Annotated in this window: 788 protein-coding genes, 17 tRNA genes, 3 rRNA genes, 2 other RNA genes, 2 pseudogenes and 2 riboswitches (2 of these 814 only partly in view); of the genes and pseudogenes, 474 read left to right on the plus strand and 338 right to left on the minus strand. The window is 33.6% G+C overall.

Features of this window, described 5'->3' with window-relative positions:
• Together E0Z07_RS09010 and E0Z07_RS09015 are read right to left on the minus strand one after the other, a co-directional pair.
• Positions 1-182, minus strand: partial view of a hypothetical protein gene (locus E0Z07_RS09010; RefSeq protein WP_006257141.1) — the 5' end (the start) only. The gene continues 298 nt to the left of window position 1, outside the view; the window shows 182 of its 480 coding nt (coding positions 1-182); it begins with the start codon at positions 180-182; its stop codon lies off the left edge, out of view.
• Positions 183-332: 150 nt separating this feature from the next.
• Complete coding sequence (locus E0Z07_RS09015) at positions 333-1,568, minus strand: porin (protein ID WP_006266416.1); 1,236 nt, start codon at positions 1,566-1,568, stop codon at positions 333-335.
• Between the two features lie 121 nt (positions 1,569-1,689).
• On the opposite strand from E0Z07_RS09015, the gene prmA reads away from it, so the two are divergent.
• Together prmA and E0Z07_RS09025 are read left to right on the plus strand one after the other, a co-directional pair.
• A complete protein-coding gene (gene prmA, locus E0Z07_RS09020; protein ID WP_006257139.1) occupies positions 1,690-2,523 on the plus strand; it encodes a 50S ribosomal protein L11 methyltransferase in 834 nt (277 codons plus the stop codon).
• Between the two features lie 24 nt (positions 2,524-2,547).
• Entirely contained in the window at positions 2,548-2,823 is a 276-nt protein-coding gene (locus E0Z07_RS09025; RefSeq protein WP_006257138.1) for an ATP-dependent Clp protease adaptor ClpS, read from the plus strand.
• Between the two features lie 90 nt (positions 2,824-2,913).
• On the opposite strand, the gene prfH is transcribed toward E0Z07_RS09025, so the two are convergent.
• On the minus strand, positions 2,914-3,534 hold the full coding sequence (gene prfH / locus E0Z07_RS09030) for a peptide chain release factor H (protein ID WP_131540574.1): 621 nt from the start codon (positions 3,532-3,534) through the stop codon (positions 2,914-2,916).
• A 2-nt stretch (positions 3,535-3,536) separates the two neighbouring features.
• Positions 3,537-4,928, minus strand: a complete 1,392-nt coding sequence (locus E0Z07_RS09035) for an RtcB family protein (RefSeq protein WP_006257136.1) — start codon at positions 4,926-4,928, stop codon at positions 3,537-3,539.
• Between the two features lie 767 nt (positions 4,929-5,695).
• On the opposite strand from E0Z07_RS09035, the gene E0Z07_RS09040 reads away from it, so the two are divergent.
• Positions 5,696-6,448: a hypothetical protein gene (locus E0Z07_RS09040; protein ID WP_131540575.1), complete on the plus strand. Its 753-nt coding sequence runs from the start codon at positions 5,696-5,698 to the stop codon at positions 6,446-6,448.
• A gap of 76 nt (positions 6,449-6,524) precedes the next feature.
• Here E0Z07_RS09040 and E0Z07_RS09045 read toward each other — a convergent pair whose 3' ends face one another.
• Positions 6,525-6,917, minus strand: coding sequence for a hypothetical protein (locus tag E0Z07_RS09045; protein WP_006257134.1), 393 nt, complete (start codon positions 6,915-6,917; stop codon positions 6,525-6,527).
• A gap of 23 nt (positions 6,918-6,940) precedes the next feature.
• Entirely contained in the window at positions 6,941-7,582 is a 642-nt protein-coding gene (gene pyrE / locus E0Z07_RS09050) for an orotate phosphoribosyltransferase (protein WP_006257133.1), read from the minus strand.
• A 7-nt stretch (positions 7,583-7,589) separates the two neighbouring features.
• Here pyrE and E0Z07_RS09055 point away from each other — a divergent pair, with 7 nt between their 5' ends.
• The gene (locus tag E0Z07_RS09055; protein WP_131540576.1) at positions 7,590-8,198 is read left to right on the plus strand and encodes an NUDIX hydrolase; all 609 of its coding nucleotides are present in this window, start codon (positions 7,590-7,592) and stop codon (positions 8,196-8,198) included.
• Positions 8,199-8,253: 55 nt separating this feature from the next.
• On the opposite strand, the gene coaD is transcribed toward E0Z07_RS09055, so the two are convergent.
• The gene (coaD, locus tag E0Z07_RS09060; RefSeq protein WP_006257131.1) at positions 8,254-8,706 is read right to left on the minus strand and encodes a pantetheine-phosphate adenylyltransferase; all 453 of its coding nucleotides are present in this window, start codon (positions 8,704-8,706) and stop codon (positions 8,254-8,256) included.
• An 11-nt stretch (positions 8,707-8,717) separates the two neighbouring features.
• The gene (locus tag E0Z07_RS09065; protein ID WP_131540577.1) at positions 8,718-9,698 is read right to left on the minus strand and encodes a D-alanine--D-alanine ligase; all 981 of its coding nucleotides are present in this window, start codon (positions 9,696-9,698) and stop codon (positions 8,718-8,720) included.
• A gap of 124 nt (positions 9,699-9,822) precedes the next feature.
• Between E0Z07_RS09065 and E0Z07_RS09070 the strand changes: the two genes are divergently transcribed.
• The 6 genes from E0Z07_RS09070 to purB all read left to right on the plus strand — a co-directional run bounded on the left by E0Z07_RS09070 (position 9,823) and on the right by purB (position 17,871).
• Complete coding sequence (locus tag E0Z07_RS09070) at positions 9,823-10,458, plus strand: PASTA domain-containing protein (RefSeq protein ID WP_006260620.1); 636 nt, start codon at positions 9,823-9,825, stop codon at positions 10,456-10,458.
• 18 nt (positions 10,459-10,476) lie between these two features.
• Complete coding sequence (locus E0Z07_RS09075; protein WP_006257128.1) at positions 10,477-11,532, plus strand: RluA family pseudouridine synthase; 1,056 nt, start codon at positions 10,477-10,479, stop codon at positions 11,530-11,532.
• Positions 11,533-11,708: 176 nt separating this feature from the next.
• Entirely contained in the window at positions 11,709-13,028 is a 1,320-nt protein-coding gene (gene tilS, locus E0Z07_RS09080; protein WP_025124460.1) for a tRNA lysidine(34) synthetase TilS, read from the plus strand.
• Positions 13,025-15,010 (plus strand): protein-disulfide reductase DsbD family protein, encoded by a 1,986-nt coding sequence (locus tag E0Z07_RS09085; RefSeq protein ID WP_006257126.1) that lies wholly within the window; start codon positions 13,025-13,027, stop codon positions 15,008-15,010. Before tilS ends, E0Z07_RS09085 begins: the two co-directional genes overlap by 4 nt.
• Before the next feature lie 244 nt (positions 15,011-15,254).
• Complete coding sequence (locus E0Z07_RS09090) at positions 15,255-16,100, plus strand: DUF2911 domain-containing protein (protein ID WP_006257125.1); 846 nt, start codon at positions 15,255-15,257, stop codon at positions 16,098-16,100.
• A 418-nt stretch (positions 16,101-16,518) separates the two neighbouring features.
• On the plus strand, positions 16,519-17,871 hold the full coding sequence (gene purB / locus E0Z07_RS09095) for an adenylosuccinate lyase (protein WP_006257124.1): 1,353 nt from the start codon (positions 16,519-16,521) through the stop codon (positions 17,869-17,871).
• 146 nt (positions 17,872-18,017) lie between these two features.
• Here purB and lpdA read toward each other — a convergent pair whose 3' ends face one another.
• From lpdA to truA, 3 genes are all read right to left on the minus strand, one after another.
• The gene (gene lpdA, locus E0Z07_RS09100) at positions 18,018-19,409 is read right to left on the minus strand and encodes a dihydrolipoyl dehydrogenase (protein WP_006257123.1); all 1,392 of its coding nucleotides are present in this window, start codon (positions 19,407-19,409) and stop codon (positions 18,018-18,020) included.
• Positions 19,410-19,750: 341 nt separating this feature from the next.
• The gene (locus tag E0Z07_RS09105) at positions 19,751-21,499 is read right to left on the minus strand and encodes an ABC transporter ATP-binding protein (RefSeq protein WP_006262927.1); all 1,749 of its coding nucleotides are present in this window, start codon (positions 21,497-21,499) and stop codon (positions 19,751-19,753) included.
• A complete protein-coding gene (gene truA, locus E0Z07_RS09110; protein WP_006260628.1) occupies positions 21,496-22,233 on the minus strand; it encodes a tRNA pseudouridine(38-40) synthase TruA in 738 nt (245 codons plus the stop codon). The genes E0Z07_RS09105 and truA overlap by 4 nt, the downstream gene beginning before the upstream one ends.
• Before the next feature lie 545 nt (positions 22,234-22,778).
• Here truA and E0Z07_RS09115 point away from each other — a divergent pair.
• Together E0Z07_RS09115 and E0Z07_RS09120 are read left to right on the plus strand one after the other, a co-directional pair.
• Positions 22,779-24,047, plus strand: coding sequence for a M64 family metallopeptidase (locus tag E0Z07_RS09115; RefSeq protein WP_131540578.1), 1,269 nt, complete (start codon positions 22,779-22,781; stop codon positions 24,045-24,047).
• A 52-nt stretch (positions 24,048-24,099) separates the two neighbouring features.
• Positions 24,100-24,612 carry a metallophosphoesterase family protein gene (locus E0Z07_RS09120; RefSeq protein WP_131540579.1) on the plus strand — a complete coding sequence of 171 codons (513 nt, stop codon included), beginning with the start codon at positions 24,100-24,102 and terminating at the stop codon, positions 24,610-24,612.
• A gap of 41 nt (positions 24,613-24,653) precedes the next feature.
• On the opposite strand, the gene E0Z07_RS09125 is transcribed toward E0Z07_RS09120, so the two are convergent.
• The gene (locus tag E0Z07_RS09125) at positions 24,654-25,070 is read right to left on the minus strand and encodes a DUF4293 domain-containing protein (protein ID WP_006257117.1); all 417 of its coding nucleotides are present in this window, start codon (positions 25,068-25,070) and stop codon (positions 24,654-24,656) included.
• Positions 25,071-25,259: 189 nt separating this feature from the next.
• Between E0Z07_RS09125 and rho the strand changes: the two genes are divergently transcribed.
• From rho to secA, 9 genes are all read left to right on the plus strand, one after another.
• Entirely contained in the window at positions 25,260-27,170 is a 1,911-nt protein-coding gene (gene rho, locus E0Z07_RS09130) for a transcription termination factor Rho (RefSeq protein ID WP_006262930.1), read from the plus strand.
• Between the two features lie 261 nt (positions 27,171-27,431).
• Positions 27,432-27,761, plus strand: a complete 330-nt coding sequence (locus E0Z07_RS09135; protein ID WP_006266424.1) for a hypothetical protein — start codon at positions 27,432-27,434, stop codon at positions 27,759-27,761.
• A gap of 286 nt (positions 27,762-28,047) precedes the next feature.
• Positions 28,048-28,121, plus strand: a tRNA-Arg gene (locus E0Z07_RS09140).
• A gap of 52 nt (positions 28,122-28,173) precedes the next feature.
• A tRNA-Arg gene (locus E0Z07_RS09145) sits at positions 28,174-28,247 on the plus strand.
• Between the two features lie 72 nt (positions 28,248-28,319).
• Positions 28,320-28,808 (plus strand): hypothetical protein, encoded by a 489-nt coding sequence (locus tag E0Z07_RS09150; protein WP_131540580.1) that lies wholly within the window; start codon positions 28,320-28,322, stop codon positions 28,806-28,808.
• A gap of 120 nt (positions 28,809-28,928) precedes the next feature.
• The gene (locus tag E0Z07_RS09155) at positions 28,929-29,618 is read left to right on the plus strand and encodes an ABC transporter ATP-binding protein (RefSeq protein ID WP_131540581.1); all 690 of its coding nucleotides are present in this window, start codon (positions 28,929-28,931) and stop codon (positions 29,616-29,618) included.
• 157 nt (positions 29,619-29,775) lie between these two features.
• Entirely contained in the window at positions 29,776-30,351 is a 576-nt protein-coding gene (locus E0Z07_RS09160; RefSeq protein ID WP_006260637.1) for a cob(I)yrinic acid a,c-diamide adenosyltransferase, read from the plus strand.
• Between the two features lie 134 nt (positions 30,352-30,485).
• Complete coding sequence (locus E0Z07_RS09165) at positions 30,486-30,707, plus strand: DUF2795 domain-containing protein (protein WP_002986941.1); 222 nt, start codon at positions 30,486-30,488, stop codon at positions 30,705-30,707.
• Between the two features lie 90 nt (positions 30,708-30,797).
• Positions 30,798-33,899 carry a preprotein translocase subunit SecA gene (gene secA / locus E0Z07_RS09170; RefSeq protein ID WP_006257111.1) on the plus strand — a complete coding sequence of 1,034 codons (3,102 nt, stop codon included), beginning with the start codon at positions 30,798-30,800 and terminating at the stop codon, positions 33,897-33,899.
• Between the two features lie 208 nt (positions 33,900-34,107).
• Here the strand turns inward: secA and E0Z07_RS09175 are convergent, their stop codons facing one another.
• The 4 genes from E0Z07_RS09175 to E0Z07_RS09190 all read right to left on the minus strand — a co-directional run bounded on the left by E0Z07_RS09175 (position 34,108) and on the right by E0Z07_RS09190 (position 37,529).
• Complete coding sequence (locus E0Z07_RS09175; protein ID WP_131540582.1) at positions 34,108-35,187, minus strand: peptidylprolyl isomerase; 1,080 nt, start codon at positions 35,185-35,187, stop codon at positions 34,108-34,110.
• A gap of 6 nt (positions 35,188-35,193) precedes the next feature.
• A complete protein-coding gene (gldI, locus tag E0Z07_RS09180; RefSeq protein ID WP_131540583.1) occupies positions 35,194-35,745 on the minus strand; it encodes a gliding motility-associated peptidyl-prolyl isomerase GldI in 552 nt (183 codons plus the stop codon).
• A complete protein-coding gene (locus E0Z07_RS09185) occupies positions 35,738-36,760 on the minus strand; it encodes a DHH family phosphoesterase (RefSeq protein ID WP_006257108.1) in 1,023 nt (340 codons plus the stop codon). The genes gldI and E0Z07_RS09185 overlap by 8 nt, the downstream gene beginning before the upstream one ends.
• An 85-nt stretch (positions 36,761-36,845) precedes the next feature.
• Complete coding sequence (locus E0Z07_RS09190; RefSeq protein WP_006257106.1) at positions 36,846-37,529, minus strand: Crp/Fnr family transcriptional regulator; 684 nt, start codon at positions 37,527-37,529, stop codon at positions 36,846-36,848.
• Between the two features lie 117 nt (positions 37,530-37,646).
• On the opposite strand from E0Z07_RS09190, the gene E0Z07_RS09195 reads away from it, so the two are divergent.
• The 8 genes from E0Z07_RS09195 to E0Z07_RS09230 all read left to right on the plus strand — a co-directional run bounded on the left by E0Z07_RS09195 (position 37,647) and on the right by E0Z07_RS09230 (position 46,928).
• On the plus strand, positions 37,647-40,037 hold the full coding sequence (locus E0Z07_RS09195) for a heavy metal translocating P-type ATPase (RefSeq protein WP_131540584.1): 2,391 nt from the start codon (positions 37,647-37,649) through the stop codon (positions 40,035-40,037).
• Between the two features lie 76 nt (positions 40,038-40,113).
• Positions 40,114-40,320: a cbb3-type cytochrome oxidase assembly protein CcoS gene (gene ccoS, locus E0Z07_RS09200; protein WP_006257104.1), complete on the plus strand. Its 207-nt coding sequence runs from the start codon at positions 40,114-40,116 to the stop codon at positions 40,318-40,320.
• A 6-nt stretch (positions 40,321-40,326) separates the two neighbouring features.
• Complete coding sequence (ccoN, locus tag E0Z07_RS09205) at positions 40,327-42,507, plus strand: cytochrome-c oxidase, cbb3-type subunit I (RefSeq protein WP_006260641.1); 2,181 nt, start codon at positions 40,327-40,329, stop codon at positions 42,505-42,507.
• Between the two features lie 20 nt (positions 42,508-42,527).
• Positions 42,528-42,734 carry a CcoQ/FixQ family Cbb3-type cytochrome c oxidase assembly chaperone gene (locus E0Z07_RS09210; protein ID WP_006257102.1) on the plus strand — a complete coding sequence of 69 codons (207 nt, stop codon included), beginning with the start codon at positions 42,528-42,530 and terminating at the stop codon, positions 42,732-42,734.
• Positions 42,731-43,708 (plus strand): cbb3-type cytochrome c oxidase N-terminal domain-containing protein, encoded by a 978-nt coding sequence (locus E0Z07_RS09215; protein ID WP_006257101.1) that lies wholly within the window; start codon positions 42,731-42,733, stop codon positions 43,706-43,708. The genes E0Z07_RS09210 and E0Z07_RS09215 overlap by 4 nt, the downstream gene beginning before the upstream one ends.
• Positions 43,709-44,318: 610 nt before the next feature.
• Positions 44,319-45,752 (plus strand): cytochrome c oxidase accessory protein CcoG, encoded by a 1,434-nt coding sequence (ccoG, locus tag E0Z07_RS09220; protein WP_131540585.1) that lies wholly within the window; start codon positions 44,319-44,321, stop codon positions 45,750-45,752.
• Between the two features lie 18 nt (positions 45,753-45,770).
• Entirely contained in the window at positions 45,771-46,229 is a 459-nt protein-coding gene (locus E0Z07_RS09225) for a FixH family protein (protein ID WP_006257099.1), read from the plus strand.
• Between the two features lie 3 nt (positions 46,230-46,232).
• On the plus strand, positions 46,233-46,928 hold the full coding sequence (locus tag E0Z07_RS09230; RefSeq protein ID WP_006260644.1) for a sulfite exporter TauE/SafE family protein: 696 nt from the start codon (positions 46,233-46,235) through the stop codon (positions 46,926-46,928).
• Between the two features lie 224 nt (positions 46,929-47,152).
• On the opposite strand, the gene E0Z07_RS09235 is transcribed toward E0Z07_RS09230, so the two are convergent.
• From E0Z07_RS09235 to E0Z07_RS09275, 9 genes are all read right to left on the minus strand, one after another.
• Entirely contained in the window at positions 47,153-47,776 is a 624-nt protein-coding gene (locus E0Z07_RS09235) for a WbqC family protein (protein ID WP_006257097.1), read from the minus strand.
• 8 nt (positions 47,777-47,784) lie between these two features.
• On the minus strand, positions 47,785-49,377 hold the full coding sequence (gene lepB, locus E0Z07_RS09240; RefSeq protein ID WP_006260645.1) for a signal peptidase I: 1,593 nt from the start codon (positions 49,375-49,377) through the stop codon (positions 47,785-47,787).
• A 36-nt stretch (positions 49,378-49,413) separates the two neighbouring features.
• On the minus strand, positions 49,414-50,118 hold the full coding sequence (gene dapB, locus E0Z07_RS09245; RefSeq protein ID WP_006260646.1) for a 4-hydroxy-tetrahydrodipicolinate reductase: 705 nt from the start codon (positions 50,116-50,118) through the stop codon (positions 49,414-49,416).
• 12 nt (positions 50,119-50,130) lie between these two features.
• Positions 50,131-50,718: a DUF5683 domain-containing protein gene (locus E0Z07_RS09250; RefSeq protein WP_006257093.1), complete on the minus strand. Its 588-nt coding sequence runs from the start codon at positions 50,716-50,718 to the stop codon at positions 50,131-50,133.
• Positions 50,718-51,623, minus strand: a complete 906-nt coding sequence (locus E0Z07_RS09255) for a ParB/RepB/Spo0J family partition protein (RefSeq protein WP_006260647.1) — start codon at positions 51,621-51,623, stop codon at positions 50,718-50,720. Before E0Z07_RS09255 ends, E0Z07_RS09250 begins: the two co-directional genes overlap by 1 nt.
• Positions 51,624-51,652: 29 nt before the next feature.
• Positions 51,653-52,417: a ParA family protein gene (locus tag E0Z07_RS09260; RefSeq protein ID WP_006257090.1), complete on the minus strand. Its 765-nt coding sequence runs from the start codon at positions 52,415-52,417 to the stop codon at positions 51,653-51,655.
• A 212-nt stretch (positions 52,418-52,629) separates the two neighbouring features.
• A complete protein-coding gene (gene bshC, locus E0Z07_RS09265) occupies positions 52,630-54,219 on the minus strand; it encodes a bacillithiol biosynthesis cysteine-adding enzyme BshC (RefSeq protein ID WP_131540586.1) in 1,590 nt (529 codons plus the stop codon).
• Positions 54,220-54,373: 154 nt separating this feature from the next.
• Positions 54,374-54,661 (minus strand): hypothetical protein, encoded by a 288-nt coding sequence (locus E0Z07_RS09270; RefSeq protein WP_131540587.1) that lies wholly within the window; start codon positions 54,659-54,661, stop codon positions 54,374-54,376.
• Between the two features lie 9 nt (positions 54,662-54,670).
• Positions 54,671-54,973 (minus strand): hypothetical protein, encoded by a 303-nt coding sequence (locus E0Z07_RS09275; protein WP_131540588.1) that lies wholly within the window; start codon positions 54,971-54,973, stop codon positions 54,671-54,673.
• A 633-nt stretch (positions 54,974-55,606) separates the two neighbouring features.
• Between E0Z07_RS09275 and E0Z07_RS09280 the strand changes: the two genes are divergently transcribed.
• Entirely contained in the window at positions 55,607-56,044 is a 438-nt protein-coding gene (locus tag E0Z07_RS09280) for a hypothetical protein (protein ID WP_131540589.1), read from the plus strand.
• A 210-nt stretch (positions 56,045-56,254) separates the two neighbouring features.
• Here the strand turns inward: E0Z07_RS09280 and E0Z07_RS18005 are convergent, their stop codons facing one another.
• From E0Z07_RS18005 to E0Z07_RS09295, 4 genes are all read right to left on the minus strand, one after another.
• Positions 56,255-56,422 (minus strand): hypothetical protein, encoded by a 168-nt coding sequence (locus E0Z07_RS18005; RefSeq protein ID WP_165868446.1) that lies wholly within the window; start codon positions 56,420-56,422, stop codon positions 56,255-56,257.
• Positions 56,423-56,429: 7 nt separating this feature from the next.
• Positions 56,430-57,767, minus strand: a complete 1,338-nt coding sequence (locus E0Z07_RS09285) for a c-type cytochrome (protein ID WP_131540590.1) — start codon at positions 57,765-57,767, stop codon at positions 56,430-56,432.
• Positions 57,760-59,220, minus strand: a complete 1,461-nt coding sequence (locus E0Z07_RS09290; protein WP_131540591.1) for a c-type cytochrome — start codon at positions 59,218-59,220, stop codon at positions 57,760-57,762. The genes E0Z07_RS09285 and E0Z07_RS09290 overlap by 8 nt, the downstream gene beginning before the upstream one ends.
• A 127-nt stretch (positions 59,221-59,347) precedes the next feature.
• The gene (locus E0Z07_RS09295; protein WP_006257082.1) at positions 59,348-60,235 is read right to left on the minus strand and encodes an AraC family transcriptional regulator; all 888 of its coding nucleotides are present in this window, start codon (positions 60,233-60,235) and stop codon (positions 59,348-59,350) included.
• Positions 60,236-60,361: 126 nt separating this feature from the next.
• Between E0Z07_RS09295 and E0Z07_RS09300 the strand changes: the two genes are divergently transcribed.
• Positions 60,362-60,781, plus strand: coding sequence for a GNAT family N-acetyltransferase (locus tag E0Z07_RS09300; protein ID WP_131540592.1), 420 nt, complete (start codon positions 60,362-60,364; stop codon positions 60,779-60,781).
• Between the two features lie 4 nt (positions 60,782-60,785).
• Here the strand turns inward: E0Z07_RS09300 and E0Z07_RS09305 are convergent, their stop codons facing one another.
• Together E0Z07_RS09305 and E0Z07_RS18010 are read right to left on the minus strand one after the other, a co-directional pair.
• On the minus strand, positions 60,786-61,337 hold the full coding sequence (locus E0Z07_RS09305; protein WP_016649833.1) for a GNAT family N-acetyltransferase: 552 nt from the start codon (positions 61,335-61,337) through the stop codon (positions 60,786-60,788).
• A 3-nt stretch (positions 61,338-61,340) separates the two neighbouring features.
• Positions 61,341-61,502, minus strand: a complete 162-nt coding sequence (locus E0Z07_RS18010) for a hypothetical protein (protein WP_165868447.1) — start codon at positions 61,500-61,502, stop codon at positions 61,341-61,343.
• A 164-nt stretch (positions 61,503-61,666) separates the two neighbouring features.
• On the opposite strand from E0Z07_RS18010, the gene E0Z07_RS09310 reads away from it, so the two are divergent.
• Positions 61,667-63,865, plus strand: coding sequence for a B12-binding domain-containing radical SAM protein (locus E0Z07_RS09310; RefSeq protein ID WP_016649832.1), 2,199 nt, complete (start codon positions 61,667-61,669; stop codon positions 63,863-63,865).
• A 37-nt stretch (positions 63,866-63,902) separates the two neighbouring features.
• Here the strand turns inward: E0Z07_RS09310 and E0Z07_RS09315 are convergent, their stop codons facing one another.
• The 10 genes from E0Z07_RS09315 to E0Z07_RS09360 form a co-directional block, all read right to left on the minus strand.
• Complete coding sequence (locus E0Z07_RS09315; protein WP_016649831.1) at positions 63,903-64,346, minus strand: PEGA domain-containing protein; 444 nt, start codon at positions 64,344-64,346, stop codon at positions 63,903-63,905.
• A complete protein-coding gene (locus E0Z07_RS09320) occupies positions 64,346-64,705 on the minus strand; it encodes a hypothetical protein (RefSeq protein ID WP_006262997.1) in 360 nt (119 codons plus the stop codon). Before E0Z07_RS09320 ends, E0Z07_RS09315 begins: the two co-directional genes overlap by 1 nt.
• A gap of 175 nt (positions 64,706-64,880) precedes the next feature.
• The gene (locus E0Z07_RS09325; protein WP_006260656.1) at positions 64,881-65,300 is read right to left on the minus strand and encodes a hypothetical protein; all 420 of its coding nucleotides are present in this window, start codon (positions 65,298-65,300) and stop codon (positions 64,881-64,883) included.
• A gap of 39 nt (positions 65,301-65,339) precedes the next feature.
• Positions 65,340-65,876, minus strand: a complete 537-nt coding sequence (locus E0Z07_RS09330) for a DUF1697 domain-containing protein (protein WP_006260657.1) — start codon at positions 65,874-65,876, stop codon at positions 65,340-65,342.
• Positions 65,877-65,878: 2 nt separating this feature from the next.
• Positions 65,879-66,202 (minus strand): SdpI family protein, encoded by a 324-nt coding sequence (locus E0Z07_RS09335; RefSeq protein WP_006260658.1) that lies wholly within the window; start codon positions 66,200-66,202, stop codon positions 65,879-65,881.
• 7 nt (positions 66,203-66,209) lie between these two features.
• The gene (locus tag E0Z07_RS09340) at positions 66,210-66,602 is read right to left on the minus strand and encodes a DUF3784 domain-containing protein (RefSeq protein ID WP_006260659.1); all 393 of its coding nucleotides are present in this window, start codon (positions 66,600-66,602) and stop codon (positions 66,210-66,212) included.
• A 1-nt stretch (position 66,603) separates the two neighbouring features.
• Positions 66,604-67,515 (minus strand): alpha/beta hydrolase, encoded by a 912-nt coding sequence (locus E0Z07_RS09345; RefSeq protein WP_006260660.1) that lies wholly within the window; start codon positions 67,513-67,515, stop codon positions 66,604-66,606.
• 16 nt (positions 67,516-67,531) lie between these two features.
• Positions 67,532-68,119 carry a hypothetical protein gene (locus E0Z07_RS09350; RefSeq protein WP_006260662.1) on the minus strand — a complete coding sequence of 196 codons (588 nt, stop codon included), beginning with the start codon at positions 68,117-68,119 and terminating at the stop codon, positions 67,532-67,534.
• Between the two features lie 22 nt (positions 68,120-68,141).
• Complete coding sequence (locus E0Z07_RS09355) at positions 68,142-68,426, minus strand: DUF2089 family protein (protein WP_006263001.1); 285 nt, start codon at positions 68,424-68,426, stop codon at positions 68,142-68,144.
• A gap of 159 nt (positions 68,427-68,585) precedes the next feature.
• Positions 68,586-71,333: a toxin-antitoxin system YwqK family antitoxin gene (locus tag E0Z07_RS09360; RefSeq protein WP_131540593.1), complete on the minus strand. Its 2,748-nt coding sequence runs from the start codon at positions 71,331-71,333 to the stop codon at positions 68,586-68,588.
• A 308-nt stretch (positions 71,334-71,641) separates the two neighbouring features.
• On the opposite strand from E0Z07_RS09360, the gene E0Z07_RS09365 reads away from it, so the two are divergent.
• Positions 71,642-72,382, plus strand: a complete 741-nt coding sequence (locus E0Z07_RS09365; RefSeq protein ID WP_006260665.1) for a YggS family pyridoxal phosphate-dependent enzyme — start codon at positions 71,642-71,644, stop codon at positions 72,380-72,382.
• Between the two features lie 80 nt (positions 72,383-72,462).
• On the opposite strand, the gene E0Z07_RS09370 is transcribed toward E0Z07_RS09365, so the two are convergent.
• Together E0Z07_RS09370 and htpG are read right to left on the minus strand one after the other, a co-directional pair.
• Positions 72,463-73,440, minus strand: coding sequence for an EamA family transporter (locus E0Z07_RS09370; protein WP_006260666.1), 978 nt, complete (start codon positions 73,438-73,440; stop codon positions 72,463-72,465).
• Between the two features lie 489 nt (positions 73,441-73,929).
• Positions 73,930-75,786 (minus strand): molecular chaperone HtpG, encoded by a 1,857-nt coding sequence (gene htpG, locus E0Z07_RS09375; RefSeq protein WP_006257065.1) that lies wholly within the window; start codon positions 75,784-75,786, stop codon positions 73,930-73,932.
• A gap of 87 nt (positions 75,787-75,873) precedes the next feature.
• Between htpG and E0Z07_RS09380 the strand changes: the two genes are divergently transcribed.
• The gene (locus E0Z07_RS09380) at positions 75,874-76,419 is read left to right on the plus strand and encodes a lipocalin family protein (RefSeq protein ID WP_036474103.1); all 546 of its coding nucleotides are present in this window, start codon (positions 75,874-75,876) and stop codon (positions 76,417-76,419) included.
• Positions 76,420-76,450: 31 nt separating this feature from the next.
• Positions 76,451-77,158 carry an OmpA family protein gene (locus E0Z07_RS09385; protein ID WP_006257063.1) on the plus strand — a complete coding sequence of 236 codons (708 nt, stop codon included), beginning with the start codon at positions 76,451-76,453 and terminating at the stop codon, positions 77,156-77,158.
• An 80-nt stretch (positions 77,159-77,238) separates the two neighbouring features.
• On the opposite strand, the gene E0Z07_RS09390 is transcribed toward E0Z07_RS09385, so the two are convergent.
• Together E0Z07_RS09390 and E0Z07_RS09395 are read right to left on the minus strand one after the other, a co-directional pair.
• On the minus strand, positions 77,239-78,759 hold the full coding sequence (locus tag E0Z07_RS09390; protein WP_006257062.1) for a PspC domain-containing protein: 1,521 nt from the start codon (positions 78,757-78,759) through the stop codon (positions 77,239-77,241).
• Entirely contained in the window at positions 78,752-79,093 is a 342-nt protein-coding gene (locus tag E0Z07_RS09395) for a PadR family transcriptional regulator (RefSeq protein WP_006257061.1), read from the minus strand. The genes E0Z07_RS09390 and E0Z07_RS09395 overlap by 8 nt, the downstream gene beginning before the upstream one ends.
• A gap of 152 nt (positions 79,094-79,245) precedes the next feature.
• Here E0Z07_RS09395 and E0Z07_RS09400 point away from each other — a divergent pair, with 152 nt between their 5' ends.
• The 8 genes from E0Z07_RS09400 to E0Z07_RS09435 all read left to right on the plus strand — a co-directional run bounded on the left by E0Z07_RS09400 (position 79,246) and on the right by E0Z07_RS09435 (position 86,812).
• Entirely contained in the window at positions 79,246-79,707 is a 462-nt protein-coding gene (locus E0Z07_RS09400; RefSeq protein WP_006263004.1) for a DUF4442 domain-containing protein, read from the plus strand.
• Complete coding sequence (locus tag E0Z07_RS09405) at positions 79,707-80,609, plus strand: TIGR01777 family oxidoreductase (protein WP_131540594.1); 903 nt, start codon at positions 79,707-79,709, stop codon at positions 80,607-80,609. Before E0Z07_RS09400 ends, E0Z07_RS09405 begins: the two co-directional genes overlap by 1 nt.
• Positions 80,610-80,786: 177 nt before the next feature.
• Positions 80,787-81,377 carry a nucleotide exchange factor GrpE gene (locus E0Z07_RS09410; protein WP_131540595.1) on the plus strand — a complete coding sequence of 197 codons (591 nt, stop codon included), beginning with the start codon at positions 80,787-80,789 and terminating at the stop codon, positions 81,375-81,377.
• A 33-nt stretch (positions 81,378-81,410) separates the two neighbouring features.
• On the plus strand, positions 81,411-82,535 hold the full coding sequence (gene dnaJ / locus E0Z07_RS09415; RefSeq protein ID WP_006257057.1) for a molecular chaperone DnaJ: 1,125 nt from the start codon (positions 81,411-81,413) through the stop codon (positions 82,533-82,535).
• Positions 82,536-82,721: 186 nt separating this feature from the next.
• Positions 82,722-83,642, plus strand: coding sequence for an ABC transporter ATP-binding protein (locus E0Z07_RS09420; RefSeq protein WP_006257056.1), 921 nt, complete (start codon positions 82,722-82,724; stop codon positions 83,640-83,642).
• Position 83,643: 1 nt separating this feature from the next.
• Positions 83,644-84,957 (plus strand): ABC transporter permease, encoded by a 1,314-nt coding sequence (locus tag E0Z07_RS09425; RefSeq protein ID WP_006257055.1) that lies wholly within the window; start codon positions 83,644-83,646, stop codon positions 84,955-84,957.
• A gap of 28 nt (positions 84,958-84,985) precedes the next feature.
• The gene (locus E0Z07_RS09430) at positions 84,986-86,158 is read left to right on the plus strand and encodes a sigma-54-dependent transcriptional regulator (protein WP_131540596.1); all 1,173 of its coding nucleotides are present in this window, start codon (positions 84,986-84,988) and stop codon (positions 86,156-86,158) included.
• A 3-nt stretch (positions 86,159-86,161) separates the two neighbouring features.
• On the plus strand, positions 86,162-86,812 hold the full coding sequence (locus E0Z07_RS09435; RefSeq protein WP_131540597.1) for a DEAD/DEAH box helicase: 651 nt from the start codon (positions 86,162-86,164) through the stop codon (positions 86,810-86,812).
• A gap of 34 nt (positions 86,813-86,846) precedes the next feature.
• On the opposite strand, the gene E0Z07_RS09440 is transcribed toward E0Z07_RS09435, so the two are convergent.
• The 5 genes from E0Z07_RS09440 to E0Z07_RS09460 form a co-directional block, all read right to left on the minus strand.
• Entirely contained in the window at positions 86,847-87,479 is a 633-nt protein-coding gene (locus tag E0Z07_RS09440; RefSeq protein WP_131540598.1) for a hypothetical protein, read from the minus strand.
• A gap of 42 nt (positions 87,480-87,521) precedes the next feature.
• Positions 87,522-88,217 (minus strand): hypothetical protein, encoded by a 696-nt coding sequence (locus E0Z07_RS09445; RefSeq protein WP_131540599.1) that lies wholly within the window; start codon positions 88,215-88,217, stop codon positions 87,522-87,524.
• A 113-nt stretch (positions 88,218-88,330) separates the two neighbouring features.
• Positions 88,331-88,403 (minus strand) — tRNA-Met (locus E0Z07_RS09450).
• A gap of 106 nt (positions 88,404-88,509) precedes the next feature.
• Positions 88,510-89,136 (minus strand): NAD(P)H-dependent oxidoreductase, encoded by a 627-nt coding sequence (locus tag E0Z07_RS09455; protein WP_131540600.1) that lies wholly within the window; start codon positions 89,134-89,136, stop codon positions 88,510-88,512.
• 150 nt (positions 89,137-89,286) lie between these two features.
• Positions 89,287-89,360 (minus strand) — tRNA-Met (locus tag E0Z07_RS09460).
• A gap of 145 nt (positions 89,361-89,505) precedes the next feature.
• Between E0Z07_RS09460 and E0Z07_RS09465 the strand changes: the two genes are divergently transcribed.
• Positions 89,506-89,892, plus strand: a complete 387-nt coding sequence (locus tag E0Z07_RS09465; protein WP_006257049.1) for an START-like domain-containing protein — start codon at positions 89,506-89,508, stop codon at positions 89,890-89,892.
• Positions 89,893-89,948: 56 nt separating this feature from the next.
• A complete protein-coding gene (locus E0Z07_RS09470) occupies positions 89,949-90,791 on the plus strand; it encodes an aminotransferase class IV (protein WP_131540601.1) in 843 nt (280 codons plus the stop codon).
• An 18-nt stretch (positions 90,792-90,809) separates the two neighbouring features.
• Here the strand turns inward: E0Z07_RS09470 and E0Z07_RS09475 are convergent, their stop codons facing one another.
• The 5 genes from E0Z07_RS09475 to E0Z07_RS09495 all read right to left on the minus strand — a co-directional run bounded on the left by E0Z07_RS09475 (position 90,810) and on the right by E0Z07_RS09495 (position 95,411).
• Positions 90,810-91,376: a YqgE/AlgH family protein gene (locus E0Z07_RS09475; protein WP_006257047.1), complete on the minus strand. Its 567-nt coding sequence runs from the start codon at positions 91,374-91,376 to the stop codon at positions 90,810-90,812.
• A gap of 106 nt (positions 91,377-91,482) precedes the next feature.
• On the minus strand, positions 91,483-91,767 hold the full coding sequence (locus E0Z07_RS09480) for an HU family DNA-binding protein (RefSeq protein WP_006257046.1): 285 nt from the start codon (positions 91,765-91,767) through the stop codon (positions 91,483-91,485).
• A gap of 166 nt (positions 91,768-91,933) precedes the next feature.
• Positions 91,934-92,878 carry a methionyl-tRNA formyltransferase gene (gene fmt / locus E0Z07_RS09485; protein ID WP_131540602.1) on the minus strand — a complete coding sequence of 315 codons (945 nt, stop codon included), beginning with the start codon at positions 92,876-92,878 and terminating at the stop codon, positions 91,934-91,936.
• On the minus strand, positions 92,875-94,767 hold the full coding sequence (locus E0Z07_RS09490) for a RecQ family ATP-dependent DNA helicase (protein ID WP_006257044.1): 1,893 nt from the start codon (positions 94,765-94,767) through the stop codon (positions 92,875-92,877). The genes fmt and E0Z07_RS09490 overlap by 4 nt, the downstream gene beginning before the upstream one ends.
• A gap of 110 nt (positions 94,768-94,877) precedes the next feature.
• Positions 94,878-95,411, minus strand: a complete 534-nt coding sequence (locus E0Z07_RS09495) for an AAA family ATPase (RefSeq protein ID WP_006257043.1) — start codon at positions 95,409-95,411, stop codon at positions 94,878-94,880.
• 119 nt (positions 95,412-95,530) lie between these two features.
• Here E0Z07_RS09495 and E0Z07_RS09500 point away from each other — a divergent pair, with 119 nt between their 5' ends.
• The 3 genes from E0Z07_RS09500 to murA all read left to right on the plus strand — a co-directional run bounded on the left by E0Z07_RS09500 (position 95,531) and on the right by murA (position 97,931).
• Positions 95,531-95,815 (plus strand): DUF493 family protein, encoded by a 285-nt coding sequence (locus E0Z07_RS09500; protein WP_006260705.1) that lies wholly within the window; start codon positions 95,531-95,533, stop codon positions 95,813-95,815.
• Between the two features lie 95 nt (positions 95,816-95,910).
• Positions 95,911-96,618 carry a DUF4290 domain-containing protein gene (locus tag E0Z07_RS09505; protein WP_006257041.1) on the plus strand — a complete coding sequence of 236 codons (708 nt, stop codon included), beginning with the start codon at positions 95,911-95,913 and terminating at the stop codon, positions 96,616-96,618.
• Positions 96,618-97,931 (plus strand): UDP-N-acetylglucosamine 1-carboxyvinyltransferase, encoded by a 1,314-nt coding sequence (murA, locus tag E0Z07_RS09510; protein ID WP_006257040.1) that lies wholly within the window; start codon positions 96,618-96,620, stop codon positions 97,929-97,931. Before E0Z07_RS09505 ends, murA begins: the two co-directional genes overlap by 1 nt.
• Positions 97,932-98,506: 575 nt before the next feature.
• Here murA and E0Z07_RS09515 read toward each other — a convergent pair.
• Both E0Z07_RS09515 and aroQ read right to left on the minus strand, forming a co-directional pair.
• A complete protein-coding gene (locus tag E0Z07_RS09515) occupies positions 98,507-100,999 on the minus strand; it encodes a DUF5686 family protein (protein ID WP_131540603.1) in 2,493 nt (830 codons plus the stop codon).
• The gene (gene aroQ, locus E0Z07_RS09520; protein ID WP_006263015.1) at positions 100,999-101,415 is read right to left on the minus strand and encodes a type II 3-dehydroquinate dehydratase; all 417 of its coding nucleotides are present in this window, start codon (positions 101,413-101,415) and stop codon (positions 100,999-101,001) included. Before aroQ ends, E0Z07_RS09515 begins: the two co-directional genes overlap by 1 nt.
• Positions 101,416-101,832: 417 nt before the next feature.
• Between aroQ and E0Z07_RS09525 the strand changes: the two genes are divergently transcribed.
• Positions 101,833-102,498 (plus strand): outer membrane beta-barrel protein, encoded by a 666-nt coding sequence (locus E0Z07_RS09525; protein ID WP_006257036.1) that lies wholly within the window; start codon positions 101,833-101,835, stop codon positions 102,496-102,498.
• Positions 102,499-102,586: 88 nt separating this feature from the next.
• Positions 102,587-103,501, plus strand: coding sequence for a site-specific tyrosine recombinase XerD (gene xerD / locus E0Z07_RS09530; protein WP_006257035.1), 915 nt, complete (start codon positions 102,587-102,589; stop codon positions 103,499-103,501).
• A 50-nt stretch (positions 103,502-103,551) separates the two neighbouring features.
• Here the strand turns inward: xerD and rny are convergent, their stop codons facing one another.
• From rny to E0Z07_RS09550, 4 genes are all read right to left on the minus strand, one after another.
• Entirely contained in the window at positions 103,552-105,117 is a 1,566-nt protein-coding gene (gene rny / locus E0Z07_RS09535) for a ribonuclease Y (protein WP_006263016.1), read from the minus strand.
• A 53-nt stretch (positions 105,118-105,170) separates the two neighbouring features.
• Positions 105,171-105,278, minus strand: a non-coding RNA gene (gene ssrS / locus E0Z07_RS09540) — 6S RNA.
• A 58-nt stretch (positions 105,279-105,336) separates the two neighbouring features.
• Positions 105,337-105,645: a cell division protein ZapA gene (locus E0Z07_RS09545; protein WP_006257033.1), complete on the minus strand. Its 309-nt coding sequence runs from the start codon at positions 105,643-105,645 to the stop codon at positions 105,337-105,339.
• Positions 105,646-105,652: 7 nt separating this feature from the next.
• A complete protein-coding gene (locus tag E0Z07_RS09550) occupies positions 105,653-105,943 on the minus strand; it encodes a hypothetical protein (protein ID WP_006257032.1) in 291 nt (96 codons plus the stop codon).
• Positions 105,944-106,055: 112 nt separating this feature from the next.
• On the opposite strand from E0Z07_RS09550, the gene E0Z07_RS09555 reads away from it, so the two are divergent.
• A complete protein-coding gene (locus E0Z07_RS09555) occupies positions 106,056-107,822 on the plus strand; it encodes a M23 family metallopeptidase (RefSeq protein ID WP_006263017.1) in 1,767 nt (588 codons plus the stop codon).
• Between the two features lie 104 nt (positions 107,823-107,926).
• Positions 107,927-108,685, plus strand: coding sequence for a hypothetical protein (locus E0Z07_RS09560; protein ID WP_131540604.1), 759 nt, complete (start codon positions 107,927-107,929; stop codon positions 108,683-108,685).
• A 33-nt stretch (positions 108,686-108,718) separates the two neighbouring features.
• Here the strand turns inward: E0Z07_RS09560 and E0Z07_RS09565 are convergent, their stop codons facing one another.
• The 7 genes from E0Z07_RS09565 to E0Z07_RS09595 form a co-directional block, all read right to left on the minus strand.
• On the minus strand, positions 108,719-109,135 hold the full coding sequence (locus tag E0Z07_RS09565) for an SRPBCC domain-containing protein (protein WP_006260711.1): 417 nt from the start codon (positions 109,133-109,135) through the stop codon (positions 108,719-108,721).
• Positions 109,136-109,221: 86 nt separating this feature from the next.
• On the minus strand, positions 109,222-109,782 hold the full coding sequence (locus E0Z07_RS09570; RefSeq protein WP_006260712.1) for a histidine phosphatase family protein: 561 nt from the start codon (positions 109,780-109,782) through the stop codon (positions 109,222-109,224).
• Positions 109,767-110,543: an adenosylcobinamide-GDP ribazoletransferase gene (locus E0Z07_RS09575; RefSeq protein ID WP_006260713.1), complete on the minus strand. Its 777-nt coding sequence runs from the start codon at positions 110,541-110,543 to the stop codon at positions 109,767-109,769. Before E0Z07_RS09575 ends, E0Z07_RS09570 begins: the two co-directional genes overlap by 16 nt.
• Positions 110,540-111,544 carry a nicotinate-nucleotide--dimethylbenzimidazole phosphoribosyltransferase gene (gene cobT, locus E0Z07_RS09580; RefSeq protein ID WP_006260714.1) on the minus strand — a complete coding sequence of 335 codons (1,005 nt, stop codon included), beginning with the start codon at positions 111,542-111,544 and terminating at the stop codon, positions 110,540-110,542. The genes E0Z07_RS09575 and cobT overlap by 4 nt, the downstream gene beginning before the upstream one ends.
• Before the next feature lie 84 nt (positions 111,545-111,628).
• A complete protein-coding gene (locus tag E0Z07_RS09585) occupies positions 111,629-112,201 on the minus strand; it encodes a Crp/Fnr family transcriptional regulator (protein WP_131540605.1) in 573 nt (190 codons plus the stop codon).
• Positions 112,202-112,245: 44 nt separating this feature from the next.
• Positions 112,246-113,007, minus strand: a complete 762-nt coding sequence (locus E0Z07_RS09590; RefSeq protein WP_006260716.1) for a DUF4369 domain-containing protein — start codon at positions 113,005-113,007, stop codon at positions 112,246-112,248.
• 4 nt (positions 113,008-113,011) lie between these two features.
• Complete coding sequence (locus tag E0Z07_RS09595; protein ID WP_006257023.1) at positions 113,012-113,335, minus strand: YbaB/EbfC family nucleoid-associated protein; 324 nt, start codon at positions 113,333-113,335, stop codon at positions 113,012-113,014.
• 503 nt (positions 113,336-113,838) lie between these two features.
• Here E0Z07_RS09595 and E0Z07_RS09600 point away from each other — a divergent pair.
• The 9 genes from E0Z07_RS09600 to E0Z07_RS09640 all read left to right on the plus strand — a co-directional run bounded on the left by E0Z07_RS09600 (position 113,839) and on the right by E0Z07_RS09640 (position 123,850).
• Positions 113,839-114,156, plus strand: coding sequence for a GNAT family N-acetyltransferase (locus tag E0Z07_RS09600; RefSeq protein WP_006260717.1), 318 nt, complete (start codon positions 113,839-113,841; stop codon positions 114,154-114,156).
• Positions 114,157-114,169: 13 nt separating this feature from the next.
• Positions 114,170-114,712, plus strand: coding sequence for an NADPH-dependent FMN reductase (locus E0Z07_RS09605; protein ID WP_006260718.1), 543 nt, complete (start codon positions 114,170-114,172; stop codon positions 114,710-114,712).
• A gap of 789 nt (positions 114,713-115,501) precedes the next feature.
• Positions 115,502-116,143 carry a hydrolase gene (locus E0Z07_RS09610; RefSeq protein ID WP_006260719.1) on the plus strand — a complete coding sequence of 214 codons (642 nt, stop codon included), beginning with the start codon at positions 115,502-115,504 and terminating at the stop codon, positions 116,141-116,143.
• 301 nt (positions 116,144-116,444) lie between these two features.
• Complete coding sequence (locus E0Z07_RS09615) at positions 116,445-118,145, plus strand: S41 family peptidase (protein WP_131540606.1); 1,701 nt, start codon at positions 116,445-116,447, stop codon at positions 118,143-118,145.
• A 104-nt stretch (positions 118,146-118,249) separates the two neighbouring features.
• Positions 118,250-119,713, plus strand: coding sequence for a S41 family peptidase (locus E0Z07_RS09620; RefSeq protein WP_165868448.1), 1,464 nt, complete (start codon positions 118,250-118,252; stop codon positions 119,711-119,713).
• Between the two features lie 165 nt (positions 119,714-119,878).
• Positions 119,879-121,939 (plus strand): S9 family peptidase, encoded by a 2,061-nt coding sequence (locus E0Z07_RS09625; RefSeq protein ID WP_006263028.1) that lies wholly within the window; start codon positions 119,879-119,881, stop codon positions 121,937-121,939.
• 81 nt (positions 121,940-122,020) lie between these two features.
• Positions 122,021-123,052, plus strand: a complete 1,032-nt coding sequence (locus E0Z07_RS09630) for a PLP-dependent cysteine synthase family protein (protein ID WP_006257016.1) — start codon at positions 122,021-122,023, stop codon at positions 123,050-123,052.
• A 146-nt stretch (positions 123,053-123,198) separates the two neighbouring features.
• Entirely contained in the window at positions 123,199-123,606 is a 408-nt protein-coding gene (locus E0Z07_RS09635; protein ID WP_131540607.1) for a hypothetical protein, read from the plus strand.
• Positions 123,607-123,670: 64 nt separating this feature from the next.
• Positions 123,671-123,850 carry a type II toxin-antitoxin system Phd/YefM family antitoxin gene (locus tag E0Z07_RS09640; protein ID WP_006257014.1) on the plus strand — a complete coding sequence of 60 codons (180 nt, stop codon included), beginning with the start codon at positions 123,671-123,673 and terminating at the stop codon, positions 123,848-123,850.
• Positions 123,851-123,998: 148 nt separating this feature from the next.
• Here the strand turns inward: E0Z07_RS09640 and E0Z07_RS18015 are convergent, their stop codons facing one another.
• Both E0Z07_RS18015 and E0Z07_RS09645 read right to left on the minus strand, forming a co-directional pair.
• Positions 123,999-124,148, minus strand: a complete 150-nt coding sequence (locus tag E0Z07_RS18015) for a hypothetical protein (RefSeq protein WP_006266474.1) — start codon at positions 124,146-124,148, stop codon at positions 123,999-124,001.
• Between the two features lie 85 nt (positions 124,149-124,233).
• Positions 124,234-125,739, minus strand: coding sequence for a SulP family inorganic anion transporter (locus tag E0Z07_RS09645; RefSeq protein WP_131540608.1), 1,506 nt, complete (start codon positions 125,737-125,739; stop codon positions 124,234-124,236).
• 222 nt (positions 125,740-125,961) lie between these two features.
• Here E0Z07_RS09645 and E0Z07_RS09650 point away from each other — a divergent pair, with 222 nt between their 5' ends.
• Positions 125,962-126,837, plus strand: a complete 876-nt coding sequence (locus E0Z07_RS09650; protein WP_006257011.1) for an ABC transporter ATP-binding protein — start codon at positions 125,962-125,964, stop codon at positions 126,835-126,837.
• A 3-nt stretch (positions 126,838-126,840) separates the two neighbouring features.
• Positions 126,841-130,524: a M1 family aminopeptidase gene (locus E0Z07_RS09655; protein ID WP_006257010.1), complete on the plus strand. Its 3,684-nt coding sequence runs from the start codon at positions 126,841-126,843 to the stop codon at positions 130,522-130,524.
• Between the two features lie 103 nt (positions 130,525-130,627).
• Here E0Z07_RS09655 and rplS read toward each other — a convergent pair whose 3' ends face one another.
• Both rplS and E0Z07_RS09665 read right to left on the minus strand, forming a co-directional pair.
• On the minus strand, positions 130,628-130,978 hold the full coding sequence (rplS, locus tag E0Z07_RS09660) for a 50S ribosomal protein L19 (protein WP_006257009.1): 351 nt from the start codon (positions 130,976-130,978) through the stop codon (positions 130,628-130,630).
• Between the two features lie 154 nt (positions 130,979-131,132).
• Positions 131,133-132,158, minus strand: coding sequence for a helix-turn-helix domain-containing protein (locus E0Z07_RS09665; RefSeq protein ID WP_006257008.1), 1,026 nt, complete (start codon positions 132,156-132,158; stop codon positions 131,133-131,135).
• Positions 132,159-132,350: 192 nt separating this feature from the next.
• On the opposite strand from E0Z07_RS09665, the gene E0Z07_RS09670 reads away from it, so the two are divergent.
• Positions 132,351-134,852: a TonB-dependent receptor gene (locus tag E0Z07_RS09670; protein WP_006263035.1), complete on the plus strand. Its 2,502-nt coding sequence runs from the start codon at positions 132,351-132,353 to the stop codon at positions 134,850-134,852.
• Positions 134,853-134,867: 15 nt separating this feature from the next.
• Positions 134,868-136,181: a DUF4374 domain-containing protein gene (locus E0Z07_RS09675; protein WP_006257006.1), complete on the plus strand. Its 1,314-nt coding sequence runs from the start codon at positions 134,868-134,870 to the stop codon at positions 136,179-136,181.
• A gap of 106 nt (positions 136,182-136,287) precedes the next feature.
• On the opposite strand, the gene trmD is transcribed toward E0Z07_RS09675, so the two are convergent.
• Entirely contained in the window at positions 136,288-136,971 is a 684-nt protein-coding gene (trmD, locus tag E0Z07_RS09680; RefSeq protein ID WP_006257005.1) for a tRNA (guanosine(37)-N1)-methyltransferase TrmD, read from the minus strand.
• 58 nt (positions 136,972-137,029) lie between these two features.
• The gene (locus E0Z07_RS09685) at positions 137,030-137,362 is read right to left on the minus strand and encodes a DMT family transporter (RefSeq protein ID WP_006260721.1); all 333 of its coding nucleotides are present in this window, start codon (positions 137,360-137,362) and stop codon (positions 137,030-137,032) included.
• A gap of 270 nt (positions 137,363-137,632) precedes the next feature.
• On the opposite strand from E0Z07_RS09685, the gene E0Z07_RS09690 reads away from it, so the two are divergent.
• The 3 genes from E0Z07_RS09690 (at position 137,633) to E0Z07_RS09700 (ending at position 140,782) form a co-directional block, all read left to right on the plus strand.
• Positions 137,633-138,790: an MFS transporter gene (locus tag E0Z07_RS09690; protein WP_006260722.1), complete on the plus strand. Its 1,158-nt coding sequence runs from the start codon at positions 137,633-137,635 to the stop codon at positions 138,788-138,790.
• A gap of 59 nt (positions 138,791-138,849) precedes the next feature.
• Positions 138,850-139,782: a peptidylprolyl isomerase gene (locus tag E0Z07_RS09695; protein WP_006257002.1), complete on the plus strand. Its 933-nt coding sequence runs from the start codon at positions 138,850-138,852 to the stop codon at positions 139,780-139,782.
• 61 nt (positions 139,783-139,843) lie between these two features.
• Positions 139,844-140,782 carry a pyridoxal-phosphate dependent enzyme gene (locus tag E0Z07_RS09700; RefSeq protein ID WP_006257001.1) on the plus strand — a complete coding sequence of 313 codons (939 nt, stop codon included), beginning with the start codon at positions 139,844-139,846 and terminating at the stop codon, positions 140,780-140,782.
• A gap of 38 nt (positions 140,783-140,820) precedes the next feature.
• On the opposite strand, the gene E0Z07_RS09705 is transcribed toward E0Z07_RS09700, so the two are convergent.
• From E0Z07_RS09705 to E0Z07_RS09725, 5 genes are all read right to left on the minus strand, one after another.
• Positions 140,821-141,726, minus strand: a complete 906-nt coding sequence (locus E0Z07_RS09705) for a DMT family transporter (RefSeq protein WP_006257000.1) — start codon at positions 141,724-141,726, stop codon at positions 140,821-140,823.
• 94 nt (positions 141,727-141,820) lie between these two features.
• The gene (locus E0Z07_RS09710; RefSeq protein WP_006256999.1) at positions 141,821-143,374 is read right to left on the minus strand and encodes an FMN-binding glutamate synthase family protein; all 1,554 of its coding nucleotides are present in this window, start codon (positions 143,372-143,374) and stop codon (positions 141,821-141,823) included.
• Positions 143,375-143,667: 293 nt separating this feature from the next.
• Entirely contained in the window at positions 143,668-144,927 is a 1,260-nt protein-coding gene (locus E0Z07_RS09715; protein ID WP_006256998.1) for a chloride channel protein, read from the minus strand.
• A 31-nt stretch (positions 144,928-144,958) separates the two neighbouring features.
• Positions 144,959-145,026, minus strand: a riboswitch (Fluoride riboswitch).
• Between the two features lie 66 nt (positions 145,027-145,092).
• Positions 145,093-145,452 (minus strand): PUR family DNA/RNA-binding protein, encoded by a 360-nt coding sequence (locus E0Z07_RS09720; protein ID WP_006256997.1) that lies wholly within the window; start codon positions 145,450-145,452, stop codon positions 145,093-145,095.
• 76 nt (positions 145,453-145,528) lie between these two features.
• Positions 145,529-147,280, minus strand: a complete 1,752-nt coding sequence (locus E0Z07_RS09725) for an ABC transporter ATP-binding protein (RefSeq protein WP_131540609.1) — start codon at positions 147,278-147,280, stop codon at positions 145,529-145,531.
• Between the two features lie 251 nt (positions 147,281-147,531).
• Between E0Z07_RS09725 and nusB the strand changes: the two genes are divergently transcribed.
• Genes nusB through yajC form a run of 3 tightly spaced genes read left to right on the plus strand, consistent with a single transcriptional unit; the run spans position 147,532 to position 149,243 of the window.
• Entirely contained in the window at positions 147,532-148,473 is a 942-nt protein-coding gene (gene nusB / locus E0Z07_RS09730) for a transcription antitermination factor NusB (RefSeq protein WP_006256995.1), read from the plus strand.
• Positions 148,474-148,497: 24 nt separating this feature from the next.
• Positions 148,498-148,947 (plus strand): DUF1573 domain-containing protein, encoded by a 450-nt coding sequence (locus E0Z07_RS09735; protein WP_006256994.1) that lies wholly within the window; start codon positions 148,498-148,500, stop codon positions 148,945-148,947.
• 20 nt (positions 148,948-148,967) lie between these two features.
• Complete coding sequence (gene yajC / locus E0Z07_RS09740) at positions 148,968-149,243, plus strand: preprotein translocase subunit YajC (RefSeq protein ID WP_006256993.1); 276 nt, start codon at positions 148,968-148,970, stop codon at positions 149,241-149,243.
• A gap of 74 nt (positions 149,244-149,317) precedes the next feature.
• Here the strand turns inward: yajC and gap (E0Z07_RS09745) are convergent, their stop codons facing one another.
• Both gap (E0Z07_RS09745) and lipA read right to left on the minus strand, forming a co-directional pair.
• Positions 149,318-150,325, minus strand: a complete 1,008-nt coding sequence (gene gap / locus E0Z07_RS09745) for a type I glyceraldehyde-3-phosphate dehydrogenase (protein ID WP_131540610.1) — start codon at positions 150,323-150,325, stop codon at positions 149,318-149,320.
• Positions 150,326-150,370: 45 nt separating this feature from the next.
• Entirely contained in the window at positions 150,371-151,243 is an 873-nt protein-coding gene (gene lipA / locus E0Z07_RS09750; RefSeq protein ID WP_006256991.1) for a lipoyl synthase, read from the minus strand.
• A gap of 821 nt (positions 151,244-152,064) precedes the next feature.
• Here lipA and nhaA point away from each other — a divergent pair.
• The 6 genes from nhaA (at position 152,065) to E0Z07_RS09780 (ending at position 160,326) form a co-directional block, all read left to right on the plus strand.
• Positions 152,065-153,420: a Na+/H+ antiporter NhaA gene (nhaA, locus tag E0Z07_RS09755; protein ID WP_025124153.1), complete on the plus strand. Its 1,356-nt coding sequence runs from the start codon at positions 152,065-152,067 to the stop codon at positions 153,418-153,420.
• Positions 153,421-153,553: 133 nt separating this feature from the next.
• Positions 153,554-155,185: an ABC-F family ATP-binding cassette domain-containing protein gene (locus E0Z07_RS09760; protein WP_131540611.1), complete on the plus strand. Its 1,632-nt coding sequence runs from the start codon at positions 153,554-153,556 to the stop codon at positions 155,183-155,185.
• Positions 155,186-155,565: 380 nt separating this feature from the next.
• Entirely contained in the window at positions 155,566-156,954 is a 1,389-nt protein-coding gene (locus tag E0Z07_RS09765; protein WP_225581512.1) for a TolC family protein, read from the plus strand.
• A gap of 15 nt (positions 156,955-156,969) precedes the next feature.
• Positions 156,970-157,956 carry an HlyD family secretion protein gene (locus E0Z07_RS09770; RefSeq protein ID WP_006266487.1) on the plus strand — a complete coding sequence of 329 codons (987 nt, stop codon included), beginning with the start codon at positions 156,970-156,972 and terminating at the stop codon, positions 157,954-157,956.
• A gap of 56 nt (positions 157,957-158,012) precedes the next feature.
• Positions 158,013-159,134 carry an ABC transporter permease gene (locus E0Z07_RS09775; protein ID WP_225581513.1) on the plus strand — a complete coding sequence of 374 codons (1,122 nt, stop codon included), beginning with the start codon at positions 158,013-158,015 and terminating at the stop codon, positions 159,132-159,134.
• On the plus strand, positions 159,127-160,326 hold the full coding sequence (locus E0Z07_RS09780) for an ABC transporter permease (protein ID WP_131540612.1): 1,200 nt from the start codon (positions 159,127-159,129) through the stop codon (positions 160,324-160,326). Before E0Z07_RS09775 ends, E0Z07_RS09780 begins: the two co-directional genes overlap by 8 nt.
• Before the next feature lie 73 nt (positions 160,327-160,399).
• On the opposite strand, the gene E0Z07_RS09785 is transcribed toward E0Z07_RS09780, so the two are convergent.
• Positions 160,400-161,239, minus strand: coding sequence for a DUF6929 family protein (locus tag E0Z07_RS09785; protein ID WP_006256984.1), 840 nt, complete (start codon positions 161,237-161,239; stop codon positions 160,400-160,402).
• A gap of 70 nt (positions 161,240-161,309) precedes the next feature.
• Between E0Z07_RS09785 and E0Z07_RS09790 the strand changes: the two genes are divergently transcribed.
• On the plus strand, positions 161,310-162,185 hold the full coding sequence (locus E0Z07_RS09790; protein WP_131540613.1) for a PPK2 family polyphosphate kinase: 876 nt from the start codon (positions 161,310-161,312) through the stop codon (positions 162,183-162,185).
• A gap of 55 nt (positions 162,186-162,240) precedes the next feature.
• On the opposite strand, the gene E0Z07_RS09795 is transcribed toward E0Z07_RS09790, so the two are convergent.
• Positions 162,241-162,768, minus strand: a complete 528-nt coding sequence (locus E0Z07_RS09795) for a hypothetical protein (RefSeq protein ID WP_006256982.1) — start codon at positions 162,766-162,768, stop codon at positions 162,241-162,243.
• A 141-nt stretch (positions 162,769-162,909) separates the two neighbouring features.
• On the opposite strand from E0Z07_RS09795, the gene E0Z07_RS09800 reads away from it, so the two are divergent.
• Both E0Z07_RS09800 and E0Z07_RS09805 read left to right on the plus strand, forming a co-directional pair.
• Positions 162,910-164,283 (plus strand): MATE family efflux transporter, encoded by a 1,374-nt coding sequence (locus E0Z07_RS09800; RefSeq protein ID WP_131540614.1) that lies wholly within the window; start codon positions 162,910-162,912, stop codon positions 164,281-164,283.
• Between the two features lie 7 nt (positions 164,284-164,290).
• The gene (locus tag E0Z07_RS09805) at positions 164,291-164,542 is read left to right on the plus strand and encodes a hypothetical protein (protein WP_006256980.1); all 252 of its coding nucleotides are present in this window, start codon (positions 164,291-164,293) and stop codon (positions 164,540-164,542) included.
• A gap of 26 nt (positions 164,543-164,568) precedes the next feature.
• On the opposite strand, the gene meaB is transcribed toward E0Z07_RS09805, so the two are convergent.
• On the minus strand, positions 164,569-165,666 hold the full coding sequence (gene meaB, locus E0Z07_RS09810; RefSeq protein WP_006256979.1) for a methylmalonyl Co-A mutase-associated GTPase MeaB: 1,098 nt from the start codon (positions 165,664-165,666) through the stop codon (positions 164,569-164,571).
• 135 nt (positions 165,667-165,801) lie between these two features.
• Here meaB and E0Z07_RS09815 point away from each other — a divergent pair, with 135 nt between their 5' ends.
• Positions 165,802-167,046: an MFS transporter gene (locus E0Z07_RS09815; RefSeq protein WP_006260731.1), complete on the plus strand. Its 1,245-nt coding sequence runs from the start codon at positions 165,802-165,804 to the stop codon at positions 167,044-167,046.
• Positions 167,047-167,100: 54 nt separating this feature from the next.
• Positions 167,101-167,304, plus strand: a complete 204-nt coding sequence (locus E0Z07_RS09820) for a hypothetical protein (protein ID WP_006256977.1) — start codon at positions 167,101-167,103, stop codon at positions 167,302-167,304.
• A 64-nt stretch (positions 167,305-167,368) separates the two neighbouring features.
• Here the strand turns inward: E0Z07_RS09820 and mgtE are convergent, their stop codons facing one another.
• From mgtE to rpmH, 4 genes are all read right to left on the minus strand, one after another.
• Positions 167,369-168,682 (minus strand): magnesium transporter, encoded by a 1,314-nt coding sequence (gene mgtE / locus E0Z07_RS09825; RefSeq protein ID WP_006256976.1) that lies wholly within the window; start codon positions 168,680-168,682, stop codon positions 167,369-167,371.
• Between the two features lie 135 nt (positions 168,683-168,817).
• Entirely contained in the window at positions 168,818-170,140 is a 1,323-nt protein-coding gene (locus tag E0Z07_RS09830; protein ID WP_131540615.1) for a DNA recombination protein RmuC, read from the minus strand.
• Between the two features lie 126 nt (positions 170,141-170,266).
• Positions 170,267-173,119: a carbamoyl-phosphate synthase large subunit gene (carB, locus tag E0Z07_RS09835; RefSeq protein WP_131540616.1), complete on the minus strand. Its 2,853-nt coding sequence runs from the start codon at positions 173,117-173,119 to the stop codon at positions 170,267-170,269.
• A 147-nt stretch (positions 173,120-173,266) separates the two neighbouring features.
• On the minus strand, positions 173,267-173,428 hold the full coding sequence (gene rpmH, locus E0Z07_RS09840; RefSeq protein WP_006256972.1) for a 50S ribosomal protein L34: 162 nt from the start codon (positions 173,426-173,428) through the stop codon (positions 173,267-173,269).
• Between the two features lie 257 nt (positions 173,429-173,685).
• On the opposite strand from rpmH, the gene E0Z07_RS09845 reads away from it, so the two are divergent.
• Positions 173,686-175,734: an LTA synthase family protein gene (locus E0Z07_RS09845; RefSeq protein ID WP_131540617.1), complete on the plus strand. Its 2,049-nt coding sequence runs from the start codon at positions 173,686-173,688 to the stop codon at positions 175,732-175,734.
• Positions 175,735-175,765: 31 nt separating this feature from the next.
• On the opposite strand, the gene leuB is transcribed toward E0Z07_RS09845, so the two are convergent.
• Genes leuB through E0Z07_RS09865 form a run of 4 tightly spaced genes read right to left on the minus strand, consistent with a single transcriptional unit; the run spans position 175,766 to position 180,047 of the window.
• Positions 175,766-176,884: a 3-isopropylmalate dehydrogenase gene (leuB, locus tag E0Z07_RS09850; protein ID WP_131540618.1), complete on the minus strand. Its 1,119-nt coding sequence runs from the start codon at positions 176,882-176,884 to the stop codon at positions 175,766-175,768.
• 2 nt (positions 176,885-176,886) lie between these two features.
• Positions 176,887-177,471, minus strand: a complete 585-nt coding sequence (leuD, locus tag E0Z07_RS09855; protein ID WP_131540619.1) for a 3-isopropylmalate dehydratase small subunit — start codon at positions 177,469-177,471, stop codon at positions 176,887-176,889.
• On the minus strand, positions 177,455-178,858 hold the full coding sequence (gene leuC, locus E0Z07_RS09860) for a 3-isopropylmalate dehydratase large subunit (protein ID WP_131540620.1): 1,404 nt from the start codon (positions 178,856-178,858) through the stop codon (positions 177,455-177,457). The genes leuD and leuC overlap by 17 nt, the downstream gene beginning before the upstream one ends.
• A 13-nt stretch (positions 178,859-178,871) precedes the next feature.
• Positions 178,872-180,047 (minus strand): 2-isopropylmalate synthase, encoded by a 1,176-nt coding sequence (locus E0Z07_RS09865; RefSeq protein WP_131540621.1) that lies wholly within the window; start codon positions 180,045-180,047, stop codon positions 178,872-178,874.
• Between the two features lie 145 nt (positions 180,048-180,192).
• On the opposite strand from E0Z07_RS09865, the gene E0Z07_RS09870 reads away from it, so the two are divergent.
• From E0Z07_RS09870 to E0Z07_RS09890, 5 genes are all read left to right on the plus strand, one after another.
• Entirely contained in the window at positions 180,193-181,686 is a 1,494-nt protein-coding gene (locus E0Z07_RS09870) for a hypothetical protein (protein WP_131540622.1), read from the plus strand.
• A 133-nt stretch (positions 181,687-181,819) separates the two neighbouring features.
• Positions 181,820-182,012, plus strand: a riboswitch (cobalamin riboswitch).
• A gap of 200 nt (positions 182,013-182,212) precedes the next feature.
• The gene (locus tag E0Z07_RS09875) at positions 182,213-182,611 is read left to right on the plus strand and encodes an acyl-CoA thioesterase (protein WP_131540623.1); all 399 of its coding nucleotides are present in this window, start codon (positions 182,213-182,215) and stop codon (positions 182,609-182,611) included.
• A gap of 655 nt (positions 182,612-183,266) precedes the next feature.
• Positions 183,267-184,088: a hypothetical protein gene (locus E0Z07_RS09880; RefSeq protein WP_131540624.1), complete on the plus strand. Its 822-nt coding sequence runs from the start codon at positions 183,267-183,269 to the stop codon at positions 184,086-184,088.
• Between the two features lie 209 nt (positions 184,089-184,297).
• Positions 184,298-185,131, plus strand: coding sequence for a hypothetical protein (locus tag E0Z07_RS09885; protein WP_233445948.1), 834 nt, complete (start codon positions 184,298-184,300; stop codon positions 185,129-185,131).
• A 142-nt stretch (positions 185,132-185,273) separates the two neighbouring features.
• A complete protein-coding gene (locus E0Z07_RS09890) occupies positions 185,274-186,110 on the plus strand; it encodes a hypothetical protein (protein ID WP_131540626.1) in 837 nt (278 codons plus the stop codon).
• Between the two features lie 116 nt (positions 186,111-186,226).
• Here E0Z07_RS09890 and E0Z07_RS09895 read toward each other — a convergent pair whose 3' ends face one another.
• Positions 186,227-186,454, minus strand: a complete 228-nt coding sequence (locus tag E0Z07_RS09895) for a hypothetical protein (protein WP_006256959.1) — start codon at positions 186,452-186,454, stop codon at positions 186,227-186,229.
• A gap of 230 nt (positions 186,455-186,684) precedes the next feature.
• Positions 186,685-187,035 carry a 4Fe-4S dicluster domain-containing protein gene (locus tag E0Z07_RS09900; protein WP_006256958.1) on the minus strand — a complete coding sequence of 117 codons (351 nt, stop codon included), beginning with the start codon at positions 187,033-187,035 and terminating at the stop codon, positions 186,685-186,687.
• A 74-nt stretch (positions 187,036-187,109) separates the two neighbouring features.
• Between E0Z07_RS09900 and E0Z07_RS09905 the strand changes: the two genes are divergently transcribed.
• From E0Z07_RS09905 to E0Z07_RS09935, 7 genes are all read left to right on the plus strand, one after another.
• Positions 187,110-188,168 carry an acyl-CoA reductase gene (locus E0Z07_RS09905; RefSeq protein WP_131540627.1) on the plus strand — a complete coding sequence of 353 codons (1,059 nt, stop codon included), beginning with the start codon at positions 187,110-187,112 and terminating at the stop codon, positions 188,166-188,168.
• Between the two features lie 101 nt (positions 188,169-188,269).
• Positions 188,270-189,337 (plus strand): 3-phosphoserine/phosphohydroxythreonine transaminase, encoded by a 1,068-nt coding sequence (gene serC, locus E0Z07_RS09910; RefSeq protein WP_131540628.1) that lies wholly within the window; start codon positions 188,270-188,272, stop codon positions 189,335-189,337.
• Between the two features lie 20 nt (positions 189,338-189,357).
• On the plus strand, positions 189,358-190,308 hold the full coding sequence (locus E0Z07_RS09915; RefSeq protein ID WP_131540629.1) for an NAD(P)-dependent oxidoreductase: 951 nt from the start codon (positions 189,358-189,360) through the stop codon (positions 190,306-190,308).
• A gap of 33 nt (positions 190,309-190,341) precedes the next feature.
• Positions 190,342-190,818, plus strand: a complete 477-nt coding sequence (locus E0Z07_RS09920; RefSeq protein ID WP_131540630.1) for a hypothetical protein — start codon at positions 190,342-190,344, stop codon at positions 190,816-190,818.
• Positions 190,819-191,180: 362 nt separating this feature from the next.
• Positions 191,181-193,541, plus strand: coding sequence for a TonB-dependent receptor (locus E0Z07_RS09925; RefSeq protein WP_131540631.1), 2,361 nt, complete (start codon positions 191,181-191,183; stop codon positions 193,539-193,541).
• Between the two features lie 19 nt (positions 193,542-193,560).
• Complete coding sequence (locus E0Z07_RS09930) at positions 193,561-194,778, plus strand: DUF4374 domain-containing protein (protein ID WP_131540632.1); 1,218 nt, start codon at positions 193,561-193,563, stop codon at positions 194,776-194,778.
• A gap of 189 nt (positions 194,779-194,967) precedes the next feature.
• Positions 194,968-195,420, plus strand: coding sequence for a GNAT family N-acetyltransferase (locus tag E0Z07_RS09935; RefSeq protein WP_131540633.1), 453 nt, complete (start codon positions 194,968-194,970; stop codon positions 195,418-195,420).
• 52 nt (positions 195,421-195,472) lie between these two features.
• Here E0Z07_RS09935 and E0Z07_RS09940 read toward each other — a convergent pair whose 3' ends face one another.
• Positions 195,473-196,891, minus strand: coding sequence for an MATE family efflux transporter (locus tag E0Z07_RS09940; protein WP_131540634.1), 1,419 nt, complete (start codon positions 196,889-196,891; stop codon positions 195,473-195,475).
• Positions 196,892-197,292: 401 nt separating this feature from the next.
• Here E0Z07_RS09940 and E0Z07_RS09945 point away from each other — a divergent pair, with 401 nt between their 5' ends.
• The 4 genes from E0Z07_RS09945 to E0Z07_RS09960 are packed head-to-tail and all read left to right on the plus strand — an operon-like array spanning position 197,293 to position 202,459.
• Positions 197,293-198,141, plus strand: a complete 849-nt coding sequence (locus E0Z07_RS09945) for a GLPGLI family protein (protein ID WP_131540635.1) — start codon at positions 197,293-197,295, stop codon at positions 198,139-198,141.
• Positions 198,142-198,178: 37 nt separating this feature from the next.
• A complete protein-coding gene (locus E0Z07_RS09950; protein WP_131540636.1) occupies positions 198,179-198,985 on the plus strand; it encodes a GLPGLI family protein in 807 nt (268 codons plus the stop codon).
• Between the two features lie 4 nt (positions 198,986-198,989).
• Positions 198,990-199,775 (plus strand): GLPGLI family protein, encoded by a 786-nt coding sequence (locus E0Z07_RS09955; protein ID WP_131540637.1) that lies wholly within the window; start codon positions 198,990-198,992, stop codon positions 199,773-199,775.
• Between the two features lie 26 nt (positions 199,776-199,801).
• Entirely contained in the window at positions 199,802-202,459 is a 2,658-nt protein-coding gene (locus tag E0Z07_RS09960; protein WP_131540638.1) for a peptidase associated domain and porin domain-containing protein, read from the plus strand.
• 77 nt (positions 202,460-202,536) lie between these two features.
• Here the strand turns inward: E0Z07_RS09960 and yiaA are convergent, their stop codons facing one another.
• The gene (gene yiaA, locus E0Z07_RS09965) at positions 202,537-203,019 is read right to left on the minus strand and encodes an inner membrane protein YiaA (RefSeq protein ID WP_131540639.1); all 483 of its coding nucleotides are present in this window, start codon (positions 203,017-203,019) and stop codon (positions 202,537-202,539) included.
• A gap of 170 nt (positions 203,020-203,189) precedes the next feature.
• Here yiaA and E0Z07_RS09970 point away from each other — a divergent pair, with 170 nt between their 5' ends.
• Complete coding sequence (locus E0Z07_RS09970; protein ID WP_131540640.1) at positions 203,190-203,885, plus strand: pseudouridine synthase; 696 nt, start codon at positions 203,190-203,192, stop codon at positions 203,883-203,885.
• A 163-nt stretch (positions 203,886-204,048) separates the two neighbouring features.
• On the opposite strand, the gene E0Z07_RS09975 is transcribed toward E0Z07_RS09970, so the two are convergent.
• Positions 204,049-205,290, minus strand: a complete 1,242-nt coding sequence (locus tag E0Z07_RS09975; RefSeq protein WP_207893703.1) for an ABC transporter permease — start codon at positions 205,288-205,290, stop codon at positions 204,049-204,051.
• A gap of 186 nt (positions 205,291-205,476) precedes the next feature.
• Here E0Z07_RS09975 and hisS point away from each other — a divergent pair, with 186 nt between their 5' ends.
• From hisS to E0Z07_RS10010, 7 genes are all read left to right on the plus strand, one after another.
• Entirely contained in the window at positions 205,477-206,847 is a 1,371-nt protein-coding gene (gene hisS / locus E0Z07_RS09980; RefSeq protein WP_131540641.1) for a histidine--tRNA ligase, read from the plus strand.
• A gap of 63 nt (positions 206,848-206,910) precedes the next feature.
• On the plus strand, positions 206,911-207,306 hold the full coding sequence (locus E0Z07_RS09985; protein WP_233445949.1) for a hypothetical protein: 396 nt from the start codon (positions 206,911-206,913) through the stop codon (positions 207,304-207,306).
• 78 nt (positions 207,307-207,384) lie between these two features.
• Positions 207,385-208,191, plus strand: coding sequence for a DUF4261 domain-containing protein (locus E0Z07_RS09990; RefSeq protein WP_131540643.1), 807 nt, complete (start codon positions 207,385-207,387; stop codon positions 208,189-208,191).
• Between the two features lie 323 nt (positions 208,192-208,514).
• Positions 208,515-210,038, plus strand: coding sequence for a catalase (locus E0Z07_RS09995; RefSeq protein ID WP_006266515.1), 1,524 nt, complete (start codon positions 208,515-208,517; stop codon positions 210,036-210,038).
• Between the two features lie 200 nt (positions 210,039-210,238).
• On the plus strand, positions 210,239-210,751 hold the full coding sequence (locus tag E0Z07_RS10000; protein ID WP_233445950.1) for an ankyrin repeat domain-containing protein: 513 nt from the start codon (positions 210,239-210,241) through the stop codon (positions 210,749-210,751).
• 121 nt (positions 210,752-210,872) lie between these two features.
• Positions 210,873-211,373, plus strand: a complete 501-nt coding sequence (locus E0Z07_RS10005) for a hypothetical protein (protein WP_131540644.1) — start codon at positions 210,873-210,875, stop codon at positions 211,371-211,373.
• Positions 211,370-212,128, plus strand: a complete 759-nt coding sequence (locus E0Z07_RS10010) for a hypothetical protein (protein ID WP_131540645.1) — start codon at positions 211,370-211,372, stop codon at positions 212,126-212,128. Before E0Z07_RS10005 ends, E0Z07_RS10010 begins: the two co-directional genes overlap by 4 nt.
• A gap of 312 nt (positions 212,129-212,440) precedes the next feature.
• On the opposite strand, the gene E0Z07_RS10015 is transcribed toward E0Z07_RS10010, so the two are convergent.
• The 3 genes from E0Z07_RS10015 to E0Z07_RS10025 form a co-directional block, all read right to left on the minus strand.
• On the minus strand, positions 212,441-213,673 hold the full coding sequence (locus tag E0Z07_RS10015; RefSeq protein WP_131540646.1) for a DUF445 domain-containing protein: 1,233 nt from the start codon (positions 213,671-213,673) through the stop codon (positions 212,441-212,443).
• Between the two features lie 39 nt (positions 213,674-213,712).
• Entirely contained in the window at positions 213,713-215,404 is a 1,692-nt protein-coding gene (locus E0Z07_RS10020; RefSeq protein ID WP_131540647.1) for an RluA family pseudouridine synthase, read from the minus strand.
• An 89-nt stretch (positions 215,405-215,493) separates the two neighbouring features.
• Positions 215,494-216,585, minus strand: a complete 1,092-nt coding sequence (locus E0Z07_RS10025) for a serine hydrolase domain-containing protein (protein WP_131540648.1) — start codon at positions 216,583-216,585, stop codon at positions 215,494-215,496.
• Positions 216,586-216,799: 214 nt separating this feature from the next.
• Between E0Z07_RS10025 and ffh the strand changes: the two genes are divergently transcribed.
• The 8 genes from ffh (at position 216,800) to E0Z07_RS10060 (ending at position 223,621) form a co-directional block, all read left to right on the plus strand.
• The gene (ffh, locus tag E0Z07_RS10030) at positions 216,800-218,140 is read left to right on the plus strand and encodes a signal recognition particle protein (protein WP_131540649.1); all 1,341 of its coding nucleotides are present in this window, start codon (positions 216,800-216,802) and stop codon (positions 218,138-218,140) included.
• Between the two features lie 78 nt (positions 218,141-218,218).
• Positions 218,219-219,106: a bifunctional 5,10-methylenetetrahydrofolate dehydrogenase/5,10-methenyltetrahydrofolate cyclohydrolase gene (locus tag E0Z07_RS10035; protein ID WP_006256929.1), complete on the plus strand. Its 888-nt coding sequence runs from the start codon at positions 218,219-218,221 to the stop codon at positions 219,104-219,106.
• Positions 219,107-219,299: 193 nt separating this feature from the next.
• The gene (locus E0Z07_RS10040; RefSeq protein WP_131540650.1) at positions 219,300-220,556 is read left to right on the plus strand and encodes an NAD(P)/FAD-dependent oxidoreductase; all 1,257 of its coding nucleotides are present in this window, start codon (positions 219,300-219,302) and stop codon (positions 220,554-220,556) included.
• 46 nt (positions 220,557-220,602) lie between these two features.
• Positions 220,603-221,043: a bleomycin resistance protein gene (locus E0Z07_RS10045; RefSeq protein WP_131540651.1), complete on the plus strand. Its 441-nt coding sequence runs from the start codon at positions 220,603-220,605 to the stop codon at positions 221,041-221,043.
• Between the two features lie 59 nt (positions 221,044-221,102).
• Positions 221,103-222,344, plus strand: a complete 1,242-nt coding sequence (locus tag E0Z07_RS10050) for a hypothetical protein (protein ID WP_131540652.1) — start codon at positions 221,103-221,105, stop codon at positions 222,342-222,344.
• 116 nt (positions 222,345-222,460) lie between these two features.
• The gene (locus E0Z07_RS18395; RefSeq protein WP_262711014.1) at positions 222,461-222,583 is read left to right on the plus strand and encodes a hypothetical protein; all 123 of its coding nucleotides are present in this window, start codon (positions 222,461-222,463) and stop codon (positions 222,581-222,583) included.
• Between the two features lie 83 nt (positions 222,584-222,666).
• Positions 222,667-223,083, plus strand: a complete 417-nt coding sequence (locus E0Z07_RS10055) for a hypothetical protein (RefSeq protein ID WP_131540653.1) — start codon at positions 222,667-222,669, stop codon at positions 223,081-223,083.
• Positions 223,084-223,312: 229 nt separating this feature from the next.
• Positions 223,313-223,621, plus strand: a complete 309-nt coding sequence (locus tag E0Z07_RS10060) for a DUF805 domain-containing protein (protein ID WP_131540654.1) — start codon at positions 223,313-223,315, stop codon at positions 223,619-223,621.
• A 65-nt stretch (positions 223,622-223,686) separates the two neighbouring features.
• Here E0Z07_RS10060 and E0Z07_RS10065 read toward each other — a convergent pair whose 3' ends face one another.
• A complete protein-coding gene (locus tag E0Z07_RS10065) occupies positions 223,687-224,418 on the minus strand; it encodes a phytanoyl-CoA dioxygenase family protein (protein ID WP_131540655.1) in 732 nt (243 codons plus the stop codon).
• Positions 224,419-224,623: 205 nt separating this feature from the next.
• Here E0Z07_RS10065 and E0Z07_RS10070 point away from each other — a divergent pair, with 205 nt between their 5' ends.
• Positions 224,624-226,399, plus strand: a complete 1,776-nt coding sequence (locus E0Z07_RS10070) for a MutS-related protein (RefSeq protein ID WP_131540656.1) — start codon at positions 224,624-224,626, stop codon at positions 226,397-226,399.
• A 312-nt stretch (positions 226,400-226,711) separates the two neighbouring features.
• Here the strand turns inward: E0Z07_RS10070 and E0Z07_RS10075 are convergent, their stop codons facing one another.
• Both E0Z07_RS10075 and lpxK read right to left on the minus strand, forming a co-directional pair.
• Positions 226,712-227,524, minus strand: coding sequence for a purine-nucleoside phosphorylase (locus E0Z07_RS10075; RefSeq protein WP_131540657.1), 813 nt, complete (start codon positions 227,522-227,524; stop codon positions 226,712-226,714).
• Positions 227,496-228,521 carry a tetraacyldisaccharide 4'-kinase gene (gene lpxK / locus E0Z07_RS10080; RefSeq protein ID WP_131540658.1) on the minus strand — a complete coding sequence of 342 codons (1,026 nt, stop codon included), beginning with the start codon at positions 228,519-228,521 and terminating at the stop codon, positions 227,496-227,498. The genes E0Z07_RS10075 and lpxK overlap by 29 nt, the downstream gene beginning before the upstream one ends.
• A 68-nt stretch (positions 228,522-228,589) precedes the next feature.
• Between lpxK and E0Z07_RS10085 the strand changes: the two genes are divergently transcribed.
• From E0Z07_RS10085 to E0Z07_RS10135, 11 genes are all read left to right on the plus strand, one after another.
• On the plus strand, positions 228,590-229,684 hold the full coding sequence (locus tag E0Z07_RS10085; protein WP_131540659.1) for a Nif3-like dinuclear metal center hexameric protein: 1,095 nt from the start codon (positions 228,590-228,592) through the stop codon (positions 229,682-229,684).
• A gap of 2 nt (positions 229,685-229,686) precedes the next feature.
• Positions 229,687-230,466 carry a zinc ribbon domain-containing protein gene (locus E0Z07_RS10090; protein WP_131541089.1) on the plus strand — a complete coding sequence of 260 codons (780 nt, stop codon included), beginning with the start codon at positions 229,687-229,689 and terminating at the stop codon, positions 230,464-230,466.
• Between the two features lie 50 nt (positions 230,467-230,516).
• Complete coding sequence (locus tag E0Z07_RS10095) at positions 230,517-231,347, plus strand: alpha/beta hydrolase (RefSeq protein WP_131540660.1); 831 nt, start codon at positions 230,517-230,519, stop codon at positions 231,345-231,347.
• Positions 231,348-231,396: 49 nt separating this feature from the next.
• A complete protein-coding gene (gene rluF / locus E0Z07_RS10100; protein ID WP_131540661.1) occupies positions 231,397-232,323 on the plus strand; it encodes a 23S rRNA pseudouridine(2604) synthase RluF in 927 nt (308 codons plus the stop codon).
• A gap of 345 nt (positions 232,324-232,668) precedes the next feature.
• Positions 232,669-235,011 carry a TonB-dependent receptor gene (locus E0Z07_RS10105; protein ID WP_131540662.1) on the plus strand — a complete coding sequence of 781 codons (2,343 nt, stop codon included), beginning with the start codon at positions 232,669-232,671 and terminating at the stop codon, positions 235,009-235,011.
• 170 nt (positions 235,012-235,181) lie between these two features.
• Entirely contained in the window at positions 235,182-236,729 is a 1,548-nt protein-coding gene (gene istA / locus E0Z07_RS10110) for an IS21 family transposase (RefSeq protein ID WP_131540663.1), read from the plus strand.
• A 25-nt stretch (positions 236,730-236,754) separates the two neighbouring features.
• Positions 236,755-237,507, plus strand: a complete 753-nt coding sequence (istB, locus tag E0Z07_RS10115; protein WP_131540664.1) for an IS21-like element helper ATPase IstB — start codon at positions 236,755-236,757, stop codon at positions 237,505-237,507.
• 353 nt (positions 237,508-237,860) lie between these two features.
• Positions 237,861-239,633, plus strand: coding sequence for a DUF262 domain-containing protein (locus tag E0Z07_RS10120; RefSeq protein WP_131540665.1), 1,773 nt, complete (start codon positions 237,861-237,863; stop codon positions 239,631-239,633).
• 4 nt (positions 239,634-239,637) lie between these two features.
• Positions 239,638-242,118, plus strand: a complete 2,481-nt coding sequence (locus E0Z07_RS10125) for a GmrSD restriction endonuclease domain-containing protein (protein WP_131540666.1) — start codon at positions 239,638-239,640, stop codon at positions 242,116-242,118.
• Positions 242,115-245,165: a type I restriction endonuclease subunit R gene (locus tag E0Z07_RS10130; protein ID WP_131540667.1), complete on the plus strand. Its 3,051-nt coding sequence runs from the start codon at positions 242,115-242,117 to the stop codon at positions 245,163-245,165. The genes E0Z07_RS10125 and E0Z07_RS10130 overlap by 4 nt, the downstream gene beginning before the upstream one ends.
• A gap of 2 nt (positions 245,166-245,167) precedes the next feature.
• The gene (locus E0Z07_RS10135) at positions 245,168-245,860 is read left to right on the plus strand and encodes a M48 family metallopeptidase (RefSeq protein ID WP_131540668.1); all 693 of its coding nucleotides are present in this window, start codon (positions 245,168-245,170) and stop codon (positions 245,858-245,860) included.
• A 339-nt stretch (positions 245,861-246,199) separates the two neighbouring features.
• On the opposite strand, the gene E0Z07_RS10140 is transcribed toward E0Z07_RS10135, so the two are convergent.
• The 3 genes from E0Z07_RS10140 to E0Z07_RS10150 all read right to left on the minus strand — a co-directional run bounded on the left by E0Z07_RS10140 (position 246,200) and on the right by E0Z07_RS10150 (position 248,214).
• Entirely contained in the window at positions 246,200-246,466 is a 267-nt protein-coding gene (locus tag E0Z07_RS10140; RefSeq protein ID WP_131540669.1) for a helix-turn-helix domain-containing protein, read from the minus strand.
• Between the two features lie 111 nt (positions 246,467-246,577).
• Positions 246,578-247,840, minus strand: a complete 1,263-nt coding sequence (locus tag E0Z07_RS10145; protein ID WP_131540670.1) for a site-specific integrase — start codon at positions 247,838-247,840, stop codon at positions 246,578-246,580.
• A 299-nt stretch (positions 247,841-248,139) separates the two neighbouring features.
• Positions 248,140-248,214 (minus strand) — tRNA-Pro (locus E0Z07_RS10150).
• Positions 248,215-248,384: 170 nt separating this feature from the next.
• On the opposite strand from E0Z07_RS10150, the gene trxB reads away from it, so the two are divergent.
• Both trxB and E0Z07_RS10160 read left to right on the plus strand, forming a co-directional pair.
• Positions 248,385-249,326, plus strand: coding sequence for a thioredoxin-disulfide reductase (trxB, locus tag E0Z07_RS10155; protein ID WP_131540671.1), 942 nt, complete (start codon positions 248,385-248,387; stop codon positions 249,324-249,326).
• Positions 249,327-249,446: 120 nt separating this feature from the next.
• Positions 249,447-250,409 carry an ABC transporter ATP-binding protein gene (locus tag E0Z07_RS10160; protein ID WP_131540672.1) on the plus strand — a complete coding sequence of 321 codons (963 nt, stop codon included), beginning with the start codon at positions 249,447-249,449 and terminating at the stop codon, positions 250,407-250,409.
• Between the two features lie 87 nt (positions 250,410-250,496).
• Here E0Z07_RS10160 and E0Z07_RS10165 read toward each other — a convergent pair whose 3' ends face one another.
• Positions 250,497-252,917 carry an alpha/beta hydrolase family protein gene (locus E0Z07_RS10165; RefSeq protein WP_131540673.1) on the minus strand — a complete coding sequence of 807 codons (2,421 nt, stop codon included), beginning with the start codon at positions 252,915-252,917 and terminating at the stop codon, positions 250,497-250,499.
• Between the two features lie 143 nt (positions 252,918-253,060).
• On the opposite strand from E0Z07_RS10165, the gene E0Z07_RS10170 reads away from it, so the two are divergent.
• Positions 253,061-254,068, plus strand: coding sequence for a 3-oxoacyl-ACP synthase III family protein (locus E0Z07_RS10170; protein ID WP_131540674.1), 1,008 nt, complete (start codon positions 253,061-253,063; stop codon positions 254,066-254,068).
• 38 nt (positions 254,069-254,106) lie between these two features.
• Positions 254,107-254,775, plus strand: a complete 669-nt coding sequence (locus E0Z07_RS10175; protein ID WP_131540675.1) for a sterol desaturase family protein — start codon at positions 254,107-254,109, stop codon at positions 254,773-254,775.
• Positions 254,776-254,819: 44 nt separating this feature from the next.
• On the opposite strand, the gene E0Z07_RS10180 is transcribed toward E0Z07_RS10175, so the two are convergent.
• Positions 254,820-255,863: an endonuclease I family protein gene (locus E0Z07_RS10180; RefSeq protein WP_131540676.1), complete on the minus strand. Its 1,044-nt coding sequence runs from the start codon at positions 255,861-255,863 to the stop codon at positions 254,820-254,822.
• Between the two features lie 90 nt (positions 255,864-255,953).
• On the opposite strand from E0Z07_RS10180, the gene E0Z07_RS10190 reads away from it, so the two are divergent.
• Positions 255,954-256,307 (plus strand): ISAon1 family transposase N-terminal region protein, encoded by a 354-nt coding sequence (locus E0Z07_RS10190; protein WP_006260368.1) that lies wholly within the window; start codon positions 255,954-255,956, stop codon positions 256,305-256,307.
• A complete protein-coding gene (locus tag E0Z07_RS10195) occupies positions 256,294-257,280 on the plus strand; it encodes an ISAon1 family transposase (protein WP_039328873.1) in 987 nt (328 codons plus the stop codon). The genes E0Z07_RS10190 and E0Z07_RS10195 overlap by 14 nt, the downstream gene beginning before the upstream one ends.
• A 115-nt stretch (positions 257,281-257,395) precedes the next feature.
• Here the strand turns inward: E0Z07_RS10195 and E0Z07_RS10200 are convergent.
• Positions 257,396-257,469 (minus strand) — tRNA-Met (locus E0Z07_RS10200).
• A 365-nt stretch (positions 257,470-257,834) separates the two neighbouring features.
• On the opposite strand from E0Z07_RS10200, the gene E0Z07_RS10205 reads away from it, so the two are divergent.
• Positions 257,835-258,485 (plus strand): DedA family protein, encoded by a 651-nt coding sequence (locus tag E0Z07_RS10205; RefSeq protein WP_029988604.1) that lies wholly within the window; start codon positions 257,835-257,837, stop codon positions 258,483-258,485.
• A gap of 269 nt (positions 258,486-258,754) precedes the next feature.
• Here E0Z07_RS10205 and E0Z07_RS10210 read toward each other — a convergent pair whose 3' ends face one another.
• The 6 genes from E0Z07_RS10210 to E0Z07_RS10235 form a co-directional block, all read right to left on the minus strand.
• Positions 258,755-259,795 carry an endonuclease I family protein gene (locus E0Z07_RS10210; RefSeq protein ID WP_131540677.1) on the minus strand — a complete coding sequence of 347 codons (1,041 nt, stop codon included), beginning with the start codon at positions 259,793-259,795 and terminating at the stop codon, positions 258,755-258,757.
• A 313-nt stretch (positions 259,796-260,108) separates the two neighbouring features.
• Positions 260,109-261,062 carry an endonuclease I family protein gene (locus E0Z07_RS10215; protein WP_131540678.1) on the minus strand — a complete coding sequence of 318 codons (954 nt, stop codon included), beginning with the start codon at positions 261,060-261,062 and terminating at the stop codon, positions 260,109-260,111.
• Between the two features lie 76 nt (positions 261,063-261,138).
• The gene (locus E0Z07_RS10220) at positions 261,139-262,350 is read right to left on the minus strand and encodes an RsmB/NOP family class I SAM-dependent RNA methyltransferase (protein ID WP_131540679.1); all 1,212 of its coding nucleotides are present in this window, start codon (positions 262,348-262,350) and stop codon (positions 261,139-261,141) included.
• Positions 262,351-262,439: 89 nt separating this feature from the next.
• On the minus strand, positions 262,440-262,871 hold the full coding sequence (locus E0Z07_RS10225) for a hypothetical protein (protein WP_131540680.1): 432 nt from the start codon (positions 262,869-262,871) through the stop codon (positions 262,440-262,442).
• 4 nt (positions 262,872-262,875) lie between these two features.
• Positions 262,876-263,289 carry a hypothetical protein gene (locus tag E0Z07_RS10230; RefSeq protein ID WP_131540681.1) on the minus strand — a complete coding sequence of 138 codons (414 nt, stop codon included), beginning with the start codon at positions 263,287-263,289 and terminating at the stop codon, positions 262,876-262,878.
• 43 nt (positions 263,290-263,332) lie between these two features.
• A complete protein-coding gene (locus E0Z07_RS10235; protein WP_131540682.1) occupies positions 263,333-263,875 on the minus strand; it encodes an RNA polymerase sigma factor in 543 nt (180 codons plus the stop codon).
• Positions 263,876-263,975: 100 nt separating this feature from the next.
• Between E0Z07_RS10235 and E0Z07_RS10240 the strand changes: the two genes are divergently transcribed.
• Both E0Z07_RS10240 and E0Z07_RS10245 read left to right on the plus strand, forming a co-directional pair.
• On the plus strand, positions 263,976-264,632 hold the full coding sequence (locus E0Z07_RS10240) for an HAD family hydrolase (protein ID WP_131540683.1): 657 nt from the start codon (positions 263,976-263,978) through the stop codon (positions 264,630-264,632).
• A 139-nt stretch (positions 264,633-264,771) separates the two neighbouring features.
• Complete coding sequence (locus E0Z07_RS10245) at positions 264,772-265,287, plus strand: DUF2892 domain-containing protein (protein ID WP_131540684.1); 516 nt, start codon at positions 264,772-264,774, stop codon at positions 265,285-265,287.
• A 415-nt stretch (positions 265,288-265,702) separates the two neighbouring features.
• Here the strand turns inward: E0Z07_RS10245 and E0Z07_RS10250 are convergent, their stop codons facing one another.
• Positions 265,703-267,295, minus strand: coding sequence for a peptide chain release factor 3 (locus tag E0Z07_RS10250; RefSeq protein ID WP_131540685.1), 1,593 nt, complete (start codon positions 267,293-267,295; stop codon positions 265,703-265,705).
• Between the two features lie 391 nt (positions 267,296-267,686).
• Between E0Z07_RS10250 and E0Z07_RS10255 the strand changes: the two genes are divergently transcribed.
• The 3 genes from E0Z07_RS10255 (at position 267,687) to E0Z07_RS10265 (ending at position 273,087) form a co-directional block, all read left to right on the plus strand.
• Positions 267,687-268,556 (plus strand): hypothetical protein, encoded by an 870-nt coding sequence (locus tag E0Z07_RS10255; protein WP_131540686.1) that lies wholly within the window; start codon positions 267,687-267,689, stop codon positions 268,554-268,556.
• Positions 268,543-269,916, plus strand: coding sequence for a peptidylprolyl isomerase (locus E0Z07_RS10260; protein WP_131540687.1), 1,374 nt, complete (start codon positions 268,543-268,545; stop codon positions 269,914-269,916). The genes E0Z07_RS10255 and E0Z07_RS10260 overlap by 14 nt, the downstream gene beginning before the upstream one ends.
• Before the next feature lie 408 nt (positions 269,917-270,324).
• A complete protein-coding gene (locus E0Z07_RS10265; RefSeq protein WP_131540688.1) occupies positions 270,325-273,087 on the plus strand; it encodes a bifunctional aconitate hydratase 2/2-methylisocitrate dehydratase in 2,763 nt (920 codons plus the stop codon).
• Positions 273,088-273,179: 92 nt separating this feature from the next.
• On the opposite strand, the gene E0Z07_RS10270 is transcribed toward E0Z07_RS10265, so the two are convergent.
• The gene (locus tag E0Z07_RS10270; protein WP_131540689.1) at positions 273,180-273,644 is read right to left on the minus strand and encodes an OsmC family protein; all 465 of its coding nucleotides are present in this window, start codon (positions 273,642-273,644) and stop codon (positions 273,180-273,182) included.
• 281 nt (positions 273,645-273,925) lie between these two features.
• Between E0Z07_RS10270 and E0Z07_RS10275 the strand changes: the two genes are divergently transcribed.
• Positions 273,926-276,187, plus strand: a complete 2,262-nt coding sequence (locus E0Z07_RS10275) for an aconitate hydratase (protein ID WP_131540690.1) — start codon at positions 273,926-273,928, stop codon at positions 276,185-276,187.
• Between the two features lie 355 nt (positions 276,188-276,542).
• Here E0Z07_RS10275 and E0Z07_RS10280 read toward each other — a convergent pair whose 3' ends face one another.
• Together E0Z07_RS10280 and E0Z07_RS10285 are read right to left on the minus strand one after the other, a co-directional pair.
• Positions 276,543-277,538, minus strand: coding sequence for an IS110 family RNA-guided transposase (locus E0Z07_RS10280; RefSeq protein ID WP_006258619.1), 996 nt, complete (start codon positions 277,536-277,538; stop codon positions 276,543-276,545).
• A 215-nt stretch (positions 277,539-277,753) separates the two neighbouring features.
• On the minus strand, positions 277,754-278,266 hold the full coding sequence (locus tag E0Z07_RS10285; protein ID WP_131540691.1) for a hypothetical protein: 513 nt from the start codon (positions 278,264-278,266) through the stop codon (positions 277,754-277,756).
• 133 nt (positions 278,267-278,399) lie between these two features.
• Between E0Z07_RS10285 and E0Z07_RS10290 the strand changes: the two genes are divergently transcribed.
• Together E0Z07_RS10290 and E0Z07_RS10295 are read left to right on the plus strand one after the other, a co-directional pair.
• The gene (locus E0Z07_RS10290) at positions 278,400-279,719 is read left to right on the plus strand and encodes a solute carrier family 23 protein (RefSeq protein WP_131540692.1); all 1,320 of its coding nucleotides are present in this window, start codon (positions 278,400-278,402) and stop codon (positions 279,717-279,719) included.
• Between the two features lie 173 nt (positions 279,720-279,892).
• Positions 279,893-280,462 (plus strand): TlpA family protein disulfide reductase, encoded by a 570-nt coding sequence (locus tag E0Z07_RS10295; protein WP_131540693.1) that lies wholly within the window; start codon positions 279,893-279,895, stop codon positions 280,460-280,462.
• 73 nt (positions 280,463-280,535) lie between these two features.
• Here the strand turns inward: E0Z07_RS10295 and E0Z07_RS10300 are convergent, their stop codons facing one another.
• On the minus strand, positions 280,536-281,984 hold the full coding sequence (locus tag E0Z07_RS10300; RefSeq protein WP_131540694.1) for a glyceraldehyde-3-phosphate dehydrogenase: 1,449 nt from the start codon (positions 281,982-281,984) through the stop codon (positions 280,536-280,538).
• A 113-nt stretch (positions 281,985-282,097) separates the two neighbouring features.
• Positions 282,098-283,498, minus strand: coding sequence for a trypsin-like peptidase domain-containing protein (locus E0Z07_RS10305; RefSeq protein ID WP_131540695.1), 1,401 nt, complete (start codon positions 283,496-283,498; stop codon positions 282,098-282,100).
• 134 nt (positions 283,499-283,632) lie between these two features.
• On the opposite strand from E0Z07_RS10305, the gene dapF reads away from it, so the two are divergent.
• The 5 genes from dapF (at position 283,633) to E0Z07_RS10330 (ending at position 287,598) form a co-directional block, all read left to right on the plus strand.
• On the plus strand, positions 283,633-284,415 hold the full coding sequence (dapF, locus tag E0Z07_RS10310; RefSeq protein WP_131540696.1) for a diaminopimelate epimerase: 783 nt from the start codon (positions 283,633-283,635) through the stop codon (positions 284,413-284,415).
• A 5-nt stretch (positions 284,416-284,420) separates the two neighbouring features.
• On the plus strand, positions 284,421-284,945 hold the full coding sequence (locus tag E0Z07_RS10315; RefSeq protein WP_131540697.1) for a GNAT family N-acetyltransferase: 525 nt from the start codon (positions 284,421-284,423) through the stop codon (positions 284,943-284,945).
• An 8-nt stretch (positions 284,946-284,953) separates the two neighbouring features.
• Positions 284,954-285,991: an endolytic transglycosylase MltG gene (gene mltG / locus E0Z07_RS10320; protein ID WP_131540698.1), complete on the plus strand. Its 1,038-nt coding sequence runs from the start codon at positions 284,954-284,956 to the stop codon at positions 285,989-285,991.
• A 171-nt stretch (positions 285,992-286,162) separates the two neighbouring features.
• The gene (locus E0Z07_RS10325) at positions 286,163-286,696 is read left to right on the plus strand and encodes a COG3415 family protein (protein WP_131540699.1); all 534 of its coding nucleotides are present in this window, start codon (positions 286,163-286,165) and stop codon (positions 286,694-286,696) included.
• 32 nt (positions 286,697-286,728) lie between these two features.
• On the plus strand, positions 286,729-287,598 hold the full coding sequence (locus E0Z07_RS10330; RefSeq protein WP_262711048.1) for an IS3 family transposase: 870 nt from the start codon (positions 286,729-286,731) through the stop codon (positions 287,596-287,598).
• 273 nt (positions 287,599-287,871) lie between these two features.
• Here E0Z07_RS10330 and E0Z07_RS10335 read toward each other — a convergent pair whose 3' ends face one another.
• From E0Z07_RS10335 to E0Z07_RS10345, 3 genes are all read right to left on the minus strand, one after another.
• Positions 287,872-289,344 carry an efflux transporter outer membrane subunit gene (locus E0Z07_RS10335; protein ID WP_131540701.1) on the minus strand — a complete coding sequence of 491 codons (1,473 nt, stop codon included), beginning with the start codon at positions 289,342-289,344 and terminating at the stop codon, positions 287,872-287,874.
• Positions 289,345-289,356: 12 nt separating this feature from the next.
• Positions 289,357-292,506: an efflux RND transporter permease subunit gene (locus E0Z07_RS10340; RefSeq protein WP_131540702.1), complete on the minus strand. Its 3,150-nt coding sequence runs from the start codon at positions 292,504-292,506 to the stop codon at positions 289,357-289,359.
• Positions 292,507-292,575: 69 nt separating this feature from the next.
• Entirely contained in the window at positions 292,576-293,724 is a 1,149-nt protein-coding gene (locus E0Z07_RS10345) for an efflux RND transporter periplasmic adaptor subunit (RefSeq protein WP_131540703.1), read from the minus strand.
• Between the two features lie 311 nt (positions 293,725-294,035).
• Between E0Z07_RS10345 and E0Z07_RS10350 the strand changes: the two genes are divergently transcribed.
• Positions 294,036-295,577: a YifB family Mg chelatase-like AAA ATPase gene (locus tag E0Z07_RS10350; protein ID WP_131540704.1), complete on the plus strand. Its 1,542-nt coding sequence runs from the start codon at positions 294,036-294,038 to the stop codon at positions 295,575-295,577.
• A gap of 5 nt (positions 295,578-295,582) precedes the next feature.
• Here E0Z07_RS10350 and E0Z07_RS10355 read toward each other — a convergent pair whose 3' ends face one another.
• The 3 genes from E0Z07_RS10355 to E0Z07_RS10365 all read right to left on the minus strand — a co-directional run bounded on the left by E0Z07_RS10355 (position 295,583) and on the right by E0Z07_RS10365 (position 299,830).
• Entirely contained in the window at positions 295,583-296,353 is a 771-nt protein-coding gene (locus E0Z07_RS10355; RefSeq protein ID WP_131540705.1) for a hypothetical protein, read from the minus strand.
• 69 nt (positions 296,354-296,422) lie between these two features.
• Positions 296,423-297,277: a KPN_02809 family neutral zinc metallopeptidase gene (gene ypfJ, locus E0Z07_RS10360; protein ID WP_131540706.1), complete on the minus strand. Its 855-nt coding sequence runs from the start codon at positions 297,275-297,277 to the stop codon at positions 296,423-296,425.
• A 147-nt stretch (positions 297,278-297,424) separates the two neighbouring features.
• Entirely contained in the window at positions 297,425-299,830 is a 2,406-nt protein-coding gene (locus E0Z07_RS10365; protein WP_131540707.1) for a TonB-dependent receptor, read from the minus strand.
• A gap of 120 nt (positions 299,831-299,950) precedes the next feature.
• Between E0Z07_RS10365 and E0Z07_RS10370 the strand changes: the two genes are divergently transcribed.
• Complete coding sequence (locus tag E0Z07_RS10370; protein WP_131540708.1) at positions 299,951-300,928, plus strand: helix-turn-helix transcriptional regulator; 978 nt, start codon at positions 299,951-299,953, stop codon at positions 300,926-300,928.
• A 75-nt stretch (positions 300,929-301,003) separates the two neighbouring features.
• On the opposite strand, the gene E0Z07_RS10375 is transcribed toward E0Z07_RS10370, so the two are convergent.
• Together E0Z07_RS10375 and gcvT are read right to left on the minus strand one after the other, a co-directional pair.
• Complete coding sequence (locus E0Z07_RS10375) at positions 301,004-301,714, minus strand: YebC/PmpR family DNA-binding transcriptional regulator (protein ID WP_041889880.1); 711 nt, start codon at positions 301,712-301,714, stop codon at positions 301,004-301,006.
• Between the two features lie 101 nt (positions 301,715-301,815).
• On the minus strand, positions 301,816-302,898 hold the full coding sequence (gene gcvT, locus E0Z07_RS10380; RefSeq protein ID WP_131540709.1) for a glycine cleavage system aminomethyltransferase GcvT: 1,083 nt from the start codon (positions 302,896-302,898) through the stop codon (positions 301,816-301,818).
• 217 nt (positions 302,899-303,115) lie between these two features.
• Here gcvT and E0Z07_RS10385 point away from each other — a divergent pair, with 217 nt between their 5' ends.
• Positions 303,116-303,421, plus strand: a complete 306-nt coding sequence (locus E0Z07_RS10385; RefSeq protein WP_131540710.1) for a DUF6804 family protein — start codon at positions 303,116-303,118, stop codon at positions 303,419-303,421.
• A 760-nt stretch (positions 303,422-304,181) separates the two neighbouring features.
• On the opposite strand, the gene E0Z07_RS10390 is transcribed toward E0Z07_RS10385, so the two are convergent.
• Positions 304,182-306,716, minus strand: coding sequence for a heavy metal translocating P-type ATPase (locus tag E0Z07_RS10390; protein WP_131540711.1), 2,535 nt, complete (start codon positions 306,714-306,716; stop codon positions 304,182-304,184).
• A gap of 463 nt (positions 306,717-307,179) precedes the next feature.
• On the opposite strand from E0Z07_RS10390, the gene E0Z07_RS10395 reads away from it, so the two are divergent.
• Positions 307,180-308,115 carry a hypothetical protein gene (locus E0Z07_RS10395; RefSeq protein WP_131540712.1) on the plus strand — a complete coding sequence of 312 codons (936 nt, stop codon included), beginning with the start codon at positions 307,180-307,182 and terminating at the stop codon, positions 308,113-308,115.
• A gap of 30 nt (positions 308,116-308,145) precedes the next feature.
• Positions 308,146-308,988: a sulfurtransferase gene (locus tag E0Z07_RS10400; protein WP_131540713.1), complete on the plus strand. Its 843-nt coding sequence runs from the start codon at positions 308,146-308,148 to the stop codon at positions 308,986-308,988.
• Between the two features lie 48 nt (positions 308,989-309,036).
• On the opposite strand, the gene E0Z07_RS10405 is transcribed toward E0Z07_RS10400, so the two are convergent.
• From E0Z07_RS10405 to E0Z07_RS10430, 6 genes are all read right to left on the minus strand, one after another.
• Positions 309,037-310,563 (minus strand): AbgT family transporter, encoded by a 1,527-nt coding sequence (locus tag E0Z07_RS10405; RefSeq protein WP_006256769.1) that lies wholly within the window; start codon positions 310,561-310,563, stop codon positions 309,037-309,039.
• A gap of 106 nt (positions 310,564-310,669) precedes the next feature.
• A complete protein-coding gene (locus E0Z07_RS10410) occupies positions 310,670-311,749 on the minus strand; it encodes a hypothetical protein (RefSeq protein WP_131540714.1) in 1,080 nt (359 codons plus the stop codon).
• A gap of 89 nt (positions 311,750-311,838) precedes the next feature.
• Positions 311,839-312,537, minus strand: coding sequence for an RluA family pseudouridine synthase (locus tag E0Z07_RS10415; protein ID WP_006260811.1), 699 nt, complete (start codon positions 312,535-312,537; stop codon positions 311,839-311,841).
• Between the two features lie 77 nt (positions 312,538-312,614).
• The gene (gene panB / locus E0Z07_RS10420) at positions 312,615-313,433 is read right to left on the minus strand and encodes a 3-methyl-2-oxobutanoate hydroxymethyltransferase (protein ID WP_006256766.1); all 819 of its coding nucleotides are present in this window, start codon (positions 313,431-313,433) and stop codon (positions 312,615-312,617) included.
• A gap of 57 nt (positions 313,434-313,490) precedes the next feature.
• On the minus strand, positions 313,491-314,672 hold the full coding sequence (locus E0Z07_RS10425) for an SH3 domain-containing protein (RefSeq protein WP_006260812.1): 1,182 nt from the start codon (positions 314,670-314,672) through the stop codon (positions 313,491-313,493).
• Positions 314,673-314,676: 4 nt separating this feature from the next.
• Positions 314,677-316,101: an L-serine ammonia-lyase gene (locus tag E0Z07_RS10430; protein ID WP_006256764.1), complete on the minus strand. Its 1,425-nt coding sequence runs from the start codon at positions 316,099-316,101 to the stop codon at positions 314,677-314,679.
• A gap of 406 nt (positions 316,102-316,507) precedes the next feature.
• Between E0Z07_RS10430 and dnaK the strand changes: the two genes are divergently transcribed.
• From dnaK to E0Z07_RS10450, 4 genes are all read left to right on the plus strand, one after another.
• Entirely contained in the window at positions 316,508-318,403 is a 1,896-nt protein-coding gene (dnaK, locus tag E0Z07_RS10435; RefSeq protein WP_006256763.1) for a molecular chaperone DnaK, read from the plus strand.
• 130 nt (positions 318,404-318,533) lie between these two features.
• The gene (locus E0Z07_RS10440; protein ID WP_006256762.1) at positions 318,534-318,770 is read left to right on the plus strand and encodes a hypothetical protein; all 237 of its coding nucleotides are present in this window, start codon (positions 318,534-318,536) and stop codon (positions 318,768-318,770) included.
• Between the two features lie 4 nt (positions 318,771-318,774).
• Entirely contained in the window at positions 318,775-319,119 is a 345-nt protein-coding gene (locus E0Z07_RS10445; protein WP_006256761.1) for a type II toxin-antitoxin system RelE/ParE family toxin, read from the plus strand.
• A gap of 47 nt (positions 319,120-319,166) precedes the next feature.
• A complete protein-coding gene (locus E0Z07_RS10450) occupies positions 319,167-319,913 on the plus strand; it encodes a hypothetical protein (RefSeq protein WP_006260813.1) in 747 nt (248 codons plus the stop codon).
• A gap of 42 nt (positions 319,914-319,955) precedes the next feature.
• Here E0Z07_RS10450 and E0Z07_RS10455 read toward each other — a convergent pair whose 3' ends face one another.
• Together E0Z07_RS10455 and E0Z07_RS10460 are read right to left on the minus strand one after the other, a co-directional pair.
• The gene (locus E0Z07_RS10455) at positions 319,956-320,450 is read right to left on the minus strand and encodes a GNAT family N-acetyltransferase (protein WP_131540715.1); all 495 of its coding nucleotides are present in this window, start codon (positions 320,448-320,450) and stop codon (positions 319,956-319,958) included.
• A 2-nt stretch (positions 320,451-320,452) separates the two neighbouring features.
• Positions 320,453-320,893: a hypothetical protein gene (locus tag E0Z07_RS10460; RefSeq protein WP_225581665.1), complete on the minus strand. Its 441-nt coding sequence runs from the start codon at positions 320,891-320,893 to the stop codon at positions 320,453-320,455.
• Between the two features lie 16 nt (positions 320,894-320,909).
• Between E0Z07_RS10460 and E0Z07_RS10465 the strand changes: the two genes are divergently transcribed.
• The 3 genes from E0Z07_RS10465 to pdxY all read left to right on the plus strand — a co-directional run bounded on the left by E0Z07_RS10465 (position 320,910) and on the right by pdxY (position 323,847).
• The gene (locus tag E0Z07_RS10465) at positions 320,910-321,482 is read left to right on the plus strand and encodes a Crp/Fnr family transcriptional regulator (RefSeq protein ID WP_131540716.1); all 573 of its coding nucleotides are present in this window, start codon (positions 320,910-320,912) and stop codon (positions 321,480-321,482) included.
• A 90-nt stretch (positions 321,483-321,572) separates the two neighbouring features.
• On the plus strand, positions 321,573-322,640 hold the full coding sequence (locus tag E0Z07_RS10470; protein ID WP_131540717.1) for an SDR family oxidoreductase: 1,068 nt from the start codon (positions 321,573-321,575) through the stop codon (positions 322,638-322,640).
• Positions 322,641-322,992: 352 nt separating this feature from the next.
• Positions 322,993-323,847: a pyridoxal kinase gene (pdxY, locus tag E0Z07_RS10480; RefSeq protein WP_131540718.1), complete on the plus strand. Its 855-nt coding sequence runs from the start codon at positions 322,993-322,995 to the stop codon at positions 323,845-323,847.
• Between the two features lie 67 nt (positions 323,848-323,914).
• Here pdxY and E0Z07_RS10485 read toward each other — a convergent pair whose 3' ends face one another.
• On the minus strand, positions 323,915-324,838 hold the full coding sequence (locus E0Z07_RS10485; RefSeq protein WP_131540719.1) for a GNAT family N-acetyltransferase: 924 nt from the start codon (positions 324,836-324,838) through the stop codon (positions 323,915-323,917).
• A gap of 121 nt (positions 324,839-324,959) precedes the next feature.
• On the opposite strand from E0Z07_RS10485, the gene E0Z07_RS10490 reads away from it, so the two are divergent.
• The 4 genes from E0Z07_RS10490 (at position 324,960) to E0Z07_RS10505 (ending at position 328,678) form a co-directional block, all read left to right on the plus strand.
• Positions 324,960-325,781, plus strand: coding sequence for a helix-turn-helix domain-containing protein (locus E0Z07_RS10490; RefSeq protein WP_131540720.1), 822 nt, complete (start codon positions 324,960-324,962; stop codon positions 325,779-325,781).
• Positions 325,782-326,441: 660 nt separating this feature from the next.
• Positions 326,442-326,939, plus strand: coding sequence for a DNA-deoxyinosine glycosylase (locus E0Z07_RS10495; RefSeq protein WP_006256752.1), 498 nt, complete (start codon positions 326,442-326,444; stop codon positions 326,937-326,939).
• Positions 326,936-327,610: a DUF2461 domain-containing protein gene (locus E0Z07_RS10500; protein ID WP_006266662.1), complete on the plus strand. Its 675-nt coding sequence runs from the start codon at positions 326,936-326,938 to the stop codon at positions 327,608-327,610. Before E0Z07_RS10495 ends, E0Z07_RS10500 begins: the two co-directional genes overlap by 4 nt.
• A gap of 78 nt (positions 327,611-327,688) precedes the next feature.
• Positions 327,689-328,678 carry a DUF6985 domain-containing protein gene (locus tag E0Z07_RS10505; RefSeq protein ID WP_131540721.1) on the plus strand — a complete coding sequence of 330 codons (990 nt, stop codon included), beginning with the start codon at positions 327,689-327,691 and terminating at the stop codon, positions 328,676-328,678.
• A gap of 248 nt (positions 328,679-328,926) precedes the next feature.
• On the opposite strand, the gene E0Z07_RS10510 is transcribed toward E0Z07_RS10505, so the two are convergent.
• On the minus strand, positions 328,927-330,024 hold the full coding sequence (locus E0Z07_RS10510; protein ID WP_016649679.1) for a glutaminyl-peptide cyclotransferase: 1,098 nt from the start codon (positions 330,022-330,024) through the stop codon (positions 328,927-328,929).
• 88 nt (positions 330,025-330,112) lie between these two features.
• Between E0Z07_RS10510 and ffs the strand changes: the two genes are divergently transcribed.
• From ffs to E0Z07_RS10545, 7 genes are all read left to right on the plus strand, one after another.
• Positions 330,113-330,211: signal recognition particle sRNA small type (gene ffs / locus E0Z07_RS10515), an RNA gene on the plus strand.
• Between the two features lie 120 nt (positions 330,212-330,331).
• The gene (locus E0Z07_RS10520) at positions 330,332-335,410 is read left to right on the plus strand and encodes a translocation/assembly module TamB domain-containing protein (RefSeq protein WP_131540722.1); all 5,079 of its coding nucleotides are present in this window, start codon (positions 330,332-330,334) and stop codon (positions 335,408-335,410) included.
• Positions 335,391-337,700 carry a translocation and assembly module lipoprotein TamL gene (tamL, locus tag E0Z07_RS10525; protein ID WP_006260827.1) on the plus strand — a complete coding sequence of 770 codons (2,310 nt, stop codon included), beginning with the start codon at positions 335,391-335,393 and terminating at the stop codon, positions 337,698-337,700. The genes E0Z07_RS10520 and tamL overlap by 20 nt, the downstream gene beginning before the upstream one ends.
• A gap of 413 nt (positions 337,701-338,113) precedes the next feature.
• On the plus strand, positions 338,114-339,523 hold the full coding sequence (locus E0Z07_RS10530) for a sigma-54-dependent transcriptional regulator (protein WP_006260828.1): 1,410 nt from the start codon (positions 338,114-338,116) through the stop codon (positions 339,521-339,523).
• Positions 339,524-339,659: 136 nt separating this feature from the next.
• Positions 339,660-339,992, plus strand: a complete 333-nt coding sequence (locus E0Z07_RS10535; RefSeq protein WP_006256743.1) for a hypothetical protein — start codon at positions 339,660-339,662, stop codon at positions 339,990-339,992.
• Between the two features lie 180 nt (positions 339,993-340,172).
• Positions 340,173-341,828, plus strand: coding sequence for a fatty acid--CoA ligase (locus E0Z07_RS10540; protein ID WP_006260829.1), 1,656 nt, complete (start codon positions 340,173-340,175; stop codon positions 341,826-341,828).
• Between the two features lie 59 nt (positions 341,829-341,887).
• Positions 341,888-344,836, plus strand: coding sequence for a S9 family peptidase (locus tag E0Z07_RS10545; protein ID WP_006260830.1), 2,949 nt, complete (start codon positions 341,888-341,890; stop codon positions 344,834-344,836).
• A 158-nt stretch (positions 344,837-344,994) separates the two neighbouring features.
• Here E0Z07_RS10545 and E0Z07_RS10550 read toward each other — a convergent pair whose 3' ends face one another.
• Complete coding sequence (locus E0Z07_RS10550; protein ID WP_006256740.1) at positions 344,995-346,404, minus strand: glycosyltransferase; 1,410 nt, start codon at positions 346,402-346,404, stop codon at positions 344,995-344,997.
• Between the two features lie 398 nt (positions 346,405-346,802).
• Between E0Z07_RS10550 and E0Z07_RS10555 the strand changes: the two genes are divergently transcribed.
• A complete protein-coding gene (locus tag E0Z07_RS10555; protein ID WP_131540723.1) occupies positions 346,803-349,007 on the plus strand; it encodes a S9 family peptidase in 2,205 nt (734 codons plus the stop codon).
• A 46-nt stretch (positions 349,008-349,053) separates the two neighbouring features.
• On the opposite strand, the gene E0Z07_RS10560 is transcribed toward E0Z07_RS10555, so the two are convergent.
• Positions 349,054-350,424: a Gfo/Idh/MocA family protein gene (locus tag E0Z07_RS10560; RefSeq protein ID WP_006260833.1), complete on the minus strand. Its 1,371-nt coding sequence runs from the start codon at positions 350,422-350,424 to the stop codon at positions 349,054-349,056.
• 190 nt (positions 350,425-350,614) lie between these two features.
• Between E0Z07_RS10560 and E0Z07_RS10565 the strand changes: the two genes are divergently transcribed.
• A complete protein-coding gene (locus E0Z07_RS10565; RefSeq protein ID WP_006260834.1) occupies positions 350,615-351,160 on the plus strand; it encodes a GNAT family N-acetyltransferase in 546 nt (181 codons plus the stop codon).
• 231 nt (positions 351,161-351,391) lie between these two features.
• Here the strand turns inward: E0Z07_RS10565 and E0Z07_RS10570 are convergent, their stop codons facing one another.
• Positions 351,392-351,625 (minus strand): hypothetical protein, encoded by a 234-nt coding sequence (locus E0Z07_RS10570; RefSeq protein ID WP_006256735.1) that lies wholly within the window; start codon positions 351,623-351,625, stop codon positions 351,392-351,394.
• Between the two features lie 3 nt (positions 351,626-351,628).
• A complete protein-coding gene (locus tag E0Z07_RS10575) occupies positions 351,629-352,777 on the minus strand; it encodes a THUMP domain-containing class I SAM-dependent RNA methyltransferase (protein ID WP_006260835.1) in 1,149 nt (382 codons plus the stop codon).
• Between the two features lie 226 nt (positions 352,778-353,003).
• On the opposite strand from E0Z07_RS10575, the gene E0Z07_RS10580 reads away from it, so the two are divergent.
• From E0Z07_RS10580 to E0Z07_RS10590, 4 genes are all read left to right on the plus strand, one after another.
• Positions 353,004-353,735, plus strand: a complete 732-nt coding sequence (locus E0Z07_RS10580; RefSeq protein ID WP_006256733.1) for a class I SAM-dependent methyltransferase — start codon at positions 353,004-353,006, stop codon at positions 353,733-353,735.
• 4 nt (positions 353,736-353,739) lie between these two features.
• Positions 353,740-354,468: a ZIP family metal transporter gene (locus tag E0Z07_RS10585; protein WP_006260836.1), complete on the plus strand. Its 729-nt coding sequence runs from the start codon at positions 353,740-353,742 to the stop codon at positions 354,466-354,468.
• Between the two features lie 218 nt (positions 354,469-354,686).
• Positions 354,687-354,953, plus strand: a complete 267-nt coding sequence (locus E0Z07_RS18125) for a transposase (RefSeq protein ID WP_006261795.1) — start codon at positions 354,687-354,689, stop codon at positions 354,951-354,953.
• A 32-nt stretch (positions 354,954-354,985) separates the two neighbouring features.
• A complete protein-coding gene (locus E0Z07_RS10590; protein WP_233446031.1) occupies positions 354,986-355,831 on the plus strand; it encodes an IS3 family transposase in 846 nt (281 codons plus the stop codon).
• Between the two features lie 45 nt (positions 355,832-355,876).
• Here the strand turns inward: E0Z07_RS10590 and E0Z07_RS10595 are convergent, their stop codons facing one another.
• A complete protein-coding gene (locus tag E0Z07_RS10595; RefSeq protein ID WP_006260837.1) occupies positions 355,877-356,164 on the minus strand; it encodes a type II toxin -antitoxin system TacA 1-like antitoxin in 288 nt (95 codons plus the stop codon).
• A gap of 141 nt (positions 356,165-356,305) precedes the next feature.
• Here E0Z07_RS10595 and E0Z07_RS10600 point away from each other — a divergent pair, with 141 nt between their 5' ends.
• On the plus strand, positions 356,306-356,542 hold the full coding sequence (locus E0Z07_RS10600; RefSeq protein ID WP_006256730.1) for a hypothetical protein: 237 nt from the start codon (positions 356,306-356,308) through the stop codon (positions 356,540-356,542).
• Positions 356,543-356,545: 3 nt separating this feature from the next.
• Positions 356,546-356,827: a type II toxin-antitoxin system RelE/ParE family toxin gene (locus E0Z07_RS10605; protein ID WP_006260838.1), complete on the plus strand. Its 282-nt coding sequence runs from the start codon at positions 356,546-356,548 to the stop codon at positions 356,825-356,827.
• A gap of 46 nt (positions 356,828-356,873) precedes the next feature.
• On the opposite strand, the gene E0Z07_RS10610 is transcribed toward E0Z07_RS10605, so the two are convergent.
• From E0Z07_RS10610 to E0Z07_RS10620, 3 genes are all read right to left on the minus strand, one after another.
• Entirely contained in the window at positions 356,874-357,515 is a 642-nt protein-coding gene (locus E0Z07_RS10610) for a hypothetical protein (RefSeq protein WP_006260839.1), read from the minus strand.
• A 68-nt stretch (positions 357,516-357,583) separates the two neighbouring features.
• Positions 357,584-358,837 (minus strand): hypothetical protein, encoded by a 1,254-nt coding sequence (locus E0Z07_RS10615; protein ID WP_006260840.1) that lies wholly within the window; start codon positions 358,835-358,837, stop codon positions 357,584-357,586.
• A gap of 77 nt (positions 358,838-358,914) precedes the next feature.
• Positions 358,915-359,646: a hypothetical protein gene (locus E0Z07_RS10620; protein ID WP_131540724.1), complete on the minus strand. Its 732-nt coding sequence runs from the start codon at positions 359,644-359,646 to the stop codon at positions 358,915-358,917.
• Between the two features lie 407 nt (positions 359,647-360,053).
• Between E0Z07_RS10620 and E0Z07_RS10625 the strand changes: the two genes are divergently transcribed.
• From E0Z07_RS10625 to E0Z07_RS10635, 3 genes are all read left to right on the plus strand, one after another.
• The gene (locus E0Z07_RS10625) at positions 360,054-360,587 is read left to right on the plus strand and encodes a TetR/AcrR family transcriptional regulator (RefSeq protein WP_225581664.1); all 534 of its coding nucleotides are present in this window, start codon (positions 360,054-360,056) and stop codon (positions 360,585-360,587) included.
• Positions 360,588-361,097: an HPP family protein gene (locus tag E0Z07_RS10630; protein ID WP_006256723.1), complete on the plus strand. Its 510-nt coding sequence runs from the start codon at positions 360,588-360,590 to the stop codon at positions 361,095-361,097.
• Between the two features lie 77 nt (positions 361,098-361,174).
• On the plus strand, positions 361,175-361,609 hold the full coding sequence (locus E0Z07_RS10635) for a hypothetical protein (RefSeq protein ID WP_131540725.1): 435 nt from the start codon (positions 361,175-361,177) through the stop codon (positions 361,607-361,609).
• 78 nt (positions 361,610-361,687) lie between these two features.
• Here the strand turns inward: E0Z07_RS10635 and E0Z07_RS10640 are convergent, their stop codons facing one another.
• Positions 361,688-362,410, minus strand: a complete 723-nt coding sequence (locus E0Z07_RS10640; protein WP_131540726.1) for a DUF6348 family protein — start codon at positions 362,408-362,410, stop codon at positions 361,688-361,690.
• Positions 362,411-362,551: 141 nt separating this feature from the next.
• Here E0Z07_RS10640 and ggt point away from each other — a divergent pair, with 141 nt between their 5' ends.
• From ggt to E0Z07_RS10655, 3 genes are all read left to right on the plus strand, one after another.
• On the plus strand, positions 362,552-364,228 hold the full coding sequence (gene ggt / locus E0Z07_RS10645; protein WP_131540727.1) for a gamma-glutamyltransferase: 1,677 nt from the start codon (positions 362,552-362,554) through the stop codon (positions 364,226-364,228).
• A gap of 153 nt (positions 364,229-364,381) precedes the next feature.
• Positions 364,382-365,482, plus strand: a complete 1,101-nt coding sequence (locus E0Z07_RS10650) for a hypothetical protein (protein ID WP_131540728.1) — start codon at positions 364,382-364,384, stop codon at positions 365,480-365,482.
• A 105-nt stretch (positions 365,483-365,587) separates the two neighbouring features.
• Positions 365,588-367,108 (plus strand): WG repeat-containing protein, encoded by a 1,521-nt coding sequence (locus E0Z07_RS10655; protein ID WP_039329073.1) that lies wholly within the window; start codon positions 365,588-365,590, stop codon positions 367,106-367,108.
• Between the two features lie 49 nt (positions 367,109-367,157).
• Here the strand turns inward: E0Z07_RS10655 and E0Z07_RS10660 are convergent, their stop codons facing one another.
• Positions 367,158-368,279, minus strand: coding sequence for an FUSC family protein (locus tag E0Z07_RS10660; RefSeq protein WP_131540729.1), 1,122 nt, complete (start codon positions 368,277-368,279; stop codon positions 367,158-367,160).
• A 272-nt stretch (positions 368,280-368,551) separates the two neighbouring features.
• Between E0Z07_RS10660 and E0Z07_RS10665 the strand changes: the two genes are divergently transcribed.
• The gene (locus E0Z07_RS10665) at positions 368,552-368,917 is read left to right on the plus strand and encodes a hypothetical protein (protein WP_006256716.1); all 366 of its coding nucleotides are present in this window, start codon (positions 368,552-368,554) and stop codon (positions 368,915-368,917) included.
• Positions 368,918-368,960: 43 nt separating this feature from the next.
• Here the strand turns inward: E0Z07_RS10665 and E0Z07_RS10670 are convergent, their stop codons facing one another.
• Positions 368,961-369,488 carry an NADPH-dependent FMN reductase gene (locus E0Z07_RS10670; protein WP_006256715.1) on the minus strand — a complete coding sequence of 176 codons (528 nt, stop codon included), beginning with the start codon at positions 369,486-369,488 and terminating at the stop codon, positions 368,961-368,963.
• A gap of 804 nt (positions 369,489-370,292) precedes the next feature.
• Between E0Z07_RS10670 and E0Z07_RS10675 the strand changes: the two genes are divergently transcribed.
• From E0Z07_RS10675 to E0Z07_RS10700, 6 genes are all read left to right on the plus strand, one after another.
• Positions 370,293-371,420 (plus strand): hypothetical protein, encoded by a 1,128-nt coding sequence (locus tag E0Z07_RS10675; protein WP_006263164.1) that lies wholly within the window; start codon positions 370,293-370,295, stop codon positions 371,418-371,420.
• Positions 371,421-371,464: 44 nt separating this feature from the next.
• Positions 371,465-374,707: a hypothetical protein gene (locus E0Z07_RS10680; RefSeq protein WP_039329078.1), complete on the plus strand. Its 3,243-nt coding sequence runs from the start codon at positions 371,465-371,467 to the stop codon at positions 374,705-374,707.
• Positions 374,708-374,720: 13 nt separating this feature from the next.
• The gene (locus E0Z07_RS10685) at positions 374,721-375,260 is read left to right on the plus strand and encodes a hypothetical protein (protein WP_039329080.1); all 540 of its coding nucleotides are present in this window, start codon (positions 374,721-374,723) and stop codon (positions 375,258-375,260) included.
• A gap of 530 nt (positions 375,261-375,790) precedes the next feature.
• Positions 375,791-377,215 (plus strand): hypothetical protein, encoded by a 1,425-nt coding sequence (locus E0Z07_RS10690; RefSeq protein ID WP_006266687.1) that lies wholly within the window; start codon positions 375,791-375,793, stop codon positions 377,213-377,215.
• 21 nt (positions 377,216-377,236) lie between these two features.
• Positions 377,237-379,765 carry a hypothetical protein gene (locus E0Z07_RS10695; protein WP_006256709.1) on the plus strand — a complete coding sequence of 843 codons (2,529 nt, stop codon included), beginning with the start codon at positions 377,237-377,239 and terminating at the stop codon, positions 379,763-379,765.
• Between the two features lie 69 nt (positions 379,766-379,834).
• A complete protein-coding gene (locus tag E0Z07_RS10700; protein ID WP_131540730.1) occupies positions 379,835-382,441 on the plus strand; it encodes a hypothetical protein in 2,607 nt (868 codons plus the stop codon).
• 124 nt (positions 382,442-382,565) lie between these two features.
• Here the strand turns inward: E0Z07_RS10700 and E0Z07_RS10705 are convergent, their stop codons facing one another.
• The gene (locus E0Z07_RS10705; protein ID WP_039329083.1) at positions 382,566-384,692 is read right to left on the minus strand and encodes a M3 family metallopeptidase; all 2,127 of its coding nucleotides are present in this window, start codon (positions 384,690-384,692) and stop codon (positions 382,566-382,568) included.
• Positions 384,693-385,005: 313 nt separating this feature from the next.
• Here E0Z07_RS10705 and E0Z07_RS10710 point away from each other — a divergent pair, with 313 nt between their 5' ends.
• The 7 genes from E0Z07_RS10710 (at position 385,006) to E0Z07_RS10740 (ending at position 395,384) form a co-directional block, all read left to right on the plus strand.
• Complete coding sequence (locus E0Z07_RS10710) at positions 385,006-386,997, plus strand: S8 family peptidase (RefSeq protein WP_039329085.1); 1,992 nt, start codon at positions 385,006-385,008, stop codon at positions 386,995-386,997.
• Between the two features lie 1,073 nt (positions 386,998-388,070).
• Positions 388,071-389,588: ribosomal RNA gene (locus E0Z07_RS10715) — 16S ribosomal RNA — on the plus strand.
• Between the two features lie 82 nt (positions 389,589-389,670).
• Positions 389,671-389,744, plus strand: a tRNA-Ile gene (locus E0Z07_RS10720).
• Positions 389,745-389,835: 91 nt separating this feature from the next.
• Positions 389,836-389,909 (plus strand) — tRNA-Ala (locus E0Z07_RS10725).
• A 151-nt stretch (positions 389,910-390,060) separates the two neighbouring features.
• Positions 390,061-392,952, plus strand: a 23S ribosomal RNA gene (locus tag E0Z07_RS10730).
• Positions 392,953-393,063: 111 nt separating this feature from the next.
• A 5S ribosomal RNA gene (gene rrf / locus E0Z07_RS10735) occupies positions 393,064-393,173 on the plus strand.
• Together the 16S, 23S and 5S rRNA genes with 2 tRNA genes alongside form the textbook arrangement of a ribosomal RNA operon.
• Positions 393,174-393,452: 279 nt before the next feature.
• Positions 393,453-395,384 carry a polysaccharide biosynthesis protein gene (locus tag E0Z07_RS10740; RefSeq protein WP_006260845.1) on the plus strand — a complete coding sequence of 644 codons (1,932 nt, stop codon included), beginning with the start codon at positions 393,453-393,455 and terminating at the stop codon, positions 395,382-395,384.
• Here E0Z07_RS10740 and E0Z07_RS10745 read toward each other — a convergent pair.
• Positions 395,381-397,030: a MutS-related protein gene (locus E0Z07_RS10745; RefSeq protein WP_039329087.1), complete on the minus strand. Its 1,650-nt coding sequence runs from the start codon at positions 397,028-397,030 to the stop codon at positions 395,381-395,383. The two genes, E0Z07_RS10740 and E0Z07_RS10745, sit on opposite strands and share 4 nt — an antisense overlap.
• Before the next feature lie 130 nt (positions 397,031-397,160).
• Positions 397,161-398,453, minus strand: a complete 1,293-nt coding sequence (gene metK / locus E0Z07_RS10750; RefSeq protein ID WP_039329089.1) for a methionine adenosyltransferase — start codon at positions 398,451-398,453, stop codon at positions 397,161-397,163.
• A gap of 455 nt (positions 398,454-398,908) precedes the next feature.
• On the opposite strand from metK, the gene E0Z07_RS10755 reads away from it, so the two are divergent.
• The gene (locus E0Z07_RS10755; protein WP_006259454.1) at positions 398,909-399,553 is read left to right on the plus strand and encodes a carbonic anhydrase family protein; all 645 of its coding nucleotides are present in this window, start codon (positions 398,909-398,911) and stop codon (positions 399,551-399,553) included.
• 4 nt (positions 399,554-399,557) lie between these two features.
• Positions 399,558-400,208, plus strand: a complete 651-nt coding sequence (locus E0Z07_RS10760; protein WP_006259453.1) for a carbonic anhydrase — start codon at positions 399,558-399,560, stop codon at positions 400,206-400,208.
• A 10-nt stretch (positions 400,209-400,218) separates the two neighbouring features.
• Here the strand turns inward: E0Z07_RS10760 and E0Z07_RS10765 are convergent, their stop codons facing one another.
• The 3 genes from E0Z07_RS10765 to E0Z07_RS10775 all read right to left on the minus strand — a co-directional run bounded on the left by E0Z07_RS10765 (position 400,219) and on the right by E0Z07_RS10775 (position 405,880).
• On the minus strand, positions 400,219-401,388 hold the full coding sequence (locus E0Z07_RS10765; RefSeq protein ID WP_039329093.1) for an LETM1-related biofilm-associated protein: 1,170 nt from the start codon (positions 401,386-401,388) through the stop codon (positions 400,219-400,221).
• A 62-nt stretch (positions 401,389-401,450) separates the two neighbouring features.
• A complete protein-coding gene (gene rimK, locus E0Z07_RS10770) occupies positions 401,451-402,815 on the minus strand; it encodes a 30S ribosomal protein S6--L-glutamate ligase (RefSeq protein WP_039329094.1) in 1,365 nt (454 codons plus the stop codon).
• A 530-nt stretch (positions 402,816-403,345) separates the two neighbouring features.
• Positions 403,346-405,880 (minus strand): ATP-dependent Clp protease ATP-binding subunit, encoded by a 2,535-nt coding sequence (locus tag E0Z07_RS10775; RefSeq protein ID WP_006260846.1) that lies wholly within the window; start codon positions 405,878-405,880, stop codon positions 403,346-403,348.
• A gap of 250 nt (positions 405,881-406,130) precedes the next feature.
• Here E0Z07_RS10775 and gyrA point away from each other — a divergent pair, with 250 nt between their 5' ends.
• Both gyrA and E0Z07_RS10785 read left to right on the plus strand, forming a co-directional pair.
• Positions 406,131-408,644 (plus strand): DNA gyrase subunit A, encoded by a 2,514-nt coding sequence (gene gyrA / locus E0Z07_RS10780; protein ID WP_131540731.1) that lies wholly within the window; start codon positions 406,131-406,133, stop codon positions 408,642-408,644.
• Between the two features lie 18 nt (positions 408,645-408,662).
• Positions 408,663-409,937 carry a tetratricopeptide repeat protein gene (locus E0Z07_RS10785; protein WP_006259448.1) on the plus strand — a complete coding sequence of 425 codons (1,275 nt, stop codon included), beginning with the start codon at positions 408,663-408,665 and terminating at the stop codon, positions 409,935-409,937.
• Positions 409,938-410,057: 120 nt separating this feature from the next.
• On the opposite strand, the gene E0Z07_RS10790 is transcribed toward E0Z07_RS10785, so the two are convergent.
• The 11 genes from E0Z07_RS10790 to E0Z07_RS10840 form a co-directional block, all read right to left on the minus strand.
• The gene (locus E0Z07_RS10790) at positions 410,058-411,941 is read right to left on the minus strand and encodes a DUF349 domain-containing protein (RefSeq protein WP_006263173.1); all 1,884 of its coding nucleotides are present in this window, start codon (positions 411,939-411,941) and stop codon (positions 410,058-410,060) included.
• A 133-nt stretch (positions 411,942-412,074) separates the two neighbouring features.
• Positions 412,075-412,827: a shikimate dehydrogenase family protein gene (locus E0Z07_RS10795; RefSeq protein ID WP_006263174.1), complete on the minus strand. Its 753-nt coding sequence runs from the start codon at positions 412,825-412,827 to the stop codon at positions 412,075-412,077.
• A gap of 39 nt (positions 412,828-412,866) precedes the next feature.
• On the minus strand, positions 412,867-414,264 hold the full coding sequence (locus E0Z07_RS10800) for a tetratricopeptide repeat protein (protein ID WP_006259445.1): 1,398 nt from the start codon (positions 414,262-414,264) through the stop codon (positions 412,867-412,869).
• Positions 414,265-414,293: 29 nt separating this feature from the next.
• The gene (locus E0Z07_RS10805; protein ID WP_006259444.1) at positions 414,294-415,487 is read right to left on the minus strand and encodes an aspartate aminotransferase family protein; all 1,194 of its coding nucleotides are present in this window, start codon (positions 415,485-415,487) and stop codon (positions 414,294-414,296) included.
• Between the two features lie 4 nt (positions 415,488-415,491).
• Entirely contained in the window at positions 415,492-417,174 is a 1,683-nt protein-coding gene (locus E0Z07_RS10810) for an OstA-like protein (RefSeq protein ID WP_006259443.1), read from the minus strand.
• A 124-nt stretch (positions 417,175-417,298) separates the two neighbouring features.
• Complete coding sequence (locus E0Z07_RS10815) at positions 417,299-418,570, minus strand: adenylosuccinate synthase (RefSeq protein WP_016649661.1); 1,272 nt, start codon at positions 418,568-418,570, stop codon at positions 417,299-417,301.
• A gap of 27 nt (positions 418,571-418,597) precedes the next feature.
• Positions 418,598-419,068, minus strand: coding sequence for a Fur family transcriptional regulator (locus E0Z07_RS10820; protein ID WP_006264998.1), 471 nt, complete (start codon positions 419,066-419,068; stop codon positions 418,598-418,600).
• A 97-nt stretch (positions 419,069-419,165) separates the two neighbouring features.
• Complete coding sequence (locus tag E0Z07_RS10825) at positions 419,166-421,382, minus strand: RelA/SpoT family protein (RefSeq protein WP_006264999.1); 2,217 nt, start codon at positions 421,380-421,382, stop codon at positions 419,166-419,168.
• Between the two features lie 589 nt (positions 421,383-421,971).
• Positions 421,972-422,763, minus strand: coding sequence for a hypothetical protein (locus E0Z07_RS10830; protein ID WP_039329103.1), 792 nt, complete (start codon positions 422,761-422,763; stop codon positions 421,972-421,974).
• A complete protein-coding gene (locus E0Z07_RS10835; protein WP_131540732.1) occupies positions 422,760-423,242 on the minus strand; it encodes a GNAT family N-acetyltransferase in 483 nt (160 codons plus the stop codon). The genes E0Z07_RS10830 and E0Z07_RS10835 overlap by 4 nt, the downstream gene beginning before the upstream one ends.
• 92 nt (positions 423,243-423,334) lie before the next feature.
• Positions 423,335-424,237 (minus strand): helix-turn-helix transcriptional regulator, encoded by a 903-nt coding sequence (locus tag E0Z07_RS10840; protein WP_039329106.1) that lies wholly within the window; start codon positions 424,235-424,237, stop codon positions 423,335-423,337.
• A gap of 213 nt (positions 424,238-424,450) precedes the next feature.
• Here E0Z07_RS10840 and E0Z07_RS10845 point away from each other — a divergent pair, with 213 nt between their 5' ends.
• Complete coding sequence (locus tag E0Z07_RS10845; RefSeq protein WP_131540733.1) at positions 424,451-425,824, plus strand: MFS transporter; 1,374 nt, start codon at positions 424,451-424,453, stop codon at positions 425,822-425,824.
• Positions 425,825-425,864: 40 nt separating this feature from the next.
• On the opposite strand, the pseudogene E0Z07_RS18245 reads toward E0Z07_RS10845, so the two are convergent.
• The 11 genes and pseudogenes from E0Z07_RS18245 to E0Z07_RS10895 form a co-directional block, all read right to left on the minus strand.
• A pseudogene (locus E0Z07_RS18245) lies at positions 425,865-426,155 on the minus strand (GNAT family N-acetyltransferase); the annotation flags it as partial.
• Between the two features lie 15 nt (positions 426,156-426,170).
• On the minus strand, positions 426,171-426,329 hold the full coding sequence (locus E0Z07_RS18250; protein ID WP_225582009.1) for a hypothetical protein: 159 nt from the start codon (positions 426,327-426,329) through the stop codon (positions 426,171-426,173).
• Positions 426,330-426,384: 55 nt separating this feature from the next.
• Positions 426,385-427,365 carry an IS30 family transposase gene (locus E0Z07_RS10855; RefSeq protein ID WP_006258416.1) on the minus strand — a complete coding sequence of 327 codons (981 nt, stop codon included), beginning with the start codon at positions 427,363-427,365 and terminating at the stop codon, positions 426,385-426,387.
• Between the two features lie 123 nt (positions 427,366-427,488).
• Positions 427,489-430,050 carry an SEL1-like repeat protein gene (locus tag E0Z07_RS10860; protein WP_131540734.1) on the minus strand — a complete coding sequence of 854 codons (2,562 nt, stop codon included), beginning with the start codon at positions 430,048-430,050 and terminating at the stop codon, positions 427,489-427,491.
• 112 nt (positions 430,051-430,162) lie between these two features.
• Positions 430,163-430,957 (minus strand): TrmH family RNA methyltransferase, encoded by a 795-nt coding sequence (locus E0Z07_RS10865; RefSeq protein ID WP_131541091.1) that lies wholly within the window; start codon positions 430,955-430,957, stop codon positions 430,163-430,165.
• A 4-nt stretch (positions 430,958-430,961) separates the two neighbouring features.
• Entirely contained in the window at positions 430,962-432,296 is a 1,335-nt protein-coding gene (locus tag E0Z07_RS10870) for a DUF58 domain-containing protein (protein WP_058699479.1), read from the minus strand.
• Between the two features lie 14 nt (positions 432,297-432,310).
• The gene (locus tag E0Z07_RS10875; protein WP_131540735.1) at positions 432,311-433,309 is read right to left on the minus strand and encodes an AAA family ATPase; all 999 of its coding nucleotides are present in this window, start codon (positions 433,307-433,309) and stop codon (positions 432,311-432,313) included.
• 9 nt (positions 433,310-433,318) lie between these two features.
• A complete protein-coding gene (locus E0Z07_RS10880; protein ID WP_071307256.1) occupies positions 433,319-434,524 on the minus strand; it encodes a hypothetical protein in 1,206 nt (401 codons plus the stop codon).
• 1 nt (position 434,525) lies between these two features.
• Positions 434,526-435,353 carry a DUF4129 domain-containing protein gene (locus E0Z07_RS10885; protein WP_131540736.1) on the minus strand — a complete coding sequence of 276 codons (828 nt, stop codon included), beginning with the start codon at positions 435,351-435,353 and terminating at the stop codon, positions 434,526-434,528.
• The gene (locus E0Z07_RS10890; protein ID WP_131540737.1) at positions 435,353-436,273 is read right to left on the minus strand and encodes a hypothetical protein; all 921 of its coding nucleotides are present in this window, start codon (positions 436,271-436,273) and stop codon (positions 435,353-435,355) included. Before E0Z07_RS10890 ends, E0Z07_RS10885 begins: the two co-directional genes overlap by 1 nt.
• A 4-nt stretch (positions 436,274-436,277) precedes the next feature.
• On the minus strand, positions 436,278-437,243 hold the full coding sequence (locus tag E0Z07_RS10895) for a stage II sporulation protein M (RefSeq protein WP_131540738.1): 966 nt from the start codon (positions 437,241-437,243) through the stop codon (positions 436,278-436,280).
• 17 nt (positions 437,244-437,260) lie between these two features.
• On the opposite strand from E0Z07_RS10895, the gene E0Z07_RS10900 reads away from it, so the two are divergent.
• Complete coding sequence (locus E0Z07_RS10900) at positions 437,261-437,998, plus strand: RDD family protein (RefSeq protein ID WP_131540739.1); 738 nt, start codon at positions 437,261-437,263, stop codon at positions 437,996-437,998.
• 22 nt (positions 437,999-438,020) lie between these two features.
• Positions 438,021-438,629 (plus strand): trimeric intracellular cation channel family protein, encoded by a 609-nt coding sequence (locus tag E0Z07_RS10905; protein ID WP_006259425.1) that lies wholly within the window; start codon positions 438,021-438,023, stop codon positions 438,627-438,629.
• Positions 438,630-439,115: 486 nt separating this feature from the next.
• Here the strand turns inward: E0Z07_RS10905 and E0Z07_RS10910 are convergent, their stop codons facing one another.
• The 5 genes from E0Z07_RS10910 to E0Z07_RS10930 all read right to left on the minus strand — a co-directional run bounded on the left by E0Z07_RS10910 (position 439,116) and on the right by E0Z07_RS10930 (position 443,457).
• Entirely contained in the window at positions 439,116-440,804 is a 1,689-nt protein-coding gene (locus E0Z07_RS10910; protein ID WP_131540740.1) for an SLC5/6 family protein, read from the minus strand.
• Positions 440,805-441,057: 253 nt separating this feature from the next.
• A complete protein-coding gene (locus tag E0Z07_RS10915; RefSeq protein ID WP_006263195.1) occupies positions 441,058-441,582 on the minus strand; it encodes a mechanosensitive ion channel domain-containing protein in 525 nt (174 codons plus the stop codon).
• 2 nt (positions 441,583-441,584) lie between these two features.
• The gene (locus E0Z07_RS10920; protein WP_006263196.1) at positions 441,585-442,172 is read right to left on the minus strand and encodes a Maf family nucleotide pyrophosphatase; all 588 of its coding nucleotides are present in this window, start codon (positions 442,170-442,172) and stop codon (positions 441,585-441,587) included.
• A gap of 8 nt (positions 442,173-442,180) precedes the next feature.
• Complete coding sequence (locus tag E0Z07_RS10925; RefSeq protein WP_006263197.1) at positions 442,181-442,708, minus strand: KdsC family phosphatase; 528 nt, start codon at positions 442,706-442,708, stop codon at positions 442,181-442,183.
• Positions 442,708-443,457 (minus strand): Rossmann-like and DUF2520 domain-containing protein, encoded by a 750-nt coding sequence (locus E0Z07_RS10930; protein ID WP_058700031.1) that lies wholly within the window; start codon positions 443,455-443,457, stop codon positions 442,708-442,710. The genes E0Z07_RS10925 and E0Z07_RS10930 overlap by 1 nt, the downstream gene beginning before the upstream one ends.
• 58 nt (positions 443,458-443,515) lie before the next feature.
• Here E0Z07_RS10930 and E0Z07_RS10935 point away from each other — a divergent pair, with 58 nt between their 5' ends.
• The 10 genes from E0Z07_RS10935 (at position 443,516) to E0Z07_RS10980 (ending at position 451,283) form a co-directional block, all read left to right on the plus strand.
• On the plus strand, positions 443,516-443,905 hold the full coding sequence (locus tag E0Z07_RS10935; RefSeq protein WP_006259418.1) for a group III truncated hemoglobin: 390 nt from the start codon (positions 443,516-443,518) through the stop codon (positions 443,903-443,905).
• A gap of 146 nt (positions 443,906-444,051) precedes the next feature.
• Positions 444,052-444,672 (plus strand): alpha-ketoglutarate-dependent dioxygenase AlkB family protein, encoded by a 621-nt coding sequence (locus E0Z07_RS10940; RefSeq protein WP_006263199.1) that lies wholly within the window; start codon positions 444,052-444,054, stop codon positions 444,670-444,672.
• Positions 444,672-445,241 carry a Crp/Fnr family transcriptional regulator gene (locus E0Z07_RS10945; RefSeq protein WP_006263200.1) on the plus strand — a complete coding sequence of 190 codons (570 nt, stop codon included), beginning with the start codon at positions 444,672-444,674 and terminating at the stop codon, positions 445,239-445,241. Before E0Z07_RS10940 ends, E0Z07_RS10945 begins: the two co-directional genes overlap by 1 nt.
• Before the next feature lie 65 nt (positions 445,242-445,306).
• The gene (locus E0Z07_RS10950; RefSeq protein WP_006263202.1) at positions 445,307-446,251 is read left to right on the plus strand and encodes an alpha/beta hydrolase; all 945 of its coding nucleotides are present in this window, start codon (positions 445,307-445,309) and stop codon (positions 446,249-446,251) included.
• Between the two features lie 27 nt (positions 446,252-446,278).
• A complete protein-coding gene (locus E0Z07_RS10955) occupies positions 446,279-446,854 on the plus strand; it encodes a Crp/Fnr family transcriptional regulator (protein ID WP_006263203.1) in 576 nt (191 codons plus the stop codon).
• A gap of 69 nt (positions 446,855-446,923) precedes the next feature.
• Positions 446,924-447,355 carry a carboxymuconolactone decarboxylase family protein gene (locus E0Z07_RS10960; RefSeq protein ID WP_006259413.1) on the plus strand — a complete coding sequence of 144 codons (432 nt, stop codon included), beginning with the start codon at positions 446,924-446,926 and terminating at the stop codon, positions 447,353-447,355.
• 319 nt (positions 447,356-447,674) lie between these two features.
• A complete protein-coding gene (locus tag E0Z07_RS10965; RefSeq protein WP_006259412.1) occupies positions 447,675-448,199 on the plus strand; it encodes a hypothetical protein in 525 nt (174 codons plus the stop codon).
• A 106-nt stretch (positions 448,200-448,305) separates the two neighbouring features.
• Entirely contained in the window at positions 448,306-449,028 is a 723-nt protein-coding gene (locus E0Z07_RS10970; RefSeq protein WP_058699484.1) for a DUF4397 domain-containing protein, read from the plus strand.
• A 145-nt stretch (positions 449,029-449,173) separates the two neighbouring features.
• A complete protein-coding gene (locus tag E0Z07_RS10975) occupies positions 449,174-449,770 on the plus strand; it encodes a PH domain-containing protein (RefSeq protein ID WP_006263205.1) in 597 nt (198 codons plus the stop codon).
• Positions 449,763-451,283: a PH domain-containing protein gene (locus tag E0Z07_RS10980; RefSeq protein WP_006263206.1), complete on the plus strand. Its 1,521-nt coding sequence runs from the start codon at positions 449,763-449,765 to the stop codon at positions 451,281-451,283. Before E0Z07_RS10975 ends, E0Z07_RS10980 begins: the two co-directional genes overlap by 8 nt.
• 43 nt (positions 451,284-451,326) lie before the next feature.
• Here E0Z07_RS10980 and E0Z07_RS10985 read toward each other — a convergent pair whose 3' ends face one another.
• On the minus strand, positions 451,327-451,899 hold the full coding sequence (locus tag E0Z07_RS10985) for a Crp/Fnr family transcriptional regulator (protein ID WP_006259408.1): 573 nt from the start codon (positions 451,897-451,899) through the stop codon (positions 451,327-451,329).
• 391 nt (positions 451,900-452,290) lie between these two features.
• Positions 452,291-454,372 (minus strand): LTA synthase family protein, encoded by a 2,082-nt coding sequence (locus E0Z07_RS10990; protein ID WP_006265020.1) that lies wholly within the window; start codon positions 454,370-454,372, stop codon positions 452,291-452,293.
• Between the two features lie 315 nt (positions 454,373-454,687).
• Between E0Z07_RS10990 and bioB the strand changes: the two genes are divergently transcribed.
• The 3 genes from bioB to E0Z07_RS11010 all read left to right on the plus strand — a co-directional run bounded on the left by bioB (position 454,688) and on the right by E0Z07_RS11010 (position 457,712).
• Positions 454,688-455,662: a biotin synthase BioB gene (gene bioB, locus E0Z07_RS10995; protein WP_006259406.1), complete on the plus strand. Its 975-nt coding sequence runs from the start codon at positions 454,688-454,690 to the stop codon at positions 455,660-455,662.
• A gap of 1,124 nt (positions 455,663-456,786) precedes the next feature.
• The gene (locus E0Z07_RS11005; RefSeq protein ID WP_225602616.1) at positions 456,787-457,185 is read left to right on the plus strand and encodes a hypothetical protein; all 399 of its coding nucleotides are present in this window, start codon (positions 456,787-456,789) and stop codon (positions 457,183-457,185) included.
• A gap of 254 nt (positions 457,186-457,439) precedes the next feature.
• On the plus strand, positions 457,440-457,712 hold the full coding sequence (locus tag E0Z07_RS11010; protein WP_006263211.1) for a TM2 domain-containing protein: 273 nt from the start codon (positions 457,440-457,442) through the stop codon (positions 457,710-457,712).
• A gap of 28 nt (positions 457,713-457,740) precedes the next feature.
• Here the strand turns inward: E0Z07_RS11010 and E0Z07_RS11015 are convergent, their stop codons facing one another.
• Positions 457,741-458,967: an MFS transporter gene (locus tag E0Z07_RS11015; RefSeq protein ID WP_131540741.1), complete on the minus strand. Its 1,227-nt coding sequence runs from the start codon at positions 458,965-458,967 to the stop codon at positions 457,741-457,743.
• 89 nt (positions 458,968-459,056) lie between these two features.
• On the opposite strand from E0Z07_RS11015, the gene E0Z07_RS11020 reads away from it, so the two are divergent.
• From E0Z07_RS11020 to E0Z07_RS11040, 5 genes are all read left to right on the plus strand, one after another.
• Positions 459,057-459,950 carry a LysR substrate-binding domain-containing protein gene (locus E0Z07_RS11020; RefSeq protein WP_016649641.1) on the plus strand — a complete coding sequence of 298 codons (894 nt, stop codon included), beginning with the start codon at positions 459,057-459,059 and terminating at the stop codon, positions 459,948-459,950.
• 309 nt (positions 459,951-460,259) lie between these two features.
• Entirely contained in the window at positions 460,260-461,210 is a 951-nt protein-coding gene (locus E0Z07_RS11025) for an ABC transporter permease (RefSeq protein WP_058699486.1), read from the plus strand.
• Positions 461,203-462,150, plus strand: a complete 948-nt coding sequence (locus E0Z07_RS11030) for an iron chelate uptake ABC transporter family permease subunit (RefSeq protein ID WP_006259398.1) — start codon at positions 461,203-461,205, stop codon at positions 462,148-462,150. The genes E0Z07_RS11025 and E0Z07_RS11030 overlap by 8 nt, the downstream gene beginning before the upstream one ends.
• A complete protein-coding gene (locus E0Z07_RS11035; protein WP_006259395.1) occupies positions 462,147-462,905 on the plus strand; it encodes an iron ABC transporter ATP-binding protein in 759 nt (252 codons plus the stop codon). Before E0Z07_RS11030 ends, E0Z07_RS11035 begins: the two co-directional genes overlap by 4 nt.
• Positions 462,906-462,925: 20 nt before the next feature.
• Positions 462,926-463,861, plus strand: a complete 936-nt coding sequence (locus tag E0Z07_RS11040) for a siderophore ABC transporter substrate-binding protein (RefSeq protein WP_058699487.1) — start codon at positions 462,926-462,928, stop codon at positions 463,859-463,861.
• 193 nt (positions 463,862-464,054) lie between these two features.
• Here the strand turns inward: E0Z07_RS11040 and E0Z07_RS11045 are convergent, their stop codons facing one another.
• Positions 464,055-464,480, minus strand: a complete 426-nt coding sequence (locus E0Z07_RS11045; protein ID WP_006259391.1) for an acyl-CoA thioesterase — start codon at positions 464,478-464,480, stop codon at positions 464,055-464,057.
• Between the two features lie 838 nt (positions 464,481-465,318).
• Here E0Z07_RS11045 and E0Z07_RS11050 point away from each other — a divergent pair.
• The gene (locus tag E0Z07_RS11050) at positions 465,319-465,642 is read left to right on the plus strand and encodes a Bor family protein (RefSeq protein WP_039329141.1); all 324 of its coding nucleotides are present in this window, start codon (positions 465,319-465,321) and stop codon (positions 465,640-465,642) included.
• A gap of 248 nt (positions 465,643-465,890) precedes the next feature.
• Here the strand turns inward: E0Z07_RS11050 and E0Z07_RS11055 are convergent, their stop codons facing one another.
• Complete coding sequence (locus E0Z07_RS11055) at positions 465,891-466,541, minus strand: DUF6266 family protein (protein WP_131540742.1); 651 nt, start codon at positions 466,539-466,541, stop codon at positions 465,891-465,893.
• Positions 466,542-466,975: 434 nt separating this feature from the next.
• On the opposite strand from E0Z07_RS11055, the gene E0Z07_RS11060 reads away from it, so the two are divergent.
• From E0Z07_RS11060 to E0Z07_RS11085, 6 genes are all read left to right on the plus strand, one after another.
• Positions 466,976-468,055 carry an XAC2610-related protein gene (locus tag E0Z07_RS11060; RefSeq protein ID WP_006259388.1) on the plus strand — a complete coding sequence of 360 codons (1,080 nt, stop codon included), beginning with the start codon at positions 466,976-466,978 and terminating at the stop codon, positions 468,053-468,055.
• 89 nt (positions 468,056-468,144) lie between these two features.
• The gene (locus tag E0Z07_RS11065) at positions 468,145-470,130 is read left to right on the plus strand and encodes an alpha-ketoacid dehydrogenase subunit alpha/beta (protein ID WP_039329142.1); all 1,986 of its coding nucleotides are present in this window, start codon (positions 468,145-468,147) and stop codon (positions 470,128-470,130) included.
• Positions 470,131-470,163: 33 nt separating this feature from the next.
• Positions 470,164-471,117 (plus strand): phosphoribosylaminoimidazolesuccinocarboxamide synthase, encoded by a 954-nt coding sequence (locus E0Z07_RS11070; protein WP_006259386.1) that lies wholly within the window; start codon positions 470,164-470,166, stop codon positions 471,115-471,117.
• A gap of 10 nt (positions 471,118-471,127) precedes the next feature.
• Entirely contained in the window at positions 471,128-471,763 is a 636-nt protein-coding gene (locus E0Z07_RS11075) for a nitroreductase family protein (protein WP_006259384.1), read from the plus strand.
• A gap of 226 nt (positions 471,764-471,989) precedes the next feature.
• Positions 471,990-474,386: an alpha-ketoacid dehydrogenase subunit alpha/beta gene (locus E0Z07_RS11080; protein WP_006263220.1), complete on the plus strand. Its 2,397-nt coding sequence runs from the start codon at positions 471,990-471,992 to the stop codon at positions 474,384-474,386.
• Between the two features lie 238 nt (positions 474,387-474,624).
• Positions 474,625-475,890: an aminotransferase class I/II-fold pyridoxal phosphate-dependent enzyme gene (locus E0Z07_RS11085; protein WP_006259382.1), complete on the plus strand. Its 1,266-nt coding sequence runs from the start codon at positions 474,625-474,627 to the stop codon at positions 475,888-475,890.
• A 60-nt stretch (positions 475,891-475,950) separates the two neighbouring features.
• On the opposite strand, the gene punC is transcribed toward E0Z07_RS11085, so the two are convergent.
• From punC to E0Z07_RS11105, 4 genes are all read right to left on the minus strand, one after another.
• Positions 475,951-477,126 carry a purine nucleoside transporter PunC gene (gene punC / locus E0Z07_RS11090; protein ID WP_006259381.1) on the minus strand — a complete coding sequence of 392 codons (1,176 nt, stop codon included), beginning with the start codon at positions 477,124-477,126 and terminating at the stop codon, positions 475,951-475,953.
• A 181-nt stretch (positions 477,127-477,307) separates the two neighbouring features.
• The gene (locus E0Z07_RS11095) at positions 477,308-477,970 is read right to left on the minus strand and encodes a chloramphenicol acetyltransferase (RefSeq protein WP_006263221.1); all 663 of its coding nucleotides are present in this window, start codon (positions 477,968-477,970) and stop codon (positions 477,308-477,310) included.
• A 6-nt stretch (positions 477,971-477,976) separates the two neighbouring features.
• Complete coding sequence (locus E0Z07_RS11100) at positions 477,977-478,756, minus strand: enhanced serine sensitivity protein SseB (protein ID WP_006263222.1); 780 nt, start codon at positions 478,754-478,756, stop codon at positions 477,977-477,979.
• Between the two features lie 118 nt (positions 478,757-478,874).
• Positions 478,875-479,966, minus strand: coding sequence for a M42 family metallopeptidase (locus E0Z07_RS11105; RefSeq protein ID WP_131540743.1), 1,092 nt, complete (start codon positions 479,964-479,966; stop codon positions 478,875-478,877).
• Positions 479,967-480,047: 81 nt separating this feature from the next.
• Between E0Z07_RS11105 and E0Z07_RS11110 the strand changes: the two genes are divergently transcribed.
• The 5 genes from E0Z07_RS11110 to E0Z07_RS11130 all read left to right on the plus strand — a co-directional run bounded on the left by E0Z07_RS11110 (position 480,048) and on the right by E0Z07_RS11130 (position 485,109).
• Positions 480,048-480,743: a DUF4294 domain-containing protein gene (locus tag E0Z07_RS11110; RefSeq protein ID WP_006259377.1), complete on the plus strand. Its 696-nt coding sequence runs from the start codon at positions 480,048-480,050 to the stop codon at positions 480,741-480,743.
• A gap of 47 nt (positions 480,744-480,790) precedes the next feature.
• Positions 480,791-481,876, plus strand: coding sequence for a DNA polymerase III subunit gamma/tau (gene dnaX / locus E0Z07_RS11115; protein ID WP_006265032.1), 1,086 nt, complete (start codon positions 480,791-480,793; stop codon positions 481,874-481,876).
• 71 nt (positions 481,877-481,947) lie between these two features.
• Entirely contained in the window at positions 481,948-482,679 is a 732-nt protein-coding gene (locus E0Z07_RS11120; protein WP_006259375.1) for a hypothetical protein, read from the plus strand.
• A gap of 40 nt (positions 482,680-482,719) precedes the next feature.
• Positions 482,720-483,550, plus strand: coding sequence for a CvfB family protein (locus E0Z07_RS11125; protein ID WP_006259374.1), 831 nt, complete (start codon positions 482,720-482,722; stop codon positions 483,548-483,550).
• Between the two features lie 650 nt (positions 483,551-484,200).
• A complete protein-coding gene (locus E0Z07_RS11130; RefSeq protein ID WP_131540744.1) occupies positions 484,201-485,109 on the plus strand; it encodes a helix-turn-helix transcriptional regulator in 909 nt (302 codons plus the stop codon).
• A gap of 199 nt (positions 485,110-485,308) precedes the next feature.
• On the opposite strand, the gene E0Z07_RS11135 is transcribed toward E0Z07_RS11130, so the two are convergent.
• The 5 genes from E0Z07_RS11135 to E0Z07_RS18020 form a co-directional block, all read right to left on the minus strand.
• Entirely contained in the window at positions 485,309-486,691 is a 1,383-nt protein-coding gene (locus E0Z07_RS11135) for a RagB/SusD family nutrient uptake outer membrane protein (RefSeq protein ID WP_131540745.1), read from the minus strand.
• Positions 486,692-486,695: 4 nt separating this feature from the next.
• On the minus strand, positions 486,696-489,743 hold the full coding sequence (locus E0Z07_RS11140) for a SusC/RagA family TonB-linked outer membrane protein (protein WP_131540746.1): 3,048 nt from the start codon (positions 489,741-489,743) through the stop codon (positions 486,696-486,698).
• Positions 489,744-490,037: 294 nt separating this feature from the next.
• Positions 490,038-491,399: a sensor histidine kinase gene (locus tag E0Z07_RS11145; RefSeq protein ID WP_131540747.1), complete on the minus strand. Its 1,362-nt coding sequence runs from the start codon at positions 491,397-491,399 to the stop codon at positions 490,038-490,040.
• Positions 491,400-491,615: 216 nt separating this feature from the next.
• Positions 491,616-492,290 (minus strand): response regulator transcription factor, encoded by a 675-nt coding sequence (locus tag E0Z07_RS11150; RefSeq protein ID WP_006263227.1) that lies wholly within the window; start codon positions 492,288-492,290, stop codon positions 491,616-491,618.
• A 602-nt stretch (positions 492,291-492,892) separates the two neighbouring features.
• Positions 492,893-493,057 (minus strand): hypothetical protein, encoded by a 165-nt coding sequence (locus E0Z07_RS18020; protein WP_006263230.1) that lies wholly within the window; start codon positions 493,055-493,057, stop codon positions 492,893-492,895.
• A 165-nt stretch (positions 493,058-493,222) separates the two neighbouring features.
• Here E0Z07_RS18020 and E0Z07_RS11155 point away from each other — a divergent pair, with 165 nt between their 5' ends.
• The 10 genes from E0Z07_RS11155 (at position 493,223) to E0Z07_RS11200 (ending at position 508,547) form a co-directional block, all read left to right on the plus strand.
• Complete coding sequence (locus E0Z07_RS11155) at positions 493,223-493,753, plus strand: hypothetical protein (RefSeq protein ID WP_131540748.1); 531 nt, start codon at positions 493,223-493,225, stop codon at positions 493,751-493,753.
• A 328-nt stretch (positions 493,754-494,081) separates the two neighbouring features.
• A complete protein-coding gene (locus tag E0Z07_RS11160; protein WP_058699493.1) occupies positions 494,082-495,191 on the plus strand; it encodes a sensor histidine kinase in 1,110 nt (369 codons plus the stop codon).
• A 32-nt stretch (positions 495,192-495,223) separates the two neighbouring features.
• Complete coding sequence (locus E0Z07_RS11165; protein ID WP_081048726.1) at positions 495,224-495,985, plus strand: LytR/AlgR family response regulator transcription factor; 762 nt, start codon at positions 495,224-495,226, stop codon at positions 495,983-495,985.
• Positions 495,986-496,151: 166 nt separating this feature from the next.
• A complete protein-coding gene (locus E0Z07_RS11170) occupies positions 496,152-497,333 on the plus strand; it encodes an efflux RND transporter periplasmic adaptor subunit (protein ID WP_006259359.1) in 1,182 nt (393 codons plus the stop codon).
• A gap of 43 nt (positions 497,334-497,376) precedes the next feature.
• Complete coding sequence (locus E0Z07_RS11175) at positions 497,377-500,538, plus strand: efflux RND transporter permease subunit (protein ID WP_006259358.1); 3,162 nt, start codon at positions 497,377-497,379, stop codon at positions 500,536-500,538.
• A 7-nt stretch (positions 500,539-500,545) separates the two neighbouring features.
• Positions 500,546-501,961, plus strand: a complete 1,416-nt coding sequence (locus E0Z07_RS11180) for an efflux transporter outer membrane subunit (RefSeq protein WP_006263233.1) — start codon at positions 500,546-500,548, stop codon at positions 501,959-501,961.
• A 143-nt stretch (positions 501,962-502,104) separates the two neighbouring features.
• On the plus strand, positions 502,105-503,253 hold the full coding sequence (locus E0Z07_RS11185; RefSeq protein ID WP_006265038.1) for a biotin/lipoyl-binding protein: 1,149 nt from the start codon (positions 502,105-502,107) through the stop codon (positions 503,251-503,253).
• A 314-nt stretch (positions 503,254-503,567) separates the two neighbouring features.
• Positions 503,568-506,405 carry a TonB-dependent receptor gene (locus tag E0Z07_RS11190; RefSeq protein WP_036471185.1) on the plus strand — a complete coding sequence of 946 codons (2,838 nt, stop codon included), beginning with the start codon at positions 503,568-503,570 and terminating at the stop codon, positions 506,403-506,405.
• A gap of 64 nt (positions 506,406-506,469) precedes the next feature.
• On the plus strand, positions 506,470-507,462 hold the full coding sequence (locus E0Z07_RS11195; RefSeq protein WP_006259354.1) for a metallophosphoesterase: 993 nt from the start codon (positions 506,470-506,472) through the stop codon (positions 507,460-507,462).
• Between the two features lie 5 nt (positions 507,463-507,467).
• Positions 507,468-508,547, plus strand: a complete 1,080-nt coding sequence (locus E0Z07_RS11200) for a phytase (RefSeq protein ID WP_006259353.1) — start codon at positions 507,468-507,470, stop codon at positions 508,545-508,547.
• 264 nt (positions 508,548-508,811) lie between these two features.
• On the opposite strand, the gene E0Z07_RS11205 is transcribed toward E0Z07_RS11200, so the two are convergent.
• Positions 508,812-508,896, minus strand: a tRNA-Ser gene (locus tag E0Z07_RS11205).
• Positions 508,897-509,140: 244 nt separating this feature from the next.
• Between E0Z07_RS11205 and E0Z07_RS11210 the strand changes: the two genes are divergently transcribed.
• The 6 genes from E0Z07_RS11210 to E0Z07_RS11235 all read left to right on the plus strand — a co-directional run bounded on the left by E0Z07_RS11210 (position 509,141) and on the right by E0Z07_RS11235 (position 513,526).
• Positions 509,141-509,719 carry a Crp/Fnr family transcriptional regulator gene (locus E0Z07_RS11210; protein ID WP_058699499.1) on the plus strand — a complete coding sequence of 193 codons (579 nt, stop codon included), beginning with the start codon at positions 509,141-509,143 and terminating at the stop codon, positions 509,717-509,719.
• A gap of 59 nt (positions 509,720-509,778) precedes the next feature.
• A complete protein-coding gene (locus E0Z07_RS11215) occupies positions 509,779-510,204 on the plus strand; it encodes an acetyltransferase (protein WP_006259333.1) in 426 nt (141 codons plus the stop codon).
• A gap of 324 nt (positions 510,205-510,528) precedes the next feature.
• Complete coding sequence (locus E0Z07_RS11220; protein WP_006259332.1) at positions 510,529-510,705, plus strand: histone H1; 177 nt, start codon at positions 510,529-510,531, stop codon at positions 510,703-510,705.
• Between the two features lie 69 nt (positions 510,706-510,774).
• Positions 510,775-511,440 (plus strand): metallophosphoesterase family protein, encoded by a 666-nt coding sequence (locus tag E0Z07_RS11225; protein WP_131540749.1) that lies wholly within the window; start codon positions 510,775-510,777, stop codon positions 511,438-511,440.
• Positions 511,441-511,520: 80 nt separating this feature from the next.
• A complete protein-coding gene (locus E0Z07_RS11230; protein ID WP_131540750.1) occupies positions 511,521-512,927 on the plus strand; it encodes an aminotransferase-like domain-containing protein in 1,407 nt (468 codons plus the stop codon).
• Between the two features lie 83 nt (positions 512,928-513,010).
• The gene (locus E0Z07_RS11235; protein WP_131540751.1) at positions 513,011-513,526 is read left to right on the plus strand and encodes a hypothetical protein; all 516 of its coding nucleotides are present in this window, start codon (positions 513,011-513,013) and stop codon (positions 513,524-513,526) included.
• Between the two features lie 76 nt (positions 513,527-513,602).
• On the opposite strand, the gene E0Z07_RS11240 is transcribed toward E0Z07_RS11235, so the two are convergent.
• The 4 genes from E0Z07_RS11240 to E0Z07_RS11255 form a co-directional block, all read right to left on the minus strand.
• Entirely contained in the window at positions 513,603-514,328 is a 726-nt protein-coding gene (locus E0Z07_RS11240; RefSeq protein ID WP_225600914.1) for a hypothetical protein, read from the minus strand.
• Positions 514,329-514,564: 236 nt separating this feature from the next.
• Positions 514,565-516,151: an MFS transporter gene (locus E0Z07_RS11245; protein ID WP_131540752.1), complete on the minus strand. Its 1,587-nt coding sequence runs from the start codon at positions 516,149-516,151 to the stop codon at positions 514,565-514,567.
• Positions 516,148-517,206, minus strand: coding sequence for an HlyD family secretion protein (locus E0Z07_RS11250; RefSeq protein WP_058699504.1), 1,059 nt, complete (start codon positions 517,204-517,206; stop codon positions 516,148-516,150). Before E0Z07_RS11250 ends, E0Z07_RS11245 begins: the two co-directional genes overlap by 4 nt.
• A 12-nt stretch (positions 517,207-517,218) precedes the next feature.
• Positions 517,219-518,538: a TolC family protein gene (locus tag E0Z07_RS11255; RefSeq protein WP_131540753.1), complete on the minus strand. Its 1,320-nt coding sequence runs from the start codon at positions 518,536-518,538 to the stop codon at positions 517,219-517,221.
• An 87-nt stretch (positions 518,539-518,625) separates the two neighbouring features.
• Between E0Z07_RS11255 and E0Z07_RS11260 the strand changes: the two genes are divergently transcribed.
• On the plus strand, positions 518,626-519,429 hold the full coding sequence (locus tag E0Z07_RS11260) for a helix-turn-helix transcriptional regulator (RefSeq protein WP_006263247.1): 804 nt from the start codon (positions 518,626-518,628) through the stop codon (positions 519,427-519,429).
• A 42-nt stretch (positions 519,430-519,471) separates the two neighbouring features.
• Here E0Z07_RS11260 and E0Z07_RS11265 read toward each other — a convergent pair whose 3' ends face one another.
• Positions 519,472-520,197, minus strand: a complete 726-nt coding sequence (locus E0Z07_RS11265; protein WP_131540754.1) for an SDR family oxidoreductase — start codon at positions 520,195-520,197, stop codon at positions 519,472-519,474.
• 477 nt (positions 520,198-520,674) lie between these two features.
• Here E0Z07_RS11265 and E0Z07_RS11270 point away from each other — a divergent pair, with 477 nt between their 5' ends.
• The 11 genes from E0Z07_RS11270 (at position 520,675) to tnpC (E0Z07_RS11315) (ending at position 528,423) form a co-directional block, all read left to right on the plus strand.
• Positions 520,675-521,487, plus strand: a complete 813-nt coding sequence (locus tag E0Z07_RS11270) for a helix-turn-helix domain-containing protein (RefSeq protein ID WP_006263249.1) — start codon at positions 520,675-520,677, stop codon at positions 521,485-521,487.
• A 66-nt stretch (positions 521,488-521,553) separates the two neighbouring features.
• Positions 521,554-522,261 carry an alpha/beta hydrolase family protein gene (locus tag E0Z07_RS18255; RefSeq protein ID WP_233445953.1) on the plus strand — a complete coding sequence of 236 codons (708 nt, stop codon included), beginning with the start codon at positions 521,554-521,556 and terminating at the stop codon, positions 522,259-522,261.
• A gap of 48 nt (positions 522,262-522,309) precedes the next feature.
• Entirely contained in the window at positions 522,310-523,233 is a 924-nt protein-coding gene (locus E0Z07_RS18260; protein ID WP_233445954.1) for a hypothetical protein, read from the plus strand.
• Positions 523,234-523,286: 53 nt separating this feature from the next.
• Entirely contained in the window at positions 523,287-523,685 is a 399-nt protein-coding gene (locus tag E0Z07_RS11280; RefSeq protein WP_006263251.1) for a hypothetical protein, read from the plus strand.
• Positions 523,686-523,840: 155 nt separating this feature from the next.
• Positions 523,841-524,410: a hypothetical protein gene (locus E0Z07_RS11285; protein ID WP_131540755.1), complete on the plus strand. Its 570-nt coding sequence runs from the start codon at positions 523,841-523,843 to the stop codon at positions 524,408-524,410.
• Between the two features lie 189 nt (positions 524,411-524,599).
• Positions 524,600-524,896, plus strand: coding sequence for a S41 family peptidase (locus E0Z07_RS11290; RefSeq protein ID WP_131540756.1), 297 nt, complete (start codon positions 524,600-524,602; stop codon positions 524,894-524,896).
• 573 nt (positions 524,897-525,469) lie between these two features.
• On the plus strand, positions 525,470-525,823 hold the full coding sequence (locus tag E0Z07_RS11295; RefSeq protein ID WP_006260368.1) for an ISAon1 family transposase N-terminal region protein: 354 nt from the start codon (positions 525,470-525,472) through the stop codon (positions 525,821-525,823).
• Complete coding sequence (locus E0Z07_RS11300; RefSeq protein WP_233445955.1) at positions 525,810-526,133, plus strand: hypothetical protein; 324 nt, start codon at positions 525,810-525,812, stop codon at positions 526,131-526,133. The genes E0Z07_RS11295 and E0Z07_RS11300 overlap by 14 nt, the downstream gene beginning before the upstream one ends.
• Positions 526,134-526,173: 40 nt before the next feature.
• Positions 526,174-526,461 (plus strand): IS66 family insertion sequence element accessory protein TnpA, encoded by a 288-nt coding sequence (tnpA, locus tag E0Z07_RS11305; protein ID WP_006258245.1) that lies wholly within the window; start codon positions 526,174-526,176, stop codon positions 526,459-526,461.
• Positions 526,461-526,799: an IS66 family insertion sequence element accessory protein TnpB gene (gene tnpB, locus E0Z07_RS11310; RefSeq protein WP_080592084.1), complete on the plus strand. Its 339-nt coding sequence runs from the start codon at positions 526,461-526,463 to the stop codon at positions 526,797-526,799. Before tnpA (E0Z07_RS11305) ends, tnpB (E0Z07_RS11310) begins: the two co-directional genes overlap by 1 nt.
• 49 nt (positions 526,800-526,848) lie before the next feature.
• Positions 526,849-528,423: an IS66 family transposase gene (gene tnpC, locus E0Z07_RS11315; protein WP_006265854.1), complete on the plus strand. Its 1,575-nt coding sequence runs from the start codon at positions 526,849-526,851 to the stop codon at positions 528,421-528,423.
• A gap of 7 nt (positions 528,424-528,430) precedes the next feature.
• Here the strand turns inward: tnpC (E0Z07_RS11315) and E0Z07_RS11320 are convergent, their stop codons facing one another.
• From E0Z07_RS11320 to E0Z07_RS11335, 4 genes are all read right to left on the minus strand, one after another.
• Positions 528,431-529,006, minus strand: a complete 576-nt coding sequence (locus E0Z07_RS11320; protein WP_131540757.1) for a hypothetical protein — start codon at positions 529,004-529,006, stop codon at positions 528,431-528,433.
• 79 nt (positions 529,007-529,085) lie between these two features.
• Positions 529,086-530,351 carry a hypothetical protein gene (locus E0Z07_RS11325; RefSeq protein WP_131540758.1) on the minus strand — a complete coding sequence of 422 codons (1,266 nt, stop codon included), beginning with the start codon at positions 530,349-530,351 and terminating at the stop codon, positions 529,086-529,088.
• Between the two features lie 415 nt (positions 530,352-530,766).
• The gene (locus E0Z07_RS11330; RefSeq protein WP_131540759.1) at positions 530,767-531,630 is read right to left on the minus strand and encodes a hypothetical protein; all 864 of its coding nucleotides are present in this window, start codon (positions 531,628-531,630) and stop codon (positions 530,767-530,769) included.
• A gap of 972 nt (positions 531,631-532,602) precedes the next feature.
• The gene (locus E0Z07_RS11335) at positions 532,603-534,339 is read right to left on the minus strand and encodes a hypothetical protein (protein ID WP_233445956.1); all 1,737 of its coding nucleotides are present in this window, start codon (positions 534,337-534,339) and stop codon (positions 532,603-532,605) included.
• A 322-nt stretch (positions 534,340-534,661) separates the two neighbouring features.
• Here E0Z07_RS11335 and E0Z07_RS11340 point away from each other — a divergent pair, with 322 nt between their 5' ends.
• Positions 534,662-535,210 carry a hypothetical protein gene (locus E0Z07_RS11340; RefSeq protein WP_131540760.1) on the plus strand — a complete coding sequence of 183 codons (549 nt, stop codon included), beginning with the start codon at positions 534,662-534,664 and terminating at the stop codon, positions 535,208-535,210.
• A gap of 165 nt (positions 535,211-535,375) precedes the next feature.
• On the opposite strand, the gene E0Z07_RS11345 is transcribed toward E0Z07_RS11340, so the two are convergent.
• The 6 genes from E0Z07_RS11345 to E0Z07_RS11375 form a co-directional block, all read right to left on the minus strand.
• Positions 535,376-535,693, minus strand: coding sequence for a DUF6922 domain-containing protein (locus E0Z07_RS11345; protein ID WP_006260078.1), 318 nt, complete (start codon positions 535,691-535,693; stop codon positions 535,376-535,378).
• Positions 535,694-535,732: 39 nt separating this feature from the next.
• Positions 535,733-536,173, minus strand: coding sequence for a nucleotidyl transferase AbiEii/AbiGii toxin family protein (locus E0Z07_RS11350; RefSeq protein ID WP_233445957.1), 441 nt, complete (start codon positions 536,171-536,173; stop codon positions 535,733-535,735).
• Between the two features lie 155 nt (positions 536,174-536,328).
• Positions 536,329-537,057, minus strand: coding sequence for an IS21-like element helper ATPase IstB (gene istB / locus E0Z07_RS11355; protein WP_006260682.1), 729 nt, complete (start codon positions 537,055-537,057; stop codon positions 536,329-536,331).
• A gap of 22 nt (positions 537,058-537,079) precedes the next feature.
• The gene (istA, locus tag E0Z07_RS11360) at positions 537,080-538,639 is read right to left on the minus strand and encodes an IS21 family transposase (RefSeq protein ID WP_233445958.1); all 1,560 of its coding nucleotides are present in this window, start codon (positions 538,637-538,639) and stop codon (positions 537,080-537,082) included.
• A gap of 222 nt (positions 538,640-538,861) precedes the next feature.
• Complete coding sequence (locus E0Z07_RS11370; RefSeq protein ID WP_233445959.1) at positions 538,862-539,092, minus strand: nucleotidyl transferase AbiEii/AbiGii toxin family protein; 231 nt, start codon at positions 539,090-539,092, stop codon at positions 538,862-538,864.
• Positions 539,093-539,231: 139 nt separating this feature from the next.
• Positions 539,232-539,639 carry a helix-turn-helix domain-containing protein gene (locus E0Z07_RS11375; RefSeq protein ID WP_131540762.1) on the minus strand — a complete coding sequence of 136 codons (408 nt, stop codon included), beginning with the start codon at positions 539,637-539,639 and terminating at the stop codon, positions 539,232-539,234.
• 215 nt (positions 539,640-539,854) lie between these two features.
• Here E0Z07_RS11375 and E0Z07_RS11380 point away from each other — a divergent pair, with 215 nt between their 5' ends.
• Positions 539,855-540,109, plus strand: coding sequence for a DNA-binding protein (locus E0Z07_RS11380; RefSeq protein ID WP_131540763.1), 255 nt, complete (start codon positions 539,855-539,857; stop codon positions 540,107-540,109).
• Positions 540,110-540,220: 111 nt separating this feature from the next.
• Here the strand turns inward: E0Z07_RS11380 and E0Z07_RS11385 are convergent, their stop codons facing one another.
• A complete protein-coding gene (locus E0Z07_RS11385) occupies positions 540,221-541,540 on the minus strand; it encodes a site-specific integrase (protein ID WP_131540764.1) in 1,320 nt (439 codons plus the stop codon).
• 273 nt (positions 541,541-541,813) lie between these two features.
• Positions 541,814-541,898, minus strand: a tRNA-Ser gene (locus E0Z07_RS11390).
• Between the two features lie 497 nt (positions 541,899-542,395).
• On the opposite strand from E0Z07_RS11390, the gene thrS reads away from it, so the two are divergent.
• From thrS to E0Z07_RS11415, 5 genes are all read left to right on the plus strand, one after another.
• Positions 542,396-544,348: a threonine--tRNA ligase gene (gene thrS / locus E0Z07_RS11395; protein ID WP_025125185.1), complete on the plus strand. Its 1,953-nt coding sequence runs from the start codon at positions 542,396-542,398 to the stop codon at positions 544,346-544,348.
• A 105-nt stretch (positions 544,349-544,453) separates the two neighbouring features.
• Entirely contained in the window at positions 544,454-544,948 is a 495-nt protein-coding gene (gene infC, locus E0Z07_RS11400) for a translation initiation factor IF-3 (protein ID WP_217645600.1), read from the plus strand.
• 54 nt (positions 544,949-545,002) lie between these two features.
• The gene (gene rpmI / locus E0Z07_RS11405) at positions 545,003-545,200 is read left to right on the plus strand and encodes a 50S ribosomal protein L35 (protein ID WP_016361612.1); all 198 of its coding nucleotides are present in this window, start codon (positions 545,003-545,005) and stop codon (positions 545,198-545,200) included.
• A gap of 105 nt (positions 545,201-545,305) precedes the next feature.
• Positions 545,306-545,650, plus strand: a complete 345-nt coding sequence (rplT, locus tag E0Z07_RS11410; RefSeq protein ID WP_006259287.1) for a 50S ribosomal protein L20 — start codon at positions 545,306-545,308, stop codon at positions 545,648-545,650.
• A 114-nt stretch (positions 545,651-545,764) separates the two neighbouring features.
• On the plus strand, positions 545,765-546,286 hold the full coding sequence (locus tag E0Z07_RS11415; RefSeq protein ID WP_131540765.1) for a class IV adenylate cyclase: 522 nt from the start codon (positions 545,765-545,767) through the stop codon (positions 546,284-546,286).
• Between the two features lie 92 nt (positions 546,287-546,378).
• Here the strand turns inward: E0Z07_RS11415 and E0Z07_RS11420 are convergent, their stop codons facing one another.
• Positions 546,379-547,068, minus strand: coding sequence for a cell division ATP-binding protein FtsE (locus E0Z07_RS11420; RefSeq protein WP_006263274.1), 690 nt, complete (start codon positions 547,066-547,068; stop codon positions 546,379-546,381).
• Positions 547,069-547,516: 448 nt separating this feature from the next.
• On the opposite strand from E0Z07_RS11420, the gene E0Z07_RS11425 reads away from it, so the two are divergent.
• The 8 genes from E0Z07_RS11425 (at position 547,517) to secDF (ending at position 560,500) form a co-directional block, all read left to right on the plus strand.
• Positions 547,517-547,861, plus strand: coding sequence for a CidA/LrgA family protein (locus E0Z07_RS11425; protein ID WP_006259284.1), 345 nt, complete (start codon positions 547,517-547,519; stop codon positions 547,859-547,861).
• Positions 547,858-548,556: an LrgB family protein gene (locus E0Z07_RS11430; protein WP_006259283.1), complete on the plus strand. Its 699-nt coding sequence runs from the start codon at positions 547,858-547,860 to the stop codon at positions 548,554-548,556. The genes E0Z07_RS11425 and E0Z07_RS11430 overlap by 4 nt, the downstream gene beginning before the upstream one ends.
• A 270-nt stretch (positions 548,557-548,826) precedes the next feature.
• A complete protein-coding gene (locus E0Z07_RS11435) occupies positions 548,827-551,850 on the plus strand; it encodes a tetratricopeptide repeat protein (RefSeq protein WP_131540766.1) in 3,024 nt (1,007 codons plus the stop codon).
• A 22-nt stretch (positions 551,851-551,872) separates the two neighbouring features.
• Positions 551,873-553,636: a TonB-dependent receptor gene (locus E0Z07_RS11440; protein WP_006259281.1), complete on the plus strand. Its 1,764-nt coding sequence runs from the start codon at positions 551,873-551,875 to the stop codon at positions 553,634-553,636.
• 169 nt (positions 553,637-553,805) lie between these two features.
• Entirely contained in the window at positions 553,806-554,258 is a 453-nt protein-coding gene (locus tag E0Z07_RS11445) for a hypothetical protein (protein ID WP_006259280.1), read from the plus strand.
• A gap of 161 nt (positions 554,259-554,419) precedes the next feature.
• On the plus strand, positions 554,420-556,360 hold the full coding sequence (gyrB, locus tag E0Z07_RS11450; RefSeq protein WP_006259279.1) for a DNA topoisomerase (ATP-hydrolyzing) subunit B: 1,941 nt from the start codon (positions 554,420-554,422) through the stop codon (positions 556,358-556,360).
• 76 nt (positions 556,361-556,436) lie between these two features.
• A complete protein-coding gene (locus E0Z07_RS11455; protein ID WP_006259278.1) occupies positions 556,437-557,366 on the plus strand; it encodes a malate dehydrogenase in 930 nt (309 codons plus the stop codon).
• A gap of 143 nt (positions 557,367-557,509) precedes the next feature.
• Positions 557,510-560,500: a protein translocase subunit SecDF gene (gene secDF, locus E0Z07_RS11460; RefSeq protein WP_131540767.1), complete on the plus strand. Its 2,991-nt coding sequence runs from the start codon at positions 557,510-557,512 to the stop codon at positions 560,498-560,500.
• 109 nt (positions 560,501-560,609) lie between these two features.
• Here secDF and E0Z07_RS11465 read toward each other — a convergent pair whose 3' ends face one another.
• Entirely contained in the window at positions 560,610-562,742 is a 2,133-nt protein-coding gene (locus E0Z07_RS11465) for a class I SAM-dependent methyltransferase (protein WP_058699508.1), read from the minus strand.
• Between the two features lie 370 nt (positions 562,743-563,112).
• Between E0Z07_RS11465 and E0Z07_RS11475 the strand changes: the two genes are divergently transcribed.
• Positions 563,113-563,301: a DUF4177 domain-containing protein gene (locus E0Z07_RS11475; protein WP_016649600.1), complete on the plus strand. Its 189-nt coding sequence runs from the start codon at positions 563,113-563,115 to the stop codon at positions 563,299-563,301.
• A 40-nt stretch (positions 563,302-563,341) separates the two neighbouring features.
• Here E0Z07_RS11475 and lgt read toward each other — a convergent pair whose 3' ends face one another.
• The 9 genes from lgt to E0Z07_RS11515 form a co-directional block, all read right to left on the minus strand.
• Positions 563,342-564,274, minus strand: a complete 933-nt coding sequence (lgt, locus tag E0Z07_RS11480) for a prolipoprotein diacylglyceryl transferase (protein WP_006259274.1) — start codon at positions 564,272-564,274, stop codon at positions 563,342-563,344.
• A 161-nt stretch (positions 564,275-564,435) separates the two neighbouring features.
• Positions 564,436-564,660 carry a membrane protein insertion efficiency factor YidD gene (gene yidD, locus E0Z07_RS11485; RefSeq protein ID WP_006259273.1) on the minus strand — a complete coding sequence of 75 codons (225 nt, stop codon included), beginning with the start codon at positions 564,658-564,660 and terminating at the stop codon, positions 564,436-564,438.
• Between the two features lie 199 nt (positions 564,661-564,859).
• A complete protein-coding gene (cysS, locus tag E0Z07_RS11490; protein ID WP_006263282.1) occupies positions 564,860-566,338 on the minus strand; it encodes a cysteine--tRNA ligase in 1,479 nt (492 codons plus the stop codon).
• Positions 566,339-566,355: 17 nt separating this feature from the next.
• Positions 566,356-567,027 (minus strand): GTP cyclohydrolase I FolE, encoded by a 672-nt coding sequence (gene folE, locus E0Z07_RS11495; RefSeq protein WP_006259271.1) that lies wholly within the window; start codon positions 567,025-567,027, stop codon positions 566,356-566,358.
• Between the two features lie 660 nt (positions 567,028-567,687).
• Positions 567,688-568,719 (minus strand): DUF6266 family protein, encoded by a 1,032-nt coding sequence (locus tag E0Z07_RS11500; RefSeq protein ID WP_131540768.1) that lies wholly within the window; start codon positions 568,717-568,719, stop codon positions 567,688-567,690.
• A 53-nt stretch (positions 568,720-568,772) separates the two neighbouring features.
• Positions 568,773-568,922: a hypothetical protein gene (locus E0Z07_RS18025; protein ID WP_165868434.1), complete on the minus strand. Its 150-nt coding sequence runs from the start codon at positions 568,920-568,922 to the stop codon at positions 568,773-568,775.
• A 938-nt stretch (positions 568,923-569,860) separates the two neighbouring features.
• Positions 569,861-579,463, minus strand: a complete 9,603-nt coding sequence (locus tag E0Z07_RS11505; RefSeq protein WP_131540769.1) for a T9SS type A sorting domain-containing protein — start codon at positions 579,461-579,463, stop codon at positions 569,861-569,863.
• An 8-nt stretch (positions 579,464-579,471) separates the two neighbouring features.
• Positions 579,472-582,033: an MBG domain-containing protein gene (locus tag E0Z07_RS11510; RefSeq protein ID WP_131540770.1), complete on the minus strand. Its 2,562-nt coding sequence runs from the start codon at positions 582,031-582,033 to the stop codon at positions 579,472-579,474.
• A gap of 271 nt (positions 582,034-582,304) precedes the next feature.
• The gene (locus E0Z07_RS11515; protein WP_006259265.1) at positions 582,305-582,772 is read right to left on the minus strand and encodes a hypothetical protein; all 468 of its coding nucleotides are present in this window, start codon (positions 582,770-582,772) and stop codon (positions 582,305-582,307) included.
• Positions 582,773-583,075: 303 nt separating this feature from the next.
• On the opposite strand from E0Z07_RS11515, the gene E0Z07_RS11520 reads away from it, so the two are divergent.
• Both E0Z07_RS11520 and E0Z07_RS11525 read left to right on the plus strand, forming a co-directional pair.
• Positions 583,076-583,612 (plus strand): chromate transporter, encoded by a 537-nt coding sequence (locus E0Z07_RS11520; protein WP_006263287.1) that lies wholly within the window; start codon positions 583,076-583,078, stop codon positions 583,610-583,612.
• 3 nt (positions 583,613-583,615) lie between these two features.
• Complete coding sequence (locus E0Z07_RS11525; RefSeq protein ID WP_006259263.1) at positions 583,616-584,164, plus strand: chromate transporter; 549 nt, start codon at positions 583,616-583,618, stop codon at positions 584,162-584,164.
• Between the two features lie 15 nt (positions 584,165-584,179).
• Here E0Z07_RS11525 and E0Z07_RS11530 read toward each other — a convergent pair whose 3' ends face one another.
• Genes E0Z07_RS11530 through E0Z07_RS11545 form a run of 4 tightly spaced genes read right to left on the minus strand, consistent with a single transcriptional unit; the run spans position 584,180 to position 590,932 of the window.
• Positions 584,180-585,313 carry a cytochrome-c peroxidase gene (locus E0Z07_RS11530; RefSeq protein WP_131540771.1) on the minus strand — a complete coding sequence of 378 codons (1,134 nt, stop codon included), beginning with the start codon at positions 585,311-585,313 and terminating at the stop codon, positions 584,180-584,182.
• Entirely contained in the window at positions 585,313-586,800 is a 1,488-nt protein-coding gene (locus tag E0Z07_RS11535; protein WP_073145545.1) for a DUF6850 family outer membrane beta-barrel protein, read from the minus strand. The genes E0Z07_RS11530 and E0Z07_RS11535 overlap by 1 nt, the downstream gene beginning before the upstream one ends.
• 4 nt (positions 586,801-586,804) lie before the next feature.
• A complete protein-coding gene (locus E0Z07_RS11540; RefSeq protein WP_006259260.1) occupies positions 586,805-588,196 on the minus strand; it encodes a DUF4876 domain-containing protein in 1,392 nt (463 codons plus the stop codon).
• A gap of 6 nt (positions 588,197-588,202) precedes the next feature.
• Positions 588,203-590,932, minus strand: coding sequence for a TonB-dependent receptor (locus E0Z07_RS11545; protein ID WP_006259259.1), 2,730 nt, complete (start codon positions 590,930-590,932; stop codon positions 588,203-588,205).
• A gap of 440 nt (positions 590,933-591,372) precedes the next feature.
• On the opposite strand from E0Z07_RS11545, the gene hmpA reads away from it, so the two are divergent.
• From hmpA to E0Z07_RS11570, 5 genes are all read left to right on the plus strand, one after another.
• On the plus strand, positions 591,373-592,578 hold the full coding sequence (gene hmpA, locus E0Z07_RS11550) for an NO-inducible flavohemoprotein (protein ID WP_006259258.1): 1,206 nt from the start codon (positions 591,373-591,375) through the stop codon (positions 592,576-592,578).
• 157 nt (positions 592,579-592,735) lie between these two features.
• Positions 592,736-593,335, plus strand: coding sequence for a Crp/Fnr family transcriptional regulator (locus tag E0Z07_RS11555; protein WP_006259257.1), 600 nt, complete (start codon positions 592,736-592,738; stop codon positions 593,333-593,335).
• Between the two features lie 188 nt (positions 593,336-593,523).
• Positions 593,524-593,787, plus strand: a complete 264-nt coding sequence (locus tag E0Z07_RS11560) for a helix-turn-helix domain-containing protein (RefSeq protein WP_006259256.1) — start codon at positions 593,524-593,526, stop codon at positions 593,785-593,787.
• Between the two features lie 323 nt (positions 593,788-594,110).
• A complete protein-coding gene (locus E0Z07_RS11565; RefSeq protein WP_006259255.1) occupies positions 594,111-594,917 on the plus strand; it encodes a PhzF family phenazine biosynthesis protein in 807 nt (268 codons plus the stop codon).
• A 12-nt stretch (positions 594,918-594,929) separates the two neighbouring features.
• Positions 594,930-595,391 carry a GNAT family N-acetyltransferase gene (locus E0Z07_RS11570; RefSeq protein ID WP_006259254.1) on the plus strand — a complete coding sequence of 154 codons (462 nt, stop codon included), beginning with the start codon at positions 594,930-594,932 and terminating at the stop codon, positions 595,389-595,391.
• Here E0Z07_RS11570 and E0Z07_RS11575 read toward each other — a convergent pair whose 3' ends face one another.
• Entirely contained in the window at positions 595,392-596,117 is a 726-nt protein-coding gene (locus E0Z07_RS11575; protein WP_006259253.1) for a beta/alpha barrel domain-containing protein, read from the minus strand. It lies immediately after the preceding gene.
• Positions 596,118-596,646: 529 nt separating this feature from the next.
• Here E0Z07_RS11575 and E0Z07_RS11580 point away from each other — a divergent pair.
• From E0Z07_RS11580 to E0Z07_RS11585, 8 genes are all read left to right on the plus strand, one after another.
• The gene (locus tag E0Z07_RS11580) at positions 596,647-597,771 is read left to right on the plus strand and encodes a DegT/DnrJ/EryC1/StrS family aminotransferase (RefSeq protein WP_006259252.1); all 1,125 of its coding nucleotides are present in this window, start codon (positions 596,647-596,649) and stop codon (positions 597,769-597,771) included.
• A 20-nt stretch (positions 597,772-597,791) separates the two neighbouring features.
• Positions 597,792-597,862 (plus strand) — tRNA-Cys (locus E0Z07_RS18030).
• Positions 597,863-597,884: 22 nt separating this feature from the next.
• Positions 597,885-597,955 (plus strand) — tRNA-Cys (locus E0Z07_RS18035).
• A 22-nt stretch (positions 597,956-597,977) separates the two neighbouring features.
• Positions 597,978-598,048 (plus strand) — tRNA-Cys (locus E0Z07_RS18040).
• 22 nt (positions 598,049-598,070) lie between these two features.
• A tRNA-Cys gene (locus tag E0Z07_RS18045) sits at positions 598,071-598,141 on the plus strand.
• Between the two features lie 22 nt (positions 598,142-598,163).
• A tRNA-Cys gene (locus E0Z07_RS18050) sits at positions 598,164-598,234 on the plus strand.
• Between the two features lie 22 nt (positions 598,235-598,256).
• A tRNA-Cys gene (locus E0Z07_RS18055) sits at positions 598,257-598,327 on the plus strand.
• A gap of 294 nt (positions 598,328-598,621) precedes the next feature.
• Positions 598,622-599,290: a phosphatidylserine decarboxylase family protein gene (locus E0Z07_RS11585; protein ID WP_006259251.1), complete on the plus strand. Its 669-nt coding sequence runs from the start codon at positions 598,622-598,624 to the stop codon at positions 599,288-599,290.
• Here the strand turns inward: E0Z07_RS11585 and chrA are convergent.
• From chrA to E0Z07_RS11600, 3 genes are all read right to left on the minus strand, one after another.
• The gene (gene chrA / locus E0Z07_RS11590; RefSeq protein ID WP_006259250.1) at positions 599,287-600,426 is read right to left on the minus strand and encodes a chromate efflux transporter; all 1,140 of its coding nucleotides are present in this window, start codon (positions 600,424-600,426) and stop codon (positions 599,287-599,289) included. The genes E0Z07_RS11585 and chrA overlap by 4 nt on opposite strands.
• 79 nt (positions 600,427-600,505) lie before the next feature.
• A complete protein-coding gene (locus E0Z07_RS11595; protein ID WP_131540772.1) occupies positions 600,506-601,294 on the minus strand; it encodes an AraC family transcriptional regulator in 789 nt (262 codons plus the stop codon).
• A gap of 89 nt (positions 601,295-601,383) precedes the next feature.
• A complete protein-coding gene (locus E0Z07_RS11600; RefSeq protein WP_131540773.1) occupies positions 601,384-602,742 on the minus strand; it encodes a hydroxymethylglutaryl-CoA synthase family protein in 1,359 nt (452 codons plus the stop codon).
• A 174-nt stretch (positions 602,743-602,916) separates the two neighbouring features.
• Here E0Z07_RS11600 and E0Z07_RS11605 point away from each other — a divergent pair, with 174 nt between their 5' ends.
• Positions 602,917-603,297, plus strand: a complete 381-nt coding sequence (locus tag E0Z07_RS11605) for an SWIM zinc finger family protein (protein WP_233445960.1) — start codon at positions 602,917-602,919, stop codon at positions 603,295-603,297.
• A 2-nt stretch (positions 603,298-603,299) separates the two neighbouring features.
• Here E0Z07_RS11605 and E0Z07_RS11610 read toward each other — a convergent pair whose 3' ends face one another.
• Positions 603,300-604,280 (minus strand): IS30 family transposase, encoded by a 981-nt coding sequence (locus E0Z07_RS11610; protein WP_039328002.1) that lies wholly within the window; start codon positions 604,278-604,280, stop codon positions 603,300-603,302.
• 155 nt (positions 604,281-604,435) lie between these two features.
• On the opposite strand from E0Z07_RS11610, the gene E0Z07_RS11615 reads away from it, so the two are divergent.
• Both E0Z07_RS11615 and rlmF read left to right on the plus strand, forming a co-directional pair.
• On the plus strand, positions 604,436-605,770 hold the full coding sequence (locus E0Z07_RS11615; RefSeq protein WP_233445961.1) for a hypothetical protein: 1,335 nt from the start codon (positions 604,436-604,438) through the stop codon (positions 605,768-605,770).
• 65 nt (positions 605,771-605,835) lie between these two features.
• Complete coding sequence (rlmF, locus tag E0Z07_RS11620; protein ID WP_006259246.1) at positions 605,836-606,744, plus strand: 23S rRNA (adenine(1618)-N(6))-methyltransferase RlmF; 909 nt, start codon at positions 605,836-605,838, stop codon at positions 606,742-606,744.
• A gap of 35 nt (positions 606,745-606,779) precedes the next feature.
• Here the strand turns inward: rlmF and E0Z07_RS11625 are convergent, their stop codons facing one another.
• Positions 606,780-607,343 carry an NADAR family protein gene (locus E0Z07_RS11625; RefSeq protein ID WP_006265088.1) on the minus strand — a complete coding sequence of 188 codons (564 nt, stop codon included), beginning with the start codon at positions 607,341-607,343 and terminating at the stop codon, positions 606,780-606,782.
• 94 nt (positions 607,344-607,437) lie between these two features.
• Between E0Z07_RS11625 and E0Z07_RS11630 the strand changes: the two genes are divergently transcribed.
• Positions 607,438-607,794 carry a DUF4377 domain-containing protein gene (locus tag E0Z07_RS11630; protein WP_016649584.1) on the plus strand — a complete coding sequence of 119 codons (357 nt, stop codon included), beginning with the start codon at positions 607,438-607,440 and terminating at the stop codon, positions 607,792-607,794.
• A 178-nt stretch (positions 607,795-607,972) separates the two neighbouring features.
• Positions 607,973-609,400, plus strand: coding sequence for a mechanosensitive ion channel family protein (locus tag E0Z07_RS11635; RefSeq protein ID WP_317128054.1), 1,428 nt, complete (start codon positions 607,973-607,975; stop codon positions 609,398-609,400).
• A gap of 7 nt (positions 609,401-609,407) precedes the next feature.
• On the opposite strand, the gene tnpC (E0Z07_RS11640) is transcribed toward E0Z07_RS11635, so the two are convergent.
• The 3 genes from tnpC (E0Z07_RS11640) to tnpA (E0Z07_RS11650) are packed head-to-tail and all read right to left on the minus strand — an operon-like array spanning position 609,408 to position 611,657.
• Entirely contained in the window at positions 609,408-610,982 is a 1,575-nt protein-coding gene (gene tnpC, locus E0Z07_RS11640) for an IS66 family transposase (RefSeq protein WP_006265854.1), read from the minus strand.
• Positions 610,983-611,031: 49 nt separating this feature from the next.
• Positions 611,032-611,370: an IS66 family insertion sequence element accessory protein TnpB gene (gene tnpB, locus E0Z07_RS11645; RefSeq protein ID WP_080592084.1), complete on the minus strand. Its 339-nt coding sequence runs from the start codon at positions 611,368-611,370 to the stop codon at positions 611,032-611,034.
• A complete protein-coding gene (tnpA, locus tag E0Z07_RS11650) occupies positions 611,370-611,657 on the minus strand; it encodes an IS66 family insertion sequence element accessory protein TnpA (protein ID WP_006258245.1) in 288 nt (95 codons plus the stop codon). Before tnpA (E0Z07_RS11650) ends, tnpB (E0Z07_RS11645) begins: the two co-directional genes overlap by 1 nt.
• Positions 611,658-611,699: 42 nt before the next feature.
• Between tnpA (E0Z07_RS11650) and E0Z07_RS11655 the strand changes: the two genes are divergently transcribed.
• Both E0Z07_RS11655 and E0Z07_RS11660 read left to right on the plus strand, forming a co-directional pair.
• A complete protein-coding gene (locus tag E0Z07_RS11655; protein WP_233445963.1) occupies positions 611,700-611,987 on the plus strand; it encodes a mechanosensitive ion channel in 288 nt (95 codons plus the stop codon).
• A gap of 128 nt (positions 611,988-612,115) precedes the next feature.
• Positions 612,116-613,243, plus strand: a complete 1,128-nt coding sequence (locus tag E0Z07_RS11660; RefSeq protein ID WP_233445964.1) for an FAD-dependent monooxygenase — start codon at positions 612,116-612,118, stop codon at positions 613,241-613,243.
• Positions 613,244-613,277: 34 nt separating this feature from the next.
• Here E0Z07_RS11660 and mnmE read toward each other — a convergent pair whose 3' ends face one another.
• Positions 613,278-614,669, minus strand: coding sequence for a tRNA uridine-5-carboxymethylaminomethyl(34) synthesis GTPase MnmE (gene mnmE / locus E0Z07_RS11665; protein ID WP_131540775.1), 1,392 nt, complete (start codon positions 614,667-614,669; stop codon positions 613,278-613,280).
• 319 nt (positions 614,670-614,988) lie between these two features.
• On the opposite strand from mnmE, the gene E0Z07_RS11670 reads away from it, so the two are divergent.
• The 10 genes from E0Z07_RS11670 to E0Z07_RS11710 all read left to right on the plus strand — a co-directional run bounded on the left by E0Z07_RS11670 (position 614,989) and on the right by E0Z07_RS11710 (position 627,158).
• Positions 614,989-615,822, plus strand: a complete 834-nt coding sequence (locus E0Z07_RS11670; protein WP_006259235.1) for a universal stress protein — start codon at positions 614,989-614,991, stop codon at positions 615,820-615,822.
• 996 nt (positions 615,823-616,818) lie between these two features.
• Entirely contained in the window at positions 616,819-617,088 is a 270-nt protein-coding gene (locus tag E0Z07_RS11675) for a hypothetical protein (RefSeq protein ID WP_225581900.1), read from the plus strand.
• Positions 617,072-617,860: a HEAT repeat domain-containing protein gene (locus E0Z07_RS11680; RefSeq protein ID WP_131540776.1), complete on the plus strand. Its 789-nt coding sequence runs from the start codon at positions 617,072-617,074 to the stop codon at positions 617,858-617,860. The genes E0Z07_RS11675 and E0Z07_RS11680 overlap by 17 nt, the downstream gene beginning before the upstream one ends.
• Positions 617,861-618,035: 175 nt before the next feature.
• A complete protein-coding gene (locus E0Z07_RS11685) occupies positions 618,036-619,484 on the plus strand; it encodes a glycosyltransferase family 2 protein (RefSeq protein ID WP_006263355.1) in 1,449 nt (482 codons plus the stop codon).
• 12 nt (positions 619,485-619,496) lie between these two features.
• The gene (locus E0Z07_RS18265) at positions 619,497-620,516 is read left to right on the plus strand and encodes a tetratricopeptide repeat protein (protein WP_233445965.1); all 1,020 of its coding nucleotides are present in this window, start codon (positions 619,497-619,499) and stop codon (positions 620,514-620,516) included.
• Between the two features lie 33 nt (positions 620,517-620,549).
• Positions 620,550-622,286: a YaiO family outer membrane beta-barrel protein gene (locus tag E0Z07_RS18270; protein ID WP_233445966.1), complete on the plus strand. Its 1,737-nt coding sequence runs from the start codon at positions 620,550-620,552 to the stop codon at positions 622,284-622,286.
• A complete protein-coding gene (locus E0Z07_RS11695) occupies positions 622,273-624,426 on the plus strand; it encodes a DUF4838 domain-containing protein (RefSeq protein ID WP_006265100.1) in 2,154 nt (717 codons plus the stop codon). The genes E0Z07_RS18270 and E0Z07_RS11695 overlap by 14 nt, the downstream gene beginning before the upstream one ends.
• A gap of 6 nt (positions 624,427-624,432) precedes the next feature.
• Positions 624,433-624,942: a DUF1573 domain-containing protein gene (locus E0Z07_RS11700; RefSeq protein WP_006265101.1), complete on the plus strand. Its 510-nt coding sequence runs from the start codon at positions 624,433-624,435 to the stop codon at positions 624,940-624,942.
• 8 nt (positions 624,943-624,950) lie between these two features.
• Positions 624,951-625,958 carry a UDP-glucose 4-epimerase GalE gene (galE, locus tag E0Z07_RS11705; RefSeq protein WP_131540777.1) on the plus strand — a complete coding sequence of 336 codons (1,008 nt, stop codon included), beginning with the start codon at positions 624,951-624,953 and terminating at the stop codon, positions 625,956-625,958.
• Between the two features lie 447 nt (positions 625,959-626,405).
• Positions 626,406-627,158 (plus strand): helix-turn-helix domain-containing protein, encoded by a 753-nt coding sequence (locus E0Z07_RS11710; RefSeq protein WP_131540778.1) that lies wholly within the window; start codon positions 626,406-626,408, stop codon positions 627,156-627,158.
• A 573-nt stretch (positions 627,159-627,731) separates the two neighbouring features.
• Here E0Z07_RS11710 and E0Z07_RS11715 read toward each other — a convergent pair.
• The 3 genes from E0Z07_RS11715 to E0Z07_RS11725 all read right to left on the minus strand — a co-directional run bounded on the left by E0Z07_RS11715 (position 627,732) and on the right by E0Z07_RS11725 (position 630,742).
• Positions 627,732-628,379 (minus strand): DUF6891 domain-containing protein, encoded by a 648-nt coding sequence (locus tag E0Z07_RS11715; protein WP_006259226.1) that lies wholly within the window; start codon positions 628,377-628,379, stop codon positions 627,732-627,734.
• A 2-nt stretch (positions 628,380-628,381) separates the two neighbouring features.
• Entirely contained in the window at positions 628,382-629,491 is a 1,110-nt protein-coding gene (locus E0Z07_RS11720; RefSeq protein ID WP_006263358.1) for an enoyl-CoA hydratase/isomerase family protein, read from the minus strand.
• Between the two features lie 210 nt (positions 629,492-629,701).
• A complete protein-coding gene (locus E0Z07_RS11725) occupies positions 629,702-630,742 on the minus strand; it encodes a DUF6266 family protein (protein ID WP_006263359.1) in 1,041 nt (346 codons plus the stop codon).
• 779 nt (positions 630,743-631,521) lie between these two features.
• Between E0Z07_RS11725 and E0Z07_RS11730 the strand changes: the two genes are divergently transcribed.
• The 3 genes from E0Z07_RS11730 (at position 631,522) to E0Z07_RS11740 (ending at position 634,345) form a co-directional block, all read left to right on the plus strand.
• Entirely contained in the window at positions 631,522-632,430 is a 909-nt protein-coding gene (locus E0Z07_RS11730) for a DUF6268 family outer membrane beta-barrel protein (protein ID WP_131540779.1), read from the plus strand.
• A 208-nt stretch (positions 632,431-632,638) separates the two neighbouring features.
• Positions 632,639-633,748 carry a WD40 repeat domain-containing protein gene (locus E0Z07_RS11735; RefSeq protein ID WP_131540780.1) on the plus strand — a complete coding sequence of 370 codons (1,110 nt, stop codon included), beginning with the start codon at positions 632,639-632,641 and terminating at the stop codon, positions 633,746-633,748.
• 210 nt (positions 633,749-633,958) lie between these two features.
• Positions 633,959-634,345, plus strand: a complete 387-nt coding sequence (locus E0Z07_RS11740; RefSeq protein ID WP_131540781.1) for a hypothetical protein — start codon at positions 633,959-633,961, stop codon at positions 634,343-634,345.
• Between the two features lie 121 nt (positions 634,346-634,466).
• Here the strand turns inward: E0Z07_RS11740 and E0Z07_RS11745 are convergent, their stop codons facing one another.
• From E0Z07_RS11745 to E0Z07_RS11755, 3 genes are all read right to left on the minus strand, one after another.
• Positions 634,467-635,015, minus strand: a complete 549-nt coding sequence (locus E0Z07_RS11745) for a DUF4304 domain-containing protein (protein WP_131540782.1) — start codon at positions 635,013-635,015, stop codon at positions 634,467-634,469.
• 223 nt (positions 635,016-635,238) lie between these two features.
• Entirely contained in the window at positions 635,239-635,982 is a 744-nt protein-coding gene (locus tag E0Z07_RS11750; RefSeq protein ID WP_131540783.1) for a LytR/AlgR family response regulator transcription factor, read from the minus strand.
• Positions 635,973-637,040 (minus strand): sensor histidine kinase, encoded by a 1,068-nt coding sequence (locus E0Z07_RS11755; protein WP_006259220.1) that lies wholly within the window; start codon positions 637,038-637,040, stop codon positions 635,973-635,975. Before E0Z07_RS11755 ends, E0Z07_RS11750 begins: the two co-directional genes overlap by 10 nt.
• A gap of 818 nt (positions 637,041-637,858) precedes the next feature.
• On the opposite strand from E0Z07_RS11755, the gene E0Z07_RS11760 reads away from it, so the two are divergent.
• Complete coding sequence (locus E0Z07_RS11760; protein ID WP_131540784.1) at positions 637,859-638,323, plus strand: copper resistance protein NlpE; 465 nt, start codon at positions 637,859-637,861, stop codon at positions 638,321-638,323.
• A 535-nt stretch (positions 638,324-638,858) separates the two neighbouring features.
• On the opposite strand, the gene E0Z07_RS11770 is transcribed toward E0Z07_RS11760, so the two are convergent.
• From E0Z07_RS11770 to tsaD, 6 genes are all read right to left on the minus strand, one after another.
• On the minus strand, positions 638,859-639,299 hold the full coding sequence (locus E0Z07_RS11770) for a hypothetical protein (RefSeq protein ID WP_131540785.1): 441 nt from the start codon (positions 639,297-639,299) through the stop codon (positions 638,859-638,861).
• A 288-nt stretch (positions 639,300-639,587) separates the two neighbouring features.
• The gene (locus tag E0Z07_RS11775; protein WP_006259215.1) at positions 639,588-640,166 is read right to left on the minus strand and encodes a hypothetical protein; all 579 of its coding nucleotides are present in this window, start codon (positions 640,164-640,166) and stop codon (positions 639,588-639,590) included.
• A 331-nt stretch (positions 640,167-640,497) separates the two neighbouring features.
• Complete coding sequence (locus E0Z07_RS11785) at positions 640,498-641,676, minus strand: class I SAM-dependent methyltransferase (protein WP_006260973.1); 1,179 nt, start codon at positions 641,674-641,676, stop codon at positions 640,498-640,500.
• The gene (locus E0Z07_RS11790; protein ID WP_131540786.1) at positions 641,677-642,768 is read right to left on the minus strand and encodes an AI-2E family transporter; all 1,092 of its coding nucleotides are present in this window, start codon (positions 642,766-642,768) and stop codon (positions 641,677-641,679) included. It abuts the gene before it with no gap.
• Positions 642,769-642,779: 11 nt separating this feature from the next.
• A complete protein-coding gene (locus E0Z07_RS11795) occupies positions 642,780-643,484 on the minus strand; it encodes a 16S rRNA (uracil(1498)-N(3))-methyltransferase (RefSeq protein WP_006259212.1) in 705 nt (234 codons plus the stop codon).
• A gap of 9 nt (positions 643,485-643,493) precedes the next feature.
• Positions 643,494-644,516: a tRNA (adenosine(37)-N6)-threonylcarbamoyltransferase complex transferase subunit TsaD gene (gene tsaD / locus E0Z07_RS11800; RefSeq protein ID WP_131540787.1), complete on the minus strand. Its 1,023-nt coding sequence runs from the start codon at positions 644,514-644,516 to the stop codon at positions 643,494-643,496.
• Positions 644,517-644,592: 76 nt separating this feature from the next.
• Between tsaD and E0Z07_RS11805 the strand changes: the two genes are divergently transcribed.
• From E0Z07_RS11805 to E0Z07_RS11830, 6 genes are all read left to right on the plus strand, one after another.
• Positions 644,593-649,155 (plus strand): translocation/assembly module TamB domain-containing protein, encoded by a 4,563-nt coding sequence (locus E0Z07_RS11805; protein WP_131540788.1) that lies wholly within the window; start codon positions 644,593-644,595, stop codon positions 649,153-649,155.
• A 71-nt stretch (positions 649,156-649,226) separates the two neighbouring features.
• On the plus strand, positions 649,227-650,213 hold the full coding sequence (gene pfkA / locus E0Z07_RS11810) for a 6-phosphofructokinase (protein ID WP_058699520.1): 987 nt from the start codon (positions 649,227-649,229) through the stop codon (positions 650,211-650,213).
• Between the two features lie 26 nt (positions 650,214-650,239).
• Entirely contained in the window at positions 650,240-651,241 is a 1,002-nt protein-coding gene (gene gap / locus E0Z07_RS11815) for a type I glyceraldehyde-3-phosphate dehydrogenase (protein WP_058699521.1), read from the plus strand.
• 13 nt (positions 651,242-651,254) lie between these two features.
• Complete coding sequence (locus E0Z07_RS11820) at positions 651,255-652,100, plus strand: BadF/BadG/BcrA/BcrD ATPase family protein (RefSeq protein WP_006259207.1); 846 nt, start codon at positions 651,255-651,257, stop codon at positions 652,098-652,100.
• A gap of 8 nt (positions 652,101-652,108) precedes the next feature.
• Positions 652,109-652,483, plus strand: a complete 375-nt coding sequence (locus E0Z07_RS11825) for a methylglyoxal synthase (RefSeq protein ID WP_006259206.1) — start codon at positions 652,109-652,111, stop codon at positions 652,481-652,483.
• Positions 652,484-653,141: 658 nt separating this feature from the next.
• The gene (locus E0Z07_RS11830; RefSeq protein ID WP_006260977.1) at positions 653,142-654,197 is read left to right on the plus strand and encodes a linear amide C-N hydrolase; all 1,056 of its coding nucleotides are present in this window, start codon (positions 653,142-653,144) and stop codon (positions 654,195-654,197) included.
• Between the two features lie 75 nt (positions 654,198-654,272).
• On the opposite strand, the gene E0Z07_RS11835 is transcribed toward E0Z07_RS11830, so the two are convergent.
• Both E0Z07_RS11835 and E0Z07_RS11840 read right to left on the minus strand, forming a co-directional pair.
• Positions 654,273-654,653, minus strand: coding sequence for a RidA family protein (locus tag E0Z07_RS11835; protein WP_006259204.1), 381 nt, complete (start codon positions 654,651-654,653; stop codon positions 654,273-654,275).
• 60 nt (positions 654,654-654,713) lie between these two features.
• Entirely contained in the window at positions 654,714-657,413 is a 2,700-nt protein-coding gene (locus E0Z07_RS11840; protein WP_025125614.1) for a putative LPS assembly protein LptD, read from the minus strand.
• Between the two features lie 121 nt (positions 657,414-657,534).
• Here E0Z07_RS11840 and E0Z07_RS11845 point away from each other — a divergent pair, with 121 nt between their 5' ends.
• From E0Z07_RS11845 to E0Z07_RS11880, 8 genes are all read left to right on the plus strand, one after another.
• Complete coding sequence (locus tag E0Z07_RS11845) at positions 657,535-658,680, plus strand: N-acetylmuramoyl-L-alanine amidase family protein (protein WP_006259202.1); 1,146 nt, start codon at positions 657,535-657,537, stop codon at positions 658,678-658,680.
• A 56-nt stretch (positions 658,681-658,736) separates the two neighbouring features.
• Complete coding sequence (locus tag E0Z07_RS11850; protein WP_006259201.1) at positions 658,737-659,702, plus strand: MlaD family protein; 966 nt, start codon at positions 658,737-658,739, stop codon at positions 659,700-659,702.
• 65 nt (positions 659,703-659,767) lie between these two features.
• Positions 659,768-661,093, plus strand: coding sequence for a (Fe-S)-binding protein (locus E0Z07_RS11855; RefSeq protein ID WP_006259200.1), 1,326 nt, complete (start codon positions 659,768-659,770; stop codon positions 661,091-661,093).
• A 51-nt stretch (positions 661,094-661,144) separates the two neighbouring features.
• On the plus strand, positions 661,145-661,936 hold the full coding sequence (locus E0Z07_RS11860) for a (Fe-S)-binding protein (RefSeq protein WP_131540789.1): 792 nt from the start codon (positions 661,145-661,147) through the stop codon (positions 661,934-661,936).
• A gap of 3 nt (positions 661,937-661,939) precedes the next feature.
• Complete coding sequence (locus E0Z07_RS11865) at positions 661,940-662,425, plus strand: hypothetical protein (RefSeq protein WP_006260980.1); 486 nt, start codon at positions 661,940-661,942, stop codon at positions 662,423-662,425.
• Between the two features lie 85 nt (positions 662,426-662,510).
• The gene (locus E0Z07_RS11870) at positions 662,511-665,381 is read left to right on the plus strand and encodes a glycoside hydrolase family 3 N-terminal domain-containing protein (protein WP_131540790.1); all 2,871 of its coding nucleotides are present in this window, start codon (positions 662,511-662,513) and stop codon (positions 665,379-665,381) included.
• Between the two features lie 278 nt (positions 665,382-665,659).
• Positions 665,660-668,020, plus strand: a complete 2,361-nt coding sequence (locus tag E0Z07_RS11875; RefSeq protein ID WP_131540791.1) for a TonB-dependent receptor — start codon at positions 665,660-665,662, stop codon at positions 668,018-668,020.
• A 9-nt stretch (positions 668,021-668,029) separates the two neighbouring features.
• Complete coding sequence (locus tag E0Z07_RS11880; protein ID WP_016649565.1) at positions 668,030-669,232, plus strand: YncE family protein; 1,203 nt, start codon at positions 668,030-668,032, stop codon at positions 669,230-669,232.
• 93 nt (positions 669,233-669,325) lie between these two features.
• Here E0Z07_RS11880 and E0Z07_RS11885 read toward each other — a convergent pair whose 3' ends face one another.
• Entirely contained in the window at positions 669,326-670,102 is a 777-nt protein-coding gene (locus E0Z07_RS11885) for a hypothetical protein (protein ID WP_006259194.1), read from the minus strand.
• Between the two features lie 226 nt (positions 670,103-670,328).
• Here E0Z07_RS11885 and E0Z07_RS11890 point away from each other — a divergent pair, with 226 nt between their 5' ends.
• Positions 670,329-670,949: a hypothetical protein gene (locus E0Z07_RS11890; protein ID WP_006259193.1), complete on the plus strand. Its 621-nt coding sequence runs from the start codon at positions 670,329-670,331 to the stop codon at positions 670,947-670,949.
• A gap of 31 nt (positions 670,950-670,980) precedes the next feature.
• Here the strand turns inward: E0Z07_RS11890 and E0Z07_RS11895 are convergent, their stop codons facing one another.
• Positions 670,981-671,568: a thioredoxin family protein gene (locus E0Z07_RS11895; protein ID WP_016649562.1), complete on the minus strand. Its 588-nt coding sequence runs from the start codon at positions 671,566-671,568 to the stop codon at positions 670,981-670,983.
• A gap of 94 nt (positions 671,569-671,662) precedes the next feature.
• Between E0Z07_RS11895 and E0Z07_RS11900 the strand changes: the two genes are divergently transcribed.
• The 6 genes from E0Z07_RS11900 to E0Z07_RS11925 all read left to right on the plus strand — a co-directional run bounded on the left by E0Z07_RS11900 (position 671,663) and on the right by E0Z07_RS11925 (position 675,914).
• Positions 671,663-672,247: a Crp/Fnr family transcriptional regulator gene (locus tag E0Z07_RS11900; protein ID WP_081048728.1), complete on the plus strand. Its 585-nt coding sequence runs from the start codon at positions 671,663-671,665 to the stop codon at positions 672,245-672,247.
• 61 nt (positions 672,248-672,308) lie between these two features.
• Positions 672,309-673,334 (plus strand): saccharopine dehydrogenase NADP-binding domain-containing protein, encoded by a 1,026-nt coding sequence (locus E0Z07_RS11905; protein ID WP_058699526.1) that lies wholly within the window; start codon positions 672,309-672,311, stop codon positions 673,332-673,334.
• Positions 673,334-673,912 (plus strand): NAD(P)H-dependent oxidoreductase, encoded by a 579-nt coding sequence (locus tag E0Z07_RS11910; RefSeq protein ID WP_058699527.1) that lies wholly within the window; start codon positions 673,334-673,336, stop codon positions 673,910-673,912. The genes E0Z07_RS11905 and E0Z07_RS11910 overlap by 1 nt, the downstream gene beginning before the upstream one ends.
• 206 nt (positions 673,913-674,118) lie before the next feature.
• A complete protein-coding gene (locus E0Z07_RS11915) occupies positions 674,119-674,424 on the plus strand; it encodes a thioredoxin family protein (RefSeq protein WP_058699528.1) in 306 nt (101 codons plus the stop codon).
• Positions 674,425-674,441: 17 nt separating this feature from the next.
• Positions 674,442-674,942, plus strand: coding sequence for a DUF2938 domain-containing protein (locus E0Z07_RS11920; protein ID WP_006259187.1), 501 nt, complete (start codon positions 674,442-674,444; stop codon positions 674,940-674,942).
• Positions 674,943-674,957: 15 nt separating this feature from the next.
• Positions 674,958-675,914 (plus strand): AraC family transcriptional regulator, encoded by a 957-nt coding sequence (locus E0Z07_RS11925; protein ID WP_131540792.1) that lies wholly within the window; start codon positions 674,958-674,960, stop codon positions 675,912-675,914.
• Between the two features lie 67 nt (positions 675,915-675,981).
• Here E0Z07_RS11925 and E0Z07_RS11930 read toward each other — a convergent pair whose 3' ends face one another.
• From E0Z07_RS11930 to E0Z07_RS11945, 4 genes are read right to left on the minus strand one after another with little or no spacing between them, the layout of a single operon-like run.
• Entirely contained in the window at positions 675,982-677,556 is a 1,575-nt protein-coding gene (locus E0Z07_RS11930; protein ID WP_025125604.1) for a DHA2 family efflux MFS transporter permease subunit, read from the minus strand.
• Between the two features lie 3 nt (positions 677,557-677,559).
• Positions 677,560-678,705 carry an HlyD family secretion protein gene (locus E0Z07_RS11935; RefSeq protein WP_131540793.1) on the minus strand — a complete coding sequence of 382 codons (1,146 nt, stop codon included), beginning with the start codon at positions 678,703-678,705 and terminating at the stop codon, positions 677,560-677,562.
• Between the two features lies 1 nt (position 678,706).
• Positions 678,707-680,029 carry a TolC family protein gene (locus E0Z07_RS11940; RefSeq protein WP_073145479.1) on the minus strand — a complete coding sequence of 441 codons (1,323 nt, stop codon included), beginning with the start codon at positions 680,027-680,029 and terminating at the stop codon, positions 678,707-678,709.
• Positions 680,016-680,648 carry a TetR/AcrR family transcriptional regulator gene (locus E0Z07_RS11945; protein WP_025125601.1) on the minus strand — a complete coding sequence of 211 codons (633 nt, stop codon included), beginning with the start codon at positions 680,646-680,648 and terminating at the stop codon, positions 680,016-680,018. The genes E0Z07_RS11940 and E0Z07_RS11945 overlap by 14 nt, the downstream gene beginning before the upstream one ends.
• A 609-nt stretch (positions 680,649-681,257) precedes the next feature.
• Here E0Z07_RS11945 and E0Z07_RS11950 point away from each other — a divergent pair.
• On the plus strand, positions 681,258-682,094 hold the full coding sequence (locus E0Z07_RS11950; protein ID WP_016649558.1) for a methylated-DNA--[protein]-cysteine S-methyltransferase: 837 nt from the start codon (positions 681,258-681,260) through the stop codon (positions 682,092-682,094).
• Positions 682,095-682,863: 769 nt separating this feature from the next.
• Here E0Z07_RS11950 and E0Z07_RS11955 read toward each other — a convergent pair.
• Positions 682,864-683,229 (minus strand): DoxX family protein, encoded by a 366-nt coding sequence (locus E0Z07_RS11955; RefSeq protein ID WP_131540794.1) that lies wholly within the window; start codon positions 683,227-683,229, stop codon positions 682,864-682,866.
• A gap of 165 nt (positions 683,230-683,394) precedes the next feature.
• Between E0Z07_RS11955 and E0Z07_RS11960 the strand changes: the two genes are divergently transcribed.
• Complete coding sequence (locus E0Z07_RS11960) at positions 683,395-683,760, plus strand: winged helix-turn-helix transcriptional regulator (protein ID WP_006259182.1); 366 nt, start codon at positions 683,395-683,397, stop codon at positions 683,758-683,760.
• A gap of 111 nt (positions 683,761-683,871) precedes the next feature.
• A complete protein-coding gene (locus E0Z07_RS11965; RefSeq protein ID WP_131540795.1) occupies positions 683,872-684,384 on the plus strand; it encodes a hypothetical protein in 513 nt (170 codons plus the stop codon).
• A gap of 65 nt (positions 684,385-684,449) precedes the next feature.
• On the opposite strand, the gene E0Z07_RS11970 is transcribed toward E0Z07_RS11965, so the two are convergent.
• On the minus strand, positions 684,450-684,947 hold the full coding sequence (locus tag E0Z07_RS11970) for a GNAT family N-acetyltransferase (protein WP_006259180.1): 498 nt from the start codon (positions 684,945-684,947) through the stop codon (positions 684,450-684,452).
• Positions 684,948-685,230: 283 nt separating this feature from the next.
• Between E0Z07_RS11970 and E0Z07_RS11975 the strand changes: the two genes are divergently transcribed.
• From E0Z07_RS11975 to E0Z07_RS12055, 16 genes are all read left to right on the plus strand, one after another.
• A complete protein-coding gene (locus tag E0Z07_RS11975; RefSeq protein ID WP_131540796.1) occupies positions 685,231-685,845 on the plus strand; it encodes a hypothetical protein in 615 nt (204 codons plus the stop codon).
• Positions 685,846-686,322: 477 nt separating this feature from the next.
• Positions 686,323-686,736: an HYC_CC_PP family protein gene (locus E0Z07_RS11985; RefSeq protein WP_006263398.1), complete on the plus strand. Its 414-nt coding sequence runs from the start codon at positions 686,323-686,325 to the stop codon at positions 686,734-686,736.
• A gap of 85 nt (positions 686,737-686,821) precedes the next feature.
• The gene (locus E0Z07_RS11990; RefSeq protein WP_131540798.1) at positions 686,822-688,213 is read left to right on the plus strand and encodes a TolC family protein; all 1,392 of its coding nucleotides are present in this window, start codon (positions 686,822-686,824) and stop codon (positions 688,211-688,213) included.
• 6 nt (positions 688,214-688,219) lie between these two features.
• The gene (locus E0Z07_RS11995; protein WP_006259176.1) at positions 688,220-691,378 is read left to right on the plus strand and encodes an efflux RND transporter permease subunit; all 3,159 of its coding nucleotides are present in this window, start codon (positions 688,220-688,222) and stop codon (positions 691,376-691,378) included.
• A 5-nt stretch (positions 691,379-691,383) separates the two neighbouring features.
• The gene (locus E0Z07_RS12000) at positions 691,384-692,475 is read left to right on the plus strand and encodes an efflux RND transporter periplasmic adaptor subunit (protein ID WP_131540799.1); all 1,092 of its coding nucleotides are present in this window, start codon (positions 691,384-691,386) and stop codon (positions 692,473-692,475) included.
• A 14-nt stretch (positions 692,476-692,489) separates the two neighbouring features.
• Positions 692,490-692,960, plus strand: coding sequence for a hypothetical protein (locus E0Z07_RS12005; RefSeq protein WP_006259174.1), 471 nt, complete (start codon positions 692,490-692,492; stop codon positions 692,958-692,960).
• A 139-nt stretch (positions 692,961-693,099) separates the two neighbouring features.
• Positions 693,100-693,675 carry an AraC family transcriptional regulator gene (locus E0Z07_RS12010; RefSeq protein WP_006259173.1) on the plus strand — a complete coding sequence of 192 codons (576 nt, stop codon included), beginning with the start codon at positions 693,100-693,102 and terminating at the stop codon, positions 693,673-693,675.
• Between the two features lie 95 nt (positions 693,676-693,770).
• A complete protein-coding gene (locus E0Z07_RS12015) occupies positions 693,771-694,085 on the plus strand; it encodes a transposase (RefSeq protein ID WP_016361605.1) in 315 nt (104 codons plus the stop codon).
• Positions 694,079-694,972, plus strand: coding sequence for an IS3 family transposase (locus E0Z07_RS12020; RefSeq protein ID WP_131540800.1), 894 nt, complete (start codon positions 694,079-694,081; stop codon positions 694,970-694,972). The genes E0Z07_RS12015 and E0Z07_RS12020 overlap by 7 nt, the downstream gene beginning before the upstream one ends.
• 976 nt (positions 694,973-695,948) lie before the next feature.
• Positions 695,949-696,581, plus strand: a complete 633-nt coding sequence (locus E0Z07_RS12025; protein WP_006259172.1) for a LexA family transcriptional regulator — start codon at positions 695,949-695,951, stop codon at positions 696,579-696,581.
• A 494-nt stretch (positions 696,582-697,075) separates the two neighbouring features.
• A complete protein-coding gene (locus E0Z07_RS12030) occupies positions 697,076-698,548 on the plus strand; it encodes an aminoacyl-histidine dipeptidase (RefSeq protein WP_006259171.1) in 1,473 nt (490 codons plus the stop codon).
• Positions 698,549-698,840: 292 nt separating this feature from the next.
• Complete coding sequence (locus E0Z07_RS12035) at positions 698,841-699,908, plus strand: aspartyl protease family protein (protein ID WP_233445968.1); 1,068 nt, start codon at positions 698,841-698,843, stop codon at positions 699,906-699,908.
• Between the two features lie 203 nt (positions 699,909-700,111).
• On the plus strand, positions 700,112-700,720 hold the full coding sequence (locus E0Z07_RS12040) for a YceI family protein (protein WP_006259169.1): 609 nt from the start codon (positions 700,112-700,114) through the stop codon (positions 700,718-700,720).
• A 95-nt stretch (positions 700,721-700,815) separates the two neighbouring features.
• Positions 700,816-701,889: a peptide chain release factor 1 gene (prfA, locus tag E0Z07_RS12045; RefSeq protein WP_006259168.1), complete on the plus strand. Its 1,074-nt coding sequence runs from the start codon at positions 700,816-700,818 to the stop codon at positions 701,887-701,889.
• A gap of 74 nt (positions 701,890-701,963) precedes the next feature.
• Positions 701,964-702,785 (plus strand): orotidine-5'-phosphate decarboxylase, encoded by an 822-nt coding sequence (gene pyrF, locus E0Z07_RS12050; RefSeq protein WP_006259167.1) that lies wholly within the window; start codon positions 701,964-701,966, stop codon positions 702,783-702,785.
• On the plus strand, positions 702,782-703,582 hold the full coding sequence (locus E0Z07_RS12055) for an ABC transporter substrate-binding protein (RefSeq protein WP_006265129.1): 801 nt from the start codon (positions 702,782-702,784) through the stop codon (positions 703,580-703,582). The genes pyrF and E0Z07_RS12055 overlap by 4 nt, the downstream gene beginning before the upstream one ends.
• 239 nt (positions 703,583-703,821) lie before the next feature.
• Here E0Z07_RS12055 and E0Z07_RS12060 read toward each other — a convergent pair whose 3' ends face one another.
• Complete coding sequence (locus E0Z07_RS12060) at positions 703,822-704,604, minus strand: DUF4197 domain-containing protein (RefSeq protein WP_207893704.1); 783 nt, start codon at positions 704,602-704,604, stop codon at positions 703,822-703,824.
• A 6-nt stretch (positions 704,605-704,610) separates the two neighbouring features.
• Positions 704,611-705,147, minus strand: coding sequence for a DUF7935 family protein (locus E0Z07_RS12065; RefSeq protein WP_006259164.1), 537 nt, complete (start codon positions 705,145-705,147; stop codon positions 704,611-704,613).
• A 120-nt stretch (positions 705,148-705,267) separates the two neighbouring features.
• Between E0Z07_RS12065 and E0Z07_RS12070 the strand changes: the two genes are divergently transcribed.
• From E0Z07_RS12070 to tnpA (E0Z07_RS12085), 4 genes are all read left to right on the plus strand, one after another.
• Entirely contained in the window at positions 705,268-707,604 is a 2,337-nt protein-coding gene (locus tag E0Z07_RS12070) for an ATP-dependent helicase (RefSeq protein WP_058699537.1), read from the plus strand.
• 30 nt (positions 707,605-707,634) lie between these two features.
• Complete coding sequence (locus E0Z07_RS12075; protein ID WP_006263406.1) at positions 707,635-708,255, plus strand: L-threonylcarbamoyladenylate synthase; 621 nt, start codon at positions 707,635-707,637, stop codon at positions 708,253-708,255.
• A 143-nt stretch (positions 708,256-708,398) separates the two neighbouring features.
• Positions 708,399-709,592, plus strand: coding sequence for an ADP-forming succinate--CoA ligase subunit beta (gene sucC / locus E0Z07_RS12080; protein ID WP_006259161.1), 1,194 nt, complete (start codon positions 708,399-708,401; stop codon positions 709,590-709,592).
• Positions 709,593-709,797: 205 nt separating this feature from the next.
• Complete coding sequence (gene tnpA, locus E0Z07_RS12085; RefSeq protein WP_006261444.1) at positions 709,798-710,211, plus strand: IS200/IS605 family transposase; 414 nt, start codon at positions 709,798-709,800, stop codon at positions 710,209-710,211.
• Positions 710,212-710,265: 54 nt separating this feature from the next.
• Here the strand turns inward: tnpA (E0Z07_RS12085) and E0Z07_RS12090 are convergent, their stop codons facing one another.
• From E0Z07_RS12090 to E0Z07_RS12100, 3 genes are all read right to left on the minus strand, one after another.
• Positions 710,266-710,697, minus strand: a complete 432-nt coding sequence (locus E0Z07_RS12090) for a DUF1456 family protein (protein ID WP_006259160.1) — start codon at positions 710,695-710,697, stop codon at positions 710,266-710,268.
• A gap of 32 nt (positions 710,698-710,729) precedes the next feature.
• Positions 710,730-712,715: an excinuclease ABC subunit UvrB gene (gene uvrB / locus E0Z07_RS12095; RefSeq protein WP_006259159.1), complete on the minus strand. Its 1,986-nt coding sequence runs from the start codon at positions 712,713-712,715 to the stop codon at positions 710,730-710,732.
• A 94-nt stretch (positions 712,716-712,809) separates the two neighbouring features.
• Positions 712,810-714,039, minus strand: coding sequence for an OmpA family protein (locus tag E0Z07_RS12100; protein WP_006259158.1), 1,230 nt, complete (start codon positions 714,037-714,039; stop codon positions 712,810-712,812).
• A gap of 164 nt (positions 714,040-714,203) precedes the next feature.
• On the opposite strand from E0Z07_RS12100, the gene E0Z07_RS12105 reads away from it, so the two are divergent.
• Positions 714,204-714,629 carry an NUDIX domain-containing protein gene (locus E0Z07_RS12105; RefSeq protein WP_006263409.1) on the plus strand — a complete coding sequence of 142 codons (426 nt, stop codon included), beginning with the start codon at positions 714,204-714,206 and terminating at the stop codon, positions 714,627-714,629.
• A gap of 20 nt (positions 714,630-714,649) precedes the next feature.
• On the opposite strand, the gene E0Z07_RS12110 is transcribed toward E0Z07_RS12105, so the two are convergent.
• From E0Z07_RS12110 to E0Z07_RS12140, 7 genes are all read right to left on the minus strand, one after another.
• Positions 714,650-714,931 (minus strand): DUF3817 domain-containing protein, encoded by a 282-nt coding sequence (locus E0Z07_RS12110; protein ID WP_006259156.1) that lies wholly within the window; start codon positions 714,929-714,931, stop codon positions 714,650-714,652.
• 107 nt (positions 714,932-715,038) lie between these two features.
• The gene (locus E0Z07_RS12115) at positions 715,039-715,413 is read right to left on the minus strand and encodes a hypothetical protein (RefSeq protein WP_006263410.1); all 375 of its coding nucleotides are present in this window, start codon (positions 715,411-715,413) and stop codon (positions 715,039-715,041) included.
• A 255-nt stretch (positions 715,414-715,668) separates the two neighbouring features.
• Complete coding sequence (locus E0Z07_RS12120) at positions 715,669-717,462, minus strand: acyl-CoA dehydrogenase family protein (RefSeq protein ID WP_006259154.1); 1,794 nt, start codon at positions 717,460-717,462, stop codon at positions 715,669-715,671.
• 30 nt (positions 717,463-717,492) lie between these two features.
• Positions 717,493-718,674 (minus strand): acetyl-CoA C-acyltransferase, encoded by a 1,182-nt coding sequence (locus tag E0Z07_RS12125; RefSeq protein ID WP_006259153.1) that lies wholly within the window; start codon positions 718,672-718,674, stop codon positions 717,493-717,495.
• A 30-nt stretch (positions 718,675-718,704) separates the two neighbouring features.
• Positions 718,705-721,110 carry a 3-hydroxyacyl-CoA dehydrogenase/enoyl-CoA hydratase family protein gene (locus E0Z07_RS12130; protein WP_006259152.1) on the minus strand — a complete coding sequence of 802 codons (2,406 nt, stop codon included), beginning with the start codon at positions 721,108-721,110 and terminating at the stop codon, positions 718,705-718,707.
• Between the two features lie 55 nt (positions 721,111-721,165).
• Entirely contained in the window at positions 721,166-721,603 is a 438-nt protein-coding gene (locus E0Z07_RS12135) for a MarR family winged helix-turn-helix transcriptional regulator (RefSeq protein ID WP_006259151.1), read from the minus strand.
• An 89-nt stretch (positions 721,604-721,692) separates the two neighbouring features.
• The gene (locus tag E0Z07_RS12140) at positions 721,693-723,468 is read right to left on the minus strand and encodes an AMP-dependent synthetase/ligase (RefSeq protein WP_006259150.1); all 1,776 of its coding nucleotides are present in this window, start codon (positions 723,466-723,468) and stop codon (positions 721,693-721,695) included.
• A 616-nt stretch (positions 723,469-724,084) separates the two neighbouring features.
• Here E0Z07_RS12140 and E0Z07_RS12145 point away from each other — a divergent pair.
• The gene (locus E0Z07_RS12145; protein ID WP_006259149.1) at positions 724,085-726,010 is read left to right on the plus strand and encodes an LTA synthase family protein; all 1,926 of its coding nucleotides are present in this window, start codon (positions 724,085-724,087) and stop codon (positions 726,008-726,010) included.
• Positions 726,011-726,462: 452 nt separating this feature from the next.
• Positions 726,463-728,391 (plus strand): LTA synthase family protein, encoded by a 1,929-nt coding sequence (locus tag E0Z07_RS12150; RefSeq protein WP_131540801.1) that lies wholly within the window; start codon positions 726,463-726,465, stop codon positions 728,389-728,391.
• A 56-nt stretch (positions 728,392-728,447) separates the two neighbouring features.
• Here the strand turns inward: E0Z07_RS12150 and E0Z07_RS12155 are convergent, their stop codons facing one another.
• Complete coding sequence (locus tag E0Z07_RS12155; RefSeq protein ID WP_006259147.1) at positions 728,448-728,666, minus strand: putative signal transducing protein; 219 nt, start codon at positions 728,664-728,666, stop codon at positions 728,448-728,450.
• 206 nt (positions 728,667-728,872) lie between these two features.
• On the opposite strand from E0Z07_RS12155, the gene E0Z07_RS12160 reads away from it, so the two are divergent.
• The 4 genes and pseudogenes from E0Z07_RS12160 to E0Z07_RS12175 all read left to right on the plus strand — a co-directional run bounded on the left by E0Z07_RS12160 (position 728,873) and on the right by E0Z07_RS12175 (position 732,187).
• Positions 728,873-729,064 (plus strand): hypothetical protein, encoded by a 192-nt coding sequence (locus E0Z07_RS12160; protein ID WP_006259146.1) that lies wholly within the window; start codon positions 728,873-728,875, stop codon positions 729,062-729,064.
• Positions 729,065-729,185: 121 nt separating this feature from the next.
• Positions 729,186-730,055, plus strand: a complete 870-nt coding sequence (locus E0Z07_RS12165; RefSeq protein WP_006265137.1) for a hypothetical protein — start codon at positions 729,186-729,188, stop codon at positions 730,053-730,055.
• 100 nt (positions 730,056-730,155) lie between these two features.
• On the plus strand, positions 730,156-730,998 hold the full coding sequence (locus E0Z07_RS12170; RefSeq protein WP_006259144.1) for a J domain-containing protein: 843 nt from the start codon (positions 730,156-730,158) through the stop codon (positions 730,996-730,998).
• Between the two features lie 215 nt (positions 730,999-731,213).
• Positions 731,214-732,187 (plus strand): annotated as a pseudogene (locus E0Z07_RS12175) (3-oxoacyl-ACP synthase III family protein).
• 88 nt (positions 732,188-732,275) lie between these two features.
• Here E0Z07_RS12175 and clpB read toward each other — a convergent pair.
• Positions 732,276-734,864 (minus strand): ATP-dependent chaperone ClpB, encoded by a 2,589-nt coding sequence (clpB, locus tag E0Z07_RS12180; protein ID WP_006265138.1) that lies wholly within the window; start codon positions 734,862-734,864, stop codon positions 732,276-732,278.
• A gap of 163 nt (positions 734,865-735,027) precedes the next feature.
• On the opposite strand from clpB, the gene ytxJ reads away from it, so the two are divergent.
• Together ytxJ and E0Z07_RS12190 are read left to right on the plus strand one after the other, a co-directional pair.
• Positions 735,028-735,366, plus strand: a complete 339-nt coding sequence (ytxJ, locus tag E0Z07_RS12185; RefSeq protein ID WP_006263417.1) for a bacillithiol system redox-active protein YtxJ — start codon at positions 735,028-735,030, stop codon at positions 735,364-735,366.
• A gap of 1 nt (position 735,367) precedes the next feature.
• Positions 735,368-736,315 (plus strand): DUF7638 domain-containing protein, encoded by a 948-nt coding sequence (locus E0Z07_RS12190; protein WP_006259140.1) that lies wholly within the window; start codon positions 735,368-735,370, stop codon positions 736,313-736,315.
• 51 nt (positions 736,316-736,366) lie between these two features.
• Here E0Z07_RS12190 and E0Z07_RS12195 read toward each other — a convergent pair whose 3' ends face one another.
• Positions 736,367-736,807 (minus strand): hypothetical protein, encoded by a 441-nt coding sequence (locus E0Z07_RS12195; RefSeq protein WP_006259139.1) that lies wholly within the window; start codon positions 736,805-736,807, stop codon positions 736,367-736,369.
• A gap of 284 nt (positions 736,808-737,091) precedes the next feature.
• On the opposite strand from E0Z07_RS12195, the gene E0Z07_RS12200 reads away from it, so the two are divergent.
• Positions 737,092-737,274, plus strand: a complete 183-nt coding sequence (locus tag E0Z07_RS12200) for a hypothetical protein (RefSeq protein ID WP_006259138.1) — start codon at positions 737,092-737,094, stop codon at positions 737,272-737,274.
• Between the two features lie 111 nt (positions 737,275-737,385).
• Entirely contained in the window at positions 737,386-738,276 is an 891-nt protein-coding gene (locus E0Z07_RS12205; RefSeq protein WP_006259137.1) for a hypothetical protein, read from the plus strand.
• A gap of 46 nt (positions 738,277-738,322) precedes the next feature.
• Here E0Z07_RS12205 and E0Z07_RS12210 read toward each other — a convergent pair whose 3' ends face one another.
• The 3 genes from E0Z07_RS12210 to E0Z07_RS12220 form a co-directional block, all read right to left on the minus strand.
• Positions 738,323-738,613, minus strand: a complete 291-nt coding sequence (locus E0Z07_RS12210) for a type II toxin-antitoxin system RelE/ParE family toxin (protein ID WP_006259136.1) — start codon at positions 738,611-738,613, stop codon at positions 738,323-738,325.
• Complete coding sequence (locus tag E0Z07_RS12215) at positions 738,613-738,819, minus strand: hypothetical protein (protein WP_006259135.1); 207 nt, start codon at positions 738,817-738,819, stop codon at positions 738,613-738,615. The genes E0Z07_RS12210 and E0Z07_RS12215 overlap by 1 nt, the downstream gene beginning before the upstream one ends.
• A gap of 118 nt (positions 738,820-738,937) precedes the next feature.
• Complete coding sequence (locus E0Z07_RS12220) at positions 738,938-739,663, minus strand: SDR family NAD(P)-dependent oxidoreductase (protein WP_006259134.1); 726 nt, start codon at positions 739,661-739,663, stop codon at positions 738,938-738,940.
• Positions 739,664-739,936: 273 nt separating this feature from the next.
• Here E0Z07_RS12220 and E0Z07_RS12225 point away from each other — a divergent pair, with 273 nt between their 5' ends.
• Both E0Z07_RS12225 and E0Z07_RS12230 read left to right on the plus strand, forming a co-directional pair.
• Positions 739,937-740,869: a hypothetical protein gene (locus tag E0Z07_RS12225; protein ID WP_006259133.1), complete on the plus strand. Its 933-nt coding sequence runs from the start codon at positions 739,937-739,939 to the stop codon at positions 740,867-740,869.
• Between the two features lie 1,158 nt (positions 740,870-742,027).
• A complete protein-coding gene (locus tag E0Z07_RS12230) occupies positions 742,028-742,384 on the plus strand; it encodes a four helix bundle protein (RefSeq protein WP_006259132.1) in 357 nt (118 codons plus the stop codon).
• 114 nt (positions 742,385-742,498) lie between these two features.
• On the opposite strand, the gene E0Z07_RS12235 is transcribed toward E0Z07_RS12230, so the two are convergent.
• A complete protein-coding gene (locus E0Z07_RS12235) occupies positions 742,499-743,164 on the minus strand; it encodes an SMI1/KNR4 family protein (protein ID WP_225600483.1) in 666 nt (221 codons plus the stop codon).
• A 132-nt stretch (positions 743,165-743,296) separates the two neighbouring features.
• The gene (fahA, locus tag E0Z07_RS12240) at positions 743,297-744,580 is read right to left on the minus strand and encodes a fumarylacetoacetase (RefSeq protein WP_006259130.1); all 1,284 of its coding nucleotides are present in this window, start codon (positions 744,578-744,580) and stop codon (positions 743,297-743,299) included.
• A gap of 109 nt (positions 744,581-744,689) precedes the next feature.
• Here fahA and glyA point away from each other — a divergent pair, with 109 nt between their 5' ends.
• From glyA to E0Z07_RS12265, 5 genes are all read left to right on the plus strand, one after another.
• Positions 744,690-745,964 (plus strand): serine hydroxymethyltransferase, encoded by a 1,275-nt coding sequence (gene glyA, locus E0Z07_RS12245; protein WP_131540802.1) that lies wholly within the window; start codon positions 744,690-744,692, stop codon positions 745,962-745,964.
• Positions 745,965-746,186: 222 nt separating this feature from the next.
• On the plus strand, positions 746,187-747,149 hold the full coding sequence (locus E0Z07_RS12250; protein WP_006261021.1) for a hypothetical protein: 963 nt from the start codon (positions 746,187-746,189) through the stop codon (positions 747,147-747,149).
• Positions 747,150-747,235: 86 nt separating this feature from the next.
• The gene (locus tag E0Z07_RS12255) at positions 747,236-748,609 is read left to right on the plus strand and encodes an aldehyde dehydrogenase (protein ID WP_131540803.1); all 1,374 of its coding nucleotides are present in this window, start codon (positions 747,236-747,238) and stop codon (positions 748,607-748,609) included.
• 112 nt (positions 748,610-748,721) lie between these two features.
• Positions 748,722-749,633 carry a hypothetical protein gene (locus E0Z07_RS12260; protein WP_131540804.1) on the plus strand — a complete coding sequence of 304 codons (912 nt, stop codon included), beginning with the start codon at positions 748,722-748,724 and terminating at the stop codon, positions 749,631-749,633.
• An 85-nt stretch (positions 749,634-749,718) separates the two neighbouring features.
• Positions 749,719-750,564: a hypothetical protein gene (locus E0Z07_RS12265; protein WP_039329316.1), complete on the plus strand. Its 846-nt coding sequence runs from the start codon at positions 749,719-749,721 to the stop codon at positions 750,562-750,564.
• 52 nt (positions 750,565-750,616) lie between these two features.
• Here E0Z07_RS12265 and E0Z07_RS12270 read toward each other — a convergent pair whose 3' ends face one another.
• Entirely contained in the window at positions 750,617-751,183 is a 567-nt protein-coding gene (locus E0Z07_RS12270) for a GNAT family N-acetyltransferase (RefSeq protein WP_006259124.1), read from the minus strand.
• Positions 751,184-751,239: 56 nt separating this feature from the next.
• Here E0Z07_RS12270 and E0Z07_RS12275 point away from each other — a divergent pair, with 56 nt between their 5' ends.
• The 18 genes from E0Z07_RS12275 to E0Z07_RS12365 all read left to right on the plus strand — a co-directional run bounded on the left by E0Z07_RS12275 (position 751,240) and on the right by E0Z07_RS12365 (position 772,259).
• Complete coding sequence (locus E0Z07_RS12275) at positions 751,240-752,307, plus strand: SMI1/KNR4 family protein (RefSeq protein WP_073144354.1); 1,068 nt, start codon at positions 751,240-751,242, stop codon at positions 752,305-752,307.
• Positions 752,307-752,807: a DUF2199 domain-containing protein gene (locus tag E0Z07_RS12280; RefSeq protein WP_073144352.1), complete on the plus strand. Its 501-nt coding sequence runs from the start codon at positions 752,307-752,309 to the stop codon at positions 752,805-752,807. Before E0Z07_RS12275 ends, E0Z07_RS12280 begins: the two co-directional genes overlap by 1 nt.
• A gap of 239 nt (positions 752,808-753,046) precedes the next feature.
• A complete protein-coding gene (locus E0Z07_RS12285; RefSeq protein WP_131540805.1) occupies positions 753,047-754,303 on the plus strand; it encodes a hypothetical protein in 1,257 nt (418 codons plus the stop codon).
• A gap of 110 nt (positions 754,304-754,413) precedes the next feature.
• Complete coding sequence (locus E0Z07_RS12290) at positions 754,414-755,475, plus strand: CNNM domain-containing protein (RefSeq protein ID WP_073144349.1); 1,062 nt, start codon at positions 754,414-754,416, stop codon at positions 755,473-755,475.
• Positions 755,476-755,698: 223 nt separating this feature from the next.
• Positions 755,699-755,845, plus strand: coding sequence for a hypothetical protein (locus tag E0Z07_RS18130; RefSeq protein WP_172461559.1), 147 nt, complete (start codon positions 755,699-755,701; stop codon positions 755,843-755,845).
• Between the two features lie 130 nt (positions 755,846-755,975).
• Positions 755,976-758,423 (plus strand): bifunctional aspartate kinase/homoserine dehydrogenase I, encoded by a 2,448-nt coding sequence (gene thrA / locus E0Z07_RS12300; RefSeq protein WP_006265154.1) that lies wholly within the window; start codon positions 755,976-755,978, stop codon positions 758,421-758,423.
• Position 758,424: 1 nt separating this feature from the next.
• Positions 758,425-759,345 (plus strand): homoserine kinase, encoded by a 921-nt coding sequence (locus E0Z07_RS12305; protein WP_006265155.1) that lies wholly within the window; start codon positions 758,425-758,427, stop codon positions 759,343-759,345.
• A complete protein-coding gene (gene thrC / locus E0Z07_RS12310; RefSeq protein ID WP_039329326.1) occupies positions 759,345-760,634 on the plus strand; it encodes a threonine synthase in 1,290 nt (429 codons plus the stop codon). Before E0Z07_RS12305 ends, thrC begins: the two co-directional genes overlap by 1 nt.
• 83 nt (positions 760,635-760,717) lie before the next feature.
• Positions 760,718-761,446: an MBL fold metallo-hydrolase gene (locus E0Z07_RS12315; RefSeq protein ID WP_131540806.1), complete on the plus strand. Its 729-nt coding sequence runs from the start codon at positions 760,718-760,720 to the stop codon at positions 761,444-761,446.
• A gap of 62 nt (positions 761,447-761,508) precedes the next feature.
• Positions 761,509-761,943 (plus strand): hypothetical protein, encoded by a 435-nt coding sequence (locus E0Z07_RS12320; RefSeq protein WP_233445971.1) that lies wholly within the window; start codon positions 761,509-761,511, stop codon positions 761,941-761,943.
• Between the two features lie 383 nt (positions 761,944-762,326).
• A complete protein-coding gene (locus E0Z07_RS12325) occupies positions 762,327-764,663 on the plus strand; it encodes a TonB-dependent receptor domain-containing protein (protein WP_131540807.1) in 2,337 nt (778 codons plus the stop codon).
• Position 764,664: 1 nt separating this feature from the next.
• Positions 764,665-765,954 carry a hypothetical protein gene (locus E0Z07_RS12330; RefSeq protein WP_131540808.1) on the plus strand — a complete coding sequence of 430 codons (1,290 nt, stop codon included), beginning with the start codon at positions 764,665-764,667 and terminating at the stop codon, positions 765,952-765,954.
• A gap of 9 nt (positions 765,955-765,963) precedes the next feature.
• Positions 765,964-767,154 (plus strand): alpha/beta hydrolase, encoded by a 1,191-nt coding sequence (locus tag E0Z07_RS12335; protein WP_131540809.1) that lies wholly within the window; start codon positions 765,964-765,966, stop codon positions 767,152-767,154.
• Positions 767,155-767,164: 10 nt separating this feature from the next.
• Positions 767,165-768,193, plus strand: coding sequence for a YncE family protein (locus tag E0Z07_RS12340; protein ID WP_131540810.1), 1,029 nt, complete (start codon positions 767,165-767,167; stop codon positions 768,191-768,193).
• Between the two features lie 183 nt (positions 768,194-768,376).
• Positions 768,377-768,988 carry a rhomboid family intramembrane serine protease gene (locus E0Z07_RS12345; protein ID WP_006259108.1) on the plus strand — a complete coding sequence of 204 codons (612 nt, stop codon included), beginning with the start codon at positions 768,377-768,379 and terminating at the stop codon, positions 768,986-768,988.
• Between the two features lie 131 nt (positions 768,989-769,119).
• Positions 769,120-769,422: a hypothetical protein gene (locus E0Z07_RS12350; protein ID WP_006259107.1), complete on the plus strand. Its 303-nt coding sequence runs from the start codon at positions 769,120-769,122 to the stop codon at positions 769,420-769,422.
• A 669-nt stretch (positions 769,423-770,091) separates the two neighbouring features.
• Positions 770,092-771,633 (plus strand): SulP family inorganic anion transporter, encoded by a 1,542-nt coding sequence (locus tag E0Z07_RS12360; protein WP_131540811.1) that lies wholly within the window; start codon positions 770,092-770,094, stop codon positions 771,631-771,633.
• 2 nt (positions 771,634-771,635) lie between these two features.
• Positions 771,636-772,259 carry a carbonic anhydrase gene (locus tag E0Z07_RS12365; RefSeq protein ID WP_006259105.1) on the plus strand — a complete coding sequence of 208 codons (624 nt, stop codon included), beginning with the start codon at positions 771,636-771,638 and terminating at the stop codon, positions 772,257-772,259.
• 50 nt (positions 772,260-772,309) lie between these two features.
• On the opposite strand, the gene E0Z07_RS12370 is transcribed toward E0Z07_RS12365, so the two are convergent.
• Positions 772,310-772,603 (minus strand): type II toxin-antitoxin system RelE/ParE family toxin, encoded by a 294-nt coding sequence (locus tag E0Z07_RS12370; RefSeq protein WP_230486151.1) that lies wholly within the window; start codon positions 772,601-772,603, stop codon positions 772,310-772,312.
• Positions 772,593-772,808, minus strand: coding sequence for a hypothetical protein (locus E0Z07_RS12375; protein ID WP_006259102.1), 216 nt, complete (start codon positions 772,806-772,808; stop codon positions 772,593-772,595). The genes E0Z07_RS12370 and E0Z07_RS12375 overlap by 11 nt, the downstream gene beginning before the upstream one ends.
• A 447-nt stretch (positions 772,809-773,255) precedes the next feature.
• Here E0Z07_RS12375 and E0Z07_RS12380 point away from each other — a divergent pair, with 447 nt between their 5' ends.
• From E0Z07_RS12380 to E0Z07_RS12430, 11 genes are all read left to right on the plus strand, one after another.
• Positions 773,256-773,810 (plus strand): GNAT family N-acetyltransferase, encoded by a 555-nt coding sequence (locus E0Z07_RS12380; protein ID WP_016649530.1) that lies wholly within the window; start codon positions 773,256-773,258, stop codon positions 773,808-773,810.
• Positions 773,811-773,819: 9 nt separating this feature from the next.
• Positions 773,820-774,665 (plus strand): GNAT family N-acetyltransferase, encoded by an 846-nt coding sequence (locus tag E0Z07_RS12385; protein ID WP_131540812.1) that lies wholly within the window; start codon positions 773,820-773,822, stop codon positions 774,663-774,665.
• Positions 774,666-774,684: 19 nt separating this feature from the next.
• Complete coding sequence (locus E0Z07_RS12390) at positions 774,685-775,731, plus strand: S66 family peptidase (protein ID WP_131540813.1); 1,047 nt, start codon at positions 774,685-774,687, stop codon at positions 775,729-775,731.
• Between the two features lie 3 nt (positions 775,732-775,734).
• Positions 775,735-776,274, plus strand: coding sequence for a YbaK/EbsC family protein (locus E0Z07_RS12395; RefSeq protein ID WP_016649527.1), 540 nt, complete (start codon positions 775,735-775,737; stop codon positions 776,272-776,274).
• Between the two features lie 2 nt (positions 776,275-776,276).
• Positions 776,277-776,999, plus strand: coding sequence for a class I SAM-dependent methyltransferase (locus E0Z07_RS12400; RefSeq protein WP_016649526.1), 723 nt, complete (start codon positions 776,277-776,279; stop codon positions 776,997-776,999).
• A gap of 13 nt (positions 777,000-777,012) precedes the next feature.
• The gene (locus E0Z07_RS12405; RefSeq protein WP_006259096.1) at positions 777,013-777,411 is read left to right on the plus strand and encodes a cytidine deaminase family protein; all 399 of its coding nucleotides are present in this window, start codon (positions 777,013-777,015) and stop codon (positions 777,409-777,411) included.
• A gap of 360 nt (positions 777,412-777,771) precedes the next feature.
• The gene (locus E0Z07_RS12410; protein WP_006261039.1) at positions 777,772-778,278 is read left to right on the plus strand and encodes a hypothetical protein; all 507 of its coding nucleotides are present in this window, start codon (positions 777,772-777,774) and stop codon (positions 778,276-778,278) included.
• A 598-nt stretch (positions 778,279-778,876) separates the two neighbouring features.
• Positions 778,877-779,380, plus strand: a complete 504-nt coding sequence (locus E0Z07_RS12415) for a hypothetical protein (RefSeq protein WP_006261040.1) — start codon at positions 778,877-778,879, stop codon at positions 779,378-779,380.
• 84 nt (positions 779,381-779,464) lie between these two features.
• On the plus strand, positions 779,465-779,788 hold the full coding sequence (locus tag E0Z07_RS12420) for a hypothetical protein (protein ID WP_006261041.1): 324 nt from the start codon (positions 779,465-779,467) through the stop codon (positions 779,786-779,788).
• Positions 779,789-779,912: 124 nt separating this feature from the next.
• Positions 779,913-780,590, plus strand: a complete 678-nt coding sequence (locus E0Z07_RS12425; protein ID WP_006265167.1) for a hypothetical protein — start codon at positions 779,913-779,915, stop codon at positions 780,588-780,590.
• A gap of 80 nt (positions 780,591-780,670) precedes the next feature.
• The gene (locus tag E0Z07_RS12430; protein WP_039851636.1) at positions 780,671-781,894 is read left to right on the plus strand and encodes an IS256 family transposase; all 1,224 of its coding nucleotides are present in this window, start codon (positions 780,671-780,673) and stop codon (positions 781,892-781,894) included.
• Between the two features lie 125 nt (positions 781,895-782,019).
• On the opposite strand, the gene E0Z07_RS12435 is transcribed toward E0Z07_RS12430, so the two are convergent.
• Together E0Z07_RS12435 and E0Z07_RS12440 are read right to left on the minus strand one after the other, a co-directional pair.
• Entirely contained in the window at positions 782,020-782,607 is a 588-nt protein-coding gene (locus tag E0Z07_RS12435) for a hypothetical protein (RefSeq protein WP_006259091.1), read from the minus strand.
• Positions 782,608-783,277: 670 nt separating this feature from the next.
• Complete coding sequence (locus tag E0Z07_RS12440) at positions 783,278-784,288, minus strand: hypothetical protein (protein WP_039329343.1); 1,011 nt, start codon at positions 784,286-784,288, stop codon at positions 783,278-783,280.
• 247 nt (positions 784,289-784,535) lie between these two features.
• On the opposite strand from E0Z07_RS12440, the gene E0Z07_RS12445 reads away from it, so the two are divergent.
• The 6 genes from E0Z07_RS12445 (at position 784,536) to E0Z07_RS12470 (ending at position 791,467) form a co-directional block, all read left to right on the plus strand.
• Positions 784,536-786,281 carry an MFS transporter gene (locus tag E0Z07_RS12445; RefSeq protein WP_039329345.1) on the plus strand — a complete coding sequence of 582 codons (1,746 nt, stop codon included), beginning with the start codon at positions 784,536-784,538 and terminating at the stop codon, positions 786,279-786,281.
• Between the two features lie 180 nt (positions 786,282-786,461).
• On the plus strand, positions 786,462-787,589 hold the full coding sequence (locus E0Z07_RS12450; protein WP_006259085.1) for a cysteine desulfurase family protein: 1,128 nt from the start codon (positions 786,462-786,464) through the stop codon (positions 787,587-787,589).
• Positions 787,590-787,755: 166 nt separating this feature from the next.
• On the plus strand, positions 787,756-788,928 hold the full coding sequence (locus tag E0Z07_RS12455) for an AIR synthase related protein (protein WP_006259084.1): 1,173 nt from the start codon (positions 787,756-787,758) through the stop codon (positions 788,926-788,928).
• Between the two features lie 19 nt (positions 788,929-788,947).
• Positions 788,948-789,355: a Holliday junction resolvase RuvX gene (ruvX, locus tag E0Z07_RS12460; protein WP_131540814.1), complete on the plus strand. Its 408-nt coding sequence runs from the start codon at positions 788,948-788,950 to the stop codon at positions 789,353-789,355.
• Between the two features lie 87 nt (positions 789,356-789,442).
• Positions 789,443-790,939: a malate:quinone oxidoreductase gene (locus E0Z07_RS12465; protein ID WP_262711049.1), complete on the plus strand. Its 1,497-nt coding sequence runs from the start codon at positions 789,443-789,445 to the stop codon at positions 790,937-790,939.
• Between the two features lie 183 nt (positions 790,940-791,122).
• A complete protein-coding gene (locus E0Z07_RS12470) occupies positions 791,123-791,467 on the plus strand; it encodes a hypothetical protein (protein ID WP_233445972.1) in 345 nt (114 codons plus the stop codon).
• Positions 791,468-791,501: 34 nt separating this feature from the next.
• Here the strand turns inward: E0Z07_RS12470 and istB (E0Z07_RS12475) are convergent, their stop codons facing one another.
• Together istB (E0Z07_RS12475) and istA (E0Z07_RS12480) are read right to left on the minus strand one after the other, a co-directional pair.
• Complete coding sequence (istB, locus tag E0Z07_RS12475) at positions 791,502-792,230, minus strand: IS21-like element helper ATPase IstB (protein ID WP_006260682.1); 729 nt, start codon at positions 792,228-792,230, stop codon at positions 791,502-791,504.
• Between the two features lie 22 nt (positions 792,231-792,252).
• The gene (gene istA, locus E0Z07_RS12480) at positions 792,253-793,812 is read right to left on the minus strand and encodes an IS21 family transposase (protein WP_233445958.1); all 1,560 of its coding nucleotides are present in this window, start codon (positions 793,810-793,812) and stop codon (positions 792,253-792,255) included.
• 243 nt (positions 793,813-794,055) lie between these two features.
• On the opposite strand from istA (E0Z07_RS12480), the gene E0Z07_RS12485 reads away from it, so the two are divergent.
• Together E0Z07_RS12485 and E0Z07_RS12490 are read left to right on the plus strand one after the other, a co-directional pair.
• Positions 794,056-795,816: a tetratricopeptide repeat-containing sensor histidine kinase gene (locus E0Z07_RS12485; RefSeq protein ID WP_233445973.1), complete on the plus strand. Its 1,761-nt coding sequence runs from the start codon at positions 794,056-794,058 to the stop codon at positions 795,814-795,816.
• A gap of 165 nt (positions 795,817-795,981) precedes the next feature.
• Positions 795,982-798,021, plus strand: coding sequence for a tetratricopeptide repeat-containing sensor histidine kinase (locus E0Z07_RS12490; protein WP_006261045.1), 2,040 nt, complete (start codon positions 795,982-795,984; stop codon positions 798,019-798,021).
• 55 nt (positions 798,022-798,076) lie between these two features.
• Here the strand turns inward: E0Z07_RS12490 and creD are convergent, their stop codons facing one another.
• From creD to E0Z07_RS12505, 3 genes are read right to left on the minus strand one after another with little or no spacing between them, the layout of a single operon-like run.
• Positions 798,077-799,360: a cell envelope integrity protein CreD gene (gene creD / locus E0Z07_RS12495; protein ID WP_006259079.1), complete on the minus strand. Its 1,284-nt coding sequence runs from the start codon at positions 799,358-799,360 to the stop codon at positions 798,077-798,079.
• Positions 799,361-799,410: 50 nt separating this feature from the next.
• Complete coding sequence (locus tag E0Z07_RS12500) at positions 799,411-799,710, minus strand: winged helix-turn-helix domain-containing protein (RefSeq protein ID WP_006259078.1); 300 nt, start codon at positions 799,708-799,710, stop codon at positions 799,411-799,413.
• A gap of 14 nt (positions 799,711-799,724) precedes the next feature.
• Positions 799,725-800,348, minus strand: a complete 624-nt coding sequence (locus E0Z07_RS12505) for a hypothetical protein (protein ID WP_131540816.1) — start codon at positions 800,346-800,348, stop codon at positions 799,725-799,727.
• Between the two features lie 513 nt (positions 800,349-800,861).
• Between E0Z07_RS12505 and E0Z07_RS12510 the strand changes: the two genes are divergently transcribed.
• Both E0Z07_RS12510 and E0Z07_RS12515 read left to right on the plus strand, forming a co-directional pair.
• Positions 800,862-801,629 (plus strand): hypothetical protein, encoded by a 768-nt coding sequence (locus tag E0Z07_RS12510; RefSeq protein ID WP_016649521.1) that lies wholly within the window; start codon positions 800,862-800,864, stop codon positions 801,627-801,629.
• 138 nt (positions 801,630-801,767) lie between these two features.
• Positions 801,768-805,202 (plus strand): methylmalonyl-CoA mutase family protein, encoded by a 3,435-nt coding sequence (locus tag E0Z07_RS12515; protein WP_006265172.1) that lies wholly within the window; start codon positions 801,768-801,770, stop codon positions 805,200-805,202.
• A 454-nt stretch (positions 805,203-805,656) separates the two neighbouring features.
• Here the strand turns inward: E0Z07_RS12515 and pheT are convergent, their stop codons facing one another.
• The 3 genes from pheT to E0Z07_RS12530 form a co-directional block, all read right to left on the minus strand.
• Entirely contained in the window at positions 805,657-808,092 is a 2,436-nt protein-coding gene (gene pheT, locus E0Z07_RS12520; protein WP_006261047.1) for a phenylalanine--tRNA ligase subunit beta, read from the minus strand.
• Positions 808,093-808,193: 101 nt separating this feature from the next.
• On the minus strand, positions 808,194-808,607 hold the full coding sequence (locus E0Z07_RS12525) for a thiol-disulfide oxidoreductase DCC family protein (protein ID WP_006259073.1): 414 nt from the start codon (positions 808,605-808,607) through the stop codon (positions 808,194-808,196).
• Positions 808,607-810,781, minus strand: coding sequence for an endonuclease MutS2 (locus tag E0Z07_RS12530; protein WP_006259072.1), 2,175 nt, complete (start codon positions 810,779-810,781; stop codon positions 808,607-808,609). Before E0Z07_RS12530 ends, E0Z07_RS12525 begins: the two co-directional genes overlap by 1 nt.
• A gap of 432 nt (positions 810,782-811,213) precedes the next feature.
• Here E0Z07_RS12530 and E0Z07_RS12535 point away from each other — a divergent pair, with 432 nt between their 5' ends.
• From E0Z07_RS12535 to E0Z07_RS12545, 3 genes are all read left to right on the plus strand, one after another.
• Entirely contained in the window at positions 811,214-811,771 is a 558-nt protein-coding gene (locus E0Z07_RS12535; protein WP_006265173.1) for a Crp/Fnr family transcriptional regulator, read from the plus strand.
• 65 nt (positions 811,772-811,836) lie between these two features.
• The gene (locus tag E0Z07_RS12540) at positions 811,837-812,235 is read left to right on the plus strand and encodes a DUF3995 domain-containing protein (RefSeq protein WP_036497081.1); all 399 of its coding nucleotides are present in this window, start codon (positions 811,837-811,839) and stop codon (positions 812,233-812,235) included.
• Positions 812,236-812,363: 128 nt separating this feature from the next.
• The gene (locus E0Z07_RS12545) at positions 812,364-813,629 is read left to right on the plus strand and encodes an acetyl-CoA hydrolase/transferase family protein (RefSeq protein WP_006265175.1); all 1,266 of its coding nucleotides are present in this window, start codon (positions 812,364-812,366) and stop codon (positions 813,627-813,629) included.
• Between the two features lie 159 nt (positions 813,630-813,788).
• Here the strand turns inward: E0Z07_RS12545 and E0Z07_RS12550 are convergent, their stop codons facing one another.
• The gene (locus E0Z07_RS12550; protein ID WP_006261053.1) at positions 813,789-815,237 is read right to left on the minus strand and encodes a hypothetical protein; all 1,449 of its coding nucleotides are present in this window, start codon (positions 815,235-815,237) and stop codon (positions 813,789-813,791) included.
• A gap of 62 nt (positions 815,238-815,299) precedes the next feature.
• Here E0Z07_RS12550 and E0Z07_RS12555 point away from each other — a divergent pair, with 62 nt between their 5' ends.
• From E0Z07_RS12555 to E0Z07_RS12565, 3 genes are all read left to right on the plus strand, one after another.
• The gene (locus E0Z07_RS12555; RefSeq protein ID WP_006265176.1) at positions 815,300-816,085 is read left to right on the plus strand and encodes an MBL fold metallo-hydrolase; all 786 of its coding nucleotides are present in this window, start codon (positions 815,300-815,302) and stop codon (positions 816,083-816,085) included.
• A 14-nt stretch (positions 816,086-816,099) separates the two neighbouring features.
• Positions 816,100-816,594 (plus strand): hypothetical protein, encoded by a 495-nt coding sequence (locus E0Z07_RS12560; RefSeq protein WP_006261055.1) that lies wholly within the window; start codon positions 816,100-816,102, stop codon positions 816,592-816,594.
• Positions 816,595-816,684: 90 nt separating this feature from the next.
• Complete coding sequence (locus E0Z07_RS12565; RefSeq protein ID WP_233445974.1) at positions 816,685-817,164, plus strand: hypothetical protein; 480 nt, start codon at positions 816,685-816,687, stop codon at positions 817,162-817,164.
• A gap of 63 nt (positions 817,165-817,227) precedes the next feature.
• On the opposite strand, the gene E0Z07_RS12570 is transcribed toward E0Z07_RS12565, so the two are convergent.
• From E0Z07_RS12570 to porX, 13 genes are all read right to left on the minus strand, one after another.
• Positions 817,228-817,881, minus strand: a complete 654-nt coding sequence (locus tag E0Z07_RS12570; RefSeq protein WP_006259064.1) for an alpha/beta hydrolase — start codon at positions 817,879-817,881, stop codon at positions 817,228-817,230.
• A 2-nt stretch (positions 817,882-817,883) separates the two neighbouring features.
• Positions 817,884-818,228 (minus strand): hypothetical protein, encoded by a 345-nt coding sequence (locus tag E0Z07_RS12575; protein ID WP_006265177.1) that lies wholly within the window; start codon positions 818,226-818,228, stop codon positions 817,884-817,886.
• Positions 818,229-818,245: 17 nt separating this feature from the next.
• Entirely contained in the window at positions 818,246-819,496 is a 1,251-nt protein-coding gene (locus E0Z07_RS12580; RefSeq protein WP_006265178.1) for a dihydroorotase, read from the minus strand.
• Between the two features lie 114 nt (positions 819,497-819,610).
• Complete coding sequence (locus E0Z07_RS12585) at positions 819,611-820,366, minus strand: carboxypeptidase-like regulatory domain-containing protein (RefSeq protein ID WP_006259061.1); 756 nt, start codon at positions 820,364-820,366, stop codon at positions 819,611-819,613.
• A gap of 70 nt (positions 820,367-820,436) precedes the next feature.
• Complete coding sequence (locus E0Z07_RS12590; protein WP_006259059.1) at positions 820,437-822,320, minus strand: DEAD/DEAH box helicase; 1,884 nt, start codon at positions 822,318-822,320, stop codon at positions 820,437-820,439.
• A gap of 502 nt (positions 822,321-822,822) precedes the next feature.
• Positions 822,823-823,401, minus strand: a complete 579-nt coding sequence (locus E0Z07_RS12595; protein WP_006259058.1) for a non-canonical purine NTP diphosphatase — start codon at positions 823,399-823,401, stop codon at positions 822,823-822,825.
• A 14-nt stretch (positions 823,402-823,415) separates the two neighbouring features.
• Positions 823,416-825,518: an ATP-dependent DNA helicase RecG gene (recG, locus tag E0Z07_RS12600; RefSeq protein ID WP_071307353.1), complete on the minus strand. Its 2,103-nt coding sequence runs from the start codon at positions 825,516-825,518 to the stop codon at positions 823,416-823,418.
• 153 nt (positions 825,519-825,671) lie between these two features.
• Positions 825,672-826,079 carry a DUF4377 domain-containing protein gene (locus tag E0Z07_RS12605; RefSeq protein WP_006265180.1) on the minus strand — a complete coding sequence of 136 codons (408 nt, stop codon included), beginning with the start codon at positions 826,077-826,079 and terminating at the stop codon, positions 825,672-825,674.
• Between the two features lie 497 nt (positions 826,080-826,576).
• Positions 826,577-826,651 (minus strand) — tRNA-Val (locus E0Z07_RS12610).
• 60 nt (positions 826,652-826,711) lie between these two features.
• Positions 826,712-827,086, minus strand: a complete 375-nt coding sequence (locus tag E0Z07_RS12615; RefSeq protein WP_006259055.1) for a DUF4258 domain-containing protein — start codon at positions 827,084-827,086, stop codon at positions 826,712-826,714.
• 63 nt (positions 827,087-827,149) lie between these two features.
• On the minus strand, positions 827,150-828,346 hold the full coding sequence (locus E0Z07_RS12620) for an alanine dehydrogenase (RefSeq protein WP_006265181.1): 1,197 nt from the start codon (positions 828,344-828,346) through the stop codon (positions 827,150-827,152).
• A gap of 14 nt (positions 828,347-828,360) precedes the next feature.
• Positions 828,361-828,780 carry a tRNA (adenosine(37)-N6)-threonylcarbamoyltransferase complex ATPase subunit type 1 TsaE gene (tsaE, locus tag E0Z07_RS12625; protein ID WP_006259052.1) on the minus strand — a complete coding sequence of 140 codons (420 nt, stop codon included), beginning with the start codon at positions 828,778-828,780 and terminating at the stop codon, positions 828,361-828,363.
• 2 nt (positions 828,781-828,782) lie between these two features.
• Positions 828,783-830,339 carry a T9SS response regulator signal transducer PorX gene (gene porX / locus E0Z07_RS12630; protein WP_006259051.1) on the minus strand — a complete coding sequence of 519 codons (1,557 nt, stop codon included), beginning with the start codon at positions 830,337-830,339 and terminating at the stop codon, positions 828,783-828,785.
• A 145-nt stretch (positions 830,340-830,484) separates the two neighbouring features.
• Between porX and E0Z07_RS12635 the strand changes: the two genes are divergently transcribed.
• The 4 genes from E0Z07_RS12635 (at position 830,485) to E0Z07_RS12650 (ending at position 834,458) form a co-directional block, all read left to right on the plus strand.
• Positions 830,485-831,477: a glycosyltransferase gene (locus E0Z07_RS12635; protein WP_006265182.1), complete on the plus strand. Its 993-nt coding sequence runs from the start codon at positions 830,485-830,487 to the stop codon at positions 831,475-831,477.
• 10 nt (positions 831,478-831,487) lie between these two features.
• Entirely contained in the window at positions 831,488-832,075 is a 588-nt protein-coding gene (coaE, locus tag E0Z07_RS12640; protein ID WP_131540817.1) for a dephospho-CoA kinase, read from the plus strand.
• A gap of 144 nt (positions 832,076-832,219) precedes the next feature.
• Positions 832,220-833,728 (plus strand): sensor histidine kinase, encoded by a 1,509-nt coding sequence (locus tag E0Z07_RS12645; protein ID WP_006265184.1) that lies wholly within the window; start codon positions 832,220-832,222, stop codon positions 833,726-833,728.
• 7 nt (positions 833,729-833,735) lie between these two features.
• Positions 833,736-834,458 (plus strand): response regulator transcription factor, encoded by a 723-nt coding sequence (locus E0Z07_RS12650; RefSeq protein ID WP_006259047.1) that lies wholly within the window; start codon positions 833,736-833,738, stop codon positions 834,456-834,458.
• A gap of 57 nt (positions 834,459-834,515) precedes the next feature.
• On the opposite strand, the gene E0Z07_RS12655 is transcribed toward E0Z07_RS12650, so the two are convergent.
• The 12 genes from E0Z07_RS12655 to E0Z07_RS12710 form a co-directional block, all read right to left on the minus strand.
• The gene (locus tag E0Z07_RS12655) at positions 834,516-835,457 is read right to left on the minus strand and encodes a LysR family transcriptional regulator (protein ID WP_006259046.1); all 942 of its coding nucleotides are present in this window, start codon (positions 835,455-835,457) and stop codon (positions 834,516-834,518) included.
• A gap of 51 nt (positions 835,458-835,508) precedes the next feature.
• Entirely contained in the window at positions 835,509-836,111 is a 603-nt protein-coding gene (locus tag E0Z07_RS12660) for a hypothetical protein (protein WP_006259045.1), read from the minus strand.
• 12 nt (positions 836,112-836,123) lie between these two features.
• Entirely contained in the window at positions 836,124-836,618 is a 495-nt protein-coding gene (locus tag E0Z07_RS12665; protein ID WP_006259044.1) for an RNA polymerase sigma factor, read from the minus strand.
• A gap of 107 nt (positions 836,619-836,725) precedes the next feature.
• The gene (locus E0Z07_RS12670; protein WP_006265185.1) at positions 836,726-837,841 is read right to left on the minus strand and encodes a TlpA disulfide reductase family protein; all 1,116 of its coding nucleotides are present in this window, start codon (positions 837,839-837,841) and stop codon (positions 836,726-836,728) included.
• Between the two features lie 136 nt (positions 837,842-837,977).
• Positions 837,978-839,108: a redoxin domain-containing protein gene (locus tag E0Z07_RS12675; RefSeq protein WP_006261065.1), complete on the minus strand. Its 1,131-nt coding sequence runs from the start codon at positions 839,106-839,108 to the stop codon at positions 837,978-837,980.
• Positions 839,109-839,207: 99 nt separating this feature from the next.
• Positions 839,208-839,594 carry a DUF423 domain-containing protein gene (locus E0Z07_RS12680; RefSeq protein ID WP_006259041.1) on the minus strand — a complete coding sequence of 129 codons (387 nt, stop codon included), beginning with the start codon at positions 839,592-839,594 and terminating at the stop codon, positions 839,208-839,210.
• 8 nt (positions 839,595-839,602) lie between these two features.
• On the minus strand, positions 839,603-840,547 hold the full coding sequence (locus E0Z07_RS12685; RefSeq protein ID WP_006259040.1) for a transglutaminase-like domain-containing protein: 945 nt from the start codon (positions 840,545-840,547) through the stop codon (positions 839,603-839,605).
• 23 nt (positions 840,548-840,570) lie between these two features.
• Complete coding sequence (locus E0Z07_RS12690) at positions 840,571-841,416, minus strand: substrate-binding domain-containing protein (protein WP_006261066.1); 846 nt, start codon at positions 841,414-841,416, stop codon at positions 840,571-840,573.
• 117 nt (positions 841,417-841,533) lie between these two features.
• Complete coding sequence (locus E0Z07_RS12695) at positions 841,534-843,039, minus strand: succinate CoA transferase (RefSeq protein WP_006263460.1); 1,506 nt, start codon at positions 843,037-843,039, stop codon at positions 841,534-841,536.
• A 689-nt stretch (positions 843,040-843,728) separates the two neighbouring features.
• Positions 843,729-844,601: a nucleoside phosphorylase gene (locus E0Z07_RS12700; protein ID WP_006261067.1), complete on the minus strand. Its 873-nt coding sequence runs from the start codon at positions 844,599-844,601 to the stop codon at positions 843,729-843,731.
• A 16-nt stretch (positions 844,602-844,617) separates the two neighbouring features.
• On the minus strand, positions 844,618-844,965 hold the full coding sequence (locus E0Z07_RS12705; RefSeq protein ID WP_006259036.1) for a translation initiation factor: 348 nt from the start codon (positions 844,963-844,965) through the stop codon (positions 844,618-844,620).
• A 231-nt stretch (positions 844,966-845,196) separates the two neighbouring features.
• On the minus strand, positions 845,197-846,144 hold the full coding sequence (locus tag E0Z07_RS12710; protein ID WP_006261068.1) for an isopenicillin N synthase family dioxygenase: 948 nt from the start codon (positions 846,142-846,144) through the stop codon (positions 845,197-845,199).
• Between the two features lie 246 nt (positions 846,145-846,390).
• Between E0Z07_RS12710 and E0Z07_RS12715 the strand changes: the two genes are divergently transcribed.
• The 3 genes from E0Z07_RS12715 (at position 846,391) to E0Z07_RS12725 (ending at position 848,211) form a co-directional block, all read left to right on the plus strand.
• A complete protein-coding gene (locus E0Z07_RS12715; RefSeq protein ID WP_006259033.1) occupies positions 846,391-846,627 on the plus strand; it encodes a hypothetical protein in 237 nt (78 codons plus the stop codon).
• A 40-nt stretch (positions 846,628-846,667) separates the two neighbouring features.
• Positions 846,668-847,156, plus strand: a complete 489-nt coding sequence (ybaK, locus tag E0Z07_RS12720) for a Cys-tRNA(Pro) deacylase (RefSeq protein WP_006261069.1) — start codon at positions 846,668-846,670, stop codon at positions 847,154-847,156.
• Between the two features lie 269 nt (positions 847,157-847,425).
• A complete protein-coding gene (locus E0Z07_RS12725; RefSeq protein WP_006259031.1) occupies positions 847,426-848,211 on the plus strand; it encodes a hypothetical protein in 786 nt (261 codons plus the stop codon).
• Between the two features lie 45 nt (positions 848,212-848,256).
• On the opposite strand, the gene E0Z07_RS12730 is transcribed toward E0Z07_RS12725, so the two are convergent.
• On the minus strand, positions 848,257-849,237 hold the full coding sequence (locus tag E0Z07_RS12730) for a PhoH family protein (protein WP_006259030.1): 981 nt from the start codon (positions 849,235-849,237) through the stop codon (positions 848,257-848,259).
• Between the two features lie 96 nt (positions 849,238-849,333).
• Here E0Z07_RS12730 and E0Z07_RS12735 point away from each other — a divergent pair, with 96 nt between their 5' ends.
• From E0Z07_RS12735 to dnaN, 5 genes are all read left to right on the plus strand, one after another.
• Positions 849,334-850,170 (plus strand): SAM hydrolase/SAM-dependent halogenase family protein, encoded by an 837-nt coding sequence (locus tag E0Z07_RS12735; RefSeq protein ID WP_006259029.1) that lies wholly within the window; start codon positions 849,334-849,336, stop codon positions 850,168-850,170.
• A gap of 10 nt (positions 850,171-850,180) precedes the next feature.
• On the plus strand, positions 850,181-850,477 hold the full coding sequence (locus E0Z07_RS12740; RefSeq protein WP_006259028.1) for a putative quinol monooxygenase: 297 nt from the start codon (positions 850,181-850,183) through the stop codon (positions 850,475-850,477).
• A gap of 8 nt (positions 850,478-850,485) precedes the next feature.
• Positions 850,486-851,202 (plus strand): ABC transporter permease subunit, encoded by a 717-nt coding sequence (locus tag E0Z07_RS12745; protein ID WP_006261071.1) that lies wholly within the window; start codon positions 850,486-850,488, stop codon positions 851,200-851,202.
• The gene (gldG, locus tag E0Z07_RS12750) at positions 851,202-852,887 is read left to right on the plus strand and encodes a gliding motility-associated ABC transporter substrate-binding protein GldG (RefSeq protein WP_006265186.1); all 1,686 of its coding nucleotides are present in this window, start codon (positions 851,202-851,204) and stop codon (positions 852,885-852,887) included. The genes E0Z07_RS12745 and gldG overlap by 1 nt, the downstream gene beginning before the upstream one ends.
• Before the next feature lie 81 nt (positions 852,888-852,968).
• Positions 852,969-854,087, plus strand: coding sequence for a DNA polymerase III subunit beta (dnaN, locus tag E0Z07_RS12755; protein WP_006259025.1), 1,119 nt, complete (start codon positions 852,969-852,971; stop codon positions 854,085-854,087).
• Positions 854,088-854,221: 134 nt separating this feature from the next.
• On the opposite strand, the gene E0Z07_RS12760 is transcribed toward dnaN, so the two are convergent.
• Both E0Z07_RS12760 and E0Z07_RS12765 read right to left on the minus strand, forming a co-directional pair.
• Complete coding sequence (locus E0Z07_RS12760) at positions 854,222-854,443, minus strand: hypothetical protein (protein WP_006259024.1); 222 nt, start codon at positions 854,441-854,443, stop codon at positions 854,222-854,224.
• Positions 854,444-854,610: 167 nt separating this feature from the next.
• A complete protein-coding gene (locus E0Z07_RS12765) occupies positions 854,611-855,114 on the minus strand; it encodes a hypothetical protein (protein WP_006261073.1) in 504 nt (167 codons plus the stop codon).
• A 351-nt stretch (positions 855,115-855,465) separates the two neighbouring features.
• On the opposite strand from E0Z07_RS12765, the gene E0Z07_RS12770 reads away from it, so the two are divergent.
• The 4 genes from E0Z07_RS12770 (at position 855,466) to E0Z07_RS12785 (ending at position 860,923) form a co-directional block, all read left to right on the plus strand.
• Positions 855,466-856,206 carry a sensor histidine kinase gene (locus tag E0Z07_RS12770; RefSeq protein ID WP_006261074.1) on the plus strand — a complete coding sequence of 247 codons (741 nt, stop codon included), beginning with the start codon at positions 855,466-855,468 and terminating at the stop codon, positions 856,204-856,206.
• Positions 856,172-856,882 (plus strand): LytR/AlgR family response regulator transcription factor, encoded by a 711-nt coding sequence (locus E0Z07_RS12775; protein WP_006259020.1) that lies wholly within the window; start codon positions 856,172-856,174, stop codon positions 856,880-856,882. Before E0Z07_RS12770 ends, E0Z07_RS12775 begins: the two co-directional genes overlap by 35 nt.
• A 111-nt stretch (positions 856,883-856,993) precedes the next feature.
• A complete protein-coding gene (locus E0Z07_RS12780; protein WP_006265187.1) occupies positions 856,994-859,261 on the plus strand; it encodes a cation:proton antiporter in 2,268 nt (755 codons plus the stop codon).
• A gap of 171 nt (positions 859,262-859,432) precedes the next feature.
• A complete protein-coding gene (locus E0Z07_RS12785) occupies positions 859,433-860,923 on the plus strand; it encodes a hypothetical protein (protein ID WP_058699565.1) in 1,491 nt (496 codons plus the stop codon).
• Between the two features lie 22 nt (positions 860,924-860,945).
• On the opposite strand, the gene E0Z07_RS12790 is transcribed toward E0Z07_RS12785, so the two are convergent.
• From E0Z07_RS12790 to E0Z07_RS12800, 3 genes are read right to left on the minus strand one after another with little or no spacing between them, the layout of a single operon-like run.
• A complete protein-coding gene (locus tag E0Z07_RS12790) occupies positions 860,946-861,359 on the minus strand; it encodes an EamA family transporter (protein WP_006259017.1) in 414 nt (137 codons plus the stop codon).
• A 9-nt stretch (positions 861,360-861,368) separates the two neighbouring features.
• Entirely contained in the window at positions 861,369-862,697 is a 1,329-nt protein-coding gene (locus E0Z07_RS12795; protein ID WP_058699566.1) for a hypothetical protein, read from the minus strand.
• A 23-nt stretch (positions 862,698-862,720) separates the two neighbouring features.
• On the minus strand, positions 862,721-863,668 hold the full coding sequence (locus E0Z07_RS12800; protein ID WP_058699567.1) for a metallophosphoesterase: 948 nt from the start codon (positions 863,666-863,668) through the stop codon (positions 862,721-862,723).
• A 502-nt stretch (positions 863,669-864,170) separates the two neighbouring features.
• On the opposite strand from E0Z07_RS12800, the gene acnA reads away from it, so the two are divergent.
• Positions 864,171-866,897 carry an aconitate hydratase AcnA gene (gene acnA, locus E0Z07_RS12805; RefSeq protein WP_006265191.1) on the plus strand — a complete coding sequence of 909 codons (2,727 nt, stop codon included), beginning with the start codon at positions 864,171-864,173 and terminating at the stop codon, positions 866,895-866,897.
• A 202-nt stretch (positions 866,898-867,099) separates the two neighbouring features.
• On the opposite strand, the gene E0Z07_RS12810 is transcribed toward acnA, so the two are convergent.
• The 3 genes from E0Z07_RS12810 to E0Z07_RS12820 form a co-directional block, all read right to left on the minus strand.
• Positions 867,100-867,933, minus strand: coding sequence for an OmpA/MotB family protein (locus E0Z07_RS12810; protein WP_006259013.1), 834 nt, complete (start codon positions 867,931-867,933; stop codon positions 867,100-867,102).
• Between the two features lie 79 nt (positions 867,934-868,012).
• A complete protein-coding gene (locus E0Z07_RS12815; protein WP_006261081.1) occupies positions 868,013-869,011 on the minus strand; it encodes a glycosyltransferase family 2 protein in 999 nt (332 codons plus the stop codon).
• Positions 869,012-869,359: 348 nt separating this feature from the next.
• Positions 869,360-869,824: a type I restriction enzyme HsdR N-terminal domain-containing protein gene (locus E0Z07_RS12820; protein WP_006263474.1), complete on the minus strand. Its 465-nt coding sequence runs from the start codon at positions 869,822-869,824 to the stop codon at positions 869,360-869,362.
• 54 nt (positions 869,825-869,878) lie between these two features.
• Here E0Z07_RS12820 and holA point away from each other — a divergent pair, with 54 nt between their 5' ends.
• The 9 genes from holA (at position 869,879) to E0Z07_RS12865 (ending at position 878,190) form a co-directional block, all read left to right on the plus strand.
• The gene (holA, locus tag E0Z07_RS12825) at positions 869,879-870,883 is read left to right on the plus strand and encodes a DNA polymerase III subunit delta (RefSeq protein WP_006261083.1); all 1,005 of its coding nucleotides are present in this window, start codon (positions 869,879-869,881) and stop codon (positions 870,881-870,883) included.
• Positions 870,884-870,895: 12 nt separating this feature from the next.
• Positions 870,896-871,084, plus strand: a complete 189-nt coding sequence (locus E0Z07_RS12830; protein ID WP_006259008.1) for a CAL67264 family membrane protein — start codon at positions 870,896-870,898, stop codon at positions 871,082-871,084.
• Between the two features lie 1,531 nt (positions 871,085-872,615).
• Positions 872,616-873,458 (plus strand): hypothetical protein, encoded by an 843-nt coding sequence (locus tag E0Z07_RS12835; RefSeq protein ID WP_006265192.1) that lies wholly within the window; start codon positions 872,616-872,618, stop codon positions 873,456-873,458.
• Between the two features lies 1 nt (position 873,459).
• Positions 873,460-873,699 carry a hypothetical protein gene (locus E0Z07_RS12840; protein WP_006265193.1) on the plus strand — a complete coding sequence of 80 codons (240 nt, stop codon included), beginning with the start codon at positions 873,460-873,462 and terminating at the stop codon, positions 873,697-873,699.
• Between the two features lie 12 nt (positions 873,700-873,711).
• Positions 873,712-874,533: a hypothetical protein gene (locus tag E0Z07_RS12845; protein WP_006265194.1), complete on the plus strand. Its 822-nt coding sequence runs from the start codon at positions 873,712-873,714 to the stop codon at positions 874,531-874,533.
• A gap of 2 nt (positions 874,534-874,535) precedes the next feature.
• A complete protein-coding gene (locus tag E0Z07_RS12850; protein WP_006265195.1) occupies positions 874,536-875,174 on the plus strand; it encodes a hypothetical protein in 639 nt (212 codons plus the stop codon).
• 218 nt (positions 875,175-875,392) lie between these two features.
• On the plus strand, positions 875,393-875,950 hold the full coding sequence (locus tag E0Z07_RS12855; protein WP_006265196.1) for a hypothetical protein: 558 nt from the start codon (positions 875,393-875,395) through the stop codon (positions 875,948-875,950).
• A 333-nt stretch (positions 875,951-876,283) separates the two neighbouring features.
• Positions 876,284-877,141, plus strand: a complete 858-nt coding sequence (gene dinD, locus E0Z07_RS12860) for a DNA damage-inducible protein D (protein ID WP_006265197.1) — start codon at positions 876,284-876,286, stop codon at positions 877,139-877,141.
• A 254-nt stretch (positions 877,142-877,395) separates the two neighbouring features.
• Positions 877,396-878,190, plus strand: coding sequence for a YoaK family protein (locus E0Z07_RS12865; protein WP_006259007.1), 795 nt, complete (start codon positions 877,396-877,398; stop codon positions 878,188-878,190).
• A 142-nt stretch (positions 878,191-878,332) separates the two neighbouring features.
• Here E0Z07_RS12865 and E0Z07_RS12870 read toward each other — a convergent pair whose 3' ends face one another.
• Positions 878,333-878,515, minus strand: coding sequence for a hypothetical protein (locus E0Z07_RS12870; RefSeq protein WP_006261104.1), 183 nt, complete (start codon positions 878,513-878,515; stop codon positions 878,333-878,335).
• A gap of 397 nt (positions 878,516-878,912) precedes the next feature.
• Between E0Z07_RS12870 and ettA the strand changes: the two genes are divergently transcribed.
• Complete coding sequence (gene ettA, locus E0Z07_RS12875) at positions 878,913-880,601, plus strand: energy-dependent translational throttle protein EttA (protein WP_006261105.1); 1,689 nt, start codon at positions 878,913-878,915, stop codon at positions 880,599-880,601.
• Between the two features lie 394 nt (positions 880,602-880,995).
• Positions 880,996-881,727 (plus strand): MBL fold metallo-hydrolase, encoded by a 732-nt coding sequence (locus tag E0Z07_RS12880; RefSeq protein ID WP_006265198.1) that lies wholly within the window; start codon positions 880,996-880,998, stop codon positions 881,725-881,727.
• A gap of 162 nt (positions 881,728-881,889) precedes the next feature.
• On the opposite strand, the gene gltS is transcribed toward E0Z07_RS12880, so the two are convergent.
• Positions 881,890-883,098, minus strand: a complete 1,209-nt coding sequence (gltS, locus tag E0Z07_RS12885) for a sodium/glutamate symporter (RefSeq protein ID WP_058699569.1) — start codon at positions 883,096-883,098, stop codon at positions 881,890-881,892.
• 243 nt (positions 883,099-883,341) lie between these two features.
• On the opposite strand from gltS, the gene guaA reads away from it, so the two are divergent.
• From guaA to E0Z07_RS12905, 4 genes are all read left to right on the plus strand, one after another.
• A complete protein-coding gene (gene guaA, locus E0Z07_RS12890; protein WP_006261108.1) occupies positions 883,342-884,868 on the plus strand; it encodes a glutamine-hydrolyzing GMP synthase in 1,527 nt (508 codons plus the stop codon).
• Between the two features lie 70 nt (positions 884,869-884,938).
• On the plus strand, positions 884,939-886,996 hold the full coding sequence (locus E0Z07_RS12895; protein ID WP_006265200.1) for a LysM peptidoglycan-binding domain-containing protein: 2,058 nt from the start codon (positions 884,939-884,941) through the stop codon (positions 886,994-886,996).
• Complete coding sequence (locus tag E0Z07_RS12900; RefSeq protein WP_006259000.1) at positions 886,996-887,220, plus strand: DUF3820 family protein; 225 nt, start codon at positions 886,996-886,998, stop codon at positions 887,218-887,220. The genes E0Z07_RS12895 and E0Z07_RS12900 overlap by 1 nt, the downstream gene beginning before the upstream one ends.
• Positions 887,221-887,543: 323 nt before the next feature.
• Complete coding sequence (locus E0Z07_RS12905) at positions 887,544-888,833, plus strand: NAD(P)/FAD-dependent oxidoreductase (RefSeq protein WP_006258999.1); 1,290 nt, start codon at positions 887,544-887,546, stop codon at positions 888,831-888,833.
• 4 nt (positions 888,834-888,837) lie between these two features.
• On the opposite strand, the gene E0Z07_RS12910 is transcribed toward E0Z07_RS12905, so the two are convergent.
• On the minus strand, positions 888,838-889,908 hold the full coding sequence (locus tag E0Z07_RS12910) for a DUF3810 domain-containing protein (RefSeq protein ID WP_006265201.1): 1,071 nt from the start codon (positions 889,906-889,908) through the stop codon (positions 888,838-888,840).
• Positions 889,909-889,982: 74 nt separating this feature from the next.
• Between E0Z07_RS12910 and E0Z07_RS12915 the strand changes: the two genes are divergently transcribed.
• The 4 genes from E0Z07_RS12915 to E0Z07_RS12930 all read left to right on the plus strand — a co-directional run bounded on the left by E0Z07_RS12915 (position 889,983) and on the right by E0Z07_RS12930 (position 892,787).
• Positions 889,983-890,246, plus strand: a complete 264-nt coding sequence (locus tag E0Z07_RS12915) for a (2Fe-2S) ferredoxin domain-containing protein (protein WP_006258997.1) — start codon at positions 889,983-889,985, stop codon at positions 890,244-890,246.
• A gap of 166 nt (positions 890,247-890,412) precedes the next feature.
• The gene (locus E0Z07_RS12920; protein WP_006258996.1) at positions 890,413-890,970 is read left to right on the plus strand and encodes a hypothetical protein; all 558 of its coding nucleotides are present in this window, start codon (positions 890,413-890,415) and stop codon (positions 890,968-890,970) included.
• Between the two features lie 107 nt (positions 890,971-891,077).
• Complete coding sequence (locus E0Z07_RS12925) at positions 891,078-891,989, plus strand: hypothetical protein (RefSeq protein ID WP_006265202.1); 912 nt, start codon at positions 891,078-891,080, stop codon at positions 891,987-891,989.
• Positions 891,990-892,397: 408 nt separating this feature from the next.
• Positions 892,398-892,787 (plus strand): (deoxy)nucleoside triphosphate pyrophosphohydrolase, encoded by a 390-nt coding sequence (locus E0Z07_RS12930; RefSeq protein WP_006265203.1) that lies wholly within the window; start codon positions 892,398-892,400, stop codon positions 892,785-892,787.
• A gap of 142 nt (positions 892,788-892,929) precedes the next feature.
• Here E0Z07_RS12930 and E0Z07_RS12935 read toward each other — a convergent pair whose 3' ends face one another.
• Positions 892,930-895,335: a TonB-dependent receptor domain-containing protein gene (locus tag E0Z07_RS12935; RefSeq protein ID WP_006265204.1), complete on the minus strand. Its 2,406-nt coding sequence runs from the start codon at positions 895,333-895,335 to the stop codon at positions 892,930-892,932.
• Positions 895,336-895,733: 398 nt separating this feature from the next.
• Here E0Z07_RS12935 and E0Z07_RS12945 point away from each other — a divergent pair, with 398 nt between their 5' ends.
• The 3 genes from E0Z07_RS12945 to E0Z07_RS12955 all read left to right on the plus strand — a co-directional run bounded on the left by E0Z07_RS12945 (position 895,734) and on the right by E0Z07_RS12955 (position 898,290).
• A complete protein-coding gene (locus tag E0Z07_RS12945) occupies positions 895,734-896,321 on the plus strand; it encodes a GNAT family N-acetyltransferase (protein ID WP_225581542.1) in 588 nt (195 codons plus the stop codon).
• A 154-nt stretch (positions 896,322-896,475) separates the two neighbouring features.
• The gene (locus E0Z07_RS12950; RefSeq protein ID WP_006258989.1) at positions 896,476-897,528 is read left to right on the plus strand and encodes a sensor histidine kinase; all 1,053 of its coding nucleotides are present in this window, start codon (positions 896,476-896,478) and stop codon (positions 897,526-897,528) included.
• Positions 897,529-897,531: 3 nt separating this feature from the next.
• Complete coding sequence (locus tag E0Z07_RS12955) at positions 897,532-898,290, plus strand: LytR/AlgR family response regulator transcription factor (protein WP_006258988.1); 759 nt, start codon at positions 897,532-897,534, stop codon at positions 898,288-898,290.
• Between the two features lie 354 nt (positions 898,291-898,644).
• On the opposite strand, the gene E0Z07_RS12960 is transcribed toward E0Z07_RS12955, so the two are convergent.
• Complete coding sequence (locus E0Z07_RS12960) at positions 898,645-899,097, minus strand: PaaI family thioesterase (protein WP_006258987.1); 453 nt, start codon at positions 899,095-899,097, stop codon at positions 898,645-898,647.
• Between the two features lie 236 nt (positions 899,098-899,333).
• On the opposite strand from E0Z07_RS12960, the gene E0Z07_RS12965 reads away from it, so the two are divergent.
• From E0Z07_RS12965 to E0Z07_RS13025, 13 genes are all read left to right on the plus strand, one after another.
• Positions 899,334-900,311, plus strand: coding sequence for a deoxyhypusine synthase family protein (locus E0Z07_RS12965; protein WP_006258986.1), 978 nt, complete (start codon positions 899,334-899,336; stop codon positions 900,309-900,311).
• 145 nt (positions 900,312-900,456) lie between these two features.
• Complete coding sequence (locus tag E0Z07_RS12970) at positions 900,457-901,011, plus strand: hypothetical protein (RefSeq protein ID WP_006258985.1); 555 nt, start codon at positions 900,457-900,459, stop codon at positions 901,009-901,011.
• Positions 901,012-902,027: 1,016 nt separating this feature from the next.
• Positions 902,028-902,354 carry a hypothetical protein gene (locus tag E0Z07_RS12975; protein WP_006265206.1) on the plus strand — a complete coding sequence of 109 codons (327 nt, stop codon included), beginning with the start codon at positions 902,028-902,030 and terminating at the stop codon, positions 902,352-902,354.
• Positions 902,355-902,454: 100 nt separating this feature from the next.
• Positions 902,455-902,802 (plus strand): hypothetical protein, encoded by a 348-nt coding sequence (locus E0Z07_RS12980; RefSeq protein ID WP_006265207.1) that lies wholly within the window; start codon positions 902,455-902,457, stop codon positions 902,800-902,802.
• Positions 902,803-902,977: 175 nt separating this feature from the next.
• Complete coding sequence (locus E0Z07_RS12985) at positions 902,978-906,715, plus strand: AraC family transcriptional regulator (protein ID WP_006258982.1); 3,738 nt, start codon at positions 902,978-902,980, stop codon at positions 906,713-906,715.
• Positions 906,716-906,896: 181 nt separating this feature from the next.
• On the plus strand, positions 906,897-909,965 hold the full coding sequence (locus tag E0Z07_RS12990) for a SusC/RagA family TonB-linked outer membrane protein (RefSeq protein ID WP_006265208.1): 3,069 nt from the start codon (positions 906,897-906,899) through the stop codon (positions 909,963-909,965).
• A gap of 12 nt (positions 909,966-909,977) precedes the next feature.
• Complete coding sequence (locus E0Z07_RS12995) at positions 909,978-911,567, plus strand: RagB/SusD family nutrient uptake outer membrane protein (RefSeq protein WP_006258980.1); 1,590 nt, start codon at positions 909,978-909,980, stop codon at positions 911,565-911,567.
• Positions 911,568-911,630: 63 nt separating this feature from the next.
• The gene (locus E0Z07_RS13000; RefSeq protein ID WP_225581544.1) at positions 911,631-913,424 is read left to right on the plus strand and encodes an alkaline phosphatase; all 1,794 of its coding nucleotides are present in this window, start codon (positions 911,631-911,633) and stop codon (positions 913,422-913,424) included.
• Positions 913,424-914,923 carry a calcineurin-like phosphoesterase C-terminal domain-containing protein gene (locus E0Z07_RS13005; RefSeq protein WP_006263505.1) on the plus strand — a complete coding sequence of 500 codons (1,500 nt, stop codon included), beginning with the start codon at positions 913,424-913,426 and terminating at the stop codon, positions 914,921-914,923. Before E0Z07_RS13000 ends, E0Z07_RS13005 begins: the two co-directional genes overlap by 1 nt.
• A gap of 328 nt (positions 914,924-915,251) precedes the next feature.
• The gene (locus E0Z07_RS13010) at positions 915,252-916,739 is read left to right on the plus strand and encodes a S41 family peptidase (protein WP_006265212.1); all 1,488 of its coding nucleotides are present in this window, start codon (positions 915,252-915,254) and stop codon (positions 916,737-916,739) included.
• 115 nt (positions 916,740-916,854) lie between these two features.
• Positions 916,855-917,565: a sterol desaturase family protein gene (locus E0Z07_RS13015; RefSeq protein ID WP_006265213.1), complete on the plus strand. Its 711-nt coding sequence runs from the start codon at positions 916,855-916,857 to the stop codon at positions 917,563-917,565.
• A 262-nt stretch (positions 917,566-917,827) separates the two neighbouring features.
• Positions 917,828-918,961, plus strand: a complete 1,134-nt coding sequence (locus E0Z07_RS13020; RefSeq protein WP_225581545.1) for a hypothetical protein — start codon at positions 917,828-917,830, stop codon at positions 918,959-918,961.
• A 157-nt stretch (positions 918,962-919,118) separates the two neighbouring features.
• Positions 919,119-920,897: an aminopeptidase P family protein gene (locus E0Z07_RS13025; protein WP_006265216.1), complete on the plus strand. Its 1,779-nt coding sequence runs from the start codon at positions 919,119-919,121 to the stop codon at positions 920,895-920,897.
• Positions 920,898-920,946: 49 nt separating this feature from the next.
• Here E0Z07_RS13025 and E0Z07_RS13030 read toward each other — a convergent pair whose 3' ends face one another.
• On the minus strand, positions 920,947-921,810 hold the full coding sequence (locus tag E0Z07_RS13030) for a hypothetical protein (RefSeq protein ID WP_006258972.1): 864 nt from the start codon (positions 921,808-921,810) through the stop codon (positions 920,947-920,949).
• 736 nt (positions 921,811-922,546) lie between these two features.
• Positions 922,547-922,746 carry the end of a GNAT family N-acetyltransferase gene (locus tag E0Z07_RS13035; RefSeq protein ID WP_006265219.1) on the minus strand. It continues 295 nt past the right edge of the window, so only the last 200 of its 495 coding nucleotides appear in the window; the start codon falls outside the window, past its right edge; the stop codon is at positions 922,547-922,549.

The raw sequence follows: 922,746 nt of genomic DNA on the forward strand, positions 1-922,746 counted from the left end.
GTCTTATTCAGAGTGTTGATTTCACTCTGTTCGATTATTCTAAACTCTCTATCTTCTGCTGTCATAGAAGTCAATAAATTCGGTTGATCTACAGGAGCATTGCCTGCAGTAGCACTATTATTTCCACAACCCATAGAAATGAAAGCAAAAATAAAACCTACTACAACGATAATCTTTTTCATACTTATTTAATTTTAGCTTTGAATTATGTTTCAAAAGTAAACAATAAGAACTTAAAGTTTGGTTATAGTAGGTTTGATAAATTACTAAATAATAGTTAATTATTTAGGGGTTGTATTTTTGATAATAATAATTTATTGACGTTTTTTTTATTATATTCCTATTTCGAACTGTAGTCTAAAATACCAATTGTTCTTCGTAGGACCTTGGTAGAACTTCTGTTTATCATACGTTAACTCAGCTTGTAACTTAAAAGTATGTTCCCAAAGGTATTTGTTGGCTCCTAGTGAAAACTGTGTTGTATTTGGTAAATTGAAGTCTGTGTTTTTGTGTAATTGGTCTTTCATAGTTTGAGTAGATACTCGACCTATGATTTCATAGTTGCTAGGGAAGATATAACTTAGTTGGTAGTCCATTCCTTGACCGGCAAAGATGTAGTTATATCCATCTGTAGGATCTTCAAGATTGTTTAATGACAATGCATCGTCTAAGGTTCTGTTCATATAAGATACCATACCAGCCCATCCATTATATTTAACGATACCGTCTAGCATTAATGAGTTGAATGACTTTGCTTCTCCTAGTTTATTCCCTGTTTGTCCTTGTGATTTCATTGCATTATTATTGCGATGGAAGGTACCTGATAACATTAATTTAGGAGTTGCTTCTCTAGCTAAGTCACCTTCAAAGAATGCACCATTCTTAGAGAAACTACCTAAAGGGAATAATTCTACTCTACCTGTTAATGCATAACTATCGCTTTCGCTACCTGAGAAGTTACGACCTCGACCTGTAGATACAGCAGTCTTAATATTATATCCGAATTCATTCTTCTTCTCACGTAAGTAATAGGCTTGTATACCGAAGTCACGATCGATGTTGAACTTAGAGTTGTTAATAGAACGATCTGTTAACTGTAGTGCTCCTGATGAGTTAATACGCTGTCTGTTACCAGGTAGTTTAGTCTGTCCGAAGATAAAGTTCCAGTTTTCGTTAGGACGATATGTTAAGGCAGCATCACGGATGATATTAATAGGTTCATTCTCTTTGGTTGTCCCTAAATCTTTAGGAGCGAATGAAAGCTGAATTACATATAAGAACTTAGGGCTACCTACGAAACCGTCAAGTCTTAGACGCAATCTTCTGATTTCTCCTTCATAGGTGTTTTTCTCACCATCGTTTTCATTGAAGGTTAATCTGTTCTGCATTCTGAATCGGATATTCAACTGGAAGATACTGTCTGCAGAAGTCATTCCTAGTCCTTTACCATAGCTATAGTATGGTAATTGTTCTAATTTTAATTCGTTACTAGTGGTTTCGTGCTTGATGTCTTGTGCCATTATCAGCATTGGACAAAGCAAAAAAAGACATTGTAAAAGCTTTTTCATAGTGCGTTGTATTTATTTGTGCAAAAATAACATTAGTTTTGCAATAGAAATACTTATGTTGTTACTTCAATGTAAAGATAGTGTTACCAAAAGGTTAAGGAAACAGATTTAATAAGAAATTATGGTATATATAGGTTATCATTTTAATGTAGAACCAAGAGAACTTGGTACAGAAATACTGATTGCGGAATTAGGAGAAAAGGCATTTGAGAGTTTTGAAGAGACAGCAACAGGTGTTAGTGCTTATGTTCAAAAAGATTTGTGGACAGAGGATATTTTAGAAGATGTTTTTATTTTACAGTCAGAACAGTTTACAATTACTTATAGAAAAGAAGAGATAGCTCAGGTAAACTGGAATGAGGAGTGGGAAAAGAACTTTGACCCGATCGATGTAGATGGTATATGTTATGTAAGAGCTCCATTTCATGAGAAAACAAGTGCTCAGTATGATATCGTTATAGAACCAAAGATGAGCTTCGGTACAGGACATCACGAGACTACCTTTATGATGATTCGCCAGATCTTGAATAACGATATGCAAGATAAGGTAGTGCTAGATATGGGATGTGGTACAGCTATCTTAGCGATATTAGCTGCTATGCGCGGAGCTAAGCACGTAGATGCTATCGATATCGATAACTGGTGTTATCTTAACTCTATAGAGAATGCAGAGAGAAATAACTGTGCTAACGTAGAGGTATTCGAAGGAGATGCTTCTATCATTAGTAAAGAGCCTAAGTACAATGTAATCTTAGCTAATATCAACAGAAACATCCTATTAAATGATATGGACAAGTATATTGCTAGTTTATATCAAGGAGGTGAGATTTACTTCAGTGGATTCTATACAGAAGATATTACAGCGATTAAAAATTGTGCAGAAAAGATTGGTTTAGTTTTTGAAAGTTCTTTAGAAAAGAATAATTGGGTATCTTTGAAGTTTATAAAAGGATAAAATTTCATTACTATATAATATATTATGAGTACACAAGAGCAAATTCAGGAAAATGTAGATGTATCTGAATTACTGAATGGAAACAGTGAAATTGTTTTGTATAATGACGATGTAAATACTTTTGATCATGTCATCGATACGCTTATTCGCGTGTGTGATCATACATCTGAACAAGCAGAACAATGTGCTGTATTAGTACATTATACGGGTAAATGTACGGTTAAAACTGGGGAGTTTAAGAAACTTAAATCTCAGTGTTTACAATTATTAGATGCAGGTTTAAGTGCTGAAATTATCTAATAATTATAAGGTATAGAAGCGTAACAGGACTGAGGTACTGTAGAAAATATAAAAAGGCTACTCATATCATATGAGTAGCCTTTTTTGTGATTATTTCTCTCTAAATTTTATGCCAATGAAAGTTCGAGTAGGGTTACCCCTTTCTACTTTCGTTTGGTTTAGCCACGTATTCTTTTCTTCTAGTTTGACTTCATTTAATGCCATATTCTGAAGTTTATCTAGTATTCTTTCGGTGGCTAATTTTTTGTTTTGGTGCTGAGATCTACTATCCATTGCTAGTACAGTAATGCCTGTAGGCAGATGAGTAGCTCTTACAGCCGAGCTAACTTTATTGACATTCTGTCCGCCAGCTCCAGAACTGCGTACAGCTTGGTATTGAATATCACGGTCAAGAATCGCAGGATCACTTGCTTTAGTGCTTTCAAAAATACCGATGTACCAATTCTTTCTTTTGTGTTTAGGTCTAAAGGGACTTTCGCAAATCCACTGTATTGTACCTAACCAAGTTCTCAAAAAAGTATCAACTTCTTTAGACGTTTCGACGATTTGGATAAAGACCGACGCGCCATGTGCGTCGGCTTCGTCCTGTATTGGATTAACTTTAATATTGGATTTGACTGCGTCGTCTATAAAAAGTTGTGCGATCTTCTTAACGGCAAAATCACACTCTTGGGGACCTCTACCTGATGTAATCTGAATAACTGTTGCCATAATTACTTATCCATTCTTACAAATTTAGGGGTAAAGCTTCCCAATACTTTTACTAATTCGCTTTGAGCTTGCATCACTGCATTGATGTCTTTATAAGCCATTGGGGCTTCATCTACGCTACCTCCGATAAGTTGAACACCTGTAGAGCTTAGCTCTTTCTTAATCTCACTCTTGGTAAACTTCTGTTTACATGCCGCACGTGAGTGTAGGCGTCCTGCTCCATGAGAGGCAGAATTTAAGCTCTCTGCATTTCCCAGGCCTTCGACTATATAGCCATTAGTAGTCATCGATCCCGGGACTATTCCTAATTGTCCTTCTGCAGCAGGAGTAGCTCCTTTGCGGTGAACAATTAATTCTTTGTTATTAATCACTTCTTTCCAAGCGAAGTTATGATGGTTTTCGATAGTGAAAGCTATCTGCTTACCTAATGCTTTAGCAATGCGACGGTGTATATCATCGTGACATGCCTTTGCGTAATCTCCTGCAAGATTCATGGCTAACCAATACTCTTGCCCATCATGTGTATTGAGGTCTAACCAAGCTAAATGTTGTGCATTGCTTGGTAGAGGGCATTGCTTAGTCGCAAGATATGTATAATGCTTAGCTATATTAGCCCCTAGACCTCTCGATCCACTATGTGAAAGAACTGCGATATATTCTCCAGGTTCTAATCTCCACTCAGGTTTAGTCTCCGTTAATCTAACGATACCAAACTCTACGAAGTGGTTACCACTACCTGATGTTCCTAATTGTTTGTACGCTTTATCTAATAAGCCTTTTACAAAAGGAATGTTTTTAAACTCTTCTCTACTGAATACTTCATGATCAGCTTTGACTTTATGTGTGTCATACATACCGAACTTGGTGTGTTCTGATAATATGTTTAACAACATATGGTCTTTTCCTTTTAGGAAGCTGGCAGGTAGATTAAAGACTGACATACTCATACGACATCCTATATCTACACCTACTCCATAAGGAATAACAGCATTGTCAGTAGCTAACACTCCTCCGATAGGTAAACCATATCCGTAATGAGCGTCAGGCATTAATGCCCCTTGTACTGCCACAGGTAATTTTAAAGCAGTGAACAGTTGGTATTTCGTCTGTTCGTCTATAGCGTCTTCTCCATAGATAGAGAATGGTACTCTATTGGTATTCAGTTGATGCTTTTTGACTTCTACTTGTTTTATCATACTCTCTGCTACTTTGCCCCAGATACCGTCTCCTATGTAAGAATCAGGATTCTTTAGTACAAGCTTAGCTTCTTCAAGTATGTTGTTTTTATTCTCTTTTTTCTTATATCTATTTACTTGCCCTAAGGCGATGTTTATTGTATTGTTTTGAGGAAAGCCTATCTTAATAAAGTCTCTCCCAGAAAGTTTCCTTCCCATGATGTAAAATTTAAATTGACTAAATGCTCAATTGTATACGGTACAATTGATCTGTTTTTTACTGAAGATCTTTAGCATCTATCAGTCAATTCGGGTTTTAATGACGTTAAGGGTCCGGAATAAACACAAAAAAGCCCGAATTTAAATCTTCGGGCTTTTCATTTATATATAAAATTAGATATTCTAAATAAAAGTAGCACGAAGATACACCCCAGCAATCTCTGCTGATGCGAATGATGTAGAAGTATAATTTAGTACAAACATTTTTTCTTCGTTTTTAATTGTTAAACTTTATTTTCAGTGCAAAGATTGTATAAAAGATTTGAATTGTGCAAGGGAAAAGAGAAAAATATTTTGTAAATAAAATATTTATAAGGTATTTAGATACTAATATCCTAAACTTGGGAGGGAGCAGCTGATACTGTGTTTTTTGTGTAAATGGTTTTAAGATAGGTTGTTAATTTAGTTTTATTTTGAAAAGTATCAATCAAGATCAGCAGCGATTACTTTGAATTTTATAAAAGCAGGAGAAGGAATAGATCAGTTCTATCCTCACTTAATAATTAATAGAGGACTTAAGAATACAAAGGATCCTAAGACAGTAAAATAGTCTATTCTATAAGAAATTAAAAAACGCTTAAAATTAATAGTATAATTTTATTTAAGACAGCAATAAGTCATTATGATTTATTGCTGTTTTTTGTATGGTCATATTTTATCAGTGGTTTAAAAGTTTACCTTTGTGTATTACAAAAAAAATAAAACAAATGAAAAAGATTTATTTATTCCTTCTAGGATTGAGCTTATCACTTCAGTCATGTGTGACGAAGGAAGAAATGTACGTAAAAGATAACGGGACGGTAGATTACACCTTTAAGATGGACTTTAAAGAGTTATTGCAAAGTGTGCCAGATAAGAATGCTATTTTTAAAGGAGATGCAGAGAAGTTAGAATTGATTAGTGGACAGGAGCTAAGTATAGAGCAGATACTTGATTTTGCAATGTTAAAAGAAAAGAATGGAGAGCAGAAGAAAGATAGTATTATTAAAGCAAACAAAGAGTTATTTGACAATACTAAGAATGTGCGCTTTATGATTAATATGAAAGACTCTTTGGCTGATTTTAATTTAAAAGTTAATGCAAAAGACATCGCTGACCTAAATCAGTCATTAATTAATATTAATAAAATTACAGATAAAACCAGTGAGCTAGATAAGAAGCAAAATGGGAAGAAACAACCTCCTTTATTAGTGGAGAGTAAGTATAGCCTAGACAGTAAACAATTCGAAAGAAAGGTTAGTGTAAAAGATACTGAAGAAGCTAAGAGAGCGAATGAGATGGGAGGAATGGAAGCGATGTTTACTTATGTTCTAAAAACAAGTTTTGACAAGAAGATTAAGTCTGTATCTTATGAAGATGCCGTAATCAGTAAAGATGGTAAATCTTTTGAAAAGAAATTCTCTATGTCTGATATTATTGCTAATCCTAAAGTGTTAGAATATAAAGTGGAGTTCAAATAAGAGCATAAAGATTCTATTTTGAACATATAAAAATAAAAAGAGGAATTTACTAAGTGTAAATTCCTCTTTTTTTGTATTATAATTTATTCATATTTCCAGCTAAAGCTTCAATGAATTTACCGATAGGTCCTTTTACCATCATCGCCATCATTGGGTTAAAGCTACCTTCGAATTGAAGTTGTATCTCAGAGTTATTAGCATCTACTTCAGTAATATTTCCAGTTAATGTAAAAGGAAGTTTATCACTAGCAGCACCTAAAACAACTTTAGAGTGAGGAGTTTGATCTTTTTGTTTTAATTTAATCTCTGGCATTCCTTTTAATGCAAAGATAAAAGAATCATCTCCTGTAACTTCAAACTTAGCAATTGACTCAGGCATTAGTTTTTCAAAGTTTTTAACGTCTGTCAAAGCGTTGAAGATATATTCTGCTGATTTAGCAACAGTTACTTTTTGACTTTCTAAATTCATATATTCTAGTATTTAGGATATTATTATTGATTCCATTCAGCAGGGTTCTTTCTCCACTCTTGTAGTGTGTCTAGATCACTGTCAGAAATATATTTTTGATTTACTGCATTTTCTAATAAAGAAGAGTAGTTACTTAGTGTAGTTAGTTCTATTCCTGCATTTTTGAAGTTGTCTTCAGCTACTTGGAATTCATAAGTAAAGATAGCAGCCATACCTAGGATGTTAGCTCCGTTCTCTTTTAGTGCGTCAACGGCTTGTAAGCTACTTTTACCAGTACTGATAAGATCTTCGATAACAATAACTGATTTACCAGCTTCTAATTGTCCTTCGATTTGATTTTGTCTTCCGTGTTTTTTAGGTTCAGGACGTACATATACAAAAGGCAGTTCTAAAGCTTCTGCTACTAGAAGGCCTATACCGATAGCTCCTGTAGCTACTCCTGCGATTACATCTGGTTTGCCATATTTAGCTACGATGTTCTCAGCAAATTCTTTTTGTAAGAACTTTCTAATCTCTGGATAAGACAATGTGATACGGTTATCGCAATAAATAGGTGATTTCCATCCTGAAGCCCAAGTAAAAGGATTTTTAGGATTTAATTTAATTGCGTTAATTTGCAGAAGTGACTCGGCAGTTTTGTGTGCTGTTTCTTTATTAAAAATCATAATACAAATGTATAAAGTTTTTGTAAACGACAAACCATTGTTCTTAACAGATAAAATCGAGAAAGAAACCGATTTTCAACTGTTCTTATTAGATAGTGTCGATATTGACAAAATTATCATTAAATATTTTCAAAATAAAATTGAGAAGGCTTTTTTATATCATCCAGATGAAAAAGAGATCTTAAAGAAGATAAAAGAAAAGATACCAGTACAGAAAGCAGGAGGTGGAGTTGTGTTTAATCCAAAGGGAGAAATTCTTTTTATTCTTAGAGGTGGTAAGTGGGACTTACCTAAAGGAGGAATTGAGAAAGGAGAAGAAATGGAGGAAACAGCTATACGAGAGGTAGAGGAAGAAACAGGTGTGTCTAAACTTAAGATAGTGCGTAAATTGCCTAAAACGTATCATATCTTTAAAAGAAATGGTAAGTATAGATTGAAAATTACTACTTGGTATAAAATGACTTCTACTTTTGACGGACCATTAGTAGGGCAAATAGAAGAGGATATAGAACAAGTAGCTTGGTTAAATAAAGAACAAATCCGAGAAGCAATGAGTAACTCTTATGAGAATATTAAGTTGCTTATAGATGAACTAGGAATATTAAAAGATGAATAATTTAAAAAGCCTATCTAAATCGATTTAGATAGGCTTTTTTAGATTCTATATTGGATTAGAATTTTACTGTAGGAGGTACTAGTTTAGAATAGTCTCCTTTATTGCGGATAACATCTCTCACTATACTAGAGCTAATAAACGAAGTGCTAGCAGCTGTTAGTAAAAAGACAGTTTCTATTTTTGTCAAGAAACGATTTGTATGTGCAATTGCTTTTTCAAATTCAAAGTCAGCTGGATTTCTTAGTCCTCTAAGAATAAACTGCGCCTCTACCTTAAAGCAGAAGTCTGTGGTTAGTCCTTCGTAAGTAGCTACTTTAATTTTAGGCTCATCTTTAAATGTCTCTTCTATAAAACGCTTTCTGTCTTCTAGTGAAAACATATATTTTTTATCTGAGTTTACTCCGATAGCAACAATAATCTCATCAAATAGAGGTAATGCTCTTTGGATAATATCATAGTGCCCATTTGTAATAGGATCAAAAGAACCTGGTAAAACTGCTCTTCTCATGGTATCTAAAATTAATTTGCTTTCTGCAAAGCTAATACAATTGCATTGTCAAACAAGTCTGCTAGGCTAATATCAGCAGCCTTTGCTTGTTGTGGTAGTATACTTTCGTTCGTTAAACCTGGTACGGTATTCATTTCTAATAAAAATGGAACTCCATCTACAATGATAAACTCACTACGAGAGAAGCCTTGCATATTTAATATTTTATACACCCTACTAGCTATATCTGCTACTTTATCCCTAATCTTATCATCTATTCTAGCAGGAGTTATCTCTTGAGACTTACCTAAGTATTTTGCTTCGTAGTCAAAGAAGTCGTTTTCAGAAACTATCTCTGTCATAGGTAGTACTTTTATTTCTCCTTGATAGTCAATAACTCCAACAGATACCTCTGTACCATTTAAAAAACTTTCGATTATAATCTCGTTATCTTCTTTATAAGCTACGTCTATGGCAGTAATTAATTCCTCTGTTGTTTTTGCTTTAGAGATACCAAAGCTAGAACCAGATCTATTTGGTTTCACAAAACAAGGCAACCCAACACGTTGAATAATTTCTTCAGTATTGATAACATCTCCTTCATTTAGATAATAAGAGATAGCTGTTTTAATACCAAACGGTTTTAATACCGAAAGCATATCTCTTTTATTCATCGTTAAAGCAGCTTGATAATAGTCACATGAGGTATGAGGCATTCCGATAAGAGAAAAGTAAGCTTGCATTAAACCATCTTCTCCAGGAGTACCGTGTATAGCATTAAATACAACGTCAAAAGTGATTTTATTTCCTTTATAGTTTACTGAAAAGTCATTTTTATCAATAGGGAATTCATCATTGTTATCATCTACATATACCCATTTGTTTTCAAAAATATGTATAGGGTAAGGAATATATTTAGAGCGGTCTAGTGTATCGCATACCACTTTACCACTTGTCAATGAGATTTTGTATTCACTAGAATATCCCCCCATAATTACTGCTACGTGCTTCATATAGAGCTAAATTTTAATACATTAGTATGAATTACTACTTTGTATTTGTTCAAAACAAATTTATAATAAAACATAGAAACAAAAAATGTTTTCGATTTTATATCTTTGCTCAAAATAAGTAGATATGAAATTAATGGATTTTCTAAAAAGTAGAGCCTTTTTTATTTCCTTAGCGAGTGCAGTCGTAATCGTTATACTAGGTGTGTTCTTAGCGCTTAAGTGGTTGGCACATACGACTAATCATGGAGAAAAGATAGAAGTACCAAGTTTAATTAAGTTAGATACCGACCAGGCATTACAACTGTTAGAGAAAAACGAGTTGAACATGGTCGTATTAGATACACTTGATTATGATAAAGATTTCCCTCCGTTAAGTATTGTAGAGCAGGACCCTGCTCCGAAGACGGGTGTGAAAACGAATAGAAAGATATATGTGAAGATTAATGCATCGGGTTATGGTAATGTAAAATTGCCAAAGCTTGAAGAATTAACTTACCGTCAGGCCTTAGCGACTATTAAGTCATTAGGTTTAAAAGAAGGAACGATTACATACCAGACTTTCATTGGAAAGGATGTTGTGCTTAAAGTTTATCAAAAAGGTAAAGTCTTAAATGAAGGGGACAAAATAGCAAAAGACTCTAGAATTGACTTTGTTTTAGGAGATGGTAGAGCGGGTTACTCAGAAGAAGAGCTTGACGTAGCGCCAGCTATCGAAGATGCGAATGGCAATTCTAGTAATTCTAGTGAATTTGATTTTTAAAAGATTTAAATAAGATTAATGCAAGAAGATAATGTAGAAATGTTCGATGACTTAGAAGGTGAGTTATTTGAGCATTATAGATTTGAAGCAGGGAAAGGACAAGCTCCTTTAAGAGTGGATAAGTTTTTAATGAACTTAGTAGAGAATGCTACACGTAATAAAATACAACAAGCAGCTACTAATGGAAATATATTCGTGAATGATATACCTGTAAAATCAAATCACAAAGTAAAAGCTAATGATGTGGTGCGTGTGTTGATGAAACAACCACCATTCGAAAATATCATTATACCAGAGAATATTCCTCTTGATATAGTATATGAAGATGATTCATTATTAGTAGTGAATAAACCAGCAGGACTAGTAGTACACCCAGGACATGGTAACTATACAGGAACTCTAGTAAATGCTTTAGCCTATCACTTTGAGAATTTACCCCTAAATAGTAGTGAAAGACCAGGATTAGTCCACCGTATTGATAAAGATACTAGTGGTCTGTTAGTGGTAGCAAAGACAGAATGGGCAATGACTGAATTGCAAAAGCAATTTGCAGAGAAGACATCTGAGCGTGAGTATGTCGCTATGGTATGGGGGAATGTAGAAGAAGATGAAGGTACGATAGAGAGCTATATCGGTCGTCACGTCAAAGATAGAATGCAGATGGCAGCCTTCGATGATGAGAGTATGGGGAAATGGGCTGTGACGCATTATAAAGTACTTGAGCGCTTAGGATATGTTACTTTAGTATCTTGTCGTCTAGAGACAGGTCGTACGCATCAGATACGTGTTCACATGAAACATATTGGACATACGCTGTTTAACGATGAACGTTATGGAGGTAACTTAATTCTTAAGGGAACGACATTTACCAAATATAAACAGTTCGTAGATAATTGTTTTGCTGTTTTACCTAGACAAGCTCTACATGCTAAAACACTAGGATTTACACATCCTATAACTAAAGAAAGAATGAGGTTTGACTCTGAGATACCTACAGATATGGTAGAATGTATTGAAAAATGGAGAACATACGCACAAGCTTCTAATTTTGGAAATAAAGTAGATGGATTATAGCTAATTTAAGATATCAAAGCCTCATTGTTAGATGAGGCTTTTTTTATTTGCTTTATTTTATTTGCTATAAAATATCATTTAAAAAAGAAGGAAAAAGTCTTAATCTAGGTTAAAAAAACATAAATAAGGAGAAAGTAATTAAATTATTTTAGTTACTTTGTTGACTTTACTAGAAGATGTTTAATCAGTTTAAATTACATATAGAGAATAACTTCAGAGAGTTATTAGAAGAGCCATTATTACTTGCAGTAAGTGGAGGGATAGATAGTATCGTTTTAGTGCATTTATGTCATAAGTTAGGACTAGACATAACGATAGCACATTGTAACTTCCATTTAAGAGGAGAAGATAGTAATGGTGACCAAGAGTTTGTAGAACAATTAGGAGAGGAGTTAAGCATTCCAGTTTTTGTTGCAGAGTTTGATACAGAACAATATGCCACAGAGCACAAGGTGTCTATACAGATTGCAGCTAGAGAATTGCGATATGATTGGTTTAGAGAACTAGCTACACAACAGAAGAAGACCTATCTATTAACTGCTCATCACTTAGATGATTCTATGGAGACTTTCTTGATTAATTTATCTAGAGGTACGGGTATAGAAGGGTTATTAGGAATACCAGCTAGAAATGGCTACATCAGAAGACCAATATTGCCATTTACTAGAGAGGATATCGCTCATTATGCAGAAGAGAATCAGATTACTTGGAGAGAAGATATAACAAATAGTCAGACAAAATATTTGCGTAATAAAATTCGTAGGAATATATTGCCACTTCTAAAAGAGACGAATGAACATTTTTGTCAGTCTTTTTTACAGACAATGGAGTATTTGCAGCAGTCAGTAGATTTGAGTGAAGATGCTAGTAAATATTATTACAGTCAGGTAGTTACAGAACATGACGGTGAGGAGATAAGTATTAACTTAGAGCAGTTAAAAAGTCTTTCTTCACCTAAAGCATATTTGTATAAGTGGTTATCTCCTTTAGGATTTACGGCTTGGTCTGATATCGAAGATTTAATTAATGGAGCATCAGGTAAGATGATTTATTCGCCTACTCATGTACTGTTGAAGAATAGAGGAGAGTTTATAATAAAACCTCTTCCACAAGAAAAAGAGAATAAAGAACAAATATATTTATTAGAGAACAAACAAACATTAACCCAACCACTAACGATTAGTATAACACCTTATGAAGAAAAACAGTTAACAAGTGATGCTTCGACCATTTATGTAGATGGAGATTTATTGACTTTTCCATTGACTATACGTAAATATCGAAGTGGCGATAGATTTATCCCATTTGGGATGAAGGGAACAAAGAAAATGAGTAAGTTTTTTAAAGACGAGAAGTTTAGTCTATTTGATAAAGAGAATACTTGGCTTTTATGTTCAGAAAATAAGATTGTATGGGTTATCGGTAGTCGAATGGATGAACGATTTAAGATAAAAGATACAACAACAAACATTATTAAAATTCAAATTAATCTATGAGAAAATTAGCTTATTTGCTACTTTTTTTATTGTCATTTATATCAGTGCAGGCTCAGATTACTAATCCTGCTAAATGGCAATCTAAAATTGAGAAAAAGTCTGATACAGAATATACCATTACTTGGGATGCTGTAATAGAAAAGAACTGGCATTTATACTCCCAATATAACCCAGAAGGAGGTTCGCTGCCTTTAGAGTTTATTTATAATAATCAAGAGGGAAATTATACTTTAGAGGGTAAGGCAAAGGAGAGTGAAACAAAGACTTCATTTAATGATGTCTTTGGTGTGGATGAAATCTACTTCGTAGACTCTGCTAAACTAGTTCAAGACATTAAGATAACCAATCCTACTGTGGAAACTATCCAAGTAGAATTAGCTTATCAGGTATGTGATGAAATGTGTATTAGCCAGAGTAACTTATTTGTTTATGATTTAAAGACACTTGAAACCAAGGAAGTAAAGAACTTCGAAGATTTAGCAACTACTGCTGTAGATACTAAAAAGGATAGTGATACAACGGATACAACAGTAGCTACAACGGGGAATACTAAAGAAGAGAAAAAAGGTTTGTTTACTATTTTCTTCTTAGCCTTCTTATCAGGATTTGCAGCATTACTTACACCATGTGTATTCCCAATGATTCCAATGACAGTGAGTTTCTTTACTAAACAGTCTAAGACTAGAGCGAAGGGAATTAAGAATGCAATTATCTATGGATTATCTATCATCCTTATCTATGTAGTATTAGGAACGATAGTGACTGCAATATTTGGAGCAGATTCATTAAACGCACTTTCTACGAATGTGTATTTTAATATTATCTTCTTTTTATTGTTAGTGATATTCGCTACATCGTTCTTAGGAGCGTTCGAGATTATGTTACCTAACTCATGGGCTAATAAAGTAGATTCTCAAGCAGACAGAGGAGGTATCATAGGGATCTTATTTATGGCATTAGCACTTGCTATAGTATCATTCTCATGTACAGGGCCTATCGTAGGAACACTATTAGTAGAAGCAGCATCTAAAGGAGGTATAGCACCTATCGTAGGAATGTTAGGGTTCTCTCTAGCATTAGCATTACCATTTATGTTATTCGCTATGTTCCCAGGATGGTTAAACTCTATGCCACGTTCAGGAGGATGGTTAAATACTGTGAAAGTATCTTTAGGATTCTTAGAGTTAGCTTTAGCATTTAAATTCTTGTCTAATGCAGACCTTGTATTACAAGCACATTGGTTAGAAAGAGAAGTTTTCTTAGCGATCTGGATTGCTATCTTTGGAGCATGGGCATTATATTTATTAGGAAAGATCAGGTTACCTCATGATAGCCCCGCAGATAGTATATCAGTAGGAAGATTATTTATGGCTTTATTAGTATCTGTATTTACGATTTATATGATACCAGGACTATGGGGAGCACCACTTAAGATTATCTCAGGTTTCCCTCCACCGATGACGTATTCAGAAAGTCCTTATGGTGTTGGAGGAAAAGGTGGTAATGCGGGAGGAGTAGCTACTGCTATTCCAGACGGAGCTAAACTAGGAGCACATGATATTATTGCCTTTACAGATTATGAGAAAGGTATGGCTTATGCTAAGTCTGTAAACAAACCAGTCTTACTTGACTTCACAGGATTTGCATGTGTGAACTGCCGTAAAATGGAAGACTCTGTATGGTCTGAACCTAATGTGTTATCAATTTTAAAAGGTGAAATAGTTTTAATATCACTTTATGTTGATGATCCGACGAAGTTACCTGAGAACGAACAATATATTTCTGAAACTACAGGTAAGAAAATAAAAACAATTGGTAATAAATGGAGTGATTTCCAAATGAAACATTACCAAGCGAATGCACAGCCTTACTATATCGTATTAGATAAAGAAGGTAATCGCTTAAATGAAGCTGTTGGTTATATGCCAGACGCACCTGAGTATAAAGCTTGGTTAGAGAGCGGAATTAATAAAGTGAAATAAGTTTTTATAATTATAGTTAAAGAAGCCACGTGAGTTCACGTGGCTTTTTTTATGGTAGTGGTATAAAAAAACAAAGGTGTTTTGATTTAATTTTAAGAAGAAAGTTAATACATTTGATAACCTTCTGAAATAAGGAAACAAAACACAATATTTAATTTAAGTACCTTTTGTTAATCACTAATAGAGAATGTATTCTTCAGAATATTAGATGATTAATTAGAGCGTATAAAATAAGCTAAGAAAAATGAAAAGAAGTTTAGTTGCATTATCATTTGCATTGTTTGCACTGTGTACACAAGCACAAGTTCACACTCCACCTACAAGTACAAAAGCAGAATCACATCAAGTAGTAGGGCTTACGGATATCAAGATTGACTACTCAAGACCGAATATGAGAGGGCGTTTAGTATTTGGTGATTTAGTTCCTTATGGAAGAATGTGGAGAACAGGGGCGAATATGAATACGGTAGTTACTTTTGGTAATGATGTAGAGATAGGCGGTAAGAAATTAAAGAAAGGATCGTATGCATTATTTACTATTCCTAAAGTAGAAGAATGGGAAGTAATATTCTATGCAGATACGAATAACTGGGGATTACCAGAGAAATGGGATGAGAGTAAAGTAGCTTTATCGACTAAGGTTAAACCTATTGGTTCTGATCGCAAATTCGAGACATTAACTGTAGCAGTGAATAATGTGAACATAGACTACGCGGACTTAGAGATTATGTGGGAGAAGACAGTTGTGCCTGTTCGTTTTAAAGTACCAACAGATCAACTGGCAATGCAGAGTATTGAGGAGACATTTGATGGACCTACAATCGTTGATTATTACGGAGCAGCAGAATATTATTACCTAACAAACAAAGACCTTGTAAAAGCTCTAGATTGGGTAAATAAGGCTATTGAGAAATCAGGAGAGAAAATACCTTACTACTTTGTACGCTTAAAATCACAGATCCAAGCTAAAGGAGGTGATAAAATAGCTGCTGTAGAAACTGCCAAATGGGCATTAGAGTTAGCAGAGAAAGCGAATAACCTTGATTATATCAAGATTAATAAAGACGCTATCAGAGAGTGGAGCAAGTAATTTTAATCAAGAATTAAGAATTAAGAATTAAGAATTAAGAATTAAGAATTAAGAATTAAGAATTAAGAATTAAGAATTAAGAATTAAGAATTAAGAATTAAGATTGTACTTAAAATGCTGATTTCTTAAAGCTTATGGCTGAATATATAAAGAAAAAGATAGTTCTAATGAGCTATCTTTTTTTGTTTCTATGAAGTTGTCTTTTTGTGAAATCGTGAAGTTGTGAAATCGTGAGTTGTAACCCTTCAACTGTCAATTAACCATATCTCTAATTCCCATTACCCTATGCCGTAGGCAAACAACAAAAAAAACACCATCACAAAAAAACAAACCTACTATCAACTATCTTTTTTATTTAAGATACTTTGATTCTGTATCGAATGCTTTATCTTTGTGTCTTAACAACACAATCTAAAATATGCTAACAGAATTAAATGCTATTTCGCCTATCGATGGGCGTTATAGAGGTAAGACCAATGCACTAGCGAATTATTTCTCAGAAGAAGCATTAATCAAGTACAGAGTATTAGTAGAAGTAGAGTACTTTATTTCTCTATGTGAGCACAATGTCCCTCAATTAGCCAATGTCCCAAGTTCTATCTTTCCTGAATTGCGTAAACTGTATCAAGAGTTTACCACAGAAGATGCTTTGTGGATCAAGGAGATGGAGAAAACGACGAATCACGATGTGAAGGCAGTAGAGTACTTTCTGAAAAGCGCATTTGACATTTTAAAGTTAGAAGAGTATAAAGAGTTTATTCACTTTGGACTAACTTCTCAGGATATTAATAACACCTCTATACCTTTATTGACTAAAGAAGCATATGAGGATGTGTATAAACCATCTTTACTAACTGTTATCAATAGATTAAAAGAGTTGAGCATAGAGTGGAAGGATGTACCTATGTTAGCACGTACACATGGTCAGCCTGCTTCTCCTACACGTCTAGGTAAAGAGATTTACGTATTTGTGGAGCGTTTAGAACAACAGTTAGCATTATTAGAGCAAGTACCTTTTGCAGCTAAATTCGGTGGTGCTACAGGTAACTTTAATGCCCACCATGTAGCTTACCCAAAACAAGATTGGAAACAGTTTGGAACTGACTTCGTAGAATTGACTTTAGGGCTTAAGCATTCTTTCCCGACTACACAGATAGAGCACTATGATCACTTCGCAGCATTCTTCGATGGATTAAAACGTATAAACACGATACTGATAGACTTAGATAGAGATATTTGGACGTATGTATCGATGGATTACTTTAAACAGAAGATTAAGGCAGGAGAGATAGGTTCTTCAGCTATGCCTCATAAAGTAAATCCTATTGACTTTGAAAATTCAGAAGGAAACTTAGGTATCGCTAATGCTATTTTTGAACATTTAGCGGCTAAGTTACCGATATCACGTCTTCAACGTGACTTGACAGACAGTACAGTGTTGCGTAATATAGGAGTGCCTTTTGGACATACGCTTATTGCATTTGAGTCTACATTAAAAGGATTGAATAAGTTATTGCTGAATGCAGATAAGTTTGCTCAAGACTTAGAGAATAACTGGGCTGTAGTAGCAGAAGCTATTCAGACTATCCTAAGAAGAGAAGGATACCCTAATCCGTATGAAGCATTAAAAGATTTGACTAGAACGAATACAGTGATTAATAAAGAATCAATGCATAATTTCATCGAGACATTAAATGTATCTGATGCGATTAAAACTGAACTTAAAGCAATCACACCAGCTAATTATTTAGGAGTAGATATTCTATCATAAGAATTTACTATAAAATGAATAAGCGAGTCTTTCGAAAGAAGGGCTCGCTTTTTTATTTCATGATTAGAACACTGTTTTTAGAATAGATAAATAAAAAACGGGCTACCCTAAGGCAGCCCGTTTCTATATATTGAATAATCTAATTCTTATAAGTGGATTACTTCACCGTAAGCATCAGCTACAGCTTCCATCACAGCCTCACTCATAGTAGGGTGTGGGTGAACAGCTTTAAGGATTTCGTATCCAGTAGTTTCTAATTTACGAGCAACTACAGCCTCAGCGATCATATCTGTAACACCAGCTCCGATCATGTGGCATCCTAACCACTCACCGTATTTAGCATCGAAGATAACTTTAACGAATCCATCAGGAGTACCAGCAGCTTTTGCTTTTCCAGATGCAGAGAATGGGAATTTACCTACTTTAAGTTCATAACCAGCCTCTTTCGCTTTAGCCTCAGTCATACCTACAGAAGCGATCTCTGGAGTAGCATAAGTACATCCTGGGATATTTCCGTAATCTAATGGCTCTACATGGTGTCCAGCGATTTTCTCAACACATAAGATACCTTCAGCAGAAGCCACGTGAGCTAACGCTTGTCCAGGTACTACGTCACCGATAGCATAGTATCCAGGTACGTTAGTTTGGTAGAAATCGTTTACTAAGATTTTATCTCTATCTGTAGCGATACCTACTTCTTCTAATCCGATGTTCTCGATATTCGTTTTGATACCTACAGCAGATAATAAGATATCAGCTTCTAATACCTCTTCACCTTTAGCTGTTTTTACATATGCTTTTACTCCTTCACCTGTAGTGTCGATACGCTCTACAGAAGAGTTAGTCATAATGTTGATACCATTTTTCTTTAAAGAACGCTCAAATTGTTTTGAGATATCTTCATCCTCTACAGGAACGATATTTGGCATAAACTCAACAATAGTTACATCAGTACCCATTGATTTATAGAAGTAAGCGAACTCAACTCCAATAGCTCCAGAACCAACAACAATCATTTTCTTAGGTTGTTGAGGTAATGTTAATGCTTGTCTGTATCCGATTACTTTTTTACCATCTTGAGGTAAGTTAGGTAACTCTCTAGAACGAGCACCTGTAGCGATGATAATATGGTCAGCAGATAGTTCAGTTACTTTTCCATCTTTGTCAGTAACGTCTACTTTCTTACCTGGTTTTACTTTTCCGAATCCGTCGATAACTTCGATCTTATTCTTTTTCATTAAGAATTGAACTCCTTTGCTCATTCCTTCAGCTACGTTACGAGAACGTGCGATAACAGCATTGAAATCTTTATCTACATCACCATTGATAGTCAATCCGTAGTCAGAAGCGTGTTTAAGGTACTCAAACACCTGTGCCGATTTAAGAAGAGCTTTCGTTGGGATACATCCCCAGTTTAAGCAGATACCTCCTAAATTTTCTTTTTCAACAACTGCAACTTTAAAACCTAACTGAGAAGCTCTAATCGCAGTAACGTAACCTCCAGGGCCACTTCCTAAAACAATAATATCGAATTTCATATATCTATATATTTCTATATTTTATGCTACGAAAATAATCATTTATTTCTGTTATTGAAACTTTCAATACGAAAAGTTGATAGGCTGTAACTAAGGTAATTGCAAGGAGTGTGGCTTATTTGGCTATTAAGACGTGATAATTATTATCAAAAAGGCAATATTGTTGATAATCTTTTAAAAAACTAGGAGAGAATAGCGTACTAAAAAATATTGAAATTTTAGAACAAAAGTATTTCTACTCTTCGGAAGTTTTCGTCTAATTCATTTTAGGTAGAGAAACCATCTTTATAATGAACAATAAAAAAGCGATAGATTCATATCTATCGCTTCTGTATATTGAGCTATATTTGTTTGTTAAACTGTGACTCATGTAGATTTTTATAGTATCCGTTTTGGATTTCTAATAGGTCTTTATGAGTTCCTTTTTCTACTATTTTACCTTTATCCATTACGATGATTTGATCAGCGTTTACTATCGTTGCTAATCGGTGTGCTATAATGATAGACGTTCTATCTTTAGTCAGATAGTCAGTCGCTTTCTGTAATAACTCTTCTGAATGTGTATCGATAGAAGAGGTAGCCTCATCTAGTATCAGAATACTAGGATTGCTAACATACGCACGTAAGAAAGCGATTAGCTGACGTTGTCCAGATGATAGCATGACACCCCGTTCCTTCACATTATAATCATATCCACCAGGGAGTTGTAAGATGAAGTCGTGTATCCCTATTTTCTTAGCAGCTTCGATGACAGTCTCTCTTGTGATGCTCTCATCGTGTAGCGTGATATTATTGTATATCGTGTCACTAAATAAGAATACATCCTGAAGTACCACAGCTACTTCTTTGCGCAGTGTAGCTAGTCTATAATCATTGATATTGACACCATCGATACAGATCGTACCACTGTCTATATCGTAGAATCTATTTAATAGATTGATGATAGTAGACTTACCTGCACCAGAACTTCCTACAATCGCAATGGTGCTACCTGGTGCTATATCCAGGTTAATCCCTTTCAGTACTTCTGTTCCTTCGATATAACTAAAGCGAACATCTTTTAGCTCTATTTTACCATTAAACTGTGGAGCAGTGACTGTACCACTATCGTCTATCTGTTCTTCTGTTTCTAATACTTCGAATACACGCTCTGCTGCGATAATCCCCATTTGCATGACATTGAACTTATCAGCTATCTGTCTCAATGGGTTAAATAACATGGTGATCAACATCGTATAGGCGAATAAATCTCCAAAAGAAGTAAGGTTGTCTCCTTGTACGATAGACATCCCTCCATACCAAATCACAAAACCAAGTGTAAGTGAAGATACAATATCCGCTATCGGAAAGAAGATAGAGTTATACAGAATATTCTTTAGCCAAGCCACATTGTGCTTATGGTTAATCTTTTTGAATTTTTCGTATTCTATTTCTTCTCTCGTAAAGAGTTGTACGATCTTCATTCCCGTTAATCGCTCTTGTACGAATGTATTTAGATTAGATATCTGTGTACGTACTTCTTGGAACGCAGTTTTCATGTGTCGTTGGAACTCTCGAGTAGCATATAATAGGATAGGCATAGCTATCAATACGATACAGCTCAACTTCCAGTTCATATAGAACATGATACACAGTACCACGAACATCTTTAGTAAGTCACTGACGATCATAAAGAGCCCTTGACTGAAGATACTAGCGATAGATTCTATATCAGATACTGCACGTGTCACTAATTTTCCTACGGGTTCGTTATCGAAATAACGCATTCTGAAGTTGATAATTTTATCAAATAGTTTCTCTCGAATGTCTTTTACGATATCCTGTCCTAACCAGTTCGCCCAATAGGTAAAGAAGAATTGTGAAGATACTTCTAGTACGAGTACTAATCCCATCAGTAGGATGTAGAGTAGTAGCCCAGATTGATCTTGTTTCTGTACGTATTCATCTACAGTTATTTTTAGCATATACGGACGTATAGCAGCGAATATAGAAAGGGAAATCGCAAATACAACTACCCAATTAAATCGTTTTTGATACGGCTTAGTATATTGTAATAATTTCTGTAGAGATAATGATTTTAGCTTTTTCATAAATAAGGGTAACTAACTTGAGTTAAATAAAGACCTTTTCCAGGTACAGAAAAGCCAGCTTTGCCTCTGTCTTTACTTTCTATTATCGTTCTGAAGTCATCTAGTGTTATTTTTTCATGCCCTACATTGACTAAAGTACCCACTATCGCTCTGACCATATTGCGCAGGAAGCGATTAGCAGAGATGGTAAATACTAGTCTGTTATCAGGTAGAATATCCCAATGTGCTTTATAAATAGTACAATTGAAGGTGAATACATCTGTATGTGTCTTAGAGAAACATTCGAAGTCTTCATACTCAAATAAGATTTGAGCAGCTTGATTCATTAATTCTACATTCAGCGGTCTAAAGTGGTAGTAGCTACCCGCGTTACAAAACGCATCTTTATACTGATGAATGTGATACTCGTAGGTACGTGCTGTTGCATCAAAGCGTGCGTGGGCATCATCTGCTACCGTATGTATATTATAAATAACAATGTCTTCAGGTAGAAAAGAATTCATTCGTTGTACTAAAGAATCTTTGTCAAAAGGTAACTCGTGATCAAAGTGTGCATACATCTGTTTAGCATGTACTCCAGCATCTGTCCTACCAGCTCCCACTAGCTCTATAGGGGTGCGTAGTAGAGTAGAGATAGCTTTAGTCAGTACTTCCTGTACTGATATAGCATCAGGTTGTAATTGCCATCCGTGATAATGTGTTCCGTTATATGCGAATTCTAAAAAGTATCTCAATGTAATTCTCTTTGTTTTGTAAAACGCAAATATACTTTAAAATCGGGACTAGGTAGTTGATGTTATTATAAAATTAGGAACTCATTTTTTGAATAGAAGAACAAATAACTAAGAAATGAAAGGGCTAGACGGATTACTATTCGTATTTAGTAAGAAGGCGGATTTTAATTTATTTAGAGCTGTATTGCTAGAATAGTGATCGTGGTTTGATGCCATAGTGGTCGCATAGTTTTAGCCCTTTTTTATGCGACCACTATGCGATCACTATCCGACCACTATGCGACCACCTCAAAAAAAATCCCTTTTCCGATCAGTTATAATTATGTACTTAATATGTATAACTCTAGTGTGAACGGTGGATTAGTGGGAGGGTTCTGATAAGTTTGCGTTGCTCATATTAGAAAAATTAGTTCTAAAGAGAGGTCAATTAAATCGATCTGAAGTAAACAACGTTAAAAGCAAGAGATAGTTTAGAAATATGTTTATTTTTACGACTTGACTTGTTGTGACAAGTAATTAACCCAATTAACCTAACTATATTAATAATGAAAAAACTACTAGTATTACTGAGCTTGTGTATAGGCTCTTATGTACAGGCACAGGATTTTAATCAATATTTTGAAGACAAAACATTGCGTCTAGATTATGTATTCGGAGGAAATAACGAGAGACAATTTATTTTATTAGATGAATTAATTTCTTTGCCTTCATGGGCTGGACGTACGCATAACTTAGGAGAGAATGCCTTAAAAGGAAATGGACAAGTGCGTGTATATGATGAGCAAACAAATACATTAATCTATACCAATAGCTTCAGTACACTATTCCAAGAGTGGTTATCTACAGAGGAGGCACAGAAGAATACAAAGAGTTTTGAGAATGTATTCTTAGTACCATTTCCGAAAGATAAGGTGCGTATAGAACTAATCCTATTCGATGCTGATGGAAAAGAAAAAGATAAATTAGTACATCATGTAGATCCTAAAGATATATTAATCCATACTAAGGGAACTAAGGATGTGACTAAACATGAATATGTACATAAAGCGAAAGACAATGCTAAGGCTATCAATGTAGTGTTCGTAGCAGAAGGATTTAAAAAAGAAGAAATGGGGAAATTTATGGATGCTGTAAAGGTGTCTATAGAACAATTATTAGCACATAAGCCTTTCGATAAATTTGCTGATAATTTTAATTTTATTGCTGTACAGAGCGCTTCTAAAGACTCAGGGGTAAGTGTCCCAAGACAAGGAGATTGGAAAAAGACAGCTGTAGAGTCTAATTTTGATACTTTTTATTCGGAGCGTTATTTGACTACGAATAGAATTAAGAAGTTACATGATGTACTAGCAGGTATTCCTTATGAACACATTATCATTCTAGCGAATACAGATGTGTATGGAGGAGGAGGAATCTATAATTCTTATACATTGACGACTACAGGACATAAGGACTTTAAGCCTGTGGTAGTACATGAGTTTGGGCATAGCTTTGCAGGATTAGCAGATGAGTATTTTTACCCTAATGATGTGTTGAGTGATTTAATTTCTAATCAGACAGAACCTTGGGAGCAGAATATAACTACATTAGTAGACTTCGATAGCAAGTGGAAAAAAATGCTTAAAAAGGGAACTCCAGTACCTACATTAGAAAAAGACAGTAAAAAATACCCACTAGGAGTATATGAAGGACTAGAAGGACGCAAGGTGTATAAAGGTACGTTAGACTGTAGAATGAAAACGAATCAGTATCCAGAGTTCTGTCCAGTTTGTCAGAATGCAATAGAAGAATTAATTTTGTTTTATACAGAGTAATCATAGTATAGCCTCTCACTAAGAGAGGCTATCTTATTATAAATAGATAGAGGTGAAAAAAATATTATTATTATCAGATACGCACGGCACTATAGATGAGTCTATCCTGAAGTATGTCAGACAGGCAGATGAGGTATGGCATGCAGGAGATATAGGAGACTTAGTAGTGACCGATACCATAAAGGTGCTAAAACCGCTTAGATGCGTATGGGGAAATATAGATGGTAAAGAGGCTCGACTAGAATTTTCTGAAGAGTTATTCTTTGAGTGTGAAGGGATGAAGGTCTATATGATCCATATAGGTGGATATCCAGGGAAATATAGAGCTAATGTAAGAGAGCGAATCAAGCAAGAGAAACCTGCTATCTATATCTGTGGGCACTCACATATACTGAAGGTACAGTATGATCAGATGATGGGGGTGTTACATCTAAATCCTGGTGCAGCTGGTATAAGTGGTTTTCATCAGGTGCGTACGATGTTGCGCTTTGCGATAGATAACGGAGCGATAAAGGATATGGAAATTATCGAATGGGCTAAAAACAAAAAAGCCGAACTCATATAGGTTCGGCTTTTTTAACGCACTAATAAACTAAGATGTTAGGTTTATCGTAAACGATCCACAGATTTTACGAGATCTTCATCCTTCTTAATGGCTCTGTTCGCTAAGACAAGGAACAGGATAGAAATAATAGGGAGGAACATCCCAATACCTTTCTCAGAAATAGCTTCCGCAGTTTCTCCAGATACTGTTAGCGCACGATATACAAATAATCCTAATAGTATAAAGTTTGATATTATATTCAATCTATTAATTACAAACTGTCTCTTTCTATTTTTATACCCCATAATAGCTACTACTGTAAGAGCAGTAGATAATCCGAATAGGATAGTAGATGAAGGCATCATCATGAAATAGATAGGTTCATTCGCACCATTTGTCCATAATGGGATGAAAAAAGGTAGTACTCCCATAATGATAAAGACAAGAATCAAATAAACAGTCTGTATTCTCTGTAACATAATTGTAAAAATGTATGAAGTACAAAAATAGTGTTTCTTTTTTATAAAAACCTATTGTTTATAAAATTTTATTCGTAATATTGCATCAGTACTGTCGTAAGTTCTTCATAATACGGCAATTCTATTTTAAATTTCCATTCTTATTTAAAATTACACAACTCAATATTTTTATAATCTATAAACATTTATATGTTTGAAATTTCCGAACTAAAAAAAATGAAGGTCGCAGATCTTCAGGAGATTGCTAAAAAAGCAAAAATTGCTAAGGTGGCTTCTTTGAAAAAAGACGAACTTATAGGGCAGATATTAGAACATCAACAAGCGACAAATGCAGAGGAGAAAAAAGCACCTGTAAAAGCTAAACCTGTGGATAAAGCTCCTTTAGAGGAAAAGAAGGCTCCTGCAGTAGCTAAAAAAGTAGCTGTGGATAAGGCTAACAATGATGTAAAAACAGATAAAACAGTTAAACAAAATACAACTCCTACTACTGAGAAATCAAGAAGACCGAGACTAGGTAAATCTAATGAGGATGAGGGTAAGGTAGAGAGTAAAGTGGAGCAGGCTTCTCGTGTATTAGCAGATAATACACAACGCAAAACAACTCACCAGAGAAATGAAGAAGCTCCTGCGAAACAAGAACAAAAGAAAGAAAACGTAAGTGAATCAACTGCTGAAGAAAAAGGAGGTTCTACAAACGAAAATAGAAGGGATTTCAAAAAGAGACAACCTGATAATAATAGACGTGATGGGCAAAAACGTGATTTCAAATCTCGTCAGCAACAATCACAACCTAAGAATAATGCTTCTACTGAAGTAACTAATGTTGCAGCAACAGATAGAGAGCCTGTAGCGAAAGAGGAAATATCTAATGTAGATAATACTGCTCCTCAACAGTCTGAAAACGACAATCAAAAAAGAAATAACAATCAACAGAATAGAAATAATAACAACAAAAAGAATAATTTCAGAGAACCTGATTATGAATTTGATGGTATTATAGAGAGTGAAGGGGTATTAGAAATGATGCCTGATGGATATGGATTCTTGCGTTCTGCGGATTACAACTATTTATCTTCTCCAGACGATATTTATTTATCTCAGTCACAGATTAGATTATTCGGTCTGAAAACTGGTGATACTGTAAAAGGAGTGGTGCGCCCTCCGAAAGAAGGAGAGAAGTTCTTCCCATTAGTAAAGGTGTTGAAAATTAATGGTCACGATCCTCAGTCTGTTCGAGATAGAGTATCTTTTGAGCATTTGACTCCTTTATTCCCGAATGAGAAGTTTAATCTAGATGCGAAGAGTAGTACTATTTCTACTCGTCTAATGGATATGTTTGCTCCTATCGGTAAAGGGCAACGTGGTATGATCGTAGCTCAACCAAAGACAGGTAAGACTGTTCTTTTAAAAGAGGTAGCGAATGCTATTGCTGCTAATCACCCTGAGGCATACTTGATCGTGTTACTTATAGATGAGCGCCCTGAAGAGGTGACAGATATGCAGCGTAGTGTGAATGCTGAGGTAATTGCTTCTACATTCGACGAACCAGCTGAGAGACATGTGAAGGTAGCTAATATCGTATTAGAGAAAGCAAAGAGATTAGTAGAGTGTGGTCATGATGTAGTAATCTTATTAGACTCTATCACGCGTTTAGCAAGAGCTTATAATACCGTACAGCCAGCATCTGGAAAGGTATTAAGTGGAGGGGTAGATGCTAATGCATTACAAAAACCAAAACGATTCTTCGGAGCGGCTCGTAATATAGAAAATGGTGGATCTCTTAGTATCATCGCTACAGCGTTAGTAGATACGGGGTCTAAAATGGATGAAGTGATTTTCGAAGAATTTAAAGGTACTGGTAATATGGAGTTACAGTTAGATCGTAAGTTGGCAAATAAACGTATTTTCCCTGCGATAGACATTACTTCATCTAGTACACGTAGAGACGATCTATTATTAAACGAATGGGAGCTTAAGCGTGCTCTTATGGTTAGAAGATATATAGATGATATGAACTCTGTGGAAGCGATGACATCTATCATTGACAATGTGAAAAATACTACGAATAATGACGAGGTATTAAAAACATTAAGCAAGTAAAAATAACCTGTATGTATATTGAAAAAGAGGACATTTATAATTTATAAATGTTCTCTTTTTTTTATAAATAGTTTCTTAATTGTTATATAAATGCGTAATTTTCAATACTAAATGTTTTGAGAATAAAACAAAAGTTGTTTCTTTGACTCAGTTTTAATGACAGAAGAAATGACGATATAAAGAGAAGATAGTAGTAGAATGCTGTATCGGTTTTTATCTAGTTGTTTTTTGTCAGAGTATAGGGTGTAAAAGAAGAAGATTATGTATGAACTAACAATATTTATAGTAGTAGCTATACTAGCCTATTTTATCGTTAGAAGGTTTTTCTCTATTAAGCGTTTTAATACCAAGGAAGAATATCTTCAGTATAAACGGGAACAAGAGGAAATGTTGAGAGAGGAAGAAGAGGAATGGGACGATGATTTAATCGATAAAAAAAGTTTTGACTTCTTATTTATAGGAGTTGTAGCAACTGTGTTATTTTTGGTCTGTGGTCTTTTTACAGGTAATCCATTCTATTTTGTTTTGATGATTTTCGTTATTACAGCGATATTATTCTTGCACTATTTTCCCTCTAAAGGAGATTTTTAAAGTTTTCTTTGTTGCTAATACTGTCTGTGGTATTTGATATAGACTCACTTTTGACGCGTTTTTCTCTTATAGATTCAAATAAATATTACCTGAGAAATGAAAGAAGCTGATGTTTTAGTAGAAAAGGTCAAATAAAAGAGATGTTAAAATTACTTTTTTTTAGATCATTAAACGATTAATAGTAAGAAAGTTAAAAAATAGAGGTAAAAATTAATTGATATTTTTTGATTGCTGAGTTTGTATTTACGGAATATCGTCCTATATTTGCACTCGCAATTAAGCAATAGGCCACGTGGCGCAACTGAATAGCGCATCTGATTACGGCTCAGAAGGTTGCAGGTTTGAATCCTGCCGTGGTCACTAAAGTCTTGATTTGAATCAAGACTGTGATAGAAATAAATAAAAGAATAATGGCCGCGTGGCGCAACTGAATAGCGCATCTGATTACGGCTCAGAAGGTTGCAGGTTTGAATCCTGCCGCGGTCACTAAAAGCTTCTCATTTGAGAAGCTTTTTTTATTTATATGTATTTTTGTAGAAGAATCTTTACTATAATGCGATGGCTAAGAAAGAAAACTATTTTAGATATTGGTGGAAGTCAAGTAATGAACATGGGGTGCATTCTCCATTTATATTTAATTTATTGACTAAAGGATTATATCCTAAAGATAGCAGATGGAGAGGGATGGCAAAGAAAGATGCTTTTATACTGCGCATGCTAAATTACTATCAGCCTCAGTCTCTCGCCGTACATGGGACACTCTCTGTGGAGGTGACTTGTGTTAAATTATTAAAAGAATCTTCTGATGCAGTAGATATGATCTATATGTCTAGTGTGAACGATATTGCTATAACTGATGTATGTACTCGTATGCATAATGATAGCGTCCTTGTGATTGATAGAAGAGAAGGACGAGAAGAAATAGAGGTTTTCTGGGAGCAGATTGTGTTAGATGAGCGCTTCAGTGCTACGATCGATTTCTATTATTACGGTGTAGCATTTATTAGATCAGAACAATTAAAACAACATTTTATTCTGCGTATGTAATTTGTTCTGTTAGATAGTTAGTAAGTAGATGTATTATTTCTAGTAATTTATTTATCTTAGAAGAGTCTTTCGGACTATTAGAAAAGATAATGAACTAAAAGCATAACTAAACTATCTATTATGTCTACTCATATTATTCAAGTAAAAGATATTAAACGCGATTTTAAATTGGGATCTGAAACAGTATATGTGCTGAAAGGTGTGAATTTAGAAATAGCAAAAGGAGATTATGTTGCTCTAATGGGGCCTTCTGGAAGTGGTAAGTCTACCTTGATGAATATTTTAGGTTGTCTAGATACGCCTACTTCAGGTAGTTATTATTTAGATGGTAAGGATGTTAGTGCTCTAAAAGATGATCAATTAGCAGAGATTCGAAATAAGCATATTGGTTTTGTATTCCAAACTTTTAATTTATTACCTAGAACGAGTGCGTTAGATAATGTGGCACTACCTATGGTATACGCAGGTAACTCTAAAGCAGAACGCAATGCTCGTGCAAAAGAAGTGTTAGATCAGGTGGGATTAAGTGATCGTATAGATCACCATCCTAATCAACTCTCAGGAGGGCAGAGGCAACGTGTAGCTGTAGCTCGTGCTCTAGTAAATAAACCAGCTATTATATTAGCTGATGAACCAACAGGAAATTTAGATACTAAGACTTCTGTTGAGATTATGAGTCTATTCGATGAAATACATGCGAATGGAAATACGGTTATACTAGTAACACATGAAGAAGATATAGCTGCACATGCACATCGCATCATCAGACTTAGAGATGGAGTGATAGAGAGTGATGAACGTATTAAGTAGATCGTAGTTCTTAGAAAGTTATTTTTATGTGTTATTAAGGTTTATCTTATATCAATAGATCTTTGATTAGAAATAATAGAGATTTCGTTAGAGAATAAGCTTTAGACATTTCTTTTTTTGTTGTACTTTGTGAGTTAATTAAACCAAGGACAATATTATGAAAGTATATACAAAAACTGGAGATAAGGGAACAACAGCATTATTTGGTGGTACACGTGTGCCAAAACATCACATCAGAATAGAAAGTTATGGTACGGTAGATGAATTGAATTCGTATATCGGTTTAATTCGTGATCAAGAGATGAATCCCTTGTATAAAAAAGTATTGATAGAGATTCAGGATAGATTATTCACTGTGGGAGCTATATTAGCAACTGATCCAGAGAAAGCAATTTTAAAAAACGGAAAAGAAAGACTAAATATTCCAAAAATAAGTGTGGCTGATATAGAGCTGTTAGAAAATGAAATTGATCGTATGGAAGATTCATTACCACAGATGACTCATTTCGTTTTGCCGGGTGGACATACTACTGTGTCATATTGTCATATCGCAAGGTGTGTTTGTCGTAGAGCAGAGCGTTTGTCAGTGAGTCTGAATGAGTCAGAGCCTGTAGACGAGTCAGTTTTGAAGTATTTAAACCGACTTTCTGACTATCTTTTTGTGTTGGCACGAAAGTTGACTTTTGATTTACAGGCTGAAGAAGTGAAATGGATTCCAAGAAAAGAAGACTAAAAAAGTGTTATTTTTCTTAAAATCTGTAGATTTTAAAAAGCTACGTTCTTGAAAACAGCTGAAATAAATAAAAAAAAGCTTGATAATTTCATAATAAAAATTATTTTTGCATTAAAAATTTAAAACGAATAGAGATGTATTGGACATTAGAATTAGCATCTTACCTAAGTGATGCTCCATGGCCTGCGACGAAAGATGAGCTTATTGATTATGCAATTAGAACAGGTGCTCCTCTAGAGGTAGTAGAAAACCTTCAATCTATAGAAGATGAGGGAGAAATCTATGAATCAATGGAAGAGATATGGCCAGACTATCCGACTGACGAAGATTACCTTTGGAACGAGGATGAGTATTAAGATATAGATAAGAAAAAAGCCTCTAAAAAGGCTTTTTTTTTATTTAATTTTACGATTTGACAGTAATAAAAAAATAAACCACATAAATTTATGAGTATCATAAACAGCATATTAAAGGTGTTTGTTGGAGATAAATCAGAAAGAGATATCAAAGACATCAAGCCTTTAATTGAGAAAATAAAAACGTATGAAGGAGCTTTATCTAGCCTTTCAAACGATGAACTAAGAGCGAAAACAATTTACTTCAAAGAAAAGATACAGCAATCTAGAGCAGATCAAGATGCTAAAATCGCTTCTTATAAAGAAGAAATTGAGAAAACGCAAGATATCGATAAGAGAGAGTCTATCTACGCTAGCATTGATAGCTTAGAAAAAGAGGCTTATAACAACTCTGAGAAATTGCTATTGGATATTCTACCAGAAGCATTCGCTGTAGTAAAAGAAACAGCTCGTCGATTCAAAGAAAATGAAACAGTAATCGTTACTGCAACAGAACAAGATAGAATCTTCGCAGAGACTAAACCTTATGTGACTATCGTAGATGATAAGGCACATTGGGCGAATACATGGTCTGCTGCAGGAAAACAAGTTACTTGGGATATGATCCACTACGATGTACAGTTAATCGGGGGAATCGTATTACACCAAGGTAAAATTGCTGAGATGCATACAGGGGAAGGGAAAACGTTAGTAGCAACTTCACCATTGTACTTAAATGCATTAACAGGAAATGGAGTTCACTTAGTAACAGTGAATGACTACTTAGCAAAACGTGATAGTCAGTGGAAAGCTCCATTGTTTGAGTTCCACGGAATGACTGTTGATTGTATTGATAATCACCAACCAAACTCTCCAGGTAGAAAAGCGGCTTATGCTGCGGATATTACATACGGTACAAATAACGAATTCGGTTTTGACTACCTACGTGATAATATGGCACATACTCCAGAAGAATTAGTACAGAGAAAACACAACTTTGCAATCGTGGATGAGGTGGATTCTGTATTAATCGATGATGCTAGAACGCCATTGATTATTTCTGGACCTGTACCACAAGGAGATCGTCATGAATTTAATGAATTAAAACCAGAAGTAGCTAACTTAGTAGAGATGCAAAGAAAGCTAGCTAACGGATTCTTAGCAGAAGCTAAAAAATTAATTCGTGAAGGAAATACTAAAGAAGGTGGATTCTTATTGTTTAGAGCATATAGAAGTTTACCTAAGAATAAAGCGTTAATTAAGTTCTTAAGTGAAGAAGGAGTAAAACAATTACTTCAAAAAACTGAGAACCACTATATGCAGGACAACAATAGAGAAATGCATAAAGTAGATGAGGCTTTATACTTCGTAATCGAAGAAAAGAATAACCAAGTACAGTTAACTGATTTAGGTATTCAATTCTTATCAAAAGATACAGATCAAAACTTCTTCGTACTTCCAGATATTGGTGTTGAAATCGCTAAGATAGAAGCACAGAATCTATCTAAGGATGAAGAGGCTGAAGCAAAAGAAGTGTTGTTCCAAGACTTCGGAGTGAAGAGTGAGCGTATCCACACTTTAAGCCAGTTATTAAAAGCTTATACTCTATTCGAAAAAGATACTGAGTATGTAGTAATGGATAACAAAATTATGATCGTAGATGAGCAAACGGGACGTATCATGGATGGTCGTCGTTACTCAGATGGATTACACCAAGCTATCGAGGCTAAAGAGAATGTGAAAATTGAAGCAGCTACTCAAACATTTGCTACAATTACATTACAGAACTACTTCCGTATGTATAACAAACTAGGAGGTATGACTGGTACGGCGATTACAGAAGCGGGTGAGTTCTTACAGATTTATAAATTAGACGTTGTAGAGATTCCTACGAATAGAGGTATCGCTCGTCATGACAAAGAAGATAAGATTTATCGTTCGGTACGTGAGAAATTTAAAGCAGTAATCGAGGATGTAGTAGAGTTATCAAATGCTGGACGTCCAGTATTGATCGGTACAACATCAGTTGAGATTTCTGAGTTATTAAGTAGATCATTGAAAATGCGTGGTATTAGACACAATGTGTTGAATGCTAAATTACATAAACAAGAGGCTCAAATTGTAGAAGAAGCAGGACAATCAGGTATCGTAACTATTGCTACAAACATGGCAGGTCGTGGTACGGATATTAAGCTTTCTCAAGAAGTAAAAGACTTAGGAGGTCTTGCTATCATTGGTACAGAGCGCCATGACTCTCGTCGTGTAGACCGTCAGTTAAGAGGTCGTGCAGGTCGTCAAGGGGATCCAGGTAGTTCACAGTTCTATGTGTCACTAGAGGATAACTTAATGCGTCTATTCGGATCTGATCGTGTAGCTAAATTAATGGACAGAATGGGATTAGAGGATGGAGAAGTAATCCAACACTCTATGATGACAAAGTCTATTGAAAGAGCTCAGAAAAAAGTAGAAGAGAATAACTTCGGTATTCGTAAGCGTTTATTAGAATATGATGACGTGATGAATGCACAACGTGAAGTAATCTATAAACGTAGAAAGCATGCCTTATTCGGAGAGCGTCTTAAAGTGGATATCGCGAATATGATGTATGACCTATGTGAGCGTATTGTAGAGACTAACAAATTAGCTAGTGACTATAAAAATTACGAATTTGATATTATCCGTAATTTCGGTACGAACAATGTAGTTAGTGAAGAAGAGTTTGCAAAAGGCGATGTAGTTGCTATTGCTAATAAGCAATACGATATCGTTTATAATGCTTATGCTGATAAATGTAAACGTAGTGCTGCAGAAGCATTTAAAGTGATCAAAAATGTTTATGAGAACAATGCAGGTCAGTTTGAACGTATCGTAGTTCCTTTTACAGATGGTGTTAAAACGATTAATATCGTAACTAACTTAGAAGAAGCTTATGCAACAGAAGGAATGTCATTAATTAATGATTTTGAGAAAAACATTACTTTGACTATCCTAGATGAGGCATGGAAGAAACATTTAAGAAAAATGGATGAATTAAAGCAATCTGTGCAGTTAGCTGTGCATGAGCAAAAAGATCCATTGTTGATCTATAAATTCGAAGCATTTGAGTTATTTAGAAAGACTATTTTCGAGATTGATTCAGAGGTAATGACATTCTTGACTAGAGCAGATTTACCACAACAAGAACAACCAGCAGAAGAGGTATCTGAAGCTTAAAAATAGATATGTCATAATAAGATGATGTATGAAATTAAAAAGACGTGTTTTAAGCACGTCTTTTTTTGTTTCTATAGATTTTGTAGTTAGGGATGTTAAATGGTTTTATACAGTGCTAAATGCATTAATATGGAATGCTCTAGTATGTACAAATAAAAAAGGATTGGCGTACGTCAATCCTTTTTGTAATTTTAAATATATTGGAATATTACTTTTCAGTAGTCATTTCTAATTGGAAAACTAAATCAGTGTTAGGAGGGATAGGACCAACTCCACGTTCTCCGTAAGCTAAATGAGACGGGATAAAGATAATCGCTTTGTCTCCTATTTTCATTTGCTCTATTCCTTCAATGAAACCTGGTATTAAACCTGTTTTAGTACCATATTTAAAAGGGATAGGGATGTATTGGTTAGCGTTAGCTCTTCTTTGATCAAAAGTACCGAATAGCTTAGATAATTCTTCATTACTTGAATCAAACATAAGTCCGTTTTCAAAGAATCCTGCGTAGTCAATCATTACATCTTGCCCGATATTAGGTTTTTTACCTTCTCCTTCATTAATGATAACGTAAGATAGACCTGAGTGTGTTTTAGTAGCTTTTGCTTTTAATTCTGCGAATTTAGTAGCGTATTCTTTTTGGGCACCTTCTACTTTGTCTGCTTGATCTTTTTTAGCTTTGTCAGCGTCTTCAAAGTATTTTTTAAACACTTTGACTGCGTTGAATTTTTTAGCTTCTTTTCCTACTCTAATGATTTTTACAGACTCCATTTTGTCTCCTTGAGCGATAGTATTAACAATGTCAAGACCTTTTACAGTATATCCAAAAACTGAATGCATTCCATCTAAATGTGGAGTAGCTTTATGTGTAATAAAGAATTGGCTTCCGTTTGTAAAAGGACCACTGTTCGCCATAGATAGAGTACCTGCTTTATCGTGTTTTAAACTTGGGTCAAATTCGTCTTTAAATACATAGCCTGGTCCACCAGAACCTGTACCTGTAGGGTCTCCACCTTGTATAACAAAATTAGGTTCTACTCTGTGAAAGGCGATACCATCAAAATAAGGTTTGTCTTTATATTGTTTGTCCACAAAAGGGTTATTACCTTCTGCTAATGAAACGAAGTTAGCAACTGTTACTGGTGCTTTCTCATATTCTAGTTCAACAACGATATTACCTTTTGATGTTTTGATATCAGCATATAAACCATCAGGTAAATCTGTCTTAGCTGAAGTACAAGAAGCAGCTAATGCTACAATACTTAGAATTAAACTTGTCATTTTTTTCATATTATTTTAGTTACTTTTTTCTATTGATTTTAAATCTATAGTGAATATTAATGGTTGATTTTTACCTATTTTGTTTCTGTCGCCTAGATAGCTGTATGCTAATATAGAAGGGCTAAGTACTTTGATAGACTCATTTTTCTTCATGAGCTTGATAGAGTGTCTTAATATAGGAAGGATGTCTTCTTTATCAACTATATAAGATAGTACTCCGATGTCATTAGAAGAATATAACAAACTGTCTTGTAAAGTGCTTATTTCATAAGTATACATGACAGTATTGCCCTCTGATGGTCTGATAGAGTCATGTATTTTTCTTTCTTTATAGCTGTACCAAAAACCGTTTTTAGAATTGATATATGTATTATCTTTATCTGTTTCTATGTATTGGCTTATGAGTTCTTCTTCACTTTTAACCATATCCATATTTTTCAAAGCAGAGCTTTGTATAATGCTTTCTTTTGACTTTGATATCGGTTTTCTTGCTTCTTTATCTTGATTACAACTAGTAGCAAAAACAGCAAATAATGCTATACTTAGAAACTGAATAGATTTATACATAGAATTCTTTTTTATGCTTTTTAATGATGTCTGTAAATCGAGTTATTGTATCTTCTAAAGATAGTGTAGATTTACCACCTGCGGCATTTACATGCCCTCCACCTTCGAAATATTTACGTGCTAGTTGGTTCACGTCCATATTGCCTTGTGATCTTAGTGATATTTTTACAATGCCTTCATCTTTTCTTTCAATAAAGAAAAAGGTTAGGTCAATCCCTTTAATTGATAATCCATAGTTAACAAAACCTTCTGTGTCTCCTTTTTGATGTTGGAACTCGTTAAGTTCTTTATCAGTCAGATATATATATGATGTATTGTATTCAGGTAATATTACCATGTTTTGGAGTGCTTTACCTAATAATTGTAATCTGTTGTAATTACTGTTGTCAAATAAAGCATTGTGTATAGCAGGGTTGTCTATTCCTTTGTCTATCAATTCTGCTACAACACGGTGAGTGTTGGCATTTGTTTTAGGGAACCTAAAAGAACCTGAGTCAGTTACAATACCTGTGTATATACATGTAGCAGCATCTTTATCAACTAAATGAGTTAGTTTTAATGCTTGTATAATAGTGTATAGAAGTTCGCATGTAGACCCAAACTCTGGATTAGAGAAGGTTAATGTAGCATAGTCACCGGGCATTTGGTGGTGGTCTATCATTACAAATGGAGCAGTCATCTTTTCAAGAACTTTTTCCATATCCTCCCCTGTTCTTAATAGAATATTAAAGTCTAAAGTGAAGATATAGTCACTAGAAGAAAGAATCTGATTAGCTAATTCTCTTTTTTTATCAAAGATGATAATGTTTTCACTAGCTGGCATCCAGGCAAGGAAGTGTGGAAAATCATTAGGAGATATAATATATGCGTCATGTCCTAATGCTTTTAAAATATGGTACAACCCTAATGTAGAGCCAATGGCATCACCATCAGGATTTCTATGAGGGATAATACTTATCTTTTTTGGCGAGCTTAAAATAGATTGTAGTTGCTCTATATATTTTTCATTCATCATGTTGCGAAAATACATTATTTTAAGAATATTAAATAATGATATCTAAGTTTAAATGATAAAAAGTTACGTTAAAGAATGAATGATATTATTGAGCTAATGCTTTTAGTTCGTTTTTGTCTTTTAGAATAATCTTTTTACCGGATAATTCTATTATACCGTCCTTTTTAAGCTCTGATAATAAGCGAATACAGCTTTCTGTGGCAGTACCGACCATATTAGCAAGATCTTCTCTTGATAATTGGATATTCAGTGCATTATTTTCTGGATTAATACCACCTACTTCTTCAAGTTTTAGAAGTATAATAGCAAGACGCTCTTTAACTGTCTTGTGAGTGTGATCAGCTAAGCCTTTGTCTGCATCTTTTAAGTGGTTACAGATGTCTCTCGTTACAAGTAAAGAGAATTTATTGTTATCCGTGAAGTATTCCATCATTTCTTTCTTAGGAATAAAACAGATTTGCATATCTTCAATCGCTGTTGCAGTAAGATTAGATGTCTCTTCATTAATGATAGAGCGTTGTCCTAAAAGGTCTCCATTCTTAGCAAGCTTAACAATTGTGTCTTTACCATTAGAGTTGAGTTTTGTTAATTTACAAAAACCGTCCTTGATACAAAACACACCATTAAGGTTATCACCTTCACTGAAGATGGTTTCCCCTTTCTTTACGATAAAGTGAGTTTTAGTTTCAGATATTGTTAAAAGCTCTTCTCTAGTTAATGCTTTTAGAGAACTAAATTCTCTAATAATACACTGTTCACATCTGCCCATGACCAAGTAGTTTTTGTTAAAATAACTCTACAAAGATAGTGATTTTTTATGATAAATGTCATATATTCTCCATTATTAAACGTAGACCTTTGGTATAGGTAAAATGAGCAATAAATTATGGATAAAAATAAGTGTTATCACTGTGGTAATGAGGTGACAACCTTTAACCGCATTGACTTCGATGATAAAGAATTTTGTTGTAATGGATGTAAGACAGTTTATGAGATTTTTAGCGAGAATGATTTAAGCTGTTATTACGATATGGAGGCTACTCCAGGTGCTACTCCAGAAGAAGCTAATGGTAAGTATGATTTTTTAGAGAAAACAGAAATTATTAACAAACTTCTAGAGTTCAATGAAGGGGCAACTAATATAGTGTCTTTATATATTCCACATATTCACTGTAGTTCTTGTATCTGGATATTAGAAAACTTACATAGGTTAAATGATGGAGTAATTAGAGTATTAGTGAATTTCCCTGAAAAGAAAGCAACAATTACATTTAATTCTGAAAAGGTATCTTTAAAAGACTTAGTGTTATTATTAACTAAGATTGGTTACGAACCTTATATAAGTTTAAAAAATTACGAAGATAAACCTCAGGCTATAGATAGAAGCTTAATTTATAAAATAGGGATAGCATTTTTTAGTTTTGGAAATGTTATGATGCTTTCTTTCCCAGAGTATTTTAATATTGATGATATCTGGATGAGAGAATATAAGGATTTTTTTAGATGGCTTATATTACTTATTTCTTTACCCGTATTTTTTTATTCTGCTTCTCCTTACCACTTGGCTGCTTGGAAAGGGATTAAAACAAAAAATTATACCATAGACATTCCTATGTCTTTAGGAATTATAGTGATGTTTATTCGAAGTACGATAGATATTATATTTGATTTAGGCCCAGGTTTTTTTGACAGTATGACTATGTTAGTCTTCTTTATGTTGTTAGGAAAACTTTTTCAACAACGTACTTATAACTTCCTATCTTTTGAAAGAGATTATAAATCCTATTTTCCTATTGCGATTACTAAGATTGGAGAGGATGGAGTAGAAGAACCTATTCAAGTTTATGAGGTTGTAAAAGGGGATCGTCTTCTGATCCGTAACCAAGAACTAGTACCTGTGGATTCAATATTGATTTCAGAATCGGCTTTTATTGACTATAGTTTTGTAACAGGTGAAGCTGTTCCTGTAGAAAAAAAATCAGGAGATAAAGTTTTCGCAGGAGGAAAACAAGTAGGAGACGTTATTGAGATAGAGGCAGTGAATACAGTTTCTCAAAGTTATCTAACTCAGTTATGGAGTAATGACGTCTTCCAGAAAAAAGTGGATATTAAGTATAAAACTATTACAGATACGATTAGTCATTATTTTACCCCTGTATTATTGCTGATTTCTATATCTGCTTTTATAGGCTGGGCTTTTGTTGATATCAATGCCGCTTTTAATGTGTTTACAGCTATTCTAATCGTTGCTTGTCCTTGTGCTTTAGCGTTGACAGCTCCATTTACTTTAGGTAATGCTATCCGTATTTATGGTAGAAATAAGTTCTATTTAAAAAATGTTACTGTCGTAGAACAAATGGCAAAGGTGAATACTATTGTTTTTGATAAGACAGGTACTATTACTACTAATGCAAGTTCAACTATACAGTATGTCGGAGAGGAGTTATCTAAAGAAGAACAAGGCGATATTAGAAATATTATTAGAGCATCTAATCATCCCTTGAGTAGAAAACTGTATAACTTTTTGTCTACAAAGGTGGTTGTCAAACCTGAGTTATTTGAAGAAATACCAGGAAAAGGACTGTTAGGTACAATAAACAAGAATAGTTATCTAATAGGATCTCCTAGTTTGTTAGGAATTCAAAATGAACAGGTGTTAAATGAAACATCAGTTCATATCCAAATTAATGGGGAGTATAAAGGGAAGTTTGTATTTGCTAACCATTATAGAGAAGGCGTTACAGAATTGTTTGATAATTTAACAAATATCGGATATAAATTAGCTATTCTTTCAGGAGATAATGATGGTGAGAAAGAAGTGTTAGAAAAGTTACTTCCTAGTTCTACTTCGTTGGTTTTTAATCAGAAGCCAGAAGAGAAATTAGAATATGTCAAAAGATTGCAAGAAAATGGGGGGAATGTAATGATGGTTGGAGATGGATTAAATGATGCAGGAGCATTAGCTCAAAGTAATGTGGGAGTGTCTGTTTCTGAGAATGTTAATGTTTTTACTCCTGCAAGTGATGCTATCTTAGATGCTAAGATGTTTAAAAGCTTAAAGTCATTCTTAAATTATTCAAAGAAATCTGTTAAAATTATCAAATTAAGTTATATCTTAGCTTTAAGCTATAATGTGATTGGTATAACGGTTTCTATAATGAATAAAATGTCTCCATTGGTAGCGGCTATATTAATGCCCATAAGCACTGTTTCTATAATCAGCTTTGTAACGATCATGAGTAATTACTTTGCAAAGAAGATTATAAAGAAAGATTAAGATAAAAAGCTAAATATGATAGTTATCATGTTTTAAGGCATCAGATAATGTTAATTTTGACAAGTAAATATTAGGTATGAGTGTTATATATTTCTTAATTAGTATCAGTGTAGTAGTAGCTGGTATATTTCTATACTTATTTATACGGTCAGTAAAAAGCGGTCAGTTTGATGACGCGTATACCCCTTCAGTGCGTATGCTTTTTGATGACGAAGTAAAAGTTACTTCAAAAGAGAAGAAAGACAAAAAAACAGATAATAAACAAAAAGAAAATCAAATATAAACAACTATGGAAGTGCAACAATTTTATTATGACAACAAAATTGTAAAGAAATTTCTTTATGCTTCAATATTTTTTGGAGCTGTCGGGATGCTTGTAGGATTAGTTTTAGCAGTGATGTTTATATTTCCTAACTTAACAGATGGAATATCTTGGTTGAGTTTCGGGAGATTGCGTCCATTGCATACTAATGCTGTGATTTTTGCGTTCGTTGGTAACGCAATTTTCGGAGGAATATACTATTCTTTACAAAGGTTATGTAAAGCCAGAATGTACAGTGACTTTTTAAGTAATCTTCACTTTTACGGATGGCAATTAATTTTAATTGGTGCTGTAATTACCTTACCATTAGGATTTACAACATCAAAAGAGTACGCTGAATTAGAATGGCCAATTGATATTGCAATTGCATTGATTTGGGTGACATTCGGTGTTAATATGATTATGACGATTATCAAAAGAAGAGAGCGTCATATTTATGTTGCGATATGGTTCTACTTAGCGACTTTTGTTACCGTAGCAGTATTACATATCTTTAACTCATTAGAGTTGCCTGTAAGTGCATTTAAATCTTACTCTGTATATGCAGGGGTACAAGACGCATTAGTGCAGTGGTGGTATGGACATAATGCGGTGGCATTCTTCTTAACTACACCTTTCTTAGGTTTAATGTATTATTATTTACCAAAAGCAGCGAATAGACCAGTTTATTCTTATAGACTATCTATTATTCACTTCTGGTCTTTAATTTTCTTATACATCTGGGCAGGTCCTCACCACTTATTGTATTCAGCATTACCAGAATGGGCTCAAAACTTAGGAGTTGTGTTCTCAGTAATGTTAATTGCACCATCTTGGGGAGGTATGATCAACGGTCTTTTAACTCTTCGTGGAGTTTGGGATAAAGTAAGAGTTGATCCAGTATTAAAATTCTTCGTAGTAGGTATTACAGGATATGGTATGGCTACTTTTGAAGGACCAATGTTATCTCTTAAAAACGTAAATGCTATTGCTCACTATACTGACTGGATCGTAGCTCACGTTCACGTTGGAGCATTAGCTTGGAACGGATTCATGACATTTGGTATGGTGTATTGGTTAATTCCTAGAATGGTTAAAACAGAGCTTTATTCTAAAGCAGCTGCTAACTTCCACTTCTGGATTGGTACATTAGGTATTATCTTATATACTATTCCATTATATGTTGCAGGTTTCTCTCAACACTTAATGTGGAAAGACTTTAACCCTGATGGAACTTTAAAATATGGTAACTTCTTAGAAACAGTTACAGCTATTATGCCAATGTATGCAATGCGTGCTATTGGAGGTACATTGTATTTAGCAGGGGTATTAGTATTGATTTACAATATCTATAAAACAGTAAAAGCTGGTCAACCAGTTCAAGATGAATTAGCTGAAGCACCTGCATTACAAAGAATCTCTGCTGGTAGATTAAAAGGAGAAGGATGGCATACTCATTTAGAGAGAAGACCTATTCAGTTTACGATCTTAACTACAGTAGCTATCTTAATTGGAGGATTGGTACAGATTGTTCCTACAATATTTGTGAAGTCAAATATTCCTACTATTACAAGTGTTAAACCATATACTCCTCTAGAGTTAGAAGGTCGTGACCTTTATATTAGAGAAGGATGTGTGGGGTGTCACTCACAAATGATTCGTCCTTTCCGTTCAGAAGTTGAAAGATATGGTGAGTACTCAAAATCAGGGGAATATGTTTATGATCACCCATTCTTATGGGGTTCTAAGAGAACAGGTCCAGATTTATTTAGAGTAGGAGGTAAATATTCTGATAGTTGGCATTATAACCACATGTATGACCCTCAGTCAACATCTCCAAATTCAATCATGCCTGGATATAAATGGTTATTTGCTAATAAAAATGCAGATTACTCAGATATAGAAACTAAAATGAGTGTAATGAGAACTTTAGGAGTTCCATATACAGATGAGGATATTGCTAACGCGAAGGCTTCTATAAAAGCACAGTCTGAAGAGATTGCTAAGAACTTAGAAGGTGATCCTGATTATGTGAAGTCATATGAGGATAGTAAAAAACGTGCACAAGCAAAAGGTGAAGAGTTTATACCTATGAGTGATCGTGAGATTGTAGCAGTGATTGCTTATCTACAACGTTTAGGTACCGACATTAAAAAGGTAGAAGAATAATATTTTAAAAATGAATCAATATGCTAAAATTCATTAAACATAATATGGAAACAATAGGTGGAGTGGAGATATTCCCTATTATATCACTTATTATTTTCTTTACATTCTTTGTTGGACTTTTCGTGTGGGTTGCTACTTATAAGAAAGACACAATAGAAGAATTGAGCAATATGCCATTCATGGATGATGAAGAGCACAATGTTGATAGTAATTCACGAAAATTATGAAAAAGTTTTTTCCAGTATATGTAAGAGTTCCTCTTCTATTTGCTATTTTCTTTTTAGCGATAGAATGGTTAGTAGGGGGGGATAGTGATAAACCGGCTTTTGTAGAACATCCCGTTGTTCTAATATTATTAGGTTTATTCTTGTTCGCATTGATTGCTGTTGAAATTGTAGCATCTGCAACAAACAAGATTTTGGATCGCTTAATGACTCCTGAAGAGAGAGCTCTAAAACAAAAAGAAGCTAGTCGCCCATTAAGAGATGCCCCTTGGGTAAAACGCTTAATGCAGAAATTGACTAACACTAAAACAATTGAGCAAGAAGGTGATATCATGATGGATCATGATTATGATGGGATTAAAGAGTTAGATAATGATTTACCACCATGGTGGGTTGGACTTTTCTATGTAACTGCAATTTTTGCTGTAATCTATATGTTGAGATATCACGTGTTTGATGCAGATAATCAAGTTGCTGAGTTTGAAAAAGAAATGATTGCTGCTAAAGAACAAGTTGAGGAGTACAAGAAAAATGCTCCTGATATGTTAACAGCTGATCAAGCAGTATTCTCTGATGATCCAACTGTGTTAGCTGCTGGTAAGGCACTTTTTGATACAAATTGTGCTGTATGTCATAAGAATGACGGAGGTGGATCTATCGGACCTAACTTAACTGACGACCATTGGATATTAGGTGGAGGAATGAAAAATGTCTTCAACACAATTTCTGAAGGTGGACGTCCTGGTAAAGGAATGGTGCCTTGGAAGTCAAATTTCAAACCATCCGAAATTGAAAAGTTAGCTTCTTATGTTATTTCTCTTAATGGTACAGTTCCTGCAGAGGCTAAAGCTCCAGAAGGAGATATTGTATGGTCTAAAGCAGAATTGACTGGAGGAGATGCTTCAGAAGAAGGTGCAAAAGAAGAAGCTTCTGAAGAGGTTGCTGTAGATGCAGAAACTGTTGAAGTAAAGAATTAAAATAATATAGTCTATGCTAACTGTATTATTAGTATAGACTGGTAAAAAGAATAGAGGGCTAAGGTTGACAATTTAGCCCTCTTTTATACCAAATATTTTCTATTGATCAAGAGGTGTTGACTTATTTCGTTTATTGGTGTTAATAAAGACATTATCTATAGTATTATTATCATAAATACAATGCATATTGAGAGCTTTTTTCGTACCTTTCTAGTATAAAAAAAGTTTATGTCTGTCAAGGTTTTATTTAGTTGTTAAACGAGGACTTGGTAGAGTTAAACTGTTTAAAGTATAAGGTATTTAGAAGCGATTATACTGTTTTAGGATTTATATATATAGATGTTCATATAACAGTAGATGAGAAGTAAATCTTATTTTTTTTTAATAAACGAATATGATTGTTTGTGTTTTTTACTTTGGTTAGGGAAAGCGGAACAGTTAGGTATATTTCAGATTAAGAGAATAAGGAATCTTTTAGGCGACAATAATTAGAAGATTTCTGACAGTTTATCTGTCAAAAACTTGTGCTTAGGCACTATTATAAACTAACATAATAAGAATAGAGTATAAGTAGTTTATTACTTTATTACTCATTGAAAAACATTTTACTATGGCTACAATACATGATGAGAGTTTCCGTGACTCCATAGGTACAATTGACAAAGATGGTAAAAGAGCTTGGATCTATCCTAAAAAACCTTCGGGCCCTTTTTATAATAAACGTAAGATCGTAAGTTACGCTCTTATCTTGTTTCTTTTTGCTGCGCCATTTATTAAGATAAATGGAAACCAGTTTTTATTGTTTAATGTAATAGATAGAAAGTTTAATATTTTTGGTTTTCCTTTCTGGCCACAGGATTTTTATCTTGTAGTAATATCTATGATTATAGGGGTAGTTTTTGTTACCCTATTTACAGTTTCATTTGGTCGTATATTTTGTGGTTGGATTTGCCCTCAAACGATTTTTATGGAAATGGTTTTTAGACGTATTGAATATTGGATTGATGGTGATAGAGGGGCTCAAATGCGTTTAGATAAACAACCTTGGACTTCTGAGAAGATTAGAAAGAGAGTCTTAAAGTGGTTTATATTCTTTGTTATTTCCTTTTTGATTGCTAATGTTTTCTTAGCTTATATTATTGGAAGTGATGTAGTCCTTCAGATGATGAAAGATGGACCAGCAGATCATATGGGACGTTTTATGGGACTGATGATATTTACAGGAGCTTTTTACTTTGTATTTACGTGGTTTAGAGAGCAAGTATGTGTTATTGCTTGTCCTTATGGTAGATTACAAGGAGTATTATTAGACAATAAATCTATAATCGTAGCTTATGATCACGTACGTGGTGAAGCGACAAATGGTAGAGCTAAGTTTAAAAAAGGAGTTGATAGAACTGCAGAAGGTATAGGAGATTGTATCGACTGTAAGCAATGTGTAAATGTATGTCCAACGGGTATTGATATACGTAATGGAACTCAGTTAGAGTGTGTGAACTGTACTGCTTGTATTGATGAGTGTGATCATATGATGGAGAGTGTTGGTTTACCTACTGGTTTAATACGTTATGCATCTGAGTCAGAAATATCAGAAGGTACTAAGTTTAAGTTTAGTCTACGTCAGAAAGGTTATGTAGCTGTTCTTTGTATCTTGATGACTATTTTGGTAGGGTTATTGTTCTTAAGAACAGATATTGAAGCTACTGTACTTCGTGTTGCAGGTCAAACTTATACACACGTCACTGTAGATGATAAAGAGAATATTAGAAACGTTTATACCTTTAAGGTAGTTAATAAAACGATGAAGGATTTTGAGAATGTAACCTTTAAGTTATCTTCTCCAGAAACAGGTGCTATTACTTTAGTAGGGAACCCAATTATAAAAGTGGTAAAAGAAGGTTATGCAGAAGGAACTATGTTTATTGATGTTCCACAGTTCTTGTTAGAAAGTCATCGTACAAAAGTTAAAATAGAGGTTTATGAAGGAGATAAGTTGATTCAGACAACATCAACAAACTTCTTAGGCCCTAGAACATTGGATTAATATTAAAATTTGTTAGGTATGAAATTTAATTTTGGAACAGGTATTGTTATTGCTATGGGGATTTTTATGGTCTTTATTTTGCAATATGTTATAAGAGTACAGATTGATAGTAAATATGATAATGAACTAGTTACTGAGAATTATTATCAACAAGAAATAGAAGTAGATGGTAAACACGATAGAGAAGTAGCGGCATTGAAACTTGCTACTCCTGTGTCTATTGAGTCTACTAAAGCTGGAGATATATCTATTGTGTTTCCTTCAGATTTTGACGCAAAAAATATTACAGGAAAAATATTCCTATACAGACCGTCTAACCAGAAATTAGACTTTGATATGCCTATATCATTGTCTTCTTCCAATTTGCTCATACCTAACAATACGCTGGTAGACGGTCGTTGGGATATTGCGGTAGAGTGGTCTTATAACGGATCAGATTACAGAAATAAACAAAGTTTAACTGTAAAAAAGGATTAACTAGTGATTACAGCTCTTATTTTTGGACTGATTAGTAGTCTGCATTGCATTGGTATGTGCGGACCTATAGCTATGATGTTGCCAGTTTCTAAGAGTAATGGTACTAAAAAAGCTATGCAGATATTCACCTATCATTTAGGAAGAATATCTGCATATTCTATTTTAGGACTTGTTTTTGGTATGTTTGGTAAAGGTCTTTACTTAGCTGGACTACAGCAGCAGATGTCTATTGTTGTAGGGATTTTAATGATTGTCTTTATATTAATACCACAAAACAAGCTTGGAAACTTTGGCTTTCTAAAGCCTTTTTACTTTGTAGTGAGTAAGATTAAAACTAAACTAGGAGGTCAGTTTAAAAAACAAAATAAAGGGACATTATACTTTATTGGTTTTTTTAATGGCTTTTTGCCATGCGGTATGGTTTATGTCGCATTGTTTGGTGCATTAGCTACACAGAGCGTATCTATGGGAATGCTTTATATGGCTCTATTTGGAGTAGGAACTATTCCTTTGATGAGTTCTATTATTTATGTAAGAGATATGTTTTCTCCTAAAGTAAGAAACGGTATTATGAAGTATTACCCTTATGTTATCGTAATCTTCGGGATGTTGTTTATTATACGCGGTCTGGGATTAGATATTCCTTTTTTATCTCCAGATAATTTAAATCTTTTTGTAAGGGGAGAGGCTGATTGTTAGTTAAGTACAATTTATTTAAAATAAATTGTATAAAATGATGTGACTTTTTTCAGAATTATTGTCTTAAGTGTATAACGATAAGGTCATCAACGATTTTTAATGCTATGAAAAGGAAAAGATATGTTGATTGTTTGTTACTTATAATTTATCGTTATAGTACTTAAAATAAAAGTATAAAATTGCGCTATGAAAGAAAAAAAGCTGACCAGTGGTCAGCTTTTTTTTTATATGCTTAATGACTGCTTTTTAAGATAATCTATAGCATGTCTTCCTTCATTGAATAATAAGTCTAGAATACTTAGATTGTTTAAGTAGCCATGTTTTTCATCAAAAACTTGGATGTATGGAGTGTAGATATTAGTATCTTTCTTACCATTTATTAAAGTTCTCAAATCAGTAATGTCATTACTTACTTCTTTATGGTAGTCTTTAGTTTGTTCATAAGGGAGGTCTATCCCTAAGCAAGAACATAACACTTCATGTATTTGAAGGTTAAGATCTAACATAAACTCTGGTTTTCCTTCAAAAATAGGACGAATCTCATCTTCAAAGTACTCGAAGTAAGGAGAAGTTCTATAAGCAGCTTCTAGGCTCTTAAAATGCTGTTTTTGCCAGCCAAAAGCATGCTCTATTCTTACATCCTTATATTTTTGTTTAAGTTCTTTTGAGTGTTTGATTGGAATATTAAGCATTTGCTTTCCATTAGCACTATAGATGAACGCTCTATTTCTATTGGTTTGTTTTTGAAAGTTATCTTCCATCTCAAATGTTATTTTGTCTGCTTGTAGCATAGCTACAAAGTGGCTGATAGAAGGGAAGTAACTAGGATGAATAAGTATGTTATTCATGTTTTAATTTAATATTTTGAATTCTTTTTTTCTTTTCTCTTTTTGTAAGTATTATAACCTACTAAACCTATCACGGCTACTAAGAAGTAAGGGAAGTAAGAAGTCTGCTTACCATTACCATTCACTGTAGTAAACATTCTATCCCAACGAATCTTATCTAATGCTTTTGACCATGGAACGTATTGATCTATACTTAACCATACAAAAACAGGTTTTCCTACAATGTGATCTTCAGGTACAAATCCCCAATATCTACTATCTTCAGATCTATTTCTATTGTCTCCCATCATGAAGTAATAATCTTGTTGGAAAGTGTATTTATCTGTAGCTACATCGTTGATATAGATTTTATTGTCTCTAACCTCTAATTTATTGCCCTCATATACCTGAATAACTCTTTGGTACATTGGGAAGTTATCAGCATTTAGCGTAACTGTCTCTCCTTTAGCAGGAATATGTAGAGGACCTAAGTCATCATTTGTCCAAGTTTTAGAGTTATGAGGGAATATTACATTAGCATACGCTGCTTGAATATAGGCTTTAGCTTCTTCTGGATATCCTTTTGTAACACTTACTATTTGAGACATAGACTTTAATACTTCTACATTTTCATCTGTTAAAGCGGCGAAGATTAATGTTTTCGGATCATTGTTAAAGTATTCAATACCTTCTCTTGTATCTAATCGTTTTACTAAAGCATTTAGATCTATTGGTGTACCGTCTGTTTTTACAGTATAAGTGCTCTGTAATCTAGCACGATCATTAAGCTTTAATTTCTCATTATTGATGTAAACATCACCATTAACTAACGAAATGTTTTCTCCTGGTAAACCTACAGCACGTTTAACATAGTTTGTTTTCTTGTCGATTGGTTTATCTACAGCAGGTCTTCTAAGTGGATCGTTGAACTGATAAACAGTATCAGTTGGCCAGTTGAACACGACGATATCGTTGTGTTGTATCTTTTGAAAACCAGGTAATCTAAAGTATGGTAAATGTGGTTTCTTTAAGTAAGAATTTTTCTTTGTAAATGGTAAAGTATCATGTACCATTGGTAACGCTACTGTAGTCATAGGAGTTCTTGCCCCATAGTGGAACTTACTTACGAATAAGAAGTCTCCTACTAGTAAAGTTTTTTCTAATGAAGACGTTGGTATGGTATAAGGTTGAATTACATAAGTGTGAATCACTGTAGCAACAACAACTGCAAATAGAATTGAACTAACAGTCTCTCCTGAACTTGTAGCTGCTTTTGTACTTCTGTTTTCTACATATTTTACATCGACAGCATAGTTGATATAATAGATATAAAGACCTAGTGTTACTACTCCTAGTATAGTGTCTACTGTTTTGTTTTTTCCAAAGCTTCTAAGTGTCTCTACCCAAACTACAGGAAACATGATTAAATTCACAATAGGTACAAACAATAAGATAACCCACCATCTAGGACGGTTTATGATTTGCATTAAGACCACAGCATTATATACAGGCACGATAGCTTGCCAGCTTTTCTTTCCAGCTTTTACGTATAATTTCCAAGTTCCAAGAAAGTGTATAACTTGTACTAAAAGAAAAAACAAAAACCATTGAGACATTGTCATAGTTTAGTATTGTTTAATGATTATTAGTGAAGGTAATTATTTTTTTAGATTCAGAACATCTTTCATAGAGAATATTCCTTTTTTATTTTGTATCCATTCAGCGGCTACTACAGCTCCTAGAGCAAAGCCTTCTCTATTATGAGCTGTGTGCTTGATCTCTATCTGGTCGATAGCAGAGTCATAGAATACACTATGCGTACCAGGTACGCTATCTATGCGTTTTGCATCGATATGTATCTGATTAGTATCTGGTGTGTCTAATGTCCACGCTGTATAATCTGTATTTTCGATAATACCATTAGCCAAAGAAATAGCTGTGCCACTAGGAGCATCTAACTTTTGGGTATGGTGTATTTCTTCCATAGATACTTTATAATCATTAAGATTATTCATCATCTTAGCTAAGTAGCTGTTTAACTCAAAGAATAGGTTTACTCCTAAACTAAAATTAGACCCATATAAAAAAGCACCATTGCTTTTTGTACATAGATCTACCATCTTATCATATTCTTCTAACCAACCTGTGGTACCTGATATAATAGGGATATTTAGTTCAAAACAAGTTGTAATATTCTGTACAGCAGCAGAAGGCACACTGAAGTCTATCGCTACATCTGCCTCTTTTAGTCCTTCATAAGTATCAGAACTTCTTTTGCGAAGTACTATTTCGTGGCCTCTTTCTATGGCAATTCTTTCAATGATTTGACCCATTTTGCCATATCCTAATAAAGCAATTTTCATTGGATAAATATTTTAAAAGCGATATTCTACATTTATCGCATATTGGAACTGATTTTGATTCTGAAGATTCATCCTGTCTATCTCAAAGGCAGGCTTAATAGTCAAGTTCTCATTAACGTTGAACTGCATCAAGTGAGCATCTACGTTAGCGTCGATGATACTTAGAACATAAAAACCAACTGTGATTACGACAGATAAGTCTCTATTACGTCTATAGAACTTTTGAGCTTCTAATATACGATCGTTGTCTAATCCTCCAAAAGTAGGATCGTTAGGATCGTTAACACCTTGTAGACGTTTCTTATATTCGTCTCTATATCTATTATACTGTCTTTGGTTATCCATCCAGAAGTATGTAGGTATTCCTATACCTGCATATACTAATGGTACTTTCCAGTATTTCTTATTATAGATTTGACCTACTCCAGGAATAACAGAGGCATAGAATGCCGCACGAGAAGGAGCTACAGGATCTAATGGTTTATAGTCTGCAGACTCTTTTTTCGTAGTAGGTTCATCTTCTTCACTTACAGACTGTGCATAGGTGGGGTGACAGACTGCTCCTATGAAGAATAATAGGATTAATAACTTGTGTTTCACTAATTTTCTAATAGTTTGATAATACGATTTAAGTCTTCTTCAGAGTGGAAAGGAATAGATATCTTTCCTTTTCCATTATTAGAAACTTTAATATCTACTTTTGTTCCAAAGAATTGTCCGAATGATCTCGAATAACTTTCTGGAATATTAAACTCTGTATTTTTCTTAGGTAGAGCAGGTGATACTATACCTCTTAGTTGTTCTTGATATTTTTTTACGATAGCCTCAGTCTCTCTTACAGATAAGTTTTCTGTAATGATTTTGTGATAGATATCTGTCTGTACATCTAAGTCTTCTATATTAATAATAGCACGACCATGTCCCATAGTGATAAATCCATCTCTTATCCCTGTCTGAATGATTGGGTCTAGACGCAGTAGACGCAAGTAATTAGCGATAGTAGAACGTTTCTTTCCTACGCGATCACTTACTTGTTCTTGTGTCAGATTTATTTCTTCCATTAGACGTTGATACGACAGTGCTATCTCGATAGGGTCTAGATCATGACGTTGGATATTCTCTACTAAAGCCATAGTTAGAGACTCATTGTCATTCGCTATACGGATATAAGCAGGCACAGAGTCTAATCCTACTATTTTAGAAGCTCTTAAACGGCGTTCACCAGAGATTAATTGGTATTTGTTGAACTCAATTTTTCTAACCGTAATAGGTTGTATTACACCTAATTCTCGAATACTTGTAGCTAACTCTTGTAAAGACTCTTCGTTAAAGTTCGTTCTAGGTTGGAATGGATTTATCTCAATAGAGTCTATGTCTAGCTCTATAATATTGCCGATTACTTTATCTGCATTATTATCTTCGATTGATCTAATATCGTTATCTGGATCTTTTAATAGAGCCGATAGTCCTCTTCCTAAAGCTTGTTTCTTAATTGCCTTTGCCATAATATTCTAAATAATAATTCTAGAGAAGTCTAACTATTTTTTCGAATAATTTCTTCTGCTAGATTGATGTAATTCGTAGCCCCCTTACTAGTAGCGTCATAGTTAATGATACTTTCGCCAAAGCTAGGTGCTTCACTTAATTTTACATTTCGCTGGATAATAGTATCGAATACCATATCGTTAAAATGTTTCTGTACTTCCTCTACCACTTGATTAGACAAGCGTAAGCGAGAGTCGTACATCGTTAATAACAATCCTTCTATATCTAAATTAGGATTGTGTATTTTTTGAACACTTTTAATTGTGTTCAATAATTTACCAAGACCTTCTAATGCAAAGTACTCACACTGAATCGGAATAGCTACAGAGTCTGCAGCAGTTAATGCATTTAGTGTAAGTAGACCTAAAGAAGGAGCACAGTCGATTATGATATAATCAAACTTATCTTTGACAGATTTAAGTGCTTCTTTAAGCATGTATTCTCGGTTTGGTTTATCCACCAACTCAATTTCAATAGCCACTAAGTCAATGTGGGCGGGGATTAGATATACATTCGGAGCTGTACATTCCACAATCGCTTCTTCTGGCGTATTACTGTGCTCTAATATTTCATAAGTACCGATCTCTACAGAGTCTACATCGATTCCTAATCCTGAGGAAGCATTGGCCTGAGGATCTGCGTCTATGATAAGTACTTTTTTCTCTAGTGCTCCTAATGAAGCAGCAAGATTAACTGATGTTGTAGTTTTTCCTACACCACCTTTTTGATTAGCAATAGCAATGATTTTACCCATTTTACCAAAAGAATGTTTTTATAATTGGTAAAAATACGATTATTTGCGACTCTACGAAATCTTATTTATCAACATTTCCCTAAAAACCTTAAAATTCAATATCTTATAAAAATAAATGCCATCTGTGCTATAAATGGCATTTATTCACTAATATCTTTATTTTAATCTAAATATGTTTCTGTAATAGTTAATATACTAGTTTTTGCTTTGTATTAAAGAATGACAATGTCAAATTCTTGATTTAGTGGTTCTAATTGTGCAAATAGTGCCTTGATCAGCTGGTCTCCATATTCTTTGTAATACACAGAGAAGTTAACGATACGCTCTTGTAGGCTATTATTAGGGAATAGTTCATTCTGTAATAAGGTAATGCGCTCTAGCTTGTCAGCGTGATTTCTTTTCTCAGCGATACGCAGTCTTTTCTCTAAGTTGTCTAACCCTTTTAGTTGTTTGACTTTCTGTGCATTTACTGCTCCTATAAAAGATTTATCCGTTTGTAAAGCTATTTCTTCTAGTGTTTTGAACTGCTCTTCTAAGAACTGGCGTTGTTGTTCAAAATCAAATTGAATAGAAGAGAACTCTTTCGTTTTCGCATTGATTAAGTGACTTTGTTTCATGAACATATCTTTCCAAGAGAGTTCTAGTTTATCCATTTTCTCTACTTGTTTAGAAGTCGCTAATAGCACTGAATTTCTCAGTAATAGCATCGGGAAAGTGATCTTGTGTAAATCAAATACTTTTTTTAATTCTAACCAGTATGCCAATTCTCCACCACCTCCAGTATAGCATAGATTAGGCAATATTACTTCTTGATATAACGGTCTCAGTATCACATTAGGACTAAAGCATTCTGGGTGATTCTCTAGTTCTGTTAGTATTGCTTCTTTAGTGAAGGTAATAGACGTATTATTTACCTTATATATATCATCTTCATAGATAATTCTTTCTCTCAGATTATCCTGTATATAGAATAAGTTGATATCACGAGGATTGACCTGTATGAAGTATTCTGATAGTGTATCATAGCTTTTTTCAACTTCTTTGATAGCACTTTGATGAAGTAATTCTTCTTTGATATGAGGAGCAAATAACTTTTTCAGTTCAGCGTCATCACCATCTATGATTACCAGTCCGTACTCTGCGAATAGTTCATTCGCTAAGTAACGTGTAGCATCCGTCAGATTATCGTGTTTTAGATAAGCATTTTCGAATAGCTCCTTGATATAAGTAGCATTACTACCTACCCCGATATGAGATTGGAATACTTCATATACTTTATCCAGACCTTCTGTACTTAATCTTCCTACAGGACCTTTGCTCTCTCTGTTCCAGCAAATCACTTTTTCTTCAAATACGAAGTGATTAATTTCTTCGAAGTCGTGATCTTCTGTTGCCATCCAGTACACTGGGACAAAGTTTTCGTTGGGATACTTAGCGTTCAGTTCTTTGGCTAAGTTGATCACAGAGATGATTTTGTATAAGAAGTATAACGGTCCCGTAAATAAGTTTAACTGGTGTCCAGTCGTAACTGTAAATGTATTTTCTTTCGCTAATGCGTTTATATGCTCTAAAGTCTTCTCAGAAGTCTTCGTGTTTTTATATTGACTTAACAACGCCTGACAGAGTACAGTTCTATGTTCTATCGGATAGTTAGCACGCTTCTCGTCTAACTGTTGTTTAAAGTTTTCTATAGTAGGAAAGTGATTATATAAGTGTTTTAGATTAGCCTCTTGATTAAGGTAATCTACCATTAGTTTTGAAAAATAGCCCGCGTTCTGAAACGTAATTTTGTCTAAAGGCATAGTGTTTATTTTTTGCTAATTTAAACAATAATCAGTTTTTAAATGAAGGTTTAACGTTGTTTAAAGATTAAAGTTTAATTTAAAAAAGGAAACAGAGTAGAAGGCTATTAAGACTAATCTATCAATAAATCAATCGAGAATAGGGTATAAAACATTATTCTTTCCTAACAAAGAACCATCCTTTATAATAGTTAAGTTTTCTAATAGGAGCTGTGTGTTGTACAATCACTATATGCTGATATAGGAGCTGAGGCAGAGAAGCCATTATCTCTGTGACAGCAATGTCTATAATATCATAATCCTCTTCTGTAGGGATGGTATTTGTATAAACATATAGAGAGATTGTATCTTCTGTATAGTCATAAGCGATAGCTCTGATATGATAATCTATGACACCTAAGAAAGCGGGTATCATGGCTAATAGTATATCTTGTTGTATCATAGTGTATATTTATAAACAGTGCTGAAGGGTATGGAGTACACTCTCTTCTAAAGAGGCAAATGATTTACAGTTCTCTTTATATAAGGGGGCTTCCCAGTCATAATTAGAAATAACTTGTACACAGAAATGCCCATCAACATCAAACTCTGGATACCAACCAATATCAAGTAAGGTATGGTTACCAAACTCTGCTTGAAACAAATCTTCTTTTAACTCATCTATTACCTCAGCAGGAGAGCCATTAAAATTTAAATGAGATAAGGAGTCATACGTGATGATTCCTTTATGTTTTTCTATAAGTAACTTTATCATTTAGAGGATATATTTGTATTTGAGCATATTGCTTGTTATTGAACTCGATTTCGGACAATGTCTATTATAATAGTAGATATGTTGTTAGAAAACTCATTTTAGTAATTGAATTACTCTGGTTAAAAGTAGTTTATTTTAAAAGAACTACATTAGTTAAAAAATCAATTTATCTTTTGAAGAATAAAAAGCATAAATAAGTGTACAGCTAAAAGTAGGATTATAAATAATAACTGTACAGCTATAGTAGGACGAAACAGCCTTTTTTGACGTGGTCGCATAGTGGTCGGCTAGTGATCGCATAGTGGTCGCATAGTGGTCGCATAATTTTAGCCTATTTTAATGCGACCACTATGGTATCACTATCCCATAATATTACTATCATACTAAGTCTTATTAGTAAGTGAATAGTTGTACATGATAGTCTAAGAACATGGGGAGGTAGGTTACAAAAGGCTTTGTTAGAGAACTATTACTTATTTGAGTAGAATTATTTAGGGTAGAGTAGGCGTTGTCTTATCCCTGATTATAGCTAATTATGCCCTATATCGTGTAGTTTGTTATGGTTTATGATTATAGGATTTGATATATAGAAGCTAAACTCTTTTCTTTGGAACAACTAAACTCTTTAACTAGATGATTGCACAAGAAAAGAGATTGTCCTATCAGTATTCATTAGGACATCTGATACTAAATATATTGTTGACCATTCTGTTTTGTAGCATTGCTACAATCAGTCAGGATGTTGGTGATTATTGGTTTGTGATTATAAAGTATGTAATTACGGTGTTAGTTACATGTATAACAGTGAGTCAGGTTATATACCTCTGTACTGCTTATATAAGAGAAGATAAGCTGATACTCAAAAAGTATTTTAGAAGTGAGAAACAGTATACAGCTAAACAGCTAGTCAATATAAAAAAGTATGATCTAGGGCGTATTCACCTCAACATGGTATCTATGAAGAGTGTAGATGGTAGCATAGACAGATATATGATTATGAATATCTATGCATGGTATGCGCAGTCTGTATATGATGCTGAAGAGGAATTGAGTAATTGGTCTAAAGAGTAAATAATAGCGTTATCATCTGAAGTAGATAGAATAAAAATATCCCCCATTAGAATAGATAAGGTATTGGGAACGGCGATGTAAGTAATCTATAAAAAAGAGAGTTTTGGGAGCGTTCTCTTGATATGACAATAATAGATTACCTTACAGGAAATACAATACTTACCTACTAATGAGGGATACGATGTGCGCAGTGCTGGGGAGAACACTGAGTTAGTAAAGACCTTTTATAAACTGATAGTTTTTTTCTTCTTTAATTTCTTTTTTCCACATCTCTTTATTCTTAGAAGAGTAGAGATAGATTTTAATCACCTTAGAAATGATAACACCTGAGATGATCAGTATGGCTAAGATGAGAAATAGTGATATCGTAATAATCATAATCTACTTATTTAATGTTTAAGATATATTGAGTCAGATCTTCCATATCCGTATCATTGATCTGAGGGAATGGAGGCATCTGTGGTGCATCAGGACGTTTCTTACCTGGAGACTTAATCCACTTGATTAGATCCGTTTTATTGTCTGCATATATTTCTTGCATTTCTGTCACAGGAGGCCCTACTAGTGGTGTCTTCTCTTTATGACAGGCAGCACAGTAGCTATTAAAGACTGCTTTACCCTTAGCTGTATTATCACCAGAAGCTTCGGCAGTAGCTATCGCTTGTTTTTCTTCTTCTTGTTGGTTAGCTGCTTGTTCTCTAGCTTCTTTTGATGCTTGTTCAAATTCGGCTGTCTTTTGAGCCATCAGTTCTCGGTGTGGGTTGATAGCATTCGCTCTATAGACATGACGACCACTTCCCATGAATACGACTACAATCCCCATAGAAATCACTATTCTTCTGAAGTATCTGTCTAGTTGGTCATCTGTACCCTTTAGTGTTTTGATCATATAGTACACCGCATATACTGCCACTGCTACACCTGATAAGATCACTCCCATCATAGCCCAACTAAACCCTTTGGCAGGTAAAGTAGCCATCACGATAGGACCAAATAAGAACTGAGCTACTGATGCCCCTAGCGCTAACTGATATCCAAGACGTTTAACCTTCGCTCTAGTGAAAACTTTAAAGTATTCTTCAAAAGGATAGTTCTTACGCCCCATATACCAAGTGATAAATAGACCTGTCAGGGCTAGTGATGCACAGATAAAATGGAAGTATCTCGGGAATACATTTGGCAAGGCTAAAGCAGATAAGAATCCTCTTACACTCATCCATTTCTCAGGGAATAGCATCAGATTGATATTCACTAAGAAGATTAGGGGAATGAATAAGAACATAATTACTGCTAGAGCATTGATAGATATGTGTAATAATTTCATATTCGCCATTGCTTCCCAAGTGTACTTGTGTAAGTAGGTCAATAGGAAAACAATCGCTACCATAGGGATAATCAATATCCACATAATCCCTGTCAAGGAGTTAGCTGTGTAAAAATAAATGGTGTACAGTGCATTAATACTCAGTAGAGGAGCTACCCCTAGTACTACAGCTAATGATTTGTTTACTGTTATTGTCGCAGCTATTTCTTGTGCTAGTACATCGTATTCTTTGTTTTTAAGCCCTTTTATTTCTGCCCATAGCGTGGCTATAGAACCTCCTACCATTAAGTTTACAAACACAATATGTGCTAAGAATGAAACTACTAATAGAATAACTAGTAACCACTCTGGTAATGGTAAGTCTAAGGGTATATCTTTAGGTAATGGAGTATTATTCATCTTTGTTATTGTTTAATTTTTGTTCTATAAAATGTTCTACAGAGTGAGTAGGGTTAAGATGTGCTCCAGCACTCTGCGCCCCTTCTAGTGTCGCACCACTCTGTTGTAAATAGAAAATATAATGGGCTAGTGCATCTAGTTCTTCTTCGTTACCTGGATAAGGAGGCATATAGGTTCTACCGTTGTGCATATTAGGTATATACGCTTTCATCGAGTTGATATCTAAAGGCTTTCCTATTCCATACATTTTTTCGAATACATATATGATAGAATTAATCCCCTGACTGGTATGACATCGAGAACACGCTATCATAAACACATCTTTACCAGCCTCTAGTTTATTCTCTTCTGTAATCTCTGTGATAGAGGTATAAGTAGAGTGCTTCAGTATACCGTCTCGCTGTAGCAGAGGATAGTCTTCTTCTCTGATCAGGTTAGAGTACATATAGTTACCGATGACATAAGGCTTACGGATAAATTCTCGTACACGTTCGAATATTCCTAAGAAACCAAGCGATAGTACAAAAGGAATAATCACAATGATAAGATTGACTTTCTTAGGTTTCCACAGTGTCCAGATTGCTAACAGAGCTAGTGAGCTAGTCGCTATTAGGATAATGTATTTTAATAAATCATAGTATTTAGCAAAGTCCATAGTACCTACCGCCGTACTCATATTCGCTGTCATCGCATCAGGTATCACGTTATAGTAATAAATAGAAGCTAGAATAGATAGCGGTAACCACAGTAATACCCATATAGCTGTAGTCTTAAGAGCCGTAGGTCTGATAGCACTAGACTTCTTAGTGAACAACATAATCAGTAAGAAACCAAAGGCTCCTGCTACAACCATCGCTGTAGGTGTTCTAAATAATAGCTGAGGTAAGTAAATAGGGTTAGTCAATGCACTTACTAAAGATTGTTCTTGTATCCAGTTACCAGGATCCATCATAAATCCTAATATTGCTACGATAATAGCCATAGTCAGCCATGAGAATCCAGAAAGGAACCAACCGAATCGGATATGGCGTTGTTTAGCACGTAGAGATTTATTAGAGTTCTTCCATGTTAAGAAATAGATCATGATAAAAACTACTTCTAATACGAATACAATCCATTCTGTAAACCATCCCCAGTAGAAAACACGGATTAAACTACCAATAGAGTTAGGACTAATTAGTGCTGCTGAGAACCATATACCGACTCCTGTCATCGCTCCCATCGTGGTCGTGATCACAAAACCGACCATCATCATACGGTGTACCATCTTATCCCAGGCAAGATCAGTGATGTCTTCTGGTCCACTTTTGACTACTCCTTGTTGTTCTAATAATGTAATATAAGGCAAGAACCCAACGGCTAGCCCATGGTTTATAAATACGTGAATAATCGCTATCATCGCAATGAGGAAACGATCGTTCAACCAGTCTAAATGAAATAGAGGGAAATCCATAATGTATTATTTTTCAGCAAAGTTAGAACCCTACCTACTGAAATATATTACACTAAACGTGGTGATATTTACACTAATCAATTTAGAACAGTGTGATAAAAGCGAATTGTATTTAAGTAATCAATTCTTAGTTCTGTTTTCTGAATTCTTCTGGGGATAGCCCTGTATTCTTTTTAAAGAATCTAGAGAAGTAAGCATTGTTCTTAAAGTCGAGTTCATAAGAGATCTCTGTAATCGATAAATCGGCATTGACCAATAATCGTTTACATTCTAAGATCACTCTGTTACGGATAACTTCACCTGCTGTTATACCTACTACCTTTTTGCATAAAGAGTTGAGGTGATTAGGAGTGATGTGTAGCATATCAGCATATTCTCCAGGTAATCTCTTCTCTATAAAATGGTCTTCTACGAGCTTCTCAAAATTCTTAATGATGAAGTGTGCCCCCTTCGTCTCATTAGGTTCTTCTGGCTCGAATACTTTTTTGACTAAGAATAGCTGTGTCTCTAAGAACAGTTCTAGCATTAAGACTTTGATATAGTCTTTCTGTAAAGGTTGGTTTTCTGTATAGGCATAATACATCTTCTCGAACTTCGTGTGTAGTGTCTCATAGCACTTCTCACAAGAGAACTTAGAGTACTGAGCGTTCCCTCCGAAGAAGGTAAACTCCTTTAGATAGTTCGGGTTAACTAAGAATGTACGCAGAAAGTTATCATTGAAATTGATAAGAAACCCTTTGGTACCAGGTTCGAATTCCCATTTGTGTACTTGTGAAGGGTTGAGATAAAATAAGCATTTCTCCTCAATAGAGAATTTCTCAAAGTCAATAGAGTGTATTCCCTTCCCTTCAGCTACGAAGAGGATTTGATAGAATGCGTGTCTGTGAGGAGCAGATACCATATTCGGTCTATTAGAAATAAACTCTTCAAGTCGATATACTACACAGTCTTGTGATATATTATTATTGTCGAGTAGGTTACAGATGTTGTAAATTGGAATACTATTGTTCTCCATATTTCTAATATTTTAGGCAAAGATAGGAATATGTTAAATTCTTTAAATGGTGATTGAATAGAAATAAGTTATGGTGTGATTAAGATTTAGTACTTTAGACTAGTATAATCTGAAATACGAGTTAGGATGGAAATAAAGATAACTACAGAGATAGATGATCATAATGCGATGGCGATTAAGGAGATATTATCTTCTTATAATGTAAGTCATACGACACATTTATCAGATTGTATCAATGAATCACTAGAGATTACTTTAGTAGAAGAAGGAGAGGTGATAGGCGGGATATTAGGACGTTCATTATTGGGAACGCTAGAGATACAGAACCTCGCTGTGAAAGAGAGTTATAGAGGACAAGGCCTTGGTAAGAAACTCATGTTAGCAGCAGAGCGGGTAGCTGTAGAACGCAACTGTAAGTATATATCATTGAATACTTTTTCGTTTCAAGCTTCTGACTTTTACCAATCTCTAGGTTATGAGATTTTCGCAGAAGAGAAGGATTATCCGTTAGGGTATTCTAAGATATATCTGCGTAAGGTGTTGTAGGGAATTATATGTATTGAGTGAGGTCAAGGTACATTTGTCTTGTATCTTTATTTTTATCATTATCTGATAAATATTTGAAACCTAATCTTTCGTAAAACAGCAATGATGTTTGATAAGCATCAACTGTTATAAACTTACAAGCTTGATGTTTATTCATTTCAATAGCATTATTGATTATTGTATTAATGATTACTCTGCCTAAACCTAAACCTTTAAATGTTTCGTCAATAGCTAATCTTCCTATTTTAATAGCAGGAAAGGACTTTAGATGTCGTTTAGGATGAGAAAGGAATGTTTTTAAGAATCGATTAATTGCATTTTTACTTGAAAAGGTAGTATCCTCTACACGTAAACAGTCATTAAAAAGAGTGTAATAAGCAATCGTTCGCTCTTGATTTTCTAAAATAAAAGTAGTGGCTAATAATTCTTTTTTATAGTGTAAAGCTTTCTTAAATAAGAAAGAGTTAAGATCTTTATCTCCGCAGTTAAAAGGTTTTAATTCATGACTTTCTAATAGTAGAAGAAAATTTAGTTTAGAAAAGTCAATAATAGGCATATACTAAACTTTCTTAAATAGTGAGTTTAGTATAGAGGCATCTTTGCGAATTTGTTCTAATCTCGCATTGTCTTTAGGGATAGATTTGTTTGCTTCAATTTGTTTTAGAAAACGAGCAGCATCTTTACTTTTTAGAGTGGGTGTTATTTTAATTGGTTTTGCCATTTTATATGTATTTAATGCAAAGATATATAAAAAGTATTTTATAAAGGTTTAATTGATTGATTAAATGTGTGTTAAGTTTGTTTTTTGAAAAGATTAAAAGTGAAGGATATACAGTTTTTTACTCGGTTGAATAGTAGTATCTTTGCACTCCAAAATTAGATACAGTGAATACAACAATAGCATTTATAACTCCTCCGTTTACGCAGTTAAACACACCTTATCCAGCGACAGCATATATTAAGGGGTTTCTGAATACCCTGAATATAGATAGCTACCAAGCAGATTTGGGAATAGAGGTTATATTGAAATTGTTTAGTAAACAAGGTTTGATAGACTTGTTCGACTATGTACATGAACACATAGAAGAGGTCTCTCCTAATATACATCGTATTCTTGCTTTAGAAGAGGATTATATCTCTACTATAGATGCTGTAATAGCTTTCTTACAAGGAAAGAACTCTACATTAGCACATGCTATCGTACAAGAGGATTATCTTCCACGAGCATCTCGCTTTGAACAACTAGAAGAGTTAGAGTGGGCATTCGGTACGATGGGAATACAAGATAAGGCGAAGCATTTATCTACACTGTATTTAGAGGACTTGTCTGATCTCATTGTTGAGACAGTAGATACCAATTTTGGGTTTAGTAGATATGCTGAGCGATTAGGTCGTTCTGCTCATACCTTTGATGAGATGTATGATGCATTACACCAACCCTTGACTTATATCGATGAGATTACCCTTGATTTATTACAACAGCTAATAGATAAGACTAATCCTAAGATAATAGGTTTCTCTGTACCTTTTCCTGGTAATCTGTACAGCAGTTTTAGATGTGCTCAGTACATTAAGAAGAATTATCCTCATATCAAAATCACGATGGGAGGAGGGTTTCCGAATACGGAGTTACGTTCTTTAAAAGATGTGCGTGTATTTGAGTTCTTTGACTTTATCACTTTAGATGATGGAGAGGCTCCATTAGAGAACTTAATTCTCCATGTAGAAGGAAAGATAGCACAAGAGGAGTTAAAGCGTACGCTTATCGCTAAAGATGGAGAGGTAGTGTATATCAATAATCCTTTGAAGCGTGACTATAAACAGGCTGAGGTAGGTACTCCTGATTATTCAGACTTATTGCTGACAGAGTATATCTCTGTGATAGAGGTAGTGAATCCAATGCATCGTATGTGGAGTGATGGTCGATGGAACAAACTAACGATGGCACATGGATGTTATTGGGGTAAGTGTACTTTCTGCGATATTAGTTTAGACTATATCAAGGTATATGAACCAATAGCGGCTAAGCAGATCGTAGACCGTATGCAGACGTTAATTGAGCAGACGGGAGAGACAGGATTTCACTTCGTCGATGAGGCAGCACCGCCAGCACTGATGCGCGAGGTAGCGTTAGAGATTATCAGACGTAAACTAACAGTATCGTGGTGGACGAACATCCGCTTTGAGAAGAGCTTTACGAAAGACTTGTGCTTATTATTAAAAGCTTCAGGATGTGTAGCTGTATCAGGAGGGTTAGAGGTTGCCTCAGATAGATTATTAAAATTAATAGATAAGGGAGTTACGGTAGAACAAGTAGCTCGTGTGAATAGAAACTTTACGGAGGCAGGTATCTTAGTGCATGCTTATCTAATGTATGGTTTCCCAACACAGACTGCACAGGAGACAATAGACAGTCTAGAGATGGTGCGTCAGTTATTTGAAGCAGGAGTAATGCAATCGGGCTTTTGGCATCAGTTTGCGATGACTGCTCACTCACCAGTAGGGATGAACCCAGAGGAATACAAGGTAGAGCGTGTACATGCTGAGATGGGGACATTCGCTAATAACGATGTACCTCACGTAGAGATGAACGGAGCGATACATGATAAGTTCTCTTTTGGACTGAAGAAGTCACTGTTTAACTTTATGCATGGGATGTGTTTTGATATGCCATTACATGAATGGTTTGATTTTAAAATACCTCGTACGAGTATATCACCTGATTATATATTCAGTTGTTTAAACAACGAACCTTTGACGGTGTGTAAACCAAATCAAAAGGTAGTATGGTTAGGGACATTCCCTTATATCGAGTACTTCGAAAAGAAGAAAAAGAACAGAGTGTTTGAAATGGCTCAGTTGGTATTCTATACTAAAAAAGAGACGATAGGTGTAGATGTAGATAGAGTGGTAGGGGATTGGTTTGTACATTTTGTGGAGACTTTGAAAGAGAAAGCTTCTCAGACGATGACTTATCAAGAAATGAAAAAAAGCTTTGAAGAGTTTACGAATGAAGACTTTGAACCATTCTGGTATTCTAAGCCAGCACAAGCATTAAAAGATATGGCGCTACTAGTGCTTTAAATATAGAAAGCCTCGCATTTGCGAGGCTTTGTTATTCTTATTGTTGAGGTTTATCTTGTTCTTTTAAACTAATGTTCATAAAGATTGTTCTGTGATTTGCTTTGATAACAGCATCTTTAGCAGGAGTGCTGTTGTATTGTACAGGTTTTAATTTATGAATTGCACCAGTGATAGGGTCAACAATAAGTCCTATAATCCCTCCCAAACCAATATTACCAATGTACCAAGCATTAAAGCTTCTTTCAAAATCAGTTTTATAAGTGTCATATCCTTCACTTGCTATCTTAAGTGTATAAGATTGGTTTTTCTTTAGTTTAGTATTGTATGGTGTTTTACCTACTTCTTTATTGTCTATATAGACTGTAGAGTTCGTAGGAGTAGAGTAGATCTCTATTTTTTGTTTGCTTCCAGATACGATAGTAGCACAGCTTGTATTTAATAATAGTAATGCTGAAGAGATTAGTAAGAGTGTTTTTTTCATTAATTGTTATTTTTAAGTGTTTGTGTTTTATAATAATCAACGTCTACTCTATGGCACGTACTCCATAGGTTAGGGCGTTTGTGTTTTGTTATTTTAATGACATCTGCTCCAAAGTCTTGAGCAATTTTACGAGCATTACTTAATATATAATTTAGGTTACAGTTGACAGAAAAACCTGAATCTCCAAATTTGCTACTACCTACTTTTGTATTTGGTGTAGGAACTTCTTCATTAAGTTTAAGTACTATAACTTCTGTATTAAGAGGTGTGTTAACTTTTGTAGTAGTCATAGTAGTACTCATCGAAGAACTGCATGCTCCAAGAGCTATACAAGTGATTAAAAGAAATATTTTTTTCATAGTAGGTAAATTTGGGCGCAAATATAGTAGTTAAAAATTATAAAAAAATTAAGAGGATGAAGTATTATAAATATTTGTAAGGAGTGATGATTTGTATTTTATATATTCCTTTTAAAAATAGAAAAGCTCCGTTATAAACGAAGCTTTTGGTTTTAATTATAATAATAGCAGTTTTTTATTTCTTGTGCATATTTGCAAAATGCTTAATATCAACTTCTGCATTAGTAAACTCTTTATTACTAGCATTAGTCATAATGTCTCTATCATTGACGAAAGAGTTTATTTTAATAAAAGTCATTAGATTTGGATCATTTAGTTTCTCTACAGTTAAGAAAGCATAAGTTTGATCTGTTGTAATCTTTGGAGAAGTAAATTCTTTGAAGTCTTTTATCTCTAGCTTTTTTAAGATGGTTTTATTCTCTTTACGATCATAAGTACCATAGGTGATGATTACATCTATTGTATGTTCTTGTTCGCTGTATGTTTTAATTGTAAAATGGACATTGTCATCATTAGAAGAAACGTTGTCATCATTAGAACAAGAGAATATCAATAGAAGAAAGAATAGTGAGAATAATTGAGTTAGTCTTTTCATAGTAATTTTTAATTATCAATAAAGATAATGCTTTAAGTGTTATTTAATAGCTAATGCTTTGATTTGTAAACATGTTTTGTAATTACGTGTGGTAGCAGTTACCTTTAGTTTATTCTCTATTAAAGTATTGGTAATCTTCGTTTTTCCATATCCAATATTTGCGACGAGGTATACAGCTGATTCAGTAACTTGAAGTAGTTCTGTGTCAGCTTTTTTGCCTATAAGCATATTTGTACCATCTAGATGTGGTACACTTTCTAAGAAGGTGATATAGAGTCGATTGAGATTTTCTTCTGTTGTAAATGGATTGTCTTTAATAATTCTATCTAGTTGTAATTCCTCGATTGTAATAGTTGGAACATCTAAGTCTAACGTATTAAGTATTGTATTGTGAATATTCTTAGATAAGATAGTACAATCTTGTTCTACTGCTTGATAAACAATATTACCACTCTGAATATAAGTCTGGACATTGTGTAAACCTAAGTCAACACACAATTGTTTTAATACATTCATTTTGATGATGTTCTTGCCACTGACATTTATTCCTCTGAGGAGTGTGATATAAGTTTTCATGATTACTCTTCTAGTTTCTTTAATCCTTGTTCTGTTTTATAAATAATAAATGCTAAACTGAGTATCATCGGTAAGAAGTATATATTGTTTAATAGCTTTGAGTAAGTAGGAAGTAGATAAGAAATACCACTGTATATACCCGTACCTATACCTAAGTATACAAAGTACTTACCACTTAGCTTTTGTGCAAACTCCCAGTTGCGTTGGTTCTTCATTGCACGGTGTGTGCGATACCCTAGTATGCTATTTATTGTTTTGACATGAGGAACTAGTAGTCCTAAGACAATAAATAGACACATAAATATAAGTAGTTCTGTTGCTATCATAGTGTGATTAATTAGTAATGAATAAATAAGTTAACAAAATACTGCCTACGCTTATCCCAATAGGAATTATCCAATCATACCAGCGCATAGGGTCTTTAGAATACCTTAATCTCGCGTAAATACTTGATGCTAATAGAGGGATTATACTGAAAATAAGTATGATAAAATGTATAAACTCTTCTACATGAATAAAATAGAAGACTATTCCCACAAGAGTTAATACTATACCAGTCCAGCGTACTGTTCGGTTAATTATATTAACAGTAGAGGTAATATCATATAGTTTTTTACGTTCATCAGACATCGTGTTGTAGCCTGCTAATAAACCATCAGCATTTTCAGCAGTAAGAAAATAACTTATACCTATGTATATTAAGCCAACAATAATAAAAGCCTCCATATTATTTTTTTATAAAGTTAACAATAGTAGGTACTAGTTCAGTGTGAAGAGGCACATCAGGCTTTGTGTATAGTGCTAAGTTCTCATCCTCTTTTACAACTGTTTTTAGTACGTGATTCATTCCTTTTATTGTCACAAGAGTTGCAGTAGGTACAGCTTGTTTTAAGTTGTCTCCCTGATCTGTTTTGACTTGTAAGTCTTTATCTCCTTGTAAGATTAAAATCGGTTGTTTTACTTTTTTAAGCTCTACAGTAGGATCGTACTTCATCCACGAGATAAGGTAAGGCTGAGCAGAAGTGCGATATAAGCTTTGTAGCATAGGAGGAATGCTATCTACTATTTCGCCTTTTCTAAGTTTAGCGTGAATGTCTTCTATTGATTTTGCAAAGAAAGGCGCTTGTGCCGTTATCTGTTTATACAGTATTTTATCAACTGATTCTCCTGGCCCTTGTAGTGAGATAAGCTTTGATACAGCACTATTGTCTTGGCTAGCCAATGTAGCTACCATGGCTCCTTCACTGTGCCCTATCAAGATAATATTAGGATAGTCCTTTTTGAAATAGTCAATAACTATATTTAAGTCACTCACATTGTCTTCAAACTTAATATCTGCCTCATTAATAGTCTGGTTCTTAATCTGAGCGAACATCCTCTTGTTATACGTGAAGGTGTTGATACCATTCTCTTTTAGCCCTTGGGCAAGGTACTTATACGAGTTCGCATTTACTCCAGCAGGATTGTTTCCATTCTTGTTAGTAGGACCAGAACCCGCTATTATAATAGCGAGTTGTTTACTGTCTTTATTCGCTAAATATAAGTCTCCATCAATTTCACTGTCTACCTGAACAGCTGTTTGTGCAAAGCTAAATGACGTAGCAAAGCATAAGGTAAGTGTAGTTAATAGTTTTTTCATAGTGTTGTTGTGTTGGTTAATATAATGTAGTGATTAGCCTTGTCAGAGTATCTACAAGTAAGATGATTAGTACGAAGACAATAATCATATATTTCTTTTTGAGGTGTGTAGCTAGTTTGAAACCTTGGTAGATATAGTATCCAAAACCAACTAGACAGAGAATACTAGCAAATGACGTAATGATAAAATAAACAAAACCTTGTGGATTACTTTTGAACAATATTTCAGGATTAGCAATATTGTCAATAAGTTGAAGAGAGAAATCACTTAGGTATCCATTGATATCAAATAGTACACTTATATCTAGACATATACGTGCAATCAACACGGTGTTGAGTATATCTATTAGTCGAGTCTTTTTGTTGATGATTTTTCCAAATACAAATAAAGCAAGTGTCATTACTATTGTTGTGATAGCAAAGTCACTCAAGGTTTGGACAAGTGTAGGTGCTGATTTGAGAGTTACTTGTTTTAGAATTGCTATACTACGCATATGAGTTAATAGTTGAAGACAACTAATAACTACTCCAGTTAGTACACCGATTGCTAAGAGCGTTTTATCTTGTATGCTTTCAAATGGTTTAAGAATATAGTTTTTTGTCATAAGGTTGTTGGTTAGTAGTTGATTATTCTTTTTTCTGTAGTTGCTGGATATGTTCTATCATGTCATCTAGTTTGTTTCGAACAGTAGGGTAACTGATATTCATCTGTTGTGCCATTTGCTTTAGACTCCCACTGTTTAGAAAGAAAGCCAGTATAAATTCTTGTTCTTCTCTACCCAACTGTAAGAGGAGTGGGAGAGAGAAGTTACCATTGACAATAGTCTGACAGTGCTCACAAGAAAGCTGGGTGACCTTTAGTTCACTTTCACAACTAGGGCAATGTATAGGTAGTTTGGGCTTAATTGACATAATGTGGATAGTTTGTTTAGTTTTATTGAAGTCTAATTTAATAAAATTAATATTTATATCAAAATAGTTAATTAAAATAAATGAGAATGATACTTCTATAAAACAAAAAAATCCCAAGTATAACACTTGGGATTTAATGGTTCTTATCTAAGAATATTTTTATTCATAATATGCACTAGCAGTAGCTTCTACTGCCGCTGCGTCAGCTGCTACAGCAGTAGCTGCTGCATCTACTGCATAGTCATAAGGACTACTGTAGTATGACATTACATTATACTCATTGTTTGGGTATAAGTTTTCTAGTTTTATTTTTTTACTAGCCAATGGGTTTAAACTATGGTCTCCTTTTTTAACCTTCGCTTCCATTTTAAATACCTCTTTATTATCATCCGTATTTAAAATACTGATCGTATAAGTACCTTTTTTATTACTTAGTACTGTGTACTTAGAAGTATCTTCAGAAGCTTCGTATGAAGAATAATAGTTGTATGGCTCATAATTAAAGTCTACTATACCTACAGAACCATCTACTAATGTTCCGTCCTTAAAAGTAGCTTGATACTTCACCTTACCATTTTCGTAGTATTGGTATGCTCCATCTAGCTCACTATCTGTAAGATTATATTTATACACTATAGCTTCTGTCTCTGCATGATAGATAGTTCTCTCAAATGAAGTACTAGTTCTATAATGCTCTTCCATCAGTAAGTTTGTAGGAGAATAAGCATCGTCTACATTGTAAACTTTTACATAAGTTAACTGCCCATTCTCAAAACCTTTAGTGGTGAAGTTTATATATGACGCTTCAGTTAACACTCCTTCATAAGGAACTCCCTCATTATAAGTCAGCGTCGATAATACTTCTCCTTCACTATCGTAGTATGTAGACACACCGTGTATCACATTGTCTTTATATTCACTAGATGTTTTCAGAGTACTATTCTCATAAGATTCTATTTTAGTAAGTTCTCCTTTATCATCATAGTAGTTGATATTGATAATCTCATCTCCACTAGAGTACTTAATAGTCTCTTTACCTACTTTATGTCCGTTTTTATAAACAGTTTCTGTTTTGTAATACGAGTCTATGATAGTCACTGTTCCTTCATAAGGCACACCATCTTTATAAGTAGCTGTAGAGATTACCTCTCCTTTTTCATTATAGAATTTACCTTGCTTATTATAGTCGATATCAGCCTGTAAGAAATAAGAGTTACTAGCGTATGAGTTACTACCTGTTTTTAACGCATATCCCTTTTTAGAAAGTAGGTTTCCATCTTGTAGTTTCTCTATAGAAGTTACTTGTTTATCATAAGATAGCTCTATACGAGTTCCTGTCTGAGCGATATAGTCATACGTACCTATTTCTTTCCCTGTTTTGTCGAAATGTGTTTCTTTTACAGGAGTATAAGAGTAGGAGTTAGGTGAGTAAGTAGATACCTTAGCTTTTTTACCATTGTCATGATATTCTACTTCTTTGATTAACGCATTGTTAGAATAGTATGACTCTGTTGACAATACTGCTTTATCAGCATTAGTATCATAATCAGCTTGATATACTAATAATTCTTTTTCATACTTAGCAACAGTAGAAATCAAATCATTAGATAATACATATCTAGTACCAGTGATATAAGACATAGATCCATAGATAGGGTCTAGTTTAAAGTCAATACGACCTATCTCTTTCCCTTTTTGGTCATAGTATACAGAAGTATTGTTTTTTGTAACCTCGAATACTTTACCGTTTTCATACGTTTCTGTTCTTTCTACTAGTTTGCTGTTTTTATAGATAGAGCTTACATTCCCTACTATCATAGTCCCTTCTTTAGGAGTATATCCATCCTCGTTATAAGTGATTTGTCCTTTAGAACTACCATCTTCATTGAAGTATTCTACTTTTTGGATATAACTCTCTTCATTGCTATACGTGATAGATTTCACTGCATTCTTTTTAGGGAATGTATAGTATTCTTTTACCAGTACAGGTACGTTTTGTTTATAAGTATAGATAGAGTAGATCTCATCAGGATGACTATCATACGTATTGAATATGTAGTTCGTTCCTTCCTGATAAGTAGAGTATCCATCGTCTTCTAGTTTACTCGTAAAGGTACCCATTTCTTTACCCGCTTGATCATAGTATACATCTGTTGTTACATTAGCGACAGTTGTAGATTTACTCTTCACTTTTCCTGTTGTATAGTAAGCCACAGTAGAGATCATCGTTCCTTCTCCATATTCGCTGATAGACTGTACTGTGAAGCTGTCATAGTCTAATGCAGTCACGTACCCATCATAAGGTGTCCCACCACTATAAGTAGCTTGTTGCTTTACCTCTCCATTTACATCGAAGTATTTCTCCCCTGTGATATAATTATTCTCATCGAAGAAATAGGCGATATAGTTCTTTTCATTTTTAGGATTGATGATCTCATAGCGAGTATATATACCTCCTTCAGCTTCTACATAGATATATGTTCCTTGCCAGTTATAAATAGCCTGACCATCTTGGATTATATTATCACTATAAGTACATATATATTTATTGCCATTACGAGGATCTATAGTCTCTGCCTTAGCGATCATATTATCCTGATCATATGTATAAGTAGCGTCTATTTTTCCTTCTTTATTATAGTAGTTTACAGCTCCTGTGTATAGAACTTGTCCTCCTTCTTGAAGAGTTCCTTTCCCTTTACTTTCTATCTTCTTAGAAGCTGCATTATATACCTCTATTGATTTTAGTGTCGGTTCGCCTTTGATATCTTTTGCAATTTTAAAAGATTCAGCATTTTTTCTAGCTGTTACATAGTCATAGCTATCTACCCAGATAGTATCTCGTGCTACCTGACTGAACATCGGTGTAGAGAATAAAATGGCTAATGAGAAAATCTTTTTAATCATAGGTTCTTTTTTAAATGGTTTTGTTTGTGTCTTATCGAGGGTAAAAGTAAAGAAGTCTCCCTTATTATTTTCGCATATTAGCAATATTTTATGGTCTGATTCACAAAATCACTATTTTCAGTGAGGCGCTTAGTGCGTATCTGGACTAGCTCATATTATTAAATCTGTGTTATCTATTTGATCAAAAGGAGTATTACATTTGTAGTAACAGTAAAGGATAATAGTCTAAAGTAAAATCTAACTGTTGTTTAGTTCATGATATCCCTTAGTAACAATCTTTGGGATATCCTTTTTTTAAATCGAGAAGTATGAAAACTAGAATAAAGGATAATTTAGCAAGTTTAGAAAAGCGTATTACAGCAGCATGCGCACACAGTGGTCGTTCTAGAGATGAGGTACAACTATTGCTCGCTACTAAGACGGTAGATGCAGATAGAATAAAGATAGCGATAGAGGAGGGATACCCTCTGATAGGAGAGAATAAGGTACAAGAGCTAAGGGATAAGTATGAAGGTATAGGTACAGATAATTGTACTAGACACTTTATCGGACATCTACAGACCAACAAGATCAAAGATATCCTGAAGTATGGAGTAACTTGCATAGAGTCTATAGACCGCATCAGTGTAGTAGAAAAATTACAACAACTCTTAGAACGAGATAACAGAACAATAGATGTATTAATCCAAGTGAATACTTCTGATGAAGATAGCAAGTTCGGGGTAGCACCAGAAGCGGCTGTTGAGTTTATAAAAGAAGTCGCTACGTATGATCGATTACACATCAAGGGACTAATGACAATTGGCTTATTCAGCGCAGAAGAGAAGTTGGTACGCCCTTGTTTTAAAATACTAAAGAAAGTACAACAAGAGGCGATAGCGCTCCAACTGCCTAATGTAGAAATGAAAGAACTCTCTATGGGGATGAGCCATGACCTAGAAATAGCGATTGAAGAAGGGGCTACCATCGTTAGAGTAGGTACTGCCATCTTCGGTGAACGTATCTATCCAGATAGCTACTACTGGAACGAAGAGAAGAATATAAAGTAACTCAATTCAATAAAAAAGCCTTCTTTTGATCAACAAGAGAAGGCTTTTTAAATTTATATATAAAAACTACAATGAGGAAGTTATTCCACTACCTCAATTTTTTTCTTTTTAAATAATAGGTTGCTATTCATCAGTACGATAGCGCCTAGTATCATTAATATTCCCATCCATTGAATGAAGATAACTTCTTCTTTTAGAACAAAGAAAGCTACTGTCACAGAAGCAGGTAGTTCTAATGAAGAGATAATACTTCCTAGGCCAACTCCTGTCAATGGGAATCCCATATTCAAGAATATAGGAGGTAATACAGTACCGAATAAGGCTAATATAAGTCCCCATCCGTAGAAGATACTCCAGTCAAAATCACGGATACCAGAAGTATTGTCAGAGAACATCGTATAGAAGCTCATCATCGCATCAGAGTTATTAGGCCCTATCTGTGTTATGATCACAAAGATAGATACAATAGTCGCTGCACCACATAGCATAAACATACTTCGCTTAGGAGCTGCTAAGTGATTAGCGATACGCCCTGAAGCAAATAACGTAGTAGCAAAAGAGCACGCTGCCATAAAACCAAATATCACTCCTCTAATATCTAACTTGATTTCACTAAACAATACATTAGTCGCTAATAATGTCCCTGATAAGATTAAGATAACAGAGATTATTTTTAAGAGATTAGGAAACGTTTTAGTCGCGATACTGTCTAATACGATACCGATCCATACAGACTGCATTAAGAGAACTACTGCGATAGAAGCATCGATATAACTCACAGCCATATAATATAATACAGAAGTGAATCCCATCGAAGTACCAGCTAAGATTAATTGTCTAATATCTTTAGAAGTCGCCTTTTGTTCATCACTAGACTTCTTGCGTAGCACATTGATTAAGGTCACACAGATTAACCCAATAAGTACTTGAGACAATGTTACTTCTGCAGTCGTATATCCCTGTGCATAAGCCAGTTTTACGAACGAAGCTAACATACCGAAACTAGACGCTCCGATAGCAACTAAGAAAACACCTTTTGCTGTATTTTGTTCTTTCATTTTTATTACTTTTTGCGTGGCAAAGGTAGTCATATTTTTTTCAGCAGTCTAGGACAAATGTCTAGCACTATACTTCGGTTAGGAATTAGAAATTATAAATTAAGAATGTTTGTTTTAATGCTCCTATAAGCCATCTATATCTAGGTTGGCTTGCACTTTCTAGAGGTTTGCTAGGAGTATCCTTGGGGTTTGCTTGCCTAGAAGGCTATTTTGTCGAAGGAATGTGCAAGAATACCCCTAGCAATGTGCTAGTATAGTAAAATGAAATAGAAAGATTAGCTAGTAGAAAGTGTAATGCAGGGATGGTGTAGAGATAAGAAAGGACTTTTAGATAAGTCACTAAAATCAAGTGAAAAACTAAGGAAGTATAGTTGAGATAATAGTATATTGGATAAAAGGAAAGGAATATTACAAAACGAGGGGATCTGTTTGTAAAAAAGAAAAGCCCATAACATCACTGTTATGGGCTTCTCTGGAAGTGCTATAATCTTATTTCAGATTGTTGAAATTTCTTTTTACGAAGGCAGTAAGTTCTTCACCTTTTAATAAACCTTGAGATAGTTTTGCAAGGTCCATTGCTTGTTTGATACTTTCTGTTCTAGTTGCTTCATCAGCATTACCGATGATGTTAGATGCTAGAGGAGAGTTTGTGTTCACCACTAGGTTATACATCTCAGGGAAGTTACCCATACCGAACATACCTCCACCACCTGACTGGCTCATTTCTTTCATACGACGCATAAACTCAGGCTGTGTAATGATGAATGGCTCTGCTGTGCTATCCATAGCTTCTAGCTTCACAGTATATTTATCCTTAGGTACGATATTCTCTACGATCTCTTGTAATGATTTTTGTTCATCTTCAGATAATCTAGAGATTTCAGAATCCTCTTTCTTAATCAAGTTATTGATATGGTCAGAGTCTACACGTACGAAAGTAGTTTTCTCATTATCGCTTTCTAACTTTTGGATCAAGTGAGATACGATAGGAGAGTCTAATAATAATACTTGGTATCCTTTCTCTTGTGCAGCTGCAATATAGCTATGTTGAGCATCTTTATTAGAAGCATATAAGATTACTAGATTACCATCTTTGTCAGTTTGGTTATCTTTAGTAGCTTCTTTTAATTCTTCTAATGTATAGAATTTATTATCTACAGTAGGGTAAAGCATGAATGCTCCAGCTTTTTCGTAGAACTTCTCTTCAGATAACATACCGTATTCTAGTACGATTTTGATATCATTCCATTTGCTTTCGAAGTCTTCTCTATTTTCGTTAAATAACGATTTTAACTTATCAGCTACTTTACGAGTGATATAGTTAGAGATTTTCTTCACATTACCATCAGCCTGAAGGTAAGAACGAGATACGTTCAATGGGATGTCTGGAGAGTCAATAACTCCTTTTAACATTGTCAAAAAGTCAGGAACGATACCTTCTACATTATCCGTTACGAATACTTGGTTTTGGTATAATTGGATTTTGTCTTTTTGCATTTGAAGATCAGCACTTAACTTAGGGAAGTATAAGATACCTGTAAGGTTAAATGGATAATCTACATTTAAGTGGATATTGAATAAAGGATCTTCGAATTGAGTAGGGTATAACTCTTTATAGAAGTTCTTATAATCTTCATCACTTAAGTCAGCAGGTTGTTTTGTCCATGCTGGGTTAGGGTTATTGATAATAGTATCTACTTCTACTTTATCATCTCCTTCACCTTCTTCATGCGTACCGAACTTAATAGGCACAGGCATGAATTTATTGTATTTTACTAATAACTCACGGATTTTATAGTCTTCTAAGAAGTCTAGTGAATCCTCCGCAATGTGTAATACAATCTCAGTACCTCTAGTCGTTTTGTCGCATGCTTCTAAAGTGTACTCTGGGCTACCATCACAAGTCCAATGTGCAGCAGGCTCATCTTTAAATGATTTAGTGAAGATTTCTACTTTATCCGCTACCATAAAAGCAGAGTAGAACCCTAGACCAAAGTGTCCGATGATACCTGTGTCTTTAGCCGAATCTTTATATTTCTCTAAGAACTCTTCAGCTCCAGAGAAAGCAACTTGATTAATGTATTTTTCTACTTCTTCTTTAGTCATCCCTAGACCTTGGTCTATGATGTGAAGTTTTTTATTGTCTTTGTCTATTTTAACTTCAATGATAGGGTCTCCATATTCTACATTAGCTTCCCCTATACTCGTTAAATGTTTTAGTTTTAATGTAGCATCAGTAGCATTAGATACTAACTCTCTTAAAAAAATTTCGTGATCACTGTAAAGGAACTTTTTAATAAGTGGGAAGATGTTCTCCACTGTAACGTTAATTTTTCCAGATGTCATAGTTGTATGTTTAATGTTATTTGAATTTTTAATATTTTTACAGTGTTGTAAGGACAAAAAAGATACCAAAGCAAAAAGAGTGTCACTTTGTCAGAAAACTCAAGGTTATCTTATTTCTTCGTAACTTTGAGAAGAGTATCGCGTAAAAGAAAACGTAACAATAATAAAAAATCTATGAAAAAATTAGTGTTATTTGGTGCACTAGCTCTTGCAGTAGCATCGTGTAAGCCTACTATGGACACAAAGTCTCAGGTAGGGATAAAAGGGAATTGGACTTTAACGGATATCAAACACATCGGTGGTGAGTTCGTAAAAGTGAGTTCATTTAATATTGCTGATTCACAGTGTTTTATTGGGAGCCAATGGAAATTCGTTTCTAACAATAATACAGGTGTAGTAGAATTGACAAAAGGAGGAGACTGTCCTAGTTTTGCAAGTGATTTTAAATGGACTATTACTCCGAATGGTAACTTCGAATTTAAATTCGTCGATGAGGGTGTCAAAGCTAAAAATGTAACAACAGGGTATTCTCTACGTGTGAAGAATCAAACAGCTAATACATTTGAGTTAGTTGATAAATTCTATGCAGGTGGACAATCGTATGATGTGACATATCGCTTTACTAAGAATTAATTTACCTTTTAAAACAAAACAATAAAACAAGATGAAAAAAACAGCCACATTTATATTAGCAGGAACATTATTAATCTCTTCAGTATCTTTAACAGGATGTGAAGCTGCTAAAAACTCTAATAAGACACAACGTGGTGCTGCTATCGGTGCTGCAGGTGGAGCTATTATCGGAGGGATCTTAGGAAACAATATCGGTAAAGGAGGTAACGGTGCTCTAGGTGCTGTACTAGGAGGTGTAATCGGTGGTGCTGCTGGAGGAGTGATCGGAAACAAGATGGATAAGCAAGCACGTCAGATCGAAAACACGGTACCTGGTGCTCAAGTAGAACGTGTAGGAGAGGGAATCAAGCTAGTGTTAGGAGAGAATTCTGTAAACTTTGATTTAAACTCTTCAACGTTAACACAAAGAGCAAAAGATAATTTAGACAAGTTAACTACAGTATTTAAAGATCCTGAGAATCAAGATACAGATATCGAGATATACGGATATACGGATAATACAGGTAGAGAAGAGTATAACTTAAGCTTGTCTAAAAAACGTGCAGCATCTGTAAGACAATATTTAGCGTCTAAAGGTGTAGCTGCTAATCGTATGAAGACAGATGGTTTCGGTGTAGCTGACCCTATCGCTTCTAACGATACGAAAGAAGGACAAGCTAAGAATAGACGTGTAGAGTTTGCGATTAAAGCAAATGATAAAATGATCAGAGATGCTTATAACGAATCTGGTTCTTACTAATCAGATGAATATGATACAAAAAAAGGTTCCTTAAAAAGGAACCTTTTTTATTGGTAATAATTGAAACAAAATTAATATTACTAGCAGTCAGAGCATTTAAGGGTAGAGTCCTCTTGCATCTCGTACCAATGCGCTCCAGCTGTAAGTGTCTCGTTTGATTTTATCAATGCTTTTACTGGTTCACTGATGTATACTTTTTTTCCTTTTGGGATGTAAATAGTGTATACTATTTTTGCATTTTCAGTATCTGCATTTGTTTTGTTTTCTGGAAATAGATTGTTAGAAATGATTAATTGATTCCCTTCTTGATTTAAGTTGGTTAAGTTCAAATCTATCTTTATTATCTTGTTTTTCTTTTTATTGATAGTAAAGTCTTTAACTTCTGAAGTACCGTATATCTCGTTTTGAAATGTAGGTAAGATTTCTATTTCGATAGGCAAAAGTGAGTTGATTTCTTTTACTTCAAACCCTTCCGTTTTTGACTTATCTGATTTGAAATAATCCTCTGTTACTAATGTGATTTTGATTTCATCAGTAGTGTCATCAAAGCTGAATTCTGAGGTAGCCTTAGCAGACTCTGTATATTCAGTTCTATAGACGTGTCGAGATTCATAGTTTTTAGCATTTAAGAATGGTATAGAGAATAAACCTAAAGAAATAAACCACAGTAGTAATAACCCAATTATGATTAGGGCTACATACTTAATGTTAGTATAGATCATGCGTAACCCTATAATTAACAATCCGATGAAAGGAAGGGTAACTAAAGAAGTTAGTAATAAGGTACTCACCCAAAATGGATAAACTCCTGCAGAAAGTAAAGGAAATTCAGAACCTATTTCTTCTAAGATAATTTCTTTATTAATCAAAGCTGCAGAAATACCAATTATGCTTGAAAATATGGACAATACACTGATGACGATAAAGAAGATACCGATGATATTTAGGATTATTTTACCACTGCGTTCACCAGCTCTTTTCGTTTGATTTTTGATATGTTCGTAGTCTACATCATTGATTTTGCTCGTTACATAATTAACATTCTCCATTACCTTTTTCTCAATAGTAGAGATGTTTATAGGCTCTCTTTTCATTTCTAAGATCTGAGAAGTAGTCTTCGCTTCTGGTACGATAATCCATAAGATAAGGTATAATAAAACTCCTGTTCCGTAGAATAATACTAATATCATAAAGATAATTCTCATCCATACCGTATCTATCTTAAAGTAGTGACCTAGACCAGCTAATACTCCACCTACCATAGCATTCTCACCATCTCGGTATAGTTTTTTGGTGCCTGTGTAGACATATTTAGTCTCTGTTTTTGCAGTTGGCTCTTCATCTATTATATAGTCTTCTGGACTTCCCATAATAGAGATCACTCTGTCTACATCAGCTATTGTGATTACTTGATTAGAGTCTGTAATATTCTCAGAGAATAGTTCTGCTATTCTGATTTCAATATCATGAATGATTTCGTCCTGTTCTTCTTTAGGAAACGAACGTTTGATTGCCTTTAGATATTGATCTAGTTTTAGATAAGCATTTTCATCTATGTGAAAAACTGATCCTGCTATATTGATTGTAAGTGTTTTATTCATCGTTCATTTTTTTAGTAGTTATTTCTTTTACTGCGTTAGCTAACTCATACCATGTTTTAGCTAATTCGTCTAAAAATAATTCTCCTTTTTCGGTTAGCTTGTAGTATTTGCGTGGAGGTCCAGAGCTGGACTCTTCCCATCTATAAGCTAGGTAATCATCATTTTTTAATCTAGTTAGTAAAGGATATACTGTACCTTCTACCACTACCAACTTGACGCTTTTTAATTCGTCTAGTATTTCTGAGGTATAACAATCTCTCTCTTTAAGAATAGAAAGAATGCAAAACTCTAAAATACCTTTTCGCATTTGAGCTTTTGTGTTTTCTATATTCATGGTAATAGTGTTTCTTATTTTCTATAGCAAAGATATATCTAAAGGAAGGTACTTTGTATTGCATAGTACTGTTTTTTAACACGGAATTAACTTTTGTTAAAATTATGTTAGGGATAAACATTTTTTGTATATTTAGTAAAAATCTAAGTTTTATGAAGTTTAACGTATCGAATATTAATAAGTTTTTGTTTTTTAAATTGCCGTCTGCTTATTGGGCAGGTGTGCGTATGAAAGAAATATCTGATGTAAGGGCAGTTACGACTGTTAAGCATGGTTGGAAAAATCAGAATCCATTTAATTCTATGTACTTTGCTGTACAAGCTATGGCAGCAGAATTATCTACAGGAGCATTAGTTATGCGTAAGATTGCAGAGAGTGGCGAGAAAATATCTATGCTAGTAGCCAATAATAATAGTAGTTTTACCAAGAAGGCAACGGGGCGCATCTTTTTTGAATGTGTAGATGGAGCCTTATTAGATGAAGCAATAAAGAAAACAATAGATACTGGTGAGGGAGTGACTGTATGGATGAAGAGCATTGGAAGAAATGCGGATGGTGATCAGGTGTCTGTTATGAACTTTGAATGGACATTAAAAATAAGAAGTAAAAAATAATGAAGGTACTGATAACAGGTGCTACTGGTTTTATCGGGAGTAGAGTAACTCAATCTCTAATCAATCAAGGTCATGAAGTACATTACCTTACACGCTCTTTAGGGAAGAATGAGGTAAAGGGTGCAAAAGGATTTGTTTGGGATCCTTATAAGGGAGAAATCGATATCGCTTGTTTAGAAGGAGTAGAAGCTATTATTCATCTTGCGGGGTCTAGTATAGCCGATTCTTGGTCTAAGGCTGGTAAGAAGTTAATATTGGATAGTCGTATTATACCAACTGCTTTTCTGTATCAAGTACTTAAAGAAAATACGCACCAGATAAAACATATTATTGGGGCATCTGCTATCGGTATTTATAGCAATATAGCTGAGGTTCAAGATGAAGAACATTATCAAAAAGCTACTAACTTCTTAGGAAATGTAGTAGAACAATGGGAAAGAGGTAATTTAGCTTTTAGAGAATTGGGACTTAAGGTGAGCCTTGTGCGTATAGGTCTAGTATTAGATTTGCACGAATGTGCATTAGCTACGATGATAAAACCTGTTAGGTTGTGGTTAGGTGCACCTATTGGTACAGGGCAGCAGTATTATTCTTGGATTCACATTGATGATTTAGTAAACTTGTTTGTCTATGTCTTAGAGCGTGGGCTAGAGGGAATTTATAATGGCGTAGCTCCAGAACCTTTAACGAATAGAGCGTTTACAAATAGTTTAGGCGAAGCAATGGGGAAGCCTATTTGGCTACCTGCTATACCAGAAAGCGTTATTCGAGTAGCTCTAGGAGAAAAAGCAATCTTAGTAACGGAAGGACAAAAAGTAAGTAGTGAAAAGATTATCAGTTCAGGATTTGATTTTAAATTTAAGACGTTAAAAACGGCTTTAAAGGACTTTTTTAAAGGATAAAGAAGAAGTACAGTAGATAACGATAGAAGGAAACTTTAGGAAACTAGAGTTTCCTTTTTTTATGGAGTGTGATCGGAATATCTATTTAAAGTAAAAAAGTGAGGTAATTAGCACGAATATAGCTTAATAATGAAAATGTCATAATGACAGATTGACCAAGTTGGCAAAGGATTTGCTATGAAGTTAAGAGTTAATAAGAATAATAAATACACAATCATGAGTACTGAAAATAAAGATATAAATAAAGAACAAGAAGAAATTCAACAAGAAGTAGTACAAGATACTGCTGAAACACAAGAGAACGTAGAGCAAGAAGTGAAGAGTGCAGAAGAATTACTTGCTGAACAATTAGCAAGTGAAAAAGATAAAAACTTACGTTTGTTTGCTGAGTTTGAGAATTTTAGAAAGCGTACTGCTAAAGAGCGTTTAGAGCTTTTAAGTACTGCTAGTGAAGGTGTGATGTTATCTTTATTGCCTGTGTTAGATGATTTTAACCGAGCTATTATAGAATTAGAAAAACATGGAGAGAGTGATCATCTTACAGGGATTAAGTTAATCGCTACTAAGTTTACAGATACATTATCTAGCAAAGGGTTAGTAGAGGTAGAGATAAAGGCAGGAGATGACTTTAATGCCGATTTGTCAGAAGCTGTGACACAAATTCCTGCAGGAGATGAGATGAAAGGTAAAGTGGTAGACGTTATAGAAAGAGGATATAAACTAGGAGAGAAGGTTATTCGTTTCCCTAAAGTAGTTATAGGACAGTAATCTTTCTAAAATAGGAAGTAAAAGACAGTAAAGATGAAAAAAGATTATTACGAAATATTAGGTATTGATAAAGGTGCAGATGCTGCAGCTATAAAGAAAGCATACCGTAAGAAAGCAATTGAGTTTCACCCTGATAAGAATCCTGGAGATAAAGAAGCAGAAGAGAAGTTCAAAGAAGCAGCTGAGGCTTATGAAGTATTAAGTGATGCGGATAAGAAAGCGAGATATGACCAATATGGACATGCTGCATTCGAAGGCGGAGGTGGCTTCGGCGGAGGTGGTCACATGAATATGGATGATATTTTCAGTCAGTTTGGAGACATCTTTGGTAGTGCATTCGGAGGCGGAGGCTTTGGTGGCTTCGGCGGAGGTGGCGGCGGTCAACGCAGAGTGAAAGGAACTAGCTTACGTATAAAAGTGAAGTTGACTTTAGAAGATATCGCTAATGGAGTAGAGAAAAAAATAAAAGTAAAACGCAAAGTTCAAGCGGATGGGGTTACTTATAAAACGTGTCCTACCTGTAATGGTACAGGGCAGGTAATGCGAGTAGCTAATACTGTGTTTGGACGTATGCAAACAGCTTCTCCTTGTAATAGTTGTCAAGGAAGTGGTCAAGTAATGGATCACAAACCTGCTGGAGCGGATAATGACGGTATGATCGTAAGCGATGAGACTGTGTCAATCAAAATACCTGCAGGTGTAGCAGATGGTATGCAACTGAAGGTATCTGGAAAAGGAAATGAAGCTCCAGGAAAGAATAGTATACCAGGAGACTTATTAGTAGTAATAGAAGAATTAGAACACGATACATTACAACGTGAAGGAGATAATCTTCATTATGATTTATACATAAGTTTTGCAGAAGCAGCTCTTGGAGGAAGTAAAGAAATTGATTCGGTAACAGGACGTGTACGTATCAAATTAGAAGAAGGAATTCAGTCTGGTAAGATTTTACGCCTAAAAGGTAAGGGGTTACCAAGCTTAAATAGTTACGGAAATGGTGATTTGTTAGTACATATTAACGTATGGACACCTAAAAAGTTGAACAAAGAGCAAAAAGAATTCTTTGAACAAATGCTTGAGGATCAAAACTTTAAGCCAAGTCCGACTAAAAATGACAAATCTTTTTTTGAAAAAGTGAAAGAAATGTTTTCTTGATTGAAAATAAGTTATACATTTGTAGGACACTTATTAAACAGTGGATTTTCTTTTTCATAGCAATTTTTCCCAACCTTATTTATCCAAATAAGGTTGGGTTTTTTTATGCCCTACCGAAAATAACTGTCCTCATTCTCCCGTTTTCAAATATTTACTTATTTTTACAGAAATTAATTGAATTCACCGATGCAATCTATATTAGAAGTAAAGGATGTGGTAAAGACATATTCTGATAAAACAGCATTAAATAAAGTATCTCTCACTGTACCTAAGGGTACAATCTATGGTCTTTTAGGACCTAATGGTGCAGGTAAAACTTCTTTAATCCGTATAATAAATCAAATCACTTATCCCGACTCAGGACAAATCTTACTAGATGGAGAACCTCTAAGTCCAAGACATATTCAAGATATAGGCTATATGCCTGAAGAAAGAGGTCTGTATAAAACGATGAAAGTAGGAGAGCAGGCTATGTACTTGGCTCAACTAAAAGGATTGTCTAAAGCTGAAGCTAAACGTCAATTAGATTATTGGTTTGATAAACTTGATATCAAGGGATGGTGGAATAAAAAGATTCAAGAGCTGTCAAAAGGGATGGCTCAGAAGATACAATTTGTAGTAACTGTGTTACACGAGCCTAAACTTTTAATTTTAGATGAGCCATTTTCGGGATTTGACCCAGTTAATGCAAATATCATAAAAGATGAAATCCTAGAGTTAAAAGAAAAAGGTACTACTATCATATTCTCTACTCACCGTATGGAAAGTGTGGAAGAGATGTGTGACTATATTGCATTGATTAATAAATCCAATAAACTAATAGAAGGTAAGTTAGTAGATGTGAAAAGAGAACACAGAACTAACTTATATCAAGTAGGGGTATTAAGTGATAATATCGAGCGTTTGTTTTTAGAATTGAGTGATAAGTTTAAGTTTGAGAGTACTCGTTTTAAATCACTGAATAACGAAGTACAGTTAGAAGTGGACTTAGGTACAAAAATGCCTAATGAGTTATTAAATATATTGTCAGTGAATGGACAGGTAACTCACTTCGTAGAAAAATTACCAACTGTAAACGATATTTTTATTCAATCTGTAAGTAAGTAATATGAATATACTACCATTAATAATAAAAAGAGAGTTCATTGCTAAAGTGCGCAATAAGTCCTTTATCGTAATGACTTTCGTTAGTCCTATATTTTTTGTTTTACTAACTGTGTTTATTGCTTATCTGAGCAGTATGAAAGGAGAGGTAAAGAAAGTAGCTATTCACGATGAGAGTGGATTATTTGTAACTCAGTTTGAAAGTAATGAAGCTTTTGAATATCAAGATTTATCAGCAGTTGATTTAGATATTCTTAAAGAGGGAGTGAAAGAGGAAAAATACGAAGGGATAGTGTATGTTCCAAAGTCTGATAATATTGGAGATTATCAAGAGAGTGTAACTTATATTTCTAATGAAAGTCCTAGCTTAAGTTTTGTTAGCAAAGTAGAGTTATTGTTAGGAGATAAGATAACACATGTTAATTTAGAACAAAGTGGAATCGATATTTCTGTGATAGATAAAGCTAAAGCTGATGTAAACTTAAAGCTAGTGAAAGCAGATGGAGAAGCTACTGTAAAAGGTCTTAATGAAATTAAGATTATTATCGGTGGATTATTTGGATACTTTATCATGATGTTTATTATTATCTATGGAAATATGGTGATGCGCTCTGTGATAGAAGAAAAGACAAACCGTATTATAGAAATTATCATCTCATCTGTAAAACCTTTTCAGTTGATGATGGGAAAAATAGTAGGAACATCTATGGCTGGGTTGCTACAATTCCTTATCTGGGGAGTAGTAGGAGCCATTTTATTAGGTGTAGCAAGTAGTATATTAGGCATCAATGCTATGCCTGGAGCAGGAAGTGCTGAAGCTATGCAAGCTGCTAATGGGATGATTTCGAATGAAATAATGTTCGATGTACAGAACTATGTGAGTGAGATATTAAGTTTGCCTTTGATTTCTCTGTTTATCTATTTCATCATTTTCTTTATCGGAGGTTATTTTTTATATAGTTCATTATATGCAGCTATAGGAGCTGCTGTAGATAACGAAACAGATACGCAACAGTTTTTATTACCTATTTTATTGCCTTTAATGTTAGGTGTGTATATTGGTTTCTTTACTGTAATGAAGGACCCTCATGGGACAGTAGCTACTGTGTTTTCTATGATTCCATTTACATCTCCGATTGTTATGCTGATGAGAATACCTTTCGGTGTACCTTTATGGGAAGTTATAGTGTCAATTATTATTCTATTTCTTACCTTTATACTAGTAGTATGGATAGCGGCTAAGATATATCGTATTGGAGTGTTAATGTACGGAAAGAGACCTTCATGGAAAGAGCTTTATAAGTGGCTTAAATACTAGTGTTATAAATTGCTTTGAATTATAATATATGGGGAAAACATCTAAAATATTAATAGTAGAAGATGAAGCTGCTATTCGTAGAGTGTTAGTAAAGATTCTAGAAGAAGAGTCTTCTGACTATGTAGTAGACGCTGCTGAGAATGGAGAGGAGGCATTACAAAAGATAACAGGTGAAGATTATGATTTAGTAATCTCGGATATCAAGATGCCTAAAATGGACGGTGAGGAACTGTTAGTGGCAGCTAAAAAGATAAAGCCAGATACAGTATTTGTAATGATATCTGGGCATGGAGATTTAGAGACTGCTGTAAACACAATGCGTCTAGGTGCTTTTGACTATATCTCAAAACCACCTGATCTAAATAGGTTATTAACTACAGTTAGAAATGCTTTAGATACTAGTAAGCTAGTAGTAGAGAATACGATCTTAAAGAAAAAGGTAGGGAAGAAATACGAGATGATAGGAAATAGTGAACCTATCAGTCAGATAAAAGATATTATCGAAAAAGTAGCTCCTACAGAAGCAAGAGTATTGATAACTGGACCTAATGGTACTGGAAAAGAATTAGTGGCTCATCAGATACATTTACAAAGTAATCGTGCTCAAAATATGTTGGTAGAGGTGAATTGTGCAGCTATACCTTCAGAATTGATAGAGAGTGAATTATTCGGTCATGTAAAAGGAGCTTTTACTTCTGCTGTAAAAGATAGACCAGGTAAGTTTGAACAAGCTAATCACGGAACTATATTTCTAGATGAAATAGGGGATATGAGTCTGTCTGCTCAAGCAAAGGTACTTCGAGCATTACAAGAGAATGTGATCACACGTGTGGGAGCTGAAAAAGATTTGAAAGTAGATGTACGTGTTATTGCGGCTACGAATAAAGATCTTAGAAAAGAAATAGCTGAAGGGCGCTTCAGAGAAGACTTATACCATCGCTTAGCAGTTATTTTAATTAAAGTGCCTGCATTAAACGACCGTAGAGATGATATTCCTTTACTGATAGAGCATTTTGTCAGTCAAATAGCAAAAGAGCAAGGAACAGCTCCAAAAGCATTTAGTAGTGAAGCTATCGAGTTGTTACAACAATATGATTGGACTGGTAATATCCGTGAGTTGAGAAACGTAATAGAAAGATTAATAATATTAGGAGGCAAGGAAGTTTCGAAGCAAGATGTCGAGATGTTTGCAAATAAATAGAATATGAAATTAAAAAAAATAAATAGTACTTTACAAGAGAACTTAAGTAAGAATGGTCTTTTAGAACCAACAACTCTTCAAAAGAAAACTTTTGGAACAATTAAAAGTGGAAGAGATGTAGTTGTTTTTGGACCTAAAGAGCAGGGGAAAACAACAGCTATGATCATCGCAGCTCTACAGCGTACTGAAAGACCTGTAGAAGGAGAGATCGCTACAAGAGTATTGATTGTTGTTAAAGATAAGTTTGAGGTAGAGAGATTAATGGAAGTATTCGAAGCGTATAGTAGATATACAGACCTTAGAATCTATGGAGTACATGATTATACAGATTTAGATGAAGATAAGAATCTACTTTCATTAGGAAATGATATCTTGATAGGTACTGCTAATCGATTGAATGAGATGTTTGCAAGCGCAGGGTTTGACGTAAATCAGTTGAAGATGTATATTATAGATGATATAGATATTCAGCTTAGAAATCGCTTAGAACCGCGTTTACACCGTTTGTCAGAAAGTATTGGGAAAACACAACGCCTTTATTTAGCTACTGAGTTTGTTGAACAATTAGATATGTTCGCTGATAAGTCTCTTAGTGAAGATGCAGAGTGGTTTGACTTTTACGATGATGACGAGGAAGAAGAGGATAATGAATAAAACTATAGGCTGTCTTGATGGACAGCCTTTTCTTTTATAATATGTTTTTGTTTTTGACTTCAGCTAAGATATTTAAAGCTTTTTTCTTTATAGTAGAGGGAAGTTGTTTGAAGTTACTGTCTTCTTCTATCTGATATTTATCTTCTTCTTGATAAGGAATATAAGCTGTAACCTTAGATTTATAAAGTTCATAACTATTCGCTTTAGCAGTGTATACAATTACTTTTAACGGCTTTGCATCTAGACCATCAGAATTCATAAAATAGGTTAGGTAAAATTCTGGTTTACCATCTTTATCTATATCTGTAACGATACAGTAATCATATAAAAATTCTGGCTGTGCTAAACCTTCTGCGTAGTCTTTGAATTTAATTTTTTCCAATATTCCTCCATGGTCTTCTATATAGATACCAGACAATATATCTGTAGGCTTATTAGAAAAATAACTTGGTTTGATTGCTTTTCGCTCATTGAAGAACCACAAATAACTCCCTGTTTTATCGCCCATATAATTTATAATCATTTTAGGTGTTCCTTCTAGTGGATTACCTAGTTCCTCAATTATATCTTTAAATTTTTGGTCTTTAGGTTTTAATCTTTGGTTTATTTGAGCAATCGAATGTAAGTTAATACAAAGAAATGCCAATATTAATAGAGTTTTGTTCATATTGTAATATGGATTCTGTTGAATTATGGTTAATATACAGTTTTAAGCATTGATTGATAAAAAGACAATAGCTAATATCACTAGAGATATAATAAGTGCGATAATCATTGTTTTTTTGTACCCTTTTTTATCAAATTCAAAGGTGTTAGGATTGATAAAAAAATCATTATATACACTATCAGCTATTTTTAAGTCTGGTCTGTATAATGTAACTCCTTGTAAGAAGTGCTGTCTAAGTTCTCTAGAATTAGTAGATAGGTATGTGTAAAAAATATCAGTGTTCTGAAAAGATACAGTACGTTCCTGCTGATTGTAAAATACTTTTAACAAAGTTTTACTACTTATATTGACTCCTATTGTTTTTGTGAAAATATCTTTAGTATAAAGTTGTTTAGACTTGTTGAGGTCTTTATATGATAAGTGTTCTATTTCTCCATTGAGTTTGTGATATTGTATTCCTAGTTTATTGACTACAATTTTATGTATGGCATTAGTACTTTTCTTTTTGTAGTCTTTACTGAACTTATATATTCCATAAGTGAGTATTAAAGCATATATGCCTATAAGTATGTAAATCTCCGTACTGCCTGTATAGTCGTTTATTAAAGCCAAAGGGATGAGATATAATAACACTAATAAAAATGTCGTAAAAAGTAGAAATACAACGCGAACCAATAAAGTTAATTTAGGATTCGTAAGAGTAGTTAATTCAGGGAAAGTATCTGAAGTATATTTCATCTTTATCTTTTATCAAAGTGTAAAAATATAAAATTATTGAGAAGCTGATTTAGATAAGAGGAAGTAAAAAAATAGGCATAAAAAAAGGAGACTTATTTAAGTCTCCTTGGTAGTAGCGGGAACAGGACTCGAACCTGTGACCTTCGGGTTATGAGCCCGACGAGCTGCCTACTGCTCTATCCCGCGATATTGTGGTGCAAATATACTACTAAATAGTAACCATGCAAGGGATAGAAGCTTTTATTTTTAAAAATATTTTAGTTTATGGGTTAATGCGTTGTTTTTAAGGTTGTTATTTTGATAAGGTTTTTGTGTGTATATCGACATTATGAGGTTTAGAGTCTATTATTGCGTAGTGTTGGACTTCCTCTAGCCAGTTTTGACGATCTTCTAATGATGAATTATTCATTAACCCGATGAAAGTTGTATCTGTTACTTCCACACCACAGTATTCTAAAATACCTGTTTTGAGTTGAAGTAGACCACTATCATTAAAAACTGTTGTGTAGATTTCTTGACTAAGGTCACCACCTGTTGTTATTATTTTAGCTGTTCTGCCTTTTAAAAGGCCTATTGTTTCTGTAGTAGAGATATGGTTAAACGTGATGCCAGGCAAGAAGGCTCTATCAAAAAAGCCTTTCATCAGAGCAGGTAGCCCCACCCACCATAGAGGATGTATCCATACCATATGGTTACTCCATTTAATATCATCTAAGGCTTTTATTAAATCAGGCTCTAGTTCTGTACGTTTTCTATATCCATATTCAAGATTAGGGTTGAAATCTAATGAATGTAGTGCTAAATATTTTACTTCTGTGTGAGGAGTTTCTTTAAGTGCTTCTATATAAGCTGTAGCAAGTGCTTGATTATAACTTTCTGGATCAGGATGCCCATTGATTACTAATATTTTTTTTGTCATATTGTATTAATGATTTTTTGAGATGACAAACTTAGTTCGTGACTTTCTATAGAAGTAGGTATATTTCTATGATAGTTCGGTAGTATTTATAATACAGGAGAGAATATAAATAAAAAAAGGACATCTTATTTAAGATGTCCTTTTACCTTGTAGCGAAGACGGGAGTTGAACCCGTGACCTCAGGGTTATGAATCCTGCGCTCTAACCGACTGAGCTACCTCGCCATTGTTGGGCTGCGTTACTTCTGTAATGCGGGTGCAAATATAGAACAAAAACTTTATAATGCAAATAGAGGATGAGAAAAAAAATATTTTTTTATTTACAAAATATGATTATATTCGAAAAAATTATAAAATTTGATAAAAGGCTATGAAAGAAAAATACGAACTAGAATTCTCAATTAATTCATCTCCGCAATTATTGTATCAGTATATTTCGGATCCCTCAGGGCTAAGCGAGTGGTTCGCTGATAATGTAAATTCACGTGGAGAGATCTATTCTTTTATTTGGGGAGATTCAGAAGAGAAAGCTCGTGTTGTTACTCGTAAAGCTGATGAGAGAGTTCGATATAGATGGCTAGATGAAAACGATAAAGAAACTGACTATTTCTTTGAGTTAAAAATCAATAAAGATGAATTGACAAAAGATGTAACTATTATCGTTACAGATTTCGCTGAGCCAGATGAAATCAATGAATCAAAACAATTATGGGAAAATCAAATCATGGACTTAAAACAAGTATTAGGTTCTGCATAATTCCATAAAATATAACTTATATTTGCCGTTAATAGTAATCAGAAGAAAAGAAATATATGATTAATGTTAACGGCAAAATTGTTTCTAATAGTGATGTATCTGTAGAGCATAATAGAGGCTTTTTATATGGAGATGCTGTTTTTGAAACAGTTAGAGTTTTAGATAAAAAGGTTTTATTCTTAGAAGACCACTACTTTAGATTAATGTCTTCTATGCGCATTCTGCGTATGGAGATACCTATGGAGTTTACAATGGAGTATTTTCAGGAAGAAATACTTAAAACAATCAATAGTCTTGAATCAGTTGTAAATGCATTTAGAGTGCGTTTTACAGTATATAGAGATGCTGAAGGTAAGTATTTACCAACTAGTCGAAAAATAGGTTATATCGTTTCGGCTGAGGTTTTAAATAATGGAGTTTATAGTTTAAATACTATGAACTACGAGATAGAACTATATAAAGATTTTTATATAACTTCTCATTTGTTGTCAACTTTAAAAACAAATAATAGGTTAATCAATGTAACAGGAAGTATTTTTGCTGAAGAGAATGATTATCAGAACTGTTTATTGTTGAATGATACTAAAAACATTGTAGAGGCTTTAAATGGTAATATTTTTATCGTTAAAGATAATGTGGTAAAAACCCCTCCATTATCTGATGGATGTGTGAAAGGGATTATGCGAAAACAAGTAATCGAGTTACTACAAAAACATCCTGAATATAAATTTGAAGAAGCAGTTGTCTCGCCATTTGAATTACAAAAGGCTGATGAATTATTTATTACGAATGTCATTATGGGAATTCAACCTGTGACTAAGTACCGTAAGAAAGAATATGGCAACGTTTTAGCTGCTGATTTGGTAAATAAATTAAATGCTAAAATTAGATTGATGTAAGTATGTTATCTGTATTCCCTAATTAAAGTTAGGGTTTTCAGGTGCATTTAACCATAGAGAGTATTTGTTTCCCAATTTAGATAACGAACTTTTCCATAGTTCTGTCGGAGATTGGGAAAAAATATTCTTGGTATCTAATTTATTAGAAGCTATCCAAAAGTTGTCTTGAATCTCATTTTTTAATTGGTCGCAGTCCCAACCTGAATATCCTAGAAAAAAGCGAATATCATTCTTGTTAAGTATTCCTAGGGATAGAATGTTATTCAATTCTTCAAAATCTACTCCCCAATATAAATCATCTACAATATGAATACTATCAGGAATTAGCTCTGGTCTAGTATGGATATAGAATATTCTGTTTTTTTGAACAGGACCTCCGTCATAAATAGTAAATGAGGCTTCCGTATTCGGTAAAAGATCTGATAAGGTCAGATCTAATGGTTTATTCAGAATAAAGCCAACAGAGCCATCCTGACTGTGTTCTGTTAATAGAATGACTGATCTTGAGAAAATAAGATCTGCGTTAAGGGCACTAGGCAATGAGATTAACTGATCTCCTCTTTGTATGGAAAGTGAATGAATCATATATATAAACTATCAGATAGATTTCATCTTCTAATATAATAAAAAAACCCCACTAAAATAAGTGAGGCTTTATATTTTCGAAAAAGTGTTAATATTACTATTAATATTATTTTTTCTTCTTGTTTACAGCGTTTTCTAATTCAGAACCAGCTTTAAATTTTACTACATTTTTAGCAGCAATTTTGATTGTTTTCCCAGTTTGAGGGTTTCTTCCTTCTCTAGCAGCTCTTTCAGATACTGACCAAGATCCAAAACCAACTAAAGAAATTTTTCCACCTTTACCTAAAGTAGTTTCAACATTTGATAAGAATGATTCTAATGCTTTTTTAGCAGCCACTTTGCTGATCTCTGCATCTTTAGCAATTGCATCAATTAATTCAGTTTTGTTCATAATAATTTTTTTTAAAGGTTAACTTTATTAACGTCCTTATACAAATTTAGGGTAATTCTGTAATAAAGCAAGTCTTTTGCATAAAAAAAAATAAAAATTTGATAAATCAAAGTGATTTAAAAGCTAAAATAAACTATAAATTTATTAAATACTGATTGTTAGTGCTTTATATAGCTATTGCATCTTCGGTAAAAGTAACTCCATTGAGTAATTCATTGGCTTTCATTGGCTTTTTACCTGGGAATTGAAGTCTTAAAATATTGATAAAACCTTTTTCGACAGCAATTTTAAGCTCTTTTTTGCTAGAAACTACTTTACCAATAGGGTAGTTGTGACTATCTTCCTCATAATTAGCTTCGTATATTTTAACTGTCCATTCATTACTTTTATCTTGAAAGAAACACCATGCTGTAGGGTATGGACTAAGCCCTCTAATAAGATTGTGTATTTGCTGACCTGTTTGTGTGAAGTCAATTTTAGTATTGTCCTTATTTAATTTATAAGCTGTTTTGGTTTCTTCTTTTGGTTGAGTAGTTGTAGTAACATTACTTTCTTTGATCAATTCAAGCGTTTCTAATACAGTAGAAGCTCCTAAGACCATCAGTCTGTCATGTAGTTCACCAGCATTCTCATTAGCTCCAATATTTAATTCCTTTTTAAGAATGATAGCTCCCGTATCTATTTTTTCGTCTATAAAGAATGTAGATACTCCGGTTGTTGTTTCTCCATTGATAATAGCCCAATTGATAGGAGCCGCTCCTCTATAATCTGGTAAAAGGGAAGCATGTAAATTAAAGGTTCCTAGTTCTGGCATTTTCCATACTACTTCAGGAAGCATTCTGAAAGCAACCACTACATTAAGGTTAGCATTATAACTTTTTAATTCTTCTAAGAACTGTTCGTCTTTTAAGTTTGTTGGTTGTAGTATTGGTAAATTTTTTTCTAAAGCATATTCTTTAACAGCTGAGTACTTAATCTTCTGTCCTCTACCAGCTGGTCTGTCAGGAGCAGTAATTACAGCTACTACGTTATAGTTATTTGTATATATAGCATCTAGAATCCCGACAGCAAAGTCTGGAGTTCCCATGAATACGATACGCAAGTCTTTCATATTACTAAATATTGATTTTCTAGGTTTATTTTTATTTTATTTTGTTCTTGTAGTACTTGTAGTGAATATATTATATCCTCTTTATCTATACCATGCTCTACTTCTAATTGTTGAATAGTGCTAGGTGTATGTAATAGAATTTTAAATATATTGTCAATAATAACACTACTAGTTTTATGTTTCTTTTTATTAGATATACATGTAGAACAAGTACCACAATCAGTTGTTTTGTTTTCATCAAAATACTTTAGCAGTATTTTGTTCTTACAAATATCTTCATTTTCAATATAAAATAAGAGAGATTTATATTGATTTATCTTTTGTTCGTTCTGTTGTTTAAGATATGGAAATGTACGGTATAGTACTCTGTCTTCTTCCCAAGCCTCATTGAATATCACTGTAAGATCGTTTTCTTCAGGAATGTAGTTGCATAAGTTTTGGTCATGACAATCCTTTAAACAAGCGATAATGCTCTCTTGACTTTCGCCAGTATGTTGTTCTATTAGGTGTAAATCTAAATCTTGTTCGTACTCGTGTATTCCTGTGTAAGTACGTAGTATGAAGTGAATGATGTTCTCGTAACTTTCATTGTCATACGTTATGTCTAGTATTTCACTACTAGGAGCAGTAAAGAGCAGTTTAGTTTTATTTTTACTGTTTTCTAATAGTCGAATGATACCTTGTCTATCTAAGAATTGTAGTGCGTTATAAGCTCTCCTATGTGGAAAGTTATTATGACTACAGAATTTATTGAAATTTAAACTGTAAGTACAGTTGTATCCCTCTCCATAAGCAATACTTAGAAAGTTATTGAGTTTTCGATAGATGCGTTTAAGAAACTCTTTGTCAAAGAGATTCGTTTCAAACATTTCACTGTTTTGCTTGATTTCTTGTGGAGTGACTAGCATAGTAGCAAATGCTTTATTACCATCTCGTCCTGCTCTTCCGGCTTCTTGGTAATAGTTCTCTATGTTTTCGGGTATCTGTATATGGATTACATTCTTTACATTTTTTTTGTCAATCCCCATTCCGAAAGCATTAGTCGCTACCATAATAGGTGTTTTTTCTTCTATCCAATCTTGCATTCTTTTCTTTTTTTCAATGATAGATAAGCCCCCATGAAAAAAAGTAGCTTTATAATTCATTTGATTTAATTGGTTAGAGAAGAAATAAGCTTCTTTTCTATTGCGAACATAGATGATTGTTGGTGCAGGATTTTTTTGTAATATGCGTAGAACCATGTTTAATTGGTTCTCTACCTTATATACACCGTATATTAGATTCTCTCTCAAAAAGCTTTTTGTGAATAGCTTTGGAGAATTAAGTTTAAGATTTGTGCAGATGTCTTCTATTACTTTTTTATTAGCAGATGCTGTCAGTGCAATAATAGGTACTTCAGGGAAAACATCACGTAATTTTCCTAATTCTAGATAAGCAGGTCTAAAGTCATGTCCCCATTGAGAGATACAATGGGCTTCATCAATGGCTATAATACTGATTTTAAGCTTTTCTATTCGTTCAAGAATCCAAGTCTGTTTTAATCGCTCAGGTGATATATATAGAAATTTATAGTTTCCATATAGGCAATTGTCAAATATGGCATCTATCTCATGCATTGGCGTACCTCCTATAATAGAAGTAGCCTTTATATTAAGTTTGTTAAGATTGTTGACTTGGTCTTCTATTAGAGCGATCAAGGGGGAAACTACTAAACATGTGCCTGGTAATAGAAGTGTAGGAATCTGAAAGCAGATACTTTTTCCTCCACCTGTAGGAAGTAAAGCAAAAGTATCATTCTTTGCTAGGACAGAATCTATAATGTCTTTCTGTGGCTCTCGAAAACTGTCGTAGTTCCAGTACTTTTGAAGAATTTCAATTGGTGTGGTCATGTGCTAACAGAAATATATGAAAATATGATAACGAATTTACAAAATTTGTTGTAAATAAAAGGGTTATAGTTTGAATACTATAACCCTTTTAACTCAAATATGATGATTTCTTAAATTCTGCTTAATATAAAATCAATTCTATTCTCAACTGTGTCTCTTGGAACTTCGATTAGATCGTAACCATAGTTTTTATATGTTGAGATAAGATGTTCGTGTATTTGACTTGCCTGTTCAAAATTCTCATAACGTTGTTCATCACTTTGATAAATTGATTCCCAAGGTGGTAATAAGAATATTTGGTGATAAAGATGTTGTTTACATGCTATATCAAAACTCTCAGGGTATTTGTCTCCTGTGTAATGCATATAAGCTAGTACATCAGGAATTCCTCTATCTATAAAAACAATATTCGCTGATTCTTTAACAGCATCTTTATGTTGCTCGATTCTTCCTTCTAAAAGTAATTGGCTGAATAATAGAGGTTCTGTTAAGAACAATTGATCAATACCTTTTTCTTGGGCTTTTTTCGTTACCGCACGAGATATTTCTGGATAGCAAACATATCCTTTGTTAGTAAGTTCGTTAATCAACGTAGTTTTACCAGAACCGGGTCCTCCTATGATTAAGATTATTTTTGTGTCCATTTTGCTGTAAATATCAAAGGTGCAAAAGTACAATAAAATGTGGTCTGCAAAAGAGTTTTAACTACATCTTTTGAAAATTATAGTGGTTAATTTGATTATATTTGCCTAATAAAAACGATATGGACGATAAGACAATAGAATTTTATAAAAGATTAAAAGAGCAATTAGAAGACGATAAAACGTGGCCAAGACCTTACCTTTATAAATTTATAGTGCCAGGTGAACCTGAGAAAATTGCCAGAGTAGAAGAAGCTTTTGATGGTTGTAATGCAGATATTCAAATTAAGAACTCTAGTACAGGTAAGTTTGCAAGTGTTTCTGTAAAACTTACAGTGAAGAATGCACAAGAAATCATTGATAAATACATTGCAGTTTCAACTATTGAAGGAATAGTTTCTTTATAATCCTTTTTTTACCTATTTTTAAATAAATTACTTGATTAGGAGTTATATATAAATAACTTAATAAGTAATTATTCCAATATAACAGTATAGATAATATGAAATTTGATTCCAAAGAAGCAGTAACTCACTTAGATTATAATTCCTTAAGAAAACCATTGATAATACCAGAATATGGGCGTCATCTACATAGTTTGATAGACCATATTTGTAAAATCGAAGATAGAGAAGAGCGAAATAATGGCGCTAAGTATGCTATTAGTGTGATGGGGAGTATGAATCCGCACTTGCGTGATGTACCTGATTTTCAACATAAGTTATGGGATCAACTATTCATGATGTCTGAGTTTAAATTAGATGTTGATAGCCCATTTCCTATTGCAACACAAGAAACTATCTTTACAAAACCTGGTAAATTAGCCTATCCTCAGAATCACCCTAAATATAGATTTTATGGTAATAATATTACCTATATGATAAATAAGGCTATCGCTTGGGAAGATGGTGAGATGAAGGATGCCTTGATATTAGTGATCGCTAATCATATGAAGAAGAGTTATCTGAGTTGGAATAAAGAAACAGTGAAAGACGAAGTGATCTTTGAGCATCTATGTGAGCTGTCTAATGGAAAGATTAATTTATTTAAAAAAGAAGAAGAATTATCTACTACTGCTAACTTAATGCAGGTAAATAAGAAACAATCTAACAAAACGAATCACTCTAATAATCAGAAGAGTAATTCTAACAACAACAATAACAATAAGAAATATAAAAGTAATAACTATCATTCAAAAGGTAAGAAGTAATGAGTACATTTAAGATTGAAGGAGGTTTTAAACTACAAGGGGAGGTATATGCTCAGGGTGCTAAAAATGAGGCATTGCAGATTTTATGTGCTGTCTTATTAACACCAGAAAAAATTGTACTCTCTAATATACCGGATATCATTGATATAAATAAATTAATAGAGTTATTAGGCAAATTAGGAGTTAAAATTGAAAAGTTAGGTCCTAATAAGATGTCATTTCAAGCGGATGAGTTAGATTTAGATTATCTTATCTCAGATGACTTTAAGACAGATGGTAAAGCCTTAAGAGGATCTATTATGATGGTTGGGCCTTTATTAGCTCGTTTTGGAAAAGGATATATCCCAAAACCAGGAGGAGATAAGATAGGACGTAGAAGATTAGATACGCATTTCGATGGATTTATAAAATTAGGTGCTACATTTAGATATAATAGAGAAGAATATTTCTATGGAGTAGAAGCAGAGAAGTTAGTAGGTGCTGATATGTTGTTAGATGAAGCATCTGTAACAGGAACTGCTAATATACTAATGGCTTCTGTATTAGCAGAAGGAGTTACGACTATCTATAATGCAGCCTGTGAGCCATATATCCAACAACTGTGTAAGATGTTGAACTCTATGGGAGCTAAGATTCAAGGTGTTGGGTCTAACTTACTGACTATAGAAGGAGTGACAGCACTAAAAGGTTGTGAGCATACGATGTTACCAGATATGATAGAGATCGGTTCATGGATTGGGTTAGCAGCGATGACACAGAGTGAAATTACGATTAAGAACGTAGGTTGGGAGCATTTAGGTGTGATACCGAATACTTTTAGAAGACTTGGAATTACATTAGAGAAGCGTGGAGATGATATTTATATTCCAGCTCATACAGATGGATATGAAATCCAAAACTTTATAGATGGTTCTATACTTACTATAGCAGATGCGCCATGGCCAGGACTAACACCTGATTTGTTAAGTGTTATCTTAGTAGTAGCGACACAAGCTAGAGGAGAGGTATTAATCCACCAAAAGATGTTTGAGAGTAGATTATTCTTTGTGGATAAGCTAATTGATATGGGAGCTAAGATTATTTTATGTGATCCGCATAGAGCTGTTATTATAGGACATGACTTTAAGTCTCAGTTAAAGGCTACTAAGATGTCTTCTCCTGATATTCGTGCAGGTATATCTTTATTGATAGCTGCTCTATCAGCTAAGGGAGTAAGCGAGATTCAGAATATAGAGCAAATAGATAGAGGATACGAAGCTATAGATGATAGACTACGTGCTCTAGGAGCTCATATAGAAAGAATAGAAGAATAGTATAAGAATATATTAAAAGGACTAAGTCAAGCTTAGTTCTTTTTTTTGTGCTTTTTTGTAGTATATCTCTCCATAGATAGTTCTTAGTTGTAATCCTAATATTGATTTAAAAGACTTTATAACAGTATCATTTAAAAGTAATACCATTAGGTATGAATACGTTAAAGTGAAAGAGCAATTATTATCTTAAACTAGTATACGAGTTGTGATTTTAGTATTTAGGAATAGATATAAGGCGTAAGGCTTGCACTTTCTAGAGGTTTGCTAGGAGATTTCTAGGGGTTTTCCTGCCTAGAAGGTGTTTTTGTCGAAGAAATGTGCAAGAAACCTGCAAGCAATCTGCTAGTATACCAGAGCAAAATTCATTAACTACTCAATACACACTAAAAAGAATATACTTATATATGAATGTCGTTTTTTGATATTTTAATATTCGGCTTTTTGAAGCTGTGGTTATTCTATCTTTTGTGTAATTGTAGACAACTAAGAATTCACTAAACTAAGCTCGTAAAGTAAGGATCTACATTAATAACGAGAGTCGTTCTTGCTAAATATCAAATACTAATACAGCGTTATTATTTTTGGATTAAGTCAAGTACTTTAATACCGAATACAAAACCAAAATTCTTATAAGGTCCATTCGAAACAGTTTTAAAGAAGTCTATTCTAAAAGGTCTAAACTTTCCAAAACCAAAGTTATTTAAGCCTATACTATATTCTCCATACACATCTTTATCAGGAACATTCAGCATATGGTATCCTACTACGATAGAATATCGGGTCTTATTTAATAAAGGAATTTTATTCATGATATACCCTCTAAAGTCGTGTTCTAGGTGAAACTCAACATAAGATTTATTTGTACTATATTCATAGTAGGGTAGTAAGTTGAATTGTTTGTTATATACAGCGGTAGATCCTATAAAAGTTCTATTTCCATTGAAGTGTTTATAGTCAGTGAAGGCGATATCATTTTGTTCAAGGTATTTTCCTGCAGCTAGCCCTATGTATAAGTTTCCTATTTTACCGATATTATCATTGTACTGTGTTGCAAATGATACAAAAGTATAGTTATAATTACTAGTTGTAGCATTCAATGTCTTATCTAATGTAAGTGATATAATAGGATATTTAGAAGTAGGTAAATATTGTTTGTAATCTGGATAAGTGATTATTTTTTGGTCAAAGATGATGTTTAGCCCTAAGTTAAATTTAAAGATAGAATTATCTTTAAATGGTGCATTATCAAAATCCGTTGGGTCTAATGGGTTATTAGAAGTAAAGTCTTTTTGTGGTGCAAATGGTGGGCTGTTAAGACTATTATTTAATGCTCTTCTATGAGCATACTCTAATAAACCACTAAACTTAAATCTATTAAAAGCATATTGTTCATACTTGATTTGAAGGTAACTTTTCTGAAAATACTTTGCATAGTTTTTACCAAAATAAGCACTTGCAAATGAGTTAATAGGCGTTTTAATAGGATCATCTTGGTTAAACTGTAATATCGTACTACCACCAGATATAGTGATTGTATTATAGTCTATTTGATTAAAGATATGAGATGCATATCCAGATACTCTATATTTATTTTCGGAGATACCATAGTTGACGATTGTACCTAGTTTAGTTTGAGAGTAGTCGTCTTTTACTTTTACATAGTCTAAGCCTGTAGTAACATTGAATCCTTGTACCGCATTAAATGCGAATGTGGATAAAAGTCCACGATAGGTAATAGCCGAGTTTTTATAAGAGTTTAAATGTTGATATCCCTTGACTAACTTAAAAAGAGTGAAGTTATTAGTTCTATTATCTATAGAATCTAATGTTACCCTTGTTGCTTCTTGTATTTTTATTTCTTGTTCATTGAAAGTAGCCATCTCTTTTTTAGATAAAGGATATGGTCTATTCTTTTCCCAGTAACTTTCTGGCTGATGTAAGAAGTTATTAGAATATTGGATTAGTTCATTGCTGAATTGCGATTTATTAATAGAGTTGTCTGTTTGGTAATTTGTATAATGCGCTTTAAATGAACCAACATAGTCAAATACTAAGAATTTTCCTTTCAAATATAGGTTTTGACTTTCTTTAAGATATAGATTTAGTAATGGATTATGCTTATACTGTTGAGTTATTACGACTTGTTTTACATTCTTTAATCCAACATTTTCTCCATTCATAGCAGCATACAGTTCTGTAATTTGCCATTTATCACTAGTGATTTTTATTTTACCTTCCATGATAGGTTCTCTATCTCTTTTTGGGGTAAAACCTATTGTATATATATCATTTCCTAAAGAATCAGTCTCTTTTTTCAGTAATTTAAAATAGTAATATGTCTTAGCATAGGACATCAGAGGAGAGATTACATTAATCTGATTAGAAACGATTTTATCGTATAAATTAATATCACTATCTGTTGCTGTTAAGAAGAAAAGGTCTTTTGCCTTTCCTATTTCATTGAAGGCGATAACTTTTTCTTTTCCATAATCTTCATTAAGTACTGTTTGTTGAGAAGATAACTCTCCTAGATAGATGTAGTTATTTACATCTGTTATATCTAGTGAAGGATCTAGGTCTTTTCTTTTTTGCCCTAAGAATGTTTCTCTTCCTGATGCAAGTTGAAGATTACCTTTAGAATAATAGTCAAGAGTATATTTCTTTAAGTTATTCGTTTTTTTATGCGTACTAGCTAGATCCATAATGAAGATGGCATATTCATCTTGTGGATTATCGTAAAAGATGTCTGTTTCTTCTAAAGGAGTAAGGACTAGCTCTAGTTTTTGTGCATTAGTTTTATTTGGAGTGTACTCTATCCTTTTAATTGTAAAATCCTCTTTTTGAGCATAGATATATTGACCTGGAATTATTTCTATATGAAACTCTCCATTCTGGTTAGTGATAGTCTGTTTATCCGTTTTTTTTACAAATACTGTAGCATTCTCTATAGGATTACCATATAAGTCTATGACTTTACCATTTACAGTGTTGTCTTGTGCATAACTACTGTATATAGATAGTATCACAACGCATATAGAAGTAATATACTTAGAAAAAGAATGTTTCATTATAACTGTAAAGAAGCAATAGCTAAGTCGTAACTTTTTAGACCAAAGCCTAATATTACTCCATGTGATACTGGTGATATATAAGAATGTTTTCTAAAATCTTCTCTCTTATGTGTATTAGAGATATGTACTTCGATAACAGGTGCTGTTATACCTGAGATGGCATCAGCTATAGCGATAGAGGTATGTGTATAAGCTCCTGCATTTAAGATAATAGCATCATAGCTAAAACCTACTTCATGTATTTTATTAATTAGTTCTCCTTCTACATTAGACTGATAGTACTCAAGTTCTACTTCAGGATAATTAGCCTTCAATACTTCAAAGTAATCTTCAAAAGAGGTGTGACCATATACATCAGGTTCTCTTTTTCCTAGAAGATTCAGATTAGGGCCATTTATAATTAATATTTTCATGTAGTTTAATTTACTTCTGACAAATATATTATTTAATACTTAATCAGTTGCTTAAAAAAAAAGTTAATGCTTCTTATGTGTGTTATATAGTGTTTTTATAAATAGTATTTCACACTTATAAGAATAGTGTTTAGTGTTGTTTTATGTGGTTTGTGCTGTTTATTATGTTAAAAATGGTTTTATATAGCTGGTGTTTTAGTATAAAATCGAATAATAATTGTTTTGTTATGGTTAAAAATAGTTATTTTAACTTATATTTATGAATTGTTTTTTATTTTATATTATCTTGTTTATTAGTGTTTTAGTGTGTTTTTTGTAGATTTTATGTTATCTAATTGTTATTTTATCATTAAAAATCACTTCGCTTTTGGTGATAGTCGCTACATTTGGATTGTTAATTAAAAATAGCTTAAAAACATGAAAAAACTAGTACTTTCATTAGTTGCAGTTGCAGCTTTCGGGTTCACTGCTAACGCACAAGAAACAGAAAAACCAACTTTCGGATTCCAAGAATCTAATGTATTCGTTGAAGGGGCTTTCCAAATTAATGATGTAACAGTTAAACCTAAGAATGGTGGATCTGATATCAAAACAACAGAATTTAACTTTACTCCAAAAGTAGGATATATGTTATCAGATAAATTCGCTGTTGGTGTTGAATTAGGATTTGGAAAACTTGGTTTAAATAGTTTTGAAGGATTTGATGGAATTGAGGATTTAAAAGGAGACCATGTTAATACAACATATGCAGGAGCATTTGGACGTTACTACTTTTTAGAAGTTGGAAGACGTTTTAAAACTTTTGCTGAAGTAGGTATTGGATATAATGAGGCAAAAATTAGAGGTGGAGTTGCTGATGTAAAAGCAACAGGTATTAAAACTGGAGTTACTGTTGGATTTAATTACTTTGTAACTGAGAAAATTGCTCTTGGATTTAATATGGGAGATATCTTCTTTTACGAGAATTACAATGTTAAGGCAGCTGGAACAAAAGTTGCAACAGTTTCAAATACTAAATCTAACTTAAACATTTTCAATAACTTCTTTGATAATGCTAAGTTTAGTTTAACTTACAAATTCTAATTAGAATAAAATCTTATTTGAATATAGAGAGCCTCTTTTTAGAGGCTCTTTTTTTTGTTTGTATATTTGGGATATAAAAGAATGTACTATGGCTTCTGGGTATTGGGAAGGGTTTATTAAGATGTTTACTACTTATTTAAAGTTAGAGCGAGGACTCTCGCTTAATTCGATAGAAAGTTACGAATTAGATATTCGTAAGTTTATCGGGTATATAGAAGGGTATGATGAGCACGTCTTATTAGAGGCTATAGATGCAAGTGTGGTACAGGAGTTCTTGTATAGTATCGCTGATATAGTTGCACCTACCACCCAATCGCGTATAATATCAGGATTAAAGAATTTTTTTAATTACTTTATCTTAGAAGGTTATCTAAAGGTTTCCCCAGTAGAGTTGATAGAAACACCTAAGACAGGACGTAAATTACCTGATGTATTAAGTGTAGAAGAAATAGATATACTTATAGAGGCAATTGATCAATCTACTCCAGAAGGCTTTAGAAATAAAGTAATGTTAGAAGTATTGTACAGCTGTGGTTTACGTGTAAGTGAATTAGTAGGACTTAGGTTATCTGATCTCTTTTTTGAAGAAGGTTTTATACGTGTGATAGGTAAGGGGAGTAAGCATCGTTTTGTACCTATTGATCATAATAGTATGGAACTAATCGTATTGTATAATGATTCTATACGTTCTCATCAGGTAGTTAAGAAAGATAGTTCTGATATTTTATTTTTGAATAGAAGAGGAGGGCAATTGACCCGAGCTATGATATTTACTATTATTAAGCGATTAGCTGTAGAAGTAGGTTTAGAGAAGAATATTAGTCCACACACATTTAGACATTCTTTTGCTACGCATTTATTAGAGAATGGAGCTGATATTAGAGCTATTCAATTGATGCTAGGACATGAGTCTATCACTACAACAGAAATATACACACATATTAGTACAGAGCGTTTGAGGTCGGTATTAGAAGAATTTCATCCACGTGCTGGTAAGATATAAAAAAAGAGCTATTCATTTGAATAGCTCTTTTTTGTGACTTGTTGTCTTTATTATTTAGCAATATTTATTGCTCTAGTTTCTCTAATTACAGTAATCTTCACTTGACCTGGATAAGTCATCTCAGTTTGGATTTTTTGAGAGATATCGAAAGAAAGAGTAGCAGCCATTTCATCAGTTACTTTTTCACTTTCTACGATAACGCGTAATTCACGTCCTGCTTGAATAGCATAAGCATTTTTAACTCCTCCGAATTCATTAGCTATACTTTCTAGATCTTTAAGACGTTGAATGTATGAATCCAATACTTGACGTCTAGCACCTGGTCTAGCACCTGAGATAGCATCACATACTTGGATAATCGGAGCGATTAATGTAGTCATTTCTATCTCATCGTGGTGAGCACCTATTGCATTACATACTTCAGGTTTCTCTCCGTATTTTTCTGCCCACTGCATACCTAGGATAGCGTGTGGTAATTCACTTTCTGTTTCTGGTACTTTACCGATATCGTGAAGTAATCCAGCACGTTTAGCTAACTTAACATTTAAGCCTAACTCTGCAGCCATTAATCCACATAATTTAGCTACTTCACGTGAGTGTTGTAATAAGTTTTGTCCATAAGAAGAACGGTATTTCATTCTACCTACTATTTTGATTAGTTCAGGGTGTAGACCGTGAATACCTAAATCAATAACAGTTCTCTTACCTATTTCGATAATTTCTTCCTCGATTTGTTTAGTCGTCTTAGCTACTACTTCTTCGATACGAGCAGGGTGAATACGACCATCTGTTACTAATCTGTGTAGAGATAGACGAGCAATCTCTCTTCTAACAGGGTCAAAGCAAGATAAGATAATAGCCTCAGGAGTATCATCTACAATAATTTCTACTCCAGTAGCAGCCTCTATAGCTCTAATGTTTCTACCTTCTCTACCGATGATTCTACCTTTTACATCATCAGACTCGATGTTGAATACAGATACACAGTTTTCTACAGCTTCTTCTGTACCGATGCGTTGAATAGTATTGATAATAATCTTTTTAGCCTCTTGTTGAGCTGTAAGTTTCGCTTCTTCGATAGTTTCTTGTATAGAAGCCATAGCATTTGCTTTTGCTTCATTTTTAAGACTCTCTACGATTTGAGCTTTTGCTTCCTCAGCTGTAAGACCAGAGATGATTTCTAATTGTTCTACTTGAGAACGGTGAAGTCTATCTACCTCTTCTTGTTTCTTTTCAATGATTTCAAGTTTATTGTTGTACTCAGCAACTTTTTTCTCACTTTCATCATTTGCTTTCTTTGCTTTAGCTAATTCACTTGAAATTTGAGATTCTTTATCTCTAGTTCTTTTCTCAGCCTCTGCCATCTTCTTATCACGAGCTAAGATTACTTGTTCATGTTCAGATTTTAACTCTATAAACTTTTCTTTAGCTTGTAATATTTTCTCTTTTTTAATTGCCTCTCCATCAGTCTTTGCATCACGCAATATCGTTTTGGCCTCGTTTTGAGCATTAGACAATATTGAGGAAGCATGGTTTTTTTCAAGGTACTTCGCTACCATGAAGCCTACTACAGCGCCTATTATTACTGCTACCCCAATGTACATTAGTATTTCCATAAATGTTTCTATAAATTATATATAAAAAAAGCCCACATTAGTTTGAGTCGCGTAAACTCTCTTATTAACAAGTTTTGAGTTAGCTTGCTTTTCAAGGATCTGCGCAAGGCAGCATGCTTTAGTTGCAAAGATTCACCCATTTTAATTTGTTTGTGTTGAGTTTATCAAACAGTACTAATGTGAGCAGTATTTTTAGTATCTTATGTTAAGAACGAATTGTTATATTTTTTTAGAAAGTACACGATCTAAAGCTTCATCCAGCCTGATTAAACGTTCTACAGCTTTGTTATAACTATCTGTAGTATCAATTGTCTTTTGTTCGTTTTGTGATGCGAACTGTAATGCACACATCGCTAGAACATCTTGCTTATCTCTTACAGCATAGTTTTCCTCAAATTGATGTATCATTAAATCTATCTTCTTCGATGCCGATCGCAGTCCTTCCTCTTGCGAATAAGCTACCGTCAGCGGATATACCCTATCAGCTATAGATAGTTTTATTTTTAACTGTTCATCTTTTTGACTCATATTTCTCCTATTTTGTGAGATGAGCTATACACTGATCTATCTCTTTAATCAATGAATTTATCTTGAGTTTCGTATCTCTTCTATTTTCTTCACTGCCCAATAGTGAATTAGCTAATTGTATTGACTCATATTTTTTATAAATAGAGTCTAATTGCTCCTCATTTTTAAGAATCTCTTTTTGAGCTTGCTCCAAACTAGTTTTTAACTGTTTGTTCTCTGCTTCCAAGACACTTAGCCTTTGCATAAGTTTAGCAAACTTTACCTCTAAAGAATTAATAATATCAGTTAGCTCGCTCATTATACTTGTTATTCACTATCCTTTCAACAAAGTTACAATTAGTATTTAAATTTAAAAAAGTTTTCTGTAAAAAAAAAGGTTATTTATCTTTTTCTTTAAACAGCTTTTAGCTATGTGTTTCATTTTTAGAGATAATACTATTTTTTCTAGGGTTATTATGTATTTTAGCAGAAATGTTTTAAAAATTATGAAAGTAAGAATACTACCTAGTCTTTTTTTAAGTGTATTAGGAACTTTTGCGTATGCACAGAATACCGAAACCTTTGATAGTCCTTTAAATATAAGTATACATGCCTCAGGTAATTTTGGAGAGTTAAGAGGTACTCATTTCCATACAGGTCTTGATATAAAGACACAACAGAGAATTGGTTTACCAGTTTATGCTCCTGCAGACGGATATGTATCTCGTATCAAAGTGTCAACTTGGGGATACGGTAAGGCTCTGTATATTGATCATCCTAATGGACAGACTACTGTTTATGGGCATTTAGACTCTTATGCTGGCGATATTGCTACTCTTGTGTTGAATAGACATTATTCAGAGAAGAACTTTGAGATAGAGATTTTTCCTCGTAAGAATGAAGTATTAGTAAAGAAAGGTCAAATCATTGCATATACCGGGAATACAGGTGGATCTGGTGGACCTCACCTTCACTATGAGATTCGTGACACAAAGACACAGAATATCATTAATCCTTTAAAAGAAGGAATGGATAAATTGTTAACAGATACTCAAGCACCTACCGTTAATGGGCTTTATGTATACCCTGTTGGTGTTGGAGCTATGGCTAATGATAATGAGACTCCGCAGCAGTTATCTTATGTGACACAGTCTGATGGTAGCTTTTTGACCTCTCCTGTCAAGGCAAGAGGAGATATTAGTTTTGGAATAGATATTCATGATACAGCTAATTTTAATGCAAATAAGAATGGGGTGTATATGGTAGAGACTTTTGTGAATGGCAAGGCTTTGTTTTCTTATAAATTTGATACTTTTTCTTTTTCTGAGACAGGTTATGTCAATGCTTTAATTGACTATGAACGCTATGTTTCAACAAAGAAAAAAGTACAAAAACTGTTTTATGAGAAACCTTACAGCTTATCAGTTTTAAAAGTAGATCCTACTAAAGGGATTATCTCTGTAAAGAGTGGACAGAACTATAACTATAGTATTGTGTTGTCAGATTATCATGGAAATAAGAAAACGATTAATATCCCTGTAGAATATACAGATGCTACTGCTAAAGTAAAGAAATCAGAAGCAAAAGGAGAATACAAGATAGTTACGGATAGAGACTATATTTTTGAGAAAAAGAATGTAACAGTGAGTTTTCCTATTAAGACATTCTATAATGACTTCTTGATGGATATGTCTGTAGAAGATGATGTATTAAAGTTGCACAAACCTGTTGTTCCTCTAGCTAAGAATATCCTTGTGTCATTTGATACGTCTTCTATGAATATCTCTAATCGTGATAAAGCATTTATTGCTAGAGTAGATGGAGGTAAAAGAGATTACTTTAAAACGGCTAAGAAAGGTAATCTGTGGTCGATTTATACCAAGAGCTTTGGAGACTATAAAATCTTAGTGGATGAAAAAGAGCCTGTTATAGAGAAACCAAGTTTCACAGAAGGGCAGTGGTTAACTAAAGAATCTCAGATCTCTTTCTTGATTAAAGATGATTTGTCAGGTATTAATACCATTACAGGTTTTATCAATGGCAATTGGATATTATTGGATTATGACTACAAGACACGTAAGATTGTTCACAAGTTTAGTGATGGCAAAGTAGTGACAGGTAGAAATGATGTAGTTATAAAAGTAAAGGACAATGTTGGAAACGAAGGAACCTTTGAATCACACTTCTTTAGAGGATAATGGATTTCGTATTATTGACTATAAAGCTTTGTTGAAAAAATGCCAAAGTAGTGTTGTGTACAGAAACACTAATTATGTATCTTTGAAGTATTAAATTTTCTATTATGAAAGTAAGAATAACCCTGTTTTTAAGCGCATTAGTTTTAGTAACAGCTTGTAAACAAGAAGGCGAAAAACCAAAAGTTATTTATAAAGATGACGGTACCTCTGCTGCTACGACTGAAGTGGTAAAAGAAAGAGACCGTTCAGAAGATATTCGCATTGCTGATCTTCCTATTCTGATGGGCAAATCAGATCACCTGATTCATCCTATAGGAGAGATTAGAGTATATAGCTATTCTTCTAAAAGTGGTATGAGTAAAGTAAACCAAACTTCTTATACCGTATCTAACTATGCGCCTTTTGAACTAACAGGGTATCTAGAGAACCTTATGTTCCAACATAAAGACTCTTTACAGATCAGACCATTAACAGATAAGAAAGTGCAGATACAGAATGTATCTTACCTTAATACAATAGCAGAGAAGACAAAGAAGAATATATTAGTATATAGCTTATTCGATGCAGATACGAATAGAGATGGTAAGGTAGACTCTAATGATATCAAGACCTTGTATATTAGTAGGGGAGATGGTACACACTTTAAAAAGTTAAGTGCTGATCTACATGAACTGTTAGATTGGACAGTTATTGATAGTCAGAATAGATTGTACTTTAGAACAATAGAAGATATCAATAAGAATGGTGCTTTTGACAAAGATGATAATGTAAACTACTACTATATTGACTTGTTGAGTAAAGATTGGGAAGTTATCAGTTATGCCCCACTTCATATCAATGCAGAAATAGAAGTAGATAAATAAAAACAAAACTCGTGAATTGCTTCACGAGTTTTTTTATGCCTTCTCAGCTCTGTTCTTTAAAGCGATATTCATAGCTTCAAAGCCTTGTTGAGTTTCAGTTTGTAGTTTCTTTTTGAATAGGGGAACTAATATTCCACTGAAGTCCTCTCTATGTATAAATAAGCAATGTTGCTCATCTAGCTGTTGTATTTCGAATTGATGATATCCATCGAATATCCCTTTTATACCTAATTTTCCCTTCCAACTAAGGAGTTGTTCTTTTTGATTAGTTAGAATTATAGGCTTAAACTTCATCGTAGGCAGGCTAATCTTGATTTGTCTTCCTACTATTGGCTCACCTGTGATGGATAGTATAAAAGGATTCCATTCAGGATATTCAGAGAAGCTCATTAATACTTGCCATATTACTTCCTTCGTAGCTTTAATTGTGATACTCGTTTCTATTGTCATAAGATTGTAAATTAGATAGACAAAGGTTGTATATCTCTATTTATCACCTCTTGACATTTATCAAGAAAAGTAATCAGATAAGGGAGCTAAGCTTTCTGTAGAATAAAGTCATCCTGAGGAGTGGCTCCCAGATTAAAGTGAAAGACTTCATTATAATCTACAGGTACTTTAAAGGTGTTGTTGATTGGAGTTTGTAATAGGTAGTTCCACATACATCTTATCGGTCCTGCATGAGTGACTAGTAATACTTTTTTATACTCTGCTTTGCGCAAATCATCTAAGAAAGAAGCTACTCTATCTTGTACTATAGATAAGCTTTCTCCATAAGGAGGACAAGTTTGTGCGAGGTTGTCCATCCAGTTTTGTAAGTCATCTTTTGGTATTTCGTCCCATTTTTTCATCTCCCATTCTCCGAAGCTCATTTCTAAGAGTCTGTCATCCGTAGAGTACCATTGAGAGAAGTGATCGGCTATAAAAGTACACCTCTTTAGAGGACTAGAGATAACCGTGTCGATGTCATTTGGGATTCTATCTCTGAAGGTAGTTATTTCATCAGGATAGTCATTGAGTAGATTGACATCAGTCTGTCCATAACAGTGGCCAGGGGGAACGTCTACTTTCGTATGACGGATTACAAAAATTTCCATAGTGTTAGTGTTGTTAAGTAAAATAAGACTTCACATACTTGCTGTATCGTGCCAAGACAGTCACCAGTATATCCGCCTATATGTTTTTTAAAGTACATCGTCAGGTACATTTTACCAATGTAGCTAACAAAAAAAGCTATGATAAATAACCAGTTGTCAAATAGGATGTAAGGGATTATCGCTAGAATCAGAGAAAACAGTAAGGATGAATAAGACAGCTTTTGATTAGCCATCGGTTTAGACTTACTGTCATCTGTATCTCTTACATATCGATGAGTATATATAGCTGTAGCAGCGTGAAATCTACTCGTGGTATGCCCATTTAGCATCACTACAAGTAAAAAGGAAGTAGATAACTCGGCAATATTATGCAAGGCAAGAAACTTCAACAGAAGTAATAAAACAATACCGATGACACCATACGCTCCTATACGACTATCTTTCATAATCGTCATAATCTTCTCCTTGCCATATCCACCGCCAAAAGAATCACAGACATCTGTAAATCCATCTTCATGAAATGCCCCAGTCAGTAATACTGTGCTCACCATAGAGAGTACGATAGCTATATCTGCAGAGAATAAATAGGAGGTAGCCCAATAGACGAGTATTGCCATACTACCTACTAGATAACCTATCAGAGGGAAATATTTCTGAGACTTATTCATGATCTCATGGCTATAAGGTACTTTAAAAGGAATAGGTATTCTCGTAAAGAACATGACAGCCGTCAGAAAGTAAGTGAGCTCTTTTCGGATCATTTGTTAGAAACATTTGCAGATTCGAAACTAGCCATTTCGTTTAAGAATGCTACAGCACTCTGTATAAGAGGATATGCTAGAGCACACCCGGTACCTTCTCCTAGGCGTAAGTTCATATCTAGAAGTGCCTGTTCATTAAAAGAGCGAATCAATAGGTAATGACCTATCTCATCAGATTTATGGCAGAAGATTGCATTATCAGTTACCTTTGGCTCTAAGTTAGCCGCACATAAGAATGCACTCGATGCGATAAAGCCATCTACTAATATGATCATATTATGTTTGTAAGCTTCTAGCATAGCAGCACACATCTGAGCGATCTCGTATCCTCCATATTGTTCTAGAGCATCTTTTGCATTCGCAGGTTTGGGATGAGTATTGATAATATTGGTAAGGATATCTTTTTTTCTTTTTAACCCTTCATCATCTAGACCAGTTCCTCTCCCTACACATTTATCTATAGGTAGATCTAATAGAGAACTCATCAGCAGAGAAGCAGAAGAAGTATTCCCTATTCCCATTTCTCCGAATCCTATAATATTAGTTCCTGTAGCAGCGATATCTTTCACTATTTGCTCTCCAGAAGTGAAGCAGAAGGCTAGTTCTTCTTTAGTTATAGCTGGGCCAGAGATCATATTATGTGTACCATGACCTGCTTTAGCTTGGATTAAGTCAGGATGAGTGGCAAAGTCTTTACTCACACCAGCATCTACTACTTTTAGATTGATGTTGTGTTGCTTACAGAATACATTGATTGCAGCACCGTGATTTAGAAAGTTAAGTACCATCTGATAAGTTACTTCAGCAGGATAAGCACTCACACCTTCTTTTGCTAAGCCATGATCAGCTGCGAATACGATGATGGTAGGAGATACTAGACTAGGTGTAAGTGTCTGTTGTACCTTTCCTATTTTATAAGCTATCTTTTCTAATAGTCCTAGTGCTTGTAGAGGTTTTGTCTTTAAGTCTATCTTCGTTTGTAGTTGTTGTTCAAAATTCATTTTTATAGTGTTTTGGTTCACACAAATATAATAGAATTAGTATAGTTCCCACAACGAAGAGAATAGCAAGCTTGACTAACTTGATTATCGAAGTGTTACTGCTTTTTTTCTTATTCTGCTCAGTGTTTCGGGGGTCATACCTAGCATAGATGCGATATATTGATGAGGCACTTCATTAAATAAGAAACCCAGCTGCTCCATGAAGTGAAGGTAGCGCTGCTCTGCTGTTAACGAGATGAATTGAAATATTCTATTTTCCATCTGTATGAAACAATGTCCGATGAAACCTCTCTCTTTTTCTGTCCAATTAGGTATCTGTGTTGCTAATTCTTTATAGTCTGTAGGAGTGATGCATAGCGCTGTGACAGGTGTAAGCGCTTCTATTGTCCACTTAATAGGGGTGTCAAATAACCAATTAGACAGATCAGTCATAAAGTAGCCCGCTCCACTGATCCACTGTGTGACCTCTTTATCATCTACTAGAGCATAGATACGGATATACCCTTCTGTGATATAGTACAGAGGAGCACTCTTCTGAAGAGGAGTAATAATAGTCTCACCTCTATTGAATTGTATAGTATAGAATAGTTCTTCTGCTATAGAAGTTTCTTCTGTAGAGAGCTGTAAGGATTGTTGTAATTGAATAGCTAATGACATGGATAGTAAACATACAAAAAAAACGCCTATAAGGCGTTTTTTGATTATTCTTGAACTTCAGTAGTTGTATTCTGAGTAGTCGTCACTTGTGCTTCTGATTCTTTTCTCTCTTTGATATACTCATTCAGTTGCTTTCCGTATTTACGAGCAGTTACTTCAGGAGATAGAGAGTTATAGATCGTGTCTAATAACTTAGTATGAGCGTTGTACAAATCTGTCAATGCGATATAAGGACTCGCATCAGAGTCTTTATGATTAATAGCAAAGTTTACAGCATTAAGATACTTTCTGATGGTAAGTTTCTTAGATAAGTTATTAAGGCTGTCTTTTTTGGCAGCGTTTTGTTCTTTTTCAGCATTAAAGATGTCTACTAATAGACCATTCTGTTTATCTGTGATTAGCGAACGAGTTTTTAAGTATTCATCATACACCTCTTGAGATTTCGATCCAGTTACCTTAGCATCACTATAGAAATTCTTAAGTGTAGTATTGATTGTCATCTTACCTGGTTCAGCGAAGAACATAATCTGATTATCCTGAGAGTTAGAATGACCGCGGTCTAAGGTTAAATAGAATACTTCAGGAGAGTCAATATTTAAGTCAAACTTAAAGTTAGCATCTCCTTTTACATTTAATGAATCTATTGCTTTAAATATAGTATCTTGAATCTGAAATAGGTATAACTTACCTTGTTTAAATCCATCTACTTTTCCAGTAACAGTAAGGTTCCCCTTAGTTTCTTCTTTATTACAAGACACGAATAACGCTCCAGTAGCAAGTAAAAGAGCACAAACAATTTTTTTCATAATATTATTTAAATAGATCTAGTCCAGGGATATTCGGCATTCCATCTTTAGCTGCCGCAGCTAATTCTGCTTCATTGATAGCAGAAGCTTTTTCGATAGCACGGTTAAGTACCATGACTAAGTAATCTTCTAGTTGTTCTTTGTCCTCCATTAGTTCATCACTGATAGATAAAGAACGAATAGTTCTATTAGCAGTCATCGTCACTTGTAGTAACCCATCATTACTCTGATCATCTACTAATACGGTGTCTAGTCTCTTCTTTGTTTCTTCTATCTTAGCTTGGGTCTCTTGTAGTTTACCCATCATGCCCATTAAGTCTCCAAACATGTTTAATACATTTTAGTTAGTGGCGCAAAAATATTAAAATCTTTTTAAGATAAATGATTTTGTTATAGAATAGTTAATAACAACTGAAGGATATTCTATATTATAACAGTGTATGAGGGAATTTATGGCTATCAAAACGCAGTAGTCAATAGGATATAAAAAAAGTGACCTAGTTATTTGGGGGTAACCAGGTCACTTAAGAAAAAGAAAGTTTTGTTGTTTTTGTTGTGATATGTGTTTTACATATATCGTGCCAAAAAATATAAATACATGAAAATTTATGTTTTTTATTGAGATAAAAAGTTGGTTTTCTTTCTTTGAATAGTTAAAAAGTCTTTTAAACAAAGGGATTTCGACGGTATTAAAATTATATTAGTACGGGATAGATAGGTATGATCTTTGTGTAGAAAAGTACAATAAACTTAATCTAGGTCAAGTCTAGTAGAAGAGAATTAGTTCTAATTTTGTAATAGAGTAGAATTAACCACGTAAACGTATAGGATATGAAAGAAGAATTTGTAAATTTAGAAGTAAATAAAAATGCTGATACTAACCGTTTTGAATTAACAGTAGATGGGCATACTGCATTTATAGATTATGCTGAAGAAGGTAATATTATCAAACTTATTCATACAGAGAGCCCAGAAGAGCTAGCAGGTAGAGGAGTGGCTACTGCTCTGATCGAGAAGAGTCTGATGTATATAGAAGAGCATAATTATGAGTTGTACCCATTATGTCCGTTAGTATATGCTTATATTAAGCGTCATCCAGAATGGAAGAGAATAGTATCTAGAGCGTTTCCTGCATACGATAAACTATAACAATAAATAAGCTATGAGAATATTAGGATTTGCAGCAAGTACATCGAGTACTTCTATTAATAAAAAGTTAGTTGAGTATACCGTGCCTTTGTTCCCAGCAGGAGAAGTGGAAGTGATAGATCTGAATGACTATAAAGTACCTCCATTTTCTGTAGATCAAGAGAAACAAGGTTTTCCAGAAGGAGCGAAGTTATTCTTAGAAAAGATAAAGCAGTCTGATGCTATCATCTGTTCTATGTCAGAACACAATCGCAACTGGACAGCTTGTTTTAAAAACTTGTTTGATTGGTGTTCTAGAATAGAGTTAAAGCTATTCCAAGAGCGACCGATGTTCTTAATGTCTACTTCACCAGGAGGATATGGAGGTCAGAATTCATTAAACCTTGCTAAGACGGTGTTTCCTTCTTTTGGAGGACAAGTAAAGGACAGCTTTGCATTGCCTAAGTATTATGAAAATTTTGATGAGGTGAATGGTATTATAAATGGTGAGCTCGCAGCAGAACTAAAAGAGAAAATCGAAAAGTATAGAAGTGAATTAAATGAAGTAGCTGTATAAAGTAAGGATATATACTTAGTGAATAATATAAAAGGTCAAAGAGATAATCTTTGACCTTTTTTTTGTTTTTTAATTTCTTTTTTGGGCAATTTATATACTTAAAAGTCTTTTTAGAAGATACTTTTTTTTGTTTTTCAGCCTAATTTAATGGGTATTGAACTATCTAATCGAAAAAAGATACCTGTTTTTTTTAAACCTATTAATTGCTGTTTTTAATTTAAGTTATTGTTTATTAGTTTGTTATGTGTTTTATGTGTGTTGTACCTCATTATGTATTATACCTGCTGACCGTAGTATTTATGGCACTTGGAGCGAATTCCTTCGACAATTCATGGACAATACCTCGAGATTAGTGGAGGGGAGGACTTGTTTGTCGAAGAATGCTTCTTTTGTATATCAACTATTCTCCTAGAATGTGCTGTAAACAAAAGAATAGGATAAGAATAGAATATTAAGTCATATAATAGAGGGCGGTAGAAGAGATAAAGGAGGATTTTAGCAGTGTAAGCATAGTAGTAAAGTTGCTTAAAAATCCTTTGTTAATCTAGGTTAAGTGGTTTTGGGAGAGGATGTGATAATTTTATACTTGTAATCAGAAAGGGAGTTAGACTATCATTTATTGAATTTATAAAAGGCCTTATAAATACAGTCTGTATTCTTTTTTTGTTACAGTGTATAACATTTCATTTTCTTCTAGCGAACACTGTTTTATCTCCAATAAAAGAGAGACTATAAGACAGAGAGACTAGAAGTGAATGCATCATGATTAAATAGTAAAAAAATAAAGTTATGGCAAGTTTACCAATTAGAGACAAAAAACAAGATCACTTATTAACAGGTGAGAACGCAGCATTAATCGTTATTGATTATCAACCAGTACAAGTAAATTCTATCGCTTCTATGGATAGACAGTTACTACTAAACAATATTAGAGGAACTGTAAATGCAGCTAAACTGTATGATATGCCTATTATTCTATCTACAGTGAATGTAAAAACAGGATTAAATAAAGAGACTGTTCCTCAACTAAGAAAACACTTAGAAGGCGTGCCTTCTTATGATAGAACGACGATTAACTCATGGGAAGATAAGGAGTTCGTAGAGGCTGTAAAAGCTACAGGTAGAAAAAAATTAATCATGACAGCACTGTGGACAGAAGCATGTCTTACATTCCCAGTGATGGATGCGTTACAAGAAGGATATGAGGTATATATCGTGGTAGATGCTGTAGGAGGTACATCTAAAGAGGCACATGATGCTGCGATTATGAGAATGGTACAGGCAGGTGCTAAACCAATTAGCGTAGTACAGTTATTCTGTGAATTACAACGTGACTGGAATCGTACAGAAACTGCAGAAGGATTCATGAAGTTATTTACAGAACTAGGAGGTACAGCAGGTATTCAGTTTGGATATGATCTAGCGGAGTAATCATTAGCTGTACATAGAGGTTAGAATACGTGTGTTTATTTACTTTTTTATTAGCGTTATAAGTCAATAAAACACAAGCTCTAATCGCTTTCAAAAAACGAGGTTTATACACACTGTAAGGTGTGGAGTTATTTAGTTATTCAGTTATTTTCGAAAAGGTCAGAGACGTATGTTTCTGACCTTTTCTCTTTTATAGGTGATTGATTGACAGTAAATAGCAAAGTTATTTTAGTGTTAATAGCTTAAAAGCTCTGTGGAGTTATCAATATATTTAGATACTAAACATCTAACTAATGATATAATGAAGAAATTTTTTGCACTGTTTACACTATTGATTTGTACTGTTTCTTTTGCTCAGCAAAGAGAGTTGAAAGAGGTAAGTTCTGAAAGTCTAATATATGTATGGGGATTAGTCAAGTATAAACATCCTAATGTAAGTAGAGGTGGTTATGATATGGATCAAGAATTCTTAAAAGCATATACTACTCTAGAAACGATAAAGAACGAAGAGGCTTTAAATACCTTCTTAAAGCAATGGATAAAACAGTTTGACTCTTCTAAACATCCTCTAAAAAAGGATGGTATTAAAGTAAGTGAAGATAAATTATTTACAGTTAATGCTAGGTTTGAATGGATAAACAGTGACCTCTATGATAAGGAATTAAAGTCTATTTTGACAGACTTAAAAGACAATACTAATTATGGTAAGTATTATCTAACTAATCGTAAAATATCTTCTATCGTAAAATTTGATCACGAAAAGGCGTTGCCTAATTTTAGCAATGGGAATGAAAGCCACCGTATGCTGTTTTTATCTTCTTTTTGGAATAGTATCCGTTATGGGAATGTGAATATATATCTAGCTGATACACCATGGGATGAGGTGTTGACTGAGTTCGTTCCGAGGTTTAATACGACTGAAGGAATAGAATTTGAGTATCTGAAAGATGAGCTTTTCGTAAAGTTAAATGATTCACATAGTGACTATCAAGCAAGCTATTATCTGAATACTAAAGTTAAACGTTTTAGTACCTATGGAACCAAAAATATAAATGACTCCTTAGTGATAACGACTATTTATGACCCTATCGAGGCTAAAGAGAGTAATATAGAGCTAGGAGATGTGATTTTTAGAGTCGAAGGAAAGTCTGTAAAGGACTATAGAGAAAGTACAATAGGAAAATATGTAAGTGTATCTAATCCCAATTATTTAAAAAGATTTGAGAGTTTTTATTTTCCTGCTTTAGGAGATCAAGAATCAATGACAGTAAGTATAAAAAAGAAAAGTGGAGAGATTATAGAAAGAACGGTTCCTCTATTAAAGGGAGAAGAGTTTAAGAATTTTAAAACAATAAAGTCACTTTTTAAAGAACAGAAAGCTCCTGAGTTAGGTGATGATATAGGATATCTTCATCTAGGTAGAGCGACAAAGAAAAGACTGAAGAGTTTCTTTAAGGCTAATAGTAGTAAGCAGAGTATTATCTTAGATCTACGTAATTATCCTGAGAATATAAGCCCAGAGCTTATTACATCTTACCTATTACCTCATAGAACTACTTTTTTTAAAGCATTAGGTTGGTATGGGCCAGCGTTAGGAGAATGGGATAGTAAGGTGGGCATTGCTAAGATTATAGATCCTTTCAAGGCGGGCAATGAGAATAAAGATTATTATAAAGGAACTGTAGTCCTACTTGTGGATCATACTACGCTGAGTGCTGCTGAATATATGGGAATGGGGATTCAGCAGGCACCAAGATGTATTACTATAGGTAAGCAGACAGGAGGAGCTGTGACTAATCGTGTACGGGTACTTTTAAAAGATGATACTACAATAGACTTCTCAGGTTATGGAGCTTTCTACCCAAATGATAAAGAGTATAATGTGCACCGAAATGGTTTAAAGATAGATCATATAGTATCTGAATCAGCAAATGATTATAATGCGTATGGGATGATACAGTACGCAGTGGACTTAATTAATAAAAAGAGTTTAGGTAAGTAAGACAAACTGCTAAAGAGTGTTTTTTTAGATTAATTAAAAATATTCTTTAGATGAGGTTAGTTAAGTTATTATATTTGCTTTTTGATATTTAAATAAATAAAAACATGATAAAACTTCGAGGTATTATAGTAATAATGGTTTTATTTTTACAGGTTTTTGCATTTGGGCAGAAAAAAGTGAAAGACTTTACTAAAGATAATTACTTAGCTGATTTTGATTTTGTAGTTAAGGCAATAAAAGAACAGCATCCTAATCCATTTCGATTTATAACAGAAAAAGAATTTGATAAGAAGGTAAAGGAACTACGTCATACTTTAGAGCAAAAGCCAATTTTAGAGAATTTTGTCTTATGTAACCCTGTTGCATTAATACGTGATGCTCATTCAAGTATTGAGATGGATGATATTATTTATGAGGATTATATTAAGGTCAGTCATTTCTTTCCTATTGCGACTAGTGTATATGACAATAGAGTGTTCGTTAATCAGTACACTCTAGATATCCCGATGGGAGCTGAGATTATCAAAGTAAATAATGTAAGTATTGCTGACTTATTGAATAAAATACCGAATAAGGTAGATGGAGGAGTAGAGGCTAGTTCTAATAAGAATTTCTCTAATTATGCTTCTTTAATATTTCCAGAAGCCAAAGAGTTTATCATTGAGTATAAAGAAACTGTGGAGGCAACCCCTAAGACGATAACGCTGAAAGCAGTGAACTTTAATGACTATGAGTATCATGCTCAGAAGAGTGTTCTACCACTGAGTACTGTTGCCTTCTCTAAAGGGATCTATGGATATCCATTAAATGATGATACTTATATTTTGAAAATAACAACATTTAGTGTATCAGAGACATATGCTTATTATATCTTGAACAACGTATTTCAAGACATCAAAGACAAGAATATTAAAAAGCTAGTGGTTGATATTCGTGATAATGGAGGAGGTCTATTGTCTAATATTCCTTTGTTTTATTCTTTTATTAGTCCAGAGAAGAGTTTTAAAAATATTTATAAATATGCGACTAGAGTTCCTAAAGTGAATATGAAAGAGAATCTATTGGATGGAAATGGTAAGTTGGCAAATACAGCTGATATTATTAGCCAAGACAACTTTATGAGTCAGCGATTTGATTATAATGAAGAAGATCAGTTTTATTATGGAAACAGTCGTCTAGACGATTCTTATGTAGAGAATTACCCACAGGATAAAAATGCGTTTACAGGTAAAGTAGTTTTATTGTCAAATAATAATACTGTATCAGCAGCAGCTTATTTTGCACATTTGTTCCAATTGAATAAGCGTGGTGATATCGTAGGTCATGAGACTAGAAGTTGTAGTGACTTTACAACGGCAGCCTGGTTTTTAAGTTATAAATTACCGAATACAGAATCTGTATTATCATTGCCTAGAAGTGAGGTATTCTTTAATGCAATAGCAAATAAAGATCGCACTTGTAGAGGAGTATTGCCTAATCATACTATTAAAGCAGATGATTTCCAAAAGGGATTACAGCAAGCACAAGATGCTGAGATGAATTTAGCATTAGAACTCTTGAAGAAATAGAGATTAATACAACGATATAGAAAAGCCAAAGATGGGAGTCTTTGGCTTTTTTGTTTCTACTCAGTTGAGTCAATAAATGGACGAGTAGGTCATTAGTATTCATTTAAACCATGCTAACATTTATTTAAATATTAAAACCTTACTTTTGTGTTTTAACATTTGAAAATGAATAAAGATATACAAGCGCCAATAGCTACAGTGAGACCTCACGAGTTAACAGCACACAATCATACACGTATCGATAACTACTTCTGGTTAAACGATAGAGAAGATCAAGAAGTGATCGATTACCTAAATGCTGAGAATGCATACTATGAAGGACAGACTGCACATACTAAGGCTTTCCAAGCAGACTTGTTTGAAGAGATGAAGAGCAGAATAAAAGAAGACGATAGTTCTGTACCTTATTTCTACAACGGATATTATTATATCACTCGATTTGAGAAAGGAAAAGATTACCCTATATTTTCTCGTAAACAAGGAAGCTTAGAGGCTGATGAAGAGATCATGTTTGACTGTAATGTGATGGCAGAAGGACATTCTTATTTTCATTTAAGAGGGATTAATGTATCAGAAGATAACCAATGGGTTGCTTTTGGGGTAGATACTGTATCTCGTAGAGAATACACACTACAAGTAAAGAACTTAGTGACAGGAGAAATATCTCCTATCTCGATAGAGAAAACAACAGGTAGTTCTACTTGGGCTGCTGATAATAAGACTTTGTTTTACTCTCGTAAAGATGAGGTAACACTGCGTGCAGATAAAATCTATAAACACAAATTAGGAACTGCTATCACAGAGGATGTGATGGTGTACTTCGAAGAGGATGATACTTTTGATACTCATATCTTTAAAGAGAAATCGCGCAAGTATTTAGTGATAGGAAGTGAGAGTACGCTGACAAGTGAGTACAGAATCTTAGAGTCTCATAATCCTGATGGAGAGTTTAGGGTATTCCAAGAGAGAGTGCGTGAGGTAGAGTATAATATCTCACACTACGATGGGCATTTCTATATTATGACAAATCTAGATGAGGCAGATAACTTTAAGTTGATGCGTTGTCCTGAAGATAAGACTGCTGTGGAGCATTGGGTAGAGCTTATCCCACACAGAGAAGAGGTGCTGTTAGAAGGAGTGGACATCTTTAAAGATTACTTAGTGATCTCAGAGCGATCTAATGGATTAGTTCATTTGAAGATTCAACCTTGGGATGATAGCCAAGAGGCATATTATCTACCATTTGAGAGTGAAACATATAATGCGTATACAGGTACGAATTTAGACTTCGATACAGAGATACTACGCTATGGATACCAGTCTATGAATACGCCTTCTTCTGTAATCGACTTTAATATGCGTACGCGTGAGAAAGAAGTGAAGAAGGAACAAGAAGTATTAGGGACTTTCGATAAGAATAATTATGTAGAAGAACGAATTTGGGCAACTGCAAAAGACGGAGTGAAAGTTCCGATGTCTATCGTGTATAAAAAGGGGATGAAGAAAGATGGTACTAATCCATTCTTACAATATGCATATGGATCATACGGATATTCGATGGAGCCTTATTTCTCTACTACTCGTCTAAGCTTATTAGATAGAGGATTTATCTATGCGATAGCGCATATTCGCGGAGGTGAAGATATGGGACGTCAATGGTATGAAGATGGTAAGCTATTAGAGAAGTGGAATACATTTGACGATTTTATCGCTTGTTCAGAGCACGTGATTGCTGAAGGATATACTTCTCCAGAACATTTATATGCAGAAGGTGGCTCAGCAGGAGGTTTATTAATGGGAGTAGTGGTGAATAAACGCCCTGATTTATACAATGGAGTTATTGCTCAAGTACCTTTCGTAGATGTGATGACAACTATGCTGGATGATACAATACCATTGACAACAGGAGAGTATGACGAGTGGGGAAATCCGAATGAGAAAGAGTATTATGACTATATGCTGTCGTATTCTCCGATAGATAATGTAGTCGCTCAAGATTATCCGAATATGTATGTATCAACAGGGTTACACGATTCTCAAGTGCAATACTGGGAGCCAGCGAAGTGGGTAGCGAAGTTACGTGTGATGAAAACGAATGATAAGCAACTGTATTTAGACACGAATATGGAGGCAGGACATGGAGGAGCTTCAGGACGTTTTGAGGCTTTAAAAGAGGTAGCAAAAGAGTTTGCTTTCATGTTCGATTTAGAAGGGATAAAAGAGTAGTCTCTTTGTTTTTTTAGTAAATTTGTTAGATAACAGTGGTAGATGAGATAAAGAACATCTATCCATAGTAAATAAGATATTATGAAAGAAGAAATTCAAGCGTATGATAATGTATTGGCTCTTGTAGGGAAAACGCCAATTGTAAAATTGAGTAAAGCAACAAAAGAGTTAAAAGGGAATTTCTATGGTAAAGTAGAAGCTTTCAGTGCTGGACAATCTGCAAAAGATAGAATAGCAATGCACATTATCGAGGCAGCTGAGAAAAAAGGAATATTAAAGCCAGGTAGTACTATCGTAGAGACTACATCAGGTAATACAGGATTTAGTATTGCGATGGTGAGTGCTATTAAGGGATATAAATGTATCTTATCTGTGAGTGATAAGTCTTCTCCAGATAAGATAGATATGCTACGTGCGATGGGAGCTACGGTATATGTATGTCCTGCTAATGTAGCGGCTGATGATCCTCGTTCATACTATGAGGTAGCGAAGACGGTGCAGAAAGAAACACCAAACTCTATTTATATCAATCAATATTTTAATGAGCTAAATACAGAAGCACACTATCTATCTACAGGACCTGAGATATGGGAACAAACAGGAGGTAAGATTACACACTTCGTATGTTGTTCAGGTACGGGAGGTACTATATCTGGTACAGCTCGTTTCTTAAAAGAGATGAATCCAAATATTCAAATCTTAGGTGTAGATGCTTATGGTTCTGTATTAAAGAAATATCACGAGACAGGAGAACTTGACCCTAATGAGATAGCTCCTTATAAGATAGAAGGATTAGGAAAAAACTTAATCCCAACTGCTACAGACTTCTCTGTTATCGATAAGTTTATGAAGGTAACGGATAAAGATGCTGCACAAACAGCACGTGAGTTGGCACGCACAGAGGGATTATTCTTAGGATATACTTCAGGTGCTGTACTACAAGCTACAAGACAATATGCTGCAGAAGGAGCATTTGACGAGAATAGTGTAGTAGTTATGTTATTCCCAGACCATGGTTCTCGTTATATGAGTAAGATCTATAGTGATGCATGGATGGAGCAACAAGGCTTCTTAGATGGAGAACCTAAAAATGAGATTACTTATATCAAGTAATTCACTCTACTAAAATATAGAAAACACCTCTCTTTAGGATGAGGTGTTTTTTTATTTTTGGTAGCTCTGTAATTGTTTTCACATAGTTCAATGTCTATTTATTTTCTGTATCTTAGAGATGTAAATATTCTTTAAATCAGTTTATTATGAGAAAGTCTGTGTTTTTCGTTTTGTTAATTCTTGTTGGGGTGAGTTGTAAATCTAAGCAAGTATTAGAAAACAAGGTAACTACTGTGAATGAGATAGGAACTTTTGAGTATGGCTACACACCTGAGAATCCTATAAAAGTAGGAGGGGTAAAGACAAATGAAGGGCCTAAAAATCAGAGAGAGTACTTAGATGATCTAACTGATTTAAAAGGAAATGACTTGTCTTTTTATAGAATAGGAAGTTGTTGCCATTTTGAGACTCCCAATGGCTTTATTAATGGAAAAGGACTTTTAGATAAGTATGCAGTATATGTTAAGGGACAACGAGATACAGTAGTATTATATTTAAATATGTATGATGAAGATAAACTCTTGGCTCCAAGAGGATTTAAATTTAAATTGTAATTTTTTTTATGAATGTTAATTTTTTGGTCTAATACTTGTATTAGTATCTTCAAAAGATTAAAAAATGAATAAAGTAATTAGTTTTAGTGACTTTACAGAGGATGTAACTACTTATGTAGACTATGTAATGGACAGTGGTAATGAGTTAATCGTAAATGAAAACGAACATAATGGAATCGTTATTATTCCTATCGAAGAATATAATTCATTAAAAGGTATTGACTGCGAGTTATCCCCAAATTAAAGAGATTATGTAAACAGCTTGAAATAAGAAATGTTTTACACAAAAACACCTCTAATGAGGTGTTTTTTTATAGGTGATAGTATCATTTGATACTATCAATGTCTAATAATCTAGAATAGAAAAGGATAACGGATGAGGTAGTCCTTTATTATTTATCTTTAGGTAGATTAAATATAATAGCAATTATAAAGAATCCTATTCCTGTAATGGTTGGAGGCAACATATCATTGTTTAATCCTAAAAAAATAAGATAACCTCCTAGAATAGCAAGTAATACAGATAGTGATATTTTTAGCATAATAATAGTGTTTTTTAAAATTGTAGTGGTTTAAGCTCAAATATAAAGAATTAACTCTGATAATAGGCTACTGGATTATATCAATCTAATTGTTTTCTAATAAGTTACTGTTGAAAAGCTTAGAATTGATTAACAATCTTTTGCTTTCAGCATTGACATTGATAAGTAAGATTTGTTTGTTTTGTTCTTGATATTTATCGATTAGTTTTTTCAAGGTTTCTATCGCAGACATATCTACTATTCTAGATTCTTTAAAATCTAAGTATATCACAGGAGTGTCTGTAAGAGGAGTAAATTTCTCAATAAAAGAAGTTGTACTCCCAAAGAATAATGGACCATAAATAGCGTAGACTTTATTGCCGTGAGGGTCAAAAGATTTTCTAGCTCGTATACGTATGGCATTGTCCCAAGCAAATACTAAAGCAGAAACGATAACACCGATTAGTACAGCTAAGGCTAAGTTATGTGTGATTACAATAATAATAGTAACTAGAAATAAAACAAAGATATCAGCTTTAGGCATTCTAGTAACTAACTGAAAGGATACCCACTTAAATGTAGTAATCGCAACAATCATCATCACTCCTACTAATGCAGCTAGAGGTATCTGTTCAATGATAGGAGCGCCAACTAGTATAATAACTAAGATGGTAAGCGAGCCAATAATAGCAGCTAGCCTACTTCTAGCTCCTGCATCTAAGTTAACTAAAGTCTGTGCTATCATGGCACAACCTCCCATACCTCCAAAGAATCCATTTGTGATATTAGCTATACCTTGAGCAATAGATTCTTTATTACTATTCCCTTTTGTATTGGTGATTTCGTCTACGATACTTAAGGTTAGTAAAGATTCTACTAAACCTACTCCTGCCATAACCAGAGAAAAGGGCAAGATGATCTGTAAAGTCTCTAGTGTAAAAGGGAGTGAAGGAATATGAAAGCTAGGTAAGCTACCACTGATATGAGCGATGTCCATAACTTTTCGAGTGTCTACTTGGAAGAAAAACACAACTGCTGTAGTTACAATTATAGCAACAAGAGTAGCAGGTACTTTCTTAGTGATTTTAGGAAAGATAGTTACAACTAGTATGGTTAATAGGGTTAATCCTATCATTATGTATAGAGCCATTCCGTTAAGCCATGTATTAACTCCCTCTATATTAATTTTGAATTGGGCTATTTGTGCAAAGAATATTACAATAGCTAATCCATTCAAGAACCCATACATGACAGGCTGAGGTATGAATCGTACAAACCTTCCTAACTTAAGCACTCCTACTAATACTTGTATAATACCAGCTAATACTACAGCTGCGAATAAGTACTCTATTCCATACATAGCAATAAGTGATATCATGACAATGATAGTAGCACCAGCTCCTCCTGAGACCATACCTGGTCTTCCTCCAAAAACAGCTGTTATAATCCCCATAAGAAAGGCAGCGTATAATCCTGTTAATGGATGTAAGCCAGCTAGTATGGCAAAAGACAGTGATTCTGGTATCATGGTCATAGCTACGGTTAGCCCAGCTAGTATTTCACTTTGAATTCTGATGTTTTGATTTTGTAAACCAAATAAGCGTTGTAACATTTAATAGGTGTTTAGAAGGTGTAAAAGTAAGGTATAAATGATAAAGTTATATTGATTGAAATAATAGAAATTATCTTTTAAAGTCAATGAAGGCGTGATATGCTTAGTATTATGTATCGTTGTAAATAATAGGTAAAAATATACTTGTTAAAAAAAGATTAAAAAATAATGTAACATAATTATAGTTTTTGCTACTTATGATATAGAACCAAAAATGTGATTATGAAATTAGTTATTAAAAACTTGAACAAGACCTATAAAAATGGGGTTAAAGCAATAGATAATTTAGACTTAGAGATAGGAGCAGGGATGTTCGGTCTGTTAGGACCTAACGGAGCTGGTAAGTCATCTCTGATGCGTACCATCGCTACTCTTCAAAAACCAGATAGTGGAACAATTCACTTCGGCGATATTAATATATTAGAACAACAAAGTGAGTTCAGAAAACTGTTGGGGTACTTACCACAAGATTTCGGTGTATATCCTAATATGTCAGCAGTAGATCTATTAGATTATTTCGCTCGATTAAAAGGGATATCAAAAGCTGCTGAAAGAAAGGAAATAGTAACGAAAGTATTAGAAGTAACGAATCTTTATGAAGTTCGTCGTAAAAGTGTGAGTGGATATTCAGGAGGTATGAAACAACGCTTTGGGATTGCTCAGTTGTTATTAAATGATCCTAAGTTAATTATAGTAGACGAACCTACAGCTGGACTAGATCCTGCAGAGAGACACCGCTTCTTAAATGTACTTAGAGAGATCGGTAATAATAATACAGTGATATTCTCGACCCATATCGTAGATGATGTAAATGAGCTATGTCATGAGATGGCTATTCTAAATGGAGGAAATCTATTAGAAAGAAGTACACCTAAGCAAGCTGAACAGAAATTGGAAGGTAAGATCTGGACTAGAGAAACTACTCGTGAAGTAGCAGAAGAACTGAATAAGGAGCTTATGATACTGTCTGGAAAATATAATCAAGATAATAAGCTAAACATTAGAGTGTATTCAGAGGATTCGCTTACAGAAGCAGGTTTTGTATCAGTACAGCCAAGTTTAGAAGATGTTTATTTTGTGGCACTTAAAAACGGATAAACGATGTTTGGAACTATTTTTTCATTTGAAATAAAACGCTGGTTAAAGAATTGGGTATTTTATCTATACCTAGTGTTATTCTTTTTGCTAGGTTTTTTAAGTATGGCTAGTGCCGTTGGAGTTTTTGATGTAGTGAAAGTAACGTCTAGTTCTCTAATGAAGTTTAATTCACCTTATGTATTGGCTAATTTTATAGAAGGTTTTAATAATTTACTTTATTTCTTATTTCCTTCTATTATCGGGGCTTCTATTTATAGAGATTTTCGTTATGAAGTACATCATATTCTATTCTCGTATCCTTTTTCTAAAAGAGAATATTTAGCAGGAAAATTCTTAAGTTCATTTTTAGTAACCTTATTCATTAGTTTAACGATAGGTATTGGTATATTTCTTGCGACATTACTACCGTGGGCTAATCCTAATTTATTAGGAGAGAATGTGCTTTGGAGTTATGTACAGGTGTATTTATTGACTATTATTCCTAATATGTTATTCTTTGGTAGTATTGTATTTGTTGTAGTGACAATGTCTAGAAGCGTGTATATCGGTTTTGTCTCTATGGTTATATTATTGATTATACAAGGGGTATTAGGGGGCTTAGGAAAAGATATGGATAATAAAGAGTTAGTCGCTTTATTAGATCCATCAGGAAGTTCGGCTTTAAGATATTATACTGAATACTGGACAGTGGATGAGATAAACAATAATAATCTTCCTATAGAAAAGTGGTATCTATTAAATAGAGGAATTTGGTTAGCGGTATCTTTATTGTTCTTAGGGGGGCTTGCAAAGTTCTTTACGTTTACACAGCAAGCATTTACTTTTAGTAGAAAGTCTAAGAAATCAGAACGCGTGACGAAGAATAATTTCGGAGGAATAGTACGTATTGAATTACCTAAGGTTAGCTATAACTTTTCATTAGGAACACAGTGGAGTAATATATTTAGTTTCGCTAAAGGAGAGATAAAATATTTAGCTAAGAATAAAGTGTTTATGATCCTTGTGGGATTAGGTGTTTTAATGATGTTGTTAGTCTCTTCTTCAGCGACTTCCTTATATGGGACTACAGTATATCCAGTTACTCGCTTGATGTTAGGAATACCAGGATCTACATTTCAGTTGGTCATCATCATTATTACTTTCTTAGGAGCAGGGTTATTAGTACATAGAGGAAAGTTGTCAAGAATGGACTTATTAATAGATGCTACTCCAACTCCTAACTATGTATTCTTCTTTTCTAAGTTTATAAGTTTAATAGTAGTACAGTTATTCTTGTTATTAGTTATTATGATAGGAGGGATTATTGTACAAATACACAATGGTTATTACAACTTTGAGATAGGACTTTATTTTAAAGAGTTAATAGGAATAAGTTGGATATGGTATATGATTTGGGCAGGTTTAGCTATTGCGGTTCAAACTTATTTTAGAAACTATCTAGTAGGATTCTTTGTTTTATTTGTGTTCTTCTTATTTGGAGGACAATTGTCAAAGTTAGGTATTGAGCAACGTATCTTCTTTTTTAATAAACTACCAGGAACACCCTATTCTGATATGAATGGTTTTGGTTCTAACCTAAGTAGATATTATATCTATGCTCTTTATTGGGTAATGTTTATTACTTCATTAAGTGGATTGACATTATTGTTCTGGAGAAGAGGTATAGTGAATAATTTGAAAGAGAGATTATACTTTGCTAGAAAAAGAGCTAACAAAGGTATAGTAAGCGTTATTGTACTTTTTGGTATAGGATTCTTTAGTTTAGGTGGATATCTGTACTATGAAAATACTGTATTAAATAAGTATACTTCAGACAAAGAAAATGAGCTATTAGGGGTAGAGTACGAAAAGATTTATAAGAAATATGAGAATATGACTCTTCCGCGTATTATAGATATAAAAGTAGATTTTGATTTATATCCAGCACAAGGGGACTTTTTAGCAAAAGGACAGTATGTACTAGAGAACAAGAATGAGAAAGCAGTAGATAGCCTTTATGTAAACTATGTTAAAAGATATATTAATGTCATCACTGTTGATGGAGCAAAAGAAGTATTAAATGATACTGTAATTGGTATTAGATTATACAAATTAACTAAGCCTTTAGCTCATGGAGAAAAATTGGTATTTAAGTTTGAAGTAAAGAATAAAGAAAATACCGCTATTCGCAGTAATTCCTCTGTACTAGAGAATGGTACATTCATTAATAATGGTGAGTTGTTTCCTTCTTTTGGGTACATAAGTCGATTTGAGTTATCTGATGATGAGGTGCGTAAAAAGTATGGTCTAAAACCAAAAGAGCGCATGGCTGAGCAAACAGATAAGAAAGCATTACAAAATACATATATAAGTTCTGACTCAGATTGGGTAACATTTGAAACTACTGTAAGTACATCAGCAGATCAAATAGCGATAGCTCCTGGATACCTACAGAAAGAGTGGACAGAAGGGGATAGACGCTATTTCCATTATAAAATGGATCAGAAAATGCTGAATTTCTATGCTTATAATTCTGCTAGATATGAAGTGAAGCGCGATAAATGGAATGATATTAATATAGAGATATATTACCATAAAGGGCATGAATATAATATCGATCGCATGGTAAATGGGGTGAAGAAGTCCCTAGCATATTATGAGAAAGAATTTAGCCCATACCAACATAAACAAGTTCGTATTATTGAATTTCCTAGTTCAATGGGAGCTTTTGGACAGTCATTTGCGAATACAATACCCTTCTCAGAAGCTATTGGATTTATTGCTAAAGTAGATGAAGAAGCCGATAATAAGGTAGATTATCCATTCGCGGTAACTTCACATGAGGTAGCACACCAATGGTGGGGGCATCAAGTGATAGGGGCTAATGTCCAAGGTGCAACGATGTTGTCTGAGAGTTTAGCTGAATATAGTTCTTTAAAAGTATTAGAAGCAGAATATGGAAAAGGACAGATGCGTAAGTTCTTGAAAGAAGCATTAGATAGATACTTAGGAGGACGTAGTGGTGAGAGTAAAAAAGAAAAAGCATTGATGTATAATGAGAATCAACAGTATATCCATTATCAAAAGGGCTCTTTAGTATTCTATACGATGAGTGATTATCTGGGAGATAAGCAGCTTAATGATGTTTTAAAAGGATATATTAAAAAGGTAGCTTTTCAAGATGCTCCTTATACTACTGCATCTGAGTTAGTAGCGGATATTAAAGAGGCAACTCCAGACTCATTGAAGTACCTAGTTAAGGATATGTTTGAGACAATTACTTTATATGACAATTATATAGATAAAGCAGAAGTAAAAAAGTTAGACAATGGTAAGTATGAAGTGAAAATTAAAGCTATCGTAAGTAAATATAGAGCTGATGATAAAGGAGAAAAGAGCTATACGGATGCAACGACTAAAGCTGGTTCTGATCTGAATACACGTGTCTACAAATCGGATAAAGGAGTAGAAATTAAATCACTTCCATTAGCAGATTATATAGAAATAGGGATTTTTGCACAAGAAGATGTGAAAGAAAAGTCTAAAAACAGTAAAGAGAAAGTCTTATATCTGAAAAAAGTAAAAGTATCAGATATTATGAATGATTTTACTATTATAGTAGATGAGAAGCCAACAGAGGTTGGTATCGATCCATATAATAAGTTAATCGATACAAGATCTTATGATAATAGAAAAGGTGTAAATTAATATATAGGGAAGGGATTTAATTATCTCTTCCCTTTTTTTTTGACATAAAAAAAAGAGACTGTACATTGTACAATCTCTTTTTTTATAACTCTTAGAAAGTTGATTATCTTCTTCTTTCTTTGATTTTTGCTTTTTTACCAGTAAGCTCTCTGAAGTAGAAGATACGAGCTCTACGTACTTTACCTCTTTGATTAACTTCGATTTTTTCTAAAGCTGGCATGTTGATTGGGAAGATACGCTCTACACCTACGTTACCTGACATTTTACGGATAGTAAAAGTTTCAGTAGTACCTTGTCCTCTTCTTTGGATAACTACACCTTTAAAGAACTGAGTTCTTTTTTTGTCACCCTCTTTAATTTCGTAGTAAACAGTGATAGTATCTCCTGCGTTGAATTGAGGAAAATCTTTTTTTGCAACTAATTCGTCTTGAACGAATTTCATTAAATCTGCCATTGTAATAATGTATAAAAGTTATTTTTCAGAACAACATACACGGACCTCGCCAGAGGTTGGTCTAAAATCGAGTGCAAATATAAAAAATAAAACAGAATAATAACTAATTATTTTAAGTAAAAGCATAGTTGTTATTCTATTGATTTCTATTTCGTTATAATATAAATGTGCCTAATGTAAGAAGCTCTAGAGCTTCAAGTTTCTCTATAATGAATAAAGGTAATAAGTATATAGTGTGTGTGCTGTTATTATTTATGTTTTTAACTTTTTTTACATCACTAGGAGGATAACCATAAAATTTTTTAAAAACTGTACTAAAATGATTCTGTGATTTATAACCTAGATCTTCTGCTAGCTCCGAAATTGTAATATCTGAATTTTGTAATCGTTCTTTTGCTTTATTCATCTTGTGCTCATTTAGATACCCAAATACTGTTGAGCCAAAGAGTTCTTTAAAATACTTTTTCAATTTAAATTCATTTGTACCTACTTTTTTAGCAAGAGTTGATAGAGTATATGGATGTTTAATATTTTGAGTCAATAGTTTTCTAGCAGAGTGCATTCTTTCAATGTCTATATTGGATATATAAGATTTTGATTGGTCTTGATTGATGTATTCTAATTGTAGAAACAGTAACTCTATTATTTTATTTTCTAAATAAACTTGTTTGAATGAACCATCTCTTTGACAGGAGCATATATCCGTGATTACGGATTTCATTTCTGGAGAGATGATTTTGTTCTTTTTTATTAAATCGTCTAGTTTTAAAGTGCTAGGTAGTTCTTCAGCTTCAAAATCTATTAATAAATCTTGTTTTAGTTTTATTATAATCTCTTTAGGTATTAAAATGGAAATATAGCGAGTTTCTTGTTTTGAGGAATCTATTTTAAGCATATAGTTCTCTTTATTTACTTTTCTTATTAGATGATGAGAAAGTTGTTGTTCACCTTCAAGTAAGAACAGCATTAAAATACCTTTAGAGTTTGGAGATAGAGAAATGGTGATGGGGCTATTCAACATAAACTCATAGTAAGTTATAAAGTAACGCCCTACTTTTTGAGTTTTTTCTAGAAAGTAATCACCATCATTAACTGTGTACTCTATAATTGATTCTCCTTCTGTTTTCTTTGTTGTTTGTTGACCGCTTATTTTGTCTATATAGTTAGTAGTTAGTTGCATATAATAGAATGAAATTAAGATTGTAAATATAGATATTAATTAGATTTAATAAAAATAATCCTTGATGTGTATTTAATTATCCTTTTTTGAAAGATAAAAGGCTTAATGCTTAAAGTAATTTTGCATTACAGAATTAATAAGTGGTATACCTCTTATTAAAAATGGTTTTTATTAAAAAAAATATATTGAAAGGTGTTTAGAATCATTAGTATAAAAAAATATTGGGGTACAAAAAAGAGTGAAAAAGAAGTGCTAGGTAGTTATAGAAATAATACTTGGAGTAAATATGTTATTTATATTTTAATGCTACTTATACCTATGTTCATGGTTGCTCAAAAAGGAGTTTTATCAGGAGTAATAAAACTAAAAGATGGGAGACCTATAGCATATGCCGTTGTTAGCTTAGATAAAGGAAACTTGTATAGTGAGACAAATGATGAAGGAGAGTTCTCTATTCAAAATGTTGATTATGGTCAATATGTATTAGATGTGAAATCTATGGAAATAGTTGATTTTAAAGTAAAAATTGACTTTAAAGATTCTAAAAGTAATTTATTGGTTACAGTAGAAGAATCTAAAGGACACAATCTAGAAGAAATGCTTATTTCAGTCAAAACAGAGAAACGAGATCTTGAAACTAAAGGTTTTGCAGTGAGTGTTATAGAAATGAAAGAAGCATCTCTGATGTCTTTGCAAACGAATGAAATACTTGATAGAACTGCAGGAGTTAAAATAAGACAAGATGGAGGGTTAGGTTCTAGAGTAAATTATAATTTAAATGGTTTGTCTGGAAACGCGGTGAGGGTATTTATAGATGGAGTACCAGCAAGTAATTATGGTAGTTCATTTTCATTGAACAGTATTCCTCCAGCTTTGATAGAGCGTATAGAAGTATATAAGGGTGTAGTGCCTACTTATTTATCACAAGACGCTTTAGGAGGAGCTATCAATGTAGTATTAAAACAGAAAATGACTAATACTTTGAGTGCTAGTGGCTCTTTTGGCTCTTTTAATACACACCAGTATAATGTCAATGGAGGATATCGAAATGATAAAAATGGACTGACTGTTAGAGCTAATGCATTTTATAATTATAGTGATAATGATTATAAAGTCTATGGAGATCATATTAGGTATGTGGATTATCAAGGAAATGTAAGTTATCCAAAGAATGGAGCTAGGCGTTTTCACGATGGTTATAAATCTTATGGAACTAAAGTAGATGTAGGTTTCACAGATGTGAAATGGGCGGATAAATTTTTTATTGGAGGCATTGTTTCTGGAAATAGAAAAGAGATTCAGCATGGTATTACTATGGAGAATGTATACGGGGATAGAAATACTAAGAGAGAATCTTATGTAGCAACACTTAATTACGAAAAAAAGGATTTATTAGTAAAAGGATTAGAGGTAAAGCTAGATTTATCTTATAGTGATTTAACTAGACAAGTTATCGATACAGTTGGTAATATGTACGATTGGAGTGGAAATGTAATAAGAGATCCTTTAGGGAAACCACTGAAATATACAAGTGGTGCAGAAGTAGCGTCTCAAAAAACACTAGAAAAGAACAAAGATGAATCTTGGGTTGTTCGTGCAAATGTAGGGTATGAATTTATAACTAATCATAAGCTGAGTGTTAACTATTTCTATAACAGTTTTGAAAGAGGAATAACTGATGTTTTGCAACCAGTAGCTGTTATGAGATTAGTTAATACAAGAGATTTGACTAAGGATATACTCTCGTTTAGCTATGAGAATAAACTTTTTGACAATAGGCTTCAAACCAATTTATTTTATAAACTATATCATCAGAAGGCAGTCTCTAATGAACCTTATAAAGATACGAATAAGCCATTAGTTGGTGATTTATATAAGACTAAGAAAATAAATAATAGTATTGATCATAATGGAGTGGGGGTAAGTGTGTCTTACAAATTGTTAGAACCATTGTACTTATTAGGTTCTGCAGAAAAGGCAATTCGCTTGCCAGAAGAATCTGAGCTTTTTGGAAGTAATGCAGATAATCTATTACCTTCATTTAGCCTTGATCCTGAGAAAAGCACAAACTATAATATAGGGTTTATAGCAGGGCCATTTAACTTTAAAGATCATTCAATGAGCTTAAATGCTACTTACTTTTATCGAAATGTAAAAGGAATGATTAGGGAGAGTATTGACTCAAAAGGAATCTTTACTAGGTATGAAAATTTAGATGATGTATTAAGTAGAGGTTTTGATATAGAGTTAAACTATTCTTTTAGACAACGTTTAGCGTTCAATCTAGCACTATCTAAGTTTGATGTATTATTTAATAAGCAATTTGATAAAGATGGCAATCCATATTTATACTACAAAACGCAGATAAGAAATGAGCCTTCATTTAAACTAAATGCTAATCTGAGTTATAAGTTTAATAATGTTTTATCGAAAGGAGATTTCTTTTCTGTGAATTACAATGTTTACTATGTAAAGAAATTTTTGAGGAACTGGTCTAATGTAGGAGGAACTAATTTAGATGAAATACCTTCTCAATATCCTAATGACATTGGAGTGATATATCAGTTCTCTAATAAAAAAGCAACAGTAAGTTTTGATATGAAGAATATTTTTAATCAAAGGATATATGACAATTTTGGTTTGCAGAAACCAGGAAGAGCTTTTTATGGAAAAGTAACTTATTCAATTTTTTAATATATAATAAATACTATGAAACGTAAATTTTTTAAAAGCACATTATTATTTGCAGGGCTAGCATTAATGACAATAGGATGTTCATCTGATGATAATTCTAACCCAGATACAGGAGAGGAATTTAAAGGTAAGCAATTTCAATTAGCTTATGCTAGTGGATCGGGATCACAGTCAGCTACTTATTTACAAGGGGTAGATAAACTAACGGAAGGAGAAATAAGTTTTAGTAAAAAAGGATTCCAAATGCCTTCATCCCGAACTTCTCGAATATATGTATCAAAAGATGGAAAGTATGTATATAATTTAAATTATACTGTGGGAGATTTACGAAAATATGAACATAAAGGTGGACAAAATTACACTCAAGTAGGTCATATTGAATCTGCTCCTGTATTAGGGACAAAAACAGGTAGATTTACTAAAATTAATGAAGATATGGGGTCTGTTCATTATATAACTGCAGCGCCTCAACATGCCGGAGAAAATGGAGAAGGTGCTTATTTAGGGCATAAAATTACTGCAAGTATTGCTCTTATAGATTTAAATAAATGGTCATTTTTGCCAGGAGCACAAAAAGAAATTAATGTTAAACTTAGTGACGAATTTACTAAAAAAGGATATTACATAAGTAGGATTGATTCGCCTGTATTAGTTGATAATAAACTTTATTATGGTGCTGCTGTTAGCCTTTATGATCCAAGTACTGGAAAAAGAAAACCTACAGATAAAACTTTTACTTTAGTTGTTGATAAAAATAATTTGTCTAAAACGGATGTAATCACAACAGAGCATGTTGTAGGAAGTACTAACGGATATCGTACACCAACTTTATATGTAAATAACCAAAAAGAAGTTCTTCAAATGGTAAATGGAACTGATAAGACATATATTGCAAAAATTAAAGATGGTAAATATGATACTACATTTAAATTCGATTTAGGTAGTGCCTTAGGTGGAAAGAAAGTTTCTAGTAATGGATGGTTTTATATAGGAGATGGTATAGGTTATATGCCTTATGAGAAACTTGATGCACCAGAGATCGAAATGGGAGTGGATCCTAATGGTAAACCAACAACTACTCATGCATGGGGATTAGCACGTATAGACTTAAATAATAAAACTGCGGTGGATTTAGAAGTGCCAGCTAACTTATGGTTGACACAATATCAGACATCAGTTGTAAGAGGAGGAAAGTTCTATATTGCTTTAGCACCTGTTTCAGGAAAAGGAAATGTTTACATTTATGATATTAAGTCAACAGCTAAAAAAGGACAATTAGGAGCAACAATAACAACTGGAGTAGATCAGTATTATATAGGTGTATATTAGGATAGAAAAGAATAAAATGTAAATCATTTTATCAATGAAAATAGGGATAATCAGTATGTGATTTATCCCTGTTTTTATTAAGTATTTTAAGAAGTGGAGAGATAATTTAGTCTTCTCTCTCTAATAAATCTGGTCTTCTTGTCTTTGTGTGTTCATAAGCCATATCTTCTCTCCACTTATCTATAGCAGCGAAGTTTCCACTTAGTAACACATCTGGAACTTTCCATCCCTTATATTCAGATGGTCTAGTGTATATAGGAGGGGCTAATAAGTTATCTTGAAAGCTATCAGTCAATGCTGAAGTTTCATTAGAAAGTACTCCTGGGATAAGACGGATAATAGCATCGCATAAAATAGCTGCCCCTAGCTCTCCACCAGATAAGACATAATCTCCTATAGAGATTTCCTTTGTGATGAAATGGTCACGTACACGTTGGTCTACTCCTTTATAGTGTCCACATAGAATGATAATGTTTTTAAGCATAGACATTCCATTGGCCATTTGTTGATTTAAGGTTTCGCCATCAGGAGTCATATAGATTATTTCATCATATTCTCTCTCGGCTTTTAATGCAGTAATACATTTATCTATCGGCTCTACACTCATAACCATTCCTGCTCCACCACCGAATTGGTAGTCATCTACATTCTTATGCTTATTAGTACTATAATCACGTAAGTTGTGAAAATGTACTTCTACTAGTCCCTTCTCTATTGCTCTTTTTAGGATAGAAGCTTGAAAAGGGCTCTCTATTAATTCTGGTAAAACGGAAATAATGTCTATGCGCATAATTACTTTTGATATTTTGGCAAATGTACAATTGTATTCTGTAACCTACAAAATTGTATTAGTGGGCTTGGCTTTTTGAAAAAAGCTGAATGATTAAGACTCCTGTAATTATAAATGCAATTCCTATTAAAGCAGCAGTATCGAGTTTTTGTTTGTATAAAAAGTAAGCCGCTATAGTGACCAACACAATTCCAATCCCTGACCATAAAGCATATGCAATTCCAATAGGTATAGTACGTAAGGTCAAACTCAATAAATAAAAAGCACCTACATAACCAAGTAAAGTTATAGTGGTAGGAACAAGTTTAGTAAATCCTTCACTAGCTTTAAGAGTAGTTGTAGCTATAGTCTCTAAGAGTATAGCAAGAAGTAAGAATAGTATATTCTTCATTTTTTAATGCAAAAGTAGCTTTTTATTAGGTCTATTAAAATTGTGTAAGGCAAAATACTTTATGATATATGATTTGAAAATTACTTTCTTAGAAGTAATGGATATAGATTATTGAAGCTAATAATGAATATTAGAAAAGAAGTTATTTGATAGTTATGAATTTAAATTAAAGAGATAGGCTATTGTAGTACTTCTAATTTTACTGTAATTATTATAATTTCTTATGTTATCTTAAGATTTCTACATCTGAATTAGTTTAAATTTGTATCTATGAGTTTATCAAAATCAAATGTGCTATTTATGGCAGCGATTACAGGTTTAATCGTTGCTAATTTATATTATTGTCAACCATTAATTCCTTTGATATCAGAAGAGTTTGGTGTGTCTGAAGCTTCAGCAGGAACACTTACCTATCTGACTCAGGCAGGGTATGCTGTAGGGATGTTTTTAATGATTCCTTTAGGAGACATGCTCGAAAGGAAAAAACAAATTATTATAACAACAATATTTGCTACTATTGCTTTAGCCCTAACTGCAATTGTACAAAATTTCTTTTTATTACAGATTATTAGCTTTGTCTTAGGAGCGACTTCTATTGTCCCTCAGTTAGTCTTGCCATTAGCTGCTAGTTTATCTTCTGATGAGCAACGCGGAAAAGTAATCGGAACAGTAGTGAGTGGATTACTTATAGGGATATTGTTTTCTAGAACGCTTAGTGGCTTTGTAGGTGTATGGTTAGGATGGCGAGGTATGTTTTGGATAGCTACTATAGTAAGTATTATTATCGTAATCATGATTCAAATTAGACTACCCTATAATAAACCTACCTTTAATGGAAAGGTCAAAGACTTATATAAATCTCTTTTTGTCTTAATAAAAGAACAACCTGTATTAAGGGAATCAACAGGAGTAACAGCTTTAGCTTTTGCTCAGTTTGGAACTTTTTGGACTACGATGGTATTACTTTTACACAATGAACCTTTCGGATATGACTCTGCTGTAATTGGGGCGTTCGGATTGATAGGTGCATGTGGTGCTTTTGCAGCTCCTTTAGTAGGAAAAATAGGGGGAGCAGGAGGAGCTAGAAAGTTGATACTATATGGCATATTCATGACATTCATAAGTTTTGTAATATTTTATTTTTCAAGTGCTTCAGTGATAGGGCTTATTATAGGTATTATTTTGATAGACTTAGGATTACAGACTATACATGTATCTAATCAAACGCGTATTTATTCTCTTTTACCTGAAGCTCGCAATAGATTAAATACTGTCTATATGTCATTTAGTTTCCTTGGAACTGCTTTTGGCTCGGCTTTTGGACTATATTTGTGGAAGTTTTTTGGATGGAGTGGAGTATGTATAGGAGGTATGTGTTTAGCATTATTATCTCTAGTAGTATATCTTGCTGCAAATAAGAAATCATAAAAGAAAGAATTAGTCTTAAGACTAAGTGAAGTAATTCAAAAACGATAAAAATTAGAACAATGGAAAACGGTATTTACGCTAAGTTCAACACATCAAAAGGAGCAATATTAGTAAAGCTTACAGAAGAATTAACACCTGGTACAGTTGGTAACTTCGTAGCTTTAGCAGAAGGTAATTTAGAAAATAGTGCACGTCCACAAGGAAAACCATACTATGACGGTCTTAAGTTTCACAGAGTTATTCCTGACTTTATGATCCAAGGAGGTTGTCCATTAGGTCAAGGTTCTGGAGGTCCAGGTTATAAATTTGATGATGAGTTCCACCCAGCTTTAAGACATGATGGTCCTGGTGTATTATCTATGGCTAATGCAGGTCCAGGTACTAACGGGTCTCAATTCTTTATTACGCATGTTGCTACACCTTGGTTAGATGGTAAACATACTGTTTTTGGTAAAGTTGTTGAAGGACAAGATATTGTAGATGCAGTAGCACAAGGAGATATTTTAGAGTCTGTAGAGATTGTAAGAGTAGGAGAGACTGCTGAGAAATGGAATGCTATTGAAGCTTTCAGAACTTTTGAAGGAGCTAGAGAGAAAAGAGAAGCTGAAGCTAAAAAAGCTGCTTTAGTAGAAGTAGAGAAATTATCTGCTGGTTTTGAAGAAACTCCAAGCGGATTAAGATATCAAATGATTGTTAAAGGTACAGGTAAGAAAGCAGAGAAAGGTAAAACTGTTTCTGTACACTACAAAGGTGCTTTAGCAAATGGACAAGAGTTTGATAGTTCTTATAAAAGAAAAAAACCTATTGAATTCCCATTAGGACAAGGTTATGTAATCGAAGGATGGGACGAAGGAATTGCTTTATTAAACGTTGGTGATAAAGCTAGATTCGTTATCCCTTCTTATTTAGGATATGGAGAAGCTGGTGCAGGTGGGGTTATTCCTCCAAATGCAACTTTAGTATTTGACGTAGAGTTAATGGACGTAAAATAATAAGTTATATAAAAACTCTCAACTTACAGTTGGGAGTTTTTTGTTTAAATGATTACATTTTATGAAAGAGGATTTCTTAGCTTGTTTAGAACGTATTCGACCATATGCACGTTATACTCCAATTATGGAGTCTGGTCAAATAGAAAACTTTTTAGGTAACGATTTGTACTTTAAGTGTGAAAATTTTCAACGTGCAGGTGCATTTAAGATGAGAGGTGCAGCCAATGCTATTCTTCAGTTGACAGAAGATCAGAGAGCAAAGGGAGTGATCACTCACTCTTCTGGTAATTTTGCGCAGGCTTTAGCTCTTGCTGCTAAATATCTTGGAGTGAAATGTTATATCGTAATGCCAAAAGATGCTCCTGATGTTAAGCGTAATGCAGTAATGGCTTATGGAGGAGAGATTATAGACTGCATTGCTACATTAGAGTCTAGAGAACGTATTTGCAATCAAGTGATAGAGGACACAGGAGCAACATTTATACATGCATCTAATAATATAGATGTTATTATGGGGCAAGGTACTGCCGCTATGGAATTGTTAGAAGCGTACCCTGACCTAGATGTTATTATCACTCCAGTAGGTGGAGGAGGCTTAATTGCAGGCACTGCATTAGCAGCAAAAGCTTTTGGTAAGGATACTATTGAAGTAATAGGAGGTGAACCTTTAGAAGCAGATGATGCCTATCGTTCTTTAATGAGTGGGCAGATTGAGTGTAATGAGACTACAGATACTATAGCTGATGGTTTGCGTACCCAATTAGGGGATATTACTTTTCCTATTATCAAAGACCATGTATCTAAAATTATACGTGTACGAGAAAATGAAATTATTAGTTCGATGCGATTGATATGGGAACGTATGAAGATTGTTGTAGAACCAAGTAGTGCTGTTGCTTTAGCAGTATTGATAAAAGAAAGACCTTCTTTTGCAGGAAAGAAAGTAGGGATTATTCTTTCTGGAGGTAATGTTGATTTGAATAATTTACCTTTTGAATAGATTATTACAAAAGGGTGTCAAACTAATGACACCCTTTTTTATATCGGTTTCTTTTTTAGTACAGGCAGTTTTATTTCTTTTCTACCGAAGTAAAGTCCAGCTACGATTAGTATACCTCCTAATATCTGTAAGAACCCTAATACTTCATCATCTAATAATCCCCAACAGAAAGCTACTAAAGGCATTAGTAGAGATACAGACGAGGCAAAACTAGCATTGGTCTCATGGATAAGTTTATAGTAATAGATATTAGCTAATGCACTACCAAATAAAGCCAATAAGAAGACAAAACCAAGTCCTTTCAATGCTTCAGGATGTTCACCGATAGTTTGAAAGAAGCCTGATGATGTTAATACAATTAAGGCAGGTATAAGTAAGACTAGTTCTATAAATGCTGTCCAGACAATAGGAGGAATATTACCCATGTATTTCTGAGTTAATAATCCACTATAAGCATACATTAAGGAAGCGATTACTAATAATAAATGATAGAACCACTCATCCGATACAAGACCTGTAGATTCAGGAGACTGTAATAATAAAATGACTCCAATAAAAGAGAGGATAACTCCTGTGACTTCTCCAAGGTGAGTTTTGTACTTAAAGAATAAAACACCTAATACAATTACGAATATCGACATTAAGGCATTTAATATTCCGGCTATAGAACTATCTAGGTGTACTTCTGCTATTGGGAATAAAAACATAGGAATAAAGCTTCCTACTAGAGCAGTAAGAAATAACCAGTGAAATGTTTTCTTAGGTAACTTTTTAATATGCTTTAGAGAAATAGGCAATAAGAATAAACCTGCAAAAGTAATTCTAAGTGCACCTACTTGTATAGGAGTAAAATATTCTAAACCTCGTTTGATAAGGATGAAAGACGATCCCCATATTAAGGAAAGGATAATGAGTGTTACCCAGTGTTTTGGTTTAAGTTTCAAGGCGTTTATTATTATGTTGTTTTGATAGGGCTAATATAAAAAAAGACCACAATAACTTTGTGGTCTTTTATATAAACGAAGCTTAGTCAGCTTATTATTTTACTTTTCTAGTATCTAAGTTACCGAAGTACATTTCTTGGAAACTTTTAATCACTCCGTGATCGATACGTTTGTAGAATGTTTTAGGATTAACTTCTTGAGTATTCTCATATCCACAAGCACTGATGAACTCTCCTAAAGCTTTCATTGTGTTTTTATGGAAGTTAGCAACACGCATTCTCTTATCTGTTACATCTAATCCTTTGTATAATGTCTCATCTTGAGTTGCAATACCTACTGGACAGTGACCACTATCACATTGTAAAGCTTGGATACATCCTAAAGCGAACATCATACCACGAGCACTATAACAAGCATCTGCACCTAAAGCCATTGTTTTAGCAATGTCAAAAGCAGAAATGATACGTCCTGATGCTAGTATTTTTATTTTATCTCTTAATCCGTTTTCGATTAATGTTTTATTAGCGAATACTAAAGCATCATTTAATGCCATACCCATGTAGTCAATAAACTCTAATGGCGCAGCTCCTGTTCCTCCTTCAGCCCCATCGATAGTGATAAAGTCAGGGTGAATACCAGTTTCTACCATTGCAGCTACGATATCTAAGAACTCATCTTTCTTACCAATACAGATTTTAAAACCAATTGGTTTACCATTTGATAGTTTTCTTAATCTAGCGATGAAGTGAACTAATTCAGTAGGGTTAGAGAAAGCTGTGTGTCCTGATGGAGAGTGTACTGTAGTGTGAGGAGTAATACTACGGATTTTAGAAATCTCTAGTGTATTTTTCTCAGCAGGTAAAAGACCTCCGTGACCAGGTTTAGCTCCTTGAGATAGTTTTAACTCAATCATTTTTACCTCTGGGTAGTTAGAACGCTCTTCGAATAAAGTATCGTCAAAGAAACCTTTTTCATTACGACATCCAAAGTATCCAGTACCGATTTGCCAAATTAAATCTCCTCCAGAACGGTGGTATTGACTAATACCTCCTTCTCCTGTATTGTGTGCAAAACCACCTATCTTAGCTCCTTCATTAAGAGCAGTAATAGCTTTTTTACTTAATGCACCATAACTCATCGCACTAATGTTGTAAACACTTGCACTATAAGGTTGGCTACATAAGTCGCTACCGATAGTAGTTCTAAAGTTTGTATCTGATATATGTTTAGGGTATACTGAGTGAGAAGCCCATTCGTAACCGATACGGTTAGGGTCATCTTGCATACCGAAAGAAACAGTTTGTTTCTCGTTTTTTGCTCTTTGATAAACAATAGAACGCTCACGTCTATTGAATGGTTTACCGTCTAATTCTCCTTCCCAAAAGTACTGACGCATCTCTGGTCTGATTGATTCAAACATATATCTGAATCGTGCAAAAATTGGGTAGTTTTTACGAATTGTATGTTTGTTTTGTATTTTGTCGATTATAGCAAGTGTTGCAAGAAAACCTGAAATAACGATATTTACTATACTAGCAGTTGATTGGTATAATACAAATGAAGTAATTGCGTAAATAAGGTAAAGGAAAACGACAGCCATCGTTAATTGTCCAAATGTAAACCGATTTAAAAATTTTTTGTGAAACATAAAATAGAATTTTAATGCAATCTTTTGTTGTTTAGTTTGTAATAGAATTAGCGTTTATTTTGTTATTCTTTTTCATAAGTTATTTTATGAAGATTGCCCTAATTTCTTAGTCTCAAATCAATCAATACCTTATGAAATTTACGAAGCAAAGGTAGCAAAGATTTTGAATTTACCTCGTTTTTGTAATTATAATTTTGTGAATATAAAGCCTTGAAAATATCATATTGATAATTTAATACTAAATTACTAGTAGTACTTTGAAAATATGCTATTTATCCTTTGATTATATACGCTTATTTCAATTTTAGATCTATTATCTTGTTCTTGTTTTTGAACTGTTCACTATATATACTTTGTTTCCCTGATGTAAAATAGGCTACAAAGCATACTACCGCTAGTAATATAGCATATTCTATGCCAAAAAGTTCTATGCCCATAAATGTACAAGCAAGCGGCGTTTTAGTAGCTCCAGCGAAAACAGCTACAAAACCTAATGCAGCCATTAGGCTTATTGGTAATCCTACATAAAGAGAGAGGTAACTACCTAGTGTCGCCCCTATAAAGAATAGAGGTGTAACTTCACCTCCTTTAAAGCCTGCCCCTAAGATTAATGTGGTGAAGACTATTTTTAGTATAAATACTTCCCAGTTCATTTGTATAGTGAAGGAGTCTACGATAGTTGGAACACCTAGTCCTAAGTAGCTTTCATTACCTATCGTATGGATTAAGAGTATAAAGAGTAGCGCTCCTATAAAAGGTCTTAGGGGAGGGTAGGTGATAGTTGTGGTAAATAGCTTTCCCCATTTTTGTAAAAACAGGATGAATAGATAAGCTGTTAGACCAAATACTACTCCTATTACTCCACATTTCAGTAACGTAGTTATAGTATGTGAGATAGGTATATCTACAGTGTATATGGTATGATGTATTCCCCAAGCGATACAAGTGTAATGACTTATATAAGCTGTCAGAATAACAGGTAATAGACTATTAAGTTTAAAATTTCTTAGGAGCATTAATTCGAATGCAAAGAAAATACCTGCTATTGGAGTTCCAAACACAGAGGCAAATCCAGCACTAACTCCCATCAGAAGAATAGTCTTTCTAGCTTCAGCACCTAGATGTAAGTATTTATTAAGTTGATCTGCTATAGTACCTCCCATTTGTACAGCAGTACCTTCACGACCAGCAGATCCTCCAAATAGATGAGTAACCCAAGTTCCTAATAGAACTAAAGGGAACATTCTAAATGGTATTGTCTTAGAAGGAGTGTGGTATTCTGATATGATTAGGTTATTCCCTTGATTAGCTTCTTTGCCATAGTAGTGATATAATAATCCTATTAAAAAACCACCAAGAGGTAAAACATATAATAAGTAAGTATGAGAGATTCTTAACTCTGTTACTTCTTCTAAGATATAAAGGAATAGGGCAGATATGCTACCTATTATTGTCCCAGAAAGGAGAATAGCAATGAACCATCTTATCAGTAGAGAAAAAGAAATATTTTTTGGATTAAAAGCTTGTTTAAAGCTTGAGAAATTTAAATGCATAGTCTATCATTCAGTTTTACGTTAGTATACTATTATGTTAGACGTCATCAGCATTCTATAGAGAAGCGGTTCGAGGCAGACATCATTGCCTATGATTTATAAGTCAAAGGTATAAAAAAAGTCCGAGTTGAATAACTCGGACCTATTTTATTTTGTGTGTTTCTATTAAATATCGTCAAAACTAACATCAGTAAATGAACTTACCTCATTCTCTGACTGATATTCTTTTTTGAAATCTTTTTGATGTCTCTCAGAAATAACTTCTTCTCCCTTGTGATCTACTACGAATTGAGTCATCTCATCTAATATCTCTCTAAAAGCACCGAAATCCTCTTTGTATAAATAGATTTTGTGTTTTTTAAAGTGAAAAGATCCATCTTCTTCCGTGAACTTTTTACTCTCAGTAATTGTTATGTAATAGTCATCTGCCTTTGTAGATCTAACATCAAAGAAATAAGTTCTTCTACCCGCTCTTAGTACTTTTGAAAAAATTTCTTCTTTTTCTAACATTTCGTTATCTCTCATAATTCCTTCTTATCAATTAATTGATTTGTTCATATAGCATTCAAAAGTCTAAAAAAAAACTTAATAAACCAACTATTTATAATAATTCTTTTTCATTTAATTGTTTTTGGTATAACTCTCTATAGTATCCTTCAGTATGAATAAGTTCGTTGTGTGTACCCTGTTCTACGATTTGACCGTGGTCTAGTACGATTATTTGGTCTGCATTCTTAGCAGAAGAAACTCTGTGTGTGACAATTAGTGTCGTGATTTCTTTGCTGTGTTCTTCTAGATTTTGCAGTATTTTCTCTTCAGTTTCTGTATCTACAGCAGATAATGCATCGTCTAAAATTAGAATAGGAGCATCCTTTATCAGTGCTCTAGCGATAGAAACACGTTGTTTCTGACCTCCGGATAGCGTAAGCCCTCTTTCTCCTAGCGTAGTGTTATATCCCTCATTGAATTGAGTGATATTATCGTGTACAACAGCCTTTTTAGCTACTTCGATGATTTCTTCTTCAGTAGCATCTTCTTTACCAAATCTAATATTGTTACTGATGGTATCAGAGAATAAGAAAGCATCTTGAGGTACTACAGCGATACTGTTTCTCAGATCCTTTAGATTACAGTCTTTGATAGGTGTGTTATCTATATAGATATTTCCGCTAGTGACATCGTACATTCTACTGATTAGCGTAAGTAGAGTAGACTTACCAGACCCCGTTTTACCTAATATAGCAAGTGTCTTTCCTTTTTCTAAAGTAAAAGAGACGTCTTTTAGAGCCTGTATACCTGTATCTTCATAAGTGTATGACACTTTGTCAAAGGTGATATTCCCTTCTACGTTAGTTGGGTTAGGATTCGTATTGTATATCTCAGGTTGTTCGTTTAAGAATTCATTGATACGCTTCTGAGAAGCTTCTGCTTCTTGGATCATTGAAGATACCCAGCCAATAGAAGCAATAGGCCATGTCAGCATATTAATGTACAGGATAAACTGAGCGATAATACCGATGTCTGGTATACTACCATTGAAGAACATTAAGGCTCCGACAGCAATCACCACTAAGTTACTCAACCCGATTAAGAAGATCATCAGAGGAGCTATTAAAGCACTAGATTTCGCTAAGTTTAAGTATTTGTCTTTACTCTCTTGTGTTAGTGTTCTAAACTCGTTTTGCTTTTCTTGTTCTATAGAATAAGCTTTGATTACTCTTATTCCAGAGAACATCTCTTGTGAGAAAGTAGTTAGTTTAGATAGATTAGCTTGGAAGATAGAACTTCTCTCGTTAATCTGCTTACTTAATTTGTAGATAAAATATCCTAGTAATGGAAGTGGTACTAACGAATACAGGGTTAACTGTGGAGAGATTAAGTACATCTGTGTCAGTACTACAGCAAAACGGATTAATGTATTGATAGAGTACATCACAGCAGGTCCCACATACTGTCTTACCTTACCTACATCTTCGCTGATGCGGTTCATTAAGTCTCCAGTTCTATTTCTTTTATAGAAACTCTGAGATAGCACCTCATAATGTTTAAAGACATCATTCTTTAAGTCAAACTCGATATGACGTGACATCACGATCAGTGTTTGTCTCATTAAGAAGGTTAAGAACCCTGCTATTAAGGTAGTGATTAGTATCCAGAGGATATTATTGAGTAGGATAGAGGTTACTTCTCCTTTGTCGAAGACAGTCATCTGTTCTAATGTACGGATAGAGTCTCCTACTAACTTAGGGGTGTATAATGTAAATATCTGTGCTACTATAGTAATAATAACACCTATTAAGAAACGATATTTATATTTATAGAAATACTTATTTAATTGACTTAATGCGCTCATACTTGGGATAAATGCTATATAGAAGCATTTTTAATAATTGATAAAACTAGGCAAAAAAAGCTTGTCTAGCTTTGCAAAGATAAAGGATTATTAGAGATCCTAAATTTTAGAGTTTTAAATAAATTATTAAAATTCAAGTTAAATTATATAGTTCTATTAAATTTCTGATTTGATTAAAAGTATATTTTTATACCTTTGCCCTCGTTATACAAACAACATATAATTTATTTTTTTTAAAGTTCTTAAGTAGCATGTTAAACAGAAGACACATTCGTATAAAGGTTATGCAAACGCTTTATGCAATGCAACAAAGTAATTCTGAACAAATTCAGTCAGGAGAAAAGTTTCTAATCAATAGTATAGAGAATATACAAGATCTATACTTATTAATGATTACAACCTTAGTAGAGATTAGAAAAAAAGAAGTCGAGTATATCTCCTTAGCACAAAAAAAACATTTAGCTACTGCCGCAGAACGAAACCCAAGCAAGCGTTTTATCGAGAACAGAGTTCTAGACCTATTAGAAAGCTCTACTTCTATATCGAATAAGATAGAGGAGAAGAAGATAACTACATGGCAAGTACACGATAACTATATCCAAATGTTATTGGACGAAGTGAAAGAGAGTACTTTCTTTAAAGCTTATATGGCTAAGAGTGAAGTAACTTTTGAAGACGATCGTCAGTTCGTATGTGACATCTTTACAGAAGTTATCGCTCCTAATGAGAAAATCTATGAGTTCTTAGAAGATAGTAAGTTAACTTGGTTAGACGATATTCCTGTGGTGAATACCATGATCCAAAAACAACTTCGCAAGTTAAAAGAAAGAGATGTACAGTTCATCGTACCTAAGGTTTATAAAGATTCTGAAGACCAAGAGTTTGCAGTTAATCTTTATAGAAAGACGATTTTGAACTTTGCAGAGTTAACAAAAGAGTTTGAAGATAAAACACCTAATTGGGACCCTGAGCGTATTGCAGAATTAGACACGATTATCTTGAGAATGGCTATCTGTGAATTCTTAAAATTCAGCTCTATTCCAGTAAAAGTGACAATTAATGAATATTTAGAGATTGCAAAAGAGTATTCTACAGCAAAAAGTAGTATTTTTATCAATGGAGTATTAGATAATATTTCTAAAGTTTATAACGAGGAGAATAGACTTAATAAAATCGGTAAAGGATTGCTATAACCTTTCTAAACTAAGTAAAGAACTATGAGAAAAATTTTATTATTAACATTAGGGTTAGCTTTTACAGTAGTTTCTTGTAAAGAGAACAATGCTGCTTCTAGCTTGATTGACAGAGAGAATGCAGCTAAAGTAGAAGGTACTAGAACTAATGGAGAGTATCCTGAGATTGTTTTTGACAGAACAGTACATGATTTCGGTAATATTGCAAATAATGAATCTGTAACTACTGAGATCGAACTAAAGAATACAGGTAAAGCTGATTTAGTTATTATTAATGCTACAGCATCTTGTGGATGTACAGTTCCAGAATATCAAAAAACACCTATTAAGCCAGGAGAAACTTCAAAATTAACTGTTAAGTTTCAAACAGGGGCAGAAGGACAACAACAAAAAACAGTAACTTTGGTTACGAATACAAAAAAAGGAAATGAGACACTTACGATTAAAGCTAACGTAGGTCTTCGTAGTAATTAATAATCTATAAATAATACCAAATGGAAAATTTACAACAATTTTTACCTATAGTTTTAATGTTTGTGGTAATCTATTTCTTAATGATTCGCCCACAACAAAAGAAAATGAAACAAGAGAAAGCTTATGAAGCTAGTATTAAAGTAGGTGATCGTATTGTTACTAAGTCTGGAATTCACGGTAGAATCAATGAGTTACACGAAACTACAGTAATTATCGAGACGATGGCTGGTAAGCTACAAATGGAGCGCTCTGCGATCTCTATGGAAATGAGTCAAAAATTAAATGAGAAGAAGTAATTCTCATTGCACTATAAAAAAAGCGTTATCAATATATTGATAACGCTTTTTTTATGTCTTTTTTTAGATGAAAATTACTTCTTAATCTTTTCGAAATAAGTAATCAAGTCTATTAACCTAGAAGAATAACCGATTTCGTTGTCATACCATCCTACTACTTTTACCATTTTGTCTAAGACAGAAGTGAGTTGAGAGTCGAATAGACACGAGTTTGTATTCCCTAAGATATCTACAGAGACTATAGGATCTGTAGTATAGGCTAAGATTCCTTTTAACTCTCCTTCTGCTGCTTTTTTGAATGCAGCATTGATTTCCTCTATTTCTACTTTTCTTTTGACGATACAGGTTATGTCTGTCAATGATCCATCCGGTACAGGTACGCGTATACCCCCCCCACCAATATTGCCTTCGTATTCAGGAAATATTTTGGTCAGTGCCTTCGCAGCTCCTGTAGTAGTTGGGACTATAGACTGAGCAGCACCTCTAGCTCTTCTCAGATCTTTATGAGGTTGATCATGTAGACTCTGGTCAGTAGTATAAGAGTGTACTGTAGTGATATAAGCATGTTCTATACCACATAGCTCTTTAATTACTTTGACCATAGGAGCAGCATTATTAGTCGTACAGCTCGCATTAGAGATGATAAACTCTTCTCCTGTCAAGATATTGTGATTCACACCGAGTACGATAGTCTTGATGACATTGTCCTCTGGTGGTACAGATAAGATGACACGTTTAGCTCCTTGCTGGATATGTTGTTCTAATAGGGGATAGGTTTTTCTACGTCCAGTAGCTTCTATGACATAGTCTATATCTAACGTTTTCCAGTCTAGACCTGATATCTCACTTTCTCTAAAGAATGCTATTTTCTTACCAGCTACGATGATATGATCCTTGTCATAACTTACCTCTTTATTCAGTATACCATGTATACTGTCATATTTTAGTAGATGTGACATAGTCTGCGTATCAGCCAGATCATTTATAGCGACTACCTCTATGGTAGGATGATCTAAAAGGAGTTTAAAAAGGTTACGGCCTATACGACCAAAACCATTTATTGCTATTTTTATTTTACTCATAAGTGTAAAAAGAAGAAGGTCGCGAAGAACGCGACCTTATTTATATTATAAAAGGTGTTTTTGCGCTCGGTAAGATGAGCGAACTAAGGCACCACTTTCTACGTGTCTGAATCCTAATTCTAGCCCTATCTTTTCGTATTTCTCGAATTGCTCAGGAGTGATAAATTCCTTCACAGGTAAGTGCTTTTTACTAGGCTGTAGATACTGTCCGATCGTTAATACGTCAAGGTTAACAGCTCTTAGATCATGCATAGTTTGGATTACTTCTTCTTCCGTTTCTCCTAGTCCTAGCATGATACCAGATTTAGTTCTATTCACTCCTTTTTCTTTTAAGTATCTCAGTACTTCTAGGCTTCGATCATATTTAGCCTGAATACGTACCTCACGAGTCAGTCTTCTAACAGTCTCCATATTGTGAGAGACAATCTCTGGAGCTACTTCTATGATTCTATCGATATTTCTCTCTATTCCTTGGAAGTCTGGTATCAGTGTTTCCATTGTAGTACCTGGGCTGATTCTTCTCACTGCTTGCACAGTTTCTGCCCAGATAATAGATCCGCCATCTTTAATGTCATCTCTATCCACACTAGTGATAACAGCGTGTTTGATAGACATTAATTTGATCGAGCGCGCTACTTTCTCTGGTTCATCCCAGTCCACCGTTTCAGGACGTCCTGTCTTTACACCACAGAATCCACAAGAACGCGTACAGATATTTCCTAATATCATAAATGTAGCAGTTCCTTCTCCCCAGCATTCTCCCATGTTAGGACAACTACCTGAAGTACAGATTGTGTTCAGTTTATATTTATCTACTAAACCTCTAAGTTCAGTGTACTTCTTTCCAGTAGGAAGTTTTACACGAAGCCACTTTGGTTTAGCTTTAGGTTCTATATTTGAGTCTAAGATTGTATCCATAGTATGAGTTTATGAAAGTACAAATATACTTAATCTTAAGAGTTATACATTATTAATATATGCTAAAAGTTATCATGTTGTCACTGATTCATAATCTGTGACTTTACACTAGTGTATTTCTGTTCGCTATGTCCTTCTGTGTATGTGAAGAATCCCACCGTACACATTTGTTCTCATTGTCTTTCTCAGCTTTCGAAGAATCCATCCTACACATCCGCTCTTATTGTCCTTTTGAGTCTGCGAAGAACCCCATCCGATACATCCGCTCCCGATGTCATTTGGCTTGCACTTTCTAGGGGTTTTCTAGGGGTATCCTTGGGGTTTGCTTGCCTAGAAGGCCGTTTTGTCGAAGGAATGTGCAAGAATACCCCTAGCAATGTGCTAGTATAGTAAGAGGAAATAGAAAAATTAGCTAGTGAGGGCTATAAGGAGATGATGAGTATGTACTAACAGTAGTTTTATTGCCCAAAACAACAAACTTTAAGACAAAAAAAATAAAAGTAGTGTTTGTATAATTTTGGCTGTTATTCCATTGAAAAATAACAAGACAGGCTAGAATATGATAGCCGTAGAGTTTCTTTATTTTTTAAACAGTCTACGAAAAGGTTAGGAGATATTTTTTGGATTGATAAAAAAAGTAATGTTTTTTTGTATTAAGAGCAAGGAGTTTAAGGAACAATTCTATTTTATTGTTAAATATGAATTATTTAAAATAAAAAGTTTATTGCTGATGTAAATTTAGTTATTTTTAAAAAATGCAGTAGAAATTTGTGTAAAATGCGGAGAAAATATATATTCGCTATTATTTATTTTACAACATAATGGAAGATCAAATTAGAGAGACACCTGCAGACAAGTGGATTGCAAAACCCATGAGTAGATTCATGAGTAAATCTACATCTGGTGGGGTAGTATTATTTTTAGCTGCTGTATTTGCTATTTTTATGGCTAATTCACAATGGGCAGATGCTTACATGAGTTTTTGGGATGATAACCATATTGGGTTTTCATTAAATGATATGACTTTAAACCACTCTTTAAAACATTGGGTGAATGATGGTCTGATGGCTATTTTCTTCTTTGTGGTTGGTTTAGAATTAAAACGTGAGTTAACTACTGGAGAATTATCATCACCTAAGAAGGCGATGTTACCTATTATCGCTGCTATCGGTGGTATGGCTGTACCAGCTCTAGTATATACTGTGTTTAACGGAGGTACTGATGCAGCACATGGATGGGGAATCCCGATGGCTACAGATATTGCCTTTGCATTAGGAGTATTATATTTATTAGGTGATAAAGTGCCTACTTCGTTAAAAGTGTTTTTGACAGCGTTAGCGATTGCAGATGATTTAGGAGCGGTATTGGTTATCGCAATGTTCTATACAAGTGATTTATCTTTAGCTAATCTAGGTATGGGATTAGGATTCTTCGGATTATTAGTAATCAGTAATCTAGTGGGAATTAGAAACACGATATACTACGCGATCATCGGTATCGGTGGAGTGTGGTTATGCTTCTTATTATCAGGAGTACACGCTACTATCGCAGCAGTATTAGCGGCATTCGCTATACCGAGTACAGCGAGAGTACACGAGTCATACTTCGTAGCAAAATTAAACAAGTTAAGAGACCGTTTCAGTAAAATAGATCCAGACGATAAGATTCCTAATCTTACAGGAGATCAGATGGAATGTGTCCATGATATTAAAGATTTGGCTACAGATGCGTTACCAGCATCTATTCGTTTAGAGCACAGCATGCATAATTTCGTAGCATTCTTTGTGATGCCTGTGTTTGCGTTAGCTAATGCAGCTATTCCGATTAGTATCGGAGATGGTGGATTAAGTGCTGTGACATTAGGAGTAGCATTCGGTTTATTAGTAGGAAAAGTGTTAGGAGTATCAGGACTAACAGCGTTATTAATTAAACTTAAAGTAGTAGCAATGCCTAAGGGGATGACGTATCTTAATTTATTAGGATTAGGATTCTTAGCTGCTATTGGGTTCACGATGTCGTTATTCGTTACTGAATTAGCATTTGATATCAATCTGCATCCAGAGTTCCCAGATCAAGCAAAATTAGGTATTCTAATTGCTTCAGGACTTGGTGGTATCATAGGATATGTACTACTATTTATGTGTGGTAAGAAAACGGGAGTTCAAGAAGAAGCCTAGTGATGATACTATAAAGATATATGGCTCTGTAAATTTAGTTTTACAGAGCTTTTTTTATTAATTAAAATGTAGTAGATGGTACTTAACAAATACTATATTTGCAACTTAATTCAAAACAGATATACAGAGTTACATGATTACAGTTAACGATATTTCAGTTCAGTTTGGTGGTACTACTTTATTTAGTGGTGTCAATTTTTCAATCAATGAAAACGACAAGATTGCCTTAATGGGAAAAAATGGGGCAGGAAAATCTACTTTATTAAAGATAGTAGCAGGAGCGAATAAACCTTCTACAGGGAATATCTCAGCACCAAAAGATGCTGTTATTGCTTATCTTCCACAGCATTTATTGACTGAAGATAACTGTACTGTAATGGAAGAAGCGTCTAAGGCGTATGCAAGTATCTTCTCTATGAAGAAAGAGATAGATGATATCAATGAGCAACTGACAGTGCGTACTGACTATGAGAGTGATGCTTATATGAAGCTAATCGAGCGTGTATCTGAGTTAAGTGAGAAGTTCTATTCTATCGAAGAGGTGAACTATGAGGCAGAGGTAGAGAAGATATTAAAAGGATTAGGTTTTACTAGAGAAGACTTTAATAGACCTACATCAGAGTTTAGTGGTGGATGGAGAATGCGTATCGAGTTGGCAAAAATCTTATTACAAAAACCAGATTTGATTTTATTAGATGAGCCTACGAACCATATGGATATCGAAAGTATCGAGTGGTTAGAAGACTTCTTAATCAACCAAGCTAAAGCGGTAATGGTTATTTCTCACGACCGTGCTTTCGTAGATAATATTACCAATCGTACAATCGAAGTAACGATGGGTAAAATCTATGATTATAAAGCGAAGTATTCTGACTATTTAGTATTGCGTCAAGATAGACGTGCTCATCAGCTAAAAGCGTATGAGGAGCAACAAAAGATGATTGCAGAAACTACAGAATTTATTGAGCGATTTAAAGGGACGTACTCTAAGACATTACAGGTGCAATCTCGTGTGAAGATGCTAGAGAAATTAGAAATCATAGAGGTAGATGAAGTAGATAACTCTGCTCTTAGACTGAAGTTTCCACCAGCAGCACGTTCAGGACAGTATCCTGTGGTAGTAAAAGAGATGTCAAAGTCTTATGGAGATCACGTTGTATTTAAAGATGCAAATATTGTAATAGAGAGAGGACAGAAGGTTTCGTTTGTAGGAAAGAATGGTGAGGGTAAATCTACTATGATTAAAGCGATCATGAAAGAAATAGATTTTCAAGGTGAAGCTGAGATTGGACATAATGTACAGATTGGTTACTTCGCACAGAATCAAGCTTCTTTATTAGATGAAGATTTGACTATTTTCGAAACAGTAGATAGAATAGCAGAAGGAGATATCAGAACACAGATAAAAAATATCTTAGGAGCATTTATGTTCTCTGGTGATGATATTCATAAAAAAGTAAAAGTGTTATCAGGAGGAGAGAAAACTCGTTTAGCGATGGTGAAACTTCTGTTAGAACCTTATAATGTATTGATTCTGGATGAGCCAACGAACCACTTAGATATGAAAACGAAAGATATCATTAAAGAAGCTTTGCGCGACTTCGAAGGAACCGTGATTTTAGTGTCTCACGACCGTGATTTCTTAGATGGTCTTGCAGAGAAGGTATTTGAGTTTGGAAATAAACGAGTGAAAGAACACTTCGAAGATATCAAAGGATTCTTAGCACATAAGAAAATGGAGAACTTAAGAGAAATCGAAAAATAAAATCGTAAAAGAGCAGTCAGTAAGGATTGCTCTTTTTTTTGTACTCTAAAGTTTAGTTTGTGGATATTGATAGAGTGGCATATGTTTTGAGTTTTATTATTTTGATAAAATAGTTGTATTCTACATAGATACATAGTTTTAGATATAAGTAATGGGTTGATTACTACAGTGATGAGGTCAGTATTTTATATAGGGTCTCTGATGCAGATGTTTTATTCAATAAATAAGACTGCTATATAGTGTACAGCTTATTGCTAAAAAGAGCGTTTAATCATTTTTAATTGTATTAAAAAAGTTTAAATTTATAGGTAATTTTACGTAAAATATAATATTAGGAGTATAGTCTCTATATTTGCAATATATAAATAGAAAGTATGTTCATGAAGCGATTAGATTTAAGGGATTATTTCTCTGTAGTAGGAGGAGTATTATTCTTTATAGGTATGTCTAGTTCTGTGTATGCACAGGAGAGTCTGTCATTTACAGATGCGTATAATAAGATGTATCAAGATAATAGTCTTATTAAGGCAGTAGAGAAACAGGAAGAAGTACACCATTATAAATGGCAAGCTACTAAGGGGCTACGCTATCCTTCTGTGCGTGCTTTCGGAGGAGGACTATATCTTAGCAAATCGTTAGGAGTAGATCTAAATGGGTTGAAAAATGGAATAGGAGATTTTATTCATTTACCTAATCCAGATGTCTTAGGTAACTGGTCTAAGTCATTTAATAAAAAAGATATGGTTTTCGGTGGTTTTATGGCTACTTGGCCTCTTTATACAGGAGGAAAGATTAACGCAGCTATAAAGGCACATGAGATAGAGAGTAAAATAGGAGAGAAAGATTTAGAAAAAACGAAGAATAAGTTAATCACTGAATTAGCACAACGTTATTATTCAGTGAAGTTAGCTGAAGAAGCTGTGGCTGTAAGAAGAACAGTCTTAGAGGGGATGAATAAACATCTACACGATGCGACTAAGCTAGAGGAACACGGTATGATAGCAGCTGTAGAAAAGATGAGTGCTGATGTGGCGGTATCAGAAGCTAATAGACAGCTAGATGGAGCGCTAAAAGATGCTAAATTAGCAAGGTTAGCCTTAGCAAATACATTAGAAGTAGATGAAGTTACAGCTACGTTAGATAGTGATTTCTTTTCGATACCTCAGTTAGAGAACGTTGACTTCTTTCAAGGTTCTGCTGTAGAAAATTATCCAGAACTACAAAAATTAGTATTGCAAAAAGAGCTAGCTGATCAAGGGGTAAAAGTAAAGCAATCTGCTAATTATCCAACAGTATTTGGATTCGGACAAACAATATTAGCACATAATAACCCTATCTTAATAGGAGAGAAAGATAGTAAGCCGTGGGTAGTAGGGATAGGTGTTAGTTATACGTTATTCGAAGGATTTAAAAACAAGAATGAGATTAAAGCTGCTAAAGCAACTAGAGAAAGCGTAGAATTATTCGAAACAAAAGCGAAGAGTGATGTGAAGATGCTAGTAGCTAAGCTGTATCAAGATATTCAAAAACAAGAAGATCAGATTAAGAATCTTAATGTACAAGAGAAATTAGCAGTGGAGTATCTACGTGTTAGAACTAAAGCATTCTCAGAAGGTTTTGCAACATCAACAGAGGTAGTGGATGCTGAGATGAATTTGTCAGGAGTAAGATTAATGAAACTACAAGCCAATTATAATTATGCTATAGGGGTGGCATCCCTTTTCGAAGTAGCAGGATTAAGTCATGATTTTTTACAATACACAAAATAATATAAGCTTTAAAAGATGAAAAATAAAGTTGTAAGTGCAATGGTTGCTATCGTTATAGTGCTTTTAATTTTAATTATATCACTATGGTATATGAGTGCACCATCAGAATCCTATATTCAAGGACAGGTAGATGCTACACAGATTAATGTGGCTTCTAAGATACCTGGGCGTGTAGAAGATATTTTAGTAAAGGAGGGACAACAAGTTAAAGCTGGGGAGTTATTATTAAAAATAAGCACTCCTGAGATAGATGCTAAACTACTACAGGCGGAATCAGCTAAACAGGCTGCACAAGCTATGGATGCTAAAGCTAATAAAGGAGCAAGAGGTGAAGAAGTCTCTGCGACTTATAATATGTGGCAACAAGCAAAAGCAGGAGCAGAATTAGCAGAAAAGACTTATAATCGTGTAGAGAATTTATATAAAGAGAAAGTAGTACCAGCTCAAAAAAGAGATGAGGCATATACACAGTTTAAGGCTTCACAAGAAGTAGAGAAAGCGGCTTATGCTAAGTATCAAATGGTACAAAAAGGAGCTCGTGTAGAGGATAAAGCTGCAGCATTAGCTATGGTAGGACAAGCACAAGGTGCTGTAAATGAAGTGTTGTCTCTGAAAGGAGAAGGTGATGTAAAAGCTCCACAACAAGGAGAAGTATTGACTATCATGCCTAATAAAGGGGAAATAGTGAATTCTGGTTATCCTGTGGTCAATCTAGTAGATTTGTCAGATGTATGGGTATATTTCAATATCAAAGAAAATCTAATGCCTAAGTTTAAGATGGCAAGTAAGTTTATGGCTAAGTTTCCTGCTTTAGGGGATGAGATGGTAGAGCTAGAAGTACAGTATATCGCTGCTCAAGGAGACTATGCTACATGGACGGCTACGAAAACAAAAGGTGATTTTGATATGAAGACATTCTTAATTAAAGCTTACCCAACTAAGAAGGTAGAAGGTCTTAGACCAGGTATGAGTGCTTTAGTATTAGAAAGTAGTTTGAAATAAAGGGTGTAATGACTAAAACAGGTTTTTTATCTATATTTATTAGTGAATGTAAAAGGATGTTTACATCACCGCGGTTGCTTGTCTTGATGATAGGCGTGCCTGTGATGCTATTCTATTTTTATTCATCACTGCTGAGTCAGGGGATTTCACGAGATCTCCCTGTTACGTTACTAGATTTAGATAAAAGTAAATTGTCTCGTCAGTTAGGACGTATGATCGATGCTACAGCTAGTATGGACATTGCTTATGAAGTAAGTGATGAGCTAGAAGGTCAACAGACAATTAGAAGAGGAGATTCGTTTGCTCTAATTATAATACCAAAGAATTTTCAGAAAAATGCTCAGAAAGGTGTTTATACTAATGTAGTGTGTTACTACAATGGGCAGTATTTACTACCGGCAGGATTAATACAAAGAGATTTCCAGATGGTAGCAGGTAATCTAGCTGCAGGGGCAAAGATCATGAGTTTACAACAGAGTGGACTGATGGCAGAACAGGCTGTGGCTACTGTAGTGCCTACAGGTACTAATAGCCATGTGCTGTATAATCCTTATACAAGTTATGGGTATTATCTGACACTTGCTTTTATGCCAATGTCATTTCAGATTATTATTATGGTCATCTCTATCTATGTTTTTGGATCTGTGTTGAGATATAATAAAGGGAAACAATTATTAGAACAGAGTAATGATAAAGTATTCGTAGCTGTGATAAGTAGAATATTACCTTATACGTTACTGTTCTGTTTAATGGGGTTCATGATGAATAGTTTACTTTATTACCGAATCGGAGTTCCTTTTAAAGGAAATTTCTTTGTTATAAATTTATTCTTTTGTTCTTTCGTAGTGGTATGTCAGAGTATGGCTTTCTTTATGGCTTCTATTATGTCTAGCCTTAGAACAGCACTGACTATAGGAGGGTCTTATGCAGCTCTAGCCTTTTCTTTTGCTGGATATACGTTTCCTCCAGAAGGGATGAGTGCATTCATAAGAGGGTTTAATTATATTTTTCCATTCCACTCTTATATGCGTTTTACAGTTGATTATGCTATTAAAGGATTTCAATATAATAATACACAACAGAATTACATCATAACGCTAGCTATATTTGTATGCGTAGGATTGTTGTGTATTCCGTTGTACTATAAAAAATTGAAGAAAGGAGGATACGATGTTTAAAGGTCTAATAGCTAACTTCGCTTTAATTACAGAAGCGTGTAAACGAGAGTTTAAACTAATCTTTTCGGATTCGGCTGTAGTGATGTCCTATATGCTATCTTTTATGTTAGTAGGATTCTTCTATTCTTATGTCTACTCACATGAGAACTTTGATGACTTACCTGTAGCAATTGTAGATCACGATCAGGCTAAGTTAGGGCAGCAGGTTAGTAGAATGATAGATGCTACACATCAGTTAAAGGTAGTATATCATACAAGTGATTTTGATGCAGCTAAGGAAGTATATGATAAAGGTGAAATTAGAGGTATTATAATGATACCAAAAGATTTTACTCGTGATATGCAAAAGGGAGAAGTCCCTTCTATCTCAGTATATGCAGATGCGTCTTATATGCTCTATTATAAGCAAACTATAGGAGCTGTGATGGTCTCTATGGGAACGTTCAATGCGCAAGTAGAAGTGAACAAGGCAATGGCTAAAAGCATACCAATGGATCAGGCTATTGCTACTAGACGTCCATTTAATGTCACAGCTGTACCTCTTTATAATATTAATGTTGGATATGCTACATTCGTTATCCCAGTAGTGTTTATTATTGCATTACAGACATTACAGTTAACAGGTATGGGGATTATGGGGGGGACACTTCGTCAGAATGGGATGTTTGCTCAGGTCTTTTCTTATGCTGAAAAAAGACGTTTTAGCAATGTCTTTTTAACTTTAGGAAGAGCCTTGACTTATTTGATTATATCAATGATATTACTTTTAGTAGGGGTGCTTATTATCATGCATGTTTATAATTTGCCCCAACGAGGAAATATATTTGAGATTATGATCTTTTTGATTCCTGTTATCTTGTCTATTACCTTTATGGGAATGACTTTAGTAAACTTCTTTAAGAGAAGAGAAGAGGCAATTATGAGTGTTACAGTATTCTCTATTCCAGCTCTAATGCTTAGTGGTACTTCATGGCCTACAATAGCCTTTCCTGCTTGGATAAAAGGTGTTTCTGTATTGGTACCAAGTACGTTAGGAGTAAAAGGATTTATATCTCTTACACAGTTCGGAGCATCACTGACAGAAATTAGCGATGTCTTTATTAAAATGTGGGGTATTTGTATTTTTTATTTTATCTTTGCGGTCTGGACCAACAGAAGGTTAAGACAAACGAAAACAACTAATTCAATATAGCTTTAGAGCTAATAAAATTAAAAAAGCAGAAGTATTTACTTCTGCTTTTTTTGTTCAGATATAAAGGGAAAATTTAATTCTTAATAGATAGTTTGTATATGCCTGATTCATTTTTGTCATTATCAGGATCTTCACATAGTAAGAACTCTAAGTTTTTTCCTTCTTGACTATATAAGGTTAATCCTTCGAATTTATGTGTGTTACTTATGGTTAGTGTCTTTTCTACTTTTAGTTTTTTGGTATCTATACGGCCTAGTATAGTTCCTTTTATTTCTCCATCAGCATAGGTTGATTGACCATCTTCTGCAGCAGCTAAGAAGTATATCTTGTCTTCTACTTTAATAGCGTCTGTAAAGCTAGTCTGTACTTTATTAAGTTTTGGTAATTTCATAGGAGTATAAGTGATTTGAAAATCATTTAGAATGTTGTTACCCTTTACAACGAATACTCCATTAGCACCTTTAGGTCCATTTCCTCGATTAAAAAAATACCATAGATCATTGTCAAAAATTACCCCTTCTATATTAAAGTCAGCATCACTTAGATTAGCAAAACTCTTCATAGAATCATATAGTATGTCTAGTTCGTTTTCTGAAAGGACTTCGTGTGTCAGTCCGTTTACTTCTACTAAGTTTATTCTATTCGGTTTAGAGCCAGAACCAAAAATATAGTAGTTTAACCCATCTGTAGTGATTGCTTCATAATCAGGTTTAATAGCTTTCTCTATATTCTCTTGACTTAGATTGTCACTTGATAAAGACGTTTTATAAAGATGATTATTCTGTAAACTATAGTGATAGAAGTAAGTAGAATTGTCAGAAATGATATGGAGTTGGTTGTCATCATACACTAAGCCAGATGCAGCTCCAATGCCTAATATCTGGAAAAGTAGTTCTAGTGCAATTTGTTTCATAGAATAAATGTTATGTAAAAGCGGAGTAAATTAAAATAAAATAGTAATTTAAGCTTAAAAATTTCTAAGAATGAATATAGAAGAAAAATATAGAATAGACAATAAAGTTGAGCTAGAAAAATTATCAACTGTACCAGATTTAAATCTATCTATGACCAAGGCATTTCGAAAAGTAGAAAAATTGAGTCGTAACTTAGGTAAATTTCAGGATGTGATGTATGCTCATAATCGTTATAGTGTACTTATCTGTATACAAGGAATGGATACAGCTGGGAAGGACAGTTTAATTAGAGAAGTTTTTAAGGCTTTTAACGCTAGAGGGGTAGTGGTGCAAAGTTTTAAGAAACCTACGTCTTATGAACTAGAGCATGATTATATCTGGAGGCATTATGTGACCTTACCTGAGAGAGGAAAGTTTACTGTGTTTAATCGTAGTCATTATGAGAATGTATTGATTTCTAGAGTTCACCCACAAGTAGTTTTAAATGAAAGAATACCTGGTATTAATAAAGCAGAAGATATAACAGATGAGTTTTGGGACAAACGTTACGAAGAGATTAATAACTTTGAGAAACATATCAGTAATAATGGAGTAATAGTCTTGAAGTTCTTTTTGCACCTAAGTAAGAAGGAGCAGAAGAAAAGAATATTACGTCGATTAGAAAAAGAGAAACACAATTGGAAGTTTGAACCTAGTGATATTAAAGAAAGAGAGTACTGGGATGACTATCAAAAGTATTATGAAGAGGCTATTAATAGGACTTCTAAAGCAGAATGTCCATGGTATGTATTACCTGCTGATGATAAGGCTTATTGTCGTTATGTGTTTGCTAAAATACTAGAAGAAGTATTTAGTAAATATGACGATATCAAATTGCCTAAACTAGACCCTGAGATTCAAAAGGATCTGGATATGTATATTGAGAAATTAAAGAATGAAGAGTAAGATAATGATAAAGCCAATTCAATTATTGAATTGGCTTTATTGTTCAGTTATGTTTCTATTTCTTTTTGCTTTTCTTTTTTAAAGAAAATCCGTAGGCTACACGGACAGCAAGTTGATCAGTGTTATAATCATTGTAATTTTCATAACGAAGACTTACATCTACATAGCGATTAGCAAAACCAATAGAGGGTGACCAAATAAAGGTATTTCCCATTCCTGAGTGCGTACCAATACCTACTCCTAATTCTCCCATAGCATAGATGTTTTTGTTTAAAAACTGTTTAAATCCTGCTTTTATTGGAACTAATCCTAAATCTCCTTCATCTCCATTAAATAAATGAGTATAACCTGAAGTTAAAGTAAACGAGGTTTTTTGACTAACGTCATATTGGATTCTTGCATCTACACCAAGTGCGGCATCATATTTAGAATCTAAAGGCATACCTCCGTTTAGACCAAAACCTACTCTAAATCCCTGAGGGTAATAAGGCTTGTCTTTCTTTTGAGCTGCAGCTGGCATTGCAACTAAAATAGCACTTAGTGCTAACACTGTAAGTGAAATTTTTTTAGTGAGTTTAATCATGAGGATTGTGTCTTTATTTTGTTGTTTGAATAAAATATATTGCAATAAACTTGCCGTTTGGAAAGACGTTTTTGTTTATTCGCGCAATTAAGAGGATGAGTTTCCGTATACAGTAGTTATATTTGCACAAAATTTTTGTCAATGAATTTATCTGTTTATTATAAAGAGTTTGGATATAATATACGTTTAGCTTATCCTATTATATTAGCAATGCTTGGTCATACAATTGTGGGGGTGATTGATAATATTATGGTGGGGAAAATCGGAGCTACAGAATTAGCAGCAGCTTCTTTAGCAAATAGTTTTGTTTTTATAGCAGTGGCTTTAGGTGTCGGATTTTCAACAGCTTTGACTCCATTAGTAGCTCATAGTGATGCAGAAAAAGATGTAGAAGGTGGAAGAAGTATTTTTATTAATGGGCTGGCATTATGTACTATTTTAGGAGTAGTGTTATTTAGTATTATCTTTTTTGCAAAGCCTCTATTAATGCACATGGGGCAGCCAGAGGAGGTAACGATCCTTGCTAAACCATTCTTAGATATTGTAGCTTTATCTTTGATTCCATTAGTAATGTATCAATCTTATAAGCAGTTTGCAGATGGTAAATCACAGACAAAAAATTCTATGTATGCAACGATAATTGCAAACTTAACTAATATAGTATTTAACTATTTGTTGATATATGGTGTGTGGATTTTCCCCGAATTGGGTATGCTAGGGGCAGCTTATGGTACACTTATTTCGCGTATTGTGATGATTGTTTACATGCATTTCGCTTTGAAGAAACAAGAAATATTTAAACCTTTCTTATTACAAATTAAGTTTTATGAAATCAAAAAGGAGATGTTACTTAAAATTACCAAAATTGGAATTCCTTCAGGAATGATGAGTTTTTTTGAAGTAGCACTTTTTGTAGGAGCAGTATGGTTATCAGGAATGATAGGTACAGAAGCACAGGCAGCTAATCAGATAGCATTGAGTATGTCTTCAATGACTTTTATGTTTGCAAGTGGATTAAGTGTTGCTGCTATGATTAGAGTCGGTAATCAGAGAGGTTTAAAGGATTATGTGAAGTTAAGAGTAGTAGCACGATCGATTATTTTAATGGCTATAATTATTTATACGGGGTTTGCTCTTCTTTTTGTTTTATTTCACCAATATATTCCAATGTTATTTTTAGATAATAATAGTATTGAAAATGCTGTAATGAATCAAGAAGTGATTAAATTAGCTGGAATATTATTGCTTGTAGCTGCGGTCTTTCAAATATCTGATTGTATACAGGTAGTGACACTAGGTGCATTAAGAGGGCTTCAAGATGTAAATGTTCCTATGGGAATTACGTTTGTATCATACTGGATTATAGGATTCCCTATATCTATTTATTTGGGGTTATATACAAGTATTGGAGCTGCTGGAATATGGATAGGCCTTTTAGCAGGATTAACTACTGCTGCAATATGCCTTTATTGGCGTTTTCATACATTGTCAAATAGATTAATAAATAATAATTAGAAATAATATGGAGTTACCAAAATTCGTACTAGCTGATAATACTGAGTATCCAGAGGATATTTTTATTATACATTTAGAATTCCCTAGATTTATCATCAACTTAAATACTGATGAGGTAGAGTTCTTAGAAACAATAGAAGAGTCTGAAGAAGCTGAGATAGAAGCTGAGATGGAAGGATTGATCGTAAAAGCTGGTGAGTTTTACGAAAGAGAGATGGAGCGTTACGTAGATGACGAGGAACTAGACGAAGAAGATTAATATAGAACAAGCTAAATAGTTCAATACTATTTAGCTTGTGAGTTAAAATATAGATCTAAGATTTTATGAGCAGCTGCGAAAGGTGATAATTCACTGTTTTGCACTGCTTTTTTGTTTTCAGTAAGCATTGCTTTTATTTCTGGGTGATTGTAGAAGTTCATTAATATGTTTTCGTTTATAGTCTCCATCATCCAATATTGGTTTTGTTCTTGACGTCTGTTGTCGAAATAACCATTTTCTTTGGTCAATGTGGTGTATTGAGTGATGATGTCCCAAATTTCTTTTATTCCTGTGTTTTCAATAGCACTACAGGTACTTACTTTTGGTGTCCATCCAGAAGGCTTCTTAGGGAAAAGATGTAAGGCTCTATTGTAATCAAGTTTAGCCATATGAGCTCTTTTTATATTTTCACCATCTGCTTTATTGATAATAACAGCATCCGCCATTTCCATAATCCCTCTTTTGATTCCCTGAAGTTCATCACCAGCACCAGCTAGATTAAGTAATAAGAAGAAGTCTACCATACTCTGTACCGCAGTTTCGCTTTGTCCAACCCCCACTGTCTCTACTAGTATAGTGTCAAAACCGCAAGCTTCGCATAAGATTATACTTTCTCTTGTTTTTCTAGCTACACCACCCAAGCTGTCTCCAGAAGCTGATGGGCGTATAAAAGCATTCTCTTCTCGGACTAGTTCTTCCATACGTGTCTTATCTCCTAAGATACTTCCCTTAGTGATACTGCTACTAGGATCAATAGCTAATACAGCTACTTTTTTACCCATTTTAGTCAGTAAGAGACCGAAGGCTTCTATGAATGTACTTTTCCCAACTCCAGGTACACCTGTTATACCAATGCGGACAGATTTATTAGCATAAGGAAGACATCCTTGTACTATTTCGTCTGCTTGTGCGTGATGCAGTGGATTTAAACTCTCAATAAGTGTGATACCTTGACTTAAGGCTACTTTATCATTGTTAATGATTCTCTGAATAATTTCAACAGTAGATATCTTCTGTCTGCGTCTAGCTTGAAACTTAGCTATAGCATCTTGATCCGTAGTATTAGGTTGTTCAATACCTTCGTTTTCAGTTAACGCTGATTTATTATAATTATGCTGTGACATTTTTAAGAATCTATTGGGTTGGTGTAATGATAAAAGGTAAAAGTACTAAAAATAGGCATATTTCGAAATTTATTTGAACGGTTAGGACAGTATATGTACAACCTATTATATTTGGGCTTAACGAAAAATGACGTAATGAATACTAAACTTTTTGCACCCAAAACATTAGTAAACAAAATCAATGAACAAACAGTAAATCAAAAAACAGTCTTTCCAATTCTATTAGCAATAAGCTTTGGACACTTATGTAATGATTTTCTACAAGCTATAGTACCAGCGGTCTATCCTCTATTAAAGACTAACTATAACTTAACATTTGCACAAATCGGAATGATCACTTTTTGTTATCAAGTTTCTTCCTCTTTACTTCAACCTTTAGTAGGAACTTATACAGACAAACATCCAAAACCTTATTCACAAATGATTGGTATGATTTGTTCTATGCTTGGAGTGATTTTACTTAGTTACGCCCCTTCTTATGCAATGGTACTATGTGCTGTTATATTAATAGGAATAGGATCTTCTATATTCCATCCAGAGTCATCTAGGGTATCTTATGTAGCTTCAGGAGGGAAACGTAGTTTAGCACAATCTATTTTCCAGATTGGAGGTAACACAGGAACAGCTTTAGCACCATTATTAGTAGCTTGGGTTGTATTACCAAAAGGACAACAACATTTACTATGGTTCTTAGTTGTTGGTTTTATTGCTCAATTTGTATATGCTTTTATTGGTGGATGGTATAAAGATGTATTAAAGAGTCAAGTTGGTAAGAAGAAGAAAGTTATTCGTATTCCTGAACTTTCTAAGTTAAGAGTATGGACATCTATTGTAGTTTTATTATTACTTATCTTTTCTAAGTATTTCTATGTAGCTAGTATTTCTAGTTATTTTCAGTTTTATACAATGGATAAGTTTGGTATAAGTGAAGTACAAGCTCAGGTTTATCTTTTTTACTTCTTGTTAGCTGTGGCAGCAGGAACTTTAATAGGCGGTTTCTTTGGAGATAAGGTAGGACGTAAATATATTATTTGGTTCTCAGTATTAGGAGTAGCTCCGTTCACGATGTTACTACCTTATGCTTCTTTAGAGTGGACAGGTATATTAATTGTGATTATCGGTTTAATCCTATCCTCAGCATTCCCATCTATATTAGTGTATGCACAAGAGCTATTACCACGTAAAATAGGGATGGTATCAGGTTTGTTTTATGGCTTTGCTTTTGGTATGGGAGGTTTAGGATCTGCTGTTTTAGGATGGTGGGCTGATCGTACTTCTATTGAGAATATCTATATGATTTGTGCCTATTTACCTTTAATAGGGATTATAGCAGCTTTGTTACCAAATATGAAAAAAGTCAAATTTAGAGAAGAGGAGTAGTATCTATTAATTTAAAGTTTATCTTTAAGAGAATCAACCTTTAAACTAGATAGTATGAGAGTAGCGTATATTACACTATCAATAAGTATATTATTTATTTCTTGTGGAACAAAAGATAAATTGACTTCAGATAAAGACAAGTATAAAAAAGAGTATGAGCAAGCTCTAGTTAGTTATAATAAAAATAATGAGCCTCAGATTTATAATAACTCTAATGCTCCTGTATTAGAAGCTGAAAAACCTCTTACCTTAAAGTAAGGTTATATAAAAAAAGCGAGTAAACACAAATGTTTACTCGCTTTTTTTTAGTTATACTTATTTATTATAATATCTTTCCTGATAAGAACATTGCTGCTATAGAGAAGTAGATTATTAATCCAGAAACGTCTACTAGTGTAGCAACAAACGGAGCTGATGCAGTAGCAGGGTCCATTCCAAACTTTCTTAGTATAAATGGTATTAACGAACCTGATAAGGTACCCCATAACACAATGAATAGTAAAGAGACTGATACACTTAGTCCGATAGCAATCCAATGCTCTCCGTAGTCATAGATACCTGCTTCTTGCCAAATAAAGATTCTCACGAAACCTATAATTCCTAAGATACCTCCTAGCATAACTCCTGAGGCAACCTCTTTTCGCATTACATACCACCAATCACTTAACTTTAGCTCTCCTAATGCCATAGCGCGTATAATAAGAGAAGCTGCTTGTGAACCTGAGTTACCTCCACTAGATATGATTAAAGGAACGAATAGTGCTAATACAACTGCCTTTTCTATCTCATCTTCAAAATGTCCCATGGCTGAAGCAGTTAACATTTCTCCTAAAAATAAGATGATTAACCAACCAGCTCTTTTTCGTACTAATTCAAATAGTGGTGTATGTGTATAAGATAAATCTAACTCTTCCATACCCCCGAACTTTTGGATATCTTCAGTATCTCTATCTTTAATAGCATCTAAGATATCATCGAAGGTTACTATACCCACAAGCACTCCGCTTTCAGTAATAATAGGTAGTGCAGAACGATCATATTTCTCGAATATATCAAAAGCATCTTCTGTTTTTGTAGTACTTGTAATAGAAGCAAATGTATTGTCTATTAAGTCTGCTATTAGTGTATTTTCGTCTGCTAGAACTAATTCACCTAGTTTTAAGTCATCAATTAATCTATTGTGATCATCTACTACATAGATATAGTTTAATGTTTCGGCTTTTTTACCATACACCTTGATATGATCTAAAACTTGTCTAACTGTTTTGTTAGCCTTTGTTTGTATGTATAAAGGAGTCATTAAACGAGCAATACTATCTTCTTTATATCCTATTAAGTTAAGTGCAATTTGCTTTTCTTTATCATTTAATAAGTTGATAGAGTATTTAATTAATTCATCTGGGAAATCTTCTAATAACTCTGTACGGTCATCGGGTTCTAAGTTATTAAGTACATCTGCATAATCTTCTCTAGTCATGCTACGCACTATTTCCTCTTGAATATTAATATCTAAAAAGGAGAATACTTCAACTTTTAAGTCAGGTGAAAGCTTTAGAAACGCAAGGTTTCTATCGGTTCTTTTCATCTCTGTAATTGCTTCAGCAATATCTGCTGGGTGCATGTCTTTAAAAGTCATAGATCGAAGCTTATTAAGTAGTTAGTATAATATATTCTTAAAAACTATGCAAAGGTAATCTATACAAAGTGTACTTTAAAATTTCTAATGATTTTTTAATAAAATAAACTTCTCTTAATATTTTATCTATTTAAATTAAAGGTTATCAATAGCATTGTCTAAAATTTGTGAATCTAAGCTTTTCTTAGCCTTGGCGCCCATGTCTTTTAATTTTTGCACAGAAGTTATTAAGTTTCCTTTTCCTTCGCTTAATTTATTGAAGGCATTGTCATATTCATTTCTTGATTCATCTATCTTCTTTCCTACTTTTTGTAAGTCTGTAACTAGTCCAACAAATTTATCATATAGCAAGCCTGCTTGTCTAGCTATTTCATAAGCGTTTTCTTGTTGCTTGCGCTGGCTCCACATTGTTTCTATTGTGCGTAATGTTGCTAATAGAGTAGAAGGGGTTACTATGACGATGTTTTTTTCAAAAGCTTTAGTGTATAGTGTATTATCTGCGTTAATTGCTATAGAGAAGGCTGTCTCTATAGGGATAAATAGCAATACAAAATCAGGACTTGTACCTCTGTATAGTTCGTGGTAATTCTTTTCAGACAATCCTTCTATATGTCTTTTTAAAGAAATTAAGTGCTCTTGTAGATAGCGTTTTTGTTCTTCGATATCTACAGTATTGATATACTGTTCATAAGCAACTAAGGATACTTTAGAGTCAACTACCATATGTCTATTGTCAGGTAAGTAGATTACAACATCGGGTTGTAGTCTATTACCTTCTTCAGAAGTGTAGCTTTGTTGAGTTTCATATTCTCTACCTTTTTCTAAACCAGATTTTTCAAGTACACTTTCTAGAATCATCTCTCCCCAGTTTCCTTGCATTTTATTATCTCCTTTTAAAGCCTTAGTTAGGTTAAGGGTTTCTTGACTCATCTTTTGGTTTAGCTGTTGTAAACCGAATATCTGTTGACGAAGTGCTGCATGATGATCAATACTTTCTTTATGTGTCTGTTCTACTTTTTGTTCGAAGTGTTGTATTTTCTCTTGTAGAGGAGATAATAGCGTTTCTAAGCTAGCTTTATTCTGTTTAGTAAACTTATCACTTTTTTCTTCCAATATACGATTAGCAAGGTTTTCAAACTCTTTTGTAAACTTTTCTTGAAGATTAGCTGTCTCTTGTTGTTGAGAGTCGAATTTTTCTAGAAGATTGTTGTATTCTGTGTCACGTATTGATATACGAGCTATTAATTCCTGATTGTCTAATCGGATAATCTCTAAGTTTTCTTCTATTGTTTTCTTTTCACTTTTTAGCTGATCTATTAGTTTATCTTTAAAGTCACTGTCTGCTTGTAGTCTAATAAGATCTCCGGAAGTGCTAGTTTCTTTTTTACCAGATTTACCAATGAAAAAAGCAACGATAATTAGAATAGCTAATAAGCCTATTAATATTTCTTGTGACATGATTCGTTTACTAAAGTTTTACGTCAAAAGTACTAAATATTGTGTGGATTTATTATTTGAAGTTGCTATGGTTTATAGCAAAAAAAAGAGGTAAGCGAAACTTACCTCTTTTTTCTGTAATAAATATTATCTACTTAAGTACATTTTTCTACGTGAATAGATTTCATAGAATTGATCGTCTCTTAAGTTTTCGATAAACAAGATACTCTCTCCTGTAGATTTCATTTCAGGTCCTAATGCTTTATTTACATTTTTGAACTTGTTGAAAGAGAATACTGGAGTTTTGATTGCGTATCCGTTTAACTGTGGATTAAAGTCAAAGTCAGTTACCTTGTTGTGTCCTAGCATTACTTTAGTAGCGTAGTTTACATAAGGTTCTCCATACGCTTTAGCGATGAATGGAACTGTTCTAGATGCTCTAGGGTTAGCTTCGATGATATATACAATATCATCTTTAATAGCGAACTGAATGTTGATTAAACCAACTGTTTTTAAAGCTACAGCAATTTTTCTTGTGTGGTCTTTAATTTGGTTTAACACATATTCTCCTAAGTTAAATGGAGGTAACATAGCGTGGCTATCACCAGAGTGAACTCCACATGGTTCTATATGCTCCATAATACCGATGATGTGTACATTCTCACCGTCACAGATAGCATCTGCTTCAGCCTCAATAGCTCCTGCTAGATAGTGGTCAAGTAATAATGAGTTACCAGGAATAGAGTTCAGTAGTTCGATTACGTGCTCCTCTAATTCTTTTTTGTTGATAACGATCTTCATTCCTTGTCCTCCTAATACATAAGAAGGTCTTACTAATAGAGGGAAGTCTAATTGATCTGCTAATTTATTTGCTTGTTCAGCTGTTTTAGCAACACCGAATTGAGGGAATGGGATGTCTAATTGCTCTAATAATTCAGAGAAACGACCTCTGTCTTCTGCTAAGTCTAATGCGTCAAAGCTAGTCCCTAAGATCTTAATACCATTCTTCTCTAGTTTTTCAGCTAGTTTCAGCGCTGTTTGACCACCTAACTGTACGATTACTCCTTCTGGTTTCTCGTGTTGGATGATGTCATAGATATGTTCCCAGAATACTGGTTCGAAGTATAATTTGTTCGCTGTATCAAAGTCAGTAGACACTGTCTCTGGATTACAGTTAATCATAATTGTTTCATAACCACATTCTTCAGCAGCTAATACTCCGTGTACACATGAGTAATCGAATTCGATACCTTGACCGATACGGTTTGGTCCTGAACCTAACACTACTACCTTTTTCTTATCTGTTACGATGCTTTCATTAGACACATAACGTGTACCATCAGGTCTTTCGATTTCAGCCTCGAATGTAGAGTAGTAGTAAGGGGTTTTAGCAGGGAACTCAGCCGCACAAGTATCTACTAATTTAAACACACGTTGAATATTCATTTCATCACGTAATGTGTGAACTTTACTCTCAAGTGTATTTAGCATGTGAGCGATTTGTCTATCAGCAAACCCTTTTTGTTTAGCCTCAAGTAATAAATCTTTCGGTAATGTTTCTAATGTATATTTAGAAATCTCTTTTTCTAACATGTATAGTTCTTCGTATTGTTTTAAGAACCACATGTCTATTTTTGTGATTTCGTGAATTCTACTTAATGGAATACCGTGTTGGATGGCATCATAGATTACGAAAACTCTATCCCAACTTGCGTGAGTAAGTTTATCGATAATTTGATCATAGTTAGTATATCCTTTACCGTCTGCTCCTAAACCATTTCGTTTAATCTCTAATGATTGAGTTGCTTTGTGTAAAGCTTCTTGGAACGAACGTCCGATACCCATAACCTCACCTACAGATTTCATTTGAAGTCCTAATGTTCTATCAGCACCTTCAAATTTGTCAAAGTTCCAACGAGGTATTTTAACGATTACATAGTCTAAAGTTGGCTCGAATAAAGCTGATGTAGATTTAGTAATCTGATTTTGTAATTCATCAAGTGTATATCCTAAGGCAAGTTTAGTTGCAATCTTAGCGATAGGGTAACCAGTCGCTTTAGAAGCTAATGCAGAAGAACGAGATACACGTGGGTTGATCTCAATAGCTACGATATCTTCTTTTTCATCTGGTGATACAGCGAACTGTACGTTACATCCCCCTGCGAAGTTACCGATACTACGCATCATCTTGATTGATAGGTCACGCATTCTTTGGAATGTTCTATCTGATAATGTCATAGCAGGTGCTACAGTGATACTATCTCCAGTATGGATACCCATAGGGTCCATATTCTCAATAGTACAGATGATTACTACGTTATCATTTTTGTCGCGTAATAATTCTAATTCGTACTCTTTCCACCCAAGTAAAGCTTTGTCAATTAAAACTTCGTGGATAGGAGAGGCTTCTAGTCCATACGTTAATAAATCGTCGAAGTCTTCTTCTTTGTGAACGAAAGCAGCTCCAGTACCTCCTAAGGTAAAAGAAGGACGAATAACTAATGGGAAACCAAATTTTTGAGCAATCTCTTTTCCTTCTAAGAAAGAAGTAGCTGTACTTGCAGGAGCTGCAGGAACGTCTATCTTCTCTAAAAGTTGTTTGAATTGCTCACGATCTTCAGTGATGTTAATAGCGTTGATATCAACACCAATTAGGCGAACTCCGAAGTCTGCCCATATACCTTTCTCATCGCATTCTAAACATAAGTTTAGTGCTGTTTGACCACCCATAGTTGGTAATACAGCATCAATCTCTGGATGAGCTACAAGAATCTCAATAATAGATCTTGTTGTCAGTGGTTTTAAGTAAATATGATCTGCCATCGAAGGGTCAGTCATAATTGTAGCAGGATTAGAGTTAATCAAAATAACTTTAATTCCTTCTTCTCTTAAAGATCTTGCTGATTGTGAACCTGAGTAATCGAATTCACAAGCCTGTCCGATAATGATTGGTCCTGAACCAATGATTAATACAGTTTTGATAGAATTGTCTTTGGGCATTTTAATTGTGTTGTTATGTTAAATACTTCGTTGTGAATGAAGTAAGTTTAGTGTTGTTGTGTGTGATAGATGGTATGTTTTACGACAAAGTATAAAAAAAGGCGTTACAACTAATAGTAACACCTTTATTTATGTTTGAATCAAACATTATTTTTTATGTCTTGTTTCACAAGAAACAGTCAATTTATGTCTTCCTTTAGCTCTTCTAGCAGCTAATACTTTTCTACCGTTAGGAGTAGACATTCTATCCATGAAACCATGCTTGTTTCTTCTTTTTCTATTCGATGGTTGAAACGTTCTTTTGCTCATTGCTTTTATCTTTAAATCTTAATTTTACTAATCTAACTGGTTTATTTGAATTAGCTGTTGCTTAAAAACCGAGTGCAAATATATAAAAGTCTTTTTACTCTTACAAAACGTTTTTGAAAAATATTTTCAAACTTCTTTCTTTTACTTTAGAATGCAGGAATATAACTTCAATATTATTTAAAAATTATAAAAATGTTAATTTATTGTAAACTTATTTGCTAGTTTTGCGCATTGATAATTATTTAAGAATAGTGATTATGAATATAGATTTATATAAGAGAGTACTTAAGATAACTGGAGTGTATTTTGTATTCTTCTTTTTGGTTTTTCTTTCTAGTAGACTTTTTTTCTTGTTTACTTATGGAAATTTTGAAGAATTAGCTGAGATAAAAGGTAGTGTATTGAAGGCGTTTATAGCAGGGAGTAGATTTGATGTATCTGCTGTTTGTTACGGTTTTTTACCTTTATTGTTATTTTGGATAGCTTCATTATTTATTTCTAAGAAAAGGTCTAGCAAATTTTTAAAGATTTATAATAATTTTTCTTTTATCATTTTATCTGTAGTTTTAGTTTTATTTCTATCGCTTATTATAATTGATTTTTACTTTTATCAATTCTTTCAATCCCATATCAATTTATTGTTTTTTGGTATTTTTTATGATGATACTTCAGCAGTATTAGACTCTGTGTGGAATGACTATCCTATTTTGAAGATTATAGCTCTATATATTAGTGTTATTTTATGTTTGATAGGAATATATAGATTTATAGTCAATCGTTATGTCAGAAGTAAAAGTAAGTCTACTATCAGAAAGATAGATTACTTATTATTACTAGTAATACCTCTGTTTTTTATAGGAATGCGTGGTTCTTTAGGAGAGTTTACTTTGCGTCGTGAGCATACGAATGTTTCTACAAATGAATTTGTCAACTCATTAGGGTATAATGCTATCTACAGTCTGAAATTTGCTAATTCAGAACGAAAGGATAATATAATTGTACCTGATATTGAAAAAGAAATAGTTAACTCAGGCTTTAGCACGATAGACGATATTCATCGAGCATATTTAGAGACAAGAGAAGTGCTTTTTAATAATGACCTTACTACTAAAACTGCTCATAATGTTTTTTTAGAAAAGAACCCTCCTAATGTCATATTTCTTCAGATGGAAAGTATGAGTAATCATTATTTTGAGATGAATACTAAGGAGTTTAATTTGATAGGGGACTTAAAAGATGAGTTACCTAATCTGTATTACTTTAAGAATGCTATGTCTGCATTTAATGGAACTATTCAGACTTTAGAAAATTTTATTATTGGTACTCCTAAGACCATTATTTCTCAGTCTGTTTATTTTGATACACCTTTTAGTACATCGGTAGCCATTCCTTTTAAAGAGAACGGATATGAAACTTATTTTTTAACAGGAGCTAATTTATCCTGGAGGAATATTGATAAGATGTTAGAGCAACAACATTTTGATCATTTGGAAGGAAATAATGCCATCTTAGAGTTTAATCCTAAAGCAGAACAGTTTGCATGGGGGGTACACGATGGCTATTTGTTTGATTATATTTTTAATACATTAAAGAAAAGAGATAATAAACCTAAGTTTATCTTTGGTTTGACGATTAGTAATCATACTCCTTTTGAGGTACCAAACAATTTTAAAGTACAACCGATTAGAATGCCAGAAGAAGTCAGAAAAAATATAAGAGTAGATGAAGCTACAGCTTATGCTAATTTTGCTTCTCATCAATATGCTGCTTCTGAGTTAGCTAGATTGATTAGGATGATAAAAGAGTCTCCTTATGGTGAGAATACTATTATAGTGGCTTCAGGAGATCATAATATTAGACAGGTATTTGAATATACAGCAGAGGATAGTTTTATGAAGAGAAGTGTACCCATTCTGTTTTATATACCAGAGAAGTATAAACCAGCCTTTTTTGATGAACATGTTTTAGCTTCACATAAAGATATTTTTCCTACTATATTTAATCTAAGTTTATCTGATGCGAATTATAAATATACAGGAGATAATCTGTTCTGTAGTACTGAGCCTTACAGATTCGCTCTTAATGATTATAACTATATAGCCGATTCTTTAGGGGTAGTAGCTATTGAGAATGATAAACCGTATTATTATACTTGGGTAGGAAGTGATAAGCGAAAACTGAAAGTACAACCAGAATTGGGAGAGCATGGACAATATATGCTGAGTAAAATGAAGACTTTTACTACTATGCAAACGATAAAAATATACGAAGATATACAAGCTCATCAAATGAGTAGAACGAAATAGTAAAGAGCTCCACTAAGGAGCTCTTTGCTATTTATATAATCGTTGATTTGTGATATGGGATATTATCTTTATATCTATACCCTGTTCTGTATCGTATATGATTACAAATGTAATCACCGATGTCAGATGTAATAAACTTAGAAGTCTTGTCTAAGTCAGTAGTTAATACACCTGCATTAATACAGTGTAATACTGCATCCTCTATAGCTTCTGCAGCTTCGTGTTCACCTAAATGTTCTAACATCATGGCTCCACTTAGTATAGAAGCAATAGGATTAGCGATTCCCAACCCTTTGGCTTGTGGATAAGAACCGTGAATAGGTTCGAATAATGCACTTTCTTCTCCGATAGATGCAGAAGGTAATAAGCCAATAGAACCACCGATAACACTAGCTTCATCTGAAATAATGTCTCCAAACATATTTTCTGTTAGGATAACGTCAAACTGTTTTGGGTTTAAGATTAATTGCATAGCAGCATTATCTACAAACATAAAATCTAGTTCAACTTCTGGGAACTCCATAGCAATAGTCTTTACTACTTTTCTCCATAGTCTAGAAGTCTCTAATACATTCGCTTTATCTATAAGTGTAACTTTATTATTTCGTTGTTTAGCTGTTTTAAAAGCTAGACGAGCGATGCTTTCTATTTCATCCTGATGATACGAACAGATATCTACTGCTGACTTACCGTCAGCAGAAGTGCTTTTGTCTCCGAAGTAGATACCGCTAATTAATTCTCTATAAATTACCATATCAGTTCCCTGAATGATGTTTTCTTTTAAAGGGCTTTTATTGATTAACTTTTGATACGCTTTTACAGGGCGTACATTAGCATAAAGGCCTAATTCTTTTCTAAGAGCAAGTAATCCTTGTTCAGGACGTATCTTTGCAGAAGGATCATTATCGTATTTAGGATCCCCAATAGCGCCAAAAAGCACAGCATCCGAAGCCTTGCATTTAGCCAATGTTTCCTGTGGCAAAGGATTATTTGTTTCATCTATAGCAATAGCTCCGATTAGTGCTTCGTGATATTGTAATTGGAATACATAGGTCTGTGCCGCTGCGTTTAATACTTTTATTGTCTCGTGGATTACCTCTGGGCCTATGCCATCTCCTGATAATACAGCTATATTGTATTTATTTATCATGTCTAGTAAGATTTAGTTTGTTCAAAGGATTTTATTGCATCCTTTTTAGCAATTAAGAAGTCTATATCATCATAACCATTTAATAAGCAGATTTTCTTATAAGGATCTAGTTCGTAGTGTTCTTTTTGATTATTGACAGTAATAGATTGTTGTTCTACATCTACATCTATCTGTACACTAGGGTTGTTTTGTACTTCATTAAATAAGTAAGAGAGGTATTCTTTACTTACCATAATAGGAAGTACACCATTGTTTAGCGCATTCGTTTTAAAGATATCAGCAAAGTAACTACTCACAATGACCTTAAAACCATAATCAGATAATGCCCATGCTGCGTGTTCTCTACTACTACCACACCCAAAATTGTTACCAGCGATTAATATCTCACCAGCGTATTTAGGATTGTTTAGAGAGAAGTCTTTTTTCTCACTGCCATCATTGTTGTATCTCCAGTCTCTAAATAGATTATCACCAAAGCCCTCTCTGTTTATACTTTTTAAGAAGCGAGCAGGTATGATCTGATCTGTATCTATATTTTCTATTGCTAATGGAGTAGCAGTAGATGTTATCTTAGTTAAGGCTTGCATATTCATTCATTTTAGAGTAAGTAATCTTTCCTTCTACAGCTACGATAGCGGCAGTCAAAGGGCTTGCTAATAAAGTGCGAGCTCCTTGTCCTTGTCTTCCTTCGAAGTTTCTATTCGATGTAGATACACAGAATTCACCTGAAGGTATTTTGTCTTCGTTCATTGCTAGACAGGCAGAGCAGCCTGGCTGTCTAATGATAAAACCAGCTTCTTGGAACACTGTGTCTAGTCCTTCTTCTTTAATCTGAGCCACTACTTTCTGTGAACCAGGTACTATTAACGCATTGATGTTTTTAGAAATTTGTTTTCCTTTAATATAAGAAGCAGCTACCCTAAAGTCTTCTATTCTAGCATTCGTACAACTACCTATAAATACGTGTTTAATTGGTATCGTATCAATAGCCTGACCAGGTATTAACCCCATATAATTAAGAGCCTTCTCTTCAGACTCATTTTTATTGAATGGAATGAACGTATCTATGTCTATTCCCATACTTGGGTTAGTACCATAAGTAATCATCGGCTTTATATCTTCAGCATTGAAGTGATACTCACAGTCGAATTTTGCATCTTTATCTGTTGGTAGCGTCTGCCAATATGCTACTTTTTGATTCCATTCTTCTCCTTGAGGCGCAAAGGTTTTACCTTTTACATAGTCAAAGGTAGTCTCATCAGGAGCTATCATTCCTCCACGTGCTCCCATCTCTATACTCATATTACAGACAGTCATTCTTCCTTCCATACTCATCTCTTCAAATACGTTACCAGCATATTCACAGAAGTATCCTGTACCCGCATCTGTACCTACTTGAGAGATGATATATAAGATCACATCTTTTGGCTGTACGTGGGCATTAAGTTTACCACTTACGGTGATACGCATAGTCTTAGGCTTATTCATTAAGATACATTGACTAGCGAAAACTTGTGCTACTTGGCTGGTTCCAATACCAAATGCAATGGTTCCAAATGCGCCATGAGTAGAAGTATGACTGTCTCCACAGACCATACTCATACCTGGCTGAGTAATACCAAGTTCGGGTGCGATAATATGCACTATCCCTTGGTATGGATGTCCTAAATCATAGTAAGTAATGTTGTTTTCCTTACAGTTAATTGCTAATTGTTCTACTTGCTGTTTTGATAAAGGATCTTGTATTGGTAATTCTTGATTTAGAGTAGGTACATTGTGATCCACAGTAGCGATGATTTGTTGTGGTCTAAAGACAGGGATATCTCTCTTCTTTAGTTCATCAAAGGCTTGTGGACTCGTTACCTCATGAATTAGATGCTTATCTATATATAATATATCCGGACCGTTCTCAATACTTTCTACGACATGGGCATCCCATACCTTGTCAAATAATGTTTTTGGTGTTTTATTCATTTTCTTTGTTTGTTTAGGCGTGTTTAATAATCTGGTTTTGTGTGTACATATTCATGATAGCAAATAAGTCTACTTCAGTTACTTCTTTTTTAGTATCTGCTACGCCTAAGAAATATTCGTATAAAGTATCTAGTTCAGTTTTAGTTACATCATATCCGATATTCTTGAAGCGATACGCTAAAGCTGACCTACCACTACGTGCTGTTAGAATGATAGAAGAAGCATCTATACCCACATCTTTAGGATCTATAATCTCATAAGTATCTCGTCGTTTAATCACTCCATCTTGATGAATGCCAGAACTGTGAGCAAAGGCATTTGCACCTACGATAGCTTTATTCGGCTGTACTACCATTCCCATCGTAGAAGAGGTAAGCTGACTTAAGTGATTTAACATCGTTGTATTGATATCAGTATGAAAGCCTAGATTTTCATGCTGTTTTAAAATCATGACCACTTCCTCTAGAGCAGTATTACCTGCACGTTCACCTATACCGTTGATCGTACATTCTATCTGTCTAGCACCATTGATTATTCCGGCTATAGAATTAGCTGTTGCCATTCCTAGATCATTGTGACAATGACATGATAGGATGACGTTCTCTATTCCTCTGACATGATCTCTTAGATACTTGATTTTGTTTCCATAATCTGTAGGTAGGCAGTATCCCGTAGTATCCGGAATATTGATCACTGTCACCCCAGCTTGGATTACTGCTTCACATACTTTCGCTAGATAAGCATTATCTGTTCTTCCAGCATCTTCAGCGTAGAACTCTACATCATGCACATATTTTTTAGCATAAGCTACAGCTTCTGCTGCACGATCTATAATAGCCTCTTGTGTAGAGTTAAACTTATATTTTATATGTGAGTCAGATGTACCGATACCGGTGTGTATTCTTGGTCTCTGTGCATATTCTAGTGCTTTAGCAGCCGAATCTATATCTTTTGTATTCGCACGAGTAAGTGCACATATTTTAGCGTTTTTAACGATTTTACTAATCGCCTGAACAGCCTCAAAGTCACCAGGACTAGAAATAGGAAAACCTGCCTCAATTACATCAACACCTAATTCATCGAGTTGCTGAGCAATAGCCAACTTTTGTTGTTTATCTAGTTTACAACCAGGTACTTGTTCTCCGTCTCTTAATGTGGTGTCAAAAATCTCAATCTTTTCAGTTTTCATATTTTATGTTTTTAAATAACTTTAAACAAAAGTGTATAAAAGCTTTTTGTTAACTTTATCAAAAAAACAAAAACTACAATGTTAAAAAACTGATTTCAATACCTAAGTTGTTGTTTTTTAGTTTGTTAAAATATTTTTTATTACAATGTCAAATTGGGGAAAAGACTGGTTATTTATATTGATAAAATCTTTGACAAGGTCAGAGAAACGTCAATTTACTTTATATGTGAATAGGTTGCAGAATAATGCAGATGCTAAATTCATCTCTTTGTTTAATGCCATGGATAAGATGGAGGAATACGATGAACAAGTTATTCTCAGACAGAAGATAACAAGTAAACAACAACTATCTAACTTAAAAGCAAATCTGTATAAAGCTATTTTGGCTAGTCTTCGCATGAATCCCAGTAAGAAAAATGTAAGAATACAGATACGTGAACAATTAGATTTTGCTACCATTTTATATCAAAAAGGCTTGCATAAACAAGGTTTAAAAATATTGGACAAGGCAAAACAAATCGCTTTAGATGTAGAAGAGAAGAGCCTTGCCTTAGAGATTATAGAACTAGAAAAGGTAATCGAATCTCAGTATATCACTCGTAGTATTACAGGGCGTGCTGATGAGCTTATCGCACAGTCTAATGACCTGATTATACAAAACTATTATGCAACCAAACTGTCTAATCTATCGCTGAAGTTCTATAACGAGATGCTTACCTCAGGGTATGCTAAGAGCGAGGAAGATAAGCAAGAGTTGATTACACGTTTTAGTGATCAGTTGTTAGATATAGATGTGAAGATGCTTAACTTTAGAGAGAAGTTGTGGTACTTTAAAGCGCATGTGTGGCTATGTTTTTTAATTCAAGATTACCACAATGCTTATAAATATGCTAAGCTATGGGTAACGCTATTCTATGAACACCCTAAGATGATACAGAGTCATCCTGTGTGGTATTTAAAAGGAAATTCTTATCTATTTAAGATTTTACTGTTGTTTAAATCTGTGGATAAATACATCTATTGGAATGCTAAATTAGAAGAACAATTGGCTCTAGAGAGCTTCCCTCAGTCTATGAATATTGATTCTCAGCGATTCTTATTACAGTTTAGTAATAAGTTGAATATAGAGTTTATACAGCAGACTTATAACGGAAGTTTACTTTTTGTAAAGCAATTACAGCGTGGTATTAATGAATATAGAAATATGATTGATGAACATCATTTCCATATTCTATATTTTAAAGTAGCTTCTTTGTATTTTGGGTACAAGAAGTATGAGGAATCACTTGCTTATACAGAGCGTATTTTGAGCAAAAATGACTATTCTGTACAAGAAGATTTACTATTTCATACTCGTATCTTGTCTCTAATGGCGCAGTATGAGTCTGGACATGATCAGTATTATGAGGACTTTATTAAAGCTAATAGAGCCTTGATGAAAAAGATGAAAAATAGAACACAGATACATGATACCTTTATGAGTTTGTTTGAAGGGCTATTGGGCGCTTCAATTAAAGATCAAAAGGGGGTGTTAGAGCGATTTGTAAAAGAAACTGAAGAACTTTATAAGAATAGATTCTATGTAAGAAGTATTCTCTATATAGATGTTCTAAATTGGGCAAAGAAGAAAATAGATTAACATAGATGTATCGACTTACTTATTGATAAAAGCCATATAGACTTCATTGTTTATGTGGCTTTGTTTGATTAAAATGTGTTGTATGTTTCAAAAGAATTACTATCTTCGCCACAGTATTAGAAAATAATACAGTATTAATTCCATAGAAATAGGTTATACTTAGTTGTATATGAAAAGGGAATCGTGTGAGAATCACGAACTGTCGCGCAACTGTAAGTAACTCATTAGTTTTTTATCCAAGTGATCCACTGTTATTACTTAAGTAATGGGAAGGACGATAAAAAATAGTTACAAGTCAGGAGACCTGCCTAATTCTGTTTATAGACTATGCTTTCGCGGTTTAGAGCTTTATGTCAAGTTGGAATGTGTTTATTATTTAATCCATGAGATTATAGGCTGTATAATCTTGGATAAGCACATTGTACCTTTTCATTTAATTCCAAATCATTTTTTCGAATAGCAGTTTGATAGTTCTCTATCTAGTCTATAGTATTGTCTGAATACTGTAGGATTAACGAATATAACTATGTTAATAGAAACAGAGATAGAAGAACGCAAATCGAAGGCAATCACTAGTGTCTTTAAGGTAGTATTTCCAGATACTACTAATCATCATAATACCATGTTCGGTGGACGAGTAATCATGATGATGACTGAGACAGCATTTATGACCGCTACGCGTTTTTGTAGAAAGAACTTTGTGATTGTTAGCAGCGATAAGATTGACTTCAGCAAGCCAATACCAGCAGGCTCATTAGTAGAAATGGTAGGCGAGGTAGAGTCTATCGGTAATACGAGTATTCGCATCCGTGTCAATGTGTACAGAGAGAAGATGAGGGAAGATGAACGCATCCAGGTAGTGACAGGAGTATTCACACTCGTAGCATTAAATGATAATTTCAAACCGATATCTATATTAGACTAGGTTTTATACAAGTAAATTTTGTAAGCATCTTACATTTTTTAGTTTTTGGTAGGGGGATAGACAGGTTAGTGTCTATCCCCATTTTTTTAGACTCTTTTTAATCTAGTCTTTAAGATCTAAACATGGGGCTCTTTGTAGACATCTAAGCCAATGAATAAACTTTTTATAAGAGGTGTAATCTTAAAAATAATAAATTCACTTTTTTACTTTTTGATTCAATAATTGACCTTTTATGAAGAGTTTTTATAGGTTATACTTCTTTTTTTCTGCTAAAAGGCTCTTTAAAGCCCTGTAATGAGCTATTCTTTTAAAAAAAGAAGTCATTTTTTTTAAGAGTGATTTTTATTTAATGTCTTGATTTATAGGTTTTTAATTATTATTTGTGTAGAATGGATACTTTCATTATATATCCTTAAAGTCTTATAGACAGTGGCTTGATTACGATTCCTTCGACAGTTGGTGGACAATAAACCGTATTTAGTGGGGAAAAGAGGTTGTTAATCGAACGAGTATCCTTTTATTGACCTACTATTCTCCTTGAGCAGGAAGTTAAGAATAAATCCAAAAAGTAGTGAATCTGTCAGATAATGTCTAGGATTTAGGAAATGGACTTTATAGTTTTGGATTCGCTTGTAAAAATCAATAGACATCACACATGAGAGGATTATTAAACATTGTATTAGCAATGGTATTAGCTACTACAACTATGACTGTATATGGTCAAAAAAAGAAAAGAAATGTAAAGCAATATGATAGTGTTGAGGTATATCGCGGCAATGATGTTATTCAAGATTTAGTAAAAGCGGGAAGAGATACGGTTTTTACGAGACATTATTTAAGCAGCTTCTTGGTAGACTCTACACGTTTATGGAGAGAGGAAGTAACGTACACAGGAGAAAAACTGGACGATAATAAATATAAGCTGTCTGCCCAGAGTATGCTTAAAGAAAAGAATGGGGGGGAGCTAAAGTTAAATACTGAAAGTGAGAAGATATATCATAAGAATAAATCAGATGCTACTTATATACTGAATAGAAGATATCTGTTAGAGGGACTGGTAGAAGAAATAGTTCATCAGAATAAAAAATACACTGCCAAATGTATAGATAAGGATGGAAATGTGCTGAATGAAACAGGATGCCTTCGCTACTCTCAAACTCCTTTCCCAGTTGAAAAAACAGAAAAGTTTCAACGCAATTTACAAAAAACAATAACTAATTTAATTACCAACAGTAGAGGTAAATTACCACGTTATATCATATTGGCTATTGAGGCAGATTACGAGAGTCAGCGTTGGAATCTAGCTTTAGACTTTCCTAAGGATTATAGGTTAGGTTCTGATATGCATACTAGTTTAGTAGCTGCTATAGCTCATGTATTGAATAATGAGAAATTAGAGGAGTATCATTTTGAGAAAGATATTAATGGTAATTATTATAATAGAACTATGTTTATCCCATTGATTTTTAAAAGATAGGAGCAGCTAGAGACTAAAGGACTTTACATGATCAAAAATATAATGCTTTGTAGAAGGGATGATCTAAGAGAATAGTAATAGGTATCTAGGTAGTAGGTCTTTTAAAACTAGAGTAACCTAAAATAAAGGATATTTAGACAATAAAGTAAGTAAAAAATATTTTATAAGGATATGGAATTGAATTATAAAATTCAGAAATAGATATGATAATGAGATCAATACAATTAAATAGAATAACGGCTTTCATACTTTTTTTAATTTCAATATTAGGATATGGTCAGGGGGGACCAGCTTCGGATGCGCTTATAATTAATAGGCAACTTTTAAGTGGATATGATATTGTAAAAGAGTTAAATAAGCAAGAGAAAGATACATTATTCACTAGATACTTTAATAGTATAAATGCTGTAGATTCTGTATCTACGTGGGATAGAGTAGTAAAGTATACGGGGAAAAGCCTAAAGGATAATCAGTACTTACTACTGACTAAGACTTATAAGCTTGATATAGAAACAAGAAAATTAGTTAAAGAGGAAGAGAGTAAGAGAACTTTATTAGATAAGAAAGGAAAGAAACAGATTTACATAAGAAAGCAGTTCTTAAAAGGAGGTCTAGTAGAAGAGTATAAGCATGATAAAGGGAAGGAGACTATTGGCTGTTATGATAAAAATGGAGCTAAGTTAAACGATAAGGGGTGTCTACTATATACTTATTCTAAATTTCCAGGACATAAGTTTGAGGCTTTCTACGAAGATGTAAAACAGAAAATACAAAATTATTTGTACACTTCTACAGGAAAAGTACCTTCTTATATCTTAGTAAATATAGAAGCTGATTATCTAAGTAAGAAATGGTTTGTAACATTTTCTTTTCCTGGAGATTATAAAGTGAGTAATCATTTGTACTCAGGTTTAGTGATTAACACTCTTAATGCTCTAAATAGTTTAAAAATAGAAGAGTATCACTTTAATAAAGATTTATACGGTAATTTCTATAATCGGAGCTATACTATTCCTTTCACATTTATAGCTCACCATGGATAGTTATAGTGTGTTAAATGATAGAATGTAAGCTTGGTATGAATTATTAATAATAAGTTAAAGTTTTATCCGTTTTGTCAGATAATGTCTAGGATATACGGAGTATACTTTCTAGTTTTGATTTTATATATTAAATCATACCTCAATGAAAGTATTATTTAAATCAACGCTATTATTTGTAGCTATAGTTATATCTTCACTTGGTTATAGTCAGACTACACCAGGCGGAAGTGCACTTAGACAGAGTCGAATGAAATTTTTTGGGAATGATATTATTAAGAGTATTCTAAAAAAGAATGAGAATATAACTTTTACACGTTATTTCAACGGTGGATTTGAGGTTGATTCTACTCATTCTTGGACAAATAGAGTGGTCTATACGGGTAGTGTATTAGCTGATAATAAGTATGAGTTTAAATCAAAAATATATAAGAGAGATTTAAATACTAAAGAAGAAACTCTTTATATGGATAGGGTTGTAACCTATCTTAATAAAAAAGAAAAAGGTTCTACACTTGTTACTAAGCAATTTTTGATGGATGGATTGATAGAAGAGATTACAACTGTAAATAAAGAAAAAGTGATTAAATGCTATTCTGAAGATGGAAAAGTTATTAATACTGATGGTTGTTTGTTATATACTAGATTTAAGTTTCCTAAGGATAAAATGATAGATTTATCTGAAAAAGTGAAGACAAAAGTAACTAATACTATTTATACTAAGAGTGGTTCTGTGCCTAATTATATATTAGTAAATATTGAATCTGATTATAAAGCTCAAAAGTGGAATCTTGTATTAGATTTCCCTAGAAATTATAGTTCAGATAATGCTATGTATACTGAATTAGTGACAGATATTATGTATGCTTTAAATAATGAAAAGTTAGAAGATTATCATTTTAATAGAGATATTAATGGAAATTACTATAACTGCAATTTGATTGTTCCAATTACTTTTAATAAGGCAGTGAATAAAAGATAAGATATTAACCTGGTATAATATGATTGGTGATGTAAACTAATTGAGTGTAACATTCAATAGAGATATAGATTAAAAATAGGCTCTGATGAGTAGTCATCAGAGCCTATTTTTTTATGCTATTTAGAATTGTTACTAAAGAAATAATAAATCACATATAACCATCCTAGAAAGAAATGGACAATAGCCCAAAGTATAGACTTGTTTCTTGTCCACGATAGAAATACTGCGATAAGCGAACCTAGTGTAAGTCCTCCTCCCCATATCTTGATGGAGGGACTATCTGCAAAGGCTGAGGTAGTGATAAGGATCATAGCTGTGATCCAGAATGCATGAGATTTGTTCATAATGATTTTGTTTTTTGTGTTAATTACCTATAAAGTTAATAAAAAATATTTTTATAACTTATTGTAATATAGTGTTATAAGATGTTTTTTTATATACAGCGGTATGGTGTTGTTACAAAATACAAAAACAAAAAGCTCAAGAATCCTTGAGCTAGAAGAGTATTATATCAGTTTATGGCTATGGTGATAAATGAAAAAAGCTACTCCTTAGGAGTAGCTTTATATGTTGCTTAGTGCTTATGCAAGAATGCTTGTCTTTGTAAAAGAGTTTCTTCGCTTTCGACATGGTTGTCGTCAGGAATACAACAATCTACTGGACAAACTGCCGCACACTGAGGTTCTTCGTGGAATCCTTTACACTCTGTACACTTAGATGGTACAATGTAGTAGAACTCATCAGAAACTGGTTCTTGAGCTGCTTCAGCATCAACTTCAGTACCGTCAGGTAAAACTACCTTACCTGTTAAGGCTGTACCGTCTTTATATCTCCAGTCATCTGCTCCTTCATATATCGCTGTGTTAGGACATTCAGGTTCGCAAGCTCCACAATTTATGCATTCGTCTGTTATAATGATTGCCATAGCTTATATTTTGTTTTATATGTATTAACTTTGTATGCAAATTTACACCCAAAACAATTCACAAACAAGTCAATATGAATTTAGATGTTAAAAAAAATGCATTTGTTAAGTTAGGTCAATTTTTGAGCCAATTCGCTGCAAATGAATTTGTAAAAAACAATGATGTATGTCATAATGATGAATTTTTTTCAAAGTTTGAAGAGCTGATTCACAGCTCAGTAAACTATAATGGATGGTTCACATTAGAACAAGTAGTGATCTCGATCAACTCTTGGGCAAGTGCGTTGACACAAGATAATTTAGATAAGTGGACTTCAAAATATGATTTTTCTAGTGAGCCTAATAAGCGCGTAGGATTGATTTTAGCAGGTAATATTCCTTTAGTAGGATTTCACGATTTTATTAGTGTATTGATTTCGGGTAATATCGCTAAGGTAAAAATGTCTTCTAATGACCAGAAATTACTTCCTTTTTTAGCTAATTATTTAGTAGCTGTAGAACCTGGATTTGCTAGTCGTTTTGACTTTATTGAAGGAAAGATGGAAGGATTTGATGCAGTGATAGCTACAGGAAGTAATAATACAGCTCGTTATTTTGATTATTACTTTAATAGTGTCCCTAATATTATACGCAAGAATAGAAACTCAGTTGCTGTTCTAGATGGTACTGAGAGTCATGAAGATATGGTAGCCTTAGGTAAAGACGTGTTTACATACTATGGCTTAGGATGTCGTAATGTCTCTAAGATATTCGTACCAGAAGGATATGTGTTTGATAGTTTTTATCAAGGTATGTTTGAATACAAAGACGTGATCGAATATGAAAAGTATTCTAATAACTATGATTACAATAAGGCTGTATTCTTAATGAGTGAGTTTAAGATTCTAGATAATGGATTCTTAACTGTGAAAGAAGATAAAGGATATGCTTCACCTATATCGTCTGTATTTTATGAGTACTATACTGATATTAATGAGGTAAAAGCGAGACTGGCTGAGGATGTGGATAAAATACAATGTATCGTATCTAATAATTTGGTAGAAGGTAGTATTGCTTTTGGACAGACACAAGAACCACAGTTATGGGATTATGCAGATAATGTGGATACTATTGAGTTTTTGTTAGGATTGTAGTGATTAGTGATGGCAAGAATTATAAATCCGCGCCAAGTGATAGATTAATTTTAGGATTATAGACTAAACGATTTAACGACATCACAAAAAAACAGAACAACATGAGTAAAGTACATAATTTCTGCGCAGGTCCTTGTTTATTACCAGATGAGGTATATAAGGGAGCCGCTGATGCTGTATTGGATTTTAATGGGAGTGGTTTATCTATACTTTCGATTTCTCATCGTAGTAAGGAGTTTATAGCTGTACTAGAAGAAGCGCAGCATTTGGCTCTATCTCTGTTGGGACTTGAAGGGAAGGGGTATTCGGCTCTATTCTTACAAGGCGGAGCAAGTATGGAATTCTTAAGGGTTCCATATAATCTAATGCAGACAAGAGCAGGATATATCGATACAGGTAATTGGTCTTCTAAGGCTATAGCACAGGCAGAAACATTCGGTGAAGTAGAAATATTAGCTTCTTCCAAGGATAGAAAGTATGCTTATATTCCAGAAGATATAGTTATTCCTGCAGGACTAGACTATGTGCATTACACCTCTAATAATACGATATATGGTACGCAGTTTAGTGATGTGCCTAAAGCAGAGTGTCCAGTAGTATGTGATATGAGTTCGGATATCTATTCGAGAGTGTATGACTGTGATAAAATAGACCTAATCTATGCAGGTGCACAAAAGAATATAGGCCCAGCAGGGTTGAGTGTTGTTTTGATAAAAGATAGTGTTCTTGGTAAGTCAGGTCGCATGATACCTCAAATGATGGATTACGCTGAGCATATCGATAAAGGAAGTCTTTATCATACAGCTAATGTTTTTGCTGTATATACGAGTTTGTTAAACTTGAGATGGTTAGATTGCCTTGGAGGTGTAGAAGCTATCGAGAAGATTAATAATCAAAAAGCAGCTACTCTGTATGGTGCTATAGATGAGTTAGATTACGTAGTAGGACTAGCTGATGTAGTATATCGATCAAAGATGAACGTAACCTTTGATTTTAAAGAAGAGCCAATGAAAAGTATTTTCGATGCTTTATGTGTAGAGGCAAATATCACAAACATAAAAGGACATCGAGTAGCCGGTGGATATCGCGCTTCTTTGTATAATGCTTTGAAGCAAGAGAGCGTAGATGCTCTAGTAGAAGTGCTACATACGATGAAATCAAAGATTTAATAAAGAATCAAATAACGCAGATGAGAGTATTAGCGAATGATGGTATCCCAGAAGAAGTAAAAAACGACTTAGAGGGATTGGGATTTGAAGTAAAAGAGGTTCGTGTAGCTCACGAACAGTTAGTTAACTATACAAGTAAAAATGAAATAGAGGTTCTGTTGTTACAGCAGGGGACTTTATTGAATAAAAAAATGATAGATGAGATGTCTCATCTAAAGGCTATTGTTTTTGCAGGTACTTTGATAGATTTAGATATTATAGATTATATCAAAAGTTGTGGCATTAAGGTAATATGGGCAGAAGAAGCACTGTCTAATGCTACTGCAGAGTTAGTATTTGCACATTTGTTTTCGGGTTGTCGTCTATTACAAGAGTCGAACCGCAATATGCCTTTAGAAGGAGATGCTAGCTTTAAATTTCTACAACAGTCATATAGTAATGGCATTGAACTAGCAGGTAAGACACTTGGAATTATTGGTTTAAATGCAGCAGGTGAGAAGGTTGCTCAAAAGGCGTTAGCCTTAGGGATGAATGTATTGTATACAGATGCTTCTGTTCCAGAGGTTAAAGCTGACTTTGTATTGCCTAACGGAATACTTTTTAGAGTAGATCTAGCTTCTACAGATATGCATAGATTATTACACGATTCTCATTTTGTCACTATTCATACTAAGCATTATCAAAAGTATATCTTAGATAAAGAAGCGTTTAGTCATGCTCATAACTTGATAGGAGTGATTAATTGTGCTTACCCAGAGGCGGTTAACGAAGTAGATTTAGTGGATGTGGTAAATGCTGAAACTGTATTGTTTGCTGGGATTGATAGATTTGAAGAGGAGCCTCATCCAGCTATTCAAGTGCTGATGCAACCCGCTTTTTCTTTATCGCCTAATATTAATGCTTCTACAGATGAAAGTAAAGTGTTAATATGGGATGAAATTTTCGATAAAATGCAAGTATTGCGAAAATAATAAGTAGTTTTATACATCTAAAAAAATAAAACTATGTTAGAGCAAATTACAAAATTAGTAGAACAAATCAGTTCTAATGAAGTAGCTAAAGGAGGGATCACTTCAGATCTTACAAGTGCAGTTACTAAAGAAACAGGAGACAGTATTATCAATGGATTAAAGGATAGTGTTAGCTCTGGAGATATTAGTGGATTGACTAATCTATTATCAGGTCAAACTTCTAATATTGCATCTAATCCTATCGTAACAGGTATGATAGGTAACCTTATCAGTGGATTAGTTGGTAAATTAGGTTTATCAGAAGGTGTAGCAGGAAGTTTTGCTAATGGTGTAGTGCCGCAAGTGGTATCAGCTATAGTAGCTAAAATACAAGGAGGAGAATCAGGTTTTGATATGTCTACAATCCTTAGTGGACTAGGACAAGGAGGAGCACAAGACATGTTGGGATCTTTACTAGGAGGAAAAGAAGGATTAGGTGGAGCAATCGATAAATTAAAAGGATTGTTCTAGTCGTTATAACGCATTAATATAAAGGCGGTTATTCACATAGTGAGTAACCGCCTTTTTGTATTATTTAGAATTATTAAAAATAAAAGTTCTCATAACTTGATTTTATGTTAAGATTTACTATATATTTGCAACTATATAAAGTTAGTCTAAATAATAATTAATACTTGTTTTTTTTGCAATTAATTGAATTTTAGGTTATTGAAAAGTTGTTGTTAATTATGGAGTACATAAATAGCTGTTAAATATTTAAGAGGAATGATAAACTCTTCCTTGTGACTGACATTTTAGTTAAATATTCAACATATAGTAATCAAAAGGCAGATTATCTGTTTTCTAGTGTCTTTTGAGCAATTCAATCTTAAATGAAAAAATATATACTACTTACGTTCTTATTCTCTTTTGCCCTTTTCTGCCATGCCCAACAATTGGCTTATTCTGTAAAAGGAAAAGTGTTAGATGAAAAAAATGTACCAATAGCTTATGCAACTGTCGTTGGTATAGAATCTAATCAGTCTACTCAGACTGATGAAAAAGGAAACTTTGAATTTAAAGTTCCAAATAAAAAAGAGACCATAGAGATTAGTTTTATGGGATATAGTTCTTTTAAAAGCATTATTACTTTTGATCAAGAAACTACTAAAGTGCTGTCAGTAAAATTAAAAGAGCAACAACAGCAATTAAGTGAAATTAGTATTAAAGCTAAGAGTGCTAGTGAAAAAGTAAGACAAAGTGCTTATACTGTTAACGCTGTAGAAGTAAAAGCTCTAGCTAATACAGTATCTGATGTCAATCAAATATTGAATAGAAGTGCTGGAGTGCGTGTGCGTGAAGAAGGAGGACTTGGTTCTAACTTTAATTTTGCTCTAAACGGCTTTAGTGGGAATCAGATCAAATTCTACTTAGATGGTGTTCCTTTAGAAGGTGTAGGATCTTCTTTTCAACTAAACAATATCCCTGTAAATATGATAGAGCGAATAGAGATCTATAAAGGGGTAGTTCCTATTAGTTTAGGAGGAGATGCTTTAGGTGGAGCTCTAAATATTATTACAAAAAATACGAAGAGCAAATATCTAGATGCCACAGTATCTTATGGTTCTTTTAATACTGTGCGTTCATCTGTGAACATGGGAATGACTACAGATAAAGGATATAAGTTTCAATTAAACGCATATCAGAACTATTCTGACAATGATTATAAAGTGGATGTAGATGTTCACAATTTTGAAACAGGAGTACTTACGCCAAAGAGAGTTCGTCGTTTCCACGATCGTTATCACAATGAAGGAATCGTCCTAAAAGGAGGTATGGTGAATAAGTGGTATGCCGATGAGTTATTATTTGGCATTACATTAGGAAAGAATTACAATCAAATTCAGACTGGGAATAGAATGGAAGATGTCTATGGAGGTCGTTTTACAAAAGGAGATTTAATCTTGCCTAGCCTTAGTTATACAAAGAGAGATTTCTTAGTAGAGAATCTGAATGTGTCTGTAAATGCAAATTATAATCTAGGTAGTGAACAAGCTATAGATACCATGAATAGATTGTATAACTGGGATGGAGATTATATTATAAAAAATACTTTAAAGAAAGAAGGAGGAGAAATAGAGAGAAGAAGGTTTAAGTATAAGAATAATAATGGATCGGTAATCGCTAATGCGAATTATGCATTAAATGAGCATCATCTGTTTGCGGTAAACTATAATCTGTCTTTATTTAATAGAAAAGGAGAGGATCTATTAGATGCGACATTAAAGAATAATAATTTACCTAAGAAATCTAATAAGGCTATCCTTGGTTTTAGTTACCAATATACTCATAATGAAAAGTGGAATGCGATAGCATTTTTAAAAAAGTATTTTCAATATAATTACTCAGAACGCTATTATAACGAGACTTATTTTACCCAAGACAATAGACAGAACTTTACTGGATATGGGATGGCTACAGCTTATAATATACTACCTGATTTACAAGTAAAAGGTTCTTTTGAACACAGTATACGTATGCCAGAAGCGTATGAGATGTTTGGAGATGAGGTAAACTTAGCTTCTAATTACAATCTAAAACCAGAGTCTAGTAATAACTTCAATGTGGGAGTTCAGTATGGATTTACTATTAATGAAGTAAACCAATTTAGGGTAGAGACAAATTTCTTATATCGAAAAGCTAAAGATTATATAAAGGAGGAAGTTAATACAGGGCAAGGTACTGCAGCTCAAAAAGTAAATAGAAATATCGGTGGGGTATTAGTAAAATCCTTTGATGGAGAGATAAGATATAGCTACAAAGATTTCTTCTCTGTGATGGCTAATGTTACTTACCAAGATATTTTAAACGATATGAAGTATGAGAATAATTCTGATGAAGTGAGTGCTTTATATAGAGATAGAGTCGCTAATATCCCATATCTATATGGAAATGGGATGGTGTCATTCAATTTTAAAGAAGTATTTGGATCTAAGAATAGTTTGCGTTTAGACTATAATATGATGTATGTACAAAAGTATTATTTATATGCGCCAAGTGCTGGTATCGCTAAGTATAAGAGATATATACCGGAGCAATTCTCACAAGATATCAGTTTGCACTATGCTATTCGTGATGGAAGATATAATGTGGCAGTAGAGGTAAAGAACTTAGCTAATAAAACATTGTATGACAACTTCAGTTTACAAAAACCAAGTCGTTCAGTTACTTTAAAACTGAGATATAATTTATAAAAAACATAATTAATATAATATGAATATCATAAAAAAAACACTAGGGCTATTATCACTTGTATTAATAGCATCATGTAGTAGTGATGACAACTCATCACCAGAAAAACCAACAACTCCTGAAGAAGGTAAAAAAGCTAGTTCTTATGTATTTGTGATTAACTCCTTGACAGGACAAGAAGGAGGAACAAAATATATAGCGACTGCGTCATCATTGGCAGAAGGTGTGATAAAAATAGATAAGAACAATGGTATCGAAACTGATTCGTATTCATTCTTCGTACAAAATAATCAATTAATGGCTGCTGTATACGGATTCACTGGACAAAGCCCATTGACATTCTATAGTTTAAATGCTAAGAATGAAATAGTGCAAGGAACTAAGTTAGTTACAGAAACAATTGGAAGTTATGGGAATATAGGAAATTCAGAGGTTGTAAGTGCTACTTTAGATGGAAACTTATTTGCTATTAATACAGAGTTAAAACAGATGACTCATAAAGGAGCAATTGATTTTACTAAGTTGAAATATAAAGATGAAGAGTCTAATGCATATAACATTAATGGAATCTTTTCGGTAGGTACGGATAAAATATATATCCCTTATTCTGTATCACCTAAAGAAGGAGATACCAAGTATAGAGACAATACGTTTATTGCAGTAGTTGATTATCCAAGTCTTAAAGTTAGTAAAACTATTATAGATGATAGAACCGGAGTAATAGGAAGCTGGTTTGGGATGAATGGTGTTCAGCAAGTAGAAGATGGATCTGTATATGCATGGTCTCCAGCAGAGAAGTCTAAGAATCCTTCTGCATTTATTAGAATTAAGAATCACGAGATAGATAAAGGATACTTCTTTGATGTACAAAAAGCAACAGGAGGACATAAGTTATCTCGTGCAGAGTACATTGGAGGTAATGAGTTCTTAGTGAGCTTCTTTGTAGATAAGAATATTGAGAGTACTTGGTCAGGTGTTACTAAGTTAGCTATAGTTAATGTATCTACTAAATCTATTAAGTGGATTGATACTATAGCAGAACATGAACAAATGGCATATAAACAAAAAATATACGTAGAGAAGGATAAAAAAACTGTACACTACGTAGCTAGAATAGAAAAGACTAATCGTTTCCAAGTATACAATATTGATGTTGCAACAGGTATTGCTAAGAAAGGTATTACAATTGAGAATGCTAGTGATGTAACAGCTATCTCTAAATTAGAGTCTGTACAATAGTAGCAGTTAAAATAAATTAGTTAGCGTGTTTTGAATTAGGCAAATTCAGAGTATAATAAGTTGTTGAAGCAGTAATCACGGAAACGTGATTACTGTTTTTTTATTAAGACAAACGATATCTATATAATATTTTGGATAACTTAGATAGTAATAATTATCTTTGAATAATAGACTTTAAAGTATTGAGTTATGAATAGTATCCATTGGCATACCAAAGCCTTTGATGAGTTGACCGTGAGTGAATTATATGATATTATGCGTTTGCGTACGGATGTATTTGTGGTAGAACAAAACTGTCCTTATCCTGAATTAGATGGTAAGGATAAAAAATGTTTACACATATATGCAACAAAGTTAGATCAAGTTATTGCTTGTGCTCGCATTGTACCTCCAGGACTTAGTTATCCAGAAATAGCTATAGGAAGAGTAGCTGTACATGCAGATTATCGCAAGGACGGTTATGGTCGTATCTTAATGCAACATGCTATAGATAAGATAGAAGAGGAGTTTGGAGCTCAAGATATTCAGATCGGAGCTCAGTGTTATTTGAAGAAATTCTATGGTTCATTTGGCTTTGTAGCTTCTTCTGAAGAGTATTTAGAAGATGGTATACCACATGTAGATATGATCAGAAAGGCATAAGAATATACTAAATAGATAAAATGCCTTAACATCATCTGTTAAGGCATTTTTATTATACTTTCTTCTGTTTCCATTTACCTCGCCTAAATAAAATAAAGGCAAGAATAGCGATTACTAATTCGGCAGAGGGGATAGCTATAAAAGCTCCTGTAGAACCAAAATTAAAATGATAAGTCATTAAATAAGCAAAAGGAATCTGAAATAACCAGAACCCAACTATATTTATTATCGTAGGGGTAACAGTATCTCCAGCTCCATTAAAGGCATTCATCAAGGTCATTCCTGCTCCATAAGCTATAAAACCGATAGCTCCTATATACATTGCTTCCTTAGCAACTGCTTTAATAGCTTCATCAGTTGTAAAGAAGGAAGCTAAAATCTCGGCCATACTAAAGAATATAATTGTGACAATAGCCATATAGAAGACATTGTATTTTAAAGTTGCAATCACTGATTTATATGCCCTTTCGGGATTGTTATCTCCTAAGTTTTGACCAACTAAAGTAGAGGCAGCATTACTCAATCCCCATGCAGGAAGAATAAAGAAAACAAGAAGGCGTAAACATGTCAAGAAACCTGAAGAGCCTATTTCTCCTCCACTTTGCGCTACTATGCGTGCAAGAATAACCCAACTACAAGTAGATATCATATACTGCACCATACCTGGTACAGCGATCTTGATGATATTCCAGGTCATATCCCATTGTATTTTGAAGTACTTTAATTTTAACTGGATAAGTGAATCTTTTTTAGATAGATAATACAACTGATACACAACTCCCATACTACGTCCTATAGCTGTAGAGTAAGCAGCTCCTTCTAATCCCATTTCTGGAAATATCCACCAGCCTCTAACCATAATAGGGCATAGAATGATATTAATGATATTACCAAAACCAAGACTTTTCATGGCTATGGCTGCATTCCCTGCACCCCTAAATATTCCGTTAATAAGGAATAATAGCATGATGGATACACAACTGACTAATAAAATTCTGGTATATCTGTATCCATATTCTGCAGAAGCTTCTGATGCCCCCATCCAAAGTAACCAGTCTTTTGCATAGATAAAACCTAATACGCTTAATACAATAGTGATTAATATTGATAGCGTGATGGCTTGTGCTGCATTTTGTGCCGCTTTTTCTTTATCTTTTTCTCCTATACGTCTAGCTACTATAGCTGTGGCCGCCATACTAATCCCTATACATATAGCGTAAATAATAGATAGCAGTGACTCTGTTAATCCTACACTTTGTATAGCGTAGGCACTCTCTTTTAAATGTCCTACAAAGTATAAGTCAACTAAAGCAAATACTGATTCCATTAACATCTCAAACATCATAGGAATGGCTAATAGAAAAACAGCTTTATTAATAGACATATTAGTCAAATCAAAGTTCTCATTAGAGAAGGACTGTTTGATCAGAGAAAATATATTGTTTTTTGATTTAAATGTTGTTGTTGACATACTTAATGAATTGCCTAGGGAATTTTTAGGATTCAAATATAAGTTGATTATGTAATTAAGATATGATTTAACACCTTTTTTATTCCAATGGTATTTATAAATAGAATATTTTATTTGTGTTTTTATTTTTTTAAGTAATTGAAATACAGTGTTGTATTTTTACAAGGATAATTATTTTGTACATAAACTATTTAATTAGTTGTAAAACTAAATAAATAGTTGTTAGTTTGGGTTGTTAAATATTGATGATAATAAGTCAGTATTTTGTTTTAATGATTTGATTATGTTTATTAATTTTTACTTATTAGTGTTATATTTATTTAATTGGATCATTTCGAAAGGGTTTAAAATGTTAATAAAATCAAATCGTAGTTAGTATAAACCATAAATAACTAGAGAATATGATTAAGACGATGTACATATCAGTAACAGCATTATGCAGTGTGATGTTAGCTAATGCACAAGAAAAAATAGAGGTAATGAGATATGAGTATCAATTAACATTACCAACTACTAGTGCTACTGGAGATGAGGAAGCACTTCAGAGTAGCACAGAAATTATTTATCTAGATATAAAAGGAAGTGAGTCTAGATGTGCTAGTGAAGGAAATATTGGCAGAGAAGAAACATTAATGGAGTTCTCTACAGGAGCTAAGAAGGATGCTGATTTTGCAGTTCGTATGCAGGCTTTAAGTCAATTTAAGAGTAGAGTAAAATGGACGGTATATAAGAATTGTACATTATTAAACACTCATGCATCTTCTGGTATAGAGTCCTATAATGTAGAAGAACCTAGTAATTTAATAAAGTGGAGTATTTCTGGAGATATAGAAGATTACAATGGTATGAAGGTACAGAAAGCGGTAGGAGAGCTGAGTGGACGTACTTGGACTGTGTGGTTTACTCAAGATATCCCTTTGATAGATGGACCGTATAAGTTTAAGAATTTACCTGGATTTGTAGTCAAAGCAGAGGATAGTACAGGTGATTATAAGTTTGAGTTCTTAAAGAGCGAGAGAGCTACTACTGATTTTTGGTTGTCAAATAAACAAGAGAAAGCGATGAAAATAGATAAGAAGCAGTGGGATAAGATTAGAAATGTAAATGCAAATAAAAGCTTCTCACAGATTATGAATGAAAGAGGAGGTACGGCGACTTTTAAAATGGTAGATGAAAAAGGAAAGGATATAACGGATGAAATGACTAAAAAGAAGATGGGTAAAGAAAGTAAACCCATAGAGTTCTATTAGTAGGTGAGGGAACACATATAATAAAAAACTATAGATTATGAATAAATTGTTAGTGATTAGTATAGTTGCGTTTATAACTAGTATAAGTGGATTAGCTCAAGAGAAAATAGAGGTAATGAGATATGAATATGAAGCAACGTTTAAACCATCTGTTAAGTCAGACGAAATCTTTACAGAGTCTGTATTCTTAGATGTATGGGATACTTCTTCTCGTTTTTATTCTAAAGGATATGCTAGCCGTGTAGAACGTTTAGCTAAAAAAGAGAATAGCGGACTAATAGGTAAGTCAATTAGTATGGCTGATGAACAGACACGGCTTGAAGCGGTATTAGTAAAGGAAGCTAATAAATTATTCTATGTTCAGAATGTGAGTGGTACTATGTTGAAGATAGAAAGTCCAGTTAATCAGGTCAAATGGAATATAGATGATACTGTAGAGGAGTTTGAAGGTATGCAGGTACAGAAGGCTATAGGTGAACTGAATGGGCGTATATGGACAGTATGGTTTACTTCTGAAATTCCTATCATAGAAGGGCCTTATAAGTTTAAGAACCTGCCAGGTTTTGTAGTCAAAGCACAGGATGATAAGGAAGATTATGTTTTTGAGTTTAGAAAGAGTGAGAAAGTCGAAATACCAGTAGACTTCAACGAATATAAACAGGCTGGATTATATAAAACTAGTGAGTTAGTCAAGCTAAGAGAGGTTAAGGCGAATATGACAGTTAAGCAGAATTTAGATAGTCAAGGTATGATTGTTAATTTTGAAGATACTGTTGAGAATCAACAGATGCTAAATAAGAAAGTGGGAAATAGTAGTAATTACCTTGAATGGTTAAAAAAGTAAACTTATGAAGTATTTAATAGGATGTGTTGTACTATTTTTAGTATCTATTCATAGTATGGCTCAAGAGAAAAAAGACTTTATGCGTTATGAGTACTCATTGACTTTTAAGCCTTATGATGTAAAAGTAATGCCTGATAGTTTTCCTATTACAGAGAAGTTCTATCTGGATATAGACGGGAGTAATTCTGTATTTGTATCTGATTTGTCCTATAGCGAATTTGTATCTGATATAACAGAAGAGGAATATACAGGCAAAGACTCAAGAGTCACTTGGTTAGTCACTAAGGATAGTAAACAAATGTTACTATATGAAGTGGTGAATTATCTTGATTTTTATAAAGTTAAACAGCCTCTTAATCTTATTCAATGGACTATCTCAAGTGAGATAGAAGATTATCACGGTATGAAAGTACAGAAGGCTACAGGAGAACTAAGTGGACGTATATGGACAGTATGGTTCACTACAGAGATGGCTATTATAGAAGGACCTTATAAGTTTAAGAATTTGCCAGGTTTTGTAGTAAAAGCAGAAGATAGTAATCAAGATTATGTATTTGAGTTTACTGGGAGTATGAGAGTAAATAATTATTGGGTTGAGATGGGTGAATATTATAAATATAAAGAGATAACAGATAAACAGTTAAAACGTATTAAGACTTTGAATGCAAACAAGTCTTTTATGCAAGTTATACAAGAAAGAGGAGGGAAGTTAATGAATGATGATAAAGAACCTTCTGATTTTATGACTAAGAAATTTGGCAAAGAGCCTAACCCTATAGAGTTCTATTAGTAATTAACCAAACGACCTTATTAACGATGAAATATGCAATATACATACTTTTCTTTATGATAGTATTGCCTTTACAGGCACAAGTAGTTCTAAAGGGAAAAGTAAATGGTGAGAATAAACAAGCATTATCTAATGTCATTGTTTCTATACTTAATCCAGAGACTAATGCTGTAATAGCTTATGAGATGACGGATAGTAAAGGAACTTATCAGATACCTATCAAATCTGCTCTAGCAACATTAAAGATCAAGGCATCTATAGTGAACTACAGTGTATTTGAAAAAGTGATTGAGAATAAGTCTCAGGATATTCAAATTCAGTTAGTAGATGAGTTTACACAATTAGAAGAAATATTCGTTAAAGCTTCTCCTATTACTCAACACAATGATACTCTAGTATTTGATCTTAGCAAATTTGCAGGGAAGAATGATAGAGTATTAGAAGATGTGATAAAGAAGATGCCAGGAATGGAGGTGAAGAGTAATGGAGAAATAGAATATCAAGGTAAGCCTCTAAATAAGTTCTATGTGGAAGGGAAAGACCTAATGCAAGGAAGATATGGGGCTATTACTAAAGCCTTGCCTAATCTTCATGTTAGCAAGCTAGAGGTAATAGAAAACCATCAACCGATTAAGATGCTAGAAGGAAAAGTACCTTCAGAGAGTCCTGCTATTAATATTAGATTAAAGAATAAAATAAGTTTAAGCGGTAGTGCTAAGATAGGAGTAGGTGGTGATCCCTTCTTATGGAATAGTACTATATCTCCGATGTTTTTTAGTAAAGGATTACAGTACTTAGTAAGCTATGATACTAATAATACAGGAGAAGACCTTACTAATAAGTTTAGAGCATTTGGCTCTTTTGGTTCTTTTGATGTTTATAATTATACGAAGAGTACAGGCCAGGCGCTGTCTATGAGTACAACGTCTGCTCCTGGTATTGCTAAATCACGTTATTTAGACAATAGATCTCATTATGTGTCGGCTAACTTCTTAGTGAAGTTTACAGATAAGATAGAGATGAATACGAATGCTTTTTATAACAATGATGAGGTTAAGCAATCAGGAGCACAATCTACAGAGATTAGAAATTTAGACGCAAATGGCAATGTCAGTGATGTAATTAGATATAGTAGACAAGATGAGAACAGATACTTTAAAGAAGTATTTAACTCTAAGTTTACGATTACCAAGAATACAAAAGACAATTACTTAAAAGATTATATAACGATTAATGTAAGTAGAAATAAAGAAAGAGGACTATTATTACAGAATAACGATCCTATTAATCAGAGTGTATTATCTCCTTCTTTTACCTTACAGAATTCATTGAGTACACTAGTACCAGTAGGTAGTAATAAGTTTGCTAACTTTAAGTCTATCATTGACTTTACTAGAGATAAACAAGATTATGATGTGGTAGCGAATGGCAATGTGAACTTCCCAGATCAAGATTTGAAGAAATACGATTTATTAAATCAATCATTCTTAGACAATACTTTCTATACACAGAATGCTTTATCACTTTCGTGGAAGTACAGAAAGTGGACTTTTACAGAAGAGTATAGTTTATTGTATGAGAATAAGCGTTTTGAGACAGACTTATACGGATATGATACTCAGTCTGTTTGGCTAGGGGATAGTTATCAGAATGATTTGACTTACAATAGATTTGTAAATCGTTTAAATTCTAGCATTAACTTTAAGGGAGTGTCGTGGGATATGACATTTACTGTACCTATTATATGGTCATCTATGAAGCTAGAAGATAAGTCTATAGATACGAAGACTACAAAGAATGCAGTAGATTTCTCACCATCACTATACCTGTCATATAAGATTAATAATATGTGGACATTAAGAGGAGGAAGTAACTTGAGTACTAGTTATACCCCTCTTGACCAACTGTACAGTCACTATATTTTTAGTGGATTAAACTTTACAGCATATAAGGCGAAGATAGAAGACACACAGAGTATTTTTTCTTGGTTTAGGTTTGAGTTTAAAAATCCTTTTAACGGAATATTCTTTAATGGGGCTTTAAATAATAACTACCAAGAGAGAAAGATTATATTATCACAGACAATTGATGAGAATGGACAGTCTGTTTTAGAAGCTTTAGAGCAAAAGAACATTTCAAATAATCAAAGTGCTAATATTAACCTAGGTAAGTTCTTTAGTAAGTATAGCTCTAATATTAAAGGAAGTTTTTCAGTTAATAAAGGTAAGTCAGAGATATTAGTAAATGAGTACCTAAGAGATGTGAATACCTATAACTATAATTACGGATTACAATTGACAAATAATTATTTTGATTGGTTAAACTTTACTTATGATTTTAATTATATGGAGACAGAGCGAAAGGATATGAAGCAGTCAACACATTCTTATGGTAACTCACATAACTTACGTATAGACTTTATTCCATTTAAATCACATAGTTTTATTTGGAAGCTAGATTATAAAGAAAACATATTTAATAATCAGAAGTTTACTAACCGATTTATGGATGTTATGTATCGCTTTAAGTGGAATAAGAAGAAGATAGACTTTGACTTCGAGTGGAATAATATATTGAATACAAAAGAATACGAACAAGTAGTAATCAATAGTATACAGACATCAACAACTAACTTTAAACTAAGACCTTCACAATTTTTAGTATCTGTGCGATTTAATTTTTAAAATAGAATATAAAAAACCTCCAATCTAAATTAAAAGATTGGAGGTTTTCTTTTTGTTGTAAAGTGATCTTATAAAAGTTATTTACTGAAATTCTCTAAATCACGTACGTTCTTTTGAACACTCACAGCAGCGAAAAGTGATAATAAGTAAGAAATAGCATAGAACCCTTTCTCACTTAAAGTCATTTCAGCATTGATTAGCCCAATAGTTAGCAATGTTATACTTGCCATGGTACCAATCCATCCTAGTGTATAGAAAATAGGGGTAACAGGTACACCTTCTATTTTATCTCTAACACTTTTTTGTAGAGCAACTACTGCAAATAACCCAAATAATATAAGTGTAAAGTAAAAACCTTTCTCGCTTAATAAAATCTCTGCATTCCACAGACCTACACAATAACTAGTAATTCCAAGTCCTAAAGCTATCCAAGCTACTAATATGTATATCGCTGAAGGTTTAAATCTTTCTAGATTAATAGTATCATTTTGTAGCTGTACTCTACTGGTAGTACTAGATGGCGTTGTATTACTTGTTTCTGTTTTTTCTTCTTCTATCATATTTTTTATATTAAAGAAGTAAATATATGTATAAATTAATAAAATTAACATTGTTTTTTTTATTTAATTGTGTTTTGTTTAATTATTTGTTGCTTGTGATTCTTATAGTAATACTAATAAGGTTGTATTGTTTTTAGTGATTGTTTTTATTGCTTTTTTATCTTTGCAAGATGTTAGAAATTCTTTACCAAGACGAGTATATTGTAGCTATTAATAAACCACGTGATTTATTAGTACACAAATCTTTTATAGCAAGTGACATCCAGGAGTATGCTATCCAGATCTTAAGAGATCAGATAGGGCAGTATGTCTATCCTGTGCATCGCTTAGATAGAAAGACATCAGGAGTATTATTGTTTGCTTTGGATAAAGAGATTTTAAAACAACTAAATGATGACTTTGCTACCCGTAGTGTAGAGAAGAAGTACATTGCTATCGTCAGGGGATTTACGATAGATGAAGAGACAATTGATTATGCTCTAACGAATGACAATGGCCAAAATCAAGAAGCAAAAACATATTATAAAACCTTGCAAAGAGTAGAAGTAGAAATGCCATTTGGAAAGCACTTGACTTCTCGTTATTCTTTGGTAGAAGCTTATCCTGAGACAGGAAGACAACACCAATTGCGCAAACATTTTAAACATATCTTTCATCCTATTCTAGGTAGTCGCCCACATGGATGTAATAAACAGAATAAGCTTTGGCTTGATACACATGGATTAGGAGCGATGTTATTACATGCATTAGAACTGAAATTCACACATCCTGTTACGAAAGAGGTCATAGAACTTAGAGCCACTATTGATGATCAGTATCGCAAGTATAACGCTGTACTAGGCTTTGACTTAGAACAGTATTATTAGGTTGACAGTTAACTGTGTATATTACGTCCACTACATAAAGTAGAGGCAATATCTTACGTGTCATAGTAAATAAGATAATAGTGTTATAATGGCGCAAAGTCAGTGAGATATTTCTCCATCACACCATCACAAAAAAACGATTTCACGATTTCACAAATAAACATCACTCATATCTCAATGCTTCTACTGGATCTAGCTTAGCAGCTTTCATAGCAGGGTACAGTCCTGAGATTATAGCAACGATAAAGGTAGTGGTAAAAGCAGCTATGATAGCTGTCCACGGCACTGTAAAACTAAAGTTCATGACTTGGGCTAAAGCATAAGCTGTTAGGATACCAAGTAAGGTGCCTAATAGCCCACCTAACTGACCAATGATAATCGTCTCAGTAAAGAACTGTATTGCTATTGTTTTCTTTTTAGCACCTAGAGATTTGCGTACACCTATCTCTCGTGTACGTTCAGTGACAGATACGAGCATGATATTCATTAGTGCTATAGACGACCCTAGTATTGTAATCAGACCGATTACCCAAGCAGCGGCATTCAGCATATTCACTTGTTTCATCATAGAGCGTATCAAATCATCACTGCGTTCAATACCAAAATTAGAAGGTTGTGCAGGAGTTAGTTTTCTGATATTCCTAAAGTCTATAGTAGCCTGATCTATGGCTTGATTCAGCAAGTTATCTTGTAATAGACCTATTTTAATATCATAATTGCCATGTGCAGTATTAAATATAGAACGAGCAATCTTTATTGGGATAAAGATTCTTTGGTCTTCATTTTGACCAAAAGTACTTCCTTGCTCTTTCAGCATACCTATTATTCTAAATTTGTACCCTCGGATAGAGATAATTTGACTTATAGGACTTTGGTCTTTAAACATCTTTTTAGAAAAGTCAGAACCGATAATACATACGAAGTGATCATTAGCAATATCAGTGTAACTAAAATTTCTACCCTCTGTGACAGTTAATCCACTATTGGATAAGTAGTTCTCATCGCATCCAATAATAGGGACTTCAGGATCTGTTTTCATGAAGTCATTTTTGACTTCAATATTTGAAGCAGCGTTAAAAGACAGAGACACATTAGCGAAAGGAAATAAGAATTCTTTTTTAAATGCTTGTGCTTCACTGTAGGTAATAACAGGGTTAATTTTTTTTATAGATTGATTCTTTGTCATTCTATCTGCGACATCATATCTCAATATCGTAAATGTATTCGCCCCCATAGAAGCAAAGTCATCTAATATTGTATTGCGCAGAGCAGATACTACAGCTAATATTCCTACTAATGCCCATATACCGATCGCTATGATAAACACAGTAATACAAGTACGGAGTATCTGACTCTTAATACTTGTCAAGGCGATTCTCATGTTTTCGATTCCGATTTTAAACATATAGAGGTAGGAGTAATTAATATAGTTGTTAGAAGTAAAAATACACAAAAAAAGTTTAAACTTCACAGTTACCTTCTTTTCTTAAAATAAGTGACAAATACTCATACTTACCCCTCTGATTCAATAGGAGGATTTTAAAAAAAGTAGTAGTTTTGTCTAATAATAATACATAAAAATTAATTAGAGATGGCAAAGAAACCTGGAATTCCAAAAGGTACAAGAGACTTTTCTCCAACAGAAGTAGCAAGAAGACAATACATCATGCAGACTATCCGACATGGATTTGAGAAATTTGGATTCCATCCCATCGAGACTCCTTCTTTCGAAAACCTTGATACACTACTTGGTAAGTATGGTGAAGAGGGTGATCGTTTAATTTTTAAGATTTTAAACTCAGGAGATTATTTAAGTAAAGTAGATGAGACTGTATTAGAGAGTAAGAATAGTTTAAAACTAACGAATCAGATCTCGGAGAAGGCATTGCGTTATGACTTGACTGTGCCTTTTGCTCGTTATGTAGTAATGCACCAGAATGAGTTAGACTTCCCTTTTAAACGTTACCAAATGCAGCCTGTATGGCGTGCAGACCGTCCACAGAAAGGTAGATATAGAGAGTTCTATCAGTGTGATGCTGATGTGATCGGGTCTAAATCACTGTGGCAAGAGGTAGAGTTCGTTACTTTATATGACAGAGTATTCACCGCATTAGGAGTAAATGGGGTAACTATAAAACTAAACAATAGAAAGATATTAGCTGGTATTGCTGAGGTGATTGATGCGAGTGATAAACTAATAGACTTCACAGTAGCTCTTGATAAACTTGACAAAATCGGGGAAGATGGAGTAAAAGCAGAAATGATCGAAAAGGGAATTGCTGCAGAGTCTATTGAAAAAGTAAAAGCATTGTTTAACTTCACAGGTACCTTTGATGAGAAATTAGCGAAACTACGTGTGATGTTAGCATCATCAGAAGAAGGATTAAAAGGTGTAGAAGAATTAGCATTCGTAGGAAAAGAAGTAGCGCTTATCGGGCTACAGACAGCGAAGCTAAACTTAGATGTGACTTTAGCTAGAGGACTTAATTATTATACAGGAGCGATCTTTGAGATTGGAGCACCTGATACAGTACAGATTGGTTCTATAGGTGGAGGTGGTCGTTATGATGACCTTACAGGTATCTTTGGCCTTAAGGATATGAGTGGGGTAGGTATTTCGTTCGGTTTAGACCGTATCTACTTAGTGATGGAAGAGTTAAATTTATTCCCAGAGACAGTAAGTGCATCTTCTAAAGTGATGTTCTTAAACATGGGAGAAGAAGAGATGAGCTATGGAGTACAGGCAGTGATGAAGCTAAGAGATGCTGGTATCCGTACAGAAGTTTACCCTGATAAAGCTAAAGTAGGTAAGCAATTCCAATTCGCAGATAAGAAGGGAATTCCTTATGCAGTGTTAGTAGGATCTCAAGAAATCGCAGATCAGAAATATACACTAAAAGAATTAGCATCAGGTGAGCAGGAGGTATTATCATTAGAAGAACTGATTGCTAAATTAAAATAACGAATAGTTTATTTTGAAATACAGAAGGTATGTGTTTACTTACACATACCTTTTTTTATACCTATGAAGAAGAAGCTAAGAACATTAAGAGTAGATAACTCGGAGTATCTATATAGTATAGGAGTTACTTATATCGCAGATACAGAGGAGAGCATTTTTACTATGCGTATCTTTGTAGATAAGTATAGTAAGTATGCTTTACTCTTCCATTTCCGTGTGTTAGATGACTATTATATGGGAAATCCACTAAATCATGGTGTACTATTGTATAATACAGCGTTAGAAAAAGAAATAGTGGTGAATTTAAATCGACCATTATTTATCCGTTTAGCTTTAGATTATGGATTAGAACAAGGGTGGAAGCCAATGCAAGTAAGATTAGAATTAGACGGTTTAGACCTATTAGTACAGCATGGTTATCAGATCGATAAGCTATTAAAAAAAACTTATAGCAAATAAGGTGATAATACTCATCTTTTAATTGTTGTAATTCCGTAATTTTAAAATTGCAATACAATAATAATATTTCAATAAGATATGGGAAGTAAAAAACTGGGTAATAACCCAAAGATGATGATGTTTAGATTGTTATTTGAACAGAAGCCTTCTATAGATTTACAAGCAGTATTAGAAGAATTAAAACAAGTGTTTCCTAATGTAACCTTTGCAGAAGAGGCTAATGTGTTTACTTTCCCTGATTGTGAAGTAGAGTTCGAAGAGGGTATTGTACCTGCACAGTGTGTCGTGATGCATGCAGAGGATGACAGTATTAAGAAGATCGACCAGAAATATACAGAACAGAATTGGCATTGGGAAGAGGGAGCAGAGGTATTGAAGAATTGTCAATATGAAGTATTAGTAACTGATTTTTTGAGTAGAAGCTTAGAGCCTCGCATACGCATTGTATTAATGCAGCAGATGCTTTTTGCGATGGCTAAGGTAGCTCAGCCTACTATCATTGTTTCAGAGCATGGTGAGAAGTTGATTGATCCAGTAGTTTTTATGAGAGACTGTCTAGATCCTAACTATGTTGCATTAGACTTAATGATTAATGTCCGTTTATATAATGTGAATCAGCCTGAGTATGGAAGTTTGTTAATGGATACAGTAGGGTTACATGCGTTAGGTATTTCTGATTTTCAGTTTTTCTTTGATGATGATACGATAGTGAATGAGGTAGCAGGTCGTCTATGGGATTATGCTTATTATTTAATGGAAGCAGGGGATGTCATAGAAGACGGAAATACAATAGAAGGGTTTGAGTCAGGGAGCAAATGGACTTGTCATAAGGAGTTTTCTTCATCTCAACCTAGAAGAACAGTGATCAATGTAGTGATGAGTTAATCAGAAAAGTAGACACTTACACTAGAATATATATAATTGAACCCTGAGGAGTAATAGTTTTAAAAAGATTATTGCTCCTTTTTTGTTTATATAGAGAAGGAATATGATACATAGATCGTAGGTATTATAGTACATTTAGAACTATACTTGTTTTTTTACGAATAAAAGGCAGGTGATATAAAAGAATCTATAATAGATAGTATTTATGATAAATAGTACCTATGATAGAATAAAATCTATCATTAGTAAAGACTGATGTACCGTGGAGGGGCATAATATATTTGTGATGTAAAGAAAAAATCTAAACAACAAATATTAATTTTATGCTTAAACGTAGTTTTTTGATATCTGCATTAGTAGTATCATCATTTATTCAAGCTCAAGTTTTGACTACGAATACAGGTAGTCCTGTAGGAAGTAATCAACATTCTAAAACCATTGGTAATAATGGACAAGTATTATTAGAAGACATTCATTTAATAGAGAAGTTAGCTGCTTTTGACAGAGAGCGTATCCCTGAGAGAGTAGTACATGCTCGTGGAGCTGGAGCTTTCGGAGAGTTTGTAGCGAGTGCCGATTTTTCAGATGTGACGATGGCAGACTTTTTATCACAAGCAGGTAAGACTACGCCTGTGATGGTAAGATTCTCTACTGTGACACATCAGCAAGGGTCACCAGAGACGTATAGAGACCCACGTGGTTTTGCGGTAAAGTTCTATACAGAGCAGGGTAACTATGACTTAGTAGGAAATAACCTTCCTGTATTCTTTATCAGAGATGCGATTAAGTTTCCTGATATGGTACACGCTTTTAAACCGTCTCCTTTGACTAATGGAGCATCAGATCCGAATAGAGTATTTGACTTCTTTTCTAATTTGCCAGAATCTACTCACATGTTTACTTGGCTGTTTTCTGATTACGGTATACCAGCTAACTTTAGACAGATGGAAGGGAATGGAGTACACGCATATAAATGGGTGAATGATAAAGGAGAAGTAACGTATGTAAAGTATAAATGGGTACCTCGTCAGGAGATTAAAAACTTGACACAAGAAGAGGCTAACGCTATCCAAGCAACTTCAGTAGAGCACGCGACTTTAGACTTATATCACGCGATAGATCGAGGTGATTATCCTATCTGGGACTTATATGTACAGATGTTAAAGAGAGAAGACTTCGATGCCTTAGACTTTAATCCTGTAGATGTAACGAAGATTTGGCCAGCTGAGATCGCGAAGTCTGTAAAAGTAGGTACGATGACATTGAAAGCTAATCCTACGAACTACTTCCAACAGGTAGAACAAGCTGCCTTTGCACCTAGTACATTAGTACCTGGTATAGAACCTTCTGAGGATAAACTGTTACAAGGAAGACTATTCTCTTACGCAGATACACAACGTCACCGCTTAACAGGGAATTTCCAACAAATACCTGTTAATGCACCTAAGAATACAGCGACTACTTATAACCAGAATGGGTATATGTCTACACGTGTACAGTCTGGTGATGTGAACTATCAGCCATCTACTAATAAACCTGAAGTGGTAGATAATGCTAAGTTTATGTACTCTAAGTCTGAGTTCTTTAAACCTGTAAGTACTACACAGCATGTGATAGATAAGGAGAATAACTTTAAACAGGCTGGTGACCTATATCGCTCGTTCTCTAAAAAAGACCAAGATAATTTAATTAAGAATTTGAGTGGAGCATTTAAGACGATTAAGAATAAAGTGATCGTACATAAGATGATTGCTTATTTCTATCAAGCTGATAAAGAATATGGTACGCGCTTATTAAAAGCAGTAGATATGAAGCTAGATGAGATTAAACCTTATTTAGCTCAATAATAGATATAGTATAAACAAGGATTCAGCATAGATACATTATCTAGTCTATATGGCCCCACATCATATTTTATAAAGAGTATAGAAGAACAGATTTAGGTACAAGCTTATATTTTTATATTATTTACTTTCTACCATTGTTCTGTACCTAGATTTGCTTCTATGGATATGTATTTGTGTTGAATCTATTTTTAGTGTTAGTGATGAAACAATGGATGATAGTAGGACTGTTGTTATGTAGTGTTCAGATTAGTTTTGGACAAGATATATTTACAGCCGCAAGAGAGAATAATACGGAGGAGGTAAAGCAGCTGATCAGCCAAAAGGTAGATTTAAATCAAGTCAATGATCGTTCTTTTACTCCCTTGACGATAGCAGTGTATAACGATAGTAAGGAGGTAGTGAAGGTACTACTAGAAGCAGAAGTAGACCTAGAAAAACAAGATGCTATGGGTAATACAGCCTTGATAGGAGCTGTGTTTAAAAAGAATTTGACTTTGGTTAATTGGTTGTTAGAATCAGGTGCAGATGTCAATAGAAGGAATAGTAATGATGCTAGTCCTCTTATTTTTGCAGTAACTTTTGGGACTACAGATATTGTAGGTGCTTTACTAAGGGCAGGTGCAGATAAGACAGTAAAAGATAACAGAGGCAAGACAGCATTAGACCATGCCGTATTACAAGATAATAAAGAGATGATCTCACTCTTACAGTAAAGAATAAGGATATAATCCTAAGCGAACAATTACTTTTTAAATAGTAGAAAAGTAATTGTTCGCTTTTTTATTTTTAATTGTATTTTTATCATTCGTATTAGAATAAAAAAAGTAAGGAGATATGGAAGTGAGTAGTGTTGATTTTCAAAGTTTTATAGATAATTATTCTTCATCTGATAGTGAGTGGTTAGCCCTCGATTGGAACGGAAAGTATGGAGCTAAGTTTAAAGATGATAATTACCTTTTTAGAATTCAGATAGCAGAGTTAGTTTGTCAGCAGTTAGATACTATAGATTTGCCTCTATTAAGAGAGTTATTTATCCATATCGGGACAGTGTCTAAACTTAACTTTTCAGTGTATAATAAGTTTCATTTATTAGCACAGACTTTATTAGAAAGAGGAGGGAAAGAATATTTATTTGATTATCTATGTGCAGCTCATATTTCTTTTGATACTTTTTTGAGTACAGCTAATATAGAATTGAGTCAAGAGAGAATAGAAGAATTATTAGTGCACTTCGATTATTTAAAAGAAACGGAGTCAGATCTAGAAGTACAGAAACTACTGTCAGAGCACATGCGCGATAGATTAGAAGGATTAAAAAAGAAAATAAAAATATGAAAAGAATATTAGCAGTTTTATTCCTAGTGATGGGATTAAGTGGGTATAGTCAGGAGAGTAATCTATCTGATGCTTCGGTAGAACGAATAAAATCCTTAATCACTTTGTTTGAGAATGAAGATAGAGAAGGTATCGCCAAGAGAATAGTCTATCCTCTGAAACGAGAATACCCTTTGCCACCAGTGACTTCCGAGTTCGAATTTGTGAGTCGTTTTGAAGAGTTTTTTGTACCAGAGTTTTCGGCTAAGATAGCGAACTCTGTAATAGAAGAATACAGTCATATGGGATGGCGCGGTATTATGTTTGACTTGGGTAGAATGTGGCTGACAGAGAGCGGAGATATTTATCGCATTATCGATCAGACTGAGCTAGAGAAGAAGATCAGAGAAGAAATGATTCAGGCAGATAAGAAAAGACTACACAAAAGTGTGAAAAAGTTCTTAGAACCATATGCTATTATTAAAACAGGACAAGATATCTGGCGTATAGATCGAAAAAAGCATAATGTATTGCGCTTAACAATATGGAACGACGGTAAGCTAGTATCTGATATCCCAAACCTAATCTTAGAAGGAACTGAAGATATACAAGGTACAATGGGCAATAGAGTACTGTACTTTAAAGATAAAAAGACGAATGATGTGATTACGATCTTAATGGATAATCCTGAGTCTGACGTAGAACATGAAGTAACTATCCTAATAACAGATAATGAAGGAAATGAAGTAAGCCTAAAAGGACAATCTGATAATTAGACCCTAAACTATCTAATATAATGAAGCTGTAACAGTGATGTTACAGCTTTTTTTGTCCTTTAGTATTAGCTTTATAGTACTCTAAGTTTAGTCTTATTGCAGATATTTCGCTATTGTTTAGGATTTAAGTAGGTATTGTCTCCGTTTTTTTACTTGATTTAACGGATACACTACGGATACATAGCGGACGCATAACGGACTCAATTCAAATCATCTTAGGAGAAGACAGGACGTAGAGTAATGTTAACTAGGTATATAAATTATAGTCAAATATACTTTAAATAGACTAGTGATATTATAAGTAAAATGTAACTATAACAAGGAAGTAATAATATAAATAAGTAGCCCTACTAGCCCTCCCACTAGAGTACCATTGATACGGATATACTGTAAGTCTTTACCTACTTCTAGTTCTAGCTTATCACTTAGTTCGCGACCATCCCAGCTATCTACAGTATTTCTGATTAGTTGCCCTACTTCTTTTGTGTTTTTAAGAGCTACTTTATAGATGGTGTGTTGTATCCACTTATTGATCTTGATTTTATTCTCTTCGTTATTTTCTAAGTCTAGTGCTATTTTAGACAGGCTATTAGAGATATACTTGCGCAGTACTGAGTTATTGTCCTCTAGTTGTACGAGTAGATTCTCCTTCGTAGAGCGCCATAGATCTTGCATATACGTATGAATAGTATCATGAGTAATGAATTGACCTATGATTTCATCGAACTTAGCTTTCCACATAGGAGAAGCTTCTATATCTACAGCGAGCATTTCTAACCTCAGGGTGATCTCTTTTCTTATTTTGTGATGAGGGTCTTTTTCTATATCACTTAAGAAGGTATTGATACCATTGATAAGTTGATTCGTCACCGCTTTACCTCCGATAAGCCCTAAGATAGGTTTTTTTTCTACGACATTATCATATATTTCTTGGCGGTGTTCTTCTACATAGAGCTGTGCCTTAGGCAAGATAATATCTAATAATCTGTTGTGTTCATTCTTTTCGATAGCATAGGTGACCCCTTGTGATACAAAGCTTTGAATATTAATAGTTGCGATGCCTTCTTTCGCTTTTGAAGTCATCAGTGCGATGATTGTTTCATCTTCTAGTTCAGCGAGTATTCGTTTGGCTAGTGAAGTAATCTCATGCTCTAAAATGATTTGATTATTAGGCTTGTTTAACCAAGTAGAAATCATATTCGCTAAGTCAACTTTCTCCACATAAGGTCTGATATTATCTGAAGTCAAGAAGTTATCTGTGACAAAGTCTCCTAGGTTATCTCCAATCTTGTTTTTGCTATTGACAATAAGATTAGTATGCGGAATGGGCATGCCCATCGGATGTCTAAAAAGAGCTGTCACCGCAAACCAATCTGCTAGTGCCCCGACCATCGCAGCTTCTGAGAATGCCTTGACATATCCCATCCACGAAGCAGGTGAATGTCTGATGGCATATACCATAGAGATATAGAGGATAGCCATAAGTATAAATAGTCCAGTAGCTATGCGTTTATGCTTTTGTAACTGTTTTTTCTTTTCATTCATAGTGCTGTATTTATAGCTAATGTAATGAAAAAAGAGAGCTTAGAAGCTCTCTTTTATGGTAAATGTCATTAATTCGTATGTCTTTGGATGTCTAAAAGTGATACTTTCTGCATGTAGATATAGTCTGTCTGCTTTGGTACCATATAGGTCATCACCTACTATAGGTGTGTTTAGTCCTTTTGGGTGTGAGGCATGCATACGCAGCTGATGTGTACGCCCTGTGATAGGATAGAAGTACACTTTCGTCTTGCCATCTTTGCGTTCTATCACTTCATATCTAGTCTTGGCATACTTGCCATATTCATAGCAGACCATCTGTCTAGGTCTATCGTCAAAGTCTATTCTCAGCGGTAGTTCTATAGTCCCTTCGTCTTCTTCTATGATACCATCTAGTATAGCGACATATCTCTTCTCTAAGCTCTTCTTTATAAACTGGCTCTGTAGTGCTTTATGAGAGTCTTTATCCTTAGCAATGATTAAGATACCTGATGTAGGCATGTCTAATCGGTGTACGATAAGAGGTCCTGTAGCATTAGGGTAGCGAAGTTTCATACGTTCATATACAGAGTCTAGTATATAAATACCAGGTACAGATAAGAAGTCTTCAGGCTTATTTACAATAGCGAAGTACTCATCCTCATAGACTACCTCAATAGGTCTGTTAAGAGCAGGGTTTATCAATAGTGGATTATCATCTACTTCTAAGCCTTCTAGCATATGTCCTAAAATAGGCTCACATTTACTGCGACAAGAAGGGTAGAAGTGCTGATGCTTGCGAATCTCTGACTTCGGAGACTCTCCCCACCAGAATTCTCCTAAGGCAATAGGCGTATAATTATGCTCATAGGCGTATTGCATCAGTTTAGGAGCCGCACAGTCTCCTGCAGCAGCAGGCGGCTGTTGTAATACTGTCTTTTCGAAGATCTCTAATAAGCTTTGTTCTTCTCCTTTGTAATTTAAGAATTTGTAAGAAGCGAATAGTTTTTGCTGTAGTCCATTAGACTTTTGTTTGCGTTCTTCTTTTAGGTTATTTAGCTCTTCTTCTATACTTGTCGTGATATCTCTAGTCGTAGTGATTTGCTCTTGCCAATATTCTGTCAGTACGCGCAACTCATATTTATCTCTTAAGCTCTGTTTGACTAAGTCATCATTTAAAAGCTGAAATTCTTCAGGAGAAAGTATAGCTTCCTGTTCTTTTCGGATGGCTTTTCGCTCGTTTTTTTGTTTTTTATGCTGTGCTTTCTTCTCTTCGATGGCTGTTTTTTCTTCAGCTATCTGTTGTTTCAACAAAGCTTTGGCATTGCTATACACAGTATCTGCTTCTAGTTTTTCTATTTTGGCATTGATAGCATTGATTGCTTTTACCTCTACATCTTCTCTTGCAAAAAAGCCGTTCTCATTCCACAGATCAAAGATTAGAGGTACGTATCCCTCTAGGTCTGTATGACTGCCTAGCTTACCAGAGAAGCCTGCTAAGTAGCCTAGTTCTCCTTTTTCATTTTTTACTACTAGTACACCAAACATCTTACCTGTAGGTAGACAGTTCTCATCCTCTGTGTCAAATAGCGGTGCTATAAGAGGATGTGTACTTAGTTCACGTTGTAACTCTTCTGCTGCTAGTACGGTTAGGGGATGAGGTTCGTAATAAAAAGGGAAAGTAAACTTAGTCGGCAGTGCTATAGACTGCACATCACTGGTAAACTTTCTGAAGATAGCTTTAGGCTGAGACATGTAATTCTAATTTTTAGACTGCAAAATTAAGGATAAAAGGGAGATGGGAAAGAGCATTGTTTTAAAATTAAAGCTAATGTTTATTGTATTTACTTATTAGCGTCTTTCATCACTTGCACTATTTTCATTACAGCCTGTTGAGCATTAGCAGTCCCGCTGTTTGCCATGATGATATAGGCAGTATTCGTGATGCCATCTATCTGTGTATAGGTAAAGAATGTACCATCAGAACCGGCGTGGTCATATAGCTTAGTAGTCTCATTGATAAGATTCCCCCAACCTATGGCATATTTGCTTTGACTATTAAATAAGAAGTCATAAGTACTTGCCTTAAGAGCGTTGTTTTGACCTGCAAGACCTTGTAGATTGAGTTGAATGTATTTGATATAATTCTCTATATTCATACTTAAGTCACCAGCAGGCTCTATAAGGGTTAATGCATAGTTATAAGTAGGAGGTACAGATTCTAGTAGATCATACTGTAGGGCATGTCCCCAAGGTTGGCTTTCTAGATTGCGATTTGGCCAGCCGATGACGAAGTCTATACCTAGTTCATTGGTTAGAATTTCTTTTGCTAGTTCTTCCCAAGATTTGTTAGCTACTTTCTCTAACATAGAAGCTGCTATACTATACCCTGCATTAGAATAGGTATATCCATCAGGAGCCTCTAGTGGAGACATCGTTAATACATGTTGAGCGAAAGCTTGTCGCTGTTGTTGCTTTGTTCCTTCAAATTTAGGTAGACCAATGCGTTCCGTACCACTAGTGAAGGCATGTACTTTAGCTCTATGAGAGAAGAAGTCCTTCAGCGTAGCGTTATAGTATGCAGGATTAGCAGATTCTTTTGCCTCAGGAAACAGATCAAAATAGGTAGTATTCCATTTGATTTTGCCTTGTTCTACTAGTTTGGCAGCTATAAACCCTGTAATGGCTTTAGAGTTAGAACCTAAGTGGAAGTAGTCTTTTAGATCAGCATTAGAAGATGTGTTCTTTTCACTGAATTTGTGATGTCCAGAGATGCCTTTTTGAACAGTCTGATCTTTTGTTACAATGGCAAAGGCCACTTCAGGTACGTTGTACAGGTTGCGTATACTATCTATTTTAGTGTGTAAGTCCTGACTGTATATCGTTTGACTATATGATAATATGAAGGCAGAGGTTAGTATAAGTAGTTTTTTCATGTTTTGGATTTATTATAAAAACTAAGGTAATGATATTCGGTTTATAAATAAGTTTTTCTCCTTTGAAAAGATTTGGTAGAGAGAAGGTAATTGGTGATAAATAACCGAAATAACAAATAATTTTTAAAAAAGTATGTTTTGTTGCTTTTGCTTTTTGTGACTTAACGAGTTAAATAGTATCTTTGGCGACTCAAAGTATTAAAATAATACCGATATGTTTGATAATTTAAGTGATAAATTAGATAAAGCCTTTCATATCCTTAAGGGACACGGCAAGATTACAGAAGTCAATGTAGCAGACACTCTAAAAGAGGTTCGTAGAGCTCTATTAGATGCCGACGTTAACTTTAAGATTGCTAAAGATTTTACTAATGTAGTAAAAGAAAAAGCCTTAGGACAAGAGGTACTTACAACTTTACAACCAGGACAATTGATGATCAAAATCGTTAAGGACGAGTTGACTCAATTAATGGGAGGTGAGGCTGCAGGTATTAACTTATCTGGTAATCCTTCAGTTATTTTAATGTCAGGTTTGCAAGGGTCAGGGAAAACAACATTCTCTGGTAAACTAGCAAACTTCTTAAAGACAAAGAAAAATAAGAAACCTTTATTGGTAGCGTGTGACGTATATCGTCCTGCGGCTATTAATCAGTTACACGTAGTAGGTGATCAATTAGGTATAGAAGTATATTCAGAAGAAGGAAATAACAATCCTGTACTAATTGCAGAGAATGCTATTAAGCATGCTAAGGCAAATGGATTCAACGTAGTGATCGTCGATACAGCTGGTCGTCTAGCAGTAGACGAGGAGATGATGACGGAGATCGCTAATATCCACAAAGCTATTACACCACATGAGACGCTATTCGTAGTGGACTCTATGACAGGACAAGATGCCGTAAATACAGCGAAAGCTTTTAACGATAGATTAAACTTCGATGGGGTAATCCTTACTAAGTTAGATGGGGATACACGTGGAGGGGCTGCAATCTCAATTAAATCAGTAGTAAATAAACCGATTAAGTTTATCGGTACTGGTGAGAAGATGGAGGCGATAGATGTGTTCTATCCAGATCGTATGGCAGACCGTATCTTAGGGATGGGAGACGTTATCTCGTTAGTAGAGCGTGCACAGGCTCAATACGACGAAGAAGAGGCTCGTAAAATCCAGAAGAAAATCGCGAAGAATGAGTTTGGTTTTGACGATTTCTTAAATCAGATTCAGCAAGTGAAGAAGATGGGGAATATGAAAGACTTGATGGGGATGATACCTGGAGTTGGAAAAGCAATGAAAGATGTAGAGATAGAAGATGATGCGTTTAAACATATCGAGGCTATTATCTACTCAATGACTCCTGCAGAACGTTCTAAACCATCTATTATAGATGTAAAACGCAAGAACCGTATCGCTAAAGGATCGGGTACAGATATACAACAAGTGAATCAATTGCTTAAGCAATTCGATCAAATGAGCAAAATGATGAAGATGATGCAAGGGGCAAAAGGAAAGAATTTGATGAGAATGATGGGGCAAATGAAAGGCATGCAAAGATAATTAAAGAAGAAGGTTTAAGGTTCATTATGAGGTTTAAACCTTCTTTATTTACATACACACAACACACATTTTATTTTAATGCAACTACTAGACGGAAAAAAGGTATCGGAAGATATCAAGAATGAGATCGCTGTTGAGGTTCAACAGATGAAGGCTCGTGGAGAAAAAGTACCTCACTTAGCAGCAGTTATTGTTGGTACTAATGGAGCAAGTTTAACTTACGTAGGAAGTAAGGTTAAGTCTTGTGAGAAAGTAGGTTTTGAATCTACATTAGTTTCTTTGCCAGAAGAGACGACAGAAGAAGAACTTTTAGCTAAAGTAAAAGAATTGAATGCTGATCCTGCTATAGATGGATATATCGTTCAATTACCTCTTCCAAAACACATTGATGAGCAAAAAATCTTATTAGCTATCGATGCGGATAAAGATGTAGATGGGTTTCACCCAACGAACTTCGGTCGTATGGCACTAGAGATGGAAACATTCTTGCCAGCTACTCCTTATGGAATCATGGAATTATTAGAGCGTTATAAAGTAGAGACAGCAGGTAAAAACGTAGTAGTTATCGGTCGTTCTCACATTGTAGGTCGCCCTATGAGTATCTTGTTAAGCCGAAAAGGTTATCCTGGGGATGCTACTGTGACACTTACGCATAGTCGCACTAAGAATATTGCAGAGATTACTAGAGAAGCAGATATTATCATTTCAGCATTAGGAGTGCCTTACTTCTTAAAAGGAGATATGGTGAAGGACGGGGTAACTGTAGTAGACGTAGGTATCACTCGTGTACCAGACGAGACTAATCCTAGAGGATACGTTATCGCAGGAGATGTAGACTTCGACGAAGTTAGTAAGAAAGCTGCTTTTATCACTCCTGTACCTGGTGGTGTAGGACCAATGACAATAGCGATGTTATTAAAGAATACTTTATTAGCTAGATCTAGAAGAGCTAAAAAAGGGGAATAAGAATAAGACTATTCTATTTATATATGAAGAGAGATGAGAGATCATCTCTCTTTTTTTGTTTTATTGGGTATGTATTGCGTGATACATAATGTGTTTCGATTAATAAATTATAAACAGTATTGTAACATTTGTTACAATGCATTCGGTGAATGATTGATATTTTAGTATATTAACCGAAACAATATTGTAAATCATGAAAACTCATTATCAAATTCTTATTATAGGGGCAGGAACTGCTGGTATAATGACAGCAGCTCAGCTAAAGAAGCGTAATCGCAATATAGAAGTTGGGATTATAGATGCTTCAGAATTACATTACTATCAACCTGCATTTACACTAGTAGGAGCAGGAGCTTATGATAAGAAAAAAACGATAAAACCTACAAAGGATCTTATACCTAGTGGAGTAGATTGGATTCGCGATATGGTGGTTTCTATAGATGCTCATAATAATCGTCTAAGTACTAAAGAAGGACTAAGCTATACTTATGATTATCTAGTAGTATGTCCTGGTTTGGTAAATGATTTATCTTTAATAGAAGGATTAGCAGATGCTGTAGAGAAAGGTGTAGTGTGTAGTAACTATATAGATCCAGAATATACTTGGAAGTTATTACAAGAATTTAAAGGAGGAACGGCTATTTTCACTCAACCGAATACACCTATTAAATGTGGTGGAGCCCCTCAGAAGATCATGTATCTGGCATGTGATTATTTTCGCAAGAAAGGAATAGCTAAGAATACTAAAGTTCACTTCCCAATGCCTGGGAGTGTTATTTTTGGAGTTAAACCTATTGCAGAGACCTTAATGAAAGTGGTTGATAGATACGGTATTGATTTCAAGCCATTTCATAATCCGATTAGGATAGATGCTGATAATCGAAAAGTATACTTTAAACAGATGAATATGCAAGATAATAAGTGTGTGGTGATTTCGGATGAAAGTACGATCACTACAGATAATAGCATAGTAGAAATGTCTTTTGACTTCTTGCATTTAGCACCGCCTCAAGTGGCTCCACAGTTTGTAAGAGCATCTAATTTAGTAAATACAGCTGGTTGGTTAGATGTTGATTTAAACAGTTTACAACACAATAAGTATGCTAACGTATTCGGACTAGGAGATGTAGCAGGCTTACCTACAGCTAAGACAGGTGCTGCAATACGTAAGCAAGTTCCTGTAGTGGTAGATAATTTATGTAAGCTAATAGCTAACGGCGAAGCTACAAATAAAGAGTATTTAGGATATTCTTCTTGTCCATTAGTGACAGGTTATGGAAAGATGGTGTTGGCTGAGTTTAATTATAAGAATGAGTTTATGCCTGATCCTAAGTTAAAGCAAATGTTTATTTCGAATAGTGATCAAGAGCATTGGCGCTTATGGATGTTGAAGAAATATATGTTACCCTATTTATATTGGAATAAAATGATGAAAGGGAAGCAAGTGTAGAATGGTTTTATAGAGTAAGTTGTATTTTTAGTAAAAAGTATGTGTAATGAGAAGTGATAGTATAAAATGGGCAGCTTTAGTACCAGAGCTTGTAGTATCTGATTTAGCTAGTAGTTTACAGTTCTGGTGTGATTACATAGGTTTTGAAGTAATGTATGATCGCAAGGAAGAGTACTTTGCTTATTTAGGTATGGGAGAAGCACAAGTAATGTTAGAACAATATAATCCTGCTGATAGAGAATGGGAGACAGGCGTTATGGAAAAGCCGTATGGTAGAGGAATAAACTTTCAGATAGAAGTAAATGCCATAGCACCTATTCTAAAACGACTTCAAGAGGCTAAATATAATGTGTTTATTGATGTAGAAGAGCGTTGGTATAGAGTAGAAGATGTAGAGTTCGGTCAGAAGCAGTTCTTAGTACAAGATCCAGATGGCTATTTATTGAGGTTAATCGAGAACTTAGGGGAGCGAAAATTAGCTGAATAAAGTGATTGCATTAGAAGACATAAGTCAATACTTTAGTGCTGTGATAAAACATAGAAGAGATGAAAACAAGAGAAGAGCTACAGACTAAGTGGTATAAGAAAGGTGAGAAGTATGCTAAGGAGATTAATGAGATGGTTGCTTTCGGTACAGAACACGGCTGGGATAAATGGGATGGCAAAGAAGCAGAGGACACAAGAGGTAAACTTGCAGAAGCAGTTATTGAGTTATTAAGAGAGGCAAATGCTAATGGTACAGTAGATACTTTTAGACAAGAGTTTCCTCCTGCACACGCTCCAATTGTACAGATGTTGGATGATAATGGAAGTTATATAGGAGATATTTGTTCTATAGCAGAAGATAGTGTTGTTTTTATGCAAGGGACTTCTTATGAAGAAAGACAAGCATATATAGCAAAAGGAACAGAAGTAGTAGCATTAGATAAAGAGATTAAAAGCATCGGACAGTCTATGCGCAACCTTGTTTATGCGATAGCATACGCAGATAAGATAGTGACTCGTCAAGGATGGGAAGGAGAAATTATAGCAGAGTTTACATTAGATACTTTAGCGAATATAGGAATTACAAGACTTATTCCTTTTAATGATGGGCAGAAAGTCTTGTTCATTTCTTCAGAGGGAATTTATTTATTAAATACTAAAGAAGAGAAACTGTTGTTTCCAATACTAGAAGAAGGGGAAGAAAACAATGGATTATCTATGGATCATGCTACTTTATCTCACGACAATAAATATATTGTAGTAGGAGAGCAGTGTAGTGATCACATCGTTTTGGACAGTGAAGGTGATAAAGTAGGATCAGTAGGTCCACAATCTGAGTATCCACATTATTGTTTGTTTACTAAAGATGATAAACAACTACTGACTAACTCTTGCCATTTTTACAATGGAATATCGATAGGTGTAGATGGAGATAAGCTAGATGGAATGGATATACCAGGGTGGGATGATCATGAGGATATTACGATATTAGATGAAGGAATGCGTGTGTATGCTGGTGTAGCTTTTAATGACTACTATATCTTAGGAGATGCTTATGGATATATCAGAGCAATACATAAAGACGGAAGAGAGCTGTGGCAACATTTCTTAGGTTCTACCATAAGTGGAATGGTATTATCAGAAGATGAGAAGACACTATATGTAGGTACGTATGCAGGTATATTACACAAGCTGACTTTGAATAAGCCTGTAAGAGATACACATACTATTGGTACTGCCGATATTTATGAAGATTTCCGTTTGTTACTTTGGAAGAATGAGAATAGCGTATTAGTGTGGTAATCACTTGATATAAGAATGAATAAAGCTACTTTACGATATGTTAAAGTAGCTTTTTTTTATACTAAAGGTTTTGATTAAGTAGTTATCTATAGAACACTTAACTAAAACTTATAATTATGAAACACTTAATTTTATACAGCTTTCTACTGATTACCTCGATGGGTATAGGACAGAATGCTAAGACTGACTTAGAAACCTATGTCCCTAAAAAAGACAATTACTCTTTTACTATTATTTAATTAGCATTTCAATACCTTATTTTTATCATTATATTAAGATTAGAAAGAGTAAATTAGAGGCTCATAATTTCACGCTATACCTCATGAAAAAGATAAGATACAGTATTGTAGCACTAGGTGTTACAGCGCTCTGTTTTGCGCAAGAACCTCAAGAGAAAACGATAAATGCTAAAGATAGTTTACCAACTTCAGTACAGAAAATATCAGAAGTGAACCCTGGTAATAAGGTATCTTTACAAGAATATGTGGAAGAGTTATATATCAACACATGTAAGCTATATAATAGAGGAGCTGTTCCTTTAGTAGATTCAGGAGATTATGATGTATTATTAGTAGATAAGAAGGGGAGTGCAGAGGGTAGTAAGTTCGTTAAATCAAAAGACTTAGCCTTACTCAAGATAGAAGAGGTGAAGGAAATAAAATATGAGAAGTCAAAACAAACTGACATGATGTACGGTACTAGAGGAGGTGCATTTGGGATAGTTGTTATTACTAAATAAAATAGAAGAGGTTGTAATGGAATTACAGCCTCTTTTTGATTAACTTAATTATGGTTTAACATATTTGTCATAAGGTGTCATGTGTTTTGAAATTAAAATAACTACAGTCAGTATATCTAAATGAAACTTTATTTTATCACCAATAAGTCTACCTATTACTTATATAATCAGAGTAATTTTGTTACTAGTTTTTGTTTAAATTTGACGCTTCAAAATAAATTGAATAATTGTGATAAAAGAGGCATTTTCTTATAAAGGGACTATCAACAGAAAGGCATATATCGTAAGTCTAGTAACTTACTTTGTGTTGTTGTTTTTAAGCTTCTCAGTGTTCGCAAGATTAAGTGGCGCTTTTTTCGGAATACTATTCTTAATAGTCTTTATAGGGTTACATATTTATCTTTTTGGTAAAGGGACTAGACGCTGTCACGATTTAGGTAAGAAAGGGTGGGAACAGTTTAGCTTTAGAACTTGGTTAGGAATGTTATCTAGAGAGATAAAAGTGAGTAAACCTGTATCAGAACCAATAGAAGGCTAAAAAGGATATAATGGGTATTTATACCATTACATCCTTTTTAGTTTCTTCGTATAAAGGGTATACTCTTAGAACACACTGTTGTTTAGAAGAGCTAACTCTTCTTCTGTAGGTTGATTTTTAGGATCTATAAATGCATTAAAAGCGGGTGTGTCATCACAGTAGATAATGTCAAAAGAGAATCTCTCATCACCATATAGCCCTCTGTGGATACTATTCGCAGAGAAGATAAATAGATCACCTCTATTTAGATTAAACACTTGCCCTCGCTCTAGAGCATCACTTGGATGACGACCATGCTGAGATAGTCGAGTGTCTTCTTCTATAGGCATATCCCATAACCGATGAGTAGCAGGGATGATCTCTATTCCATTTTCTTTCTTCAGTGGGATTCTAAAGTGAACTACATTTTCTGTCTTAATCTTTTCTTGTTGTTCTTCTCTCGAAAGCCCTGTATACTGAATATCCCTATGCCAATAGTTCTTTTGTTCCTTGTGATAAGGGTCAAAGAATAATTGAGTATTTAAGAATTTAGCTTTATCGGGAAAGATAGACTCGACAATATCTATAAGTTTAGCCTGAGCAATGAATTGGAATAATGCTAGCCTTTCTTGTTTAGTAATAAAAGGACTACTCGTAAGGCTATGACTGTTGATTAATACCTTCTTATACCCTTGTTCATTTTCTATTAGCCATTGCTTGTGAAAGTTGTTAAGTATCAATTCTATAGATGTTAATTCTTCTTCCGTAAAGAAACTAGGTAGATATAGATAACTATTTTGTTCAAAGTCTAGATACATAACGCAGTCATTAGTGATTTCATAATACGAAGATAAACTAGTGAAGTGAAATAGCGCGATGCTAATTTAAATTGTCCTATTTATTCCCTTATTTTCACAATAGATTCTCAATATTATAACTAGAATTAATGAACAAGATATTTTTATTGGTGTATATTTGTTGATGTCTCATTAGAGGCGGTATGGCAAAAAAAATAAATTATCAATGGAAATTTATAACAAAAGACAGTTATTATTTAATACTCAATATAATGCTATAAGAAGTAAGTATAAAATAGTAGGAGCAATACGCTTGGTTGTTTTCTTCGCTATTATTTATTTCTTCTATCTAGCTTTGGCTAATGCGGATACCTTTTATTTATATTTTACAGGAGGGCTTATTGCAGCTTTCTTAGTATTACTGCGCGTGCACGTAGAGTACTCGTGGAAGATGCGCTATGTACAGGCTCTTAAAGAGATTAATACAGATGAGCTTGCCTTCTTAGAGGAGGATAAAAGACCCTTTGACGCAGGAGAAGAATTTAAGACTACAGAACACCCTTATGCTTTTGACTTAGATATTTTTGGGCAAAAATCCCTGTATCAATACCTAAATAGAACAGCAACGTTTATAGGAAAACAAAAGCTTGCAGATTTATTAAAAGGCAAATTGACTTCAGAAGCTATTTTAGATAATCAAGAAGCGATTAAGGAACTTTCTCAGAAGGTAGAATGGAGACATGAGATTAATGCTTATAGTAAATTGTCTAATCTAGATGAGAAAGCGTATACAAGATTAAAGAAGTGGAGTGACACAGCCGTAGTACCTATTAGTAAACTAGGCCGTGCATTAAGCTATGTATTACCTGTGCTATTAGGGATTTCGATTGTTTTATACTTTCTGTTAGACCTTGACTTTATGGGATATGTGATCTCTACCTTATTCTCTTTTAACCTAATACTTACTTTATCACAGATAAAGAATATTCAGGCAGAGCTAGGAGGAGCAGATAAGGTACATGAGACTATAGAGAGCTGTAGTTCTATCATTAAGCGTATAGAAAGAGAGACTTTCACTACGGATAAAATGAAATCGTATATCAGTGAGTTAAATAAAGATTCTTTTCAGGCTAGTAAAGAGTTAAAAGAACTGTCTAGACTATTCGAGCAGTTAGAGACTATAGCTAATATTTTTGTGATGGTTGTCTTTAACGGTTTTGTACAGTATCACGTACACGTATTACACCGCTTTTTAAATTGGAAACAGAGCAAAGGACATCTTGTACCTAAAGCAATAGAAATCATAGGAGAGGTAGAAGCGCTTAATTCGCTAGCGAATTTCTCTTATAACAACAGACATTATACCTTCCCAACTATCAGTGAAGAGGGAGAGATGAAGTTTAAAGATCTAGGACATCCTCTGCTGAATGAGAAAAAGAGAGTCTGTAATGACATCAATTTTAGCAACCAACGCTTTGTGATTCTGACAGGATCTAATATGTCTGGTAAGAGTACTTTCTTGCGCACCATTGGGGTTAATCTTGTACTAGCTAGTATAGGAGCGCCTATCTGTGCTACGAAAGCTACTTTCTTCCCACTGCCATTATTTGTATCGATGAGATTGACAGATTCATTAGAAGATAGTGAGTCTTACTTCTATGCTGAGGTGAAGAGGTTAAAGATGATTATCGAACAGGTGAGAGAGGAGCCATGCTTCGTATTACTAGATGAAATACTTAGAGGAACGAACTCTGATGATAAACAGAGCGGAACGATAGGAGTAATCCATAAGTTGATTAGGGAGAAGACCTATGGTGTGATCGCTACCCATGATTTAGAGGTATGTGAGACAACGAATAAATTCCCTGATATTCTTATCAATAAATGTTTTGAAGTGGAGATAAAAGAAGATGATTTACACTTTGATTACAAGATTAGAGATGGCGTGTGTCAGAATAAGAATGCCACATTCATTATGAAAAAAATGGAAATTATAGATTAATTTATAGTAGTAGAAAATTCAAAATAGTCACTTCGGTGGCTTTTTTTTGTGCCATTTATTGGAGTGGTCGCATAGTTATCGCATAGTGATGGCATACTGCTCGCATAGTTTTGGCCGTTTTTAATGCAATCACTATGCGATCAAACTACCATTATTATACTAGCACAGGACAGATGGTAAAAAAAAGAACCTGTTTAGGTACTCTGTAGTATTCTTAAAGAAAACTACACAGAGAATCTAAACAGGTCTTAAAAAAAAGAGATACTTCTGCAGAAGAAGTATCTCTTAAAATTACATTATAAGAAAAACTAATTACATAGTTTTAATTAACTCATTAATAAGCTCACGAGCGATAGGCTCAGCAGCTTCTACAGCTCTAAGTACATCTTCGTGATGTGCTTCTACGATACCTTCTTCATTCCCCATATCTGAGATAACAGAGATACCGAATACTTTCATATCCATGTGACGAGCTACGATTACTTCTGGTACTGTAGACATACCTACACAGTCTGCTCCTACAATGCGTACCATTTTATACTCAGCCAATGTTTCAAAAGTTGGCCCTTGTAGTCCGTAGTAGACACCTTGTTTAATATCGAAGTTCTTCGCTTTAGCTATTTCTTGTGCTTTCTTAACTAAAGTTCCTGTATACGCATCATTCATGTTTACGAAACGAGGTCCGAAACGCTCATCATTATGTCCTCTTAGAGGATGATCAGGGAATGCATTGATATGATCTGTGATGATCATAATGTCTCCTACTTTAAATGTAGGGTTAACACCTCCTGAAGCATTAGATACGATTAGTGTTTCTACTCCCATATACTTCATTACTCTGATCGGGAATACTGTTTTTGCCATTTCGTATCCTTCGTAGTAATGGAAACGACCTTGCATAGCCATTACTTTTTTATTACCAATCGTACCAAAGATTAAAGCACCTTTGTGTCCTTGTACAGTAGATACTGGAAAATTAGGAATTTCTGAGTAAGGAATTTCATGCTCTATTTTAATATCAGCAGTAAGGTTTCCTAATCCTGACCCCAATACAATACCTATCTCAGGTTTGAATTGTGTCTTTTCAATTAAATACTTAACCGTTTCTTGTACTTGCTCCCACATAGTTTAAAATTGTTTTATCAAACTCCTCTTGATTGTTTAAAAAGGAAGTCTGAATTGGTAAATAATATAATTTATTCGAGGGGATTAGTCCATTTAAGCGGACATAATCTTTCTCTGTTGTAATAATCTTATTCTCTTTTGCTTTGTTCAAAATTAGCTCAATGTCAGTAGATGAAAAATGATGATGGTCAGGAAATGTTAAACAAATTGTTTTATCGTCCTTTAGATGGTCAAAAAAACTTTGCGGTTTAGCAATACCAGCTACCATTAAAAACTCTTCTTTTTTTAAGTCTTCTACTGAGATAGAATCAGCCTTTGAATATGCAAGTTTACTGAATTCAATATACGTAAAAAAAGACAATTGTCCCAGTTTGAGATTTAATTTTTTAACAATCTCGTTTTGTTTTGTCAATGATAACGTAGGAGGGCATTTGGTGACGATGATGATATCTGCTCGTTTCGCTCCTCTACGACTTTCTCTAAGGTTACCTGTCGGCAACATATAATCGTTATAGTACGGCTCATCATAAGTAGTCAGTAGAATATTAAAACCACCTTTGACAGCTAGGTGCTGAAAAGCATCGTCTAGAACGATGGCTTGGGTGTCTGTTCTTCGTTTTAGGATATTCTCTATTCCGTTTACTCTTTTTGCGTCTACCGCTACAGCTATATTGTCAAACTTGTGATGATATTGGAAGGGTTCATCACCGATTTGTTCCATAGTCGTATGTTCATCTGCGAGGAAGAAACCTTCACTTTTTCGCTTATACCCTCTACTAAGAGTCGCTATTTTGTATTTGTCTTTTAAAAGTCGTATTATGTATTCCACCATAGGCGTTTTACCAGTACCACCTACACTTAGGTTACCTACTACTATAGTGGGTGTACTAAAAGAGGTTCTCTTCAATATATTTATTGAATAAAGGTAATTGCGCAGGGAAGTGATCCCGCCATATAAGATGGCAAAAGGGAAGAGTAATTTTCGCAGTAATTCCATAATACGAAATTACCAATTTTTTTATCTTTGAGAAAATATATAAATTACAGTTCAAAATTATTTGAGAAATGAAGTTAAGAGAAGTAATCACTGTGTTAGAAGAGATGACACCGTTATCGTATGCAGAGGGATTTGATAATGTCGGGTTATTAGTAGGGGACTATAACTTAGAAGTAAGTGGGATCCTAGTCTGTCATGACGCTTTAGAGACCGTGATAGACGAGGCGATAGAGAAGAAGTGTAATATGGTAGTATGCTTTCACCCAATCTTGTTTTCTGGATTAAAGAAGATAACAGGAAAGAGCTATGTAGAGAGAGCTGTAATTAAAGCGATCAAGCACGATATCGCGATCTATGCTATACATACTGCACTAGATAATCATCAGGAAGGGGTGAATAAAATATTCTGTGATACGCTAGGATTAAAGAACACAAGTATATTAATACCGAAAGAGAACTATATACAAAAGCTAGTGACTTACGCTCCTCGTGTGAATGCAGATGAAGTAAGAAAGGCTCTGTTTAATGCAGGAGCGGGTGCTATAGGTAATTATGATTTGTGTAGTTTTACGACAGAAGGCAAGGGAAGTTTTAGAGGGAATGAGAAGAGTAGCCCAGTCATAGGAGAGCCATTAAAATATGAAGAAGTAGAAGAGGTCAAAGTAGAAGTAATATTTGAAAAGCATTTACAAGGTAAGGTATTAAAAGCCTTGTTTGACTTAGACTTCTATGAAGATAAAGCTTATGAGATCTATACTTTAGAGAATAAACTTCAAAATGTAGGAATGGGAATGATAGGTGAATTAGAAGAAGAGATGGAAGAAGTAGCATTCTTACAGATGGTCAAAACCAAGACGGGTACAGGAGGTATTAGACATAGTGCGTTACTAGGGAAACCGATAAAGAGAGTAGCAGTGTTAGGAGGTTCAGGAAGTTTTGCGATAGGAGCAGCATTATCACAGAAAGTAGATGCTTATATCACCTCAGATTTGAAATACCATGATTATTACCAAGCTGAAAGTCAGATGGTTTTGGCTGATATAGGGCATTTTGAAAGTGAAAGGTATACAAAAAATTATATAACTGACTTTCTTTCAAAAAAAATAACTACTTTTGCAGTTATTTTATCAACAGTAAATACGAATCCAGTTAACTACTTATAATGATGACAAAGAAAAAAGAATTAACCGTTGAAGAGAAGTTAAGAGCACTTTATGACTTGCAATTGATTGACTCAAGAATTGACGAAATCAGAAATATGAGAGGAGAATTGCCTCTTGAAGTTGAAGATCTACAAGATGAGGTTGCTGGACTGAACAAACGCTTAGAAAAATCAAATTTAGACTTAAGTAATATCGAAGCGAGTATTAAGGATAAAAAAGCTGCTATTGAGGAGTTCAAAGCTGCTATCGTAAAATATACTGAGCAACAAAATGAGGTTAAAAACAATAGAGAGTTTAACTCATTAGAAAAAGAGATAGAGTTCCAGAAGTTAGAGATAGAGCTTGCTGAAAAACACATCAAAGAGATGAAAGTTAGCATCGAGCACAAGAAAAACACAATCGCAGAGACAGAAACTAAATTAGCTGCAAGAAAAGAACACTTAGCACATAAAGAAGCTGAATTAAACAGTATTATGTCTGAGACTGAGCGTGAAGAGAAAATCTTATTAGAGAAGTCTGAAGAGTTCAAACAAGATATCGAAGAGCGTTTATTAGTAGCGTATAACAGAATCAGAAATGGTGTTCGTAACGGTTTGGCTGTTGTATCTATCGAGCGTGGTGCTTCAGGAGGATCTTACTTTACTATTCCACCACAAACTCAAGTAGAAATTGCGGCACGTAAGAAGATCATCACGGATGAGCACAGTGGGCGTATTTTAGTAGACAGTGCTTTAGCTGAAGAAGAAAGAGAAAAAATTGAAGCTATTATAGCTAAATTATAATATCAGAAAGCCTCTTGTGAAAGAGGCTTTTTTATTTCTAGAAGTTATATATGGTTAAGTGTCTAGGTTTATTGATTAATTTATTGTCGTTATTTGCTCCTAAGAGAGCATGCGCTATTGCTTATAAGTTATTCTCTACACCTCGTAAAGGACAGCTTAGGCGAAAGAGTATTCCTTACTTTTTGGCTCAAGCTCATCAAGATAGATTTGTCTACGATGGATTGAGTATTCAATGCTATCGCTGGAATCAGGAGCAATCAGAGTTGCCTTTAGTTATGCTGTTTCACGGCTGGGAGAGTAATGCTGGTCGTTGGGAAGAACTAGTGACTTACTTAGATGATCAGTATCAGTATATCTGTATAGATGCTATGGGACTAGGTCTGAGTGATGGAAGTAATCTGAGTGTTATCGATTATTCTCACTTGATGGATCATTGTTTACGAGCGTTTAGACCACAGTATGTTGTAGCTCATTCACTAGGAGCGTTTGCTCTATTACATCAGATGAGTGTAGTGAAATATGACTTCGTAGAGAAGATTGTTTTAATGGCTTGTCTAGATCGTTTTCAGCATGTAATCAATAATTATATTGATATGTTAGGATACTGGAAGAAGGTGTCAAATGACTTATTGCAATTCTTAGAAGGGTTAATTGATATGGATATGCAGGAATATGCTAGTCGCAACTTTATAAAATCACTGTCTAATCAGACATTGATTATTCACGATAAAGAGGATGTAGTAGTGGAATTGGCTGAGTGTACAGTTTTTCATGATATAGCTAATAAAAAGGGAATAGAGGTTTATTATACAGAAGGATTAGGACACTCTGTTCAGGACAGAATTGTCTTCGAAAAAATTAAGAATTATTTTATGAATTAGCTTCGTTATAGCATTGTTTAATAGCGAATAAAATAGCTAATTTTGTGATATGGAAAAAATGCAAACACGTTTAAATAAATATTTGTCTGAAGTAGGTTTTTGTTCTAGAAGAGAAGCAGATAGACTTATAGATGAGGGGAGAGTCACTGTCAATGGTGTAGTGCCAGAGATGGGGACAAAAGTGTCTGAAGATGATGAGATACGCGTAAATGGACAATTAATCATTAAAAAAAATGAAGAGAATGTTTATTTAGCTTTTTATAAACCTATTGGTATCGAGTGTACTACTAATACGAGTGTACGCGATAATATCGTGGACTATATTAATTATCCTAAACGCATCTTTCCAGTAGGACGATTAGATAAGGATAGTGAAGGGCTTATTCTGATGACGAATGATGGAGATATCGTGAATAAGATATTGCGCCAAAAGAACGATCATGAGAAAGAGTATATTGTCACTGTAAACAAGCCTATCACAGATCGTTTTATCCAACGTATGGGAGCTGGTGTACCAATATTAGACACAGTGACTAAGAAGTGTAGAGTAGAACAGATCAGTAAGACTGTGTTTAGAATATTTCTTACTCAAGGTTTGAACAGACAGATTAGACGTATGTGTGAGTATTTTGACTATGATGTAGTTGCATTAAAGAGGATACGTATTATTAATATTTCTCTAGATGTACCTGTGGGTACGTATAGAGACTTGACCAAAGCAGAATTAGATGAGCTTAATCGCTTAATAGAGCCTTCTGTAATGACAGAAGAGGCGAGTCTAAATAAGAATCAAGAGAGTCAGCAGAGTATTCGCCGTCGAATGACTACGGGTAAAGACTCAAGTAGAAGAGGAGGAAGTTATGCTAAGGATGAGCGTAGACCCAAGAAAAACTTCGATAGAGAACGCAATAATAGCGTGAATAAACCAAAAGAGGTTAAGAACGAAAGATTAAGAAATAGAAGAAGAGAGAACTAGTTTAGTTCTCTTTTTTTTGTTTGTACTAATTTCTAAAGCTTTTTTATTTAGAATTAATAAGCTTTAAAAGCACATTTTGTGAATAAAGTCAGAATTATAGGTAGTTCTGACTTTTTTTGTTTATAAAAGATATTAGTTAATAATATGTGAATTTTAGTAAAATATTAAAGGTTAATGTGTTTTGTTTTTAGAGTATTATAATGACGATTATTGTCTGTATTGAGTTGTTATTTATATTTATTCTAAGTTGTTATGGTTGTTTAGTTATAAGTAAATATATTTGTCTTCAATTTATAATTAATCTAAATAATATAATTACTAACACAACATTAAGTTCTTAGAACAATGAAACACTATCTACTATTAATTTTTGCAATTTTTAATATAGGACAGTTTGCTTCTTTTGCACAAGATAAACCAGTTGTCATTTCTGGGGTTGTACAAGATGCGAATGGAGAGCCTATTGATTATGCTACAGTCAGTTTATTAGATACTCATCATAGTGAGTTAACAGATAATAAAGGACGATATACTATTAAAACAAAGAGACCTGGTAAGTATAAATTAGTTGTACAACACGTCAGTTATGAATCTAAAGAGTATTCATTTGAGGTGAAAGCAGGCGAAAGTATAACACATAATTTCAAACTTGATACAAATAACTCTTTCTTAGACAATGTAGTACTACAAGTAAAACAGCCTATCGAGAAAGTGAGAGAATCTGCTTATAACGTAGTGGCTATAGATGCAAAACCACTATACAATACGTCATTAGATGTAGCTGGAGCACTAGATAGAGTGTCTGGAGTGAAAGTGCGCAAAGATGGAGGTGAGGGATCTGACTATAATTTCTCAATGAATGGATTTAGTGGTAAACACATTCGATTCTTTATAGATGGGGTACCTATGGAAGGGTTTGGTAGTGAGTTTAAGATAAACAACTTACCGATCACAATGGTTGACAGAATCGAAGTTTATAAAGGTGTAGTGCCTGTGGAGTTCGGATCTGATGCCTTAGGAGGAGTAGTGAATATTATCACAAACAAATCTAAAGAGACTAAAATAGATGCTTCATTTACTACTGGTTCATTCCATACATACAAGAGTCATCTGAATGTGAGTAAAGCCTTTAATAATGGTATAGTAGCTCAGTTAAATGCTTTTCAGAACTACTCAGATAACGATTATAAAGTATTAGTCCCTGTGGTAGATCTGCAATCAGGAGTTTATTCTAAAGAAAAACAATGGGTAAGACGCTTTAATGACCGATTCCAAACAGCTACTGTAGTGGCGAAAGTAGGGGTGGTAGATAAGTCTTATGCTGACCGACTGATGTTAGGGTTTACTTATGGAGAAGGAAAACGTGGTGTGCAGACAGGTACTATTATGGAAAAGGTATTCGGAGACAAGAAACGTCGTTCTGTAACAATTATGCCTTCATTAGAATATAGCAAAAAGAATCTATTTATAGATGGATTAGATGTAAGTATTACTTCAAATTATAACGGTGGATATAATCAAAATATAGATACCTCTTCTTATAAATATAACTGGGCAGGTGAACGTATCAAAACGTTAAAACAAGGTGAGTCTGGAGGAGGGCCTTCTATGACTAAGTTCTATGATCATAATGGTTCAACTACTTTTAATGTAAACTATAAATTAAATGACAAGCACTCATTTAGTTTTAATGATGTGATGTACTACTTCAACAGAAAGACAAAAGATCCATTAGCTGTAAAAGAAACTCAATCAGAAAAGAACAGTGAGATAAAAAGAAGTAGTTTTAAAAATATTATGGCACTGTCTTATCGCTATAATATTCTAGATAATCTGAATGTGTCTCTATTCAGTAAACACTACAGTATCAAACATACTTATCAAAGTGAAAGCACTAAAGTAGATAAAACAGGATACGGTATCGCTGCTACATATCTGTGGAAAGATCTACAGTTCAAAGCTTCTTATGAAAATACATTTAGACTACCTACTGATAGCGAGTTATTTGGAGATGGAGACTTAGTATGGGGAAATACAGGTCTAAAACCAGAACAGGGTAAAAACTATAACCTGAATATCAGTTACTCAGGTGTGATTAACAAAATACATGCAGTATTCGTAGATGCAGGTTTTGTATACAGAGATACTAAAGATTATATCCGCAGTAATCCTTATGGTTCAGGATCTCGTGCAACTAGTGTGAATATTGGAGGAGTAGAGAGCTATGGTATCAATGTGGAAGCTCGTTATACATACAATGATTTTATATATGCAGGAGGTAGTTTAACTTCTCAAAATATCAGAAGTAAACAAAAGTATACTATTGGAGATTATGGAGTGAAAAATCCATACTACAATGAGAGAATTCCTAATGAGCCTTATTTCTTTGGATCAGCTGATGTGGGGATTATCATTAAAGACTTAGGAAAGAAAAATAACAATTTAAATATAGGTTATAACCTGCGCTATATAGATCATTATAGTTACGATTTTAAAGGAATCGGTGAAGATCCTATATGGATTCCGTCTCAGGCTGTACATGATCTAAGTGCTTCATACAGTTTGTTTAATAATAAAATACACTTAACCGTAGAGGCTAATAACCTATTCGATAAACTAGCTTATGATAACTATAGTTTTCAAAAACCAGGAAGAAACTTCATGTTTAAAATACGCTATACATACTAAAATTACTAATCTATAATAAATATGGAGAATCCAGTGAAATTGACCACCTAATTCCGTTAAAAGTGACCATGTCATTCCGGTGGAAAGTGACCACCATATTCCGGTGAAATTGACCATCTAAAAAAACAAGTTAAAACATGTCTAAATATCTTAGCTAAAATGCAAGAGATATGGCTAATAAAAAGATCGACATGTTACAATTAAAACAATTACTACGTCTGTATACTCAAGGAGTAAGTAAACTTCAAATAAGTTCACAATTAGGTCTTTCACGTAATACTGTTAAGAAATATATTACTCTATTTACTACTTCAAAATTCACTTATGAAGAGATAAAAGAATTAAATGATGCAGATATAGAAGATTTATTTGACACTAAAGAATTGGATTCTGATGAAAAAGAAGCAATCTTGTATAAATATTTCCCTTACTTTACTAAAGAACTGCTTAAAACAGGAGTAACAAGACATATCTTGTGGGAAGAGTATCTTTTAAAACACCCTGAGGGTTATCGTTATTCTCAATTTTGCTATCATTTGCGAACCTGGCAGAAAAAAACATCTCCTTCTTTACATATGCAGCATAAGGCTGGAGATAAGATGTTTGTTGATTATACAGGAAAAAAGTTGTCTATTATTGATAAATCTACGGGGGAAATAACTTCTGTAGAAGTATTTATTGCCATTCTTGGTTCAAGTAGAATGACTTATGTAGAAGCCAGTCTAACTCAAAATACAGAAGATTTTATATCAAGCCTGACCAATTCCTTACATTTCTATCAAGGAGTTCCACTTGCTATTGTGCCTGATAATTTAAAAGCAGCTGTAACTAAAAGTGATAAATACGAGCCTAAAATAGCTCATAACCTCCAAGACTTTGCTCTGCATTACAACACAACTATTTTACCTGCAAGAAGCTACAAACCAAAAGATAAGGCCTTAGTAGAGAATGCAGTAAAAACAATTTATACTCGTGTATTTGCTCCACTTAGAAATAGGGAGTTTTTTAGTTTACAAGAACTAAATCAGGCAATAGCAGAATTGTTAGAACAACATAATGAGAAGCTACTTTCAAGAGAAAGAGTTTCAAGGAAAACGTTGTTTGAAGAAATAGAACAACCTGTTTTACAATCACTACCGAGACACAGGTATGAATTGAAATATGCGATAAAAGCAACTGTTCAAAAAATCAGTCACATCTACCTAAATAAAGACAAACACTACTATAGTGTTCCTTTCCATTACATTGGTAAAAAAGTAAATATTCTTTATAGCAAGGATATTGTTGATATATATCACAATCAAAGACTTATTGCTTCACACAATAGAGAATTAGGAAAGTATAGGTATACTACTGTAAAGGAACATATGCCTTCATCTCACCAATATATCACAGATTGGAATCCTACACAGTTTTTGAAATGGGGACAAGAAATAGGAGAATCTACACAAAAATATTTAGCAATGATATTAGATAAGCGACAACACCCTGAACAATCATATAAGTCATGTGCAGGAATTTTAAGCTTAGGTAAACGCTTTACTAATATTCGGTTAGAAAAGGCCTGCACACGTGGTTTAGAATACGAAAGATATAGTTATAAAATGATCAAAAGCATTTTAGAAAAGGGATTAGATGCTATTGAAGAACAACCATTAAACAAAGAAAGAGAAGTTCCTACTCATCAGAATATCAGAGGAGCAGCTTATTATCAATAGAACAATAATATTAAATTTTAGAAACATGAATCAAACAACTTTAGAAAAATTAAAGTATTTAAAACTTTATGGAATGCATAGAGCATTCGCGTCAACGCTACAACTTCCTACTTCGGATTATACAAATGATCAACTTATTGCTTATTTAACTGATAGTGAATATGATGATAGGGAGAACAGAAGAATAGAAAGGCTAATAAATACCGCTAAATTCAGATACAAAGCTTATATACAAGATATTAATATAGATTCATCCAGAAATATTGATAGGAATATGATTGATCGATTAGCTGCTTGTGAATTTATAAAACAGCAACAAAATATATTAATTACTGGTAGTACAGGGGTAGGGAAAAGTTATATTGCTTCTGCAATTGGTTATCAGGCTTGTATGTTAGGATATAAAGTTATGTACTTTAGTATCAATAAACTATTTTCTAAATTAAAGATGGCTAAAGGAGATGGCTCTTTTTCCAAGGAAATAGATCGAATTGAAAAACAAGACCTAATTATATTAGATGATTTTGGATTACAACCATTAGACAATCTTAAAAGACAAGATTTTATGGAAATTATTGAAGATCGCCATGGTAAGAGATCGACAATTATAGCTTCACAACTCCCTATTGAAACATGGCATGATATAATTGGAGAACAAACTATAGCTGACGCTATTTTAGATAGAATGGTACATAATTCTATTAGAATTGAACTTCATGGAGAGTCTCTAAGAAGTAAAAATACATTATTAAAAATTCAACAAAACTCTATTAAATAACTATACTTATTTTTTGTATTTTTAGCTGAAATATAAAACATGTTTTGGACTTGATTTTAGGTGGTCACTTTCCACCGGAATGACATGGTCACTTTCTCCGGAATCTACAGTTAAAGAATTGTGGGAAGAAGAAACAAAAGAAGAAGGTTTTAAATCATATTATTTGAAAGACAAACCTGGGTTTTTCAAGTAAACTATTTTATGGATAAGTTGAACTAATTATATCTACATTAATCAATGCATGATACAAGAGTTCTTGACGGGGTAAGCGCGGTTGGTGTAGATTGAATATAAAACCTTATGGTTTAACTAGTCGTGAAGTTTTTAATTAAATATTGCAAATAATAAAACTTATGGATGCTAAGCATGATTCTATGGTCGCTATTAAGAATTTTAAAGGTAAAAACTTTTTAATTAACAAGTATCAAAGGGGATATCGTTGGGGTAAAAGAGAAATATATGCCCTACTAAAAGATATTTTATCTTTTGATATTACCAGAGACGGTTTTTACTGTTTGCAACCGCTGGTTATGCTATATAAGGACGAGAATAATTTCGAATTAATTGATGGACAGCAAAGAGCTACTACTATTTTGTTGATTATAAAGTATTTACTAAAGGAAAATTATTTCCATATTCATTATGAAACAAGGAATTCAATAGATGATGGATCTAATGATTTTTTAACACGTTTGCATACTTTAGATTTCTCAGCAGTTTTACAATCTGAGTCAAAAGATATTGAAAATCATATATGGACTGTTTGGAAAGAATCCTTTTGCTATGAAAATAACATCGAAGATACGGTAGACAATTTTTATTTCTTTAAAGCGTACTGCTTAATTCAATTATGGTTTATTAAGAATGGCAATGGAGACTTTATTAAACATAATCTTTTAGAGTATACTAAGGTGATTTGGTATACTGAAGAAGTAGATGATAAAGATGTTGCTTTTACTTTTATTAATTTCAATGATGGTAAAATTCAATTGGATCAAGCAGAATTAGTGAAAGGTTTATTTGTGTTGGATATGAACAAGATAAGTGATTTTACGCGAAAGTCTTATGAGCTAAATCAATTTGCTGATGAATGGAATGCAATCGAACAACATTTACAAAGACCTGATTTTTGGAATTTTATTCAAAATAATCGATCAAATAAAGAATTAGCAAATAAAATTACCATCTTATTAGAAATTGAGAAAGGAAAGGGTGCCAAGGAAGAAGATTTGTATTACACTTTTCGACAGTATGAAAAAGCTTTTGAACGTGAAGAAAAACCAGAGTGGAGAAGCTTAGCAACTTTATACAATTTATTAGATGAATGGTACCATGATAGAGAAACATATCATTTAATGGGTGCTGTGGTGCATTTAACTACCAAAACTATACATACAGTTTTGGAAGAATATAGATCTTCAAGTAAGAAAAATCAATTAAAAAATTATTTAAAACAGATTTTAAAAGATGAGTTTTTTGAAGATAAAAAACAAAAGTTTAAGAGTAAATACGATATCAATGAGATTAAATATGGTAAAACGGGAGTTTTTCCAATTTTATTGCTATACAATATTGCAGTAGCACAATTACAAGATAAAAAATATTTGTTTCCATTTGATTTGTTTAATTTGACACGAGCCTGGAATATAGAACATATCTATGCTAAAAACTCAATGGGTTTTGAAAAGAATGAAGATTTGCAAGAATGGATGAAAGAGATAGAAGAACTATTTGCTGAAAATGCACAATTAAAACAGAATGAAGAATTAGAAGCTAAATTTAAACAGATAAAAGTAGATGATTTAGAAAGTGCTAATTTAAAGGTTAAGGACATTGAAACGCTTCTGGGAGATATTATAGATAAAGATCATTTATCTAATCTTTGTTTGTTGGATGATAAAACGAATATTCAAGTAGGAAAAAAAGTATTTAGAAAAAAGAGAAATATGATTCTTGAAGTGGATTCGTGTTTGGATCCAGAGGCTTATGTACCAGTTGCCACAAAACAAGTTTTCCAAAAGGCACTGACGCCATCAAGTGAGTTAACACTGAACTATTGGAATACAAGAGATAGAGATGCATATATGAGTGATATCTTGAATAAAATAACTGCTTTTTTAAATTAAAGTTATGATTATAAAATATACATTTCATCAATTATTAGCCAACCATATTATTGAGGTTCCTATTATCCAAAGGGATTATGCGCAAGGACGTCTTTCTGATAATGTAAATTACATTAGAGAACGATTTGTAAAATCATTAGTAAATAATATTGTTCAAAAGGAAGACTTACATCTTGGTTTTATTTATGGTAAGATTGAAGGGAAAGAGCGCCAAAGACAAGCAAAGCTTCATCAGGATTCAGTAAAAACCTTATTGCACACTGTAACACAATATGCGCATCAATTTAATATAGATGTAGAGACAAAAATTAATATTAATGAAATTGATGAAACGAGTAGTTTAATTTTTATACCACTTGATGGGCAACAGCGTTTAACCACTTTGTTTTTGTTGTATTGGTATATTTCCATGAGAAAAGGAGTGGTCTCTAAAGAGTTATTAAATTTTAGATATAATAATAGAAAACTAGCTTTGGCATTTTTCGAGGAGTTAACTACTAAAGGTAATATCGAAGTTATTCATAAAGAGCTAAGCGAAGAACTGGACAAACAAATCACAAAATATACGTGGTATTTAGATAAATGGAAATATGATGCCACTGTAAGTGGAGCTTTGGTAATGCTTCAAACTATACATAAAGAGTTTTCTACTCATAAAGAATTCGATTTTATGTCAATTAATCTCAAGGATTTACCATTTAAGTTTGATTTTTTAGACCTAGATGATTTAAGACAGTCTGATGAATTATATATAAAAATGAACGAAAGAGGTAAACAATTGACCGATTTTGAGCATTTTAAAGCATGGCTTCAAGATTGTATGAATAAAAAACAACTTTCAGTTGATGATAAGGCCTTTTTGGAAAGATTTTGGAAAAAGATTGATACAGATTGGTTGAATTTCTTTTGGAAAAAAATAGATGCTGATTTTAGATCACTAGATGATTTCTATTTTAATTATTTAAAGACATTGGCAATAAATTTTCATTTATCTACTTCTAAGAATACGGCTTTACCTAATCATTTAAAGGAATTATTACAAAAGATTAGAAATAGTGATACTTACGACAAACAATCTGTAAAATATATTCCCCTAAGTCAATTTATAATTGAATTAAAGAATGACAGTGGTATATTGGAAATTTTTGAGCTGTTTTCTATTGATTGTTTAAGATATATTGATAGTATAATGTCAACCTTAATTGGAGTTGAGGAAGATATTAAATATAAAATAAATTCGATTGTCAAGGAACCGTTTGTTTCGAAGGGAAAGAATATTTTATCACTTTATCTCAAAAATAATGCTTTCACTCCAAACTATTGGGACCAAGTTTATTATTACTTTATTTTAGAACTTCTAAAGTCTAATAAAATAAATATTGATTTTTGGATACGTAGTATGAGGAATATTATTTACAATACCTACATACAAAGTCCAGATAATGTATTCGATGCACTTAAAAGCATAGGTACATTACTGTCTTCAGACATACTAGATTTAGAAGAAGCTTTGAAGTCAGAAAAATTTAGTTTATCATTTTTCGATAAAAGTCAAATTACCGAAGAAAGATATAAATGTACGTTGGATCCTACAGTATGGGATTTTAATAAAATTCACAAGCTTGAAGATCATGAATATTTTATGGGACAAATTCAATTTGCGTTTGACTTAGCCACTGGTGATAAAGATCTATTTACAAAATACTCTGATTTACTTTCAGAGCTGTTTTCAACAAGAAATAATGAAATTTATTTGCAGCAAGCATTACTAACAAAAGGGGACTACCTTGTTAAAAGAACAAATCATTCATTTTGCCGTATATCTTATGATTCTTTAAGGAGTCGTAATGACAATTGGAGACAAATATTTGATGATGAAAAAAGAAGAAATCTATTAAGGAGTTTGTTGGATAACTTATTAGATCTTTCAGATCTTGATCTTGTAAATAAATTAAAGACAATAATTAAAAACCATAAATTTACTAAAGAAGATTGGGAATATTACTTTGTGGAAAACGGAGGAGCTATAAAAGAGTGTAAATACAATGAGATTAGATGGTTTTCGGCAAATGATGTTCGACTTTTACATTCCACAGCTATAACAGGATATCATTTAGAATTGAGAACTATGTGGCTATTTCAAGAATTAGAAAATCTTAAATTTGATATAAATCCGTTTGAAACTAAGGAATATCTGTGGGATAAAAATACAGGTGGATCTCCTGGAATTAAATTATCTTCTTTTAAATTAGGAGAAAAAGTCTATGACCTAGACATCAGATTTGCAAAAGATGGGGCAGGATATGAATGTTGCTTTTTCCATAAGGCAGCCACAATTAATGATAGATCTGCTGATGAAATAGTGATTAAATCGCTGGGTGATTTTATTTATGATGATGAATATAAGCATTATTTTAAAAAAGTCGATAAAGAGAAAATGATAGAATATTTATCTATATTAACGAGTAAATTGTCAACACTATGATCAACCCAATAGAACGCATCACTCAAAATCGTATCATTCAATTGTTTCAAGAACAATTGGGATATAGCTATTATGGCAATTGGGAAAAACGAGAACACAATAGCAACGTAGAGCAAGAGATCTTAAAGAGAAATCTACTCAAGCGTGGTTATTCAGAAACCTTAGCGAATAAAGCAGTAAAGGAAGTGTACGATTTGGCAAATACCAATGCAGGTGGATTGTATCAGCGCAATAAAGAAGTGTATTCGCTATTGCGTTATGGTGTGAAAGCTCGTCCTGAATTGGGAGAGAACTTTGAAACCATTTTTCCGATTGATTGGCAGAATTGGCAAAACAACGAATTTGGTATAGCGGAAGAAGTTACTTTAGCCAAAGGGCAAAATGTACGCCGCCCAGATATCGTGTTATATGTCAATGGAATTGCGTTGGGGGTTTTAGAATTAAAACGTGGAACAATTGATATTTCGGAAAGTATTCGACAATCTATTTCCAATCAAAAAGAATTGTTTAATGAGTGGTTTTATAGTACAGTTCAATTCCTTTTTGCAGGAAATAATACACAAGGTTTACGATATGGAACTATTGAGACGCCAGATAAATATTTTTTATCTTGGAAAGAAGATGAACAAGAAAACGAAGATTATAAATTAGACAAATACCTCAAAAAACTTTGCGACAAACAACGTTTATTGGATATTATCTATAATGGTGTTGTGTTTGATGCAGGTGTGAAAAAACTACCTCGTCCACATCAATATTTCGCCTTGCAAGAAGCCCAGCCATTTATCAAGCGCAGAGAAGGCGGAATCATTTGGCATACCCAAGGTTCGGGTAAATCCTTGATGATGGTGATGTTGGGCAAGTGGATTTTGGAAAATGTTGCCAATTCACGTATTGTTATTTTAACAGATAGAACCGAATTAGATGACCAGATAGAACGAGTATTCAATGATGTAGGTGAAACTGATATTGCTAAAACCAAATCAGGAAAAGAATTGATGGACTTCTTAACTTCACCACGCCCTCGATTAGTATGTTCGTTGATTCATAAATTCGGCAATAAAACAGAAACTGATTTTGATGCATTCATTAAAGAATTGCAAGATAATCCTGTAAAAACGCAAGGCGAAATCTTTGTATTTATCGACGAATGTCACCGTACGCAAAGCGGTAAGTTAAACCAAGTAATGAAGGCAGTATTACAAAATGCAGTTTTCATCGGTTTTACAGGTACACCTTTGTTGAAAGAAGATAAGAAAACTACTATGGATGTTTTTGGAAGATACATTCATACCTATAAATTCAACGAGGCAGTAGAAGATGGAGTGGTAAAAGATTTGATGTATGAAGGGAGAAATATTGAACAAAACCTGACTTCACAAGCTAAAATCGATCAATGGTTTGAATCAAAAACGGCTGGTCTGAATGATTTCCAACGAAATGAACTGAAGAAAAAATGGGGAACCATGCAAAATGTCTTGAGTTCTAAAAGTCGCATGGAAAAGATTGTAGCTGATATTATTTTTGATTTTCAAACCAAAACACGTCTGCGTTCGCAAATGGGAAATGCTATTTTGGTGGCATCGAGTATATATGAAGCTTGCAAGTATTACAATTTGTTCCTGCAAAGTGAATTAAAGAATAAATGTGCGATTATTACCTCATATAATCCCAATATGCGTGATGTATCAACTGAAGATACGGGTGCTGATACAGAAACGGATAAAGAATATATTTTTAATACATATACAGAGCTATTAAAAGAAGTTCAGTCCAGTGGTAATAAATCGAAGACAGAAACTTACGAATCTGAAAGTAAAGAACGTTTCAGAAAGGAACCAGCCAAAATGAAATTACTTATCGTAGTTTCTAAATTATTGACCGGTTTTGATGCGCCACCTTGTTCGTATATCTATATCGACAAAAAGATGCAGGATCATACCTTATTTCAAGCCATTTGTCGTGTGAATCGTTTGGATACCGATGATAAAGACTATGGTTACATCGTCGATTATATGGAGTTATTTGGCAATGTAACCGATGCCATTAATGTTTATACGTCCGAATTGGATAGTGAAGGATTCACAAAAGAAGAGGTTGAGATTAATCTAAAGGATCGATTAAAGATTGCTGTAGATCGTTTGTTAACAGCGTTGGAAACGGTAGAGTTCATTTGTGAATCAGTAGAATTTCCAAAAGCCGATATTGATTTTATTCGTTATTTCTGTGGAAATACAGAAAATCCAGAAGATTTAAAATCAAATGAATATAAACGCATGGCTCTATATAAAGCTATTGTAGAATATATTAGAGCTTATGCGAATCTGAAAGCTGATTTTGTCAATACTACTTTTACAGAAGCAGAAGTGAAGCGTTTTCATCAAAAGATGGAAGACTATTTGAATTTACGAGAGATCATTCGTAAAGCTTCAGGTGAAACTATTGATTTGAAAGCCTATGAAGCAGATATGCGTTTCTTAATTGACACCTATATCAAAGCAGAAGAGTCTGAAAAAGTGTCTCCCTTTGATGATATTTCCTTATTAGATTTGATGGAGACTGATATGGAGAAGGCTATTGATTCTTTGCCAAAAGGAATTAAGGGGAATAAGGAAGCCGTTGCAGAAACCATTGAAAATAATGTACGAAGCAAGATTGTAGAAGAGCATTTATTAGATCCAAAATATTTTGACCAAATGTCCGTTTTGTTACAAGAATTAATAGAACGCAGAAAACAAGAAACGGTTTCTTATCAAGAATACTTGGTAAAGATGGCAGAGCTAATCCGACAAGTTAATCGAGGTAAAAAGGATGATATACCAGTTTCATTAAACACAAAAGGCAAAGTAGCCTTGTACCATACTTTAGGCGATGAAGAAATGGCTTTGGCTTGTGAAGAAGCAGTCCAATATGTCAAACAGGAAGGATTTAGAGAAAACTTAGCCCGCCAGCGTATGGTGAAGAAAGCTATTTTTGATGTAGTAAAAGATATTGATAAAGTAGAAGAAGTTTATAAAATCATCGAAGCTCATAAAGACGAATATTAAAAATGACAGAACGTATAGAGATAGGGGAAGTAGAGATAGAGGTGACGTTCAAAGATATTAAGAACTTGCATCTGAGTGTGCATCCACCTTATGGACAAGTAACAATATCTTCTCCATTGTTTTATGATTTAGAAAAAGTGAAGATTTACGCTGCTACTAAATTAGGATGGATTAAAAAAGAGCAGCGTAAATTTTTAGAACAACTGCGAGAAGAGCCGAGAGTATTTAAAAATCAAGAGAGTCACTTTTTCTTTGGAGATCGTTATTTATTGAAGTTAGAAGAGAGTACGAGAAATAAAGTTGAAATCGCTGGTAAAAAGATTGTTTTAAAATCTTCAGATTTGAACAATGTTAAACAACTGCAAGCTACTCTGTATGCTTTTTACCGTAAAGAATTACGAAAGTATTTAGAGGCTAGGATTGTTTATTTTGCAGCGTTGATGAATATTGAATCACCTAGCTTCAAAATTCGAACTATGAAAACCAAATGGGGGAGTTGTGCTACAGATCAGCAACGAATATGGTTTAATATCGAATTGGCTAAAAAGCCTTTAGACTGTATTGATTACATTGTTGTTCATGAACTAATTCACTTGATAGAACGTCATCACAATAAACGATTTGTATTGTTAATGAATCAATATTATCCATCCTGGTGCACCCAGAAAAAGAAATTAAATGAGTTGCCTTTGTAATAAAACTATGTTTACATTATTACAAAGATCAAACACTTATATTACGTGATGTATGGAATAATTAGAGAGACTCGTAGGCTTTTTAATTAAATTGTTTTAAAATGAGTTTTTTATATATTAATGAATTAAGTATAGTTGTATAGATTTTTTTAGTATATTTAGTATTAAATTAATACACTAAAAATCATCGATTTAAAAGCTCAGCTATTTCATGGCACAAAAAGTTACAAAAGCCTGAAGGTAGCTATTTATAAGACATATGGAGTAGGGGGTAAATCCCTCTTTTACCAATAAAATAAAAACACCCCAACTACCACACAATAGTTGGGGTGTTTTACTTCATTCACTCTCCATCATCTTTAAAATATCCTCATACCTATAAAACATCAATCCACCAATCTTTTTAAATGGTATGGTACCATTTATTCTCATATTTTGTAAGGTACCAGGAGAAATACCAAGAAGCTTTCTTACCTCATAGCTTTTAATCCATTGTTTTATTTCTTGATCTTTCTTTCTATTAAAAGGGCTATACCTTCTTATCTCAGTAATAATCTCTTGTTTAAAAATCTCAAGGTCTTCTTTTGTAATAAATTCTACTTTCATAATAATAGTATTTAGGGTTAGTTTTGATTTGTTTTAAGCTGCTATAAGCTTAGTTCTAACCCTAAATAACAATTTGTATGTGTTGGTTTAGTTCTGTTGTCTTTGGGAGGTTTAATTTGACTTTTCAAAGTTGTACTTGTGATTTTCCTGAATAAGTCTTCTTTCTCTTAGGTTATCCATATCTTCACCCAGTTTATGTTCTAATACCTTCGCATAGATTTGAGTTGTTTTAATAGCCGTATGCCCAAGCATCTTACTCACGGACTCAATTGGCACACCATTATTTAGTGTAATGGTTGTGGCAAAGGTATGTCTGGCTAAGTGAAAAGATAAGTTCTTATCTATTTCACAGATAATAGCAATCTCTTTTAAGTAACCATTCATTCGTTGGTTACTAATAACTGGGAACAGTTTGCCTTTGGCAAAAGCAATAGGATGGTCTTTGTATTTTTCAATTAGTTCTAAAGCTTCAGGTAATAGCGGAACCCTTACAGGTATTTTAGTTTTCTCTCTGCTTGATATAATCCAATCTTTCCCATCGCTTCCTTTGGCTATATTTTGTGGTGCTAAGTGAAAGATGTCTATATAAGCTAAACCAGTATAACAACTAAATAAAAACATATCAAGAACGGATTGTAATCTTTCAATAGCAAAATTTTTGTTTACAAGGATTTCAAGTTCAGATTTAGTTAAGTGTCCTCTTTCTGTCTTCTCAAATTGAAGTTTATATTTGGTAAAGGGATCTTTCTCCATCCATTCCATGGTGATAGCTAAGTTGATTAACTTTTTAAACCTTTCAATATGTTTCATAATACCATTGTTATTTAAGGGTTGATGTTTGTGAATAGGTTTGCAGTTTCTCAGGAAGTTTTCAAAGTCAAAGATAAATTTGTAGTTAATCTCGCTTAAATAGACGTCAGTTCGATTGTGTACTTTACGCAAATAGCTTTTAAGGTACTTTTCCGTAGAGAAGTAGTTCTTTAGTGTACCATAAGCTAATTTACTTGTAGCAATCTCTCTGTGATAGTCTATAAGCTTTAAAAGAGATGATTCAGTATCATCATGTCCAAGAAAGATGTTTTTAACAGCTCCAATAGAGACAACTCTTTTTTGTTGGACTAATTGATGATAGGCATCTGTAATGAGAGAACGTACTCGCTCAATATGTGCATTGATTCGAACCGTATCCTCACTTTTTCCTTTTGCTTTTCCTTTAATGTTATCCCAAGAAGTAGGGGATATTTTTAGTTTTAAAGAAATTTCTGTTCGTTGTCCGTTTACTGTAACCCTAGCGTATATAAGGGATGGGACTGTTTTGTTTGAATTAGAAATACGTATAATGAAGTGTATTCCAAATGTGTTTTTTGTTTTCATATCAATCTATTTTAATGTTAACCGAACTGTTTTGATATGGTTTTAAAAAACTACTCACCAGAATAGTACTCAAACAAGACCAAAAAGCACTGAATTAAACTAAAATAAATTGTATTTAATTTATTGAAATACAATTAGTTAAACTCGATTCGGTGAGCTAATTTACCTTTTAAAAATAGCTCACCTAATAGCTCACATTTAGATTGATTTACAATGGATTATTATGATATATTTAAAAATAAAAAAATCCGTAAGTAATTGATACTTACGGATTTAGGCACATTCTGATACCGAAAAAGTCGGGGTGGCAGGATTCGAACCTGCGACCTCCTGCTCCCAAAGCAGGCGCGATGACCGGGCTACGCTACACCCCGCTAGACTTAATCTGTCATTGCGAGTGCAAAGGTAATATAATTTTTTTTGTGTGCAAGAAAAAAAAGGAATAAATAAAAATTATTTGACTATTTGTTTTTTCTCTTGTTTGTTGTTTTGAAACGAGGATAAAAAAACTATTTTTGTTATACTAACAATAAAACAAATCATTATGTCTGATATAGAAAGAGTAAAGTGTTTAATTATAGGTTCTGGGCCTGCTGGTTATACAGCAGCAATATATGCGGCACGTGCTAATATGGCACCTGTACTTTATCAAGGAATGCAACCAGGAGGACAATTAACTACAACAAATGAAGTAGAGAACTTCCCTGGATATCCAGAAGGAGTTACAGGACCTGAAATGATGATGCAATTACAGGCACAAGCACAACGCTTCGGTGCTGATATCCGTGATGGATGGGTAACGAAGGCTGAACTTAAAGGAGATGTAAAGAAAGTATGGGTAAATGAAACCACTGAGATTCACGCTGATACTGTTATTATCTCTACTGGTGCTACAGCGATGTACTTAGGATTACCATCAGAGCAACACTATTTATCATTAGGAGGAGGAGTATCGGCATGTGCAGTTTGTGATGGATTCTTCTATAGAAATCAAGAAGTAGTAATCGTGGGAGCTGGAGATTCAGCTTGTGAGGAGGCTCATTACTTATCTAAATTATGTAAAAAGGTTACTATGCTAGTGCGTAGTGATAAGTTCCGTTCATCTCGTATTATGGAGGAACGTGTGCGTAATACTGAAAACATCGAAATCTTGATGAATACGTCTACTGTAGATGTATTAGGTGATGGTAATGTAGTAACAGGTGTTCGTGTGAAAAATAATATCACTGGTGAAGAGAAAGACATTGAAGCTACAGGTTTCTTCGTAGCTATTGGTCATAAGCCTAATACAGATATCTTTAAAGAAGAGTTAGAGATGGACGAGACAGGATACTTAATCACTCAAGGGAAGACTAGTAAAACGAATGTTGAAGGAGTTTTTGCTTGTGGAGATGTACAAGATAAAGATTACAGACAAGCTATTACAGCTGCAGGTTCAGGATGTATTGCAGCATTAGATGCTGAGCGTTATTTAGCTGCTAAGTAATATGTATTGAATACAGTATATAAGGGAACCCAATAGTGGTTCCCTTTTTTATTATTAAAAGTTAATATTATATAGTGCTTAAAGGGATATTATTATATTTGTTTTTCATAAAAAATAGAAATGCTTTTACTTAAAAATATATCATTTAGTTACTTAGAAGAAAAAACAGTTATTAATAACCTTAGCTTGGTTGTCGAAAAAGGACAGCATGTTGCTCTGTTGGGAGAAAGTGGATGTGGCAAGAGTACTTTATTAAAATTGATTTATGGTTTACAGGATCTAGATCAAGGAGAGATTCACTGGAATAATAAGCAAGTTTTAGGACCTGCATATCATTTGGTTCCTGGAATAGATGAAATGAGATACCTAGCTCAAGATTTCGATTTAATGCCTTTTACTTCTGTAAAAGAAAATATAGGTAAGTATCTTTCTAACTTTTATATGGAAGAGAAAGAGCATCGTATAAAAGAACTTTTGACATTAGTAGATTTAGATGAATATGCAGATGTAAAAGTAAAACACCTAAGTGGTGGACAACAACAACGTGTTGCTATAGCTCGTGTACTTGCATTAGAGCCAGAGATTCTATTATTAGATGAACCATTTAGTCATATTGATTATTCGAGAAGAAGTCTGCTTAGACGTAATCTATTTGCTTATTTAAAAGAAAAAGGAATTACGTGTATAGTGGCTACTCATGATAGTATTGATGCATTGAGTTTTGCTGATGAGACAATTGTACTAAAAGATGGCGAGTTAGTGGATATGGGGGAAACCAAAGATGTATATGAGTTTCCATTGAATAAATATGTAGCATCTTTATTTGGAGAAGTTAATGAGTTATATATTTCAGACTTTACAAATTCTTTTGAAGAAGACGAATTATTGCTAATTTATCCTCATCAATTAATGCTCTCAAAACAAAAGGGCCAAATAGAGGTAGAGGTGCTTGATGCTTATTTTAAGGGAGATGGTTATATGATAAAAACTTTCTTTAATGAGGATAGAGTAGTATTCTTTGACCATCCTTTTAATATCGAAAAAGGGACTAAGATTAAACTAGCATTGAAGAAATTTCAATAATAAAAAACGCCACTTTAATTAAGCGGCGTTTTTTTGTTGTATATATAAACGAAAAAAGCTCAGCAATTGCTGAGCTTTTAAAATATACTATTTTTTGTTTTTTACATTTTTTTCTAAGAATTGATCTTGTTCCCATAATAGGTGGAAGATATTTTCTTTAGCAGCATATCCATGACTTTCTTTAGGAAGGATAACCATTCTAACTGGCGCACCTAATCCTTTTAAAGCTTGGAAGTAACGCTCTGTTTGTAATGTAAATGTTCCAGGGTTATTATCAGCTTCACCATGTACTAATAACATTGGAGTCTTCATTTTACTAGCATTCATAAATGGAGACATTGTATTGTATACTTCAGGAACTTCCCAATAGTTTCTTTGTTCTGTTTGGAAACCAAATGGAGTTAATGTTCTGTTGTAAGCTCCACTACGTGCAATACCTGCTGCAAATAAGTCTGAATGAGTAAGTAAGTTAGCTGTCATAAACGCTCCGTAAGAGTGTCCTCCTACAGCTACTCTCTTTCTATCGATATATCCTAATGCATCTACAGCATCAATAGCTGCTTTACCATTTGCCACTAATTGTTCTACATAAGTATCATTTGGCTCTTCTTTACCTTCTCCTACGATAGGGAATGCGGCGTCATCTAATACCGCGTATCCTTTCGTCACCCAGTAGATAAATGATCCATAAGAAGGGAATGTAAACTCATTAGGGTTATGTGTTACTTGCGCAGCACTATTTTTGTCTTTGTACTCAGCAGGGTAAGCCCAGATTAATAGAGGTAATTTCTCTTTCTTAGCTTTGATATCATATCCAGCAGGTAAATACAAAGTACCTGATAATTCTAAACCATCTTCTCTCTTATATTTAATTACCTCTTTGTGTACTCCGTTTAAAGAGCTAAAAGGGTTTTTAAATGAAGTGATTGCTTTTAAGTCATTCTTCTTATTGATATTTCTGAAGTAGTAGTTAGGATATTCAGTAGCTGATTGAATAGATACTAATACTAATCCTTTCTTAACATCTTCTATAGATTGAATAGTCTCTTTTTTATCTGTGTAATTAGACTGGTACAATCTTTTTGTTTTTAATGTTTTTAAATCGAACTCATCGATGAAAGGGAATTGTCCTTTAGCTGTATAACCTTGTCCGATTAAGAAAAGTTTATTATTTTCTTTAGCTAATACATAACGGTCAAATTCATTTCTTTTTAATTCGAATGTACCTGGATCACTGTATACGTCTTGTGAGTTTCTGTCTTCTATTTTTACAGGAGCGTCATTAAATTTAGATGGATCAATAATGAATGTTCTAGTATTTCTAGTATCATACCACTGATCGCCTACTAAAGCTAAGTTATCATCTCCCCAAGTGATTCCACCATAACGTTGAGATAATTTAACAATAGATTTAGGTGGGTTATTAAATGGGGCATCCCAAGTAAACACTTCATCTCTGAAAGGTACATCTTTCGCAGGATCACCACCATCTAAAGCTTCTACATAATAAAGAGTAGCGGCTTTATCAGCTCTCCATCCCATATTTCTCTTTCCTTCACGAGTTGCCATAAATCCTTTAGGCATGATTTCATTTAAGGGAATATCATTTACTTCTTTTACTAAGTTACCTGCTTTGTCATAAACTACAGTTTTCATAGGAAAACGGTTTAGTGATACTAAGTAAGAGAATGGTTTCTGTAATGTAGTAACCATTAAGTATTCTCCATCAGGAGAGAAACTAGAACCGACAAATAAATCTCCTTTTTTGAAAAGTGTTTTATTCCCTTTAAGGTCTATTTTATACAATTCAGATGTTACTAAAGTTTCGAAGTTAGCTTCATCAGTTTTATTCTTTAATAAATCTTGGTATGTTCTGTTTTGAGAAACAACACCTTCACTCACAGATACAATAGGACCTGTTGGTAAATTTTTAGAAGTATCGATTAATGCAGGTCTATTAGCAGGGATCTGATTAATCAATAAAGATTGACTATCCTTAAACCAAGTAATAGGGTTGCCGATATTCGCATTTAAATTTGCTTCAGTTAGCTTAGTTGCTTGAGCAGTCTTTACGTCTAAGATCCAAAGCTCTACACCGTTTTCAGCAGTGTTTGTGAATGCTAATTTTGATTGATCAGGAGACCAAGTAATATTCGTAATTCTAGGATTAGCTGGTAATCCTTTTACTTGTATTTCTTGAGTATCTTTTATTTTTCTAACTTTTAGGTTAGTAATATAAGTTACTGTGCTTGAGATATTTGTGTTTACATCGATACGTAAACCAGCAAGTCTCATTTCGTTTACATTCAAATCCATTAATGTCTTATATGTACTTCTATAGCTTAGAAGCATATATTCCATTTTGTTGTCCATAGATATAGCAGGAGCTCTTTCGAAGTCAGCTAATTCTAGAATTTCTTGTGATGGTTTTTGATATGTAACATTTTCTTGTGCGTACATAGAACTAATCAAAAATAGGGATAATAAGGTTGTTTTGATGATTCTCATTATGGTTAGTTTTAACGTTAGGTCGGCTAATATAAACGAAATTATTGAGTGTTCTGTGAGTGTATAGCCTTTTTATGGCAAAAATGTTTAAGTTTTTAGTTATTAGTGTATTTTTGTAGCTCGTAAACCAATTTTTTTTTAAAATGTTTAGATCAAAAATAAGCGGATTAGGTTATTACGTTCCTGAGAATGTAGTGACCAATGACGACCTGGCGAAGATAATGGATACTAACCATGAATGGATTGTAGAGAGAACAGGTATACATGAAAGAAGACATAAAGCATTAGAAGAAGATACAACTTCTGGAATGGGAGTAAAGGCTGCTCGTATAGCGATGCAGAGAGCAGGAGTAGAAGCAAAGGATATTGACTTTGTCGTATTTGCTACTTTGAGCCCTGATTATTATTTTCCAGGACCAGGAGTAATGTTACAACGTGAATTAGGATTAAATACCGTTGCGGCATTAGATATTCGTGCACAGTGTTCAGGTTTTATCTATGCTTTATCTATAGCAGATCAGTATATTAAAACTGGAATGTATAAAAACGTACTTGTGGTAGGGTCTGAAGTGCACTCTACAGGTTTAGATATGACTACTAGAGGTAGAGGAGTATCTGTTATTTTTGGAGATGGAGCTGGGGCAGCAGTATTGACTCGCTCTGAGAATGAAGAACAAGGTTTGTTATCTACACATATCCACTCACAAGGAGAACATGCAGAAGAATTAGCCTTATTAGCACCAGGAATGGGAGGTAGATGGGTAACAGATATTTTAAAGGATAACGATCCTGATGACGTTAGTTATACTCCTCATATGAATGGACAGTTTGTGTTTAAAAATGCAGTAGTTCGTTTTAGTGAGGTGATTAATGAAGGATTAGAAGCAAATGGTCTACAAGTATCAGATATTAATATGCTAATCCCTCATCAAGCCAACTTGAGAATATCTCAATTTATTCAGCAGAAGTTTGGTTTATCAGATGACCAAGTATTTAATAATATCCAAAAATACGGAAACACAACTGCTGCTTCTGTGCCAATTGCTCTAACAGAAGCTTGGGAAGCAGGTAAGATTAAAGAAGGTGATTTAGTTGTATTAGCAGCTTTTGGAAGTGGATTTACTTGGGGGAGTGTTATTATTAAGTGGTAAAAAATAATTATATTAGCTTTAATTAAGTTAATGTAGTTATGAAATTTGATAAAATCCACAATAAGGGTCAGGCTAGATTATTTAAGAATCCTTATTTAGAAATGCTTACTAAGGGACATCCTGCAGTTATTTGGGGGATGTATATACCTGTATTATCGTATATAGTATATTTAGGATATACAGATTACAATTTATCAGTCCAGAATCTTATTCTTCTATTCTTTGGAGGAATGATATTCTGGACTTTTTTTGAATATTTAGCTCATCGTTATATCTTTCATTTAATAAGTGATAAGCCAAATGCACAGAGATTTGCTTATATTATGCACGGCAATCATCATCATTATCCTCGTGATAGACAGCGATTATTTATGCCTCCTGTGCCTAGTATTATATTAGCTTCTGTACTTTTTGGATTGCATTATCTGATCATGGGAAGATATACATTTGGTTTTTATCCAGGTTTTATAATAGGATATTTATTATATGCATCAATGCACTATGCTATTCATGCATTTGCACCACCTTTTAAGTTTATGAAACCACTGTGGCGAAACCATCATTTGCATCACTATAAAGATGAAGAAATGGGCTTCGGTGTAAGTAATACCTTTTGGGATCGAGTATTTGGAACAATGTTCGACTTAGATAAAGAGAAAGAAGATAAAGAGAAGGTAAAAGAACTTATGTTTGAAAAGAAGAAATAAACGAAAAACGACTATCAAGCTATGATAGTCGTTTTTTTATGATATTATTTCCATGTGTTTTCTGCTATATAGATAGGCATACCCCATATGACATTAGCTAAGCTTGGGTTATCTATAAAAGGATTTCTATTTCCTTGAGCATAACGAAATTCAGGGTTTTGAGGATTGCCATGATATTCGTTTCTTCTTCTTTCTATTTCATCTACAGGATCTTCGGCATTCCACTTTAGGAATAAGTCAATCATACTATCTGTAAGAGGAGCTCTAGAGTTGATAGGTATACCTACTTTACTAGCATTCGTATATCTATCAAAATCAGGTTCGTTTTTGTTACTTTCGTAGCGAATATGCATATATAGCATCATACGTGCCACGTCACCTTTCCAATCATCTCCTGGATACCAATTATAAGAACCAACTGGTCCAGAATTACCATGCCCATCAGCAAATTTCTTATTGCCTCTTGTATTATTCCATGTTCCATTTATAGATCGTAGGTTATGAACATCTGTTCCAGCAATTTCAGGAATAGATGTCCCAATATAGTTAGATTTAACATTCGCAATTAAAGCAGTTTGTTTAGTGTTTTTTACAACAGCAAGAGATTTTGCAAAAACGTGTTCACGTTCCCAACTATAATCTCTATTACTTCCATTGCCACTACTTTTACTAGTTTTATGCATAGATCTTTTATGTATAACATTTTTAGCATCCTTATCTGGCCATCCATAAATAAGGAGAACATTGTTAGGATTGTCAGGATCTTGATCTGTGTATTCTATTGCTTCCCATACACCTGGTGTATAGGGTATTGGATGATGTGTTTGTGTAATTAACTTCGCTAGTTCTTTTTTAAGTTCCATTCCCTTTTTAGACCAATCGATGCTTTTATAGTAATCACTATATTCTGAAGGGATTTTGAAAGTTTTAGGATCAGGTATGTCTTTATCATTGCCAATAGGAGGAACTACAACTGGAGGTGTAGGATCTACTGGTGAAGTAGGTTTGTCTATTATAGTATTATCTTCTTTTGAGCAAGAAAAAGATAATATAGCAAGACATAGTATTATACTAAATCTTTTAATCATTGGTAATTATGTTTTATTGTTTCTGTTATGACAAAATTAGGATCAACGTTAAAAGTTGGGGAGGAAAGTGTAAAATAATATCTTTGTGCTATGATGGATAGCCAAGAAATACTAAAACTAATCTTACCTACTTACTTAGTAGAACACTTCAATATTACTAAAGTAGAAGAATTAGAGACCAAACTACATATCTACTTTGAAGAGAAGAATGATTACGGAAATCAATGTGCTGAAAGACAGCTTATTTCTAAAGGTTTCCATAGTATGATTACTATTGAAGACTTCCCGTTACGAGGTAAATCAGTTAAACTACACGTACAACGTCGTCGTTGGACAGATAAACAAACAGGAGAAATTATATCACGTGATTGGAATATCATCGCAGAAGGAACACGAATGACTACAGAGTTCTCGGAGTTCTTAAAAAAAATTGGCCGATACTAAAGTACTTAGCTGTAAGGCTATTGGTGAATTATTTGGAGTTAAAGGTGAAAAGTTTCAACGCCAATACAAACATAAAACTAGTGGTTTCAAACAATGGGATCAACAAGAACATGCACAAGACTGGCTACTCTACCCAGAAAATATAACTGAACAACTCTCCATAGATGAAGTATGTTTATCTATGGGAGAATTGTACACTATACTGACTTCTAAAGCAGGTAAAGGTCAGAAAAAGACCATTGTAGCGATAGTTAAAGGAACAAAATCAGATACTGTAATAAAGCATCTATCTAAACTACCTAAAAAACTTAGAGATAAAGTTACCGAGATTACTTTAGATATGGCAGGGGCTATGAAACAGATAGCTAAGAAGTGCTTCCCTAAAGCTGTGCAAGTAATTGATCGTTTTCATGTACAAAAGCTTGTAAGTGAAGCTGTACAAGATATTAGAATAAAATATAGATGGGCTGAGCTTGACGCTGAGAACACTGCTGTTTTAAAGGCTAAGGAAGAAGGCATTATATATAATCCTGAAATACTTAGTAATGGAGATACTAAGAAGCAACTTTTAGTTCGCTCACGTTCTCTACTTTATAAAAACCAAATTAATTGGACATCTGACCAACAAGAAAGAGCTAAGGTACTATTTGAATTATACCCAGAGATCAAACAAGCCTATCTACTTGCTAATAACCTTAGACAGATATATAATCTACAAATAGATAAAGAAATAGCTATGACTAAGCTAGCTCATTGGTTTAATGATATTGAAAAAGCTTCACTCAAACACTTTAGTACTGTTTTAAAGACTTTTAATGTACACTATAACGAAATCATCAATTACTTTATTAATAGAAGTACAAATGCTTCTGCGGAATCATTTAATGCCAAAATTAAATACTTCCGTATGATGTATAGAGGTGTTAGGGATAAGAAGTTTTTCCTTTTTAGATTAACTAGACTTTTTGCCTAGTCCCCAACTTTTGTCACTGATCCCAAAATTACTTAATTAAAATGATAATGACGGAAAGTGTCCAAAATAAACCAAATAAAAAAGGACATCTTAATTAAGATGTCCTTTTGCCTTGTAGCGAAGACGGGAGTTGAACCCGTGACCTCAGGGTTATGAATCCTGCGCTCTAACCGACTGAGCTACCTCGCCATTTTTGGTCTGCTTTACTTCCGTATTGCGAGTGCAAATATAGTAGTATTTATGGGTTCTCCAAACTGTTTTGAATAGATATTTTTAAAATAAATGACACGATTAGTTTAACCTGTTTAGAATGAAAAGTTTACTGTAGAAATATTTTTTCATTTTTTTGAAATATTTTTATTCTCACCAGTCTCCTGTTATAAAGTACTTTTTATAGAGGATAGAATAAGGGTAAATAAAGTTTCTTGCACTATTTTTTGTATTTTAAATAAAGTATAAGGCTATGTTTTTGTGTGGTTTCTCAAAAAGATACACATTGTTATAATTTTGTGAAATTTCTTTTAGAAATTGTTTTGATATATATCTTTGAGGGTATGGAACTATTAGATTATCTTTTTCACATTGATAAGTATTTGCACATCTTTATAGAGCAATACGGAACGTGGTTATACGTTATTTTATTTTTAATTATTTTTGTTGAGACTGGATTAGTGGTCATGCCATTTTTACCTGGTGATTCACTTCTCTTTGCAACAGGAATGTTAGTAGCTCAGTCAGATGAACTGAATATAGTATTAACCATTGCAATTCTTTTAGTAGCAGCCATTACTGGAGACTCTTTAAACTATTATCTCGGACGAAAAGTAGGAATGCGTCTGACAGAATTTAAGTTGTTTGGTAAGCAAGTAGTGAAACAAGAGCATCTAGATAAGACACAGTCTTTTTATGAGAAGTATGGAGAGCGCACCATCGTTATTGCTCGATTTGTCCCTATAGTTCGTACATTAGCCCCTTTTGTAGCAGGTATTGGAAAGATGAGATATGGAATATTTATGACTTATAATGTAGTAGGAGGGATAGTATGGGTAGTCGGACTTACTCTAGCAGGATATTTCTTGGGTAATATACCTCTTGTAAAAGATAATTTCTCTAAAATTGTACTTCTGATTATCGTAGTGTCTGTATTGCCTATTGTGTATGAGTTTATAAAGGCTAAAGTACAAAGCAAAAAAGCAATTGAATAGAATATTAATTTAAATAATAAATGATAGAACCAATGTGATAAGCATTGGTTTTTTTATGGCTTTATTCAAAAATATGTGATAGTGATGTATAAAAGAAACAATACAAGATAGTCTCTATTCAAGATTGAGCTTATTATTGTCTAGTTGTAGAATTAATCTAAGACTGTGAAGTAGAATTGAATTAATAGGGGAGTGCAGATACTAGATATAATAAAAAAAAGCTAGAAATCATCTACTGACTTCCAGCTTTTATTTATAATAGGGTTTTGTTATTTACTCCATTTGTTTTCTGCCTTAGGACCACCCCAGATGCGATTAGCTAATTCAGGGTTGTCAATGAATGGGTTACGGTTACCTTGAGAATATCTATAGTTAGGATTATTTGGGTTACCATGGTATTCATTACGTCTTCTCTCTATTTCATCGACAGGGTCTTCTGCATTCCATTTTAAGAATAAGTCAATCATTTCATCGCTTAATACACCAGCTTTAGCATCTCTAGGCATTCCTACTTTAGTAGCTTTAGTATATCCTCCTCCATTTTCGTTTTCATAGCGGATATGCATATACATCATCATACGAGCTACATCTCCTTTCCATTCATCACCAGGGAAATAGTATTCTTTACCTACTTTTTTTGAATTTCCACTACCATCTACAAATTTGTTATTACTTCTAGATGAGTTCGTAGATCTATTGATTGCACGTAAATGGTGTGCATCATGTCCTGCTATTTCTTCTGATGTAGTAGGAATACGATCAGAACCATCAGAATTTTTACCGAATACAGTTATTAAGGCTTTTTGATTTTTAGTTTTATCTGTCGCTAATGCTTTAGCGAATACATGTTCTCTTTCCCAAAGAGAGGTAAGGGGTAAATTTGTTGATTTATCGTTTTTATGTTCTTTTGGGACAGATCTCTTTTTAGTGATATCATTCTTAGCATCTTTATCAGGCCAACTGTATATTTGAAGAACATTATTTTTATTCTCTGGATCTTCATCAGTGAATTCTGTAGCTTCCCACATCCCTGGTGTATAAGTTTGTGGGATATGTGTATCTTTCACTAGTTTTGCTAACTGTTGTTTTAGTAGTGTTCCTTCTTTAGTGAAGTCTAGCTTGCTGTAATACTGTTGGTATTGAGCAGGGATGATGTAGTCTCCAGGATTAGGAGTGATATTTCCTCCTTCATCAGGTTTTTCTCCTCCACCGTTACCTGGTTTTTCTGTAGGTTCGGTAATAATAGGGTCTTTTGTACAAGAAGTAGCGAAGACGGCTAATCCTGCTAATACAAGTAATGTTTTTTTCATGTTTGGTAAGTGATTTATTATTCTGTTTTTTTTACAATAGAATGAATAATTATTGCGCTATTCTATTAGTTTGCAAGTTAACTTATTCTCTTCTCTAAGTTTAGTTGATACAGATAGTTTATGAATATTCATGTATATACGCAAAAAGAGGAAGTATGATATTGTTATTTATTGTCAGTATGAGAAGAACTCTATTTTTTTAGGTTTTTTAGTATTAATTAGTGAGGCATTTTTAGGGGGATAAGGCAGATAGAAGGCCAAAAAAAAGGACAATCCGTCAGATTGTCCTTATAATGTATCTAAAATTGTAAAGTTACTTTTTTGCCCAATGATTTTTTGCTTCTGGGCCACCCCAGATTTGAGTGGCTAGATACGGATTGTCTATAAAAGGGTTTCTATTTCCCTGAGCATATTTATTATTTGTGTTAGCATGATACTCATTTCTATATTTCTCGATTTCAGAGACAGGATCTTCAGCATTCCATTCTAGCAATAGATTAATCATATTTGGATCTATTTTATTAGAAGTACCTACTACTACACCAGCATTTCTTCCATTATTTCCTTTAGGAGTATACTTAGGGATACATCTATTCTCATAACGGATATACATATACATCATCATACGTGCCACATCTCCTTTCCATTCATCGCCAGGATACCAGTAATCTCCTATTAGCTTAGAAGGGCCACTACCTTGTGCAAATGGTTTATTTCCTCTAATACTATTCCATTTCACATCTGCAGCTCTTAGATGATGTGCATCTGCTCCTGGGCCAGCTTCGTTTAGATTAGGGGTACCTAGTGATTTAGCATAAGTGTGTTCTCTGTTCCATTGTCCTTGTCCACCACCATTACTCTGTTTACCTCTAGTATATGCTGTGGTTCCTGATCGCACTCCTTTATGACCATATAATAGATATACTTCATTACCTTCAGGTGTTAGGTCAGTTGCTTTGGTAGCTTCCCATATTTCTTTATAGCTTAATTCTCTTACGTGTTGACGAGTGCTTAGTTCTGTTAGCTCTTGTTTTAGCGCTAGACCTGTTTTAGTGAAATCTACTCCTTGGTAATAGTCTTGTTCAGACTCAGGAATAGAGAGAATACCAGTGGTAGTAGCCTTACTTTTTTCAGTGGCTTTAATATCAGTAGTAAGGACTTCTCCTGTTGAGTAAATAGGGGTAAAGTCTGTATTACTCTTTTTATCACATGCACCTAGCGTAAGTACTAAAAGAGATATTGAGGCTATAAGGAAGTTGGTTTTCATACGTCAGAAATATCAAAAGGAGTATATAAGTAAAAAGCCTGTTTTAAGGTAAAACAGGCTTTTGTTATCGATAGGTTTATTTTTTCTCTAATAAAGCCATATAGAATCCGTCAAAACCAGACTCACTAGATAGAATTTTATGATCTTCGATCAGTTTAAAGTCTTTACCAGTATCTGATTTTAAGAACTTTTCTATCTGTAGTTCATTTTCAGAAGGAAGAATAGAGCAGGTAGCATATACCATCTTACCACCAGCTTTAAGTATCTTAGAATAATCTTGTAATACTTGCTCCTGTACTTGCTTAATTTCTTCTACGAACTCAGGTCTAAGCTTCCACTTGCTATCAGGGTTTCTTTTTAATACTCCTAATCCACTACATGGTGCATCTATTAATAGACGATCAGCCTTGTCATGTAGTTTTTTAATCGTTTTAGTACCTTCTATGATTCTGTACTCTATATTAAAAGCTCCGTTTCGTTTAGCTCTGATCTTTAGTTGCTTTTGTTTGCTCTCATAGATATCCATTGCTATGATTTGTCCTTTGTTCTCCATAAGAGAAGCTAAGTGTAGTGTCTTACCACCTGCACCAGCACATGTATCTACTACACGCATTCCAGGTTTTACATCTAACAATCTAGCTACTAACTGTGAAGAAGCATCTTGTACCTCAAACAATCCTTCTTTAAAAGCATCCGTCATAAATACATTCGCTCTTTCCTTAAGAATTAATGCATCAGGATATTCTTCTGGTAAGATAGTCTCTATATCTAGATCCATCAGAATACCATATAGTTTTTGTCTAGTTGTTTTTAAGGTATTCACACGTAAGATCACGCTAGCTTGTTTATTCTGAGCAGCAAGTTCTTTTGTCCATTTTTCTTCACCTAATTCTTTCACACCTAGTTCATCCATCCAGTCAGGAATAGACTCTCTGAACTTACGTGTTTTATTTAATTCGTCGAATCTACCTTTAATACGTCTTGCAGGTGTGTTTTCGAAGTATTTCCAGTCCGGCAATGTATAACCTCTAAGTACAGCCCAAACAGCGAATATTCTCCAAGCGTCATCTCTGTTTATAGGGTCTTTTACTTCTGCTATTTCAGCATATAGTCTTCTCCATCTTACGATTTCATAGATAGTCTCAGCTACGAATTTTCTATCAGCGCTTCCCCAGCGTTTATCTTTTTTCAAGGCTCTAGCTACCATTTTATCTGCATACTCACCATCGTTGAATATAGCTAAAATAGAGTCTATAACTGTAAATACAAGGTTTCTGTGTAATCTCATTATTATATTATATATAAAATAGCCCACAAATATACGTTGATTTGTGGGCTTTATAGGTATGGATTAGTATTATTTTAAGTTAAAGAGAATTACTTCTTGTCTTTATACTTTTTTAAGAGTTGACGGTTAAAGTCGTCTTCTGCTTTTTTTAGAACAAGAATTTTCTTTTCACCTATGATCTTTTTAGTATCTTCTACAAACTTGATTCGAGCAGAAGAATAAGACTCTTCGAAGTCTATTAACTCCTGTACTTTCTTAATCGCTTCTTTATCACTTAGTTTGTTTAAGTCTTGTATATCTGCGTTTTTGATGTATTTAAATACATTAGTATGTCGTAGTTCTGACATCTTCTTATCATAAGCGATGTAGATAGGTAAGAACTTTTCAGCTTGTTCGCTGCTCAAATTTAATTCAGCTGTAATATGAGCAACTTTTAATGATCTAATCTGATCATGTTTGTCTTGTGCATAAGTAGTTACACTAAACATAAGCACCATTAAAATACTTAATAATTGTTTCATTGTATTATTCATTTAAGTAATACTCGATGTCAATATGTGATAACACATAATGATCTATTTGGGATTGTTTTATTTCTATATTGTCTTTTAGGTCATTGAAGTCCTCTTCATCTAATGCATTGATAATATCATTGTTTAAAGAAAAACTTTGATTGTATTCTAAGTAATTCTCTATACTATCCTTATTTAAGGAATTAGAATCTGGAGAAAAGAAGAACTTTATACCAAATAGCAATGCAATAGCCGCTGCTGCGGTGGTCCAAATATAACGGTTTTTATACAGAGGTACTATTTTAGGAGTAGGGGTGATAGAAGAGTCAATATTAGCTAATACTCTACTCTCTAGATTAGCAAAGTAGTCTTCAGGTACTTTAAAAGTATCTTTAGGATCTTTCGTATTTAAATATTTATTGTCCATATTCTTCTCCTTTATTAGTTAGACGATTAAAAAGTACAAAGGTTTAATTTGACTTTATAAAAAGTTCTATTTTCTTTACTGCGTGATGATAAGAAGCTTTTAGTGCTCCTACACTAGTCTCTAAAATTTCTGATATAGTCTGGTAGTCTAGATCTTCATAGTATTTCATTTTGAAGACGAGTTGCTGTTTTTGTGGTAATGATGCTATTGCCTTTTGTAAAATGAGCTCTGCTTCATCACCATCGAATAGGCTGTCTGCCTCCAGCTGATTGACTAGATACTCATTTAGCTCATCATCTTCTAGTTGCATTTTTCTACTTTTTGACTTTAGAAAATCTAGTGCTTGATTAGTCGCTATTCTATACATCCATGAGAACAATTGACTATTACCTTTAAAGGTATCTATGTTTTGGTAGATTTTTATAAAAACTTCTTGTAGCACATCGTCAGTATCATCGTGATTTAATACTATAGTACGGATATGCATATACAAGCGCTGCTGATAGAGGCTTAGTAATTCACGAAATGCTTCATGCTTTGTGTCGTTATTTTGTAATCGATGTAAGAGTGAAATTTCGTCTGACAAGAGTTTTGATATTTTATAGTTTGTTTTTGGATGTGAGAAGTAAATGTAGATAAATAAAGTCAGTATATTGATATAAAGGATTATTTTTGTCAGAAAAAAAATGATCAAGACGGTTATATTTGATATGGACGGGGTGATTGTAGATACTGAGCCGGTACACCGTTACGCATATCACAGTCACTTTAAAGAATTGGGAATAGAAGTTTCAGAGCACGTATATAATTCCTTTACAGGGCACTCTACTAAGAATACGTATGAGCGCATAAAAGAAATATATGGTGTAGAAGGTAATATTCCGGATATGGTATTGAGAAAAAGAGCGTTGTTTAACGAATCTTTTGATACTAAGCCTGATCTAGAATTAATAGATGGTGTACGCGACTTGATAGAAGGGTTACATGCTAGAGGGATAGAACTTATCGTAGGATCATCAGCATCTAAGAGTACGATAGATAGAGTGTTCACTCGTTTTGGGCTGTATCCGTTCTTTACACATATCGTAAGTGGAGAAGATCTGCCTAAGTCTAAGCCAGACCCAGCTATATTCTTAAAGGCAGCATCACTAGCGAAGTACAGTGATAAGGATAACTGTATCGTGATAGAAGATAGTACTAATGGTATCAAGGCAGCTAATGCAGCAGGTATTAAGGTAATAGGATATAAGAGTGCTAACTCTAAACAGCAAGACTACACAGGGGCTAACTATATCGTACACGATTTTACGACGATAGATGCGGACTATATCATCCAGCTCTAAGCTAGAGTAGATAAAAAGTAGTTAAGAAAAAATATAATGATTTAGGAATGTAAAGGCGTTTAATTTGACTTTCTTTTATTTTTATAATGGATAGAAATTATTAACTTTGCGTTCTTTATAATAAAAGCTTATTAAGTAGATGTTTCATAGATATATTAAATTAGGTATCGCTGCGGTATTACTCGCAGTATCAGTTTGGCAATTCGTAGAAGGTAATATTGGTAACGGTATTTTCTTATTGTTCCTTATTTCATTAGTAATATTACTTTACTATAAAAATGAGTTTATCTTATTAGCTTTCTTAAAATTGAGAAAACAAGATTTTGACGGTGCCCAAAAATGGTTGAATAAAATCAAGAATCCTGAGACAGCATTAGTGCGTAAGCAGAATGGATATTATAACTACTTAATGGGAATCATGACTTCTCAGACTAACTTAAATGCTTCAGAGAAGTATATGAAGAAGGCTGTAGAGCTTGGACTAAACATGGATCAAGATTTAGCAATGGCTAAACTTCAGCTAGCAGGTATCGCAATGACGAAGAGACGTAAGCTAGAAGCTACTAAACTTCTAAGTGAAGCACAGAAGCTTGATAAACAAGGGATGTTAAAAGACCAAATCAAAATGATGAAAGAACAAATGAAGAGATTCTAATCTTAGATTTTGTTAAAGATATAGAAAGCTACACTTAGGTGTGGCTTTTTTTGTATCTCAGTCGACTTGAGTCCGTAGTGAGTCCGTTATGAGTCTGTAGTGACTCCGTTTTATAGACAGTTTTATCGGAGTGACTATATACTTAGACTAGATAGAGTGTGTATTTGTTCCGATGGAGAGTGAGAGAGAGGTGAATGGTGGTAGAAGTGATGGATATTAGTTTATACGTATGTATATAAATCCGAAGTGTTAAAAAGATGAGTAGCTAGTGTATGAAAGATATCAGATAGTCAGAACATAGTTTTTAGTATTCAGATGCTTACCTCTTGTTTTGACTTTCTAAATAAAGATAGAACTATAAAAAAAATCGCTTAAGATTATCTCTTAAGCGATTTTATATTTTATAGTATATTGACTATTTAATCTCTTCTGATGTGAATGCTAGTTTCACAGTAGGGAATTTACTTTGTGTCATTTGGATAGAGAATTCACTATCTGCTAAGAACACTAGTTGTCCTGATTTATCAAAAGCTAGGAACTTCTGCTTAATACGTTTGAATTCTTTGAACTCTTCGTTTTTAGGATCTTCTGGACGTACCCAACATGCTTTATAAGCAGGGAAGTTCTCATACGTACATTTAGCTCCGTATTCGTGCTCTAAACGGTATTGGATAACCTCGTACTGAAGGGCTCCTACAGTACCGATTACTTTACGACCATTCATCTCTAGAGTGAATAACTGTGCTACCCCTTCGTCCATTAACTGATCGATACCTTTCTCTAATTGTTTAGACTTAAGTGGATCAGCGTTGTTGATATAACGGAAGTGCTCAGGTGAGAAACTTGGTATACCTGTGAACTGCATGATTTCTCCTTCAGTAAGTGTGTCTCCGATCTTAAAGTTACCAGTATCGTGTAACCCTACGATATCTCCAGCATACGATACATCTACGATTTCTTTTTTCTCAGCGAAGAAAGCATTCGGGCTAGAGAACTTAAGCTTCTTCCCTTGTCTTACGTGTAAGTAAGGAGTATTTCTCTCAAATGTACCAGATACAATCTTGATAAATGCTAGACGGTCTCTGTGTTTAGGGTCCATGTTAGCATGGATCTTAAATACAAATCCTGAGAACGTATTTTCTTTTGGCTCTACTACTCTTGTACTAGATTCTTTAGCACGAGGAGAAGGAGCGATTTGGATAAAACAATCTAATAGCTCACGTACCCCAAAGTTGTTTAACGCAGAACCAAAGAATACAGGTTGTAGGTTACCACTGATATATTCTTCTCTGTCAAATTCTGGATAAATACCTTCTATGATTTCTAGTTCATCACGTAGGTTATTAGCAGATTTTTCACCTACTAATTTGTCTAATTCAGGAGAAGCTAAGTCAGAGATATTGATTGTTTCTTCAATGTTCTTACGGCTATCTTCACTGAATAAGTTGATATTCTTTTCCCAGATATTGTAGATACCTTTAAAGTCATACCCCATACCGATAGGGAAACTTAAAGGAGTAACTTTTAGTTGAAGTTTTTGTTCTACTTCATCCATTAGTTCAAAAGCATCACGTCCTTCACGGTCAAGTTTGTTAATGAATACGATCATTGGGATGTTACGCATTCTACATACTTCTACAAGCTTCTCAGTCTGTTCCTCAACCCCTTTAGCTACGTCGATTACTACGATAACACTGTCTACTGCAGTCAGTGTTCTGAATGTATCTTCTGCGAAGTCCTTGTGACCAGGTGTATCTAGAATATTAATCTTTTTGTCTTTATAATTAAATGCAAGAACCGAAGTTGCAACAGAAATACCACGTTGGCGTTCAATCTCCATAAAATCGGAAGTAGCTCCTTTTTTAATCTTGTTGTTTTTTACTGCACCAGCTTCTTGAATAGCTCCACCAAAAAGTAGTAACTTTTCAGTTAATGTTGTCTTACCAGCATCAGGGTGAGCAATTACACCAAATGTACGTCTACGATCTATTTCCTTTAAAAAACTCATTATTAAAAAATTTAAGGTACAAAAGTACTTATATTTTGCGGAATTAAAAGTTGTTTTTTGGAGAATGATGTATACATTTAGTTGGTATCTAATCCTTAGATGAGCTAGTAGTGATGGGGTATGCGTAAATAGTGCAATGAATAAAGAGAGTCGAGCTACTGTGAAATACAATATTTAGATAGGAAAGGAGTTATCCTTTATGTAAAATAATTACATAATTATTATCAATACTTCGTTAACTAGTGTATGTACTTTAGTAAAGATTTGTATTATTGTGTGTTGGAATTTAAAAGGAGTGGAGGCAGAATTATAAAGTAACTTATCTAAGGTTATAAAACTTTATTTTAAAATAAGTATTTTTGGGAATTAGTTTCATAAATAGAAATAGTATATGAATAAATATCGCTTAGTAGGAACCTTGTTTTTGAGTATGTTATGTGGTGCTATGGTGGTATCTTGTGATAAGATTGGTAGTAGTGGTACTAAAGAGAATGCTGTAGCAAGGGTAAATGATACTTATTTAGATAGAGATGAGGTGCATGGCATCGTACCATCTAGTGCTGATAAGCAGGATAGCTTGGCCATTGTTACTCGATTTATAGATAAGTGGGCTACTAAAAAGTTATTGATAGATGCAGCAGAATTTAACCTCTCTAGTGATAAGAAAGAAGAAATAGATAAATTAGTCGATCAATTTAAAAGTGATTTGCTGATCAAGGATTATCTAGAAAAATTAGTACAGAAGAGTATAGATACCATCATTCAAGAGAAAGATTTGAAGGTGTATTATGATAAGTATAAGAGTAATTTCCTTGTAGAAGATATGTTGGTAAAAATGTCTTATGCTAATGTCTTAAAGGATAATAGTAATTATAATACTATCAGGAAGTATTTTAGCTCGTCTCGAAAAGAGGATCATGAAAAATTAGAAGGTATGTCTCTACATATGAAATCATATGCTCTAAATGACTCTATATGGGTGGATGTGAAGCAGATATATGAGAAACTCCCTTTCTTAAATAATAATAACAAAGATAATTACTTAAAAAACAATACCTTTTTTGAGGTAGAAGAAGAAAATAGTACTTATTTTGTAAAAGTGAATACAGTATTATCTAGAGGAAGTGTAATTCCTTTTAGTTATTTAAAGAAATCACTAAAGATGATGGTCATTAATGATCGTAAAATGGAATTACTAAAACAATACGAAGAAGATATATTAAAGGATGCTAAAAAAAATAAAAAGTATGAAGTTTTTTAATAAGAAGGTAATGGTAGCTCTAGGGCTAGCTCTTTCTTTTGTAGGATTTGCGCAAGGGCAGACTAAGCAAGGTAGAAAAATAGATGGAGTAGTAGGAGTAGTAGGTGATTACATTATCTTAGAATCAGAAATTGATAAAACGTTGATAGAGCTTAAGGCACAACGTATTCCTACAGGTGATTTATCAAGATGTGATTTATTTGAAAAACTATTAGAGGATAAACTATTTGCTCATCAGGCTGTACAAGACAGTTTAGAGGTGACGGATGCTGAGGTGACTAGCTTTATGAACGAACAGATCAACCGTATGGTGGAGGATGTGGGGTCTATAGATAAGATTATTCAGTTCTATAATAAAAAGAACGAAGAAGAGCTACGCGAGGCATTATTCGAAATCGTAAAGCAAAATAAACTGACACAGAATATGCAACAGCATATCGTGGAGAAGGTAACTATCACTCCAGAAGAAGTACGTCAGTTCTTTAACGAGATTCCTAAAGATCAGTTGCCAACTGTAGGGGATGAGGTAGAGATAGCTGAGATTGTGATTAAACCAGAGATTTCTAAAGAGCAAAAGCAAAAAGTAATCGATCGTCTGAATGAGATGAAGAAAGACGTGTTAGAGAATGGAGCTAGTTTCTTTAGTAAAGCGGTATTATTCACAGATGATAGAGGGTCAGCTAGTAATGGAGGATTCTATTCTATCACTAAAAAGTCTCCTTTCGTAAAAGAGTTTAAAGAGGTAGCATTTAATATGGCAGAGGGAGAGATCTCAGAGCCATTTGAGTCAGAGTATGGTTATCATATCATATACTTAGAGAAGATACGCGGACAGCACTTAGATCTAAGACATATCTTATTAAAGCCAAAACCGACTGATGCAGCATTAGAAGAAGCTAAAAAAAGAGCAGAGAATATTCGTACGAAGATTGCGAATAAAGAAATCACATTCGCAGCTGCTGCAGCTAGTGAGTCAGATGATAAGGATACAAAACAAAATGGTGGTATTATGAAAGATCCTAGATCATTAGATCCACGTTTTGAATTGAATAATATGGAAGATAGAGAACTATACTTCTTAGTGTCTAATCTAAAAGAAGGCGAAGTATCTCAAGTGGCATTAAAGAATGATATGCAAAAGCAAGAGAAATACTATCGCATAGTAACAATCAATAAGAAATATGCTGAGCATAAAATTGATTTTGCTGAGGATTATACGAAGGTTAGAAATATGGCCTTAAATAAAAAGCAAGGTGAAGAAGTAAATAAATGGGTATCTCGTAAGGTAAATGATGCTTATATTAACATTCAAGGAGAATTTCGCAATTGTAAATTCCGTAATAATTGGCTTAAAAAATAAGAATATAATAATCTGAAAGAATGAAAACGACATTTTAGCAATTGGCTAGAATGTCGTTTTTTTTATGTTTAAGGGATAAATATCGTAATATGATATATTAAGCATTAAAAATTAATTAATTTCAGAAAAAGAGGTTCTGTTTATTAAAACTATTGAATTTAATTCAGTAAAGAAGAATGTTTGTAAATAATATTTTTTGTATTTGTAGGATTCATTAAAAACTTTTGAAAATAAATTAGTTTGCTTAAATTTGTACTGACAAAAATCGAAGTGATAAACTAAACATAATTATCTAAACTAAGAAGGATGAGTGTGTGAGGATTAAGCTTAGAAAAGAACTAATACTAAATAACATGTATAGGTTGATACAGGGTTCTATCCTCAACCTTTTATTAAATAGACATAACTATGAGTCTTTACAAGGATTACATCAACGAGATCGAAGAAAGAAAAACTCAAGGGCTTAACCCTAAGCCAATTGACGGTGCTGAACTATTAAGTGAAGTTATAGCACAAGTAAAAGATGCTGAGAACGAATACCATGAGGATTCTCTTAAGCTTTTTATTTATAATGTTTTACCTGGTACTACTAGTGCTGCTGGTGTTAAAGCAAAGTTTCTAAAAGAAATTATCTTAGGTGAGGTTGTAGTAAAAGAAATTACTCCAGCTTTTGCTTTTGAATTATTATCTCATATGAAGGGAGGTCCTTCTATCGAGGTTCTTTTAGATTTAGCATTAGGTAATGATGAAGCTATCGCTTTAGAAGCTGCTAAAGTACTTAAGACACAAGTGTTCTTATACGATGCAGATACATTACGTCTAAAAGAGGCTTTCTTAGCTGGTAATGCTATTGCTAAGGATATCTTAGAGAGCTATGCTAAAGCAGAGTTCTTTACTAAACTTCCTGAAGTGGCTGAGAAAATAGATGTAGTGACTTTCATCGCTGGTGAAGGGGATATCTCTACAGACTTATTATCTCCAGGTAACCAAGCTCACTCTCGTTCTGACCGTGAACTTCATGGACAGTGTATGATCACTCCTCAGGCTCAACAAGAGATTAAAGCGCTACAAGCAGCTCATCCTGGTAAAAGCGTGATGTTAATTGCGGAAAAAGGAACAATGGGAGTAGGGTCTTCTAGAATGTCAGGTGTGAATAACGTAGCATTATGGACAGGTAAACAAGCAAGTCCTTATGTACCTTTCGTTAATATTGCTCCAATTGTAGCAGGTACAAATGGAATTTCTCCTATTTTCTTAACGACTGTGGATGTAACAGGAGGTATTGGAATTGACCTTAAGAACTGGGTAAAGAAAACAGACGCAAATGGAAAAGTTGTCCTTAACGAAAAAGGAGAGCCTATCTTAGAGGAAGTTTACTCTGTAGCAACAGGAACTGTATTGACAATTAATACAAAGACAAAAAAACTTTATAACGGAGAAAAAGAGCTTATCGATATTTCTAAAGCTTTAACTCCACAAAAAATGGAGTTTATCAAAGCAGGTGGTTCTTATGCTATCGTGTTTGGTAAAAAAATTCAAACTTTCGCAGCAAAAGTATTGGGTATAACAGCTCCAACAGTATTTGCTCCTTCAAAAGAAGTTTCTGTGGAAGGACAAGGACTTACAGCTGTAGAGAAAATCTTCAATAGAAATGCAGTAGGAGTAGCTCCAGGAAAAGTATTACACGCTGGATCTGATGTACGTGTAGAAGTTAATATCGTTGGTTCTCAAGATACAACTGGTCTTATGACTGCTCAAGAGTTAGAGGCAATGGCTGCTACAGTTATTTCTCCTATCGTAGATGGAGCTTACCAATCTGGATGTCACACTGCTTCTGTATGGGACAAAAAAGCGCAGGCTAATATCCCTAAATTGATGAAGTTTATGAACGACTTCGGTTTAATTACAGCACGTGACCCTAAAGGTGAATACCATTCTATGACTGACGTTATTCACAAAGTATTGAATGATATCACAATTGACGATTGGGCTATTATTATCGGTGGTGACTCACATACGAGAATGTCTAAGGGAGTTGCTTTCGGTGCGGATTCAGGAACAGTTGCTTTAGCTCTAGCTACAGGTGAGGCTTCAATGCCAATTCCAGAGTCAGTTAAAGTTACTTTCAAAGGAACTATGAAACCACATATGGATTTCCGTGACGTGGTGCATGCTACACAATCTCAAATGTTGAAACAATTCGCAGGAGAGAACGTATTCCAAGGAAGAATTATCGAAGTACATATCGGAACTCTTCTTGCTGACCAAGCCTTTACATTTACAGACTGGACTGCAGAGATGAAAGCTAAAGCATCTATCTGTATTTCTCAAGACGATACTTTAATTGAATCATTAGAAATCGCAAAAAGCCGTATCCAAATCATGATTGAGAAAGGTATGGATAATAAAAATCAAGTGCTTCAAGGCTTGATTGACAAGGCTAATAAGCGTATCGAAGAGATTAGATCAGGTGAAAAACCAGCTTTAACTCCAGATGCTAATGCTAAGTATTATGCTGAGGTAGTGATTGACTTAGATATTATCGAGGAGCCAATGATTGCTGACCCAGATGTAAATAACGAAGATGTTTCTAAACGCTATACACACGATACAATTAGAGAGCTTTCTTACTATGGAGACAACAAAAAAGTTGACTTAGGTTTCGTAGGTTCTTGTATGGTACATAAAGACGACTTGAAGATCGTTTCTCAAATGCTTAAAAACATTGAAAAACAAAGTGGTGAAGTTAAGTTTAATGCTCCATTAGTAGTGGCTGCTCCGACTTACAACATCATCGACGAGTTGAAAGCTGAAGGAGATTGGGAATACTTACAAAAATATTCAGGATTTGAGTTCAGTGACTTGTTGCCAAAAAGCAATGCTCGTACAGAGTATGAAAACATTATGTACTTAGAGCGCCCTGGTTGTAACTTATGTATGGGTAACCAAGAGAAAGCAGCTAAAGGTGATACTGTAATGGCTACATCTACTCGTTTATTCCAAGGACGTGTAGTAGAAGATTCAGAACGCAAAAAAGGAGAATCTTTATTAGCTTCTACACCAGTAGTAGTATTATCTGCTATCTTAGGAAGAATACCAACTATCGAAGAATATAAAGCTTCAGTAGAAGGAATTAACTTAACTAAGTTTAAGCCAATCCCTACTAAGTAATTAGAATAGTATTTATATATACCAAGCGAGGTAGTCCATACAGACTACCTCGCTTTTTTTATGGTTTACTTGATTTTAATAAGATGCTTATTTTAACTGAAACATTGTGCATGATGCTCTATTTCAAAATTGCAAGAATTAGCAATAAAGCAAAGTTTATTGGCTTGGGTATGCAGTTGTAGTGCTAATTCTTTTTGCGATTCATCTTTGATGCGTATTATCGGATTTAAAACTACTTTGATTATACGTCCACTGCCATCATCATTTAGTACCAATGTAGCTTGTGAATTATCTTCGTAAGTAAGCACCTCTATATTGTGTTGTTGGCATACGTACAGATAAGACATCATGTGGCAAGAGGTAAGGGCACTCAGCAATAAATCTTCTGGATTTAGCAAGATAGGATCTCCTTTAAAGGCTTTGGCTGCTGAAATAGCTAAAATATCTTTTCCCTCTATTTTTACGGTATGACTTTTAGCATACACCTTTTTGTTTGACTCTTTTTGCTTGTCGGGCGCTATCCAATTTAGTGCTGCTTTAAAAAGATGTTTGTACATAGTATTGGCTTATCTAAATGTTTTGTTTTGTGTATTTAGATAGTAGTGGAGTTAGAGTAACTCTTACTATCAATGATTTATTCAAATTTAAACAAAATACACATCTATTCCCTTGTTATCATGTCATCTTTATACTTTGCATTTGGGTATTCCTTGCAAATCTACTTTGTTTAAGTAGAATCATTTTAAATATATTGTTTTAACATTTATATAGAATTTATTAGAGGTAAAAAACTGTAAATTGTCTTAATAATTTAAATTGTAAAAAAAAGAAATTTATTATGGCTTTTGATATTGAAATGATTAAAAAAGTGTATGATAAGATGCCTGACCGAGTAGCGAAAGCTCGTGAAGTAGTGGGGCGTCCATTAACACTTTCAGAAAAGATTTTATATACTCACTTATGGGATGGAACACCATCACAATCATTTGAAAGAGGTAAAGACTATGTAGACTTTGCACCGGACCGTGTAGCGTGTCAAGATGCAACAGCTCAGATGGCTTTATTGCAATTTATGCATGCTGGAAAAGAAAAGGTAGCAGTGCCAACTACAGTACACTGTGACCACTTAATCCAAGCAAAAGTAGGTGCGGCTACAGATCTTCAAACAGCACAGAACCAATCATCAGAGGTGTTTAACTTTTTATCTTCTGTATCTAATAAATATGGAATAGGATTTTGGAAGCCAGGAGCAGGTATTATTCACCAAATTGTGCTAGAGAACTATGCTTTCCCAGGCGGATTAATGATAGGTACAGATTCACATACAGTTAATGCTGGTGGTCTTGGTATGTTAGCTATCGGTGTAGGTGGAGCTGATGCAGTAGATGTAATGTCTGGTATGGCTTGGGAATTGAAGTTTCCTAAATTAATAGGAGTAAAATTAACTGGAAAGTTAAATGGCTGGACAGCACCTAAAGACGTTATCCTTAAAGTAGCTGACATTCTAACTGTAAAAGGTGGAACTGGAGCTATCGTAGAGTATTTCGGTGAAGGGGCTACTTCTATGTCATGTACTGGTAAAGGTACTATCTGTAATATGGGGGCTGAGATAGGCGCGACTACTTCTACATTTGGATACGATGATTCAATGAGAAGATATTTAGCTGCTACAGGTCGTCAAGATGTAGTCGATGCAGCTGATAAGGTAGCTGAGCACTTAACAGCAGATGCTGAAGTATATGCTCACCCAGAAAAATACTTTGATGAGTTAATAGAAATAAACTTATCTGAATTAGAACCACATATTAATGGACCTTTTACACCAGATAGAGGAACTCCTGTCTCAAAAATGAGAGCAGAAGCAGAAGCTAACGGATGGCCATTAAAAGTAGAGTGGGGATTAATAGGTTCTTGTACTAACTCTTCTTATGAAGACATGTCTAGAGCGGCTTCTATTGTAGAACAAGCAGTAGCTCAAGGAATCACTCCTAAGGCTGAGTTTGGTATTAACCCAGGTTCTGAACAAATACGTTATACGATCGAAAGAGATGGTATCATAGAGACTTTTGAGAAGATGGGAACTAAAGTGTTTACAAATGCTTGCGGGCCATGTATTGGTCAATGGGATCGTGAAGGAGCAGATAAGCAAGAGAAAAACACTATTGTTCACTCGTTTAACCGTAACTTCTCTAAACGTGCAGATGGTAACCCAAATACGCATGCTTTCGTAACTTCACCAGAAATGGTAGCAGCCCTAGCTATAGCAGGTGATTTAGGTTTTAATCCTATCACGGATACGCTAATCAATGACAACGGAGAGGAAGTAAAATTAGTTCCTCCTACAGGTGATGAATTACCAACTAAAGGTTTTGCAGTAGAGGATCCAGGTTATCAAGCACCAGCTGCTGATGGTTCAAATGTAGTAGTAGATGTGAATCCTACTTCTAGTCGTTTACAATTGTTAGAGCCGTTTACTCCATGGGATGGAAAGAATATTACTGGAGCTAAATTGTTGATCAAAGCTTTTGGAAAATGTACTACGGATCATATCTCTATGGCAGGTCCTTGGTTGCGTTTCCGTGGCCACTTAGATAATATTTCTGACAATATGTTGATCGGGGCTGAGAATGCATTCAATCATGAAACAAATAAAGTTAAGAATCAACTCACAGGAGAGTATGGAGCTGTTCCTGCTGTGCAGCGAGCTTATAAAGCGGCAGGTATTCCGACAATCGTAGTAGGAGATCAAAATTATGGTGAGGGATCATCACGTGAGCACGCAGCTATGGAGCCTCGTCACTTAGGCGTTAAAGCGGTTTTAGTGAAGTCTTTTGCACGTATTCATGAAACAAACTTAAAGAAACAAGGTATGTTAGCTTTAACGTTTGCTAATGAAGCAGATTATGATAAAATTCAAGAGGATGACACTATCAACTTCTTAGACTTAACTGAGTTCGCTCCAGGTAAGCAATTGTCATTAGAGTTTGTACACGCAGATGGTTCTAAAGACGTGATTAAAGCTAATCACACATATAATGCAAGTCAAATAGAATGGTTTAAAGCAGGTTCTGCATTAAACTTAATTGCAGCAGGTAAATAGATAGTCATTTATCACCTCTTATAAGAAGAAAGGGTATCCGTTTAAGATGGATACCCTTTTATTTAGATTAAAATTGACTGTTAAAATCTCTTTTTGCTATAGTTAAACATTCTTTTAGGGAATTCTGTAAAATTTCATAGTTTTCATTTTGCCATTTTCCTTTTAACTTTCCAGTAGTTAATTTATCATAGCGCTGAATGATACTGTTCATATCGATTACTATGATAAAAGCAAATCATTATTAATATATTTTACACCTTATTTTTGAGAATAACTCAATAAAACAAGGCATATCTAACCTGAGGATTATATCCGTATTATCCTCTATTTTTGTTTCTAATTCAATGTATGATGTTTATGCTACTTGTCGTACCTCATAAGCTTTTTTATTCCTAACACAAGAACATATACGCTGTACAAGCTTGTTTCTAACATTGTTTAAAACAAGCATCTTATGCTTACCTTCTCCAACTTTCCTCTCGTAATAAGCCCTTATCTCTGGGTCCCATCTAACAGCTGATAAAGCACAGAGATGTAAAAGTTTTTTAAGCTTTTTATTAGCCATAAAGTGTACTTTAGCTTTGCCTCTTACACTTTTACCTGAAGTATATTCAAAAGGGACAACACCACAATAAGATGCTAATTGTCGAGAGTCTTCAAATGATGTAAACGCATTGGTATAACATATTAAAAACATCGCTGTAATATCTCCAACACCTCTTACAGAAATCACACAATCAAATATCTCAGATACCTCTTGATTTTCTCTAATAAGAGTATTTAACTGTTCTTCAATCACCTTTATAGCGTTCTCTAAAGCCTTGATAATAGCCTTATCATTTTTAGACAAAACCTTGTACAGTTCATCATTAAACCCCTTAAATTCGTTGGTTCTTACTTCTATAGCTGTCTTATGAGCTATACTCATCTCTCGCTGTCCCAATAGAGCCTGAATCTTATTCAATACAGCCTTTGATGCTTTAAAGAGCTTCGCTTCTTCTTGATTTTTCTTAGCATACAATGCTATCCTTTTAGAATCTATCTTGTCATTCTTTCCTCTTTGTATTCCACTACTTCTTATAATTCTATAAGCCATTTCTACCCATAGATTACAATTCTTTGAAAGCAAAATATCTACTAAAATATTTTTATAAATACCTGTATGCTCCATACATATCAATGTTTCCTCTACACAACATCCTTCGCTTTTCATCCACTTCATAAATTGATCAACTCCCGTTTTAGTGTTTTCAAACTGATTGTGTTTACAAGAATTAGCATCTACATAAATAGCTACATCAAAATAATCTTTGGAAATATCTATTCCGATAAATTGTGTAAATTTGTCCATATGATAATTATTTAAGGCAACCTGTTACTAAAATATCATCTAAACCTTAATACTAGACCTCGACGTCTTAATTACTAGTCTGATACTCTTTAGTAAAATCAACAAAGTCCTACTCGAATTTTAGGGCGTTATCCTTGTAATTCGTCTGGTTCACTTTGTTGATTAGGTTGTTTTATTTATTCTCTACAATATTATCATATTCTCAGTTAGCAAATCTAAAGGATATTCGTAATCGTTGAAGTAATATTGACAAATGATTTTTTCTCTATTTCTATAAAACCATGATACGTGATTGCTATTCCATATTGAAGAGTTATTTCTTGTATTTCGTCTACTTCATATGTTTCCTTGATATAGTTGTAATCTAATACTTCTTTCTTGTTTTGTATTATAGTAGGTAAATTCTCTGAATCATCTATAATAAGATAATTCTTTTTTGTATAATCGTATATCTTTTTGACTTCGTTAATTAAGGCAGTATGAATTTTTGGGCTATAAATACTGTCTATTTCATTTAGTGCTTTTAAATACTTTTTTTGTGGTGTTACAGCTATATCTAGTAGACCTTGACTTCCAAGTCTCATGGTTTTAAGTTCAGTTTTATTTATGATTACTGCTACTTTTTTTTCACTGTGATAGCTCTGTTTGTTAAGTGCAATTTGTTTAGCCCCACAAGAAGTTAATAGGATGCCTACTGTAAGTAAGAAGAAAAGTTTAAATCCTTTCATATGTTATTGTGTTTTAAATGTTGTTGTAAATGTATGTAATAAAATATGACATTGTTTAACCATTTTTAAGTAATATTTTGTTAACTACTTTATTTTATAGTTATTTTGTAATTTAAATACACAACAGCACAAGATGGGTGATATAGAAGATAAGAAAATAGTATTGGCAGTAGATGAGAAGCCTAAAGTAGGACAGTGGATTCTATTGAGTGTCCAACATTTATTTGCGATGTTTGGAGCAACAGTTTTAGTTCCAACCTTGACAGGCATGAACCCTACTATTGCATTAATATCGAGTGGTATTGGTACATTGGTTTTTATTTTTATCACTAGAGGAAAAGTACCTTCTTATTTAGGTTCTTCTTTTGCTTTTATAAACCCTATTATTGCAATGAAAGCTTTAGAGGCAGACTCCTCATCTGGCATGCCAGTGGGTAGTTTTTTGGTAGGAAGCTTTCTTGTCGGAGTTGTTTATTCTTTAGTGGCACTACTAATTGCTAAGGCAGGAACTAACTGGTTAATGAAATTATTACCGCCTATTGTAGTTGGGCCAGTTATTATGGTTATTGGTTTAGGACTAGCTAGTACAGCGATAGGAATGGTAACTAATAATCCTCAAGGAGAATATGACCTAACTTATGTTATGATTGGTTTAGTAACATTAGCTATAACGATTATTACAGCAATATTTACACGTGGTTTTCTTAGTGTTATTCCTGTACTAGTAGGTATTGTAGGAGGTTATTGTTTTTCTGCTATAATGGGAGTTGTGCATTTCGATAAAGTAATTGATGCTAATTGGTTTGAAGTGCCTAGCTTTATGGTGCCTTTTGTACATTATGAGCCTACTGTGTCGTGGTATGTTATTTTATTGATGTTACCTGTAGCTATTGTTCCTATTGCAGAGCATATAGGACACCAGTTGGTGTTGAGTAAAGTTATTGATAAAGATTTAATAAAAGATCCAGGACTGCATAAGAGTATGTTAGGTGATGGAGTAGCCACTATGTTAGCTTCATTAATAGGAGGACCACCTAATACTACTTATGGTGAAAATATTGGAGTATTAGCTATTACAAGAGCTTTTAGCATTTATATTTTTATGGGAGCAGCATGTTTTGCTATTCTATTAGGTTTTTGTGGTAAGATATCAGCTTTGTTAAGTACGATACCAGCACCTGTAATGGGAGGTGTTTCTATTCTTTTATTTGGTATTATAGCATCAAGTGGATTGCGTATGTTAGTTGAGAATGATGTAGATTTTAAGATAAAGAGAAACCTGATTATTTCATCAGTTATATTGATTATCGGTATCGGAGGAGCAGCTATTCATATAGGAGAATTATTCTCATTAGAAGGAATGGCATTGGCATCTATTATAGGGATAGTATTAAATATCGTATTACCAGGAAGAGTAGATGTAGACTTTGACGATATGTTTAGAAAATCTTAGTGCAGTTTTAGAGAAGTACATTTTTTGTTGTGGCGAGTTCTTTATATATTTAACTCAGAATACATTATAAAAAGATAAACGAAAAGTGATTGTACAATAATTATAACGTAGAATAGGTTTGTAGTACTTGTATAATGTGTATTCTAGATTTAAATATTGAATAAAGTAAGAGTATGAGTGAGAAGAATATCAAAAAGAAAGGATGGATATCTAATGCTATATTTATTATTGTATTAGGAGTTTTTTTATTTACTCCTTTAGGGGATAGTGTAAAGGTGTGGTTGAATAGGCTTGTGGCTATGAGTCCTAGCTTAGAGAAAGTCGAAAATCAACAAACAGTGAATTATGAGTCATGGCATTTAATTGATGAACATGGCCAAACTTTTGACTTAGACCAAACTAAAGGAAAAGTAGTCATCATTAACTTTTGGGCTACGTGGTGTCCTCCATGTTTAGCAGAGAAACCTAGTTTTCAAGAGCTTTATAACGATTATAGGGACAAAGTAGTTTTTCTTTTTGTCACGTCAGAATCTCCTGATAAAGTAAAGGCATTTAAAGAGAAACATCAGTATACTTTACCTATTTATTTTGAGCAGAATGCAGCTCCTGCTGTTTTGTTTTCAGAATCTATACCAGCTTCTTATGTAATAGATAAAAAAGGAAATATAGTAGTGCGAAAGTTCAGAGCAGCTGATTGGAATAGTTCTAAGTTTAGAGTCATGTTAGATGACTTGTTGAAATAAAAATGAAATACAAAGAGATATAAAAAAAGTCCAGCTATTGCTGGACTTTTTCGTATATTAAGTTTACTATCTATTAATAGTAAGTATAACGTCTAACTTGAGCGATGTACTTCGCTAAGCGGATAACTTGGTGGCTATAACCATATTCGTTATCATACCATACATACATTACTACATTTTTACCATCTGCAGAAACGATAGTTGCTTTACTATCAAAGATAGATGGAGCAGATGTTCCTACGATATCAGATGATACTAATTCGTTATTGATAGAATATTTAATTTGCTCTACTAAGTCTCCGTTAAGAGCAGCTTTGCGCATTACTTCATTTAAATCTTCAACAGAAGTTTCTTTTTCAACTTCTAAGTTTAATACTACTAGTGATCCATTAGGAACTGGTACACGGATAGCATTAGAAGTAAGTTTACCAGCTAATGATGGTAATGCCTTAGCTACAGCACTTCCAGCACCTGTCTCAGTGATAACCATGTTTAATGCAGCAGCTCTACCACGACGGTATTTCTTGTGCATATTATCTACTAAGTTTTGGTCATTTGTGTATGCGTGGATAGTCTCTAAGTGTCCTTTTACTACACCGAAGTTATCTTCCATTACTTTTAAGATAGGAGTAATAGCATTCGTAGTACAAGAAGCAGCAGACCAGATATCTACTTGGTTTGGATCATACTCAGTGTGGTTAACACCGTGAACGATGTTTGGTACACCTTTTCCAGGAGCTGTCAATAATACTTTAGAAGCACCTTTAGAAGTTAAGTGACGTTTTAAATCTTCATCAGTTTTAAAAGCACCTGTATTATCGATGATTAAAGCATTCTCAATGTCATATTGAGTATAGTCAATGTCTTCTGGAGCATTAGCAGAAATCATGTGTACTGTAGTACCATTGATGATTAAAGCATTGTTCTCAGGATCAGCGATTACTGAACCTTCGAAGTCTCCGTGTACTGAGTCATATTTAAGTAAAGAAGCACGTTTTTCTAAAAGAACTGCATCGTTTTTATCACGAGTTACAATAGCTCTTAAACGCATCTGTTGTCCTTTACCGATTTTGTTCATTAACTCTCTAGCTAATAAACGTCCGATACGTCCAAATCCGTAAAGTACTACGTCTTTAGGTACTAATTCTTCTGTTTCTTTAGCATCTTTTAATTTAGAAATAACAAAGTCTAAAGCATTGCTGTGCTTGTTGTCTTCTAAGTGATATTCATAAGTTAAACGACCGATATCGATTCTAGAAGGTGGTAAGTCAGCTCGTTGAATCGCTTCAGCTATTTCTACAGAATCAAAAATATTGATTGGTTTACCAACAAATTTTGCAGCATACTCGTGTAAGTTAATGATATCGCTAACGCTGCGGTCGATAAGTTGGTTACGGAACATTAATAGTTCAATAGACTTGTCATACCATAGGTCACTGATAATCTTAATAAACTCTACGCATGCTTTTCTACGATCTGCTTGAAAAGCTAATTCTTTCTCGTAAAGACTAGTATTTTTCATATATTAAATTGTGTTGTGATAAATTACTGCAAAAGTCTGTTTTTTTAATGAATTAATCAAGTTGTAAAGTTTAAAATACTCTTTTTAGTGTATTTATTGGGTGAACCTTACGATTATATTAGTAAACGAAGATATTCTCCATTTTTATTCATTAAAGTGAGCTTTATTTTTTGATTTTGATTAATCTGAGAATTGATATTTTTAATTTGATTGATGTTAGAAACTTTGAAATCATTGATAGAAAGGAGAATACTGCCAATCAAATCATCTTCATATTTAGCAAATTCCTTGTCTAATACCTTGGTTATTTTAAACCCATAGTTGATGTTTAATTCTTCTTTTTCTGCTGAATCTAATTCTTGTATTTCTAGCCCTCTGAATTCTATTTTTCGCGGTTCATTTTTACCTAGTTTTACAGATGTACTGTGTTTATCATTCCCCCTTAAGTATTCTATTGCTACTGTATCCTTAGGGCGTTTAGTATTAATGATCGAGCGGAGATCTACAAAGGTCTTAATATCCTTATTATTAATCTTCGTGATAATGTCTCCAGTCTTTAATCCAGCCTGAGCTGCACCAGAGTTCGCTATAATATCTTGTATATAAAAACCAAATGTGGTAGTACTAATGTTTAGCTCTTTAACGATTTGAGGAGTTAATTCATATCCAGATACTCCTAGAGTAGCATTCTGTACATTTCCATATTCTAATAAATCCTCAACTATCTTACGCGCTACATTAGAGGGCACAGCAAAGGCGTAGCCTACATAAGCACCTGTATTAGACGAGATCATGGTGTTAATACCGATTAACTCTCCCTTAGTATTCACTAAAGCACCTCCACTGTTACCAGGATTGATAGCGGCATCTGTTTGTATAAAGGATTGAATACTTGTCTTAGACAGATTACGAGCTTTAGCTGATACGATACCAGCTGTAACTGTAGAAGTTAAGTTATAAGGATTACCTACAGCGATAACCCATTCCCCTAGTTGAATATTGTCAGAATCTCCAAATACAATATAGGATAATTTTTCTTTTGGCTCTATTTTTAATAGCGCGATATCCATTTCTTTATCCGTACCGATTAGTCTTGCTTTATACGTTTCATTATTAGAGAGTGTCACTTCTAGTTCAGAGGCATTAGCAATCACGTGGTTGTTCGTGACGATATAGCCATCCTCTGTAATGATAACACCTGACCCTGTACCTATCTGAGGTTTTGGTGAAGGCTTATACCCATAGAATAGTTCCATAATAGGGTTAGAACGAGAAGATACATAACTTAGATTTTTGACGTGAACTACTGTATTTACTGTGTTTTCAGCAGCTTTAACGAAATCAATAGACGAATTAGGAATAATAGAAGACTTAGTAGTAGACAGTGCAGACGGTATCTCCTCTAATTTAGTTAGCTCTGCATCATTTTGATTTTCAAAAAAATACTTATAACCAGCCAGTGTCATACTACCACTTAATAAACAAATTAAAAAAATACCTAAGATCTTTTTCATATATAAATCTATTAATTAAATAAAACTAAAATTACTAAATAAAAATTTGAACAAAATGATGTTTAACCATCACTTAACACCGTGTTTTAACATACATTATTTGTATTTTTACCACTTTAAGTAAGATTAGCTATATGTTGAGATTTTATAAGTATCAAGGAACTGGTAACGACTTCGTAATGATAGATAACCGCACTGGCTTTTTTCCAAAAGAAGATACAGATTTAGTGGCACATTTATGTCATAGACGCTTTGGAATAGGTGGAGACGGTTTGATTTTGTTAGAAGAAGCAGAAGGATATGATTTTAGAATGGTCTATTATAATGCCGATGGAAGTGAGAGTACCATGTGTGGTAATGGAGGTAGATGTCTAGTGGCCTTTGCAAAACAATTAAAAATAATTAATGACAATTGCCGTTTTATAGCTATAGATGGAGAACATACAGCTACGATCAGTAGTGATGGAGTAGTATCTCTACAAATGATCAATGTGTCAGGGATAGAGATAGAGAAGTCATACAGCTTTTTAAATACGGGATCACCTCATCATGTACAGGTAGTGAGAGATCTGGGGAACTATGATGTATTCGGTATAGGGCAAGAGATAAGAGAAAGCGAATTATATGCACCCGGAGGTACTAATGTAAACTTCGTAGAGCAGGAAGGTCCTAATCATTTCAGAATACGTACATTCGAGAGAGGGGTAGAAGATGAGACGTTATCTTGTGGTACAGGTGCTACAGCAGTAGCGATATCGATGTATGCTCAAGGGAAGTGTGATCATAATGAAGTGAAGATAGATGTAGAGGGAGGTAGTCTGACGATTAGTTTTGATACAGATGATCGTATTAGTTATAGAAATGTAGTATTAAGCGGACCAGCCAAACTAGTGTTTGAAGGGACAATAGAAATATAAAAAAGATGTTACATATTCGTGGGAATGCTATATTTTTACGTGCTTTAGAGCCAGAAGATTTAGAGTTTATCTATCAGATAGAGAATGACATTGATCTATGGGAAGTTAGTAATACGGTGACACCTTATAGCCGCTTCTTGATTAGACAGTATTTAGAGAATGCTCATCTTGATATCTATGAAGTAAAGCAGTTGAGATTAGTTATCTGTGATATAGATACAGAACAGGCATTAGGATTGATCGATTTATTTGAATTTGACCCTAAGAACAATAGAGCTGGTGTAGGTATTGTAATCCAGCATCCAGAAGATAGAGGAAAAGGAGCAGGAGCAGAAGCATTAGAATTAGTTATTAATTATGGCAAAGAAGTATTAGGTTTGCACCAGCTGTATGCTAATATTTCGGTAGATAATTATCCTAGCCAACAACTGTTTTTAAAGTACGGTTTTAAGCTAGTAGGTATAAAAAAAGATTGGGAAAGAGTTGGCGGAGTTTATAAAGACGAAGCGTTGTATCAATTATTATTTTAAATAAAATTATGAAATTAAAAAACATCTTAGTTATTCTAGTTGTTCTTGGGGGATTTGGACTATTAGGATATTTGTATATATGGTATGGGAAGGCATTTTCGCCTAATTTAAAAGGATGGGATGAAGAACAGTTTATCTACATTAAGCAAGAAGACAACTTTCATTCTGTACTGAAGATATTAGAGCCTTACCTAAATGATAAGGATGGTTTTGTAGAAATAGCAGAACAGCGCAGTTATCCGTCTAATGTATTCAGTGGTCGTTTTAAACTTAGAAATGGGATGAATACCTATGACATCATCGAGGCACTTAGAAAGAATGTACCTGTGCGTCTAACGTATAATAATCTTGAGCGTATAGAAGATTTTGCAGGAAGGTTAGGTTCTATGTTTGAGACGGATAGTATAGGATTCTTAGAGACGTTCTACGAACCTAGTTTCTTAGAAGAAAACGGATTTACTAAAGAGAGTGTATTAGTATGTTTCTTACCTGAGACGTATGAATTCTATTGGAATGTAAGCCCTTTGAAGATTCGCAATAAGATGCATAAAGAGTATATCCGCTTCTGGAACGCTGAACGTCAAGAGAAAGCAAAAGCTCTAGGGCTAACACCTGTAGAGGTATCTATCTTAGCGTCTATTGTTCAGAAAGAAACGAGTAAAGCAGACGAGAAAGAAAGAGTAGCAGGAGTGTATCTAAACAGAATTAAGTTAGGAATGCCACTACAAGCAGATCCTACAGTAGTATATGCTAAGAAATTATATACTAATGATTTTAAACAAGTGATCAAAAGAGTGTACCTAAAGGATACTCAGATACCATCACCCTATAATACGTATCAGAATACAGGATTACCTCCTGGGCCTATCTTTATGTCAGATCAGTCTAGTATAGATGCGGTATTGAATGCAGAGAAGCACGATTATGTATATTTTTGTGCGAGTGTAGATAGATTAGGATATCACGAGTTTGCGGTGACGTTAGCTCAGCATAATGCTAATAGTAGAAAGTATAGTGCATGGCTAAACCAAGCAGGTATAAATTAAAAAAATAAAAGAAGTAAGCTGTCTAATTTTAGACAGCTTTTTTTAACTTTATAAATTATTAGCATGGTATATTTATAATTTGTGGAGATTCATTGAGCTAGTAGTTAACTCTTACTGTTGGTGCTGTTGACCCGTCCTAAAAAAACTGTACAGTTTTTAAAACATAAAAAGATGGGAAGAGAACCAAAAATCAAAGAGCGTTATCATTTAAAATTCATAGAACAAATAGTTCAAGAAATAGAGAATGGGGCAAGTCAAAATTCGGTAATTCGCAAGTATAACCTAAATAGATCTACTGTAAATCGTTGGGCTAAGAAATATGCAAGTCCTGAGTATCATGCTACACGTAAAAATAAAGTTTATTCAGAAAGTCTTAAACGTCAAGTAGTTCATAGTATTACAGAACACCATATGACAGCACAAGAAGCCTGTATAGTGTATGATATAGAAAGTACAAGTACAATAAACAACTGGTTGTTAGTTAATTATAATAAAAATATAGATATTTGTAATGAAATTGTTATTCCGTCACTTATGGAAGAAAAAACATCCAATACAGAATCTTTAGAAATTAAAGCTTTAAAAAAGGCTTTATCAGAGGCACAATTTAAGATAGTAGCTTTAAATACATTGATAGATGTAGCAGAGAAAAGTTTGGATATTGATATCAGAAAAAAGTCTGGTTCCAAGCAGTTGAAGAAGTAAAACTCTTATACCCTAATAAGGGAATAAAAAAAATATGTCAACTGTTTGGTAAAACTCGAAGTGCTTATTATCAGTCAATAGACAGATATACAAGTCAATCTATTAAAGATGAGATTATTCTTCAAGAAGTTTTAAATATTAGAGCTACTCTACCAAGAGTAGGTACTCGAAAACTTCAACATATGTTACAAGAACGCTTAGGTTCACACAATATAAGCGTAGGAAGAGATTATCTGTTTGATTTATTAGACAGTCATAAAATGTTGGTTAGACAACGAAAGCGCAAAGCATATACAACAGACTCCAGAGCTTGGAGAGGACAGTATTTAGACTTGTATAATGGAGTAAAAGTTACCAGGCCAGAACAATTTTGGGTAAGTGATATCACCTATATCAGGTTAAATAATACTTGGGGCTATTTAAGTTTAGTCACAGATGCTTATTCTCATAAAATAATGGGTTATAGTTTTAGTTTAGATTTAACTACTAATGGATGCTTACAAGCCTTGAAAATGGCATTAAAGAACAGGATTTATACAGAGAAACTTATTCATCATTCAGATCGAGGATGTCAATACTGCAGCAGTGTTTATACTAAATTACTGATAGAGAACAACATATCTATTAGCACAACACAAAGTGGTGAACCAAGAGATAATGCCATAGCAGAGCGAGTAAATGGTATAATTAAAGGTGAATTTGATTTAAACTATTCAAGTTTAGGTTATCAGAAAACGATTGATAAAATTAAGAATAGTATAGAAGCTTATAACCAAATTAGACCTCATGATAGTTGTGATAGGTTAACTCCAAATCAAGCTCATTTAAAGACAGGTGTTCTTGCTAAGAGATGGAAGAATTATTACAAGACTAATAAACAAAAAAAACAACCTGTACAGTAATAAAAGGATTATTAACTATAGCTGTACAGTTATAGTAGGACGAGACATGTTTTGTATGAAATGAGTCCGTATTGAGTCCGTATTGAGTCCGTTATCAGTCCGTTAAATCGCATAAAATAACGGAGTGAATACAGAGATGCGATATAGGTACTAATAAGGTATTCGCAATCTAGGTGAAACTAGATTAGAATCTAAGTAGAATAAGTATAATAGAAAAGGCTGTCCACGGACAGCCTTTTTTGGTATTGATTATAAGAGTATAAATGTGGAATACTATTTCCATCCACCACCAAGAGCTTGGTATAGTTTTACTCTCGAAATTAGTTTGTTCAGTTTTAGTTTGTTTAGGTTTAGCTCACTATCTAGCATATTCTTTTGTGCATTGATAATCTCGATGTAGTTTGCATATCCACTGTTAAACAGTAAGTTAGATTGTTTTACACCTAGTCTAGAAGTAGCTACTTGCTCTTCGGCTATCTCTATCTGTTCTTTTACTGTCTCTAGTGTGATTAAAGCATCAGATACTTCTGTAATAGCTGTATAGACAGACTTCTGAAGGTCTATTTCTGCTTTTTCTCTTTCTATTTTAGCTACTTCATAATCTGTTTTTAGTTTTCGCTTATTAAATAGAGGAGCAGCTACATCACCTATTAATCCACCAAACAAAGAACCTGGTATATTAAACCAATTCTTACCTAACATACTATTTAATCCCCCTGTTACATCTATCGTAAGAGAAGGGTATCTACTCGTCTGTGCTACACCTACTCTAGCATTACTCGCTTTTAGAGCTAGCTCTGCTTGTTGTACATCAGGACGCTGACTCACTAAGTATAGTGGTACTCCTGTTGTAAGTGTTTCTTGATAGTTGACATCAGCTAGTTTAGTATCTCGTTCGATAGCATCAGGTAGCTGTCCAGTAAGTAGGGATAATGCGTTCTCTTGGACTGCTATTTGCTGTTTTAGAGAAGGGATTAATGCCTTAGCTACTAACATTTGGTTACGCGTTTGTTGAATAGCAAGAGAGGTGGTTTGTCCAGCATCTCGTTGTAGTTCAACTATCTTTAGCGTATTCTTCGTTAATTCATAGTTAGACTGGGCTACTTCCATCTGCGCATCTAGCAGTAGTAAGTTATAATATCCTTCTGCTATATTAGCGATTAGAGCAGTCTGTACAGCCTTACGAGCTTCGTGAGTCTGTAGATAATTCGCCAGAGCCTCTGCACTCATACTCTTCATCTTTCCCCATACGTCTAATTCCCAGCTTATACTAAGAGAAGAGACATATTGAGCAGAGTTTACATACATATTCTTAGGAGCGTCTTTTCCTTTATTTTCATAGTACTTACTAGCAGCTGATCCATAGTAATTAGAAGAGCGGTACTGATAGGCTACATTACCAAGTGTCATATCTACTGATGGCAACCATTCTAGTTTAGCTTGTCTAGCCTTTTGGTCAGCTATTTCGATATTCTTTATAGCATTAGCCATGTCGAAGTTGTGTTCTAATCCACTGTTGATTAATTCGATCAACTTGTCGTCTTCAAAGAACGTTTTCCAATCGATATCTGCTATTCCTACTGAGTCTCTGGTACTGTTGATAGAATCTAGCTGACCTCTATACTGTTCTGGTAATTGAAACTCAGGTGCTTTATAGTTAGACTGTGGAGCACAAGAATGTAAGGCTAAAGCTGCGGAAACCACCGATACATATAAAGTGCTTGTTATAATTCTTTTTGTGTTCATGGTTTCTATCTTTTATTCATTAGTAAGTTTAGATTTAAGTTTTTCGTCCCAAGTCTGGAAGATATAGAATAGTACTGGGATAATAAATATACCCGCAATTACTCCAAATATCATACCACCAGCAGCACTGAAGCTGATAGAGTGGTTTCCTTGAGCCGATGGTCCTACTGTAAACATCAGTGGTACTAGACCTGCTACGAAAGCAAATGATGTCATTAGGATAGGTCTTAGACGCATTTTAGCTCCTTCCACGGCAGCATCGAATATCGACAATCCGTTTTTGCGTTGTTGTAGAGCGAACTCTACGATAAGGATGGCATTCTTCGCTAATAACCCGATCAACATAATCAATCCTACTTGTACATAGATATTGTTTTGTAGTCCAGCTAGGTTAACAAATAGGGCTACCCCTAATAATCCTGTAGGTACAGTCAATAGAATCGCTACTGGTAATAAGTAACTCTCATACTGAGCACATAATAAGAAGTACACAAAGATGATACTTAGCCCAAAGATGATAATCGCTTGGTTACCCGAATCTTTTTCTTCTAATGACATACCTGTGTACTCATAAGAGTAGTTACCAGGTAGCTGTTCTGTTACTTCTTCTATCGCTTTCATCGCATCTCCTGTACTATATCCTGGTGCAGGGTTAGCTTTGATAGAGATAGAGTTATATAAGTTATATCTAGTCACGGTCTCTGGACCTAATACTTTCTTCAGTTTAATCAAGGTATTAGCAGGTAGCATTTCTCCATCTTTATTCTTTACATAGATAGAAGAGAAGGACTGTGGACTCTCTCTAAACGGAATGTCTGCCTGCATATACACACGGTACGTTCTACCGAATCTATTAAAGTCCCCTGCTTTTACACGACCATAGTAGTTCTTGATAGTAGTCATAAGGTCTTTTACACTTACACCTAATGATTTTGCTTTTACATAGTCGATCTCAAGTAAATACTGAGGATAGTTTGCTTTAAATGAAGTAAAGGCATTAGATATTTCTTCTCTGTCATTTAATTGTTTGATTACCTCATCACTCACTTGGTTGAATTCTGTAAATCCACCTCCCATACGATCTTGTAACACGAACTCAATTCCTCCGAAATCACCAAAACCAGAAATAGTAGGTCTAGGGAATACGTTAAAAGAAGCCTCGTGTATCTGTGATAAATCGCCTTGTATCTCTGCGATAATCTTGTCTATATTCTTTACTTTACCTCTTTCTTTATACGGTTTAAGGTTAATGTACCCAACCGCAAATGATGGACTGGCATTACCGTCTATCGTATTATATCCTGAGATAGCTGTCATCCCTTCGATATCTGTACGCTGTTTTAAGATACTATCTGCTTTTGCTAATACTACCTTAGTACGCGCTAATGAAGCCCCTGGAGGCATCGCTAGAGAGTAGGTGATATAACTGTCATCTTCTCTAGGGATAAATGAAGAAGGGGTCTTGTATAAATATAAAACTCCAACTCCTATGATTAGGGCTAATCCTGCGATAGCTACCTTCTTGTTAGTAATTAACTTCTTGATCGTTACGACATACTTCTCTGTAAAACTGTCAAATGCAGTATTAAATGCAAAGAAGAATCTATTGCGCACTCTCTTAAATCCTGCTTGAGGTTTCTGAGCAGCGTATTCTTCTCCTGATGGTTGCTTTAAAAATAAAGCACATAGTGCAGGACTCAGCGTCAAGGCATTCACAGCAGAAATAAGAATAGCGAAGGCTAGGGTATAGGCGAACTGCTTATAGAATATCCCTGCAGGTCCTTGCATAAATCCTACTGGTAAGAATACTGCCGACATGACTAACGTAATAGAGATAATAGCTCTCGTAATCTCGTTCATCGTCGTGATCGTCGCTTCTTTTGCCTTCATTCCTGTATGATGCATCTTCTCGTGTATGGCTTCCACTACTACGATGGCATCATCCACCACGATACCGATGGCTAGTACTAAGGCAAACATGGTCAATATATTAATAGAGAAGCCCATTAAATAAATAAAGAACAAAGTACCTACTAGCGAGATAGGAATAGCAATAACTGGAATAATCGTAGAACGGAAATCCTGTAAGAACAAGTAAACAATGATAAACACTAAGAAGAATGCTTCGAATAGTGTACTTCTTACTTGGCTAATAGATTCGTCTATCTGTGCTTTTACAGAATAGCTAATATCGTAGTGAACTCCTTGTGGGAATGATTTAGACAGTCTCTCTAATGTTTTTCTTACTGCGATATCGATATCACGTGCGTTAGAACCATTGGTCTGTGTAATATTCATCGTTAGACCAGGGTACCCATTCACACTGTTATCACTACCTACGTTAGATGCTCCGAACTCTACTCTGGCTACATCTTTTAGCAGTAGAACAGAACCGTCTTTATTGGTTTTAATAACGATGTTCTCATATTGTTCAGGTAAGTTAAATCTTCCTTTGTGCTTTAAAGCAGTCTCAAAGGCTTCATCAGATGTCTCTCCAAAACTACCTGGTGCAATCTCAAAGTTTTGATCTTTGATCGCACTGATGACATCTTGTGGAGTTAAACTATATAAGGCAAGCTTATCAGGGTTTAACCAAGTTCTCATAGAGTAGTCACGAGCCCCAATACGGCTTACAGAAGCTACTCCAGGTACACGAAGTAATTCACGGTTAATATTAATCTGCGTATAAGCTTGTAAGAAAGTTTCGTCATATACTTCTTCTGGGTGATCACTGTAGAAGTTGATCGTCATAATGTTACCACTAAGACGAGGAGTCACAGATATACCGTTCTCATTCACTTCTGATGGAAGATCACCAGCAGCTTTACTAACTCTGTTCTGTACGTTTACCGCAGCTTGATCAGGGTCAGTACCAGCTTTAAAGAATACGTTGATTGTTCCTGAACCACTGTTACTCGCTTTAGAGCTAATATAGGTCATATTGTCTACCCCGTTAATAGATTCTTCTATCGGAAGTAAAACACTCTGAGCAACAGTCTCCGCATTGGCTCCAGGGTAAGAAGTTGATACACTTACACTAGGAGGTGCAATCTCTGGGAACCTTGTAATTGGCAGTAAGGTTAGCCCTACTAGTCCTAGTAACACAAACATAATTGAGATTACAGTGGCTAATATGGGGCGTTCTATAATGGCTTTTAACATATTAAATTGTTTTGTAAGGCGAGTACAAATACTCTAAATTCTGTTTTTGTCTTTTGAATAGGGCTTTGTTTAGTTTAAAGGTTTTACATACATTCCTTCAGTAAGTTTATCAAAACCAGTTTTGATAATTCTGTCTCCGATATGTAATCCTTCAGACACGATAAAGTTATTTCCTGACACTCCATTTAATTCGATAGACTGTAACTTTACTTTGTCTTCCTTATCTAAGATATAAACGAAAGTCTTGTCTTGGATAGAAGTAGTTACTTCTTGTGGAATTAAAATAACACGAGGATTTGTTTCTTTTAGTTTGATAGTTCCCGTATTACCTGATCTCATTACGTCTTTAGAGTTTGGGAATGATGCTCTTAAAGAAATAGAACCTGTTGTTCTGTTTACTTGTCCATTGATCATGTCTACTTTCCCTTTCTCAGGGTATTCGTGTCCATCTGCTAAGATTAGAGAAACGTCTGGTAAGTAATGACCATTGCTGATACTAGCAGTATCAGTTTTCTTATTGTCTTTGCTAAAGTATAAGAAGTCAGACTCACTCATCCCGAAGTACACATATACTTCACTCACGTCTGATAATACAGTTAGAGGCTCTTTATCTCCTTTAGACACTAAGTTACCGATACGCTTAGGCATACGTCCGATGTATCCACTTACAGGTGCTTTTATAATAGTATAGTCAAGACTAATCTTAGCACTATTAACAGCAGCAGTAGCTTTAGCCAAAGAGGCTTTAGCGATGTCATAATTAGACTTCGCTGTTTCTAATTGTACTTGAGCGATAACCTCATTATCGATAAGCGGTTTTAGACGATCTATTTCTAGCTTTGCGTTTTTAAGCTTTGCTTTTTCTACATTCTCTGTAGCGATCATATTGTTCAAGACTTCTTGGTAAGGTAGTGGATCGATTTGAAATAAAGGTTGTCCTTCTTTTACAAAAGCACCTTCATCTACGAAAATCTTCTCAAGTATACCTTCTACCTGAGGTCTGATTTCCACGTTTACTTTTCCCTCTATATTTCCTATGTAATCTTTGATTGTAATTGCAGTTGTTGTATCTACTTTTATGATAGGTAAGGCTAAAGCATTTTCTTTAGGATCTAGTGTTTTAGATGAACCTATATTGCAGCTGTTAATTCCTATCAATGTACCAAACATAATCAACGCTGAAAATGCTACTAAAACTGTTTTTCTACTTGTAATCATAATTCTTTAAATACTATTTGTTGTTGTAGGTGAGAGTCTATCTCCACAATAACCTTACTCAATACTAATGCCAAAAAGACTTTATTTATAATTAAAAACTAATTTAATGAATTTAAATGTTTGATTTGTAGGTTTTTGTGTTTGATTTGTATTATTGAGTAATAGTTGTTATTGTTTAAATTTAGCTAATCTTATTTATAAAAGTTGTTGCTTTTTGTGGTATCGCTCCACATATTGGCAAAGATAACGTTTTTAGAATAGTAAGAAATAGCTTAAATTATTAAGTAAACATTAATTAATACTCATAAATTATGTTAATAAAGGTGTTTGGGAGTGCTGTATTTGGAATCGAAGCTACAACTATTACAGTAGAGGTACACATAGATGGAGGAGTAGGATATCACTTAGTAGGGCTACCTGATAATGCGATAAAAGAGAGTAGCTATAGGATAGCAGCAGCATTGAAGAATAATAGTTATAAGTTCCCAGGAAGGAAGATAACGATTAACTTAGCACCTGCAAATTTGCGCAAGGAAGGTTCTGCTTATGACCTAGTGATTGCTATAGGTATATTGGCAGCTTCTAATCAGATGTCATTACAAGAAGAGTTGTCAGATTATATTATTATGGGAGAGCTATCTCTAGATGGTACTGTACAGTGCATTAATGGAGCACTCCCTATCGCTATAAAGGCAAAAGAAGAGGGGTATAAAGGAATTATAATTCCAAAAGAGAATGAGAAGGAAGCCGCTATAGTAGAAGGATTAGAGGTATATGGTGTCAGTAATATAAAGGAAGTAATAGACTTCTTAGAGGGAAAGGGAGAGTTAGTACCTGTGGAGTTAGACTTCGCTAAGATGTTTAGTGAAGAGTCTGAGCATCATTTAGAGATAGACTTTAAGGATGTGAAGGGACAAGAGAGTATTAAGAGAGCCATGGAGATAGCTGCAGCTGGTGGGCATAATATTATCTTAATAGGACCTCCAGGTTCTGGAAAAACAATGCTCGCTAAAAGACTCCCTAGTATATTACCTCCGATGACGTTAGAAGAGGCATTAGAGACAACTAAAATTCACAGTGTAGTAGGGAAGGCCAAAGACTGTGGACTGATGAGGGCTAGGCCTTTTAGAAGTCCTCATCACACTGCGTCCTCTGTATCTCTAGTAGGAGGGGGGAGTTATCCACAACCTGGTGAAATATCTCTAGCACATAATGGTGTACTCTTTCTAGATGAGTTGCCTGAGTTTAAAAGAGAGGTACTAGAAGTGATGAGACAACCACTAGAAGATAGAGAGGTGACTATCTCACGAGCAAAGTTTACGATAACATACCCTTCTTCGTTTATGTTGGTCGCGAGTATGAACCCTAGTCCAAGTGGTTATTTTAATGATCCAAATGCACCAGTTAAATCTACACCATTAGAGATGCAACGTTATTTAAGCAAGGTATCTGGACCACTGCTAGATCGAATAGATATACATATCGAGGTAAACCCTGTACCCTTTGAAAAATTGTCAGATAAACAATTGTCAGAACCAAGTAATGATATTAGGGAACGGGTAGTAGCGGCGAGAAAAGTACAATTAGAAAGATTTAAACTTCACAATGGAGTTCATTATAATGCTCAGATGTCTACTGCGCTTCTTAGGAAATACTGTGCGCTGCAAGAAGATTCGCTAAACTTGTTAAAGACTGCGATGGATAAGCTGAATCTATCTGCGAGAGCGTATGATAGGATATTAAAAGTATCTCGTACAATAGCAGATTTAGATAAGTCAGAAAATATAAAGCCCCAGCATATAGCTGAGGCAATACAATATCGTAGTCTAGATAGAGAAGGATGGTTAGGTTAGTTCCATTAATTCTCTTCTAGGTTATATCCTATAACTTGTTTATACAATACAAAGTATACTGCGAATAAATATGGTAAGACAAATAGAATACCAATAACAAAAAATAGTAAACCACTAATTAAAAAGAAGTAATTCAGTATAATGGTTAGGATGATAGGTATAGGTTGTTTATTCACTACCATAATACTATTCTTTATCGCTGTAATAGGCTTCTGGTGTCCAAAGATAATTAAGGGAATAGTGAATATGGTCAAGGTACTAATGATCCAGTTAATAGCCATAGAAACCATTTCAAGGTTTTGTAACTTTAAAGGAATAGTAATTGCCATAAAGACAAGTGATATCAATAATTGTGATATAAAGATATAGAGCCCTTTTATATTAAAGAAGTACTTAAATGCATTAAAGAAAGAAGGAACTTCATTTAAATGTACTTGTGCATTTAATTTATAAAAACCTCCTATAAGGATACTCCCTAGAGCACTAAATACAGCAAATGATATAAGATAGTAATAGAAAAAAGGAGGTTCTGTTAACTGTCTAGTCATCTCCTGAATTTGTTCTTGGAGAACATCTTGGTTAGGATCTAATGTAACGAACTGACTTAATATCATAGAACCTAGTAATGTAGCTGCAAAAAAGGTTAGTAATAAAGTTGTAATTACTAATAAGAATGTTTTTCTGTAGTAATTAAAAGCTTCACTCATTACCTGAAATGGAGCTAATGCAAAGCTATTCTGTTTAATATTGTCTAGTATATCTTTTAAATTTGTCATAAGGATAGGCTCTTAAGAAGAGTCTTTTTAAATGTCTATAAATATTAGTTTGTCTTTGATAGGGTGAAGCTATCGGATAAAGTCAAAAGTATTTCCTTGTTTGATATCCGCAGTTTCGAATCCTTTCATGAACCACTCTTTTCTCTGTTTTGAACTACCATGTGTGAACGAGTCAGGGTTTACTTGACCTGTTACTCTTTTTTGTATTGCGTCATCCCCTACAGCTTGAGCAGCACTTAAGGCAATATCAATATCTTTAGCGTCTAAGTACTTTTGGTTATACTTAGCCCATACACCAGCGTAGAAGTCTGCTTGAAGCTCTAAACCAACAGATAGTTTATTTGCTTCTTTCTTACTCATACTTTGTTGAGCTTGGTGTACTTTACTATTGGTACCTAATAGAGTCTGTACATGATGACCTACTTCATGGGCGATAACATAAGCAATAGCAAAGTTACCTCTCTCAGCTCCAAAGCGAGTGTGTAGTTCTTCAAAAAATCGCAAGTCCATATATACTGTTTCATCAGCAGGGCAGTAGAAAGGACCTACCTCAGCAGTGGCGCTACCACATTGTGTATTGACTTTATCATCGAATAGTTCCATCTTAGGCTCGCGGTATTGCATTCCATTTTCTTTAAATATTTTATGCCATACATCTTCAGTATCAGCAAACATTACAGCTACCATCTTACCCATCTCAACTTCTTCCTGTGATAGGTTTCTAGTTTCTACTTGTTCTGTCTGTTGACCTTCACCCATTTGTTCTAATACAGGAGCTATTTGTTTTCCTGTTTCTCCTCCAAATAGGTATAGCAACATCGCTATAATACCAATTAAACCACCTCCGATAGCTGTTTTTCCAGCTGAAGATTTACCTCTATTGTCAGTAACGTTTTTACTTTCGCGTCTACCTTCCCATTTCATAATGAAAAATTTTTATTGCAAAAATAGGAAAAATAGAGCAGTGTATGTCAATATATGAGAATATTGCTAGAAGAGCGAGTGTTTTAAAACAAAACACCCCTTTCTAATTATTTTAGAAAGAGGTGATCTTTATGTAACTTTATCTTATTAGAATGTATAGGCTAAACTAAGTTTGAATGATAGTGGAGTAGTAGCTCTCCACCCATAGTGTGTATATCCCCATGCACCAGGGAAGTGACCTACATAATTATATCTATCTGTGATATTATTAACTATTAGGTTGAATGCATAGTTGTTCTTCTTATAAGATACTCCTCCATCAAGTGTAAAGTAGTCATCTGGTAAGAACTTCTTAGCCTGAACAGGAGCTTGAGAACGGTCTTTTTGGTATTGGTACCCAAGGGAGAAACCTAAACCTTCAAATGTACCTGATTGCACTCTATAAGTAAGCCATGCATTAGTACTGTGCTTGGCAGTTCCTGGTAAAAGTTGTCCTTTTTTAGCAGGATTATTATCTTTCGTTATCTTAGCATCTGTATAAGCATAGTTCATTGTCAAGGTTAAACCATCTGTAATGTGTCCATTTAAGTCAAACTCTACCCCTTTAGATGTAGCTTTACCACTCTGTACCATGATTTGATTATTTGCAGAGGCATCACGTGGGGTTAGGATGTTTGTCTTATCTACTTGATAGAAAGCTAATGAAGTAAATAGTTTTTTATCAAACCATGTTTTCTTTAACCCAAATTCTTTATTCGTTCCTTTAGAAGGATCAGCGGTTTTGTTGTTTTCTAATTGGCCAACTTGTTCTTGGAAGCTCTGATCATATAAAGCATAAGCTGAGAATGATGGGGAGATATTATAGGTGATACTAAAACGAGGAGTATACGCTTGATTCTTTACTACATCTCCATTAGAAGCACTTGTCGTTTTCTCTGTTGAGGTGTAGCGTACACCAAGTCCTAATCTAAGCTTCTCGTCTAGTAATAGTAACTCATCTTGTACATATAAAGAGATATAGCTGTACTCTTGAATATTACCTGCTGCTCTTTCTCTTAATGAACGAGAACGGTCATATGTAGGAATATCTTTTTTAGTAAGTTTACCATACACTGGATTGTAGATATTGAATAAAGGACCTACAGGAATAGCATTTCCTTTAGCATCAGAAACAAGAGACCAGTCTGCCATATGCTCTTTTTGTCCCATATCTAGACCAAATAGCACATTGTTTTTAATCTTATCTGTGATATTAAATTTACCATTCATATAGACTTGACCAACTTTAGCTGAGTTATACGCATCGTTTACAGAAAGTGCTCTTTGTACATTACCTTTATCGTCTATAGAGTTATAGATAGAGTATAAACTCTCTCCTTCCATAGTAGCTTCTACATAACCTAGTTTGGCTGTCAGGTTCCAATCGTCACTTAGTCTGTGATTAAGATTAATGAATACATTGTGTTCTTTAATCATAGTAGGATCTACAATAGGATCAGTGAATGTGAATTTTCGAGGAAGTTCTTTAAACTCCTTTTTAGAATAGGCATATTTAGAGAATCCACCTTCAAACTCATTAGAGTTGAATATATATTCAAAGGTAATATTGGTATCTTCACTAATATTGTATTTTAATGAAGGTGCTAATGATAAGTAGTTATTTTTATTATACAATTGGAATGAGCTAGCTTTTGTTGCCATTCCGTTAATACGGAACAATAGTTTCTCATCTTTTGTCAGTTTAGTATCTAGATCTACTTCTGCGCGATATAGATTATAGCTACCTAGAATAGTCTTAACTGTCGTTTTGTTACTACCTGTCGGCTTTTTGGTTACGATATTATAAAAACCACCTGGTTGTGTGTTTCCCATCATAAAACCTGCAGGTCCTTTTACAAATTCGACACGCTCTATAAAAGTATTGTCTTCTCTAATGGGACCAAAACTTCCTGAGATATCCATACCATTTCTCAGATTACTAGCGCCATAACCACGTACATATATGCCAGCACTTGCTTGCTCTTGATGTAATACCGATCTTACACCGCTGACATTTTGAGCAATAGCATCACTCATGGTCATACTAATCTGGTCGTCCATTAGCCCTTTATCAATCACTTGGATGTTTTGTGGTACATCTAATAGGTTAGCTGCTGTTCGCAAGGAAGAAGAAGAACGGATATTTTTGTTTGTATTAATAACTACTGCCTCTAGAGTTTCATTGTTATCATCAAATAACATGAAATCTTTTGTGATAGTTTGATTCGCGGGTATTACTATACTGTCTTTTGTAATAGTATTTCTGTATTGGAGAGTGATAAGGTATTTACCAGATTCTATGTTTTCTAATATATAATTCCCGTTTTTATCTGTAATGGTTTTAAATAGATTATCGTTTAAAGTAATTGTGGTTCCTGTCAATTTCTCCTGAGTATGGCTAACAACAGTTCCTTTAATATTCCCTTTTTCTTGAGAATAGGTACTTATATTGATCAAAAGTAGACCACTAAGTAATAATTTATGACTTGTGTTGATTAAAAAAAATCTTTTCATCTGATACTTAATTTAGATTGAATAAATTTGAATGCGGAAACAAAAGTAAATTCTATATCATGGAATGACTTAGCCAAAAGGGAGTAAAAATTAGCAGTTTAGTAATCAATAGGTAGTTTTATGAGAAAAGGTGATCAAATCGTTGAGTTTTTTGAGTTAGAGAATATGGTAACTAATGAGATGTATCAGAGTAAAAAGGAATTAGTAAATGACTCAGGTACTTTTGTGACTTATCATATCTTTGATTCTGCTGATATTATTATTCGACAGTATTATCTGAAGTATACACAAGATTTTGCCTTGCACTATATTTTTGAAGAAATAGAGTATGTAGAGCTAAGCTTCTTTTTCGGGAAGCATATCGTCAGAGATGTAATTAATGGAACACCTAATAAGTATTTACCTTTTCACTGTTATTTGTCTTATTTAAGCACAGGTTCTACAGCAGATGTTATATTTGAAAAAGATGCCGTGTATGAGCATTTAGATATCTATCTACCTTTAGACTTTTTTAATGAATGGAGTCAGCAAGATGAGACTATAGCAGAATTTACTACTGCGATAAAGAATGACCAGACCTGTAGATTAATTAAAGATATTAAAGTAACACAAGAACTTTTAGTATTACTAAATGAAATCAAAACATGTAGTTATAAAGGGATGGCAAAAGAGATGTATACAAAAGGAAAAGTGTTAGAGGTAATATCCGTGTTATTACATGAGCGAGAGGTGGGAATAGAGGAGTGCTCTAAGTTACAGTTAGGGGTAAAGCTGACACCAGAAGATGAACTAATACTATCTAATATAAAAGAATTTATAGACCTTAATTATCGTGAGTTTTATACTACTGAAGAGCTGTCTAAGCTATTCTTTATGAATGAATATAAACTAAAGAAAGGATTTAAACATTTATACAATCTAGGACTATTCGAATATGCTCAACATAGACGTATGAATATTGCTATACAGAAGTTAGAAGAAGCACATCATACTATTGCAGAGATAGCTTTTGACTTAGGCTATTCTTCTTCTGTAGCCTTTTCTAAAGCTTTTAAGAAGCACTTTGGGTATCCTCCTAAGAGATTTCATTTAACCTAGTAATACTAATTAAAAAAGACGGAATACTTATAGTGAAGTATTCCGTCTTTCTAAAATTATAAACGAAACTACGGATTATGCCATAGTAGTGAAAACGTTTTGTACGTCGTCATCTTCTTCGATTTTGTCTAATAATTTTTCTACGTCAGCTATTTCTTCTTCAGAAAGTTCTTTTGTTACTTGTGGTATTCTATCGAATCCAGAAGATAAAATCTCAATTCCTCTACCCTCTAATTCTTTTTGGATAGATCCAAAGCTTTCAAAAGGAGCATAAATCATTACACCATCTTCATCTTCAAAGATCTCATCAATACCAAAATCAATTAATTCTAATTCGAACTCTTCTAAATCTCTACCTTCTTCTGCAGGGATTCTGAAGTTACATGTATGGTCAAACATAAACTCAACAGAACCTTGTGTACCTAAAGTACCATTGCATTTATTGAAGTAACTTCTAATGTTTGCAACAGTTCTATTATTATTATCTGTAGCACATTCGATTAAGAAAGCGATACCGTGAGGTCCGTATCCTTCGAATATTACTTCTTTATAGTTTTCAGTATCTTTATCAGTAGCACGTTTAATGGCACGCTCTACGTTATCTTTAGGCATATTAGCTGCCTTAGCATTTTGTATTACGGCACGAAGGCGAGCATTAGCCTCGGGATTAGGTCCACCTTCTTTTACAGCCATTACGATATCCTTACCAATTCTTGTAAACGTTTTTGCCATAGCAGACCAACGTTTTAGCTTACGTCCTTTTCTAAATTCAAACGCTCTTCCCATAATAATTTGTTACTTAATTTTATAAATGCAAAAATAACTCATTATTCAAATATATCATAAAAAAAAAGGGAGCTTATTTTTAAGCTCCCTATTCTTTTGTCTTATTTTTTATAAAAAGGTGTTTTTACCACTTTTGCTTCAACATCATTCTTACGAATACGGATGAATATTTGGCTTCCTTCAGCAGCTAGTGCTACAGGTACATATCCCATACCGATTCCTTTACCTAATGAAGGAGATTGAGTACCAGAAGTCACTTTTCCGATTACGTTACCTTCAGCATCTACGATTTCGTAGTCATGTCTAGGAATACCTTTACCTACTAATTCGAATCCAATCAATCTATTTTTGATGCCTGCTTCTTTTTCAGCTTTTAAATTATCTGAGTTGATAAAGTCTTTTGTGAACTTCGTTACCCATCCTAATCCAGCTTCTAATGGAGAGATTTCATCGTTTAGTTCATTACCGTATAAGCAGTATCCCATCTCTAGGCGTAATGTATCACGAGCAGCTAATCCGATTGGTTTGATTCCCCAGTTAGCACCCGCTTCGAATACTTTGTTCCATACTGTTTCTACATCTTCATTTTTAACGTAAACTTCAAAACCACCTGAACCAGTATATCCAGTAGCAGAGATTACTACGTCTTTTACTCCAGCGAAAGTATCAATTACAAAGTTGTAAAATTTGATATCAGCTAAGTTAACTTCAGTTAAGCTTTGCATAGACTCGATAGCTTTAGGTCCTTGTATAGCTAAGATAGAGTAGCCATCAGATAGGTTTTCTAATGTCGCATTCATATCATTGTGAGAGCTTACCCAGTTCCAGTCTTTCTCAATATTTGATGCATTTACTACCATTAAATATTCATTTTCATTTACTCTGTAAGTAATGATATCATCTATAACTCCTCCAGAAGTATTAGGGAAGTAGCAGTACTGAGCTTTACCATCAACCAATACAGAAGCATCATTAGAAGTAACCTTTTGGATTAATGCCAAAGCATTTGGTCCAGAAATTTTGAAGATTCCCATATGAGATACATCAAAAACACCAACACCGTTTCTAACTGTTTCGTGTTCAATGTTTACTCCCTCATATTGTACTGGCATATTAAATCCTGCAAATGGAACCATCTTCGCTCCTAAAGCTTCATGGATATGGTTTAAAGTTACTTGTTTCATTGTGTTGTTAATGATTTAATTATAATTAGGTGCTAAAGTAAGTTTTTTTTACCTCAAATAAAAGTGCTTTTAGGTGGAGATTGATGGAGTAGTATGAATTAATTATAATATTGACAGAATATGCTTTGTTTTATTATATATAATTCTTTGTTATTGATTTTTAATTGATTATAGTTTTTGTTATCTTAGAGTAATCTAATTTATAAAGAATTAAAGTATGGAAAGAGCAATTAAAATATTGGTAGCACTTCTATTAATTTTAAGTGCATTTACTTCTTCATCAGATTTTGATCTTTTAGTAGGATTTATCGTAATGGTAGGTTTAGGAATATTAGCTTATAATTCTCATATTAATAAGAAACTAATCGAAATGGGAATGTATATTCTTATTATTGGAATATTTCAACCATTTTATGTTATCCCGATAGAGCATATCTGGTGGTTGGTAATAGAATTAGTTGCAGCAGGTTATTTAGTTTTATCTGCTGTATTTGCTAAGACTAGAGTAGTAGAACAGGATTAATCTTATCACTTTTTGTAAATAAACAATTGATAATAAGCTTACCATGACCTTTGTAGTGGTAAGCTTTTGTTTTTTTAGTGTATGTATTGTTTCTATGGCTTAGGTGAAACATCAAAAGAGATATGAAATTAAGTTTTTTTGAATAAAATTAAGTTTTTTTGAAAAAGATGTATGTAGTTGATTATAAGTTTTTTTAAATGTTATTTTATTGAGTGATATTCTGTTTTTATATTAATTTATTACGTCTAGTTATTTTAAATGTTAATGTTTATGTTTTTTTTGTATATTAGCACTGTTAAACTTTTGAAGATATTTAAGAACATCTAATTATTTTAATAAAAAACAGAGTGGGGACTTGTTTTTTTTTTATATAGATGATTCTGATTAGGCCATTCTTTTGGATGGCCTTTTTTTAAGTTTAATAAACTAAAAGTTAGTATTTGTGTTTGCAATTTTAGTTTTTAAGGTGAGTAAAAAGCCAGGGTGAACTACCCAGGCTTTTTTGTTTTTATACTTGTTGTTTCAAGTCTAGATTAAATATTAGCTCAATACAGTAGAAGGAATGTTGCTTTACTGTTCTTTTATTAGTTTATAACTATGCTATAATAGTGAAATTACCAACTCAAAGCTATTTCGTATAATTGCTTTCGTTTATGTATCAATCACCTAATTTGAAGTAAACTAAAAAGCAAAAAAAACCAGAGCTATTGCTATCGCTCTGGTTAAAAAAAATGAAAGGTATTATAAAAAAAAATGATGATTAAAGTTTCAAGTTCTTTAGTCTTAATGAGTTTGTAATAACAGATACAGAACTAAAGCTCATCGCTACAGCTGCAATCATAGGTGATAATACTATTCCGAAGATAGGGTATAGTACACCTGCAGCGATAGGTATACCGACACTATTATAGATAAAGGCAAAGAATAAATTCTGCTTAATATTATTCATTACCCCATGACTTAGATTAATAGCCTTAGGTATCCCTGCCAAATCTCCTTGTAGCAAGGTTACTTCTGCACTTTCTATAGCCACATCCGTTCCAGTACCCATAGAGATACCTACATTTGCTTGGGCTAGAGCAGGTGCGTCATTTATACCATCACCTGCCATAGCTACTATTTTTCCTTGTTCTTGTAGTTTCTTTATTTCGTTTAATTTATCTTCAGGCATTGCTTCAGCTAAGAAATGTTTAATATTCAATTCTGTTGCAACAGCCTGCGCAGTTTTAGGATTATCTCCAGTAATCATAATTACTTCAATTCCTTTATTTTGAAGCTCTTTTACAGCTTGTTTACTCGATTCTTTTATTTTGTCATAGAGTACAGCATACCCTATTATAATATTATTATCTGCGATATAAGACACTGTCTTTCCTTGGCTTTGTTCTTTCTCTACTTGTTGTAGTAAGTCATCAGTTAGTGGAGCGTTCACTACGTCCATAAGTGCTTTATTCCCTAGAGAAATTCGTTTTTTATCTACTAAGCCTTGTATTCCTTTTCCTGTAATATTATTAAACATCTTTACAGATGTCAGACTTAGACCGTCTTCTTTTGCTTTTTTAGTAAATGAAGTCGCTAATGCATGCTCACTATTTTGATTAAGTGAAGCTGTCAGTAGTAGTAAATCCTCTGCTGTATATTCAGAAGAAATACTTACTATTTTTTCTACTGATGGTTTACCTTCCGTCAGCGTACCTGTCTTATCTGTGATTAATACATTTACTTTATTAGCTGTTTCTAATGCTTCTGCATTTTTAATCAGAATACCATTCTGAGCACCTTTACCGATTCCTACCATTATAGACATAGGTGTAGCTAAGCCTAAAGCACAAGGGCAAGCAATGATTAATACTGCTAATGCATTGACAAAGGCATAGGCTAATCTAGGTTCAGGTCCTAATGTCTTCCATAGAATAAAAGTAGCTATGGCAATTATCACCACGATAGGTACAAAGTACTTTGCTACTTGATCAGCTAGTTTCTGAATAGGGGCTCTTGAACGACTAGCATTATTTACCATCTCAATAATCTGAGAAAGTAGTGTCTCGTCACCTACTTTTTCGGCAGTCATGATGAATGAACTATTTCCATTAATAGTACCAGATACAACTTTATCTCCTTTTATTTTGTGTACAGGGATAGGCTCTCCAGTGATCATAGCTTCATCTATACTAGATTCTCCTTCTATAATTTCGCCATCTACAGGTATCTTTTCTCCTGGTTTTACACGTAGATGATTTCCTTTAATAATCTTATCTATTTGTATTATTTCTTCTCCTTGTTCAGTAACTAAAGTTGCTTCTGTAGGAGAAAGTTTTAGTAATTCTTTTATAGCGGTATTGGTACGACTATGCGCTTTTGCTTCCATTACTTGTCCTACTAATACCAGTGTAAGAATCACGGCTACAGATTCAAAGTAAAGGTGAATACCATGCTCTCCTTTAAAATCATCAGGGAAAAGATCAGGGAAAAATAAGGCTACAACACTAAAGATTAACCCAGCAGCAGATCCTAAACCGATTAAACTAAACATATTCAGATTCCATGTCTTAAATGAAGTCCATGCTCTACTAAAGAACATCCAACATACATAGACTACAGGAATAGTGAATAATAACTGTATATAGTTATTCCACTCATGAGGTACGACTTTTCCGATAGGATCACCTGGTATCATAGACCCCATGGCTAGTATAAATACTGGAATAGTGAAGGCTACTGAGATACGCAGTTTCTTCAGCATATCTGTATATGTAGTATCTTCTTGTTCTACTAGTATGGTCTTAGGCACTAAGTTCATCCCACACTTCGGACAATTCCCCGGTTTGTCATAGGTCTTATCTCCCTCACATAGCATCGGACAGTAGTAGACTGTCTTCTCTACTTTAGGTGCAGGGATTTGCTCTAAGTTCATCCCACATACAGGACATCCTACATTGGTATCATACACTTTATCCCCCTCACATAGCATCGGACAGAAGTATTTACCCGCTTTATCTTCCATTCCCTTAGGAAGTTCTTGTTGGTACATATCTTCTTCTGATACTTCTACAGCTGGTAGAATCTCTTGCGTACCATCTTCATGAGTTACTATTTCTTGTAGTATATAGTTTCCTTTTTTTAGTAATTCTTTCTGAAGTGTTAAGGTATCTATATCATGATGAGACTCTATATTGGCTTGCTCTTGTTCTAATGAAACTTCGGCAGTTACACCGTGTATTTCATTTAGGGTATCTTCTATCTTGGTTCTACAGCCATTACAGCTCATACCACTTACTTTATATTCTTTTTTCATTTGTACAATAATTCTTTTTGTGCAGATACAAAGTACGAATAAAAAGACAGATATAGTGTTATACAATTTTGAAGAAGGGTTATACAGTTTTGTATTAATGTAGAGTGAATTTGTTTTTATTGATTAGTTTATGTGGGTTGGTTATCATTTTTTTAGAGTAATTTCTGCTATATGTTGCAATGACCGAATCTTTATGGGGTTATGATAGCATAGTGGTCGCATAGTTTTAGCCCTTTTTTATGCGACCATTATGCCATCACTATGCGATCACTATGCGACCACTGCTGAAAAAACGGTTTCGTCCTAATATAGCTGTACAGTTATTGTTTATAATCCTGCTTTTAACTGTACACTTGTTTTTAGTGATTTTCAGATTGTTTTGCGGGTTTAGTATTTATTATAACAAGAAGAAATAAGAGAACGTGGTTATTTTTTGTACTTTAGATTTTCAATATAAGATAGAATGATAAGACTTAGTTTAGGATTGTTTATAGTAGGGATAACCCTGATGGGATGTAAGGAGAATAGACAACAAGAAGTCAGTAATACAACTGCAGATCCTCAAGAGAAAGTGGTTGTAAATAAGAAGAAGTTTATAGAAGGGGCTCTAGTGTATAAGATGTCATTAAGTGATTCTCTTCTCAATCAGTTTATCGTACACATTAGTCATGATCCATTGTACAGTAAAGAATTAGCTAATAAGTACCTAGCTGAGCTATCTGTAGAAGATAGAGATAGCGTGAAGCAGTTTCTGACAGAGAATCCTCAGATATTAAAAGAATACGGTAGATTGCCTTTTATAAAGAATAATGTATATGTAGCAGGGTATGAAGTCGTGTATAAGGCAGAAGGAGCTACTTATCTTCTAGAGAATAAGTGGAATGATATACTAGATGAAGGATTTGTATATGCGACCTCGACGATAGTTCCTAATACAGCATTAAACTTCTCTTACCAAAAAGACTTTTTAGAAAAAGAACACTGGCATATTCATATTACCTTAGATGATTATACTCGTGTGACGTCTGATGAGGTAAGTATGGTAGCAGGGTATGAAGTAGAGAAAATAATCTATACTCTAAAGAAAAATAGCAAAAAGAACAATTTGCCTAAATCTCTAATAGTTTATACCAGTACACTCTTTAATCCTGTTATTAATAAAGTACAGCCTTATTATCTAAATGAAGAAGGAGGAATCCTAAAATTAGAAGTAGAGATGCCTAGTGTACCTCAAAGTATGAATATGGTGTATGAAGCTGAAATGATCGTAGGGAGAAAGCTGTTAGAACAAGAGACGGCTATAGTAGCTACTAAAGCATTCTATGGGACTAAATCAAATGATGACTTAGCTAAGTTAAAAGAAAGATTATCTAAGATTTTTGTGGTACCGAGTATATAGAATAAGAGATGAAACAAACAATAAGTATATATGAAACCAATTATCCAACCAGGTGAACTATTGTCTTTAAGAGAACAAGGAAGTAGTTATATATTAATAGATGCTACAAATAGTAAGGTGGCTAGAGCTGAGTATGAGAAAGAACACTTAGACGGAGCTTTATTTGTAGATGGAAATACACAGCTAGCCCATATAGGAGAAGATGCGTCAAAAGGAGGGAGACATCCATTGCCTTCTGTAGCACAATTTGCTCACAGCTTGAAGTCTTTAGGTATTACTCCAGATAGTCATGTGATTATTTATGACACAGTATTCGGAGGTAATTCTGCTGCTCGCTTTTGGTGGATGCTGACAGCTGTAGGTCATCAGAAAGTACAAGTGCTAAGTGGTGGAATGAGTGCTGCGCAGCATGTAGGTTTTCCAAGCAATAATAATGTGGTAAAAGCAAGTGAAGTAGGAGTATATCCTGTAACGGAGTGGCAACTACCACTAGCTGATATTCATGAAATAGAGACGAATGTAGGGCGAGAGGATTATGTAGTGATCGATGTACGTGAGGCAAATCGATATAAAGGGATAACAGAACCTATTGACACAGTGGCAGGGCATATACCAGGAGCTATCAATGTTCCGTTTATGTCTAATCTAGATGAGAAGGGGATGTTCTTGACAGAAGAACAGTTAAGAGAGAAGTACACTGCTATTCTACAAGATTATCCGTTAGAGAATAGAGCAGTACACTGTGGCTCTGGTATTACAGCATGTCACACTCTATTAGCCATCACAGCAGCTGGTATCCCGACGCCTAAGCTATATGTGGGCTCGTGGAGTGAATGGTCTAGAAGTAATAAACCTATTGCAACAGAAGCGTAAATAGTATAAACACTAAGAGCTAACTTTATAAAGTTAGCTCTTAGTGTTTTATTGTGCAGTATAGAATAGTTGTGCTCCTGGCCCTAGAGGTAATTCTAGAAGTAACCAAATCACAAATATAATAGACCAACCGATAAAGAATACAATAGTATAAGGAAGCATCGTAGAGACGATAGTTCCTATACCTGCTTTTTTGTCATAACGCTGCATAAAGGCAACAATTAAGGCAAAATAACTCATCATCGGAGAGATAATATTAGTAACGCTATCTCCTATACGGTAAGCCACTTGGACTAGTTCTGGAGAATACCCTAATAACATGAACATAGGGATAAATACAGGTGCCATAATAGCCCATTTAGCAGAGGCACTTCCCATAATTAGGTTAATTAAGGCCGAGACTACAATAAACATCAGCATCAGTGGAATAGCTCCTAAACCTGATTTCTGTAGTGTTTCTGCACCTTCTATTGCGAAGATTAACCCTAGATTAGTCCAATTAAAATAAGCAACGAACTGAGCTGCAAAGAACACTAAAACAATGTAAGACCCCAAAGTTTCCATCGCTTTTGACATTCCTTTCATTACATCTGTATCGTTTTTGATAGTTTTAGCTCCGATACCATAAGCGATACCTGCTAGGGCAGCTCCAATAAATAATAAAGCAACAATACCTGACATAAAAGGAGACTTCAAAATCCCACCATCAGTACCTCTTAAATAACCGCTCTCTGGGATCAGACCTCCTAGTATAAATACAGTGAATAAAAAACCTGCTATAGAGGCATAGATTAGGCCTTTCTTTTCTTCTTTTGTTAAAGGATCTATAGAAATTGCTTTTTCATCTCCTGTGTATTCTCCTAATCTAGGTACGACTATGCGCTCTGTAACCCATGTACCAAGAATAGCAATAATGAAGGTAGATACAAATAAAAAGTAATAGTTCGCAGCGGGGTTAACTACATAAGCAGGGTCTATAATTCTAGCTGCTTCTTCTGATAATCCTGCTAATAGCGGATCTATAGTTCCCAATAATAAGTTAGCACTATATCCTCCTGATACTCCTGCGAAGGCAGCTGCTAGTCCTGCTATAGGATGTCTACCTGCTGCTAAGAATATGATAGCAGCTAAGGGTACTAATAAAACATAACCTACTTCACTAGCCGTATTAGAAAGTATGCCTGCAAATACGATAACGAATGTCAGTAGCTTCTTAGGAGAGGATAGTACAATCTTTTTTAAGATAGTTCCTATTAATCCAGAACCTTCTGCAATACCAATACCTAGTAAAGAGACTAGTACCGTACCTAAAGGAGCAAAGTTAGTAAAGTTAGTAACCATTTTAGAAAGAATCATGTGTAATCCTTCTGCACTTACTAGGTTGAATGACTTTATCTCTTCTTTAGTACCTGGATGGAGTACGGAGAGATCGAAAAAACTGGCTATCCATGAGGCTATAATAACTAATACAGCAAAACTAGCAAACAGAGTTGCTGGATGAGGTAACATATTACCAATCTTTTCAACACTAGATAAAAACTTATCTACTAAACTTTTTTTAGGCTTATCATTCATTTATCAAAAAATTATGTAAAAAGTGAAGATAATATTTTTTACTTATCTATGAAATGGGATTCGTTTTTTTACAATAATTTATATTGATGATATATGCTTAGCGTTTTTATAACTTTAGGTCATAGATGGATACGCCTTTTTCATTACATGATAAGAACTGCTGAGAGGTAGTGTTATATATATAAGTACGAATGGTATGATCCTGATGAAGTACTTCTCCATTCTTAGATACGATATATACCCCTTCATCTGAGTTAACTAATACGAAAGCATCGAGTATAGTGTCAAAGTACATAGCGTTGTATTGGATACCTTTATGTTGTAGTTGTATTTTATCTAATAAGGTAGCTTTGTTTTTTTCCAATAGGTAAAGGTGTATTTCATCTAAGGTATCCTCTGTTGCTTCTTCCTCTTCTTCTGTATAAGGGCTGTGTTCTACGGCAAGGGTATTATTGCTTACCCAACATACTTGTCTTGATTCATGTTCTCCTCCATGAACGATGATATCTTGTATTCTAGGGTTGGTGATAAAATTACAGATATCATAAGCATTGATACAATCAAAAGAACCCCATACCCAACCTACACTTGCGAAGTATTGATGATTAGGAGATAATAGTAACTTACCATAGAAATAATCATAGGTGCTCGGCCAAGCTAGTTTATTGTGTTCTTTATGAGTTTTATAAAACTCGATATGCTTCTCTTCTGCAGCGTCTTCTATTAAAGATTTAGCAGCAGTTAGTACTTGACGAGTATCTAAATTCATGATTTGTACATGGTTCCAATCATCTGCATAGATGATATGAGGTATTTCATTGGCATCTTTATACAGTGCGATAGGGTACTTCGTAATATTAGCGTAATAATCCCCTCTCCATAGATGTAGTCGGTATTCTTGTTTAGGATTAATGATATAACCATGACGTTTAAAGTCGTTTACGATAACGATAATATCATCTAAAGTATAGATAGAAATAGGAGCAGTGAGGTCAAACCCGTCATCTGTATACCCCATACTATCTTGTAAAGTAGATACTAGGGTAGTTTTGTCTGTCTGAAAGTTATGTCTTGTTACATCTCCATTGCTCAGTACCATCACTATTTCGTCAGTATTAGATAGTGTAGAAGCGAGTATGGTGTCATCAGTCAGCTGTGTATAGCTATATTTCTTTTCTATTTGCATATTTTGTAATTTGTAGCGAAGATACGAAGTTGACCAATAGGAGATTATAGAAATGTAAAAAGCTATTCATTTCTGAATAGCTTTTTGTATTATTTTGGTTCTATATTATTCCATATTACTTCCTCAGGAGTAGGAGCTACTATAGTAAGTGTTTCTTTTGTCACTGGATGGATAAAGGTAAGCTTACGAGCATGTAAGTGAATACCTCCATCAGGATTACTTCTGTCTGCTCCATATTTTAGATCTCCTTTAATAGGGCAACCTATAGCTGATAGCTGGCATCTTATCTGATGGTGACGTCCTGTGTATAGATCTATCTCTAGAGTAGAATAGGTCTTTAGTTGGTGAAACATTCTATAGGTTAGCTTTGCCTTTTTACTATTAGGGACTTCTTTATTATGTGCTTTAGAAGTATTGTTCTTAGGGTTTCTAACTAGGAAGTGCTCTAATGTGTCCTCTACTTTAGGGGGAGCATCTTTTACTACTGCCCAATACGTTTTTTGTGTTTCTCTGTTCTTGAATGATTCGTTTAAGCGACTCAGTGCTTTAGATGTTTTTGCAAATACTACTAATCCAGAAGTAGGACGGTCTAAGCGATGTACTACGCCTAGATAAACTTCTCCAGGTTTATTGTACTTCTTTTTTAAGTATAATTTTACTATTTCGCTTAGTGGCATATCACCTGTTTGGTCACCTTGTACGATATCGCCTACGCGTTTATTAATGACGATGATATGATTATCTTCATGTAATACTTGTAGGTTTTCGGGTGTAGAAACAATCTTCATTTGTAATAATTTGAAACAAAAATATCCTTTTTATATGTAAAAAGGATATTCTTTGTATTTTAAATAAGTAAGCTTTCTTAATACTGTTCGTTTTCATTCGGAAAATCAACAGACTTAACATCTTCAACATATTGAGATACTGCATTTTTCATATCTTCAAAAATGTTCATATAACGACGTAAGAATTTAGGGCTAAATTCGTGAGTAAGTCCTATCATATCATGTACTACTAATACTTGCCCATCTACACCATTACCAGCACCGATACCGATAACAGGGATAGAAATACTCTCAGCAACTTTCTTTGCTAAAGCAGCAGGAATCTTTTCTAGTACAAGAGCAAAACACCCTATCTCTTCTAACATTTTAGCGTCTTTGATCAGCTGATTAGCTTCTTCTTCTTCTTTAGCTCTTACGGTATAAGTACCAAATTTATAGATAGACTGAGGAGTAAGTCCTAAGTGGCCCATCACAGGGATACCTGCATCTAAGATACGTTTAATACCGTCCTTAATCTCTTCTCCACCTTCCATCTTTACTGCATGAGCGCCACTTTCTTTCATGATACGAATAGCTGAACGCAATGCTTCTTTAGGATCAGATTGGTAAGAACCAAAAGGTAAGTCCACAACAATTAGCGCTCTGTCAGCTCCACGTACTACAGACTGTGCGTGATAGATCATCTGATCTAATGTAATCGGTAGAGTAGTCTCATGACCAGCCATTACATTACTAGCAGAATCTCCTACAAGCATTACGTCAACTCCACCTGCTTCTAATACTTTAGCCATAGAGTAGTCATAACATGTTAACATTGATATTTTCTCTCCGTTGGCTTTCATATCTATTAGCGACTTAGTTGTCACTTTTTTATAGTCTTTTTTTGCTACAGACATTTTTCTTGTTTTTTTGGGTTATTGTAAAATTGTTATTTCAGAATAAAAAGAAGAGAATTAGCAGAAGTAAATCAATTCTACTTTACTCAGCTTACCTTCTGCAAATGAAAATTGGTATACCATATCTCCAGCTGCTATCTGATACGCTTTTTCTAAAGGAAGAATTGTATTAATAAGGCCTTTTCCTATTTCTAAAAATTCTTTTTCTGTTGTATTTTCATTCACGATGCTGTTGTTGATCTTGAATCCAGCATCATTTTTTATTTCTATTATTCTTAACTTATATGTTTTATTGACATCATGTCCAATACATTCAGCTGTATGGAATATTATATTGCTCTCATAGTCTCCTAGAGCACAATCATCTAAGTTAGAATAACTCTCTTTTATCTTCCCTAGACTTTTCTCTAATGTGGCTAAGCTAAAACCTTTTCTTGGTTCTAACACATTATTTAACGTAAAACCGAATAGTTGTTGGTTTAGCATATTTTCTATTTTGTCAGCTATTTCTTCATTATTAGGAGACACTTTTAGAACTTCTGCTTGTAGTCTAGCGATGGTTGCTTTTTCTGGACGGTTATTTTTGTCCGCATATTCAGCAAAAACTCCTAGTGCTAGTGCTGTTTCATCTTGGCTACTATTCCAACCAAGCTCTACGATACGTTGGATAAATCTCTTTTGATCTTTTGGATCAGTAGCTTTTTTATAATTTGTTATTAGATTGTTTAGGTTAGGTCTTTTACCTAAATATTTCACTGGTACATAGCCTGTATTTCCTAAGTGAGATACTTTTACCCAAGCTTCTTTATCATAAGGGTAGTAATCTATGGCTAATGGTGTACCTGTGTACAGTGTCTCTAATACTTCTGCTTGATGATTAGGAGCTTTTCTTACCTTCAGTCCACCTACTGTTGTGAATAAGTGAGGACTTCCATAATAATCATCAAAGTCTATAATCGGATTAGGAGAGGCTTCTGATGTATCTTCTGCTGAGAGCGTTTTTTTTAGATTATTAATATCTAAAATATAAGTCTCTTCTGCATAAGCATTAGTTACCTTGAATACATCTTTGTTTATTTTTTCTATATTTTCTAAATAAGCACCACGTGTATAGACTCCTATCTGAGTAGTACCATTAGCATCGTTGTAAGCTACAGTGGGTGTAGATACATAGAGTTGACTCTGTCCTAAAGCATAGGCCGAGACTAGGAAACACAATATTCCAATCGTTTGTTTCATCTGTTTAACAGTCTGATAAGTTTACAGCTACAGCAAGACCACCTTCTGAAGTCTCTTTGTATTTATTATTCATGTCTTTTGCAGTTTCCCACATTGTATTGACTACTTTGTCTAAAGGAACTTTTGCATTCTTAGGGTCAGTATCTAAAGCAAGCTCTGCTGCATTAATAGCTTTAATAGCGCCCATCGTGTTTCTTTCTATGCAAGGTACTTGAACTAGACCTCCGATAGGGTCACATGTCAGTCCTAAGTGATGTTCCATAGCTATCTCAGCTGCTACAGTTACTTGTTCTGGAGTACCTCCCATTAGCTCACATAAGGCACCAGCAGCCATTGCACTAGAAACCCCAATCTCTGCTTGGCATCCTCCCATAGCAGCAGATATCGTAGCTCCCTTTTTAAAGATACTACCTATTTCGCCAGCTACCATTAAGAACTGTTTGATTTCTTTATCGCCTGCTTTATGGTTCTCTATAACTAGATAATACATTAATACCGCTGGTATAACTCCTGCACTACCATTAGTAGGGGCAGTCACTACACGCCCAAGAGAAGCATTCACTTCATTAACAGCTAAGGCAAAACAACTTACCCATTTCAATATCTGTCTAAAGTAAACCTTTGTCTTACGAATAGTCTGTAACCATTCTTGAGGTGTGTTATAAGGGAGGTCTCCTTTCAGTTTAGAATGAGTGTCATAAGCACGTCTACGTACGTTAAGGCCTCCTGGTAATATACCTTCTGTATGACATCCGATATACATACACTCTAGCATGGTATTCCACACGCGTAATAACTCATTATGTATCTCTTCTTCTGAACGTATAGACTTTTCATTTTCATATACTAATTCAGAGATAGACATATTCTGCTCTTTACAGTAGGCTAATAATTCCGTAGCTTTTTCTATAGGGAAAGGGAAAGTAGCTTTGATCTCTTCTTTCTCTTGATTATCAGGGTTTTCTTCTTTTACTACAAATCCTCCACCGATAGAATAAAAGGTAGATTCATATAGTTCATGTTCACCATATTGTACAGTAAATGTCATTCCATTAGCATGGAAAGGGAGGAAGTTTCTATTAAATACAATGTTTTCCTTAGGGTTAAACACTACAGGCATTGTTCCTCCTAATAATAAAGACTGTGAAGCATTAATATGATCAATAATACCACTAATGTCTTCGACAGGGACATATTCTGGATCAGCTCCACTTAGTCCTAACATGACAGCTAAGTCAGTAGCGTGCCCTACTCCCGTAAGAGAAAGTGAACCAAATAAATCTATTTTCAGAGAAGAAACTTGGTCAAAGATATTGCGATCACGCAATTCTTTTAAAAAAAGCTCAGCGGCTCTCCAAGGACCTAAAGTATGCGAACTAGATGGTCCTACACCGATTTTGAGCATATCAAATACAGAAATACATTCCATAAAATAGTAGTGATTTAATAATACGAAGATAGCTAAATTCTAATCAGAGACAACTTTTAGAGATTTATTTAACGCAAGATGGGAAGGGAATTATGTGGATAGATAATTATATAGTTGTTTTATGTTTCTTGTATTGATTACTAAGTAGGAGTAGTAAGTGATGTGTTTTTTAAGGAGAGGGCTTCTTAAGGAGAGGTATCATTGTCAGTATATACTGACGTTATGTATGCTTATTTCTTATCTAAAAGAGAGGTAAATGACAATATGACATTATTTAAAAGATAAAATGACCTAAAAACAGACAAAATATTCAATTTTTTCTGTTGGCACAAAGATTGTTTAAGAGTAACCGAGCATGAAGCTCACGACAATGAATTAAGTATAAAAATAAACTATAGAAAATATTATGAGTAAAATAATTGGTATTGACTTAGGAACTACAAACTCTTGTGTTTCTGTAATGGAAGGAAACGAGCCAGTAGTAATTTCAAACGCTGAAGGAAAAAGAACTACACCATCTATCGTAGCTTTCGTAGAAGGTGGAGAGATTAAAGTAGGTGATCCTGCAAAACGTCAGGCTGTAACTAACCCAACAAAAACAGTTGCGTCTATCAAACGTTTTATGGGAGAGAAATATAGTGAGGCTGCGAAAGAAGCAACAGCAGTACCTTACCAAGTAGTAAAAGGAGATAATGATACTCCACGTGTAGATATCGATGGACGTTTATATACGCCACAAGAAATCTCTGCGATGACACTACAAAAAATGAAAAAGACAGCTGAAGATTTCTTAGGACAAGAAGTATCGGAAGCAGTTATTACTGTACCAGCTTACTTTAATGACGCACAACGTCAAGCGACAAAAGAAGCAGGAGAGATTGCAGGATTAAAAGTAAGACGTATCATTAACGAGCCTACAGCGGCTGCGTTAGCATACGGATTAGACAAAACAGGAAAAGATCAAAAAGTAGTAGTATATGACTTAGGTGGTGGTACATTCGATATCTCTATCCTTGAGTTAGGAGACGGTGTATTCGAAGTATTATCTACTAATGGAGATACTCACTTAGGAGGAGATGATTTCGATAACGTAATTATCAACTGGTTAGCAGATGAGTTTAATTCTGCTGAAGGAGTAGATTTACGTAAAGATGCTATGGCATTACAACGTTTAAAAGAAGCTGCTGAGAAAGCTAAAGTTGAGTTATCTTCTGCTACACAAACAGAGATTAACTTACCTTATGTAACAGCTACTGCTTCAGGACCAAAACACTTGGTACAAACATTGACAAGAGCTAAATTTGAGCAATTATCAGATGATTTAGTACGTCGTTCTATGATTCCTTGTGAGAAAGCTTTAAAAGATGCTGGTTTATCTAAATCAGATATCGATGAGGTAATCTTAGTAGGTGGATCTACACGTATCCCAAGAATCCAAGAAGAAGTAGAGAAATTCTTTGGTAAAAAACCACACAAAGGAGTTAACCCTGATGAGGTTGTAGCTATCGGTGCTGCTATCCAAGGAGGTGTATTAACTGGAGATGTAAAAGATGTATTATTATTAGATGTTACGCCACTTTCATTAGGTATTGAAACTATGGGAGGTGTATTCACTAAATTAATCGAATCTAATACAACTATTCCAACTAAGAAATCTCAAGTATTCTCTACTGCTGCAGATAACCAACCATCGGTTGAAATCCACGTATTACAAGGAGAGAGACCAATGGCTAATGATAACAAAACAATCGGTCGTTTTCACTTAGATGGTTTACCACCTGCACAAAGAGGAGTGCCTCAAATCGAAGTAACTTTCGATATCGATGCTAATGGTATTATCAAAGTATCTGCTACAGATAAAGGAACTGGTAAATCTCACGATATTCGTATCGAAGCTTCATCTGGATTAACTGAAGAAGAAATCCAAAGAATGAAAAAAGAAGCTGAAGCCAATGCTGATGCTGATAAAAAAGCAAAAGAAACTGTAGAGAAAATCAACGAAGCTGATGCTATGATTTTCCAAACAGAAAAACAATTAAAAGAGTTCGGAGATAAATTATCTGAAGGAAATAAATCTAATATCGAAGGAGCTTTAGCTGAATTAAAAACAGCTTTTGAAACTAAGAACTTAGATACTATCCAACCAGCGTTAGACAAAATTAACGAAGCTTGGAAAGCAGCATCTGAAGAAATGTACAAAGCACAAGCTGAAGGTGGTCAAGCAGGTCCTCAACAAGGACAGCCAAACCAAGGTGGTGATGCTGATGGTACACAAGATGTAGAATACGAAGAAGTGAAGTAAACCCACTTATATAGTTGTAAAGAGAGAAACCGAGTCTGTATAGGCTCGGTTTTTTTATGTGGTAAATTTATAGTTAGGGAGGAATGTGTTTATTTATTTTGTGTAACTTTGTGTTGTAAATGAATTAGTTATGAGTGTAGAGGTAAAGAGACAGCAGATAGTTAAATCCCTTATGGATATTCACGATGAGGCATTGATCGACCAGATAAATGAATATGTCAATGCTCTGAAACGAGTGGAAGAGGAGATGTTTTTACCTATGACAGAAGAGGAATTAGAGAGCAGATTAGCTATATCTCGTAAAGACTATGAGGAGGGAAGGTATTATACCTTAGAGGAAGTAGAAGAGATGAGTACTAAATGGTAGTAGTATGAAAATAATATTATCTGATTTTGCAGCCAGTCAATTAAGGGATATATACTTCTATTATGTTAATCATGTCAGTGTAAGCAAGGCTAAAGAGGTAAAGGATAATATTATTAAAGCAATCAAGCAGTTAATTGATTTTCCCTATTTAGGACAGAAAGAAGGTATGATGTATAGTCGATTCGAGAGAAGGTATCTCTTAGTTTATGAGTATAAAATTCTATATGAGGTAACTGAAGAGAATATTGTTATTCTGGATATCTTTCATACTAAGCAATCTCCTCATAAGATGTATGTCAATGAAGATAGAGAAGAATATCAGAGAAATAATAGTAAACCGAGTCTGTAAAGGCTCGGTTTTTTGTTATCTTTAATTGTATGTAAATTTCAGATACTATGGCAAATAGAGTGTATTTAACTTTTAAAAATAAAAATAACGAGGAGGAAGAGCTAGAAGCTATAGGAACTTTGCCACAATTGTGGCAAGAATTATATGATTTAGAACTACTGAATGAACAAAAAAGTAAACTAATAGAAAGTTATATAACGGAAGGAGATAATAGAGTTTCTTTGATAATTGATAAATCAATAGTACTTAGTAATTTACAACAAAGAATTAATCATAATTTAGCTATTGAAACATCTACTAAAAAGCAATTGAGAAAAGATTTTTACAATTTCTTATTGAATGAGGTGAAAGATGATGAAATTATATGTATTGATTTTGAAGAGTTAAGTTGGTTTTATAATGAAACAGAAGATTTCTTTAGTGAATTAGAATTATTTCATAATGACGATGAGGTATACCAAAGAAGTAGCTTGGAAGACTCAGTTTATAAAATAATGGGATGTACTGATACTTTAAAAAAATACTCTGATATTTATAAACAATGGAGCGATGATAATAAGAGTATTAAGCAATTGTATTTAGAAGAGTATGCGAAAAAACTAAAGAGGGAAGATAGAAAAGAGTTTTTTAAAAATATATTCTATTTATTTTTATGTTTAGTTTTTCTTGTTGTAGGTGTATTAATGCTTATCAAAGAACCCAATCAATTTTGGACAGCATTGAGTGGCGTGATATTTGGATTAATAGGATGTATAGTGTTTGGAGTGAGAATTTATGAATACCTATTGGAATAGATACAGTGTATACTATAGTTAATCTATAAGAAACTTAGTTTATTAGTAATATAGTGTTTTCTCATAACAATTAAACACCCCTTTTCTAAACTGAACTGTACCTACTAATTGATAACCTTTTTTAGTGTAAACCGCATTAGCAGTAGTATTTAGTGTATATGCATCAAAGCGAATAGATGCATAGTTATTGTCTTTGGCGTATTGTTCTGCGAATAGAATCATCTTACTAGATATCCCTTTACCTTGTGCTTTAGGACTGACAAATAATCTATGGATAACAATAAATGGAGTAGGACTAGTCCAACGAAGATCATTATACTCTACATCATATTCTTCGTTTAAGACTATATAGGCTAAGATCTGTTCGTTTTCTGTATAGATATAAGCTTGCTTCTTTTGAATGTCATTAGAGATAATATCTTTATTAGGATAAGATTCATCCCATTGATCAATACCTTGGCTGAGCATATGTTGTTTTACTTCTTCTAATACATGTAAAGTCTGGGGTAAGTCGGTAATATCAATTGGTTTTATCATCGTTATTTTGTTTGTAGTAAAATGTCTTTTATCTCCTTGTTGTAATAATTAGGAGTACTTATTAGAAATGAACTAGGTAAGTCGACATCATACAAATCGTTATAAATAAAGGTAAAGTCTATATAGGGAGGAACAGCCAATATTACTAAATTATAGGCAATAATCGTATAGTTATCATTAATATCGGTAGTGCCTTCTAATATAGTAATTCCACTGTCTGTAATAGCATTAGATATAGTAGTCACAATGTCTTCCCATAATTCCTCTAAGTAATCAAAACTGTTATGTATATCCACGATAGCATAGTCAAACTGTATAGAGAGTGCTACTTTTTGTGGATAAGGAATAAGTAAATTTTGTTGAGATACAATCGGCATAACGTTATAATGAATAGCTAAAGGTAAACATTTCAGCTTGTAATTGTTTATTTTTGTAGATAGCATATTTTTACTACTTCCTATGTTCGATTTATTAATTCAACACATTCAAGAAAAAGTACAGTTGACCACAGAAGAAGCTGTTCGTTTAGAAGATTATTTTACAGTTAAAAAACTAAGGAGAAAGCAATACTTATTGCAAGAAGGAGACGTGTGTAAGCACATGGCTTTTGTTGCGAAAGGAGTACTGAAGTCTTATGTGATAGACGAAAAAGGAGTAGAGAATATTAACTTCATTGGTTGGGAAGGCTGGTGGATGGCAGATTCTTATAGTTTCTTTACTGGTGAAAAAGGAGTATTGAACATTGATGCTTTAGAAGAAGTAGAATTACTGCTTATAAGTAAGGAAGACTATGATAGAATAGTGATAGATATACCTGTGATGAGTAACTACTTTAGAATACTTTATGAACGTAGCTTAGCGAATAAAGATAGACGTATATTGAGTAATATAGCCTATAATGCAGAGGAGAAATATGCGCAAATCATTACTTGTTATCCAGACTTAGTCAACCGTATTCCACAGCATCTTTTGGCTTCTTATTTAGGTCTAACTCCAGAAACAGTTAGCCGTATTAAGAAAAAAATGAAGTAATCTACTTGATCTAGATCAAGGGATTGACTTATCTTAGGTCAATGCACAGCTATTTTACTTGCTTTAGCTTTGTCTTCAAAGAAATGAATCATGAAGAATAAAGCATTAGTAGTAGGCGTTAGTGGTATTGCTGGTAGTAATCTAGCAAAAGAACTTATCGCTCAAGATTGGACAGTATATGGATTAGCAAGAAATCCAAAAGGAATTGTAGACGGAGTCATTCCCATTGCTGCAGACTTATTAGATAGAGAAGGTTTAGCTATAGCCTTACAAGATATAGCTCCTACCCATGTTTACTTTACCACCTGGATGCGTAAGGATACAGAGGCAGAGAATATTATTATCAATGCTACTTTAGTTAGGAATTTACTAGATGTATTATCTTCTAAACAGAGCGTAAAGCATGTAGCCTTAGTAACTGGATTAAAACATTATTTAGGCCCTTTTGAATCTTATGTGAAGTCAGGTATCTTACCTATTACCCCTGTTAGAGAAGAACACCCTCGATTAGAATTAGAGAATTTCTATTATGCTCAAGAAGATGAAGTGTATAAAGCATCTGAGCGAGACGGTTTTACTTGGAGTATACATAGACCTCATACTTTGATAGGGCATGCAGTAGGTAATCTGATGAATATGGGGATTACACTTGCTGTGTATGCGAGTATATGTAAGGAAGAAGGACTTCCTATGGTTTGGCCAGGATCAGAAGCACAGTGGAATGGGGTGTCAGATGTAACTGATGTAAGCGTATTAGCAAAACAGTTGGTATGGGCATCTACTACAGATACAGCTAAGAATCAAGCATTCAATGTTACCAATGGAGATGTGTTTAGATGGAAGTGGCTATGGGAAGAAATAGCTAATTATTTTGATATACCTTTTGAAGGGTATAAGGATACTATCAGACCATTAGAAGCAACCTTGTTACAGAAGAGTGAGGTATGGCAGACTATTATAGCGAAGCATAAACTACAAGTTAAGGATTTAGGTACATTAGTCTCTCCATGGCATACAGATGCGGATTTAGGTCGTCCTATAGAAGTCATTACTGATATGTCTAAGAGTAGGCAGTTAGGCTTTACAACTTATAAACCTACAAAAGACTCTTTCATAGAACTATTTGAACAATTAAAAGCAGAACGTCTTATACCATAGGATAGAATTAAGCAGATTTCAGCCTGCTTTTTTATTGGTATTATTTTAACCCAGAATAAGCGTTAGCCAAATACTACAAAGCAATTCTACTTCATATCTCTTTCATTAGCTCTAAAACCATACTATAGTATGCTTGTATCACTAATTCAGAGCTATTTTGTATAATTACTTTTCGTTTATCTGTCTATCACTGATTCTGGGTTTAATCAATTTTCTTTAAACTGGACTATCTCGCTTGCTGATTATAGTTGTATTTTTGTCAAAAATAATTTAAGAAGCACAGATGTATATTTTCCTTGTCTTATGGAAGTAAATAGACAAGAGTATAGAAGTGTTTTCTCATTTCATTATCATGACAAATAACACAATAGAACCTCATATTATATCCATACAGAGTACTGTTTCTACTGGGTATGTGGGGAATAACTCAGCTAGTTTTGCTATACAGCTTCACGGAATTAATTGTGTAGCGATGCCTACCATTCTTTTATCAAGTCACACAGACAAACCCGTATATTATGGAGAGGCTGTACCTAAAGAATTATTCGAAAAGCTGGCTCGTGGAGTATTAGAAATTAACACAGCACAACTTACGCAGTATGTAGTAAGTGGATACTTAAAGAGCAAAGAGATAATAGATGCAACAGCGCAGTTCATTAAGCAATTAAAAGCACAGCATACCATCACCTATATCTATGATCCCGTATTTGGAGATACGCGTACAGACGGGCTGTATATACCTAAAGAGCAGGCAGATTATTCTAAAGAGCGATTATTAGCGCTAAGTGATATCTTAACTCCTAATCACTTCGAATTAGAATATCTTTTAGGTAAGTGTATAACTAATGAGCAAGAACTACTAGAAGCAGTACAGACAGATGAGGTATTGTCTTCTAAAACCATTGTTTTGACTACAGCCGAAATGAAAGAGAATATTAATCATCAAGTAGAAGTCATCTTGATTAATGAAGGTAAGTTGACTCATTTTTATGCTGATAATATACCTGTAGAAGTAGTAGGGACAGGAGATTTATTCACAGGAACACTCTCTGCACAGCTAACGAAAGGTCGTACGATAGAAGAAGCTATACAGATTAGTATGAACTTTTTGTCTGAAGTATTGAGATATGTTCATCAGCACAGATTGAAAGAAATGAATGCTATGGCTATCTTACAAGCGCAAGATGTTCTAGTAGTAAAGTATTAATAAAACACAAAGGCAGTACGTTAATATTTCATACTGCCTTTCTTATTTATTACTAACTACTTAGAATTTATGTATGTGATAGCGAAGCTACCATGGTCTTCTGATCAAAGAATAAGTCTATTAGCTCTTCTGTCACCATCAGCGTGATATCGTCATCTTCTTTATATAAGCTATAAGTAGCTTGTTCTATCTCAGGGCTAAACGCAAAATAGATAGTCTGTGTCTCTTCTGTACAACATGCATCTATTATCGCATCGAGTTGTTTGACATTGTGATCTCTTTGATAAATAGAATAGATTGTCAGTTCGCTTTCTTCTTGCTCATAGAAAATAATGGCATCCAATGTTTTGCTGTAGTAAATAGAGTTTTTAAAACCAAAATCTAAATTAGCATAACAATAAAAGAAAGCCAACCCTACATTTTTAGTATTTAGCCTATTATAGGTATATCCATTTTTGACATATTCTTCAAATAGAGCAAGCGATGTAGGATTGTCTAAATCTAATTTCTCTAAACTCGATAGAGTAGAAGGTTTTGTATTCACCTTTAGTGTTGCTTGATACTCTTCTACAGGTACATACCCAAATTTTGGGTAGAAGTCCAGTACTGTATCATTTGCAAACAAAAAGTAACCTGTTACGATGTCTTTATATTCTGCTTCTATATATTCTAATAAGAATCTTGATAAACCGTTATTTTGATAGGCTGGGTCTGTCATTACAGTACCTAATTGTCCTGTTTTATACGTTTTATTATCTTTCGTTATTTCGAATAGGCTTAAAGTTGTATGTGCTACTATTTTATCTTCTTGGAATAAAGAAAACACGATACAATCCTCTCCCCAATATCCCGATTGGTAGTATCCTTCGAAGTCGAACTCCCATACCTCCTGACACATTCTATTGAACTCTTTTCGTTTTTGTTCATCATCTTGATAGTTGATATATAAGGTATAAGATGTATCTTTTATAATTACTGATTTACTGATCATATTTCTTTTTTATTTGCTGCAAAGTTCTGAATAAGACCTCGTTTATCTATTGACAGTATTGTTTTATAAATGTGCAATAAGTTGTTTTTATTGTTAACTTTGACTTATTAACTACTGTGTGATGAGTCAGCATTTCCCTATTCAGATTATAACATCGGATCGTATTATTCCTTCTTTATTCTCTACTACCGCATATAGAGAGAAAGGAATATTGTTGTCTTATTGTATGGAGGGAAGTAATGAGCTCAAAGTTGACAACCAAACAGAGATGTTCTCTGTAGGTTCTCTATTGACAGTATTTCCACAGCGTTTGTTCTCTATTCCTACTACAGAAAGTAAGGGGAAGTATCTATGTGTGCTGTTTGATCTGGATAGTATAAAGGATCTTATTCTACCTACTAATTATCAGTTTTTAAACGAGTTGGTCAGACATCCTATTATTCATCTGAATGAGGGAAATCAAAAAGTGTTTATAGATTACTACCAGTTGTTGCTGGCTAATCGCAGTACAGACATATCTGTGTTTTATGCTGATGCGATGAAGTATTTACTGTATTCTTTAATCGCTCATATCAACCGATTTTATGAACAAGATGAGGTGAAGTTGAAACCAAGTTCGAAGAAAGAAACAACTGTTTTTAGACTGTATAATTTGGTTCATCAGTATTATTTAACTGAGCGCACAGTACAGTTCTACGCTGATCAACTAAAGCTCAATCCTAAATACCTAACGACTTTGGTACGCAGGCAGACGGGCAAGACAGTGTCTGCGATTATTAATGAACTAGTACTCACTCAAGCGCAGTCTTATCTTATCGCAACGGATAAACCTATCTACACAATAGCTGAAGAGCTTCATTTCTTAGATGCGACTAGCTTCTGTCGTTATTTTAAAAAATCTACAGGTCTATCTCCTTTGGCGTATAGACAAGCACATCTATAAGCACTCGGTTTAGAGGGAAGTATATTCATTCTTTCAGAAGTAAATTTAGAAATGCTCTTGAGGCAATTTACTTTTTATATGGGGTTAATTCAATTTTATTTGAAGTAGAATATTCAGTGAATTTTTGTAGCAGATCAGAGGAGAATAGGAGGAGAGTAAAAGAATATTTCTTGGACAAACAACCTCTGTAGTCCACTATTCTCGGGTTATTGTCCATGTATTGTCGAAGGAAATCAAAATAAGGCTTGTATTTACTAGGGTTAAGAGCTGTTTACTACTTTAACGGATTTGATGTTGTTTTGATTTAATGTGTTGGTAATTAGTGTATTAATTATTTTTAGGTACTAAAAAAAATGTACCTCTTTTTTAAAATATTGATGTGATAGAAGCTGTTTTTAGGGTGTTTTTGAAAAAAAGTGAGTATATAAAATATTTAAGAGCCATTTTTAGAACGCTTTTTTAGTGAAAAATAAAAAAAATGAAATGCTTTTTTTAGTGTGTTGTTGTAGAAGGAAGACTGTGCTTATCAAAAATAGGGAGTGAGCTCTAAAACAATTTTTAAATAAAATGAAGTTTAGGAAATTGTTCTAAATTATAGCAAAATAGGCAGTAAAGAATTGATAGTTATTTCGTTGAGATAAAAATTAATATCTTTGGGATATGAGTGAAGTGAGTAGAATACATTCTTTTAAACCTGTGGTGTTTGATGAGGCTAAAGTGTTGATATTGGGTACGATGCCGAGTATTAAATCGTTAGACTTTCAGGAGTATTACGGCAATAAGCAGAATGTGTTTTGGAAGATATTATTTAGTGTTTTTCGAGAAGAGTATAGTGATGTGTATAAGGATAAGCTCGATTTGCTTCAGCGAAAGGGGATAGCCTTATGGGATGTCTTGCAGTCTTGTGAACGCAAGAGTAGCTTAGACAGTGATATCACAGCAGAAGAAGCTAACGATATCAAGGGATTACTGATAGAATATCCCAATATCCGTACAATCGTCTTCTCTAGCCAAAAGGCAAGACAATATTTTGACAAATACATAGGGCAGATAGAGGGAGTATCTTTACTAACTTTACCTTCGCCGAGTGGAGCAAATGCAAGAATGAGCTTTCAAGAGAAAGTGGCTCATTGGCAAGAATTAAAAAATAAAGTATGAAACAGTTAAAAAAAGAACATATAGACTTCTTAGTGACGTTAAGTCAGAATAATAATAAACCTTGGTTTGCAGATCATAAGCCAGAATTCGATAAGTTATTCGCTGAGGTGAAGGCTTTTTTTAAAGTAGTACACGATGAGATGTTACAGCATGATAGTATAGATCTATTACATGTACATCGTATTTATAGAGATGTGCGCTTCTCGAAGGACAAGACGCCTTATAAGACTTATTTTGGATTGCATTTAGGACGTACTAAACCGATGCTTAGAGGAGGATATTATGTGAATATAGAGCCAGGTAGAAGTTTTGTAGGAGGTGGTTTTTGGGAGCCTAATAAGGAAGATTTATTGCGTATCCGCAAGGAGATCGCTATGGACGATAGTGAACTTCGTGAGATTATAGCAGAGGAGCAATTCCAACAGTATTTTGGAGAATTACAAGGGGAGGAACTAAAGACAGCTCCTAAGGGATTTGACAAGGAGCATCCCGCTATTGACTTGTTGCGCAAGAAACAGTATCTCGTGATGCGTTCGTTCACCGATAAAGAGGTATTAGCACCTAGTTTTAAAGAGGAAGTAATCAAGACATTTATAGCGATGAGACCACTGTTTGACTATATGTCAGATGTACTGACTACTGATGTAAATGGGGTGAGTCTCTATGAGTAGAGGATTTTTGGGAAGGTGTTTGTTTGTTAAGGTGTTTTTTTGTGAAACCGTTTAGTCTATCATATTAATCAATAGTATATGACGTATTCTAAGTATTTGGGGAATTTGATTCCTATCCAATTTGCAAGTTGGAAGTTTGAGAATAAACTACAAATAGCAGATAGCATTTTTATTGATGTTATTTTGGATAGCTATTTCTTAAGTGAAAACAATCAGTTAATTAGCCAAGTAGATTCATTTGTTGAACAAGTTTTTTCTGAACAATGGGAGGTCGATTTTGAAAGGTTTACTACTTACTTATATCATCAATTAATACTAAAGAAGGGGTATGCTTTTGATAAACAAAAATATATTTACACTACACCAGTAGAGGGTATATCTCCTCAGCAACTTTGGGATTGTTTAGATGTGGAAATTATCGTTTTATTGGATGAAGATGTAGAAGAATGGTCTATTAAATTTGATGTTTCAGGCTTTGATACCCATTTATCAGTACTGTTTACTGTAGATGGGAATTGGGTTTCAAGAGACTCAAATGACAGTAGAACTCCTATAAAGACGGAGTATAAATCACTCGATTTAGATTTAGAATTTTATTTTAGTGAAGATGTTTATGAATGGGTAAGTACTCGTTTTATATCTTCATTAGTATGGGGAATTCGTCGAGGGTGTCGTATCTCCATACAAGAAGAATTATTTGCAATAGAAGGGATGGAGGCGAGAATAATAAATTGTATAAAGAAATATGAGCAGAAGAATAAAAATGAGATTTATGTAGCTGTTATGAGCGCTTTGGAGGAATCTTTTAATGTAGCTTGGCAAGACTATAATGAGGAGTATGAAAAGGATTTTGTATTAGAAATAGCTAATGAGAATAGAGCATTATTATGGCAATTAGTTGCGCCACCTAATAGTGTAAGAATAGTATTAAACGCCAATGAACAACTTGTTTTTATTCACTACAACGATTGTTATTGGGAGGCAGAGCATGGAATTCACTTTATATATAATGAACAATTAGATTTTCTTAGGATTGGCTTTGGTAGTGATTATTGGGAAGAAGAATAAAATTCATATAATAAAAAATGCTGACCATGGTCAGCATTTTTTGTTTTCAGTTTATGGTTCCCTGTTTCCAGTTTTCAGTTTATGGTTCCCTGTTTCCAGTTTTCAGTTTATGGTTCCCTGTTTCCAGTTTTCTGTTTCCAGTTCTCTGTTCCCTGTTTTCTGTTTTCAGTTTATGGTTCCCTGTTCCCAGTTTCCAGTTCCCAGTTTTCTGTTTCTAGTTCTCTGTTCCCTTTATTCAGTTCCCTAAATTATTTAATAATCTGTACTTCGAACATTTTGTCCCAGTTTTTACCTGTTAGGAAGAATGTCTTAGTTTGTGGGTTATAAGCGATACCGTTCATTACATCTCTGTCTTCGTGATATGTAGTTAGGTTTAGTAATTCGCTGAAGTCTATAACAGCTTCGATTGCTCCTGTTTGAGGATTGATTACTGCTACTGCATTCTGTCCATAGAAGTTAGCATATATCTTACCATCTACCCATTCTAATTCATTAGCTAGAGGTATAACATTCTTATCTGTATATACGCTTACTCTGTCTATTTCTTTAAATGTTTCTGGATCTAGTTTATAGATAAACTCAGAACCTGATGTCATATACAGGTGCTTACCATCATTCGTAAGTCCCCATCCTTCCATCTTCTGAAAATAAGGAAGTGTTTTCTCCTGTGCTAATGTTTCTGCATTGAATACATAAGCTTCATTGTTTTGATAAGTTAGTTGGTATAGTTTACCATTAAGGATAGTACACCCTTCACCAAAGATATCCATTGGTTGTTTGTGAATCTTGATGACTTTACCTGTTTTATAATCTACTTGGCGTACACTAGAGATTCCTTTCTTACCTGTTCCTCTTCCCGTGTTCGTTGTTCCTCCACCTTCGCCATTACCTGTACTTTCATATAAAATACCATTGTGAAATTCTAGACCTTGTGTATAGGCTTCTTGATCATGAGGATAAGTGTTTACTAATTTATAGCTGTAAAAAGCAGGTTCTTTAGGAGCTGTTATTTCTATATTAGTTGTGAATTCTTTATTCGAATTTTCAGCATAAGCAACAGCTTTAATCGTTGTTTTACCTAACTTTTGTTCACCTAAGTTTAGATTTAACACCTCATTTTTGATAGAAGCACCTACTTTTTTGTCGTTGAAGTAATAAATTACAGAGTCTACTTGCGCATTTTCGGTAGTTTTTAGACTCAGTTTTATGTCTTCATTTCCCTTATATAGCTGTTTTAGATGAGTAGTATCAATAGATAAAACATTTTTTTCTAAATTTTTTTTGTTTGAACAGCTTATAAAAGCTACTCCTAATGCTAACGGAACTAGAATGTTATATTTTTTCATTGTCATTTTTTAATTTGATACAATATACAAATCTAATGCGAATAGTTGAAAAAGCTTGGAAAAATAAAAAACCGTTGTATATTTGCAGTGGCAAGTCCTACACGACCAGCTCCCTCTTAATCCTCCAGGGTGGGAACGCAGCAAAGGTCCGAGGTTGTAGCGGTGCGATGTAGGTAGCTTGCCATTTTTTTCTTAATTGTAGATCTCCGTGTTGGAGATTTTTTTTGCCCTAAAGTTTTTTCCTTTTCCTTTGAATATCATTGTTGGAGAGGTACGATTTTTGTTATTTTTGTATAAAAAATTTGTTTTGAAGAAGATAACAATTAAAATAGGTAAGGTACTGGGCTGGTTCTTACTTAGTTTATTTCTAATATTACTACTTCTTATCGTTGCGATACAGATACCTGCTGTCCAGAATAAGGTGAAGGATTTTGCAATCACCTTTGTACAGGATAAGATAGGTACCCCTGTGTCCTTAGATAGGATAGAGATTGCCTTTCCAAAAAAAATAGTAGTTAAGAACCTTTATGTTGAGTCTCAACAGAAGGATACTTTGTTATATACTAATTATCTAGGTGTAGATATTAGTTTATTTGCCCTCCTGAAGAGCTCTGTCAATGTCAATAGTGTTCAGTTAGATGGACTAAAGACAGATATTAAACGCGATAGTCTAGGACGCTTTAACTTTGATTATATCATCGAAGCCTTCGCTTCAGAGGAAGAGGAGGATAAAGAGGACAGTAGTTCTATGACTATAGATGTAGGTGAGATAAGCCTTAGCGATATCCAGGTGAAGTATAATGATGATTATGATGGTCATCACGTATCATTTGGGTTAAAGAGATTTATTACGCGTTTTAAGCAATTTGATTTAGAGGAGATGAAATTTGCTATTCCTAAGATTGCAATTGCAGGAATAGACTTAAATTATAAAAAAGAATTGCCTTCTCAGGCTTCTATTGAGGCAGCACAGTTAGTGGTAAAGCCGATAGAGGAAGAGTCAAATACTTCTGTGATGCCTATAGTGGATTTAGGTACTATAGAGTGGACAGATAGTAATATCGTTTTTGAGGATAAGGAGAGCAAGTTATATGCTAATCTTGCATTAGGAGCTTTTAAAACTACATTTGAGCAAATTGATTTAAAGAATCAACAGATTGATTTAAAAGAGATCCGTTTAGATGATACTAAGGCTGTTGTTCATTTATTTCCTACAACTATTAAGGCAACACCACCCGTAACAGAAGAGGAGACTGCTCCTGTAGTGGATGAATCTGCTCCATGGAAGCTAGGGATAAAGGAGTTTGCTTTAAACTCTATTGATGTAAAGTTTGACAATGATAACGTTAAGGCATTGACTTTTGGGTTAGACCCTAATCATATCGCTTTTACAGATATCAACTTTGATTTAAAAGATTTTCAGTTTTCGCCTAATGTGATAAGAGGAAACTTAGAAGGGTTTTCTTTTAAAGAAAAGAGCGGATTACAAGTAGATAAGTTCAAGACCTATTTTCTATACGGTGATCAAACTACTTTCATTAAAGACTTCATTTTAGAAACCCCTAACTCTAAGTTTGACGCTAATGTAACATTGAATTATAAAGATGTGAATAAGCTGTCAGAGCACCTAGAGGATACTTCTGTGGATGTTCTAATCAAAGAGTCTCATTTAGGGTTAAGAGATGTATATCTAGCTATGCCTACTATTTTTGAAGAAGCTGGATTAACAAGTTTAACGAATAAAAATTTAGCTGTAGACATTAAAGCAAAAGGTGTAGTAGGTGATTTGTCTATTGAACAGTTTTTATTGACTGGATTACAGTCTACAACGATCAATGTGGTTGGGAATATAAAAGGAGCGACTACTCCTGAAAAAGCTATAGTAGATTTAAAACTGAATAAATTTCAGACTTCTGCTAAGGATATCTTTAGCATCGCTCCAAAAGGCGTGCTGCCAACGAATATAGAGATTCCTTCGCATTTATCACTATCAGGTAATGTAAAGGGAGGGATGAAGACGATACAGTCTCAATTAGCCCTTAAAACGACTTCTGGTAATGCAGATGTAAAAGCATTCTTCGATCAACGCATAAAAGGGAAAGAGAAGTATTCTTTAATAGCAAATATCGCTGAACTAAAATTAGGTCAAATCTTAAAGAATGATTCTATCGGTACACTATCGATGTCTGCTTCTGTAAGTGGGATAGGACTAGATCCAAAAAATATAAACGCAAAAGGAAATATCAATGTTGTAAAAGCAGAGTATAGCGGGTATAGTTATAACAATATTGAACTAGATGGAGCCATTGAGGATGGGAAATATACTGTTCATTCTATTAACAATGATCCTAATCTAAACTTTGCATTAGATGCTAGTGGGCTGTGGACGGATAAGGGAATTAGCTTAGACTTATTGGCTGATTTTAAAAATATTGATTTATATAAATTAAGTATAGAAGAAGCTCCGGCTAGTTTTAAAGGAACGATAGAAGGGAAGTTAGCTAATATTATGCCTGATGATCTGGATGGTACAGTGTCTTTAAGAGGATTGTCCTATATGTCTGCTTCTAGAGCATATAATCTACAACCGATAGAGATAGTTGCGACGAGTAAGAATACTCATAGATCATTAGGACTGACTTCTGAACTAATAGACTTCAATATGCAAGGAGAGTATAAAATCACTCAACTAGCAGATGAATTAATGAAGACAATAGATGTCTATTATGCAATAGAAGAGCCTAAAAAAGAAATTGCTACAAAGACTGTAACTGAACAAAATGGAGCAGAGGAAAAGGAGCAAGATAAAAACTACTTTACGTATAAACTCTTGGTTAAGGAGAGTTCGGTTATTCACTCTGTGGTACCTGATCTAAAAGAATTAAAACCAATAGAGGTGTCAGGTAAGTATGATGCGAGTACTGATTATATCAGTTTAAAAGGATTGATACCCTTAGTAATCTACGGAGAAAATGAGATTAATAATATTGCCTTAGAATTAAAACCTGTCAATGAAGCATTAACTTATGGGCTGTCCGTAGAAAGAGTGGCGAATGCTAGTGTGGCGCTTAGAAGAGTATCATTAGAAGGGGGAATAAAAGATAATACGATTAGTTATAATCTGAGCTTAAAGGATAAATTAGATGCTGTGTGTTATCTTATCGCTGGAGATGTTCGTGCTGAGGATGGAGATATGATAGCAAGATTATATCCAGATGGTTTTATACTGGATTATCAAAAGTGGGCAGTCAAACCAGAGAATAGATTTGTATTAAAACCGGAAGGGTTTTATGTGAAGGACTTTAAATTATCACATGAGGATAGTGCTTTAGTTATTGAGTCTAAGGACGAAGTAGCCAATAGTCCAATGAGAATATTGTTTAATGATTTTAGTATTGAGATGTTGACTAAGATGGTTAAGAAAGATGTTCTGTTGGCTAGTGGATTTATTGACGGTGAGGTGTATTTAAAAGATTTAGCTACAGACTTTAGATTTATATCAGATATTGACATTTCTAAGTTACAGGTGATGGAGATAGGGTTAGGTGACTTACATGTCGGAGTGAAGAATGAGAGTGCGAGTAAGTTTATAACAGATATTACTTTACAAGGAGGTGAGAATAAGATGTCTATAGACGGATGGGCTGATGCTGATACTCAGGAGGTGGATATGAATGTGAACTTGGCTAAGTTCCAAATGGCAGCGATAGAGTATTTTGCAAAAGATCAGTTGTCTAAGGCAGAAGGGTTTTTCTCAGGTAATCTAAAAATAGGAGGCAAGTTTACAGATCCTAAAATATTAGGAGCTATGAACTTTAATGATATTGGATTCCATGTGAATGATTTAAATGCTGATTTTAGAAAGATTAACGAAAAGATTTCTTTTACAAACAGAGGAATAGAATTAGATAAGTTTAGTATCACAGATACAGATGGAAATATATTAGTGGTAGATGGTCAGGTACTTACTAAGTCATATCAAGATTTTGCTTTTAATCTGAGTATTAAGGCAGTTGATTTTAAAGCAGTGAACTCTACATCTAAAGATAATGAGATGTATTATGGTAAATTAGTTTTTGATAGTGATATAAAGATCAAAGGAGATTTAAACAAGCCTGTTGTTACTGGAGGTATTGAGATAGGTAAGAAGACTGATTTCTCATTTGTATTACCACAAGAAGATCCTAGTATAGCAGATAGAGAAGGTATTGTGGAGTTCGTAGATCAGCATAGTTTACAATTGGCCGAAATGCAGAAGTACGAAGAGGATTTTAATAACTCAGCGTTGAAAGGATTAGATGTTTCTGTTTCGATTAAAGTGGATAAAGAGGCTAGCTTTACGATGATTATGGATAAGTCAAGTGGAGATAAAATTATCTTAAAAGGAGAAGCAGATTTAGTAGGAGGGATTGATCCGTCTGGTAAAGTAACATTGTCTGGAAGATATGAGTTCTCTCAAGGTTCTTATGATTTGTCATTTAACATGATGAAGAGAAAATTTGAGATTCAAAAAGGAAGTTATATTATCTGGGCAGGTGACCCTACAGACGCTAACCTTCACTTAACGGCAATCTATGAGACGAAGACAGCTCCAATAGATCTATTAGGAAATCAGCTAAGCAGTCTATCTCCTACACAACAAAATATGTATAAGCAGAAGATACCATTCCAAGCATTATTAAAGATGGAAGGCGAATTACTGAAGCCTGAAATATCTTTTGATGTACAGTTAAAAGAAGGAATTACAAGTGTATCTGGAGATGTGCTAAGCAATACAAAGACGAAGTTAGAACAGTTAAGACAGAATGAGTCTGAACTAAATAAGCAAGTATTTGCGTTGTTGTTATTAAATAGGTTTATCGGTGAGAATCCATTTGAGAGTAGCGCAGGAGGAATGAGTGCAGGGTCTATGGCTAGACAGAGTGTGAGTAGATTACTATCAGATCAATTGAATAACTTAGCAGGTAACTTAATCGCAGGTGTAGAACTTAACTTTAACTTAGAATCATCAGAAGATTATTCTTCAGGAAGTAAAGAGAATAGAACAGATTTAAATGTAGCAGTGTCAAAACGCTTATTCTCTGATCGACTAAAAGTAACAGTAGGAAGTAGTTTCGAAGTAGAAGGAAATGCCCGTCAGAATGAACAGGCAGCTAACATAGCAGGAGATATTGAATTAGAATATGCTTTGTCAAAAGATGGTAGATACTTAATGAAAGTGTATAGAAAGAACCGCTATGAAGTAGCTCTTCAAGGACAAATCGTAGAGACAGGAGTCGGGTTTATAATAACGATGAGTTATGAGAGATTCCGCGAATTATTTGAACGTAGTAAAGATAAAAGACAATTAAAAAAGCAATTAAGAGATGAAGCTAAAGCAGAGTAAAATATATAATGGATTAGCGGGATGTCTTGGACTATTATTTATATTCTCATGTAACACAACTCGTCATTTGGCAGAAGATGAGTATCTGTATTCTGGAGGGAAAATAGTGATTAACAGTGATTCATTATCTAAGTCTCAAAAGTCTGAGATGAATGATGAACTCCATGGTTTGCTACGTCCTATTCCTAATGCGACACTGTTAGGTATGCATCCTAAATTATTTTTTTATAACCTAGCAGGGGATCCAGAAAAAAGTAATAAAGTGCGTCGATGGATGCGAAACAAGTTAGGTGAACCACCTGTATTATTCGATCAAGTAGATATGGAGAACAATAAGGCTATTCTATCTAATCGATTAGAGAATCAAGGGTACTTCAATGTAGATGTGACTTATGATACACTTCAACCAAGTGATAAGAAGAAAGGAGCAGAGTATACGGTAATCCCTGGTGAGCAATATAAAATACGTGAGTTTACCTTTGCAAAGGATTCTACAGGTATCAAACAAGAGCTGTCTAAAGCGATGCCCTATACAAGATTGAAAAAAGGAAGAGCTTATAACTTAGATGTTATTAAAGATGAACGTACTAGATTTGATAATTATTTAAAAAATAAAGGATATTATTACTTCAGTGCAGATAACTTATTAGTGCAGGTAGATAGTAGTGTAGGACATCATCAGGTCGACTTAGCTTTAAAGATTAAAGAGAATACACCTAAGTTAGCATTAGAGCCTTATACGATAGATAATATTTATATATTTTCTGATTATGTGCTGTCTGATACGAACTATATGCAGGCTCTTGACTCAGCACAAGTATATAAAGATTTTAAAATAGTAGATCCTAAAGGAAAGTTTAAATCGTCTATTTATGATAGAGCGATTCACTTAAAACATGGAGATACCTATAACAGAAATGATCATAACTTATCTTTAAATAGGTTAGTGAGTTTAGGTGTTTTTAAGTTTGTGAAGAATCAGTTCGAGATATCAGATAGTTTAAATCATAAATTAAACGCTTATTACTTCTTAACTCCTGATAATCCTAAGGCTATTAGACTTGAGTTGTTAGGGAAGATGAACTCAGCTAGTTATAATGGAGCAGAGTTAAACTTGAACTGGAGCAATAAGAACTTTATGAAAGGAGCTGAGGTGTTCTCTGTGTCTGCTTATGGTGGGGCAGATTTCCAAATGTCATCGGCTAATAATGGGTATAATGTATATAAGGTAGGTCTTGAAACTAGTCTGACTTGGCCTAAGATTATATCTCCATTTAATCTACAATCGACTAGTGCTTATATCCCTAAGACACGTGCTATTCTTGGGGGAGAATATTTGGAACGTAGCCAATTGTATTCATTGCAGTCTTTTAAAGCTTCTTGGGGATATCTCTGGAAAGAGAGTGCTTTTAGAGAGCATGATTTGAAAGTATTTGATATTAACTATGTAAAACCTGGGCATGTCACAGATTACTATAAGGAGTATGCAGCTGGTAATCCGTCGCTGGAGAGAGTATTAGATAAGCAGCTGACCTTTGGTCCTACTTATACCTATACTTATACAAATACTAGTAAGAAATTTAAAAAAGGGACAATATACTATCGTGGAGGATTAGATCTGTCTGCTAATATCACAGGATTATTAATGGGGGCTAATGTGGATAAGGATAAGGAAAAAAGTTTGATAGGTGTTCCATTTAGTCAATATATAAAAACAGAACACGACTTTAGACATTACCTAAGACTAAGTAAAACTTCACAGTTAGTGAGTAGAATACACGCAGGTATAGGGATAGCTTATGGAAATTCTAAACAAATGCCTTATACAAAGCAGTTTTATGTAGGAGGGTCAAATAGTATTAGAGCGTTTAGAGCACGTACTTTAGGACCAGGTTCATTCAATCCAGAGATTAACAATGCTAAATTTATACCAGATCAATCGGGAGATATGTTGTTAGAAATGAACTTAGAGTACCGAAAAAAACTATTTAGTATTGTACATGGTGCATTGTTTGTTGATGCTGGGAATATCTGGAATCTAAACGATGTATCAGATCGACCTGGAGGTAAGTTCAGTGGTGACTTTTTAAATGAGTTAGCAATTGGAGCAGGAGCAGGATTGCGATTTGATGTTACATTCTTAGTTCTTCGTTTTGATTTTGCATTTCCATTGCGCGTACCATATCATGCATCAGGTGAACGCTGGGTAATAGATGATATCAATTTTGGAAGTAGTAGATGGCGAAAAGATAACCTAATGTTTAACTTCGCTATTGGGTATCCTTTCTAATATGTGTGGAAACAATACACAAAAAACTCCCCATCTTTTCCTATTGTGGAAAGTTGGGGAGTTTTTTTTTAATTCGCATAATGTGTTGAATATAAAATAGATATATGAATAGGTCTTATGCCTATTAGGTTTGGCATGGTTTTGTATATATACTATTACAGTAAGGTGTTATAAAAAAAGTAAAGAAGTTGAAAAACTTCCTGCTTTTGAAAAAGAAAATTTAAGTGTTTATTTAAAAGTTATGTTATCGAGAGATAACAAGTTAGATCGTTAGTAAGGTGAAGAAGAGAAATCTTCAGGTGAACAGGGAGCTTAGGCTCCCTTTTGCTGTTTATATAGGTTAATTTTATATCGTAATTGGGAATGAATAATAAAAAGTATAAATTTGCAAGAAGCACATAAAAAATAAAAATATGAGTCACAAGATTCTGGTTATAGATGATGATGTTCCTTTCTGCGAAATGCTAAAAACTTTTTTATCTAAAAAAGGGTATATAGTTTCGAATGCATTTAGTAGTACAGAAGCAGAACAGTGTATTGATGAAGAGTGCTATGATATTGTCCTTACAGATGTTAGACTACCTGATAGTAATGGTTTAGAATTACTTAAATATATAAAATCAAAATGTAGAACTTCACAAGTTATTTTAATGACAGGATATACTGAAATTAAAACAGCTGTGAATGCAATGAAGTTAGGAGCATTCGATTATGTAGCAAAGCCAATAAACCCAGATGAGATACTGTTGACAATCAAACAAGCTCTCGAAAGAAAAGCAAGTGTGGAAAGTGGTGAGCCTTTAAAATCAAAAACTAAATCTACTGTAGTAAAAGATGTAGAGAATGCAGAAGAGCAAGTGGAAGAGGTAGAGTATGTAAGAGGCGAAAGTAATGTGTCTAAACAATTACATGAATACATTGATCTAGTAGCACCTACTAATATGTCTGTTTTGATTATAGGTGATAGTGGTACAGGTAAAGAAAATATAGCACATTCTATTCACTTAAAAAGCAAGCGTAAGGATAAACCATATATTGCAGTAGATTGTGGTGCAATCCCTAAGGATTTGGCTTCTAGTGAGTTTTTTGGACATATTAAGGGGTCTTTTACAGGAGCTGTTACCGATAAGGTAGGACACTTTGAGGCTGCTAATGGAGGAACTATATTCCTAGATGAGGTAGGTAACTTATCTTATGAGGTACAGGTACAACTATTAAGAGCGCTTCAAGAACGCAAAGTAAAACCTGTGGGAAGTAGTAATGAAATAGATGTAGATATCAGAGTTATCGCTGCAACTAATGAGGATTTGCCAAAGGCTGTAAGAGAAGGAGAATTTAGAGAGGATTTATATCATCGCTTAAATGAGTTTGGTATTGTAGCTCCTAGATTAGCGGATAGAGGTGCAGATATATTGATGTTTGCGATGCATTTCTTAAACGAGTCTAATATTGAACTTGAGAAAAAAGTAAAGAAATTCTCTTCTGAGGTAGAGTGTATCTTTTTAACTTATGATTGGCCAGGAAACTTAAGAGAGATGAAGAATATCATCAAAAGATCAGTTCTTTTAACCCGTGGAGAGATTATAGAAAAAGATGTACTACCACAAGAGATTCTCGTGCCAAAATCAGAAGTGATTAAAGCAAATACAACAAATGAGACAACAGAGGATGATCTCAAGTTGTTCTCTTCTAGAAATGAAGAACAGGCTATTCGTACTGCATTAGAAAAAGTTAAGTTTAATAAAACTAAGGCTGCGCAAGTATTAGGAATCGATAGAAAAACATTGTACAATAAAATGAAATTGTATAATATTGAATTATAAAATTTAAATGTGTTGAAGATAATTCAACACTTTTTTTATTGAATGATAGGGTTAATATAAAGTAGAGATATGCTTAAAGTTTAAGTATATCTCTACTTTTCTTTTTACCTTTGCTTAAATAAGAGAAGTATAGAATATGGATATAAAAACGCTAATACATCATAATTTAGATGAGTTATTTTATTTAGCTGATAAAAAGGAAATTCTAAATACAGACTTGGTCGTGAAGATTGGAGCTTATGTAGGAGCTGCTGTATTAAGAGGGAGATATGCAGATCAGAAAGAAGTTACTTTAGAAGAGGTAAACGGAGTGTTTGGTATTATAGGAGATTTTTGTAAAGAGAGTTTTGGAGGAAGAAGTTTCTCTAAAACACATTTTAAAAAGATGACAACCTTATCTCTTGAATTAATTCAAGAAACAACGTTTGATGCTGATGTTGAAGAATTCATTGCATCACTGAGAAGCTAAGAGAGATCTATGATATAATTTTAAAAGCCTGAGGATAGAAATGTTCACAGGCTTTTTTTATGTTTAGTTTCCAGGTTAGGATAATCTATTTTTATTATCATATAAGATTCGTAATTGATTGGTAGGGTGAGTTTTGAAACTTTTTACTATATTGTAGTAAACCAACTAAAAAACAATCAAATGAAAATAAAAACAATAGAATCAGCAAGTAATGCTCATGCCTATCAACTATTGATAAAAGACTTGCTAGAGAATTCACTTCGTGTGAATCCTAAACATGAAATCGTTTATAAGAACCAAGAGCGCTTTGATTATTATGAACTGTATAGTAGAGTGAAGCAGTTGTGTAATGTATATCAAGAATTAGGTTTAGAAGGAGGGAGTGTTGTAGGCGTTATAGATTATGATAGTCATCGCTACTTAATGAATTATTTTGCAGTTCCTATTTCAGGGAATGTATTGCATACGATTAATTGGCGTTTAGCGCCAGAACAAATGCTTTATACCATTAATCATGCAGAGGATGAGGTATTAGTTGTGCATGAGGATTTTGTACCAATAGTAGAATCGATCAAGGATAAAATGACTACTGTAAAGCAGATTATCATTATTCGCGATCATACTAATGAAGTTAAGACGGTTTTAGATGTTAAAGGATACTTTGATGACTTAGTTACTTCTTCTTCGAAAGAGTATAATTTTCCTGATTTTTCTGAAGAAGCAGTAGCTACTTTATTCTATACAACAGGTACAACAGGTGACCCTAAAGCAGTATATTTCACTCATCGTCAGTTAGTGCTACATACGATGGTAGAGATGAGTGTGTTATCTCTGATGAATGAAGGGTTTAAAATTACCTCAAAAGATGTGTATTTACCTTTAACGCCAATGTTCCATGTGCATGCTTGGGGGCTTCCTTATGTAGCGACAGCATTAAGTTTAAAACAAGTGTATGTTGGTAGATTTGAACCACAGAGTTTCTTAGAAATCTTTAGAAAAGAGAAACCTACGATATCACATTGTGTACCTACGATATTAAATATGTTATTGACGAGCCCTGCTGCTAGTGATATTGATTTTTCAAATTGGAGTGTATTAATAGGGGGATCGGCATTGAGTAAGCCATTAGCAAGAAGAGCTATGGAAAGAGGTATATCAGTAGTAACAGGGTATGGAATGTCCGAAACCTGTCCATTATTAACGACTTCTTATTTATCTTTAGAGACTATTCAAAATAATCTAGAGTCTCAATTAGAGATTAGAACAAGGACGGGTAGAGCTGCATTACTAGTGGATTTAAAAGTAATAGATGAGGATGGAGTAGAAGTGCCTAAAGATGGTAAAACATTAGGAGAAATCGTAGTAAGAGCTCCTTATCTTACCATGGGATATTATAAAGATAAAAAGAAGAGTGAGGAACTGTGGGACGGAGGGTATTTGCATACAGGCGATATAGCTTGGATTGATGAGAACAATGATGTGAAAATAGTAGATCGTTCTAAAGATGTGATTAAAACAGGAGGTGAATGGATGTCTTCACTCGCTTTAGAAGAGATGATAAGTAGTTATCCAGGTGTGGTAGATGCCGCAGTCATTGGAATTCCTGATGATAAATGGGGTGAACGCCCTTTCGCATTAGTTGTAGCAAAAGTGGGAGTTGAGATTGTGGAGAAAGACTTAGTAGAGCATATGCAAAAGTATGTTGATAAGCAAGTTATCAATAAATGGGCTATCCCTGATCGCTTTGTATTTGTAGATGATATACCTAAAACAAGTGTAGGTAAAATCAGTAAGAAACGTATAAGAGAATTACATGAGTTAAACCAATTAAGATAGTTGTTTGGTCAAGTACGAAATTTGCGGTAACTTCCAAGCCGTAAATTAACTAACGTAATATGAAATTAACACCAACAACAAAACCTACAAAAAGATCTAATCCTAGTTATTTCTGGAAACAGTTAGGGTTAGGTCTTTTTGTTTTGGGGAGCTTGACTACCCAAGCACAAAAAAAGCCTTTAGACCATTCTGTTTATGATGGGTGGCAATCTATTGGAACAAAAACTTTTTCTAATAATGGAGACTGGATTTTATATCAAGTGAATCCACAAGAAGGAGACAAAACTCTTTATATAGAGACAACAAAAAAAACTAAAAAGCTTGTAGTTCCAAGAGGGGAAAAACCTGTATTTACAGGGACGTCTAATTTCTCTGTTTTTTCTATTCGACCTACTTATGCTGATTTAAAAGCAGTAAGAACTAAGAAGAAAAAAGAGGATGAGATAGCAAAAGATTCTTTAGGAATATATAACTTAAAGACAGGAGCTTTAGTAAAGAAATCAGATATTAAGTCTTTTAAAGTACCAGAAAAGAAAGGAGATTACCTAGCATATTTATTAGAGCCAGCTAAAGATACTGCAAAGTCAAAAGACAAAAAGGAGGTAAAGAAACCTGCTAAAAAAGCAGACAAAGACGCTCCTTTAGAATTGGTATTTGAGAACTTAGTAACAGGAGAGAAAATTTCTTATGAGAATGTAACAGACTATTACTTTGATGATCTAGGACAATATTTGGTTTTTGTTACAAAGGATCCTAATGCAAAGAAAAAGGACGATAAAAAAGACGAGACTAAGACTGAGAAAACTAAGGAGGTAGCAGATACAAAAGAAGAAACTGCTAAAGAAGAGAAAGCAAAAGGACCTTTCGGAGTATTTGTAGTTGATTTGAAAACAAAAGCAGTCAAAACAATTTTAGAAGGTACAGGTAAGTATTCTCAGTTCTCTTTTGATGAGAATGGTAAGCAATTAGTGTTTATTGGAACGAATGATGAGGAGAAAGTATTAGTAAAGAAATATGACTTATACTATACTGATCTTGTAACAGGCGCTACAGTATTAGCATCTAATACAACTAAAGGAATGCCTAAAGATTGGGTTGTTTCAGAAAATAACAAACCTCGTTTTAGTAAGAATGGAGGAAGATTGTATTTAGGTATTGCACCAAAACCTATTGCTAAAGACACTACACTTATAGCAGAAGATCATGCAGTAGTAGATATTTGGCATTATAATGAAGACTATATTCAACCTCAACAATTGGTGAATCTAGATAAGGACTTAAAGAGAAGTTTTTTAGCTACTATTAACCTTAAAGATAGGAGTAAACTTATTGCTTTAGCTGATGAAAAAATCAATGGAAGCCAATTAGTAGACGAAGGAAATGCTAATATTGTGTTTAATTCTTCAGACTTTGGACGAAGAGTAGAAAGACAGTGGAATATCTCAGGAGTTTCTTCTTACTACATTGTAGATGTAAATACAGGTAAAGAAGTAGAGGTAGTTGCTGACTTACCAGGTTCAGCTCGTATATCACCAAAAGGGACTGCTGTGGTATACTATAACAGTGAAGAAGGTAATTGGTATGCTTATGATGTGAAATCAAATATTACAAAACACTTAAATAAAGGTTTAACTGTATCTTTTGCAGATGAGACTTTTGATATGCCTGACAATGCTTCTTCTTATGGGATCCAAGCATGGACAGATAATGACGAGTCTGTTTTAATTAGAGACCGTTTTGATATTTGGGAATTTTATTTGAATAGTAATAAAGCTCCTAGAATGGTTACTAATGGATATGGACGTAAGAATAATATTGCTTTTGATGTATTAAAGTTAGATGATGAAAAGCGTTCATTCAACAGAAATGAACAAGTAATCTTAGCAGCATTCAATGAACAAACAAAAGATGCAGGATTCTTTACTACAGAAATAAAAAGTACAAAAGCACCTAAAGAAATATTAATGCAACCATATAGTGGTTATAGTTCTTTGTTTAAAGCGAAGGATGCTAATGTATATGGTTATTTAAAAGGTTCTTTTACAGAGTCAATGAATCTTTATGTTACCAATGATTTAGTATCCGCTACTCAATTAAGTGATATTAATCAACAACAAAAAGAGTACAATTGGGGTACTGCAGAGTTAGTACATTGGACTACGCCTAAAGGGTATGAGTCAACAGGAGTGTTATTCAAACCTGAAGATTTTGATGCAAATAAAAAGTATCCAATGATTGTATACTTCTATGAGAAGTTATCTGATAACTTGCATCGATATGAAGCTCCAGCACCAACACCATCTCGTTTAAATATTTCATATTTTGTAAGTAATGGTTATTTAGTGTTTACTCCAGATGTTAGTTATGTAGATGGACATCCAGGTAAGTCAGCAGAAGAATATATCAATTCAGGAGTAGAGTATTTAAAACAAAATAAATGGGTTAATGCTGATAAAATTGCTATCCAAGGACAAAGTTGGGGAGGATACCAAGTTGCTCATTTAATTACAGTAACAGATATGTACGCAGCTGCATGGTCAGGAGCTCCAGTAGCGAATATGACATCAGCTTATGGAGGGATCCGTTGGCAAAGTGGTATGAGCCGCCAATTTCAATACGAAAAAACACAAAGTAGAATAGGAAAAACACTTTGGGAAGGACATGACTTATATATTGAAAACTCACCATTATTTAGAATGCCATATGTAAAAACACCAGTGGTGATTATGCATAATGATAACGATGGGGCAGTGCCATGGTATCAAGGTATCGAAATGTTTATGGCATTAAGACGTTTAGGAAAACCAGCGTGGATGTTAAACTATAATGGAGATGAGCACAACTTGATGAAACGTCAAAATAGAAAAGATATTCAAGTACGTCAACAGCAATTCTTCGATTACTACCTAAAAGATGGTAAGGCACCAGTTTGGATGGTAAAAGGAGTTCCTGCTACAATGAAAGGAAAAGATTGGGGATTTGATCTAACAGAAGATCAGGTAAAATAATCTAAATAGATAAGAACAAAAGAAGGGCTATTCTGTGAAGAATAGCCCTTCTTTATTTATGCTAATTTCCCTTAGATGAAAGAATGAATAGAGTAAAACGAAAAAAGACAGCGAAGTGCATGCTGTCTTTTTTACTTAAATCAATATATTCAACTACTCTATTTTTGTGCAGGTAATGTTCTTGTTAACCAACCTCTTTTGTTAGCGGTAGCGATAGCGTAAGGAGTAATCCAGAATAGAGTAAACGTATAGAATATACTATATGGATACGCCCAGAAAGACTCTGCTACGCTATATCTTTTCGAGTAGAAAAATACTTGAATACTCGAGAAGATAAAAATACTTACTAAAGCAGAAGTGATAAACACTAAAGGTTTAGTCGCTATGAAGAATAACATTAAGATTAATAAAGGATAAGCCATTAGTACTCTTAACCATTGGTTTAGTAATAAAATTCTTGGACCTATTGTCGATCCCTCTCTAAACTTCTTAAAAGCAAATTTACTCATAGCAATGTTTTCTCTTACATTACTTCTTTCCCAACGAATAAACATCTTGTATAATGTTCTATACTCTTCAGGAGTATTCGTTAATACATAAGCATTACGTTGGAATAGTACGTGATATCCTTGTTTTAGAATCATATTTGTCATGGCTCTATCTTCACCGATATCAGAAGGTTGCCCCATGAAGGTTTGGTTGATCCAATCTTCTAAACAGTTCATTACAGCTTCTCTTCGATATGCTGCTAATGCTCCTGGGGTACATAGTACTGATCCTAAAGCACTCTGAGCAGAACGTATAAACTCAAAACTGAATACAAAACTTACATTTAGCATTTTAGGAATAACTCCATCCTCTGTATTTAGTACTCTTACATTTCCTCCTACAGCACCACATTTCTCGTTGTACACGAATGGGCTAACTAAGTTTCTAAGAGTGTCTTTTTTTACAATAGAATCACTATCTACTGTGATATAAACCTCTCCTGTACCTATATTAAAACCTCTGTATAACGCGTGTCTTTTTCCTTGGTTTTTAGGTTGTTGTAAGATAGATACTCTTTCTCCTAATTCTGCTTTAGCTTTCAGCATCCAGTTCCACGTATCATCTTTACTACCATCATCTATAGAAATAATTTCTAACTTCTCTACTGGATAATCACCATTTGCTAAACTAAGTAGGGTATCATATACTAAACGTCCTTCATTATAAGCAGGAACAATGACAGTACATGTTGGTAATTCTTCATCGCTTAATGAAGCAACAGGTTTATATCTAAAATAAAGATATACTATATAAAGTAAGAAGCTCATTTGTAAAACAAATAGAACAAGTCCAAAGTTAATTACAGTAGAACCCCAAAATGATTTTAATTGTTCGAAACGTATTCTCTCGAAGTATGGTTGTAATTTGTAAATTAAAAATAATCCTACCCCCATTAGTAAAAAGGTACCTCCTAAAACGATATAATCAGTTGTAGATAATGATTTTGTCTTTAAAGGTTTTCCTTCTTGTTTGTCTAAAGGAATTGATTGTGGCGTATTAATCGTTTTGTCGTTTTGCATAACCTTATCTTTTAATATTGTTATACTATTTGCGTGTTTGTTTTATAATTTATTTTTTAGTGTTTGTATTTGAGAATATATCTCATTATAAAAGTTTTATTAACCAAATAGTCACTTAAGTACCTTCAATAGTTGTGCCATCACTGTTTTAGACAGTTTGGACCTCTTTTTAACAAAATAAATGACACATAGTGTAGATAGTTGGGGAATGAAGTGAGGTCATTATACTCTCTTTTGCTGTAGAATAGTATTTATTAGTACTCTTGTGGAATAGTACATTTACACATTTTAGTACCTATACTTAATTGATAAAGTAGATTAGAAAGAATATTTAAAACAGTATTTTTGTAAAGCTACTTGTTAGAAAAGGAGTGCAAATAGAAAAGAAAAATAGGATTATGAAAGAAATTATAGGAGATTATAAAGCAGTCTTAGACTTAGGAGAAATGAAAGTAGATCTAGTATTGCATATAGAAGATATAGATAAAGTTACTTTAGACTTACCTAGTCAAGGAGCGATGGGAATCGAAGCTACCAATATAGCTTTTAAAGAAGCCAACTTAAGTTTTTCTGTCGCAGCTATGGGAATGAGCTTTGCAGGGGCGTATATAGAAAACAAAATAGAAGGAAAGATGAGTCAAATGGAACAAGAACTACCTGTTGTTTTTGAAAAGACAGTAATTACTCTACCAGGAAATCCTTCGTTAGTATCTACAGAAGAAGAATTATTGGCCTTAGCTAATAAAGAACAAGGGGAGTATAAGTATAAGGTAGAAGATTACTTTCAACGTCCTACATCATCTGGATTTCAACTCTCACCTAATGGGAAGTATTTATCTTATAGAGAAAAAGATGAGAAGAATAAACGCCATGTGTATGTAAAAGAGATTGAGACAGGTAATATCATCCGTGTAATAGAAGAAGGAGAAGAGTTGGTAAGAGGGTATGGATGGATTAATGATGACCGTTTAGCGTATGTAATGGATAATGGAGGAGATGAGAACTACCATATATATGCTGTGAATGTAGATGGTACTAATAACATAGATCTAACCCCATTTGATAAGGTACAAGCAGGTATTCTGAATATGCTTAAAGAGCAAAAAGATTATATCATTATCACAATGAATCTTGAAAATGCTCAAATATTTGAACCTTATAAGATTAATATCAATACAGGTGAATACGTTAAGCTATTTACGAATGATGATCCATCTAATCTTGTATCTGATTATGATTTTGATAAAGATGGTAATCTTAGAGGATATTCTAAGGTGTACAATGGTATACAGACACAGTATTTTTATAAAGCAGAAGGAGAAACAACTTACCAATTATTTCATACCATAAATTGGTCTGATACCTTCTCTCTTATGGCATTTAATTATGCGTCTACAGATAAAGATGAAGCTTATGTTTTGACTAATTTAGATTCTGATAAGCAACGCATTGTACTGTATAACTTTAGAACAAAGTCTGTAGTTAAAGAAGTATATGCTAATGCAGAGTATGATGCTTCTATTATTGGACTTTCTCGTAATAGAAATTGGGAGATAGATTACTTGGGGTACGAAGGCGAAAAAGTTGTGATAGAACCAGTAAGTGAGACTTTTAAGAAGATTAGTGCTGATCTAGACAGACACTTTGGAGAATATGAGTACTCTATAGCAGCTAAGACAGAAAAAGAAGACCGTTATTTGATTATAGTACAGAGTGATAAGCTTTATGGTAAGTATTATAATTATGATAAAGATACAGGTGATGTTACTTTGCTTTACGATCTAATGCCTCAATTAAAAGAAGAGGATATGGCAGAGATGTTACCTATCTCGTTTATGAGTCGTGATGGGATTAAACTGCACGGATATATTACATTACCTAAATCTGCTAAAGAAGGAAATAAAGTCCCTTTAATTGTGAATCCACATGGAGGACCACAAGGTATTAGAGATAGTTGGGGCTTTAACCCAGAGACACAGTTATTCGCAAGTAGAGGATATGCAACATTACAAGTGAACTTCCGTATATCAGGAGGTTATGGGAAAGAATTCTTTACATCAGGTTTTAAACAAATCGGACGAAAAGTAATGGACGATGTAGAAGATGGAGTACAATACGTTATTGAACAAGGATGGGTAGATGCTTCTAAGATTGCTATTTATGGTGCTAGCCATGGAGGATATGCTACACTGATGGGATTAGTGAAGACTCCAGAGCTGTATACTTGTGGAGTAGATTATGTTGGTGTATCTAGTATATTCACATTCTTTGAATCATTCCCAGAATATTGGAAGCCTTATAAAGACATGGTTAAAGAGATATGGTATGATTTAGATAATGAAGAAGAAAGAGAGATTGCTCGTGAAGTGTCTCCTGTCTATCAATTACATAAAATCAACAAACCTCTTTTCGTTGTTCAAGGAGCGAATGACCCAAGGGTAAAAATAGCAGAGTCTGATCAAATTGTGGAAGCATTAAGAGCACGTGGTTTTGAAGTACCTTATATGGTAAAATATGATGAAGGGCATGGCTTTGCAAAAGAGGAGAACAGTATTGCTTTTTATAAATGTATGATGGGCTTTATCTCAGAGCACTTAAAATAAAGAACAAAAAGATCCCTGTTATACATAACAGGGATCTTTTTATCTATTAATATTCGCTATTAGAGCCAAATACTGTCTTTCTATTTACATATTTACCTCTCGTAAAGTCAGGCATCTCTTGTACCTGACCATGTGCTGCTATAGACTTCTCACTTAGAGGAGTCACTGCATACCAAGTAGCCAAGTCATAAATGTCAAATGGGAATTCTATATTTCTTTTGATACTTTCCACAAAGGCATTGATCATAAAGTAATCCATACCACCATGACCAGCACCTACAGCTTTAGCCTCATTGTTTTTCCACAGCGGATGGTCATATTGCTCTAAGTAGTCTTTAGAGTTAGCCCATTGATGAGAATGATCCATCTCTTTTTCGAAGTAGATAAATCCTTTGTCTAATCCGCCAGAGCTAATCTCTTGCCAGATACCATCAGTACCTTGTACTTTAAAACCTAAATTATATGGGCGTTGTAGAGAAGTATCATGAGTCAATACCATTGTCTCTCCATTCTCACATTTAAGTGTTGTAGTAACGATGTCTCCTTGTTTAAAGTTTACTTTTGCATTAGGGTGATCTTGACCGCCATTCTCTACGATGTACTGATGTAATCCCCTTGCTTTAGAAGCCATAGAAGTTAGGTGAGTGATTCTATTCCCTCTATTGACATTAAACATAGCTGCTAGAGGACCTACACCATGCGTAGGGTATAGTTCCCCATTTCTAGTGACATAGTGATCTGTTCTCCATTTCGCTTCACTAAATCCTTTCTCACCAAATTCTACACCTCCACCATAAGGTTGTACCCCATCGTTAAATAAGACATTTCTAAGGTCGTGTTGATATCCACCAGTACCGTGGATTAATTCCCCAAACTTACCTTTCTTTACCATATTGAAGACAGCCATGATATCACGGCGGTAACACACATTCTCTAACATCATCAGAGGTACCTTTGTCTCTTCATACACATTTACATAATTCCAACATTCCTCTAGCGTCATGGCTCCACATACTTCCATACCCACTATCTTGCCTGCACGCATAGCTTCTGTCCCTTGTCTTTCATGCCATTCCCAAGGAGAGGAGATAATAACAGCATCTATATCATTGCGTTTTAGAAGATTTTGGTAGTCATAATCTCCTTTGTCATATACGATAGGTTGTTTTTTATTGTGTTTATCTACGATTTTTTGAGCGCGTTTGATCATTCTGTCATCAGGATCAGCCATTGCGATCACTTCTACATCGTCTCTTTTTAGTAATTCATCTAAGTGCACTTGCCCTCTTAGTCCTACAGCGATCATTCCGATACGCACTTTTTTAGTGTTGCTTGAGAAGCTAAATAAAGAAGAAGGTACGATTAATGCACCTATACCAGCCATACTGGTATTTTGAAGAAAAGCTCTTCTATTCATAATAGTTATAGTTAATAGGTTAGAACTCAAAAATAGAAGATAAGAAGGGGAATAAAAAGTAAAACAGTTAATTATTTCTCAAAATGTACTTTAGAGCTAGTTTGAGTAAGAGAACTTATGTCAACGGTGTTTGTATAAAGTAACTATGATAGTCTAAAGTAAAATGTGGTACTTTGTAAAAAAGCAAAAGATGAAAATAATCAGAGAAATGCCTATTGTGAAAAGCGATAGACTAGTTTTAAGAGAATTAAGAAGAAGTGATGCTCCACAAGTATTTGAATACTTTTCTAAAGATGAAGTAACAGAATACTATGATCTAGCAACGTTTACGACTGTAGAACAAGCAGAAGAACTGATTCAGATATGGAATGATAGAACGATAAATGGACAAGGTCTTCGATGGGCTATAACTTTAAAGGGAAATGATGAACTAATAGGAACATGCGGATTTCATAGTTTATCACTAGAGAACAGTAGAGCAGAGATAGGATATGAAGTAACTCCTGCCTATTGGGGGAAAGGAATAGCTAGTGAAGCTGTAGCCTTAATGTTAGAGTTTGGCTTCACTACATTAGATTTGCATCGTATAGAAGCTTTTATTGATCCTGCGCATGATGCTTCTCGTCGTGTATTACAGAAAAACGGAATGAAAACAGAAGGCGTACTACGAGATTATTTTTTTGAGAAGGGAAGATATGTAGATGCAGAGTTACTATCTATACTGACTGATAAATAGGGAGTTATATTTTTTTAGAAAATAAAAAAGCCAATTGTTCATGATTAGATGACCAATTGGCTTTTTAGTATTTAAATTTTTAAAGGGATATGTGACAAATGTAGGGCATTTATAACTAGTATAAAAGCCAAAAATTGTCTTTTTTATAAGATAAAGTTCTTTTATGGATAATAGAGCTTATCTGTGTAATCAAAGGGTAAAAACAAAGTATTTTGTGCTTTTGTTCTTTTATTAGTTTAAAATTTTCACACCTTTTAAGAATATCCAACGCATACATATTTTATCTCCTTTATCAGTTTTGAATACTTTAAACTGAGGAGCTAAGATTGTAGCGGTTACAGCACTTGTCAGTGGTAACCAAAAACCACTTAATGCTGTAAAAGTAGAGAATGCTAAACGACATAAAATGAATAGTACTGCAAAACTCAGAAACTGTAAGATGATGGTTTTAGTTGATACACTCATGATTTAATCATTTTTGTTTATATATTTTCCTTTTTTACTTCCTTCGTATAGTTCATATTTTACTAAACGAGCTTCTAGTTTTCCATTGTATAGTTTAATCTTTCTAGAAGGTCTTAATCCTACGAATTTTAAAGCTTCTACATTACCTGTGATAAACCAGGCTTCTGTGCCAGGATAGCCTTGTTTTAATGTATCACCTACTTCTCTGTAGAAGCGTTCTAGATCTATGTCTAGACGTTCTCCATAAGGAGGGTTAAACACCATGTGTAGTGGGCCTTCAGTTTCCTTTTGAGTATCGAAGAAGTTCGCAGTTTTTATCTCGATATATTCGTCTAAGTTAGCATTTCTTACGTTATCTATCGCTTTTAATACTGCAGAAGGTGCCTTATCGTATCCTTTTATTGTATAATGGAACTCGCGTATTCTTTTTAATAGCGACTCTTGTACCTTGTCAAAAAGCTCTGCATCCCAATCATTCCATCTTTCAAAAGCAAACTCTTTTCTATTGATATTTGCAGGGATATTACAAGCGATCATAGCCGCTTCTGTTAAGATTGTACCAGAACCACACATTGGATCCATAAAATCACTTCTACCATCCCATCCTGACATTAATAACATTCCTGCTGCTAACACTTCATTGATAGGAGCGATATTAGTAGCTGTTCTATATCCACGGTGGTGTAGAGAGGCTCCTGACGAATCTAGAGATATTGTACACAGGTCTTTTTGTAAGTGGACGTTAATTCTTAAGTCTGGATAATCTTTATCTATACTTGGGCGTACTCCACTTTTATTTCTAAACTGATCTACGATAGCATCCTTTGCTTTTAACGCAACGAATTGAGAGTTGTTAAAGTTATCAGAGAATACTGTAGCGTCTATTACGAAGGACTGATTAGCTGATAGATACTCACTCCAGTCAATACTTTGAACTCCTTTATATAAGTTTGCTTCATTATATACTGCAAAAGTAGCAATAGGTTTTAGGATTTTTAAAGCTGTACGCAGAGATAGATTGGCTTTATACATAAAACCTTTATCTCCTTTAAAACTCACCATTCTAGTACCCTGTTGTACATTTAATGCACCTAATAATTGTAATTCTTTTGCTAGTACTTCTTCAAAACCGAAGAAGGTCTTAGCCACCATTTTAAAATTTTCCATCTTTCTTCTTATATAAGGAATAATTGACTATTCTGCTTTAAACCAATATACTACGTCTGATAAAAATAGTATAATTTACTACGTTTTTTTCATTATTTCAAGACTATTTTAGTTAGTTATAAAATCCTGATATGTCTGTGATATATGCTAGGTTTAATCCGCAAAAATAAAGTAAATTTGCAGGCTAATTAAAAAGTTTTAAAATAAAAGTATGTCAAAAGAGAACAAAGCTTGGTATAAGTCGTGGTTTGACACCCCTTATTACCATACTTTATACAAAGATAGGGATTACGAAGAAGCACAAGTGTTAATTGATAATTTAACTCATTATTTAAATTTAGAAGAAGGGGCAAAAGTGTTAGATTTAGCTTGTGGCAAAGGAAGACATTCTATATATTTAAATTCTTTAGGTTATGATGTTACAGGAGTAGACCTGTCTCCTAATAGTATAGAAGAGGCTAGTAAGTATGCCACAGATACACTTCATTTTGAAGTACGTGATATGAGAGAGCCTTCTACAGAGAAGTATGATGCTATCTTTAATTTGTTTACTAGTTTCGGATATTTTCCTGATCCAGCTGATAATATGCGTACATTAGATGCTATTCATCAGAGTGTAAATGAATACGGATTAGCAGTAATCGACTTTATGAATGTAGATAAAGTTATCGCTAATCTAGTACCTTCTGAGGTTAAAACAGTAGACGGAATTGACTTCCATATCACTAGAAAATACGAAGACGGGTTTATTATCAAAGAGATTGTCTTTGATGCAGATGGAGAACACCACGAATACGAAGAACGTGTTAAGGCGTTAAGACTAGAGGACTTTGAAGCGATGATGAATGAGAAAGAGATCTACCTTTTAGATGTTTTTGGTGATTATAAGTTGCGCAAGTTTTATAAAAAAGAATCAGATCGATTAATTATGATTTTCAAATAAGCCGATGGTTTATATTATACCTTTATTATCAGTTATTGCAGGGTATTTAATAGCAGTGCTATTACAGCCCAAAAACAAAAAGAATTTAAAATTGCTAATGGCCTTTAGTGGATCATTCCTGTTAGCATTGACAGTCACCCATTTGTTACCTGATGTGTATGCAGCTAGTGAAGCCGCGTCATTAGCAGAACATGTGGGACATAGTCATGATCACGGACACGACCACAGTTCTGGTAATATTGGTTTCTTTATTATGATCGGGATTGTCTTCCAGATTATATTAGAGTTTTTCTCTAAAGGGGCAGAGCATGGGCATGTACATACTCATGACAAATTAGACAAGGTACCTTGGCTTTTATTTATCAGTTTGTGTATCCATGCCTTATTTGAGGGAATGCCAGTGAGTCAGCACGAAGAGTTAGCATGGGGTATAGCGATACATCACTTGCCGATAGCAGTGATATTAACTGCCTTTTTTATTAACGCAAATATGAATAAGAAGGTGGTGCTTTTCTTTATGGTTGTTTTCTCTCTGATGACACCATTAGGAACATTGGTTTCTAGTAATGTAGATTTCTTGACTCAGTATTACGCTGAGATATCTGCTATAGTAGTAGGTATTTTATTCCATATCTCATCGACTATTATCTTTGAGAGTAACGAAGGACATTCATTTAATATCAATAAGCTTATAGCTATAATATTAGGAGTAGTAGCTGCTTATTTTATATAAGTAGAATTATAATAATATGAGGAAGACGATTCGAAAGAGTCGTCTTTTTTATTATAGTTAGTTGAGCGTAAGATCTAAGATTAACTTTCTTTAAATAGAATGTCTAGAGCTTTCATGGTGGCAAATATTTTAATACAATCAAATACCTTTTGTAGGCTTCCCTAAAAATCGGACAGTTGTTAATTCGAAATTATTAACTTTAAACAAAACTGTCAAGTATGAAAACAAGTAATTTTAGTGAGAGTCAAATAATTAAAGCTCTCAAAGAAAATGAACAAGGAAGATCAGTAAGTGAAATCTCTCGAGAATTAGGTATTGATAAGAGCACTTTTTACTATTGGAGAAAGAAGTATGGTGGAATGGAAAAACAAGAGCTGAAACGTTTAAAAGAACTTGAAGAAGAGAATCGCAAGCTCAAACAGATGTATGCAGATGTTAGTTTAGACAATAAAATGCTCAAAGATATTCTGTCAAAAAAGTTCTAAGCTCAGCAGATAAAATAGAAAGGGTAAAGTATCTGTTAGAGCAATATAAGTTATCCATTGTTCGTATTTGTTCATTAGTTGGACTATGCCGATCAATGTGGTATTACCAAAGTAAAAAAGATGATACAGAAGTCATTGATAAACTAAGTGAATTAGCAGAACAATACCCTACTCGTGGCTTTGATGAGTACTATCATAAGATACGCAGAGAAGGACTTATATGGAACAGAAAAAGAGTTCTACGCGTTTATCGCTTAATGAAACTAAGTCTAAGAAGAAAACATAAGAAACGTTTAATAACAAGAGTTAAACAGCCTTTAGAAACGCCAAAAGTGCTCAATGAGTGTTGGAGTATGGACTTTATGAGTGACTTACTTACAGATGGCAGAAAAGTAAGAGTTTTTAATGTATTAGATGACTGTAATAGAGAAGCAATAGCTATCGAAGCTGGATTAAGTTATCCTGCAAGGGCGGTAATAGAAACATTAGAAAACCTAAAACATGAAATAGGGACTCCAAAGTACATTAGATGTGATAACGGTCCTGAATTTATCTCTAAAACCTTTGTAAAGTGGTGTGAAATGAATTTTATAGAAATTAAATATACTCAGCCTGGCAAACCAATGCAAAATGGATATATTGAACGTTTTAATCGATTTTTTAGAGAGGATATATTAGACGCCTTTTACTTCAATGATATCTACCAATTACAAAGATTGGCTGATAAATGGAGAGAGGATTACAATTTTAACCATCCACATAAAGCATTAGGGAATAAATCGCCTAAAGAATATAAGCCCAGATTTGATGAAGAATTTAAATTCTTCATCAAATCTGAACATAATAAGAATTATTTATCGAATTTAGAGGTGTCCTAAAATGGGGAAGCCTACACTTTCTACAATATTCTTTCTGTACTAATACTACCCTTCATTTATGATAGTATTATACTCTTTAAAAGCCATTATTAATCGAATAGAAGGTTCCTGTATCGTATAGATAGCGTCAATAAAAACTTCAGCATCTCGTTCAGAAGTAATTATTACCTCATTATTCTTACTATGCTCCTCTTCTTTTTCTTTTATAACTTTGAGAATGAAATCTGTCAAACGTTGGTAGCCACCAAGTACAATATCAGTTTCCACTAAAGCTTGTTGTTCTATAGGCGGAAGTTTATTAAGGATTATATTGTTTTTGTGTATAGTATTCATTTTTAGTATATTATTTTTTTACAAAGGTATCGAATCGAAATAAAATAGTATTCTTTTTTTCTTACGGAGGTATTTTATACGTGTTATAATATGATAAGAATTGTATATATTTGTAATACAAATAAATACAAAGATATACTTATGAGTACAAAGAAACCTAAAAAAGCTGGCTCTTTTCGATTAGATACAGGTCTATATAATCATATAGAAGAATTAGCAAGAAAGAATAATCGTAGTTTTAATAATCTATTAGAAACACTATTGATTAAAGCAACTAATTATCATGAGCCTAATCAGGATAGTATAAATGCTATGAATGAAACTAATTTAGAAACTATTAGCAAAGAAGAGTTTCACGATTTTATTGATAAAATGTAGTGTATGTATCAACTGCAACTTACATCTCAGTTTAAAAAAGATCTTAAGAAAATTAAGAACAATAAGAAACGCTTGAAGAAAGTACTTGATCTTATTGACTTATTGATAGAAGGAGGTGTAGGTAATGTTCCAATTGAAATGAGGCCACATAAATTAATTGGTAATTGGAATGGGCGCTTAGAGTGTCACATCGAATCAGATTATTTAATTATCTGGTTTGAAGAGAAAAATCCAAATATTATCAGATTAGAACGTGTAGGGTCACATTCAGAATTATTTGAATAGTTCTGTTAATATAGGTAGGAAAGATAAAGTATCGATATATACTGTACTAAGTCATTATTTTTCTAACTAAATGAAGTCCACCTGTGCTATACGCTATATCTATTGGTACGATAGTATTATCTAAGAAGAACTCCCCTTTATTGTATTGGACTATTCTCTCATCAAGGAGGAGTAGATGGTCATTGCCTTCAGTGAGTACATCTAAGTTATGCTCAGTAAGAGGTACACGTTCTATATAATCTATATTGCCGTATGTAGAGAGTTGAGGTATAGAGATTAGTTGTTCATTGAGATAGGTAGTATATTTCGTAGCTCCTCCAGGAAAACCAGACCAAGGAAGTGCTTTTCCGATCTCAAATTCTATATTAGTCAAGTCACCTTTAAATAGAAAGAGTTTCTCTTCTAGATCTAAAAATGGGAGTGGTAATGATTTCTTTTCAAATACTTCTTCAGCTTCCCAAAAGTGTACTACCCTATGAGCCCAGTCTACATTGTCATAGTCTTCGACTAGTAAATCCTCTTCCCAATAGTGCATATACAGTTGTCCTGTTCTGAGTGGGAGTGTAGACTGCTTGAGTGCCTTTTTTTGCTCCTCTGATAGGTCAATATAGACAGGAGGTACTGTTGGGGCATTCGTAGAGGAGGGTTTGTTTTCTTTTTTTCCAAATAGCTTTGATAGAAATCCCATAGTAAGACAAGTTTATTTATTCTAAACTAAGACTTTTTATTGAGATAATGGTATTCTAACCTCTAAAATCAACAATTATAATCTTCATAAAAATTAATCTGTAAACCTAAGAATTGCTCTAAATCCTCTAAATTATGTTTAATCGTATCGTGTGCTCCTTCAAAGACAGTGACAGCATTACCCTCTTTTAAATTTACAGATAATACGCAGAATCCACCACCTTTAGCAGGTAAGGTATTCCATAGTGTAAGAGAGTCTATTTCTTCTTTATTAAACGTAATAGCAAAGGCTTTATCCGCAAATCCAATCCTATTATTCGGTTTATCTATCCATATAACAGAATTGTTTTTACTCTGTAGTTTTACAAGATCAGAAGTACTTTTGATTCTTTCATTTTTTAGATAATTACTTGGTGCAGTAAGGGAGTAGTTGAATACATAAGTAGCTGATAATACTAGTTTCGGTGTATATATGTCATCTGCTAATAGGTCGGGATAATCATACTTAGTATTGATATTCAGTGAAGTGAAGCTATAAGCTACAGTTCTAAACTCAGGATCATCTATGGTATAGTTTAGTTCGAATGTGATATGATCAGATTCTGCATAGAAGAACAAGTGATGTTCATTATAAAACGTATAGGTAGCAGTAGAACCTAGATCGTGCTCTAGAATCTCTTTTAGTTGATATAAGCTAGTGTCAGATCCGTCTGGAGCAAAGCATTTAGTATAGTAACTCGTAGGAGCTACATCAGAACGTATATCATCTATATAGGTACCTAAATTATCTACAGTGATATTGCCAATGCGTACAGGGTAGGTTGTTTCTGCATAGAATCCATCCGAATGAATATACTCTTGTGCTAATAACTCTTCTTTAGTCGTGTTCCAAGGCACAAATAGTGGCGTGGGAGCTAGAATTTCATAGCCCTTGAGATAATCATTATGAGATGTATTTGTTAGTTTATAATTCTGTTTGTAGGTAGTTCTGTATAGCTTATGTATATTATTTGTTTTATCGTTGAGGTGTTGAGTTACTAAGTTGATGTCGAAATGAAACTGTTCGGCTAAGTATAGCCATAGTTTTTCTGTACCTACATAATCACCAGGGATGTAGTACTGTCTATCTTGGTAGATGAACATACTTGGCTCGCTATAGTCCGATGTCTCTAGATAAATGTATTCTATTTTAGGGATAAGGATTATTTCATCTTCACTTTCATAAGATCTGTTGGTGATAATAATTTTGTTATCTGTTATTTTCACGATTCCTCTATCCTTATTTTCTTTTGGAAACTTACTTTTATTCGAAAACCATCCCATACACTTATAGTTAAAAAGATAAAGGTAGAGAATATCAGTGATTCTCTACCTTTATCCACTATGTTTTTCATTGTGTTTTATAGACCATTATCTAGATAAAGAATACTACTAGGATGGAATTTACGATTATTAATCATAATGTATTGGCCAGTTAAGCTCTGCTTTAGATACCATAGCTGCCCTACGACAAGTGTAATACTGCTTTCTAATGTATTCTGTATAACCCACTCTTTAGCAGAGAGGATTTCTCCTTTTTTGACAGTGAAGGAAATACTTTCTGTTTTGTGAATTTCTTGATAGTTAAGTTGATGATATTGTATAAATAACTCTACTTTAATCTCAGATGTATTATCCTCAAAGTTAAAATAGTCATTGATAGTAGAGGTATCTATACTAATACGTGTTTTATGACTATCTAGCTTCTGAAAAGTAATTGGTAGGGTACAATACTCTCCAAAAGGAGTATTTGTATTAAAGTCAAAACCTACCATCCCGCTTAGATCTGTATTAAAGTAAGTGCGTTGACCTAAAGAGAATACTTCATTATTACGCAGCTGTGCTAATGCAAGCGTGTTCATTCTAAGGTGCATTTTTTTACAATGATTGTTGTTCATCGCGAGCTGGATGAGGTGTCTTAATTGTCTATTGCATTTCTGCACCGTACCAAAGTCTGTAGCTGCCTGCTTCGTTTTTTTAGTCTGTTTTTGTTTAGAGGGTTTGCCTTGCATAATGACTTTGTTATCTACTATTCTGAATACAGAGTTTAGATACTTTCCTTGAGGTCTCCCTTTTACATCAATTTTTGCCATAATTGTTATAATTTATTGGTTATACTTTACTTTCATAGTAGTCTTCTTTGACTATTGATTTGGTTCATTTATTATTATGTGAGTATTGCGTGAGATACGTCTCCGTTTTTTTGGTTGATTTAACGGAGTGAGTACGGACTCATAACGGACTCACTACGAACTCAATTCGAGTAAAACCCTACTAGAATACAACCAGACATCAAATGTGATAGCAGTTTCTGTTCTATTTTTATCCTTGCGTTTTCTCTTTGCAAAGTTTTGAATTATAAATATGTTTTTTTTTGAGATGGGAAAAAATGGCCACAAATGTCCTAAAATGTCCACAAATGACCTATCTCGACCAAAAATTGATCTATAAAAAAGGTAAAACAGACAGACTTGTCTGTTTTTATTTCTATATTTGTTTCATGAAAAATAATTCACCTAAGGAGAGAGTATTAGAGGCTGCTACTTTACTCTTTCATCAATATGGATATAATAGCACAGGGATCAATGCTGTGATAGAAGAAGCTAAGGTGGCTAAATCTAGCTTTTATGACCATTATAAAACGAAAGATGATCTAGCTGTAGCGTATCTAAAAGCTAGACATGACTATTGGTTTATTGGATTGACAGCAGGTGTAGAAAAGATGCGTACAGTTAAGGAACGTATCATAGCAGCGTTTACCTATATTATAGAGATGAATGAGAAGGAGGGATATAGGGGCTGTGCATTTCTTAATATGTTGTCAGAGCTACCTGAGCATAAAGGGAAAATTTATGATGTCATCCATCAGCATAAGACAGAATTACAAGCATATTTTAAGGCATTAGTGACAGATGAGAACAGAGCCTTTATGTTATATATGCTGTTTGAGGCAGGGCTGACAGAGAGTCAAGTCTATCAGAACTCAGCCTGCGTAAAGAAAACAATAGAATTACTAAAACAAGATTTAATCTAAATGAAACGATATATAGCAAAATTTAAAACAACAGAGACTAGTCCACAATCAGCTACTTCTAAACATTCTATATACTCAGGGATAGGAGGTATGTTAGCGATAGGTGTGATAGCCTTTATGACTAAAGAATTAGAAATGCCTTTGATCATGGCTCCCTTTGGAGCGACTTGTGTATTGGCATTTGGAGTACCTGATAGCCCTTTAGCTCAACCTCGTAATATCATAGGAGGTCATCTATTAGCGAGTATAGTAGGACTGCTATGTCTTACTTTTTTAGGAACAGAATGGTATTCTCTAGCAATAGGAGTAGGTGCAGCGATAGGCTTAATGCTGGTGACTAAGACTACACATCCACCAGCAGGTGCAGATCCTCTAGTCATTATACTAGGAGGAGCGAGTTGGTCTTTTATTGTTAATCCTGTTTTGGCAGGATCTGTTATTATCACAGTAATAGCCTTGTTATTTAACAATATAAGCAAGCTGAGGAAGTACCCTAAGTATTGGTGGTAATAATCAGATTAATTGCGGTACTATTTATATATCCATAGGGATAGTGTTTATGCGTTTCATATTTTTGCGCAAAAAATATGAAAAAATCGTATAACCATCTGATAGGGATTATATTAGGTAAGCTAGTATGGTTTGGAGGTATTGGTGTTATTGTTAGTATGGTATTAGCCCTTACTAATAAAGTACCTGATACAGTAGAGTGGTTTTTATTAGTCGTATTGCCCTTCTTTATTATTGGTGCGATATACTATGTGTTTAAGTATTGTAATAGTATTGACTTTGAAGGAGATCATCTTATTATCACAACTGTCAAAGGTGAGAAGATGCTATATTCTGTGAGAGATATTCAAGATATAGGAGTGTTAGAACATAGAAATTCGGGGGTATTGATTGGGTATAGTTTAGTACTGACTTTGGGTGGACAGCGCAATAAGGTATGGAATTTAGCAGGGTATAGTGAGAAGACGCTGAAAGAGATTATAGGTCATTTACCTGATGAGGTAGATGTATAAGTGATGATAACATAAATAATGAAAAAAAACCATAATCTAGTAAGAGTATGGGCTTTTTTGTGATATTTAATTTTTGTACTAATCATACTTATCACATCGTCTAAACACTACGAATTGTTTGATGCCAATAAATATGCTCTCTACAGGAATGTTACTGATATAGTCAGCTAATATATTTAATCCTTCGTCCCAAGGTTCGTTATCTAAGAGGCAGTCACCTATTATTTCTCCTGACTGTTGTTTTGATATATACATTTTTAGCCAATGGAACTTCTGATCTCTAGATAACATAGACTCAAGTTTAGGAGCTAATAGTAAATATAATTCATCACCACTTAATTCTCTGTTAAAAGAACCTTGAACACGTAAGTCACTTAATGCGGGATGCCATAATACTTCATCACTAGTGAAATCATATTCTGGTGAATGGGCATCTGTAAGGCTTTCTGCTATGGGTTTAAAGGTAGATGTGATATAGTTCTCTACTACAGATGCTATTCTATCTTGTACCGTTTCGCCTATCCCAGCGATGCTTTCCATAATACCATCAGGAAAATGAGTAGGGTGAGCAGTATTAATCATGAGGTGCATTAGTTCTTTTGCATGATCAGGATTTCGGATGATTCTGAATTCCAATAGTAATTGGTCATTAACGATGATAATCTGAGTAGCTTCATCTACTAATACAGCATAGTCTAACGTAGTGATTTGATTAATTAACTCATCCATTAAAAGCATCTCTTCAGTAGGGAGGTGATCTTGTTTTTCTGTTTTCTTCTTCTGGAAATTAAATAGTTTCATAGCTGTGATTTATTGTAAAGATAAGTGTTAATAGTGTATTTCTTTTATGTTGATATATTTTTGAATTTTTGTCTATAACTGAACACTTATTTTAATAATAAATTCAAAATATCTATCTTGCGGTAACAAAAACAACAATACATGAAGAAAGTTATATTATCAGCCTTTATCCTATGTGGTAGCTTATTACAAGTAGTAGCTCAGAATCCACAGGCGTATAAGAATGGAGTGATTGTATCAGCACACCCAGAGGCAAGTAGAGTAGGAGTAGATATCCTAAAAAAAGGAGGTAATGCAGTAGATGCTGCTGTAGCAGTAGAGTTAGCATTAGCTGTGGTATATCCAAATGCTGGTAATATCGGAGGTGGAGGATTTATGGTGTATCGCGGTAAGGATGGTAAGATAGACGCATTAGACTATAGAGAAAAAGCTCCTATGCAAGCAAGAGAAAATATGTATTGGGGAGGAGATGGAGAAGCGATAACAGAATTGAGTATGAGAGGAGCCTTAGCAACAGGGGTACCAGGTACAATAGCAGGTATGGTACAAGCTCATGCTAAGTACGGTTCTCTAAAATGGGAAGAATTGGTACAGCCAGCTATAGATTTAGCAGAGAAAGGATTTAGTATTACAGAAAAACAAGCAGGTGAGTTCACTAAACAACATGATAACTTCGTGAAATTTAGTACACAAAGTACAGCTATTACTGAAAAAGAACAGTGGTCAAAAGGTGATGTGTTTATTCAAAAAGATTTGGCTGAAACGCTGAAACGTGTACAAAAAGAAGGACATAAAGGGTTCTACGAAGGGAAAACGGCTGAGTTAATCGTAGGAGAGATGAAGAGAGGTAATGGAATGATAACTCTTGAAGATTTAAAACGCTATGAAGCAAAATGGAGAACGCCTATAGTAGGAGAGTATAAAGGATTAAAAGTAATCTCTATGCCACCTCCAAGTAGTGGAGGTATTGCCTTAATCTCTTTGTTCCAATCCATAGAGAAATACCCTTTAGCAAAGTGGGGATTCCAATCTGAAAAAACAGTACAAGTAATGGTAGAAGCAGAACGTCGTGTTTATGCAGATAGAGCTGAGCACTTAGGAGACCCAGACTTCTATAAAGTACCTGTAAATCAGTTAGTCAATAAAGAATACAATCTAGGGCGTATGGAGTCTATGTCTTTTGATAAAGCAACGAAGAGTACTGATATTAAAGCAGGAGAGTTAGGCGGGTATGAGAGCGATGAGACAACACACTACTGTGTAGTCGATAAATGGGGAAATGCCGTGTCTGCAACGACTACATTAAATGATTCTTATGGTTCTAAAACGATAGTAGGAGGAGCGGGATTCTTGTTGAATAATGAGATGGATGATTTCTCTGTGAAGCCTGGTACACCTAATATGTATGGATTAGTGGGAGGAAAAGCGAATGCGATAGAACCAGAAAAGCGAATGTTAAGCTCAATGTCTCCAACAATTTTAGAGAAAAATGGTAAATTGTACATGGTAGTAGGTACACCAGGTGGATCGACAATTATCACTTCTGTGTTTCAAACGATTCTAAATGTAACTGAATTTGGGATGAATATGCAAGAGGCAGTATCTGCTCCTCGTTTTCACCACCAATGGCTTCCTGATCATATCGATTATGAACCAACAGCGATTACGGCTGGAGTGCGAAAAGCGCTTACTGATAAAGGTTATATCCTAAAAGAACGCAAACCTTATGGACGCGTAGAGGGAATCTTAGTCAATAAAAATGGTACTTACCAAGCAGGAGCAGATACTCGTGGAGATGATATCGCTATAGGATACTAGTTGAATTAGGAATGTTTTTTAACACTCTGTCCTAGACAACAAACTATATCACATAATATATACAAAAGGTTATCTTTCATTAGATAGCCTTTTGTATTTTAGGTTTAAGATATATGTGGTTAATTTGAATTTCAATAAAAAGAAGGAAAAGAAATGATAAACTTGATGTTAGAAAAGTATAAGAAGATGGTGAAGGAGTTAGTCTCTGAACCTATCTACTTGAAGAAATATGAATACTTAGGAAAAGAAAGAAATCATGAGAATGCAATAGATAGACATCGAGTATTAGTAGGTTTCTTGCATTCAGAAGAATTGAGAGAGGAGCAGTTGTTAGTTAAATTGTTTGAAGCAGAGATAGCGAGTAGGCGAGAAGATGATTTTCAGGGATTCACAGAGGCATTAGATCTAGCAGCGTATCTAGTTAGTTTATATCAACGTTCTGATTATATCTCCTTATTTATCCAGGCGAAGAATGCCAACTTTGATACGTATTGCGGCTTTGATAGAGAGTATTTGCTACACAATGGAGTGAAGAATACATTTGAATGGATATCCCATCAAGAGGTAAGTTGGAAAGAAGATTTTTATGACTTAATTGGAGATAGTCTAGCAGAATGTGATTGGGATGAAGAAGACATTGTAGAGTGGAAGGAAAGAAAACAAAGATATTATAGCCTTTGTCCTGAAGAGATGTCTACAGAAGGCATTGTTTATTATGCATTGGATTTAGAAGAAGATGAAATTGCCAAAGCGTGTATTCAATCTTGGGAAGAGAATATCACTGTATGGAATAAGGAAAGATGGGAGGATTATGTGTCTTTCTATAAGTGTATAGGAAATATAGATAAAGTGATAGTAGGAAGAGAAGCGCTATGGGAATATGTAGAGGATGATGCTTGGGGTAAAGCAAGTTTCTTAAGTAAATTGATAGAAGATTATCTAAGCATTAAGGAGTATGTCAAAGCATGGTTAAAGTTAAAAGAAGGAATATTATACTTAGAAGAAGTAGAGGAGTGTTATGAAATAAATTTAGGAAGGTACTATGTGATATATGCTTGTAATTTACTGATAGGAATTTCGAATAAAGAAGATATGATGTTCAAAGATATATATCCATGGATAAAAACAACTTTAAATAAAATAGAGGTTTACCCTTATCTTTTAGAAAGAGCTATACAGGTTTTTGTACTAAGTGGAGATAAAGAGTTAGAGAATAAGTACATTCTAGAATTAGAATTGTTGCAAAAAGAATAATATAAGCGTGTTAAAGTATTTGGTATTTAGTTAATTAAGTTTTTGTTTTTAAAGAAGAAGTTTAAAAAATCACTATATTTAAGAGACTTTTTAAACTTCAGGCTTATGAATACCACATTAACTAATAAGACCGCTGCTATATATCCTTTTGTAGATGAGAAGGGAATGTATGGATATTGTAATCAAGATAAACAAATTGTCATTAGTCAACAGTATGCTAGTGGAGGATTATTCACTAAGTCAGGTTATGCTGTAGTGCGTGATAAACAAGGGATGTACGGTGTAATAGACCTAGAGAATAAAGAGGTACTGAAGTGCAGATATGATCGAATAGAGTTATATGAGGTAGGGCGTTTTACAGTAGCTAATATTGTGCAGTCATATACTGTCCATAGTCGCTTCTGGCAATGGAAGTTCTTGCCTAACTTTAATATTATGAGTACTAGCTCTTCCTTTAAACCGCTATGGGGGACAGAGGTCATAAGAGAGAAAGTAACTGTATTAGCATTAGATACAAGGCAGGTATTAGATACAAAGACGGTTACTAAAGATAAACTCTATAGAAGTGGTACTTCTATCAAGATAAAACAGATTGGTAGTAAGTTAATTCAGGTAGGAGATGATCTGTATTTTGCAAAAAAAGATAGATTAAAACGGATAGTCAAAAAAGTAGTTAGTACCTATGATAATGGATTGCGATGGGTGAGAAAAGTGAATGATGATGAGGTAAGAGTGTATAATCTGAAAGGTAAAAGAGTGAAGTCCTATGAAGTAATTCCTCAACCTGTTTTTCCAATTACTTATAAAGGGAAGGAATACAAGGTAACTATGCAGACAGCTAAGTCTCACTTAATAGCTAAACCAACTATCTGTAGAGATACAATAGGGAATGGAAGGTATTATGTCAACTATGAATTTGATATGTATATTCCTGTTCATCTAAAGATAATTGATATTAAAAGTGAACGCAGTATACAAGATATTTGGAAGAATGTATTGAATATTTATCCCGTAGTCTCTAAGCATTTCTTTATAGTGGAAGTAGCTCCTATTAGTGCGGAAAGTAGAGTAAACGAATTCTATATCTTGACAAAGCACGGAGTACTTAAAGATTGTTTAGATAAGCCAAGTGATTACTCAATTACCTCTTATTACAATGAGGTACTTTGGCCTGCAAAAGAATTATTAATAGATCAGAAAGATATCCCTCAGGGGTTCTTACTAGAGAAGATTAGAACGATAAGCAGTATAAAAGAACCTCTTTATTTTGTGTCGATTAAAAAGGATCAAGTAAGTAGAGTAGGAGTGTGGAATGTAGATCTTCAGGAGTGGCTGTTATCTCCTATATTTTATTCTTTGCGGTTGATGGATAATATCAAGTACTGTGTATTTCAGTTAGAAGAAAATGGCTTGTATGGGATATTAGATATCACTACTAGAACTGTGGTGTACGAACCTATATTTACCTACGTAAAAGATGGAGTAGAATACTTAGCTGAGGTAGAGTTAGAAAGAGAGAAAGGTGAAGTGAAGAACGTATACAATTGTTTTTATATAAATTTAGTGAATGGAGAGGAATTTCATCCAGGAAAAGACATTTTAGAGTTTACATCCCGAAAGGTATAAAGAAAAAACCTCTATAGATTAGATTCTATAGAGGTTTTTTCTATGTGATTTATTGCTTTACTATTTTATGCCTTTTTTTCTTGAGTAATTGTAATCGTGTAGTGCGCAAACTATCGCGAGTTTGTTTTCTTAGATACTCATGATGTAAGAACCAACCACCAATACCTCCTATAATACTTCCAGTCACAATATCGATAAAACGAGCTTGAATTAAGATATTAGGTGTACTGATAATAGGATTACCCGCCTCTGCAAGAAGCACTGTAAGAGCTGTAATAAAGATAACAGCTACTGCATAGTTACGAGAAATAAACATTTCTATAATAAACTGAAGTACCATTATACAAATACATAAATATAAAGGTGCTGTAGAGACTGAGATAAGTGCCCAACAAAGTCCTAATCCGATAAAAGTACCTGCGATACGCTGTAATGCACGTTGCAATACGTGGTATAAAGAAATCCCTTGCATAATGGCGGCACAAGAAATAGGGATCCAATATGGATTGTCAAATTTCAATAGATGACCTATTAATAAAGAAATACACATGAAGGCGCCTACTATAATAGATTTGATAAGGTAATCAAATTGGTCTTTGACTGGGACAGGACGTACTAGGCGTATAGTTGTTTTACTGTTGTATTTCTTGCCTACTATAACACTGTATATTAAGGCTAGAATACAAGCAAACATGGTTCCCATGACTACATATCCTAGACGTGTAGGGATAGTTGCTAACTCAAATGGCATATTACTAGACATAGAAGCTACCATAATAAAAAAGAAGCTACCAGGGGGGCGAGTATTGAAATATAGGTTGACCCAATGAACTGCAGTAACGAATATACCAAAGGCTATAGCAGAAGCAATAAAGTTAAAGCTAAACGATATGCCTACTGCAAAGGATAACATAAAACCAAAGGAACATACCAGCATGGTGATCATGCGCTGAGCAGTAGGAATATTAGAAGGGAGGTATAAGATAACTAATCCTGCTAGACAGGCTAAAAGTCCTGCTTGAAGATTGTCAAAATACCATCCTGTTAATAAGGGAAGTCCTGTAGCGAGCATTGCCATCAAAGGGATATGCCACAGTCGTTCGCTGTGTTTTAATTTAAATAGTGTTTTGCTCTCTTGTTGTAACAAGTTTACAAAAAAGTTATTCTTCATTTTCGTTGATTCTAAAAATTCTCTCAGTAGAGATTAGTGCTGTGGAAATGCTTTACCTTATCGGGTAAGTATAAGAGATAAGATATTCTTTAGTATTGGTAAGCATTTGAACAATACAAAGGTAAGGAATTTGAATCAAAGAGGTAAAATGATAGAGATGAAATAGATTTGTATCGTGATTATTACATATTATTATAGTCTTATTTACTCATTTTTTTATTGAAGTAAAGAATATAAGTATAAATGTATATATTTAAAATAAAAAAGTGAATATGGGAGAAGTTAACTATGTAATCGATGGTTTAAAGAAAGTAGATACTAGTGTTACTAAAACAACATTTAGTAAATTTTCTAGTTGGATTAAATTTAAAGTAGGATATAGAGGAGTAAATGGACAGTTTACACTAACGTATTCTCAATTCATGTTTAGTTTTAATAGAGCAGGAGGTGCTGTAGAGTATAGGGTACTACCATTAAAACAAGTAATCTCTTATTCTATCACAGAGATAGATAGTCAAAAATCGCAATTGGTATTATGGTTGCGAACAGGAGAGCGTATTCAATTAAACTTTACAGGAGAGGATCTAAAAGAAATCATTAAAACCTTTTCTTCTATATACAATAATATGAGTATATAAAGTAAAAATCCCTACAAAATCTTTGTAGGGATTTTTTAAAGACTTAAGAAAGTTGTTGTTTAAAACTATTAATTTTCTCTGTTAATTGAGAAGCTAATTCAGGTGTGTTAATTGATCCATTACTAAAATTATCTTGAAAACTAGGTAATGAAAACTGACATTTAATATTCCCTCCAAAGTAAGGAAATATGCTTGAAGCATTATCCATGACAGATTGTCCTCCACGAGGTCCAGGTGATGTAGATAATAACATCATTGGTTTGTTTTGAAAGAAGTTTTTCTCCACTCTAGACCCCCAATCAAATATGTTTTTAAAAGCAGTACTAAACGTACCGTTGTGTTCTGCTAATCCTATAATAATAGCATCAGCATTTAGAATCGCTTGATTAAAATCTAATGCTTGCTGAGGTACACCTTGGTTATTTCTATCTTGTGAATAAATAGGCATCTCATAGTCATTGATATCTAGAATATTAATGTTATGTCCTTCAAATTGAGTAGTTACACTTTTTACTAATTCTAAGTTTATAGAAGTACTGCTATTGGTAGCAGCAAAAGCTAATATATTCATTGTTGTTTTATTTTTCTGTTTCGATGAGACAAAGGTATATGTAGAAACAAAGAAGCACACTTAATCTAGAATAAGTTTTTCAGAAATAGGGTCTTGTATGTTCTACTCCTAGTTGCAGTGAATTACAATAAAAAGGAGAAGCATTAGTGGGTAGATACAGAGTCATATATCGAAAAAAGACATGCATAAAGAATTTTTCTAAAGGGAATAGCATTGTAATCCTTCAGTTTCCTGAATATATGTATGAAGAGAACCAGGAATTTTTAATTTCTATCATATAAAGGAAGTAAGGAAAGAGGAGAACATTTTTTCCTATAAGTCTTATCAATCTGTTTAGCATCTTATTTTCAACAAAGTATATAAAATACTTTTTGAAGTGAGAATGAATCCTAATTTTTCAATTGAAGGGCGATAAATATGATTTTTGAGAAAAAAACTATAAGAATAAAATATTTTTGTTATAGAATTTTTAATTCTAATCAAGGCCTTGTTTAATGTGTATATATAATAATTACAGTTTTATAGGTTTTTTATATTGATAAAAAGTTGTAATTAATGTGTTTAATTTATCATTTATGTTGAATATACTATATGGGTATAAGAATTTTTAATAATATGTTTAAGTGTTGAGTGTTTATAAATTTTACCACTGTTGTTTTTTATTTTGTTTTTGTTAATACTTGCTTTGTTTCGTTGTTTTTTATATAAAAAATAAATTTGTATAGTGTAATGTATTTAAAATTGTGTTAATATTTGTATTTTTGATAGAATATTTAGATTGTAATTAATAAAAAACACAATATAATGAAAACACCACATTTGCTAATTTTAATAATATTCACACTTGGAATAGGAGCGTATGGTCAAACTGGTATTGGAACTCAAATTCCAAGTAGTTCTTCTGAGTTAGAGATTAAGTCTAAAGATAAAGGAGTTCTAATTCCACGTCTTGAATTAAAAAATACTAAAGATAAGTCTACTATTGTTGGAACAGAGTATCCTGAAAGTTTGATGATTTATCATACGGGAACTAAAGCTATGTTAGCGGGATACTATTTTTGGGCTGAGAATCATTGGAATGCCTTAGTTTCTAATACTACTTTACAGCACTATATCAAAGAAATTGCGGATCCGAATAGTGTTACGGTTACATATGATGAAGGAGACTATATTTTTACATGGATTAATAAGGATACTAATATTAAAGAAACAATGAAACTTAGTGATGTTATTAAGACGTTTGAGTCTTTGACATCATTATCTACGGTGTATGATGAAGGAGAGGCTGTATTAGTATATAAACCTGAGCGAGGTATTGAAAATAACGTGAAGCTGACAGAGCTTTTAAAAGGAAGTACTGTGTTTACGGAATATATAGAGAGTTTTGTTCCGTCTGCTGTGAAAGAAACAGTTACGAATGTAACTCGTTATAATAAAGAAGGAGTAGAAGAGAATATTGCAAATGTACCTAATGCAGGTATGATTTATTATAAATATATAAATGAGAGTTCTATTCCAGAATATATTACCGTATCTCAGGATGTGAGTAACGATTTTAAGACTATTGTTAATCAAGCTGAAAATACAGAGCATATAAAAAATATTGCAAAAACAGTAAAAGGGAATGATAATTTTTATTCGACTGTTAAAGAGGAGATTATAGGGAAATGGGATGAAAAAGATGTGATGCGATATATAGTGAAGTTAAATAAAGCTACTTCTTTTACCTCTGTTGAGTTACCAAAAGTAATTTCAGGCCTAGTAGTAGATGCTAAATTGATTAATGAGAGTAGTAATTCGATGACAAGAGGAGTGATTAGCAAACAAGTCAGTGGGACAAAGACAGTTTTGGCTATTGGTACTGCGGGGACTATTATTCAGAATAACCCAGCTGGTAACTATTATGTAATTGTTGAATATATAAAGGAGTAAAAGGGATTTTATCTTTTTTATTTTAATTGTTTAAACTACAGGATATGTATAGATATTTATATAAGATTTTAGCCCTTTTATTTTTAGGATTGACGAGTATGCCTTTATTTGCTCAAAGAGAATATCCTGGAGGAGTAGGGAATGTACAGCTTTGGTTAAAACCAGATAATAGAGTTAAAATGTATTCTTCTACTGAAGTTGATGAATGGGCAAATGCACCTGTAACTACTGATAGTCATTTGAATATGACTTTTAGTGCTGTAAGTCAGGCAGGAAAGCAAAGGCCTACTTTATTAAAGGGAAGTTACAAAATGAATTTTAATAATGCATTGGTGTTTAATGGTAGCCAATTTTTAGCTACACCTCTTGGTATTAGTGGATTTGTTGATGGACTGACTGTTTTTGGTGTATATATTGCGGAAAAAGGAAAGAATGAGAAAAGGATGTACTATATGGGATTTGGTAGTACTGATCCTTCATCTAAATCTACAAGAAGACCTTCTATTGGATTCAGTCCAAAAGAAACGGGGGGACGTGTACGTCTTACTAGTGCTAGAGATGGACATGGTGGATATGAGATTAATACAACAGCTCTACAGACTACTTATGTGCCAGAAGGAGCAACTAATTATGTGACTTTCAGGTTCAGTGGAACAGAATATTCATTAGATAGTAAAGGAAATAAATTAACAGGAGCAGCTAAGGGGGCTTTAAAACCAGATGAAGGAGTTATTATTGGAGGAGCGAGTTTGACTTCAGGGTTCTTTATGGGACAAATAGGAGAAATTATTGTTTACAATCGAAAGTTAAATGGAGCTGAGACAAGTAAAATTGAGAGTTATTTAGCAACTAAATATGGTATTACATTAGATAATGCAGCTTATATGTCATCTTATGGAAGTGTTTTCTGGCCATGGGGGCGAACAGGTTTAGGGTATCATAATAATGTAGCAGGTATTTTTAGAGATGATGCTAATACGAGTATTTCTGTATCTCGTTCTACTGCTTCAGGGGCAGCTTTGACAGTAAATACTATAGGAACAGAGTTTGAAGTTGGACTTGGGGTAATTCAAGAGGAACCATTAAATAGAGATAATGCTGCAATCTACTGGGGAACTAATATTGGTCAAGGATATACTTCTACTAAAGTAAATGATCATGGATGTGGATATAGTGAGATATTAGATGATAAATTTTGGTTATTTAGGAAGACTAATTTAGGAAGTACTATAGTAGAAGTGAGGGCAGGTGGAGAAGATTTTCCTTATAGTGGTCAAGGGTATGATGTGAAAATGTTGGTAGCTAAAACAGAAGCTGATGCTAGAAATCAAAATTGGTTAGCTGTTATTCCTGGACAATACATAGGAGGGGAGCTTGATGAGCATTTGTTCAGATTGCCAATTAATAGAGACGAATTATATATAACTTTTGGAGCAGATGCAGCCGTGGCACAATGTAATGCTTGTACTACAAACGAAACAGGATTGTTTAATTTTAGTTCTCGCCAATGGACTGCTGGATTAAAAAGTGTGTCAAATTTAACAGTGTCGAATGGATTGAGATTTGATGTTACTTATAAGACCTATAGTAATGGTAAGGAAACCCCTTCTATGCAAGCGTCAAAATATCCAAGAGTGTCTAATGGAACTCTTTTAGAGTCTAAATTTAGAGGGGTAAGAGGAAGTGATGATAACTATTCGATTACAAATATTACATTTAAGGATGGGGCTACTTTTGCTAAATTTAAAATTTATGGAATAGATAAAACTAGTACAAGTACCGATATGGTAGAGGTAATAGGGTATTGTGGTAATACGACTTATAGAGGTGTGATTTCGAGTAGTTCTAATAGTAGTAAAAAGACTTTCTCTATTGGTGGAGGTATTGTCACAGGATTAAAACGGTCTAGTATTTCGAATAAAAATGGGGCAGCAGTTGTTACTTTTCCGCATGAGGTGACAAGAATAGAAATAAAGCATAAAATTCATTATAGAACTAAGTCAAGAGGATATCAAGGAATTGCAATTGGAGATTTTGAGTTAAATTGTCCAAGACCTGCATCTCCTAATCCAGATGGGATAGAGTTTACATTACAAGCACCAGCAAAGGTAGTTTCATGTAGTGGTTTTGAGTATACATTTAAAGTGTGGAATTATTCATGTGAACCCCGTTATGTTAAGATTGAGGATGAATTACCTGAAGGAATGTTTTGGGTTGATGGAGGGTTGATGTCTACAGAAGGTGCTTTTAATGATGCAATTTTCAATAATTATGAAGGAACCAGAAAGCTAGAGATAGATAAGGTTAAATTAGACCCTATGACTTTTACTACAATTACAGCAAGGGTACGTTTTAAAGACGATGCAGTAGCAAAAGTCTACGAAAATAGAGGACAATTGACATATACAAGTCTTAATGAGAATAAGGTACTGACTATAGAGAGTTGTGATTACAATAATTTTACATCGTGTACATCTACTAAAGTTGAAATGATTTATCAGCCTAGAGTATTATCTCCTGAAATAAGTATTGAGCCTGTTTTGAATAAATGTTATAAAGAAAATGGCATTATTACAATTAAGGCTAAAGTAAAAAACCCAAATCCAACTGTTACATTTGCTGATTTGAGAATTATGTTTTTGTATCATGAAGACTTTAGGTTTAATAAATTCCAATCTAATCTGGGACAAGGAATGATAGAAAGTGAAGAAGGAATGCACATTGTCGAAGGCTTAAATATTAATGGAGGAAGCACCTTAGAATTAACATATGAGTTACAGGCATTAGATTTCTTAGCAATAATAGAAGCCGCAACAGGAAATAAATACACTAAACCTAGTGAAGTCCCTGATGCAGATATTGCTCAAGTGGTTGATTTTGGAGCAAGTATAGAGTTAATAGGAAATTCTGAGGATGTATGTATTAATTCGAGCTTGGATGATGCGTATACTGTATTAGATCCAACAATTCCATTCTGTGGAGGTAGTTTAATTTGTTATTATCCAGGAGTAGAAGGTAGTATAGTAAAGAAAAATGCTGATTTTGTTATCATGACTAGTTTAGATCGTAGTAATGGAGAGCTTTTAGCAGAAGATGGTATAAATGCAATTCTTTATTTAGAATCTAAATCTAAAGGATTTGTTCTTACTCGATTAACTGATACACAGATTAAGGCGTTTTCAAACCCTATAGCAGGGATGATGGTTTATGATACAACTAATAAGTGTATGAAGTTGTACAATGGTAAAATATGGGCTTGTATAGTGCAATCATGCCCTGACAATTAAAAACAAGAAGAAAATGAAAAATAAGATTTTTTTTAGTTATATTTTGTTTTGTGTGGGTATTATCCCTTTATCTGCATGGAGCCAACAAATAAATATTGGGAGTAAAGATTATTTTTTATCTCCAAACTCTATACTAGAGTTTCCTGATGATGATACCCGAGGTATAGTTTTACCTAAGATTAATAGAGCTCTTGCGACTAGTGCAGTGGAAGGCACATTAATTTACGATGTGGTAGATAAAAAAATTAAGTACTCTAATGGTATAAATCAATGGGTAGATTTATCGATTAATACAGGTGAGGTAAATATAATAGCCCAAGATAAATTAACTGAAATAGCAAGTGCTAATATTTTAATAGGAAATGACCCTTCTGTGGCCATAGATGGAGTTCTTGTATTAGATAGCCCAAGTAAAGCATTGGTTTTACCTAGAGTAGAAAGCCCACATTTAAACATAGTTTCTCCACCAACAGGTACGATAGTTTATGATACAAAATCAAATATGATGTGTGTTTTTAATGGTAAAGAGTGGGCTTTTTGGGCAGCAGAGTAATCTGTCAGTGAAAGATAGTATTGTTTAAATTCTGATTATTTTGATTGACGAGACACGAAAGTGTGATTTTTTATAACACAATTTTGAGAAGAGTTACCTTGTGATGAGGTGACTCTTCTTTTTTATGTAAGTTTTAAAATTATAAAAGTATATAAGAAGGGGGGATTATGCTAAATAAGAAGAAGTGAAAAAGTAAATAATACTATTTGTTTGCGAGAGGTGTTTTATTGTAAAAGAATGAAAACTACAGTTTTTTGATCTGCTAAAAAATATTTTTTTTAGATGTATTTATTGTTTTATTGTAAAAATGTTGATTTTAATTATTAATTTTTTCGTTATTTTTTTAACTATTTATCAGTTTTTTTATTAAAAAAAAATAATTTTTATTGATTGTTTTTTCATTTGTTCTGTGTATTAATTTTTATTTATATAAAAATATATATTTGTTATTGTTTTTTATGTTTTTTGTTCGTAATTGTTTGTAATTTTATACAAAACAATTAACATTTAACCATAAAAAATACAATAAAATGAAAAAGCCGAATTTTCTTATTATGATAATTTTTACACTAGTTAGTAGTGTGTATGGTCAGACTGGAATAGGAACCCATTTGCCCAATAGCTCATCTGAATTAGAAATTTATTCTAATAATAAAGGAGTTTTGATCCCGCGTATTGAATTAAAAAACAGTACAGATAAGTTGACAATAGTAGGAACAGACTATCCAGATAGTCTAATAGTATATCATACAGGTACTAAAGATATGTTGGCAGGTTTTTATTTCTGGAGTGGAGATAAATGGAATACTCTTGTTTCTAATACAACTTTGAATCACTACATAAAGGAGATAGCTGATCCGAATAGTGTGAAAATTATTGAGGATAAAGGTGATTATATCTTTACCTGGATTAATAAAGATACCAATGAAGAAGAAACAATGAAACTTAGTGAGGTTATTAGGAAATTTGAGACCTTAACTACTTTGACTCCTGAAGAGATAACAATGTATGTTTATTTAGAACAAAATCCTGTTACTGGTGAAATGATGGAGGTGCATGTAGATAAAGAAAAAGAAATAGATCCTAATGCTCCTGTTGTACCTTCTTTATTAAGAACCTATAAAGCAAAGAAGTTTGTATATAAAAACGAACAGGAAGATCTTGTAGATATTAAAGGGAGTGATTTGTTTGGTGGTATTGGAAGTGACGGAAGTCCTTCTGGAATAGAAACAGTTACATCATTAAAGCTAGAAGATGATTATAATAGTAAGGGGAAAGCATTAGTGTATAGTGATGAAAATAAGGATATCACAACTATTTATGTAGCTGATATTTTTACTAATTCAGAAACGTTAACTTCATTAAAAGCTGATATTAATACGAAGCAATTAATCTATACAGATGAATTAAAGAGCCCTACTTTTATTTCGTTTAATCAGATCGCTCAAGAACCTTGGTACGTTGTTAATACAACAGAACAGGCTACTAAAAATAACCAAGATATCTACATCAATGGTTGGGTAGGAATTGGGTATTCTGAAAAGTCTGATTCAGCTAAAGTACCTAATGAAAAATTGAGAATAAATGGTAGTATAACTGCTACGAATAGCTATTATGCAGACTATGTATTTGATAATTATTTTGAAGGATATTCTAATTTAAAATACGATTATAAGTTCTATGATTTAACTAGTGTAGATAGATTTATTAGAACGAATAGACATCTACCAGGTATAACTCCTATTGCAGATTTAGAGAAAACAGATCTAGGCTACTCATTTAATGTGTCTGAATTATCTATTCAGCTATTAGAAAAGACAGAAGAACTCTTTTTACATGTTATTGATCAACAAAAAGAGCTGAATAAAAAAGGATATCGCATTGAGAAGTTAGAAACTGAAATGAATGAAATGGCTAAACGCTTGCAAGCGTTAGAAGCATTATTAGTAAAATAGTAATCATTAAAAATAATATTGATGGAAATTAAAAAACTACATATCGATTCGTTTTATTCGGTTCTTTTGATTATGATTCTATTTCTTGTAAATGCTTCATTGTCTTTTGGACAAAATGATATGACGAAGTTAAAAGATGGTTCTGTTGCAGGTGTGACAAATGCTACTGCTGCTCCATATTCTATCTTAGAATTAGAAAGTGTTACGAAAGGTTTTCTATTGCCTAGAATGACCACCGTTGAAAGGGATAAAATTAATATTGACGATAAAGTAAGAGGAAATGGACTTGTTATTTATAATACAGATAATGATTGTATCAACTATTGGAGTACAACAGCAAATAAATGGCTTAGTGTATGTGGAACATTGCCTCCTGCAAAATTAACTTTAGACTGTTCTAAGGTTTATTTAAATTCGAGTGGAGCTAAAGAATTAAAACAAGGCCAAAGTTTAAGAGATACAGATGTTTTATACATTACAATTAATGTGGTAGAAACAGGATCATATAATATTAGTGCAGTAACAACAAATGGGTATTCTTTTAGTAAATCAGGAATATTCGAAACAAAAGGAGTTTATTCAATTGCATTAGAAGGATTTGGAACCCCATTAGAACCAAATGAAACACCAGGAGATCTAGTTACTTTTATGATAAATGGTAAGAAAGATACGACTTGTACTTCTATACGTATTAAAGTGAAATCATCTGAGTTAGATTTTAGACTTGTAGAACCTCAAACAGTTGATGTTGCTTGGTCAGCTTATAAAGGAGTTGCTTTAAATGCAAATGATAATAAAATTAAAGTTCTTGTTGATGTGACAACGGTAGGGTTCTGGAGAGTACAAAGTACAGAGACTCTAAATGGTATTAGTTTTAGCGGGTCAGGAGAGTTTACACAAGAAGGGAGAGCGGAGATATATCTATATGCGCAAGGAGTTCCAATAAATGTTGTAAATAGTACTTTTAAGTTTATTACGAATTCAAAGAATAATAAAACATCTAACGTTACAGCTGAAGTAAAAGTAGTTCCTACTAGTTTTGAATTAGTATGTAATACTAATGAAATACAAATGAGAGGAGAATATAAAGAAGATACTTTTTTAACTAAGAGTAACTCTATATTACTTCCTTTAAAAGTATTAGCGCCTGGTATAGTTGATATAGAATTAAATGGAATAATAAAAGGAACAACAGATACTCCTGTGAAATTTGTTGCACCAAGTACAACTTTGACTTTTAATGGATCTGATAATGTACAGTATGTGACCTTATATCCAGAGATGCAAAATGGACAATATGTGAAGATTCCTGTAAAAGCAAAAACTATTGAGTTTACTACTATAACACCTAATTCAGGGGGAGCTTTCTGTTCTTCTTTTCCAGTTATAAATGTAGTGGAACGTTCTAAGAATTATACATTCGATTGTTCTAGTGCTTTTGCTTTTTCAAATGGATCTACTAGTAGAAATAACAATTTTTTGGTAAATACTCCTTTACAAGCAGGTAAACATGGTATTGAAGTAAGTGTAAATGTAGGGTATGCAGAGAATTATACAATTAAAACAAATACTGTTAATGGTGTTTATTTTACAAAAACAGGTGTTTTTACTGATTCGGATAGAATGAAAGGAAAAGCAACAGTGACTTTAGATCCAGTTGGGATATTTACTACAGGAGGACTGACAGTGTTTAATCTTATAGCAGAAGGATTAGATTCTAATTCGTCTCTGTGCTCTGTAGTTGCACAAGTAAAAGCACACGATATAGTAGTATTGTCTTTAGGTGGAACAAATTACGGTGCCAATAGTAGTACTGTTTATGCTGGAGGAGCAATTCTTAAGAGTAGTACTAATTTTGGCCCAATGGGAACAGTAAAAGTGAATTCGGTGAGAGTATTAAGTACTAATGCTCAAGGAGCTGACCTGGATAGATTCATTGCTTCCAATAATGTGGATATTATTATCAATGTAATAGGATATAATTTTACTAGAACAGAAACACAAGATGTATTAGTTGCATTTGTACGTGATAAGAAAGGAGTATTAATCATTGGAGATGAGAGTACACCTAGAACATATACTAAGAATGTTATAGAAAGGTTAGCTGGTTTAACAGTAGGAGGTAGTAGTATAAGTGTGTCTAATAATTATACTATGCTGAATCCTGTGTTGTCTTCTGCAAATAACGAATCGATTATAAAAGGGCCTTTTGGAGATTTATCTGGTAAGGTGATGGGGAATGATGCACATAATGGATGGTATTACTCTAATTTGCCAAATAGTTATGTTCCTTTAGTTTCAAAACAAGGAGATGTTAATTCTATTTGGGCTATGAAACATCGTGATTTAGGGTTTGTGTTTGTTGGAGATGGCGGATGGTTTATAGGGAAGAAAGATTATAAGAATCTATCTATATTCCCTTCTAATTTTGATAGTCAAGGTGTTCCTAAACCAAAGAATTATGCAGATAATGGTGTTGTTTATAATGCTGTTTTATATGCTAATACATTGGCTTGGGCCATTGATTATGTTATTGAACATAAAAAGTAATCCTTGTTAATAAAAATTATAAACTAGGGAAGAATAGATTCCCTAGTTTTTATCAAAAAAATGAAGTTTATGATACAACATATAAGTTTAAATAAAAGCATCAGAACTGTACTGTTGATTCTCCTTTTCTATGTGTTAGGCCCAACTCAGATAAGTGTAGCACAGGTATTGACAGAAAAAGGTACCCAAATATCAGATGATTCTTCTTCTGATGCGTTAAATCCATTGAATTTTAGCCTTTTAGAATTAAATTCTAAAGAAAAAGGTTTTTTATTGCCTCGTATGTCTACAACAGAACGTATGCGGATTCCTAGTCATGAATTACTAGGCGGAATGGTTATTTATAATACAACAATAGAGTGTGTTGAATTTTATAACACAAGTCGTCAACAATGGATGAATGTCTGTGGGGATGTTGGTCCTGCAACATTTATTATACCTGATGATAAGTGTAGAGCAATAAAGATTACAGGAGACTATATTGAAGGTGTGTTTTTAGATTCTAGAAAAAATGTTATTACAGTCGATGTTAGTGTTAGTATACCAGGATCTTATGAAATTCAGGCTATTGCTTATGATAATACGGGGAAGGAGAATGGTTATAGCTTTTTAGCTAGTGGTATTTTTCCTCAAAAAGGCGATTATACTTTAGTTTTAAAAGGAAATGGAACTCCTGTAAAAGGATATGAACGTACTAATGGGGTTTCTGGTGAAAAGGATACAATTAAGTTCTTTCTGAATAAGAAACTAGCAACCTGCACACTTAGTAATGAAGTAGAGAAAAGAGCGTTGACTTATGATATAATTAAAGTAGAGCAGATTGGTAACTTTTATACGGGAGTAGATTTAAATGACGTTAAAACTACGGGGAAAATGCGTGTTACTATTAATAATATTTCTCAAGGTGGAGTTGTAACAATTACCACCCCTACTGTTAACGGGATTTACTTTAAGAAAACAAGAACATTGACATCTCAAGAAGTTAGTAGTAAAACGGCTATTATTGAATTGGATGGTTATGGTACTCCTACGTGGCCTATGCAAACTGATTTGGATTTTATTAGTAATTCTTATGTAAAAGTAGAACAAGGTGAAACACCAAGTGTATATCCATATTTTGCAGTAATTTCGAAGGTTGAGGTTATTATTGATTGTACTAAAGTGACCTCTGTTGGAGAGTTTTTAAAGAATGAACCATTAACTACTTCTCATAAAATTATGGTACCTGTTAAGGTTATCGCCACAGGGAGAGGAAAAGTAAGAGGTGTAATTGAAATTAGTTCAACTCAGACACAAAAGATAGAGTTTGAATCTGATATAGTTGACTTTAAGTTTAATGTTGCTACGAATGATATTCAGATGGTAGAGATGAGACCGATTGTTAATACAGGAAAACCTACGGTAGGCGGGACTACTTTACCTATGGTTATACAAATGTCTTCTCAAGGTATAAAAGAATATAATCCAACTGCAAGTAATGAGAATATTGTTAGTGCTAGTTGTGTATATAACTTACCTGTCAAATCTAAAGAAGCAGTGTTGAAAATTTATTGTTTTCCGGGCAATCAACAAGTATTCGGTAAGTATAGAGCTGGTACACCACTTAATGCCTCAAATTATGTTACTATAATAATGGAGGTTGTGGAACCTGGCGAATATCATATTGTGACGAATACTGTTGATGGTATTTACTTTGAAGCAAAAGGAGTTTTTACAAAGAAGGAGATTTTTATAGATGATACAGCTTTTGTATTATATGGAAAAGGAACACCAACAAATAATGATAAGAAGACTATGATACTTAATATGCCAACAAGTGTAGGAGCTTCTACTTGTAGTTTTGATGTAACATTAGCATTGTCTTCAAAGAAAATGTTGACTTACTCGAATAAAACTAGTTATGGTTACGGTTTTGATAGAGGACATTCTAAGGCTTTTATAGATAGTCCAAATAATTTTGGATCTTTACCTACTAGCACAGTAGCTATGGAGGGAAGTATTACAGTGATCGTTAATAATGATTCGACGATTAATAATGTTGCCTCTGAAATAAATACTTCTAACCCAGCTTTAATCAGTATAGGTTATAATACAAGAATGAATGAGACTGCAGCCATAGCAATAGCAAACTATGTTAGGTCAGGAGGGGCTCTTTTAGCAGTAACAGATGCAAATGATAATGCAAGTACTTATTATTTATTGAATGCTGTATTAGGCACAACTAATATTAGTGCTGTAAATATAGGTACTCGTTCAGGAACTATTTGTTCTATTCTTAATGTTGATGATCCAGTTTTAAATGGACCATTTGGGGATATTCGCAATAAAAAATTAGGAGATGATGCTACAACAGGTATAGCTATAGAACCAAACTCTTTAGGAAGAGCAATAAATGATATAGAAGTACTGTCTAGAGATTCGAATGGTAATATTTTTGCATTTAGGCACAAAGAACTTAATTTTGTGTGGGCAGGAGATGGTGGTTTTAACTCACAGAGTGGAACTAGCGGAGCTATGAGAAGTGATAATATTTGTCCTTTTTTAGTAGATAGTAATAATAGACCTATAGGTAAGTCAGGATATGGAAGAACCCCTTCTTTAACGAATCAGACAGTTTATAATTCACAATTTACAGCGAATGCTTTAGCTTGGCTGTTTAGTGTTACAACAAAATAACTTTTATTTACTTTATATAGCTTATCACTACGTTATCAGTGAAAAGTTTTTAAGATAGAAATATTAGTTCAGTAGTAAATGTATAAAAAAACCCTCCAGCTGGAGGGTTTTTATTCTATTTCAATTACTTCTTCGTAAAACCAGAGTACTTTAATAAAGCATCTATTGTAGGGTTTTTACCTCTAAAGTCTTTGTATAATTTGTCTAATGGAACAGAGTTTCCTTTAGATAAGATTTTATCTCTAAAGATTTGACCATTCTCACGAGTCATACCACCGTTTTGTTCTAACCAATCATAAGCGTCGAAGTCTAACATTTCTGACCACTTGTATGAATAGTATCCAGCAGCATATCCACCTCCGAAGATGTGGCTAAAGTAAGTACTGCGGTATCTAGGAGGTACAGTAGGTAAGTCTAAACCATATTTAGCTAAAGCTTCTTTTTCAAAAGCAAGTACATCAGTGATATTCTTATCAGTAGACACAGTATGCCATTCCATATCTAATAGAGAAGCACCTAATAACTCAGTCATGCTATATCCTTTATTGAATGTTCCTGCATTTTTCATTTTTTGAACTAAAGCATCAGGGATTACTTCTCCTGTTTTATAGTGTTTAGCATAATTCTTTAATACAGAAGGTTCGAATGCGAAGTGCTCGTGGAATTGTGAAGGGAACTCTACGAAGTCTCGCGATACACTAGTACCTGATAGAGTAGGGTAAGTTTGATTAGCAAAGAACCCATGTAATGCATGCCCGAACTCGTGGAACATCGTGATTACATTATCTTGAGATAATAGAGTAGGTTGACCTTTCGCTGGTTTTGGGAAGTTACCTACATTGTAGATTACAGGAAGTCTGTTTAATAATTTAGACTGACCTACGATATTACTCATCCATGCACCACCGCGTTTAGAATCTCTTTGGTAGTAATCTGTGTAGAATAACCCTACCTGACTACCATCCTCATTGAAGATTTCGTATACTTTTACATCTTCTTGCCATACAGGGATATCTTTGCGTTCCTTAAAGCTTAGCCCATATAATTGCGTAGCCATATAGAACACTCCATTCTCTAATACACTATTCATCTCAAAATAAGGTTTAAGCTCATTTTGATTTAATGCATACTTTTCTTCTCTGATTTTTTCAGCATAGTAGTTCCAGTCAGCAGCTGTTAGCGTGAATGGATCAGCCTCTTTATTAATTAATGCTTGGATATCAGCCGCTTCTTCTTTAGCTGCTCCTACTGCATAAGGACTTAGGTCTTTCAGAATTTTAGTAGCATTAGTAGCATTCTGTGCCATAGAGCCTTGTAGACTCCATTCTGCATAGTTAGCGAATCCCATTAACTTAGCTTTCTCAGCACGTTTTTTCACTAGAGATAGGATAGATGCTTTGGTATCATTGTCATCTCCTTTTTCAGCTCTTACCCATGCCTGATCGAATAGTTTCTTTCTAGTTTCTTTATTGGTCAGTTTATCTAGATCTGGTTGTTGTGTAGTATTGTTTAATGCGATTACATAACTACCATCTTCTTGTTTGATGGCATTAAGCTCGTCATCAGATAATCCTGCTAATTCTTCTTTAGTGAATTTAACTCCACCTTGTTTAGTAGCTGCTAATAATTTATCCCCAAACTGATTGTTTAAAGTAGCAATGTCTTGGTTTAGTTGTTTTAATTTCTCTTTATCTTCAGGAGATAAATTAGCACCTGATTTCTCGAAGTTTTCATAATATACATTCAGTAGTCTATTCTGTTCTTCATTTAGATTCAGAGAAGCTTGATTGTCATGAAGCTTTTTAATGCGTTGGAACAAGCCATCATTTAAGTATATAGCATCTCTATGACCAGCAAACTTTGGTGCCAATTCTGAATTAATTGCTTTAAGTTCATCATTAGTATGAGCTCCTGTTAATAACCCAAATACAGAACTTACTCTATCTAGTAATTCACTAGAACGCTCTAGTGCTTCTAAAGTGTTTTCGAAAGTTGGTTCTTCTGTATTGGCTACTATTTTGTCGATAGCTTCCATTTGACGACGCATTCCTTCTAATAATGCAGGTTTGAAATCTTTGTCTTTAATTTTGTCAAAGTCTGCTGTATAGTATGGCAATGTGCTTTCGTTAAAGAAAGCATTACTTTCATTCCAATCTCCTGATGAAGCAGCTTCGTTCTTTACTTTGTCACAAGAAATAGACAAAATAGATGCCCCTGCAACTACACCAAGTACGGTCTTTTTGATTTTCATAAATATTAAGGTTACTGTTAGATTTGTCCAAATATAAAGATTTATGTGTGATTCAACGAAATCTGTCCTATACATTATACCTTATTATGAATGAATAAAATAAGGATAACCGTATGGTAATTCATCTGTATTGCCTTGTATCTAAATGTGGTGATATGTATTTAAAGAGCATAAGTTTAAGGTATATTTATATTTCTTTTTGATAAAGATTGTTTATTTTGGTTGTATTTTTATCTGCATAATAAGAGTTTTTTTAGAACACAATCATATATTTGAACTTCTAAAGAATGTAATTTTAACCACATTGGTATTGATGAAGGATATAAGAAGTATAGTATATGCTTTATTATTTAGTAGTTCACTGTTTGCTCAGAGTCCTCAATTGAGAAATGAGATAAAGAGCCAACAGGATGAACAGAAGAACAAAGAGATTATACAGCAGTTTAGCAGAGAGGTAATGTCAGATAAAGAAGCTGTCTTACGATTTCAGCAACAATATAGTGTTCCTACTAAGGGAGTTTATAAGGATGGACGTATTTATCAGTTGAGAACTGTAGATAATGAAGGAATTCCTATTTATTACGCTACTCAGAATGCGTTATCACGTAGCCTGACAGGTGTAGATAATATTTCGAAAGGAGGTAGACAGAGAGTCAATCTTCAGGGTAGAAATATGATTATAGGGCTATGGGATGGTAAGCCTGCCTTTGAGCAGCATCAAGAGTTTAAGAGTGGCGCTTCGAGCCGTGTGATTTTAAAAGATCCAGATATCAATATTGCGAAGCTTAATGGCGAAGACTTAGAACGTGCAGAACTTGGAAAAAATCATGCGACTCATGTAGCTGGTACCTTAATAGCAAGTGGTGCTTATGCTCCAGCTAAGGGATTAGCTCCTGAAGCTAGTGTATGGAGTTATGATTGGGATAATGATATAGTAGAGATGGCCTCAGCAGCCCAATCGGGTTTATTGATATCTAATCATTCTTATGGGATAGCAGCATTAGATGATTATGATAATCCACTAGTTCCTCCTACTTATTTTGGATATTATAACAAGGATGCTTATCAGTTGGATAAACTTACTTATACATATCCATATTATCAACCAGTAATTTCTGCAGGTAATGATAGGGAGTATTATGATAAAATTAATCCTACTATGAATGGTAATGATTTATTATTAGGTAATACGAATGCAAAGAATGCTGTTGTAGTAGCCGCAGTAGGTGTAGATAGCTCAGATCGTTTAAGCGTGGCTAAGTTTAGTAGTTATGGCCCAACAGGTGATTTTAGGATTAAGCCTGATATCGCTGCACCAGGAGTGAAGATTATATCTTCAGCGTACGAGTTGCCGAGATATCATAATGCTAGTCCTTCAGTAGGTGTATATAAAGAGATGAGTGGTACTTCTATGGCATCGCCAGTTGTATCAGCTATTTTGACTCTTTGGCAGCAAGGGTATTTACAACTACATGATTTTCCGATGCGTTCTGCTACGTTACGCGGACTGATGACTCATACAGCAGAATACTTAGAAGAAAAGTACCCAACGAATAAAATAGGATGGGGAATGATTAATGCAGAAAGGGGAATAGAATTCATAAAGAATGTAAATGATGACAGTGCAGTCCTAAAAGAAAGTGTTTTGCTTAATAAAAAAGATTTTCGATATAAGTTTAAATTAGATAATCCTTCAGAGAGATTGTTAGTCACATTAAGTTGGACAGATAGGGAAGCGTTGTTTGATTCGAATGAATTAAAAGGAAGCTTTAAGAATAATAAACTGATCAACGATTTAGATATTAGGTTATACAAGGATGGAGAAGAATATTTTCCTTGGTATTTAAATAAAAACAGAAGTAACCTCAATGCACTAAAAGGAGATAATGATGTCGACAATCTGGAGAGAATAGAAATTGTAAACCCTGAAGCAGGAGAATATGAAGTGGTAGTGAGCCATAAAGGCGAATTGTCGTATGGTAGACAGGACTTTAGTTTACTAATCAGCAATGGAGATTTAGAAGGAATAGAAAAGATATCAACTATTGAAGGTGTAGAGCCTGAAGATATAGTGATTTGGCCAAATCCAGTTCAAGATATCGCAAATGTCGAAGTTACAAAGGATAAAGTATTTACTATTTCAGAAGTAGAGGTTTTTGATTTAAGTAATCGTTTAGTAAAACGATTTAATTTTACAGCGACTAATCGTGCAGTGATTGACATGAGAGAATTGGAACGAGGAGTATATCTATTGAATATAAATGTTGGAGGAGAGCGTGTTAGAGCAAAAATATTAAAGAAATAAGAATCATTTTTATATTCATATACGGCCCTGGACTATATAGTCTAGGGCTTTTTTATTGTCATCATAAGTTAACCCCCTTCAAGAGCGCGACAAGACTTCTTCAATATTGGTTCAAGAAAGAGGTGCTCAGGTAGAGTAATCTTGGAGAAATGTTGAAGCAGTGTTGAAGAAGTAGGTATGAAGGCTTGCTATTACTGTGATTAGGGAGTATTTAGGTTTTAGAAATATAATACTGGTAATATACTTTACTTGCTGATATACAGTTGCTTGTGAGGATAATTGCTCAATATGAGAATAAAAAAAGTACATCTGTTTTTCTTCGAAACAAGATAATAGCCATATAATAAGGGACTTTTCTTCTAAAAAAGCATACCTATATAAGTAGATCAACTACAAAAAAGTAGATAAAACACCTTTGGGTAGGATAAAGTAACATTTAGAAATAGACAGAAAGGGCATAAGAAGGTATATTCTCAATTATTACATATATATAATAGAGTACAATATTAAATACATTCCACCATCCAACCTTACATATATATAGTATAGAGATAGTATAAGGCTATAACCTTTAAAAAAAGACAAAAAAACTTTCGATCGTAAAAGGTGGTATAATAATGAGTTATGAAATACTTTTTAAAAACATTGAAAAAAAGGCAAAGATAAGTTTGGAAGTAAGAGAAAAGATACTACTTTTGCATCCGCATTAGAGAAGTGATAACGACTCTAGAGGCAGACGATCATAAACAAAAATTGAAGCAAGAGCGACTAAAAAATAAGCTTTAAAAAATTTACAAAAATAAATTTGGATAAGTAAAAAATAAGGTAGTATCTTTGCAGTCCGCTTCAGTAAAAACGGGAGTTGAGCGAAAAAATAAAGAGAAATATTTTATAGAAAAGTTTTGCTAATTCGAAATAAGTTTTTACTTTTGCACTCGCTTTGAAAAACAAGTGAGAATAAAATAACAAGACACGTTCATAAACATATTGGATTGACAGCATACAAATAAGAGAGTAAGGCAAATCGCTAAGATTTGGAATTATACTTTTTTAATTTACGAAATTAAAAATATACGATGAAGAGTTTGATCCTGGCTCAGGATGAACGCTAGCGGCAGGCCTAACACATGCAAGTCGAGGGGTAGAAGAAGCTTGCTTTTTTGAGACCGGCGCACGGGTGAGTAACGCGTATGCAACCTACCTTATACAGGGGAATAGCCCGAAGAAATTCGGATTAATGCTCCATGGTTTATCGATATGGCATCGTATTGATAATAAAGATTTATCGGTATAAGATGGGCATGCGTATCATTAGCTAGTTGGTGTGGTAACGGCATACCAAGGCAACGATGATTAGGGGTCCTGAGAGGGAGATCCCCCACACTGGTACTGAGACACGGACCAGACTCCTACGGGAGGCAGCAGTGAGGAATATTGGTCAATGGAGGCAACTCTGAACCAGCCATGCCGCGTGCAGGATGACGGTCCTATGGATTGTAAACTGCTTTTGTACAGGAAGAAACCTCCCTACGAGTAGGGACTTGACGGTACTGTAAGAATAAGGATCGGCTAACTCCGTGCCAGCAGCCGCGGTAATACGGAGGATCCGAGCGTTATCCGGAATTATTGGGTTTAAAGGGTTCGTAGGCGGTCAGATAAGTCAGTGGTGAAATTTCTTAGCTTAACTAAGACACGGCCATTGATACTGTTTGACTTGAATAGTATGGAAGTAACTAGAATATGTAGTGTAGCGGTGAAATGCTTAGATATTACATGGAATACCAATTGCGAAGGCAGGTTACTACGTACTTATTGACGCTGATGAACGAAAGCGTGGGGAGCGAACAGGATTAGATACCCTGGTAGTCCACGCCGTAAACGATGGATACTAGCTGTTCGGTTTTCGGACTGAGTGGCTAAGCGAAAGTGATAAGTATCCCACCTGGGGAGTACGTTCGCAAGAATGAAACTCAAAGGAATTGACGGGGGCCCGCACAAGCGGTGGAGCATGTGGTTTAATTCGATGATACGCGAGGAACCTTACCAGGGCTTAAATGTAGATTGACAGATTTGGAAACAGATTTTTCTTCGGACAATTTACAAGGTGCTGCATGGTTGTCGTCAGCTCGTGCCGTGAGGTGTCAGGTTAAGTCCTATAACGAGCGCAACCCCTATTGTTAGTTACCAGCGCGTAGTGGCGGGGACTCTAGCAAGACTGCCGGTGCAAACCGTGAGGAAGGTGGGGATGACGTCAAATCATCACGGCCCTTACGTCCTGGGCTACACACGTGCTACAATGGCAAGTACAGAAAGCAGCTACCTGGCAACAGGATGCGAATCTCCAAAGCTTGTCTCAGTTCGGATTGGAGTCTGCAACTCGACTCTATGAAGCTGGAATCGCTAGTAATCGGATATCAGCCATGATCCGGTGAATACGTTCCCGGGCCTTGTACACACCGCCCGTCAAGCCATGGAAGCTGGGGGTACCTGAAGTCGGTGACCGCAAGGAGCTGCCTAGGGTAAAACTAGTAACTAGGGCTAAGTCGTAACAAGGTAGCCGTACCGGAAGGTGCGGCTGGAACACCTCCTTTCTAGAGAATAATTATAGAAGTATGATACTTTACTCTCGCTGTTAATACCAAAAAAAAAGAATAAAAGAATTAAGTAATACAGAGTCTCGTAGCTCAGCTGGTTAGAGTACTACACTGATAATGTAGGGGTCGGCAGTTCGAGTCTGCCCGGGACTACTAATTTACTAATTTGAAGGAAATACTAGAGGTTAAACTAACCGCCCAAAAGTTACTGTTAACTGTAAGCTGTTAACCAAACACTAGATATGGGGGATTAGCTCAGCTGGCTAGAGCGCCTGCCTTGCACGCAGGAGGTCATCGGTTCGACTCCGATATTCTCCACTACGGCATAAAATCAAAACTGGTTTAATTATCAGTGGCGATTCGCCACAAGTTCATTGACATATTGATAAAACTTAACTAACAAAACAGTTAGAAAGAATAAAAAAGATATAGAAATATATAGAAAGTACGATTCGAAAGAATTGTAAGCACATAAGCAAAATAAGGGCGTATGGGGAATGCCTAGGCTCTCAGAGGCGAAGAAGGACGTGATAAGCTGCGAAAAGCTACGGGGATTGGCACACACGAGTTGATCCGTAGATATCCGAATGGGGCAACCCAGTATGTTGAAGACATACTATCCAATATGGAGGCGAACCCGCTGAACTGAAACATCTAAGTAGGCGGAGGAGAAGAAAACAAAAGTGATTCCGTAAGTAGTGGCGAGCGAACGCGGAATAGCCCAAACCAAAGTTGTTACGGCAATTTTGGGGTTGTAGGACCACGACATTTCTTGCGGATTTAATAAGAATTACCTGGAAAGGTAAACCGAAGAGGGTGATAGTCCCGTATTGGTAAGAGAAGATAAGAATAGTGGTATCCTGAGTAGGTCGGGGCACGTGAAACCTTGATTGAAACTGGCGGGACCATCCGCTAAGGCTAAATACTCCTGAGAGACCGATAGTGAACCAGTACCGTGAGGGAAAGGTGAAAAGAACCGTGAATAACGGAGTGAAACAGATCCTGAAACCATACGCCTACAAGCGGTCGGAGCCCCTTAGTGGGGTGACGGCGTGCCTTTTGCATAATGAGCCTACGAGTTACCGTTGCTGGCAAGGATAAGTGATTAAGTCATGGATCCGTAGCGAAAGCGAGTCTTAATAGGGCGCTTAAGTCAGTAGTGGTAGACGCGAAACCGTGTGATCTACCCATGGGCAGGTTGAAGTTTAGGTAACACTAAATGGAGGACCGAACCGTTTAACGCTGAAAAGTTTTCGGATGACCTGTGGGTAGGGGTGAAAGGCCAATCAAACTCGGAAATAGCTCGTACTCCCCGAAATGCATTTAGGTGCAGCGATGATCGATAGTTACTTAGAGGTAGAGCTACTGATTGGATGCGGGGGCTTCACCGCCTACCAATTCCTGACAAACTCCGAATGCTAAGTAATGATAATCATCAGTGAGGGCATGGGTGCTAAGGTCCATGTCCGAGAGGGAAAGAACCCAGACCATCAGCTAAGGTCCCCAAATGTATGCTAAGTTGAAAAAACGCGGTTTGATTGCCCAGACAGCTAGGATGTTGGCTTGGAAGCAGCCATTCATTTAAAGAGTGCGTAACAGCTCACTAGTCGAGCGATCGAGCATGGATAATAATCGGGCATAAGTATACTACCGAAGCTATGGATTTACGTTTTAGGACGTGAGTGGTAGGGGAGCATTCTAACGGCGCAGAAGGTGATTTGTGAGAATTGCTGGAGCTTTTAGAAAAGAAAATGTAGGCATAAGTAACGATAAGGGGTGCGAGAAACACCCCCGCCGTAAGACTAAGGTTTCCTCAGCTATGCTAATCAGCTGAGGGTTAGTCGGGACCTAAGGCACACCCGAAGGGGGACGTCGATGGCCAACGGGTTAATATTCCCGTACTACTGATAATTGTGATGGAGTGACACAGTGATGAAAGCACCGCGAACTGACGGAATAGTTCGTTGAAGCACGTACCTATAGGTTTGATAGTAAAATGCGTCAGACTTGGAGAAATGCGATAGTACTTTGAGTCTTCGGACAACGAGATAGTGTGCCTAAGGGCTGTCAAGAAAAGCTTCTAAACTTAGATTATTAGTACCCGTACCGTAAACCGACACAGGTAGTCGAGGAGAGTATCCTAAGGCGCTCGAGAGATTCATGGCTAAGGAACTAGGCAAAATAGACCTGTAACTTCGGGAGAAAGGTCGCCAGCGCAAGCTGGCCGCAGTGAAAAGGTCCAGGCGACTGTTTATCAAAAACACAGGGCTCTGCAAAATCGTAAGATGACGTATAGGGCCTGACACCTGCCCGGTGCTGGAAGGTTAAGAGGAGATGTTATCGATGAGTAATTGTTGAGAAGCATTGAATTGAAGCCCCAGTAAACGGCGGCCGTAACTATAACGGTCCTAAGGTAGCGAAATTCCTTGTCGGGTAAGTTCCGACCTGCACGAATGGTGTAACGATCTGGACACTGTCTCAGCCATGAGCTCGGTGAAATTGTAGTATCGGTGAAGATGCCGATTACCCGCAGTGGGACGAAAAGACCCTGTGCACCTTTACTATAGCTTAGTATTGTTCTTGGATAAGTGATGTGTAGGATAGGTGGGAGACTGTGAAGTGGCGTCGCTAGGCGTTGTGGAGTCATTGTTGAAATACCACCCTTTGCTTATTTGAGATCTAACTCCCTTATTGGGGAGGACATTGCTTGGTGGGTAGTTTGACTGGGGTGGTCGCCTCCAAAAGAGTAACGGAGGCTTCTAAAGGTTCCCTCAGCACGCTTGGTAACCGTGCGTAGAGTGCAATGGTATAAGGGAGCTTGACTGAAAGACTAACAAGTCGAACAGGTACGAAAGTAGAGCATAGTGATCCGGTGGTTCCGCATGGAAGGGCCATCGCTCAAAGGATAAAAGGTACGCCGGGGATAACAGGCTGATCTCCCCCAAGAGCTCATATCGACGGGGGGGTTTGGCACCTCGATGTCGGCTCGTCACATCCTGGGGCTGGAGAAGGTCCCAAGGGTTGGGCTGTTCGCCCATTAAAGTGGCACGCGAGCTGGGTTCAGAACGTCGTGAGACAGTTCGGTCTCTATCTACTGTGGGCGTTAGAAATTTGAGTGGATCTGATTCTAGTACGAGAGGACCGAATTGGACCAACCTCTAGTGCATCTGTTGTCTCGCCAGGGGCATCGCAGAGTAGCTACGTTGGGAAGGGATAAGCGCTGAAAGCATATAAGTGCGAAACCCACCACAAGATGAGATTTCTTTAAAGGGTCGTTGGAGATTACAACGTTGATAGGCTATAGATGTAAAGACAGTAATGTCAAAGTCGAGTAGTACTAATAACCCGTAAGCTTATGTGAATCTCCCCTTGTTTAAATACAAGGGGAGGGCAACTTTCTAAAGTATAGTTAAGTTTAAAATATCAATATAGTTAAAAATATTAGTTACGCTCAATCGTGTAACAACCGATTTAAGGTGGTTATTGCAGCGGGGCTCACCTCTATCCATTTCGAACAGAGAAGTTAAGCCCGCTAGCGCAGATGGTACTGCTAACCAGTGGGAGAGTATGTCGCCGCCTTTCTTTATAGAATCCCCAATCTCGTATGAGGTTGGGGATTTTTTGTTTATATGTATTTTATAATTGTGCTAATCCTTTAGATTTTCGAAGGGATCATCTGTATATATTTACTATTTGTTAATTTTAGTGTAGTGTTAGTTGTTAATATGTTCATAAAGATTAAATAATCTAGGAAAAGGGTGAAGACACTGTATTTTCTAGTGAAGAGTAATAAATGTGACATTTTATGCATTATATTTGCATTTAGAAAAATTGTAATAATTGCTACCAAAAGAAAATCGTATGAATAATGCGCTGAAAAGACAGTTAAAGCGTGATACACCTAGGGGTATCATATTTGTAATAGACTTGTTGATTGTCTTGTTTACCTATTTTATATCTAACCTTTTGTTAACTAATTTTTTTGGTAATTTCTCTATCGAATTAATGTTAAAGAGAATACCTGTATTATTAGTTTGTTATATTGTTAGTTTTTTGATATTTAAACCTTTTAAAGGTGTTATCAGACAGACAAGCATAAAGGATATCGAGACTATTTTTATTTCTTGCTTGTTTTCAGGAGCAGTCATGATGATTGTGAGTTTGCTACAAAGAAATGAGTTCTTAGGGAATAGTTTAGAGCCTTATTTAAGATATTCGTATTCATTTGTATTACTGCATTTATTCTTTACTTCAGCGATGCTTATTTTAGCTCGTTTGTTTTATAGTCAATTTTATCGTAGTTATGTATTAGATGTTAGAAATCATAAACGCGTGATTATCTATGGTGCTGGAGATTCTGGTATTATTACTGTTGGTGCACTGCAAGGAGATACAAAAGTTAGAACACATATAGTAGCTTTTGTGGATGACAATAATAGTAAATCTGGAAATAGACTAGGAGGTTACAGAATTTATAATCCTTCTATTCTTGATGAGACTTATGTTACTAGTAATCGTATAGATGAAATTATTATCTCAATTCAAAATATCACTAGAGAAAGATTAAATGATATATCAGAGGTATTAGAGAAACTTCCTGTAAAGATTAAAATAATTCCACCAGCAACAGATTGGTTAGATGGTTCATATACAAATAAGCAAATTAAAGAGTTAAAGATTGATGATTTACTTGGACGTAAAGCAATACAATTAGATAACCCTATTATTGGTAAAGAGATTGATGATAAAGTAGTATTGATTACTGGAGCAGCTGGGTCTATAGGTAGTGAAATAGCTAGACAAGTAGCTCGATTTAATTTTAAGAAACTTATATTAGTAGATCATGCTGAATCTCCTTTATATGATGTGCAACAGACTATGGTTTCTAATAAATGTAATGACATTATCTATGTTGTTGGGAATATTAGGGATACAAAGAAGATGGAATCTTTATTTGAACTTTATAGACCTAATTTAGTATATCACGCAGCGGCTTATAAGCATGTTCCTCTAATGGAATCATTCCCTTATGAAGCTATTCATACCAATGTAAAGGGGACTAAAGTGATTGCAGACTTATCAGTTCAATTTGGAGTATCAAAGTTTGTAATGGTTTCTACAGATAAAGCTGTTAATCCTACTAACGTTATGGGGGCAACTAAACGTGCAGCTGAACTATATGTATCTACATTAAAAGATAATGGTGTTACAAGCTTTATAGTTACTCGTTTTGGAAATGTTCTTGGTTCTAATGGATCTGTGATTCCATTGTTTAAGCGTCAAATAGATGCTGGAGGACCATTAACTGTAACACATCAAGATATTACACGTTTCTTTATGACGATTCCTGAAGCTTGTCAATTAGTATTAGAAGCTTCAATTATGGGGAATGGAGGAGAAATCTTTGTATTCGATATGGGGAAATCTATGAAGATATTTGACTTGGCTAAACGTATGATACGACTGAGTGGTTATAGTTATCCTGAAGATATTGATATTAAGATTACTGGTCTAAGACCAGGAGAGAAGATCTTCGAAGAGTTACTCGCTAATGATGAGAATACGGTGAAGACACATCATGAAAAGATAATGATTGCAAAAGTACGTAATCAAGATTTAGATGTGGTAAAAGCGAATCTAGAGATGATGTGTAACTATGTGTGTGAGAATGAGGGACAGGATGATGTAGAGTACTTAGTGAAACAATTAAAGATAATCGTTCCAGAATTTAAATCTCAGAATTCAAGATTTGAATGCTTAGATGAAGAAATAGAAAAATGTTCAGTTAGCTAACTGAACATTTTTTTTGTGTTATATGCTAAATCTGTAATCTCAGTAGGAAAATCATTTAATTCTAATATTTTGATTGCATTAGTTGTTTGTGGTTGACCTAGCTTTAATTTGTAGTCAAAATGTAACTCATTGTTGACAATACTTTCTTGTAAGTATTGACATTGATAACCTTCTTTCTCTAGTAGTTCAATGAGCTCTAGATCATGTGTGGATACAATAACTATATCTTTCTCTTTATTTAGATATTTAAGTATAGCATACGCAGCGGAGATTCTTTCTTTTGTATTAGTTCCTTTTAGTATTTCGTCTAATACATATAATTGTGGATCTGTAGTATTTGATTGTATTATAAAACGCTTTATTTGTTTTACTTCTTGTAGGTAATAACTAGTGTCATTATGTAAGTCATCTGTTATTCGGATAGAACTATTGATTTGGTAAAAATTAGCTTTATAAGATGTAGCGAATACATATCCTATTGTTTGAGCTAATATTGTATTTAAGGTCAATGCTCTTATGAATGTAGTTTTACCTGCCATATTAGAACCTGTTAGTAGCAGGCTTTTATTTTCTAAATGTATTGTATTACTTACACAATTTTCGATTAATGGATGGATTAGGTTTTCTATTTGTATTTCTTTGCTATTGTGGAATACAGGTTGACATAGTCGATTATTTGTTTGTAGAGAAGCTATTGAGATTGCTGTATCTATCTTTGCAATTGTTTCAAAAGAAGTTTTTAGCTCTTCTTTAGCATGTTGTGCTCTTAAAAGAAAAGATTCGAAGGTTATAACTTCGATATTAAGCATTATTTTTAGTAGTTCTATAGGGAACATTACTAATGTAGTTATCTCATCTTTAATAGCGCTGTCTGATGTGAAAAAATAGGTTAGTGTATTTAATTTGCGCAGTGTAGGTATAGCTTTTTTTGTTTCGGTAAAATTATATGCTGTAGATAACTTTTGCATCTTTAGTAACTGACTAGTTGAATTAAGAATATGTTTAAAGTTTTGTGTAGCACTTAGCTGATCATATTGCGCATATTTATTTTTATAATGTAAGACCAAGTTGACACTAAATACCGGAAGTAATACTAGTATCCAGATTAAACTATGTAAACTTAATAGTAAAGAACTAATTGTAATGATATTCAATACATAAGCTAGTTTTAGTTTGAACCGGTTTATTGTGATGTTATGGGTGAATAGAGTGTGATAGTAGTATATACTTCTATTCGTTAAGGTACTTAGTAGCATTTGTACTTTTAATCTTTCATCACTGTCAGTTCTGAAGAAATTAATTGTTTGATCAAGGTCTCTTACTTCTTCTGGTGACTTAATCGTGTGCAGTTTGTGATATAAGTATTGTTGTCCTATTAAGGAGTGTGTTCTGTCTAGATAAGTAAACGTATCGTCTAAATCAAGATCTTGATTAATAGTTTTGCTAATTGTTTGATACGATGTATTATGACCTAATGCGTGATGGTATGATGCTATTTTGTCAAAATTAAAATCAGTTAATCCTTTTGGATGTCCCCAGCTTTCTTTTAATTTTTGAAGTTGAGCATTCCTTTTGTTTCTATTTCTTTTTTTATCAAAAAGAATATATAGTATCAGTAATATAAATGCACCTAGAATCCAGTTCATAATTTTGGTTTAGTTAAGTAAATATAAACCAATTCTAGTAATGTGTATAAGAGAGGATTCTTCTTATAGGAAAATATAAAAAAAAAGAGACTACTAACAGCAGTCTCTTTATATGAATTGGATAAGAATATTACAAGCTAAATTTAGCTTTGATATCTTCTACTCTGTCTAATTTTTCCCAAGTGAATAATTCTACTTCTACTTCTTTAGTTTCTCCACCAGGTCTAGTGAATACTTTTTTTACTACTTGAGGTTTGCGTCCCATATGTCCATAAGCAGCAGTCTCGCTATAGATAGGGTTTCTTAGTTTAAGACTAGTTTCAATGAAGTATGGTCTTAGGTCAAATAACTCACTAACTTTTTTAGCGATTTCACCATCAGTTAGATTAACATTGCTTGTTCCGTAAGTATTGATGTATAAACCTGTTGGTTTAGCAACTCCAATAGCATAAGAAACTTGAACTAATACTTCATCAGCAACACCTGCCGCCACTAGGTTCTTAGCGATATGTCTAGTTGCGTAAGCTGCACTACGGTCTACTTTACTAGGGTCTTTACCAGAGAAAGCACCTCCACCGTGAGCACCTTTACCACCATAAGTATCTACGATAATCTTACGACCTGTCAATCCTGTATCTCCATGAGGACCTCCAATAACGAATACACCTGTTGGATTGATTAAGTACTCTATTTCTTCATTATTCTCAAATAAATATTTGTATTGAGGATATTTATTTAAAAGACGAGTAATTAAGATCTCTTTGATGTCTTTCTCTATTCGTGCTTGCATTGCTTTCTCAGCAACTTCTTTAGCTTGAGCAGAGTTATCCGTTGGTTGAACGAAATCATCATGTTGAGTAGAAAGTACGATAGTAACAATTCTGATAGGAGTATTGTTATCATCATATTCTAATGTAATTTGACTTTTCGCATCTGGTCTTAAATAAGTAACTTCCGTATTTTCTCTACGGATAGCTGCTAATTCTTGTAACAATTTATGAGAAAGGTCTAATGCTAGAGGCATATAGTCTTCAGTCTCTTTAGTTGCATAACCAAACATCATCCCTTGGTCACCAGCTCCTTGTTCTTCTGGACTCTTTCTGTCTACTCCTTGGTTGATGTCAGCAGACTGTTCATGGATAGCAGATAAGATACCACATGAGTTAGCGTCAAACATATATTCACTCTTAGTGTAACCAATACGTTTGATTACTTCTCTCGCGATTTGTTGTACGTCTAAGTATGTTTTAGATTTAACTTCACCAGCTAAAACTACTTGTCCTGTTGTTACTAAAGTTTCACAAGCCACTTTAGAATCTTGATCGAACGCTAAAAAGTTATCGATTAAAGCATCAGAGATTTGATCAGCAATTTTATCTGGATGTCCTTCACTAACTGATTCAGATGTAAAGTAATAAGCCATAATAATTATTTTTTAAGATTTTAAAAATAGAGGAAATGGCTAAAGGGGAAGTATCAATTTCTGCTTTAGCATTTTTTACCGAGGTTGCAATCAGTACAAATTTTTCCTCCTGTTATTTATGATGCAAATGTATTAACTATTTTGGTAATCAAACAAATATTTTTGTAATTTATATTTATGTTAACGATTGATGGTGTTTGTAAATAGATGAAATTTAAATGCTTATCGATAAGAACTGATTTGAAGACCTACTAATTTTATATCTCTGTATGGTTCATCTCTTTTTAACTCTTTTACATTGAAGAGTAAGATAAAGGTTAAGATATTAATTGTTAATTATTGTTTATGAATTATAGTATTAATAAAAATTACTTCAAAAAATAATAATACATTATATTTTATTGATTGTTTTGTATTTTTGCTATCAGTTTACAACTTAAATAAACAACAATCGAATGAGACTACACAACATAGAAGACCAAAAATTAGTTACACCAAAATTAGCTTTAGATTTCTTAGTGGAAGGAAATAAGCGTTTTGTAGAAAACTTAAAAGCACATAGTAATCTGTTAGAACAAGTAAACTCTACTAAAGAAGGACAGTTTCCATTCGCTATTATATTGAGTTGTATTGACAGCCGTACATCTGCTGAGTTAATCTTTGACCAAGGATTAGGTGATATCTTTAGTGCTCGTATTGCTGGTAATGTATTGAATGAAGATATTATTGGTTCTATGGAATTTGCATGTAAATTAGCAGGTAGTAAACTTATCATGGTTTTAGGACATTCACATTGTGGAGCTATTACTGGAGCTTGTAAAGGTGCAAAATTAGGGCATTTAACTAATTTATTAGCTAAAGTAGAACCTTCAATAGAGTATGTAAAAGAGAATAATAAAAACCTTGATATAGAATCGAAAGAAGCAGTTGATTTAGTTGCTTATCACAACGTAGATCATACTATTGACCATATCTTAAGTAAAAGTACTGTTCTGAGTGAAATGTATCAAGCAGGTGAGATAGGAATCGTAGGGGCTTTTTATAAAGTAGAAACAGGTGAAGTGAACATTGTAAAAGAAATGTTTGTAGAGAAAAAATAAGACTATGGCACATAGTGATTTTTATAAGAAAATTCTAGAACGCAATAAGCAATGGGTAGAGGAGAGACTAACTGTAAATCCTAATTACTTCAAAAGACTTAGCGAAAAACAAACACCTCCTGTATTATGGATAGGGTGTTCTGATAGTAGAGTACCAGCTAACGAAATTATAGGAGCAGAACCAGGTGATGTTTTTGTACATCGTAATATTGCGAATATGGTAATACACTCTGACATGAATATGTTGAGTGTTCTAGATTACGCTGTTAATATTCTGAAGATTAAAGATATCATTGTTTGTGGTCACTATGGATGTGGTGGGGTACTAGCTGCAATGAAGAATGAGTCTTATGGTCTGATCGATAACTGGATTAGACATATCAAGACTGTCTATAGATTACACAATGTAGAGTTAGATCAGATAGATGATGAAGTAAAACGATTTAATCGTTTTGTAGAGCTAAATGTACAAGAGCAAGTGTATGATTTAGCAAAAACATCAATCGTACAAGAAGCTTGGTCTCGCAATCAAGAACTTGGAATACACGGATGGGTATACGGTCTTAACTCTGGTTATGTAACAGATTTAAATGTAAACTTGATGAGTAATCAAGATCTAGACGAAGTATACCAACTTCGATTTAGAAAGATATAGTTTATGTTCGTTACTGCTCTGTATTTTCATTAAATGAAGAGGGAAGTAATGATGGGATAAACTTTAATAAAATAGGTAATAATATACCTCCTCCAGGTAAAATAAAGATAGCAAGAGAAGGGATGGTTTTAATAACTTCTATAGTTTGTTTTTTGACCATCTTTTTTTCTTCTTTATTTAAATCTCTATGTGTAGAATCCACTAATAACTTCATTAGTTGGGTGTTCTTCTGTAATTCATTTACTAGCCTAGTTTTGTTTCGCGTTAGTAATAGCTCGATATAGCTTGTAGAGTTTTTGATTACATTATCAAATAAGTTGCTTGATTTGTAATAATGGTAATCATATTTATTTTTAACCAATACTATCGAAAAGTAAAATATACTCTCTTCTATCATCGTCTGTGAATAAGGAATAGACAAGAATGGCTCTTCCTCGAAGTTAGGTAGTATAATTTCTTGTACATCGTTTTTCCATGAGTTACATACGATGTAGTCTATCATAAAGTTTGCCTCGAAGCTACTGATAGGAGTATTCGGTTTTATAGAATCAATAGCTGCGCTGTTATTAGTTTTGTCTAAAAAGTCTATTAGTTGTAGGTCTTTTTTGCTTAACTCCTCTTTATTTCTTTTAACAGATAATGTTATTTCTTTTAATTGTTCTACCGTGTGTTGTATAAAGATTGTCGGATCTGTTTTTTCATTGATATAAGCCTCGAATGCTAGTATATCAATGAATAATAGAATCATATTTAGTACAAAATCATTGTTTTTTGATTGAGAAAAGAAATGTTCTTTACATCTGATAGAAAAGATATTTTCTAGTTTGTTATAAGGGTTTTTTTCTTCAAAGAATGAAGAGAATATATTGCTCTTATGAGGAATGAATACTTCGTAAAACTCTATGAGCTTATCGATGAAACTCTGTTGATTATCCCCATTGTTATATATATAATAAATCTTTTCTAAAAGCTGTAAGTAGCAGATCTTAGAAAGTTCTTCTTGTGTGTATTTAAAGTTTTTATAAATACTTGGTAATTCATCAATATCAATTATTCCATAACTGAATCCTATTCTTCTAATCTGTGTTGAAATCTCATGACAGCTCTGAGTAGAGAAGATTTGATAGTCTAGGTGCTCTGTAAAGTACTTTTTGATCCAGCCGCTAGTAGATGGGTTCATAGCTTGTATTGATTTAAAAAGAATAAAAGTGGTGATGGTTAGATCACCACTTTTTTATAATATTACCATTTTACTTGTTTTTCTATCGCTTTAATCATCTCTGAAGCAATATCTTTATTTGTAGCACCTTCTATTCCTTCTAATCCAGGAGAAGAGTTTACTTCTAGTAGAAGAGGGCCTTTAGCAGAGCGAATAATATCTACTCCAGCTACTTTTAGGTTCATAGCTTTAGCAGCTTTGATTGCTATCTTCTTCTCTTCTGGTGTTACTTTGATTACAGATGCTGTACCACCTAAGTGAATATTAGCTCTAAACTCACCAGGTAGGGCTTCGCGTTGTATAGCTGCTACAACTTTTCCGTCTACCACGAAGCAACGTATATCCTTACCATTCGCCTCTTTAATAAACTCTTGAACTAAGATGTTTGCATTAAGACTTTTGAATGCATTGATCACACTTTCTGCTGCTTTTTTCGTTTCTGCTAGTACTACACCTTTACCTTGTGTTCCTTCTAATAATTTGACAATAAGAGGACTTCCTCCCACCATCTTTATTAAATCATTAGTGTCTAAAGGCGAGTTAGCAAAACCAGTAGTAGGAATGTCTACACCGTTATTTAATAATAACTGAAGAGAAAACAGTTTGTCTCTTGATTGTGCTATCGCTGCAGCACTATTTAAACTATATACTTTAAGAGATTCGAAATGTCTAGTTAACGCACATCCATAATAGGTCATACTTGGTCGTATACGAGGTATCACTGCGTCAAAATCATTTAGAACTCGCCCACCTCGATAGTGTATCTCTGGTTGGTTAGCATCTAGTTTCATATAACAGTATTTCAGATTTAAGAAGTGCATTTCGTGACCTCTTAATTCTCCTGCTTCTATAATTCTTTTATTGCTGTATAGTTCTGGGTTACTAGCTAATAATCCTATACGCAGACCTTTCTTCTCTATTTTTGGTTTAGTATAGTATTCTTCTAGTTTTTCTGTTGTTGGTTGACCTAGTAAGAAGTGTTTTTCAGGATCTACTAACACACGTCCTCCCATAGCCTCTCTTCCTAGTAGCATTCTATATCCCATAGAATCTCTATTAGTCAAAGTCAGTTCTATCACCCAGTTTGTATCCGCAATGGATATTTCTGTTTGGATTACGTATCTAGATTCTCTAGAGCCACTAGAGCTCTTCACGATTCTTTTATCTATTACCTTAGATTCACAGTGGATAACAGTTTTTCCATTGTTTTGCAGAGGATTGACATCAAATTTGACCCACTTTTCTCCCTCTTTTTCAAAAGGAACAATGTTTATAGCATGTAACGCAGATGTCTTAGCACCCGAGTCAACACGCGCTTTAATAGCAGGGATATTTAAAGTAGAAAAAGAACACCATTCTTCACTACCAACAATAACTTTGTCTAACATATATTAATAATAATCTAATGCGAATGTAGTGTATTAAAGATAATGCTTTTACACGAGATAGAAAAAAAAGTAAAATTTAATGATTTTACAACATATTGATGCCACTTTAGAGAGAATACGTGATAAATAAACTTGTTAAGTGTTTGATTGTTTATGTTTTATAATAAAATATGGATCGTAGTTAGAGCAGTAAGGTGCTAAGAGTGGAAGAAAATAATCCAATCAAAAGGTAAAAGAGTAGGTATGATGCAGTGTAATAGCTTGGATTTAAGAAGATAAAATATAAGGGCTTAGCTTGCACTTTCTTGAGGTTTGCTAGGGGTATCCTTGGGGTTTACTAGGCAAAAAGCGGGTTTTGTCGAAGGAATGTCCTAGAATACTCCTAGAAACCCTAAAGCAACTTAGAACAAAATAAAGAAAAGTAGAGTCTAGAAGGGAAGGGAAATAGGCGAAGTAAGGGAATAAAAAAAGAGAATATCCTTTAAGGATATCCTCTTTTTATTGACTTCTTCTTGAGAGAAGAATGTTTATTATTTTGCTATAATTGCTATTTCTAATGCATCTTTAGCTTCGTTAAGTTTCATCTCGATACTGTCACCTAACGTTATTTTTGAATTTACAATCTCCTCTGCTAGAGGATCTTCGATATACTTCTGAATCGCTCTTTTAAGAGGTCTTGCTCCATATTGTTTATCAAAACCTTTTTCGGCAATAAAGTCTTTTGCGTCTGGACTTAATGTTAATTCATAACCAAGGTCAGTAATTCTTCTAAACAATTTCTGAAGCTCTATGTCTATGATTAAGTCTATATGATTTCTTTCTAAAGCGTTAAATACAATGATATCATCTATTCTATTTAAAAACTCAGGTGCAAAGGCTTTTTTCAGCGCATTTTCTATCACAGATTTAGAATGTTGATCCGTTTGTTCCTGTCTAGCAGTGGTGCCAAAACCTACTCCTTGTCCAAAATCTTTTAACTGACGTGCTCCGATATTAGAAGTCATGATGATAATCGTGTTTCTAAAATCAACTTTTCGTCCTAAACTATCTGTTAGATGTCCATCGTCAAGTACTTGTAGAAGCATATTAAATACATCTGGATGTGCTTTTTCGATTTCATCAAAAAGAATCACGCTATAAGGTTTTCTTCTGATTTTCTCTGTTAACTGACCACCTTCTTCATAACCAACATATCCTGGAGGCGCTCCTACTAATCTAGAGATAGCGAACTTCTCCATGTATTCACTCATGTCGATACGGATAAGAGCATCTTCAGAGTCAAACATTTCTTTAGCGATTACTTTAGCTAATTGTGTCTTACCAACTCCTGTCTGTCCTAAGAAAATAAAGGAACCAATAGGTCTATTAGGGTCTTTTAATCCAGCTCTATTTCTTTGGATTGCTTTCGCTATTTTACTAACGGCTTCGTCTTGACCAATAACCTTACCTTTGATTAACTGAGGAAGATTAGCAAGTTTAGTGATTTCTTTTTCTGCAATTCTATTTACAGGAATGCCTGTCATCATTGAAACAACGTCAGCAACATTCTCTTCAGTAACCACTATTCTGTTTTCTTTTACTTCTTGTTCCCAGTTTTCTTGAGCTACAGCTAAGTCTTTTTCTAGTTGTTTTTCATCATCTCTTAAACGAGCAGCCTCTTCATACTTCTGTTTTTGTACCATTTCATTCTTTTGCTCCTTAGTATGTTCTAGTTTTTGTTCTAGTTCAAGGATATTATCTGGTACATTGATATTAGTGATATGAACACGAGAACCTACTTCATCCATAGCATCGATAGCTTTGTCTGGTAAGAAACGATCACTCATATATCTGTTCGTTAGCTTAACACATGCTTCGATAGCTTCATCAGTATAAGTAACATTATGGTGGCTTTCGTACTTGTCTTTAATATTGTTTAAGATCGTAATTGTTTCGTCTACAGTAGTAGGTTCTACGATTACTTTTTGGAAACGACGTTCTAAAGCTCCATCTTTCTCGATATGCTGTCTAAACTCATCTAATGTTGTAGCACCGATACATTGGATTTCACCTCGAGCTAATGCAGGTTTGAACATATTAGATGCGTCTAGTGAACCCGTAGCTCCACCAGCTCCTACGATAGTATGTATCTCATCAATAAATAAGATAATATCATCATTCTTCTCTAGTTCATTCATTACAGCCTTCATTCTCTCTTCAAACTGTCCTCTGTATTTAGTACCCGCTACAAGACTAGCTAAGTCAAGAGTTACGACTCTCTTGTTATATAAGATACGAGATACTTTTTTCTGAACAATGCGCAGAGCTAATCCTTCCGCTATAGCAGATTTACCTACACCAGGTTCACCGATTAGTAGAGGGTTGTTCTTCTTGCGTCTACTTAGAATTTGAGATACGCGTTCTATTTCTTTTTCACGCCCAACTACAGGATCTAGCTTGCCATTCTCAGCCATTTCGGTTAAATCTCTACCAAAATTATCTAATACTGGAGTTTTACTTCTCTTAGATGTTTTAGCTGTAACATTGTCATTACTGTCAGTACTTTTACTGTCATCTTGGCTTGCATCGTCAAAAGTTTGTGCTTTTGGACTTTCGAATAAATCATCAGAAGAGTCTTTTTGAGCCTCACTAGTATTTAAATACGCTTGTTTCACAGCTTCATAATCCACCTTCATCTTATTTAAGATTTGTGTAGTAGGATCATCGCTATTTTTTAGAATACAAAGCAACAAGTGAACAGTGTTTATCTCTGTACTTTTGAATAGTTTTACTTCTAAGTATGTAAGTCTTAATGCGCGCTCAGCCTGTTTTGTGAGGTGCAATTGTAGTTTGTTACTCAGCAGTTCTTTATTATGAGAAGCAGGGTTTAATGTTTCTATTTTGTGACGTAGAAAATCAACATCTATGTCCAGGTTATTTAAAATATTAGACGCTTCACCTTGTTCCACTTTTAATAGTCCTAGTAATAGATGTTCAGTACCGATAGAGTCATGACTAAGCCTAATAGCTTCGTCTTTGCTATATGAAATCACATCTTTTACTTCTTGTGAGAAATTATCATCCATTTTTCAATTCAAATTAGGTGAATATTCATTTTAATCTTTAAAGATACAAAAAGTGTACCTATAATATAAAGCTGACAATAGCTAATTGACAAAAAAAAACTTTAATAAAAAAGGAAGAATGTGTTTTTTTTAGAAAAAATCAATTTGTTAGATAATCAAATGAAATACTTGTATAAAAACGTGGAGAAAACCTATAAAAACTGTATATTAGCGCGTTTAATAATTTGACAATTTTTAATTTTATATACTTATGTCTGAAGGAGAAAAGTTAATTCCTATTAACATAGAAGAGCAAATGAAATCTGCTTATATCGACTATTCGATGTCAGTTATTGTTTCTAGAGCGCTTCCTGATGTTAGAGATGGCTTAAAACCTGTTCATCGAAGAGTATTATTTGGAATGTATGAATTAGGCATCATGTCTAATAGAGCACATAAAAAGTCTGCGAGAATTGTAGGAGAGGTTTTAGGTAAATATCACCCACATGGAGATCTTTCAGTGTACGACGCTATGGTACGTATGGCACAGGATTGGAGTATGCGTTATCTACTAGTGGACGGACAAGGTAACTTTGGATCTGTAGATGGAGATAGTCCTGCAGCGATGCGTTACACAGAGGCAAGAATGAAAAAGATATCTGAAGAGATTCTTGCTGATATTGACAAAGAGACTGTAGATTTTCAATTAAACTTCGATGATACTTTAGAAGAACCTAAAGTAATGCCGACTAGAATCCCTACGTTATTAGTGAATGGGGCATCGGGTATCGCAGTAGGTATGGCAACGAATATGGCACCTCATAACTTATCAGAGGTTATAGATGGTACATTAGCTTATATCGATAATAACGATATTGAAATCGATGAATTAATCAATTATATTAAAGCTCCTGATTTCCCTACTGGTGGTATTATCTATGGATATGAAGGAGTTCGTGAAGCTTTTAAAACTGGTCGTGGACGTGTAGTAATGCGTGCTAAAGCTAATTTTGAAGAAGTAGATGGTAGGGAGTCTATCGTAGTGACTGAGATTCCTTTCCAAGTTAATAAAGCAGAAATGATTAAGAAAACTGCTGAAGCTATTAACGAGAAAAAGATCGAAGGTATCGCTACTATTCGAGATGAATCTGATAGAAAAGGAATGCGTATTGTATACGTATTAAAGCGTGACGCAGTTCCAAATATTGTTTTAAATACACTTTATAAATATACTCAATTGCAGTCTTCTTTTAGTGTGAATAATATCGCATTAGTAAACGGAAGACCTCAATTATTAGATTTAAAAGAGTTAATCTCTCATTTCGTTGATCACCGTTTGGATGTGGTGACTCGTAGAACTCAGTTTGAGTTAAGAAAAGCAGAAGAAAGAGCGCATATTTTAGAAGGATTAATTATTGCATCTGATAATATCGATGAAGTAATTGCTCTTATTCGTTCTTCTAGTAATGCTGATGAGGCTAGAGCTAAATTAATAGAGCGCTTTAACTTATCAGAGATTCAAGCTCGTGCAATTGTAGAAATGCGTTTACGTCAGTTAACTGGACTAGAGCAGGATAAACTACGTGCTGAGTATGAAGAGATCATGAAGTTAATTAATCATTTAAGAGAGTTATTAGCTAGCGTAGAGCTAAGAATGAACTTGATTAAAGAGGAATTAACTGAGATAAAAGAAAAATATGGTGATGAGCGTCGTTCTGTTATAGAATATGCAGGAGGAGATGTTAGTATCACTGATTTAATTGCTGATGAGCAAGTGGTGATTACTATTTCTCATGCAGGATATATTAAACGTACTCCACTGACTGAGTACAAAACTCAGAATAGAGGAGGAGTAGGACAGAAGTCTGCTGGTACAAGAGACCAAGATTTCTTAGAGCATATGTATGTGGCTACTAATCACCAGTACATGTTGTTCTTCACTCAAAAAGGTAAGTGTTTCTGGATGAGAGTTTATGAAATTCCAGAAGGAACTAAGACAAGTAAAGGACGTGCTATTCAGAACTTAATCAATATTGAGAATGATGATAAAGTGAAAGCGTTTATCTGTACTCAAGATCTTAAAGATGAAGAGTACATCAATGAGCACTTCGTTATCATGGCTACAAAACAAGGTCAGGTGAAGAAAACTCCATTAGAGCAATATTCTAGACCTCGTCAAAATGGTATTAATGCGATTACGATTAAAGAGGATGACGAATTACTAGAAGCAAAATTAACTGACGGTAAGAGTAAGGTGTTATTAGCACTTCGTTCTGGTAAGTTAGTTCGTTTTGATGAAGAGAAAACTCGTCCTATGGGTAGAACTGCTTCAGGAGTTAGAGGTATTACATTAGCAGATGACAAAGATGAAGTAATCGGTATGGTGTCTGTAAGTGATTTAAATAGTGAGATTCTTGTAGTATCAGAGAATGGTTATGGTAAGCGTTCTTCTTTAGATGAATACCGTGAGACTAACCGTGGAGGTAAAGGAGTTAAGACAATGAACATTACTGATAAGACAGGGTTGTTAGTGTCTATTAATTCTGTTACTGATGCAGATGACTTAATGATTATTAACAAATCAGGTTTAACTATTCGTATGAAGGTTTCTGATCTTCGCGTAATGGGACGTGCAACTCAAGGAGTTCGTTTAATTAATATTAAAGGAAACGACTCTATCGCAGCTGTATGTAAAGTTATGGCAGAGGATGATGAAGATATCTTAGAAGGAGATGTTGATACAATCATTGATATTGATGATCAAGGGAGTGATAATTTAGAATAAAACACATACCAATATATTATGAATAAAAGATATGTTTACTTATTGTCAGCTTTAATGTTATCAGGGTTGACAATGGCTCAAAAGAAAGAGCTTAAAGACGCTGAGAAAGCTGTAAAAAAAGGAAATGTAACTGAAGCAACTGCTGCGTTAAAAGCAGTTGAGGCAGTATTAGGAAATGCTTCTAACGCTGAGAAAGCACAATATTATGCTCTACAAGGTACATTAGCATATTCTCAAATTCAAAAAGATGTAGATGTAGATAATAACGTTGATGCTATTATTGCTTCTTACAAAAAATTGAATGAGTTTGAAACAAATAAAGGAAGTAAAATCGTTAAACAGGCTGATGAAGAGATAGCAAGTGTTGCAACTAAAGTTGTAGGACAAGCTATTGAAGATAATGGTTCTGCTAATTATAAGGGAGCGACTAGACGTTTTACTCAAGCTTATCAGTTAAGCCCTAAAGATACAGTGTATTTATACTATGCTGCTTCTACGGCTATTAACTCTAAAGATTATGCTACTGCTGTAGAGAACTATAAGCAATTAGTTGATCTAGGATATAATGGAAGTGAGTCTTACTATACAGCTATAGAGAAAGCTTCTGGTCAAGTACAAAGTTTTGGAAAAGACTCTAAAATGCGTGACTTGATGGTAAAACAAGGTACTCATACTGACCCTAAGTTTGTAAAAGAGGATTCTAAAAGACCAGAAATTCTTAAGAACTTAGTGTTAATCTATAGCCAAGAAGGTAAAACAGAAGAGGCTGAGAAAGCTATCGTAGCAGCTAGAGAAGCTAACCCAGATGATATCAACTTATTATTAACTCATATGGATCTTTATTTAAAGTCTAATAATATGGGTAAATATGAGGAGTTAGCAAAACAAGCTTTAGCTAAAAACCCTAATGACGATGTATTATTATACAACTTAGGAGTTACTAGTTTTGATGCTGGACGTTTTGAAGATGCCCGTAAATATTATGAAGAAGCTATCCGTATCAACCCTAAGTCTGAGAATGCTTATTTAAACATGGCTTTCCTTAAGTTACAACCAGACCAAGAGTTGACTAATAAAATGAATAGCTTAGGTATGTCTGCTGCTGATAATAAGAAATATGAGCAGTACCAAAAAGAAAAACATGCTATTTATAAAGATGCGATGAATGACTTAGAGAAAGTTATTTCTATCAATCCTGGTAATGAAGCAGCTATTAGTACTTTAAAAAATATTTATCGTGCATTAGAAATGACAGATAAATTAAAAGCATTAGAAGCTAAAACAAACAAATAATAATAGGATTCTATTATAATATAAAAAGGTGGATTTATTAAATCCACCTTTTGTTTTTTAGAGCATTTCAGTTTACTATTAAACAAAAAAAGAGAAACATTAGTTTCTCTTTTTTTGTACTTATATATTTCTAATTTGGGTTAGTTTATCTTCCCAGATTTTTAAATCATCTCTTTGTTTTTCGATGCTCTTTTTAACTTCTTTTACAAAAGGATTGTCATCAGTAGCATTGTGAATATAAGCTAGGTTGTTTTCTAATTGAATGATAGAAGAGTTTATTTCTTCTATTTTTCTTTGAATAAATAGAGCTTCATTCTGTAGCTTTCGCTTGTCATTTGTCTCTAATATAGATTCTAATCTATTATTAAATTTAACAGCTTCAGTTTCTCTTTTACTCAAACTTAGTTTATCAAATAGTACATCTAGAATCTTGTTGAACTTACCTTCTATAAAACGTTTATTAGCAGGTACAGCACCAATAGATTTCCAGTTATTGATATGATTCTTAATCTCTCCTAGATCTGTCTTGTGATCACCAGATAGTTGGAATCCTTTTAATAAATCTAAGTATTCTTTCTTTCTATTATAAGCATCTAATTCTACAGCTGATTCTTTATTTTTAATAGCATGGTATCTATCAAAGTAAGAGTTACAAGCTTCTTTAAAATCAGCCCATAGTTGATCAGAGTATTTGCGAGGTACATGGCCTATTAGTTTCCAGTCATCCTGTATCTTTTTCATTATAGGAGTAACCTTTGCAAAATCTTCACTGTCCTTTAATTCTTGAGCTCTTTTTATCAATGCTAGTTTTTTAGCATAGTTGTCTTGTTGCTCTTTTTTAAGCTCTTTGTAATAAGCATTTTTATTGCTATTAAAGTTTCTTGTAGCTAGTTTAAATAGATCCCAAACTTGCTCATTATTATCTAATGGTACTTTACCTATAGAGAAGAAACGCTGTCTTAGCTCTTCTACTTTAGCTATTTCTTTCTGCCATTGGTTATGGTTGGTTATCTTTTGCTTAGAAAGAATGTCTATTTCGCTTATTATAGCCACTTTTAAGGCAAGATTTTCTCTTTCGACACTTCTCAGTTGTTCGAATAATATTTCTCGCTTATCGTGCAGTTGTTTAGTGATTTCGCTGAACTGATCCCAGATTTGTTCTCTTATCTCTCGATCTACAGGACCGATCTCTTCTTTCCAGATTCTGTGTAGCGTCTGTAACTCTCTAAATGACTTAATAATGTCGTCATTCTCTAATAGCTCTTCTGCTCTTGCGATTAGCTTTTGTTTCTGTTCTAAGTTATATTTAAAGTCAAGATCTCTTGATTCTCTATCTAGGTGTAACTGATCGTAGAATCTCTCTACATGGAAGTGGTAGTTATTCCATACGTGATTGTATTTGTCCTTTGGGATAGGTCCCGCAGTCTTCCATTCTTCTCTAAGTTCTCCTAATTGTTTTAATGCATCACCGTTATGCTCGTTTTCTATTAATTGTTTTAATTTTTCTATAATAGATAAACGTTTTTCTAGATTTACATTAAGATTATTCTGAAGTTGTTTAAAGTATGCATTTTTAGCTACTCTATACTCATCATAGTATTTGTCAAAATCAGTTTTAATAGGAAGGATGTATTGAAAATCTGACTCATTCGCATCAGGATTCTCATCAAAGAAAGCTTCTTTCTTCTCATCCACAAGATCATTATACTTAGTATAGAATTCTTTTTTGATGTCTTCTACGTGATCTTTAATAGCTGTTACTTTGTAATTCTTGATTAGCTTATGAAGTTCCTTAGTTAGCTTCTCTAAGTCTAGTTTTTCATAGTTAACAGTAGGGATATTGCTTTCTTCATAAGAAGCTAAATCTTCACCTTCTTCAGCATTTGAAGCTGTAATAGAATCAAGAGCTTTTTCTTTATCAGTTGGGACAACCGCATTTGAATTTGATTCCGGTTTTTGTCCATCTGCTAGCTCATGCAGGTTATCATTCTTTTGTTCTAACATGTTTGAAAAAGTATTTATTTAAACAATATGTAGTAAAGCACAATAAATAAACGTGCTCTCTCAAATTTAGGAAAAAATATTGAATAAATCGCATTTTTCTTTTGCTAGAACTATTTATATCAATTATTTAGTATTAATCTCCACTGAATGGCTTATTCCAAATCTTATATGCTTTTTCTGCTTGAAGTACTAGCATTTCATAGCCGTTCTTTACTTTTGCACCATACACTTTTGCTTCTTTCATTAAGGTCGTTTCTTGAGGATTATAGATAAGATCGTATACTATATGTCTCTTCGATAGCAAGTGTACAGGGACTTCAGGCATCTGATCAATATTAGGAAAAGTCCCAACAGGTGTTGTATTGATTATAATGGTATAATGATTCATTACTTCTGCAGTTAGTTCGCTATAAGTTAGGTTATACTCTTCTTTTGTTCTGCTTACGAAAGTGTATTTTATACCTAATTTTTTAAGAGCATATTCTATTGCCTTGCTAGCTCCTCCAGTACCAAGTATTAAGGCGCGCTTATGATGGAATTTAAGCATTGGTTTTAGAGAATGGTAAAATCCATACCAATCCGTATTATAACCTTTTAATTGGCCTTTTTTATTAATTTGAATCGTGTTAACTGCTCCTATAGCTATAGCTTTTTTAGAAAGTGAGTCTAGATATGGGATAATAGATTGTTTATAAGGGATAGTTACATTTAACCCTTTAATATCCTTGTGGTCTTCTAGTATTTTAGAAAACTCATTTATGTTTTGTAAATCAAAGTTTACATAGATACTTTTTCTATCTTTTAATTTCTCAAACTTTTCTGCAAAGTAGGTACGTGAGAAAGAATAATCTATGTTTTTACCTATTAATCCGTAGCGTTTAGTCATATTGAGTTCTTATAAAAAAAGCTATTCAGAAGAATAGCTTTATTGTTTATTGTGATTTTTGATAATACTTTGTACTATAGGATTCTCCCATTGATTAGGGAAGTATGTCTCTATAATTGTTCTCTTTTCAAAGTTCTTGTTTAGACCATTAGTTAGACATTCTGTACCTTTATCTATATCATGTAGGGTAAAGTGTATAACAGCTAGTCTATAATCTATCTCAGCATCATTAGGATGGAAGTTAGCTATTTGTAAAAGCTTCTGTATAGCAGTGTCAAAATCTCCTAGAAGATATAATACATCTGCCCAACCAGTCCAATGTTCTACAATATCAGTTCCAAGCTCTGCAGCTACCTTATAACCTCGTTCAGCTTCTTCAAAGTTAAACAATGTTTTATTTAGAATAGCATGTCTTATCCAGTATTTTTCATTGAATTCATCAATTTGTAATGCTTTTTGTAGATAGAATAATGCTTTTTCGTAATTAGTTTCTATGATACATAAATCAGTCAATGCTATCCAACCTTTGTCTAGCATAGGATCTTCATGTACCGCTCTTTTGTAATACTGATAAGCTTGCGGGAAGTTATTAAGACTCTCATGACAACTACCTATACGCATAAGTACATAAGAATTAGGATCGTCTAATTCTAGTGTAGTCATGTAGTTTTCAATAGCTTCTTTATACTTATTTAGCTTTTCTTGCGTTTTTCCCTTTTCGATATAAGCTCCGATAAACTCTTCATCTATCAGGGTAGCATAATCAAAAGCCCACTCTGCCTTCTCATAATTCTTAACAGTGAAGTATTGTCTTCCTAATTGGTGCCAAGCAATCTCACTATATGGATTCTTATCAATAAATTTAGTTAAGTACGATATAGCTTCCTCATTCTCACTAAGGAAGTCAAAACAGTATATAACATTATATAAAGCAGACTGATCCTCTTCATCATGTTCTAGACATAGGATAAAGTTATCTTTTGCTTGATCTATTTTATCTAATAATAGATATTCCATTCCTAATAAAGAGTAGACATCTGCTAGATCCTCTGTCAGAGTCAATGCTTTTTGTAGAGATACAATAGCCTCTTCATGTCTTCCTTTTTTAGAGTATACAGTAGCGCGTTGAATGAAAACTTCTTCATTCTCCGGATCGATACTCTCTATTTCGTTTAATAAGCGGTCAGCAGCTTCTAATTTGTTTTGGAATACTAATAATTCTACTTCTACCAGTTTTAACCCAATAGAGTTAGGATGTTGTTCTAGTCCCAGTTTTAGTGCTTTTTTCGCTAGGTTTAGCTTTCCAGAATCGAGATAGTGTAGAATGATATTCTCAAACTCTTCTGAATCAAAAAACAAAACCTTATTGGTCTTTAACATAGACTCAAAACGAGATAGAGATAATTTGTATTCTTCTTCTTCGTTATCTAAATGCATATTTGTATTTAAGTTGATTATTTAGGATACTATAATCCTAATTCTTTTTGTACTTCATTTAGCGCTTCAATGATGATAGCACATCCTTCTTTTATTTCTGTTTCTGATACTGTAAGGGGAGGAGTGATTCTTATCGCTTTTCCTTCAAATAGTAACCAGAATAATATTAATCCTTTGTCTTGACACTTCATGATCACTCTATTGGTGATATCAGCACTAGGTGTCATAGGAGCGATCATTAAACCACGACCTCTGATTTCTTCAATAAGAGGGTGAACTAATAGCTCTCTAAACAACTTTTCTTTTTCTAGTGTCTGAGCCATAAGGTCAGTTTCTACTAATTCTCTTAAAGTAGCTAAACTCGCTGCTGCGATAACAGGGTGCCCACCAAAAGTAGTGATATGACCAAATCTAGGGTTGTCATATAACAGATTCATGTGTTCGTCACTAGCAGTGAATGCACCTACAGGCATCCCACTAGCCATACCTTTTCCCATAACGATTACGTCAGGAACTACATCATAGTTTTGGAACCCAAACAGTTTACCTGTTCTACCGAAACCTGGTTGGATTTCATCTACGATCATTAACGCACCTACTTCAGTACATCTTTCACGTACTTTAGTTAAGAATCCGTCAAAAGGCTCTACAAATCCAGCACCTCCTTGTATAGTCTCTAAGATGATACCAGCTGTTTTAGTTGTTATCTTTTGTAAGTCTTCTACACAGTTAAAGTGAATGAAGTCTACATCTGGAAGTAATGGTCTAAAAGCACGCTTTCTTTCCTCAAACCCCATAACACTCATAGAGCCCATAGTATTACCATGATAAGCGTTAAAGCAAGAGATCAGTTGACTTCTTCCCGTTACTCTTTTTGCTAATTTTAAAGCACCTTCAGTAGCTTCCGTACCTGAGTTTACTAAATAGGTCTTATTTAGTGGAGCAGGGATATTCTCTGCTAGCAGTTTACAGAATTCTACAGATGGGTCTTGGATATATTCACCATATACCATTACATGCGAATACTTATCTAATTGATCCTTAATCGCGTTATTTACTCTTTCGTGTTGATGTCCTAATGTACATGCAGATACACCTGCTACGAAGTCTAAATACGCTTTGTTATTCTTGTCATATATATAAGATCCTTTAGCATGAGAAATCTCCATTGCTAGAGGATTAGGTGAAGTCTGTGCTTGGTATTTATAAAAATCTTCTTTCATTACTTTACTTTTTGTCTTTTTTAGACGCTTTATTCTCTTGTTTTTTGCTGTCCTCTTCTAGCTTTTTAGATAGACCAGGAGTAGCTTTTATAGTTTCAGGGAGTATATCAATTGGTTTGTTGAACCCTTCTTTCATGTCTTCTCTCGCTTGTTCTCCCTTTTTTTCTTTATTTATTTCTTCATCAGTGAATATATCTTCTAATGAATTTATTTTTTCATCCCCTCTGTATAAGAAATCTCTTAATAGACGAGCATTCTTAGGTAGTAGCTTTTCAGGGTAGAGATCACCTTTAGGATCTACGTACTTCGTAGCCGTATTAATCTTACCTTCTAGGAAAGTAACATTGATATGACTGCAAATCCCTTTATCTATACCTACTAATTCATTCTTATCATTGTACATATAGTAGATAAGTTCAGCATTTTTAATCAGGTCTAACTCATCTAATTTATTCTCTTTAAACTTACCATATAAGTTAACACCTTTTAATTGATTATAACCATCTCCGATAGTATCTTTTTGAATCACGAAGGCATTTTCTAATACTTTTAGAGAGTCCATCTTCTGTGTCTCTGCATTACTTAGTAGGTGAATAAAACGACCTGTAACCTGGCTATCTCCATTCCAGATAACAGGTTTACCTATCATTTGTGTTAACCCAACTTTTTCACTCCAGTGAATAGAGTCAGCTTTACCACTCATGCTATCACGTAGTATACGAGCATCGTTAAAGGCACGTATTACGCGCTCTTTATCTTTTCCAGTTAGTAAGATACGTGGAGCATGCATATATACAGAATCTCCCTCTTGTGACTTCATACTAACTAAAGCTTTTTTAGTAACGAACATTGAGTCTTGAGCTTTGTATAACTCTGCGTAGTGTCCTGTTATTTTACTTTTATTGATTGTATCTGTTATTCTAACGTTATTCGTTGCAGAAGCAAAATCTTTTAGTTTAGAGTAATAGATAGAGTCTCCTTCTATTTTTCTTTTATCATACCAGATAAAAGAGTTTTTTACCATCTTACCTAAATCGTTTTTTACATCGTAAAAGCCATTTTCTGTATAGATATAATCTTCTTTGTTAGTTATTGTTGAAGGACCAAATACATACGAGTGTTGTGGTACTTCATAGAAATCTAAGTGATTAGACTTGATCACTGTTCCTTTATCTGAAGTTACTTTTACAGCTGTGAAGAATTGGAATTTCTTTTCAGTAGTATAGTAACGTCCTTTTTCACTTTCTAATACGCTACCCTTGTTGTGAATAGTGGCATGACTATCATAGAATACAAGATCTTTAAAACGATCATACTTTAAAGTATCGGTCTCTAAGGTAGAGTCTGGAGAAGTAAGTAATACATCACCTTGTGCATAAGCAAAACCATTGATTCCATTATATTCAGCATAATGGCTATTCATCGTTAAGGTATCGCCTTGTACAATGTGAACATTCCCAAAAAGCTTTAGGTAATTTTCTTTTTCGAAGAAGTACGCTTTATTACATGTCATATTCATACCGTCATGCTCAGCAGAGATATTTCCTGTTAAGATTACGGCATCTGGCAGTACTTCATGATTGATATCAGAGTAGTCTGCGTGATGTATGATGATTTTTTTTTTGTTTTGACTAAAACCTAGTAATGCGAATAGTATAAAAAGTAAATAATACGGTATTGTTCTCAAGTCACTATATTTTTTTCAAATTTAAGTAAAAAATGCGTACAAAGATTTTAGTTAAGAAGAATTTATAAACAGGGTAGGAGAAGGGCAAAAAAAAACACTTCCTAAGAAGTGTTTTTTAAGTATTTTATTTTACGATAGTCTGTGTTCTATCTGGACCTACTGAAACTATTTTTACAGGTACACCTACTTCATCTTCGATGAATTTGATATACTCTTTTAGTTCCACTGGTAATTGATCATACTCTGTCAATCCTGTTAAGTCAGCTTTCCAACCTTTTTTCTCAACATAAATTGGTTCAACGTTTTCTGGCTCGATATTGTAAGGTAAGTGAGTAATCTCTTCTCCTTTATACGAGTATTTAGTACATACTTGTAATGATTCAAAACCTGATAATACGTCAGCTTTCATCATGTATAATTCTGTAACTCCATTCACGTCTACTGCGTATTTTAAAGCTACTAGGTCTAACCATCCACAACGTCTAGCACGTCCTGTAACAGAACCGAACTCACGACCTACTGTTGCCATAGTAGCACCGATTTCGTTATCTAATTCTGTAGGGAATGGTCCACTACCAACACGTGTAGTATAAGCTTTAAAAATACCAAATACATTTTTAACTTTATTTGGAGCTACTCCTAACCCTGTACATGCACCTGCTGCCGTAGTAGTAGATGATGTAACGAATGGATATGTTCCAAAGTCAACGTCTAACAGTGATCCTTGTGCACCTTCTGCTAGGACAGATTTACCTTCTCTTAGAGCTGTATGGATATAGTTTTCACTATCGATGAACGTTAATTTCTTTAATTGCTCTACTGCTGCGAAGAACTCTTCTTCTAATTCAGCCAAGTTGTATTGCAATTCTACATCGTGGAACTTAATCATTGCCTCATGCTTGTCTGCTAAGTTGCGGTAACGCTCTTTAAAGTCAACAAGTTCGATGTCTCCAACTCTTAATCCATTTCTACCTGTTTTGTCCATATAAGTTGGGCCAATACCTTTTAATGTAGAACCGATTTTTGCCTTTCCTTTTGCTGCTTCAGAAGCTGCATCAAGTAAGCGGTGAGTAGGTAAGATTAAGTGAGCTTTTCTAGAAATTAATAATCTTGTGTAAATGTCGATGTTGAACTTCTCTAATCCCTCAATCTCTTTGATGAAAACTACTGGGTCAATCACTACACCATTTCCAATGATGTTAATAGAATTTTTATGGAAAATTCCAGAAGGGATAGTGCGTAATACATGTTTAATCCCATCAAATTCTAAAGTGTGTCCCGCGTTTGGTCCTCCTTGAAAACGAGCAATGATATCATATTTAGAAGTTAGTACATCTACGATTTTACCTTTTCCTTCATCGCCCCATTGCAAGCCTAGTAGTAAGTCTACTGTCATTGTTTGTGTTGTTAAAAAGTTTGAAAATTAGTTGTTGTTTTCCACTTGTTCTTCCTCTTCTACTGTTTTTCTACTTCCGTAGAAGTATAGAGAATGATTGTGGATGTCTATATTAAAGATTTCTTCAATTGTCTTTTTAATAGTCTGTATACGCGGATCACAAAACTCGATTACTTCTCCTGTATCGGTTAAGATAATGTGATCATGCTGTTTATCGAAATATGACTTCTCGTAATGTGCTTGGTTTTGACCAAATTGGTGTCTTCTTACAAGCCCACATTCTAAAAGAATTTCAATAGTATTGTAAAGCGTAGCTCTACTTACACGATAATTTTTATTCTTCATTTTGATATAAAGAGACTCTATATCAAAGTGCTCTTCGCTATCATATATTTCTTGAAGAATAGCATATCTCTCAGGTGTTTTACGATGTCCTCTTTCTTCTAAAAACTTCGTGAACACATTTTTTACGATTTCTTGATTTTTTTCACTTCCCATATTCAAAAATATCTTAGTTGCAAATATAGAGCTATTTTCGTTTGAATTATAATAAATCAAATAAGGTTAGTCTATATGCGAATAAATTATAATTATTTTATGATGGATTTACACGTGTTACTTTTTCTATTCCCTCGATTTTCTTAAGATTACCCATCATTTTTTTCAGTACATCATTGTTTGGAACGATCACTGTGATAGATCCTTTAAATATACCAGCATTTTCACTTAATGAGATACTGCGAATATTGATGACTTTACTTTCTATGATAATCTTCGTAATCTCAGTAGTTAGACCAGCAGAATCAAGACCTGTAATATTGATAGTCGCTTCGAAGTTCATCGCTTCCTTAGAATCTACCCAATGTGCCTGGATGATTCTATAAGCATAATTAGATCGCATACTGATCGCGTTAGGACAGTCAGTCTTATGTACTTTTATTCCTTCATTTATCGTTACGAATCCGAATGCATCATCACCTGGTATAGGGTTACAACAAGTAGCTAGCTTGTAATCTAACTTCTCATTGTCTTTACCGAATACAAGTAAATCACCTGTTTTATTAGCAGCTGTATCTGTGATAACTGGGATAGAAGGCGCTCTTTTTATTGTCTTTTTAAAGAAGCTAAATAAAGAGTTGTTTCTATTGGCAGCGTATTCTTTTAACTGAACGTTATCAATGACACCAGCTCCAATTCTATAGAATAAATCTTGACTTGTTTTTAGCTTGAAATAAGCTACCATTTCATTGACCGTTTTTTCGTCTAGATTTACCTTTAGGTGTTTTAGCTTGCGCTGTAGTTGTTCTTTACCATCTTCAGCTATGCGCTTCGTATCTTCATTTAAAGAACTCTTAATCTTGTTTTTAGCACGAGTCGTAGTCACATAATCTAGCCAACTTACGCTAGGTTTTTTGTTTTCTGATGTGATTACTTCTACTTGGTCACCACTGGCAAGTACATGATTCAGCGGTACTAGTCTGCCATTGACACGAGTACCTCTAGTACGCAAGCCTACCTCTGAGTGTATCGCAAAAGCAAAGTCAAGGGCTGTAGCTCCTTTAGGTAGAGATTTAATTTCTCCTTTTGGAGTAAAGATGTAAATCTCTTTAGCGTATAAACTTAGCTTAAAGTCTTCTACGAAATCTACAGCATCTGTTTCCGCATTTTCTAATGCTTCTTTCAGTTGATTAAGCCATCTGTCTAAGCTGTTTTCTTCTGTGATACCTTGTTTATACTTATAGTGAGCAGCATACCCTTTCTCAGCTATCTCATCCATGCGCTCACTTCGTATCTGTATCTCTATCCACCTTCCTTTAGGTCCCATCACTGTGATGTGTAATGCTTCATATCCAGTAGATTTAGGAGCTGATATCCAATCTCTAAGTCTGTTTGGGCTAGGGCGGAAGTGGTCTGTCACAATAGAATAAATCTTCCATGCGATAAATTTCTCATCATGTGGAGTAGACTTATAGATAATACGCAACGCAAATTTATCGTAAACCTCATCAAAGGTTACGTTCTGAGCCTTCATTTTACGACGGATAGAGTAGATAGATTTTGGTCTACCTTTCATAGAATATTCTACTTGCTCTTCGTCTAATGATTTTTTTAATATCTCACTTACAGTCTGTATGTACTGATCTTGTTCCTCTTTACTTTCTTGCATTCTATTGACGATGTCTTGATAGATGCGAGGTTCTGTATATTTTAGACCTAAGTCTTCTAGTTTAGTCTTGATGTTAAATAATCCTAGTCTATGTGCTAAAGGGGCATAGATATATAAAGTTTCAGACGCTATTTTGGCCTGTTTATAATCTACCATGCTTTCCATAGTCTGCATATTGTGAAGTCGGTCAGCTATCTTAATTAAGATTACACGGACATCATCATTTAGTGTCAATAGCATTTTGCGGTAGTTTTCCGCTTGCATTGAGATATGAGGATCTGGTTCTAACAGCGCCATCTTTGTCAATCCTTCAACAATTTTGGCAATTTTAGGATTAAACCATTCTTCTATTTGTTCTACCGTAATATCTGTGTCTTCTACTACATCATGCATTAAAGCAGCTGCAATAGAAGTAGGACCTAAACCGATTTCTGAAGCGACAATTTTGGCCACAGCAATTGGGTGGAAAATATAAGCTTCTCCAGATTTTCTTCTTTGGTCTTTATGAGCTTCAACCGCTACATCAAATGCTTTACGGATTAGTTTTTTATCATCCTCAGATAAGGTCTGATAACTTATTTTTAAAAGCTCTTTGTATTCTTTAGCAATTGCTTTGTTTTCTAATTCAATTTCTTCCTCTGTCATATATAATTCGCAACTTTTATATCTAAAATAGTGTTCATTAAATATAGTGAAAAAACAGTTATAGGAGGACTATGATTTGTTAAAAAAATAGAGATTTATTATTTAGTTTTATTTGTTACACCTTGTTTGTTGTCAATTGATTAGATAGTATATTTGGATTTATATAAGATTAAGAGGGCTAAATAATAGAGTAAATGATAGTAAAATACTGACTGATAAAGGTGAAATGATAAACTGTATGTTTATGAAAGAGATATATTATATATGATATTGTGTAATTCTTAAGAATAATCTAGTAAATCTCTTTTGTTGTCCTTAATGTATAGGTTTAATCTCATTTGGAATGAGTAAGTAGTAATTAAGACATGAATCTGTAATCACTCCGTTATTTTAGCCAAAATAACGGACTCACTACGGACTCATAACGGACACAGTACGGACTTATACCAAATTAATCTAATACCATTCAGCTAGAAAACTAGAGTAGTTTAGGATAATTAGTTAATCTGAAATATTTTATGAGTCATTAATCTGAAAGTGGCTAAATAACGATTAGAAGTTCTATAGAGCAATTAAATGAAAATAGAATCTATTTTCCCATTGCTCTTCTTCTTTCTGCTACTTCTGACATGTACTGTTCTATATACGGAAGGACTTCTTCTAAAGTAGGGATGCCATCAAAAGCCTTAGTCTTTCCGCCAAAGTATCCTCTTAGTTCACTCTGTATTTTTCCTTCTTTATTCACTATAGATACGGTGTTGTCCACACTAGTACTCCCTTCTAATACTAATGAAAATTGATATAACTTTTGAGAGCAATACTTAGCTTGTTCTATTAGCACCTCAATAGGCAGTGTATTTTTAGTAATCTGAGTAGTTAACCCATGGGCTTGATGTAAAGTTGCTTCTTCAGTTGGTAAGTTTAAGAAAGGATGACCTACTTGTAGAGGTTGGTTCATTAAAGATTTAGTGTCCTTTTCCCACCAAAAACCTCTTGCGATAACTTCAACAAATTGGTCATGAAACTTAAAGATATAATGCTTAAAGTCTGTACGCATATCTTCTACATCCCCACCGAATTCATAAGCTCTTCCATAATGACTTTTTTCATACCTATATCGTTCCATCTGCCATTTTGAATGCTGTACTACATAGACCCAAGGCACTTCCTTATCTTCTGTCCAGTCATCTGGATAGGGAAGATATTCTCCACGACATACTCGTATCGCATCTAGATTACTAAATGTGATACGTCCGTACTGCTCATCTTCTGTGTTAAAGTAGATACCTGTAAGTTCGTCATCATACAGTACAGTAGGTGATAATACATAATCTGCTTCTATTGGTACGGTGATACCTATTGCATAGTCAGTTTGATTCATTTGTTTTGTGCTTTGTCATCAAGGCGCATACGCATAGAGATATTAAAGGTCTCGAACCCTTCTCTTAGGTATAAGTCTATTGCTTTATTATTTTGAGAGAGAACACTTAGTTCGAAGTAGTCTACCTTATTTTGAACTCCCCATTCTTTGACAGTTTGGATTAGCTTCTTTCCATAGCCTTTTCCGCGACTATCTGGGTTAACGACTAAATCCAATAGGTAAACTAAACGTTGCTGCACAAAGCAGTTATAGGGTGGTGCGCTCTGTAACTGTGCTATAGCAAAGCCTTGAACTTCTTTATCGTCTTCTGCTACAAAAATAATAAAATCATTTTCTCCTTTGATAACACTTTCTATAAAAGCAGTGTCTTGCTGAGCTACCTTCATATAGGCAGGCTCTAGTACTGCCATTCCGTCAAAGAGGGTGCTGTATAGTTTATGTATCGCAGGGATGTCGTCTAAGTGTGCTTTTCTTATCATGGGTTGTAGTATTAAGTGACTAAAATATAGGTTTATCATTAGACTGACTAGGACATATGATATTTTTATATGAAAGGAGTTGGTAGCATAGGTTATGTTTTTATCTTAGTAGGTAGCTGACCATAGTATTTCTTAAATGCTGTGGAGAAGTGGTGACTGTGTTTATAACCTACATACTCTGCTATCTCGTAGATATTATACTCTCTACTTTTTATCATTTCTAAAGCTTTCTGCATGCGCAGGTCATGGATATACTTAAACGTAGTCGTTCCGAAGAGTGTTTTAAAGCCTTTCTTTAGTTTGGTTTGGTTAATACCTACTCTCAACGCTAACTCTTGTATCGTGAAGTCTTTGTTATAATTATCTGTGATATACGATTTGATTTCGTGTAGTGCCTGTTCATCTTTTCGGTGAAGGCTTAATTCTTTATGGGGTCTATTATAACTCCAATTGTGGTATTGTAATAAATGAGCTTCCTCTACTTTATTATTGATATAGTGTTCTGCAAGTTTTCCTTGATATGGATTAGAGATAAGCTGTTGTAATACTTGTAATGTATTAAGATTTAAGTCAAAGATGAGTTTAGAAGATTGGCTACCTAATAGCTCTTCTAAGTATTCTTTTTCTTCTTCAAATAAGTTGGTGACAAAGGTTTTGTTTACGGCTATTTCTAAGAATTCTCCTCTTTTGTCTTTTGCTGTTTTCATAATGTGTTCATAAGGAACAGCTTTTTCTTTAAACAATAGAGCCCCTTGCTCATGAATGTTGAGGTTGTCATGGTTTAAGGTTAAGCTACTTCCTTGTATACAGCTACATGTAAGAATAGATTCTTTAGTAGGGAGTACAGTGTGATAGAAGTCTTCTTCGGCAGTATATACCCCGTGTTTAATACTCGCTATAGCAGTATGGATTACTGTAATATCCATAGTATGTGTAGCTCCTACTATATGATGACTATCTACGATTAAGTTCCCTTGATTATTTCCTTGTAACATAGCTTATGTTTCTTATCATCTGCAAAAATAAGTTTTTATATTGGTTTTAAATAAGTTGTTAGTGAAATGATTTGTAGTTAGTTATGATACTTCTTCTCACGTTGTTTTATGACCTTATAGCGTTGTCTAGTAAGTATAATTCTTTAGGAATTTTGTAAGGTAATAATAGCTTAGTTGAGATAAAGCTTTGACTAAGTTTTTAAAATGTATTTTATGATTTTTAAAGACAAATGGTTTATACTATTTATATTATTAGTAGCCACTATACTTTCACCTTTAGATTTTTATATTGTCAATTTAGCATTACCTTCTATACAACACTCTCTTCGATCAAGTAGTAGTGAACTGCAGATGATAGTATCTTTTTATACTTGTGCTTATGCTGTGTTTCAGATATCAGGAGGGAGATTTGGAGATATCTATGGAAGGAGAAAGATATTTATAATTGGTTTAGTGGGGTTTATTAGCTCCTCAGTTTTATGTGGAATATCGCAGACACCCACTGTTATGATAGCTGGGCGAGTGATGCAAGGGGTATCAGGAGCAGTTATGATACCACAGGTTTTGGCTATTCTGCATACGCTTTTTGATGAAAGAGAAAAGCGTTTAGTAATGGCTTTGTATAGTTTTACTTTTGGGATAGCCGCAGCGTTAGGACAATATCTTGGAGCAGTATTGATAGAGTGGAATATATTTGACTTAGGGTGGCGTGTGATATTCTTAGTTAATTTGCCTGTTGGGTTATTTGCGTTGGTAATGGCAGTTATCGCATTACCAAAACAAGATCATAAGTCTATAGAAAAAGTGGATTATAGAGGAACTGCTTTGTTAAGTTTAGGATTAATGAGTTTTATCTATCCTTTGACTACTATAGTGGAGAGGGGAATAGATATACAGACTATAGCATTCTTAATTGCTTCAGTAGTATTTTTGTATTTGTTTGTCAAGGTTCAGTATAAGCGTAAACAAGAAGAAAAGAGCATTTTAGTAGACTTTACTATCTTTAAGTTTAAGAATTTAAAACTAGGAGTAATTACAAGCTTTCTATACTATGCAAGTGGAGTGTTTTATTTAGTATTAGGTATTTATTTACAAGAAGAATTACACTGGACAAGTATGGAGGCAGGTAAGGCTATTATTCCTTTTGGTATTGGATTTATTATTATGTCGTTGAGTTCTTCTTTAATAAGTAAGTACTTTAAGCAGACTATACTTTCTTTAGGATTAGTTGTGTATGGAATAGGTTTCTTATTATTACTATATACTTTGTACGGTTTTGTCCCCTTGTTGTTTAAGGTTGATTTATTTGTAATTGGATGTGGAATGGGATTGACATTAGCATCTGTAGTTCGATTAAGCTTAAGTAATATACCTGTTCAATTTGCAGGATTAGCTTCAGGAGTTGTCAATTGTGGTTTACAGATAGGTTCAGCATTTGGAGTAGCTGCTATTGGAAGTGTGTTTTTTGGCATTGCTCAAACTATAGATTATACTTTAGCATTTGCAGTAGTGCTGGCTTTAATTTGTGTATTGCTATTGATAGCTTTGTTTTTGAGTTTTGGCATTGTCAAAGCTCTAAAAGAGTAATAAGAAACGCCCTTGCAAATCATTGCAAGGGCGTTTCTTATTATATCTTATACCTCATTACAGTATGAACAGGCTCGAAATGTTCTTTGAGATATAACTCATAAGCACGTTTGTTTTGTTCTACTACAAGAAGCTCTATGTAGTCTACTTGTTTATCTTTTGCCCATAGTTTAACAGCATCAATTAATTGCTTCCCAATTCCTGAGCTACGATACTCAGGCTCTACATAGATATCAGCAAAGTTGAGGTATCTATGTTGCACAAAGCATTCATAAGGTAAAGTATGCTCTATAAACAAGGCAACCATACCAATTAGTTGTTCATTATCTACAGCGACTAAGAAGTCCTATTCATCCGATTGTATGGTTTCTTCTAAGAATTCAATAGCAGGTAGGTCAGCTTTAAAGTAATCAGGTTGATATTCTTGCATTACTACAAACTGCTTTTGATAAAGCAATTGTAATTGAGGTATATCTTCTAATCTAGCAGGACGTATTTGTATCATATTATTTAAACCATTTACTTAAAAAGTTTTTCAATGTGTTTTTGCTTTGGTGGATTCAAGTATTAAATGCAACAGTAACCATTAGGTTTAATTTTTCTGTAAAAATTTCGTTAGGCGATTTAAAACCAAATCTCTTTCTTGGTCTGTTGTTTAAAATATTTACAGCCTTGTCAATTGCTGCTTGTGTAATTAAATCGAAATTAGTCATTTTAGGGAAATATTGTCTTACTAATCCATTTAAATTTTCATTAGCTCCTCTTTCCCAACTGTGATAAGGCTTTGCGAAGTAGTAATCAAGCTCTAGAGTGTTAGCTATATTTTGATGGTTTGCAAACTCTTTTCCGTTATCAGAAGTCATAGTATGAAGTAACGGTTTGAAGTCTTTTAAGAGTTCTATAATTTTAGCTTCTACAACGTGAGCTTCCTTTGATTCTATCTTTCCCATCCATAAAACCCCTGTAGCTCTATCGTTTATAGTAAGCAGTGCTCCACGATGATTTTTCCCTATTACTAAATCTATTTCAAGATCATCTATTCTATATTTATCATCAACTATACTAGGTCTTTTTTCAATATCTACTCTATTACTTATCAAGCCTCTACTGTCTTTGCATGTACCTCTTTTTCTATATTTTTTACCTTTAGTTCTAAGATGCTTATAAAGCTTTCCTCCTTGTTTTTTGTTCTGCCAAATGAATTGATAAATACATTCAACAGAGACTATTTCTTTTGCTTCAATTTTACTTCTACCTACTATTTGTTCTGGACTATAATCTTGATTAAGATAGTCTATAATAGTTGTTTTTACGTTTTCAGTTAAGCGTATTCTCTTGCGTTTTTCTTTGTGTCGTTGAGCTGTCTTTCTTTGTCCAAGATTAGCTTTATAAACACCATTTCTTTCGTCTGAATTGCGCTTAAGCTCTCTGCTAACAACAGACTTGTCTTTGCCTATATAACAAGCAATTTCAGTAAGTGATTTACCTGCCTTTTTATATGCTTCTATTTTATATCTTTGTTCTAACGTTAAATGTGACATCTTTTTGGGTGTGTAGGAACCTCAAAAGTAGATGTTTTTTTTCGCCAACGGCGGAGAACATTTGCTCCATGGAGCAAATGTTCTCCGCCGTTTTTTAAATGCTGTTGCATTTATTAGTTGAATCTAAGTTTTAAGATCTAAAGGAACATCTAAATCGTGTTCTTTAGCTATATCTAAGTAATAAGCCAACTTTTCACTGTTTTTAAACTTCTCATCATAGGCATAAATATACAACAAATCAGTAGTAGCATATACATAACCTTTTTCCACAGCTTGTTCAAAGTATTCAATAGCTTTAGCTGTATCTTGTTTGACTTCATAACCAAGGTTATAGAATTTACCCATTAAGAAAGACCCTAAATGATCTTCTTCTTTCAGGTCTTTTTTAATATACTTCAACGCTTTTTTATACTCACCAAGAAGGTAATAACAATCAGCAATATAATTAGTCACATAGAAGAAGCCCCATGTTTTGTCTAAAGGAAGAAAGTACTTTAGTGCTTCTTTAAAATCTCTTTCAACTCCCTCTGCGCCTTCATAGTAAATATAAGCTAAGTTTAACTTAGCTTGACTATTTCCTCTTTCTGCTCCTAGTTTATAATGTTTTATGGCTTGTTCGCTGTCATAGGCTACTCCTAAGGCTTCAAAATACATATAACCAATGTTTGTAGCAGAATAATGATTACCTAGTTCAGAAGCCTTTAAAAACAATTTTAATGCTTGAGGATAATCAAGATGTTCTTCTTCAGTTAAATATTTGTACCCTAAGTCTTGCAAGAGATCACCATTGTTTAATTCTTCTGCAAAACTCAGTAATTGTTCATACAACTCTGTAAAGTCATTTTCTAAGTAATAATCTTTAATCTTAGTAATATAAAAAGACTCTAAATCTTTATAATCTGTCAGTGTAAATTGTTTTGACTGTACAGAAAAAGAAGGTTTAAATAATCTTACTTCACCTTCCTGATTGTAATGCATTCGAGTAGCTAATGCTATTAATTGGGTATTAGATAATAGTTGCAAACTATTGTCATGCCAAGTATATACACCATTGTCTTTGTAAATAATAACAGGGTAGGTACTTTTGTTTAGAGGGTGTATTGTTATATAACTACATCCTTCTACTAATGGTATTTCTTCTTCTGTTCTTATTAATGACCATTGATTGTTTTTTAATGCATACAAATCATCTGCCACATTTTTTAAGTCTGTACAAACTTGTAATGGAGTAGTCCATACTCGTCTGTTACAATCATAAATACCTTTTTTCTTGCCAGAACTTACATATACTTCGCCTATTCTAAGATTGATATCCATTAAGATATACTTTTCTATACGACCTTTTATAGGTTCGAATAAGTTTTGTTGTAACTCAATATCATAGATAGACATTCCAGCATCAGTGATTACTTTAATACATTTCTCTGTTAACCCTTCTGCTGTTTTTACATTATCTAAGACAAGTTCTCCTTGCGCATTAATAATTTTCTTGAGTTTTGAGCCATTTGTTGAAGGAACTAATAAGCAATTACCTGTACCAATATCTGTGATATCACTAAAATCAAAGTTACCTATAAAACTATACTCGTTAGAATACATGATGTTTTTATTCTTCTGTTTTCCACAGAAATATTGATAATAGTATTCGAATGGAGCAGTAGAGGTAAATGGTATACACTCTTTTCCCTTATAATTAAATACAGCGTATAAATCACCTTGTAGGACATTGTAATAATCGTCTTTTAGTAGCTCTATTTCATCGTAGATAAAGTCTGTGATATAAGATTGAGATGTAAGATTATATAGTGCATATTTCTCTTCTTTCTTTAAAGAACAAGTTATTATGGTGTCATAGTCTTCAGGATCATCAGTATTACTCTGTACATAAGTGATACCCGTATCACTCACATAGTCCCAAACAGGCTCTAAGACAATCTTTCCTGTTTTATCTATTAATCCACATTTATCATTTAAAATAATATAAGCTAATCCACTTTCTTCAAACTCCCCAATTCCATCATAAATAGCAGGTAGAATAATCTCTCCATCAAGTTTTTTTATTCCCCAACGCTCGTTCTCTTCAAAGTGTAAAAAGTCATAGTTTGGTTGAAAAGCAACTTCTAACCAATCCCATCCATAGTTAGCATTATCATTATTAAGATACTCTTGGAATGTAGTAAAAGGAAAGAAGTAACTTGCAATATCAGAGTTGTTGAATTGCTCTACGCTAGCATTACTGTCTAATAGCTCTTTAAACTCAGCAGCTAATCGCTCTATAGTAGCTAAATATTCTTTAGCTAGAGCTTTATGGCTACCTTCACTCATATTATAGACATCAGAACCATCAAGTACAAAGCTATCTCCCTCTAAATTATTGAAGTAATATAGTTGCTTTTGATAAGACTCAAAATAACTAGGTTGATGTTCTTTAGGAACGAGTATATCTATATTTGATTGTATCCACTGATGAAACTGTTTAAATAAAGGCATGGCTTCTTTCATTCTGAAGTATAGAAGGTAAGAAGGTTTTAGACTGTAATCTTTTAACTCTTTAGATTGTACGGGAATGCAGAATAGGGGAAAGAAGAATAAAGGTATTTCATATTTCCACTCTCCTACGAAATGATATTCTACTTCTCCTTGTGATGTTAAGTCTATATTAGTTACGATATGTCTGTGTCCCATGTTACTTTATTTTTGCATTCAAAAATAGAATAAAAGTTACAAATATTTATAGCTGTTTATAGCTAATTGTAAGTATAAAAAAAGCACCTTGGATAAGGTGCTGTATATTTTGTTATTTAAAATCTCGTTGGCGTTTTGCTTCAAACAGTAAGATAGAAGCAGCAACAGATACATTCATGGAGTCTATCACACCACTCATAGGTATGATAATATTCTTCGTACTAGCATCTCTCCATTCTTGAGTAAGTCCAGTAGCTTCTGTACCTACTACGAATGCAGTAGCTTCTTTATAATCTCTTGTATGATAAGAAGTCGAATCTTGTAATGTAGCACAGTAGATATTGATACTGTGTTTTTTTAGAAAGGCAATAGCATCCGTAGTAGAAGCCATGGCTATCTGATTTGTAAAAACACATCCTACACTAGAGCGAACTACATTAGGATTATAGATATCACTTTTAGGGTTAGCGATGATTACAGCATCTATATTAGCCGCATCAGCAGTTCTAAGTATAGCACCTATGTTTCCAGGTTTCTCTGTAGCCTCAGCTACTAAGATTATAGGGTTCTCAGAAAGCTTTAGATCCTCTAGGTCTAATGATTTTGTATGTGCGATAGCTATTACCCCTTCAGTTGTATCTCTATAAGCTAGTTTCTGATATACATCTTTAGATATTTCTATTAGCTCTGTTTCTCTTGAAATAAAAGGTCGTAGAGAGGTCTCAGACACAAGGTCAGGATAGAATAAAAGAGTCTTTAATGAATATCCTCCTTTAGTTGCTAATTCTATTTCTCGAAGCCCTTCAATAACAAATGTACCCGATTGCTTCCTATTTCTAGATTTTTCTTGAAGTTGAACAATGCTTTTAATCAAGGTGTTTTGTGAGCTTTCTATTTTTTTAATCATCATATTATAAGGTACCCTTAGCTTTGATTTGCAGGTATTTATTAATCGTGTTTATGGATAATTCTTCAGGAGCAGTTAGTATAGATTGAATACCATATTTGGTTAATTCATTTACTATTAAACGCTTTTCAAAGTTAAATTTTTCTGCAATTACTTTGTCAAAAATATCATCTGTGTTTTTAGCCTTTTTTTCAGTCAGTTTAGTTAACTCTGTATTCTCAAAGAAAACGACTAATAGAACGTGATTTTTTGCAATAGCTCTTAGGTAAGGCAACTGTCTTTTTAAGCTAGACAAGGATTCAAAATTAGTGTAAAGAATAATCAAACTACGATGTGTAATCTTATGTCTAATATGCGCATATAGTTTTCCGAAGTCACTTTCTACAAAGTTAGTATTGACTCTGTACAATTGCTCCATAACTTTTTGCAATTGACTTATTTTACTTTCAGCAGGGAGTTGGTTTGTGATATTCTCTGAGAAAGTCATTAATCCTACTTTGTCATTTTTCTTAAGAATAACATTAGATAAGGCTAGGGTAGAGTTAATCGCATAATCTAGTAAAGATAAACCATTAAAAGGCATCTGCATCACACGCCCTCTATCGATAATATTATAAACAGACTCTGTATTCTCATCCTGAAACTGGTTGACCATTAATTGACTAGATTTAGCAGTCGCTTTCCAGTTAATATTGCGTATATCATCTCCTAATACATATTCCTTTATTTGTTCAAACTCAGTAGTAGTACCAATCTTTCTGATTTTCTTCATCCCAAAAGCATACTTGTTTTTAGAAAAAGCAATCAAATCATATTTCTTCATTTGAATGAAAGAAGGGTAGGTAGCTAAGGTAACGTCATCACAAAAAACAAATCTTCTAGATACTAATTTAAGAGGACTAGATATATATACGTTTAACTTTCCGAAGACATACTCTCCTCTAGTCGTAGGTCTTAAGGTATAGCTAAGTGTTTTTTGTTCCTTAGGAGCCAAGGTTTTAGTGATTTCAAAATCTCTTTTCTGAAATTGAAAAGGAATCTCATCTATAATATCGCATTGTACTGCGATATTATATTTATTCTCTATGGAGATATAGATGGTATTATCATCACCATTAGATAGCTTTTCGGGTAAGATACGCACAGCATCTACTTTATTCTTCTTGTTGAACAACAGGGTGATATCTACCAATATGATAGCAAAAAATAATACAAATAACCCCCAAACAACTTTATACAGTATTGGAAATATAAAGGCAAGTACAAATAGAGCTATAATAGCCCCTAAGACCATATACACTCGTTTTTGTAAATAAAGTTGCTTGAATAATTTAAACATAAGTATTGTTTTTATTATCTAGGAATATCTATTGATTCGATGATTTGATTAATAATATCATTTGCTGTCACACCCTCCATCTCTCTTTCAGGAGATACTATGATACGGTGTTTTAGCACTGGTATAGCAGCTTCTTTAACATCCTCAGGTGTCACAAAGTCTCTGTTATTAATAGCAGCGAATCCTTTTGCTGCATTAAGAATAGCAATAGAGGCACGAGGAGAAGCTCCTAGGTATAACAATGGATTAATACGAGTATCAGCAACAATCTTAGCAATGTATTCGATGATCTTTTCTTCAACGATAATCTCTTTGATTAGCTTCTGGAAAGAAATGATTTCATTAGGAGTAACTACTTTATTGATCATCGTAGTTTTCTTTTTATCTAATAATTCATGTTCTCTCTGAACGATGGCGATTTCTTCTTCTAATGAAGGATAGTCTATATTAATCTTAAATAAGAAACGGTCTAATTGCGCTTCAGGTAATCTATAAGTACCTTCTTGTTCAATAGGGTTTTGAGTAGCGATTACTATAAATGGTTCATTCATTTTATAAGAATGTCCATCTATTGTGATTTGGCGTTCTTCCATTACTTCAAACAGCGCAGCCTGAGTTTTGGCAGGAGCACGGTTTATCTCATCGATTAAGATTAGATTAGAGAATATTGGACCTTTTTTAAATTCAAATTCACTTTTTTGCATATTGAAAATTGAGGTACCTAATATATCAGAAGGCATTAAATCAGGCGTGAACTGAATACGGCTAAAGCCCATATCGATAGTTTGAGCTAATAATTTAGCAGAAAGTGTTTTGGCTACTCCAGGTACACCTTCTAATAGAATATGCCCATTAGCCAATAGAGATACAATGATTTGATCTATCGTTTTATCTTGACCAACGATTACTTTCTGTATCTCACTTTTGATTCCTTTTACCTTCTCTTGTAACAAACTCAAATCTAGTCTAGATTCGAAATGTAAGTTTTCTTCTGGGGTTACTGTATTTTCCATAGTATATCTTTAATCAATGATTTTCTCAATTATTTTGTTTAATTCGATTAGCATTTCTTCTGATGCATGGTGTGGGGCAGCTTTAAACTGCTCTATAAACCTGACAAATTTGACGATATCTTCTTTGTCTTTCTTGGTTTTGGTATGCAGGTTATTGATAAATACTTCATCTAGTTTAGTGGTGTCTAGCCAATGTACACGTCTTATTTTTTCTAAGGTGTATATAATGTGCTTATTGATCAAGTCTTCATAGTCTTTATTTTGAATATAAAGATTAGACACTGTTTTGGTAAATTCAACAGTGGTGTTAGACAGTGGTGTGATAATCGGTATTACTCTTTGCTTTCTTTTCGCTGTGAAAATAATAAACACAAACAACGTTCCAAGGAAGAAATACCATGCCCATGTCAAGGCTGGGTGTTTAAACACAAATCTAAGAATAGAAGTAGAGTGGTACTCATTATCTCCTGGTAATCTAGATACAGTGAAGTAGGTGTTCTGTTGAGGTAAGTAAGATAATACACCTTGTACATAAAGGTGATTATTACTTTCTAACAAATTATAGTTTGTAAATGCAATAGGTTGAAGTCCTAATATAAGTTGACCTGATCCCTCTTTATAACGAATGAGGTTAGGATATTTGACTCCTTTATACTTTAAGTATCCTAACACTTCTACCTTTGTACGTAGAGAATCAGGAATATCGAAGTAGTTTGTATTTAAGTCTTTTAACTGAAACGAATAAGTAGAAATATTCGGATTAGCCAATGTCACAGACACCTTATCTTGATCTAATAATTCTTCTCTTAACGTATATTGTAGATAGTCTGTCTCTATCCCCTCTATTAACCCATCTATATTATCTTGAAAGATAACAGCAGTGTTTCCTTTTGCGATATAGTGATGTAGATTTACTCTAGCGAAAGAGTCTATATACCCATAGTTCTTTAAAGAGAACAGTGTGTTAGTGTGTATACTATCATACTTTTTATCTTTAAAGAAGTCATAGACATTTCCAGTGATTCTGATTACACTATCATTAGGAAACACTTTGTCTATTTCCTGATCTAGTATATATGTCCCAAAGGGGATTTTATGTGTATTATCTAAAGTTTCGCGCCAATCTATCGGATCTACTTTATTAGACTCTATAAAATAAACAAAGCCCATAATCACGATAAAAAGGAACAACATTATTTTTGTTGACTTACTCATTTTAGCTTTGTTTTAGTATAGTGTCAAATGACTGTTTTGCACGGTTAAACTCAGATTCTTCTATTTCAAATTCTCCATACCATATATTGTTATATAGATAAGAAAGATACTTAAAATCCTCTTTTAGTTTGCTATCTTTTATTTCGTTTTGATAGTCAGAGTTCGTTTTTTCGATATGCCATTCGATCTCCTCTTTTTCTTGTAACCTCTGTAGTAGCCATAGGTAATAGTAACGAATACTTAGACGGTATTGTTGCTCCGCAATGGTCTTGTTTAATAGAGAAGGGAAGTCCACTACTTTAAGGTTTAACTCAATTTCATCGACCTGTATCTCCATCTTTTTAGCGCTCTTCTTGAATAGCCAATAGGCATCTTTCTGAATAACAGCTCTTATGATATAATAAATTAAAAGAAAGATAACTAGTATCCCTGCTATTCTATAAAAAACTTGCAAACGGCTACTTGTTTCATAGTCAATATCAAATTGTCTAAAGAAGTCAGTTAGTTGCTGATTTAACCATCGCTTAAAGCGCTTCCAAATAGAGTCTTTGTTAAGTTCTTCTTTATAGTCAAAGTCAGGATCTTTCTTGTATTTCTTTTTATAATCTGTCTCAAATTTAGTAGTTACTATATCTGTACTCGTCTCCTCTAAGTATGGAAGTACATTGACAGGCTTAGCCTTGATAACTCCAGCTTCATGAGCAGTCGCAGAGCTGTCTTCTTCATCTTGTGAAGACTCTACATTAGATACAATAGTATCCTGCTCTACCTGCCCAAAATGAGGAGTAGCAAATGATAAAAATAATAGTATAAATAAGAATCTCTTCATTAGTTTTTTCCAATCATATCAATGTCTGCATGAGACTGTGTATTTTCTTTTTGTTCTCTGATGCTGTAGTAAACTAATCCTTGATTAATCAACATGATATTATTCATCACGAAAGATACTAGGGTACTTAAGATAACGAGACCAATGAATATTAGTTTAAAACCTTGTGTGTCTTCTAGATCATAAGAACTTTTTTCACTGAATATTGTTCCTCCATAGAACATGATTTGAGTGATAATGTTTAGCGTCATTGTAACGATTTGTATTATTAGATAAACTAAGAAAGTGTTTCCAACGATAATCCAGAATTTACTTTTCAGCATATAGTAAGCTGTTTGATATGATTCAAAGAATCCACTTCTATTAGTCACATATTCATAATAAGCTAAGTTTATCCATGAAGCAACAGCAGGCATCATAATCAGTAAAAGGGGAATCCCTATTAATAAAAAGATTAAAACAGCCGCGATAGAGAAAGCAATTGCAATTAAGGGTAATATAGTGAAAAAAGAAGCAAGTGCGAAACCAAGTAATCTCCAAATATCCTTTTTTAGAGGATTAATGATATGCTTTATATCTTGATAATCCTTAGGGTGTTCTACCATCGCCTTTAGATAGTATACAGGATATGACATAGCTATAATGCTTATAAGAATAAGAACAACCCCTGCTACTAAGACTACTAAGAAGAAAAGACCAATATTATTGTCTATAAATGTATCTAATGATGAGTTATTTGCAGAGCTAGACCCAGAAAATACCATATCAAATAGAAAGTAAGTACATACAAATAAGACTAGTAATAGGATACCACATAGGGTAAAGTAATTTTTGAAGAATGGTTTTCCTTCTTTTTGAAAGAATGAAATTGTATCATTCATTAAGTCACTAAAATCTCTTTTTTTAAAAACAACAAACATAGATTTATAATTTAATAAGTTTTGAATATACTCTTCTCGGATAGATGAAGAAGTAATAAATAATGATAGAGAATGTACCTAGTATAATAATATAGTTTAGCACATCAGGCATCTCTTTAGCATAGCGTGTTATAAAGCCCTCTATAAAAGCAGCTGTGATAACGAATGGTACCATCGCTAAGAATATTTTAAATCCATTCTTAAACCCTCGAATAAAGGAATTCTTTCTCGAGAAGGTTTTAGGAAATAGAAGACTTCCCCCAAATACAAAGCCTGCAAATGCCTCAATGATTATCCCTGTGATCTCTATAGCTCCATGTAACCATATCCCTCTAAAGCTGTCCATAAAAGCATTTTCTCTGATAAACATATATTGAAACGCACCTAGCATTATGCCATTATAGAGTAGATAGAATAGTGTACCTAATCCTGCAAAGATTCCATAGATGAAAAATTTGAGGGACACAAATAGATTGTTAAACGCTATGCCTACAAAGCTTCCCCAGTTACTACCAGATTTATAGATACCCATCGCGTCATCATTCTGTATATTATCTAATGTTAGGTTAACATAATGATCTCCTAATATTAAACGAATAAACTCTAAATCATAATGAGCAGAAACAAAACCAATACCTACAATAATCAGAAAGGTTAGTACAGAAAAGTAAAGATAATTACGATTTTCATGCACAACTAGAGGAACTTCTGTCTTAAAGAAATAAACAAGTCTATTTTCCTCAATACGTTTTGTTTTGTAAATTTTTTGATAAGTTTGCGCTGCTAAAATATTGAGATATTGTGTAACTTTACTCTTGGGATAATAAGTTTGTGCATAGGATAAATCATTCATTAACTGAATGTACATATCGGCCAAGTAATCAGGTTTATGAATTGAGTTAGAATATATTGTATGTTCATATTCAATCCATTTTTCTTTATTATATTTGATAAAAGCGACTTCTCTCATTTAAAAGCAGATAATTTATGGCTAATTTAACAATAAATACAACACAAAATATCAAAATAGAATTTAAAACTGCATCTATTGGTGAAAGAATGATTGCTTCTATTTTAGATCTTATTTTTAAGGGATTGTATTTGATTCTGATTTTTTATATTGTAAGTCAACTAAGAATAGTTAATGCTTTTATAGATGAGTGGTCTAAAATCGCGGTTATGATTCTCATCGCTTCTCCTGCTTTGTTTTATACTCTGTTTTTTGAGACGATTATGCAGGGAGCCACTCCAGGTAAGAAGATTATGAGGATTAAGGTGATTAAGATAGACGGGTATGAAGCTTCTGTAGTAGACTATGCTAGCCGTTGGGTAATGAGATTAGTAGATTTTTGGATAGGTTCAGCAGCAGTTGGTTTGATTACAATTATATGTACAGATAAGAGTCAGCGATTAGGTGATATTTTAGCAGGTACAGCAGTGATATCTGTTAAAGAAAGATTACTTTTGTCATCCACTATTTTTCAGGAAGTAGAGGAGGAGTACACCCCATTATTTGCGCAGGTGTTAAGTTTGACAGATAAAGATGTTTATATTATAAAAGAAGCTTTAACTACTTTTAAAGCAAATAGAGATCACGAGTTATTACAGAAGCTAGTCGTGAAACTTAAGAGCGTACTAGGTATAGGTGAGCTGAAGACACTCTCTGATCAGGAGTTTATAGAAACGGTATTAAAAGACTACAATTATTTAACAGCTAAGGTTTAGCGCATTATTTTTATACTATTTAATGTTTAATTTTTTCGATATTTTAGATTTGCTCGGAACATTAGCTTTTGCAATTTCGGGAGCATTAGCAGGGCGTGAAAGAAGGTTAGACCTGTTTGGGATGACTATTTTAGCATTCGCGACAGCTATTGGAGGAGGGACTATCAGAGATATGATGATCGGATGGACACCTGTGATGTGGCTTACTAATCTTAGTTATTTTTATGTAACCTTATTAGGGGTAGCTATGGCTATTGTGTTCTATAAGAAGTTTAACTTCTTGCGTTATTCTCTTTTCCTATTTGATACCATAGGTATCGCTGTGTTCACATTAATCGGTATAGAGAAAGGGATGACAGTAGGCTTACACCCGATTATCTGTGTTACCTTAGGTACGATTACTGCTTGTTTTGGAGGGGTTATTCGCGATATTTTAGCGAATAAGATTCCACTTATTTTTAAACAAGAGATCTATGCCACAGCATGTATCCTTGGAGGTTTAGTTTATTATTTACTAAACTATTTTGAGCTGAGTAAGGATATCTTATACGTAGGTACAGCAGGTATTATTATTCTGATTAGAGTATTAGCTGTGAAGTATAAGTGGAGTTTGCCATTTGCGAATGTGTAAGCTTCCTTTCTTAGAATAAATAACTAAAGAAAGAATATAAAGTGTATAGTACATATCATGATGTAGTATACACTTTTTTTTATTGAGTATATTAGCGATGAGTAAACAGGGATAAATGTACTAGACTAGAAGGCTTCATATTAGTAATAGTGTATTGTAGAACAATCTGTTAATTATGATATAGTCAATAGTGAATCAATATAATTTAGTTAAGTTCGGTAGTTCGAATTTTGTCTTACTCTGGGAGCATTCTTGTTCTTGTTTCCCTTGATTTGAGTCCGTAGTGAGTCCGTAGTGAGTCCGTTATGAGTCCGTAGTGAGTCCGTTAAATCCAGTAAAAGAACGGACACAATATAGAGCTATAGCATTGTCATATAGTTTTTATACAAAACGAGACTAGAATATCATACGTACTTCAGTGCAATAGAGCGCTAATCCGAATCTTTGGATGATATGCGTTAGAAACTAAGTGTGGTTAATCTAATGCTAAGATAATATATTAGATCTATTATGATTAGAAAATAGTTTACTAATTAGGTTAGCGATAGGTACTAATATAAGGATAGTAGCTAGCCCAATAGTGTTATACCATAGATAATGAATAGGAGTAGTGATGTATAGGGTAATAATAGTGATTTGAGTTAGTAAAATGGTGTAAAACAAAGCTTTATTATTGTTTTTAAAGTACATGGTCACTAGTAAAATACCAAGTAGAGTTCCTGAAAACAGAGAAGAGTACGCCCATAGTATTTGGATAAGATTTAAAAATACGGGAATATTATATACTATAATCAGAGCAAGGATAATAATAATAAGCGTAATGATATCATGATATCTTTTGTTATCTGGATGAGGCAGAGCACTTGACTTGGTCTGAGATAACAGTTTTTTTGTTTTTTTTGATAGCCAATTTATTTCGTGAAATCCTATCGAAAGTAAACAGATAAAAAATAAAGCCATGATAACACCTGCTATCCCTGTGGGTACATGAAAGTTGATGAAGTGAAGAAGTATAAAGTCAGAATCATTCACTTCTACATTATGATTCGCCTTTTTAATTAATTTTTTTGCTTCTAGTTGAAGTTTATTTGCATTTTCTGTTAAGCTTAGTATTTGATCTTTTAGTATTTGATTACTATAGTTCTGATAGATTTGCCCACTATATAAGAAGCTAGCTTCTTTCTTTAAGTTCAATATTTTTTGATACTCTTGTTTGATTTGATCGTATTGTTCAGCATATTCAGATTGATAGACTGTGTGCACGTTATGAGGGTTATAATGTAAAGGTGCATCGTTAAACTGGTAAAATGTAAATAACACACACCCTGTCAATAGAATAAAGAAATGAAAAGGGACATTGAATAACCCATTGATAATCAATCCATCCTTAGTCTTATCAGAGTATTTACTCTGTCTATATATCTGTAGAATCTTTGTATCTATAGATAATAGGGCGACGAATAGTATAGTACCATTTACTAAACATTTAAGCAAGTCAAACTTATCTTTTAGAGCAAGATCGCTATCGATCACAGTAAGTTTATCAAAAGAGGCGGTGAAGCTTAATGTATCTTCTAGATACATACCTTCTGGTAGTTTGTATAATATGGTCAGAAAGATGATAGTCGTTATTATAATGGCGTATAATAACTGGTTTCGTCTAGGGAATAAATTGGTTTTGTTTTTAAAAAGAATGTTCAGAACGATAAAAATTGCACTTATGATTAAGAGTAAGATTTTGAAATCTATTTTTAATAAAATAGAGAGTATCATAGCCGTAGCATAGAATGTAATAGTAAGAACAAGTAATCTTAGGATTAGATAAATAATGCTGGTTAAGTAATAGACTCTTTTATTAGACTTCGCCTTGATGTATTCAAATGCGCTTTTAGTATTGTGTTTTTTGTATTTTGGGATAATTAAGAATATAACTATAAATACAGCTAAGGGAATACCTAGATACAGCTGTAGGAATGTCATTCCCTGTGAATAAGCTTGTCCTGGAAGAGAGATAAAAGTGTATATAAAAGATTGTACCGCTATAATCTTGAAACCATAGTGTAGTGTTGACTTTTCGTAAATAGAGTTGTTATCTGCTTTATTAAGTTTAAAGTGCTTAATGGTGATAACGATAAATAAAATTAGTATAAAAATACTCCAATCAATTGCATTCATTTCAACGAAATTAAGAAGGGATAAATAACAAATGATATTGTGGTACTGGCCTTTATATAGCTAGAATAGAATCTATGATCTTCTATAAAGAGTACAGTATAGATAAGTGTTTGTGTTCTGAAGTAGTTTTATTGATTAGTTTTAACTTTATAAAAAAAAGACTAGTAAAACCTATAAATAGGTTAACTAGCCTTTCTTCTACTACCATTTGACTATTTAAACCGAAATGGTAAATACAAAATTTGTGCCACTATTATATTGTAGGATTGTCTATATCCTCTTTTTTATTGACTATAACAATTCCCTTTTGTAATAATAAACTGTTAGGATAAGAGATCTTCTCGTTCTCTGTAGTGAGTAATATAGTACAGAATGCTTTGATATCAATGATTTTAGCTTCTATAGGGAAATCTTTGTCTTGTAATCTGATGGTATCTCCTATTCTAAATGGAAATGAGAAGAATAATAAGATTCCTGCTGTGATATTACTTAATAAAGACCACTGAGCGAACATCGCTACACCTATTACTGTAAATACAGATGTAAGTGTAACCATAAAATTCTCTGGTTGAACTCCCCAAATCGTTAGTACGAGAATTAAAAAAATAACCGATAAAAGTGTATTAAATAATCTGATAATCAGTAGTACTCGGCTATCTTTACGCTGCTCTTTAGTAGAGAAAGATCGGATGATATATCCTATTAACTTTCTACAAGGAATATATAGAACTAATGTAATTACAGTTGCTATAATTTCTGTGTAATATTCTTTTAGCATATTTAGTTTTTAATGAATTTTAGTAATTCCTCTACAAGTTCTTTAGTAGGTAAGCCTACTATATTAGTATAAGAACCATCTATTTTATCTATGCCTACTAATCCTATCCATTCTTGTATACCATAAGCCCCAGCCTTGTCATAAGGTTTGTATTGGTCTATATAGAAATAAAGGGCTTCATCAGATAGATCAGAGAAACTCACTTTAGTAATACAGTGGAATACACTTACGCTCTCCTTGCTCTTTAAACATACAGAACTGATTACTTCATGCTCATGACCACATAAGCTCTTTAGCATGGTATAGGCTTCATCTCTATTTTCAGGTTTGCCTAGTGAAGTATGATTATTCCACACAGTAGTATCACTGGTAATGATGATTTCGTTATCGTGTAATATTTCTATAGCATCAGCCTTTGCTTTTGCAATATAGTCAGTGATTTGTTCTCTTACTAGTTCTTCAGGATAAGACTCATCTATATCCGAAGCTCGGACTGTAAAAGAGAACCCTAAGTCCGTTAAATATTGTTTACGTCTAGGGGAGTTAGATCCTAGTACGATGTTATAATCCTTAAATAGCTTATTAAGCATAATATTTATTAGTCAAATTTAGCGTTAAAGTGTTGAAACCACTTTTGTTGTGTTTTCATGACTTGTTCGATCACATCTCTAACAGCCCCTCTGCCACCGTTAAGATGAGAGATATACTTAGAGATTCTTTTTATTTCTGGTGCAGCGTCCTGTGGAGCAGTAGGCAGTGCTACTTCTTGCATGATATGATAGTCTGGTATATCATCTCCCATGTATAATACGTTATCAGGATTGATATTATTAGCTGCTATATATTCTTTAAATACTTTTACTTTATCAGGTACTCCTAAGTAGATGTCTTTCACACCAAGGTTAGCAAACCTCGTACGCACACCTTCATTACTACCTCCTGAGATAATACATACATTATATCCATTTTCGATAGCAGCTTTCATCGCATATCCATCTCTAATGTACATATCTCTTAGTAAATTTCCTTCTTGTGTTACGTGAACAGTACCATCTGTTAATACACCATCTACATCAAATATGAACGTAGTGATGTCATTCATTATCTCTTTAAAATGTTTAGACATTAGTTATTTTGTATTGAATTAGTTATGAGTTGATATATTTCTTTTTTTATTGGGTCATTTAGCGCTTCTAGATGACGGTCTATAGTTCCTTGATCATTACGTGCAGCAGGTCCTGTCTGGGCTTCTCTAGGAGATAAAGTCTGAACCTTAGTAGCAGTTTCTAGAATTAGAGGCTTTAGAATGTCAAAGGGCACCATATTCTCTTTACAAATATCTTCACCTAGTTTAAAAAGATGATTGGTGAAGTTGTTTACAAATACTGCTGCTAGGTGTATAGACTGTCTCTGGTCAGTAGAGATTTTATATACTCTTTCAGAAAAAGATAAAGCTAACTTTTCTAAAAGTTCAAAATCTTGTTTGTTACTAGCTTCGATACAATAAGGGATAAGGCTGAAATCAACCTCCTTATCGATAGAGAAAGTCTGTAGCATATAGAAGACTCCTTTTCTACTTGTGGTAGCAATAGAGTTCATCGGCATTGTCCCAGAAGTATGAACCACAAATGCATCTTTTAAAGGGATGGTAGAGGATACTTCTTCTATAGCATCATCACTAATAGCAATGATAAAAATATCTGCAGGTTTTAGCTCATTGATATCTGAAATAATTTGATTGTGAGAGACTAAGTCCTTAACTTTGTTAGGAGTTCGTGCATACACTTGTTGTAAACAAATATTGTCGTGTTCTAAAAAGTTTAGTATCAAGTGTCGAGCAACTTTACCAGAACCTAAAATGGATATTGAAATCATAGCAGTGAAGTTTAGTATTTGTTTGTAAACAGATAGTGTGTAAAAATAATAATTTGTAATGAGAAAAGATATAGAAAACATAGAAGATATTAAGGTATTAGTAGATACCTTTTATGGAAGAGTACAGGAGAATGAGTTTATCGGCCCTATTTTTAATAGTAAACTAGAGGGGAGATGGCCTGAGCATTTAGAGAAAATGTACGCCTTCTGGCAAACTATTCTATTAGAAGAGTATACATATAGAGGAAAACCTTTTCCTCCTCATGCACAGCTACCTGTAGAAGGCGAGCATTTTGAAGAATGGAAGAGAATCTTTAATGGTACGGTGGATGAACTATATGAAGGAAAAATAGCTGATGAAGCGAAGTGGCGAGCAGAGCGTATGGCTGCGATGTTCTTAAGTAAAATAGAATACTTTAGAGAAGCAGGGATGAAGCCATTGGAGTAAAGAAGAATATAGTGTTATCATAAAACGGGGTTGCTTTGAATAGTAACTCCGTTTTTTTGTTAGTATCATATTGCTTTAATTTATCGCATTACTTTTTTTATTCTGTGTTAGATAATCTATAAACTTGTAGTATTAAATCAGTGCTTATGGATTTGTTTAGTGATTATAGTCAGGAGTTTACGAATATTCTTCCTTATGATGGAGAAGTAGATTACTATGGTATCGTATTTAATAAAGAGCAGTGTGACTATTATTACAATCAACTTTTGACTCATGTAGCTTGGCAATGTGATCAAGCTATCATCTTTGGGAAGAAAGTAACTACTAAGCGCAAAGTGGCTTGGTATGGCGATATTCCATTTAGTTATACTTATTCAAATATTACTAAGACTGCCTTGGTTTGGACGGAAGAGTTATTAGCATTAAAGAAAATAGTAGAAGAGAGGACAGGGGAGACTTATAATTCATGTCTTTTAAATTTATATCACACAGGAGAAGAGGGAATGGCGTGGCATAGCGATGGAGAGAAGGATTTAAAAAAACATGGAGCTATAGCTTCTCTGAGCTTTGGAGCAGTTCGTAAATTTGCTTTTAAACACAAAGAGAATGGTGTGAAAATAGATGTTATTTTGGATAATGGAAGCCTATTAGTAATGAAAGGGACTACTCAAGAAAATTGGCTACATAGATTACCTCCTACAAAAGTGGTTCATACTCCACGTATTAATCTTACCTTTAGAACCATCGAAATAAAAGAGTCTGTCTGATGAGAAAGGAGTCATTTAGTATACTGTCTAATGTGATAAAACAAGACTTGTGGAAGTCATTATCACTATTAGTACAAGAGCAGGTATTAGAAAATAAAGAAATGCTAATCTGCGAAGGAGAGGTAGCTGATAAGATAGTGTGGATAAAAAAGGGTGTTTTACGTTCTTATTTTCTATTAGAAAGTGGAGAAGAGCGTACATACTGTATCACCTTCGACGAAAGTATGATGACAGCGATGACTTCCTTTATATCAGGACAACCATCTAAAGAGAATATACAGTCTATAGGCAAAACAGAATTATATGTCCTCTATAAAGCAGATGTAGATAAACTATGTGTAGATAGTATAGTATGGACAAACTTCTTTAAACAGTTATTAGAAGAGCAGTTTATGGAATTAGAAGAAAAACTCTTCGATATCCAACGTCTAGATGCTAAAGATAGGTACCTGAAGTTACTTCAGAACTATCCTCACTATATTCAACAGATACCTGGTATATACTTAGCTTCATTTTTAAATATTACCCCAAGGCATTTGAGTAGAATACGCAAGGAAGTGAATTTATAGACCTATGTCCTCTAGGATGTGGTAAAAAGACAAGACTTTTGTTCTTTACAGTAATCATTTAAGATATGAATATAGATAAAGAACTATTAATAGCACTGTCTTTAAGTGCTTGGACACAGATACCTTATGATTCTCTTTTAGAGTCTAATCCTCAACAAATACGCATCACAGAAGAACGATTAATGCTAGAGGAGGGAGCTATAACTATACCTCATGATATCAGTGTATATAATCAAGTAATTTCTACAGCATATAATACTTCTCTTAAAATAAGAATATATAAGCCAAGAGAAATAGATAAACCCTTGCCTGTAGTCTTGTTCTTACATGGAGGAGCTTTTATTTTTGGAAGTCCAGAGCAGTATGATTTTCAGTTGCTAGATCTAGTGAGAGAGGCGCAGGTGATTATAGTATCTGTTGATTATCGATTAGCGCCAGAGCATCCTTTTCCGGCTGCTTTAGAAGATAGTGTAAGTGCTCTAGAATGGTGTTATAGCAATATAGAAGCAATAGGAGGAAATAAACAGAATATCAGTGTGATGGGAAGTAGTGCAGGGGGCACAATAGCTCTATCTCTTTTACACTTAAATAGAGATAGTAATATTATCCCTATAAGCAATGCTCTCATCCTATATCCTCCTACATCAGATGAGCTGAATACTCCTTCTATGCAGACTTATGCTCACGCACCTATGCAATCTAAGAAAAGTGCAACTTATATGTGGAAACATTATTTGTCAGGGGATAAGAATAAGTGGAGGGAATATGCAGTGCCTAATAAGATGCAGAACTACCAATCACTACCGTCTATGACAATGGTACTAGCAGAATATGATCCTCTAATAGATGAAGCAAAAGAGTATGTGACTTCTGTAGAGAGCAATGGAGGAAAAGTCACAGTCTTAGAAGTAAAAGGTGCTGTGCATACTTTTGATTTCTTTGAGTGTAAACTAACAGATGATTTTACAAAGTATAAGATAACGTATTATAAACAATTACACTTGAAGTAATTATCTTTGTTTTATAACTTATATTCAATGAACAAACTTATACAACATATCGAAAAATTCGTAGGGACTTTATCAGTACCTGAAGCAGATTCTATTTTATCTTATTTTGAGCTGATCAAGGTCAAAAAGAAAGAGATTCTTTTAGAAGCAGATATGCTTTGTGATAAGTTATTCTTTGTGGAAGTAGGGTGCTTGAGAAGTTATTATATGAAGAGTAATGGTGTAGAACAAACTATTGATTTTGCTATAGAGAATTGGTGGTTAACGGATAATATGGCTTTTGAACAGCATACGAATAGTAACTTCTATATTCAAGCAGTAGAGCAGTCAGAAGTAATCGTGATTACTAGAGAACAATTTGTTTTACTATTAGAGAAACACCCAATTATGGAGAAGTACTATAGACAAGTTTTTCAACGTGCATATGCTGCTGCTCAATATAGAGTGAAGTATTTGTACGAGTTTAGTAGAGAAGAGTTGTACTTCCACTTCGAAGAGAGATTTCCAGAGTTTATACAACGTATTCCTCAGTATTTAATGGCTTCTTATTTAGGGTTTAGCCCAGAGTATTTAAGTGAGATAAAGAAGAAGAGATTTTCTTAAACCTGTTTAAGTTTATTGATTAATCATAGCTTTAGATTTGTTGAAATTAAAAACAATAAAGTTACGATTATGAGAAAGACAATTTATGGTGTACAGCCTAAGGCGTATGAAGGAATGTTATTATTAGAAAAATACTTAAACGAATCAGAATTAACACCAATACATAAAGAGCTAATAAAGATTAGGGCATCTCAGTTAAATGGATGTGGGTACTGTTTAGATATTCATACACAAGACGCTTTAAAGCATGGAGAATCTGTTAGAAGATTATTAGTGTTAGCAGGGTGGCAAGAAACAGAGCTGTTTACAGAAGAAGAACGTGTGATTCTGGAGATGACTGAAGCGGTTACATTTATTCATCAAGGAGGAATTAGTGATACATTATATGCGCAAGCAGAAGAGTTATTTGGTGAAGTGTATTTAGCGCAACTTATTATGTGCATGGTTACTATTAATGCTTGGAATAGAATAGGAGTAGCTACTCATCTTAAAGCAAAATAGTAATTATAGAATAGAAGCGGGATAATGTATCCTGCTTTTTTATTATACAGAAGTATTTGTTTTTAGTCAAATATGCTTTCTTTTAGAGGGGAATAGAAAAAATAAATATCAAAAAAAGTAATATTGATTTACTTATTTAAGTATATCTATTTGATTAATAGAATGTTGATTCACTTCTGTTTTGTGGTTAAAAAAGAGGGATTATTTGTGAATAATTGTCGAAATATTCATAATTTTAGTAAAGACCTATTGAGAATAGGGAGTAGAGAGCGCAAAATTCTCTCATTACGTATTACCTAATTCATTAATATCTATTACTATGATAAAAGATTACTTGAATAAATTAGTAGGCATTCGCTTAAAAGGTAGAAAGAAAGAATTAATACTAGGTATAGTATTAGCTTATAATGATAAGTGGTTATTAACGAAGTGTAATTCGGTCGATTATATTATAGATGGGTATGAGTTGATAGCTGTGGATAAAATATCTACTATAGAGCGTGGAGAAAATATTGCTTTTATTGAAGAAGTACTGAAAGCAAAACATGTTGACTTTTATAGTAGCCCTATTCAGTTAAAAGACAATATTTTTGATACTTTAAAAGCTATTGGGAATAAATATGGTGCTTTTGGATTAGAATTTAAGGAAGAGGATTGTGTCTATGTAGGGAAGTATATGGATAGTGATGATAGTGAGTATTTTGCATTCGAAGAGTTATCTGCTTCAGGTGAATGGTTTGAGGAGATAGAGGAATTTAAGGTGTCTAAAATTTATAAGATTGACTTTGATGGAGACTATGTAGAGTCTTTATTATTGTATGCGAATAGAAAACTAAGTGAATAAGAGTATTAGAAAATTTTAATGGTAGTTCATACATAGACTTGCATGATTATTGCATGTCGTTATAAGTAATTAAAGATGATGAGAAACTAATTTAAAAAGATCTATTATGAAAAGAGTTTTAAGTTTATTGACAGTATTGCTTCTAAGTTTTGCAGTGTTTAGTTGTAGCAGTGATGACGATTATATTGATTTGTCAGAACATGCAGGTGGTTTTACTATGGTAAATGCCTATGAGAGTGAAGATGCGCTTATTTATGTTGCAGATGGTCGCCCTATTCAGAGTCCATATTATCCTCTGTTTTATCAGAGTGTAGGTTATGTGAATCTATGGCAAGGAAATAGATTAATAGACATCTATGGAGGTAATAAGGTCAAGCCAATTACTACAACTACGAAGAAGATAACTAGTGGGCAGTTTTATACTTCTTTTATAGGAGGGAACGAATCGAAGGTAATCCACTTTATAACAGAGGATAATGTTAAGAAAGCAACTCCTTTAAATGAAGTTAAGCAGTCAGGAGTTCGTTTCTTTAATTTGAGTTCGGATAATGTAGTAGCTACTGTTCAGTTTAATGATAAGACAGTAGTAAAAGAATTTGAAAATAGAGTTCAAGACAGTGAAACGACTGCTTTGAAAACACAGGAGTTTAACGCTTTAGATTCTAATACTTATGCTATTACGATTAAAGATAAGGATGGTAAGGTACTGGCAACTAGAAAAGATGTTGTGTTTAAACCTTCACAGTTTTATTCTATTATCTTGATTGGTGCAAAAGATAATGCGAAAAAGCCTTACTATATAGGTGTTGTAAATCAAGCTGTAAAGTAATAAAATAGTAACTTGTAATAAGAAGTCCTTTAAAGGTGTATTACTTTTAAAGGATTTTTTTTATGGATTGCATACAACAGTATCTCTTTTTAAATGATATATTTACTAGTAGAATCAATGTCTGTATAAACAGAAGGACAAGAGTATGAATAGTATGTTTGAAAATAAACAAATTGATATAGATACATTACCTCAAGTAGAGCAAGTAATGTTTAAAAACTTAGACTCTAGGTATCGAACAGTAGTTGGGGTAAGATTAATAATAATTTCTATTATTATCTTACTAATTGCTTTTACACCTTATATTTTTCAGTATTTGACGAGTGAACCTTTGTTGAATGAAGCATTGTTATACTCACTTATGGGATTAGGAGTTGTAATGATTATTCTGATATGTATTATCTCTATGAAGGGAGTAGCAATGAAAGGCTATGCGCTACGTGAGCAAGATATTATTTATAAAACAGGTATTATTAACAGATCTCAGACTGTTATTCCTTTTAATAGAGTGCAGCATGTAGGAGTATATGAAGGAGCCTTACTTCGAATGTTTAACTTATGTACGGTAGAGTTTTTTACTGCGGGAGGAGCTTTAGGTGATCTAAAAATCACAGGGATATCTAAAGAGGAGGGAGAGCGACTAAAAGCGTATGTTATACAGAAGATAACGAAGTCTCCTCAACAGGATTTAAGGACTAATCTAGATATTGTAGAACACTCACAGGAATCTGTTCATGGATAAGAATAGTTTTTATCAACCTACTAGACAAGCTACAATAGGAATCATTGCTAACTTTCTAAATGCCTTACAAAAAATAGTAAGAGCTTTTGTTCCTCTTATAGTACTATTTTTAGTGAATAAGCGTATAGAATTCCCTATTAGTATTTGGGGGATTGTGATAGGAGGAAGTGTTTTAAGTCTTGGAATAGCTTATCTGAGTTATCGCAACTTCTTGTTTTATATTGATGAAGAAACTAATTCATTTATCATTCAAAAAGGGATTATCAATAAATCGAAAGTTACTATTCAACTAGAGAAAATACAGCAGGTGAATCTCAATCAGAGTTTTATTAATAAAATAATCAATGTGTACTCTGTAGAAATAGACTCTGCAGGTAGTAAAGATAAAGAAGCTACTATCCCTTCTATGGCTTTATCAGATGCTGATGCATTGAAACAGATACTGCTAAATTATAAGAATGAACAAGTAATAGACGATACTTCAACAGATACAATAGATAGAGAACAGAAGCTTATAGAGCAACAAAAAAACACAAAACAAATAAGTATACTTACACTTCTAAAAGTTGGTATTACTTCTAATTACTTATATACATTAGGGTTGATACTTGTATTCTTTAATATGGTGTATGATTCGATTGTGAGAAGCATCTCTATAGAAGAGTATATCGATAAAGAAGAGGTGACAAGCTATATAGAGGGAGGGATGTCTTTGGTCGCTTTTCTATATTTAATTGTGTTTTTAGTTATCACTGTGTTAGTAGTGAATGTGATCCGTACATTATTAAAATTCTGGGACTTTAAAGTTACATTTTCGAATAAGACTTTGTTATTATCTCATGGATTACTGTCTACTAGGAATACGATTATTAGGCCAGAACGAGTTCAAAAGGTTGAAATAGAACAGAATTATTTTCAGAAGTTATTTGATATCTGCAGTCTAAAGATAAGTCAGGTGGCAGGAGAAGAGGGAGATAATAAAAAGTCTGGGTTACAAATACCTGGTTGTTCTACTCAGGAGAGAGAAGACCTATTTAAAATAGTAATGTCTAAAGAAGAGAAAAAAGAGTATACTACTGTTCTAAAGTATAATTATAGATACCTAGGTTTTAGAGTATTCTTATTTATAGTTCTTCCTTTAGTCTTTTTAACCTTGTTTTTTAGATCAAATTTTAGTTCTGCTATGTTTATAGGAACAGTAGTGAGTTATAGTGTGATTATGCTACTAGCACTGTATAGACTTTATAGTGTAGGGAGGTTAAGAGTAAGTGAAGATTTTATAATGATAAGAAGGGGGATATGGGATATCTCTTATATTTATATAGAACCACATAAGGTACAGAAGATTGTCTTGTCTCAGTTATGGTGGCAACAGTCAGCAGATGTAGGTAGCTTAAAGCTTTATACTGCTGGAGGAACAGTGTCTTTTAGTACTACTCAGTATAGTGAGTTAGTGAAGTTAAGAGATAAATGGCTTTATCAGGTAGAATCATCAGCATTACACTGGATGTAATAAGTATAAAAAAACGAGGGAATACATACTATTCCCTCGTTTTTTATTCCTCTTCTTGTACTTTTTTTAAAGCACGGTTTAAGGTACGTGTAGTGATACCTAGATAAGAAGCCATATCTTCTTTAGAGATATGTACTTGTTCTTTCTCTTGTAGCTCTAACAGTTTTTCTAGTGCGTGTTCTACTGTATAAAGTTGTTGAAAAGATGCTCTTTCGCTAGTATGAAACACTCTTAATGCTTCTACTTCTAGTAGGGTGTTATTAAAGGTTATATCTGTTTTTAATAAATGTTCAAATACGGATAGAGGAATGATATAAGCACTTACGGGTGTTATAGCTTCTACTGAGCATAGACAGTTTTTTTTACCAATAAACTCTATCTCTCCCATTATCTCTCCTGTACTTAAGAACTCAGGGATATATTCCTTACCATTTTCTTCTGTGATATAGCATTTAGTAATCCCTTCTTTAATAACAATAACCTTAGTAACAGGATCACCCTGATGTAGTAGAACTTCTTTAGGCTTATAAGGTTGCAATAAAATTTTGTCATTAAAAACATCAGTCTGTGCCAATGATTCAATGTATGATAGAAAGTCAATATTTATTCTTAACATTTTTTTATAGCATTAAGGACAAATGTCCTATGTGAGTTATACAATAATAGTGATTTTTGCAGTATCAAAATTAAGTATTAATACTTATTAATTTAAATGAATTAAGGAGTTTTATACTAAGATTAAGAAGAATGCTGTGCTAGTGTTTTCATTAATTAAATTTGATAAGTTTTTTTCAATTATATATTACAAAGTGATAAGTGTTTTTTAAAATTAAAACGGGAGAGCAAGGTAAGTGGTGTTTTCCCGTTTTCTTATGTAAATGTAGAATTGAATTATTTTAGAACAATTTTGTGTTGTTTATTTGTTGTAGACAGCATTTATATAAATAATTGTGTTACGTGTGTTTAAAAAAGCAGGGAGAGTAGTGTGCACTACTCTCCCTGCTTTTTTATTTATTATAACTCTTTGATTCTAGCTGTTTAGCTGTAAATTGATAAAATGAAATAGCTTCATCTACATACTTAGATTGTACATCATCTATTGGAGTAAGAGGAGTTACTAGATTATTAACAGTCTGAGTATTGAATCCATATTGTCTTACCTTTTGATTAGGACTAAGGATGGTTAATGTGTTGTCTCGGATATAACCTAAATCTTGATAAGTAGCTATAAAGGCTCTTGGTTTATAATCTGCTTGTAAAACATTAGTTCCAAAAAATTTAGAGTCATATTTAAAGTTAAGTATACCTAATAAGGTAGGCATGACATCTATCTGTGAGATCATTTGATCAAATTGTTGTGGGGTAAGCCCTTTAGGAGCATATATCATAGCAGGTATTCTATATTTATCTAGAGGTAGCTGTGTCTTACCCGCACTAGAAGCACAGTGGTCAGCTAAGATCACAAAGATGGTATTATCATACCATGGTTGTTCTTTAGCTAATGCAAAAAATTCTTTGATTGCATAGTCAGTATATCTAACTCCTTTATCTCTAGCACTAGTAAGGTCAGAGGTATCTAATACTCCATCAGGATAAGTGAAAGGTCTATGGTTACTTACAGTCATGATATGATTAAAGAAAGGTTTGCCTTGTTGATATTCTTCATTCATTACTTCTATGGCTTTCTTAGCCATATCTCCATCAGCTACACCCCATACATTCTGAAAGGTAATCTGATCAGGCTTAAAATCACACTTATCTACGATGTTGTAATTATTGCCTTCGAAGAAGTCTTGCATATTGTCAAAATAAGCATCTCCTCCGTATAGGTACTTGACTGTGTATCCATTTTTAGCAAATACACTTCCTGTTGTAAATTTGTCTTTATTGTCTTTACGCTTTACAACGCTTTCACCAGGAGAAGGTGGTATAGACATCGTTATAGCTTCTAGCCCACGTACAGTTCTGTTACCAGTAGCATATGTAGAGGTAAAGAATAAGCTTTTCATCGCTAGACTATCTAAGAAAGGAGTAAGTTTATTTGTATTGCCATAAAACTCCATAAAGTCTGCACTAAGGCTCTCTATGCTTATGAGGACTACATTTTTTTTGATAGTTGTACTATCACTATTGATATGTCTAAGAAGTGAAGGAGCTCCGTTATATTGAGGGTAGAATTGTTTAATATTTTTAGCTAGTTCATCATCAGGTAGCGTATTGTAGAACTTAAAATAATCAATGACACTGTTATTAAAAGCTTGATAGAATTTAAAAACCCCATTACTTTCTAATTCTTCAGCGAATATATTATCTGTATTTAGAGGAGTCATTACCTTAGTAATAGCGGATAAAGAAATTCCAAATACAAGTAAATAAACAATACTAAGTATAACCTTATTTTTCAATGGAGCAAGATGTTCTATAACATACTCTGTTTTTTTGAAAATGTAATATGTAGTTAATAATGTGATTAAAGCGATGATGCTAAATAATGGAACCACTGGATAAGACTCCATAATATTACCAATGACCTCATTAGTATATACGAGATAATCAACTGCGATAAAGTTATATCTAACACCAAACTCATTCCAAAAAAAGAATTCACTCACTGTGTTTTGCACAAGGATTAATACGAAGATAAATAATGTAAGAGCATAACTTATTTTTCGAACGGTTGTTCTATGTTGAGGTAAGAAAAGACAGATGCCGAATAACACTGTTTTTATAGATAAGAAGGTAATAGCTATCTCAGGAAGTACACCGCCATATTCTGATATAATAGTTTTGCCAAAGGTAACCCATCCCCATAAACCTAATAGGATAGCGAATATGATATATCCATAGGGTTTATTATACTTCTGATTTGAAAAGAAAATAAAGTAGAGCCAAAATATAAAATATCCTATACTGAATATGAGAATATCACGGATAAAACCTAGCACAAATACAGATAATACTTCTCCTGAGGTAAAAGTAGAAGTGGTTATAGGGTGATTAATTAATACAATGCGGAGTACAAAATTCAGTAATAAGTAAAAACAAAGTAAGTATTTATACGGAATAAAGAATGATGGATTGTTTGACATAGTGATTGAGTTTTTTGTGTAATCTGTTTTGTGTTTTTCTCTATAACAATAAAGTAATATGTCTTATTGTGTTTTTAATGTTATTATTTTGATAATAATTAATTGAAGGTGTGTTTATTTTTAATTTAATATGTTAATGCTTTGTTTTAATTGGATTTAATATAGTCATCTTGGTGTTGTATATGAAATATAACGAGTATAGAGTGGTTGGTATAAAATTAGAAGTGGAATAGGTCTAAATCTAAAAGTGGACTAGTCTTTCCTTTTTCTTTCCTTCTATTTTTGAAATATCTATCATAAATAAACAAAGAGAAAATGGAAATTAGACACAACTGGACTAAAGCTGAGATTCAATCAATATATGATACTCCTTTATTAGAATTAATTCATCAAGCTTCTTTAGTACATCGTCAATATCACAATCCAGAGGAAGTACAAGTAAGTACTTTATTGTCTATTAAAACAGGAGGGTGTGTAGAGGATTGTTCTTACTGTGGACAGGCAGCTAGATATCATACAGATATAAAGGTACAGCGACTACTGCCTTTAGAGACTGTATTAGGCACTGCTAAAAAAGCAAAGGAAGCAGGGTCTTCTCGATTTTGTATGGCAGCTGCATGGAGAGAGGTAAGAGATAACAAAGACTTCGATAAAGTACTTGATATGGTTAAAGGTGTAAATGAAATGGGATTAGAAGTCTGTTGTACTTTAGGAATGTTAACAGAGGAACAAGCTAAAAGATTACAAGAGGCTGGCTTATATGCTTATAATCACAATTTAGACACCTCAGAAGATCACTATGACAAGGTTATCTCTACTCGTACATTTTCTAATCGTATTAATACTATTGATAATGTACGCAAGGCAGGTATAACAGTATGTTCAGGAGGTATAATTGGTTTAGGAGAAAATGATGTAGATAGAATATCTATGTTGCATACCTTAGCTACTATGGATACACATCCAGAATCTGTACCTATTAATGCTTTAGTACGTGTAAAAGGGACACCTATGGAAGAAATGCCTAAAGTAGAAACTTGGGATATGATCAGAATGATTGCTACAGCTCGTATTGTGATGCCTACTACTATGGTGAGGTTAAGTGCTGGGCGTATAGAAATGTCTGATTATGAACAGGCAATGTGTTTTATGGCTGGAGCTAACTCAATGTTTTCAGGAGATAACGAAACATTATTAGTGACTCCTAATCCTAGTCTATCATCAGACCAAAGATTATTGAATAACTTAGGGTTGAAACCAATGCTATCTAAAAAAGAAGTAGAAGTATAAAAGATATTTTTATTTATAATATGTACTGAGAGTCTTAATCAATGTGATTAAGGCTCTTTTTGGTTAAAAAGTAGAATAATTGTTTAAAGTAGCTATTTAGGAATAGTTTTTGTCTGTAAAAATATTGATAATGTGTTTAGAGTATAGATAAGGTTTTATAAGTATTGAAAAGGTTTTTTTGAAATACTTAGGTGTTATATCGTGTTTTAGGTGAGATATGATGTATTTTATTGATGTAGAGTGAGTTATTGTGTTTGTAGATTCCAGAGCTAGTGACGGTAGGGACTGTTGTTTTGTAAGCTCTGGAATCTCTTTTTTAAAGCTAATACTCATGTCATGGCTTTTACTGTATTTGTATATTGCTAAGGTGTTTTATTAATGAGGTTTGAGATATTATAACGTTTTTGTTGATGTAATCTCTAGTTTTAATAAAAATAGTAGATGCCTTTTATGAAAAAAGAGGTATTAGGAGTTAAAAATAATTTGCGATATATAGTGGAAATAGAGGTCGAAGAGATATAAAAGTTAAAAAAACAGATCAAAATGTAGAATTATAATCTTTTATGTCTTTAAAAAAGCAACAAAAAATTAAGGTAATTCTTGTTGTTGTTTTTTATTGTATTTCTGGTTATTCGTGATTTGTTTGTGGATATTAGTGTTAATAAGGTTAAAGTACTGTGTTTAGTTTGTTATATTATAAATGTTAACTTTTTGTATTGCTAAAAAAGTTTCTAATATTAGAATAAGATTAGGGTTATTCCATTAAGTTAGAAGTTAATATGTAGAATTTTTATGATTTATGTCATATTGATGTGAAAACTACGGTTATACATTTGTCTCAGAAAATAAAAGATAAGGTAACAATGTCGGAGTTACCTAGTATTTAAAAACGTTCTTTTTTAGTCTGTTTTTTATTATGTAAACTTAATTGTGTTTATTTTATTTACAGTGATTTTATATACCTGTAAAACGTCGAAAAGGGGAATGCAAGGCAGTTGATGTATTAATACCTCCAGAGGGAGAGGAGGTGTACACGGATTAAAAAAGATTATTATTAATTTTTTTTAATTATTTACATTATGAGACGATGTGCGCAAGTTTTAATTGGAGTTTTGATTATTGGTATGAGTTCATTATTAGCTAGTTGCAGTGCAGACGATAATAATAACTTAGAAATTGACAAAGCATTAAGTGTTAACAGTATTAATATTGAAAAAACATGGATTGTAGCTCATTTCGACTTCCAAGAAGGAGTGAGTAGAAGTCATAAAGAAAGATACCAAAAATCACTAATTGAAATTGATATCATGAAAGGTGGAAAGTACCAGGCAATTGACAAATACAGTTTAGAGGAATCTAAAGGAAATTGGGTACTAGAAGGTGAGATGATAAGTCTAGAAAATGATGCCGACGGAGAAGTGAAGAGATACAGAATCATTGATTTGAGTAGAGCAGAAGCTCTAGTTAGTCCAATTAATGTGAAAGAGATCTCACAAATGGAATTAGTGAGCTTTAAGAAATAGCTTCAGATAAGTTCACCTTATTGACAAAAGAGCAATCTATATTTTATAGGTTGCTTTTTTTATTGTATTGAAGTTTAAGTATTGGTGTTTTTTATTTTATTTTGAGAGTTAATGGTTTTTGTAAAATAGTTATGTTAAGTAGCTGTTTTGTAGTAGTATTATTTGTGTTTGTTGTTTATATTTAAAATATTGTTATATTTTTCTTGTTTGTTCATTAAACAATTTTAATTTTGCAAAAAAAATAATATAAAAAGATGGAACAATTTACTACACAGAAAAGTGCAACTACACCTCCTCAAGAGAATAAGAAAGTAGTAGCTGGTATTTTAGGAATTTTATTACCTATTTTCGCTATCCATAAATTCTACTTAGGGTATACTAAAGAAGGTGTTATCCAATTAATCTTAGGATTAGTTACTTGTGGATTTGCTGGAATCATTGGACTTATTGAAGGAATTATCTATTTAACTAAAACAGATGAGGAGTTCTATAATACATACCAAGCAAACAAAAAAGGTTGGTTCTAATACATAGAAACATATAAACAAAAAGCCACTATTCAGTGGCTTTTTTCGTTTGTCTTGTACTTAGATAAGTCGCAAGAAGGGCTATTATAGTCATGCCTATAAGCGTATAGAAGAACCCATTCCAATTGCCTTTATTCACAAAGACTCCTGTAGAACTGCCTATAATACTTGAGCCTATATAATAAAAGAACCAATACAAGGCTGTAGCGGAACTTTTAGCTTCCTTACCTAGAGTTGTAACTACTCTGCTAGCGACGGTGTGTCCACTAAAGAATGAGATGGTGAAGAAAGTCAATCCTAATAGGATAATAACAAGATTGTCCATATACATACCTATTACACCTATTAACATTAATCCTAAAGCAATCAATAGTATTTTACGAGGAGAATATCTATCTGATAAAGATCCGGCAACCATATTACCAAAAATACCAAATGCGTACATTAAGAATATCATAGCGATTAGGTAATGAGGTAAGTTATAAGGTGCTGACTCAAGTTTAAAACCTAAAAAGTTATACACACTCACGAAGGCTCCCATTAGACAGATTGCTACGAGGTACATAGCTAGTATCTTATAGTTTCTAAAGATAGATTTCATCTGTCGTAACTTGTGTTTTATTTTTAGTTTTTTAGGAGTGAAGAATCTAGACTCTGGAAATAAGATATAAAAAGCAACGGCAATAACTACAGCGAGTATACCAATGGTAAATACTGCTGCTTGCCAACCTAGCCACCCAGATACTAATGCGGCGACAATTCTTCCAAACATTCCTCCAAAAGTATTTCCTGCCAAGTAAAAACTTATGGCAGTCCCGATGTATTTAGGGTCTATTTCTTCTGCTAAGTAGGCTAATGTCACTGCTGATACCCCAGATATGCACATTCCTTTTATAAAGTTAATATTGACTAAGATAGAAAAATCATTAGCCCATACAGATAAGAGGGTGAGCATCGTAGAGGTGACTAGAGAGAAGAGCATGATGTCTTTACGTGGATAACTATCTGCAATAAATGCAAAAAGTAATAAACCAATAGCCATACCTAAAGTACTAGCAGATACTAGATAGCTACTCTCAGAAGGTGTTACTTTAAAGTATTGTGTGATTTCAGATAGTATAGGCTGGAAATTATATACTTGAGCGAATACAGAAACTCCTACTAAAAATATACTCCATTTAATCTTTTTATATGTAGTGGTTCCTTTAACTGCTCTTATATGAACAACTTCTTCTGTATAGGTGGTGGTATTCATATTCTTTATTTTTTGTAAAGTTACGAGTATGCTATATATTAGTAAAACGGTATTTTTCTATCGTATCAATCGATAAAAACGATCAACTCATGGAACTAAGACAATTAAGGTATTTCTTAAAAGCAAAAGAATTACTCAATTTTACTGAAGCCTCTAAGCATCTATTCATTACACAGAGTACATTGTCTCAACAAATAAAACAGTTAGAAGAAGAAATAGGCCAGCCACTATTTGATAGAATAGGGAAGCGTATAGCATTGACAGAAGCAGGAGAGTTATTCTCTTTTTATGCAGAGAGAAGCATAAGAGCTGCAGAGGATGGAAAACTCTTGTTAGAGGATTTAGAGGGACTAAAGACAGGAGTATTGCGTATAGGGCTTACGTGGGGACTAAAGTCTTTAGTACTGTCTTCTCTTACTCTTTTTACACAGACATATCCAGAAGTAAAGATAGAGGTTACATTTGGTACGACTAATGAGCTAATGCAGTATCTAGAGAAACAGTATATTGACTTTGCTTTGACTTTTTTTGATGGAGCGCATGAAGAGAACTTCATTTATAAAACAGTCTTGATATCTGATATGGCCTTTATGGTAGCAAAGGATTCAGAATTAGCTCTACTGAAAGAGATTAGACTAAAGGAGATAGAACAGTACCGATTAGCCCTTCCTGTGCAAGGATTTAGTACGCGTAACTTTTTAGACAGGGAGTTCGAAAAGTATAATATCCGACCTAATATCGCCATAGAGACTAATCAAACTTCTATGATTATTGACCTTGTCAAAAAAGGAGCTTATCAAACTGTTCTTACTTACGCAACTGTACATGGAGAAAAAGACCTTTATGCTATCCCGATTATAGATAGTGATATGAAGCGAGAAGCTGTTATTATTCAATTAAAAGACAGTTATCTCAAAAAGTCCGTGAGAGTATTTGTCGATTTATTAATGAATGAGAATAAAGATGAGTTAAACACATTATAACTGTATGTTTCAGTCTCTGTTTAGGTAATAAATGAGCTGTTATTTACCATGAAATAGAACTTAATGAGATTTATTTTAAAAAAGGCCGAATTGTGATTACTTTAATTTTAACGTTATAAAATTTAATTAATTAAAAAATGAAGAGTTAATACTTGTGTTTGTTTGATAGAATCCGTGTATACATTAGTATACCGATAATCTAACTAATTGAGTTTACATAAATTGATAAGTTTTTTTCTTTTGTTAGCCACTTTACTTTTTTATATTTGCGATTATTTAATTTGATTCTAAATAAAAACAAACGAGTAAATGATAAGAATATTATTAATTCTTATACTGATAATAGTTTCTTTCATCTCTGTATTTGTTGGCGTAAAAGATATATCTGTATTTGATATACACCAACTAGATCAGGATGAGATATTGGTTATGTTAGTAAGTAGATTACCCCGTATGATATCTGTATTAATAGCAGGTATTGGTATGAGTATTTCTGGATTGATTGTACAACAGATTTCTCTTAACAAATTTGTCTCACCGACTACGATGGGGACTTTAGACGCTTGTAAGATGGGAATATTATTTAGTATGATATTATTTCCAGGAGGAGGGATGGTCTATAAGATGATCTTATCATTTACAATAGCTTTATTAGCAAGTGTTATTTTCTTAAAGATCTCGAGTAAGATAAAAATGCGCAATATCATTTTTATTCCATTAGTAGGGATAGTTTTTGGAAATATCCTGAATGCAATATCTACGTTCTTTGCTTATAAAACGAACTTGGTTCAGAATATGGAAGGTTGGCTGATAGGAGACTTTTCATCTATTATCAAAGGGAACTATGAGATTTTATACTTAGGAGTTCCGATTGTGTTCTTGAGCTATTTATACGCTAATAAGTTTACTATCGTAGGTTTAGGAGAAGACACCGCGAGTAGTTTAGGATTAGACCATAAGAAGATTACTTATCTAGGATTGATATTTGTAGCTATTACTTCTACTGTAGTGGTTCTGACAGCAGGTGTGATTCCTTTTTTAGGACTTATTATTCCTAATATTGTGAGTTTGATGTTTGGAGATAATCTTAAAAAGACGATTAGTTATACAGCATTGATAGGAGCGATCTTTTTAATGGTATGTGATATAATAAGCAGAATGTTAATAGCGCCTTATGAGATTCCGATAGGATTAACAGTAAGTATTATAGGTGGATTAATATTTTTAATACTAATATTTAAACGCGCTAAACATGTTTAAGAACAAGATTATTACAGTTTTAGCAGTTGTTTTATTATTATTCATTGCTATATATATGTTCACCTTTACGGGAACCAAATTAGATTATGTATTACCTAGAAGAGGATATAAGGTTATTGCGATGATTTTAATATCGTTTGCTATAGGATATTCCTCTATTATATTTCAGACAATATCAGCTAATAGAATCTTGACACCTTCTATTATGGGGTTTGATTCATTCTATTTGTTGTTACAGTCTTTGCTAGTGTTTGCTTATGGAGATAGAACATTTCAGGTTCTTAATTCAGAAACCAACTTTGCGATATCTGTAGTATTAATGTTAGGATTCTCTTTAGTGATGTACTATTTAGTATTCAGAAGAGAGAGTAAGAGTATGTATTTATTACTATTAGTGGGACTGTTAATGGGAACACTGTTTAGGAGTTTTTCTTCTTTTATAGTAATGCTTATTGATCCTAATGAATTCTTAATCATACAGTCGGCAATGTTTGCTTCGTTTGATAAGATAAACCTAAATTTATTGACTATATCCGCTGTCTTATTAATAGCCTCTATGCTAGTAGGGATTAAATATTTTAGACAGTTAGATGTACTTAGTTTAGGTAGGGAGAATGCCATAAGTCTTGGGGTAGACTATCATAAAGTGATCAAAGCTAATTTGCTTATTATCTCTGTGATGGTAGCTATTTCTACGGCATTGGTAGGGCCTATTACGTTCTTAGGAATATTAGTTGCCAATTTGACTTACGAGCTTGTGAAGAGTAGTAAGCATAGTTATATGGTACTAGCATGTTGTTTGCTAACAGCGGTTACTGTTGTAGGAGGACAATATCTAGTGGAGCATCTCTTTAATATGAGTACTACTATTAGTATTATTATCAATTTTGTAGGAGGGGTGTATTTTATTTATTTATTATTAAAAAGTAACAAAGGATGATAGAAGTAAAGAATGTATCTAAGACGTATGGTGAGAAGATGATTCTAAATGATGTGTCAGTTTCTTTTCCAAAAGGAAAAATCACATGTCTAGTAGGAGGGAACGGAACAGGTAAGAGTACTCTGTTATCTATTATTAGTCGTTTAGTCGCTAAAGACTCAGGACTTATCAATTTATTAGATCAAGATATTGTCAATTTTAAGAATAGAGATTTCGCAAAAAGATTATCAATCTTAAAACAAGCAAATCATCCTAATGTAAGGTTAACAGTTAAAGAGTTAGTCGAGTTTGGGCGCTTTCCACATTCTCAAGGTAGAATGAACGCTATCGATCATGAGAAGGTAGAGGAGAGTATTGCTTTTATGGGACTAACAGATATTCAAGAACAATACATAGATGAATTAAGTGGAGGACAGCGTCAACGTACTTTCTTAGCGATGGTGTTGGCTCAGGATACAGAGTATATTCTGTTAGACGAACCACTTAATAATTTAGATATGAAACACTCTGTCGAGATTATGAAGATTCTTCGAATTTTGGCAGATGATTATGGAAAGACCATAATTATTGTAGTGCACGACATTAATTATGCTTCTTCGTATGCAGACTATATTGCAGCAGTTAAAGATCATAAGATTATCCATTTCGGATTAACGGATGATATTATTCGCGAGGATATTATGAAAGAAGTTTTCGATATAGATATGACTATTGTAGATAACTGTAATAATAAGGTGTGTATATACTTTAAATAATTTTAACTAATCGAGTTGTTATGAGTAAATTTTTAATAAGCTGCGTGGCAGCTTCAGCTTTAATCTTTACGTCTTGTAAAGAAACGAAGACAGAGACTACAGAGGAGAATGTAGCAAAAGTGACAGTTGAGCACTTGTCAGGAACTACTGAAGTAAAAGAAAATCCTAAAAATGCTGTTATTCTTAGTTATGGAATGATAGATACTTTTGAGGATTTAGGTATAGAATTTAAAGGAGCTCCTAAAGGTAATATGCCTGCTTACTTATCTAAGTATGCAGATGATGCTAACTTAGTAGATGTAGGTGGTATTAAAGAACCTAATATGGAAAAAATAAATGCAGCTGAACCAGAACTTATCATTATCGCAGCTCGTACTGCTGCTATGTATGATGAGTTTAGTAAAATAGCTCCTACTATTAATCTTGATATTGATATTAAAGATTATATGAATTCTTTTAAAGCTAGCCAACGTACAGTAGGTAAGTTGTTTGGTAAAGAAGAGTTGGTAGAGAAAGAGTTAAAAGTAATCGATGAGCGTGTGGCTAAGATTAACGAGACTACTGCTAAATCTGAGAAAAGAGGTTTAGTTGTGCTTGCTAACGAAGGACGTTTAAGTGCTTATGGAAAAGGATCTCGTTTCGGGATTATCCATGATGTATTCGGATTAAAACCTGCTGATCAAAACATCGAAGCTGCTACACATGGTCAAGCGATCTCTAATGAGTTCATTAAAGAATTAAACCCAGATTACATCTTCGTAATCGATAGAGGAGCTGCTATTAAGAGAGCGACTATGGGGAAAGAAGAGTTTGCTAATGCATTAGTAAAACAAACAAACGCATATAAAAATGATAAAATCATTTTCTTAAACCCAGAAATATGGTATTTATCAGGAGGAGGACTTAAGTCTATCAAAATGATGTTAGACGAAGTTGAGCAAGCAATTGCTGAATAATCTTTAATTTTTTTGCGATAAAAGCTATCTGAATAAGGTAGCTTTTATTGTGAAATAGTGTTGTGGCTTGAGCAAATTCTTGTTAGAAGAGGCCAAGCGTGTGCTGTTTTTAGAATAGAAATCAAAACAGTGTGTATAAAAAAATCCCTAATGATTATTCGTTAGGGATTTTTTTGTATGATATAAAGATTTACTATTCTTCTACTTCGTCAAATACAGGAACAGGGCGTTTGCTCTCATTGATCGCTACTAAAGTAAATGTACCAGTCATCGCTTTTTCTCTTCCTTCTCTGTACATACTTTCTACGAATACATCTACGCGTACATCTAGGCTCGTTCTTCCTACACGTACTACTGTCCCGATAAGCTCTACTAGTGTTCCTGCAGGGATAGGATGATTAAAATCAATCTTATCACTAGATACAGTTACAATAGGTTTACGACAGAAACGTGTAGCTGTCATGAATGCTATCTCATCCATAATGTACATTACCGCTCCACCGAACATGGTGTTGTGGTGATTAGTTTGTCCTGGGAATACAGCTTTAAATACGTGTGTTTCCGAATCCTTTATTTTTTTTTGGATACGTAACTCTCTGTTTGTTAATTGACCTTCCATATTGTTGTAATGATTCTTTTTTTGAGTTAGTTATTACTTTTAATATTCATAAATTATGGAATAGCTATTTTGGCTTTTAGTTGTTTAGTATACTATTCTTTCTAAAATGTCATAAGGGAAAGATATTAGTATAACTATGTTGCTTCAAATCGCGAAAGCAATACCATAATATTATACTTCTACTGTGTAGGTGATCTGACTTATAATTAGTTCTAATTACTTACAGTTGCGCGACAGCTCGTGAGTTTCACACGATTCCCCTGACAGAGTAGTTTATTCAATGTATAACCTTGCAAATATAAGTACTATAAATGGGAAATGATTAATCTAGTGTAAATCTTAGTTCATTTTTAACCCAGATTATGTATTTGGCATCTAAACGAATAGTTATTATACAAAACAGGTCTACATGAGTGATTTCACTTAGAGTAAGGTTATATCGCTAATGAAAGAACCAGGGGGCAGAATTGCTTTGTAGTATTGGGTTAATATGTAAGGTGATTCTGAGGGGGATAAAGCTTTTAGGGGGAGTTATTTGTTGTATTAATCAGTGTATATTTCGCCTTGATTTGTATGTAAAAAAAACTTATTTAGATCTAATTAGCGATACGTAATCTGATTTATAAAGTGAATAGCTTAAATTGACTATTTATGTCTTTATTTATTACAGTTCTAAATAGTAGTGTTTTTAAATTACATTTCTGTTTTTAATATTTTTTATAAGTTATTTATTTGATAATCTATATTATCTATGATATTGTTATAATACTGTCTCTCTATTTTTAATATACTTCAAGGGGTAGTATATTTAGAATCATTAAAAATAAGAATAGTAAAAATGAAGACAATTAAATTAGCCTTGATGGGTTGTGTAGTTGCAATAACTATGACATCTTGTTATACAGCAAAAGTAGCAGTAGGTGATACTGATCTAACAATGCCTGTGGTAGAAGTAAACAAAAAGAAGAATCATGCGCTTATAGCAGGTTTAATTCCTTTAAACAAAGGGTATAAAGGAAGTGAACTAGCAGATAAGAAAACGAACTATGTTGTGAAGACTCAAATGAGCTTTGTAGATGGTCTATTAGGATGTATTACTTTTGGTATTTACACTCCTACGACTACCACTATCTATGTACCTATGGAGGACTTTAAGAAATAGTTGTTGCTCTTAGAAGTATTAAAAAGGATTAGATAATCAGTAGATTATCTAATCCTTTTTTTGTTTTAAGCGTTACATCAGTTATCATCATCAGATTATATAGTTCATTATTCTACCTAATGTACTATGAAATGAATCTGATAGATAATATAAAAGTTCTATTAGGTATAATAGCATAGTGTATCTACTTCATTTCTATCGGTTGTTTAGGCAGGAATGAAGTAGAGTACTACACTGTATCTGATCAGCTAATCTAGAGCTATTTCTTCGTGATATAAACTTGTGCTATTCAGTTTCTCTTCTTTGTTTTTCCACATTGTCCAGATATGGATCGTACCGTACGTCCATTGTTCTTTCAGTGTGATCAGTCCTATTTTATCCATTCGTTGTCCTACCGTATCATAGATCTGAAATTCCTCTTCTTCATTGTGAAAGATTACGACGCTTAGCAGGTCAGATTCTGCTGTCATGCTGTTATAGCTATTGTCTTCCCATTCTAGTTTGATTTGCTTATCTTCTGTAAGTTGTATTTTATGGATATGTGCTACAGGAAGTGTTCCTATAGATACAGTGACTAGATTGAGTTGTAAGTACCCTCTGTCACCTTCATAGCCGATACCATGTCTGAGTAAAAATGAAGATTGTTGTTCTGTCCCATTGATGAGTGATTTCTCACCTTGTCTCATTGGTGTGTATTGATTAATAAATCCTCTTATTTTGGCTAAAAAAGAAGATACAAGTGCCATTTTCTCCTGCTGTATCCGCTGTTTTTCTGAAAAAGGTTTAGTGCTTTTCCTCGCTTTAGATCGCCAGAAATAGCGACCTCGCCATCTTACGCCTATTACGGGACCTACCTTACCAGATACGCCACCTAACATTCCGTTCATTGCTTCTGCCATAATTTTGATTTTTAAATGGTTGATTTACTTTTTGTAAAATTAAGATATCAGAAGGGTACTTTTCTTCTAGTTCACTTCTCGTCCATTTATTGAACCCTTGATGAAGTCAGTAAATACGTTTTTAGAGGCAAAAAAAGTTAAAAATACTTTGAATACTATCAGCATTTTATTTAAAACTGTCTTTATTGAAAGTTGATTTGACATTTGAGTTTAGCTTATATTTCTATGATGTTGCTTGAGGGTTGCTAGAGGCATCCTTGCACCTTCCTTCGAGAAAATGCCTCTCTAGGCTAGTAAACTGCAAGAAAACCCCTAGAATACTCCTAGAATCAGCAAGAGAGATGGTGTAGATTGTGAATTATACTTATAAGTAAAAAGGATAAGGGAGCTGAATGAAAATAACTTTATTTTTAAGGAGTTAATAAAGTTGAAATATGAAGAGTAAAATAATATTATTGTTATTAAGTGTGGTATTAGTCACTATATCTTGTAAGAAGAAGATAGAAGAATTTCCTAATACGACTACAGAAGAAGTGGTTCTTGCAGAAGAGGAGTGGGATGACGAAGGAGAACTAAGCGAGTGGGATGATAGTGCTGATTTTACAGATAAAAGATGGAAGGATGTAGATGTTCATTATACGTACCATTTTACAGGTAAGATAGATGATAAATATGCTTTTGATATGTATTTAAAAGTATTTGAAGACGAGATATCAGGATATTACTATTATCTAAATAATGGAACTTTTATTGATATTAATGGAACTGTGAGTCATGGAATTTTAGAGTTTAAAGAAGAGTTTGGTAATACATTCAGAGGGCACTTTGATTATGATAAAGGAGAGGTAGTAGGTGAATGGACTAATGTGAGCAATGGTGCTGTAATGCCTTTTGTAATGGCTAACCCTAAAGGTAAGGGGTACCCTCAGAAACAGTATAAAGCGTTTTTAAATAAAACTGATTATTCGAACGATACTTATAATGTAACTGAGATAGCTGAAATAAGTGATAAACATGAGGTTAAACGAATAGAAATTGAGTCTGTATTTTGGTATTATAAGGACGAACCTAATTTTAAGATTTATTTACAAGATTATAATTTTGATGGTTATTTAGATATTTCAGCATTTCATTTTTTACCAGCGTATCCACCAGTCAAATTTCAATTCTTATTGTATAATTCCAATAGTAAAGAGTATGTTTTTGATGAAGTATATAATGATTCTATTTATACCTCTGTACCTGGAACAGATTTTAGAAAGAAGTTATTATACGAATATGGAGAAGGTAGAGGAGGAACTGAAAAAGTTTATAAGTTACATGAGAATAAGCTCTATGCTGTTTTTGGAACCTATATTGGAACAAGAGAAATAGATGATTCTTTTAATCCGCCAACATGGTATTATAAGATAAAGAATGGGAAAGAAATAGAAATAACAGAAGAAGAGTTTAATCAAGTTTATGGTAAGAATGTTTTAAAGTTTTTTGAAAGTAAGTATTGTTATGAGTTGTAAAAGTGATTATAGAATAATGTAATTACTTGTTTAGAATTAATTTGTTTAGTAGGGGCAAATGCTTATTTTTAGAGTCTATTAAACCAATTATGAAACAATTACATTACGACCGAAAAAACTTAACAGACCAAGAGTTACTTGGACTTTATAAAAAATTACTCAAACCTAGAATGGTAGAGGAAAAGATGCTTATCCTGATCAGACAGGGCAAAGTATCTAAATGGTTCTCCGGAATAGGGCAAGAGGCTATCAGTGTAGGAGTGACTGCTAGTTTAGAGCAGGACGAATACATTCTGCCTATGCACCGAAACTTAGGGGTGTTTACCTCTAGAGATATTCCTTTACACCGCTTGTTCTCTCAATGGCAAGGAAAGGCAAATGGGTTCACTAAGGGACGTGAGCGTTCTTTTCACTTCGGTACACAAGAATATCATATAGTGGGGATGATTTCTCACTTAGGTCCCCAGTTGGGTGTAGCAGATGGTATCGCTCTAGCGCATACCTTGAGAAATGAGAATAAGATAACAGCAGTATTTACAGGTGAAGGAGCTACTTCTGAAGGAGACTTCCACGAGGCGCTGAATATTGCTTCTGTGTGGGACTTACCTGTTCTTTTTGTAATCGAGAATAATGGTTATGGACTGTCGACTCCTACGAATGAGCAGTATAGATGTGAGCATCTAGCAGATCGTGCGATAGGATATGGGATGGAAAGTCATATTATAGATGGGAATAATATCTTAGAAGTATACCAGCGGATCAGTGCACTGGCACAATCTATGCGTGAGAATCCTCGTCCTGTATTGATAGAGTTCTTGACCTTTAGAATGCGTGGGCACGAAGAAGCTAGTGGTACAAAGTATGTGCCTCAAGAACTGATGGATATGTGGCAACTAAAAGACCCTGTGGAGAATTACAGAGCTTATCTAAAAGAAATAGGCGTACTGACAGATGCTTTAGACGAACAGATTAGAGAAGAGTTTAAACAAGAGATAGACAAGGACTGGAAGGCAACACAAGAAGAGCCTGCTATAGTAGCTGACTTGGTTACGGAGCTAAATGATATGTATGCTCCTTATCAGTATGAAGATATACAACCAACAGCAGAAGTAGCTAATATTCGACTGATAGATGCGATATCAGAAGGGTTAAAACAATCTTTTGAACGCCATGATAACTTAATTATCATGGGGCAAGATATTGCAGAATACGGAGGTGCATTTAAAGTAACAGATGGTTTCGTAGAGCAGTTTGGCAAAGGGCGTATTCGCAATACACCTATCTGTGAGAGCGCAGTAGTCTCTGCCGCGATGGGGTATTCTATCAATGGAGGAAAAGCGATTATGGAGATGCAGTTTGGCGATTTTGTATCTACTGGGTTTAATCCGATTGTAAACTATTTGGCAAAGATACATTACAGATGGAATGAGAAGGCAGATGTGGTCGTGCGTATGCCGTGTGGTGGTGGTACACAAGCAGGCCCATTCCACTCACAGACCAATGAAGCTTGGTTTACAAAAACACCAGGACTTAAGGTAGTGTACCCTGCTTTTCCGTATGATGCAAAAGGGCTAATGGCTACTGCTATTAATGACCCTAATCCTGTGATCTTCTTTGAGCACAAACTGTTGTATAGGAGTATTTATCAGGATGTACCTAAGGATTATTATACACTGCCGTTTGGAAAGGCGAGTGTGTTGAGAGAAGGGGCAGATGTGACCGTAGTGACCTTCGGAGCAGGAGTGCATTGGGCGATGGAAGTGCTAGACAAGCACCCTGATATTAAGGCTGATTTGATAGATTTACGAACTTTACAACCTTTAGATGAGGAAACTGTATTTAAATCAGTGAAAAAAACAAATAAAGTTATAATTTTGCAGGAAGATTCCTTATTCGGAGGAATTGCAAGTGATATGTCGGCGATGATTATGGAGAATTGTTTTGAAGACTTAGATGCACCTGTAAGAAGGGTAGCCAGTTTAGAGACAGCCATACCATTTGTGAAAGCTTTAGAAGATCAATATCTGCCTAAGGACAGATTTGAAACAGCGCTATTAGATTTGATAGCCTACTAGAATAGAAAAGAACTACACAACTATAACAAGAATATGAATAACACAATCACAAAAACGGGTTTTGAGTTTCCAAATCAAAAGTCAGTTTACCGCGGAAAAGTAAGAGAAGTTTATAATATAGCAGACGACTTATTAGTTATGGTTGCTACAGATAGATTATCGGCTTTTGACGTTATTATGCCTAAGGGAATTCCCTTTAAAGGACAAATCCTAAATCAGATAGCAACCAAGTTTATGGAGATGACAAGTGACATCGTTCCTAACTGGTTAGTAGCTACACCTGATCCTAATGTAGCGGTGGGGCATGTATGTGAGCCGTTTAAGGTGGAGATGGTGATCAGAGGTTATCTAGCTGGGCATGCTGCTCGTGAGTATGCAGAAGGAAAGAGAGTGTTATGCGGAGTGACCTTGCCTGAAGGGGTAAAAGAGAATGATCAATTGCCATCACCTATTATCACTCCATCTACTAAAGAAGATTTAGGAGCTCATGATGTAGATATCTCGAGAGAAGATATCTTGGCAAGAGGGATTGTCTCTGAAGAAGATTATTTGGTATTAGAGCAATACACACACGCACTGTATCAGAGAGGAAGTGAGATAGCAGCAGAGCGCGGTTTGATCTTAGTGGATACTAAATATGAATTTGGGAAGACTAAAGACGGAAAGATTGTGTTAATCGATGAGATACATACGCCAGATTCTTCTAGATACTTCTATGCAGAGGGCTATGAAGAAAGACAAGCAAAAGGGGAGGCTCAAAAGCAATTGTCTAAAGAGTTCGTCAGACAATGGTTAATCAGCAATGGCTTTCAAGGAAAAGAAGGACAGGCAATACCAGAGATGACGGATGAGTATATCAATAGTGTATCAGATAGATATATAGAGCTATATGAGAAGATTATAGGAGAACCATTTGTGAAGGCTGATATCTCTAATATTAATGAACGTATAGAGAATAATGTTTTAGCTTTTTTGGCTAAGAGATAATTAATAAATTATGGAGTTACTAAAGAGTTTACAGTGGCGTTATGCTACTAAGAAATATAATAGTTCAGTTAAGATAGCAGACGAAAAAGTAATGCAGATCATCGAGGCAGCTCGTATGGCACCTACTTCTTCTGGGTTACAACCTTTCGAGATGATCTTAATCAAGAATCAAGAGTTAAAAGAGAAGCTATTACCTGTGATTATGAATCAAAGTCAGGTGGTGGATAGTTCACATGTTTTGGTTTTTGCTGCTTGGGATGCTTATACAGAAGAGCGCATTGATGCTGTATTCGATAATGTAGAGAAGACGAGAGAGTTAGCTCCTGGTGCTATGAATGATTATAAAGGATTTATCAAAGGTAACTTTGCAGCAATGTCACAAGAGAAGCAAGCAGAGCATGCAGCTCGTCAGGCTTATATTGCTTTTGGTATGGCTATTGCAGCTGCGGCTGAGTTAAGAGTAGATGCTTCACCTATGGAGGGCTTCTATAATGATCAGTTAGATGAGGCATTAGGTTTAGATAAGAAAGGACTGAGAAGTGTAACTATTTTAGCGATAGGAGAAAGAGATCATGAAAATGATTGGTTATTACCTATGAAGAAAGTACGTTTTGCACTAGAAGATATTTTAACAATTATCGAATAATAGATATCCCCTCTTGGTAGGGGATATTTTTTTATATGTGATTGCGAAATTCATAATATCGTTTTGTTAAAAATACTTTAATTTTTACTTAGTGTAATTTTTTTACTGTTTTTTTGATTGATTATCAAAAGATGTATGTATTAATTCAATATAATGAAGAAGTATGTGCTAGCTTTTTTAGTGATATTATTTTATATTCGTAACAAGTAAATTAGTGTATTTTACAATGAGTCAAAAAGAAACAAAAACGGCTCTTTCTTACGATGATTTTAAGAAAGAAGTAATTCAAGATTATAAGATTGCGAAACTAAGTAGAGAATGTAGTTTACTTGGTAGACGTGAAGTGCTTACAGGAAAAGCGAAGTTTGGAATTTTTGGAGATGGAAAAGAGGTGCCACAGCTTGCTATGGCGAAGGCTTTTCAGAATGGAGACTTTAGATCTGGATATTACCGCGATCAGACTTTTATGATGGCGATAGGACAATTGACAGTAGAACAATTTTTTGCAGGACTTTTTGGACATGCTGATTTAGAGAATGATCCGATGTCTGGAGGTCGTCAGATGGGAGGGCACTTCGCTACTCACAGCTTAGACGAGAACGGAAATTGGAAAAAATTAGTTGATCAAAAAAACTCAAGTGCAGATATATCACCTACAGCTGGGCAAATGCCTAGATTATTAGGATTAGCTCAAGCTTCTAAATTTTATAGAGAGTTTGCAGATGCTGATAAAGAAGGAAACTTCTCTGTAAATGGTAATGAGGTAGCATGGGGTACGATAGGTAATGCCTCTACTTCAGAAGGATTATTCTTCGAGACTATCAATGCTGCTGGGGTATTACAAGTACCTATGGTAATGAATGTGTGGGATGACCAATACGGTATCTCTGTACACGCAAAATACCAAACTACAAAAGAGAATATCTCTGAGATATTAAAAGGATTCCAAAGAGATGAGCATGGTAATGGATATGAAATCCTACGTGTAAAAGGATGGGATTATGTAGCTTTAGTAGATACTTATAACCAAGCTTCTAAAATAGCTAGAGAAGAGCACGTACCTGTATTAGTACACGTACAAGAGTTAACTCAACCTCAAGGACACTCTACATCGGGTTCTCATGAGAGATATAAGAGTCCAGAGCGTTTAGCTTGGGAAGTAGAGCACGATTGTATCGTTCAGATGAGAAACTGGATGATTACTTCTGATATTGCTACTGCGGAAGAGTTAGATGAGCTAGATAAACAACTTAAAAAAGAAGTACTAGAAGGCAAAAAAGCAGCTTGGAAAGCTTATGTAGATCCAATCATCGCTGAGCGTAATGAATTAGTAGCTTTATTAGGTACTGTAGCTGCATCTAGTGCAAATAGAGTATTTATAGAGAAAATGGCTAATGATTTAGCTGGTATTAAAGAGCCAATCAGAAGAGATGTAATCACTACAGCTCGCAAGGTACTGAGAATGGTGATTAAAGAATCAGGTAAAGGTGCATTAGTGCAGTATATCGATGATTTCTTCGCTAAGAACCAACCTAGATATAGCTCTCACCTAATGACGGGTACAGCTACAGCTATTGAAGAGGTATTGCCTACTTATGATGCAGATGCTACAGAAGTAGATGCTCGTGTAGTACTAAGAGATAACTTCGATACTATCTTAGAAAATCATAAGAATGTAATGATCTTCGGAGAAGATTCTGGTAATATCGGTGACGTAAACCAAGGATTAGAAGGACTTCAAGAGAAACATGGATTAAATAGAGTAACGGATACTGGTATTAGAGAGGCTACTATCTTAGGTCAAGGTATCGGTATGGCAATGCGTGGGCTAAGACCTATCGCTGAGATTCAGTACTTAGATTACTTATTATATGCTATCCAAATCATGAGTGATGATTTAGCTACTCTTCAATATAGAACAGTAGGTCGTCAAAAAGCTCCATTGATTGTTAGAACACGTGGTCATAGATTAGAAGGTATCTGGCATTCAGGATCTCCTATGGGGATGATTATTAATGCTATCAGAGGAATGCATGTATTAGTTCCAAGAAATATGACAAAAGCAGCAGGATTCTACAATACTTTATTAGAGAGTGATGAGCCTGCTTTATTAATCGAGTGTCTTAATGGATACCGTCTAAAAGAGAAAATGCCTAATAACTTAGGGCAGTTTAAAACTCCTATCGGTGTAGTAGAGACAATCAAAGAAGGGAAAGATATGACTATCGTATCTTATGGTTCTACACTAAGAATCATAGAGCAAGCTGCAAAAGAGTTGTTAGAAGTAGGGATAGATGTTGAGATTATAGATGCTCAGTCTTTATTGCCATTTGACTTGAACCACGATATCGTGAAGAGTCTTGCTAAAACAAATCGCCTGTTAGTTATCGATGAAGATGTGCCAGGTGGTGCTTCTGCTTATATCCTTCAAAAAGTGTTAGAAGAACAAAAAGGATACCGTCACTTAGATAGCGATCCTCAGACATTGACTTCTAAAGCACACAGACCTGCTTATGGTACAGACGGAGATTACTTCTCTAAGCCATCATCAGAAGATGTTTTTGAAAAAGTTTATGCAATGATGAATGAGGTAAACCCTAATTTATATCCTGCATTATATTAAAAATATGAAGTAAAAACCTCCCATATTGGGAGGTTTTTATTTTAAAAACACTTTTCATCAGATGTTTTGTGAAAAAAATGGTCATTTTGTTCGCGTTTTTATATTGATATATTATATGTAAAATGCATTTAATACTATCACAGTTAGAGGGGTTTCGGTTCAAATAGTTCCCTATTTATTATGAAAGCATACAAAATATCATTATTTTTGCAATTGTTTTTTTAAACATAGTTATATTATGGTAAACGATTTATTTGACAGAATACAGAAAAATAAAGGGCCTTTAGGAAAATGGGCATCTCAAGCAGAAGGATATTATGTGTTTCCTAAGCTAGAGGGACCTTTGTCAAATCGTATGATGTTTCATGGAAAAGAAGTTATTAACTGGAGTATCAATGATTATTTAGGTTTATCTAATCACCCAGAAGTTAGAAAAGTAGATGCTGAAGCAGCTGCTGAATATGGAGCAGCTTATCCAATGGGTGCTCGTATGATGTCTGGACATACTACAATGCACGAGCAATTACAAAATGAATTAGCAGCATTCGTACAAAAAGAAGCAGCTTATTTATTAAACTTTGGTTACCAAGGGATGGTTTCTATCATCGACGCTTTAGTAACGAAGAATGATGTAATCGTATACGATGTAGATTCTCACGCTTGTATTATTGATGGTGTTCGTTTACATATGGGTAAACGTTTTACTTATAAACACAATGATATCGAAAGTATCGAAAAGAACTTAGAGAGAGCAACTAAAATGGCTGAAACTACAGGTGGAGGTATCTTAGTGATCACTGAGGGGGTATTCGGTATGAGAGGTCAACAAGGTAAATTAAAAGAAATAGTAGCTCTTAAAGAGAAATACAACTTCCGTTTATTAGTTGATGATGCTCATGGATTCGGTACTCTAGGTGCTACAGGAGCAGGAGCAGGTGAGGAGCAAGGATGTCAAGATGGTATCGATGTGTACTTCTCTACTTTTGCTAAGTCTATGGCTTCTATCGGAGCTTTCGTAGCAGCAGATAAAGATATTATTGATTATTTAAAATATAATTTACGTTCTCAAATGTTCGCAAAATCATTACCAATGATTTTCACTAAAGGAGCATTAAAACGTTTAGAGCTTTTAAGAACTAATCCTGAGTTAAAAGCGAAGTTATGGGAGAATGTAAACTTACTTCAGAATGGATTAAAAGACAGAGGATTCAACATCGGTGATACAAATACTTGTGTTACTCCTGTGTACTTAGAAGGAAGTATTCCTGAGGCAATGGTTATGGTAAATGACTTGAGAGAGAACTATAATATTTTCTTATCAATCGTTGTTTATCCAGTTATTCCTAAAGGAATTATCTTATTGAGAATGATTCCTACAGCAACTCATACTAAAGAGGATATCGATGAGACATTAAAAGCTTATGAAGCTATCCGCGAGAAGTTAGAGAATGGTACTTACAAACAAATTGCAGAAGCAACTACTGTAGATGTATCTAACGCATAATATGTAGATAGAATATATAAAAAAAGGAACCTAAATTTTAGGTTCCTTTTTTTGTGTCTATTATTTTGAACTTTTTGTCAATCGGTAGGCTATGTATATTAATGGAATAGTTCCGGTCATAACTAATACAGTAGTAAATAGAGCATCTTCTGTAAATAGAGAAACTATGGAGCTGGCGATAAAACACATCCCTAACTGAATAGTGTTTTGCAGAGCAGCAGCTTTACCTGAGTTATTAGGATATAGCTTTAAAGCTTCTGAGACTACAATAGGGTATGATGCTCCATTGACAAAAGCCATTAAACAAAATGGGATTAATAAGGTCGTCAAGGTAGGAGTGGTAAATACTGCTAATGCAGTAAGTGAACTAATAGCAATAACAAATAATGCAATAAAGAAAGGCATTAATACATCTCCATTTACTCTAGAAGATAGTGTTCTGTATCCAAAACCACCTACTAAGAAGGCAATAGTCTGAGGTACGAAACTAAAGCCTATTTCGCTTTCATTGTATCCCATCTCTTTTAAGAAGAAAGGTGACCCTGTCAACCATGCAAAGAAAGCAGCAGAGCACAATGCATAGATAAGTACATTACCTACGTATTTTTTTGACTTAAGTATTTCGAAATAAGAAATACTCTTTGCTTCAACTTGTACTGTTTCTTCTACTTTCTTTTCTTCTTTTATAGTGAAAGTGTATAAAATCAGAAGAACAGATATGATCGCTAATGTGATAAAGATAGATCTCCATCCGAAATGATCTAATAAGTATACTCCTAATAAAGGCGCTAGAGCGGGTGATAGGGCTACTAAAGGCATAATAGATGCAAATACCTTATTCGTCTCGCTAGAAGGATATTTTTCTATAACTAAGGCTTGCCAGCTAACAGCAGCAGCACATACTCCGATAGCTTGTATTAGTCTTAATACGATAAAGGCGATTACGCTATCTGTAAAGAAAATTGCTAAAGAGGAAATAGTGAATATACTAAGACCTATTATAATGGTTTTTGGTTTACCGACTTTGTCAGATATTGGTCCCCACATTAGTTGTGCGATAGCGTATCCAGCAAGGAATAAACTTAAGGTAGCGCTAATATTACTTTTAGTGGTGTCAAGATCAATACGCATCTTGTCAAATGCTGGTAAGTACATATCTGTTGCTAAAAACCCTATGATACTTAACCCTACTAGATATACTAAAAAGAAAAAACTATTCTTATGTTGTTGTGGCATATATTAAAAATTTTAGAATCGGCAAAAGTACACTAATTATATACGCGACAAGGGGGTTATTTGTCTAAGAAGGATAAATTAACAGAGACTATGAAGGGATTGATAGGGTAGTTGTTTGATAATGAGGTTTATTGAAGTAGGGAGGAAATAAAAAAAGGATTACCTCTTGTAGAGATAATCCTTATAATATCCAGTTTCTAGCATCGTTTGCGATATCTTGTATGTCTTGTAAGAACATGGAAGTGTGATATCCGTCTGCTATAGCATGATTGACGTAAATAGATAATGGTATTAAAACCTTATCATGCTCTTGATAATACTTGCCAAAACGAATAATTGGCTTTAAAAAATCAGAGTCATGAGAAGTATCTTGACTAATGCTCTCAAAGCTAATCCAGGGGACGCAAGAGATGGGAACAAAATTAGCAGGTAGACCTTCTTTTATCTTTATTCCTTTAACATCCTTGTACTTCTCGATATCAGAGATGATATTGTGGTGAAAAGCTTTAAAGTCATCAGCGTGTTCACTCCATAAATCAGAAAATGTTTTGTCATCTTCGTGAAAGAGGGTGTATTGTGGGGCTAAAAAATTCCATGTGCCTAGTTGACCTTCATGTATACAAGTGCGAAGCTCCTCACTGTTGTTAAGTGCTTTCATGATGATATATAAGAAGGTAGGAAAGAACTTGTATCCTTTACTTTTGTATAGACTGAATACTTCTGTAATTTCTATTTTAATACTTACCGTATATTTTGTCTTTAGAATATTTCGGTAATATTCATAGTAAGGAGTCCTGTTCCACGATTCTAAGTCGATAGGGGTGAATTTAGCTTCCTTTGTCATTGTTTGTTATTTTGTGTAGAAAGGAGTGGCGTGATTATAGAAATAATCGCTAAAGTTTCCATTCTTTTCTAATTTAATGATATCTATATATTCCTCTTTCGTTAAATGAGGTTTACAGAAGTTAGAGATTAAATCTGCTACTTCTTTAAAATCAGTTAATTCTTTAGCGCACTCTATCGCGAATACATAATGAGCATTTTTGTCTAGGATTTCATTAAAAGTCCAACCGATATAAGCTGCATTAATAAGTTCATGCTCAGAAAAGGCAGTTTTTAACTCTTCTAATAAAACAGTAGGTTCAGTCTCTGGTGCTCCTATTTTTACATTCATCTGAGCTTTTAATACAGGGCTACTTAAGGTGTTGAATATACTACCGTTTAGCATTTCTGCTATTTCTTCTACGACTAATTCTTTGTATACTTTAGAAAAAGGATTGACAATGATAGTAGCTCCTAGTGTCATTTCTAAGAAGTCATTTCCTCTTACTTTCATATAATCCATTTCTTGATGTATAGCACTACTATCGTATATTCTATCTGGATGTGTAAAAACAGGAATACAGTTGTTTTCAAAAGCAATAATAGGAGGTGTAGGATCCATGCTACCATCAGTCTTACCTTCTAAAGCTCCTTTTTCAACGAGCACATAAATATCATCTTTTAAGAAACGATTGTAAAATACAATTCTATATTCTGGATTAGTACCTGCTTGCTCAATGATTTGTGCAAGAGTTAAGTTTGTATTTAGTTTTGCAACAGTATTTTTGTTGCGATTGTAATTGGACATTATCTAAATGTATTTTTATTCAAAGATAGAGGATTTAATCATATTCCTTTGATTTGTTTGTATAAAATTGGTAGATAATTCATAAAAAAATAAGGCAGCGAATGGCTGCCTTACTATATTATTTAAAGTACGAAAAAGTTTCGTTGTTCTCTATTTTAAGTAGCGTTTCGTAGATTAATTTGATTGTGTTTTCAACATCATCTCTGTGAACCATCTCTACTGTAGTATGCATATATCTTAGAGGAAGAGAGATAAGTGCTGAAGCAACACCTCCATTGCTATAAGCAAAGGCATCTGTATCTGTACCTGTCACTCTACTCATGGCATTGCGTTGGAAAGGAATATTGTTGTGCTCAGCTGTTTCTTCGATTAACTCTCTTAAGTTATTTTGGATAGCAGGAGCATATCCTACTACAGGACCTCTACCAATCTTATTATCACCTTCGATATTCTTGTCTACCATCGGTGTATTAGAATCATGACAAACATCTGTTACGATAGCTACATTAGGTTTAATCGTTTGTGTGATCATTTCAGCACCTCTTAATCCTACTTCTTCTTGAACTGCGTTTACGATATAAAGTCCAAAAGGTAGTGCCTTGTTATTCTCCTTTAATAAACGAGCTACTTGTGCAATCATAAAACCACCCATTCTGTTGTCAATAGCACGACATACAAAACGATTGTTGTTTAAGATAGTGAAAGTATCAGGATATGTAATCACACAACCTACATGTACTCCTAATGCTTCTACTTCAGCCTTAGAGTCACATCCTAGGTCAATAAAGTTTGTTTCTATTTTTGGAGATTCTTCTTTTCCAGCTCTATTTCTGATGTGTATAGCAGGCCATCCGAATACACCTTCTACAATTCCTTTTTTAGTATGGATATGTACTCGTTTAGAAGGGGCGATCATGTGATCACTACCACCATTTCTAACTACGTGAATAAAACCTTCTTCAGTGATATACTTAACGTACCAAGAGATTTCGTCAGCGTGTCCTTCTATCACTACTTTATATGGAGCATCAGGATTGATTATTCCTACAGCTGTACCATAAGTGTCTGTTATAAAAGTGTCTACATAAGGTTTTAGATATTCCATCCAAGTCTTTTGGTTATTTGACTCATGTCCAGTAGGAGATGGGTTATTTAAATATGTTTCTAAAAAAGCTAGTGAACTGTCATCTAGAATTGTCTTTGTACTCATGATTTTATTTTTTTGCTAATTTACCTAATACTATTATTATTACTCAACAAAAAGAGATAATTTTGGAGTATAATTAAGGTTATGAAAAAGCTTTTAGTAATTAGTTTTGTGTTTTTTGTGCAATACCTTATTGCACAAGATAAGAAGCTAGTTGAAGTACCAGAGATACCGCATGAACTCATAATAGAAGGAGATACTATACAGGAATATACTATTCCTGAGATTTATATTGGGGTAGATATTAAAGACGAGAAGTATCGACGTGATATGATTATTCTGCGCAATAGATTGCGTAGAGTGTATCCTTATGCAAAGGCTACAGCAGAGAATCTAGTGATTCTGAATGCAAACCTAGATAAGATGACTAGTAATAGTGATAAGCGTAAGTATATAAAACGCTCTCAGAAATATCTAGAAGAACAGTTTACAGCGAGATTAAAGAAACTGTCTCGTAATGATGGGAAAGTGCTGATTAAGCTTATTGATCGTCAGACAGGACAGACTGTATATAAATTAATTAAGGAGTTTAAAAGTGGGTGGAAGGCTTTTTGGTCTAATACTGCTGCTCGAACTTTTAGTTTAGACTTGAAATCGGAGTATCATCCTGAACTTTATTTGGATGACTTTTATATAGAAGTACAGTTACAGTATTTGTTTTATACTTTTGAGTTAGAAAGCAGAGAGCCTCATAAGCCTATTCACTTAAATGAACTTAGAAAACAGTGGTCAAACAAGATAGGTAAAGATGAGTTTTTCCCTGCTGAGTTAAGAGAATAATTTCTGTATTCTAAAAAATAAACTACCTTTGCGATAATAAGAGACCTATGGAACAATTTATCGTATCTGCCCGAAAATATAGACCCCAAACATTTAGAGATGTAGTAGGCCAACAAGCTATTACAAGTACTCTAGTTAATGCTATTGAGAGTAATCACTTAGCACAGGCTTTGTTATTTACAGGACCTAGAGGAGTAGGTAAGACGACATGTGCTCGTATTTTAGCTAGAAAGATAAACCAAGAGGGATATGATGATCCAAATGAGGACTTTGCATTTAATGTATTTGAATTAGATGCTGCGTCTAATAACTCAGTGGATGATATCAGAAGTCTTATTGATCAAGTGCGTATACCACCACAGACTGGAAAGTATAAGGTGTATATTATAGATGAGGTGCACATGCTATCTTCTGCAGCGTTTAATGCTTTCTTAAAAACATTAGAAGAACCGCCTCGTCATGCTATTTTTATATTAGCAACTACCGAGAAGCATAAGATCATACCAACTATCTTATCTAGATGTCAGATATTTGATTTTAAACGAATCACTATTGCTGATGCGGCTAATCACTTAGCTGATGTTGCTAGAAGTCAAGGAATCAACTTTGAGGATGATGCCTTGCGTATTATAGCGCAGAAAGCTGATGGTGCTATGCGTGATGCATTATCTATATTTGATAGAGTTGTTTCTTATTGTGGTAGAAACTTAACAAGACAAGCTGTTGCTGAAAATCTTAATGTATTAGACTTTGAATATTATATTCGTATCACTGATTTTGTTTTACAGAATAATATTCCTGCATTATTACTAGCGTATAATGATATCTTATCTAAAGGATTTGATGGACATCATTTTGTTTCTGGACTGGCTTCTCATTTTAGAGATTTGATGGTTTGTAAAACACCTGAGACAATCAATCTATTAGAGATTGGAGATCATGGCAAACAATTGTTTTACAATCAGTCACAACAAACTTCAATGCCTTTCTTGTTACAAGCTATAGAGATAGCGAATGATTGTGATCTGAAGTATAAATCAAGTCAAAACCAGAGATTACTAGTAGAATTGTGTCTAATGCAGTTAGCGTCTTTATCTTTTGAAGGCGAAAAAAAAAAGATAAACAATTTATAATACCAGCTTTAGCGCTTAAAGAATTACTTCATAATAGACAATTTACAAGTAATTTAGATGAGTTAAATGCTTTGGCAAGTGTAAGTAAAAACACATCTGTACAAGAGGTAAATAGTATTCACCAATCAGCTCAAAACATACAAGTGCCTAATAATGTACCTGTAGTAGAGCAAGGTGGTTATGCTCAAAGTGTAAATAATCAATATGATAATACAGTTGCTCCTCAAGGAGCTCAAACTGTTGAGTCAAATCATCTAGTACAACCTCAGGCAAGTGAGTCATTAAATAATCAGTCACTCAATATAGAAAGTAATACTAATCCTATAGCAGAACAACCTAAAAGAGCTTCTGCCTTATCGTTGACTAGTATTCGAAACAGAAAAGAGTTGGCTTCGTCTCTAGAAAAAGTTGTAATTAACCCTGATGACTTACCTAAACAGGCTTTTACCTATGATCAGTTAATGGGAGAATGGAACTATTATATAGATCGTTTGACTAGAGCAGGATTAATGCTAATGGCTTCTTTAATGCGAATGGCTCAACCTACTTTGTATGAAGCTCGTATTGAATTAGAATTGCCAAATGAGGGTTCTAAATTGAGTTTTGAAGAGAATAAGTATGACTTGGTTAATTACCTTCGCAAAAAATTACAGAACTTTGCAATTGAATTAAATATTACTGTTAACGAAGAGATTAAGCTAGTTAAGAGAGTATTAGACTCAAAAGATAAGTACCAACATTTTATAGAAATTAATCCTGAAGTAGAGGTATTGAAGGACATTTTTGACTTAGAATTAAAGTAAAAGTGAACTTAAGTTCACAATATAAAAGATATACAAGAATATGATTAAAATAGGAGATGATAATAAATTAAAGGTTGCTCGTTTAGCGGGTATTGGACTTTATTTAACAGATGGTGAAACAGATATTCTTTTACCTAGTAAATACGAACCTGAGAATATTAGAGTTGGAGATGAGATGATTGTCTTTGTTTACTTAGATCAAGAAGAAAGACCAGTAGCAACTACTTTAGAGCCTAAAATATATGTAAATGAGTTTGCGTTATTAAAAGTAAGCTACATTAATGAATATGGAGCCTTTATGGATATGGGGTTAGAAAAGGACTTATTCGTTCCGTTTAGAGAACAAGCGCGTCCTATGAAAGAAGGGAATAGATATCTGATCTATATGTATCTTGATGATCAAAGTAAACGATTGGTAGGTTCTAGTAAATTAAAGCAGTTTGTCGATAATAAGGATATTACTGTAGAAGAAGGAGAAGAAGTAGAACTAGTTGTATCTCATATTACAGATTTAGGTATTAATGTAATTATCAATGAAAAACACGCTGGTCTTATGTATAAGAATGAAGTGTTTGAAGAGTTACACACAGGAGATCGTATCATAGGGTATATTAAATCTATTCGTCCTGATGGAAAAATAGACGTTAGTAGAAACAAATTAGGTTTTGATGGAGTAGTAGACAGTGCTACAATTATTATCAGAGAATTAGAGCACAACAGAGGATTCTTAGGGCTAAATGACAATAGTCATCCAGAAGACATCAAGACTGTTCTAAACATGAGTAAAAAGACCTTTAAAAAGGCAATAGGAACTCTTTATAAAGAGAAGAAGATAGAGATAAAAGAAGATGGTATTTATCTAGTGAGATAGTATCTGAGTGAGATAGTACAAGAGGGAGTCATGGGTAAAGTGGCTCCTTTTTTTGTACCTGTATATTGTGGCTAGTGGTTTCTTTACTCAATAAATTACTTGCTTTACTTTTTTTTAGATTATGAAGATTGGTAAATTAATATGTTTGTAATGTTCTTTTAGATGAGCGAATTGTTTTTTAATTAGGAGCGAACATTGTATAGAAGTATCATTACTATCAACCATACTTAGTATAGAGCATGTGTATTCTGAGTTGTATAACTTGTGATGCAATAGAATAACTATTTCTAGTATAGTGTTGGCTAGCTAAGAATTTAGAGTGTCCCCATAGCGTCTATATTTAAAATAGACGCTATTTTTATTAATAAAGGTGTAATCAAATAACCTTATCGTTGCCTGATTTAAGCTATTTATAAATGTGTTAATACATAGTTGAAGTAGCTGGTTATGAATAAATATTTCAACTATTCTCAAATTGAGATTACGCGGCTTAACTAAGAAAAAAGACACTTTCACCCAATTTTTTAATACCTTCTATTATATAGGATTACTTTTGTATCCCAATTAGATAGTTTTTTTTATTAGAGAAAAAAGCTAATTTAGTTATTTATAAAAAACACAACTATCACTTAATTTTAATTGGGGTTAAAATGAAGAAATTACGCTATTATTTTTTGGTATTAAATTACCTGAATCAAAATCATTATCCTTCGCGGGAAAAGCTTTTAGAGTACTTAGCAAGTTATGATATTGATATTAGTGAACGTACACTGTATCGCGCACTTAGTGACTTGTCTACAGAGTTTGGGGTAGAGGTATCACTAGATAATGCTAAAAAAGGGTATTATATTGCTCCTAAATATTTAGCAAGAGCAAATCAAGTTTTATTACATTTAAAAGATCTGGTAACTACAGATATACTTAATTCAAGTAATGGGTCTAGGGCGTCAGCTTCTACTTATATCGATCCAGTATCTAAGAAAGGAGTATTGCCAATAGATACGATTAGAATGATCTATACAGCAATGACGAAGAATCAAAAAATATCTTTTACTTATACTAATCAGTCAGAAGGAGAGCCACATCGTGTGAAAATAGCACCTATACTGTTTAAAGAATTTGAAGATGCGTGGTATGTTGTAGCGTTAGAAGAGAATGAGTACCATACTTACTTTTTAGATACGATAACAGATGTGATGATTGAGAACGAACGTTTTAAAGGATGCTCAGAGTCAGCTAGAACTAAGTTTAGTGAAATTATAGGCTTAAACTTTACCGATCAAGATGTTCACGAAGTAGTCCTTTCATTTGATAAGAGTCAAAGAGCTGTTTTAAATTCTTGCCCACTTCACTCATCTCAGGTAATTACAGAGAGTGTATGTGGAGAACGTATTTTAGCTACTTTATTAGTAAAACCAAATTATGAGTTGAAGCAACAAATCATGAAGTTTGGTAAATATGTGAAAGTCGTTTCACCAGAAAGACTAAAGGAAGAAGTTATTGAAGAATTGCGTTTTGCTTTAGAGCAACACCAAGACGAATATATAAAAATACATTAGTTTGGGGGAATTAATGTAGAAGTTGTAACTGTATATGATAAGTTATTATTAAGTCAAAATATACAGATATAACGGTTAGTTTGTTTCGAAAACAATAGCAGGTGGGGGCCTGCTATTGTTGATTTATACTTTAGAGTATGAATCGAGGTTTATTGTAAATGAAAAAGGCTATTCTGTTTAGGAATAGCCTTTTTTAGTATTAGTATTTTAACGCTGGATTAGCTTGTACTTCTTTTTGTGGAATAGGTAGTTGATAGTATTCATCAAAAGCATTAATTATCGTGTTATCAGTATCTACTGCTAGATCACGTGAATCTCTTTCTAATGGCAAGCCTAATCTTTTTAAATCAAAATAGCGATGTCCTTCGAAGGATAATTCTAAGAAACGCTCTTGTAATACATCCTGTAGCGTCACAGTAGTAAAGTGAGTATTATCTTTAATTCTATTGTCTCTAAGCGTATTAATATCATTAGTAGCACTGGTATTATTACCTAGTTTTAGATATGCTTCTGCGCGTATAAGATACATTTCACTGATGCGAAATACTTTGTAATCATTAATACGATCGTTGAATGCGCTACCATCATATTTACTGATGACTGCATCATCTTCTATACCGAAGAAGTGTTCATACCTTTGGTCATTTTCTGAGTCAAATTGATCTCTTAGCTTCTGTGAAGCATAGTACAGTGTTTTACCATTGCTGAAGTCATACCAGAATATGTTAGGTCTAATGTTGTCATCATTGTTGCGCTTCAGTTTAAAAATAACCTCAGCATTAGAAGTGTCCTCCCATATTCCTTCAAACTCTTTTGCCGTTGCTAGTGGATATTTATTAATTAGCAGAGTACTATATCTTTCTGCTTTTGTATAGTCATGTGAATATAATGCCACACGTGCAGTTAAAGCTAAGATAGCATCTTGACTTAAGCGAATAGTGGTATCTTTATTAATATGCTGTTCTGCTTCCACTAGATCATTCTCTAGTTGTTTATAGAAGTCTTGTATTGTTTGTTTACCTGGCTTCTCATATACATCAGAACTCGTCTTATAAGGGATTGTATAAGCTGTCATCCCTAAGTATTCAGACTGTCCAAACATACGGTGTAGTTCGAAGTGTATTAAAGCTCTTAGACCGTGTAATTCACTCTTTAGTTCCTTTAGTTTTTCTACTTCAGCCTCATTGCTAGTAGGCACTTTATGGATGTTTTCTAGTAGTGTGTTAATCTTGTACACGCTGTGGTAGTAATCTATCCATATCTGTTGTAGAAGGTCGTCATCTGAGCTAAAAGTCCATCGGTTAAGATTGACAGCATAAGAGTTTACCCCAGCATTGCCAGGAGCTAATTTACAATCATCCGCCATGATCGAACCGATTAAGGTATTGTATTCTAAGTTTAGCTCTGTATAAGCTCCTAGTACTCCAAACTCAAATTGCTTAACCGAACTGTAAATATGTTCTTCATTTACAGCATCTTTTGGGTCTATATCTAGCATACTATCACAACTCTGGAAACTAATAGCTCCTAATGCTAAGCATAGTATTGCACTTATTTTATATATGGTTGTTTTCATTGACATTGCTTTAAAAAATTACTTTTACACCTGCTGTGATGGTACGTGGTAATGGGTATTCATATTGGTACCAGTTATTGTCATCTTCAGGATCTTGTCCTTTGAAGTTTGTCCAAGTCAATAGGTTTTGCCCTTGAGCGAATATATTGATCTCTTTCACTATTTTATTCCATTTACCGAAGTCTTTAAATCTATAGTTTACACTTAAGTTTCTAAGTTTTAAGTAATCTGCTTTTTGTAGCTCTCTATCAGTCATATAACGAGCGTATTTTGCACTAGGATTATCGCTGACATCACCAGGGTTTTGCCACATATCTAACATACTTGTAGACTGGTTATAGATACGGTAAGTTTGGTCTGCGGATGTTCTGTAAAACTCTCCTGTGTTAAGTCTATACATTCCTTTAATAAAAGAGAATAAGGCGCTTACTTCTAAGTTTTTGTATTTAAAGTTAGTTGTAAACCCTCCTTTGATAGCAGGGTCAAACCCTCCTTTAACTAATACAGCATTATCAGGATCATAAGTAGTCGTGATATTACCTTCTTTGTCATAATAGAGTGGAGCACCTGTCTGCTGATCTACACCAGCCCATTTCACCATATAGAAATGTCCTATTTGCTTGCCGACTTGATGGATAGAGTAGTCTTCTGTGATGATTTCATCCTCATCTCCTAGGCTCAAGATTTTATTCTTGTTATAAGCAAAGTTAACTCCTAAGTTAAAGGTGAAGTCTCCACTTCTTACCACATCTCCAGACAGTTTTAATTCAATACCACGGTTTCGAATTTTACCCATATTATCTGCTATGGATTCAAACCCCGATGTACTAGAAAGAGATCTATCTAAGAATAAATCACTCGTAATACGGTTATAGAAGTCTATTTCTCCAATTAATCTGTTTTCAAATAAACCGAACTCTAACCCTAAGTCTAGAATCTTATTCATTTCCCAGTTGTACTGATTGTTCCCTGGCGTTATAGGGTTAAGGGCAGTACCTCCGTTGTATTGACCAGGGCCATAAAGACGGCGGTACCCGAAGTCACTAGCGAAGCCATTAGCATTACCTGTTAATCCATAACTAGCTCTTAAACGTGCCATAGAGATAACATCTATATTCTGCATAAAGTCTTCTGTTTTCATATTCCAACTACCTCCCACAGCATAGAAGTACTTATATCTGTTATTACGAGGTACACGGGATGAACCATCTCTTCTTAAGCTCGTAGACAACGTAAATCTGTTCTCATATGAGTATCTCACTAAAGCAACTTGAGAAAGTAATAAGTTCTCAGAAGCTCTACCCTCTATCTTAGGAATGAAGTCATTCTCAGGTGTACCTGGTGTGATACCACCTGCGGTATGGTCTAGCCCATCTATTAACCCATATCCTGTAAAGCCGTGATAGTTATACTTCTGTCTATTCATCTCCATTAAGGCTATCGCTTCTATCTCGTGTGCATCCCATCTGTATTTATAGTTAGCCCCGAAGTTAGCCATTAGCCCGATGTTAGTCTGATCACCTTGACTATACATTCCTTTACCACCTTCTTCTACTAGGTCTCCGAAGTACGTATCAGGTTTGATGATATGTGTATTACTTAGCTTAGTATAATCAACCCCTATTGTACTAGTAAGTTTAAAGTCATCTGTAATATCAAAAGCAAAGTTACCTGCTAATACACCTTTCTGCTGTTTTTCTCTTCGGCTAACATCGTTATACATTGCTAAAGCATTTGTACCAAATCTATTCGTACCAGGAGTAAGTTTTCCATCTTCATCATACGGATTCTCATAAGGTAACGCGAAGTACATAGAAGCTACAGGATTTGTCTCGCTTACATCAAAGTCAGACTCTGAAGTTTGACTATTAATATTCGCTAAGTTGAAGAAGAAGTTAGTACTCAATCTACCAGACTTATGGTGAATATTACTATTCACATTGAACTTTTCTATACCTGAGTTGTATAATACACCATCTTGTTTGAAGTAGTTTAATGAAGTATAGTGTTGAGTCTTATCATCGCCCCCTTGGAAGCTTAAGTTATGAGATTGATTAATCCCTCTTCTCATTAACTTCTTTTTCCAATCAATATTAGTCTGTCTAATCTCAGCTAATCGTCTATCTCCTTCTATATAATCAACATCTGCCTTAGCTACCTGTACACCATTTACTGTCTTATAAGGGTTGTTTCTAGAATATGCCCATCCAGGTAAGTCTTGGTCTTGAAGCATTTCTTCGAACTGAAGACGTTGGTTCGTATTCATCATATCCCATTTGCTGTTATTGGCTTCAGAATACCCGTATTGAGTTTGATAAGTTACCCTTAATCCATCAGAGTCATGTGCCCCTTTCTTAGAAGTGATTACGATCACCCCATTAGCTCCTCTAGAACCATACTGAGCAGTAGCCGCTGCATCTTTTAGAACAGTGATATCTTCAAAGTCTTCAGGATTCAGAGCAGAGAATGTAGCAGGAGAGATAGGCATTCCATTTAATACATAAAGAGGATTTGTGTTCTCATCCTGAAGAGAACCGATACCTCGGATAGTCACCCTACCAGGAGTGCCAGGTTGCCCAGAAGGAGAAGCTACATATAATCCAGGTACTTGTCCTTGTAAGGCTTGATCCATAGAACTCACTTGTGATTTATTGATCGCTTGAGCTTCTATTTTACTGACAGCTCCTGTTGTTTTAGAACGAGACTGTTTAGTATATCCTGTTACGACAATTCCTTCTAGTAAGTTATCCTCTACATCTAAGTCTATAAATGAAGGATAATCTCCCACCTTTATTGTTATTTCTTTATCTGTATATCCGATATAAGTTAGGCGTAGTTTTATCTCTTTTAAGTCTGTATTGTCTAATTCGAATTGTCCATTGTCTAAAGTAATATCTACTTTATCATTTGTAATGTCTTCGATAGTCACGCCAGGTAGCGGAATTAGCGTTTCCGCATCTCTCACCACGATAGGTGCTTTTTTATCCTGTGCATAGCTAGTCACTGTCGCTGACAGTACTAAAGCTAGGGATAACAATGATCTTTTAGTGATATGCATAAAATAAATTCTTGTCTATTTTTTTACTTTCTTTTTAACAAGGCAAACTTATTTCACGATAATTAGGACGGTCTTAAAGAGATGTGAATAGGGGATTAAAAGGAGATTAGAAAATTTTAATGTGAGATTGGGTTTAACAGTTTTCATCTGATGTTTAATAGTTAAATACTCTTAGAGGGCCTACCAAGCTCCTTCAACAAACAACTCCACAACATCACAAAAAAAACAGCGAGTATAAAATCTTATACTCGCTGTTAGGTTGAATTATAATTTAGATAATGATTGAGATGACTACTATTGATGCAGTTTCGGAATCATTAAGGTCACTTTAGTACCTACTGTTAGTTCTGATTCTATGGTCAATGTGCCTTTGTGCAATTGTACTATTTTAGAAGCTAACGATAGACCTAGTCCAGTTCCTTTTATCCCGAATGCATTACTAGAACGGTAAAAAGGAAGAAATAGTTTGTCTAGATCCTCTTTTTTTATCCCAATGCCTTTATCTTCTACTATAATAATGATATTGTGGGTATCAGTATCCAGTGTTACTTCTATAGGTGCATTGTGAGAAAACTTGTTGGCATTCAATATAATATTAGAAAGGGCTAGCTCTACTAAGTTGCCGTTGCCATTAAAGAATAGCTCGTGTAAGTCTTCTTCTGTGCTGATGGTCAGGTTTAGGTTTAAGTCTTTTTGAGCTGCTATAAGGTGGTCTATCATCGTCCACCAGAATTCTTCAAAAGCATGTCTATGTAATGGATACACAGAACTGTCTAGTTGTGATAATGCCAATAGATTATTGATCATCTGATCTATGTGTATTGCATCGTTCACTACCCCTTGTAGTACCTTTACGTACTCCTGTTCTGTTCTGCTCTGACGTAGCGCTATCTCAGCATTCCCCATAAGAGAAGCGATAGGCGTTTTTAGCTCATGCGAAGCATGAGACACGAATGCCTGTTGGTTGTCAAAGGATTCTTGTACTCGATAAAAGAGATCATTAATAGTCTCGCTTAACGTACGTATCTCGTCTTTAGACATATCCTGTGTAGGGATGGGCTGAAATAAAGTATTTATATTTTTCTTCGCGAAGTACTTATTAATTCTGGTAATCGGGATTAGAAAATAACCAGCGAATAAACGCGAGAGGAAAAAAGTAATGAGTAAAGCAATCACTAGACTGATCAGCATAACTGTTCTTAACTGTTGTAATGCTGCTACTCCTTTTTCATTAGTTGCCTTAGCCATCACGATAAAGTCCCCAGAATTATCTCTATAGAAAATACCTACCACGTACTCCTGATCAAGTTTAAAGTATATCTTCTTTTTTGCAATAACCTCTTCTAATGTCTTTTTATCCCATTTAAGGTCCCCTTCTTCTATGAAGGTTGGATCTAGATTAATGTCATAGATTCTTATTTTTTCTAGAGGTAATGTACGAGGATATTTGCGCAAGACCTCATCGAACTCTGCCTTGGTGAAGTTGTCTTCTGCTAGATAGTTATGGCCTACTGTGAAGGCGCGATCTTCTAATTGTTTAAAGAAGGTATTTTGCCAATGGCTAGATACTACAAAATAGACTGCAATTAGCACTCCCAATAAGAGTATCGCAAATAAGCCAGAGAACTGTAGTGAAAGTCTATTGCGTATTTTCATTATTCTGTTTTTTTGTGAAATCGTTTTTTTGTGATGTTGTGAAACCGTGAAGGTGTGAAATCGTTTTTTTGTGATGTCGTGATGTTGTGAAACTGTTTAGGCTATTGTATCAATCATTAGGCTATTGTATTAATCATTAGGTTATTACATCATATAAGTACATTGCGCTCGTAGGGCAAAACTGTAAACCGTTAACCGTTAACTGTAATCCAAAAACTATTCATCCTTTAGTATATACCCCATACCGATAACTGTATGTATCAGTTGTGTGCTGTACTCTTTGTCTATTTTGCGTCTCACATAATTTACATACACATCGATGAGGTTCGTTCCTCTATCGAAGCCGATACCCCAGACCGCCTCAGCTATCTGTGTTCTCGTTAATACCCTATTCTTATTCACTAAGAAGTATTCTAGTAAGGTATATTCTTTTTGGGTTAAAACGATTTCTTTATTTGCTCTCGTTACTGTCTTTTTATACGTATTCATGATTAGATCTGCAGCTTTATACTCTAGAGTAGGCATAGCCATTGTATTACGACGGGTCAGTGCCTTTATTCTCAGCAATAATTCTTCGAAGTGAAAAGGTTTCGTCAGGTAGTCATCTGCCCCCATATTAAATCCTTTGACCTTATCATTTAGCGTAGATAATGCCGTCAGCATGAGGATGGGAATATCTCCTTTGTATTTTTTTATTTGTTGACAGATTTCGAATCCGTTCATATAAGGAAGAATGACATCTAGAATAATCAAATCAAACTCTTGTTCCATCGCTAGTTGTAATCCTATCATCCCATCGTAGGCAAAAGCCACCTGATGTTGGCTCTCCTCTAGACCTTTTCTAATGAAGTTAGATACACTTACTTCGTCTTCTATTAAAAGTATGTTCATAGCTCTGATTTTATTGCAAAACTAAATCATAAATCAAGCCATTTTTTAGGATTAGAGAAATTTAATGTTAGATGAAGTATATCTATTTTAATAGATTTAGAGCAGAGTAATGCTTGTATAAGTTCTAAATATGAGAATATTTTAACCAATCTAAATTCTAAAAACAGGACAAATCACAGCTGTTAAAAATATTAACATTTAGGTGTTTTTTAGTGATTTACAGCACGCGACAAAGCCAGTGACAGCAAGGTTTTCGGGAAGTTTGTTTGGGCGTTGTTCGGAAGTTCTTTGCAAAAGGTACTGAAAAAGGGGGTGTTTTCCGAACACCTTCCGAACAAACCACAACGGAGACCGCGTGAATACTCGATTCGTAGTGAATTTACGATGTTAAAAAAACTTGTTAAAATTTTAAAATTAAGATTTTGAAAGCTGTGGTTTGTGCTTTCTTTTTGGTGAGACGTACCAGACTTTGAATAGAAGAATATTCTCAATAATGGACATTGAGTCAAAGCCTTTACTGTAGGCAAAGGTAGTGAAAAAATAGATAGGAGAAAAGAGGGTGTAGGAGGTAGGGGAGGTATATAGTGATTAGTTACAATCGATTAGAATTTAGTGGTTTGTTTAAATTTATTAAGGAGTTGAGAGAAGTTAGGCTCTGATATGGTTTTGACAGGAGCGATAGCTCTAAACTCAGAATCAGAGAAGTATCTACATAATAATAGATAGATAACTTTTCCTTTCTCATCATAATCCATTAGTAGTTGCATTGGTCTATCATCAGGTTTAGGCTCATTAATTATTTTGTCCCATTCTTCGTTTTATATATTTTATTTTTAGATTTAATATCAATGTTATCAGAATGTTATGTTTTTAGTTAGGAGTGTTTTGATACCTTTAAATTGATTAATTTTAAGGTAACCAATACAACTACTATGAATGAATTTTTACGTTATCGATTTTTGATAGATTCAGGAGTTGATGTGCTTTTTAAGCATGAGATAAATGGCTTAAGGCATACTTATAACTTTTCGGATGATTACTTTCGTTTTTTGTTGGTCAGTAGCCATACTGCTTTGATGAGAACTGTTGCTTCAGTGTCTTTTTTTACTTTTACTACTACAGATCATGTATTGTCTATTCAGGAGATGAATGAGGACTCTATCTTCTCTTCGTATATCTTTATTATAGGGAGATGGGATGAGCATACCTTGATAGGAGAATTGTTGATAGGAGAGCATAAAGGGGCTATTGTTCTATTAGATGAGAATCAGTACTGTGATATTGATAGTGTAGAAGAACTCTTAGAAGATACAGATTTAGATATAGAATATATTCTACAAGATGATATACAGACATTAACAGCATTATTATCAGATGAGGTGGGTGTGATTAGCGTACTAGACTATTCTTTTGTAGAATTTTTTGAGAATAGGTTAGTAGGTCTGACAGAGCTGAGGTGTTAGGGTTAGAAGCATCTTTTAATTAAATAATTTGTTTGTTTCATTTTACCAGAAGTAGTATAGCTAGTGGATGTTATACTACTTTTTTTGTTATTATATATTTGGCATATAGATATGTGCTATTTGTAGAAATCTCTGCTGATTTTGTCTAATTGTGTTTTTTTCGTATTAATTGCATGGTTTTTGGGAATTAAAATGGGTAATATGGATAAAGAATACAAGTAGGTGTAGTATTTTTCCGTTTCAAGATAGGATATATCATTTTGAGTAAGGTAAGGTTCTAAATGTGGAAATATAGATTTACTTTTGTTATAGAATTTAATTAAGGAAGATGGCGACCAAGAAAGTAAAAGAGGAATCACTGTTTTTAAAACACTATCGATTAATGGTAGTGCCATTAGTTTTTTTACTTTACTTATTCTCTCATTTTTTACTTAATCCTTATGACGCAGATTGGTTCAGAATGGATGTAGAAGAGATGTGGGAGTCAGCCTTTGTTCTTTTTCTATACTGTATGGCCATTACAGAGGTGAGCCTTTGGTTGAGTAGAGCTTTGAACAAGTTTTTGCCTTGGGATAAACAGCCAGTGATGCGTGTAGTAGTACAGTTCTTCTTACTACTTATATTTATCTTTACAGTGTATTTTGCTATTAATTTTGTATATGTCTATCTATCTCCATACGAGTCTTTTGAGTTAATAGATTTAGAGGCAAAGATAGATTTATGGCAGTCATTAATCATTAGTTTAAATACAGGGATTTTTATCAGTGCTATTCACACAGGTTATTTTTTGATTAATAATTGGAAAAAGTCTATGGTGGATGCTGCAGAGCTTAAATTAAAAGCAGAACAACTAGAACGTATCGCGAGTCAGTCAGAGTTAGAATCACTAAAGATGCAACTAGACCCTCATTTTTTATTTAATAACTTCAGTACATTATCAGAGTTAGTAATAGAAGATCAGGATATCGCTGTGAAGTTTATAGATCACTTATCGCTAGTATATCGTTATATGCTATCTAATGTGAGAAAGAACACCATCAGTCTGTCAGAAGAGTTGACTTTCGTAGAATCTTATTTCTACTTAATTAAAGAAAGAATGGGGGCGAAAGTACAGTTAAATATCAATGTGCAAGAGGAGGATAAAAAAAACTTCTATGTGGCACCCATCGCTATACAGTTATTAGTAGAGAATGCTGTGAAGCACAATAGTGCTTCTAAAGAGAGTCCTCTGAGAATAGATATTTATGTAGAAGAGGATTATGTGGTGATTCGCAATAATATTCAAGAGTTAGTCGTAACCTTACCTTCTTCTAAAGTAGGGTTGACAAATATTAAAGAACGCTACCGTCTGCTAAGTAAACACAAGGTTCTTATTCAGAAAACGGATAAAGATTTTGTGGTAAGGTTGCCTTTGTTACTAAATAAGAATGATAAATAATTAGAAATAATAGCTTAAGAAAGAAAATATACATGATGAAAGTTTTGATCGTAGAGGATGAGGTAAGAAATGCTAATAAATTATCTCGTCTATTGCAGGTATTAGATTCTACAATAGAAATCGTAGCTGTAGTAGAAAGTGTAAAAGAATGTATAGAATGGTTACAGCATCATGAGGAGCCGTCCTTGATCATGATGGATATTAGATTAGAAGACGGTTTGTGTTTTGAGATATTCGAGCAGATAGAGATAAAAGCACCTGTGATATTTACGACTTCTTATGATGAGTATGCTCTAAAAGCATTTAAGGTGAATAGTATAGACTATATCATGAAGCCTGTAAGAGAAGAAGAGCTAGAACAGGCATTGAATAAGTTTAAAGCACTTAGAAGTTCTCCTGTATTAAGTGATTCGATTAAAGATATATTAGGTAGTTTACACAAGAAAGAAGCATTTTATCGTTCACGTTTTTTGATTCCTTATAAGGATGGTTTTAAGACTGTGAAGGTGGGTGAGATTGATTTTATTTATTCAGAATTAAAGATTACACATCTAGTCTTAAAGGATAAAACTACTGTAATCGTAAGTCAGACCTTAGAGGAGTTAGAAGAAGAGCTTTCACCTGAGATATTCTTTAGAGCGAATAGACAACATATCGTGAGTGTAGATAGTATAGAGCATGTGCAGAACTACTATAACGGAAAATTAAAAATAGGCTTAGTAAAAGATCCTCAGAGAGAGGTAATCGTAAGCCGTGAGAAGGCACCATTACTTAAAAATTGGTTAAATTCATAAAGCTACATTAGTAGCTTTTTTTGTGTCTATGTGTAAGTATAAGAGATAGTTTATTCAGGTAAGTAAGCCCTTTTGACGCTTCAGGTTCGAATTTTTACGCTTCGAACTAATTCTAGAAGTAGGAGCGGTATAATTTTTGATTTTTGTTGTGTAAAAAGCGTTAGAAATGAATAAAATTTATAGAAGTACGAAAGTTTTGTTTTTAGGAGGCCTATTATTTGGTTTATCTGTATTTTTCGTTAGCTGTAATAAGCAATCAAGTGAAGGAGATGCAGGGCAGCCTTCATTAGAAGTTAGAACAAGTGTAGTAGAGAAGGGTGATGCTCTTGTATTAAAAAAATATACAGCATCGTTAGAAGGAAGGGTGAATGTAGAAGTACGTGCACAAGCTTCGGGTTATATTGATAAGATTCTTGTAGAAGAAGGAAGTTATGTAAAGAAGGGGCAGGCATTAATCTTAATAGACGCTCAACCGTATCAAATACAACTAAATAATGCAAATGCTAGTCTAAAAGCAGCTCAGGCAGCTCTCGTAAATGCTCAATTAGAAAAAGATAAAGTACAGTCTTTATTAGATAATTCTTTTGTATCTCCAATACAGTTAAAAACTGCACAAGCGGTGTTAGATAACGCTAAAGCAAACGTGGCTCAGGCAGAGGCGGCTGTGGCAGAAGCAAAGTTAAACTTAAGCTACTGTACGATTAAGGCTCCTGTAGATGGATTCTTAGGACGTATTACTAAGCGTGTAGGAAACTTAGTGACAGCTGGTGAAGTAGAGGAACTAACTACGATGTCTGATATCTCTCAGATGTTCGCTTATTTCTCATTGACAGAAGCAGACTACTTTAATCTAGTAAAAGAGAATGGTGGTTCAGAGAATGTACTGAAGATGCCTATAGAATTAGAATTAAGTAATGGAGATAAGTATCCTATAAGTGGTAAGGTAGATGTAATCAATGGAGAGTTCGATGCAGGTACTAATTCTATCAGTGTACGTGCAGTATTTGATAATCCAGATCGTTTATTGAGAAATGGAGGGACAGGTATTGTGAACCTTATGGCTACACATAAAGATGCTGTACAAGTACCTATAGCTGCTACTGCAGACTTACAAGATAAGATCTTTGCTTATGTAGTGAATAAAGACAATACAGTTGATCAAAGACAACTTAAAATTATCGGAAAGAACTTGCATACTTATTTTATCGCTGATGGTGTGAAAGAAGGAGAAACCCTTGTAACAACAGGAGTAGATAAACTGCAAGATGGTATGACTGTGACGGTATTATCTGCAGCAAAAAATGCAGGAGGTAATACAAGTACAGAAACTGCTAAAGCAAGCGAGTAAGTAGGCTCAAAGATTCTTTATTTAATTAAAACAAACAGATCAAATGCTTAAAAAGATAATACATAGACCTGTATTAGCTACAGTTATATCTCTTATCATTGTTATATTAGGGGCAGTAGGACTTACACAGTTACCTATGGCACAGTTCCCTGATATTGCACCTCCGAGTGTAACTGTAATGGCTTCTTATCCGGGAGGTAATGCTGAGACAGTATTGAAATCAGTAGTGACTCCTTTAGAAGAGGTAATTAACGGGGTAGAAAATATGACTCATATAGAGTCAACAGCTAGTAATGATGGTACAGCAGCTATCACAGTATTCTTTGATTTAGAAACTGATCCTGATCAGGCGGCAGTAAACGTACAGAACAGGGTAGCTCAGGTGACAGGTATCTTACCTGCTGAGGTATTACAAGCGGGGGTAATCACTCAGAAAGAACAGAGAGGTATGATCATGGTAGTAGACCTTATCAGTGAGGATGCTGCTCTATATGATGAAACCTTCGTACAGAATTATGCTCGTATCAACTTAGTACGTGAGTTAAAACGTATTAAAGGGGTAGGTAACGTACAGCTATTCGGTGAGAAGGATTATGCTATGCGTATATGGCTAGATCCACATAAACTGGCAAATAGAGGATTAACTCCTGCTGATGTAGAGCGTTCTATCCAAAGTCAGAGTATGGAAGTAGCTGCAGGTAACTTAGGTCAGAATGCAGGAGGAGCAGTACAATATACATTGACATACCCAGGTAAATATAATACTCCTGAACAATTCGAGAATATTGTAGTACAGGCAGATAAAAGTGGTAATGTACTTTATTTAAAAGATATCGCACGCATCGAGTTTGGTGCAGTAGCGTATGATGAGGAGAATAAAATCAATGGACAAGAAGCTGTAACAATGGCTGTGTTCCAGACAAAAGGATCTAATGCAAATGAGATTCAAACTCAAGTGTACAAGGTATTAGAAGAATTAACTCCTCAGTTGCCAAAAGGGCTAAAATACAATGTAACGTTCGCTAATAAGACACAGTTAGATGAATCTATAAATCAGGTAAAAACAACATTAATAGAGGCATTCTTATTAGTATTCCTTATTGTTTATATCTTCTTACAAGATTTTAGATCAACTATTATTCCTGCGATAGCAGTACCAGTATCATTAATCGGTACCTTCTTCTTCTTGAATATGTTAGGGTTCTCGATTAATATGTTGACGTTGTTTGCATTAGTACTAGCTATTGGTATTGTAGTGGATGATGCCATTGTAGTAGTAGAGGCAGTACACAGTACGATGGAACTCGAGGGCTTAGATGCCAAAGAGGCAACTACTAAGGCCATGAGTGAAATCTCAGGAGCGATTATCTCGATTACTTTAGTAATGTCAGCAGTATTCTTACCTGTAGGGTTTATGGAAGGACCAGTGGGAGTATTCTATAAGCAATTTGCATATACACTTGCGATAGCGATTATGATTTCTGCTGTAAATGCCTTGACATTGAGCCCTGCTTTATGTGCCTTGTTATTAAAGAATCATCACCATGATTTAGAACATACGGGAGAGGTAAAGAAAGATGGGTTTAAGAGAAGGTTCTTTAGATCGTTTAATGCAGGATTTACAGCATTAACGAATAGATATATAAAAGGAGTACATTTCTTAATCAAAAGAAAAGTATTGAGTTTCTGTATTCTAGTAGGTTCTATAGTAGGAATGGTATTCTTAATGAATACAACTCCTAAAGGGTTTATTCCTAATGAAGATCAGGGATTTGCGATGTTTGCTCTATCATTACCTCCTGGGTCATCTATTGATAGAACAGCACAGGTCTTAAAAGAAGGGGATGAGATCATGAGAAAGAACCCTGCTATTAAGTCTGTAACCACTATTTCAGGATTCAACATTTTAGGTAATGCAGCCAGTCCAGCTTATGGTATGGGATTCATTTCTTTTAAAGCTTTAGAAGAAAGAGGAGAGGTAACTGACATCAATGAGTTGATTGCACAGTTAAATCAAGAATTATCATCATTAAAAGAAGGTGATTTCTATGTGTTTGCTAACCCAACAGTTCCAGGATTTGGAGATTTTGATGGATTAGAGATGGTAGTTCAGGATAGACGTGGTGGAGATATTACAGAGTTTGCAAATGTTGTAAATCAGTTTAATCAAGATCTAAGTGAGACTGATGAAGTGCTAAGTGCCTTCACAATGTTTAAAGCAAACTTCCCAATGTATAAAATCGTAGTAGATCCTGTGAAGGCAAAGATGCACGGAGTGGAAGTAAGTGATATGATGAGTGCAGTACAGTTATTCTACGGATCAGCACAAGTAAATGACTTTAACCGTTTTGGTAAACAGTTTAAGGTGTTTGTACAGGGAGATGCTCAATTTAGAGCAGATGAAGAATCTTTTAAAACTATCTATGTGACAGCTGGTTCGGGAGAGATGATTCCGATTAGTTCTTTAGCGCACTTAGAGAAAGTGTATGGACCACAAGCTATCAGTCGTCATAACTTATTTAATTCTATCGCTGTAAATGGTATTATCAACCCTGGTACAAGTACAGGGGATGCGATGGCGGCAGTAGAGAAAGTAGCGGCAGAGAAATTACCTTCAGGATATAGTATTGAATGGTTAGGACTGAGTAAAGAAGAGAAGAAATCTGGAGGACAGATGGTGTTTATCTTTGGATTATCTATCTTGTTTATCTACTTTATTCTTTCAGCTCAGTATGAGAGTTACATCTTACCATTAGTAGTATTGTTATCACTACCAGTTGGTATTATGGGAGTATTCTTAGCCATAGGATCTGTAGGTATTGCTAATAATATTTATGTGCAAGTAGGGCTCATCATGCTGGTCGGACTGCTCGCGAAGAATGCAATTTTGATTGTAGAGTTTGCTGTTCAGAAAAGACAAGGGGGGATGAGTATTGTAGACTCAGCATTAGAAGCTTCGCGTTTACGTCTTCGTCCTATCTTGATGACATCATTTGCTTTCGTAGCAGGTCTAATTCCTTTGATGTTCGTTCAAGGTTCGTCAGCACAAGGTAACCACTCTATTAGTATTGGTACAGCAGGAGGGATGGTATTAGGAGTTATTCTAGGAGTATTCGTTATTCCTTTCCTTTATGTTGCATTCCAGTACTTACAAGAGAAAATTAGTGGTAAGCAACCAGACGTTTCTGAAGTTGTAGAAAACTAAGAGATTAATGGTAGTTCAAAACAAGAAAACAATGAGAAAAATAGTATATATAGCGATTGGTTCGACATTATTAACTGCTTGTAAAGTAGGTAAGAATTATGAAAGACCAACTGTAGACACACCAGAGCAGTTTTATCAAGAGACTGCTTCTGATACTACAGCTAATAATCTAGCGAAGTTGAGTTATTCGGAATTCTTTAAGAACACTGAATTAACGAGTTTGATTGAATCTGCATTAGAGCGCAATGCTGATTTACAAGTTGCTGTTAAAAATATCGAACAAACAAGGTTGTTATTCACTCAGTCAAAAATGGCGCTATTACCACAGTTGACAATGAATGTAGCCGGTAGTAGAACAGAGTCTTCTAAGAATAGCCAATTGGCGGCTAGTGGGGCAGGACGTGTTAATGATGATTTTACAGCAAGCCTTGATTTATCATGGGAGTTAGATATATGGGGGAAGCTTAGAAGGGAGAAGGAAGCTGTATTAGCGACTATGATGCAGACGGAAGAGGTAAAGAGAGCTATCCAAAATAGATTAGTAGCAGAGGTAGCTACTAGTTATATCAACTTACTAATGTTAGACGAACAGCTCGAAATAGCGATAGAAGGTATTGCACTTCGTGAGAGTACATACTTATTAACTAAAAAGATGTTCGAGGTAGGTAACGAGACTATTGTAGCGATGCAACAAGCAGAGGCACAGTGGTTAGAATCAAAAGAATTATTACCTCAGATAGAGCAAGAAATTGCCTTACAAGAAAGTGGATTGAATTTGCTTTTAAATAATTATCCGCAGGCTATATCTCGCTCTGTTACGATTAGTGATTTAAATTTTTCAACAGATTTAAATACAGGAGTACCTGCGGATTTTTTAAGTACTCGTCCAGATGTACAAGTAGCAGAATATGCTTTAAAAGCAGCTAATGCAAAAGTAGGAGCAGCTCAAGGGCAGATGTATCCTAATTTGATTATATCTGCTCAAGGAGGATTAAATGCATTTGAAAGTTCACAGTGGTTTAAGACACCAGCCTCTTTATTTGGTATGTTTGGTGGTGGTTTAATACAGCCTATATTTAATCAGAAGAAGTTAAGAACAGCTTATGAAATCGCTGTTGTAGAACGAGAAAAAGCAGGTATAGAATTTAAAAATAAAGTTATAGTTGGTTTTACGGATGTACATAATGCATTGGTAAAAATCGATAAACTATCTCAAAAAGAAGAGATGATGCAAAAGCGAGTGAATATTCTAAACACTTCTTTAGCTAATATCAAATTTATGTTTGAGATGGATAAGGCATCTTACTTAGAGGTTATTAATGCACAGAGTTTAGCATTGCAGAGTAGTTTGAGTTTTGCAGAGTTAAAAAGAGATCATTTAGCGTCGCTAGTTGATTTATATAGAGCTTTGGGAGGACATTAGTATACTCTAGTAGATTTTTGATTGAGGATGAAACCAATATTGTTTACAATATTGGTTTTTTTTATTGTAATTTAGATGTTTGGATTGTTTTTTTTTCAGTCCTTTGCATCAGTTAGTTATCTTTGTAAGGATAAGAGTGGGTTATGAATAAAAAAAATGTAAAACTTCAGCAGATTATAATGACACTTCTAAGTATTGTATTCTTAGTAGGGGTAGGTTATTATGGAAATAAAGATAAAGGTGGAGAAAAGGAGGTGACTGAGTCTACAACGATTGCGGCTACTGAGGAAGTAATTCAACCTGAAAAAGAAGTAGTCTTAGAAGAGGAAGAGGAGAAAACTGAAGTAGTGAAAGAGAATGTGGCTCCTACGGTGTTAGTGTTGAATAGTAAATACCATACCTATACAAAGGAGTATACAGCTAAGGTGAAAATGAAATTTAACACACCTGTCAAGGAGTCTATAGAAGGGAAGGTAGTGTCACTTTTTATAAAAGAAGGACAGGCAGTCTCAGAAGGACAGGTAATCTATGAAGTAGAGGTGGGGAGTCTACAGGTCTCTAAGAAAGAGAAAGATAAAGAACAGAGTGAATACAAAGGGCTCAAGAAAGATTTAGAACGTGCAGAGAATAGATTACAAAAATTAGCTAGAAGAGACAGTGTCGCTTTTGTTAAACAACGTGAAGTTGTGGAAGAGTTGCGTAAGAATGTAGTTGAGCTAAGTGATAAAATAAATGCATCAGATACCAAGTATAGTAGATATGCTGTTAAGTCTGAATATAGTGGTGTAGTAAAGAATATCACTGTAAAAGTAGGCGATATATTGACAGCGAATGATAAGCATAGTTTATATACTATAGTGGGCTATGATGTGTTTTTTGAAATACCTACTAGTGATATGGTACAATGGAAACAAGGTATAACAGGACAGAATACCCTTGTAAGCTCATTTGAAACTAAGGAAGGGCAACGCATTCCTATCAAAGTAAATCTTAAGAATGATACAAATATTTTCTTTTTAGATAAATCACCTCAAGTGATAGAAGGTTTAAAACTAAATGGAGAAGGGATTGCAGAGAATAGAGTGGTGATTTCGTTAGTGTATAAAGATGTTATAGAGATACCTTATTCTGCTATAAGTTTAACTAGTGAAGGTAAACAGTTCATAACGATTAAGGGTGAGAATGGTGTGGAAAGTAAGAAGGAAATAGTTCCTATCAGAAAATATACTTCGTATGCTTTAGTTAATGATCCTGCCCTAGAAGGTGTGTCTATTGAGAATAAAAGTAATTAATTAGATAAGTTTTTTTATGTATAAACAAGCCCTTATAGATATCCTATAAGGGCTTGTTGTTTTCAGTAAATTAACGTTGGAATAGATAATTAATAAATCGTTAATGTTGGTTTGATTGGTAATTTTAGTAATTGTGTGTGGATTTGTTGAATTAAAGTATGTTTATTTAGATATATGGTTTTTTATTGATTCTATTTTCGTTTATTTTATATCTATTTTAAAATATAGTAATTTGTTTATTAATAATATTAACTAAACATTGACTTGATAGGTTGATACTAAGTTTGCTAGCAAAACTATTCAATGTTATTATTATGAAATTAAAGTACTTATTTTTCTTATTTGCAATTTGTTTTGCAATACCAATACAAGGACAAAATAATAGTGTTAAAAAAGGAATTGTGTCAGGAAGAGTAATAGACTCTGGTGATAAGAGTTCATTACCAGGTGCAGCTGTTTTATTAGATAATGGCAAGCAATATACGGTAAGTAACAATAATGGGTATTATGAATTTTTAAATATTCCAGAAGGGAAATATGTCTTATCAGTAAGTTATATTGGCTATACTTCAGTAGAACAAGAAGTAGAAGTGAGTTCAGGACATAATAAAGTTATTAATTTAAGTCTTTCAACAGATGTAGAAACCTTAGAAGGTATTGTAGTAATAGGAGAACGTTTAAAAGGACAAGCTAAAGCATTAAATCAACAGATGAATAATGCTAATGTTACTAATGTTATTTCAGCAGACCAAGTAGGGCGTTTCCCTGATTCTAATATTGGTGATGCTCTAAAACGTGTACCAGGAATCACAATGCAAAATGATCAAGGAGAAGCTCGTAATATAGTTATCCGTGGTTTAGCTCCTAGTTTAAATTCTGTTACATTAAATGGGGACCGAATTCCTTCAGCAGAAGGAGATAATAGAAATGTTCAGATGGATTTAATTCCTGCGGATATGATATCTTCTATAGAAGTAAATAAAACCTTAACACCTGATATGGATGCTGATGCCATAGGAGGATCTGTTGATTTGATTACTCGTGCTTCACCTTATGGAGAGCGTATTTCGGCAACTCTAGCAGGTGGACTTAACCCTATAAGAGACAAAGGAAATTATATAGGAAGTTTTGTGTATGGTAATCGTTTTTTAGATTCTAAATTCGGAATGATCTTAAGTGGTTCTTATAATAGTAATAATTTTGGATCAGATAATGTGGAGGGAGTATGGAGTAAGGATAAGTATGACAATATTTATATGAGCGAATATGACATTCGTAAGTACGATGTACAACGTGTTCGTCGTAGTTTCTCAGGTGCTTTTGATTATAAGATTAATGATAATCATACTATCTATGCTAGTGCAATGTATAACTGGAGAGATGACAGAGAGAATCGTTATCGTGTGCGTTACAGAGGTATTAAGCCAGAGTATGATCAAGACAACAATATCACTGGGTTTACAGGCGATATAAGAAGAGAAACAAAGGGAGGACTTGATAATAATAGAAATAAAAACACTCGTTTAGAAGATCAAAGAATCCAGAATTATGCATTAAGTGGAACGCATTTATGGTCTAGTAATTTAGATATGGATTGGTCTGTTAACTATTCACGTGCATCAGAAGATCGTCCAGGAGAACGTTATATAGATTTTCAAAATAAGAAAGTTGCAATGCAAGAAGATTTAACTAATGGAAAATATCCACTAGTAACTGCATTAGGAGATCGACCAGATAATTTTTCATTGAGAAAGTTATCAGAAAATGATAATTTCACAAAGGATAGTGAGTTTGGTGCTAAATTGAATTTTCGAGTTCCTTTTTCTGTTATTGAAGATCAAAAAGGACGTCTAAGATTCGGAGGTCGTCTTCGACTAAAAGATAAAAAGAGAGAGAATATGTTCTATGAGTTCTCTCCAATAGGAACGAATACCATTGGCAATTTAGCTACTGTACCTGGTAGTTATTATGATGGATCTGGTTTTCAACCAGGTAGTAAATATGTTCCAGGACATTTTGCTTCAAATCAATATTTAGGAGGATTAGATTTATACAATTCTAATTTATTTAAGAAGGAGGCAGTGCCAGGAGAATATTTAGCTTTAAACTATAAAGCTAAAGAAAATATATATGCAGGATATATTCGTTGGGATCAAGACTTCAATGAGAAATTATCTATGATATTGGGAGCTCGAATTGAACATACAAGTATAGATTATACAGGTAATCATATTGTAGATGAAAGCGACTTAATAGGAGAGGTTAGTAATACAAATAATTATACTAATGTATTGCCTAGTGTTACTTTTAAATATCAGACAGATTCAGATTGGATTTATAGAGCAGCCTTTACGACTGCTTTAGCTAGACCTGACTATTATGCCTTAGCTCCATATATTAATGTGGTATCTCAAGATAATATGGTATCTGCAGGTAACCCAGACTTAAAGGCAACTTATGCTTATAACTTTGATTTAATGGCAGAAAAATATTTTCAATCTGTAGGAATGTTTTCTGCTGGTGTTTTTTATAAGAACTTAAAAGATTTTATCTATAACTATAGATCTGATTCTTTTACACATGAGAACTTTAACGAGTTGTTTCCCGGACAAGTTAATCCTATTCAATCAGAGGACAAATGGAAGTTTATGCAACAAAGAAATGGAGACCAAGTAAACTTGTTTGGAGTAGAGGTGGCTTTTCAAAGACAATTTGATTTTATACCTGGTAAATTTTGGAAAGGTCTAGGAGTCTATGTGAATTATACTTATACATATACAGAAGCTAAGGGAATAGCTAATGAAGATGGAGAGATAAGAAAAAACATGGAGTTACCTGGTGCAGCGCCGCATATGTTTAATGGTTCGTTGTCTTGGGAGAATGATCGTTTCTCAGCCCGTGTATCATTAAATTACTCTTCAGATTATTTAGATGCATTAGGAGGAAATAGTTTTGAAGATAGTTATTATGATAAACAATTATTCTTGGATGCAAATGCTTCGTATAAAATAACTTCATATTTACGTGTGTTTGCTGAAGCAAATAACTTGACTAATCAACCCCTAAGATATTATCAAGGAGTGAGTCATAGAGTAAAACAAATGGAGTATTACCAACCTAAATTTACTTTAGGACTTAAGTTTGATTTCTAATAAATAAATATCTATAGAAATTAGGGCGAAGAATATTCGCCCTAGTTTTATTATACAATCTATCATGAAAAAAATAATATATAGTTTATTATTAGCAGTTTGTACTGCTACAATACAAGCACAGACTCCTTTTGAATATGAAAAAAGTACGGGGTATACAGGAAGTAATATTCCAAGTTTAACTCACAAAGAGAATAGTTTTAACTTTATTGTCATGGGAGATTTTGGACGTGTAGGGGATTATTACCAGAAAGATGTGGCTAGAGAAATGGGAAATGCAATGGTAGTATTAGATGGTGAATTTGTAGTATCAGTAGGTGATAATTTTTACCCAAATGGAGTTGCTAGCACAAGCGATTATCATTGGATATCTTCGTTTGAGAGTATATATACTAATCCATCTTTATATGCTGATTGGTATGTAGCTTTGGGAAATCATGATTATTTAGGTAATGTTCAAGCACAAATAGATTATACTAATATTAGTAGACGTTGGAATATGCCAGACCGTTATTATAGTAAAGAGTTTAAATTAGATAATGGTGAGAAGGTATTGTTAGTAGTAATGGATACAAATCCATTTATAGAAAGTTATCACAAGAGAAGTAAATACGGTGATTTACGACAACAAGACACCGAACAACAAATGAAATGGCTTGAAGAAACTTTAGGTAAAGAAGATGATACTATAAAATGGAAGATTGTAGTAGGACATCATCCAATGTACAGTGGAGGAAAGCGTAAAGAAAATAAAGATACACAAGGTTTTGCTTTAAAGTTTGCGGATTTTTTTGATAGACATAAAGTAGATGCTTATATATGTGGACATGAACATGACCTGCAAATTATCAAGCCTAAACATCGTTATACCACACAATTTCTTTCTGGTGCAGCGAGTGAAGTTCGAGCTTCTGGAGATATGGAGCATACCATTTTTGCCGCTGCAGAACCAGGTTTTATGACTTTCACTATTTTAGATAATGAATTAATAGTTCAGGTAGTTCAAGCAGGTAAGAAAGAAGCAAAGGTTTTATTTACACATCAAATAAAAAAGTAGAAATAATGAAATATAGATTTTTATACTCTTTAGCGGTCTTAGGATTATTGAGTAGTTGTAAAGATAAGTTAGCTCCTATAGCCCCAGATGCTATTCAGCCAACAATTGTTACAGAGCAAACAGTTTTTGATACAGATGATCCTGCTATTTGGATTAATCCAATAGATCAATCTAAAAGCTTAATTATAGGAACAGACAAAGAAGATGGAGGAGGAGTATATGCATATGACTTACAAGGTAAAATCGTACATAAGTTTATTGATATGGCACGTCCAAATAATGTTGATATTGCTTATGGTTTTTTGTATAAAGATATGGTGATTGATATTGCTGTTGTTACAGAGAGAAATGCAAATGCAATAAGAATTTTTAAATTGCCAGAGTTAACGCCAATTGATCAAGGTGGTTTAAAAGTTTTTGAAGGAGAAGTAGAGGATGGGTATAATGAACCAATGGGAATCGCTTTATATGAAAAGAAAGAGGATGATAATAAGCAAATCTATGCTATTGTAGGACGTAAAAGTGGCCCTTCTAATGAGTATTTATGGCAATATGCTCTGCAAGCGAATAAGGAAGGTCAGATAAATTTGGTGTTAAAAAGAAAGTTTGGTGTTTATAGCGGAAAAAAAGAAATAGAAGCTATTGCAGTAGACCAGGAGCTAGGTTACGTCTATTACTCTGATGAAACAGCAGGATTGCGCAAATACTATGCTGATCCAGAAAAAGGAAATGAAGAGTTGGCTTTCTTTGTTAAAGGTGATGCTAAGAGAGATCATGAAGGAATAGCTATTTATAAAAAAGATGCTAATTCGGGGTATATTATTGTTTCAGATCAACAAGATAATTCAATTTTAATTTATCCTAGGGAAGGTGAACAGGGAAACCCTCATGAACACAGATTAATTGCTAAGATACCTGTTTCTGCAATTGAATGTGATGGCTTAGAGGTAACTTCTTTAGGGGTGAGTAATATTTTTAATCAAGGTATGCTGGTAATGATGAGTAACGGTAAAGTATTTCATTATTATGATTGGAAAGATATTCAAGAGAGAATAAATAAAGTAAGTAAAAAAGAAACTAATTAAGTATAAAATTGAAAAACTCGTTTTAGTAAGGGATTTTCAATACTACTTTGTAAACAATAAAAACGTCAGCTTATTTATGTTAGGCTGACGTTTTTTTATTCAGTTAAATTTATTCATAATAAAGTAGAAAGGTGCGCAATAAATAAAGTTTATTTCGTGCACCTAATTAGTGTAGTATTTGGCTAATGCGGAATCTGGTTTAGTAAAAGAAGGGAGCAATAAAGCATAAAAAAGCCCGATAACGAGTGTTATCGGGCTTTTCAGCGGAGAAAGAGGGATTCGAACCCCCGGACCTGTTACAGTCAACGGTTTTCAAGACCGCCGCATTCGACCACTCTGCCATTTCTCCAGAGGTCTGCATTACTTCCGTATTGCGAGTGCAAATATACTGCAAATACTGGGCTTTGCAAGAGATTTTGAATAAAAAAGATGTTCTTTTTTATATTGTTTTTATAACTTGTTTAAAATGAGCTGGTAATAATTGTTTAAAAAATTATTTTTTTTGTACAAACCTGTATGAATAGGCTTTTTTATTTCTACTTACTTGACTTTTCTAAGTGTTTTTATATATTTATCAAGTTAATAAGTAAAATATGCTTTTAGAAAAGTTATTAAAAGAGTTTGAAGTCGAGTTGTCTGTATTTACTTCTTCACAATATGCTTTGTTTGATGAATACTTCGAACGAATTACCATTTCTAAAAATGAATACCTAATAAAAGAAGGAGAGGTAGAACAGTACAGTTATTTTATTTATGAAGGAATATTTAGATGTTGGACTATTGATCCTAAAGGAGTAGAACAAACATTTTGGTTTTGTAAAGAAGGAACTTTTTCTATGTCGAATATTTCTTTTTCACTTCAAGAGCGGGCTGACTTTTCTGTACAAGCTGTTATGGACGCAGTAGTATATCGAATTAATAAAGAGCAAATAAGCGATTTATACGCTTCTATTTCTGGATTAGAGATAATGTTTGGGAAATTAACAGCAAGGCTTTTAAATCGTCTCCTACAGCGTAATATAGATCTAATCAAGTATTCTTCAGAAGAATATTATTTGAGAATGCAAGAAGAATATGGATTGACATTTAATTATATCCCCTTAAAAGATATAGCTTCTTATTTGGGAATTACTCCACAAGGGCTGAGTAGAATTCGCAAGCGAATTTTTTAACCCAGGTTCAGTAGATTGTCTCTCAAAGCTTAGAAATTTGCCCTATTAAATTTAAAATTATGATTAGAAAAGTAAAGAGTCAAGAATATCCAGTATTAGTAGAGATATGGGAAAGTGCAGTAATACATACTCATGATTTTTTAGCAAGAGAAGACTTCGAGTATTTTAAAAAGACTATTCCTAGTTATTTTGAATTCGTAGAGTTGTATGTTCATCTTAACCAAGAGGGAAGAATGACTGGCTTTATCGGTGTTGCTGATGGAAACTTAGAAATGTTGTTCATACACAATGATTTTCGTGGACAAGGAATAGGTAAATTGTTATTAAATTATGCTAAAGATAGACTTCATATTACTAAAGTAGATGTAAATGAACAAAATCAACAAGCAGTTGGATTTTATTTACACATGGGGTTCAAATCAGTAAACAGGTCTGAGACAGACGGACAAGGAAAGCCTTATCCTATCTTACATTTAAGCTTGTAATTATTCCTACGAGTAATGGAAAATGACGGTTTTTTGTATAGAAACAGGATGTTTTAAGGACTAAATCTATAGGAACTGATCTGTTTTGAGTAATATCTGTTCACTTTTTTAGTGAAATGTAGTAATGACGGTACATTCGATGCGTTTAGCTTTGGTATGTTGAAAGTGAGTGGATTAGGTGATATTTACCGTTTGGAATACAATAATGTAATAATATCAAGTGCTAAAAGAGAGAGGTAAAGTGGTAAAAAAGTCAGTAAATACTGTGTATATGTGAGATTATATTCTATTTTTGTAATACATATTTAAAATGTAAAAATTACCATGAAAGAATTAATCGAAAAAATCAACGCTGAGTTTGAAGCGTTCCAACAAGATTCAGCTTTACAATTAGAAAACGGAAATAAAGCTGCAGGTACAAGAGCACGTAAAGCTTCTTTATCTATTGAAAAACTTTTAAAAGAGTTTAGAAAAGCTTCTTTAGATGCTTCAAAACAATAATAATAAAAACTCCTACTTTACTAAGTAGGAGTTTTTTTATTCTTTAAGTTTGTGTTTTATAAAAAGAGCATGAACTATTTTATTATTGGTGATATACACGGTTGTTATCACACGTTTTGTTCTCTTCTAGAGCAGTGGGATTCTTCTAATGAGCATTTAATATTAGTAGGAGATTTAATAGACAGGGGCAATTATAGTTGGTTAGTCGTAGAGAAGTGTTTAGCCTTATTAAGTGATACAACATTATCAGTAACTGTTCTTAGGGGAAACCATGAAGCTGAACTTATTCAGTATATCAAGGATGGACGTCATGAAATATGGACATCTCAGTGTGGTTTAACCACCTTAGAAGACTTTCAAAGGCATCATGTAGATTTGCAAAACCTTTTACCACACTTAGAAAAATTACCACTTAAATTTGAGACTTCTTCATTTATTGTCACACATGCAGGAGTATGTGATACGATTAATCCTTATGATGAGTCTAATTGGGATGGGGTGTTATGGACTCGTAAGCCACTTGTCAATCTTCAGAAACTACAGGTTCACGGACATACTCCTTTAAAACAAAACCATCCTCAGTATACTTTAGATAGCCACTCGTATAATATAGATACAGGAGCTTATTATGGTTATGGGTTAACTGGTATTAAGTTAGATCAAGTAGCTACTGTTATTGAGATTATAAATATACCTACAGATAGGCGTGATATAGCATCAGAGAATAATGAATAATTGTATCTTTGATAGAGAGTAGTTTTTATTCTACTTACAATATTGCGTGAAGTCATGAAGAATCTCTACGTACTGATTATATGAGAATGAAGGAATATAAGTATAGTGTTTTTACGGATAAAATAGAAGAGGGAATAAATAAAGGATTATTAAAGCCTGAAGATAAATTACCTTCTGTTCGTGCTATAAAAAAAGAATACAACTTAAGTATAAGTTCTGTTCAGAGTGGTTATGATTATCTTGTATTTAAGGGTTTGGTCACTAGTGTGCCTCGTTCTGGGTATATTGTATCTGATCGTCTTGCGGAACAAAATTTAGAAGTAGAATTACCTATTATCCCTCGCGATGCAGTTTTTAGAAAGAAAATACATCTTATAACGAATCCAATAAGTGATACTAGTCAGACAATACTGAATGAAGCGAGTCCATCTGATTTATTTATACCTCAAAAATTAGTTCTCAAAACAATGCAAGAGGTAATAAGAGAAAAAGGAGCTTCTTTACTTCGTTATTATCCTAATAATGGGGCAGAAGAGCTAAGAGATTTATTAGTGAAGAGAGCTGGACTTCATGGAGCTCCTATATTTTCAGATGAACTTGTGGTGACTGATGGAGCATTACAAGCACTATATATTGCTTTAAGCACTATTACTTCACCTAATGATATTATAGCAGTGGAGAGCCCATGTGTCTTCTCTATTTTAGAAGTTATTGCTAGTCTGAAGCTAAAGACAATAGAAATACCTGTTCGTGCATATGATGGTTTTGATACAGATTATTTAAGAAAAGTATGTGCGACTAATAATATAAAAGCGATTGTACTAACTCCTAACTTTCATAACCCTACAGGAATATTAATGACGGAGGAGAGTAAAAAAGCGGTTTATGAAACTGCTCTATATCACAATGTACCCATTATAGAAAATGATGTTTTTGGCTGTCTTTATTTTAAGGGAAGTAGACCAAGTAATATTCGTAACTATGATGAAGCAGGATTGGTAATGACATATTCGTCTTTTTCTAAATCGTTAGCACCAGGTATTAGGTTAGGATGGTTAGCAGCAGGACAGTTTTTTTCTGAAGCAGAGCGCTTGAAGTTCGCTCTAGGGCGTTCGGTATCTCCTATAAATCAAGAGGTAATGATAAAGCTTCTTCAATCTTCAGCTTACGATAAGCATCTTAGAGTTTTTCGTCTGCAATTAGAACGTCAAGCATTACAGTTGGTGAAGCAATTAATTCATAGTTTTCCTGATTCTATTCATGTTCAACTTCCACAAGGAGGGTATTGTACATGGGTTCAATTACCTGCGCATATAGATATGAACTTTTTCTATAAGCGATGTACAGAAGAAGGAGTGCAGTTTACACCAGGAGAGACTTTCTCCTTTACAGATGTATATGATAATTGTTTTAGAGCAGTATTCTCTAAACAACTTACTTTACACAATCTAGAAGCCATAAGAAGAGTCGGAGAGTCTATATTATAGCGATGTACCGATGCTTTTTTAGAATACTGTATCGAAACAAATGGGATAGAAAAGGGTATGTTTGTAGATAAACATGAAATAATATGGATGTAATATCAAAATTCACAATAGGAACTGAAGAGGGGCTTGGTATTCTTTTTCAATTAAGAGAAGCTCAAATAAGAGAAATGTATGCGGATACAGTGGAAATAGAGCAATTAAATCAATATATAACTCAACAATTAAATCATAAAGAAGCTGTATTAGAATTGAATAATCTAAGTACACAAATGCTAACAGTGTTTAAGAAAGAAGTACCTGCAGGGTTTGTAATGATTAAACAAGTAATGCAACCAGAAGTATTAAAGGATAAAAAAGTTATTAATCTTGAACCTTTTTATATCAATTCTGAGTATAATGAGGAAGAAGTAAGAGAGTCTTTATGGCAAAAGAGTTTATCCTTAACTCGTAATTATGATGCTATATGGATAGAGGTGTTACAGAATAACCCTTTAGTTCCCTTCTTAAAAGAGTGGGGCTTTGAGGTTAATCAAGAGTCTGTGATAGAACCTTTTAATAAGCCTTCTTATATCATGATAAGATGGAAACCTAGTGAATAAGTTCTTTTGATAAAGAGTATATTTTATAAGTTAATTTTGATTATGGCTGTGAACAATTTGTTTATGGCCATTTTTATTATTGTATGTTGAGAGGCTCAAGCCCTAGAGCTTTTCTTCTCTGATTTACTTTTTTGAGATTATCATAAGGATATAATATTAGATTTCCATTATCATCATAAGTCGATTGCGTTCCATATTTTTGAGGGATTTCTTCCCCTGTCGCTATTTTATCTTGTAAGTAAGCCAAGTGTTTGGGTTCTAAATAACCTAGTTTTATAGCCTTTTTTATTTGTTTGAAATATTTCTTTTGATATTTAGTATTAGCATGTAATAATATGACAAGAGCATGGTAACTACTTTCTTTTTTGTTTGCTATTGCTGTATGAAAATCACAATGATCAAAGATGTTAAATAATAATCTTTGATTCAGTGCATCAACTTTCAGGTCGATTGTACCACCTAATCTATTTTCTTTATCTTTTAGGTAAGCATCTTTTAGTAGATTATCTATTTGGGTACAGTCGATGTCTAATTTAGTATTGATAGTGTCAGAATATGTTCCATAAGTTTGATACAACAGCATAGTCTTTTTAAATGCTATATCTTTTTTAGTGATTTTTCTAAATTTTAAAATTGTAGAATCGTTTTGTTGGTCTACGTATCTATCTACAGTATATTTTTTTGGAGAGTATATAGACGCTTGTTCATAATTTATAAGATCATTATTTGGAGATAATATTTTATAAACTTTATCATTAAGAGCGTCAATTTTTATTAATTCTAGTATTTGTTTATTACTCATTTTTTGATACCTTCTATTTGAGGTACAACTAGTAAAGATTAAAGAGAAGAATAAAAAGTAACTTATATATCGGAACATTGTATTTCGTTTTTATAAAGATAATGTTTTTCAATCTTATTCTGTAATTTGTTATTACTGTGTATATAGTATATCTACACTTTTAGTTGAAAAAGAGCCAAGTTCCCTCTAGAGAGAACTTGGCTCGCAGTATAAAAAGCTTAGAAAAAGGAAAAGTATTAATAAGGTATAAAGTCCTTACTTAGCTTACTGAGAATCTTCTTCGTAGGGGAAGATAACATGACGATTAGAATAATAAATATCAATCCCCAGATAACCCAAGTATAGTAGTCTTGTGAAGCTCTAGTAACAATTTGAGTATTGATATGACTATTATAAATTTTAGTAGCTAGCTGAGCTCCTGTGACATAATCTTTTCCATCTAGTGTGACGTGGTGTTGTATGTTTTTAAGTGTTTCATTATTTAATGGATTGGTGGAAGTTATATATTCAGAAGCTCTATTGTAGTGTATACTTTTATTAAACAATTGAAAGTAATTGGTAATTCCTATCGTTACAGAAAAGCTTAAGAACCTAAAGCTAATTCCTAAAAATGAAACAGCATTAGATATAGCTGGTGGTATAGAGGCAGCTGCATAAATTATTAAAGGAATGTGTAAAGCTGCAATAGCAAATCCTTGAATAAAAAAAGGAAGTATAAAGCTTTCTCTTGTACCTGTATTAGAGAATAAGAAATAGACTTGGATGTGATAGATTAACAAAGTTCCAAAACCAAGTAATACAATATATTTAATCGCAACATCATTTAATAATAATCTGGATACAATTAGTAACCCCGCTATTGTCCCTAAGGTGTTACTGATATAAATGCTAGTCAGATGAATAGAAGATACGCCTAATGTCTGTAAATAAGAGTAAGCAAAACCTGTCGTTCCTTTAAAAAAGTAATAGATCATAATCAAGAGGATGCCTAAACAGAAATCTTTATATCTAAAAACAGCTAGATTAATAAAAGGTCTTTTAAGACTGAGCTGTCTCAAGATGAATAAGATTAACCCTACAACTGTTGTACTAGTTAACAGTCTGATTCTACTGTGTTCTAAATAATTTAATTGTTGTCCATACACGAATATATAGCCGATAGAACAGATAATAATCGTAAAGTAAATATAACTAATCCAATCTACTTGATATAGAGGGAGTTTTTCTCTAATGTGTACATTATTAGTAATAGTGAGTAATAGAACAGCTCCCGGTATCTGCAAGATAATCAGTAAGTAAAACATAATATTAAATGAATAGTACTGAAGTATGTAGCTACATACTATTCCACATATCGGAACAGAAACTAATAAAGTACCATAGAATATAGTGTATCCTATCACTCGGGCTCTAGCAGAATTAAGTCTTGGAAAAATAAGATTAAGACAGATGCTACAGAATAAAGCACATACAGCTCCTTGTATAAAACGACAGATAAAGAATATAGTCAAGTCTCTGGTCATGGCACAGATAATATAAGTAATCGTATTAAAGACAATACCTAGTAAGAGGTATTGTCTTAAGGAAAAGTACTTGACTAATCGATCATCTAGTGGTAAGAAACAAACTAAAGCACCATACATTAGTATTACAGAGTACTGGACGTCAGAAGCTTCGATACCATAATAACTCATCGTCTCTAGCGTATTGCTATAATAAAAAGCAAATACTGCTAAAGCAGGAAAGAGTATTAAGAAAATAGTGATACGAATAAGGTAATCTGGTACCCACTCTTTAAAAGTTGGTAGTTTTATGTTTCTCATGGTTTATCTATATATACATTGGCATTCATCCCAGCTGATAAGTTGCTAATCTTAGCTACATTATCTTTTAGTTTGATTCTTACAGGGATGCGTTGAATTATTTTGACAAAGTTCCCCGTAGCGTTATCAGGAGGTAGTAAAGAATATCTAGACCCAGTAGCTGGTGAGATAGATTCTATCTCTCCTATAAATTCCATATCGGGAAAAGCATCTATTGTTATTTTAGCAGATTGCCCTATTTTAAACTTGCCAATTTGTGTTTCTTTAAAGTTTGCTATGATCCATTTACCTCTTTCTTCATTGACGATATAAGAGATCGTTTGACCAGATTGTATTAATTGTCCTTCTTGTATAATCTTCTTACCTATTCGACCAGTATAAGGTGCTGTGATAATAGTATACCCTAAGTTGAGGTTGCTTTTATCTAAAGTAGCTTCACTCAACTTTATATTAGATATAGCTGCAAGTTTCTGAGCTTTTACATCTTCTATTTTAGACAATGCTGCTTGATAAGCTTGTTGTGCAGCTTGGTATTCTGATACTGCTATATCTAAAGCTGTTTTGATATTGTCAAATTGTTGTTGAGTAGTTGATTCCTCTTCAAGTAGATTTTTAAATCGTTTAAACTCTTGTTGTTGTCTAGTGAGCTTTGCTTTAGCTACTTCTATCTGAACTTTTGTTACTTGTGCATTAGTATGTAGTGTATTGATGTTTGCATCCAATATGTCGATTTGAGATTGCGCACTTTGTAGAGAGGCTTTAGCTTCTTGTTGAACAGCTTTATAATCTCTGTTGTCAATTGTGATTAGTGTATCTCCAGCTTTTACCAATTGATTTTCTTCAAAGTGTATTGTCTTGATATAGCCACCTACTTTGCTATTTATAGGGTTTACATATTGTTCTACTTGAGCATCATTAGTTGATTCATATCTTAAAAATTCTATTCCCAAAATCATCCCATAGACTGCTAACCCTGCGATAGCCACTAGCGCTATTATTTGAGTTATTTTAAGAATGATACGGTCTGTTTTTGTTATTTTATTATTTGTACTCATAGTTGTTTTTACTTATAAATTACCGATTTGATAATATTCTATTTTAGCATTTATCTCTGCTGTAGTGAGATCGAATTGAGCTTGTAACAGTTGTGTTTCTGCATCTAATAAGTCTGTCAATAAAGACTGTTGATTAAAGTAGCTATTTCTGATAATGCGCAATGTTTCTTTAGTTTGCTTGATGTTCTTTTCAGCAACAGAGATTCTTTGTAACGTTTCTGTATATTTTATATAAGAAGCTCTAAGCTCATTTTTTAACTGATCTACTTTTTGTTCTCTTTCTACTTTTTGCTTTGAGATAAAGGACTGCTGGCTTATTTTCTGATGCTTGGTGTGATATAAGTTAGAGATAGGAATATTGAGTTTAAGACCTATCTGTCCCATACCGTATAAGGCATCAGCATAAGGATATGCTTTACTCTGTGGATAGTTAAAACTGTAATCAGCGAATAAACTTACCTTAGGAAGTATTTTTGCTTGGAGTTGTTTTAAATCCAATTCACTTCGTTGAATATCATTATCAGCTATTTGCAGCTCATAAGCGTTTTGTAATGCTTTTTCTAAATAAGATTCATAAGAGGATTCTAAGTTTATTTCTTCCTTTAAATCCTTATACAATGGTGTTAGAGGAGCTAGTTCATCACGGCCCATTAGCAAATTAAGTTGCTGTTGGATAATCAGAATGTTGTTTTCTATTTCTGTCAATAGCATTTGATGATTAGACAAGGTCACCTCAGAACGCAACACATCACTTTTCAGAATAGTACCATTCTTATATAGACTGTTAATCTCAGCAAGTTGTTTATTGTCTTGTTTTATCTCTTTTTCGACAAGATCTTTATAATGTGTATGGCGTATTAGCGTGTAAAAGAGTTTTGTACTTTCTAGTTTGACTTCAGCTAACGAGAGTTGGAGTAGTGAATGAATAGAGGCTAGAGCTACTTCTTGTATTTTAATCTCCCTGTTTTTGCTCAGTCCATTGTACAGTATTACATCTGTCGCTAACATTGAACTATAGTTGGTTGAATTGATTTTAACTGTTGTAGGCTTGTTTAGAAAACCGTCTTCATATAAAGGCATATCTGATAGTCTACTATAACTGCCTTGTAAGTTTATAGTAGGAAGTTGGCTTGCTTTTGTATTTTTAATATTTTCTTGTTGCGCTTTTTCATTTAGCTGTATTGCTTTTATTTTTTTATGATTCTCTTGCGTAAGTTCCCATATTCTGTCTAAATCAAAAGTGTTTTTATCATCCGTAATAGATTGGGGTAGTGCTTTTTGACCTATTATGAGCAAAAAGACTATTAGGTATAAAAAGTTGTTCTGTTTCATGTATTCTATTTATTTACTGCAAAACTAGATTAGAATGATTCTAAGTATTTTATATAACTAGCCAATATTTTACTTATTTTAGCCATTATGGAAATGTTATTACAAACAGAAAAGGAAATAGATCAATACAAGGATAGTATCTATATCATGCGAGAGCAATTAGAACATAGGTTTCCTCCTCATAAGCACAACAAGAGTCAGATACTTCTGGTATCTGGTGGGATCGCTTATTTAAAGACAAAAGAAAGAGAGTATTATATACCCGCTCAGCATTATGTATGGATACCTAAAGGGATGATACATAATGTCAAGTCTAATACTACGGATGTAGTAATTCTAAATATCTATTTTTATGAAGAAGATACTGATGTGGAGCATCGCTTTATGGAGCGTTTAGGTATTTATCCAGTGAGTAATTTGATGTATGAGATGTTGATTTATGCTAGGCAGTGGAAGGGAATTATCCTACCTGATACTTGGGCTTATGAGTTTCTATCTACGATGAAGCACTACATTATGCAGCATCCAGGTAAGTCATTTTCTATTCAATTGCCTACAACAGAAGAACCTAAAATGTTGTTGATCACAGAGTATATGCAGAAGAATTTAGGTGAAGCATTAACACTAAATGTAATGGCTGAGGTATTTGGCTATAGTGTGAGGACATTGACAAGATTATTTAAATCTCATTTAGATATTTCGTTTTTGCAATATTTAAAGATGGTAAGAATGATTAAGGCTATGGAGCTTCTGATGAGTACAGATAAGAATGTGAGTGAAGTAGCCTTCGATGTTGGCTATTCTAGTATTGCTGCTTTTAGCAATACTTTTCAGCAATTGTTTAATGTCAGACCAAGTGATTTCCAGATTTCAATGCACAATATAAAGTAAAAATAAACGCTTATAGCTATAAACTATAAGCGTTCTGTTATTTTAAGCATTTTGTTTTGTATCTGAGATGATCAGTTCTCGTAATAATACACTCTGAGGTAAGTCGTAAGCAAATTTGATAGTACGCGCTACATCAATAGCTTGAATACGGTTTGCTCCAGATGATTTCATCCACTCTTTATAGCCCTCTTTAATATCTTCACTAGTTGTATGGCTTAAGAGCTCTGTTGCTACTGCTCCAGGCTCAACAGAAATAATACGCACATTATAAGGACTGAGTTCTAAACGAGCAGTTTGTGTTACTCCTCTTACAGCATATTTACTAGCACAGTAGGCAGCGTGATTATGAAAGGGTAATACACCAGCTATTGAGGATACATTGATAATAGTCCCTGTTTGTCTATCCTTCATATCTCCCATTACAGCTTGCATACCGTTCATGACACCTAATACATTGATATCAAGCATTTGTTTCCATTCTTGAGGATCCTGAGTAGCTAAATCACCTAATAGCATTACACCTGCGTTATTAATTAATAAGTCAGTCTTGCCATATATTGCTTCAGCCTCGCGGATTGCCTTTTCGAAAGCATCTTTATCAGATACATCTACACTTCTACATAGTGTATTTGGTAGATTTAGAGCCTCCATCTTTTCCAATCTTCTTGCTAACAGCAATAGAGGATGTCCACTTTGAGCAAATTCTTTTGCTAGTTCCATACCAAATCCTGAGCTAGCGCCTGTGATTACTACTAATTTCTTTTCCATTGTCGATGAATTGTTTTTATGCAATTTACTGACAATATTGGTTTCTACCTTTAATGTAGCAGCTTTTTTTTGATATATTTATCTAGTTATAAGGTGTGTACGATGTAGTATAAAAGGACTTATTCTTTAAAACGATTATTGTGTTTAGCTATACAAATCTTATTAAAAATATTTTAGAAAGATTGCGATTTATCAAGTTTACTAAAGAGGTTTTATAATACCTTCGTATAAAGGAGTTAAACTTATAGAGATGAGATTTATAAACGCAATAGAATTAGTACCGTTTAATTATGCTAAAAGCGACTATCAGAGTCCTATAGGCAACGCTGTAAATACCCAAAAGAATGGGCTATTTATTAAAATAAGAATTTGCCAGATAGTGATATAGAACAGATGTGAGATACTATTAAACGAGTGGAGTTAATAATAGGGATAGAGTAGAGGTAAGTAATGTATAACTAAATAAATTAAGCGGTAATGAAAGAGATTTTTGAAACCTTTAGTCCTAAGAATGCTTTAGTAAAGAAGTATGTGGACTATTATTACTTAGATATAAAGCCCAATAATGAGGTGAGAGAGTACCAGTGCTTTCCTCATTATAACAATACGATTTCTATCTATGCTTCTCATCAACTAGCTAGTGATGGTTCGATGGCGTTTAATGAAGGAGCAGATGATTATCAGATATTCACTCCTATTAGAGAAGATATACTTCATGTGAAGCAGGTGGGGAGAGTACAGAGAGTCGTTATCGTCTTTCATCCATTGGGGATACAGCAGTTTTATCGCCATTTAAGCTTTGTCAATCTGATTACTGATTATAAGTTTATGGAAGTAGGTGAATTAGCAAAAGTCTTCGCTACTACTGATGTAGATGTTATTACTACATTGTTAGATACAGCATTAGAGAAGAGATATAAGCCATTCTCAAATAGCCTTTTAGAACAAACAATAGAGTATATCTTCAGTGAAGAGGATAACTTCTCTGTACAAGAGTTAGCAGATAGACTAGGAGTGAGCAGACAACATCTAAATAGAGTTTTTAAGGCCAATATGGGGGTTTCACTAAAGAGATTTTATGATATCTATTTATTTAGAAGAACAGTGAACCAGAAACTCTATACCTCTCCTGAAGAGAAGTTGACTGATATTGCTTATCGCTTTAACTTTAATGATCAGTCACATCTAATAAAGACTTATAAGGCAATGACTAATAATTCTCCTAAAAACTTCTTTGAGAAAGGAACTAAACTAGGAAGCAAAGATACTTTTTGGCATCTAGAGAAATAGATGTTCCATTTGTACAATTTTAGTATTGTAGTGTTGTTTACTTTCGCTTTATTAATAATTAGAATTATGAAGGGATATCATGTACTACTAGCATTTATGTTTAGTATAGTGTCTTTTGGACAGAGTACTTACTCTAAGTTGATCAATCAAGCAGATGATTTGTTAGAAGAGCATCAGGATGAGCAAAGTAAAAGACAAGCTTTTTCTCTTTATGAAAAAGCGTTTAAGTCATTTCCAGACAGTATAACAGCAGCTGATTTATCAGAAATATCAATTATTGCCTCGGAGTTAAAAGAAGCAGATAAAGCCTTTGCTTATCTAGATCGGTTGATAAAGATAGAACGTGCACAATACGGCTTCCCAGGTTGGCAAAATGTAACAAACAAAAGTGCTTTAGAGGAATACAAGAACTTATTAGATGATCCTAGATGGGCTTCTATGATGAGTGAAGCGGATGCGTTAAAAGCTAAGTTTGGTGTAAATCTAAAAAAGGCAGAGGAAGAATTCTATAAGGTGAAATCTACTAAAGAGTTAACCTCTACTAATGGAAAGAAATTATATGAAGAAATCAAAGCGTACAATCCTTATCTACCTAAGGCAAAACAAGATTATTCTATCAGCTTTGCTATAAATGATACAGTGAAGACTTCTTTCTTTATTCATTTGCCTAAGAACTATTCTCCAGAGAAGGAATATCCAGTGTTATTCTTTTTGCATGGAGCAGTTAGATATAATAATCTTCAAGAGTTTCAGACCAAAGAGCTTAGTTTATGAGGGTGGAATAGATACTATACGAAGTACGGAGATCTAAATGAGGTGATATTGATATTCCCAAGTGGGGGTAAGAAGTATAATTGGATGACATCTAATGATGGCTTCTTTATGATACCTGCTATGCTGAGAGAAGTTAAGAAGGCTATTAATGTAGATGATAATAAGGTGTTTATCGCAGGGCATTCTAATGGAGCTACGGGTTCATTCTCTTATTTGATGAAAGACTCTTCTCCCTTTGCAGGATTCTATGGGTTTAATACTCAACCTAAGGTATTCACAGGAGGAACTTTTATAGAGAATATAAAGAATCGTTCTTTTATCAACTTCTCTACAGATGAGGACTATTATTATCCGCCTAACGCAAATGATTCTTTTACAGCGATGATGAATGAGTTAAAGGCAGATTATAAAGAGTATCGTTATAACGGGTTTCCACATTGGTTCCCAGAGTTCGACGAATCAGAACCAGCCTATGAGATATTGTTTAAAGATCTTAAGGAGAGACAACGCAAGAGCTTTACTAAAGAGCTGACATGGGAGTTCGATGACAATGCTTATGGAGGTGTAGATTGGTTGACTAATATCAAATTAGATACATTAGGCCAAAAAGCAGATTGGCATAAAGAACGAAACTTTAAAATTACCAAATGGCTAGAGTATGATAAAGCTGAAAATCTACAAACGATAGATGTAGATAAGAATGCTTTCGATATGCCACGTTTATCAGGTAAGGCTGTAGCCCGTTATAAAGACAATGAATTTAGAATAGAAACCTCTCGTGTTAAATCCTTATCTATTGCTATTTCTCCTGAAATGGTAAACCTGAAGAACAAAGTTAAAGTATATGTCAATGGTAAGTTGTGCTATGATGAGAAAGTAGATTACGATACTGCATTTATATTAGATAATTTTGACAAGACTAGAGATAGAAAGACGATTTGGATTAATAAGATTGATATCACAGTAGAATAAGACAAGAGAGCTAGTAGAAATACTAGCCTTTTTGGATTTAATAGGTAGAAACGATGGAGAGAATGTATCAGAATGATGAATTTGTTTGTGTAGAGTTAAATGGCTTGAGAATAGAGCGCGTGATAACGTGTATGAGTGATGAACGTGATAATGTGATTGTACTTTATTTAAAAGTAGAAGCTTTAGGTTGGTTTGACTTTTTTATTGACGCAGGTATTGCAGTGATGGAAAAGATAAAAGCAATAGAAGAGGATGATAGTTATATATACCCAGATAAATCCCAAGAATTAGAGGCCATCGGAGTGAAGGTAAAAGGTATTTATTGCCAGTCTATCGAAAGTAGTTGTCGGCTGACCATAGCATTAGAGAATAATACTAATCTAATTTTACAATCAAAGGACATGTGTGATTATGAAAGTGATGTAGAGTTGTTGCTTTTAGATCTTGGATAAAAGAGGGGCGGCTATCTCATCAGTGTGGATTAAGATATATTATCATTTATACAATACATTTTTTGTAGTACTATTCCCATCTTTCAATTATTTATTTAAATTAGCTTTAACTTTTTAGGAATAAATCACCTCTAACTTTAACAAATAATCATTAGATGAAACAAAAGATTAAAAATTATAGTATTCACTTTATTAAAGAGATTATTCCTATCGTGGCGGGTATTCTTATTGCTCTTTTTATTGATAATTGGAACGCTCATAGAAAAGACCAAGCCTATATCAATCAAGTGTTTTCGACTGTTCATAGTGAGTTAAAAGAGTCTAGAGAAGAAATAGAGTTTATTCTCCCTATACAGAAAGATTTGGTCAAAGCCTTAGAAAAATACGCTGATAACGAAGAGAAAAGTCTACAACAGATAGTCATGGAGTCTAAGGGAATCTTTATTCCTCAGATTAAGACAACTGCCTGGCGCTCTATTGCTGCGACTAAGATTGATCTAATCGATTATGATAAGGTAGCTGCTATGACTAATATTGAAGACTTAAAGCAAATGTTAAGTAATAAGAGTGCTTTCCTAATGAATCTTTTGTATTCTAATATGGATAAGACGGATAAGAGCATCAAACAGACTTTTAAGATGGTCGTATTAGATATTATACAGACAGAAAATACGCTAGAACAGCGTATAGAGCTGATAGAGAAAGAAGGGAATAAGAAGGGATAACTGTGATGTTTTAATCTAATGTATAACCTAGTGAATTAACTGTTTATGAAGTATGTTTTTTCTTTTTTATTATCCCATTAGAGACAACTTTCTGAGTAAGAACCTTATTCTTGGTTTAAGAAATAATAGTGGAGGAGGGAGACAAGAGCTCTGCACAGTTTTATAACCTGTTTAAGAAGTTTAAAGGAAATATATGTACTTGTAAATTTTAATACAATTAGTAATGCAGAGCAATTCACACTAAAATTGAAGAAATTAAATAATATGATGGTATTAGGTGATAATACCAGATGGATGATTACTTATGGTAGAAATAATGCTGTAGATAAGGTAAGTCCTTCTGCTCTTTTTAGAATACATTTTACGGATCTAAATACGCATTGGCGCGAGTATTTACGCTATGAGGGAAAAGGAGTGACACCTGATTTCTATTTATCATCTACTGAAGACTGGATAGAACAGGTAGTCAGAAATTATTGTGAATGATAGCAATGTAAATAGTAGAATGTATAGATTTTCTACTGTTTATAATTACTAGTTTCTCATCTTAGAACCTCTTTTATTATTAGCATAATTATAGTGCTAGATAGAGTGTGGATAGCCTCAGTTAATCTAAACTTTAAATAGGAGGACAGTCCCTGATCAATAGAAGAAGCATTCATCGACTAACGTATCTTCAGCTCCACCATTTACGGGGTATTCTCCACCAATTGTCGAGCAATTTAAGATAAACGCGCGCTATTACTGAGGTTGTAAAGACTATAGAAAACTGATTAAAATGAGTTTAAAACGATAATATTTTATAAATCAGCAAGTTGTGTTTTTTGGTTATTAAAAAAAGTACAAGTGTTTTTTAGTTTTAAGTACCTAAATAGACTAGATATGGAGTCTTTTTCTAAAAATAGTAGAACTAAATAGTGAAATAGGGGTAATTTAGGTCGGATAAAATGAATTTTTTTAAAAAATAGGGTAGGTTTTTTAATAGGGAAACCACCAGTGCAAAAAAGGGGATCAACGTTAAAAGTTGGGGAGGAAAGTGTAAAATAATATCTTTGTGCTATGATGGATAGCCAAGAAATACTAAAACTAATCTTACCTACTTACTTAGTAGAACACTTCAATATTACTAAAGTAGAAGAATTAGAGACCAAACTACATATCTACTTTGAAGAGAAGAATGATTACGGAAATCAATGTGCTGAAAGACAGCTTATTTCTAAAGGTTTCCATAGTATGATTACTATTGAAGACTTCCCGTTACGAGGTAAATCAGTTAAACTACACGTACAACGTCGTCGTTGGACAGATAAACAAACAGGAGAAATTATATCACGTGATTGGAATATCATCGCAGAAGGAACACGAATGACTACAGAGTTTTCGGAGTTCTTAAAAAAAATTGGCCGATACTAAAGTACTTAGCTGTAAGGCTATTGGTGAATTATTTGGAGTTAAAGGTGAAAAGTTTCAACGCCAATACAAACATAAAACTAGTGGTTTCAAACAATGGGATCAACAAGAACATGCACAAGACTGGCTACTCTACCCAGAAAATATAACTGAACAACTCTCCATAGATGAAGTATGTTTATCTATGGGAGAATTGTACACTATACTGACTTCTAAAGCAGGTAAAGGTCAGAAAAAGACCATTGTAGCGATAGTTAAAGGAACAAAATCAGATACTGTAATGTATGCACCCCAGCAAGTGCATGTTTCATAATATAATGTAAGGAAGTAAGTTTGCTTTAAATAATAAAGAGATGAGCAAACAAGAAATTATGTACTCTCATGTAGAGGATTGGCAAGCAAGTGGATTAACACAATCAAAGTATTGTGAAAGTGTTGGAATTAAGCTGGCGACATTTAGTTATTGGGTAGTAAAGTTTAAGAGTGAAACAGAGCAAGAAGGCTCAAGTAACTTTATAGCAATAGGTGAAACATCTAAAACCGACAGTAAAGAATACGAAATCGTGTATCCTAATGGAGTGAAGTTACGTTTAGAAACGAAAGACTTGGGTGAACTCTATTCATTAGTAAACCTTGTGTAATGTTTAGTCTGAGTAGTAGCCATCAATTCTACTTGTATAAATCAGCTTGTGATATGCGCAAGAGTTTCGATAGTCTATGTGGTCTTGTTCAAAACGAGCTTAATCAAGTCGCTCATAATGGAAGTGTCTACGTCTTTATCAATCGTCGATGTAATCAGATTAAACTCTTACACTGGGAAACAGGTGGTTTTGTGTTATATCACAAGCGATTAGAACAAGGTACTTTTGCTTTTCCTATTCATAATCGGACTCAAATCAGTTGGAGTGATTTGGTACTTATGATTGAAGGAATACAAGTGATAAAAAGTACTCAAAAAAGGCGGTTTTCCATGAGATAAAACAGCCTTAATCCTTGTATAAATAAGGATTTTGACGTATATTTACTTCATGGAAATAGACTTAGAAAACTTATCGAAACAAGAACTTTTGGCACTTTTAACCAAAGCCCAAAAGACTATTTCCAAACAAGAAAAAGTAAATACTAAATTAGAGAAGAAAACTACTAGCTTAGAAGAAAAGACCTCTAAACTAGAAGAAAAAAATACAGAACTGGAATATCGTGTAAAGCTACTTGAGCGCATGAAGTTCGGTCAAAGCCGAGAACGTTTTGAGGATCCCAATCAAACTCAATTACCTTTAGATGTTGAACAAGCAGTCTTAGAGGAACAAGAAGAAGTAATCAAACAAGAGATTACCTACTCTCGTGAGAAAAAGAAACATCCAGGACGAGCTAAACTACCAGATCATTTACCCGTAGAAGAAATAGAAATACATCCTGAGGGAGATTTATCTGATATGATTTGCATTGGTAAAGAAACTACAGATGTGTTAGATTATGTTCCAGGTTACTTTAAAATCAAGCGTTACATCCGATATAAATACGCTACTAAAGGTAAAGACAACACTCAAATTAGTATTGGTGAGCTTCCAGAGCGAATTATAGATAAAGGAATACCTTCAGAGGGATTATTATCCACAATACTTGTAGATAAATATGTTGATCATATTCCTCTTTATAGACAGAAGCAACGCTTTTCAAGAGAAAACATCGATATAGCTTCTTCTACAATAGATGGTTGGACCGCTCAAAGTATGGATGCTTTAAAACCACTATACCAAAAGCTGGTGATGGACATCAAAAATGAAGGTTATCTCCAAGTTGACGAAACCACCATCAAAGTCTTAGATGAGAAAAAGAAAGACAAAACTCATCTTGGCTACTATTGGGTGTATCACGCACCTATATCCAAGCTTGTAATGTTTAATTACAGTCCTACTCGTAGCGGTAGTGCTGCACTACCTGTATTAGAAAATTTCAAAGGATATCTGCAAACGGACGGTTATAGCAGCTACCAAGCCTATGGAAATAAGTCAGATGTAACGCATCTTGCTTGTTGGGCACATGCTCGACGTGAATTTGAAAAAGCTTTAGATAACGATAGAAAAAGGGCGCAGCATGTACTAGTAGAAATACAGAAGTTATATGCTATAGAGAGAAAAGCTCAAGAACAAAACTTAGCTCCTGATCAAATCAAAGAACTTCGTCTAGATGAAAGTTTACCAATCATCAACAAGCTTGGTAAATATATGATTGCTCAGATGAATCTTACCTTACCTCAAAGTAGAATAGGTAAAGCTTTTGCGTACTCTCAAAAAAGATGGAGTAATCTAAGTGATTACTTACACAATGGAAACTTGCAGATAGACAATAATCTTGTTGAAAATGTAATCAGACCTGTAGCAATTGGTCGTAAAAACTATCTCTTTGCCGGTTCTCATGATGCAGCACAAAGAGCAGCTATGGCCTATACGTTTTTTGCTAACTGCAAAAAGCATGACATTAATCCATATCAATGGCTAAAGTATGTTCTTGAAAATATTCAATCCATCAACCACAAGAATATCGCTGACTTATATCCTCATAATTACAAGAAACTTATCCTGGATAATGTAGAAGAATAATTAGATCTCACAAGATGTACTTGCTCGGGTGCATACATTCTCTCGATACTTTATCTAATGATTGAACAGCAACTTTTATATAATTTTTTAGTTCAAGAAAAGAATTTTCTAAACTATTTTCATCTAATTGAATAAATCTATGGTTTATAACATTTTTATTATCAACTTGAAAGAATAATACTGAAGGATATTTTATAATAACATCGTCACCAAAGTATTTTCTAATAAGCTTGTTTGTATCTTTTGAAGGATTTTGAATCGTTGGTATTTGAAACATTTCCTTAGACGTATCTCCTTGCATTTTAGCTTGTATCATTTCCTGTATGTTTTTCTTTATATCTTCAGGTTTATAATGTAAACTAAATACAGTTAAGTATTCACCAGAAATACTATGGAGTGATAGCCAATAGTCTGCATCATTTAATATTTTTGAAATTTGAGGATTTTCAAAATCGTAAAGAATAAAAGCAAACATTAATGCTCGATCTTCTTCACGATGTGCATTACATATTTTTAAGAATTCTTCTTCGAAGTGGTAATAACTTGAACCCTTATCTTCGGAATTTATATAGACTGTAAACATTAGATTAGTTTTAACGTGTTTTAGCTTTACGAAGTGAAATTTTTGTTTTCACTTCGACTCTACTTAGAATGAAAATTAATTAGTTTTTAGGCAACCTATCTATTAATTTATTCAAAGTAGCGGTAAGTAGTTTGACTTTTGTAGGGTCTTCAGGATTCTCAATCTCTAATTTACTTTGTTGCATATTCTCAAAGTATCTCATGATTTGGTTCCATCTGACATTTTCTCGCTTATTATTAAGCTCCTTTTTCGTAATGCTAATAATTATTTTTGTTTCATCTGTTTCATCTGTTTTATCTGTTTCATCTATTTCATCATCTTCAATAAGACTAATTCCATATTCATTTAGCTGTTGTGCTACATCACCAGATATTGCATAGATTGCTGACATATTTCTTTTGTCTTGATTAATTTTTTCGTAAGTAGTTAATAGACCTTTTAATAAACTATACATTCCAGTTAATAATGCACTTAAACATAATGCCCAAGGTAATTTAACGATTAATAAACCTAAAGCATAATTTATTATTTGCCAGCTTGTAATCTTATCAGCTTGTGCAAGAATAAATTTATCAAAACTACTAAAGCTCTCCAATAAATTTGGAATACTGAAGCCAATACCTGTAATTCCAGCAATTAATATACCTATAATAGTATAACTATATAGATTCATGTTTTTATTAGTTTCCTCTAAAAAATCTCGAAACTGATTTATTAATTTCACTTTTCCAGTTGCATTTCTTTCAGCTTCAGTTACCTTATTTTTTGATTCGTGTATTGAATCTTGAGTCTTTTTGTCAAGCTCTTCTTTAGTTTTTTTAAAGGATTCTTTTAAATTTGATTCTTTTTCGTTATACAATTTCTCTAAATTCTCTACTTTTTTACTATATGCTATTTCTTCAGTTTTTTCTTTTTCTTTTTGTTTAAAAATTCTAGAATTTTCTTGTCTTTCTTTTTCTATGATCTCACCATCTAATAAATCTCTTTTTTCTTGAAGTTGCTCGATTTCTTCCTTTAAACTTAATAATATTTGATTTGCAATAGAACCTTCAGTGCCATTAGTTTGTTCACCAATTATTGCAATTAAATTTGTATGCTTATCTTCTAGCTTTTTAAGTTCTCTTTTTTGTCTACTAATTTCTTTATTTAAATCTAAAAACTCTGTAATCGTAGTGAAATCTATTTCGCTAAATTCACTTATTAATGAATCAAATGCATCTTTTCCAGATCCATATTCTTCAATATTTAAATATGGCATAACATTATTTCCATAACTTACTTTTGGTAATTGATCTAATAATGACTTAATACCGTTTGTAATTTTTAATGTTGAATTTTCAGACATAGTTTTTTAGAGATGGTTTGGTTAATAGATTCGGCTAATATTTCGTTAAATTTATTGCTAATATAATTAGTCTTTTCGTGAATTAGTTACATGTAAATATAACTTTAATACAAATAGTGTAACAATTAAACAACATTATTTTTCTTCTTTAAACATATCAAAACTTTCTGTAATAAAATTACGGAAATCCGTAAACCACTCAAAATTTTGAGTCTATCTACTATTTAAGTAAAAAACTATCGACTTCGGAGTAGTTTTCTAGCCCTCTGCAAGAGCAAGTAGTTTTGATGGTACGAATGGAGTTTCGAGTGCCTCAAAACATAACTTGCTGTTACTTTCCAGTAACTTTATAGTATATTCTCTAATATATTTTTCATAAAGTAAATCTCTTTTCAATATAGTATTTTTATAGTCCTCACCAAAAATGTCTATTTTCTTTGAAACTTATTAAATCTATATTTTTGATATAAAACCAGCTTAATATTGAGAATACTAATAAATAAAGAAATAAAAGAATGTAATACTCTATGTTAACTAATAATACTATAATTGTGATAAGCATAATAATATTAAATACAAATATTCTCAAAAAATGGGATTTCATAACATTCATCAACCCAGAAGAATAATCGTTTATTATTTTAAAATCATCTAGAATAAAAAGAATAGCAAAGTTTAAGATACTTAAATAGATACTTTTGAAATTTATAATTATAAAAAATTCCGCTAATGCTATACTTAGAATGTAAAAACTAATTTGTGAAAAGAATAATGTTTCACGATTATTGAGACGAATAGTTTCTGAATAATTAGGGACCGTTCGTATAGGTAAAATCCCTAAAATAAAAAAGTGCAAAAGTTTTTTATGTAATACTTCAGAATAAATATATGTCAATAAGTAATATAAAATTAATAGTGACGACAAACGAATAGGTAAAATCCCTAATACATTTTCTTTAGTAATCCATTCTGAAACTTCTCCATTTATCAAATTATATATTCCATTAAAAATAGAGAAAAAGCCAAAGAATAAACCTAAAGCTAACATAACAGATATAAAAAAATATTTAAAATAATCATATTTAATTTCTCTAAAATACCAAGAATTACTATTTTTCTTTATAAATGTATTATTAAATAAGAAAAAAACAAAAATAGTTAGTACTAAAGAAAAATATACTCCTTTATAATAATTGTCAATATCATTAGGATCTAAATCCAAAAAATCAAAGAGAGAAAGCTCGTGATATGTAAAGTAATCATGTAGTTGCAGTATCAAATCAAAAACAAATTTAAATACAATAAAACAAATTGAAAAAAATAACCCCCTAATTATAAGATACTTGAGGCTTATGATGAAATACTCTAGTCTCTTATTACTAAAATCTATCCAACTGAATTTATTATGAATATTCTTTGGATATGATAATATAGTTAATAAATAAAATGTAAATGGAGCAACTAAATATAGATACCAGTTTTCCCAACTGATATTTATAATACTATTTTCGATATAATTACTTATTTTATTTGTTTCCCTTATACGAAATAAGATATATATAAAGGTGATTAAACAACTAAATTTCACAAAGATAAAAAGCGTCTTTATACTGAATAAGTATATAATACGTTCTAAGAAAGTACCATGATTTTTGATGTGTATTTCCGAGTAGATATCTATAAAAAAAACGATCACAGATATTAATATAATAAAAAATTGAAAAGACATATTTTAATACTATTTGATTTTATTATTTGAAACTTTCGTAACCTTCTTAGAACAATTAAAAAGCAGACAAACCTAGTAGATTATTTGAAATAAAACATAAAATATTTTGTAAGAATAGGCTTTTTTTTAGTTTATTTTTTTTTAACCACTTCACTATTTATTTACTTGTAATTATTAAACATGTTGCTTAATTAATGTTTTTGTTCTGTATAAAAAATAATAGTAATTCTTCGTCTTTATAAAAAGTATATTTCATAGTATACTCAAATCACATCTCTAACAAGGCTGAAAGCCTCAAAGTATACCTTAAGTATACTCACCCCCTTTGCAACGTCAGTGAAAAGGCAAGCGACTAGGGCTCTGCCCAAGTCCCGCTTGCTTTTTTCAAAACCATATATTACCGTAAAAGAAAAGAGTAGTGATATACTACTCTTTTAATACTTCCTAAAGCAAAGTAAATCAATGTAATTCAGAATATTGCAAGACATATTTAGCCAAATAGAGTCAGTTCCTTTTTATTAATTAATTTTGTGTATAAACCTCTTCTATATTGTTTAATCCTTTATTACACTCAAAATCAGATATGCCTTTTTCATATTGTAGATAACACTCTTTAGCAAACTCATAAATCTTACAAATGAAATAATAAACTCTGCTCCACTGTTCTTCTGTGTATTTAACAGTTGGGAATTTGATATTAGGATAATTTCTAAGACTTGTATAATTATCAAATAGTATTTCTCTTATTTCCTTATCACAGTCAATAATAAGATTTAATTCTGGGGCATACCATTGAATTAAGCGCCATAGATAACTTATAGTGTGTACTTGTGGCATATAATCCATTTTAGCAAAAAGTATAGCCATTGCAAGTTGCTGTAAGGTATACTTATATAAAATCACATCTGCATCGCTCTGATAGTCCTTTATTTGGTAACTGAGCCTTTTTACAATAGGTTTAACCATTGCTTTACATTCTGTCCAAAATTTTAGTTTAAGTTCACTTAATGGGAACGTTTCTAAATCTGGATTCTCAGCTATTAGTGGTGCTCCAATCCACAGTTTATGCTCTGTTAGATTTGTTCTAAAAAAAGAATGGTATACAGGTATATGTAAATGCCAATTTGATTTTTTTATTAAGATTGTGGTTACATCAACTAAATCTTCAGTATGAAAAGAAACGTATTGTCTTATATTTCCCTCTTCATTGATGTGCAACGTCTCAACACTTGCTATTAATAGTAGATGTAGTTTATGGGGAGTTGGGAGCTCAGAACTTAAGAGTATCTGCTCATTAGCTCTTCTTTTTATTAGATAAAATGACTTCACCTTTTTATATTTCTCTAAAGCCTTTCTTGTTCTTTCTTCAAGCACCTCTTGTATTTCCGTTATTTGTTCTGGGTTATCTAATGATAGTAATTTTTGTTTGTTTACTATGTGTCTATACTTACTTAGTATTCGATGTGGTATTTCTACGTACATAGCTTCTAAAAAATACTGAGCAATGGTAAGTAAATATCCTATTGTTAGTTGTTTTTTGGGTTCTGTCTGTTCAGTAATTTTCTTTGGTTTTAGCTCTTCTCTAAATAATGAAACCATATCTTCTGCATAAAAGTCAAAGTCTTCTTCAAAAATATCTTGAACAGGATAGCATTGACTAAACACAAAATTTAAAAAAGAAGCATTACTACACTGAATACTTCCTGATAGTATAGGTTGAACTCTTTCTTTTGTATCTTGTATTACTTGTTTTATACCAAGCATAGCAGATTGTTCATTTATAAGATTAGTTTTTAACTCCTTTTTTAAGGACTTTAAAAACTTAGTATTTCTTTTGTAATGCTTAGTAAACCATTTAGAAATATATTTTTCAAAATCATTTTCTTTATGCTTGGATTGATGCAAACTAAACAAAGGTTCGGCATCAAGTAAAGAACCATAAGTGAGATTTTCTTTTTGGAAATTTAATGTTGAATACATTATATTCTGAAAAGAATCAGATTGATAAAAATCTTTGATACATAAGCAATAAATATTTACTTGGTAGTGATTAATTCCCTTAGTGATCCATTTGCATTTACGAATATTATTTAGTTCATCAATATCGTAAAAACAAAGGGTAATAATAGGATGATTGAGCAAGTTATTCTGTGAATAAAAAATAAAACCCACTAATTTTTTTTTGATTAATTCTTCAAGTTCATGTTTTAGTTCGCTTGATAATTTTAAGCTTTCAAGATTATTAATGATTGATTTCATAATTACAGTATTTAAGATTAATAACTGCAATTTCTTGACTTGATTCAAGGTAATCTATTCAATTAAAAGATATTATAGTTTGTGATGCGAATAGTATATCTTCTACAAAAAGTTCATTTTTATGAATCTAAAAAATTATAAAGAAACTATTATTTGGTTTGGGATGATATGCATATTCATCGATTTAATGACTTGCATTGTTGAACTAAAAACTGATCAAGATAATACTCAGGCTGATTAAATGTATATTTTATCCCTGATATAGAATAGTTTACCAATATGTAAGAAGGTACTTTTATATAAACCTTAAATAACTTGAATTATGAAAGCAATCAAAATCCCCTTAGAATCACATTTGTGGACTAAAAGAGGCATCAAATGCCCTTATAAAATTATTAAAGAGATGTTTTCTTCCTACAGTTTAGAAAGCTATAAGACATTTTTAAATGAGTATTCATATTATGTATTAGAAATAAAAAAACGGTATAAAGGAACTGCTGGAGATATAGTATATAGATTTTTCATACTCCATTCTGTGTTTAGAGCATGCTATACTATTTTTAAAAAGCCTAAAGGGTTTGAGAAACGAAATTTAACTATCCCTAAAACAGAAGATTTTAATGATTTCTACTTAGGCTCTCTCACATTAGAAGAATACTTAAATCCTTATATGACCTTCAAGAATATTTTTACAATGGTTAGCCTAGAAGATTTAGATTATTTTTCAGCTGATTATATACAAGATGCTTTAAAAGAAAACCGAATTTTTGAAGTACACTACCAAATTCCTCCTATCTATTTATATAAGCTACTAGATGCTTGTTGGTTAATTTATAAACGAAGTTCTTATCCACAACGAAATGACGTTTAAATCATCGAGATGTGTCTTTGTCCTTACAAATTGAAAATTTTCCAGTATCAAAGACCACTCATTTTTCTCCCGAAGGTCGCAAAATTGGTAAAGAGAAAGGAGTATTAATTACCAAAATAAAGCAAAAAAGCTAGAATACATAAAATATTGTACTCTAGCTTTTTCTTATATCCAATGATAGGATTTATCTTTTCTGTTTTGATAACAAAGCATATCTTCTTTTCGAAGTTCTGGAAAAAATCTAATTGCTCTTTCAATAGCGTAATTAGGTAAGAACTTAATCTCCTTACATATTGTAAGAAGCACTTTTTCTTTGCTATACAGCCGAACAATTTCATCTATTTCACTCTGATCGCCACGTTCAATTACACGTACTATGATGGGAATATATGCTTTCTGATAATCAAGCTTATTAATGTCAGTATCCCAAAATAATTGAGTTCCTAAAGTTGAAATATCAGTTAGTTTTTGTTCTTTTTTCATATTATAAATATAGTGATTTTATGAAGGTTAAGCAACTGTTTATCTGCGTATTCCTCTTTTTCTAACATGTTGGTCTATTTTTTTATCGGGTTCTAAATCGAATTTAAAAGAGGGATTTGCAACAGCTTTTTCTAAACGTTCTTTCATTCTATCCCAATTACTTTCTTTTCCATGCATCAAGGTAACCTCAAAATCTCGATAGATATTCTCATAAAAAGTTAATGCATAGGATGCTAATGCTGTATTACCATTATACTTGTTTTTATAAGCATCTAAATAGGTTTGCAAAGGATTGTGCTCTAAAAGAAAATACATATCAACAAAGTCTTTGATACGTGTTCCGCTTTGAAAAATAGCATGAAGTTTCATTGCTCCAATATCTTCTAAAGAAGCTAATCGTACATTGTCTATATGCAATACTTCTTTTTGTAAAGGATATTTATGTGTAATAATATCTACTTTAACTCGATTGATATCCATTAAAATAGTATTATTAAACATTTCCTTTACATTGGCATTAAGTTTTTGTTTTAAATTGTATATTCCGATGAAAGTGCACCACCATTCCGACAAAGTACACCAGTTAGACTACCTCTTATAAAAAATTCTGTACTTCACTGATATTATCAAATTTACTAATTTTTTCTTGTTCTTAGAGATTTTCCTTTTAAAGTTAATCGATGTGCAGAAGCTGTCAATCTGTCAAGTATTGCGTCTGCTAAAGTTGGCTCATCAATAAAGTTATACCAACTCTCTATTGGCAGTTGAGAGGTGATAATTGTGCAGCTCTTACCATATCGATCCTCGAGTATATCCAATAGTGTCAATCTAGCATCAGGGGTCAAAGGTTTGAGTCCAAAATCATCTAGTATTAATACGTGTTGATTAGAGATGAATTTTATCCATTTAAGATAAGTCCCGTCTAATCTTGTCTGTGCTAAGTTTTCAATGAACTTACTCATACTAAAATAAACTGTTCTATAACCTAACATACAAGCTGACCTACCGATAGCACAAGCAAGGAAGCTTTTACCACATCCAGTAGCCCCAGTAATGAGTATGTTTTCAGCTTTTTCTAAAAAAAGAGTATCAGAAAGTCTTAAAATTTGTTCTCTTGTCAGCCCACGTTCCTCATTGCATATGATCTGTTCAGGTAAAGCATTATAACGCAACTTACTTGCCTTTAAAAGCCTCTTGGTTTTAGTTTCTTCCCTATATTCTATTTCAGCCTGTGCCATATTAGCTAATAGTTCATGAATGTTTTGTTGCTCGTGAACCGGTAGTTGACAAGCCACTTGGTAACGATTAGCCATAGCTGTAAGTCGTAGATTTTTCAGTTGTTCTACTGTTTTGTCTGTGTTCATAATATTATATATTTAAAAGATTTTATTTATATGCGTCTGCTCCACGTAGGTTTTCGTGTTCAGGTATTTTCTTAAACTCTATTTCAGGGTCTTCTCTCATATCCATGTTATTATCAAGGATATTTTTTAATACGCTATAATTGAAGCGTGCTCCTTTTAGAGCTCTTGTGCAAGCTTTTTCAATACGTTGTGGATGAGATTTAGCTAAACGTAGGATACCTAAACAGATTTGATAAGTATGATCAACATTAGGTTTGCTATCTAAAACTTTTTGAAAATACAATGCTGTATTTGAACCATATTCAGAAGCTACTTTTAAATAGTGATTCGCATCCCAAGTCTGGCTTTCTAAGAACGCTTGATGATTATTTGGGCGATGGGAAAGCTCTGTAGTAAAGTGGTTCTTTGAATAATTTCTTATATGTGCTGCAATTCGTTCATTGCCAAAATAGATTTCAACATAGTCTGTACAGTAGATGATTCGCACTTGTTTGCCTATATAGCGATATGGAACACTATAGTAATGCCAATCTTCTCCCAGTACTACATGATAATTTTTTTGAACTTTCGCTTGAGTATAGTTTTTAGACACATAAGGAGTTAATGGTAGTGCTTGTAAAGTTTGTTTTTCTTGTGTTTCAAATAATTCTTGACGGCTAAAAGTTTTCTTTTGAAAATTTAGTGCATGATGGGATTTCAGTTTTTCAAGTATACTCTTATTCAACGATTTTAAAGAATAGAACTCTTCATTTCTGAGTTTAGCATAAACCCGTCTGTAGGTGATTTTAACCATATTCTCCACCGAAGCCTTATCTTTTGGTTGATAGGCTCTTGCAGCTAATAAGTTTATGTTGTTGTGATTAGCCCATTGTACGAGTGTTTCATTAAACTCTGGCTCATAGCGATTTCCCTTCTTAACCCACTGTTTCATATTATCAGATATAATGGATTTTGAAGTACCTCCGAAGCTAGCAAGTCCATTATTTAAGGCTTTTATTATCTGTGGTACAGTTGCATCTACAAGAGCTTCTACATAGGCTAATCCACTAAATGGCAGTATCATTACTAGTACAGGACAAGATATTATTTCTCCAGTAGATCTATCTATATAAGTTAGTTTGTCTCCCGCAAAATCTACTTCAATTAATTCCCCTGGCTCATGGTTAATGCTTAATGTAGCTCCTTTTACCTTTGAAAATTCACTCAGAATTTCACAAAAACGAGAGTATTTAAAGCCTTCAGGATTTTCTAGAATATATTCTTGCCATAACAAATATTTAGTAACACCTATTTTTTTTAATTCTATCAAAAAATAAGGATACAGAGATTCTAAATGAACTCTACGCTGATTATCTAAAATGGAGTCTTTTTCTATTAAAACTAAACATTGAGCTAAATCACTATCTTCCATAGCTATTAGCTCTGCTAATGAATATTTAGTTTGCTGTGCTAGATCTAAATAAGATGCTATAGTTCGACGATTTATACCTGTTTGCAGGGCTATATTTCTTTGAGAAATGCCTCTGTCTAAAAATAACAGTACTTGCTTTATTTTGTGCATAGGAAGAGTTTTATTAGCCATATTTAGAAGAATGTTAGGGTTAAAAACATATTCTAAATTAGCTTAATTAATAGTTTATACTCTTCAGTGGTGTACTTTGAATCGGAATAAGTGGTGCACTGTATGTCGGAATGTCAGTTTTTTTACTGCTAAAAAAATTAACTTTACTGATGCGCTTTACCGGAATAAGTGGTATACTTTACCGGAATAAGTGGTATACTTTACCGGAATTAATGGTGCACTTTAATGGAATCGTGGTGCAGTATGGAATGGAATATCCATTAAATGTTGTGATATCGATTTATAATCAAAATCTTTGGTCGAAAATAGGTCTATATCAATACTAATTCGATGACCTATTTGCAAGCTTAATGCTGTTCCTCCTACAAGAATAAAATCTTGTAACTTTTCATCTTTCATAAGCATTTGAAGTAATTCCCAAAGCTCATTAATAACGGTTTGTTTATATAACATAATTAAAAAATTTTCAGAAAAGTATTCCTGAAAACCTCCTATATTATGTATTGGCTTAATGAGGTTCTATTTGTCTTTATAAGTCACAAAAAAAAGCCTAACCATAGGTTAAGCTTTCATATATTTATTAATAATCTATTTACTTCGTTTGAATCAACTTCTCTAAACGATTCATCATTTCATCTTTCTCTTTAAGCATGCGCTCATACAAAGCAATCTTTTCTTCATGAAGTTGAACTAGTTTATCAATAGGATGAAAAATCGGATTATGATTAACTGCATTTAAAATAGAACCATTATCAAACGTATTTGAAATAATATTAATAGCTTGCTCTTCATCAAAATTCTCAATTGCTTCAACAGGTATTTTTAGCACCTTAGAAATCTGTTGTAATAAAGTATTATCAATGACCTCTTTCTGTTCAAGTAAAGATATCTTCTTTTGATTCCAATCCTCTCCTAAATCAAAAGCAAGAACCTCTTGCTTGATTCCAAGCATTTCTCTAAAACGCTTTACATTTCTTCCTTGGTGTATTTTATGTTCCATAATTAATAGCTGAGTTAAGAAGGCTCAAAGATAAAGCCAATGATTTAAAAAGATTGAATTGTAAAGTTATAAAATAATCGGTAAGATATCCCAATATGAGAATATTATAGTTGTTTAATAGGAAATTCATAGCAAAATAGACCTTGAAACTGCCAAAAACAGAGTATCATCTGTTTTGATTGTAGTTTAGTTGTTTAACCAAAAAAATAACTATCATGGAAAGTCAAATTACAAAAGACGATTTAAGATTGTTTGCTCAAACAATCATTGGAGAGTTAAAAGATCTATTAGTCAAGCAAAACAAAGAAACTTCTCTTGATTGGGTAAAGGCTAAAGTAGCAAGACAATTACTAAGTATCTCACCAGCCTCGCTACAAACTCTTAGAATCAATGGTAAATTGCAGTATCGCAAAATACTTGGTTCGTATTACTACAACAGAAAAGAGATAGAGAACCTATTTAATAAGTAGAAGTTAACTTCTACTTATTAAATAGGTTAAAAATTGACTCCCTTAAATTCCTTACTTGCAAATACAACAGTTGAATTGTTAGAAAGTGTAGAGAATTTAATGGTGTTTTTATTATCCATTTAACTGATTAATAAAATTAGTTAGTTGGGTTAATTTATCAGGGTTTAGCTTTTTTAAACTCTCTAGTAAATCTGTGTAATTATCACTTTGTTTATTTGATTTCCCTTCAAGCTTATCTTTTAATATCTGCATTTCAGTCTTAATAGCTTCTTCTTCTGTTAGAGCGTATTCCTCAGTCTGCTTAACAGAGTGATGACCTAACATTTCTTTGACTACATGAATAGGTACACCATTTCCAAGAGTAACGGTACTTCCAAAAGTTCTCCTTGCTTTATGGGTGTTTAACTCACTTATCTTACATAGTGAGGCAATCTCTTTTAAGTACTCATTCATCTTTTGATTAGAACGAACTGGAAGAACAATATCTTTACCAATACAATCAGGATGATCTTTATACTTTTCCATTATCTCTATTGCTTTGGGAAGTAGAGGGATAGTTATATTCGCATCTGTTTTTTGTCTGTTAGTTCTTATCCACAAATTGCCCTCCTCATCTTTTGTAATATCGCTTTTCTTTAACTGATATACATCGATATAAGCAAGGCCAGTATAACATTGAAATACAAATACATCTCTTACCGTACTTACTCTATCATTTTGGAACTCTTTGTTCTCTAAAATAGATAGTTCCTGTTTGCTTAATGGTTTTTTGTTGAGCTTTGTCTTTTTAGGTTTGTATTGTACAAAAGGATTAGAAGAGATTATTCCCTTCGCAACAGCCCGTAAAACAATCTTCTTGAAGTTTGATATATACTTTATAGCAGTATTGTTAGAACACGCTCTAACAGTCTTTAAATAGTGCTCATAGCCAATTACAAACTCATAATTGAGTTCTCTAAACTCTATATCTTCTTTATCATATACATAACGGATATATTCTCCAACATGCGATCTAGCTGTTACATATCTTTCATGTGTTCCAATTGCATACTCTTTAGGTACTAGTTTAAAAACTTCATCATTGTGCTTTTGAAATTCTTCTAAAACTTTAATCCTACTAGTCCCTTTACCTTGTATATGATCCATAAGAATTGAAGCAGTAATAGGTAGTTCATTGCTTAAGAGCTCTAATTTGTACTTAGTAATTTTAGATACAATAGTATCTAACAGGTAGTTTAAGGTTTTAGCGTCTTCTTTAGTGCCATTAGCATGACCTGCTTTTTGGTTCCATCTTTTGATATCCCATCTATGACTAAGTGAAGTCTCTTTGCGAATACCATCTACTGTGATTCGAAGGTAAACACCTCTTAAATCACTTTTCTTCCTACTTGGTTTGAGAAAGAAATTAATTGACAACTGTTTTTCTAACATAATTCAACTGTTTTTAAATATTAATAAATGTCGAATTAAAACGTTCCAAAAACACAGTTTAAAACTCTCTGGCACCTTTTGGCGTAAGGGTTCGTTAAGTTCAAAGGTGCGCATCACTAAAATTTTTTCTTGTGCACCGAATCTGTAACTTTTTTGGGTGCACTTTTAAAAATAATGCGATACCCCTAAAAAAGAAAAAACCTATAACTCATTGTGAATCATAGGTTTTGTGCTTTTTTAATAACTTTTGAAAAGTTACTATTTATAATTTCGCGGAGAAAGAGGGATTCGAACCCCCGGACCTGTTACAGTCAACGGTTTTCAAGACCGCCGCATTCGACCACTCTGCCATTTCTCCAGAGGTCTACATTACTTCCGTATTGCGAGTGCAAATATACTGCAAAGTCTGATGTTTGCAAGCGTTTTGAATGAAAAAAATAAGTTTTTTGAAGTGTGTTTTTGTAACTAATTTATTTTGAGTTGTAATGAATGAAAAAAAGTGTATATTATTTGAGATAGATATAAATCTTGATGGTCAATTTTTAAATAAGAGGGGGAAGATGTGTGTCAGGATAGGTGTTAGTAGGATTGATGTCAATCTAAATAGATGTTTTAAATAGGGGGAGGAGAGGCTTTAGTTTGTTATATAGAAAGCTAAGAAGAGGGATTGTTTTTGCTTAAAGGTATTAAGAGTAGCGCCGAAATAATGAGATTGATAAAGTATTCTTTTTTTAATGAGGTAAGTATTAGATGCACTTTATTATTTTACTGTTAAAAAAAATGAGTTAAGCAGTGCTAAATGTTGCGATTCTATGGTAAAACCTGTATATTTGCATTTTATTTTTTAAAATTATTATGATAAAAATTACATTACCAGACGGTTCAGTGAAAGAGTTTGCTTCGGGCGTAACTCCTTTCGATGTTGCAAAAAGTATAAGCGAAGGTTTAGCTAGAAATATTATTTCTGCAAACTTCAATGGTACCACCATCGAAACCACGACACCTATGACCACGGATGGTAGTCTAGTTTTATATTCATGGAATGATGATGAAGGGAAAAAAGCTTTTTGGCACTCTACTTCACACGTAATGGCGCAAGCTTTACAAGATCTATACCCTGGAATCAAGTTAACAATAGGTCCAGCTATCGCTAATGGATTCTATTATGACGTAGATTTCATGGATTATAAAGTAACAGATGCTGACTTTAAGAAAATAGAGGATAAGGTTTTAGAGATAGCGCGTGGGAAGCATGATTTTACTATGCGTTCTGCTACTAAGGCTGAAGCTTTAGAGTTTTATAAAAAAGAAGAAAACCCTTATAAAGTTGAGTTAATAGAGAACCTAGCTGATGGTACGATTACTTTCTGTGATCATGACACTTTTACAGACTTATGTCGTGGAGGTCATATTCCTAATACAGGAATTATTAAGGCATTTAAGGTATTATCTATTGCTGGTGCATACTGGAGAGGAGATGAGAAGAATAAACAGTTAACTCGTGTTTATGGTATTTCATTCCCTAAACAAAAGGATTTAACTGAGTATTTAGCTTTATTAGAAGAAGCTAAAAAACGTGATCACCGTAAATTAGGTAAAGAATTAGAATTGTTTACATTCTCTCAAAAAGTAGGACAAGGGTTGCCATTATGGTTGCCAAAAGGTGCTGCGTTAAGAGATAGATTAGAGCAGTTCTTGCGTAAAGCACAGAAGAAAGCTGGATATGAGCAAGTAGTTACTCCTCATATTGGACAAAAAGAATTATATGTTACTTCTGGGCACTATGCAAAATATGGAGCAGATAGTTTCCAACCAATTCATACTCCAGTAGAGGGAGAAGAGTTCTTATTAAAACCAATGAACTGTCCTCACCACTGTGAGATTTATAATGCAAAACCATGGTCTTATAAAGATTTACCTAAGCGTTTTGCTGAGTTTGGAACAGTGTATCGTTATGAGCAATCAGGAGAATTACACGGATTGACTCGTGTAAGAGGGTTTACTCAAGATGATGCACATATTTTCTGTACACCAGAACAATTAGATGAAGAGTTTAAAAAAGTAATTGATTTAGTGTTATATGTATTCGGATCGTTAGGATTTGAGAACTTTACAGCACAAGTATCAGTACGTGATTTAAGTAACCCTGATAAGTATATCGGTAGTGTAGAGAATTGGGAAAAAGCTGAGAATGCTATTATCAATGCTGCTAAAGATAAAGGACTTAATTATGTGATCGAGAGTGGAGAAGCTGCTTTCTATGGTCCTAAATTAGACTTTATGGTAAAAGATGCATTAGGTAGAAGCTGGCAGTTAGGAACCATTCAGGTAGACTATAACTTACCAGAGCGATTTGAGTTAAGTTATAAAGGATCAGATAATGAGTTGCATCGTCCAGTGATGATCCACAGAGCACCATTTGGTTCTATGGAGCGTTTTATAGCGATACTTTTAGAGCATACAGGAGGTAATTTTCCACTATGGTTAATGCCAGAGCAGGCTATAATCCTGTCTTTGAGTGAGAAATATGAAAAATATGCCGAAAAAGTTTTAAATTTGCTAGAAAATAGCGAAATTCGCGCGCTGGTAGATAACCGTAATGAGACTATCGGTAAAAAGATTAGAGAAGCTGAAGTACAAAAATTCCCTTACATGTTAATTGTAGGAGAAGATGAAGAGAAAAACGGTACGATTTCTGTAAGAAGACACGGTGATTCTGGTAAATCTAATCAGACAATGAAGATAGAAGATTTTATCGCTCAAGTACAAGAAGAGGTAAATAGTTCTATTAAACAATTTGGAGAGTAAAAATAGTATAACGCTTGGTGAACAAGCACAAAAAATTTTATAGCCATAGCAATAAGACAAAACAGAGGAAGAAATCCTCGCGAAGAAAAGAAAGATGCGCATAGAATTAATAATGCCATCCGCGTTCCTGAAGTTCGTCTTGTAGGAGACAACGTCGAAACAGGTGTATATAAACTTGCTGACGCAATGCGTTTAGCAGAGGAGTTAGAATTGGATTTAGTTGAGATTTCACCAAATGCTGAACCTCCTGTTTGTAAAATTACTGATTACAACAAATTCCTTTACGAACAGAAGAAGCGTGAAAAAATGCTAAAGGCTAAATCGACTCAAATCACTGTAAAAGAGATTCGTTTCGGTCCTCAAACAGATGAGCACGATTATGAGTTCAAAAAGAAGAATGCAATGAAATTCTTGAAAGAGGGTTCTAAGCTTAAAGCGTTTGTATTCTTTAAAGGACGTTCGATTATTTATAAAGATCAAGGACAAATCTTATTATTAAGATTAGCTCAAGATCTTGAGGAATTCGGGAAAGTGGAAACTATGCCAGTTTTAGAGGGTAAACGTATGACTATGTTTATTGCACCTAAAAAGAAAAAATAGTATTTAAGTATATTAAGATAGTTAAGTAAGATAATCATTAATACCTAGGAAATAATGCCTAAAATGAAAACTAAATCTAGTGCTAAGAAACGTTTCAAGTTGACTGGTTCTGGAAAAATCAAAAGAAAACACGCTTTCAAAAGTCACATTTTGACTAAAAAATCTAAAAAGCGTAAATTAGCTTTAACACACTCTGGATTAGTGTCTAAAGCAGATACAAACAGTATCAAAGATCAATTAAGATTAATCTAATCTTAATTCCGGTTAAAATAATTTAATAACCCTGGAGTGGAGCAAATGAAAGTTTAGAAGTGTTTGAAACATAACCGCCCACTACAAAAAACACATTTTTAAGAAATGGCAAGATCAGTAAACTCAGTAGCTTCAAGAGCAAGAAGAAAAAGAATTTTGAAGCAAGCCAAAGGATTCTTTGGAAGACGTAAAAACGTTTGGACAGTAGCTAAAAACGCGGTAGAAAAAGCAATGGTATATGCTTACCGTGATAGAAAACAAAAGAAAAGAAACTTCCGTTCATTATGGATCATGCGTATCAACGCTGGTGCTAGATTACACGGAATGAGCTATTCTCAATTCATGGGTAAATTAAAAGCTAACAATATCGAATTGAACCGTAAAGTTCTTGCAGATTTAGCTATGAATCACCCAGAAGCTTTCGCAGCTATCGTTAATAAAGTAAAATAATAAACGTTTGTCAAATCTGATTTATCTTACTTAATATATTTAAAAGCCTTACTGTATGCAGTGAGGCTTTTTTATTTTAATCGGTTATATTTGCTAGAACCTAAAAAGAGATAGATGGAATTACAGAATGTGGAATTTAAAGCACGTGTAGCTGACTTAGATAGTATAGAAGATAAATTAAAAGGATTAGAGCTCATTCTAGATGGGGTATATAAGCAAGTGGATACTTATTATAACGTCCCTATTGGAAGAGTGAAGCTTCGTGAGTATGATGAGTATAGTTCTTTGATTTATTATAATCGTGTAAATGGGGAGGAAGCGAAGAGTTCGGATGTTATTTATTATAAACATGAGAAAGATGTTGCGTTAGGTGCGATATTAGAATTGCAGTTTGGTATAAAAGTAAAGGTATCTAAAGTGCGTAAGGTCTTAAAGTATAAGAACGTTAGTATTCACTTGGATCAAGTGGATGGATTGGGGTGTTTTGTGGAAGTAGAAGCTTGTAATATCGGAGTAGAAGAGGGTGTTGATTTAAAGCAACAATGTGATTATTTTTTTAATCTAATGGAGTTGACTAAAGAAGATTTAGTTGCGGTATCGTATAGTGATCTTATTCTTCAGTTAAATAAAAAATAGTAGTGACTTGTCTTTTACTCTTGATTTAAATGGAGTAGATTGAGTTAGGATAAAACAAAAAAGACTATCAACACTGATAGTCTTTTTGTATATTAATTTTGTGATGTTCTGTGTACTACTTCGAATAGGGTACCATCGTCACATTTTAATGTTTTAGCAGGGAATTTTAATAACAATGCATAATCATGTGTTACCATGATTATGGTTCTACCATTCTTATTAATTTTAAGTAGGAGTTCCATTACTTCAGCACTAGTCTGAGGGTCTAAGTTACCTGTTGGTTCATCAGCTAGGATTAGATCAGGATCATTTAGCAATGCTCTAGCTATAGCGATACGTTGTTGTTCCCCTCCTGATAGTTGGTGAGGCATTTTTTCGATATGTGCTAACATATTTACATTGTCTAATACTTCGTGTATTTTTCTATCCATCGCTTCTTTTTCTGACCAACCAGTTGCTTTTAAGGCAAAGTATAAGTTTCCATAGACTGTTCTGTCAGGAAGTAGTTTAAAGTCTTGGAATACGATTCCTAGTGATCTTCTTAGGTATGGAATATCTTTTTCTTTTAAGGTCTTCAAGTCATAGTCTACGATAGAGCCTTCGCCTACTTCTAAAGGAAGGTCTGCATACAGCGTTTTCATAAAGCTACTTTTACCTGCACCTGTCTTTCCGATTATATATAAAAATTCTCCCTTATTTACTTCTAAGTTAACATTAGAAAGTACTTTATGCTTGTTCTGGTAGATATCAACTCCTTGTAGGGATAAAACTGTTTTAGACATAATAATCGTGTATTTTGTGGTAAAAATACTAAGATAAACAATAATAAAGTATAGTTGAGCTGAAAATATCTATATCGGATGTCGTTTTTAAGAAAAAAATAGATTGAGGTCTTATTGTGGAGTGTAAATAATGTAAAATAAACTGATGTAGTAAGTAGTTAAATCAAAAGGAGAGATCCGCTGTAGATCTCTCCTTTTGTTCTAACTAACCAATTTAATCTATATTTTGTTTACATATTTTTCTTTTTGATTACATGACAAAATTGCTCTAATTTTTTGAATATAAGATTAAGTAAAAGTTACCAAAAAGCTAAGTGATTGGTTCTTGTTTATTGTTGAAGTGATGTCTTTTGGCGAGATTTGTAGTTGTTAAATAATTTATTTTTATCTGTTTTGTTTCTTTTATAGAGATTGTATTTAGTAATTTTGTGATAAATATTTAAACAAAATGAATTTAATTAAGCAGGTAGCAATCGTGATAGGTTGTCTAGCCTTTGGAGAGTTAGTGGTGTATCTCACAGGATTAAAATTACCATCAAGTATCATCGGTCTAATCACATTATGGACAATGTTAAAATTGAGGTGGGTAAAAGTAGAATCAATCGGTGGTATTACTAACTTCTTAATTAAAAACATGGGGATATTCTTTGTTCCACCTTGTGTGGCTATGTTGAATTATTTCGGAATTCTTAGTCAGTCGATTGTATCTATTGTTGTGGCTACACTGGTAAGTACAGTGATAGTGATTTTTGTAACTGGATTTACTCATCAATTATTAAGAAAAAAGAAATGAATTTTTTAGCCAATCCAACATTTTTATTATTCCTAACTTTAGCTTTATATGCTTTAGGAATAGCTTTGAGTGAAAAGAAAAAATGGATTATATTTAATCCTATTATCTTGTCTATGGTTGTCTTGATGGGGTATTTATATCTTTTAAAGATTCCTTATCAAAATTATGAAGAGGCAGGTAAGTATATTGATTTCTTTTTAAAGCCATCTATTGTAGCCTTAGCAGTTCCTTTATATGTACAGTGGGAAAAAATTAAAAAACAGTTGTTTCCTATTTTAATTAGTCAATTAATAGGATGTGTTGTGGGGGTAGTGTCAGTAGTGATACTAGCTAAGATGACAGGCGCAGATCAAGAGATTATTTTATCACTAGCTCCTAAGTCAGTTAGTACACCTATAGCCTTAGAGATATCTAAGTCAGTTAATGGTATTCCGTCTGTAACTGCCGCTGCTGTTATGATAGCGGGGATATTTGGTAGTATGGTGGGATTTAAGGTGCTTAACCTTACTCGAATAAGTAATCCAATGTCACAAGGTATTGCTATGGGGACTTCTTCTCATGCAATGGGTACGATGAAGGCAATGGAGGTGAGTAATAAGTATGGAGCCTTCGCTAGTGTGGGGATGATTTTTAATGGAATTTTTACTGCTGTATTAGCTCCTATTATCTTAGGATTGTTATCCTCTTATTTGTAATAAAGACTTTTTATATGATCCCAATTCTTTTGAATTGGGATTTTTTGTATTAAGGAGTGTTTCTTTATTATGTTTTTTGCTATTTTCTTGTGAAATGCGATTTATTAAATCTCAAAAAGATATAATTTATCATGTTTTTTTATTACTATGGAAGAGGTGTAATTTCAATTTAAATATATTTTTGATAACAATTAGGGCAATATATTGCTGAAAAATAAGTTTAAAAGAGTATAAAATGATATATTTGACGTTATATAAATCTGAATGGAAATGCACAAAAATAATAGGTTAACTTTATTAACTCTTGCACTGGGGAGTATAACTGCAAGTGCTCAACAATCAGCTGCTTATGTAGAGAGATTAGCTGATTATAATCATGCTGTAGCATTGTATAATGAAGAACAATATTTAGCTGCGCAATTGTTATTCACGAAAGTAAAACAAGCTCATGTAGGCGAAAATACGGAGGTAGAGGCTGATTGTGCTTATTATATCGCGTATTGTGCTATTAAGTTAAATCAAGAAGGAGCTGAAGATAAGATAGATGAATTTGTGAAGAAGTACCCTACTAGTTCTAAGCAAAATCAGGCTTATGTAGAGGTTACAGATTATTATTTCAGCAAAGGAGATTTTCCTAAAGCCCTGCAGTACGCTGTAAAAGTGAAAGAAAACGCAATTACTAATGAGAAGAAGTTAGATCGTTTTAACTTTCAGAAGGGATATAGTTACTTCTATACAAAGAATAAAAAAGAAGCAGAACGCTATTTAAAGAAAGTAAATACTCGTGGAGAATGGGGGGAGCAAGCAACATATTATCTAGGATATATTGCTTATGACTCAGATAATTTTGACGATGCAAAAAAATTGTTTGACAAAGTAGAAACTAAGTCTTCTTACCAAGAGAAGATGGGGTACTATCAAGCAGACATGAGCTTTAAGACAGGAAACTTTCAAACGGCTATAGAACAAGGAACTTCTCAAATGACAAAAGCGACTCCTGAAGAGAAATCAGAGTTGTCTAAAATAGTTGGGGAGAGTTATTTTAACTTAAAGCAATATGATAAAGCACTACCTCATTTATTAGCTTATCAAGGTAAAGGAGGGAAGTGGAGTAATACTGACTTCTATCAATTAGGGTACACTTATTATAAATCAAAAGATTATCCTAAGGCTATTGAGCAGTTTAATAAAATTATCAGTGGAGATAATGGTATTGCACAGAATGCTTATTACCACTTAGGGGAAAGTTATCTTCAAACACATAAAAAGACGCAGGCATTAAATGCATTTAAGAATGCTTCTGAAATGCGTTTTGACGCAGGTATTCAAGAGGATGCTTTCTTAAACTATGCGAAACTTAGTTATGATATTGGGAATGCTTATGAGAGTACACCTGCTGTATTAAATGCTTATATTAGTAAATATCCTAATTCGTCTTATCGCGGAGAGATAGAAGGTCTTTTAATCGACTCATATGTTTCTTCTAAAAACTATAAAGAGGCTTTAGTTCTATTAGAGAAGAATCGTTCTGTAGGAAATAAAGAGGTGTATCAACAAGTGACATTCTTGCGTGGTCAAGAATTGTTCAATGAAGGGAATTATAAGGAAGCATTAAGTCTTTTTGATAAATCTTTAGCAGAGAAGCAAAATTTAAAGTATACTGCAAAGGCTCAATATTGGAAGGGTGAGACATTGTTTTATTTAAATGACTTCAATGAGTCTATCACTCAGTTCAAAGCATTTGATCAAAATACAGCGTCTAAGGGATTGTCTGAACGTAATAATTTGTATTATAATTTAGCGTATTCATACTTCAAATTGAAAGACTATGCTACAGCAGCGGATTATTTTAAAAAATACACAGATGAAAATCCTAAAGATGAGGCGCGTCGTCTAGATGCCTATCTAAGACAAGGAGATTGTAATTTTGTTACTGGGAAGTATTGGCCTGCGATGGAGGCTTATAATAAAGTTATAGAGGCAAATAAAGCTGATGTAGAATATGCACGTTTTCAAAAGGCAATTAGCTATGGATTCGTAGATCGTAATCCTCGTAAAATAGAAGACTTAGCGAAGTTTGTGAAAGATTACCCAACTTCTAATTTGGCTGATGATGCTCAATATGAGATAGGGGTGACTTATGACGTTATGAATCAAAGTCAAAAGGCGTTAAGTGCTTTTGATAAGATGTTGAAAGATTATCCTACATCAAGTTATAAAGCAAGAGCTATCTTGAGACAAGGTTTGATTAACTATAACGACAATAAACCTGATCAAGCGTTAGCTAAATTTAAACAAGTGGTAAAAGAGTCTCCGGAATCTTCTGAGGCTATCGAAGCGGTTCAAAATGCACGACTAATCTATGTGGATAATGGAAAGGTAGATGAATATGCTGCATGGGTTAAAGGTCTTTCTTTTATTCAAGTAACCGATGCTGAACTAGATAAAGATACTTATGAGTCGGCTGAAAAACAGTATATTCAAAATAATACACAATCGGCTATAGATGGATATGAGAAATACCTAAAAAGTTTCCCAACGGGACAAAAGGCGTTACAAGCTCATTTCTATTTAGGGCAAATGTATTTTGCAGAGAATAATCTAGATAAGGCTACTGCTCATTATGAAGTTGTAATTTCTAAGGATAAGAATGAGTTCTCAGAGATTTCTCTTGCTCGTTTGGCTGAGATTTATTTGAAAAATAAAAATACTGCTAAGGCTATAACTACTTTAAAACGTTTAGATGCAGAGGCAGCACAAGAACAGAATGTAGTGTTCGCTAAGTCTAATCTAATGAAGTTGAGCTATGAGCAAAATAGCTATAGTGAAGCTCTTCAATATGCTGAAGCTGTATTAAAAATGGCTAAAACAGATAATAAAGTAAAAGGTGATGCACAAATAGTTATTGCTAGAACGGCTATAGCTACTAATGATGAAGCTAAAGCAAAGAAAGGTTATCAAGAGGTATTGAAGATAGCAAAAGGAGAGTTAGCTGCAGAGGCGATGTATTATGATGCTTACTTTAAGAATAAAGAGGCTAAGTATGAAGCGTCTAATGAGAGTGTACAGAAATTAGCAAAAGACTATTCAGGTTATAAGTATTATGGTGCTAAAGGATTAGTATTAATGGCAAAGAACTTCTATCAATTAAAAGATAGTTATCAAGCTACTTATATTTTAGAAAGCGTTACTAAGAACTTTACTGACTACCCAGATGTGGTGAAAGAAGCTAAAGAGGAACTTCAAAAAATAACAGCGCAAGAGGCTAAACGAAACTCTTCGATTGCTCAATAATTTTAATATAGAAGATATTATAATGAACAATAAGAATATATATACGATATTATCTGTTTTAACTCTAGGGGGAATAGCAGGTTATGCTCAAGATAAAAATACGGAAGCAAGTAAATTAGGTACAGAGGTTGTTAATGTAGTAAGGGCTTATGATGCAACAATTTCGGATGCTTTTAAAGTTCGTACTACAGCTAATAATGACGATGAAACTACAGGTAACAAGAAAGATGTAATTTATACTATTAGTTCTTTTCCTGTAGCATCTACTTTTGTACCTGAGAAAGGAAAAGCAGCAGAGGTAGAAAGAACAAGTAGGTTAAAAAGCTTTAATAATTATGCTCTTTTTTCTGCAGGTAATTATACTAATCTGAATGGAGAGGTGTTCTTAAGTCAACACTTAAATAAGAATAGTTTTTTAGCAGGATATGCTAGTCACTTTTCTTCTCAAGGAGGGATTAAGAATTTACTTCTAGATGATAGTTTCTCTAATACAAAAGGAGGTTTGGTTTATGGTGGACAATTAAAGAATTTTGGTTGGACAGTAGAAGCAGGTGCTAGATACCAATTGAGTAATTATTATGGATTACCAACGAAACAAATCGACTTCAATCAAGGTGATATTTCTGGAATAGACGAATCTCAACACTATAAAAATGTTTTTGTAAATGGAGCTTTAGAGTTTAGAAATAGCCCTTTTACAGGATTGGATTTTAGATATGATTATTTTTGGGATGATTTTGGAACGGTAGAAAATCGTTTTAAGATTAGACCAAATGTAAAAACAGCTTTGGACTTTGGAGAATTGAATGTAGGGGTTGTTGTTGATTATGTAGGAACATCATATAAAAACTCATTTGTAGGGGAAACAACGAAGTATAATCATTTAAACCTTGGAGCTCAACCTAGTCTTACATTTAGAGATGACAACTATTCTGTACAAGTAGGAGTTGGTGTTTTCTTTAATAATGGAGAATTAGCTGGTAAATCAGAGAATAACTTTTATATCTATCCACAAGTTAAAGCATCTTATGATTTAGTTCCTGGATTATTAGTGACTTATGCAGGAATAGAGGGAGGATTGCAACAAAACTCTTTTCAACAGTTTTCAGAAGAAAACCCTTTCATTTCCCCAGATATTCTAATTACGCCTACTGATAAGAAGTATGATATTTATCTTGGATTAAAAGGAAAATTAGATAATAATATCTCTTATAACATCAAGGGGTCTTACAAAAGAGAGAAAGACAAAGCGATGTTTTTGCACAATGAATATACTTTGAATAGAAGTAGAATACCATATATGTTTGGAAACTCATTTGGAGTGCAATATGGAGATGTTAAAACATTGAATTTATTTGGTGAATTGCGTTTTGACTTCGAAGAGAATGTTTCTATAGGAGTTCATGGAGAGTATAATAACTATAATACAAATTCTTTAGAAGCTTGGAATTTACCAAAAGTAAAAGCAGGAGCTGATTTTAAATTTGATTTTACAGAACAATGGTTTGCAGGTGTAGATGTGTTTTATGTAGGTAAGCGTAAAGATGTTTTTGTAATTGATTCTACTGGGCTTATAGGAGACTATAATACTTGGGAAGATCCATCAGTTGTAGAATTGAAAGATTATGTTGATTTAAATATGAAAGTAGGGTATAGGCCAACTAAAAATTGGACTCTATTCTTAAAAGCCAATAACTTATTTAATCAGAAATATAATCAATGGGATAACTTTAAGGTGCAAGGTGTACAGATTATGGGAGGAGCAATGTATAAATTCGATTTTTGAGATTTTGTAATCAGAAAAAAAGCTAAAAACTGATAATTTATGACTAAAATTCGCTAAAAGGTGCACAATACTGTTTTTTTTCATTGATTAATAACTTACTTTTGTCGTTACAAACAACAAAACATGTATTTTCTTTCGATTTCGCAAAGAAAGAAATTTTAAAGACGTAATGATGACATTAAAAAAGAAGTTAAAAACAATTTGTTTAGAACGGTTAAATGACAAGGTGGAAGCGTTGCAAGGAATTGTAGAAGATTTGACAATCGACGCGCAGAACGACGCCAAAAGTTCTGCAGGAGACAAACACGAGACAGGCTTGTCAATGATGCATTTAGAACAAGAAAACTTGAGTAAGAAGATTTTAGAAAATATAGCTATGCGAGATATAGTTGCTAAAATAGATGATGAAAAAGTGAGTTCTGTAGTAGAATTTGGAAGTTTAGTACAAGTAAATTCAGTGTATTTATTTTTCTCAGCAGCTTTGCCAAAAATTGTTTTAGACGACCGTTCTGTATTAGCCGTTTCTATGGATGCTCCAATCGCCAAGGAGTTATTAGGAAGAAAAGTACATGAGAGATTTACATTTAACAATTGTGAATTTACAATTCATGAATTAATGTAAAAGTCCTTTATAAAAACAAAAAAACGCAGGTGTGAAAACATCTGCGTTTTTTTGTTTTTATTTGTGAGATATATGTATTTTAGGCTTGTTTAGAGTTGATAAAGTCTTTGATAATTGTTATATTTGTACGTTAGATATTTTAGATTATTATTATTATTATTATGAGCCAAGAAACAAATAAGAATAATTATTCAGCGGATAGCATTCAAGCTCTTGAGGGAATGGAACACGTAAGGATGCGTCCTTCGATGTATATTGGTGATGTAGGAGTAAGAGGATTACACCATTTAGTATATGAAGTGGTTGATAACTCAATTGATGAGGCTTTAGCTGGTTATTGTGATACAATAAGCGTTACTATAAACGAGGATAACTCTATTACTGTAGAAGATAATGGACGTGGTATCCCAGTGGACATCCACAAAAAAGAAGGAGTGTCTGCATTAGAAGTAGTAATGACAAAGATTGGTGCTGGAGGGAAGTTTGACAAGGATTCTTATAAGGTATCTGGAGGTCTTCACGGAGTAGGGGTATCGTGTGTGAACGCACTATCTGATTTGTTAAGAGCAACTGTTTATCGTGAAGGTAAAATTTACGAACAAGAATATTCGCGTGGTAAAGCTTTATTTCCAGTAAAAGTTATTGGTGAAACAGATAAACGAGGAACATCGGTTACATTTAAACCTGACCATACTATCTTTACACAGACTCTAGAGTTTTCTTATGATACTTTAGCTGGGCGTTTAAGAGAGTTATCTTTCTTGAATAAAGGATTAAAGATAACACTTACTGATAAAAGAGTAATTGAAGAAAATGGTGAGCCTAAACATGAAGTATTTTTTTCTAAAGAAGGATTAAAAGAGTTTATTAAATTCTTAGATGGTAGTCGTGTGCCGATTATTGAAGATGTAATCTCTATGGAACTTGACAAAGGAGAAATCCCTGTTGAAGTTGCATTAGTTTATAATGATACTTATGCAGAGAATATTTATTCTTATGTGAATAATATTAATACGCATGAGGGAGGAACACACCTACAAGGATTCCGTATGGGGCTTACTAGAACATTGAAGAAATATGCAGATGCTTCAGGAATGTTAGATAAGCTTAAGTTCGAAATTACAGGTGATGACTTTAGAGAGGGGTTGACTGCAATTGTCTCTGTGAAGGTAATGGAGCCTCAATTCGAAGGACAAACAAAGACAAAACTAGGAAATAGAGAGGTTGTATCCCCTGTGAGTCAGGCTGTAGCAGAAATGCTAGAGAACTACTTAGAGGAACATCCAAATGATGCTAAGATTATTGTTCAAAAGGTTATTTTAGCTGCTCAGGCTAGACATGCTGCTAAGAAAGCACGTGAGATGGTTCAACGTAAGACTGTTATGGTCGGTGGTGGACTACCTGGAAAGTTGTCTGATTGTTCTGAACAAGATGCTTCTAAATGTGAAGTATTCCTAGTGGAGGGAGACTCTGCGGGAGGAACTGCAAAACAAGGACGTGATCGTAACTTCCAAGCAATTCTACCATTAAGAGGTAAGATTCTTAACGTAGAAAAAGCAATGGGGCACAAAGTATTCGAAAACGAAGAGATTAAGAATATCTTTACTGCTTTAGGTGTTACGATGGGAACAGAAGAGGATAGTAAAGCATTAAACCTTGAGAAATTACGTTATCATAAAGTAGTAATCATGTGTGATGCCGATGTGGACGGTAGCCACATCGCAACGTTGATTTTAACTTTCTTCTTCCGTTATATGAGAGGGTTAATAGAGAATGGATATGTTTATATTGCTACACCTCCATTATATATGGTTAAAAAAGGGCAACGTAAAGAATATGCATGGACAGATGAAGAACGTCTTGAGTTAATGGAGAAAATGGGAAGTGGATCAAGTGTTCAGCGTTATAAAGGTCTTGGAGAGATGAATGCTGAGCAATTATGGGATACTACAATGAATCCAGAACATAGAATTCTTAGACAAGTAACAATAGATAGTTTACAAGAAGCAGATAGAGTATTCTCTATGTTGATGGGAGACGAAGTTCCACCACGTAGAGATTTTATTGAGAAAAATGCTACTTATGCTAAAATTGATGCTTAGTATTTAAATATGTAAAATTATAAAGGTCAAGCATATTATATGCCTTGACCTTTTTTTAATAAAAAGATATAAAGTTATGAAAGTTACAATTATTGGAGCAGGAAATGTTGGGGCTACATGTGCTGACGTTATTGCTAATAGAAGAATCGCTAGTGAAGTAGTTTTAGTGGATATTGCAGAAGGATATGCAGAAGGTAAAGCAATGGATATCATGCAATGTGCAGCTAACTCTAAATTTGATACTATTGTTAAGGGAAGTACTAATGACTATAGTTTAACAGCTAATAGTGAGGTAGTAGTAGTTACTTCAGGAATTCCAAGAAAACCAGGGATGACTCGTGAGGAATTAATAGGTACTAATGCATCTGTAGTAAAATCGGTGATGGAAAGTGCTTTAAAATACTCTCCTAATGCTGTTTTTGTGATAGTGACTAACCCTCTTGATACAATGACTCTAGCAGCTTTAAAAATATCAGGATTAGATCGTAAGAAAGTAATAGGTATGGGAGGGGCTTTAGACTCTTCACGTTTTAAATATTTCTTATCTCAAAAACTAAACAAACCTGTTGGAGATATTGAAGGAATGGTTATTGGAGGACATGGGGATACTACAATGATTCCATTAATCAGATTAGCTACTTATAAAGGTATTCCTGTAAGTGAGATGTTGACAGCAGCAGAACAAGAAGAGGTGTGTAAATCAACAATGGTTGGTGGAGCTACTCTAACGAAGTTATTAGGAACTTCTGCATGGTATGCACCTGGAGCAGCTGTAGCTAACGTTGTGGATAGTATCTTAAATGATTTTAAGAAGTTAATCCCTTGTTCTGTATATTTACAAGGTGAATACGGGCAAGAAGGATTGTGTATAGGAGTTCCTTGTGTTATAGGAAAAGGAGGAATAGAAGAGATAGTAGAATTAAAATTAAATGAGCAAGAATCTCAGAAATTTGTAGATAGTGCAAATGCTGTTAGGGATACAAATAAGGAATTAACAATTGAATAGTAAAAGATTGTTTAATTGTTAAAATATATGTAATAGAAAAAAGCTCTTTTTGCTGATATTCTTAGTCAAAGAATTGCTTAATCATTGTCTATATCATATATTTGCTCGTTTTAAAAAAAGTAAATAATTAATTTTTAGTAATAATGCAAAACAAAGGACTCGTTAAATTTTTTGCAATTATCTTTGCATTGGTAAGTATTTACCAACTGTCATTTACCTTTGTTACCAACCATTATGAGGATAAAGCGAAAGCTTTTGCTGGTGGAGATTCGACAAAAGAATTACAATACCTTGATTCAATTGGTAACCAAACGGTATTTTTAGGACAAACATTCAATGAAGTGAGAGCTAAGCAAATCAATAAAGGATTAGACTTAGAAGGAGGTATTAATGTTACGTTGCAAATATCAATCAAAGACATTTTAAAAGGTTTAGCTAATAATTCAAAGAACGCTACGTTTAATAAAGCGTTAGCAGAAGCTGAATCACAAAGACAAGGTAATCAAAGTTACTTAGATGCTTTTTACACTGCTTTTGATAAAGAATCAAAAGGGAATGTAAAATTAGCAGCTGCAGATATTTTTGCAAACAGAAACTTAAGTGAGATTACTGTTGGAATGTCTGATAGCCAAGTAAAGTCTATCTTAGATAAAAAAGTAAAAGAATCTATAGAGAGTGCTTACCGTGTATTCAGAGAGCGTATCGACAAGTTCGGTGTTTCTCAGCCAAATATTCAAATGTTAGGGGATACAGGGCGTATCTTAGTTGAGCTTCCTGGAGCAAAAGACGTAGATCGTATTAAAAATTTATTACAAAGTACTGCTCAGTTAGAGTTTTGGGAAACTTATAAAGTAGATGAAATAGGAAACTATATCATGGCTGCTAATGAGTACTTAAAAACAACTGAAAAGCAAGCTAATCAAAAAGAGACTGCTACTGATAATACAACAACTAACTCAGATGTTGAAGCATTATTAGGTACTGTAGCAAAAGACTCTATGGGGAATGCAGCTAATAAAGAATTCAACCCTTTATTAGACTTATTCGCAATGGGTGGACAACAAGGAAGCCCAATCTTAGGTTATTTCCAAACGAAAGATACAGTTAAAGTAAATGCTTATTTAAACAGAGCTGACGTACGTAACTTATTACCAGCAGATCAAAAGTATGCTCGTTTTGCATGGGGTAAACCAAGTAAAAAAGCTCCTGATTTAGTTGAGTTATATGCTTTAAAAACAAATAGAGAAGGTATTCCTCCTTTAAGTGGAAGCGTTATTACTGGTGCTCAAGATGAGTATGATCAATTTAGCCGTCCTGTAGTAGGGATGACAATGAGTCCTAAGGGAGCTAAAGTATGGGAAGAGTTAACAGGAAAAGCTTATACAGAGCATTCTAATATTGCTATTGTATTAGATAATATCGTTTATTCAGCTCCAGGTGTTACTAGTGGACCTATCTCTGGTGGTAGATCATCTATCTCAGGTGACTTTACTGTTGCTGATGCGAAAGACTTAGCGAATATCTTACGTGCTGGTAAATTACCAGCAGGTGCAGATATCGTTCAATCTGAAATCGTAGGACCATCTTTAGGACAACAAGCTATCGATGCTGGTATGTTATCTGCTGTGGCTGGTTTAATTATTGTTGCTGCTTGGATGGCATTCTACTACGGTAGAGCTGGATGGTATGCAAATATTGCTTTATTAGCGAACTTATTATTCTTATTTGGTATCCTTGCTAGTTTAGGTGCTGTATTGACATTACCAGGTATTGCAGGTATCGTATTAACGATGGGTACTGCAGTGGATGCGAATATTATTATTTCTGAACGAGCAAAAGAATGTTTGCGTAAGGGAATGAGTCTTGCAGATACGATTAAAGAATCTTATAGCTGGCATGGTGCTATGCGTCCGATTGTTGATGCAAACGTTACACATATCTTAACAGGGGTTATCTTATTCGCTTTTGGATCAGGACCTATTAAAGGATTTGCTACGACATTGTTAATCGGTATTGCTACTTCATTATTTACTTCAATCTTTATCGCTCGTATCTTTATGGATAGAGACGTTAAAGCTGGTAGAACTTTAGCATTCAGTACAAGTATTACTAAAAATTGGTTTACAAACTTCAACTTTGATTTCTTAAAAATGAAGAAAGCTACTTATGGTTTATCATTAATCATTGTAGTGGTTTCTTTTGCTTCATTTGCAATCAACGGATTTGACCAAGGAACTGACTTTGTAGGAGGTAGAACTTTCCAAGTTAAGTTTGATAAAGAAGTTACAGCTAACGAAGTAAGTGATAAGCTAGGAGAAGTATTTGGTGTAAATGTTGAAGCGAAAGTATTCGGAAATAAACAACAGTTAAAACTTACTACTAAATATAAAGTAGAAGAAGAAGGTGCTGCAGTAGACCAAGAAGTAAACGAGAAGTTATACGAAGGGTTAAAAGGGTACTATTCATCTCCTATGACTTATGAAGAGTTCGTTAATGCTACAGAAGGAAAAACATTAGGAGTTATCCAAGCTTCTAAAGTTGGACCAAGTATGGCAAAAGACGTTAAACAGAATGCATATTGGGCTGTATTAGGGTCTATGGCTGCTATCTTTATTTACTTAGTTATTTCTTTTAGAAAATGGCAGTATTCATTAGGAGCTATTGTTTCTGTTGCGCACGACGTTATCTTTGTATTAGGTATTTACTCATTAACATATAAGTTTATGCCTTGGCATATGGAGATTGACCAGCACTTCATCGCTGCGATCTTAACTGTTATTGGTTATTCTATGAATGATACTGTAATTGTATTTGACCGTGTACGTGAGTACATCGCTGGTAAAACAAAAGGTGATTTCAATAAGATCGTTAATGATTCAGTAAATACTACATTATCTAGAACTATTAATACTTCGCTTACTTTAATCCTAGTATTATTAATCATGTTCGTATTCGGAGGTGATTCAATCAGAGGATTTATCTTTGCGATGTTAATCGGTATTATTGTAGGTACTTATTCTTCATTATTCTTAGCTACTCCAGTATTAGTGGATACTATGCCAAGAAAAGATAAAGAAGAAATCGAAAGAAGACATAGAGAAGCTCAAGAGGAAATGTTAGTTGAGAAAAACTAATTCTATCTTAGAACTTGTATTTATAAAAAAAGCCACTCCGCAAGGAGTGGCTTTTTTATTTTAGGACTAGTCAATGACTAGTGTTACTTAGGCTAGTAATCTAATAGTTTTATTGTTGACTATGATATAATCGACATAATGCTATTAAAAGATGAGTATCAACTATTTTGTCTAGATTATTCATCAGGTCATTTATTTTTATCCAATGTAGTGTATCAGTAGGCTGATCTAGATGGATAATATACGGATATACTTGTTCGGGCGTAATTCCTATACTAGGAAAGTACTTTTCTCCTAATTTAGAGTATCCAATTACATTGCTATTTCCAAATTTCAGGGTATTTAGATATTGTTCTAGGTCATAGTAGTTTCTTACCTCTTTAGATAGACGAAATGCTGGTACCGTTATAATCGTACTATTGTTAGTGAATATTTGGGGTACAGGAAGACTTCTAGTTTCTAAACCTATATAAAAGGCTCCATTGTTTTTAAATACAGGGAGAGTTATTACCGTATTAGTACTATAATGAGTAGGGGATACATATTCTAGTATCGCAGAGTCTTTATCAATACCTGTTGCTTCAAAAGAAGCTCTGTGTGTCTTTAAGAAACCAGCTTGACTGTCATTATGGATGTATTCTTTTGTATTTAACTGTAATAGTTTTTCTAAATCAGTTGCATGAATCTTCTCTACATTTTGTATAGCTGTTTTTTGTCCTAACCATTTAGGTAATGGTATAGCTAACTTTAAAAATAGATTATAGATATTCACTTCTAATCTAGCTTCTACTAATGCACCTGTTTGGGCAGTATTAAGGAGTTGTACAGCATCGTATTCATGTAAATAACCAGAATCTTTAAAGCCTGAATACCCTTCGTTTAATGGAGTATTTAATGAAATAGGTGAGTGTAGTTCTATGAATATAGAAGTTACCTTTTCATTGATACCACCAGGAGAGGTGTAGTAATTTAGGGAAGTACGAATCGTTTCATATTCCTCAGGTTTAATATTAAATCTGTTCTCTATTTCTGTTTTTATATTGTCTGTTTCAGCTATTGCAAGTCCTTCAGGTATATATCCACTGTATTGTTTACCATCTAAGATAGGACTATCTGCTTTGACATTTGCTAATGGACGAGGGTAACCATGTTTAGCGATTACCTTTAAGCCACTATCACTATTTCTATAAGGGATAATGTCAATTACTTTATTTGGTCGTTTTACAATATCATATAACCTATTTGTGTTTATATTTTTAAAGGTAGATAAGGTTAAGAATGGAGTGTCCTTTTTAGGTAAATGTCTAGTTAATTGTAATTGTTTTCCACCAGGGACTTTTTCTCCAACAATTAAGTAATTCGTAGGAGGAAAGCCTATTTCTTCTCCAGCTAAATTATAGATTGTAAAGTGGTCTTTATAGCGGTTATTAATGATCCATTGATTGTAGATAGGAGTAGATATAATGATTCGCAATCCCAGTTCCTTAAAGATTGTTTCAAATTCTTTTTGTGTATAATATCCATACTCTTCTTGCAATTCAATGTCCCAATTCGCATAATAATCTTTGCGACGAATAAACTCTACTACATCAGTATAAAATGCATGAAATCGCCTTGTATTAGGTTTTAGAGGCTCTAATTCTTCAATGGGAAAACCTTTTTCTTTAGCTAATGATCTGGCCGTTTGAGAAAATTGAATGAACAATTCTGCATCACTAGGATTACCTTCTTTAGTTAGAGTAGATAGTTCTAGTATAACTTCTTGTTGTTCTACTTTGACAAAATCGCGGATGACAAGCACTCCTTTATCTTTCAATAACTCTACTTGTCTGCGAAGTGTATTATATGCTCTGTTATTGTCATAGTCGTTATATGAAGTAATATGGTGAATGGCAGAACAATTAAAGAATCCACTAATTGTATTCTTTTCAAAAGTCAATAGTTTTTCGCCATCATCTTCTTGGAATGAGAGATTCGGAAGGTTATACGTTTCTTCAGCGATTTGAACCATTTTAGGATTGATATCAATACCTATTATTTGAAGGTTAGGAAATAGTTGAGCTAATATAGCTGTACTCGTCCCTGAGGCCATTCCTACATCTACTAATACATTTCCCTCTTTGGCCTCAAAGAACACACTTGCAGAAGCCACCTTCTCGATAGCTATCGTGTCCATTGCTTCTAAATATTGCTGGTAGTCTTTTTTATTTCCTCTATCCTGAGTCGTATAGTTCTTGTCCATTGAATGCCTTGTTTACATTCAGAAAAGTAGTGATTTTATCTGTGAAATTGTTCGTTAAAAAGAAAAGAATATCCAATAATATTGATGTTACTAACTAAAACATTTTTATCCTTAGTTAAAAATAGGGGACGTTAGAATCAGCCAAAACAATATAGAATTATTTCGAAGTGTGATGTTAAACCCACATTATGTATTAGCCAAATACTACAAAGCAATTCTACTTCATAGTTCTTTCATTAGCTCTAAAACTATACTATAGTATGTTTTTATCACTAATTCAGAGCTATTTTGTATAATTACTTTTCGTTTATATGTTTATTGCATAATCTGGGTTTAATTGATTATCTTAGAATGAACTAATTACAATATTATGAAACGATTTGAATATAAAACAATTGAAGTAGTGACTAGTGGATTCTTTGCAAAAATGGAAATGAAGGAGACCGATGATACACTAAATGATCTAGGAAGTCAAGGATGGGAGCTAGTGTCTACAGCTCCTTGTATTATGGGGAGTACAACACAAAGGATCTATTATACACTCAAGAGAGAAATATAAAAAAAGAGAGCTAATCTAGATTGATTAGCTCTCTGTATATTTATGATTCGTATACTCTATTCTTGGCAGTAACCCATAAGTAAATCCCTACGATGATAAATGGAATACTTAACCATTGTCCTGTTGATAAAATATTGCCTAGTTGATCTTCAAAACCTCCTTGACTTTCTTTCATATATTCTACTATAAATCTTACCATCCACAGTAGTACTAAGAACACTCCAAAGATATAACCTAACTTTTTGCGTGCATCTGTCTTCCAATACATATAGTAAACAATAATGAACACAAGTATATATCCAAATGCCTCATAAAGTTGAGTAGGGTGTTTAGCTACTACTAGGTTTAAAGCTTCTGCAAACTGTGGATTATGAGCTATCGCGTCATAAGCTTGGTTATAATCAGGAATTCCTGTAATCTCCATTGCTTCTCTAGGAGAGAATTTATCTCTTAAAAATCGAATACCTAAAGCATTTGTAGTTTCGTGTCCTATAATTTCTGAGTTAAAGAAGTTCCCTAAACGAACAAAAACTCCCCCTATTGCTACAGGGATGATTACTCTATCTAGTATCCAAAGTACAGGTTTTTGAATAATCTTTTTACTGTAAAAATACATAACAGTGATAATAGCAATAGCTGCACCATGACTTGCTAATCCACTAAAACCAACGATTTCAAACTTAGGTGTGAAACGCACTGGTGATATAATCTCAAATAAGTGATCTTTATAATAATCCCAATCGTAAAAGAATACATGCCCTAGACGAGCTCCTATTAAAGTTGCTAATACAGTATAGATAAATAATTTGTCTAGTTTCTCAACACTTAGTCCTTCGCGATCATATATCTTTTTCATTAAGAACCACCCTAAACCAAATGCGATTACAAACATAAGACTGTAATATCTCAGTTTAATAAATCCTAAATCCAACCCTTCTGATGGGTTCCAAATCATATGTAATGAATGTATCATAGTTTTTTATACTGTTAGATGATAAATGTATGAAATAATCTTTATTCTCAAAAGAGTAATTGTGGTTTACACCCAAGAGTACTTCATTGTTTTTTGTTTTCTATTTCAGTTACTAGCTCCCTGTTTTGTGTTCCTCAGTTCCTAGTTTACTTAAATAATAATTAAGGCACTGGATCATATCCTTTACCTCCCCATGGTCCACAACTAGCGATTCGCTTTATAGCTAACCAACCACCTTTAAAAAGTCCATGTTTTTTTAGTGCTTCTAAGGTGTATTGTGAGCAAGTAGGACTGTATCGACAAGCAGGAGGGAAGAATGGTGAAATAGCCAGCTGATAAAAACGGACTAATATTACAAATGGGAATATTAATATTTTCTTTAGCATAGTAACAGAAATATGAAAGTGTACAAATGTACGATGAGTTTAATTATAGTGCTAAAAGTAAGAAATTCTAGGTTAGAAATGAGTAGAAGGAATTAGTTTTAGTAAGACTATTTTATAATCACAAAAAATAAACTTAACTATTGTAGGTGAGGTATGTATAAAAAAAGAGGCTATTCATAGAATAACCTCTTTTGTGTATTTATAGAGAGAAAGAAGTACCTTCTTTACCATCTTTTAGTTGAATACCGATTTTAGCTAGTTCATCTCGAATGTGGTCTGACATTGCGAAATCTTTGTTTGCTCTAGCCTCGTTGCGCATTCCGATAAGCATATTGACTACACCTTCTAGTTTTTCGTTATTAGCACTTGCTGTTTCAGTGTTTTCTAAACCTAATACATCAAATACAAATGCGCTCATACTATTAATTAAAGTATCTAAATCTGTAGCCGAAATAGTCTCTTTATTATCCTTAATTAGGTTAATGAATTTAACTGCTTCAAATAAGTTTGCAATTAAAATCGGACTGTTAAAGTCGTCATTCATTGCATCATAGCACGATTGTCTCCATTTTGTGATATCAACAGAAGAGTTGCTAGAAGTTTTCAAATCTTTTAGAGATTTGATAGCTTCCATTAATCTTTGATATCCTCTTTCAGACGCTAAGATAGCATCATCAGAGAAGTCTAAGATACTTCTATAGTGCGCTTGTAAGATAAAGAACCTTGCTACAGCAGGAGCAAACCCTTTGCTAAGGATATTGTTCTCGCCAGAGAATAATTCATCAGGAAGAATGTTATTCCCTGTAGATTTAGCCATTTTCTTACCGTTTAGAGTAAGCATATTAGCATGCATCCAGTAGTTTACAGGTGAGTTACCTGTAGAAGCTTCATTCTGTGCAATCTCACATTCGTGGTGAGGGAATTTTAAATCCATTCCACCTCCGTGTATATCGAAGTGTTTACCTAAGTATTTTGTACTCATAGCAGTACACTCTAGATGCCATCCAGGGAATCCATCTCCCCATGGTGAAGGCCATCTCATGATATGCTGAGGCTCTGCATTTTTCCAAAGTGCAAAGTCTAGTGGATTGCGTTTGTCAGATTGTCCATCTAAATCTCTTGTATTAGATAACATATCTTCTATCTTACGACCACTTAATATTCCATAGTTATGAGACTGATTGTATTTCTCTACATCGAAGTACACAGATCCATTCACCTCATAAGCAAAACCATTGTTGATGATCGCTTGTATGATTTCTATTTGCTCGATGATATGCCCAGTAGCCGTTGGTTCAATGCTAGGAGGTAGGTTATTGAACTGTTTTAGAATATTGTGAAAGTTCAAAGTATATTTCTGAACAATCTCCATTGGTTCTATCTGCTCAATACGCGCTCTTTTAGCGATTTTATCTTCTCCTTCATCTACATCGTCTACCATATGTCCTACGTCAGTAATATTACGAACGTAACGCACAGCATACCCTAAGTGTTTTAAATAACGATATACCAAGTCAAAAGATATAAAAGTACGACAGTTCCCAAGGTGTACATAGTTGTAGACTGTTGGTCCACATACATACATACCCACTTTACCCTCATGGATAGGTTTGAAAACTTCTTTCTCTCCAGTGATGGAGTTGTACATTTTTAATTGCTGTTCTTGATATAAAGGCATAATATAATTTGTAATGTTTAGAACTTAGTCTCTAATTGGATATAGTTTAAGAACTCCTTACGAACGTTCTCATCTTGGAATTTTCCTCCGAACTCAGCAGTTACAGTACTACTTTCGATATCGCGGATTCCTCTTGAGTTTACACATAAGTGTTTTGCATCGATGATACATGCCACATCTTCTGTGTTTAATACACGTTTTAATTCATTTACAATCTGAATAGTTAAACGCTCTTGTACCTGAGGTCTCTTTGCATAAAAATCAACGATACGGTTCATCTTAGAAAGACCTACTACAGTACCATTAGATATATACGCTACGTGAGCACGCCCAACGATAGGTAGTAAGTGATGTTCACAAGTAGAATAAACTACAATGTTCTTTTCTACCAACATCTCGTTGTATTTATATTTATTGTCAAATGTAGAAGCACTTGGCTTTTTAGCAGGATTTAATCCTCCAAACATCTCTTTTACAAACATTTTAGCTACACGGTTAGGTGTACCCTTAAGACTGTCATCTGTCAAGTCTAATCCTAAAGTGTTAAGAATGTTTTCTACATCTTTTTTTATCAATTCTATTTTTTCGTCATCTGTGCGGTCAAATGCATCACTTCTAAGTGGAGTTGCATCACTAGATGCGATGTGGTTGTCTCCCATTTCGTCGTGAAACTTTTCGTCTGTATTCATTCTATTTCTTTTTAATACATATTGTTATAACTCGCTACAAATATAAATAATAATTATAGATAAACTCTGACACTTATTTATAAATAATCTACCTCTAAGTGCTGGAATTAGTTAAAGTTTGTCACTTCTGATTTTTAAGGAGTAGGTGAGGAGAGAGAATGTAAAACCTCTAGTAATAAAGAGTTCTAAATTAGAACAAGAAATCGAATCAATACAAAATCTAATTTATAGCAATTCAATATGATGTAACTTTAAAGATCATCAGTAAACCACTCTTCTTCTAAATCATCATCTTCATCATGTATTGTATTTCTATCCCTCCCAGCTTGTTTAGTTTATCCTCCCAGTTCATAAGTGACTTTATATATGTAAGTATGGTATAATTAGCGTCTGTTGATTTAGAAGATATTCGCTATTTAGACAATGTGTAAGTGCTTTTAACCCACATTACGCATTAGCCAAATACTACAAAGCAATTCTACTTCATAGTTCTTTCATTAGCTCTAAAACCATACTATAGTATGCTTTTATCACTAATTCAAACCTATTTTGTATAATTACTTTTCGTTTATATGTCTATTGCATAATCTGGGTTAAAATTATTATGATATATTCTGCTAGATTTAAAGAATAACGTGCTGTGAATTAACCTCTGGTATTTCACTCTCTCTGTTCCTTTTCAGCCTTTAGTGCTTCTAAGACAGACCGCGCTCCATACATCGTCGCTTCATCTGTATTATCTTTAGTAGAATACTCTCTTGACTTTATTTCTTTTATGATTTTCTTTCTGACTTGACGGATGAGCCCAGGTGGTAGTTCTTTTTTAGTTGTGGACTCTTCTTCCATAAGAGAGATAGAAGGTGAGGATTCACTTACACTATCCGTTATAGGTACAAGTGTTCCCTCGTTTCCAGTCTCCATGTTATCTGTTTCTCTGTTTTCAGTTTCCTCATTTTCCGTTCCCTTGTTACTTGTTCCACGGTTCCCAGTTCCCTTGTTACCTGTTCCTCGGTTCCCTGTTCCCTCATATCCAGCCCCCTCAATATCCATTTCTAATGTTCCATGAAAGCAACTTGTACTATGTACACTACCATCTTCTGCTTTCCACATACTCCACAGATAGACTCTTCCTTCTTGCCATTCTTTCGGTAGAGCGAAGTGAGCATATCTATCTTTGCGTTGCCCGATATTAGGGATGGTCATGAATTTATCTAATTCTTCGTGATACGCCATAATCGTTAGTACGTCTGTATCTAGCGTTAAGGGATTGATCAGATGATTATCCCATTGTACTTTTAGCTTACCAGTTTTGAGTCTACTTATTTTCTTAATCACAGCAGGAGCTAGGGTTCCGATAGAGAGGAGCACTTTGTCTATTTGTACATATTGCTCTCCTTCATGCATTGTGATGCCTTGTTTCATCAGTCTAGAGATCATTTGTTCTTTTCCTGTCATCCATTTCTCTCCATTGTAGACCGCAGGGCAATGCGCATTGACAAAATCCTTGAATTTACTCGCAAAGGTAGATACGAGACTCATCTTATCCCATTGTTTCAATTGAGCCTCTGTCGCTTTTTTACTTGATTTTAGCGGCTTAGCACGTAGTATATTTCTCCCTCTCCACAATACCCCCACTACGGTTCCTACCTTTCCTACTACAGCACCTAATATTCCTTCTTTGATTTCTGCCATGATTATCTCATTTTTTGGTTATTACAAGATATAAAATACTGATATATGATTATTTAACTGTTCAAACAATCGATAAAAGAAGTCATCATAGTGTACATCACACTTCCTAAAAATGAGATCCAAAAGTGAAGAATATCAAAGCGAATGATTTCGCCTTCCATAGAGGGTATTTTGAATATCTTATGATCACCTATCGTTTTCATAAAAGAAGAATAGAAGAAGTATAAAAGGACTATTATTGGACAAAAGTTGCTTCAACCCCGTTATCATCCTAGTATTGTCCTATAATTGTCCAAGGAAAGACTTCTATGGTGTAGTTTTACTGACTTTGTCGAATGGTTGGTATAATTAGGTTTTTTAATAAATGATTGATATACAGGTTATAATGTTTTTATGTACTTAAAAAAAAATTAGAAAAAAGGAACCTTTAGTAGGATTGCCCTTCTCTAAATGGAAACAAATGAAGGAAATAAGATAAATTAGAGAGGGTATTCTTATTTTTTGACTGTAGTAAGAGAGATAAAGAGAAAAAGTGCTTTTAAATTTTGGGGTAATGTGATGTCACGGATTATAAATCCGCGCCAACGAGTCTATTGAGTTAATTCTGTGAGTCACTGATTTAAAGTTACTTATTCGTTATCTATGTCACCCTGACGATAGGAAGGGTCTCACACGTAACTCTACAATCATGTAGGATGGGATTCTTTGCAGGCTCAGAAAGATATCGTGAGTGGATGTATAGGATGGTATTCTTCGTAGACTCAGAATGATTACAACTGAAAATATTAATCATATAACACGGAATTACTAATCCGTTATTTATGTCACCCTGACGATAGGAAGGGTCTCACACGTAACTCTACAATCATGTAGGATGGGATTCTTCGCAAGCTCAGAATGATTACAACTGGAAATATTAATTGTTAATCATATAACACGGAACTACTAATCCGTTATCTATGTCACACTTACGATAGGAAGGGTCTCACACGTAACTCTACAATCATGTAGGATGGGATTCTTCGCAAGCTCAGAATGACAAAAGAGGTGTAGTAGGATTTACTGAGATTATTAAAAAAAGAAAGGTTGAACTCAGTGATGAGATTCAACCTTTCGGAAGTATAAACAGAAAGTGAAAAAATTATTTGATGATGAAGTTGATAATTTTCTTTTCGTTATTGATTAGAATAACTGCGATGTATTTACCACTTTGTAAATGTGGTGGGAGGTGAATACTGTTCTCTCGGTTGGGAAGTTCTGCCTCTAATACCTTGTTTCCTAGTATAGAATATATTTCTAGCCTAGCAGGACTAAAAGTGGTTCTATCCATATCAAAAACAATATTGATTATTTTGTTTTGATTTACTGGATTTGGGAACAGTTTGACCTTGTTTGTATTATTGATCTCTATAATTTGTTTACAGGTATAGACTTTTTCTCCTTTATCCGTTGTCAGTATTAAGTGATGTTGAACTTGATTATTGTTATTGATATCACTGTACGCTCCTGCTACATAATAGTTATTTGTACTCACTAGCATATCATCTCTATACCAATTAAATGAGGTGAAGTTAAAACCTCCGTTTGTGGCTGAGTTCATATTTATGACAAAAGAATTATCTGGCTTCATTATCGCTACTTTTTCGAAAGGTACGGGTCTGATTAGTTCTATTGTGTATTCTCTAGTGAGTGTCTGTGATTCAGATTTAACTGTTACAGGAATTGTAAACGTACCTGCATAATGTAATAAGTATTCCTCTTTTATGTTGTTAGTGATAAAAGCTCCTGCACTTAATTCATTAAACTCTATTCGAGCATATTTTTCTCCACAAGGCAAGATGTATGTTATCTTAGAGGTTGGGTTTTTAAACACTTGTTCATTAATAGATAATTCAACTATATCAGCTGCTTCATCATCACTTCTGATGACCAAAGTTGCTGTTATTACATAAGGCATTGGAGCATAATTACTACTTCCTTCAATGGTAGCTTTTACTTGATATTTCCCTATTTCTGTATGTGTATTGTTTTCATAAGTTACTTTTAGAGGATGGGGTAAGTTTCCTGTCAAGGTAAGTGTTTTAGGTTGACCGTCATATACAAAAGCTTGGTTGGCAAAAGAAATGAATTTGTGTATATCAAGTGGTTTAATTGTAAGATTAGCTGTGCGTTTGCTAGTAATATAATTATCGCCTTCTAGTGTAACACTAGCTTTGTAAATGCCTGCGTCTGTGTGAATATTATTTTCGTAAGTGGCAGTCACTCCTTTAGGCAGTTTCCCTTTGATTAAGATCTTCTGAGGTTTACCTGTATAATCCACTGTAAGTTTGCTAAATGTGATATTGGTTAGTTTAGCTTTCTCTATTGTTAATTTGGCTGTTTTAGTACCAATAAGTATTGATTTATAATAGAAAGAAGCTTTTATACTATATTCTCCTGCGTTGTCATAGTAGTTTCTGTCATATTCTACATTGACTTCATTAGGAATATTGTATGCTTCTAGTTTATGAGAGTTACCATTGTAAATAACAGATTTGTTTTCAAATATAACGTTGTCCAGCGTTGGTAGAGTTTCGCCTTCGTGGCTTATAGCTAATATTGCTGTCATTGTATAAGGCATAGGAGTGTAGTTATTACTTCCTTCTAATGTGGCTGTAACTGTATAGTGTCCAATGTCTGTATGCGTATTGTTTTGATATGTAATACGTAGCCCTTGAGGTATATGCCCTTCTATATTTAAAGATTTTGGCTGTCCATCATACTTGAACGATTGATTCTTTAATCTCACTAATCTAGTCAGATCTGCTGGTCGAATGATCAATAGATTTGTACGAGTACTCGTGATATAATTGTCTCCTTCTAGTTTCACGGAAGCTTTATATTCTCCTGCGTTAATATGTTTATTGTTTTGATAGGTTGCTTTGACTCCTAGTGGTAACTCTCCTTCTAGTAGGAGCTGATGAGCTGTACCTGTATAATTAACTTCTTTTTTACTGAACTTTACACTAGTGATGGGAGCTTTCTCTATAGTAAGCGTTGCTCTTTTATGTCCTAATAAAATATTTTGATAATAAAAGTCTGCAGTGATGATATAAACACCTGAATTAGTAAAGGAGTTATCACTGTACTTTACAGTTACATCATGAGGAAGGTTTGTAGCAATAATCTTGTAGGGTTGACCACTGTAAATAGCAACTATATCTTTAAAAATTATATTATCTAATGTAGGGAGTTCTTCCTGTTCTTCAGTAATGGATAAAGTCGCAGACAGGGTATAAGGCATCGGTGTATAGTTAGAACTACTACTTAATGTTGCTGTTACTTTATGGTTCCCTATTGCTGTATGTGTATTATTAGTATAAGTAAGCGTTAGCTCTTGAGGAACTTCACCTGTAACAGCTAGTGACTTAGGCTTACCGTCATATACAAACGACTGGCTTTTTAATTCGACTAATTGAGTGATATCAGCAGGTAATATGACTAGCTCGTTTGATCTGGTACTTGTGATATAGTTATCTCCTTCTAATTTTACAGAAGCTTTATAGATACCTACGTTAGTCGCTCTGTTGTTTTTATAAGTAACGGTTACTCCTAGAGGTAGTTCTCCTTCTAATAGAAGTTCATGTTCTTTGCCATCATAGGTTACTTCTTTCTTACTAAACTTGACTCCTGTGATACGTGCTTTCTCGATAGTCAGTGTAGCTGACTTAGTTCCTAGTAAGATGTCCTTGAAATAGAATGACGCTATGACTTGATAAACACCAGCATCAGTATACTGGTTCTTATCATAAGAGACTCTTACGTTATTTGTTAAATTAGTTGCTTCTATAGTAATTACTTCTCCAGTGTATGTTTCTGTTTTATGTTCAAAGATTACACTATCAAGAGAAGGTAATTCTTCTTGTGCTTCAGTAATCGATAATGTAGCAGACAGAGAGTAAGGCATCGGCGTATAGTTATCACTACCACTTAATGTTGCTGTGACAGTGTAATTGCCTATTTCTGTATGTGTATTATTAGTATAAGTAAGCGTTAGTTCTTGAGGTATTTCACCTGTAACAGCTAGTGACTTCGGTTTACCGTCATATATAAACGATTGACTCTTTAGCTCGACAAGTTTGGTGATATCAGCAGGTAATATGATTAGCTCATTTGATCTAGTACTTGAGATATAGTTGTCTCCTTCTAATTTTACAGATGCTTTATATGTACCTGCGTTAGTAGCTTTGTTGTTTTTATAGGTAGCAGTTACTCCTAGAGGTAGTTCTCCTTCTAATAGTAGTTCGTGTTCTTTGCCATCGTAGGTTACTTCTTTTTTACTAAACTTTACTCCTGTGATACGCGCTTTCTCAATAGTAAGTGTAGCAGACTTAGTTCCTAGTAAGATATCCTTGAAATAGAATGACGCTACTACTTGATATGTACCCGTGTTGATGTACTTATTTAGGTTGTATTTTACAGTTACTAAGTCAGGAAGATTAGTTGCTTCAATCGAGATTACTTCTCCAGTGTACGTCTCTGTTTTATGCTCAAAAATCACTTTGTCTAAAGAAGGTAATTCTTCCTCTTTCTTTGTAATTGATAAAGTTGCAGACAGCATATAAGGCATCGGTGTATAGTTATCACTACCACTTAATGTTGCTGTTACCGTGTGATTCCCTATTGCTGTCTGTGTATTATTAGTATAGGTAAGCGTTAGTTCTTGTGGAACTTCTCCTGTAACGGTTAGTGACTTCGGCTTGCCATCATATATAAACGACTCACTTTTTAGCTCCACTAGTTGAGTGATATCAGCAGGAAGTATGATGAGCTCGTTTGATCTGGTGCTTGTGATGTAGTTGTCCCCTTCTAATTTTACAGAAGCTTTATAAGTACCTGCATTCTTATGAATATTGTTTTTATAAGTTGCTGTTATACCTAGAGGTAGTTCTCCTTCTAGTAGAAGCTCATGTTCTTTGCCATCATAAGTTACTTCTTTCTTACTAAACTTCACTCCTGTAATACGTGCTTTCTCGATAGTCAGTGTAGCTGACTTAGTTCCTAGTAAGATGTCCTTGAAATAGAATGACGCTACTACTTGATATGTACCCGTGTTGATGTACTTATTTAGGTTGTATTTTACAGTTACTAAGTCAGGAAGATTAGTTGCTTCAATCGAGATTACTTCTCCAGTGTACGTTTCTGTTTTGTGTTCAAAAATCACTTTGTCTAAAGAAGGTAATTCTTCTTGTACTTTAGTAATTGATAAAGTCGCAGATACTCTATATGGCATTGGTGTATAATTACTACTACCACTTAGTGTGGCTGTGACAGTATGGTTACCTACTTCTGTGTGTGTATTGTTAGTATAAGTAAGTGTTAGTTCTTGTGGAACTTCACCTGATATTATAAGTGACTTTGGCTTACCATCATATATAAAGGATTTACTTTTTAGCTCGACAAGTTGAGTGATATCAGCAGGTAGTATGATGAGCTCATTTGATCTGGTACTTGTGATATAATTGTCTCCTTCTAATTTTACAGAAGCTTTATAAGTACCTGCATTCTTATGAATATTGTTTTTATAAGTTGCTGTTATACCTAGAGGTAGTTCTCCTTCTAGTAGAAGCTCATGTTCTTTGCCATCATAAGTTACTTCTTTCTTACTAAACTTCACTCCTGTAATACGTGCTTTCTCGATAGTCAGTGTAGCTGACTTAGTTCCTAGTAAGATATCCTTGAAATAGAATGACGCTACTACTTGATATGTACCCGTGTTGATGTACTTATTTAGGTTGTATTTTACAGTTACTAAGTCAGGAAGATTAGTTGCTTCAATCGAGATTACTTCTCCAGTGTACGTTTCTGTTTTGTGTTCAAAAATCACTTTGTCTAAAGAAGGTAATTCTTCTTGTACTTTAGTAATTGATAAAGTCGCAGATACTCTATATGGCATTGGTGTATAATTACTACTACCACTTAGTGTGGCTGTGACAGTATGGTTACCTACTTCTGTGTGTGTATTGTTAGTATAAGTAAGTGTTAGTTCTTGTGGAACTTCACCTGATATTATAAGTGACTTTGGCTTACCATCATATATAAAGGATTTACTTTTTAGTTCCACTAATTGAGTAATATCAGCAGGTAGTATGATGAGCTCATTTGATCTGGTACTTGTGATATAATTGTCTCCTTCTAATTTTACAGAAGCTTTATACGTACCTGCGTTAGTCGCTCTGTTATTTTTATAAGTAGCAGTTACGCCTAGAGGTAGTTCACCTTCTAATAGTAGTTCGTGTTCTTGACCATCGTAGATTACTTCTTTCTTACTAAATTTGACTCCCGTAATACGTGCTTTCTCGATAGTCAGTGTAGTAGACTTAGTTCCTAATAAAATGCCCTTGAAGTAGAATGAAGCTATTACTTGGTAAACACCAATGTCAGTATACTGGTTCTTATCATAAGAGACTCTTACGTTATTAGGAAGGTTAGTAGCTTCAATTGAGATTGTCTCTCCTGTATATGTTTCTGTTTTATGTTCAAAGATTACACCCTCTAAAGAAGGTAACTCTTCCTCTTTTTGTGTAATTGATAAAGTCGCAGACAGCATATAAGGCATCGGAGTGTAGTTAGAGCTACCACTTAATGTTGCTGTTACTATGTGATTGCCTATTGCTGTATGTGTATTATTAGCATAAGTAAGTGTTAGTTCTTGAGGGACTTCGCCTGTAACAGCTAGTGACTTCGGTTTACCATCATATATAAACGACTGGCTTTTTAGCTCGACAAGTTGAGTGATATCAGCAGGAAGTATGATGAGCTCGTTTGATCTCGTACTTGTGATGTAATTGTCTCCTTCTAATTTTACCGAAGCTTTATAGATACCTGCATTAGTAGCCTTATTATTTTTATAAGTAGCGGTTACGCCTAGAGGCAATTCACCTTCTAATAGAAGTTCATGTTCTTGACCATTATAGGTTACTTCTTTCTTACTAAATTTCACTCTAGTGATACGTGCTTTTTCGATAGTCAGTGTAGCAGACTTAGTTCCTAGTAAGATGTCCTTGAAGTAGAAGGAAGCGACTACTTGATAAACACCAGTATTGATGTATTCATTTTGATTGTACTTTACAGTAACTAGGTTAGGAAGGTTCGTTGCTTCGATTGAAATAGCCTCTCCAGTGTACGTCTCTGTTTTATGCTCAAAAATCACTTTGTCTAAAGAAGGTAATTCTTCCTCTTTCTTTGTAATTGATAAAGTTGCAGACAGCATATAAGGCATCGGTGTATAGTTATCACTACCACTTAATGTTGCTGTGACAGTGTAATTGCCTATTTCTGTATGTGTAGTATTAGTATAAGTAAGTGTTAGTTCTTGAGGTACTTCACCTGTAACAGCTAGTGACTTTGGCTTACCATCATATGTAAACGACTCACTTTTTAGCTCGACAAGTTGAGTAATATCAGCAGGTAATATGATTAGCTCGTTTGATCTGGTACTTGTGATGTAATTATCTCCTTCTAATTTTACAGAAGCTTTATAAGTACCTGCATTCTTATGAATATTGTTTTTATAAGTAACTGTTACGCCTAGAGGTAGTTCTCCTTCTAATAGAAGTTCGTGCTCTTTGCCATCGTAGGTTATTTCTTTTTTACTAAACTTGACTCCTGTAATACGTGCTTTCTCGATAGTTAGTGTAGCTGACTTAGTTCCTAGTAAGATGTCTTTAAAGTAGAATGACGCTATTACTTGATATATACCAGTGTTGATGTACTCATTTTGGTTGTACTTTACAGTAACTAGGTTAGGAAGGTTGGTAGCTTCAATTGATATAATCTCTCCTGTATATGTCTCTGTTTTATGTTCAAAGATTACACTGTCAAGTGAAGGTAATTCTTCTTGCTTCTTAGTAATCGATAACGTAGCAGACAGCGTATAAGGCATTGGCGTATAGTTGGAACTACCACTAAGTGTTGCTGTTACTGTGTGATACCCTACTTCTGTATGCTTGTTGTTTTTATAAGTAAGCGTTAGTTCTTGAGGGACTTCGCCTATAACGGCTAGTGACTTTGGCTTACCGTCATATATAAACGACTCACTTTGTAGCTCGACTAATTGAGTGATATCAGCAGGAAGTATGATTAGCTCATTTGATCTAGTACTTGTGATATAATTGTCTCCTGATAAAGTTACAGAAGCTTTGTACGTACCTGCATTCTTATGAATATTGTTTTTATAAGTAGCGGTTACTCCTAGAGGCAGTTCTCCTTCTAATAGTAGTTCGTGTTCTTTACCATCGTAGGTTACTTCTTTTTTACTAAACTTCACTCCCGTAATACGTGCTTTTCCGATAGTTAGTGTAGCAGACTTAGTTCCTAGTAGAATATCTTTAAAGTAGAAGGTAGCTACTACTTGGTAAACACCAGTATTGATGTACTCATTTTGGTTGTATTTTACAGTTACTAAGTCAGGAAGATTAGTAGCTTCAATTGAAATAACCTCCCCTGTATACGTTTCTGTTTTGTGTTCAAAGATTACATTGTCTAAAGAAGGTAATTCTTCCTCTTTTTGTGTAATTGATAGTGTAGCAGATAGGGTATAAGGCATCGGCGTGTAGTTAGTACTGCCGCTTAATATTGCTGTTACTGTGTGATTCCCTATTGCTGTATGTGTATTATTAGTATAAGTAAGAGTTAGCTCTTGAGGAACTTCACCTGTAACAGCTAGTGACTTCGGTTTACCATCATATATAAACGACTGGCTTTTTAGCTCGACAAGTTGAGTGATATCAGCAGGAAGTATGATGAGCTCGTTTGATCTCGTACTTGTGATGTAATTGTCTCCTTCTAATTTTACCGAAGCTTTATAGATACCTGCATTAGTAGCCTTATTATTTTTATAAGTAGCGGTTACGCCTAGAGGCAATTCACCTTCTAATAGAAGTTCATGTTCTTGACCATTATAGGTTACTTCTTTCTTACTAAATTTCACTCTAGTGATACGTGCTTTTTCGATAGTCAGTGTAGCAGACTTAGTTCCTAGTAAGATGTCCTTGAAATAGAAGGAAGCTATTACTTGGTAAATACCAGCATCAGTATACTGGTTCTTATCATAAGAGACTCTTACGTTATTAGGAAGGTTAGTAGCTTCAATTGAGATTGTCTCTCCTGTATATGTTTCTGTTTTATGTTCAAAGATTACACCCTCTAAAGAAGGTAACTCTTCCTCTTTTTGTGTAATGGATAAAGTCGCAGACAGCGTATAAGGCATCGGAGTGTAGTTAGAGCTACCACTTAATGTTGCTGTTACTGTGTGGTTCCCTATTTCTGTATGTTTGTTGTTTTGATAAGTAAGTGTTAGTTCTTTAGGTACTTCATCTGTAAAGGTTAGCGATTTTGGCTTACCGTCATAGATAAATGATTGGCTTTTAAATTCCACTAATTGAGTTATATCAGCAGGTAGTATGATGAGCTCGTTTGACCTCGTACTTGTGATATAGTTATCTCCCTCTAATTTTACAGAAGCTTTATATGTACCTGCATTAGTCGCTCTGTTGTTTTTATAGGTAACAATTACTCCTTTAGGTAGTTCTCCTTCTAATAGCAGTTCGTGTTCTTTACCATCGTAGGTTACTTCTTTTTTACTAAACTTGACTCCCGTGATACGTGCTTTCTCGATAGTCAGTGTAGCTGACTTAGTTCCTAGTAAGATATTTTTAAAGTAGAATGAAGCTACTACTTGATAAACACCAGCATCAGTATATTGGTTCTTATCATAAGAAACTCTTACGTTATTTGGTAAATTAGTCGCTTCTATAGCAATTACTTCACCAGTATACGTTTCTGTTTTGTGTTCAAAGAATACATTATCAAGGGATGGTAGTTCTACTTGTTTTTTAGTAATTGATAGTGTAGCAGATAGGGTATAAGGCATCGGCGTATAGTTAGAGCTACCACTTAATGTTGCTGTTACTGTGTGGTTCCCTATTTCTGTATGTTTGTTGTTTTGATAAGTAAGTGTTAGTTCTTTAGGTACTTCATCTGTAAAGGTTAGCGATTTTGGCTTACCGTCATAGATAAATGATTGGCTTTTAAATTCCACTAATTGAGTTATATCAGCAGGTAGTATGATGAGCTCGTTTGACCTCGTACTTGTGATATAGTTATCTCCCTCTAATTTTACAGAAGCTTTATATGTACCTGCATTAGTCGCTCTGTTGTTTTTATAGGTAACAATTACTCCTTTAGGTAGTTCTCCTTCTAATAGCAGTTCGTGTTCTTTACCATCGTAGGTTACTTCTTTTTTACTAAACTTGACTCCCGTGATACGTGCTTTCTCGATAGTCAGTGTAGCTGACTTAGTTCCTAGTAAGATATTTTTAAAGTAGAATGAAGCTACTACTTGATAAACACCAGCATCAGTATATTGGTTCTTATCATAAGAAACTCTTACGTTATTTGGTAAATTAGTCGCTTCTATAGCAATTACTTCACCAGTATACGTTTCTGTTTTGTGTTCAAAGAATACATTATCAAGGGATGGTAGTTCTACTTGTTTTTTAGTAATTGATAGTGTAGCAGATAGGGTATAAGGCATCGGCGTATAGTTAGAGCTACCACTTAATGTTGCTGTGACAGTGTAATTGCCTATTTCTGTATGTTTGTTGTTTTGATAAGTAAGCGTTAGTTCTTGAGGTATTTCACCTGTAACAGCTAGTGACTTCGGTTTACCGTCATATATAAACGACTCACTTTTTAGTTCCACTAATTGAGTTATATCAGCAGGTAGTATGATGAGCTCGTTTGATCTGGTACTTGTGATGTGATATAATTGTCTCCTGTTAAGGTAACAGAAGCTTTATATGTACCTGCATCCTTATGAATATTGTTTTTATAAGTAACTGTTACGCCTAGAGGTAGTTCACCTTCTAGTAATAATTCGTGTTCTTTGCCATCATAGGTTACTTCTTTTTTACTAAATGTTACTCCAGTGATACGTGCTTTTTCGATCGTAAGAGTTGCTAATTTTGTTCCTAGTAAGATGTCTTTGAAGTAGAAGGAAGCGACTACTTGATAAACACCAGCATCAGTATATTGGTTCTTATCATAAGAGACTCTTACGTTATTTGGTAAATTAGTCGCTTCTATAGTAATTACTTCTCCAGTGTACGTCTCTGTTTTATGCTCAAAAATCACTTTGTCTAAAGAAGGTAATTCTTCCTCTTTCTTTGTAATTGATAAAGTTGCGGATAGGGTATAAGGCATCGGAGTGTAGTTAGAACTACCATCTAATGTCGCTGTTACTGTGTGGTTCCCTATTTCTGTATGTTTGTTGTTTTGATAACTAAGTGTTAGTTCTTGAGGGACTTCCCCTGATATAGTAAGTGACTTCGGTTTACCATCATATATAAAAGACTCACTTTTTAGCTCGACTAATTGAGTGATATCAGTAGGTAATATGATTAGCTCGTTTGATCTCGTACTTGAGATATAGTTGTCTCCTGTTAAGGTAACGGAAGCTTTATATATACCTGCGTTAGTAGCTTTATTATTTTTATAAGTAGCGGTTACCCCTAGAGGTAGTTCACCCTCTAATAATAGCTCGTGCTCTTTACCATCGTAGGTTACTTCTTTCTTGCTAAACTTCACTCCCGTAATACGTGCTTTTTCGATAGTTAGTGTAGCAGATTTAGTTCCTAATAAGATGTCTTTATAGTAGAATGAAGCGACTACTTGATAAACACCAGTATTGATGTACTCATTTTGGTTATATTTTACAGTAACTAAGTTTGGAAGGTTCGTTGCGTCAATCGAGATGACCTCTCCTGTATATGTTTCTGTTTTATGTTCAAAGATTACACTATCAAGAGATGGTAATTCTTCTTGTGCTTTAGTAATTGATAAAGTTGCAGATACTCTATATGGCATTGGTGTGTAGTTATCACTACCAGTAATAGTAGCTTCTATTTGATGGTTTCCTATAGCATTCTGTCCATTATTTTTATAGGATACTTTTAGTTCTTTAGGTAAAGGAGAGGTGATTTTTAAGAACCTAACAATCCCATCATATTTAAAAGTTTGACTTTTAAATTCAATAATTTGAGTTAAGTCAATTGGCGTTATTGTTAAAGTGTTTGTTCTAGTACTTGTAATATAATTTTCTCCTGTAAGTTTTACTGTTGCTTTGTAAGTACCAGCATTAGTGTGTTTGTTATTAGAGTAAATAGCAGTCACTCCATTAGGTAAATCTCCTTTTAGTAATAGAGTATGAGGTTCTCCATTATATAAAACAGATGTTTTATTAAAGGTAACTCCTGTAATTCTAGCCTTTTCGATTGTAAGAAAAGCTGTTTTGGTACCAAGGAGAATGTTTTTAAAATAGAAAGAAGCCTTTATTTGATAATGACCAACTTCTCGATAGTCATTTTTACTGTATTTTACAATAACATTATCAGGTAGATTATTAGCTAATATAGATATAGTTGATCCAGTGTATGGAGTGGTAAGGTTTTCAAAAGTAATATTTTCTATACCAGGAAGCTCTTCTGATACTTCCTCTTTAGTAATTGTTATAGTAGCTTTGAGTTCTAGAGGAATTGGTGTGTAATTTTTACTACCTGTTATTGTAGCAGTCACTAAGTGGGAGCCTATTTCTGATTGATTATTACCTTTATAAGATATATAAAGACCAGAAGGTAGTTTTTGATTTAGGAAAATAGACTTTGATTGTCCATCATAAACAAACATCTGACTAGTTAAGGTATATTTACTCGATATATCTATTGGGAGTATAGTAAGGGTGTTAGAACGAGTACTAGTAATGTGATTTTTTCCTGCTAGTCGAACGCTCATTTTATACACTCCTGCATTGGTATGAGAGTTATTTTGATAAGTAGCAGTGACTCCTTCAGGTAATTCTCCACTTATTTCAAGAGAATGTTTAGAACCATCATATACAACTTCTTTTTTTCGTAAAGTAACACCTGTAATTCTAGCTTTGTCAATATTAAGCCTAGCGGATTTTGTTGTAATTAAAATATTGTTTTCATTGTAAAAGTAAGCTTTTACAATATATGAACCAGCATTAACGAAGCCATTTTTATCATACTTCACCGTTACATTATGAGGAACATTAGTTGGTTCATGATAAAATGTCTCTCCTGTATAGGTTACAGTTTTTTCTTTAAAAACGAAGTTATAATATTTGTAGTTAGAGTTATTTGTTTGGGAGATATGGGAGGAGGAATTATCAGATTTCGAATAGATATTACTATAAGAACGTTGTGAAAAAACACATAATAGAGCACACAACAAGGGGAATAATTTTTTAACCATAGTAAACATGTATTAACTTAAATTATTATATAAAATATAGTATATCAGATGGATATATATAAATATACAGTCAGTGCCTACATGTTTAAAAGTTAATATATTAAGTTGTTGTTACGTCAAGGTTATCAGGAGGTAAATATTTGTTTGATTAATTGTATTAGAAGGTACTTTGTTTGTTTCTATTAATATTTAGTTTTTACGTGAAAGAGAATTATAAGATATAAGAGGTGATTTAAAGCAAAAAAGCGATGGAGATCTCCATCGCTTTTTTTTATTTCTTGGTAATTTCATTTTGTGTTTGTACTTCTTTAGCTTTCACTACTTCTTTAGCCTTTGTCCATTTAGAAGGGTCTTCTTTTAAGTCTAGGTAGTATTCATAGAGCATCTTAGTTAGTTCTACTTCTACGCGCTTACCTACGAAGTGTTTATTGGTACTGAAGTATCCATATATAATCCCGTCTTTCTTTACGATAGGAGGTTTATCTGCATGTATATTCCAGGGAGAGTAGCTACTGGTCTGGTCTCCATAGATGCCATATTTATTCCAAATTGACTTTTGGCTGTATAAGTTCCCATACGTTCCATAGGTATTCCATATAGAGTTAGCCTCTTTGGCATCACAGCTTAGGCAACCTAGATATTCTTCTTTACCATCATTGGTATATAACTCAAGCTTTTGGGCATAGGTGCCAACACTTAGTAGAATAAGAAATAGTATATAATGGAATTGTCTTTTCATGTGTTCTTTTGTTTGTCGGCAAATTACAAAAAATTTCAAAATAAGAAATGTCAAATTTTAGCAATATTCTTAAAAATGCTGTAAACTGTAATATTATTTTGATGAACGGCTTTTATGTTGTGTTTTTTACACTTTATACACAGGATTAGAAGGGATGTTGTTATTCGATTTTTAAGGTAATAAAAAGGAATTGTTGCTTAAATGAAGTGGTTTTTGGAAGGGATTTAGAACTGTTTTATTAGGTGAAAAAAGAGAGATTTTGTATATTGTAAGCTTTGTTTTGTATTAAAAAACTTCTTAATCATGCTTTTCAAATTATTTTATCTCTTTACTAAAATAGGACTTTTTACCATTGGTGGGGGGTATGCTGTGATTCCATTAATCGAAAAAGAAATAGTTTCTCGCGATTGGTTAACTCAGGACGAGTTTTATGAACTTCTAGCTATAACTGAGTCTCTTCCTGGTGTGTTTGCTACCAATATAGCCGCCTTAGTGGGGTTTAAGATTAACGGGGTAAAAGGGGGAGTAGTCGCAGCACTAGGCACTATATTAGCTCCCTTTACTATTATACTTCTCATAGCAGTTTTTTTTAGTCGATTTCAAGAAAATGTTTATGTGATAAAGGCGTTTAAAGCCCTCAGACCTGTAGTAGTAGCTCTCATCGCGGCACCGTGTTATACTGCTATTAAGGCTAATAATATGACAGCAAAGACGTTGATATTTCCCTTAGTAGCTCTAGGCATGATGTGGGGATTAGGTGTGTCTCCAATTTGGATTGTAATAGGGGGATGTGTAGGAGGAATTGTATATCATAGTATAAGAGAAAAAAGTAAAGCATAAGATATGATATTTTTAAAATTGTTTTGGGTATTCATAAAAATCGGTACTTTTGGGTTTGGTGGAGGATATGCTATGCTGTCTCTTATTCAAGAAGAAGTTGTAGAGAAGAATCAGTGGATCAGTAGAGGAGAGTTTACAGACCTTATAGCAGTTTCTCAGATGACACCTGGTCCTATAGGGATTAATTCGGCTACTTATGTTGGTTATAGTGCATTACATGGTGCGGGATATTCTCCTATGGTAGCTATACTCGGGTCTGTCATTGCTACTATTGCCCTTTGTCTACCTTCTTTTATGATGATTTGTTTGATTTCATATTTCTATTTAAAGTTTCGATCTAATAAGTATTTTTCATATGCCTTAATGGGGATTAAGCCATTGAGTATAGCTTTGATTGCCCTAGCAGCTGTATCACTAATAGATCGAGAGAGCTTCTCTGATTATTACAGTATAGGCTTATTTATTCTGGCTCTTATCTGTTCTATCAGGTTTAAGATACATCCTATCCTTATTCTTTTTGTTACAGCTGTCGTAGGGATATTGATTTATTGAGAGAATAAAATAAAATTATTTCTCAGGTAGTTTAGGCTTATCTATTAACATAGGTTTAGATGATAAGGCTTGTAAAAAAGCAATTATAGCAAGTTGTTCTTCTTTTGTTAGTCCTAACTTTTTAATTAAAGGGGATGTAATAGGAAATAATGAATCGTTTTTGTATTCTTCTCTTCTGTAAGGAGTGTTCATCCCAACATTATACATTCCAATCACACTCTCTATAGTAGGAAATATACCTTGATGAAACCAAGGGCCTGTATGTAAGACATTGCGAAGACCTGGTGTTTTCATTTTACCAACATCAGCAGCTTTATGAGTTACATTATATCTTCCTAAATCTTCTATTTTCCTCTTATAAAAAGTAAAACCTTCATTGTGGTATTGTAAATCTGTAAAGTAAGGTCCATTATGACAATTAATACATCTAGCTTTGGTTCGAAATAGATGTAATCCATGTACTTGTTGATCAGATAAACTTTGATAATCCCCATTTACAAAGTTGTCAAAGGGTGTTGGGTTAGAAACAATAGTCTTTTGAAATAGAGCAATAGCATCCAATATTCTGTCTTTAGTGATAACGGTTGTACCATAGGTTTTCTTGAAGTGTTTTTGATATCCTTTTATAGTTGCTATTTTGACAGGCAAAGAGTCTATGTCTTGGAACATTTCGACATGGTTCTCAATAGACATCATCTGTTGTTCTTGTAAACTATTCGCTCTTCCATCCCAAAACAGTTCTTTTTGTATCCATACATTTTCTATAGTAGGAGTGTTTCTAGTTCCGACTAATCCTTCATGACCTATAGCTAAAGTTTCTTTATCTGCCCAATGTTCTGAATCTATATGGCAGGTAGCACAGGCTATTTTATTAGAAGAAGATAGTCTAGGGTCATAAAAAAGAAGTTTCCCTAACTCGACTTTATTTCTATCTTTTTTATCAATCAGAGGAGGAGATAGGAGAGCCCCTAGTTCTGTAAATACAGCTGTACTGTCAAGAGTAGGAGTTGGCCAAAGAGAAGCAGGACGCTCATAAGCATGACGCAACTCTTCAATAGAGTGGTAAGTAGAAGATGATGTGTCTAAACGATGAAAACTTAAGAATAAAATGGTCAGTAGTAGTGTAGCTAGATAGATAGCCTTATTCATTATAAATATAATTTTAAACTTAGATTAATACTGTTACGATCTCTGTCCTTTGATTTTAAAAAGTGACCTGAAATTGCAAAATATAAACTGTATTGGTTCAACAAGGTTCTATTGCCATAGCCTAATTCTCCTTGTACTCCCCAAGCATTATTATTGTAATAGTGATAATCAGGAATGATTACCTGATCTGTAAAATTAGTGTGTTGTGTATCAGGAATGGTTAAATCATTGGTTAGTTTGAATCTGTATAAAGGGGTAATATTAACTTGATAGAAATGTTTGTGTTGATTGAATATAGTGTTTAATATTACCTTGTTTAATAATTGTTTCTCATCTCTATAGACACCGATAGCATAGTCTTTACGGACTGTAGAGTATAATGTGTGATCTAATCCTACTTGTAAATCTGTATCTTTCCAAAGATTAGAGAATGAACCTATAAATTGAGCATTGATATTGTAGTGATCTACTTTGTAATTTAACCCTTCTATTAGTCTCAAGTTTTTTCCATCATAGTTACTGTATTTTAGATTGACTTGATACTGATTTTGAACTGAAGCAGTATAAGTTAACATTCCTTGTAGAAGTAATTGCTCTTGTTTAAATCTATTTGTTACATCAAACCCTTGTTTATATTTATTAAGCTCTGCATTTTCGTCATAATAACTTTTTTGAGCTAATGCTGCTATTTTTATTTTTTCTCCAGAATATTGATATGCAAACTTGTAAGCATTTTCTTTTGCTTTTCGATCTAACAGAAGATTCTGATCGCTAAGAACAATATCTCCATACCCTAAACTGATATTAAGAAAGCGTTCTTTGTATTTGTTGCTACTTTTGTATTCATTGTTTTTATACATGATATTGTTTTCTTCTGTCATCTTTCCATAAGATAGACCAATACCGATAGCATGTTTATGAATATGCCAAGCTACATCTGCTTTATAACGGATAAAATAGTTAACTACATCTGGTCTAGGGTCATTGTTACCTGTAGTCCAATTGTAATCAAAGTCTAAACCGAACCCAATGAATAGTTTTTGTTTGACTAGTTCATAACTCATCATTGTATTGGCTAAATACTGTTGATTCTGAAAATTATTAGGGTGATTAGCATAGAAATAAAAGGGATTAAAGCCTTCTTTTTTTCTTCTAAGATCATTCGCTAAGTGGTTCTCAAATGTTTTGTCATAAGCAAAGTTGCCATATACTTTAAATCTATGAATATCTGTAAAGCCTTCTGCTGAGAACTTAAAGTCTTTACTATTTTCTGCTTCTTGACTTTTTCTGTAGTCACCTTTTGCCTTGTTGTAGTCTAAGGCTAACTTTCCAAATTCTTCTGTTTGATCATTTAAGAAAAGTATGTGTTTAGGGACATAAGCACGTTGATTCTTCTGAATATACCAAAGATCTAAGTACTCAGAATGATTCTGAGCACTTAAAATCTGGCTAAAAAGTAGACTTATAAAGATTGATAATTTTCTCATGGGATTAATTAGTAAAAGAGTCTTCTCCTTTAGATACTATTGGTTTTTCTATCACTACGAAATCTTCTGTAGAGTTATCAGTGTCTTGCAGTACACGACGACCATTCTTTAATTTATATCTCGTTTTTCTCAATAAAGATTGACTAGAGTAAGTTCCGTTTGGTACGAAAGTACTTCCTTTATCTACAGATTCAGGTACTTTACGTGGAGCTACACGACTGTCTTTAGAGTGTCTAACCTGTACTCCGTCAATAATGTATTCAACAGGAATTCTTAGGCACTGTGTTGAGTCATTCTTTTTAGGAGCTTTGACTGTAGGGAATGATTCTACTGCTATATCTTTTGGTAACTGTACTAGTAATATTCCATCATCAGTAGCAAAACGCATAGCTAAGTCACTATTTTGAGCTTTAATGACTTTCATTTTAGCAATACCTACAGTATTAAGGTTATAGCGATACTTCGCTTGTGTAATATCAATGCCATATTCTTTTTGTAAATAATCTAAAACATAAACATCAAAATCAGCCTTGCTTAAATCGACTGTCTTATTAGGATCTACAAACTCTGATGGCTTACCAATGACGAAGTTTTTAGTGTGGTCAATAGCTGTAGAAGCAATAATCATACTTTTACCTGGCTCTATTGGATATTGTGAACCTCCGCCTGGAAATTGAAGTACTTTTTTAGCATATACATAGTCCTTGTTTAAATCTCCTTTTCCTGTGTTTTCAGCTGCTTTTGTCCAATCGTATTGACGAGAAGGTAAGTAGCTTGAATCATCAGAACCTGTAGCTTGACTGTTAGTAGTATTGTGGAGCATTACTAATAATATTCCATCAGCATATAAGGTTTCGGTACTGTTATTATAGATTTCTAAAAATTGATCTCTATACCCGGAGCCATCTTGTAAACTAGAACCAGCGTAGAATATTTGTTTAAAGATTAGACCAGATTGACTAGTCTTGTTCATCTGTAATTCTATTTTGATTTCATTAGCATCAGTCACTGCTAGATTGTCAATATTAGCAGTGAAAGTAATAGAATCTTCTTCTATTTTTTCTTCATTGCTTTGAGAAGAGTCGATTAATTGATTATAGGCTTGTTTACTCATCGTTAGTTTAGCGATGATATTATAATTTCCTACTCTTAAGTTTGCTGTTGCAATACCTTGATTGTCTAGTGTTACTGTGTTTTTATTCCCATTAGCTCTATTGGTAAACTCTATTGTTGTACCTTCTAGAGGAATATTAAGATTGGTGTTTTCTTGTGATACTGAAGCGACAAATTTAACATTAAGAGTATTGGCAAAGTCACTAGAGTTGTCATCTTTACTACAGCTAATTGCGAATAGGGTGCAGACTACGGAGATGATTAAAAGTAAAGTATTTCTCATTTTGTTTTAAAATTTAATTGATATCGATCCTGTTATACTAAATGGAGCGTTATAGTTAATAATAGACCTTGTTCCATCAGATAACTTTTTTTCTTTGTTTATTCTGATATTAAAGAAGTTATAGGTGTTGATTCCTATTCTTATGTTTTTACGTATTTCTTTTGTGGCATTTAGATTAATGACATAAAATGTAGGTTGTTCATAGTTGCTACCAGCAGTAGAAATAGTCTGTTTAATATCTTCAGGAAGTTCTACTTGGATAGGTTGCATGGCAATGTCTAAATATTCATTAGCGTATTTCTGTTCTGTATTTAAGCTTTTTCTAAACCAAAAAATATCACTGTTCATCGTTACTATAAAACCTATTTTAGGAATGTGGTAAGTCAATCTTAGTTTGCTCATTAAGGATAGCGATTTAGTTTTTGCAGGATAAAAAACAGTGTAATACACTCCATAATCTTGTTTGTAGCTTTCTTCAGAGACTTCGTTATAAGTTGGGTTTTGATCATAATATTCACTATAAGAAAGACTATTAGACAAAGACAAATACATGTTTAAAGGTTTGATCTTTTGAGTAGCAATAGTCCAATCAAAACCATAAGATTTAGAGCGTACACTATTAGTCATATGACGTATACTATAGTTTGTTAAGGTTTTATAGTTTCCTGTAGCTTCATATTGAATAGTTTTTCCTTTCTCTAATTCTCCAATTATTTTGTATTCAGGTACATCGATTGGGAAGTATTCCTTTTTAACTCCAAAACCATTTTTATTATCCTTAAAATACCCAAAGAAGCTATTAGTTAAGAATTTATTACTAAAGGTATATCCCAATTCGAACTGTGTAGATTGAGACGGTTTAAGGTGATTGTTATTATTTTCTATTTTTACTGTTTTAACCAAGTATAAACTATTGTTGATATTAGAATCATCAAAGAAGTTTAGCAGCGGGAAGTCTAACCAGATTGGAGCAGGATAGCGGTGCGCTAGAGATGGTGCCTTAGTAGCTATTCCATATCCCATAGTAATCCTACTGCTAGGAGAAACCTGATATGCTAAGTTTATTCTAGGTTGATAACTAGCTTTGCTATTTTGTACATCCATACGGAATCCAAGATTCCCTTCTAATGGTTTATCGAATAAATACCATTTAAAGTTGTCCATAATGTAGGCTCCATAGTTAGCTTGACCTTCATTTTTTCTGAAATCATAAGGACGTTCGTTCTGGTTGTTATTTTGAAACCATCTAGGCTGATCAGCTTTATAAATAGTTCCTTTACCCAAGTTATCGTGATAGTTAATAGATACTCCTGCTGTGATTAAGTGTTCAAATTTATTTCCAAAAGCATCAGAGGAAATGTTTAAGGTAGATCCTAAACTAAGAGGTCTTCCTTGTATTTCTTCAATAGCAATATATCTACCATCTACATAATAGCCTTCATACACACCTGTAGTATCTCTGTTGGCTATAGGAAAAGGGCCTTTGTTTATTCTTTCTTGGTTGTAAGTATTACTTATTCCATAAGAACCATTAATATTGAGGTTAAGAGATTTAATAGCTCTAGAATTGAATTGTATATTCGTTCTATTAGACCATCTAAAGAACTCATCTGTTGCTTTTAGTTTTCGACTTTGTTGATCATCAGGATCTTCTCTAACACCGTCTAGTCGTTTGCTAAAGCTTAGACTTAAATTATTTTTGACACGTGGTGAGAATGATTTAGTCCAAAGAATACTTTGATTGATTCGATTATATTCTTTAATGTTATCTCTAGGGTCATTGTTACTTTTAGAGTAATTCATAGATAGGTTTAAAGCCCCCCATTTGTTAGGAAGTCCAAAACCTTTAGATAAGCTATATGAAGTGGCTCCTCTATTAATGTTAGTTGTAAAACTATAAGGTGTTTTCCCAGCTTGTTTATTGATGATAATAGCTCCGTCAGTTAATTCCCCATATTTAGCAGAGGCAACACCTTGTACCACTTCTATACTTTCAATATTTTCTACTGGAATTTCACGTAAGTCAACCCCTTGATAAGTAAGATTGGCAATACTACCTGTATTAGAAGAATTTGTTAATCCAAATTGATTTAAACTACGCGTTTGCATATTGGCATCGTTGGAGATAGTTACATCATCTACGATAATAGCTACTCCAAAAGAGTTGTTCATTTGCTGAAGTGTTCCTCCCGTTAATTTATCAAAGCTAGCGCCTCTAAGGTTTATGGTCTGTGCAGTATTTAGGTTTGGCGCCACTGTAGCATGACCAGGTAATGTATTTAATACATCTTTTAAACTGAATGCTTGTACTTCACTAATTTTCTCTTTGTCTATTACTATTGCTGAGTTCGATCCAGACTGTGCTTTAAGTATAGGTGCTGTTATATTAATCTCGTCTAGTGTAATAGATAAATCAACTAATAGAAAACGATTATTGTAAGTAGTAAAAGTTTTGAGGTCTTTAATGTAAATAGACTTCTTATTGGCGTAGTTAATACTGAATGGCTCAAAGTCTTTTTTAGTAGAAAAAGAGAATGTTCCTTGATTATTAGTGTAGTAAACTTCATTGTTATCTAATATAACAGTAGCGAATTCTAAAGGTTGATTATTAGAATCAACAACAGTTCCTTTAAATACTTTAGAACTCTGGGCGACACTATTTCCTGCTAGTAAAAGAAGAAATATGTAGATAAAGTGATGTGAGAGCGACTTTTCTACATTAGATAGTAGTTTCATTATTTGGACTTAATTTAAATAGTGATGCAAATGTATATATTATATCAGTATATAAAATTTAGTTAAATAGTAGGGTTGTGCGTCTTTTGGCTAATGTGTTGATAGTTAGTAGTATTATTTTTCTTAACTAATTTGAGTTATGAATAATTAATATATAGCTATTTAATTATAATGATTCTAAATAGAGTTATATTATTTAGAATTATTCTATTATATAGCTTTGTAAATTAAATAATTCATAAAAATGAAGCGCTATTGTCTTTTTATGTCAAATGAGCAGGGATTAGCCATCGATTATATTCTATTCATTCTTTAAATCTTCTCTACAAACTTTAATCTTAGGAGAAAAAGAATAAACTCTATTTCTTATGACTGCAGTCATAAAATGCGTAGTAGGTAAGCTTCTATATTTGGCTGTAACATTATAAAACAACGAAGACATGTTAACAGGTGAGCAAAAACAATTAATCTTGGCAACAGTACCTTTGCTAAGAGAGAAGGGATTAGAACTAACAAAACATTTTTACTTGAGAATGTTCGAATATCACCCAGAATTAAAGAATGTATTTAATATGGGGAATCAACGTGCTGGCAAACAACAGATGGCTTTAGCGATGGCAGTACTTGGCTATGCAGAAAATATTTCACAGCCAGAGCGATTAATGCCTGTAGTTGATCTAATAGGGCATAAGCACGCCAGCTTATCAATACAGCCAGAACAGTATGAAATAGTAGGAACTCATCTACTAGCGTCTATAAAAGAGGTACTAGGTGAAGCAGCGACAGAAGATATCGTACAAGCCTGGGCAGTGGCTTATCAACAATTAGCAGATATCATGATAGGACACGAACATAAGATTTATCAAGCTAAGGAGAATGAAGCGAATAACTGGATAGGGTGGAAAGCATTCACTGTGAAGAGTAAGGTAGTAGAGTCTGGAGAGATTACTTCCTTTTATTTGGTACCAGCAGATGGGAGTGCTGTTGTACAGCATCAACCAGGACAATATATCAGTATTAAAGTCTTTTTAGAACGAATAGGCCTAGAGCAGATCAGACAATATTCTATATCATGTGCTCCTAATAACGAGTACTATAGAATATCTATCAAACGCGAACTAGGAAAAGAGATCGATATGAATGGTATGATTAGTAATCATCTGCATGACCATATTAATGAAGGAGATACTGTAGAAATTAGTTCTCCGTCAGGAAACTTTGTGCTAAAGGAGAACCAGAGAGATAAAGTGTTTATCAGTGGAGGAATAGGGCAGACGCCTTTATTATCAATGCTAGAGGCATTAGAATTAAGTGGAGTGGTAAATCACAATATTGTGTGGATTCACGGGTGTAGAAATCAAGAGGTACAGGCATTTAGAAATAAACTAAGCTATATTACGAATAACTGTTCTCAGGTGAAGCCAATCTTCTTTTACGACAGTCTAGATCAGGTGGCTGAAGATATAGAAACTTATCAAGGAGTTGTTGATTTATCTACGATTAAGGGATATGAGTTTACGAATGAAGCAGATTACTATTTATGTGGACCACATCCTTTCTTAGAGAAGCAACTTCGTGATTTAAAAGCTCTAAATATCAGTGCAGATCAGATCTTCTATGAAGAGTTTACACCAGCATCTGTTTAACTCGAAATAGTTAATTGACAATATTGGATGTAAGTCTATATTTTTTTAAGCGAAAATACTAAGTGTATTTTCGCTTTTTTTTAGCGTTTGCATCTATAGTTTATTAGTAGCTTTGGATATCAATATAAGTATATAAGGTAGATATTTAAAAGGCAATATGATTACGATAGAATTGTTAACGCAATATGGAGCTGAAATAAGAGAAGTGAAGAAGAATGAAATTATCTTTCAAGAAGGGAATTACCCTAGTCATTATTATCAAGTTGTGTCAGGCAAGGTAAAGATGAATAACTTTAGTGCTGATGGGAGAGAGTTTATACAGAATATTTTTACATCTGGACAGAGCTTCGGAGAGCCACCTCTATTTATAGAAGAGCGTTATCCTGCCAATGCAATAGCCGTGAGCAATGCGAAGATTATTCAATTGCCCAAAGGTGATTTTTATGAAATGATGAGACAAAATAATGAGGTGTCTTTAGCTATGAATAAGAGCCTGTCTAGACGCTTATACTATAAGTCTATTATGGCACCTGATATCGCTTCACAAGACCCTGATAATCGTATTATGACCCTGCTAAACTATCTAAAGTCTCATCAACAAGCTGTGGAAGAAACTTCTCGTCCACTGACCATTGATCTGACTAGACAACAAATTGCAGATTTGACCGGGTTGAGAGTAGAAACAGTTATTCGTACTTTAAAAAGATTAGAGAGTGATAGCAAAGTACAAATTATCAATAGTAAAGTCGTAATTTAATCAAGAACAATACAGAGGTCTTAGATACACCTGTTATTTATCCTAATAAACAAGATAATGAACTGATCGAAGAGTTGTCTCTACTTATCAGAAAACAGTATAGTCTACCTAAGACTTATTTGTTAGAACAGATGCTACAGTACCTTATTTATTCCTTGATTACAGTAGTGTCAAAGTCGTATTATTCTATGACTTTAAAAGAAAACTTACAGAAGAATAGAGTTAATGATATTATGGATTGTTTCTTTGAACTTCTCGATGAATATGGAGTGGTAGAACGCAATGTTTCTTTTTATGCCACACATCTACACTTAACACTACAGCATCTAAGTTCACTAATCAAGAAGAGAACGGGTGAGTCAGTTAAGTCATGGATAGGTTTTGCAGTTATAAACAAAGCTAAAGAGTATTTAAACACCACTTTTCTGTCTGTTAAACACGTGATCAGCTAGAGTTTGCAGATGCATCCTTGTTCTGTAGGTATTTTACGCGCTATATTGGACAGATACCTAATGAGTATAGAAAGAGTTGAGGTTAACGAACTTTGTTTCTATAACAAGACTATTCCTGTTATCTATGCTTGACTTTTGACTTTTTGAGGTACTCAATAAGCTTATTGAATCAGCTTTTTAGTTGACTCAGTAGCTTTTAGTATATAGAATAATAGAAACTTTATACTTTCGTTGCATAATGAGCGTTATTGGAGAAAGGAGGCTTAGAGAGGACTATATCTCTATTGGCTCATTCTTAGTTAATTATCGAAAGTACAATATTCATGAAAATAAAATCATTTATAGTAGACGCATTTACAACAGAACTTTTTAAAGGAAACCAAGCTGGAGTATGTTTATTAGAACAACCTATTTCTGAGGAAAAAATGATCCTTATCGCTAAAGAATTTGGTTTTTCAGAGACGGCATTCGTGATGCCTATTGAAGATAATAAATATAGTATTCGTTACTTCTCTCCTAAGATGGAGATTCCACTGTGTGGACACGCTACTATGGCTTCTGCCAAAGCACTTTTTAGTGGAGAAGAGCAGTTACATAAGATTATATTTAATACACACTCAGGCTATACAGTAGAAGTGCGCAAGCAAGGAGTGAATATAGAAATGTCTTTTCCGCTTCTAGAGGTAGAGAACACGACTTTATCAAAAGAGATAGTGGATGCACTAGGTATAAAAGAGGTGTTGAGCTGTGGATATAATAAAGAACATAATATCGTCATGGTAGAGATACAAGATGGTGTAGAACTAGCAGCCTTGTCTCCTGATTTTAATAGATTAAGAAATATTGATACTGGGATTAATGGAGTGGTAGTCACTGCGAGCTCTTGTATAGAGGGATATGATTATGAGTATAGATATTTTTGGCCTTGGTCAGGTACAGATGAAGATCCAGTGACTGGGGCTGTTCAGAGTTTTTTAGCACCGTATTGGTACATCAGATTAGACAAAAAGGTACTGAAAGCATTTCAGTGTTCTGAAAGAACTGGTAGTATGGAAGTAGAGTTGACAGAGGATAAAGTGATTATTAAGAGTTGTGCTGTTATCTTTAGTGAAGGAATAATTACAATATAGAAGACTATATATATGCGAATTACATTAAGAGAAGTAACAGCAGATAACTACTATGAAGTAGGTCTGCTAACGACTAATCAAGATGGTAAACCTACTTTTGATGAGGAGTATATCTGTGGCAATGCAGTATCTATAGCAGAGTCTAAGTTTTATCCTAATTTAGAGCCACAGGCTATTTATAGCGATGAAGAATTAATCGGTTTTATTATGTCAGGACCTTATGATCGTGACCAAGACAATTATTGGATTATGCGATTTATGATTGATTACCAACATCAAGGTAAGGGATATGGGAAGAAAGCGTTTGGAGCCTTTTTAGAACAAATGCGACTTAGAGAGGATATACAAAAGCTTTATCTCGGATTAGATGAGAGTAATCTGAGAGCGATCCAACTGTATACCTCTTGTGGCTTTGTGAATACAGGTGTAGTAAAAGATGGCGAACAGGTTTATGTACTTCATTTATCACAATAATCACTGTTCTCTATAACCATCCATAATAGAGCGAAATAGTTCTCCATTAGATGGAGGAGTAAGAATGATAGCATTTACCTTTTTTTGTGCTATATTTTGAAGTGATTCATTTGTTTTACCTCCAGTAGAGATTACAGCTATATTAGGGTAGTTTGTTTTAATATAATCTACTATTTTTAGAGTATCTGCTCCACCTGTCACATTAAAACAGCTTACCCCTGCTTCTATACGTGATTTAAAATCAAAATTAAGGGTTGATACGCTAGATATAATAGGAATATTGATATGCTTCTTTACTTCAGCGATATCTTCATTTTTAAACGGTTGATTGACTATGACTGCAGCGGCGCCTAAAGCTTCTGCTTTTTTAGCCATGGTAATGGCAAAGTCCCCTTGGGTAATACCTCCACCTATTCCACAAATAACAGGTTTCTTAGAAAACTCAATTAAGGTTTTAATAATATTCTGTGAGGGAGCAAATGGGTACACTGCAAGAATAGCATCTGCATCGTTATTTTCTATTAAGGCAATATCTGTTGAAAATAGAATAGACTTGACTTTCAGGTTGTTTAATACTAATCCTTTACACGACTCTATAAGGTGTAGGGGAGTAGGGAGTTTGACATGTGGACAAGGTCTTTTTTTCCAGAACATAAGGAAATCCAGTAGGCTTCTTTTGCGCCGATTATTCACCCAAATAGAACTTATATTATTTGTAGTAGTCATCACTATAGATTTAGAATTAACAAGACAAAGATTTGTTTTTATCCCTTTAGAAGAAGGTGGAGTGTAATTAAACTTTGAAGAATTGTAATCAAATCAGGTTTTTATGTAAGGAAGTAGGTAAGGTAAAGTGTTATAATGTCTAAATATTGATCTTTAGGCTAGGTAGATGAAGTAAATAGTAGTTGTTAGATGATTCTGTGTAGTTAATATTTCACACAAGTATTGTTTTGTATAAGAGTGAATGGGTAAAGAGATGAATCAGTATTTAGTCCGTTGTTTTGTTTAGAATAACGGACTCACTACGGACTCATAACGGACACAGTACGGACTCACCCCAAATCAATCTAGTTCAAAAATCTATAGAAACCAAGAGATAGATTATAGGGAGTATTTGTAAAAACTGGACTAGGTAGGTGTGTTATTATCAATATACATTTGTATCACAGAATAAGGCTTAGAATAGCAATTGAAATGATAGAATTTTAATTGGATTGGAGCTGCAAGAGGATAAACAATGAGTGCTATACAAATGGTTGACTTACAACGTCAATATGAAAAAATAAAGGAAGAAATAGATAAGGGAATTGAGCAAGTGATTAGAACGAGTACCTTTATCAATGGACCAGCTGTGAAGGAGTTTACAGATAATCTAGCAACCTATACAGGTGTGAAGCATGTGATCCCGTGTGCTAATGGTACAGATGCATTACAGATCGCCTTGATGGCATTAGGCTTGAAGCCAGGTGATGAAGTGATAACTCCATCCTTTACTTTTGTTGCAACGGTAGAAGTAGTTGCTCTATTAGGATTAACACCAGTATTCGTAGATGTAGATAAAGATACATTTACTATTAATAAAGAGAGCCTGGAGGCAGCGATAACTGAGAGAACGAAAGCTATTATACCTGTTCATCTGTATGGTCAATGTTCTAATATGGGAGAGATTATGCCAATAGCAGATAAGTATAATCTTGCAGTGATAGAGGATAACGCTCAGAGTATAGGAGGAAGTTATAAACAAGGAAGTACTTCTTATAAAACAGGAACAATGGGAACAATCAGTTGTATTTCTTTTTTTCCTTCTAAGAACTTAGGTGCTTATGGCGATGGTGGAGTGATTATGACTAATGATGATTCATTAGCTCATACTATGCGTAAGATTTGTAATCATGGTTCGGAGAGACGTTATTATCATGAAATAGTAGGAGTGAATAGTCGTTTAGACTCTATTCAAGCAGCAGTTTTAAATGTGAAATTAAAATATTTGGATGACTACTGCAATAAAAGGAGAGAAGCAGCTGCTTATTATAACCAAACTTTTAAGGCTAGTTCTAATATCATTACTCCTTATGTACCAGATTATAGTCACCATGTTTTTCATCAATATACGATGATTCTAGAAGGGGTGAATAGAGATGAGGTACATGAAGAACTAGCAAAGTTAGGCATTCCTAGTATGATATATTATCCTGTGCCTTGTCATGAACAAGAGATGTTTAAAACATTAAAAGATAGAGAATATAATTTACCTAATACAATGTATTTGACTTCTAGGGTATTGTCATTACCTATACATACGGAGTTGACTGAGGAAGAATTGATTTTCATAACAGAAGGAGTATTAAGTGTAATTGAAAAACTGAAGAAAAGATAAGATATATTGATAGTATTAAAGGTTCTGTGGCCGAGAGGATAGGCATGACTACGCAATGGTCATTAGATTGGTTCGAATCCAGTCAGAACCTCAATATAAGAGGGTAAACAAAAGGTTCTGTGGCCGAGAGGATAGGCATGACTACGCAATGGTCATTAGATTGGTTCGAATCCAGTCAGAACCTCAATATAAGAGGATAAACAAAAGGTTCTGTGGCCGAGAGGATAGGCATGACTACGCAATGGTCATTAGATTGGTTCGAATCCAGTCAGAACCTCAATATAAGAGGGTAAACAAAAGGTTCTGTGGCCGAGAGGATAGGCATGACTACGCAATAGTCATTAGATTGGTTCGAATCCAGTCAGAACCTCAATATAAGAGGGTAAACAAAAGGTTCTGTGGCCGAGAGGATAGGCATGACTACGCAATAGTCATTAGATTGGTTCGAATCCAGTCGGAACCTCAATATAAGAGGGTAAACAAAAGGTTCTGTGGCCGAGAGGATAGGCATGACTACGCAATGGTCATTAGATTGGTTCGAATCCAGTCAGAACCTCAACTCAGTAATAGAACTTGTTTTGTCAATTAGTGAATTAGTTATGTTGTTACTAGTACAATACTAGTTCTCTAATTATTGAATTTTACTTGTGGAATGAAGATGTATTTACTTAAAAACAGTTTACTAGCATAATCAAAATGATTTTTTCTTTACAACTTTATTATTACTAATCGCAAGTGAAGTTATGTACTTGACTACACTGTTGGGTAGTCAAGTACTCTTTTTAGATAAATATGGTATAGTACTTTATCTATTAAAACAATAATATCAATTTTAAAAATCAATATACTTATGAGAATACACAAAGAAGGAAAAGGATCTATCCTGATAGGAGTATGTACTTTTATCATGGTTAATATATTGTCTTATGAATTGATTAGTCCTCGTTTTTGGTTGTTACAATTAGCTATTTTTATAGTCACATTGATTCTTATAGCATTGGTTATTTCTTTCTTTAGAATCCCGTCAAGAGTGTTGATACAAGACGACAACTTGGTCTTAGCTCCTTGTGATGGAAAAGTGGTTGTAATAGAAGAAGTAGAAGCAGATGAGTATTTTAAAGATAAGCGTATTCAAGTTTCTATTTTTATGAGTGTCTTGAATGTTCATGTCAATAGAAATCCAATAGAAGGGGAGGTGTTATATAGTATGTATCACAAGGGAAAACACCTAGTGGCTTGGCATCCGAAGTCTTCAACAGCTAATGAACGTCATACTGTGGTGTATAAGCATAAAAGTGGAAGAGAGGTCTTGGCTAAACAGATAGCAGGTGCCTTAGCCAATCGTATTGTCAATTATCTTACGATAGGTAAGATTGCTAAACAAAGTGAGGAAATGGGATTTATTAAGTTCGGTTCTAGAGTTGATCTACTATTACCTTTAGATGCTAAGATTAAAGTAAAGTTAGGAGATATCGCTCAGAGTGGTATTACAACTATAGCAGAGTGGGAGTCGTGCTAGAAGTAGGGAGCAAGGAATAGGAGTAGCTTTCCTAGAATTAATCCTATGAGTAAAAGTATGCCAGTGTTTATCTTTTTGAAAAAAAGACTGATAGATAATATAGTGAGAGCGATTATAAAGTCGTTTTTATCCCTAATACTCTCTGAAGTTAGACTAATACAGACAGAAGCAATAAGAGCAATAGAGGTGATGTTCACTGCTTTTAGTATTAGCTGAAAAAGATTAGATCTCTTTAGGTAATGCACGATAGGAGTAATTAACAAAATCAAGAGGAATGAAGGGATAAATACTGCAATAGTAGAAAAAACAGCACCTGACCAACCTCCTATTTGATAACCAACGAAGGTTACTGAAGAAAAGACAGGGCCAGGTGTTATCTGACCTGCTGTAATAGCATCTATGAGTTGAGTTCTTGTCAGTAAACCTTTATGAACTAGTTCTGTTTCAATAAACGAAAATAAGACGTAACCACTTCCGTATAATACACTACCTATCTTTAAAAAGATCCAAAAGAGTTTTATATTCACATCAGCGTGATATCCCGTGTAAGGGATTGCTAATAAGGGGATAAAAGAAGGAAGGTGGTTTCTACTTACTCGGCAGTATGTATAGTATAATAGAGATAAGGCTAAAGTAAGTAATAGTAAGGTCATTTCGCTATACCCAGCTAAAGAAAGTACAAACACTCCACAAGTGAGTATTATCGATTTGGGTTTAGTGATAAATTGAGTCGTTAATTTAAATACAAGTAGAAGGATGATAATAGTGATGGAGGGCTTTAATCCATATAAATAGGTTTCTACTTCAGGAAGTTGTCCATATTGTTTATAAAAATAGGCTAGTATGCAAGTCAGTACTACTGCAGGAAATATGAAGCATATACCAGCGATAAACAGTCCTTTCCAGCCTCTGGTGGTGTAACCAATATGGATGGCAAGCTCTGTACTATTAGGTCCAGGGATTAGATGAGTGATACTAATTAATTCTAGAAATTCCTGTGGATTTAGCCATTTTCTCTTTTCAACTATTTCTCGTTGCATCATTGCAATATGTGCAGCGGGTCCACCAAAGCCTAAGCAACCCAGTTTAAAAAAGACTTTTGCCAATTCCTTTAATCCAATAGTATTGTTTTCCATAATGTACACGCTATAAGAGCAAAGGTGGATAATTTAATAGGAGTTTATCTGGTATATTTGAAAATAGAATGGTATGAGATTAAAGTTTCCTAAAGTTATTTGGTGTATAAGTAGTATGCTTTTTAAAATATTTAGTAAAGTGTGATGCATCTGTAAAATTGAGTTGTAAACTAATTTCATTGATAGAGAAATCTGTGTAGATTAATAATCTCTTTGCTTCTGCAATGATATGTTGCGCTAGTACTGCAGCAGCTGATAGTCCAATGTTTTTTTGGCAACTGGCATTTAGATTTTGAGGGGTGGTATGGAGGAGTTTAGCATAGTGATTTACTTTGTTGATTGGTGTGTGATCTATGTTTAATAAGTGTAGATAAGCACTGTATATACCTGATTTAAGAGGGAGTTGTTCTGTTATCGTAGAATTGCGTATTTTGATAAATAAAGCCTTGAGTAAAGCCTCTTGAGCAGTTTGATCTTCTTCTGTAAGTAGTAAGGCAAAGAGGAGATCAATGTTAGTATCTTCAGGTAAGTCTATTTGAGTCAGTTGGGTAATATCAAAAAAGAATTGTTTTAAAGTGCTGTCCATACACTGTAAAAAGAAGTCTCGTTTAATTAAAATTACATATCCAAAGGGTTCTGAAGTTATGTTCCAATAGTGAACTTGCTCCTTTTTTATGATAAATAGGTTGTGTGTACTAAGCCGGTATTGTTGTTCATCTATACAGTGGTATCCTGTTGTATTCTTTAGATATATGAGTTCAAAATAACCTTGGTGTTTATGCGGTTTTGTCGTTCTGATTTCTTTTTTAAATATGGCTATTTTGATTAATTTTTGTTCTTCTATTTTATTGTTGATTGGAATACTCATTTTGTGTTTACTTAGGTAATACAAGTATAATGAAAAAAACCTCTTTCTATTGGTTAGAAAGAGGTGAGTATAGTGAATTTCTTTTATTCTTATTTTACAAACTTATAGTAGCGTGCTCCTATTAGATGAGGTATTGCCGACTCGATATAGTCTATTACAAATTCATTATTAGCAGGCTGTATTGGTGTTTTTTGCTCTTTCTTATGAAGGGCGATATAAGTACTGAAGTCTATTGCTGTTGACTGTTTTAAAGTTTCGAAGATAGATACTTTAGGCATACCTTCTTGCCATGTACTTTGTACTTCGGCTTCGAATACTTTAGATTTAGATCCTGAACCATAAGCAATAAATCCTAGTGTAGTATCTACTAAACTTTCTTTTGTATCGTTAAAGTGAGATAGAGTAGATAGCAAACCTAAGAATATAGACCCTGTATAGATATTACCTACTTCACCAGAAGCTATCTCTGATGGGGCAATCTTATTATTAACCAATTCCATATACGCTTCTGACTTAGCAAATGCTTTGATCTGATCTTTTGCATCAGCAGCTGTTCTGTCTACTAGTTCAGGGTTCTCTTGTAATACTATTTCATGGAAAGTTCTACGTCCTTGGAAGCAATAAGGTAAATGCATTAGTACAGCCTTCCAATCTTGGTATACTTTCTGGTCTTTTTTATTGTTTAACTCTTTGAAGTGAGTGTACGCTTCTGTGATTCTATTGATATAGCATTCGTTAGAGTATTGTCCTTCGAATACAGGTTGATCTTTGTGTATAGAGATTTCTGCTTCTTCTATACCATGCCATGCCTCATTAGTAGAGTTTCCTGTGATGCTTTTTTTCTCTATCGAACGATGAGGTTTAAAGAAGTCAAATACACTTTCTGTAGCTACTCCAGTCTGCCCTGTGAAAGCTAACATACGAGGATTAGCACTAATTAATAAAGCTATAGCACCTGCACCTTGAGTGTATTCTCCTGTAGAAGCTAAGTCATACTTAGCGTAGTCTGTTGCGATAACAATAGCCTTCTTTGTCGGATTAGCTTTTATAAAGTCAATAGCATTCTGCATAGCATCTACTGCACCTATACAAGCGAAAGTATGATCTACAGCATCACAATTCCTAAAAGTACCTTGTCCATAGATTTGCTCTAATAATCCTAAGGTATAAGAAGCAATAGGTTTAGAGTTGTCTAATCCGCTCTCTGTACCTACGTATATTTTAGCAATGTCTTGAGGAGCGATAGCAGTATTGTCTTGTAGTAAGCTATACGCAGCATTAGCAGCCATTGTGATTACATCTTGGTAAGTATCTAATAAGGCCATCTTTTGTAAACCAAGCCCCTTAGTTAATTTGAGAGGTTCGATATTTCGCTCGATAGCTAATGTTTCTATAGGTAAGTGAATTTTAGGGATAAAGTATGCAATACTATCTATTCCGACTTTCATAATCTTTACTAATTTAAATGAAGGGTAAAATTAAAGTCATTTGTTAGAAATAACTAACTAAATTGAATAAAATTTATGTAATAATGCTATGTTATTGGTTTAATGTTATTAATACATGGTTTTTCTATTTATAAAAGATTATAGTATTTTTACGATATAGTTAATTTAGAAGAGATGAACAATTTATTCAATTTTGAAACAAATGTTAGCAATATTATCTTGAAGCGCGGATTTGAGTATTATGAGCAAGGGATGGTGAAGGATATTACTAAACTAGGTGATTATATCTACGAGGGTGAAGTAGAGGGGAATGATGATTATACTGTTGTTATAGAATTAGATAAATCACAGAGTATCAAAGATTATAATTGTGACTGTCCTTATGATGGAGCTGTCTGTAAACATGTTGTTGCTGTATTGTATCAATTGAGAGATGATATGACAATAGAGGTTGTACCAAAGAAAACAAAGAAGGTAAAAAGGATGAGTTTTAAAGATTTAGTCGAACAATTAAGCATAGAAGATTTAAGAGAGTTTATTTTTATAAGTGCGTGAATTCAAGTTATAAATGCAACAGTTGCTATTTTGTCTAATTTATCTGCAAAAACTTCATTAGGCGATTTAAAACCAAATCTCTTTCTTGGTCTATTGTTTAAAATATTTACAACTCTATCTATTTGTTGTTGTGTAATTAAATCGAAGTTACTCATTTTCGGGAAATATTGTCTGACTAAACCATTTAAATTTTCATTAGCGCCTCTTTCCCAACTGTGATAAGGTTTTGCAAAATAATAGGCAATCTGTAACGCATTAGCTATATTTTGATGGTTTGCAAACTCTTTTCCATTATCAGAAGTGATTGTATGTAGAAGAGGTTTGTAATCCTTTAATAGCTCTATTGTTTTAGCCTCTATCGCATGAGCTTGTTTAGATTCAACCTTCCCCATTAGTAAAATCCCTGTGGCTCTATCGTTAATAGTTAATAAGGCTCCATTATGATTTTTTCCTATTATCAAATCAATTTCTAAGTCTCCTATTCTTTCTTTTTTGTCAACAATACCAGGTCTTTCATCTATATCTAATCTGTTCGATATTACCCCTCTACTATCTTTATTGCTTCCTCTTTTACGATATTTTTTCCCTTTATTTCGTAGATGCTTATAAAGCTTTCCTCCTTGCTTTTTATCCTTCCAAATAAACTGATAAATACATTCTACTGAAACCATTTCTATCTTCTCTATTTTACATCTTCCTACTATTTGTTCAGGGCTATAATCTTTATTGAGCAGCGACAAAATGGTTGCTTTGACACTTTTATTTAAGCGTTTATGCTTAGGTTTTTCTTTATGACGAAGTGTTGTCTTTTTTTGAGCAAGATCGGCTTTATAAACACCGTTTCTACCATCTGAATTACGTTTAAGCTCTCTGCTAACAACTGATCTGTCTTTGCCTATATAATCACCTATTTCACTAAGTGATCTACCTAAATTTTTATATGCTTCTATTTTGTATCTTTGTTCTAACGTTAAATGTGACATCTTTTTGATTGTGTAGGAACTTCAAAAGTAGATGTTTTTTTTCGCCAACAGCGGGGAACATTTGCCCCATGGGGCAAATGTTCCCCGCTGTTCTTTTAAATGCTGTTGCATTTATTTGTTGAATCTAAGGTGCAAAAAAAGACGCAAGACTAAAAGTGTCTTTAGAAGCTTATTTTGTAGATAGGGATGATACAGTCGATATAAAAGAGAAGTATAAAGAGGTTTTTAGAAAAATAATTAAACAGCATACTTCACGAGGTTTTGTCAGTTATACAGAAACAAAAAAATTAAGTAAAGAATTAGAAATATACTTAGGTAGAGTAAATGAACTTATAGCTGAAAGAAATTATAGAGATGCGTGTAGTATAATACAAATATTTATAGAAGAAGCTATTGATGTGATTACCTTTTCTGATGATAGTAATGGATATTTTAGTGATTTAATCTTTAAAGCTATTGAAATATTGGATAGTATCATAGAAGCAGATATAACTATTGAGTTTAAAGAGTCTTTAATTTCATTCTTTGAAGAGGAATTAGCAAAAGAGGTTTATTTTGATTACGGAGATTTTGGTTATGAGTTATTAGGTTCTTTCGAATTATTGTGTTTGAAGATATTTAAGGAAGAATTTTACCTCACATTTTTAGATAAAAAGATAAAAGAAAGTAATTCTGAGGAATATAGAATAAGACATTTTACTAACGTTAGATTATCCTTTTTAGGAAAAATAGGAAGAGAAGAACAGTTGAATCAAGAGATGTTGGATAATATATCTATTCCAGAAGTTAGAAGAAACTTAGTTCAACGAGAGATGATGCATGGAGAGTATGAGAAAGCAAAAATATTACTTATTGAAGGAATAAAAATAGCAGAAGAATTAAAACATCCCGGAACTGTTAACCAATGGGAACTTATCTTATTAGAGATTGCAGAATCAGAAAAAGATGTTGAACGTATGCGTTATTTCTACAATAAACAAGTCTTTTTTGGTTGGCAAATCAATAAAACCTATTATAGTAAGTTAAAAGCAACATTTACAAAAGAAGAATGGACAGTAATCATCGAAGAAAAAATAGACAGTTTAATCAGTGAAGCTAAGAGTAAAGTGAAACAACACAGTATGTTTAATAGTAATCCATATGATGGTTTAGTTAATTCAGTAGGTGTTCTATATTCTTTAGAGGGGTATGTAGATAGGTTATTTGACTTGTTAAAAAAAGTAAGTAGATTAGATTTAGTATTGCCTTATCTAAAATACATTAAAAAAGAGTATACTGTTGATGTAATATTTGATGTTTTAAGACCTCTCATTGTTTTAGAAGCAGATAGAGCTAATAATCGTTCAGATTATAAGAATATTGGTAATCTATTAATTTCTCTTAAAAAGGAGTTTCCGCAAGCTGTAGGAATTATTGATTCTATCGTAGATGAGATGAAGAAGAAGTATCCTAAGAGACCTGCTATGCTAGATGAGTTTAATAAAGTTTAGAGTATTGAGATTTTATGTAGTAGAACCCACTTAAAAACCCTAATTTTGTATGAAATATCAAGATAATGAAAGAAGCAAAGAAAACGCAGAAGAAACTACACCCACGTAATAAACATCAGGATTTATATGACTTTGATAAGTTAAAACAAGTGGTGCCTGAGTTGGCAACTTTTATTATCAAGAACCCGTCAGGGGTAGATACAATTGACTTTGCAAAACCTGAAGCAGTGGTTTTATTGAATAAAGCCATACTGATGAAGGACTATAAGATGACGTATTGGGAAATGCCTAAGACGAATCTATGTCCACCTATCCCTGGGAGAGCCGATTATATCCACTATATAGCAGATCTACTGGCAGAGGGGAACAATGGAAAAGTACCTACAGGAAAGGGAGTAAAGATATTAGATCTTGGAATAGGAGCTAATGTGATATATCCTATTATAGGTGTGGCTGAGTATGGATGGGAATTTGTGGGGTCTGAAGTAGATGTAGTGTCTGTAAAGACAGCTAGTCATATCGTAGAGCACAACCCTCATCTAAAGAGTCATATCAGTATCCGTCAGCAACCTACTAAGCGAAATATATTAAAGAATATAATAGGAGAGAAAGAGTATTTCGATGTGGTGATTTGTAACCCTCCTTTCTTTAAGTCAAGAGCTGAGGTGTTGGCGAAGACAACACAAAAGTTGAGAAACCTAGGTAAAGAAGTGGTGGGTAAACCAGTACAGAACTTCAGTGGGCAGAACAATGAGTTGTGGTGTGATGGTGGAGAACTTGCCTTTATCACTAATTACATTTATGAGAGTAAGCATTTTAAAAGACAGGCAGTATGGTTCACCACTTTAGTGTCTAATAAAGATAACCTTAAACCTCTGCAATCACTATTAAAACGAAGTGAAACTAAAGAGGTTCGTATTATAAATATGGAGCAAGGAAATAAGATAAGCCGCATTTTGGCGTGGAGATATTAATAATAAAGGATGCTTATACAGCATCCTTTGTTATTTTATTTACTCATTATCATTTTTCTTACTTCCATCAAGGCAAAACCGAGTAAGTTCAATCCATTCCATTTGACAGGAATATTTATTTTTTCATTATCTGCTGCTAATCCTACTCCCCATATCGTATCTACTGGACTAGCTTCTACTAGTACTCTTTTTTTAGTATTGATTAGAAAGGTTTGAAGTTCTTTGTTTTGAGTAAACTTATGATAGTTACCTTCTACCACGATACGATAACGATTAGTTACCCAAATATCTTCTCGAAAACCTCGTACTTCTCTTCCTAATGCTTTCATCTCCATAGGGCTTTTGGCATTCATAATGCGCTTATAGATTTCGTGATCATTGAACAATAGTGCTTTTTGTGCCATCATCCAATGCTCTGTAGAAGCATAAGACTGCCCATTGACCTCAAATCGACTAGGCCACCATTGGCTAAAACATGCTGCTGTTATCTCTCTACTTTTGCTTTTTTGATGTCCCCAAAAGAAGATGTACTTTGATTTCTTTCCACTTTGGTACTCTTTTATATGTTTCTCTAGGCTATACTGTTGTTCAAACTCCATTGTTATTCTGAATTATGCTGTGCAAAAATAAAGAATCCTATTCTTTATTAAATTGTTTATTTTAGCCGCAATCCAATCAACTAATTATTAAAAAATGAAATTAAAGAAAGTAGTACAGTATTTTGCGATATGTACTTTATTGATGAGCTTTTTAGTAGCTTGTAGTAGTGATGATAATTCGTCTATCACAAGAGAAAATAAGCGTGTAAAAGTAGAATCTTATACCCTGATGAAACCCATAGAGCCTTTTAAAGGGCAAGATGTGGAGCATTTAATATTATATACCATGTCTGGTGAGATTTTAGATTATACACCGTCTATAGAAGGATTTAACTACGAAGAAGGTTATATGTATGTATTAGATATTACAAGAACTCACAATAAAGAATTGATGGATAGTAATTTTGAATATGTGTTAGTCAAATTAATTTCTAAAGAGAAAAAAGAATAAATAAGTGTATATAGATATACTAGTAAGGATGCCGCAGAGCATCCTTTTTTTGTTCAGTTAACTTTTTTGTTAGGAGTACTCTTTTCGCTATTAAAATAAAGAAAACAATATTTTCGCTACGGTATAGTTTTTGTTATTTTAAAAGTTAAATTTACTTCAACTTTTATAGATTGTTTTTATGCGATTTTATATGATGAACATTCGTTTGTTTATACTATTGACAGCCCTTATTATGGGTGGGTCTACTTGGGCTAAAAATAAGAAGCCCTCTTCTAAAACTCCTGAACCAGTCGAGACTGTTCGTACTGTTGTCGTAGTGATGGAGAAAACACCAGTGATTAACTTTAATGATACTTTATTTAATGTTTATGGTAATATAGGTTCTTTTACTTCTAAGCAACGTGCTAAATCAATAGAAGGAAAGATCGCTATGTTAGCTGAGGATTATTTATTCGAAGGAGATTCTATCAAATTAGCTGATACTGGAAACTATCTTAATCTGATGTATCAAAATGAGATACTGATGAGTGTGGATAGTATACAAGCCGCACAAGAAAGCAAAAGTAAATTAGAAGCTGCACAGTACTATAAAAAGCAGATTATCTCTGCTGTAGAATTACAACAACACAATACGAGTTGGCAACAAATCTTAATACAAGTAGCAGGGACAATAGCTATTATCATCGTAGAATATTTTATTCTTAAAGGGATACGATATATTTATAGACGATGCAAAGTGGCTATCTGGAAGCAGAGAGGGAAGAGAATTAAAGGAATCTTTGGAATCATAGATGATCAAAGAGCTATGCTGACAACTATATCAATAGCGAAAGTTATTAAGCTAATCGTGGTGTTGATATTCTTATATATTGGGTTGTTAGCTATATTTAAATTATTTCCTTATACAAAACATATTTCTGATCAATTGTTAGAATATGTATTGACTCCTTTAAAATCAGTAGGAAAAAGTATTAAGGCTTATATGCCCAAGCTGTTTACTATTATCGTTATTGTTGCAATATTTAAGTATGTGCAGAAGTTCGTTAGATCTTTAGCAGAAAAGATAGCTACTAACAAGATTACGATTAAAGGGTTCTATCCTGATTGGGCTTTTCCTACTTATAATTTGATCAGTGGATTGCTATTTATCTTTATGTTTATTTTGATATTCCCTTATCTGCCTAATTCTGATTCTCAGATATTCCAAGGGGTATCTGTATTTGCAGGTATTATGTTATCTCTAGGGTCTACATCTGTTATAGGAAACTTGGTAGCAGGTTTAGTAATTACTTATATGAGACCTTTTAAATTAGGAGATCGTATTAAGTTAGGTGAGTTCACTGGGGATGTGTTAGAAAAGACAGCGTTAGTGACGAGAATTAAGACACCTAAAAATGAAGTGATCACAATTCCGAACTCTAATATCATGTCCGCTCAAACGGTTAATTATACGCAGTCAGCTAAAGAGCATGGACTGATTCTATATTTGACAATAGGGGCTGGTTATCACGTACCATGGCAAAAAGTTCATGAAATGCTATACGAGGTGGCAAATAGAACAGAACATGTATTAAAACGTATGCACCCGAGCAAGTACATCTTGTGAGATCTAATTATTCTTCTACATTATCCAGGATAAGTTTCTTGTAATTATGAGGATATAAGTCAGCGATATTCTTGTGGTTGATGGATTGAATATTTTCAAGAACATACTTTAGCCATTGATATGGATTAATGTCATGCTTTTTGCAGTTAGCAAAAAACGTATAGGCCATAGCTGCTCTTTGTGCTGCATCATGAGAACCGGCAAAGAGATAGTTTTTACGACCAATTGCTACAGGTCTGATTACATTTTCAACAAGATTATTGTCTATCTGCAAGTTTCCATTGTGTAAGTAATCACTTAGATTACTCCATCTTTTTTGAGAGTACGCAAAAGCTTTACCTATTCTACTTTGAGGTAAGGTAAGATTCATCTGAGCAATCATATATTTACCAAGCTTGTTGATGATTGGTAAACTTTCATCTAGACGAAGTTCTTTGATTTGATCAGGAGCTAAGTTTTGTTCTTGAGCTTTTCTCTCTATAGCATATAACTTCTGTATTTCTACTAGTACATGCTGCGCCCTTTTTCTATCGTTATCTAAAGCTTTTTCAAATTCACGTCGAGCATGTGCCCAACAAGCAAGATGCGTTACATCTGACTTATTTCCATAGGCTTGGTAGCTGCTATAACCGTCCGTTTGCAGATATCCTTTGAAATTTTCTAATACAGGTAGTGCAGCACTACCGCTACGAGTAGGACTGTAATTAAACATTACAAGCTTGGATATAGGTGCGTGATACACCCAATAGTAGCCAAGATGAGTTTTGTCTTTCTTTTTCTCATCTAAGACTTTGATGGTGGTTTCGTCAACTTGGAGATAACCTTCATTTTTGATGTCCATCACCAGCTTTTGGTATAGTGGTTTTAAAGCATCCATACTTTGAGCGGTCCAACCATCTATTGTAGAAGAAGCTATATCGATGTTTTCTCTTGAAAAGCGTTGCTTCTGTCTATAAAGAGGAATATGATCAACATATTTATCTACAAGTATTGTGGATAATAATCCCTCTGAAGGTATTCCTTTATCTATAATTCGCTCTGGAAGCTCACCAATACTAATTTGAGTGTTGTCTTTACCTTTAGTAGCGTATTTATATCGGATGTAACGCTTGATTTTAAAGTAACCTGGAACATAATCTAACACATCTGTAGTTTCTTTACCAATGCAAATCATATCAGATAAATCTCCCTCAGGATGTATTTCTATTTCTTCTACGGGTAAATGATCTGGTAGTTTAGCTCGTCCTGGATGTTTCTTTTTCTCACGAGAGTAGGTAATCTCTTGTTTGATTACTTCTTCTTGTTCCTCTAAGACTGCTTGTTCAACATCTAAAGGTAATTGAGTTTGATTGGGATCCTCAAAACGTTCTCGGCTTTGACCGAACTTCATGCGCTCAAGTAGCTTTACACGATATTCCAGTTCTGTATTTTTTTCTTCTAGTTTAGAGGTCTTTTCTTCTAAGCTAGTAGTTTTCTTCTCTAATTTAGTATTTACTTTTTCTTGTTTGGAAATAGTCTTTTGGGCTTTGGTTAAAAGTGCCAAAAGTTCTTGTTTCGATAAGTTTTCTAAGTCTATTTCCATGAAGTAAATATACGTCAAAATCCTTATTTATACAAGGATTAAGGCTGTTTTATCTCATGGAAAACCGCCTTTTTTGAGTACTTTTTATCACTTGTATTCCTTCAATCATAAGTACCAAATCACTCCAACTGATTTGAGTCCGATTATGAATAGGAAAAGCAAAAGTACCTTGTTCTAATCGCTTGTGATATAACACAAAACCACCTGTTTCCCAGTGTAAGAGTTTAATCTGATTACATCGACGATTGATAAAGACGTAGACACTTCCATTATGAGCGACTTGATTAAGCTCGTTTTGAACAAGACCACATAGACTATCGAAACTCTTGCGCATATCACAAGCTGATTTATACAAGTAGAATTGATGGCTACTACTCAGACTAAACATTACACAAGGTTTACTAATGAATAGAGTTCACCCAAGTCTTTCGTTTCTAAACGTAACTTCACTCCATTAGGATACACGATTTCGTATTCTTTACTGTCGGTTTTAGATGTTTCACCTATTGCTATAAAGTTACTTGAGCCTTCTTGCTCTGTTTCACTCTTAAACTTTACTACCCAATAACTAAATGTCGCCAGCTTAATTCCAACACTTTCACAATACTTTGATTGTGTTAATCCACTTGCTTGCCAATCCTCTACATGAGAGTACATAATTTCTTGTTTGCTCATCTCTTTATTATTTAAAGCAAACTTACTTCCTTACATTATATTATGAAACATGCACTTGCTGGGGTGCATACATTAAAACGCCAGAAACCATTTATCTTACAAGATCAGTTTAGGGATTTTTATGTTGACTATCAATTGAATGTATATATCAAAGAGGCGAAGTTATCAGCAAAGGTATATTCTGATTTGCGTCAACATGCACAAGATGTTTTTGCAGAAAATAATATTGAGATGGTCGCTCCACATTATAGTGTAAATAGAGTGGTAGATGGAGAAGACTCTACAGTTCCACCAAAGTATGTGAAGGAACAACCAGAAACAAAGAATTAAAAGTAAATGATAGATAAGAGCACTGAGATAATTATTTCGGTGCTTTTGTTTTTTATAAGTGTGTTTAGAGGGGATTAGGTAGTGTTTTTGTATATTCGTTAGATAAAGTATAAGCAACTATGGAAGATATGAAAGTAGCAATAATAGGAGCAGGTATAGCTGGGCTGACTATGGGAATAGCTTTAAAAAAGGCTAATATTCCTTTTGTTATCTATGAGTCTACAGAGAAAATTAAACCTGTAGGAGCGGGGATTGCTATCGCTAATAATGCCATGCAGGTTTATCGACACTTAGGCGTATCTGATCAATTAACTCAAAGAGGTACACGTATCTCTAAAGTGAGATTAACGGATATGAATTTGAATATACTGACACAATCAGATTTGATTGCTTTTGAACAGAAATATCAGTTGGTTAATATTGCAATACATAGAAGCGATTTGCACCATGTTTTGTTAGAAGAGGTGGGAATGGAGCATGTTGTACTAAATAAGCGTTTAGAAGACATTAGTTTGGATGAAGTAGGACTTTATACACTTCGGTTTACAGATGGAAGTACTGCGACTCATGAATATGTAGTAGGTGCTGATGGTATTCGATCTCAAGTGAGACAAAAGATATTTGGTGATTATCCTTTGAGAGATGCTAAGCAGGTATGTTGGCGTGGTGTATTAGATATAGATTTATCTACGGATTATGACCATATAGCATTAGAAGGATGGGGAAGGGGAGAACGCTTTGGTTTTGTCAAACTTGAAGGAAAGCAGGTGTATTGGTATTTTCTAGTCAACGAGGATAAATATCTTAAAAATCAAGACCTTTCTGTTCTTATTAAAGATTGTAGTCCGTTAGTTAAGGATATGATTATGCAGACTGCTGAGGCTGATATCTTTTTAAATAAGATATATGATTTGCCTCTTATCCAGGAGTGGTCTAAGGAGAAAGTGTGTATTATAGGAGATGCTGCTCATGCTACTACACCGAATCTTGGACAAGGTGCTTGTCAAGCAATAGAGGATGTATATATTATCAGCAAACTATTAGAGAAACATTCTTTAGTTGAAGCCTTTCATAAATTTACTTCTATTCGCCGTGAGAAAGTATCTCAGATTGTTCGTGATAGTTGGCGTATGGGACAAGTATCCCAGTTTAGTAATCCATTAATTACTTCTGTTCGAAATATGGCTTTTCGATTTGCTCCTTCTTTCTTAAAAGATAAACAGATCAGCATGATGTTTGAATTGCAAGAGGTATAAAAGCGTTATAGGATGTATAACGCTTTTAGTTTTTTTATTTACCGATACAAAAGTTCGCAAAAATATTCCCTAATAATTCATCATTCGTAACTTGTCCAGTTATTTCACCGAAGAAGTATAATGCTTGGCGGATATCTATGGCCATTAAGTCAGCAGATAAGTTAGTCTGAAGTCCCCACTTAACCTTTTCGATTTCTTCTAGAGCTTTTAATAGGGAGTCGTAGTGACGAGTATTCGTTACGATTGTCTCATTATTGCGTAGAGCACCAGTATTAACGAAGCCTAATAGAGCCTCTTTTAGTTCTTCTACGCCCATATTTTCTTTTGCAGACATCAGCATAAGGTTGTCGATATTTGCTTGGTATAAACCAATCTGTTCCTCTGATAACAAGTCTCTCTTGTTACATACTACTAAAAGAGGTTTTAGAGGGTATTTGTTTTTTAGTTTCTCTAGCTCAACTTTAATCTGATCAAGAGAACTACTATTTAGTTTAGCTCCATCTATTAGGTAGATAACAACTTGAGCCGCTTCGATTTTCTCGAATGTCTTTTGGATACCGATACTTTCTACTACATCTTTTGTTTCGCGGATACCAGCAGTATCTATGAATCTAAATCCAATACCATCTATTACTAATTCATCTTCGATTGTATCACGTGTTGTACCAGCGATGTCTGATACAATAGCACGTTCTTCATTTAATAAAGCATTCAGTAGAGTAGATTTTCCTACGTTTGGCTCTCCAACGATAGCTACAGGAATACCATTCTTAATTACATTACCAACAGCGAAAGAGTCAATAAGACGTTTAAGTACAAACTCTATTCGGTCGATTAGTTCTCTAAACTGTGCACGATCAGCAAACTCAACATCCTCTTCTGAGAAGTCTAACTCTAATTCAATAAGAGAAGCAAAGTTCAATAATTGTTCACGAAGCTTAGCGATCTCACTTGAGAAACCACCACGCATTTGTTGCATAGCGATTTGATGACTTGCTTCATTGTCAGAGGCAATTAAGTCAGCTACCGCTTCTGCTTGAGATAGGTCTAGCTTTCCATTTAAGAAGGCACGCATAGTGAATTCTCCTGCTTGCGCCATTTTAGCACCTTTACGCAGACATAATTGGATGATCTGTTGTTGAATAAAGGTTGAACCATGACAAGAAATTTCAATTGTATTCTCTCCTGTGTATGAATTAGGTCCTTTAAAAACAGACACTAATACCTGATCCAATACACGCTCTCCATCTACAATATGACCTAAGTGTAAAGTATGTGTTTTTTGTGTCGTTAAATCTTTATTCTTGATCGATTTAAAAATGCCATTGACTAGTGTAATTGCATCTTTACCCGAAACTCTTATTATAGCTACAGCACCTGCTCCTGAAGGAGTAGCTAAAGCGACAATAGTATCTTGTAATATCATATCTTTTCTAAATATGAGGCAAAGATACTATTAATTCATTTAATCTAATGATGTCTACTATTGGGTTAAGAAGTTCTTTGTATAGCTACTACTAGCGTGGTTAGTCTTGTATAATCTAAGTCGAAATGTTTATCACTATAAGGCTAATTAAAGGTAGAGTAGTGCCCTAATTTGTCTGTTTATACCTAATAGGTATAAAAGTATGTGTTTACATGCTATTTAAGCTCTATATCGCATATTTTACAACTTTTAGCCTTTAAAATACTATAAAAACATAAAGATTATTCATATCTTTATACAAATAAAACAATTGGATACCATGAAAAAAATACTATTCCCTACAGATTTTTCAGAAACAGCTAACAATGCTCTAGTATATGCGTTAAGAATGGCAGAAAACCAAAATGCAACTCTTTTTGTACTACATGCTTATGAGATGCCTGTGATTTCTGCAACAGCTAATCCTGTAATGGTACAGGATGTATATAAATCTATTGAGTTGAGCAATTTTGAAAATTTCAAAGATCAAGTACCTCAAATTAGAGATATAGCAAAACAGCATAACTTAGACCATGTTCCAATGCACTTCATTTTAGAAGAAGGTTTCTTGAATACTATCTTAAAGAAAAGAGTTAAAGAAGAAGAGATTGATTTAGTAGTGATGGGAACAAATGGTAACTCAGGATTAGATAAAAAAATCTTAGGTTCTAATACAGCTAATGCAATTGGTTCTTTAGGAATTCCTGTGTTGAGCATTCCTCATGATGCTATTTTTGATGGAATTAATTCTATTGCATTTACAACGTTGTTCAGTTCACAAGATAAAACTACTTTAGAGACTATTGTTCAAATGGCTAAAGGGTTTAATGCAACTGTAAAATGTATTCACGTTGCAACTGCAAAAGATAAAGCAGATCCTGCTGTAATTAATAGTTGGAAAGAGAACTTTAAAAATGACAATGTGAAATTCTATATTGTAGAAAGCAGTGATGTAGAAAAAGCAGTATTTGATTTCTTAGACGAAGAGAATATTGACCTTTTAGTTTCAGTAAAAAGAAATAGAGGTTTCTTCGAAAAACTATTTACAAGTAGTATGACTAAGAAATTAAGTTACCACAACTATGTTCCTGTGTTAGCTTTCCACGAAGAATAAGAATTTTTCCTTATTAAGTATATAGAGGTGTCCTTTTAGGGCACCTTTTTTTGTTGTAGTTAATCTAGTGCTGTATAACGTGTTTTTTGATTTCAAGAGTGATCATCATTTAATAGTTAAATGGCCTCATAAAAGGTAGTTAGCTTTTTTACCTTATAGTAGGTTCGTACGGGATGTTTTAGGCTAAAACATGTATAAGTGTAGTTCTTATTAAAACTAACTCCTAAAAACCAATTAAAATAGTTAAAAACACATAGAGTATGGTTAATGATAGTTTTAACGATTACTAACGGATAAAATAAAACATCTCTGTTAGTATTTGTTAGTTAGTAACTTATGCAGAATGTTTAATTATAGAAGACTATTAAAGTCTAGTTTTTGTCTTTTTAAGTCAATCTTAAAGGAAGATTACTACTCACCATAACGGGTAGGAGACATAGATAAAGAAAACATAATAATTATAGTAGAATGAATAATGTTTACAAGAGTATGAGAAAATGAAACATTCTTTTTTATAAAATATGGAGAAGGACTTCTACTGTATTGGAATGCAGTGTATCTATTGTATATAAGTGTCTAAACTATAAAATTAGGGCCCGTTTTAATTGTAGTTATCATTAAGTATTAGAAAACTGATTTAGCCTTTTGAGTAGGGCGTTTCATTTTTTAAACGTACAGTTTAGATGTTTCATAAAGCAATATACGAAAGACTAGTTATTATTTAAATTGATATTTATCAGTATATAGCTTTATAATTGCTTAACTAGTTTGTTTTTAGGTGTTTATGGTGTTTATGTTTTACGTAAAAGAGTTAGTTTTTGAGTAGTTTATTGCGTCAAACATAAAAGTATTGGGTAGTTGTAATTCAATATAAAGGTAAAACTTTGTAGAAATAAAAATATTATAGCTATGGATACACTCTTGTATTACTTTTACTATTTAAGCTCACATTTTGAGAGCTTTTCCCCAGTAGTAAGGCTAACTGTTTTTTTAACTATGCTACTTGGGGGAGTTTATATTTATTCTTTATTGAGAATTGGCGCTGTTGCTTATAGAAATAAAGTAGAGAAGCAGCGATACTCTAAAGTTAAAGAAAAATATGAAGAACCTCTTTATGCTTTATTACAAACTAAAGAAAACATTTCATCTAATCAAGTACTACAGAGTTTAGGCTTAGAAAATAATGAGCTTAAGAATTGGGAGAAAGCTTGTATAACAGACTTATTAGTGAATCTAATCAAAAAAGGAAATGGAGTACAACACTAATAATTATAACGAGATTCTTAAAGCTCTAGATTTACCTAACTATTGGGAGAACCGTTTAAAGAGTAAGGTAAATAAGAAGAGCGTACATTCTCTTAGAATGCTAGAGCATTTGGGAGACAATGTATCAGGTACTGCTATTGCTCAGAAATTGTACTCAGAGAATACACATATTAGAAAGCATGCAAAGAGCATTTTTATGAAGTTTTCGTCTCATGATTCTTTTAAGTTTTTAGAGAATGACTTTGATCGTGATTTTAATGCTTTTGATGAAGTTCGTATTCATACTTCTTTAGTGAAAAGAGCATCTACTAGACCTTTGCCATTGTTAATGAGATGGGTGAATGTAGCGAAGAATGATAAGTATCAAGCCTTCTTGATCTATGAAATAGCTTTCTTTAAACAAGTAGAGAGTGCAGCTGATTTGTTGAGGTTGTATAAACAGACTAATTCAACAGTGGTAAAGAAAGCAATTGTAGAAGCATTGGGTGACTTTGCTTATCGAGATGCTATATCTGTGTTTATAGAGGAGTTTAGTTATGTAGAACAACTTATTCAAAATGAAATTGTTATTGCCTTTGGTAAAATTGGAGGTATAGACGCTTTGTCATTTTTAGAACAGTTGTATTATGAAACTGAGAATAAAGAGTTGTTAGTAAATATTCTTTCTACACTTTATCTTTTAGATAAGAGTAAAGTGACCTATAATAAAATTAAAGAACAAGCAATTACTGATTTTGAAAGACAGATCATTGGGTATGTTGAGTTGCGCTAGGAAGCAATATACTTGTTAATATACCTCTAACTGGTTAAGTACTTTTTTATTAATCGCCTTTGTGATTTTATTTGTACAATAGACTAGAAGAAGATGATTTGAATGACTGTCTTCTTTTTAGCTTTTAGAGAGTGCAGAATATTGGCTTAATCCCCACAACCTTACTAAAATTAATATGGAAGAATTATTCTATTTTTATCAATACCTAGTTTATTTTTACGCTTGTTTAATTACGTTAATTTACTTCTTTTTAGCAGTATTTGGATACTTTAAGATTATTAAAAATAAAGTAAAATATACGGCTAGAGAAGAACATACTTTAAGAACACATCCAGAGATAGCACCTGCTATTTCAGTAGTAGCACCTGCTTATAATGAAGAGGTAATTATTATTGCTAATGTTCAATCTCTTTTAAATCTAGATTACCCTAATTTTGAGGTAATCATTGTGAATGACGGAAGTAAAGATCAAACTTTAGAATTACTTGTTGACAATTTTGATCTACATGAAGTTCCTTACCCTTATATTCAGAAGGTTAGAAGTAAGCCTGTCAAACGTATTTTTAAATCTACTAACCCAGACTATAAGCGACTAACAGTAGTAGATAAAGAGAATGGAGGTACTAAAGCAGACGCTATGAATGCTGGTATTAATGTTGCTCAATATGATTATTTTATCAATACAGATGTCGATTGTATTTTAAGTAAGGACACCCTAACCAAAATCATATTACCTGTACTAGATTCTAAAGTTCCTGTTATAGCAGTAGGGGCTACCATGAGAATGGCTAATGGGTGTGAGGTAAAAGATGGTCAGATTGTTAAAGTAAAAGCACCTAATCGTTTAATCCCCTTATTTCAGGAGACAGAATATCTTCGTTCGTATTTATTGGCAAAAATGGGATGGTCTAGTTTTAACTTGATTCCTAATGTATCTGGTGGTTTTGGACTTTTTGATAGAAATATTGTAGTAGAAGCAGGGGGGTATGACTCTTCTTCTCATGCAGAAGATATGGATATGACTTTTAGAATGATCGCTTATATGTGTGACCAGAAGAAAGAATACCGTATCGAACAGATTGCTGATACATGCTGTTGGACAGAAGGCCCACCTAATCTTAAAGTACTCGGTAGACAGCGTACTAGATGGGGACGAGGATTGTTGCAGATTTTTATAGTACACAGAAGATTAATGCTTAATCCTAAATATGGAAGACTTGGGTTATTAGTTATGCCGTATGCCTTATTATTTGAATTTATGGCACCTATCGTAGAGCTGATAGGAATAGCGTTTCTAATCTTTCTATTTTTTACAGATCAGGTAAACCTAGAGACTTTCTGGCTAATGTTATTGTTTGTTTACATGGTAGGGGCGACGATGTCTCTAGTATCTATTTCTTTTGATGTTATTGTCAAGAAACAGTACGACTCCTATATAGATTACCTAAAACTTATTTTCTTATCTGCTTTTGAAGCTATTTTTTATCATCCTTTCATTGTGTTTTTTAGCCTTAGAGGATACTGGCAGTTTATGACTAAAAAGAATTTTAAATGGGGAGAAATGACACGTCAAGGCTTTTCTCAAGAAACTAAAGCAGAACCAATAGAGACTACTCTATCTTAATTTGTAAACGAAATGAATAGAATAAAAAGACACCTGATACAGTTAAGCGTATTGTTAGTTTCTACTTATAATTATGCACAAGTACAGACAACTAAAGAAGGGAGTGAAGATTATGTATTACTTGCTAACCGTGAGTTTAACGAGAATAAATGGGAATCAGGTAAGAAGATTGTAGATAAAGGGATGCTAGAAGACCCTAAAGATGCAGATCTGCGCATGTTATTAGGAAAGTATTACCACCATATTAAACAATATGATAAAGCGAGGTATGAGTTAGTTAAGGCTATCGAATTAGATCCAGGACAAATAGATGCTAGACATATTTTAGTCAATGTAGAAACAGAGACGAAGCGCTATTCTAGTGCGATATGTTATGTCAATGAGATATTGGAAGTACAGCCATATTTAAAAAGTCTATGGAAGAGAAAAATACACTTATTTGAACTACAAGGCAATCATGTGGAAGCAGATCGACTGAGAAAGAGATTGTATCAGATATATCCGTCTGATCAAAATCTAAAGAATGAATATGCTTATAGTATAGAACTAGAGTTAGCAAAGAATCAAACGTTAGGAGATTTTGATAAAGCGATTTCTTTAAATAAAGAATTGATTAAGAATGACCCAAAAAATGTAGAGTATCATTTAGTACTGATTAATGATTATATCAAAACAGCAGATTGGAATAATGCTCTTATCCAGATAGAGAGAGCACTTACTTTGTTTCCAAATAATACAACCCTACAGAATAAGAAGATAGGTGTATTATCAGATCAGAAGAGATATGATCTATTATTGCCATTTTTACAACAGTCTAAATTGACTCAGCAATATAATTATTACACTTTAGAAGCAGCTAGACACGCTAAGGTAACAGCTCCTTTTGACTTGTATAGTAAGGTATTGAATAGTAACCCTCGTAATGAAGAAGCTTTTAATTATGTATTTAACCAACTTATTGCTCAGCAGCAATATGAGGAGGCGTTGTATCAGCTAAATAAGTATAGAAAGGCATCAGGTACTAGTAAATAGTTAGCACTAAAAGAACTACAAGTCTATACTCGTATGGGGAATACAGCTAAAGCAAAAGCTTTAGTCAAACAGTTATATACTAGCTATCCTGGCGATATGGATGTACAAGATTCTTATTATCAGATTACACTAGAAGAAGCTAAAGGTTTTATGCTAGAAGAGCAGTATGAATATGCGATTGATAGGTGGCATATTCTATTAAGGTCATCAGATAAGGAGATTACCTCATTAGGTTATATGGGACTGTATAGAGCTTATGTAGCGAAGGGAGACTATACTAGTGCACTACATACATTGAATCAATATGAACTAAACGCGAATGAGTCTATTTATCTAGGCTTTAAAAAAGCAGATTTATATTTTAAACTACATAAGTATAACGAAGCTTTAGCAGCCTATGAAGAAGAGCTTATTGCTTTAGATTTAGATCAACGAAGAACTTATTTGCCAGGTTATCAGGAGTTGTGTACAGCTATTGTCAAAGACCAGAATGAACATTTTTTGTATAGCGAAAGCTTATATTACGTTAAACGTTGGCTAGCTCATGACCCTACTAATAAAACAGCACTTGTGTATGCAGTTAACTTATCTCATCAGTTAAAGAGAGAAGAAGAAATGGAAGCCTATTTACAAAGAGGAGTAGAGGTGTATCCAGAAGAAGTCTTCTTTCAGGTGAAGTTAGCAGAGTATCAAGGAAACGTAGCAACAGACTATGGTCCTATTTACAATGCTATATTATCGCAAGTAATACAACAACCTTATCATGAGCTAGCACTTACCACTTATGAAGGGATCAGTGAAAAGTATGCTTTACAGTTGATCAAAGAGAATCAGACTGATCAGGCTCTAAGCGTATTAGACGAAACCTTAGCATACTTACCTAATAGTAGAGTTATAAAATATACTAAAGGATTAGTATTAGAAAAGCAAAAGAAATATGCAGAGGCTTATGCTTATCAGCTTTTCTATGACCCATCACCTATAGAGTTAGAAGAGTATAAAAAGCACTTACAGTTCTTAGCTTATAAATCATTGAGAAATGAGATAGGTATAGAGTATTTGCGCAGTCACTTTGATGATAAGTCTAGTAAGAAGCACTCTATAGCTTCAGTTCATTACACTTATCATGCGCTAAAGAATAGTTATACTATCGGAACGAATTATACCGCTAGAGAAGCAGGTCGTGGTATTCAAGGTCATTTTGATTGGGCTAGAACCTGGAGTGATAAGTGGAGCAGTAATGCTAATATAGCTTTTGCAGATGCTTACTTCCCTAAGTTCTCTATTAATGGATCTGTGTTCAGAGACTTTAACTTTTTAGGCGGTGTAGAATTAGAACTAGGAGCAGGGTATCGAATATTCCAAAAGGATAAAGAGGTATCGAATACTAGTGATAATATGTTTAATATAGTTCTAGGAGCTACTAAGCAGACAGATCAATACAGTCTAAATGTGAAGCTAAACAATTTTTTTAGTAATCATAAGTGGATGTATAATCTATCTGTAAATGCAAGGTATTTCTTATCGTCTCCTAAGCATTTTATAGCGGCTAATGCAGGCGTGGGATCATCTCCTGATGTTGAGTTAATCGATTATCAGCTGTATGATACATTTGATGTGTTGAATACCAATGTAGAAGCAGGATACGGAACAGTATTGTTCAAGAATGTTACAGGTAGTATTATGGGAAGTTGGTATAACTACAAGGATAATCAGTTGAAGTATAAGAATTTTTACAATCTATATTTTGCAATAAATGTGGTTTTCTAATATAATTAAATACTCGTTGTTATCTGTCTTATGCTGTATCTATGGCTGTAAGGCGAATACTTCAGAAAAATTGAGCAGTGAATATTACGTTATTCATGCAGATGATGTGTTTGAGAGCAAGTTGTGGGCAGATTATTTATACAAGCATCTGATGAGACGTACTTCTACTCATCCCATTGTAGAAATGGCTACAGGGAATGAAGAACAAGATAGTGCCAAACATATTTATATAACAATGGATGAGACTCTAGAGCATGATTATTGCATTCAGCATGATCATCAAGGCTTGCGTATTAAGGCTAGAGATGGACAGACTATAAAATGGGTAATATATCAGCTAATAGAAGCGATATCAGAAGAGGATTCTCGTTTTCTAACAGCAGATTTGCCACCAGCTATATTAGATTTTGTCACAGGGTGTAGTACAAATGACTTTACTTATAGAGAACCTCATTACCTAGAGAATTTGTTATTAGATCAGTCTGGTGTATTGGGAAATAATAATGTGGAAGAAGATTGGGGTATTTGGGGGCATAACATTGCTAAAGCGATTCCTTCTGAGCCTAAATCTATAATCTATGCGAGAGTAAATGAACAAGTAAACAGAGATCAGTTCTGTTTCACTTCAGGGGATTTATATGCTTATCTATCAGAATACATTATTGATAACTATGGTTATGGGGTGGAGGGCTCAGAGCATTATCGTTTTGTGATTGCACCTAATGACAACGCCATTGTGTGTAGCTGTGCAGGATGTCTTGATTTGAATAAGTCTACTGCTCAGGCTTCAGAGTCTGTCGCTCATCTGATTAATAAACTAGCTAGACGATTTCCGAAGTATGAGTTCTATATGTTAGCTTATTTATCAACTAAGACAGTGCCTAAGGTGACTTTAGAACCTAATGTAGGAGTGATGATAAGTACGATAGATATCCCTAAAGGAGTAGCTCTAAAAGAGAAGTATCTAGCTCAGAAAAATGTACAAGGTTTTATATCTGATATCAAGACGTGGCGTACGAAGACCAATAAGGTTCTCTTATGGGATTATAGCTCTAATTTTGATGATTATCTAAGCCCAATACCAATTCTTTATGGATTACAACACCAATTTAAGTTTTTTAAAAATCTTGGTGTACAAGGGATCTTTTTAAATGCTAGTGGATATGATTATTCTTCTTTCTCAGATGTACAGAATTATGTAGCAACTACTTTATTGAAAGATATTGATGCAGATGTAGAAGAGTTAATTAGAAGCTACTTTAAGAAGGTATATCCTAAGAGTGGAGATTTGCTCAGCACTTATTATATCCGCCTAGAGAAGCGTTATAATCAAGCCAATAAACCATATAGTATGTATGGTTCTCCAGAAGATAACTTTACTACCTACTTAGATCCACAAGAGTTTATTCATTTCTATCAGTCTTTAGCAAAACAAGTTTTAATTACAAGTGGAGAAGAGAGAAAGAAGTTAGATAAACTATATACTGCACTTACTTTTACTCGCTTACAATTAGCGTATTATCGTGCCTCTGATCATCTAGGAGCTATTGATGTAAAAGGAAACTCAATCACCTTTAAACAAGAACTCAAAAATGGCTTAGAGGTATTAAATCTAGCTAAAGAACGAGGAATACTGAAGTATAAAGAAGCAGAAGGTAATGTAGATAATTATCTAACTAGTTGGAGAGAAATCGTAGCTAAAGAAGGACAAGAAAGCTTTCTTCTCCTAAAACCTATAATAGTTAAAAACAGCACAGGCAAAGTGATAACCTCGAGTACGCTATTAAGTAATGGATTGTTAGGCTTTAGAACAGATTATCATTTAGGATGGTATATATCTCCAGAGAATAAGTGGTCTGTAGAGTTTAATACAACTCATATAGAAGGTGTGAAGACACTTGCTTTGCGCTTTTTATTACATAAAAAGCATCAGTTTGAGTCACCTGCTCTCATAGAGTTACGACTAGATGGTAAGTTAGTCAAGACTATTGATTCAGCTTCTTACCACCTGACAGATAGTATAGCAGAGTTCTCGACTTATATTGATTTTAATCAAAGTGAGAAAATGGAGATTGTCTTTACAAAGAAGGAAGGAAGTAGAGTGACTATAGCTCTTGATGAAATACAAATAACTAATTAAAATATAATGAGTAGAATAAAATATACACTCTTCATTCTATTGTTCTTTACACTATTAGTGGGATGTAAAGGAGGAGAAGGAGAGACAACCAGTTTAGAAATTGTTGATAACGACAGACATTATTATCCAGTTATTCAAGGAGAAGAGAAGACAATGGTATTTCCTTTAGTGAATAAAGGAGATAACCCATTTGTTCTAAAAGATATTATAGTGTCTTGTGGTTGCATAGTTGCCCATACAGCTTCGTTAAAACATATTCCAGCAGGAGGAGAAGGAAAACTTGTATTAAAGTTTGATACGACTAAAAACATAGGCTATGTAAAGCATTATGTCACACTATATGGCAACTTTGATACCATAGAGAATATAGAAGTCACTTTTGACTTAAATGTAGTGCCAGATGCACATTATACTAAAGATTATGAAGAGTTGTATAGCTTACATAAGGGAAGTACAGCAGAAGACCTAGTAGATGGTACTATAGATCGTGATTATTATTTAGATGTAAAACAATAAAATAGAACATGAAAAAGATATTAGTGACTGGAGGACTAGGATATATAGGGTCTCATACGGTAGTGGAGTTATTAGAGAATAATTATGAGGTAGTGATAGTGGATGACTTATCTAATTCTGAAGAAGATGTCTTACAGAATATTAAGAAGCTTACAGGGGTAGAACCTGAGTATTATTGTATAGATTTAAAAGATAGTCATCAAGTAGCTCAGCTATTTGATAAGCACAGATTTGATGGTATTATTCATTTTGCAGCATATAAATCAGTAGGAGAGAGCCAAGTACTTCCTTTAGAGTATTATGGTAATAATATAGGTTCGCTACTGAACATTCTAAAAGAAATGAAGAGACAGAATCTCTCTAATTTTATCTTTAGTTCTTCTTGTACAGTATATGGACAGGCTGATATCATGCCTATCAGTGAAAGTACTCCTCTAAAGATGCCCGAATCGTGCTATGGAAAGACTAAGCAGATGGGAGAAGAGATTATACGTGATTATGTTGAGGCAGAACAAAAAAGAGCAACTTTGTTGAGGTATTTTAATCCTATAGGTGCGCATCCATCAGGATTACTTGGAGAAATGCCTAAAGGGATACCTAATAATTTAATCCCTTATGTAGTACAGACAGCAGCGGGTGTCAGAGAATGTTTGAATGTATTCGGAGATGATTACGAGACAGAAGATGGAACCGCTATTCGAGATTATATCTATGTGATAGACTTAGCTAAAGCTCATGTGGCAGCACTAAAGAAACTGTTGTCTAGTGAAGAGGATAAAGTACTAGACATATTTAACCTTGGGACAGGAAAGGGAACTTCTGTATTAGAGATAGTCAAGAGCTTTGAAAGAATTAATGATATAAAAGTACCGTTTAAGATCTGTGATAGAAGAGCAGGTGATATCGAAATAGCCTTTGCAGATGCATCTAAAGCAGAGTTAGAATTACAGTGGAAAGCAAATACGACTATTGAAGAATCGTTAAGAACAGCATGGAACTGGCAGCAGAATTTGTAGTGTAATAATTTGGCAGAGTATCGGTATTTATACGCAAAACAAATTGAATTTTTTTGGCAATGAATAGGCTTGTTTCACGTATTATAAGGAACTGTGATTTTGTTTTAGAGGTGAAAAAAGTTATTTTTGCAGGATTGTGTAAAAGAGAATAATATAAATATTTAACTGTTTTTAGAAAGAACTTTATGTTTTAGTTTCCATACAACTATAGATAAAAGTTTGAAAAAATATAAGTAAAGTAAATAGTAATTAAGCATAAAGAATACGAAGTGTTTTAATATCAAGTAGATTAAATTCCCCCCATAAGTTTAATCGTATCTGATTTCTCCCCCTTTTAAGAATAGGTGATATGTCACCTATAGCATTTGGTATGCTTATATATGAATACTTCTGTATTTGTTAGAATGTTTTGTTTTAATAAACAGTATTTAAATTAAGAGTAAAAAAATGAATATCATATTAGCTTTATTTTTAGCTATGTTTTGTGGGGGAAATGTAGCTTTAGCAGTAAATAAAGAACAAGTCGTAAGTGAATTAAATAATAACATTTACAGTGCTAAAGTTAGAGTCTTAGGACAGATAGAGGATTTAGATGTTTTATTAGAAAATAATGATGAGGTATATACTAGATCAGAAGAGAGATCAGAGAACAAACTGTATAATATCTTTTACCTATTTAATGCCATAGCTCTTTTTTTAGTGGCATCTGCAGGTGTTTTTTATTTAAGGTATGTTCGGGGATTAAGAAGAACAGTAAAGCAATTTATGGAGTCTGCTGAGGACCTAGAAGAACAAGGTAATGAAGAAGATAGTACAGAAGAAAAACGGTATATCACAGAAGAGAAAGAACAGGATATCTTACATAAGATAACCCACTTCGAGAAAGAACAGGGATATTTAGATAAAGACATCTCTCTTAATGTACTCGCAGGGAGTATAGGCGTTAATCATCGATATTTATCTTATGTGATTAATAAGAATAAAGAATGTGACTTCGCTACTTATGTCAATGAACTGAGAATAGGATATATCGTCTCTTGCTTAAAACAAGATCCTAAATTTTTAAAGTATAAGATCAGTTATTTAGCAGAACAATGTGGTTTTGCTTCTCACAGCAGATTCACTGTCACTTTCAAAAAAGTGACTGGAGATTCTCCTTCTGTTTTTATTAGTAAACTAAAAACTAAGGATACAGCTTAAGGAAAATAAAAAACTCTCTATAAGGGAGTTATAGAGAGTGAAAAAATTGAACTGTAACTCTTATTTAGATTTGAATGAAAGAGACGTTGTATAATTGTGCGCTATCATACAGTTCTGTCATACTATGATCTGTTGGATTAAGTACAGGTAATTGTTATAAGGTTACCTGTCGGTCTAAATAAACAGTTTTTTTGTGATTATATGGGTGCTTTGCTTCTATCACAAAGGTAATTTTAAAGATAATTTATTGATATACTTTTTTCTCTTAGTGAGAATATTGATTCATATTTTGTCATCAATTATTTATGAGATAGCATAGTCAAACCTATTCTGAATATACCTATATTACTAGTGTAATAATTATTCTATTTGTTTATTGTTTTATTTCTTATAACAAATTTAAGTGGTTTAATAGGTTGAAAACATGATAAATAACATGTTTTTTTAAAAACATTCTCATTATTTACTTATATTCATACTGTGTACTACTATAGCTAATGGAGTAAGAATTGACTATTACGGATAAGATGTAAAAAAGATGAGTAGTACGTATCGTACTACTCATTTTTAAAGTTATATCGTTTTAAGAAGTTTCTCAGCTACTGAATCGTAATCTAGTAATAGGGCATTTTCTGGTTTATAAGCTTGTTGCCACGCAAAGTTTAAGATAGTGATCTTTTGTGTAGCAGTACCATCCCATTCTGTTTTAAACCCATTTTCTTGTAAGGTTTGAACAATTTTTTTACCTACTGAGATAGAGTCTTCCTCTTTTTCAGAGTGCATATCTTGGAAAGCAAGAGTTAAATAAGGATCTTTTTCTCTAAAGGCACGTTGAAGGTCTTGTTCGTTATAAAAACAGATTCCTTTAGACTTCTTTCCTTTTGCCTGTAGTTGTTCTTCTATTTGATCTACTTCATAGTATCCATCATCTATAGTATATCCTGCATAATGAAGTGCGATGATATGTTGATCCACTAGTTGGTCAAAAGCTTTTACTAACTTTTGTGTTGTAGTTGGTACATGCCAATTTTTACTTGCCTTAAGCAGTGCTCTTTCCTCTTTTAGAATAGTTTCTTTTATCCACTTTTCGTTGATTTTACCTTCTAAATCATTCTCATTGATTTCTTCAGTAATAAACTCCTCTACATCTTCACTGTCCCAAAAACCAGATTTAATGAGATAACTAATAGACTCAGCAATGAATTTTTGTTCTTCCGTCATGATTATGCTTGTTTTATATTTTTAAAAGGATGCTCTTCTGTAGACCACAGAGGAGTGAAGTGGCTTTCTATCCATTCGTTACTCACTTGCTCTAATGTACTAGGTGTCCATTTAGGGGATTGGTCTTTATCTATTAATAGGGCTCTTACTCCCTCAGAGAAATCTGGATGTATTGTAAACTGACACGTTAGATTAAGCTCTGATCTAAAGACTTCTTCTAAGCTGTAGTGTTTACTCTCTGTAAGCTGTCTAAAGATAACGTGGACAGAGGTAGGAGAACCTTTAGTAAAGAATGAATACCCTGCTGCCACCCATGCATCAGATTTGGCTACAGGCTCTACGATAGCGATAAATTCTGCTACAGAGCGTATTGACTCTAATGTTGCAATAAGAGACTTGTGTAACATCGCCTGAGATACAGGTAAGTCTGTACTAGGAGTACTGCGCTGTGCTAATAGGGTATTAAGCTTATCTGATAGCTGATCACTACTACTGATCTGTACTAATTCGTCTAGTATACTATCTTTCACAGTAGAAGGTATAAAGTAGTCTGCAATACCTAGAAATAAGGCATCAGCTCCATCAAAGCGAGTTCCCGTTAACCCTAAGTATAATCCATAAGCAGAAGGCATCTTATTTAAAAAATAAGAAGCTCCAACATCTGGATATAATCCAATACTAATCTCAGGCATAGCTAGTAGACTGCGCTCTGTGATAATGCGGTGTGAGGCTCCTGCTAATAATCCTAAGCCTCCGCCCATCACTATACCATCTCCCCAGACAACTATAGGCTTAGGATAAGTATGGATTAAGTAATCTACACTGTACTCTGTAATAAAGTATTCTTCACAGATAGGAGGTACCTGAGTAGGGTCTATAGTTTTATAGTCTTCTATTGCTTTTCTTACTTGGCGGATATCCCCACCAGCACAGAATGCTTTCTCACCAGCACCTTGTAGAAAAATACATTTTATATTGCTATCATCTCTCCATTGTTCTAAAATCCTTTTTAATTCGCTCACGATTTCAAGTGATAGTGCATTAAGTGATTTTTCTGAATTAATGGTGATAATTCCTAAGTTCTCTTTTATGTCTGTTAGTACTATACTCATAGTTGACCTGTTTTGATTGTTTAAAGTTATGAATAATAATCAAACGGTATTGATATCACAAAGATAGTCATAGTACACAGAATAAAGTAGAGTCTGTATAAGGTAGGACTGTAAATTATAATAGTATACCAGTAGATTATAAACAGGTATAATGTACATAAAATTTAATTATTTACAGACTTAGATAAAGCAGATAACTTATTTATTGGCTCATTCTCGTTGTTCGTCATCAGGAAGTAATAGCTTTAGAATAGAGTAAGCTTCATTCATTGTATCTGGAATGAGTGACTTATCGGGTTCACTTATTCTTCTGATCAGTTCCTTACTGACTCTCCTTATATAGCCAGAAGGATAAGCTAGATTATTGTCTACTTCTGTTTGTTCATCGACGGGTTGTTGTTCCCTAAGAGGTATATCCTTGTTTTTAGGATGAATAGGCATAGCTGGTTCTATCTCTTGTTTTGCTTGTGATATAGACTTTTTTTGTACAGTAGAAGATGAGGTGATTGGTTTATCTTCTTTTGTGCTAGGAGTGTCTGTATGAACAGATCTTGGTTGTTGTGCTATAGGTTGGTTATTCTCCACTGTTGTATTCTCTTGTTCAGCAAGTTCTAAAACTCCGTGAAAACAACTAGTACTGTTGATACTATTGTCTGCTGATTTCCACATGCTCCATAGGTATATCCTACCTTTGTCCCAATGGGCAGGTAGGCTGAAGTGCGCATACCTGTCTGCTCGTGTACCTATATTTGGGATATCAATGAATGCATCTAGCTCTTCATTATACGCCATCATCGTAAGGGTATCAGTATGGAGAGTAAGGGCATTGACTAGTGTATTATCCCATTGTACCTTAATCTTCCCAGTTTTGAGGCGATTGATCTTTTTTATTACGGCAGGAGCTAGCGTTCCTATAGAGAGTAATATCTGTTCTACATTGATATATTGTACACCATTGTAGAGTTCGATTCCTTGTTTCATTAATCTGGAAATCATCTGTTCTTTACCTGTCATCCATTTGCCTTCTATAAAGATAGCAGGGCAGTACATATTGACAAAATCCTTGAATTTAGCAGTAAACGTAGAGACTAAGCTCATCTTATCCCATTGTCTCAACTGTGCTTCTGTTGCTTTTTTACGTGATTTATGAGGCTTAGCACGGATGATATTTCTACCTCTCCATCTAACGCCTACTATGGTCCCTACTTTTCCTATTACTTCACTTAATATTCCTTGTTTAATCTCTGCCATAACAACGTTGTTTTTAGGATGTTCTATTTCTTTATACAAGATATAAAATACAGTAATACAAATGTTTATGTTGTTTTAAAAAATAAAGGACTGTTAAGAGTAGTAGCTGTATACGACCATGGCTATATGAGAATATATTTATGTATGTGTAAAGAGTAGAAAACGGCATATTTGGTTAAATAACGCTGTTTAAATAATCATTTTTCACCAACATTATTATGATATCTAAGTATAGTAAAAAGAGAATAAAAGGAGTATTATTGGGCAAAAGAGGCTTTTAGCCAGTTATAGTCCTAGTATTCTCCTAGAATTGTCCAAGGAATAGCCTATATAAGCCATATATACTGAGCTAAGAGGGTGTTGTCTATGATGTGTTATAATGGCTTAATAGATGTTAATGTGTTGTTTATTAGTTGAATATGTTTTTTTAGTAGATAAAAAAATAATACAAATTTGTGTTCTGTCTCTTAATAATTCTATTCATTAGAGTATATATGGGTAAAAAATAATGTAATAAGGCTCCTAAAATGAATATTTTGATCTATTTAATCTGTTTTTGTGGAAGAATAAGTGATTTTTTTATACTAGATAAAGCTTGTTTATCTAGTGTAATGGAGAGATTATGTACGTAGAGAAGTAGAGGTAGGAGAATGCTATGGTGCTTATTCTGAATACTTAAGTAATCGAATCTGTTATTTATATCCTGTGTAGCGAGTCAGTCGTCAAATAGTTTTTACCATTTAATGGAGGTATTGTTTTTTTGTGCCAAAATAGAATAGATGAGAATAGTAACACATTTGATGGCTTTAGGTTTGGTATTTATGAGTATTTATACTGTACAAGCTCAAAGTAAGATACAAGGGGAATTTAAGGTAGATTATGTCCCTATGTCTAATTATATTAGGCCGATAGATAGTTTAAAGACGGATTCAAAAAGTGATTTTAAAAAGGTAGAACTTGCTTTAGAAATCCCTCTTTCTATGAAAATGGACCATCGAGATAAGCCAAGGATATGGTCTGTGATGGCTTATGGAGGGTATGCTAGGATGAATCATAAAGATTATGAAGAACAGCTGTTCCCGTCAGAATTATTAAATACTTCTGTAGGTGTAAAGCACTTTCGATCGATAAGTGATTCGTGGTCATTATTGTTGATGGGGTCTGTGGGGGTGTATACAGATATGGAGAATATAAATAAAGATGCTATCCTTGGGCAGGGAGCAGTATTTTTTATCAAGCATTTTAGACCTAATTTTTCACTAGGAGGTGGGCCTGTATTGACGAATAGCTTTGGGGTACCTATGGTGTTACCAGGTATTTATCTGAATTGGGAGACGAGTGGTGATTTCTTTGTTAAGGTGACTTTCCCTAAAGGCGCTGAGCTGGGATACAAGTTTACAGATCACTTTTCATTAAGTGCAGCTGTAGACCTGCAAGGGATGACCGCTATCGTCAAACAAGATAGTGAAACCAAGATTCTAGGGTTTCAGCAAATCGTAGCTGGTCTGCGTCCTGTGATTAAGTTTTCTGATAATATGACTTTATCGTTTACAGCAGGTAGTACTTTAGTAAGGTCATTCTCTTATAATGAGAGGAAAATTAAGAGTATCTTTAAGGAGAAAAAAGTAGCTGATCCTAAATTCTCTACTACATTCTATGGTGGAATGTCTCTGAAGTGGAGCTTATAGATGAGTAACAAAAAACGTTTTAAAAGAAGGGTATCGTTTGTCTTCTTTTAAAACGTTTTTTGGTTAAATGGATATGGAAAGAAAGAGGTTAGTGAAATGTTTTTTTAAATCTTTTAATATCTGTAAATTAGTTATCTTGTTTAGGTTCTTTCTATGATTAGCTTATGTAGAGAGAATACAGAAGTTTTTAATTAAAAAATAGAAAGCAATGAAGTACAAAGTAAATAGTCATAGACTGATCAATAGAGCAACAAGTAAAGTGCTCAATCTCTCTGTAAAAAACAATGTACTGCATACTGAAACTGGAAAAGAAGATAAACTAAGGAAAACAGAAAAAGCTTTTTCAGATAAAGAACAAGCAATTGATAATTTCTATAAAAAGGAATGGGAAGCTTTAAAAAAAGGCTTTGTATTAGTTAATGAAAACACAATAGTAGGAAATCCTAGTTTACATACTTATATAGGCGGAGGATATACAGGAGCCTTGGTATTCTCTTCTACGCCTAAAGGAATCATAGTGTATAAAAACACTACTGAAGGAGATGTTCTAGTTGTATTAGATTCGTTGGGGAACTTACTTAATGAAATTAAGTTGCCTAGGTGTTTTGCCTGGACAATGAAATATCAAGTAAATAGTGATACTATAGTCTTAGATATAGATCATGCTATTTATCAATACAACCTCGAAAAAGATAGTTTTACTAATCTAAAAGAAGATTATAATGATAGTGTTTCTTTTCTATCAGTTTCAGAGCATCAGATAGCAATAGGTCTAGAAGAGAGTATTGCACTTGTCAATACCTCAAAAGAAATTGTATTCCCTATACCTCATAAGGGTAAAACAGTGTGTTGTGGTAAGTTGTCACAAGATGGAACATTACTCGCTTATCACAGTAAAGTAGGGGAGATTCAGATCTTTAATACTGCTGATGGAAGTATTGCACAGGTTATTACAGGAGATTTTGAAGAGGTAGGACAGATGGAATTTGTTCAATCTAATCAATTACTTGTAGTAAGGGAGCGTTATGGTACATGGGGGATGCGTTATTTTGATTTAGAAATGAATCAAGAAATTAAACTAAAAGAACTGGAAGTACCTGAATATACAAAAGATGTGAATGCCTTCTGTTTTAATAAAGATCAAACAAAACTAGTTTTAGTACAAAGAACTAATGCCTATGTATTTGACTTTATGAATAAAAAAGAGCTACACCATTTTAAGATTGAACACGTAGTCAAAAGTTGCGAGATAAAATTTATAGGTGAACAATTAGGTGTACGAACAGATTATGGGTGTTTTAGTTTGTATGTTGTTTAAGAGTAATATACTAAATAGTATAGAATAAAAATATGAATCGATTTCGGAGCTGTTTTCTTGATGGTACAACACCAATTAAAGGAACAATATATTATTTAAAAGAATTATGATGGATTTAGTTAAGGTATTAGAGAAATATAAAGGTAATCATTTAGAATATTTATTATCAATGCATTATTGTTTATTCGTGAGTGGGATGATATGAGTATTGTGGATAAGTTAAAGAAGCGTATTGAGTTATTTGAGTATTATGAAATACATTTTAATTCTACAAATAAAGAAATCATGGTAAGAAATTATGAAAGATTAATAATTAAATTATCGAAATTACTTATTGAGTTTTTAGGAATTAATCTAGAAAAGTACTCACATGAAATTAATAGGATTAGGGTTATGTTTTATTGTGAATTGGAGAGTCTAAATAAAAATTATTCTTATAAATTAATTAATCATATACCTTTTTCTATTTTAGAAGATTTAAAAGATAAAATTGTTGATTTAGAGGAGTTCCATGATTTGAAATTAGATCAATTATTTCTGTGTTATAAAGAAATGTATGAACTGTTTCTTCATAAACCTTATGATGCTGAGGAGTAGATAGATAGCTCCAATTCGGAGCTGTTTTCTTAATGTTAAAGTGTTTAATAATAGTTTTAATAATTATAAGTGAAGTTTATAAGCTATCAGATTATAGACTTGTTTTAACTAATTGTATTTATTACTCAAAAAGGTAATCGTATATCCCTAAGTGTATATCTTTTTTAGGATACGTATTCATATCAGTTTTGGCCTTTTGGTAAATGTCAATTGTATTAATCTTATTTATAACAGGTAGGATGTAGTTTTCAAAATCAACTTTGAGTTCATCATTTAGTAGTTGATCACACGCATTCTCTCTGAAGATTACATACCAACCTAACCAACCGTGGTTTTTAAACTTGAACATTTTTCTTTCTTTAGATAAAACATCTTCGCATTCGAGAGAATAGACCTGTTCATTATAAGTCCAATCCATTTCTTTATTGTCAATAGTTACTATAGCATTTTGAACACCATCAGGACAGATGTGTAGATAGAAGCGAAAAGACACTTCTCTATCTAATCGACTTTTAGACTTCTCAATTGTTATTTTACTAAAAATAGCTCCGTTTGTTCTTGTCCAATTGTTTCCTCTTCCTTTAATAAAACCGTTTGATTTTAGCGTAGAATTCAAGTATTCAAATACAATTTTGTCAAAATATAGTTTAGGGCTAAATACAGGATGCATAGTTAATCTCGTTTAGTTATTGGTTAAAGGTTAAAGCGAAGTTACATTAAAATTAGTAATGATATAGGTGTTAGAATGTTGTTTTAAAGCTTTTTAGATACATTTATTTTCTTTATGATAGTATGCAACAAAGGTTAACTTATAATAGGGATGTTTAAAATTATGGCTTTCAGATATCTATATAACTTAGTTTATCAAGGAATATTTGATGTCCTTTTTTGAGTTATTTACTTAGTAGGTTTTTATATACTACTTCTGTAAGTAAGGCTTCTTTTCTCATTCTAGAGATAGGTAGTTCTGTTTCTTTAATAAATACTCGACCACCAGATATGGATTCGATATGATTGATATTAATCAAGAAGGATTTGTGAATTCTGAAGAAGTGTTCTTTAGGTAATAATTCTTCTATGGCAATCATGGTCTGATGAATGATTAAACAACGGTGGTTTAGATGAAGTTTTAGGTAGTTCTGCATTGCTTCAATGTACATAATATCTTTCCAATCTATTTTTACGAAACTATCCTCATGTTTGACATATACTGTAGAGTCAATACTATTCGTAGTTTCATTCTGATCTACATTTCTTAAGTCGAATAATTCTTTTGCCTTTAAGGTTGCTTGATAGAATCGTTTAAACGAGATAGGCTTAAGTAGATAATCAACTACTTGTAGTCTAAAACCGTCTAAAGCATGTTCTGAATAAGCCGTTGTAAAAATAACAAGAGGAGGCTGTTTTATAGATTCTAGGAACTCAATACCAGTGAGGTAAGGCATATTAATGTCTAAAAAGAGTAAATCATAAGAGGTATCTTGTATTAGCTCTAGTGCTTCAATAGCAGATGCGCATGAGTCTTCTACTGTTAAGAAATCAATCTTAGCGATATAGTCAATAATTGCTTTTCTAGCTAAGGGTTCGTCATCAACTACTAAGCATTTTAACGGGGAATTCTTTTTATCTATGGACATACTTCTTCTTTTAGTTGAATGGTTAGTTCTACAATATGTTTGTCATCTGTATGCTCTATCTGTAGGGTATGCATATCAGGGTATTGCATAAGTAAGCGTTCTTTTATGTTATTTTCTCCAATACCTCCTTCTTTTTTAGGCAGTTTATACTTTATACTATTAGAGTTTTCGATATATAAATGTAGTGTATTATTTGATTCAGTACAGTTGATTATTATATATCCTTTTGTGTGAGGTAATCTCGAAACATGTTTAAATGCATTCTCGATAAGAGGTACTAGTAGCAAAGGAGCGATTACTAACTTTTGATTGGTCATATTCCATTTGCAGTTCACATCTAGTTCATCTCCCCATCTAATTTGTTCTATAGCGACTAGATCTTTTAGATATTGAATTTCTCTGTATAATAGAACCATCTTATGATTGCATTCATATAACTGATATCTTAAGATATCTGAGAACTTAAGTAGGACTGTAGAGGCAAGTTCTACATCGTTTTGCATTAAGGTATAGATATGATTCAGTACATTAAACATCAAGTGAGGATTGATTTGATCTTGTAACAGTTTGATCTGTGCTTCTAAGTGTTCTTGTTTCAACTTCGTATTTATTTTCTCTATACGATGGTGTTCTTCATAGAAGCGTATTCCGCAGGTAGTGGTAATAATAGCCATAGCGGATGGAATGGTTTTATATAACTGGTTAAAGAATAAGTCTCTTGGGTTGAGAAGTGCATCTTGTACAAATAAATTACTACTACTCAAAAAATAAGGAAATAGTGTAAAGCAAGTAGCTAATAATATAGATAACAAAATAATAAAGAATAAAGCGAATAGTAAAAAGCTCTTTATAGAACCTTTTTTGAGGGCTTTAGGTAGTAAAAAATCACTTACAAAATGGGAAATACTTATTGTGAATGTCATAACAATCAAAGTAGGTAGTAACCAAATATTGTGATCGTGTGGCGATAGTATCTGTGGGTAAACTGAGAAAGTAAGGGTAGTCCAAAAAACGACAAAGAATAGTCGTTTCGGCTTAGAAAGAAATTTGTTTATCATAGTTAAATTACAATCAATTTTAGAAGGTCTATTATTAATACTATGCGAAATACAGTTTTATTATGTGATTATACTCATTTATTTGACTAAGGGTGGATAAGCTTTGATGAATGAAAAAACACCCTCGTTCTTTAAAACAATTATTATTCCAATTTTTGTAAATAAAAAAATCCGAGTATTAGTGTACTCGGATTAAAAAGCGCTAGTAAGAAAATTAAAATACTCTTTATCGTTATTAAAATTATTTACCGTTAGTTGTTATAAATAACTTATTTGAATTACTGTTTGTATAATGTATGCAACAACAAATAACTATTATAATCAATTCAAATATAAGCTTTTTTATAATAGGGTGATAAAAGAATCTTAAAGTAGTTAGGGCTAATAGCTTGTTTTTGAATAATAAAGTGATTATATAAATGTTAAATAAGTTTTAAAAAGACATTAAAAATAAGAAAAGTGACATCTAATGACATCTCGTTTTGATACAAGAAAATGAAAAATATAATAATATCAGGTATAATGTAGAAGTTCTCTTTTATGGAGGGGGTGGCTGTGATTGTGTAAATAGTGAAAGCTTATTTAGTTACTACTGACTATATAGAAAAGAAGGTAAGGGGAGTTTATAGATTTAGCTTATTGACATTTATAGTCCAAGCTGTTTAGAATGTTAAAAATAATAAGGTTTGAGAGGCAAATATTTGTATTGTATATTAATTACCTATCATATCTTTCTTTTTTATATAAAAAAAGAATTGGTTCTTGTTCGTTCTATTATTTGTTGTAATTTTATTCTCTCAAATAATAAAAACAAAGTTATGAAAGGAAAAAAAATGTTAGCATTAGCTGTATTACTTACAGGTATTGCATTTGTTGGTTGTAAAGATACTAAAGCAACAGAAACAACAGAGACAGAGCAAACAGCTACAACAACTGAAACAGAAACTGCTGTTAAGGATGAGCACACTTCAGAAAACTCATTAGACTGGGCAGGTACTTACGAAGGAATTTTACCAGGTGCTAATAGTGATATTAAAACTACTGTAGTTTTAAATCAAGATAAAACTTACGCTAAGACTACAATCTATGTAGACAAAGCAGAAGAGAAGTTTGAAGAAAAAGGTACTTTTACTTGGAACGCTGAAGGAACAATCGTTACTTTAGTTGCTGAGGGTGAATCTACACAATATAAAGTGCAAGAAGGAAGCCTTTTAATGTTAGACCAAGAAGGTAAAGAAGTTACTGGACCTCTAGCTGATAAATATGTTTTAGCTAAAAAATAGTAACATAAGATAAAAAAGAAAAACCTTTCGTAAGAAAGGTTTTTTTATACCATTATTTTAAATACTTAGTAGATTGCTTAGCAATCTATCTTCTTAATATCTTCTTATTCTTTTATTCTTCTAGACCTGATATACATGGTTATACCAATAAGGAAAGTTAGAACACTAAAGAATATTTCTTTATCGTATTCATGTACTTTAAAAGCTTCTAATTGTTTTAAGGTTTCTATATGTATGTTATACATATAAAGTTGGTGGCCTAAAATGAGTAAGGAAGCAATAATGATAAAGCTACTAGTGATTTTTAGTTTCTGTTTCATAGTACTTTTCTTTTTTTATTACATGATCTAATATATTAAAAATATGTGAGTATTTTAGTTTTGTCATATTAAAAAGACTAAAATAGTTCATATTGTGTATTCTTAGGTAGTTGCTTTTAATAAATACCTCTTCAATACATATATTTAAATACAAGAATTAGGCCAAAAAAAAGACTCATATTTTGAATACAAGTCTTTTATATAATTATATGTTGTTACTTAATTACAATTAATTCAACTGAAGTTAAGTGTTTATGATTAATTACAGTTAAGTCAATTTCATTTTGAGTTAATTTGTTTATTTTGAAATTGATATTCTCATTTACAACTGATGATTTTAGAGCTAATGAACTTCCATTTAGTGTATAAGTGCCTTTGTCGCTCTTCTCACTATATCTATCAAATAAGGTGTATTCACCATTTTTTAAAGTAATTTCTACAGAGGATACTTGATATGCTGTTTTCACAGCTTTATTAATATCTGTTGTAAAAGTATAGTACGTAGTCAACCACTTTCTCTCTATATTACTATGAGTAGCTGTTAGAGTTTGTGGTTCATTTAGTGTGTTATTATCATCAGAAGATGAACAGCCTTGAAGTATTGTAATCGTCAATATCGATAATAAGGCAACGGAAAAAGCGATAAATTTCTTCATAGTTTGTTAGATTTAGCTGAGTAAAGTGTGGTGGTCTAAACTCGTAATTTTAATTAAAAATATGGTAAAATATTAATAAAAACAAATTATTTTCTGATAAATTTTAGTAAAAATATCACACTAAGGTTAAATGAAGGGATAGTGGATGTATAATCACTTATCGCTTAATATATTATAATGTCAAAAGCTGACGTATAAAGGTATGAAAAAAGGCTTTTAGTTTTACTAAAAACCTTTTAAAATATGATGTTTTGTGTGTTTATTTTGATTTTAAATCGCAAAATACATTTATTCTATGCATGGAATGTTATCAATGAAGAATTGTGTTGGTTTTGTTTGAAGATCTACAATAGTTGATTTTAACTCATTCCTAATAATAAAAAGCTCTGAAGTACCTGGAAAGCGTATTTGAACCATTGATATAGGGGAAGCTTTTAATAGTGCTAAGTGCTCTTTCTTTATATAGAAATCAGCATCTAGTATTCTGATATTATTCTTCTTTTCTTGATCATAGGTATAAGTTCCGCAAACATCATCTCCTAGGTAATGTGCTGTAATGGTTGTTCCATTAACTAACTTTATTGAAACCATACTTTTTTTAGCTACACAAGTGATAGGAATAAAGTCAGGACTTTTTTGTAGATATTGCAAGTTTAGAAAGGGGTGTCCATTGTTATTTACTAAAGAAAAGAACAATGAGCTAGTGGTGGATACTCTGTCAAATTCATAAACAAGTACATTGTTTGTTTTTCTGTAATTAATTGTATCGTTAACTTCTTCATAGTCAATAGAACAATTTCTCTCTTGTGCATGTATCGAAGTGGTGATGCCAAGAGTAAAGATCAGTAAGAGTGCCAGTTTTTTCATTTGTTATTAGTTTGGTGACAAATTATCATTATTTTTTTAATAAGGCAATAGTATTATTGTAAATAGTGTGATAAACGTATGTGTTGTTTAAACCCGAATTACGCATTAGCCAAATACTACAAAGCAATTCTACTTCATAGTTCTTTTATTCGCTCTAAAAACATACTATAGTATGCTTTAATCACTAATTCAGACCTATTTTGTATAATTACTTTTCGTTTATATGTCTATTGCATAATTCGGGTTTAAATATCCCTATTGCTTAAATAATTTAAGTGTCCTTATGATATAAAAAAAGGTCATATTAAATACTATATGACCTTTAGAGGAGTTATGTTCGTGAGCAAATAATAAAGATTCGTTCACTTTTGATATTTGTAGTGAAAAAGATGTAAGTATCTCCTCCGTCTTTTATTTTCCATTTCTTTCTTATTTCCTCAACTTTTATAGGGAAATTTCTAGTCGTGACATTTGCTTTTGTATTTAGCAAGTGTTTTTTTGCTTCTTGTTTATTATATGGAATGATTTGTTCTATTGTAAATCTTCTTCCAGGAAAATCAATTAATGCATCACTAGTATAGAGATGACTATGTGGGTGTAGTTTGTGTAAATTAAACTGTTTACTTATTGCGTCAAATCTACCTGTCTTTAATATAGCTGCATTGGGCTCATATAGATATTGTTTAGGTTCACTGAATAGTGATGTACTATTATCTTCTAATGAAGAAATAAATAGTTGTGTATCGTCTTTTGTAAGATTAACAGCATTAAGTTCAACAGATCCTGTATAGTCTTTTTCTAATATCCATAATAGTTCTTTAACTTCATTATGAAGAGCTACGATATGAATGCTTTTTACATGTTTTAATTCGTTTAGACCAGCCTGTATGTCTAGTAGAGGAGAAGTCTTAATCAAGATATTAGTACTTCTAGAAAATAATAAATCTAGATGCTCAGGTACATTAGGGGCGCAATCACTTAAGAAAAACACTTTTTCTTTAGAGTCATTTCTTCTATGTGGATCTACATAGATATAATCCCATGGTTGATTATGTTGAGCCAAGTAGTCTAAACTATCACCAGTATGGCACTTAATATTATCAACTCCTAATGCCTGATTATTAAGACGAACTATTTCGCTAAGGTCTTCTTGCATCTCACAATGCAATACTTGCTTTATGTTTTTACTAAAATAATAACAGTCTATACCAAAACCACCTGTTAGATCTATCAAAGTGTCACCAGATATTAGTGAAGCTTTATAAGATGCACAAGGTTCGGATGAGGTTTGTTCTATAGAAAGCTTTTTTGGGAACAGGATATTTTCTGTTTCAAACCAAGTTGGTAGTTTGTCTTTAGTTTTCTTTTTTGATTCTATTTGAGTTAATAAGTCACTCATAGAGATATCTTCAAAAGGGCTCTTTTTAAATGCTATTTTAGTTAGATCACTATTTAAATGATCTTGTATATATTGTTGTACTTCTTGTGATAAGAATAGTTCTGTTTTCAATTATAATTTCTTTGTGAGTAATTGTACAAATTTATTGTTGGGTAAGAATTCTTTACCAATTACTTTGATACAAGTGTAAATAGGCACTGCCGCTATCATACCAAATATTCCTCCAAACATTCCACTTGCAAGAATAACAATAAATATTTCTAGTGGATGTGATTTAACGCTATTAGAAAAGATTAAAGGTTGATTGATAACATTGTCTATTAGTTGTATAAATAAGAAGCCAAGCATTACGGTAATTGCCTTAGGTAAGGTAACTTCACTAAAGTTATCCCCTATAAAACTTAACATCGTAAATAGGACAGATAATATATTACCAATAAGAGGTCCAATGTATGGAATGATATTCAATATAGCGACTAAGAAGGCAATCATTAGACTTCCTTTAACTCCTACTACTGCTAATAGGATAAAAGCGAGTACAAATATTATAGACATCTGTGCAACTAGCCCTAAAAAGTAACGTGATAAAAGATTGTTTATCTTATCTATTGATTTTAAAACTTTAATCTCGTGCTTGCTAGGGAATAGCTTTTTGAATTGATACTCAAGTAGAACTTGATCTTTTAAAAAGAAGAAGGTGATAAATAGAATAGCAAAAACTCCCATTCCAAATTCACTTAGCAAACCTAGTATGGTATTAAATAGGTTAGGAACAAAGTCTAACTTTAAATGAGATCGGAAATTAGCTCCTTCTATTATTTTATCTAAGCTGAATCCTTTTGTGTCTAAATAGAAGTCTATTTTGCGTATAAGACCATTGAAATCTTCTTGTAGGTGTGATGTGTTTAATACTGAAAGATTCTGAGCTTGAGTAGTAAACAAAGGGATAAACATAAATATGAAGCTTAGGAAAAAGGCTAAGAAAAGGATAACTGTTAAAGTAACAGCAAATACTTTAGATAAGCGAAGTTTTCTTCTTAAAAACTCTACAATAGGCTTGCCAATTAAAGCCAAAACAAAAGCAAATCCAGTATATATAAATATTGAACTAATTTGCAAAAGCATTTGACCTAATACAGCAAGAGAAAATAGAATTATAACTGCACGTATTATTCCTTTAGAAATCGTCTTAGCATCCACCATAATAATGATTTTTATTCATTTGTAAATACGAAACTATGCACGGCTACTAAAGCGGCTGTTTCTGTTCTTAATCTTGTATGTCCTAGTGATACTGGTCGATATCCTTTTGCTAATGCTAAGTTAATTTCATTGGTAGAGAAGTCTCCCTCTGGACCTACTAAAAGTAAATAATTTTTGTGAATATCTATACTGTCTTTTAGCAAGACTTTTTCGGTTTCTTCACAATGAGCAATATATTTTTCTCCTTGATGGTCTTGATTTAAAAAGTCTTTTAAGCTTATGGGGTCGTTTAGAATAGGTAAATGATATTGTAAAGATTGTTTCATTGCGGATTGAATAATTTTTTCAAATCGCTCTGTCTTTACTATTTTTCTCTCAGAATGGTCGCAAATAATTGGCGTTATCTCGTGTATCCCTATTTCTGTTGCTTTCTCTAAAAACCATTCGTAACGTTCGTTCATTTTCGTTGGTGCAACGGCTAAGTGTAGGCGAAATGGAGTAGGTGCTTGATCTTCAGAATCGATAATTTCAGTAACACATTTTTTGTCCGAGTCTAAAGTAATTTTAGTTGTAAACAATGTGCCTTTACCATTGGTAACATATAGGAGATCTCCCATTTTACGTCTTAGTACTTTGATGATATGTTTACTTTCATCTTTATCAAAAGTGAAAGATGTTTGTCCTTTTTCGATTTCTGGCGAATAAAATAATTGCATATTTAAGTTTTAGAATTCAATACGTGCTTTAGAAACTACTGAAGAATCAGCAAAAATAGATTCTTTGTATTTATAGTACCCTACTATTCCAATCATAGCAGCATTATCTGTTGTATATTCAAATTTAGGGATGAATGCTTTCCACTTATATTTTTTCTCTCCTTCTTTAAGTGCTTGTCTAATACCAGAGTTAGCAGATACACCACCACCAATGACGATTTGCTTAATCCCTGTTTCTTTAACTGCAAGTTTAAGTTTGTCTAGTAAGATTTGGATAATGGTATACTGAATAGAGGCACATATATCAGCTTTGTTTTCTTCAATAAAATTAGGGTTAGTGGCTACATTTTTTTGAATAAAATAAAGAAACTGTGTTTTTAAACCACTGAAACTAAAGTTCAGTCCGTCTACTTTAGGTTTAGTGAAAGCAAATGCTTTGGAATTACCTTCTTTAGCATATTTATCAATTAAAGGACCTCCAGGGTAAGGGAATCCCAAAACTTTAGCAGATTTGTCAAAAGCTTCTCCTACAGCGTCATCTGTGGTTTCTCCTAGTATTTCTAAGTCAAAGAAACTATTTACCTTCACGATTTGGGTATGTCCACCTGAGATGGTCATTGCTAAGAAAGGAAACTCAGGTTTGTCATATCCTTCTTCATCTATAAAATGACATAAGATATGGGCGTGCATATGATTTACAGCCACTAATGGAATATCAAGAGCTAGAGATAAACTCTTGGCAAATGATCCGCCTACTAATAGTGACCCCATTAGTCCAGGGCCTTGTGTAAAGGCAATACCATCTAAGTCATCCTTCGTTATTCCTGCTTTTTTAAGAGCAATGTCAACCACAGGAACGATGTTTTGTTGATGAGCACGAGATGCTAGTTCAGGAACAACACCTCCATACTCTTCGTGTATTTCCTGTCTTGCGACTATGTTTGACAATACTTTGTTGTCAGCCATGATTGCGGCAGAAGTATCATCACATGAGCTCTCTATGGCTAAAATATAGGTAGGTTTTAAAGACATTTTAATATTCTATAATTGTATAATTTATTAAGGTAAAATCTACCCAACCCTATGGAAAATTATATAAATTTGCTTATTGTTTGGTTTTTATAAGAAACCACGAGTAGATTGGGGCAAATTTAAAACATTAATAGTTATCAAAAAATTTAATAAAATACTTTTTCGCCTATTATTGGCTGTCTTTAGCTTGGTTGTGATCATTGCAGGGGCACTGTCTTTGCCTGTGGTTCAAACCTTTCTGGCTCAGCACGCTATGGAGAAGATTAATAGCCAGTTTGGTACTAAGTTAGAGATAGAAAGACTAGCAGTCAGTATATTTGGTCGAGTTACATTGAAAGAGGTTACTGCAAAGGATAATCACGATACTAATTTTATAGAAATAAAAGCCTTTACAACGAGTATTTCAGATTTTAATGAACTTATTCAAGGGAGATTATATTTTGGTAAAACAAAGGTAGATGGGCTGTATTTAAGAATACATAAATACAAAGGAGAAGAGTTTACAACTTTAGATCAGTTGATTAATGCATTTGATGATGGAAAAGAGGGAGAAGGTAAGTTTAGGCTGAAATCTTCTCATCTAACAATTAAAAATACTCATTTGATTATTTCTGACGATGAAGCAGAAACACCAGTAGCAATAGATTTTAAAAATATTAATGGGGAAGTAGAAGACTTCTTTATTAAAGGACCTGATATTTATGCTAATGTTTTGAAATCTAGTTTTGAGGATAATTGGGGTATGGGCGTGACAAATCTGTCAGGTAATTTTACTCATACTAAAACTAGTATCTCTATGGAGAAGCTAGATTTACAAACGAAAAAGTCGGCTATAGAAGGAGATCTTAAGTTCACTTATGCTTTAGGAGATATGAAGTACTTCGTAGATAAGGTGAATTGGGATTTTGAGATTAGAAAAGCAGTATTGAATTCCTCAGATTTAAATGCCTTTACAGGTATTTTTGCAGAGAATAAGATGGTGTATGTTACAGGGCATATTAATGGTGTGATGAACGATTTTACAATGAAAAATGTAAATTTAGTAGATGACAATATGTCTAATGTGAGAGGGTTATTTAGTTTTAGAAATGTATTCGATAAAGTAAAGCCGTTCTGGATGAAGGCTAATGTGGATCGACTATTTATTACTCGTGATCACATTGTAGGGTTAATGCCTGAGTTATTGCATGAACTATTACCTACGGAATTAACTAATCTTGGACAAGTAGATATCAAAGGAGATATCGAGATGACGAAGCGCACCCTAAAAACAGATATTGATTTATTGACGTCTATTGGAAAAGGAAAAGCTGTTATAGATATAGAAAACCTTGATAATCCCAATCTAGCTGCTTATAAAGGGGATATTGTTTTAGAGAAGTTTGACTTAGGAGAATTTATAAAGAACCAGAATTTTGGTTTGACTTCTGTAGATTTAGAGGTTGATGGAGTTGGTTTTAATCAAAAATCTTTAAACACAAGTATTAAAGGTGATGTGTTCTCTTTTGACTTTGCTAAGTATAAGTACACGAATATTGCGGTAGATGGATTGTTAAAGATGCCTTATTATCGCGGTTTAGTACACAGCCAAGACCCTAATTTGCAGTTAGACTTTAATGGGATGATAGATTTGAGTTCAGAAGTTAAGAACTATGATTTCATTGCAGATGTTGACTACGCAGATTTATATGCATTACATTTAGTAAATGATACACTTTCTAAATTTAAAGGACAGTTTGAGTTTAAAGCTTCAGGTAATACTCTTGATGATTTAGCAGGTACATTTACAATGCGTAATACTACTTATATCAATAGTAAAGATGAGTATGTATTCGGTCATTTTACATTAAATTCGGAATTTAATCCAGAGAATGAACGTCTTATTTCTTTTGTGTCACAGGAGGCAATAGAGGGGTATATTAAAGGTAAATTCTTGTTTAAGGATTTAAGAGCATTGTTTACTAATGCACTAGGAAGTTTATATACTAACTACTCACCTTATAAGATTAAAGAAGAACAATATCTCGATTTTGACATTACAGTACACAATAGGTTAATAGAGGTGTTTTTGCCACAATTGACTTTAAGTGCATCAACACATGTTGAGGGAAATATAGATAACGATGATAATATTTTTAAACTGAACTTCTCTTCACCAAGTATTGGTATTGAAGATTTCAATTTTTACAATGTATTGTTAGATGTAAATAACTCTAACCCTTTATATAATACTTATGTTTCACTGGATAGTATGAAATCTAAGTTTTATCGTATCACAGATTTTAATTTATTAAACTTGACTCATAATGATACACTATTTGTTCGTTCTGAGTTTAAAGGAGGAACGCATGGTAAGGATAAGTTTAATCTGAACTTATACCACACTATTAATGAGGAAAACCTATCTGTAGTAGGGTTTAAGAAGTCAGATATCTTCCTAAAAGACTTCTTGTGGAGTATTAATGAAAGTGATAATAAGAAGAATAAAGTTATTTTTAATAAGAAGTTAGAGGACTTTACTATTGATGATTTATCATTATCACATAATGGACAAGAGGTCAATCTGACAGGCGCAGTAAGAGATTCAACTTACAAACACTTTGATTTAGAGTTTAAGCAAGTAGACTTAGCTAAGTTTGCCCCTGATATTTCTAATCTAGAGTTCGCTGGTAATATAGATGGTGATTTACATTTCTCTCAGGTTAAAGATGTGTTCCAACCTAAGGTAAATATCAATATAGATGAACTAGCTGTCAATAAGGTTAGGCTAGGAGATTTAGCTTTCCATGTTGACGGAGATGAGCGTTTAAAGAACTTTAAAGTTCAGTCTAGCATTGTGGATAATGAGAAAGAAAAGTTCTATTTAAATGGTGATTTAGCTATTGTCAATAAACAGATGCAATTAAATCTAGAATCAGGATTTAAAGATTTTTCTGTTAAACCGATAGAACCTTTACTTAAAACAATTGTTTCTGATGTAAGAGGAACTACATCAGGAAAAATTAATATTCAGGGTACAGCGAAGAAACCTGAGGTGAATGGACGATTACACCTAAATAAGGCAGGTATGAAGTCTAAGTTCACTGGAGTAGATTATAATTTTGAAGAAGATGCTGCTTTAGATTTAACAGAGCGTCAGTTCATATTGCGTAAAGTGCGTATTATAGATTCAAAACATAAAACAGAAGGAATTATAGACGGAGATATTTCTCATAAGGCGTTTAATGATTGGGCATTGAATTTAGTGCTTTCTTCTCCTAATTTATTAGCCTTAGATACTAAATTCGAAGAGGGAAGTATCTATTATGGTAAAGCCTTTATTAATGGAATGGCTAAGTTAAGTGGACCTGTAGAGATGTTAGCTATTAATATTAATGCGACATCTAATAAAGGAACCGCTATTAAGATTCCGTTGAAAGAAGCGCAAGGTACTGGTGAGAATAACTTTATACACTTCTTATCACCTCAAGAAAAGGCTTTGCGTCTCAAAGGAAAAGAGTACGATATGTATAGGTATCGAAACAGTGGTATAGAGCTTGACTTTGAGTTTGTATTAACTCCTGATGCAGAGATTGAAATTATACTAGATCGTGAGTCAGGACATGCTATGCGAGGTAGAGGAGCAGGATTTATCACGATGGAGATAAACACCTTAGGTAAGTTTAATATGTGGGGTGACTTCCAGGCGTATGAAGGAGAATATAACTTCCGATATGGTGGATTGATTGATAAGAAATTTGTTGTGAAGAAGTATGGTACGATTCGTTGGGATGGAGATCCTATGAATGCAATGTTAGACTTGCAGGCAATTTATCATACAGATGCAAATCCAAGTGTAATCATAGATAACTCTATTATCAATAGAAAAGTACCTACAGATGTTGCTATTGTCTTAAATGGTAGTTTAAGTAATCCTGAGGTAGACTTTGAAATCAACTTCCCAACAGTGAGTTCTGTAGTGAAGTCAGAATTAGATTATAGGCTGAGTGAACGTGATATGCGTGAGCGTCAAGCGATGGCTCTGTTAGCTACAGGAGCATTCTTCTCTTCTGATAACTCTTCTTCTACATTAGCAGGAAGTTTATTTGAGCGTGCTAGTAGTATTTTTGATGAGATATTTTCGGATGAGGACGATAAGTTTAAAGTAGGGTTAAACTATGCACAAGGAGAGCGAAATCCTTATACACAAACGGAAGGACGTGTAGGGGTAACCTTCTCGACTAAAGTTAACGATCGTATTTCTGTCAATGGTAAACTGGGTGTACCTGTAGGAGGAGTGGAGCAGTCTGTGATCGTAGGGGATGTAGAGGTGATGTTACGCCTTAATGAAGAAGGGTCTTTAAGTGCAAGAGTATTTAATCGCGAAAATGATATTAACTATATCGGTGAAGGGATTGGATATACGCAAGGTGTAGGATTGTCTTATGAAGTAGATTTTGATACTTTTAAAGAATTGATCTCAAAAATCTTAAATAGAGCTAAAACAAGAGAAAAAGACCAAAGTAAGAATAAAAAGCAAGATACTAACCGATCAGAAGAGTTGCCAGACTCTGACTTTAATAGGGATTTTATCAAGTTTTATGAGAATAGAAGGAAGTCATCTACAGCTCCGTCAGACACTTATAATTTAACAAAATAGAGGTAGAATAAGGGGCTTCTATTTTTGTTAAAATGGTCTATTATTCGTAAATTTACTCAAAACGATAAAATATGAGTAAGGCGATTAAAAAGATCGGTGTCTTAACTTCTGGAGGAGATGCTCCAGGGATGAACGCAGCAATTAGGGCAATTGTTCGTACTTGTTCTTTTCACGATGTAATGTGTGTAGGAATATTTAGGGGATTTCAAGGATTAGTTGAAGGTGATTTTGAAGTATTGGGTCCTCGTGATGTAAATTACATTATTAATAAAGGAGGTACTATCCTTAAAACAGCTCGAAGCATAGCTTTCCGTTCTGAGGAAGGTCGTAAAACAGCTTATGAGAACTTAAAGAATGCAGGTATTGATGCATTGATTGTTATTGGTGGAGACGGAAGTTTTACAGGAGCTATGATATTGAGCAAGGAGTATGACATTCCAGTAATGGGAATTCCAGGTACTATTGATAATGATATACACGGTACAAGTCATACTATTGGGTTTGACACTGCCTTAAATACAGTAGTAGATGCTGTAGATAAAATTAGAGATACTGCCAGCTCACATAAACGTTTATTCTTTGTAGAAGTTATGGGGAGAGATGCAGGTCATATCGCACTGAATGCAGGTATTGGAGCTGGAGCAGAAGAGATTCTTATTCCAGAAGAGAATATGGGAATGGAGCGTCTACTAGAATCTCTAAAGAAAAGCAAAAAATCAGGAAAATCATCTAGTATAGTTATCGTAGCAGAAGGTGAAAAATTAGGTAAAAATGTATTTGAAATAGGAGAATACGTAGAAACTAATTTGCCAGAATACGAAGTGCGTGTGTCTGTATTGGGACATATGCAAAGAGGAGGAGCGCCATCTTGCTTCGACCGTGTATTAGCAAGTAGATTGAGTGTGAAAGCGGTTGAAACGTTATTAGCAGGAGAACGCAACTATATGGTTGGTTTAATCAATGATCAAGTAGCGCTTACACCATTAGAACAAGCAGTAAAAGGTCATTCTCCAATAGATCAGGAACTACTTAGAGTATCTGATATCATCACAATTTAAAAGAAATAATAAAACGAAATAGAATTATGAAAACAAGAATTGGTATTAACGGTTTTGGACGTATTGGACGTTTAATGTTAAGAGAAGCGGTAAAGAATCCTAATGTTGAGATAGTAGCAGTTAATGATTTAATGGCAGTAGAGCACTTAGCTTATTTAATTAAGTTTGACTCTGTTCACGGTCGTTTTGATGGAACTGTAGAAGTAAAAGATGGTCATTTAGTAGTGAATGGACAAACAATCCGTGTAACAGCAGAAAAAGATCCTTCTTTATTAAAATGGGATGAAGTAAAAGTAGATGTAGTAGCTGACTGTACAGGTATCTTTAAAGAATTAGATAGCGCGCAAAAACATATCGATGCAGGAGCTAAGAAAGTATTAATCTCTGCTCCATCAGGAACTGCTCCAATGTATGTTATGGGAGTGAATGAGAAAGATATGAAAGCTACAGATACAATCGTTTCTAATGCTTCTTGTACTACTAACTGTTTAGCGCCATTAGCTAAAGTTATTAATGATAATTTTGGTATTGTAGAAGCTTTAATGACTACAGTACACGCTGTAACAGCTACACAGTTTACAGTAGATGGTCCTTCTAAGAAAGATTTTAGAGGTGGACGTTCTGCTATGAATAATATTATTCCTGCTTCTACAGGTGCAGCTAAGGCTGTAGGTAAAGTTATTCCTGAATTAAAAGGAAAACTTACAGGAATGTCTATGCGTGTTCCTACTGCTGACGTATCTGCTGTAGATTTAACAGTTAAAGTAGCTAAAGAAACATCTTATGAAGAAGTGTTAGCTGTGTTGAAGAAAGCAAGTGAGAACGAATTAAAAGGAGTGATGGCTTATACAGAAGAGGATGTTGTGTCTCAAGATTTTGTATCTGATCCGCATACTTGTATTGTAGATGCTAAAGCAGGTATCGGATTAAACAGTACTTTTTTTAAGATTGTAGCTTGGTATGATAACGAGTATGGTTATTCTGCTAAGATGGTTGATATGGCTATCTTAATGAATAATTTAAAATAATTAAATAGTTTAAATGAAAATAATCGTCGATAGTGGTTCCACTAAGGCTGATTGGATTTTCTTTGACCAGAATAATAATGTTATAACTTCGGTGACTAGTCTAGGACTAAATCCCGAAGTTATTACTTTAGATGAGTTCTTTACCCGCGTTAATACAGTGCCTGATATCTGTAAGAATAAAGACGAGGTTAAAGAACTTTATTTTTATGGTTCAGGGTGTGGGTCTGATCGTACAAAAAATATCGTTAAAAGATTTGCTGAAGATTACTTTGCGAATTGTAAAAACATTAATGTTCACGAAGATACTTATGCGGCTATTTACGCGACTGTAGGAAAAGGAGAAAAAGGAATAGTCTGTATTAATGGTACAGGATCTAATGTCTCTTATTTTGATGGAGAGAAAGTATATCAAAGAATAGAGTCTTTAGGTTTTATGGCTATGGATGATTGTAGTGGAAGTGCACTCGGTAGATTAATGATCAAGAGTTTCTTTTTAAAAATGATGCCTAAAGAATTAGCAGATTTATTTAAAAGTAAATACGATGTAGATGCTGATGTAGTGAAGTACAATTTTTATAAGAAAGAAAACCCTAATGCTTATATGGCTTCTTTTTTGCCTTTTTTGATTGAGCATAAGGATAAAGCTTTTTTTCAAGAAATGATTAGAGAGCAAATATCTTTTTTTGTAAATCACTATATAAAGAATAACCCAGAGTATACTAGTGTACCTGTACACTTTGTGGGTTCTGTGGCATATTTTTTACAAGATGAGTTTAGAGAAGTGATGGCTGAACATAATATTCAGGTTGGAAAAATAATTCAAAAGCCATTAGACGGATTAATCGAATATCATAAATAATAACAAGTATGGAAATAGCAATTGTAGCACATGATGCTAAGAAGAAAGAAATGTTAGAGTTTATCAAAAAAAACAGAGAAATTCTATCAAGTGAAGGAATATCATTGATTGGTACAGGAACTACAGGAAGTATGGCAGAGGATGCGGGCTTTAAGGTAAAGCGTATGCTTTCTGGACCATTAGGGGGAGATGCTCAGATTGCTGCAAGAGTAGCGGAAGGAAAGACTGCCATGGTGCTATTCTTTAAAGATCCTCTAGGAAAACACCCTCATGAGCCAGACATTAATATGTTATTACGAGTATGTGATGTACACAATGTACCTTTGGCAACAAATGAAGCTTCAGCTCAGTTGTTGTTAAATGCTATCAGTACAATTAAGTAAGGAAATTCTAGAAAAAAACTAGACAAATATAAAGGGAATAGGCGCATAGGTATTATGTGCCTTTTTTTGTAGGTAAAAACTTGCGTACGTGTGACAATTAGTTTTTAGCAATTACAAATGGGAAAAATATTTAAATAGCTCATTTACAGAGTTGTTAGCAAGAACTCCATTTCTTCTCAATATTACTTGAGATGCTAAAGATAGTTTTGTATTGACTTGCTAGGGGTTTGCTTGCGGGTTTCTTGCACATTTCTTCGAGAAAGACACCTTCTGGGCAAGGAAAGCCCTAGAAAACCCCTAGTAATCCCCTAGAAAGTGCAAGCTGAACGTTCTGATTATTCATAAATATCGAAGTTGTAATTTATGTTTTAATTTAAAAATATTAATTACTGTTACGTTTGTTGGTTGAATCTAAGATTCGCTAAAGATTGATTTCAATAAGATTAGAATACTCTCGTCTGTATTAGATTAAAAAGAACACCTAAAAATAAATAGGCATGGTGTTTGGAACAACCTAGTATATTTTTAAAGTAAAAATCGTTTATTTTAAAAATAGTAATTTATTTAAGAAGGAAGATAAAAGATGTTATATTTTGTTTAATTGCTTTTGAGTGATTAATTAAATAGCTAATTTAGTAGGAACTTAACTATGTTTATTATGAAAAGAATAAAAAGAGTGTTTACAGGAGCTTTTGTTTTGGGAGCATTTATCTTTGGATTGACTGAAGCTGATGCATGTACAAGAGTTGTTTATAAAGGGCCAAATAATACTGTTATCACAGCGCGTTCGATGGACTGGAAAGAAGAGATTATGCCTAATATATGGGTGTTTCCAAGAGGGATGGAGCGCAATGGAGAAGTAGGGCAGGCTTCAATAAAATGGAAGTCTAAGTACGGAAGTGTTATAACTTCTGCATTTGATATTGCAACTACCGATGGAATGAATGAAAAAGGGTTGGTGGCTAATATTCTTTGGTTAGTAGAATCTCAATATCCAGAGTACAACCCTGATGGGAAGGACAAAGGAATTAGCTTGGCAGCATGGGCTCAGTATGTGTTAGATAATTATGCAGATGTAAATGAAGCTGTAACTGACTTACAGAAGAACCCTTTGATTGTAGTTACGGCTAATACACCAGGACGTACTTCATTGGCAACTGTACATTTAACAATATCTGATGCAAAAGGAGATAATGCTATTTTTGAGTTTATTGATGGAAAGTTAAAAATTTATCACGATCCTTCTTATACTGTGGTAGCGAATTCACCTACATATGATAAGCAGTTAGCTATTAGAGATTATTGGAACTATTTGCCTGGTAATAAAGTGTTACCTGGTACAGGTAGATCTGAAGATCGTTTTGCACGTGCTTCATATTATGCAAAAGCAGTAGAACAAAGTGATGATGAAAAAGTATCTATAGGAGCAGCTTTTAGTATTATTAGAAATGTTTCTGTTCCATATGGAGTGCATATAGATGGAGAACCAAACTTGTCTTCTACTAAGTGGAGAACAGTGTCTGATCAAAAGAACTTAGTATACTATTATGAGGATCCAATTGCGTTAACTCCAATGTGGCTAGATTTAAAATCAATTGACTTTAGTGATAAGTCAGGCGTTAGAAAGTTAGATGTTTCTAAAAAACAACAATATGCAGGTTTAGTTAATAATAAATTAGAGAAAGCAAAAGCTTTTCAATTTATGGGAATCTAGAAGTAAAAAATAAGAGTATTAAAAAGGGGTGATTATTAATTAATAATCACCCCTTTTTAATACTGTGCTTTCTACTTATTTAGAAGCTATCATAGATATTTCTACATTTACATTTCTAGGTAATTTTACTACCTGCATACATTCTCTGGCAGGCGCTGTAGCAGCTGTAAAGAAGCTTCCGTATATTTCATTTACTTTAGCGAAGTCATTCATGTCTGTTAAGAAAATAGTTGCTTTAACAACGTTTTCGAATGTCATATTTGCTGCTTCTAGTATGGCTTGTAGATTAGCCATTACTTGTTTTGCTTCGTCTTCAATACCTGTTGTAACAAGCGTTTCTGTTGCTTGATTAAAAGGAATTTGACCTGAGATGAATAATAGATCACCAGTCATTACTGAGTGATTGTATGGTCCGATAGGGGCAGGTGCCTTGTCTGAATTGATAATTTTCTTCATAAAGTATAGTTTTAAAAAAAGAGGAGGAGTAAAAATACGCCTCCTCTTTCTGAATTATTTTTATCTGTATATTTTGTCTGGAGCTTTACGTTTTTCCCATTTGATATCGCTTAACATTGATGAGCGTATACCAATAAAGAATCCCCAACTTGTATAGGTTCCGATAGGTACCCAAGAGAAGTCCATTCTCCAACTCTTCAAATCACGTTCAAATCTTAATTGAGTAAAGGTAACTCCTTTCTGAACAAAGTCATAACCAGTAGAGAAACCTACTTTCCAATTAGGTGTGACATCTACATTTCCGGATACCATGACTGAGTTATTGACTATCTCGTTCTGCCTCGATGAGTTGTTATAAGTCATGGAGTAGGCAAAGGTTAAATCCCAAGGTAGTTTAGCATTAAAGAAACCACCAAAAGGTTTGTCTTCATCTTCATCACCTAATGTACTTTTCTTCTGGTTTCCTAATTCTACAGCTCTACCAAATAAATCATCAGCACGTCCACCATTGTCTAAAGAGTTTTGATTCTTTTTGTCTTCAGCATTACCGAACATGGCATCTTTACTAGATAGAGACCAGTTTACAGTCATATTAGCACTTGTCAGACGGAATAGACTTCCTCCGTTGTTAATATTGTAAGTATCTATACGTCTATTGTTGTTGTCTAGTGCGTAAGGGTCAAGTGTCGCTCCAAAGTTAATTTGCATTTTATCTTTAAATAGAGCTGTACCAGCACTTACACGTACAGGAGACCACTTCAGTGAGTCAGCAGACATATTATAACTCGTAGAGAAGTTTAAACTGTTTAAAAGCATTACTTTTCTCGGCTCACCTTTTTCATTATCATCATCTCTAACTTTCGCTTCAAAAGTGTTACTTAAGTTAAAGTTCATCATATTAGAGTTATATCTTCCTGGGGCTCCAAAAATACCATTTTGGAAGCGAGTATAATCTTGGAATGTTTGTCCTGTAGCATCTATGGCATAGGTGTCATAGTACTGTTCAAAACTAGGTGTATAAGAATACCCAATGCTTGGACGCATTACGTGACGTATAGCTTGGATTCTTTTGTCTTCTCCAAAGTTGAATGTACCATAAATAGTTGTCCCAATACTAGCATTAGCATTATATGTTCTAAAGCTGTCGAATCCATTTACTCTAATGTCATCAACTTTATTAGTTTGTGCGTTGTATTTTTTCTCTATGGTATTGAAGTACCAAACTTCATTATATGAAGCACCTGCCGTTACAGAGAAGTGCTTGAATATTTTAAAGTTTGTTGCAATCGGAATACTGTGTTGGAATGCTGTGTTTAAACTGTCGAACATTTCTCTTTTAAAGAAGTAATCTTCGTGTGTTTTTACACGGTTTTCTCCACGTACAGAATACGAGAAGTTTAAGTTCTTAATAATACCTTTTTTAGAACCGTATTTTGGTGCAAAAGGGAATACACGATCTACGTTTACTTGTAATGTAGGAAGAGTCATGTTAATCTCCTTCGTATTTGTTGATTGAGAGTGAGTAGCAGTAAGTGACATATTCACTTGCGGTACACTTTCGAAAGTACGTTGGTAACTAACAGATGAGCTCATGGTGTTATTCATAGAAGCTCCTACGTTATAGGTATTGTTTGATTGTCTGAAGTACTGGCTACTACCTAAGTTAACAGACGCAGAGAATCGCGAGTTAGGATTAGCTTTACCATCTTGACTGTGATTCCACTGAATATTATATAGCTTACTAGATGCGTAATCTGGAAGTCCTTTTTCAGAGAAGATATTGTTTTCATAACGGATTAAAACACGTCCGTTATATTTATAACGTTGAGCATAAGAACTGTTAAGTCTCAATCCCCAGCTACCATTGGTATAATAATCCCCTAATACGTTTAAATCCATTTTATCACTTATCGCAAAGTAATAACCACCATTCTGAATATAGTATCCTTGTTGATTGGTATCACCAAAGCTTGGGATGATAAATCCTGATTCGGCTTTCTCTGACATAGGGAAAAAAGCAAAAGGCAATCCTAGAGGTGTAGGTACATCAGCAATCACCATATTGGTAACTCCTGTAACTACTTTTTTGCCAGGAACTAACTTAACCTTATTGGTACGGAAGTAGTATTCTGGATCATCTAAATCTTTAGCAGTAGTAAAGATTACATCTTTCATGAAGTAAACAGAGTCATTCTCCTTTTTACTCACTTCTGCTTTAATTCTAAATTCACCTTGTGAAGTACGAGATTTAAAGACTAATGCTTTTTTAGTTTTTGTATTGAAGCGGATAGAATCTGGCTCTACGATCTGTGACCCTTGTTTAAAAACAGGATATTGCGACATATTACCAACACTATCTTTAATACCTCCTGCATAGATTTCGTTTTTTTCATAATTGAAAATGATTTTACCTGCAGTTAGTTCATAATCTTGATAGCGTATTTCAGCTTCATTATATAACGTAATTTCTTTTTTTGCTAAGTTTAGAGCTTCGTAGTCTTTTGCTTTTCTATAAACCATCTCTTCGAGAAGAGGTTTGTTAGCAGGAACTATGGTGTCTTTTTGTTTTTTAAGTGTATCCTGGATAGAGGGTACAGCAAGTTTGTCTATAGTGTCAGAGGTGGTAACTATAGAATCTCTTTTTAGTGTAGTATTTACAGCTGTAAATTTCTTATTGTTGTCTTGTGCAATCCCTTTTTGTGTTAAAGTTGCTCCAAAAACCAATAAAATGAAAACGATATTAAAAATATTTGTTCGCAAACCTATATATATGCTATTTTTGTAAAATTAAGCGCGTTGTTTTTAACGTGTCAAACTTACATATATTTTTTTTGAAAATGTATTTTTATTTAAATTATAAAACGTTATAAATATCATTTATATGAATTACAGTCGTTCTAAACTGTTTGCCTTACTAGCTATTCTTTTCCTGAGTTTCTCTATACAAGCACAGAATGGGAAAAAATTTAAAGTTGTATTAGATCCTGGACATGGAGGAAAAGATACTGGTACTAACCATAAGAAGAATGTAGAAAAGGATATTGTATTAGCAGTAGCTTTAGAGGTAGGTAAGATATTAGAAAAACAATCTGATATAGAAGTGTTCTATACTCGTAAGACAGATGTGTTCGTTCCAGTAAAGGAGAGATCTGTATTAGCTAATGATAACAATGGAAACGTATTTGTATCTATTCACTGTAATGGTGTTAATAGTGAATCTGCTTCTGGTACTGAGACTTATGTAATGGGGCTTAGTAAGAATAAATCTAACCTAGATGTAGCTAAGACGGAGAACTCGGTGATTATGATGGAGGATGATTATAAGACTAAGTATGCGGGCTTTGATCCTTCTTCTCCAGAGTCTATTATTGGTTTGACACTATTACAAGAGGATTATATTCATCAGAGTATTGATTTAGCAAGTAGAGTACAGGATGGTTTTACAAATGATCTGAAGAGAAAGAATAGAGGAGTAAAACAAGGTCCGTTCTGGGTATTACACGGGGCTTTTATGCCTAGTATATTGATAGAGTTAGGTTTTGTTTCTAATACAGCAGAAGGGAATTATTTGACTTCAAGTAAAGGACAGAAAGAATTAGCTCGTTCTATAGCACAAGGGATTATTGATTATAAAGCAGCTTATTATGGAGGTAGTAAAACTCTAGTATTAGCAGATTCTAATGATAAAGCAACGGCTAAAGTTGATAATAGTAGAAAGACTACAACTAACGAGACAACTACTAATTCTCGAAAAGAAAGTAGTTCAAACACTAAAAAAGTTGTTTTTAAAGTGCAAATTGCAGCAGGATCAAAAGTGTTAGCTTTAAAACCTGAGAATTTTAAAGGACTAAGAGGAGTGACGACAATGCGCGTAGGAAATCTTAGTAAATATTATTACGGGGAGACAAGTGACTATGAGACAGCGAAACAAAATCAGAAAGTAGCAAAGGATAAAGGACACAGTTCTGCATTTATTGTAGCATTCAAGGATGGTAAAGTGATTACAGTAGAGGAAGCATTAAAATAATATCAAGCGCTTTAGAAATAAAAGTTTATTTTTGCGTGTTATAAAAATGAAAAGTTTTGAAAATATCAAGAGAAATTAAAACAGCGATTTTAGTATTAGGAGCTATTGCTTTGTTCATTTGGGGTTACTCATTTTTAAAAGGGAGAAACATATTTGATAACAGTACTAGATTTTATGTAGAATACGATAATGTAGAAGGATTGACTACTTCTTCAACGGTTACCATTAATGGTTTAGTCGTAGGGAAAGTATCTAAGATCGATTTAGATAATACTTCAGGAAAATTAAAAGTTGAGTTATTGATGACTCAAAAAATAAATATATCTAAGAATAGTGTAGCTAAGATTTACTCTCCTGGATTATTAGGAGGTAAAGGAATTATGATAGATCCTTTATTTGGAGATACAAATTTCGCTGAGTCTGGACAAACGCTTAAAGGAGAGGTAGTTTTAGATATGACTGAGAAGTTGACAAAACAAATTGAACCTTTACAGTTAAAAGTAGAAGAGGCTTTAGCCAATTTAAATACAATGTTAGCTTCTGTTAATAATATAATGGATGAGAATACACAGCAGAGTTTAAAAAGCGCAATGACTCAATTAGATGGTACTTTAGCAGGTGCTAATAAGTTAATGGCAGCTACTAATCAGATGGTTGCAGCGACTCAGCCTAAGTTAGACGGTACGTTGACTAACTTAAACACGATGAGTAGCAACTTTGCTTCTATTTCTACAGATTTAAAGGCTTTGGATATCAAATCTACTTTTACTAACTTAGATAACGCTACTGCAAGTATGGATAAAATCATGGGAGATATCCAAGGCGGTAAGGGATCAGTTGGTAAATTATTGAAAGACGAACAATTATATAGTAACTTAGAAGGAGCAAGTAAAGAATTAGAAGCTTTACTACGCGACTTAAAAGAACATCCAAAACGTTATGTACATTTCTCTTTATTTGGTAAGAAAGCGACACCTTATCAAGCAACAGAAGAAGAGAAAACTGCAGAGGTTAAGGAATAATAAACTAAACAGCTAAACCAACTAACAAGAAAAACTAACAATTACTGAAAACAATTATTACGACTATGGAGTATTTAGGCCAAGTATTATTTTTACTTCTTTTAGTTGTTGGGTTTGGATTCTTTATCAAAAATATAAAGAAGCTAATCCGCAACATCAAAATAGGAAGAGATATCGATCGAACAGATAATCCTTCAGCTCGTTGGAAAAACATGATCCGCGTAGCTTTAGGACAGTCTAAGATGGTGAAAAGACCTATCCCAGCTATCTTACATATTTTTGTATATGTAGGTTTTGTGATTATTAATATTGAGATGTTAGAAATCATCGTTGATGGTTTGTTTGGTACACATCGAGTGTTTAGCTTCTTAGGTGTAGGCTATGATGCATTAATTGGAATTTTTGAAGTACTAGCTTTCTTAGTTATCTTTGGAGTTGTTGTATTCTGGATTCGTAGAAATATAATTAAACTTAGACGTTTTAATCAACCAGAAATGGAAGGTTGGGCTAAGCGCGATGCGAATAATATTATCTACATTGAGACAGTGTTGATGTGTTTCTTTTTAATCATGAATGCTGCAGATTATTATCTTCAGAGTATTGGTTATACACATTATACAGCAGTAGGATCATTTCCTATTTCTAGTTTTATCAGCCCTATATTTGACGGAGTTAATCCTGCAACAGTTGCATTCATTGAGCGTTTTTGTTGGTGGGGACACATAGTAGGGGTGATGTTGTTCATGAATTATTTATATTATTCAAAACACTTACACATCTTCTTAGCATTCCCAAATACATATTATGCTAATTTACAACCTCAAGGAGAGTTTAATAACTTAGAGTCTGTTAAGAAAGAAGTTTCTTTAATGATGGATCCTAATGCAGACCCATACGCTGCACCAGCAGAACCTGTAGGAGAACCAGAGAAATTTGGTGCTCAAGATGTAATGGATTTAAATTGGGTACAGTTATTAAATGCTTATTCTTGTACTGAGTGTGGTCGTTGTACATCTTCTTGTCCTCAGAATATAACAGGTAAAAAACTATCTCCGCGTAAGATAATGATGTCTACTCGTGATCGTTTAGAGGATGTAAGTAAGATATTAGATGCGAATAATGGTCAGTTTGTTGATGATGGTAAGACATTATTAAATGACTATATTACACCAGAAGAATTGTGGGCTTGTAATACATGTAATGCATGTGTTGAAGAATGTCCTATAGACATTAGTCCACTTTCTATTATTATGGATATGCGTCGTTTCTTAGTGATGGAACAGAGTGCCGCTCCTGTAGAGTTAAACAACATGATGCAAAATGTTGAGAATAATGCTGCTCCATGGCAATATAGCCAAATGGACAGATTAAACTGGAAAGACGAAAACTAAACATTAACTATCATAATCCTTTTTTAGGATTATCTCAATAAACACAAGATTATGTCAGCAAATTTAGTAGTGCCTACCATGGCGGAAATGATGGCAAAAGGAGAACAACCAGAAGTGTTATTCTGGGTAGGTTGTTCAGGAAGTTTTGACGATAGAGCAAAAAAGATTACAAAAGCATTCGTAAAGATATTAAATAAAGCAAACGTATCATTTGCTGTACTTGGTACAGAAGAAGGTTGTACTGGGGATCCAGCAAAGAGAGCGGGGAATGAATTTGCATTCCAAATGCAAGCAATGATGAATATCCAAGTATTAGATGGATATGAAATTAAAAAAATCGTAACTGCTTGTCCTCACTGCTTTAATACACTTAAGAATGAATACCCTGATTTGGGTGGTAAATATGAAGTTGTACACCATACTCAATTTTTGAAATCACTTTTAGATGATGGAAGATTGACTATAGAAGGTGGGCAATTTAAAGGAAAGAGAATTACTTTCCACGATCCATGTTATTTAGGACGTGCTAATCAAGTTTATGAAGCTCCGCGTCAATTGATTGAAAAATTAGATGCAGAGTTAGTAGAAATGAAGCGTTCTAGACAAAATGGTTTCTGCTGTGGTGCTGGAGGTGCTCAACTTTTTAAAGAACCAGAACACGGTGATAAAGAAGTACACGTAGAGCGTACAGAGGAGGCTATAGGAACTAATGTAGAGATTATCGCTGCTGGATGTCCTTTCTGTAACACAATGCTTACAGATGGGGTTAAGTTTAAAGAAAAAGAAAGCTCAGTAAAAGTGTTAGATGTAGCTGAGTTAATTGCAAACGCAGAAGATTTATAAAATATGTTTAAACCATTTGAAGAAATGCCTGATCATTCGAGAGTTTGGATTTACCAATCTAATCGTAAGTTCTCAGATGAAGAGGTTCAAGATATAGATAAGGAGTTAGCAGCTTTTACAGAAGAATGGGCTGCCCATGCTACACCATTAGCATCTTCTTATAAGATTTTTTACAATAGATTTATAGTGCTAGCAGTGGATCAAGATATACACCCTGCTTCAGGATGTTCAATAGATGCTTCAGTTCGTGTGATTCAAGATATTGAACAAAAGTATAATGTGGACTTACTAGATAAGATGAATGTTACTTATAAAACAGGAGAATTCATTGCTTTTAAAACTTTATTAGAATTTAAAGATTTAGTAAAGTCTAAGTCTGTATCAGCTAATACGATTGTATTCAATAATTTAGTGAATGATTTAGGAGAGTTTAGAGAATTTTGGGAAGTTCCAGCATCTGAAAGTTGGCATTCACGTTTTTTTAAATAGATTCTAATATTTATATTTACGATATCAAAATCACCATCAAATAGACTTTTGATGGTGATTTTTTTTTGACCTAAAATAAAAACTAATGAAAAGATTGACTGTTGTACTACTTCTTGTGGCTTCTAGTGCGTTTGGACAGGTTAAGTTTAATCAAGCTAGACAGAAACAATGGGTAGATAGTGTATATAATACGTTGAATTTAGAGGAGCGAATAGGACAGCTGTTTATGGTTGCAGCTTACTCTAATAAAAATGAGGCTCATGTACAGAGTTTAGAGAAACTTGTGCAAGAACAGCATATTGGAGGATTAATTTTCTTTCAAGGTGGACCTGTTCGTCAAGCAGAAATGACTAATCGTTTACAGACTTTAAGTAGGGTACCTATGTTAGTGGGTATAGATGGAGAGTGGGGACTGAGTATGCGTTTAGAAGATACTTATCGTTTCCCTTATAATATGACATTGGGTGCTGTTCAAGATATGGACTTGATTTATCAAGTGGGAGAAGCGATGGCTAAACAAACCAAACGCTTAGGTATGCAGTTTAACTTTGGGCCTGTATTAGATATTAATATTAATCCAAAGAATCCTATTATCGGAGTGCGTTCTTTTGGGGAGACGAGAGAGATAGTAACAGATCGCGCTAGTGCATTTATGCAAGGATATCAGAGTCAAGATATTTTCGCAACAGGAAAACACTTTCCTGGACACGGTGATACTTCTACAGATTCACATCACAAATTGCCTGTAATAGACTTTGATAAAGGGCGCTTAAATAGAGTTGAATTTTATCCGTATAAAAAGTTATTTGAAGAAGGGCTGTCTAGTGTGATGATAGGTCACTTAAATTTACCCGCTTATGAACCTAATGATATTCCTACTTCGTTATCTCATAATATTGTAACGAAGTTGTTGAAAGAGGAATTAGGTTTTGAAGGACTGATCTTTACTGATGCTTTAAATATGAAAGCTGCAACAAGTTTTTTAAAACCCGGAGAAGTAGATTTAGCCGCTTTTAAAGCAGGAAATGACTTATTACTTTTCTCTGAAGATGTACCTACTGCGTTAACGAATATATTAGCTGCTTATAATGCAGGAGAAATATCAGAAGAACGCCTTTCTCATTCAGTAAAGAAGGTTTTGGCATATAAGTACAAGTCAGGTATGACGAAGTTCTCTGCTATTGAAACAGGTAGCTTAGTTAAGGATTTAAATGCTCCAGTTTACGATGATTTAAATCAGAAGTTGTACGAAGAAGCAATGACTTTAACGAAGAATGAAGATAGGTTAGTTCCTTTTAAACATTTAGAAAAACAAAAGATAGCTTATGTAAAGTTAGGAGATGATGATGGTAGTGACTTCTTAAGTATGTTACAAAATTATGATGATGTAACAGAAATTACAGGAGATAGCTTAGAAGATCTTTCTGCGTTTACAACTATTATTGTAGGATATCACAAGGTTGATAATCCATGGCGTAAGCACGATATGTCAGACACAGAGAAGGCAACTTTACGTAATTTAGCCGCTAGAAAGAATACTGTGTTAGTATCTTTTGCTAAACCGTATGCGCTTGAGTCAATGCCTTTAGATAAAGTAAATACTGTGTTAGTAGGGTATCAGAATAATAAATTTGCTCAGCAAGCTGCCGCTCAAGTATTATTTGGGGCTATAGGAGCTAAAGGAAAGTTACCAGTTTCTATCAGTGGTTCTTTCACTGTTGGTACAGGACTTAAAACGAAAGCTATTGATCGCTTAGGTTTTTCTACTGCAGCAAATGAAGGGATGGATCCTGATGTGTTAAATGGAATTGATGTCATTGCTCAAGGAGCAATAGATAAACAATATACACCAGGTATTCAGGTAGTAGTGGCTCGTCATGGCAAAGTAGTATACCAAAAAGCTTTCGGACATCATAATTATGATGGTAGTACAAAGGTCTTAAATACAGACTTATATGATTTAGCATCTTTAACCAAGATATTAGGAACCTTACCAGTATTGGTAAAGATGTATGATGATCATAAGGTAAGAATGGAGACTAAACTTGGACAGATGTTGCCGATGTTTAAACATACGGATAAAGAAGATATTACTTTTAAAGAGTTGTTGACACATCAGTCAGGTTTACCAGCTTGGATTCCTTTTTATAAACGTACACTAGCAGAGAATAATAGACCTGATCCGAGTTTATATAGTTTCTTTTACACTCCAGAGTATCCTACTCAAGTGTCAGAGAATTTATATATTAAAAAAGGGTATACAAATGAAATCCTACAACAAATAGCAGATTCTAAATTATCTAAAAAGGAATATAAGTATAGTGATTTAGGGTTTATTATGATGAAGGAGTTCGTGGAGAGTAAATATCACAAGACATTTGATCAAGTAGTGGAAAGTGAGTATTATAATAAGATGGGAGCTTGGCGTTTAACTTATTTACCATTGCGTAAATTTGACTTGAATGTAATTCCTCCTACTGAAATAGATAATTATTACCGTTACACTACTGTACAAGGATATGTGCATGATATGGGAGCAGCTATGCAAGGTGGAGTTGCTGGACATGCAGGGTTGTTTGGATCAGCGTTAGATGTAGCTAAAATGATGCAGTTATATCTGAATAAAGGGGAATACGGAGGAGATCGTTTCTTCTCGGAAGATACTTTTAATACATTTAATGAGTGTGCTTATTGTAGTAAAGGTAGTAGAAGGGGAATAGGATTCGATAAACCGCAAAAGCCAGGTTCTCCTGGTCCAACATGTGGATGTGCTTCAATGTCTAGTTTTGGACATACAGGGTTTACAGGAACAATGGCTTGGGCTGATCCTGATAAAGATTTAGTATTTGTATTTTTATCAAATAGAACTTATCCTGATAGTAATGTGAATAATCTATCTAAGGCTAATATTAGAGAAGATATTCAGAAGGTAATTTATGAGTCGATAGTAAAATAAACTTAGATATGACGTAAAAGCGTAGCGATGGCTACGCTTTTTTTATGAACTGTATTTAGTGCTTAGTTGTTATCTAGTTTGTTATGAGAAAGTTGAATAATTATGTCATTATGTTCTTAAGATAGAAATGATGGTGTCTTTATTTGTTAATTTGTTGATATTGTGATTATTTTGATTTAACACAAATAATCTAATTAGACTCGTTAAAAATAAAGTTGTATTTCTTTGGTTTTTATTAACATGACCAATACTTTTGTTATTTAAAATTAATTTAAATAATGAGACCGTTTAAGGAAGTATTTTTTTGTTTTTTACTACTTCTGTTACCTTGTTTAGTAAATGCTCAAGGAACTGTAGGTAAAGTAAAAGGAATCGTTTATGATTCACAGAAAACTCCCATTATAGGAGTATCTGTTTCTATTAAAGGAAGTACAATTGGTGTTCAGACAGATCTAGATGGGAAGTTTGAATTACAGCACACAACAGGACAACATACAATACTGTTTAATTACGTAGGAATGGTTGAAGAGAGCAGAACTGTTCAATTTAATACAAGCCCAAAATCATTGAGTATTACTATGCAAGATGAGCCTTCTGTATTAGATGATGTTGTGGTTAGTGTAAAAGGTAAAGTAGATGCTTTAAAAGAGCAAGCTTTTACAATAAGTGCTGTGGATATGCAAAAGATAGCTAATAGTACTTATGATTTAAATCAAATACTGAATAAAAGTAGCGGTATCAAAGTTAGACAACAAGGTGGTGTAGGGTCTGATTATAATTTTTCTGTAAACGGGATGTCCGGAAAAGCAGTTAAGTTTTTTGTAGATGGAGTTCCGTTAGAGATGTTAGGTAAAGGAGTGGATATGAATACACTTCCTATTAATATGGCTCAACGTGTAGAGATATATAAAGGAGTTGTTCCTGTTCATTTGAGCACTGATGCCATGGGAGGTGCAGTGGATATTATTACGAATGGTAGTTCTAAAGATTATTTAGATGCAAGTTATATGACAGGATCTTTTAATACCCATAAAGTTAATTTAAATGGACAATTAAAAGATAAGGGTACTGGAATTATCATGAGACTGAATAGTGCTTATAATTACTCAGATAATGATTATAAGATGCGTGATATGAAGATCTATAATCCCCAAGCTGAGAAGTATGAGTATAGAGATGTAAAGCGTTTTAATGATCGTTACAAATCTTTATTTGTAATGGCAGAATTGGGAATAGAGGATAAGTCATGGGCTGATATGTTATTCGTAGGAGTGTCACATTCTTTATTTGATAAACAAATTCAGACAGGATCTAATCAAGAGATTGTATATGGAGGAGTGAAGAGAGAAGGAGATGCGAATAATTACTTCTTAAAATATAAGAAGAAAGACCTATTGAACGATCGCTTTGATATCAATTATTATTTAGGGTATTCTAAGAGTTTAGAAAAAGGAACGGATACTTTAATGAGAAAATACAGTTGGGACGGAAGTTATGTTCCTGCTGCAGGAAGTGAACTTTCTAACCCTTCTTTAAGTAGACAACACAGAGATCGTGTATTCTCTCAATTAACTACAGAGTATAGATTAAGTGATTCTCACAAGTTTAACTTTAATTATATGTTAGATTATGTGAAGAATCAATCTTATAATTTATTATACGATAAGAGAGAAGATGCTTATCCAACAAAAATGACAAAACAGATTTTCTCTATTAACTATCAACAAGATTGGTTTGATAAGAGATGGACTAATGTGTTTTTTGGAAAGTATTACTTAGTTGATTTAGATAAGACTGTCTTTGACTCTTCTACACGTAAGGATGTCCCTGTTAAAAATCAATCAGGAAATTGGGGATATGGTGTAGCGAGTACTTTTAAAATTACCAATGAACTAGGTTTAAAAGCTTCTTTTGAAAAGTCATTCCGTTTATTAGAACCAGAAGAAATATTTGGTGATGGTGTGTCTATTACTAGTAACTTAGCTCTACGTCCTGAGAGTAGTAATAACTTTAATTTAGGGGTGTATTATAGCCAACGTTTTGATAATCACTTCGTACGTTTTGATGCAGCTGGATATATTAGAGATACGAAGGATTATATTTATACAGTTCCTAATTTATTCAATAGTACTTTTAAATACGAGAACTTATCTAATATCTTCACTAGAGGAGTTGAAGGAGAATTTAACTATCAGTATAAGAATATCCTTAATATTATGGCGAATATTACTTATAACTATGCTTATGACAATACGAAATACGCTAATAATAGTGATAATGTAGAGTCTGCTACCTATAAAAAAGAAGTGCCAAATCAGCCTTGGTTATATGGTAATATAGATGTGAGTATAGGGCAAGATGATTGGTTCCAAAAAGACTCTCGTATTGAGTTAACTTATGGGGTATCTATGACAGAGTGGTTCTATAAAAACTGGCAGTCTTATGGAAATAAAAAGAATATTCCAACGATTCCTCGCCAGACATTACACGATGTAGGAATCAATTATTCGATAGCAAAAGGGAAGTATAACTTTGCTTTGAATTGTACTAATATTGGAAATGCTCTTGCTTATGACAACTTTAAACTTCAAAAACAAGGTAGAGCATTTTATTTCAAATTCAGATATTCTTTAAAATAGACATTACAGATGAAAAATAAATCATATACAATATTATCTATGATCTTATTACTTTTTACAGTGATAGGATGTAGTAAAGAACCATCTCAGAGTGGTGGTTTTGAAGGAGAAAAAGATTATAAGTATTTCTTATTATCAGCATTGGGAAGTTGGCCTAATACGGTTCATTATATTACAGCTACCAATGATGTGACACAAGGAGTTATGGATCTAAATAGAGAAGGTGATGAAATTAACTCTAAAGGAACGTATTCTTATATTGTTAAGAATGGTTATATCTATAACTATAAAACAGATCAAGGAGTATTTAAAAAGTTTAAATATACAAATGATAAGCTAGTTACAGAGATAGAAGTACCTTTCTCTTATATTAATGACGTGAGTGCTTATACATGGGCTGATGATAACACTTTGATTCTTTTTGGAGATACAAGTGATATAGAGCGCATCCGATATACAGTTTTTAATACAACAAATCTTAAAATAATAAAACAAGGAGAAGTGTCTGGCCTAGAGCCTTTCCCTCAAGGATATGACCATTATTCAATAGGTTCTGCAGCTTATATAGATGGAGTATTGTATTTACAGTACGGTTTTAGAAATGCAAAATGGTTGACACCTAATTTCTATAATATAGCTTCTATTTCATATCCAGATTTTAAAGTAATCAAATCAGAAGCAGACACTCGTAGTAGTGGAGCTAGTAATGGTTCTCCTTATTTTAAAACTTCTTTTGTAAAGGATAATGACAGCTTCTACTATAGTTGTTTTACACGTACTAATTCAGAGGCTAAAGACATTTATCTATTTAGAATTAAGACAGCAGAGGGAGTATTAGATAGATCTTACGAAATTAATTTGACGCAAGTATTAGGTGGATTAAAGCCTGAAACAGCGATGAATTATATCGGAGATAATAAAATGATTGTTGGGTATAGAGACCCTGCTAAAGGAGGAAGTTATAATGGAAGATATGCTATTATAGATTTGGAGACTAGATCTGTTGTAAGACAGTTGACAGAATTACCTTTAGATGAACCGTATGAACTAGGTTTCTTTGTTCAAGATAAGAAAGTATACTTAGCGATTAATAGTGCAGAAGAAGGAAATTATGTTTGGATTTATGATCTAAAAACAGACAAGGTTACTAAGGGAATGACACTTCCTGATAAGATATCAGGATTTGCACGTTTCGATAAATTCTATGACTAATAAATTAGAATAATAAGTTTGATTTTTTATAGGAAGGAATATCTTTCTATTAGTTTGGTTAGGTTTGAAGCCACTTCCTTGGGAGTGGCTTTTTTATTTAGGATATTCTTCATAAGCTTTGAATAAGTTTCGGAGCATTTTGAACAGAGTCGTACTGTTTTCTTTGGTGCTTTCGAGTTTACTTTTTCGCTTAGCAGTGAAGGTGAATGATTCATTGGGTGTAAGGATAGTTCCTTCTAAGTAATTAGTATCGATTAGGGAAGTTTGAAGAAGAGTAGGTCTATCTTTAGACATAGAAGAACAGATAAAGCCATCTTGAGTCATTACACCTTCAAAACCTTCATTTCTTGTTGTACGTGCGATTAGAGTACCTTCATTTTGGAATAAATGGAAGTTCTCTATTTTATAGTATTCTGTAAATTTAATTGGAGAATCTTGTTCTGAGAAGGTAAACTCCCACTGACCAGTTACATTAATAGTTGTATATGTTGTTGGAATAGAGAAGCGAGGTTCTTCTGTCTTATAGGCTATAAAAGGGATGGTAACTAAAGTATTTTTACCTTTCTTATCTTCAAATATTCCTTTAATCGTATCGCTTTGTATAATTCCTTTTAGATGGATATGACCGCTGTAATCTAAAGGGTTGATAAAACTATCACGAGCTATTTTGGTATATTCTTTTTGATTTGTAATTGGACCATCTGTAAAAACAGTACGGTAACCATGAATATTAAGTGGAATGCTATCTAGTGTGAAAATAACAGGAACATTGATTCCTTTTATAGTAAAATAGGCTTTCCATCGGATAGAAGAATCAGTGTAATCTTGATTGCTTAACTTGTCTGTACAGCCATTCAAGAGTAAGATCATTAGAAAAGAGATAAAAAGAGATCGAATAACAAACATGGATAGAAAATGTAGTGAAACAATAGGTTATAAACACTAAAACCTTTGCATAGAATGAACTATTTATCCAAAGGTAAGCTTTTATAGTTAGCTTCTATATCATCTATATATTACTTCTATTATTTTGATATAAATAAGAATTTAAATAGAAGTTTTTTTATCATTTATTCTAGGCCAAAAAAGTATATATTTGATAGGAACAGAGAAGTTGTTTTGTGTTATTCTTATAACTCTTTTTATGGATGAAAATATAGTAAAAACGCTTGTTAATAAATTAATGAAGTCAGCACAGCTTATACTGACTTTTGCTTATTTATTGGCTATAGGGATAGGGATGTTGTTTAATAATCAGAAGTACAATGCTTTTGGTATTAATATTTTTGATTACTCTTCTATTTTTGATTTTTTGATAGCTCCTTTTGCAGACTTTAGAATAGTAGCTTTTGCTATTGTGACAATGATTATTACTTATCTATTGTTTAAAGGTGATGCATATTGGAAAGAGAAATTTCCTGCTAATTATAGTAAATCAATATTTAATCTTGAACAATATTCTTGGTATAGAAAGATAAAAGGAGGTGTGTTTATCTTTATTTTTATCTGGTATCTTATACTGATGGCACAGTATTATGGCAAGCGAACTTATGTTGAAACACTACAACAAGAAACGACTAAAATAGAGTATATAGGAGGAGATGTGATAGAAGGAATCCTTATAGGGAAGACCAGTGATATGTTGTTTTTATATGTAAATCAAGAAGTAAAAGCCATACCTATATCTGCGAATCTAAAGACTATACAGATTAAATGATAAAGGCTGTCCATTGGACAGCCTTTTGCTTTTATTTCTTCGGAGCATTGTCTACGAACATCTGCTTTACTTTAGCTACGTCATAGCTTTTATCTGCTTCTAATTCACCAGAGGAAATTACATTAGTTGTTTTTCCTTCTCCATTGATTACGATGAAGAATGGATAACCTAATTTTTGTCCTTCAGGAGCATATTTTTCAAATGCTTTAGCATTTTTGTGTTTAGCTGTATAATTTAAATGATAATAAACATAGTTCGCATCAACTACAGTTTTTATATCTTGATTTTTTTGTACAAAATCATTAAAACGAAGACACCAGATACACCAGTTACCACCAGCTTGTACAAAAACGTTTTTGCCTTCAGCTTTAGCCTTTGCGATTAGTTCTGTTATTTTAGCATCACCATCTTCTTCCTCATTATATGGTTTTGCTAATGCCTCTTTTTCTTTGGCAATAGCCTGTTTAGCAGCAGCTGTATCTATTACAGTAGTAGGTGTATTATCAGAGGTAGTTGCTTCTATTTCTGTTGCTACTTGTTCTGTTTTAACCTCTTGTTTACAGCTTACTAATGTTAGTACTGTAGCTAGTACTAGAGATGATAAAACTAATTTTTTCATATTTGTTAGGTTTATGTATTGTTGTTTCTAAATGAAATTCTGCGAAATGTAATAAAAATTAATAAGATATTGCATATATAGGATTACATTTACCATGAATATGGTATCTGTTATGCTCAATATATTTTTTCAACGTTTTAATCTATTCTCAGAAGAAGAGATAGGTGATATTGTTGCTTTATTTGTACAACGCAATATCGCTAAGAATGACTATCTCGTAAAGGAAAATGACTATTGTGAAGAAATAGCCTTTATTGAATCAGGCGTATTTCGCTCCTTTTATACAAACGAAAAAGGAGATGAATTGACTTACTGCTTTCGTTTTCCAGATGATTTAATAGGAGCTTATTCTGCATTTATCACTGGAGGTAAGAGTATAGAGAGTATTCAGGCAATTGTTAATGCGGTAGTTTGGTCTATTCAGAAGAAAGATCTCGATGCCTTAGCAGATAGATTACCTCAGTGGACTACTTTTTTAAAGATTATAGCTGAGCAACAGTATTTAGAATTAGAACGCAGAGTGATACAGTTTCAGCGAGAGAGTGCCTCTGAACGCTATAAGAATCTACTGATTCATCACCCTAATTTTGTACAGTATATTCCGTTACAGTATTTGGCTTCTTATTTAGGAATTACCCAAAGACATTTGAGTCGTATTAGAAAAGAGATTACTTTTTAGACATTTGTCCAGTATTTAGACCTCTATAGGTTATTAGTTTTGTCTGTAAATCAAATCAATTATGCAGAACAATGTTTTAATCATAGGAGGTAAGGGGTTAGTAGGGAGTACTATAGCTCGTATCTTAAAAGAGCGAAACCCTCAATGTAATATAATCTTAGGAACTAGAGCTCCTAAAGATCTACAGAAAGAAGTACAGATAGATGTCAATAGCCCATCTTCATTAGAAGTTATTCTATCTAGAAGTATCAATTTAATTATTTTATCTGTTAATGACCAGAAGGATTATGTACTTCGTTTTGCGATAGAGCATGGAATAGATTATTTGGATATCACTAAGCCAACACCCGCTCTACATAAGGCATTACAGATTACTACAGAATATACTAAGTATAATAGCCGTATTGTATTTGGCTCAGGTTGGATGGGAGGTATTGTTCCTGGATTAGTCAAATCTGCTGTACCTGCTACAGAAAAAATAGAGAGTGTACAGCTGATGGTGTATTACTCTATAAAAGATAAAGCAGGCGAAAGTTCAGCTCATTTTATGGCAGAACATGTAGCAACCCCTTTTGTTCAGTATCAAAAGAATCAGCCTAAGGAGGTTTTACACTTTTTAGATAGTGAATCTTATTGTTTCTCTTTCGGGTTGAGAAATAGACAAGTTTACAACTTTGATACTCCTGATTTATATATTTTGAATCAAGTAGAAGCTGTACCTACCGTAAGTGTGAAGATGACTTACAATTCTAAGTTTTTAACTCGTGTATTAGGTTGGATGCAGCAGTTCGGTGTATTTAAAAGAATGTCTTTAAAGGCAAGGAGAAAGACATTTGGAGGTAGTGGAGCAGGAGATATCTCAGTATTCGAAATCATTATTAAAGGCTCTCAGCAAGTAAGGAGAATTTTATTAAAGAGTGATAGAGGACAGGCAGAATTGACTGCTTTATCAGCCGTATTACATACAGAGGTATTATTTAGTAATGAAGTTCTACCTGGGCAGTATTTTGCACATCAACTTCACGGAGAAAAAGCACTTTTCACAGACCTACAACAATATGACTCTATAACAATAAAAGAGATATAATGAAGAAAATAACAGTTATCAATGGACATCCTAATAAGGATTCTTTAAATTTTGGTTTGGTAGAGGCTTATATTAAAGGAGCTAAAGATAGTGGAGCAGATGTGAGAGAAATCACAGTAGCGAAGATAAACTTTAATGCGAACTTACAGTATGGTTATCAGAAACGCATGGAACTAGAACCAGATTTAGTAAAGGCGATATACGATATTAAATGGGCTGACCATCTTGTATGGGTACATCCTGTATGGTGGGGTGGACTTCCCGCTTTATTAAAAGGATTTATCGATAGAATATTTCTACCAGGTATTATGTATCAGTATAGAGAGAATAGTATGTTATGGGACAAATTACTGAAAGGTAAAACAGCTCATATTATCACTACCTTAGATCAGCCAGGATGGTATTATCGCTTGATGTATGGAAGACCTAGTGTTAATCAATTAAAGAAGTCAACACTGCAGTTCTGTGGTGTATCTCCCGTAAAAGTGACTTATATTGGGATTGTTAGAAACTCTAAAGAAGAGCAGAGAGTGAAGTGGATTGCCAAAGCAGAGCAGCTAGGGAAACAATTGAAGTAAGAGTAATCTTGATTTTTGTTTTTATAGATAGTATAAGAACTAGAAAGATGAGAAGAGATAAATCTGTACTTTGTCCTATTAAATCTCCTATAAGGGTAAGAATAAAGAATAAGAACGCTATTAGTTTTGTAATGTCAAAATAATAGCGTTTTTTTATTCTATGTAAATATCAACGTTATTATTCAATTTTAAAAAAGACAACAAAAATGGAAGAGTTTATAGACTTTGACAATTTAAAACGTCCTGTTTTAGTTCAATTTTATGCTGACTGGTGTACTCCATGTAGAACACTATCAGGTATAATAGATCATATAGAGGAGGATATAGAAGCCAAAGTAGATTTGATAAGAGCAAATATAGATCAGTGTAAGGACTTAAAAGAAGAGTTCTTTGTTCGCTCTGTACCCACGATGATTTTATTAAATAAGCAGGGAGATATCTATTGGCGTCAGACAGGTGTTGTTGCTCCACAAGAGATTATGAAGCACGTGTGGCAAGTGGATAAAGAATAATTTAAAGAATTGAAATAATGAGTAACGTTGTATTATTAATTGAGTATGCTTTATTATTAGGCATAGGAGCTACTATATTTATGGATCTTTATGCGGTAGTTATTAAGAAACTGTTTAATATTCCATCATTGGACTATGCGATGGTGGGTAGATGGATAGGATCTTTTACGAAAGGAGTGTTTAGTCACCCTAATATTATGCAGGCTACGCCAGTGAAGAATGAGAGAGCATTAGGATGGATAGCACATTACCTCATTGGTATAAGTTTTGCTTTTGTACTATTGTTAATTTGTGGTGTAGAGTGGCTTTTAGTACCTACATTTTTACCTGCATTAGTGATAGGAGTGGCTACGACAGTGTTTCCATTCTTTATGATGCAACCAGCCTTTGGGTTTGGAATAGCAGCTTCCAAAACACCTAAACCAAATATAGTAAGGCTACGCAGTCTTCAAGCGCACACTATTTACGGGATAGGGTTATATGTAGCAGGATGGGTATTATCTCTAATTATTAGATAAAAAGTAAGGATATAAATGAGTCAAAGTAATAAAGATATAAAGGAAATAGAATCAATAGAAGATTTTAAGAATCATTTTTTGGTTTCTGAAGGAGGCACTTGTGGTGAGTGCAATAAACTGCGTTATAAAGAAGGGGCAGGTTATATGGAGGTCTTGTCTTTAGCTGATTTGAGGCAGCACAATGATTTGTTTTTAGGCAGTCGTACGCGCAAGCGATTTTATAGTATGGTGTTAGTCACTAAAAGTGCAGTTACCGAAGTCATAGGACATAAAGAATACCGATTAGGTGAGCAGATGATGTACTTTATTTCTGATAACCAATTACACCAAATAAAAGAATGGACGAATGACCTAGAAGGTTTTATGTGTCTATTTGATTCAGATTATTTTTTACTTTGTATCAAGCATCAAATCAAATTGAATAGCTTTCCTTTTTTTCAATTGGACAAAGCTCCTTATGTTGAGCTTACAGAACGTGAGGTAGAGATGATGAGTCATCTGTTTTGGAAGTTAAATCAAGAGCAATGTCAAAAAGAAACTTTTAATGATGATTTATTAGTGCGTATGTTCTTGAATATTATCTTAATAGAGGCAGAGCGAATATACAATCAACAGACTACATCAACTCCTTTTGTATTATCTAGAAAAGAGCAGTTAGTAGCAAAGTACCAACTATTGGTGACCCAAAATGCTATTGAGTTAAAGCAAGTAAATCAGTATGCAGAGTTGTTACATGTACATCCTCATTACCTTAATGATATAGTTAAAGAAATCACCAATCAGCCTGCTAGTTATTTTATTCATAAGTATCTTATAGAAGAAGCTAAATCAAGACTGATACAGACGAATGATACAGTTGCTCAGATAGCTATAGATTTAAATTTTACAGAGGAATCTTATTTTGGTCGTTTCTTTAAAAAGAAAACTGATTTAACTCCTCTTCAATATAGAAAGCAGCACAAACAGCATTAAAAACTTACCTATATAAAACCAAAATAGAGACCCTAAGGTCTCTATTTTTATACATAATTGATTCTTATTAATGTCCAGCACCAGCAATGATCTTACCAGCTCCTTTTTTTATCAATAAGAGTATAAAAGGAATACAAATAAGAAATAGTACCCCTAAGAACATAAATACATCCATATAGGTTAATACTGTTGCTTGTTTAGTCACTCCTAGGTCTAGTAGGGTGTATGCCTTCTGAAGTGCTTCATCTGTAGGGAATCCTTTCGCTATAAAGCTTTGTTGTAAGGCAGTTACACGATTCTGCACTTCTAGAGAAGCAGTATCTAAATGACTTACTAATCCTAGTCTGTGGTTTACAGACCATCTAGAGATAAAGGTTGTGATTAGTGCGATACCAAACGAACCTCCTAATTGACGCATCATCCCAGTAAAGGCTGCTCCTTCACCTATCTCCCTATTTCTTAAGTTAGATAATGATAGTGTAGTAATCGGTACGAATAGTAATCCTAACCCCACTCCACGTATAACTAATGGCCAGAAGAAATGTTCACTACCTGTATCTGGAGTAAGTATATTACGAGCCCAGAAACTGTATAAGAAGAATACTAAGAATCCTGCAGATACTAGATACTTAGGAGGAACTCCTCTTTGTAGCATTCTAGCGATAAATGGCATCATTAAAGCAGTCATTAGTGAACTCGGTACTAATAACATCCCTGCATCTGTAGCAGTCCATCCTAAAATCGACTGGGTATAGATAGGAATGATAAAAGTAGAGCCATATAACCCAAACCCTAAGATAAAGGACAATACTGTACCAATGGCCAAATTAGAATCTTTCAGTACTCTTAAATTAACAATAGGCTTGTCACAGGTCAGTTCCCTCCATACGAAGAAAAAGAACCCCAATACAGATGATATAGATAGAGTCAGTATAGTACTGTTTTCAAACCAGTCATCTTGTTGACCATGTTCTAATACGTACTGTAATGAACCTACTGCGATAGCAAGTAATATAATTCCTAAGAAGTCTATTTCATTCAGTTTGCTCTTCTCTGCATATTTAGGACTTCTAACATATAATATGGCCAATGTGGTGGCTATAATCCCTAAAGGCACATTGATATAAAAGATAAATGGCCAAGAGTAATTGTCTATAATGTACCCTCCTAATGGAGGTCCAAGTGTAGGCCCTACAATAACACCCATACCGTATATTGCTTGTGCAACACCTCTTTTTTCTACGGGATAACTCTCTGTGATAATGGTCTGTGAAGTTACTAATAAAGCACCTCCTCCTAGACCTTGTATAAAACGGAATAGTATAATCTCCCATAGGGTAGTAGAATACCCACATAAAAAAGAAGCTACAGTAAAGATGATAATGGAAGCAGCAAAGTAATTACGTCTTCCAAACTGTTGTGAGAGCCAGCTAGTCATCGGCACTACTATTACATTGGCAATAGCATAAGCCGTTACCACCCAGGCGATATCAGTAAGAGAAACACCGATACTCCCTTTCATATCATTCATGGCTACATTGACAATAGTCGTATCAACTATCTCTAACAGTGCACATAGAATGGCTGTGATGGTAATGATTATTCTGCGATAACCGTGTTCTACTAAGCTTTCTTCACTCATCGCTTATCGTCCACTTTTAATGTTTACATCGATATCTACATTCATACCTGCCTTTACATAGACTAACATTTCATCCTTCGGATTAGTGAAAGTAATCTTCACAGGGATACGTTGTACTGTTTTTACGAAGTTACCAGATGCATTATCAGGAGGTAGTAGAGCGAACTTAGCCCCAGTAGCTGGAGACATAGAGTTAATCACTCCTTCGAACTCATGCTTAGGGAATGCGTCTACTTTTATTTTGACAGGTTGTCCTTCACGCATATATTGCATTTGTGTCTCTTTAAAGTTTGCCACTACCCAGATATTGCCTTTTTGTACAGTATTGAATAGTCCTTGTCCAGGTTGTATTAATTGCCCTACTTGTAGGTTAATTTTAGATACTTGACCATCTTCTTTAGCTGTGATCACGGTGTAAGACAAGTATAACTCCGCATTGTCTAAGTTAGCTTTAGCTTGATCTACCATTGCTTTAGCAGCATCTATCTGAGAAGTAGAAGCTACAGCTTGAGATCTACTAATATTTACTTGTTGAGCTACAGCATTTGCTTGTTTTTCTACTGCTTTTAATTGTTCTTGTAGTACGACTACTTGTTTTTCAGCAGTCTCTTTAGCAGCTAGCGCTTGCTCATATTGTTGTTTAGTAATAGATTGACTTTCATAAAGTTTGTTGTATCTCTCATAGTCATTATTTGCTCTCCATAGCTGAGTTTTTGCAGCATCTATATTTGCCTTGGCAGTCGCTACATTAGCCACAGCAGTAGAAGCTCCAGCCTGAGAAGATATTACTGTAGATTCACTAGTATTATGCCCAGCTTCAGCTACTTTTAATTGGCTTAATGCCGCTTGATAGTTTGCTTTAGCTTGATCTACTTTGATTACATATTCTGTATCATCTAGTGTGATTAATACATCCCCTTTTTTGACCATTTGGTTATCTAGTACATGGATACTTTTGATGTACCCTGGTATTTTAGATACGATAGGAGAGATCTTTGTTTCTACTTGAGCATCATCAGTAGTCTCATGAGCCATAGAATGGATGTATTTATACACACCATATCCTCCTCCAAATAGTATTATAGCTCCTAACGCAATAATAAATTTCTTATTTAGAGGTTTTTTATATTCATTATTATTTGTTTCCATTTTAGTTTCCCGATTGTAAGTTGTCTAATAATTTTCCTGTTTTGTATGCATATTGATACAATGTCAATGTTTGATCAGCTTCTCCTAGCATATTGTCTATTTGAGCTTGTAACTGTTGTACATCAGCTTCTAATAGATGATCAGTGTCTGTCAGACCATTGTCATACTTATCTTTTACAATGCGGTAATTCTCATTAGCCTGAATAAGAGCTTTCGATAAAACAGTATTCTTTTTTAAAGCTAACTCATAAGCATTATATGCTTCTTCTATTTCTACTTTAGCCATATCTTCTACTAACAAGACTTGATATTCAGCTTCTGTTTTCTTTGCTTTAGCTTTATTGACTTCTGTTCTGTTTTTAAAGATAGAAGCTAAGTCAAATTTTAGACCGACTCCTACCATAGTAGCATTAGTGATATCAATTACTTTATCTAATTGAATAGCTGAGTATCCAGCTGTTAATCCGATAGAAGGGAAGTAATTACCTCTAGCTATTTTGATAGTCGTTTGAGCTATTTCGTCCATTTTTATCACACTCTGAACATCTTTACGTGTAGAGAGGTCATCTGTTTTAGTAGGTAAGATATCTACAGGATTAGCTTTCTCTGCAACGATTGTTTCATTAGACGGAAAATCTAGAAGAGTACTTAATCTTGTACTAATATTCTTCAAGGTGTTTTTCGTTTCTTCTAAAGACAATTCTACATTCGCTTCTTGCAATTGTGTTCTTAAATAGTCATTTCTAGCGATTAGACCATTGTTTAAGAATTGTTCAAAGTCAATTGTGCGTTGGTGTGCACGCTTTAGATTTTCAGTTAGCAGCGCTATAGACTGCTGCGTCTTATATAGTGCAAAGTATAAATTGATGGTTTGGTAAACTACATTCTCAGTAGTAGATTGCTCTGTTAGTTCAGCTAATGCGTAGTATTGTTTACTTTGGTTTACAGCGTTACTAATTTTAAAACCGCTAAATAGAGGAACATTAGCTTTGGCTTGTGCCATCATTAAATGCTGAGGTGTCACCTGTGGCATTTGGTTTTCTCCAGACGATGGAGGTAAAGGTACTTTTAGATTAACATCAGTACCATTAAAGAGGCGATTATAGGATCCTGAAACTTCTAGATCGGGGTAGCGCATATTTTGGGCGCTATGAATCTGAAGTTTACTAGCCTCTGTACTTGCTTTTACTTTTTTTATCTCTTTGCCATTTCTTAAACTTAATGTAATGGCTTGCTCTAGGGTAATAGGTGTTTGAGTTGAAGTTTGAGCAAACGCTTGGCAAATAAATAATGAAGCAAGTAAGACGTAATTACTTTTGTTCATTGTAGATTAAAATTGATTGAAAGGATTGTATTAAATAAGGATATATATGCTGTTTGATGTACAAACTATATTCTTCGTGATCGGGTATATTCCAATAGCTAGATAAAGTGCGTTCGTGGTGTATTAGGTAACTTAATATTCCCAATGAAAAGATAACGAATGTAACAGGGTCTGGTTTCGCTTTAAAAAGACCTTTTTCATACCCCTCTTCTATAAAACTATTGATAATATTTAATATTTCGCGCTGTAGGATGGTTATACCATCTGATATCTCAGGGATGTCCTCTTTTTTAGACAGTTGCCCCATTAAGATAATGTGGAAATCAGCGTTTTGTAACTGTACAGTCATCATATGCTCTACGAAAGCTAATAATTTCTGCATAGGGTCTAAGTGAGTATCTGTGGTAAGAAGAGCTAGTTTTTCTCTTGTTCGAGTTAATCGTATTTCGAATAATGCAATAACCATTGCTTGCTTAGAACCAAAGTAATAGTTGATCATAGCAACATTAATACCAGCAGCTTTAGAAATATCTCGTATACTCGTTCCATCTATACCTTTTTGAGAGAATAGCTCCTCTGCTACGATTAATATTTCTTTCTGTTTATCACTTAATGCCATGAGTTGTATTTTTTCAGAATGTAAAATTAAACAAACGTTTAATTGGTAATTACATTTTTCTTAATTATTTTGTGTTAAAATAATTTTAATGTAATTATTTAAGTAATTGATTAGTTTTAATTCATTTTATAACTTTTTGATTTACTGTAAATTAGAAGTTTAAGGTATATTGGTTGATAGTTAACAGTGGACGGTTAACAGAGTTGCCTACGGCAGATAATCGCTACGCTCTAATTAAGAATTAGAAATTAAGAATCATTGCCTACGGCATTCGGTATGTACACTACGCAATCTATATCCACACAGTAATTCCATAACGGTAGGGCTGTATTACATACAGCCGACACCTAGTAACCACAGTATACATCCCGTCCAATCTAATCGCAATCTACATCCACAACAGTAGGGGCGATAATACATTACGCCCATCATCCAGTATCCGCAATATATATTACCTCATGCCCGAAGGGCGCCCATTCCTAATTCCTAATTATTAATTCCTAATTAGAAATTAGGGGATACTTCTATTTTTAAAAGAATAGCAAGAAATGGATTGTGAGAAAAAAGCAGAATCTATTTCTTTGTATACTTGTATTAAAGAAGTTAGTCATGGAAGTAAGTAAACAATATGAAAAGGCAAGACAAGCTATAGCGTATATCGTAGCTAACCATTACGCACAACCTAATTTATCAGAGATAGCAACAGCAGTTGGGTTAAGCGAATATCATTTTCAAAGATTATTTACAGAATGGGTGGGAAGTAGTCCTAAGCAGTTTTTGAGATATATAACCTTAAACTATGCTAAGTATGTTATCAAAGAGCGGTTAGAGCAGACCTTGTTTGACGTTGCAGATGAGGTAGGGTTGAGCAGCAGTAGTCGTTTACATGATATGTTTGTCTCTATAGAAGGCATGACTCCTAATGAGTACGCAAATAAAGGAGCGTCTTTAGAGATTGCTTACAGTTATTGGGATACCTTGTTTGGACAGGTGGTAGTAGCTTCTACACCTAAAGGGATTTGTCATATCGCTTTTACTTCTGAGCATAGTGATGGATTAGAGCGTATTCATGCAGATTTTTCTAATGCTGTATTAGTAGAAGAAAGGAAGGGTATACACCAGGCTGTGATCGATATATTAAACAGAGAAGGAGATCTGACACAAGTTAAATTACACCTTAAAGGGACTCCTTTTCAGCTTAAGGTATGGGAAGCTTTATTACAAATTCCTGAAGGACAATTAACAACTTATGGTGGTCTAGCAGACAGATTAAATAATGCAGGAGCGAGTAGAGCTGTAGGCACCGCTATTGGTCGGAATCCTGTAGCAGTATTAATACCTTGTCACCGCGTGATACAGCAGACAGGTTTGTTAGGGGGATATATGTGGGGAGCAGAGAAGAAACAGTTAATTGTGGGGTGGGAATTAAGTAAAACACATGAATAAATTACATTCACAGTAGAAAATATACTGTATAGAAGAGTGTCCATAGTGGATGCTCTTTTTGCTTTATGGTAGTTCCATACTAAAACTGATAGAATAATTTATTTTTTGAAAAATAATCCCAAAAAAGTAGATTATTTTTTTGATTTTGTCTCTTATTTTTCTCTGAAAAAATCAAAATAGACTTCTTTTTACTCTCTTTTTTTAGCTATTTGTCCTCTTTTTTAGCCTTTTAATCCTACTAAGTGAATTTTTAGAATCATTTTTTTAATTAATAAATAGTGTAATGTATTGATATATAGTGATTTGTTTGAATTTTAATAAGAATTGAAGTTATTCTATATTGCTTATAACCCCAGTAAATAAGGGGCTTCATAGCAGATCCTTGGACAATTATAGGAGTATAGTAGGACGATACTTGGGTATAGCGGGCTTTTGTCCAAGGATAGTCCTTTTATTGATCTAGTATTCTTTTAGGATGTGACTTGAAGGATAAATCTAGAATTTGTGGTAGTCAAATACTGCAATGCAATTCTATCTTATGGTTCCTTCATTAGTTCTAAAACCATACTATCGTAGGCTTATATCTTTAATTCAGACCTATTTTGTATAATACCTTTTCGTTTATATTCTTATCGCATAGTTTGGGTTAAAATGCGCATATAGGATAGTGAGGGAGAGGAATAATCATAGAGGTTCTAAGCGATATGTATATAAATGTATTGAGGCGAAACTGTGTAAGCTCGCCTCAATGTATTAGGGTTAGGTTTGATTAACGTTGATTTAGGGTTAATGAACTCCAGTATGACAGGGCTAATAGCACACCTGCTATGAATATAAAACCTAGTGATGTGATAGGCTCTCCCATCCCTAAGTGTGCGATAGCGGCAGAGATAATATTAATGGTAAACCCTGTGTAAGCAAAACCTCTTATCGTAGAAGATAAGAAAGGGAGCAATATCACTATAGCTCCTAAAGCCTTAGCTATAGCGAGTTCTACTCTGAAATAATCAGGAAAACCTAGGTAAACAAAGGCCTCTTTCATCTCTTCTGTTGCTACATAGTTATAGGCACTAAATAACATAAATAAAGAAAATAGACTTGTAGATACCCAGAATGTAATTTTAGAATTCTTCATTTTTAAGTGTTTTTATGGCCTATCTAAATAGATAGGTTCTTTTGTGGGTGCAAACATAACTGACTTTAAGGTGGTCTTCTCTATTAGTTTCCTTTTGGGAAGTGGTTTCCTTTTGCACACTACTGTAGAATAAAGTAATTTTAGGGTGAATTAAAAATAGAGCAGATGAAGAAAAAACCAGTGTTGAATAATACAGAACAATGTCAAGTACGTATAGTAGCTATTAAAGATACGATGAGTTTATTATCTGGTAAATGGAAGGTATATATTATCGGAACATTATTACATGGAGGCAAAATGAGGTTTATGGATCTAATGCGAGAAGTAGAAGGGATAGGCACAAAAATGTTGTCAAAAGAATTACATGATTTAGAAGCAAATCATTTGATAAAAAGAACAGTGTTAAATACCAAGCCTATTTCTGTAGAATATGAATTGACAGAGTATGGAAAAACACTAGAAAGAGTGATCGAGGAGATTATGATTTGGGGACAGAAGTACCGCCAAACAGTCTTTAATGAGGGGAAATAGACTGAATATTTATTTTATACTCCTTGTATTTTGTATCTAAAAAGAGCGTAAATTTAATAAGTAATCGTACAGATAGATAAAGCATTGTATCAATACTTATAAAGATAGGATATGACATCACAAGAGGGTAAATCGACCATAAGACAGGCTGTGATTAAAGGCAAAACAGAATACTGTCATCTCATCTTAGAACCCAAACCTAAGATTGTGTTTACTATAGATGGAAAAATAAGTTCTCATCAGACTACTATTTTAGGCAAGGAGAATGGCTTTTTTTCATGGATGCAGTTTGTAGTGATTATCATGTTTATACTTAGTCTATTGACTTATTATTATGTGGGTCTTTATTATGCACTGATTCCAAGTATTATTACAGCTTATTTGTTGTATGTTATTTATAGTAGTTGGGATATGACTACTGTTCATGTTATAGATAAGCAGGATGTTATAGAAGTTAATTTGGTCAAAAGATCCTATCTCTCTGCTACAGGTTTTGATATCCGTTTTAAAGATAGTAAGGGCAACAGAAAAGTGAGAAGATTTTTATTAGCTAATCAAGGAGCTGGTAAAGAGGAGTTTTATGAGAAGGCAAAGGAATTGTTTAGAAACAATGGATATATGTAATAATATAGGGAGATTCAAAAAAGACATCTCCCTATTCAGTTTATAAGCTAAGTATTATATGATCATTATTTCCACCAATGGTAGTAGTTGTGTCCTCCATCGTATACGAACCCGCATCTAGGGTATAATACATTCCCTATGTCATTTGTCTTTTCTGTTTCTAGCATTAGTCCACATGCATTGGTTTCTTCACACCATTGTTTTGAACGGTCGATGATTGCTACAGATAATCCTATCCCTCTGTAGTCTGGATGTACGAATAAGTCACTTAATAACCACTGTTTTTCTAATTTGATGTAATGGAATAATTCATAAAGTTGAACGAATCCAACTGCTTGCCCATCTACATACGCTAAGAAGATATGAGACTGGTCATTAGACAGCCGATCAAGTAAGAACTGTTTTCCTTTTTCATAATTTGATTCTTGTCTGTAGAATACTCTATACATATCGAATAGCATAGAGGCATCTTCTAGGTGTTCTAAAGTCGCTTTTACTAAAGTCGCAGTTGTGTTTTTTAGAGTTACTTGTTGTCTTGTTACCCCAGTGTTCGTTGTAGTCATAAATACTTATTGGTTTAAAATTTCGAGGCAAATGTCTCGTAAAAAAGGAAGGAGATTATAGACCAGTTTTAAAATAGTTTAGTAGTCCTGTGGGGAAGAAATAAGTGCCTTTGAATAGTGTTATTATGTTAAGGGTATAATGATTAAATTTACTTAATAGGTTATGCTAGTAAGAATAACAGAATTAGAAGTATGAAAAGACTAATTGTAATTTGTTTAATAATACTTTCAAGTATAGGTAACTATGCTCAACACAAAGATGCCGTAGAAGTATATGTAAGTTATGCAAGAAATTAGAGAAATGTTAACTCAATGGAGTAGATACAGTGGAAGAGAAAATGATCATGGACAATTATTTAATCACTATGAATCAATAATAGAATACAATAATTTAACGAATAGATTGTGTTCAAGTTTAAGTGTAGTTTATGACCAAGAAAATGACAAAATAGAATGGCTAAAAAGAGAGTTTAGGCAAATTGAAAATCCTTTGTTTAATGTATTTAGTGAAGAAGATAGTTCCTTTAACTTAGTTTATTCGGAGTCAAATATTAAGTACTATTCTATTCCTTTTTATTTTAAAGGAAAGGAGTATAAGAACTATTTTGATCTTGCTTTATACATTAGGGATATTTTTATAAATGGAGATAATCTTGTTAAAGCAAAAATAATAGACTTGATGTTTAGCGATTCTCATATGTTTTCAGTTTTAAAAAAGAATAGCCAAACTGTAGAGTTATTGTTAATACTAGTTGAGTTTTTTTATAGACTAGATATTTGTAATAAGACGTATATAGGTGAAGTAGGTTGTTATTTAGTAACTGAATATGATCAGGATGAAATTAATAATATGAAGCAAACTTCGCCAGTTTATTTTACTAACTTTTATGATGCATAAATATTTTGAAACAAGAGGTTGATTTATAGAGGATATTCAATACAAGGATATTTTTAAAGAGTATAAAAAACTTATATAATACTGTTTTGTATAACTTAGCTATTACAGGGGATATAATATATGTATTTGAAAGAAAAGTGATTTATTTGTATTAATGATATTGTATTTAACAAGTACTGAGAGGTAAATTTCATCTTATAGAAAAAGATATTTATCAAGAAATTTATAGTATTATTTCAAACAGTATTAAAGATTGTAAACATGGTAATATTAAAGGGTATGAATATCGTTACTACGGAGCTAGTTTTTTTATTCAAGAAGGAGAAATCTAAAATATTTCTTAAAAAGAGAAATCTTAGTAACCATCATCGTTTAAGAATGTTTTCGAAAAGTACAAAATCCAAAAATTATACAACAAGTACTCGGAATGGTATAACAAATGAGAATCTCTAGTGTAGTACTTTTGGCGTAGAGATTATGAAAAAACTATTCGTCATATTATTCGCATTTTTGTACACTGGCTTGGCTTCAGGCTTTAGTACATATCAGCACATCTGCCAAGGATTAGTGCAAGAGGCGAGTATACCTAAATCTCAAGCAAATGAAAAGAACTGCGGTTTCTGTGCTTTAACAGGTAGAACCGTAGAAGAACCTAAGAAGAACTGCTGCCAAGATAAAGTAGAGGTAGTTAAAGTAAAATCAGAGGTTCAGAATAGTTCATTTAAAGTTTTAAAGATTTCTTTCTTTACAGATGCGATATTGCACCGTTATTTCGGAGCAGTATACGAGTATGTGCATACAGTAAGAGATAATTTCACTACTTATACTTATTATTTATACAGAGTCAAAGAAGTACCTCTGTATATTAAGCATTGCGTCTATAGACTTTGATTCATACGATATCATTGAGCTTATCTATTCTTGTAGTAGGAATAGATACATCAACAATATTGTATAATTAAATGCATACTTTTACATGAAAATTAATAGGATAGCACTGTTTGTCCTATTGGGTGTGGCATCTATGTCTTATGGACAAAAACTTACCTTAGATGCTGCGTTAAAACAGGCTATAGAACGATATGACCTTATCAAGGTTAAAGAAGCAAAACTTGCTGCTTCTCAAGAAAACATAACTAATCAAAAAGGGAATTACTTCCCAGACTTAACATTCGGTGCCCAACAAAGTTATGGGACTATCAATGCACAGAACGGGCCTCTGTATGCTTATGGAGGACTGGGATCTGCAGCTACCTCTATGCCTTTAGCAGAACAAAATTGGAATGCAGCCTTTGGTTCATTGTATTTTGCTAATGTCAATTGGAATATCTTTTCTTTTGGAAAGACAAAGGAAGGAATCGGTATGGGAAAAGCTCAACAAGAAGTAACGCTTAAGGACTTAGAACAAGAGATTTTCCAACAACAAATAAAAGTAAGTGCTACCTATTTAAATCTTTTGGCTTCTCAGCGTATAAAATATGTGCAACAAAAGAATTTAGAACGCGCGAGAGTATTTCATGAAGTTACAGCTGCCAAGGCAAAGAGTGGCTTGTTACCTCAAGTAGATGAGCGATTAGCTATGGCTGAGGTAGCGAATGCAGAAGCATTGCATATTAAAGCGTACGACAAGGAAATAGAGTTTAATAAGCACTTAGCTGTATTATTAGATGAAGAGACTAAAGCGTATGCACTAGATGAGGTATTTGTAAATGCTAAACCAGAAGTATTAGACGAGACTTTAGTCAATAGAGATCAGCATCCTATGCTATTATGGCAAGAGAGCAAAATAGCACAGAGTGAGTCTATGGAACGTTTAGTAACTAAAGGTAGTCTGCCTAGTTTAAACGCTTTTGGGGTGTTGCAAGGTAGAGGATCAGGCTTTAGCTGGAATTATGTACAAGACAATAGTGCTTACTCTTCGTCTTATGGTGATGGAGTGGGTATTGATAGAAGTAATTATTTAGTAGGGCTTCAATTGACATGGAATATATCTAACTTTTTTAGAACGACTTATAAGCGTAAACAACAAGCGTATATCACAAAGAGCTATGAACATGAATTCGCTCAGATGGACAAAGATTTGGCTAACCAAGTTACTTTGACCAAAGAGAAGTATGTCAATGCTCAGGCTGTGTGGACACAGTCAAAAATACAGTTAGAGGCGGCTGATGTAGCCTTTAAACAGCAAAAAGCTTTATACGATAATGGGTTGAGCAACTTAGTTGATTTCACTCAAGCGCTGTATACTTTACAACGTGCAGAGATAGACTATGAAATAGCTCAAAACAATGTATGGCAATCTTTATTGTTACAGGCTTCTGCTTTCGGTGATATTCAATATTTGTTAAACGCTATTCCCCTAAAATAAGATAGTATGAATTTAATTCGATTTGCCTTGCGCAAGCCAATATCTATTATGGTATTGGTAATAGGACTATTATTCTTTGGAATAAAGTCATCTAAAGAGATTCCAGTAGATATTCTTCCAGAGATGAACTTACCAGTTGTTTATATCGCCCATTCTTTTAATGGGTATACTCCACAACAAATGGAAGGTTACTTCACGAAGATGTATGTAAATATGATGCTTTTTGCCAATGGGATAAAAAGTATTGACACTAAAAATACACAAGGGTTGACCTTGATGAAAATAGAGTTTTATGAAGGGACAGATATGGGAGAGGCGATCGCGTCTATCTCAGCGCTGTCTAATCGTTCGGTAATTTTCTTACCGCCAGGAGCTCCACCACCATTCATTATCCGCTTTGATGCTTCTTCTCAACCAGTAGGACAATTAGTGTTCCGCTCAGAAACGAAGACGAATAATGAGCTTCAAGATATCGCGAACTTTGCTGCGCGCCCTTTCTTGATTAAGATTCCTGGATTGACTACAGCTCCACCATTTGGAGGGTCACCACGTACGATAGAGATCAATATAGATCCAAATAAATTGCGTACGCATCATATGAGCCCAGAGCAAGTGGTAGAAGCAATTAGTAGACAAAACGTAACAATGCCTTCAGGGAACGTATATGTAGGAGATAAGAACTATCTGACACCGACTAATAACACTTTAAAAACGGTAGAGGAGTTTGGAGATATTCCTTTGTTTAAAGGGCAGGTAGATAATGTGTACTTACGCGATGTGGCTACTGTAAAAGATGGTGCTGATATTACGACTGGTTATGCATTAGTAGACGGTAAACGTTCTGTGTATATCAATATTGCTAAATCTGGTAAGGCTTCTACTTATGATGTGGTAGAACAATTGAAAAAATCTATTCCTCATATACAGAATAACTTACCTGATGATGTAAAGATTTCGTACGAGTTTGACCAATCTGTGAATGTTATTAATGCAGTAAAGAGTTTAATCGTAGAGGGAGTATTAGGAGCCTTATTGACAGGACTTATGGTAATGTTATTCTTAAGAGATCCTAGAGGAGCTTTGATTGTAATTATGACTATTCCGATAGCGATTATTTCAGCAGTATTATTCTTAAAGATGTTTGGTCAGACGATCAATATTATGACACTATCAGGATTAGCCTTAGCGATAGGTATTTTGGTAGACGAGAGTACGGTGACGATAGAGAATATACACCAGCACTTTGCCCTCGGTAAGAATAAGGTACAAGCTATTTGGGACGCGTGTAAGGAGATCGCTTTCCCTAAGTTATTAATCTTGTTTAGCATCTTGGCAGTATTCGCACCAGCCTTTATGATGACAGGTATTCCTGGAGCACTATTTATGCCTCTAGCGATGGCAATTGGTTTTGCGATGACGGTTTCATTCTTACTTTCTCAAACGTTTGTACCGATTATGGCTAACTGGCTGATGAAGTACAATCCTGAGAAACATACTATTCCTGAAGAAGCTAAAGGTTTCGATAAGTTTAAGAATAGAGTAGTGGCAGGGATTGAGAAAGTGATGCCTATGAAGAAGATAATTGTTATAGGTTCTATTCTAGCTGCTTTCTTAGCTGTAGCAGTAATGTATCAAAATATAGGAAAGGATGTATTGCCAACTGTAAATTCAAGTCAAGTGCAAATGCGTATAACTGCTCCTGAAGGGACACGTATAGAGCATACTGAAATGAAAGTGAAGAAGGTACTGGGTGAATTAGAAGATTTATTTGGTAAAGAGAAGATTGCGATTTCATCAGCGTTTGTGGGACAACACCCTTCATCATTTGCAGTAAGTCCGATCTACTTATATAATGCAGGACCACATGAAGCGTCTATGCAAGTAGCTTTTAAAGATTTTGATGGTAATACAGATGAATTAAAAGACCAGATACGAGGGCGTATTGCAGAGAAGCTACCAGAGTTAAAATTGACTTTTGAGCCAATCGAATTGACTGAAAAGATTTTAAGTCAGGGAACCAATACACCTATAGAGATTCGCGTATCAGGTATGATGCGTAAGATGAATATGATGACTGCAAATAAATTGTTGGCAAAGTTGAAAGAAATCGACTATATGCGTGATCAGAAAATGCCTATCTCGATGAATTATCCATCTTATGAAATTAATATAGATCGCGTACGCGCTGCTCAATTAGGATTAGATGCAATGGATATTGCAAAATCATTAGTGGCGACAACAGCTTCTTCTCGTTACACCAATAGAAATATGTGGGTAGGAGGTATGATGGGAATAGCTTATGATGTACAAGTACAGATGCCACAAAATCAACTGGGAAGTAAGGAAGAATTAGAGAATATCCCACTGAGTAAGAACTCAGACAGACCAGTGCTAAGCGATGTAGCTACTGTAACAGAGTCAAAGGCATTAGCTGAGAGTTATAATGAAGGGACGATGGGATATGTATCTGTAGTAGCTAACGTACACAAAACAGATTTGAATAAAGCAAAAGAAGATGTACAACAAGCGATTGCAGAATTAGGAGAATTACCAAAAGGGGTAAATGTGGAGTTAAAAGGAATGGCTCCTGTATTAGATGATACCATGCAGAGTTTAGCTAACGGTTTATTAATTGCTATTGTGGTTATATTCTTAATGCTAACAGCCAATTTTCAGTCGTTTAAAGTGTCGTTTGTGATCCTGACTACAGTACCGTTCGTAATGCTTGGATCACTGTTATTATTAAAAGCAACAGGCTCTACAGTTAACTTACAGTCTTATATGGGAATCATTATGTCGGTCGGAGTATCCATAGCCAATGCTGTATTATTAATTAATAATGCGGAGACGTTGAGAAAAACAGGATGGACGTCTACTGCAGCGGCAATAGAAGCTACGAAGTTACGTATCAGACCGATTGCGATGACTACGATAGCGATGATTGCGGGGATGTTACCAATGGCGATAGGACATGGAGAAGGAAGTGAGCAAGTAGCTCCTTTAGGAAGAGCAGTAATTGGAGGATTATTAGCATCGACAGTGTCTGTATTGATTATTTTACCGATGGTATTTGCTTGGGTAATGAATAAAGTAACGAGAGATTCTCCATCATTAGACCCAGAAGACGAAGAAAGTATCCACTATTTACCTATAGATAATAAATAAGAAAGATGAAAAGAATATATATAGCATTAGTTAGTCTAGTAGTATTAACTGCATGTGCAGATAAAAAAACTCCTGAAGTAAAAGAAGTGAAAGATGAAAAAGGAGGGATGAGTATGGCAATGAATAAGATGGAGACTATTGGCATAGAGCCAACGAATCCTATCGTTCCTTTACAATTACCAGGAGAGTTAAGAGCTGATCAACGTACTGAACTGTTTGCTAAAGTGAATAGTTATGTAACTGATTTACGTGTAGATATAGGTGATCACGTAAAGAAAGGACAAGTGTTAATGGTATTAGATGCGCCTGAGATTCAGGCGCAAGTATCAAGTGCGCAGGCTAAATGGAAAGCACAAGAGGCAATCTACATCTCAACTAAAGCTACTTATGATAGAACGATAAAAGCGAATGAGACAGAGGGAGCTATTGCCCCTGATTACTTAGAGCAAGTGACTGCTAAGATGTTAGCAGATAAAGCACAATTAGCTTCTTCAAAGTCTTCGTATGAAGAAATGAAGAATATAGATCAATATCTAGTGATTAGAGCGCCTTTTGATGGAGTGATTACAGATAGACAGGTAGATAAAGGGGCGTATGTAGGGCCGATGAGTAAAATGCCTTTACTAATCGTAGAGGACACTTCTACACTACGTTTAAACCTATCTATCTCAGAAGCAAATACGCCTTATGTACAAGAGGGAGATACAGTGAAGTTTAAAGTGCGTACACTTCCCCAAAAAGAGTTTACAGGTGTAGTCACTAGAAAGGCGGGTAGTCTAGATTTAAAGTTGCGTTCAGAGCAGATTCAAGCAGATATTACTAATAAAGAACAGTTGTTAAAGCCTAATATGATAGCAGATGCTACTGTAAGCTTAAAAAGTACAGAGCCAACATTCTTTATACCTAAGTCAGCTTTAGTAGAGAGTAATCTTGGGCTGTATGTCATTGAAGTTAGAAATGGTACAGCGTATCATATTAAGGTAGCTAAAGGACGTGCTATGCCTATGATGGTTGAGGTTTTTGGAGAGCTAAGACCAGGTATGAAGATCTTAAAAATGGCAACAGAAGAAATAATGAATGAACAAAAATTAATGTAATAAAAATGATGATTATGAGAACATTTGCAATTAGAAGTTTAGCAGTAGTAGGAGTTAGTTTACTTACTATCGCTTGTGGAGAAACGAAAAAAGAGCCTGTAGCAACAGCTCCAACAAATGAAAACCATGCTAATCACGATATGCATTCTATGCATAAAGAAAGTGAGCCTGTAGCAGCTAGAGGACAGTACAAAAGAGGAGATGCTGTACCAAGTGACCTAGTATGTATGGTAAATGATGCTTATATGGGGAATAAACAGTTAGAAGTAGAGCATGAAGGTAAAATGTATTACGGATGTTGTGAAATGTGTAAAACAAGAATCCCTCAAGATGCAACTGTGCGTGCAGCTATAGATCCATATTCTTTAAAATCAGTAGATAAAGCAGAAGCTTATATCGTGATAGTAGGGAATAATGGTGAGGTAGCTTATTTTGAGAATGAAGGGAATTACCAAAAATTCGTTGCAGAACACAAACAGAGTTAATAAAAGGGAATCAGGAGTACTGATATAGTCAGTACTCCTTTTTAAAAACAAAGATTGTATTGAGTTACTATACTATATAGTGAAAGTTTAAAACGAGATATGATCAGTCTATTGTTTATTAGGATAAAAAAAATGAGATATGGAGTATTCGGTAGTTTTACATATTAAGAATATGGTTTGTCACCGTTGTGTTTTAATGATAGAACAAGAATTAAAAAAAATAGGTGTATTAGAAGCTAAAGTTGAATTGGGCAAAGTATCACTTTTATATAATTTAAGTGAACATACTTTTAAGGTGTTTAAGGAGAGATTATATATACTTGGTTTCGAATTATTAGTAGAAAAGCAAGATATATTGATAGAAAGTATTAAACAGCTAATAATAGACTTAGTACAAACAGATAGCCGTTTATCTACTAACCTATCATATTTGATATCAGATAATTTAGCAATAGACTATAGTTATGCAAGTAAGTTGTTTTCAGAGCGAGAATCAGTTACAATAGAGAAGTTTTATATCCATCAGCGCATTGAACGTGTGAAGGAATATATTTCGTATGGTGAAATGACACTATTAGAAATAGCTAGTAAAATGTATTATAATGATTTAAGTCATTTGAGTAAACAGTTTAAAAGTGTGGTGGGAGTGTCTCCATCTCAGTATAAGAAAGAACAGAAATTTAATAGAAATTATATTGATAAGATAATTACTTAGTTTGATGTGCTATGCAGGTGAGAGTGCATAGTATTATTTTAGCCCCTAAATAAGCTGGAGTGAAATTAGTAAATTAATTACATAACTTTGGACTTATGAAATACAAGAAATGGAGCTTATCTGAGAAGCTATCAATTTTACAAGAAGCAGAAGAAAATGGGGCAATAGAAACTTGTCGTAAACACAGTTTAAGTACAGGTACTTTCTACTCATGGAAGAAGAAATTCGATTCTCAAGGAGAATCAGGATTAAGACCTGCTGTTTCTGACAAATCAAAAGAACTTAAAAAAGCAGAGCAAGAGAATAAGATTCTTCGTAAACTACTAAGTGATAAAGAAATAGAATTAGAAGTTCAACGTGAACTGTTAAAAAAAAAGTTTGGGACATCCGATCCAAAAAAGATCTGGTAGATTACTTTTATAGTAAATATCAAAAAAGTAAAGCTAAACTAATACATTGGATTGGCTTAAGTGAAAGCACGTACTACTTCAAGGGTTCTGGCAAGTCAAAAGGTAATAAAGCTACTTTATTAACCTATCATAAAACCCAAGGTTGGGTTAACGAACAAACTGTTGTAGAGTCAATTAAAGAGCTTTTAAAGGGTGATTTTATGGATTGTGGTTACCGTATGATGAGCGAGTATCTTAAACGCGAAGGGTACACTATTAACCATAAAAAAGTATTTCGTATCATGAAAAGCGCCAAACTTTTACAAACTCGTATAACTAGAGATCATTCGAATAAGAAGTACGTTAAGCATCGTAAAGTAAAGACTACAAGACCCTTAGAGTGTATTGAAATGGACATTAAGATGGTATGGATACCACAAAAAGGTAAAAATGCTTATTTACTTTCTGTAATTGATGTACACAGTCGTAGAATATTAAAAGACTACTTCAGCTTTAATATTAAGCAGAAGCAGGTAATAGAATTATTGTCAGGGCTTTTTGAAGAGTTAGATTACCCTAAAAATGTGGTTATTAGATCGGATAATGGTAGTCAATTTATTGCCAAGAATGTAAGAGAATATCTTTCCTTAGTAGGTGTATCACAAGAATTTACACACGTAGCAACACCAGAGGAAAATGCCCACATAGAAGCCTATCACGGTACTTTAAAAAGAGAGGTTTTTACTAAATTTGAATACTTTACTTTTGGACAAATAGAACAAATATTAAAGAAGTACGTAGTATTTTATAATAACAAAAGACTACATGGTTTGCTTGGAAAAATCACTCCAATGGAGAAATGGGAAAAGGACAAACACTTGATTTGTAGCAGAGAAAAAGTAGCCTAAAACATTATACTTTAAAAATTTAAAAATACTCTAGGTTTATAGGGGTCAAAACAAGTATTTTTTTATTTGTACTTGTAAAAGAGGACGTCGAGAGATGCTCCTCTTTTTTTGTGATATTTTATAATGATTAAAGTGACTTTATTTACTATTTGACTGTTTTAGACATGAATCTTTCAATGTATTAGTTTTATGATGTTGAAAAAAGAATAAGAAATTAGCAATATGTGATTTAATCACTAAATGTGACAGAGTCTTGTAGGAGAAAAATCTAATATTATGATAATCACTATATGTGATGAAATAAGAAGTGTAACTTGTTTATATGTGTTTTATGCGATAAGTGTTTTTTGTTTTTATATGTTGAATATTAGTTAAATATTGATATAAAAGTAGTTATAATTCTTTTATTTGTTGATTTTAGTGAATAATAATATGTGTGTTTGGTGTATCGTTGAATATTATATGTTTGTATTGAGTTGTTTAAATAAAAAAATAACCATCCTACAGAAGTTGAAATTACGATTTAGATATGTATAACTTACCATTGATAATATGAAAAACAAGTGTGTTGTTTCTTTTGTATCAATGGAGTAGTCGTCAATCTAATTGACTTAATAAACTGGAAAAGTTGTTTTAACTAATTGTTTTCTAGAAAATAGTTACAGTGAAATATTCATTTAAACTATACGTTATTTATTCTTTTTTTGTGATTTAATAAATAGGTTTAGATCACTTGATTTTAAATACTTTGAATAGTAAATATTTGAATATTTACATTAATATAAAATTATTTAGTATTTTTATTTTTATATAATGTGTTGTTTATAAGTGTTTTAATTTTGTTTTTGTTGGTTTGGTATTCTTTTTTTAAACAATTTTTTTTCTGTTTTTAAATATTGGCAAGATAATTGTTTTATTGTCGATATATGCGAATAAAGCAGTAGTTAGTAAAGTGAAATAATAAATTGTGAAAAGTATGAAAAGTAGTGAAAGCGTAATTAAAAAGTTGAAACAGTTATTAGGAATAAAAACCGATCTAGAATTAGCAAATATTTTAGAAGTAAAACCTAATACAGTATCATCATGGAAGTCGAGAGAGACTTTGCAGTATGAAAAAATCATGAATTTGTGTAAAGAACACAAAATTGATTTGAATGAGTTATTCTTTTCAAATACACATAAAGTTTTTAATACAGATTTACAAAAAAGAAAAGTGAAAATGATATCGGTAGATCATCATTTCGAGTATTTTTTAAACCCAGAAAGAACATGGGCTACTTCACCTAGTTTTGTATTTCCTACAGAAGAAGAGGTAGATACAGCATTTCAGATTTCAGCAGATAATATGTATCCTACTGTAAAAGTATCGTCTTATGTCTTAACTAAGAAAATAGATGTAGAAGAAATAAAACCATGGGGTATTTATGTGGTGGTTATAGAAGGAAAAGGTGTACTGTGTTATCGATTTAAAAGATATACTGAAAATGGTGAGTTAGCATTTATATGTGATAATGAAACATATGAGAACATTGTAGTTAGACCTCAAGATATTAGAGAAGTATTTTGTGTAAGAGGGGCATTTCTAGGAAATATTAAGAATCTTTCATAATTTTTATATTTAGTTATAAAAGCGGGTTTTTGCATTTGTGAAAGCCCGTTTTTTTATGGTCTTTAAACATTGCTTTTAGGGATCGACTCTAGTTTAAAACAGGAATAAGTTAATCTTGATTTTTGAAAATAATGAACATGATGTTGTTCTTATTTGATGAAGGATTGAAATTGTTATACTTAGCAAGTCACAAAAAGGAAAACTAAGTGTTTAGGGGATGTCGATTAAGGAAGAGGATAAATTGGGTTTAACCCAAATTACGCATTAGCCAAATACTACAAAGCAATTCTACTTCATAGTTCTTTCATTAGCTCTCAAACCATACTATAGTATGCTTTAATCACTAATTCAGACCTATTTTGTATAATTACTTTTCGTTTATATGTCTATTGCATAATTCGGGTTTAACCGAATTTTATTAGGGAATAACTGTTTATTTATTTAGAATGTCCTAAATTTGAAGCAATATTTTGAATAATTAAAGAGATTAAGATATGAGTCAAGAAGTTAGAGGTTTAGAACCTAAGAACTTATGGAACAAGTTCGCAGATCTAAATGCAGTGCCTCGTCCGTCTAAGAAGGAAGAGCGTGTGATTGAGTTCATGATGAACTTTGGTAAGTCTTTGGGGCTAGAAACTATAAAAGATGAGGTAGGTAATGTTATTATTAAAAAACCTGCTACTAAAGGATTGGAGAACAGAAAAGTGGTTGTAATGCAATCTCACTTAGATATGGTTCACCAAAAGAATAACGATACTGTATTTGACTTCGATACTCAAGGAATCGATATGTATGTAGAGGATGGATGGGTAAGAGCAAGAGGTACTACTTTAGGGGCTGATAATGGTTTAGGAGTAGCAGCTATTATGGCTATATTAGAAAGCAATGAAATTCCACACCCTGCTATTGAGGCTTTATTTACAATAGACGAAGAAACTGGAATGACTGGTGCTAAAGGTCTTCAGGGAGGAATGTTAGAAGGAGAGATTCTTTTAAACTTAGATACAGAAGAGGATGACGAAATCGATATCGGATGTGCTGGTGGTGTAGATGTAACTGCATCTGCTGAGTATGATGAAGAAGATACACCTGAAGGATCTATCGGATACAGAATTACTGTAAAAGGATTAAACGGAGGACACTCTGGTATGGATATCCACAAAGGATTAGGAAACGCAAATAAAATCATGAATAGATTGTTATTTGATGCTTTTGATAACTTTGGATTACAGATATCTAAAATCAAAGGAGGAAGTTTAAGAAATGCTATTCCTAGAGAAAGTGTGGCTGAGGTAATTATTGCAAATACTTTTGATGAGGCATTCGTATTTGATATGACTTCTATTGTAGATGAGATTAAAGCAGAGTTACATACTGTAGATCCTAACTTTGAAGTAGTATTTGAGAAATTAGAAGCAGCTGATACTCCTAAGAAAGTAATGCCTTCTATGGCGCAATATTTCTTCGTAAGATCTATGTATACTGCTCATAATGGTGTATTCCGTATGAGTCCAGATTTCGATGACTTAGTAGAAGCTTCTAATAATATCGCTAAAGTAGATTTAGGAGAAGGTAAATTAGTAGTTAAGTGTTTAACTCGTTCTTCTGTAGAATCATCTAAATTTGATGTAGCAAATAGTCTTCGTTCTGCATTTGAATTAATGGGATGTGAAGTAGAATTCTCTGGATCTTACCCGGGATGGACACCTAATTCAGAGTCTGAAATATTAGACGTATTAGTAGATATCTATGAAAAACAAGTAGGTGAGAAGCCAAATGTAGTAGCATGTCACGCAGGATTAGAGTGTGGTATCTTAGGAACAAACTATCCTGATATGGATATGATTTCTTTTGGACCAACTATTCGCGGAGCTCACTCTCCTGTAGAGCGCGCTAATATTGCTTCTGTACAAAAATTCTGGAAGTTCTTATTAGAGATTTTAACTCAGATTCCTGAGAAAAAGTAATCTATGTAGATTAGAAATAATGAAAAGGGTATCCTGTATAGGGTACCCTTTTTTAGTTATTATAACTTTGTTTGGAAATGTTTTTTGTTTTTAATGCGGTATTTTTGATTTTACTTTTCTATTTAATGTTAAAATGTATTATTTTTACTTTCAAATTAACTTAATTATGTTTTATGTTTAGAAAAGAGCTATTGTTATTAGTATTGTTAAGTGCAAATTGTTTTTTTGCACAAAAAATTAAGTTGCCATTTGAATTGTCAAAAGACCATAGTACTATTTTTTAAGGTTGCCAATGGAGAATCAAAAAGATAGTTTGCTCTTCTTCTTTGATACAGGAGCAGGAGCTCTACTTTTAGATACACAGAAAGCAAAAGAGCTTGGTCTAAAAGCAGATTACAAAAAAGATATAACTGGTGCAGGAGGTAAAAAAACCTATGAGTCAATCAGGAATTACAAGGTTTATTTAGATAAAAATAATTATGTAGATAGTACTTCAGTAGTGTTAGAAGATATGTCTAGGTTGTATGCTATGACTGAAAAGAAGTTTGACGGTATTATAGGAGCTACTATTTTAAAAAACTATATAACAAAGCTAGACTTTAATACGCAAATGATGAGTCTATATAATTTTGGAACAAAGGTAGATTATAGTGGTTATGAGAAGATTCCTTTTAAATTCTATAATGGTGCTTTAATTCAATTTCCTATTACGATGACATTGAATAATAATGAGCAATTCTCAGGAGATATCTTGTTTGATAGTGGTGCTAGTACTACTTTGATAATAAATAAACCTTATAAAGAAAAGCATGATTTGTTAAGTAAAACAGATAAAAAGATATCTTATTCAAGTGATAATTTGAGTAATAGTACAAGTTATGAAAAAGGATTAATTAAGAGTTTGAGGTTAGGTAGTTATGAGATTCAGAGTAGTGAATTATCAGTTTCGTTTTCTTCAGATAGAGAAGGAGTAAGTGCTGTAAAAGGGTTGATGGGAATTTTAGGGAGTGAGATCATACATCGTTTTGACTTGATATTTGATTATAAAGATCAGTCTGTATATATTAAACCTAATGATTTGTTTGCAAAGGAATTTCGTCCATTTGTAAAACCATTGTCTCTAATGTATAATGATAAAAGAGACCAGATTTTAATCTCAAGTGTTATCCATAATACAGAAGCTGCGGTTAAAGGGTTGAAAAAGGGGCAAAGGATTATATCTGTCAATGGTATTAGTACTAATGATATAGATAAATATGAAAGGATACTGAAAGAAGAAAATAAAAAAGTCATCATAGAATATATGAATAAGGCAGGAGATATTAAGACTGTAGAAATTAATTTAGTAAGGTTATTATAGAAATCTATTCTGCCTTTCTTTTTAATAAGAAAACGTTCGGTATTACAAAGCGCTTTAAGGTTCATAATTTAATTTAATTATTATTTCTTAAATAAACAGTTATGTATAAAGACTAGAGTATCTAAAAAATATTAATGTTTATTTAAGAATAAAGTGTACTAAAATTAGTAATTTGGTTTCAATATAATTAAAACTCAATATTTATGAAAAAATCCGTTTTAGCTTTAGCTTTAATTGGAGCACTAGCAATCTCTTGTGGAGAGAAAAAAGATACAAATGCAGTAGAAGAAACTACTGAGACAACAACTGAACAAGTAGAGGCACCAGCGCAGAAGGAATTATCTTATTCTATGGAGTGGACTGCTTTTAAAACGCCTGAGAAAGTAGGAGTAAAAGGAACATTTTCTGATATTAAATTAAATGAAGTAAAAGCAGATGCTGCTACATTAGAAGAAGCATTAAAAGGTGCTAACTTCGTAGTAGTAACTTCTTCTGTAAGCACAAATGATGCTGGTAGAGATGAGAAATTAAAAGGTGAGTTCTTTGCTAAAATGGTAGGGAATATCAATGGATTCTTTGGAGAGTTTAAAGATGGTAAAGTAATCGTAAACTTAACAATGAATGGAATTTCTAAAGAGAAAGAGTTTACTTATACAGTAGAAGGGGATGCTCTTAAACTAAATGGTTCAATAGATATCATCGCTGATTTTACGGCTCAGTCTGCATTTGATAGCTTACATGCAGCTTGTAAAGATTTACACGAAGGGAAAACTTGGTCTGACGTAGAGATTTCTGCTGAGATTAAAAAATAATTAGTTACTTTTGTAACGTAATTGAAGAGGAGTATGCTAAAATATTCCTCTTTTTTTGTACCTTTGCAAACCAAATAAATTATCTATTTTAGGATATGTTAGATAGACTACAAATTATTAAGCAACGTTTTGACGAAGTTTCTGACTTAATTATTCAGCCAGATGTAATCGCTGATCAAAAACGTTACGTACAATTAAATAAAGAGTATAAAGATTTAAAACAGTTAGTCGAAAAACGAGCTGAGTATATAAATCTTAAAGGTAATATGGAAGAAGCTAATGAAATATTAGCTGATGGAAGTGATGCTGAAATGGTAGAAATGGCTAAGATGCAATTAGATGAGGCAAAAGGTCGTTTACCAGAATTAGAGGAAGAAATCAAATTCTTATTAATACCTAAGGATCCTGAGGATGCTAAGAACGTAATGGTAGAGGTACGTGCTGGTACAGGAGGTGATGAGGCGAGTATCTTTGCTGGGGATTTATTTAGAATGTATACTAAATACTGTGAATCTAAAGGATGGAGAACATCTGTAGTAGATGTGAATGAAGGAACTTCTGGAGGATATAAAGAGGTAATCTTTGAAGTAACAGGAGAAGATGTATATGGTACATTGAAATTTGAAGCTGGAGTACACCGTGTACAACGTGTTCCTCAAACGGAAACTCAAGGACGTGTACATACATCAGCTGCTACTGTAATGGTATTGCCTGAAGCAGAAGAGTTCGATGTGCATATCGATATGAATGATGTACGTATTGACTTATTCTGTTCGTCAGGACCTGGAGGGCAGTCTGTAAATACAACTAAATCAGCCGTACGTATGACTCACATTCCTACAGGGCTTGTGGCTCAATGTCAGGACGAGAAATCTCAACACAAGAATAAAGATAAAGCTTTATCTGTATTGCGTTCTCGTTTGTATGAAATGGAGTTAGCGAAGAAACAGGCAGAAGATGCTACTAAACGTTCATCTCAAGTAAGTAGTGGAGATAGATCTGCAAAGATTAGAACTTATAACTATCCACAAGGACGTGTTACGGATCACCGTATTGGACTTACTCTGTATGATCTGGACGGTGTTATGAATGGTAATATTCAGAAGATTATTGATGAATTACAATTGGTAAGTAATACTGAGAAATTAAAAGAAGGAGACGTTTTTTAATCGTCTTTTATAAATATAATAAACCACACTTGCTTTTGTATAGTGTGGTTTTTTTTAAACTATAACTACGAGACATGACTACACAACAATTAATTGAACAAATCAAGCAAAAGAAATCATTTCTATGTGTTGGCTTAGATGTTGATTTAGATAAGATTCCAACTTTTTTATTAAAAGAAGAAGATCCTATTTTTAGTTTTAATAAAGCAATTATTGATGCAACTCACCAATATGCAGTAGCTTATAAACCGAATATTGCCTTTTATGAAGCTTATGGTATAAAAGGATGGATGTCTCTGAAGAAGACAATAGAATACTTAAATACTAACTATCCTGAGGTATATACCATAGCAGATGCTAAACGTGGAGATATAGGTAATACAGCATCTATGTATGCTAAAGCTTTCTTTGAAGATATGTCATTTGATAGTGTTACTGTTGCGCCTTATATGGGTAAAGATTCTGTAGAACCTTTTTTAGCTTTTGAAAATAAACATACTATTCTTTTAGCATTGACTTCAAATCAAGGAGCATTTGATTTCCAAACAAAAGAAGTGAATGGAAAGCCATTGTATCAAGAAGTATTAGAAACTTCTCAAACGTATAAAAATGCAGCAAATTTAATGTATGTAGTGGGAGCTACTAAGGCAGAGTATTTTGAAGAGATTAGAAAAATAGTTCCAGAAAGTTTTTTATTAGTTCCAGGAGTAGGAGCTCAAGGTGGTAATTTACAGGATGTATGTAAATATGGATTAAGTAAAAATGTAGGATTGCTAATCAATTCGTCAAGAGGTATTATCTTTGCATCTAAGGAAGAAGATTTCGCAGAGAAAGCGGGATTAGAAGCTAAAGCCATTCAACAAGAAATGGAGGAGATATTAAAAAAAATGGTATGATTGTATTAAAAGATCAAATAGGGCAAGAGCATCGCTTTGAACAAGCACCAAAGAGAATTATTTCTTTAGTTCCATCTCAAACAGAAACGTTATGTGATTTGGGACTTGAAGACGAGATTAAAGGAATAACTAAATTCTGTGTACATCCTTATCATTTAGGTGTTGTCAAAATAAAAGTAGGTGGAACTAAAAAGGTACACGTAGAAAAGATTAAAGCGCTTAATCCTGATATTATTATTGCCAATAAAGAAGAAAATACTTTAGAGATTGTAGAAAGTCTAAAAGATATTTGTCCTGTTTGGGTTACTGATGTTGTTACATTAGACGATAATAAACAAATGATAGAAGATTTCGGTGTGTTGTTTAACAAACGTACAGAAGCAAAGAAATGGAATGATAAGATTGATTTTGCTATCAAGGATTTTATGTCTTTTGTAAGTACTAGAGAAGCACAAAAAGCGGCTTATTTTATCTGGAGAGAACCTTATATGGCAGCAGGTAATAATACGTTTATCAATACCCTTTTGACTTTGAATAAATTTACAAATGTGTATGCTAATCGCGAAGAGCGTTATCCTGAAGTAGAGATAAGAAAGATTAGAATTCAAGGAGATCCTGAATTAGTATTCTTATCATCAGAGCCATATCCATTTAAGGAAGAGCATGCTTTCGAATTAGGAAGACATACACATCATGGGAAAACTGTCTTTGTGGATGGGGAAATGTTCTCTTGGCATGGAACACATTTGTTTAATGCTTTTGAATACTTTAAGCAAATTCATAAACGAATTGAATAATGCTTTGATTTTTAGAGAAAAAGTAGTCTAGAGGATTAAGGTAAGAATATAAAAAGAAAAAGCCGAGTAAGAAATTACTCGGCTTTTTTTAACTAACCCTAACTATTATGAAATCAATCATTATTGATTATACAAATATCAAAAAAATATTTAGAAAGGTCAGTTAATCGAATGTTATAATAATGTTATATTTATTTTTTTGTTTAAAAATATAAATATAATTCAATATAATTGACTAGTTACTTTTTATTTTTAAAAAGTTTCTCGATAGAATTACTTGATGTGTTTTTTTTAGTTGAGTTTGTTAGATTATCTTGAATTGCGAATACTTCTTTTAATAGTTTAGAATCTCTAGATCCTGTGATATTTTCTCTAATATTCCCTTCTTCAACTGCGATCATTTTGAATACACCATCCATTGTTTGGTTGGTAATATAATCTGTTAAGTCTGTTGTAACAGGAGATACTAGAGGAAGTGCATTGTAAGTAGTAGTCATTTTTTCCCAGATTACATCGGCTCCTACTGATGCTATGGAAGAATTAATCACTGGACTGAATTTAGTATATAAACTTTTAGATGTGCTTTTTTTTAAGTAATCAGTTGCCGCTGATTTGCCTCCAACAAGAATATCTTTAGCGTCTGTGAATGTCATATTCTTAACTGCGTCTACAAAGATTGGTGTAGCTTCTTTCACAGCACTTTCTGCAGCTCTGTTTATTAGTGTTAATCCTTGATCCGCTAATTTGTCCATACCTATTCTTCTTAAAGCTCTATCTACTTTTTGAAAATCTTCAGGCATTACAATTTTAACCAATTCATTTTTTAAGAAACCATCAGGTTGTGATAGTTTACTTACTTGATCAGCAATTCCTTTATCAAGAGCTTCTTTTAATCCCTTAGCCACTTTGTCTTGTGTAAGAGAATTGATTAGGTTATTTTTTTTAGTGGTTTGAGCATTGATGATTGGGGAATAGGCTAGTGTACTCATGGTTAGTACAGCAGCAATCATTGTCTTTTTCATAGTGTTTTATTTATCTGTTATTGTATTTACTTCTAGTTTTATTGCTTTTCTAGCAATTTCTAACTTTTCTTCTATTATGATATTCTTTGCAATTAATGTCTGTCTAAGTTGACTAGCATCGATGATGTTAGGATTATTGCCTATTTGGTGTATTAATTCTATAATACTGTTTTTTGATTGAACTATAATTTGCCAAAGCTCTTCGCTAATATAGATTTGCTGAGCTACGTTATAGTCAAACTCTTGTTCTATATGATTTATTAAATTGATTTGATATAGCACTTTATCTTCTGTAGTAGGTGTAATTCTTAAAACTAATTTTTTTAGATCTATACGCTCAATTAGTATAATAAAACGTTCAAAAGCTTGTAGTTTTAAAGCTTGTAAGTCTATTGTATTTTGGGTTTTGAGTTTTTCTAATAGGACTAAATCTTTTTTTGTTTGATTTCTCAAAATACGGTTAAAGAATGTATATGCTAAAGCTGCTGAAATTAAGGCAGGTAGAGTATAGGCTAATAGCTGTAAAACAAATTCTGTGCTCATTGCGATCTTTTTAAGCAAAAATAGGGAATATTATGTTTGCTGTGATAATTTTTATGGTCGCAAAAAACTTGTTATAAAGGTATAGTAATTGTAATTTTGACCTTTTCGAGTAAATTAGATATGCAAAATTATATAGATCAGTTAAATGAGGCTCAAAGAGCACCTGTACTCCAGAAAGATGGACCAATGATAGTAATCGCTGGAGCAGGGTCAGGGAAGACGAGAGTGTTGACTTTACGTATTGCTTATTTAATGCATCAAGGAGTTGATGCTTTTAATATTCTAGCGTTGACGTTTACCAATAAGGCAGCTCGTGAAATGAAAGTAAGGATTGCTCAAATCGTTGGGAATTCAGAGGCTAAGAATCTATGGATGGGAACATTCCACTCTGTATTCGCTAAGATACTTAGAGCAGAGGCAGATAAGTTGGGGTATCCTAGTAACTTTACTATTTATGATTCTCAAGATAGTCAACGCCTTATAGGGCAGATTATAAAAGAGATGCAATTAGATAAAGATATTTATAAGCCAAAAGAAATACTAAGTAGAATTTCATCTTATAAAAATAGTTTAGTAACTGTAAAAGCATATTTTAATAATCCTGAACTACAAGAGGCTGATGCGATGAGTAAAAGGCCTCGTATAGGAGAGATTTATAATAATTACGTAGAACGATGTTTTAAGTCAGGAGCAATGGATTTTGATGATTTATTGTTAAAGACAAATGAGTTATTAACTCGTTTTCCTGATGTACTTTCTAAATATCAAAATAGATTCAAATATATATTAGTGGATGAGTATCAGGATACTAACCATTCACAATATTTGATAGTTCGTGCATTATCAGATCGTTTTCAGAATATTTGTGTAGTTGGGGATGATGCTCAGAGTATATACGCCTTTAGAGGAGCGAATATTAATAATATTTTGAATTTCCAAAAAGATTATGAAGGGGTAGAAACTTATCGATTAGAGCAGAATTATCGTTCGTCAAGAAATATTGTAGAAGCAGCTAACTCAGTTATTGATAATAATAAAGTTAAGCTAGAAAAGGTAGTATGGACCGCGAATGACTTTGGACCAAAGATAAAAGTACATAGATCATTAACAGATGGAGAAGAAGGACGTTTTGTAGCTTCTACTATTTTTGAAGAAAAGATGCAAAATCAAAAGAACAACAGTGATTTTGCTATTTTATATCGAACGAATGCACAGTCTCGTGCTATGGAGGATGCTTTGCGTAAAAAAGATATACCTTATCGTATTTATGGTGGTTTATCGTTTTATCAAAGGAAAGAGATTAAGGATGTATTGAGTTACCTAAGACTGGTAATTAATCCTAAAGATGAGGAAGCATTAGTACGTGTAATTAACTATCCAGCAAGAGGTATAGGAAATACTACTTTGGACAAATTAACAATTGCTGCTAATCACTATAAGCGTTCTATATTTGAAGTAGTTGAGCATATTGATAAAATTGACTTAAAAATTACTGCTGGTACACGTAATAAATTGAGTGATTTTAGCAATATGATTAAGGCTTTTCAAGCGTTGGAAGAAACAATGGATGCTTATCAATTGACGGAACATATTGTTAAAAAAACTGGGCTTGTTCAAGAGATGCGTAAGGATACTACTCCAGAGGGTATTACACGTATGGAGAATATTGAGGAACTACTGAATGGTATTAAAGATTTTATTGATGGGCAACGAGAGGTAGATGGAGCAAGAGGAGCTTTAAGTGAGTTTATGGAAGATGTAGCTTTAGCTACAGATTTAGATAAAGATACGGGTGATGATGATAGGGTGGCCTTGATGACAATCCACTTAGCAAAAGGACTGGAATTTCCTACTGTGTTCTGTGTAGGAATGGAAGAAGATCTGTTTCCAAGTGCAATGAGTATGAATACTAGAAGTGAGTTAGAGGAGGAAAGAAGATTGTTCTATGTTGCTTTAACACGTGCAGAGCATCAGGCTTATTTAACTTATGCTCAATCAAGATATAGATGGGGTAAATTAGTAGATAGTGATCCTTCTCGATTTATAGAGGAGATTAAGGATGAATATTTAGAGTATTTGACTCCAATAGAAACGAACTATAGATATAAGCCAACAATTAATGCTGATATTTTTGGTGATGTAGATAAGAGTAAGTTGAGATTGAAAAAACCTGTTGCGGGTACTCCTCCTGCTTATGTAACCGATAATGAAGAACCAAAAGAGAATAGGAATATAAGGAAATTAAAGCCTGTAGATGCTTCACCAACTAAGACTACTAGTCTTACAAATGGTAATCAACTGTTAGAAGTAGGCCAGGTAGTTATGCATGAACGTTTTGGTAAAGGGGTTATTATTAATCTTGAAGGTGTTGGTGCAGATAAGAAAGCAGAGATTCGATTTGATGTTGGAGGAATAAAAAAACTGCTGTTAAGATTTGCTAAGCTTCAAGTTTTATAGTAAATTGTATAGAGTATAAAAAATATAAGTATGTCACAGTTTATAAAGATTTATCCAGAGAATCCTAATGAAAAGGAAATTGATAAAGTGGTTAAGGTATTAAGAGAGGGAGGTCTAGTTATCTACCCTACTGATACTGTGTATGGGTTAGGATGTGATATATCAAATTCTAAGGCATTAGAAAGAATTGCTAAGATTAAAGGAATAAAACTAGATAAGGCTAACTTTTCTTTTGTTTGTTATGATCTAAGTAATATTTCTAACTATGTGAAGCAGATAGATACTTCTACATTTAAAATATTAAAGAAAGCATTACCTGGTCCTTATACTTTTATTCTTCCTGGAAATAATGAACTTCCTAAAGAGTTTAAGAAGAAAAAAACAGTAGGGATTCGTGTGCCTGATAATAATATTGCAAGAGAAATTGTTAGAAAACTTGGTAACCCAATAGTATCTACTTCTATTTATGATGAAGATGAGATATTAGAGTATACTACTGATCCAGAATTGATATTTGAAAAATGGCAAAATATAGTTGATATTGTTATTGATGGAGGGTATGGAAATAATGAAGCATCAACAGTAATTGACTTGTCAGGAGAAGAACCTGAAATTATAAGAGCAGGTAAGGGAGATACTGATATCTTCTAAAAGAATCAAATAAGTATAAAAACGAATTAATAAACAAGGTTAATTTACAGTTACAAGCTATATAAGCTTAATTAAATTAGGGTTTTTCAAACTGAATTGTTATTTTTGTAACTGTTTATATTAAAAGCTAAACGTATCACACTATGAATTTACATGAATTTCAAGGTAAAGAAATATTAGCTAGCTACGGTGTAAGAGTACAACGTGGATTAGTAGCTAACAACGCAGAAGAAGCAGTTGAAAAAGCAAAACAACTTACAGAAGAAACTGGTACAAGTTGGTATGTAATTAAAGCTCAGATCCATGCAGGAGGAAGAGGTAAAGGAGGAGGAGTTAAGTTGGCTAAAAACTTAGACGAAGTAAAAGAAATCGCTGGTAAGATTATCGGTATGGATTTAATTACTCCACAAACTCCACCAGAAGGAAAAAGAGTTAACCGTGTTTTAGTAGCAGAGGATGTTTACTATCCTGGAGAAAGCGAAACTAATGAGTTTTACATGTCTGTATTACTTGATAGAGCTAAAGGACGTAACATGATTATGTATTCTACTGAAGGAGGTATGGATATCGAAGAAGTTGCTGAGAAAACTCCACACTTAATCTTCAAAGAAGAAATCGATCCAGCAGTTGGATTACAAGGATTCCAAGCTAGAAGAATTGCTTTTAACTTAGGATTATCTGGAAATGCTTTCAAAGAAATGGTTAAGTTCGTAGATGCTTTATATAGAGCATACATTGGAAGTGATTCTTCAATGTTCGAGATTAACCCTGTATTAAAAACTTCTGATGATAAAATTTTAGCTGTTGATGCTAAAGTGACTTTAGATGATAATGCATTATACAGACAAAAAACTTATGCTGAGTACAGAGACGTTACTGAAGAAAGACCTATCGAAGTAGAAGCTAAAGAAGCAGGATTAAACTATGTGGATTTAGATGGTACTGTAGGATGTATGGTTAACGGTGCTGGATTAGCAATGGCTACTATGGACTTAATTAAGTATGCTGGTTTCGAACCTGCTAACTTCTTAGACGTAGGAGGAACTGCTGATGCTAAACGTGTTGAAATCGCTTTCCGTATTATCTTAAAAGATCCTAACGTAAAAGCTATTTTAATTAACATCTTTGGAGGTATCGTTCGTTGTGACCGTGTTGCTCAAGGTGTTGTTGATGCATACAAGAACATGGGTGACGATATTAAAGTGCCAATCATCGTTCGTTTACAAGGAACTAATGCTGAATTAGCAAAAGAAATTATCGATCAATCAGGTATGCCTATTTTATCTGCTATTGCTTTCCAGGAAGCTGCAGACCAAGTAAAAGTGGCTTTATCATAATTTAGATAAAAGAATATAAAAAAGGCTAGCTCATTTGAGCTGGCCTTTTTTATTATGTGTTTTTATAGGAGAGATAAAAAAATAAAGCTATTCTTTTAAAGAATAGCTTTATTTTTATTTAAGTATAGAAAACCACCGCCTTTGGCGGTGGTGATGTTTTATAGGCTATGCCTTTTATAGGTTTGTACTATAAAACATTTAAACAGTGAGTAAATATAGAAAATTAACGCATGTATATTACAAATGTGATTATCACATAGTTTTTACACCCAAGTATCGCTTCCAAATTTTGGAAGGAATGGTAAAAAGTTTGATAGAATATGATATTCAATTGATTAGTAGTTGGAAAGGTGTTCAAATACAAGAAATGAATATTCAGAAAGATCATATTCATTTAGTATGTTCGATTCCCCCCAAAGTATCTATCAGTGAATTTATGGGAATTCTTAAAGGTAAACTAGCTATAAAACTCTTCAAAACATATCCAACATTAAAACAGAAGCCATATTGGGGTAATCATTTTTGGTCTCGTGGATATTTTGTTAGTACAGTAGGATTGGACGAAGATATGATAAAACGATATGTCAAGTATCAAGAACATAACGATAATCAATCGTAATGCCCCTTTGGGGCTAATCTGAAAAACAAAGCCACCATTTTTAATGGTGGTTTTTTACTTTTTTCCATTTTTGAATTTGATTCCTGCTAATGGTGATTTAGGAGTAGTCTTTTTATTAGAAGTAGTCTTCTTTTTGAAATCTACGTTTTTACCTGAGTTTCCTTCTTTTTTAGGCGCTGGTTTAGTTTTCTTGTCCGTTGTCTGTTGTTTAAATGGTTTTATTTCAGACTTATTGGAAGCTAATACTTCTAATGGATTCTTAGGGGCTTCTTTTGTTCCTCTTAAGTGAATTACTAAACCATTTAGAAAGTTTCTTAGAATTTGATCTCCACATTCTATGTATTTAGGATGGTCAGCATTTCTAAAAAAGTTACCAATTTCACCTTTTGAAATTCTAAAATCAACTAATTCTAAAATTTCTACTATTTGATCGTCGCGTAATTGTAAAGCAACTCTCAGTTTCTTTAATATGTCGTTATTATTCATTCTATCTATTTTTGCAAAGGTAATTAAATTATCTACAGTTTATCTTTTAAAGCTTTTATTTCGTCTCTTAAACGAGCTGCATTGATAAAATCTAAGTCTTTAGCAGCTTTTTCCATTTCTTTTCTCTTCTCTCTTATTATTTTTTCTATATCAGCTTTGGATTTGTATTTAAGAGTTTCTTCTGCTGCTTGAAGAATAGTTTCTTTTTGGATGTCTTCATAAGAAGCTTTGACTAATTCACTAGATATTTTTTTGTTAATAGCAGTAGGAGTGATGTTGTGCTTCTTGTTGAAATTCATCTGCTTTTCTCGTCTATAGTTTGTTTCATCTATAGTTTTTTGCATGCTATCTGTAATTTTATCTGCATACATAATTGCTTTTCCATTTACGTTTCTAGCGGCTCTTCCAACAGTTTGTGTAAGTGATCTATGACTTCTAAGAAAACCTTCTTTATCAGCGTCTAAAATAGCTACTAGAGAAACTTCGGGTAAGTCTAGTCCTTCTCTTAATAAGTTTACTCCAATTAATACATCAAATAATCCTTTTCGTAAATCTTGCATAATTTCAACACGCTCTAACGTGTCAACATCTGAATGAATATATCTACATCTTATTCCTACACGAGTGAAATATTTAGCTAGTTCTTCAGCCATTCTTTTGGTTAGAGTAGTGACTAATACTCTTTCATCTTTTTCAACTCTTGAATGGATTTCTTCGATTAAATTATCTATTTGATTTTCTGTCGGTCTAATTTCGATTATGGGGTCAAGTAATCCAGTAGGACGGATTAATTGCTCTACATAAATACCTTCTGATTTTTGTAATTCATAATCAGCTGGGGTTGCAGAAACATATACTACTTGATTTTGCATTGCTTCAAATTCCTCGAATTTAAGAGGTCTGTTGTCTAGTGCGGCAGGTAGTCTGAATCCATATTCTACTAGATTTTCTTTACGAGATCTATCACCTCCATACATGGCATGTACTTGTGATACAGTAACGTGACTCTCATCGATAACCATTAGATAATCATCTGGGAAATAATCTAGTAAACAGAATGGGCGTGTTCCTTGTTCTCTGCCATCTAGGTATCTTGAATAGTTTTCAATACCAGAACAATAGCCGAGCTCTCTGATCATTTCTAAATCAAAGTTAGTACGTTCTTCTAGACGTTTAGCTTCTAAGTGTTTTCCTATTTCTTTGAAGTAATCAACTTGTTTAACAAGGTCTTGTTGTATTTCCCATATAGCTTTTTGTAGTACATCTGGCGATGTTACAAACATATTAGCTGGATAAATATTAAGGTTGGTGTATTTCTCTATTACAGCAGAAGTTGAGGGATTGAATACTTCAATATCTTCAATTTCATCTCCAAAAAAATGTATTCTAAATGGATTGTCTGCATAACTAGGGAATACTTCTACTGTATCTCCTTTTATTCTAAAAGTTCCTGGGGTGAATTCGGCTTCAGTTCTAGCATATAAACTTTGTACTAATCTATGCAATAGTTTTGTTCTGCTTATTTGTTGATCTAATTCAAGAGTGATTACGTTTTTTTGGAACTCAATAGGGTTACCTATACCGTATAAACAAGAAACAGATGCTACTACAATAATATCTCTTCTTCCTGAAAGTAGGGCAGAAGTAGTGCTTAATCGCATTTTTTCTAGTTCTTCATTGATAGATAGATCTTTTTCTATATAGGTACCTGTAACAGGTAAGAATGCTTCAGGTTGGTAGTAGTCATAGTATGAGACAAAATACTCTACTGAGTTATTAGGGAAAAAACTTTTGAATTCTGTGTATAGTTGTGCTGCTAATGTTTTGTTGTGAGCAAGTATTAGTGTAGGTCTGTTTACTTCGTTAATAACATTTGCAACAGTAAATGTTTTTCCAGAACCAGTAACTCCAACTAATGTTTGGTATTTTTCATCTGCATTGATTCCCTGAGCAAGTTTTTTTATTGCTTCAGGTTGATCCCCTGTTGGTTTATACTCTGAATTTAATTTGAATTTCATAGTTGATTTAATAAGTATACAAAGTTACTTATTAAAAATAAAAAAAGCGCAAGAATAATCTTGCGCTTTAATATGATTAGATTGAATTCTAAATTTAGTTAATTTTGAATACAACTTTTCTTGCAATTCTACGAGCTGCAGCTGAATCTTTAGACACTGCGTCATCGATTCCGTTTCCTTTAGCAGAAACTTTAGAAGCACTAACTCCAGATTTAACTAAGATATCTTTAACTGCGTTAGCACGTCTTTCAGATAACTTATTGTTGTAAGATTTGTTTCCTACTGCATCAGCATAACCCATAACTTCAACAGAAGCATTTGGATTAGCTTTTAAGTAGTTAACGATGAAATTGATTCCGTCAACGTTTGTTGGTTGAGTTTTATCAAAGTCAAAATAAGCAGCAACATATCCTTTGTTGATTAATTCTTTAATCATGTTAGAATCGTTACCTGCAACAGCTTGCTCTGGTTGGTTACCATATTTCTCAGCGATGAAAGCTTCGATGTTATCAGCGATACCGTTGTTGTTTTTATCGATATTTCTACCTCTAGAATCAACTAAAGCACCAGCTGGTGTATTAGGCTCTAGATCTAAGTAATCTGGCACACCGTCTCCATCAGAGTCAACTAACATGCTTTCTACTTTAGATACTCTTCCGTCTAATTCAGCTAATAAAGCATTTTCTTGTTCTGCTTCAGTATACCAATCAGCGTGTTGAGCATTTTTACCTAAATAGATAGAAACTCCAACAGAAGCGTTAAACATAGTTCCTTGAGCGATAGAACGGTTAGTTGTACCTACACCATTCCAGTTTTTGTTTTGCTCTAAGTTTTGAATAACTGTAAAGTCTGCGTTTAATGCAACACGTGGGTGAACTTTAATTTGACCAGTTAATCCAGCCATTAAGTGTCCCATATTGTCTGTTCCAGAGAATGCATCTCCGTTCATCCAAGAGTAACCTCCCCCAGCGTGAGCTTGTACGTTTAATACTTTAGTCCAAGTTTCGAAGTTTAAAAGTCTTCCAACGTTAACAACCCCTTCTAAGCTTGTTCTGTAGTGGTTAGTGTTTAAATCAGCATCATTAGTCCAGTTGTCTAATTTATCATAGCCAAAAGAAGCTTTAATACCAAATTTGTTGTTTAAGCTATAACGTACACCTCCATCTAAGTGTAAGTTTTTGAATGTTTCAGCAGATTGACCTGCTCTAGCTGGTTTAGCAAATCCTCCATTTAAGTCAATAGACCATTTGTTGTAAGGACTTTGAGCATGAACAGCACCAAAAGCTAATACAGAAGCCAATAACGGTAATGTTAATTTTTTCATAGTTGTCTTTTTAATTTCCATTAAACATGATTAAAATAATCAGTTTTTTTACTAATCGCTTATGGAGCAAATATAAGGCAAAGATTTGTAATAGAAAGATAAAATGTTGTTTTTTTGTAAAAAAGGATAGTTTTAGTACTTTTGTTTCATAAAAATTGTATAATATGGGATATGTTTCGAAGATATTCGTTACTGTAGATGTAGTATTGTTTAAAAAATATTTAAATATTTCACAGATATTATTAATAAAGCGCAAAAATGAACCGTTTCGTGATTATTGGGCTTTACCTGGTGGTTTTGTAGACGAAAATGAAGATTTAGAGATTGCAGCAAAGCGTGAATTACGTGAAGAAACGTCAATTGACCTGAATCAACTTACTCAAATTAAAGCATATGGGAAACCTTTTAGAGATCCAAGATCGCACATGGTGACTGTAGCTTTTTGGGCAGAAGTAGGAGAGGAGGTTATTGGTGAAGCTGCTGATGACGCTAAAGAATTGAAATGGTTTAATATAGATGATTTACCACAGTTAGCTTTTGATCATTTTGATATTATAACTGATGCGGTAGATATATACATAAAAAAATAAGTCTGTACAGACTTATTTTTTTATGCTTTACTTTCAAGAAGTTTTTTCTCCATGATAAAAGTACCGAATGGAACAATTGAAGCTAGACAGATAAGGCCATACTTTTTCATACTCCATTTTTCATCACTTTTAAGTACTGTAGCCATTACTATATATAGTATAAACAATACTCCATGTGCCATTCCGACTTTACTTACCATTTCTGGTTTGTGTAGAAAGTATTTTAAGGGCATAGCGATAAACAAAAGTGCTAGTAGAGATAAACCTTCAAGCAGCGCAACAATTTTAAATGTCTTTAGCATCTTAATTAAATTAGAAGTTTTAAGTATGCTAATATAGTTTTAAAATAGAAACAAAAAAAGCCTAACAGGAGTTCTGATAGGCTTTTATATTTAGATTAACATTTTAATTAGAAAGCTAATAAACGATTGTTGTAATCTTTTAAGTCTTCTAAGTTATGTTTGTTATTAATGTCTTTGTATAAAGATAATAAGTACTGTAAACTTTCTAAGTCATTCTTAGATTCTTTCTCAACTGCAGTTGCCCCTTCTTCTCCTTCTTCTTCGATCGGCTCATCAGATGGTATTGCAATTAAAAAAGCTTTGTTGTTTTGAATGTGCTCATAAGCTAAACGAATAGATTTAACTAACACTGGTTTTTCTTCAAGTAGAGCAAACTCTCTAAGTTTTTGTAAATCTGCTACAATGTTTTCTACAACAAGACCATCAGAAATTAAATCTGATTGAATCTTTTTAATCAATTTTAAAGCATTTGCGTTTTCCACAGTAAATATCTTTTAAGTATAAAAAAATTATGGTGCAAAAGTAAACTTTTTAGATGATTATAGTGAAACAAAAGATGAAATATTTTGAACAAATTTTTGCAAAGTGCTGATTTTTCGTTTTTTATTTATGAATTGTTTCTTTTTTAAGATGATAGAAAGGTTTCTTATTTGTGTTATAAAATAAAAAACCGCCCTTTTCATAAGAAAAGTAGCGGTTTTTTTCAAACAAACTAAACCAAATCATTTGTATTCGTACTAGAATACATATTCGTTTGACTCTACCAATTTCGTTGCAATAGTTTCTCTAAGTGCATTTACATTTGGTAAGTTTACATATTTTGTAAATCTGCGTAGTCCCATTAGCATTACACGTTGTTCATCACCTTCAGCAAAAGAAGCGATACCTTCTTTTCCTTTTGCTCCGATGATATCTACAGCGTGGTATAAGTATAATTGAGCCATAGCGATTTGTTCTTTGATATTCTCTTCTCCTTTTAACTTCGCTAATTTCTCAGTTCTAAGGATAGCACTTTCTGCCATATAAATTTCAATCATCATATCAGAAGCAGCCATTAATAATGCTTGGTGTTTATCTAGGTCTGGACCATATTTTTGAACAGCACTACCAGCTACCATTAAGAAAGCTTGTTTCAGTTTGCTGATCATTTCTTTCTCTTCTGCAAATAATTCAGAATAATCAGGTACATCAAAGCTTGGTATACTCATTAATTCATCAGCTACTTTCATAGCAGGACCTAATAAATCTACATGTCCTTTCATTGCTTTTTTGATTAACATTCCAACTGCTAGCATACGGTTAATCTCGTTTGTTCCTTCATAGATACGAGATATACGAGCATCTCTCCATGCACTTTCCATAGGTGTGTCTTCTGAGAATCCCATTCCTCCGAAGATTTGGATTCCTTCATCAGCACATGATTGAACATCTTCTGACACTGCTACTTTAAGGATAGAACACTCAATAGCGAATTCTTCTACTCCTTTTAATTCAGCCTCTTGATGTGAATTTCCTTCAGCAACACGTTGGTTAATTCTTTCTTCAATAGAAGCAGCAGCTCTATATGAAGCAGCTTCACCTACATAAGCATTTGTAGCCATCTCTGCTAGTTTAGTGCGAATAGCACCAAAAGTAGAAATTGGTGTTTTAAATTGGATACGCTCATTAGCATATTTTACTGATTGCGTGATTAAACGGCGTTGAGAATCTAAACAAGCAGCAGCTAATTTAATACGTCCTACGTTTAATGCATTCATTGCAATCTTGAAACCGTTTCCTCTTTCTGAAAGCATATTCTCCACAGGAACTTTTGTTTCACTGAAGAATACCTGACGAGTAGAAGATGCTCTAATACCTAATTTGTGTTCTTCTTCTCCTAAAGTAATTCCATTGCTAGGATCGTTTTCTACGATAAATCCTGTGATATTTTTATCATCTTCTATACGTGCAAATACGATAAATACATTACAGAAACCAGCATTAGAGATCCACATTTTTTGTCCTGTGATAGAGTAGTGTTTCCCATCAGCTGATAAGACAGCTTTTGTTTTACCTGAGTTAGCATCAGATCCAGCATCTGGTTCTGTTAAACAGTAAGCACCAAACCATTCTCCTGAAGCTAATTTTGGAACGTATTTTTTCTTTTGTTCTTCGTTACCATATAATGTAATTGGCATTGTACCAATTCCTGTATGAGCACCAAAGGCAGTTGAGAAAGAACCTGTTGCTCCTGAAATATAATCACATACCAGCATTGTAGAAATGAACCCCATTTCTAATCCTCCATAAGCTTCTGGTACAGCAACACCTAATAATCCTAATTCTCCAGCTTTACGCATAGAAGCTTCTGTGAAAGCGTAGTCTTTTTTCTCAAACTTTTCTTTGTTTGGCCATATTTCTTTATCAATGAATTCTTTTACAGAATCACGCATCATGATTTGCTCTTCTGTGAAGTCTTCTGGAGTAAATACGTCTTGGTATTTAGTTTCTTTAATTAAAAATTGTCCTCCTCTTGTGATATCTTTACTCATAATATATTTCGTTTATTGGGTTAATAGCTTTTATAATAGTTCATAGATTCCTGCAGCACCTTGTCCTGTACCGACACACATTGTTACCATTCCGTATTTAGATCCACGACGTTTCATCTCATCAAATAGTTGTACTGATAGTTTTGCACCTGTACATCCTAGAGGATGTCCTAATGCAATAGCACCACCGTTTACATTGACGATATCAGGGTTGATACCTAGTTCTCTAATTACAGCTAATGACTGAGAGGCAAAAGCTTCATTTAATTCAAATAGGTCGATATCTTTTAGTTGTAACCCAGCTTGTTTTAAAGCTTTTGGAATTGCTTTTACTGGACCAATACCCATGATACGTGGTTCTACACCAGCTGCAGCATAATTAACCATACGAGCGATAGGCTCAATGTTTAATTCTTTAACCATTTCTTCTGACATCACCATAACGAATGCAGCACCATCACTCATTTGAGAAGAGTTACCTGCTGTTACAGATCCATCAGCAGCAAATACAGGTCTTAGTTTTGCTAAAGCCTCAATAGAAGTTCCTGCTCTAGGGCCTTCATCTTTAGTGATTGTATATGATTTGCTATCTTTTTTACCTTTTTCGTTAATGAATACTTCATTAATGTTGATTGGAACAATTTGATCATCAAATTTTCCATCTGCTTGTGCTTTTAAAGCTTTCATATGAGAGTTAAAAGCAAACTCATCTTGATCTTCACGAGAAACTTTAAATTGATGAGCTACCGCTTCAGCTGTTAATCCCATTCCCCAATAGTAATCTTCGTGTCCTTCTTTTGCTACACCATAATCAGGAGTTGGTTTATATCCTCCCATAGGGATATAACTCATACTTTCTGCTCCACCAGCGATAATACAATCAGCCATGCCCGCTTGGATTTTAGCAACAGCCATTCCAATAGTTTCTATACCAGATGCACAGTATCTATTTACTGTAACTCCAGGTACATCATCTATTTTTAATCCCATAAGAGAGATTAAACGTCCCATGTTTAATCCTTGTTCAGCCTCAGGCATAGCGTTACCTACCATAACATCATCAATACGTGATTTGTCAAATTCAGGTAGTTTACTCATTAAATATTCAATAGTTTCAGCAGCAAGTTCATCAGGTCTTTTAAATCTGAATACTCCTTTAGGCGCTTTACCTACAGCTGTTCTATATCCTTGTACTATATATGCAGTTTTCATATTTCTTTGTCGTTTTAAATTGGTTAAAGATTAGTTTCTTAATGGTTTACCATTTTTCAACATATACTGGATTCTTTCTAGAGTTTTGCGCTCTCCACATAGTGATAAGAATGCTTCTCTTTCTAGATCTAGTAAGTATTGTTCAGTCACTAAAGTAGCTTCTGATAAATCTCCTCCAGCCATAACATATGCTAATTTGTTAGCTATTTTACGATCGTGTTCAGAGATGTATTTACCAGCCATCATACTGTCAGTTCCTACTAAGAACATACCTAAAGCCTGACGACCTAGTACTTTAATATCTTTGCGTTTAGCAGGCTGAGTGTACCCAGCTTGAGCTAATACTAAAGCCTCACGTTTCGCTTGTGCTAATTGTAAGTCTTTATTTACAACTACTACATCTTTACCTTTTTGTAATATATTTAAATCAAAAGCTTCTTGAGCAGAGGTAGCTACTTTCGCCATACCGATTGTTAAGAAGTGCTCTTGTAGTGTGTTTAATTCCACATCGTTTTTGCGGTATAGATCAGACGCTCTTACTGTCATCTCTTTAGAACCACCTCCACCAGGGATAAGTCCTACACCGAATTCAACCAGTCCGATATATGTTTCAGCAGCAGCGACTACCTTATCAGCGTGCAAGCTTAACTCACATCCACCACCGAATGTCATCCCATGAGGAGCAGCAACTACTGGAATACCAGAGTAACGCATTTTCATCATCGTATCTTGGAACGTTTTGATAGCGATATTTAATTCATCCCAATCTTGCTCTGCAGCCATCATGAAAATCATCATTAAGTTAGCACCTACTGAGAAGTTACTACCTTGGTTTCCTACTACTAGTCCTTGGAAGTCTTTTTCTGCAATTTCAACAGCTTTGTTTAATCCGGCTAAAACACCACCACCGATGGTATTCATTTTTGAGTGAAACTCTAAGTTCACGATACCATCACCTAAGTCAATAAGTGATGCTTCACTATTACCCCAAACCTTATTAGTTGTTCTAATATTATCTAAGATAATGAATGCATCTTGTCCAGGGATTGGTTCAAATGTTTTAGTGTTTTGATTGTAGAATAACTTTTTACCATTCTCTACTTTATAGAAACTCTTTGCTCCAGATGCAGCTAATTCTTTAACCCAATCAGCTACTACATATCCTTCTTTTTCGACGATAGCAATACCTTTTTCAAGTCCTACTAAATCCCAAGTTTGGAATGGACCATATTTCCATGCATATCCTGTACGCATAGCGTCATCAATAGGGAATAGGGTATCTGTAATTTCTGGAACACGTTGAGAAACGTAAGCGAATAATGAAGCAAAGTGTTTTCTGATTAATTCACCTGCTTTTGTTTGGTCTGCTAATAATAAAGCTAATTTAGCTTTAGTACCACCAGCTTGTTTTGCTGTTTCTAGTACAGCAATCTTAGCACGTTCTAATGGACGGTATTCTAATTTTTCTAAGTCAAGAGCGAATCGATTTGTTTTTCCCTCTTTGTCTACTTCTTTATAATAGAATCCTTTTCTAGATTTATCACCTAAGAATTTGTTTTCTAATAGGAAGTTTAAAGGCTTACTGTCTTTTACCTCTTGGATCATAGCGTCATGAGGACAGTTTTGTTTTAAGCCATTTGTTACGTTAATAGCAGTATCAAGACCTACTAAATCACCTAGTTTAAATGTACCAGTCTTAGGACGACCTAAGATAGAACCTGTTAATGTATCGGCTTCTTCAATAGTCAACCCAATCTCTTGTGCCAACTGCATTACCATCGCCATAGAGTATACACCGATACGGTTACCGATAAAGCCAGGAGTATCTTTACATAATACAGGAGTTTTACCTAAGTATAAGCTACTATATTTTTGGAAGAATTCGATAACTTCTGGAGCTGTATTTGGACCAGGAATAATTTCGAATAATTGTAAATATCTAGGTGGGTTAAAGAAGTGTGTTCCACAGAAGTGTTTTTGGAAATCTTCTGAACGACCTTCTACCATTAATTTCATTGGAATACCAGATGTATTAGATGTAATTAATGAACCTGGTTTTCTGTATTTCTCGATTTGCTCGAATACAGATTTCTTAATGTCTAATCTTTCGATTACCACTTCGATTACCCAGTCGCAATCTTTTATTTTTACTAAATCATCTTCTATATTTCCTGTAGCGATGCGTGAAGCAAAAGCTTGAGAATAAATAGGAGCAGGTTTAGATTTTAGTGCATTAGCTAAGTGAGTACTTGCTATTTTATTTCTAACAATCTTACTTTCTAGGGTAAGACCTTTCTTTTCCTCTTCAGGAGTTAATTCTCTAGGTACAATGTCAAGAAGCAATACTTCTAATCCGATATTTGCAAAATGACAAGCAATAGCTGATCCCATTACACCAGATCCTACTACGGCTACCTTTTTAATTATTCTTTTCATATTTATTGTTCTTTGGTTTTTAATACTATTATTTAACTCTCTTAAGGTACAAAAATTATTTGTCTTCAAATATACTTTTGTCGTTGATTAACTGATTGATAACTTCAGTTACTTCCATAAAGTGCTGAATTTTCTCCTCTGATATTTGAGTTCGAATTTTTTCGTTAAAGCGTTTCACTTTTGCTTTAGATAATTCTCTTTTCTCTAAGCCTAGAGGAGTTAATTTTATAATCACACCACGGCCATCATTAGGGTTCTTTTCACGTGTGATTAATTTGTTTTCTTCTAATTTTTTTAGAGTACGAGTAAGACTCGTAGCTTCCATACCCATATTTGGTCCTAGTAGAGTAGAAGGAGTACCTTCTTTATCTATACTTAGTAGTGCAAAAGCAAGTGACATGGTGGCATCATATTTAGCCGCTTCTTCATTGTACATTCTTGCTACAGCTTGCCATGTTGCTCTAAGTATATAATCGATTGTTGTGTTCTTCATACCATTTAGAATAATTCAAATATAAAAAAAAATAGTATGCGTGCATACTATTTTTAAAATATTTCTTGATTAAGTGATTTTTTGTGTCATTAACTTCTGTAAATCTTGTCGTATAAGTCTTTATGTTTCTCAAGAATAATACGTCTACGAAGTTTTAGAGTAGGGGTTAAGTGCTCACTGTCAATGCTCCACACATCAGGAGTAAGTTCGAACTTCTTCACTTGTTCCCATTTACCGAATTTTTTATTTACAGCTTCTACTTCTTCTGCAACGCGGTCGATAACTTTTTGATTCGTTGCTATTTCTTCGTTAGTAGTACCGATATCATATCTTTTTCGACGTGCCCATTCTTTAACGAAGTCAAAATCTATCTGAATAAAAGCAGCAGGCATCTTTTCTCCTTCACCGATAACCATGATTTGTTCGATAAAGCGAGACTGTTTCATCATATTTTCAATCATCTGAGGAGCTACATATTTACCTCCAGATGTTTTGAACATTTCTTTTTTACGGTCAGTGATGTGTAAGAAACCATCTTCGTCTATTCTACCAATGTCCTCTGTATGGAAATACCCATCTTTAATAACGCTATTTGTTTTCTCTTCGTCTTTAAAGTATCCCATCATCACGTTAGGAGCTTTACATAAGATCTCTCCGTCTTCTGCTATTTTTACCTCCACATTACTTAAAGGGCGACCTACTGTACCAAATCTCAATCCTCCATTACGAGCATCGTTTACTGATATAACAGGAGAAGTCTCAGTAAGACCATATCCTTCCATTACAGGAATACCAGCAGCATTGAATACTTTAGATAGGCGAGCCTGAAGTGGAGCACTACCAGAAACAATGATTTTCATTTGACCTCCTAGTCCTTCTTGCCATTTACTAAATACTAGTTTTCTAGCTATTTTTAGTTGGAAGTTATAGAAGGCGCTTCTATTATATGGTTTATATTGGAATCCTAGTTCAAGAGCCCAGAAGAAAATACGTTTTTTAATACCAGTAAGAGAAGATCCTTTAGCAAAGATTTTATCATATACTTTTTCTAATAAACGCGGTACTACTGTCATGACATTAGGACTAACTTCTTTTAAGTTATCTCCCATTTTATCAATAGATTCCGCATAGTAAATAGAAGTACCTGAGAATTGGTAAAGATAAATCAGCATTCTTTCGAATACGTGGCACAGTGGTAAGAAACTAAGTGCTTTATAGTGATCTTCACGTCCAAAAGGAACTCTATCCCAGCTACCTATTACATTAGATAAGATGTTATTATGAGACAGCATCACACCTTTAGGTCTACCCGTAGTACCAGAGGTGTAGATTAGCGTAGCTAAGTGATCTGGTGTGATAGAATCTTTAATGCGATCCACTTCTTCTTGATTAGAAGTATCTCTTCCTAATTCAAGAATCTCATCAAAAGTTTTGCATCCTTCTATATGTTCAAAAGAACAAATACCTTGTAGAAGTGGTAGTTGATCTTTAACACTTATTAATTTGTTATAAATTTCTTGATCTGATACTACACAGTATTTTGCTTCTGCATGACTAAGAATGTACTGATAGTCTTCAGCTGCAATGGTAGGATAGATAGGCACATTCTGAGCGCCAATTTGTAAAATACCAATATCTAAAAGATTCCATTTAGTTTGGTTATTAGTAGAGATGACAGCTATTTTATCATTTGCTTCTATGCCTAGACGTAGTAAGGCACGCGAAACCATATTAGCCTTATCTATATACTCCTGTGAGGATGTTTTTTCCCATACTCCGTTCACCTTAGTAACTAAAGCTGCAGCCAGAGGAAAGTGTTCATTCTGCAAATAAGGAATATCAAAAAGTCTTGTAGGATTTACCATATTATCATTAATTAGCTAACGCAAAGTACAAAAAAAATATAAGATTTCTCGTATTTAGTATGTACTTAGCAATTTTTATCTGGTTTATTTGCAATTCTCGTAGTTGATTTTCTACTAAACTACATTATTCATTTTCTATATTGTGCTTGATGATGATTGTACTTAGAGCTTAAGTCATTGTAAATCAACTTTTATAAATATAGTAAAAAAATAAGTAGACACTTCATTATATTTTGATATAATCACTGAAAACTATTATTGAATATTAGTGTCCTTAAGAGATTGGGTATGCTGTATCGCCCTATTATCACTATATAATTATAGTAGGTAAGTCCGTAGTGAGTCCGTTATGAGTCCGTAGTGAGTCCGTTATTTATTGAGATATATCGGAGTGATATCTTACTAATCGCGTTGTTAGTAGGGAGATGTATGTAGGAAGACAGAATGTTTTGTAAAAGAATGTTCTATCTTTAGATAAAGATTATAGAGGATTGTTGTTAGTACGAAAGGTATAATTTTTCTTAAATTTTCTTTAGTTTGGATATAAAATGCTTCTAAATGCTAATAGAAGTCCGAATAGAAATGATTAAGTTTGTGTTTTTAAAAAAATAACAATATGATTTCTAATCGATATCGATTGAATGAAGTATTAGTACTGGGGTATAGGTTATTCTTAGCTTTCTTCTTTTACTTTATTGCTCGTACACTATTTTACTTTTATAATAGTGATTTATTAAATGTAGACTCTTTTGGTCAGTTTTTAGAATTAGCGTATCACGGTATCACGTTTGATAGGATGGCTATTTTTTATGTAAATATATTATTTATATTATTATCTATTCTGCCTTTATTTATCAATACAAAAAAAGGGTATCAGAAGGTCGTGTTTTACGCCTATATCATTCCTAACTTGATAGCGTATTCTACTAATTTTATTGATTTTATTTACTATAGATTTATTTATGCTCGTACTACTATAGCTGTTTTCGACAGTTTAGAACACGAGTCAAATAAGGGACAATTGTTTTTTAACTTCTTGGTTAATTATTGGCATGTTTTTCTTATTTGTATTGTACTATGTGTGCTATGGGTGTACTTGTATACCAAGGTGAAGTTTACTCGATTTTTGAAAGTTGAGGATAAGAAGTCTTATTGGTTATCTACTGTCTTGATTATTATTGTGACAGGAGTGGGCTTTGTGGCAGGAGTAAGAGGGGATCTGAAGAAAGCAACTAGACCATTGAATATTATAGATGCAAATCGACATGTAGAGAAACCAGAACATGCAGATATTGTATTAAATACTCCATTCGCTATCTTGAGAACAATCGGTAAGACTAGTTTTAAGAAAGTAGAATATATGGATGAAGCTACACTTAACCAAAATATAAGTGGGGTGAAGCAGTATCATACTAATGAACCTAGCACTCCTAATATAGTATTGTTTATCACAGAAAGTTATGGACGTGAGTATATAGGAGCTTTTAATAAAGATATGAATATTAAAAACTATAAGAGTTATACTCCTTTTATAGATTCGCTTTCTCAGCATAGTTTAATATTCCCTAATGCATTCGCTAATGGCTATAAGTCTATTCACGGTGTGTCATCTGTCATCGCGGGTATTCCTTCGTTTAAAGATGCATTTACATCATCGCCTTATCCGAAGCAGAAGATCGAATCACTAGTGTCTACACTGAAGTCTAAAGGATATGATACATCTTTCTTCCATGGTGCTCCTAACGGGTCTATGGGATTCTTAGGATTCGGTAATATCTTAGGGTATGATCACTACTATGGAAAGACAGAGTATAATAATGATGATGACTTCGATGGTACTTGGGGGATTTGGGACGAACCTTTCTTCCAATATATGCGCACTACATTAAATGAAAAGAAAGGACCTTTCTTTGCTACTATTTTTACCGTGTCTTCTCATGAGCCATTTAATATTCCTGCTCAGTATGAAGGGAAATTCCCTATAGGAGATGTGCCTATCCATAAGACAGTGGGATATACGGATTATGCTTTTAAGAAATTCTTTGAAGAGAGCAGTAAAGAACCATGGTTTAAGAATACAATTTTTATCATCACTGCGGATCATACTAATCAGATCGCCTATGATGAATATAAAGAGCTTGTTAATCGTACTGCAGTGCCTATACTTATCTATACACCAGATGAGAGATTAAAAGGAGTAGATAAGAGATTAGCTCAGCAGATAGATATTTATCCTACTGTACTAGATCTAATAGGGTATGATAAACCTTTTAGAAGCTGGGGAAGAAGTCTAGTTAATGATACAATAACGACTCCATATACGATTAATTATGGAGGTAATGAATACACTTACCAAGAAGGAAATTATATCGTAAGGTTTAATGGGAAAGAGGTGACAGGGTTCTTTGATATTAAAGATAAGGGATTAAAGAAAAATTTAATCGGTCAAAAGAATAAGGAAATGGAAAGACTCGAAATAAAGTGTAAAGCCTTTATTCAAGACTATTTCGAACGTATTATAGATAAGCGATTAGATAGATAAGTATTATAAATAGCACCTTAATCAAGGTGCTATTTTCTTTTTAAGAAACTTTTTTTATTAAAAGTTTTTAGGAGTAATTCTTTGTTTATGAAGTTATTTGATTGTTTTATCTAAAAATTTTGAAATTAAAAGAAGTATTAATCTTGTGTTAGTAATATTAATGTTGAGTTTAATACAAAACGTTATTGTAGCTAGTATTATTAAAAAATAATGCTGTTAGTCTATATGTGTTTATTTGGGTGAAATGATAGTGTTTAATTAGGTGTTTTTGTACAGGATGATGAATAAATTTATTAATTTAAATTAAAAGTGTAAGTTATTGGTATTGTGTGTTTATGTGAAAATTGTATTAAAAAAAAATGTAAATCTTAAACTTGCTTTAGATTAACTTTTTAGCGCTGAGTTTTGGTTAAATTTGCCCAACTTTTTTTAAATATAAACCTTACAATTCTATGACTTCTAATAAATTTAGAGCCTATGAAGTAAAAGTGATGTTGTATAGATTATTTCTTGCTTTTGTTTTTTACTTTATTGCTCGATTGTTATTTTATTTTTATAACGCAGATTTATTAAGCATTGATTCCGTTGGACAATTTTTATCACTATCTTTTTACGCCTTATCATTTGATAGTGCATCTATATTCTATATGAGTATTTTGTTCATCTTATTATCAATAGCTCCTGTTTTTATAAATACCAAACCTAATTATCAGAAAGTTGTTTTCTTTGCTTATTTCATTCCTAATTTACTAGCTTATGCTACTAACTTTGTAGACCTTATTTACTATAGATTTATCCAGTCTAGAACCACCGTAGCTGTGATGGATAGTTTAGAACATGAGTCTAATAAAGCAACGTTATTGTTTAACTTTCTATTTAGTTATTGGCATGCTTTAGTTTTGTTTCTTATATGTTCTGCTTTGTGGATTTATTTATATACTAGAGTTAAAATAAAACCTGTCAAAAGAGAAGAATCTACTAGTCGCTATTATATATCTACTGCTTTTATAGTAGTAATTTCAGTAGTTGGTGTAGTCTCTGGTATAAGAGGAGGTGTGACTAAGAAAACTAGACCAATAAATATAGTAGATGCCAATCGACATACTACTAAGCCAGAGCATGGGGATGTAGTCTTAAATACTCCGTTCACAATCTTAAGAACGATAGGGAAGAGTAGTTATAAGGAAGTGAACTATATGGATAAAAAGACATTAGAAAAATACATTAATGATGTAAAACAATATAATGTCAATGAACCAAGTACTCCTAATATCGTATTATTCATAACGGAGAGTTTTGGACGTGAGTATATTGGAGCCTTTAATGAAGGGACAGATATTCCAAACTATGAGAGCTACACTCCTTTTATAGATTCTTTGGCTAAGCATAGTTTGATATATCCTAATGCCTTTGCTAATGGGTATAAATCGATTCATGCTATTCCTTCTATTCTAGCAGGTATTCCTTCTTTTAAGGATGCTTTTACTTCTTCTCCATTCCCTAACCAGAAGATAGAATCTGTAGTGTCTATATTGAATAGTCAGGGGTATGATACTTCTTTCTTTCATGGTGCGGTGAATGGTTCAATGGGATTTTTAGGATTTGGAAATATATTAGGGTATGATCATTACTACGGAATGACTGAGTATGATAATGATGATGATTTTGATGGTACATGGGGGATCTGGGACGAACCTTTCTTTCAGTTTATGAGTAAAACATTAAACGAGAAGAAAGAACCTTTTTTCGCAACATTGTTTTCAGTATCTTCACATGAGCCTTTTAGAATACCAGAACAGCATATAGGGAAATTTCCCAAAGGTAATCTTGAGATACATGGACCTATAGGTTATACTGATTATGCGTTTAAGCGTTTTTTTGAAGAGAGTAGTAAAGAACCATGGTTTAAGAATACTATTTTTATTATCACAGCGGACCATACTAATCAGATTTATTATGATAAGTATAAGGAATTAGTAAATAGAACTGCTATTCCTATTATGATTTATACGCCTGATGAGAGGTTAAAAGGGGTAGATAATCGATTGGCACAACAAATGGATATATATCCTACTATTTTAGACTTAATCGGTTATGATCAACCTTTTAGAAGTTGGGGGAGTAGTTTACTTAACGATACTACAAGCGATCGTTTTACAGTAAGTTATGGAGCTAACGAAATAACTTATCAAACAGGTAATTATATTGTCCGATTTAATGGAATTAAAGTAACGGGCTTTTATGATATAAAAGATAAAGGGCTTACTAAAAACTTGATTAAGGAGAAGAATAAAGAAATGGAAGAGGCAGAAATGAAGTGTAAGGCTTTCGTCCAAGATTATTTTGATCATATTATCAATAGAAAGTTATCTGATATATAGAGGTGTTTTCTCTAAAGAGTAAAGGTTCACAGTTAAATCTGTGAACCTTTTTTATTTTACTCTGTAAAGTCGTTTTCGATTAATAATTCTTTAGCCTTATCTAAGTCTTCTTCATCGACTAAGATATGTACTGCTCTGTCAAGTGTTCCTGCTCCTATTCCGATAGCTGATTGTATATCATCTCTAATTATGTAGGGAATATTATTTTCATCTAAGAGATTTCTTACTGCGAGAACGATAATCTCACTGCCAGCAAATAATTTTTTGTGACTCATAACCTTCTGTATTTGTTCTTTTCTAAATTATGACTTTTTTAATTAAGAGAGTAAAAAAGATAAGTTAAAATCAAAATGAATTAGCCTATAAGTTTTTTTATTACTCTAAAAAGGAGTATCTTAATAAAAGAATTATAAAACAAAAAATATCTTATAAATGATAAATTATAAGTAAAAGAGAAGAGGTTTCATTAAACTGAATGATTATGAAAATAGAGGAGACAAAGGCATTTAGTCAATTGAGTAGTATAGCGCAATCAATTGTCAACAAGAGTACTTCCAAAAAACAGATTTCAGATGCTGTGATGATTGTGAAGAATATAGGTTTCGAAAAATGGAGTAGTATTACAGACCTACCTATTATGTGGCATCAGATAGTAAAGGAACTGGCTGTATAAATAATAGAATAGATGAAGTAGAAAAGATCTTATCCTATCAGGATGAAGATCTTTTTTCATTTATACAACAATAATAACTTCGAAATATAATTGTAATTTTATTTCAAATTTAAAATAGAGTATGAATATTGTTTATTTGGTTTTTGGTAATAAGATGAGTTATTATCAACAAGTTTTTTTCTCTATATATACCGTATTGGCTTATAAAGGAGCAAGTGATAATATTATTGTATTGACTGAAGAACCTTCTCTGTTTAATCAATTAAAGGGAAGAATAACGGTAGAATCTTTAGATAAGGATCTTGTTAAAGATTGGTTAGGGAAGTACCAATATATGTTTAGAGTAAAAATAAAGGCATTAGAGTATATCGTTCGGCAGTATCCAGAGAAAGATTTATTGTACCTAGATGTAGATACTTTTGTTTATAATTCATTAACACCTCTAAGAGATAAACTAGAACAAGGAACAAGTATTATGCATATAGATGAAGGGCAGCTCAATAAATTTACTACGAAAACAGGAAAGAGATTTTGGAAAGAATTGAAAGGTAATACTTATGGAGGAATTCTTATTACAGAAGATACCTGTATGTGGAATGCTGGTGTTCTAGGAGTGTCAAAAAGTAACTTTTCAAGTATTTCACTAGCTTTAGATATAACAGATCAGATGTGTCAAGCAGGTATTAAAGCATTTACAAAAGAGCAACTTGCTTTTTCTTTAGCTTTTAATTCTACTGGAGATATGACACCTGCAGATCATATTATTGGTCATTATTGGGGAAATAAAGAACAATGGGATGATTTTATATCTGATTGGTTAAAAAAAGCATTTATGCATAATTATACAGTAGATGAAGTGATCGCTAATGTTAGAAGTATTCCTCTGGATCAAATACCTTACTACCTTAAACACTCTAATACTTTAAAGCGTCTATCTAGAAAGTTACAAAATATCTTTCAACCTAAAAATCCACAATTTATAAAGAAGTAAAATTTTTTATAATCACTTGATTTTGTAATAAAAGTATTTGTTTATTTAAACTTATATCGACTTGTTATTGTTAATTTTGTTAATAAATTGATTTGTTTAAATGAATAAGGTTAATTATTATAGAGTGTTAGGAGTTAATCCTACCGTATCAGAGGAAGAGCTTAAGCGTGCTTTTCAGTCTTTATATGAGCGTTATAGTCCAGATAAGAATCCGAGTAGTTTATTCTATAAGACGATGTTCGAACAACTGAATGAAGCTTATGCTACATTAGGAGATAGAGAAAAGAGAGAAAAGTATAATATAGCGAATGGCTATGAGGTACCTGTCTATTCTAGACCTGAGGATAAACAAGAAATCTCTAAAAAGAAAGAAAAGATGGTAGATACAGGAAGTAATAATGCCTATATTTTCTTATTTGTGGTTATTGGTATTATCGTTGTTTTAGGAGGGTATTTAGTTTACTATACATTTAATGAGAGTGAAGATACAGAGATTAAAGAAACAGTGATTGTTGAGCAAGAATTGCCAAAACCTAAAGCGACTATAAAGAAAGTAGAAGTGAAGCCTGTAGAGGTAAGAAGAGAGGTTTGTACTGCCGAAAAAAAAGAAAAGGAGCATCAACATACAGAAAGTGTGAAAGAAATACCTGTAACTGATAAGGCAAAAGAAGTAAAAAAGGAAATCTCTGTAGAAAAGAAGGTAGAGGCAACTAAAGTAAGTAAAGAAGAAAAGCTTACTAAACCAAGTTCTAAAACAGATAATCTGAATGATGAGTTTCAAACAAAGAAAGCGTTTAAAATAGGAGCGAGTAAGAATGATGTATGGGCTGTACAAGGAGATCCTACAGATATAAAAGAACAAGGTGATATCGAGACATGGTATTATGGGAAAAGTAAGATTAGATTTAAAAATGGAAAGGTTATAGATAGTACAAGTTTTTAATTGGTACTTAAAACCCTATTTACTACCTTTTATTTTTAAACAAAAGGTACTCAATAAAGGTGTTTAGAATGTTTTTTTATATAAGTTGTTGTTTTTGTTGGTATTAGTAGATGTTATAAAGTATTGTTTTTCGTGTTAAAATTCAACGGTTTTAGTTTTTTAACTAGTAAGGTTTATAAATTTATGTAATTAAATTACAATCAAAATTTATAATTATGACAATAAAACAGACCTATTTTTATCACCCAACTAGTTATGAAACAAATGAGTGTGTAATAGCTTCTTTTGAACAAAGAAATATTCCAATGCAAAGAATTCAACAGAGTCTTGGAAGGAAAAAAAGATTTATTCTAGATCGAAATTCTACAGAAACAACACTTACTATGGCTACCAAAGCTGCAAAAGGAGCATTAAAAGAATGTGGTTTGCATATTGAAGATATTGATGTTATTGCTTTAGTTTCTGCTACACCAGAGCTTTTAGTACCATCAGCTTCTATCAAGTTGCACCAAATGTTGAATGCAAAGAAGAAAACTATGTGTTTTGATTTAAATGCCAATTGCATTGGAGCATTTATAGCGTTAGATCAGTTGACTAAATATTTGCAATGTACTCCTAACATGCAGAGAGCATTAATTGTATGTGCAGAGAATCTATGTCGTATAGTAGATAATAATAATCCGATTACAGCATTTTGTTTTTCTGATTCTGCTTTTGCTTTTATTCTTGATAAGGATGGAGAAAGTATAGGACTTAAGGATGTAATGTATCATACAGATAGTGATATTGCTGATACAGTGTCTTATCCGCCAGCTGGCTTTTCTCAGTTTAAGAATGAAGATGTATTAGTATGGGATCGCTCCTTTGACGGAATGGGAAGTGTGGACTTCATAAAGAAAGAACTATTATTATTTTTAGAGAGAAATAAAATGAGTGTAGAAGATATAGATTTGTTTATGTTTTCTCAGTTTATTATAAAAATGTACAATTAATCAAAGAGTATTTTAATTTAGGTGATGATAAAGTGCCTTTTTATTCTCATGAATTAGGATATACTGGTTCGTCAAGTCCTTTTTTAGCATTAGATCAATATCAGCGAAGAGTAAGGAAGATTAAACAAGGAGAGCAGATTTTGTTTTGGACACTAGGTGCTGGTTATGAAGCAGGATTAATGCTTTGGGAATACTAATTAAAAGTATACGCAATAAAAAACACCCTAAGTCATCTAGACTTAGGGTGTTTTCATTTTATAACTATTCACTAACTAATCCGAAATGTTATTGTTGGTTTCTGAAGACCAACTCGTTGTTAAACGAGTCTAACAAGATCATACTATCTGCTTTCACATTACCAGATAAGATTTCTTTAGACAAGCGGTTCAATACTTCTTTTTGTACAACGCGTTTTACAGGACGTGCACCGAACTCTGGGTCAAAACCTTTAGTTGCTAAGAATTCTTTAGCTTCCGCAGTAGCTTCCATATGTATGTTTTGTTGAGCAAGCATTTTGAATACACTTTGTAGTTGTATATCTACAATCTGTAAGATATTGTTTTTGCTCAATGGAGTAAACATCACTACTTCATCTATACGGTTTAAGAACTCAGGACGCACTTGTTGTTTCAATTCGTTTAGTACTTCCACTTTAGCATCTTCAGAAGCCTGCTCCATATTCGTAGCATTCTCAAACTTCTCTTGGATGATATGACTACCCATATTAGAAGTCATGATGATGATTGTGTTTTTAAAGTCAGCTAAACGTCCTTTATTGTCTGTTAGACGTCCTTCATCTAAAACTTGAAGTAAGATATTAAATGTATCAGGGTGTGCTTTCTCAATCTCATCTAATAACACTACTGAGTAAGGTTTTCTACGTACAGCTTCTGTTAATTGACCACCTTCATCATATCCTACGTATCCTGGAGGCGCTCCTACTAATCTACTTACACTGTGTCTTTCACCATATTCACTCATATCAATACGAGTCATAGCATTTTCATCGTCAAATAGATATTCAGCTAATGCTTTTGCCAACTCTGTTTTACCAACCCCAGTAGTACCTAAGAATAGGAATGAACCAATTGGTTTTTTAGGGTCTTGTAATCCAGCGCGACTTCTGCGTACTGCATCACTAATCGCTTCAATTGCTTCTTCTTGACCTACTACACGTTTGTGTAACTCATCTTCTAAGTGAAGTAGTTTTTCTCTTTCACTTTGAAGCATTTTAGTAACAGGTACACCAGTCCATTTCGCTACTACTTCAGCGATATCATCACTTGTAACTTCTTCTTTAATTAGCGATTGACCATTTTGGTTTTCGTCTAATTGTTTTTGTGCTTTCTCAAGTTCTTCTTGAGCATCTTTTATCTTACCATATCTAAGCTCAGCTACTTTTCCATAGTCACCATCGCGTTCTGCTTTTTCTGCTTCCAGCTTATAAGTTTCTATTTCTTGTTTGATAGCTTGTACCTTATCTACAACCTCTTTTTCAGATTGCCATTTAGTATAGATATCGTTTCTTTCTTCTTTTAAGTTAGCAACTTCTAAACCAAGAGATTTAAGTTTATCTTCATCATTCTCACGTTTAATTGCTTCAATCTCAATTTCTAACTGCATAATCTTACGATCTAATACGTCTAGTTCTTCTGGTTTAGAGTTGATCTCCATTCTCAGTTTAGCCGCAGCTTCATCCATAAGGTCAATTGCCTTGTCTGGTAAGAAACGGTTAGTGATATAACGCTCAGATAGATTAACAGCAGCTATAATAGCCTCGTCTTTTATACGTACTTTGTGGTGAGCTTCATACTTCTCTTTAATACCACGTAAGATAGAGATAGCACTTTCAGTATCAGGTTCATCTACCATTACTTTTTGAAAACGACGCTCTAAAGCTTTGTCTTTCTCAAAGTATTTTTGGTATTCATCTAGTGTTGTTGCCCCAATAGAACGCAATTCTCCACGTGCTAACGCAGGTTTTAAGATATTAGCTGCATCCATAGCTCCATCACCACCACCTGCACCTACAAGTGTGTGAATCTCATCAATGAATAAGATGATGTTTCCTTCAGCAGAAGTTACTTCTTTTACTACTGATTTTAGACGCTCTTCAAATTCACCTTTGTACTTCGCACCTGCAATTAATGCTCCCATATCTAATGAGAAGATTTGCTTGTCTTTTAGATTTTCAGGTACGTCTTGTTGTACGATACGGTGCGCTAATCCTTCAGCAATAGCTGTTTTACCAACCCCTGGCTCTCCGATAAGCATTGGGTTGTTTTTAGTACGACGGCTCAAGATTTGTAACACACGTCTGATTTCTTCGTCACGACCAATTACAGGATCCAGCTTACCTTCGTTAGCTAATTGCGTTAAGTTATTCGCATATTTATTTAAAGAGTTGTAAGTTTCTTCTGCAGAGGCAGAAGTTACTCTTGCTCCATTTCTGATTTCGTTAATTGCAGCTTCAAGTTGTTTTTCTGTAACACCTTGATCTTTTAAGATCTGAGCTACTTTGCTTTTTGATTTAAAGATTGCTAAGATTAAATGCTCAATAGATACATACTCATCTTTCATCTTTGTAGCGATAGCTTGAGCTTCAGTGATAGCAGTACCTGCCTCTCTAGATAAGCCTAATTGTCCTCCAGCTACTTTCGGAAAGTTAGCTATCGTAGCATCTAATACAGATTTAAAAGTATCTACATTGATGTTTAGTTTCTTTAAGATAAATGGTGTCACATTTTCATCTACTTCCATAATAGCTTTAAAGATGTGCTCATTTTCTATTTGTTGTTGCCCTAAGCCTTGCACGATTACCTGTGCTTGTTGTAAGGCTTCTTGAGATTTTATTGTAAAATTATTTAAGTTCATATACTAAATCGTTTATTTGTTTGGATATATCGTAATAGACAAAAGGTGTTCCAATATTAAAATTAAGACTTTTTGGCAATATTTGAATTATTCGTATTAGTAAAAGATGTCAAAAAGTCATAAATTCGCTTAAGTAATGTAAAACACACTAACATTTTGTCTTATGAAATGGATCAATATAACAGAAAGTAGTCAAGTAAAAGACCTGATTGCTAATTCAAATGATAAAGCAGTAATTATATTTAAACACAGCCCTCGATGCCATATTAGTAAATTTGCATTAAGAAATTTTGAAGCAAGCTTTACTAATCCTACAGATGCAGATTGTTATCTAGTAGATGTAGTTAATAATAGACTTCAGTCTATGGAGGTAAAAGAAGAGCTAGAAGTACATCACGAGTCTCCACAACTAATCATTGTTTCTAAGGGAAAAGCGGTCTTTAATACTTCACATGAGAGTATAGATGGTGTTGATACAGAGAAATTACTGCTGAGACTATAGGATGAGTAGAACATTAGTTTATAGAACTGCTACTCTACAAGGGGTAAAGACACCAGGTATTATCCAGAATGGAGGATACCACTTTACACATTTTGATGTTTATGAAGATGGAAGGATAGCGGATTGGAACTTTGAAGATTTCGAACATTTTATTAAAGATGTACAGAAAGGATGGGTTGTCACTAATATACCTGACGGAGAGGAAATCTCCTGTTTTAATCTAGGATCTTGGAAAATAGATAAAGGACATTGGTATTATACACCTGAGACGTATCTTGAGTTTATAAAAAGTTTGGTATTAGAACTTAATCCTAATTGGACGAATATATATACTTATCAAGAGCGAAAAGTCAATGGCGTCACAGTAGGGGAGTCAGGAACAGGGACATTGTATAAAATAGATACGGTAAATGTGGATCACTTCTTTCCAACTAAAATAAAAGGAGAGAATCGCAGTCTATTTTATGTTTCAGAAGGGAAGTATTATTTAGTGCAATTATTACTTTTTAAAGATAAAACGATCTTAATTCACGGTTGTGGAGAAGAAAAAGTTTTAGACTTTGAACGTTTAAGGGCTTTGATAGATGAAGGTATTGTCTGTAGTACCATTCCTAATGGGGCTAAAGTGATAATAGAAAACCTTGGAGAATTTACAATAGTAGAGGAGTTTTATAGTAATGAGATTGAAGAGATATTCGTAGAATTAGAAGATGACTATAGACAGTTAAATGGAGAGAAATCTTTACTTCAGTTGTGTAGAGAGGCTTTAGAAGCTTATCAAGAGAATCCTACAGATGAATTAAAAGAAGCATTAAAAATAGCTTATGAACGTATCCCTGAACATATGCAGATGTATTTGGGAGATATGGACAGTAAAGATGGAGAGTATATAGATATTATATATGGACCTGAATATTGGGATCAATGGAATACAGATGAGGTAAAATAAAAAAGAGGCTTTCGGCCTCTTTTGTCATAAATACAGGGGGGACTTTCTTAATTAAATAGAAAGTGTATTGTAGTTGTTTTCATTTAACTGAAACATGTATTTATGCGCATTAGGTGTTCCGATAAAGTACAAAGGCAAGTCTTTCAATGTTACACCGTAAACGTTTAATGCAAATTCACATACTACTAATTTAATACCTGCTTTATTTGCAGCATCTAACTCAGCACGTAGTTCTTTATTGTTTAACTCTTGTACCATTTGCCCCATGATTACGATTTGGAAATCAGCTTTAGGATTAGCTTGTTTGATTTCACTTCCTGTCATTATAGAAGAGCGTAGGTTTTTTATAGATTGTACTAGAATAGCATATTTATCTCCTTTAGTATCTTGTTCATAAGCAACAATAGATGTTTCATTGTTTACTGTATTGTAGGCTACTGCTTGAGCACTTACGATAGAACATAAAGCGATGGCTAAAACTAATTTTCTCATTGTTTACTATATTATGGTTTATATATCAGCGAAAGTAGCAGATAGTGTAGACAGATGAAGTAACAATTGTTACACAACGATTAAATAATGAAAAAGTTATTCTTTCTTCTTTGTCAATTCATGTAGTATTCATATTAATGAGGCTTTCCAGTAAGAGCTCCCCATATATTGGACACAAATTCCTGAAGAAGTTAGTGTCGTCATCTTAAAATAGAGAGTCTGTAACTTATGTAACAATAGGTAAGATTATCGTTACCTATCTTTGAAGTACTAAATGATATAAGATGATTATTGCATATTTTAAGAAATGGACAGTGATGAGGTGGATTCGTCTAGGTCTAGGAGTATTACTTTTATTTCAAGCTTTAGATGCAGAATTGTGGATTTTGATGATTCCAGTTTTGTATTTGTTTTTACAAGCTTTCTTTAATTTTGGATGTAAAAATGACTCTTGTACTTGGAGATAAATGTGATTTTAGATATAACTTTTTGATTTGTAATTATTTATTGTCTGTGAGTTAGGAGTTGTAGGAAGCAAGAATATTTTTATTTTAGCAAGGTTTTAAAACTCGCAAATTATGAAGAAAAGACTGATGTCTATATTCGTATTTACGGCTATAGTTAGTTTAACTACAGCTTGTAAAGACAAACAAGAAGAATCTTCTACAACAGAAACTCCTATAGAGGAAACAACAACTTCTGTTAATGAAGGAGAAGAGGAACCTGCAGCTATAGTAGATGAGGCTGTAGTAGAAGGAGAGGAAGATTATTATGACCCTACAGTTTACCCAGCTTCTTTTAAGTTTAAACATGATTTAATTATGACAGGTGAGTATCATGAAGGAGAAATAGTAGATAACGTAAGTAGTAAGTCTTGGGTAGGATTAGTAAAGGAAACAGATGGTACATATAGCGTACATAAAGTAAATCCTACTACCAAATTAATACATGATGTAGTATTAGATGAGGCAGGAGAAATGACAGGGGTAAAAGTCTCTGCTAAGAGTGTGGGTGAAGTGGTGTTCATGACGAATGAAGGGGTATTAACTCAAGGTAGTAACCTAGAAACAGTCAATTTGCCTAAGACTATTTATCCAGGCGAGAGCAAAGATTTTATATTTAAGGGAAAAACCTATACTCTCTTTGCTAAAGGAGAAAAAGGAGCAGCCTATACTTACCAAAATGAAGAAGGAGAAGAGGTACAAGGGTATGAGATTAAAAAATACAGTTTATTCTTAAAAGTTAAGGGGCAAGATAAGGTAATCACTTTATTAGATTTATCAAGTTTAGAAGAAGCTACTCCAACAATCGACTTTGTAGGAGATTTAAATGGAGATGGAAATATTGACTTTCTAATCAATACTACTTATAATTATAATATGAGTAGATATACCTTGTATCTATCAGAAGGTAAATCGGGAGCAGTAACAGTAAAACCTGTTGCGGCTTTAGTGAATTTAGGATGTTAGTAAACAACCAATACAAATAAGAGAGGCTGTCCATGGACAGCCTCTCTTATTTGTATTTAGAATATTCTCTTTTAGTATGTACAATAGCGAGAATGATAATTTTCATTTTATCTTCCTCTACAATATAATGTATGTGATAAGGGAATTGTTTTAACTTATGTAAACGTACATTATTATAGACTATATAATTACTGAAAGGGTATAATATTATGTTCTCTTTTGCTTTTTGTAATTGTTGTATAAATTCTTTTGCAAGTTTGTGTGATATACTTTTGTAGTAATCAAAGGCAAATCTAATATCTTGTTCAACTAAAGAATTGTTTACCAATATATACACTATAGCTCTTTTTCAAATTTATTTAATAATTCTTCAAAGTCCATTAAGTCATCTGGATTGTTATGATAGTGTTCTAATCTAGAATCTATAAAATTTTTATGTTCTTGTGATATAGTATTACTTATGATTTCTGTGCTAATATTGTTATTGCAGAGAGTAACACAAGATCTGTTTTTGTTTTGATTTTCTTTGTGTTGAGTTTTCATAAGTATTGTGATTTTAATATCTTTTACAAAGGTATAAATAAAATACAGGTTTTAGATTTTTTTATTTTATATTTTTAAGATATTCAGTGTGTTATGGCTTTGTTGATATTTGTTTTTACTACATATTTAAATCCTTCATCGCAGGCATATTGATTTCTTTTACACACGTTGCATTAGATGTTGAGATGATAAAACGGATGGCTTGTAATACATCTTGTAATGGGATAAGTTCCCCATTAGATTTCTCGATAATAGACTTTACAGTTTCTTCACATCCATATTCTGTAGCTAGATATCCTAAGTTAAGAATAGATACTCCTATATTATCTTCTCTTAGGTTTTCTCTTAAAGAGTGAATAACTCCTCTTAATGCAAACTTGGTTGCTGAGAAGGCAACTTCTTTTCCATTGTGATTATCTAATCCCCAAGTAGATCCTATTAAGATAATCTTAGCATTCTCTGATAACTTTAGGTTTTCTATAAAGGCTTGAATCATTAGAATACAAGAAGAGATGTTGGTGTTAATCATATTGATGATTTCTTCTTGCGTATTATCATGGAAGCTATAAGTATCTGAGAAAGCATTGTGTTCCCATATCCCTACATTATAGATTAAATAATCTATTTTTTGGTTACCTATTGCTTGTTTTAAGTCATTAGTAGCTTGACTTGGATGAGATAAATCTCCTGTTATCCAATGCTTGTTCTGATCGTGTTTATCTAAATAATCAGGTTTAGTACGAGAGATACCGTAGACGATATCTTGTTCATTAGGAATATATTGCGTGATGGCTTTTCCTAAGCCTTTGCTTACTCCAAATATTAAGTATGTTTTTGCATTCATGATGTATTGCATTTATGTGGTGTAAAAGATGAAGATTATTTTTACTGTTCATCTTGTTTTTAAGAATCAGCAATTTACAAAAAGAAGAGGTATAGTAAACTCATTGGGAAGCTTTTTAAGTGTTTTGACATTAAATAGCAATGAGGTATTGTTGTTTTAGTGCGTAAGTGATTGTTATTTAGCTGATTATGTATAGTGTTAAAATAGGGTTTTTATAGTTGGGATATCAGAAGAACATATACTTTTGCACCACCTTAAAAATACGAAATAACGATGAAAAGAAAATCACTAATTGCAGTGATAGTTTTGACAATTGGGCTAGCTATGAACAGTTGTAAAAACAAAGAAGTAGAAGAAGTATCTACTGAGGGTGAGCGGAATATTGGTTACGCTAACCTAAAACCTGAAGAAATAGTCATCAGCAACATAGGAACAGATGACGATGGTTTTGAACACTATAGTATAGTGTCTGGAACCGAAAATATTAAGGATTATCCAAAACATTTTTCATTTGACAATACGCTTCTTACACCTGGGGCATTTCATGCAGATGAAGTTCCTGAAAGAATAGAGTCAAAAGAATGGTTAGGATTAATATCTGATAGTACTAATACGTATAAGTTAGTGGCTATGGCGCCTCTGGTATCTAAGATTCTTGCAAATACTAGTGAAGAGGAAGACGAAGTGAGTGGAGTAGCTATTTCTAATAGTGGAAAACAAGCTTGTCTAATGTTTATAGAGAAGAAAAATAGTAGTCTGAAAGAGGCTGTTGTAGAGACGGCAAATATTCCTTCATATATCTATCCTGGCGAGAAAGTACAAATTTCATTTAAAGGTAGGGAGTATACTTTATATGCTACGGGTACAAGAAAACTTAATGGAGTAAGCGAAGAAGACTTCTTAAACTCTGTAGAGCAAGGCTATGAAATGCCTAAGTATTATGTGAAGAATTATACTTTGCGTATGGAGATAAAAGACGGAGAACAAGTCAGCGAAATGATGCTATTATCTCAGAAGTACTTTGAAGAAGGACAGGTGCCTAAAGTGATTTTTAGTGGAGATCTTAATGGTGATAATATAATAGATATATTGATTAATACTTCTACGGAGTACAATATCTCTAGACCGACATTGTATCTGTCAGATACAACCAATAATAATGTTTCTATACAGCCCGTAGCGGCGCACGAAAGTATAGGATGTTAATTACGATTTACTTTTAGAGTAAATAATGTACTTTTTTTAAAAGCCTCTTAGTGATTATACTAAGGGGCTTTTTATGTAGGAACCTCAATTGGACTAAAGAGGTTTTATCCATTAGTGTGTAATGGTATTAATATAGAATGACACTCATATTTAGGATTAGAACAAGAACACTTGGCTTGCACTTCTTAGGGGATTGCTAGGAGATTTCTAGGGGTTTTCTAGCCTAGAAGGTAGTTTTGTCGAAGAAAGGTGCAAGAAAGGTGCAAGAAAACCTCAAGCAATCTCCTAGTAGGTCAAAATAAAACTATCCTTAACTTGTAAATAAAGACTGAGATAAAATCATGGTTGTTCGATAAAAATATTTAAAAAGAAGTTAGCTTGCAGGTTTATCACGGAAAATCATAGGATACCAATTAGATTATATTTCTCTTCCTGATTACATGGCAAAACTACAATCGAAAAAACAAGTTTTTAGAATAGCTTCCACTTTCTTCCATTCTCTTCCAAAAACTTCTCTTTATTTCCCAAAAGTTCCACTTTATTCCTATATAGATATTATAATTAGCTGATTTACAGATATAAATAATATTATCACTATGCGTTTCTTCGGAACCTCTTCGGAATAATTCAGTGTTTCTTCGGAAGGAAGACTAGTTTTCCGAAGAACTCCAAAAGACTCTCTAATCAACGCCCGAAGAAAACCTTGTTTAATGTTAGTGCTAATCAGTTTCTTTTGTACAGGTAGTTTTGCAATATACGCAAGAGTTTTGATAGTCCTTACGGGCTTTAACTACATTAAGCTATTGCATTTCTTAGAAAACCTTAAAAAAGATTAAAAGATAAAATAAGTCTCTTTGTTTTGACAGCCTTTTTAGGCTTAGTATGAAATAAAAAAGTATAAAACTTATTATATAAAATAGATTCCACGCACTTATCTTTAAGTATGGTGATAAAATGCGTTGTTGTGTAGTTGCTTATAGTGTTGTTTTGTTTTTACGTTTTATGTAATTGTAAAGAACTAATAGTAATCGAACTCAGGTTAGGAAGGGAAAGATAGACGAGTGTATAATCTCTACTTTACGATAACTTAATTATTTCGTAATATTTATGATAGCCTATACCAACATTATTATAAGTAGTTTCGACTAAAATTTAATTATGAATACACATCGCGATTTAGAGGTTTGGAAGTACAGTGTAGAGTTTGTTTCTACTGTTTATGATATTACAAAAGACTTCCCAAAAGAGGAAATATATGGACTGAGCAGTCAGCTAAGACAGAGTGCTGTAGCTATTCCTTCTAATATAGCTGAGGGGAGTGCTAGAAAAGGGAATAAGGAGTATAAACAGTTTCTATACATAGCTCTAGGAAATTTAGCAGAGTTAGAAACTCAATTAGTGATAGCACATGATCTGAATTATTTAGAGAATATAGCTCAATACGATTCTACTATTACAGAGATTAGAAGTATGCTGTACACTTTAATCAAATCGTTGAAAAAGAAAAAGGAATAAGACGTTAACTTACCATGTACAGACTATGGCTAAAAAGACTATTAGCCTATTAAAAAAAGCGTGATACGCACGGGGCGTTTCACGCTTCTTTATTTCAATTATCTATACTGAGTTTTATTCAAATTCAGCAATAGTATTATCTAACCAAAGCTCATACCAGTCTAAAAAAGACAGACTAGCTTCGTTCTCTAGCTCAATACTTGGGTATAATCCGCCGTCATTAACTCTATCATCAGTCCACATAATTCCTTTTTGTTCTCCCGTAATTACTAAGAATAATGTGATACCACATCCATAGTCACATAAGTTAAGTCTTCCATAATCGTGCTCTTCGCCACCGATTATTTCTAATCTCTCTTCGTATAGTTCTTCTTCTAATTCTTCGTTTCCTTCTTCAGCAGCTTTTTCTATCTTATTATCTATTTCACCCAGTGCCTCAATAGGGTTCCAAGGTTGAGTATGCGGGAAAGCTTTTTGTAAAAGAGAAGAAGTGTCTTCTCCTGTGATCATCATTACTTCTTCGTTTACACTAGCTTCCGCTAGTGTTTGTAATCCATAAAATGGACCTACACCACCATTTCCTACTTGTGTAATAAAAGCTACGTAGTCTTTTGGTAAACTGATTTGATGCTCTTTTTCAAATTGTGTTACTTCTTTCTCGCTTAATACAGGGTTTAATATATATTCATGTGTATCAGCACCGAATACTTCCAAGTCTTGGTCTAATTTGTCAAGTTGACTTATTTTTTCTTTGATGCGTTTGATTTGTTCTGTGTACATAGTCATAGTATTGAAGGTTCAAATGTACTTAATAATTAGAAAAGAGTATGGGTTTACTCAAAAAGAAAGCGTGAAATAACAGAGTTACTTCACGCTTTTGTATGTCATTTATACTTGATCAGTATAGTGTTTTTAAAACTTGATTGTAGCAGGAAGTAAAGTACTTCTTACTTCTCCAAAACCAATTCTTACTTCATCATTTTTACAGTATCCTTTCATGGTTACAGTATCATAGTCGTGTAAGAATGTTCTAGTACTACCATCAGGCATGGTGATAGGTTTAGTACCAGCCCAAGTTAACTCTAACATAGAACCATAACTGTCAGGTGTAGGACCAGATATAGTACCAGAGCCCATTAAGTCTCCTGAGTTTACTTTACATCCATTTACAGTGTGATGAGCTAATTGCTGACTCATTGTCCAGTACATATATTTAAAGTTAGATTCAGCGACTAGTTTATCTTCACTATTCTCTGGTTGTATATAAACTTCTAATTTGATATCAAAAGCTTTATCTCCAGTTTGTTGTAGATAAGGAAGAGGAGTAGGGTCTTGTTTTGGGCTTGCTACTCTAAAAGGCTCAAGAGCATCTAAAGTGATGATCCAAGGAGAAATAGAAGAAGCAAAGTTCTTAGCTAAGAATGGTCCTAGCGGTACATATTCCCAAGTCTGAACGTCTCGTGCACTCCAGTCATTTAGAAGAACCATACCGAAGATGTGCTCTTCAGCATCATCTACAGGTACACTATCTCCCATTAGATTAGCATCTGTAGTAATAAAAGCAGTTTCTAGTTCAAAGTCTACACGTTGTGATGCTCCAAAGATAGGCGTGGTAGCCCCTTTAGGAAGAGTCTGTCCTACAGGACGTTTTACATTTACTCCTGAAGGAACAATAGTAGAACTTCTACCATGGTACCCTATCGGGATATGAAGCCAGTTAGGGAATAAAGCATTATCAGGATCTCTAAACATGGTCCCAACATTGGTAGCGTGCTCTTTACTTGAGTAGAAGTCAGTATAGTCTCCTATATACACAGGTAATTGCATTTCTACATCTTCTATTTTGAAGATGACAACATCTCTATGTTTAGTATTGTTTTTTAATTCATCGTTGTTTTGGTCAAATATCTCAGCGATTCTATTTCTTACCGCTCGCCATGTTTTTTTGCCGTTAGAGATAAAGTCATTAAGTGTGTCTTGTAAAAAAACATCATCTGTCAGCTCTATACCTTTAAAATACCCAAGCATTTGTAAGGCACTCAAATCAATGGCATAATTTCCGATACGAGTTCCTATAGTTATAATATCATCTTTGGTGATAAAAACACCGAAAGGAATATTCTGAATTGGAAAGTCAGAATCACTCTCTACTGGTAACCATGTTTTCCTCATCGGATCATTTGCACTAATCATCATAATTGTTTTTTTGTTTAAGTTAATAGTATATTCAAATATATAATTAAGACTGAATATAACAAACGTTTTTTGTACATTTGGAAGCAAATTAACGAAACACACAAACTAAATGAGAAGAGATTCAGAAATTTTCGACCTGATCGTAGAAGAGCAAGATAGACAAATTCATGGTATTGAATTAATTGCTTCTGAAAACTTTGTAAGTGAAGAAACTATGGAAGCAGCAGGTTCTTGTTTGACTAACAAGTATGCTGAGGGATACCCTAATAAACGTTACTACGGCGGATGTGAAGTAGTAGACGTAGTAGAGCAAATCGCGATAGACCGTGCTAAAGCTTTATTCGGTGCTGAGTATGTTAACGTACAGCCTCACTCTGGATCACAAGCTAATACAGCTGTATTCTTTGCATGTCTTAAACCAGGTGACAAAATCTTAGGTTTTGACTTATCTCATGGAGGACACTTAACTCATGGATCACCAGTTAACTTCTCAGGAAAGTTATACAATCCTGTATTCTACGGAGTAGATCAAGAGACAGGATTATTAAATTATGATAAAATACAAGAGGTAGCTACTAAAGAGCAACCTAAATTAATCATCGCTGGAGCATCTGCTTATTCTCGTGATATGGACTTTAAACGTTTCAGAGAGATTGCAGATAGCGTTGGGGCTATTTTAATGGCTGATATTTCACACCCTGCAGGTTTAATCGCTAAAGGATTAATGAATGACCCTGTACCTCATTGTCATATTATCACTACGACTACTCACAAGACATTGAGAGGACCACGTGGAGGTATGATTATGATGGGTAAAGACTTCCCTAATCCATTCGGATTAACTACTCCTAAAGGTGAAGTACGTATGATGTCTGCTTTATTAGACAGTGCTGTATTCCCTGGAAACCAAGGAGGACCTTTAATGCACATTATCGCTGCTAAAGCTGTTGCTTTTGGTGAAGCATTAACTGATGAGTACTTCCAATATATGATGCAAGTGCAGAAGAATGCTAAAGCTATGGCTGCTGCTTTCGTGAAGAGAGGTTATAACATTATCTCTGGAGGAACTGATAACCACATGATGCTTATCGATCTTAAAAATAAGAATATCTCTGGTAAAGAAGCTGAACAAGCATTAGTGAAAGCTGAAATCACTGTGAACAAAAATATGGTTCCATTTGATGACAAATCTCCATTTGTAACTTCAGGTATCCGTATTGGTACTCCAGCTATTACTACAAGAGGTTTAGTAGAAGCTGATATGGAAACTATCGTAGAACTTATTGATAGAGTATTGATGAATCATACTGATGAGGCTGTTCTAGAAGAAGTAGCAGACGAAGTAAATGAAATGATGGAAGAAAGACCAATGTTCGTTTGGTAATCGACTAAAATATAAGATTTTAATAAGGAAGGGGCTCAGAGATGAGTCCCTTTTTTTGTTTAATAAATAGTTGTACTAAGAGGAGATAATGTATATTAGTAAGCGTTCTTGTCATTCCTAAGAGCCTTATTGATAGAGAAGGTTATAAAGAGTCGTTTTAAAGTCTTTGAGAGAAAGAATATGAAAAAGTTTATCATTTTAAGTTTAGTAAATCTTGTTTTTATGAGTACTGTTTTTGGTCAGAAAATCAGAGACTTTGTTGTTTCTGATTCACTTGTCTATGTTTTAAAGGGACAGAATAAAATATCAGTGTATAATAAAGTTACTTTAAAATTAGTAGAGGAAATTCAGACAGAAGGAGATACACAATTAAATAATATTAGTCTGAAAGGGGATGAGTTAATTGTAGTTGCTAATAATAAGAATCTTCTCTTTTACCAAAATAAGGAGTGGAAGATTATCTACAGTAGTCTTAATAAGGTGAATGGAGTACAGTATACTAGTAAAGGTGATGGCTATTTATTCACTGATAAAGGAATAGAAGATGTGTCTACATCTAAGATATACAATCAACAAAAAACTATGAATACTCAAATAAGAATTAAAGAAGGAATGTCTGTTCCTTCAACTTATTTTATAGATAGGAGTAATGTTATTTGGGGAGGTTTTAATTATGGAGAATGGGGTGGAGATATTATTGCTTTTGATACAGAAAATAAGAGTTTTATTGATTTAAATATGAATGAGGTTAAAGTGGAGCTATTACCAGTAGTGAATTTCTTTGAAGATAGAGAACAGGTATATTTCACTTCAGGACTAGAGCATCTGATGTACAGTGGAAGCCTTATTCAGTTTAAAGATTATACTGCAAAAGAAATCTTAGAAGTATATAGTAAGTCTGTTTTCGAGGACAATGGAGATGATATTGAATTATTAGGTGCAGGAGATTATTGTGGTGCAGAGGAGGTTATCTATCTTTTCGCTGGTAAAAATCTCTTAAAAGGACAATTAAGTGTTGATCTTAGTAAAATAGAGAATTGGCAAGTACTATTACCTAAATCTTCTAAACAAGAAAATGAGATGGTAATACGTCTAAAAGTATTAGCGAAGAATAAAGTGATTTACCTAACAGAGAAAGGAACTTTGACTTATTATAACTATGGAGTTATTCATAAAATACCGTAATAACCAACGAGACTTATAGTCTCGCTTTTTGTATTACTTTATCATATCTGTAAAATGAATATCTTTGATAGGATAACTATTACGCTATGGACACTATACTCTCAATATTCAATGCTCAAAAGGACTTCTTTAATAGCAATCAAACGAAGGATATTAGCTTTCGTATTACACAATTAAAGAAACTAAAACAATTGCTTAAAGCCAATGAAGACAGATTGGCTGAAGCGATATATCTAGATTTTGGGAAGTCTTCTTTTGAGACCTATATGACAGAGTTGTCTATTGTTTATCTAGAGATTGATTACTTTATCAAGAATATTAAGAAACTTAGTAAGCCTAAACGAGTTTCTACAGGTGTTATCAATTTTCCTGGGAGGGGGTATATAATGCCAGAACCATTAGGATTGTGTTTAGTCATTGGTGCGTGGAATTATCCTTATCAATTATCTCTTTTGCCTGCTTTGACAGCTATAGCAGCAGGAAATACAGTAATGATTAAGCCTAGTGAATTACCAATGAATACATCCAATGTATTAGCAGAGTTGCTCAATAGTATTTTTCCTAAAGAGCTTTTATATGTGGTAGAGGGGGGAGTAGAAGAAACTACACAGTTATTAAGCCTACAGTTTGACAAGATATTTTTCACAGGAAGTACTGTTGTTGGAAAGATAGTATATCAGGCAGCAGCGAAGAATTTAGTTCCTGTTACACTAGAATTGGGAGGAAAGAGTCCTGTGTTTATTTTAAAAGATTGTGACTTAGAGATAACGGCTAAACGTCTTGTTTGGGCGAAGTTATTGAATGCGGGACAGACTTGTGTAGCTCCTGATTATCTATTAGTAGAAAGAGAAATCAAAGAGAAGTTGATTAAGCAACTTCAGAAAGAAATGAGTAATTACCCATTGGATAGTAAAGAATTACCTTCTCACTATTTACAGATTATTAATACACACCACTTTGATCGATTGGTTAGTTTAATTAATCTTGAGAAGGTATGTTTTGGTGGCTATATAGATAGAGAAAAACGATTTATAAGCCCTACAATCCTTGATAATGTGGTTTGGGAAGATAGTGTTATGCAAGAAGAGATATTTGGCCCTATATTGCCTATTATAGCTTTTGAGTCATTAGATGAGATAATTGAGAAAGTAAAAGAAAAACCTAAACCTCTTTCATGTTATATTTATTCCAAGGATCAGAGCCTTATAAAGAAGATTTTAAGAGAAGTCTCTTTTGGGGGAGGTGCAGTCAATGATAGTTTAATGCATTTGACTACAAGTACCTTGCCTTTTGGAGGTGTGGGTGCTAGCGGAATGGGGAGTTATCATGGACGATATGGTTTCGAAGCGTTTACTCATTTTAAAAGTATACTACACAAGCCATTCTGGTTTGAGTCTAATATGAAATATCCTCCTTATACAAAAAGGAAGGAGAATTGGTTGAGAAGATTATTTAAGTAAAAGAATAAGAGGTAAGTATAATGCTTGCCTCTTTTGTTTTTAATGTAAAAATATTAATTAAAGATAATTGTTTTAACTCTTATTAACTATTTTTGAATTAAAAATAAGTAAAATGAAATGGATTAAACTAATGACAGCTCTTATAGGTTGTACTTTCTTAGCATCTTGTTCATCAGTTATCAAAAGTTCACGAGTGACTGTTTTGCAAGAGAACTATTGTGCGCCTACCATTGTGTATACAGATGATACTACTGAAGAGCAAAGGGCGTTTGAAGATTTAGGTGTTAAACAGAAGTTGTCTCCTCATGATTATAGACTAGCGTCTCATCTAGGATTAGTGTCTCAGTTGGCTAAGTTTATAAATAGTACAGATCCTATAGAGAGATTAGAAGCGAAGCAACAGATTATTATTAGAGTTCAATTGTTTCAGACAGAGATAGATGCTTTGGCAGCAGAACTAGATTGTAATGGGGAGCGATATGATCAACTAGCAAGGGTATTGGATGCTAAAAACGGAACTACCAATACTCAACTAACAGTTGCTTCTATCGCGATCGGTGCAGCAGTTACATTATCGACAGCATTGATTACAAATGATAATACGAATAAAGGTTTAAATATTGCTGGTGGGGTAGTAGGTACAGGACTAGGATTTTTGTTATTAAATCCGAAAGGCAAAAAAGTAGAACTAAAAACGAATCGAAGTTTACTTAGTAATATTTGGTTTGAACAGAATGATAATCTTGCATTTCCTCCTGCAGTATGGAGAGTGATGAATGAAAAATCTTTTAGTAATGAAGGTAAATTATCTCTAATACAGACATTAAAGAATAGATGGCTGTTTTTTGCTTTTAATGAGGAGATTAGTAAAAAGGATGAGGAACTCTATTTTGGCAAAGGTGGATTTTTTAAATCAGAGGGAATTCATTTAATGTCAGATATGAATAATGAGCTTCAAGCAACAGTAAAAACAATCCAACAAGATCTTAGAAGCTTAATTTACAATGTGAGTTTATTGAAATAAGAAATCTAACAGTTAAAAGCTTTTAATATTTGAATAGTTTAATTGTTAAAAAGTAATTACCTTGTGGTGATTTTAATTAAAAAAGATGAAAAAGATACTGTTTTTTATTTCTTGTGTAGCACTTTCTGCTCAGGTACAAGCACAAGAATCTGTTGTTTTATCACTTGACTTACAACCGGGTAGCTCTTATGAGATAATTTCGAATGATAAGTTTAGTACGATTACTAACCTTGTAGGAAATAAAGAAATCATTGAGATGATTAATAAAGAGGGGCAGAATTCTTATCCTACTTATGAGACCGAAGAATCTAATGCAAGTTATACACTACATTGGACAACTAAAAAGAAGAATTCTCTGAACTTTGATTTGGACCTAGAGAAGAGAGTTGCTAGAGTTTTTGAAGGAAAATCAGTTGTAAATACTGAGACTGAAGGGCCTATAAAAGGATATAGTAGAGGTAGTGTAGATGCCAAAAAAGGGTTAAAATTGTCTAAATCATTAGGTGAAAAACACAAGACTTTAGAAGGAGATTTGCTTGTGATGTTAGATGACTTATTTAATGGAAATGGACTTAGTAGTGATCCTATAAAAGTGAATCAAGAATTTGAGTCTACTAATACTCAAAAGATGAGATTATCTGATGAAAGTGAAGTGGAGGTAACAACCAAAGAAGTAAATAAAATAGCCAAAATAGCTAATAATAAAGCCTATTTAGTTATTGAGACAACGATCACCTCTAAGAGTACTTCTACTAAGTTTGCAGAGATGAAAGGAGGAGGTACTAAAGAAGTTATTTATGATATGGAGAAGAAATACTTTGAATCTATAGATGGTAAGTTAGATGTTACGGTTAATATAGAATCAGATGAAGGAGTTAATATCACGATGGTTAATACAACTTCTCAAAATGTAAAAGTGAAGAAAAAGTAATCATAATTGATACGATACATAAATAAGGGTTAGAAGCTAAAACTTCTAACCCTTATTTATTTACTATCGCATACAACACATGGTCAAGGTATTCACCATCCTTTAATGTATAGGCTTTCAATACCCCTTCTTGTTGCATTCCTATCTTTTGCATGATTTTTCCTGATGCTTCATTATGCGTAAAGTGAGAAGCAAATATTCTTTTTAGATGCAATGTCTCAAAGCCAAAATGAACTAGAGCTTGTGCTGCTTCAGTAATATATCCTTTATTCCAGTACTGATCATCTAACCAATAGCCCATCTCAGCTTTATTGTTTGCCTTGTCTATTCCTAAGCCGACTCCACCGATGATCGTAGAGCTACTTTTTAATCGAATAGCAAAGATGTATTTATCTCCAATCTCTAATCCTTCTAAAGCTAAGTTTACCCAAAAAGTAGCACTTGCCTCTGTATAAGGATAAGGGATATTGGTTGTGTTCTGACTGTATACAGGGTTTTTCATAATCTCTAATAGGCGAGGAATATCCTGTAGATTAGGTTGATTTAGAAGAAGGCGTTCTGTGGTTAATTCTATTGTTTTCATAAGAGTTGTTTTTATAAAAATAGTAAATACTTCCATGTATTCAGTGAATTTATTGTTTGAAATTAATAGTATTTTAGCCCAAAATAAAAAAGATGATAGACTTTGATTTTACATCAAAAGGATTTGAGATAAATGGGCAACTGTATAGCTTTCCGATAGCAAAAGAAGAACTGTTTACACTATTTGGAGAGCCAGAGGTATTCTCAGGAGAGCATAATGATGTTTATATTTGGCATACAGTAGGATTACGAGCTTTCGCTAAGGATAGGATAAATATTAATACCATAGAAGTAACTTATAGAGTAGAAGATTACGCTACAGCTGTGAAATCTGCATTTATAGGTCAATTAAAACTAAATGGGGAATCAGATGTAATGAAGTATTATAACGAACATAAGCAAGAGCGTATAAAACTTTGGGATACAGATGATACTGGTGCTTTTAGATTTAATGATGTGACGGTGTGGTATAATATCAGAAGGGAAGAGTTGTATTCTCTTTCTTTACAAGCTTATGAAGAGGTTGAAGAAGAAGAAGTAGCATTATTACCTATTGATGAAAACTTTGAATATTTAGAGGCGGTATGGTATGAATGGAAAAAAACAATAGAACATAGAGTTGGTGCTGATAATAAGTACTATAATCCGACACATGGTATTACTCAAGAACAATTAGATATTGTTGTAGAGCAATTAGACGAAGTAGAATTACCTGCCATTTTAGTTAATTTTTATAAGATAGCGAATGTGAAGTGGAATGCTGTTACTTCAGCACTAAGTTTGCATGCCAACGGATGGGATTATGACTTATTGCCTTTTGAGAAGATAGCAGATGAGTGGGAAGGTATCAATGAGTTGTTCGATGATGATGAGGTAGATGAAGATACAATAACTGATTATGATACCCGACTTAAGTGTACAGGATATGCTAACCCTAAGTGGATTCCTTTTGCAGAAGGGAAGAATGGAGATTATCTACTGATAGATACTGATCCAAGTGATACAGGAACGTATGGACAAATTATAGAATTACAAAATGAGTCTTGGAGTAGAACAGTAATTGCTTTCTGCCTAGAGGAGTTGATTTATAGAGAAATAGAATCTTTAGAAGGAGCAATAACAGAACATCAACAATTTATAATAGATAACGGAACATTCTAATGATATATATATGTGCAGATTGTGGGCAAGAACACGAGGATTGGCCTGCATTAGTATTTAGAGCTCCTGATCCTTACTTAGCACTGTCTGAGGAAGAAAGAGAACACGCAGACTTAACGAGCGAAATATGTAGTATAGATGAAGGAGATGAGACACATTGGTATCTGAGAGGAGTGTTGACTCAGTATGTCTATGATGCCTGCCAATACTTGGATTACGGGGTTTGGGTTAGTCTTAGTGAGGCGAGTATGAAAGACTATTATGAGCACTATGAGGATAAAGAGTACAAGACTACTTATTTTGGTTGGCTAGTGACTAATTTACCTAATTATCCTCCTAATACTTCTTTTGCTTTACCTACCAATGTTGAGGTTGATAATAGTAAAGGGATTCCAACTATTTTACCTCATAAAAAAGGAGATTCAGTATTTATAAAAGACTTTTATGATGGAATTTCGACAGAGGAAGCTTTGAAGAGAATTGAGGCTTTAGTAAAATAGAGTTGGGATTTAAGTATGCCATAATTCAAGATTAGTTTTGCTGTATGATGCTAGCAGATTCCTTGAGGTATTCTTGCACTATTCTTCGACAAAAAGGTGCTCTGGGCAAGGAAAGTCCTAGGAAAGTGCAAGCAATGTGCGCCAAAGTGCAAGGAATACAGCGATTAGACTTTGTACAAAAGGTATAAAGTACCTCTCAATAAGGCAAACTAGAATAAATAGGATAGAGATAGAAAAGAATGAGTAGTAAAGGACAACAATTAGCAATAGATTATAAACAGACAGAATGGAAGACACCTGATGTTTATAATCAATTAAGAGGATTAATGAAGGATGAAGTAGAAATATATGCTTTCTGCCTAGAGTTTCTGATGAATATAGAGAAGGATTCAACGCTTTTTCACAGTGCACTAAGTTATGTTAATGAGAAAGACTTTAGCCAATTAGTTAAAATAGCAATTGATATTTTAAAAGAAAAAGAGAGTGCCGTAGCAGAGAGTGTTATAGAGTATGCAGGTATTCAGTTACCTCATATATTACATCCTTATCTCGATGATTTATTAGTCTTAAATCCTAATGGGGATAGCTATTTTGCAGACTATCATTGGAGAAATTGTACTTCTGCTCAATTACAACCTTATTTAGCTCAATTCTTAGCATCAAGTACCGATTTAGAAACTAAGATTAAGTTGTTTAATTGTTTAGTCGAATCTAGAGATATCACTACTATAGAAAGCCTTATTCCACATGCGTTAGAATTAGAATTGAGCACTTATGTGAGTTCAGCAGATTATATTGATGGGTATTTAGAAGGTGTGGGATTGTGTAGAGAACATGGAAAGGTAAAAAGATATTGTTCAGATCAAACGTATCATATTTTATTTGAACCAAAGTACTTAAACAAGCCAAGTGCAGTACATTTAAACCGTACAGATCATCCAACGTGGAATGGTGTACCATTAGCAGATAAGTATAAAGTAGGTGGGTATCTAACAGAAGACGAGAATAACCCTTTTATGCATATCATTACATTAAATCCTATTCCTGAAGGATTGCCAATACGTTTATCTCAACTAGTGTTGGGATGTCATTTACGTGAATTAAATGAAAATGGTGTTGTCTTTTATCAACACGATGAACAAGGAATTCCTCATAAGATAGGAGAGCCCATGACAATAGAATGGGTAGAAGAGCATGCGATGGTTCCTACAGAAGTAAGTATCGTACCTACGGATTCTCGTTGGTCGTTTCAGTCATGGGCAAGCGCTAATAGTAGAGAGAATTTGTTTAGAATAGGAGGAGAACCTTCTTGGATACAGAGTGGAGAGGTTTTGAAGTGTCCTATTAGCGGAGAGAAGATGCAGTTTATTATGCAGTTAGACTCAGAAGTTCCAGATGTACAAGGAGGTGAAGTGTATTACGGTAGTGGAGGACTGTGTTATATCTTCTGGTGTGATAAGACTAGAGTAAGTGGATACATTATGCAACATACCTAAATATCAGTAACTCATATTGACGTTTCAGAAGCTAATTTGTATGTTTTGATTAATTATTATTCTTACTAAGTGTTTTTTATAGGTAATCTTGTGTATATATTTAAAAATACATGACATTATTATTAGTTTATTTGTTTCTAGCTTTAGCTGTATCTTTTATCTGTTCTATCGCAGAAGCAAGCTTACTTTCTTTATCCCCTTCTTTTTTAAAGTCAAAGGCAGAAGCTGGAGATAAGAAAGCCTTAAAAATGATAAACCTAAAAGAGGATATTGACAGGCCTTTATCAGCTATTTTGTCTCTTAATACAGTTGCGCATACAGTAGGAGCTGCAGGAGTAGGGGCACAAGCAACGGTAGTTTTTGGTGAAGCTTATTTCGGAGTGGTATCTGCTGTGTTGACTTTGTTAATCTTAGTTTTAACGGAGATTATACCAAAGACTTTAGGAGCAAATTATGCTAAGGATATCTATGGATCTATGGCAAGTGTTATTTCTGCTATGGTAGTTGTAAGTTATCCATTAGTGATTATGTCATCTTTCTTGACAAAGAGGTTGAGTAAAAAGCATGCAGAGTCTTCTACTAGTAGAGAAGAGATTGCAACTTTAGCAAGCATTGGAGAGCAAGAAGGTATCTTAGGTGTTAAAGAGAACAAGATTATTCAAAACGTATTCAAGTTAAATGAAGTACGTATAGACGAAATTCACACGCCACGTATTATGTTGGTTAGTGCAGATGAAGAAATGACTTTAAGAGAGTTTCTGAAGAATAAAGAATTTCTACATTTCTCTAGAATCCCTGTGTATAGTGATACGAAAGACAATATTACAGGTTATGTGCTAAGAGAAGTTGCGTTCGAGTATTTAGCAGAAGATAGATTTGATATTCAGTTAAAGGAGATAAAGAGAGATATTCTATTTGTGTCTGAAAAACTGAATGTGATTACGACTTGGAATAAGATGAAGGAGAAGCATGAGCATATCGCTATTGTGGTGAATGAGTATGGTGAAGTAGATGGTCTAGTCACTATGGAAGACATTATCGAGACTCTACTTGGCTTTGAAATTATTGATGAGAAAGATAAGATCGTGGACTTGAGACAATATGCAGAAGAAAGATGGCAAAATAGACAAAAGAAATATGCTTATTTGGCTGATGAAGACGGTATAAAATAAGTTTACAGAGTTTAAAAAACAAAGAACTCCATTACTTTTAGTGATGGAGTTCTTTGTTTTTTGTGTAAATAGGAGTGTTTTTTAAAATATTTTTAATGTTGTTTATCCCTTGTATTTGTTGGGATTAAGAGTGCTTTAATGAAGTCGTTTGAAATAAATATTTGAATTTCTTTAACTTTTTATTGGTTTGTTTCAAAATGGTTTTGGTATCTTAGCCATATCAATGAACGCGAATTTTAGAACATATAACCCTGTTTTAAACACTACTATCTTAAGTGGTGCAACTTCTCGTGTTTCTAACGTTACTACTTCTACAGTAACTACTATTACGTTGACATCTTCGTCATCGTCATCTATCTCAACCCTGTAAAGGGGGAATTTATTACATATAACCATCGTCTGTGGTCGTTTATTTATTAACGGCTGTATTTTATATTGTCCAAAGCGATTAATATCAATTAGTTACTTGCTTTGGGAGAAAACCAAATCAATGAAATTTTATGAAAGTAATAAAGTTTGGCGGGTCATCAGTGGCTAATGCCGTGAATATAAAGAGATGTATAGATATCATCAATAAGATAGAAGAGCCTGTTATCGTAGTGGTATCTGCGCTGAGTGGAGTGACTGATCTACTACAGCTTGCAGCAGTACAAGCGGCGGCACATAATGAAGAATATATAGACCAATTTAAAGATATTAGTCATCGTCATTTAGAAGTTGTTAGGGCATTAATCCCTGTGAATGATCAAGCAGGAATATTGAGCAGTGTAATTAGAGAGCTGAATGAATTAGAAGTATTGTTACAAGGGTGTTTCTTACTAAGAGAGTTATCTCCTCGCATTAAGGATTTGATTATGTCTTATGGTGAACGCCTTTCTTCTTATGTTATCGCTGAGGTTATGAAGGCACAGGGGCAAGACTGTCGTCACGGATATAGTGGAAATTTTATCAAGACAAATGACAAGTTTGGTAAAGCAGCTGTAAACTTTGAAGTAACTGATCAGTTAATCGTTGATTACTTTGAGAAACATAAATGTGCAGTAACTATTGTACCAGGATTTATAGCAGAGTCAGAAGCAAATGAAGTGACAACATTAGGACGTGGTGGATCTGACTATACTGCAGCTATTATCGCAGCTGCTCTTAATTTAAAAGAACTAGAGATTTGGACAGATGTAAGTGGTATATATACGGCTAACCCAAGAGTAGTAAAACAGGCAAAAATAGTGAAACACATCAACTTCCAAGAAGCAATGGAGCTTTCTCACTTCGGGGCGAAAGTATTGTATCCATCTGCTTTGGCGCCTATTTTACCTAAAGGAATCTCATTGATTGTTAAAAATACTTTTGAACCAGAAGCAGAGGGAAGTTTAGTCAGTACTGTAGGAAGTACAGACCCTAATCCTGTACGAGGAATTACAAATATTGACAATCTAGCACTGCTGACACTAGAAGGTCCTGGGATGGTAGGTGTGGCAGGTATTTCTAAACGACTGTTTGAAGTATTGTCTTTAGAGGATATCAATGTGATATTCATTACTCAAGCTTCTTCAGAGCACTCTATCTGTTTTGCTATTATTGCTCCAGATGCCGTAAGAGCAGAACAAGTGATTAACAAAGCTTTTGAGTTTGAAATACAAAACAAAAAAGTAAAACCGGTTCGTGTAGAATTAGGGATGTCTATTATTGCAGCTGTAGGAGATTATATCAAAGGGCATCAAGGAGTCAGTGGTAAAATGTTTAGTGCCTTAGGTCGTAACAATATTAATATCTGTGCTATCGCTCAGGGGGCATCAGAGCGAAATATCTCAGCTGTAATTTTAGAGAAAGATGTCAAGAAAGCATTGAATGTGCTACATGAAGCTTTCTTTGAAGAAGTGGTGGTTCAGTTGAACTTATTTGTTATGGGAATAGGAAATGTAGGAGGGAAGTTCTTAGAGCAAATCGTGCAACAACACAATTATTTAAGAGAACATCTGAAAGTAAATGTTAGAGTGGTAGGAATAGCTAATTCTAAATTGATGTGTTTTAATGTAGAAGGCTTTGATTTGGCTGAAGTAAAAGATTTGTCTAATTGTGGAGTTCCTATGACTCAAAAGGGATTCTTAGATAAGATCAAAGAACTGAATTTGCGCAATAGCATATTCGTAGATAATACCGCTACTGCTGATGTGGCCATGACTTATGCATCATATTTAAAGAATAGTATTGCTGTGGTGACTTGTAATAAGATAGCATGTTCTTCTACAATGGAATATTATAAAGAGTTAAAAGGCCTATCTAAGAAGTACAATGCTCCTTTCTTATACGAAACAAACGTAGGTGCAGGTTTACCTATTATTGATACAATTAAGAACCTTGTTGCCTCAGGAGATCAAGTAAAAGAGATACAAGCAGTATTAAGTGGTAGTTTGAACTTTATTTTTAATCAATATGACGGTTCTAAACCTTTTGCAGAGATAGTAGCTCTAGCTAAGAAAGAAGGGTATACAGAGCCTCATCCATTGATAGATTTGAGTGGTGTAGATGTGAAGAGAAAACTGATGATTCTGATGAGAGAGTGTAACTATTGGGTAGAAGAGGAAGATGTACAGGTGGATAGTTTCTTACCTATGTCTTGTATGGAGGCTGAGGATGCTGATGCGTTTATTACAGCTTTAGCTAAGGAAGAAGCTCATTTTAAAGCTCTATATGAAGGGGCAAAAGCTAAAGGAGCTTGTCTAAAAGTAGTGGCAACGCTTAATGACGGTAAGGCTAGTGTAGGTCTGCAAGAGATAATGTCTAATCACCCATTCTATCACTTAGAAGGGAAAGATAATATTGTAATGTTCTATACAAATCGCTATCAAGAACAACCGTTATTAATAAAAGGAGCGGGTGCAGGAGCAGAAGTGACAGCATCAGGAATATTTGCAGATGTAATAAGAATAGGAAGTAAATTGTTATAAGATGAAAGAAATAAAGATATTTTGCCCAGCTACAATCGCTAATCTATCATGTGGATTTGATGTTTTGGGTGTGTGTTTAGATAATGTAGGTGATGAAATGATTATCACTCAAACAGCAGAAAAAGGAGTGCGTATCAAAGAGATTATTGGTGCTGATTTACCACTTGAAGTAGAGAAGAATGTAGCAGGTGTTGCCGCTTTAGCTCTAATAGAAAAACTACAACCTGACTTTGGCTTCGAGATTGTGATTCACAAGAATATCAAGGCGGGTAGTGGTATTGGTAGTAGTGCTGCTAGTAGTGCAGGAGTAGTTTATGGTATCAATGCGTTATGTGGATACCCACTGACCAATAAAGAGTTGATCTATTATGCTATGCAAGGAGAAGCTTTAGCGAGTGGGGCACCTCATGCGGATAATGTAGCTCCAGCGTTATTAGGAGGGTTTGCATTTATTCATAGTTATGAACCGCTTAATATAGTTCATATAGATTCTCCAAAAGAGCTATACGCTACTGTTATTCACCCTCAGATAGAATTGAAAACAAAGGATGCTCGTTCGGTTTTAAAGCAAACAGTTACTTTAAAACAAGCGATTAAACAATGTGGTAATCTTGGCGGATTGATATGTGGACTTTATACTTCTGATTACGATTTGATTGGTAATTCATTACACGATGAATTTGTAGAGCCTAAACGTTCACTATTGATACCAAACTATGCAGAGTTAAAACAAGCAGCTTGTGAGCATGGAGCATTAGGAGGAGGAATATCAGGAGCAGGACCTTCTGTGTTTGCATTGAGCAAAGGCAAGGAGAATGCAGAGCGCGTAGCAGAAGCAATGCGTCAAGTAGTAAAGGATGCAGGGTATGAGTTTGATATTCATGTATCGCCTATTAATTCACAAGGTATAAAAGTATTGTAATGAAGTATTATAGTTTAAATAACCCTCAGCGTGTAGCCTCATTTAAAGAAGCTGCAATACAAGGTATTGCCGAGGATAAAGGATTGTATTTTCCACAAGAAATACCTCAGTTAGCTCTTTCGTTTTTTGAAGGTATTCAAGCGATGAGTAAGGAAGAGATAGCATACCAGGTTATCGCTCCTTTTGTAGGGAAAGAGATAGCAGAAGAAGAGCTAAGAACGATTGTAAGAGAAACGTTAGCATTTGATTTTCCTGTAGTGTCGATTGATCAAGATGTTTATACATTAGAGTTATTTCATGGACCTACATTAGCTTTTAAAGATGTAGGAGCGGGATTTATGTCTAGATGTTTGAGAAGCTTTGTCAAAGGGGAAAAAGAGAAAATTACTATTCTAGTGGCAACTTCAGGAGATACAGGAGGTGCTGTAGCTCACGGATTCTATGATGTGGAAGGAATAGAAGTTGTTATCTTATATCCCAAAGGGAAAGTGAGTAGCATCCAGGAGAAGCAATTAACTGCGCTAGGTAAGAATATTAGAGCAATAGAAGTAGAAGGAAGTTTTGATGATTGTCAGGCGATGGTAAAGAGGGCTTTTTTAGATGAAGAGTTGAAATCTTGTCGTTTGACATCAGCGAATTCAATTAATGTAGCTCGTTGGTTACCTCAGATGTTCTATTATTTCTTGATGTATAAAGAATTACAACATTTAAACAAACCATTGGTTGTATCTGTACCTAGTGGAAACTTTGGAAATATATGTGCAGGGATGCTAGCTCAAAAGATGGGATTGCCTATTGCTCATTTTATTGCAGCTACTAATGCAAATGATACAATACCAAGATTCTTTTCTTCTAAAGCCTATACGCCGAAACAAACAGTAGAGACAATTTCTAATGCGATGGATGTAAGTGACCCGAGCAATTTCGTGCGTATATTAGAATTGTTTGCTAAAGATGCGAAGGAGTTGAGCAAAGATCTGTCAGCCTATTCTTTTACAGATAAGGCTACATTAGCATTAATAGAAGAACAATATGAGAAGAGTGGCTATCTACTAGATCCTCACGCTTCAGTGGGATATCTAGGGATCAAGGAGTACGCTAAGGCACATCATGATTTTACAGGGGTATTCTTAGGAACAGCACATCCAGTTAAGTTTCCAGAGTGTATAGAACAATTATTAGAAATAGAGATTCCTATACCTGATAGATTGGAAGAGATTATGAAAGGAGAAAAGAAAAGTACTGTTCTCACTTCTTATGAGGATTTGAAAGAAGAACTTTTAAAATAATAGGAAGGATTGTTCTGATTGTGATTAGAACAATCCTTTTTCTTTATTTCTATTTATCTTTGTAATTCAAAACTCACAAAACAATGATTAAAGTAGTACCCTTAAAAGAAGGTGATTTTTATGAAGATGAGGTAAAGAATTTTTTACCTATAGGAGATAAGGTATTGACCACAGAAATACAATTAGCAGTACAACCTTTTTTGATCATAACAGATAATCATAAAACATTATTAGATGTAGGTTTAGGATATCAAGAGAATGGTGTTTACAAAATAGATGAATTATTGGCGAAAGAAGGATTAACTCCTTTGGATATAGATAGAGTGTTGATGTCGCATTTGCACAAAGATCATATCAACGGTTTGGTTGAAGAAACAGAAGAAGGATATATAGGACGCTATCCTAATGCTCAAATATACATTCAACGCAGAGAAGTTGCTTTTGCAGAGTTGTCTATGGATGATATTTCATTTGATTACGATATATTGGAAGAGGCCTTGGTATTACCTAATATCATATGGATGAATGATGATCAAGGTAGTATAGATGATCAGATTACTTATCAAGTGGTGGGAGGGCATACGCCGTATATGCAGGTATTTTGGATTAAAGACAAAGAACAAACCATCTTTTATGGTGCAGATAATCTACCAAAGCATAGCTATCTAGAATTTAATATGGCGTTTAAAAGTGATTATGACGGTAAACTAGCGATGAAGTGGCGTACAGAATGGAAGATACAGGCTGAGGAAGAGCATTGGACAGTACTGTTCTATCACGATATGGAACAAGCAGTGTATTGTTGTGAATAAACTAAAAAAGACACACTAATTAGTTGTATATTAGATACTCTCAATCTTTAATATGAGTATCTATGAGTAAAAGAGATTTGTTTACGGCATTAGTGAAGTTATTAGGGTTTTACTTATTTCTTACCTATTTTTTGTCTCTATTAAGTAGTTTGTACTATTTGATTACTGTAAAGGAAAATACCTTTGGTGATTTACTGTTAGATATAAGTCAATATATCTTTTTGTTGGTAGTATTTACTCTGTTAATGTTATATGGAGATAAGATAGTTAGCCTTTTCCGCTTAAGTAATGGTTATGACACTGATAAAATAGTAGTCGATAATCTGACTGCTGTTGATATTGTTAAGGTAGGGATATTTATTATTGGAGGAATACTCATTGTGAATAATCTCCCTTATATGATTACATGGATTATACAACGATTTACTGTAGCTATCAGAAATGAAAATATGCCTACCTTTGATGAATATGGGCTTTTAGAGCTTTTGCTAATTTAGTGTTAGGATTCTTAATGATAACCAATTTTGGTAGAATAGCTAAGTACTTTGTTAAATGGAATAAAGAGGAATAAATTATAAAAAACCTTCTGATCATAATAAGATTAGAAGGTTTTTTTATGTAACCTAAAGTGAGTATTATAACTTTAACTATTCTATTTTTTATTTAGTATATCAAAGGATGTTTTGAATTATATAATTTATAAATCTATAGTTTTTATTTTTAATTGTTCTTTATTGTGCGTTTTTTATATTTAGTTTAAGCTTATTTTAAATGATTATTTAGAATTATTCTTGTTAGTGAGGTAAATAAGTCTACATTTGTCATTATTTAAAATAATTATAAATAACAAGTGAGCAGGCTTAGTAAAGTAACCTTATTGATGGCTCTAGCCAGTACCTCATTAGCTTTGGGGCAAATAAAGAAGAGTATCGTTATTACCAATAACAGTAATCAGTTGGTAAAGAATGCTGTCGTAATAGTAAATAATCAACAACTGATAACAGATGGGGAGGGTAAGGTTCAGTTTGACCTAAAACCTGCATCGTCTTATGTTATTCAAGTATTTGCTGAACACTATCAAAGTGTGAATCAAACATTCGATACTGTGGATTTGATTCGCAATTCATTTGTTTTAGAAGAAGACCACACCATCTTATCAGATATTATTGTTCAAACTAAAGATGAACAGCAAAATAGTAATCGAGATATTATTAGAGCAGTCACTATGGATACTAAAAGTGAGATTCTTCGTCCTACCTCTTTAAATGATTTAATGAACAAGACTACTGGAGTGCGTATCCGACAAGGAGGAGGCTTAGGTTCAGAGGCTAATATTAATCTGAATGGTTTTCAAGGTAATGCAATACGTTTTTTTAAGGATGGTATTCCTTTAAACTATTTGGGACAAGGGTATAATATTTCTAATGTGCCATTAGATGTATTGGATAAAGTGGAGGTATATAAAGGAATTATCCCTGTGCACTTAGCAAGTGATGCTTTAGGAGGAGCAGTTAATTTAGTTTCTTCTTCTATACAAAGTAATCAATTAAGAGCTTCTGTAGAATATGGTTCATTTAATACAATTCGCTCTGCTGTAAGAGGGCATTATAACTTAAATGACAATCTATATGCAGGAGGAGAGGTGTTTTATAATTACTCTGATAATGATTATAAGATTAATACTCCTGATCTTGAATTAGCTCAAACTCATTCTAAGGTAAAGTTGTTTCACAATCGATATAAGCACTTCTTTGCTAATGCTTATTTAGGAGCTCATAATCTTTCTTGGGCAGATAAAATTGAACTAGGTATAAGTTATTATAATATCGATAAACAACTTCAAAATAGTCCTACTTCAATGGTTGTACCTTATGGAGGAATTGAAGATAAGCAACACAGTGTTATTCCAACATTAAGGTATAAAAAAGCCGTATTCAATGATAAATTATCTATAGATCAATTTCTATCTTATAATGTAGTGAAGTCACAAGCTATTGATACTTTAAAAGGAAGGTATAACTGGCTAGGAGAGTTCACCCCACGTGGGTATAGAGGGGAAGGAGATATGCCTATGGATGCTGATATAGATATGACATTCTTTACTTCAAGAACATTGATAGGCTATGCGATTAATCCTTCACAACAAATCTGGTTAAACAATACTTACAATTATACTAAAAGAGAGGGTAAAGATCCTTATGGAAGAGTAATTCAGGATTTGAACCAAACAGTGATAGAACTTCCTACTCGTTATAAAAAGAATGTGTTAGCTATAGGATTGACGAGTCAGTGGTGGGATAAGAAATTGGAAACAAATGCAATTGTGAAGTTGTATAATTATTCAAGTAGAGGGCTTAATACTGCTAGTAATGTAGACTTATCCGCTAGAGATATTCATGATGTATCAGATAATGCAGTTGGTTGGGCTTTAGGAGCTAAATATAGATTAACAGAACAAACTAATCTTCGCTTTTCTGTAGAAGATGCAAGAAGATTACCAGGATATACAGAGTTATTTGGTGACTATATTTTTATAGCATCGAACTTTAATTTAAAGCCAGAACAGAGTATCAATTTAAATTTAGGAATAGAGAAGGAGGTGGGTAACTTCCAATATAGTTTTAATAGTTTTTACAGACACACAAAAGATATCATTGTACTTGTGTCAGGTAATCCACCTCTCTCTGTTTTTGTCAATAAAGAAAAGGCTAATGGATACGGTTTTGAAGGAGATCTAAGCCTGAAAGTAAAAAAGAACTATAAGTTTTATGGGAACTTTACTTGGCAAAGTATTCGTTATGGAGAGTTTAAACAAGCCGCAGATAAATGGTTAAAAGGTAATAGAGTACCAAATATTCCATTCTTTTTTGCCAACATTGGAGCAGAAGCTAAGTTTACTGATGTTTTCAAGAAGCAAGATCGATTAACAGCTTATGCTAATCTTAATTTCGTTCGTGAGTTTTACATTCAACCTATTGATAAATCTATGGAACCAAATGGATTCTTAGGATTGTTTGGAAAGAGTAAAGGAGATGTGAAAAACATTGTTCCAGATCAGACTTCTCTTACTCTAGGTACTTTATATGAGTTAAATGATAAAGGAGTGTCTATCGGAGTTGAGATACGCAATTTACTAAATCAAGATTTATACGATTATTTTAAAATACAAAAAGCAGGTAGGAGTATCTACTTAAAACTTAACTATAAACTTAATTAACATGAGACTTATAAAACCATTATTATCAATGTCATTTGCTTTTGCATTAACACTAGCATCATGCTCTTCTTCAGATGACAATAATCCTGTAACACCAGTAGACCCAGAAGTAAAACAGAGTCAATATTTTTTGATGACTTTATCAGAGGGGAAAGGACCTGTTAAAAACGGTTTCTTAAAAGCCTATTCTTCTTTACCAAAAGGAGCAATAGACAATGCTACAGGTAATACGACAACCACAGGAGGAATGGGAGGTTATCGTCAATATGGTAATAGAGTGTATAGAATGTTTGATGACAATAATTCTCGTGCATTAGGTCAATTCATTTTTGATGATAAAGGCTTTTACACTACTAAAAGTATTGCTTTAGAACCAAAAATAGCAGGTTCAGGGAACTTTACATTAACGAATGATCATACAACAGGATATTATTTTGAAGGAGGTCAACCTACACAAATACAGATGTTTGATCCAGTAGGAATGGCAAAAAAAGGAATGTTAGGAGATTATGCCGAACAGATTAATGCGTTAGAGAAAAAGTTAAATCTACAAGGAGTAAACTTTAAAGCAATAGGTCAACATTTATTAGCAATTAATGGCAATAAACTATATGCTGATATCACTTTTGGAAAGAACCAAGGGGCACAGGGAGGTATGTTTGATGGTGTATCAACTGATGTACATCTTGCTGTTATTGATTTGACTAATGGAAAATGGATAGGAGATACTCAGGTAAAGAATACAGGTAATATTGCTTTCGTTGATGAGAACCCGTTGTATTATTTTGACGAGAATAAAGATTTGTATTTCGTGTGTCAAGGTATTAAAACAGGAGGTTTAGGAGATCAATCTAAAATAGCACGTATTAAGAATGGATCAAATGAAGTAGACCAATCATGGGAATTAGATTTCAATACGATGTTTAACAGTGTAACACCTGGTAAATTCTCAACAATCTATGTAGAGAAAGGAAAAATAGTAACGTTGGTAAATGATGTACCATTAGCAAATCCACAAACAATTAATTTGACTCCTATTTGGAAGTATGTAGTGATTGATATTAAGAGTAAGGCAGTAACACCTATTCAGATAGAGGGAGTAACATTAGTCGAAACACCAGCCGCTTCATTAGGAGTATCTAAAATAGATAATAAGAAATTTATTCGTGTGGTAAATGATACAAAATCGGGATACTATGAATTATCAGAAGATATGCTAAAAGCAACGCCTTCTATTGAGATTCAAAAAGGAGGAAAGCCTCAAGGATTGTTTAAAGTAAACAAGTTATAAAAGTAATTAATGAAAAAGTATGTGTTTATTGTTTTAATGGTAGTTATGAATTTGCAAGCACAGAACAGTTTTAAAGTTAGAGTAGAAGTCACAGTGGAAGACTTTGCTCACACAGAAGAACCTATTTATTTGACAGGTAATTTTAATCAATGGAATCCTAAAGATGAACGTTACCTCATGCGTAATGTCTCAGGGACATCTAATCAATATCTAGTAGAGGTGGCAGACATCCCAGTAGGAGTTCTAGAATATAAATTCACACGAGGTACTTGGCAGACTTTAGAGTCATCTAAGAAAGGTAGATTGATTAATTTACACGATGTAGAAGTTAAAGAAGATATGGTATTAAAGAATACTATTTCTGCATGGAGAGACCAGTTTGAAACGTCTACAGCTCCAGATCATCTAGTGATACTGAAGAACTTCTATATCCCTGAGTTAAATAGAGTAAGAGATATTAGAATTTATTTACCTAAAGATTATGACCATAGTCAAGAATCGTATCCTGTGTGGTATATGCACGATGGACAAGATTTGTTTGACGAGGCTACTTCAGAAGGTAGACTAGGCCCAGTAGAATGGGAAGTAGATGAGACTATAGCCAAATATGGAGATCAATATATTATCGTAGGGATAGATCATGATTATCAAAAGAATCTAAGAGAAAAAGAATATTCTTTTTTTCCTACACAGAAGAACCCTGTCGTAGAAGGACAAGCTTATATTTCTTTTATAGTTAAAACATTAAAGCCTTATATAGACTCGACTTATAGAACCCTGTCAGATGTTCATCATACTGGTATCGCTGGAGGTTCTTTAGGAGGATTGATTTCTTTATATGCAGGGTTGACTTATCCAGATACATTTGGAAAGATTGGCGTGTTTTCTCCTTCTATTTGGCAAGATGATCACAACCTAGATACTTATGTCAATGTCTTATCTACTAGTCAAATAGATAAAATAAGACAACAAACTTATTTTATCTATGGAGGAGGACGTGAGAATCGCAAGAAAGGAGATGGGAATGTGGTTAGAATGGATGAAGATATTCTTCGTTTTTTAGAAACAAATAACAAGGTATTAAACCTGAATTATGAGTTGAATATTAATCCAAAAGGAAAGCATGGCGCGTGGTATTGGCAACAAGCTTTTAATTGGATGATAGGTAGCTTATCTAAAGTAGAAAGTACTAATTTTTAATAATAACAATATGAAATACATTAAATCATTAACGTTTTTGAGTGCTACAGTATTAGCAGCAATGGGAACAACTGCTACAGCACAATCAATAGATCAAAATAAACAAGTAGGAAAAGGACTATATGAAGTTGCTTACAATAGTGTGGACAATGGAGTATATGTTGCTTCTGTAATCGATTTTAAAACTAAAGAAGGAGTTGTTTATAAATTAAATGGCAATGACTTATCTGTTGAAAAAGAGTACAGTGTGAACGGGAATCCTGTATTTGGTATTGCAGTAAATGAAAAGACTCAAAAGATTTATGGAACGAATACAACTACTAATGCAGTGACTGTAATCGATCTAAAAACAGGAGCTACTAAAGTAATTCCAGGAACGAATGAAAGCGGTCACAATAGAGAGATTGCTATTGATGAGAAAACAAATACTATTTATGCATCAGACACACAACAAGATGGGAAAGTGTGGATCATTGATGGAGATAAAGATGTATTAAAAGGATATATAGACAATACTGGTATTTTTACAGCAGGACTTACTTTTGATACTAAAACGAAGAAGTTATACGCTGCTAATATGGGTACAAATGAAGTAGCTATTATTGATCCAACGACTAAAAAAGTGATTAAGAAGTTTGCTTCAGGTGGAGAAAGCCCAATTAATGTTTCTATTGATGAATCAAGAAGAAGATTGTTTGTGACAAATTCTTCTACTGGGTTAACAGTATTAAATGCTGACAGTGGAGAGTTACTAAAAGTAGTAAAGTTTAAAGGAGGGTCATTAGGAGTAAACTATTTACCAAAACAAGATAAAATTGTTTTAGCAAATAGAGAAAGTGGTAAAACTGTTATTGTTGATGGTAAAACCTATGAGGTAGTTACAGAATTAGAGACGGGAAGTCACCCTAATACTGTAGCAGTAAATAAAAATACAGGAGTAGCTTATGTTACAAATAAAACAAAGAGAATGCCTAAAGTAGAAGGGCAAGAGGCTGCAGTAGATACGAATGGTGATACTGTGAGTAAAGTACAATTATAAAATCAAAGCTCATCTATTATAATTAGGAAGTGGCTACTCTGTAATGGAGTAGCCATTTTTTTTAGGTATATATTAATGTTGTTTGTTATGAATATTATTTAGTTGTGTGAAGTTTTATGAAAGTTGTTTGATTATGGGTGATATGTTGATTATAATCGTACTTTTAACATAAAATAGAGTACAGTGAGAAACGAGGAACTTAGATTAAAGAAAGAAGATTTCTATCCACCATTATTGTTGGTAGGAGTGATGTGGTTTATATTTGGTCTACAACAATTGGGTATATTCCACGATTGTTATGGAGTGATTCCTTGGCGTATAGAAGGCATTAAAGGAATTTTCTTAAGTCCTCTGTTTCATGGTGGGATAGACCATATCATTAGTAATACTTTACCTTTATTTATACTTAGTGTAGTATTGTTTTTGTTTTATAAAAAGCAAGCATATACAGTACTTATTATGGGGTGGATTACCTCAGGTTTAGCCTTGTGGCTATTACCTGATTTTGGTTACTTTCAGACAAGTATGATGAGTTGTCATATAGGAGCAAGTGGATTAATTTATATGCTCTTTTTCTTTCTATTCTTTAGTGGAATATTTATTCGCAAGTTAGTTTTAATCTTAGTATCTATTATCATTGGGATACTATATGGAGGGTTAGTTTATGGAGTATTACCTAGCTATGTCGCAGAAGGTGTTTCTTGGCAAGGGCATTTAGTAGGAGCGTTAGTGGGTTTAGTATTTGCATATCAGATGAATAGGAAGAAAAGCAAAAGAAAGTATAGAAGGAAATAAGCTACATTAAGTGTGGTTTTTACATTAAAACCTTGTTGAAATGTGATGTTGTTTACTATAAAAACTACTTTTTATAGTAAAATTAACAAGTCTAATATTGTCATATTTCAGAAAAAAAATATTTTTGTGATATGAAATATGTATCACTAATTGTATTATTATTCTTTGTAAACTTTATTGCTACGCCGACTATTGCGGTGCTAGCTGGCATTGAATTAGAGATACCTTCTGTGACCATTTCTGAAGAAAATAAAAAGCCAATCACTAATGCAGAAGAAGAGCACAAAGGACATTTGTGGGATTTATCTGCTTCTAATCATCTTAATCTAGTAGATGCTGGAGAAGGATTGGAATTAAACTTTTCTCATTTGAAACTTGTGTATGAATCACAAGAGTTCGATATCTTATTACCCCCTCCTGAACGTTTAGTTTAATATGACTTCTATTAGTAAACACTAGTAGAGGATTTAGCAAAAGACATTTTATAGGTTATTTGCCTATCTATTTTCATAGAGATGGATGATTAGATAGTTCATTCTAGAACTAGCAATAGATAGATCAATGAACAGTAATTACGCAATGCAAATCGGAATTAGTATTATAATCATACGATAGTATAATGATAGCGCTATAGAAAGAGTTATGGCTTAGAATCTTTTTGTAGTATTTAGCTAATACTGTCTCTAGGTTTATGTACTGTAGAGCATGTATTATGTTTCATTTAACCCATATTCCACGATAGACATATAAACGAAAAGTAATTATACAAAATAACTCTCAATTAGTGATACAAGCATACTATAGTATGGTTTTAGAGCTAATGAAAGAGATATGAAGTAGAATTGCTTTGCAGTATTTGGCTAATGCGGAATGTGGGTTTAATTACCTATGATGTCTTTTGTTGTAACGAAAGTCTTCTTTTGCAAAATGGTTAATTGTCAGCAATGAAGAAGCCTTTAGTTCGTTAATCATTTCTTTTTTAGCTTTTAAGTATTGAATAAGTCAATATTTACCTTCTTGATTTTTTGGACAACAATGAATCGACAGATCTTCTATTGCCTTTATCTGTGGCTAAAAAAGAAAAAACTAAACGTAAAATAACAATGACAAAAAATATGAGTATCGCAGCACTTAAGAAGAGTGTTGCTCCAGGCCTTGTGGTCTTTTTAGTCGCACTTCCACTGTGTTTAGGAATTGCGTTAGCTTCTGGTGCACCCCCTATTGCAGGTATTATTTCAGGTGTGGTAGGAGGAGTAATAGTTGGATTACTGAGTAATTCAAATATTAGTGTAAGTGGTCCAGCAGCAGGTTTAGCGGCTATTATATTAGGAGCTATAACGGAGCTAGGATCATTTGAATTATTACTTACAGCAGGTATTATTGCAGGAGTTTTGCAAGTGATATTAGGATTGTTAAGATCAGGTACTATTGCCAACTACTTTCCATCAAGTGTAATAGAGGGAATGTTAGCAGGTATTGGATTAGTGATTTTAATTAAGCAATTGCCATTGGTTTTTGGAGTAGATGCTTTAGGTGATATCACCTCTTTTGCATCTGTCCAGTTGGGTACGGTGATTATTACTGTTATTTCATTAGCCATATTATTACTGTGGAATAAGATGAAGTGGACTAAGAAAGTCTCTTTTTTACCAGCAGCTTTAATTGTAGTGGTAGTCGGTATTTTGATTAACCAGTTTTGGATTGCTACAGGTAGCTCTTTAGCTATCGAACCATCGAGATTAGTGTCGATCCCTATGTTTGATAGTTTATCAGATATCAGTTCCATATTTGTATTTCCAGATTGGACAGGATTTGCTAATCCTGCTGTATGGATGATTGGAGGGACTATTGCTATTGTAGCTTCTATTGAAACTTTATTGTGTATTGAGGCGACAGATCGCTTAGATCCATTGAAGAGACATACAGATACTAATAGAGAATTAAAAGTACAAGGAATAGGGAATATTCTAAGCTCTTTGATAGGAGGACTTCCGATGACTTCTGTAGTAGTACGTTCTTCTGCTAATGTGAATGCAGGAGGATTGTATAAAGCATCTGCAGTCATTCATGGTATTTTCTTATTAATAGCAGTTATCTCCTTGCCTTTAGTATTAAATATGATTCCTTTAGCATCCTTAGCAGCAGTATTAATCTTAGTAGGGTATAACCTAGCTCGTCCAGCTATTCTTATGCACTTTTGGCATAAAGGATACACACAGTTTATTCCTTTTATCATCACATTTATTATGGTAGTAGTAACAGATTTACTCGTTGGTGTCCTTGTAGGTATGGGAGTGAGTGTATTATTCTTACTAATCGGAAATGTAAGAAAAGCATTCTCTATGCATCGTCAGATAAAGCAAGAGCAAGTAGTATATACCTTGACTTTAGCAGAGGAAGTATCGTTCTTGAACAAGACAGCGATTAAAAACAGGCTTTATCAATTGCCAGATAATTGTCACTTGGCTATAGACGCAAAGCGTATGGGGTATATCCATGTGGATGTCTTAGAGCTTATAGAGACGTTTATAAATGAAAAGGCAAAAGAAAAAAACATACTGATTACTACAACAGGTTTTCACAAAGAAGTGAAAGTATCAGGAGACCAACAAAACATTATTTTATCACACAGAAAAACCATTTAATTATGAATTCATTTACAAAAGAAATATTAGCAAATACAACGCCAGCACAAAGCTTAGAATTATTATTAGAAGGAAATAACCGCTTTGTAAATAACTTGAAGTTTAACCGAAACTTCTTACACCAACTACAAGAGACTAAAGATGGTCAACATCCACATGCCGTTATTTTGAGTTGTATGGATAGTCGTGCTCCACTAGAGCATGTATTAGATCAAGGGATAGGAGATATCTTTAGTTTAAGAATAGCAGGTAATGTATTGACAGATGAAGTAATCGGAAGTATGGAATATGCCTGTAATGTGGTTGGTAGTAAATTAATCATGGTATTAGGACACAGTAGATGTGGTGCTGTGACAGGAGCGTGTAACCATACGACTTTAGGTAAACTAGACACTATATTAGAACGCATCCATCCAGTAGTAGATAAAGTTCGCCAAAAACACAGTAATGAAGATTTGTCAGCATCAGAGTTAGTAGAGTTAGTGACGATGGAGAACGTAAGAACGATAGTAGCACAGTTGCAAGAAGTGAGTCCTTCATTGACTAAATTGATTGCTGAAGAAAAAATAGGTGTAGTAGGAGCTTATTATGATGTAGTAAGCGGAAAGGTTGAATTAATCTGTTAAGATTATTATTGATTAGAGGAGAAAGGGGTGTCATTCGTGATACCCTTTTTTTATACAGGATATTTATCACTGTTCTGAGCAGTATTAAAAACAGCTACTATATGTATCATTTGTTTATAAGGATCTACTCTAAAAAAAATGACATACGGAAATTTCTTAATAGAAATAGCTCGTATGTCATTGTATCTTATCTGAAAGAAAGGATTATTCTTTAATACTTTCAATGTTTTATCAAATTCTTTTTTAAAGGAATTTAGAATACGTTTAGATATCAAAAAATAATACTCAAATATAGCATCTAAGTCATGTATAGCACTTGGGAGTATAACTATATTATAAGTCATATTTTTTGTATAGTTCATTAAGTGCCTTATCAAGAGAAATATAACTCTCGCTAGGTTCTGCAAGCCTTTGTTCTAAGATGCCTTGTTGTTCTAGAGTTAGGTTAAGGTCATTAATCTGTTCACTATAATCAGCACCAATTATCTCAAGAAACTCTTGAAATACTGCTTTTTTATCATTTGGTATTATGACGTGATAGTTTATCATAGCGTATGTGTTAAGGTGTTGATAATTAATTGTGTACTCTCCTACAAAGGTATTTATTTTTATTTGATAATTATTTACATATTCAAATATTTACTAATTTATATAATCTAGTTAAGTAAGGTTGACTGTTTATGATAAGTGTACACTTATAGTAGTTTGAGATAGCTTTAGTTTTGAATGAGTCCGTAGTGAGTCCGTTATGAGTCCGTACTCACTCCGTTATTTGATAGAAAATAACGGAGTCATTATACTATCATAATAGAGATAATAGAGAAAGATGGTAAATTTACTCAGAATGAAAGTAAAGGATAGCCCTTCTTTTGTCTTTTCAGTATATAAAAATGTTGATTCACACTTGTTTGTTTATCTTATATGCTGACTTTTTTTTAATTTGCAGGAACCTAAATATACTCAATATTATATTTAGTTCACTTAGAATGACACAGAATGAGAGAATTTATATTTGACCATATTGAAACTTCCCGTTTTAAATTACGAATACTAGAAGCTGAAGCTTATCAAAACTTTTTAAGATTAGCTACTGCAGAAGAACTTTTGCATTATATAGGTATTCCTGAAGAGGAAGTAGAAAAAGAAAAAGTAAAAGCAGCCTATGGCTTCCGTACTTATAATAAATCATATTTGATGTTTTTAATCATTGATAAAGAAACAGAGGATATATTAGGGTACTGTGGATATCATACTTGGTATTTAGAACACGATAGAGCTGAGGTAGGATATGGACTGTATCATGATAACTCGAAAGGAAGAGGTGTGATGAGTGAAGTCTTAAATACGGTCTTACATTATGGATTTGAAACTATGCAATTGAGACGAGTAGAGGCCTTCATTAGCCCAGATAATATGGCTTCCTTAAATACAGTGAAGAAGTTTGGATTTACTAGAGAAGGACAATTGAGAAGTCATTATGTAAAAGGAGAACAGATAGAAGACTCTGTTGTTTTTAGTTTGTTACGAGGTGAATATAATAAATTAAAGTAAAAAGGAGATATGAAAATTAGAAGTCTTAGAGAAGTAAGTGTACGCGAGCTTACAGAAGTATTTAATGATTCATTTTCAGATTATATACTTCCCTTTCATTTGACAGAAGATAGCTTGGCATTTAAACTAAATAGTGAATTGGTTGACTTAGATTATTCTATCGGAGCATTTGATAAGGGGGAGTTAGTTGCTTTTATGCTAACAGGAGTGAAGAAAGAAGCTGAGCAAGTCTATTATTATAATGCTGGTACAGGAGTGAGACCTACATATAGGGGACAGCGTTTAGTCGCTCAGATGTATAGTTATGCTATTCCTATTTGGAAAGAAACGGGTAGTAGTGTAAATCTATCCCTTGAGGTAATAAAAGGAAACGATAAAGCTATTCGTGCTTATAAAGCTCAAGGATATAATATAAGTAGAGATTTATTGTGCTTCAAAGGACAACCACGTGAGGTGCACTATAAGACAGCTAATATTGTAATAGAAGATGTAGAGCAAGTATGTTGGAAAACAGTTCTTCCTTTTTGGGATATCCAACCAAGTTGGCAAAATTCAATAGCTGTATTAGAAAAAGCTAAGGAAGACATTCGGTATAAAGTAGCTAAAGTGAGAGGTAATATCGTAGGATATGTAGCCTATCATAAAAGCAGTGGTAAAATATATCAACTAGCGGTAGATAAAGCTTACCGAAATAAAGGAATAGCAAAAATTCTCGTGAATGATGTGGTTAATATTTTGGAAACCCCTATTCTGATTACTAATGTGGATGATAAAGGAGTGGATTTCATCTCGTTTTTAAAGAGAATAGGCTTAGAGCACTATATTACTCAACATGAGATGATCATGAAACTATAGGTGTTAATATTATAAGTATATGAGGACAAGATTAATAAAGCCAAAGAGATTAAAAAAAGGAGATACAGTTGCGACAATTTCTTTGTCATGGGGTGGGGCAGGTGAGTTACCACATCGTTATCAAGTAGGAAAAGCTCGACTGGAAAACATATTTGGACTTAAAGTTATAGAGACGTCACATGCTTTAGAATCAGCAGAGTGGATTTATAATCATCCAGAGGCAAGAGCTAAGGATCTAATGGATGCATTTAAAAACCCGAAAGTAAAAGCTATTATTACCAATATAGGGGGAGACGAGAGTATTCGATTATTAAAGTATATTGACTATGATGTAATTAGAAATAATCCAAAGATATTTCTAGGATTTTCAGATAGTACAGTAACGCATTTTATGTGCCTAAAAGCAGGGTTGAGCTCTTTCTATGGTACTTCGTTATTAGTGGGATTTGCAGAGAATGGGGAAATGCATGATTATCAGATACAAGATATCAAACGAACATTGTTTGAGATAGAACCAGTAGAACCAGTGTCTCCAAATACAGAAGGTTGGACTACAGAGTATTTAGATTGGTTTGATGTGAGCATACAAAACACTAAACGCAAGCTGAATCCATGTGAAGGGTGGCGCTATGTGAGAGGAGAAAAAAGCGTACAGGGTACTTTAATTGGAGGATGCATGGAAGTATTAGAAATAATAAAAGGAACGGAGCTTTGGCCAGAATTAGATGTGTGGAAGGGAAGTATATTGTTTTTAGAAACTTCTGAAGAAAAGACAGCTCCTCTTTATATAGAGCGTTGGTTAAGAGGGTATGCAGCAATGGGTATTTTACATTTAGTAAATGGAATTATATTAGGAAGACCTTATGACAATATGTACGCTGAAGAATATGAGCAAATATTGCTTAAAATACTTGATGAAGAAGGTCTAAGTACTCTCCCTGTGATAACACAGATGGACTTTGGTCATACGTGCCCAACGTTCACTTTGCCATATGGATGTGTAGCAGAGATAGATAGTATTAATAAGCGTTTCTCTATTCTAGAGAGTGCGGTAATAGATAGATAAAATATGTTTTATATCAGTGAAGTATCATTAGAACGGCCATCGCGATATCTTTCTAAATTACAAGAACAGACTTATGATACATTGTCTAAGCTTTCTATGGATTGGCAAAGAGTTGAAACAGAGGAGGCAATTACAATGGAAGATTGTTTGTTGATTAATGAGAGGCTAGATATGAATATGGTCAAAACACTTTTTTTGTGCAATAGACAGAGAACAGTGTTTTACCTATTCGTTACATTAGGAGACAAACCTTTTTGTAGTAAAGAGTTTAGTGAAGCTTTAAGCATCTCTAGGGTTTCGTTTGCACCAGCAGAGATGCTATACGAAAAGATGGAGACCAAGGTAGGAGCAGCATCTATATTTGGATTATTAAGAGAATCAGCTAGCGATATTCAATTAGTATTTGATCAAGATGTTTTGGATCAGCCTTTTTATGGTTGTAGTGATGGAACTACTACTCATTATTTGAAATTGTATACAACAGATATAATTAATAAGTTAGTTCCTTTCTTAAATAGAGATTTACTAACGATTAAACTATAATTATGGAAGATCAATTATATCAAAATGTAGATTTGGTTCAGTTTTACGACTATGATAACTTATGGGAGAATGAAGAGAGATATGTACAACTAGCAGATAAAGCTAAAACAGTTTTAGATCTAGGATGTGGAACAGGGCGATTAGCTACTGTCTTATCAGAAAGAGGAAAAGATGTAGTAGGAGTGGAGTATGCTCAAGCGATGCTAGAAAAGGCAAAGAAAAGAAGTTCAGAAGTAAAATGGGTTCAAGGAGATGCAAGAACTATTCGCTTAGAGCAGAAGTTTGATTTGATTATTTTATCAGGTCATGTATTTCAGGTTTTCTTGACGAAAGAGGATCGTTTGGCTGTTCTAGAAACAATCAAAGTACACTTAAATGAAGGAGGTAGATATATCTTTGATAGTCGGAATCCGTTAGTGAAAGATTGGTTAACGTGGACAAAAGAGGAGTCTATACGTCAATTTAAACATCCTTTGCATGGGCAAGTCACCGCGTGGAATACGTATGAAGGAGATGCAAGAGCATTGACTTATACGACTTATTATAGTATTGATAATACACAAGAGAATTTTAGTTCACAATCTACTATTGCTTTTCCTAGTTTTAATGAGATAGGACTATTAGTAGCTGATGCTGGACTAGGAATAGCAGAAGTATTTGGTGATTGGGAATTGAATAGATATAATGAGTATAGTGAGGAAATAATATGGTATGGATATGCCTAACAAAATGAATTAAATGGAAGCAAAGGAATTAAAGCAAATAGCCCATAAATATGCAAAATCAGTTGAATTAAATGATTTTGTTGCGTATGGAAGTGTTGCCGCTGCTATTGAGACTATAGACGGAAATGTATATACAGGTATTAGTATTGATACTGCTTGTTCTATGGGGTTCTGTGCAGAGCATGGGGCTATAGCAGATATGCTAAAGCATGGAGAAAATAGAATAAGACGGGTAGTAGCTATAACTGAGAAGGGAGAAGCTGTGCCTCCTTGCGGAAGATGTAGAGAGTTTATGACTCAATTAGCACAAGAAAATGAAAACGCGATCGTAGAAGTAGAAGATGATCACTATGTAACTTTAGGTTCTCTTATGCCTTATGATTGGAAAAAAGGAATGAATAGAAAATGGTAAGTGGATAGCTTACTATTCGATTATAAAAGACTTTAGTATGTACTAGAGTCTTTTTTTATGTCTTACTAGTACTTTGTTTGCGTTGAGGTAAGTTGTGTTTATTTCTATATTGTCTGTTTTATTATACGAATTGTAGATTGACTGTTTTTATATTCTAATAATTCGTTATTAAAGTAAGTTTATTTGGTGTAAAAATTACAATGTGTGATTTTTTAACAAATACACGAAATTGAAATTGTTAAATGTTAGTTATAAAACCTGTTTATTCACGTATTGTGAATTTATTTTGAGTTTTTATTTTGGATAATTCACAGATGTCGATATATATTTGTCAAAAATATAAATGTATTAATAGTCGAAATGAAAAAACAAACTCTATTTAGTCTCCTATTTTTAGGAATGTCTGCAGTTAGCCTTACTGCTTGTTCTTCTAGTGATGATATACAAATTACTGAAGAAGCACAAAATAATTCTAAAATGTTTGGTAAATGGGAACTTGTAGAAAAAGCAGAGTTAGATGTAGATGGTAGAATAGTAAAGGAGACTTTGGCAAGTGATTTAAATGTACCTGCTCAGACAGTAGATTATTATAAAGGAGGCATTACTATTCAAACAGATTATTCAAATCAAAAAGATAGTCAAGGGAATTATTACAATGAAAGGTCTCCTAGACAATGGATGTTAAGCGGAAACAAATTGTACTTAGGTATCAGTAAATCATTAGAGCAAAATGCTGAACAGATTTATGATATTCGAGTATTAAGTCAGGATCGATTAATTATTGAACGAAAGATAGATGTAAAAGATGGTAATCGTTATACTTCTAATGTAAGCAGTATTAAAATTATCTATAAAAAAGTAAACTAGTCTTTTATTACTCTTAAGCATTAGCACCTTACCGTAATTATTATAATGTGGGTAGTAAAAAGATTCTGTAAATAATAAGTAATATAACTTTAAAAAACAGTTGTCAAAACAAGAGTGGAGATAGCTGTTTTTTTTTGTTTTTTAGGTTATACAAGAAGAAGAAAGAAAAAAAGAACGTTTTGAGGCTATAGAATAAGTGATTTTTAAATACTGTATATATACTTTAAAGGTATATGTCTATTTTATTTATTACTGTTGATAGATGTGATATATCTAAACTAAATATGTTGTTTTATCTTAATTTAAGAAGTAAATAAATACTGTGTTTTTTAAAATAGAAATTTGTAATAACTATTTTTATTTTTTCTTTATTTAGTAAAATATTTTGTTTTTTGCGTAAATCTATGTTATTTTTTTAGCCTAAAGGAGGCTAAACCTTCTCAAGGTTTACTTTTTTTGGTTTATTATTTTTTATTCTTCTTAATAAATTGTTACAATTCATTGTTAATTATATATTCGATTTATTGTAGGGACTTTTGTCTTGCTTTTTGAATGTGTTGACCTTATAAATTTGCCAAAATTTACAAAGCAAACGATTATGCAACAAAAATTACTTTTATTATTTATTTCAATCACATTGTGTTTTAATTTTATTTCTTGTTCTAGTGATGATGTGCAGATTAGCCATCAAGGTAAAAATAAAGCACTATTAATAGGTAAGTGGAAATTAGAAAGTAAAAAATATTATGATAGATGGGGAGGCGCCATTGCAGGAGAAGTAGATAGTACTTGTTGTCCTCCACAGACACTAGAGTTTCATAGACATGAAATTATGATTCAAACTGATTTTTACAAAGAAAGTGAAGACACTGATATCATATGTGATGAGCGCTCTCCTTTTCAGTGGTTTATGATAGAGGATAAATTGTATTTAGGAGTAGGAAAAGAGGTGAATACAGATGATTATCAGGATTATGATATTCGTGTGTTGACAGATGAAATATTAGTATTGGAAAGAAGTATAAATGAATATGACAAAGAGCCATTCTACTCAAATGCTAAATTTGTTAGAATCACTTATAATAAAATACATAGCTATTAAGGTAGAATATTGACGTATATCTTTGGGGATTTTGTAGTATGGCATACTTTAGTAGTAAATTTAAGATTTGATAATTTATAATAAATGGATAGATTGATTGATGTACAGACTGTCTGTCATGGTCGGTATCAAATTTGGACTGCTTTAGTAGAAATGAGAATGTCACATTGGGTAAATACTTTTGTTATTAGAGATGCAATAACTCATGAAGCTGTATTAGATACTGGATCAAATACTTGGGATTTAGAAAACTATAGAGAAGAAAACAATCAGTTGATTTTGATTTTTAGGATATATCCAGAAGGAAATGTGTCCTACACCTTGACTGTTGATTTTGATCTCCAAAAAATTATTTATGAAGGACAATTATATGATTTTAATTCTTTAAATACTATTATAAGTAAATGAAAGAATAAATAGTTTTTAAATAAAATGGAACTTATTATAATTAACAGCTGTTTCACAATTAGGCAAGTGTATTTAGATAAGAAAATAGTATCTTTCAAGCTGTAAATAGAGAGTTAAACAATATATGGGACTACAGATAGGAGGTATAGTAATAGATAAAAATTATCAATCTGATTTGGAAGGGTTAGAAGTAATACTAAAAAGTAAGTTAGTACATGAAGAAGAAGTTACTTTTAAGAAGGCTACTGTTAGTGATAAGGAATCAGATATATTAGATATTTGTTTTTTAGAGGATGCTACTTTAGTTTTGGTATCGATAGGTATGGCTTCGCTAGTGTATAAAGCTTCTAAGCAGAAGGTGATGTCTTTCGTTATAGATGAGGAGATGATGTCGTTTAACCTTCATTATACAGAGAATGGTTTTTTGATTAGAACAGTGCTAGAAGTAGAAGGAGAGGTTGTAGAAAGTCTAGGTGAACCATTGGAATATGAAGAGGTAGAAGAAAGTAAAATAGAACTAATATATCATCTAATAGAGGATATAATAGGTGAATATTTGTGGGATATAGAACCTCAGGAAAGATGTATGCGTTTTGGGTTAAAAGAAGATAAGGTAGAAGACGAAATATTTGTTACGAGCTCTTCTATACCTACTTTTGAATTCGAAGATCTAGGGGATGAAGAATATTCTTGTGATGAAAACAAAGTGGTCAATATGAATGAAGAAATCACTAAAGTTAAAAGGCAAAAGAAGTCGTCAATTATAAAGCAAGTTATAAAAGGATTAGGATTAAAGAATTAATCCTAATTTGATTTAAATGAGGGTGTCCCGTGAACTGTGTCATTAAAAAAATTGTATAATAAAATATGTACATTAGTAAAATGAGCACAGAAAAGAAAGAATTTGATTTCGAGAGTTTTAAAGAACAGGCAATGGCTGATATTTATCAAGGAAAGAAAATGGGAGGTCCAGATGGTGTTTTTGGTCCCCTTTTAAAACATTTCCTTGAGACTATGTTAGAAAGTGAACTAGAGAATCATTTGGAAGAAGAAAAGGCTAAAGGGATTGCAAATCGTCGCAACGGCAAGACAACTAAAACTGTTCGAAGTATGCAGTCGGGTTCTATTGAATTAGAATCTAATCGCGATCGCAATGGAACCTTTGAACCTAAGGTGTTACCTAAACGTCAACTTATTATCACAGATCAATTAGAGGATAATGTAATTAGCCTATATGCTAAAGGCAGTAGTACTCGTGATATTGCGGGTTATATCATGGAAATGTATGGTATGGATATTTCAGCCACAGAAATATCGCGTATAACTGATAAAGTCATACCTGCAATGAAAGAGTGGCGTGATCGCCCTTTAGAAGCTATATACCCCTTTGTTTTCTTAGATTGTATGTTTTATAAAGTAAAAGAACAAGGTAGTGTTACATCTAAAGCAGTGTATAATATATTAGGGGTTAATCAAGAAGGAAAGAAAGAATTAATAGGAATTTATCTTGGAGATACTGAAGGATCTAAGTTTTGGCTTTCAGTATTAACTAATCTTAAGGCGCGTGGTGTCCAAGATATCATTGTAGCTTGTGTGGATGGTTTAAAAGGCTTTCCTGAAGCTATACAAGCTGTATTTCCTAAGACACAAGTACAACTTTGTATTGTTCATCAAATAAGAACCAGTCTGCGTTTTGTTCCTCATAAAGATAAGAAAGCAGTTGCTGCTGATCTTAAACCTATATATACTGCTGTAAGTGAAGAACAAGGCTATGAAAGGTTATTGCAGTTTGAAGAAAAATGGGCAAAGAATTATCCATTAGCCGCTAAAGGGTGGTTGGACAATTGGGAACATTTGTCAACTTATTTTGATTTTGACCCTCATATCAGAAAAGCAATATATACCACTAATGCTATTGAAGCTATGCATCGACAGGTAAGAAAAGTAACCAAGACTAAGGGAGCCTTTACTACTGAACAATCTCTTTTGAAATTAATGTTTTTAGCTATTACAGAGGTCTCTAAAAAATGGACTATGCCTATTCATAATTGGGGGTTGACAATGTCACAATTGTATATTAAATTTGGGGATAGATTACAACCGTAAAAAAAACTCCATTTCCTAGCTTTTGGGCTTAAGCCCAAAAGCTAGGAAATGGAGACTGACACAGTTTGTGTTACACTCCCATTTAAATATAAAAGGGAATCTACACGGTAGATTCCCTTTTATATTTATTCTTTTTTCTCAACTGGTTTGTTCTTGTTGATTTCATCTTGAAGTTGACGGCGTATTCTTTGTTCGCGTTCAAGAGAAGATTTTCTTAATTCTTCAAGTTCTTCTTCTGTCTCAGATAATTTTCTGTTTACTTCTCTGATTTCAGAAAAGCTTCTTTTAAAGCGATAGTATATTATTCCTAAAACAATAATTAGTATACCTATAATAGCCCATATAATCGTCAAGAAAGTTGATTTCTCTGAAGATATTCCTAAAACTTCAATATTCTTTGTAGTAGTTAATGAAGTTGAAAGAGAATCTCTAGTTATTTGTAACTGCGATGTTAAGCTTTCAACAGATTCTTTATGTTCTAAAGAAGCATCTTTATTATTAGCAATAGTTAGATGTAACTTAGTAAGAGAGTCATTTACATTTTTTTGTAATTGGTGCAATTTTTCTACCTCGACAATTTTAGACTTTTGCCAGTTTGTTGATTCGTTTAGTAAAGTATTAAATTGATTATCTATTGTATTTGTTCTTTCTTGTGCAAAGCTCGCCAAACTAATTGCAATTAAAGCAACAGTAAATGTGAATTTATTTCTCATCTATATTTTTTATTCTCGTATCTTCAGAGTGACACTTGTTAATATAATTTATTTAGCCCTTTCTTGTAAAATCTTCATTGTAGAAAATATCAAAACTAAAAAAGTGAATAGTACAATAACTTTTTACTCTTTGAATACTTTTAAAAATTATAGAAAGAATAAAGAACTATTATTTTATTTAAGACCTTTTTGGTTTTGTTTACATGTGCAATATATAAAATGTTTAGTATTATCTAAAATTGTTTTAAAATTCTAATAAAATTGAATGTAAATACTTCTAATGTTAGATATCAATATGCTTATTTGTATAAAAGTTGTGTTATATTGAATAAAATTGAAGATATTTAAAATATTTAAATTTTATTGTAGTAGCAATTTTTGAATTTTAGAGGGAATAAAAGTTAAAAAGTGCCATATAATTATGTAGTACAAAAATAAAAGTTAATCTTCTTTCTTTTTAAAGAAGCTTTAGAATCATTGTATTTGTTCCTATTTAGACTTTTAAATGGTTTTAATTTTAGCAATGCTATAGAGCTATTTAGTACCATTTTTTAGAACTTTGATGAATATTTATTTTTGTAATATTTATAAGAAAGGTTTAGTATTATTACTAATAATAAAAAAGTCGCTGTTAAAAACAGCGACTTTAAGTGTCCTAAATAGGATAGAATTATTTTTTATCTGTAACAATAGTTCCGAAAGGTAATGTCGGTTTTATGAATGTCCTATCTGTGTTACTTGCTTTTATGAATGTTAGGTTTCTTAGTGAGATCTCATGTAGTAATTTTGGTTCAGATCCATCTACAGGTTCAGTCCATCTAGATTTGATAACTATTTGCCCTTTAGGTGCAACCCAATATTCTTCTAATTTATTTGGGTTGTTAGTATTTGATCCAGGTATGTCTCCTTCGTACTCACATACTTGATTTAGATTAATACCTGTACGACTATATTGTTTTATACTAAGTAGTCTTTTATCGTTTAGTTCTATAATACTTTCAGCCGTAGCTTCTGTTGGAAGATCATCTTCAGTGATATTCAAGATAAGAGCTTCTTTGTCTTTTAAGTTATATAATGAGTTGTTACAATTAAAATTGTTTAGACCATTACCATTGTTATTATCAAACTTAAAAGCTAAAGTTCTATTTGCATAAGTTGTAGATCCAAAAGTCATCTGATCATATTTAATACTAGTGTCTCCTTGATTAAAATGTATATTTAATAAAGAAAACGTGTACTGATAAATTAGGTTGACGCTATTATCAGTTGCTGTTGTATTATTATTAACCTGTACTGTTCTATCTATGATGACTGTTCCACCTGGAGATGCAGGTATACTCTGAATGACAGAAGGAGTAGCTGGAGGAGGAAGGTTACATATAGATGTGCCTTCTACTTTATCAGTATACTTTCTATAATCTAAGCTAGTATCTGTTCCACTAATCTCTACTCTAGCTCTGTTGATAGTTTCATCTCTCATGATGTTATCAGCATCAATAACAAGTATTAGTGCTTCATCATTCTGAAGTTTGTAGAAAATCTTATCAGCTCCTGGTGTAGTACATCTCTGTACAGCAGTTACGTTGTTAAAATCAATGTCTTTATAAACTAGATTACCATCATCACAAGAGGTAAGTAAAAACATAAAAGATATACCTGTAAGGGTAAAAAACTTTTTCATCAGTCGTGAATATATTATTGTATACAGCAAAAATAGTTTTTTTATTGCTATAAAATAGTTTGCATGGGTATATTATAATTTTTTATTATTATTTCTGAGTCTTTTTTTACATTTTAGATGGTGTATTCAATGCTTATTAGGGATATAAAAGGAGTCAATAAAAAAAATGACTGTCTTTTTTATGCACAAATAGTATTTGTCTATATTTGAAAATGTTAATGTAATCGTAATAAACTCTTGTTATCACATGAATAATTCGACAGTAAAAACTAATTATCCTGCACTATATACTTTAGTTACGGTATTCTTCTTTTGGGGATTTTTTGGAGCAGGTAATAGTATTTTTATTCCATTTTGTAAAGCTTATTTCCACTTAGATCAATTTCAATCTCAATTAATTGATTTTGCTTTTTATACAGCATATTATTCAGGAGCTTTGATTTTGTTTATTTTAAGTACTATTAAGGGGAAGGATCTCGTAACAAGTTATGGTTATAAGAAATCAATTGTATTTGGTCTGCTGTTTTCAGCAATAGGGGCAGGATTAATGATTTGGGCAGTGAATGTAAATATTTATACTGCTTTGTTGATTGGGTTATTTGTAGTAGCTCTCGGTTTTTCGTTACAACAGATAGCGGCTAATCCTCTAGTGATTTCTGTAGGAGATCCTAAGACAGGGACGAGTAGAGTGAGCTTAGGGGGAGCGGTTAATTCACTGGGAGGAACTATAGGGCCATTGTTAATGGCGTTTGCTTTATTTGGAAGTACAGTCGCACTAACTGATGATCAAATACAACATCTGAGTCTGTCGAGTATGACAATGTTATATGCGGGAGTAGGAGCTCTTTTTGTAATTGCGGCAATGTTGTTTAGATTCTCAAAAAAAATACCTGATGGAGTGCGTATTGAGCCTATGGAACCAGCAAAGAAAGCAATAGGAACTTTAGTTACGATGACACTACTATTAATAATGATATATATTCCTGTATTTAATACCTATAGTCAATCAGCTAATGAACCAGTAGAATTATTGGTTAAAGAAAAGGAAGTTTTGAGCAATAAAGAAGTAGAGGCTTCTCAGTTAGTTGAAAAAGAGAAAGCAATCACTTTTTTAGATACTCAAATTGTTGAAATTAAAGAAGGGTTAGATAATAAACGAATTATGTTACTTTCGGCAGCTTTAGTGGTGATAGGAGGAAGTATTGGCTTTGCTTATCGAAGCAGTAGGAGAAATCAACAAGGTTGGGGAGCGATGCAATATCCACAGTTGCTTTTAGGGATGTTTGGTATTTTTGCATATGTTGGGGTAGAAGTAAGTATCGGAAGTAATTTAGGAGAGTTACTTAAGCTAGAAGAGTTTGGTAATCTCCAATCTTCTCAGATAACTCCTTATATATCGATGTATTGGGGAAGTTTGATGATTGGGAGATGGGCTGGTGCTGTGAGTGTATTTAATTTGTCTAAAGGGAAGCAATTATTAGCAATGATTGTTGTTCCATTTTTAGCTTATTTTGCTGTTCTTGGGGCTAATTATTTGGCAGGTAATGATGTAACACCTTTGTATTACTATTCTGTTTGTGTGGTTTTACAAATTGTATTAACGTATTGGGCAAAGAATAAATCAGCGAGAACATTAATGCTGTTTAGTCTTTTTGGATTATTAGCAATGTTAGTCGGGTTGTTCAGTACTGGTATGATTGCTATTTATGCTTTTTTAGCTGGAGGTTTGGCTTGTAGTGTATTATGGCCAGCTATCTTTAATATTGCTATTATTGGCTTAGGTAAATATACTGCTCAAGGGTCTTCTCTGTTAATCATGATGATATTAGGTGGGGGTATTATTCCTCCGATTCAAGGAAAAGTTGCAGATATACTAGGTATTCACCAATCATACATAGTTAGTTTATTGTGTTTTGCATATTTGTTAGCTTTTGGTATAGTGGCAAAAAAGGTGCTTTCTAAGCAAAATATACAGATAGATGATATTAATTAGATTGACTTTAGTAAGAGTTGTAATTACTAATACTTTTCACATATAGCGTGAAAAGATGTTAATTCTATTGTAGTAATAATATCAGTTTTTACTACATTTGCGATTACGTGACAATAAAAGACAAGACAAAACAACTCTTTTTTAGAAAGAGCATAACAATAACTTACCAACAAAAAGAAAATGAAACACGTTTATCTTGATAATGCTGCGACTACATCCGTACGTCCAGAAGTAATCGAAGAGATGGTTAATGTACTTAGAAATGATTATGGTAATCCATCTTCAACATATGCTATCGGTAGACACGCTAAAGCTTTAGTGGAGAATGCTAGAAAAGTAATTGCAAAGCAATTTAATGCAACTTCTTCTGAGATTATCTTTACATCTTGTGGAACTGAAGGTAATAACTGGATTTTGCGTTCTGCAATTCGTGATTTAGGAGTTAAAAGAATTATCACTTCTAAATTAGAGCACCACGCTGTATTAAATACTGTAAAACAATTAAGTGCTGAGTTCGGTACAGAATTAGTTTTCTTAGATATCCAACCTTCTAGTGAAATTGATTATAATCAATTAGAAGAATTATTAAAAGATGAATCTAAACTTACATTAGTAAGTTTAATGCATGTTAATAATGAAGTAGGGACAGAATTAGATTTAAAAAGAGTAGCTACGTTATGCGAAGCTCATCATGCATTATTTCACTGTGATACTGTGCAGTCTATAGGTAAAACTAAAATTGATTTGGCAGAGACACCGATAGACTTTATTGTAGCTAGTGCTCATAAATTTCACGGACCAAAGGGGATTGGATTTGCTTTTATCCGTAAGAAAAATGTGCTAAAACCTGTGATGTTTGGTGGAGAACAAGAGAAAGGGTTAAGAGCAGGTACTGAAGGAGTACATCAAGTAGTAGGTATGGCTAAAGCTTTGGAAATGGCTTATGATTTATTAGAAGAAGAAAGAGCTCATATCACTAGTATCAAAGAATATTGTAAAGAAAGATTAGTAGAGGTATTTCCAGAAGTATGTTTTAATGGAAATAATGTAGGGTTTTACAATATCTTAAATGTATTATTACCTCTATCTGAGGAGAAAGCAGCTATGATGTTGTTCCAGTTAGACATGAAAGGAATTGCAGTGTCTAGAGGAAGTGCATGTCAATCAGGAAGTCAAAAACCTTCTCATGTATTGTCACAATTCTTATGTTCAGAAGACTTAAAGAAACCAAGTTTAAGACTTTCTTTTGGTCATGAAAACACAAAAGAAGATATTGATGTTTTAATTGAAGTATTAAAAACAATCTAATCAGATTGTTGTTCAAATAGAATTTAAATCCACTCTCAGAGAGTGGATTTTTTGTTTTAAAAACTCACAGGCAGTAATCTTAACTAAAAAAAGAGAAAAGTTCACCAAAAATAAGATTGCTTTACATTAACATTAGCGCTAAATTTGCAGAAACAACACAACATTTATGAGTTCAAATAATAGATACGCACTACGCGGAGTTTCTGCTGAGAAAGAAGACGTTCATAATGCAATTAAGAACATTGATAAAGGATTATTTCCAAAGGCATTTTGTAAGATTATCCCAGATCATTTAACTGGGGATGAGGATTACTGTTTAATTATGCATGCTGATGGAGCGGGTACGAAGTCTTCTTTAGCTTATATGTATTGGAAAGAAACTGGAGATATTTCTGTATGGAAAGGAATTGCTCAAGATGCATTAATCATGAATATTGATGATTTATTGTGCGTAGGAGCGACAGATAATATTATGCTTTCTAGCACTATAGGGCGTAATAAAAATCTAGTTCCGGGAGAAGTTATTTCTGCTATTATCAATGGAACAGAGGAATTAATTAATGAATTGAAATCTTTTGGAGTAACAATTCACTCTACAGGAGGAGAGACTGCAGATGTAGGAGATTTAGTTCGTACGATTATTGTAGATTCTACTGTGACTGCACGTATGAAGAGAAGTGATGTTATTGATAATGCTAATATTCAAGCAGGTGATGTTATCGTAGGTTTAGAATCATTTGGACAAGCTACCTATGAAAAAGGGTATAATGGAGGTATGGGAAGTAATGGATTAACATCAGCTAGACATGATGTTTTTGATCATTCTTTAGCAGCAAAATATCCAGAGAGTTATGATTCATCTGTGCCTGAAGAATTAGTCTATTCAGGAAAAGTACATCTTACTGATGTAGTAGAGGGATCTCCTATAGACGCTGGTAAATTAGTATTGTCACCTACTCGTACTTATGCACCTATTATTAAGTCAATATTAAATAAATATAAATCAGATGATATTCATGGGATGATTCACTGTAGTGGAGGAGCACAGACAAAGATTCTTCACTTCGTGGATAAATTACATATCATCAAAGATAATATGTTTCCTGTTCCACCATTATTTAAGCTAATTCAAGAGCAATCTAACACAGATTGGAGAGAGATGTATCAAGTGTTTAACTCAGGTCATCGTATGGAATTATACGTAAGACCAGAAGTGGCAGCTGATATTATTGCTATCTCAGAATCTTTTAATGTAAAAGCTCAGATAGTTGGTAGAGTGGAAGCTTCAGAAGAGAAGAAACTAACAATCACTTCTGAATACGGAACATTTAAATACTAAAAAAAACATACAATATAAAATGGCAAGATTGCTTTCTATCGATTTCGGTAAAAAACGTACAGGTATAGCTGTAAGTGATGAACTTCAAATTATAGCCTCTGGATTAACTACAGTTGATACAGAGCAACTATTGCCATTTCTAAAAGATTATTTTTCTAAAGAGAAAGTGGAGAAGGTGATTATTGGAGAACCAAAACGCCTAAATAATGAACCTTCTGAAGTAGTACCTTTGTTGAATAGTTTTATTGAAAAGTTTAAGACGTCTTTTCCTGGTATGCCAGTTGAGAGAATAGACGAGAGATTTACTTCTAAGATGGCTTTTCAAACAATGATAGATAGTGGTCTTAAAAAGAAACAAAGACAGAATAAAGCGTTGATCGATGAGATAGCAGCGACTATAATTCTACAAGACTACATGAGAAGATAAATGTTTTTTAATTTTATGATTATTTAAGATTAGTTGTAGATAATTTCTCTTAAATAAAGATTAGTTTTGCATATAAATAAATCCGATATAATGTCAAGTATACAAAAATCAGAGGCTGATGTTGTTTTGGTAGGGGCAGGTATTATGAGTGCTACTCTTGGGGTCCTACTGAAAGAGCTGAAACCAAACTTAAAAATTGAGGTTATTGAGCGTCTCGACAGTGCGGCTGCCGAAAGTTCTGATGCAATGAATAATGCCGGAACTGGACACTCTGCGTTTTGTGAATTAAATTATACGCCTGAAAAAGCAGACGGTACAATAGATGCTTCTAAGGCAATCAATATTGTAGAGCAATTCGAAGTTTCTCGTCAATTTTGGTCTTATTTGGTAAATAAGGGGGTCCTTAAAAATCCAAGTAATTTTATCCATACTGTACCTCATATGAGCTTTGTGTGGGGAGAAGATAACGTAAACTATTTAAGAAAACGTTATAATGAACTTCAAAAATATCCATTATTCCAAGGAATGGAATTCTCTGATAATAAAGAGAAAATAAAAGAATGGGCTCCATTAATTATAGAGAACAGAAAAGAAAATGAAGTATGTGCTGCTACACATATGAATCTTGGAACAGATGTTAACTTTGGTGATCTTACTCGTCAGTTATTTGACCATCTAAAGAGTGAAGATGGAGTTAATATGACTTTTAATTGTGAGGTTAAAGATATCACAAAGACTGGTTCTGAATGGACTGTATCTGCAACAGATAGTAAAGGACAAAAAAAGGTAATCAAATCTAAATTTGTATTTGTTGGAGCAGGAGGTGGAGCGATTCTACTATTGCAAAAAGCAGATATTGCAGAAAGCAAAGGTTATGGAGGATTCCCTGTAGGAGGAGAATGGTTAGTATGTCGTAATCCTGAAGTTGTGAAAAAACACAAGGCTAAGGTATATGGTAAAGCATCTGTAGGAGCGCCACCGATGTCTGTACCTCACTTAGATACTAGGTTTATTGATGGAAAGCATTCATTACTTTTTGGACCTTACGCTGGTTTCTCTACTAAATTCTTAAAAAGAGGATCATATTGGGACTTAATTAAATCACTTGAATTTAATAATATTGGTCCAATGTTAGGAGCAGGTCTTCGCAATATGGATTTGACCAAATATTTGATAGAACAAGTATTACAGTCTTCAAAATCTCGTTATGCAGCATTAAGAGAATATTATCCAGATGCTAAAGAGGAAGATTGGAAATTAGAAAAAGCAGGACAACGTGTACAAGTTATCAAAAAAGATAAAGATGGAAAGGGAATCTTGCAGTTTGGTACTGAAGTAGTAAGTGCTGCTGATGGATCAATAGCAGCTTTATTAGGAGCTTCGCCAGGAGCATCTACCGCAACTCCAATTATGTTAAAGCTTTTATCACAATGTTTTAAAGAAGAGTTTAAGTCTGCTGAATGGCAAGCTAAATTTAAGGAAATGATTCCTACTTTTGGATTAAAGCTAAATGAACATCCTGAACTAGTAGCAAGTACTAGGGATAATACAAGTAAGACTTTGAAAATATATCCATATAATTAATAAAAAAGCACTCTATATAGAGTGCTTTTTTATTAATTATATGTTAGTATTATTTGTTTAGAGAAATAATATTTTAGTTATAAAGGCAAAGAATGTATATAACTATTATATTTACATACTTTGTCCTTTTAGTTATATAATTATTATTATCTGAATAAATGTTTAATATGCAGATGCTTAAAAATGACTTCTAAATCTCTTTATCTAATTCTTCCTTTCTGGGTATTAGTATTTGCTATATATGGTTGTGATAATTCAAAAAGGAATGATATTATAAATCATTCTATAAAGGAGTTTCTAAAAAACTATAATACTGATGCGGTAAATGACTTAATGCTAAAACAAGCTGATTCTATAGGAAAACTTGTTTTGTTATTGCCTAATTCCCGTGGTAATAGAGAGATAATAAAGGATTATATAAACAAAACTAAAGCTCATAAAAAGTATTGTGATCGGTTATATGTGTATATTCCGATGAAAGTGCACCACCATTCCGACAAAGTACACCAGTTAGACTACCTCTTATAAAAAATTCTGTACTTCACTGATATTATCAAATTTACTAATTTTTTCTTGTTCTTAGAGATTTTCCTTTTAAAGTTAATCGATGTGCAGAAGCTGTCAATCTGTCAAGTATTGCGTCTGCTAAAGTTGGCTCATCAATAAAGTTATACCAACTCTCTATTGGCAGTTGAGAGGTGATAATTGTGCAGCTCTTACCATATCGATCCTCGAGTATATCCAATAGTGTCAATCTAGCATCAGGGGTCAAAGGTTTGAGTCCAAAATCATCTAGTATTAATACGTGTTGATTAGAGATGAATTTTATCCATTTAAGATAAGTCCCGTCTAATCTTGTCTGTGCTAAGTTTTCAATGAACTTACTCATACTAAAATAAACTGTTCTATAACCTAACATACAAGCTGACCTACCGATAGCACAAGCAAGGAAGCTTTTACCACATCCAGTAGCCCCAGTAATGAGTATGTTTTCAGCTTTTTCTAAAAAAAGAGTATCAGAAAGTCTTAAAATTTGTTCTCTTGTCAGCCCACGTTCCTCATTGCATATGATCTGTTCAGGTAAAGCATTATAACGCAACTTACTTGCCTTTAAAAGCCTCTTGGTTTTAGTTTCTTCCCTATATTCTATTTCAGCCTGTGCCATATTAGCTAATAGTTCATGAATGTTTTGTTGCTCGTGAACCGGTAGTTGACAAGCCACTTGGTAACGATTAGCCATAGCTGTAAGTCGTAGATTTTTCAGTTGTTCTACTGTTTTGTCTGTGTTCATAATATTATATATTTAAAAGATTTTATTTATATGCGTCTGCTCCACGTAGGTTTTCGTGTTCAGGTATTTTCTTAAACTCTATTTCAGGGTCTTCTCTCATATCCATGTTATTATCAAGGATATTTTTTAATACGCTATAATTGAAGCGTGCTCCTTTTAGAGCTCTTGTGCAAGCTTTTTCAATACGTTGTGGATGAGATTTAGCTAAACGTAGGATACCTAAACAGATTTGATAAGTATGATCAACATTAGGTTTGCTATCTAAAACTTTTTGAAAATACAATGCTGTATTTGAACCATATTCAGAAGCTACTTTTAAATAGTGATTCGCATCCCAAGTCTGGCTTTCTAAGAACGCTTGATGATTATTTGGGCGATGGGAAAGCTCTGTAGTAAAGTGGTTCTTTGAATAATTTCTTATATGTGCTGCAATTCGTTCATTGCCAAAATAGATTTCAACATAGTCTGTACAGTAGATGATTCGCACTTGTTTGCCTATATAGCGATATGGAACACTATAGTAATGCCAATCTTCTCCCAGTACTACATGATAATTTTTTTGAACTTTCGCTTGAGTATAGTTTTTAGACACATAAGGAGTTAATGGTAGTGCTTGTAAAGTTTGTTTTTCTTGTGTTTCAAATAATTCTTGACGGCTAAAAGTTTTCTTTTGAAAATTTAGTGCATGATGGGATTTCAGTTTTTCAAGTATACTCTTATTCAACGATTTTAAAGAATAGAACTCTTCATTTCTGAGTTTAGCATAAACCCGTCTGTAGGTGATTTTAACCATATTCTCCACCGAAGCCTTATCTTTTGGTTGATAGGCTCTTGCAGCTAATAAGTTTATGTTGTTGTGATTAGCCCATTGTACGAGTGTTTCATTAAACTCTGGCTCATAGCGATTTCCCTTCTTAACCCACTGTTTCATATTATCAGATATAATGGATTTTGAAGTACCTCCGAAGCTAGCAAGTCCATTATTTAAGGCTTTTATTATCTGTGGTACAGTTGCATCTACAAGAGCTTCTACATAGGCTAATCCACTAAATGGCAGTATCATTACTAGTACAGGACAAGATATTATTTCTCCAGTAGATCTATCTATATAAGTTAGTTTGTCTCCCGCAAAATCTACTTCAATTAATTCCCCTGGCTCATGGTTAATGCTTAATGTAGCTCCTTTTACCTTTGAAAATTCACTCAGAATTTCACAAAAACGAGAGTATTTAAAGCCTTCAGGATTTTCTAGAATATATTCTTGCCATAACAAATATTTAGTAACACCTATTTTTTTTAATTCTATCAAAAAATAAGGATACAGAGATTCTAAATGAACTCTACGCTGATTATCTAAAATGGAGTCTTTTTCTATTAAAACTAAACATTGAGCTAAATCACTATCTTCCATAGCTATTAGCTCTGCTAATGAATATTTAGTTTGCTGTGCTAGATCTAAATAAGATGCTATAGTTCGACGATTTATACCTGTTTGCAGGGCTATATTTCTTTGAGAAATGCCTCTGTCTAAAAATAACAGTACTTGCTTTATTTTGTGCATAGGAAGAGTTTTATTAGCCATATTTAGAAGAATGTTAGGGTTAAAAACATATTCTAAATTAGCTTAATTAATAGTTTATACTCTTCAGTGGTGTACTTTGAATCGGAATAAGTGGTGCACTGTATGTCGGAATGTCAGTTTTTTTACTGCTAAAAAAATTAACTTTACTGATGCGCTTTACCGGAATAAGTGGTATACTTTACCGGAATAAGTGGTATACTTTACCGGAATTAATGGTGCACTTTAATGGAATCGTGGTGCAGTATGGAATGGAATATCCAATATGACTATGCAGTTGAAGATCGTGATAGTATAGATATAGCAAATGCTTATTTATTGACAGGTCAGTATTATTTGAGTAATCTTGTATTTGATAGTGCTTACTATTATTATAATCAAGCTGAAAAACTATATCTCATAAAAAAGGATTCCTTAAATATTAGTTACACTTATTATATAAAGGCCTATGTACTTAATAAAAATGGTGTCTATTCAGAGGCAGAAAAACAAATTCTAAAATCTATTCGCTATAATACCAAAGAAATATCTATTCGAAGACGTCATCAACAGTATTTTACAATTGGAGATGTTTTTAGTGGATTAGGTATGTATGAGGATGCTTTACACTATTATAACCAAGCGTTCGAATTACTTTCAGATAAAACAATATTATCAGAGGAATCAGAAGCGTATATTAATCTTAGCAAAACTTATTTAGTTGATAATGTAGCAAAGGTGTATATAAAACAAGAAAAGTACCTCAAGGCTAAAGAACTACTATTAGAAGGTATAGCTAAGTATATAAATTTTAATGATGTAACTAGTGAAAGATACTACGCATATTTAGCTATTAGTTTAGCTTCTACTAAATTAAAAACAAATGATTACAAAGGGATACATGCTTTATTAAACGAGATAATAGAAATAGGAAAAAGGAATAAGAACCGAATAATTATCCATAAAGCTGAATTAGTTTTGGCAGAATATTATTTTGTAACAGGGCAAGTAAATTTAGGCTTCCCTTTAGTTGAAAGAATATTAGAAGAAGTTCGTAGTGTGGGAGATTTTGAAAATCAATTGAAGGCATTAGAATTATTAATATCCTATGATTCTGATAGATCAGACCAGTTTTTTATTGAATATATTGAAATAAGTAAGAGATTTAAAGGAGAAGGAAATTTAATTCAAAATAGCTTTATAAGAATAAAACAAGAGGCAGACTCTTTGAATGAATTGAATAAAACATTACTAGAGCGAAATAGATTATTAAGTACAATTACTATTAGCTTATTTGTGATTGTTACTATTATTTTATTAGCTTATATATATCATTTAAAGATAAAAAAAATAGGGTTAATCAAGATGTTTCAACAAGATACAGAACAGTATTATAATTCAATTATAAACGTTCAGAAGTATTTGGCTGTAGCAAAAGATAGAGAACGTAAAATAATTGCGAAAGAATTAAACGATGGGGTAGTTAATAGGTTATTTGCAACTCGATTTACATTAATGCAATTAAAGAAAGAAGAAATTGATAATCATAAGGATGTTTTGGTAAATGAAGTTGTTGAAGTAGAGGATTATATAAGGAATATATCTCATAGTCTTGTTAATGAAGAAGGAGGGAAGGTACAGGGATTTCAACAGTTATTACAAGAACTTGTCTTAGTACAGAAAAGACAGTCAAATATTGATTTTAGTATACTAATAGATTCGAAACTTGATCTAGAATCTCTAGATCACCGAAAAAGAATAAATATTTATCGTTCGATACAAGAGGTTTTGTTAAATGTAGCTTTACATTCTAATGCGAGTAAGTGTGTCGTTGATATTAAGCTTAAAACTCCTGTAAGTTTTGAAATAGCGATTACGGATAATGGGACTGGTTTTGATACTAGGTCTATAAAAGGTGGATATGGACTACCGAATGTTAAGGAACGAATAGAGATTATAGAGGGGAAATTATTTGTGATTAGTAAGAAAGGTAGTGGAACGAAAATTCTCTTCATAATTTATTTCTAGAAATACAGAGAAATTAAATAAAGTATGTGTATTTCGTTGTAAATAGTATTATGTATTCGGTAATTAATAGTTAATTATATACTTTTTACTTTTACTAGATTACATATTAATAGTTCTCTATCTTTGTATGCTTTTTTTAATAAGTTATAGTGTCTTGTATTTAAAATGTTTAAACTAAGAGTCTTATATTTTGCAGTCTTGTGTATTTCTATGTCGATGATTCATTGTACACAGACTGAAACCAATAAAGAAGACTTAAAGTTAGAAGAAATAAACGCATTTATAAAGAGTTATAACAGATTTAATCCTACTGATAAAGATAAGGCTGCTGCAGACTCTTTAGGTAATGTTATATTAAACCTAAGGAATACTGAGCAGAGCAGAAATGCTTTGCGAAAATATATATTACTAACTAATGCAGATAAGCAGTATATAGAAGAACTCTTTAAACGGTCTAGAAAAGCAGATGACAAGAAAAATGAAGCGCAAGCTTATTTCTTACGTGGTAAACGTTATGCTCAAAGTTTTCAAATAGATAGTACTTATTATAATTACACTAAAGCTGAGTTTTTGTTTAAGTCTATTCAGGATTCTGTAAACTTGCAAGAAGTGTATTCTCATAAAGCTATTATTCTTTTAAATAATAAAATCTTTACTGAAGGACAATCACAGATTCTTAAAGCGATGAATGTTAATAAAGAGCATAAAGATGCTCGTATTAAATATTCAGAATCTATTATAATGGCTAATGCTTTAGTAGGTTTAGAACAATTGCCAGAAGCTTTAAAGCAATTAGAATTATCTTTAAAACTTTTAGATAACCCTGAAATTGTAAAGTTTTTTTTACCTGATGCAATTAGGTTGAACAAAATTACGATTTACTATAATATAGCAGAGGTTTATATTAAGCAAGGCGAGTATAAAAAAGCCCAAAATTTAATACATAATGTTATTGATAAATATATCAATGAAAGTACTATATATGATGAGATGATGTTGGCACATTTGTTATATAACTTAACTCAAGCCGATATTAAGAGTAAACACTATGATGATGTAGAAAAGAATCTTGTTAGAGCAATCGATATACAATTGAAAAACAAGAATCTTCAGGATTATAATTCGTATAAAATTCTTTTAGCAGAGTATTTCTATCTAATTAAAAAAGAAGAACAAGGAAATCAACTTGTAAACGAGGTATTAGAATATGCTCATCAAAATAATAATCTAGGATTAGAAAAAGAAACTCTTACTGTATTATTAAAATACAAAAAAGAGCAATATAATACCAATTTTGTGAGATACGAGGAGTTGAATAAACTTATACTCGATGAGAATAATGTGATCAAGAATACTTTTGCAAGACTTAGTTTTGAAGCGGATTCTCTAGAAAGAGCAAATGAGCAATTACAAAATCAGAAGAATATTATTACGATGGTTTCTAGTGCTTTACTTGTACTTGCTATAACTATTTTCTTTGTTATTTTGTTTAGGCAAAAAGCAAAAGAAGTTTCTTTAGTCAAGTTGTTTCAGAAAGACACAGAGAAGTACTATGACTCTATTATCAATGTACAAAATGAATTAGCCGAAGCCCGTAATATAGAGCGTAAAGAAATAGCAAAAGAACTACATGACGGTGTTTTAAATAAGCTATTTGTCACTCGTTTTTTATTAATGCAGGTAAGTAAAGAGTCTGTAGAGACACATAAAGATTCCCTTATTAATGAAGTAAAAGAGGTAGAACAATATATAAGAGATGTTTCTCATGTATTAGGACATGAAGAGGATTTTAAAAATAAAGAGTTCAATGAACTAATTAGGGATCTAGTAGGGATTCAGAATAGAAATCAAGTAACTAAGTTTATATTATTTATGTCTAATGATATTTGCTTTAGTAGGTTAAGTATTAAGTTTAAAGTTCATATTTATAGAATTATACAAGAGTGTTTACAGAATGTACAGAAACATGCTAAGGCAACAGAATGTCAAGTATCTATACTGTTAAGAGAAGAAACGAGATTTGAGGTAATTATTAAAGATAATGGAGTAGGTTTTGATACAGATATAGTAAAGAGAGGGCTTGGATTTACTAATATAAAAGCAAGAACCCAATTGATGAATAGTAAGATTAATATTTCAAGTACAGAAGGTAAAGGAACTAGTATTTCTTTTACTATTGATTTAAACGAGTCAGTAGAGTGCTAGAATCTAGGTATTAGATAAATGAGGGAGGTCGCTATTAAGCGACCTCTCTCATTTATTATTCTTCACTAGTGAAGTTTATTCTTTTAGAAAAGTACATTAGTATGGCGATGATGGTGAATAATCCAATACTACCGACAATAAGTGCAGCTTCTTTTAATTGTAATAGGAAGAATAGAAATGCATATAACACAAATAATAATCCAAATATAGTTGCTGCAATACGCTTGTTTTTGCTCAATCCAAAGATAAATGATGTAATCAAAATTATAGTCGCTGATGCTGAAATAATATAAGCATAACTAAAGCCTATATATTCTGCAAAGGATAGGAGTAAGACGAAATTGATACATAAAGCTAACCCCACTAATGTGTAGTGTAAGATATTGATGCTTAGGTTTTTTATATTCTCCATAAAAAAGAAGGTAGCGAAGGTTAAGCCTATAAATAGTAAAGCATATTTAGTAGCTCGGTTTACTTTGCTATAAAAGTCATTCATTTGTAGAAATTTCATTCCAAAACTATAATCTGTCAACTGGGTAATTGTATTTAGATCAGAGCTGATTGGTATAGATTGAAAAATTGTCCATTTTGAATGCTCGTTTACGCTTTGTTTTTCATCGTTATCAGGTAGATAGTTTCCAATATATTTGATATCCTTATAGTCAGAAGTGACATTGACATTAGTCTGTTTAGCAGTTGCTAGAAAGTTAATCTCTGTAGAACCCTTTAACTGAATAGGAAAATTAATATTACTCAAATCTATATCCTCTTTATTGATATCGTAACTTAAGAAAGCAATACTAGAATTGATCCTTAGAGATCTATCCTGCTCAAAGTATTGTTGAGGGTTTTTATTGATAAGAATCTCTTGAGTGAAACCTTTACTATCTGATACAGAGAAGACAATCTTCGCATTTGTAAATGCTTCCTTATCTGCTAGATTTAACGTAGAGGCTAATTCATCTAGCGTAGGGAAGCTAGCTTTTACATTTAAGTTAGTGTTATAAAGTGCTACTTCATATAAGCTTCTTTTTTTAATTTGTGTTTTTATATCACCTGTAAAATCTTGTTTGATAGGAGTTTGTAAATAACTGTTTAATTGTTTCATTACTTTTCCATCCTCAGTAAGATGATTAGTATAGTATTCTACAAGGACAAAAGGACCGTATATGGTTTGTTTTTGTCCCCATTTAGAGGTTACTTCAGTCGTTACTTCACTCTGAAAGCTTTCACGTTCGGAGATTAGACTACTGATAAAAGGTAGTGTGATAAGTAACATAAGAGATAATACACTGATTATAACTCCTTTGATCATTGGTTTGTAATTTTCTTTTTTCATTTTATTAGAATTAAAAGTACTTTGTTTTTCAAAGTTGATGGGTAAAAAAATTATTTAAGCTTTTTAATTAAATTTTCTAAATAGGCTAGGTGTTGTTTAAAGGCAAGCTTACCTTCTTCAGTCACTGTATAAGTAGTATTTGTTTTTCTTCCAACAAATCCTTTTGTAACCGTTATATAATTACTTTCTTCTAGGTTCTTTAAATGAGAGGCAAGGTTTCCATCTGTTAGGTCTAGATATTCTTTTAGATCTTTAAACGATAGGGAGTCATTGACCATTAATCCACTCATAATACCTACGCGGATACGATTGTCAAAGACTTTGTTTAATTTTTCTAAATCGAATTTCATATTTGTGTTATAATTTATTTATCGTACTTATTCCATAAAATAATCCCGTAAAGCAAATGTACTAAACCGAACCCTATTGCCCATAGTAAAAGTGTGTAATCTAAGAAATAGAACGCTAGTAAACCTAGGACTATCTCTAGTGCAGCGATTGATTTTACTTCTTTGACAGTGTCTTCTTGGACGCTAAATAGTGCTAACCCATAGAATAATAGTGTAGTAGGTAAAGCAAATTGTAGCAAATGATACTTATGTAATATTAAGCAAAGAATTCCGGCTATTATTAGCGGAATAGAGAAGCGTACTAATAAGCGCTTAGTGACTTGATTTAAAAACGATTTCCCTTGTTTGCGTGTTTTGCGTATTGTAAAGAAAAATCCACCTACCACAGCAATGACAAAGGTAGCGATAGCTAGCACTAATAGCATTTCTGCAGTATAAGCAGTTTGGTACGGATCTTCTAGTGTTAGATTTTCATAAGAGTACGTAGAGCTTGTCTGCCAATAGTATAAAACACTTGCAGCAATAAGCCCACATAAACCTACCCATATACCGCTCCAACCACTAAGGCTTAAAAACTTAGTAGAGCGCTCCATTATCGACTTGATTTGATTTAAATCTTCAATAGCTTTATTTGTCATAGTAAAAGTACTTTGAAATACAAAGTTAATAAAATAATGATATGTGCAACAAAAAAGTGAATATTTATTTTAATGGTTATAAATCTATACTAATACGCTCCATTATAATCTTAAACGAGTACTTATAGCTAGTTCAAAAATTATTTAAATACTATGTAAATTTGCTTGTTTTGATAAGTAGATTAGGTGTAATAAATAGCTTTAACTCAAAAAATCAAAGCAATGAAGATAAATCTAATTTTGAAAAAATAGGCAGTGTTCGCATAGTTATCGCATAGTGATGGCATACTGCTCGCATATTTTTGATGGTTTTTTATGCGACCGCTATGCGATAAAATTGTAATCCATATACTATTACTGTACTAATGTTTCTAAAAGCAGTGATATTGATGCTTTTTAGAAGTTGTTCTGTATCTAGGTAGGCGTTTGAGCTGTATTTTATGTCAGTTTACGTTTAAATGAAAGAATCATAAAGCGTAAATTTGTTACTTGCAGTCAATTAAATAATGAATTATGACACAGATTACTTCCTATACTTTCTCCACAGCTAAAGCTTTGACAGCAGAGCAGAGCATAGACTATAATCATCAAGTAGATCAGTTTAATGTTTGGCCTGCTTATGTATTAGCAGATACAGTGAATCTAACATATTGGGATAGTATATATGAGTTGTTCGCTGATTATCAGTTTTATCTTTTAGAAGGAAATGTAGTTGTTGGTAATGGAAATTGTATTCCACTTCATCTTACTGCAGAGGAGTTAGCTGACTTACCTGAAGGAGGATGGGATTGGGCTTTGGAAAAGGCTGTTAAAGATCATGAGAAAGGATTAATCCCAAATACACTTTGTGCATTGCAGATTGGGCTCAATAAGAACTATCAAGGTAAAGGCATTAGTCATCAGTTAATTCAGTATATGAAAAGCATTGCTTTGTCTACAGAAATGAATGCTTTTATACTGCCTATTAGACCTAACTTAAAGACGAATTTTCCTTTGATTTCAATGGATGATTATATCCAATGGAAGAATAATGATGGTTTGCCTTATGATGCATGGATACGTACACATATAAAAGGAGGTGCTCATGTCGTAAAGATTTGTCAGCGTTCTATGGTTGTTGAAGGAAGTATCGCCGAGTGGGAGCAATGGGCTAATATGAAGTTCAGAAGCTCTGGTCAATACATCTTACCTGTATTGCTTAATCCTATTCAGATAGATTTAGAAATGGATAAAGGTGAATATATAGAAGCTAATGTATGGATGAGATATGAATTAGGTTAACGCTATAGGATTGTATAACGGGGTATAGGGGAGAACTATGTGTTGTTGATTTAAGCATAAGTAACTCAAATCTTTTGAGGGGGGTAGTGAAATTAGCGAATATTTATTATATTGGCATTCTACAAAAACTAAAAAATTATGCAACAAAATACACCCTATACGCCTACTAACAAGGTGCGTATAGTTACTGCGGCGGCTTTATTTGATGGCCATGATGCGGCGATTAATATTATGCGTCGTATCATTCAATCGACGGGATGTGAGGTTATTCACTTAGGACATGATAAGAGCGTTGAAGAGGTAGTGAATACAGCTATCCAAGAAGATGCTAATGCGATTGCAATGACTTCATATCAAGGAGGTCATAACGAGTATTTTAAATATATGTACGACCTGCTACAAGAAAAAGGAGCAGGACATATCCGAATCGTTGGAGGAGGAGGAGGAGTAATTCTTCCTAGTGAGATAAAGGAGTTAATGGATTATGGTATCACACGCTTATATTCTCCAGATGATGGACGAGCGATGGGATTACAAGGGATGATTAACGATATGGTAGGGAAGGCTGACTATCCTACAATGGACTTGCAATTACCAGAGGGAAAAGATGTATATCAATCTTTGGCAGATAAAGATGTTACTACGATTGCTCGTTTAATTTCGTTAGCTGAAAATAGAGAAGAAGATTTCCTTAAAGTATTCCAATACGACGAAAAGAAACATAAGAATACACCTATATTAGGTATTACAGGAACGGGAGGAGCAGGTAAGTCATCTATGGTAGATGAGTTAGTTCGCCGTTTCTTGATTGACTTCCCTGAAAAAACAGTAGCACTAGTCTCTGTTGACCCTTCTAAGCGTAAGACAGGAGGAGCTTTATTAGGAGATCGTATTCGTATGAACTCGATTAATAATCCTCGTGTGTTTATGCGTTCTCTGGCTACTCGTCAGTCTAACTTAGCGTTATCTCGTTATGTTGAAGAAACACTTCAAGTACTTCAGGTTGCCAATTATGATTTAATTATTCTTGAAACATCGGGAATTGGTCAGTCAGACACGGAGATTTTAGACCACTCAGATGCTTCTTTATACATTATGACTCCAGAGTTCGGAGCGGCTACTCAGTTAGAAAAGATTGATATGCTTGACTTCGCTGATATCGTTGCAATCAATAAATTTGATAAGCGTGGAGCATTAGATGCAATTAGAGATGTAAAGAAACAATACCAACGCAACCATAACTTATGGGATGTAAACCCAGACGAAATGCCTGTATTTGGTACGATTGCTTCTCAGTTTAACGATCCTGGTACCAATGCTTTGTATAAAGCGATTATGGATAAAGTGGTAGAGAAGACAGGAGCAGACTTAACGTCTAGTTTCGAAATCACTAAGGAGATGAGTGAGAAAGTATTCGTGATACCTCCTAACCGTACACGTTACTTATCTGAGATAGCGGAGAACAACCGTAAATATGATGAGACGGTATTAACTCAAAAAGAGGTAGCTCAGAAGCTATACGGTATTTTCAAAACAATAGAAACAGTAGCTGGTAAATTGCCAGAAATAGATAAGTCAGGAATCGTAGAAGAAACAATAGCTTCTAAAGATGCTGATACACAATTGTTCATCAACCTTCTATTAAAGGAGTTTGACAAGGTGAAGATGAACTTAGACCCTTATAATTGGGAAGTGATTCTAACATGGGATCAGAAGGTGAACAAGTATAAAAACCCAGTGTACTCATTCAAAGTACGTGATAAAGAAATCAAGATTGCGACGCATTCAGAGAGTTTATCACATTTACAGATTCCTAAGATTGCGCTGCCTAAGTATGAAGCTTGGGGAGATATCTTGCGTTGGTCATTACAAGAGAATGTACCAGGAGAATTTCCGTTTACTTCAGGACTTTATCCGTTTAAGCGTGAAGGAGAAGATCCTACACGTATGTTTGCAGGAGAAGGAGGACCAGAGCGTACCAATAGACGTTTTCACTATGTGTCATTAGGTATGCCAGCTAAGCGTCTATCTACTGCATTTGACTCTGTGACTTTATATGGTAATGATCCAGGACATCGCCCTGATATTTATGGTAAGATTGGTAATGCAGGGGTTTCTATCTGTTGTTTAGATGATGCGAAGAAGTTGTATTCAGGGTTTAACCTTGCACATGCTTTGACATCAGTATCGATGACTATTAACGGGCCAGCGCCTATGTTATTAGGATTCTTTATGAATGCTGCTATTGATCAACAGTGTGAAATCTATATCAAAGACAATGACTTAGTAGCGGAAGTTGAAGCAAAGATTGAAGCTATTTATAAAGCAAAAGGTGTAGAGAGACCTCGTTATAATGGTGAATTACCAGAAGGAAATGATGGTTTAGGACTGATGCTTTTAGGAGTAACAGGAGATCAAGTATTGCCAAAAGAGGTGTATGCTGAGATTAAAAAGAATACGTTATCACAAGTTCGTGGTACGGTACAAGCGGATATCTTAAAAGAAGATCAAGCTCAGAATACTTGTATCTTCTCTACGGAGTTTGCACTTCGTTTAATGGGAGATGTACAAGAGTACTTCATTGAGAAGAATGTGCGTAACTTCTACTCTGTGTCTATCTCAGGATACCACATTGCGGAAGCAGGGGCAAACCCTATTACCCAGTTGGCATTTACATTAGCGAACGGATTTACTTATGTAGAATATTATTTAAGTAGAGGAATGGATATTAATGACTTCGGGCCAAACTTATCGTTCTTCTTCTCGAATGGTATTGATCCTGAGTATGCAGTAATTGGTCGTGTAGCGCGTCGTATTTGGGCAAAAGCACTGAAAAATAAGTATGGTGCTAATGAACGTGCACAGATGCTTAAATATCATATTCAGACTTCAGGGCGTTCATTACACGCACAAGAGATTGACTTTAATGATATTCGTACTACACTTCAAGCATTGTATGCTATCTATGACAACTGTAATTCACTTCACACTAACGCGTATGACGAGGCTATTACGACTCCTACGGAAGAATCTGTACGTAGAGCTATGGCAATACAGTTAATCATAAATAAAGAGCTAGGATTGGCTAAAAATGAGAATCCAATACAAGGGTCATTTATTATTGAAGAATTAACGGATTTAGTAGAGGCTGCTGTATTAGCAGAATTTGATAGAATTACAGAAAGAGGAGGAGTGTTAGGAGCAATGGAGACCATGTACCAACGTTCTAAGATTCAAGAAGAGTCATTGTACTATGAAACATTAAAACACAATGGTACGTTCCCTATTATTGGAGTAAATACTTTCTTGAGTTCTAAAGGATCTCCAACAGTAGTTCCTGCTGAAGTTATCCGTGCAACAGAGGAGGAGAAACTGTTCCAAATCAAAACAAAAGAGAATTTGAATAAGGCTAATGAAGCTTTAGTAAAAGAAGAATTAGAGCGTATTCAAGAAGTAGCTATTCAAAATGGCAATATATTCGAAGCGCTAATGGATGCTTCTAAAGTCTGTTCGTTAGGTCAGATTACTTCAGCATTATTTGAAGTAGGAGGACAGTACAGACGTAATATGTAAGATTAATTTCTCGCTTATTTATATAAAGCCTGTGGACTGAATGTTCACAGGCTTTTTTTTGGTTTTCGGTGACTAGTATAGACGCAGTACTTTGCGTGTCACACAAGTTAAGAACAAATCTAAAAGCTGTATTATGTGACACGGAAGATATTCCGTCTCTACCTTATGTAAATTGTATTTTGACCTAGTGCTAATGGAGTGATACGACATATATTATGTGACACGGAAGATATTCCGTCTCTACCTTATGTAGATTGTATTTTGACCTAGTGTTAATGGAGTGATACGACATATATTATGTGATACGGAAGATATTCCGTCTCTACTTTATGTAGATTGTAGATATATGATGTGGGTATATGTTGCAAACTATGCAGAATCTAGAATGCACAAAAAAACGCCCTGCTAAAGATCTAGCAGGGCGTTTTTAAATATATACTATAAACGATTAGTATTATCTCAATTGAGCTTGTAAAACATTTTCTAATTGGTATTTTACTTTACCCATGATTTTGTCTACTTGACTATCAGTAAGTGTTTTTGTAACATCTTCCATGATAATAGAGATAGCGTATGATTTCTTACCATCTTCGATTTTCTCTCCTTGGTAAACGTCAAATAGAGTTACGTCTTTGATGACTGCTTTATCTACTTGTTTTACTAGGTTATAGATCTCTTCGAAAGTTACTGCTTCGTTGATTAATAATGCATAATCACGTTTAACTGAAGGGAATTTATTGATTTCAGCAATTTTGATTTTAGCAGAAACTACTTTTAATACATTATCCCAGTTAAATTCAGCGTAACAAACTTCTTGTTTGATATCAAAGTGTTTGGTTACTGATTTCTTCAGAATACCGAACTCTACGATTAATTCTTTTCCTATATAGTAAGCAATACCTTCTGAGAATAAATCTGATTCTACAGGTTGGGTACTTATCTTAGCTAAGCCTAAACGAGTGATAATACCATTGATATACCCTTTGAAGTCAAAGAAGCTAATTGGTTTTTGCTCAGAGTTCCAGCTTGCTTTCGTGATATTACCTGTAGCAAATACAGAAAAACGTTTGTACTCTTCGAAGTTGTTAAGCATCTTGTGGTATGTTTTACCAAACTCGAAGAATTTTAAATCACCACGTTTTCTATTTACGTTGTAAGAGATAGACTCTAATCCTCCGAATAATAATGACTGTCTCATTACTGATAAGTCATGACTTAGTGGGTTAAGGATATCTACTTGGTAATTAGATTTAATATTTTCGCTTAATTCTGTGTAGTCAGGAGTTGTTAATGAGTTATTCATAATCTCATTAAACCCTTGTGCTACCAACTGCTGAGCTACAATATTTGTTACTCTATGATCTTCTGTTCTAGAACTATTAGCGATAGTTGCATTTAATTTAGAAGAGAAAGTAATGTTGTTAAAACCATATACTCTCAAGATTTCTTCTATAACGTCAATCTCTCTAGTTACATCAGCACGATAAGCAGGAACAGTAATACCTATACCTACATCAGACATACTGTGAACTTTAATATCTAATGATACTAAGATTTTCTTGATTGTTTCTTTAGAAATTTCTTCTCCTAATAATCTATTGATATTATTGAAGTTTAAGAATACAGAATGTTCTTCTACTTTCTTAGGGTATAAGTCGATAATATCAGAAGTGATTTCTCCACCAGCTACTTGTTGGATTAATAAAGCGGCATGTTTAAGAGCATATTCAGTAATAGCAGGGTCAACACCTCTCTCAAAACGGAAAGATGAGTCTGTATTAAGGCCATGTCTTTTTGCTGCTTTTCTTACCGTAACTGGATTAAAATAAGCACTTTCTAAGAAAATATTTGATGTGCTTTCAGAAACAGCAGATTTGCTACCTCCGAATACACCTGCCATACACATTGGTCCATTCTCATCACAGATCATTAAGTCATCTTCGTGAAGAGTTCTTTCTACTCCGTCTAGAGTTACGAACTTAGTACCTGCAGCAACAGTTTTTACGATTACTTTACCACCTTTTATTTTAGCGGCATCAAAAGCATGTAATGGTTGTCCTAAATCGTGTAAAACGTAATTGGTAACGTCTACAATATTGTTTTTAGGAGTAATACCGATTGCTTTTAATCTATTTTGTAACCAGTCTGGAGAAGGTTTTACTTCTATACCAGAGATTGTTACACCACAGTAACGAGGTGCTTTTTTATAGTCTTCAACACTAACATCAATCTTAAGTGTTCTTCTTTCAACTTTAAATTTGCTAACAGAAGGAGTGATTAATTCTTTGTGTTGAGTTTCTTCTTTAGAATTTTGTAGTAGACCAGCTCTTAAGTCACGTGCTACTCCCCAGTGGCTCATAGCATCAGAGCGGTTAGGAGTAAGACCGATTTCAAAAACTTCGTCTGTAGCGATATTAAATAAAGTAGCAGCTGGTGTTCCAGGCTCCCATTTATCTTCTAAAACTAAAATACCGCTTCCATCTGTACCTAAACCAAGTTCTACTTCAGAGCAAATCATACCAAAGCTTTCTTCTCCACGAATCTTGCCTTTTTTGATTTGGAATGCATTTCCTTCTGCATCGAACAATTCTGTACCAATAGTAGCAACCGGTACTTTTTGCCCTGCAGCAACGTTCGGCGCACCACATACGATTTGTACTGGCTCACCTGTTCCTAAATCAACTTTTGTTACGTTTAATTTGTCTGCATTTGGATGTTTTGTACAAGATAATACGTGTCCAACAACAACTCCTCTTAGACCACCTTTAAGACTCTCATATGTAGTGATTCCTTCTACCTCAAGACCTAAGTCTGTTAAGATTTCTGAAGTTTCTTCTGGTGTTATGTCTAATTTAATGAATTGTTTTAACCAATTGTATGAAATATGCATTCGAGAATATTTTTTTATAAGTACGCAAATATACGCATTGCCAAAGTTTAAGTAAAATTATTTGTGATGAAAAAATCACAAATTAGCGTTAAGTGAAGAAATTATAGAAATTTCTGTTTAATATCCTCACTTGGTATCATACAGCTTTCTTTTTTTCCATACCATTTGTATCTATTTTTAGCGATATATTCGTATAGAGCATCTGTGATACCTGTTGGTAAGAATGAGAATATGCCGATCAGGGAGTACTTGCCTCCTAGAGCAGAAGCAATCTCAAAGGCAGCTTTTGATTTGATAAAATAGGCTACACCTGGTTCATATAGAACGATGCTGTCTATCTTAGTGCGGTCGATACCGATATAGTTTAGAATCTCTTTCCCTTTTTCTGAATCTAAGGCTACGAATCTAAACTGATCTTGGTGATCTGCTTTAATAACCTTATTGACGGTGCTGTCGCATAAATTGCAAACACCGTCAAATAAGATAATTTTTTTATTGCGAGGTATATCTAACATTATTTTTTGCGTTCTACCATTTCTAGTTGATCAAGGCTTACTTTAGATGTAAAGATACCATAATTAACTGTTGCTTTATTTTTTTCGATTACATCGATTGTTCCCACTGAACGACCATCTATCATACGAACGCGATCTCCCACTTTAAGAGGGAAGTTGGTTTTCTTCTGTGCATCTTGTAGTTGCTTTTTCGCCTTTTCTTCTTTCTTCTCTTTGCGAATCACTTCTACTTTTTGCTCCACTTCTTTAATTAGCTCTTTTTGTTGAGCTTCTTTTTCTTTCTTCTCTTTTATGGTAACCTTCTTGCGTTTAGAATTTTCAATCTCTACTACTTTTAGAACTTCTCCAAAAAGAGTTTTCTTACTTTTATTATTAAAGTATTTTTCAGACAAATCATCTAAGCGTTGACCTAGAGCTACTAAACGTTGATTAGAATCAAATAATTCCTGGTAACGCTCTAGTTTCTCTTGAATTTTAGCATTGATGGTCTCCATTTTCTTACTCTCATCTCTTGCCTTAGTCTCTTCCTCTTTTAAGTTCTGAGAAGTACGTTCTAGTTTATGTCTTTCTTTCTGTAGATTAGCGATAGTCTTGTCAAATCTAACTTTATCTCCTTCTACTTTTTTCTTGGCTCTATTAATTAAGCTAAACGGAATACCATTTTTCTGTGCAACTTCGAAGGTAAACGAGCTACCTGCTTGTCCAACGTTTAGTTTATACATTGGTTCTAATGATTTCTCATCAAATAGCATATTGGCATTCGTAGCATTCGGTAATTCATCTGCTAGTATTTTTAGATTGGTATAGTGAGTGGTAATAATACCATATGCCTCTCTATCATAGAACTCCTCTAAGAATACTTCTGCTAGTGCACCTCCTAGTTCTGGATCAGATCCTGTACCAAACTCATCAATTAAGAATAGCGTATTATCGTTACATTTCTTTAAGAAATAATTCATATTCTTAAGTCTATAACTGTAAGTACTTAAGTGATTCTCTATAGACTGATTATCTCCAATATCTGTCAGTATTCTATCGAATAAGAATGTTTTACTTCTTTCGTGTACCGGAATAAGTAATCCAGACTGTAACATTAGCTGTAATAATCCTACTGTTTTTAGTGTGATACTCTTACCACCAGCATTTGGTCCAGAGATAACGATTATTCTACTGCTTTGTTCTAGATTAATTGTTTGAGGATAGGTAGGCTTATTCTTCGCTCTATTGTTTAACAATAAAATAGGGTGATAAGCCTCTCTAAAGTACATTTCTCTTTCTTTGCTAATCTCAGGAAGTAAACCGTTGATTTTATTAGCATACTTTGCTTTTCCAGCAGTAACGTCGATATAGGTTAAGAAGCTTTGATACTCTAAAAGTAGATCTCTAAAAGGGCGAATAGCATCTGTTAGGTTTTTTAGAATACGTACGATTTCTTCGCGTTCTTCATACTCTAGGTTGTTTAACTCTCTAGAGAATCTCAAAGTAGCTTCAGGTTCGATATAGACAATACTTCCCGTTTTAGACGTTCCTAATACACTTCCTTTTACTTTACGTCTATGCATAGCGATTACTGCTAGTACACGTCTGTTTTCTACCACCGTTTCTCTGATATCGTCTAGATACCCAGAACTGTTGTATTGTGTAAGTGCTGCGCCAAAACTTTGGTTTATTTTACCACGAACTATATTGATGTTTTTGCGGATATTCAATAAATCTAACGAAGCATTGTCTTTGATTTCACCATATTTATCCAAGACATTATCTATCTCTTTAAGAATAGATTTCTCTAAAGGCGTTTGTTCTGCCTCATGGTATAAATTAGGGTAGTACTCCTCGAATTTTTTTAAATAAGAGATTAGGGTAATTGTAGTGTCTGTTAGGGTTTGTATCTTTTTAAAGCTACTTACTTCTAAGAAACTATTTTCAATGCCTAAAAATTTTAATTCGTAGTCTATACTGTCAAAGTAGTGATTCGGGATAATGTTATTATTGGTAAATGAAGAAACGTATTCTGAAGTCTGCTTTAATGCTCTCATCGTTCCTGCTTCTGTTTTAAGCGGGCATATCTCCATAGCAGCTTCTTTACCAGCCTCTGTAGTACAAAGGGCTGATACTGTTTCTAATACCGTATTGAATTCTAAATCTTGTAATGTTTTTTTGTTTATTGATGTCATTTTATTAAAATGAGAATATGTACAAAAATAACATTATTTGAGTGAATTAAAGATTTTTAATTCATTACAGACACAATTTTATACGAATGGTGTAGTAATAGGCGCTAAAATAAATTATAATTCTGTAGGCTATTTTAGAGCAGTTAGAATTGTAATTTGATATAAACTGCTTTGCAATGAGTCCGTACTGTGTCCGTTATGAGTCCGTTATTTGAGGCGAATTAACGGAGTTGCTACGAAAGTACTATTCATTTATGAAGTATTCATTAGAAGTGAAGTGGTAGCTAAAGGACTTGAGGAGTAAAGCTATTTATCATTTTAGGGAAAAGAATAATATTGTTGTTTTTAGCAGATTAAAACAGGGTATATTCTTGTTTTGATTTATAGAAGGAAATTTTACATTTGATAAGTCATTAATACACGTAGAAGAAAATGCAAAGTAATCATTTTGTCGATAGATTATTAGAGGATTTACAGGATAGCGTAATTTATAGAACGCTAACAAAAGGGGAAGAAATTCTTCAATTGGGAGAAGTTTGTGATTATGTTGGAATTGTTCGCAAAGGAAGCTTGAGGATGTATTATATAGATGCAGAAGGGGATGATGTATCTTTTGCATTTTATCTGTCTAATCATATATTTACTAACTATGAAGGTGTGCTGACTAATGCTCCATCTCAGTTAACCATTGTAGCTACAGAGGAGACAGAAGTAGAGCTAATCCGTAAGTCAGATCTCTTTGCGTATTATGAAACATCTATAGAGGCACAATTACTAGGTAGAAGAATGGCAGAGTTGATTTTCTTAGAAGCAAAGAAAAGAATAGACTTTCTCTTGTTCTTAAACCCAGAACAACGCTATTTACAGTTGATAGAGAGTACTCCTGAGGTGTTTAAATGTATTCCACAAAAGTATATCGCAAGCTATATAGGGGTGAGGCCTCAGTCTCTGTCTCGCATCCGAAAAAGATTAAACGAAAAAGGATATTAACTTAAGTGAATGTTTTCGAGAAAAGGAAGGATGAACTTTGTGGTCATAATATTTAATAGATGACAATGAGTTTAGAAGTAATGATTAAGATAGTGAATACCCTTATTTTCTCATTCCTATCAGCCGTACATATTTATTGGGCACTTGGTGGTACATGGGGTGTAGTAGGAGTACTTCCTACAAAAGATGGAGAGAGAAAATTAAATCCTTCACCTATAGGTACTTTAGTAGTAGCGAGTGGTTTAGCTGTATTTGCAGGGATTAGTCTAGGTGATGTATCAGCCTATAAATGGGTTTATTTGGTTATGGGAATTCTATTTGGATTGAGAGCAATAGGAGATTTTAATTATGTAGGGGTATTTAAAAAAGTGAAAAACAGTGTATTTGCTAAAAAAGATACGACGATCTTCATTCCTCTTTGTTTTTATTTGTCACTTAGTAATATATTTTTATATATGTCCTAAAAATCAGTGAATACAAGTGTTAACTGATATAAATCAGTTGATTTCTGATTTAAAAATACGTATTTTGGAAATGTTTTCTAAATAGAAGAAACACCTTAGATGTTTAATTATTTTCAAGCATTTTTAATATGAAATATGTATCAGCTTCAGAAGCCGCTAAAGTCGTAAAATCAGGAGACCGAATTTATGTACATGCCGCTGCTGCAACTCCTAATATATTAACCAAAGCAATTAGTGATAGAGCGGAAGAACTGCGCAATGTAGAGTTCTGTCATATTCATACAGAAGGAGCAGCTCCTTATGCTGATCCTGCCTTGTCAGAGAGTTTTCATGTGAACTCTTTCTTTATTGGTAAGAACGTTCGTCATACTATTGCCGCTGGTAATGGTTCTTATACTCCTGTTTTTCTTAGCGAAGTGCCTAATCTGTTTCGCAAAGGAGCTTTAAAAGTAGATGTAGTTCTTATACAGGTATCACCACCAGACGAACACGGTTTTTGTTCATTGGGTACATCAGTAGAAGCTACTGTTGCTGCTATGGAGTGCGCAAAGGTGGTAATCGCTCAAGTGAATAAATATATGCCACGTACTTTCGGAGATAGTGTATTACATATATCTAAGATAGATATGGCGGTAGAGCATCATACTGCTATCTATGCACAGAAACAAGCCGTTATTACAGATACAGAAGCGCTAATAGGAGATCATGTAGCTGCTCTGATAGAAGATGAGAGTACATTACAGATGGGGATAGGTTCTATTCCTAATGCAGTACTATCTAGACTTACTAATCACAAGAATTTAGGACTGCACACAGAGATGTTTTCTGATGGTGTAATTGATTTAATAGAGAGTGGTGTAATTGACTGTTCTAAGAAAACAATAGCGAAAGGAAGAGCTCTAGCTACTTTCTTAATAGGATCAGAACGTTTATATAAATTTGTGGATAACAACCCGTTTATCGTAATGAAGGAGTCTAGTTATGTAAACGATACGGCTATTATTCGTCAGAACCCAAAAGTAGTAGCGATTAACTCTGCATTAGAAGTAGATGTGACAGGGCAGATTTGTGCTGATTCTCTAGGGGTACATATGTATTCTGGAGTAGGAGGACAGATGGATTTTGTGAGAGGAGCTTCTTTGAGTAAAGGTGGAAAGGCAATTATAGCCTTGTCATCTACTAGTAATAAAGGGCATAATCGTATCGTACCTTTCTTAAAACAAGGAGCAGGAGTGGTGACTACTCGTGCCCATGCCCAGTATATCGTTACAGAATATGGAGTAGCAGACTTATATGGTAAAACGTTGAAACAACGTGTAGATGCAATGGTGGAGATTGCTCACCCTGATTTTAGAGAAGAAATTCTCAAAATTTATCACGACAGTATCAAATAGTTTTTATAATTGATTACAAAAGAAAACCAGCGTCATAATTGGTTTTCTGACCTAGAGCGTTATCGCTATTAAGGGTATTTCCTATAGTTAACAATTATTTGATTTGTGAGAATAAATAGGAATGAAAAAGCCATTACGAGTGTAATGGCTTTTTTATATTTATTTTCTTTTATATCCGAATAATTCTTTTTCTTGGATGATTTTAGAAATACCTTCTGGTAATTTTTCTTCCCATCCATTTTGATTTTGTTGTAGCAACTTCAGAACATCTCTTGAGAAGATAGATAAATGATCTTTTTCATAATCTTCAATATCGATGATTTGGTTGTTCTTTTTGAAGAATTTATACAACTCTTTAATATGTAAGTCTACTTTTAGATTAGTAGAGTCTACTATTTGTTCTTCGTTACCTATCATAGGGTATAGGTAGATCTTCATTGTGTTTCTAAATAGCTTTCCTAAACCTTCTAATATACCTCCTGTTAGATGAGTGTAGTATTTCTCTTCAAAAATATTTAATAAGCTACTAACTCCCATTGCTAATGCAATCTTCTGATCAGTATATTTAGAGAAGTATTCTGTAAGTTTATAATATTCTTGGAAATTAGAGATCATTACAGTTTGTCCAAGAGAACATAATAAGTCTGCTCTATCTAAGAAGTCTATTTCGTCTAATGAACCTTCTGCTAAAAGGTTAGACAAGGTAATTTCAAAAACAACTTTAGTGTTTTCTTTATCTAAGTTGTTTTGTGTCATGAATTTATCTAAAGACTTCTGATACATATCCATATTAACGATAGTAACAGGTCTAAAGCTACCTCTAAGTGCTAATATGTTTTGTTTGTACAAAATGTTAGCTGCTAGTTCACTACGTCCACTAGGGCTGAACATTACAGCGTCAGTCATTCCGTTTTTAACTAACTGTAAGCTCATTAATCGATTGTCTACTGTCTCAAAGATAGGACCAGAGAAGTTAATACTATCGATTTCGATTTGGTCTTTATCTAAGTGATCATAAAGACTGTGAATTAGCTTTTTAGCGTCATGGTGTTGGTAGAATGCACCATAAATCAGATTCACACCTAAGATACCTAAAGTCTCTTGTTGTAGTTTAGAATCTGTCTCTTTGAACTGTATGTGTAGTACTATCTTGTTATACGCTTGGTTAGAAGCTGTCTGAAACATAATACCTACCCATCCATGCCCTTTGTTTTTCTTAGCGTAGTCAATTGTTGCTACTGTATTGGCATAACTAAAGAAAGTCTTGTTAGGATTCTCTTCGCGTATTAATCTTTCTTCAATTTTTCTTGTCTCATAATCAAGCATTTTGATTAGGCGACTTTCTGTAACATAACGTCCATCTTCTTCTACAGAATAGATAGCGTCACTAAATACTTTATCATAAGCGGACATCGCTTTGGCTACTGTTCTAGAAGAACCACCAGCTCTAAAGAAGTGACGGACTGTCTCTTGTCCTGCACCGATTTCTGCAAATGTTCCGTAAATGTCGTTGTTAAGGTTGATTTTTAGTGCTTTATCTGAAATGGCAGGGTGATGTTCTATTACTCTATCCCCATTTAGTACTAAATCTTCAGCAAAGTTTTTCATGAATTAGCTATTTTAAACAAACCTAACAAATATCGTACAACAAAAAAAGATAAACCGTACTTTTGTGGAAAATTTATGTCATTTTGGAAGTATATTTTTTAGGTACGGGTACTTCACAGGGTATTCCGATAATAGGTATAGATCATCCAGTAGCTCACAGTATAGATTCAAGGGATAAAAGGTTGAGAACATCTGTATTAGTTAAGTGGGATGAACACACTATTTTGATTGACTGTGGACCTGATTTTAGACAACAAATGTTGACTGCTGGGTGTAGTAAATTAGATGCAATATTCTTTACTCACGAACATGCTGATCACATCGCAGGATTAGACGAAATAAGACCATTAACCTTTTTGCATGGCCCGTTGCCAATCTATGCTCAAGATAGAGTAATAAAAGCCTTGGAGAGAAGATATGATTATATTTTTACCAAAGAAGATAGATATCCTGGGGCTCCTAGTGTAGAAGAGCATAGCATTACTTCACAAGATACCATTACGATAGGGGAGAAGACTATTATTCCTATTGATGTGATGCATGGACCTTTGCCTATATTGGGGTATAGATTGGGAGATTTAGTCTATATCACAGATGCTAAGTACATCACAGACGAAGAGGTCGAAAAGATAAAAGGATGTAAGGTTTTAATTGTAAATGCTTTGCGTATTAAGGATCACCCTACTCATTTTAGTTTAGAGGAGTCGCTTGCTTTTATTGATAGAATAAAACCAGAGAAAGCTTATTTAACTCATATAGCACAAGACTTAGGTTTTCATAAAGATGTAGAAAATATACTTCCAAAAGATGTATATTTGGCGTACGACAATTTAAAAATCACTATATAATTTATTATCACATTATGAAACATAAAGCTTTCTTTTACCTATTCCTTTTTTCACTTGTAATTCTTGTTCTTCTATATGCCAATAATAAGAATATGTATAAGATGGAGGGGAAGAAGATAGAAATAGCTCATAAACGCATTGATATTGTTCGAGATTCATTAAAAGAAGTTACTAAGGATTTTAATGAGGCAAATTATTTTTCTATCGAATACAATGAAGATGCACAGGAGTATTTTAATTACAAAACAATAGATCAATCTCTAACTTCTATAAAAGAAGAGGTATTAGCTTTAAACCATCAAGATAATGGTAATCCATTAGTTCCTTATGGAGTGATTAATGGAGAGAAATGTGTGATTAATAAAGTTAAAGTTCTAAATCATAGATGGATAATTGCAGATTTTTATGCAGGAGCTGTTCATGGAGAAGTTTTAATTAAGTATTTTTACACAGAGGGTAAACCTACTGAGTTTAAGACCATAGATACTGTTATGTATGCTACTAAGTAGTGTCGTCTAATATAAAAATAGAGTAGTATGAAAAAGTCAATAAGTTTGTTTGTTATATTGTTGCTTACCATGACGTCCTGTGATTTCATCTTGAAAGATAATAAAGATGATAATGAAAAAGGAATGGTCATAACAGACGGAAGTACTGAGATCGTAACGCTGGATGAAGATGATGAAGTATTGGGGTGTGCTTATTCTGCTGGATATCGTTGGAGTGAGTTAGAGAATAACTGTATTCGTATATTCGAGATAGGGTTTAGACTTAATCCAATAGGGTTAGAAGAGGATACAACAGAGGATAATGCTTTAGAGGATAATAGCGTTAGCTGTTTTGTTACTTATGCTAAGGATAAGAAGAAAGCAGAAATATTCTTACCAAATCATAAAAAGGGGATTGTTCTAGAACTTACTAAAGATAAGAGTGCTTATATCAACGATGGTTGGGAATTATCTAATGAAGGGATGGTTTTAAAGCACAAAGGAGAGACTGCCTTTACAGCGGCAAAGACTATAGAATTAAAAATCATTAACTCTGACCAACCAGTAGAGGAAGATGTTCATGAAGAATAAAACATAATCAAGTTATGTATAAAAAAGTAAGGCTAGTGTATAACACTAGCCTTACTTTTTTTATTACTCTTCTAAAAGGAATTCTTTGAAATCTCTGAAGTTTAGTGGATGTACTCCATGTCCTACAGGGTATTCTTTATAAGTGTGCTTGACAGCTAAACTTGTAAGAATCGTAGGTGTTCTTCTTGCCCAATCAATAGGTATAACCTGGTCAACTGTTCCATGAGAGGCAAATAACCTCAATTTACTTAAGTTGTTTTCTTTATAGTTTTTTGCAATGATATTTTCATTGAAGTAACCACTTAAAGCAACTACTTTATTTACCTTTTCAGGATAAGATAAAGCGATAGCATAGCTAAGTATAGCTCCTTGGCTAAACCCGACTAAGTTAACATTGTTTGCATCGATAGGGTATTTTGCTACAAGCTCGTCAATAAAACGCACAATTAAATCTCTTGATTCAATCGCTTGGTTGTCATCTGAGAATTTGTTAGCATCTGCATCAAAGGTAATAGCGTACCAAGCATATCCGTAAGGAGGTACTGTGTATGGTGCGCGTGCAGATATTACATAGTAGTCATCTGGTAATTCAGGAGCGAAAGAGAATAAGTCTTCTTCATTGCTACCATATCCATGTAATAAGATAATTACTGGGTTTTTGTCCTTTATTACTTTAGGCTCTTGAATTAAGTATGAAATTGAAAGTGATGTATCCATAATTAAGCTGATAATTTGTCAAACCATTTTTGGAAATATACGCCAATTTTTGGTAATGGCTTAATTTCACTGTTTATTGCTCCTGCAAAACTATAAACCCAAAGTAGGAAGAAACAGAAGTAAAAAGGCCCTGAAATCATCCAAGAATCAAAACGACCTGCTGTATAAGCAAGTGCATAAAAGAATAACCAAATTCCAAAAGATTGTTTGATATAAAAACCAGCAAATCTATTCTTAGGTTCTAGGTTCATAAAAATAGCAATAAGACAACCTATAATAGTTATATGTGACACGATGGCCATGGTCTTACCTGTTTTGATCTCCTTTTCGTTAAAAGTCTTCAGCATTATGTATATTGATTAATTTATTTTAGAGTCTTTTTGTCTCCGTGTACTACTCCGTATACTTCACCATTCATTGGATGGTTTAAGAAAGCAGAGTTTTTAGATTTTGACAAGATGTTTTCTTTTGTAAAACTGTATTCTTTTGTAGGATTAAATAAAGTGATATTTACTTTATTACCTTCTTTGATAGATGGTGTGTCTATTTTAAAGATAGTTCTAGCACTAGTCAATTTATCTACTATAACTTCTAAAGGTAGTACTGTATTCAGTGCAGCAAATGCTGATTCTAAACCAATAGTTCCATTAGAAGCACTGTTGAATTCTAGTTTTTTGTGTTCAATGTCTAGCGGGTTGTGCTCTGAAGTGATACAGTCGATAGTTCCGTCTAGTACTCCATTGATTAAAGCTTGTCTAGTAGCTTCGTCTCTTAGTGGAGGATATACTTTAAAACGAGTATCGAAGTCTGCTAGTTTTTCATCTGTCATCGTTAATAAATGAACAGCAGTACTACAGGTAACGTTTAATCCTTTTTGTTTTGCTTCTTTGATTAACTCTACAGATTTTGCAGTTGATATTGTTGGGAAGTGTACTTTTCCTCCAGTATATTCTAATAAAAATAGATTACGTGCTATTTGTAACTCTTCTGCCAGTGTAGGGATTCCTTTTAAGCCTAGTTTAGTGCTTTCTACGCCTTCATTAGCTACTCCTTTACCTTTGATGCTATTATCTTGTGAAAAGGCGATAATTAGCCCGTCAAAGTCTTGCACATATTGCAGAGCAATTTTTAGTATATTGGCGTTTTGAATAGGTTTTTTGTAATCACCAAAAGCAATAGCTCCTGCATTTTTCATGTCAAATAACTCTGCCAGGTCTGTTCCTTCTGATTTTACAGTAAGTGCTCCAATAGGAAATACCTCTGTGGTCTGTCCAAAAGCTTTTTGTTTAATAAAACTTACTATACTTTGTGAATCAGTGATAGGGTATGTGTTAGGTTCAACTGCGATCTGTGTAAATCCACTTTTAGCAGCTACTTCTAAACCGTGAGCGATATTCTCTCTTTCTTCAAATCCTGGCTCTCCTAAACAAACAGAACTGTCAAACCAACCTTGAGAAACGTGTAGGTTATCATACTTGATTTGTTCGAATTGGTCATTTTCTATTTGATTAGCGATTTTAGTAATAAGGCCATTCTCGACTTGAATGTCAACTGTCTGGTTGTGAAATGGGCTAGTAGGATCGATTACTTTTGCAGCTTTTAAAATGATATTCATTTTCTGTGAAGTAGTTTTTAATTAGTGATGTGTTGTTATTTGTACAAAAATAGGTTTTATTTCTATTTTATCATATTTACAATTCGTGAAAAAAGAGCAAAAAAAATACATCCCTTAATTGGATGCATTTTTCTTTTTTGAAGCTAATAGCTTAGAATTATCATAGCAATCATTTAATGCTTGATAAATCTGGAAGTCTGTAGCGGTATAGATAAATTTATCAGTGTAATTACAGTTTTGAAGAGACTTTACGATATCCTCTCTTGTGATTTCTAATAAGCCACAAACAATCTCTCTGTCATATCTGGTCTGCATTAAAGCAATCATGTTCTGATCTTCTTTAATAGCTTCGATTTTCTTAAGTTTTTTATCTTTTCCTTTAAATAGGTTGTACACAGCATCAACAGGGCTAAAGAAAGTACCCATAGCCGTACCATAATAAGGAGTTTTATTTTGTCTATAGAAGTCAAACTGCATTTTTTCGTTTAATTCAATTAGTTTGGTATCCACTTCTAAGTACCCAGTTAAGTCAAATTTCTTAATAAGAATTTCGTCTAGTTCTATTGTGTTTTCTGTAAAGTAAATCTTTAGATTCTCGTTGTTTAACCAATCGTTGGTTACTTTAAGTTTAATAGGGATATAGCCAGGGTAGGATAGGTGTATAGAATCATTAAGATTGGCTTCTACTGTGAAAGAACCATCTCTCTTACTGATTGTACCTTTGACTTGGCTAATATTGATGACATTCACATCATCTACTGGCAAAAATGATTTGTCATTTAAAATAGTTCCTTTAACACTAGTGCGATCTTGAGCCGCTACAGTTAAAACAGAAAGTATTATAAATAAAAAAACTGTAAAATTTCTCATACTTTTTAAGATTGCCTAAAAGTAAAAGATATTTTACAGTTTTGTATGCTATTTTAAAAAAATTAACAAATTAGTTTCTTCTAGTTCTTCTAGATGAATCTCCTTCGCTACTTCTTCTAGATCCGCGTTCGTTACGAGGAGCTCTTTCTGATGATCTGTCTGATCTTCTTTCTCCACGTCCTTCAGATGATGATCTATCCGATCTTCTCTCTCCGCCTCTGAATCCTCCTTCAGATGATCTATTAGATGATCTTCTTTCACCACCTCTAAATCCACCTTCAGATCTTCTTTCTCCACCTCTGAATCCTCCTTTACGGTTGTTATGGTCACGGCGTCCACCGTTTCTACCACCATCATTGTTAGAGATTTCAACATTCACACGGCGTCCTTGGTATTCAAGACCGTTTAATGTTTCCATTACTTTTTCAGCGTGTTCAGCTTCAGTATTGAAGAATGAGAAACCATCTTTTACATCAACTTTGAATAAGTCATCACGACCTAACTCTAAAGTATCACGTAAGAAATCTTTTAACGTCATCCAGTCTAGGTTATCTTTAGCACCTAAGTTAACGAAGAAACGTACTGCTCCATCTGTAGGAACTTCTTTAGAATTGTTTCTTCCAGCAGATACACTAGATAAGCTGTTAGAAGCTTTTTGGTAGTATTCTAAGAATCTATTAAACTCAACAGAAACTACTTTTTTAATGATTTCTTCTTTGTCGAAGTCTTTTAATAACTCAGTAATTGCAGGTAAATAAGCTTCAATCTCTGTGTTAACTTCTACTTCTTTAATTCTATTGGCTAAGTGGAATAATTGAATTTCACAAATCTCAATTCCAGATGGAACTGGTTTCTCTTCAAATTTAGTTTTGATGATTCTTTCGATTTGTTGAATTTTTCTTAATTCACTTTTCGTTACGATAACCATAGAAGTACCAGATTTACCAGCACGTCCTGTACGTCCACTACGGTGAGTATACGTTTCGATTTCGTCAGGTAATTGGTAGTTTACTACGTGAGTAATGTCATCTACGTCGATACCACGAGCAGCAACGTCAGTAGCTACAAGCATTTGTATCTGTTTACCACGGAATGATTTCATTACTGCGTCACGTTGAGCTTGAGATAAGTCTCCGTGTAATGCAGCAGCGTTGTATCCATCCTCGATAAGTTTTTCAGCAATAGATTGCGTATCTCTCTTCGTTCTACAGAACACTACAGAGAAAATATCTGGATTGGCATCTGCTAAACGTTTAAGCGCTGGGTAGCGATCTCTAGCAGATACTAAATAAAATTCATGACTTACATTAGTGTTACCTTGGTTTTTATGACCTACAGTAATTTCTTCTGGAGTTTTCATGAATTCTCTTGCGATGCGCGCAACCTCTTGCGGCATAGTAGCAGAGAATAACCATGTGTTTTTTTCTTTTGGAGTATCCGCTAAAATAGACGTGATATCCTCATAGAATCCCATGTTAAGCATTTCATCTGCTTCATCTAGGATACAGTAATTAATGTTTTTAATGTTAACCATACCACGGTTAATCATGTCTTGCATTCTACCAGGAGTAGCGACGATAATTTGTGCTCCACGTTTTACGTCTTTAGCCTGTTCTGTAATGCTAGCCCCTCCATAAACAGCTACTGAATGAAGTCCTTTTACATACTTCGAGTACTGTTTGATTTCGTTTGCGATTTGCAAACATAACTCTCTAGTCGGCGATAAGATAAGACCTTGTGTATTCTTATTAGAAACGTCTATCTTCTGAATCAAAGGAAAACCAAAAGCTGCGGTTTTCCCAGTCCCCGTTTGGGCTAACGCAACAATGTCGGTATCTTTCTCTAATAGTAATGGAATCGCCTTTTGCTGGATCTCTGATGGATTTTCAAATCCCATATCCTTGATCGCAGATAAAAGAGATTCATTTAATCCTAATTGTTCGAAATTGTTCATATAAATATTAAAATAGCCGCAAATATACTACTATTCAAATTATAATTGTAGTTATTGCAGGTTTATTATTCGAAAATAATTTAAACGCTTGTTTTGAGCGTTTTTTTTAAAGATAATGTAATGATATATCTTCCTTTATATAATTTTTATTTTGCTTAAAAGTGTCTATATCATGTGTGTTGTGTAATGATAAGTACTTTTTATACACTTTATATATCTTTCTTTTATTTAACATATACCGAGACAGCCTCAGTCTAGTTTTATGGTATTTAATTCACTTTATTCTTAATAAGTCATTCAGACATAGCGAAAAGTATGCCGAAAAGTTCAAGATATGCAAAAAAGTGGGGAGTAGTAGATAAGAAAAGTAAGTATTTATGTTTTGAGAAATAAGAGAAATATCAAAGATTCTAATGAAGGATAGGGGAGTAACTAAAAATATGCTCTGAAATGGTGTATAAACCATAAAGAGCATATTTAGATAAATTTTATTCTCCTGCTGCTATGATTTTTTTAATAAAAAGTCAACTAACTGACGAACTGCTTTTCCTCTATGGCTAATACCGTTTTTTGCATTGATATCGATTTCAGCAAAAGATTGGTTCATTCCATCTGCTACGAAGATTGGATCATAACCGAATCCTTCTGTACCTTGTCTCTCTCTTAATAGCTGACCATCTATAATACCAGTAAAGTAATACGTTTCTGTATGTAGGTTTAGGCAAATTACTGTTTTAAAGTTAGCTTTTCTGTTATCTTCTTTTTGAAGTACCTCAAGCAATTTATCTATATTGTCATTGTCATTTTTTTGTTCTCCTGCATAACGAGCTGAGTATACTCCTGGTGCACCGTTTAAAGCATCTACTTCTAATCCTGAATCATCAGCAAAACAGTCATATCCATAATGTCTTTTGACAAAATCAGCTTTTAGTTTAGCGTTGCCTTCTATAGTATCAGCTGTCTCAGGAATGTCGATATTACATCCAATATCTTCTAAACTTAAGATTTCAATTGTATCAGGTAATTGATTTCTAATTTCTTTAATCTTGTTTTTGTTGTTTGATGCGAAAACTAATTTCATAAGTGTTGTGTGTTTTAGCTTATATAGTTCCAGATAGTGGTTTTACTATTTAGAATGTTTAATTTATTTTTGATTCTTTGGTTTTCAGGTTCTTCTAGTGTAGGGTCTTCTTTTAACAGCTGTACAGCATGATGTCTTGCATAAAGCATAATCTCTTGATCCTTGACAATATCAGCTATTTTTAAAGGAAGGGTACCACTCTGTTGAGTTCCCATAATATCACCTGGGCCACGCAATTTTAAATCTACTTCTGAGATTTCGAAACCATCATTAGTACGACACATCGTTTCCATTCTGATCTTAGAGTCATTACTTAGCTTATCTCCTGTCATTAGGATACAATAACTCTGTTCTGCTCCACGACCTACACGTCCTCTAAGCTGATGTAGTTGTGATAATCCAAAGCGCTCTGCACTTTCGATAATCATAACGGATGCATTAGGCACATTCACTCCAACCTCAATCACAGTAGTGGCTACCATAATATTTGTCTCTCCTTTAATGAATCTGTCCATCTCTCTATCCTTTTCTGCAGGAGTCATCTGTCCATGAACAATGCTGACACTGTATTCTGGTAAAGGGAAGTCTCGTGATATGGCTTCATATCCTTCCATTAGGTTTTTATAGTCTAATGTTTCGCTTTCATCTATTAAGGGATAGACGATATAAACTTGCCTTCCTTTGGCAATTTCTGTTTTTAAGAAGTGCCATACAGCTAAGCGTTTACCTTCGAAGTAATGATTAGTTTGTATTGGTTTACGCCCTGGTGGAAGTTCATCAATAACAGAAATATCTAAGTCTCCATATAAACTCATAGCTAATGTACGAGGTATCGGTGTAGCAGTCATGACCAACACGTGGGGAGGTAATTCATTTTTATGCCATAGTTTAGATCGCTGTTCTACTCCGAATCGGTGTTGTTCATCAATGATAGCTAAACCTAGATTTTTAAAGATAACTTTATCTTCAAATAAGGCGTGTGTACCGATAAGTATATGTAGCTCTCCAGAAGCTAATTCTTCGTGCAATACACGTCTCTCAGCCGTTTTAGTAGATCCTGTAAGTAATTTTATCTTTAGCCCTAAAGGTTCTCCTAGTTCTTTAATCCCGACATAATGTTGGGTTGCTAAAATTTCTGTAGGAGCTACGATACACGCTTGGAATCCGTTGTCTAATGCTAGAAGACAACTCATAAAAGCAACTATTGTTTTTCCAGATCCCACATCTCCTTGTAAGAGACGATTCATTTGTGCTGGAGCACCTAAATCATTCCTGATTTCTTTCAAAACTCGTTTTTGAGCTCCAGTAAGAGGGAAGGGGAGGTGTTCGCTATAAAAAGTATTAAAGTAATCGCCTACTTTCTCAAAAGGGTATCCTTTAATTTTGTCTTTTCGTGCTATGTTTTTAATCAATAACTGTAATTGAACATAGAATAATTCTTCAAACTTTAATCTAAACTGAGCCTTATTCAACATATCCATATTCTTAGGAAAGTGAATATTAATTAAGGCTTCTTGCATCGAAATCAAGTTGAGTTTTCTCTTGAATTCATCAGATAAGGTATCCATAAAGAGAGGATGTGTCTCTTTGACAAGTTGCATCATCATCTTGATGATAGACTTATTAGATATTCTTGCTCCGAATTTTTCAGTAGAAGGATAGACAGCTTGCATTGCGTTAGCAATGTTTTTCTGATGTTCTTCTAATAAATCTAGTTCAGGGTGCGGCATAGAGAAGGTATTGTTAAAGCTATTAAGCTTTCCAAATGCCACATAAGGAGTATTTAGTTTTAAATTTTCTTGTATCCATTTGTATCCTTGAAACCAAACTAATTCTATTTGTCCTGTACCATCTGTAAAGGTTGCGACAAGGCGTTTTCCTCGTTTTTGTTCTACAGTTTTGATATGGATAATTTTACCGACTATCTGAACTTCACTATTGTTATTATAAAGTTCATTTATTTTATAATACTGTGTTCTGTCGATATATCTGTTTGGGTATAGGTGTAGTAAATCTCTATAGGTGAATATACCTAGTTCGCGTTTAAATAAGTCAGCGCGCTGTGGACCAACTCCTTTAAGGTATTCTATAGGTGTATCAAGTAGATTCTTAGACATATTATTCAAATAAATACACGGCTAAGATACGAATTAGAAGCCCTTCGGACAATTAAGAGTAAATATTTAAGGGGAATTGCTATAGATTTTAGCGGAAGCTAAGATTGTACTTAGGTTAAAAGAATAAAAAAGCGAGCCTAAGCTCGCTAGATATTATTTTTTAGTTTTAGAAATTTCTTTTACTAGAATGTATTTGATAGAAGATGCATCAGCTGGTGGGTTTTCTATTTTTTCACGTTTTACTTCGATTACATATTCATATCCTTCTTCATAGTTAAATCCTTCGATTCCTCCATACATATTTAACCATTCGTCAGAACCTTCTTCTTTGTACTGCATACATTTCATTGGTGCTACACCTGTACAATCTACTAGTTTAGAAGCGATCGTATAAGTTACGTTACCTAATTCTTCTTTAGGTGTTGCTTCGGTAGACTCAGTAGGAGTTGTAGTTTGTTCTGTTGGCTCTACTGCAGGAGCTGTAGTTCCTGATTCTCCATCTTTTTTGCAAGAGGTAAATGATAAACCTACAACAGCAGCTAATAATAAAATCTTTTTCATGATAAATGCTTTTTATTTATATCAAATGTACAAAAAATATTTTTTTTGAAGTAAAGTACTCAGAATAATTAAGTTTTAACGATAGTTCGATTAAAAGATTCTAAACATTATTGTGTGATGGAACTGTATTAGAGCAATATAAATATGTGCGAGTAGATTAAAGTAGCAACAGGAGTTAAAATTTTTAAATGAATGTATGAGTTTTGCTTTTGCCACTTATGAATAAAAGAAGAGCGCTTAGCTTGCAGTTCCTTGCGGATTCCTTGGAGATTCCTTGAGGTTTTCTTGCCTAGAGAGCCTTTTTGTCGAAGAAAGGTGCAAGAAACCCTCAAGCAATCCCCTAGAAGGTCAGAACAAAACGACTCTTGGTTTATGAATAGACGCTGTGGAGAAATAGATTTTCTGCGTACTTAGTTTAGAAAGATGAATCTTGGAATGTAATATAAAGAGTAGGAGATGGTATAAAAAAAGCCTCACTAAAAGTGAAGCTTATAAAGTGGGCGATGAGGGATTCGAACCCCCGACCCCCTCGGTGTAAACGAGGTGCTCTGAACCAACTGAGCTAATCGCCCGAAATAGGATTGCAAATATAAAGATGTTTTTAAATAATGCAATGCCTAATGTGAAATATTTTACATTTTTTCAATATCGTAAAGTACAATCTTATCTGTATAGTTTATGACTTTGATTAATATATTTTCATTTTGTTCATTTCTGCCTATAATGACATAAAGTTTACCTTTCTCAAAGTCAATATTACTTTCTGAAAAGTTCACATCTCCATATTGTAGAGATTTACGGATGTCATCGTTAGATACCCAACCTTCTTTAAACTTAGCTTCTACTGTCTTTGAATAAGTAACTGGTTTACTTCTCAAATCTTTTAAAACCCTACAATTAGGTAAATAACAAAATTCTGTTTTCTTCTCACCGAAGAAATAAAATAAGAACATTCCTCCTATAAGTAACCCAAATAAATAGTATGCTAAACGCTGTGTAAACTTCATTTCTTAAAAAATTTACACAAAAGTAGCAATTCAATACAGTAAAACTAAAGATTTATAAAATATTTAAAAGGCGAAAAGGTGAATGTCTTTATAATCAAGGTTAAACCATTCCGCAACATTTCGATTGGTAACTAATCCTTTATAACTATATATGCCAGATTTAATGACGCTTTCACAGTTAACAGTACCGTCTAAATCACCACAATCTGTGTATTCTAATAATAAAGGTGTGATAATATTGCTAAGGGCCATGGATGCTGTTCTACTATATCTAGAAGTGATATTTGGTACTCCATAGTGTATCACACCGCCTTTTATGATGGTAGGGTGATCATGGGTAGTTAATTCGGATGTTTCGAAACACCCTCCTGTATCAATAGATACATCTATAATTACAGCACCATTTTTCATATTATCTACCATAGACTCACTTACTACTATAGGTGCTCGATTCTTACCTCGTATTGCACCGATAGCAACATCACATCTCATTAGAGCTTTGTGTAATATTTTTTCTTGGATCGTAGAAGTAGAGATACGCTGTGATAAATTATTTTGAAGTCTGCGCAACTTTTGAATAGAGTTGTCAAAGACTTTTACGTTAGCTCCCATACCTAAAGCGGTTCTCGCTGCGTTTTCGGCTACTAGACCAGCTCCTAATATGACTACTTCTGTAGGAACAACTCCTGCAATATTCCCAAATAATAATCCTTTACCATTATTGGTTGTGGTCATTAGTTCTGATGCAATTAGGATAGACGCAGTCCCTGCGATTTCACTTAATGCACTAACAGCAGGGTAGGTGCCGTTCTCGTCATGAATAAAATCAAAACCAATAGCAGATATTTTTTTCTTAGATATCGTTTCGAAATATTGTCTAGTTAGTGTTTTTAATTGGATAGTAGACCATACAACTGTGTATGGTGCCATTAGTTTTACTTCTTCTAGAGTAGGTGGAGCAACTTTAACAATGACAGGACAACTAAAAATTTTCTTTGTATCACTAGTAAGTTCGGCTCCTGCTTTGCTATAATCTAAATCAGAATAGTTAGCGGCTTCTCCTGCTCCTTTTTCAATAAGCACACGATGCCCATAGGTGCTTAAAGTCTGTACTGCTTCTGGAGTGATACAGATTCTTTTCTCTATCAGGGTATTTTCTTTAGGAACTCCTATAAAAAGTTCACTTTTCTTGCGCTCTACCATCAGACATTCCTCTTGCGGAATTAAGTCTTTCATTGAAAAAGGAGTTAAGGTTGCCATTCTGTTTCTGTTTATTAATTATTATTCAAAATCAGTTTTCTATCACCATTTTCTAAAATAGAAATTTCTATTGTAGCATGTTCGTCAGGAATAATATGAGGAGTCTTTTCGGGCCATTCGATAAAGCACCAATGATTAGAATCTAAATATTCGTCCATTCCCATATCATAAGCTTCTTCTTCTGAGTTTAAACGATATAAGTCAAAGTGATATACTCTGTCTTTAGAAGTTGTAGAATGATACTCATTCACAATAGAAAAAGTAGGACTACTCGTCATGTCTTCTACACCTAGCTGTTTGCTTATTTCTTTAATAAGTGTGGTTTTTCCTGCCCCCATTTGTGCATCAAATAATACGATGCGATGTTTTAACTTACTTAATATATCAGTAGCTACTTCTTGAATTTGATTTAAAGAAAAAACTATCTCAGTCATTGTTATACTTTTGGATTTAATACTATAAATGGAACGATCATTTCTTCTAAAGAAATACCTCCATGCTGGTAAGTGTTTCTAAAATAAGCTGCATAATAATTGAAATTATTCTGATATGCTAAGAAGAAATCATTCTTTGCAAAAATAAATGAACTACTTACATTAATGTTAGGTAATTGAACTTTTTTTGGATCTTTAACATGATAGACATCTTTAGCCTCAAAGGTCAAGCTCTTACCTGTTTTATATCTAAGGTTTAAACTAGTGTTTTTGTCTCCAATAACTTTAGAAGGATTTTTACAGTTAATTGTACCATGATCTGTTGTAATGATTAACTTATATCCAAGTGCCTGTGCTTGTTGAATTATTTCAAACAAAGGAGAGTTTCTGAACCAACTAACAGTAAGTGAACGGTATGCTTTATCGTTAGAAGCTAATTCTTTAATTACTTCCATTTCAGTTTTAGCATGAGATAGCATGTCCACAAAATTGTATACTATTGTGATTAGTTTATTGTCTTTTAAAGCCTTGAAATTATCAGCTAATTTTCTTCCTTCTTTTAGATTGGTGATTTTGTGGTATTCATTCTTAATATTTAATCTCAATCTTTGTAATTGATGTTGTAGGAATTCATTCTCAAACAAATTCTTTCCTCCTTCATCCGTATCATTCTTCCAATATTGTGGAAGTTGTTCAGACATTTCTAGAGGTGTCATTCCTGAAAATATAGCATTTCTAGCATACTGTGTAGCAGTAGGTAAAATAGAGAAGAAGCTGTTCTCGCTCTCTACTTTATAGTGATTTGTTACGATTGCTTCGAATGCTCTCCATTGATCATACCTTAAGTTGTCAATAACAATAAAAAGTAATTTAGAATCTTCTTTCTTTAATTCAGGAGCAACCCATTTTCTGAATATTTGATGAGAGAAAACAGGACTGTCTTCAGGATCATTAATCCAGCTCTCATAATTTTTTTCTACGAATTTGCCAAACAAACTATTAGCTTCAGTTTTCTGAGAGTCTAGTATATTGAATAGGTTTTGATCTTCAATGTTTTCTAACTTCTGTTCCCAATAAAGCAATTTTCTATAAATAGAGATCCAATCTTCATAATCTCTAGCTTGCATTAGATCCATTGAGATGTTTCTAAATTCTTTTTGGTAACTAAGAGAAGATTTCTCGGAGATTAGACGAGAGTCATCTAGGTTTTTCTTTAGTGAAAGTAGGATTTGGTTAGGATTAACAGGTTTGATTAAGTAATCAGATATTTTAGCACCAATTGCTTCTTCCATGATATACTCTTCTTCACTTTTAGTAATCATGATAATCGGAGTATTGCTTTTGATGGTTTTAATTTCATTTAAAGTCTCAAGACCAGAAAGTCCAGGCATATTCTCATCTAAGAAAACAATGTCGTATTGGTTCTCTTTAAATAAATCTATAGCATCTTGTCCATTAGTACAAGTAGTTACGATATAGTCTTTTTTTTCTAAAAATAGGATATGAGGTTTTAATAAATCCACTTCATCATCCACCCATAATATATGAATTTTGTTCATTGTAGTTGTTTTAGTACCTCTAAGAATATTATTAATTATAATAAAAAGAGATTTTAGATTAAAATAGTATTGATAAATATAGGAATGAATTTCCGTATTACAATAGTTAACGATATTTTTGTGATTGTATTATAAAAAATTATAAATGTATTTTTCGTTCATTATTCCTGTTTACAATCGACCAGACGAGGTGGATGAGTTATTGGAGAGTTTGACAAAGCAAACATATAAGGAGGCTTTTGAAGTGGTAATTGTAGAGGATGGGTCTAAAGAAGATTCGCGTGCTGTTGTTAGTAAGTATGAGGATAGACTAGAGATATCTTATTATTATAAAGCGAATTCTGGGCCAGGGGCTTCGCGCAATTATGGCATGGAACGAGCAAAGGGAGAGTACTTTATTGTATTAGACTCCGATTGTATTATTCCACAAGAGTATTTAACTACAGTGGATCAGTATCTCAAGGAAGAGTATGTGGACTGTTTTGGAGGACCCGATGCGGCATTAGCGAGTTTTAGCGATGTACAGAAAGCAATAAATTATTCTATGACCTCTGTTCTAACTACAGGTGGAATAAGAGGAGCTAGTGAACGTATAGGAAAGTTTCAGCCGAGAAGTTTTAATATGGGAATTTCAAAAAAAGCTTTTTTAGCTAGTGGTGGTTTTGGTAAAATACACCCTGGAGAAGACCCTGATTTGACAATTAGGTTATGGAAGTTAGGATTCGATACTCAGTTGTTTAGTAAGGCCTATGTTTATCACAAAAGGAGAATTGATTGGAATAAATTTTTTATTCAGGTCAATAAGTTTGGAAAGGCACGTCCGATATTAAACCAACGTTATCCTGAAACGTCAAAGATAACATATTGGTTTCCAGCTTTATTTATGGCAGGCTTATTGTTAAGTATTATAATGACATATTATACATTTGTTTTTATTTTATGTTATATCTTTTATTTTTTGCTTGTTTTTTTAGGTTGTTTAATAAAAGAGAAGAATTTTAAGATAAGTTTATTAGCACTTGTGGCAATTTTTATACAATTTTACGGCTACGGTATAGGCTTTGTGAAATCTAGTTATATTTTATTTGTAAAAAGACAAGAAGCAGAAGTCGGAATGCCAGAAATGTTTTTTAAATAATATATAAGGTATGGCACTTATAGTTGGACTAACTGGAGGAATAGGCAGTGGAAAGACCACTGTAGCTAATATGTTTGAAGAAGAGGGGATTCCTATTTATATAGCAGATGAAAGAGCTAAACAGATTATGGATCGGGCTGATGTAGTGGAAGCAGTACAATCTATCTTTAAAGAAAACGTTAAGATAGGAGAAGTGTTAGATCGCAAAAAAATAAGAGAAATTGTTTTTGATAATAAAGAATTACTAAATCAATTAAATCGAATTGTACACCCAGAGGTTAAGAAGGATTTTGAGCGTTGGAAGGAGGAAAATGACGCTTTTCCGTTTGTAATTAAGGAGAGTGCAGTTCTTTTTGAAAATAATTTGAATAAACAATGTGATTTAGTTATCTTAGTTACAGCTCCTGAGGAAGTACGCTTAGCCCGTGTAATGGCAAGGGATGGAGTATCTTTAGATAACGTAGAAAGTATTATGAGGAACCAATTGAAAGATTCTGACAAAATACCGTTTAGTGATTATGTTATTACTAATATTAATAAAGATTTGGTAAAAAAAGAGGTGGAAATGATAATTAATGATATAATAATCAAAATTTAAACAATTACCATTGTTAATTTTATGTTAATCGCCGTGTAGAGTATTTTTTTTAATGTTAATTTTGAAAAAATAATGAGTAAGGTCAAATTTCGACTTTTAGTAGGGATAATGAGTTTTTCTCTTATAGGAATAATCATTGTTCAAATGTATTGGATAGTTAGCTCTTATAGAAATAATGAAGAGCAGTTTAAGTATCATGTACAACAAGTATTAGGAAATGTAGGTAGTGGACTACAACAAAATGAAGCTACGGAGTTTTATAGAATGTATAATCAACTTAAAGATAGTATAGGAACGCCACCTAAACAAAGTGAGTTGAAACAATATTACATAGTAGAACGAAATCCTACTACTAATGAACAAATAGTATACTCGAATATTTTAGTTTTAGAAGATTATAATATAAAGAGTTCGTTCTTTGATAAGAAAGCAGATAGTTTAAAAGTCAAGAATTTCGTTTCAAAACGAAAAACAGAGATTTATAAAGGAGATGATTTAGATAGAAGTAGTCTTAAGCAAAATTATCCTGACGAGGTTATAGAGCAATCTGGTAATCTAGATATTTTAGATAAAGCACAATTTGATATTTATTTTAAGGATATTGTAGCTCTAAGAAGTATAGATGAAAGGATTTCTAAAGCTAAATTGAGAGAGATCTTAGAGAAAGAGCTTAAACAATATGGTGTTAATGCTAAGTTTGAATTTGGTATTTATAACAAAGGATTATCAACCAAGATTAAGTCAGAAGATTTTATTTATGAGGAAGGTTCTACTTATGGAGTGCCAATCTTCACAGATAATGAGAATAGAAGTAAATACCAACTGTATATTACTTTCCCAGAAAAGAGTAAGTATTTATTCTCTTCGTTAATAGGGATAACACTATTGTCAATTTTGTTTACGATGGTTATTATCGCAGCATATTTGAATGCGATTAATCAATTGATTAAACAAAAGCAAATATCTGAGATTAAGACAGATTTCATCAACAATATGACTCACGAGTTTAAAACGCCTATAGCAACAATTAATTTAGCTTTAGATGCAATTAAAAACCCAAAGGTTATAAATGATCCAGAAAAAGTTGATCGTTATTTGAAAATGATTCGAGACGAGAATAAAAGAATGCATGCGCAAGTTGAAAATGTTCTTCAAATCTCAAAATTAGAACGACGTGAGTTTAATGTAGACAAAGAAGCAATGGATGTCCATGAAGTGATAGAAAATGCTGTAGATCACGTAGGATTAATTATTCAAGATAGAGGAGGAGAAATAAACTTGAACTTAGATGCTCGTAGAAGTGATGTGTTAGGAAATGATTTTCACTTTACTAGTGTGATAGTAAATATTTTAGATAATGCTATCAAGTACTCTAAGGATGTGCCAATTATAGATGTGTATACTGAAAATGTAAAAGATTTTATCTTAATCAAAATTCAGGATCACGGTGTAGGAATGAGTAAACAGGCTCAGAAGAGAATCTTCGACAAGTTTTACAGAGAGCACACAGGTGATTTACACAACGTAAAAGGTCATGGTCTAGGACTAGCATATGTTCAACAAATTGTAGAGGTACACAATTCTCAAGTTTATGTTGAGAGTGAAAAAGGAAAAGGAAGTACCTTTATTATAAAAATGCCATTAATAAATTAAATATAACATGGAAACAACAAACAACAAAAAGATTTTATTAGTAGAAGATGATCCGAATTTCGGTGCAATCTTAAAAGATTATTTAGCCATCAATGATTTCGAAGTTACTTTAGCTAAGAATGGAATGGAAGGATTCGAAAAATTCAAAAGAGATACTTTTGATTTATGTATCCTAGATGTTATGATGCCTTATAAAGATGGATTTACTCTAGCCAAGGAGATCCGTGATAAAAATAAAGAGGTGCCTATCATTTTCCTTACAGCGAAGTCAATGAAAGAAGATGTATTGAAAGGTTATAAAGTAGGAGCTGATGACTACCTAAACAAGCCATTCGATTCTGAAGTATTATTAATGAAAATCAAAGCGATTATTCATAGAAAATCGTCTGAAGTTAAAACAGATAATACGAAGTTCGAATTCCAAATTGGTAAATTCCATTTAAATTCTAAGTTGAGATTCTTAACTTTTGAAAATGATGAGCCAATTAAATTATCTCCAAAAGAGAATGAATTGTTAAAGATGTTAGCAATTTATGAAAATGATTTAATGCCACGTGAAGTAGCGTTAACTAAGATTTGGAGAGATGACAACTATTTCACTTCTCGTAGTATGGACGTATACATCGCTAAATTAAGAAAGTATCTTAAATTAGACGAAACAGTAGAAATCTTAAACATTCACGGAGAAGGATTTAGACTTGTAGTGAAAGAAAAAGAAGAAAATAATTAATTAAGCCACAAAAAAGGGAAGCATTTGCTTCCCTTTTTTATTTTATATAAGTCAAAGTTATTGATTCTTTTTCGGACTAATAATTTTAACGTCTTGAAATGCTATTGCTCCTCTTATAATACTTAAAATAACCTCATATAAAGCATTAATAATTTGAAGCTTTAATTCGTTGTCTGTATAGATTAAACTAATCTCTCTAGCAGGCTTTGGATCAGCAAACTGTATTAAGTTATTTTTGTCATCTTGATTTAATGAAAGTGTGTGTAGGTATGGTAATAGTGTGTAACCTAGACCTTCTTTAGATAGATTTATTAAAGTTTCAAAACTTCCGCTTTGTAATTTAAAGTTTTTGCTTTCTGCAGTAGATTTGCTGTTACAGATATTGATTATACCATCTCTAAAACAATGTCCATCTTGTAGTAAAAGTAACTTTCTTAGATCTAGGTCTCCTTGATGAAGTTCTGCTCCCATTTCTTGTCTAAAATTTGCAGGAACATATCCTACAAATGGTTCGTAGAATAGAACTCTTTCTTTAATGTCAGACTCTTCTAAGGGAGTAGCAACTATAGCAGCATCCAGATATCCATTGCGAAGTTTCTGAATAATCTCTTCAGTTGTATATTCTTCTATAATTAGGTTGACCTTATTGTACTTATTTAGAAATGTTTTTAGGAACATAGGAAGTAGAGTAGGGGCTATAGTAGGTATCATTCCTAGTTTAAACTCTCCCCCAATAAATCCTTTTTCTAGATCAATAAGATCTTTAATTCGATCTGATTCATTGACAATTTTCTTTGCCTGTTGAATAATAACTTGACCGATAGCCGTAGGCTGAATAGGTTTTGTGCTTCGGTCAAATATTTGTACCTCGAGTTCTTCCTCTAACTTTTGGATTTGCATACTTAATGTAGGCTGTGTAACAAAAGTTTTTTCTGCAGCAAGCGTGAAATTTTTATGTTCTGCTACTGCTAATACATATATTAATTGTGTTATCGTCATTCTTTAAAACCAATATTTTGTCTAAGTTATGCAAAATAAAGGAAAATGTTTTTATTCATAATCTATTTTCTCTAGTTCCGTATAGTTTTTCATTAATCGTTTGATTAATAAACCATAGATTAGACGGTAGTATAACCATAGTAATCCTAAAAATACACCACATATAATAATAACAATCACTGCGCTAATTAAAGCCGTAGGTAAGGTCAACTTATCATCATGTGTCAGAATATCAATCAATATAATAATGAAAGCTATAAAGAAGATAATTAGGTTAGTATAGATATAATAGTTAACTGTCTTTTTTGTCTTTAGAATAGATTCCATTAATAATTTAGTGGAATCAGCTACAGATATTTTTTTATAATTTAAATAGAAAATAGTAATAAATATCACTGATATTCCTAATGATAACCAATCTAAGTTATTGATCATAAAAGCATAGATAGGGCCAATATCATTTCTATTTACGTCTGATCCGAATAAATAACTAAAACCATTTAATACAATAAATTCGATTATACTAATGATAAATATCCACATGACGATAGAAGACGATTTCTTATGTATCATCTTTTGTATCTCTTCAGTAGAGATCTTAGGGAATTTTTGGTCGCTATTCCAGTGTTTTTTTAATAAATCTAACTCCTTCATATTCTATTGCCTCTAGGGATTTAATATCTTTTTAAGTTTGCTTTTTATTCTATTCATTTTTACCCTAGCATTGACTTCACTAATACCTAATGTCTCTGCTATTTCTTCATAATTCTTATCTTCTAAATACATGAATACTAATGCTTTTTCAATATCGTTTAGCTGTTGAAGAGCTTTATACATTAGTTTTAATTGCTCTTCTTCTTGATAATTGTATTCGGAATATTCAAATTTGCAAAATGTACTATCGTAAGGTATGGTGCTTAGTTCTCTTGTTTTTTTACGATATAACGAGATGGCTGTATTTAATGCTACTCTATAAGCCCATGTAGAGAACTTAGAATCTCCTCTAAACTTTGGGTAAGCGTGCCATAGTTGAATAGAGATTTCTTGGAACAAGTCTTTATGAGCTGCTTCATCGACTGTATATAGTCGACAGACTTTGTGGATAAGGTTTTGATTCTTATCCAAAAGAGCAACGAATTCTTGTTCCAAATGTTTGTTCATGCCTATAAGTAGTCTAATGTTACGATTTGTTACAATATTTTTAAAAAATATATTTTTAGTTATAGAGTAATCAGTTTAGGATAATTATTAGAACATGAGCGAAGATATTATTTTCCTAAATATTTAGTAAGTAATTGGTCAAAGTCTACTTCTAAGTGGTTAATATCTATTACAGTTCCATTCTCGTCTAAAACAAATACTGTTGGAATATTTTTAACTCCATATTGTAGTTGAATTTCATAAAGATTATAGATATGAAGCCAATTAAGACCTTCCTTTTGTATACTTTCTATCCATTCCTCTTTATTATCATCTAAGGCAATACTAAAGATGTTCAAGCCTTTATCGTGATACTTTTCATAAATAGATTTTATGGTAGGCAGTGTTTCGTGACATGCAGGACACCACGGAGCCCAGAAGTGAATAATGGTCACTTTACCAAGATTATCGTATAGTGAAATCACTTCTCCATTAGGATCTTTACCTGAGATGTCTAACGCTTTATCTCCAATTTTTACTAAAGTATTGGCAGCAGAATTGTCTAATAGGTTTTTAATAGCTATACCTATATTAGATTGCTTAATATTATCAGCTAGTTGATTATAATATAATTTAGCCTCATTAGTATCTATATTTTTATTGTCTATTCGCTGAAATAAAATTACAGAAGACGTGAATGAATTGCTATGTTGAGTTAGTTGATTTGTGATAATGTCATTAATGTCTTTTACATAGACTTTAAATTCATTTGATAACCTTTCAAGAACTTCTCTGTTATTATCTTTTATAGCTTGTGTTAAGATATCTTGATTCGTATCTCTATACGCATTAGCTTCTTTCTGTACTCTTTTTATATTATTGTGAAAAGCATTTAATTCATTATTGTTTTTTGTACCAATAGCAGAGGTGCTTAGATCATCATTATAGTCATATTGAAAATTAATAATACCATTTTCTAAAACTACTAATTCCGTAACGTTTTCAGATAACTCTAATAGTGCATAAGTAGGGTAAGTTGTGTTACCTTTAAATTCGAATGAGTTGTTTTTTAAACGAACAGAATCTATTGCGTCAAAATTATTAGTTTCAGGATTTAAAACTTTTAAATAGATCATTTCTCCCTCAGAAATGTTTTTTGTTATTCCCTTTATTAGAAAACCTTTATCTTTTATAGTAAAACTCATTAATAGAAAGGCTATAATTACTAAAGGTAGTGTTCTCATTGGATGTATTTTTAATATAATTTGTAAAGATTAAATATAATAAAATATTACTGATTATAACGGAGATATTAGAGTATTAAAAAAGGGTTATAGAAACTTCTATAACCCTTTTATTTTCTATATCTTAAGTAGATATTTATTTGTCTAAGATTTCTTGAACTTTAGCTCTAAGTTTTTTACCTCTTAAGTTTTTAGCGATTACTACACCATTTTCATCTAAAAGGTATGTCGCTGGAATAGCACGTACCTCATAATTTTGAGCGATTGGCTCTTCCCAGAACTTTAAGTTAGAGATTTGATTCCAAGTTAATTTATCTTTAGCAATTGCTTCGATCCATTTTGCTTTATCCTTATCTAAAGAAACACCAATGATGTTTAATCCTTTAGGGTGGTATTCTTCATATAGAGCTACTACATTAGGATTCTCTGTTCTACAAGGACCACACCATGATGCCCAGAAATCAATAATAGTTAATTTACCTAAACTTTCTTTTAAAGAAATTTCTTTTCCTTCTGGAGATGGAGCACTGAAATCAGGAGCTTTGTCACCAATTTTTACTTTAGCATCAGGAATAGCGTCTAATGCTGTTTTAAAAGCTTTTGCTACAGTAGTGTTCTTTAATGTTTCATCAAATTTATTGAATTTTTCAACTAATTCTTCTTTGATGTATTGTCCTGAACCAACTGTTTTTGATAAATAGACTAAAGTAGTTAATGAATTAGCGTTATTATCAATGTAATCTTCTACATACTCATCATACTTTTCTGCTAATGCCATATAACCATTGATAATAGCATCTTTTTTAGCTTGGTCTTGAGCTTCGTTAGCTTGTTTAAAAGCCTCTTGGTTATCACCTTGGTATTGGACTAAAGCTCGCTCTAATTCGTCAACTTTTTTAGTGAATGCTGTATATTCATCATTGTTTTTAGTACCTGTTACGCTACTGTTTTCTGCTTTTTCATTATCGTATTGAACAACGATTTTACCATTTTCTAAAACGAAAGGTAATTTTCCTGGTTCTTTACCAAATGAAAAGAAGTTTTGGTCTAGACTTTCAGCAGCTCCTTTGAAGGTGAATGCATTGTCTTTAATTTCAGTAGAGTCAATAGCTACTGTACTACCAGTTGCAATATCAATTTTCTCAATATATACTTTAGTTCCATCTGTTAGACCTTTAGTTTCACCATTGATTGTATAACCAGTAGCTTCTTTGTTACATGAAGCTAGTACAGCTACAGCTCCAAGTACTGTTAAAATTTTTTTCATCGATTTTGTTTTTTAGTATTAGAAATACAAGTTATAATTGCATTATATGAACAAATATACTTAAAAAACTAGATTAAGCTAAAATCAGCCTAAAAAAGTCTATAAAAGTTTTATGAATTGAATTAACAGCATTATCCAACCAATTACTAAACACACTCCTCCTAAAGGAGTTATAGGGCCAAGTATTTTTATTTTCTTCTTAAATGTAGCACTTAAGGTTAATCCATAAATACTGAAAGAGAATAAGAATACACCAATGATGATGATATTAACTGCTCTTGTGATATGAATATGTGCAGGCATTAATCCTAAGATTAGTAATAGGATAGCGTGGTACATTTGATATTTTACGCCTACTTCAAAGCTCTCTAAGCGCTCGGCAGTCATATGTTTTTTTAGAGCGTGTGCTCCAAAGGCACCAAATATAATAGCTAGTGCGCCATATATTGAGCCTGCTATGAGGGGTGTTGTATTAACTAATTCCATATATTTATTTAATTAAAAGTGAGTTGTCCTAATATTTCTTCTGACATAAACGGTCCGCCAGGGTATCTAGCGGTGTAATCCATGTTTAACCATATTTGACCACGTTCGTCTATGTGATAATGTATCTCTTTACCTTTACTTTCTTCTTTAAAAAGAACTTCTTTAATAAGGTAGATTACCTGTTCTAGATCTCCTTTATTTGGGATTAGTAGTTCAGGATACATATGTTCTTTAGTATGTATCAATCTTGGGGTTGCGCCTATAGCTCTGAGAAGTCCTGCCATTAATACAGAATAGTCATCACAATCTCCTGAGAAATGCTGTAATGATTCTGATGCCGTAGCGATATATTCTCTACCCTTAGGGTCATTTACATAATTCCACTTCGTACGTACCTCTTTAAAAATAGCTAAAGATTGTACTATTTGTCTGTAATGTTGAGTATTTGGAATATTGCTAAAGTGTTTACGTGTAGTTGCTAAAGCATAATTCCTTACTATAGGTTTATCATATTCTATCGCTGGGATTATTTTACTTTTATTAGGAAAAGGGAGTAGCTTAGAAATGATAAGATCTTGCGGTTTAGGATCTTCTGCCATCGCATAGATCATAACTTTATAGTCTTCAAAAACAGCATTATAACCATAACCTCCAAAGAAAGAATTTACAATAAGAACAATCAAATAAATGATAATCAGCATATTCAAGACTAATTTCATCTTTTGAAGTAAGAACTGCAGTATACCTACAATAGATAAAAATAGAATGATACGATCTAGTTGGTATGGCCAGTTCGGGTCATCTATATTTTGATGAATAATAATAAAAATAGGAATAGTGATCAGTACGTTAAGTATAAGTATGATGATATTGTCCCAAGGTTTTGGGACTCTCAAGTACTTAAGCCAACTTTTTTCAGAAACTTTATCCGGTAATTCTGTATTATTACTCATCGTAGTCTAAGGTCAAAACTATATTATAAAACGGTTTCGCTGTATTTAATAGTATTAGTGATTATATTTAAATCTACTAATTGTTCTTGTGTTTTATTAAAGTGTTTTTCTGACAGTTGTCTTTGAGACCATTTAGTCATACTTAGCCATTCTTTAACATCATCTATATTGATATTATATTTACTAGATAATGTACGGTCAATAGAAGGAATCATTTTGAACTCTTCTGTAGTAGCATTAATACATTCCAGTAGATTGTCAATTAATCCTTTGTTTTTATTTAGGAATTCATTATTCGCAACTAATACGAACGAAGGCCAAGGAGTAGGACAGTCACCTAGTCTTCTGAATATTCCTTGGTCAACTATTGGTTTAGTCATAAAATGCTCCCACATAAAATAGTCTGCTTCACCCTTAGTTAGCGCTTCTACTGCATTATCTAAAGTGTTGACGATAACGAACTCAAGATTATCAATATCCCAACTCATCTTTTTTGCATGAACAATTGCCATAAGGTGTGAACCAGATCCATATCTACTGATAGCAATTCGTTTGCCTTCTAAGTCTTCTATTTTTTGATATGGAGAATTATGTGCTACATGTATTCCCCATTGTAGAGGAGAGGCTACATATTCTTGTATGATAGTTGTTGGATTTCCTTCAGATATATCTTTTATAATTCCTTCAGTAAGTATAACAGCGAGATCTGTTTCTTTATCTCTTAGCATCTGACACATTTTACCTGTACCTTCAGGTATGTCTGTCCATTTTAAATTTATGCCAAGTTCTTCGAATTCACCATTTTCTATACATAATTGCCACGGTAGGTTGAAGTGCTCAGGCACTCCGATAATATTTACATTTGCCATTTTAAATCGTACTACATTTTTATGCTAAGATAGTAAAATAGGGCATTTTTTAGATAATATTTTAAGAGTAAAACAAAAAAAACTCTACTAAAAAGAGAGTAGAGTTTTTATTTATTATTAAGGTTTCATTGAACCTTTTTCTTGGAAGCGAATGTGGAATTTGAAAGCTTCTTCTAATACATGTGGAGTGTGTCCTCCTCTTTCTTTCGCTCTTTCAAAGTAATCTCTTAATTCTGCTTTATATTCTGGATGTACACAGTTCTCTATGATGACTTCTGCACGCTCTCTAGGGGATAGACCTCTTAAGTCTGCTAGACCTTGGTCTGTAACTAGGATGTCTACATCATGCTCAGTATGGTCTACGTGAGATACCATAGGAAGTACGTGAGAAATATTGTTTTCTTTAGATGCTGCCTGTGTAACGAAAATACTTAAATAAGCATTTCTAGCGAAGTCTCCAGATCCACCGATACCATTCATCATTTTACTACCTCCGATATGAGTAGAGTTAACGTTTCCGTAGATGTCAAATTCGATAGCAGTATTGATAGCGATAATACCTAATCTACGAATAACCTCAGGAGCATTACTAATGTTCTGCGGGCGTAGTACTAGTTTATCTTTATATTGTCCGAAGTTGTTAATGATTTTTCCATAGCACTCTTCAGTAACAGTAATAGAAGATCCTGATGCAAAAGTCATTTTTCCAGAGTCAATTAAATCAAAAGTACTGTCTTGTAATACTTCAGAATACATCGTTAAGTCGTGGAATGGGCCATCAATAAAACCAGTTAATACAGCGTTAGCTACTTTTCCGATTCCTGCTTGTAATGGTAAAAGAGAGTGAGTTAATTTGCCTTTTCTAACTTCTTCTTCGAAGAATTTAAGTAAGTGACCAGAGATAGCAGAAGTTTTAACGTCTGGTTCTGGTAATTGAGCAGGAGTGTCTTCTATACTAGAGTAAACAACTGCAATCACGTCATCTGGATTTAGACGAATAAAGTTTTCTCCTATTCTATCTTTTACTGTATGAATAGGGATGATTTCTCTACGTGGTTGTTTGATAGGTACACTATTATCGTGTACTCCTTCTATTTCTAAAGGAATAGCTGTATTTACTTCAATGATTATTTTTCTAGCTACACTAGCGAAGTAAGCAGAGTTACCAATAGATGTGGTAGGAATGATAAATCCTTCTTCGTTAATATAAGTAGCCTCAATGATAGCGATATCTACTTGAGGAATATGTTTCTCTTGAAGTTGTTCGATTGTTTCACTTAAGTGTTGATCGATATATTTTACTTGCCCACTGTTTATAGACTTTCTTAATACTGAATCTGCTTGGAAAGGCATTCTTCGGATTAAGGCATTGTTAGTTGCTAAGTCAGCGTCAGTAGTTTGTCCTAATGAGGCACCAGTTATTAAGGTAATTGCAACATTTTCTTGTGCTGCACGTAGTGCAAATGCAGGTAATACAGATTTACTATCTCCAGCTTTAGTGAAGCCACTAGCTCCTACTACTGCCTGGTCATGTATTAAGAGAGCAGCATCTTCTGCTGATACAATACGCTCTCTATACGGTGCGTATTTTATCCTCTCTAGTTTCGAGTCTTCTTTCGTCATTTCAAATAAAAATTTTAAGCACCTTAAATTAAGTGCATTTATTTGAAAGAGTCAAATAAAATAAACGTATATATTAATTATATTGATTAATATAATTTATTTATTAAAAAAATACGATAATGTTTAAAAATTTAAGATATAAAAATGATACTGTTATGTGAGGGCTTTTTTGTTAATTTTTTGCTATTATTTTATAAGTACTAAACTTGGTAATAAGGCTTTTTGTAACTTAGTTTATTGAATTAATCTTGAGAAAGACAATGAAAGAGGGTTTTTTAGTAGTAATACTTCTTTAGTTTTTGTGATTTATTGATCTTGTATTTTGAATTAGGAGAAGTTCTTTAGAAGAGTTTTTTTTGAACTATCGAGATTTGTTTTTCTAGAGGAAGGGATAGGACAATAAATATTCAATATAACGAAGAGAGGAATAGTTGTACAGCGATTGCAGGTCGAGATGTATTTTGTTTTGAATGAGTCCGTAGTGAGTCCGATATGAGTCCGTAGTGAGTCCGTTATTTTGGGTAAAATAACGGTGTCATAACACTGGTGTATTGTACTTAAAGTTAAATCAACTGTAATATAATCACTTTTAGTGTGCTTCTTTAGTAATATAAGAGGTAGTGAGCAGTGAGGAGTAGATATAAAAAAAGCTACCTCTATAAGGTAGCTTTTTAGAAAAAGTAATCTTATTATATTGCGCTAAGTTTGTCTAATGTATATACAATTAGTTTGTCAACAGCTGCATAAGGATCTTCTGAGAATGTTCCGTTAGCTCTATTTGCAATAATTGTATTAAGAGATACTGCATGGTGACCTAATAAGCTACATAAACCATAGATTGCAGACGTTTCCATTTCGAAGTTTGTAATACGGTATTCACCGAATTTAAAGTTGTCGATTTTATGGTTTAGTTCTGGATCTTGGATTTGTAGACGAAGTACACGTCCTTGTGGACCGTAGAATCCACCTGCTGTACCTGTAATTCCTTTGAATGTTAAGTCGCTTTCTAATTTAGCTTCTAACTCTGCACTGTTTTTAATGAAGTATGGGCGTCCTTTTTTAAGATCCCAATTTGTATGTTCAATAAAAGCGTCTTCTAAAGCAACATCTGTAACTCCGTCAATAAGGTAAGAACGCATTAAATTATCAAGTCCTAATCCATACTGAGATAGTACAAAGCTATTCACAGGGATATCTGCTTGTAAAGAACCTGATGTCCCTATTCTTACAATATTTACAGAAGTAAGATCTTTTTTAATTTCTCTAGTTTCTAAATCAATATTAAATAGAGCATCGATTTCATTAACAGCGATATCGATATTATCAGGTCCGATACCTGTAGAGATTACAGTTAGACGTTTTCCTTTATACGTACCTGTAGTTGTTTTAAACTCTCTTTTTTGTGTTGAAAATTCAATAGCATCGAAGTGCTTAGTGATTCTGTCTACACGGTTTTGGTCACCTACGAATATGATGTCTTTAGCAACATGTTCAGGTCTTAAGTTTAGATGGTATACACTACCATCAGGGTTTAGAATTAATTCAGATGATTTAATCTTCATAATATTAAATTTTTAATTAGCCGCCTACACGTTTTACTTTGTAGCCCTCTTTTATTAAATAATCCATTATTTTATCGCGAAAATTACCTTGTATAATTATTTCGCCATCTTTTGTACTTCCGCCAACACCACATAGTGTTTTTAGTTTTTTAGCTAAATCTTTAAGGTCGTCTTCATTTCCTTCAAAACCTTTAATAAGGGTAGCTACTTTACCACCTCTATTCTTTTTGTCTATATGTGCTTCTAATCTTTGAAGATTAGGGGCAAGAGTTTCTGTGGATTCTTCTTGTTCGAATTCAAAATCTTTATTAGTAGAAAAAACAAAGCCTCCTAAGGCATCTAAGCTATTTAACTTTTTACTCATTTAGTTATGTAATATGGTGCTTATAAAAATGATTAATCTAAAAGCGTATTCTAGTCTTTCTACAAGAGAATGATTAGAATGCTATGTATATAAGTAAAGATACGAAATATGTTAAAATCAATCAATATAAATAGGGTAAAAAAAATGACCTTTTACGAAGTATATCGCATGAAATAAAAAAGAGGGAGTAATGGGCTCCCTCTTTTAAGAATATGTTTTTATTAGGATAGATTATTTAATCAAGCCTAATTCAACTAGTCTTTGGTGTAAGAACTCTCCTGAAGTAATATCTTCATATAATTTAGGATTATTCTCATCGATACAATTCTCTAAACAGTTTAGTGGCATTGTGCTCACTGGGTGCATGAAGAATGGAATAGAGTATCTAGAAGTTCCCCATAGTTCACGAGGAGGGTTAACTACTTGGTGGATAGTTGATTTTAATCTATTGTTAGAGTGACGAGATAACATGTCACCAACATTGATTACTAATTCATCATCAGCTGCGATAGCATCGATCCACTGTCCGTCGTGGTTTTGTACTTGTAGTCCTTTACCTTGAGCTCCCATTAACAGAGTGATTAAGTTAATGTCACCATGTGCAGCTGCTCTCACAGCATTTTTAGGTTCGTTCTGGATAGGAGGGTAGTGGATAGGACGTAAGATACTGTTTCCGTTTTTAACGAATTTGTCAAAGTAGAACTCGTCTAAACCTAAGAATAAAGCAAGCGCACGCAATACGTATACACCTGTTTTTTCTAACATTTGGTAAGTTTCTTTTCCAACAGCGTTAAATTGAGGTAATTCTTTTACTTCTACGTTAGCAGGATAAGATGCTTCTAAAGCAGGATCATTTTCAACGTACTGTCCAAAATGCCAGAACTCTTTTAGATCACCTTCTGTTCTTCCTTTAGCATGCTCTTTACCAAAAGAAACATATCCTCTCTGACCACCAATACCTGGTACTTCATAAGAATTTTTAGTCTCTAATGGAAGATTAAAGAAATTACGAACTTCTTTATATAGATTATCAACTAATTGATCATCTAAAAAGTGTCCTTTTAATGCTACGAATCCAATTTCTTCGTAGGCTTGGCCGATTTCATTTACAAACTTTTGTTTACGTACCGGGTCATCCGATAGGAAATCACGTAAGTCAACACTAGGAATGTTTTGCATTTTCTAAGTTGTTATATATGCTTACTTGAGTTATTTGACACAAATGTATATTATTTTTCCACAAAATAGTGTTGATAACTACAATTTATATTTTTTTTAGGTCTGAATTATTCAAGATATGTGATTGTGTGTGTTGAGAATTTCGAAAGAATAGTATGTTTATAGGATTGTGATTTTTTTAATGAATGTAAAAAATTAATGAATTTTTTTATAAATTGCCGTAATAACCATTAAAATAAAAAAACTATGAAATTACCTATTGAATTAAAATCGAATGAATTTGTTGTATTAGTAGCGGTGGACATTGATCCTAAATACAAGGTGTCTAACGCTGATGAGTTTTATAATACATTACCAAAGAGCTTTAAGCCAATTTTTAAGAAAGTAGTAGGGTCGAATATGAATATATATTGCGTATGTAATAATCAAGACGATTTTATGTTTTGTCTAAGACAAACAGGGTATAAGACGACTTTATTGTAAAAAATAGTAATTTTGCTCCTGATAAAATTAAGATAGTAGAATGAGTAAAAAGGTAGCAAAGACTAATGCTTTACGTATATTAGATAGTAAGAAGACAAGTTATGAGATGTATGAGTATGATATTTCTGACGAACTAATAGATGGTAAATCTGTCTGTGAAAAGTTAGGAATATCTGAACTAGAGTCGTTAAAGACTTTGGTGGCTCATGGTAAGGGGAATGCGATATATGTTTTTGTGGTTTCTATTAATAGTGAGTTAGATTTAAAAAAGGCAGCTAATATCTGTGGAGAAAAAAAGATAGAAATGTTAGCTGTAAAGGATTTGTTAGGAATAACAGGATATATTAGAGGAGGATGTTCTCCTATAGGGATGAAGAAGTTATATCCTACATTTATAGATATAGAAGTAAAAGATTTAGAGACTATCTATGTAAGTGGTGGACGTAAAGGACTGAGCATTGGTATTAGTCCTGGGGATTTAGCGAATATTGTGAATGGTAAGTTCGGTGATATTGTTAAAAAAGAGTAATCCTAAAATGAAATGTGTGTATAAATTGCGTGATTAGTACAAAACAAATGATTTAATATGCATGTATTTATTAATGTTTTGTTATAATTATGACAATAGGTGTCAAAAGGAAATGCAGTTTAATTATTGTTGTTGTATTTTTGCAAGGACAAATAAGATGAAAGTTTAAAGAATGTAGTCATTCAGAGTTAAATTAATACTAAAAGAGAGTGAATAATTCTTTTTAGAAGATAGTAGGATTTATCTTTGCATACTGTAAAATTGAAAATATGATATTGGCGTTAACTGTTTCGTTGTTTCCTTCTTGTGGGGTAGATCAATCTAAAGAAAAAAGCTTTAAAGAAGCTAGTAATAAACAAATTGACCTATTGAGCAAGAATGATTTAGATGGTACTTTTTTTAAAGCAGTAGCTCAAGATTTACCACAGGTTGTATCAATTGGGAAAAAAGGAATTGTTTATTCAAGTACAAAACCTAATCAGAAGATAATTTTTCCATTTGTAGAACCATTAGTGGATGGAGAATCTAGAATATATAAGTCTTATACGAAGCATGAGGAGATAGAGATCGTGATTTATGAAGATGAGACTGCGAAGGACTTTGCAGATGGTAGATTTGATCACTCTGTTGCAGTGCGTTTAATTAAGAAACACGATGGTGTGGAAGATGATGTAATTGATTTTGCTTGTTTTGGACACTATTTATATACAGATAAATTATCTGGTAACTGGATTTTTCAGTCTTATGAAGATAAGAGAGTAGAAGAATTAGGTATTAATCAGATTCCTATGATTTGTATTGATATTAATACACGTAGTTTCTCTGGAAGTGGAGGGAATCACATGATTTATGGAGATGTTAGATGTGAAGGGGATTCCATCTTCTTTAAAGTAGTACTTTCTCCAGAATATGTGACTGAGATGTATCAGAAAGAGAAGGAGCTACTAGCAGTATTAGATAGTTGTGATCGCTTTGAGCTTAAAGATGATTACTTGTATCTGTATGAAGAAGGAAAGCAAAAGCTTATGTTCTTAAGAGATACATACAATATGTAGAATAATTGTATTGAAATAAATAATAAAAAATGGAAGGTTAACTAGTTAACCTTCCATTTTTTTTAGTTCTTCTATAGACATCTTATCAGGTCTTTCTTCAATAGTCTTATAAGCATCTACGATTTTCTTTACTAATCTGTGTCGTACGATATCTTTATCATCTAAATATAGCATTCCTATTCCATCTACGTCTCTTAGGATATAAAGAGCTTCTTTTAATCCAGAAGATACTTTACGAGGTAAGTCTATCTGACCAGGGTCTCCTGTGATGATGAATTTAGCATTTTTACCCATACGTGTCAGAAACATCTTCATTTGAGAATGGGTCGTATTCTGAGCTTCATCTAGGATAACAAAGGCATTATCTAATGTACGTCCACGCATAAAAGCTAATGGCGCTATCTGTATAACCCCTTTAAGGATATAGTCATCTAATGTCTGTGGAGGGAGCATATCTCTAAGTGCATCATATAATGGTTGCATATAAGGATCTAGCTTCTCCTTCATATCTCCAGGAAGGAAGCCAAGGTTCTCTCCAGCTTCAACAGCAGGTCTAGTAAGTATGATTCTCTTTACCTCCTTGTTCTTTAAAGCTCTTACAGCTAGTGCTACCCCTGTATAAGTTTTACCAGTACCAGCAGGTCCTATTGCAAAAACCATATCGTTCTTTTCAACGAACTTGACTAGTTTTTGTTGATTAGGGGTGATTGCTTTGATAAGTTTTCCAGATACTCCATGTACGAGAATGTCGTCTGTAGGAAGAGAAGGAGGTGCACTATCAAGGACTAATCTTTCGATAATGTTTTCATCGATGCGATTATATCTGATAAAATATTTGACTAGTCGGTCAAAACTCTTCTCAAATTCATCTAAAATTTCTGGATCTCCATAAATCTTTAGGACTGATCCTCTTGTCACAATTTTAACTTTTGGATATAATTTTTTAAGTATATCTAAATGAGTGTCTTGTGGGCCCCAAAAATCTTTAGGGCTAAAATCTGTTAATTCTATTATCCTTTCGTTCAATACCTGTAGAGTTAATTAAAAAAAATAATCTAATTTTGTATATTCAAATCTACTATAAAAAAATCATTTTTCTTAAAAATATATTGAAAAATAATAATGCAGAGAATAATTACACTAACAACAGATTTTGGATATCGGGACCACTATGTAGGAGCTTTGAAAGGGAAGATCTATTCGAATATCATTGGCTGTAATTTAGTTGATATCTCACACGAAATAAGTAAATATAATACCGAAGACGCTGGATTCGTTATCGGGGCAGCATATAGCCAATTTCCGAAAGGTACTATTCACATTATAGCAGTTGATGCTTCTGTGACCGACTATACAAAGGCAATTTGTGTAGAATTTGATGGGCATTATTTTATTACAGCAGATAATGGAATAGTTAGTATTATTTTAGGAGATGAGGATTTCGATAAAGCAATAGAGATTAATCATGATGGTATGATGAAATCAAATGATATATTTGTCTATTGTGCATATCAACTAAATGAAGGTCGTCAATTAGAAGAAATAGGAGTGATGTTAGAATCTATCTATAGTCCTAGTAGACTGGCTACAAATGTCGTTTTAAATAGAAATAAAATAACAGGTAAGGTGATCTATGAGGATTCTTATGGTAACCTTGTGACTAATATCCATAGAAGTGACTACGAAGTAGTCTCAGAGGGGAGAGAATTCGCTATCAGAGTTAAGAATTATAGAATCAATCGAATAAATGACTATTTTGCAGACTTCAAGCTTAATGATAGAGCTACCTTAAAAGAAAGGGCAGGCGAACTAGTTGCTATATTTAATGATATAGATTTGTTGACTATTGCATTGTTCTATTCTAAACCTGACACACCAGGAGGAACTCCGCGAAAATTAATGAATCTTCAGTTAAATGATACTATTGTCATTGAATTTGATTCTGAAACACAATATTAAAATAAAAAGTATGTTTATAAGAATTGTAAAGCTAACCTTGCTTGAAAATAAGGTACATGATTTTTTAGAGCATTTTGATACGATTAAGGATAAGGTAAGACATTATCCTGGTTGTCAATTCTTAGAAGTATATCGTGATAAGGATCAATCTAATATTTTCTTTACTTATAGTTATTGGGAAGATGAAAGTAATCTAGAAGCATATAAAAAATCAGAACTTTTCGGGGAGATATGGCCTTACACAAAGACTTTATTCAAAGAGAAAGCAGAGGCGTGGAGTGTGGATAAAGTCGTTACTCTTAAATAGATGTTTTTATGAAGGCAATTAGTCTTAGAGAAATTAGAGCTTTCTTTAGCTCATTGACAGGTTATCTTGTTATCGTCCTATTTTTAGTGATAAATGGAGCTCTGCTATGGTTTATAGATGGAGAATATAATGTGTTGCAAAGTGGTTTTGCTGATTTATCTCCATTCTTTTATTTAGCGCCTTGGGTGTTGATATTTTTGATTCCCGCTGTTAGTATGAAGAGCTTTTCAGAAGAGATTAAAAATGGAACGATAGAGTTGCTGTTGACTAAGCCTTTATCTGTTTGGCAGATTGTACTAGGAAAATATCTAGGAGTATTCACATTGATATTTATGGCTATTGTGCCTACTGTAGTTTACGTTTTTGTGCTGAATAATATTGTATTAGAAGGACAGGTAATTGATTATAGCAGTATAATAGGTTCATTTATAGGATTGTTATTTTTAGTGAGCTGTTATGTTTCGATGGGGGTATTAGCTTCTTCATTGACAGAGAGCCAGATCGTAGCCTTTATAGTAGGTGTTGTTTTGTGCCTGTTTTTTTCATTGGGAATCGATATGTTAGCAGGGCTATTTGGAGAGTGGTTTGAAAAAATAGGGATTCTATATCACTTTAGAAGTATTTCGAAAGGAGTGTTAGACACTAGAGATTTGATTTATTTCGGATCTATGACTGTTTTATGTCTAGGGGTAACTGTCTTTAAAATTAAAACACTGCGCAAATAATGAAAAAGTTTCAAAAAAGAGATGTAAAACTACTGGTTCGATTATTAGTTGTTTTGGTTATTATTAACGTTATCAGTGCTCTAACTTATACACGTATTGACTTTACGCAAGATCAGAGATATACTTTGTCTAAAAGCACAGTTGGGATAGTAGATAATGTTCAGGATCTGTTAATCGTAGATGTGTTTTTAAAAGGGAGCTTCCCATTAGAGTTTAGAAGGTTACAGAACGAGACAAAGCAATTACTAGAGGAAATACAATCTAGAAATGAAAATATTAAGTTTAGATTTATAGACCCAAATGAAGAAGGAGCTAATAAGGCAGAAACTTTAGAACAATTATACGAGTATGGATTAAAACCTGTAACCATTACAGTAACGGATAAAGGGGCTCAAAGTCAACAGCTAGTTTTTCCTTGGGCATTAGTAAGTCAAGGAGAGAAGGTTGCTAGAGTACAATTACTGAAGAATATGATGGGGGCGAATACAGAAGAAAAAGTGATTTCGTCTGTACAGCATTTAGAATATGCATTAGCTGAGGCTATCAGTAAAGTAACAATAGAGAAAAGTAAAAAAATAGCTATTCTTAAAGGAAATGGAGAGTTAGATGATGCTTATATAGCAGATTTTCTGATGACTTTACGTGAGACTTATCACTTAGCACCATTTACATTAGAAAGTGTGTCTAATGAGCCTCAAAAAACCTTAGATCAGTTAAAAGAATTTGACTTAGCGATTATTGCAAAACCAACAAAAGCTTTTTCTGAAGAGCAGGTAGGAGTGTTGGATCAGTTTGTAATGAATGGAGGTAAAACGATGTGGTTGTTAGATCAAGTTCAAGCAGATTTTGATAGCTTGCGCTCGAATGGGACTATGTTAGCGTATAATAAAGACCAAAGCTTAGGAGAATTGCTTTTTAGATATGGTATACGCATCAATCCTGTGCTTGTAAAGGATGAAATCAGTACAAAAATAAAATTAGCATCAGGTAGACAAGGGAGTGAAACTGTGTATACAGACTTCTTGTGGAAGTTTGCACCATTTGTTTATCCAGATATAGACCATCCTATTGTAAAGAATATAGAAGGAGTGAAGTATGATTTTGCTTCTCCTATCGACACTCTAAAAAATGGAGTTAAAAAGACTATTTTAGCTAAATCCTCAAAGTACTCTAGTTTAGTAGGAGTTCCAGGTGAAATTAGTTTTAATGTTTTAAAGGAAGAAGTTACTCCTGAGTTTTATGAAGGTAAAGGAAGTTATATTTTAGGCGTTCTATTAGAGGGGGAATTTCCTTCTGTTTTTAAGAATAGAGTATTGCCTTTTACAATAGATAAACCACTTTCAGAAAGTAAACAAACACAAATGATTGTAATTTCTGATGGAGATATTATTAGAAATCAGCTAGACGATAAAGGAATGCCTTTAGAGTTAGGTTATGATAAATGGACTAATATGCTTTATGGAAATAAGGAGTTATTAGTAAATTCTGTAAATTATCTTTTAGACGATACGGGACTTATTAATTTGAGAACCAAAGAGGTTAAGATTCCGATGCTAGATAAAGTTAGTGTAGAACGTGAATATACTTCTATCCAAATGAAAGTATTAGTGATACCTATAGCGCTAGTTGTAGTTTTCGGAACTATATTTATTCTTATAAGAAAACGCAAATTCAATAAAAAGTAACGCAATAATCCTTTTATTATTGGTAATAATCGGATATATTTGTAACTGTAAAAGTATTTTTACATATAAAACAATTATAGTATGAAGTTTATAGTATCGAGTTCCTACTTGTTAAAGCAATTACAAGTTCTAGGTAGTGTAATAAACAGTAGTAATACCTTACATATCTTAGATAACTTCTTATTTGAGTTAGATAATAATGTATTAAAGGTATCTGCTTCAGATTTAGAAACTACAATGTCTGCTACTTTAGAAATTGAATCTACAAGTCAAGGAAGTATAGCTGTTCCTGCAAAGTTATTGTTGGAGACATTAAAGACATTTCCTGAGCAGCCATTGACTTTTTCAGTTAAGGAAAACAATACAATTGAAATTAGTTCAGACGTAGGTAAATACGTTTTAGCATATGCGCAAGGAGATGAGTTTCCTAAAGCAGAATCATTAGAGGATCCTTCTAGAACAGAAGTTCCTGCAGGAGTTCTAGCAACAGCTATTAGCAAAACTATATTTGCTGCTGGAAATGATGACTTACGTCCTGTGATGTCAGGAGTATTCTTCCAATTCTCTCCTTCAGGATTAATCTTTGTGGCAACAGACGCACATAAGTTAGTAAAGTATTCTCGTACAGATATCGTTTCTTCGAACGAGGCTAGTTTTATTATGCCTAAAAAACCACTTAATATTCTTAAGAGTATTTTAATGGCTTTAGGAGCAGATGTTGTTATTGAGTTTAATGAATCTAATGCACAATTCTCTTTTGAGAACTATACTTTGACTTGTCGTTTGATTGATGGAAAATATCCAAATTATGAGGCAGTTATTCCTAAAGAGAATCCTAATAAGCTTTTAATCAATAGAACACAGTTTTTGAGTTCTGTAAGACGTGTTTCTATTTATGCTAATAAAACAACACATCAGATAAGATTAAAAGTTGCTGGTACAGAATTAAATATATCTGCTGAAGATATTGATTATTCTAATAAAGCAGATGAGCGTCTTACTTGTGATTATCAAGGAGATGATATGCAAATCGGATTTAACTCTAGATTCTTATTAGAGATGTTAAATAACTTACAGTCTGATGATATTTTATTAGAGATGTCATTACCTAATAGAGCTGGAATCTTAACACCTGTAGATGGGTTAGAAGATGGTGAAACAGTTACGATGTTAGTAATGCCTGTAATGCTTAATAGTTAAGAAATAAACTATATAATATATAAGCCTCTTTTCAATTAGAAGGGAGGTTTTTTTGTTTCTATTAGTCAAAGATATCTGATAAGTGTATTTGAATAAATATCAATACGATAAGTTTAAAATTGCTTGAAAATGCACTAGGTAATTCGTTTAGTGATATGCTGTACTATACCCCAAATAAAGTAAGTGAATGTCAGTAATGTAATAATAGAAGAAATTACAGTGATACCAAGTGCTATACCAAAGATGTGATCTAGATCTGTATGTATATATTGAATCAAGTAATCTATTGCTAGACTATTAAAGTAGATGGAGACAGATAGAGTGATTATCTGAATGATAAAAATTGACGGTTTCATAATAATAGATGTTTATCTAGAAGACCGCTAAGACTATACCAAGATCAAGTAAATGTTTCAATAGAAACATTATAATGTTGTATACTTTGAATAGTATATTAAATAATCTGAATATAGTAAAAAGTATTTGTTGTTTTTGTTGTTGTTTGTGAGTTTGGCTATTACTGCTAGATTACTACTTCCGTCATTGAGTTAGTATATAGATTAGTATCTAAAGTCATATTTAGCTCTGGAGTAGGTATTCCTAATAATCTCTTTAGGCTATTTAGGTTCTTCATGATATCTAATCCGTTGTTTTTACATTTGTTTTCTAGAGTAGAAATCTGTTGTGTTATAATGTCTTGAATTTCATACGTTTTATAGCTTAGAAGCTCTTGTTCGTTGATTTGGAATAGGATTTTTAGTTTGTTTAGATCCTGTAAATGGTCTTCTGTTAGGTATCCTATAGCATCTAGTATTTCTAGTTTAATATCTATGAATAAATTGATTAAAGCCTTTTTAATGCTTAAGATATTTTCTATTTGGTTATTCTCCAGCATGCCATAAAAACCAATTGGCGTAATGGTGTTTTGTGTCAAATAAGAAAGTATGTAATTGGTGGTGTTTTTACTTTCCTTTTTAGCATTTAGATTTGACAAGTGATTTTGTAAATCAGATTTGAATACTATCATATTTATGGTGTTTTTATTTGATTTATTATATATGCTAAGATAATTATTATTGTTAAAATAATGGTTTATTTTTATATATTTCGTTTGTTTTTAGAATTCAATAGTATAATGCGTTTAAATTGATTAATAATAGTTTGATATGCGTGTTTTTTGTGTTTTTTAAATAAAAGTTTAGTTTTATGTAATAATTATATATTGCAACTTTTAGTCAGTACGCTGTTTTAGTGTTTCTTAAGTATTAAAAAAATGTTTATTTATCTGTATTAGTATTGAAATAGCTAAATTGTATCTATAAATTATGATATTATGAAATCGATTTATTTCTTTAGTTTTGTTTTAAAATAAAGGTAGATGAAAGCTTTTTTAGTCATAGTAATTTTTTTATTGATAGTAGCTATTGTATGTTTAGTGTACTTAATTGTACAGAATAATAAAAAGCGTTTAGAATTAGAAAAGGAAAAATATCTCTTTGATTCTAAGATGCGTTATTTACAATTAGAAAACCTTGAGTCAAGATTAGATCCTCACTTGTTTAAGAATATTCTAAATTCTATTCAGTCTCATGCTTATCAGACCTACTATGCATTAGATAAGATGGCAGGTGTGTTAGATTATATTTTATATGATAGCCAGAGAAAAATGGTCTCTCTAAAAGAAGAACACGAATTTGCTTTGCGACTTATCGATATCAATAAGATTAAGCTTAATCCTCTTTTTAGGCTTGATATACGATCTAATATAGGTGAAGGGGAGGTGTTTTATACAGAAGAGTTAATCGCTCCTCTTATATGCGTAGAATTGATTGAAAATGCTTTTAAGCATGCAGACCTGGCAAGTACAGATGCTTTTATCTCTATTTTGTTTAAACTGAAAAATGGGCATTTCGATTTGTTAGTTTCTAATAAAAAATCCCGTATGAAGACCCTACATAAAGAAAAAGGAGGTTATGGCCTTACAGCTTTGAATAAGCGACTCGAACTGATATATGGGAATGCTTATAAATTAGAAAAGAACGAGGATGATCATATTTACTCTACGCACTTAAAAATTAATTTACATGATTTCAAAACTAAAATGCATACTACTAGATGATGAACTTTTAGGGTTAAAGTATTTAAAGATGCTATGTGAGCAAATAGAGGAAATAGAAATCGTAAAAGCATATAACGATCCAGCAGTCTTTTTAGAAGAAGCACCACATCAAGACTTTGATGTGGTCATATTAGATATCAATATGCCTGGATTAGATGGTCTAAGTGTAGCGCAACTGCTCCCTAATAAAGGCGTTATCTTTGTGACAGCTTATAAAGAATATGCTTTAGAGGCTTTTGAAATAGAAGCGATAGACTATATTGCCAAACCAATTAAAAAAGAAAGACTTCACAAAGCAGTACTAAAAGCAATGCGACAGTATAAACCAGTCGATGAAGCTACTTTTATTACTATTAATTCTAACAAAGGAAAAGCACTGCTATACTTCTCTGATATTCTTTATATCACAACTAATGAAATGGACAGTAGAGATAAAGATGTATATTTAGAAAACAACCAAGTAGTGATAGCTAAGAATATGTCTTTAGATAAGTTCGTTTCAGCTTTGCCTAGTTCTAAGTTTTGTCGTATCAATAAAGGGGAATTAATTGCTCTGAGAATAGTTCGTTTTTTTAGTCATGATGAGATAACGACTACACTTAAAGGAGTAGACGGGAAACCCCTAGAATTAACACTTGGGATGACTTATAAAACTGACTTCTTAGAAAAGATATAAAATTCATTACAGAAAAACATACTTTCATTACAACTTGGTGGTCTTTGGATTCATTCTTGCTATTTACAAATATTATTATAGAGATGTTTGTATCGTTAAAAAGTAAGTAGTATGTCAAAGTTTAAAAATTCTCTTTTATATTTCTTTATTATAGGAGGGTGTTCCGCCTTAATGTATTGGGTAGTTTCTAAAGGAGTTAAATTAGAATCGAATGTCGTTAAAGTAGTGTCTGATAAAAGTATTTTTGAAAACTTCTTAGATACTATACAAGATAACCTAAATTTCCCATTGGCTTTATTATTAGCTCAGATTGTTACTATTGTTTTAGTGGCTAGAGTATTCGGATGGATTTGTAAGAAGATAGGACAGCCTTCTGTAATTGGAGAAATCATTGCAGGTATTGCCTTAGGTCCTTCTTTTGTAGGAGCTTATTTTCCAGAATTCTCAGAAGCGTTATTTCCTGTACATTCATTAGGAAACTTAAGCTTCTTAAGTCAGATAGGATTAATCCTATTCATGTTTGTCATCGGAATGGAACTAGATTTAAAAGTGTTGAAGAATAAAGCACATGATGCTGTTCTGATTAGCCACGCTAGTATTATCATTCCCTTTGCTTTAGGGATGACACTTGCTTATTATATATTTACATCTTTTGCACCTGAGGGAGTCGAGTTCTTATCTTTTGGGCTATTCTTAGGGATTTCCATGAGTATTACAGCCTTTCCTGTATTGGCACGTATTGTTCAGGAGAGAGGTTTACAAAAGACACGTTTAGGAACCATTGTGATTACCTGTGCAGCGGCAGATGATATCACGGCTTGGTGTCTATTAGCAGCTGTAATTGCGATTGTACAAGCAGGAAGTTTTGCTAGTTCACTTTACATCATGGCTCTAGCTATTATTTATGTAATCGTGATGCTAAAATTAGTCAAGCCATTCTTGGCGCGTATTGCTAAGTATCAGCCAACGAGTAATATGTTCTCTAAAGGAACAGTAGCTATATTTTTATTGACATTAATTATTTCTTCTTATTGTACAGAGGTAATTGGTATCCATGCTTTATTTGGAGCTTTTATGACAGGAGCTGTAATGCCTGATAATATGAAGATCAGAAATATCTTTATTGAGAAGGTGGAAGATGTAGCAGTAGTTTTATTCTTACCTCTATTCTTTGTTTATACAGGGTTACGTACAGAAATAGGTCTTTTAAATGAACCTTATCTATGGAAGGTGACAGGAGTAATTATCTTAGTAGCAACGATAGGAAAGTTTGTCGGTAGTGCTTTAACGGCCAAGATAGTTGGTATATCTTGGAAAGATAGCTTAACGATAGGAGCACTGATGAACACTAGAGGGCTAATGGAACTGATTGTATTGAATATTGGTTTTGATCTAGGTGTATTGACAGGAGAAGTGTTTGCTATGATGGTGATTATGGCCTTAGCAACGACCTTTATGACAGGCCCAGTATTAGATTTAATTGCAAAAATATTCGGCCCATTAGGAGATGATGAAGTAAAAACAGTAACTCCGAATTTAGGAAAATATCAAGTATCTCTTTTCTTTGAAGACAAAACAAGCTTGGCTCCTCTGATGAGACTGGCTAGTAGCTTTGTAGGTAAAAATAATGCAGATACAGGGATTACAGCGATGCACTTAGTAGATAGTATTGAAGTAAATGCTTTTACCTCTACAGAGTATGAGAATGAAATATTTGAAGCAGTACAAGAAGAGGCAACAGCCTTAGATCAAGAGGTACAGACCTATTATAAGGTATCCAATGATATCGAAAGTGATGTGGTCAATGTAGTTAATGAGCAAATCAGTGATTTATTGTTAATTGAGGTAGGATATTCTATCTATAGAGGGTCTTTATTAGGGAATATTTTAGGCTTTACCACTCGTATTATCAATCCAGATGTGCTATTAAACAAGGTAACAGGAAAAGAAAAATTCTTTGAAAACTCGTGGTTTAATGCTAGAACTCAACAAATACTTAATAGATCTAAAGTACCTGTGGGAATTTTTATCAATAAAGACTTCGATAAGGTAGAACAAATCTTTTTACCTGTGTTCTCTAAACAAGATTTGAAGTTGTTAAGTTATGCACAGAAGTGGATTCGCAATAGTGAAGCACAGATTACGGTGTTAGACGCAACAGGGCAATTAGAAAGTTATCCCGAGTTTAAAGAACAGATTAGATTGATTGAACAATTTAAACCTAACCATATCCGCATTGTAAACGCAAAAGAAGTTAATAATGAGTTTGTCAAAGATTTTAATCTAATGTTGATTAGTTTAGAAAGCTGGAAAACATTAGTGGAAGAACGAAAAACATGGCTAAACAGTGCACCATCTATGTTGTTAATTCAACTGTAGTAATTGTTGTGTGTTTTATATTAATTTGTGGTACTGCTCTCTGTCCAGGGAGCAGTTTTTTGTTTAGAATATAGAGATTATCGGATAGCATTGTATTGTTGTTTGCTTTGAAATATGTGATTAACCTCAGAATTATTTAATATCTTCACATAGATATTCCAGGTTTAAGGTATGATAGACATAGAAACAAGTATTCATGATGCTTACTCGATAGAGGTAAAGGTTGGTTTTAAAACAAAAAAGATAGGTCAGACAGCTGAGTTTGATATTAATACCTGGTTTTTTATTCCTAATAGCCTAGACATTAATGCATCTACATATACTAAAGATCAGTTTTATTCAGATGTTAAGTCTAAAGTTAGATTTATTACCCCTATTTACCTTCTAAAAGAGATTGTTGATAACGGAGCAGTTCCATTGAATAATTTGCGTTCAGCCTTAAATGATGTGTTGCAATCAGAAGAAGATTCATCTGAGTTATTAATGGAGTATGAGTTTCAGTTGAAGATGTTTATGGCTATCTTTAGAAGTGCCATCCGAAATCATTTGACAGAGATTAAAAAATGCTATCAAACTGATGATTTAGAAGTAAGATGCCTTGAGTTTGCTTCTGCAGTAGAGAATATCTCTATTCAATTTAGAGGTTTGAGAGAATTGTTGGTAGGAGTAGAAGAAGGAAGTGAGACAAGAAACTATTATGATTTTGCAGATGAATATTTATCTTATGCTATAGTACATCAAGTTTTCGGTTTTTTAGAGCTATTAGAGGGAGAACAGTACAATTTGTCAGAGAAAGTGCGTCAACATCTAATCGGATTGATAACACGAGAAAAAGAGTATATGAAAATACACAACTATCTAGATATTAAGAAAGGGGATAGAGAGAATAACCAGAAGGTGGTGTATAGACATACGATGTTAGATAAGTATATAGAATCTGATTTAGCTCTAATTTCGAATAAACGAAAAGACGAAGATGGCGTGATTGCACAACAGATTTATTATAGTTTAGCAGCAGGTTTATCTATGATTTTTGCTACTATTATTGCTTTCTCTTTTCAACAGAAATATGGCAACTTTACGATGCCTTTATTTGTAGCATTAGTTATTAGTTATATGTTGAAAGATAGAATTAAGGAGCTAATGCGTTATTACTTTATTGGAAAGTTAGGAGGGAAGTATTTTGATAATAAAACGAATATTAGTGTAAAGGATCAGAAGATAGGATGGATAAAGGAATCTGTAGACTTTATAGCAGAAGAAAAAGTGCCTGAAGAAGTGCTTAATTTGCGTGATCGTTCAGCCTTATTAGAAATAGAGAATAAGATTCACAACGAGAAGATTATGTTGTACAGAAAGAAAGTACACTTAGATAATAAAAAAGTGATTAAAGAAAGTACATATGCTTTTGACGGAATTAACGACATCATTCATTTTAATCTAACTCGACTTACCCAAAGAATGAATAACCCTTATGTGACAGTGTATACTTTAGATCAAAATGATTTAATAGGGGAGCCAGAAAGAATATTAGCAGATAAGATCTATTATCTTAACTTCATAGCACAAATAAAGTATGAAAATATAGTAGATTATAAGCGATTTAGAATTGTGTGTAAACGAACAGGTATTGAAGCTATAGAAGAACTTTCTTTGAGTTAATTTTAGAACCCAAAGAAAGTCTTTATAAGATTAAGACTAGTGTACCTCCTACAATAAGACATCCACCAATAATAGTTTTTAGATCCATAGGCTCTTTTAAGAAGATAAAAGAGATAATCATCACAAATACAATACTCAGCTTATCTATCGGAGCTACTTTAGATACAGGACCCGACTCTAGAGCTTTGAAATAAAATATCCATGATAGTCCAGTTGCAATTCCTGAAGCGATTAAGAAGATAAGATTAGATTTGCTCAATTCTTTCATTCCTTTAAAATCGCTATTTGCAATCACTATTCCCCAAGCTAATACTAAGACTACACTGGTGCGTATAGCTGTCGCTAGATTGCCATTAATTCCTTTTACCCCTACTTTAGACAATATTGCAGTTAAAGCTGCAAATACAGCAGATAGTAAAGCATAGTATTTCCACATAATTCTTTATTATAAATAATCATCTAGAGGACACTGTATAGGTACAGGGATATCTCTTTTTATTTGTTCTTTAAATTTGCTCAAATCTACACTTTTAGAAGTAAAGATGTTTATAATTTCCATATTACTTCCATTAGGGCGAATACTAAGTTTAGAATCTATAGAACCATCACTATGCTCTATGGTTTCTATACACATATATTTGACCTCTGCTAGAGGTATTATATGAGCATAGCGATCATCAGAGAAGCCTATTTCATCATTATTATCATCTATCCAAATAAAGGGTTTATTTTGAGAGATTTCTTGTATAAAAGTTGGTACTCTATAGATGTGTGCTGTTTCTTTATAGGTTTGTATATCCAGTGTTATATCGCCTGATAGTGTTGTACAATTGACTATAGATAGTTTAAGGATATACTCTGGATAAATTACAGTATTTAAGTATTCTTTTAAATTAGTAATTAAGAAAAACACTTTGTTATTAGCGGCATCTAGCTCCACAGGATAAGCATTAGAGAAATAAAACTCTAGTTGCTCTGTTTTTACTTTTGTGCTAAATATTACAGTTTTATCTTCTTCTGTATCAATAGAAGCATTAGTTAGACTCTTGTTTTCTAATAAAGCATTTTTTAAGAAAGCATAAGGCTTATTAATAGCCTGTTTGTATTCACAGTAAGAAAAGTAGTTACTTACTGGAATATTTTTTCGATGACAATCATAGAAGCTAAAATCATTTAAAACAAGATTACCTATTCTTACAGGAACCTTGAATATATATTTAATTAAATCATCTTCATTAGAAGGTTGCGTGACTAAAACTTCGTCTAAAGCAATTACATCTTCATAAGGAGTTTCCCATGACACAAAGGTTTTTGCTTGATTCTGTAATTCATATCCTTGTAGTATTGTATCAGCATATTTACCTTGTTCTAGTACTTTACAGTTACTAGGGTTCTTTCTTGCCCATACAAACATATTTCTGTCACAGCTAAAAGTTTCCTCAAATATTGTTAGTAGAACAGGGTTAAAACCTAGTTTTTCTGCAAGATGTAGAAAAGTAGGAAGAAAGTTTACTGATGATGTAGGGATATGACTATTGTGCTTTCCTGCTATAAACAGCAAAGGTTTATTGTTGATGCAAGTAAAATATAATACCTGTATGTCATCGATATTCTGGTTACAATTGTAATAAGATATTTTGTTTTTGCTTATTAAGTGATTATCAAGTATAAAAACAGCGTTATCACAATTTTGTAAAGTCAAAAAATCTAATGACGTATTGTCTATTTCTTTGTTGTTTTTTCTTTTTAGAAAAAGTTTTAAATAGTTAATCATAGATTTGGAGAGAGAGTTTGACGTTATTTTACAAAGACGAGTTGCTTAGAGTCCAACTTGTCTTCCCCACTATATCTGTAGCATACAAGTATTCCATCCCCCTTAGCAACGCTAAAATCAACACAACATACATTGTCTTTTATGATACTAGGTCTAGTGCCTACTTTGTGCTTCATCCAGTAATGACCAAAGAACACTGGTTTCTCTATAATTTGATAAAAGTTTTCACTTTCAAATTCGAATGGAGTATTAGGAAGCTCTTGTATAGGATGTACACTGATAGAGTTATAAGTCATTTCTTTAGGGTCTTCCCACCATTTAGTTCTAAACTCAGTGCGCAGTATACGATCTTTATCAATGAAAGTTATGCCTGAAGGCATCTTAGCTTCTTTTCCTTTTAATGTAGTTTCTACAGCATTATATAATTCTGTTCCTTCTGTATTCGCTTCTTCTAACAGATCATTCGTAATACAGTCGTTGACTAATCTGTTTCTTAAATAATTGATATGTTGATCATCCCAACATGCGTGAACAGCTCTAAACGAATCATTCTCATAAAATAAAGGCAGAGATTTAAACCACTCTATATACATTTTGTACATATTAGGCACTTGCATAAACGCAGCCATGGTCACAGCATGTTGATTAAAGTTTTTAGGTGTATGCTCTCTAAGGTATTCTCCGTTAGTAGAAAGTGTGTTATAGCAGATTGCGTTATACTCATGATTTCCCATCAACGCAATAGCTTCTCCATTGTCCACCATCTTTTTTACGATATCTAATACTTCTATAATATTAATTCCTCTGTCTATATAATCTCCTACGAATAGTACTTTTCGTTCAGGATGTTGGTAATAACCTTTCTTGTTAGAATAACCTAAAGCAGATAATAAATGCTTTAAATCATTACTATGTCCATGAATATCTCCTATTATATCAAAGTCTACAAAATTTTTGTCAATTGCTTTCATTATACAAGTTGTTGGTGTTATTAAATGTACGATAATTTGCGAATAAATTATCAAAAAAATAAAATTAAAATGAGAATATAGGATATATACAATAAAATTAGTTTATGATAAAAGTATTATATGAAATAAAAATGAAAAGAGCATGATGATGAGAATAGAGTAATGTTTTAGGAGTTAGTTTTGATATTTAGCAAAATACTGAATGAATGAATTGTAGCAGTTTACTGGAGTTTTTTTGGGAAATATTAACTGTTATTAGGATATAGCGATACCTTGTTGATTAAAAACATAGTATTGTTCATTTGTAGGTAATAGGAGTCTATTAAAAAAGTCTATGTTTTCTAAAAAAATAAGAGTCAAATTGCCAATATAATAATTTTTAAAGAAGTCCTATTTTGCTGTTTATAAGTTGGATATGTTATAATGTTAGCGGATTTTTAATAAATTTTTAATAGCTAATCTAGTTTGTTTTCAGTAACTTAACCTTTATAAACTAACAATTATGACAAAGTATAGAATTGCATCATTAAAAGAGTTACAAGACAAGGGTAACAATATCGAAAGATTGCCGTTTTCGATACGAATTTTATTGGAGAATGTTTTGCGTAACCACGATGGTTATGTAGTGACTGACGAACATTTAGACACTCTAGTTAACTGGGATCCAAAGGGTACCGATAAAGATATCCCCTTTAAACCAGCACGTGTTTTAATGCAAGATTTCACAGGAGTGCCAGCTGTTGTAGATATTGCGTCTTTGAGGGATGAGTTCATCAGACAGGGAAAGGACGGAAATAAGATTAACCCAGCAATTCCTGTAGATTTGGTTATTGACCACTCTGTTCAGGTAGATTATTACGGAACAGACTACTCTTATAAGGGAAATGTAGAAAAAGAGTATGAGCGTAATTCTGAACGCTATGAGTTGTTAAAATGGGCTCAGCAGGAGCTAAATAACTTCACAGTAGTTCCTCCAGGAATGGGTATTTGTCACCAGGTAAATTTAGAGTACTTAGCTAAAGGTGTTATCGAAAGAGATGGTTGGGCTTTCCCAGATACTCTAGTAGGTACAGATTCACATACACCGATGGTAAACGGGATTGGAGTTATTGCTTGGGGAGTAGGAGGTATTGAAGCTGAAGCAGCTATGCTTGGACAACCAATTTACTTTACCTGTCCAGAGGTCATCGGATTAAAATTAACGGGTAAAATACCACAAGGTGCTACCGCTACTGATATGGTATTATCTATTACGAAGATATTGCGTCAAGTAGGAGTAGTAGGTAAATTCGTAGAAGTATTTGGCGATGGCTTAGATAATCTATCTGTGACTGATAGAGCGACTATATCTAATATGTCACCAGAGTTTGGATGTACAGTTACTTATTTCCCTATTGATAACCGTACTTTAGATTATATGCGTGCTACGAATAGAAGCGAAGAGCAGATCAAGCTGGTAGAAGACTATTGTAAAAACAATATGCTATGGAGAACAGGGAAAGAGAGCATTGAGTATACTACTGTGATTGAGTTAGATCTAAATACATTAGAACCTACAGTATCTGGACCTAAACGTCCACAAGACAAAATATTAGTAAAAGATTTAGCGACATCATTCTCTACTTTATTAGAGCAAGAGTATAATCGTACTTATACAGAGACTAAAGAGCGTAGAGAGCACGCTTGGCTATCAGAAGGTGGTTCTGGTACTGAGTTTGCTTACGAAGAGAATAAAGTCACTAATCCTACTACAGAAGTTGTTAAAGATAGTCTGCGTACAGTTCGTATTAAACAGAAGAACAAAGAGTATGTAATAGGAGACGGAAGTATCGTTATCGCTGCTATTACGAGTTGTACGAATACGTCTAATCCAGAAGTGATGATTGGAGCAGGACTAGTAGCTCGTAAAGCTATCGAGAAAGGTCTGAGAACGAAGTCATGGGTTAAAACAAGTTTAGCACCAGGGTCTAAGGTTGTGACTCAGTATTTACAGCGTTCAGGTTTATTAGAAGACCTAGAGGCACTTCGCTTCCATACAGTAGGATACGGATGTACTTCATGTATTGGTAACAGTGGACCTCTTCCATTACCTGTAGCAGAGGCAGTGACTAAAGGCGATTTAGTTGTAGCATCTGTATTATCAGGGAATAGAAACTTCGAGGCTAGGGTACACCCACAAGTAAAAATGAACTTCCTAATGTCTCCGATGTTAGTTGTTGCTTATGCACTTGTAGGTAGAGTAGATATTGATTTAATTAATGATCCTTTAGACTATGATCCTAATGGACAGCCAGTGTATCTAAAAGATATATGGCCTACGCATGAAGAGATTAGAGCAGTAATTAATGAATCATTGAAACAAGAAGATTTTGAACAAGTATACAGTGTGATTTTTGAAGGTGAGCAAGATTGGAAGAACTTACAAGCGCCAACAGGTCAGAAGTTTGAGTGGGATCAACCCTCTACTTATATCAGACAAGCGCCATTCTTCGAGAACTTACCAGCTCAACCTAAGCCAATTGTAGATGTACACAATGCTAGGGTATTGTTGTATTTAGGAGATTCAGTGACTACAGACCATATTTCGCCTGCAGGAGCTTTTAATGAGAGTTCTGCAGCAGGTAAATATTTACTGTCACAAGGAGTAGAGCCAAAAGATTTTAACTCATATGGATCTAGACGTGGTAACCATGAAGTGATGATGAGAGGTACCTTTGCCAATGTGCGTATTAAGAATAAAGTAGCACAACGCGAAGGAGGATATAGTACTTATTTACCTACGAATGAATCTCTTTCTGTATTTGATACAGCGATGAAGTATCAAGAAGACAAGACTCCTTTAATAATCTTAGCTGGTAAAGAATACGGAAGTGGATCTTCTCGTGACTGGGCAGCAAAAGGAACTTATCTATTAGGAGTAAAAGCTGTTATTGCAGAAAGCTTTGAGCGTATTCATAGAAGTAACTTAATTGGTATGGGAATAGCTCCATTACAATTCTTAGAAGGCCAAACAGCTGAATCTTTAGGTTTAACTGGAAAAGAGACATTCACTATCACAGGAATCGAACAAGATTTAGTACCACACAAAATACTAGAGGTAAAGGCTGTAAAAGAGAATGGAGAAACTCTTTCTTTCCAGGCCAAAGCTCGTTTTGATTCTTTAATTGAAATAGAGTATTATAAAAATGATGGTATTCTACAATATGTATTGAGAGACTATCTTAAATAGGTTTTTTGTTTTTTGTGAAAGTGTGAAATCGTTTTAGATGATTATATCAATACATAGTGTATCATATCATCTAAGTACATTATGCCCGCAGGGCAATGTCGTAAACTGATTACTGTAAACCGAAAACCAATTTAAATTCGTAATTAAAAAAGGGCTGTCTTATTTAAAAGACAGCCCTTTTTCTTTATTTTAATAGCTAAAATTATTTAGTCATATTTTTCATTTCTTTCTCGATCATATCGTAGAATTGATCAATCTTAGGAAGTAAAACGATTCTAGTTCTTCTGTTTCTAGCTTTGTTCTCAGGAGTATCGTTTTCTACTAATGGCACATACTCTCCACGTCCTGAAGCAACTAATTGAGAAGGGTTTAATTGGAAGTCATTTTGTAAAACTTGAACGATAGATACCGCACGTTTAACACTTAGATCCCAGTTGTCTCTCATCATTGCGTTTTTGATAGATACGTTATCTGTATGTCCTTCTACCATTACTTCAAAGTCTGGTTTGCTCTTAGCGATAGCAGCTACTTTAGCTAATACACGTTTAGCCTCAGAACTTACTTCATAACCAGCTGTTTTGAATAATAATTTGTCAGCGATAGAGATGTATACTACACCTTTTTCTACGTTAACTTGGATATCTGGATCATCGAAACCAACTTCTTTCTTCACACTTCTTACTAAAGCTAAAGTAACAGAGTCTTTCTTCGTGATTGCATCTTGAAGACGAGTGATCTTAAGATCTTTCTCTTTCATGCTCTCCAAAGTTTTCTCTAAGTTTTCAGCACCTTTAGAAGTTAACATAGTCATGTTACCCATATTGCTTAATAAGTCAGAGTTGTTCTTTTTCAAATGCTCGATCTCGTTAGAGAAAGCATTTCTCTCAGCTAAAGCAGAGTTTAGTTTTATAGTACATGTATTTAATAAATCTTGTACTTCTTTGTTTTTAGCTTCTAAGTCTGCAATTTTCTGTTTTGTACCACAAGAACCTAATGTCAAGGCTAAAACAGATAATCCTAAAACTACTTTTTTCATAATTAAAAAATGATTGAATTGTTTTGTCAAATATAGCAAATAGATGGCAATATAGAAAGAAAAGCCTAAACTATTTTAATTAGAATATTCTAATATAAGTCTTACGTTTTTGAATATAATATAATTTAACAATTGATTTAGTTCGATAATACTCTTTTACAGGAGATTTTGATACCTTTTTTTTGAAGATAGGAATACGTTTGTAAAATGCAAAGTGAGAACGAACAATTGCAAAACAATGTTTAGGTTGTAACATAAGCATATACCTTACCCCTGCGATGCCATCTAAGCACAATCTCAAAAAGATAGTAGAAAACTTGCCTTTAGAAGGTAGATTTTTATACAAAGTAAGTAGAGAGTTCCTAAAGTTAAGATAAGTCTTCTTTGGACTCTGATACTTTAAAGTTGCTCCACCAACGTGATACACAGTAGAATACCCCGTGTATTTAATCTTATGTCCTAGATGATGTGCTCGCCAGCATAAGTCTATTTCTTCTTGATGAGCAAAGTAGTCTTCATCGAGCCCACCTAGTTTTTGGTAAACTTCATTACGAATAAAAAAGCAAGCACCTGATGCCCAGAATATATCTATAATATCGTTGTATTGTCCTTTATCTTCTTCTATGGTATCGAAGATGCGCCCTCTACAGAATGGGAATCCGTACGAATCTATAAAGCCACCTGCAGCACCTGCATACTCAAAGTGCGTTTTTCGTTTATAGTCAAGAATTTTAGGCTGTACAATAGCCACTCGAGGTTGTTTATCAAATATTTCTTCTACCGAGTCTAACCAATTTTCGGTTACTTCGATATCTGAATTCAACAGTACTAAGTAAGGCTCTTTTATATCTTTTAACCCTTCATTATATCCTTGAGCAAAACCATAGTTTTGCTTATTCTGTATAATATGAACAGAAGGGAACTCTTGTTCTAGAACAGTTATAGACTGATCAGTAGAAGCATTATCGATAACGTATATATTAGCTTTGTCCGAATACTTCAGTACAGAAGGAAGAAACTGTCTTAACAGCTGTTCTCCATTCCAATTTAAAATAGCTACGGCAAACTTTTTATTCATTTTGTTTTGTTTTTCTTTTGTGTGAAATCGTTTTTTTGTGATGTCGTTTAGTATATGTTATCTGTTAGCGCGGATTTGATTAATCTGTGCCTCGCTGCGCAAAGTCTCCCGACTTTGAGCTATTATAGTTTTGTAAGACTGTAAACTGTCAACCGTTCACTGTTAACTAATTCTTCCTTCCTAATTCCTCTCGCTGCGCAAAGTCTCCCGACTTTGAGCTATTATAGTTTTGTAAGACTGTAAACTGTCAACCGTTCACTGTTAACTAATTCTTCCTTCCTAATTCCTCTCGCTGCGCAAAGTCTCCCGACTTTGAGCCGTTATAGTTTTGCAACACTGTTCTATTAACTAATCCTTCATTCCTAATTCCTCATTATAATTCGGCAATTCTCTTAAGAACACATATTTACTATTCTCATAATCCATTTGACAGTAGTAATGATTTAGCCCATTGGTGACATACAGATAGGTTGATCTTAATTGAAAATTATAACGAGCAATCTGATCAAATGTTGTTTGAGTAATTTTTATCTCAGGCGCTTTACACTCTATGAGCATAAAGATTTCACCATTAGGTCTAAAAATTACCACATCATATCGTTTGGTCATTCCATTAATTCTCACTACTTTCTCTACACTGATGAGGGAAAGAGGATAACCTTTAGTATAGATCAAATCATGTACTACATGCTGTCTTACCCATTCCTCAGGAGTAAGCTGAATAAACTTTTTACGGATAACATCAAAAATAGATAGCTTATTTTCACTATTTTTGAAACGAAAATCAAACGGTGGGAAATTCAGTCTTTGCATAAAGCAAAGATATTTTTTTTCTACTGGTATTGAGCAATATTTAAAACTAATATTTTGGATCAAGTAAAGGACATAATAAAGAATATAAAGGCAGGGAATGCTGCTCCTATATATTTTTTGATGGGGGAAGAACCGTATTATATTGATAAAATCTCTGAGTATATTGAAGATAATCTATTGACAGAAGAAGAGAAGGGATTTAATCAAATGGTATTATATGGGCGAGATGTCACTGTTCAAGACATTGTTTCTAATGCAAAGCGATTCCCTTTAATGGCAGAAAAGCAAGTTGTCATAGTTAAAGAAGCTCAAGAGTTAGCACGTTCTATAGACCAATTAGAATCTTATGCTGCACAAGTACAACCTTCTACCGTATTAGTATTCTGCTATAAGTACAAAACATTAGACAAAAGAAAGAAGATTTACAAGGCGATAGAGAAGTCTGGTATCATATTTGAAAGTAAGAAGTTAAAAGAGTATCAGATAGAAGCTTGGCTTAAGAAATTACTTACTGCAAAAGGGTATAGTATAGATCCTAAAGCTTCTGCAATGTTAGTAGAGTTCTTAGGAACAGATTTGTCTAAAATAGCAAATGAGATAGATAAATTGGCTTTAATTGTACCAAAAGGAGTACAAATCACAGCAGAAGTAGTAGAAAAGAACATCGGAATAAGTAAAGATTTTAATAATTTTGAATTGATTAAAGCTATTGTAGACCGCAATCAGCTCAAAGCGTATAAAATTGCAAATTACTTTGCACAGAATCCAAAGAATAACCCAATCGTATTGACAATGGGGCTTGTTTATTCTTATTTTTCTAAACTTTTGTTATACCACGGGTTGAAAGATAAATCACCATCTAACGTGATGAAACAATTAAAAGTGAGTCAATACGCAATAAAAGACTACGAAACGGGTTTTAGAATTTATAAGATGAAGCAAGTTAGTAGTATCATTGCACATCTAAAGGATGTAGACCTTAAAAGTAAGGGAGTAGGAGCTCAGGCGATGCCACAAGGAGAACTGCTTAAGGAGATGTTAATCAAAATATTTAATTAAAATAAATAAATAATGCCGAACAATTTAAACAAGAATAAGATTCTAGGATATGCTACGTTGATTATGATTATGATGGGTATCTTATTAATCTGTCTAGGAGCATTTAAATATTCCGAAATCGCAGGGTGGGGATTCACAGCTGTAGGAATCGGTTTCTTTGCAATAGCATGGGTTTTTAACGCTTTAAAAGGAAGAGTATAAGTTTAAAAAAGAAGAGGAGAGCATTGCTCTCCTCTTCTTTTTTAAACAATTAAGAATTAGGAATTAAAAATTAAGAATGTTTGGCTTCGCCATGAGGTATGTATATACGTCCTATCGGTATACATATCATGCAATCGCTACGTTCGTGTTATCGCGGATTTAAAGTTTTAATCCGTGAGATATAACGATTTAATATGTCTTCTTGAGTGTAACGAAAGATCCCATCTCCCTTAGTGAATTACGAATTTCAAATTAATAATTACGAATTTTAGTCCTTCGGACTTTAGGTACGTATATCACGCAATCACTACGTTCGCGTTATCGTGGATTTTTAATTCGTGATATATATGTTCAGTATGTCTTCTTGAGTGCAACGAAAGATCCCATCCTCCTTAGGGAATTACGAATTTCAAATTAATAATTACGAATCTTAGCCTTTCAGGCTTTAGGTACGTATATCAGGCAATCACTACGTTCTCGTTCTCGCGGATTTTTAATCCGTGATATATCACCGTTCAGTATATCCATTTAACTCCAATTAAAAAATCTATCAACTCTTATCAAAAAAAACACTTTCTTTTTTTCAAAAAAGCATCTATTTATCATCAAAAAATCTTATTTATCCCCTAAAATCCCCTTCTTTTTACCGCATTTTCTTCCAATTTCAGTGAATTAAGGCTTGAAAAGCAAAAAAGTGTATACTTTTTTTTAAACCTGTTTTTACTTAACTAATTGATAATTAGATGCTTGTTTTGAAATGAGGTGTTGTTGTACTCAGTAGTATATAGCTCTTAACCCTAGTAAAATCGGGGCTTCTTCTGAGATCCTTGGACAGTTGTAGGACAATACTAGGACTTTAGTGGGCTAAATGAGGCTTTTGTCGAAGGATGCTCCTTTTGTACTCTGGGTATTCTTCTTGTATGTAGTGTGAAGGTGGGGTGGTGGTGAATATAGCTATCAAAATAAGGATATAGGGAGGGAGCTTCTGATGAATTGTTGTTCCCAAAAGAACATATCATAAGAGTTGTAAAAGATGCCTTTGTAATTAAGGATAAAGTGCTGATGCTACAACAGTTAATAAATAACCCAATTAAGACTAATAAATTAGAAATGAGTTTAGATATACACCCTTCAATATTATACAGAGTTCATTTATATTGTTATGTGAAGAGTCAATAGAGTTGATATTAGAATGTATAGATCAATGCGTCATGTATACCACGTTCGTCACATCAGTAGAGACGGAATACTTCCGTCTAACACACAGCTAGACCCCAATGGATAGAAAGTCCTTATTCAAGGAGTTAATGCTTAAACTTGCCATACAATGTATAATATGCTGTGTTCTGTGTTTAAAGCCGTCCACTGAATCCACAATACATATCATGCTGACGATAGGAGGGATTTCATTCCATTGGTGTGTAGATATTTATGAGATACTGTAGTTTACTCAATTAATTGGATTATTTACGGAATTCCATAAAGAGTATTGTGAGAGAATGATTAATTTAGAAAATTAAATTAGAAGAGAATGTCAAGAGATAAAGATGAATCAGTATTTAGTAAAGTCAGTGGTTTCTTTGGGAATAAAGAAAAAAAAGAAGAAGTATTTGAAGCAAAAGTAGATAAAGAAGGAATTTTCGAAGGTATTAAAAATATATTTTTTGGTGAGAAAAAAGAAGAGATAATAGACATTGAAGCTTTTGAGGTAGTAGCTTCTGATATGGAAATTATCATTACCGAAAGATCAATAAATACTGAGGGAAAACTGATCGAATTAAAAAGTACTGGTACAGTAGAGAATTTAGAAGAGAAAGGACTTTTAGACAAGCTCTCTGATACTGCAAGTGTAACTGTGGGCGCAGTGCGTGATACGGTAAGTATTGCAGTCTCTACGGTAGTTAATACAGCATCTGAATCGTGGGACTTTACTACAGAAAAGTTAGGTGTAGCTAAGCAAGCGACAATAGAGTTCTCTTCTTCTACAGCTGACTCATTAGTGCACTTCACAAAAGAGGTAGGGCGTAGATATGATGAGATAGAGATAAGCCCAAAGTTCTATTCGTTGATTAATACGATGGACTTAGTATTAGTTATAAGTAGCTTACAGTTACTAGTTGAAAAACAACGCAAAGGGAGTAAGGAATTTATAGCGTTATCTGCTGTAATTGGCTTGTTAATCTTGTTAGAGCGTTCTAAAGAAGGAATGAAAAAAGAGATGGGGTTCGTAGAAGTTAATGAAGAGTTAAGTCATGACTTATCCTCTCTACTAAAATCAGTTACGTTTAAAGATATGGTCGAGACCGCAGAACCTATTCTGTTGATTATCCCTAATGGGAATTATATATTGTTGATTTTAAAATTGTTTGTATAGTATGGGGATATTGTCAGTTTTATCCTTTTTGTTTAGTACAGATCCAAAGAAGGAAATAGAAGAGTGTAAAAAAAGAATAGAGAATTTTGAGTCTATTAAAAGGACAGTAAGAGCTAATGTGAAAAATAAGAAACAAAAGCATTATCACGATCATGCGAGAGAAAGAATTAAGACATTAGATTATCAGATCTCGAAAGAAAGGGAGAAAATAGCAGCTTATAGAAAGAAGGTAAAGAAGTAAAAAGCAAAGAAAATGGCTATATTTAAAGGGAGTTTTATAGAGTTTGAAAAATATGTAGGTCCTACTACTAATAAGATTATCACAAGATTAGGAAAGGAACTTAAAAAGACACAAAAGAGTTGTCAAAATCATCAGTTAGGAGGAGAGTACTGTGGAGTATGGAAAAGGTTAGATGCGGCTCATTTCTCTAGTAAGGGAAGAGATCGAAAAAGTATTATTAAGGTTCTATTAGACTCTAATTTTAAGATAGATGATGATTTATATGAAATAGACTTAGATAAGTTTGTGTCTGTTTTTGAGGATGAACACAGAATGGGTGAGCTTGATAGTAATTTGATTATGCTGTGTCGTCAGCATCATGTTGCCTACGATTTACCTTATAAGGGAAAAAGCTTTGGTGGTGATTATGAGGTGGTGGAGATAGCTGAAAATGATAGTATAACACCTTTGTTATTGAATAAAGATATTAGTGAACATAAGACACAGTTGGTTAAGAATGCAATATTAGAGGCAGTGAGACATTTAGCTATTAATAGTAAAAACTGCTCCTATGCTAAGTTTACAAATATGAAGTGGCAGTTTGATATCAAAGAAGAGAAGTTAACTCAAGACTTGTATTTTATATTTTATACCCCAAGAGACTATTCCTTTGATATAGCTAAGTTAACTCAACAAGAAATAGAGAGAATAACAAGTGATCTAAAACAAAAAGAATATGATGATCGAAAAGTAGAAAAGTCTTTTGTTTTTCTCTTTGATGGAGAGTATTATATTGAAAAAAACACAAATTGTAAGATGGAAATAATATATAGTAATCACTTTGAAATATCTTAGCTATGAATACATATTTTAAACAACTAGAATCGATACTTACCTCTAATGAGTTTAGAGATAGATTAGAACAAGTAAATGATAACTTTCCTAATCTGAAGCAAGAACATTTGATAAGAGATGTGATCTTATCTATGTATAATCAACAGAATACTCCTAGTTATAGAGCTTTCTCAGAGCATCCCCGTAGGTGGGAGTTAAGCTATGAGACTAAAGCTAAAAAGAAGATAGGCCGAGTGGACTTGTCTTTTAATAAAGCTGGGGAATTAGATGGTGCATATAAGATAGAACTCAAGTTCTTCTTTACTAAAGATATTAAGAATGGTCGTGATAGTTCTGTAGAAAAAAACTTCATAAAAAAAGAATGTGATTTGTTGATGATTATTGTTCAGGAGTTCTTAGATGTAGAGGCAAAAGTGGCTTATGATCAAACATGGGGAATAGATACCAATCTGTTAAGGTATCAATTAGGAGCAAACGCACGTGAAAAGCAAATATTCTTAAAGAGTAAGGCAAAGTTTAAATCTTTAGAGGAACAGTTTGAGTGTGTTGAGAATGGGCAGATGCACGATATGATAGTAGTAGAGGTTCGTAAACCTTATAAAACGAGATATACATTCTGCTTTTTAGAGCGAGTTAAATAGAAAAAGATATGAAGGAAAGTAATCAGTTGACTGCTTTTTTGAGTAGGTCAAGATAAGAATGTTTGTATTAAATTATTCTGACTATAGGGGTTATCTTATGAAGATTGAACTTGAGAAAAAGAAGAGATCTGATTTGCTTATTCATTATTAGATTAAAAGACTATTGTTTAATCTATGCACCACTTCTTTTAATAATATTAGCCTATATACTATAGAATATGAATGATAATAACTTGAAAACGTATAAAACCGAAGAAATCTCTTTTGAAATAATTAAAGAAGCTGATAAAGCATATAATTATCAAGGTAAATTAACTCCTATTTTAGATCAGTTAGAAGGAGATTTTAATCAAAATACAATAGACCAAATTGTACTTTGGAAAGTAAATCGATATGCTGAGGTTGATGATTCTAGGATGAAGGTGCTTAATCAGATTGATAAAAATAGTTTGGAACTAGATGTGGATTTGACAAGAGAGGTTTTAGAATCTTTATTAGCTTGTACAGGTATTCAGTTAGCTATGGCATCCACTATTTTACGTTTTAAAAATCCACATGTATATCAGATTCTAGATCAGCGTGTATTTCGTTTTATTTATGGAATTAGCCTACAAGAAGAATTAAGAAGAGAGAAAGATCAAGTAAAGGTATATCTTGATTATTTAGTTAAATTAAAAGAGGTGTGTAATGAGTTGTCTATTGTTTTTGAAGATTCAGATCGAGTGCTTTATGAACTTGATAAAAAGTATAATAAACATATTAAATTGAAGTATTAGTTTGTCTTCTAAGATAATGAATTAATACACTTTTATAGGTGTGTATGTTTGAAATTCTTAATTAATAATAAAATAAGGCAAAGTCAGGAGACTAGTGCGTAGCTATTTATGATCACGGATTCGGAAATCCACGATAACAGAATTCTGTGATAACGAGCTTAAATAATTGTATAAAAAGTATCCGCATTATATTAAAAAAAATGTAACTTACGGTTGTTATATTGCAGATTAATAGATGATTAATTGAGAGTGATGCTCTTTATTTAAGGACTGTCTAACTAGTGTGTTATAACAGAGAATTAAGGTTAATCCACTAAAAATAAAAATACAATTATGGGGAGTGATATGCAAAATATAAACGAGAGCTTGTTTGAGCAAATTAGGCAGATTGACGAAGCTGGCAATGAATATTGGAGTGCACGGCAGTTTGCTAAAGTTATTGAATATGTTGATTTCAGAAACTTTGAACGTGTATTAAATAAAGCAAAACAAGCTTGTGAGAATAGTGGATACGCTGTAGCAGACCATATCGTTGACTTCAACGAGATGGTTTCTATAGGATCAGGAGCAGTAAGAGAAATGCCAAGTTATAAGTTATCTCGTTACGCTTGTTATCTTGTGGTTCAAAATGCAGATCCTTCCAAAGAAATTGTTGCACAAGGACAGACGTATTTTGCAGTTCAGACGCGTATACAAGAAATACGCCAGATGGATGAATATGCTAATTTGTCCACTGAGGATGAACGACGTTTGTTCTTGAGAAATGAGTTAGCAAAACACAATACCCAACTTGCTGCTGCAGCAAAAGATGCAGGAGTGATTAAGCCAATAGATTATGCTATTTTTCAAAACCACGGATATAAAGGTTTATACGGAGGTTTAGATGCTAAAGCTATCCATAAAAAAAAAGGATTAAGTAAGAGTCAACAGATATTAGATCATATGGGCAGTACGGAGTTAGCGGCTAATTTGTTCCGTGCAACACAGACTGAGGATAAACTGCGCAGAGAGGATATTCAAGGTAAAGCAAAAGCGAATGAAACACATTATGAGGTAGGAGCCAAGGTGAGAAAGACAATTGAAGAATTAGGAGGTATGATGCCAGAAGATTTGCCTACTGTAGAGAGTGTGAAGAAAATAGAGAAACAACAAACTAAGATGTTAAATAAGAAGAAGGATAATGATGAATAAAGTAGGAAACTTATTATCATGCACTTTTAATTATCTATCTTCTTTAAGGTGTTAAATTCCGATTTACAATTACGGATTCGGAAACCCTCAACAACTATAAAACGCAAAGTCGGGAGACTATTGCGTAGCTGTTTGCAATCACAGATTCAGAAATCCGAGACAACTCAATAAATCCTCTTACCACACACCCATATATTTGTAATTCTCTTTAAATTTGTTATATTATAGTTTGAGGAGGAGTAATTTATAAGTTTATGTTATCACACAGAGGTAAGGAGAGAAGTTTTATGCAGAACCTGCGTTTAGCAGTGTTGTTATCATTTGTAGGAGGCGTGGTGAATGTAAGTGGTTTTTTGGCTTTAAAGCTGATGACAACCAATGTGACTGGGTATTTATCTAATTTTGCTCAGGAGGTACTTACCTTTAATAAACAAGCTATTTTGAAGTCAGTGTTGTTATTGGTTTCGTTCTTTTTAGGATCTTTTACTTCTCACGTGATCTTACAGTTGCAGAAGTTGATTTGGAATAAGGTGTATTTTACAGTGCCCTTGATACTAGAGGCTATCTTATTAGGAGGAGTGGCTTATCTCGAAGGAGATATATTGTTTCAATATCCGATGAAGATAGCCTACGTACTGTTATTTGCGATGGGATTACAGAATTCTCTTGTTACTTTTATTTCTAAGGCGGTAGTGAGAACTACGCATATTACGGGGATAGTTACCGATCTAGGGATAGAGACAGCGAGGTTATTGTTTAATCTAACAAGAGTCAACCTTCGCAATCTTTTGCTTTCTCATATAGGACTTAAACTTGCCATTGTCTTTTCGTTTGGGGTAGGAGGGATTACCGCAGCATTTTGCTTTGAGTACCTTCATTTGCGTACCTTATACATTGGTGTAGTAGTTATTCTATTTACTACCGTTTATGACTATTTAGTAGTTAAAATGATGAGGGTATTAGAGGAAGGAAAACAGATAGTGGACTGGAGTAAGAAAGTAGTGACTAAGGACTATAAAGTTTACCATATCTTAAGAAGGAAGAAGTAGGCTATGTGGTTTTAAATATAGCAATCACTTTAAAGTAGAGATAAAGCATCTCGTCCTTCGGACACCCCTCCAAAGTAAGGGAATAAAAAAATCTTGTAATTAAATCTCTCACATTAGAGTTAATTACAAGATTCTGTCGACCTTAGATTCCAATATGCAATTCGTATTCATCGTCTGCTTTCTCTTCGAAATCATAAATAGAATTTGCTGGTGAAATTGCGTTGCATGTTGAGCAAACGTAAGCATCTATTGATGGGTCGTAATAGTGATTTTCGTGATTGTTTTCACAAGTTTCACTTTTTGCAAAAAGTAAATTTTCTGTCATATATGTGAGTTTTTTAAAGTTGTCTCTAAGATAGTATTTAAAAGTATAGAAAACAAATAATTATAGGCTTAAATGTTTGTTTTTATTGTTAATATTTTCTAAACATTGTATTTTTGTGTGCAGTTTAGGTTTAATCGATGTGAAATGATGAATTTTTTAGAGATAAGAGGTTTTATAGAAATATTTTTCTATAAGATTCAGTAGTCTAAAAAGGTCTTATGAGGTAAATAGAAATTCAGGTAGAGACCATAATGATATAAGATCAAATAGCCTATCAAGACAAAATCAAAAAAATGTAGAACACATTTCCTAATCTCCTTAATTAATACTATTTTTGGCTAATATGCTATAGAACGCTTATAGCTTAGTAATCAATAAATTCAATATATTTTACTTTATGTCAGACGATAAAAAGGTAATTTTTTCGATGTCAAAAGTGAGTAAAACTTACTCATCGACAAATAAGACTGTATTAAAAGATATTTATTTAAGCTTTTTTTACGGGGCTAAAATTGGTATTTTAGGTCTAAATGGTTCTGGTAAATCTTCTTTATTAAAGATTATTGCTGGGGTTGATAAAAACTATCAAGGTGATGTGGTGTTTGCACCAGGATACACTGTAGGGTATTTAGAACAAGAACCTCAATTAGATGAAACAAAGACTGTTATCGAAATCGTTAAAGAAGGAGCTGCTGAAACGGTAGCAATCTTAGATGAATTCAATCAGATAAATGATATGTTTGGTTTGCCAGAAGTGTATGAAGATGCAGATAAAATGCAGAAACTGATGGATAGACAAGCTGAGCTACAAGATAAAATAGATGCTGTAGGAGGATGGGAGCTAGATACAAAACTAGCTATCGCTATGGATGCTTTGCGTACGCCAGAGCCTGATACTCCTATCAATATTCTTTCTGGAGGAGAGCGTCGTAGAGTTGCTTTATGTCGTCTATTATTACAAAATCCAGATGTATTATTATTAGATGAGCCTACTAACCACTTAGATGCAGAATCTGTACACTGGTTAGAGCAACACTTACAACAATATTCAGGAACAGTAATTGCTGTAACGCACGACCGTTATTTCTTAGATAACGTAGCAGGATGGATCTTAGAGCTAGACAGAGGAGAAGGTATTCCATGGAAAGGGAACTATTCTTCTTGGTTAGATCAAAAGTCTACAAGATTAGCTCAAGAGGAGAAGGTAGCTTCTAAACGTCGTAAGAACTTAGAGCGTGAGTTAGATTGGGTACGTCAAGGTGCTAAAGGTCGTCAAACAAAACAAAAAGCAAGGTTACAGAACTACGATAAATTATTAAACGAGGATCAAAAAGTTCTAGAAGAAAAATTAGAGATTTATATCCCTAATGGACCACGTCTTGGAACAAATGTGATTGAAGCAAAAGGTGTAGCGAAGGCTTTCGGAGATAAATTGTTATATGATGATTTAAACTTTACTTTGCCACAAGCTGGTATTGTAGGTATTATCGGGCCTAATGGTGCTGGTAAGTCTACTATCTTCCGCATGATCATGGGAGAACAACAGCCTGATGCGGGTACATTTGCTATCGGAGATACGGTTAAGATTGCTTATGTGGATCAAGCACACTCTAATATAGACCCAGAGAAATCAATTTGGGAAAACTTCTGTGATGGTCAAGAGTTGATCATGATGGGTGGTCGTCAAGTGAATTCTCGTGCTTATTTGAGTAGATTTAACTTCGGTGGTTCTGAACAAAATAAAAAGGTATCAACGCTTTCTGGAGGTGAGCGTAACCGTCTTCACCTAGCAATGACATTAAGAGAAGAAGGAAACGTATTGCTACTGGATGAGCCTACGAATGACTTGGATGTAAATACACTACGTGCATTAGAGGAAGGTCTTGAGAACTTTGCTGGATGTGCAGTGGTTATTTCCCATGACCGTTGGTTCCTAGACCGTATCTGTACGCATATCTTGGCTTTTGAAGGTGATTCTCAAGTTTATTTCTTTGAGGGTTCTTTCTCAGACTATGAAGAGAATCGTAAGAAACGTTTAGGGGATGTAGCTCCAACTCGTTTGAAATATAAAAAATTAGTTCGCTAATTAAAATAGTAAAGGCCTAATTAGTTTTCTAGTTAGGCTTTTTTTGTGATGTCGTGCGCTCCGTTTCACTTCGCTTACTACGGAGGCGCTGCGCTAGGGAGGCGTGCACTCCGCTTCACTTCGTTTACTAGGGAGGCGCTGCGCTAGGAAATAGGGAACAGGGTTACTCAAAGTCGGGAGACTTTGCGCAGCGAGGTTACATGTCACGGATTGCAAATCCGCGCCAACCGTAGGGTCGCTACGCTAGGGAGTCGTGCGCTCCGTTTCACTTCGCTTACTACGGAGGCGCTGCGCTAGGGAACAGGTGAGACATCATGTTTTCACGATTTTACAAAAAAAACAGTTTCACGGTTTCACAAAAGACGATTTCACAAAAAAACAAAAAATAAAAACAATGAATATAGAGATATTACATATAAATGCTCAATCTGCAGAGGGACAGCCAACTGTTTTTAATCCTGTAGTAGTTGGATTTGCAGACGGAACCTCTTATTTAATAGATTGTGGTTTTACTTATAATTTTCAAGAGTTTAAACAAGAGTTAATGCATCTAGGACTAATGGTAGCTGACTTGAAAGGAATTATTATTTCTCATGATGATATTGATCATTTAGAAGGATTGCATAAATTTAAAGAGGAATATGTTTCTTTAGAGGTTATCAGTAGTGCTATAGAGTCTGACTCTGTTTCTGGTCGAGTAGAGTCTGAACGTCTTATACAAGTTAAAGAGAGTCTTACTCATATCCCTGAGGAGATGAAAGGAGGGGTAAATGACTTCATTAAACAGCTTGAGGGTATCAAACGTTTTGAGGTTACTCAAACTTTAGAGGATGGACAGTTCTTTAAAGATACATTACAGGTTATAGCTACGCCAGGGCATACGAAAGGACATATTTCATTCTTTGATACAGAGAGTAAGACATTAATTGCGGCAGATGCGATAGTGGTAGAGGAGGGTGAGTTTAATATCGCTAATCCTCAGTTTACTCTGGATATGGAGGCTGCTTTAGCTTCTGTTGAGAAGATTAAGAACCTAAAACCTAATCGTGTAATTTGCTATCACGGTGGTGTGGTTGAAGAGGGGATAGAGGAAAAATTAGATCGATTAATCAAGAGGTATTGTTAGTTTACAGTTTATAAATCCGCGACAACTTTAGGGACGTATTACCATATGCCCACGATTACAAATTCGTGTGAAAGGTTTGATTACCAAATAATATCAACAGAAAAGGCTACTTAAATCTAGTTTAAGTAGCCTTTTTTTATATGTAATTTTGTGTCTCGTTTTCTATAAAAATGTAACAAATACATTTAAGATTAATGCATTCAGGATGTCTATGAAGAATGCTCCTACCATAGGAATAATAAGGAATGCTTTAGGTGATGGGCCAAAACGGCTTGTTACAGCTTGGATATTTGCTACAGCTGTTGCTGTTGCTCCTAATCCAAATCCACAGTGCCCTGCACTTAATACGATAGCATCGTACTCTTTGCCCATAGCTCTGTAGGTAATAAAGTAAGCAAAGAATAACATCATCGTAACTTGTATTAATAGAATTAGTAGGATAGGTAATGCTAAGTCTGTTACAGTCCATATTTTTAAAGACATTAAGGCACAAGCTAAGAAAATAGATAGTCCGGCATTTCCTAAAATTTCTATTGATTCGTCATGCATTTTTACTTTAAAAAGGTGAGGTAATACATTTCTAATTACGACTCCGATGAATAAACACCATACAAATGTAGGTAGTTTAAAAGCGTATTGGGTATTCCACTCAGCTAGATATTGTCCTACAACTAAACAGATTGAAAGAAAAGTAATTGTAAGCATAATGCTTTTATAGTTTACTTTCTTATCTGTTACTACAGAAGGAACAGAGATTTCATGAGTCTCATCGTTCTGTTGTATTTGTTCAGGAGATAGTTCTTTAAAGTTGTTTTTGCGCAATAATTTGTATGCTAATGGTCCACCGATTGTACCTCCTAAGATTAGTCCAAAAGTAGCACATGCCATACCGATATCTTTAGCTCCTATAAGTGGGGTTGCACTAGCCATAAAGGTATCTGCCCACCCACCTGCTGTTCCATGCCCACCCGTTAGTGAGATAGATCCTGCGATTAGTCCAAATCTAGGGTCTAGTTCTAATAAGTAAGCTAAAGTCACTCCTAAGAAGTTCTGACAGATAATAAATACTGTTGCTATAACTAGGAATATGATTAATCCTTTTCCTCCTTTAATAAGTGATCTAAAATCAGCATTAAGACCGATAGAGGAAAAGAAGATAAACATCATTCCTTGTTGGATATTTTCGTCAATAGTAAATTCTTTGCCAGTAACGGAATAGGCAATCCAAGAAAACATAGCAACAATAAAACCACCTACAACAGGTTCGGGGATATTAAATTTTTGAAAAAAGTTTACTTTTTGAACTACGAAGTGTCCTAATAATAACACAAAGCAGGCAAGCATTAACGTTTCATAAATTCCAAAATCCATATAAGTTTGTTCTATTAAAGGTGAAAAAATAATGGTCTAAAGGCAGACCTTCGTTCGCAAATATAAATAAACTAGGGTGGAGTAACCTAAAAAACTTCTTTTTATTCTTGTTTAAATGATGTTTTTAATTGTTAACTAGTTTGTTTTGTACTGGTTACTAGGCTTGGGTGTAGAGGTAAATAAGAAATAGAAAGAAATTCTAAAAACTTTTTTGAGATACGTAGAATATAACTATTTTTGCGCATGCAACACAATGTACTTATTTTAGATTTTGGATCGCAATACACACAGTTGATTGCGAGAAGGGTTCGCGAGTTAAATATATTCTGCGAAATCTTACCTTATAATGATATGCCTAAGGATTTGACAGAATATAAAGCTGTTATTTTATCAGGTAGTCCTTATTCAGTTCGCTCAGAAGAAGCGTTACACCCAGATTTGTCGAATATCAAAGGAAAAATGCCTCTATTAGCAGTATGCTACGGTGCTCAGTACTTAGCTCATTTCTTCGGAGGAGAAGTAGCACCATCTGATACACGTGAGTATGGTAGAGCGAATTTAGACTTTATAGCAGAGGATGCTTTCTTTAAAGATATTCCTCATAATAGTCAAGTATGGATGAGTCACAGTGATACTATTAAACAATTACCTACTAATGGGGTGTTGTTAGCTAGTACTAAAGATGTGAAAAACGCTGCTTATAAAGTAGAAGGAGAACAAACTTATGCTATCCAGTTTCACCCAGAGGTTTACCATTCTACAGATGGAGCACAGCTGTTGAAAAACTTCTTAGTAGATATCGCTGGTGTTAGTCAAGATTTTACTCCAAATGCTTTTGTTGAAGAGACAATAACAGATTTAAGAAATAAAATTGGATCAGAGAAAGTTGTTTTGGCTTTATCTGGAGGGGTAGATTCTACAGTAGCTGCTGTGTTATTACACAAAGCAATTGGAGAGAATTTACACTGTATCTTTGTAAATAATGGATTATTACGTAAAAACGAGTTCCAAAATGTATTAAATCAATACAATGGAATGGGGTTAAACGTAAAAGGAGTAGATGCTACTGATCGTTTTATGGAAGCTCTAGCAGGTCTAGAAGATCCAGAGCAAAAACGTAAAGCTATTGGTAAGTCTTTTATCGATGTATTTGATGATGAATCTAAATTAATCGAAGATGCTACTTTCTTAGGTCAAGGTACTATATATCCTGACGTAATCGAGTCTATCTCTGTAAAAGGGCCATCAGCTACTATTAAATCTCACCATAACGTAGGAGGTTTACCTGACTTTATGAAATTAAAAGTAGTAGAGCCTTTGCGTATGTTGTTTAAAGATGAGGTACGTAGAGTAGGAGCTTCTTTAGGTATAGACCCTGAGTTATTAGGAAGACATCCTTTCCCAGGACCAGGTCTTGCAATTAGAATCTTAGGAGATATCACTCAAGAGAAAGTAAGATTATTACAAGAAGTAGATGCTATCTTTATAGAAGGACTTAGAGAACATGGTCTTTATAACTCTGTATGGCAAGCAGGAGCAATCCTTCTACCTGTAAATAGTGTAGGTGTAATGGGGGATGAGCGTACTTACGAAAAAGTAGTAGCACTAAGAGCAGTTGCTTCTACAGATGGTATGACTGCAGACTGGGTACACTTACCTTATGAGTTCTTAATGGAGATTTCAAATAAAATAATTAACCGCGTAAAAGGTGTAAACAGAGTGGTTTACGATATTAGTTCTAAACCGCCTGCAACAATTGAGTGGGAATAATTTAAATAATTCAATAAGTCGCTGTAACTTTGTTATAGCGACTTATCGTTTTTTATAAATTGTATTGCTAATGAAAAAGAAGATATTTATAGCCTTAACGGCATTTGTTTTTACATCGTCTGTTCTAGCTCAGTCGGGTTCGTTTATTCAGTATAGAGTGAATAAAGGAGATACTGTAAGTAAGATCTCTAGAGATTATGATATACCTGTGAGTGAAATACTGAAGTATAATCCTGATGCAAAGAATGGAATCAATGAGAATAGTTTTTTATTAATTCCTACGAAGGACTTTGTAGAGAAAGAAAAGAATAAAGGGGCTAATCCTTTATTGAAAAATGATGAGAAGACAAAAAATACTTCTACTTCTAAAGGAACGCATACTGTGCAACCTAAGGAGACAATGTATAGTATTAGTAAAAAATACAATGTATCTATCAATGATCTACATACATGGAATCCTTCTTTAAAAGAAACGGGGTTATTAGCAGATAGTGAGATTATTGTTGCTCCTAATACTAAGAAATCATCTTCAATGGATGTGACTCAGTATGAACAGGATAAGCCAAAGAAGATACCAGCTACATTACCATCGTCTACAGCAGATACAATTAAGGATATTAATAATATCTATTACAGAAATATAGATGTAGAACCTAAGGCAACGCTTTATAGTCTAGCTGTAACGTACAATACTTCTGTACAGAGATTACTAGAGCTGAATCCAGAGCTAAAAGATGGTCTTAAAAGTGGGCAAACGATAAAAGTGCCTGCTTATGGTTTTCAGGCAAAGGCTAAGGTAGTGGAGGTAACTCCAGAGACTCCTAAAGAGAATAAGTTTATTCGCTTAATAGTAGAACCACAACAAACGCTATATAGTATAAGTCGTAAGTATGATGTGCCTATTAAGGAGATTATTAAGCTTAACCCAGATCTTCAACAAGGATTAAAGAGCGGTATGGAGTTAATATTGCCTTATAAAGAAGGTCTAGATATTGCTGTAGAAGAAAATATGCCTAAAGAGGAGAATGAAGGTTATTTGACAGTTGATACAACAGGAGGTTATGTTGATTTGAGTAATTCTATTAGTCGATTAGATCATAAGGAGTTAGCGTTATTGTTGCCTTTTAATATCGATAAGTTAGGAGATAATATAGATGCGAAATTGAGTTCTGATGGGTTCTTGAATATGACTTTAGACTTCTACTCAGGAGCTAAGATGGCTGTAGAGTATGCAGAGAGTCTTAATCTACCTTTAACCGTAAATGTCTATGATTCTAGTGAAAGCAAGAATAGTAGTGGTGTGAAGAGCTTATTTAACTCTAAAGACTTTAGTAATACAGATGTGATTATTGGGCCATTTTATCAGAGTAATGTAGATGCTGCTGTAAAGGCTTTGCCTAATGACAAAGTAATACTAGTGTCTCCATTGTCAAATGAGAAAGCTACTGCGTCTAATAGACTTGTACAGACTATGCCTTATAGTAATGTGCTTAAAAATCAGTTACTAGAGTACTTTAAGAAGACAGGCGCTAAGATTACCGTAATTGTTGATGATAAAAAACAATCGACAAAGCAGTTTATGAATCAGTACTTTCCTGAGATAAAAATGATTAGTACTAGTCAAATAGGAGAGATAGATAAAACGCTAGTAAAAGATAAGAAAAATGTCTTTGTACTAGATTCTAATAGTATAGCATCGGCATTATTATTCACAGATAAGTTAAAGAATAAAACAAAGGATTATGATATTCAGATTGCCTCTTTTGACAAGTCAGATGTCTTTGATTACAGTGAGATTAGAATAGAGACTTTAGTTGATTTAAAATATACTTTCCCTTCAGTAACGAGAGATTCAAGAGAGTCTAGATCTGAATCTTTATTTGGACAAGAGTATAAAAACAGATATAATGTGTATCCTAATCGTTTTGCTACAAGAGGATTTGATGTGACATTAGATGTGATTTTCAGAATGTTCCAGAAAGAAGGGTTTATACCAACTATTGGTAAAAAATCTCAAGAAATAGAGAATAGATTTAGTTATAGTAGAAATCCAGAAGGAACACTTAGAAATAGTGGAGTATACTTACTACAGTATGATACAGACTTAAATGTAAAGGTGCTTAACTAATGATAGATAATGAAAAGTACTTAGTAGAACTCGCTCATACTAAAATGCCTTATGGCAAATATGAAGGAAGGTATTTGATTGATTTACCAGAACATTATATCGTTTGGTATCATAATAAAGGCTTCCCAAAGGGTAAACTAGGAGAACAATTAGGTCTAATCTATGAGTTAAAATTAAATGGATTAGAACCCTTAATACGAAATATTAGAAATAATTTTAAATAATCATTGATTATTACATAGAGAAAAGGCAAGTTGTGAATAACAGCTTGCCTTTTTTCATAATCGTATACTAAGTAAAATTATAAAGTTCAGGTATTTGTCAAAAACGTATGAAAATTATTAAAATAATGTAATTGTTAGTTTTTTAGCATTAGAAGTAAAAGTTCTATAATTAGCGTAACTCAAATTATCAAATCAATAAAAATAGGGCTTTAAATCTTCTTTTGTCTTAAATTAGAACATAGATTAAGCGAAATTTAGAAAACTGAAATTTTTATCAATGCGAATTAATTATTGTAAATTTGCATTGTAAAAATCGAGTGATTATGATGAATATTCCTACTTCAAAGCGCCCACGTGTTGTTATTATTGGTGGAGGTTTTGGGGGTTTAGCACTTGCTAAAAAACTAAAGAACAAAAATTTTCAAGTTGTGCTTTTAGATAAGCATAATTATCATACGTTTCAACCACTGTTGTATCAAGTAGCAACAGGAGGATTGGAGTCAGGATCTATTGCATATCCTATTCGTAAAGTTGTACAAAATTATGAAGAGATTTACTTTAGATTAGCTAATGTTCAACGTATAGATACTGAAAATAAGAAGGTAGTTGCTGATATTGGTACGATTTTTTATGACTATGTTGTAATTGCTACAGGATCTAAGACAAATTTCTTTGGTAATGAAAACATTACTAAGAATAGTATGGCAATGAAGACTATCCCTGAATCATTAGATATCCGTAGTTTAGTATTAGAGAACTTTGAAGAGGCTTTACAGACTACAGATGATCAAGAGCAGAAAGCATTAATGAATTTTGTGATCGTTGGAGCAGGACCTACTGGGGTTGAACTTGCAGGTGCTTTAGCAGAAATGAAGAAGCATGTATTGCCTAAGGATTACCCGGACTTAGACTTTAATAAGATGGAAATCAACGTGATTCAAGGTGCTAATAAAGTACTTGATGCAATGAGTGAGAAATCATCTAGAAAAGCACAGGAATTCTTAGAGAACCTAGGTGTGAAAGTATACTTAGGTGAAATAGTAACAGATTATAAAGGTAAGAAAGTATATACAAAATCAGGTAAAGAGTTCACAGCAGAAACGGTGATTTGGACAGCAGGAGTAATGGGAGCTACTGTAGATGGTTTTGATGCCACTGTTATTCAAAGAGGAAATAGAATAAAAGTAAATGAATACAATCAAGTGGAAGGCTTTACAGATATCTTTGCTATCGGTGATGTCGCTACTATGATGACAGATAAGACTCCTATGGGACACCCTATGATGGCTCAGCCTGCTATACAGCAAGGAGAATTATTAGCGAATAACTTGATTAGATTAAGAGATGGTCAACCTTTAAAATCATTTGTATATAATGATAAAGGATCTATGGCAACCATTGGACGTAATAAAGCTGTGGTGGACTTACCTAAGTTCCAATTTAGCGGTTTCTTTGCTTGGTTTGTATGGATGTTTGTTCATTTGATGTCTTTAATTGGATTTAGAAACAAATTAGTTGTATTCTGGAACTGGATGTATAACTATATGATGTTTGACAGACAAGCTCGTTTAATCATTCGACCATTTAAAAACAAAGTGGATGAAAGAGAATAAAGTCTTATAGAATAGGATTTTTTAAATCATAATTTATCAGAAGGTCTACAAACTTATTATAAGATTGTAGGCCTTCTTTTTGATTATTAAGTTTTAAGAAGCCATTGTAAAATACCTTAAAGAAAGAATCCGTGATATTCTTATATTCACTCCAGAATATAATATTCTCGTTTAGGTTATCTTTCACTCCTTGGTGTATTGTTTCAAATAAAGCTTTAACTTCTACTGAATCTCTATCATTGATATTGGACACACAGTATCTAAGGGCATAGATAATAGCTGCATATTGATAAGCAGTATCTTTTTGATTATATGCCGCCATAAAGCCTATAAAGTTAGCGTCACTTTCTTTTGCAAACCCTAACTGATGAGACATCTCATGAGATGCTGTGACAATCATGGTAAGGGTAGGTATTTTATTGTTTACCTGCGCTTCTAATGTAAAAGGATTGATATATCCAGAGAACCCCATATAAGTTAAAGGAAGGCTAAATAAAGACTCTTTGATTGCTAATGAGTTGGTATTATCAATTTGATGCAAGAAGGTTATTTGTTCAATACCTTTTTTTGAATCAGCTAATATTGTATTGATATCTTGTTTTAGCTTTACAGCTATCGTACTGTCATTTGTAATAGCTAGTTGTAATAGATTAGCTCTTTGTATTAATTTGGTTGTTAGATTTAATAACTTCTCCTGATCATAGCCACGTTCTATTCCTAATTGGCTTTCTAGAGTTGGCCTAAAGTTGTTTAATCCCCAACCTATATTAAATAGAATATAGAATATAACAATACATTTAAAAGTTAATGCCGCACAAGCCATTGTGATTTTCTTCCATCCTTTGTATTTTTTAAAAACTTGATAAAACTTATGGATAAGAAATAACCCTATAATGGTATATAGTATATCTCCTACAGAAAAAGGGAATAGACTGGTAATCGTATTGAAAACATTACATAAATAGAAATAAAAACCATTTGTATAAAAGGCTTCAATAGCATCAGGAAAACGTGTAATAATATTAAAAGTAAGAATAGAACAAACAAATAATATCAACCAATATCTTAATTTCATAAAAGTGTGCTAAATTTTATTTAGTTAATTTAGAATAGATAAAAATAAATATATTTGTATCAAATTCTAAAACTATGAGTAAAGTTAAGAAAGGTGAGAGAACTATCTTCGTTTGTGATGGAAAAAAATGCTGTAGATATAATGAAGAGACTAAAAGTTGTTTTAAAGCTTTATTAGAAGAGAGTGGGCTTTCTAACGATTACTCTTTGTGTAAGATGAAATGTCAAGGAATGTGTAAGAGCGCTCCTGTAGTGTATATCTCCTCTCATGACAAGTACAAAAAAGAAGTAGGAGTAAAGAAAGCAAAGAAGATTTTTCAAGAATATATAATCGCTTAGATCTAGACACTATTGCTATTTATTTTATTACCGTAATATAAAGCGTGTCAGATCCAAACAAGAACAAGGCTATTTAGTATACTAAGTAGCCTTGTTTTTTTATATGCTTGATAGTTAATTGAATTTAAAATGTCTATGTTTGGAGCAAACTAATTAATTTATATTTATGAAGCGTGTTTTATTTACCCTTGTGATTTGCTTAATGACTATTACTTCTTTTGCACAGAAGACCATAGATAATCCTAAGAAATTCTTAGCGTCTCTCGCTGCTCACTGTGGAAAAGCATATGCAGGTCAAATCGTGTCTCCTAATGTACCTGCTGATTTTAAAGATAAAGAGTTATTGATGAAGGTAATCTCTTGTAAAGAGGAGGAGGTGAAGATCTCATTCTTTGTAGGTGAAGATTTATCTCGTACTTGGGTATTTACACTAGAGAATGGACTAGTAAAGCTAAAGCACGATCATAGACACCAGGACGGAACACCAGATGATATCACGATGTATGGAGGTACTGCTACCAATACAGGATTTGCTGATATGCAATTTTTCCCATCAGATCAAGAGACAGTAGATATGATGAGTACAATAGCAGGGAATGTATGGTGGGTGACGATTAAGGATAATACATATACTTATAATCTAAAGAGAGTAGATAGTACAGGCTATTTCAGTGCTTCTTTTGACCTGTCTAACGAGGTAAAAACAGATAAAATGCCTTGGTAATACCACTGTGAATATCTTCTGTACTAATTGCTGATTTTCTTACTCGATTTTCTATCTTGCAGGCTCAATAAGGCTTTGAGGGAATCAAAGTAACAAGATAAGCATAGATGAAAATAAATAGAATAGCAAAAAGAGGATTATTTGAATATCAAAAAGACCGCAACGAAGAAGGGTTAATGTTATATGACTTTCTAGAAGAGCGAGTTATTCGCTTTGCAGATTATAAAGAATGGCGTATTAATGCCATTTCTCCAGACGGAAAGTATATCGCTATAAATAAAATATCAGAGACGACTAGAGCGTTTAAAACAGATTTTGCTATCCTACGTGTAGATACACAAGAACAAGTGTTTTTTACGAATACTTATTTTATATATGATGCAGAGTTCAGTTTAGACTCTGATAAAGTACTAATCGTTGCTCATAATAAAAAACCTTTTTGTTTAGACTTAGCGACCAAAGAGATTATAGCAGAAATGCCTAAAAATATCCGTACTTATCAAGGAAGTTTTAATAAAGAGAAGAATCAATTCATTGCTCCTTCAGAGACTTTTAAGGATACACTTTATTTATTTGACTTTGTCTCAGGCGAAACAGAGAAGATAAAAACTAGCCTAAAAGAAAAGATAGGTAAGGTAGAGTATACTAATGATAGTCAACATTTAATTGCGTTGACAGAAAGTAGTATTGTTTATTGCCTTGATTTATCATATAAGGTGATTTGGTCTGTTGATTTTAATACGTTACTAGAATCACCTGTACGTATTAATTCGTCAAGTATGTTACTGTCAGAAGATAATCAATATCTAATGTTAGAAGCATCCTCTACTGAGACCAATAATTGGGGAGCAGAGTTTGTCTTGAATGTAAAAACAGGAGTACTGGTAAATACCATAGAAGGATATCAATATAGAGGTAGAATACAAGATGCGCTCTTTGGTAATGAAGTACTATTATATACTTATCATACCTTAGATATGTTGACAGGAGAGGTAAAGGAACTAGAATTAAAGAGATAAAATAAAAAAAAGCCTCATTAGACATTTGTCTTTTGAGGCTTTTTTCTCATAGCAATTTAATTTATTTTCAATTGTGGGGCAATATATATTCAATTTAGGATAGATCTTTATTACCAACTTGTGTTTCGAACAAAGAAAATAAAGCTTTTTTATCGTTAAAAGCAGTGCAAATGTATGTGTATCTCATAATATATGCAATCCAACAGGAGTGGTATTAACATAAAGTATACCTTTAGTATACTAGTGAAAGTCAGGATACTAACAATAATAAAGATGTAATATTGCATTTTAGAGGATATAAGTGTCTTGTATTTAATTAGATAGTTGTTTTAAAGAGATGATATAAGCTTATTGTTGTGTAAATCGTATATTGGATTGTGTTTTTTATAAATGTTAAAATTTATTATTATGTTAAGGGTTACTTGTGCCATCATTGAGTTTAATCAGAAGGTTTTGATAGCTCAGCGAAATCAGAATATGCTATTACCTTATAAATGGGAGTTCCCTGGGGGTAAGGTTGAAAGAGGGGAGAAAGATGAAGTATGTATTGTAAGGGAGGTAAAAGAAGAACTCAATCTAAATATTGTAGTACAATCAAGGCTAACACCTGTAAGTCATCACTATGATACATTTTCTCTAGAATTATTTCCTTTTATTTGTAGTACAACTTCACAAGAGTTTGAATTAAAAGAACACGCTCAAGTCTTATGGGTTGATTATCAGGATTTATTAAACTACGATTGGGCTGAAGCTGATATTCCTATCGTGAAAGAGTATTTGGCATTAAAGTTAGAATAATAGGAAGTGTATAAACGATAAGAGGCTGCCTAATAAGACAGCCTCTCCGAGGTCAACTACGATATGCATTATATAAGAATAGTGAAGAAGTTGAAAATAATACATACTTCATTGACCTATTGAAACATAATTATTTGATGGTCTATTTAATAATTTTGACAGGAGAATGTCCTTTGTTTATCGTTGTTTCCTCTTGTGGAACATCTCCTTTTTTGTTCTTTCCACCGAAATTATAAGTTATTCCTAGTTTGAATACTCTCATATCATTCTTTACAGTGAAGTTGGTCAGTTGATCAGGATGTTCTAAAATTGTTGTTCTAATACCTCCTGTTTTGAACAGATCACTTACTGCAAGTGTAGTTGTAAATTTCTCATTTAAGAATTTCTTACTGACTCCCAAGTTTACTTCTCCTAATGAACGATATCTAAAGTTAGACTCTATTCCTCCGTTTTGGTACCAAGCAGTAAGCTCGATATTCATATTATAAGGCAACTTAAAGTTGTTATAGGTAAATACCCCAACACTATTTTTATTCTCATTGATTAAGTTATTGTCAAATCGAGTATTAAAAAAGTAAACCCCATGGTAGTTTTCCCACCAGTTGATACCTGGTATAGGAGCAGATAACGAAGCATACCATTCACTTCTACTTTTGCCATTAATACTTGTGAAATATGACTTGTTTATTCCTTCGTTGAAATAGCTGTATAGCATAGGGTCTGTAATGCGACTATATCCGATAGATAAATCTATGAAACCTAAGAACTGCTGATCTAATTCTATATTATTAGAATATTCAGGCTGTAGATTAGGATTACCCATTGATGTTGTTGTACTATTTAGATAACGAATAGCAGGGTTTAATTTATCGAACTCAGGTCTTTCTATTCTTCTAGAGTAAGAAGCCATTACAGAATAGTAATCACTAGCTGTATACGTTAGTTGTACAGTAGGGAATAGCGAGAAGTAATCTTGTTTTATTAACTTTTTATGAGCTAAGGTATCTCCATTGATATGTGTGTATTCTCCTCTTAAACCTGCTGTTATAGCCCATTTATCGAATGTCATATCTACTGATCCATAGAAAGCATGTACACCTGTTTTATATTCAAATTGACTTTTGTGCAAAGCATTAATGTCGTTTCCATTGGAGATGAATGTATATAAACGTTCATCTGTTTTCAGAATAGAATAATTACTCTTTACGCCAAACTCTACTTTTGCAGTTGTATTTTCTTCATCCCACAGTTGTTTCTGATAATCAGATTTAAAATTGAACTCTTTTCTATCTGTAGGATATTTATTCTGCTGTTTGGTCAGTAAGGCGTGTGGTAGTAATAGTTGTCCATTATTACCATAGATTACATCATTGATATCTGATTTGACATACATGGTACCAATGGAAGTAGTCCAACTTTCCTTTTCTGCTATTTTCATTTTATAGATTACATCAGCTTTAAAACTAGTCAATTTACTCTTGCTTTCATTCTTCTGTACACTGTGATAGAGATCGTTATTGTTTCCTAACGCTGTGTTGGTATGTACTGTACTAGGAGTATCGTTATAATCCATAGACGTTTTTAAGCTTAGTACATGACCATTCTGGAATGTTCTATCTATATCTAGTTTGACTAAGTGAGATTTACTATTAAGAACCGAGAACTGATACTGATTTGACCATGTATGATCTAATGAAGCCAGATCTTTTTTATCATATCTCTCTCTTAATCTATCAGGAGAATAGCTAAATGAATACAAGAAGTTATAGTTCCAGTTGTCATTGCCATACCCTAAGTTTAAGGAGTGATCTGTGCTTACTTTATTACTAATACCGACTGTTGAATTAACTGTTCCATAAAAGCCCTGAACTAGCTTTTTCTTAGAGATAATATTAATTACTCCACCTGTACCAGAAGCATCTATATTAGCAGGTGGTATATTCATAATTTCTATAGACTCTAAAGTAGAGCCAGGAGTCCCTTTAAGTATGGTCTTTAATTGTTCTGCAGATAGCTGAGTAGGCTGCCCGTCCATTAATACCGTGACACCTGATTTGCCTTTTATTTTTAACTCTCCATTTTGACTAATAGTAACCCCAGGGAGTGTTTTTAGTACATCATAGGCAGACTGTGTTTGTGCTAAGTTACTCTGCTCTATATTTAATGTAGCTTTGCCAGGAGTTACTTTAAGAGCCTTTCTATGGCTGGTGATCATTACCTCATCTAAGATGTTTTCGTCACTTTGTATGATTAGATTGATCGGTGTTGTATGATCATTTATAGTGATAGTAGAGACTGTATCTTTATACCCTATAAAGCTAGCAGTTAGTTTAAAACTTCCTTTTGATTTTATATCTGTGAAAACAAAAGTTCCATCTTCCTCACTTGTGATAAAGTATTCCTCTTTAGGATTGTCCGTTGCTTGCAAGATTACAGTTGCCCATCCGATAGGATTGGCTTGTGTGTCTTTTATCACCCCTTGTAATTGAGATTGAGCCCAAGAAGGTAAAGTCATTACCCCTAATAGAATTAATAATAGTTGCTTCATAATTAAAATAGCATTAGCATTTATTTCTGAGGCAAATGTATTAGGATGTTTTATGGCTTATTGGAACTTTTACATTAACTAACTCATTTCTATACTAAAGCCACCGAAACGATGATTATAGTGCAATTAAGCTTAAACCCACATTACGCATTAGCCAAATACTACAAAGCAATTCTACTTCATAGTTCTTTCATTAGCTCTAAAACCATACTATAGTATGCTTTAATCACTAATTCAGACCTATTTTGTATAATTACTTTTCGTTTATATGTCTATTGCATAATCTGGGTTAAATAGAAGTGAATAGGTTATTCAAGAGCAAAAAATGTCAATTGATGTATCTATACCCTATAAGAGCTGAATACTCCTGTATTTTTGTGTAAGAATAATAAGAGAAGATGAGAATAAATAGATATTTGGGCAGGGGATATCGCAGTACTGCGGCTCATGTTTTGCAACAGGCTTTTAATGAAAAACTAAAAGGAATACTAGGGACAGAGGAAGAAATACATCAAGTTATTTTAGCATCTCTAGATGCTAAGCATATTATCGTGGCACGTTCTAGTGAAGGAGAATTAATAGGTGTAGCAGCTTATCAACACAATGGTCAATGTACTTTGAATATTTCTCTGAGTATTATGATTAAGGTATATGGGCTGATAAGAGGACTTTATAAGATGATGCAGCTCATTATGTACTTTCCTTCTAAGAGAGATAAGGATGTGGTCTATGTAGATGCTATTGCGGTAGATGAGAATTTTAGAGGATTAGGAGTCGGAAAAATGCTATTAGAAGAAGTAGAAAAGTTAGCTTTAGAACATCATGCAAGATATGTAAGTTTAGATGTAATTAAAGAGAACCCTCGTGCAAAAAAACTATATGAGCAAATAGGTTTTGTAGAAGTGAAATACAACGAATTAGACGAACGAACAAGTGATAAACTTGGCTTTTCAGGGTATTATTATATGATGAAAGTAATAGGTTAAATGCTATTCTGGTATTGTAATTGAGAGCTATTTCTTAACTTAAGACTAAGGAAGACAAGTTCAGTTATAAAAAATGTAAAACGAGCTTTGTTTTTTGTTACTTTAGGTATATAATCGAAAAAATCAGGAAAGAATAGCATAATTTTAATCTGTAATGAAAACACAAAAGCAAAAGAGGAGTAAGAAAGAATGGAGGTATAGAGTAGCTTTAACGCTCTTAGTAGCGTTGTTTTTTATTTTTTCGTTGTACATTATTAGTACTGCAGATCAGTATCAGATAGTTTCTTTTGAGAGTGGATATACCTTTACGGCAGATGTGATTTGGTTTATAGCTATCAGTTGGATTGTGACTACCCTAGGTATTTATCTGTCAGACCGATTGCCGATAAAGACGTATTCTATAAAAGAAGTAATTCGGTTTGGAGTATTGCATGTGATTATTTGTGTTGTAGTCTTCTTATTTTTAGTTATTGTGACAGATTACTATTTAATAGATCAAGATCATACAGCACGAGAAGACTGGTTAGGCGCTAGACAGATGTTTTTTATAGGCTTATGCCTTACTGTCTTTGTTATTGTTGTACACAATGGAAGAAAGCTAGTAAAGATGTGGAAAGAGTCTGTTTATGAAAATGCACAGATGAAAGAAATAGTATTACAGAGCCAACTAGCATCTTTAAAAGCTCAATTAGACCCACACTTTATGTTTAATAATTACAGTGTACTAAGAAGCCTAATCCAAGAAGATAAAGAGAAAGCAAGTGAATTCTTAGAGCGATTGTCTGATGTGCAACGCTATCTATTGGTAAACCTAGAGCATGACTTAGTCAGTCTAGCCAAGGAGATACAGTTCTTGATTGATTATTTATACTTGATTAAGATTCGCTTTGGCGAAAGTATACAAGTAGAGATCAATGTCAGACCAGAGCTGTTAGGAATGAAGATTCCACCCATGACTTTACAATTGTTATTAGAAAACGCAATAAAACACAATAAAGCAACCAAAAAAAGTCCCCTCTTTGTGAATATTTATGGGGAAGAAGAATATTTAATTATTGAGAATAACCTCCAATTATTGAACACTCTTCCTCATTCTTCTAAGTTAGGACTGACGAATATAAAGAAGAGATACTTACTGATCGAAGACAGAGAGGTCGTGATAGAACAGACCGTATCCGTTTTTAGAGTTAAAATCCCATTGTTATAAGCTATGATAAAAGTATTGATAGTAGAAGACGAACAGTATAATGCACAGCATCTGACTACCTTACTTCAGGATATAAAAGAAGATATTCAGGTCGTACAGGTTATAGAAGGTGTAGAGGACTGTATAGAATGGCTAGAACAGCATGATGATATTGACCTAATCTTTATGGATATAAGATTAGGAGATGGAGTATGCTTCGAAATATTTGATGCTATAGAAGTAAATGTACCGATTGTTTTTACGACAGCTTATGATCAGTATGCCTTACAAGTATTTCAGGTTAACAGTATAGATTATTTATTAAAACCAATCAAAAAATCTGCCTTAGAACAAAGCATAGCGAAGTATAAAAAACTGCATCAATTACAGGTCTTAGATAAAGAAATCTTAAGTAATCTAACCGAAGTTATACACGGAAAGAAACAGAGTTATAGAACACGTTTTTTACTGAGTAATAACGATAGGTATAAAGTTGTACAGACAAGTGATATTGCCTATATCTATACGGAATTTCGTTTGTCTAAAGCAGTTATGTTTGATAAATCTGTTCACGTATTACCATTCACTATGGAAGAACTAGAATCAGAATTAGATCCTAATCGATTCTTTAGAATATCTAGACAATATCTAATAAGCTACGAGAGCATCACTGCTATTCAGAATAATCTAAACAGTAAGGTAAGTGTAGTATTACAGGGTGATGTAGAGGTAGATCTAAGTAGAGAAAGAACACGAGCGATAAAGCAATGGCTTGACACATAGTCCTTAGGAGGTTAACGGTTCACAGTAATTAGTTTACAGTCTTGCCCTACGGGCTTAATACAGTTTACTCTAATATTATAGACTAAATGATTTTACTAGTTGTTGATATAGTGTAAGTTAAAAAAAGGGAACCTTATATTGAGGTTCCCTTTTTTAACATATATGATTACTCTTTTAGCTGTATTGCTAATAAGGCTTTACTACTTGTGCTGTCGCAGATATTTAATTCGTGGTGTGTATGCACCTCTATAATGTACTTAGAGGGTGTGATATACTATACATGGACAGCATAGACCAATCGATTTCACACCATCGCGATTTTATAAAAAAACGACATCACAAAAATACAAACCCTTACTCTTTTAATTGGATAGCTAAGATTTCACCCGTAGCACAGATTATTCCATTAGCCTCTAGGGTTAGATCTACCCATACCTTTCTGCCCTCTATGCTTCTTAGTTTACCCTTTAGCACTAGTTCTTCTCCCATAGGAGTAGAGGCTTTAAAATCAACTTTAAGAGAAGCTGTTACACATCTCACAGGTATAGTGTCTTCTAGTGGGATATTATTGTGCTTACACAAAAATGCCGCTGCTGATCCTGTACCATGACAGTCTAGTAGAGAAGCGATTAAACCACCATATACGCTTCCTGGTATAGCAGTGTATTTAGTATCTGGAGTAAAACGAGCGATTGTTTCTTCTCCGTCAAGATATGTTTTTAGTTGATGTCCATTAGGATTGTTTTTTCCACAGCCATAGCAGTGCGCTAAGCTCTCAGGATATAGATCTTGGATTGCTTGTGTCATAATATTTGTTTTGGTTGTTATTCGATAGAGGAATCCCTCTATTACAAATAAAGTTATTTTTATTGAAGTACAAAAATTTAACCTGATTAGAGTATGGATTATAACTGCTAAAAATGTAAAAAATTTTTTATCATTTGATAAAAAAAACCTTTTTCTATATCCTAATCTTTGTATCCCAAAAATAGCGTGATAAGGCTATATCATTATTAAATAATAATTTAATCAATACAAGTAAAATGGAAAATAGAGGACCTATTTCTCAATTTATGGCGCATAATTATCGCCACTTTAACTCAGCAACTGTAGTAGATGCTGCTCAAGGGTATGAAAAGTTTTTAGATGAAGGAGGGAAGATGCTTATTTCTCTTGCAGGTGCGATGAGTACTGCTGAGCTAGGAATCTCATTAGCAGAGATGATTAGACAGGACAAAGTAGCTATTATTTCATGTACAGGGGCTAACTTAGAGGAGGATATTATGAACTTAGTAGCGCATTCTCATTATAAAAGAATTCCTAACTATAGAGACTTAACTCCTGAGGATGAGTTAGCGCTGTTAGAGAATAAATATAACCGTGTTACGGATACGTGTATCCCTGAAGAAGAAGCATTTAGAAGAATACAAGGGCATATCGAGAAAATATGGAAAGATAGCGAAGCAGCAGGTGAGAGTTATTTTCCACATGAGTATATGTATAAGTTACTATTAAGCGGTGTGTTAGAAGAGCATTATGAGATAGATCCTAAAAACTCATGGATGCTAGCTGCTGCAGAAAAAAACTTACCAATCGTAGTACCAGGATGGGAAGACTCTACGATGGGGAATATCTTCGCTTCTTATGTAATCAAGGGGGAATTGAAGTCTAGAACAGTGAACAGTGGAATAGACTATATGGTGTGGTTAGCAGATTGGTATAAAAAGAATGCTGTAGATCAGGGAGTTGGTTTCTTCCAGATAGGAGGAGGTATTGCTGGAGATTTCGCTATGTGTGTAGCTCCTATGTGGGCACAGGATTTAGAGGATGATTCAGTATTGAGATGGAGATACTACTGTCAGATTACAGATTCTACCACTTCTTTTGGATCTTACTCAGGATGTATTCCAAACGAGAAGATTACTTGGGGTAAACTAGACGTAGATACACCAAGTTATGTAATCGAATCAGATGCTACTATTGTAGCCCCATTGATTTTCTCATGGGTATTGAAACAATAAATTAGAAAGAGCCTTCGGGTAGTCATGGTCGGAAGATTAATCTTCCGACCATGACTAGTTTTAGAACCTCTTTTTTTATGTTTACAAATGTAGATATTTAAATTATTACATTAATTTAGATCTAAATAAAGTTTAGATTTAAGTGATGAAAAGATTAATACTATTGTTTGTTCTGCTTGTTTTGTATGGATGTACAGATAAAAGCGGTATTAATTTAGACAAGCATTTTTTGGAAAAATTAGCATTTGATTATCCGCTACAAGTAACTGATGATAGAGATACTCTACCATCAAATTATAATTTTATAAATCTATACGCTAGATGCTCTGAAAAACAAGTTACTGTAATTCGTTTGACTAGTTTAATGAGGCTTTATGATCAGTCTAGTAAATCGGTTACATTCTATGAGTTTATTGAAAAAACACTAAATCAACAGAGAGTATTGGATAATTCAAAAGAAACTTCTTGTTTTGATTTAGTAGATAGTGTAACAGGAGAATATGAGAGATTGAGTTTTGATGAATTTATTGATTTGTATTTTTCAAAATCTTTATCTGATCAATATATTTTAAAGCAGGATGTAGATCCTAAAACAATAGATACTATTGCTTACTATTGTTTTATAAATAATTACTTAGTAGAATTTGATTGTTATATTGGTTTATACCATTTATATAAGATTAGTGATATAATTGAGTAAACGATGAGTATATGTGGGTGGTGGATTATGTTTATCTTTTTTTAGCTCCTATTTTAAGAATCTATTTTTTAATATTTAGAGAATTATAATTTAACCTAGACACAGGAAAAATAATAGAGTGAAGAAGAATATTATAGTTAAAATAATCGTGGTAATTAGTGAAAAAAGAGCCTTCGGGCTCTTTTTTTTGTCTTAGAATAAAGGACTAAAAGCAACGTTCCTTTTCTTAGGAATGAAATGAAAGAATGGTGTAATCAAAGTTTTTCTATGGTATTATTAATTGATTATTAGACTGTTCAATAGATACTAAAGCCTATTAAAATTCTAAATATGAGAATATTTTAACCAATCTAAAATCTAAAAACAGGACAAATCACAGCTGTTAAAAAAATTAACATATAGGCGTTTTTCAGGAATTTACAGCACGCGACAAAGTCAGTGATATCAAGGCTTTCGGGAAGATTGTTTGAGCGTTGTTCGGAAGTTCTTTGCAAAGTGTTCGGAAAAAGGGGGTGTTTTCCGAACACTTTCCGAACAAACCACAACGGAGACCGCATGAATACTCGGTTCGCAGTGAATTTACGATGTTAAAAAACTTGTTAAAATTTTGAAATTGAGATTTTGAAAGCTGTGGTTTGTGCTTTCTTTTTGGTAAGATGTACCAGACTTTGAATAGAAGAATATTCTCAATAATAACCATTGAGTCAAAGCCTTTACTGCAGGCAAAGGTAGTAAAAAAATAGATAGGAGAAAAGAGGGTGTAGGAGGTAAGGGGAGAAATAGGTGGTGTGTCTAAGAGAATTAAGCAATGGGAATTGTTTTATATAGCTATTTGAATTGTTGTATTTTGGTTTTGTTATTTTGATTAATTTTATTCAAAGTGTGAGGAAATGCTATTCATGTATTAATACTCTAATAATAGCAAATGATTTACCTTAAATTAAAAAACACTGCTTTATCTAGAATGATACTGTAGTTGTATAGCAGTAATGTAGATGTTATAATTAGATGATACAATGAAGTTAGTGGACTTAGTGAAATATTTCAGAAAAGGAGGGACTTATCAGGACTTTTGTAAGTTGTACTTCCTAAATGTTGATTCAGAGGTTATCGAAATATATATGGAAAAACCTTTTCAAATAGATAACGAGCTCTCTTTTTTTGAAATAGAACAGACAGAAGGAGTGTTAGAGTTTGAAGCTAATAATATAGTGTTGTCAAGTTTATTTGATTTCTATGTGTTTCTTGACATGATCGAAGAATCAAATCAAGAGACCTATAAGAATGTAAGCGATCTAGATATTGCTAAAAGGCTTATTAGTTATGGTTTAAATAATGCTTGAGGAAAGCAATACTTAATAGATGTTATTTTTATGAGACAAGATGTATGGGGAATAACGGAGAATATTTGTGATAAAAGGAAGATTAATAGTGAGAAATAAGATGAAAGAGATTAGTGAAGAGCAATCGTATAGCTATTTTTTAGAAACCCTTAATTGTTGTGGTACTTTTCTTCTAAATCGTAATGATGATGAAATAGAGTATTTGATTTTTGAAGTATTCGATATTAATGTTCGTACATTTTTTTATTGTGATACGCTTATAAAGTTACTTACTAATAAAAGAATATCAATAGAAATGTATGAAAAAGCAGAGAGAGTTAGAAATCTATATTTGAGTATCGAGGGGACGGACTTATGGAGTATTAAAGGTATAAGAGAAAGTGATATATGGAAAGAGATTTTTAATCTATGTGATGATATAAGAAGAAATGAAATTATAAAAGAATGAATAAGATACAGTTGTTTGGTAATCCCAGTAAGGATATATTGTCAAGAGATGTGTTATCTGTATAGTATTAAAACATTTTTTCTAACATATAGGTAACTATAATTTAACTTGGGCTTATAGACTAAATATTTCAATACCTTTATTTTTACGCATTTTATAAGCTATAATAGTGCCGATGCGTTGGTTTTTTATATTTTTTCTGTTTTCTTGCCTTTCTTGGGGGCAAAGTGTCCACTTTAAAACAATCACTACAAAAGAAGGACTTTCTAATAATTCTATTAATTGTATAGCAAATCACCCTGATGGGGCAGTCTGGATAGGAACATGGGATGGGCTAAACCTATTCGATGGCAAACAAGTAAAGGTCTATAAACACGACCCTAAGAATCCTAATTCTATTGGAGGTAATGATATTTATGCATTACTAAGGGATAGAGAAGATCGCTTGTGGATCTTATCTGATGGGAAACAGATAAGTTTATGGATAAAGGATGATGTTTTTCAGAATTATAGTTTTTCTAGTGAACCTCGTGTACTGAGTTTAGATGAACAAGGCAATATTCTCGTACAGCTAGAATCAAAAAAGTGGTTCACTTTTAGAGGAGGTCAGTTTGTATCTGTAGATGCTCGTTATATTGGTGATATGGCAGACCACTTAGTAGAGGATGCTAGAAAGAAGTCTCCTCAGTATTATGTGCAAGCTAGTTTACTAGAGAATATACGAGAGCAATTTCCGGAGTTCATTATCAATGCTATTGCAACAGAGACTAATGGGAATACATGGATCGGTACTAAAAGCCAAGGTGTTTTTCTATTAAGAGCAATAGAGGGGGAATATAAGATTATCGAAAACCATAAAGTAGATCCACAGCATCCTTATAGCTTACTCAGTAATGAGGTGATGGTACTGCATATAGATAAGTTTGACAATATATGGGTAGGGACTAAAGATGGTGGAGTCTCTATTCTACCGACGAATAAGGCAAGTCTTGATTATGTGTTTTCTCATTCAGAGAGACAACCTCATCTACCACATGAGACCATTCGCGCTATTGCGGTAGATAAGCTAGGAGGTAGATGGATAGGATATTATACACAAGGGGTTTTTTATCAAAAGAAGCGTAATGAACCTTTTGTACCAGTTGTTATAGAAAAATACAAAGAGAATAAGGATTGGAACAGAATACGCAGTTTATACTCGGACTCTCATGGTAATATCTGGATAGGAACCTATGCAGGAGTAGTAAAGATAGAAGAGGGTAAACAAGAGTTTTTTCAAGAGGGAATTACCAAGCATTTTATCAGTAATAGAACGTATGCCTTTGCAGAAGATATCAATCATTATCTATGGATGGGTAGCTGGGGAGGTGTGAGCAAGTATAATGCACTGACTAAAAAGTTTGAACCTTTTATCAATCAAGATAAATTAAAGCAATACCATATTCGTCATATTTCTATTCAAGATAATTTATTGATTTTAGCTACTGAAGAACATGGGGTGGTATTCTACGATTGTCGATCTGGGGAGATTAATATCATTAATCAAGAAAAAGGATTGCTAGGCAATAGTGTATTCTCTACTTATGCAGATGCTTTTACAGGTGATCTATGGGTGGCTACTTTAGGAGGGATATCAGTATTTGATACTGACTATGAACTTAAGAAGCAAATTAGAGAAGAAGATGGTCTTCCTAGTCATTTGGTGTATAGTCTTACTCCTTCTCAGGATGATGTTTGGATTAGTACTACTAAAGGAATAGCTTCAATAGATAAACATACTTATAACGTCTTAAACTTTAGTAATTATATTGGTTGGCAAGGACTAGAATTTTCTGAAGGAGCATATAGTCAGAGTAAAAAAGGCTTTTTGCTTTATGGAGGAAATAAAGGCTTAAATATCATAGATCCAGGACATCTCAGAAATGATCAAAAAGCCCCAGAATTTAGAGTCTTACTCAATGAACGTATAGCAGAAGAGGGAAAGGTTAGTTTTTTTGAACCAGATGAGAATAAATTGCGTCTTACTTTATATCCTATAGGTTTTAATCAATATCCGATTAATCAATTTGAATATAGAATAGTAGGTCTTTTTGATGACTGGAGGGTTCTTCCTCAAAAAGAAGTTAATTTAGATGATTTAGACCATAAACGCTATCAGATAGAGATACGTGATACAGTACAAAAAGACAAGCGTATAGTATATATGATTGCTTTTGAAATCGAAAAGCCTTTTTTCTTACAGCCTTACTTTGTTATTTTATTTGTCATCGCTGGAGGGGTAATTGTTTTATGGCGTGTACGTATCAAGCAAAGAAAGATGAGAAAGAGAGAGATCGAGCTTAAAAAACAGGTAAGAGATCGAACAAAGGAAGTGGAAGCACAAAAGAGACATCTCGCTAATAAAAATGAACAACTTAGTATTTTAAATCAAGAAATAGAACAACAGAAAGGAGAATTACTGAATCTACATAGCAAATTAAAGAATGACGATATAGAGATGGAGAATTTCAGAATCTTCTTGTTATCTCGAATTAAGAAACCTATTGTTAATACATTGGGAATACTAGAAGAATTAAATGTTGAAGCAGCACAAAAAGAGGAACTAATTAAAGTTTATGATATGGTTCGGGAGTGGAACTATATAGAGCAAGTTAAGGATTTTGACACTATAGAATTAGTAAGTGTAGAGATGACTTCTTTTATAGAGCACCTAAAAGAGGAGTGGGGAGCGATAAAAGAGAAGTATGGCGTAGAGATAGTAGTGTGTAATGAAGTAGATGCTCAGTGGGTAGAAGTAGATTTATTGCGTTTTAAACTGTGTTTGCGTTATCTGCTATACGAATGTTATAAATACTTAGAAGATAATCAGCAGATAACGGTTCGCTTCTATATGAAGAACAATGTTTTACATATTGATTTAGACTCAGAGAGTCATACTTTATTTGCGTTTTGGAATGACAACAGAAATTTTAGTCCTTACTACAGAGCTTTTGAGACTTTATTACAGAATCTAAATGGTATACTGATCATTAATAGTGAGTCAGTGTTCTCTCTTGGCATATCTATTCCTCTAGTCCCATTAGAAGAAAATAGGAGAGTAGAGAAGGGGAATTGGGATGAATTCTTAGAAGAGCTACAAGTGCTCCCAAAGGATAAAACCAATATTCTAGTGTATGCTAAAGAAGAGGATAAAGCAATTGTCAAACAGTTATTAGCAGGACAAGAAGATACTAATTTGGTCTATAATCACAGTGTGAGTAGAGTGGTAGGGAATATAGAGCATTATAAGTATGATGCTTTAGTACTTTATAATATTGAGATGTCTGATCGCACCTTATCTCTATTTGCACAGATTAAAAAACTGGCTCAGAAACAAAGGTTACTTATCTTTTATATCGCAGAGACAGTAGATTATTTTGTACAAGAGCAATTGAGTCAATTGGGGGTTAGTGATTTTATTCACTTACCAGTTGGTAAAACTACATTAGATAATATGGTTTTTAAGCGTATTCGCTATGATAAAGAAAACAAGGAAAGCAATACACTCCTTTGGAAGACGAATCTAACAGAGGATGTTATAGTGAATCTCTCACCTAATGAGCGCTTGTTTAGAAAGGGAATGGAAATGATGAATGCAAGATTTAGTGATGCCTCTTTTGGTGTAGATCAATTGACAGTAGAATTAGGTATTTCTAAGATGAAGTGCTATCGTTTATTTAAAGAGTTTGTAGAGCAATCTCCTTTAGAAATATTAATTGAAATGCGCTTACAAAAAGCAAAAGTATTGATCGAGAAAGGTGACCTAACGATTTCAGAAGTCTGTTTTGAATGTGGTTTTAACGATCCAAAGTACTTCAGTAAATCTTTTAAAAAACGCTTTGAACACAGTCCTTCACACTTTAAAAATGACTAGAAGAACGTGTAGAATAGATTATCCTAGTGTTAACTAAAGGTTATTGTCCAAATAGTACACTACTCTGATATAGAATTAGCCTTTTACTGAAAGATTATTACACTTGACTGAAAGAAAATTACCCCTGTATTATACAAAGCAGAAGTACTTTCGAAAGTGAAATATCAATGTAATCAATCTTATGAAAAGACATTTCTTAGTATGGCTGTTATGTATAGGAGGTAGTACTTTCTTACATGCACAAGTGATAGTAAAAGGAAAGGTAGCAGGCAAAAGTGATGGCCTACCTGTTTCTTTTGCTACAGTAATCGCTAATAAGGATAATTCTACTTGGGTAACTACGGATGCCGATGGGAATTTTACGCTAGAATTAGCCAAAGAAGCGGGTACTCTTTCTGTGGAGTATTTAGGATACAAAACGAAAACGATCAACTATCAAGGCGCTCAATTAGTAAGTATCCTTTTAGAACAAGACAGCAATATCTTAGATGAGGTTGTTCTAATTGGATATGGAGCTTCAAAGAAAAAAGATATTACCACTTCGATTGCAACAGTGGACAATATTAAACAAGTTGCTTCTAGACCAGTGTCTAATTTAAGTGATTTCTTACAAGGACAAGTTGCTGGGGTAACTGTAACGCAGCAAGGAGGAGATCCTTCTGAGAGCAGTAAGATGGTTATTCGTGGTTCAGGTTCATTAGCTAATGAGGCTCCACTTACTGTAGTAGACGGTGTGCCTTATTACGGACCAGCAATTAGCCCAAATGATATTGAATCTGTATCTATCTTAAAAGATGCGGCTGCAGCTGCAATCTACGGAGCTCAAGCTGCTTCAGGAGTAATTGTAATTACAACTAAAAAAGGAGTAAAGGGAGATCCTAGTGTTTCTTTAAATGTGTATACAGGTTTTTCAAAATCTACAAATCTACCAACACCATTAGATGCACAAGGGCAAGCTTCTGTATATAATATGGCAGCAGATAATGCAGGAGTTCCTAGACAGTCTGCGCATGATGCTCTACTTAATCCGTGGGGACAAGTGAATAGAACAAATTGGATGGATGAAATCTTTAGAACAGCAGCTATGCACAATGTAGATGCTAGTATCTCTGGAGCTTCTGACCATACGAATTATTTTGCTTCTCTTGGGTATAATAAAAAAGAAGGAACTTTAATAGGAACATTTTCTGAACGTTATAACTTTAGATTAAAGGCAGATACTAAGCTGACTGATAAAGTTACTATTGGAGAGAATGTATACTACTCAAATACAAATGCTATTGGTACTAATACTACAAGTTCTTATTCAGGAAGTGTTATCAGTGCTTTATATATGCCTTCTGCAGCGCCTGTATACGATGCTGATGGTAAATTTGGAGGAGTAGTCCCTCATGATTTAGCACAGTTTGCTGGAGCGTATGGAGATGTATATAACCCAGTAGCATTACTGCTAAGACCTACAACATCTAATCCAACGAATTTCTTAAATGCCAATGTGTATTTAAACTATGATATCGTTGATGGGTTATCCTTCAAGACTTCTTATAGTTATGATTATACAAGTAATAAGTATAAGAAATTTACGCCTAAGGCACCAGAGTTAGGAAGAACAAACTTAAATAACTACCTATTAGAAAATAACTACGAAAAAACCCATTGGATATGGGATAACCAGTTGACTTATCACAAGACATTTGGTAAGCATGATGTTAATTTAACAGCTATTCATTCAGCGCAAAAAACAAATTACGACTATATTTCTGTACAAGGAGAAGGTTTTGGAAGTGAAGAATCATTTAACCAATATATGGGTAATGCTTCTATCATCAGAAAGCCAGTTACAGAGGTGTATGAAGATGCCTTAACTTCTTTGATAGGACGTGTGATGTATAACTTCGATGATCGATATTTCGTATCGGGAAGTTTGCGTAAGGACACTACTTCACGTCTAGCTAAGAATAACCAATCAGAAGTATTCCCTTCTGCGTCTGTGGGATGGAGAATATCACAAGAGAACTTCTTTAATGTAAATGCAATAAGTGAATTAAAATTAAGAGCTTCTTGGGGACAAATCGGAAATATTAATTCTGTAGGCTATTATTCTTTTGATGTACCACTTAGCAATAGTGATATTATTATGGGAGAAGATGGTATGCTTACAGGTAAAGGAACTTATGTAAACCGTCAGTCTAACCCTAATTTAAAATGGGAAACATCAGAATCTTTTGATATTGGATTAGATGCTGCTTTCTTTAATGGACGTTTAAACGTAGTGGCTGATTACTTTAGTAAGCGTACTAAAGGGATGATCATTCCAGGATTAGAAGATGCTCATCATGGTACAGCGGCAGCAGATGTAAATGGTGGTGAAGTACTGAATAAAGGTATCGAATTGTCATTGAGTTATAATGATCATATAGGAGACTTAAACTATAAGATCTTTGGGAATGCAAGTTTCTTAGAAAATGAATTAGTAAACTTAAATGGATATAACCAAAGCGGAATAGATTATATCGCTCATGGAGATAATGTTCGTGGGGTACTTTCTCCATATAGATCTGTAGTAGGTAGACCGCTTTACTCTACTTATTTAGTTCCTTATTTAGGAATCTTCCAGTCGCAATCAGAGATTGATGCGCACCGTTCTAATGAGGGTAAATTAATACAACCTAATGCTAAACCTGGTGACTTTAAGTTTGAAGATAGCAATGGAGATGGTAAGATAGATAATAATGATAAGCAGTTTATGAACGCTTACTTACCTAAGATTACTTATAGTTTTGGTTTAAACTTAGAATATAAAAACTTTGATCTAAGTATGTTCTTCCAAGGAGTAGGTGATGTGAAAGTATTCAACGGATATAAGTTCACAGCTTACAATGCTTCTTTACAAGGATATAATTTAGATAGTCGTGTGATGGGAGCATGGACTCCTGATAATCCGAATGCTAGTCTTCCTAGATTATCTACTAAAGATGATAATCAGAACTATGGAACGACTTCTAGTTGGTACTTAGAAGATGCTTCTTATTTACGATTAAAGAACTTAACAATCGGATACACTATGCCTAAGAGTGTAATGAATAGTCTATCTCCTAAATCTAGTTTAAGAATATTCATGTCTGGAGATAATTTATTTACGATTACTGGATATGATGGTATAGATCCAGAAGTAGGAGGTGTAGGAATGGACGTAGCAAGATATCCTGTGTCAAGAACAATATCAGGAGGTTTCTTATTTACTTTTTAATCACTTATAATTATGAAAAAATATAGTTTATCTAAATATAGCTTAGTATTAGGTTTATCAGCAATCTTATCACTAGGAGCTTGTAGTTCTGATTTTACAGAGTTAGATCCAAAAGGGAATACATCTTATGAAAACTTCTGGAAAACAGAACAGGATGCTACAGAGGCGGCTAATAGCTTGTATCAGATGATGATGGAAGATGAAATGTTCGGGAGAGGGTTCTTTTGGTATATTAATGCTTCTGACGATATGGTAACAGGACGTCTTAATGCAACAGCAGATAACATTAAAAACTTTAACCTAAACGGGGATGAGGGCTATATCAATGGTATTTATCAAAATGCTTATAAAGTAATCCGAAGAGCTAATGATATCATTGTTAATGTTCCTGGAATGAAAATTAGCGAATCATTAAAGAAGAGAGTACTAGGTGAGGCTTATTTTATGCGTGGTTTCTTTTATTTCTGGCTAGCGCATACGTATGGAGATAATGGAAATAACGGTGGTGTGCCTATTATTACAGAGGCTAATATGTCTCAGCCAGCAGGAAGCTATACAAGGCCAAAAAGCGTGATTGAGAACTATGACCATATCGTTCAGGATTTGACAAAAGCATCAGAGTTATTACCTCTTTTTACTTCTTATTCAGCTGATAATTATGGTAGAGCACATAAAGATGCTGCTTTAGCCTATATCGCAAAGACTTATTTATATTGGGCACAATATGACTCTTCTAAGTTTAATGAAGTAATTAAGTATGCAGACGCAGTTACAAATTCTGGATCAGGAAGAGCACTTGTCAATACAGGTAATCCTTCTAAAGATTACAGAGAATTACACAGTGCTTTAAACAACTGGAAGAGTGAGTATATCTGGTCTGTAAACTCTGGAATAGAAGGAGGAAGTATTCTTCCGGGCTGTATGTTAGAGAACAAAGGATGGGGAGCTTATAACGGATGGGGGTATTTTACACCTACTGAGGGGTTATACCAAGAGTTCGAAAAAGGGGATGCACGTAGAGCAGTAACGCTATTAGTCTTCGGAGATGAGTTCAGCTACTTTGGACAGACCAAAAGATACTCTTCAGAGAATTCGATGTCTGGACTTCAGTTTAACAAGTATATGTATGAGTATAGTACAGAAGATGCTTTAGGGAAGTTTATCAATATGAATGGAGATAAACCAACAACAAACTACAATGTTCCTCTAATGCGCTATGCTGAGATTTTACTAATGAAGGCAGAAGCTCAAATCATGCTTGGGCAGAATGGTGATCAGGCATTAAATCAGGTGCGTAAGCGCGCTGGATTAGCACCTAAGAATGGGGCGACAATGACTGATTTAAAACATGAGAGAAGAGTAGAGTTAGCTGGAGAATTTGCAAATAGACATTTTGACTTAGTAAGATGGGGAGATGCAAAAGAGGCTTATGGAAAACCTCTTTATGGAAGAATTCACGAAGATCGTTCTAACCCTGATTCTCCTTATAAGGTATCAGAGGTATGGAAAGCTAGAAACTTTGATTCAAGTTATATGCATGTATGGCCAATACCAAATAGGGCTGTACAATCATCAGGAATACAACAAAACGTAGGATGGTAATTTAATTTCAAAACCAATTGAGGGCTACCTTTTTGGGGCTAGCCCTCTTTTTTATGCAACACAATGAAACGACTTTTTTTATCTATAGCCTTTATTTCGAGTGTTTTAATGGCTAATGCTCAATCAAAAAATTATAAAATACACTCTCATAATGATTATCATCAATCTACTCCTTTCTGGACGGCTTACTCTAATGGAGCAGAGTCCATAGAGATTGATTTAGTCATAGAACAAGGCAAGTTATATGTAGCACACGAAGTAAGTTCTGTACAAGTGAATAGAACGATAGAAAGCTTGTATTTGGAATCATTAGAAAAAGCTATTCAATTAGGTATCGGTAAGGCAAAGGGACTTAGTTTTTTAATTGATTTAAAATCAAATGCAAATCAGTCTATGGAGCTATTATTACCAGTACTGAAGAAGTATGAACGATTAATTAAAGAACAAGATATCACTTTTGTTATTTCTGGAAATAAGCCAGATACAAAAGTTTTTGAACAATATCCAACCTATGTAAAATTAGATCACCAGAGTTTAACTCCTTTAAAAAATGCAATGCTATGGGAACGAGTAGCCATGGTAAGTCTTAATTTTAAAGACTACTCTGTCTGGAATGGTAAGGGGCGCATGGTAGAAGAAGAAAGACAAAAACTTCAAGAAGTAATAGACTTAGTTCACAAGCAAGGTAAACAAGTCCGCTTTTGGGGAACTCCTGATGGGAAAACAGCATTTAAGGCGTTTTATGATATGGGCATTGATGTTATCAATACTGATAATCCTTATCTAGCACAGACATACTTAAAAAACTTAGATCGTGCTGTATATCATAATAAAACAGTATCTGAGGTCTATAAGCCAACATTTGCAAATGATGATAAGGATTTACCAATTAAGAATGTTATTCTTCTTATAGGGGATGGAAATGGGCTGACGCAGATATCTTCTGCAGCTTTAGCAAATGGAGGTGACTTAAGTTTACTTCAGCTGAAGAGTGTAGGCTTGATCAAAACGCAAGCAGGAGATGATTTTACAACGGACTCTGCTGCAGCAGGAACTGCTTTAGCAACAGGTCAGAAAACCTATAACCGCTCTATTGGGATGGGAATGGATAGAATGCCTTTAAAGAATATGACAGAGTACTTAGCGCCGTTTAATTATAAAACAGGAGTAATTACCACAGATGAGTTAACAGGAGCTACGCCTTCTGCTTTTTATGCACATCAAAAAGATAGAGATGATAGCTCACTAATAGCTCAAGATTTATTAAAAAGTCAACTTTCTCTCTTTGTAGGTGGAGGAAAGAAGTCTTTTAACAATGTGAATCTAAAGCAAGAGTTTACTTTACTAGAGCAAGTAGAACAGCTTAGCACCAGTAAGGATGCTCGTGTTGGTTATTTCTTAGGAGAAGGAGGATTAAAAGGTGTGATAGAAGGAAGAACAGACGTTTTAGCCCAATCTACTAAACACAGTTTAGACTTTTTGTCAAAAGGAAATCAACCTTTCTTTTTAATGGTAGAAGGAGCTAAAATAGATTCTTATGGTCATTTTAATAATACAGGGGGGATTGTAACAGAGGGAATTGACTTCGATAAAGCGATAACAGAAGCTTTAAAATTTGCAGATAAAGACGGGCAAACGTTAGTTATTATAACAGCAGATCACGAGACAGGTGGTTTTGCAATTCCACAAGGAGACGTAAAACAAGGTATTATTGAAGGAGATTTCATTTCTCATGATCATACAGGAGCTATGGTACCTATTTTTGCTTACGGACCTAAATCGGGTGAGTTTAGAGGAACTTATGAGAATAATGAAGTATACCATAAGATTATAAAACTCTTAAATCTAGATAACTAATGAAGCGCTTATTAGTAGGTATAAGTCTTATTATAACGAGTGGAGCTTGGGCTCAAGGGGCACAAGTAACAGGTAGAGTATTTGAAGATACCAATCAAAATAGGCAATACGATAAAGGAGAACCTCTGTTGAAAGATGTTTTGATCAGTAATGGCAAGGATTTAGTTGTGACTAATGCTAAAGGTGAATATAAGATCAACAGTTTAGAGCAAGGTCAAATCTTTTTAATCAAGCCTTCAGGATATCAGTCTCCTTTGTCAAAGTCAAATAAAGTTGAGTTTTATATTCCCTTTGGAGAAGAACATAAGGGTTATGATTTTCCTGTGTATAAGCAAGAGGAAGATAAACCTCTAAAGGCTGTTTTATTGGGAGATTTGCAGTCGGATGTAATGGATGATATTCATCACGTAGAAAAACTCGTGGTAAGCGAATTAGCTACCACACCTCCAGATTTAATCTTTCCGCTTGGAGATTTAGCTTTTGATCGTTTAGAAGTATTTGAACCTTTATCACAGGCATTAGGTGTAATCGGTAGTCCTATATATTATGTAGTTGGAAATCATGATTTAAACTTTGGACCTGGTCTAACACTTCAAGATAGAGATAGTAGTTATAAGAAAGCTTTTGGCCCATCTTATTATGCATTAGAATATGGAGAGGAGCTTATTTTAGTACTTAATAATGTACTTCCTGTAAATGACAAAGAATATATAGGAACAATAGATGAGGTACAAAAAGCTTTTATACAAAATGTACTAGCTCGTTATGCTCTAAAGTATGATAAAGTAAAAGTGATGATGCATATTCCTATTGAGTTTATGGAAGATAAGCAGGAGTTTCTAGACTTGTTTAAGGACTATAAAGAAGTCTTTGTAGCTGTAGGACATACACATACACAGTATCATCAGTACTTTGAAAGAGATAATAAAAAACCTGTACATCAATTAGTAGCTGGAGCTGTTTGTGGTGCGTGGTGGCAAGGGCCTCATGATATCGAAGGTATTCCTTTTGCTATGATGTATGATGGTACTTGGAAGGGATACTGGACACTAGAAACACAAAAAGGAGATTATAACTTATCCTATAAAGTATCTGGTAGAGCTGAGGATAAACAGATTCAGATTTGGACTCCAGAAGTACAAGAGTGGGATAAGAGTTTAGAACACTTAAACGATGGATATGTTTATGCAAATGTATTTGCGGCAGATCTAAATACAGATGTTGAAATAAGCTTCGATGGTGTAAGTTGGCAAAAGATGGAGTACTATGAAGGAGTAGACCCTCATTATACCCGTTTAATAGAGCTACAGAATCAAGGGCGATATAAAAATATGAAAACCTCTCCTTTAGTAGACGCTAAAAGGAAGAGTAAACATTTATGGCGTATGCCAATACCTAAGGGATTAAAAGAAGGCCCTCAGTTAATTAAAGTAAAAGCTATTGATCCTAGATACGGTCTTAATCATGTGGAGAACCGTGTCTTGTGGACCCCAAAATAGTTTTGTTGTAAGAAGTTGTTGTTTCAACTTTTTAGATTAGTAGTGTTTGTATTGGAAGGTGGCCTGGCGAGGTCACCTTTCTTTTTTGAACTCTATTTAAAAGCACAAAGTAGGTTATTTTAAAAAAGATTGTTTTTTTAACTTTTATAAAATAATAAAAATGAGAATTAGCTGTTATAATATACATACTAGTAAAAGTTGCGTAGGTATATGCTTAACTTTATCTTTGTATGCTTAGGAAATAAAGAGATTTGCATAAATTGCTTTTGGAATAATGTTTTAAAATGCTATAAATTCTTTATTTTAGATAATTTAATTGAGAACAGGAATGATAAAAAAAGGTTTATTATTAATTGCCTTATTATTGAGTAGTTCTTTTGTATTAGGACAGAAGAAATATTCGGAGTTGACGAAAGAAGATTATTTAAATGATTTTGATATACTTATTAATATTATAAAAAAGCAACACCCTAATCCATTTCGAACTATTAGTGAAAAGGACTTGGATGCAAAAGTTGCAGAAATAAGAAAAAAACTAGAAGAGAATCCTTCTTATGCTAATTTCTTGTTATCTAATCCGATTCCTCTAATTCACGATGCTCATTCCTCTTTGAGTACAGATAGTACCGTTTTTGAGGATTTTACAAAGGAAACTTCTTTTTTCCCAATTAATACCATTGTTTATGATGGAAAGGTGTTTGTGAATCAACACAACCCTACTATACCTGTAGGAAGTATTATTACAAAAGTAAATGATGTAAAATCAGAAGATTACTTAAAGCGTATTAATGTAACAACGGATGGAAGTATAGAGGCTGATGATGCTAAAGACTTTTCGTTCTATGTGTCTTTAATGAGTCCTGAGCAAGAGTATAAAATCACTTATCTTGATAGTCTAAATGCTGTAGAGAGTAAAGAAGCTACATTAAAGGCAGTTAACTATGCACGAAACTATTACAATGTACAGAAAGCTATATTGCCAGTAGATATCATTAGTTATTCTTATGGAATTTATGGACAGAAGGTCAATGACGATACATACTGCCTAACGATTAAGACTTTTGCTTTTTCAGAAGAGTTCGCCTACCAGAAGTTAAGTTCTTTCTTTGAGAAGATTAATGAAGAAGGAGTGAAGAATTTAATTATTGATATCAGAGGTAATGGAGGAGGGTATCTAAGTAATATTCCTTTGTTTTACTCTTTTATATCACAAGAAAAAGTGTTTAAGAATAATTATCGATATGCAACTAAGGTAATAGACATCAATGTACGTGAGAATCTTATAGATGCTAGTGGTAGACAGTATTCTGATATGGATATTAAGAATATGAATAACTTTATGTTCCAGAGATATGATAAGAGTGAGGTAGAAGGAGATGAGTACTATTATGGTAATAATCGATTAGACGAGTCTTATGTAGAGAACTATCCTCGTGATCGATATTTCTTTGAAGGGAATACGATGTTATTAATAGATAATAACACAGTATCAGCAGCAGCGTATTTTGCTTCTTTATTTAAAGAGAATAAAAGAGGGATTATCATAGGACAAGAGACACGCACCTGTAGTAACTTCACTACTGCATCTTGGTTTATTAATTATAAACTGCCTAATACGCAGACAGTGGTAGATTTGCCTCGATCAGAAGTGTTTTTTAATAATTCAATTAGTACAGATAAGGGGTGTAGAGGAGTACTACCAGACTATACTGTAGATGAAAAAGGTTTTTATAGAAGTATCTTAAACGAAGAAGACCCTGAACTTACATTTGCTTTAGATCTACTAAAGAGACAAGCTCAAAATGAAGAACAGTAATTAAGAATACTCTAAATAAATATAGATATAAGATGTAGAAGGATGACTCAAGCAGTCATCCTTTTTATTATATGTTTTTTGTAAGTTTGATTATTAATAATATAAATGGAGAACCATGTTAGATCTAGTGATCGGAATGTCTATTACACAACTAGTCCTTTTTAGTATAGTATTGAATATACTGTTCTATGGTGTATCTATTGGTTTGTATTTGACTCTAAACAGATGTAAGAAGGGAGAGTATATCCAAGAAATAAAACAAGAGATTACTAGAAGAGATTTAATATTATCATTTGTTGTTTTACTGTGTAATGCAGGCGTTTTTGTATTAGGAGTAGGGTTGTATAATTATGGATATATTCATGTATTAGAAGGGAGCTCTATCACTGTTATAGCTCTACAAACATTAGGACTAGTGATCGGTATGGACTTTCTGATGTATGTATTTCACAGATTAGCTCATATCCCGATTTTTTATCCATTAGCGCATCTAAGACATCATGAGCACAACAGTGTTAATGCGATAAGTTTATTTGTATTACATCCACTAGAGGCTATTGGTTTTGGGCTACTGTTTATCTTGTTGTTGTGTATATATCCTTTTGACACTTTTTCGATAGGACTTTATTTATTTATTAATCTTATTTGGGGAACTATAGGTCATATAGACAAGGATGTGTTTAAGAATACTTACTTTGAACGTTGGACACGAGATATACTGTGTCTTACCTTGTTTCACAATATTCATCATCAAGATCCGAACTGTAATTATGGTTTTTACACTTTATTATGGGACAAACTTTTTAAAACGTATCGAAAAATATAATAAATGTCTTGTAAACGTTTGAATATTAGTAGGGTACTAATTTTTTTGCTATCATTATAATGATGTGATTTACTTGTTTCCTTTTGTAAGGTGTTGATATATAATGGTGTCTATATCTATATAGTGGTTTATAACTATCTATTTAATTGTTTTTGGAAACGTAATTTTATTTTTTTGTCATTTGAAATTTGTAAATTTGATATTCATGGTTTTAGACAAGGAGTTTAGGATTATGCATACTATGTTATTTAAAAAGAAAAATATGAAAAAGGGTATTGTATTATTGGCACTAAGTATAGGAGGAGTACTATATGCGCAAGATCATACTACAGTGACAGATTCTATACATAGAGATACTCTTAAGTTGAAGGATATTAGTTATCTAGTAGAGACTTCTACTGTTAATGATAGTTTGAAAGTTGTAGAGAAGACAGCATCATATCCTAATACATTATCTATGTTAACGGATCGATTAAAGTTTATTTCACTTTATGATCAGCAAGCTAAGGCATATATAGAGGTAGAGAATAAACAAGATACAATACAGGTAAAGGCTATATATCAAGAAGGGGAGATATATAAAGGACTATTAGTAGAAGAGAATGTATCTAATGATCTTGATATCGTTTATTATGAAGATGCTATTCCGAGATATCGTTATACTACAGATCATGATTATCATTACTATACACTATTATCTAGTGAGTTAGATAAGAATGATTCTATACGTGGGCAGTTCTATGACTTACATGAAGGGAGCCTATTACCTTTAAAGCAAGAGTATGTAGATGGACAATGGGTAACAACATGGCAGAAAGACTTAGAACAGCAAGAAGTAGTGATAAATGGCTTATCTACACCTGTTACCTTATTTACTTCATTAGACAATAAAAAAGAGCGCATGTTATGGAAAATAAAGGATGAACAGGAGGTCTTACATTATATATTTTTACAAAGGGAGGGAAATATGATTCTAATCTATGAACAAGCTTGTCCTATAGTAGAAGGAGAAGAGGTGTATCTAAATGTTGCCTCAATGATAAACGTTGGTTTTGACAAAAAAAGGGTAACTGCTAGGACTAATAATAAGGAATCTATCTCAGATGTTTACTTTGAAAACTTTGGTAAACGCGATTGGAAAAAGCCTAATCAGTATGTTTTTGATTATTATAGAAGATCTGATAAGAAGCTTGTACGCGCTCGTGTGATATTAGATAAAACAGTTATAGTTAATAAAGTGTTTTCAGATTTCGTAATTGCAGTCGCTAATAACCCAGAGTTGTTTAGAAGGGATGTTCAATTAAAAGACTTTTCTTTTGAAGATGTATTAAGCAAACAAATTCTAAGATTAGATTCTTCTATTAAGCCGACTCACATTTTAGACGAACAGAAATAACATAAAAGAAGCCAACTAAATGTTGGCTTTTTTTGTGTTTAATAGTTTAAAAATTAAGCTACTATCTACAGAAGTAAAAACTATTCTAATTTAACAGATTTATCTTTTTGTAGTACTCGTCATTTTGTACCTTTAGCTTGAAAAATTTATTATCGTAATGACATATTTAGAAAAATTATCGAAGATACGTTCACTGATGAAGGAGAGAGGAATTGATGGATACATTATCCCTTCTTCAGATCCACATATCAGTGAATATTTACCAGATTATTATAAGTGTATAGTTTGGACATCTGGTTTTAGTGGTTCAGCAGGAACATTAGTGATTACACAAGATTTTGCTGGATTATGGACTGACTCTCGTTATTTTGTACAAGGACCAGCACAGTTAAAAGGATCTGGTTTTGAGTTAGTAAAATTAAAAGTTCAACATGCACCTGAGTATGTGTCATGGTTAGGAGATAAATTACAAGCAGGTAATACAGTTGCCTTTGATGGTAATTTAGCTTCATTAGCAGTAGCGAATGCTGTAAATACTATATTAGGTCCTTTAAACATTAAGGTAGATGGTCATGTAGACTTATTAGATGTAATATGGAATGATAGACCAGCTTTACCTACAGAGCCAGCTTATACATTACCTATTTCTATTACAGGGCAATCTACTCCAGATAAGATAGCAGCTGTACGCAAAGTTTTAAAACAAAAAAGAGCGACATGTCACCTAATTTCATCTTTAGATGATTTAGCTTGGATATTGAATATAAGAGGTACAGATGTAAAATGTAATCCTGTTACACTTGGTTTTGTATTTATCAGCCAGGATAAATCTATCTTATTCATTGATTCTAAGAAATTAGATAAAGGTACAGCTGAGGAGTTACAAGGATATGGTATCTTAATCAAACCTTATGAGGAAGTAAGAAATTACTTAAAATCACTAGGAACAAGCGAAACTATCTTATTAGATCCTAAGCGTACTTGTTTTGCTACTTATGATTCTGTTCCTGAGGGGGTAACTATCTTAGAGGATATGAATCCGTCTACTATGCTAAAAGCAGTGAAGAATGAAGTAGAGTTAAATCATGAGCGACATGCCATGATTAATGATGGTGTAGCACTGACCAAATTCTTTAAATGGATAGAAGAAAATGTAGCTTCAGGCGAATTATCTGAGATGAGTATTGCAGATCATTTAAGAGGATTACGCGCAGAACAGCCAGGTTTTAAAGATATTAGTTTTGACACTATTGCTGGATATAAAGATCACGGAGCTTTACCACACTATAAGGCAGAATTGGATAGCAACTATAAATTAGAGGCTAAAGGATTGCTATTAGTAGATTCTGGTGGACAATACGAGACAGGAACTACAGATATTACACGTGTGGTATCTTTAGGACAGTTGACTCAAGAAGAAAAAGAAGATTACACTATTGTTTTAAAAGGAACGATAGAAGGATCTATGGCTATCTTCACTAAAGGTACTAGAGGATATCAAATCGATGCTATAACACGTCGTCCTATCTGGGCTACTATGCGTAACTATGGACATGGTACAGGTCATGGAGTAGGATTCTTCTTGAACGTACACGAGGGGCCTCATACTTTTAATGGTGCTGCAGTAGATATTGCGATAGAGCCAGGAATGATCAGTTCTATAGAACCAGGATTATACAGAGAAGGTAAGCACGGTATTCGTATCGAAAACTTAGTAGTATCTAAGGATTTAGCTTCTAATCAATTCGGTGATTTTATGGATTTCGAAACAATCACCATCTGTTATATCGCAACAGATTTAGTAGAGAAGTCACTATTAGATCAAGTACATATTGATTGGTTAAATAACTATAATCAATGGGTGTATGAATCTTTAGAATCAAAATTATCAGCAGAAGAAGCTGCTTGGTTAAAAGAAAAGACAAAAGCAATTTAAGTTACATATAAAAAGGTTGATTCATTTGAATCAACCTTTTTTACTTTTATTACGCTTGTAATATGTTTGAGTAGCGAATAATAGGATTATATCCGTTACTTTCAAATTTTTTGTACTTTGTGATCAATGACTCAGTAGAGTTAAAGCCACATACATCAGCAATCTCTTCGAATGAATTCTTTGTAAAGAATACAAGTTCTAAACTCTGTAGGTACTTTCTCTTATCATAAAAGGTAAGGTACCCTTCTCCAAAGAAATAGATAAAATCATTATTAAAGTCTACACTAGAGATATTCTTTTTATCTAGTACTTCTTTTAGAGCCTGTGGTGTGGTTACTTTACTTAATGCTAATTCTCTATACAGCTTTATATATTTAGCCTTGTCTTTCATATAGAAATCTACTTCTAATAAAGAATCAATACGTTCATTACGAATGTTTAAGTAGAATAAGTTTAGTATAAATTCTCCTGTCTTAGAATCTTTAAATAAAGTTCCTCCTAAGCCACATAATCTATTTTCTCTATTTAGACAGTTAAATCTAATGTAGTGATAAGTGTCTTCGCTTAACCCTTTATTTAAAAAAGGAAGATCACCTAGTACTACTTTTAAAATCTGCTGTTGAACTTTAGGTTCAAACTTGTCAAAGTTAATATCTCTTAGTGGTTTAAAATTTTTATCCAATACTAATGAGAAAGCTTCTGCATATTGAACATTGTCTTTCTCTTGTTGTATAGTCGCATAGTTTAAGTGAACTAATGACTTATACAGCGTAGTTGTCATTGAATCAAAATAGTTGTAGTGGAATCGTTGCCAAGCTAGAGAATGCTTGTTTGCTTTAATGTTGAGGTTAGTAAATTTCTCTACGAATACCCCCAGAACATCTGAGAGTTCTTCAAATAATTCAAGTGTCATAATAAGTTGTTTGATTAGTTAGGTTTTGTTAAGGACAATTTATATAATTTTTCTATAAAAACAAACAAGAATATTTTAATTTAAGCGTTTATTCTTGTGTTAAAATTATAAATAGCTAAATGTTTATGGTATACTATTGCATTATAGTTAATAGTGTGATATCGCTTAATGTCTGTATAACCGTGGTGTTTAGAAGATTTTAGTATGGAAATATAAAGTAAGAAAAACAGGTTATGAGGAATCTTTATAAATTGACTTTAAATACTTGAATGACCTAAAAAGAACTGTTTTTTCTCCCTTTGAAAACTATAATTTTTTATAAAAACAGTGTTTTGTACTACTATGAATGTATTCATCTTGCTTAAAGATGTCCTTTAGGTTTAATAAAATGTGATTTTTGTACAGAAAATAACCTTTGTCTGCAGTAGTAAAGATGAAAATTAGAATCGAGCTGATCTATGTTATCTATAAACTCAATTCTGACTGTAGGTATGATTACTTATAGGAGAGTAATTGTAAAAGAATAGAAGCAATATTATAAGACTGTACAGTACTAAGTAGGATTGTGAACTATAGTTGTATAGCTATAGAAGGGCTAGACATTCGAATCCTTAGTGAGTCCGTTAAAACAAACATTATAACGGAGTCACTAAGGAAATAATCTGTTGAAAATTTAGATCGACTAGCAACTTTGTCACTAGAAAATAGAAATATGTATAATAGCTATAGTAAGTGGTTACTTTTTAGTATAGTCCATTTGTTTACTAAACCATTGTTCTCCATTTGGTAGATCAAAACTTCTCATAGGAACATCAGCAAAGGTAAAGCCTATTTTTTCATAACATTTAATAGCTCCAATATTCCAATCAAATACATTAAGGATAACAGAATCACTTTGAATGTCATTTAGACAATAATCTACAAAGGCTTGCATCA

Origin of the sequence: Myroides odoratimimus (assembly GCF_004337635.1) — a bacterium.
In the GTDB taxonomy this organism is placed as follows: domain Bacteria; phylum Bacteroidota; class Bacteroidia; order Flavobacteriales; family Flavobacteriaceae; genus Flavobacterium; species Flavobacterium odoratimimum.

Bases quoted from the DNA above. Each gene is read 5' to 3' on its own strand.
- E0Z07_RS10230 (WP_131540681.1), bottom strand. From the start codon at position 263,289: ATGGACAATAAATATTTAAATACGAAAGATCCTAAAGATACTTTTAAA.
- E0Z07_RS09125 (WP_006257117.1), bottom strand. From the start codon at position 25,070: ATGTTACAGAGAATACAGACTGTTTATTTGATTCTTGTCTTTATCATT.
- E0Z07_RS09505 (WP_006257041.1), top strand. From the start codon at position 95,911: ATGAAATTTGATTCCAAAGAAGCAGTAACTCACTTAGATTATAATTCC.
- E0Z07_RS09970 (WP_131540640.1), top strand. From the start codon at position 203,190: ATGTTAGAAATTCTTTACCAAGACGAGTATATTGTAGCTATTAATAAA.
- E0Z07_RS10665 (WP_006256716.1), top strand. From the start codon at position 368,552: ATGGGAGAAGTTAACTATGTAATCGATGGTTTAAAGAAAGTAGATACT.
- E0Z07_RS09495 (WP_006257043.1), bottom strand. From the start codon at position 95,411: ATGGACACAAAAATAATCTTAATCATAGGAGGACCCGGTTCTGGTAAA.
- E0Z07_RS09425 (WP_006257055.1), top strand. From the start codon at position 83,644: ATGAATATACTACCATTAATAATAAAAAGAGAGTTCATTGCTAAAGTG.
- E0Z07_RS10255 (WP_131540686.1), top strand. From the start codon at position 267,687: ATGAATAAATATCGCTTAGTAGGAACCTTGTTTTTGAGTATGTTATGT.
- yidD (WP_006259273.1), bottom strand. From the start codon at position 564,660: ATGCTAAAGAAAATATTAATATTCCCATTTGTAATATTAGTCCGTTTT.
- E0Z07_RS11635 (WP_317128054.1), top strand. From the start codon at position 607,973: ATGCGATTTTATATGATGAACATTCGTTTGTTTATACTATTGACAGCC.
- E0Z07_RS10450 (WP_006260813.1), top strand. From the start codon at position 319,167: ATGGCAAATAGAGTGTATTTAACTTTTAAAAATAAAAATAACGAGGAG.
- E0Z07_RS10290 (WP_131540692.1), top strand. From the start codon at position 278,400: ATGGGTGATATAGAAGATAAGAAAATAGTATTGGCAGTAGATGAGAAG.
- E0Z07_RS09055 (WP_131540576.1), top strand. From the start codon at position 7,590: ATGTATAAAGTTTTTGTAAACGACAAACCATTGTTCTTAACAGATAAA.
- rpmI (WP_016361612.1), top strand. From the start codon at position 545,003: ATGCCTAAAATGAAAACTAAATCTAGTGCTAAGAAACGTTTCAAGTTG.
- porX (WP_006259051.1), bottom strand. From the start codon at position 830,339: ATGAACAAAATTCATATATTATGGGTGGATGATGAAGTGGATTTATTA.
- rpmH (WP_006256972.1), bottom strand. From the start codon at position 173,428: ATGAGCAAAAGAACGTTTCAACCATCGAATAGAAAAAGAAGAAACAAG.
- E0Z07_RS09025 (WP_006257138.1), top strand. From the start codon at position 2,548: ATGAGTACACAAGAGCAAATTCAGGAAAATGTAGATGTATCTGAATTA.
- E0Z07_RS11230 (WP_131540750.1), top strand. From the start codon at position 511,521: ATGAGAATGAAGGAATATAAGTATAGTGTTTTTACGGATAAAATAGAA.
- guaA (WP_006261108.1), top strand. From the start codon at position 883,342: ATGCAACACAATGTACTTATTTTAGATTTTGGATCGCAATACACACAG.
- E0Z07_RS12360 (WP_131540811.1), top strand. From the start codon at position 770,092: ATGACAAAAAATATGAGTATCGCAGCACTTAAGAAGAGTGTTGCTCCA.
- E0Z07_RS12995 (WP_006258980.1), top strand. From the start codon at position 909,978: ATGAAAAAATATAGTTTATCTAAATATAGCTTAGTATTAGGTTTATCA.
- gyrB (WP_006259279.1), top strand. From the start codon at position 554,420: ATGAGCCAAGAAACAAATAAGAATAATTATTCAGCGGATAGCATTCAA.
- gldG (WP_006265186.1), top strand. From the start codon at position 851,202: ATGAAAAAGTTTCAAAAAAGAGATGTAAAACTACTGGTTCGATTATTA.
- ybaK (WP_006261069.1), top strand. From the start codon at position 846,668: ATGAGTAAAAAGGTAGCAAAGACTAATGCTTTACGTATATTAGATAGT.
- E0Z07_RS09300 (WP_131540592.1), top strand. From the start codon at position 60,362: ATGGAAATAAAGATAACTACAGAGATAGATGATCATAATGCGATGGCG.
- E0Z07_RS10755 (WP_006259454.1), top strand. From the start codon at position 398,909: ATGAGACTACACAACATAGAAGACCAAAAATTAGTTACACCAAAATTA.
- E0Z07_RS10365 (WP_131540707.1), bottom strand. From the start codon at position 299,830: ATGAAAAGATTTTTTTTAATCAACACAAGTCATAAATTATTACTTAGT.
- E0Z07_RS11905 (WP_058699526.1), top strand. From the start codon at position 672,309: ATGCAGAACAATGTTTTAATCATAGGAGGTAAGGGGTTAGTAGGGAGT.
- E0Z07_RS12040 (WP_006259169.1), top strand. From the start codon at position 700,112: ATGAAAAAATCCGTTTTAGCTTTAGCTTTAATTGGAGCACTAGCAATC.
- E0Z07_RS12035 (WP_233445968.1), top strand. From the start codon at position 698,841: ATGGAGAATCAAAAAGATAGTTTGCTCTTCTTCTTTGATACAGGAGCA.
- pyrE (WP_006257133.1), bottom strand. From the start codon at position 7,582: ATGATTTTTAATAAAGAAACAGCACACAAAACTGCCGAGTCACTTCTG.
- E0Z07_RS11735 (WP_131540780.1), top strand. From the start codon at position 632,639: ATGAAGTACAAAGTAAATAGTCATAGACTGATCAATAGAGCAACAAGT.
- tsaE (WP_006259052.1), bottom strand. From the start codon at position 828,780: ATGACTGAGATAGTTTTTTCTTTAAATCAAATTCAAGAAGTAGCTACT.
- E0Z07_RS12195 (WP_006259139.1), bottom strand. From the start codon at position 736,807: ATGAGAAAATTAGTTTTAGCCATCGCTTTATGTTCTATCGTAAGTGCT.
- E0Z07_RS10410 (WP_131540714.1), bottom strand. From the start codon at position 311,749: ATGCAAATAGAAAAGAAATATAGCTATACACAGCTGACTGATGACACC.
- E0Z07_RS10415 (WP_006260811.1), bottom strand. From the start codon at position 312,537: ATGAAGATTGTTTCTACACCCGAAAACCTACAAGTATTACATGAAGAT.
- E0Z07_RS09135 (WP_006266424.1), top strand. From the start codon at position 27,432: ATGTATGAACTAACAATATTTATAGTAGTAGCTATACTAGCCTATTTT.
- E0Z07_RS12780 (WP_006265187.1), top strand. From the start codon at position 856,994: ATGTCAAAGTTTAAAAATTCTCTTTTATATTTCTTTATTATAGGAGGG.
- E0Z07_RS10695 (WP_006256709.1), top strand. From the start codon at position 377,237: ATGGAAATTAAAAAACTACATATCGATTCGTTTTATTCGGTTCTTTTG.
- E0Z07_RS10985 (WP_006259408.1), bottom strand. From the start codon at position 451,899: ATGTTAAGAATAAATATTGACTTTCTATCATACATTGAATCATTGGCA.
- E0Z07_RS11760 (WP_131540784.1), top strand. From the start codon at position 637,859: ATGAAAGGAAAAAAAATGTTAGCATTAGCTGTATTACTTACAGGTATT.
- E0Z07_RS12305 (WP_006265155.1), top strand. From the start codon at position 758,425: ATGAAAGAAATAAAGATATTTTGCCCAGCTACAATCGCTAATCTATCA.
- E0Z07_RS11270 (WP_006263249.1), top strand. From the start codon at position 520,675: ATGAAAGAGATTTTTGAAACCTTTAGTCCTAAGAATGCTTTAGTAAAG.
- E0Z07_RS11880 (WP_016649565.1), top strand. From the start codon at position 668,030: ATGAAAAATAAATCATATACAATATTATCTATGATCTTATTACTTTTT.
- E0Z07_RS11790 (WP_131540786.1), bottom strand. From the start codon at position 642,768: ATGGTGGATGCTAAGACGATTTCTAAAGGAATAATACGTGCAGTTATA.
- E0Z07_RS12605 (WP_006265180.1), bottom strand. From the start codon at position 826,079: ATGAAAAAGATTTTATTATTAGCTGCTGTTGTAGGTTTATCATTTACC.
- E0Z07_RS10970 (WP_058699484.1), top strand. From the start codon at position 448,306: ATGAAAAGAGTTTTAAGTTTATTGACAGTATTGCTTCTAAGTTTTGCA.
- E0Z07_RS10135 (WP_131540668.1), top strand. From the start codon at position 245,168: ATGACAGAACGTATAGAGATAGGGGAAGTAGAGATAGAGGTGACGTTC.
- E0Z07_RS09725 (WP_131540609.1), bottom strand. From the start codon at position 147,280: ATGAGCGCATTAAGTCAATTAAATAAGTATTTCTATAAATATAAATAT.
- E0Z07_RS12985 (WP_006258982.1), top strand. From the start codon at position 902,978: ATGCGTTGGTTTTTTATATTTTTTCTGTTTTCTTGCCTTTCTTGGGGG.
- E0Z07_RS09320 (WP_006262997.1), bottom strand. From the start codon at position 64,705: ATGAAAAAAATATTTCTTTTAATCACTTGTATAGCTCTTGGAGCATGC.
- istB (WP_006260682.1), bottom strand. From the start codon at position 792,230: ATGAACACAGACAAAACAGTAGAACAACTGAAAAATCTACGACTTACA.
- E0Z07_RS11985 (WP_006263398.1), top strand. From the start codon at position 686,323: ATGAAAAAACTATTCGTCATATTATTCGCATTTTTGTACACTGGCTTG.
- prfA (WP_006259168.1), top strand. From the start codon at position 700,816: ATGTTAGATAGACTACAAATTATTAAGCAACGTTTTGACGAAGTTTCT.
- E0Z07_RS10355 (WP_131540705.1), bottom strand. From the start codon at position 296,353: ATGACAAATTTAAAAGATATACTAGACAATATTAAACAGAATAGCTTT.
- E0Z07_RS11265 (WP_131540754.1), bottom strand. From the start codon at position 520,197: ATGGAAAAGAAATTAGTAGTAATCACAGGCGCTAGCTCAGGATTTGGT.
- E0Z07_RS12220 (WP_006259134.1), bottom strand. From the start codon at position 739,663: ATGAATGCAAAAACATACTTAATATTTGGAGTAAGCAAAGGCTTAGGA.
- E0Z07_RS12970 (WP_006258985.1), top strand. From the start codon at position 900,457: ATGAAAAGATTAATACTATTGTTTGTTCTGCTTGTTTTGTATGGATGT.
- coaD (WP_006257131.1), bottom strand. From the start codon at position 8,706: ATGAGAAGAGCAGTTTTACCAGGTTCTTTTGATCCTATTACAAATGGG.
- E0Z07_RS12595 (WP_006259058.1), bottom strand. From the start codon at position 823,401: ATGAAATTAGTTTTCGCATCAAACAACAAAAACAAGATTAAAGAAATT.
- E0Z07_RS10025 (WP_131540648.1), bottom strand. From the start codon at position 216,585: ATGAAAAAACTACTTATACTAACCTCTGCCTTCATATTATCATATAGT.
- E0Z07_RS09790 (WP_131540613.1), top strand. From the start codon at position 161,310: ATGAATATAGAAGAAAAATATAGAATAGACAATAAAGTTGAGCTAGAA.
- E0Z07_RS10955 (WP_006263203.1), top strand. From the start codon at position 446,279: ATGAACAAACTTATACAACATATCGAAAAATTCGTAGGGACTTTATCA.
- E0Z07_RS09985 (WP_233445949.1), top strand. From the start codon at position 206,911: ATGAAGAAGAAGCTAAGAACATTAAGAGTAGATAACTCGGAGTATCTA.
- leuB (WP_131540618.1), bottom strand. From the start codon at position 176,884: ATGATAAATAAATACAATATAGCTGTATTATCAGGAGATGGCATAGGC.
- E0Z07_RS10860 (WP_131540734.1), bottom strand. From the start codon at position 430,050: ATGGGACACAGACATATCGTAACTAATATAGACTTAACATCACAAGGA.
- E0Z07_RS10690 (WP_006266687.1), top strand. From the start codon at position 375,791: ATGAAAAAGCCGAATTTTCTTATTATGATAATTTTTACACTAGTTAGT.
- E0Z07_RS10915 (WP_006263195.1), bottom strand. From the start codon at position 441,582: ATGCTAAAAGAATATTACACAGAAATTATAGCAACTGTAATTACATTA.
- E0Z07_RS09305 (WP_016649833.1), bottom strand. From the start codon at position 61,337: ATGCCTATTATTGACTTTTCTAAACTAAATTTTCTTCTACTATTAGAA.
- E0Z07_RS12400 (WP_016649526.1), top strand. From the start codon at position 776,277: ATGGAAGATCAATTATATCAAAATGTAGATTTGGTTCAGTTTTACGAC.
- E0Z07_RS10010 (WP_131540645.1), top strand. From the start codon at position 211,370: ATGAAAAGAATATTAGCAGTTTTATTCCTAGTGATGGGATTAAGTGGG.
- E0Z07_RS12855 (WP_006265196.1), top strand. From the start codon at position 875,393: ATGAATGATAATAACTTGAAAACGTATAAAACCGAAGAAATCTCTTTT.
- E0Z07_RS09225 (WP_006257099.1), top strand. From the start codon at position 45,771: ATGAAATTTAATTTTGGAACAGGTATTGTTATTGCTATGGGGATTTTT.
- E0Z07_RS09150 (WP_131540580.1), top strand. From the start codon at position 28,320: ATGGCTAAGAAAGAAAACTATTTTAGATATTGGTGGAAGTCAAGTAAT.
- E0Z07_RS12395 (WP_016649527.1), top strand. From the start codon at position 775,735: ATGTTTTATATCAGTGAAGTATCATTAGAACGGCCATCGCGATATCTT.
- E0Z07_RS10340 (WP_131540702.1), bottom strand. From the start codon at position 292,506: ATGTTAAAAGCCATTATAGAACGCCCCATATTAGCCACTGTAATCTCA.
- E0Z07_RS10220 (WP_131540679.1), bottom strand. From the start codon at position 262,350: ATGAGATTACACAGAAACCTTGTATTTACAGTTATAGACTCTATTTTA.
- E0Z07_RS12325 (WP_131540807.1), top strand. From the start codon at position 762,327: ATGGCTCTAGCCAGTACCTCATTAGCTTTGGGGCAAATAAAGAAGAGT.
- E0Z07_RS12145 (WP_006259149.1), top strand. From the start codon at position 724,085: ATGATTTCTAATCGATATCGATTGAATGAAGTATTAGTACTGGGGTAT.
- E0Z07_RS11940 (WP_073145479.1), bottom strand. From the start codon at position 680,029: ATGAACAAAAGTAATTACGTCTTACTTGCTTCATTATTTATTTGCCAA.
- E0Z07_RS11385 (WP_131540764.1), bottom strand. From the start codon at position 541,540: ATGTTAGAAAAACAGTTGTCAATTAATTTCTTTCTCAAACCAAGTAGG.
- E0Z07_RS10250 (WP_131540685.1), bottom strand. From the start codon at position 267,295: ATGAGTTTTTTAAAGGAAATAGATCGTAGACGTACATTTGGTGTAATT.
- E0Z07_RS11950 (WP_016649558.1), top strand. From the start codon at position 681,258: ATGGAAGTAAGTAAACAATATGAAAAGGCAAGACAAGCTATAGCGTAT.
- E0Z07_RS10825 (WP_006264999.1), bottom strand. From the start codon at position 421,382: ATGACAGAGGAAGAAATTGAATTAGAAAACAAAGCAATTGCTAAAGAA.
- E0Z07_RS11260 (WP_006263247.1), top strand. From the start codon at position 518,626: ATGGAAATGTTATTACAAACAGAAAAGGAAATAGATCAATACAAGGAT.
- E0Z07_RS09475 (WP_006257047.1), bottom strand. From the start codon at position 91,376: ATGATTCATTCACTTTCCATACAAAGAGGAGATCAGTTAATCTCATTG.
- E0Z07_RS09350 (WP_006260662.1), bottom strand. From the start codon at position 68,119: ATGACAAAAAACTATATTCTTAAACCATTTGAAAGCATACAAGATAAA.
- E0Z07_RS10175 (WP_131540675.1), top strand. From the start codon at position 254,107: ATGAAATTTGATAAAATCCACAATAAGGGTCAGGCTAGATTATTTAAG.
- E0Z07_RS12420 (WP_006261041.1), top strand. From the start codon at position 779,465: ATGGATAGATTGATTGATGTACAGACTGTCTGTCATGGTCGGTATCAA.
- E0Z07_RS11295 (WP_006260368.1), top strand. From the start codon at position 525,470: ATGATGGATAGCCAAGAAATACTAAAACTAATCTTACCTACTTACTTA.
- E0Z07_RS10875 (WP_131540735.1), bottom strand. From the start codon at position 433,309: ATGGAAAATACAGTAACCCCAGAAGAAAACTTACATTTCGAATCTAGA.
- E0Z07_RS13030 (WP_006258972.1), bottom strand. From the start codon at position 921,810: ATGACACTTGAATTATTTGAAGAACTCTCAGATGTTCTGGGGGTATTC.
- E0Z07_RS11140 (WP_131540746.1), bottom strand. From the start codon at position 489,743: ATGCATATCACTAAAAGATCATTGTTATCCCTAGCTTTAGTACTGTCA.
- E0Z07_RS10495 (WP_006256752.1), top strand. From the start codon at position 326,442: ATGAGTGAAGTGAGTAGAATACATTCTTTTAAACCTGTGGTGTTTGAT.
- E0Z07_RS12580 (WP_006265178.1), bottom strand. From the start codon at position 819,496: ATGAATATCATTTTAAAAGCTGCAAAAGTAATCGATCCTACTAGCCCA.
- E0Z07_RS10045 (WP_131540651.1), top strand. From the start codon at position 220,603: ATGAGAAGTGATAGTATAAAATGGGCAGCTTTAGTACCAGAGCTTGTA.
- E0Z07_RS11165 (WP_081048726.1), top strand. From the start codon at position 495,224: ATGATGAAAGTTTTGATCGTAGAGGATGAGGTAAGAAATGCTAATAAA.
- E0Z07_RS09820 (WP_006256977.1), top strand. From the start codon at position 167,101: ATGAGAGTAGCGTATATTACACTATCAATAAGTATATTATTTATTTCT.
- E0Z07_RS12055 (WP_006265129.1), top strand. From the start codon at position 702,782: ATGATTGTATTAAAAGATCAAATAGGGCAAGAGCATCGCTTTGAACAA.
- E0Z07_RS12075 (WP_006263406.1), top strand. From the start codon at position 707,635: ATGTCACAGTTTATAAAGATTTATCCAGAGAATCCTAATGAAAAGGAA.
- lipA (WP_006256991.1), bottom strand. From the start codon at position 151,243: ATGGATACAATCTTAGACTCAAATATAGAACCTAAAGCTAAACCAAAG.
- E0Z07_RS13025 (WP_006265216.1), top strand. From the start codon at position 919,119: ATGACATATTTAGAAAAATTATCGAAGATACGTTCACTGATGAAGGAG.
- E0Z07_RS11250 (WP_058699504.1), bottom strand. From the start codon at position 517,206: ATGAGTACAAATAATAAAATAACAAAAACAGACCGTATCATTCTTAAA.
- E0Z07_RS10980 (WP_006263206.1), top strand. From the start codon at position 449,763: ATGGATAAGAATAGTTTTTATCAACCTACTAGACAAGCTACAATAGGA.
- E0Z07_RS10105 (WP_131540662.1), top strand. From the start codon at position 232,669: ATGAAACACTATCTACTATTAATTTTTGCAATTTTTAATATAGGACAG.
- rluF (WP_131540661.1), top strand. From the start codon at position 231,397: ATGGAAAAAATGCAAACACGTTTAAATAAATATTTGTCTGAAGTAGGT.
- E0Z07_RS11335 (WP_233445956.1), bottom strand. From the start codon at position 534,339: ATGAAATCAATCATTAATAATCTTGAAAGCTTAAAATTATCAAGCGAA.
- E0Z07_RS11175 (WP_006259358.1), top strand. From the start codon at position 497,377: ATGCTTAAAAAGATAATACATAGACCTGTATTAGCTACAGTTATATCT.
- E0Z07_RS12430 (WP_039851636.1), top strand. From the start codon at position 780,671: ATGAGCACAGAAAAGAAAGAATTTGATTTCGAGAGTTTTAAAGAACAG.
- E0Z07_RS12455 (WP_006259084.1), top strand. From the start codon at position 787,756: ATGAGTTCAAATAATAGATACGCACTACGCGGAGTTTCTGCTGAGAAA.
- E0Z07_RS12870 (WP_006261104.1), bottom strand. From the start codon at position 878,515: ATGACAGAAAATTTACTTTTTGCAAAAAGTGAAACTTGTGAAAACAAT.
- E0Z07_RS11195 (WP_006259354.1), top strand. From the start codon at position 506,470: ATGAAAAAAATAATATATAGTTTATTATTAGCAGTTTGTACTGCTACA.
- E0Z07_RS11375 (WP_131540762.1), bottom strand. From the start codon at position 539,639: ATGGAACATAAAATACACCAAGGAAGAAATGTAAAGCGTTTTAGAGAA.
- E0Z07_RS09390 (WP_006257062.1), bottom strand. From the start codon at position 78,759: ATGAATAAAACACTTACAATCAATATAGCAGGATCAGTTTTTCACATA.
- E0Z07_RS11445 (WP_006259280.1), top strand. From the start codon at position 553,806: ATGATGACATTAAAAAAGAAGTTAAAAACAATTTGTTTAGAACGGTTA.
- E0Z07_RS11915 (WP_058699528.1), top strand. From the start codon at position 674,119: ATGGAAGAGTTTATAGACTTTGACAATTTAAAACGTCCTGTTTTAGTT.
- E0Z07_RS11420 (WP_006263274.1), bottom strand. From the start codon at position 547,068: ATGTCTAAAACAGTTTTATCCCTACAAGGAGTTGATATCTACCAGAAC.
- rplS (WP_006257009.1), bottom strand. From the start codon at position 130,978: ATGGCAGATTTAATGAAATTCGTTCAAGACGAATTAGTTGCAAAAAAA.
- E0Z07_RS10505 (WP_131540721.1), top strand. From the start codon at position 327,689: ATGACGTATTCTAAGTATTTGGGGAATTTGATTCCTATCCAATTTGCA.
- serC (WP_131540628.1), top strand. From the start codon at position 188,270: ATGAGTAAAGTACATAATTTCTGCGCAGGTCCTTGTTTATTACCAGAT.
- E0Z07_RS12905 (WP_006258999.1), top strand. From the start codon at position 887,544: ATGATGAATATTCCTACTTCAAAGCGCCCACGTGTTGTTATTATTGGT.
- E0Z07_RS11970 (WP_006259180.1), bottom strand. From the start codon at position 684,947: ATGACTACAACGAACACTGGGGTAACAAGACAACAAGTAACTCTAAAA.
- murA (WP_006257040.1), top strand. From the start codon at position 96,618: ATGAGTACATTTAAGATTGAAGGAGGTTTTAAACTACAAGGGGAGGTA.
- E0Z07_RS10090 (WP_131541089.1), top strand. From the start codon at position 229,687: ATGACAAAGAAAAAAGAATTAACCGTTGAAGAGAAGTTAAGAGCACTT.
- E0Z07_RS10535 (WP_006256743.1), top strand. From the start codon at position 339,660: ATGGATATAAAAACGCTAATACATCATAATTTAGATGAGTTATTTTAT.
- E0Z07_RS12990 (WP_006265208.1), top strand. From the start codon at position 906,897: ATGAAAAGACATTTCTTAGTATGGCTGTTATGTATAGGAGGTAGTACT.
- E0Z07_RS10205 (WP_029988604.1), top strand. From the start codon at position 257,835: ATGGAACTATTAGATTATCTTTTTCACATTGATAAGTATTTGCACATC.
- E0Z07_RS10640 (WP_131540726.1), bottom strand. From the start codon at position 362,410: ATGAAACTATTTAATTTCCAGAAGAAGAAAACAGAAAAACAAGATCAC.
- E0Z07_RS11215 (WP_006259333.1), top strand. From the start codon at position 509,779: ATGATTAGAAAAGTAAAGAGTCAAGAATATCCAGTATTAGTAGAGATA.
- E0Z07_RS10015 (WP_131540646.1), bottom strand. From the start codon at position 213,673: ATGAATGAAAAGAAAAAACAGTTACAAAAGCATAAACGCATAGCTACT.
- E0Z07_RS09920 (WP_131540630.1), top strand. From the start codon at position 190,342: ATGTTAGAGCAAATTACAAAATTAGTAGAACAAATCAGTTCTAATGAA.
- E0Z07_RS11110 (WP_006259377.1), top strand. From the start codon at position 480,048: ATGAAAAAGCTTTTAGTAATTAGTTTTGTGTTTTTTGTGCAATACCTT.
- E0Z07_RS10280 (WP_006258619.1), bottom strand. From the start codon at position 277,538: ATGGACAAATTTACACAATTTATCGGAATAGATATTTCCAAAGATTAT.
- E0Z07_RS12660 (WP_006259045.1), bottom strand. From the start codon at position 836,111: ATGAAGGAGTTAGATTTATTAAAAAAACACTGGAATAGCGACCAAAAA.
- E0Z07_RS09295 (WP_006257082.1), bottom strand. From the start codon at position 60,235: ATGGAGAACAATAGTATTCCAATTTACAACATCTGTAACCTACTCGAC.
- E0Z07_RS11535 (WP_073145545.1), bottom strand. From the start codon at position 586,800: ATGAGAAAATTATCAATCTTTATAAGTCTACTTTTTAGCCAGATTTTA.
- E0Z07_RS09085 (WP_006257126.1), top strand. From the start codon at position 13,025: ATGAGAAAATTAGCTTATTTGCTACTTTTTTTATTGTCATTTATATCA.
- E0Z07_RS11440 (WP_006259281.1), top strand. From the start codon at position 551,873: ATGAACAATAAGAATATATATACGATATTATCTGTTTTAACTCTAGGG.
- E0Z07_RS10245 (WP_131540684.1), top strand. From the start codon at position 264,772: ATGTTTCATAGATATATTAAATTAGGTATCGCTGCGGTATTACTCGCA.
- E0Z07_RS12795 (WP_058699566.1), bottom strand. From the start codon at position 862,697: ATGATTAACTATTTAAAACTTTTTCTAAAAAGAAAAAACAACAAAGAA.
- fmt (WP_131540602.1), bottom strand. From the start codon at position 92,878: ATGAAAGACTTGCGTATCGTATTCATGGGAACTCCAGACTTTGCTGTC.
- istA (WP_233445958.1), bottom strand. From the start codon at position 538,639: ATGGCTAATAAAACTCTTCCTATGCACAAAATAAAGCAAGTACTGTTA.
- E0Z07_RS12010 (WP_006259173.1), top strand. From the start codon at position 693,100: ATGGAGTATTCGGTAGTTTTACATATTAAGAATATGGTTTGTCACCGT.
- E0Z07_RS09675 (WP_006257006.1), top strand. From the start codon at position 134,868: ATGAAACGTAAATTTTTTAAAAGCACATTATTATTTGCAGGGCTAGCA.
- E0Z07_RS11990 (WP_131540798.1), top strand. From the start codon at position 686,822: ATGAAAATTAATAGGATAGCACTGTTTGTCCTATTGGGTGTGGCATCT.
- pheT (WP_006261047.1), bottom strand. From the start codon at position 808,092: ATGCATATTTCATACAATTGGTTAAAACAATTCATTAAATTAGACATA.
- E0Z07_RS11075 (WP_006259384.1), top strand. From the start codon at position 471,128: ATGGAGTTACTAAAGAGTTTACAGTGGCGTTATGCTACTAAGAAATAT.
- E0Z07_RS18255 (WP_233445953.1), top strand. From the start codon at position 521,554: ATGAAGGGATATCATGTACTACTAGCATTTATGTTTAGTATAGTGTCT.
- E0Z07_RS10130 (WP_131540667.1), top strand. From the start codon at position 242,115: ATGATCAACCCAATAGAACGCATCACTCAAAATCGTATCATTCAATTG.
- E0Z07_RS10140 (WP_131540669.1), bottom strand. From the start codon at position 246,466: ATGAAAGTAGAATTTATTACAAAAGAAGACCTTGAGATTTTTAAACAA.
- istA (WP_233445958.1), bottom strand. From the start codon at position 793,812: ATGGCTAATAAAACTCTTCCTATGCACAAAATAAAGCAAGTACTGTTA.
- meaB (WP_006256979.1), bottom strand. From the start codon at position 165,666: ATGTCACAGCATAATTATAATAAATCAGCGTTAACTGAAAACGAAGGT.
- E0Z07_RS11240 (WP_225600914.1), bottom strand. From the start codon at position 514,328: ATGAGTAATAAACAAATACTAGAATTAATAAAAATTGACGCTCTTAAT.
- E0Z07_RS11745 (WP_131540782.1), bottom strand. From the start codon at position 635,015: ATGCATCCTGTATTTAGCCCTAAACTATATTTTGACAAAATTGTATTT.
- E0Z07_RS10910 (WP_131540740.1), bottom strand. From the start codon at position 440,804: ATGAATGCAATTGATTGGAGTATTTTTATACTAATTTTATTTATCGTT.
- E0Z07_RS10585 (WP_006260836.1), top strand. From the start codon at position 353,740: ATGGTTTATATTATACCTTTATTATCAGTTATTGCAGGGTATTTAATA.
- E0Z07_RS12965 (WP_006258986.1), top strand. From the start codon at position 899,334: ATGGAAAATAGAGGACCTATTTCTCAATTTATGGCGCATAATTATCGC.
- tnpC (WP_006265854.1), bottom strand. From the start codon at position 610,982: ATGGAAATAGACTTAGAAAACTTATCGAAACAAGAACTTTTGGCACTT.
- E0Z07_RS09870 (WP_131540622.1), top strand. From the start codon at position 180,193: ATGTCAAATTGGGGAAAAGACTGGTTATTTATATTGATAAAATCTTTG.
- E0Z07_RS11935 (WP_131540793.1), bottom strand. From the start codon at position 678,705: ATGGAAACAAATAATAATGAATATAAAAAACCTCTAAATAAGAAATTT.
- E0Z07_RS12440 (WP_039329343.1), bottom strand. From the start codon at position 784,288: ATGAAAAAGTTTTTTACCCTTACAGGTATATCTTTTATGTTTTTACTT.
- gltS (WP_058699569.1), bottom strand. From the start codon at position 883,098: ATGGATTTTGGAATTTATGAAACGTTAATGCTTGCCTGCTTTGTGTTA.
- leuD (WP_131540619.1), bottom strand. From the start codon at position 177,471: ATGCAAGCCTTAACTAAGATAACATCTACTGCTACTCCATTAGCAATA.
- mltG (WP_131540698.1), top strand. From the start codon at position 284,954: ATGAAATTAAAAAACATCTTAGTTATTCTAGTTGTTCTTGGGGGATTT.
- tnpB (WP_080592084.1), bottom strand. From the start codon at position 611,370: ATGTTTAGTCTGAGTAGTAGCCATCAATTCTACTTGTATAAATCAGCT.
- E0Z07_RS11085 (WP_006259382.1), top strand. From the start codon at position 474,625: ATGGTAAACGATTTATTTGACAGAATACAGAAAAATAAAGGGCCTTTA.
- E0Z07_RS10775 (WP_006260846.1), bottom strand. From the start codon at position 405,880: ATGGATGATAATTTCTCACAAGAAGTAAAAGATGTGATTTCATATAGC.
- E0Z07_RS11960 (WP_006259182.1), top strand. From the start codon at position 683,395: ATGAAGAAAAAACCAGTGTTGAATAATACAGAACAATGTCAAGTACGT.
- E0Z07_RS12810 (WP_006259013.1), bottom strand. From the start codon at position 867,933: ATGAAAAAAGTAGTTTTAGGATTATCTGTTTTAGCCTTGACATTAGGT.
- lgt (WP_006259274.1), bottom strand. From the start codon at position 564,274: ATGATACATTCATTACATATGATTTGGAACCCATCAGAAGGGTTGGAT.
- E0Z07_RS11750 (WP_131540783.1), bottom strand. From the start codon at position 635,982: ATGTCCATAGATAAAAAGAATTCCCCGTTAAAATGCTTAGTAGTTGAT.
- secDF (WP_131540767.1), top strand. From the start codon at position 557,510: ATGCAAAACAAAGGACTCGTTAAATTTTTTGCAATTATCTTTGCATTG.
- E0Z07_RS11930 (WP_025125604.1), bottom strand. From the start codon at position 677,556: ATGAGTGAAGAAAGCTTAGTAGAACACGGTTATCGCAGAATAATCATT.
- E0Z07_RS11730 (WP_131540779.1), top strand. From the start codon at position 631,522: ATGAGAATAGTAACACATTTGATGGCTTTAGGTTTGGTATTTATGAGT.
- E0Z07_RS09190 (WP_006257106.1), bottom strand. From the start codon at position 37,529: ATGGGCAGATGTGAACAGTGTATTATTAGAGAATTTAGTTCTCTAAAA.
- E0Z07_RS12865 (WP_006259007.1), top strand. From the start codon at position 877,396: ATGTTATCACACAGAGGTAAGGAGAGAAGTTTTATGCAGAACCTGCGT.
- E0Z07_RS09360 (WP_131540593.1), bottom strand. From the start codon at position 71,333: ATGATTAAAAAGATTTTCTCATTAGCCATTTTATTCTCTACACCGATG.
- E0Z07_RS10325 (WP_131540699.1), top strand. From the start codon at position 286,163: ATGGGAAGAGAACCAAAAATCAAAGAGCGTTATCATTTAAAATTCATA.
- ettA (WP_006261105.1), top strand. From the start codon at position 878,913: ATGTCAGACGATAAAAAGGTAATTTTTTCGATGTCAAAAGTGAGTAAA.
- E0Z07_RS11965 (WP_131540795.1), top strand. From the start codon at position 683,872: ATGACATCACAAGAGGGTAAATCGACCATAAGACAGGCTGTGATTAAA.
- E0Z07_RS12635 (WP_006265182.1), top strand. From the start codon at position 830,485: ATGTATTTTTCGTTCATTATTCCTGTTTACAATCGACCAGACGAGGTG.
- E0Z07_RS11725 (WP_006263359.1), bottom strand. From the start codon at position 630,742: ATGGCAGAGATTAAACAAGGAATATTAAGTGAAGTAATAGGAAAAGTA.
- E0Z07_RS12235 (WP_225600483.1), bottom strand. From the start codon at position 743,164: ATGTACACAGAACAAATCAAACGCATCAAAGAAAAAATAAGTCAACTT.
- dinD (WP_006265197.1), top strand. From the start codon at position 876,284: ATGGGGAGTGATATGCAAAATATAAACGAGAGCTTGTTTGAGCAAATT.
- E0Z07_RS12160 (WP_006259146.1), top strand. From the start codon at position 728,873: ATGAAAATAGAGGAGACAAAGGCATTTAGTCAATTGAGTAGTATAGCG.
- E0Z07_RS12155 (WP_006259147.1), bottom strand. From the start codon at position 728,666: ATGAGTCACAAAAAATTATTTGCTGGCAGTGAGATTATCGTTCTCGCA.
- E0Z07_RS09785 (WP_006256984.1), bottom strand. From the start codon at position 161,239: ATGAAACAAATTGCACTAGAACTACTTTTCCAGATATTAGGCATTGGA.
- E0Z07_RS10785 (WP_006259448.1), top strand. From the start codon at position 408,663: ATGAATAAAAGATATGTTTACTTATTGTCAGCTTTAATGTTATCAGGG.
- E0Z07_RS12205 (WP_006259137.1), top strand. From the start codon at position 737,386: ATGAAGAAAAGACTGATGTCTATATTCGTATTTACGGCTATAGTTAGT.
- E0Z07_RS11235 (WP_131540751.1), top strand. From the start codon at position 513,011: ATGGATGTAATATCAAAATTCACAATAGGAACTGAAGAGGGGCTTGGT.
- lpdA (WP_006257123.1), bottom strand. From the start codon at position 19,409: ATGAAATTCGATATTATTGTTTTAGGAAGTGGCCCTGGAGGTTACGTT.
- E0Z07_RS11945 (WP_025125601.1), bottom strand. From the start codon at position 680,648: ATGGCATTAAGTGATAAACAGAAAGAAATATTAATCGTAGCAGAGGAG.
- E0Z07_RS09440 (WP_131540598.1), bottom strand. From the start codon at position 87,479: ATGAACAAAACTCTATTAATATTGGCATTTCTTTGTATTAACTTACAT.
- E0Z07_RS10400 (WP_131540713.1), top strand. From the start codon at position 308,146: ATGAAACCAATTATCCAACCAGGTGAACTATTGTCTTTAAGAGAACAA.
- E0Z07_RS12675 (WP_006261065.1), bottom strand. From the start codon at position 839,108: ATGAAAAAAATTTTAACAGTACTTGGAGCTGTAGCTGTACTAGCTTCA.
- E0Z07_RS09815 (WP_006260731.1), top strand. From the start codon at position 165,802: ATGAATACTAAACTTTTTGCACCCAAAACATTAGTAAACAAAATCAAT.
- metK (WP_039329089.1), bottom strand. From the start codon at position 398,453: ATGGCTTATTACTTTACATCTGAATCAGTTAGTGAAGGACATCCAGAT.
- E0Z07_RS12060 (WP_207893704.1), bottom strand. From the start codon at position 704,604: ATGAAAAAGACAATGATTGCTGCTGTACTAACCATGAGTACACTAGCC.
- E0Z07_RS10335 (WP_131540701.1), bottom strand. From the start codon at position 289,344: ATGAACACAAAAAGAATTATAACAAGCACTTTATATGTATCGGTGGTT.
- E0Z07_RS12490 (WP_006261045.1), top strand. From the start codon at position 795,982: ATGTTTAAACTAAGAGTCTTATATTTTGCAGTCTTGTGTATTTCTATG.
- E0Z07_RS10680 (WP_039329078.1), top strand. From the start codon at position 371,465: ATGTATAGATATTTATATAAGATTTTAGCCCTTTTATTTTTAGGATTG.
- E0Z07_RS10070 (WP_131540656.1), top strand. From the start codon at position 224,624: ATGGAAATTTATAACAAAAGACAGTTATTATTTAATACTCAATATAAT.
- E0Z07_RS12275 (WP_073144354.1), top strand. From the start codon at position 751,240: ATGATAGACTTTGATTTTACATCAAAAGGATTTGAGATAAATGGGCAA.
- punC (WP_006259381.1), bottom strand. From the start codon at position 477,126: ATGCCACAACAACATAAGAATAGTTTTTTCTTTTTAGTATATCTAGTA.
- E0Z07_RS09845 (WP_131540617.1), top strand. From the start codon at position 173,686: ATGAATATAGATTTATATAAGAGAGTACTTAAGATAACTGGAGTGTAT.
- E0Z07_RS12575 (WP_006265177.1), bottom strand. From the start codon at position 818,228: ATGCTGAAGACTTTTAACGAAAAGGAGATCAAAACAGGTAAGACCATG.
- E0Z07_RS09115 (WP_131540578.1), top strand. From the start codon at position 22,779: ATGAAAAAACTACTAGTATTACTGAGCTTGTGTATAGGCTCTTATGTA.
- E0Z07_RS12230 (WP_006259132.1), top strand. From the start codon at position 742,028: ATGAATACACATCGCGATTTAGAGGTTTGGAAGTACAGTGTAGAGTTT.
- thrA (WP_006265154.1), top strand. From the start codon at position 755,976: ATGAAAGTAATAAAGTTTGGCGGGTCATCAGTGGCTAATGCCGTGAAT.
- E0Z07_RS10990 (WP_006265020.1), bottom strand. From the start codon at position 454,372: ATGTCAAACAATCCATCATTCTTTATTCCGTATAAATACTTACTTTGT.
- mnmE (WP_131540775.1), bottom strand. From the start codon at position 614,669: ATGATATTACAAGATACTATTGTCGCTTTAGCTACTCCTTCAGGAGCA.
- E0Z07_RS10240 (WP_131540683.1), top strand. From the start codon at position 263,976: ATGATCAAGACGGTTATATTTGATATGGACGGGGTGATTGTAGATACT.
- E0Z07_RS09690 (WP_006260722.1), top strand. From the start codon at position 137,633: ATGAGTTTATCAAAATCAAATGTGCTATTTATGGCAGCGATTACAGGT.
- E0Z07_RS09195 (WP_131540584.1), top strand. From the start codon at position 37,647: ATGGATAAAAATAAGTGTTATCACTGTGGTAATGAGGTGACAACCTTT.
- E0Z07_RS10855 (WP_006258416.1), bottom strand. From the start codon at position 427,365: ATGTCACATTTAACGTTAGAACAAAGATATAAAATAGAAGCATATAAA.
- E0Z07_RS12840 (WP_006265193.1), top strand. From the start codon at position 873,460: ATGGGGATATTGTCAGTTTTATCCTTTTTGTTTAGTACAGATCCAAAG.
- dnaX (WP_006265032.1), top strand. From the start codon at position 480,791: ATGGAACAATTTATCGTATCTGCCCGAAAATATAGACCCCAAACATTT.
- E0Z07_RS09795 (WP_006256982.1), bottom strand. From the start codon at position 162,768: ATGATTAAACTCACTAAAAAAATTTCACTTACAGTGTTAGCACTAAGT.
- E0Z07_RS10710 (WP_039329085.1), top strand. From the start codon at position 385,006: ATGAAGGATATAAGAAGTATAGTATATGCTTTATTATTTAGTAGTTCA.
- E0Z07_RS09715 (WP_006256998.1), bottom strand. From the start codon at position 144,927: ATGCATTTAAATTTCTCAAGCTTTAAACAAGCTTTTAATCCAAAAAAT.
- E0Z07_RS09890 (WP_131540626.1), top strand. From the start codon at position 185,274: ATGAAAGTATTATTTAAATCAACGCTATTATTTGTAGCTATAGTTATA.
- E0Z07_RS09610 (WP_006260719.1), top strand. From the start codon at position 115,502: ATGGCAAGTTTACCAATTAGAGACAAAAAACAAGATCACTTATTAACA.
- trmD (WP_006257005.1), bottom strand. From the start codon at position 136,971: ATGCGCATAGACATTATTTCCGTTTTACCAGAATTAATAGAGAGCCCT.
- E0Z07_RS09805 (WP_006256980.1), top strand. From the start codon at position 164,291: ATGGAGTTACCAAAATTCGTACTAGCTGATAATACTGAGTATCCAGAG.
- E0Z07_RS12005 (WP_006259174.1), top strand. From the start codon at position 692,490: ATGAGAACATTTGCAATTAGAAGTTTAGCAGTAGTAGGAGTTAGTTTA.
- E0Z07_RS12190 (WP_006259140.1), top strand. From the start codon at position 735,368: ATGAGTAGAACATTAGTTTATAGAACTGCTACTCTACAAGGGGTAAAG.
- E0Z07_RS12015 (WP_016361605.1), top strand. From the start codon at position 693,771: ATGAAATACAAGAAATGGAGCTTATCTGAGAAGCTATCAATTTTACAA.
- E0Z07_RS12410 (WP_006261039.1), top strand. From the start codon at position 777,772: ATGAAAAAACAAACTCTATTTAGTCTCCTATTTTTAGGAATGTCTGCA.
- E0Z07_RS09995 (WP_006266515.1), top strand. From the start codon at position 208,515: ATGCTTAAACGTAGTTTTTTGATATCTGCATTAGTAGTATCATCATTT.
- E0Z07_RS12250 (WP_006261021.1), top strand. From the start codon at position 746,187: ATGAGTACTGTTTTTGGTCAGAAAATCAGAGACTTTGTTGTTTCTGAT.
- E0Z07_RS09325 (WP_006260656.1), bottom strand. From the start codon at position 65,300: ATGAAAAGACTAACTCAATTATTCTCACTATTCTTTCTTCTATTGATA.
- E0Z07_RS11720 (WP_006263358.1), bottom strand. From the start codon at position 629,491: ATGAGTATAGTACTAACAGACATAAAAGAGAACTTAGGAATTATCACC.
- E0Z07_RS18010 (WP_165868447.1), bottom strand. From the start codon at position 61,502: ATGGCAAAACCAATTAAAATAACACCCACTCTAAAAAGTAAAGATGCT.
- E0Z07_RS11770 (WP_131540785.1), bottom strand. From the start codon at position 639,299: ATGAAGAAATTTATCGCTTTTTCCGTTGCCTTATTATCGATATTGACG.
- E0Z07_RS09015 (WP_006266416.1), bottom strand. From the start codon at position 1,568: ATGAAAAAGCTTTTACAATGTCTTTTTTTGCTTTGTCCAATGCTGATA.
- E0Z07_RS12135 (WP_006259151.1), bottom strand. From the start codon at position 721,603: ATGAAGAACACAACAATCGATTATATACTTAGAGCAACATGGCAAGCT.
- E0Z07_RS11285 (WP_131540755.1), top strand. From the start codon at position 523,841: ATGAAACAAAAGATTAAAAATTATAGTATTCACTTTATTAAAGAGATT.
- pdxY (WP_131540718.1), top strand. From the start codon at position 322,993: ATGACAAATAACACAATAGAACCTCATATTATATCCATACAGAGTACT.
- E0Z07_RS10190 (WP_006260368.1), top strand. From the start codon at position 255,954: ATGATGGATAGCCAAGAAATACTAAAACTAATCTTACCTACTTACTTA.
- ypfJ (WP_131540706.1), bottom strand. From the start codon at position 297,277: ATGAAATGGGAAGGTAGACGCGAAAGTAAAAACGTTACTGACAATAGA.
- cobT (WP_006260714.1), bottom strand. From the start codon at position 111,544: ATGAATTTTGAACAACAACTACAAACGAAGATAGACTTAAAGACAAAA.
- E0Z07_RS10390 (WP_131540711.1), bottom strand. From the start codon at position 306,716: ATGAAAAAAGAATATAAAGTAAGTGGTATGAGCTGTAATGGCTGTAGA.
- E0Z07_RS09405 (WP_131540594.1), top strand. From the start codon at position 79,707: ATGAAGGTACTGATAACAGGTGCTACTGGTTTTATCGGGAGTAGAGTA.
- E0Z07_RS09430 (WP_131540596.1), top strand. From the start codon at position 84,986: ATGGGGAAAACATCTAAAATATTAATAGTAGAAGATGAAGCTGCTATT.
- E0Z07_RS12785 (WP_058699565.1), top strand. From the start codon at position 859,433: ATGATAGACATAGAAACAAGTATTCATGATGCTTACTCGATAGAGGTA.
- E0Z07_RS11715 (WP_006259226.1), bottom strand. From the start codon at position 628,379: ATGACGGAAGAACAAAAATTCATTGCTGAGTCTATTAGTTATCTCATT.
- E0Z07_RS11835 (WP_006259204.1), bottom strand. From the start codon at position 654,653: ATGAAGAAAATTATCAATTCAGACAAGGCACCTGCCCCTATCGGACCA.
- E0Z07_RS09880 (WP_131540624.1), top strand. From the start codon at position 183,267: ATGAGAGGATTATTAAACATTGTATTAGCAATGGTATTAGCTACTACA.
- E0Z07_RS09650 (WP_006257011.1), top strand. From the start codon at position 125,962: ATGAAATTAGTTATTAAAAACTTGAACAAGACCTATAAAAATGGGGTT.
- E0Z07_RS18005 (WP_165868446.1), bottom strand. From the start codon at position 56,422: ATGATTATTACGATATCACTATTTCTCATCTTAGCCATACTGATCATC.
- E0Z07_RS11865 (WP_006260980.1), top strand. From the start codon at position 661,940: ATGTTTAAACCATTTGAAGAAATGCCTGATCATTCGAGAGTTTGGATT.
- E0Z07_RS10500 (WP_006266662.1), top strand. From the start codon at position 326,936: ATGAAACAGTTAAAAAAAGAACATATAGACTTCTTAGTGACGTTAAGT.
- E0Z07_RS11015 (WP_131540741.1), bottom strand. From the start codon at position 458,967: ATGAATACCACCACCTATACAGAAGAAGTTGTTCATATAAGAGCAGTT.
- E0Z07_RS10075 (WP_131540657.1), bottom strand. From the start codon at position 227,524: ATGTGGGAGCAAGTACAAGAAACGGTTAAGTATTTAATTGAAAAGACA.
- E0Z07_RS12760 (WP_006259024.1), bottom strand. From the start codon at position 854,443: ATGAAACCGTCAATTTTTATCATTCAGATAATCACTCTATCTGTCTCC.
- E0Z07_RS10905 (WP_006259425.1), top strand. From the start codon at position 438,021: ATGTTTAATTTTTTCGATATTTTAGATTTGCTCGGAACATTAGCTTTT.
- E0Z07_RS11525 (WP_006259263.1), top strand. From the start codon at position 583,616: ATGATATTTTTAAAATTGTTTTGGGTATTCATAAAAATCGGTACTTTT.
- E0Z07_RS09900 (WP_006256958.1), bottom strand. From the start codon at position 187,035: ATGGCAATCATTATAACAGACGAATGCATAAATTGTGGAGCTTGCGAA.
- E0Z07_RS10300 (WP_131540694.1), bottom strand. From the start codon at position 281,984: ATGAAAAATACTAGTCTTTACGAGAAAGAATTAGCTTTTCAAGCAGAT.
- E0Z07_RS11695 (WP_006265100.1), top strand. From the start codon at position 622,273: ATGTGGTTTTCTAATATAATTAAATACTCGTTGTTATCTGTCTTATGC.
- E0Z07_RS09075 (WP_006257128.1), top strand. From the start codon at position 10,477: ATGCAAGAAGATAATGTAGAAATGTTCGATGACTTAGAAGGTGAGTTA.
- E0Z07_RS12735 (WP_006259029.1), top strand. From the start codon at position 849,334: ATGCAGAGAATAATTACACTAACAACAGATTTTGGATATCGGGACCAC.
- E0Z07_RS09570 (WP_006260712.1), bottom strand. From the start codon at position 109,782: ATGGAAATTTTTGTAATCCGTCATACGAAAGTAGACGTTCCCCCTGGC.
- E0Z07_RS11040 (WP_058699487.1), top strand. From the start codon at position 462,926: ATGAGTAAATTTTTAATAAGCTGCGTGGCAGCTTCAGCTTTAATCTTT.
- E0Z07_RS12910 (WP_006265201.1), bottom strand. From the start codon at position 889,908: ATGAAATTAAGATATTGGTTGATATTATTTGTTTGTTCTATTCTTACT.
- E0Z07_RS12125 (WP_006259153.1), bottom strand. From the start codon at position 718,674: ATGAAAACTGCATATATAGTACAAGGATATAGAACAGCTGTAGGTAAA.
- E0Z07_RS18265 (WP_233445965.1), top strand. From the start codon at position 619,497: ATGAATAGAATAAAAAGACACCTGATACAGTTAAGCGTATTGTTAGTT.
- E0Z07_RS12920 (WP_006258996.1), top strand. From the start codon at position 890,413: ATGAAGCGTGTTTTATTTACCCTTGTGATTTGCTTAATGACTATTACT.
- E0Z07_RS11465 (WP_058699508.1), bottom strand. From the start codon at position 562,742: ATGGACAAGAACTATACGACTCAGGATAGAGGAAATAAAAAAGACTAC.
- istB (WP_006260682.1), bottom strand. From the start codon at position 537,057: ATGAACACAGACAAAACAGTAGAACAACTGAAAAATCTACGACTTACA.
- E0Z07_RS09525 (WP_006257036.1), top strand. From the start codon at position 101,833: ATGAAAAAACTAGTACTTTCATTAGTTGCAGTTGCAGCTTTCGGGTTC.
- E0Z07_RS11135 (WP_131540745.1), bottom strand. From the start codon at position 486,691: ATGTCAATGAAAACAACCATATATAAAATAAGTGCAATACTATGCTTA.
- E0Z07_RS11870 (WP_131540790.1), top strand. From the start codon at position 662,511: ATGAAAAGATTGACTGTTGTACTACTTCTTGTGGCTTCTAGTGCGTTT.
- fahA (WP_006259130.1), bottom strand. From the start codon at position 744,580: ATGATGATTAGTGCAAATGATCCGATGAGGAAAACATGGTTACCAGTA.
- E0Z07_RS09655 (WP_006257010.1), top strand. From the start codon at position 126,841: ATGTTTGGAACTATTTTTTCATTTGAAATAAAACGCTGGTTAAAGAAT.
- E0Z07_RS10225 (WP_131540680.1), bottom strand. From the start codon at position 262,871: ATGAAACAATTATTAAGTATTTTAATGGTGCTTATGTTTAGTGTAACT.
- E0Z07_RS09040 (WP_131540575.1), top strand. From the start codon at position 5,696: ATGAAAAAGATTTATTTATTCCTTCTAGGATTGAGCTTATCACTTCAG.
- E0Z07_RS10560 (WP_006260833.1), bottom strand. From the start codon at position 350,424: ATGAATAGAAGAGCTTTTCTTCAAAATACCAGTATGGCTGGTATAGGT.
- E0Z07_RS11220 (WP_006259332.1), top strand. From the start codon at position 510,529: ATGAAAGAATTAATCGAAAAAATCAACGCTGAGTTTGAAGCGTTCCAA.
- E0Z07_RS11975 (WP_131540796.1), top strand. From the start codon at position 685,231: ATGCAAGAAATTAGAGAAATGTTAACTCAATGGAGTAGATACAGTGGA.
- E0Z07_RS12815 (WP_006261081.1), bottom strand. From the start codon at position 869,011: ATGAATAAAAAGTTTGCCGTAGCTATTTTAAATTGGAATGGAGAACAG.
- E0Z07_RS18130 (WP_172461559.1), top strand. From the start codon at position 755,699: ATGAACGCGAATTTTAGAACATATAACCCTGTTTTAAACACTACTATC.
- E0Z07_RS18395 (WP_262711014.1), top strand. From the start codon at position 222,461: ATGAAACACTTAATTTTATACAGCTTTCTACTGATTACCTCGATGGGT.
- E0Z07_RS11570 (WP_006259254.1), top strand. From the start codon at position 594,930: ATGCGAATTACATTAAGAGAAGTAACAGCAGATAACTACTATGAAGTA.
- E0Z07_RS09285 (WP_131540590.1), bottom strand. From the start codon at position 57,767: ATGAATAATACTCCATTACCTAAAGATATACCCTTAGACTTACCATTA.
- E0Z07_RS11845 (WP_006259202.1), top strand. From the start codon at position 657,535: ATGAATTACAGTCGTTCTAAACTGTTTGCCTTACTAGCTATTCTTTTC.
- E0Z07_RS09395 (WP_006257061.1), bottom strand. From the start codon at position 79,093: ATGAATATAGAAAACACAAAAGCTCAAATGCGAAAAGGTATTTTAGAG.
- E0Z07_RS11370 (WP_233445959.1), bottom strand. From the start codon at position 539,092: ATGTTATATAAACAAACCGTTATTAATGAGCTTTGGGAATTACTTCAA.
- E0Z07_RS12670 (WP_006265185.1), bottom strand. From the start codon at position 837,841: ATGAGAACACTACCTTTAGTAATTATAGCCTTTCTATTAATGAGTTTT.
- E0Z07_RS10270 (WP_131540689.1), bottom strand. From the start codon at position 273,644: ATGTACAAACATCTTTTTAAAGCAGCACTAAATTGGATAGCGCCCGAC.
- E0Z07_RS09155 (WP_131540581.1), top strand. From the start codon at position 28,929: ATGTCTACTCATATTATTCAAGTAAAAGATATTAAACGCGATTTTAAA.
- E0Z07_RS12405 (WP_006259096.1), top strand. From the start codon at position 777,013: ATGGAAGCAAAGGAATTAAAGCAAATAGCCCATAAATATGCAAAATCA.
- lepB (WP_006260645.1), bottom strand. From the start codon at position 49,377: ATGACAATGTCTCAATGGTTTTTGTTTTTTCTTTTAGTACAAGTTATA.
- E0Z07_RS09770 (WP_006266487.1), top strand. From the start codon at position 156,970: ATGAAAAATAAAGTTGTAAGTGCAATGGTTGCTATCGTTATAGTGCTT.
- E0Z07_RS11430 (WP_006259283.1), top strand. From the start codon at position 547,858: ATGAATTTTTTAGCCAATCCAACATTTTTATTATTCCTAACTTTAGCT.
- E0Z07_RS10575 (WP_006260835.1), bottom strand. From the start codon at position 352,777: ATGGTGGCTAAGACCTTCTTCGGTTTTGAAGAAGTACTAGCAAAAGAA.
- E0Z07_RS10615 (WP_006260840.1), bottom strand. From the start codon at position 358,837: ATGGGATGGTTTTCGAATAAAAGTAAGTTTCCAAAAGAAAATAAGGAT.
- E0Z07_RS11670 (WP_006259235.1), top strand. From the start codon at position 614,989: ATGAAAAAAATACTATTCCCTACAGATTTTTCAGAAACAGCTAACAAT.
- E0Z07_RS10035 (WP_006256929.1), top strand. From the start codon at position 218,219: ATGCAACTACTAGACGGAAAAAAGGTATCGGAAGATATCAAGAATGAG.
- E0Z07_RS10530 (WP_006260828.1), top strand. From the start codon at position 338,114: ATGAGTCACAAGATTCTGGTTATAGATGATGATGTTCCTTTCTGCGAA.
- E0Z07_RS09960 (WP_131540638.1), top strand. From the start codon at position 199,802: ATGAAATATGCAATATACATACTTTTCTTTATGATAGTATTGCCTTTA.
- E0Z07_RS12130 (WP_006259152.1), bottom strand. From the start codon at position 721,110: ATGAAAAGAATAATTAAAAAGGTAGCCGTAGTAGGATCTGGTGTAATG.
- E0Z07_RS10510 (WP_016649679.1), bottom strand. From the start codon at position 330,024: ATGAAAAAATATAACATTCTAGTTCCGTTAGCATTAGGAGTAGCTTTT.
- E0Z07_RS11100 (WP_006263222.1), bottom strand. From the start codon at position 478,756: ATGTCCAATTACAATCGCAACAAAAATACTGTTGCAAAACTAAATACA.
- E0Z07_RS09800 (WP_131540614.1), top strand. From the start codon at position 162,910: ATGAATTTATCTGTTTATTATAAAGAGTTTGGATATAATATACGTTTA.
- dapF (WP_131540696.1), top strand. From the start codon at position 283,633: ATGTTGAGATTTTATAAGTATCAAGGAACTGGTAACGACTTCGTAATG.
- E0Z07_RS12850 (WP_006265195.1), top strand. From the start codon at position 874,536: ATGAATACATATTTTAAACAACTAGAATCGATACTTACCTCTAATGAG.
- folE (WP_006259271.1), bottom strand. From the start codon at position 567,027: ATGAATACAGACGAAAAGTTTCACGACGAAATGGGAGACAACCACATC.
- E0Z07_RS12200 (WP_006259138.1), top strand. From the start codon at position 737,092: ATGATTATTGCATATTTTAAGAAATGGACAGTGATGAGGTGGATTCGT.
- ccoG (WP_131540585.1), top strand. From the start codon at position 44,319: ATGGCTACAATACATGATGAGAGTTTCCGTGACTCCATAGGTACAATT.
- E0Z07_RS09765 (WP_225581512.1), top strand. From the start codon at position 155,566: ATGAAGCGATTAGATTTAAGGGATTATTTCTCTGTAGTAGGAGGAGTA.
- E0Z07_RS10565 (WP_006260834.1), top strand. From the start codon at position 350,615: ATGAAAATAATCAGAGAAATGCCTATTGTGAAAAGCGATAGACTAGTT.
- E0Z07_RS09780 (WP_131540612.1), top strand. From the start codon at position 159,127: ATGTTTAAAGGTCTAATAGCTAACTTCGCTTTAATTACAGAAGCGTGT.
- E0Z07_RS11900 (WP_081048728.1), top strand. From the start codon at position 671,663: ATGAATATGGTATCTGTTATGCTCAATATATTTTTTCAACGTTTTAAT.
- E0Z07_RS12380 (WP_016649530.1), top strand. From the start codon at position 773,256: ATGAGAGAATTTATATTTGACCATATTGAAACTTCCCGTTTTAAATTA.
- E0Z07_RS11600 (WP_131540773.1), bottom strand. From the start codon at position 602,742: ATGAAAGTCGGAATAGATAGTATTGCATACTTTATCCCTAAAATTCAC.
- E0Z07_RS12645 (WP_006265184.1), top strand. From the start codon at position 832,220: ATGTATTGGATAGTTAGCTCTTATAGAAATAATGAAGAGCAGTTTAAG.
- E0Z07_RS10375 (WP_041889880.1), bottom strand. From the start codon at position 301,714: ATGGGAAGAGCGTTTGAATTTAGAAAAGGACGTAAGCTAAAACGTTGG.
- E0Z07_RS11545 (WP_006259259.1), bottom strand. From the start codon at position 590,932: ATGAAACTACTATCTAATGTAGAAAAGTCGCTCTCACATCACTTTATC.
- E0Z07_RS09280 (WP_131540589.1), top strand. From the start codon at position 55,607: ATGATTGCACAAGAAAAGAGATTGTCCTATCAGTATTCATTAGGACAT.
- E0Z07_RS11515 (WP_006259265.1), bottom strand. From the start codon at position 582,772: ATGAAAAGACAATTCCATTATATACTATTTCTTATTCTACTAAGTGTT.
- E0Z07_RS11580 (WP_006259252.1), top strand. From the start codon at position 596,647: ATGGTTGACTTACAACGTCAATATGAAAAAATAAAGGAAGAAATAGAT.
- E0Z07_RS10455 (WP_131540715.1), bottom strand. From the start codon at position 320,450: ATGATAAAACCAATTGATATTACCGACTTACCCCAGACTTTACATGTA.
- E0Z07_RS09215 (WP_006257101.1), top strand. From the start codon at position 42,731: ATGAAAAAGTTTTTTCCAGTATATGTAAGAGTTCCTCTTCTATTTGCT.
- E0Z07_RS12100 (WP_006259158.1), bottom strand. From the start codon at position 714,039: ATGAAAAAATTAACATTACCGTTATTGGCTTCTGTATTAGCTTTTGGT.
- E0Z07_RS12650 (WP_006259047.1), top strand. From the start codon at position 833,736: ATGGAAACAACAAACAACAAAAAGATTTTATTAGTAGAAGATGATCCG.
- E0Z07_RS10920 (WP_006263196.1), bottom strand. From the start codon at position 442,172: ATGCTTAATAAGCTATTTAAGGATTATAACATCGTACTAGGATCTAAC.
- E0Z07_RS10685 (WP_039329080.1), top strand. From the start codon at position 374,721: ATGAAAAATAAGATTTTTTTTAGTTATATTTTGTTTTGTGTGGGTATT.
- E0Z07_RS09445 (WP_131540599.1), bottom strand. From the start codon at position 88,217: ATGAAATATACTTCAGATACTTTCCCTGAATTAACTACTCTTACGAAT.
- E0Z07_RS09875 (WP_131540623.1), top strand. From the start codon at position 182,213: ATGTTAATAGAAACAGAGATAGAAGAACGCAAATCGAAGGCAATCACT.
- E0Z07_RS10125 (WP_131540666.1), top strand. From the start codon at position 239,638: ATGATTATAAAATATACATTTCATCAATTATTAGCCAACCATATTATT.
- tnpA (WP_006258245.1), bottom strand. From the start codon at position 611,657: ATGAGCAAACAAGAAATTATGTACTCTCATGTAGAGGATTGGCAAGCA.
- E0Z07_RS12340 (WP_131540810.1), top strand. From the start codon at position 767,165: ATGAAATACATTAAATCATTAACGTTTTTGAGTGCTACAGTATTAGCA.
- E0Z07_RS12140 (WP_006259150.1), bottom strand. From the start codon at position 723,468: ATGGTAAATCCTACAAGACTTTTTGATATTCCTTATTTGCAGAATGAA.
- E0Z07_RS12935 (WP_006265204.1), bottom strand. From the start codon at position 895,335: ATGAAGCAACTATTATTAATTCTATTAGGGGTAATGACTTTACCTTCT.
- E0Z07_RS09555 (WP_006263017.1), top strand. From the start codon at position 106,056: ATGTGTTTCATTTTTAGAGATAATACTATTTTTTCTAGGGTTATTATG.
- E0Z07_RS09160 (WP_006260637.1), top strand. From the start codon at position 29,776: ATGAAAGTATATACAAAAACTGGAGATAAGGGAACAACAGCATTATTT.
- E0Z07_RS10900 (WP_131540739.1), top strand. From the start codon at position 437,261: ATGGCTAATTTAACAATAAATACAACACAAAATATCAAAATAGAATTT.
- E0Z07_RS12880 (WP_006265198.1), top strand. From the start codon at position 880,996: ATGAATATAGAGATATTACATATAAATGCTCAATCTGCAGAGGGACAG.
- E0Z07_RS10790 (WP_006263173.1), bottom strand. From the start codon at position 411,941: ATGTTAGAACAAAAGAATGATAACCTGCATGAGCTAGCAGATGGACAA.
- E0Z07_RS10425 (WP_006260812.1), bottom strand. From the start codon at position 314,672: ATGAAACAAACGATTGGAATATTGTGTTTCCTAGTCTCGGCCTATGCT.
- E0Z07_RS11995 (WP_006259176.1), top strand. From the start codon at position 688,220: ATGAATTTAATTCGATTTGCCTTGCGCAAGCCAATATCTATTATGGTA.
- E0Z07_RS11830 (WP_006260977.1), top strand. From the start codon at position 653,142: ATGAAAAGAATAAAAAGAGTGTTTACAGGAGCTTTTGTTTTGGGAGCA.
- E0Z07_RS10385 (WP_131540710.1), top strand. From the start codon at position 303,116: ATGGAAAGAGCAATTAAAATATTGGTAGCACTTCTATTAATTTTAAGT.
- E0Z07_RS11095 (WP_006263221.1), bottom strand. From the start codon at position 477,970: ATGACAAAGGAAGCTAAATTCACCCCTATCGACTTAGAATCGTGGAAC.
- hisS (WP_131540641.1), top strand. From the start codon at position 205,477: ATGGCAAAGAAACCTGGAATTCCAAAAGGTACAAGAGACTTTTCTCCA.
- E0Z07_RS09355 (WP_006263001.1), bottom strand. From the start codon at position 68,426: ATGTCAATTAAGCCCAAACTACCTATACATTGCCCTAGTTGTGAAAGT.
- E0Z07_RS11500 (WP_131540768.1), bottom strand. From the start codon at position 568,719: ATGGCAGAAATCAAAGAAGGAATATTAGGTGCTGTAGTAGGAAAGGTA.
- E0Z07_RS12945 (WP_225581542.1), top strand. From the start codon at position 895,734: ATGAGAATAAATAGATATTTGGGCAGGGGATATCGCAGTACTGCGGCT.
- pfkA (WP_058699520.1), top strand. From the start codon at position 649,227: ATGAGTAAGGCGATTAAAAAGATCGGTGTCTTAACTTCTGGAGGAGAT.
- tsaD (WP_131540787.1), bottom strand. From the start codon at position 644,516: ATGTCTTTAAAACCTACCTATATTTTAGCCATAGAGAGCTCATGTGAT.
- E0Z07_RS10840 (WP_039329106.1), bottom strand. From the start codon at position 424,237: ATGTTACAAGGAAATAATCAAGGGAACTTAATCGTAGATAGTCATCAT.
- E0Z07_RS09070 (WP_006260620.1), top strand. From the start codon at position 9,823: ATGAAATTAATGGATTTTCTAAAAAGTAGAGCCTTTTTTATTTCCTTA.
- E0Z07_RS10445 (WP_006256761.1), top strand. From the start codon at position 318,775: ATGAAAATAATATTATCTGATTTTGCAGCCAGTCAATTAAGGGATATA.
- E0Z07_RS12960 (WP_006258987.1), bottom strand. From the start codon at position 899,097: ATGACACAAGCAATCCAAGATCTATATCCTGAGAGCTTAGCGCACTGC.
- E0Z07_RS10345 (WP_131540703.1), bottom strand. From the start codon at position 293,724: ATGATTACAAGTAGAAAAACAGTTTTAGTAGCATTTTCAGCGTTGATT.
- E0Z07_RS11820 (WP_006259207.1), top strand. From the start codon at position 651,255: ATGAAAATAATCGTCGATAGTGGTTCCACTAAGGCTGATTGGATTTTC.
- E0Z07_RS10540 (WP_006260829.1), top strand. From the start codon at position 340,173: ATGAAAATAAAAACAATAGAATCAGCAAGTAATGCTCATGCCTATCAA.
- E0Z07_RS10040 (WP_131540650.1), top strand. From the start codon at position 219,300: ATGAAAACTCATTATCAAATTCTTATTATAGGGGCAGGAACTGCTGGT.
- E0Z07_RS11680 (WP_131540776.1), top strand. From the start codon at position 617,072: ATGGAGTACAACACTAATAATTATAACGAGATTCTTAAAGCTCTAGAT.
- E0Z07_RS11035 (WP_006259395.1), top strand. From the start codon at position 462,147: ATGATAGAAGTAAAGAATGTATCTAAGACGTATGGTGAGAAGATGATT.
- E0Z07_RS12225 (WP_006259133.1), top strand. From the start codon at position 739,937: ATGAAAAGAAAATCACTAATTGCAGTGATAGTTTTGACAATTGGGCTA.
- E0Z07_RS12925 (WP_006265202.1), top strand. From the start codon at position 891,078: ATGAAAATAAATAGAATAGCAAAAAGAGGATTATTTGAATATCAAAAA.
- ytxJ (WP_006263417.1), top strand. From the start codon at position 735,028: ATGAAATGGATCAATATAACAGAAAGTAGTCAAGTAAAAGACCTGATT.
- E0Z07_RS09385 (WP_006257063.1), top strand. From the start codon at position 76,451: ATGAAAAAAACAGCCACATTTATATTAGCAGGAACATTATTAATCTCT.
- E0Z07_RS10550 (WP_006256740.1), bottom strand. From the start codon at position 346,404: ATGCAAAACGACAAAACGATTAATACGCCACAATCAATTCCTTTAGAC.
- E0Z07_RS09435 (WP_131540597.1), top strand. From the start codon at position 86,162: ATGAAATTAAAAAAAATAAATAGTACTTTACAAGAGAACTTAAGTAAG.
- E0Z07_RS11070 (WP_006259386.1), top strand. From the start codon at position 470,164: ATGAATAACACAATCACAAAAACGGGTTTTGAGTTTCCAAATCAAAAG.
- E0Z07_RS09735 (WP_006256994.1), top strand. From the start codon at position 148,498: ATGAGAAAAATTTTATTATTAACATTAGGGTTAGCTTTTACAGTAGTT.
- E0Z07_RS11855 (WP_006259200.1), top strand. From the start codon at position 659,768: ATGGAGTATTTAGGCCAAGTATTATTTTTACTTCTTTTAGTTGTTGGG.
- recG (WP_071307353.1), bottom strand. From the start codon at position 825,518: ATGTCTAAGAATCTACTTGATACACCTATAGAATACCTTAAAGGAGTT.
- E0Z07_RS12800 (WP_058699567.1), bottom strand. From the start codon at position 863,668: ATGAAAGCAATTGACAAAAATTTTGTAGACTTTGATATAATAGGAGAT.
- E0Z07_RS09470 (WP_131540601.1), top strand. From the start codon at position 89,949: ATGATTAATGTTAACGGCAAAATTGTTTCTAATAGTGATGTATCTGTA.
- E0Z07_RS11045 (WP_006259391.1), bottom strand. From the start codon at position 464,480: ATGGAAGGTCAATTAACAAACAGAGAGTTACGTATCCAAAAAAAAATA.
- E0Z07_RS09635 (WP_131540607.1), top strand. From the start codon at position 123,199: ATGAGAAAGTCTGTGTTTTTCGTTTTGTTAATTCTTGTTGGGGTGAGT.
- dnaK (WP_006256763.1), top strand. From the start codon at position 316,508: ATGAGTAAAATAATTGGTATTGACTTAGGAACTACAAACTCTTGTGTT.
- E0Z07_RS09290 (WP_131540591.1), bottom strand. From the start codon at position 59,220: ATGGATTTCCCTCTATTTCATTTAGACTGGTTGAACGATCGTTTCCTC.
- gcvT (WP_131540709.1), bottom strand. From the start codon at position 302,898: ATGAAACAAGTAACTTTAAACCATATCCATGAAGCTTTAGGAGCGAAG.
- E0Z07_RS13015 (WP_006265213.1), top strand. From the start codon at position 916,855: ATGTTAGATCTAGTGATCGGAATGTCTATTACACAACTAGTCCTTTTT.
- E0Z07_RS11345 (WP_006260078.1), bottom strand. From the start codon at position 535,693: ATGAAAAAAGAACAAAAACTAACTGATATTTCAACTTTAGGAACTCAA.
- E0Z07_RS10835 (WP_131540732.1), bottom strand. From the start codon at position 423,242: ATGATAAGAAAAGCACACTTAGACGACATCCCTGCGATACATAAACTA.
- E0Z07_RS10065 (WP_131540655.1), bottom strand. From the start codon at position 224,418: ATGTATCTAGACTTTGAACAAAATAGTTATCTATATCTACCTAGTTTC.
- E0Z07_RS11595 (WP_131540772.1), bottom strand. From the start codon at position 601,294: ATGAGTATTCCAATCAACAATAAAATAGAAGAACAAAAATTAATCAAA.
- E0Z07_RS10370 (WP_131540708.1), top strand. From the start codon at position 299,951: ATGAGAAAAGGTGATCAAATCGTTGAGTTTTTTGAGTTAGAGAATATG.
- E0Z07_RS12350 (WP_006259107.1), top strand. From the start codon at position 769,120: ATGAAATATGTATCACTAATTGTATTATTATTCTTTGTAAACTTTATT.
- E0Z07_RS11685 (WP_006263355.1), top strand. From the start codon at position 618,036: ATGGAAGAATTATTCTATTTTTATCAATACCTAGTTTATTTTTACGCT.
- E0Z07_RS10655 (WP_039329073.1), top strand. From the start codon at position 365,588: ATGAATACCACATTAACTAATAAGACCGCTGCTATATATCCTTTTGTA.
- E0Z07_RS11380 (WP_131540763.1), top strand. From the start codon at position 539,855: ATGGAAAGTCAAATTACAAAAGACGATTTAAGATTGTTTGCTCAAACA.
- E0Z07_RS13010 (WP_006265212.1), top strand. From the start codon at position 915,252: ATGATAAAAAAAGGTTTATTATTAATTGCCTTATTATTGAGTAGTTCT.
- dnaN (WP_006259025.1), top strand. From the start codon at position 852,969: ATGAAGTTTATAGTATCGAGTTCCTACTTGTTAAAGCAATTACAAGTT.
- E0Z07_RS09975 (WP_207893703.1), bottom strand. From the start codon at position 205,290: ATGTTTAAAATCGGAATCGAAAACATGAGAATCGCCTTGACAAGTATT.
- E0Z07_RS18250 (WP_225582009.1), bottom strand. From the start codon at position 426,329: ATGATACAAATACGTCCTGCTAGATTAGAAGATATACCTCAATTACAA.
- E0Z07_RS12170 (WP_006259144.1), top strand. From the start codon at position 730,156: ATGAATAAGGTTAATTATTATAGAGTGTTAGGAGTTAATCCTACCGTA.
- E0Z07_RS12820 (WP_006263474.1), bottom strand. From the start codon at position 869,824: ATGCAAAGACTGAATTTCCCACCGTTTGATTTTCGTTTCAAAAATAGT.
- E0Z07_RS12165 (WP_006265137.1), top strand. From the start codon at position 729,186: ATGAATATTGTTTATTTGGTTTTTGGTAATAAGATGAGTTATTATCAA.
- E0Z07_RS12450 (WP_006259085.1), top strand. From the start codon at position 786,462: ATGAAACACGTTTATCTTGATAATGCTGCGACTACATCCGTACGTCCA.
- E0Z07_RS09420 (WP_006257056.1), top strand. From the start codon at position 82,722: ATGCAATCTATATTAGAAGTAAAGGATGTGGTAAAGACATATTCTGAT.
- E0Z07_RS12590 (WP_006259059.1), bottom strand. From the start codon at position 822,320: ATGAACAATTTCGAACAATTAGGATTAAATGAATCTCTTTTATCTGCG.
- E0Z07_RS11565 (WP_006259255.1), top strand. From the start codon at position 594,111: ATGAAAATAAAATCATTTATAGTAGACGCATTTACAACAGAACTTTTT.
- E0Z07_RS10625 (WP_225581664.1), top strand. From the start codon at position 360,054: ATGAAAAATAATTCACCTAAGGAGAGAGTATTAGAGGCTGCTACTTTA.
- E0Z07_RS10605 (WP_006260838.1), top strand. From the start codon at position 356,546: ATGTATCAACTGCAACTTACATCTCAGTTTAAAAAAGATCTTAAGAAA.
- E0Z07_RS12535 (WP_006265173.1), top strand. From the start codon at position 811,214: ATGCAAAGTAATCATTTTGTCGATAGATTATTAGAGGATTTACAGGAT.
- E0Z07_RS10265 (WP_131540688.1), top strand. From the start codon at position 270,325: ATGAGTCTTTACAAGGATTACATCAACGAGATCGAAGAAAGAAAAACT.
- E0Z07_RS18020 (WP_006263230.1), bottom strand. From the start codon at position 493,057: ATGCAACTACTAATGGATTATGATGAGAAAGGAAAAGTTATCTATCTA.
- E0Z07_RS11585 (WP_006259251.1), top strand. From the start codon at position 598,622: ATGAGAATACACAAAGAAGGAAAAGGATCTATCCTGATAGGAGTATGT.
- E0Z07_RS10845 (WP_131540733.1), top strand. From the start codon at position 424,451: ATGATTTTTAAAGACAAATGGTTTATACTATTTATATTATTAGTAGCC.
- E0Z07_RS11885 (WP_006259194.1), bottom strand. From the start codon at position 670,102: ATGATCTTACTCTTGAATGGCTGTACAGACAAGTTAAGCAATCAAGAT.
- E0Z07_RS10085 (WP_131540659.1), top strand. From the start codon at position 228,590: ATGAAGTTAAGAGAAGTAATCACTGTGTTAGAAGAGATGACACCGTTA.
- trxB (WP_131540671.1), top strand. From the start codon at position 248,385: ATGTCTGATATAGAAAGAGTAAAGTGTTTAATTATAGGTTCTGGGCCT.
- ffh (WP_131540649.1), top strand. From the start codon at position 216,800: ATGTTTGATAATTTAAGTGATAAATTAGATAAAGCCTTTCATATCCTT.
- E0Z07_RS10170 (WP_131540674.1), top strand. From the start codon at position 253,061: ATGTTTAGATCAAAAATAAGCGGATTAGGTTATTACGTTCCTGAGAAT.
- E0Z07_RS10000 (WP_233445950.1), top strand. From the start codon at position 210,239: ATGAAACAATGGATGATAGTAGGACTGTTGTTATGTAGTGTTCAGATT.
- E0Z07_RS12030 (WP_006259171.1), top strand. From the start codon at position 697,076: ATGAGTCAAGAAGTTAGAGGTTTAGAACCTAAGAACTTATGGAACAAG.
- E0Z07_RS10600 (WP_006256730.1), top strand. From the start codon at position 356,306: ATGAGTACAAAGAAACCTAAAAAAGCTGGCTCTTTTCGATTAGATACA.
- rplT (WP_006259287.1), top strand. From the start codon at position 545,306: ATGGCAAGATCAGTAAACTCAGTAGCTTCAAGAGCAAGAAGAAAAAGA.
- E0Z07_RS11105 (WP_131540743.1), bottom strand. From the start codon at position 479,966: ATGAGTACAAAGACAATTCTAGATGACAGTTCACTAGCTTTTTTAGAA.
- xerD (WP_006257035.1), top strand. From the start codon at position 102,587: ATGGCTTCTGGGTATTGGGAAGGGTTTATTAAGATGTTTACTACTTAT.
- E0Z07_RS10020 (WP_131540647.1), bottom strand. From the start codon at position 215,404: ATGTCTCAGCCTAAAGCTATCTTCAGAAAGTTTACCAGTGATGTGCAG.
- E0Z07_RS11510 (WP_131540770.1), bottom strand. From the start codon at position 582,033: ATGGTTAAAAAATTATTCCCCTTGTTGTGTGCTCTATTATGTGTTTTT.
- E0Z07_RS12510 (WP_016649521.1), top strand. From the start codon at position 800,862: ATGACACAGATTACTTCCTATACTTTCTCCACAGCTAAAGCTTTGACA.
- E0Z07_RS10145 (WP_131540670.1), bottom strand. From the start codon at position 247,840: ATGAAAACAAAAAACACATTTGGAATACACTTCATTATACGTATTTCT.
- E0Z07_RS09065 (WP_131540577.1), bottom strand. From the start codon at position 9,698: ATGAAGCACGTAGCAGTAATTATGGGGGGATATTCTAGTGAATACAAA.
- ruvX (WP_131540814.1), top strand. From the start codon at position 788,948: ATGGCAAGATTGCTTTCTATCGATTTCGGTAAAAAACGTACAGGTATA.
- E0Z07_RS12715 (WP_006259033.1), top strand. From the start codon at position 846,391: ATGAAATTACCTATTGAATTAAAATCGAATGAATTTGTTGTATTAGTA.
- E0Z07_RS12280 (WP_073144352.1), top strand. From the start codon at position 752,307: ATGATATATATATGTGCAGATTGTGGGCAAGAACACGAGGATTGGCCT.
- tilS (WP_025124460.1), top strand. From the start codon at position 11,709: ATGTTTAATCAGTTTAAATTACATATAGAGAATAACTTCAGAGAGTTA.
- E0Z07_RS10570 (WP_006256735.1), bottom strand. From the start codon at position 351,625: ATGAGTGTATCAACTAAAACCATCATCTTACAGTTTCTGAGTTTTGCA.
- E0Z07_RS12665 (WP_006259044.1), bottom strand. From the start codon at position 836,618: ATGAACAAACATTTGGAACAAGAATTCGTTGCTCTTTTGGATAAGAAT.
- E0Z07_RS12320 (WP_233445971.1), top strand. From the start codon at position 761,509: ATGAGTAAAAGAGATTTGTTTACGGCATTAGTGAAGTTATTAGGGTTT.
- E0Z07_RS09365 (WP_006260665.1), top strand. From the start codon at position 71,642: ATGAAAACTAGAATAAAGGATAATTTAGCAAGTTTAGAAAAGCGTATT.
- E0Z07_RS10800 (WP_006259445.1), bottom strand. From the start codon at position 414,264: ATGCATTTAGATAACGAAGAAGAAGAATACAAATTATCTCTATCTCGT.
- E0Z07_RS09935 (WP_131540633.1), top strand. From the start codon at position 194,968: ATGAATAGTATCCATTGGCATACCAAAGCCTTTGATGAGTTGACCGTG.
- E0Z07_RS09865 (WP_131540621.1), bottom strand. From the start codon at position 180,047: ATGAAAACTGAAAAGATTGAGATTTTTGACACCACATTAAGAGACGGA.
- E0Z07_RS10940 (WP_006263199.1), top strand. From the start codon at position 444,052: ATGGATTTGTTTAGTGATTATAGTCAGGAGTTTACGAATATTCTTCCT.
- E0Z07_RS09105 (WP_006262927.1), bottom strand. From the start codon at position 21,499: ATGAAAAAGCTAAAATCATTATCTCTACAGAAATTATTACAATATACT.
- E0Z07_RS11625 (WP_006265088.1), bottom strand. From the start codon at position 607,343: ATGGAGTTTGAACAACAGTATAGCCTAGAGAAACATATAAAAGAGTAC.
- E0Z07_RS11895 (WP_016649562.1), bottom strand. From the start codon at position 671,568: ATGAAAAAATTAGTTTTATCATCTCTAGTACTAGCTACAGTACTAACA.
- E0Z07_RS11520 (WP_006263287.1), top strand. From the start codon at position 583,076: ATGCTTTTCAAATTATTTTATCTCTTTACTAAAATAGGACTTTTTACC.
- E0Z07_RS12435 (WP_006259091.1), bottom strand. From the start codon at position 782,607: ATGAGAAATAAATTCACATTTACTGTTGCTTTAATTGCAATTAGTTTG.
- tnpC (WP_006265854.1), top strand. From the start codon at position 526,849: ATGGAAATAGACTTAGAAAACTTATCGAAACAAGAACTTTTGGCACTT.
- E0Z07_RS09210 (WP_006257102.1), top strand. From the start codon at position 42,528: ATGCTAAAATTCATTAAACATAATATGGAAACAATAGGTGGAGTGGAG.
- E0Z07_RS12915 (WP_006258997.1), top strand. From the start codon at position 889,983: ATGAGTAAAGTTAAGAAAGGTGAGAGAACTATCTTCGTTTGTGATGGA.
- E0Z07_RS11320 (WP_131540757.1), bottom strand. From the start codon at position 529,006: ATGTTTACAGTCTATATAAATTCCGAAGATAAGGGTTCAAGTTATTAC.
- E0Z07_RS09630 (WP_006257016.1), top strand. From the start codon at position 122,021: ATGAAAGAAGAAATTCAAGCGTATGATAATGTATTGGCTCTTGTAGGG.
- E0Z07_RS10260 (WP_131540687.1), top strand. From the start codon at position 268,543: ATGAAGTTTTTTAATAAGAAGGTAATGGTAGCTCTAGGGCTAGCTCTT.
- E0Z07_RS09035 (WP_006257136.1), bottom strand. From the start codon at position 4,928: ATGGGAAGGAAACTTTCTGGGAGAGACTTTATTAAGATAGGCTTTCCT.
- E0Z07_RS09605 (WP_006260718.1), top strand. From the start codon at position 114,170: ATGAGAATATTAGGATTTGCAGCAAGTACATCGAGTACTTCTATTAAT.
- ggt (WP_131540727.1), top strand. From the start codon at position 362,552: ATGAAGAAAGTTATATTATCAGCCTTTATCCTATGTGGTAGCTTATTA.
- E0Z07_RS12685 (WP_006259040.1), bottom strand. From the start codon at position 840,547: ATGAGTAATAATACAGAATTACCGGATAAAGTTTCTGAAAAAAGTTGG.
- E0Z07_RS10760 (WP_006259453.1), top strand. From the start codon at position 399,558: ATGGCACATAGTGATTTTTATAAGAAAATTCTAGAACGCAATAAGCAA.
- E0Z07_RS12285 (WP_131540805.1), top strand. From the start codon at position 753,047: ATGAGTAGTAAAGGACAACAATTAGCAATAGATTATAAACAGACAGAA.
- E0Z07_RS11435 (WP_131540766.1), top strand. From the start codon at position 548,827: ATGCACAAAAATAATAGGTTAACTTTATTAACTCTTGCACTGGGGAGT.
- E0Z07_RS12385 (WP_131540812.1), top strand. From the start codon at position 773,820: ATGAAAATTAGAAGTCTTAGAGAAGTAAGTGTACGCGAGCTTACAGAA.
- E0Z07_RS11955 (WP_131540794.1), bottom strand. From the start codon at position 683,229: ATGAAGAATTCTAAAATTACATTCTGGGTATCTACAAGTCTATTTTCT.
- E0Z07_RS12270 (WP_006259124.1), bottom strand. From the start codon at position 751,183: ATGGAAGTATTTACTATTTTTATAAAAACAACTCTTATGAAAACAATA.
- tnpA (WP_006258245.1), top strand. From the start codon at position 526,174: ATGAGCAAACAAGAAATTATGTACTCTCATGTAGAGGATTGGCAAGCA.
- E0Z07_RS12695 (WP_006263460.1), bottom strand. From the start codon at position 843,039: ATGACGAAAGAAGACTCGAAACTAGAGAGGATAAAATACGCACCGTAT.
- E0Z07_RS10890 (WP_131540737.1), bottom strand. From the start codon at position 436,273: ATGTTTGTTGTTTTTAAAAAAAGAGATTTTAGTGACTTAATGAATGAT.
- E0Z07_RS12845 (WP_006265194.1), top strand. From the start codon at position 873,712: ATGGCTATATTTAAAGGGAGTTTTATAGAGTTTGAAAAATATGTAGGT.
- E0Z07_RS12570 (WP_006259064.1), bottom strand. From the start codon at position 817,881: ATGGATACATCACTTTCAATTTCATACTTAATTCAAGAGCCTAAAGTA.
- E0Z07_RS10965 (WP_006259412.1), top strand. From the start codon at position 447,675: ATGATAAAAGATTACTTGAATAAATTAGTAGGCATTCGCTTAAAAGGT.
- E0Z07_RS13000 (WP_225581544.1), top strand. From the start codon at position 911,631: ATGAAACGACTTTTTTTATCTATAGCCTTTATTTCGAGTGTTTTAATG.
- chrA (WP_006259250.1), bottom strand. From the start codon at position 600,426: ATGGAAAACAATACTATTGGATTAAAGGAATTGGCAAAAGTCTTTTTT.
- E0Z07_RS12930 (WP_006265203.1), top strand. From the start codon at position 892,398: ATGTTAAGGGTTACTTGTGCCATCATTGAGTTTAATCAGAAGGTTTTG.
- E0Z07_RS11700 (WP_006265101.1), top strand. From the start codon at position 624,433: ATGAGTAGAATAAAATATACACTCTTCATTCTATTGTTCTTTACACTA.
- E0Z07_RS12375 (WP_006259102.1), bottom strand. From the start codon at position 772,808: ATGATAAACTATCACGTCATAATACCAAATGATAAAAAAGCAGTATTT.
- E0Z07_RS10650 (WP_131540728.1), top strand. From the start codon at position 364,382: ATGATAAACTTGATGTTAGAAAAGTATAAGAAGATGGTGAAGGAGTTA.
- E0Z07_RS11910 (WP_058699527.1), top strand. From the start codon at position 673,334: ATGAAGAAAATAACAGTTATCAATGGACATCCTAATAAGGATTCTTTA.
- E0Z07_RS11920 (WP_006259187.1), top strand. From the start codon at position 674,442: ATGAGTAACGTTGTATTATTAATTGAGTATGCTTTATTATTAGGCATA.
- E0Z07_RS11555 (WP_006259257.1), top strand. From the start codon at position 592,736: ATGATTACGATAGAATTGTTAACGCAATATGGAGCTGAAATAAGAGAA.
- glyA (WP_131540802.1), top strand. From the start codon at position 744,690: ATGAGAAGAGATTCAGAAATTTTCGACCTGATCGTAGAAGAGCAAGAT.
- E0Z07_RS12415 (WP_006261040.1), top strand. From the start codon at position 778,877: ATGCAACAAAAATTACTTTTATTATTTATTTCAATCACATTGTGTTTT.
- E0Z07_RS11020 (WP_016649641.1), top strand. From the start codon at position 459,057: ATGGAACTAAGACAATTAAGGTATTTCTTAAAAGCAAAAGAATTACTC.
- E0Z07_RS09335 (WP_006260658.1), bottom strand. From the start codon at position 66,202: ATGATAGCAACAGAACTACTTATATTTATGTGTCTATTTATTGTCTTA.
- E0Z07_RS11060 (WP_006259388.1), top strand. From the start codon at position 466,976: ATGAAGAGTAAAATAATATTATTGTTATTAAGTGTGGTATTAGTCACT.
- bshC (WP_131540586.1), bottom strand. From the start codon at position 54,219: ATGCCTTTAGACAAAATTACGTTTCAGAACGCGGGCTATTTTTCAAAA.
- E0Z07_RS10925 (WP_006263197.1), bottom strand. From the start codon at position 442,708: ATGTCTAAACATTTTAAAGAGATAATGAATGACATCACTACGTTCATA.
- pyrF (WP_006259167.1), top strand. From the start codon at position 701,964: ATGACTACACAACAATTAATTGAACAAATCAAGCAAAAGAAATCATTT.
- E0Z07_RS12090 (WP_006259160.1), bottom strand. From the start codon at position 710,697: ATGAATAATAACGACATATTAAAGAAACTGAGAGTTGCTTTACAATTA.
- E0Z07_RS11660 (WP_233445964.1), top strand. From the start codon at position 612,116: ATGAAAGTAGCAATAATAGGAGCAGGTATAGCTGGGCTGACTATGGGA.
- E0Z07_RS10005 (WP_131540644.1), top strand. From the start codon at position 210,873: ATGGAAGTGAGTAGTGTTGATTTTCAAAGTTTTATAGATAATTATTCT.
- E0Z07_RS10160 (WP_131540672.1), top strand. From the start codon at position 249,447: ATGCTTTTACTTAAAAATATATCATTTAGTTACTTAGAAGAAAAAACA.
- nhaA (WP_025124153.1), top strand. From the start codon at position 152,065: ATGGAAGATCAAATTAGAGAGACACCTGCAGACAAGTGGATTGCAAAA.
- E0Z07_RS11325 (WP_131540758.1), bottom strand. From the start codon at position 530,351: ATGTCTGAAAATTCAACATTAAAAATTACAAACGGTATTAAGTCATTA.
- E0Z07_RS11530 (WP_131540771.1), bottom strand. From the start codon at position 585,313: ATGAATAAGGCTATCTATCTAGCTACACTACTACTGACCATTTTATTC.
- E0Z07_RS12690 (WP_006261066.1), bottom strand. From the start codon at position 841,416: ATGGCAAATGTAAATATTATCGGAGTGCCTGAGCACTTCAACCTACCG.
- leuC (WP_131540620.1), bottom strand. From the start codon at position 178,858: ATGAATAAAACACCAAAAACATTATTTGACAAGGTATGGGATGCCCAT.
- gldI (WP_131540583.1), bottom strand. From the start codon at position 35,745: ATGTATAAATCTATTCAGTTTCTAAGTATAGCATTATTTGCTGTTTTT.
- E0Z07_RS12025 (WP_006259172.1), top strand. From the start codon at position 695,949: ATGAAAAGTAGTGAAAGCGTAATTAAAAAGTTGAAACAGTTATTAGGA.
- E0Z07_RS11280 (WP_006263251.1), top strand. From the start codon at position 523,287: ATGGAGAGAATGTATCAGAATGATGAATTTGTTTGTGTAGAGTTAAAT.
- E0Z07_RS13005 (WP_006263505.1), top strand. From the start codon at position 913,424: ATGAAGCGCTTATTAGTAGGTATAAGTCTTATTATAACGAGTGGAGCT.
- E0Z07_RS11025 (WP_058699486.1), top strand. From the start codon at position 460,260: ATGATAAGAATATTATTAATTCTTATACTGATAATAGTTTCTTTCATC.
- E0Z07_RS09545 (WP_006257033.1), bottom strand. From the start codon at position 105,645: ATGAGTCAAAAAGATGAACAGTTAAAAATAAAACTATCTATAGCTGAT.
- E0Z07_RS11455 (WP_006259278.1), top strand. From the start codon at position 556,437: ATGAAAGTTACAATTATTGGAGCAGGAAATGTTGGGGCTACATGTGCT.
- E0Z07_RS09550 (WP_006257032.1), bottom strand. From the start codon at position 105,943: ATGAGCGAGCTAACTGATATTATTAATTCTTTAGAGGTAAAGTTTGCT.
- E0Z07_RS12980 (WP_006265207.1), top strand. From the start codon at position 902,455: ATGAAAGAGATTAGTGAAGAGCAATCGTATAGCTATTTTTTAGAAACC.
- E0Z07_RS10350 (WP_131540704.1), top strand. From the start codon at position 294,036: ATGTTAATAAAGGTGTTTGGGAGTGCTGTATTTGGAATCGAAGCTACA.
- purB (WP_006257124.1), top strand. From the start codon at position 16,519: ATGCTAACAGAATTAAATGCTATTTCGCCTATCGATGGGCGTTATAGA.
- E0Z07_RS09760 (WP_131540611.1), top strand. From the start codon at position 153,554: ATGATTACAGTTAACGATATTTCAGTTCAGTTTGGTGGTACTACTTTA.
- E0Z07_RS10210 (WP_131540677.1), bottom strand. From the start codon at position 259,795: ATGAAAAAAACATTACTTGTATTAGCAGGATTAGCCGTCTTCGCTACT.
- prfH (WP_131540574.1), bottom strand. From the start codon at position 3,534: ATGGCAACAGTTATTCAGATTACATCAGGTAGAGGTCCCCAAGAGTGT.
- E0Z07_RS10490 (WP_131540720.1), top strand. From the start codon at position 324,960: ATGAGTCAGCATTTCCCTATTCAGATTATAACATCGGATCGTATTATT.
- E0Z07_RS11605 (WP_233445960.1), top strand. From the start codon at position 602,917: ATGAACAATTTATTCAATTTTGAAACAAATGTTAGCAATATTATCTTG.
- yajC (WP_006256993.1), top strand. From the start codon at position 148,968: ATGGAAAATTTACAACAATTTTTACCTATAGTTTTAATGTTTGTGGTA.
- E0Z07_RS12725 (WP_006259031.1), top strand. From the start codon at position 847,426: ATGATATTGGCGTTAACTGTTTCGTTGTTTCCTTCTTGTGGGGTAGAT.
- E0Z07_RS12505 (WP_131540816.1), bottom strand. From the start codon at position 800,348: ATGACAAATAAAGCTATTGAAGATTTAAATCAAATCAAGTCGATAATG.
- htpG (WP_006257065.1), bottom strand. From the start codon at position 75,786: ATGACATCTGGAAAAATTAACGTTACAGTGGAGAACATCTTCCCACTT.
- E0Z07_RS12290 (WP_073144349.1), top strand. From the start codon at position 754,414: ATGACATTATTATTAGTTTATTTGTTTCTAGCTTTAGCTGTATCTTTT.
- E0Z07_RS09895 (WP_006256959.1), bottom strand. From the start codon at position 186,454: ATGAACAAATCTCATGCATTCTGGATCACAGCTATGATCCTTATCACT.
- E0Z07_RS11005 (WP_225602616.1), top strand. From the start codon at position 456,787: ATGAGTTCATTATTAGCTAGTTGCAGTGCAGACGATAATAATAACTTA.
- E0Z07_RS10215 (WP_131540678.1), bottom strand. From the start codon at position 261,062: ATGAAAACCAACTTCCTTATAGCCTCAATATCTCTTTTAGTACTTACG.
- E0Z07_RS12655 (WP_006259046.1), bottom strand. From the start codon at position 835,457: ATGACGATAACACAATTAATATATGTATTAGCAGTAGCAGAACATAAA.
- E0Z07_RS12765 (WP_006261073.1), bottom strand. From the start codon at position 855,114: ATGATAGTATTCAAATCTGATTTACAAAATCACTTGTCAAATCTAAAT.
- E0Z07_RS11065 (WP_039329142.1), top strand. From the start codon at position 468,145: ATGAAACAATTACATTACGACCGAAAAAACTTAACAGACCAAGAGTTA.
- lpxK (WP_131540658.1), bottom strand. From the start codon at position 228,521: ATGGAATTACTGCGAAAATTACTCTTCCCTTTTGCCATCTTATATGGC.
- creD (WP_006259079.1), bottom strand. From the start codon at position 799,360: ATGAAAAAAGAAAATTACAAACCAATGATCAAAGGAGTTATAATCAGT.
- E0Z07_RS12620 (WP_006265181.1), bottom strand. From the start codon at position 828,346: ATGGCAACCTTAACTCCTTTTTCAATGAAAGACTTAATTCCGCAAGAG.
- E0Z07_RS12525 (WP_006259073.1), bottom strand. From the start codon at position 808,607: ATGTTAGATATACCTCGCAATAAAAAAATTATCTTATTTGACGGTGTT.
- E0Z07_RS10295 (WP_131540693.1), top strand. From the start codon at position 279,893: ATGAGTGAGAAGAATATCAAAAAGAAAGGATGGATATCTAATGCTATA.
- E0Z07_RS09665 (WP_006257008.1), bottom strand. From the start codon at position 132,158: ATGCAACTAACTACTAACTATATAGACAAAATAAGCGGTCAACAAACA.
- E0Z07_RS09955 (WP_131540637.1), top strand. From the start codon at position 198,990: ATGAAGTATTTAATAGGATGTGTTGTACTATTTTTAGTATCTATTCAT.
- E0Z07_RS10830 (WP_039329103.1), bottom strand. From the start codon at position 422,763: ATGAATCAAACTGACTATGCAATAGGTATCACCGTACCAATAGAAGCA.
- E0Z07_RS09775 (WP_225581513.1), top strand. From the start codon at position 158,013: ATGTTTACATCACCGCGGTTGCTTGTCTTGATGATAGGCGTGCCTGTG.
- dapB (WP_006260646.1), bottom strand. From the start codon at position 50,118: ATGAAAATTGCTTTATTAGGATATGGCAAAATGGGTCAAATCATTGAA.
- E0Z07_RS10285 (WP_131540691.1), bottom strand. From the start codon at position 278,266: ATGAAAGGATTTAAACTTTTCTTCTTACTTACAGTAGGCATCCTATTA.
- E0Z07_RS10950 (WP_006263202.1), top strand. From the start codon at position 445,307: ATGAATATAGATAAAGAACTATTAATAGCACTGTCTTTAAGTGCTTGG.
- E0Z07_RS11030 (WP_006259398.1), top strand. From the start codon at position 461,203: ATGTTTAAGAACAAGATTATTACAGTTTTAGCAGTTGTTTTATTATTA.
- E0Z07_RS10795 (WP_006263174.1), bottom strand. From the start codon at position 412,827: ATGACTAAACGCTACGGATTAATAGGTAAAAACATAGATTATTCTTTC.
- E0Z07_RS09645 (WP_131540608.1), bottom strand. From the start codon at position 125,739: ATGTTACAACGCTTATTTGGTTTACAAAATCAAAACATCAGAATTCAA.
- prmA (WP_006257139.1), top strand. From the start codon at position 1,690: ATGGTATATATAGGTTATCATTTTAATGTAGAACCAAGAGAACTTGGT.
- E0Z07_RS10055 (WP_131540653.1), top strand. From the start codon at position 222,667: ATGAAAAAGATAAGATACAGTATTGTAGCACTAGGTGTTACAGCGCTC.
- E0Z07_RS12710 (WP_006261068.1), bottom strand. From the start codon at position 846,144: ATGCAAAACATTCCTAGTGTTGACTTACGTGATTTCCTATCGGATGAC.
- E0Z07_RS10805 (WP_006259444.1), bottom strand. From the start codon at position 415,487: ATGAAAGAAGATTTTTATAAATACCAAGCACAGACTTCACCTAATCCT.
- E0Z07_RS09710 (WP_006256999.1), bottom strand. From the start codon at position 143,374: ATGTTTCACAAAAAATTTTTAAATCGGTTTACATTTGGACAATTAACG.
- E0Z07_RS10050 (WP_131540652.1), top strand. From the start codon at position 221,103: ATGAAAACAAGAGAAGAGCTACAGACTAAGTGGTATAAGAAAGGTGAG.
- gyrA (WP_131540731.1), top strand. From the start codon at position 406,131: ATGTCTGAAGGAGAAAAGTTAATTCCTATTAACATAGAAGAGCAAATG.
- panB (WP_006256766.1), bottom strand. From the start codon at position 313,433: ATGTCTGTAGCAAAAAAAGACTATAAAAAAGTGACAACTAAGTCGCTA.
- E0Z07_RS12470 (WP_233445972.1), top strand. From the start codon at position 791,123: ATGACTTCTAAATCTCTTTATCTAATTCTTCCTTTCTGGGTATTAGTA.
- E0Z07_RS09695 (WP_006257002.1), top strand. From the start codon at position 138,850: ATGGAAAACGGTATTTACGCTAAGTTCAACACATCAAAAGGAGCAATA.
- istA (WP_131540663.1), top strand. From the start codon at position 235,182: ATGGCTAATAAAAAGATCGACATGTTACAATTAAAACAATTACTACGT.
- E0Z07_RS11610 (WP_039328002.1), bottom strand. From the start codon at position 604,280: ATGTCACATTTAACGTTAGAACAAAGATACAAAATAGAAGCATATAAA.
- gap (WP_131540610.1), bottom strand. From the start codon at position 150,325: ATGAGTAAAATAAAAATAGCAATAAATGGTTTTGGTCGTATAGGCCGT.
- E0Z07_RS10865 (WP_131541091.1), bottom strand. From the start codon at position 430,957: ATGATTAAAAAAATAGAAAGCTCACAAAACACCTTGATTAAAAGCATT.
- E0Z07_RS11540 (WP_006259260.1), bottom strand. From the start codon at position 588,196: ATGAGAAATACTTTACTTTTAATCATCTCCGTAGTCTGCACCCTATTC.
- E0Z07_RS11170 (WP_006259359.1), top strand. From the start codon at position 496,152: ATGAATAAAATTTATAGAAGTACGAAAGTTTTGTTTTTAGGAGGCCTA.
- E0Z07_RS11475 (WP_016649600.1), top strand. From the start codon at position 563,113: ATGAAACGATTTGAATATAAAACAATTGAAGTAGTGACTAGTGGATTC.
- E0Z07_RS12975 (WP_006265206.1), top strand. From the start codon at position 902,028: ATGAAGTTAGTGGACTTAGTGAAATATTTCAGAAAAGGAGGGACTTAT.
- E0Z07_RS12775 (WP_006259020.1), top strand. From the start codon at position 856,172: ATGATTTCAAAACTAAAATGCATACTACTAGATGATGAACTTTTAGGG.
- sucC (WP_006259161.1), top strand. From the start codon at position 708,399: ATGAATTTACATGAATTTCAAGGTAAAGAAATATTAGCTAGCTACGGT.
- E0Z07_RS12330 (WP_131540808.1), top strand. From the start codon at position 764,665: ATGAGACTTATAAAACCATTATTATCAATGTCATTTGCTTTTGCATTA.
- E0Z07_RS10610 (WP_006260839.1), bottom strand. From the start codon at position 357,515: ATGGGATTTCTATCAAAGCTATTTGGAAAAAAAGAAAACAAACCCTCC.
- E0Z07_RS11575 (WP_006259253.1), bottom strand. From the start codon at position 596,117: ATGACTACTACAAATAATATAAGTTCTATTTGGGTGAATAATCGGCGC.
- secA (WP_006257111.1), top strand. From the start codon at position 30,798: ATGAGTATCATAAACAGCATATTAAAGGTGTTTGTTGGAGATAAATCA.
- E0Z07_RS12790 (WP_006259017.1), bottom strand. From the start codon at position 861,359: ATGTGGAAATACTATGCTTTACTATCTGCTGTATTTGCAGCTTTAACT.
- E0Z07_RS12150 (WP_131540801.1), top strand. From the start codon at position 726,463: ATGACTTCTAATAAATTTAGAGCCTATGAAGTAAAAGTGATGTTGTAT.
- E0Z07_RS12835 (WP_006265192.1), top strand. From the start codon at position 872,616: ATGTCAAGAGATAAAGATGAATCAGTATTTAGTAAAGTCAGTGGTTTC.
- nusB (WP_006256995.1), top strand. From the start codon at position 147,532: ATGTTAAACAGAAGACACATTCGTATAAAGGTTATGCAAACGCTTTAT.
- E0Z07_RS11050 (WP_039329141.1), top strand. From the start codon at position 465,319: ATGAAGACAATTAAATTAGCCTTGATGGGTTGTGTAGTTGCAATAACT.
- E0Z07_RS12215 (WP_006259135.1), bottom strand. From the start codon at position 738,819: ATGAAAACTCAACACAAAGAAAATCAAAACAAAAACAGATCTTGTGTT.
- istB (WP_131540664.1), top strand. From the start codon at position 236,755: ATGAATCAAACAACTTTAGAAAAATTAAAGTATTTAAAACTTTATGGA.
- E0Z07_RS11775 (WP_006259215.1), bottom strand. From the start codon at position 640,166: ATGAAAAAACTGGCACTCTTACTGATCTTTACTCTTGGCATCACCACT.
- E0Z07_RS12260 (WP_131540804.1), top strand. From the start codon at position 748,722: ATGAAATGGATTAAACTAATGACAGCTCTTATAGGTTGTACTTTCTTA.
- E0Z07_RS10885 (WP_131540736.1), bottom strand. From the start codon at position 435,353: ATGAAGAGATTCTTATTTATACTATTATTTTTATCATTTGCTACTCCT.
- E0Z07_RS12950 (WP_006258989.1), top strand. From the start codon at position 896,476: ATGAAAACACAAAAGCAAAAGAGGAGTAAGAAAGAATGGAGGTATAGA.
- rho (WP_006262930.1), top strand. From the start codon at position 25,260: ATGTTTGAAATTTCCGAACTAAAAAAAATGAAGGTCGCAGATCTTCAG.
- E0Z07_RS12895 (WP_006265200.1), top strand. From the start codon at position 884,939: ATGAAAAAGAAGATATTTATAGCCTTAACGGCATTTGTTTTTACATCG.
- E0Z07_RS10675 (WP_006263164.1), top strand. From the start codon at position 370,293: ATGAAAACACCACATTTGCTAATTTTAATAATATTCACACTTGGAATA.
- E0Z07_RS11210 (WP_058699499.1), top strand. From the start codon at position 509,141: ATGCTTTTAGAAAAGTTATTAAAAGAGTTTGAAGTCGAGTTGTCTGTA.
- E0Z07_RS12370 (WP_230486151.1), bottom strand. From the start codon at position 772,603: ATGACTTATAATATAGTTATACTCCCAAGTGCTATACATGACTTAGAT.
- E0Z07_RS10895 (WP_131540738.1), bottom strand. From the start codon at position 437,243: ATGAGAGAAGTCGCTTTTATCAAATATAATAAAGAAAAATGGATTGAA.
- rny (WP_006263016.1), bottom strand. From the start codon at position 105,117: ATGGAAATACTAATGTACATTGGGGTAGCAGTAATAATAGGCGCTGTA.
- E0Z07_RS12560 (WP_006261055.1), top strand. From the start codon at position 816,100: ATGAAACATAAAGCTTTCTTTTACCTATTCCTTTTTTCACTTGTAATT.
- coaE (WP_131540817.1), top strand. From the start codon at position 831,488: ATGGCACTTATAGTTGGACTAACTGGAGGAATAGGCAGTGGAAAGACC.
- E0Z07_RS09595 (WP_006257023.1), bottom strand. From the start codon at position 113,335: ATGTTTGGAGACTTAATGGGCATGATGGGTAAACTACAAGAGACCCAA.
- E0Z07_RS09090 (WP_006257125.1), top strand. From the start codon at position 15,255: ATGAAAAGAAGTTTAGTTGCATTATCATTTGCATTGTTTGCACTGTGT.
- ccoS (WP_006257104.1), top strand. From the start codon at position 40,114: ATGAGTGTTATATATTTCTTAATTAGTATCAGTGTAGTAGTAGCTGGT.
- E0Z07_RS11190 (WP_036471185.1), top strand. From the start codon at position 503,568: ATGAAATTAAAGTACTTATTTTTCTTATTTGCAATTTGTTTTGCAATA.
- E0Z07_RS12550 (WP_006261053.1), bottom strand. From the start codon at position 815,237: ATGAAAAACTTTGCTGAAGATTTAGTACTAAATGGGGATAGAGTAATA.
- E0Z07_RS12120 (WP_006259154.1), bottom strand. From the start codon at position 717,462: ATGAGTAAAGATATCACAAGAGGAGGACAATTTTTAATTAAAGAAACT.
- E0Z07_RS10405 (WP_006256769.1), bottom strand. From the start codon at position 310,563: ATGAATGATAAGCCTAAAAAAAGTTTAGTAGATAAGTTTTTATCTAGT.
- mgtE (WP_006256976.1), bottom strand. From the start codon at position 168,682: ATGACTTTTAAAGACATGCACCCAGCAGATATTGCTGAAGCAATTACA.
- E0Z07_RS09945 (WP_131540635.1), top strand. From the start codon at position 197,293: ATGATTAAGACGATGTACATATCAGTAACAGCATTATGCAGTGTGATG.
- E0Z07_RS11655 (WP_233445963.1), top strand. From the start codon at position 611,700: ATGAAACATGCACTTGCTGGGGTGCATACATTAAAACGCCAGAAACCA.
- E0Z07_RS11560 (WP_006259256.1), top strand. From the start codon at position 593,524: ATGACTTTAAAAGAAAACTTACAGAAGAATAGAGTTAATGATATTATG.
- E0Z07_RS10595 (WP_006260837.1), bottom strand. From the start codon at position 356,164: ATGAATACTATACACAAAAACAATATAATCCTTAATAAACTTCCGCCT.
- galE (WP_131540777.1), top strand. From the start codon at position 624,951: ATGAAAAAGATATTAGTGACTGGAGGACTAGGATATATAGGGTCTCAT.
- rimK (WP_039329094.1), bottom strand. From the start codon at position 402,815: ATGTTAGACAAAGTTATTGTTGGTAGTGAAGAATGGTGTTCTTTTTCT.
- E0Z07_RS12265 (WP_039329316.1), top strand. From the start codon at position 749,719: ATGAAAAAGATACTGTTTTTTATTTCTTGTGTAGCACTTTCTGCTCAG.
- E0Z07_RS09640 (WP_006257014.1), top strand. From the start codon at position 123,671: ATGAATAAAGTAATTAGTTTTAGTGACTTTACAGAGGATGTAACTACT.
- clpB (WP_006265138.1), bottom strand. From the start codon at position 734,864: ATGAACTTAAATAATTTTACAATAAAATCTCAAGAAGCCTTACAACAA.
- E0Z07_RS12900 (WP_006259000.1), top strand. From the start codon at position 886,996: ATGATAGATAATGAAAAGTACTTAGTAGAACTCGCTCATACTAAAATG.
- E0Z07_RS10935 (WP_006259418.1), top strand. From the start codon at position 443,516: ATGAGAAAAGATATAGAAAACATAGAAGATATTAAGGTATTAGTAGAT.
- E0Z07_RS12065 (WP_006259164.1), bottom strand. From the start codon at position 705,147: ATGAGCACAGAATTTGTTTTACAGCTATTAGCCTATACTCTACCTGCC.
- E0Z07_RS09345 (WP_006260660.1), bottom strand. From the start codon at position 67,515: ATGAAAAAACTATTAACTACACTTACCTTATGCTTTGCTACGTCATTT.
- E0Z07_RS09950 (WP_131540636.1), top strand. From the start codon at position 198,179: ATGAATAAATTGTTAGTGATTAGTATAGTTGCGTTTATAACTAGTATA.
- E0Z07_RS09685 (WP_006260721.1), bottom strand. From the start codon at position 137,362: ATGAAGAATATACTATTCTTACTTCTTGCTATACTCTTAGAGACTATA.
- E0Z07_RS12740 (WP_006259028.1), top strand. From the start codon at position 850,181: ATGTTTATAAGAATTGTAAAGCTAACCTTGCTTGAAAATAAGGTACAT.
- aroQ (WP_006263015.1), bottom strand. From the start codon at position 101,415: ATGAAAATATTAATTATAAATGGCCCTAATCTGAATCTTCTAGGAAAA.
- E0Z07_RS10630 (WP_006256723.1), top strand. From the start codon at position 360,588: ATGAAACGATATATAGCAAAATTTAAAACAACAGAGACTAGTCCACAA.
- E0Z07_RS12365 (WP_006259105.1), top strand. From the start codon at position 771,636: ATGAATTCATTTACAAAAGAAATATTAGCAAATACAACGCCAGCACAA.
- E0Z07_RS10180 (WP_131540676.1), bottom strand. From the start codon at position 255,863: ATGATTAAAAGATTTAGTATAATACTATGTCTTGCTATATTATCTTTT.
- E0Z07_RS12485 (WP_233445973.1), top strand. From the start codon at position 794,056: ATGGAATGGAATATCCAATATGACTATGCAGTTGAAGATCGTGATAGT.
- E0Z07_RS09490 (WP_006257044.1), bottom strand. From the start codon at position 94,767: ATGACCACACCAATTGAAATTCTTCAAAAGTACTGGAACTACGACAGT.
- E0Z07_RS11675 (WP_225581900.1), top strand. From the start codon at position 616,819: ATGCTACTTGGGGGAGTTTATATTTATTCTTTATTGAGAATTGGCGCT.
- E0Z07_RS11340 (WP_131540760.1), top strand. From the start codon at position 534,662: ATGAAAGCAATCAAAATCCCCTTAGAATCACATTTGTGGACTAAAAGA.
- E0Z07_RS12530 (WP_006259072.1), bottom strand. From the start codon at position 810,781: ATGACATCAATAAACAAAAAAACATTACAAGATTTAGAATTCAATACG.
- E0Z07_RS12255 (WP_131540803.1), top strand. From the start codon at position 747,236: ATGGACACTATACTCTCAATATTCAATGCTCAAAAGGACTTCTTTAAT.
- E0Z07_RS12585 (WP_006259061.1), bottom strand. From the start codon at position 820,366: ATGAGAAATTTTACAGTTTTTTTATTTATAATACTTTCTGTTTTAACT.
- E0Z07_RS11145 (WP_131540747.1), bottom strand. From the start codon at position 491,399: ATGAAAATACGCAATAGACTTTCACTACAGTTCTCTGGCTTATTTGCG.
- E0Z07_RS10430 (WP_006256764.1), bottom strand. From the start codon at position 316,101: ATGGAATGTATTTCTGTATTTGATATGCTCAAAATCGGTGTAGGACCA.
- E0Z07_RS09830 (WP_131540615.1), bottom strand. From the start codon at position 170,140: ATGTCACAAGAAATATTAATAGGCTTATTAGCTATTCTAATTATCGTT.
- E0Z07_RS10485 (WP_131540719.1), bottom strand. From the start codon at position 324,838: ATGATCAGTAAATCAGTAATTATAAAAGATACATCTTATACCTTATAT.
- ccoN (WP_006260641.1), top strand. From the start codon at position 40,327: ATGGAAGTGCAACAATTTTATTATGACAACAAAATTGTAAAGAAATTT.
- E0Z07_RS09720 (WP_006256997.1), bottom strand. From the start codon at position 145,452: ATGAGAGATAACGAAATGTTAGAAAAAGAAGAAATTTTTTCAAAAGTA.
- E0Z07_RS11350 (WP_233445957.1), bottom strand. From the start codon at position 536,173: ATGGATATCAATCGAGTTAAAGTAGATATTATTACACATAAATATCCT.
- E0Z07_RS12545 (WP_006265175.1), top strand. From the start codon at position 812,364: ATGAAATATGTATCAGCTTCAGAAGCCGCTAAAGTCGTAAAATCAGGA.
- E0Z07_RS09315 (WP_016649831.1), bottom strand. From the start codon at position 64,346: ATGAAAAAAACACTCTTACTAATCTCTTCAGCATTACTATTATTAAAT.
- E0Z07_RS11150 (WP_006263227.1), bottom strand. From the start codon at position 492,290: ATGAACATACTTTTAATAGAAGACGAAGTAAGTGTATCTAACTTCATT.
- E0Z07_RS10740 (WP_006260845.1), top strand. From the start codon at position 393,453: ATGAATAATGCGCTGAAAAGACAGTTAAAGCGTGATACACCTAGGGGT.
- E0Z07_RS10670 (WP_006256715.1), bottom strand. From the start codon at position 369,488: ATGAATATATTAGCTTTTGCTGCTACCAATAGCAGTACTTCTATAAAC.
- E0Z07_RS10960 (WP_006259413.1), top strand. From the start codon at position 446,924: ATGAGAAAGACAATTTATGGTGTACAGCCTAAGGCGTATGAAGGAATG.
- E0Z07_RS10975 (WP_006263205.1), top strand. From the start codon at position 449,174: ATGAATAGTATGTTTGAAAATAAACAAATTGATATAGATACATTACCT.
- E0Z07_RS12540 (WP_036497081.1), top strand. From the start codon at position 811,837: ATGAGTTTAGAAGTAATGATTAAGATAGTGAATACCCTTATTTTCTCA.
- E0Z07_RS10555 (WP_131540723.1), top strand. From the start codon at position 346,803: ATGAAAGAAATTATAGGAGATTATAAAGCAGTCTTAGACTTAGGAGAA.
- E0Z07_RS10095 (WP_131540660.1), top strand. From the start codon at position 230,517: ATGGTTAAGTGTCTAGGTTTATTGATTAATTTATTGTCGTTATTTGCT.
- thrC (WP_039329326.1), top strand. From the start codon at position 759,345: ATGAAGTATTATAGTTTAAATAACCCTCAGCGTGTAGCCTCATTTAAA.
- E0Z07_RS10660 (WP_131540729.1), bottom strand. From the start codon at position 368,279: ATGAAGAATAACTTTTTTGTAAACTTGTTACAACAAGAGAGCAAAACA.
- E0Z07_RS09410 (WP_131540595.1), top strand. From the start codon at position 80,787: ATGAAGTTAAGAGTTAATAAGAATAATAAATACACAATCATGAGTACT.
- E0Z07_RS10705 (WP_039329083.1), bottom strand. From the start codon at position 384,692: ATGAAAATCAAAAAGACCGTACTTGGTGTAGTTGCAGGGGCATCTATT.
- E0Z07_RS12955 (WP_006258988.1), top strand. From the start codon at position 897,532: ATGATAAAAGTATTGATAGTAGAAGACGAACAGTATAATGCACAGCAT.
- E0Z07_RS11795 (WP_006259212.1), bottom strand. From the start codon at position 643,484: ATGCAATTATTTTATTCGCCAGAAATCGAAAAAGGACAAACATCTTTC.
- E0Z07_RS09255 (WP_006260647.1), bottom strand. From the start codon at position 51,623: ATGGCAAAGGCAATTAAGAAACAAGCTTTAGGAAGAGGACTATCGGCT.
- E0Z07_RS18125 (WP_006261795.1), top strand. From the start codon at position 354,687: ATGAAAACAAGTAATTTTAGTGAGAGTCAAATAATTAAAGCTCTCAAA.
- uvrB (WP_006259159.1), bottom strand. From the start codon at position 712,715: ATGAAATTCAAATTAAATTCAGAGTATAAACCAACAGGGGATCAACCT.
- E0Z07_RS11125 (WP_006259374.1), top strand. From the start codon at position 482,720: ATGATTAAAATAGGAGATGATAATAAATTAAAGGTTGCTCGTTTAGCG.
- E0Z07_RS10440 (WP_006256762.1), top strand. From the start codon at position 318,534: ATGAGTGTAGAGGTAAAGAGACAGCAGATAGTTAAATCCCTTATGGAT.
- E0Z07_RS09930 (WP_131540632.1), top strand. From the start codon at position 193,561: ATGAATATCATAAAAAAAACACTAGGGCTATTATCACTTGTATTAATA.
- E0Z07_RS11055 (WP_131540742.1), bottom strand. From the start codon at position 466,541: ATGGCAGAAGCAATGAACGGAATGTTAGGTGGCGTATCTGGTAAGGTA.
- E0Z07_RS09515 (WP_131540603.1), bottom strand. From the start codon at position 100,999: ATGAAACATTCTTTTTCTAAGTATATTACTTCTATATGCGTTGTGATA.
- E0Z07_RS09590 (WP_006260716.1), bottom strand. From the start codon at position 113,007: ATGAAAAAAATTGTTTGTGCTCTTTTACTTGCTACTGGAGCGTTATTC.
- E0Z07_RS09575 (WP_006260713.1), bottom strand. From the start codon at position 110,543: ATGATCCGAAAAGAGCTCACTTACTTTCTGACGGCTGTCATGTTCTTT.
- E0Z07_RS09235 (WP_006257097.1), bottom strand. From the start codon at position 47,776: ATGAATAACATACTTATTCATCCTAGTTACTTCCCTTCTATCAGCCAC.
- cysS (WP_006263282.1), bottom strand. From the start codon at position 566,338: ATGCCTTTATATCAAGAACAGCAATTAAAAATGTACAACTCCATCACT.
- E0Z07_RS09045 (WP_006257134.1), bottom strand. From the start codon at position 6,917: ATGAATTTAGAAAGTCAAAAAGTAACTGTTGCTAAATCAGCAGAATAT.
- E0Z07_RS09260 (WP_006257090.1), bottom strand. From the start codon at position 52,417: ATGGGTAAAATCATTGCTATTGCTAATCAAAAAGGTGGTGTAGGAAAA.
- E0Z07_RS09370 (WP_006260666.1), bottom strand. From the start codon at position 73,440: ATGAAAGAACAAAATACAGCAAAAGGTGTTTTCTTAGTTGCTATCGGA.
- E0Z07_RS11180 (WP_006263233.1), top strand. From the start codon at position 500,546: ATGGTAGTTCAAAACAAGAAAACAATGAGAAAAATAGTATATATAGCG.
- E0Z07_RS12830 (WP_006259008.1), top strand. From the start codon at position 870,896: ATGCCGAACAATTTAAACAAGAATAAGATTCTAGGATATGCTACGTTG.
- E0Z07_RS10635 (WP_131540725.1), top strand. From the start codon at position 361,175: ATGAAAAAATCGTATAACCATCTGATAGGGATTATATTAGGTAAGCTA.
- E0Z07_RS12000 (WP_131540799.1), top strand. From the start codon at position 691,384: ATGAAAAGAATATATATAGCATTAGTTAGTCTAGTAGTATTAACTGCA.
- E0Z07_RS18025 (WP_165868434.1), bottom strand. From the start codon at position 568,922: ATGAAAACGATAGGTGATCATAAGATATTCAAAATACCCTCTATGGAA.
- E0Z07_RS13020 (WP_225581545.1), top strand. From the start codon at position 917,828: ATGAAAAAGGGTATTGTATTATTGGCACTAAGTATAGGAGGAGTACTA.
- E0Z07_RS09620 (WP_165868448.1), top strand. From the start codon at position 118,250: ATGATAAAACTTCGAGGTATTATAGTAATAATGGTTTTATTTTTACAG.
- rlmF (WP_006259246.1), top strand. From the start codon at position 605,836: ATGAAAGAAGCAAAGAAAACGCAGAAGAAACTACACCCACGTAATAAA.
- E0Z07_RS10275 (WP_131540690.1), top strand. From the start codon at position 273,926: ATGGCTTTTGATATTGAAATGATTAAAAAAGTGTATGATAAGATGCCT.
- E0Z07_RS09275 (WP_131540588.1), bottom strand. From the start codon at position 54,973: ATGATAAAGTTACTTATAGAAAAACATAAAGGAATCATCACGTATGAC.
- E0Z07_RS09700 (WP_006257001.1), top strand. From the start codon at position 139,844: ATGAAAGAGGATTTCTTAGCTTGTTTAGAACGTATTCGACCATATGCA.
- E0Z07_RS11825 (WP_006259206.1), top strand. From the start codon at position 652,109: ATGGAAATAGCAATTGTAGCACATGATGCTAAGAAGAAAGAAATGTTA.
- tamL (WP_006260827.1), top strand. From the start codon at position 335,391: ATGAAGCTAAAGCAGAGTAAAATATATAATGGATTAGCGGGATGTCTT.
- E0Z07_RS11875 (WP_131540791.1), top strand. From the start codon at position 665,660: ATGAGACCGTTTAAGGAAGTATTTTTTTGTTTTTTACTACTTCTGTTA.
- E0Z07_RS09455 (WP_131540600.1), bottom strand. From the start codon at position 89,136: ATGACAAAAAAAATATTAGTAATCAATGGGCATCCTGATCCAGAAAGT.
- E0Z07_RS12615 (WP_006259055.1), bottom strand. From the start codon at position 827,086: ATGAAGTTTACACAGCGTTTAGCATACTATTTATTTGGGTTACTTATA.
- E0Z07_RS09615 (WP_131540606.1), top strand. From the start codon at position 116,445: ATGAAGAAATTTTTTGCACTGTTTACACTATTGATTTGTACTGTTTCT.
- E0Z07_RS11925 (WP_131540792.1), top strand. From the start codon at position 674,958: ATGAGTCAAAGTAATAAAGATATAAAGGAAATAGAATCAATAGAAGAT.
- E0Z07_RS12515 (WP_006265172.1), top strand. From the start codon at position 801,768: ATGCAACAAAATACACCCTATACGCCTACTAACAAGGTGCGTATAGTT.
- thrS (WP_025125185.1), top strand. From the start codon at position 542,396: ATGATAAAAATTACATTACCAGACGGTTCAGTGAAAGAGTTTGCTTCG.
- E0Z07_RS10120 (WP_131540665.1), top strand. From the start codon at position 237,861: ATGGATGCTAAGCATGATTCTATGGTCGCTATTAAGAATTTTAAAGGT.
- E0Z07_RS10700 (WP_131540730.1), top strand. From the start codon at position 379,835: ATGATACAACATATAAGTTTAAATAAAAGCATCAGAACTGTACTGTTG.
- tnpB (WP_080592084.1), top strand. From the start codon at position 526,461: ATGTTTAGTCTGAGTAGTAGCCATCAATTCTACTTGTATAAATCAGCT.
- E0Z07_RS18015 (WP_006266474.1), bottom strand. From the start codon at position 124,148: ATGCTAAAAATATCACTATCTGTATTACTTGCTATTCTAGGAGGTTAT.
- E0Z07_RS09990 (WP_131540643.1), top strand. From the start codon at position 207,385: ATGGGAAGTAAAAAACTGGGTAATAACCCAAAGATGATGATGTTTAGA.
- E0Z07_RS11160 (WP_058699493.1), top strand. From the start codon at position 494,082: ATGGCGACCAAGAAAGTAAAAGAGGAATCACTGTTTTTAAAACACTAT.
- E0Z07_RS09175 (WP_131540582.1), bottom strand. From the start codon at position 35,187: ATGAAAAAAATGACAAGTTTAATTCTAAGTATTGTAGCATTAGCTGCT.
- E0Z07_RS09185 (WP_006257108.1), bottom strand. From the start codon at position 36,760: ATGATGAATGAAAAATATATAGAGCAACTACAATCTATTTTAAGCTCG.
- E0Z07_RS09925 (WP_131540631.1), top strand. From the start codon at position 191,181: ATGAAAAAATATATACTACTTACGTTCTTATTCTCTTTTGCCCTTTTC.
- E0Z07_RS10470 (WP_131540717.1), top strand. From the start codon at position 321,573: ATGAAGAATAAAGCATTAGTAGTAGGCGTTAGTGGTATTGCTGGTAGT.
- E0Z07_RS09915 (WP_131540629.1), top strand. From the start codon at position 189,358: ATGAGAGTATTAGCGAATGATGGTATCCCAGAAGAAGTAAAAAACGAC.
- E0Z07_RS10930 (WP_058700031.1), bottom strand. From the start codon at position 443,457: ATGATTTCAATATCCATTTTAGGTTCTGGTAAAGTTGCTCGACACTTG.
- E0Z07_RS10460 (WP_225581665.1), bottom strand. From the start codon at position 320,893: ATGCTATCTACAAAAATAAACAATTACAAGCTGAAATGTTTACCTTTA.
- E0Z07_RS09940 (WP_131540634.1), bottom strand. From the start codon at position 196,891: ATGTCAACAACAACATTTAAATCAAAAAACAATATATTTTCTCTGATC.
- E0Z07_RS10580 (WP_006256733.1), top strand. From the start codon at position 353,004: ATGTCAAAAGAGAACAAAGCTTGGTATAAGTCGTGGTTTGACACCCCT.
- E0Z07_RS12110 (WP_006259156.1), bottom strand. From the start codon at position 714,931: ATGCTAAAGACATTTAAAATTGTTGCGCTGCTTGAAGGTTTATCTCTA.
- E0Z07_RS10305 (WP_131540695.1), bottom strand. From the start codon at position 283,498: ATGAAAAAGATCTTAGGTATTTTTTTAATTTGTTTATTAAGTGGTAGT.
- E0Z07_RS10465 (WP_131540716.1), top strand. From the start codon at position 320,910: ATGTTCGATTTATTAATTCAACACATTCAAGAAAAAGTACAGTTGACC.
- E0Z07_RS10820 (WP_006264998.1), bottom strand. From the start codon at position 419,068: ATGGGAAGTGAAAAAAATCAAGAAATCGTAAAAAATGTGTTCACGAAG.
- E0Z07_RS12105 (WP_006263409.1), top strand. From the start codon at position 714,204: ATGGGATATGTTTCGAAGATATTCGTTACTGTAGATGTAGTATTGTTT.
- E0Z07_RS12425 (WP_006265167.1), top strand. From the start codon at position 779,913: ATGGGACTACAGATAGGAGGTATAGTAATAGATAAAAATTATCAATCT.
- E0Z07_RS11255 (WP_131540753.1), bottom strand. From the start codon at position 518,538: ATGAAACAGAACAACTTTTTATACCTAATAGTCTTTTTGCTCATAATA.
- E0Z07_RS10745 (WP_039329087.1), bottom strand. From the start codon at position 397,030: ATGAACTGGATTCTAGGTGCATTTATATTACTGATACTATATATTCTT.
- E0Z07_RS09165 (WP_002986941.1), top strand. From the start codon at position 30,486: ATGTATTGGACATTAGAATTAGCATCTTACCTAAGTGATGCTCCATGG.
- gap (WP_058699521.1), top strand. From the start codon at position 650,240: ATGAAAACAAGAATTGGTATTAACGGTTTTGGACGTATTGGACGTTTA.
- E0Z07_RS11710 (WP_131540778.1), top strand. From the start codon at position 626,406: ATGAATATCATATTAGCTTTATTTTTAGCTATGTTTTGTGGGGGAAAT.
- E0Z07_RS12770 (WP_006261074.1), top strand. From the start codon at position 855,466: ATGAAAGCTTTTTTAGTCATAGTAATTTTTTTATTGATAGTAGCTATT.
- E0Z07_RS10620 (WP_131540724.1), bottom strand. From the start codon at position 359,646: ATGGCAAAAATTGATGTAAAAGGGAGACCTCAAGGAAAGTATCTAAAC.
- E0Z07_RS10815 (WP_016649661.1), bottom strand. From the start codon at position 418,570: ATGACAGTAGACTTACTACTAGGCTTGCAATGGGGCGATGAAGGAAAA.
- E0Z07_RS10880 (WP_071307256.1), bottom strand. From the start codon at position 434,524: ATGAGTAAGTCAACAAAAATAATGTTGTTCCTTTTTATCGTGATTATG.
- E0Z07_RS09500 (WP_006260705.1), top strand. From the start codon at position 95,531: ATGGACGATAAGACAATAGAATTTTATAAAAGATTAAAAGAGCAATTA.
- E0Z07_RS11130 (WP_131540744.1), top strand. From the start codon at position 484,201: ATGAAGAAATTACGCTATTATTTTTTGGTATTAAATTACCTGAATCAA.
- E0Z07_RS09270 (WP_131540587.1), bottom strand. From the start codon at position 54,661: ATGATACAACAAGATATACTATTAGCCATGATACCCGCTTTCTTAGGT.
- dnaJ (WP_006257057.1), top strand. From the start codon at position 81,411: ATGAAAAAAGATTATTACGAAATATTAGGTATTGATAAAGGTGCAGAT.
- E0Z07_RS09585 (WP_131540605.1), bottom strand. From the start codon at position 112,201: ATGTCATTAGCTATTCAATTACAACAATCCTTACAGCTCTCTACAGAA.
- E0Z07_RS11860 (WP_131540789.1), top strand. From the start codon at position 661,145: ATGTCAGCAAATTTAGTAGTGCCTACCATGGCGGAAATGATGGCAAAA.
- E0Z07_RS09465 (WP_006257049.1), top strand. From the start codon at position 89,506: ATGAAAGAAAAATACGAACTAGAATTCTCAATTAATTCATCTCCGCAA.
- E0Z07_RS11755 (WP_006259220.1), bottom strand. From the start codon at position 637,040: ATGATAAACAAATTTCTTTCTAAGCCGAAACGACTATTCTTTGTCGTT.
- E0Z07_RS12335 (WP_131540809.1), top strand. From the start codon at position 765,964: ATGAAAAAGTATGTGTTTATTGTTTTAATGGTAGTTATGAATTTGCAA.
- E0Z07_RS09400 (WP_006263004.1), top strand. From the start codon at position 79,246: ATGAAGTTTAACGTATCGAATATTAATAAGTTTTTGTTTTTTAAATTG.
- E0Z07_RS09565 (WP_006260711.1), bottom strand. From the start codon at position 109,135: ATGACAATAGAAACGAGTATCACAATTAAAGCTACGAAGGAAGTAATA.
- carB (WP_131540616.1), bottom strand. From the start codon at position 173,119: ATGCCCAAAGACAATTCTATCAAAACTGTATTAATCATTGGTTCAGGA.
- E0Z07_RS09560 (WP_131540604.1), top strand. From the start codon at position 107,927: ATGAAAGTAAGAATAACCCTGTTTTTAAGCGCATTAGTTTTAGTAACA.
- E0Z07_RS11630 (WP_016649584.1), top strand. From the start codon at position 607,438: ATGAAATTAAAGAAAGTAGTACAGTATTTTGCGATATGTACTTTATTG.
- E0Z07_RS10870 (WP_058699479.1), bottom strand. From the start codon at position 432,296: ATGTTTAAATTATTCAAGCAACTTTATTTACAAAAACGAGTGTATATG.
- E0Z07_RS11080 (WP_006263220.1), top strand. From the start codon at position 471,990: ATGAGTCAAAAAGAAACAAAAACGGCTCTTTCTTACGATGATTTTAAG.
- E0Z07_RS12680 (WP_006259041.1), bottom strand. From the start codon at position 839,594: ATGGAATTAGTTAATACAACACCCCTCATAGCAGGCTCAATATATGGC.
- acnA (WP_006265191.1), top strand. From the start codon at position 864,171: ATGACAAAGTATAGAATTGCATCATTAAAAGAGTTACAAGACAAGGGT.
- E0Z07_RS10395 (WP_131540712.1), top strand. From the start codon at position 307,180: ATGATAAGACTTAGTTTAGGATTGTTTATAGTAGGGATAACCCTGATG.
- E0Z07_RS09905 (WP_131540627.1), top strand. From the start codon at position 187,110: ATGAATTTAGATGTTAAAAAAAATGCATTTGTTAAGTTAGGTCAATTT.
- E0Z07_RS11010 (WP_006263211.1), top strand. From the start codon at position 457,440: ATGGAACAATTTACTACACAGAAAAGTGCAACTACACCTCCTCAAGAG.
- E0Z07_RS10315 (WP_131540697.1), top strand. From the start codon at position 284,421: ATGTTACATATTCGTGGGAATGCTATATTTTTACGTGCTTTAGAGCCA.
- E0Z07_RS10545 (WP_006260830.1), top strand. From the start codon at position 341,888: ATGAAATTAACACCAACAACAAAACCTACAAAAAGATCTAATCCTAGT.
- E0Z07_RS10945 (WP_006263200.1), top strand. From the start codon at position 444,672: ATGAGAAAGGAGTCATTTAGTATACTGTCTAATGTGATAAAACAAGAC.
- E0Z07_RS12500 (WP_006259078.1), bottom strand. From the start codon at position 799,710: ATGAAATTCGATTTAGAAAAATTAAACAAAGTCTTTGACAATCGTATC.
- E0Z07_RS09600 (WP_006260717.1), top strand. From the start codon at position 113,839: ATGAAAGAAGAATTTGTAAATTTAGAAGTAAATAAAAATGCTGATACT.
- E0Z07_RS09330 (WP_006260657.1), bottom strand. From the start codon at position 65,876: ATGAAAACTTATATCACACTCCTCAGAGGAATAAATGTCAGTGGCAAG.
- E0Z07_RS09625 (WP_006263028.1), top strand. From the start codon at position 119,879: ATGAATAAAGATATACAAGCGCCAATAGCTACAGTGAGACCTCACGAG.
- E0Z07_RS11200 (WP_006259353.1), top strand. From the start codon at position 507,468: ATGAAATATAGATTTTTATACTCTTTAGCGGTCTTAGGATTATTGAGT.
- E0Z07_RS09480 (WP_006257046.1), bottom strand. From the start codon at position 91,767: ATGAACAAAACTGAATTAATTGATGCAATTGCTAAAGATGCAGAGATC.
- E0Z07_RS09340 (WP_006260659.1), bottom strand. From the start codon at position 66,602: ATGGAGGCTTTTATTATTGTTGGCTTAATATACATAGGTATAAGTTAT.
- E0Z07_RS12745 (WP_006261071.1), top strand. From the start codon at position 850,486: ATGAAGGCAATTAGTCTTAGAGAAATTAGAGCTTTCTTTAGCTCATTG.
- E0Z07_RS12315 (WP_131540806.1), top strand. From the start codon at position 760,718: ATGATTAAAGTAGTACCCTTAAAAGAAGGTGATTTTTATGAAGATGAG.
- hmpA (WP_006259258.1), top strand. From the start codon at position 591,373: ATGTTAACAGGTGAGCAAAAACAATTAATCTTGGCAACAGTACCTTTG.
- E0Z07_RS09885 (WP_233445948.1), top strand. From the start codon at position 184,298: ATGAGATCAATACAATTAAATAGAATAACGGCTTTCATACTTTTTTTA.
- E0Z07_RS11155 (WP_131540748.1), top strand. From the start codon at position 493,223: ATGAATGAATTTTTACGTTATCGATTTTTGATAGATTCAGGAGTTGAT.
- E0Z07_RS11425 (WP_006259284.1), top strand. From the start codon at position 547,517: ATGAATTTAATTAAGCAGGTAGCAATCGTGATAGGTTGTCTAGCCTTT.
- E0Z07_RS11415 (WP_131540765.1), top strand. From the start codon at position 545,765: ATGGAATTACAGAATGTGGAATTTAAAGCACGTGTAGCTGACTTAGAT.
- E0Z07_RS11225 (WP_131540749.1), top strand. From the start codon at position 510,775: ATGAACTATTTTATTATTGGTGATATACACGGTTGTTATCACACGTTT.
- E0Z07_RS12700 (WP_006261067.1), bottom strand. From the start codon at position 844,601: ATGAAGATTAAATCATCTGAATTAATTCTAAACCCTGATGGTAGTGTA.
- E0Z07_RS18270 (WP_233445966.1), top strand. From the start codon at position 620,550: ATGGGGAATACAGCTAAAGCAAAAGCTTTAGTCAAACAGTTATATACT.
- E0Z07_RS12070 (WP_058699537.1), top strand. From the start codon at position 705,268: ATGCAAAATTATATAGATCAGTTAAATGAGGCTCAAAGAGCACCTGTA.
- E0Z07_RS12445 (WP_039329345.1), top strand. From the start codon at position 784,536: ATGAATAATTCGACAGTAAAAACTAATTATCCTGCACTATATACTTTA.
- E0Z07_RS10765 (WP_039329093.1), bottom strand. From the start codon at position 401,388: ATGAACCCATCTACTAGCGGCTGGATCAAAAAGTACTTTACAGAGCAC.
- E0Z07_RS12390 (WP_131540813.1), top strand. From the start codon at position 774,685: ATGAGGACAAGATTAATAAAGCCAAAGAGATTAAAAAAAGGAGATACA.
- E0Z07_RS10165 (WP_131540673.1), bottom strand. From the start codon at position 252,917: ATGAGAATCATCAAAACAACCTTATTATCCCTATTTTTGATTAGTTCT.
- bioB (WP_006259406.1), top strand. From the start codon at position 454,688: ATGGAAATTAGACACAACTGGACTAAAGCTGAGATTCAATCAATATAT.
- E0Z07_RS12705 (WP_006259036.1), bottom strand. From the start codon at position 844,965: ATGAGTAAAAAGTTAAATAGCTTAGATGCCTTAGGAGGCTTTGTTTTT.
- yiaA (WP_131540639.1), bottom strand. From the start codon at position 203,019: ATGATAGAAGAAGAAAAAACAGAAACAAGTAATACAACGCCATCTAGT.
- E0Z07_RS11185 (WP_006265038.1), top strand. From the start codon at position 502,105: ATGAATAAAAAAAATGTAAAACTTCAGCAGATTATAATGACACTTCTA.
- E0Z07_RS11245 (WP_131540752.1), bottom strand. From the start codon at position 516,151: ATGAGAAACATAAAACTACCAACTTTTAAAGAGTGGGTACCAGATTAC.